The organism is Streptomyces sp. NBC_01707 (genome assembly GCF_041438805.1).
In the GTDB taxonomy this organism is placed as follows: Bacteria; Actinomycetota; Actinomycetes; order Streptomycetales; family Streptomycetaceae; genus Streptomyces.
Genome location: NZ_CP109190.1, coordinates 7,397,829 through 8,315,484, shown reverse-complemented (window position 1 = coordinate 8,315,484; position 917,656 = coordinate 7,397,829). Strand labels below are relative to the sequence as shown.

Sequence of the window (917,656 nt, the reverse complement as noted above, 5' to 3'; positions counted from 1 at the left end):
CTCATGAGTGGCTCCTTCTTCCTTCGAGGGGAATCCGTGCAGCTTCACGTGATCTTGTGGACGGGGCAGGGGCCAGCCGCCGGCACCGTGACGCCCTGTCCGGCCGGCACGGCATGCCTGTCGGACCGCCACGTCGCCGCACCGCCCGACCGGGCGCGATGAGCTCGGCGTCCTCGCGCCATGAAGCCCTGACCCGATCCGTGCGCATGCGCTCCTCACGGCCCGCGACCGGACGCGCATCCGCCATGCGTGGCTCGGATGCGGGACGACCCATCGCTGCCGACGCCTTCGAGGCGAACGGAGTGGTCGCCGTCCACGGTCACGAGGACGCCCGTCGCTCGCGGGGCTCCGCCGGGATCTCACCTCGGTCGCCCACAACCTCAGCCACGGCGGCGGCAGGGCAGGCCGGCCCGTCGACAGGCACATCACGCCGGTCCCGGAAACGCGTGTCGGCGACCTGACGCTGCAACGCCGCTCGGCCCGACACCCTTGGTCGTCCCCCCGAGATGGCGCCCACGGTCATCACCCTGATCGTCACCTCCACCAAGCGCCCGGCAACCATGACCGGATGACCTCCCTCACGGCACGCGCGAGTTCCGGTGATCACCCCACGACAGTCCTATCCAGGAAGAGGAGTCCTGACAAGGCCTCACCCCTTCGCGAGCGGAGGCACAGGTCGACCTGCGGTGAGCGACGACGAGTGCGGGCGCCTCCAGGAGCGCTGCAGCCCACGCGGCATCGTCGGATTCGCGGAAGCCCGCAGGGCCCGACAGACAGGAGCGGCCCGGCCGTTCGGCCGGACCGCTCCCTGCCGCGCTGCTGGTTACGCCACCGTCACCTTTACGATGGCCGATTCCGCCGGGGTGCCGGTCGGGTCGGCCGCGGTGGCTTCGAACGTGTGCGGTCCCGCGGCAAGTTCGCCTGACCCGGTGCAGGTCCAACTGCCGTTGTCGGAGACCACGGCCTTGCACAGCGCCGCATCGTCGGACGTCACGGTGACCGTCGCACCTGGCTCCGCGGACCCCGACACGTCCGGGGCGGCACCGACGGTGCCGCCCGCCGCGGGCGAGGCGACCTTCACCGCCGGCGCGAAGTCGGTGACGTTCGGGACGCCGTCACCGCTGATCTTCACCGCCACACTGTGCACCGTCAGTTGACCACTGCCGTTACGCAGCCGGAAGTCGGCCGCCGAGTGCTGCTGGCCGCCGAAGTAGGCGTCGGTGGCCGTCACGGTCGCGGTCTTCCAGGTGTTGCTGCCGGTCAGCGTGATTCCCGCGGTGGACTTGTACGGGTCGGAGCCGCCGTTGTCGTACTGCACGGAGAACGAACCGGTGCCCTGGTCGTAGTAGGAGAGGGTGAAGGTCGCCGTGTAGTACCCGGCGTGCGCGATCGAGTCGTCGACGTCGAAGTAGATGTTGCCCTGGGTGCTGGTGCGCGCGGACAGGCCGTCGACCACCGAGGCGGTCGTCGGGCCGTCGAAGCCGCCCGAGGGCCGCTCGTCCTCGGTCATCCCGTACGCGTGGTCGGTGGCGCCGACGACCGCGCCGACCACGGCGGTGCCGGGCGGCAGGTCGGAGGCGTCGAAGGCGACCCCGGCCGAGGCGTCGCTGACCATGCCGCCCGGGTCGGCGACCGTCGCCGTGGCGGTCTGCCGCCCCGGGGTGAAGCCACCGTCGGGGGCGCAGCTCCAGGCGCCGCCGTCGTCCGCGGTGGAGGTGCACAGCACCCGTGACACCTCGCGCACGGTCACCGTGCCGTCGGGGATCGCCGTACCGGACACCGCCGAGCCCAGTTTGACGGTCGCGCCGCCGCGCGGGGTGGTGATCGCCGGGGCCGGCGGGAAGGCGCGCCGGTCGGGCACCCAGGCGCCGGTGACCGTCAGGCCCACGCTGTGCACGGTGAAAGGCCCGGCCGCCGAGTGCAGCCGCAGGTCGCCGCCCGCGCTCTGCAGCCCGCCGAACCAGGCACCTTTGAGGGTGACGTCCGCGGTCTTCCAGGTGTCGGTGCCGGTCAGCGCGATGGTGCCGGCCTCGTGGTAGCGGTCCTTGGCCCCGGCGTCGTACTGCACGGACAGCGACCCGGTGCCGGAGTCGTAGTACGACACCGTGACCTTGGCGTCGTAGGACCCGCTCGCGGCCACGTCGTCGGCGACGTCGAAGGACAGGTCGCCTTCTGTGGTCCGGGCGGTGAGCCCGGCCACGTCACCCGCGGTGGTGGGGGAGCCGGCGTCCTCGGTCTGGCCGAGGCCGTAGTCCCGGTTGGTGCCGCCCAGCACGGTGCCGACGGTGGCGCTGCCGGACCGGCCGGCCGCGTCCAGGCCGAGCTGTACGCCGCCCAGGTGCCGGGCCGTGGCCGGCGCGCTACCGGTGACCTGCGCGAACGGCAGAGCGGTGGTGGGAGCGGCGACCTGCTGCACCAGGTAGGACTTGCCGGACTTCACGGGGACGCTCAGCAGGTCCGCGGTGCTCGCACGGACGACGACATGGCCGCTCTTGCCGTCCACGACCTCGGTGGGCTTCCCCGGCCACGGGTTCTTCACCCGCAGAGTGCCTGAGGTGCCGGCCTCGATCGCGGCGGTGACCAGCTTGCCGCCCTGTACCTGCACGTCCACCTTGCTCCTGCCCTGGATGTAGACGCTGCCCGCGCCGTTCCACTCGGCCGGCCAGGCCGGGGCGAAGCGGACGATGCCGTCGTATTCCTGGGCCAGCGCCTCGCCGACCGCGGTCGCGACGCCGGACTCCTGCTCGATATAGGGCTGGAAGCCGACCGAGTTGCCGAGGTCGGCGAAGCCGTTGGGGTAGACCTGGTGCCCTTCGGTCAGCGAGATCAGGTTGGTGCGCACCTCGGCGGGGTTCTGCAGCCGGGCCGCGTCGATGGCGTCCATCGACCAGTCGTTGCCGCCCTTGTTGGGCCGGTGCGCGTAGCTGCGCTGCTCGAGCGAGAACAGGTCGGCGTCCTGGTCACTGATGGTGTTCCACGGCCACAGCGGCTCCAGTTCGATGTTCTCGCCGTTCCTGCGCTCGGCCGCCGGCTCGTACGAGATCGCGATCATGTCCGTGCCGGTGGCGTCCGCGGCGGCGGTCTCGGCCGCGGTGTAGCCGGGGTTGAGCAGCCGGCCGCGGGTGGCCTGGTCGGTGCGCGGGTAGGGCGGGATCTGCGTCTGCGCGGTGGCGACGCGGGCCACCAGGGCCTTGTCCGCGCCGCGGTCGGTGCCGAGCACACGCGCGATCTTGCCGATCAAGGGGAAGACCGCCTGGTCGAGCGCGATGTCGGTGGTCGGGTCATGGACCGCCCACTGGGTCTCGTGGGCGTTGGCGTCGGCGTGCAGCAGGCCGTCGGCGCCCACGGTCTGGTAGGCCAGCTGGAATTCGGTGACCGACTTGATGAACGGCCAGTACCGCTTCAGCGCGGCCTTGTCGCCGGTGCCCTGGTACTGCTCCCACATGTAGAGCGCGACCTCAGGACCCGAGGAGATGTCCAGGGCGTTCCAGTTGGGGCTTCCCGGCTCGCTGCACGAGCCGTTCTCGCCGACCCCGGGAGAGATGCCGTTGCCGTTGAAGCGCATCGTCTCCGGCAGACAGGCGCCAGGACGGCCGCCCATCTGCTGCTTGGTCCACGCCTCGATGGCGGGCAGGTCGTCGGCGTACATGTCGAAGATCGGGGTGTTGAGCTGGTAGTTGCCCGAGCTCATGTTCGCTGCGATCTGGGTGCGCAGGTTCCACAGCCAGTACGCGGACGGCGTCCAGGTCTGGGCGTCCTTGTTCCAGGCGAACATGTCGGCCTCGCCGGCCTGACTGCCCGGGTAGATGCCCTTCTTCATCGACGCCGCCTCTTCGTAGAGGTACAGCGTGCGCAGGTTCTCGATGTATTCGGCGCTGCCGTCCGCCGAACTCATCGCGATCAGGCCCGAATGCGCCCAGAAGTCGTCCCACCAGCGGTCCTGCGTGGACGTCAGGTTCCGTACGGACGCGGTCGCGTCATGGCCGATCACCTTGGCGGCGGTCTTGGCGGCGTCGCCGCCCGTCCAGCCCGGCGAGGCGACGACGACCCGGAAGGTGCCGTCGGCGTGCGGGGTGAAGCTGACCTTGACCTGTGTCGGGCCGCTGACGACGGTGCTCACCCGACGTCCGCCCGCGGTGATGGCGGCGAGCGAGCCGAAGGTCCTTCCGCTGCCGATCGGCGGACTGCCGTCGGCCCAGGTCTCGGCCAGGGTGCCGACGGTGCCGGACACGGCGGCGGTGGGCTTGCGCGGCGACCACAGGTTGATGGTGGCGGTCTGCGCGACGTCCGGGTCCGCGCCGGAGACGTCGACGATCAGCTCGTCCTTCTCCGCCGCGACCCAGGCCTTCATCGACATGCCGCCGCCGGACTCACGCAGCACGCCGTCGGTCAGGTCCAGCTGCCCGCGGAAGTCGGCGGCATGTGAAATGACGGACAGGCCGGGGATGTTGAGCCTGCCGGGCGACTTGCGGTCCGGCATGGTGTCGGAGCGGTTCAGCTGGGCGGTGAAGCCGCCCGCTGCCCAGGCCGCCACGCCGAGCGATCCGTTGCCCAGCGGCATGGACGCGGTCGGGTCGGAGTTCGGCGAACCGAGCACGATGTCGGAGCGGCTGACGACACCTGCCGGGTCGAGCGCGAAGTCTCCGTGCTTCCAGGCGGTGGTCGGTCCCGCGGCCGCGGCGGCGGTGCCGCCGTCGACCACGGCGGTGGCCGCGAGGGCGGTGAGCGCCGCCGAGCAGAGCGCGACGACCCGTCTGTACGGAACCCGCCGGCGACGGCGGGGGAATTTCTGCACGATGCCCTCCAGGGCGTACGGCTCACAGTCAACGGTGTTGACGTAGTGGTCCGATGAATGCATCTGCCTTCATGCATGACTGCACTGCAGCGTGCAGAAATCAGGCGCTGGGCTCGCATAACATCGGATGACTGTCGTTCTAGACCATCCATGACGACGGCGTAAAGACCCAGGACGCACAAAAGCGCCGGCCCGCGGACGCTCCACGGAGGCGAAACCGCCGCCCGACCATCCGCCCGAGCAATTCACCGAGCCGGCCCGCTCCACCGTTCCCGCATGCCACCTCGCCGGTGAGCGGCCTCAGGCGAGCCGAGTCAGGTCGGCTCGCCCGAGACCGCCGCGCAGGGGCTCCCCGCGAGCGAAGCGCTCCGCCTCCTCGACGGCGTAGACGCCGAGGCGGCGCACCTCGCTGCCCTGGGCACCCGCAAGATGCGGGGTGGTCAGGACGTTGGGGAGCGTGAGGAGCGGATGGCCGGCGGGGAGCGGCTCCGGGTCGGTGACGTCCAGGAAGGCGTCCAGACGGCCCGAGGCGCACTCGCGGGTCAGGGCGTCGGTGTCGAGCAGGCTGCCACGGGCCGTGTTGACGACGGTCGCACCGTCCGGGACGAGCGCCAGCATCGCAGCGTCCATCAGATGCAGCGTTTCGGGGAGTTGGGGGGCGTGGATGCTCACCACCGAGCTACGGCCGCAGAGTTCGTCGAGCGGGACCAGCTCAGCACCCAGAGACGCGGCCTCCCGCCGGGTGACGTACGGGTCGGCGAGCAGAAGCCGGTAGTCGCTGTCCGAAGCGGAGAGCCGGGCGAGCACGCCGCGGCCGATACGGGAGGCGCCGATGATGCCGACCGTCCGGCCGTCCGCACCCTCCCGCTCCGAGAACGCGGGCCAACTCTCCCCATAGCGCGCGGCGGTGGACAGAGCACGCTTCGAGGCGAGGGTGATGACGGCGACCGTGTAGTCCACGACGGGGCCCGCGTTGGCGTCCGCCGCCGAGGAGACGAGCAGACCGCGCTCCCACACCGCCTCCGTGACCAGGCTCTTGACCGACCCCGCGGAGTGGACGATCGCCTGCAGCCGTGGTGCCAGGGCCAGTACGTCCGCGGCGAGCGGCGGGCAGCCCCAGCCGGTGATCAGGAGCTGGGTATCGGCGAGGACGGCGCCCGCTTCCGTTCCGGTGAGCGATCCGGTCAGCGGCTCGTCCGTCAAATCGACGCAGCGCCGGAGCCGTTCACGCAGCCCGGGCGGGAACACCGCTGGGGCGACGTCAAGTCCCATGGCCAGCACGGCGGTTGGTCGGTCGGCCACGAATGCCCACTCCTTGCCTGTAACCGGTTCCACAACAGTGCAGGAGGTTAGAGCGGTTTCTCCCAAGAGGTCAAGAGCAGTAAGGGCGCGATGGGTTGACCCCCTCATGTAACCGCTTTAGATTCCTCGCACCTTGTTCCCACGACGGAGGGGTTGCCGTGCCCACGGTGACAGAGAATCGGACCGACGGCGGAGCGGTTGAGCCACCCATCGAGCGGACGTATCACCTCAACTCGGCCATTCCTTCAGAGAGTCAGTGGTGGAAGCGTTTCCAGTCGAGTCGTACCCTCGTGCTGCTGATGCTCCCGGGGCTGGCGTACTTCCTGCTCTTCCACTACGGCGCCTTCATCGGCAACGTCGTGGCGTTCAAGGAGTACGTGCCGTTCGACGGACTGTGGGCCAGCCCCTGGGTCGGCGTCGAGAACTTCAGCCGGATGTTCGGTGACCCGGACTTCTGGCACGCCACCTGGAACACCCTGGCGATCGCCCTGCTCCAACTGATCTTCTTCTTTCCCGTACCGCTGGCCATCGCCCTGCTGCTGCACGGCCTCACCTCGGACCTGCTGCGCCGCTTCGTGCAGTCCGTGGTCTACCTGCCGCACTTCCTGTCCTGGGTCATCGTCGTCGCCCTCTTCCAGCAAGTTCTCGGTTCGACGGGCCTGTTGAACAGTGCTCTGGGCGATGCCGGGCTGCACGCCGTCGACATCATCGGCAACCCCGACGCATACAAGCCGCTCGTCGTCGCCCAGGTCGTCTGGAAGGACGCCGGCTGGGGCACGATCATCTTCCTCGCCGCCCTGATGCAGGTCGACGAGCAGAGTTACGAAGCGGCCGCCATCGACGGCGCCGGCCCCTGGCGCCGCTTCTGGCACGTCACCCTGCCGTCCATCAGACCCGTCATCGTGCTGCTGCTGATCATGCGACTCGGCGACGTACTGTCCGTCGGTTTCGAGCAGATGCTGCTGCAACGGTCCACGGTGGGACCCGGCGCCGGAGAGATCCTCGACACCTTCGTCTTCTGGCAGGGCCTGGTCGGCGGCGACACCGGCTACGCGGCCGCGGCGGGCCTCTTCAAGGGAGTCGTCGGCGCGGCCCTCGTCTTCGCGGCCAACAAGGTCGCACACCGGCTCGGAGAGCAGGGGATCTACAAGTGACCACCGCCGCACATCACGCACGTCCGGCCCGGCACGTCCGTCCCGCCTGGGCGGAGAAGCCCAGGCCCGTCACCCAGGCGGGCAAGGCCGTCGCCGTCGCCGTCCTGCTCGTCCTGGTCCTGATTCCCTTCCTGGTGATCGTCTCCACCAGCCTCGCCTCCAACCAGGAGGTGGTCGACAACGGCGGCTGGGTGCTCTGGCCCTCGCACCCGACCACCCGCGCCTACCGGCAGATCCTCGACGGCGGCATCGTCACCAAGGCGCTCGGGGTGAGCGTCGGCGTCACCCTTTTCGGGACGCTCCTCTCGCTCGCCTGCACGACGTTCCTCGCGTACGCGCTGAGCCGTCCCAAGGTCTTCGGCGCCAAGCCGGCACTCATGCTCATCCTCTTCACCTTCCTCTTCCCGCCCGGCATGATCCCGGCCTTCCTCCTGGTCAAGGGGATGGGACTGCTCGACAACTACGCCGCACTGATCGCGCCCGTACTCATCAACGTCTTCAATCTCGTGGTCCTGCGCGGCTTCTTCCAGGGGATCCCCGAAGAGCTGTACGAAGCCGCCCGCCTGGACGGCGCGGGCGACTGGCAGACCCTGTGGCGCATCGTGCTGCCGCTGTCCAAGGCCGCGCTCTCGGTCGTCGGCCTCTTCTACGCGGTGAGCTACTGGAACGCCTGGTTCCATGCCTCGATCTACATGAACTCCGACCACTGGCCGCTCCAGCAGGTCCTACGCACCTACGTCATCGGTGGCGCACAGATCGCCGACACCGGGGCCAGCGAGGCAGGCATGATCTCCGCCCCGCAGACGACGCAGATGGCAGTGCTCGTGATCGCGACCGTACCCATCCTGATCGTCTACCCCTTCCTGCAGAAGTACTTCACCAAAGGCGTGCTCACCGGCGCCATCAAGAGCTGACCCCACCTCTCCGACACCCCAGCCCCAGAGCCGACTCGAAGGGTTTACCTCGCCATGTCCTCCTCCCTCTCGCGCCGCACCCTGCTGCGCTCCATCGCCGCCGGTGGCGCCGCGATCGCCGCCCCCGCCGCACTCGCCGCGTGCTCCACCAGTTCCAAGGACCGTCAGGTCAGCAACGCCGGTACGAAGCTGGCGCCCTGGCCCGCCTACGTCGCCGCCCCCGTACCCACGCCCGAACTCGCACCGTCCGCCGACGGCGTACAGGCCGGGTACACCCGCTACCCCGACAAGCTGGTCAAGGCGGTGGCGGACAAGCCCGGCAGGGGCGAGAAGATCAAGGTCATCACTATCACCTACGGCACCCCGCCCAAGCCCGCCTCGCAGAACAAGTACTGGGCCGCGATGAACGAAGCCCTCGGTGTGGAGATCGAGTTCACCGTCGTGCCCGACGCGGACTTCGACGCCAAGATGGCCACTGTCATCGCAGGTGGCGACCTGCCCGACATCATCAATGTCGGCGGCGGCCACGTACTGCCCAGCAAGGAACAGTTCGTACGGGCACGCTGCGCCGATCTCACCGAGTTCCTGTCGGGCGACGCGATCAAGGAGTACCCCAACCTCGCCAACATCCCGACCTACTCCTGGCAGGGCCTGGGCCGGATCGCGGGCCGGCTCTACGGCGTACCCATCGAACGCCCGAAGCCGAACGAGGCCATCTTCATCAACCGCACCGCCTTCGACGCGGCCGGCTACAGGCCGGGGATGTCCGCCGCCGACTTCGCGGCCGTGGTGAAGGAGGCCTCGACGTCGAAGAAGTTCGCGCTCGGCTCGTCCATGTCCACCGTCTACGGGCACAAGACCCACGCCATGTGGCACGGCGCCCCCAACGACTGGGAGATAAAGGACGGCAAGGCCGTCGACATGTGGGGCACCGAGGAGTTCAAGGCGACGCTGGAGTACCTGGTCGCCAGGAACAACGACAAGGTGTTCTACCCGGACGCCTCCTCCACCTCCACCGTCGACATCAAGACGCTCTTCTACAACGGCACCCTCCTCTCCATGGCGGACGGTTTCGCCGGCTCCCTGCTCCCGGCCCAGCAAGGCATCAAGGGCGCATACGAACTCGACGTCCTCACCCCGTACACCGTCAGCGGCGCGACCCCCCACTACCAGCAGAACACCGGCTACTTCGGTGGCACCTACTTCAAGAAGGCGTCGAAGGACCGCATCAAACTGCTCCTGCGGGTCCTGGACTGGCTGGCCTCGCCGTTCGGCTCCGAGGAGTATCAGCTGATGCACTTCGGCGTCGAGGACACCCACTTCACCCGCGACGCGACGGGCAGTCCCATCCTGACCTCGCTCGGCCTGATCGAGAACAAGATCAATGTGCCGTTCGCCTACCTCTGCGACGCCCCCACCGTGCTGTTCGTGCCCGGCGACCCCGAACTCACCGAGCGGGTGCACGCCTGGGAGCAGAAGGTGATGCCGATGATGAAGCCCAACGACAGCGCGGGCCTGGTCTCGGAGACCCTCAGCAAGCACAACGCGACCCTCGGCCAGCTTCTCAAGGACGGGACCACCGCCATCATCTCCGGCCGCAGCAAGCTCTCGGAGTGGGACTCCATCTACAAGAAGTGGCGCGACCAGGGCGGCGCCAAGGCCGCAGACGAACTGGTCAAGGAATTCGAGTCGACCCACTGACCAGCAGGTAGGGCAAGATGGTCCCGGGTGACCGCCGCGAGTGCTGTCACCCGGGGCGGCGAACGACAAGAGGGGGCAGTGGTGGGGGAACGGGTCACCATCCGTGATGTGGCGGCGCGTGCCGGGGTCTCGGTGGCGACCGCCTCCCGGGTCCTCTCCGGCACCCATGCGACCTCGGCCGGTGCCCGGACGAAGGTGCTTCGCGCGGTCAAGGACCTCGACTACGTGATCAACCCGCACGCCCGCGCTCTGGCCGGCACCGGTCGCAAGACCGTCGCCGTCCTCATCTCCCAGGTCACCAGCCCGTTCTATGCGAAGGTCGCCCAGGGCGTGGAGGAGGAGAGCGCCAAGCGCGACCGCCTCTGTCTGGTGTGTACGACCGGAGGTGACCCGGCCCGCGAACTCGCCGTCGTACAGATGATGCGCGAGCAGGCGGCGGAGGCCGTGGTGCTGGTCGGCGGGGTCGCGGAGGACGAGGACTACCGGGCGCGGATGGCGCAGTACGCCCAGGCGCTCGCCGCCGCCGGTTCGCGTCTGGTGCTCTGCGGCCGGCCCACGCCCGCACCCGATGTACCCGCGATCGTCGTCGAGTACGACAACGAGGCGGGCGCACACGCCGTCACCAGCCACCTGCTGGGCGCCGGACACCGTGAAATCGTCCTGCTGGGGTACGAACCGGGGCACACCACGGGCGAGGCTCGCGTCGCCGGATATCTCAAGGCCCTCGCCGACCACGGGCTTCCGCCGTCGGCAGCCCGGCTGCACGGCACCCATTTCAGCCGGATCGCCGGGTACGAGGTGATGCGCGAGCTCCTCGACGCGTGCGACGGGCGGCCCGACTTCACCGCGGTCGTCGCGGGGGACGACGAGAGCGCGGCTGCCGCGATGCGCGCCCTCCAGGAGCGCGGGCTGCGGGTGCCGGAGGACATCTCCGTGGTGGGCTACAACGACGACCCGGTGGCCGCCGAGGTCACCCCGCGGCTGACCACGGTCCACATCCCCGCCGAGGAGCTGGGCCGCACCGCGGTCCGGCTCGCGCTGGACGGGCCACCGGCCACCGGTCCCGAACGACACGTCCTGGGCACGCACATCGTGATCCGTGAGAGCGTCAGGCCGCTCCCCCGCATCTGACGTACGCCGCTGGTCGACGCCGCGCACCGAGAAGTGGTCGTGGAGAGGCGGTTCGGGGCCGGGAGGGCCTGGGTCCGGGAAGCGCGGCCGGTGCCGCCGGAGTCAGCCCGACTTCGGCGGCTTCTGCGCGTCGAAGGCGAAGAGAGTGTTCTCGGCCGCGGCCACGATCAACGCACGCCCCGCAACGGTCACGCGCGGGCTTGCGCCCTGCTCGCCCGTCAGACCGTCGGTCGTCGGATCTGTTGTCCACAGGGGCTTGCCGTCGTACGGCGCCAGCGCGACCACCCGTCCGGTGGCCGAGCTGAAATACAGCGCGCCTGCACCCGCGACGGGGCCCGACGCGCCCTCCACGCCCGTCTGCCGCGACCACTTCTTCCGGCCGGTCGCGGGGTCGAGGGCCGTGACGAGACCCGCCTGCCCGCTCACGTAGAGGGTGCCGTCCGCCATGCCGGGCGTCCCCGCGTATGTCTTGGCCAGTCGGGAGTACGTGACCTTCCGCGAGGCCGGGTCGACCCGCGCCACCCCGTCGTAGCCGGTCAGCGCCGTTCCCTCCCTGTGCTCCTGAAGGAGTACGAGACTGCCGTCGGCGACGCCCATCGGCACGGCAGGGCCGTCGACCGCGACGGGCCTGCCCAGTGTCCCCGTGGCGCGGTCGACCGGGTACAGGGTGGGGTGACGCACCTCGGAGGCATCCATCTCCGCATCCGTCGCGCACATCGCGAAGAGCTGTGTGCCCACCGGAACGGGAGCGCACTGAGCACTCGTGGGGAACGACGTCGTCCAGGTGACCTCACCGCTGCGCGCGTCCCGGGCCTCGAAGCGTGAGTTGGAAGCGTCGACCGTCACGACGGCGGAGCCGACCACGACAGCGTCCTGCGTCCGACCCGTGACGGCCGTCGACCGGCCGCCGGACGGTACGGACCACAGCTCCCGGCCGCTGTCCGCGTCGATGGCCACCACCTCGGTGGGAGGGTCCTGCGGGGCGCCCTGGGCGGCGAAGCGGTAACCGAGCACCGTGTCGTCGGTGGCGCCCACCAGGTGCATGCCCTGGACGGGGACGCCCGGACTCTTCGCCGTCCACACCCGCGAGCCGTCCAGGGCCCTGATACGGGTCGCGACGACACCGCCGCCCCCGCAGAACAGCGCGTCGCCGCGCGCGACGCAACGCAGCTCGTCGGGGATGTCCTCGCGACCGCCCGGCACGGTCCTGCGCCACGGCTCGAAGCCGTCCGGTAGTACGGCACCCGGCGCCGCGACCCTGTTGCCCTTGTCGCCGACGCTGTTCCACCCGAAGCCGCCCGCCTTCAGCGCGGTGACTCCCCCGCCGATCGCTGCCACCGCGACCGCGGCCGCGAGCACAGGACGCCATCGTTTGCGCAGACGGCGGCCGATGGGGGTGCCGGTGCTCCCGGTTTCGGGACCGGTCGGTGCGGTGGTCGGGGCATTCGGCGCCGGGGTGGCCGGCGTCGCGAGGTGATGCTGGGTGACCATGTCGCGGGTACGGGCCGCGCCGCCCCCGTCCGCATCGGTCCCTCCGAGGTCGGCCGGCAGGTCCCGCAGCAGCACGAGGAGTTCGTCCGCCGAGGGGCGCCCCTCGGGCTCCTTGTCCAGGCACGACTCGACGACCGCACGCAAAGCCACCGGCACCGCACCCAGCGACGGCTCCTCGTGCACCACCTGATATGCCGTCATGTACGGGCTGTCCGCGTCGAAGGGCCCGTGGCCCGTCGCTGCGTACACCAACAGCGTCCCCAGCGAGAAGACGTCGGACCGCGGCCCCACACCACGCGGCGCCTGCAACTGCTCCGGCGACATGAAGGGCGGCGTACCGATGACCCGCCCTGTCATCGTCAGCGTCTGCTGGTCCACGGCGCGCGAGATGCCGAAGTCGATCACGCGCGGGCCTTCGGGCGAGAGCACGACGTTCGAGGGCTTCAGGTCACGGTGGACGACCCCCACCCGGTGGATGTCGCGCAGCGCCTCCGCCAGCCCGATGGCCAGCCTCCTCAGCTCCGCTCCGTCCAGCGGGCCCTTCGTGGCGATGTGCTGGGCGAGCGTGTGCCCCTCGATATAGGTCGTCGCCATCCACGGCTGTTCGGCCTCAGGGGCGGCGTCGACCACGGCGGCGGTGAACGCGCCGCTCACCCGCCTCGCCGCCGCCACCTCCTGCCGGAAGCGGAGGCGGAACTCGTCGTCCCCCGCGAACTGCTGGTGGATCAGCTTGATCGCGACAGGTCGCCCCGAACTCGTACGGGCCAGAAAGACCGTGCCCATGCCACCCGAGCCGAGCCGCGCCTCGAGCGGATAACCGCCGATCTCTGCTGGATCGCCTCCGCGCAGCGACACTCTTGCCGTCCTCCCGTCCCCCGTGCACCTCTGCCACCACGGGCCTGCGTACCTGTCCTGCAGACAAACTAGCCGCAGGGCAGTACCGCGGAGCAAAGCGGGTGACGAACAGGGAGCCCGGGGCCGTTCCCGTGCCGCACACGGTGGCGGCCATCTCAACCCTGTCTCGGGGTACGGTCCCTGGCCCTCGGTGCTCGACCGATGCCTCGCACCCGGTGAGGGCGACCGGACGTCGACGTAGGGTGGACGGCCATGGACTATCTGAAACTCGGCACGACCGGTCTCGACGTCTCCCGCATCTGCCTGGGCTGTATGAGCTACGGCGTCGCCGACCGCGGTAACCACAGCTGGACGCTGGACGAGGAGGCCAGCCGGCCCTTCGTACGGCAGGCCGTCGAGGCAGGGATCAACTTCTTCGACACCGCGAACGTATACTCCGACGGCACCAGCGAGGAGATCGTCGGCCGGGCGCTCGCCGACTTCGCCCGCCGCGACGAGATCGTGTTGGCCACCAAGGTGCACGGCACGATGCGGCCGGGGGCCAACGGTGGCGGGCTGTCCCGCAAGGCGATCATGACCGAGATCGACCACAGCCTGCGCCGACTGGGCACCGACTACGTCGACCTTTACCAGATCCACCGCTGGGACCCGACGACGCCGATCGAGGAGACCATGGAGGCCCTGCACGACGTGGTGAAGGCGGGCAAGGCCCGCTACATCGGGGCGAGTTCGATGTACGCCTGGCAGTTCTCCAAGGCGCAGTACGTCGCCGAGCGGCACGGCTGGACCCGTTTCGTCAGCATGCAGAACCACTACAACCTGCTCTACCGCGAGGAGGAGCGGGAGATGCTGCCGCTGTGCGCCGACCAGGGTGTCGGGGTGATCCCGTGGAGCCCGCTGGCCCGCGGCCGGCTCACCAGGGCCTGGGACACCACCAGCGCGCGCAGCGAGACCGACGAGTTCGGCAAGACCCTCTACCAGGACACCGACCGGCACATCGTGGACGCCGTCGCGGCGATCGCGGACGAGCGCGGTGTCACCCGCGCCCAGGTCGCGCTGGCCTGGCTGCTGGGGCAGCCGGGGGTGACCGCGCCGATCGTCGGTGCGACCAAGCCACAGCACCTGGACGACGCCGTCGCATCGGTCGGCCTGCAGCTGAGCGACGACGAGTGCAAACGCCTCGAGGAGCACTACGGCCCGCGCGGCGTCGTCGGCTTCGCGTAAGCCCGCCGGACCCACCGCAGAGGGGCGGTCCGGCCGTTCGGCCGGACCGCCCCTTCCCGCGCTGCTGGTCACGCCAACGTCACCTGCGCGGTAGCCGGTGCCGATCGGGTCGGCGGCATCGCACCGCCGCTTCGGTCCTCGAAAACCAGGAGTGCCTTGCGGACGCCCCCGGGCGGCGGCCCGGCTGCCGAAGATCCTGGCCGCATGAGCACGTGGGCGGGCGTCCGCAGCGCCTCACCGCGGAGGCGCTCCGGAGCACCTTCTTCCTCAAGAGGCGTCCTGCTTGGCGGCCTTCACCCGGTCACCTTCCGGCATGGCGGCCCTCACCAGCTCCGCGGAGCGGATGGTGCGGGTGCCCCGCGAGACCCTCAGCCGCACCTGGGCACCGGTCGCGATGCCTTGCGAGGCCGCGGGCAGCGCCCAGGCGGTGGTCAGGTCCGTGTTCCCCTCGTCGAGGACCAGGAACCGGGCCACATCCTTGCCCCTGCGCGACTCCACCCTCAGCACCTCACCGGTGATCGTGTCGGGCTCCCGCCGCTCCAAGCAGGCGAGTACCAGGAGGTAAGTCGCCAGCGCGCCGAAAGCCGTGATCGCCGCCAACTCGACGAGCAGGGGCCCCTCATGGGCCGCCGCATCACTGAACCAGCCGTGGCTGCCGCTCGCGAAGTTGCCGGGCCACGACGAGCGTGGGCGATGCAGCTTTCAGATGCCGCCGTATTCGGGCCTGAGAGTCGCGGCGCGTATCACGCCCTCGTGCCGGCTACCGCACCTGCTAAGGGCTGAGAGTGAACCGCGCCGGGGATCATCCCGGGTCGGCGACGGCACTGACCCGAGCGGTGACGCCGCTCAAAATGCACTGTCGTGCGCTTGCCGCGTGCCCTCGATGACGATGTCCATGTCTGCGCTGAAGATGATGACCTTCTCGATCAGGTTTCCGTTGAGCTGGAGAGTCTCCGATCCCAGTGCCGACTTGTCACCCGGGAAGCCGAAGTCCCAGGCCCAGTGGATGAATTCCTTGTTCTGGAAGTGGCTCACGAGCCGGCCGTACAGGGGCGGTGCCTTGCGCTGCACAACGCCGATGTAGTCGTTGATGGCGTCTCGCCCCACGTAGACGTCATCAGGCTCCATGAGCGTGATGTTCTCCGCGTAGATCTCCTGCATCGCCTTGGCGCGCTCGGCGGGGTCCGGGATCATCCAGACATCCAGGTGCTTGGCTATGAGCACCCGGGCGTGATCCGATCCACCGGTGAGGCTCAGGTGGAGCCGGGAGATCCGTCCATCCGAGTCCAGAGTTACGGCGACGTGCCCACTTCCGGACCTTCCGTTGCCCCGCAGGTCCAGACCGGCCTGGCTCCAGCTACCGGTGAGGGATCCGTCGGCTTCCTCGGAAGTCGTCCAATGGTGCCGGGACTCCTTCCACTTGGCCGCTTGTGCCCGATGGAATTCCACGGCCGGTTCCTGGCCCTGGACCATCTCCCCGCTGTGCATCAGCAGCACGTTCTCGGCGAAGACCTCACGGAGGTCGTCCAAGCCGGAGTGGTTGCTGTCGGCCGAATCCACGATCTCGAAATATTGGTCAAGCGCTGTCGTCATGCTTGCACTCCGTTCTCTTCACATGTCCGGGTTTGCATTTGTGCCACTGAGGGATGGCCTCTCGTCGCTGCGGGACGGGCCCCGTCCGCCCTCAGTGTTGTCGTCCGTCAGGGCGGTAGATCACTGACCGATGGGTTGGGCTTTTCCGCTGCCGTTCGCGTTCCATGAGGGAGACGAGCCGGAGCGGGCTTGTGTGACAGACCGGAGGTCGACATTCATCTGCGAATCCCGCAGTACGACGGGCTGCTGAACCGCCGAAGGGCGGACGGGAACGGCGCTGTCACAAGGGGGTGGTGCGGTCGATGGGTTGGTTCCATCGTCGCAGTTTGTCCGGGTTGAGAACGGCCCAGACGTGCGCCACACGGTCGCCGGCGACGTCGAGGCTGATAACCGCGACCACCCGCTGTTCGTAGCGAACCACCATTCCGGTACGGCCGTTGACGGACTGGGCAGCCACCGTGGTGCGCGGATGCGGGCCGAGCACCGTCAGCAGGCTGCGTGCGACCTGCTGAGGACCGCGCACCGATCGCACCCGCGTCCGGACTTTGCCGCCGCCGTCGAAGACGGCCGTGGCATGCGGGCAGAGCATGGACTCGAGCAACACGGCGTCCTCTGCAACGCACGCCGCCCGGAGAGCACGGGCAACCGCGTCATGTTGCCGGAGCGTCGCCGGACGAGACCGTGCTCCCGGGAGCGAGCAACATGGGTGATCGATAAGTTCCACGTACTCGGGCTCCGCACGGTCGACGGCATCGTTGACTGTGTCGTGCGCCGCCCTGACGACATCGGTGAGGACGAACGCCGCCCGTTCGGCCGGCGGAAGCGCCTGCAGGACACTCAGCAGGACCTGACTGACCTCGTCGTCCGGCGTGGGGCCAGTTCGCTCGACCGGCGTCGGCGCGGGTCCGGCTTCGTGGGGTCCTTCGGTCCGGGCGGGCCGGGCCAGGCAGATGTCGGCCACGGACTTCGCCAGCCACGCGCGGGGCGAGGCGATGTCCGCGCGCGCGGTTTCCGGCAGCTCGTACCACTGGCGGTAGATCTCCTCGATCACGTTCTCCGCCTCATTGCTTCTGCCCAGCAACCGGCGGGCGACATCGAGAAGATGCCGCCGCTCGTCGAGCAGCTCCGCGATCGGCATCACGTCACCGGCATCATCCATACGGCATCGTTCCTCTCATACAGGACCGCAGAACGCGGCGTCATGCATGGACCTCGGCGAAGTGCAGGAGACGGCGCGACGACCACAAAAGCCCTCATCGCGCCCGTCTGGGCTGCAGGGACTGCTCTTCGCCCCTCAGTGACGCCTCCCGCGGGGTGACTACGCGTGGGCGCAGCAGCCGCACCACAGCACCGTGGAGATACTGCGCGGGTGGACAGCGCACCGCAGCGACGTCGACTCCCGGCCGCGGATCCAGGGGCCCTGCGACGGGCTGCCTCTGCCATCCACCACTGCGGTGGGTGGATTCCTCGGCAGGCGTCCCGTTGTTTACCGTCCGCGGCTCGTCAGGGAGACGAGATAACGCACACGGGTGTGACAGCTCAGCCGCATGCACTTCGCGGTAAGCAGGCCTAAGAGATCATCTCAAATTGGCAGATGCGCTCATCGGTGCAGATGAGCCAGGTCCCCTTCGTTCACGGGGTAGGGATGTTCACGGGGCAGGAGTTGCCGTGCGGCGTCCAGGTCTCCGTCCTGTACATGCGCGTGGATGGTGTGGGCGAGCGATGTGATGTCGGTGATAGAGACGGTCCACTCATCGGCGTAGAGGCGTGCGGCCTCGCCGACGAGGCCGAGCTGGAGCGACCGGTGGGCAAGCGGCTGAAGGTGCAGGTCGCGTTCTGGGTCCCATTGCACTCGGGCCGGAGCCCGCTTCAATTGGCGCTTCCACGTGGCACGGTCGGCGTGGAGGCCATGCTCGTAGTGGGACAGGCACGCGTGTTCCAGTGCCCACTCGAAGCCTTCACGCGAGATCTCGACAGCCAGGACGGTCTCCTGGCCTTCTTTGGCGCCCCACCCGCAGCGGTACATCATCCACAGGAACGACGGCTTGATCCATGTCATCCGGTCCCGCTTCCGCACCTCCGGGAAACGGCCCTCCCGGGCTGCCGGCAGGCCGATCTCCTGGGCGTACGCCTGGTAGACGGTGACCGTGGAGTCCGTGTGCACGGCTCGAATCTGATATTTGGGTTCTGCCACGGGGACCAGAGTGGGCACACTGTTCCGCGCGCGCCATCGAATTACCGCGGTGCAAGGCCGCCCATCCTGCGATAGCAGAAAAGGGTGGCGGCGATGCCGGCGAAGGCGAGGAAGTGCGCGGCCTCGCGCTCATAGCGGCGGTGCAGGCGGCGGCATCCGGCAAGCCAGGCCACCGTTCTCTCCACGGTCCAGCGGTGGTGGCCCAGCCGCTGCGAGGACTCGATGCCCTTGCGGGCGATGCGCGGCGTGATGTTCCGCGAGCGGAGCCATCGACGCAGGTGGCCGTAGTCGTACCCCTTACCGCCGTGGCGCTTGGCGGCCGTCGCCGACGAGGCCCGCGCCGGGAGCTGACGGGAGGTATGCCGCGCACCAGCGGCTCCAGCCCCTGGCTGTCGTGGGTGTTGGCAGCGGAGACGCCGATCGAGAGGGGCAGACCGGTCCGCATCCAGTTCCCCGCGTGCGCCGAGCTCGTCCAGGACCAGGCGGTGAAGCTTGCCCCGGACCCGGGCCCTGCTCCACTCGGTGAACCGTCGGTGCGCGGTCGGGCCAGGCGGCCCGAAGACTGGCGGCAGTTGCTGCCACGCGCACCCCGTCGTGGCTACGAACAAGATCGCGGCCAGCTCCTCCCGGTCACCGTGACGCCGTCGGCCCCCGCCCTGCGGGCGCACCGGCGCTGGGGGTACCACCCGCTGGAACAGCTCCCACAGCCCGCCCGGAACCAGGCGCTCCACCGTCGTCAGCACGAAGGAGAGACTAACGATCAAGCCAATCGAGAGGGTCTCTGAGGACTGACGGCGGTGTGCGACACGTGTCAGGCCGCCCCGTCCGCCGCGGGGCGGGGGCTGCCGGGTCGACCGGAGCTGCGCGGGACGCCCTCAACCCTGACGGCTTCGCAGTGATATGCGGCGTTCGTTACACCATGCGACCAGTTCTCCCTACGGAGCAGTCCCGGCGCGAGGAAGGCCCACAGTTGGTGGCCCCCCGGGCTCGCGGCGACGACTCCGGCCGTACTCGCCACTTTCGGCGCGAGTCCGAAGGGCGACATCCAGTCGGGCCCGCCCGGGAGGCCGGCGGGGGGTCAGCCTGCGACCCGGTACCGACTGGTGATCGCGACTCGGTTGAACGCGTTCATCACCGTCGCCAGCCAGGCGACCGCAGAGACCTGGTCCGCGGAGAGCACGGCTGCGGCGGCGTCGTAGTCCGCGTCGCCCACGTGCCCCTCCGACACGTGCGCGATCGCCTCGGTCAGGCGCAGGGCGGCTCGATCGGTCTCGGAGAAGTAGCCGGATTCCTCCCACGCGGGCAGCACCGCGATCCGGTCCGGGTTCTCGCCCTTCTTGACGGCGTCACGCGTGTGCATCCGGAGGCAGAACGCGCAGCCGTTGATCTGGGACGTGCGGAGCTTCAGCAGTTCGACCAGGAGCGGGTCGAGGCCCGCCGCGGCGGCGCTCTCCTCCACCGCCACGGACAGGGCTAGAAGGGCCTTGTAGCTGGCCGGGTCCTGCTTTCCGATGTTGACGCGCTGCTGCTCGGTCATGGGTAACTCCTCTTGGTGTTGCCTGTCGGGTAAGCCTTGTCGAGGGTTCGCCGTCTCGCACGGCGACGTTCCGTCCGGTGACGGCTCAGATGTGCGCGATCTCCTCCGGGTTGAGAACCCTGCGGTACGCCGAGACCAGACCGTCCTTGATCTCCACCGTGCCCACGGAGAAGACGCGGCCTGCCCGGCGGCGCAGGAGCGCAAGGCTCGCCGCCGACCTCGACGAGGTCGATGCGATCGGGGCGCCACCGGAGGCCCCCCACCCCCACCATCAGCTTGGCGATGCGCGGACCGCCGTGGACGAGCTTGCGCGCCGTGGAGACCTCGCCGCCGCCATCGGTGACGTACACGGCCTCCGGATGGAGGAGCCGCACGAGTCCTACGTATGTCTCCCTGCGGGCACGTGCGGACTTCAGGACGTCGTAGGACCGCCGCGCGGCCACCGTGACCAACCACGCCCGCAGGTCATCGATCCTCCGCAGATCCGCCCCCGCCGCACGTAGCCACGCGTCCTGGGCCACGTCCTCGGCGTCGGCCACGCTTCCGAGCAGCCGGTACGCCACGCCGAAGACAGCGGGCCGATGCAGCTCCCATTCGACCTCGAGGACCCCGGGTCCTCCGGGCATGCCCGTCATCGTCATCCTGATGCACCTCCTTCGCTCGGTCTCCGCTCCGGCAGTGCCGGCTCGTCGGCGCTGCGGCGCCCGGCCGGCCTTGCTGATCGCCGATCGGCCAGTCGTGACATCAGCGCCTCCAAGGACATAATCGGGATAGTTTTGATCCAGAATCGGAATACAGCGAAACGCGCGGCCACACAGTGCGGAAATGGGATCAGTCGCGCCCCATGCCTCGCCTCACGTGCGACGCCAGGGCCGGTGCGTGCGCCACAGCCGTCGCCTGTACATCGGCGAGGCTCTGCTCGGCCAGCGCCCTCTGCCAAGCCACCTCGGCCCGCGCCATGGCACTGTTCACCGCGCAGGGCCGACTGAAGCCGCTCTCCGGCACCTGCTCCCCGATGGTGCCGCACCGGCGGATCTCGGCACAGCGGAACACGGGCTCGTCTCCCTCGATGGCGAGCACCACGTCCAGCATGGTCACCGCCTCGAGCGGCCAGGCCAGCCGAAAGCCGCCTCGCGCGCCCGGCACCGACTCGAGCAGCCCGGCCTTGACCAGGTGCTGCAACTGCTTGTTCAGATAGGACGGCGACAAGTCATGACCTGCGGCCAGCTGTGCAGTCGTCACCGGCTCCCCGTCGCCCAGCCACGCCAGGTTGAGCAGCGTGTGCACCGCCCACTCGACACCCTTGCTCGTCCGCATATCTGGATAGTAAACATCCAATTAGTGCGGGTCAAAGCCCCACGGCCGCTGACGGGCACGCCGCGCCCTTCAGCAGATGGTCTCCGAGGCAGGCGAGGAAGTCGACGTCGGCCCTAACCCAGGACCCCGGCAAGTTCCAACCGCTTTTGGGGAATGCTCCCCCGCTGCACGGTGAGCGCGCTACGACGTCCGGACGCCGACTCGACCAGAATGCGGTTGGTGCGCAGCGGGTCCACATCGCGGCCTACACGCTTCAACATCCTTCTGGGCGGGGCCCCGGGTCACTCCGGGGGCGCCTGGGTCAGTTCACCGGGTCGCGAGCGGCGAGTTGCCGCAGGCGTTCGGCGGTGCCGTCGCGACGGGCGCGCCATAGGCCGTGCTTGGCCAGCAGGCCGTTCGACACTGTCAGGAGGGTTTTGTACGGTGGCGCGGCCAGGCCCTTGGATGTGTGGGGGGCGTAGAGGGCGCCTTCGTCGGTGACGGTCAGCCAGCCGGTGAGGGTTCGCATGCCGAGTCCGATGCACTGCGGTTGGAAGGCGTGGGCGAGGAGACCGGCCCTTCGCCCTCCCGGCGGCAGAAGTCCCGGCGGTACGTCGAGGTGCAGCCCTGTGTCGTCGTGCCCGCTGACCGCTACTGGGACAATGACAGGGAGGCCGTCTGCGCCCTGGTAGGCCAGAACCCGGTGCGGCAGTCCGCCGATCCGGCGAGCGACCGCGGAGACGTCGACGCGCGGATCTGTACCGTTTTTCGGCGGCTTCTGCCCGGTCGCCATCTCCGGCCGGTCGGCACCCGTGACCGTCACCGCGCCGCGGGCCGTCAGGTCGGGCCAGACAGCGACACGCTGGATGTCGACGTCGACAAAAACGCGCTCCTGGTGATATTCGCGCAGCAGCCAGTCCCAGATCGGCCCGCGCCTGGTCTCCCCGAGGAAGGGCTCCGAGGCCTGCCTCAGTTCCGCGAGGCGCTGCGGTGACGGCTGCAGGTCGACCGACGCGGCGCCCTGCACGAGTACGTATGAGCTGCTCGCGGCGAAACCGTGCTCCCGCGTGTGGTAGGCGAGCGACACGTGCGGGTTCCGCAGGATGCGCTCCAGCTTCTTCGGGAAGCCGAGCGAGGTGGTGAAGCTGATGAGACCTGCCTCCCGGTCTCCGAGGCCTACCGGAGAGACGCTGGTGACCACCGCGCCCCCGGCCGGGGTGATGTACGCGACCGCGACGGTGAGGTCGCCCCTGATGGCGGGATCCGCCGCGTCCGGCCATCTGACGGGGGCCGGGGTCACGAGCCGGTCCCGCGCAGGATCTGCAGGTCTTCTGCCGCCTGCCGGCGCATCGCGGGGATGAGCGGGCGGACCGGCTCCGGCAGGGCCGCGAGCATGAGCTCAACCTCCGCAGGCGTACCCACCTCGTGGAGGAATCCGACCATGAGATGCCCGGCCACGGGCGGCGTGGTGGCGATCACCTGCTGTGAGAACTCCGCCCATTCCGCGGGACTGATGTGGTCGCGCAGCGCAGGGAAAAGGATCGGCTCTTCATGGGCCAGGTGACCGTGCACCGTGTCGCGTACCGCGACAGCCGCTCGGTGAAGCTCATCCCGGATTGCGTCACCGGTGCTGCCCCTGCCCTGGCCTGCTCCGGAGCCGACAGTTTCGTCGGAGCTGTCGTCGGTCCAGCCATCGCTTACCGCGACGGCAGCAAGCCGGTCGAGCGCCTCGTCCAGTCGCTCGTGTTCCCCGCTCAACTCATCAAGCGCGAGCGCGGTAGCCGGCACCGCCGCGACAATCCGCGGCCACAGGTCCTCATCCTCACTCTCGTGGTGATGGCGCAGGTTCACAACGAGGAAGTCGCGCAGCTGTGCCAGCGCTCTCAGCGGCACCGAAGGGCGAACCGCCGCCTCCGCCAGCAGGGTGGTGGCCACTCGGTGGACGCCATGGGCAAGTCGGGTCTCGAGGACTGCGATGGGCTCAGTAGAAAAATCCGTCATGTAGGCGACCATATTCATAATAGGCATCTATTGTCAATATAGTGACTTACCGGAGGGGAGGTACAATGCGCCGGTGACCAGCAGGAAGTACAACTCGCCCCGTCGTACCGACTCCGCGGCCGCCACGCGCGAAGCCATCCTGAGCAGCGCGCATGCCCTCTTCATGGCCCGGGGGTACGCCGGGGTGACCATCGGAGAGATCGCGGAGGCGGGCAAGGTCGCCGTGCCCACCGTGTACAGCAGTGTGGGAAACAAGCCGAAGATCCTGACGGCCTTGCTGGAGCCGGCCCTCACGGACCCTGCCATCGCCGACAACCTTGCCGCGGTCGAGGCCAGCGACGACCCACACACCGTGGTCGAGCTGACCGCCAAGGGCACCCGGCTCACGCATGAACGCCACTGGGAGCTCGTGTACGGGCTTTTCTACAGGAATCCGCCCGGCGAACCCGCCGTCCAAGCGGTTCTGGACCGGGGGGCGGATGACTACGTCCAAGCCCTCACCCGTGTGGCCGACCGCCTCGTGGCACTCGACGCGCTTCGCGCCGATGTGAGTCCTGCGGAGGCCATCGACCTGCTCTTGTTCTATCTGGGTCCGCACGCCTGGATCACGCTCGTCGGCGAACGCGCTTGGCCGTTCGACCGCGCACAGGCCTGGATCGCCCAGTCCGCCTGCCAGGCATTGCTGAAGGAGTCCTGAGCCTGACATGCGTGATGCGGGCATGGCGCGATGAAGGGATGAGACTCGACCGGGGCGCGGAAGTGCTTCGGGTTCGCCATGACGGCGGCGCGGTGACACCGAGGGGGCCGAGTTCGGGCAGAACGAACGGATGGCCGAAGTTCTCCGCGCGTAGCCGCGGGCCGCTGTGACCAGCAGCTCCACCCGGAACCGCACGCCGCGTGGGACCACCCTCATGCGAGGTGATCGGCATCTCGCCGTCGCGGTCGCTGAACAGTTTGCCCTCCATCGAAGCGTCGGCGGCATCAAGGTGTACGGCCATGTTGGTGGGCTCGACCGGGTCGCCGTGGCCGCCAAAAGTCCACGGGCCGGAGAGAAAGTCCGTGCCGGCCCCCGGGTCGGGTTGCGGGTACAAGAAGGAGCGGTTCATTTCGACCTGGGCGTCGGCGATACCGCAGGAGCCCCTCCGTCCATCCGGCCGAAGGCGCGATGTCGTGCCGACGGCCGGATGCGGTGCATCCAGGCGTAGCGGCTCTTGCCCCGCGGCTCGGTCAAGGAACTGCCCTGGATCTGCTCGGTGTTGAGCCGGAACGGCGGTCGCTGCGCCATGTTTGTCGCTGATCGGCATGGCGCGGTGTCCGCTGTCCGTTCGCCGGGAGACATCGTCGGGTGTTGTGACCCGAAGCCCGGCGGAAGACCGTCAGCTCACCGCACCCGGATACCGGCGCGGAAGACTGCCTGTACGTCAAGGATGGCCGCAGGGTCATCCGCGGGGTTACCGGTGACGACCAGGATGTCGGCGTCGGCACCTGCGGCGATCCGACCCTTGCGGCCCTCCACACGGCACAGGCGGGCCGCCGAGCTGGTCATGGAAATGAGCGCGTCCAGCGGCGCGACGCCCAGCCGGGCCAGGTCGGCCACGCCGTGAGGGAGGACGTTGTGAGGCTTCGCGGGACCGATACCGGCGTCCGTGCCGATGACGACGTTGGCTCCGTGCTTGTTCAGGCTGCTGTAGGTATCCAGGAGTGCACTGGCGAACGCGGCCATGGTCTCGGACAGTTGCAGGGCCACGCCGGGGTCCTGACCCAGCGTCAGGCTGACGAAGGTTCCCTTCCTCACGATGGTGTCGATGAGATCGGGGTCCGAGACGGCGCCGTCGGCGGAGAGGAAGGAGACGTGCTCCAAGCTGTCGACGCCCGCTTCGACTGCGTCCCTGATGGCCTGGATGCCGTGAGCGTGGGCAGCCACCGGCAGCCCGAGGCGGTGTGCTTCGTCCACGACGACACGCAGGTCCTGCAAGCCGTACTGTGACGCGTGCGGCGCTACCGAACCGGGTGTCATATGGCCGCCGCTGGCCATGATCTTGATGACGGCACAGCCTCGGGCGTGATGCTCGCGGACGGCCGCACGAAGCGCTTCGGCGCCCTCGACCTCACCGCCGAAGAAGTGGCAGTGGCCGCCTGGCGTGGTCAGCGGAGGTCCGGCAGCCAGAATCTCCGGGCCGTGCTCCGGGTGCCCGACCATCTCCTCCACGAGAGCCAGCGAGAGGTAGCCCGGGTCACCGAGGTCGCGCACGGTGGTGATGCCAGCCAGCAGAGCGGACCGGGCCGCAGCCCGCATGTGCACCAGCAGGTCGCTGTCGGAGGCGGAGACCAAGGACGTCACGGGGTCCGGGCCGGCGTCGAAAGCAAGGTGGACATGGGTGTCGACGAGGCCGGGCAGCAGGCAGGCCGAGCGGCCGAGGTCGATGACCGCGCTGCCGTCGGCGGGCAGTGCCCCGGTGCGGTCCACGCGCACAATACGGTCCCCCAAGACGTGCACAGTGGCGGGGCCCGACAGGCTGAATCCGTCGAACATCGAACCGGCGTGTATGGCAAAGGAATCCATCGGCATTTCTCCAATCGGAAAGCGTGTGTCATGCGCTGCTTCGGCAAGTCCCGGGCGGCGGAGATCTACGGCTGCTCCGGCCTGGCCGACCCGCCGACATGCGCCTTCTTCGCTCCGTAAAGACCCGGGGCATGTACACCCACCTCGAAGGTCCGGCCGCCGGCCCGTCAGCGGGGTTCGACTCGCGTCAGGTAGACGAGATGACCCACACGGGTGTGACAGCCCAGATCTGCGGCGTCTTCGCCGGCAGCACTCCAGCCGTAGATCGCGATCTTGCCGGTCGAGCCAGGGCGGAGACTGCCGGCGACCACCGTTGATCATGGGAATCTAGTCGGCACATGGCAGACGGCGCGGCATGCATTACACTTAGGAGCAGATGCTCCTAAGTGGCGTCGGCGAGGGCGGACATTCCGGTCCGGGCTGCCGGTTCGCACCCTCGGGCGGCCGGTCCGATGTCGCGACCGGCATTCGCGACCACGCCCGGTCGCCCCGAAGTTCCTTGAAGGCTTGCCCTTGCTGTCGAGCCCGAGGCCTCACGGACCTCACCGACGGCCTGGGAGCCCGAGTTGAATCGTCACCTGTTTGACAGGTGACGAATTCATATGGGAACGTCAAAAGCGTCTACCCGAACGAGGGTTGTTTCGCGAGTCGATCAAAGCCGGCCCTGTCAATCGGGGCCGAAGGGTAGCCCTTCTATCGCTACCGCATCGATTCGCCACCGAATGGAGCGACATGATGCTGAACATATTCAAGACCAATAAGGTGCGTTATCTGAGTGCGGCCGCTGGTGTGGCCACGGCACTCGCCGGCGGCATCACTCTTGCGCCGTGGGCCTCGGCGGACACGCCGACTTCCATCAGCGCTCCCACGGCGAAGCACCGGACCGAAATCTTCGAGCTGGTCGGCAAACAGACCGCAAGCGCAGAAATGGATCTGGGCCAGAAGGGCGCCAGCATCGGTGACGAGCGCGTCGTCCACGAAGACCTCTATCGCGACGGCAAGAAGGTCGGCGATCACAGCGCGATCTGCACCATCAGCCACGTCAATCCGACGGCGCTGCAGTGCCTGGGTACCTTCTCCCTGCCTGAGGGGCAATTCGCCGGGCAAGCGCTGCTGCACCTGCCCGCCCCGTCCTACGTCGACGTCGGCATTACCGGCGGGTCGGGCAAGTACAGCAAGGCCTCGGGCTTCGTTCGCACCATTCCCGCCGGTGCCACCGAGAGGCACTTCACCGTCCACATGAACGGTTGATCAGGAAAGAGCCGGCAGCGGAAGCCGGATCGGCCGCGCCTCCGGGAGCCGGCCCGGTTGTGGTCACCGCCTGGGGCCACCGGCCTGCGGCCGACCTGCTGTCTCCCGTCGCCACCGGATGAACCGGCGCGGGCCGGTACCGGGGACGGATGTCTCTTGCGGACACAGCCGGCCCTCGAAGGCGGGGATCATCACCTCCATGACGAGTGCTCGTCATCACCTTCGAACAGGTGATGGCGAGCGCTCTGAGACCGTGCCCCGAGACGTCTGCCCGCACAGTTGAATCCACCATGGGCGCCGCGACCGGTGTGTATGACGGCTCCGGCGAGGCTGCCTCGGCTCCGCTCGGCGGCGGCCAGAGCGTCTGTGACGAGGTCGGTGCACATGTGAGCGGCGATCGCCGGGTCGACCAGGCGGCGTGAAGCAAGGTCGACGACCGTCGCCGGGTGGTGCAACTTCCCGTTCTCCAGCGGGAGATCGGTGAAGTCGCCGACGTACATCGTGTTCGGCTCGGTCACGGTGAAGCCGCGGCCGATCGGGTCCGGGGCCTTCGCCCTCGGCGGGTCCGCGACCGTGGTGCAATGCCTGCGACGCAGTCGCATGTCTGCAAGGCCGATACTCCGCACGACGCGCGCGATCCGCCGGCAGTTGACGCGCTCGCCTCCATCGCGGAGCTCGGCGGTGATCCTGGCAACACCGCAGGTGCCGTCCGATTCACGATGCAGGACTCGTACCCGGGCGGCGAGCCCGGCAACAGCCGCCCGCCGGCTAGCCCAGGCCGCAGCTGTCCGGCACCAGCAGCAGTAGCTGGAGCGGGCGATGCCGAGGATGCTGCACAGCCGCTTCACGCCGTAGCGGCGCTGGTGGTCGGCGACGACCTGTATGCGGTTCAGAAGCCGTCAATGAACGACTGCCGGTTTCGACACAACTTCGTTGCACCGCATGGCAGATGGGATGGCATGGCTGTAGCGGACGAGACCTTGAGCATCCTGGATGCGAAGTTCGCGGTCCTGCCGCCGCACCTGGACGAGCGACAACGGCTCCCGTATCCGGCCTCCGAGGCCGAGGTCCTGGGCCACGGCGGGATCGCGGTCGTGGCGGCCGGCCGAGGTCTCCGAGTCGACGATCTCGCGTGGGCAGGCCGAGTTCGCCGACGGGGCCGTGCCGCTGGGTCGGGTACGCGGACACGGCGGTGGACGCAACCCGGGAGCCGGGCCTGTCATTCGAGGCCTTGTTCGGGCCCAGGGATGTTGCTGCGTGCAGGGCGGCGGACTCCCACCACCTACGCTGATGAGTGAGTGGCAGGAGCCCGTTTCATCCCTGTGAGTCCGTCGAACGTGCGGTCCGGCTTGCTCGGATCCCGCACTCCCTGGAATGCGGCTTGACAGCCCCGCCCCGAATCAGGGCGCGAGCAACTCCGCACCTGGCGTGAGGTGTCACAAGTGCGCGAGCTTGTCCGGGTTGAGGACCCTGCGGTAGGCGACGACCAGGCCGTCCTTGATCTCCACCGTGTCCACGGAGACGGCCCGCCCTTCCCGACGCAGCAGGAGCGCTGGTTCGCCTCCGACCTCGATGACCTCAATGCTGTCCGGGCGCCACTGGCGCCCCACGCGTACCATCACCATGGCGATGCGCGCGCCGCCGTGGATGTACTTGCGCGCCGCGGCGAGCTTGCCGCCACCATCGGTGACATAGACGGCATCGGGGTGCAGGAGGCGTACCAGACCGGCGATGTCCCCCGCTTCGTACGCGTCGCGGAAGGTGGTGAGCAGGCGCTCACGCTCCGCCCGGGAAGCATGGGGCGTGGACTGCTTTGCCGTGGCCATCTTCCGCCGCGCCCGTGAGGCCAGCTGGCGGGCGGCCGCCCCGGAGGCGCCCAGCACGTCGGCGATCTGGCTGAACTCGAGACCGAAGACGTCGTGGAGGATGAAGGCCACACGCTCCGGCGGCTTCAGTTCCTCCATCACCAGGAGCATCGCCGACCCGACGGATTCGTCGACCAGTACCGGCTCCGAAGCGTCCGGCCCCGTCAGCAACGGCGCCGGCAACCACGGCCCGACATACGTTTCCCTGCGGGCGCGGGCGGACTTGAGGATGTCGTACGACCGTCGCGCGGCCACCGTGAGCAGCCAGGCTCGGAGGTCACGGACGTCGCGCAGGTCCGCTGTGGCTGCCCGCAGCCATACATCCTGGGTCACATCCTCAGCATCGGCCACGCTGCCGAGCAAGCGGTACGCCGCTCCGAAGACGGCGGGCCGGAGGGCTCCCCATTCGTTCTCGAGCACCCCAGGTGGCCTGGGCATACGCGTCACGTCCATTGACGTAGCTCCTCCGCTCTCGCCGGTGCTCGGGTGAGCACCCCCCGGGAGCCAATCGAGATATTTTTTATCCAGAATTTTGTCAGCAAAAATTCATGCCTCACGGGACCTGCCTCGGTCGCGCCCGAGCGCTCTGCCCACATACCGAGTTCGGCGGTTCGCATTTTCCTCACATTAGGAGCATATGCTCTTAATGGAATGACGGCAAGGGCTACGCCTTCGGCCCCCACCTCGGGGAGGTCAGGTGCCCGAACCCACTTGAACCCGAATCCCGTCTTGCGGTCGCCGATCAGGACCCTCCATGCCGAGGAAATCTGCCTCCTTCTCCTGCTCCGTCGGCATGTAGGCCTGCCGTTCCCGTACACCTTCACGCCGGCAAGGGCCCTCCGCCGGTGTCTCCCGGGGGGCCGTCCCCGCCGACAGCAGAGCCGACGGTGAAACGGAACGGCAACCGGGCCCGCCGCTCGACAAGGTCGAAGCCGAGCCGCAGGAGGTGGACGGTGTCGGGCGCACCCTCATGGTCGGTGGTGTGCACCGTTTCGACGTGCGGGACACAGCCTCCCGGCAGGCTGAGGTGGACCCGTGCCGTGCTTCCGGTCCACACCACCCCGTCCGCGCGGATTTCAGGGCGCAGCCGGCTGACGAACACCTCCTCCAGCGGCACCGGGCGTTCTGTCTCCACCTCGTCGACGAGAAGCAGTTGCCCGGTGTCGCGATGCCAGGTGAAGGCGCGGCGCAGCGCTGTCAAGCCGTTCACCTCGTAGGCGCCGGCGAGGTCGAGGGTCAAGTCCGCGCCGTGCGCGTGGAGGTGGAGCTTCAACACCTGTGCCGCGCGGGCGCCGCCCGCGGACTGCTCGCGCGTGTCGACGCGGGGAACGGAGTGCGCGCGCGAGGAGGCGTGCAGGAATGCGTAGCGGGTGGCCTCGTCGAAGTACCCCTTGCGGTACTCGCCGGCGCCCAGGTCGGCGAGCAGCACCTCACCCCGGGCCGCCAGTACGAAGTGGCCGAGGTCGTTGTGATTGTGCGGCTCGGCGTTGTGGCCGCCCTTGGCCGCGAAGGCCACGCCCTGTCCCCGGTCGACCAGCCAGGCGAGGTCGGGGAGGTACGCCGTGGGCGGCTCGGGTTCCGGCGCGGGGGCGGGGCCCGGGGCGCCCCAGCGCAGGGTTCGGGAGAGGTCGGCCCAGTCCCGTGAGAGGTCCGCCCCGCTGTCCGTGGCCTCCACGGCCTCGGCGGGGACCTGGACCCCGAGCCTCCGCGCGAGCTGTCGGGCGAGACCGGCTGGTACGCGAGGCCGTTCCTCCCCGTCCGAGAAGGCGGGGAACAACCCGCCGCCCAGATGCACCGCGCCCGGAAAGCGGGCGATGGCGGACACCTTGGGGTGCGTGAGCAGATCCTCCCCGGTGAACTCCCGCAGCCCTTCCGCGAAGTAGACGAAGTGCGCGAACCCGAACACCCAGTAGCCCACCCCTTCCGCACAGCCCCCGTCCTCGCCGAAGCCACTGAGGTAAACGAGTTGTGCGCGTCGGCACCGGTCCAGGACTCGTGTCAGGCGCGGCCCCGGATCCCACAAAGCCAGTGCCGCGAGCCCCACGCAACCGCCACACACGGCTGCCCAGTTGTGTGCCCAGTCCTCCCACGGAAGCGGGCGTTCGTCGTCGGCGAGCAGGGACAGCACCCGGTGGTCCACCTGGTCGCGCACGCGGGCGGCGACCCGGGGATCCAGCCGGTCGCCGCAGACCTGGACCGTCTCGGCGAGCAGCTGCGCGGTGAGCGCGGCGAACAGGTCGAGGCACTGGTCCATACCCCGGCCCAGGCGGGTCGCATGCATCTCGTGGGCGGGCAGCGCCCAGGTGTACTCGTCGCAGACGGACCACAACGCGTCTTCCAATGAGTCGAGTTGGACTGCCGGGTCAACCACGGCCTCGGCGGCGAGGGCCGTCACCAGCGCTCGGCGCCGGAAGTACAGATCCTCGTACGCCAGACGGTCGCCGTCGTCGTCGAAGCGGCGGTACACGGAGAACGGCAGGTCCGGCAGGTGTGTGCTCCGCGCGGAGGCCGCTGCCGACCGGATACGGGCATGCAGCCCGCCCAACCAGTCAGCGTCCGGCGGATGTTTCCGGTCCCGCGCCCAACCGGAAGCTGTCGGTGACATCACGCCTCCCCTCTCGCGCGACAGGATCGCCCGCCGCGCCCGGATCGCCGAAGACCGCCATGACCCGGCAGTTGCGCCACAACACGAACAGCGCGCACCCAGGCAACACCGCGAGACCCAACAGCGGCGCCTGGTTGACGAGCAACAGGACCACGATCCCCAGCACGAGGTTCATCAGGGCCAGCAGCCCGTGCCGGACCACCGCGTACGGTGCCAGCAGGAAGAGCCGGCGGCCGATGCCGCCACCCCCGGCCACATGCGCGAGCGCGACCGGCCAGGCCGCGACAGCCACCAGCGCCACCACCACCACCATCGGCACGACTGCCGTACCCAGCACGAACGTTCGCAGTGTCACGACATCCGTGACGGCCGCGATCACGAGCAGCACGAAGGGTGCCGAGACCAGCGCCGCTCGCCGGAACAGCTGTCGGTACGCCCGGGCGAACAGCCGTACCGGCGCCTGTTCGTCCCCGGTTGCCGCGTCGAGATACGCGAACGCGGCGGCGAGGGACGGTCCCGGCAGCGTCAGCAGCAACAGCCCGAAGAACAGTGGGTGCCGCCACGGCTGATGGGTCACTTGCAGCGCGGCCAGCAGGGGCAGATTCGTCACGGCGATCCCGAGGTTGACGACCAGGACACGGTGGACGTGCGCCCATATCAACTCCCATGAACCGTAGGCGACATTGAGCCGCGGGCGTCGGCTCGCCTCCATCCTCTCCACCCCTCAGCCCTTCACACCGGTCGTCGCGATGCCCCGGACGAAGTAGCGCTGGCCAAGCAGGAACACCGCCAGGACCGGCACCACGGAGAGCACCGAACCCGTCATGATCATCGCCGACTCCGCGTCGTACTGCCCGATGAAGGCGCGCAGCCCCAACTGCACCGTCCACAGGCGGTTGTCGGTGAGGTAGATGAACGGGCCCATGTAGTCGTTCCAGGTGTTCACGAACGTCAGCAGAGCGAGGCTCGCGAGTGCCGGCTTGGACAGCGGAAGCACGATCCGCGCCCAGATGCCGTACTCGGTCAGGCCGTCGAGGCGTGCCGCCTCGCTGATCTCGTCCGGGATCGTCAGATAGAACTGCCGCATCAGGAAGACTCCGAACGCGCCGAACGCCTGCAGCAGGATCAGTGACGTGTACGAGTTCACCAGGCCGAGCTTCTGCATGATCACGTACTGCGGCACCATGTACGCCTGCCAGGGCACCGCGATCGTCGCGATGTAGCCGGTGAACAGCACATCCCGGCCCGGGAAGCGCATCTTGGCGAAGCCGTACGCCGCGAAGCTGCCGGTGAGCACCTGCAGAAACGTGATCACGACACTCAGGAAGAACGAGTTGCCGAGGTAGGCGGCGAACGGAACCCGCGTCCAGATGGTGGTGAAATTAGCCCATTTGAACTCTTCGGGGATCCACTGGATCGGCACCGTGAAGACGTCGCGGTCATCCTTGACCGACGAGATCAGCATCCAGATGAACGGCAGGAGAACCGCAAGGGCCACCACGGCGAGAAGCGCGTACAGGGCGATCTGCCCGGTGACCACCATCGCGCCGCCGCGGGCGCGGGGCTCCGCCGGAGGACCTGCGGGAGCCGGGTCCGTGGGCGCGCTGCTGTCCTTGCGCAGCACGGGGGTGCTCATCGCTCGCTCCTTCGCTGCATCCGGAACTGGATCACCGTGATCACCAGGCAGATCAGGAAGAGCGCGAGGGAGACCGCCGAGGCGTAGCCGAAACGGCCCTGCGTGATGCCCTCACGGAAGATCAGCTGGGACAGGACGAGGGTGGACCGGCCCGGCCCGCCCTCGGTCATGACCTGCACCAGGTCGAAGACCTTGAAGCTGGAGACCGTGATCATGACGGTGACGAAGAAGGTCGTGGGCCGAAGCCCCGGCAGTGTGACGTGCCAGAACCGCTGCCAGGGGCCCGCGCCGTCCATGCGGGCCGCCTCGTACAGCTCGGCCGGGACGGTCTGCAGTCCGGCCAGGAACAGCACCATGTAATAGCCCATGTCCCGCCACGCGCTCGTGATGATCAGCGCAGGCATCGCCCAGTCCTGGGAGCTGGTCCAGCCCGGCGGGTGGTCGATGCCGACGAACGTCAGGAACTGGTTGACCGGCCCCGACTCGGGGCTCAGCAGCATGTTCCACACCACGGCGACGGCGACGAGCGAGGTGATGTACGGGAAGAAGAAGGCGGTCCGCAGGACGTGCACGCCGCGCAGCTTCTGGTTGAGCAGCACGGCGAGGCCGAGCGAGACCACGAGGGTGAGCGGGATGTGTCCTGCCGCGTAGTACAGGGTGTTCTGCAGCGCGGCCCAGAAGTTGGAGTCGTTCCACAGCCGCTGGAAATTGTCCAGGCCCGCCCACTTCGGTGCGGAGTAGGAGTCCCAGTCGGTGAAGGAGATCGCGAGCGCGCCGATCACCGGGACGAGGGTGAGGGCGGCGAACCCGAGGAAGTTCGGCAGGATGAACGACCAGCCGACCAGGAGGTTGCGGCGCCGCCGGCGCTTCGCGGCGGCCCGGGGGGCTGCGGAAGCGCCGTCGGTCGCGTGCTGCGTGACGGGGGGTGCGACGATACTCACCGGACTTCGTCCTTCACACGCTTGTCCATCTCCTTGACGCCCTCGTCGACGGACTTCTCGCCGCTCATGATCATCTCGTGCTCCTCCTTGAGGATCTGGTCGATGTCGGAGGTCTTGTCGCTGACCGGCATCTCCAGCTGCACCGTGGTCGGCTGCATGGCCTTGCGGGACAGTGCGTCGGTCGGCATGCCGTCGACGGAGAAGAGGGTGTCGAGGATCTTGTCGCTGGTGTACGCGGGCGTGACGCCGATCTTCGCGACGGCGGCGGCGCCCTCCGGACCTGAGGCCCAGGTGACGAACCTCTTGGCGGCGTCCGCGTTGCGGGCCTTCTTGTTGACGGCGAAGGCGGTCGGCGAACCGAAGGTGACGCTCTTGCCGTCGTTCTTGGCCTGCGGCATCGGCGCCATGCCCCAGTTGATGTCGTTCTTGCCCTGCGCCTTCTCGGCAAGCAGCGCGGCCGCCCACCACGAGCCCATCGGGACCATGGCGGCCTTGCCGGTGGTCAGCTGCGAGTCGTAGGTGATCTGATTGCTGGAGGCCGTGGAGAACGGCAGGGTCGCCTTCGCCTTCTGCAGGCCGAGGGCCATCTCGTACTGGTCCTTGAAGAACGCGTAGTCGCCGCCGAGCTGGTCGCCGCCGGTCTGCGCGGAGGAGATCGCCTGGACGACGGAGCGCCAGGTGTGCAGGTAGGTGCCGTAGACCTTGTCGGAGCCGGAGCCCTTGGTGAACTTCTTCGCCAGCTCCGCGTAGTCGTCCCAGGTCAGCTCGGACAGGTCTTCCTTGCCGACCATGTCCTTGTTGTAGAAGAGGACCCAGAAGTCCGAGCGGTAGGGCAGCGCGTAGTACTTGCCCTTGAGGTTGTAGTCGTCGAGACCGGAGTACGACGCCTTGTCCAACTTGGCCGCCTCATCGGTCAGCGGCAGCAGCTGGTCGCGCGTGGCGTAGCGGGCGTAGTCGGTGACGTTCTTCATGGTCAGGACGTCGGTGGTGTCACCGCCCGCAAGCATCGTGGTGACCTTCTCCGGGTAGTTGTCCGCGAGGATGTCGACCGACTGGACGTCGATGTCGGGGTTCTTGGCCTCGAAACCGTCGATCAGGGCCTTGAACTCGGGCGTGGTCTTGTAGTTCCACAACGCGACCTTCACGACCGTATTGCCCTTGGACGACGAGGTGCTGTCCGTGCCGCTGGCGTCGCAGGCGGTGGCAGTCAGGGTCGCGGCGACGACCAACGGCGCGATACGGGCGAGGTTCTTCGTCAACTTCATTGCGGCGGCTCTCCTTTGAGCGGTTGGGGACGGTGGAGCAAGTCGGGGTCAGGCGCTCAGGCCCAGGGCCCAGCTCTCCGCGGTGATCTCGGCCCGCAACTGTTTGCCGGCGACCCAGCGGGTGAGTTCGTCGAGGACGTGGTCGGTCAGCCGGCCGATCTCGCTGCCCAGGGACCCGGCGATGTGCGGCGTGATCATCACGCGGGCCAGGCGGCGCAACGGCGATTCGGCGGGCAGTGGTTCGGGATCGGTGACATCGAGGATCGCGAAGAGCCGGCGGGAAGCGCACTCGGCGGCCAGCGCGTCGGGGTCGACGAGCGAGCCGCGCGCGGTGTTGATGACCGTCGCGAAGTCGGGGAGCGTGCTCAGCTGTTCCGCGCCGATGAGGTGGTGGGTCTCGGGCAGCTCGGGGGCGTGCACGGACAGCACGTGGACCCGCGGCAGCATCTCCTCCAGCGGTACGAGCCTCGCACCGGCCCGCGCCACCTCCTCCGGGTCGGCGTACGGGTCGGCCACCAGGCAGGTGGTGCCGCGCAGCACCTGCAGCAACTCGACGACCTGACGGCCGATCCGCGAGAAGCCGACGATGCCGACGGTCCTGCGGAAGTTGGACAGGTCGCCGTAGCCGGTGACCGAGCCCCACCCCTCGTACGCGCGCTGCTCGTCGGCGGCGAGGAACGGGACCTTCTTCCCGGCGAAGATGATCGCGGCGAGGGTGTACTCCGCCACCGGTACGGCGTTGGCGTCGGCAGCGCTGGTCACTCGGATCCCGCGCCGCCACACCTCCTGCCCGACCAGGTCGCGCACGCTGCCCGCCCCGTGCAGCACGGCCCGCAGGCGGGGTGCCGCGGCGAGCCGCTGCGGTGTGAGAGCGGGCGCGCCCCACGACGTGAGCAGCACTTCGGCGCGGGCCAGGCGTTCGCGCGACCTTGCGCTGTCGAGGTCGTCCGTCCAGCAGGGCTCGTCCAGGGTCACGAGGTCGGCGAGACGGCGCAGCCGGTCCTGATCGAAGTGTGCCTCGAAGCTGGACCTGCTCATCACGACCAGAGCGCGGGCCTTGGTCTGCATGCGGTGCGGGCTCCTCTGCCTTTGGGCACCCGCTCAAACAGCAGGTGCCATCCGTGTTTCCGGCGAGTTCCAGCCAGAAGACGCTGAGTCAGAGATAGTGGTCACCCACACAGACCCACCAGAGCTCGACCACGGACGAAACAAGCCGAACAAACTCGAACATCGCCCGGGCTCGGCACCGGACGGGAGGGGATGTGCCATGGCGTCGACACGGCCCACCGGGCCCGAGGGACCCGCGGGACCTCCCGCGAGGACCGACCAGTTGTTCGCGCTGCAACGCCGCCAACGGCTGATGGATCAGCTGCGGCTGCACGGCGCTGTTCGCGTACGCGATCTCGCGCAGGACCTCTCGGTCAGCGAGCTGACGATCCGGCGCGACATCGCGGCGCTCGCCGAACGCGGCCTGTTGACCCGGGTGCACGGCGGGGCCACGCTGCCCTCCGCCCTGGAGCAGGAGCCGGTGCGCCGGAGGCGCCTCGCGATGCCCGCATTCACGATCGGGATGGTCGTCCCCTCGCTGGACTTCTATTGGCCGCACATCGTCAGTGGGGTCCGCAACGCCGCAGCGGCTCACGGCGTCAACGTCCGCCTGCGGGGGTCCAGTTACGACCAGGCGGAGGACCGCCGACAGATCGTCCGGCTGACCGAATCCGGGCAGGTGCAGGGGTTGCTCCTCGCGCCGAGCCTGGAGGGCCCCGGCATGCACGAGATGATCGACTGGATCGGCAGACTGCCGGTCCCCGTGGTCTTCGTGGAGCGCAACACGCCCGACTGGACCCCGACGCCGCACCAGCTCGAATGGGTGCGCAGCGATCACGCGACCGGGCTGGAGATGGCGGTCCGGCATCTGCACACGCTCGGCCACCGCAATATCGGGCTCGTGCTGTCCAAGGGCAGTCCCACCTCTGCGCACCTCGCCGTGGGGTGGCACCGTGCCTGTGCCGAACTCGGTCTGTCCGCCGGCTTCCTGATACGCGAAAGCGTTGCCCTCGACGTACCGGGACACCGCCAAATCATCGGTGACATCCTGGAAGGCTGCCGCCGCTCCCACATCACCGCGCTCATCGTGCACAGCGACCCCGACGCAATCTCGGTGGTCCAGTACCTGACCGAGCAGGGCATCCGCGTGCCCGACGACCTGGCAATCGTCAGCTACGACGACGAGGTCGCCCATCTCGCCGACCCGGCCATCACAGCAGTACGGCCGCCCAAGGCACTCGTGGGCCGCACGGCCGTCGAGATGATGCTGGCGCGCCTCCTCGAAGGCGGTCGCCGCCCGGCCCAACGGGCGCTCATTCTACCGGAGTTGATGATCCGCGCCTCGTCGCTGCCGGCCGCACCGCACTCCGTGCCCGCGCCCACGACGCTGCGCCGCGAACCGGCCTGAGCGGCCCCGATGAGACCTCCACCGTGACCGCTCGCCTGCACGAGAGCTGTCTACCGGGCGGCGTCCTCCTTGCACGCAAACTGGTCGTACGCCGTTCACAGCCTGCTCGCGAGCTGCTCGGCGCCGACGGTGTCGAGGCCCTCCTGCCCGGCCACGGCGGACTTCGCGGCGGCGACGGCATGTCCGAACACGTCCCACGACGCGACCGTGTACGCCCACTGCTCCGGCGCCGCGACCTCCGCGAGGGCACGGCGGATCGGCGCCGTGTCGACCTCGCTGGCACCGTCGGGACCGATGCGCAGGTTGTCGGCGGCGTCGCTGATCGCCATGCCCTTCTGCTGGCGCTCGCCCAGGGCCGCGGGACCGCCGACCGGGGCGGGGAAGGAGACATCGACGGACGCCTTGTAGTTCTCCCAACGAAATTCGCCGACCATGGTGTTGGGGGTGTTCTTGTTCCAGGCGGCGGTGTCCTTCACGGACTGGTCCATGTACTGGTACAGCACTCCGTCGCCGCCCACCTCCCGTGCGCCGGTCTGGTCGACCATGTAGCGGGGCTGGTTCCCGCGCGAGGCGAGGTACGGCTGGAACGTCCTGCCGACCTTGGCCTTTCCCTCTTCGTACGCGAAGTCGTCCGCGTACAGGTAAGTGTCATGTGTGTCGCCGCGCGCGACCGCGCCCCCGACATCGTTGTCGACAGCGCGGCCTGCACGGGTCGCGGGCCTATGGGATGCGGCAGACCCCGAGGGTGCATCGTGTGCCGGGGCGTGTGGCCGCCTTACGGCGTGTAGACGGCGTCACTGCCGTACAGTTCCCTGGTGAACGCGGAGACGTCGGCACTGCGATCGGTGCCATCGAGGTTGTACGTCAGATAGACGCCGTATCCTTCGCTGACGGTGCGACGGGCGAGGTCGGCGGCCGTACTCTGCGAGGTCCGGCCGATCTCGACGGCTGCAGGCGACAGCTTCGACTTGGGCAGTGCGATGCCGGGGACCTGCCAGGTGCCGTAGTACGGGTTCCAGGCGTAGTCGAACTTGGAGGAGACGTCGACGCCGCCGTAGGACAGACGCGACGCAGCCGGGCCGATGTTGTAGAGACTGATGATCTTGTCCGGCATGTTCGCGCGCAATGCCGTCACCAGGTGCACGAACGAGCTGTCGTTGGGCTGGGCAGTGCCGTTGTTGCCGTACTCGGCGTATTCGTCGTCGAAGTCGATACCGTCGAGTCCGTACTTGACCACGGTGTCCGACATTTCTTTCGCGAACGCCGACGCCGCCTGCTGCGACGGAAAGTTGGCGAACCCTGCACCCTGGTGGTTGCCGAGCACCGAGAGGACGACCTTGATGCCCTTCTGCTGCAACGGCCGTATCTCCGTGGCGGCGTTGTCGAGGACGCGACGCACATTCTCGTTGAAGTACAGATATGCCGCCTTCGTGCTCGTGTCGTAGTTGATGTTCGCCGCGAAGATCACGGCGACATCAAAGGCATTGCCGCCGCCGTTGGCGAGCGTGTACTTGCCGGCGTTGAGCATGCTGTTGTTGTTCACCTCGATGTACGCCACCGAAGTTGGCCCCTGCTTCGCGGGGGCGGGGGCCGCTGCCGCGCCGGTCGTGCCGACGGCGAGGGCTGCGACGGCCGAGAGCGCGAGCGCGGCCGTCCGCACTCTGCTCCATACCAGAGTGAACATCGTTGATCGGGTCTCCCATCGCATGGTCGGCGTCCGACCTGTTCGGAAGCGCCGAGTGAGCCCTCCGAGTTTTCCGCTCCTGTGACCGAATCCCGAGATTCGTACGCGAACTCTTCACGACTCCCACGCGCGACTCACCACAACCCGGCGTCTGGACACGGGAGTTGATGCATGTGGATCAACGGTCGACATACTCCTGTGCGAGATCGGCGGACCCTCGGGAACCCAGACCTTGTCGCGAAGCAGGTCCAGCAGGCACTCAAAGACGTGTGGTCCAGCGCGCCGACAGCGGTGAGGCGTATCGAGCCGTCGGTGGCCAGCTGGTCCCAGGCGGCTTCCAGTTGCGGTCGTTCCAGGTGTGCCTGTTCGGCGTGGGGGCGGTGTGCGGATGCGCTCGTAGAACTCGTTCTTCGGATGGGCATGCCGCTTGAGGGGGGTCATGCGGTGGACGTCGGCCTCAACGGCGAGGGCAACGACAGTGAGGCCATCGGGGGCGCGCAGAGCTGGGACGTGCCAGTTCGCGGTGAGAAGCAAACGGGTGTCTCTGTCAGCGGGCGACTCCCCCAGCCCTTGCCGGCGCCGTCCTCGTCCGCGAGAAGGGCACGCCGTCAGCTCCGGAGTCCGCCGACGCCCCGGACAACGTCATCCCGTTCCGGCTACCCACTACTTGAGATCTTGCAGGGCCAGACAGGTTCTGACGTTGTCGAGAGGATGGCTGGTCAGGCCGGCAACTCCGAGTTCCTTGCGGCTCCGGTGGATGAACTCGCGGACGGTCAGCTCGCGCCGCCAAGGCGCGAGGGCCGCGTCGCACTCGCTGACGTAGTCCTTGGCCCGGGAGGACTGGACCCGGGCGAGGATGTCCACGCTGCGGTTGCCCAGCTCCAGGCCGCGATCCAGATCCTTGGCCTGGAGGTGGGCGGTTCCGACGATGGCGAGCCGCATGCCGACAGAGCGGGCGAACACTCCGGACAGCATTGCGGCGGCCTGCTGGTTCCAGGTCAGGGCCATCCTGGGGTTCTTCAGGTCGCGGAAGATCTCGGCAGCGTCCACCGAGAGGCGGGCGTGGTGACAGAAGTCGATCCACGCGGGTTCGTCGCCGCTGTTGCTTCGCTCGGCCGAGAAGGTCTTCGGAGGCTTTCAGGGCCCGGGAGGCAGCCCGGGGGTCGCTTTCGCGGGCGTGAGCGCGGGCTTCGATGAACTTGGTGAACGCCAGCACTCGGGGCACGGCCTGGCCCTTGGCCCGCTCGAAGGCGCCCTGGGCCATGTCCACGGTCTCCGAGGCGAAGCCTCGCATGAGGGACTGCATGGCCATGGTGGTGAGCACATAGCAGCCGAGCTGCATGTCGCCGCCGGCGCGGGCGAGGCGGAGGGCCTGGATGAAGTGCCGTTGACCCAGTTCGTGCTCGCCGACGTCGAATGCCGTCCATCCCGCGAGCCGGGACAGCTCGGCGGTCACCGAGAAGAGTTCACGGCCGATCTCGTCAAAGAAGCTACCTTGCAGCAGGGGACCGGCCCGGTGGTCGAGGCAGTCGGTGGCGGGGTTGGCCTTCCAGTTCCCGCCGCCGTATTCGGAGTCCCAGCGGCGGGCGTCGTCTGCGGCTTCACCCAGTTCGTCGAGGTCGGCCCGTCCGACCTGCCCGCCGCCGCAGTGGTCGGCGGTCTCGTCGGCGGGGGTGACAAGCCATCTCGTGACGGGGGTGGTGAAGGCAGAGGCGCCGAACGACCCCAGCGCCGCCGTCCAGAACGCCGACTTGCGACTGCACCTGACCGAGTGGCCGCAGTTCTCCCACATCGACCCGCGCCACTTCGCCGCCCGCGCCGGAACTCCGAGGGTCTTCGACGGCCGCGGCACCCTCGACACCGAGACCTGGCGCCAGGCGGGCTGGACCGTCCGCGCCCTCGGACGCCCCTGACGCATCCCCGCTTGCCAAAAGCGTCATTTTCACCGGCGCACTCGACTCGCAGGTTGGCTGTCGTCAAACTGGCGCCACGATGAGTATCGACTAACCGACGAAGCTCAGACGCACCTGACGGTCCGCATTATCGACGTTCGTGTCGACCAGGCACACCGACTGCCATGTCCCCAGTTCCAGCTGTCCGCCGATCACCGGCAATGTGGCGTGCGGTGCGATGAAGGCCGGCAGTACGTGGTCGCGGCCGTGGCCGGGGCTGCCGTGGCGGTGCTGGTAGCGGTCGTCCGCGGGCAGCAGCGCGTGAAGGGTGGCGAGGAGGTCGTCGTCGCTGCCCGCGCCGGTTTCCAGGATGGCGATTCCGGCGGTTGCGTGCGGCACGAAAATATTGAGGAGGCCGTCCCGGCCGACGGCGGCGCGGCTGAGGAACCGTTCGCAGTCGGCCGTCAGGTCGGTGACCGTCTCGGTGTCACCGGTCGTGAGGTGCAGAACGCTGGTGGTGAAGGCATCAGGCATGCCCCCATCTTCTCGCTCGTGGCGCAAGATGGTGCGTCCACGTGCCGAGACAGTATTGACCGGTTCCCAGGTGCGTCGCTACGTTCAGCGACATGTTCCGTTCAGCTCTGCTCACTTCGCGCGGTCACATCGACCTGCTGCGTGTGGCCTCTGCCGCGTGTTGTCGCGGTTGCTGACGTTCCTTCAGCACGTATTCCGCAGGTGAACAAGGGCCCATCCGGCCCGCACCTGGCTTGCGTACCTCTCTGTCGCCGTAGGCGCCTCGCCGTACACCATCTCACCCCGCCCCTTTCGTAGCTCCCGTGCCGTAGCGGGTCCGCCGTCGGGGTGTCGGGCTGTAGAGGCGTGCGTTCTCCTCTTCCGTGGACTGCTCGTGGAGCTTTCATGACCCTTGGCCATGCCCTCGCCCCGCCGGATATATCAGAGGAAATCAACAAATCCGGTACTTGTACGGCGGTCGAACTCGAGCCTGTCGTGCCGGAGTCCGCCCGTGGCTCACGGCTGCGGTCCGTACCCCGCCCGCTGCGACGAGCCATCGGCCCGGTGCTGCTTCTCGCGCTGTGGCAGGTGCTCAGCGCGACGGGCGTTCTGCATCCCGATGTGCTCGCGTCGCCCGGAACCATCGCCCGGGCCGGATCGGATCTGATCGCCGACGGGACCCTGCCGTCCGCGATGGGGATCTCGCTCCAGCGGGTCGCCGCGGGCCTGGTCCTCGGTGGTGTCGTCGGGACCGCGCTCGCCTTGGTGTCCGGGCTGTCCCGGCTCGGCGAGGATCTCGTCGACGCGACCGTGCAGATGCTGCGGACCGTTCCCTGGGTAGGGCTGATCCCGCTGTTCATCATCTGGCTGGGGATCGGCGAGGCCCCGAAGGTGGCGCTGATCGCGCTCGGCGTGGCCTTCCATCTCTACCTCAATGTGTACGCCGGTATCCGGGGCGTCGACGAGCAACTCATCGAAGCGGGCCAGTCGTTGGGGCTCGGGCGCTGGGGGCTCATCCGGCATGTGGTGCTGCCGGGTGCCCTCCCCGGGGCCATGACAGGGCTGCGCTATTCGCTCGCCACCGCTTGGCTGGCGCTGGTCTTCGGCGAGTCCGTCAACGCCGACGCCGGGATCGGCTTCCTGATGAACCAGGCCCGGGAGTTCTTCCGGACCGACGTCATCGTCGTCTGCCTGGTCGTCTACGCATTCCTCGGCCTCACCGCCGATGTCATCGTCCGGATACTCGAAAGGCTGCTGCTGCAATGGCGACCGACCTTCACGGGCCAGTGAGCGCCCGGTCCGACACCGCCGTTCGGGTGGAGGGACTGACCCGTTCCTTCGACGGGCGGGCCGTCGTCGACGGGCTCGATCTCACCCTGCGCGCCGGGGAGTTCACCGCGCTGCTGGGGCGCAGCGGCTGCGGGAAGTCGACTCTGCTGCGGGTACTGGCCGGGCTCGACCGCGACATCACGGGCACGGTGCTGGTGCCCAAGCGGCGGGCTGTCGCCTTCCAGGCGCCTCGGCTGATGCCGTGGAAGCGGGTCTGGCGCAATGTGCTGCTCGGGTTGCCGGACAAACCGGAAAGGGCGGTCGCCGAGCGGGCGTTGGAGGAGGTCGGGCTCGCTGAGCGGGCCGGCGCGTGGCCCAAGACGCTCTCAGGTGGCGAGGCGCAGCGGGCTTCGCTGGCGCGTGCCCTGGTGCGCGAACCCGATCTGCTGCTGCTCGACGAGCCGTTCGGTGCGCTCGACGCGCTCACCCGGATCAAGGCGCAGCAGCTGGTCGCCGAGCTCTGGCAGCGGCGCGGCTGCGCGGTGCTGCTCGTCACACATGACGTGGACGAGGCGCTGCTGCTGGCCGACCGTGCGCTGGTGATGCGGGACGGCGCCATCGCGTACGGGACACCCGTTGATCTGGACCGGCCGCGCACCGTGGGCAGTCCAGAGTTCGCCGCGCTGCGCTCCCGGCTGCTGACCGAACTGGGTGTCGCGGAGGACGCCTCTCCGGCCGAGGCCGCCTGACCGGCCGCCCCCTGCCCAGCACATCTTCCCCATGCGTTCGACCTTCGGAAAGAGGCATGTCATGAGACGCCGTACCCTGCCCGCTCTGCTTCTGCCGCTCACCCTGCTGCTCACCGCCTGCGGTGGTGCCTCGTCCGCTTCCACCACGGACAGCACCGACGGCCAGGGCGGCGTCACACTCGCCGTCGGTGACCAGAAGGGGGGTTACGAGGCGATCCTGCGGGCCTCGGGAGAGCTCGACCACCTCGACTACCGGATCAAATGGTCGACCTTCACCTCCGGGCCGCCACTTCTGGAGGCGGTGAACGCCAAGGCCGTGGACATCGGTGGTGTCGGCAACACACCGCCGGTCTTCGCGGCGGGTTCCGGATCCAAGATCGTGGTGGTGGGTGCCTCCCATGGCTCATCGGCGGGCGAGGCGATCGTGGTGCCGAAGGGCTCCGGCCTGAAGACGCCCGCGCAACTGAAGGGCAAGTCCATTGCGGTGGCCCAGGGAAGCTCGGCCCACTACCAACTCGTCGCCTCGCTGAAGAAGGCGGGGCTCAGCCTCTCGGACGTAAAGCTGAACTTCCTTCAGCCGGCCGACGCACTGGCCGCGTTCAGCCGGGGCAAGGTCGATGCCTGGGCCATCTGGGATCCGTACACCTCGCAGATCCTGCGCAGCGGGCAGGCGCGGGTGCTGAGCACGGGTGAGGGCATCGTCAACGGCCTGAGCTTCCAGGTCGCCTCTCCCGCGGCCCTGAAGGACACCAGGAAGTCCAAGGCGATCGGCGATCTGCTGGTCCGGCTGAAGCGGGCGCAGAGCTGGGTGTTCAAGCATCCGGAGACGTGGGCGAAGGTCTGGGCTAAGGAGACCGGGCTGCCGTACGACGTCGCGCTGGACGCCGTGAAGCGCAGTTACGGGACGCGGGTGCCCGTTGCCGTCGACCCGGCGGCGATCGCGTCCGAGCAGGCCATCGCCGACACCTTCGCCGATCTGAAACTCATTCCACGCAGGTTCGCCTTCAAGGACTACGTCGACACCCGGTTCAACCGCGATCTGCCCGCGTCCTCGGCAGCCCCCCGCTCGTACGGAAAGGCCACGTCATGAACGTCCATCTGCACTGGTTCCTCCCCACAGGCGGTGACGGCCGCACGCTCGTCGACCGCCACGCGTACACCGACGGCGGGATCAAGCGGGACCGGATCACTCCGGTGAGCGGGGTCCGGGCGCCCGATGTCGAGTATCTGGCACAGATCGCCAAGGCGGCCGAGCAGCTGGGCTTCGAGGCGGTACTGACGCCGACCGGCACCTGGTGCGAGGACGCCTGGCTGACGACGGTGGCGCTGGCGCAGCACACCGAGCGGCTGAAGTTCCTGGTGGCGTTCCGGCCAGGGGTGATCTCGCCGGTGCTCGCGGCGCAGATGGCAGCGACGTATCAGCGGATCACCCGGGGCCGGCTGCTGCTCAATGTGGTGACGGGCGGTGACTCGACCGAGCAGCGGCGGTTCGGTGACCATCTGGATCACGACCGGCGTTATGCGCGGACCGCCGAGTTCCTTTCGGTGGTCCGGGGTGTGTGGAGCGGGCAGCCGTACGACTTCGACGGTGAGCACTATCAGGTGGAGGGCGGGCTGACGGCGCTGCCGCCGGACCCGCTGCCGGAGATCTTCTTCGGCGGGTCGTCGTCGGCGGCCGGCCCCGTGGCCGCCGCACACGCCGATGTGTATCTGACCTGGGGCGAGCCGCCGGCGGATGTGAAGCAGAAGATCGACTGGATTCGCGGGCTCGCGGGGCAGCAGGGTCGCGATGTCCGGTTCGGGATCCGACTGCACACCATCTCGCGCGACTCGGCGAAGGAGGCGTGGGCGACGGCGGACCGACTGCTCGGCGATCTCGATCCGGCGACGATCGCCGCCGCGCAGCAGGCTCTGGGGCGGAGCGAGTCGGTGGGACAGCAGCGGATGCTGGCCCTGCACGGCGGCTCGCGCGACAAGCTGGAGATCTCGCCGAACCTGTGGGCGGGGGTCGGTCTGGTCCGGGGCGGTGCGGGCACGGCGCTGGTCGGCAGTCACGCGGATGTCGCCGACCGGATCGAGGAGTACCACGCGCTGGGGGTGGAGCACTTCGTGCTCTCCGGCTACCCGCATCTGGAGGAGGCGTACTGGTTCGGTGAGGGGGTCACGCCGGAGCTGGCGGCGCGCGGACTGCTGTCCACCGTTCCGACTTCGCCGCTGCTGGGGGTGCCTGCCGCGAACGGGCGCCCGGCGTCCGCGCCGGGCGGGGCACCGCTCCTGATCGCCGGGGGTCGCTGACCGGGAAGATCCCGGACCCCCGGGTAGTTGGTAGAAGCGTGAACAACTCTGGGGTCGGCGAAACACGCGAGGTGGATGTGGTCGTGATCGGCGCCGGACAGGCAGGTCTGTCCGGCGCCTATCATCTGCGGCGCGTCGGCCTGGAGCCGGACCGCGACTTCGTCGTGCTCGACCACGCACCCCGGCCGGGCGGCGCATGGCAGTTCCGGTGGCCGTCACTCACCTACGGCAAGGTGCACGGGATGCACGCGCTGCCAGGCATGGAACTGGCCGGCGCCGATGACAGCCGGGCCTCGTCCGAGGTGATCGGCGAGTACTTCGACGCCTACGAGCGCACCTTCGATCTGCGGGTTCACCGGCCCGTCGAGGTGAGCGCCGTGCGCGAGGGCGACGGCGGGCGGTTGTCGGTCGAGACCTCCGAGGGTACGTACGCCACCCGCGCCCTGATCAATGCCACGGGTACCTGGGACCGGCCGTTCTGGCCGCGCTACCCGGGCCAGGAGACCTTCCGGGGCCGCCAGCTGCACACCGCGAACTACCCGGGCCCGCAGGAGTTCGCCGGGCAGCGGGTGCTCGTGGTCGGCGGCGGGGCCTCCGGAACGCAGCATCTGATGGAGATCGCCGAGGTGGCGGCGGAGACCTTCTGGGTGACACGCCGGCCGCCGGTCTTCCGGGAGGGGCCGTTCGGCGAGGACCAGGGGCGGGCCGCCGTGGCCATGGTGGAGGAGCGCGTACGGCGGGGGCTGCCGCCGCAGAGTGTGGTGAGTGTGACCGGACTGCCGCTCACCGACGCCGTCCGGCGGGCCCGCGCGGAGGGGGTGCTCGACCGGCTGCCGATGTTCGACCGCATCACGCCGGCCGGGGTGACCTGGGACGACGGCCGGTCGGTGGAGGTCGATGTCATCCTCTGGGCGACCGGGTTCCGGGCCGCCATCGACCATCTCGCACCGTTGAGGCTGCGCGAGCCCGGCGGCGGTGTCCGGGTCGAGGGCACGCAGGCCGTACGGGACGCACGCATCCATCTCGTCGGGTACGGCCCCTCCGCGAGCACCATCGGGGCCAACCGGGCGGGGCGGGCGGCGGTGCACGCGATCACCCGTCTGCTCAAGGCCCCCGAGGACGGGACCGCTACAGGCAGGACAGCCGCGGACAGGGCTGTGGACCGTGGCGGAGAACGCGCCACCACGCCGGTGTGACACCGGCGCCCACGTGCCGCCGCGAGGATGCCGGACACCCTCAATTTCCGTTCGTCTCCAGCCGGTTGCGGTTGAATTCCTGGACGTTCCGCAGGTGCTCGGCATAGCTGTCGGTGAATCGGGTGTCCCCGGGGGCGACCGTCACGAAGTACAGCCATCGGCCCGGCGTCGGCGTGATCGCCGCTTCCATCGCCTGCTCCCCCGGATTACCGATGGGAGTGGGCGGCAGGCCCTTGTGCTCGTAGCTGTTGTACGCGCTGTCGATCTTGGTGTCGTCGGCGGTGGTGTCCAGAGTGCTGCGCCTCAACGCGTAGTTGAGCATGGAGTCCATCTGGAGCGGCATGCCACTGGCCAGCCGGTTGTAGATGACACGGGACACCTTGCCCATGTCGTCCGTGGTGCCCGCCTCGGCCTGCACGATGCTGGCGATCGTCACGGCCTGATAGACGGACAGATGATTGCGCCTGGCCCCGGCGGCGATGTGGTCCGCTCCGAATCGTTGCCGTGCCGTGTCGACCATGTAGGTCAGCAGGCTCGTCGGAGTGGTGCCGGAGGTGACGGGGTACGTCGCCGGGAACAGATAGCCCTCGGGGTTGCCCTTCACCTCGGGCGGGAGTGCGAGGTCCGCCTTGCCGGCGGCCTTCCTGGTCGTGCCCGGCGGCACATCGAGGGACCTGTCCACGGCCGCGTACACCTGGGAGGCCCGCCGGCCCTCGGGAATGACGAGGGTGCGTGGCGGCGGGCCGAACATCCCCTCCTTGGCCAGCAGCAGGAGGACGGCCGCCGCGATACCGAGGACAAGGACGAGGACGACGCCTGCGAGCAGCGCCGGACGCCCGCGCCAGGTAGGCCGGGTCCAGTGGTGGCGCCGGGTGTCCGGGGACTCGTTCACCATGCGGGCACGTTATCCGGGCACCGACGCCCCGGCGCGGACGACACGGCCCCCGCATGGCGCGACAGAACACACGAACAGGGGATCGGATGTTCGCTGGAACGCGTGATCGCATGGCCATTCGTAGCTCAACTCCTCTGCGGCACCCGATGATTACAGGGCGCAAACGACGGGCTGCAGACCGCGACTGCGCAGTCCCACATATGCACCATGTACGAGGAGAAACACCGAATGAACCTCATCACCAGCCTGCTCGCCGGCATCGTCCACTTCGTGGGTTGGCTCGTCTGACCATTGCTCCACCCGGCGCCGTCGCTCCCCGTCCCACGGGGGCGGCGGCGCCGTCGTGTGCCCGGCATCAGCCCTGGCGCCCCGGCCCTACGAAAGCGGGCAGCGCGGCGAAGTCGGATGCCACACCGACCGCTTCCGCGAGCGCGCCGAGGGTGCGGCGGACCCGGGTCAAAGGGTGGTCGGGGAACTCCGCGTCCGACCGCTCGTGGTCCACCGCATGGAGTACCGTCGCCGCACCGCTGCGCGGAGTGCGTCCGGAACTTCCGATCAGCTTGCTACAGGGGCGAGTTGGGTGTCCCGGCGGAGGAGCGCCGCATAGCGACCGTCCAGCTGGAGCAATTCCTCGTGGCTGCCGCGCTCGGCGGTCCGGCCGCCGTCCAGGACGACGATCTGGTCCGCGTCGCGCACGGTGGAGAGGCGGTGCGCGATCGTGATGGTGGTGCGCCCGGCGGACAAGGCGTCGATCGCCTCCTGCACGGCGAACTCGGTGCGGGTGTCGAGGGCACTGGTCGCCTCGTCGAGGACGAGGACGGGCGGGTCGCGCAGGATCGTGCGGGCGATGGCCAGGCGCTGTTTCTCGCCGCCCGAGAAGCGGTAGCCGCGCTCACCGACGAGGGTGTCGTAGCCGTCGGGCAGCGAGGCGATGTGGTCGTGGATCTGTGCCGCGCGGGCGGCTGCCTGGATCTCGGCGTCGGTCGCGTCCGGCTTGGCGAAGCGCAGGTTCTCGGCGACCGAGGCGTGGAAGAGGTATGTCTCCTGGGAGACCACGCCGACGGCGCGGGCGAGCGTGTCGAAGTCCAGATCGCGTACATCGACACCGTCGAGCGTGACACGGCCGCCGGTGACGTCGTAGAGCCGCGGCACCAGGTAGCTGAGCGTGGACTTGCCGGAGCCGGTGGGCCCGACGACGGCGAGGCTGCCGCCGGCCGGCACGGCGACATCGACACCGCTGAGGGTCGGTCCGCTCTTCTCGTCGTAGCTGAAGTCGACGTCCTCGAAGCGGATCTCGCCGCGGATCTTCTCCAGCCGGACGGGATTCTCGGGCTCGGTGATGTCCACCCTGAGGTCGAGGTACTCGAAGATCCGCTGGAAGAGCGCGAGGGATGTCTGCATCTGCACTCCGGTGGAGAGCAGGCTCACGGCGGGCCGGAAGAGGCCCTGCTGGAGCGAGACGAAGGCGACGAGCGTGCCGATGGAGACGGCGGGGCCGCCGGACCGCAGGGCGAGGCCCGCCGCCCAGTAGATGACGGCGGGCATGGCGGCCATGACGATGCCGATCGTCGACATCCGCCACCGACCGGCCATGCTGGAGCGCACTTCGAGGTCGACCAGGCGCTCGGACTCCTCGGCGAAACCCTTGGTGAGGGAGTCCGCCCGGCCCATGGTCCGGCCGAGCAGGATGCCGCTGACGGAGAGGGATTCGGTGACCGTCGCCGCCATGGCGGCCATCTGCTTCTGGCGCTGGGTGGTGATCTTCTTGCGCTCCCGGCCGACCCGGCGGCTGATCCAGACGAAGACCGGAAGCAGTGCCAGCGAGACCAGGGTGAGCCGCCAGTCGAGCGCAAGCATCGCGACGACGGTGGCGATGACCGCCGTGAGGTTGGAGACCAGCGACGTGGCGGTGGAGGTGACGGTCGCCTGCATGCCGCCGATGTCGTTGGCGATGCGGGACTGCACCTCGCCCGTGCGTGTCCTGGTGAAGAAGGCGAGGGGCATCCGCTGCAGCTGGGCGTAGACCGCTGTGCGCAGGTCGTGCATGACGCGCTGGCCGACCGTGGTCGAGATCAGCGTCTGCAGGACGCCGAAGACACTGTTCATCACGGCGGTGAGGATCATGCCGAGGGCGAGCAGCGACAGCAGTCCCGTACGCCCCTGGGGGATGGCGGTGTCGAGAATCTCGCGCAGCAGGAACGGCGAGGCCACCGAGACCAGTGACGAGGCGCCGACGAGCAGTCCGACCAGCGTGAGCCGGCCGCGGTACGGGTGGAAGAGGCGGAAGATCCGGCGCAGCTCGGCGGGCGGCTGCGTACCGTCCGTGGGCGGGGGCGTCCAGGTGGATTCGTCGGGTTTCATGGGCTCCTTCGACAGGCGTGACAGAGGGAGACGGCCGCGAGCAGCAGTCAAACTTTTGAGAGCATAGCTCATTGTTACCTATACTCACAATGAACGGAGTCCTGATATTGTTCCCGTATGGACTCCCCCGACTCCGACGGCCTGCTGGCCGAGCAGCTGCTGCGGCTGACCCGCCGGCTGCACCGCATCCAGAGCCGCCAGCTGGAGCCGATAGGCATCACCCCGGCCCAGTTCCGGCTGCTGCGCACGGTCGCCCACTACGACGGCCCGCCCCGGATGGCGGATCTGGCACAGCGCCTGGATGTCGTGCCGCGCGCCGTGACGAGCCTGGTCGACGCGCTGGAGGCGAGCGGCCGGGTGCGCCGCACCCCTGACCCGGACAGCCGCCGGGTGGTCCGGATCGAGCTCACCGACGAGGGCCGTGCCACGCTCCGGTCGCTCCGCGACGCGCGCCGGGCGGCCGCAGAGGAGATCCTGGCTCCATTGACGGCCGATCAGCGGGAGGTGCTGGGCGGACTGCTGTCCGCTCTCGTCGCCGGAATGCCGAAACGCCGCTGCTGAGGGCTGCCCCGTCACCCCTGGCGGGCGCACGACGACAGCTACGGCACCTCACCGCGTCGCCGGAACGCCCGCATACGCCCCTGTGCGGACGCCCCTCCGCCTAGCGATCCACCGCATCCGACGCCACGCGCCGATCCACCAGGGATCACGGGACAGCCCCTGGCCACACCGACGGCTGCGGGCCCGCCGATACCCGCGGGCCCGACCGGTCGTCGTGCCGATCATGAACCGGGCACGAGCCGTGCGGATCTCCGCTGGTAGAAAGGTGGGAGTACCGCACCGAACCGCCGAGGGGACCATCGTCATGCCGCTGCTGGAGCCGAAGCCCGAAGCCCTCCGTCCTGGTGCGGCGCGCTCCGCGTCCCACGATCGGGTCCTCGACAGCCGGGCGGCGGGTACACCCGAACCGCTGCGCGGCGAGCTGACCGCCCTGCTGGGGCCGGAGAAGGTGCTGTGGAAGGTCTCCGACCTGGTGAAGTACGCCTCCGATGCCAGCCCCTACCGGTTCGTCCCGCAGGTCGTCGTGGTCCCCGAGGACATCGACGACCTCTCGGCGATCCTGTCGTACGCGCACGGCAAGGGCCGCGAAGTCGTCTTCCGGGCCGCCGGCACCAGTCTGAACGGCCAGGCGCAGGGCGAGGACATCCTTGTCGACGTCCGCCACCACTGGACGGGCATCGAAGTCCTGGACGACGGCGCGCAGGCCCGTATCCGCCCCGGGACCACGGTCATGCGCGCCAATGCCACCCTCGCCCGGTACGGCAGGCTGCTGGGCCCCGACCCGGCCAGCGCCATCGCGTGCACGATCGGCGGGGTCGTCGCCAACAACGCCTCCGGAATGACCGCCGGCACCACCCGCAATTCGTACCGCACCGTCTCCTCGCTCACCTTCGTCCTGCCCAGCGGCACGGTCGTCGACACCGCCGATCCGGCGGCGGACGAGCTGCTGGCGCATGCCGAGCCTCGGCTGTGCGAGGAGCTGCTGGCCCTCAAGGCGGAGATCGAGGCGGATGCGGAGCTCACCGCCCGGATCCGCGCCAAGTACGAGATCAAGAACACCAACGGGTACCGGCTCGACGCCTTCCTGGACGGCTCGACGCCCGTACAGATCCTGCGCGGGCTGATGGTCGGCTCGGAGGGCACCTTCGGGTTCATCTCCGAGGTCGTCTTCGACACCCTGCCGCTGGACCGGAAGGTCTCCAGCGCGCTGCTCTTCTTCCCCTCGCTGACCGCCGCGGCGGCTGCCGTGCCCCGCTTCAACGAGGCGGGTGCGATCGCCGTCGAGCTGATGGACGGCAATACGCTGCGCGCTTCGGTGAGCGTCCAGGGCGTACCGGCCGACTGGGCCGAGCTGCCCAAGGAGACCGCGGCGCTGCTGGTGGAGTTCCGGGCTCCGGACGAGCCGGGGCAGGAGGCGTACGAGCGTGCGGCGGCCGCGGCGGTCAAGGGGCTGGATCTTGTCGCGCCGGTGGCCTCGGTGACCAACGAGTTCACCCGCGAGACCAAGGCCATCTCCGGTTACTGGAAGGCCCGCAAAGCCTTCGTCACCGCAGTCGGCGGCTCCCGCCCGTCGGGTACGACGCTGATCACGGAGGACTTCGCGGTCCCGCCGTCGCAGCTCGCCGACGCCTGCGAATCCCTTCTCCGGCTCCAGGCGGAGCACGGCTTCGACGCCGCCGTCGCGGGTCACGCCGCACACGGCAATCTGCACTTCCTGCTCGCCTTCGACGCGGCGAAGCCGTCCGACGTCGACCGGTACGCCGCGTTCATGGACGACTTCTGCCGACTGACGGTGGAGCGCTTCGACGGCTCGCTCAAGGCGGAGCACGCCACCGGCCGCAACATCGCTCCGTTCCTGGAGCTGGAGTGGGGCCCCAAGGCGACCGAGCTGATGTGGCGCACGAAGCAGGTCATCGACCCCGACGGGGTGCTGGCGCCCCGGATCGTCCTCGACCGCGACCCGAAGGCCCATCTGCGCGGGCTGAAGACCATCCCCGAGGTCGAGCTGATCGCCGACCCGTGCATCGAGTGCGGCTTCTGCGAACCGACCTGTCCCAGCGAGGACTTGACCACCACTCCGCGCCAGCGGATCGTGCTGCGGCGGGAGATGATGCGGCAGCCGAACGGTTCGCCGGTGGAGACCGAACTGCTCGACGCGTACGGCTACGACGCCGTCGACACCTGCGCGGGTGACTCCACCTGCAAACTCGCCTGCCCGGTCGGCATCGACACCGGGGCCATGATGAAGGACTTCCGCCACCAGCGGCACTCGCCGCGCGAGGAACGGATCGCCGCGCTCACGGCGAAGAACTTCAAGGCGGTGGAGGCCTCGGCGCGGCTGGCGGTCGCCGCGGCGGACAGGATCGGCGACCGGCTGCTGGAGACCGTCACCGGGCTCGCCCGCAAGGCCGTACGCCCCGATCTGGTGCCCGAGTGGCTGCCGGAGATCCCTGGCGCGGCCGCTCGCAAACTGCCGCGCACCTCGCGGGTCGGAGCCAGCGCCGTCTACTATCCGGCCTGTGTGAACCGGATCTTCGGCGGCCCCGACGGCCACCGCGGCCCTTCGCTGCCGCAGGCCGTCGTCGCCGTCTCGGCCCGTGCCGGAAAGCCGGTCTGGATCCCGGAGGATGTCGCGGGAACCTGCTGCGCGACGATCTGGCACTCGAAGGGGTACGACGAGGGCAATGTGGTGATGGCCAACCGCATCGTCGAGGCCGCCTGGGGCTGGACGGCGGGCGGCCGGCTTCCGCTGGTCGTCGACGCCTCGTCGTGCACGCTGGGTATCGCCCATGAGGTGGTGCCGTACCTCACCGACGAAAACCGGGAGTTGCACCGGGAGCTGAGCATCGTCGACTCCCTCGTCTGGGCGGCCGACGAGCTGCTGCCGGAGCTGACGATCCTGCGCAAGACCGGCTCGGCGGTCCTGCACCCGACATGTTCGATGCAACACCTGGGTGACGTGGATCAGTTGCGTGCGGTCGCCGAGGCGTGCGCGGAGGAGGTCGTCGTCCCGGACGACGCCGGGTGCTGCGCGTTCGCGGGAGACCGCGGGATGCTGCACAAGGAGCTGACGGCGTCGGCGACGGCGAAGGAGGCCGCCGAGGTGAACTCCCGCGAGTACGACGCGTATCTGTCCGCCAACCGGATGTGCGAGATCGGCATGGACCGGGCCACGGGGCGCGAGTACCACTCGGTCCTGATGGAACTGGAGCGGGCGACCCGTCCCTGATGCCTTCCCCGCACGATCGCGTACCTGCCCACGCCCGCGGCGATCAGCTCCCTCTCGTAGAGGCGGCCGGACGAGAGGGTGGCGTGGTCAGGCCGCCCGGAGCGTCGCCTTGTCGCCCATCACCACGACCGGGTGCTGCTTCGGGTCGAGGGTGCGCAGCAGCAGTTGCATGGCCGATTTGGGCAGGCTCACACAGGCCGACGTACCGCTGCCGTGGTCCATGTGCAGCCAGATGCTGCCACCCTTCGACTGTCCCAGCGGGCGCGTGGGGTCGTTGGGCGCAGTGCCCTTGACGCGGTTGTAGTCGATGGCGATGACGTAATCGAAGTCGTGCCAGTACGGCTTCGACCAGTAGCGCGGTGCCTGGATCGACGCCGACTGCGTGTACGGGAGGAGGGCACCCGGGTCGGCCAGCGCACCGCCCGCGTCGGTGAGCGTGAACACCCCGACCGGACTGCGCTTGTCGTCCTCGTGATGGTCGGTGGTCCAGCCCTTCCTGCCGTTGTGGGCCTTCCAGCTGCCGGTGGTGTCCCAGGTGGCGCCGTGCTTGGTGTACAGCACGACGGTGGAGTCGGCCGAGTTCTTGCCCACGCCGTAGACCGCGACGACCTGCCGCGAGTTCTTGGGTATCTGCGCGTACAGCCGGTCGCCCACGTCGGGAATGCGCTTCAGATCGGCGGTCGGCGCCTTCCGGTTCGTTGCGCCACCGGATTTCGTGTCGTCCTGCTGTCCCTGGGGCGAGCTGCCGCACGCTGTCAGGGGAGTGAGCATGAGACCGCAGGCCGCTGCCGCGACAGCCATTCGTACCGGACCGCTTATTCGCATCCGCCCATATTCGCACCACGGCCGAGCGGCCGGGCTCACGGCCTGTGACCCGCCTCGAATACGAGCCGAATCTTTACCGTCGAGCGAAAAACCGTTTGCCTCGGACCGCGGCAGGACGCGAACCTTGCACGGTTTGGTCCCCCCACCCGTTCCTCGAGGTCTTCGACAGATCTCCGCCCTTCCGAACCATGGGACGTCATGCAGATTCGCGATCTTCCGTATTCAGATCCTGGCGATCCTGATGTCCGGTCAGGCCCACGCTTCCTGCTCTGGCTCGGCCGCAACCAGATCCGTGGCCAGCTCAAGTCCATGTCCTGGGGTCTGCTGCACCAGTGCTCCATCGCCGGGCTGCCGCTGGCCGTCGGCTTCGCCGTGCAGGCGGTGGTCGACCGTTCAGGCGGCCGGCTTGCGCTTGCGGGCGGGCTCATCGCGGTCCTCGGTGTGCTGATCGCGGTCGGCGACACCATGCTCCACCGGACCGCCGTCACCAACTGGATCACTGCCGCCGCCCGCGTGCAGCAGCTACTGGCCCGCAAGACGGCGGAGCTCGGCGCCGCGCTGACCCGCCGGGTCGCCGCGGGCGAGGTCGTCGCAGTGTCCACCGGCGACGTCGAGAAGATCGGCTGGTTCGTCGAGGCGCTCTCGCGTTTCGCCGCCGCGGCCGCCGCTCTCGTACTGATCTGCGTCGGGCTCGTCCTCTATCTGCCGTCACTGGGCATCCTGGTGGTGCTCGCCATGCCGCTCCTGGCGCTGGCGGTGCTGCCGCTGCTCCCCCGCGCCACCCGGCGCGCCGACCTCCAGCGCGAGAAGGCCGGCAAGGCCACCGAGCTGGCGTCGGACACCGTCGCCGGCCTGCGGGTGCTGCGCGGTATCGGTGGCGAGGAGCTGTTTCTCGGCCGCTACCGGAGCGCCTCGCAGGAGGTCCGCAAGGCCGCGGTGCGCAGCGCGCAGATGTGGTCGCTGATCTCGGCGATCCAGGTGCTGCTGCCGGGCGTGCTGCTGATCTCGCTGGTCGTGTACGGAGCGACGCTGGCCCACGACGGCCGGATCGAGGTCGGTCAGCTGGTCACGGTGTACAGCGCGGCGACACTGATGCTCTTCCCGCTGCGGCACTTCGAGGAGATCGCGATGGCGTACTCCTTCTCGCGGCCGTCCGCGCAGCGGGCCGTCCGGGTGCTTTCGCTGCACCGCACCGCCGAGCCTTCGACCGTCGACGCGGTACCGGCCGGTGACCTGTACGACCCGGTCACCGGGCTGATGGCACCGTCGGGCCTGTTCACCGCCGTGGTCTGCGGCGATCCGGACGAGGCGGGCCGGCTCGCCGAGCGGCTCGGCGGACACGCCGAGGTGGGCGCGGAGCCGGACACGGCGGACGACGCCCCCCAGGGCCCGCCGGACAGGACCCCGTCCGTCCTGCTCGGTGGCGTGCCGCTGGACGAGCTTCCGCTGGCGGCCGCCCGGACCGCGGTGCTGGTCCAGGACAAGGACCCGGTGCTGCTCTCCGGGACACTGCGGGAGCTGCTCGACGTGCCGTCGTCCGGTCTGGTGACCGCCGAGGACGCGCTGTCGGCCGCCCAGTGCGGTGATGTGCTGGACGCGCTGGCGCAGGCCTCCGTGGCCACCGACGGCGACCCGATGACCACCAGGATCACCGAGCGGGGCCGGTCGCTCTCCGGCGGGCAGCGCCAGCGGCTCGCGCTGGCCCGTTCACTGGTCACCGACCCTGAGGCGCTGGTTCTGGACGAGCCGACGTCCGCCGTCGACTCGCACACCGAGGCCCGGGTCGCCGCGGGGATCAAGGAGCTGCGCACCGGTCGTACGACGGTCGCTTTCGCTTCGTCGCCCCTGCTGCTCGACCTCGCGGACCGGGTGGTGCTGGTGCACGACGGCACCGTCGTGGCGGTCGGTGCGCACCGCGAGCTGCTGCAGACCGAACCGCGGTACCGGGCGGTCGTCACCCGTGAGACCGAGGACGAGATGGCCCTGACCGCACTGGACAAGATCGACGAGATCGGATCGATCGAGGAAATCGAGGAGAGGGCATGATCGGCGTCGCACAACCGGCGTACGACCCGGCCGCCCCGGAGTCGGCCACGACCCTGCCGGTCGGCACCCCGGCCACCGTACGGGCCTATGTACAGGAGCTGATGCGGCGCCACCGCAAGCCGTTCGCCGTGCTCATCTCGGTCAACGCGGTCGCGGTGATCGCCTCGATCGTCGGGCCGTATCTGCTGGGCGGGCTGGTCGAGGACCTGTCGACCGGGGTCGCCGACCTGCATCTGGAGCGCACCGCCGCGGTGTTCGCGTTCGCGCTGGTGGTGCAGACCGTGTTCACACGGATGATGCGGCTGCGCAGCGCGATGCTCGGCGAGGAGATGCTGGCCGATCTGCGCGAGGACTTCCTCGTCCGTTCGGTCGGACTGCCGCCGGGGGTGCTGGAGCGGGCCGGGACCGGTGATCTGCTGTCCCGGATCACCACGGACATCGACCGGCTGGCCAACGCGATGCGTGAGGCCGTGCCGCAGCTGGCGATCGGTGTGGTGTGGGCGGGGCTGCTGCTCGGTGCGCTCACCGTGACCGCTCCCCCGCTGGCTCTCTCCGTGCTGATCGCCCTGCCGGTGCTGATCCTCGGCTGCCGCTGGTACTTTCGCCGGGCACCGTCCGCGTACCGCTCGGAGGCCGCCGGATACGCCGCGGTCGCGGCGATGCTCGCGGAGACCGTGGACGCGGGGCGGACGGTGGAGGCGCACCGGCTCGGCGCACGCCGGGTGGCGCTGTCGGACCGGCGGATCAAGGAGTGGACGGCGTGGGAGCGGTACACGCTGTTCCTGCGTTCGGTGCTGTTCCCGGTCATCAACGCCACGTACGTGACGATCCTCGGCGCGGTCCTGATGCTCGGCGGCTGGTTCGTCATCGAGGGGTGGCTCACCGTCGGACAGCTGACGACCGGTGCGCTGCTCGCGCAGATGATGGTCGACCCGATCGGTCTGATCCTGCGCTGGTACGACGAGTTGCAGGTCGCGCAGGTGTCGCTGGCCCGGCTGGTCGGCGTACGGGACATCGAGCCGGACGCGGGCGAGACCGAGGTCGTGCCGGACGGCCGGGACGTCCGGGCAGGTGATGTGCACTTCGGCTACCGCGACGGGGTCGACGTCCTGCACAAGGTCTCGCTGGACGTCGCCCCGGGCACGCGCCTGGCGCTGGTCGGCCCCTCCGGTGCGGGCAAGTCCACGCTCGGCCGGCTGCTGGCCGGGATCTACGCCCCACGGACCGGTGAAGTCACGCTTGGTGGTGCGGAGTTGTCCCGGATGACGGCGGAGCGGGTACGTACGCATGTGGCGCTGGTCAACCAGGAACACCATGTGTTCGTCGGTTCGCTGCGCGACAATCTGCTGCTGGCCCGTACGGGTGCCGAGGACGCCGAGCTGTGGGCGTCGCTCGCCGCGGTCGACGCGGACGGATGGGCGAAGGCACTGGACGAGGGGCTGGACACCGAGGTCGGTTCGGGCGGTCTCTCACTGACCCCGGCGCAGGCGCAGCAGATCGCGTTGGCCCGGCTGGTGCTGGCCGATCCGCACACGCTGGTGCTGGACGAGGCGACCTCGCTGCTGGACCCGCGGGCGGCCCGGCATCTGGAACGCTCGCTGGCACGGGTGCTGGACGGCCGTACGGTCGTGGCGATCGCGCACCGGCTGCACACCGCGCACGACGCGGATGTGATCGCGGTGGTCGAGAGCGGCCGGATCAGCGAACTGGGCAGCCATGACGAGTTGGTGGCGGCGGAGGGTGCCTATGCGGCGCTGTGGCGGTCCTGGCACGGCTGACCGGAGCAGATCGAGGCTGTGCGCGGACCGTCACCGGTTCGCGCACAGCCACGCGTCCAGGGCGGCGAAGTCCGCGACGGTGAGCCCCTCGGTGGGGTCGACGCGATGGAGCAGGGCCTGCCCCGGGTGATGTGCGGCCACCCAGGCCCGGTCGGCGGCGGTGATCTCGTCGTCGACCCAGACGAAGGTGCGCCCCGCCGCCCGGTCGACGAGGGGGCGCGTCTTCCAGTGCAGCCCGTCCCGCCGGTCGAGTGCGTCGTCGTACGCCGGCTCCGGCCAGGCCACCACGGGCAGCTCCGGCAGGCCGAGCCACGGTGCGATGCACTCGTTGGCCTCGTCCATCCAGGTCGTGGCCCAGACGAGATCGCAGCCCAGTGCCGTCAGCCGGGGCCCGAGCGCGGGATCGATCCTGCTCAGCAGGGGGTTCGAATCGGGCTTCCCGGATGCGGCCCCCGTTCGGTACGTCGGATACCCGTCCGGGCGCTGTCGCGGCGTGGCTCCGAACGGAATGAGTGGCCCGTCGACATCGAGGAAGAGAAGCGGGCGCTGCGCGGAACCGGTCACGGCTGCACGGTTCCGGCTCTCCGGGCGGACGCGACGAGGGCACCCGTGGCGGATCGTTCTCCGTCCCGGGAACCTTCGTGGCCACGGTCCCGCCGGCTCCCCTTCCACGCGCTCGCCGCGCCTGCGCCCCGCGGGTGGTGATGTCCAGCCCGGCGACGGCGGTGCGCACGGCCGAGCCGAAGACGATGCGGGCGGCGGTGATGTCGCTGACGCTGTTGTGCTCGGCCTTGGCGCGCGGCCCGAAGTCTCCGCCCATCAGGTGGAGGGTGCATACCCCCCGGAGCGAAGCGGCCGTCGAGGCCGATCGCGCGGGCGGTGCGGGAGATCGTTCGCGCGCACCGCCTGGTGCCACGCGGATCCGCCTGACCCCCCGGTGGCCGGGCGGGGTGCTCAGATGAAGTTGAGAGCGGCCGCCGCGCCCGCTCCGCCGAGCACCATGAACACCGGCATGAGCACCTTCAGCTCCACCCAGCTGCCGGCGCGGAATCGCATGACCTTGGGCGGACCCACCGGGTACCAGCGCTTGCGGCCCACCGGGATCGGCCACAGGATCGGGCAGCCGGAGACGGTCAGCGCGTCGCCGATGTCGTGGACGAGGGCACCGAGGACGATCGGCAGACCGAGCCAGAGGTACTCCTGGCCGGGCGCGCTGAAGAGCCAGTCCGAGCCGTTGCCAGGCTTGTCCAGGACGCCCGCCAGGATCCAGGCGCTGGTCGCGCCGAGCAGCCACACCAGGACGTCGCTGGACATGCGGGCGGCCCGCCACAGCAGTCCTTCCACGGCGAGCACCAGATGGACGAAGAGGATCGCGAGGACCGCCCATCGGCCGCCGGCGATCGCCGCCGCGGAGGCGCCGGCACCGATCAGGACGGCCCAGAGCCAGGTGTGCGTCAGGGTCCGGTGGCCACCGTTCCTGCGCGGGTCACCGGAACCGCGGGTCGCCTTGTAGACGGCGTGCGAGAGCTTGTCGACGATCTCGCAGAGTCCGCGGGAGACCGGCCCGAAGGCACGCGAGATGGTCGCGGACTTGTGATCGAGGTCCGGGGCGAGCGCGGCGCCCGCGGTGATCAGTGCACCGACGACCAGGACGGGCCACGGCATCGTATGACCCGCGGCAGCCGCCGCCGCGCCCACGCCCAGCCACGCCGCCGCCCCGGACAGTGAGTGTGCCGGTCCCATCATGGTTCTTCCCGCCCCCAAAGTTGTCCGGCCGCCATCGCCGTTGCGATCCGGCCGAGTTGAGTGGGCAGCGTATCGTCCGTGATCTTCGTCCGGTCGCCCGGTTCCCTCATCCGGTCACAAGGCAGGCAAGATGGGGGCGTGACCCTTATCGATCAGCTGCCCCCGACCGACGACCCGGACGCCCTCTTCGAGGCCTTCTCGTCATGGACCGAGACCCAGGGCATCACCCTCTACCCTGCTCAGGAGGAGGCGCTGATCGAGGTGGTCTCCGGGGCGAACGTGATCCTGTCCACCCCCACCGGCTCCGGAAAGAGCCTGGTCGCGGCAGGCGCGCACTTCACGGCGCTGGCCCAGGACAAGGTCACCTTCTACACCGCACCGATCAAGGCACTGGTCTCGGAGAAGTTCTTCGACCTGTGCAAACTGTTCGGTACGGAGAACGTCGGGATGCTCACCGGCGACGCCTCGGTCAACGCGGACGCGCCGGTGATCTGCTGCACGGCCGAGGTGCTCGCGTCCATCGCGCTGCGCGACGGCAAGCACGCCGACATCGGTCAGGTCGTGATGGACGAGTTCCACTTCTATGCGGAGCCGGACCGCGGCTGGGCCTGGCAGATCCCGCTCCTGGAGCTGCCGCAGGCCCAGTTCATCCTGATGTCGGCCACGCTCGGTGACGTCAAGATGTTCGAGCAGGACCTGACCCGGCGCACCGGCCGTCCCACCTCCGTGGTGCGCTCGGCGACCCGGCCCGTCCCGCTGAGCTACGAGTACCGGCTGACCCCGATCACCGAGACGCTCACCGAACTGCTGGACACCCGGCAGTCACCGGTCTACATCGTGCACTTCACGCAGGCCGCGGCCGTCGAGCGGGCGCAGTCGCTGATGAGCATCAACATGTGCACCAAGGAGGAGAAGGAGAAGATCGCCGACCTGATCGGCAACTTCCGCTTCACCACGAAGTTCGGCCAGAACCTCTCCCGCTACGTGCGGCACGGCATCGGGGTGCATCACGCGGGCATGCTCCCGAAGTACCGGCGGCTGGTGGAGAAGCTCGCCCAGGCCGGTCTGCTGAAGGTGATCTGCGGTACGGACACCCTCGGCGTCGGCGTCAACGTCCCGATCCGTACGGTGCTCTTCACGGCGCTCACCAAGTACGACGGCACCCGGGTCCGTACGCTGCGCGCCCGTGAGTTCCACCAGATCGCCGGCCGTGCGGGCCGGGCCGGCTTCGACACGGCGGGCTTCGTCGTCGCGCAGGCGCCGGAGCACGTCATCGAGAACGAGAAGGCCGTCAAGAAGGCGGGCGACGACCCCAAGAAGAAGCGCAAGGTGGTCCGCAAGAAGGCCCCCGAGGGCTTCGTCGCCTGGTCGGAGACCACGTTCGACAAGCTGATCCAGTCCGATCCGGAACCACTGACCTCCCGCTTCCGGGTCACGCACACGATGTTGCTGTCCGTGATCGCGCGTCCCGGGAACGCCTTCGCGGCGATGCGGCATCTGCTGGAGGACAACCACGAGCCGCGCAAGGCGCAGCTGCGCCACATCCGACGGGCCATCGCGATCTACCGCTCGCTGCTGGACGGCGGCGTGGTGGAACAGCTCGACAAGCCGGACGCGGAGGGCCGCATCGTGCGACTCACCGTCGATCTCCAGCAGGACTTCGCGCTGAACCAGCCGCTGTCCACGTTCGCACTGGCCGCGTTCGACCTGCTCGACGGTGAATCGCCGTCGTATGCGCTGGACATGGTCTCCGTCGTCGAGTCGACGCTCGACGACCCGCGGCAGATCCTGGCCGCCCAGCAGAACAAGGCGCGCGGCGAAGCGGTCGGCCAGATGAAGGCGGACGGTGTCGAGTACGAGGAGCGGATGGAACTGCTCCAGGACGTCACGTACCCGAAGCCGCTGAGCGAATTGCTGTGGCACGCGTACGACGTGTACCGCAAGAGCCACCCGTGGGTGGGCGACCACCCCGTCTCGCCGAAGTCCGTGATCCGGGACATGTACGAACGCGCCATGACGTTCACGGAGTTCACCTCGAACTACGAGCTGGCGCGTACCGAGGGCATCGTGCTGCGGTACCTGGCGAGCGCGTACAAGGCTCTTGAGCACACCATCCCGGACGACCTGAAGTCCGAGGACCTGGAGGATCTGATCGCCTGGCTCGGCGAGATGGTGCGGCAGGTGGACTCCAGTCTCCTCGACGAGTGGGAGCAGCTCGCCAACCCGGAGGTTGAGACCGCCGAGGAGGCGCAGGAGCGGGCCGACGAGGTCAAGCCGGTCACAGCCAACGCCCGCGCCTTCCGGGTTCTGGTCCGCAACGCGATGTTCCGCCGGGTGGAGCTGGCCGCGCTGGACAAGGTCGCCGAGCTCGGCGACCTGGACGGCGACGCGGGCTGGGACGAGGACGCGTGGGGCGAGGCGATGGACGCGTACTGGGACGAGTACGAGGACCTGGGCACCGGTCCGGACGCCCGCGGGCCGAAGCTGCTGAAGATCGACGAGGACGCCGCGCACGGACTGTGGCGGGTGCGACAGACGTTCGCCGACCCGAACAGCGACCACGACTGGGGCATCAGCGCCGAGATCGATCTGGCGGCCTCCGACGAAGAGGGCCGGGCGGTCGTCAGGGTCACCTCGGTCGGCCAGCTGTGACCGCGCTCGCCATACACACGGCATCGCTGCGAGAGTGGAGACGAACCGCATGACGAACCCCGCCGAGCGCCTGGTCGACCTGCTCGACCTGGAGCGGATCGAGGTCAACATATTCCGCGGGCGCAGCCCCGAGGAGTCCTTGCAGCGGGTCTTCGGCGGTCAGGTCGCCGGGCAGGCGCTGGTGGCGGCCGGTCGCACCACCGACGGGGACCGGCCGGTCCATTCGCTGCACGCGTACTTCCTGCGGCCGGGCCGGCCCGGCGTCCCGATCGTCTACGAGGTGGAACGGGTGCGGGACGGGCGGTCGTTCACCACCCGTCGGGTCACCGCCGTCCAGCAGGGCCGGACGATCTTCAATCTGACGGCGTCCTTCCACCGGCCGGAGGAAGCGGGCTTCGAGCACCAGCTGCCGCCCGCCCGGACCGTCCCGGACCCGGAACAGCTGCCGACGATCGCCGAAGAGGTCCGCGAGCACCTCGGGGCGCTGCCGGACGCGCTGGAGCGGATGGCCCGGCGCCAGCCGTTCGACATCCGGTACGTCGACCGGCTGCGCTGGACGCACGAGGAGATCGAGGACGCGGACCCGCGCAGCGCCGTCTGGATGCGCGCGGTCGGCCCACTGGGCGACGACCCGCTCGTGCACACCTGCGCGCTGACGTACGCGAGCGACATGACACTCCTCGACGCGGTCCGCATCCCGGTGGAGCCGCTGTGGGGACCACGCGGCTTCGACATGGCGTCGCTGGACCACGCGATGTGGTTCCACCGGCCGTTCCGGGCCGACGAGTGGTTCCTGTACGACCAGGAGTCGCCGATCGCGACGGGTGGACGGGGACTGGCGCGCGGCCGGATCTATGACCGCGGCGGCAATCTGCTGGTGTCCGTGGTACAGGAGGGATTGTTCCGCCCCCTCGGCTCATAGCCGCCTTCGCCGCTCAGGTACCGGGCAGCGGGTCCTGTTCGACCTCGTGGCGGCGGGTGCGGATGTCCGGTGCGACAGGGTGGAGTTTGGCGTCGCAGGCCGGGCCCAGACCGGTGCGGCGCGAGTCCGTTCCGGTCAGCGGGCGGCCGCAGAGACGGCAACGGACCAGCCGGCGGCTCACGGCGCGTCCGGCCCCGGGCAGGGGCTCGACGTCGGACCCGGGCAACGGTTCGGAGGACTCCACGAATCGATCTTCTCAAGTCCCCGGTCCACTCCGCCACTTCCGAACGCAGACCGTCGACGGGTCCTGGTATCTCGCCCTCCGCCGCTGCCCGGGGGCGGTGCCCACCATGACGCCCCGGCCCGCCTGAGGACGTTCGGCGAGACCTGCGGCACCACAACAGGCCCGCGCCCAGGCGAGATCCGGCGACCGCATGGCCATCGCCGCGCATCTGGGCAGCGGCGACGCGTCCGACCTGTGGGCTCCATACATTCGCCGAGGCGTACGCCGGCCTGAGCGAGCGGGACCATCAGGCCCTGGTCGAGACGGTACGCGCGGACCGGCTCTCCGCGTCCGAGCCGTACGACGACCGGCGGTGATCCATAGGTGGCCCCGGGTCCATGGGGGTGAAGTGCGCTGCTCACCGCAGGGCTACGGTCCGGCATCCCGGGCGAAACGCCCTCGCGTGGTATCACGTTCTGAACGCTCGCGGGCCGGCGCCTGCCTGAGGGCTCCGACGCTGAGGAGACAATGAGTATGTCGGCCAAGCCCGTCGGGGCGTCCGCGGCGGCGCCCCCGGACCCGTTCGCGATCGTTCGTACCCGTGGCTACACGGGACTGCTGGTGATGGCGGCGCTTCTCGGGGTTCCGATCTCGGCTGTGGCCTTCGGTTTCCTCGCACTCACCCACGAACTCCAGTCGCTGACCTACTCCGACCTGCCGAGGGCACTGGGCTTCCACTCCACGCCGACGTGGTGGCCCGTGCCGCTGCTCGTCGTTGCCGGCCTGCTGGTCGGGCTGACCATCCGTTACCTGCCGGGCACAGGCGGGCACAAGCCGGCCGAAGGCATGAAGACGACGGGGGCCCCTACGGCGGTGGAGCTGCCCGGGATCGTGATCGCTGCCCTGGCCTCGCTCGGCCTCGGTGCCGTGCTCGGGCCCGAGGCGCCGCTCATCGCCCTCGGCGGCGGGCTTGCCGTGTGGACCGTACGCCTGGTGAAGCAGGACATCCGGCCGAACGCGAGTGCCGTCGTGGGAGCCGCCGGCAGCTTCGCCGCTGTCAGCGCCCTGCTGGGGTCTCCGCTGCTCGGGGCGTTCCTTCTGATGGAAGCGTCGGGCCTCGGCGGGGCCGTGCTCGGAATGGTCCTTGTGCCGGGCCTGCTCGCCTCGGGTGTGGGTTCGCTCATCTTCGTCGGGCTGGGTTCGTGGACCGGTCTGGGAACGTACTCCCTGGCACTTCACCACGTGCCGCGGGCCGAGGAACCTGACCTCGCCCAGTTCGGCTGGGCGGTCGTCGTCGGGCTGGGGGCGGCCGTCGTCGGCGAAGGGATCCGGCGGCTCGCCCTGCTCCTGCAGGCGCGGGTCGAGCGACGGATGGTGGTGGGCACCGTGCTGATGGGGCTGGTGGTCGGGGTCCTCGCACTGGCGTATGCCGAGGCCACGGGGAAAGCGGCCTCCGGGGTGCTGTACTCGGGACAGAACGCGCTGGACCCCTTGCTTGCCGAGAGCGCCGGATACACGGTGGGCACGCTCGTGATGCTCATCGTCTGCAAGGGGCTGGCGTACTGCGCGTCCTTGAGTTGCTTCCGGGGCGGCCCCGTCTTCCCGGCGATGTTCGTGGGAGCCGCGGGCGGCATCGCGCTCTCCCATCTGCCCGGGCTGAACGTGACGTCCGGCTTCGCGATGGGCATCGGTGCCATGTGCGTGGCGATGCTCAGACTTCCGATGACCTCGGTGCTGCTGGCCACGCTGCTGCTGGGGTCGCCGGGTCTCACCGTCATGCCGCTGGTGATCGTCTCGGTCGTGGTCGCGTACGTCGTCTCGCTCCGACTCGCCCCGGAGCCGGACGGTCTTCCGCACGGACAGGGCGCCGCCTGAACACTCGGCCGCAGGTTCGAGTCCTGCCCGGGCGCACACAGTCGCCACCGCGCCCGGCCGTTCCTCGGGAGGGCACGGACGGGCAGCCCTCAGGAGCGCAGAGCGTCGACGGGCTCCATGCGGGAGGCCCGCAGTGACGGGTAGAGGCCGGCCAGGAGTCCGACGAGGGCTCCGGCGACCGGGGCTCCGAGAGCGAGACGGACGTCCAGGACCGGAGTCCAGTCCCTGATGGCGGAGACGGCCACCACCACGACCATGCCCAGGACGGCGCCGATGACGCCGCCGAGGAGTCCGATGGTCGTCGACTCCACCAGGAACTGGCCGGCGACCTGCCGTCGCGAGGCGCCGAGAGCGCGGCGCAGTCCGATCTCCCCGATCCGCTCCATGACCGTCACCAGCGTCACGTTGGCGATACCGATGGCCCCCACCACCAGCGAGACCAGTCCGAGTACCAGGAACAGGCCGTTGACGTCGCCCTGCACTCCCTTGCGTGCCTTGGTCGGGTCGGGCGGTGCCGTGACGGTGAGGGCGTCCTCGGCCCCGGGAGCGAGCGCGATCGGTGCCTGGTGGGCAACCTGCTTCGCCGCGCCGAGTGCGGTGTTGATCAGTACCCGGGTCACCGTTCCCAGGCCCAGCTGGTCCTCGGCTGTCGTGGGCGGCAGGATCACCGCGGTCGAGAGCTGCTGCTCCCGCTCGGCTCCGCCGAGAATCCCGATCACGGTGTAGGCCTGGCCCTTCAGGAAGACCGCGGGAGAGTCCTGTATCGAGCTGATGCCGAGGAGTCGTGCGGCCTGGTCGCCGAGCACCGCCACCCGGTCGTGCCCGGCGATGTTCCCGTCGTCGAAGAAGCGCCCGGCAGTCATCCTGCCGCGCACCGCGGCGGGCAGCGTGGGGGAAGCGGCGAGGACCGCCATGGTCTGGCCGGTGACGTCCCCGGGGGACACCACGTCGTTCGCACGTACCTGGACGCTCGCGGTGGCGGTGGAGTCGGCGATCGCCGCCACCGAATCGACTCCGGCGAGCCGCCGGACCGCGTCGACACCCGACCAGTCCACGAGCGGCACAGGGTCGGCCGACGGCGGCGGCGGGGGTACCACCACCGTGACCGAGGTGGCGGTGAGAGCGTCGAACCGGCCGACGATCTGATTGCCCGCCGTGGCCGAGATCCCGATGGTGATGACCAGGGTGGTGATGCCCAGAACCGTGCCCAGTGTGGTCAGGGCGGAGCGCATCGGACGGGCGAGCACCCCCGCCAGCGCCTCGGTCCACAGGTCCCGGAAGTCCATCCGGGGACGCTCGATGACCCTGGCCCTGCCGCGGCGCCGTGCACGCCCCCGGCGGGTGGTGTGCCGCCCGCCGGCGTACCGGTCGGCGATCCGCGGGTCCACCCGGTCTGCCTGATCCAGCGGGGCCGCCGGCTCCAGGACGCGTGCTCGGGCCCTCATCGGTTCTCCTCCGTCAGCCGTCCGTCGCTGATCCTGACCCGCCTGTTGGCCCGCTTGCTGACCGCCTCTTCATGGGTGATCACGACCAGAGTCATGCCCTGGTCGCGCAGTTCGTCGAAGAGGTCCAGCACCGACTCGGTGTTCTCGCTGTCGAGATTGCCGGTGGGCTCGTCGCAGAGCAGCAGAGCGGGCTCGCTCATCAGCGCGCGGGCGATCGCCACACGCTGCCTTTCACCACCGGAGAGCCTGTCCGGCCGGAAGCCGAACCGGTGCGCCAGGCCCACCCGTTCCAGCGCCTCCTCGGCCCTGGTGCGGCGGCCGGCACGGCCGCGCCCGGGGAGCGGCCGACGGTAGGCCTCGGCCAGCATGACGTTCTCGTCCACCGTCCGGTAGGGCAGCAGATGGAAGGACTGGAAGACGAATCCGATCCGGCTGCCGCGCAGCGAGGTGCGCTCCAGGTCACCGAGCGTCTTGGTCTCCACGCCGTCGAGCCAGTAGGCGCCCGAGGTGGGGCGGTCAAGCAGTCCCAGGGTGTTGAGCAGAGTCGACTTGCCGGAACCGGACGGGCCGACGATCGACAGGTGCTCGCCACGCCGGACGGTCATGTTCACGTCCCGCAGCGCATGCACCGGCGGTTCGGAGTCGAAGGTCCGGTCGACGGAGACCAGTTGGATGACGGTGTCGGTGTCGGGTACGACGGACATCGGCAGCTCCGTCATTGTCCGACCACCACTTGATCGCCCTCCTTCAGGGCGTCACCGGACGGCGTGACCTCCACCTGTCCCTCCGCGGAGAGGCCCGCCTTGACGGCGACATCCACCACTTTGCTGCCGCGCAGGACCTGCACCTTGGCCTGCCCGTCGGCCGATGTGTGGAGTGCGGCGACGGGCACCGTCAACACGTCAGAGTCCGACGCGCCCACCTTGACGGTCACCTTCGCGGACCCGTTGGCCTTCTTGGTCAGTTCGCCCGACGGGACGGAAATCTGCACCGGTACGGGGGCCGACGCATCATCACCTCCGCCACCCGACGTGCCCGCCGGGTTTTCACCGTTCCCCGCATCGTTCTTCGGCACATCGCCGCCGAGCGCCACCAGTTCCCCCTGCACCTTGTCGCCGTCGGGGGTCTCCACCTGCGCTGTCATGCCCTTGTGGAGCAACTTGGCATCGTTGCTCGGAACCACGGCCTGCACCACGACCTTGGAGCTGGTCACGGTGCCGACCGGTCCGGACGGGGTGTCACCGATCTTCACGGACACCTTGTCCAACCGGGCCGGCAGATCCGGCAGGAAGACGACCTCACCCGCGGGGACTTTGGTCCCGTAGCCGGCCTGGAAGGCCAGGAGCGCGGCGTTGGCCGCGTCCAACTGCTGCTGCGCCGCCTTGAGCTGCAGCCTTCCGGATTCACCGCCGGTGCCGCTGCCCGATCCCCCGGAGCCGCTGCCCGGATTCCTGGCCGCGAGCAGGGCCTGCTGCGCGCTGGTCACAGCCGCTTCAAGCGTTCCCAGCTGCTGTTTGTCCGCGACACCGGGCTCCTGCGCGTGAAAACCCTTGCTCTTGTACCAGCGGCTCACCGCCGCCGCGTCCCCCTGCCCATACGTCCCGTTGGTGCCACCGGAGTCGAAACCGAGCCGAGCCAGGGCCTGTTCGAGCTGCTTGACGTCGTCCCCGGACGTGCCGGGACCCAGGGTGCGGTACATCGGTACCGATCCACGCAGCACCAGAACCGGTCGGCCGCTCACCTGCATCAACACATCGCCCTCCTTCACCTCCGACCCGGCGGCCGGTGCCTTGGTGACTCGCTGGACGACGTCGTCGGTGGAGCCGGATGCCCCGGAGCCGCCGTCCGGAGGGCCGACCGGCCCGGCCAGGAGCAGACTCCGCGGTGAGGCGAACTCCACCGAGCCCTGGGCCACCACACTCGCGGTCAGCGAACGCCGCTCGACCGCGGCGGTGACCGGTCCGGCCTTCGGCGCCTGATGTGCGGCAGCCGCATCCGCCGGCGACTGCATCTGCGAACCGGCGAACCAACCGGCCACTCCTACCAACGCCACCGCGGCAACGATGATCCCCAACTGCCTGGGACGGCTGCTCTCACGCTTCCGGCGCTGCCTCATCCGGCGCCTCCGTGGAACGAGCCCTTCAGGAACTCCGGGAAGCGGACGGTCCGGAACTCCTGGCCGCGCTCCAGGCCCTGCATCGCCGAGGTGATGTCCTGGATGAACAGTGGCAACGGATTCACCGCTACGGCCGGTTGCCGAACGGTGCGGGATCCAGACATTTTCTTCCATTCGATTGCGAGAGCGGGTGGTGCCAACGGCAGAACAGATCGCGAACGGTCCGGTGCCGTCGTTGTGGGCGGAGCTGTTCTCCCCGACTGCTGGGGACCGCTGCTCACCCGGTTCCGGCGCTGTCTCACCCCGCACCGGTGGAACCCGGCGCCTTCAGGAACTTCGGGAAGTAGGCGGCCCGGAAGTCCTTGCCGCACTCCAGGTCTTTCATCGCCAGGTCGATTTCCTTGGTGAGCAGCGGCAGAGCCTCTTCCTTGCTCATGGGTTTCTCGGAGGTCCCTTCCGCGGCGACGCCCGACCCACGGACGCCGACGGGAGCGGACATGGCCGCCTGGAGCTTCACCATTTCCCCGATGCTGGTCGGTTGCGTGGTCGTGACGGGGATGCCGTCCCTCTTCAGGCACGAGGCGTACGACTGCGCCAGGCCGACCAGCTTCTGATCACCGTTGAGTGCCTGCGCGTTCGCCTGGTTCCGGGAAGCGGCTGTGGCGCTCCGCTCCTGGGCCGATGCGGAGCCGTAGGCCTTCTTGTCGGCCGTTCCCATGCAACCGCTCCAGTCCTTTTCGCCGACCTTCGGGTCCGGGGGGCCTCCCAGCGCCTTGTCGTAGGCGGTCTTCTGCGCGGGAGTGAGCGTGGCGACGTACTCCGCGTTGGCCGAGGGCTTGGTCGCCGCCTCACTGCCCGGCACCTGGGGGTCGTCGGGGTAGACAACCGCCGCGGAGTAGCCGAAGCCGTATTTCTGCCGGAACTTCTTGGTCAGTTCGAAGTCCGCTCCGTCATGGGCCCAGGAGGACGCCACATCCATGGGAGGTTCGGGGGTATAGGCGAACCCCTGCTTCCTCATGCAGGACGCGATCGCGTTCTCCATGAGGTACTGCTTCTTGAGGTCCGCGCCGGCGTCCGCGGGAACGTCGAGTTGCCCCGACGATCCGGCCGGGGCCTTCCCGTCGTCCGCCGAGTGAGAAGCCGCCTCGGTGTCACAGGCCGCCAGCAGCGGCAGCAGACTGACCGCTACGGCCAGTTTCCGAACAGTGCGGGATCCAGACATTCTCTTCCATCCGATCGAGAGGGTGTTGATGTCCCGTGACAGGCCGTGGGGAAGCCGTGGGGAGCTTGGGATCGAGAGGCGCCGCCCCCCGCTGCTCGCACCGCCGGCATCCGGCTTTCTCCGCACCGGAGCACTGCGATGTGAGAGTCACCCGCCGGCTCTGAAGACCGGGGCGTTGTCACTGGGTCCAAGACTGGTGTCCGCAGGTGATGGCCACTGGTTCGGACCATGACCAAGCTGTAACGCCGGTTTCCGGCCCCCCGCCAGGTGTGGCCCCGACCCGGGCAGCGAAGCGCCGCGATCCGAGTGCGCACCGTCAGGGGCGCCCGGTCGCCGCCGGTTCACCTCGCGTGCGGCCCGGAGACGAAGTGACCGCTCTTGTCGTAGGGCCAGGCGTTGGCGATGCATCCGTGCAGGCCCTTGATCTGTTGCATCATGACGGGGGCCAGTTGCCCGGGCCCCGCGCAGGCCATGTGCGGGTGGCCCAGAGCGTGCCCGATCTCGTGATTGATGATCAGCGCCCGGTAGTCACTGATCGGACCGCCGAAGGTGGGCGAGCCCTTCACCCAGCGCTTGAGGTTCACGACCACCCCGTTGGGAATCTCGCAGTTGTATTCGCCTTCGGTGTCCTGGTGGATGCCCTCCCAGCACAGGGCGTCCGCCGTTCCCGGTGTCGCGATCTTCACCTTGAGGTCGTAGGGCTCCCCCGCACTCACCAACTGGAACGAGGAAACCCCGTTGTGGGTCCAGCCCCGGGGGGCGGCGAGTATGTCGGCGATCTCGTTCGCCGCTTGGGCGGGCTGGATGTCGAGCCCGGTCTCGACCTCCACCACGTAGCGGAGCAGATGCGAACCATGGCCGACCTTCTCGCCACCGGCACGTGCGGTGACGAACGTGCCGGTGCCCCTCGAGGGGACATCGATCTCGGTGGGGGTGGGGGTAGGCGTCGGGGTCGGCTTCGGCGAGCGCGTGGGCGTGGGCGTCGGGGTGCGGGTGACGACCGTGCTCCGCGGGCGCGGTGCACCGCTCGACGCGCCGCTTCGTCCGCCGTCCAAGAAGAACACCGTGGCGCCGAGCAGTCCGGCGGCCACCAGCACGCCGACCAGATAGCCCCGGCGGCCCGGACGGCCCCGGCGGGGGGCGGAGCGCCGCCGACGGCCACCGCGATGGGATGACCGGTGCTGACGGCCAACGCGGACGGAGGCCACGGCGCTGCTGGTGGGCGGTGCGGATTCCCGCTCTCGTGCCGAATACATGGCAGCTGAGACTGGTCAGGTCAGATGATCGCCATTGGTTCGGATCATCACGAAAGAGTAACGAGCAACTTTCCGGCAGCTCGCGTCGTTTGCGCCCGCAGGCCGGTTCGACAGGACTCTTTGCCCGACCGCACGCCGAGCGGAGACCGCCCACCCGTCCCCGTCCGTTGTGATCCTTCTGTAACAGCTCCCAGGACGGCCCCTCCCCCAGAACAGTTACCGAACACGATCTGTGCATACTGTCAAAGTGCCACGAGTCCTACTTGTCGAAGATGACCCAGATGTCCGCAAGGCCGTCCAACTGGCGCTGCGCCATCAGGGGCATGACGTATTCGCCGCCGGAACGGGTGAAGAGGGATTGGAACAGCTCCGCTCCTTCCATCCGGACGTCGTCGTGCTGGACCTCATGCTGCCCGGCATCTCCGGCCTCGACGTATGTCGGCGGATCAGGGATCGCGACCAGGTGCCGATCATCATGGTGACCGCCAAGGGGGACGACATCGACGTGGTCGTGGGGCTGGAGGCCGGCGCGGACGACTACGTGGTCAAGCCCGTGCAGGCCCGGGTGCTCGACGCGCGAATACGGGCCGTGCTGCGCAGGCAGGACGCGTCGGTCTCCGACGCCGTCCGCCCCAGGGCCGAGTCGCACGGCGAGCTGGTCATCGACCGGGCCGGACTGGTGGTGAAACACCGCGGTGAACCGATCGCGCTCGCCCCCTCCGAGCTTCGGCTGCTGCTGACCCTGTCGGCCTCGCCGCGACAGGTGTTCAGCCGCCAGCAGTTGCTGGAAGCGGTCTGGGAGCACAGCTACCACGGCGACATACGACTCGTGGACGCCTGCGTGAAGCGACTGCGCGGCAAGCTCGGGGAGCTGGGCGGGGATCCCCGGTACATCCAGACGGTTCGCGGCTTCGGTTACCGCTTCGGTATCCAGTGAGTGGCCAGGGATCCGTACGGGCGCGAGAAGGCGTACGGAAAGGCGAGGCCGTCGCAGCCGGGCAGGGATCCAGGCCGACGGGGTACCTTCGGACGGTCCTGGCGCAGGCACCGCTTGCGCTGCGAGGCCTCCGCTCCCGCCTGGTGGTGGCCTTCGCCCTGGTCGCCGTGGCCGGCGCCCTGAGCACCGGAGCCCTCGCCTTCCGGGAGGCACGCACGGGGGTGCTGCAACAGAGCCAGGACGCCGTCATCCGGCAGTTCCGGACCAGCGTCGACGCCGTGGCCGTCTACACTCCCCTGACGCCGAGCCGGTCTGACTTGCAGGCGGCGGTGGACCAGGTGCTCCACGCCAACCAGTCACAAGGGTGGCAGGTAATGGCCACGTACCGCAGCCTCCGCGCCTACTCGCCGGGTGACGTCTCCACCAAGCTGAGCCCGGAACTGCGCCGGTCCGTTGGAACCACACGTGCCGCGGTGTTCCAGCGGGTGAGCACCGACGGGCATCCCTTTCTCGTCGTCGGAATGCCGGTCACGTACAACTCCGGCGAGGGCACGGAGTCCAAGCTCTCGGGGCTCGTGATGTACCTGGTGGTGCCGCAGAACACCGAACAGGCCTACGTCGAAGCGACGGTCAGCGCCATCGAGCACGCCACCCTGGTGGCGCTGGGCCTCGCCGTCGTCCTGGCGCTGCTGGCCGCGCGCGGCGTTCTCCGTCCCGTGCGGGCGTTGCGCCGGGCCACGCGGCGGATGGCCGAGGGGCACCTCGACGTGCGGCTCGCCGTCAACGGCTCCGACGAACTGGCCGACCTCTCGCAGTCCTTCAACCACACGGCGGCAGCACTGGAGGAGTCGGTCGCGGAGTTGCGCCGCCTGGAGGCCCAGGCGCGCCGCTTCGTCGCGGACGTCTCCCACGAGCTCCGCACGCCGCTGGCGGCGATGTCGGCGGTCACCGACGTGCTGGACGAGAAGGCGCTGCGCCTGGACCGGGAGACCGGTGAGGCCTTGCAGCTCATCAGCGAGGGCACCAGTCGACTGAGCGTGCTGGTCAACGACCTGATGGAGATCTCCCGCTTTGACGCGGGCGCGGCGGAACTCAACCTGGACGAGATCGACTTGGCCGAGTTCGTACAGCACACCCTCGCCTCTCGGGGATGGCAGGGCCAGGTGGAGACCCGCCTGCCCCGACCGGGCGTGCTCAGGACGCGCGTGGACCCGCGCCGGCTCGACGTGGTGATCGCCAACCTGGTCGGCAACGCGCTGTGGCACGGAGCACCGCCGGTGCGGCTGGGCATGGGCGTGAGGAAGGAGCGGGCGGACATGGCGTGGGCCGTCATCGAGGTGACCGACAACGGACCGGGGATTACCGAAGAAGCCATGCCGCACATCTTCGAACGCTTCTACAAGGCGAGCACCACACGGACCAGAAGCGAGAGCAGCGGGCTGGGCCTGGCCATCACGGCGGAGAACGTGCACCTGCACGGCGGACACATCAGTGCGGCGAACCTGCCCGGGGGCGGCGCGGTGTTCACGGTCGAACTCCCCCTGCACCGCGACTCCGCGGCCGCCGACGACGCCACCGGGGGTGCCCGGTGAGGCGCTCGCGCGTGGCGGCGCTGCTGGCCGGACTCACGGCCGCGCTCACACTCTCGGCGTGCGGAGTCCCGCCCTCCGACGTCATCCAGGCCGGCGCACCGGCGAGCGGCATGGTCTCTCCCAGTCCAAAGTCCTCGGTGCCAACCGTCATCCCCGTCTATTTCCTGCACAAGGGTGATCTGACGCCTTATCTCCGCAAGATCGGCGACGCCGGGGACTTCGGGGCCGTCGTGCGGCTGCTGTTCGACGGACCGACCACGAGCGAGGCCGTGGCGGCCACCACGGAGCTGCCCCCTCTGACGGGTACACCGAAAGTGGCCATCGGCGACGACAGGACCTTCTCCATCCAGCTCCCCAAGGATGTCCCTCCCCTCAGCCGCCTGGCCATGCGGCAGTTGGTGTGCACGGTGGCTCACGTGACTCTGCCGTCTGCCGCGCCGGCCGGAGACGCGAATCGGGACGGTGCCACTGCGGCTCCTACCGTCGATACGCAACGCTCCCTCGCGCAGACGAGCGTCCACGTGGTCGGGGACGGATGGACCATGACGCAGTCGGACGACTCGTGTCCCGACCCCCTCCAGCCGTAGGAGGGGTCGGACACGGCCCCGGTATCGGTACCACCGGTGGAGATCGTCGTTCGACCGGTCCGTAGCCCCTACTCGGGTGGGGTGCCGTCGCCGAAAGGGCGGCCGCCGAGCTGCTCGCGATGGTGCGGCGTCCGCCAGTCGGAGAGGTCGGGGCCCAGGGGCACGATGCCGGTGGGGTTGATGCCCGTGTGCACCCGGTAGTAGTGCTGCTTGATGTGGTCGAAGTCCACGGTGTCGCCGAATCCGGGGGTCTGGAACAGGTCTCTGGCGTAGGCCCAGAGCACCGGGTTCTCGGTCAGCTTCGCGCGGTTGCACTTGAAGTGCCCGTGGTAGACGGCGTCGAAGCGCACGAGTGTGGTGAACAGCCGGATGTCGGCCTCGGTGAGCGTGTCCCCCACCAGGTAGCGCTGGCCCCTGAGGCGTTCGGAGACCAGGTCGAGTCTCCGGAACACATCGTGGTACGCGGCTTCGTACTCCTCCTGGCCGCTGGCGAATCCGGCCCGGTACACGCCGTTGTTCACGTCGCGGTAGACACCGCCCATCACCTCGTCGATCTCGTCCCGCAGCCGTTCGGGGTAGAGATCGGGAGCTCCGGGCCGGTGCAGCGCGGTCCACTCGGTCGCGAAGTCCAGGGTGATCTGCTGGAAGTCGTTGGTGACGAGCTTCCCGCTGGGCACGTCCACGATCGCGGGCACGCTGACACCACCGGCGTAGCCGGGTTCGCGCGCCTCGTACGCCTCGCTGAGATATGCGATACCGAGCACCGGGTCGCGGCCGCCCTCGTCGAGGGTGAAGCGCCAGCTGCGGTCGTCCTGGATCGGGTCGGCCACGGCGAGCGACAGGGCGTCCTCCAGGCCGAGGAGTCGCCGGGAGACGAGTGCCCGGCTCGCCCAGGGACAGGCACGACTGACGACCAGCCGGTAGCGGTCCGGCTCGACCGGCCAGCCGTCGCGGCCGTCGGCCGTGATCCGGTCGGCGAAGTGGCTCCTGGACCGCTTGAACGGCTTGTGTCCGTACGCTGCGTTGCCGTCCGGCTCACTGCCGGTGGGGGGGCTCATCGTGGTCTCCCTTCCAGTCGGACGGGCCGGGGACGGACAGGCCGTGGGTACGTCGCGCGTTCCGCCGGGAGATCCCCACATCGGTCAGCGCCAGGACGAGAGCGCCCAGCACGAAGGCGGCGGAGACGATGAGCCCGCTGTCGAACGCGCTCCTCCAGCCGGCGGCGGGAAGCCGCGCGAAGAAGACCGAGCCGACCGCGGCGATCCCGATCGCCGAGCCGACGCGCTGGCCGGTCTGGAGCGTGCCCGCGGCGCTCCCGCCGCCGACCACCGGCACCTGCGACAGGGTCAGGGTCAGGTTCGGGGCGATGACGAGGCCGCTGCCCACACCCGCCAGGAGCAGCGGGGCCGCCATCGCCCAGGCGACACCGCTACCCGGGACCAGGTGCACGGCGAACACGGTGCCGCCGAGACCGACGACCACCATGGACAGGCCCACGGCGACCAGCGGTCGCCCGTAGCGGCCTACCATCCGGCCACCTGGCCCGGCGGCGGCCGCCGCCCCAAGAGCGAACGGTGTGATGGCCAGTCCGGCCTCGAGGGCGGTGCAGTGCAGTCCGGCCTGGAGGTAGAGGGTGCTGATGAAGAAGATCGAGGTGAATCCGGCGAAGTACAGCAGGCTCAGCAGACAGCCCAGCCAGTAGGAGTGCATCCGGAACAGCGACATGTCCAGGACGGGCACGGTTCCACGCCCGCCGCACCGGGCCTCCCAGCAGGCGAAGACGCCGAGCAGCACCACGGCCACGGCCACCAGCAGCCACTTCCCGTCGCCGGACCACTGCTGTGCCTGGATGAAGGGCAGCAGCAGGGCCAGCACGCCCGCACCGAGGAGGAGTACGCCGACGGGATCGAGGTCCCTCGGCCGTACGCGGCCCGCTGCCGGTGTGTCCGGGAGTAGGCGCCGGGCGAGCAGGAAGCAGACGAGGCCGAGCGGCAGGTTGACGAAGAACACCCAACGCCAGCCTCCCTCCCGTCCCGCCGCCTGGATCAGCAGCCCGCCCAGCAGGGGGCCGACGGCGGTGGAGATGGCGACCACCGTGCTGAACATGCCGAAGGCGCGGCCCCGCTCCTGGCCGGAGAACATCTGCTGGATCAACGCGGAGATCTGTGGCGAGATCAAGGCTCCGCCGAGGCCCTGAACCACCCGGGCGACCACCAGCCAGAAGCTGGACGGGGCGGCTCCGCAGGCCACCGAAGCCAGCGTGAACACGGCCAGCCCCGCAAGGAACACCTCACGGCGCCCCCGGGCGTCGCCCAGCCGCCCGGCGGGGATGAGGAGGAGCCCGAAGGCGAGGGAGTAGCCGGACAGGACCCACTGCAGATCGGATTCCGGGCTCCGCAGGTCGTTGCGGATCGACGGCAGGGCGACGTTGACGATGGACACGTCCAACAGCGTCATGAAGCCCGCCACCAGGCACACGGCAAGTGCCTGCCAGCGGCGGGGGTCGAGCGCCGGGGCCATCTCGCTCTCGCGCCCCGCCGCGCCTCCCTGGGACGTTGCGCTCTCCGGCATGACTCGCACACTAGGCGGCGAGTCGCGATTCCTCACCCGGGACAGGGCCGACTGCCGTAACGCGTAACGGTCGCCACCCGCCGGGCACAGGCGGGTCAGGGCGTCGAGCTTTGCCCTGCTTCGCGGTGCATGCCCGTGCACAGCGCCCAGACGATGAAGATGTTGACGGCCACCAGCGCCATGGCCCACAAGGGGTAGTACGGCACCCACAGGAAGTTGGCGATCGCGCCCAGCCCGGCGACCAGAACACCGAAGTAGCGCGCCCACAGGGCTCCGGTGAGCACGGCGCAGCCGGCCAGGACGATGACGATGCCCAGGATGAGGTGGACCCAGCCCCAGCCCGCCAGGCTGAACTGGAAGACGTAGTGACGTGTCGCGACGAACAGGTCGTCCCTGGCGATGGCCGCGATCCCCTCGAGGATCGCCATCGCTCCACCGAAGATCATCAGGGCTGCCGCGAGGACGGTGGTACCGGACGTGGGCCCATGCCATGGGGCAGGTCCGGCGGTGCCCGCTCCGGGCTTGGTGGCATCAGTGGCCATGTCGGTCTCCTTGGGTGACGGAGCGGTCCGGCCGAGCAGGCCGGACCGGCGCGATCCCCCGTCTCAGCGTGGCACGACGGTTCTCCCTCGGCATTCCGGCCGATCCCACCCACAATCTCTCTCAGATCAGGGATACCATCTCCTATGTGAGAGAGACCGAAGGGGTGGAACCGACGTCGGTCGATGCCCGGCTGGCCGCCCGGCTGGGTGAGCTGCGCACCGAGCACGGCTGGTCCCTGGACGAGCTGTCCCGGCGCAGCGGCGTCAGCCGGTCGACGCTGTCGCGCCTGGAGCGCGGCGAGCTGAGCCCGACCGCCTCCCAGCTCGGGCGGTTGTGCGCGGTCTACGAGCGGACGATGTCACGGTTGCTGACGGAGGTGGAGGCGGAGCCCCCGCAGCTGGTGCGCGCCGCGCGTCAGCCGGTGTGGCGGGACGAGGCGTCCGGCTTCGTGCGCCGCTCGGTCTCGCCGCCGCATGCCGGCCTATGTGCCGAGATCATCGAGGGGACGCTCGACGCGGGCGCCGGAATCGCATACGAACAGGCGCCGGTGCCCGGTCTGGAACAGCACATCTGGGTACTGGAGGGAACGGTGGAAATCACCGTCGAGAACACCGTGCACACCGTGCGCGAGGGCGACTGTCTGCGGTTCCGGCTGCGCGGCCCTTCGCACTTCCACTGCCCGGGCCCCAGCCCGGTCCGCTACGCCGTGATGATCGTTCTGCCGTGAAAAGGACCCGAGTCATGACCGAAGCCACCCACTTCGCCGCTTCAACTCCTCACATCGAGATCGTCTCCGTCTCCGGACCCGAGCTGATCACGTACGCCGACGAGCTGGCAGCTCTCCTGGTGGAGACCGTGGACGGCGGTGCCTCGGTGGGATTCCTGGCGCCGCTCGACCGCGGTGCGGCCGCCGACTGGTGGCGGGGGCGTGCCGCCGCGGTCGACGCGGGCGACCAGCTCGTCTGGATCGCCCGGGACGGTGAGCGGGTGGCGGGAACCATCGGCCTGAAACCGGCCCCGTTGCCGAACGCCCGTCATCGCGCCGAGATCAGCAAGGTGATGGTGCGCCCGTCGATGCGGGGCCAGGGGCTCGGACGCTCGCTGCTGGCCGTGGCCGAGGGCGCGGCGGCCGAGGCCGGTCTGACGCTGCTGGTCCTGGACACCGAGACCGGAAGCTCCGCCGAACGGCTCTACCGTGCGGCCGGCTGGACCGAGTGCGGAACCATTCCGGACTACGCCGGCGACCCGGCCGGGACCTTGAAGCCGACCACGTTCTACTACAAGGCGATTCGGGCGGCCGGGTAGCCGGCTTCGTGCCGCTGAGGCCGTGGGCATAACAATGACCGGGAAAGCCGCTTGCACCGGATAAGACACTTACAAGGAGACACCCTCATGACTCTGTACGACATTCCCCTTCACACGCTGACCGGAGAGCCGACCACCCTCGGCACGTATCGCGGCCAGGCGGTCCTGCTGGTGAACGTCGCGTCCCGGTGCGGGCTCACTCCGCAGTACGCAGGCCTGGAGCGGCTTCAGAAGACGTACGGGGACCGTGGATTCACCGTGCTCGGCGTGCCGTGCAACCAGTTCGCGGGCCAGGAGCCGGGGAGCGCGGAAGAGATCCAGACGTTCTGCTCGACGACGTACGGGGTCAGCTTCCCGCTGCTGGCCAAGGTCGACGTGAACGGTGACGGACGGCACCCGCTGTACGCGGAACTGACGCAGCTCGCGGACGCGGACGGCGAAGCGGGCGACGTCCAGTGGAACTTCGAGAAGTTCCTGATCTCCCCGGCCGGCGAGCCGGTGGCCCGCATCCGCCCCCGCACGGAGCCGGAGGACCCGGAGCTCGTGACGGCGATCGAGGCCCTGCTCCCCGCCTGACGGGGCGCATCGTGCCGGGCGGGCTGAAGTTCAGCCCGCCCGGCACCCTGACCCGGCCGGGCACGGAATTCAGCCCCGCCGGACCGACCTCGACAAGCCCACCGGGCGCGGAATCAAACCCGTCCGGCGATTGAGGACAGAGGGGCCGGAGGCCCCGCAGACCACCCCCGCTCACGCGGCACCGCGCTAGCGAATCGGCATGCCCGACAGCGTGCGCGCGATCACCAGGCGCTGGATCTCGCTCGTGCCCTCGAAGATGGTGTAGATCGCCGCGTCCCGGTGCATCCGCTCGACCGGGTACTCCCGGGTGAAGCCGTTGCCGCCGAGGATCTGGATCGCCTGCGCGGTGACCTTCTTCGCCGTCTCACTCGCGTACAGCTTGGACATCGAGCCCTCCGCAGACTCGAACGGCTTGCCCGTGGTCGCCATCCAGGAGGCGCGCCAGACCAGCAGCCGGGCCGCGTCGATCTGCGTACGCATGTCCGCGAGCTGGAACGCGATGCCCTGGTTGTCGATGATCGGCCGGCCGAACTGGGTACGGGTCCTGGCGTAGTCGAGCGCCACCTCGTACGCCGCCCGGGCGGTGCCGACCGCCATCGCGCCGACCGCCGGGCGGGACGCCTCGAACGTGGCCATCGCCGCGTTCTTCACACGCTCGCCGCCGGACTGCGCGCGTTCACGGGCCCGCGCCATGCGCTGGTCCAGCTTCTCCTTGCCGCCGAGCAGGCAGTGCCCGGGGACCCGGACGTCCTCCAGGACGACCTCCGCCGTGTGCGAGGCCCGGATGCCGTGCTTCTTGAACTTCTGGCCCTGCGAGAGGCCGGGGGTGTTCGGCGGCACGATGAAGGAGGCGTGGCCCTTGGAACCGAGCTCCGCGTCGACCACGGCGACGACGACATGGACATTGGCGATGCCGCCGTTGGTCGCCCAGGTCTTGGTGCCGTTCAGCACCCACTCGTCCTTGGCCTGGTCGTACACAGCCCGGGTCCGCATGGAGGCGACGTCCGAGCCCGCGTCCGGCTCGGACGAGCAGAAGGCGGCGACCTTCACATCGTTCGCGTCGCCGTACATCTGAGGGATCCAGGTGCCTATCTGCTCCTCGGTGCCGTTGGCGAGGACGCCGACGGCCGCCAGGCCCGTACCGACGATCGACAGGGCGATGCCCGCGTCGCCCCAGAACAACTCCTCCATCGCCATCGGGATGCCGAGCCCCGTCGGGTCGAAGAACTGCTGGGCGTAGAAGTCGAGGGAGTAGATGCCGACCTTGGCCGCCTCCTGGATGACGGGCCAGGGCGTCTCCTCACGCTCGTCCCACTCGGCAGCGGCCGGGCGGATGACATCCGCGGCAAAACCGTGAAGCCAGTCACGGACCTGCTTCTGGTCGTCGTTGAGCTCGAGCGTGAACTCGGCCATGTTCCCCTCCATGCATTACCGTAAAAACAAGTCGTTACTTGCGGTAACGGCAGTCTGTTACCGACTAGTAGCCTGTGTCAACCGGTCGGGCTCCGTTCGGCACCACCGCTGGGCAGAGTGTTACGTTGCGCGTGCGTAACGGACGCGCATGGCCATATGCACGGCCAGGGGTGGGGAGAGGCGACATGGAGACCACACGACAGGCCGAGCGACAGCGGACCGCGGCCGAACAGCGCCGCAGGGAGCTGCTGGAGGCCGCCGACCGCGTGGTGCTCAGGGACGGGCCCAAGGCGTCGATGAACGCCATCGCGGCCGAGGCGGGGATCACCAAGCCCATTCTGTACCGGCACTTCGGCGACAAGGGCGGCCTTTACCGCGCGCTCGCCAAGCGCCACACCGACGCCCTGCTGAGCGCACTGCGGGCGGCGCTCGACGCCCCCGCCGAACGCCGACAGCGGGTCGAGGCGACGCTCGACACCTATCTCGCGGCGATCGAGGCCCGCCCGCAGGTCTACCGCTTCCTGATGCACCCGTCCGACGACGCGGCGCCCTCCACCGAGCAGGGCTTCGACGTCGGGCGGCACTCCGCTCCGCTGTTGCGCCGGCTCGGCGAGGAGCTTGCCCTGGTGATCGCCGAGCGGGTGGACCTGGGGCCGGACAGCCAGGAGATGGCCCGCATCTGGGGCCACGGCATCGTCGGCATGATGCATGCCGCGGGCGACTGGTGGCTGAGTGAACGCCCTTGCTCACGCGCTCAGTTGGTGCGCAGCCTGGCCGATCTGCTGTGGGGCAGGCTGGCCGCCGTGGGCGACCGTCCGGGCGGTCCCGGTTTCTGACGTCCGCCGGCCGAGACGCTGTCGGGCGCACGGTCGCGGTCAGTCGGTACGTCCCCACGGCGCCCGGCGGGCCGCGCGCAGCGCCCTCGCCCGGCGCAGCCCGGTCAGCCGGTCCGTGTAGACGGAGCCTTCGAGGTGGTCGCATTCGTGCTGCAGACAGCGCGCGAACCAGCCGGTGCCGTCGACCCGTACCGGCTCCCCCTCGACGTTCACGCCCTCGACGACCGCATGGTCGAACCGCGGGGTGGCGGCCTCGAGGCCGGGCAGTGAGAGACAGCCTTCCGGTCCGCGTACGGTGATGCCGTCCACCTCGACGAGTTCCGGATTGACGAGATGCCCGAGGTGACGGACGTCTTCGTCGTCCGGACAGTCGTAGACGAACACCCGCAGCGGCACGCCGATCTGGTTGGCGGCCAGCCCGACCCCCTGCGCCGCGTACATCGTGGCGAACATGTCCTCGACCAGCCGGGCGAGCGAGGGCCCGAAGTCGGTGACCTCCTCGCAGGCACCGTGGAGCACCGGGTCGCCGAGCAGGGTCAGGGCACGGACGAGTCCGGAACTGCCGGGGATCGGACGGTTTCGCATGGCCGTAAGAGTACGTTCCACGTGACCTCCACGTTCCTGGTGGTGCCGTGGTGCGGTCGCCGCGCCGGACATCGATAGGCTGGGCGCGGACCGATGCAAGGAGGATCTAGGACGATGGCAGGCAACACGGAGCCGTTGTCGCCGCGGGCCAAGCTGGCGGTGACGGCGGGCAAGGCCGCTGCGGCGGTGTCGCGCGCTGCGGGGCGCGGCAGCGGATCGGTGATCGGCGGCCGGGTGGCGCTCAAGCTCGACCCCGACCTGCTGGGGCGACTGGCGCAGCACCTGGACGTGATCCTCGTGTCGGCGACGAACGGCAAGACGACGACGACCCGGCTGATCGCCGAGGCGCTGCGGGCCGCCGGCCCGGTTGTGTCGAACGCGCTCGGCGCCAACATGCCCGCGGGCATCACCTCCGCCCTGGCCGGTGGCTCGGACGCGAAGTACGGCGTGATCGAGGTCGACGAGAAGTACCTCGCCGGTGTCGCGCGGGACACGACGCCCAAGGTGATCGCGCTGCTCAACCTCTCGCGCGACCAGTTGGACCGCGCCGCGGAGACCCGGATGCTGGCCGAGAAGTGGCGTGAAGGACTGTCCGGCTCGAAGGCCGTGATCGTCGCCAACGCCGACGACCCGCTGATCGTCTGGGCGGCGTCCTCCTCCACCAACGTGGTGTGGGTCGCGGCCGGTCAGGCGTGGAAGGACGACGCCTGGTCCTGCCCGTCCTGCGGCGGTGTGATGCAGCGCCCCGGCGACGACTGGTTCTGCGGCGAGTGCGGCTTCCGCCGCCCCGCGCCGAGCTGGGTGCTGCACGGCGACTACGTCCTGGACCCGCACGGTTCGGCGTGGCCGATCCATCTGCAGCTGCCCGGCCGCGCGAACAAGGCGAACGCCACCAGTTCGGCCGCCGTCGCCGCCGTCTTCGGGGTGCCTCCGCAGGTCGCGCTGGAGCGCATGTATCAGGTGCAGGCCGTCGCCGGCCGCTACGACGTGGTCACCTTCCTCGGCCGTGAGCTGCGGCTCCTGCTGGCGAAGAACCCGGCGGGCTGGCTCGAAACGTTTTCCCTGATCGACCCGCCGCCCACGCCGGTGATCCTCTCCGTCAACGCCCGAGGCGCTGACGGCACCGACACCTCCTGGCTGTGGGACGTCGACTACACCCAGCTCGCGGGCCACCCGATCTTCGTGCTCGGTGACCGCAAGCTGGACCTCGCGGTGCGCCTCGAAGTGGCCGGTCTCGACTTCCGGGTCTGCGAGAGCCTCGACGAGGCCGTGCAGCAGGCCCCGCCCGGCCGTATCGAGGTCATCGCCAACTACACCGCCTTCCAGGACCTGCGCCGCCGTGTCGGCAACTGACCCCGGCCCCGGCCACCTCCGGAGAGGACGAAGCATGAGCAACAACGGTCTGCGTCTGGTCTGGGTCTACCCCGACCTGCTGAGCACCTACGGCGACCAGGGCAACGCGCTGGTCGTGGAGCGCCGGGCCCGGCAGCGCGGTCTCGACGTGCAGCGCGTCGACGTCCGCAGCGACCAGCCGATCCCGACGTCCGGCGACATCTATCTGATCGGGGGCGGTGAGGACCGGCCGCAGCGGCTCGCCGCGGAACGGCTGCGCCGCGACGGCGGTCTCAGCCGGGCCGCGTCCAACGGCGCGATCATCTTCTCGGTCTGCGCCGGCTACCAGATCCTCGGCCATGAGTTCATCAACGACCTCGGTGAGCGCGAGCCCGGCCTGGGGCTGCTCGACGTGGTCTCCACCCGCGGCGAGGGAGCCAGGTGCGTCGGTGACGTACTGGCCGACATCGACCCGCAGCTGGGCCTGCCGCCGCTGACCGGTTTCGAGAACCACCAGGGCGTCACCCATCTGGGTCCGACGGCTCGGCCGTTCGCCCGGGTGCAGTTCGGCCGGGGCAACGGCACGGGTGACGGCACCGAGGGCGCGTACAACGACACGGTCTTCGGCACGTACATGCACGGGCCCGTGATGGCCCGTAACCCGATGATCGCGGACCTGCTGCTGAAGCTGGCCCTCGACGTCAACGCGCTGCCGCCGACGGACGACCGTTGGTACGAGGCACTGCGCGCCGAGCGCATCGCCTCGGCGACCCAGCCCGCATGACGGGCCATTCGCTCAGCTGAGCGGAGTCCATCAGGCGGACGCCTGGTTCGGTCCCGCCACCCTGCGCCGGTAGGGTGGCGGGGATCCAACCGGACGACGTGGTCCGGTCGTCGGCCCACGTTGCAAAGGTTTCCCGGGCAATGCGAATTGGTGTGCTCACCTCCGGCGGCGACTGCCCCGGCCTCAATGCCGTCATCCGTTCCGTCGTGCACCGCGCGGTGGTCGACCACGGCGACGAGGTCATCGGCTTCCACGACGGGTGGAAGGGCCTCCTCGAGTGCGACTACCGCAAGCTCGACCTCGACGCGGTCGGTGGCATTCTCGCCCGCGGCGGCACCATCCTCGGCTCCTCCCGGGTCCAGCCCGCACATCTGCGGGGCGGCGTCAAACAGGCCAAGGGCCATGTCGCCGATCTCGGTCTCGACGCGATCATCCCGATCGGCGGCGAGGGCACGCTGAAGGCGGCCAATCTGCTCTCCGAGGCGGGGCTGCCGATCGTCGGCGTACCGAAGACCATCGACAACGACATCGCGTCGACCGATGTGACGTTCGGCTTCGACACCGCGGTCGGTGTCGCCACCGAGGCCCTCGACCGGCTGAAGACCACCGCCGAATCGCACCAGCGGGTGCTGATCGTGGAGGTCATGGGCCGCCACACCGGCTGGATCGCCCTGCACTCGGGCATGGCGGCCGGTGCGCACGCCATCGTCGTGCCGGAGCGCCCCTTCGACATGGACGAACTGACCGAGCTGGTCGGCAAGCGCTTCTCGGCGGGCAAGAAGTTCGCGATCGTCGTGGTCGCCGAGGGCGCCAAGCCGCGCGCCGGGTCCATGGAGTTCGAGCAGGGCACCAAGGACATCTACGGCCACGAGCGGTTCGCCGGAGTGGCCACCCAGCTCTCCATCGAGCTGGAGCAGCGCCTCGGCAAGGAGGCCCGCCCGGTGATACTCGGCCATGTGCAGCGCGGTGGCACCCCGACCGCGTACGACAGGGTCCTGGCGACCCGCTTCGGCTGGCACGCGGTCGAGGCGGCGCACCGCGGCGAGTTCGGCATGATGACGGCGCTGCGCGGCACGGACATCACGATGGTGCCGCTGGCTCAGGCCGTGGAGACGCTGAAGACGGTCCCGGCCGAGCGGTACGCCGAGGCCGAGTGCGTGCTCTGAGCAACCCCGGATCCTGACGACTGCCCCCGGCCGCAGCTGCGGCCGGGGGCAGTTCTACTCTGGTCGGGACAACCGGCACGAAACGGGGACGTCCCCAGCGGGAGTGAACAGATGGATCACAGCGGGCACGGCATGAACATGGATCTGCCGCCGTTCACGCTGGGACGTGGGCTCCCATTCTCCGCGGACCCGTTCTTCCTGATCGGCTGCGTCCTGGCGCTCGGCCTGTACGGGTACGGCGTGCTGCGGCTGCGCAGACGCGGCGACAGCTGGCCGGTCGGCCGGACGGTCTTCTTCGTCATCGGGGTGCTGACCATCGCCCTGGTCATGTGCACCAGGCTCAACGACTACGGCATGGTCATGTTCAGCGTGCACATGGTGCAGCACATGGTGATCAGCATGCTGTCGCCGATCCTGCTGCTGCTGGGCGCCCCGGTGACACTGGCGCTGCGCGCCCTGCCGGTCGCGGGCCGGGGCCGGAAGGGCCCGCGCGAGCTGCTGCTCATGCTGCTGCACAGCCGGTACATGAAGATCATCACGCATCCGGTGTTCACCATCCCGCTCTTCATCGCCAGCCTGTACGCGCTCTACTTCACCCCGCTGTTCGACTTCCTGATGGGTTCGAAGACCGGCCACCTCGCGATGATGGTGCACTTCCTCGCGGTCGGCCTGGTCTTCTTCTGGCCGATCATGGGCGTCGACCCGGGACCGCACCGGCCCGGCTACGTGATGCGGATGCTGGAACTGTTCGCCGGAATGCCGTTCCACGCGTTCTTCGGCATCGCGCTGATGATGGCGACCTCGCCGATGGTGGAGACGTACAAGCATCCACCGGCCTCGCTCGGCATCGACGCGCTGAGCGACCAGAACTGGGCGGGCGGCATCGCCTGGGCGTTCAGTGAGATCCCCTCGGTGCTGGTGCTGATCGCGCTGGTCTTCCAGTGGTACCGGTCGGAGCAGCGGACGGCGCGGCGCGCGGACCGCGCCGCCGACCGGGACGGCGACCAGGAGCTGAAGGCGTACAACGCCTACCTCGCCTCGTTGCAGGCGCGCGGACAGTAGCGGTGGACGCACCTTCCGGGTGACGATGGGGTCCACGGCCGCGCGGCCGACAAGGAGGGTGCGCGCATGTCCGGATCCACGAAGACGATGGGGATGCTCACCGTCGGGGCCCTGGTGGCGGTCACCGCCTACACAGTGGCGCTGGGGAGCAACGGCTGGCTCTGGTTCGGCTGGGTGGTGCTCGGGCTCATCACCCTGGGGATGGCCGCCACGCGCGACACCTGAGCGGAAACTTTTTTCCGGTGCGACGGGCGGACCCAGCAGGTCCGGGACGACCCGTCCGGCCGAACGGCAGCGCCCCATCGGGATCCCGGCCGGTACCTTCGCCCCGTTCCGCCGGGGCGGCGTCTCGTTCGCGCAGCGCATCACGCGGGCCGCTACGCGCCCCGGCGCCGCGAGACAGTTCCGGCGTGGCGCGTACGGTCGACGGCACCGGTTCCGCGTGGCCGTCGGAGGTCCCGGTGTGTCGCGTGGGCCGTCAGGTGAGCCGGTCCACGCCGCTCCCGTCGTAGGGGACCGTCCGTCGGTCCGAGTCCGGCGCCACGATCCGTATCCGGCGAGGGCGCTCGGCCGGGGCGAATCCTCGGTTCACCGCGTCGCCCTCGACGTGTCGCCTGCGACGGCGGAGCGCACCTGCCCGGTACTGATCATGCTGGAATCGGTTCCTTCGCCTCGATGAGGGAAGGAACCGACATCACGCTCCCATGCCCGCGTGAGCGGCGTGCGCGCCATCGAGCGATGCCGGACGGTGGGCCCTTTCGGAAGCTTTCGAGGAGTTCATCGGCCGCTGGAGACCGCGTAGTACTGAAGGTCCTGCACGGTGACCGTACGACGCACCGGAAAGCGGGTCGTGACTGCGGCGACGGTGGTCCCCGCGCGGCGCACCACGGCCTCGGTGCGACCGGGGCTCAGCGGCAGGCCCCGGGCGTGCACGCCGACGGGAACACGGTAGGTGTGCGGCACGGTGCCCACGCGCGCGGAGACCGTGGCGGGCGCGGTCAGAAAGGTGAGCACCTCCACCTGGTCGCGCGGGGACGCGGTGCCCGGACGCGGGCGCATCAGTCGGGGCTGAAGCGAGGCACTGCCGGCATCGGTGAACTGGATGCGAGAGGTGACGTACACGGTGTCGCGGACGATCTGCGGCCAAGCTCCGGTCTTGAAGCGGGTGAGGTAGTAGGAGGAGATGTCCAGATACGTGTGGCCGTTGTGCAGTGAGGGGGCGAACTGGCTGCCTTCCGAGTAGTCGTTCCAGGTGGTGAGCTGCACCCAGTCCGCACCGTCGGAGATGGCGTGGTTCCAGGTCGACCGCAGGGTGGCGGTGTTCCCCGCCTCGTCGTAGACACCCTGGTTGGGCCGGGCGTCCTGCACGGACACGGCCTGCATCCACTTCTTTCCCAGGGAGTGGGCGAGCTGAATGTCGCCGGGAACGTTGTCCTGGCCGGTGTAGCTGCGGTTGCCCCAGGACGAGAAGGCGTGGCTGATCGGCGCGAACCTCTCGGCGTTGGCACGGAAGTCCAGGAAGACCGGGACGAGCGCGGTGCCGATGCCGTGGTCGCGCAGGCGCGCGACGACTTGACCCCACCAGGCAGGGTCCTGGGCCTCGGCCTTGAACGGGGAGACCACGAGGCGTCCGTCGGCCAGCCGGTATGCGGACGATGACGCGGCGAGCCGGGCCAACTCGTCGGCGAGGGTACGCGGGTCGGTGTGCAGGGAGGTCATGTCCGGCATCAGAACGATGCGGAAGCCCGGATCGACGCGATGCGCCGCGCGCAGCAGCATGTCGACGCGCTGCCGGTTGGTGCCGGTCAAGGAGAGGATGTCGACAGTGAATCCGTCGAGGCCGGCGGCCCGGGCGGTCCGCACCTCCCGTTCCAGGTTGGCGAGTCGCCAGTCGCCGCCGGACGGCTGAACGGGCAGCGGCCGGTCGCGCAGCAGTCCTCCGTAGGCCCCGTGCCTGCCCTGCTCACCTTGCGGCGTGAGGTAGTTGCGGGCGTAGTAGTCGTGCTCGGCGGGCTGATTGTCGAGGGAGAGCGGATACGGCGGAAAGTAGTGCGCGAAGACCAGATGCGGGCTGTCACGGAGCACATCCGCGGTCGGCAGGTCGAAAGGAAGCGCCTCGGCGCCCGTCCGCTCGGCTCGGGATGCGTCTTCCCGGTCACGGGCCAGGCCGGTGCCGGCGATCAGTCCGATCAGCAGCAGGCCGAACAGGGCACCGAGTGCGGCGCGCCGCCGTCGGCCCGACGGCCTCCGGTGCCGGTACGTTCGAAGAGCGGGATGATCCGTCATGGGTGTCCTCCGCGGACTCCGGTGGGCCGCCGGTGGGGACTCTAGTGCACCTGCGGCCCATTGTGCGGCGAAACGTCACCGGGCGGGCAATTCCGGCGGCCGCCGTCCGTCAGGGAGTCGTGGCGCCGAGCCGGTCGGCATCGTGCGACTGCAGGTAGTCGTCGAGGGCGTCCTCGCGCATGGCCCGCCACAGCTGAGGGCCCGCGACGGAATCCAGGAGGACCACGGACTGACCGGAGATCATTCCGGTCCCCTTGGCGGGAGCGTTCATGAAGACGATGTCCCCGGGCCTTACCTCCTTGTTGTCCCACAGCAGGTCACGCAGGTCGCCGTCGCCGAGCCGGTCGTCGACGCTCACGGCGGCGGTGAGGTCGTCCAGCACCTCGGTGGCCTTGACGGGGTTGGAGAAGGTGGACGGCCGCATGACCTTCGCCAGCAGCGTCCGCAGGAAGTACTGCTGACGGTGCGTGCGGTCGAAGTCGCCGCGGGCGAGGTGATAACGCTCACGCACGTAGACCAGGGCCTGCGTTCCGTTCATGTGGCGGTCGGCGCCGTCCACGACGAGGTCCACTCCGCCGACGGAGTCGGTGAGCTTCTTGAAACCGTCCCAGTCGATGACGGCGAGATGGTCGACGCGCACCTTGGTCAGCCGCTGCACGGTGTCGATGAGCAGCGGCGGTCCGCCCCAGGAGAAGGCGGCGTTGAGCTTGGCCTTGCCGTGTCCGGGGATGTCCACCCACGCGTCACGGGGCAGCGAGACGACGTACGCGCCGGAGTGGTCGGCCGGGAGGTGGACCAGCATCATCGTGTCACTGCGCTGGGCACCGTACTTCCACTCGGGGGCTTTGGCGTCACGACCCGTGGTCGGCAGGGCGGAGCGGCTGTCGACGCCGACGAGGAGGAAGGTCTGGCCACCCTCGGAGGGTGCCGGCTGCGCGGCCGCGGGGACCTTCGTCGGGAAGACACCGGAGATACGGTCGACCTTCCCGGTGTAGTGGTCGACGGCCCACCAGGCACTCCCGCCCACCATGAGCAGTCCCACAGCGAGCAGTGCGAGCGCCCCGAGGAGCACCCGACGTGTGCGGTTCCTGCCACGCCGGGGCTGCGTCCGCGATATTCCGGCGGCATCAACTCCCTTTTGCGAAGGAATGATTGACGGATCGCGGACGTCGGACACCGGGTCGGATGCCACCGGACCGGTTCCGCCCGCCGCTGCCTCCCGCTCCCCCGCTTCGTCCAGGTCCGTCGCTTCGGTCTCGGCCGTGTTCCTGTCCCCCACCATGCACTCCCCACATGGACGCGGCGCGGCCCCTTCCGCGCCAGGCGCACACTGTAGCCAGCACGTTCGACCTGCGTATCACTTTCCGTGCGACCGTCACCACGCACAAGATCAACCAGATGGCGCCGTACGGGACTTCGCACGGCTCGACACTTCTCGGTGACGTTCACATAAACGCCCCCATGTGCCCACAAGTTTGCCGTACTGTTCACCATCGCGCCGCATGTTCGCCGTATATGTGTTCGCGACATCCGGCAGCTCGTGCCGCAGAACGTGCCTGGGGGGGTACATGTGGGATGTTCAGGCCGCTGAATCCAAAAGATCACCGAAGGCGCGCTCGCAGCCACGCGCGTCCTCACTGTGGATGGGCCTCAAGTCCCGCCGGGGCGACGGGGTGGCGCACCACACGCCCGTCGAGTGGCGGCGGCCGGACGAACGACCGGGCATGACCGTGCTGCGGCAGATCGACGGACGCTCCGACCGGTCCTGGGACGAGACCGTCCAGCTCGATCTCAGTTACGTCGACAACCGGTCGATCACCAGCGTGGACGTCGTCATGTCCCGCACGTTCCGCGCCGTCGTCGACGGCCGCGGGGCGTCCTGAGAGCGCCGCACGTGGCCGCACAGTGCCCCGGCGCGCGCCGCGCGCCGGGGTCCGTGAACCAGCCGGTCCGGCGGATCAGGGGCGCCGTTGGCCATGATCCGCCGACCCTCGGGGCGGCGAGCTCCACCGTGTCGGGGCGCAGGGTGGCCAGTTCGGCCGCGGTGCGCGCGGCGTCGCGCAGGTCCGGTTCGGCGCGGGCACGGGTGAGCACCGCGCGCCCGGCGGCGGCGAGCCGGCGGGCCACAGCAGAGCTCACCAGGACGCGGTGGCCGGCGACGAACGCACGGGCGCTTTCGGGCAGCAGCGGGCGGTCGTGGTCCGGATCATCCAGCGCGCCGCCATGATCAGCACGTCCCGAACCGCCAACTCTGACTTTGTTTCGAGCAGTTCACGACATGCGTCCCGCGATCGACGGGCGCACGAACCGGATCCGTCCCCGGGGCGGGTCCGGCAGGGAGGGGAACCCGCATGACCAAGACCGCGCTGATCACCGGTGTCACCGGGCAGGACGGCTCGTACCTGGCGGAACTGCTGCTGTCGAAGGGATACCGGGTGCACGGCCTGGTACGGCGGTCGTCCAGCTTCAACACCGAGCGGATCGACCACATCTATCAGGGTCCCCAGGAGGCCGAGCGACGCCTCGTGCTGCATCACGCCGACCTCTCCGACGGGGTGGCGCTGGTGAACCTGCTGCGCGAGATACAGCCGGACGAGGTATACAACCTGGGCGCCCAGTCCCATGTGCGAGTCTCCTTCGACGCACCGCTCTACACCGGCGACGTGACCGGCCTGAGCACGCTGCGGTTGCTGGAGGCGATCCGGGCGAGCGGGGTGGAGACCCGCATCTACCAGGCGTCGTCCTCGGAGATGTTCGGCTCCACGCCGCCCCCGCAGAACGAGGACACCCCCTTCCACCCGCGCAGCCCGTACGGTGCCGCGAAGGTCTTCGCGTACTGGACCACCGTCAACTACCGTGAGGCCTATGGGATGTTCGCGGTGAACGGCATCCTCTTCAACCATGAGTCCCCGCGCCGTGGCGAGACCTTCGTGACCCGCAAGATCACCCGCGCCGTCGCCCGGATCAAGGCCGGTCTCCAGGACCGTCTCTACCTCGGCAACCTGGACGCGGTCCGCGACTGGGGGTACGCACCCGAGTACGTCGAGGCGATGTGGCGGATGCTCCAGCACGACGAGCCGACGGACTACGTGGTCGCCACCGGAGTCCCGGCCACCGTGCGGCAGTTCATGGAGACCGCGTTCGCCCACGCCGACCTCGACTGGAACGAGTACGTGCGCTACGACCCCAAGTACGAGCGTCCCAGCGAGGTCGACGCACTGATCGGGGACGCGTCCAAGGCGCGCGAGACGTTGGGCTGGCGGCCCGGCACCCTGGTCGAGGAGCTCGCACGGATCATGGTCGACGCCGATGTGCGGCAGGTGGAGGACCAGCTCGCGGGCGCCGCCGTGCGCATCGACCGCTGACGCCGGATGCGCGCAGAAGGGCGACCGCGCGTACCGGAAGCGGACGTCCGGTAAGCGCGGGATCATCATGAACACACGGGAATTTCCTACTAGATGAGTCAAGTGCGCTCCATCGCGTGTCATGTACTCGTATGGTTCGCGAGCAAACACGTTCATGCAGCCCGTACGGATCCCGGGGACCCCGGCGGGCTCGTCGAGGCAGAGGGCCCGCCACCGGGCCCGGAAGCCGGGGGGTTCATGCAAAGATCCAGAGGGCTCAGCGCCGCTCTCGTCCTGTCCACCGCGGCGGGCCTGGGCCTGGTGGCCCTGCCGCAGCCGGCCGTCGCGCTGACCCCGCCCATCGCCTTCACCGCCGACGACCTGCCGACCTGGCAGACCAACGGCATCGTGTGGGCACTGGCGGAGGCGGGCGGCACCGTCTTCGCCGGCGGCACCTTCTCGCAGGTGCGTCCGCCGGACGGGGGCAGCGGGACCGCGCAGAACGCGGTGAACTTCGTCGCGCTGAACGCGGCGACCGGGAACCCGACGTCCTGCAACCTGTCCTTCACGATCGGCAGCGGCAGCGCGACGGTGCGCGCGCTCGCCGTGTCGCCGGACAAGAAGACGCTGTACGCGGGCGGCTACTTCGGCGCGGTCAACGGCACGCCGGTCAGCAGCCTCGCCGCGATCGACATCGCCACCTGCACGCCCAAGGCGAACTTCCACCCGAGCGTCTCCGCCACCGTGCGCACGCTCGCGGTCACCGGCGACACCGTGTACCTGGGCGGCGACTTCACCTCGGTCGGCGGCAGCGCGCACGCGCGGTACGCGGCGGTGGACGCCACCAGCGGCGCCGTCAAGCCCTTCCAGGCTGACGTCGACGAGCCCGGACGGGCCGTCGCGGTCACCCCGGACGGCGACAACGTGATCCTCGGCGGTGACTTCTTCACCGTCAACGGCGCGAACTCGCACGCCCTGGCCGTCGTCGACTCCGCCACGGGCGCCAACGTCCGCACCTACCCGGGATTCATCGAGAACAACTCGGTGGTCAAGGCTCTCGACACGGACGCCACCGGCTTCTACACCGGCAACGAGGGCACCGGCGGCGGCGTCTTCGACGGCCGCATCGCGCTGGACCTGTCCACGCTGAACCAGCGCTGGCGCGACACCTGCCTGGGCGCCACCCAGGCCGTCAAGTCGTACCAGGACGTGGTGTACAGCGCCTCGCACGCGCACGACTGCTCCAGCGTCGGCGAATACCCCGACGGGCGCCGTCACCACCTGCTCGCGGAGCCGACCACCGGCACCAACAAGCTCGGCTGGTTCCCGGACACCAACGACGGTCTGGGCGAGGGCATCGGCCCGCGCGCCATGGCAGTCTCCGAGACCTCCGACAACAAGTACATGTGGGTCGGCGGCGAGTTCACCACCGTCAACGGCTCGGCGGCCCAGGGCCTGACGCGCTTCGCGGCGACCCCGGACGTCGGTGCGCCGACGGTGCCCTCGGTCGGCGCGGAGTCGGTCAAGCCGACCGAGGCCCACGTGCGCTGGCGCGCGAGCCTCGACACGGACGACACCAAGCTGACGTACAAGGTGTACCGCAACGGCGGTTCCACGCCGGTGTACACGGTCGACGGCGACTCCGTGGAGTGGTCGCGTCCGCAGCTGTCATTCACCGACACCAATGTCACGGCCGGTTCCACCTACAGCTACCGGGTGACCGCGACCGACGGGGCGGGCAACGCCTCCGCGCTGTCCGCCACGGCCTCGGTGACGGTGCCGACCTCCGCCCAGAAGTACCCGGCGAAGGTGCTCGACGACGGCGCGAACCTGTACTGGCGCTACGACGAGTCCGCCACTCCGTTCGTCGGCGACACCTCGCCCGGCGACCAGAGCGGCATCCACGTCAACGGGCCCTCGTTGCGCCAGACTCCGGCCGCCGTGACCGGTCCGTCCACCGCCATCGGTTTCGACGGCAGCGACCAGATCGTCTACAGCGACAAGCGCACCACGGTGCCGAGTCAGTACTCGATCGAGACCTGGTTCAAGACGACCACGACCAGTGGCGGCAAGCTCGTCGGGTTCGGCGACAACACCACACGGGCCAGCGGAAATTACGACAAGCACGTCTACATGCGCAACGACGGCCGGCTGGTCTTCGGCGTGTGGACGGGCACGGCCCGCACCATCACCACACCCAACAGCTACAACAACGGTGCCTGGCACCACGTCGTCGCCACCCAGGGCTCCTCCGGGCTGGCGCTGTACGTGGACGGCACCCAGATCGGCACGCTCGCCGAGTCCAACAGCCAGGCCTACAGCGGCTACTGGCACGTCGGCGGCGACAACCTCAACGGCTGGCCGAACCAGCCGTCCAGCAACTACTTCGCCGGGCAGATCGACGAGACCGCGATCTACCCGTCGGTGCTGAGCGCGGCCCAGGTGCAGAGCCACTACACCCTGGCCACGGCCCCGGCCGACAGCGTGCAGACGGTCCGCGCCACGGACGACACGTACGTCAACGCCGGTGCCGCGAGCACCAACTACGGCACCTCCAGTTCGCTGGCGGTGCGCGGCAGCGCGGCGTACGAGACGTATCTGCGCTTCGACCTGCCTGCGGCCCCGGCCGGGACCGTGCTCAAGAGCGCGCGGCTCGCGGTGAAGACGACCACGCTGAGCAGTGCGGGCAGCACGGACGACTACGCCGTACGGCCGGTGACCGGAAGCTGGACGGAGGCGGGGACCACCTTCGCCTCCAAGCCCGCCCTGTCCTCGACCTCGGTCGGCACCCTCAGCGGGGCCACCGACCTGTCGACGGTCTACTCGGCGACGCTCAACACCTCGGCGCTCTCTCCCGCTCTGGGAGGCAGCTACGACCTGGCGCTCACGAGCACCGGGACGGACGCGCTGTGGGTGTGGTCCAGTGAGGCCTCGGCCGCGGAGAACACCCCGCAGCTGGTGCTGACCTTCGGGGCGCCGTAACCCTCACGGCGTCCCCGTCGGCGGTGTGCCGGGCAGTGCGCCCGGCACCCCGCCCACCCCACCCGGGCCCGCACCTTCGTGTGCGGGCCCGCCTTCATACCCGGCCCGCTCGGGCCGCAGGAGCCACCATGCACACTCGTACTCTCCGGTCCCTCCGGCGCGGGGCCGCCGCCGGCGCCCTCATCGCGCTCCTCACGCTCTCCGGCTGCAGCTCGGACGGCGGTACCGACGCGGCAGCGAAACCGACGCGGGGCATCTCCGACGACCAGGCGGCCGGTGTCCCGGACGACCAGGCGAGCCCGGTTCCCCAGGCGTCGTCGAGCCCCTCCAAGGGCCCGGTCCTGCCCGACGCGAAGCTCACCCCGGCGACCGGTTCCTTCACCGCCAAGGAGAGGAAGTTCCTGCACGGCCGTGTGCCGAAGAACATGGACCCGGCAGCCGTGCTCCAGGTCGGGCAGGAGACCTGTCAGCGCATCGAGCGCACCGCCACCCACGACAAGGACGCCGCGATCGGCGCGCTCATCGCCGGGGACCTGCCGTCCGCCGACGACGCGATCGCCCATCTGTGCCCGAAGCAGAAGCCGCTGCTGGACAAGGCCGCGACGGGCTTCGCCGACGGCACGCGCAAGAAGCCTGCGCCGGGCACCTACCGTGCGCTGACCAGCGCCGAGGGCTGCACCTGGAAGGCACTGGGCGCGGACGACAAGGTGCTGGCCTCGGGCCCCGGCCCGGACGCCCCGAAGAAGGTCACCGCCAAGATCCCGTCCGGGACCCGTACGTTCGTCTCCTCGGGCTGCTACGCCTGGCTCCCCGCGTAGCGGTTGCCGTTCGGGTCGGCGCGGGTCCGCACCGACCCGAACGACCGGGACCCTTGTTGCCGAGGGCTGTCCCGTAATCCCTGGTGGATCGCCGCGTCGGGTGCGGTGCACCGCGAGGCGGAGGGGCGTCTTCGTACCGGTCGTATTCGGGCGTTGCGACGACGCGGCGAGGTGCCGTAGCTGCCGTCGTGCGCCCGCCGGGGATGACGGGACAGCCCTTACGCCCGCTCGTACACGTCGAGGAGTGTGCCGAGGACGGCGTCCATGGCGAACGTCTCGGCGGTGAGCTTGCGGGCCGCCTCCGACGCGGCGCGCCGGGCGGCCGGGTCCAGCAGGTCGAGCACCGCCGGGGCGATGCCGTCGGCTCCCGTCACCACCCGGCCGGCGCCGGCCCGGTCCACGTCGCGGGCCAGACCGTTGGAGTCGGTCACCACTACCGGCGTGCCCACGGCCATCGACTCCAGGACCGACATCGGGAACGGCTCGTCCACCGACGGCAGGACGTACACGTGCGCCCTTCGCAACTCCTCGGTCATGCGTGGCCCGTCGAGCGGTCCCGGGCAGCTCACCCGCGCCGCGAGTCCCAGCTCGTCGATCCGCCGCCGCACCGCGTCGAGTTCGCCCTCGTCGGGGCCCGCCACGACGAACGTGGCCTCGGGGTGCCGGGCCAGGATCGCGGGGGCCGCCTCCACCAGGTCGACGGGGCGTTTGCGGGCCTGGAGCCGGGCCGCGTACAGGACGCGCGGCGGTCCCTCCGGTGCCGGGCCCTCGGGCTGCGCGGGCACGCCGTTCACCAGGCGGACGGCGCGGGCGAGGCCCGTCCCGCCCACCACGGCCTCCAGGTCCCGCAGTTCACGCGTGGTGAGGTGCAGGACGGCGGTGGCACCGCGCAGCACCCGCCGCACCGCGACCGCGTCGAGAACCCTGGCCGAGCGCCGCTCGCTCGGGTCGACCATGCCGTGCGTCTGGAGGACCAGCGGCTTCCCGGCATGTAGCGCGGCGAGCGCCACCGGCAAGGTCACCAGGTCGCGGGCCAGATGCACATGGACGACGTCGGCCTGCCGCACGAGACGGTGGGCGCCGGCGAGCAGGGACGGCGAGGTCAGGCCGCTGAACCCCAACGGCAGGATCCTGCGGGCCTGGTGGAGGCGGGCGGGCACGCCCTCCACCTCCTCGGGCAGCGGCCCCTGGAAGCCGTCGGCGAGGGCGGTGAGCCGGGCGTCGTGCCCGCGTTCCCGCAGTCCCTTGCAGAGGTTGAGGGCGACCCGGACCGGGCCGCCGAAGGCGTGGGTGGGGCTGTGCAGGGTGACCGCGTGCAGCACTCTCACGCGGGCTCCTCGACGGGTCGGCGCCGGTTGTCGGCGGTGTGCAGGGTCAACTCGGGCAGGTCCTTGTGAAGGACCGCGCCCGCACCCACGACGGCGCAGCGGCCGACCTTCACCCCGGCGAGGACCATGGCCCGGGTCGCTACCCAGGCTCCGTCGTCGACGGTGATCGGTGCGTTGCGGTAACGGAAGTCGGCGGCGCGGTGGTCGTGGCTGCCGGTGCACAGCATGGCCTCCTGGGACAGGCACACATGGGCGCCGAGGGTGACCGGCTCCAGGTTGAGGATCCACGCCCCCTCGCCGATCCAGGTGTGGTCGCCGACCGTCAGCTTCCACGGCCAGAGCACGCGCACCCGGTGCCGGATGAGCACCCCCGTGCCGATCTCGGCGCCGAAGGCCCGCAGCAGCGCCGTCCTGACCCGGGCCGGGGTGAACCACGCCATGAAGACGGTGTTCATCACCGCGAACCAGAGCGCCTGGACGAGTATCCCGCGCCCCTTGTCGTATCCGGCCAGTGTGAAGGCCGGGAGATCACGCATCGATCCATCCCCCCAAAAGCGCCTCCCCAGACGCTACTTCGCCACACTCTAATAGCTGACCGTTCACCACGGGCGAGCGCTCGTTACACTGCGCCGGGGATCTCTTTCGGGGCGGGGGCGCCATGACGCAGCAGATCGACCGGGGCACGAGCAGTACCCCCGTGTCATCGGAGCCGGGCCGACAGGTGGCGGTGCCGCCCTTCCGGCCGCGCACGCTCCTCTCCCGCGCGTTGTCGGTGCCGCTCGTCCTCGGTTTCGCGGTGTTCCTGCCGTTGCTCGTGCTGGTCCAGCCCGGCACCGGTCTGCACGACTCGGCGCTGTGGCTCCAGCTCGCGCTCACCATGTACGCCGGCATCCGGCTCTCGGCGATGATCCTCTCCAGCCGGCGCAAGCTGCTCGCCGGTTCGTTCTGGCTGTTCGTCTACATGGCGATGGGCGTGGCACCACTCGCGCAGGCGGTGCTCGGCCGCACGCCGACACCTGTGGTGGGTGCGCGCACCGATCTGACGGAGGCGGTCGCGCTCGTCCTGATCGGCTGTGTCGCGTTCGACATCGGCACCCTGTTGGCACGCCAGCGGCCCGAGCGGAAGCGGGAGGACAAGCTGCGGCCGGCGCTGGTGCACCGCCGGCGCCTGTACCTGCTGACCCTCCTGGCCTTCCTCGGCTCGGCGCTCCTCGTCGTCAAGCTGGGCGGTCCCGCGGTCTTCTTCACGAGCCGCCAGGAGATCATCAGCAGTGTCCAGGAGGCGGGGCTCTCCCAGGCGGACTCGCAGGCCGGACAGGCCATCGTGCGCGGCTTCGGCACCGTGCCCGCCCTCATCGCCTGGCTGGCGTACACGCGCTGGCTGGTGACCTCGCGGCGGGCCCGCCGTTCCGTGGTGATCATCGCGGTCTGGGGGGCGCTGGCCGCGCTGAACGCGGTGGTCAACAACCCGATCTCCAACCCGCGTTTCTGGTTCCTCACCGTCCTCTTCTCGCTGCTGTTCACCGTCTTCCCGGTGAGCGCGGCCTTCTACCGGGTCGCGCTCAGCCTGGGCGTGATCGTGGCGCTGGTCGTCTTCCCGTTCGCGGACCGCTTCCGATACGACGACGCGAACTTCCGTCCGGTGCAGACCACTTCACCGCTGGAGCCGCTGGCCCTCAAGGACTACGACCAGGTCGGCATGTTCGCCAACACCATCACTTACGTCCGTTCGGGCAGCGGTCACACCTTCGGCCGCCAGATGGCCGGCTCGGTGTTGTTCGCGGTCCCCCGCTCGGTGTGGCCCGGCAAGCCGATGGACACCGGGGTCATGGTCGGCCAGTGGATGGGTGCGACGAACACGAACCTCTCGTCGCCGGTGTGGGCCGAGCTGTGGATCGACTTCGGCCCGGTCGGGATGGTGGCGGGGTTCGTGGCCATGGGATACGCGGCGGCACGTGTCGACCGGCGCTACGCCCGCCGCGCGGTGCGCAGTGCCCGGCCGGGCAGTCTGATCGCCCTGGCCGTGCCGCTGGTCGCCGGCTACTCGTTCATCCTGCTGCGGGGGCCCCTGCTCCAGGCATCAGGGCGCGTGGCCATCGCGGTGTTCTGCATCGCCCTGATCACCACGTTCCGCCAGGACCGGGCGCCGGGGCTGCGCTGACCGGAGGACCGAGGCCCTGGGGAGCGGCCGCGCGTCGTGCGCTCCGCTCCCGACGCGGTGACGTTCAGTTCGCGGGGACCACCGGTACCGCTGCCGTCGGGGTGGCCTCCTCCACCCTCAGGCGCGCGACCCGGGTCCAGGCCGCGACCGCCTTCAGTGCAGAGCCCGCGGCCAGACCCCAGGCCGCTCCGAGCGCCGAGCCGGTCAGCAGGTATCCGGCGAGCATGAGGACGACCGCGAGCAGCGAGAACACCACCTGCACCGACAGGGTGGCGCGCGGTCTGAGCACGCGCAGGGTCACGAGGGCGCAGGTGCCCAGGCCCATCACCGCGTACTGGGCGCCCGAGGCGGGCAACAGGGTTGCGGTCAACTGCCATGTGTCGCCCAGAAGTTGGCGCCCGACGTGGTCGGGAAGTGCGTACAGCACGAGTCCCCAGGCGAGGCCGACGGCGCTGAGCACGAGGCCGAGCAGCGCGGTGGCGCGGGTGGTGGCGCGACGGCCGCCGAGCCGGTTGAGCAGCGGCGGCCCGAAGGCGTTGACCGAGTTGAAGAGCACGTTGAGCGGCCCGAAGAGCGTGGTGGCGCCGCGCAGGGCACCGACCGCGAGCGGGGCGGCGAACAGGCCGAGGCCGAGCACGGCGAGCTGGCTGGAGGCGTTGCCGACGGCGAACTCCACGACGAAGCGCTGTCCGAGGTGGCCCCGGCGCACGTAGGGCCGCAGGTCCGCCCGCGAGCCGCGGACATGGGGCCACAGCAGGCGCAGGCCGAGCAGCAGCGCCGGGGCGGCCGACACACCCCACACCGCCACGAGGAGTCCGGGCGCGGCGTGCCGGGGCTGGAGCAGCAGAGCGGGCACCACGCACACCAGACGCAAGGTGTCGGCGGCCAGGGCCAGGCCGGGGCGACGCAGGGTGGAGAACGCGTACCGCAGCCCGTCCTGCACGAGGACCAGGGGCAGCACGAGCCCGAGGGCGAGGAAGGCTCCACCGGGTCCGGCCCAGCCGCCGGTGACGGCGCCGGTGACCGCGCCGACGGTGGCGAGCAGGACCCCGACGATGCAGGATGCGAGGGAGGTGAAGGTGATCGCGGACCGGCAGGCGGCGCCGGTGTCGCCCCGGGTGAGGACGACGGCCTGGCCGACGTACGCCATGTTGAGGCCGAGCAGCACCGTGAAGGTGAGGTACACCATCGAGAAGGTGGCGAAGCCGTGCACGGTGGAGACGCGGGCGGCGATCACCAGCACGGCGATGTTGGTGAGGCTCGACGCCGCCTGGTCGAGCACCGAGGCGAGGGCGGCCGCCGACCGCCGCGGGGTGCGCGGCGGGTCGGACGGCTTCTCGTACGGCAGCTCTTCCTCCGCGGCGGTCACCGGTCCCCCGAGCGGACGGTGCGCAGCGCGACCGTGTCGCTGCCGTCGCCGTCGAAGTGCCGCTCGGGTTCGGGGGTGTTGCTCGGCTCGGGAGTGGGGGCCGGCTGGCCCTTGGAGGCCCGGCGTCTGCTGCCACGGCGGGCGGCGGGCGTCCGGTCCCTCTTGGAGTCGGTGTGCGTCACCGCACCGAGAACGGTACCGCCGGCACCGACGATCAGTTCGCGGATACGCATCAGGTCGGCGCGGTGCACGGTTCGCGGGTCGCAGACGATGAGCACGCCGTCGACCCGGTCGACGAGCGCGAGGGCGTCGGCGTACGCGAGGACGGGCGGGGCCACGACCACGACGGTGGCGTCCGGATCGTCTGCCTCGGCGATCAGCCGGGTGGTCCGGGCGGAGGTCAGCGCGCGCGGAACGTTGCGCACGCGTTCGCCGGGGACGAGCCCGAAGGATCCCGACTCGCCCGCGTCGAAGAGGAGTTGTCCTCTGCTCGGCCACTCGCCCTCGGCGTGCTCGCCGGTACGGCTCCAGCGGGGCCGGGAGGCGACGGACACGTCGAGCCGCTCGGAGAGCGACGGGGTGCGCAGGTCGGCCTCGACCAGCAGGACGTTCTTGCCGGTCTCGGCGAACGAGGCGGCGAGGTTGACCGCGACGGCGACACTCGACCCCATGGAGCCGCGCGGGGCGACGACGAGCAGTCGGCGCCGGTCGGCGAAGCGCTCGTCGTAAGCGAGGCGGAAGGCGATCGAGCGATACTCCTCGGCCGCCCGGGAGTCGGTGTGTCCGACCACCAGGGTTCCCGCCGAGCCGCGGGGCAGCGCGCCGAGGACGGGACCGCGGACGGCGCGGGCGACGTCACCGGCCGAGCGGGGCGCCGGGTCGAAGACGAGCCGCACCCAGGCGCCGAGCAGGCCGAGACCGACGCCGACGAGGCCGCCGAGACCGAGTGACAGCGGCAGCCCGGGCCCGTCGGACGAGGAGGGGGCCGTGGCGTTGCGGATCACGTTGCCGGGCGTCATGTCGAGCGCCTTCAGGCTGGTGATCTTGCTGCGGAGGTCGGTGATGCGGTTGAGCAGGTTGGCCTGCACCGCGTAGGCGGAGTCCGCTGCTGATCCGTCGGGAAGCTGCTTGATCTGCCGGGAGAGCTCGTCGTTCTGCTTGGCGACCGGATTGAGCTGGTCCTGCAGGCTCTTGAGCATCGAGTCGCGGACGGACTCCCACTGGTCCTTGCGCATGTCGATGTACGACGTGGTGAGGGCGTTGGCGCGGCGCGCCGCCTCCTTCGGGTCGGACGCGTTGTACGTGAAGTGCAGCACGAGGGTCTGCGGCGGGTTGGTGACCTGGAGCCCGCTCTGGAGCTGGTCCACCTCGTCCGCGCTCATCCCGAGCTGCTTCGCGGCGCCTTGCGCGACCGAGCGGCTGAGGGCCGTCTGCCGCTCGGAACCCATGTTGAGCGCCTTGTCGCCGGAGAGCGTCGGCGCGAAGGGGTCGCTCGTGGGCGCGCGGAGCACGATGTCGGTGGTGGCGGCGTAGCTGTCGGCGCCGGTGACGCCGAGCCAGGCGCCGGCCAGCAGTCCGATGCCGACACCGCCACCTATCAGCCACCGGTAGCGCAGGAGTTGGCGGAACTGCTCACGCAACTGCTCCGGCTCGTCCTCCCCCCGGACGGGAACGTGTGTCTCGTTCACCTTCCAAGTCCCCCCATTGCCTCGTCGATCAGCGCGTCGATGCGCGCGAGACCCGCCTCCCGTGACAGATGGGCCGCTACATGGCGCGGACCCGCCGCGCCCAACTCGTCCGCCATCTTCGGATCTGCGGCGAGTCTACGCACCGCTGACAGGAACTGATCAGGATTCTCCGGTTCCACAAGCATTGCGGCACCTGATCGCAGCGCTTCGCGGGCCGTACCACCTTCGGCAGCGACCGAGGCGACCACCGGGCGGCCCGCCGCGAAGTAGGAGGTGAGCTTGGAGGGGACGCTCATGTCGAGGACGGAGGCGCGCTGGGTCACCGCGAGGACGTCGGCGGCGGCCAGGACGTCCGGGAAGTCGGCGTCGTCCACCGGCGGCAGGAACTCCAGGTTGGGCAGCCCCTCGGCGAGTGCGGCGAGGTGCTCGCGCTGGTTGCCGTCGCCCATCAGGACGATCCGGGTGGCCGGGTCGCGGCGGGCTGCGTCCACCAGTACCTCCAGGCCCTGCTTGAGGCCCATGTTCCCGGAGTGCAGGACCACGGTCTGCTCCGGCCGCCAGCCGAGCCGCTCGCGGGTACGCTCGCGTGGCGCCGAAGGGGCCTGTATGTGCGACCAGTTGGGCACCAGGCGTATGCGTCCGGGGTCGACACCCATGGCCCGCACCCGCTCGACGAACGTCTCGTGGATGACGCCGACCAGCGTGGCACGCCGCAGCACCCAGGACTCCGCGCGCTCGGCCAGCTCGGCGGCGCGGCCACCGCCCTGGATACCCGACTGCGCGGCGGCGGCCCCCATGAGGTCCTGCACGACCGGCACGTACGGTGCCCGGTACCGGGCGGCGACGCGGACGCCGAGCACGCCCCCGGCGAGGCTGGGCAGTTGGGCGAGTACGGCGTCGAGGCGGCCGGTGCGGGGCGGCGCGACCAGGCCGTGGGCGAGTATCGAGCTCTCGAACAGGGCCCTGCGCAGGGCGCTCTGGCGCGGTGGGACGCTGTGCCGCCTGCGGTGCACGGTGACTCCGGCGCGCTGCTCGGTCGCCCGCCACACCGTGCGGTAGGCGGGGTCGAGGCGCCAGGACGGGTAGTGCGGGAGCCCGGCGAGGACATGGGTGTCGTGGCCGCGCCGCGCCCAGTGCTCGGCGATGCCGGTGGCATAGGGGCCGATACCGGTGTGCTCGGGCGCGTAGTTGGTGGACACCAGGAGCAACCTGCGTCCGGAGGACCCGACTTCGCTCTCCTTGCCGGCGTTCCCGTCGATGTCCGGCTCGTCGGTGCGCTGCACCGGAACCGGCACCACCGGACCGACCGCCGTACCGCTCCGGTCACGACGCTCGTCGTGGGTATGTGTCACGCGACGAAACCTTCCCCCCGGCCGCCTCGGCGGCCTCCCCGGTGTGTTCGCGCCTCACGGGACCCCCCGGTCCCGCGCACTGCTCGGCAGTGAGCCAGGACGCACCCCAATTGTTCACCCTTCCTGCACCGAGCATGGACGCTATCGTCAAAGTCCGCACATCTCCGCAAAGGAGTGCGCACAAGGGGACATCATCGATCGCGGCACCTGTGCCACTGAGCAAGGCGTATCGCAAGGACTTCGCGCCGGGCGCCCACGATCCTTCCCACATCGGGCACTTGAACATCCTGCGCCACGCACGTGCCCGGTGCGGCCATCTCGTGGTTCCGACCCCGGCCCGCACCGACTCCCATGCGGCACCGGGCCGACACCTTGCCAGCGCGGTCGGCGGAGGGTCGGTATCGACCCGCCCGCAGACGGTTACATGTGACGGCGGCTGCACATAGGCTGTCCTCCCTGAGATCTTCGCTGACCTGGCAGAATGCAGCCCTGGAGCTGATCCGGCAGAGCTTGGAGCCGCCCCGTGTTCTATTACGTGCTCAAATACGTCATTCTGGGGCCGTTGCTGCGGTTGCTGTTCCGGCCCAGGATCGAGGGACTGGAGCACATTCCGGAGGAGGGCGCGGCGATCGTCGCCGGCAACCATCTGTCGTTCTCCGACCATTTCCTGATGCCCGCGATCATCAAGCGGCGCATCACCTTCCTTGCCAAGGCGGAGTACTTCACCGGCCCGGGGCTGAAGGGGCGGCTCACCGCCGCGTTCTTCCGCAGCGCCGGACAGATCCCGGTGGACCGGTCCGGCAAGGAAGCGGGGCAGGCCGCGATCCGGGAAGGCCTCGGGGTGCTGAACAAGGGCGAGCTGCTCGGGATCTATCCGGAGGGGACCCGTTCGCACGACGGCCGGCTCTACAAGGGCAAGGTCGGTGTCGCGGTGATGGCGATCAAGGCCCAGGTGCCGGTGGTGCCGTGCGCGATGGTCGGTACGTTCGAGATCCAGCCTCCCGGCAAGGTCGTACCGCGGATCAAGCAGGTCACCATCCGCTTCGGTGAGCCGCTGGACTTCGCCCGCTACGCCGGGATGGAGAATCAGAAGGCGGCGATCCGGGCGGTCACCGACGAGATCATGTACGCGATCCTCGGGCTCTCCGGTCAGGAGTACGTCGACGAGTACGCGGTCAAGGTGAAGGCCGCGCAGGCCGGACAGACGAAGAAGTTCCCGAGACTGCGACGCTGACCGCGAATCCGCGATCGGCGAACCGGCATGGCCCGACGGGGCCGCCTCCGCCTAGCGTTCCTCCCATGGGCAAAGGGCACGCATGGATTCTTGGAGCGACGGGACAGATCGGGCGGGCCGCGGTGCGGACGCTCGTCGAGGACGGCTGGGAGGTGACGGCGGTCTCGCGCGGCGGTGCGCGGGACGAGCAGTGGGCCGACGGCGTACGGACGGCGACCCTGGACCGGGACGAGGAGGGGGCGCTCGCCGCCGCGCTGGGCGACGGCTGTGACGTACTCGTCGACATGGTGGCGTACGGCGAGCAGCACGCCCGGCAGCTGACCGGGCTCGCCGACCGGATAGGTTCGGCGGTCGTCATCTCCAGCGGTGCGGTGTACGAGGACGATCGTGGCCGCAGCTTCGACACCCAGGGCGAGCCCGACGGTGCCCCGCGGTACCCGGTGCCGATCCCGGAGACACAGCGCACGGTGGCGCCGGGGGACGCGACGTACGGCACCAGGAAGATCCGGCTGGAGCGGGATCTGCTGGCGGCGGGGGACGCCCTGCCGGTGACGCTGCTGCGGGCAGGTGCGATCCATGGCCCGCACTGCCGCTCGCCCCGCGAGCTGTATTTCGTGAAGCGGCTGCTGGACGGGCGCGGACGACGGGTGCTCGCGTACAACGGCACGAGTCGCTTCCATCCGGTCCACGTGTCCAACGTGGCCGAACTGATCCGGCTCGCCGCCGCGCAGCCCGGGTCGAGGGTGCTCAATGCGGCCGATCCTCAGGCGCCCACGATCGCGGAGATCGCGTCGGCCGTCGACCGCGTGCTCGGCCTGGAGACGGAGACGGTGTTGGTGGACGGAGCGCCGCCGGTGGGCGACGTCGGCGATACGCCGTGGAGCAGTGCGCATCCCATCGTGTACGACATGACTGCCGCCGGGAAGGAGCTCGGCTACCGGCCGGTGACGGGTTACGTGGAGTCGCTGCCGGAGACCGTCGAGTGGCTCATCGGGCAGCTGGACGGCCGGGACTGGCGGGACGCCTTCCCGGCGATGCTGCGGGCATACGGCGAGGGACTCTTCAACTATGAGGCGGAGGACGCCTGGCTGGAGCGGTATGACCGGGAACGGCGGGCGCGGTAGGGCCGAGGGTCGGCAACCGAGCCGTACGGGGGGACGGGCGGCCGTTGATGATCTTCCGGCCGCCCGTCCCCTTCGCTCAGCCGACTACGGCTTCGGGGTCGCGTGCGGGGCGCACGTCACGTCCTGCCGGTCGGTCTGCCCGGTGAGCAGGTAGTTGTCCACCCGGTCGTTGATGCAGGGGTTGACCAGGCCCGTGACACCGTGCGAGCCGGCGTCCTTCTCGGTGATCAGACGCGAGCCCTTGAAACGCTTGTGCAGCTCGACGGCACCCTCGTACGGAGTGGCGGCGTCACGCGTGGACTGCACGATCAGCACCGGCGGCAGGCCCTTGCCGGTCTTGACCTCCAGCGGGGTCTGCTGCTTGGCCGACCAGGTCGCACAGGGCAGGTTCATCCAGGCGTTGGCCCAGGTCATGAACGGGTAGTCCTTGTGCAGCCGGGTGTTGTCGCGGTCCCACTTCTGCCAGCTGGTGGGCCACTTGGCGTCCGCGCACTCGACAGCCGTGTACACGGCGTTGCCGTTCTCCGAGGAGGCGTTCCCCGCGAGATCCGACATGTCGGGGCCCGCGGCGTCGACCAGCGCCTGGGTGTCGCCCGCCCGGTAGTCGCTCCAGGTCTGGGCGACGAGGACCCAGGTGGAGTCGTAGTACGGCGCGTTCTGGAAGAAGCCGATGAGCTCGGCGGGTCCGACGACGCCGCCGATCGGGCTCTTCTTGGCCGAAGCGCGCAGCTTCAGCCACTCCTGCTCGACCTGGGCAGGCGTGGTGCCGATGTGGAAGGCCGCGTCGTTCTTGGCCACCCACGCCGTCCAGTCCTCCCAGCGCTGCTGGAAGGCGATGTCCTGGTTGAGGTTGGCCTCGTACCAGATGTTGTCCTTCGCCGGGTTGACCACGCTGTCGACGATCATGCGCCGGACGTGGTCCGGGAACAGCGTGCCGTAGACCGCCCCCAGGTAGGTGCCGTAGGAGACGCCCAGGAAGTTGAGCTTCTTCTCACCGAGCGCGGCGCGGATGACATCCAGGTCGCGTGCGGTGTTCGGCGTCGTCATGTGCGGCAGCATGTCACCGCTGCGCTCGGCGCAGCCGTCCGCGTACTCGGCGGCGAGCTTGCGCTGGGCGCGCTTGTCGGCCTCGCTGTCGGGTACCGGGTCGGCCTTCGGGGCCTTCACGAACTCCTGCGGGTCGACGCAGGAGATCGGCGCCGAGTGGCCGACACCGCGGGGGTCGAAGCCGACGAAGTCGTACGCCTTCGCGGCCTTCGTCCACAGCGGGTTCTTGTTGGTGATCCGGGTGGGGAACCGCAGCCCGGAGCCGCCGGGGCCGCCCGGGTTGTAGAGCAGCGCGCCCTGCCGCTCCGCCTTCGTACCGGTGCTGACGTGCCGGTCGACGGCGAGCTTGATCTGCTTGCCGTGGGGCTTGGCGTAGTCCAGCGGTACGGTCACCCAGCCGCACTGGATCGGAGTGGACAGGGCCCAGTCGGCCGGGCAGTCCTTCCAGTCGATGCCGGTGTGGGCCGCACGTGCGGCGGCGATCTGGACGCCGCGTGCCTCCGAACCGCTGTGGTGGCGGCCGTCGGCTGTGGCCGTCGGTGCGGCTATCGCGCCCGCTATGAGCGTGCCCGCGATCAGAGTGCCGGCCGAGCCGAGCACTGCTGTGCGTCTCAAGTGGAACCTCCCCCATTGTCTGAAGCGCCGCGATCGGCGGCGCAGTTCACTTCGAGACCTCCCGCGGATCCTGTCGCCTGTGAGGTTCCTGAGAACAGGGCGTACACGCACTTCTTTACCGAATCGATAACCGGACACCCGTGTCCCGCTGAGCGGTGCGCGACCGCGTCAGCCCGCCGACACCTCGTCCAGCGCACCGTCCAGGACGCTGCGCAGCTGTCGTGCGTCGGGGGCCACGGCGGTCACCAGGATCGCGGGGCCGACCAGCCGGGTGAGAACGGCGGTCGGCCCCAGCAGCCTCGTATCAGGGCACTTGTCCTCGAACGCCGGGTCCACGACGAGGAGCTGGCCGACCGCACGATGTCCGCCCAGCACGGCGGCACCGTCCCAGCCGCCGGGCGCCCCCGGTCCGTACGCCACCTGCTGATCGAGAAGCGGGCGCCCGGCGCGGCGGACGGTGAGGCGGCTGATGAGGGTGCCGGTGGTCTCTCCGTGGCGCCCGAGGATCTGTTCCTCGCGAAGCACCAGCCTTGCGGTGTCGGCGAGTTCGGCCCTGGTGGTCATGTGCAGCTCGCTGCCCCGCGCCGAAATGAGCTGTTCCGGGAGCCAGTTGAGCTCCGCCCTCTCCCCCACCGTCAACGCGATGTCGTAAGTGGCGGATCGGACATCCGGTCGGGGTCCGGGCAGCGCCACGGTCGCCGCCGCGGAGTCCACGGTGAGCCGGGCACCGTCCTCGACCCGCGCCTCGATGGCGAGACGGTCGCCGCCCAGCGGTGCGCTCATCGCGCCGACGACGGTGACCCGGGCGGACGGGGCGCCGGTGGCCCTGGTCCGGCGCAGGGCGAGCGGCCCGTCGCTCTCGAGGACCGGGAGAACCGTGGCGCCGCGACCGTCGGGGACGGCGGTGACCCGGGCGGTCGCGTGGACGCTCATGCGGTCCAGACGGCGAGCTGCGCCCGTACCCAGTCCGCGACGGGCTTGACGCCCTCGGCGGAGGTGAGGGAGGTGAGGGCGACGGGGAGGGTGCCGCGCTGCTCCGCGGCGTCCCGGGCCATCCGGTCCAGATCGGAGCCGACGTACGGGGCGAGGTCGGTCTTGTTGATCACGAGGAGGTCGGAGGTGGTGACACCGGGGCCGCCCTTGCGCGGGATGTCGTCACCGCCCGCCACATCGATGACGAAGATCTGGGCGTCGACCAGGCCTTTGGAGAAGGTGGCGGTGAGGTTGTCACCGCCGGACTCGACGAGGATCAGATCGAGCGGGCCGACGGTGTCCTCCAGGTCCTCGACGGCTTCGAGGTTGGCCGAGATGTCGTCGCGGATGGCGGTGTGCGGGCAGGCGCCGGTCTCGACGGCCTGGATGCGCTCGGGCGGCAGCACGGCGTTGCGCAGCAGGAACGCGGCGTCCTCGCGGGTGTAGATGTCATTGGTGACGACGGCGATGGACAGCTGGTCGCGCAGCGTGCGGCAGAGCGCTGCGACGGTCGCCGTCTTGCCGGAGCCGACGGGGCCGCCGAGCCCGATGCGCAGGGCGCGGCGGGTGCCGTCGGCGCGTGCGGCGTCGGCGCCGATGGCGGCCGGGCCGTCGTGGGAGTGGTCGAGGTGCATGGGGTGCGGCTCCTGAGGGGTGTGGTGCGGGCTTTCGGCCCTATGAGGCGAACAGGCGGACCGGCCAGGCGGCGTGCGCTTCGGCGGTGACGTCGAGCAGAGGCGCGGAGGCGGCGGGCAGCGCGTCGATGCCGTGGTGAACGGCGGCGGCGGCCTGTTCGGCGACCCGGTCGAGTTCGGGCGCGAGGCGGGCGAGGACGGCCGTGACCTCGAAGGGGTTCAGAGACAGCAGCCGGACCGCCGCGGTGGCCGGTCCGCTGACTGTTTCGTACGCGACGCAGTGCGCGGCGTCCTCGGGGCCGAGACCCGCCGCGCGTGCGGTGAGGCCGAGCACGACGGGCTGGTGGGCGCCGCGCGGCCGGGCCTCCGCGAGTGCGGCGAGTTCAGGGCTGGGCCAGGTGGCACGGGCGGCCCGCATCAGCTGACGGCCGAGCTTGCGCGCGACCGCGCGCAGTGCGGGTGACGGGGTGCGGACATCGGCGGCCTCGTCGAGCGCGAGCGGGTCGAGGCCGTGGGCGGCCGCCGCGGCGAGTGCGGCGGAGGTGAGTCCGGTGGTGTGCAGGCGGCCCCGGCAGAAGGCGGCGAGGTCCTCGACGTCACGGATACGTCCCGCCTCGACGGCCGGCTCGGCGCCACCGGAGTGGGCGTGCCCCCCGGCGGGGAACCGGCCGTCAGCCAGGACGAGCAGTGCTGCGCGGTTCATCACATGGCCCGTCTCAGAAGAGGAAGTAGCGCTGGGACATGGGGAGTTCGACGGCCGGCGCGGGTTCGACCGGTTCGCCGTCGATGGTCACGGCGAAGCTGTCCGGGTCGACCTGGACCCGCGGCAGCGCGTCGTTCTCCCGCATGTCCGCCTTGGTGACCCTCCGGGTGCTGGTGATCGGCACGAAGCGTTTGCCGAGTCCCAGGCGCTCCGGCAGCCCGTCCTCGACGGCAGCGCTCGCCACGAAGTTGAGCGAGTTGGCGGCGGGCGCCCGGCCGAGAGCGCCGAACATCGGCCGGGGCATCACCGGCTGCGGGGTGGGGATGGACGCGTTGGCGTCGCCCATCTGCGCGTATGCGATCTGTCCGCCCTTGATGACGGTCTGCGGCTTGACGCCGAAGAAGGCCGGGTCCCACAGCACCAGGTCCGCGAGCTTGCCGGTCTCGACGGAACCGATCTCCTGGTCGAGACCCTGGGCCACGGCCGGGTTGATGGTGTATTTGGCGACATATCGACGCACCCGGTGGTTGTCGGCCCGCCCGTCGCCGGGCAGCGGGCCGCGGCGCTTCTTCATCACATGGGCGGTCTGCCAGGTGCGCAGGACGACTTCGCCGACGCGGCCCATCGCCTGCGAGTCGGAGGAGATGATCGAGATCGCTCCGAGGTCGTGGAGGATGTCCTCGGCGGCGATGGTGGACGGCCGGATCCGCGACTCGGCGAAGGCCAGGTCCTCCGGGACGGCCGGGTTGAGGTGGTGGCAGACCATCAGCATGTCGAGGTGTTCCTCGATGGTGTTGACGGTGTGCGGCCGGGTGGGGTTGGTGGAGCTGGGCAGGATGTACGGCTCCGAGACCACGGTGATGATGTCCGGCGCGTGCCCGCCGCCGGCGCCTTCGGTGTGGTACGCGTGGATGGAGCGCCCGGCGATCGCGGCAAGGGTGTCCCCCACGAAGCCGGCTTCGTTGAGGGTGTCCGTGTGGATGGCGAGCTGAGCGCCGCTCTCCTCGCACACGTTCAGACAGGCGTCGATGACGGCCGGGGTGGCCCCCCAGTCCTCATGGATCTTGAATCCGAGCGCTCCGCCACGCAGTTGGGCCCGCAGAGCGTCGCCGGACATCGTGTTGCCCTTGCCGAGCAGTCCGATGTTGACGGGGTAGGCCTCCAGCGAGTCGAACATCCGGGCGAGGTGCCAGGCGCCCGGCGTGACCGTGGTGGCCTTCGTACCCTCGGCCGGGCCGGTGCCGCCGCCGACGAGCGTGGTGACACCGGCGGAGAGCGCCTGGTCGACGATGGTCGGTGAGATGAAGTGGACGTGCGCGTCGACGGCCCCCGCCGTCACGAACTTGCCGTTGCCCGCGATGATCTCGGTCTCCGGACCGATGACGAGGTCGGGGTGGACGCCGTCCATCGTGTCCGGGTTGCCGGCCTTGCCGATGCCGGTGATCCGGCCGTCGCGGATGCCGATGTCCGCCTTGACGATGCCCCAGTGGTCGATGATGACGGCGCCCGTGATGACGGTGTCGGGAGCCCCTTCGGCGCGCGTGGTGCGCGCCTGGCCCATCGATTCGCGGATCACCTTTCCCCCGCCGAACACGGCCTCGTCACCGGCGAGTCCGGGGCCACCGGAGCGGTCCTCCTCGATCTCGACGAGCAGATCGGTGTCGGCGAGCCGGACGCGGTCGCCGGTGGTCGGCCCGAACAGGTCGGCGTACACGGCGCGGTTGAGCTCAGCCATCGAGGGCACCTCCGGTCTCGCCGCGCAGCCCCGGGACGATGCGCAGTCCGGCGAGGGGCACGAGTTCGATGTCGACGGGAATGCCGGGCTCGAAGCGGACCGCGGTCCCGGCGGCGATGTTCAGCCGCAGGCCGTGGGCGGCCCGGCGGTCGAATTCGAGGCCGGGGTTGGCCTCGGCGAAATGGTAGTGCGAGCCGACCTGGACGGGCCGGTCGGCGGCGTTGAGGACGGTGAGGCGGGTGACCGGGCGGCCCGGGTTGAGCGGCACCGGCCCGTCCGCGTGGAGGATCTCTCCGGGAATCATCGGCGGCGCCCCGTCAGACGATCGGATCATGGACGGTGACCAGCTTGGTGCCGTCCGGGAAGGTGGCCTCGACCTGGACGTCGTGGATCATCTCGGGGATGCCGTCCATGACGTCGTCACGGGTGAGCACCTTCCGCCCGGACGCCATCAGTTCGGAGACCGTACGGCCGTCGCGGGCACCTTCCAGCAGATGAGCGGTGATCAGCGCGACCGCCTCGGGATGGTTGAGCCGCAGTCCACGCGCCCGACGCTTCTCCGCCACGTCGGCGGCCACGTGAATGAGCAGGCGTTCCTGCTCGTGCGGGGTCAGTTGCAACGCTTCCACCTCACAGTCGTCCGCCCAGTACCGGTGCTGGGCGCAGCGAGACACCAACTGCGCTCAACAGACTGTTGAACTCAGGACCGGTGTCTCACACCGAGGTATTGCACGTTAGGGCGGAAGTTTTTCCGGCGCGTTAACTGATCTCTTGCAGGTCCATGGACATCAGGCCGCGCAGGCCGTTCTCCAGCACCCCGGGCGCGGCGTCCCCGAACAGCGCCAGCTGCACGATGAATCCCTGGGCGGTGGCGATCAGGGTGCGGGCCACATGATCGGACGGCACGTCGGCGGCCAGGATGCCGGCCTCGCGGTAGACCTCGACCAGCTCCGCCCAGGCCAGGCGCAGCCCTTCGTAGGCCTCGCCGAGGGTGGCGGCCAGCCGCTCGCTGCGCAGGGTCTCGGACCACACCTGCACGATCAGCCCGGCATAGGCCCGTCGGTCCATTCCGCGGCTTTCGCCGCTGAAAAGCGTCCGCGTCACACGACCGATCAGCACGTCGGGGGTGGGTGACGGGCTGACCCGGGCCGCCTCCTCGAACGCCTGCCGGACACTGCCGACCGCCTCTCCGGCGATGGCCGCGATGAGATCGTCCTTGCCGCTGAAGTAGCGGTAGACCGCACCCGCCGAGAGCCCGACCTCATGCAGTACGTCCTGCATGGAGGTGCCGTGGAAGCCCTTCCGCGCGAAGCAGCGTGCGGCGCCGTCGAGGATCTGCCGACGGCGGGCGTCGAGGTGAGCCTGGGATACGCGAGCCATGGCCTCAATCTAAAACGAACGTTCCTTCTTGACAAGGCACCGCACCGGAGGACAGTGTGACCACCCGTAAAACGAACGATCCTTCTCTTTGAATCGAGGCCCTCCATGCCCGCCACCCCGAACCGCCGCATGGTGGCGGTCGTCCTCCTGATCCCCCTGGTGGTGACCCTCGCGCTCTGGGCCTTCGCCTGGCCCGCCGCCCGGATCGCCCCACGGCACCTCCCGGTGGGCATCGCGGGTTCCGCACCGGCCGCCGATCGCGTCCAGCAGCAGTTCGAGCGGCACGGGGACGCCTTCGAGATCCACCGCTTCGGTGACGGGACCGCGGCCCGCGCCGCCATCGAGGACCGGGTCGTATACGGCGCGGTCGTGATCACACCGAAGGGGCCGCAGCTGCTGACCGCCTCGGCGGCGAGCCCGATGGTGGCCCAGCTGCTCCGTGAGGCCGTCACCACTCAGGACCTGGCCGGCAGCCAGGTGCGGGTCACGGATGTCGTGGCGGCTCCTGCCGGGGATCCGCGAGGCAGCGCGCTCGGCGCGAGCATCCTGCCACTGGCGATCGCGGGCGTCGCCGCGGGATCCGCCGTCACGTTGCTGAGGCTGCGCGGCGGCCGCGCCGCCGGGGCGCTGATCGGCGTCGCCGCGCTCGTCGGGATCGCCGCCGCGACCCTCACGGACAACTGGCTCGGGGCGATCACGGGTGACTGGTGGACCGAGGCCGGGGCGCTCGCGCTCACCGTGCTGGCCATCGGCGCGACCGTGGCCGGGCTTGCCGCACTGATCGGCCCGTCCGGGGTCGGGATCGGCGCCCTGCTGATGGTGCTGCTGGGCAACCCGTTCTCCGGCGTCACCAGCGCACCTGAGCTGCTGCCTCAGCCGCTCGGCGTCATCGGGCAGTTGCTGCCGCCGGGGGCGGGCGGGTCACTGCTGCGGTCCGTCGCCTTCTTCGACGGCGGTGCGGCAGGCGACGCGGCGCTGACACTCGGCCTGTGGGCGGCGGTCGGACTGACCGCGGTCCTCATCGGTGGCCGACGCCGGACGCCACCCGCGGCTACGGCCCCCGCACCCGGCGCTCCGGCAGCGGCCCTCGCGGGCTGAGCGCCCCTCCCGAACCGCCGCGCACCCCCGCTGTAGCGGACGGGGGTGCGCGGCTCTTCTGCTCCACGCGTCATGGACTCACGGCGTCACCGGGCGTCCCGGCGCCGGGTGACGCCGTGTTGCCGCCGGGGCGGGGAGCACGCACTCGCGCCGCGGCGAGGGCGCCGAGCGAGCTCACCACAGGTCACATACCGTCAGTTGCCCGGGTCCGTCCGCCCCCGGTGTTCCGCCGCGATGCCGAAGCGCCGCCGTTCGCCCGGAGCGGATGCGGCGGAGCCGATCGAGGAGACCGAGCTGATCACCTGCTCCTCGGCAGCCGCTTCTTCCTTCTCGAGTCGCTCCAGGTCAGCGGCCGAAACGAGCGCCACCAGCGGCTTGCCGTGCCGGGTCACCACGACTCGCTCGCCGCCGTAGACGACGCGGTTGATCAGTTCGGCGAGCTCAGCTCGGGCTTGCGTCACCGGAATCTCGTAGGCCATAGTCCCCATCATAACCTTCTGTACGTCCTGTACATTTTTTACAGACGCTTGTGCAGGCCGCACGCAGACGCAGACACCGGAGGAGAGGCTTCACCATGTTCCGCCCTGCCGCCCGTTACGTACTGCCCGAGTTCACCGAACGCACGACCGACGGGACCCGCACCCTCGACCCGTACTCCAAGCTGCTCGCCGAGCGGATCGTCTTCCTCGGCACTCCGGTCGACGACACCGCCGCCACCGACCTGATCGCGCAGTTCATGTACCTGGAACACGCGGCACCCGACCGGCCCATCTCCCTCTACATCAACTCCCCCGGCGGATCGTTCGACGCCATGGCGGCGATCTACGACACGATGGAGTACCTCACCTGCGAGGTGGAGACCTTCTGCCTCGGACAGGCCGGTTCCAGCGCGGCCCTGCTGCTCGCCGCGGGCGCCCCCGGCCGGCGGCACGCCCTCCCCGGTGCCAGGGTCGTCGTGCAGCAGCCCGCGCTTCCCGAGGCGCTGCAGGGCCAGCCGTCCGATCTGGAGATCGAGGCACGGGAACTGATCCGCATCCGTGAGCAGCTCACCCGCCTGCTGGCCCGTCACACCGGGCGAACTGCCGAGCGGATCGCCGCGGACATCGAGCGCGATCTCATCCTCGACGCCCCGGGCGCCAAGGCGTACGGCCTGGTGGACCACGTTCTGGAGAACCGCAAGAAGTCGCTCCCGCCGAACGCCGCGAGGTGAACACCCGATGCAGCCACCGGAGTTCCCGCCGCTGCCCGCACTGACGCGCGCCGAGGCCGAGTTCATCGACTGTTATCTGGAAGTGCTCGACCAGTTGGGGCGGATCAACCCCGCACACGGCAGCGACACCTACGGCGCGCTGCGCGCCGCGCAGGCACTCGCCTCGCGGGCCGTCGCCCTGCGGAACGCACTCGCGTCGATGCACGAGCGCGGTGAAGCGCAGATCCACGCCGCCACCTTGGCGCGAGCGCTCCGCGTGTTGGACGGGGAACGACGGGCCCGACGGGTCACCGTGCCCCCTGCCCAGACGAGTTGATCAACTCCCTTCCGCGACACGCCCGGCGGCCTGATCAAAATTCCTCGCTCGTTCGGCGTAGGAGGTCCCCCGCGCGAGGGATTGTTCAACTTGCGCCCCCGGAGTGGCCGGTGAACGGAGTCTGCCATTCCGCCGCTGGTACGGGACCGGTCGGGGAGACCGGCCGGGTTCACGGTGCGACTGTACCCACCCGTACGGGTCAATCACGACGAAACTTCCATATCGCAGTGAATCCTAGGAAATCCGGCACTCGGTGAGTCAAGATCCGTGGGACGACAAGCCCCCGCCACCGCGGCGGGGCGGTTCGGGCGGACGCCGAGTCCTGCCGCCGCCCGGATGCCTGGTCGACAGAGGTGGATCGGCAGGAGTGGAGGACCCGAGCACAACGGGTCGACCGGACATCCGGTCGACCCTCGGGGTGAAGCCGCCGAGTGCGGCCGGGCAACTTCGCCAGCCCGAACCCGACAGGTCATCCTTCACAGGCGGCTGACGAAGGGTTGCGCATGACTGCGCAGGTTCATGTCCCGTCTCTGCTCACCCGGGCCGGCACCGCCACGGTTCTGACGCTCGCCGCCGTCGGCGGCTCCGTGATCGCCCCCGGCGCTGTGGTCGAAGCCCAGGCCGCGGCTCATTCCACGAAGGCGCTCAACATCGCCGCGTCGAAGAAGGGATCGCCGTACCGGTACGGGGCCACAGGCCCCCACCGCTTCGACTGTTCGGGTCTGACGATGTACGTGTTCAAAAGGGTGGGCAAGAAGCTCCCCCGCACGGCCCAGCAGCAGTACAACAAGACCCGGCACATCTCGGCCTCGCAGCGACGCCGTGGCGATCTGGTCTTCTTCCACTGGGGGCGCGGCGTCTACCACGTAGGGATCTACGCCGGTAGGGGCAGAATCTGGCACTCGCCGAAGACCGGTTCCGTGGTGCGGCTGGAGAAGATCTGGACGCGGAGTGTCTGGTACGGACGGGTCCGCTGACCTCCGCGTCCTCCGCCTTTCAGGTGGCCGGTCACCTCCGTCGGCCCGGGGCAGCAGGGTGCCGGTGGCCAGCACCGTCCCCGGCGCGGTGCGCGCTGCGCGCCGCAGCCGCCCTCGGCGCAGCACGCGTCCTGATCCGGTCACGGAAGGCCCACCGGCCCGCCCCGCGTCGGAGCCCCGTCCGTGGTGCGGCGCGGCGCCGCGTGCAGAGCGCTGATCCCGAGGTGGAGGACGTACACCCCGCCGCGGAGTGGAGAACACTCCGGCCGAGGCGGGGGGGGTGACATCCGCCATTGGTGTGCGGGTACCGGTCCAGGGCCGACCTGCGCCCCGGTCGATGCGGGGATCGGCACGGCGGTGGTGCCTGAGACGGTCGCCGCGATGGCGCCGACGCACCCGTCCACGCGACGGGGAAACCGCGCCTGTCCGGCGGACCATCGCTGTGGCGCACCTCGGCGAGTGGGCCGGCCGCGACGCTGTGCGCACTGCCGCGCGACGGCTTCGGGAGGGCCGCTCAGTGACCATGCACGGCGACGGCCGACGACGCCATCGCTACCGCCACCGGCGACGCGACGTCCGGGCCGGGCCGGGCATGAGTCAGGGTCTGCGAGGACGGTGGTCAGGTCTGGACGGGGAACGTCCAGGGGAGCTCGATCCAGACGGTCTTGCCCCCTTCGGCGGTCGGCGTGACCGTGAGCCGTCCCCCGCACTCCTTGGCCAGGCAGCGAATGATCACCATGCCGCGCCCGTTGTCCTGCCGCACGGCAGCGGGCAGTCGCTGGGGCCAGCGGGGGTGACTGTCCGTCACCCCGAGATGCAGCTGTTCCTCCCGCTCCAGCCGCAGGTCCACCGTGAAGGTGGGCGACTGGCCGAAGGTGTGCTGGACGGCGTTGGTGGTGAGCTCGGAGACGATGAGCCGGATGGTGTCGGCAGTCTCCGTGTCATCGGGGAGACCCCAGTCGGCGAGCACTTCCGCCACGTATCTCCGGGCCGAGGAGACCGAGAGCGGCTCGCTCGGCAGAGTGACACGTGCTTCTTGATGGTCTGCCATGGCGAGCCGTCCTTTTCCCGCCCGGACCGACCCGCGATCGACCCGGGATGCGCTTCGCGCCAGACTGCCACTGATCCGGCCCTCCGTGACGGCGATCCACCAAGATATGCATATATCTGTCGCTCGAAGCGGTGAACTATGGCCCGGAATAACGCACATGGGCGGCAAGATGGCCCCTCGGCACGAGAGGGAGGGAGGCCGCGCATGCAGCACGGTCCCACGGTGCGCCGCCGCAAGCTCGGGGAGGAGCTGCGGAGTCTGCGCCACACGTCCGGACTGACGAGTCGTGACGCTGCACAGCTGCTCGGCTGGCATCAGTCGAAGGTGAGCCGGATCGAGACCGGTACCAGCGGTGTGAAACCGGCCGATGTGAGCCGACTGCTGGATGCCTACGGTCTGGACGACCCGCAGTTGCGGACGCTACTCGAGACGCTCGCGGGCTCGGCGGGCGGCGGCGGAACCGGCTGGTGGCACGCCTACCGCGGTCTCATCCCGCCCCAGTACCGGGACTTCATCAGTCTGGAGTCCCAGGCCCGAACCGCCCGCACGCTGGAGACCTCGGTGGTGCCGGGGCTCCTGCAGACCGCCGATTACGCGCGTGCGGTGACCCGTGCGTCGCTGGACGGACTGCCCGCCGGCCAGCTGGACTCGCTGGTGGAAGTGCGGCTGGCCCGGCAGGGGGTGCTCCGTACCGAGCCGCCGCTACGGCTGACCGCGGTGCTCGACGAGGCGGTGCTGCGGCGCGAGGTCGGCGGGCGCCGGGTGATGCGCAATCAGCTGCGCCATCTGATCCGGGTCGCCCAACTCCCCCATGTAGAGCTGCAGTTGTTGCCGTTCTCAGTGGGTGGATACATGGGACTCACCGGACCTTTCATTATCTTCTCCTTTCCGAACACTTCTGATCTGGATGTGGTCGTTCTCGACCACTTGACGAGTAGCCTCTACCTGGAACGGAAAGAAGACCTTGAGGCGTACAGCTCGGCCTTCTGCACTTTGCAGGCACACGCGCTGTCGCCGGAGCACTCGTTGGACCTGATCGCCGCGATCGACCGCGACGGTTAGTGCCGCGACCGGCACTGTTCGCCCGACGGGGCGAAGCTTGCCGGGAGGGGCACCAGGAACCTCAGACTGCCCGAGGGGGCCCGATGTCCGATTGCCTCGCAGAGCACGAGTTACGGTGGCGGCGCAGCAGCCGCAGCACAGGGATGAACAACTGCGTGGAAGCAGCTCCGTTCGGCCCGGAGCGGCTTGCCGTGCGGGACTCCAAGGACGTGTCCAGGCCGCCGCTGCGGTTCTCGGCGGCGGCCTGGAAGTCGTTCGTCTCCGGCCTGACCGACGGCACGGCCGACTGACGGGCCGGCTCACCGGCCGTTTCGCGGCTCCGGTCAGGCCGCCGGAGCCGTCCGCAGGACGGTCTCCACCGCGTTCGCGATCTGCGCCTCCGTCAGATCGGCGCGGGCCGTGAGCCGCAGCCGCGAGATGCCGTCCGGGACCGACGGCGGGCGGAAGCAGCCCACCGCGATCCCGGCCGTGCGGCAGTCGGCCGCCCAGCGCACCGCCGCGTCCGCCGAAGGCGCCCGCACAGAGACGACGGCCGCGTCGGGACGCACCGCGGTCAGCCCTGCGGCGGTCAGCCGTTCGTACAGGGCGGTGGCGACCGTACGGGCCCTGCCTGCCCGTTCCGGCTCGCGGCGCAGCAGACGCAGGCTCGCGAGGGCGGCGCCCGCGGCGGCCGGTGCGAGCCCGGTGTCGAAGATGAACGTACGGGCCGTGTTGACCAGATGGTCGATCACCCGGGCCGGTCCGAGGACCGCGCCGCCCTGGCTACCCAGGGACTTGGAGAGGGTGGCTGTGGCGACGATCCCCTCGCCGCCCGCGAGACCGGCGGCGGCGAGCGCGCCGCGCCCGCCCTCACCGAGCACTCCCAGCCCGTGCGCGTCGTCGACGAGCAGCGCGGCCCCCCGCGCACGACAGACATCGGCCAGTCCGCGCAGTGGTGCGGCGTCACCGTCGACGGAGAAGACCGAGTCGGTGACGGCCAGGGCGCGGCCGTCGTGCGCGTGCAGCGCCTTCGCGACGGCCTCGGGGTCGGCATGCGGTACGACGGCGGTCTCGGCCCGGGAGAGCCGGCATCCGTCGACGATGGAGGCGTGGTTGCCCGCGTCGGAGACGATCAGGGAGCCCCGGCCGGTGAGGGCGGTGAGCGCGGCGAGATTGGCCGCGTAGCCGGAGGAGAGGACCAGGGCCGCCTCGAAACCGCAGAATGCGGCCAGTTCGCGTTCAAGTCCGGCGTGCAGTTCGGTGGAACCGGTGACCAGCCGGGAGCCGGTGGCGCCCGCACCCCACCGGTGCGCGGCCTCGGCGGCGGCCGCGGTCACCTCGGGGTGCCGGGTGAGACCCAGGTAGTCGTTGCTCGCGAGGTCCAGCAGTTCCGGTTCGGCGGGCCGGGGGCGGAGCGTGCGGACGAGTCCGGCGTCCGCACGGCGGCGGGCCTCGTCGTCGATCCAGTCGAACGGGGCGAGGGGCATGGCGACGGTCCCTTTTGTAGGCAGCTCACAGACCCTAACCGGGGGCGCAGCCGGGCATGGTGTGGCAATACACACACCCTCTGTGGGCTCTGTTGTCCGGTTCCTCCTTGGCTGAGGGCGGTGGAGTAGGCAAGGATCATCGCCATGGACCTCCTGAACACGCTGGTGGACAAGGGGCTGCGGCGCGAGCTGCCGACCCGAGAAGAAGCGCTCGCCGTGCTGGCGACCTCCGACGACGATCTGCTCGAAGTGGTGACCGCGGCCGGAAAGGTACGCCGCCAGTGGTTCGGCCGGCGGGTGAAGCTGAACTATCTGGTCAACCTCAAGTCGGGGCTCTGCCCCGAGGACTGCTCGTACTGCTCGCAGCGGCTCGGCTCGAAGGCCGAGATCCTCAAATACACCTGGCTGAAGCCGGACGAGGCGTCGAAGGCCGCCGCCGCCGGGGTGGCGGGCGGCGCCAAGCGTGTGTGTCTGGTGGCGAGCGGCCGCGGTCCGACCGACCGCGACGTCGACAGGGTGTCGCAGACGATCGAGGCGATCAAGGAGCAGAACGAGGGCGTCGAGGTGTGCGCCTGCCTGGGTCTGCTCTCCGAGGGGCAGGCCGGCCGTCTGCGGTCGGCGGGCGCCGACGCGTACAACCACAACCTCAATACGTCGGAGGGGACGTACGGGGACATCACCACCACCCACACCTATGCGGACCGGGTGGAGACCGTGCAGCAGGCGCAGGCGGCGGGGCTCTCCGCGTGCTCCGGTCTGATCGCCGGCATGGGGGAGAGCGACACCGATCTGGTCGATGTCGTCTTCTCGCTGCGCGAGCTGGACCCGGACTCGGTTCCGGTGAACTTCCTGATCCCGTTCGAGGGCACCCCGCTCGCCAAGGAGTGGAACCTCACCCCGCAGCGCTGCCTGCGCATTCTGGCGATGGTCCGGTTCGTCTGCCCGGATGTCGAGGTCCGGCTCGCAGGCGGCCGCGAGGTGCATCTGCGCTCGATGCAGCCGCTCGCCCTGCACCTGGTCAACTCGATCTTCCTGGGCGACTATCTGACCAGCGAGGGCCAGGCGGGGCAGGCCGATCTGGACATGATCGCGGACGCCGGTTTCGAGGTGGAGGGCGCGGGTACGACGACGCTGCCCCGGCACCGCACGGAAGCGGGGACGGAACCGGAGGCCGGCGGCGGTTGCGGCGGACACTCCACGGGCTGTGCGCCCTGTGGTGACGTGGCCGACGGGCCCACGGTCGTCGACGCCGAGGCTCCGGCCGCGCGCACGGATCTGGTGGCGGTTCGCCGACGCGGCGCGGGGACGGATCTCGCCCCCAATGCCTGACCCTCTCTCCCCCGCAGAGCTGCGGACCCTGGACCGGGCCCACGTCTGGCACCCGTACGGCCCGATGCCGGGCCGGCAGGAGCCGCTGATCGTGGAGTCCGCGTCCGGGGTGCGGCTCCGGCTCGCCGAACCTGCGCATGGGCAGCACGAGTTGATCGACGGCATGTCCTCGTGGTGGTCGGCGGTGCACGGCTACAACCATCCGGTGCTCAACGAGGCGGCGCGCGGCCAGCTGGACCGGATGAGCCATGTGATGTTCGGCGGCCTCACCCATGAGCCCGCCGTGCGGCTGGCGGCCCGGCTGGTCGAGATCACGCCGGAGCCGCTGCGCCACGTCTTCCTCGCCGATTCCGGTTCGGTGTCGGTCGAGGTCGCGGTGAAGATGTGCCTGCAGTACTGGCATTCCACCGGCAGGCCGGCCAAGAAGCGGCTGCTGACCTGGCGCGGCGGCTATCACGGGGACACCTGGCAGCCGATGTCGGTGTGCGACCCCGAGGGCGGGATGCACGGGCTGTGGTCGGGCGCGCTGCCCCGGCAGGTGTTCGCCGACGAGCCGCCCGGCGGTTTCGACACGCAGCCGGACGAGGCGTACGTACGGCACCTGCGGGACCTGATCGCGCGCCATGCCGATGAGCTGGCCGCGGTGATCGTGGAGCCGGTGGTGCAGGGTGCGGGCGGGATGCGGTTCCACTCCCCCGCTTATCTGCGGGCGCTGCGCGAGGCGTGCGACGCACATGACGTGCTGCTGGTGTTCGACGAGATCGCCAGCGGTTTCGGGCGTACGGGGAAGCTGTTCGCCGCCGGACACGCCGGGATCTCTCCCGACGTCATGTGCGTCGGGAAGGCGCTGACCGGTGGCTACCTCACGCTGGCGGCCACGCTGTGCACCTCACGGGTGGCGGACGGCATCTCGCGCGGAGAGGTGCCCGTGCTGGCACACGGCCCGACGTTCATGGGCAACCCACTGGCTGCCGCCGTCGCACTCGCCTCGATCGATCTGCTGCTCGGCCAGGACTGGGAGCAGGAGGTCAAACGGCTGGAGAACGGGCTGCTGGACGGTCTTGCCGGTGCGCGTTCGATCGCGGGTGTACGGGACGTACGTGTCCTCGGCGCCATCGGCGTCGTACAGCTCGATCACGACGTGAACATGGCTGCGGCCACCGAGGCCGCGGTCCGCGAGGGCGTGTGGCTGCGTCCGTTCCGGGACCTGATCTACACGATGCCGCCGTATGTGACCGGCGACGACGATCTGGCGCGCATCTGCCGTGCGGTGTGCGCCGCAGCGCGGGAGGGCTGAGATGCCGGTACTGGTAGTGAGCGGCACGGGTACGGAGATCGGTAAGACGGTCGTGACGGCGGCGGTGGCCGCTGTGGCGGTCGCCGCCGGACGTTCGGTGGCCGTGCTCAAGCCGGCCCAGACGGGTGTCGCGCCGGGGGAACCGGGCGATGTCTTCGAGGTGCGCCGGCTGGCGGGCGAAGCGGTCACCGGCGTCGAACTGGCTCGGTTCCCCGAGCCGTTGGCGCCGGACACGGCGGCCCGGCGGGCGGGCATGGCTCCCGTGCATCCGGAACAGATCGCGGCAGCGGCCGAGAAACTCGCGACCGAGCACGATCTGGTGCTGGTCGAGGGGGCGGGCGGGCTGCTCGTACGGTTCGACGAGGAAGGCGCCACTCTCGCGGACGCGGCCCGGCTGCTGGCCGCCCCGGTTCTGGTCGTGACGTCTGCCGGACTCGGCACACTCAACACGACCGCGCTCACCTCGGAGGCCCTGCGGGCACGGGGGCTCGGGTGCCTCGGGGTGGTGGTGGGCAGCATGCCCGCCGAGCCGGACCTGGCCGCGCGCTGCAATCTCAGTGATCTTCCGGTGGTGGCGGGTGCGCCGCTGGTGGGCGTGGTGCCCGCCGGGGCGGGGGCGCTGACGCCGGCCGACTTCCGTACCCGGGCCACGAGTTGGCTGGCGGCGGAGCTGGGCGGGATCCGGACCGCTCACTGAGCCGCGGAGCGGAGCCGGACGGAAAATCCGGCCGTCGGCTGCACGCCTGAGCGGCGCGGGACGGGGGAGAATCCAAGTAGCCGTACTGTGCCGGTCGGGCTTCTCCGGTCGGTTTCGGGCGAGTCCGGCCCGCCCGCGCCGAGCGGTCCGGCGGAGCCGACCCGGTGGAGCCGGTCCTGTCGAGGAGGTCTGTCATGCGCCTGCGGAGCACGAAGATCCCGAAGGACGCGGTGCACCATCCGGTCTTCGCCCGGGTCTATGCCCGCATGAGCGTGGCCGCCGAGACCCGATCCGGCATGGCGGCGATCCGCGCGGATCTGCTCACGGGTCTGTCGGGACGCATCATCGAGATCGGCGCGGGGAACGGCCTGAACTTCGCCCACTACCCGCCGGCCGTGTCCGAAGTGGTGGCGATCGAACCGGAGTGGTGCCTGCGGCAGTTGGCGCTGCGGTCCGCGCTGCGTGCCGGTATGCCGGTGGATGTCGTGCCGGCCGCCGCGGAGGCCCTGCCGGTGAAGAGCGAGGCGTTCGACGGGGCCGTCGCGTCACTCGTGCTGTGCAGCGTACGGAACGTGGAACGCTCGCTCGCGGAGATCCTCCGGGTGCTGCGCCCCGGCGGGGAGCTGCGTTTCTTCGAGCACGTACGGGCCGACGACCGCGCCATGGCGACGACCCAGCGGGCACTGGACCGGACGGTGTGGCCGATGGTGTGCGGTGGGTGTCACACATCGCGGGACACGCTCGCCGCGATCGAGAGGGCCGGGTTCGTGGTGGAGGAGTACCGCAGGGTCAGGATGCCGAAGAGGGGGATCCGGCTCCCCACCTCCGCGTGCGTGCTGGGCGTGGCCCGCCGGACGACCGCGGTGGACTGACCCCTTCGGTCCTCCTGTTCCAGCTTGTCCGCGAACGCCGCCAGTGCGTCGGCCGGCTCCTTCGTCGAAACCCCGCGCAGGAGGAGGAGTCACAGGCTCCATTGGCGGAGCTCGTCGGCGATGGCCCGGACGTCGGCCTTGCCCTCCTTGACGAGCCGGGCCAGATCGCGCACCTGTTCGGGCGAAGTGATGACCTTCAGTCCGGAGGCGACGAGATAGCCGTAGGCGACGGCGGAGGCGAACATCGCGTTGGAGTGTTCCAGCGCCGGGACATGGAGCAGCAACTGCAGAAGCGCGGCGGCCCTGATGTGCGGGTCGCTGTATACGGGGCTGCCGAAGATCTCCGCCTCGTGACGGGCGACCGCGGCGACGAGCGCACCCCAGTCGACGACCTGAGGATCGCCGGGCGTCTTGTGCTCGGCGACCATGAGCAGCCAGGAAAGGTCGATCCGGAGGTTCAACGGGTGCCTTTGCGCTCCGGGCCGAACTCTTCGGCGAAGACCGACTCGTACTGCTTCATGAAGTCGGCAGCGGCTTCGACAAAAGTATGTCCGACTTCGCCCGCATCCTGTTTGACGAGCTCCTCTATGTAGCGGTTCACGCTCATCCCCCTCTGCAGCGCGCGCTGCCGCGCGGCCTCGGCGGTGGCCTCGTCCACTCGTACGTTCAGCTGAGTCTTGGGCACATCAACACGCTAGCGCGGTATTGCTAGCACAGGCAAGGGGAGCGGTTCGACATACGGACCACGCTCTCCCTCGGCAGAGTGTGTGGCCTGTCCATCGATCAGCCCGGCGCGAGGAGAGGTCATGGCAAGGCCGTTTCGATTCGGAGTGAACATGCTGACGCCGGCCGGCGGGACGGACTGGCGGACCCGCTGCCGCCGCGCGGAGCAGCTCGGATACGACGTCATCCTGGTCCCCGACCACCTGGGCCTGCCGGCATCTCCCGCGCTGCGGCGAACCGCCGGTAGGCGGCGACGCCCGAGCGCATCAACGGCCACCGAACGCGGTCCGTTCGTCACGCTCCGATCCTCGCGGCGGACCGGGTCCCCCGCTTCTGCACCGGCCGGATGCGCCCGCCGTCGCGCGGGGCCACCCTGGAGTCATGGCGACACCACCGATCACCATCCACGCACCCACCCCGTCCGGCGCCCGGCCCGTAACCGTGCACGTCAACAATCGCGACGAGAGACTCGGGCTCGCGCACAGCGACAACGACCTCATCGTGTTCCTCGCCGACGCCGGACTGGCCGACCCTAAACGGATCCTCGACAACCGCGCCGTGGTCCAGTGGCAGGGCGCCGAAGCCCACCAGTACAAGGCCACCTGATTCACGCTGCGCGCGAGCGGTAGTCAGTCCAGCCGGGTCAGGTCCGGCCGTAGCCGTTGCCAGACCGGATGGCGCAGGCGGCCGGCCGTGGTCCACTCCGAGGCGGTGACCTCCGCGACCAGTCGCGGCTCGACCCAGTGCGCGTCCGCCACCCGGACCGGGTCGGCGAACGGAGACGTCGGGCGCGCGAGGACCGCCAGATAGGCGGCCAGTTCGCCCAGCTCACGCTCGGACATCCCCGACCCCACCGAACCCGCGTAGCGCAGGCCGTCCGGCGCGTCCACGCCGACCAGCACCGCGCCCGGCACCTCCCCGGCCGCGCCTCTCCTCCGTGTCCAGCCGCCGATGACCACGTCCAAGGTCTCGACCCTCTTGGTCTTGCGCCAGTTCGGCGAGCGGACCCCCGGCGTGTACGGCGAGGAAAGCCTCTTGGCGACCACGCCTTCCAGGCGCTCGCGCACCACGGCTTCCCACGTCCGGGCACCGTGTCCGCGCACGTATCCGGGCGCCGACCAGTGCGGACCGGCCAGCCCCAGCCCCGACAGGACCTGACGTCGCTCGAGGTAGGAGGAATTGAGCAGCGAGCGGCCGTCCAGGAACATCACGTCGAAGACCACGAGCTGGACGGGTGTCCGCTGTGCCAGGCGAGTGGCGTGGCGTGCGTTCACCACCCCCATCCGGCGCTGGAGCAACCCGAAGTCGGGCCGCCCCTCGGTGTCCAGGACCACGACCTCACCGTCGAGGACGACACCCCGCCCACGCAGGATCCCGCCCAGCGCCTGCAGTTCGGGATAGGTCACGGTGATGTCGTTGCCCGCCCGGGAGGTCAGCCGCACGGTTCCGTCGCCTGCACCGGTCAGGACGCAGCGGGCACCGTCCCATTTGGCCTCGAACGCCCAATCCTCGTCGTGCACCGGCAGCGGCCCCGGCACGGCCAGCATCGGTGCGATCGACGGAGGCGCGAAAGGGGCGCGCCCGCGGTTCGGTGCCATACCTTCGATGATCGAACGCCGCGCATGACTCCGCAGGACCGGTCCGGGCTGCGGCTCCCGATTCCTCGGTGCGGAAAACGTTGGCCGAACGGGCCGGCGTTCTGATTGGCTCACCCGATGAGTGATCTCCACATTCGTTGCGCCGACCTCTCGGACATCGACGCCGTGCTGCACTTCTGGAGCGAAGCCGCAGAAGGAACCAGCATCAGCGACGACCACGACGGGGTGGCCCGGCTCATCTCAAGAGACCCCGAAGCCCTGCTCCTCGCCGAGCGTGACGGTCTCCTCGCGGGAACCGTCATAGCCGGATTCGACGGTTGGCGATGCTCCGCCTACCGGCTGGCCGTACACCCGGACTGCCGTCGGCAAGGCATCGCCACCGCCTTGCTGGCAGCAGCGGAACAACGATTCATCGACCTGGGCGGGCGACGGGTCGACGCCATGGTCCTGGAAGCCAACGAGCGGGCGCACCACGCTTGGGCTGCCGCCGGTTACCACCGCGAGGATCACTGGCGACGCTGGGTGAAACCGCTGTAGGCACAGGCAGACAGCCCTCGCAGGCCGCGGAGCCGGTCGGCGAACACCCGCAGAGCGGGCGACTTTGCCGACCCTTTACTATAGGTACACCGTCGACCCGTACTCCCGAAAGGTGTGAGCGTCCGCCCATGGGCGAGCCTCCCAGTAGAAGCCGACATCGCCGACATCGAGCGATCCTCCTCTCCCTGCCCGATCATGGGACGGAGGTGAACCGATGACCGAAGTGCTCCTGCTGCTCGTGGCGGTACTGCTCTCGCTCGCCTGCGGCGCCTTCGTCGCGGCCGAATTCTCGCTGACCACCGTCGAGCGCGGTCAACTGGAAAGGGCGGTGGCGCAGGGCGAGCGGGGCGCGGCGAGCGCCATGAAGGCGGTTCGCAGCCTCACCTTCCAGCTCTCCGGCGCACAGCTCGGCATCACCGTCACCAACCTGGTCGTCGGCATGATCTCCGAACCCTCGATCGCGAAACTGATCCGCGGTCCGGTCGAGGCGACCGGGCTGTCCCCGAGTGTGGCGTCCTCGGTGGCGCTGGTGCTCGGAACGGCACTGTCCACGGTGTTCCTGATGGTCGTCGGTGAACTCGTCCCGAAGAACTGGGCGATCTCCTCGCCACTCGCCATGGCGAAGACCGTGGCCACCCCGCAGCGGGCCTTCACCGCGGTCTTCCGGCCCTTCATCAGCCACCTCAACAACACGGCCAACCGGATCGTGCGTCGCGTCGGTCTCGAACCGACCGAGGAGCTGGCCTCAGCCCGCAGCCCGCAGGAGCTGGTGGCGCTGGCCCGTCACTCCGCGAAGGCAGGCGCGCTGGAAGCGGACACCGCGGAACTCTTCGTCCGCACCCTCAATCTCGCAGATCTGACTGCGGAGAATGTGATGACCCCACGGGTGCAGGTCACCGCGCTGGAGGTGCAGGCGACCGCCGAGGACGTCGCGAACGCCACCCGGGCGACCGGACTGTCCCGCTTCCCTGTCTACCGGGGCAGCCTCGACACCGTCGTCGGCGTCGCGCACATCAAGGACGTGCTGGCGATCCCGGCCGAGGAGAGGCCACGCACACGCGTGTCGGAGATGCTGCGCGAGCCCCTGCTCGTACCGGAGACCCTCACCGTGGACCGGCTGCTCGACCGGCTGTCGGGCAAGCTCGCGATGGCCGTGGTCATCGACGAGTACGGCGGCACGGCCGGAGTCGTCACGCTGGAGGACATCGTCGAGGAAGTGGTCGGCGAGGTACGCGACGAGCACGACCCGCACGAGACGCCGGACCTCGCACCGGCCGGTGAGGACGCCTACGGACGCACCCTCTGGTCGGCCGACGGCGCCGCCCGCACCGACCAGCTGCGGACCATCGGACTGCGGGTGCCGGAAGGACCGTACGAGACGCTCGCCGGGCTGATCGCCACGGAGGTGGGCCGGATCCCGGCCGTGGGCGACTCGATCGAGCTGGCGGGCTGGCGGCTCGATGTGGCGGACGCCTCGGGGCGCCGCGCGGCGCGGGTGCTGCTGCACGCACCGCTGCCCGGCTCCGACGACGTCACGGAGGACGGACGATGACTGCCGTCCAGCTCTTCATCGGTCTGCTGACCCTGGTCGCCAACGCGTTCTTCGTCGGCGCCGAGTTCGCGCTGATCTCCGTACGCCGCAGCCAGATCGAGCCCCAGGCCGAGGCCGGGAACCGGCGGGCGCGGAGCGTCATCTGGGGTCTGGAGCACGTGTCGGCGCTGCTCGCGGCGGCGCAGCTGGGCATCACACTGTGCACGCTGGTCCTGGGTATCGTCGCCGAACCGGCCATCGCGCATCTGCTGGAGCCCGTCTTCGACGTGGTGGGTGTGCCGCACGGACTGGTCCATCCGATCTCGTTCGTGATCGCACTGGCCGTGGCGACGTATCTGCACATGCTGCTCGGCGAGATGGTGCCGAAGAACATCGCGCTGGCGGAGCCGGTACGGACCGCGCTGATACTCGGTCCGCCGCTGGTCACCCTTGCCAGGGCGCTGCGCCCGGTGATCTTCACGGTGAACGCCTTCGCCAACACCCTGCTGAGACTTCTGCGGGTGGAGACGAAGGACGAGGTGTCCGCCACGTTCTCCGACGACGAACTGGCCCGTCTGGTGAAGGACGCCGGTGACGCCGGCCTCGTCGACGACCGCGCCGCCGAGCGTCTGCGGCACGCCCTGGAGCTGGGCCGCCGCCCGGTACGGGATGTGGTGCTGCCGGTCGACCAGGTGGTGTACACCCGGGTCGGGACGACACCCGAGGAGCTGGAACGGCTCTCGTACGAGTCGGGTTTCTCGCGTTTCCCGGTGATGGACAGCGAGCAGCGGATCCAGGGCTATCTCCATGTGAAGGACGCCCTGGACGCCACACCGCGCGATGTCCCGTTCCCGGTGACGGCCATGCGGCCGATCGCCCGGGTGCGGGCCGCGACACCGCTCGACGATGTGCTGACGGCACTGCGAAGGAGTCGCACACACCTCGCGGCGGTGCTCGACGAGGACGACAAGCTGGCCGGACTGGTCACGATGGAGGACGTCCTGCGCGAGCTGGTGGGACGGCCGCAAGCACGCTGACGGTGCCGGTGCGGGCCGTGTGGTGGTCAGGCGTACGCGCCGGCCCCACGGCCCGCACCGCCCGCCGGGCTCGGTCCGGTCTCCGTGAAAGGCGCCGGACCCCACCGCGATACGATCGCATCGCCATGGAAATGAATGCCTCCTACACCAGTCTTGTCGCGGTCGGCGACTCGTTCACCGAGGGAATGTCGGACCTGCTGCCGGACGGTTCGTACCGCGGCTGGGCCGATGTCCTCGCCGGCCGGCTCGCCACCCGCTCCCCCGGGTTCCGGTACGCGAATCTCGCCGTGCGCGGAAAGCTGATCCGCCAGATAGTCGACGAGCAGGTCGAAGCGGCGGCCGCCATGCAGGCGGATGTCGTGACGCTCGTGGGCGGTCTCAACGACACGCTGCGGCCGAAGTGCGACATGGGCATGGTGCGCGGGCAGCTGGAGGAGGCCGTGGAGCGTCTGGCGCCGGCGTGCAAGAAGCTGGTGCTGATGCGCAGCCCCGGGCGCAACGGCCCGGTGATGGAGCGGTTCCGTCCGCGCATGGAGGAGCTGTTCACCCTGGTCGACGAGTTGGCGAACCGGCACGGGGCGCTGGTCGTCGATCTGTACGGAGCTCCGGCGCTGGGAGATCCCCAACTGTGGGACGTCGACCGGCTGCATCTGACCGACGAGGGCCACCGCAGAGTTGCCGAGGCGGTCTGGCAGACGCTGGGACTTCCGGCCGAGAACGACTGGCAGACGCCTCTTCCCGCCGCCGTACCTCCTCGGTGGGCGACGCGGCGCGTCGACGACCTCCGCTTCGCACGCCGGCATCTGGCTCCGTGGATCGGCCGCCGTCTGACCGGCCGGTCGTCCGGCGACGGACGGACCGGCGCCCAATTCAGCGCCGAGCTCGGGAAGGCCTTCTGGGTCACCCCCGAGGACGACCGGGCCCCGGGCCCGGTGGCGACGTGGCGCCGGGTGGACGGCGCCTGCTAGGAGGCAATCCTGTCGGGGCTGCCGGGCGCAGTTCTCGAACCGGTCATCCGCCTCGGGTCAGGCATCGGCCACCCCGGGCCGCCGATGTCAGCCGTGACAGGTGCTGCAGTTGCTGTCACTGAGGTGGGGGCCGCGTCGCCAGTCCGGGGGCGGAGCCCATGACGCGCTGCGGGTGGCCTGCCGCTGTTCGGCGAACTCGCGGTTGGTGAGCGTCTGCCTGCGATGGGCGTCAGGGAGGTCCGGCATCGACAGGAGCCGGTCGCAGGCTCCGAGCGAGCCGTCGATGTCTCCGACCCGGTTGGCGGTGATCGAGTACTCGAAGAGCAGCCCCCATCGGTACACCCACGGCTGGACGAACAGCAGGTCTTCCGGCGGTTCGCGGTCGACGCAGGCGCTGACGAACGCGTGCGCGGCGCGGTGGCGGCCGAGGCCGCGCAGCCGCGAGGAGAGCTCGTAGCAGGCCTCGAGCCGTTGCGGCCGCGACTCCCAGGCCCGCGAGAGCGCATCCATGGCGGCCGGCCAGTCGCCGGCATCGGCCTTGAGGATTCCGGCCTGCAGCAGTGAGCAGTACACCTCCTCGCCCCAGCCGCCCATCCGCGCGCGGCGCTCGTAGAGGGCGATCGCCTTGTCCCTGTCGCCGAGATCCCGCATGGTCTGCGCCAGATAGAAGACGGTCCGGGCGTTGTCGGGGTCGCGCTCGAGTTCGGCACCGAGCAGTCGTGCATCCCGCTCGTACTTGTCGTGCCGCATCCCGCCGTCGGCGTGGTCCTCGACGACGAGCGCGTCGAGAGTCCGCCGGTCGTCGCGCTGGTCGGAGGTGAGGTACTCATGGGTGACGCCTTCGTACCGCCAGGCGATGTCGCCGCGGACCAGACGCTTGACGCGGCACTCGGTCGCGCCCTCGTGCCGCAGCAGATACGAGTCGGCGGTCAGCCGGGGCAGCGGCCCCTGCCTGCGGATCACCAGATCGGCGTCGAGAAGGAGCAGATAGTCGGCCTTGGCGTGGGCGTGCCTGATGTTCAGGGTCCGGTTGTGGCCGAAGTCCACCCAGGGCTCCTCGTGGAGTTCGCCCGGGATGCCGTCGAGAGCGGCGCGGATCAGCTGCTGCGTTCCGTCGCTCGAACCGGTGTCGGAGATCACCCAGGTGTCGATCAGGTCGCGAACCGAGGCGAGGCAGCGCCCGATGACGTGGGCCTCGTTCTTGACGATCATGCACAGGCAGATGGACGGCTTCACGGCGACACCAATCCCGGACGTACGAGTCCGGGCGACCTTATTGACGGGGCGTCCGGGAACGGTGGCGGCTCGCCGGTGCCACCTCCCGGATCACCTGTCGCGTGCGTACCGTCAGGGCAGAGGGTCACAGGGCGTGCGGTGTCCCGCTGTCGGGCTCGGGGCAACACCGCACTCCACGATGCCCCGCGTCCGCACCGACGGGTCCGGGCTCAGCGCGCGTCGGAGTTGCCCCCGGCGTTCTTCCCGGTTCCCTTCGCCTCCGGGGCCGCCGGTGTCCCTTCCGGCTTCTCCTTCTGGCCGGTCCCGTTCCCCTTCGACGGCTGAGCGGCGAGGAGGCCGTCGCAGTAGTCCGGCACCGCCGACACGCCGCCGGCCGCCGACGCCAGCCGATCGAAGGCCGTCGCGTCCGCGGCCTTCCCGCTGCCCTGCACGTGGCGGTACGCACGGCAGAGCGCCACATCATCCTGTGCCTGGTCGGGGTGGCGGGAAGCACGCCCGGTGGCCGGGGCGTCCGTCGGTCCTTGCTGCGTACGGTCCGCGCGCGGCGTCGGCGTACCCCGATGACTGCCGCCGGGCTCGGCAGGCCGGCTGTTCGCCGGGTGTGCGGGGCGCGGCCGGTCGTGGCCGCCCTCCCCGAACGGTCCCGACATCGTCCCCGAGCCGGCGGCCATCGCGACCCCACCCAGCGCCACCACCGCCGTGAGGCCGGCGACGACGGCCCGGACCGAGCGCACTCCGCGCCACCGCTCGACCGGACGCCAGTCGTCACGCCGACGGCGCCGCAGCAGCGACACCGGTGCGTGCGCGCCCTCGTCGCGCGCCGCCCGGAACGCGTCCAGTGCCCGCTGCTCGGCAACGGGGCCGGTTTCCCCGGTGCGCTGCGCGGCTGTCAGCAGGGCGGCCACTTCGGGGGTCACCGGCACTCCGGTGACCCGCTGCGTTTCATCTCTCATGTCTCATCTCTCAGCGTGCGCCGCGCCGCAGACGTCACAGTGCCCGACCCCGCCGAGGTGATGCACTCGGCCAGTCGCTTCAGTCCACGGTGGGCGGAGGTGCGTACGGCCCCTGCTCGCTTGCCGAGCACACGCGCCGTCGCGGGGCCGTCGAGACCGACGACGACGCGCAGCAGAACGGCTTCCGCCTGCTCCCGCGGCAACTGTCCGATGAGCGCGAGCGCCTGCTCGGTGGAGAGCGTCTCCAGAGCGGCCGCGGCCGTGTCATGACCACTGGGCAGTTCGAGGACGTCCTGCTCCAGGAATGCGGTGCGCGGCCGCCGCTTCTGTCTGCGCAGATGGTCGAGCGCCCGGTGCCGGGCGATCGTCGCGGTCCAGCCGCGGAAGCCGGCCCCGTCCCCGCGGAACCGCCCGAGATCGCGGGAGATCTCCAGCCAGGCGTCCGAGGCCACGTCCTCGCCGTCCTCGCCGACCAGGCCCCGTACGTATCCGAGCAGCCCGGGATGGACCATCCGGTACGCCACCGCGAATGCTTCCTCGTCCCCCTGCTGCGCCCGCTCCACCGCAGCGCCGAGCTCGGCGTCGTCCACTTGCCCGCGGTGTTGTTCCCCGCCCTTGGTCACACTTTCCTCTTCGTACCGACTGCGTCGGACGCGCGCCGCCCCGGCACCGCTCACGGTGCCCATGCCCCCGAGCACGCGAGCCTCTCGACCAGTTCTGCGTGACGGCGCACAGAAATGTCACAGCAAGGGCCCCGCAACGCCGAGGGCACTCACCGGGGCAGCCGCCGCCGGGCGGACGTGAATCGCAGTCAGGAGGGACCGCACCCACGTCTGAAGGCCTCAAGGACCCGACAAGTCGTGTGACTCACGGCACACTTCACTGATCCTTGTGACGTTTCGAACCCCGGGTGCGCTGGGTACACCAGGCCGCCTGTGTGACGGGTGGGTCTCCAGCAAACTTCTCTGAGGGGTGGGGCATTTGAGCCCGCGCACGTCGCATGCGTACAGACCGATGAGCCTGAAACGCCGCGCCTGGCTGACCGTCGGCGCTGTCGTTCTCGGTGGGGCCGGAGTGGTGACGGTGGCGATGGCCAACCCGTCCGACGGCCCGGCCGAACCCAAGGGGCCGGAGGTTCGACCGGCGAAGCTGCGGTCGGTCGCGATCGACGGCGGCACGGCCAGGGAGCGGCAACTGCCGGCTACGGACACCGCGGCCTTCTCGATGGTCGGCATCGGCTGGGACGGCGCGGCCGAGGTCGACGGCACCGCCGAAGTGCGTACACGGGCTGCCGGGACCGGCAAGTGGTCGCCCTGGCGCGAGCTGGAGGTGTCGGCCGACGGGCCGGACGGACGGGAACTGACGGCCGCCAACCGGGCCACCGAGCCGATGTGGGTCGGGGCGTCGGACGCCGTGCAGGTGAAGGTGGGGTCGGGGCGGTCGGGCAAGGCGCTGCCGAAGAACCTGAAGCTGCACATGGTCGATCCAGGGGTCAGCAAGACCGAGTCCAGGAACCCGGCGGAGGCGACCCCCGCACCCAGCGGGCCGGAGAACGCGGCGTTCGCACTGGAAGGGACGCCGACACCCACCGTGTCGGACACAGCCGACGCTCCCACGGACTCCGCCACACCGACCGATCCCGCCACGCCGTCGGCCACGGTGACCACCGCACCCACGGAGACCGCCACCGGCACCCCGACGGAGACGGCGACGGCCACCCCCACGGACACGGCCACCCCCACCCCCGTGCCCACCGCGCCGCCGTCGACCGTCAACCGGCCGCCGATCATCAGCCGCGCCCAGTGGGGCGCCGACGAGTCGATGGTCGAGGATCCGCCCGAGTACATCGACAAGGTGCAGGCGGTCTTCATCCACCACACCGTCGACACGAACAACTACAGCTGTGGCGACTCGGCCGCCATGATCCGCGCGATCATGACGTACCACGTGAAGACCGAAGGCTGGAACGACCTCGGCTACAACTTCCTGGTCGACAAGTGCGGCCAGATCTTCGAGGGCCGCGCCGGCGGCACCGATCTCCCGGTCAAGGGGGCGCACACATACGGCTTCAACTCCTACTCGACGGGCATTTCCCTGCTCGGCAACTTCGAGACGGGCAGGCCGACGCCGGCCGCGCTCCAGTCCGCGGCACGCATCGCCGCGTGGAAGCTCGGCCAGTACGGTGTGAGCCCCACCGCCAAGGTGACGCTGACCCGTCTCGTCACCGACTCCGACGGCAGCACCCACCCCGACGGTGACGTCACGTTCAACACCGTCGCCGGACACCGCGACGGCTTCGCCACCGCGTGCCCCGGTGCGAACCTGTACGCCAAGCTCGGTGCCATCCGGACGTACGCGACCAACGGCACCCGCAACGCCGCGATCCCGACCACCGACTTCAACCGGGACGGCATCACCGACCTTGTGGTCGGCCTGCCGAAGGCGGCGAGCAGCAGCGGAAGCGTCACCGTGCTGCCCGGCACCGAGGACGGCCCGAGCCCGACGGCGAAGCGGACGCTGAACCAGAGCAGTGCGGGGGTGCCCGGCAGCTCCGAGGCGGGCGATCTGTTCGGCTCGTCCAACGCCTGGGGCGACGTGAACGGCGACGGACACGCCGACCTGCTCATCGGTGGGCCCGGCGAGGACATCACGCAGGCCGACAACGGCACCGTCGTCGTGATGTACGGCCCCGCCCTCACGACCGGCAAGAGCTATTCGGTCACCGCTTCGGGCCGGATCGGCGGCGAGAAACTCGGTACGACCGTCACCGCCGGCGACTTCAATGCCGACGGCAAGGCCGACATCTTCTCCGTCGCGCCGGGCAAGCCCGGCCGCTGGTGGGTCTGGGACGGGAAGACCGGTGCGGCCAGGTCCGGTTACCTGAACAGCGCCGCGTACACCGCCGCCGTGGGCTACGCGGCCGCGGTCACCGGCGACTTCAACAAGGACGGCTACGCGGACGCCGCCGTCAGTTACCGCGACCCGAGCGGCATCGGACGCCTGCTGTGGCTGAAGGGGTCCACCACCGGACTCCAGCGCGTCGGCATCCTCGACGCACGCGGCGGACGCTCGCTCGCCGCCGGTGACATCAACGGCGACGGCGCCACCGACCTGGCGGTGGGCCAGCCGTCCGCCACCGAGTCCGGGCACACCGCCAAGGGTGGCGCGGTGACAGCCGTGTTCGGTTCGTCCGGCGGACTGACCTCGACCGGCCGCAGGACGATCCACCAGGACACCACCGGTGTACCGGGCGGCGGCGAGACCGGCGACGACATGGGAGCGTCCGTCTCCATCGGCGATGTCGACCTCGACGGGTACGGCGACATTCTCACCGGCGCGCCGGGCGAGGACATCACCCGCAGCGGCGTGAACGAGAGCAACGCCGGCCAGGTCTTCCTGATCCGCGGCTCCGCCACCGGCCCCACCGGCACCGGGGCCGTCGGATACAGCCAGGACACCACGGGCATCCCCGGCGCCACCGAGCCCAACGACCGACTCGGCTCGTCCGTGTCCCTCACCGACCTCTCCGGCTACAGCCGGGCGGACATCGCGATCGGCGCGGACGGCGAGGACGCCAACAACGGCACGATCCTGCAGATCGACAACACCAGCACCTCAGGAATCAAGACGGACACCGGCCTCTACTACGGGGTGTCGGCGCTCGGTTCATCCACCGGGATCCGGATCGGACTGACGCTGGCGCCGTAACTCCCCGTCCCGCGCCGGACACGGACACCGGAGCCCCTCGGCCTGACCCGAGGGGCTTCGGTCATGTGGTGCGGCAGACGGCCACCGTTTCGTTCACCTTCGATCTGTACGGTGCGCCGGTACAGCGGTGCAGGTGAAGCAAGGGAGCAGCTCGGGGTGGATGCGATGGGCGGTGCGGCCGGCGATGGTGTGAACAGCGGCGCGGGCGACAACGGACTGAGGCGTCGCCTGGGGCTATTCGACGCGGTGGTCATCGGCCTGGGCTCGATGATCGGAGCAGGTGTCTTCGCCGCGCTCGCTCCGGCCGCCCGCGCGGCCGGGTCGGGGCTCCTGATCGGTCTGGCGGTGGCCGCCGTCGTGGCGTACTGCAACGCCACGTCGTCGGCGCGGCTCGCGGCCCGCTATCCGGCCTCCGGCGGCACGTACGTCTACGGGCGTGAGCGTCTGGGCGAGTTCTGGGGCTACCTGGCGGGCTGGACTTTCGTCGTCGGAAAGACGGCCTCCTGCGCGGCCATGGCCCTGACCGTCGGCGCCTACGCCTGGCCCGGGCAGGCCCATGCGGTGGCGGTCGGCGCGGTGGTGGCGCTCACTGCCGTGAACTGCCTGGGGGTCCAGAAGTCCGCATGGCTGACCAGGGTCATCGTGGCCGTGGTCCTCGCGGTCCTCGCAGCCGTCGTCACCGCGTGCCTCACCGGCGGCGTCGTCCAGGCGTCCCGAATGGCACCGGGTTCCGACGCCACGGTGGGCGGAGTCCTGCAGGCCGCTGGGCTGCTGTTCTTCGCCTTCGCCGGATATGCCCGCATCGCCACGCTGGGCGAGGAGGTCCGGGAGCCGGCTCGCACGATCCCACGAGCCGTCCCCGTGGCTCTCGGGATCACACTGATCGTGTACGCGGCCGTCGGCATGGCGGTGCTGTCGGTACTCGGGCCCGCCCGGCTGGCCGATGCCACAGCACCACTGGCGGAGGCGGCCCGTGCCGCCGGCGCTCCCGCACTGGTGCCGGTGGTCCGCGCGGGTGCGGTGGTCGCCGCGCTCGGTTCGCTGCTCGCGCTGCTGCTCGGGGTCTCCCGTACGACGCTGGCGATGGCCCGCGACCGCCACCTGCCGCACGTCCTGGCCGCCGTCCATCCCCGTTTCGGCGTCCCGCACCGTGCCGAAGTCGCCGTGGGCGCCGTCGCCGCACTCGTCGCCGCCACCGGCGATGTCCGTGGCGCGATCGGGTTCTCCTCCTTCGGCGTACTGCTGTACTACGCCATCGCCAACGCGTCCGCCCTCACCCTCACACCGGCCGAGGGCCGCCCCTTGCGCGCGGTTCCGGTCCTCGGTCTGGCCGGCTGCCTGGTCCTCGCTGTCGCCCTTCCCGTGCCATCGGTGCTGGCGGGCGCAGCGGTGGCGCTGCTCGGTGCGGTTGCGTTCGGCCTCCGCAGGGGGCGGACCGCGCGTTCCTGAACCGGGAACCGGCAACGCGGGTGAAGGCGGACTGCGGAGCATGCCCGGCCACACCGGAAGGCCCGAAGCCGAGGTCCGGGCCACTCCCCCGCACGAGCGACCGCGTTCGTAGTAAGCCACAAACCGGGCCGCGGCGCTGGCCTGCAGAAACCGCCAGTAGAATCTGGACACGTGACTGCTGTGTCTGCGAAGCCTCGCATCCCCAATGTCCTGGCCGGCCGCTATGCCTCCACCGAGCTGGCTGTCCTCTGGTCCCCCGAGCAGAAGGTGAAGCTGGAGCGCCAGCTGTGGCTGGCGGTGCTGCGCGCTCAGAAGGACCTCGGGATCGAGGTGCCCGACGCCGCCCTCGCCGACTACGAGCGGGTCCTCGACCAGGTCGACCTGGCGTCCATCGCCGAGCGTGAGAAGGTCACCCGGCACGACGTGAAGGCACGGATCGAAGAGTTCAACGCTCTCGCCGGGCACGAGCAGGTCCACAAGGGCATGACGTCCCGCGACCTCACCGAGAACGTCGAGCAGCTGCAGATCCGGCTCTCGCTCGAGCTGATGCGTGACCGCACGGTGGCCGTCCTCGCCCGGCTCGGCAGGCTGGCCGGCGAGTACAGCGAGCTGGTCATCGCCGGTCGTTCCCACAATGTCGCCGCCCAGGCGACCACCCTCGGGAAGCGCTTCGCCACGGCCGCGGACGAGCTGCTCGTGGCGTACGGACGGCTCGAGGACCTGCTGGGCCGCTACCCGCTGCGCGGCATCAAGGGCCCCGTCGGCACGGCGCAGGACATGCTCGATCTGCTGGGCGGCGACGCCGCGAAGCTCGGCGAGCTGGAACAGCGCATCGCCGGCCACCTCGGCTTCGGTCAGGCCTTCACCTCGGTCGGTCAGGTCTACCCCCGCTCGCTCGACTACGATGTGGTGACCGCGCTGGTGCAGCTGGCCGCCGCGCCCTCGTCCGTCGCGAAGACCATCCGGCTGATGGCCGGGCACGAGCTGGTCACCGAGGGCTTCAAGCCGGGTCAGGTCGGCTCCTCCGCGATGCCGCACAAGATGAACACCCGCTCCTGCGAGCGTGTCAACGGTCTGATGGTGATCCTCCGCGGCTACGCCTCGATGACCGGTGAGCTGGCGGGCGACCAGTGGAACGAGGGCGATGTGTCCTGCTCCGTGGTCCGCCGGGTGGCCCTCCCGGACGCCTTCTTCGCGTTCGACGGTCTGCTGGAAACCTTCCTCACGGTGCTCGACGAGTTCGGGGCGTTCCCCGCAGTCGTGGCCCGCGAACTGGACCGGTATCTGCCGTTCCTCGCCACGACCAAGGTGCTGATGGGTGCCGTCCGCGCCGGCGTCGGCCGCGAGGTCGCCCACGAGGCGATCAAGGAGAACGCGGTCGCCTCGGCCCTGGCCATGCGCGAGCAGGGCACGGAGCGAAACCAGCTGCTGGACAAGCTGGCTGCCGACGACCGCATCCCGCTGGACCGCGCCCAGCTCGACGCCCTGATGGCCGACAAGCTCTCCTTCACGGGAGCGGCGGCCGACCAGGTCACCGCGCTCGTCGCCAGGATCGAGGAGATCACCAAGCAGCACCCGGAGGCCGCCGGATACACGCCGGGCTCCATCCTCTGACGGCCGGAACCACAACCGGATGACACCCGAAGAGCTCCAGGCCGCCCGCGACCGCACCGTTCCCGATGTGGTCGCGGGCGGCCTGCGTGTGTTGTTCTGCGGAATCAACCCGAGCCTGATGACCGGCGCCACGGGGCATCATTTCGCGCGCCCCGGCAACCGCTTCTGGCCGGTGCTCCACCTGTCGGGTTTCACCCCCCGCCAGTTGAAGCCGTCGGAACAGAACGAGCTGCTGGACCACGGTCTGGGCATCACCAATGTGGTGGCCCGCGCCACGGCGCGCGCCGACGAACTGGCGGCCGAGGAGTTCCGCGAGGGCGGTGTCATCCTGGCGGCCAAGGTCGAGCGACTGCGACCGCAGTGGCTCGCCGTCGTGGGCGTCACGGCCTACCGGACCGCCTTCGGTGACCGACGCGCGCAGATCGGCCCGCAGGACCGGACGATCGGCGGTGCTCGGGTCTGGGCCCTGCCCAACCCCAGCGGTCTGAACGCCCATTGGACCGCTCGGACCATGGCCGAGGAGTACGGGCGACTGCGCGCGGCCGTCGGCCCTACCGACTCCCGTCGTCCGGGCTGAGACTCGAACCGCTCCGACGATTCGGGCCCCCCGGGACCGCTCGGAGTCGGATCGGCACCGTCGCCGGTCAGGGCGGATCGATCTCCGTCACCAGGACGCTCAGTTCGCAGCCGGGGCCGTCCTCCTGCAACTGGAGTCCCATCGCGATCCACCGGTCCTCGATGCGCCAGAGTCGCAGGTATTCGCATCCGGCGACCGGGTCGGTCCAGGGCTCCGGTATCTCCTCGCCTGCCATCATCCGCTCCTGCGCACTCCACAGACCGACCATCTGCGGCTCACCCCAGCGCCCCTCGAGCAGCGTCAGCAGCGCGTCGTGCTCCGCGAGACACTGTGCCCGGTGCTCCAGACGCCCTGCCTCGTCGTCATCCCGATGCTCGTCGTCCGCATGCAAGGACACCCTGTGGTAGCCGGGCCCGCTGACTCCTGAGCCCGACTGGATGCGCTCCACGGGGAAGTCCCGGGCCCGCATCCCGTCGATGAGGCGGAGGTGATGTGCGGTCGTCATGCCGCCAGTAAACCGCCCGGCACTGACAATCACCTGCCTGGCCTGAACCTTGAGGGATTCTCAGCCGTCTCGCGACGCCGTAGCTCACCAGGGCTCTGACAGTGGGCGGTCCGGCTCTCAGGCGTCCCTGCGCCGCATCGCCCACCAGCCTGTCAGCAGCGCGGCGCTCGCCCAGGCCGCTGTGACCGCAAGACCGGTCCACGGGCCGAGACCCCCCTCCGGATTCTGTTGCAGCACCAACTGCCCTGCCCGGTCGGGCAGATACTGCGCGACGCCGCCCGCGATGTCTCCGACCACGAAGGAGACGATCAGAATGAACGGGATGAGCAGACTCAGTACGGCGACAGCGCTGCGCAGCAAAGCCGTCAGGCCGGCCGCGAGCAGGGCCATCAGGGCCAGATATATCCCTCCGCCGAGAGCAGCTCGCAGGGCTCCTGGTTCCCCCAGACCGATCGCGTACTTCCCCATGAACAACTGCCCCACCAGAAAGGCGGTGAAGCTGGTGACGAGCCCGACGACCAGGGCGAGTGCACCGACGAGCATCATCTTGGCCGCATAGAACAGGTCACGGCGCGGCACCGCGGCAAGCGATACCCGCAGGGCACCGTTCAGGTACTCCGAAGACAGCGCGGTCGCGCCGAAGCTGATGGCCGCGATCTGACCGAAGTTCAGCGCGTAGAAGGCGCCGAAGACCGGATCGGCATCCGGGTTGTCCGCCTCGGCCTGGCCGACGGTGGCGAACGCGAGCACAGTGACGGCGAGTGTCGCCAGAAAGACCGCTGTCAGGGAGCCGGCCACGGACCGAACCGATCTGATCTTGATCCACTCGGACCGGAGCACTGCGAGAGTCGACATGGTCAGACCTCCTGACGAGTGGTGGGTGATGCCGCTGCGGACGCGAATTCCGCAGCGTCGGCCGTGAGATCGAGATACGCCTGCTCCAAGCTGGCCTGCTCATCCGCGAGTTCAAGAATGGGGATACCTTCGAAGGCGGCTATGCGCCCGATCTCCGCCGCCCTGGCCCCTTCGACGGTCCAGCGCCCGTCGACGCTCTGCGACAACGCGTATCCCTTGCGGGTCAGCACGTCACGGAGTCGGCTGGACTCGGTCGTGCGTACGAGCACGCGCGGGCGGCTGCGGGAGTCGAGGAAGTCCTGCATCGGCAGGTCCACGAGGAGTCTGCCCCTGCCGAGGACCACCAGGTGGTCGGCGAACGACGACGTCTCGTTCATCAGGTGGCTGGAGACCAGAACCGTGCGGCCCTCGCTGGCCAGCCGCTTCATCAGTTCGCGGATCCAGACGATGCCTTCCGGGTCCAGCCCGTTCGACGGTTCGTCCAGCATCACGACTTCCGGGTCCCCGAGCAATGCGGCCGCGATACCGAGACGCTGTCGCATGCCGAGCGAGAACGTCTTGATCCGATGACCACCGACCTGGCCGAGCCCCGCCTCCTCCAGCACCTCTTCGACCCTGGTGGGAGCTATGCGGTTACTGGTGGCGAGAGCCAGCAGATGGTTCCGCGCGGTCCGCGAGCCGTGGGCGGCCTGGGCGTCGAGCAGAGCGCCCACCCGGCGCAGCGGATCGTCGAGCGTGGTGTAGGCCCGGCCACCGATGGTGGCCGTGCCGCCCGTCGGCCGGTCCAGGCCGAGGACAAGTCTCATGGTCGTGGACTTGCCGGCGCCGTTGGGGCCGAGGAAGCCGGTGACCCGGCCGGGTCGCACGCTGAACGTGAGGCGGTCCACGGCGCGAGTGGCCCCGTATTCCTTGGTGAGCTCATGGACGTCGATGCTGGTCATGTCCTCAGCCTGGCGGCCGCGCCCGGCTCCTGGCCTCCCCCACCGGAGGGGATCATCTCCCTCGCACGGGGGAGCCGCCTCGCTGGGGGTCACTGACACGATGGCAGCATGCGCCGCTTCCTCCGTCCGCTGACCGACTCCGTCACCTACACCCGCTGGCTGCATCTGCTCATTCCGACCGCCGTCGTCAGCGTGTGGCTGTTCATCTCCCCCGATAGACCGTGGGCGCCGATGGTCTTCGCCGTGCCGGTGGGACTGCTGCCCGCCGTGCGGCTCGCCGAGGGCGTCCAGGCGCAGTTGTTGCTCACGCCTGACGAGCGGGGCAGTCCGGACGCATCGATCTCTGCCACGTCCGCGGTGACCTGGGCGGACCGCTGGCGCACCGTGGCCTGGCTGGAAGTGCGGTTGTTGCTGTCCGTCGTGGCGACGTTCGCGACGGTGTGGCTGCCCGCTACGGCGGTTGATCTGGTGCTCACCGTGACCGATGCGGGCCCGAGCGGCGAATGGCTCCTGCGCTGGGTGGAGCCGCACTCGTGGTACATCCTGTTCGTGCCGTTGCCCCTGCTGGTGCTGCTGGCCTTCATGGTGGTGTGCGGCAAGCTGGTGACGGCCGCTGCGCGGTGGCTGCTCAGCCAGTCGCCGGTGGAGCGGCTGACCGCACTGGAGGAGCGCACCGAGCAGTTGCTGGAGCGCAATCGCATCGCACGCGAGCTGCACGACTCGATCGGGCATGCCTTGACGGTCGCGGTCGTCCAGGCGGGCGCGGCGCGGGCGGCGAAGGATCCTGAGTTCACCGAGCGGGCGCTGGCCGCGATCGAGGAGACGGGCCGGGATGCGCTGGACGATCTGGAGCGGGTGCTGCGGGTCCTGCGCGAGTCGGACGCACCGGTGAGTCAGCGGCCGACACTTGCAGAGGCGGACCGGCTGCTGGAGTCGGCGCGCGGTTCGGGGGCGAAGGTCGATGCCGAGATGTCCGGCCCGGTGGAGCTGGTGCCGGGCCCGGTGTCACGCGAGGGCTACCGGATCCTGCAGGAAGCCCTCACCAATGTGTTGCGCCACTCCGGGACCGTCCCCGTGCGGGTGCGCATCACGGTGGCGGGCGGTTGGCTCGAGCTGGAGGTGGCGAATCCACTCACCGAATCGGCAGGCTCGCCCGGGGGCGGAAGCGGACTGCGGGGCATACGGGAGCGGGCCGCGCTCCTGGGCGGAAAGGCCAAGACCGGTCCGTACGACGGTGAGTGGCGGGTGCACGCAAGCCTCCCGCTGGACCGCCTAGGCTGATCGGATGCCGGTTACCGTTCTTCTGGTCGACGACGAGCCTCTCGTACGCGCGGGGCTGCGCGCGGTCCTTGAGGCTCAGCCCGATATCAAGGTGGTGGGCGAGGCGGCCGACGGCGCAGCAGTGATCCCGCTGGTGCACAAGTTGCGCCCCGATGTGGTGGCGATGGATGTGCGGATGCCCTTGATGGACGGCATCGAGGCCACCCGGGTGGTGCTGCGCACGGTGTCGGATCCGCCGAAGATCCTGGTGGTGACGACGTTCGAGAACGATGAGTACGTGTACGAGGCGCTGCGCGCCGGGGCGGACGGCTTCCTGCTCAAGCGCGCCCGGCCCGCTGAGATCGTGCATGCGGTGCGCCTGGTCGCCGAGGGAGAGTCCTTGCTGTTCCCGGCCGCGGTCCGACAGCTCGCCGCCGAGTACGGGACGAGCAAGGCGAAGGCAGTCATGAAGCGCGCATCACTCACCGAGCGCGAGGCTGCGGTGCTCCGGTTGATGGCCCGGGGACTGTCGAATGCGGAGATCGCCGCCAAGCTCGTGGTCGGCGTCGAGACGGTGAAGACCCATGTCAGCGCGGTGCTGGCCAAGTTGGGGGCCAGGGATCGGACCCAGGCGGTGATCGCCGCGTACGAGTCCGGGTTCGTGGCTCCGAGCTGACGTCGGCCCCGCCCGGAACCCGTCGCGGCCCACGGTCGCCCTGCTGACGGGCAGCGAGTAGCATCCGCCTGACATGCGCACGAGCTGGAAGGAATCACCGTGGGCCGGCTGACCGGTGGGGACCCGTCGCTGCTGCGACGGATCAATTCCGCGGTGGTGCTTCATGCTCTCAGGGGTGCCCACTCCCCCACGCTCACGGACCTGACCCGGATCACGGGTCTGTCCCGGCCCACGGTGGAAGGCGTCGTCGAGGGGCTCTTCGAGGCCGGGCTGGTCGTCGAAGCGACGCCCGACGAGGGTGAAGCCAGGCGTCAGGGCAGGCCGGCCCGCCGGTTCCGGTTCCGCGCGGAGGCGGGGCATCTGCTCGGCATCGAGATCGGTCCGCACCGCGTCTCCGCGCTGCTGTCCGGGCTGGACGGCCGGATCATCGGTGCCGGATCACGCGAGGTGTCGGAGACCGCCTGCGCCGATGACCGGCTCGATCGGGTCAGAGCCGTGGTCGCCGATCTCCTGCGGCGTACCGGGGTGGCCAGGAGCAGTCTGCGTGCGGTCGGAGTGGGCAGCCCGGGCATCGTGGAGGCCGACGGGACGGTACGGCTGGGCACCGCGCTGCCGGACTGGACCGGGCTCGCCCTCGGTGAGCGGCTGCGGCGCTCCTTCCGGTGTCCGGTCCTGGTGGAGAACGACGCCAATGCGGCCGCCGTGGCGGAGCACTGGAAGGGCGCGGCCACCGAGTCCGACGACATCGTGTTCGTCCTTGCCGGACTGAGTCCGGGAGCCGGTTCGCTGATCGGCGGGCGGCTGCACCGCGGTTTCGGTGGGGCGGCGGGTGAGATCGGCGCGCTGCATCTGCTGGGCCGCGAAGTCACTCCGGAGAAGCTGCTGTCGACGACGGACACGCCGCTGGACCCGTTGGACGAGCAGGCCGTCGCCGCGGTGTTCGCGCAGGCTCGCCACGGTGACGTGCGGGCGATGGCGGCGGTCGACCGGTTCATCCAGCGCCTGGTGCACGATGTGGCGGCTCTGGTGCTGGCGCTCGACCCGGAGCTGGTGGTCGTCGGCGGCTGGGCCGCGGGACTGGACGGCGTCCTTGATCCACTGCGGGGCGAACTGGCCCGGTACTGTCTCCGGCCGCCGCGGGTCGCGCTGTCACTGCTCGGCGAGGCGGCCGTGGCCACCGGCGCGCTGCGCCTGGCACTCGACCATGTCGAGGAGCAGCTGTTCGCGGTGGAGGGCACGGTGACGGCCCGCCGCTGAGTGCGACGGGCCGCGCGTTCATGTGCGGGGCCGGCAGGGCCGGCCGGTCTCAGGAAGCCTTGCGCTCCTGGCCGGGGTGACTGATTTCCAGGTCGCCCGAGGCGCCGAAGGTGAGCCGGCAGGTGTCGGCCCGGTAGGTGGCGACGGACACGGCGGCCGTGCCTCCCGCGGCGAGGTAGCGGGTGGTGACGACGAGGACGGGCGCCCCGGGGAGGCGGTCGAGCTCCTTGGCGTCGTCCGCACGGGCCGAACCGAGCTCCACCGAACGGTCCTGGCCGTCCAGGCCGAGACGGTGCAGTTCGCGCACGACACTGCGGGCGCGGGCGGGACCCGACGGGTTCTCGATCGCTGACAGTTCGGGCACGGATGACGACGGTACGTACAGGAGCTCCGCCGCGACGGACTGTCCCTGGGTGACCCGGATCCGGCGGACGATGTGCACGGGCTCGTCGCCCTCCACGTCGAGCATGGCGACCACCGGGGCGGGTGCGACGGCGGTCGTGCAGTCGACGGCCTGCCAGGCCTCGCCGGCAACGCCGTCGGACCAGTCGTGCTGCGCGGTCGAGACGGCCACACCCAGGCGCGGCGGTGCCACGGTGGTCCCGACGCCACGGCGGCGCTGCAGCCTGCCTTCGAGTTCGAGCTGCTCCAGAGCCTGCCGGAGCGTGGCCCGTGCGACGCCGAACCGGGCAGCGAGCTCACGCTCGTTGGGCAGGATCTCTCCCACCGCAAAGTCCGAGTCGAGTGCCTCACTGAGCACGGTCTTGAGGTGCCAGTACTTCGGCTCCTGTACCGATTCCAGCTGCGTGGTCCCCACCCTGTCCTCCGCAATCACCCAGCGTCTTTTTCCGCGACGTTATTTATTAAAGGTTCCTGTCTTAACGTTGAGACCATAGGACGGCACACCCCCTTGGTCAAGACCAATCCTTGCTCCGTCACGCAGCGAAACGGCATCTGCCGCAGAGCGTTCACAGGACGTTCGTGATGCCGTGAGGTACGCGCAGCACAAAGCCCCACGTCCGGCGGGTCCGTGGGGCTTCGGTGGAGGCAGATGTCCGAGGCGGGGCGTCGGATCAGGAAGGCTCTTCGACGTCCAAGCTGACGAGCTTGTCAGGATTTCGGACGACATATACGCACTGAATGACACCGTCCCTGATGTCGATCTGGAAGACCGAATCGGGCTTTCCGTCCAAAAGTACCAGCAGGGCCGGACCGCCGTTGAGTTCCAGGAATCGGATCTCCATGCCCGAAGGCGGGACGTGGGCGACGGCCATGAGGAAGCGGCCGACCTTGTCCTGACTCTCGATGATCCGCAGCGGCGCCTTCGACTTCCCGCCGCTGTCGCCGACCAGCCGCACATCGGGCGCGAGCAGCGCCAGCAGCTCCTCGATGTCGCCGCCCGCCGCCGCGGCGAGAAACCGTTCCGTGAGGTCACGGCGCTGGGCCGGGTCGACGTCGTAACGCGGCTTGCGCTCCTCCACATGCCGCCGGGCACGCCCGGCGAGCTGGCGTACCGCAGCCTCGGTCCGGTCGAGGGTCGTGGCGATCTCCCCGTAGGGGAAGCCGAAGGCCTCGCGCAGGACGAAGACCGCGCGCTCCAGCGGGGAGAGCGATTCGAGGACGACGAGCACGGCGACCGATACGGAGTCGGCGAGGACAGCCTGCTCGGCGGTGTCGGGAACAGCGGGTCCGAAGTCGGTGACGAGCGGTTCGGGCAGCCAGGGTCCGACGTACGCCTCGCGCCGCGACTGCAACTGCCGCAGCCGGTCGACGGCGAGGCGGGTGGTGATCCGCACGAGAAAAGCCCGCGGCTCCCGTACGTCCTCGCGCGATGCGGACGACCAGCGCAGCCACGCCTCCTGCACCACGTCCTCGGCGTCGGCGATCCGGCCGAGCATGCGGTAGGCGACCCCGGTGAGGACGGGCCGGTGTTCTTCGAAGACGTCGGTCACGGTGTCGGTGGTCACCGCTCCATCCCAGCCGACGCGTCGTGCCGTGTCCAGCCCGAATTGCCCGGTGCCCTTGAACTGCAGGCTACCGAACGGTAATTGTTGTCGACGAGGCGTCTGAACCGCTCCGGCCGACACCACGCGCACGGCCCTGTCCGGAACTGGGCACTCCAGCCCTTCACGCATCGCCCACCCCTGGGAGCAGCAGCATGACCAGCACGGTCTCGTTCAGCGTCGACTCACCCCGAGGTCCGCGGACCGTGTCCGTGGCGTACGAACGGACCGGTTCCGGAGAGCCGCTGTTGCTGCTCCACGGCATCGGACACCACCACCAGGCCTGGGATCCGGTGCTGCCCGCGCTGGCACCGGAGCGGGATGTCATAGCCGTGGATCTGCCCGGGTTCGGCGTCTCCCCGGGGCTCCCGGACGGTGTTCCGTACGACCTGGGGAGCGTGGTGCCGGTGCTCGGCGCGTTCTGTGAGGCGCTCGGCGTCGAACGGCCGCATGTCGCAGGGAACTCGCTCGGTGGACTGCTGGCACTGGAGCTGGGCCGCGAGAAGCTCGTACGGTCGGTGACGGCGCTGTCCCCCGCCGGTTTCTGGACACAGAGCGAGCGACGCTACGCGTTCGCGACGCTGCGGGCCATGCGACAGGGCGCACTCGCCATGCCGATGCCCTTGATCGAAGGGCTCTCGCGCAGCGCGGCCGGGCGTGCCGCGCTGACGAGCACCATCTACGCGCGACCCGGCCGCCGTTCACCCGAGGCGGTCGTCTCGGAGACCGTCGCCCTGCGCGAGGCGGCCGGATTCCACGAGACGCTCGCCGTCGGACGGAGTGTCGCGTTCACCGACGATGTGCCGGGGCTCCCGGTCACTGTCGCCTGGGGCAGTCGCGACCGTCTGCTGCTGCGCCGGCAGGGGATCAGGGCCAAGCACACCATCCCCGGTGCCCGGCTGGTGCGGCTGCCCGGCTGCGGGCACGTGCCGATGAACGACGATCCGGCGCTCGTGGCACGCGTCATCCTCGACACCAGTCGCTGAACAGGCGGAGGCCTCCGGGCCGGCTTCACCGAGCGGCACGGCGCGCCGCAGATCACCCAACGGGAGCTGCACGGACGGGACATCGACGCGTGGCGCGGCCGCTGTTCATCTGAGGTTGGTGTGCTCGCCGCCGACGGGCACAAAAGTGGGGCCCGTCGACCGGCCACCCGTACCTCTGTCCCGTTGCCCCCGGAGGCGCCTCCATGTCGTACCGTCCGCGCATCCCTTCGCCCGACCGCCGCACTGTGCTGCGCGGTTCACTCGCCGCTTCGGCCGCGCTCACGCTCCCCTTGACGGCGACGGCAGCCCCCGCTTTCGCCCTGTCCGGCCGACCGCGCGCGGCCTGGGGCGTGCAGGTGGGTGATGTCACCGCATCGTCCGCCCTGGTCTGGGTACGTTCGGACCGTCCGGCGCGGATGATCGTGGAGACGTCGGCGACGGAGTCGTTCCGGCGGGCGCGCACCTGGCACGGGCCTCTGGTGGGCTCCGGTACCGACTTCACCGGCACGACGCCGCTGTACGGGCTGCCCGCGGGCGAGCAGGTGCACTACCGGGTGACGCTCGCCGACCCGGACGATCCGCGCCGGACCGGTGAGCCGGTGTACGGGACGTTCCGTACCGCGCCCGCCCGGCGCCGTGACGGAGTCCGCTTCCTGTGGTCCGGCGACATCGCGGGACAGGGCTGGGGCATCAACCCCGACATCGGCGGCTACCGGGTGTACGACGAGATGCGCCGTCTCGACCCGGACTTCTTTCTCTGCAGCGGTGACAACATCTACGCGGACGGGGTGATCGAGCCGAGCGTGACGCTGCCCGACGGCCGGGTCTGGCGCAACGTCACCACCGACGAGAAGGCGAAGGTCGCCGAGACGCTCGCCGAGTACCGCGGGAACTTCCGCTACAACCTCCTGGACGACAACCTGAGGAAGTTCAACGCGCAGGTGCCGTCGATCATCCAGTGGGACGACCACGAGGTGCGCAACAACTGGTACCCGGGACAGATCCTGGACGACGTCCGGTACACCGAGAAGAACGTCGACGTCCTGGCCGCGCGTTCGATGCGGGCGTTCCGCGAGTACTTCCCTGTGTCCACCCTGCACGAGTCGTCCGGCGACGGCCGGGTGCACCGTGTGGTGCGGCACGGCCCGCTGCTCGACGTGTTCGTCCTCGACATGCGGTCGTTCCGCAACGCCAACTCCCCCGGCCGGCAGCCCGACGACACCACGGGCATCCTCGGCGCCGAGCAGCTCGACTGGCTCAAGCGCGAGCTGTCGCGGTCCCGCGCGGTATGGAAGGTGATCGCCGCGGACATGCCGCTGGGACTTGTCGTCACGGACGGTGCGACGGACTTCGAAGCGGTGGCGCAGGGCGATCCCGGCGCCCCGCTCGGCCGTGAGCTGCAGATCGCGGAACTGCTGCGGTTCATCAAGCACCGCCGGATCACCGGCACACTCTGGCTGACGGCCGATGTGCACTACACATCGGCGCAGCATTACGCCCCGGAGCGCGCGGCGTTCAAGGACTTCGCACCGTTCTGGGAGTTCGTGTCGGGGCCGCTGGCCGCCGGTGGTTTCCCCGCCAATGCGCTGGACAGCACGTTCGGTCCCGACCAGGTCTTCGTGCGGGCGCCCGACCGGGCGAATGTGTCGCCGATGGAGTCGCCGCAGTTCTTCGGCGAGGTCGACATCGACGGCGGCAGCGGCGAGTTGACTGTGCGGCTGCGGGCTCAGGGCGGTTCGGTGCTGTTCAGCAAGGTTCTGCGGCCGGGACGCGTCGGCCAGTGAGACCGCGCCGCTGACCGACGTGGGCGGAGGCCTCGGACGGCTGTCCGGGGCCGATCGTCAGAGGTGGGTTCCACGGTCTTGCGTGACCCGGTCGTCACAGGCCTCGGTCCGCGTCCGCCCTGGAGTCCTCCTGGCCCGGCCACTCGCTCGGCCGCTTGGACACGACCCTGTTTCGGCAGGAAGCCGGCCGTTCTCCGCCCGGAGTCCGCGCATGCGGCCGCGGTCCGCCTGGGAGCAGGGTGTGGGGCCGACGGCCGTGGACATCGTGCCGTAACCGGAAGCGCCTCGCCGTAACCGGGCGCGCATCACCGTAACCGGGTCGGTCTCCGATCGGCCCGCCCCACCACGCCACTCGCTGCCCGCACCGCACCCGCACCCGCACCCGCACCCGCCGCCAAGCATTCACAAGCTGCCGCAGCCCGCGCACACACCGCCACAACCGTAATCACTCAAGACATTGACCGGCCAAAAACCGGCCATAGGGGACTAGATCCACACTTAACCCATCAGTCACAAGGCGTTCGTGATCAGGCAACACCGCTCCGTCACAGTGGAGCCATGACTGATGTGACATCTGCGAAGAGTGCCCGCCGCCCCCACCACTGGCGGCGGGACCTGATCGAGTTGGCCGCCCTGTTCACCGCGGTGGCGGTGGCCGACGCGATCGCCAACCTGATCGGACACCAGCCGGACGGCCCGTATCTGCTGGTCGCCTCGGCCGTGGCGCTCACCGCGACGGCCACGTTCCACACATGGTGGGCACGGCGGCACAGCCACGCGCCGCCCCCGACCGCCGACGGCCTGATCACCGCCCCCGACAGCTCGGGCCCGGACCGTTCCACCGAACGCCTGACCGTCGCCGCACACGCCGGCGCCGTCGCTCCGGTGACCACGCCCACCGCGGGCCCTGCCCTCTCCACCGGGGAAACGGTGCTGTGGCGGATGCGTACCACTGTCCGGGACACGCCCGGCAGCCTGGCCGCGCTGTGCATCGCGCTCGCCCGGCACCGGGTCGACATCCTCACCCTGCAGACGCACCCGCTGGCCGAGGGGACGGTCGACGAGTTCCTGCTGCGTGCCCCGGCCCCGCTCCAGATGCAGCAGCTGAGCCGGGCCGTCTCCGCCGCCGGTGGCAGCTCCACCTGGATCGAGCGTGCGGACGCACACGATCTGGTGGACGCCCCGACGCGCATTCTGGGCCTCGCCACGCGCACGGCCCTGGATGCGGCCGAACTCCCGCTCGCCCTGCGTCAGCTGCTCGGCCGCTGCACCATCCACTCGCTCCCCGCCGTGTCGATCAGTGGCCGCGCCACCGGCGAGACCACGCCGATCGAGGGGGTGCTGGAAGAGACCGTGATGCGGCTGCGTGACCCGTCCGGCGGTGCGATCACCATCGAACGCCCCTATCTTCCCTTCACGCCGACCGAGTTCGCCCGGGCCCGCGCCCTGGTCGAACTCGACGCGCGGCTCGGCCCCCGCGTCCCGCGCAGCGAGCACGTGCTCACGCTCCCCGAGGGCAACGAGATCACCGTGCGCCGCGCGGACCAGAGCGACCTGGCAGCCGCCCGCGCCATGCACGACCGTTGCTCCGATCAGACACTGCGGCTGCGGTACCACGGCCCGGTCCGTGACGCCGACCGCTATCTGGACCACCTGCTGAGCCCCCGGTTCGGTCGCACCCTGGCCGTTCAGACGGCCTCCGGCCGGCTCGTCGCCCTCGGCCACCTCCTCTGGGACGGCGACGAGACCGAGGTGGCCCTCCTCGTCGAGGACGACTGGCAGCGTCGTGGCATCGGCTCCGAGCTGCTGGGCCGTCTGGTGACGCTCGCCATCGAGGCCGGCTGCGAGAGCGTCTACGCGGTCACCCAGGCGTCCAACACCGGCATGGTCGCCGCGATGCGGGCCCTCGCGCTGCCTCTCGACTACCAGATCGAGGAGGGCACGCTCGTCATCACCGCCCGGTTGGAAGCCACTCCGGTACGGTCCCTGCCGCCGTACGAGCAGGCGGGTCGCTGAGCGCCTGACACAGGTCGGCCCACAGGTCCTCGACGTCCTCCAGGCCGACCGACATGCGCAACAGCCGGTCCCCGACGCCCGCGGCCTGCCGGTCTCCCTCATCCACGATGCGGTGGCTGATGGAGGCCGGGTGCTGGATCAGGGTGTCGACGCTGCCGAGGCTGACCGCCGGGGTGATGAGCCGTACCGCGGAGATCACCCGATGCGGATCGCCGTACACCTCGAACGCCACCATCGCGCCGCCCACCTTCGGGTAGTGGACCCGGGCGATGCGTGGATCGGCGGTCAGCCGGCGGCACAGTTCGGCGGCGCTCGTGGAAGCGGCCCGAACCCGAACCGGCAGGGTGGAGAGCCCGCGCAGCAGCAGATACCCGGCCATGGGATGCAGCACCCCGCCGGTGGCGAAGCGGACTTGGCGCAGCCGGGCCGCGAACTCCTCGTCGCAGGCGACGACCCCGCCCATCACATCGCCGTGTCCGCCCAGATATTTGGTGGCGCTGTGGAGGACGATCCTGGCCCCGTGCTCGACGGGCCGTTGCAGGACGGGGGTGGCGAAGGTGTTGTCGACGAGCAGCGGCACCGAGCCGCAGGAGTGGGCGAGCGCGCGGATGTCGACCTCGGCGAGCGTCGGGTTCGCCGGCGTCTCGACCATCACCAGACCTGTGTCCGGACGGATGGCCCCCGCGATGCCCGCCGGATCGGTCCAGGTGACTTCGGTGCCCAGCAGTCCGGCACCGAGGAGGTGGTCGCTGCATCCGTAGAGCGGGCGGACGGCGACCACATGGCGCAGCCCCATGCTCGCGCGGGCCAGCAGGACGGCGGTGAGCGCCGCCATTCCACTGGCGAACGACACGGCACTCGCGGTCCCTTCGAGCCGGGCGAGTGCCGTCTCGAACCGGGCCGTGGTCGGGTTGTCGAGCCGGGCGTAGACGGGCGGCCCGTCCGGCCTGGCGCCGGTGGTGGCGAAGGCGTCGATCCGTTCCGCCTCTCCCCTGGAGTCGTACGAGGGGTAGGTGGTGGACAGATCGATCGGCGGGGCGTGCAGGCCGAGTGCAGCGAGGTCGTCGCGTCCGGCGTGCACTGCTTCGGTGGCCAGCGCCCTCGACCGGGGTGTCGTCGAGGGCAGCGGCGAGGCTTCGGTGTCCATGACACCACTCTGAACAGTCCCCGGACCGGCATGGTGAAGTGCCGTGCTACGTTCGACGAATGACCGATTCCGTCGTTCTGGACCCGGTGGATCTGCACATTCTGCGGCTGCTGCAGAACGATGCCCGGACCACCTACCGAGAGCTGGCCACGGAGGTCGGGGTCGCACCGTCGACCTGCCTGGACCGGGTGACCCGGCTGCGACGCTCGGGGGTGATTCTCGGCCATCAACTCCGTCTCGACCCGGCCCGGCTCGGACGCGGTCTGGAGGCGCTCCTCTCGGTACAGGTCCGCCCCCACCGCAGGGAACTCATCGGTCCGTTCGTCGAACGGATCAGGGCGCTGCCGGAGTCCCGCGCGCTCTTCCATCTGACCGGCCCTGACGACTACCTGGTCCATGTGGCGGTCGCGGACACCGCGGATCTGCAGCGGCTGGTGCTGGACGAGTTCACCTCGCGGCGCGAGGTGGCCCGGGTGGAGACCCGGCTGATATTCCAGCAGTGGGAGTGCGGGCCGCTGCTGCCTCCGTCATCCGCCGCCTCAGGACGGTCCGCGGAGACCGAATGATCGAGTCCGGCCACCGCGGCCGCATGACCAAATTCGGACACCTCGAAGGCTGTCGCATATGCGACAGGCGGTTGAGCCCGAATGCTAGTGACGCGGAACCCCCTGCCGTACGAGGATGTCCGCATGTCAGACACTACGCACAGCGCGCTGCCCCGCCAGGTCGCCGACGATTACGTCGACGCATTCATCGAACTCGACCCGATCGCAGGCACCTACCTCGGTGTCGAGGAAAGCTCCAGCCGGCTTCCCGACTTCTCCCCCGCCGGGCAGGAAGCACTCGCCGAACTGGCCCGCGCCACCTTGGTGAAGCTCGACGCGGCCGAGCAGCTGCCGGGCGCGGACAGCGATGCCGAGCGCCGTTGCGGCCGTCTGCTGCGCGAGCGGCTGATGGCGGAACTCGCCGTCCACGAGGCGGATGAGAGCTTGCGCGCCGTCTCCAATCTGCACTCGCCGGCACACAGCGTCCGCGAGGTGCTGACGGTGACGCCCACCGAGACCGACGAGAACTGGGCGGCGATCGTCGAGCGGCTGCGCGCGGTTCCCGCGGCCCTGGAGGGGTACCGAGCCTCGCTCGCGCTGGGTCTGGACCGGAAGCTGTACGGCGGTCCGCGGGCCACCACCACCTTTGTCGGCCAGCTGGCCGAGTGGATCGGCGACAACGGGACGGGGTTCTTCCAGAGCTTCGTCGCTCCGGGCCCGGACGCGCTGCGCGCCGATCTGGACGACGCCGCCCGGCAGGCCACGGAGTCCTTGGTGGCGTTGCGCGACTGGATGCGCGATGTGTACGCGCCCGCGATCGAGGGTGCGCCCGACACGGTGGGCCGCGAGCGGTACGCCCGCTGGTCGCGCTATTTCAACGGCACCGATCTGGATCTCGACGAGGCGTACGCGTACGGCTGGTCCGAGTACCACCGGCTGCTCGCCGAGATGAAGACCGAGGCCGAGAAGGTGCTGCCGGGCGCGGGTCCCTGGGAGGCGCTGGCCCATCTCGACGCACACGGCAAGCACATCGAGGGTGTCGACGAGGTCCAGGCCTGGCTGCAGGGCCTGATGGACGAGGCGATCGAGGCGCTCGACGGTACCCACTTCGAACTCGCCGAGCGGGTGCGGAAGGTGGAGTCCCGGATCGCACCGCCCGGCGGCGCCGCGGCTCCCTACTACACGGGCCCGTCGGAGGACTTCTCGCGTCCCGGCCGCACCTGGCTGCCCACCATGGGCGAGACCCGCTTCCCCGTGTACGACCTGGTCTCCACCTGGTACCACGAGGGCGTTCCCGGCCACCACCTGCAGATCGCGCAGTGGACGCACGTCGCCGACAGCCTCTCCCGCTACCAGGCGTCGATCGGCATGGTGAGCGCCAACGCCGAGGGCTGGGCCCTGTACGCGGAGCGGCTGATGGACGAGCTGGGCTTCCTGCCCGACGCCGAGCGGCGCCTCGGCTACCTGGACGCGCAGATGATGCGCGCCTGCCGGGTGATCGTGGACATCGGCATGCACGCGGAGATGGAGATCCCGGCGGACTCCCCCTTCCATCCCGGCGAGCGGTGGACGCCTGACCTCGCCCAGGAATTCTTCGGCAACCACAGCGGCCGGCCTGCGGACTTCGTGGAGAGCGAGCTGACTCGCTACCTGTCCATGCCGGGTCAGGCCATCGGCTACAAGCTGGGCGAGCGAGCCTGGCTGCTTGGCCGGGAGAACGCCCGCAAGGCACACGGCGACGCGTTCGACGCCAAGGCCTGGCACATGGCTGCCCTGTCGCAGGGGCCGCTGGGCCTTGACGATCTGGTCGACGAGCTGTCGAAGCTCTGAACCCGGACCACGCTCGGTGGGACGGCGGCAGGGCGCGGCTCGGTGCCGTGGCCCGGCTGCCGTCGGCCACCCGCGTCCTCCCTCTGCTGTGAGAGTCCGGTCTCCTCGGGTCGGCCGGACCGCCGGGCCGGGAGTGACGACGGACGGCCCGCCGAGCCGCGTGGCCCGATCCGCTCAGCAGCCGCAGTCGTCCGAGTCGACGGGTGCGGTGAACGGGTCGGCGGTGCGCCGCTCGCGGCCCTCCCAGGTCTCGAACTCGAAGCCCTCGCGCGCCCAGTACTCGAATCCGCCGAGCATCTCCTTGACCTGGTAGCCCAGTTCGGCGAGGGCCAGCGCGGCGCGGGTGGCGCCGTTGCAGCCGGGGCCCCAGCAGTACGTGACGACGGGCACGGCGGGGTCGAGGAGGTTCCGGGCCTGCTCCGCGATGAGCGCGGTCGGCAGGTGGACCGCGCCGGGGATGTGCCCCTGGTCCCAGGAGGCGGCGGACCGGGAGTCGAGGACGACGAAACCGGGATCCGCGTCGGCTGCGAGCGCGGCGGCGACGTCCGAGACATCGGCGTGGAAGGCCAGCGAGGCGCCGAAGTAGGCGGCGGCCGCAGCCGGAGAGGCCGGCGGGACACGGAGGACGGGGTTGGCCGTGGAGGCGCTGAGCTGCGAAGTCATGACCGAAAATCTACGACCGGCGATCCTTTGCAGGAAGAAGAGACCCTCGGCACAACACTTGATTCGCCGGGGAATCCCCTGTTGTCTCGCGGCATGACCGACTATTCCCCGGACGCCACCGACTGGCGCATCCTCGATGTCCTGCAACGCGACGGACGGGCCACCTTCGCCGAACTGGCCCGCGAGGTCGCCATGTCCCCCAGCGCGGTGACGGAACGGGTGCGCCGGCTGGAGGAGGCGGGCATCATCAGCGGTTACGCCGCCGTGGTGGAGCCGGAGCGGCTCGGGCTGCCGATTCTCGCCCTCGTCCGACTGCGCTATCCGAACGGCAACTACAAGCCTTTCCACGATCTCCTCGACACCACACCCGAGATCATGGAGGCCCATCACGTCACCGGTGACGACTGCTTCGTACTCAAGGTCACCGCCCGCTCGATGAGCCACCTGGAAGGAGTCGCCGGGAAGATCGGCGCGCTCGGCTCCGTCACCACCAGCGTCGTGTACTCCTCGCCCCTCCCCCGGCGGGCCGTCAGCCGCTGACCGCGCCGCCGGCCCGGTGCCGCACCGCCGATCCGTGCCGCTCCTTGACCACCTCGAGCTGGGCGGGGATACGGCGGCGCAGATCGCCGACATGGCTGACGATACCGACGCTGCGGTCCCGCTCGCGCAGCGAGTCCAGTACGTCGAGCACCTCGTCCAGGGTCTGGTCGTCCAGGCTGCCGAACCCTTCGTCGATGAAGAGGGTGTCCAGCCGGACCCCGCCCGCCTCGTCGGTGACGACGTCGGCCAGGCCGAGCGCCAGGGCGAGCGAGGCGAAGAACGTCTCGCCGCCGGAGAGCGTGGCTGTGTCGCGCTCGCGGCCGGTCCAGGCGTCGACGACATGCAGCCCGAGGCCGGCCCGGCGGCCTCCGGTGCGGGCGTCGGAGTGGACCAGTGTGTAGCGGCCCGACGACATGCGCTGCAGCCGTGCGGTGGCGGCGGCCGCGACCTGTTCGAGCCGGGCGGCGAGCACGTACGACTCCAGCCGCATCTTGCGTTCGTTGTCGGCCGAGGTTCCGGCGGTGAGCCCGGCAAGCCGTGCGACCCGCTCGTACTCCTCGCGCAGCGGTCCCAGCCTGCGCACTTCGTCCGCCGCGCGGCGCGACAGCCGGCCGAGTTCGGTGCAGCGCTCCCGGGTGGCGGCGAGCGTGGCGGCGGCATCCCTCACCTGTCGCTCGGCCGCGTCGTACGCGGCCTGCGCTGCGTCCGGGTCGGCCTGCGGGCGTTCGGCGGCGGCGCGGGTCTCCACCTCGGCGAGCCGGTCGGCGACAGCGGCGGCCTCGGCCTGCCAGGCGTCGATCAGGTGCTGGAGGTCGCGCTGTTCGGAGGCGGTGAGCAGGGTCGCCACGGCGGCCTGCGGGGTGTCGAAACCGGCCCGGAACGCGGCGTCCGAGAGCCGGCCGTCGGCCTCCTTGCTGCGCTGCGCCGCCGCTTCCTCGGCGCGCACCGCCTCCGCGGCGTCGGCGAGCAGGGCGACCCGGCTCTCCAGCAGGGCCGCATGCGCGGCGACGCTGTCGGACTCGCCACGGGCGGTCACCAACTCGGCTTCCAGGGCGGACTGCTCGCGGTCGAGCCCGTCCCGCCGGGAGGTCCGGGCAGCGGCGCGGCGCTCGGCCGACTGCCGCTCTTCGAGCCTCTGGGCCTGCTCCCGTTCGGCGGCTACGAGAGCCTCGCGCGCGGCGTGCGTGCCGGCGGCGGTGCGGTGCGCCTGTTCGTACTCGCTCGTCAACCGGGCGACCAGGGCGCCGAGTTCGACGACGGTGGGGTCCGGTGACGTGACGGTGTGGGCCGCATCGGCAGCGGCGGCGCCGGAAAGCTCGCCGACGGACGGCTCAGCTGCGCGGGCCTCGCTGCCATCTGCCGCACCCGCCGCGTCCCTCGCCTGCGCCGGCCGGGCCGCCTCCCGCGCCGCAGCGTGCTTCTCGCGTACGACTCCGAGTTCCCGGTCCGCCTCCGTACGGACCTGCTCGGCCCGCCGGTAGGTGTCGAGAGCGGCCTCCTCGGCCGACTTGTCGACATGACCGTCACCGGCGCGGGCCGGCTTCGGGTGGTCGCCCGACCCGCACACCTTGCAGGCCTCGCCGTCGACGAGCTGCTCCGCGAGCTCGGCGGCGATGTCCCGCAGCCGCCGTTCGCGCAGCTCCAGCCACTTCTCATGGGCGCCGAGCGCACGCTCCCGGGCAGCGGCCAGCCGGTCCGCGGCGGCCGCCGTCTCCGTCGCGAGCGCATCTCGGCGCCGTGCCGCTTCCAGCCGGCGGCGAGCCGGTTCCAGCCGGCCCGCCAGTTGTTCGGCGCGGGTCGCGGACTCCTGGGCCGCTTCGATGCGTTCCTGAAGGCCGCGGCGGGCAGGTTCCCAGCCCGCGAGCCAGCCTTCCGCCTCCAGGATCAGTTCGTCGTCGGCCCGGGCCTGCCGCTCCAGTTCGGCCCGCTCGGTGTCGATCTCCGCGCTGCGCCGCTCGGCCCGACGCGCGGCGTCGAGGCCGCCCAGCTCCTGCCGGAGTCTGCGTTCCAGAGCCGCCAGCTGTTCCGCACCGGCGTCGGCAAGGGTGTCCGGCAGCTGGGCCCGGGTGCGCTCGCGGGCCGCGCCCGCCGTCCGGTAGGCCCGTTCCGCCTCGTCACGCAGCTCCAGTGCGGGGGCGACACGATCTGCCTTGCGGGCACGTTCGAGCCGGGCCTGGTGCTCGTCGCGGTCGGGGCGACGGGCTTCGAGTTCGGTGGCGCGGCGCCGCGTCTCCTCGTACCGCTGCTGGAGCCTGGCGAGTTCGCGTGCGGCGTCGAGTGCGCGGCGGGCTGCCGCCTGTCGGCTCTCGGCCGCGGCCAGGACGGACTCAGCGATGTCGAGCCGTTCCCGGGCGCCGCTGCGGGCGACGGCGGACCATTCCAGCACGCCGTCGGACAGTCCTGGTTCGCCGGGCTGGGCGTCCGGCAGGGGCAGCTCGCCGGCCGCCGGTCCTGCGGCCTGAGCGATCCGCTGGGCGATCGCGAGAATCTGTTCGTCGCCGGCCTTCACCTGGGTCTCAGCGGTACGGCGCAGTTCGGTGAGGCGTTCCTCTACGGCCGCGAAACGGCGGGTGTCGAAGAGTCTGCCGAGCAGCTTGCCGCGTGCTTCGGCGTCGGCGCGCAGAAAGCGTGCGAAGTCGCCCTGCGGCAGGAGCACCACCTGGCAGAACTGGTCCCGGCTCATCCCGATGAGCTGGGTGATCTCCTCACCGATCTCCTGATGCGACCGGCTGAGCGCCTGCCAGCCGCTCCCGGGGTCGTACTCGCGCAGCCAGCTCTGGGCCTTCTCGGTGGTGAAGCCGTCCCCCTTCTTCTTGGGGCGGGGCTGGGCGGGGCGCCGGGTGATCTCCAGACGCCGTCCGCCGACGGTCAGTTCCAGCCGCACCTCGGTGGGCAGGCCGACCGGCGCATGGTCGCTGCGCAGCGAGGTGCCGGGGCTCTGGCGGGCGCCGGGCACCGCGCCGTACAGCCCGTAGCAGACGGCGTCGAGGACGGAGGTCTTCCCGGCCCCGGTGGGACCGTGCAGCAGAAAGAGTCCGGCGGACGAGAGCGCGTCGAAGTCGACTTCCTGGGTGGCGCCGAACGGGCCGAAGGCGGTGAGGGTGAGTCGGTGGAGTCTCAACGGTTCACCTCGCGTACGCCGTCGTCCACCCGTACGTGGTCGAAGGCGCCGCGCAGCACCGTACGCTCCCGGTCGTCCGCCCCGTGCCCGCCCCGGACATGCGCCACGAAGTCCTCCGCGATCTGCTGGTCGTCGCGCCCCTTGAGGCGCTGTGCGTACGAGGCGAGCGGATCCTCGGGGGCCCGCTCGGGGTCGAGGACGAGGCTGAGGGTGTGCGGGAACCGCGCCATGAGACGGGCCATCGGCTCGTCCGGACGGACGGGGTCGGTGAGGGTCGCCTCCACCCACGCCTCCTCGTGCCGGGCCAGCCGGGGATCGTCGAGAAGCGTGTCGAGGCGGCCGCGGAGCCGGGCGAGCGGCCGGGGCACCGGGAAGTCGATCCGGTCGGCGGTGATCTCTCCCGTGGCGTCGAGATCGATCAGCCACATGGTCTTGCGGTGGTCCACCTCGGAGAAGGAGTAGGCGAGGGGCGAGCCGGAGTAGCGGACCCGCTCGGTGACGGCCTGACTGCCGTGCAGGTGGCCGAGCGCCGTGTAGTCGACGCCGTCGAAGACCCCGGCAGGGACGGCGGCGACTCCGCCGACGGTGATGTCGCGTTCGCTTTCGCTGGGTGCGCCGCCGGCGACGAAGGCGTGGGCGAGCACCACGGACCGGGTGGAGTCCGGCCGTGTCGCGAGGTCGGCGCGGACGCGGTCCATGGCGGCGGTCAGCACGGCCTCGTGTCCGGCCCGCTCTGCTTTGAACACGTCCTTGACGAGGGCCGGTTCGAGGTAGGGAAGTCCGTAGAACGCGACGTCGCCATGGTCGTCCCGCAGGACCACGGGGGTGCCGCACTCCGCGGGGTCGGTCCGCAGATGGATCCCGGCCCGGCCCATCAGACCGGCACCCACGCCGAGTCTGCGGGCCGAGTCATGGTTCCCGGAGATCATCACCGTGGGCACCCCGACGGCGGCGAGCCGGTGCAGGGCCCGGTCGAAGAGCTCCACGGCGGACAGCGGGGGCACGGCCCTGTCGTACACATCACCCGCCACCACGACGGCGTCGACCTCGCGTTCGCGCACAGTCGCCACCAGATGATCGAGACAGTCGGCTTGCGCGTCGAGCAGGGAGGCCCGGTGGAACGACCGCCCCAGGTGCCAGTCCGATGTGTGCAAAATCCTCAAGACCTGGCTCCGACCTGCATGTTTCGATTCCTTCGCACCCGGCGTCCGCACCTGCCGTGCCCGGCAGCCGCACCGCACCGGTGCGGGACTGCACGGACGCCACCGACCACGCTAACGCCGCTGTTCCTCTGATCCCTCACGAACCTGTCTGCTCACAGCCCACAGTCTCCCATCGCCGCGCACCCCCTCCGACGTGTTCGGCGAATGAGACCGACCTGGGTTCCGATGGCCCACTGTTCCGCCTGCCGGAGGCCCCGCGGCCCGGCCGTCCCACCGCGTCAGGAGCGATCAGGCATCTCCGTACGCCTCACCGCCCAGCTCCAGCAGCGCCTCACCCGCGGTCGCGTCGGCCAGCCAGCTCCGGAAGCTCTCGACATCGGAGTCCGGCAGTCCGATCTCGATGATCACCGCCTCCGCGTACCGGACCTCCCGCACGGCCAGTCCCGTGGCCCGCAGATCGTTCTCCAGCCTGCCGGCCCGCTGGTGGCCGACGGTGATCGTGGCGAGCCGGAACCGCTGTCGGGTGATCGTGCCGAGCTCGTCGAGAGCCTCGCCGACCACCCCTCCGTAGGCCCGGATCAGTCCCCCGGCCCCGAGCTTCACGCCGCCGTAGTAGCGGGTGACGACGGCGGCGACGTACCGCATCTCGCGGCGCATCAGCATCTGCAGCATCGGGACGCCCGCGGTGCCGCCGGGCTCGCCGTCGTCACTCGCCTTCTGTACGGACGCGTCGGCGCCGATCACGTACGCGAAGCAGTTGTGGCTGGCGGTCGGGTGCTCCCTGCGGATGCGTGCGACGAAGTCCTGCGCCTCCTGCTCGGTGGCGGCGGGGGCGAGCGCGCAGATGAAGCGCGATCGGTTGATCTCGGTCTCGTGCACGCCCGCTCGGGCGACTGTCCGGTACTGCTCCTGCATCCGGCCACCCTATGCGCAGGACGGGAATGGCCCAGGACCGCAGTCCGTTGATCGAATCATGTATGCAGACACGGGCACAGATGCAGAGACGATCCGCAGGATCCTCCGGAACACAGGCGACACCTGGGCCGTCGTGGGACTGTCCAACAACGAGTCGCGCGCTGCCTACGGCGTCGCCGCGGTGCTCCAGCGCTTCGGCAAACGCGTCGTCCCCGTGCATCCCAAGGCGGAGCGGGTCCTGGGCGAGGAGGGGTACGCCTCGCTTGCGGACATTCCGTTCCCGGTCGATGTCGTGGACGTCTTCGTCAACAGCGAACTGGCGGGCGCCGTCGCGGACGAAGCGGTCAGGGTCGGCGCGAAGGCGGTCTGGTTCCAGCTCGGTGTGATCGACGACGCCGCGTACGAACGCACACGGGCGGCCGGAATCGACATGGTGATGGACCACTGCCCGGCGATCGAGATCCCTCGCCTGGACCGATGAGCGACCGATGAGCGGGCTACCGCGTCTCGGCCGAATGTGCGGGGTGTCACACATGCCGAACGGCTGGGAGAATGTCCCGCTGTGAGTCCTACCGGTGCGTCCGCCGTCCTGACAGTTCCCCATTGCCGAAGCCGGCTGGCCGATGAGCTGTCCGAACTCGGTGTGGCTCGGGGCGGTGTCCTCATGGTGCACGCGTCGATGCGCGCGACGGGGACGGTGAGCGGCGGGGTGCGGGCGGTGATCGGCGCACTGCGGGACGCGATCGGCGCGGACGGCACCCTGGTCGTCCCGTCGTTCACACCGGAGAACTCCGATACGTCCCCGCACTACCGCGAGCGGGTGCGCGGCCTCAGCGCCGCGGCCCGGGAGGCGGTGCGGGCGAGCATGCCGCCCTTCGACCGGGCGACGTCGGCGGCGCCGTCGATGGGCCGCCTCTCGGAGGCGGTACGACAGACGCCGGGGGCCGCCCGCAGCGGCCACCCTCAGACGTCGTTCACCGCGCTGGGCCCGCTCGCCGAGAGGCTCGTCGCGCACCACAGCCCCGACTGCCATCTCGGCGAGGACTCGCCGCTGGCCTGCCTCTATGACTCAGGGGCTCAAGTGCTGCTGCTGGGAACCGGGTTCGACTCCTGCAGCGCGTTCCACCTGGGCGAGTACCGCGTGCCCGACCCGCCCCGCCGCAGCTACCGCTGTGTGGTGAGTAGCGGAGGCAGGCGCCACTGGTGGGAGTACGAGGACGTCGCGCTGGACGACAGCGACTTCGCGGCGCTCGGAGCGGAGTTCGAGCGCACGGCCGGCGGCACTGCGGTACGCACCGGCACGGTGGGGTCGGCGACGGCACGGCTCTTCCGCTTCACCGACGCGGTGGACTTCGCGACCCGTCTGCTTCCGGCCCACCGGGCGGCGCGGCCGTAACGGTGCCGGACGCCCCGTCGGCTCCCGGCACTTGCTGCCGCATCCGCCGAGCCGGGCCGGCCTCGGCACCGCAACGGTTCGAACAGAAGCGTCGGTGCCTCACACCGTGATGCCGAGCCCCTCGACGAGCACTGCGTTCGGCAGGGCCGCGAGCGCCTTTCCCGGGACGATCAGCTTGCCCCGGCGGCTGCCGCTTCCGATCAGCACCCACTCCTCGTCCACCACTGCGGGATCGAGCAGCAGCGGCCAGTCCGCCGGGAGCCCGATCGGGGTGATACCTCCGTACTCCATGCCGGTCTCGCCGACCGCCGTGTCCATGGAGGCGAACGACGCCTTGCGGGCGCCGAGGTGTTTGCGGGCCACCCCGTTCACATCGACGCGGGTGCGGGAGAGGACGACGCAGGCGGCCAGGGTGACCTCGCCGCCGCGCTTGCCCGCCACCACGACGCAGTTGGCCGACCGGTCGAGCAGGTCGGCGCCGTGGTGGGTGACGAAGACCGCCGTGTCCGCGATCTCCGGGTCCGTGTCGACATGGAGGATCCGGTCGGCGGGAACACCGCCCCACCCCTCTCGCACGGCCTCGGCGACCGGAGGGGTGAGGAGGTCGATGCGGTCGACGGCGGGGGCGGCATTGTCGAAGGTGCCGATGGGTGCGCGCATACGCGTCACGCTAACAGCGACCGCACGGCCGCCGGTCGGGCGTCTCAGCGTACGGGCGGGATGGACACCGCCATCGTGAACTCGGCCGGTTCGGAGCCTTCGTTGCGGTAGGCGTGCGGGTGGTGGGCTTCGAAGGTGGCGGAGGTGCCGGCGGGCAGGGAGTGGGCCTCGCCGTCGACTTCGAGGGTGAGTACGCCGGCCGTGACGTGGAGCAGTTCGACGGTGCCTTCGGGATGCGGGTCGGAGGTGCTGCCGTCGCCGGGCATCAGGCGCCAGGACCAGAGTTCGATCGGGCCCCTGGCCTCCGTACCGACGAGCAGGGTGGTGGAACTGCCACTGTCGGTGGACCACATGCGCACCGCCTGGCTCTCGGGCACCAGCCGGACATGCGATCCCTGTTCGTAGTCGAGCAGGGTGGTGATGCTGATGCCGAGGGCGTCGGCGAGCTTGACCGTGGTGCCGACACTCGGATTGGTGCGCGCCTGCTCGATCTGGATGATCATGCCGCGGCTGACCCCCGCGCGCGCGGCGAGGGCATCCAGGGTGAAGCCACGTTCACCGCGCCAGCGCTTGAGGTTGCGCGCGAGCGACTGGGTGAGCTGGTCGAGGTCAGACACATTCCGTCCAATATTCTGGATGACAGAGTCAAAAATACTGCACTACGGTGTGGTGCACCCAACCGTTCACCGCACTGTACTGCGAGGCCTGCCGATGACAGCACTGTTCGCCCTGGCCACCAGCCTGCTGTGGGGGCTGGCCGACTTCGGCGGCGGGCTGCTCACCCGACGTACGCCCGCGCTCACCGTGGTCGTCGCCTCGCAGACCGTCGCGGCGGTCGTCCTGGGCATCGTCGTGATCGCCACCGGGGGCTGGAGCGAGGCCGGCGATCAGCTCTGGTTCGCCGTGGCCGCCGGTGCGGTCGGGCCGGTGGCCATGCTGAGCTTCTACAAGGCGCTCGCGCTCGGCCCCATGGGGGTCGTCTCACCACTCGGCTCGCTGGGCGTCGCGGTACCGGTGAGTGTCGGACTGATCATCGGCGAACGGCCCGGGCTGCTCCAGCTCGCCGGGGTCGGTGTCGCGATCGCGGGCATCGTGCTGGCCGGTGGACCGGAGCTGCGCGGGGCCCCGGTGCAGCGGCAGGCGGTGCTGCTGACACTGGTGGCCGCATTCGGCTTCGGGGCGGTGATGTCGCTGATCGCGGAGGCGTCCACGACGGTCACCGGACTGTTCCTGGCGCTCTTCGTGCAGCGCCTCACCAACATCGCGGTGGGCGGCGCGGCGCTGTACGTGTCGGTACGGCGCGGGGCGCGCGCGCTGCCCGAGGAGGGCGGGGCGGCCGTACTGCTCGCTGGGCTGCCCGCCCTGGCATTCGTCGGTCTAGCCGATGTCGCGGCCAACGGCACCTACTCGATCGCCGCGCAGCACGGCCCGGTCACCGTGGCCGCCGTCCTGGCCTCGCTCTACCCGGTGGTGACGGCCCTGGCCGCCCGCGGCGTCCTGGGCGAACGGCTGCGCGGGGTGCAGGCGGCGGGGGCCGGGCTGGCCCTGGTGGGAACCGTACTTCTCGCCACCGGGTAGGAAGCCGGCCTCAGGGCCTTTCCTCGAGTTCCGCGACGGCCAGCAGCTGTTCGGGCGTGACATCGGCCGGGATCGGCACCGGAGCGGGCGTGCGCAGGGGCGGCTGCCAGCCCTTCACCGGGTCCCAGCTGCGTACGACACGCGCCGGCGCCCCGGCAACCACCGCGTGGTCGGGCACCTCTCCGCGTACCACCGCGCCTGCCGCGACCACCACGTTGCGGCCGAGCCGGGCCCCCGGCAGGATCACCGCGCCGGTGCCGATCCAGCACCCCGGTCCGATGGCGACCGGCTCCATGCGTGGCCACTGTCTGCCGACCGGCTCGTGCGGATCGTCGTAGCTGTGGTTGGTGGACGTGATGTAGACGTACGGCCCGCAGTACGTGTTCGAGCCGATGGTCACCGTGGTGTCGGCGACGACATGGCTGCCGCGGCCGAGCACCACACCGTCCCCCAGGGTCAGGATGGGCGCGGAGCCGAGGTCCAGGTCCGGCATCAGCCCGGCGGTCAAGGTGACCTGCTCGCCGATGATGCAGTGGCCGCCGAGCTCGATCCAGGGCTCACCGAAGACGGTGCCCTGGGGGAAGGCCAGCCGGGTCCCCTCGCCGATGCGGCCGAAACGGAGCCCACCCGGGTGCTGCGCGGTGATCGCGCCCGCTTCCTGGATCGCACGCCAGCCGCGGTGGACGGCGCGGGACAGGACACGGCGCCGCCAGGCGGTGAGGGATGAGAACGTGTTGCTGTTCTTCGGCACTCGCTCACGGTAGTCGGCACGGCCGGAACGATCACTGCGGTGTCCTGTGATGTTCACCCCACTCCACGGCAGGGGTACGGCCGTCGCATACCGTTCCCCTGGCTCGATCGAACAAGGGCGATCGAACAACGGCGGCCGCACCACACGGCCGAACGAACCGGAGCACGGAGGAACGGGCGATGGCAGAGCAGGCGTTGATCACGGGCATGGGCGGCCACGATCCGGACATCGACGTGGCGGCCTTCACCGCGCCGACGTCCGTCGTGATCGGCGAGGTCACCATGGCCGCGGGCTCCAGCGCCTGGTACCAGGCGGTGCTGCGGGCCGACTGCGCTCCCATCACCATCGGCGCCGACAGCAACATCCAGGACAACTGCAGCGTCCATGCCGATCCCGGATTCCCCGTCACGGTCGGCGAGCGCGTCTCGGTCGGCCACAACGCCGTCCTGCACGGCTGCACCGTCGAGGACGATGTCCTGGTCGGCATGGGGGCCACGGTTCTCAACGGGGCGCACATCGGCGCCGGTTCGCTGATCGCCGCTCAGGCGCTGGTCCCGCAGGGGATGCGGGTTCCGCCCGGTTCGCTCGTCGCGGGCGTGCCGGCCAAGGTCAAGCGCGAGCTGACCGAGGAGGAGCTCGAAGGCATCAAGTTCAACGCGGTGGGCTACGTCGAGCTGGCCAAGGCGCACCGCCAGGCGCACCAGGTCTGAGCACCGCACGAGCCGTCGGCCCGAGCGTCGGGCCGGCGAACTCAGTCCGCCGCCGACACCGCTTCCGCCTCGGCTGCGGTGTGCTGCCCGGACTGCGCCGCCGCCTTCTTGGCGCGGCTCTTGAGGACCAGCATCGAGGTCAGCCCGATCAGCACCGCGACCACCAGTCCGAGCCAGGAGAAACGCTTCAGCCAGGCCTCGGCGACGACCCCCACCGAGTAGATGACGGCTGTGGTGCCGCCCGCCCAGACGATGCCGCCGAGCACATTGGCGATCAGGAACTTCCAGTACGGCATCCGCAGGACGCCGGCCAGCGGTCCGGCGAAGATACGCAGCAGTGCGACGAAGCGGCCGAAGAACACCGCCCACATGCCCCACTTCTGGAACGACCGCTCCGCCATGGCGATCTGGTTCGCACCGAAGTGCTTGGGGAACCTCCCGCCGAGCCAGGCGAGCAGCGGCCGGCCGCCCCTGCGCCCGATGGCGTACCCGATCGAGTCCCCGATGATCGCTCCGGCGGAAGCGCAGGCGCCGAGGATCACCGGATTGATGCCGCTGTGCCCGGCGGCCAGCAGCGCCGCACTGACGAGGACGATCTCACCGGGCAGCGGAATGCCCAGGCTCTCCAGACCGATGACGACGCCCACCAGGACGTACACGCTGACCGCGGGGACTGTCTCCAGCCACTCCTGGATGTGCAACGCCGGTTCCTCCCGTGCTGATGTGCTGTCGCCCGCCGGCAACTCGGCGTACCGCGGGCAGCCTACCCGTCCCACCACCCGCCCGGACAGCGCGAAGGGCCGCCCCGCGCCCTTGTCAGGGGTGGGACGGCCCAGGTCGGACGGTGCGGTCCTCAGGCGTTCGGGCGGAGCGTCCAGACGACGGTCATCTCACCGGTCACGGCGCCGTCCGCGCGCTGGATCTCGATGGTGACGGGGAATTCGGGGCGCTTGCCCTCGTCGAGTTCGGCGACGACGTCCGCCACCGGCCGGCCCAGGGTCGCGGTCGCGGTGACGACACCCATCGCCAGCTTCTTGTAGCCGATCTCCGCCTTCACGGCGAGCGGTACGGCGCGGGACATCTGGTCGCCGAAGGCGGCGATGACGATCGCGCCGCTCGCCGACTCGGCGAGCGTGAACATCGCTCCGGCGTGCGGTCCGCCGACGTGGTTGTGGTAGTCCGCCTGATCGGGCATACGGACGACCGCACGCTCCGCGGTCGTCTCGAGGAACTCCAGATTGAGGGTCCTGGCCATCGGAACGGTGGCGACGAGCATCTCTCCGACTGTCATCTGTTCAGCGCTCATGGGCCGAATGTTACTCACGAGTAGAACCGTTTGACCATACCCGTTCCTCTCAAGACGACCACATGGCGGCCGCATTGACCGTTCCCTCGCGGGGGCGGCCGTAGCCGACCGGCCGCCGCCCCTCTATCGTTACTGGCCATGTGGCCAGGACAGCAGCCGCCCGGGGGCGAGCAGAACCCGCAGGACCAGAGTCAGAACCCGTACCAGCAGCCGGGGTACCAGCAGCCGAATCCCTATCAGCAGCCGGGATATCAGCAGCAGGGCCAGCCGGGTTACCCGGAGCAGGGCCGGCCCGGTTACCCGCAGCAGGGGCAGCAACCGGGTTATCCGCAGCAGGGGCAGCCGGGATTTCCGCAGCCGAACCCGTACCAGCAGCCGACCGTGCCGCAGTACGCGGTTCCCGGTCCGCCCGGTGCGCCGCAGCCGGGCGACAACAAGAAGAAGTCGACGACCCTCGTCGCGATCGTGGCGGCCACCGCCGTGGTCGTGGCCGCCGTGGTCACCGGTGTCGTGGTGATGAACAAGAACGACGACAAGGGCGGTACGGACGTCGCCGACGACGGGAAGTCGTCGTCCTCCCCGAAGCCGTCCGACAGCGCGTCCTCGCCCGAGGCGAACCCGCGCGGCACCGACGGGGACGCGAAGCCCCTCATCGCGGGCTGGAAGGTCGTCACCAACCCCAAGTGGGGCACCCAGTTCGACGTGCCCGGTGACTGGGAGGTCGCCGCTCCAGGAATATTCTCCTTCTTCGAGGACGACAAGAAGGGCGACGGGTCGCCCGCGGTCGGCTTCTCCGCGCCGGCGTACTACAAGAGCAAGTGGTGCGTCGACGATGCCGACAAGGACGGCACCGAGGAGGACATGAGCCTGGCCGGTGTCGGCACCAAGGGCGCCCAGGGTGCGAAGAGCACCGACGAGGCGGCGACGAACGAGGCCGCGAACTGGGTGTGGGCCGCCTATGCGCAGCACATGCCGAAGGGCACCATCAAGATCGGCAAGCCCAAGGCGTACACCACCAAGTCCGGTGTCACCGGCAGTGTCGTCACGGCCACCGCGCCCGGCGTCACCAAGAAGAAGAAGTGCGACAGCGACGGCAAGTCGATCGCGTTCTCCTTCAAGAACAAGAACGGTGAGTACTCCTCGTGGATCCTCTACGCCGGAGCGGACGTGGAGGGCGAACTTCCGGACACCACGATCCAGAAGATCCTCAGCACCTTGCGGCTCACGGACGTCACCAAGTCCTGACGCACGTCTGACCGGCTCCTGATCCACATCCGCTCCGCGCACTGCCTGGGCGGTGCATTTGGCAGGTCGGGGTCCGGACAGGGATAGTCCCTTGGTGACTCCCGCTTCCGTCCCTCCATCCCGCATGCGCCGCCCCGCCTGGGCAGGGCGCAACTACAGTCTGCTGACCGCCGCCGCGATCATCACGGGCCTGGGTACCCATGGCGCGTTGATCGCGGCGGCGTTCGCCGTTCTGGAGTCGGGCGGTGACGGCGGCGACGTCGGTCTGGTCGCCGCTGCCCGTACCGCGCCCCTGGTCGTCTTCCTGCTCATCGGCGGCGCCATCGCCGACCGGCTGCCGCGCCACCGTGTGATGGTCGCGGCGAACGCCCTGAACTGCGTCTCGCAGGCCGCATTCGCCTGGCTGGTCCTGGCCGGCGATCCGAAGCTGTGGCAGATGATGGTGCTCACCGCGGCGTGCGGCACCGGGCAGGCGTTCTTCAACCCGGCGGCCGAGGGCATGCTGATGTCCAGCGTCAGCGGCGAGCAGGCGAGCCGCGCCTTCGCTCTCTTCCGGATGTCGATGCACGGCGCCGCGATCGGTGGTGCGGCGCTCGGTGGTGCCATGATCGCGGCGATGAACCCGGGCTGGGTCCTGGCCGTCGACGCGGCGGCGTTCGCGGTGGCCGGTGCGCTGCGCGCCTTCCTCGATGTCGCTCACATCCCGTCGCGCGCACCGGGCGGGGGGCTGCTCTCGGATCTGCGCGAAGGCTGGCAGGAGTTCATCGGCCGCCCCTGGCTGTGGTCCATCGTGGCGCAGTTCTCGGTGGTGGTGGCGGTGGTCGGGGCCGCCGAGTCGGTGTACGGGCCGCTGGTCGCCAGGGACGAACTCGGCGGCGCCCGCCCCTGGGGTCTCGCACTCGCCGCGTTCGGGGTCGGCACGCTGTGCGGGGCGCTGCTGATGATGCGCTGGAAGCCCCGGCGGCTGCTGCTCGCCGGGACGCTCTGCGTCTTCCCGCTGGCCCTGCCGTCGGCAGCGCTCGCGGTACCGCTGCCGGTGGCCGGGCTCAGCGCGGTGATGTTCGTCAGCGGCGTCGCCATCGAGGTGTTCGGGGTCTCCTGGATGACGGCCATGCACCAGGAGATCCCGGAGGAGAAGCTGTCGCGGGTCTCGGCGTACGACTGGTTCGGATCGGTGGCGATGCTGCCGCTGTCCACCGCGGTCGCCGGTCCGGTGGAGGACCTGGTCGGACGGGGTCAGGCGCTCTGGGGCTGCGCCGTGCTGATCGTGCTGGTCACGGGTGCCGTGCTGTTCGTACCCGACGTACGCAACCTCACCCGCCGGAAGGCCGCCACGGTGCCGGTGGCCGCGGGGCCGTCCGCCGCGGCCGGGAAGGCACCGTCAGCCGATGCTGAAGGCGCCGTCGGGCGGCTCGGGTGAGGGCACCGCGTCCGCGTCCCCGACCGGCCGGGCCGCGCCGATGAGCCGGTCCAGCGCGGCGCCGTGCTCGACCCGGGCCGGGAAGGCGTCGGCCGCGCAGCGACGGGCCAGGGTCGCGATGTCGAAGGGGCTGCGGGAGGCGACCAGGACGACGTTCCCGAAGCGCCGGCCGCGCAGCACCGCCGGTTCGGCGATCACAGCGAGCTCGTCGAAGACGGCCGCGAAGTTGGCGAGCTGCGACCGGAGGAAGCCGAAGGGCGCGCTGTCGGCGAGGTTCGCGGCATAGACGCCGTCGTCCCTGAGCGCCCGCCCGGCCGCCTTCGCGTACTCGACCGAGGTGAGGTGCGCGGGCACCCGTGAGCCGCCGAAGACATCCGCGATCAGCACGTCCACGGACCCGGCCGGCGTCTCCTCCAGCAGACCGCGGGCGTCCGTGGCGTGCACGGTGACCCCGCTGCCGTCGGGGACCGGCAGCTGCTCGGTGACCAGGTCCAGGAGGCCGCGGTCGGCCTCGGCGACGATCTGCCGGGAGCCCGGCCGGGTCGCGGCGACATAGCGGGGCAGGGTGAGTGCGCCACCGCCGAGATGGAGTACGTCGAGGGGCGCGTCCGGCTCCCCGGCGCAGTCCAGGACATGGGCGAGCCGTCGCGCGTACTCGAACTCCACGTGGGCCGGATCGTCGAGGTCGACGTAGGACTGGGGTGCGCCGTCGACGGTGAGCAGCCAGGCCCGGTCCCGGTCCACATCGGGAAGCAGTCTGGCGGTGCCCTGATCCACGTCCCGGATCACAGGTATCGGCTCGTTCACCCGTCCATTGTGAGGTGCGGGTTCAGCCGTTCAGAACCGCGGCGACCTTCTCGGTGTACGTCGCGGACTGGGCGAGTCCGGCTCGTGCGGCGGCCGCCCGGCGGCTCGGGTCGAGGGGGTTGCGGCCGAAGGCCTTCCTGGCGGCCGCGTCCGGGGTGATGACGGCGACCCGGGCGCCCCTCGCTTCGAGGTCGGTGGCCTGGGACCGGGGCGAGACGATCACCTTGTTGCCACTGGCCGTCGGTGCGATGACGACGACGCGCTCGCATCCGGCCGCGAGATGGGCGTTGGCCGGGGAGTAGACCCCGCCGTCGATCCAGTCCTGGCCGTCGATGGTGGCGACCGGCCAGACGGCGGGAACGGCGCAGCTGGCGGTGACGGCATCCGCGAGTGGGACGCCGCTGTCCCTGTCGAACGTGTGGAGTTCCCCGGTGGCCGCTTGGACGGCGGTGATGTGCAGCCGCCGCTCGGGCCACTCGGGCGTCAGGAGCCGGCTTGCGATCAGAGCCCGCCGATCGGCCGCGGTGATTCCGGTACGGGCCTCCCGCGCCATCCGGGCAAGCTTCTGCCCGTACGCCTCGGGGGTGCCCGCGGTCAGCACGGCCCGCGCGTAGCGCATGAGGGTGGCCGTGCCGAGCCTGCCGCCGGTCTCGCCCTGCGGATCGGCGAGCTGGCGGGCGTACAGTTCCGGGAGGCCGAGCAGTCCGGAGGCGAGCTGGGCGCCGACGACGGCCCCGGCGGAGCTGCCGATGATGAGGTCGGCGGTGGACAGGTCCACACCTGCCTCGGCCAGTCCGTACAGGATCCCGGTCTCCCAGGCGCTTCCGGTGACGCCCCCGGCTCCCAGCACCAGTGCAATGTCTGCCATGCCGTCAGTCTTGCGCATGGCAACGGACCCGCCTCCCTGGGCACGGGAGACAGGTCCGTCGCATGGCCGGGTACGGATCAGAGCAAGGCGGTCACGGTGCCCGCGCCGACCGTGCGGCCACCCTCCCGGATCGCGAAGCCGAGGCCGGACTCCAACGGTGTGTCACGGCCCAGCTCGACGGTCATGGTGACCGTGTCGCCGGGGCGAGCCACTGCCGCTTCGCCGAGGTCGATGTCGCCGACCACGTCCGCGGTACGGATGTAGAACTGCGGCCGGTAGCCGGTGGCCACCGGTGTGGTCCGGCCGCCTTCCCGCGCCGACAGGATGTACACCTGCGCGGTGAAGCGACGGCTCGGCGTCACGCTGCCGGGCGCTGCCACCACATGGCCGCGGCGGACCCGGTCACGCTCCACCCCGCGCACGAGCAGCGCCACGTTGTCGCCTGCCTGCGCGGACTCCATCGGCTTCCCGAAGGTCTCCAGACCGGTGACGACCGTCTCGATGTCCGCCCCGAGCACGGACACCCGGTCGCCGACACGGACGGTGCCGCGCTCGACCGCCCCGGTGACGACCGTGCCCCGGCCGGTGATGGTCAGGACGTTCTCCACGGGCAGCAGGAACGGTGCGTCGGTGTAGCGCACCGGCATCGGTACGTACGTGTCGACGGCGTCCAGCAGCGCCTCGACGGACGCGGTCCAGCGCGGGTCGCCGGCCAGCGCCTTGAGACCCGACACCCGGACGACGGGGACGCCGTCGCCACCGTAGCCGTGCGCGGAGAGCAGCTCGCGGACCTCCAGCTCGACCAGGTCCGCCAGCTCGGGGTCCCCCGCGTCGGCCTTGTTGAGAGCGACGACGATGTGGTCGACGCCGACCTGACGGGCGAGCAGGACGTGTTCGGCGGTCTGCGGCATGATCCCGTCGACCGCCGACACGACGAGGATCGCCCCGTCGAGCTGCGCGGCGCCGGTGACCATGTTCTTGACGTAGTCGGCATGGCCGGGCATGTCGACGTGCGCGTAGTGGCGGGTGTCGGTCTCGTACTCGACGTGCGCGATGTTGATGGTGATGCCGCGCTGCACCTCCTCGGGCGCCCGGTCGATCCGGTCGAACGAGACGTACGAGGTGCTGGTGCCGGCACGGTCGCTGAGGACCTTGGTGATGGCCGCCGTCAGGGTGGTCTTGCCGTGGTCGACGTGGCCCATGGTGCCGATGTTGAGGTGCGGCTTGGTGCGCACATATGCCGTCTTGGGCATGGCTCGATTCCTTCTGGATACGAAGCTGAGAGAGAAGACCCCAGGGCCCTGCCGACCCTCCCCTTACGGGGTCCGCCGGACTGTCGGGGGAGGGTCAGCTTCGGGCGCCGCCGGAGGGCGCTGCAGCAGCGGCGAGCGCTGCTGCGTCAACTGCTGCTGCGGCAGCGGCGAACGCGGCGGCAACATCGACAGCGGGGACGACGGCAGCCTTCGGCGCGTCCGCGACTGCGGACTGCGCTGCGAGGAAGGCGTACCGGAACATGGGTACGATCATGGCCGACGGCCGCGGAGCCGTCGAATGGTTTTCTCCGGTCGTTCCCGCAGCCCCGACAAAGGAGTTCATCCCCCGGCCGACGGCTTCGGAGCTGCTTCGTGACCCCCCAGCGGTGAGCCCGGCCCCGGGCACCGCCGACGCGGTCCCGTGCTGACGGTGGGGCGGCCCGTACGGGGCACATTACGGCGATCACACAAGGGTGTCGGTTAGTCTCCCCGAATGCTCGACCCCCTCCCCGACGCCCGGTCCGCCACCGGCCTGGCCGTGCGCTGTTCGAGGGCGCTGCGCTCGCCCTGGTCCCGGTTCTCGCTGCTCGTGGTGTTGCTGCTGGCCGCCGCGGCGACGATGCTGCTCCTCGAACCGCAGCGGTTGCTGGCCACCGGCTGGCCGGCCCGGTTGAGCAGCGGCGGCACCGCGGTTGCGCTGTTCGGCGTCGCGTACGGGGCGTGCACCGTGGCGTTCGTACCGCGTCCGCTGCTCAATCTGGCCGCGGGGGCGCTCTTCGGTTCGCAGGCCGGTCTGGCCGCCGCGCTGGCGGGCACGGTGCTGGGCGCTGGCATCTCGTTCGGTCTGGGCAGGGTGCTGGGTCAGGACGCGCTCCGTACGCTGCTGCGCGGGCGCTGGCTGAAGGCGGCGGACGGGCAGCTGAGCCGGCACGGCTTCCGTTCGATGCTGGCCCTGCGGCTCTTCCCTGGTGTGCCGTTCGCGGCCGCCAACTACTGCGCCGCGGTGTCGCGGATGGGGTATCCGCCGTTCCTGGTGGCCACCGGGATCGGTTCCGTCCCGAACACCGCCGCGTACGTCGTCGCGGGCAGCGAGGCATCGTCACCGACGTCGCCCGCGTTCCTGGCCGCGATGGGCTTCATCGTGCTGACCGGGATCGGCGCGGCCGTCGTGGCCTGGCGCAAGCGGCACGGTCTCGGCGGGAAATGACCGGCGCACAGGGCAAGAGGCACGGTTCCGGCGGGGAATGATCCGCGGGCGGCAGCGGCACAACCGACTCGACGCCGAACGACCTGGCAGGCGGCGTCGGCGGACCGCCCGTGCGCGCGCCGAGCGGGACCGGGCACAGCACCGGCTCCGGTCGAGGGCCGGGGGCAGCCGTCACCCCGTTCACCCAAGGGCGATACGCTTCCCGCGCACGACAGACGATCATCGGGCCCGCCGTGGCCCTTCCCTCACATGACCGCACTCCGCACGTTGCCGACGGCCCTGCTGTCCGTCGGCCGATGCACGATGACTTCCGGGATGGCCAAAGCCCCATGAGCTGGTTCGAATCGTTCGTCCTGGGCCTCGTTCAGGGACTGACCGAGTTCCTGCCGATCTCCTCCAGCGCGCACCTGCGGCTGACCGCCGCGTTCGCCGGGTGGCACGACCCGGGTGCGGCGTTCACCGCCATCACCCAGATCGGCACGGAGGCGGCCGTCCTCATCTACTTCCGCAAGGACATCGCGCGGATCGTCTCGGCCTGGTTCCGCTCGCTGACCAACCGGTCGATGCGCAGCAACCACGACGCCCAGATGGGCTGGCTGGTCATCGTCGGCTCCATCCCGATCGGCGTCCTCGGCGTGACCTTCAAGGACCAGATCGAAGGGCCCTTCCGCGACCTGCGGCTCATCGCCACCACCCTGATCGTCATGGGCATCGTCCTCGGTATCGCCGACCGTCTCGCAGCCCGGGACGAGACCGGCGGCAAGCACCGGGCCATCAAGGAGCGGAAGTCCCTCAAGGAGCTGGGCGTCAAGGACGGTCTGATCTTCGGCTTCTGTCAGGCGATGGCCCTGATCCCGGGTGTCTCCCGCTCGGGCGCCACGATCAGCGGTGGTCTGCTGATGGGCTACACCCGCGAGGCGGCGGCCCGCTACTCGTTCCTGCTCGCGATCCCGGCGGTGCTCGCCTCGGGCGTCTTCGAGCTGAAGGATGCGGGCGAGGGGCACGTGTCGTGGGGGCCGACGATCTTCGCGACGTTCATCGCCTTCGGCGTGGGGTACGCCGTCATCGCGTGGTTCATGAAGTTCATCACGACGAAGAGCTTCATGCCGTTCGTCATCTACCGCGTGCTGCTGGGCGTGCTGCTGTTCGCCCTGGTGGGGGCCGGTGCACTGAGCCCGCACGCGGGTGAGTCGGCCGGCTAGTACGGCTTCGAGCCCGATCGGGGCGGGGCGCCCCGGGACAGCGGTGCGGCCGGGTCGCCGCGCGAGACGCGGCGACCGGGCCTGCCGGACAGAGCCCCGCCGCCTGCGCCTATGAAGGACGGGCGAGGTCTGACCGGTCCACAGCCTCATGGGCGGAGGTGACCGCCACCTGTTCCTGCGGGACCGCGAGGACGACGAATCGATCTCCTCGCGACCGGCGACGCCGAAGCGGGAGCGGGCTGCGTCAGTCGGTGTCGGCTGCCGGCAGGTCGGGGGGCGCGACGAACAGCCCCGCGTACTGCGGCCGCGGCCGCTCGACAATGTCGAGGCCGATCGTCGTGCCCATGTCCTCGGCGCTGTCGTCCGCGCGGCGCGGTGAAGCGTCAGCCATCAAGTCTCCTGTGCATAGCGGTCGTTGTGAGGGCGCCGAGCCCGAGAAGGCTACGGCTGGTGTCCGTCGACGGTGCCTCTGCACCACTCCGGCGGCACACCAGGGCGTCCGGACCGTCCGGCGGGGCCTGCAGGGAGTATCCACCAGGACACGTCCGGCCGACAGCACCGGGCCTGCCGCCCCGCCCGTCCCTGCCGTCACATCCGGGCGGCCGGCCAGGCCCGTATCCCCCTTCGGCGCACGTTGTCGGCAACGCCCCGGTCACCGGACCGGGTGCGCTGTCGCGTCAGCGGGCGACCTGGACGGCGTGCACGTGACGGAGGTCGAGCCTCCGGAGTTCTCGATCTTCAACGTGACGCGTCGCCCTGCCCATCGCCGGCCGTCGGTGAGCGCAGCCCCGACGGACGGAAGTCGGCCCATCGTGAAGAACGGACCCGACCCTGCCACCGTTCTGGTGCACCGTCACTTAGTAGCTCTCCGCTCCTGCCATGGCGGCAGGACTGGAAGATCGGCACAGGTGACGGACAGCGCGCCCGCGTCGGTCTCCACGCGGGGCGTTTCCCGTCGATCCCATCGACGGTCGACGAGGCCCGGCTCCCGCCACCACTCCGGGCAGCGAGGCGGGCTGACGCCGACGCGTGGTGCGGACCGGGCCGGCACCGGCCTCATGACCGGTCCGGGGTGAAGTCCCGCGCCTTGATCTTCGCCATCCGCCCGTCGGGGTGGTGCCAGACGATGCCCTCGCACCCGTCGGCCGTGGCCAGGGCCAGTGCGGCGCTCCGGATCCCCTCGAAGGTCAGCTCCGGCACGGTGACGTCCCGCGCGAGGGCGTGCTCGACAAGCCGATGGAAGTCGCTGCGCTCCGGGTTTCCGTTGATCTTCGGGCCGACCAGTTCGAAGGTCCCGGTGATCCCGCCGCGGGGCCCCATGTTCTGGACCGCTTCCGCGTGGAACTTCGCGAACGACGACTGGCCGATCGGTTCCCAGCCGACCGTCTTGCCGGTTGCGTCGTCGGTGGAGATGACCACGTAGTTCGGCGGCGGTGGCTTGCCCGGTCTCACCTCGCGCCGTGCCCACCAGTCGCCTGCTTCGTCGAGCATCACGCACGTGCCGTCGTACTTACGGGTCGCGCGACCTTCCCCGGCGAGCACCCACTCGCAGCCGGGCGTCACCTCCGGCAGCACGCGCGCGGGGCGAGTCGCGAAGTCGCGGACGAACATGGTGGGAATCTTGTTCATGCCGGAAGTCTCCCGGTTGACCGGCCGACCCGCACGCGGATTCCGCTCACGCGGCGTTCCACGCCCACGCGGCGGGCAGTTGTCCCGCCGCGGCAATCCGACTCATCGGTCCGCCACCACGCACCGGCGGACGGCTGCCGCAGCGGTCACGGATCAAGCCGACTCTCCGGGTACGCGACAACTCAGTACGCCACGACCGCCCATGTCAGAGCCCCGACGACGGCCGCCGCGTAGCACCCCACGGCGCCGCGGACGAGGCTGCGCCGGGTGGAGTCGCTCCAGGGTGTGCCGGCCAGCACCCTGGCCAGCACGGGCAGCACAAGGATGGCGTGCAGGCTGACACCGTGCAGCGGCTTGAGCGACGCCGTGGAGGCGTAGCCGGCCAACTGGTGCCCGGTACGCGTCAGATAGACGCCGCGGGCGATCATCGCAGCGCCCGCCAGCAGCCCGACGACAAGGATCGCGAAACCGGCCCGCAGCGCGAGCGCCATCCCGGTCGGCCCTTCGGGGCGCCGGACGAACGAGACCACCGCCAGGACGGTCAGAATGACGACCAGCACTCCCCCGCCGACGGCCAGCGACATCGACACCGCCGTGTCGAAGGGCGTCTCCATGTCGAAGTGGGACGGTACGCCACGCCAGGCCTGGACGGTGATGCCGCCGACCTCCAGCACGCAGTCGGCGGCGAACACCGCGAGCAGCACGGTACGGGTGCGGGGGCGCAGGCGTACGTACGAAGCCACCCAGCAGATCGCGACGAGCGTCAGGCCGAAGGAGAGCCCGAAGGTGACGGGCTTGCGCCAGGAGACCGGGCCGTCCCAGGGGCCGCCGTCGACGGCGAAGACGATCAGATGCAGCAGCCCGGAGACGACGAGCGTCGCACCGGTCGCATAACACAGGCGCTCCACCCGGCTCGGCTGCCGCCCTGCGTACGCGGTCGGCGGTGAGTCGGACGTGCTGCTGCGGACCGGTTCCGTCCAGGTGGATGCGGCGGGCTGTTTCTCCATGCCCGGAACATCTCTCCGGGGGTGTGCGGGCGTCGTCGTACGTCCGGAGGCCGTCGCCGTACGCCCTCCGGAGTACCGCGATCACCCTCGCCGGATGACCTTAAGCCGTGCCCGCCGCGTCGCTCAAGGGGGCTGCGCATATCTCTGCGTGACGACCGGCGGGCTCCACTCGAACGCTCAACTCGACTCCTGGTGTCCAGATAGCCGAACCCATGCGTCGCATATGACCGATTGACTCCTTCAGAGCTCCACATACATGAACATCGTTGTTGTGTATGACCTCTTGGCTCCGCCATCACATGGTGCTAGAACTCCTTTCGCATGGAGAGCAAGATCCTCGGATCACGCTGCGTCATGCCCAGGACCGCCTCCCCGCGGCCCGTCGTCCGCGTTTCGCCACCAGAGTGGAGGCAGTCGTTCGATGCATTTGCCAGTGAGCCGTCGCACCTTCTCCCGCCTCGCCGTCGCACCGGCAGCGGCACTTGTGATCGGATCGGCCGGGCGCGCCTCGGCCGCCGGCACCACGCCCCGCACCGCACCCGCTCCCGCCTCCGCACGGACGCGCGGCGAGATCGCTGCGGCGGTTGACCGCGTCACCACGTTCATGGACGAGCACGTCTCCTACGGCGGCGGCTACGTCTGGAGCTACCTGCCGGACCTCTCGACCACCTGGGGCGAGATGGAAGCCCGGCGCACCATGTGCTGGATCCAGCCGCCCGGCACCCCGTCCGTCGGCCACAGCCTGCTCGACGCCTACCACGCCACCGGATCGGAGGCCTGCTACCGCGCGGCCAAGCGCACCGGACTGGCCCTTGTCGACGCCCAACTGGCCTGCGGCGGCTGGAACTACATCCACGACACGGCGGGCCAGGGATCGCTGCGGAAGTGGTACGAGACCATCGGCGCCAACGGGTGGCGTCTGGAGGAGTTCCAGCACTTCTACGGCAACGCCACATTCGACGACGCGGCGACCTCGACCACCGCTCAGCTGATCCTCCGGCTCCAACTGGAGCGGCCCCACCCCAAGTTCGAGGCCTCCCTGGACCGCGCGATCCGCTTCGTCGTCGCGGCGCAGTACCGCGGCGGTGTCGCCGACGGCGGCTGGCCACAGCGTTTCCCGGCCTTCTCCGGCTCCGTCGAGCAGACGCCCTGGCCGGACGAGCTGCCGCCATGGCTGCCGTCCGGCATCCGGCACGGGATGGAGGACGGCGACTACACCGGACATGTGACCTTCAACGACAACGTGCTCGGCGAGAACATCAAGTTCCTGCTGATGTGCGTCAGCGCCCTTGGGCGCCGGGACCTGATCCCCAACGTCAGGCGGGCCATGGCCTGTCTCCACCGCATGCAGCAGCCGGGTCCACAGGCCGGCTGGGGGCTCCAGCACCTCGCCCGCGCGGCAGGCGGCCGAGCGGCCGGCGCTCCCGCCGGTGCCCGGTCCTACGAGCCGCGGGCACTGGTCACCCACACCACTCAGACCAACGTGTCGCAGCTCTTCGCCTACTTCCGGCTCACCGGTGACCACGAGTTCCTGCGCCGCGTCCCGGAGGCCATAGCCTGGCTGGAGAGCTGCCGGCTCACGGACCAGCAGAAGGCGGAGAACCCACTGCTGGCCTCCAGCACACACCCGACCTTCGTCGAACTGGGCACCAACCGCGCCCGCTTCGTACACCGCTTCGGCTCCAACATCCGCAACGGCGCCTACTACAACGACTACGACCACCGGGACACCCCGAGCCACTACGGCGGTGGCCGCAAGGTCGACACCGCCGCGCTGCGCGCGACGTACGAGGAGCTCATGGCGATGAGCCGGTCCGAGGTCGCCGACCTCAAGGCCCGTTCGCCCCTCTCCGCCCGCGGCAGGCGTGAACTGCCGGAGTACTTCTCGATGAGCGACCTCAGTCTCGACGACCTGTTCCGGGACGCCGATCTGTCGCTGCCGACCGTGACCCGGGCGCAGGCCGATGCCGTCGTCGAGGGACTCGGCGACCGCGATCACTGGCTGACGCCGATCGGTTCGATCACCAACCCCTACCGGGGTCCGGCACCCGCGACGCCGTACGACGGCAAGGCCTATATGAGCCGCAATGTGGGCGACGTCTACGACACCTCGCCCTACGACCCGCTCAAGCCGCCGCTGGAATCCCCTTATACGCCGCAGGCCGGTCCGCTGGGCATCACCACGTCGGACTTCACCGAGAATCTGGGCACCCTCACGGCCTACATCGCCGGCAGCTGATACACCCGCCGCTCCGCCATGAGGACGGCCGTCGCCGGATCGCCCTCGACCGAAGCGCGTCGCAGAAGTCCCGGAGCCGACAGTCCGAGAAGAACGGAAACCTGTCTGCTCGTGCCCTTCCGCGACGCGCTTCGGAGCTTCGCATCGCTTCGCCGATCGCACTCCGGCTGCTCCTGCGCCGGACGCCGACCGGCCGTAGTGTACGGAACACGACCGGGGTAATACGGGGCGGACACGGCCGAAAGTCCATGCCGTATACCTCGTACAGGTACCAGCCTGGGACATGTACCGCTGGACCCTGGAGGACTCCATGACCACCGCCGAGCTTCCTGTGATCGCTGCCGTCGACGGTTCGTGGCGTAGCTACGAGGCGCTCGAGTGGGCCGCGCGCGACGCAGTCCGGCGAGGGCTTCCGCTGACGATCGTGCATGTCAGGCCGCTCAATCGGCGTACCAGCCAGGAGGAGCAGCGGCGCGAGGCGGAGGAACTGCTCGCGGAGGCCGTGGGCCGGGTGGCGCAGGTCGCTCCGACCCTGCACACCTCGACCCTCGCCCCGATGGACTTCCCGGCGGCGGCGCTGACCGCGCTGAGCGAGCACGCGTCGTTGCTGGTGCTGGGCTCGCGCGGACTGGGCGGGTTCCGGTCACTGCTGATCGGCTCGAACAGTCTGACGACCGCTTCGATGGCCAGATGTCCCGTCGTCGTCGTTCACAGCGGCCGGGCGGAAGAGGAGGGAGCGGAGGCGGCGGAGGAGACATTCTCGGACATTGTCGCAGGGGTGGCCGCCGACGAAAGCAGTGAGGCGGTGCTGGACTTCGCGTTCGAGGCCGCGACGACCCGGCCCGGAGCGCGCCTGCGGATCGTGCACGGCTGGACCATGTTCTCGTCGATGCTCTCCGGCGGCCCCGTCTTCGACCGGGATGCGGCGGCAGGCGCGGCCGAGCGGACCCTCGCGGAGCTCACCGCCGGGCGGCCGGAGAAGTATCCGCAGGTCGAGGTCGTGCAGGAGCCGGTCCACGGCTCCGCGTCCCACACTCTGGTCACGGCGTCGGCGACCGCCGCCCTCACGGTGATCGGGCGGCGCAAAGGCGGCGAGGAGCTCGGATTCGGGCTGTCCCCGGTGGCGCAGACGACACTCACTCATGCGCTCGGTCCGGTGGCCGTCGTCCCCTGCTGAGACGGGCACGGGGCGGTGCGGATTCCGGCCGTGGCGTTCTTGTCGTCCGAGCTCCCGGTCCGGGGGTTCCGGGCGGCCGAATCATGATCGGACATGGCGCCGCGTGTGCACAGCCCTTGGCGTCTGCGGTCGGCGGGCACACACTGGCCGGATGACGCAGCGCGTGGCTCTCGCGACCGTGATGGACCAGCTGTCCATCGACGCAGTGATCACCGGCTATGCGGTGGCGGTGGACGACGGCTCCTGGCAGGACTACCGGGACCTTTTCACCCCGGACGGCCGCGCCGACTACCGCAGCGCGGGCGGTGTCGAGGGGTCCGCCGCCGAGGTCGCGCACTGGCTCGAGGAGACGATGCGACTCTTTCCCGTACGTCAGCACCTGATCGTCAATCGCCGGCTCGACCTCCAGGACCTGGGCGGCTACCCCGGTGACCGCGCCGATGTGCGGGCCGACTACCTGAACCCGATGCGGCTGCAGGGTACGCAGGCCGCCGGCGGCGCGTCCCCCGACACCACCGCGCCGAACTTCACCTCCGGTGGCCGGTACGCCTTCGGGCTGTCGCGTACGGACGTCGGCTGGCGGATCCGTACCGTGACCGTCCACGAGAAGTGGCGCAGCCTCTCCGGCTCCCTCGCACCGAGCTGAGCCGCGCGGGCCCGCACCCGGCCTGGCCGCACCCGTTCCGCTCCCCCCACACTGGGTAAGGAGAAAGGGCACCAGCTCACCGGTCAGGTCGAGGAGGCGCAGTATGCGGATTCCGGTCGGTCGCCGTGAGCAGCGGGAGCGGATGCTCCGGTCGCCCTGGTGGCGCGGCGGCGGAGCCCTGGTCGCCGGGGCCCTGCCCGCGCTCGCCTTTCCCGCCCCGTCGCTGTGGTGGTTCGCCTATGTCGCGCTGGTGCCCTGGCTGCTGCTGATCCGCTCCGCAGGTACCGCGCGCCGTGCCGCGCTCGACGGCTGGCTCGGCGGGACGGGGTACCTGCTCGCCGTACACCAATGGCTGGTGCCGAGCCTGCATGTGTTCATCGTCGTTCTCGCGGCGCTGCTCGGTCTGCTGTGGGCGCCCTGGGGCCTGCTGGTGTCCAGATTGATCGGCGGCGCCCCTTCCGTCGCGACGGCCGCGGCAGCCGTGATCGTGGTGCCGTCCGGCTGGCTGATCATCGAGCTGGCCCGCTCCTGGGAGAGTCTCGGCGGTCCCTGGGGACTCCTCGGTGCGAGCCAGTGGCAGGTGCCCGCGGCGCTCCGGGTGGCATCGGTCGGCGCTGTGTGGCTGGTGAGTCTTCTGGTGGTGGCGGTGAACACCGCGGTCGCCCTGCTGCTCCTGTCGCCCGGAGCACGGACGGCCGGGGCGGTCACCATCGTGGTGTGCGCGCTGGCCGTGGGCGCGATATGGACCTGGGCGCCGCGGCCGGAGCAGTCGGGCGTGGCCCGGATCGCCGTCGTGCAACCGGGGGTCGTCGCGGGGCCGAACAGCGTTGCGCTCCGCTTCGCGCGCAGCGAGCAGCTGACGCGCACGCTGGCGGGCCGCGACGTCGATCTGGTGGTGTGGGGCGAGAGCAGTGTCGGCCAGGATCTGTCCCGGCGACCGGAACTGGCCGCGCGGATCGCGAAGCTCTCGCGCGAGGTCGGCGCGGATGTGCTGGTGAACGAGGATGCCCGGCACACCGGCGCGTCGGGCCGGACGGGGATATTCAAGAGCGCGGTGCTGGTGGGGCCGGACGGTCCGACCGGGGACCGCTACGACAAGATGCGTCTGGTGCCGTTCGGTGAGTACATCCCGGCCCGTTCGGTACTCGGCTGGGTCACGTCGGTGGGGAAGGCGGCAGGCGAGGACCGGCTGCGCGGCACCCGGCAGGTGGTGATGTCCGTTCCCGAGCCGCCTCGCACGGACGGCTTCACCGGGTCCCCCACCGAGGTCCGCGCGCCGGAGCACACTCTGCGGATCGGGCCGCTGGTCTGCTTCGAGTCGGCGTTCCCCGACATGAGCAGGCGGTTGACCCGGGACGGGGCACAGTTGCTGATCGCCCAGTCGTCGACCTCTTCGTTCCAGCACACCTGGGCGCCGGAGCAGCACGCCTCGCTCGGCGCGCTGCGTGCCGCCGAGAACGGCCGTCCGATGGTGCATGCCACGCTCACCGGCATCAGCACGGCGTACGGCCCGCAGGGCGGGCGGGTCGGGAAGCCGCTGGGCACGGATACGAGCGGGGCCACCGTTTTCGACGTACCGCTGGCCAGTGGCAGCACCCTCTATGTGCAGCTGGGCGACTGGCCGGTGTACGGCGCGCTGGGCGTGCTGGCGGCATTCTGCGCCTATGAGGGCGGCCGGTCACTGCGACGGCGTAACCCGGTGGAGCCGGTCGGTGCCGTGGGCCCGAAGGCCGGGGTGCCCGCTCCCTGACCGTGCACTCGCGCTATGTCGGGCCGTTCACGGAGACGATGTGCCCCTGCGCGTCGACGGTGAGCGCGACCCGCTCGACCTTGTTCTTCACGGCGAGGACCATCCACACGGCGCCCCACAGGAAGCAGCTGAACACCATCAGCAGGGCGTGCAGCACGTGGTTGAGCGGCTGCCCTCTGACCATCACGACCTGTGTCTCGGCCCGCGACTCCACCCGCCAGCCGGTTGCTATCCGCTGATTGACCGCCCAGTCGAGGATCAGGCTCCGCTGTGTCGCATCGGGCGGCCGCCCGTCCGCCGCGTAGTAGCCGGGCGGTGGCTGGAGCGCACCCCATCCCTGTGGCTCGTCGTGAGGTTTCACGAGGTCACCTCCACGGGCCGGCGGTCCATTGCCCTCAGCCTGCCCCGGGGCCGAGCGGGACGCATCCGGAACGGATCGAAACCCGTCCTGACCTGCGGATTCCGCTGTGGCCGGTCCGCTGCGGCGCCGTGTGCCGGGGGTCCGGCCCTGATCCGCCGACCTCCTAGGCGCAGTCCAGGTCACGCAGGATGCGCTCGCACATCTCGTGGGTCTCGAGGGCGTCCCGGGCGCTCAGCAGCTTTCCGGCCCGCACGGCGTCCAGGAAGGTCAGCACTCCCTGCTCGATGCCGCGCTGGCGGGCGACCGGCACCCAGTCGCCGCGTCGCCGTACGCTCGGCTGCCCCTTGTGGTCGATCACCTCGGCGAGGTTCACCACCTCACGCTTGGAGTCCTGCCCGGAGACCTCGAGCCGCTCCTCCGTCGAGCCGCTGAGCCGGTTCATCGCGCCGATGGCGGTGAAACCGTCGCCGGACAGCTGCAGCACGACATGGTGCATCAGCCCGTCGCGGATCCGGGCCCGTACGACGGTGTGCTCGACCGGGCCCGGCACCAGGAAGCGCAAGGTGTCGACGACATGGATGAAGTCGTCGAGCACCATCGCCCGCGGCTCCTCGGGCAGACCCACCCGGTTCTTCTGCATCAGGATCAGTTCGCGGGGGTGCTCGACGCACTGCGCGTAGCCGGGCGCAAGCCGCCGGTTGAAGCCGACGGCCAGGCTGACACCGCGCTCCTCGGCGAGGTCCACCAGCCGCTCGGAATCGGCGAGTTCGTAGGCGAGCGGCTTGTCGATGTACGTGGGAACACCCGCGTCGAGAAGCCGGCCGGTGATCTCCGGGTGGACGGAGGTCGGGGCGTGGACGAACGCGGCGTCCAGGCCCGCGGCGATCAGCGAGTCGAGGTCGGTGTGGCGCTGCTCCGGCGGGATCCGGTGGGTCTCGGCGACCGAGGCCAGGGTGGCGGGGGTACGGGTCTGCAGATGCAGTTCGACCCCGGGCAGGGTGCTGAGTACCGGCAGATATGCCTTCTGCGCGATGTCGCCGAGCCCGATGCAGCCGACCTTCACAGGGGTCTCCCTCTCGCCCATGACCCGCCCGTCGCTACCGCTGCGACATGGGCGTTTCCTTCGTCCCGGCAGCATACGTGTGCTGCGGCGGCCGCCAGTCGGCGATGCCGTCGAAGGTGCGCAGGACGAGGCCGGGCCCGAAGCGGGAAACGGCTGACATCAGGGTGTCGCGCAGCGCGACGGCAGGAGGGCTGGTCAGGCGCATCAGCCGGGTCACCTGGGCGGCCTTGCGGACGATGCCGCCCGTCCGCGGGACCCGGTCCGCGCTGTACGCGGCGAGGGCCGCCGCCAGGTCGCCGTCGGGCGCCGCGTGGTGGGCGAGCACGATGCCGTCCTCGATGGCCTGGTTGCCGCCCTGTCCGAGCGTGGGCGCCATGGCGTGGGCACAGTCGCCGACCAGGACGGTGCGGCCCCGGTGGAACGCCGGCAGCGGGTCGATCAGATGGTGCACGTCGTTGCGGAGAATCCGGTCGGGTTCGACGGCGGCGATGATTCCGGGGATCGGGTCGTGCCAACCGCCGAACCGGTGCAGCAACTCGGCCTTCTCGTCGTCGGCTCGCTCTCCGGCCGGTGCGACCGCCGCCGCGTAGGCGTAGATCCGGCCGTCCTTGAGCGGCTGGGTGCCCCAGAGGGCGCCGCGGCCCCACGTCTCGTGCGGGGCGAAGGGTTTCCCCGGCGCGGGTACGACGACGCGCCACGTGGTGAAGCCGGCGTACGAGGGACCGGGGTGGGCTGGAAAGAGGAAGGAGCGCACTGCCGAGTTGATGCCGTCGGCGCCGACGACGAGGTCGGCCTCGATGTTCCCGTCCTGCGTCGCGACGACGGCCCGGGCGCCGGCCGCGGTGCCCGGGTCCACGAGCTCCGCCGCCGTCCCGGTACGGATCGCCGATGCCGGCAGTTCGGCGGCGAGGGCACCGATCAGGGTGGCGCGGTGCACCAGGACGATCGGACCGCCGAACCGCTCGGTCGCGGCGGCGCTGTCGGTCCGGGCGAGCCAGCGGCCGTCCGGTCTGCGCATACCGCCGTCGCCCTGCCAGGCGGCCAGGGACCTGATCCGGTCACCGAGGCCGATCACGTCCAGGGCACGCTGGGAGTTGGGCGCGAGGCCGATACCGGCGCCGACGGGCTCCAGGGAGGCGGCCCGCTCCAGGACGGTGACCTGCCAGCCGCGCCGGTGCAGGGCCACGGCGGCGGTCAGACCGCCGATCCCGCTGCCGATGACGACCGCATGGGGCTCGGCCATGACTCCTCCTCGGAACTACAGCTGTAGTGACGGACTCACCGTACTACAGGTGTAGTCGCGGCGGTAGGTTGGTCCCATGGCCACGAGCACCACACGCGCCCCCGGCACCTCCCGGGCCGACCTGATCACCGATGCCGCCCTGGCGCTGCTCGCCGAGCGCGGGATGCGGGGGCTGACCCATCGCGCCGTCGACGACCGAGCCGGGCTCCCCCAGGGCTCGACGTCCAACCACGCCCGCACCCGGCAGGCCCTGCTGGAAGCGACGGTGCGACGACTGGCGGAGCGCGAGGCGCAGGTGCTCGCCCCAGGCGAACTCCCGATGCCGGACGGCGAACCGGCCGACGGGGTGCCCGGGGAAGCCACCGAGGGCCCGGACGCACTGGTCGCCGGTCTCGCACTGGCCCTGCACCGGTATCTGACCCGCCACCCCGAGCTGCTGATCTGCCGGTACGAACTCGCCCTGGAAGCCACCCGGCGGCCGGAGCTGCGGGAGTTCTTCGACGCGACGGGCCGCCAGTTCCGCGAACCCCTGGTGACGCTGATGACGGCGGCCGGTTCGGCCGAACCGGAGCGACATGCACACTCCCTGGTGGCCTGGTGCGAAGGGCTGATGTTCTCCTGCGCCGTGGGGTCGTTCCACCGGTCCGTACCGACCACGGCGGAGCTGCGCACCGGCTTCACCGAGCTGTTGCGCGGAATGCTGGGGCCCCGTCGGTGATACCACCTGGCCCGTACATGATCACTGGTGAACAATGACCGGCCTGCCGACACGCGAACGCTCCGAACCAGCCATCGGCGCTGCCGAACGACCGATTCTCGTCCGGGAGAAGATCGACGGCTCGACCGGCGACTGACCCGGCACAGGATCCGCCCCGGCGCCGACGGAAGGCCGAGCCGGCCCGACCCGCACCTGGCCCCGACCCGCACCTGACCGGCTCCCCGGGGAGCACCGGCGGGCCGGGCGTTGCGCTGACCGGGGGTCACTCGTGCGGGCCAATCATGACTTCCCCGCTCCCGCGATGCGCTGCCCGCACAGCAGAGTTGCCCAGGTGCAACGAACCAGAATCGCCGTGCAGCTCCTGGTCGGGGTGGCAGTCACTGCCGTGTCCGGCTGCGTGTCCGTGGAGCCCCAGCCGGGCCTTGCGCCCCGGCCCCAGACCAGCAGGCCCGTCCAGGACCTGGCCCCCCAGATCGTCCGGCCCCCGGTCCGGGACACGCTGGAGGCCCTGCCCGACCCGAAGCCCTCCGAGGCGGCGTCCGGCCCGGTCGTCGGCGCCCCCTCGGAGAATCGCCGCAGCGCGCCGCGCGCTCCGCAGCAAAGACAGCATCCAGGTGTGACCGGGAGATGGCCGGCCCACGCCCCGCGCGCGGTGCCCGCACCGGTCCCAGCCCTGCCGTCCTCCCCCGCCACCGGGACGGACGTCTGCGCACTCGGGCGCGGATACGGCGGCTGGCCGGCGGGCAGCCCCCAGTCCCGGATCTGCGAAGACACCTACGGCCACTGATCCCACAGCCGCCGCTCCAGCCGCCCGATCGCCGCTCGGACCCCACCCCCGTACCCGTCGTCCATCCCGTCGTCCGCGAGCACGTCGGAGGCCTTCCGGGCACGGTTCAGATGGATCCAGGCAGCTTCCGGGCGCTGGAGCTTCACATAGTCCGCCGCGAGGCTGAGATGGAGCGCGGGATAGAAGGCCCGGACCGCGAGCGCGTCCCGATGCTCCGCGGCCCGCTCGTCGGTCAGCCCCTCCGCGGCGGTCAACGCCCTCAGGTCCCAGGCCAGTTCATCACCCGGATCGTCCTGGGTGTCCGCCATGTAGTGCGCGAGCGTGCAGCGGTGAAGGGCGTCACCGTCCTCACCGATCTCCGACCAGAGTGCGCAGAATCGGTTCCGGGCCTCTTCCCGGTCCCCACCGTGCAGCAGCATGATCGCCTGGCCGATCCTGGTCATGACGGCGTCCCTCGACGCTTCCTGCTGCTGCTCCGTCACCGCGGTCTCCCTCGCGCCTGCCCAGCCGATCCCGGTCGGTCCGACCGCACCGGCCGCCGCGTCGCGCCCGGTCGCTGCATAGCGTCCGGGCGCTGCGTGACGGCCGATGGAGTCCGTTCGAATCCGGTCGGCTCGACGCTAGCCGCTGATGCTGGCAAACCCGCTCAGGCTCGGGCAAAGCGCCCGAGCCTGTCAGGCAGGTGCCCGCGGTCAGCCCAGGTCGGGGATGCGCCAGTCGATGGGCTGGTGCCCCTGTGCCGCAACGGCCTCGTTGATCTGCGTGAACGGATGGGAGCCGAAGAACTTCTTCGCCGACAGCGGCGAAGGGTGCGCGCCCTTGACCACCACATGGCGCTCCTCGTCGATCAGCGGGAGCTTCTTCTGCGCGTAGTTGCCCCAGAGGACGAAGACAGCCGGATCGGGCCGCGAGGCCACCGCGCGGATCACCGCGTCCGTGACCTTCTCCCAGCCCTTGCCCTTGTGCGAGTTGGCCTCGCCGGCCCGGACCGTCAGCACGGCGTTCAGGAGCAGGACACCCTGCTCGGCCCACGGCATCAGATACCCGTTGTCCGGGACCGGCAGGCCGAGCTCCTCCTTCATCTCCTTGTAGATGTTCCGCAAGGAGGGCGGAGTCCTGACGCCGGGCCGGACGGAGAAGCACAGCCCGTGCCCCTGCCCCTCGCCGTGGTAAGGGTCCTGGCCGAGCACCAGGACCTTCACCTTGTCGTACGGAGTGGCTTCCAGTGCGGCGAAGACCTGCTCGCGCGGCGGATAGACCGGCCCCTTGGCCCGCTCCTCCTCGACGAACTCGGTGAGCTCCTTGAAGTACGTCTTCTGCAGCTCTTCGCCGAGGACGCCGCGCCAGGACTCGGGCAGCAGGTCGGTGTCGGTCACTTCAACAACCTCCGGTACGCATATCGGTTCTTGTCCGAGAACCTACCGGGGGCCACTGACAATCGACCGGGCAAGCCCTACCAGCTGGCCTTGCGGTACAACTCCCACATCTGCATGACCGTCTGCGGGTCCAGGGCGCGCTCGCCGCCGCCGATGTCCTCACCCGCCGCCACGTACAGCTTGCCCTGCCACAGCGGCAGCAGCCGGACGTCGTCGACCAGGATCTTCTGCGCGCGCTCGAACTGCTTGCTGACCGCGCCCCGATCGCTCTGCTGGCGGCTCTGCGGCAGCAGCTGCTGGGTGATCTCGTTCTTCACGTACGGCATACCGGTGACGGTGTCCTTGCCCACGAAGGGGGCGATGAAGTTGTCCGGGTCCGGGAAGTCCGGGAACCAGCCGCGGCCGAAGACGGGGTAGTCACCCTTGGTGAAACCCGCCTGGAACGTCTTCCACGGAGCGCTCTTCAGCGCGATCTTGAACAACCCGGAGGCTTCCAACTGCCGCTTCAGCTCATCGAACTCGGGGGCCGTCGAGGAGCCGTACCGGTCGGTGGTGAACCAGAACGTCATCGCGACGGGCTCGGTGATGCCCGCCTTGACGAGGATCTGCCTGGCCTTCTCCTTGTCCGGGTCACCGAAGTTGTCGAAGAAGCTGGTGGTGTGCCCTGCGATGCCCTTGGGCACCATGGAGTACAGCGGTTCGGCAGTGCCCTGGTACACCTTGGCCACCAAGGCGTCCCGGTCCACGAGCTGGGCGATGGCCCGCCGGACGGCAGGGTTCCCGGCCGCCGGGTCCTCGGGGTTGAAGACCAGGAATCGGATGTCGGCGCCGACGGTCTCGATGAGCTGCAGCGTGCTGTTCTTGTCCTTGTTGTCCTCGAGCTTGACGACCTCCTCGGCGGTGAGGCCGCGGTAGGTGGCGTCGATCGCGTTCTTCTGCAGCGCGTCGACCATGGGGGTGGACCCCTTGAAGTACCGGATGGTCACGGCGTTGTTCTTGCGGTTGGCGAAGCCCTTGTAGTTCTGGTTCTTCACCAGCTCGGCCCTGTCACCCGGCACGTACGTGTCCAGGAGGTAGGGACCCGATCCGGTGACCTTGCCGTCCGTGCGGACCTCGTCCTTCGGATAGTCGCTCGGCGCCACCAGGGACATCGCGGGGGTGGCCAGGACGAACGGGAACGTGGCGTCCGGCTTGTTGAGGTGGAAGACGACCTTGTTGTCACCCACGGTCTCGACCCGGTCGAGCGAGCCGAGCAGGCCGACGGGGCCGCCCTTGACCTTGATGGTCAGGATCCGGTCGATGGAGTACTTGACGGCCTCGGCGTCGAGCTCGTCCCCGTTGGAGAACTTCAGCCCCTGCTTGATGGTGCAGCGGTAGGCCGTGCTGGTCCGGTCGGTGAAGGTGCAGGACTCCGCGGCGTCGGGCTCGGGGCTCGTACTGCCGGTGGGGAAGCTCACCAGGGTCTGGAAGACGTTGCGCATCAGCTCCCAGGAGTTGTCCCACGCCGCAGCCGGATCGAGAGTGGAGGGCTCACTCGTGGTACCGACGACTATCTTCTGATCCGCTTCCGATCCGCTGTCGGACAAAAGACCGCAGCCGGCCAGCAAAGAAAGGGAAGCAAGGGCTGCAGCGGCCTGCAGCCTGGCCCGGTAGAACACGTGCACGCTCCTCGATCAGCCATGGGTCGGCAGACCATACCGCAGCGCCCCGTCGGGTCAATCCCTAGGCCCGACGAGGCACTTGAGGCAATCAGGGCCAAACCGGCTCAGGCTGTGCTCAGCCCACACCCGCATTCAGGAAGATGCCTCCGTCGACCACCAACGTCTGTCCCGTGATCCAGTCGGACTGGTTCGACGTGAGGAACGCGGCTGCGCCACCGATGTCCTCGGGGACACCGAGCCGGCCGAGCGGATAGGCCGCGGCGGCCTCCGCCTCACGGCCCTCGTACAGCGCCGAGGCGAACCTGGTCTTCACGACCGCGGGGGCGATGGCGTTGACCCGCACGGCCGGTGCGAACTCGTGCGCCAGCTGAAGGGTCAGATTGACCATGGCGGCCTTGCTCATGCCGTACGCGCCGATGAACGGCGAGGCGGAGACACCGGCGACCGAGGCGATATTGACGATCGCCCCGCCGTTCTCCTTCTGCCAGGCCTTCCAGGTCTGCTGGGCGAAGCCGAGCGCCGAGATCACGTTGGTCTCGTAGACCTTGCGGGCAACAGCCAGGTCGAGTTCCGCGATCGGGGCGAAGACCGGGTTCGTACCGGCATTGTTGACCAGGAAGTCGACGCGTCCGAACGCCTCCATGGTCCGCTCCACAGCCACTGCCTGGTGCGCCTCGTCGTGCGCCTTTCCGGCGATGCCGATGACGCGGTCGGAGCCGAGCTTCTCGACGGCCTCCTTGAGCGCGTCCTCGCCGCGCCCGGTGATGCACACCCGGTCACCGCGGGCGACGAGCGCCTCGGCGATCCCGTAACCGATCCCCCGGCTCGCGCCCGTGATCAGCGCGACCTTCCCACTGTCCTGCACAGTCATGATCTCCGTTGCCCCTTCGGGTCAGTTGAGCGGTCCGCCGGCGACGTACATGACCTGACCGGAGACGAAGCCTGCCTCCTCGCCCGTGAAGAAGGCGATCGCGTTGGCGATGTCCTCGGGGTGGCCGACGCGCTGCACGGGGATCTGAGTGGCCGCGGCGGCCTGGAACTCCTCGAAGCCCATGCCGACCCGGGCCGCGGTCTGCGCCGTCATCTCGGTGACGATGAAGCCGGGCGCGACAGCGTTGGCGGTGATGCCGAACTTGCCGAGCTCCTTGGCGAGGGTCTTGGTGAAGCCCTGCAGACCGGCCTTGACCGCGGAGTAGTTGGCCTGGCCGCGGTTGCCGAGCGCCGAGGAGGAGGACAGCGAGACGATACGGCCGAACTTCGCGTCCACCATGTGCTTCTGGACGGCCTTGGCCATCAGGAACGCGCCCTTCAGGTGCACGTTCATCACGGTGTCCCAGTCGGACTCGCTCATCTTGAAGAGCAGGTTGTCGCGGAGCACGCCCGCGTTGTTGACGAGGATCGTCGGGGCGCCGAGCTCGGCGGCGACACGCGCCACGGCGGCCTCCACCTGGGCGCTGTCCGACACGTCGCAACCGACGGCGAGGGCGGTGCCCCCGGCGGCGGTGATCTTCTCGACGGTGTCCTTGCAGGCCGCCTCGTCGAGGTCGAGTACGGCGACGGCGCGGCCCTCGGCCGCCAGGCGTACCGCGGTGGCGGCGCCAATGCCCCGCGCCGCTCCCGTCACGATGGCGACGCGCTGCTCGGTGGTGGACATGCTTGGTTCTCCTCGCCCTTGGATCGCGGCTCAGCGGACGTCAGGAAGTTCCCGATAACTGAGCAACCGCTTAGTACCTTCAGCAGACGAGACGCTAGAAGCCCTGGCACCCGGTGTCAACGGCCCACGGGGACGACAGCGCATGTCACACCTGTCGGCGCCGCTGCCCGAGCTGGGCAGGGCAGGCGCCGACAGGTGCCGGATCAGCGCACCAGCAGGTCGAGCAGCCGCTCGACCTCGGCCTCCGGATCCGTGGTGAGACCGCTGTGCACCGCACTCGGCTGAACGACCGTGGAGCGCGGGGCGATCAGCCAGCGAAAGCGCCGGCCCGCATCGTCACAGGCGGCCTGACCGGCCGCGTCGCCACCGTCGCAGACCCCCTCGACGGCCCGTAGAGCCGCTCGTACGCCGACCACGTCGGCGTGCGGGTCCAGGGCCTTCAGCTTGTTCTCGTCGAGATGGGTCCGGGCGGCCACGAAGGACTTGGCGCGGCAGTACACCAGCACACCCGCGTTGAAGCACTCACCGCGCTCGACCCGGGGCACGACGCGCAGCAGCGCGTACTCGAAGACCTCGCGCTTGCTCACCGGCCACCGTCCTTGCTGCTTCGCGTGGTACCGGCCAGATCCGAACCGGCCTGTTCGGCCGCGGCCCTCTCGGCCCGATCCTTCTTCGTGGGGTGCGGCCACGGTGCCAGGTGCTCGGTGAGCCACCCCGGCGCCTGGGACGGCTTGGTCTTCGTGGGCGCGTCCATCGAGATCCGCTCATGAATGGTGGCGGCGCGTGCCAGCAGCGGCGCCGCATAGGCGCGGCGCAGCGCGTCGGTCGTGTCGAAGCCGGGCTCGTCGACCAGCCACTCGTCGGGCACCTCGGCGGTCACCTCGGCCAGCAACTGCTCGGTGACGAGCGGGGCGAGCTCGGCGGCCGCGGCCGCGATGTCCGGGCCGAAGGGCGCGAGCACATGGTCGGAGGCGTTGTACGGCTTGGCGGCCGACGCCTGCGCACCCGGCCAGTTGTGGTGCCAGATCATCGTGGCACCGTGGTCGATGAGCCAGACATCGCCGTGCCAGACCAGCATGTTAGGGTTCCGCCACGATCGGTCGACATTGTTGATCAACGCATCGAACCAGACGATCTTTCCGGCCTCTGCCGGGTCCACCTGGTACGCGAGCGGATCGAACCCGATCGAACCGGGCAGATAGTCCATTCCGAGATTCAGCCCACCGCTCGCCTTGAGCAGCTCCTGCACCTCCTGATCCGGCTCCGCGAGCCCGATGACCGGGTCGAGCTGGATCGTGACGAGTTCCGGGACCCGCAGTCCCAGCCGCCGGCCGAGTTCCCCGCAGATGACCTCCGCGACAAGGGTCTTGCGGCCCTGTCCCGCGCCGGTGAACTTCATGACGTAGGTGCCGAAATTGTCGGCCTCGACAATTCCAGGCAGGGATCCGCCTTCCCTCAGGGGTGTGACGTAGCGGGTCGCGGTGACTTCTGTGAGCATTTTCCCAGGCTATCGGGCCCGACAACCAGGCAACGGTGCGGACCGAAGTACGGCCGCCACCGGAGCCCGGCACGGGGCCTGGGGAAAACCCGGAGTGTCGGCTCCGGACTTCGCTCCCCCGCTGCCCGGCGGACCGTCGGTCTGTGCCCCGGCAGCCGCGCGCCTCGATGATCACGCAGGACGTGACGGCGCCGACGGCAGGGCGACCGTCACCGAGCCCGATCCGCCCGACACGAGGGGTCGGGCCGGTGCCGTCGCCCACGGCTTTGGACGTCACCCCTGTCGCGGGCGGCAAGCCACTGCCGAGGACGCTCAGGGATGTGACCTCGCCTCAGGGCCCTGGGGTGCGCCGGCCATGCCCGGAACGGATTTCCCAGCCGATCGAAGCAGCTGCCGAGAGCAGCCGATCACCACCAGGAGGAACACCGAAATGACGATGGACGAAGCCGCCGGGACCACCGGCGGCCTGCCGCTGCAGTCCGCCCGTACCAGGCGCTTCTCGCTCGGAGTGCCCCGGCAGTTCACTGTCTCACCCGACGGCGAACGGGTGCTGTTCATAAGGACCACGAGCGGCACCGACCCGGTGAGCCGGTTGTGGCTGTACGAGGACGGTGCGGAGCGGATGCTCGCCGACCCGGCGGCCGTGCGGAGCGACGACGGGGACGGGGACGCGGTGCCTCAGGAGGAGCTGACGCGCCGGGAGCGGGCCCGCGAGACGTCGTCGGGGGTGGTGTCGTACGGGACGGACGCGGACGTCCGGATCGCCTCTTTCGCACTCCGGGGCGAGCTGTGGGTGGTGCGGACGGACGGCACCGCCCCGCGCCGGATCGCCACCGCGGGCCAGGTGGTCGATCCGCGGCCGTCGCCCGACGGCTCCTTGATCGCGTACGTGTGCGGGGGCGCGCTACGGCTCGTACGGAGTGACGGGACGGACGACCGTGTGGCGGCCGCCCCGGAGCGTTCGGAGCACGTCACGTACGGGCTCTCCGACCACGTGTCGGCCGAGTCGCTCGGACGACAGCGCGGCTACTGGTGGTCGCCGTCCGGTGATGCGCTGCTGGTGGCGCGAGTCGACACGTCCATGGTGCAGCGCAGGTACCTCAGTGATCCGGCCGATCCGGAGCGGCCGCCGCGCGTGATCGCATATCCGGCGGCCGGCACGGCGAACGCGGAGGTGTCGCTGCATGTCGTGCGGGTGTCGGGCGAGCGGGTCGTGGTCCAGCTGCCCGAGGCGGCCGGACCGGACCACCCCGTAGCGACGTGGACGGACCCGGCGTTCGAGTACGTCGCGACGGCCGACTGGGACATGCGCGGGCCCGTGGTCTCGGTACAGACGCGCGACCAGCGTTCGGTGCACGTCCTGGCGGTGGATCCGGCCACGGGAGAGACCCTGCCCCTGCACCGCGCCCATGACCGCGCATGGGTCGCACTCCGGACGGGAACGCCGCTGCGCCTTCCGTCCGGGGCGCTCGTCGTTCCCGCGCAGCCGGGCGGCGACACCCAGGGGCTGGACATCGGCGGCCGTACGACACCGCCGGGACTGGAGGTCCGTGAGGTCGTCGGCGCCATCGGCGAGCGGGTGCTCTTCACCGCGAGCGAGGAGCCGACGGAGATCCATGTCTGGTCGTACGCGGCCGGGACGCCCGGGGACGCCCCCCTGCGTCTGACCCAGGCGCCGGGCGTGCACACCGCCGCGGTGGGCGGCCCCACGGTCGTGCTCGACAGCCGCACCCCGGAGGGACAGACGGTGACCGTGCTCCGTGACGGCGCACCCGTGGGACGGATCGCGGTGCTCGCCGAGGCTCCCGTGGTCCCCCTGCGGCCACGCACGCTGAAACTCGGGGTGCGCGAGCTCCGCAGCAACCTGTATCTGCCGTCGTGGCACCAGCCGGGAGACGGACCGCTGCCCGTGTTGCTCAGCCCTTACGCGGGCCACGGCCTGCAGCTGGTCCTGCCGGTGCGCAGCTGGTGGGCCGCGACCGCCCAATGGTTCGCCGAGCAGGGGTTCGCGGTGCTGGTGACGGACGGTCGTGGCACTCCGGGGCGGGGCGAGGCCTGGGAGAAGTCGGTGCGGGGCGACCGGCTGACGGCTGTTCTGGAGGATCAGATCGACGCGCTGCACGCGGCGGCGGCACAGTACCCGCAGCTGGACCTCGGGCGGGTGGCGATGCGCGGATGGTCGTTCGGCGGCTATCTCGCGGCCGCCGCCGTGCTGCGTCACCCGGAGGTCTTCCACGCGGCCGTCGCGGGTGCGGCGCCGACCGACCGGCGGCTGTACGACACCCATTGGGAGGAACGGTTTCTCGGCCATCCGGATGTGGAGCCGGAGACGTACGAGCGCAATTCCCTGCTTTCCGAGGCGCACCGGCTGACGCGGCCGCTCATGCTGGTGCACGGATGTGCCGATGACAATGTCGCCGTCGCCCACATGCTGCGGTTCTCCGCAGCCCTGCTGGCCGCGGGGCGGCCACACACCGTGCTGCCGCTCTCCGGAACGAGTCACCTGGTCACGCAGGAGGAGACGGCGAGCAACCTGTTGCTGCTGGAACGGGACTTCCTCGCGAAATCCCTGATCCATTGAACACGAGGTCCCGGCGGCGCGTACCCCTGGTCGAAGTCATGAACACCGCGGAAGGGAAAGCCAGCATGAGCGCATCGCAGGAGCACGAGGTCCGTCTCGGGCGTCGCACCGTTGTGGCAGGCGTCGGTGCGGCCGGGGTGGCTGCCGTACTCACCGCGTGCGGAAGCTCGAAGGACTCGGGTGGCTCGCGTACCGTCGAGCCGGCCAAGGGTGCGACCGGCGATGGCGCCGACGACGACGCCGGCGACGGCGGGACCGTTCTCGCGAAGACCGCGGACATCCCGGAGGGCGGCGGGAAGATCTTCGCCGACGCGGGTGTGGTGGTGACGCAGCCGAAGGCAGGGGAGTTCAAGGCGTTCTCGTCGAAGTGCACCCATATGGGATGCGCGGTGACGAGCATCTCGGGCGGCACCATCAACTGCCCCTGTCACGGCAGCAAGTTCGACGCGACGACCGGCGATGTGTCGGCCGGTCCCGCCACCGAGCCGCTGCCCGCCGCGACGATCACGGTCAAGGGCGACTCGATCATGCTCGCGTCGTAGCCCTTCGGGGGCTCTGCCAGCAGCCCAGCACCTCCGGCGTGGTGGTGACGGTGGCAACGAGCGCGAGCGTGTTGCGGATCATCGCGGGGGTGTAGTCGGATGGCACCCCCGCGATGGCATCGGACGGCACGACCGCCGTGTAACCGAGATTCACCGCGTCGAAGACGGCATTGGGGATGGCGACGTTGGCGGACACCCCGACGACGACGAGGGTGCGGCAGCCGAGATTGCGCAGCAGCGCGTCCACGTCCGTGCCGGCGATGGGCGACAGGCCGTGGAGTCGGCGTACGACGATGTCCTCGTCCGCCACCTCGATGGGAGCGGCGATCCTGACCGCCGTGGTGCCGGAGTGCTGTTGGACCGGCAGTCGGCCGGCAGCCCTGAAGAGGCGGGCGTTGCTGTTGGCGCCGCGCCCGTCGGGGCGTCGTTCGGCGACCGCGTGCAGCACCTGGACTCCGGCCCCGTGGGCGACGGCCACCAGTCGGGCGACGTTGTGCAGGGCACCGGAGGCCAGGGCTTCCTTCGCGAGTTCGGGCAGTGCGCTGTCCGGTCCCACGACACCCTGCTGGCACTCGACCGTCAGCAGGACGGTGGTGGCAGGATCGAGCTGCTCGGCAAGCTTTTCTCTGGGCGGCACGGCTGCCCCTCTCGGTAATTCGAGGTGACGGACCTCTCCTGACGGACCGGGCGCGCGAGGCTAACGACCATTGCGCCAGGAGGGAAGAGGCTCCATGATTTCTGACACATGGTCAGCCAGCCGAAGGAGGCGTCCCATGACCGTCATCCAGCGACGGGGCCGTCGGATCATGATGACGGAGGCAGAACGCGACACATATCTCGCGGAGCAGCGCACCTGCCGGGTGGCCACCGTCTCCGCGGACGGCCGCCCGCACATCGGCGCACTCTGGTTCGTCTGGGACGGCGCTTCGCTGTGGCTGTACTCGATCACCCGGAGCCTGCGTTCGTCCCAGCTGCGCCACGACCCGAGGATGGCTGTGGTCGTCGACGACGGCGCCGAGTACGGCGAGCTGCGCGGCGTCGAGCTGTCCGGCGAGGCGGTCTTCGTCGGCGAGGCCCCGCGCACGGGCGAGGACTGCCCCGAATTGGTAGGGCCGGAGAGGCTGTTCGCGGCCAAGTACTTCGGAATGGACGTCATGCCGCACGACGGACGACACGCGTGGCTGCGGCTGACTCCGCAGACGGTAACGTCGTGGGACTTCCGGAAGCTGGCGGACCTGGGCTGAGGTACCGGCGCCACCGCGCCCCCGTCTCCCCGACGTGGGCGCGGCGCCTTCCGCGCGGGTCAGTCCCCGCCGCCGTCCACCGGTGCGTCCAGCTCCCGGCCCGCCGCCCGCAGCGCCATGACTGCTGCCCTGATCGACGGGCGGCGATCCGCGTCCGTCCGCCACACCGCGTGCACATGACGCCGCATCTTCTGCCGTACGGGTACGAGCCGTACCCCGTCCGGTACCACCCCTCGGCCCAGCCGGGGCGCCACACAGACGCCCACCCCGGCGGCGATCAGCGCGAGCTGGGTGTGGTGCTCCCCCGCGAGATGGGCGATGCGCGGTTCGATGCCCTTCGAACGCAGAGTGAACATCAGCCAGTCGTGGCAGAACTCACCTTCCGGCCAGGAGATCCAGTCGTCGTCGGCGAAGTCCTCCAGGTCGACCTCCGCCCGGCCCGCGAGCGGGTGGTCGGCCGGCATCGCTATGTCCGGCGCGTCGTCGAGCAGCTCGGCCATGGTGAGGCCACCGGGCACCGGCAGCCTCTTGTTGCTCCAGTCGAGCACCACCGCCAGGTCGAAATCTCCCCGCAACACGGCCCGGATTCCGGCCTCCGGTTCCAATTCTGCTGTGCGTACCCTCAGTTCGGGGTGGTCCGCGCGCAGTGAGGTGAGCGTCGCGGGAAACAGTCCGCGCGCCGCGGTCGGAAACGCTGCCAGCCGGACCTCACCCACCACCTCGCCGCGCTGGGCCTCGATGTCGGACTGGGCCAGCTCCACCTGGGAAAGGATCTTCGCGGCATGGTCGGCGAGCAGCTTTCCCGCGTCGGTGAGCCGGACCCCGCGGCCGTTCTTGGCGAGGAGCTGCTGCCCCACCTCGCGCTCCAGCTTCGCCAACTGCTGGGAGACCGCTGACGTGGTGACATGCAGGCCGTCGGCCGCGCCACTGACCGAACCGAACCGGGCGAGGGCGTCCAGGGTCCGCAAGCGCTCCAAGTTCAACATGTAAGCAATGCTACGCGACCACTCGCACGAAGTCTCACTTGTCCTACGCGGTTGAATTCGTCATTGTTACTGTCATGACCGCCGCTGCCGTGACCACCGATCCCGATCCCGCGCCGAGCACCGACACCGTGCCACCCGCCCCGACCGGGACAGCCTCCACCACGGCCGCCACCCCGGCCCCCGTTCCTGCGACCCCCCGCCGCCCCGCGCTGGACTGGCGGATCCGCTTCGGGGCGCTCTCGCTCATCTGGGGCTTCAGCTTTCTCCTGATCAAGGTCGGCACCGAGGGGTACGCCCCGTTCCAGGTCACCCTCGGCCGCCTGCTCTCCGGTACCGCGGTGCTCGCCGTCGCCATGGTGGTGCGCCGCGATCGGCTGCCGCGAAGCGCCCGCACCTGGGGCCATCTCGCCGTCGCGGCGTTCTTCCTGAACGCGCTGCCGTTCTCGCTCTTCGCCTACTCCGAACTGACCATCCCGTCGACGCTGGCCGGCATCTGCAACGCCACCTCGCCGCTGTGGGGCATGGCACTGTCGCTCGTCGCACTCTCCGAGGACCGGCCGACCCGTCGCCGTGTGGCCGGCCTCGGTCTCGGCTTCCTCGGCGTGCTGACCGTGCTGGGCGCCTGGCAGGGCTTCTCCGGACTGGACTTCAGCGGTACGGCGATGGCGCTCCTCGCCTCCCTCAGCTATCCGATCGGCTGGATCTATGTCCGCCGGACACTTGCGGGCAGCGGCTCGTCCACCCTTGCCCTCACCGGCAGCCAGCTCTTCCTCGGCACGGTGCAGATCGCGCTGGTCACCCCGCTGTTCACGTCGGCGCCCGACGGCTTCCCGCTGCTGCCGACGCTCGCCGTCGTAGCCCTGGGTGCGCTCGGTACGGGACTTGCGGTGCTGCTGCAGTACGGGCTGGTCAAGGAGGTCGGCCCGACGACCGCGCAGATGGTCACATACTTCATTCCGGTCATCGCCACCGCGGCCGGGGTGGCCGTGCTCGGCGAGCAGCTGAGCTGGAACACCCCGGTCGGCGCGCTGATCGTCCTGGCGGGAGCCGCCCTCACCCAGAGCAGGGCCCGGACGCCCAAGCCCGCACCACGCCCCTGAGCGCTTGAGGCCGGCCACGCGTCAGGGGCCGCCTCAGCCGTAGCTCATCGGCCGGGGCGGTTCCGCCGCTGCCGCCACCGCATCGGCCAGCGGCGCGATGTCGGCGGCGGTGAGCGGTGACACGGTGAGCCGGATCCCCTGCGGCGCGGCGACCCGGAACCGCGCCCCGGGCGCCACCGCCCAGCCGGCGTTCAGCAGCCGGGCCACGGCTCCGGTCTCGTCACTCACCGGCACCCACACATTCATGCCGCTGCGGCCGTGTGCCTCGACGCCGCGCTCCGTCAGCGCCTGGACGAGCGCGTCCCGTCGCTCCCCGTACGCCCGGGCGACCTCGTCGGAGTCCACCGCACCCGTCGCGAGCAGATGCGCCACGGCCCGCTGCAGCAGCCGGCTCACCCAGCCCGGCCCCAACTGCTGCCGCCCCAGGACCCGGTCGACCGTGACCGCGTCCCCGGTCAGCGCGGCAACCCGCAGATCGGGTCCGTATGCCTTGGCCACCGACCTGACGAACGCCCAGCGGTCCGTGGCCCCTGCCAGCGGGTGCAGCGGCAGATCGACGATGGCGTGCCCGTGGTCGTCCTCGATCAGCAGCACTCCACGGTGGCCGGCGAGGACACACCGCAACTCCTCCGCCCGCGCGGCCCCGATTGCCGCCCCCGTCGGATTCTGCGCGCGGTCGGTGACCACGAGCGCACGGGCACCGGCGTTCAGCGCGCGCTCGACCTCGTCGGGGAGCGGGCCCTCGTCGTCCAGGGCGATCGGCACGGGGCGCAGCCCAAGCGCCGGTACGAGGTCGAGCAGGGCGCCCCACCCGGGATCCTCGACGGCGACCGCGTCACCGGGCTTGAGATGGGCGACGAGCACCCGCTCGATCGCGTCCAGGGATCCGGACGCGATGGCCACGGGCCCGGCCGGCACTCCGTCGTCGTCGAGAGCGGCACGCACCAGAGCCTCGAGTTCCGGATCCACACTCGCTTCCCCGTACATTCCGGGCCGCTTCGCGTACGCGCGCGCCGCCGCCGCGAGCGCCCCGTCCAGCGATGGCAGCAACGCCGGGTCCGGGTTCCCCTCGCCCAGATCCCGTACGCCGGGTGGCGCCTCGACCCTGAGCGAGCCGCGCACCGTACCGGCGGGGCGCAGACGCACCCTGCTCCCCCTGCGCCCGGCCGTCTCGATCACCCCGCGCTCGCGCAGGGTGCGGTACGCGGCCGCCACCGTATTGGGATTGACCTCCAGCCGTGCCGCCAACTCCCGCATGGGCGGCAGCGCTTGCCCCGGAGCGAGCTCGCCCGCCCCGACCGCACGCTCCACACTCACGGCAATTTCCGATGCGCGTCGCCCGACGATCCGATACTCTTCTAGCACAAACGAGATTATGCACTAGTGCAATGGAGTTGGCAATGCCGGACACCGCACCGCCGCAGACCACGGGCCCGGAGGCGACTGCCCCGTACGAACCGACCGAGCGGACCGTCCCCACACGTTCCCGGGAGCGTGCCTCGTACGACCGGGAGCTGGTCCATTCGATACTCGACGAGGCATATCTCTGCCATCTCGGCTTCGTCCGCGACGGTGCGCCGGTCGTCCTGCCGACGCTGTTCGGCCGGATCGGTGAGCGGCTGTACGTACACGGTTCGACCGGGTCCCGGCCACTCCGGGCGGCCGGCCAGGCGGACCCCGGTCTGCCCGTCTGTCTCACGGTGACGCATGTCGACGGTCTCGTGCTGGCCCGCTCCGCCTTCCATCACTCGATCAACTACCGCTCCGTGGTGGTTCATGGCGTGGCCCGTACGGTCACCGACCCGCAGGAGCGTCGCACCGCGCTCGACGCGATCGTCGACCACGTCGTTTCGGGCAGGACCGCCGACTCCCGTCCGGCCAACGAGAAGGAGCTCGCCGCGACAGCCGTGATCAGGCTCGATCTCGACGAGGTGTCCGCGAAGGTGCGGACCGGCGGTCCGAACGACGAGCCGGACGATCTCGCGCTGCCGCACTGGGCGGGCGTCGTACCGCTGGCACACGGCTACCGTGCGCCGCAGCCGTCGGACGATCTCGATCCTGCCATCGCCGTGCCCGACTATCTGACTGCTCTCTGACCGCGGTCCGGGAGCGCGGGCCGCCTACGAGGGGTGGGCCCATGCTCCCGGACGTCCTGACGTCCGGTCAGCGGTCGGCAGTCAGCGGCCAGACTCTCGGCGTCAAGCCGGAACGGCCGCCCGGCGGCGGGCGTTCGACGCACTGCGCGTCTCGGCGACGGCGAGTCCCGCCACCGCTGTGAGCAGCAGCAGCGTGCCGACAACCGTGGCCGCGGTGAGCTGCTCATGGAGCACGGCTACGGCGATCACCGCGGCGCTCACCGGTTCGAGCAGCATGATCACGGATACGGTCGCGGCCCGCACCACCGCCGCGCCCGCGAAGTACAGCGCGTAGGCGAGCGCGGTCGGGACAGCTGCCACGTACACCAGCAGCCACACCACCTGGGCGGCGTCCGCCGTGTGCGGCACGAGCCCTTCGGCCGCCGCCATCGGCAACAGCCCGAGTGCCCCGATCCCGAACGCCCAGGCACTGGTGGCGAGCGCGTCGGAGCCGCCGCCGTCGCGGCCGAGCCACCGGGTCAGCAGGGTGATGCCGGCGTAACCGGCTGCGGAGAGCAGCGCCAGCGCGACCCCGGCGGGACGGACCGTCCCGCCGTCGGCGCCGAGCACCAGCACGACGAGCCCGGCGAGCGCGCCCACCACTGCGGCGAGTCCGCCGCCGCCCAGCCGTTCCCCCATGGTCAGCCGCGCACCGACCGCGATGAGCACGGGCCCCGCGCCCAGCGTGACCACGGTCCCGACCGCGAGGCCGGTGGCCTCGACGGCCGCGAAGTACGCGCTCTGGAACACGGTGAGGCCGACACCGGTCCCGAGGATGCGCAGCAGTCGGCGCCGCCGTGGCTCGGCGGGGGCGGGGGTGCGCCGGGGCCGCAGGACGAGCGCGGCGAGGAGCAGCACCAGGCCGCCCACGCAGCGCCAGAACGACAGGGCGAGAGGGCCGAGATCGCTGACCTGGAAGATCAGCGAGGCGGCGGCCCCCGCCGTGCCCCAGGCCACTCCGGCAACGATCAGATAGAACAGGCTCCGCCCGACGGGCAGGCCGGCAGCAGGATTTGACACGTGACTTCTCCACAAGAAAGACAGGACGACGGCCGCTCGGCTCCGCACGCGGGCAGCGACGATCCGCTCGGGGACTGCCCGAGCCCGGTCTTCGTCAGGGGTGGCCGCCCGCGCTAGGCGGCAGGCGGCGGAAGTACGGTCAAGTGCATGATCAGCACATTACGTGGCGGCGCGCTCGGTGGACAACTCGTCCTCGGCCACTGCCGTACGGCCCTCGCCCCGCGCCACGTCGGGGCCCTCGTGCTCCCCTTGGCCCTGCGCCTCACCCGGCCCCGATGCCACGGGCCCGGAGGGCGCCTTCGGCGTCGACGACTGGGCGATGAACGCACCGATCAGCACCAAGGAACCGCCGAAGAGCTGGGGCGCGGAGAGATGTTCGCCGAGCAGGACCCAGGCCAGCACGGTCGCGATGACCGCCTCCAGACAGGCGACGACACCCGCCACCGCCGGGGAGAGCAGCCGTACCGAGATCACACCCGTGACATAGGCGATCACGGTGGCGAGCAGAACGATCCAGACGAGCAGCAGCCACGCGGGCACATCCGTCCCGTTCATTGCCGCGCTGCCGCCGAGCAGGGACCAGTCCATACCCCAGGGCCGTGCGATCACGGTGAGGACGACCGCGCCGATCAGCAGTCCGTAGGCGATGACGCCCACCGGATGCGGAGGCTCCGCGCCCGCCGCGCCGTCCTGGCTCCCCTGGTCGGAGAGGACGAAGTAGCCGACCTGGCAGCACGCGGCACCGAGGGCGAGCAGCAGCCCGACGGCGTCGAAGCTCAGCCCGGACCACACCTCGACCACACAGGCGAGGCCCCCGACCGCGAGGACCACGCCGACCGCCGCGGCCCGGGTGACCGGACGGCGCTGGACGAACCGGACCCAGCCGAGGACGAGCGCGGGCGCCAGGTACTCGACGAGCAGCGCCACGCCGACGGGGACACGGGAGATCGCGGCGAAGTAGCAGGCCTGGACACCTGCGACGGCGAGCAGTCCGAAGCCCAGCAGCAGCACCGGCCGACGGCGTACGAGATCTCGGTGGCGCCAGGCCACGGGCAGCATGACGAGAGCGGCGCCGGCCACCCGTAGCCACACCACATGAAGCGGGTCGAGCCCCGCCTCGATCAGCGGCTTGGCCGCCACCCCGGAACCACCGAATGCGAACGCCGAGGCAAGGGCTAGTCCCAGGCCGGCGCTTCTCCCCTGAGACGCGTGCATCGGGACATCATGACAGGTGCCGTCAGGACCGTCACCATGGTGACCACTGTCATGCGCGTCGGACGAATCACGCGATCGGCGTCAGCTCTGCCGGAGGGCCTTCGTGATCCGGTCCGCGAGCAGCGCCGCGTCGACACCTGCCCGTTCGAGCACCTCGACGGCCCGGCACTCCTGGTCCGCCGCAAGGGCGGCGAGCAGATCGAGTCCCCCGGCCCGCGGGGCACCGCGCAGTTCCGCCCGCCCGCGCGCACCCTCCATCGCCGAGACGGCCGAGGGCGACCAGCCGTCCACGCCCGCCTCCGTGACCGTGGGCAGCGCACCCGAGTCCTCCACCGCGCCCTGCCAGCGGAGCCCGTAACCGATGGAGCGCTGCACGAGATACCCGAGCACCTTGGCGAGCTGCGGCCCACCGGCGAAGGCCGCACGGACCTCCGGGTCCGACTCGATGAGGGAGTGCAGCAGATGGGCCGTGTCGATCTGCCGGTCGCCGTCACGCAGTGCGCGCCTGCGCGCAGCTGTCACCACCGAGGCCAGCTCCAGTGTGAGGATGGCGTCGAGCTCAGCACGGTTCGATGCGGGCTGCTGAGGGATCCGCGGCGTCCGGTTTTGCACACCTCTCACCCCATCAGTCCAGTGGTGCGCGGGCATCCCCGGAGGGGCCCATTTACGTGTCCCACCGAAGTTGGGCACATCAGAGCGGTTCCTCCTCCTTACGGATGAGATCGCGCCATTGACGGACACGATCCCGGGAGATGGCGCGCGCCGCCTTGCCTTGCGCTCCCGGAGCAACCGCGGGCCGCCCCCTGCACGTCCCTCACGCGTCAGCACTTTTGCGACAGCCGGACGGGAGTGCCGGAGCGTCTTGGATGGTCGCCCTGCCGGCGATCGACGGCCGGGAATACGTCTACCGGGTCCGCGCACCCTGTGACGCCCTGCCCGCCGACCTGTTCTGGGCGGCGTTCCACTGCCACGACGACGGCTCGCACCCTCGCGCGTCCGACCCCTTCGACGCGGCGCTGATCTGGCGGGCGGGCCGCCCCGAACATACCTGACGGTTCATCAGTATTGAATGTTGTCGCTACTGCGGCTACGTTCCGCGACACCGTAACCCGACGAGAAGGGGTGGTCGCATGGCCGAAGTCAGTGCCGAAGCACGTATCGAAGCGCCGGCCGAGAAGGTCTGGGCCCAGCTGACGGACTTCACCGCGTACGGCCGGTGGAATGCCACCCACACCAGCTTCCCCAAGGGCGGCCCGGCCACGCTCGAACTCGCGGCCACCTATGAGGAGAACATGAAGCTCATGGGCTTCCCCGCCGAAGTGACCTGGACGGTGGAGGAGCTGGAGACCGCCCGGCTGCTGACCACCAAGGGCAAGGGCCCCATGGGTGTCAATCTGGCCATGCGCTACTCGCTGACACCCGACGGCGATGCCACCACGGTCCGCATCGACGGAGAGTTCACCGGCGCCGCGGTCTCCCTCATGGCGGGCAAGCTCAAGGACTCGGCGACCGCCGCGCTCGCCGAGTCGCTCCGCAAGCTGGGCGGACTCGTCGCCGCCTGACCCATCTCCGTGGCCGACGAGGGGCCCCGCGGCTCGGCCGCGGGGCCCCTCGAACCGCACCCGTCGGGTCGGTGCTCGTCGTGTCAGTGCTCGTCGGCAAGGATCAGATAGAGCTTCTTACGGGCGTCGTTGATCACCGACAGCGCCTTCTGGCGCTGGTCGGCCGAGCCGGTCTTCCAGACCTGGCCGAACGCCTCCATCAGACCGAAGCCGGCCTGCCGGATCTCGTTCACGCTCTCCCAGTCGACCCCGCGCCCGGCCTCCTCCCAAGGCGCCTCGGGCCCCGACTCCGCCTCGGTGCGGCCGCCGTCGGTGAGCGTGAAGAGCTTCTTGCCGCCCTCGCTCGCACTGACGATCAGCCCCTCGTCCTCCAGCAGCTGAAGGGTCGGATAGACCGAGCCGGGGCTGGGACGCCAGGCCCCGCCGCTGCGCTCGCCGATCTCCTGGATCATCTCGTAACCGTGCATCGGCCGGTCCTTCAGCAACGCCAGGATCGAAGCGCGGACGTCACCACGACGCGCCCTGCCCCGGCCACCTCCACGACCGCGTCCCCCACCGAAGGGGCCGCCACCGAACGGACCGCCACCGAAGGGCGGACCGAACGGCCCGAAGGCGCGGCGCCCCTCGAAGTCGCCCCGACCTTGATGACCGGGCCCGCAGTGCCCATGTCCGTGCTCGTGCTCGTGCCCATGTGAACGCATCGCTACGCTCCTTCCATCGTTGATCTGTCGCGATGCGTCAACGATATATCGGAACCGGTCGTACGGCAATCGCTTCGGAAGGGCCTTGCATACTTGCCGCGAGACGGCACAGGACGAAGGCGACGCGACATGACTGCACCCGCCCCGGAGCACGGGTCCGGCCCGGACCACGGCTACCTGCTCGACAACCGGCAGTCCGAAGCGGGCATCCGCTTCGGTGCCCTCGCCGAACTCTTCGACCCGGTGACCTTCCGCCATGTCGATCGGCTCGGGATCACCACAGGCAAGCGCTGCTGGGAGGTCGGGGCCGGTGGCCCCTCCGTTCCCGCAGGGCTGGCCGCGCGGGTCGGTCCGACCGGCGCGGTGGTCGCGACGGACATCGATGTGTCGTGGGCGCAGGGCGCCGCGGACGAGGTCGTCGAGGTGCTGCGCCACGATGTCGCCGCCGATCCCCCGCCTGCCGGTGGCTTCGACCTGGTCCACGCCCGGCTGGTCCTGGTGCACGTCACCGACCGTGCCGAGGCGCTGCGCCGCATGATTCAGGCGCTGCGCCCCGGTGGGGTACTCCTCCTGGAGGACGCCGACCCCGGGTTGCAGCCGCTGCTGTGCCCCGACGAGTCGGGCCCCGAACAGCGCCTCGCCAATCGCCTCCGGTCAGGCTTCCGTGAACTCATGGCGGCCCGCGGTGCAGACCTCACCTACGGCCGGACCCTGCCCCGGCTGCTGCGCGAGGCGGGTCTGGCGGATGTGCAGGCCGACGCGTACTTCCCGATCACCTCACCGGCGTGCACCGTCCTCGAGGCCGCCACCGTGCGCCAGATCCGCGACCGGCTCGTGGCATCCGGTCTCGCGACCGACGAGGACATCGACCGGCATCTGAAGAACGTCGCCACCGGACGCCTGGATCTGGCCACCGCCCCGCTCGTGTCCGCCTGGGGACGTCGGCCGTAACGCTTCGGGGCGGCACTCGACATCCCGGGCCGGCGACCTGGAATTGGCCTTGGTCCGCCGACGTCCAGGACCTCTACGGTCGTCCCATGAAGATCCGAATCGTCGACGCGTTCACCGACCGCCCCTTCACCGGGAACCCCGCAGCCGTCCTGCTCCTGGACTCCGACGCCTTCCCCGAAGCCGACCGGCTCCAGCAGGTCGCCCTGGAGATGAACCTCTCCGAAACCGCCTTCGCGCACCCCCTGCCTCCGGGTGGAGAGGCGGACTGGGCGCTGCGCTGGTTCACCCCTGCCACCGAAGTGGACATGTGCGGGCACGCCACCCTCGCCACGGCGCACGTCCTGCACACCACCGAAGCGGCGAGCGGAACGGTGCGTTTCGCCGCCCGCTGCGGAATCCTCACCTCCACCGCCCACCCGGACGGCTCGCTCACGCTCGACTTCCCCACGGCCCCGCTCACGGCGGCCGATGCCCCGGCCGGACTGGCCGCCGCCCTGGGCGCCGAGCCGCTGTCCATCCATGACACCGGCGACCATATCGGCGACCTGCTCGTCGAACTGGCCGACGAGACGTCCGTACGCGCACTGGCCCCGGACTTCGCCGCGCTGGCCTCCTGCTCACGCCGCGGCATCATCGCCACCGCCGCCGCCGAGGACCCGTCCCGTGGCTACGACTACGTCTCCCGCGGCTTCTTCCCGCGGGTCGGCATCGACGAGGACCCGGTCACCGGCAGCGCGCACACCGCACTGGCCCCCTTCTGGTCGGCCCGCTTCGGCCGGGACGAACTGACCGGCCTGCAGGCCTCGGCCCGCTCGGGTCTGGTCCGCACGTCGCTGCGCGGCGAACGCACACTGCTGACGGGCAGCGCGGTGACAGTCGTCGACGGAGAACTGCTGACCACTTTCTGACCGACGGGAGAGGTGGCGTGCGCGACGATCCGTACGCCCCTTCTGCCGCGCCCCCCGCTCACGGCGTCGGCAGCCACCCCACCTTCCCGGCCAGCAGCGCGTACCCGACGAACGCCCCGATGTCGAGCAGCGCATGTGCCACGACCAGCGGGCCCACGCGTCCCCATCGCCGGTACAGCAGTACGAAGACGACGCCCATCACCATGTTGCCGATGAACCCGCCGATCCCCTGGTAGAGGTGGTACGAGCCGCGCAGTACCGAACTCGCCACCAGGGCGGCCATCGGCGTCCACCCCAACTGCCCGAGCCTGCGCAGCAGATACCCGACGACGATCACTTCCTCCACCACGGAGTTCTGCAGCGCGGAGAGGATCAGGACCGGATACTTCCACCACACAGCGGGAAGCGACTCCGGCACCACCGTGAGGTTGAACCCGGCGGCCCGCGCCAGCAGGTAGAAGGCGAGGCCGGCGCTGCCGATCCCCGCCGCGATCAACACCCCGCGCCCCAGGTCCGACCTGGGCCTGGTCCGGTCGAAGCCGATGACGCGCAGGCTCGCCCCCTCCCTGATCAGCAGATGCGCCACCAGTGCGACGGGGACCAGCGCCGTGGCGATGCCGAAGAGCTGCCAGGCGAGGTCCAGCCAGGGGCGTCCTGGAGCGTACGAACTGTTGAGCGTCGCCGCCTGCTCCTTCAGAGCCCCCGGTTTCGTCAGCGATCCGACAAAACTGATCAGGGCGGACACCGCGCTGGCACCCAGCGACAGAGCCAGCACCAGCACCGTTTCGGACCGCAGGATCCGTCGCGACACGTCCTCCTGAGGGAATGAATCAGCCACACGCCCCTCCTCCACCTGTACACCCGCCTTCAGTTGTGCGTTCGCGTCTCATCCTGCTCCCCGTCCCGCCGGGGTCTCGTATGCAGGTACGAAGATCATGCTCGACCGGCCGGGGGGCGACCACCACTGGTGATGATGTGGTCTCCCATTTCCTTGTTCGTCGTCAAGGAGGGGCACCACCGACATGGGACGCCACAGCTTGCCCGATGACTTCGCGACGCGACCGAACGGGAACAGCTCTCGGCCGCGCCGCCGCCGCACCGTTGTCATCGCCACCACGCTCGTCCTCGGTGTGGCGGCAGGTACGGCACTGCGCAGGGTGTCCTGTTGTCGTTCTCCAGGTCCTGCGAGGGGTCCGCCGTACGGCTCTCCTTGATGACCTCCCCCGACATCGCCCCCGCCGTGCGTGCGGTCGCCGACAAGGCGCGCAAGGACCAGGTCAGGTGCGACGGGCGCTGCCTCCATGTCCAGGTCGTCGCCCGCGATTCGCACCAGGTCGCCGATGCGCTCTCCGCCGGCACCCGCACCCCGGACCACCGGATCTGGCCGCCCGACTCCGATCTCCGGCTGGACCGGGTCGAGGCACGGGCGAGGGCATCCCGATCACACCCGGAGACTCCATCGCTTCCTCGCCGGTCACCCTCGCCGTGACCCCTTCGGCGGCGAAGGCTCTCGGCCGGCCGAAGAAGGAGTACTCCTGGGCCGAGTTGATGGCCTCGGCGACGAAGTCGGACAAGGTGCGTCTCGGTGTGGCCGATCCCGCGCGCAGTGCCACCGGCCTGCTCGCTCTCACCGGCACCGCCGCTTCGTCGGACGAGCAGGGCGGAGTAGGCACAGTCGGCCTATGTGAAGGGGAAGTTCAACGCCGTCGTGATCCTCCGACGGCTCGAACCAGGACGACCGCTCCGTCTCCCGCCGCGCCCTGATCGCGGAGCTCGAGCGGCTCGCCGACCCGGAGCGCCCGGTACCGCTCCTCGCCCTCGCGGTCGGCCCCGAGGCCGACCGCGAGGAGGTGGACGAGATGGCCAGGGCCGGCGGCGGCTACCAGGTCACCGACCCTGCAGAGATCCAGGCCGTGATTCTGCGGGCCGTGACGACAGCCGGACAGAGCGGCCGAGCGCCGCCCAGGGACAGCCGGCGCTCGGCCGGGAACGGCATCGAACAGCGCCCACATGGCGCACCCGGCACAACGTCGGACCGCGCCGGTCTACGGGCTGTCCGGGAAGCCGACCGGCCAGCTGTGCACGGGCTCGCCACTGTGCATCAGCTCGGCATACCGGCGCGTCGTCGCCCCGAGCGCCGCGTCCCGTGCGAGCCCGGCGTCCAGCCCCCGGTGGTATGTGTCCGCCTGCCAGGACGCGCCGTTCACCCGCCGCTTGCAACGCTCCTCGATGACCCCGAGGTAGTGGTCGCGGTCCGCGGGCTCGATGTTCCAGGCATCGAGCCCCGCCGCGGCGAGCGGCAGCAGTTCGTCCCGTACGAGCTTGACGGCCGGTATCCGCGTCAGCCCGCCCGACCGGCCCGGCCGGGGCCAGATCAGTTCGGCGTCGATGCCCCGGCGGCAGGCGGTCTCGAAGTTCTCGGCCGCGGCGGCGAACGGCAGCCTGGTCCACACCGGTCGGGACTCCTCGGCGAGTGCCCGCACCAGGCCGTAGTAGAGCGCGGCGTTGGCCATCACATCGGTGACGGTGGGCCCGGCGGGCAGGACACGATTCTCGACGCGGAGATGGGGTACGCCGTCGGCCAGCCCGTACACCGGCCGGTTCCAGCGGTAGACCGTACCGTTGTGCAGCACGAGTTCCTGGAGCGCCGGCACCCCACCCTCGTCGAGGACCTGGAGCGGGTCCTCCTCGTCACAGATCGGCAGCAGCGGCGGGAAATAGCGCAGATTCTCCTCGAAGAGCTCGTACGCGGAACTTATCCATCGCTCGCCGAACCAGGTTCGCGGGCGCACTCCCTGGTTCTGCAGTTCGGGCGGCCTGGTGTCGGTGGCCTGCTGGAAGAGCGGCGGGCGGGACTCCCGCCACAGTTCCCTGCCGAACAGGAAGGGCGAGTTGGCCCCGAGGGCGATCTGCACGGCGGCGACGGCCTGCGCCGCGTTCCACACGTCCGCGAACCGTGCCGGGGTCACCTGCAGATGCAGCTGGACCGAGGTACAGGCCGCTTCGGGCGTAATCGAGGTGGAGGTACAGACCAATCGTTCGACGCCTTCGATATCGAGCGCGAAATCCTCGCCGCGGGCCGCCACCATTTGATCGTTCAGCAGCGCGTAGCGGTCCCCGTCCGAGAGGTTCGCCGAGACCAGGTCCCGGTGGTCGAGGGTCGGCAGTATTCCGATCATCATGATGCCCGCGTCGACCTCTCCCGCCTTCCGGTGGGCATATCCGAGGCCGGTCCTGAGCTCCTCGGCCAGTTGATCGAATACGCGCCCGTCCAGACGGTGCGGGACTATGTTCACTTCCAAATTGAACATCCCGAGTTCGGTCTGGAAATCACGGCTCGCGATCCGCTCCAGCACCTCCGCATTCATCATCCTCGGCAGGCCGTCCGCACCTGCCAGATTCAGCTCGATCTCCATGCCCATGAGGTTGCGCGGGCGGTCGAACCTCTGCTCCGCCAGGAGCCTCCCCAGCCCCTCCAGGCACAGGTGGAGCTTCCTCCGGTACCTCTGCCGATCGGACAGGTCAAAGGCGCCCGCCACGACCTTCTCCCCCATCGAAGCATCCCTCCTCGAGTGGGCAGCCCGTGGCCCAGGCCGCTCGCGTCACGGTCGATAATGCCCAGGCAGGTGATCGATAACGCCCCCACGGACAGCGCGGAGCCACTAATCTGAGTGTGGCCGCCGGGGGCACATTCCGTCGGCATGAAGCACTGCGCAGTTCCCACCGTACGGCGGTGGTGAAATCGTCGACGTGTTTCGGCCGACCGCGGCCGGGAAAAAACACCAGGCAGCAGCTGCGCCACACACACCGAATCAGCAGGTTCTCCGCATAATAAAGTCCGGATACCGCCTTGCCGGCAATACCTGAGGCGGCTAGCGGAAACACCGTGTGAACACCTGTCGTATAAACTCCGCGGACGAGGCAGAGAGTTGACGCACCGGCCCAATCACCGGCCTCCTCTGGCCCCGCACGCCGACAGCGCCGTCTGCCCCCGCCCACGCATCACCGTGTCTCCGAAGTGAGAGGCGACCCACTATGCCGCTGCACGTACCTCCGGCTCCCGCGCCCGCCCTGCGCAGCGTCCTCGCGGCACTCGGTTCACCCACCGCAGTCCGTGAGGCCCGCACCCCGGCTCTCCGGTCCGTCCAGGGACCGCTGAGCCCCGAACTCCCGTTGCCCGTCCATGTGCTGGACCGGATCGGCCCGAGCGGGCTCGCACCACGCACCAGCCTGGCCGCGTGGCGCTTCCTGATCCGCAGTCCGGAGCGGGCCGTCGCCGCGGCGGACACCATGCTCACCCCGGACGGGTGGACCTTCTCGCACTTCTTCGAGGGTCCGTACATCGCCTCGACCGAACTCGCACTGCGTCAGGCGGAGCCGCTGACCGCGCACTATCAGCCACGGCTGCTCTCCATCCCCGAGCTCTACATGCTGACACTGTGGCTGCACGAGGACGTCGACGCCGATGCGTCCGGCGGAGCCCTCGCCCCGACCGACCTTCTGGTACCGCTGGCTCCCGCCCCACCCGGCATCGCGGCACACCGCCCGCACCGGGTCGCCGATCTGCTCCCCGTGATGACGCTGCGTATCACCCCTGGCCCCGGTCCCCTGCTCGGTTCACCGGCCTGACCACAGCCCGCCTCCGGCCCGCAGTGCTGTGCCCCGTCGCCGTTTCCGGTGGCGGGGCACACTACTGCTCGTACGCACTCGGAGGCCATCCGGACTAGTCCGGTCCGGCCACCCCGAACCACCCGAAGGGACAGTGCAGTTGTGTTGAACCGTCCGGCCGGGTGATGCGTCATGGGAGTAGGAGAAGAGCTGCCGCGAAATCCCTGCGGATTGACGCCCGTGGGGCAACACTGGGACCGGACCGATTGATACGGGGGGCGGCCATGAACACCTCATCAAGCCGCAGGACACTCACTACAACGCAGCGAAAGAACCCACCCATGTGCCAGCACCAGCCACCCTGCCCGACCGCCGACTCAGCCGACCGGGAGGCCGCCCGTCTGATGGCTCACCACCCGGAACAGGGCTGGAGCCTGCTGTGCAACGGCGTCCTGCTCTTCGAGGACACCGGTGAGCTGCTCCCGGACGGGCAGATCATCGCCCCGCACCGCCCGCTGGGAACCGGCCAGGTGATGAAGGCCGCCTGACCGCGGCCCGTACGAACGGGGGCCGGCCCGGAGAAGATCTCCGCACCGGCCCCGACGCATGTCCGCGTCACACCCCGAAGGGTGGGTCAGTTGTCGTACTCGTCCAGCGGCGGGCAGGAGCAGACGAGGTTACGGTCACCGAACGCACCGTCGATCCGACGCACCGGCGGCCAGTACTTGTCGGCGGCCGAGACTCCGGCCGGGAAGACGGCCTCCTCACGGCTGTAGCCGTGCTTCCACTCCCCGCCGAGCATGGCGGCCGTGTGCGGGGCGTTCGTCAGCGGGTTGTCGTCCGCGGTCCACTCGCCGGAGGCGACCTTCTCGACCTCGTGGCGAATGGCGATCATCGTGTCGCAGAACCGGTCGAGCTCGGCAAGGTCCTCGCTCTCGGTCGGCTCGATCATCAGCGTCCCGGCCACCGGGAAGGACATGGTCGGCGCGTGGAACCCGTAGTCGACCAGGCGCTTGGCGATGTCGTCGACACTGACGCCGGTCGCCTTGGAGATCGGCCGGAGATCCACGATGCACTCGTGCGCGACGAGTCCGGCCGGGCCGGTGTACAGGATCGGGTAGTGCGGCTCCAGACGCTTGGCGATGTAGTTGGCGGCGAGTACGGCGACCTGCGTCGCACGCTTCAGGCCCTCGCCGCCCATCAGACGTACGTACGCCCACGAGATCGGCAGAATGCCGGCTGAGCCCCACGGAGCGGCCGAGATGGGTCCGACGCCTGTCTCGGGCCCCGCGGCGGGCTGCAGCGGGTGGTTCGGGAGGTACGGCGCGAGGTGCGCACGGACACCGACCGGGCCGACGCCCGGGCCGCCGCCGCCGTGCGGGATGCAGAAGGTCTTGTGCAGGTTCAGGTGCGAGACGTCGCCGCCGAACCGGCCCGGCTTGGCAAGGCCGACGAGCGCGTTGAGGTTGGCGCCGTCGACGTACACCTGACCGCCCGCATCGTGCACCTCGGCGCAGATGTCGGCGACGTGCTCCTCGAACACACCGTGCGTCGACGGGTACGTGATCATGAGTACGGCCAGCTCGTCGCGGTACTGCTGGATCTTCGCGCGGAGGTCCGCGACGTCGATCTCACCGTCGTCGGCGGTCTTCACCACGACGACCTTCATGCCCGCCATCACGGCGCTCGCGGCGTTGGTGCCGTGCGCGGAGGAGGGGATGAGGCAGACGGTCCGCTGGTCGTCGCCGTTGGCCCGGTGGTACGCGCGAACGGCCAGCAGGCCCGCGAACTCGCCCTGCGAGCCCGCGTTCGGCTGAAGGGAGACGGCGTCGTATCCGGTGACCTCGGCGAGACGCTCCTCGAGCTCACGAATGAGCGTGAGGAAGCCCTCCGCCTGCTCGGCCGGCGCGAACGGGTGGAGCGCCCCGAATTCCGGCCAGGTGATCGACTCCATCTCGGCGGTCGCGTTCAGCTTCATGGTGCAGGAGCCGAGCGGAATCATGCCGCGGTCCAGCGCGTAGTCGCGGTCTGCGAGCTTGCGCAGGTAGCGGAGCATCGCGGTCTCGGAACGGTGCTGGTGGAAGACCGGGTGGGTGAGGAATGCGTCGGTGCGCAGCAGGGAGTCCGGCAGCGCGTCGACGGCCGCACCGTCCAGTGCCTCGATGTCGCCGTCGGTGCCGAAGGCGGCCCACACGGCGGCGATCTGCGTACGGGTGGTGGTCTCGTCGCAGGCGACGGAGACCAGGTCGGCGTCGACGAACCGCAGGTTGACACCGCGCTCACGGGCGTCGGCGACGACCTGGGCGGCCCTGCCCGGGACGCGCACGGTGAGCGTGTCGAAGTAGGCGTCGGTCTCGACGTCGATGGAGGCAGCCCGCAGGCCCTCGGCCAGGATCGCCGCGTACCGGTGCGTGCGCCGCGCGATCGTCCGCAGCCCGTCGGGGCCGTGGTAGACGGCGTACATCCCGGCCATGACGGCGAGCAGCACCTGAGCGGTACAGATGTTGCTGGTCGCCTTTTCGCGGCGGATGTGCTGCTCGCGGGTCTGCAGGGCGAGGCGGTACGCCTTGTTGCCGTCCGCGTCGACGGAGACACCGACGAGGCGGCCGGGCAGGCTGCGGGCGAACTTCTCGCGCACGGCCATGAAGCCCGCGTGCGGTCCGCCGAAGCCCATCGGAACACCGAAGCGCTGCGTGGTGCCGACGGCGATGTCCGCGCCGAGGTCGCCGGGCGAGGTGAGGAGGGTCAGGGCCAGCAGGTCGGCGGCGACCGTGACGACGGCGCCGAGCTCATGGGCCTGCTCGATGACGGGCTTGATGTCCCGGACGGCGCCGGAGGCTCCCGGGTACTGGAGCAGCACGCCGAACACACCGCCCTCGGCGATGTCGGCGGGGATTCCCTCGCTGAGGTCGGCGACGACCACCTCGACACCGGTCGGCTCGGCGCGGGTCTCTATCACGGCGATGGTCTGGGGCAGGGTGTCCACGTCCACCAGGAAGACGCCGTTCTTGACCTTGCCGACGCGCCGCGCGAGCGCCATGGCCTCGGCGGCCGCAGTGCCCTCGTCCAGCAGTGAGGCGCCGGAGGTCGGCAACCCGGTCAGCTCGGCGACCATCGTCTGGAAGTTGAGGAGAGCCTCGAGTCGGCCCTGCGAGATCTCCGGCTGATACGGCGTGTAGGCCGTGTACCAGGCGGGGTTCTCCATGACGTTGCGGAGGATCACCGGCGGGGTGAAGGTGCCGTAGTAGCCGAGCCCGATCATCGGGGCGAGGACCTGGTTGCGGTCGGCGAGCGAGCGCAGCTCGGCCAGGACCTCGGCCTCGGTGCGGGCCGTCGGCAGCTGCAGCGCCTCCGCGCTCTTGATGACATCGGGCACCGCGGCCGCGGTCAGGTCGTCGAGCGAGCCGTAACCGACCTGGGCGAGCATCTTCGCCTGCGCCTCGGCATCAGGTCCGATGTGGCGCTGTTCGAAGGGGATGCCCTGCTCCAGCTGGGAGAGCGGAGTGCGACGGGGGGTCATGGTGGAGGCCTCCTGGTCTGTCACGACCTGCGAGGGGCACCGCGGCGCGGGTGCCCGGACGGCCTCCCCCTCTGTCATCTCAACCTGAGAGCTTCACCGGTCCGCCCTGCGGCGTACCGACTTTCACCGTCGGTGAGGAAGGGATCCGTCCCGGCGTCTGCCGCCACGAAACCCGCCCTGCTTTCCAGAGTGACCTCGTCCGTGCGGTACGGGGGCCTGAGAGATTCCGGGGAGGATTTGCTCCTTCGGCGCCTGCCGGATTTGCTCCGGAGGACTCTCCCGCACGGGGTCAGCAGCCATAACCAGCCTACCAGCGGGCTTGGTCCCGGAAGTCTCGAGTGGCCGAAGCCCCGGATCTGCACTTTCGTAGTGCTGTGGAGTAGCCGCGACCAATGGGAGGGACCGTGCAGACCGACATCGATCCGCGGAGCCTTATCGGCCGCAAGGCGTTCGACCGCAAGGGCACCAAGATAGGCACCATCGACGAGGTGTATCTCGACGACGCGACAGGCGTCCCCGAGTGGGCCGCCGTACGTACCGGGCTGTTCAGCAGGGACGCCTTCGTCCCGCTGGAGCCCAGCGAATTCGTCGAGGATTCGCTCCGCATCCCGTTCGACCGTGCACTCATCAAAGACGCGCCCGACTTCGGCGTGGGCCGCCATCTCTCGCCGGAACAGGAGCTTCAGCTCTACCGGCACTACGGTCTGGACTCGCCCCCAGAGGAGCCGGGACCGGACCGCGACTTCGGCAGGCTGGCCGGCCAGGACGAGTAGTCCACGGGGTCGCGCACCAGTGGCAGCGGATCCGCGGGACACAGCTCCGGATCGTCGACACGGAACGTGCGCACCCGGCCGGGCGGCGACTCGGGTTCCTCGAACCGCACCGTCACCCGGCCCACCCCGCTTCCCTGCACCCACCCGTGACCGAAGGTGTCATGGCGTACGTCGTGTCCGGCGGGCCAGCGCCGGGCCGCGAGCTGCTCGGGGGTCTCCTGCTCCGGTGCACCGGCCGCCGACTCGTCTCCGTGCTCGCCGGGGCCCCGGTCCTCGGCGACCGGGGCGTCGGGCGCGGCCCGTTCACCGGCCGCCTGCGCGAAGAGATCTTCCTGGGTGTAGTCGGCGAGCCCCGTGACACCCACTCCGAGGAGCCGTACGCCTCCGGTGGTGTCCACGGCCTCCAGGAGCCGCGCGGCCGCCTCTCTGACGACCGCGGGGTCGTCCGTGGGCCCCCGCAGCGTCTCGGACCGCGTGAGCGTCGAGAAGTCGTACCTGCGGACCTTCAGCACCACGGTCCGCCCCGATCGCTCCGCGGCCCGCAGCCGCTGGACACACCGGTCGGCCAGCCGGTCGACCTCCGTCCTGACCCGGACCCGGTCGTGCAGGTCCATATCGAAGGTGTCCTCGACCGAGACCGACTTCGCGTCGCGCTCCGCCACGACGGGGCGGTTGTCGTACCCGAGCGCCATGCGGTGCAGTGAGACGCCGTGGGCCTTGCCGAGCAGCCGTACGAGCTCCGCCTCCCCCGCCTCGGCCAGGTCGTCGACGGTGGTCATCCCGGCGCGTCGCAGGTGGTCCCCTGTGGCCGGTCCGACGCCGGGCAGGATCCGCACGGACATGGGCGCGAGCAGCTCGCGCTCGGTGCCCGGCTCGATGAGCAGCAGCCCGTTCGGCTTGGCCTCCTCCGAGGCGATCTTGGCCAGCATCTTCGACCCCGCGAGACCCACCGAACCGGTGAGGCCCGTGACGGCTCTGATGGCCTCCCGCAACTGCTCACCGACGGCCCGCGCCGAGGCCGAGTCGTCGGCCACCCCGCCGGCCTCCAGGTCGACAAAGGCCTCGTCCAGGCTGAGCGGCTCCACCAGCGGTGAGAGCCGCCCGAGCAGCTCCATCACCTGGTCGCTCACGGTCCGGTACAGCAGGAAGCGCGGCACCAGGTAGGCGGCGTTGGGCGCCAGGCGCCGTGCCTGGGCCGTCGGCATCGCCGAATGCACCCCGAACCGCCGGGCCTCGTACGACGCGGTGGCGACGACCCCTCGCGGCCCCAGCCCGCCCACCACGACCGGCTTGCCGCGCAGGCTGGGCTTCGCCGCCTGCTCCGCAGAGGCGTAGAAGGCATCCATGTCGAGATGGAGGATGGTGGGCGCGGCTCTCACATCAATCGATGCTGCCCTACGGCACTGACAATCGCCGCACCCCGGATCCGCACACGGTCAGACCGCGCGGTTGCGCCGCCGGGCGAGCTCGTCGGTGGGGTTGTTGCCGACCAGCGTCTCACCGGTGTCCACCCGCTCGCCGTGCAGCTGCGACAGCGCGGCGTCGACGTCCCGCCACACCACGCCGACGGCGATGCCGAAGACCCCTTGGCCGCCCTGGAGCAGATCCACGACCTCGTCGGGCGAGCAGCACTCGTAGACCGTCGCACCGTCGCTCATGAGTGTCATCCGCTCCAGATCCTGGAACCCCCGGGCGCGCAGATGCTGGACCGTGGTGCGGATGTTCTGCAGCGCCACACCGGTGTCCAGGAAGCGCTTCACGATCTTCAGCAGAACGACGTCCCTGAAGCTGTAGAGGCGCTGCGTGCCCGATCCGTAGGCGGGACGCACGCTCGGCTCGACGAGCCCCGTGCGTGCCCAGTAGTCGAGCTGCCGATAGGTGATCCCCGCCGCCGCGCACGCCGTCGGCCCGCGATACCCGATGTCGTCGGCCGCTGCCGCCCCGTCCCCTGCCATCGCCGCCGGTTGAACCGGTTGCCTGATGGAGTGGCCGGCTGTACTTCCATGCTGCAGATACGGCCCACCCGCTGCCGTACCGTCGCCGCTGTTTCTCACGCCGACCTCCGTCCTTGACCTGCCATCTCGAAGGTAGGCAGTCACTCGGGGTGCGTCAACGATCGCCACACTCGGCACGCCGGGTGATAATCACCCTGAGGGTGGTTTCCCGTGTCCCATTACCGGGAAAGGCTTGCCGGATGCGCTGACGACACCTCCGTCGGACGGTCACTGGCTGTTGGTACCGAAGTCCTCCGGTGAGATCTGGTCGAGGAACTCCCGGAACTTCTCGACCTCGTCCTCCTGCTCGTCCGGGATGGCGATTCCCGCGTCGTCGAGCACCCCGTCACTGCCGTAGATCGGCGTGCCGGTGCGCAGCGCGAGCGCTATGGCGTCGGACGGACGCGCGCTCACCTCGACCCCGCCGGCGAAGACCAGCTCCGCGTAGAAGACCCCTTCCCGGAGGTCCGTGATGCGGACCTCGGTGAGCTCCTGGCCGAGGGCCTCGAGCACATCCTTGAAGAGATCATGGGTCAGCGGCCTGGCCGGAGCCATGCCCTGCTGGGCGAAGGCGATCGCAGTCGCCTCACCAGGACCGATCCAAATGGGGAGGTACCGGTCGCCTCCCACTTCACGCAGGAGCACGATCGGTTGGTTGGAGGGCATTTCCACCCGGACACCCACAACGTCGAGCTCGTTCACACAGCAACCCTAGGACGTGCTCGGCAGGTTTGGGTAGTCGGGCTTCCCCGTGATCAGTGGAGTCGGATCCGCAGAGTGGTCTGCACGAAGGCCGAATGAAGCCGTACGGACAGCTCCGCGAGCTCCTTCGCCGTGGCCTCCGCATGTGCTCTGGTCTGCGGATTCCGGTGCCGGCGCAGGGGAGCGACCACCTGCTCGATCAGCCCGGCCTCACGCTCCGCAGCCCCTCGCATGGCCCGCAGATGACGCGGTTCGAGACCGAATCGACCCAGATCCGCCACAAGTTTGGCCACGGTCACCGTCTCGGCGTCGTAGCCGCCTTCCGCCGTCGGAGCGACAAGGCCGTACGACTCCCACTCCTCGAGCTCGCTCTCGGTGACCTCGGCGGCCGCCAGCAGCTCCGCGCGCCCGATCCGCGCCGCGGTCGCCCGCCCGGACCCGGCGTCGCCGGAACCGTCGGTCAGGTCCCGCTGCCCGCCCGCGGACGGCAGGGACACCTGTTCACCACGGGCGAGGGCGTCCAGATGCTCCCGGATGACCTTCAGCGGAAGATAGTGGTCCCGCTGCATCCGCAGCACCTGTGCCAGCCGCTCGACGTCGTCGGGCCGGAACTTCCGGTATCCGGAAGGCGTCCGCTGCGGCTCGACAAGCCCCTCGGCCTCCAGAAAACGAATCTTGGAGATGGTGACTTCGGGAAACTCGTCCCGCAGCTGCAGGAGCACCGCGCCGATACTCATCGCACGGTCGTCGGCGGTGGCGGTGCCGTGACCGGCACCGCCCGTCGGTGTTCTCAGCATGGACCTTCCCTGACGGGTCAGATGCCCCGCTGGCTCGCGTAGAAGACCAGCCGGTACTTCCCGATCTGCACCTCGTCGCCGTTGGACAGCGCGACGGAGTCGATGCGCTCACGATTGACGTACGTGCCGTTGAGACTGCCGACGTCCTCGACCGTGAAGCTGCCGTCGGGGCTCCGGCGGAACTCCACATGGCGGCGCGAGACCGTCACGTCGTCGAGGAAGATGTCGCTCTGCGGATGCCGGCCGGCCGTGGTCAGCTCGCTGTCCAGCAGGAAGCGGCTGCCGGAGTTCGGACCGCGGCGCACCACCAGGAGCGCCGAGCCGAGCGGCAGGGCGTCGACGGCGGCCTGTGCCTCGGGAGAGAGGGACGGCACGGACGTCTGACCCGTGGCCTCCGCCTCGTACGCCTCGAGACCGGAGATGGAAATGGTCGAGGTCGTCTCCGAGGGGCGCTCGGACGGAGCACCACCCCTCAGCGGAGCACCACAGTTGGAGCAGAAACGACTGGCCTCGGCGTTGCGATGACCGCACCTCGTACAGACCGGCATGGATGCAAACCCTCCACCCGTACTTGAGGTCGATGGATCTCCGAAACCTATGCGGCCCGCACCGGCAGGGTCAACAGACGACGCGCCGGAACCACCCGAAATGTCACCGCCCGCACCCGCCACCTCGTCGCGGAAGAGCGGGCGCTCCGTGCCCTGCTCATCGGCTTGGCCATGGCGCGGTGCGCGATGGCGGGCAGCTTCATCGCGTGCGCTCTTGCCGAACAACTTCCCAAACAACTTCACGGGCGATTCCCCTTGACCGAAATAGACCCGCCCGTGGGGCAGGACGAACCCTGAATGAACACACCTGCCGACCCGGACATCTTCACAACGTCCGTAGTCACTCGACAGTTTCCACCACGCGTCACCATTACGATGCGGCGACCCCCCGCAACCTCGTGCCCGTGTCCTTCGACCCCTGTACCCGGCGGCATCACTGGGAGGACGACCGAGCGTAGTCAGGCCGCTTCGCCGGTCGCAAGGCATCCACGACGATGTCGTCGGCCTGTGCCACATGCACGGTGGCCTGCTCCTTCTCCAGCGTCTGCACGACGCCGCCGGGGATGTTCAGCGCCGGCTCCAGGTCCTGCGGCTTGCCGATGACCTGGAAGACGTACGGCGCGGAGATCCGCCGGTCGTCGACCTTGATGTCACCGCCGTCACCGGAGAAGTACGTATTGGCAACCACCCTCACCCCGTTGACCTCGATCGCCTCGGCACCGGCCGCACGCAGCTCCTGGAGTGCGTCGAGCAGCATGTCCGGCTCCACCGCGCCGCCCGGGTCGTTGATCGTCAACGTGATCCCGGGCCCGTGCGCCGCCACGGTGCCCGCGAGGATACCGAGTTGCCGCTCCTTCTCCACCGTCTGCTTACGCGCTTCCTCAGCCTGGTCCGAGCTGTTCTCGAGCTCCGTTCGCTGATCGTCCAGACGCTGCTTCTCGTCTTCAAGACGCTGCGTACGGTCGTCGAGTTCATCGAGGATACGGACCAGGTCCTCCTGGCGCGCGCCGCGCAGCGCGCTGTTGTCGCTGTTCGACCGCACCTGGATCGCCAGCCCCAGGCCCAGGACGAACAGCAGCAGCGCCACGATGAGTTGAGCCCGGGTCACCCGGGGCGGCCACACGGCGGCGATCAGCCGCCGGCGCCCGGTGAGCTCCTCGGGGGCGCCGGCCGGCGGCTCGCCGGTGCGCTCGGTGTGACGGGAGAATTCTTCGTCGCTCATCGGCTTCAGGCCCGGAAGACGTGCCGGCGGATCGCCGCGGCGTTGGAGAAGATCCGGATGCCGAGCACGACCACCACACCGGTGGAGAGCTGGGCACCCACACCCAGCTTGTCGCCCAGGAACACGATCAGGGCGGCCACGACGACGTTCGAGAGGAACGACACCACGAAGACCTTGTCGACGAAGATGCCGTCGAGCATGGCCCGCAGACCGCCGAAGACCGCGTCCAGCGCAGCCACGACAGCGATCGGAAGATAGGGCTCGACCACCGCCGGCACCTCGGGCCGGACCAACAGTCCGACCACGACTCCCACGACGAGGCCCAGTACGGCGATCACGATGTGCCCTTCCCTGTGTCTGCCGCACCACTGCCGGTGTCTGCGGCCTTCGGCTCTGCTGTTCGTACGATCAGGCTCGGAGCAGCCGGGAGGCGCACCTGGTCCTGGACGGAGATGCTCGTCCTGATGGAGAACGTGTCCTTCAGCGCCTGCAGATACTGACCGTCGGCACTGTCCTGGAACGCGGTACTGAGCCGCTTCCCGTCCCCCACCGCAAGCACCGTGTACGGCGGCACGAGCGGTCTGTTGTCGACCAGTATGGCGTCGCCCGCGGCACGGATGGCCGACAGGGCTGTCAGCCGCTGCCCGTTGATGGAGATCGCTTCCGCGCCGGACTGCCACAGACCGTTGACGACCCGCTGCAGGTCCCGGTCGCGCACCCGCCCGGTATCGGCGAAACCGCTGGTCTCCCGCGGTCCGCCACCTCCCTGATCGGTGTCCTTCGCGTCGTCGACGACGAGCTTCACACCGGGCCCCTGCACCGCGGTCGCCCCGGAGAGCAGCGCCACCAGCTCGCCCTGGTCCCCACCATGCTTTTCCAACGCTTTACGTTGACGCTCGCTCACGTCGCCCCGCAACTTGTCCACCTGGGACTCGAGGCTGTCGGCCGCCGACGTCTCGGCGTCGATACGGTCGATGAGCTCCTCGCGTTCCTTGGCAAGGACGGGCGCCGAGACACGGGCCTCCGCTGCGCCGAGGGTGACCACCAGAGCAGCGAGCACAAGACCCCCCGCGAGAGCCAGCTTCGCCTTCAGCGTGCGGGGCATGCCCGCGCTCCCGTCGGCCTTGCGGCGCGCGGTGGCCTCCGCGTAACCGTCGTCCAGGCTGTGGTCCATCACATTGGTCAGCAGCGACATGGACGCGTCGGGGCGCGCGGGGGGTGAGGCCGTACTCCGATCGGGGGGCTGCTGCGACATGCCGCACATCGTCGCACGTCGCAACAGCTACCGCCGAATGGCCCCACCGGTGCGGCGGGAGCCGCGGTACGGCGCCTCCCGACGCAACCGGGAAAACGTCAGTGACCTGCGCTGTCCACGACCGTCGACCATTCGTCGAGCAGCGCCTGCGCCGACGCATCGTCGGGGCCCTCCGCCCACAAATGGGTGACGGCCTCGGCCGGGTCCGGAAGCACCATCACCCAACGACCGTCCGCCTCGACGACCCGCACACCGTCGGTGGTGTCGACGTCCCGGTCGCCGGCGGCTTCCACCACTCGTCGCATGACCAGCCCCTTGACCGCCCACGGCGTGGCCAGATCGCGGCGCAGGACATGCGCGCGGGGGATACGGGCATCGATCTGGCTCAGCGTGAGCTGCGTCCTCGCGACGAGCCCGATGAGCCGTACGAAGGCGGCCGAGCCGTCGAAGACGCTGCTGAATTCGGGAACGATGAAACCGCCGCGCCCGTCTCCGCCGAAGATGGTGCCTTCCTGCCGTCCCACGCGCGTCAGATCGTCGGGCGACGTCGTCGTCCACTCCACCTGCGTGCCGTGGTAGGCGGCCACCTGTTCGGCAACTCGCGTCGTCGTCACCGGCAGGGCCACGCGCCCGCTGCGCCGCTCGGCAGCCACCAGGTCGAGCAACACCAGCAGTGCCCGGTCGTCCTCCACGATCCGGCCGCGCTCGTCGACGAGGGAGAGCCGCTCGCCGACCGGGTCGAAACGCACACCGAACGCGGCCCGCGCCGAGGACACGATCTCCCCGAGCCGCACCAGCCCGGACCGGCGGGTGTCGGCCGACTCGGTGGGCCGTGATTCGTCGAGCCCGGGGTTGATCGTCAGCGCGTCCACGCCGAGCCGCCCGAGCAGACTGGGCAGCACCAGCCCGGCACTGCCGTTGGACGCGTCCACGACGACCTTGAGCCCCGCAGCGGCGATCCCGGTGGTGTCGACGTTGCGCAGCAGCGATCCGGTGTACGAGTCGAAGACGCTGGACGGGAAGTGCAGGTCGCCGATCTCTCCCGGGAAGGCCCGCCGGTACTCCTGGCGTGCGTAGACCCGGTCCAGCTTGCGCTGGCGCGCCTGGGACAGGTCCGCTCCCCGCTCGTCGAAGAACATGATGTCCACCGAGTCGGGCACTCCGGGCGAGGTACGGATCATGATCCCACCGGCGCTGCCCCGGGCGGTCTGCTGACGCGCGACCGGCAACGGCACGTTCTCCAGGTCCCGTACGTCGATGGCGCTGGCCTGCAACGCCGAGATCACCGCTCGCTTCAGCGCACGAGCGCCTCGGGAGTGGTCGCGGGCGGTGGTGACCGTCGAACCCTTCTTGAGGGTGGTCGCGTACGCACCGGCCAGCCGCACAGCGAGTTCCGGCGTGATTTCCACGTTCAGAATTCCCGAGACACCGCGGGCACCGAAGAGATGAGCCTGCCCGCGGGACTCCCAGATCACCGACGTATTGACAAAGGCGCCGGCCTCGATGGTCTTGAAGGGGTAGACCCGGACATTGCCCTGAATGATCGATTCCTCACCGACCAGGCACTCGTCCCCGATGACCGCGCCGTCCTCGATACGGGCCGCCCGCATGATGTCGGTATTCTTGCCGACCACGCATCCACGCAGATTGCAGTGCTGACCGATGTAGACGTTGTCGTGAATCACTGCCCGGTGCAGGAAGGCACCCGTTTTGACGACGACGTTCGAACCGACGACCGTGTGCTCACGAAGCTCGGCCCCGGCCTCGATCTTTGCGTAGTCCCCGATGTACACGGGCCCCCGCAGAACCGCGTCGGGATGAACCTCGGCGCCTTCCGCGACCCATACACCGGGCGAGATCTCGAAACCGTCGATCTCGACGTCGACCTTGCGCTCAAGAACGTCGGCCTGCGCCTTCACATAGCTCTCGTGCGTGCCCACGTCCTCCCAGTAGCCCTCGGCGACATAGCCGTAGATCGGCTTGCCCTCCTTCATGAGCTGAGGGAAGACATCACCGGACCAGTCCACCGAGACATCGGCTTCGACATAGTCGAAGACCTCGGGCTCCATCACATAGATGCCCGTGTTGACCGTGTCCGAGAAGACCTGACCCCAGGTGGGCTTCTCCAGGAAGCGCTCGACCTGGCCGCCATCATCGACAATGGTGATCCCGAATTCCAGCGGATTGGGAACCCGGGTCAGGCACACCGTCACGAGCCCACCCTTTTCCTTGTGGAAGGCGATGAGATCGGTGAGGTCGAAGTCGGTGAGCGCATCACCGGAAATGACGAGGAAGGTGTCGTCCTTCAACGCCTCTTCGGCGTTCTTCACGCTCCCCGCGGTACCTAGAGGTTTCTCCTCGTTGGCATAAGTGAGCTCCATCCCGAGCTCTTCGCCGTCTCCGAAGTAGTTCTTGACGAGAGAGGCGAGAAACTGGACGGTCACGACGGTCTCATTGAGCCCATGCCGCTTGAGCAGCCGCAGCACATGCTCCATGATCGGCCGATTGGCGACAGGCAGGAGAGGCTTGGGCATGCTCGAGGTCATGGGGCGAAGGCGAGTGCCTTCACCACCAGCCATCACAACGGCCTTCATGTCGGAAACGTCCTCCTTGAAGAGACGACGGTCTAGCCGACTTCACCCGTCAGGGCAACACCTGAGACTTCACCGCGGACCGGCCACACTGCGCGGCACCGCATCAAACGAGCTCAATCGGCTACTACATCCGCCTTGACGAGCCGGCGGACCTGAACCACGTAGAGGATTCCTGCCCACCAATAGAGCGTTGTACCCCATCCTGCGAACGCCCATCCGAAAATGGCGGCCAGCGATCCAAGCCAACCACTTGCATCACTGAGCAGCAACAAGGGGAAGGCGTACATCAGGTTGAAGGTAGCCGCCTTCCCCAGGAAGTTCACCTGGGGCGGCGGATAGCCGTGGCGCCGGAGGATTCCCACCATGACGAGAAGCATCAGCTCGCGTGCCAGGAGCGCCGCCGTGAGCCAGAGCGGAAGGATCTCACGCCACGTCAGTCCGACGAGGGTCGAAAGGATGTACAGCCGGTCGGCGGCGGGATCCAGGAGTCGCCCGAGGCTGCTGATCTGGTTCCACCGGCGGGCGAGCTTACCGTCGAGGTAGTCGCTGATCCCGCTGAACATCAGTACCAGCAGCGCCCAGCCGTCGCTCTTCGGTCCGCCGAACTCGGGGCGAAGAATCAGCCACAGGAAGAGCGGTACCCCGACAAGGCGAGCCATGCTGAGGATGTTGGGGATGGTGAGGACCCGGTCCGTCTGAACCCGAGTCTCCTGGACCTCCACCCGGGGGCCTCCTGTGAAAGAACGTGCCAATGATGCCCCCTGACCTTACCCGCAGCCACTGGCGGCAGATGCACGGGGGTGGCGGTCGGCCCGTAAACGCAGAAAAGCCCCGCACCAGAGGTGCGGGGCTTTCCCGGAATAATTGTTCGGCGGCGTCCTACTCTCCCACAGGGTCCCCCCTGCAGTACCATCGGCGCTGAAAGGCTTAGCTTCCGGGTTCGGAATGTAACCGGGCGTTTCCCTAACGCAATGACCACCGAAACACTATGAAATTAACCAACACCGGGCAACAACACGGCCGTTCGTTATTTCAGAACTAACACAGTGGACGCGAGCAACTGAGGACAAGCCCTCGGCCTATTAGTACCAGTCAGCTCCACCCGTTGCCGGGCTTCCACATCTGGCCTATCAACCCAGTCGTCTACTGGGAGCCTTAACCCCTCAAAGGGGGTGGGAACACTCATCTCGAAGCAGGCTTCCCGCTTAGATGCTTTCAGCGGTTATCCTTTCCGAACGTAGCCAACCAGCCATGCCCTTGGCAGGACAACTGGCACACCAGAGGTTCGTCCGTCCCGGTCCTCTCGTACTAGGGACAGCCCTTCTCAATATTCCTACGCGCGCAGCGGATAGGGACCGAACTGTCTCACGACGTTCTAAACCCAGCTCGCGTACCGCTTTAATGGGCGAACAGCCCAACCCTTGGGACCGACTCCAGCCCCAGGATGCGACGAGCCGACATCGAGGTGCCAAACCATCCCGTCGATATGGACTCTTGGGGAAGATCAGCCTGTTATCCCCGGGGTACCTTTTATCCGTTGAGCGACAGCGCTTCCACAAGCCACTGCCGGATCACTAGTCCCGACTTTCGTCCCTGCTCGACCCGTCGGTCTCACAGTCAAGCTCCCTTGTGCACTTACACTCAACACCTGATTGCCAACCAGGCTGAGGGAACCTTTGGGCGCCTCCGTTACTCTTTAGGAGGCAACCGCCCCAGTTAAACTACCCATCAGACACTGTCCCTGATCCGGATCACGGACCCAGGTTAGACATCCAGCACGACCAGAGTGGTATTTCAACGGCGACTCCACAACCACTGGCGTGGCTGCTTCAAAGTCTCCCACCTATCCTACACAAGCCGAACCGAACACCAATATCAAACTGTAGTAAAGGTCCCGGGGTCTTTCCGTCCTGCTGCGCGAAACGAGCATCTTTACTCGTAGTGCAATTTCACCGGGCCTATGGTTGAGACAGTCGAGAAGTCGTTACGCCATTCGTGCAGGTCGGAACTTACCCGACAAGGAATTTCGCTACCTTAGGATGGTTATAGTTACCACCGCCGTTTACTGGCGCTTAAGTTCTCAGCTTCGCCGACCCGAAAGTCAGCTAACCGGTCCCCTTAACGTTCCAGCACCGGGCAGGCGTCAGTCCGTATACATCGCCTTACGGCTTCGCACGGACCTGTGTTTTTAGTAAACAGTCGCTTCTCGCTGGTCTCTGCGGCCACCCCCAGCTCATGGAGTAAATCCAATCACCAGTGATGGCCCCCTTCTCCCGAAGTTACGGGGGCATTTTGCCGAGTTCCTTAACCATAGTTCACCCGAACGCCTCGGTATTCTCTACCTGACCACCTGAGTCGGTTTAGGGTACGGGCCGCCATGAAACTCGCTAGAGGCTTTTCTCGACAGCATAGGATCATCCACTTCACCACAATCGGCTCGGCATCAGGTCTCAGACTTAATGTGTGACGGATTTGCCTATCACACGCCCTACACCCTTACCCCGGGACTACCACCGCCCGGGCTGGACTACCTTCCTGCGTCACCCCATCGCTTACCTAGTACAAGTCTGGTTCGTCGGCTCCACCACTACCCTCAACTCCGAAGAGATCGGGCCGGCTTCACGGACTTAGCATCGCCTGATTCAGTATTGGGCGTTTCAAAGCGGGTACCGGAATATCAACCGGTTGTCCATCGACTACGCCTGTCGGCCTCGCCTTAGGTCCCGACTTACCCTGGGCAGATCAGCTTGACCCAGGAACCCTTAGTCAATCGGCGCACACGTTTCTCACGTGTGTATCGCTACTCATGCCTGCATTCTCACTCGTGAACCGTCCACAACTCGCTTCCGCGGCTGCTTCACCCGGCACACGACGCTCCCCTACCCATCCGTACTCCCGTTGGGGATACATGTACGAATGACACGACTTCGGCGGTACGCTTGAGCCCCGCTACATTGTCGGCGCGGAATCACTTGACCAGTGAGCTATTACGCACTCTTTCAAGGGTGGCTGCTTCTAAGCCAACCTCCTGGTTGTCTCTGCGACTCCACATCCTTTCCCACTTAGCGTACGCTTAGGGGCCTTAGTCGATGCTCTGGGCTGTTTCCCTCTCGACCATGGAGCTTATCCCCCACAGTCTCACTGCCGTGCTCTCACTTACCGGCATTCGGAGTTTGGCTAAGGTCAGTAACCCGGTAGGGCCCATCGCCTATCCAGTGCTCTACCTCCGGCAAGAAACACACGACGCTGCACCTAAATGCATTTCGGGGAGAACCAGCTATCACGGAGTTTGATTGGCCTTTCACCCCTAACCACAGGTCATCCCCCAGGTTTTCAACCCTGGTGGGTTCGGTCCTCCACGAAGTCTTACCTCCGCTTCAACCTGCCCATGGCTAGATCACTCCGCTTCGGGTCTTGAGCGTGCTACTAAAACGCCCTATTCGGACTCGCTTTCGCTACGGCTTCCCCACACGGGTTAACCTCGCAACACACCGCAAACTCGCAGGCTCATTCTTCAAAAGGCACGCAGTCACGACTGTTGCTCCGAAGAACAACAGCGACGCTCCCACGGCTTGTAGGCACACGGTTTCAGGTACTATTTCACTCCGCTCCCGCGGTACTTTTCACCATTCCCTCACGGTACTATCCGCTATCGGTCACCAGGGAATATTTAGGCTTAGCGGGTGGTCCCGCCAGATTCACACGGGATTTCTCGGGCCCCGTGCTACTTGGGTGTCTCTTAAACGAGCCGTCAATGTTTCAGCTACGGGGGTCTTACCCTCTACGCCGGACCTTTCGCATGTCCTTCGCCTACATCAACGGTTTCTGACTCGTCTCACAGCCGGCAGACTATGAAAAAGAGATCCCACAACCCCGCATGCGCAACCCCTGCCGGGTATCACACGCATACGGTTTGGCCTCATCCAGTTTCGCTCGCCACTACTCCCGGAATCACGGTTGTTTTCTCTTCCTGAGGGTACTGAGATGTTTCACTTCCCCTCGTTCCCTCCACACTGCCTATGTGTTCAGCAGCGGGTGACAGCCCATGACGACTGCCGGGTTTCCCCATTCGGACACCCCCGGATCAAAGCTCGGTTGACAGCTCCCCGGGGCCTATCGTGGCCTCCCACGTCCTTCATCGGTTCCTGGTGCCAAGGCATCCACCGTGCGCCCTTAAAAACTTGGCCACAGATGCTCGCGTCCACTGTGCAGTTCTCAAACAACGACCAGCCACCCATCACCCCACCCCTAAGGGCGAGTTCACTGGGACCGGCAACTGAAGGCAACCTCGCGGCCATACCCTCAGACACCCAACAACGTGCCCGACACGACCGACCATCCCCCACGTTCCACGCCGAAGCAGTACTAGTGAAAAACAACCTGTCGTGCCGAATAGTCAACGTTCCACCCATGAGCTAACCACCGTCGAACATTTGCCGACGTAGTGGCCTCTGACCGAGCAAGCCCGGTAAGAAGTGCTCCTTAGAAAGGAGGTGATCCAGCCGCACCTTCCGGTACGGCTACCTTGTTACGACTTCGTCCCAATCGCCAGTCCCACCTTCGACAGCTCCCTCCCACAAGGGGTTGGGCCACCGGCTTCGGGTGTTACCGACTTTCGTGACGTGACGGGCGGTGTGTACAAGGCCCGGGAACGTATTCACCGCAGCAATGCTGATCTGCGATTACTAGCAACTCCGACTTCATGGGGTCGAGTTGCAGACCCCAATCCGAACTGAGACCGGCTTTTTGAGATTCGCTCCGCCTCGCGGCATCGCAGCTCATTGTACCGGCCATTGTAGCACGTGTGCAGCCCAAGACATAAGGGGCATGATGACTTGACGTCGTCCCCACCTTCCTCCGAGTTGACCCCGGCAGTCTCCTGTGAGTCCCCATCACCCCGAAGGGCATGCTGGCAACACAGAACAAGGGTTGCGCTCGTTGCGGGACTTAACCCAACATCTCACGACACGAGCTGACGACAGCCATGCACCACCTGTATACCGACCACAAGGGGGGCACCATCTCTGATGCTTTCCGGTATATGTCAAGCCTTGGTAAGGTTCTTCGCGTTGCGTCGAATTAAGCCACATGCTCCGCTGCTTGTGCGGGCCCCCGTCAATTCCTTTGAGTTTTAGCCTTGCGGCCGTACTCCCCAGGCGGGGAACTTAATGCGTTAGCTGCGGCACCGACGACGTGGAATGTCGCCAACACCTAGTTCCCAACGTTTACGGCGTGGACTACCAGGGTATCTAATCCTGTTCGCTCCCCACGCTTTCGCTCCTCAGCGTCAGTAATGGCCCAGAGATCCGCCTTCGCCACCGGTGTTCCTCCTGATATCTGCGCATTTCACCGCTACACCAGGAATTCCGATCTCCCCTACCACACTCTAGCCTGCCCGTATCGACTGCAGACCCGGGGTTAAGCCCCGGGCTTTCACAACCGACGCAACAAGCCGCCTACGAGCTCTTTACGCCCAATAATTCCGGACAACGCTTGCGCCCTACGTATTACCGCGGCTGCTGGCACGTAGTTAGCCGGCGCTTCTTCTGCAGGTACCGTCACTCTCGCTTCTTCCCTGCTGAAAGAGGTTTACAACCCGAAGGCCGTCATCCCTCACGCGGCGTCGCTGCATCAGGCTTTCGCCCATTGTGCAATATTCCCCACTGCTGCCTCCCGTAGGAGTCTGGGCCGTGTCTCAGTCCCAGTGTGGCCGGTCGCCCTCTCAGGCCGGCTACCCGTCGTCGCCTTGGTAGGCCATCACCCCACCAACAAGCTGATAGGCCGCGGGCTCATCCTTCACCGCCGGAGCTTTTAACCCCGTCCCATGCGGGACAGAGTGTTATCCGGTATTAGACCCCGTTTCCAGGGCTTGTCCCAGAGTGAAGGGCAGATTGCCCACGTGTTACTCACCCGTTCGCCACTAATCCACCCCGAAGGGCTTCATCGTTCGACTTGCATGTGTTAAGCACGCCGCCAGCGTTCGTCCTGAGCCAGGATCAAACTCTCCGTGAATGTTTTCCCGTAATCGGGAGACACATCACGAGAGCGGGACGATCAGCCGGAATAAGACCGATCGTCCACAGCGTCCTCGCTGTGTAATTGCCTACCGGAACCACAAAGGCCCGGCAGGACTTTCAAAGGAACCACCAACCTGCCGAAGCAGGCCGGGGTATCAACATATCTGGCGTTGACTTTTGGCACGCTGTTGAGTTCTCAAGGAACGGACGCTTCCTTTGTACTCACCCTCTCGGGCTTTCCTCCGGGCTTTTCCCTTCGGTCTTGCGTTTCCGACTCTATCAGACTCTTTCGTGTCCGATTCCCGGTCGAAGCGGCCCCCTGCGGAGCAGGAGAATTTTCACTGCGCTTTCCAGTTCTTCGCTTTCGCGTTTCCCTTTCCGGCGAGTCCGACTCTATCAGGCCTTTTCCGTGTCCCTTGACCAGCCCTGCAGGCATGCAGAAGCTCAGTCCGAGTTAGGGTTTGGGCTTAATAGTCGCCGCCGGCCCCCGACACAATGTCGCACTGGGGCCAGGCAGGAGTAGGACACTACAGGCCGCGGGGAGTCGAGGCAAATCGTTTCCGGTGCGCCCCTAGGTCTGCGTACCCGTTGGACTCGGGCGGAACCGGGACTTCTTATGACTTACGCTGCTGAACAGTACGCCGTCCCCTGCAAGCCGCGGCGGCCCCATTGAAGCTCCACCCTGGGAGGCTCCCTATGACCACTGTGACGTCCCCTCTTGAAGGACGTGCCATCGGACTCGCTGCGGTACCCGACCCGGTCTTCTCCGGTGCGATGGTCGGTCCCGGCACGGCCATCGACCCCTTGCGTGAGCCGTCGGAGGCCGTTTCGCCGGTGGACGGGGTCGTCGTCTCCCTTCACCCGCACGCCTTCGTCGTTGTGGACGGACAGGGGCACGGGGTGCTGGTGCACCTGGGCATCGACACCGTTCAGCTGAATGGCGAGGGCTTCGAACTCCTCGTCAACAAGGGTGACACAGTCACGCGGGGCCAGAGCATCGTGCGGTGGAACCCGGCCGCCGTGGAGGAGGCCGGCAAGTCGCCGATCTGCCCGATCGTCGCTCTGGAGGCCACGGCCGACTCCCTCTCCGACGTCCGCGAGGACGGCGATGTCAAGGTTGGCGACACACTGTTCGACTGGCAGTGACACGTTCGGCGCAGTAACAGCCGACCGGACAACCACCGCGGTGGCACGGATCGCCGCACAATCTGAGACGGGTGAAATGGAGACAACGCTGCGAGGCGTCGGCGTGAGCCACGGTGTGGCGATCGGCGAGGTACGGCACATGGGTACGGCCGTGCTCGAGCCGCCGGCCAAACGGATTCCTGCGGAGGAGGCCGAGCGCGAACAGGGGCGTGCCCGCCAGGCCGTGGACGCTGTTGCGGCCGACCTCAATGCCCGAGGCCATCTGGCCGGCGGCGAGGCACAGGCGGTGCTCGAGGCGCAGGCCATGATGGCCCAGGACCCCGAGCTCATGGCCGACGTGGATCGGCGCATCGCCGTCGGGAGCAGCGCCGAGCGTGCGGTGTACGACGCGTTCGCCGCGTACCGGGCTCTGCTGGCCGGAGCCGGGGAGTACCTGGCGGGACGGGTCGCGGACCTCGACGATGTGCGCAACCGGATCGTGGCGCGGCTGCTCGGCGTGCCGATGCCCGGTGTGCCGGACAGCGATGAGCCGTATGTGCTGATCGCGCGCGACCTGGCGCCTGCCGACACAGCGCTGCTCGACCCCGCTCTGGTGCTCGGATTCGTCACCGAGGAGGGCGGACCGACCAGTCACAGCGCGATTCTCGCGCGGGCGCTCGGTGTGCCGGCCGTGGTGGCTCTCCCCGGTGCCGGTGAGCTGGCCGAGGGCACGGTCATCGCGGTGGACGGCAGCACCGGCGAGATCTTCGTCGAGCCGAGCGAGGCGAAGCGTGCGGAGATGGAGAGCGCCGCCGCGGCCCGCAAGGCCGCGCTGTCCGCTTCGACCGGTCCCGGTGCGACGTCCGACGGTCACAAGGTGCCGCTCCTTGCGAATGTGGGCGGCCCCGGCGATGTTCCGGCGGCGGTCGAGGCCGGTGCCGAGGGTGTGGGTCTTTTCCGCACCGAGTTCCTCTTCCTGGACGACAGCAAGCAGGCGCCGTCCGAGGAGAAGCAGGTCGCCGCGTACCGGGCGGTGCTGGAGGCGTTCCCCGAGGGACGCGTCGTGGTGCGGGTGCTGGACGCCGGTGCGGACAAGCCGCTCGACTTCCTGACGCCCGCGGACGAGCCGAACCCGGCGCTGGGTGTCCGTGGGCTCCGTACCCTGCTGGACCACCCCGAGGTGCTGCGGACCCAGCTGACCGCGCTGGCGAAGGCGGCTGAGGGGTTGCCCGTCTATCTCGAGGTCATGGCGCCGATGGTGGCGGACCGTACGGATGCCAAGGCGTTCGCCGAAGCGTGCCGGGCGGCCGGGCTGCAGGCGAAGTTCGGCGCGATGGTGGAGATTCCGTCCGCCGCTCTTCGGGCCCGCTCGATCCTGCAGGAGGTGGAGTTCCTGTCGCTGGGCACCAATGACCTGGCGCAGTACACGTTCGCCGCCGACCGTCAGGTGGGTGCGGTGTCCCGGCTGCAGGATCCGTGGCAGCCCGCGCTGCTCGATCTGGTGGCGCTGTCGGCCGACGCCGCCAAGGCCGAGGGCAAGAGCTGCGGTGTCTGTGGTGAGGCTGCCGCCGATCCGCTGCTCGCCTGTGTGCTGACCGGTCTGGGTGTCACCTCCCTGTCCATGGGTGCCGCGTCCCTTCCTTATGTCCGGGCCACGCTGGCGAAGTACACGCTCGCGCAGTGCGAGCGGGCCGCTGCCGCCGCGCGCGCCGCGGACTCCGCCGACGAGGCGCGGCTCGCGGCTCAGGCGGTGCTGTCGGGCGAATAGTTCGCGCAACTGGTTGTGAAGGGGCTTCCCGTCGGACTCGGCGGGAAGCCCCTTCGGTGTGTCAGCGGTGTTCCTCCGGTTCGTCCGCACCGATGTCGAAGCCCGCGCAGTACTCCACCCCGGACTCCGGGGCGACGGGATCACCCGTGTCGGCGTCGGTGCAGTAGGCGCTGAAGACCTCACCGGCGGTGAGCGGTACGAGGCTGCCGCGGGTCAGTCGCCAGCCGTGGACCCGGTCGGGGGACCCGGGGCTGCTTGTACGGAGCACGAGTCCGCCGTGGCTTTCCAGGGCGATACCGACGGCGAGGACGGTGACGAACTCTGCTCCTTCGCCCGAATCGAGGAGGGCCGGACCGGTCGTGCCGCGCTCGGTGTGCAGGACGGCGAGGAGTTGTTCGTTCTCCGTGGGGGTGCTGCAGACCAGGTGGTGCGTCCCCGGGCCGGCCGTCTCCAACGTGCGCATCAGGAGGTGGGACGCCCGGTCGAAGGCGGCGCGGCCGATGTCCTGCCCGCAGTCGGCGCATTCGCCGAGGTCGGCCAGGCGCGTCGTGGCGTACTCCCACGTGGCCTGCCGGACCGCTCGGCTGACGAGGAGTGGGATCAGGTCGTCGATGCGTTGTCCGGTGTACGCGACCGTGGCTCCGGTCACGGCGATTTCGGCGGTGAATCGACTGCGGCTGGCCGGGGCGTCGGCGGCGAGGCCGGATTCGGCACAGAACTCCGCGTACTCCTCCGGGTCGAAGAGGGCAACGGTGGTGTGCATGCCCTGGGCAGCGAGCGTTTTGAGCAGGCCTTCGACCTGCTGCAGATAGACGGTGTGGTCGTCGAAGGTGAAGGTGCGGTAGCGCCGCATGGCCGCGAAGTCCCGCTCGTCGGCCAGGAGGCCGATCGTGCTCGGTGCTTCGCGGCGCAGCGTGCGTCGCATCGATGTGCCGGTCCGCCGACAGCCGGTGTTCTTGGTGTTCCTGGTGTGCGCCATGAGTCCCCCAGTGCGCTGACGAGCATTGCTCACTCAGAGTAATCACGGGCACTGACAGTGGCCGCTCTCAGCGGCGCGTGCGGGCCAGGTCCTCGTAGAACCGGAGCAGTTCGAGGTTGTCGATCGAGCCGGGATTGACCGCCTTGGCCAGGGCTGTTCCTTGGAGGAGACGTTTGACCGGAACCTCGATGCGCTTGCCGGTGAGGGTGTGCGGGATGCCGGGAACCTCGATGATCTCGTCCGGGACGTGGCGCGGCGAGAGGTTCTCGCGGATGGTCTCCTTGATCCGGTCGCGTAGGCCGTCGTCGAGAGCGGTGCCGTCGGCGAGGTGGACGAAGAGCGGCATCCAGTAGCCACCGTCGGGCTCTTCGAGGCCGATGACCAGGGATTCGCGGATCTCGGGGAGCCGTTCGACGGCTTCGTAGATGTCGGCGGAGCCCATCCGTACCCCCTGGCGGTTGAGGGTGGAGTCGGAGCGGCCGTGGATGATGACGGATCCGTGGTCGGTGAGGGTGATCCAGTCGCCGTGGCGCCAGACGCCGGGGTACATCTCGAAGTAGCTGTCGCGGTAGCGACTGCCGTCGGGGTCGTTCCAGAAGTGGATCGGCATCGAAGGCAGCGGGTTGGTGACGACGAGCTCGCCGACCTCGCCGATGAGCGGCTTCCCTGCCGGGTCCCAGGACTGGAGGTCCGTACCGAGGCAGGGGGCCTGGAGTTCGCCGATGTGGACGGGGAGGGTGGGGACCGCGCCGGCGAAGCAGCTGCAGACGTCCGTGCCGCCGCTGACGGAGGCGATCCAGAGGTTGTCGGCGACTTCGTCGTGGAGCCAGCGGAATCCGTCGGGCGGGAGCGGGGAGCCGGTGGTGGCCACGCACTGGATGCGCGAGAGGTCGAGGTCGCGGCCCGGGTGGATGCCGGCCTTGCGGCACGCCATGACGTAGGCGGCGGAGGTACCGAAGAGGGTGGCACCGGTCTGTTCGGCGACGCGCCACTGGGCGCTGACGTCGGGGTAGCCGGGGCTTCCGTCGTACAACACGACCGTGGTGCCGGTGAGCAGGCCGGAGACGAGGAAGTTCCACATCATCCAGCCGGTGGAGGTGTACCAGAAGAAGCGGTCGTCGGGCCCGAGGTCGCAGTGCAGTCCGAGCTGTTTGAAGTGTTCGAGGAGGATGCCGCCCTGGGACTGGACGATCGCCTTGGGAAGTCCGGTGGTGCCGGACGAGTAGAGCACCCACAGCGGGTGGTCGAAGGGGACCTGCTCGAAGACGGGTTCGGTGTCCGCGGAGGTGAGGGCGGACCATTCGAGGGCGCCTTCGGGGGCGGGGGTGCCCAGCAGCGGGATGTGGACGAGGGCGCGCAGGGTGGGCAGCTCGCGGCGCAGTTCGGCGACCGTGTCGGTGCGGTCGTGTTCCTTGCCGCCGTAGCGGTAGCCGTCGACGGTGAAGAGGACCACGGGTTCGACCTGCTGGAAGCGGTCGAGGACGCTGCGGGCGCCGAAGTCCGGCGCACAGGAGGTCCAGACGCCGCCGACGGCCGCGGTGGCGAGGAGCGCCACGACCGACTGCGGGATGTTGGGGAGGTAGCCGCTGACGCGGTCGCCGGGGCGCACCCCGAGTGCGCGGAGTTCGGCGGCGAGGGAGCCGACCTGGCGGCGGAGTTCGGACCAGCTGACCAGGGACTGGGTGTGGGTCTCGTCGACATGTACGAGGGCCGGGGCACCGGCGCGCAGCGGGTCCTCCCCGGCACGCAGGGCGTGTTCCGCGTAGTTGAGGGTGGCACCGGGGAACCATTGGGCGCCGGGCATGGTGCGGTCGCCGACCGCGGTCTCGTACGGGGAGGAGAACCGTACGTCGAACCAGTCGGCGACGGCCCTCCAGAAGGTGTCCAGTTCGTCGACGGACCAGCGGTGCAGCGCCGGGTAGCCGCCGTCGGCCGGAGCTCCGTACCGCTCGGCGGCCCAGCTCTGGAAGCGGGTCACCGCCGCAGCGGCGATGCGCTCGGCGTCGGGCTGCCAGAGGGGGGCTTCGTTCGCTGCTGAGGTCATGGGGCGGCTCCCTGGCTGTACGGGTACGCGGGGTGGGCGTGGTTCGCGCGCACACGTGCTGGGGTGTGCGCGTGAGGCGGCTTTCACGGACGATGCCATGTGATCGTCTTCCGCACCAGGGTTCCCCGCCCATGGTTGCCTGTCCGGCTATGTGGTCCGGCCACGGGTGAACGGAAGTTGAACGGATCCCGTTGCCGCTCCGTCAGGTGGCAGGGTGAGCTGCATGAACGGTCGCGACCTGGTGCGTTGGGTGAAGACGGTGGGTTCGGTGCAGGGGCTGCGCATGGTGCGCTCGGCCTGGCGTCGGCAGCGGGCGGATGCCCGGGCGCTGCCGCGCCGTGGCGCGGAGCGGGCGAGAGTGCCGGGTCTCCTGCTGGGGGCGGAGCCCGGGCCCGGTGGCGGTGTCGTGAGGTTCGCCCGTTCGGAGCTGTACATCCGGGTCGCGGTGGGCGGTGCCGTGTTCTGGGCGTGGGACGGGGCGGAGCCGCTGCCGTCGTACGCGCTGCCGGGTCCGTCGCCGGAGCCGGATCCGCGGGCTGTGCTGGAGCCGGACAAGGACGGCGGCTGGCAGGTGGTCTCGGAGCGGCTGACGCTGGTGGTGTCGCGGCACGGAGCGGTGGAGCTGCGCACGCCGGGTGGTGTGGTGCTCCGGCGGGAACTGCCGCCGCGCTGGTGGGAGCCGGTGGCGGGTGGTCCGGCCCGGTGGGTGCAGCGGTCCGAGGTGCCGGCGGACGCCCGGTTCTTCGGGCTCGGCGGGCGGGCGTCGGGGCCGCGGCTGCGCGATGGCGTGTACGAGCTGTGGAACACCGATCCGGGCGGTCGCTTCGTGCCTGGTGACGATCCGCTGTCCCTGACGATGCCGGTGCAGCTGGTGGTCTCGGACGCGGGGACGCATCTGGCGTTCCACGACAACACCTGGGCGGGGCGTGTGACGCTGCGCGAAGGCGAGGAGGGCGCAGGGTCCGGCCATGACCGTCCGGGGCTGTGCGAGGTACGGATGGACGGGGGGCCGCTGCGCTGCTGGGTGGTGGCGGGTACGCCGGCCCGGGTGCTGCAGGGCTGGACGGCACTGACGGGTGCGCCGGCGCTGCCGCCGTCCTGGGCGCTGGGTCCGCAGCACGCCCGGTGGGGGTTCGGCAGTGAGCGTGAGGTGCGGCGGATCGTCGCCGGTTACCGGGATCGGGGTCTGCCGTTGTCCGTTCTGCATCTGGACATCGATCACTACGACGGGCATCAGGTGTTCACCGTCGACCGGGGCCGCTTCCCGGACCTGCCGCGGCTGGCCAAGGAGTTGCGGGAGGACGGGGTCCGACTTGTGTCGATCATCGATCCGGCGGTGAAGGCGGCGTCGGGGAATCCGGTGTTCGCCGCCGGTTCGGCGGTCGGCGGAGCCGGGGCGTTCGTCCGGGACGCGCGGGGGCGGGCGGTGCGTGGGGAGGTGTGGCCCGGTGAGTGCGTGTATCCGGACTTCACCGATCCGCAAGTGCGGGAATGGTGGGGAGATCTGTACGAGGAACGGCTGGCGCAGGGTTTCTCCGGTGTGTGGCACGACATGAACGAACCGGTGTCGTTCTCGGCGTTCGGTGAGCTGACACTGCCGCGCTCGGCCCGGCACTCCCTGGAGGGCCGCGGGGGCGATCACCGGGAGGCCCACAACGTGTACGGACTGGCGATGGCGAAGGCCGGGTACGAGGGGCTCCGCCGGCTGCGGCCGGACGAGCGGCCCTTCCTGTTCTCGCGCGCCGGCTGGGCGGGGATGCAGCGATACGGGGGCACGTGGTCCGGTGATGTGGCGACGGGCTGGCCCGGGTTGCGTGCCTCGCTGTCGCTGGTGCTGGGGCTCGGCCTGTGCGGGGTGCCGTATTCGGGTCCCGATGTGGGTGGGTTCGACGGGTCGCCGTCCCCCGAGCTGTATCTGCGGTGGTTCCAGCTGGGTGCCTGGCTGCCGTTGTTCCGCACGCATGCGGCGATGGACGCGGGGCGGCGGGAGCCGTGGGAGTTCGGACCCGAGGTGCTGGAGCACGCGAGGGCGGCGCTGGTGGAGCGGGAACGGCTGCATCCGTACTTCGTGACGCTGGCCCAGCTGGCCCGTTTGACGGGTGCGCCGTACGTGCGGCCGCTGTGGTGGGGGGCGCCCGGGGACCGGGACCTGCGGGATTGCGAGGACGCGTTCCTGCTGGGGGACGCGTTGCTGGTGGCACCGGTCCTGAAGCAGGGGACGGACCGTCGGGCAGTGCGGCTGCCGTGGGGACGGTGGTACGACACGGCGACCGGCGAGGCGTACGAGGGGCCGGGACTGATATGGGTCGATGCGCCGTTGTCCCGGGTGCCGGTGCTGGTGCGGGCAGGGTCGGTGATTCCGGTGCGGGGCGCTGACGGGGGGCTGGAACTGGAGGTGTGGGCTCCGGCTGCCGGGCGTACCGGGGGTGGCCTGGTCGTCCGTGACGCGGGCGACGGCTGGGAGCAGCCGGAGGTCGAGCGGTATGCGGCGCGGCTGGTGGGCGGGCAGGTGGTGGTGGAGCTGGAGGGTGGTGAGGTGACGTGCCCGGTGCGGGTGCGGGGGGTGTGATGCCCGTCAGAGGTGGTGGTAGCGGCCTTCGAACCAGGCTCGGGCAGCCAGGGTGTGCAGCGGAAAGGCCAGTTCGGCGGGGGCGCGGAGCAGGCTGTGGCCCGCGGTCTCGCCGGTGGGCACGGACGGGGGGAGGTCAGCGGCCGGGCGTGGCGGGAGCAGGCCGAAGAGGAGGAGGTGGCCGTCCGGTGAGCTGAGGGCGTCGGCGAGACGTACGTCCTGCTGGTCGGCTTCGATACCGGTCTCCTCGCGCAGTTCCCGCACGACCGCGTGCCGCCAGTCCTCGGCGTGGTCGATGAAGCCGCCGGGCAGGGCGAGGCCGCCGCGTCGGGGCTCGATGGTGCGGGTGATGACGACGAGGGAGATGCCGTCCCGGTCGGTGACGGGGACCAGCGCGACGGCGACCGGCAGCGGATTGCGGTAGGCGGTGGCGCCGCAGGCGGTGCAGGTGCGGGGCCAAATGCCGGTGGACCCCGGCGCGGGCCGGGGGTACGGCGTGCCGCAGCTGTCGCAGTGGGAGTCCTTCATCGGATCGGGCACCTTTTCCTCCACGTTCTGCTGCGCTCGTTCCTTCACCCGGTTCTCTCTCCGGGCATGGACACGCGCGGACTGTATCCGATCATCCTGCTGGGACCTCCATGACTGATGGATGATGCGGTCATGACAGGTATCGCTTCCGCATTCCGTGCCCTGGCAGCCACTGCCGCCATCCTGCTCGCCGCCACCGTGGCCTCCCCGCCGGCACGGGCCCAGGCCGAGCCGAAAGCCCCCGACGAGTTCGTCGCACTTCGCTCGGTGGACCCCACCATCATCCAGGAGATGCGCTACCCCACCGGGCACAACTTCATGGGTGAGCCGGTCGACGGGTACCGCCAGCGGGTCTGCATCCTGACCCGGCCCGCGGCTCAGGCGCTCCATGCGGCGCAGACGCGGCTGCTGCGCCAGGGGTACTCGTTGAAGGTGTACGACTGTTACCGGCCGCAGCGGGCTGTCGACCATTTCGTACGGTGGGCGAAGGATCTCGACGACGAGGCGATGAAGGGCGAGTTCTACCCCCAGGTGGACAAGACGAGGCTGTTCGCGGACGGTTACATCGCGGAGAAGTCCGGGCACAGCCGGGGCAGCACGGTGGACCTGACGCTGGTGAAGCTGCCCGCCGTGCCGACCAGGCCGTACCGGCCGGGCGAGAAGCTGGTGCCCTGCTATGCGCCGCAGGCAGAGCGTTTCCCCGACAACTCGGTGGACATGGGCACCGGGTTCGACTGCTTCGACACGCTGTCGCACACGGACGACCCGCGGATCCAGGGCGTACAGCGGGCCAACCGGCAGTTCCTGAAGTCGACGCTCACCGACGCCGGATTCGTGAATCTGGCCGAGGAGTGGTGGCACTACACCTTCAAGCCCGAGTTGTTCCCGGACACCTACTTCGATTTCCCGGTGGCCAGGAGGTCCGTCGCCGGGCACTGAGGTCAGCACGGGCGGGCGGCCGGGACCACCCCCGTGGGCTCCGGCCGCCCGTCCTTCCTCTCGGACGCGGATCGGCCGTATCCGGTTTCCCTCCCAGCCGTTACGGTGCCCATATGTCACAGCAGACGTTCGATTCGTACGAAGAGTTCTGGCCCTACTACGTGGCGATGCACTCCAGGGCCGCCACCCGCTGGGTCCATCTGACGGGGACCCTGACCGGTCTCGCCGTCACCGCCTACGGTCTGGCCCGGGGCCGCAAGCGGTACGCGGCGGCCCTCCCCCTGATCGGCTACGGCACGGCCTGGCCCGCACACTTCCTGATCGAGAGGAACAATCCGGCCACCTTCGGGCATCCTGCGTGGTCACTGCGCGGAGACGTGCAGATGATCCGGATGATGCTGGCCGGCCGCGACAGGGAGCTGGCGGAGACCGCCGCCAAGTGGCTCGCCGAGAACGGCTGACCGTGGCACACTTCTGACGTTCCGTCAGATACTGTGCCGGGGAGGGGCTTTGTCGCGTACGCGCACACCCGTGGTGGCCGGTTGGTTCACCGAGGGCACCGCCGAGAAGGACTTCCGGCTGCTGGGCACACGCTGCCGCGCCTGCTCGTCGGTCTTCTTCCCGCGTCAGGACACGTTCTGCCGCAACCCCGGCTGCACGGGCGGCGAGCTGGTCGAGGTGCCCCTCTCCCGGCGCGGCACCGTCTGGTCGTACACGGACGGCCGCTACCGCCCTCCCGCCCCGTACGTCTCCGACCCGGACGCGGCCTGGGAGCCGTACGTTCTGATCGCCGTCGAACTCGCGGCAGAGCGCATGGTGGTGCTCGGACAGGCGGCGCCGGGGGTGGGCATCGGGGATCTGGCGGTCGGGATGACCGTCGAGGTGGTTCCGGGGGTCCTGAACGAGGATGCGCCGCAGGGCGGGGAAACCGTCTGGACCACCTGGCACTGGCGGCCCGTGATCACCGCCACGGGCGCGACCCAGGGTGGTGCCGCGTGACCGGGGATGTGGCCGTCCTCGGAGCCGGGATGCATCCGTGGGGCAAGTGGGGGCGCAGTTTCGTCGAGTACGGCACGGTCGCCGCGCGGGCCGCGCTCGGCGATGCCGGGATCGGCTGGCAGGACGTGCAGTCGGTGGTCGGCGCGGACACCGTGCGCGGCGGCTATCCGGGCTATGTGGCCGGTGCGACATTCGCCCAGGCGCTGGGCTGGCAGGGCGCACGGGTCACCAGCGTGTACGCCGCCTGCGCATCGGGCGCCCAGGCCATCGATACGGCCAGGGCGCAGATCCTGGCGGGCATGGCCGACGTGGTGCTCGTGGTGGGTGCGGATGCGGCACCCAAGGGGTTCTTCGCCCCGGCGGGCGGCGACCGGCCCGACGATCCCGACTGGCTGCGCTTCCGGGTGCTCGGAGCGACCAATCCCGCCTACTTCGCGCTGTACGCCCGCCGCCGGATGGCCCTGTACGGGGACACCCCGGACGACTTCGCACTGGTCAAGGTGAAGAACGCGGCGGCCGGGGCGCTGAACAGCAATGCCCGCTACCGCGTTCCGGTCACCGCCGAGCAGGTCGCCGCGTCCGCGGTGGTCGCCGATCCGCTGAGGCTGCTCGACATCTGCGCGACGTCCGACGGGGCGGCCGCGGTCGTCCTGTCCAGCATGGCGTTCGCGCGCCGCCACGGGGCGGCCGATCCGGTCCGTATCCGCGCCGTCTCCACCGTCACGCCCACCTATCCGAAGGCCGTACTCGATCTTCCGGACATCGCAACCGATTCGGCCGTCGCGGCGGAGCCCGCCCCGGAGACCTTTCGCGCGTCGATCGCCCGGGCGGCGTACGAGGAGGCGGGCATCGGGCCCGACGAGTTGTCGCTGGCCGAGGTCTACGACCTCTCCACCGCCCTGGAACTGGAGTGGTACGAGGACATCGGGCTGTGCGCGGCGGGCGAGGGTGCCAAGCTCGTACGCGAAGGGGCCACGGCGCTCGGCGGACGCATCCCGGTCAACCCGAGCGGAGGACTCGCCTCCTTCGGCGAGGCCGTGCCGGCCCAGGCCATCGCGCAGGTCTGCGAGCTGACCTGGCAGCTGCGTGGCACCGCGGCGGAGCGGCAGATCCCGGGGGCGCGCGCCGGAATCACCGCGAATCAGGGGCTGTTCGGGCACGGTTCGGCAGTCGTCGCGGTCCGCTGAGACCGGCCGGGCGCCCTGGACCCGTACCGAAGTGTCCCCCGGGTGCACTGTGAACTGGGCTTGTTGTCAGCATTCTTGACGACTGATCAGCACCCGTGAAAACTCCTTGCTCAGTCACTGCCGCCACTCCCGCTCTGCGGCAGAGCGACTTGGTCACCACGCTCGTCACGGAAGCCATGGAAGCGCCCGGCGCAATCCGTCGGACAACCCCTAGGAGCGCCATGAGCAATGGAGACATATTCGCCGGGGAAGTCATCGGAACGGCGATCCTCATCCTGTTCGGCGCAGGTGTGTGCGCCGCCGTCACCCTCCATCATTCGAAGGCCAGAGCCGCGGGATGGGTGGTGATCGCCTTCGGATGGGGCTTCGGTGTCCTGGCCGGCGCGTACACCGCGGCTCCCCTCTCCGGTGGCCACCTCAACCCGGCGGTCACGGTGGGCATCGCCGTCGACACCGGGAAGTGGGACAAGGTCCCCCTCTACATCCTGGGACAGCTCGTCGGCGCGGTCATCGGCGCGCTGCTGGCCTGGCTCACGTACTACGCGCAGTTCCGCGCCAACGCGGACGAGGAGACCGCCGTACCGACGCTGGGGATCTTCTCGACCGCTCCGGAGATCCGAAGTCCGGTGGCCAACCTGGTCACCGAGATCATCGCGACCGTCGGCCTGGTGCTGCCGATACTGGCCTTCGGGAAGAACGCCGGGATCGGGATCGGCCCGGTGGCAGGCGCGGGCGCCGGCGTCTACGGATCCGGGATCTCCATACTGCTGGTGTCCCTGCTGGTGGTCGGTATCGGACTCTCGCTCGGCGGACCCACCGGATATGCCATCAATCCGGCCCGCGACCTCGGTCCGCGGCTGGTGCACGCACTGCTGCCGATACCGAACAAGGGCACATCCGACTGGGGATACTCATGGATCCCGGTGGTGGGACCGCTCGTGGGCGGGCTGCTGGCGGGGGTCGTCTTCAACGCCGCCTTCTAGCCATTCCGGCTCCGGCTATTCAGGCGCGGCTCACTCAAGCTCCGGCAACTCGAGTTCTCGACCTCGTGACAAGGGGACGTCATGACGGACAGGTATGTCGCCGCCATCGACCAGGGCACCACATCCAGCCGCTGCATCATCTTCGATCAGGACGGTGCGATCGTCGCCGTCGACCAGCGCGAGCACCGCCAGATCTTCCCGAAACCCGGCTGGGTGGAGCACGATGCCACCGAGATCTGGTCCAAGGTGCGGGCCGTCGTGGAGGGCGCGCTCGCCACCGCCGGACTGCGGCCGGAACAGCTCAGCGCACTCGGCATCACCAACCAGCGCGAGACGACCGTGCTCTGGGACCGGGCGACCGGACAGCCCGTGCACAACGCCATCGTCTGGCAGGACACCCGTACGTCCACGCTCTGCCACGAGCTCGGCGGCACGGACGGGCAGGACCGCTTCCGGGACATCACCGGGCTTCCGCTGGCCAGTTACTTCTCCGGTCCCAAGGCCGCCTGGCTGCTGGACAACGTACCGGGACTGCGCAGCCGGGCCGAGCGGGGCGAGATCGCCTTCGGCACCATCGACTCGTGGCTGATCTGGAATCTCACCGGCGGTACGGACGGCGGCGTCCATGTCACCGATGTGACCAACGCTTCGCGCACCATGCTGATGAATCTGGAGACCTTGGAGTGGGATCCGTCGGTCCTGGCCGCGATGAATGTCCCGGAGGCGGTGCTTCCGGAGATCCGGTCGTCGTCGGAGGTGTACGGGACCGCGGTCGGCGCGCTCGCCGGGGTGCCGGTGGCCTCCGCACTCGGCGATCAGCAGGCCGCGGTCTTCGGGCAGGCCTGCTACGACCCGGGTACCGCCAAGAACACATACGGCACCGGGAGTTTCCTGCTGCTCAACACCGGCAACAGGCCCGTGCCGTCGAAGAGCGGGCTGATCACCACTCTCGGCTACAAGATCGGCGACCAGGCCCCCGTCTACTGCCTGGAGGGGTCGATCGCCATCACCGGGGCGCTGGTCCAGTGGTTCCGCGATCAGCTGGGGATCATCCGGAGCGCCGCGGAGATCGAAACACTGGCGGCGAGCGTCGACGACAACGGCGGGGCGTACATCGTGCCCGCCTTCTCCGGGCTCTTCGCCCCGTACTGGCGCTCGGACGCCCGGGGCGTCATCACCGGACTCACCGGCTATGTCACCAAGGCGCATCTGGCACGCGCCGTTCTGGAGGCGACCAGCTGGCAGACGCGTGAGGTCGTCGACGCGATGTATCAGGACTCGGGAGTGCCCATCACGACGCTGAAGGTGGACGGCGGCATGACGGCCAACCAGCTGCTCATGCAGCACCAGGCGGATGTGCTGGGCGTGCCGGTGATCCGGCCGAAGATCTCCGAGACGACGTGCCTGGGCGCGGCGTACGCGGCGGGGCTGGCGACCGGCGTCTGGTCGGGGCTCGACGAGCTCAAGACGCACTGGCAGCGCGATGTGGAGTGGCAGCCGCGCATGGAGCCGGAGATCCGTGAGCGCGAGTACCACAACTGGCGCAAGGCGGTGGAGCGGAGCCTGGGCTGGCAGGAGGAGGGCGGCGCCGAGCGGTAACCACCCCTCCCGTACGTGATCGCGCATCGGACGGCTTCCGGACGCGCGGTCCGTACCCCGGTCGGCGGGGGTGCGGACCGCGTTCCGCCGGCTACTCAGGTGGTGGCGGGCTCACGGAGACGGTCCGCTCGCGCCAGCGCGTGTTCGACGACCGTGACCAGCACATCGCGCACGGAGGACCGGTCGCGCGCGTCGCACATCAGCACCGGCACCTCGGGGTCGAGGTCCAGCGCGGCCTGCACCGTCCGGGTCGGGAACCGGTCGGCTCCCTCGAAGCAGTTGACGGCGACGGTGAACGGGATCTCACGCCGTTCGAAGTAGTCGACCGCCGCGAAGCAGTCCTCCAGACGCCGGGTGTCCGCGAGAACGACCGCGCCCAGGGCTCCCTGGGCCAGTTCGTCCCAGAGAAACCAGAAGCGGTCCTGTCCCGGTGTGCCGAACAGGTACAGCACCAGGTCCTCGCGGAGCGTGATCCGCCCGAAGTCCATGGCCACGGTGGTCGTGGTCTTGGCCTCGACCCCGGCCGTGTCGTCCACGGGGCGGCCCGCCTCCGTGAGCCGCTCCTCCGTACGCAGCGGTCTGATCTCGCTGACCGCGCCCACCAGCGTCGTCTTGCCCACACCGAAGCCGCCCGCCACCAGGATTTTCAAGGTAACCGGCTCAACGGGCCGCGTGCTGCGGCTAGAGCGCCCGAAGGCCATTGATCACCTCGCGAAGAATGTTCACATCCGGCAGCTCGGCCGGCGGAACGGGACGGGTCACGTGCACGAGTTCGTCCTCGACGAGATCGCCGACCAGCACCCGGACCACCCCGACGGGGAGATCCAGACCGGACGCCAGTTCGGCGATCGACTGAGGCATGTCATTGCAGAGTTCGATGATCTCCACGTGTTCCGGGGAGAGCGTCTGATTCCGGCCCGGATCGTCGGCCGCGGGTTCAGGGACGACGATCGCGATCAGGTCGAGACGATGGCGGGACGCGCTGCTGGTACGGCCCCGGGTCATGGCGTACGGACGGACCACCGGCCCCGCCTCGGCGTCGTACCAGCGCGACGACTGCGGATCGTCGGCAGCGGCCGGGGATCCGGGGGACCCACCCCGGGAGGAGTCAGCGCTCATGCCATCCACTCACCCTCCGGCGTGCAGACCGGACGACCGTGGAGCGTTGGCCAGGTGGACGCCCACGCGCTTGACCATCAACGTCATCTCGTACGCCACCTGGCCCACGTCGGAGTCGGAGTCGGCCAGCACGGCGAGACAGCTGCCGTCGCCGGCGGCGGTGACGAAGAGGAACGCCTCGTCGAGTTCGACGACGGTCTGACGGACGCGACCCGCGTCGAAGTGGCGTCCGACCCCCTTGGCGAGGCTGTGGAACCCGGAGGCGACGGCCGCCAGATGCTCGCTGTCCTCACGGGTCAGGTCCTTGGACGTGCCGGTGGGAAGCCCGTCGCTGGAGAGCACCAGCGCCTTGCGGATGGAGCCGACGCGCTCGACGAGTTCGTCGAGGAGCCAGTTGAGCTCACCGGATCCGTGGCGTGTGGCGTCGGGTGCTGCGGCGTTCGGTGCGGTCATCGACCGTCCCCTCCCGGAGTGGTTCCTTGTGCTGTCTCACCGAGACCGGTCCCGTCCTCGGCGTTCTGCCGACGGCCGCGCTGCCAGCCGCGCTGCATCGAAGCCATACGGTTGCGTACTTCGTCCGCGTCCCGCTCGATGTCCTCCACCGGTTCCGTGGGGGCCGGCTCGAAGGCGCGGCCGCCGGAACCTTCGCGGAGCTGCGGGACGAGGCTGGCCTGCCGGATCCGGCGGGGCAGTCCGTCCACGGTCCCCGGGTACGAGTTCGGCCCGGCGGATCGGGAGGGTGCGGCCGACGGCGTCGCCGCAGCCGGTGCCGACGCGGATGCGGCGGACTCGGTGGGCGGCCGGAAGCCGGAGGCCTGCCGGGGGTCGGCCGACCGCCGGGTGTCGGCTGCGGAGTGCCAGGGGCCTGTGGTGGACCGCCCGGCTCCTGCCCCGGTGCGCGAGGGCCCCGCGTCCGTGGTCGTGGGGTGCGCCCGGCCGGTCTCGTCGACCCGGCGGCCTCGGTCGGTGACCAGCGTGGGCGGCTTGCGGCGCGGCAGCGGTACGGGGCCGCCCGGCCGCATGGCCCGGACGTCGGCGGTGCGCTCGGCGACCTGGTCGGCGGCCTGCTGATGCTGGTCGCGGTCGGCATCGCGGCGGAAGCCCTTGTCGGCGTCGCGCTGAAGGCCCTGGTCCCCTTCACGGCGCAGGTCGCGGGCGCGGAAGATGCCGCCACGCTCGCTCTCGGTGTCGTCGATGTCGGAGACTCCGTCGAGCACCGGGTCGAGTACGGGGTCCAGCACAGGGTCGGTCACCGTGTCGGTGCCGAAGCCGAGCGGTGCGACCGGGGCTTCGAGCTCGACCGGCCCGTCCAGAGCGTTCGGACCCACGAGGCCGGTGGGGACAGGGGCGAGGCCGGTGGACCCCGCGTCGCCCGTGCCGTCGGAAGTCCACCGGTCCGTCCCGCCGTCCCTGCGGTTCTTGTCGCTGCGCGGTCCCTCATTGCTGGGCCGGCCGCTGCCGATCGCCTTCTCGGCGCGGCGGTCGAGGCGGAATCCGGTGCCGTGCGCCTCCGCGGCGTCGGTGAGCAGGGCCGCCGGGATGAAGACGACGGCGGTGGTTCCTCCGTACGGAGAAACCTGCAAGGAGACGCGGACGTTCTGCCGCTGGGCCAGCCTGCTCACCACGAAGAGGCCGAGGCGGTCGGTGTCGGAGAGTTCGAACTCGGGGGTCTCTGCGAGCCGCAGGTTGGCGTCCAGCAGGACTTCGGGAGCCATGCCGAGGCCCCGGTCGTGGATCTCGAGGGTGAAGCCGTTGGCGACGCGGTCGCCGTGCACCTGAACCGCGGTGTGCGGGGGCGAGAACACCGTGGCGTTCTCCAGGAGTTCGGCGATCAGGTGGGTGAGGTCGGCGACTGCGGGGCCGCCGACGCCGATCCGCGGCAGGCGGCGTACCTCGATCCGCTCGTAGTCCTCGACCTCGGCGACCGCTGCCCGCACCACGTCCATCAGCTGGATGGGCTTGCGCCACTGCCGGGACGGCGCCGCGCCGGAAAGAATCACGAGGCCTTCGGCGTGCCGCCTCATGCGGGTGGTGAGGTGGTCGAGGCGGAAGAGGTCAGCGAGCTCGTCGGTGTTCTCGGTGCGGCGCTCCATGGCGTCCAGGAGCGTCAACTGACGGTGCAGCAGAACCTGGTTGCGACGGGCGAGGTTGACGAAGACCTCGGAGACGCCGCGTCGCATGTCGGCCTGCTTGACCGCGGCTTCGACGGCCGCGCGTTGCAGGGTGTTGAGGGCCTGGCCGACCTGGCCGATCTCGTCCCGCTCGTAGCTGAGATGCGGGGCCTCGGTCTCGACATCGACATGTTCGCCCGCGGCGAGGCGGCGCATCACGCTCGGCAGTCGCACGCCGGAGACCTCGTGGGCGTCCTTGCGGAGCCGGGAGAGGTCGCGGACGAGTTCGCGGCCGATCCGGACGGACACGAAGACGGAGACGAGCAGGGCGAGGAAGCCGAGGATGCCCGCGACTCCGGCCTTGACCAGGACGCTGTAGCCGACGGGCCTGCCGCGGTCCTGGAAGCGGTCGTTCATCTCGGTCGAGTCGTCGGCCAGCTGGTCCAGGACCGGCGGGGCCACCTCCTGCCAGCGTTCGGCATCGACCGCACGGGGAGCGCGGGTGGGACCGGCGGCGATGAGCTTGCTCTCCGCGGTGCGCAGCGGCTCGCTGTCCGGGCCGGCCCAGTACTGCTCCACGCGTCGGCGCTCCGCCGACGGGAGAACCTCGATGTTGATCTCGTAAAGCAGCTTGCGGTTGGCGACGAGATCGGAGATCTGCCGGAGTTCGGGGGCGTCGAGCCGTCCGGTGATGAGTGCCGAGGCCACCAGAGCGTCTTCCCGGGACAGCATTTCGCGAGCCCGCGAGACGCCGATCAGAGCGCGTACCTGCTTGTCCATCGACGCGTTCTCCGTCGTGTGCAGGCCGGTCAGGAAGCGGTAGCACGGGTCGACGAGACGGTTGTAGAACTCCAGCGCCTGATTGCGGTCGATGGTGCGTTTCTCGACGGAGTCGCGGAGCGCGCCGAGGCCGTCGACGGCGCTCAGAACCGAGTTGAGCTTCGCTTCCCCCTCGGGACTCAGCGCGTCCCGGATGTCCTTCTGCCGGGCGCTCTCCTTGACGCCCGCCACGACGCGGTCGGTGGCGGCCCGTTGGCGACGCAGCAGGGGAAGTGCGTCGGAGGCGCGAGGGTCCGCGAGGAAGGCGAGTGTCTGGCGGCGCTCGTTCTGGATGGCCCGGACGGTGTCCTCAAGAGGGTGGCCGACCTTCTCCACGATGGTGCTCGCGCCCATCAGGTCTCCGGCCTCACGGCCGGTCAGGAAGGTGGCGAAGCCCCAGAGTGCGGTGAGGGAGACGAGCGGCACAAGCAGCAACGCCACGATCTTCCTGCGGATGGACTTTCCGCGAAAGCGCATGGCCTCCCCCAGCTCGGCCCCGCACGGCGGGGTGGGTGTTCCGTCAACAAACGGCGCGAGCCTACTACTGCCGCACAGGCAACTCGAAGGCACGTCCGGACTATTTTCGGCCGCACCCCCATCTGTCGATCACGGGTTGGCGCGGCATTCCGGGAGATGAAATCCGCGAAAGCGGCAGAAGAGACCCGCCGGAGCCCCTCAATCCCTCTCCCGGCAGTTGGCTGGAACTCTTCGTTCCGCGAGGGATCGAGGGAATCTTCGCTGCCGGAAACTCGTCTGTCTGTACGAGGGAGAGGGATCGCGGGGGAGCGCGTAGGACAGATGGTTCCACCCGCCTGCGTAGAAACGGCGCATGCCGGGCAGCAGCTCTGAAGGTGGACAGCGGTGGGGAGTTGAGAGTCCTTGGACACGGAAGAGCGTCGAAGTACGTCGGCGACGGGCGGGGCACGGATTCCGCGGCAGCCGTTGTGGGTGGAGGAGCCCGCGGTGCGGCGGCGGATGCCGGATCCGGTCCGTACGGCGGCCGTGCGTGCTGTGCTCGTACTGTCGCTGACGATCATTCAGGCCATGGTGGCCCTGCTGAGCACGATGACGGGCTCCTGGCTGGCGTTCCCCATGATGCTGAGCAGTGTGGGCAGCACGGTGGTCGCGACCTGGGCGGTGCTGGATGTGTGGGTGACCCGGCAGGTCTGGAATCAGCGCAACGGTGTGGTGTCCGTGCCCAGCAGTTCGGCGCGGCGGCTGCGCCGGGAGCGGCGCGCGGCTCGGCGGGTGGCAAGGACGGCGGAACGGGAGGCCGCACGGATACGCCGCCGGGGCGCGAGCAGCCTGTCACGGGCTGGATCACGCGCCCCGGTGAGGAGTTGAGTTCAGTCGCCGGTCGGGGTGTCGGGAATCCGGGAGGTCCGAGGGGTCTCCGGTGTCGCTGACACTTCGGGCGCCGTCGATGTGCGCTTGAACATGCGGGTGGCGGTGATCTCGCCGTGCACCGTCTCGCCGTTCGGATCCTGCTGCGGCAGTCCGGGGCGCAGATGTTCCTCCACGCTGATGTACTTCAGGCCCGCCCGCAGGTCCGCGTCGTTGCGCAACCGAATGACCAGCGGGAATTCGGCGAGCGCCGTCGTGTCGAACAGCCCTGTGGTGTAAAGCAGTTGCACGCCGAGGGCGTCCGACACCGCTCGCTGGAGCTCCAGCAGATACGTGGCGTTGGCCCGGCCGATGGGATTGTCGAGGAAGAGTGTGCCCGCGTGGCGGTGCTGGTGGCGGTCGCGGCCCCGGTCGTTGCTGCGCAGCGCGGCCATCGTGCAGTAGAGCGCGATGGCGGCGGTGAGCAGCTGACCGCCGGAGAAGACGTCACCCATCTGACCGACCGGGACGCGTTCGGCGCGGAGCACCGCGTCCGGCTTGAGGATCTCGACGGCGATGCCCTTGGGCTCCAGCGCCGCCTGCACGCCGCGCAGCAGAAGAGACATGCCGTCGCGGCGCAGATCGGAGTTCTTCTTGAGCGCGGCGCGAGTGGCATCGTCGATGACCTCGCCCAGCCGCTCGGTGAGCGTCGCCTGGTCGGGCTCCTCGAAGCGGATCCGGAGGAACTCCTGGCCGGACCACTCCCCCAGCCCCTCCGGGAGCTGGGAGAGCCGCTGGGCGGAACGGAGGGTGGTGAGCGCGGACTCCACGAGTCCGCGGAGACGGTCGACGATGGAGTCGCGGTTGCGCTCCAGCTGGGCCAGCTCATCGGTGAGGACACGGAGACGGGGTGCGAAGGCGGCGGCCCACTTCTCGGCGTGCTCGGGCAGGGCGGCGGCCGGGAGTTCGCGGATCTGCTGGCGGGCCGGGGTACGGACCTGTTCGTAGCGGGTGGAGTTGGCGTGCCGTACCAGCACATCGCTCGCCTCGCGCACCGCGCTCTCGGCGGCGGAGAGGTCGGCGGCGCAGCCGCGCAGTGAGCGGCGGGCCTCGGCGGCGGACTGCCGGGCCTCGTCGAGGCTGCCCGGGTACGGCTCGGGGGACTCGGCGTCGTCGTCCGCGCCGTGGTCCCTGAGCAGGTCGCGCAGGAGGGCCGCGGTCTCGTCGAAACCACCGGCCGAGGCCTCGGCGGTGCGGTGGGCGTGCAGCAGCTCGGCGTGGGCGGCGCGGGCGGTGTCCAGGGCACCGGTTGCGGTGCCGAGTTCGGATGTGGCGGTACGCAGCAGGGTCTGGGCCTGCTCGGCGTCGACGGGGACCAGCTCGTCGGGGAGCTCGGTGTGGTGGTCCTCGCCGTCGGCCGGGCCCAGGCGCTCGGCCTCGCCACGCAGGCGGCCGAGCTGCTCGCTCGCCGTGGAGGCCCGGGTCTCCAGCAGCTGGACCAGGGACTCGGCTCGGGCGGCGGCCGCCTGCCGGGACGGGCCGTCGGCCCCGTCGGTGCCTTCGAGGAGCTGGGCGGCGCGGGTGCGGACCTTGTTGGTGAGCCGGTCCAGCTCGGCGAGGGCGGCGCTCTCGTCGCTCTCGGCGCGGGCCTGTTCGGCGCGCAGGTCGGCGCCGACGCCGACCTTCTCGTACAGCTGGGATGCGGCCCGGTAGGCCTCGCGCAGGGCGGGGAGGGCAGGGCGCGGTGCGTCACCCTCGGGCTCCGGGATGTTCTCGGGGGCACCGGCGATCTCGGCGCGCTCGGCACGCAGGGCGCGGGCGGTGCGGCGGGCGTCGTCGGCGGCGCGCTGGGCGGCCCTGCGGTCCTCGTCGGCGGCGCGGGCCCGCTCGAGGCAGACGGTGGCGCGGGCTTCTGACTCGGCCGCCTCCTCGACCCGTTCGCGCAATTCGGTCTGCCAGCCGGCGCGTTCGCGCAGGCGGTGGGCCAGGCCTGCGAGTACGTCGGCGACGCGGCGGGCGCGCTGGGCGGCCTCCTGCCGCTCGTCGCGGACCCGGGCGGTGTCGGCGGCCGCTTCGTCGGCCTCGGCGCGTGCCGTGCGGGCCTCGGCGAGCACGGCCTGGGCCGTCTCGGCGGCCGTGCGGGCCGTGCGGGCGGCTTCGGCGAGCTCCGCGAGCATGCCGGGCGGGCAGTCGGCGCGCCAGGAACCGATGCGGGCGGCGAGGGACCGGTCCCCGGTGAGTCGGGCCGCCAGCGTGCGGATGTCCTCGTCCCGGGCGGCGGCCCGGCTCCTGAGCGCCTGCCGTTCCTCGTCGGCGGCGTGCTCGTCGTGCATGGCCGGGTTCGGCGGGACGAGGAACACGCCATCCGCGTCGGAGCCGGAACCGGAAGCCGGTACGGGGGCGAGCAAAGCGGCGGCGGTGCCGACGGCCACGGCGGAGCGCGGCAGCAGGGCGGCAGTGCCCAGGACGTCGCGGGCACGGGCGTGCGAATCGGCGTCGGTGATGACCACGCCGTCGACGAGCTCAGGACGGGCGGCGAGCACCGCCGCGTGGTCGGCGGGATCGACCGCCTGCGCGAGGTAGCGCCAGCCCGGCAGGGCCGGGATGCCGTGCTCGCCGAGATATTCGACCGTCGCGAGGACGTCGGGCCCGGGCGGCAGCAGTCCGCCGTCGCCGAGCGCGCCGAGGATGCGGGAGTCGTCGGCGGCCGCGGTGCGCAGCTCGAAGAGGCGCCGTTCGGCGGCGGCGATGCCCTGGTCGAGGAGGTCCCGCAGCTCGTCGGCGTTGCGGTCGAGCTCCTCGGCGGTGAGCGGCTGCTCGCTGCTGACGATGTGGTCGGTGACGAGTGCGTGATCGGCGACGGCTGTCTGCCGGTCGGGTCCGGCGGCCACGGTGCCCGTGCCGTCACCGGATCGGCCGTGGGATGCGGAATGCGCTCCGGACGGGGCGGAGCCGGTGACGTCCGCAGCCGCGCCCGGTTCGTTACCGGTGGTGCCCCGGCGCGGCCGCGGTACTCCGGTGCCGGGGGCAGCAGGCAGGCTCAGCAGGTCGGCCAGGCGGTGGTCGGCGGCGATCGACCCGGCGGCCCTGAGCTCGGCTTCGTACGACTGTTCCGCCGCCTGCGCGGCGTCGGCGGCGCGCGCCGCGGCGAGCTCGGCGCGGCTCTCGGTGCCCGCCGCCTCCCTGGCCCGGTCGGCCGCGGCGCCGGCGGCTTCCCTGGCCGTGTTCCAGGCGGCGACGGTTGACTGCTCGGCGTCGCTCGCGGCGAGGGCGGCGCGCGCCGGGTCTGCGTCCGGCGCGGTGTTGTCGAGCCAGCCCGCCCGTACGGCCTCGGCGGTCTCCTGCTCGACCTCGGCGAGGCGCTGGCGCAGATGTCCGGCCTCGCTGCGGGCGCGCTGGGCCTCGGTGGCGGCAGTGGTGGCGTCCCGGTGGGCGGTCTCGCCTGCGGCCTGGAGGGTGTCGGAGCGCTCCTCCTCTTCGTTGGCCACCTGCTCGCCGGCCTCCGCGGCAGTGTGCAGGGCGCGTACGAGATCGGCGGCAGCTGTGGCGCGGGCGGCGAGCGCGGGGGCGGCGTCGCGCTCGGCCTCGCGGATGGCCACGGCGACGCGCGCGGACCGGTCGGCGGCGGCGCGGTGGCGGAGGACGGCTTCGGCTGCCTGCCAGGCGGAGTGCAGGGTGCGGGCCTCGACCAGTTCCCGGCGCTGGGCGGCGGCGCCCTTCTCGGCTGCGGCCAGCGCCAGGGACGCATGACGGTAGGCCAGTTCGGCGGCGATGAGGGCGCTGCGGCTACGCGCTTCCTCTGCGGCACCGACGGTGTGGGCGGCGCCCGTCACCTGCTGGGCGAGGTCCGCGGCGCGGCCCCGCTCCTCGGCGGCCCGGGCGGAGAGCCTGCGGGCCAGGGTACGGGTGCGGCGCTCGGCGCCCGCGTGGATGTCGCGGGTGCGGGATCGGGTATCGGCGGCCTCGACGATCCGGCCGAGCAGATCGACCGAGCCTGCGGTGAAGTCACGCTCGGCGGTGAGTTCGGCCCGGCGGCCCAGTTTGTTGCCGAAGCCGCTGACCAGATCGGCGAGGCCGTCCGTGTCCCGGGTGTCGGTGACGGCGCGGAGCAGCAGGTCGGTGAAGTCGGAGTCCTTCTTGACCGCGAAGAGACCTGCGGCCTCGCCCTCGTCGGCGTTCATCTCACGCTGGTAACGGAAGAGTTCCGGGTCGAGGCCGAGGTCGCCGAGGTGCTCGTTCCACCGGTCGTGGACCTCTTCCCAGTGCACGTCGAGGTGCTGGTAGAACTTGCCCGCGTCCGTGAGGGCATCCCGGAAGCCCTTCATGGTGCGGCGCCTGCCGTGCGCGCCGGAGGCGCCTTCGACGGGGCGGCCGACGGCGGTGGCCTCGGCGACCGGCAGCGAGTCGAGGCTGAGCCCGGGCCCCGGGCGGAAGGAGTACCAGGCCTCGGCGAACTTCCTGGGGTCGTTGGAGACCTGCCGTCCGCGCCATTCGCTGACCTTGCCGACGACCACGCACTCGCCGGTGAGGGTGTGCTGCCACTCCAGGGCGACATGGCCGCAGTCGTCCGCGAGCAGGAACTTGCGCAGTACGCCGGAGCTGGCACCGCCCAGGGTGTTGCGGTGGCCGGGCAGCATCACCGAGAAGATCAGCTTCAGCAGGACCGATTTGCCGCCGCCGTTCTCCAGGAACAGCACACCGGCGGGTGCGGGGCGGCGCGGCGGGCCGACCGGCTCCTCCTCGAAGAACTCCGCCTGGGCCGGCGCGGGGTGGGGCACGGGCTCGCCCACTCCGCGCAGGTCAAGCACGGTGTCGGCGTAGCGCGCACCGGCAGGCCCGATGGAGTAGAGGCGGACCCGGGACAGCTCGTACATGGCGGCGGACTCTCGTCGTTCGGAAAGCAGGAGTGGGGCGGCGGTGGGGGGTGCTCAGGCGTGGAAGGGCAGACCGGCGTCGGCCGCCAGCTCCAGGTCGTCGCCGTCGGGCGGCGGCAGCAGCGTGGCCGCTCCGTCGGTGACGGGTACGACGCCGAGCTCCAGCAGTTCGGCCATGGCGGCGGTACCCGCCATGTCGCGGACCTGCAGCTGGTAGCGGGCCGTGGTGCGGAAGGCGCCTCCGGCGTCGTCCCCGGTGCGCTGGAGGAAGCCGGAATCGGTGAGGAAGGCGACGGCCTTGCCGACGATGCCGGTGGTGGAGCCCGCCAGCCGCCGGGCGTCCTTCGTCGCACCGGTCGCGCTGCGCCGGGCGTAGATCCGCCAGGCCGCTTCCAGTCCGGGGGCGTCGGTCGCCGGGTCGGTGTTGTCGCCGTGTTCCTCGGCACGCTCCTCCAGGCGGTGGCAGGCCTGGCGTACGAACGCGTCGATGCCGTTGACCGTGATCCGGCCGATGTACGCGTCGTCCGCGAGGTCCTCGGGGCGCGGGAAGGCCATGGCGGCGACGGCGAGGTGGGCCAGTCCGTGCAGGAAGCGGTCGGCGGAGTCGGACGAGGCGCGGCGGGCGTAGTCGCCCATGCGGACGGCGAAGACCGAGTCCTCGCCCGCCGTCACGGCCATGCCCGCCCGGGTGGACACTTCCAGGACGACGAGACCCAGTCCGGTGGCCACGGCGTCGGCGAGCCGGGCGAAGGGGGTCTCTTCCCGGTAGCGCCGGAGCAGCTCTGCGTATTCGGCGTCGCGGGCGGGCAACAGCTTGGGCTGCAGCCCGAAGGCGACGAGCCGGGCCGCGTCGGCCGCGTCGGCCGGCGTGACGGCGGCGGGCGCCGCGGTCTCGTGGGCCGCATCGCCGTCGGGTGCGTACCCGACGGTGGCGTACCCTGCGGTCGGCTCGCCCCACGCGTCGGTGTGCTCTGCGCGGTGGTCGCTCACGACGGTCGCTCCTCGGTGCGGAAGATCGGTGGTAGGGGTTGGACGGTGCCGGCGTCCGTCAGGAACGGTGCGGGCCGCACCACGTACCGGGGGGCGTCGACCCCGCCTCGGCGGTGGCCGGCTCCGGATCGCCGGTGACCGGAGCGGACGCGACGGTGGCCTGGACCGGATCCACGGTGCCCGGGGTAGGGGCCGGGACGGCCGCGGCGCCGCGGCCCGCTCATGACGCCTCCGAGCGGTCCGCGGCCATACCGACCGCGTCCAGCAGGGCCATGCCCACGATCAGGTCCGCGCCACCGAACTCCGGGTCGTCGAGCTCGGTACCGTCGTCCACGGCGAACAGCAGGCGCCGCTCGCCCTGCCGGTAGGCCGTGCCGACCGGCGGGGACGCGGCGTGCACCGCAAGCAGGGCGACCAGATAGGGCAGGTCCGGATCGCTCCGCCGGGCCTCGGCGAGGAGCCCGGAGAGCCGGCGTGGTGCGTCGTGCTCCAGATCGAGGAGATTCATGGCGCTCGCCAGCTGCTCCTCGCTGAACCTGCTGTCGTCCGGGGTGGCGATCAGGTCCGGCTCGGGCATCTCGGCGCCCAGATGCTCACGCTCCAGGGGTGGTGTGAGCAGCATGTCGACCAGGTCAGCCACCCGGACGGAGGTGGGCGTGCGCAGCCCCGTGCCGTGGGCGAAGAACGCGTCGGTGACGCGGGTGGCCTGTTCGACGGGGAGCGGCAGCAGCGGGGCGACCAGCTGCCCGTACAGGTCGAGACCGGTTCTGGCCGTCGGCGTGGCGAACGCCTGCCGGTCCTGCTCGGCACGGAACAGCGGTCCCGCCTCCAGCAGGCGGGACTGCAGCTGGGTGTGGCGGCGGATGCAGTCCTTCACTATGTCGACGAGTTCGGCGGCGCGGCGCTTGTGCTCGGCGTCCTCCGCCTCGTCCCTGGCCTTGCGGATGTTGGTGAGGATCGCATTCTCGTGGCGGTAGCGGTCGGCCACGTGGTCCAGTGCCTCGGCGATCATGTCGGGCACGGCGTTGAGCCAGTCGACGGCCCTGACGTTGCGCCGGGTCGCTTCCAGCGTCCTGCGGAGCGTCTCCGCGTACTGCACGGTGCGATAGCGGGCCTGTTCGGCGGCGAGCTGCGCATCGGCGAGGCGGCCCCGGCTGATCAGGACCTCCAGTTTCACCTCGGCGGCGATCTGGGCGCTGGTGACGTCCGTGTCGAGGGCGCCGACCAGGACGTTGACCGCTTCGTCGGTGGCCCTCAGATAGACGCTGCCGCCGTATCCGGGGACCTCTTCGATCAGTTTGAAGTCGTAGTCCCTGCGGACATACACCCCGTCCGGGCCGAAAGTCCCGTACACCGCACGGAAGCCGCGGTCCACGCTTCCGACATTGATGAGGTTCTCCAGCACCCAGCGGGCGACGCGCTCGTGCTCCGCCACGGGGCGGCGCGGCGCCTGGGCGGCGACGCGCGGGAGCAGCTTGGCCACTATCTGCTCGTGGTCGGCGCCGGTGTCGAAGTCCATGTGCAGCGTGACCTGGTCGATGGCGGCGAGCGCGACCTCCGCCATCGCGTAGACCGTGTACTCACCGGCCAGATTCGCCTTGCGCACGTCGAGGTCGTGCAGCGGCGCCGTGCAGGCGAGCGCGCGCAGCCGACGAGAGAGCCCCTCGTCGGCTGCCGGGCCCGGGGCAGGCCGCGGCCCCGCGCTGAGCTGGGGCGCAGCGTTGTCCGTGTAGGCAGGCGAAGTCACGCTGCACAGATTAGGTCCTCACACCGACAACGGTCGAAACGGCGCAGATGCCACCCGTTGCCCCACCGTCGGCCGGGACCGCACAACGCGGTCGGTCAGCCATGCCGCGGCGGTCGTTCCGGTTCCGGTGGCGACGGGTTGCCGCGCTCCCCGGCTCCGTACCCTCCGCCGCCCGGGGTGCGCAGGACCAGCACGTCGCCGCGCGCCAGGTCGGCCGTATCGCAGCCCTTGAGCGGGGTGGCCGTGCGCGCTCCGTCGGCATGTTCGATGTGCTGGCTGCCCAGCGCGCCAGGTTCGCCGCCCGCCATGCCGTACGGCGGGACGCGGCGATGGCCGGAGAGCAGCGCCACCGTCACGGGCTCGAGGAACCGGAGTCTGCGCTCCACCCCGCAGCCGCCGTGCCACCGGCCCGCTCCCCCGCTGCCGTCGCGTACCCGGAAGCTCTCCACAAGCACCGGGTAGCGCCATTCGAGGACTTCGGGGTCGGTGAGACGGGAGTTGGTCATATGGGTCTGCACGGCGTCGGTGCCGTCGAAGCCGTCGCCCGCGCCCGAGCCGCTGGCCACCGTCTCGTAGTACTGGACACGGTCGTTTCCGAAGGTCAGGTTGTTCATGGTGCCCGAGCCCTCCGCCTGGACGGACAGCGCCGCGTACAGCGCGCCCGTGACGGCCTGGGAGGTCTCCACGTTTCCCGCCACGGTGGCTGCCGGGTGGACGGGTGCCAGCATCGAACCCTCCGGGACCCTGACCTCCAGGGGTTTGAGACAGCCGCTGTTGAGCGGGATGTCGTCGGCGACCAGAGTCCGGAAGACGTACAGGACCGCGGCCATGACGACGGACTTCGGGGCGTTGAAGTTCCCGGGCTGCTGCGGTGAGGTGCCGGTGAAGTCGACGACGGCGCTGCGGGCTTCACGGTCGACGGTCAGCGCCACCTCGATCACGGCGCCGTTGTCGGTCTCGTAGCGGTACGAACCGTCGTGCAGCTCCGCGACGATCCGGCGTACGGACTCCTCGGCATTGTCCTGCACATGCCCCATATACGCGTCGACCACCTCGGCGCCGAACTGGTCCACCATGCGCCGCAGTTCGGCGATGCCCTTCTCGTTGGCGGCGATCTGGGCGCGCAGGTCGGCGAGATTGGTGTCGGGATCGCGGGACGGGTAGGTGGCGCCGGTGAGCAGCTCGCGGGTCTCGGCCTCACGGAACGTGCCGTCCCTCACCAGCAGCCAGTCGTCGAACAGCACCCCTTCCTCGTCGATGGTGCGGCTGAAGGCGGGCATGGATCCGGGGGTGATGCCGCCGATCTCGGCGTGGTGGCCGCGCGATGCCACCAGGAACCGCAGGCCGGCGTGGCCGTCGCCGGATGTCCCGTGTCCGTCGAACACCGGGGTCACGACGGTCACATCGGGCAGATGCGTACCTCCGTGGTACGGGTCGTTGATGGCGTACACGTCGCCGGGGCGCATGGTGGTGCCGTTGCGCCGGAGCACTTCCTTGATGGACTCCCCCATCGAGCCGAGGTGCACCGGAATGTGCGGGGCGTTGGCGATCAGGTTGCCGTCCGCGTCGAACAGCGCGCAGGAGAAGTCGAGCCGCTCCTTGATGTTGACGGAGTGGGCGGTGTTCTCCAGGCGTACGCCCATCTGCTCGGCGATCGACATGAAGAGATTGTTGAACACCTCCAGCATGACGGGGTCCACGCGCGTACCGATCGCGGTCCGGCCTGGGCGCGGGCGGACCCGCGTCAGCAGCAGATGACCGGTGTCGCCGATGGTGGCCTGCCAGCCGGGATCGACGACGGTGGTCGCATCGGCCTCGGCGATCACGGCGGGGCCGGTGACGGTGTCCGACGGGTGCAGGGCCTCGCGCCGGTGGAGCGGGGTGTCCTGCCATCGGCCGTCGGCGAACATCCTCACCGTGTCGTGCGGCTGCGGCGCGCCCTGACAGGGCTTCCGGTCCACCGGGTGCGGTACGTGCCGGCCGGTCGCGCCGGTCGCCTCGACCGATACCGCCTCGACGAGCAGCGGTCGGTCCATGGTGAAGCCGTAACGGGCGCGGTGCTCGGTCGTGAACGCCTCCGCCATCGCGGGCGCGGTGTCCAGGCCCACCGGCAGGCTCGCATCCGTGCCCGCGTAGCGCAGGTACACCCGGGCGTGCGTGCTGATCGCATCGTCCGCCAGGCCGTCGGCGCGCAGCTCGGCGCGGGTGTGGGCGGCCAGGTCGTCGTGGAGCTCCCCCAGCCGGGTCCTGGTCCGCTCGTCGTCCAGTTCCGCCTCGACCGACTGTTCGCGCATGGCGGTCGCGTCCGCGAGACCGATGCCGTACGCCGACAGCACCCCGGCCAGCGGCGGTACGAGGACCGTGTCGACGCCGAGCGCGTCGGCGACTGCGCAGGCGTGCTGACCGCCGGCGCCGCCGAAGGAGGTGAGGGCATAGCGGGTGATGTCGTGGCCGCGCTCCACGGAGATCTTCTTGACCGCGTTCGCCATGTTGAGCACGGCGATCTCCAGGAAACCGGCTGCGACCTCGGCGGCGGTCCGTCGCGTTCCGGTGGCCCGGGCCACGTCGTCGGCGAGATCGCCGAAGCGCTCGCGCACCACGTCGGCGTCGAGCGGCAGGTCCCCGGCCGGTCCGAAGACGGCGGGGAAGTGTGCGGGCTGGACCCGGCCGAGCATGACATTGGCGTCGGTGACGGTGAGGGGCCCGCCGCGGCGGTAGCACGCCGGTCCGGGGACGGCGCCCGCGGAGTCGGGTCCCACCCGGTAGCGCCGGCCGTCGAAGTGCAGGACGGAGCCGCCGCCGGCCGCGACGGTGTGGATGTTCATCATCGGGGCGCGCATCCGTACCCCGGCGACCTGGGTGCCGAGCTCGCGCTCGAACTCACCCGCGTAGTGCGACACATCGGTGGACGTTCCGCCCATGTCGAAGCCGATGACCCGGTCGAATCCGGCCTGTTCGGACGTGCGGGCCATGCCGACGACTCCGCCCGCCGGCCCGGAGAGCACGGCGTCCTTGCCACGGAAGTGGGCGGCCGCGCGCAGGCCGCCGTTGGACTGCATGAACATCAGCCGGACGGCGTCCAGTTCACCGGCGACCTCGTCGACGTACCGCCGCAGGATGGGCGAGAGATAGGCGTCGACGACGGTGGTGTCACCACGCGGTACGAGCTTGATCAGTGGACTCACCTCGTGGGAGGAGCTGACCTGGGTGAAGCCGGCCTCGCGGGCCGCGGTGGCGACCGCGGTCTCGTGGGCGGGGTGCCGGTAGCCGTGCATCAGGACGACCGCCGCGCTGCGGAATCCGTCGGCCCACGCGGCTCTCAACTGCTCGGCCGTCGCTGCCAGGTCGAGAGGGGTGAGGGTCCGGCCGTGCGCGTCGATCCGCTCCGGTACCTCGATCACCCGCTCGTACACGGCCTCCGGCAGGAGGATGCGGCGGTCGAAGAGGCGCGGCCGGTTCTGGTACGCGATGCGCAGGGCGTCGCGGAACCCTTCGGTGATCACCAGGACGGTCGGTTCGCCGTGCCGCTCCAGCAGGGCGTTGGTGGCGACGGTCGTGCCCATCTTCACGCTGCCGACCCGGTCGGCGGGGACCGGGTCGGTGGGGCCGAGGCCCAGCAGCAGTCGGATCCCGGCCACTGCGGCGTCCCGGTAGCGGTCCGGATCGTGCGAGAGGAGCTTGCGGGTGACCAGCCGCCCGTCGGGATCGCGGCCCACCACGTCGGTGAACGTTCCGCCACGGTCGATCCAGAACTCCCAGCGTCCAGTCACCCCTCCATAGTGACGTGCGGCACCGGCAGCGGCGCGGGTGGCACGGCGGGCGGAGTTCTGAACGTGACCGCGGCGAGCGCGCCCTGCAGTGCCTGGTCGGCCCGGCGGTCCAGCTGCGCGCTCGTGCCGCGCGCCCGGTGCCGTATCTCCGCTCCTGCCAGGCAGAGCAGTTGGGGCAGCAGATCGGTGCTCCGGCGGACCAGCCATCCGGTGCCCGCCGTGGCCAGCCAGAGCAACGCGTCGGTGCGGCTCGGCGGCGGCTGCTCCGGCTCACGACCGGGCGGGGTGCCGAGGGCCAGACCGCGGGCGGCGAGCAACCCGTGGAAGTCCGCCGCCACCGTGCGATGACCGCGCTCGGCCGGATGGAGCCGGTCGGCGCTCCACAGCGAACGGTCGGAGACCCACTCCCCGTCCGAGGCATGCAGATGGACGGCGTCGTAGCGCGCGGACAACGCATGCACCACGGCATTCACCGCACTCTGCCGCCGGGCCAGCGGCCGGCCGAGCGGCGCGGGCAACCCGAGGACGGCGCCGGGATCGGGCAGACAGGCCGTGAGGAGTACGGCCCCGCCGTCGGTCAGGAGCGCGCAGACCTCGTCCAGCCGCCGGGCGAGGAGCCGGATGTCGAATGACCGGCGCAGGGTGTCGTTGACGCCGACGACGACGGAGGCCAGGTCGGGCCGGAAGGCGGCGGCTGCCGGGGCCTGCTGGTCACGGACGTCGCTGGAGAGCGAACCGCTGACGGCGAAGTTGCGGAACTCGACGCCCCGCCGGCCGTTCCCGATCCCGTCCGCCAGCAACGCGGCCCAGCCGCGACGGCCACCGGGGACGGGATCACCGATCCCTTCGGTGAACGAGTCCCCGAGCGCGGCGAACCGGATCGGGCGACCGGGGGAGACGGTCTGCGCGGGTGATTCGGGCGCTCCAGGCGGAGCGGACGTTACGGGAAGGGAAGCCGCCACGGACGGTACGGCGGCCGCGGGCGACGCCGACGGCAAGGGCGGAGCCCCGGTCACGGATGCGCGAGCCGGCACAGAAGTCGGCGCGGCCCCGGGCGAAACCGGCAGAACCCCCGCCACGGGCAGCTGAGCCGACGCAGAGCTCGACACGGGCGCCTGCGCCGACGGCACCGGCACCCCTACCACCGCCCCCGTCATGCCCGCACCCCCGGTATCCCGCCCCGGTCCGGCACCTCGTGGGCGGCCAGGAACGCCGCCACCGAGCGGTCCCAGCCGAAGAGTTCGGCACGTTGTCTCGCCGCCGCCCGCCGCCCCGCTTCCGGGCGCGCCAGCAACTCCTGGACGGCCGCGGCGAATGCCTCTCCGGTGTCCGCCGCGGCCACTCCCGCTTCGCCGATCACCTCCGGCAGCGCGGAGCTCGCGCTCGCCACCACCGGGGTGCCGCAGGCCAGTGCTTCGAGGGCGGAGAGGCCGAACGTCTCGGCGGGGCCGGGGGCCAGGCAGAGGTCGGCCGCGGCCTGCAGATCCGCCACCCCTTCGCGGTCCCGCACATGCCCCAGGAACTCGACCGGCAGCCGCTCCGCCCGCGCCCGGCTCTCCAGCCCCGCGCGCAGCGGCCCGTCACCGGCGACCACCAGCGTCGCCCGCACACCCAGGCCGTCGAGGACGGCGAGCGCGTCCAGGGCCCGGCCGGGCCGTTTCTCCACCGAGAGGCGGGAGCACATCAGAAGGAGCACGGACCGGCCGTGGACGTGCCGGGCGCGCAGGACCAGGCTGCGCCGGCCGGGGCGGCAGCGCCGCAGGTCCACGCCGAGCGGGGCGCGGACCACATTGCGTGCGCCGATCCGGACGAACTCGCGCTCCGCCCACTCCGTGGTGCACACGATCCGGGTGTAGGCGTGTGCGCTGAGGGTGTTGAGGCGGTCGGCGGTCCGCGCGGCCGCACCGGCCGGGACGCCCCAGGTGCGCAGCACCCCGTCCGCCGTCTCGTGGGAGACCATCACGGCGGGCACCCGGGCGCGGCGGGCCCACTCGCCCGTCCAGCGCAAGGTGGTGCGGTCGGAGACCTCCAGGCGGTCGGGCCGCAGCGTCTCGAGGAGGTGCCGGAGGGTGCGGCGGCCGGCCAGTACGCGGTAGCCGCCGCTGCCCGGCAGCGCCGGTCCCGGCAGGGTGATGACCCTGCCCTGCGCGGTGCGCACATCGCTCGCGCTGTCGCCGGGCACGACGAGTACCGGATCGTGCCCGGCCGCGAGGTAGCCGCGGCCGAGTTCGTCCAGGGCGGTGCGCAGTCCGCCGGAGGACGGGGTGACGAAGTTCGCCAGGCGGACGATGGTCTTTCCCTGCTCGCGCCCGGTCATGCGGCCACCGCCGTCCGGCCGCGCAGCACCTCGTCGTAGTGGTCCAGCAGTTGATCGCCGACGGCTTCCCATGTCCGGCCCTCGACCATGGTCCGCCCGGCCCGTCCGTAGGCCGCCGCGCGCGCGGGGTCGGCGGCGAGCGCGCCGACGGCTGCCTGTACCGCGTCGGCGTCGTGCGGCGGGACCAGCAGGCCGGTCCTCCCGTGGTCGACGAGATCGAGCGGCCCGCCCGCCGCCGGGGCGATGACGGGCACACCGGAGGCCATGGCCTCCTGCACGGTCTGACAGAACGTCTCGTACGGGCCGGTGTGCACGAACATGTCCAGCGAGGCGAACAGCCGGGCGAGGTCCTCCCCGGTCCGGCGGCCGAGGAAGACGGCGCCGGGCAGGGCCGCTCGCAGCGATGCGCCGCTGGGGCCCTCCCCGACGACCACGACCCGCACCCCGGGCAGCCTGCAGGCCCCGGCGAGGAGTTCGACGTGCTTCTCCGGGGCGAGCCGGCCGACGTATCCGATGATCTTCTCGCCGCCGGGCGCCAGGTGGTGGCGCAACGCCTCGTCGCGCAGTTCCGGCCGGAACCGTACGGTGTCGACGCCGCGCGGCCACAGCCGCACCCGCTCCACGCCGTGCTCGGTGAGGTCGCGGACGGCGGCGGAGGAGGGAGCGAGGGTCCGGTCGGCGGCGCTGTGCACTGAGCGCATCCGGCGCCAGGCGGTGTTCTCGCCGGCACCGAGGTACGTACGGGCGTAGCCGGCCAGGTCGGTCTGGTAGACGGCCACGGCAGGCAGCCCGAGTCGGGCGGCTGCCGCCATGCCACGGGCGCCGAGCACGAACGGTCCGGCGAGATGGACGAGTTCGGCCCGGTGGGCGGTGAGGGCGGCCATCAGCCGACGGCTCGGAAGTGCCACCCGGACCTGGGAGTAGCCGGGCAGGGGCAGGGAAGGGACGCGCACCACGGGGCAGGGCGCGTCCGATTCGAAGATGTCGGGGTTTCCGGAAGCACCCTGGTGCAGGGTCGAGGAGGCCGTGGGGCGTGCGGGATCACCGCCGGTGGTCGGCTCCCACCGGGCGCCGGAGGCGCCCGGGTACGGGGCCGAGGCAGCCGGCGGCCCCGCAGGGTCACTGCCGGTGGGTGGCCTCCGCGGAGCGCCGGAGGACCGGGATGTGGCCATGGCGCCGGCCGTGGCCGGGGCTATGACGAGGGGGTCGTGGCCACGCGCGGCAAGGTGCCGGGCGGTCTGCATGGTGCAGTGGGCCACGCCGTTGACATCGGGCGGGAAGGATTCGGTGACGATGACGACACGCATACCCGTGTTGTCGTCGCACCGGACGTGACGGGGCCGACTTGGATCTTTCCACCCGGGGAACGTCCAGTGAGCGTTCGACGTCCGGTGGCAGGGTGCGCCGCGCTCCCCCGAAGCGCTGCGCCCTTCTGTACGTGCCTCGGGTCAGACAGCCGGGGTGTCGGGTCCGATCCTGCTGCGCACCGCGGTCTGCACCTCGGCCTCCTCGGCCGGGTCGGCGGCCAGTCGGCGCAGCCGTTCGGCGACCCTGATGTCGCCGGTCTCCGCGTGGAGTGCGGCGACCTCCCGGGTGGTCTCCTCGCAGTCCCACAGGCATTCGACGGCGAAGCCGGTGGCGAATGAGGGGTCGGTGGCCGCGAGCGCGCGCGCCGCCCGGCCGCGCAGATGCGAGGAGGACGTCTCCCGGTAGACGTGGCGCAGGACGGGTGCGGCGCAGGCGATGCCCAGCCGGCCCGTGCCGTCGACGAGGGTCCACAGGCGTTGTGCGTCCGGCCCTTCGCCGCGTACGGCGTCGCGCAGAGCGGCGAGGACGAGGGATGCGTCCTGGTCGTCGCCCCGGCAGGCGAGCACACCGGCGGCGGAGGCTCCGAGTGCGTCGGGCCGTCGGGCCCAGATCCGGGCCCGGTCCACTGCCGCGTCGCCGCACATCCGCTCGAAGGCGGCCACGGCCGCGTCGGCGACCGTGCGCGAAGGGCTGACCGCCGCGACCTCGATCAGGTCGAGCACGACCGGGTCCCTGGCTTCGGACAGGTAGTGCAGAGCCGCGCAGCGGGCGCCTTCCGGGCCGCTGCGGGCAGCCTCGAGGATCACCGGCCGGTCGTCGGGGCCGGCGACGGCGGTGAGGCAGCGGGCGGCCGGTACGTGAAGAGGGGTACCGCGGTCCAGTCCCTGCTGGGCCCAGTCGAAGACGGCCTGGACGCTCCAGCCGGGGCGTGGGCCGCCGGGACGCATCTGTCGCTGCCAGCGGTCGAACGAGCCCTGTTCCGAGGCGGACCTGACCCTGGCTCCGACCGCTTCGCGCGGATCGTCCGCCCACAGCCGCCAGGGCCGGGGCTCGAAGGCGTCCCGCACGGCGGCCGCGAGCTCGGCGGTGCCCTCCTCGGTGTCCGGGAACCGGGCCAGGACGGGCACGGCGAGCGTGCGAAGTCCGGCGTCGTCGTCGCGCAGGGCCAGCTCGTCGAGGGCCCACGCCCAGTTGGCGCCGGTCGCCGCGTACCGCCGCAGCAGGGCCAGGGCGTCCGAGCGACCGTACGAGGCGAGGTGGCCGAGGACCGCGAGGGCCAGACCGGTCCGCGAGTCGTCGGTGTCGATGTGGTCGTCCGGATCGCTCAGGTGCTGCTCGATCTCCTCGATGCCGCCGTCGAGGTCGAGATACAGACGTGCGTAGTAGAGGGAGCGGTTCTCGACCTGCCAGTCGTGACGCGGATCGCTCAGGACGCAGTGGTTGAGGGCCGCGAGGGCCTCGGCGCGTGGTGCGGCGAGCGCGTGGAGCGTGCCGTCGCCGCGGCCCCTCTGCAGCAGGCCGAGCAGGGTGCCGCTCGGCGCTATGAACGGATCGAACATGGGAAAAGCCTCACATCAAGCTGTCGACGCAACCGGGACTGTGCAGTTCCAAGTGCCGGGTGGGCACTACGCCGCGCAGCAACATGATCGGCCGACCGCCGTCTTCTGCTTGGTGTAGACCATCTTCCTCTGCCTCTCGTCGGTGGCCCGAATCGGGCCCGCGACGTCATGATGACCCAGCCATTTCGTCACCGCGACCACATTTACCGCGTACCCGCTCAGCGGGAGCCGAAGAGTTCCAGCAGGTCGGCCTTGCCGAACATGCGCGCGGTGTCCAGCGCGGACGGTGTTCCGGCCGCCGGGTCGGCACCTGCGGCGAGCAGTGCCTCGATGACCGCGTCCTCCCCCTTGAAGACGGCGCCGGCAAGCGGCGTCTGCCCGCGGTCGTTGGCCCGGTCCGGGTCGGCGCCACGGCCGACGAGGGCGGTGACCGCCTCGGCGTGCCCGTGATAAGCCGCGAGCATCACCAGCGAATCGCCCCGGTCGTTGGTCAGGTTCGCGGGCACACCGGCATCCACGTACGCGGCGAGCGTCTCGGTCTCCCCGCGGCGCGCCAGGTCGAAGACCTTGGTCGCCAGCTCCACGACCTCGGGATCTGGGACTTCGCTCATCGGACGGACCGCCTTCCATGAACTCGCTACTGCTGACCGGGGGCCGTACGGCACGGGGGCCGTACGAGTGAACCGACAGGGTACTGCTCCCCGGCGCACATGGCCCGGACCGGCCGTGGCAAAGATCACGCCGAGTGACGCAGGGTGGTGCGCCGTGCCGGATGTTCCGACCGAGCCGCGTTCACCTGTCGGCCGTTCCGGTGAAAATAACGACCTTTCACTCCATTGCACCTTTTATCCTATAGATACTTTTTGTGAGCCTGGAAGGACTCATGGTGACTGTCCCCCCAAACAGGAGAACCACTCATGATCCTTTCCATGTCAGGCGTAGTCATCCTCGGCATCATCGTCTTCCTGTTCTTCAGGAAGGACGGCCTGAAGGCCTCTCACGCCCTCGTCACAGCCCTGTTCGGCTTCTATCTGGCCGGCACCGCCATCGCACCGAGCATCACCGCGGGCGGGGCGAGCCTGGCCGGCCTGCTGGGCGGGATCAAGTTCTGACCCCCCGCGACCCGCTCCCACCCTTCAGGAGACCGACGTGGCCCGGCGACCACTCCCCCGCATTCTGAACAGCGGCAGCGCTTCGATCACTCGCGGTCGCGAGTTCGCGCGCACGGCCGCCGACAACGCCACCGACGTCCTTCACCCGCTGATCAGGATCGTTCGTGGTCTGCGGCTGCTGGCCGGCGCGGGACGGCGGAAGTGGGCCGCGACACCCAAGGAGCGGCGTGGTCCCACGCTGTTCCTCGTCGCGGCCTGCGTACTCGTGGTGGCGCTCATCCCGTACGGGCCCCTGCTCGCCCTGGCCGGGGTGATGGGCGCCGCCGCATGGAAGGGACGCGATCGTACGCCGGCGAAGACCGGCCCCGACAAGACCGAGACCGGTCGGCTGCAGGCCCTGTACGAGGCGCTCGTGCCGTACTTCTCGGTGGCCGACGACCCGAGTCCGCTGTTCTCGCACGGCGGCGACTGGGGGAAGGCGTTCAGCGGTTACGAGTTCGACGGCGACGGACGCGTCACCCGGCTCAAGATCGCGTATCCCGCGTACTTCACCGACGGCGAGGCGGCCTCGCGTATCCGGATCGAACAGCTGCTGCACGCCAAGTCGGGGCGTGGCCGCGAGTACCACTTCGCCTGGGACGAGGAGGCCAACCAGCTCGTGATGAGCGTCCTGGACGCCCTGCCCACCTCCATCGCCGCCCAGCGCTTCGTCACCACGCCCGGGGAGACGGTGCTGGGCTTCACCGACGACGGCGCGGTGCAGCGAAAGGTGCCGGTCACCGACGGCGAGGAGACCCGGGACGCGCCCCCGGTCGTCTGGCGGACCGGTGCCCGCTCCACGGAGCCGCATCTGCTGATCGTCGGACAGCCGGGCAGCGGCACCTCGACGCTGATGCGCTCCATCGCCCTGCAGGCTCTCCAGCACGGCGACATCCTCATCATCGAGGGCAGCGGAACCGGCGAGTACGGCTGCCTGCCCGGACGCACCGGGGTGCTGGCCGTCGAATGCGGACTGGCCGGTGCGCTGGCCACCCTGGAGTGGGCGGCCCATGAGACGGAGCGGCGGCTGATCGCCGCCAACCGAGCCCGGCAGGCGGGACATCCCCCTCCCGAGGACACCAAGCGCCCGCTCTGGATCCTGCTGGACCGGCCCAGCGTCCTCGGCCATCTCGCGGCCGTGGACGGCCGGCCCGACCCGCAGGAACTCCTTCAGGTGCCGTTGCGGCACGGCAGGGCGGCCAATGTCACCGTGGTGACGACCGACCAGTTCGACAGCCTGGACACGCTCAGCGAGACCGTACGGAGCCACACCCGGGCCCGGGTCGTGCTGGGCCCCTGCGCACGCGACCAGGTCGAAGCCGTGCTCGGCCTGGAGCCGCACACCACCCCGCCACCGGACGTCCCGCCCGGCCGGGGATACGCGCGGCTCGGCACCGGCCCGGTGCTGCGGCTCCAGGTGCCGGCCACACCGGACCCTTACGACGACGCGACGAGCGAGGCACACCGGCAGGCGGTGCTCGATCTGCTGCCCGCGCGACAGGCGGCGGTCGAGGCGACGGTGCCGGAACCGACAAGTCCGGACCCGTTGCCCGCGGAGACCGCCCTGACGACGGGGCACGTCCTGACAGCCGAGCAGCTGACGCTCAGCGAATAGGTGTACGAAGGGGCGGGCGGGACGGACGGGTGGCGGATCCTGCGATTCGGCACCCGTCCGTCCCGCCCGCCCACAGCGATGTGGCCGTCGGTCCCGTCGGCGATCAGGCGACGAATGTCCTCGGCGCCTCCGCCCCCGCACTCGCCCCCGACCCGACCAGCCGCGCCGCCGCCGCGAGCCGCACCGCCGCCTCGTCCGCCACCGGCCCACCGACCGTGAACGGCAGCCGTACGTACCCTTCGAACGCGCCGTCGACACCGAATCGCGGTCCCGATGGCACCCGCACCCCCACGCGCTCCCCCGCCACGGCCAGTCGCGACCCCGAGAGTCCACCCGTGCGCACCCAGAGCGTCAGGCCGCCGCGCGGCACCTCGAACTCCCACTCCGGCAGTTCCCGGCGCACCGCCGCGACCAGCGCGTCCCGGTTCTCCCGTGCCTGGCCGCGGCGGATCTCCACCGCTTCCTCCCAGCCCCCGGTGCGCATCAGCCAGTTGATCGCGAGCTGCTCCAGCACGGGGGTGCCCATGTCGGCGTAAGCCCGGGCGGAAACCAGACTGCGGATCACGTCCGGGGCGGCCCGTACCCAGCCGATCCGCATGCCGGCCCAGAAGGCTTTGCTGGCCGAGCCGACGGTGAGCACGGTGCTGCCCGCCGGATCGAAGGCGCAGACCCGGCGCGGCATCTCGACGTCGTCGTCCAGGTGGAGCTCGTTCATCGTCTCGTCGACGACCAGGACGGTCCCGGCGGAGCGGGCCGCGTCCACCAGGGCCCGGCGCTGGTTCTCGTCCGCGAGCGCGCCGGTGGGGTTGTGGAAGTCCGCCACGACGTAGGCGAGCCGGGGGGCCGCGTCCCGCAGCACGTGCCGCCAGCGGTTCATGTCCCAGCCGCCGATCCCCTCCTCCATGGCCACGGGCACCAACCGGGCGCCGGCCTCCCGCATCAGCTGCAGGATGTTGGCGTACGACGGGGACTCCACCGCGATCCGCTCGCCGCGCCCCGCGAAGAGATGACAGATGGCGTCGATCGCGCCCATCGCACCGGTGGTGACCATGATCTGTTCCGGCATGGTCGCGATGCCGCGCTCGGTGTAGCGGTCGGCGATCATCTGCCGCAGCGCGGGCAGCCCCGCGGGGTAGTCGCCGTGGGTGTGCGCGTACGGCGGCAGTTCTTCCAGTGCGCCCTGGACGGCGCGGGTCAGCCAGGGTTCGGGCGCGGGCAGCGAGGCACAGCCCAGGTCGATCATCGAACCGAGCGACTCCGGGGGCAGCGGTTCGAGGCCGCGGGCGGGCAGTGGATTGCCTGCCGGTACCGCGGTCCAGCTTCCGGCGCCGCGGCGGGACTCCAGGAACCCCTCCGCCCGCAGCGCCTCGTAGGCGGCGGCGACGGTGGTGCGGCTGACGGACAGGCCGAGCGCCAGTTCACGCTCGGCGGGGAGCCGGGCGGCGACCGGCACCCGGCCCTCGAGGACGAGTAGCCGGATGCCGTCTGCCAGCGCGCGGTAGGCCGGCGGCCTGCGGGTGCCGGGGCCGATGGGCTTCTGCTGCTGGGCCTGGAGCTGCCGGGCGAGCTGCGCGGCACCGACGGCCGAAGTCCACTGCGCCATGAAAATCAGTCCACCTTCCTCGGATTGGCCATAGTTGGTAGCCAATACCCAGCCCCACAGTGTCATGCGTCGGTCCACTGCCACCACACCAGGGAGCACATCTTGTCCAACACCGCCGTCCCGCGCGGGGCGCACCTCACACGACGGCTGGTTCAGCTGTACGTCGGTCTGGCCCTGTACGGAGTGAGCTCGGCGCTTCTCGTCCGCGCCGGGCTCGGCCTCGAACCCTGGGGGGTGCTGCACCAGGGCCTCGCCGAGCGCACCGGGCTCTCCATCGGAGTCGTCGCGATCATCGTCGGCGCGGCGGTCCTGCTGCTCTGGATCCCGATGAGGCAGCGCCCCGGTCTCGGGACGGTCTCCAACGTCTTCGCCATCGGCCTCGCCATGGACGGCACGCTCGCCGTCGTCCCCCAGGTGCACGGCCTCGCCGGACGCATCCTGGTGATGGTCGCGGGGATCGTGCTCAACGGTGTCGCGACGGGGCTGTACATCGCGGCGCGGTTCGGCCCCGGTCCGCGCGACGGGCTGATGACCGGACTGCACCGGAGCACCGGCCGTTCCATCCGGACGGTCCGCACGGCAATCGAGGTGGCGGTGGTGGCGACCGGCTTCGCGCTCGGCGGCTCCCTGGGAGTGGGTACGGTCCTCTACGCGCTCGGCATCGGCCCGCTCGCCCAGCTCTTCCTGCGCCTGTTCGCCGTCCCCGGGGCGGATCTCGCCGGCCGGACCGCCGCCCCCGCGCCGGAGTCCGGCACCACCGCCGTCACCGCACCGTCACCGGAGGAGGCCATACTTCCGCAGTGACCTCCCTACGCCACCCGTATCTGGACCATCCCGTGACGATCCCGTTCGCCCACCGCGGCGGAGCGGCGGACGGGATCGAGAACACGACGGCCGCATTCCACCGGGCCGCCGAGGCCGGCTACCGGTACTTCGAGACCGATGTGCACACGACGTCGGACGGCCGCCTGGTCGCCTTCCACGACACCACCCTGGACCGGGTGACGGACGCCCGGGGCCGGATAGCCGACCTGCCGTGGAGCGAGGTGCGGCAGGCCCGGGTGGCGGGTCGCGAACCGCTGCCGCTGTTCGAGGAGTTGCTGGAGGAATTCCCCGACGCCCGCTGGAACGTGGACATCAAGGCCGAGCCGGCCCTGGTCCCGCTGATCGATCTGATCCGCCGGACGGACGCCTGGGACCGGGTGTGCGTCGGATCGTTCTCGGAGACCCGGGTGGCCAGGGCGCACCGCCTCGCGGGCCCCCGGCTCGCCACCTCGTACGGTGTCCGCGGCGTCCTCGGCCTGCGGCTGCGCTCGTACGGCATACCGGCCGCGCTGCGCGCCGGAGCGGTGTGCGCGCAGGTCCCGGAGAGCCAGAACGGGGTCAGGGTGGTCGACCGGCGCTTCGTCCGGGAGGCCCATGCGCGCGGGCTCCAGGTCCATGTCTGGACGGTGAACGAACCGGAGCGGATGGCAGCGCTCCTCGATCTCGGTGTGGATGGCATCATGACCGATCACATCGAGACGCTGCGCAAGGTGCTGAGCGAGCGGGGGGCCTGGGCCTGACGCCGGCCAGGCGGCGTCCCCACGAGGAGACACGAGGGGGTGCGGGTTGAGCGCCGAGACCGCAGACACCGCTGAGCCGACGCCGGAACGCGCCACCGAGGGTGCCGACGCCGAGGGCCGCAGACGCGAACAACGCGGCTGGTACTTCTACGACTTCGCGTGTTCGGTCTACTCGACCAGCGTCCTCACGGTGTTCCTCGGCCCCTATCTGACGTCGATAGCCAAGGCCGCCGCGGACGCCGACGGTTTCGTGCACCCGCTCGGCATCCCGGTACGCGCCGGTTCGCTCTTCGCGTACGCGGTCTCGGTGTCGGTCGTCGTCGCGGTGGTGGTGATGCCGATCGTGGGCGCCGCCGCCGACCGTACGGGCCGCAAGAAGCCGCTGCTCGCGGCCGCCGCGTACGTGGGCGCGGCCGCGACGACCGGGATGTTCTTCCTGGACGGCCATCGCTATCTGCTGGGGGCGTTCCTGCTGATCGTGGCGAATGCGTCGATCTCGGTGTCGATGGTGCTCTACAACGCGTATCTGCCGCAGATCGCCACGCCCGACGAACGCGACGCGGTCTCCTCGCGCGGCTGGGCCTTCGGCTATACGTCGGGGGCGCTCGTCCTCGTCCTCAATCTGGTCCTCTACACGGGCCACGACTCGTTCGGCCTCTCCGAGTCCGACGCGGTGCGGATCTGCCTCGCCTCGGCGGGGGTCTGGTGGGGTGCGTTCACCCTCGTGCCGCTCCGACGGCTGCGCGACCGGCGGGTGACACCGGGCGGCGAGGGTGCGGTCGGCTCCGGCTGGCGACAGCTGCGCGCCACTCTGCGCGACATGCGCCGGCACCCGCTCACGCTCTCCTTCCTCCTCGCCTATCTGGTCTACAACGACGGTATCCAGACGGTGATCTCCCAGGCTTCGGTGTACGGCTCGGAGGAGCTCGGCCTCGACCAGACGACGCTGATCACCGCTGTGCTGCTGGTGCAGGTGCTCGCGGTGGCGGGGGCGCTGGGGATGGGCCGGCTGGCACGGGCGTACGGAGCGAAGCGCACGATCCTGGCCTCGCTCGTCGTCTGGACCCTGATCCTCGTCTCCGGCTACTTCCTGCCTTCGGACGCGCCGGTCTTCTTCTACGTACTCGCCTCGGCGATCGGCCTGGTGCTCGGCGGCAGCCAGGCGCTGTCGCGCTCGCTGTTCTCCCATCTGGTGCCGCGCGGCAAGGAGGCCGAGTACTTCTCCGCGTACGAGATGAGCGACCGCGGACTGAGCTGGCTGGGGCCACTGGTGTTCGGTCTCGCGTATCAGCTGACCGGCAGCTATCGGGATGCAATCATTTCGTTGGTGATCTTCTTCGCGATCGGTTCGGTACTGCTCGCGAGGGTGCCCGTTCGGCAGGCCGTTGCGGCGGCAGGGAATCCTGTTCCGGAACGGATTTAGACGTTGAAGTAAAAGGCCGGTAGTGTACGCCTTTGGCCTGCCCGGAGGACCGTTACTGCGAGTGGAAGAAGCCAAACCGTTGGGTGACAACTTCTGCCAGATGTGACAAACCGGGCATTGGTGGGTACCCCAACCCTGAAAAAGCAGCGGCACGACGGGCGACGCATGACCGGCAACGGGAATCTTTACCGCCGACCGGACGTTGACCGGATGACGACGACAGCGACACCTGTCCTGTGGGCGACAAGCCCGGGAGGCACGATTCATGAGTGAGCGAGCTCTCCGCGGCACGCGACTCGTGGTTACCAGCTACGAGACGGACCGCGGCATCGATCTGGCCCCGCGCCAGGCGGTGGAGTACGCATGCCAGAACGGACATCGATTTGAGATGCCGTTCTCGGTAGAGGCGGAAATTCCGCCGGAGTGGGAGTGCAAGGCGTGCGGCGCCATGGCACTCCTGGTGGACGGGGATGGCCCCGAGGAGAAGAAGGGCAAGCCTGCGCGTACGCACTGGGACATGCTCATGGAGCGGCGCACACGCGAGGAGCTGGAGGAGGTGCTGGCCGAGAGGCTGGCGGTTCTGCGCTCCGGAGCCATGAACATTGCCGTGCATCCGCGGGACAGCAGGAAGTCTGCCTGACCGCGCAACACCGCACCTAGACAGAGCCGCGGGCCGTGGCACACCGAGCGTGTGCCACGGCCCGCGGCTCTGTCTGTCGTGCGGAACGGGGGCCGCCGGTTCCCTGCCCTGAGGCGCCGGACGGCCCGCGGGGCTCCATGGCGCGGGGCCGAGGGCTCTCCCGTGATCCGTGGTGGGTCGGCGCACGGCGTCGGATGCAGCGCATCCGGCCGACGGTTCCCCTCCCTGAGGCGCCGGACGGCCCGCGGGGCTCCACGGCGCCGCAGGGACAGGCGCTGTCCCGTGAACCCCGGTGGATCGGCGCGCAGCGTCAGATGCGGCGCATCGCAAGGCGAAGGGGCGTCCTCGTACGGACGCACCCGGGCGTTCGGACAACGTGGCGAGGTGCCGTGGCTGTCGTCGCGCCGGCCTGCCAGGGATCACGGGACAGCCCCTGGGTTCCAGGCATGCCCGGACGTCGAGCGATCCCGAACGGTCCGCCGCACATCGCTCGGGCGTCGGAGATGTCCTCGAGCGCCGGACGACCCGAACTTCCCGTCCGGCGCCGACTCGGGTACCAACACCCGACGGGCTCGAATTCTCCGGACGTGAATGCCGGGCACGGGCGGGCAAGCCCGTCCTCGGCTGAAGACGGCAGTCGGGCGCAGGCCGTGGGACGCCGCTCGGTCAGGGGGTCAGCGGCGGGCGGGGGTTGTCGTCCGGCTGGGTGTCGCCCTCACGGATGACTTCGCCCTGGACGACCTTTCCGTCCGGCCGGTGGATCCGGGCCTGCTGGAACGCGTCGGAGAGGCTCCCCGGTGTAGCGGTGCGCATCCGCCGCTCCAGGGACTTCTCCGCGCGCCTGCCGAGCATCGCCCGCACCGGCGGCACCAGCAGCAGAAGTCCCGCCACGTCCGAGATCAACCCCGGGATCATGATCAGCAGGCCGCCGAGCATCAGGAGCCCGTTGCCCTTGCTGCCCGACGGGGCGGCGGGCGACGCGGCGGTGGCCCCCGGCTGCCCCGGCATCCGCTGGAGCGTCTCGGTCAGGTTGCGGAAGGCCCGGCGGCCGGCCGACTTCATCACGACGGCCCCGAGCACGACGCCCCCGATCAGGAGCAGCAGCACGGTGAACCCGCCCGCGACGTCGGCCACCACGGTCAGCAGCCAGATCTCCAGCACCACCCACGCGGCGACGGCGAGGGGGATGAAGGTGCGGGCGCGCGAGCGCCGCGGGGCGGTCGGGGGCGGTGTGCCGGTCGTCATGGTCCCCAGTGTGCCTGGACGCACGTCCGAGCGGGATAAGCGGGATGTGAGGGCGTCAGGAGGGCTTGCGGCCCAGGACCCGGTTCGCGCGGGCGGTGACGCCCCACGACGTGACCCGCCACAGCGCCTCGACGAGGATGTCGCGGCTCATCTTGGAGTCGCCGATCTCGCGGTCCACGAAGGTGATCGGGACCTCGACCACGTGGTATCCCGCGTCGACGGCGCGGCGGGCCAGGTCGACCTGGAAGCAGTAGCCCTGGGAGGCGACCTCGTCGAGGCCGATGCCCTGCAGGGTCTCCGACCGGAAGGCCCGGTAGCCGCCGGTGACGTCCCTGGTCCGCAGCCCGAGCAGCAACCGGGAGTACGTGCTGCCGCCCCGGGAGATCATTTCGCGGGACTTGGGCCAGTTGACGACGCGCCCGCCCGGCACCCAGCGGGACCCGAGCACCAGATCGGCGCCCTTGAGGGCGGTGAGCAGCCGGGGCAGTTCCTCGGGCTGGTGGGAGCCGTCGGCGTCCATCTCGACGAGGACGCCGTAGCCGTGCTCGATGCCCCAGCGGAAGCCCGCCAGGTACGCGGCACCGAGCCCTTCCTTGGCCTGCCGGTGCAGTACCTGGACCTGACTGTCGGCGGCGGCGAGCTCGTCGGCGATCTTGCCGGTGCCGTCGGGGCTGTTGTCGTCGGCGACCAGGATGTCCGCGTCCGGCACTGCGGCGCGCACCCGGATGACGATCGGCTTGATGTTCTCGGCCTCGTTGTAGGTCGGGATGATCACCAACGCTCTGCCGAGCGGGCCGTATCGCCTCTGACCGCCGTCGTTCACTAACTGCCCCTCACGTCCGTACGCAGGTGCACACCATATCGACCGCGTCCGGGGCCGAGGACAGACGCGGTCGGAAGGTATCGGGAGCCGGGCCGGACAGAAGGAGGGAAGTGCGGACAGAAGCTCGGACGGAACTGCGGATCGGGGCCCGGCGTCCTTCGGGCCGACCTGGGTCCCGCTGGCTGCGGGTCGACCGAAAGCCGTTGTCTACTGAACGTCCGGGCCCCACCCGGGTCGCACCTGCCGTCCGGTTCGAACCTTCCCTCGCCCCCGAGGCGCGGGCGCTGAACCTGGCTGTCAGTGGCGGTGCGCCGGTGCGGCGCACCACCCCATGACCCAGCGGCGTTCGACGACTGCGTGGAGGTTCAACCGGTCGGACGTCCTGTGGTGGACTCGGCCGAACCTACCGGCCCGTGGGCGCATTCTGTCAATACCCGTCTGACCTGCAACGTTTACCGAAGTCGCCTGGTCAGTACCGGAGATTCCCAGGTCGCGGGGAAGCGACGGCGCCTTCGATCGGCGGTACGAAATGTCCGGACGTCACCCGTTCGGCCTCACGTAGACAGTTTGTCCGAAGATCACGGTACGCAGACAGACCGGAAGTTCACCGCCAGGGGTGAGGTCCGGCAGTCCCGGCGTGCCGGAACGCGGGTCGGTCGACCAGCGGGCGACCCGGTCGTCCGGGGCCTGCACCACAAGCTCCTCGGTGCGCCAGACGGCGTAGTCGGCAGGTGCACCGGGCACCAGCGTGCCCGCGTCGTCGCGGCCGACCGCCCGCCAGCCGCCCCTGGTGTGCGCGGTGAATCCCGCCCGTACGGAGATCCGGTGCTCGGGCGAGCGGTGGAATGCGGCGGCCCGTACGGTCCCCCACGGGTCCAGCGGGGTCACCGGGCTGTCCGAGCCGAAGGCGAGGGGCACACCGGCCCGCAGGAGGCCCGCGTAGGGGTTCAGGGTGCGGGCCCGCTCGACGCCGAGCCGCTGCGCGTACATGCCGTCCTCGCCGCCCCAGGCAGCGTCGAAGGCGGGTTGGACGGAGGCGGTCAGACCCAGCTCCGCGAAGGCGGCGACGGTCTCGGGGGTGAGCATCTCGGCGTGCTCGACGCGGTGCCGGGCGGCTCGGATGCGGGCCAGTCCGAGCGTTTCGGCGGCTGCCCGGACTCCGGCCACGACGGCGGAGACCGCGGCGTCGCCGATGGCGTGGAAGCCGGCCTGCAGACCTGCCTCGGTGCAGGCGGTGACATGGGCGGCGATCTGCGCCGCGTCCAGGTGGGCGGTACCGGTGTGGCCGGCCGGACCGTCGGCGTACGGCTCGTGCAGGCACGCGGTGTGCGAGCCGAGGGAGCCGTCGACGAAGAGATCCCCGGCAGCGCCGATCGCGCCGAGTTCGCGGATCCGGCGGGCGTCCTTCTCGTCGCCCACCTGCTCGGCCCAGTAGCCGAAGACCCGCGGGCCCGGCCGCCCGGCGGCGAGCTTCAGCAGCCCGGTGAAGTCCTCCTCGTCGGAGATGTCGGGTCCGCCGCACTCATGGACGGTGCCGATGCCGAGCGAGGCGGCGCGGTCCAGCGCGGCGCGCTGTGCGTCGGCGCGCTGCCGCGGCGAGACGGCGTCGTGCGCCGCGGAACGCACCGCGTGGTGGGCGGCGTCGGTGAGCGGGGCGTCGGGGTGGTAGCCGGCCAGCGCGGTGACCCCGGGGACCAGATCGAGGAGCGCCGTGGTGACGACCGCGGAGTGCACATCGATCCGGGGCAGATAGACGGGCCGGCCGCCGGCCGCCGCGTCGAGCTCGCCGCGCGACGGCGGCCGCTGCTCCGGCCAGCGTGCGGCGTCCCACCCATGGCCGAGGACGACCCGGTCGGCGGGGTGCGCGGCCGTGTGCGTACGAACGAGGTCGAGGGCCTCGGCAAGGGTGCGGGCGCCCGAGAGGTCCAGACCGGTGAGGGCCAGACCGGTCGCTGTGGTGTGGACGTGCGCGTCGGTGAACGCCGGAGTGACCAGCGCCCCTTCGAGGTCGATCACTTCGTCGACGCCGCTCGCGAAGGCGTCGGCGGCCCCTTCGGAGCCGACCCAGGCGACATGGCCGCGTTCGACGACCATGGCGGTGGCGAAGGGGTCGGCGGGGCTGTGGACGTCTCCACCGCGCAGCAGCACGGTGCGGTGTTCGCTCTGGGGGGCGGTGCTCTCGGTCATGCCACCAGTCTCGCGCCTGCTCGGAGCGGCGCCGTCCGCACCCCCCTCGGGTCCGGGTCCGGCGCGCCTCAGATCTGCGGGGGCCGCGCCTCGTACGGGGTGGAGAGGACCACGGTGGTGCGAGTGGAGACTCCCGCGAGCGAGCGGATCCGGGTGAGCAGGTGCTCCAGCTCCAGCGGGGTCGCGACCCGCACCTTGAGGATGTAGTTCTCATCGCCCGCGACGCTGTGGCACGCCTCCAGTTCGGGCACGCCGGCGAGCCGCTCGGCGATGTCGTCCGGCGCGCTCGGGTCGAAGGGTTTCACCGAGATGAACGCGGTGAGGGGCAGCCCGACGGCCTCGGGGTCGACGACCGCGGCATAGCCCCGGATCACCCCGCGCTGCTCCAACCTTCGGACACGCTGATGAACGGCCGAGGTGGACAGGCCGGTGGCCTTGCCCAGGTCGGTGTAGCTCATCCGCCCGTCCTTGACGAGCAACTCCACAATCTGACGGTCCAGCTCCTCCATGCGGTCAACCTATGGCCCCGGGTCCCTCCAGGCACAGTCGAAGGGGCTCCGAACAGGGCACCTGCACCGGGCATGTGACGAATGCCACAGGTTTACGGGTGGGTAGCCGGCGACCTCGCGGTTACGGCCGATGCGCGACGGGAAGTGCTTGCTGTGGTCGAGGCCGTGGCGCCTTGTCGGCCCACCCGAGGGGGAGATTCTCCATGCAGAGCCTGAAGCTCACCGGACGTACCGAACCGGAGCCTGTCGAACCCGTCGAGGACTCCGCTCCCGACGCGTACGACACTTTTGAGATGTACCGGGTGATCTGCCCGGACTGTGCGCAGCCGATCGCGCTGCTGGCCGACGAGGTCGTGCTGCCGGAACACGCACTGTGCCCGACCCCGTGGAACCCGTTCGTGCTCACGGTGTGCGCCGGAACCGGCCGCGGCGTCGCGCAGACGCGTCCCGCCGACGAGTCGCTCGAACTCCACGAGCAGGACACAGGCCTGCTGTTGACGCTCCCTCAGGGGCTCGACTGGCGGATGCAGCCCTTCTCGCACGCCGGTGGTGCCGGTTCGCGCCCGATGCGGGTCCCGCAGATGCGGCGCAACGCCGCCTGACACGGTCCGACGCCGCCCCACGCGGCCGTCATTGCCACCGGAGACCTCCGGCAGCACCTGAAGACGCCTGCACTGCACCACGACGGCCGGACCGGCGTGGTGCGGGCAGCATCGAGCCATGCCCGCGAGCCAGGGGAACCTGGCGAACGGGCGCTCGAATCCACCCGGCAGTGACCCGGCCCCGCCCCACGCCGTTGGCCTGACATGACGCTGCTGCATTCAACGACCGGCCCCGGTCGCCGCCGTCTCGCCGCTCCGGCCTCCGAAGAATCGGTTCCGCGACCCGGCTCCCAGCCGGCGCCGAAGACCGCGCCCGCGCCTTCTCCGCCGCGCCCGGTGCCGCATTCGACCGATCCGCCCATCTACCGGGCCATGCTGAGCCATTGGGAGTCCACCGGGCGGACCTTGCCGGGCCGCCATGACCAGGAGTGGAACCGGATCATGACGACGCCCGTGTGGTCGGACCGGCCGCTGCGGCTCAGCGCGTCTCGGGACCTGCGAGGTGGCGCGCGATGACCATGCGCTGAATCTGGTTGGTGCCTTCGACGATCTGCAGCACCTTCGCCTCGCGCATCAGCCGCTCGACAGGGAAGTCGAGGGTGTAGCCGTAGCCGCCGAGGACCTGGACGGCGTCGACGGTGACCCGCATGGCCGCGTCGGTGCAGAACAGCTTGGCCATGGCGGCCTGACGGGAGAACGGCCTGCCGGCGTCACGCAGCCTGGCCGCCTCCAGGTAGAGCGCGCGGCCCGCCTCGATCTGGGTGGCCATGTCGGCGAGCATGAACCGCAGCCCCTGGAAGTCCGCGATGGGACGGCCGAACTGCTGTCGCCCGGTGGCGTATCCGACGGCCTCGTTCAGGGCGGCCTGCGCGACACCGATCGCACAGGCGGCGATACCGAGGCGCCCGGAGTCGAGTGCCGACAAGGCGATGGCGAAGCCCTGCCCCTCCTCGCCGATCCGGCGTACGTCGGGCACCCGTACGCCGTCGAAGTGCAGTTGGGCGGTGGGCGAGCCCTTCATCCCCATCTTCTTCTCGGGGAGGGCCGCGTTCAGCCCCTCCGCGTCGCCGGGGACCAGGAAGGCGGTGATGCCGCGGGCACCCTCGACGCCGCTACGCGCCAGGACGGTGTAGAAGTCGGCGATCCCGCCGTGAGTGATCCACGCCTTGGTGCCGGTGATGATCCAGTCGTCACCGTCCCGCACGGCCTTCGTGCGGAGCGAGGCGGCATCGGAGCCCGAGGCGGGCTCCGAGAGGCAGTAGGCGCCCAGCAGGCCGCCTCCCAGCATCGCCGGCAGATGTTCCGCCTGCTGATCCTTGGTGCCGTATCCGGCGAGGGCGTGGCAGGCGAGCGAGTGGACACTGACACCGAGACCGACGGTGAGGCGGGCGGCCGCGAGTTCCTCGAGAACTTGGAGATAGACCTCGTACGGCTGGTCGCCGCCGCCGTAGGCGGAGTCGTACGGCAGACCGAGGAGTCCGGACTCGGAGAGCAGGGTGAAGACTTCGCGCGGGAACCGGCCGGCGTCCTCCTCCTCGGCCGCCCGTGGCGCGATCTCCCGCTGGACGATGTCGCGGACCAGCGCGACAAGCTGCCTGGACTCCTCGGTGGGCAGACGACGCTCCACCAACTGCGGGGCACGGTCGGACATGACGGCGCTCTCCTCCCTGTCGGGCGTTGCGGCGGTCGCGCGCGCGGGGTGTGAGCGGCGCCGCCGGGGAATTCCGGGCCGGGGCCCGGACAAGCACTACTACTCAGCCGATGCTGCCCTCCCGGATTACGAGAGTTGCTGGCCAGCGGCTGTGGCGGGTCGAGTATGCCCGATCGGACGGTATCCGTCACCGGGTGCCGGATCGGGCGGCCCGGCGGTCCGTGCGGGCCCGGATCGCCATCGGGATGGTCCGAACCATTGACCCAACTGGTCTAGTCCATCTACGGTTCCAATCCGGTCGGCCTTATCGCGTTCATGCCAAATCTGCGCGGGGTCGGCCGTACGTCCCCCCACTCGCACGCCCCCTCCCCCACGAGGAGCCACGATGATCGGACTTCACCGTCCCCGCGCCCGGTTCCGGGCGCTCGCCGCCGCCGTCTGTACCGCCGCCCTCGGCGCCACCCTCCTCGGTGCCGCAGGCCCGGCATCGGCCGGCGCGGCCACCGAGCACGCCTCGGCCACCGCGGCCGCCGAAGCCACCACGTCAGCGGCCGGCGACAAGGTGGTCGGATACTTCACCGACTGGGGTGTCTACCAGCGCAATTACCACGTCAAGAACATCGAGACCTCGGGCTCGGCCGACAAGCTGACGCACATCAACTACGCCTTCGGCAATGTCACCGGCGGCAAGTGCGCGGTCGGCGACAGCTACGCCGACTACGAGAAGGCGTACACCGCCGACCAGTCGGTCGACGGCGTCGCCGACACCTGGGACCAGCCGCTGCGCGGCAGTTTCAACCAGCTGCGCAAGCTGAAGAAGCTGCACCCGAATCTGAAGGTCATCTGGTCGTTCGGCGGCTGGACCTGGTCCGGCGGCTTCGGTGAGGCGGCGAAGAATCCGGCCGCGTTCGCCCAGTCCTGCTACGACCTGGTGGAGGACCCCCGCTGGGCCGACGTCTTCGACGGCATCGACATCGACTGGGAGTACCCCAACGCCTGTGGTCTGACCTGCGACACCAGCGGCCGTGACGCCTACGGCAACGTGCTGGCGGCGCTGCGCGCCAAGTTCGGCACGGGCAACCTGGTCACCTCGGCCATCACCGCCGACGGCTCGGACGGAGGCAAGCTCGACGCCGTCGACTACGGGGGCGCCGCGCAGTACGTCGACTGGTACAACCCGATGACGTACGACTTCTTCGGCGCCTGGGACGCACAGGGCCCGACGGCCCCGCACTCCCCGCTGACCTCGTACACCGGCATTCCGAAGGAGGGTTACACCAGCGACGCCGCCGTCACCAAGCTCAAGGCCCTCGGCGTCCCCGCCTCGAAACTGCTGCTCGGGATCGGCTTCTACGGACGCGGCTGGACGGGCGTGACGCAGGACGCTCCGGGCGGCACGGCGACCGGCGCGGCCGCGGGAACGTACGAGGCGGGCATCGAGGACTACAAGGTCCTCAAGGGCAGCTGCCCCGCGACCGGCACCGTGGCCGGCACGGCGTACGCGCACTGCGGGACCAACTGGTGGAGCTACGACACCCCGGCCACCATCGCCACCAAGATGGACTACAAGAACCAGCAGGGCCTGGGGGGCACGTTCTTCTGGGAGTTGAGCGGTGACACCGCCGCCGGCGAGCTGATCAAGGCGATCAACTAGCCGCGACCCTGCGATCCCGAGGGGCGGGGAGCCCGGGAGGCTTCCCGCCCTCTTCCGCCGACGGCCGACTTCTCACATCAGGCCGGCCTGGGTGACGAACATGGCGACGAGGACGACGAGCGTCCAGCCGAGGACGTTCTCCAGCAGCTTGGACCGGTCCTCGGGACCTCCGGTCCGCGCGCGGCGGCGGGCAGTGACGGTGGTTGCGGTGGTCGCGGTCATGGCATCTCGCTCGGTCGTCCGGCAGTGAAGTCCCCCCATGACCCGTCCAGAGTGCCAGCCGGTCAGGCTCCCGGGGTAGATGACATCGGTCACTGCCCCGGGAGCGCCGGACCGCGTCAGCGGATGCCGACGGCCGCCAGAGCCCGCTGCTGGGCGGGCGTCGGGTGGGCCGGGAAGTAGAGGTAGCAGACCCCGCCTGTGCCGGACGCCACATTGCCGCTCGCGTTGTAGCGCTTGGTGCGGAGCCAGATCGTCTCCCACTCGTGCCGCTTGTAGATCCGGCGGACGGCCGCGTCGTTCGGCGAGGCCGGGTCGTTGGCGATCACGTCGCCGTCCGCCGTGAACCCGATCACGGTCATGAGATGGCCGGAGGTTCCGTACCCGGCCCCGGTCAGCTCCTCCTTGAGGAAGGACTGCGACGTTATGGCCGGGATGCCGGCCCGGATCAATGTCTCCAGGTCGGTCAGCGAGCGCAGCCGCGTGACGACCGCGCTCATGTCGTCGTACGTGGCGGCATACGCGGCGTTGAACGGCCAGTTGCCGCAGCCCTCGTACTGGTAGTCGTACGTGAAGCGGGCCGCGTGGCAGACCTGCGGGTCGGCCAGGCCCGGCTCCACCCAGGCCAGGTCATCGGCGGTGGGTCTGCGCCCCCAGTACTCGATGATCATCTGCGAGGAGGTGGGGCTGCACCACGCCTCACCGCCGTTGTCGTACTCCGGGTACTGGCCCGCGTGCACGCTCTGCGAGTAGCGCGGCACCGGCAGCTCCCGGGCGAGGCCGGGGGCGCTGGGCTCCACGGTGAAACGGTCGGGGATGTCCGAGGCCATCGCGCCGAGCCGCCACACGGTCGGGGTGAGGCTGCTGCCCGGGGTGCGGTACAGGGTGAGTCGCAGCTGGTACGAGACCAGCCGCAGCCCGCTCGCCGCGTCGTCCACCGAGAAGGTGTCGGTCCAGATGGAGCTCCTGCCGTCGGTCTGGTCGTCGACGGAGGTGCGGCGGATGTCGCCGTCACCCGCCGCCCAGCGGCCCATCACGTACCAGGGCGTGTCGGTGCCGTCCGAGTAGCGGCCGTTCAGCTCGATCTGGATCCAGGTGCCTGCCGGGGTGTCCGCGTTCCAGGACGCGATGACCTCGGTCGCCGGGACCGTGGACCGGTGCCGGGGCGAGGTCCAGGTCGCGTACTCCCAGGTGGCGGTGTTCCCGGTGTGCGGGTCGGTGTAGTCGGTACGTCCCCGGGGGGAGCCGATCACCAGACCCGGCCTGCGTCCTGCGACGGCGCGCGTCCCGGTGCCGCAGCCGCTGCGCCAGTCGGTGTACGTACTCCAGGAGTGGTTGTCCACGAGCGAAGCGGCCGCCGCAGCCGCATCGGGCGGGGCAGCGGCCGGGATCGCGGCGGCTGCGGAGCCGGCGGACGACGCCGTGCCGGCGGCGGCCGCCACCGCGAGCGCGGCGGTCAGCACAGTTCTGCGTGAGGTCGGTCGGTTCATGGGCGAAACCCCCGGTCGTAAGCGGAGTGGGGCTGCGGGTGCACGACAGTGCGCCAACTATTGCGGTTCACAGCCGGATTGGGCCAGCGAATCGCAGTGTGCCGACGAACCAATATTGGTCTGGTCCACTGGCGTGACCTGCGGTTGCTCCGGACCGGCTCGTAGGCTGGGCCATATGAACGACCTCTCGCGCCGCGCCTCCGGGCTGCGCACCCTGGCGCCGTCCTGCGGGCCGGTCCGGCTGATCGGCGTCGACGGCCACGCAGGTTCGGGCAAGAGCACCCTCGCGTCCCGCCTCTCGGCCGCGCTCGACGACGCCCCCGTCCTGCGGCTGGACGACCTGGCCACGCACGAGGAGCCGTTCGCCTGGGTGGACCGGCTGCGCGACCAGGTGATCGGGCCGCTGTCGCGCGGCGAGAGCGCGCGCTATGCGCCGTACGACTGGACCGCTCGCCGGTTCGGTCCGCCACGCACTCTGGAACCCGCGCCGGTGGTGCTGATCGAGGGCGTGGGCGCGGGTCGCCGTGCGCTGCGCCCGCATCTCGCACGACTGTGGTGGATGGAACTCGGTCCCGCGGCGTCGTGGGAGCGGGGCCGGCGCCGGGACGGGCCCGCGCTTTCGGCGTTCTGGGACGGGTGGACCACGGCCGAGGATGAGCACTTCGCCGCCGATCCCTCGCGCCCCTACGCGGACGCTCTGGTACTCCAGTTGCCCGTGGGGTACGAGTGGCTGGAGGGACCTCGTGCGACAGCAGGAGCGAACCGTTCCGTCACCCACCGTGATCCTCCCGCAACGACGTACTGAGCAGTCGGGAATGGGTCCGGAACTGCCCCAACTGTGCTTGACCCGGGGCCGGTACAGGTCTTACGTTCTCAATGTGCGGCTTTTCGAAGCCCCCACGGACACGAAGCCCCCGGTTGTTCCCCCGTGATCGGGGGCTTCGTTCTGCTCTCGCACGCCTCTTCCCGCTGCTGTGCACGACCTTCCGCTTACCCTCGGTCACGGTCCCTGCTCTGCCTGCGGCGCTCTTAGTCGCGCACTCCCTGCGCAGGTACGATGCCTTTCGGTGCGGTCAATTCCCTTCCGTGGCACAGTGGTTCAGCGCGCCTCGACGGGCGGTCGTGCGGCGGGAGATCCTGGGGGCACGGCTTGTGGGGGACCTGATGGACATCGGCACGCAGGGCGCACAGGCCCCGGCCGACCTCGCCTGGCTGCGCGGCGTGGACGCCTACACGATGGGCGCATACCCGCAGGCCGAGGAGGAGTTCAGAACAGCGGTGCGGCTGGATCCCGGCATGGCGGACGCCTGGCTCGGTCTCCACGCCCTGCGCATCGACACGACGGCCGCGTTACTGCGGATGTACCGGCATCGCGACCGGTTCGGCGAACAGCGCACCCGCCATCGGCGCACGCTCAACTCCTGGTACTGGCTGGGCTGGTGGGTGCAACCGGTGCTGGAGAGCCCACGCGACCTGCTGCTCGCGCACGCGTCGCACTGGCTGGACGGGCGTCATGTCGCCGAACTGGACCGGGCGTTGGCCGGACTGCCACCGGTGGACACGGACCCGCAGGTGCGGTTCCTGCACGCCTGCCGGTCCTATCTGGTCAAGGACTGGGAACAGCTCGTACGCAACACCGAGCAGCTGGTCGACGATCCGCTGCTCGGCATCGAGGCGGGGCTCTTCGGCGGGATGGCGCGGGTGCGGCTGGAGATGTACGGGCAGGCCGAGCCGCTGCTCTCCACCGCACTGATGCGCTGCCGCAGCGAACAACCGCAGCGCAAGGAGCTGCGCTACTGGCTGGCCCGCGCACACGAGGGCACCGGCCGCAGCGCGGCCGCCCTGCCGCTCTACCGGGCGGTGCACCGGATCGATCCGGCCTTCATGGACACATCGGCGCGGCTCGCAGCCATCGCGGACTACGACGGGCTGGAAGGCACCGACGAGGCGGCAGGTCTGGCCTCCGTGTCACTGACGGGGTTCGGCATGGACGGCACGGTCGCGGAGGCGCAGCAGGACGGCGACTCTCTGCTCGGCACCGATCTGGTGGACGGCCGGGAGCTTCGGCCCGGTGGAGAACCGCAGAACATGCCGGGTGTCGGCGGGCTGCCTCCCGCCGACGGGGCGGGGGCACGGGAGAAGACGGCGGTGCCAGGTCAGTCGTCGCCGCAGCCGTTCCCGGCAGGGCCCAGCGATCCGGTGCTGCTCGCCGAGGCGCTGGCGGAGCTGGAGCGGATGGTCGGCCTCGAACCCGTCAAGCGCCAGGTCAAAGCCTTGTCCGCGCAGCTGAACATGGCGCGGCTGCGGGCCGGCGAGGGGCTTCTGGTCCAACCCCCCAAGCGTCATTTCATCTTCTCCGGACCGTCCGGGACCGGGAAGACCACGGTGGCCCGGATCCTGGGCCGGGTCTTCTACGCGCTGGGGCTGCTCGGCGGTGACCACCTCGTCGAGGCGCAGCGTTCCGATCTGGTCGGCGAGTTCCTCGGCCAGACCGCGGTCAAGGCCAACGAGCTGATCGACTCGGCGCTCGGCGGGGTGCTGTTCGTCGACGAGGCGTACAGCCTCTCCAACTCCGGTTACAGCAAGGGCGACGCGTACGGGGACGAGGCGCTGCAGGTGCTCCTCAAGCGGGCCGAGGACAACCGCGACCATCTCGTCGTCATCCTCGCGGGCTACCCCGAGGGCATGGACCGGCTGCTGGCCACCAACCCCGGGCTCTCCTCCCGGTTCACCACCCGGGTGGACTTCCCCAGCTACCGGCCGCTGGAACTCACCTCGATCGGCGAGGTGCTGGCCGCCGACAACGACGACGTGTGGGACGAGGAGTCCTTGGAGGAGCTGCGCTCGATCAGCGGCCATGTCGTCGACCAGGGCTGGATCGACGAGCTGGGCAACGGGCGGTTTCTGCGCACGCTGTACGAGAAGAGCTGCGCGTACCGGGATCTGCGGCTGTCCGGGTACGCGGCGGTGCCCACACGCGACGACCTGGCGACGCTACGGCTGCCGGATCTCATGCAGGCGTACGGCGAGGTGCTGTCCGGCCGGGGGCCGGTGGACCGGGGGCCGCAGGAGCCTCCGGGACTGTGACGGTGCGGTGGGTCGGGTCGCAGGCACCGGGCCCCCGCCCGGCGGCCGGTCACGGTTTCGCAGCCCCGCCGCCGTGCGGATGTGTCCTCACACACCGGACGGGCGTGAGTTCGCCGTCCCTGACGCCGGACGGGCCCGGATGTGGCTCCCGTCCGGCGATGAGACCTGGCCTGGTTGTCAGGTTCGTGCCGCCAGTGGCTGGAGTTCGTCCGCGCCGGGGCCCGCCGGTGCGGCCTCGACCGTCCGGCGGGGTACCGAGACCCGGTGCGCGGGGTCGCGTACCTCGCCCACCAGCATTTCCAGGACGTCCTCCATCGCGACCAGCCCCAGCACCCGGCCCGACGCGTCGGCCACCTGGGCGAGGTGGGTGGCCGCACGGCGCATCACCGTCAGCGCGTCGTCCAGGGGCAGCTCCGCCCGGAGCGTCGCCATCGGGCGCCAGACGTGTTGCGGAACGGCCCGTTCGCCGTCCTCCAGATCGAGGACGTCCTTGACGTGCAGATAGCCCATGAACGGTCCACCGCCCTCCGCACAGACCGGGAAGCGCGAGTAGCCGGTCCGTACCGTCAGTTCCTCGATCCGGTGCGGGGTGACCGACGGGTCCACGGTCACCAGGGAGGCCCGGTCGAGCAGTACATCGGTGACCGGCCTGCTGCCCAGCTCCAGCGCGTCCTCCAGGCGCTCCTGCGCCTCCGGTTCGAGCAGCCCGGCCTGTCCGGAGTCCTCGACGAGCCGGTTGAGCTGCTCACTGGTGAAGACGGCCTCGACCTCGTCCTTGGGTTCGACGCGGAACAGCCGGAGCACCAGCCGGGCGCAGGCGCCCAGTGCCGAGGTGACCGGGCGGCAGAGCCGGGCGAAGCCGACCAGGCCGGGGCTGAGCCACATCGAGGTCTTCTCCGGGGCCGCCATGGCCAGGTTCTTCGGAACCATCTCGCCGATGACGAGGTGGAGGAAGACCACGAAGACGAGCGCCAGGACGTAGCCGAGCGGGTGGACGAGGCCCTCCGGCAGGTGCACCGCGTGGAAGACCGGCTCCAGCAGATGGGCGACGGTCGGTTCGGCGACGGCGCCGAGGGTCAGTGAGCAGACGGTGATGCCGAACTGCGCGGCGGCCATCATCTGCGGCAGGTTCTCCAGGCCGTACAGCACCTGCCGGGCCCTGCCCGATCCGGCCGCCGCGAGGGGTTCGATCTGGCTGCGGCGTACGGAGACCAGTGCGAACTCGGCACCCACGAAGAACCCGTTCGCCAGCACGAGGAGCCCGGCGAAGAGCAACTGGACGACGCTCATCGTGCGGCCTCCAGGACAGCGCGTTCCGCCGACGGCGCGTCGACGGTCTCCGGCACATCGGCTATGCGTACGAAGCGGACCTGTTCGGCGCGGTAGTGCCCCACCTGGCGAACCGAGATCCGCCAGCCCGGCAGTTCGGCCCGGTCGCCGGGGGCGGGAATCCGTCCGAGGAGATCGGCGACCAGTCCGGCCACCGTCTCGTACGGTCCTTCCGGCACGTCAAGGCCTATCCGGCGCAGGGTGAGGACCCGGCAGCTGCCTTCGGCGTCCCAGGCGGGACGGCCGTCCTCGGGAGCGGCGACGGCCAGTTCGGGGCGGTCGGCGCCTTCCGCGTCGTGCTCGTCCCTGACCTCGCCGACCAGTTCCTCGATGATGTCCTCGAGCGTGACCACACCGGCGGTGCCGCCGTACTCGTCGACCACGACGGCGATCGGCTGCTCGTTGCGCAGGCGCTGGAGCAGCTGCTCGACCGGGAGCGTCTCGGGGACGAGCAGGGGCGGTACGGCGATCCGCCCTGCCGGGGTGCGCCGCCGCTCCTGGGCGGGCACGGCGAGCGCGTCCTTGAGGTGGATCATGCCGACGACCTCGTCGATCCGGTCCCGGTAGACCGGGAAGCGGGAGAGGCCAGTGGCGCGGGTGAGGTTCAGGACGTCCGCCGCGGTCGCGGTCGACTGCAGCGCGCTGACCTTCACGCGCGGGGTCATGACGTGCTGTGCGGTGAGTCCGGCGAGCGACAGGGTCCGTACGAAGAGATCCGCGGTGTCCTGTTCGAGGGTGCCGGCCTCGGCGGAGTGCCGGGCCAGGGAGACCAGCTCACCGGGTGTACGGGCGGAGGCCAGCTCGTCCGTGGGCTCGACGCCGAGCAGTCGCACCAGCCGGTTGGCGACGGTGTTCAGCAGGGTGATCACCGGCCGCAGCGCACTGGCGAAGCGGTGCTGGGGGCCGGCGACGAACCGGGCGACCTGGAGCGGCCGGGAGACCGCCCAGTTCTTCGGTACGAGCTCGCCGATCACCATCTGGACGGCGGAGGCGACCAGCATCCCGATCACCACACTGACCCCGGGTACGGCCCCGCCGGGGAGTCCGGTCGCGGTGAGCGGTCCGGCCAGCAGCTGGGCGAGGGCGGGTTCGGCGAGCATGCCGACGACCAGTGAGGTGATGGTGATGCCGAGCTGGGTGCCGGAGAGCTGGAAGGAGAGCTCGCGCAGGGCGTCGACGACGGTACGCGCCCGCCGGTCGCCCGCGGCGGCGGCGCGCTCGGCGTCCGGCCGCTCCACCGTGACCAGCCCGAACTCGGCTGCCACGAAGAATCCGTTGGCGAGGATGAGAAGGAATGCCGCACTGAGAAGCAGCAAGGGGGTGATCATGCCGCCGCCTCCTGGGATGGGGCGGCGCAGGTACTACCGGACGATCCGTCCATTGCTGGAGGGAGTCACTCCTTGGGTCGAAGGAAAGCCCCGCCGGCCTCAGGGGCCTTCTGTGCGGGGCGGGGCGCACACAGGGCGCCACCGCCCTCCAGAGTAATCAAGAAGTGGCCGAACGGGGCAGGGGGCTCAGCCGTTGTCCGTACCCGTGCCGTGATTCTCGGCGAGGGCGCGGAGCGTGCCGGCGTCTCGAATGGCCTGTTCCTTGGCGATTCCGGGCTGGATTCCCAGGGCGGGCATGCTGGTCCCGTCGCTGAGGTCGAGGAACACCCACGGGTCACCGGCCCGCAGGTTGACGCGGACGATCTCCGCCCAGGACAGCCGTCGGGTGCGGGTGAGATTGACCACGGTCACCCCGTGGTCGTCGGCGACGACCTTGGGGCGGCTGAGCAGCGCCAGGACGGCGAAGAAGAGCAGCGCGGTGAAGACGAAGCTGACCCGCTCCCCCGGGCTGAGCTGCTCCAGGCTCATCGCGATGACGGTGATGACGACGAACATCGCCGCTCCCACGGTCAGCAGGACCACCCGGGTACGGGTCGGCCGGAAGGTGACCGGGAGTGTGGGGAGTTCGGGCCGGGGCGCGGGGGCGGACATGGTGTTCTTCTGTCTTCCGGTGGGTCTGGCTGCCGGTGGGTCGCTGGCCGTCCGGCCGTCAGAGGCGGCAGGCGTGGATGGCCGTCGTGAGGATGGCGCGGGCACCGAGCTCGTACAGGTCGTCCATGATCCGCTGGGCCTCCTTGGCGGCGACCATGGAACGGACGGCGACCCAGCCCTCGTGGTGCAGCGGGGAGATGGTCGGCGACTCCAGGCCCGGGGTGAGGGCCACCGCGCGCTCCAGGTGCTCGACGCGGCAGTCGTAGTCCATCATCACGTAGCTGCGGGCCACCAGGACGCCCTGCAGGCGGCGGAGGAACTGCTGCACCTTGGGGTCGTCCTGGGGGGCACCCGTACGGCGGATGACGACCGCCTCCGACTTCATGATCGGCTCGCCGATCACTTCGAGTCCGGCGTTGCGCAGGCTGGTGCCGGTCTCCACCACATCGGCGATGACCTGGGCGACCCCGAGCTCGATGGCGGTCTCGACCGCGCCGTCGAGGTGGACGACGGAGGCGTTGACGCCCACGTCGGCGAGGTGCTTGGCGACGATGCCCTCGTAGGAGGTGGCGATGGTCATGCCGTCGAAGTCCTGCGGGCCGTGGGCCGTGCCGGGCTTGGTGGCGTAACGGAAGGTGGAGCGTGCGAAGCCGAGCTGGAGGATCTCCTCGGCATCGGCCCCGGAGTCCAGCAGCAGGTCGCGGCCGGTGATGCCGATGTCGAGGCGGCCGGAGCTGACGTAGATCGCGATGTCACGCGGCCGCAGGTAGAAGAACTCGACCTCGTTCTCCGGGTCGACGAGGACGAGTTCCTTCGACTCCTTGCGCTGCTGGTAGCCGGCCTCATGGAGCATCGCCATCGCAGGCCCGGAGAGTGAACCCTTGTTGGGGACGGCGATGCGCAGCATGAGGTCAGGTTTCCTTTGCGAGGAGGCAGTCTTGTGCGGACGTGCGGATGTGAAGGTGTGCGGCGGTCGTGCTCAGAGGTGTGCGTAGACGTCGTCGAGGGAGATCCCGCGGGCGACCATCATCACCTGGACGTGGTACAGCAGCTGCGAGATCTCCTCGGCGGCGGCGTCCTTGCTCTCGTGCTCGGCGGCCATCCAGACTTCGGCGGCCTCCTCGACGACCTTCTTGCCGATGGCATGGACTCCCTTGTCCACCAGCTCGGCGGTGCGGGAGGTGGAGGGGTCGCCGTTGGCGGCCTTGAGCTGCAGCTCGGCGAAGAGCTCTTCGAAGGTTTTGTTCGCCATGATGGTTCTTAGAGTACGGGGTGCCGCCCCCTCGCTCAGCGCCAGGGCTCGCTGACGGTGCGCAGCGTCGCAGCGGTGGCGACGGCCGCGGTGACCGCTTCGTGCCCCTTGTCCTCGTTGGACCCTTCGAGCCCGGCCCGGTCGAGCGCCTGCTCCTCGGTGTCACAGGTCAGTACGCCGAAGCCGACCGGGACCCCGGTGTCGACGGCGACCTGGGTGAGGCCGTTGGTGACGCCGTGGGACACGTACTCGAAGTGGGGTGTGCCGCCGCGGATGATTACACCGAGGGCGACGATCGCGTCGTAGCCGCGGCCGGCCAGCACCTTGGCGACGACCGGGAGCTCGAAGCTGCCGGGGACCCGGAGCAGCGTCGGCTCGTCGATACCGAGGTCGTGCAGGGCACGCAGTGCGCCGTCGACGAGGCCGTCCATGACCTTCTCGTGCCACTGGGCGGCGATCACCGCCACTCGCAGGTCACCGCAGTTGCGTACGGACAGTTCGGGTGCGCCCTTGCCGCTCATGTTTCTCCTACCGCTCGTTTCCGTGTTCGTTACTGGTTGCCGCAGGTCGACACCGAGGCGGCGTCGAGCCAGGGCAGGTCGTGTCCCATGCGGTCCCGCTTGGTGCGCAGGTACCGCAGGTTGTGCTCACCGGCCTGGACGGGCATCGGCTCGCGGCCGGTGATCGCGAGGCCGTGCCGCACGAGTGCGGCGGTCTTGTCGGGGTTGTTGGTCATCAGCCGGACGCCGTGGACGCCGAGGTCCTTGAGGATCTGGGCGCCTGCCCCGTAGTCCCGGGCGTCGGCGGGCAGGCCGAGCTCCAGGTTGGCGTCGAGGGTGTCGACGCCGTGCTCCTGGAGTTCGTACGCGCGCAGCTTGGAGAGCAGGCCGATGCCGCGGCCCTCGTGGCCGCGCAGATAGACGACGACGCCGCGGCCCTCGTCGGTGATGCGCCCCATGGCCGCGTGCAGCTGCGGGCCGCAGTCGCAGCGCTGGGACTGGAAGATGTCGCCGGTCAGGCACTCGGAGTGGACCCGGACGAGAATGTCTTCGCCGTCACCGAGGTCGCCGTGGACGAGGGCGACATGCTCGACACCGTCGACCGTGGAGCGGTAGCCGTACGCGGTGAACTCGCCGAACGATGTCGGCAGCCGCACCTCCGCCTCGCGGCGGACGGTCGGCTCGGAGGAGCGGCGGTAGGCGATCAGGTCCTCGATCGAGATGATCGTGAGGCCGTGCTTGCGGGCGAACGGCACCAGCTCGGGCAGTCGCAGCATCACCCCGTCCTCGCCGGCGATCTCGACGATCGCACCGGCGGGCCGCAGCCCGGCGAGCCGGGCCAGGTCGACGGCGGCCTCGGTGTGGCCGTTGCGGACGAGTACGCCGCCGGACCGGGCGCGGAGCGGGAAGATGTGGCCGGGGCGCACGAAGTCGGCCGGGCCCGCCTGACCGCCCGCCAGCATCCGGAGCGTGGTGGCCCGGTCGGCGGCGGAGATTCCGGTGGTCACGCCGTGTGCCGCGGAGGCGTCGACCGAGACGGTGAACGCCGTGCGCATCGACTCGGTGTTATGGGCGACCATCTGCGGCAGTTCGAGCCGCTCCAGTTCGTCGTTCTCCATCGGCGCGCAGATCAGGCCGCGGCATTCGCTCATCATGAAGGCGACGATCTCGGGCGTGGCCATCTCGGCCGCGATGACGAGGTCGCCCTCGTTCTCCCGGTCCTCGTCGTCGACGACGACGACGGGGCGTCCGGCCGCGATGTCGCGGATCGCCTGCTCGACGGGGTCGAGGGAGAGGTCCTCGACGACGCTCTCGTGTTGCGGGTGCAACCAGGTGGGCTGAGCAGTCATGCCGTGGCTCCTTCCAGAGCGGGTGTCCGCGTACGCAGCCACCAGTCGCGCATGCCCCACAGGACGAGCGCGCCGTAAATGACGTAGACGAAGCCGGAGAAGGCGAAGCCGTTGGCAAAGTTCAGCGGCACACCGACCAGGTCGACCAGCAGCCAGGCGAACCAGAACTCGACCATGCCGCGCGCCTGGGCGTACATCGCGACGACCGTGCCGACGAAGATGTACGCGTCGGGCCACGGGTCCCACGACAGCGTCGGGAACGCGGTGAACAGCCCGCCGACGGCCAGGGTGCCGAGGGCGGCGCCGCCGACCAGGAAGGCGCGCTCGCGCCAGCTGGCGAACCGTACGGCGATGGAGCCGTCCTGGGCCTGCTGCTTGCCGCGGTTCCACGACCACCAGCCCCACGCGGCCACGACGATCACCACCAGCTGCTTGCCCGCACTGCCCGAGAGGTGGGCGGAGGCGAAGGCGGCCAGCAGGATCACGCCGGAGACCAGCTGCGCGGGCCAGGTCCATATGGAGCGCCGCCAGCCGAGCGCGAGGGCGGCCAGACCGACCGTGTTGCCGATCATGTCGGACCACTTGATGTGCTGGCCGAACAGGGCGAAGGCCTCCGAGTTGAGCCAGCCGACGGCGCTCACTTCGTGTCCTCCCGGTCCCGGTCGCCGAGCAGCCTCTCGACGTACTTCGCGATGACGTCCACCTCGAGGTTGACCGGGTCGCCGGCCTCCTTGATGCCGAGCGTGGTCAGGGCGAGGGTGGTGGGGATGAGGCTGATGGTGAAGTAGTCGGGTCCGGCGTCGACGACGGTCAGACTCACGCCGTCGACGGTGATCGAGCCCTTCTCCACCACATACCGGGTCAGTTCCGCCGGGAGGGAGATCTTCACGATCTCCCAGTTCTCGGAGATCTTGCGGTCGACGATGCGGCCCGTGCCGTCGACATGCCCCTGGACGATGTGCCCGCCGAGCCTGCCGCCGACCGCCATGGGGCGCTCGAGGTTGACCCGGGAGCCGGTCTCCAGTGCGCCGAGGCTGGACCGGTTCAGGGTCTCGGCCATCACATCGGCGGTGAACTCGCCGTCGCCGAGGTCGACGACGGTGAGGCAGACGCCGTTTACGGCGATGGAGTCGCCGTGCTTGGCGCCTTCGGTGACTACGGGACCGCGCAGGCGGAATCGGGAGGCGTCGCCGAGCTTCTCGACGGCGGTGACCTCACCCAGTTCTTCGACAATTCCGGTGAACACTCAGTTTCCCTTCCGGGCAGGGCCGGGGACGGCGGTGATGCGCAGATCGGGGCCGATGCGTACGGTCTCGGTCACGTCGAGGCGCAACGCCTGGGCGATGGTGGAGATTCCTGCGTCGGCGAGGGCCGTGGGGCCGGCGCCGAGGAGCACGGGGGCGAGATAGCCGACGACCTTGTCGACCGTTCTCGCAGCGACGAAGGCCCCGGCCAGGGTCGGGCCGCCTTCGAGGAGTACGGAGCGGACGCCGCGCGCGTGCAGGGCCGCGAGCAGGGCGTGGATGTCCAGGCCGGGGCCGGTGGCGGCACGCGGCAGCCGCAGGACGGTCCCGTCGGGCAGATGGCCGGTGTCGGCGTCCTCGGCGACCGCGACCAGGGTGGGCGCCGTGTCGTCGAGGACGCGGGCGCCGGGGCGCACCGCCGTGGCGCCGGTGTCGACGACCACACGCAGCGGCTGCACGGCGCCCTCGACGCCGCGCGCACCGAGCTGTGGGTCGTCGGTACGGGCGGTGCCCGAGCCGACCACCACGGCGTCGGCCTCGGCGCGCAGCCGGTGGACGTCGGCGCGCGACTCGGGAGAGGTGATCCAGCGGCTGGTGGCGTCGGCGGCGGCGATCCGGCCGTCGAGCGTCGCGGCGTACTTCCACAGGACGTACGGGCGGCCGAGCCGGACCGAGGTCAGCCACGCGGCATTGCCCGCCTCGGCCTCGTCGGCGAGGAGCCCCTGTTCGGCCTTGATCCCGGCCGCCCGGAGGGTGTCCGCGCCCCCGGTGGCCTGCGGGGTCGGGTCGGCCACCGCGTACACGACACGGCTGACACCCGCCTCGATCAGCGCCTGGGCGCAGGGGCCGGTGCGACCGGTGTGGTTACAGGGCTCGAGAGTGACGTACGCGGTGCCGCCGCGGGCCTTCTCGCCTGCTGCGCGCAGGGCGTGGATCTCGGCGTGCGGCCCTCCGGCGCGCTGGTGGAAGCCTTCGCCGGCCGGGCGTCCCTCGGCATCGAGGATCACGCATCCGACAACCGGGTTGGGGCTGGTGGAGCCGAGTCCGCGGACGGCGAGCGTGATCGCTCGGCCCATGGCGGTGCTGTCGGCTGCGGTGTCCACCGGGTCCTCCTGCCTCTTCGGGCACGGACTCCGGGGCCTGTCGATGACGACAGATGAAGCGGAACGCAACAGGAAACGCCGAAACCGAAGACACGGACGCAGGTCTTCCGGAATCCGGAAAACGCATCCGCCGACGGCGGCGTATCTGTGACGGCCCGCCGCGCACTGCCTCCCATCCGGACTTTAACCGTCGGTCCAGGAATCTCACCTGGTCAACCGGCCGCTGGATGCGGACGGGTCGCGGACTATAACCGCCGGTTCGGAATTGCACCGACCCCGGAGTGCGCTGCTGTTGTTACAGAATCAGTGTGCCACGCCTGTCCATGGGCCATACGGACGAGAGGTGTGGAGTGGCTCACAGCCCGGCCCCGGGCGGGTTCGCGCACGTACGCGCGGACGGGTTCCCGCCCGCCGATTCGGCTGTCTCCGACAGGCTGATTCCATGACGACGCCTCTGGTGACCGGCGCGACCGGACCCCTCGGGCGAGAGGTGACATCGACTGCGCATCGACGGGCATCAGGGCGTTGAGCCGCCGTTCACAGCCGTATGCCGTCGATCTGCGCGACGGCGCGGGCCGGGGCGCGGCGGTCGACGGCGTGACGCGATCGTGCACCGCGCCACGGCGCCCCGTGGTGACGACGGGCGGTCGGTAGGACCACGTTCGAGGAGTTGTTCCTCATGGTGCGCTGCCGACACCGCCCGGGGTGAACAGCTCGTCCTGAGCCGCATCGCGGGCGGCGAGCAGCGCGCCACGGAGTACCGCGGAGCCGCCCAGCAGACCCGCCCTGACCTCGGTCCGCAGCGGGGACATCATGGCCAGCCGCTCCTCGACCCGGGCCGCCAGCGCTTCGCCGCCCGCGTGGCCGACCTCGCCGGCGAGGACCACACAGCCGGGGTCGATGACCGAGGCGACGGCGGCGGCGCCCACCGCGAGGCGGTCGGCGAGGGCGGAGAGAAATGCCTCACTCTCCCCTTCTCCGGCCAGGGCGGCCCGTAGGGCGAACGCGGCAGCCGGCTCCTGCTCCCCGGCGCCCATCCGCGTACGCACGTCGATGCCGTGCCCCAGGGCCAGTTCGCACACCGGCGCCCCACCCACCAGGGAGTGGAACCCGCCGTCACAGTTGACCGCGGAGGGGATCCCCACCGCGCCCGGCACGGGCAGGAAGCCGATCTCGCCCGCACCGCCGGACGCTCCGCGGCGCAGCTTGCCGTCGAGCATCACGGCGGCACCGATGCCGTGGCCGAGCCAGAGCAGGACGAAGGTGTCGCGGTCCTGGGCCGCGCCCAGACGGTGTTCGGCGACGGCGGCCAGATTGGTCTCGTTCTCGACGAGCACGGTCGCGGGCAGCCGATGCTGGAGCACCCGGACGAGGCGACGGTGCCAGGCGGGGAGGCCGGTGGTGTCGCGGAGCTCGCCGGTGACCGGATCGATCAGACCGGGGGCACCGATGCCCACGCTGTGCAGCGGTGCGGCGCCCGCTTCGCGCGCAGTGTCCTCCAGCAGTGCGGCGGCCTGTTCCGCGGCGGCTTCGGTGCCGGTGTCGCTGCCGATCGGCAGGGTGGCCTCGGCGAGCGTGACGCCGAGGAGATCGGCGACGACGACGGCGACGCTGTCGGTGCGCACGTCGAGGGCGGCGAGGTGGGCGCGGTCGGCGACTATCCCGTACAGCCGGGCGTTGGGGCCGCGTCGCTCGGCACCGCTCTCACCGACCACCCGGATCAGACCGGCGCCCTGCAACCGCTCCACCAGATCGGCGACGGTGGGGCGGGAGAGTCCGGTCAGGGTCTTCAGCTGGGTGGCCGTCAGGGGGCCGTCCTCCTGGAGCAGTCGAAGGGCGAGCCGGTCGTTGATGGCCCGGGCGGTGCTCGGTGATGCGGGCATGCCGGGATCCTTCCAGATCACTGCCGTGCGGCGAGAGACCTTGACGGTCTATTTATCAGGCAGGGTTCCTGATAGTTTACTGTCCGCACCGTGACGACAGGCGCGGAGATCGACCGCGACCGAGAATTCCCAGGGGAGGGCACGGCGGCATGACGACGGAATCCACAGAGACGGTCTTCGGCACGGAGCAGGTGAGGCGGGCCAGGATCGCCGTCGCCGCGGTCTTCACCGTGCACGGCGCGGTGACCGGCAGCTTCGCCACTCGCGTGCCCTGGATCCAGGACCACACCGGTGTCAGTGCCGGGCAGCTGGGCATCGCCCTGGCCTTCCCGGCGATCGGTGCCTCGCTCGCCATGCCGCTGGCCGGTGCGATCAGTCATCGCTTCGGCGCCAGAACCGCACTGCGCGGACTGCTCGCGATGTGGACACTCGCACTGGTGCTGCCCTCGTTGGCACCGAACCTGCTGACGCTGTGCGCGGCACTCTTCGTGTACGGGGCGTCGGCCGGCATGTCGGACGTGGCCATGAACGCCCTCGGCGTCGAGGTGGAGAACCGCCTCGACAAGTCGATCATGTCCGGACTGCACGGCATGTGGAGCGTGGGCGCCCTGATCGGTTCGGCGGCGGGCACCGTGGCCGCCCACACCGGCGCCGACGCGCGGCTGCACCACATCCTCGCCGCTGTCGTGCTCACCGTGCTCGGCCTGGTCGCCTGCCAGGGTGTACTGGATCTGCGCAGCGAACCGGACCAGGAGCCGCCACCACGGTTCACCCTGCCCCCGAGGTCGGCGCTGGTCATCGGCGCGGTGGGGTTCTGCGCGGTGTTCGCCGAGGGAGCCAGCCTGGACTGGTCGGCGGTCTACCTCCGGGACGTCATGGACAGCTCAGCCGGGCTCGCGGCCGCATCCACGACGGCGTTCGCGCTGACGATGGCGGTGGCCCGGATCGCCGGGGACAAGGTCGTCGACCGGTTCGGTGCGGTCAGGACCGTACGGGTGGGCGGAGTGCTGGCAACCGTCGGGGGTGTGCTGGTGGTCGTCGCGCCCGGCGCCGTTCCGGCGATGGTCGGTTTCGGGCTGCTGGGCCTCGGTGTCGCCGTGGTCGTCCCCCTGGCGTTCGCGGCGGCGGGACGCAGCGGGCCGAACCCGAGCCAGGCGATCGCGGGCGTCGCGACGATCACGTACACCTCGGGGCTGATCGCCCCGTCGGCGATCGGGTCGCTCGCCGAGGCGACCTCGCTGGTCGTGTCGTTCGGTCTGGTGACGGTATTGGCGTTCGGTCTGGTGCTGGGAGCCGGAGTGCTGCGGGCGGGCGACCGCCCGGTCACGGCGAAGGCGGTCGGCGTACCGGAGACGGCGGCCGAGCCCCGGGCCTGAAGGGCTCGTTCGGCGGGCGGGGCTCCGGGGGGAGCCCCGCCCGCCGACGTTCAGCCCGCGATCGAGTCGAGCTGTTCCGCGGCGGGCCGCAGCGCCCAGAGGTCGCCGCCGGGCGGCGTCTCCAGGTGCGGCACGGCGGCCTGCGCCTGCCGGTCACCGGCGTCGGCGGCGGCGTGCACGATGTCACTGGCCGCGTACCGGTAGAACTCCAGCTCGGGGTGCGGCCAGGGGGCCGCCCCGGTCGCGGCGGGCAGCAGATAGTCGACCGCCTTGAACAGGCTCTGCCCCTGCGGCCCTCGGTACGCCCAGAGGTCCACACCGACCTGCTTGCCGATCGCGGCGAGCCGCGTGTAGGCGACCAGGTCGAAGGTCGAGTAGTGCCAGCTGCGGGTGCGCGCCAGCTCCTGCGGCTGGGTGCCGTCGGCGGCGATCTGCGGGTCGATCCGCAGCGCACGCGCGTCAAGGACGACCTTGCGGGCGAGGTCCTTGTCACCGGTGGCGAGGGCGAGTCCGGCGATCTGCATGTCCTGGAAGGTGCCGTGGTTGTTCTGGGCGGCCGATTCCTGCTTGCCGAAGTCCGAGTCGACCAGCCAGTCCAGGAAGGAGGTGTTCCAGGCCCGCATGCCGGTCCGGTCGTTCTTCGACCAGCCGGGCGCACCGGTGTCGAGGAGTGCGATGGCGTCCAGGACCGAGGTGTACTGCTGGGAGAAGTCGATGATCCCGATGGCCCGGCCGTCGTACTTGCACGGGATGAACTGCCCGTGGTTCAGGTTGGGGTTCATCCGGGTCGCGGGGTCGAGGAACCAGGTACGCAGGATGTCCGAGGCGTGCTCGGCGTACTGCTTCCGGCCCGTGTAGTACCAGGCGAGGCTGAGCGTGGTGACCGAGTTGAAGACCTTGCCGATGTCGGGGCGGTCGGTGCCGGTGTCGACCTCGGGGTTGCGTTCGCCGTCGCGCTGGACGTACGGACAGCCCCATGGGTTCTCCGCGGTCTTCGGCTGGGAGGGCCACCAGTACGGGGCCTGGCTCAGGTAGTCGTGCGGGTCCCCGCTCGGTGCGGGCTTCGGCTTGTCGACGACCGTCCAGGGGCCCTGGTCGAGCCAGCTGTCCGCCTTCACGGTCAGCGCGTCGACGGCGGTGCGCAGAGCCCGGTCGCCGTGGTCGAGCCGTAGCTTGGCCTGCTGCATGCGGTGGCCGTCGATGACCACGGTCCTCGGCACCCGGGGCGGCGGACGGTGGCCGTGGGCCGTGGCGGCTGCGGAGGAGGCGGCCGGCACCAGGACGGCGGCCAGGGCAACGGCGGTGGTGAGCAGGGCTCCGAGACGCCGACGAGGTCTTTCGCTCATCGAGCACTCCCCTCATGAATCAGATATATGAATGATGTTCACGAGCAAGACCGTGCGAGCGTAGAGCCGCCTGTTCGGAGTGACAATGCTTCGCGCACGATTCATGGATGGGACCTTCGGGCGGGGCTCGCGCAACGCAACCCGGACACGGGTCGACGCCGCTCCGGCATTACCATGGCGCTGATCTTCTCCGCGGTGGCGCCGGCCCGTACGAACACGGCACCGGGCACCGCACGGACCCACACACGGACACACAGGGAGCGACCATGGGCGGCCTCGGCGTGCGCTGGACCTTGCACGGCGACGGAAAGACCCCCGCGCCGGGGGCCGTGGTCCGGCCCGACGAGCGGCTCTCCTGGCCCCGTACGTTCGGTCTCGGCGCCCAACACGTGGTCGCGATGTTCGGCGCTTCGTTCGTCGCCCCGGTGCTCATGGGGCTGGACCCGAACCTCGCGATCATGATGTCCGGTGTCGCGACGGCCATCTTCCTGCTCGCCACGCGCGGCCGGGTGCCCAGCTATCTCGGCTGTTCGCTCTCCTTCGTCGGCGTGGCCGCGACGATCCGGGCCGGTGGCGGGGACAGCGCCGTCGTCACCGGGGCGGTCTTCGTCGTCGGCGTGGCGCTCTTCCTCGCGGGTCTCGCGGTGCAGCGCTTCGGTGCCCGGATCATCCACGCGGCGATGCCGCCCGTGGTAACCGGCGCCGTCGTCATGCTCATCGGCTTCAACCTGGCACCGGTCACCGCGTCGACGTACTGGCCGCAGGACCAGTGGACCGCGCTGCTGGTCATGCTCTTCACCGGTATGGCCGTGGTGTGCCTGCGCGGATTCTTCTCGCGCATCGCGATCTTCCTCGGTCTCGTCTTCGGTTACGTGCTGTCCTGGGTGCTGGACCGGGTCTTCGGCAAGATCCATTCACCGGCGGGCGGCGCGGAAGCGGTCGACCACTGGCGGCTCGACCTGTCGGCGGTGTCCAAGGCCGACTGGATCGGACTGCCGTCCTTCCACGCCCCGAGCTTCGAATGGTCCGCGATCCTGGTCGCGCTCCCTGTGGTGATCGCGCTGATCGCGGAGAACGCGGGGCACGTCAAGGCCGTGGGCGAGATGACCGGTGACTCGCTCGACGACAAGCTCGGCACCGCGATCGCGGCGGACGGCGCAGCCTCCATGCTCTCCACCGCAGTGGGTGGCCCGCCCAACACCACGTACTCCGAGAACATCGGCGTCATGGCCGCGACCCGGGTCTACTCCACCGCCGCATACTGGGCCGCCGCCTGCTTCGCCCTGCTGTTCGGGCTCTGCCCCAAGTTCGGCGCGGTCGTCGCGGCCATCCCGGGTGGGGTCCTCGGCGGCATCACCGTCATCCTGTACGGAATGATCGGCCTGCTGGGCGCCCAGATCTGGATGAGCGGCAACGTCGACCTCCGTAACCCGCTGAACCTGGTACCGGCCGCCGCGGGCATCATCATCGGTGTCGGCGGGGTCAGCCTGAAGATCACCGACGATTTCGAGCTGAGCGGGATCGCGCTCGGCACCATCGTCGTGATCACCGGCTACCACGTGCTGCGGGCCTTCGCCAGTCATCCCCGCTGCGGGCCTCGGCTCGCGCCTTCTCCCGCTCACGAAGGCGATTCCGAAGGAGATGCTGCCGGTCGGTGACAAGCCGGTGATCGAACACACCGTGCGCGAACTCGTGGCCTCGGGCATCACGGACATCACCATCGTCGTCTCGGGCGGCAAGGGACTGATCCAGGACCACTTCCGGCCCAACCCCGCGCTCGTCGCCCAGCTCCGCGCGGACGGCAGGAACGCGTACGCGGACGCAGTGGAGGAAGTCGGCGACCTGTCCAGGCGCGGGCACATCACCTACCTCGACCAGCACGGCCCGTACGGCAACGGAACCCCCGTCCTCAACGCGGCGCGGAACCTCGGTGACGAGCCGATGCTGGTCCTGTGGCCCGATGACGTCTTCGTCGCCGGGACTCCGCGTGCGCAGCAGCTGATCAAGGCGTACGAGGCGACCAGCTGCCCCGTACTCGCGCTCATGCCGATGAAGCCCGCCGACTCCCACCGCTACGGCGTACCCGTCGTCAGGGAGGACATGAACGACGGGCTCCTGCGCATCTCCGGCCTCGTCGAGAAGCCGAAGCCGCAGGACGCGCCGTCGGCGTACGCGGCCATCGGTGGATACGTCGTGACCCCCGGCATCGTCGACGAGCTGCGCCGACAGACGGAACGCTGGTACGAGCACCGCACCGGCGAGGTCTACCTGACCGACGCGATCAACGCCTACGCGGCCGGCCACCCCGTGTACGGGCAGGTCATCGAGGGCCGGTGGTACGACACCGGCAACCCGCTGGCCTATCTCACCGCCCAGTTCGCCGCCGCGCTCGCCGACCCGGAGTACGGCCCCCATCTGCGCAGGCTCGCGCAAGACGTCGGCGAGACGCCTTCGACCTGACGGCGCAGCGCCGCGCTCCCCCGTCCGATGCACCCCGGGGCCCATGTCCGGGACACCGATGGCTCTGCCGTCGTTCCCCCGTTCCGATGAACCCTGGGCCCGTCGGCGCCACCGCGGGCCCATGGCTGGGACGCTGCCCCCATGGCGCAGTTCAAGCAGATGGAGCAGTTCGCGGACCGGGCCGCTCCCGTCGCCGCGCCGCCCGCTGTCACCTCGGTGCTCGGGCGGATGCGTGAGCTTCAGTCCTCCTGGCCGCCGGTGGACGGGGTGGCGGTCTTCAACCGGGTCTATCTGGCAGTCACCGAGAGCATCGACCGGCAGATCACCGAAGGCGCGTTCCCTGACCGGCCGGCCGCGGCCGCCCTGGACGTGAAGTTCGCGGAGCGCTATCTCGCGGCGGTCGACGCTGCGTCGGCGGGACACCGTCCGCCCGACTGCTGGCGCCCGCTGTTCCAGTACCGGCACCATCCCGGCGTACGGCCGCTGCAGTTCGCGATGGCGGGGATCAACGCACACATCGGCCACGATCTGGCGCTCGCCGTGGTGGACACCTGCCGCACGCTCCGCTGCGCTCCGCCGGACCTGCAGGACGAGTTCGACCAGGTGGGCGATCTCCTCGCGATGCTGGAGGAGCAGATCCGGGAGGACCTGATGCCGGGACCCGATCTGCTGGAGGTCGCGGATCCGCTGACCCATCTGCTGGGGTCATGGAGTCTGGACCGGGCCCGTGAGGCGGCGTGGTCGGCGGCCCGGGTGCTGTGGCGGCTGCGTGATCTCCCGTTGCTCGCCGAGGAGTTCCGGCAGCGGATGGACGCGGGTGCGGGTCTGGTCGGGCGCTGTCTGCTCACTCCGTTCCGCTGACCAGGCACCCTGCGAAGGCCACCGCACCGCGAGGGCGGCACATCCGGGCACCGTCTGCCGATGCCGGTGCCGGTGCCTGGCCGGTGCCGGTGCCTGGCCGGGGCCGGGGCCGGCGGCTCAGCGTCCGCCGGCCCGGGTGACGCCGGTCAGTCCTCCGGGAGTTCGACCGGGGCGATGTCGTCGAAGACGTCACCGGGGCCGGGGTTCGTCGCATCCGTGGCGCCGCCGAACTGGCTCATCACACCCCAGACGGCGTTGAGCGCGGTCTGCACGGCGCCCTCGGCCCATCCGGCAGTCCAGGAGATGTCGTCGCCCGCGAGGAAGAGTCCGCGCTTGTCGGCGGGCAGCCGGTCCTGCATGAAGTGGGTGAACAGCCGCCGCTGATAGCGGTAGTGGCCCGGCAGGTTGGCCTTGAACGCGCCCATGAAGTAGGGCTCGTTCTCCCAGGACACCGTCACCGGGTTGCCGATGATGTGCTTCCTGATGTCGACGTCCGGGTAGATCTCGCCGAGCGACTTCAGCATGACCTCCATCCGCTCGTTCGGGGAGAGCGGCAGCCACTTCAGGCTGTCGTCGCACCAGGTGTACGAGAGGCAGATGACGGCCGGCTTGTCGGGCCCGTCGTCGAGGAGGTAGGTACCCCGGGTCATCCGGTCGGTGAGCGTCATCGACATGACGTCCCGGCCCGTGGGAACCCCCCGGTCGTCGACGGCCTTGTCCAGCCAGAACGGCCGGTCGACAGGAACGAACAGCTTCGACGACTCCATGTAGTGGGTACGCTCCATCGCCGTCCAGTGGTCGATGGGGAACAGGGCGTCGTCGCAGTCGATCTTGGAGAGCAGCAGCCAGGACTGGCCGGTGAAGATCGCCGCACGGAAGGTGCGGATGTCGCCGGTCGCATCGGTGACGGTGATCCGGTTCCCGGCGGTGCGGTGCAGCCGGGTCACAGCGGGGCGGGGCTCGCCGTCGTGCAGCGAGGACAGCGACGTGCCGAGCGGCCAGTGCACGATCTTCTGCGGCTCGCGCTCCCAGAGCCGCAGGGGGAGCTGCTGGCTGCCGCCGACGATGCCGCGGTGATGATCGTCGGCCTCGGTGTAGACGACCCGCAGGATCTCCAGGATGGAGTTGGGGAAGTCGGTGTCCCAGCCGCCGGTACCGAAGCCGACCTGGCCGAAGATCTCGCGGTGCCGGAACGACTTGAAGGCGTCGGAGGCGCAGAGGAAGCCGTAGAAGGTCTGGTTGTCGAGCTTCTCGACGAGCTTCGACCAGATCTCCCGGATGCGCGGGACGTCGCGCTCGCGCATCGCCCGGTTCATGTCGGAGAAGTCGGCGCCCTCCTCCAGGCAGGCGTTCCAGGCGTCCATCACATCGCGGTAGACCTGCGGCAGATCGGCGATGGTCTCCGCGTAGTGCGACTCGCCCTTGAGGTCGACGACGGTCGACGGGGTGGCGGGGGACAGCGGGTTGGGGAACGGCTCGGTCCGCAGGCCCACCAGATCGATGTAGTGCTGCAGCGCCGTGGACGACGGCGGGAAGCGCATCGCGCCCATCTCGGCGGTCAGCTCGGGGTCGCAGCCGTCGAAACCGACGGTGCGCAGCCGCCCGCCGATCTGGTCCGCCTCGTAGACGACGGGCTTGAGGCCCATCTTCATCAGTTCGTACGCGGCTACGATGCCGGAGAGCCCGCCACCGATGACGGCGACCTCGGTGCCGTGCTCGGTCGCCGGTATCTGGCCGAGCCCCGCGGGATGGGCCAGGAAGTCGTCGTAGGCATAGGGGAAGTCCGGCCCGAACATGGTGATCGGCGGCTGCGCGTCGGTGTGCTGGACGGCGTTGGGCACCGTGGACGTCATGGGGTACGGACTCCTTGCACGGGAAAGAGAAGGCGGGAGGGCGCGGGCTCAGACGAGGGAGCCGTACAGACCGGGGCGGCGGTCGTGCAGATACGGGTTGGCGGCGCGGGACGCGCTCAGGAACTCCGGGTCGACATCGCCGACGACAAGCTCCTCGCCGCGTCCGGCCCGGGTACGGACGGTGCCGTCGGGGCCGGCCAGGCAGCTCAGCCCGACGAACTCGAACTCGCCCTCCGGACCTGTCCTGTTGACGTACGCGACATACATCTGGCTCTCGAAGGCACGGACCGGCACGACGGACTCGGCGACGAACTGGAAGGGGTGCATCTGCGCGGTCGGCACCAGCAGCAGGTCGGTGGCGGCGAGCGCGTGCGCCCGCACGTTCTCCGGGAACTCGACGTCGTAACAGATCATGATCCCGATGCGTACGCCGTCCAGCTCGGCCTGGACGACGGGCTGCTCGCCGGGGGTGAACCACTGCTGCTCGAAGCAGCCGAACAGGTGGGTCTTGCGGTAGTTGGCGAGCCGGGTGCCGTCCGGGCCGATCAGCTGCGCCGCGTTGAAGATCAGCTCGTCAGCGCGCTCCGGGTAGCCGTACAGGACCGCGAGCCCGTGCCGTACGGCGATGTCGGCGACGGTCCGCGCGGAGGCGCCGTCGGCGGGCTCGGCCAGCCGGGGCACGTCGTCGCCGATGGCGTATCCGGTGAGGAACAGTTCGGGGCAGACCAGCAGCCGGGCCCCGGCCGCTGCCGCGCGGCCGGCGGCCTCGTCGAGCGCCTTGATGTTCTCGGCCACCGAGCCCGGACGTCCGGAGCTCTGGAGCAGGGCGGTGCGCAACGGCGGCATGGCAGACCTCGGGCGGTGCGGGCTGAGCGGGGACGTATAGACGGTACGGGCCGGGATTCCGGCCGGACAAGGCGCGAGCGTTGCGCGTCGACCGTCGATCCATTGCGTGATCCACCGCTGCGGCGGTGATTCGTTGCGTGGAGTGTCGTTGCAGGTCAGAGGGGTGATTTCGGTCTCGCCGAGGACCACCTGTCCCGGTGCCTGCACGCGGCCGCGACATGACGGGCCGGCGAGTCGCCGACCGCCTGTGTGATCAGCCCGGAGTCCCCGAGGAGTACCGCCGCAGCAGCGGCGACAACACCAGCACCGACTTGGTGCGCTCCACATAGGGCTCGCCCGCGATCCGCTCCAGCACCTGCTCGAAGTGGCGCATGTCCGCGGCGAAGACCTGGACGATCGCGTCCGCCTCCCCGGTGACGGTGGAGGCCGATGCGATTTCCGGATAGCGCGCCAGACCGCTCTTGATCGCCTCCGGAGAGGTGTTGCGGCTGCAGTAGATCTCGATGTACCCCTCGGTCTCCCAGCCGAGCGCCGCCGGGTCGACCCGTACGGTGAAGCCGGTGATGGCCCCCTCGGCGCGCAGCCTGTCGACGCGGCGCTTCACCGCGGGCGCCGAGAGGCCGATGATCGCGCCGATGTCTGCGTAGGAGCGGCGGGCGTCCTCGGCAAGGGCGTGGACGATGCGTTCGTCGAGATCGTTCAGTCGCACTTCAGGTGGATCACTTCTCTGCGATGGATGTTCGGGGGACTGCGGCACACCGTGCCGCACCCGAAGTAGAACACGCGGTGGAGGACGGAGCCGTACGGACGTCGGGGCGACGCGGCGGGGTAAGGGTGCAGTGCGCACCCCTACCGAACGGAGACCCGATGACCTGGCTCGACCCCGAACCCTTTCTGCGCGGTGTGGCCTGGCGGGACGGTGTGCGTACGGTACGCGCCGACCCGGCCGATCTGGCCCGGCTGCCGTGGGACACCCGGGCGCGGGCGCGGCTGCCCATCGGGGTACGGCTGGAGTTCCTGGCACCGGGCGCGCGTGCGGTGGAGATCCGCTACCGCGCCACCGTGCCCGACCCGGCGGACGCGCTGCACGACCTCGCGCATGTGTTCGCACTCTGGCAGGGCGACCGGTGCGTGGCGGAGATCTTCGCGGAGCCCGCCGAGGAGGCGGTCGCCGTGCTCAAACTCCCGCCCGGGGAAGGCCCGTTCACGGTTCATCCGCCGCAGGGACAGTCCCCGCTGATCCTCGGCGTGCGGGCGGTGGGCGGCACGCTGCTGCCCGCGCCGGCGCAGCCGCGGTGGGTGGTGCACGGCGATTCGATCACCGAGGGCTGGTGGTCCACGCGCCCCGCCCACGCGTGGCCCGCGGTGGCCGGCCGTGCGCTCGGGCTGGACGCGGTCAATCTGGGGTACGCCGGGTCGGCGCGCGGTGAGCTGTGCGTCGCCGAGCAGATCGCGGCGCTCCGGGCCGACGTACTGACGCTGGCGTTCGGTACGAACTGCTGGTCAGGAGTGCCGTTCTCGGCGCCGCTGCTGTACGAGACGGTGCGCGCGTTCATCACACTGGTGCGCGCGGGCCACCCCGGGACACCGTTGCTGCTCATCTCACCGCTCGTGTGCCCGGAGGCCGAGGACACCCCGAATGCCCTCGGGGCCACTCTGCGCGAGCTGCGGACGGCGCTGGAGGAGGCCGGTGCCGACCTCGTCAGCGCCGGCGACTCCCGGCTGTCCGTGCTGCCGGGACGCGATGTCCTCGGGCCGGAACATCTGGCGGACGGCCTGCACCCTGACGACGCCGGCCACGCGCGTCTGGCGGCGGCCGTCACGAAGGCGCTCACGCCCTACGCAGGGGACTGCTGAGCGGCGTGCTCCCCCGCCGACGGAAGAGGTCCGGGCCGCGTCGGTGGCCCGGACCTCTTCCTCGTCGTCTCCCGGCGCTGCCGGGAACGCGTGACTAGCTCCAGCTGGCGTGCAGCGCCTTGCCCTCGGCGTAACCGGCGGCGCTCTGCACACCGACGACCGCCTTCTCGGCGAACTCCTCCAAGGACGCCGCACCGGCGTACGTGCACGAGGAGCGGACGCCCGCGATGATCGAGTCGATCAGGTCCTCGACGCCGGGGCGGGCCGGGTCCAGGAACATCCGCGAGGTGGAGATGCCCTCCTCGAAGAGCGCCTTGCGGGCACGGTCGTACGCCGACTCGTCCGACGTGCGGTTCTTCACGGCGCGCGCGGACGCCATGCCGAAGGACTCCTTGTAGTAACGCCCGTCGGCGGACTGCTGGAGGTCGCCGGGCGACTCGTACGTACCGGCGAACCAGGAGCCGATCATCACGTTGGACGCGCCCGCGGCGAGCGCCATGGCGACATCACGGGGGTGGCGGACGCCGCCGTCCGCCCAGACGTGCTTGCCGTACTTCTTCGCCTCGGCGGCGCACTCGAGCACCGCGGAGAACTGGGGCCGCCCGACCCCGGTCATCATCCGGGTGGTGCACATGGCACCGGGGCCGACACCGACCTTGATGATGTCCGCGCCGGCCTCGATGAGGTCGCGCACGCCCTCGGCGGCGACGATGTTGCCGGCCACGATCGGCACCTGCGGGTCGAGCGCACGGACCGCGCGGACCGCGCTGATCATGGACTCCTGGTGGCCGTGCGCGGTGTCCACGACGAGGGTGTCGACGCCCGCGTCGAGGAGCTGCTTGGCCTTGCCCGCGACATCGCCGTTGATCCCGACGGCGGCGGCGATCCGCAGCTTGCCGTCCGCGTCGGTGGCCGGGGTGTAGAGGGTGGCGCGGAGCGCGGCCTTGCGGGTGAGGATGCCCACGAGCCGGCCGTCGGCGTCGACGGCGGGGGCGAGCTTGCGGTGGGCGCCGTCGAGCTTGTTGAACGCGTCACGCGGATCGATGTCCGCGTCGAGCAGCACCAGGTCCTTGGACATGACCTCGGAGAGCTGGGTGAAGCGGTCGACACCGGTCAGGTCGTGGTCGGTGACGACGCCGACGGGCCGCTGCCCGTCGTCGACGACGACGCCGGCGCCGTGCGCGCGCTTCGGCAGCAGCGACAGGGCGTCGGCGACGGTCTGCCCCGGGGTCAGCACGATCGGCGTGTCGAGCACGAGGTGGCGCGTCTTGACCCAGGAGATGACATCGGTGATGACGTCGATCGGGATGTCCTGGGGGATGACGACCAGCCCGCCGCGGCGGGCGATCGTTTCGGCCATCCGGCGGCCCGCGATCGCCGTCATGTTGGCGACCACGAGCGGGATGGTGGTGCCGGTGCCGTCCGGCGAGGAGAGGTCGACACCCTGGCGGGAACCGACCGCTGAGCGGCCCGGAACCATGAAGACATCGTCGTACGTGAGGTCGTACGGGACCGAGGGGGACTCTGTGTAGCGACCGGTGCCGGGCTCAAGAAAACGCATAGGTCTCATTTTTTCATACGGAACCGCGCAGGTCGCTGCCCTGAAGACACAGCAAAAGGCCCCCGTGTTCGTACGTTCCTACAAGGGCCGCGTACGGGAGTCCCGGGCAAGTGGAACCTGCCTTACCCACAGACAGTACCCGAACAGCTTTCAACCATTCGCGATCATCTTCCCTGGACCTGGTGACAAGGGGTCAGGTAGCTTCAAACGCGCAGGTCCCGCGGGTCGCAACCAGGTCCCGAGGAACAGGCGGAACGGCCCCAACTTCCGTCACACGTACGACCGGAGAGGATCCAGACCCGCCCGTGGAGAACGAACTGCCGGACATCTACTGCCCGTTCCCCCAGCAGACGAACCCGCACGTCGCGCACACCCGTGCGCACCTGGACAGCTGGACGCGCAGCACCGGTCTGGTACACCGGGATTCAGCCAGGGAGCGCTTCGAGCAAGCCGACTTCGGCGCGTTCGTCGGCATGGTGTATCCGACCGCGAACGCCGAGAATCTCGATCTCGTCGCCGACTGGTTCGTATGGCTGTTTCTCGTCGACGACCAGCTCGACGACGGCCACCTCGGCCGCAGCCCGGACCGGGTTCGCGACGTGGTGGCGCTGATGCGCACAGTGGTCCAGGGCACCGGCGCCGGCCCGCTGCCGGACGAGGAGCTGCCGGCCGCGGTGGTCGCCCTGGCCGACCTGTGGGAACGCACGACGCCGAACGCGGCCGCGCACTGGCTGCGACGGTTCGCCTGGCACCTGATCACGTACCTCACCACCGCCACCACCTGGGAGGCGGGGAACCGGGCGAACGGCGTCGTGCCGTCCGAGGAGACGTACATCGCCAAGCGGCGGCACACCGGCGCCATACATGTCTGTATGGACCTGATAGAGATCGTGGCCGGCATCGAGGCACCCGAGTCGATCCACAACGACCCCAGGTTCATCGTCGCCCTCGAAGCCTCGTGCAACGTCGTGTGCTGGGCCAATGACGTGTACTCGTACGAGAAGGAACAGGTCCTCGGTGAGATCCACAACCTCGTCCATCTGGTCCGGCACCACCGCGGATACGGCAAGCAGCAGGCGCTCGAGCACGTCTGCGCGGAGATCGCCAGGGAGACGGAACGCTTCCTGGCCGCCGAGGCCGAGCTGGTGACGGCCTACCCGCTGCTCTCCGGGATGCTCGTCCCGTACATGAACGGGATGCGGAGCTGGATGCGCGGCAATCTGGACTGGTCACGGCAGACGCCGCGCTACAACCCGGCGGACGTCAGCCAGTACAAGGAGCCGCAGCAGTACCTGGAGCCGACGGTCCTGGGCGTGCGGCAGGACTGACCCCGGAGCGCATCGCAACGGCCGCCGGGCGGGCTGGAGCCCATCCGGCGGCCGGGGTGCGGTGTGGTCGGCGGACGGCCCGTCCAGGGCGCCGCCCTGCCCCGCTCAGTCCCCGTCCGGGTCGGCCCGCTCCAGTGCGGGACGCCGCGGCGCCGCGGACTCCGTCAGCAGATATTCGGCGGCCGATGTGTCCGTCACCAGACTGGTGACCAGACCGGACCGCAGGACCGCCCCGATCGCCGCCGCCTTGCGCTGGCCACCCGCGATCGCCACCACCTCGGGGATCCGCCGCAGCCGGTCCGCCTCGACGGTGATGCACCGCTCGCCCAGGTCGCGGCCGACCCGGCGCCCCTCCGTGTCGAAGAGGTGCGCGGACATCTCGGCGGCGACGCCGAGCGACGCGTAGTGCTCCCGCTCCTCGTCGGTCAGCATGTCGTGGACGGTGGAGATGCCCGGCTCCCAGGAGCCGATGGAGACCGCGGCGACCGTCACCTTGTCGAAGTACTCGAAGGCGCGCGCGATGCCGGTCTGGTGGCGGAGCGCCGCGGCCGTGGCCGGGTCGGGCAGCAGCATCGGCGCATAGATCGGGTGGGCCTCGCCACCGGAGACCTGGGCTGCCCGCCGGACCGCCTCGACCGAACCACGCTCGGCGGTCCCCGCGTCGTACACCCCGGTGAGCTGCACGACCGTGCACGGCGGCAGCCGGTCGAGGGCCGCCGCCATGTGGATGGTGGACCGGCCCCAGGCCAGGCCCAGGACATCGCCTTCGTTCACCAGTTCGCCGAGAAGATCGGCCGCGACCTCGCCCAGGTTCTCCGGATCCGGGGCGTCGTCCTGCTCCTCCGCAGGAGACTCGACGACGACCGCGTGCCGCAGCCCGTAACGGGCCCGCAGCGCGTCGGAACGCTCCGCGTCCAGCTCCGCGGGGACGCGGATCTCGATCCGTACGAGGTCACGCTCGAGCGCCGTCTCCAGGACCCGGGCCACCTTGAAGCGGCTGACGCCGAACTCCTCGGCGATCTGGATCTTCGACTTTCCCTCGAGGTAGAAGCGGCGGGCCATGGCCGCCGCCTGCACCAGCTCCGCGGGCCCCATCCGCAGGGCGGACCGTCCCGCCGACATAGCAGACACCGCGATCTCCTCACTGCTGTTCACACGCTCGATACGCCGTTCATCCTGTCAGATCCGGCGGTCCTTGATCGGTCCCGTCGGACCGCGTTCATCTGCCCTTGGCCGGGCCGACCGGCAACCGGGGCCCGACCGGGCTGCGTCGTCACTGCCGACGTCGCCGCCCGCTTCAGTGGTTGCACGCCCAGGCCGCCGAGGCGATCGTCCCGTCCGCCTTGGCACGCAGGGCGCGTACCGCCTCGGCCGGGTCCTGGGCCCCGTACACCGCGGAACCGGCGACGAAAACGTCCGCACCGGCCTCGGCGCACCGCTCGATGGTGGACTCGGAGACCCCGCCGTCGACCTGGAGCCACAGCTCCAGACCATGCTTGGAGATCAGCTCACGGGTACGGCGGATCTTCGGCAGCATGATGTCCAGGAAGGCCTGGCCGCCGAAGCCCGGCTCCACCGTCATGATCAGCAGCATGTCGAGCTCGGGGAGCAGGTCCTCGTACGGCTCGATGGGCGTCGCAGGCTTGAGCGCCATGGAGGCGCGGGCCCCCTTGGCCCGGATCTCACGCGCCAGCCGTACGGGCGCTGCCGCGGCCTCCGCGTGGAAGGTGACCGAACCGGCCCCCGCCTCGACGTACTGCGGTGCCCAGCGGTCCGGGTCGTCGATCATCAGGTGACAGTCCAGCGGAGTGTCCGTGGCCCGGCTGAGCGATTCCACGATGGGCACGCCGAGGGTCAGGTTGGGCACAAAGTGGTTGTCCATGACATCGACATGCAGCCAGTCGGCGCCTTCGACGGCCTTCGCCTCCTCGGCGAGGCGAGCGAAGTCGGCGGACAGGATGCTCGGGTTGATCTGGGCCATGTGCCAAGCCTGCCATGTTCCGCGGCACTTCCCCGCCCGGGTGCGGGCCAAAGCCTCACGGGATCATTACAGTTCGCGAAATCCAGGGGTTTCCGCCGTCCGATCCGGGCGATTCGGCCCTCGTCGGGCCGATCGGCAACGGTCCGGGTCCTGCGGCGGCGGCATTCTCCCGGCACCACGCACCGCAGGGGCGAGGGTTTCGTTACGCAATTTCGTTACGCGTCGGCCCGGACACCGACCATCGGCGCTCGGGACGCACATTCCGCCACCGGCCGCACGTCACGGGTCGCCACGGTCCGTGAGGCCGGCGGTACCGGGCGTTACACGGTACGCCGCAACAGGGCCAGGTACATCGCGTCCGTGCCGTGCAGATGCGGCCACAGCTGGACGTCGGGCCCGTCGCCCAGCGCGGGCACACCGGGCATCAGCGGGCGCGCGTCCACCCACTCCGCCTCCACCGGCTGGCCACCGCGCCCCTTCAGCACGTCCTCGACGACCACTCGGGTCTCCGCGAGATGCGGGGAGCAGGTCGCGTAACCGACGATGCCGCCGACCCGCACGGCCTTCAATGCCTCCCGCAGCAGGCCCCGTTGCAGCGGCGCGAAGCTCTCCAGGTCCTCCGCGCGGCGACGCCAGCGGGACTCCGGGCGGCGGCGCAGCGCGCCGAGGCCGGAGCACGGGACGTCCATCAGGACCCGGTCGAAGCTGTCGGGCTGCCACGGCGGGCGGGTGCCGTCCGCGGTGATGACCTGGTACGGGCCGGGGTTGCCGGCCAGCGCGCGCTCGACGAGCCGGGCCCGGTGCGGCTGCTTCTCGGCGGCGAGCAGGGCGGCGCCGCGTTCGGCGGCGAGGGCGGCGAGCAGCGCGGCCTTGCCGCCCGGCCCGGCGCAGCCGTCGAGCCACCGGGTGTCACTGCCGTCCACCGGCGCGTTGGCGAGGGCCGTCGCCACCAGCTGGCTGCCCTCGTCCTGGACCCCGGCACGGCCTTCCTGGACGGCGGCCAGGGCGCCGGGCTCGCCGCCCTCGGCCATCCGTACGGCATAGGGCGACCAGCGGCCGGGCAGCCCGTTCTCGTCGCCGAGGGCCGTGAACAGCTCATCGGTGGTGGAACGGCCCGGGCGGGCGACGAGGGTGACCTCGGGCCGTTCGTTGTCGGCTTCGAGGAGATCCTCGATCCCGGCACGGCCGCCGCCCAGCGCGTCCCAGAGGGCGGAGACGATCCACCGGGGGTGCGAGTGCACGACGGCGAGGTGGTCCTCGGCATCCTCGTCGTACGACGGGGCGACACGCGCCACCCAGCCGTCGAGGTCGTCCGCCGAAACCTTCCGCAGCACTGCGTTGACGAACTTCGCCCGTCCCTCGCCGAGCACCACCCGGGCCAGCTCCACACTGGCGGAGACCGCGGCGTGGGTGGGGATACGCGTGCCGAGCAGCTGGTGCACGCCCATGTTCAGCACATCGAGGACCGGCGGGTCGACCTCGCGCAGCGGCCGGTCGATGCAGGACGCGACGATCGCGTCGTACGTGCCCTGGCGCCGCAGCGTCCCGTAGACCAGCTCGGTCGCCAGCGCCGCGTCCCTGGCGTCGAAGTCACCCTTGGCGCGTGCCTTCTTCAGCAGCGGCGGCAGGACGAGGTTGGCGTACGCGTCGCGTTCGTCGACGGCCCGGAGCGCCTCGAAGGCGAGGAACCGGACCGGGTCCTTCTGGGGCCGGCGATGCGGCTTGGCGGGACGGCGACGCTGCTGGTCGTTCACGTGAAAGGTGCTCCGCTGATGGTGAGGGGGCGAACCCTCCCACCCTACGTCGCCGTCGGATCGGGCCCGTCCGGCGATCGAGGGCAGGACAGGCCACCCGACGGTCCTGTCGGGCGTCCCCGCCGGACGGAGTCCCGGGCAGGACGCCGCACCGGTCTCAGACCCCGATCAGCTCCCCCGGAGCGATCCGCACCCCGCGCGCCCAGTCCGCTGCCCGCATCGGCTTCTTGCCCTGCGGCTGGACCCAGAGCAGCTCGACGGCGTGCGACCCGGTGCCGACGTACACATTGTTCTTGGACGCGGACAGCTCGCCGGGCGCCAGGTCGGCGCGGTCCAGGACGGGTACGGCCTGGATCAGCTTGAGGCGCTCTCCCCGGAAGAGCGTCCATGCGCCGGGGGCGGGGGTGCAGCCGCGCACCACCCGGTCGACCCGCAGTGCGGGCGCCGACCACTGCACCTGGGCGTCCTCGACCGTGATCTTCGGTGCGAGGGTGACGCCCTCCTCCGGCTGCGGCACGGCGTGCAGGGTGCCGTCCTCGATGCCGTCCATGGTCGCGGCGAGCAGCCCGGCGCCGGCGAAGGCGAGCCGGGTGAGCAGATCGCCGCTGGTGTCGGTGGGCCGTACCTCCTCGGTGAGGACGCCGTACACCGGTCCCGAGTCGAGTCCCTCCTCGATCAGGAAGGTCGAGGCACCGGTGACCTCGTCCCCGGCCATCACCGCGTGCTGCACGGGGGCCGCGCCGCGCCAGGCCGGGAGCAGCGAGAAGTGCAGATTGACCCAGCCACGGGTGGGGATGTCGAGCGCGGTCTTGGGCAGCAGCGCCCCGTAGGCGACGACCGGGCAGCAGTCCGGGGCGATCTCCCGCAGCCGCGCGAGGAAGTCCTCGTCGCGCGGCCGGGCGGGCTTCAGCACCTCGATCCCGGCTTCCTCGGCGCGCTCAGCGACCGGGCTGGCGACCAGTCGACGGCCGCGTCCGGCCGGAGCGTCGGGGCGGGTGACGACGGCGGCCACTTCGTGCCGGCCGGAGGAGATCAGTGCGTCCAGGGCGGGTACGGCTACCTCGGGGGTGCCTGCGAAGACGAGCTTCATGGGTGGCTGACTGCCTCTCAGGCGGAAACGTACGGTGACGAGCAACGCACCAGTCTAAGGGCTGTCCCGTGGTCCCAGGCGGGCGCGCGACGACGGCCACGGCACCTCGCCGCGTCGTCGGAACACCCGAGTACGTCCAGTATGCGGACGTCCCTCCGCCTTGCGACGCACCGCGCCGCATCTGCCGCCGCGTGCCGGTCCACCAGGCACTACGGGACGTCCTCGGGTGGCGACCGCGCGGGGCGTACGCACGACCGTGCGCCCCGCGCATATGCGCGTACGCCCCTGAAGCGTGACCACAGCCCCGGGTGACGCGTTGGTCAAGAGAGATTGACCGAAGCGGGCCGCCAGGTGCGGTCCGGCCCCTTTCAACGCCGGTTCGAGAGGCTTCTTCATGGCCGACCACGCAACCCACGACGCCCAAGCGCGGGCCAGCCTGCATCTGTTGGTGCGGGACATCGAGCGGGTCCGGCGGCAGGTGGACGCACTGCGCACGCTCACCGCCCAACTCGGCAACGTCTACCGTCCCCGCCGCTCCGGCCCGTCCACGGGCTTCGTCGTCTACGGCAGGGCCCCGGCCCCCACCGTCAGACTGGCCCAAGAACTGCGGGACAGCGTCGAGACCCTGGTGACGGCGGCCGTGGACTTCGACCGCTCGCTGGGCTTCTCCTGGGACGCGGTGGGCTCCGCACTCGGGGTCACCAAGCAGGCGGTCCACCGCCGCTACGGTGCCCGCCGGAACACCCCGCAGCCGGGGGCGGCGGAGGTCGCCGCGGAGACCGCGGGAACGCGTCCCCTGCCCGTGACGTCCGGGCCCGGCGCGTCGTCGGTGCTGCCCGCCGTGCCCGCGGCCCGCTCGATGCCTCCACAGCCATCGACGGACCGCCCGGCCCTGCGTGAGGACCTGCGCCCCGGCGTCTTCCCCGGCCCGCGCAACGGCTGACCGAACCCCCTCTGCCCCGCCGTGCCCGACGCACGGAGGGGCAGTCGTATGTGCCTCGCCGCACGTCCGGTCAGCCGATGTCCGGGGGATCGATCCTGATCCGTACCGGGTCGCCGTTCCCCCGGGCCATCCGCGCCGCCTGGGCCGTCTTCAGAGCGGCGGCGAGCGCGGCGCCGCTGCCCGGCGGCACCCGGAGCAGCGCCCGCTCCCAGCTCTCCCCCATCGGCGCCTCCCACGGTCTGCGCGGTCTGCCGGGTTCGGTGCGCGGCGCCGGGACCGGGCCGAGCACCTCCGCCTCCGCCGGCAGTTCCGCGGCGGCGAGGAAAGCGGCGAGAGCCTCCGGCGGGCCGGTCACCGACGCCATCCGGGACACCGGCGGGAAGCCCAGCTCGGCGCGTTCCGCCAGCTCGCGGCGGGCATGGCCGACCGGGTCCCAGCGCACCAGCGCCTGGACCGGCCGCAGCGTCGGTTCGGCGACGATCACCACCGTGCCGCCGTCCTGCTGCCCCCGTACCAGTGAGGCCGCGGCGGTCCAGCGGCGCAGCGCCTCCTCGCCGGCCCTGAGGTCCGGACGACCGACCATCGCCCAGCCGTCGAGCAGCAGCGCGGCCGCGTAGCCGCCCTCTGCGACGGGCTCGGCGCCGGGGGTGCTGACCACCAGCGCGGGCACGTCGGGCACGGAGTCGAGGATGTGGTCGCGCCCGGACGTGCGCACCGGCACGGCGGGGAACGCCCGGCCGAGCTCCTCGGCGGTCCGCCGGGCGCCGACGATCTGGGCCCGCAGCCGGTTGGCGCCGCAGGCCACACAGTGCCAGGCGGTTTCGGCCCGGCCGCACCAGGCGCAGTTGAGATCCCGCTGGTCCGGTGCCTCCAGCGGTCCCGCGCAATGCCGGCACCGGGCGGGCTCGCGGCAGCGCTCGCAGGCCAGCCGGGGCGCGTACCCACGACGCGGCACCTGCACCAGCACCGGCCCGCTGCGCAGCCCGTCGCGCACGGTCTGCCAGGCGAGGCTGGGCAGCCGCGCCGCCCGGGCCGCCCCGTCCCGGGCCAGCTCGCCGTCGCCGACGGTACGGATCAGGGGCGCCGCTGTCCGCAGCTGTTCCCGATCCGCGCGCAGCGGCAGCGCCCAGCCGCTCTCCACCAGTTGGGCGGCCTCCACCGTGCAGTTCGTCCCGCCGAGCAGGAACGCGCACCGGCCGTGCGCGGCCCGCAGCTCCAGGACCTCCCGGACATGCGGGAACGGGGCGTTGTCGTCGCTGTGACTGGAGTCGCCGTCATCCCACATGGCCACCAGGCCCAGATCCGCGACCGGTGCGAACATGGCGGCCCGCGTCCCGACCACCGCGCGCACGGATCCGCGCCGCACGGCGAGCCACTCCCGGTACCGCTTCTCGGGCCCGGACTCTGCGGTCAGCAGCGCGTGACGGCCCGCCCCCAGCACCTCCGTGAGCGCGGCGTCCACCCGCCCGGCAGTGCGCCCGTCCGGTACGACGACGAGCGCACCCCGCCCGGAGGCGAGGGTCGCGGCGACCGCCCTGGCGATCTCCTGCGGCCAGTGCGGGCCCGGCAGCGCGGTCCACACGGCCCGGGGCGCTCCGCCCTCGGCCAGTGCCCGCAGGAACGCGGGCCCCTGCTCGTACCGCTCCCAGCTGCCTGCCGAGGGCGCCGGAGGCGGCGGCAGCGGTTCCGGCGACGGCTTGGACTCGGCCCGTCCGTTCCTGGGAGGCACGGCGAGCTGCAGCACATCGGCGAGACTGCCCGCGTACCGGTCGGCCACGGCCCGGGACAGGGCGAGGAGCTCGGGTCCGAGCACCGGCTCGGGCGATACGACATAGGCGAGCGCGGCGAGCGCCCCCGGGTAGTCCGACTCGGCACGCCGTTCGACGAGGAAACCGTCGATGAGCCCACCGCCCTCACGGCGCCCGCCGCGGACGTTGCGTCCCCCGGCCCCGAACCGCACCCGCACCCGCACACCGGGCTGCGCCTCTGCGTCGAGCTCTTCCGGCACGGCGTAGTCGAAGTACTGGTCGAGGTGGAGCACGCCCTTGTTGACCAGCACCCGGGCGACGGGCAGCTCCTTGGCGAGTGCGGCCCCCCGCCACGTCCGCGGCTTGGCCCGCGGCACGTTCGCCTTCCGTACGGTCTCCCGAATGAGCGCAAGCTGCTCCGGCGCCCCGCCCTCGGGCTCCACGGACTGCTCGTTGTCGCTGCTCACAGCCAAATTCCTACCAGACACCACTGACAGCGGCCCCGGCCCGGGACCGTTCTCCCCGGCCCACCGGGGCCGCACGCACCGGGGCCCGGACACCGCGTTCGGCGTCCGGGCCCCGGCGTACGGGCGAGAGCGGCAGGCTTACAGCCCGGCCGCCTTGCGCAGTGCTTCCACGCGGTCCGTGCGCTCCCAGGTGAAGTCGGGAAGCTCGCGGCCGAAGTGGCCGTACGCCGCGGTCTGGGCGTAGATCGGACGCAGCAGGTCGAGGTCGCGGATGATCGCGGCCGGGCGGAGGTCGAAGACCTCACCGATGGCGTGCTCGATCTTCTCGGTCTCGATGGCGGCGGTGCCGAACGTCTCGACGAACAGGCCGACCGGCTCGGCCTTGCCGATCGCGTACGCCACCTGCACCTCGCAGCGCGCCGCGAGGCCCGCCGCGACGACGTTCTTGGCGACCCAGCGCATCGCGTACGCCGCCGAGCGGTCCACCTTCGACGGGTCCTTGCCCGAGAACGCGCCGCCGCCGTGGCGGGCCATGCCGCCGTACGTGTCGATGATGATCTTGCGACCGGTCAGGCCGGCGTCGCCCATCGGGCCGCCGATCTCGAAGCGGCCGGTCGGGTTCACCAGCAGCCGGTAACCATCGGTGTCCAGCTTGATGCCGTCCTCGATCAGCTGCGCGAGGACGTGCTCGACGACGAACTCGCGGATGTCGGGGGCGAGCAGCGAGTCGAGGTCGATGTCGCTCGCGTGCTGCGAGGAGACGACGACGGTGTCGAGGCGAACGGCCTTGTCGCCGTCGTACTCGATGGTGACCTGCGTCTTGCCGTCGGGACGCAGGTACGGGATGGTCCCGTTCTTGCGGACCTCGGAGAGCCGGCGCGAGAGGCGGTGCGCCACGTAGATCGGGAGCGGCATGAGCTCCGGGGTCTCGTCGCAGGCGTAGCCGAACATCAGGCCCTGGTCGCCCGCGCCCTGCTTGTCGAGCTCGTCCTCGTCGCCCTCGACGCGCTTCTCGTACGCCGTGTCGACGCCCTGCGCGATGTCCGGGGACTGTGCGCCGATGGACACCGAGACGCCACAGGAGGCGCCGTCGAAACCCTTCTTGGAGGAGTCGTAACCGATCTCCAGGATCTTGTTACGCACCAGCGTCGGGATGTCGGCGTAGGCCTTGGTCGTGACCTCACCCGCGACATGCACCAGACCGGTGGTGATCAAGGTCTCGACGGCGACGCGCGAAGTCGGGTCCTCGCGCAGGAGGGCGTCGAGAATGGTGTCGCTGATCTGGTCAGCGATCTTGTCGGGGTGACCCTCGGTGACAGATTCCGAGGTGAAGAGACGGCGGGACACATCGCTCCCTGGGGGTTGCAGCGGCTGCTGGCTGATCATTGGCGGACCGTCCGGGAGCTGCGCCCGGCACGGTCCGGGACCCAGTTTATCGGTCGCTATCGGTTGTCGGACAACGTGTCTCGCCCTTTGGAAGTTCTGTGACATGCGGCACTGCTTGCTGCGGTACGACAATCACGCCCCGAAACGACCCTGTACGCCCATTTTCAGGGGGTTCCGGTTTCCCGGAAGGGGCGAAACGGGGTATTCACTCGAAACGCGCCGACACAAGATCCCAGATCGTGTCGGCGAGCCCTTCCTTGGGGCCGTACGGCACGGGCGTCTCCCCGCCGTCGACCGCGAGCACCACCGCTTCGTTCTCCTCGGAGCCGAAGGTCTTGCGCTCCCCCACCTCGTTGACGACCAGGAGATCGCAGCCCTTACGGCGGAGCTTCTTCCGACCGTTGGCGAGGACGTCGTCGGTCTCGGCCGCGAAGCCGACGACGATCTGGCCCGGCGTGGCCCGCTCGGCCGAGACCTCGGCGAGGATGTCGGGATTGCGTACGAGCGTGATCGGTGCGGGCTCCTGGCCGTCCTTCTTCTTGATCTTCCCCTGGGCGTACTCGGCCGGACGGAAGTCGGCGACCGCGGCCGCCATCACCACGACATCGGCGTCGGACGCGGCCTTCAGCACGGCCTCACGCAGTTGCACCGCGGTGCCGACCCGCACGACGTCGGCGCCGGAGGGATCGGGCATCCCGGTGTTGGCCTCGATGAGGGTGACGCGGGCGCCGCGGGCGACCGCGGTTCGGGCGAGCGCGTACCCCTGCTTGCCGGAGGAGCGGTTGCCGAGGTAGCGAACCGGGTCGAGCGGCTCCCGGGTACCGCCCGCGCTGATCACCACGTGGCGGCCGGCCAGATCGGGTTCGACGGGCCCGCGGGCCAGCACCCGGCGGCAGACCTCGAAGATCTCGCCGGGGTCGGGCAGCCGGCCCTTGCCGGTGTCGACGCCGGTGAGCCGGCCGACGGCGGGCTCGATGACGACGGCGCCGCGCCGTCGGAGCGTGGCGACGTTCTCCTGGGTGGCGGGGTGCTCCCACATCTCGGTGTGCATGGCGGGCGCGAAGACCACCGGACAGCGGGCGGTGAGCAGCGTGTTGGTGAGGAGGTCGTCGGCGAGGCCGTGGGCGGCCTTGGCCAGCGTGTCGGCGGTGGCGGGGGCGACCACGACGAGGTCGGCACCCTGGCCGATGCGCACGTGCGGCACCTCGTGGACGTCGTTCCACACCTCGGTCGACACGGGGTGTCCCGAGAGCGCCGACCAGGTCGCGGCGCCCACGAAGTTCAGGGCCGACGCGGTCGGGACGACGCGTACGTCATGACCGGACTCGGTCAGCCGTCGCAGCAGCTCACACGCCTTGTAGGCGGCGATGCCCCCGCTGACCCCCAGGACGACCTTCGGCTTCTCCACTGCGTCTCCCCGCACTCGGGTACGTACTCGGACACGTACACCCCCATGCTGCCTCACGGCGTCCGAGCGGCCCCCACGGCCCCGGACACACCACAGGCCCGACGGGTGACCGCCGGGCCTGTGATGAAGGTGCAGTTCCTGCTTACTGCGCGGGGCCCTCGATGGCCTCCGAGGTCAGCAGGCCCGCGTTGATCTCGCGGAGCGCGATCGACAGCGGCTTCTCGTGCACGTGGGTGTCGACGAGCGGACCGACGTACTCGAGGAGGCCCTCGCCGAGCTGCGAGTAGTACGCGTTGATCTGGCGCGCGCGCTTGGCGGCGTAGATCACAAGGCTGTACTTCGAGTCGGTGGCCTCGAGGAGCTCATCAATCGGCGGGTTGATGATGCCCTCGGGCGTGGTGATGGAAGAGGACACTCTCTGCCTTCCGAAGGGGGTAAAAATCAAAGAGATCTTTGACAGTGCTGATTCCGCCGGGGCGGTGATCCGGGTCGGCTGCGTCAGTCGCTGCTCTCACGGCGGGCGGAAGTCTGCAACATCAAGGCTAGCAGCTCGCGTGCCACGTCCTCGACGGAGGTGTTGACCAGCGTCGTATCGAACTCGGATTCGGCAGCGAGTTCGACCTTCGCGGCGGCAAGTCGTCGCTCGATCACCTCCGGCGCCTCGGTCCCGCGGCCGGTGAGCCGGCGCACCAGCTCGTCCCAGCTGGGCGGGGCGAGGAAGATCAGCCGCGCGTCGGACATCGACTGACGGACCAGTCGCGCGCCCTGGAGGTCGATCTCCAGGAGGACCGGTTCGCCCGCCTCCAGGCGTTCGAGCACGGCCCGGCGCGGTGTGCCGTAGCGATTGCCGGCGAACTCGGCCCACTCGAGCAGCTCGCCGTTGGCGATCAGCTTGTCGAACTCGTCGTTGTCCACGAAGAAGTAGTGGACGCCGTTGCGCTCGCCGGGGCGCGGCCTGCGGGTCGTCGCCGACACCGAGAGCCAGACCTCGGGGTGGACCTTGCGCATGTGCGCGACGACCGTGCTCTTGCCGACCCCGGAGGGGCCGGAGAGCACGGTCAGCCGCGGACGTGCGTCCGGGGGTACGGGGGACGTCCCCCGGGATGTTGCAGCCATGGAGCGATTATCCCCGTTCTCAGGGGTGCCTGAGAACGTCAGGCGGGAGAGCCACCGAACTCTCGCTCCAGGGAAGCAATCTGGTTGGAGCCGAGACCCCGGACCCGGCGGCTCTCGGAGATCCCGAGCCGCTCCATGATCTGCTTGGCGCGGACCTTGCCCACGCCCGGCAGGGACTCGAGAAGGGCGGAGACCTTCATCTTGCCGATGACGTCGTTCTCCTGGCCCTGCTTGATGACCTCGTGGAGGGAGGCGCCGGAGTGCTTGAGTCGATTCTTGACCTCGGCCCGCTCCCGGCGAGCCGCGGCGGCCTTTTCGAGCGCGGCTGCGCGCTGTTCAGGGGTAAGGGGCGGAAGAGCCACGCCTACGTCACCTCGGATGTCGATCTGTCGGATACGGACCGGTGAGGAACCTAATCGCCCCACACCTGGTGAGCAACGAACAACCTGTGCACGTTGGCTCTCGACGGAGACTAGCGGCCAAGGCCGCCCGAGTCAGCGAGAACAGACGAAAAGTCCTGGTCAGCCTTGGCCGACCAGGACATTTCAGGCATAACCACCGAGATTTTTGGTCAGGATTCCGCCGACACGCTGTTACGTGGCATCGTCAGCTTGTCGGAACGGCCACGCGGACCTCGTCCGTGAGCCGATCGGCGGCTTCGCGCAGCCCTGACGCGTCAGGTCCGTGGCGCAGCACGCCCCGGCTCACGCTCGGCAGCACATTGCCCACCGCGGCGCCGAAGACGCCCGGCAGATCGGCCGGGGTAGCACCCTGCGCACCGATGCCGGGGGCCAGCAGCGGTCCGTTGACCGCCAGATTCACCCCCGCGTCCCCGAGTGTGGCGCCGATCACCGCGCCGACCGAGCCGAGCGGCGTGGCGCCCTCGTTCTCGGCGGCCACGTGGTCGAGCATCAACTGGGCCAGCGACCGGCCGTCGGCGGCGGTGGCGCGCTGCACCTCGGCGCCCTCCGGGTTGGAGGTGAGGCCGAGGACGAAGACGCCCGAACCGGAGAGGACGGCCGCGTCGAGCGCCGGTCGCAGCGAACCGAAGCCGAGGTACGGCGAAACGGTGAGCGCGTCGGAGAAGAGCGGTGAGCCCTTGTCCAGGTAGGTCGCCGCGTAGGCGCCCATGGTGGACCCGATGTCGCCGCGCTTGGCGTCCATCAGGACGAGCGCTCCGGCGGCCCGCGACTCCTCGACGGCCTTCTCCAGGACGGCGATGCCGCGCGAGCCGAACCGCTCGAAGAACGCGGACTGCGGCTTGAGGACGGCCACCCGGTCGGCCAGCGCCTCGACGACCGTACGGGTGAACCTCTCCAGGCCCGCGACGTCGTCGTTCAGGCCCCAGGCGGTGAGCAGCGAGGCGTGCGGGTCGATGCCGACGCAGAGCGGCCCGCGGGTGTCCATGGCGTGGCGCAGACGCGCGCCGAAGGGTTCAGGGGTCACTTCATGACCTTCCGGGTGTCGGCGCCGACGGCCTCGGCGAGGGTGGCGTACGGGGAGGCGGCGAGGCGCGCGGCAAGGCCCTTGTGGATCGCGCGGGCGTAGAACGGCCCCTCGTAGATGAAGGCGCTGTAGCCCTGGACGAGGGTGGCGCCGGCGAGGATGCGCTGCCAGGCGTCCTCGGCGGTCTCGATGCCGCCGACGCCCACGAGGGTGATCTCGTCGCCGACGCGTGCGTAGAGCCGCTGCAGGACCTCCAGGGAGCGCGCCTTGAGGGGCGCGCCGGAGAGTCCGCCGGTCTCCTTGACCAGCGACGGCGAGGACTTCAGTCCGAGGCCGTCGCGGGCGATGGTGGTGTTGGTGGCGATGATGCCGTCCAGGCCCAGCTCGACCGCGAGGTCGGCGACCGCGTCGACGTCCTCGTCCGCGAGATCAGGGGCGATCTTGACGAGGAGCGGGACCCGGCGGTCGGTGACGGTCCGGTCGGCCGCCTCGCGCACGGCGGTGAGCAGCGGGCGCAGGGCCTCGGTGGCCTGGAGGTTGCGCAGGCCGGGCGTGTTGGGCGAGGAGACGTTGACGACGAGGTAGTCGGCGTGGCGGGCGAGCCGTTCGGTCGACTTCACGTAGTCGCCGACGGCTTCGGTCTCGGGCACGACCTTGGTCTTGCCGATGTTGACGCCGACCGTGGTCCGGAAGACCGGGTTGCGGGTGGCCAGGCGCTCGGCCACGGCCGCGGAGCCCTCGTTGTTGAAGCCCATGCGGTTGATCAGCGCGCGGTCCGCCACGAGGCGGAAGAGCCGCTTCTTGGGGTTGCCGGGCTGCGGCTCGCCGGTGACCGTACCGATCTCGATGTGGTCGAAGCCGAGCATCGACATGCCGTCGATCGCGACGGCGTTCTTGTCGAAGCCCGCGGCGAGGCCGAACGGGCCGTGCATGCGCAGGCCGAGGGCCTCGGTGCGCAGCTCCTTGTAGCGGGGGGCGAGCGCCGCTGCGACGAACGTACGCAGCACGGGGATGCGGGCCGCGAGGCGGATCCACCGGAAGGCCAGGTAGTGGGCCTGCTCGGGGTCCATCCGCTTGAAGACCAGCTGGAAGAAGAACTTGTACATCGGGGTGTCCTCGGTGTCCTCACAGAGAGGGGGACACCGTTTCCGGTGTCCCCCTGCTGGGCCTGCTAGTCGCGCGCCGCGGTCAGATGTTCCGCGTGTTCCTGGAGGGAACGTACGCCGACGTCTCCGTGGTTGAGTGCGTCGATGCCCTGGACGGCGGCGGCGAGCGCCTGGACCGTCGTGAGACAGGGCACGGACCGGGCGACCGCCGCGGTACGGATCTCGTAGCCGTCGAGCCGGCCGCCCGTTCCGTACGGCGTGTTGACGATCAGGTCGACCTCGCCGTCGTGGATGAGCTGGACGATGGTCTTCTCGCCCTGCGGTCCGACGCCCTCGGACTGCTTGCGCACGACCGTGGCGTGGATGCCGTTGCGCTTGAGCACCTCGGCGGTGCCGGACGTGGCCAGCAGCTCGAAGCCGTGGGCGACCAGCTCGCGCGCCGGGAAGATCATCGAGCGCTTGTCGCGGTTGGCGACGGAGATGAACGCGCGGCCCTTGGTGGGCAACGGGCCGTACGCGCCGGCCTGCGACTTGGCGTACGCCGTGCCGAAGACCGAGTCGATGCCCATGACCTCACCGGTGGAGCGCATCTCCGGGCCGAGGACGGTGTCGACACCGCGGCCGTGGATGTCGCGGAACCGCGACCACGGCATGACGGCCTCCTTGACGGAGATCGGCGCGTCGAGAGGCAGGGTGCCGCCGTCGCCGTTCCTCGGCAGCAGACCCTCCTCGCGCAGCTCGGCGACGGTCGCGCCCAGCGAGATGCGGGCGGCGGCCTTGGCGAGCGGGACCGCGGTCGCCTTCGAGGTGAAGGGGACGGTGCGCGAGGCGCGCGGGTTGGCCTCCAGGACATACAGGATGTCGCCGGAGAGCGCGAACTGGATGTTGATCAGTCCGCGGACCCCGACGCCCTTGGCGATGCCCTCGGTGGAGGCCCGGAGCCGCTTGATGTCGTAGCCGCCGAGGGTGATCGGGGGCAGTGCGCAGGCGGAGTCGCCGGAGTGGATGCCGGCCTCCTCGATGTGCTCCATGACGCCGCCGAGGTAGAGCTCGGTGCCGTCGTAGAGCGCGTCGACGTCGATCTCGATGGCGTCGTCGAGGAAGCGGTCGACCAGGACCGGCCGGGTGGGGCTGATCTCGGTGGACTCGGCGATGTACGACGACAGCCGCGCCTCGTCGTACACGATCTCCATGCCGCGGCCGCCGAGCACGTACGACGGGCGCACGAGGACGGGGTAGCCGATCTCGTCGGCGATGGCCTTGGCCTCGGCGAAGGTGGTGGCGGTGCCGTGCTTCGGCGCCGGGAGTCCGGCCTCGGCCAGGACGCGGCCGAAGGCGCCGCGGTCCTCGGCGGCGTGGATCGCCTCCGGCGAGGTGCCGACGACCGGCACGCCGTTGTCCTTGAGCGCCTGCGACAGGCCCAGCGGGGTCTGGCCGCCGAGCTGGACGATGACGCCGGCGATCGGGCCCGCGAGGGACTCGGCGTGCACGATCTCCAGCACGTCCTCGAGCGTCAGCGGCTCGAAGTACAGGCGGTCGGAGGTGTCGTAGTCGGTGGAGACCGTCTCCGGGTTGCAGTTGACCATCACGGTCTCGTAGCCGGCTTCGCTCAGCGCGAAGGAGGCGTGGACGCACGAGTAGTCGAACTCGATGCCCTGGCCGATGCGGTTGGGGCCCGAGCCGAGGATGATCACCGCGGGCTTGGTGCGGGTCGCGACCTCGCTCTCCTCGTCGTACGAGGAGTAGAAGTACGGCGTGTTCGCGGCGAACTCGGCGGCACAGGTGTCGACCGTCTTGTAGACGGGGCGGATGCCGAGCGCGTGCCGCACCTCGCGGACGACGTCCTCGCGCAGATCGCGGATCTCTGCGATCTGGGCGTCGGAGAAGCCGTGCCGCTTGGCCTCGGCGAGCAGCTCGGGGTCGAGCTTGTCGGCGGCGGCCAGCTCGTCGGCGATCTCCTTGATCAGGAACAGCTGGTCGACGAACCAGGGGTCGATCTTCGTGGCGTCGAAGACCTCTTCCTGGGTGGCGCCGGCGCGGATCGCCTGCATGACGGTGTTGATACGGCCGTCGGTCGGCCGGACCGCCTCGGCGAGCAGCTCGGCCTTGTCGCCGGTCTCGCCGACGAAGGTGAACTGCGAGCCCTTCTTCTCCAGGGAGCGCAGCGCCTTCTGCAGCGCCTCGGTGAAGTTGCGGCCGATCGCCATGGCCTCGCCCACCGACTTCATGGTGGTGGTGAGGGTGGAGTCGGCGGACGGGAACTTCTCGAAGGCGAACCGCGGGGCCTTGACCACGACGTAGTCGAGCGTCGGCTCGAAGGAGGCCGGGGTCTTCTCGGTGATGTCGTTGGGGATCTCGTCGAGCGTGTAGCCGACGGCCAGCTTGGCGGCGATCTTGGCGATCGGGAAGCCGGTGGCCTTCGACGCCAGCGCCGAGGAGCGGGAGACGCGCGGGTTCATCTCGATCACGATGACCCGGCCGTCGGTCGGGTCGATGGCGAACTGGATGTTGCAGCCGCCGGTGTCGACGCCGACCTCGCGGATGATCGCGATGCCGATGTCGCGCAGCCGCTGGTACTCGCGGTCGGTGAGCGTCATCGACGGGGCCACGGTGATCGAGTCACCCGTGTGGACGCCCATCGGGTCGAAGTTCTCGATGGAGCAGACGACCACGACGTTGTCGTTCTTGTCGCGCATCAGCTCCAGCTCGTACTCCTTCCAGCCGAGGATGGACTCCTCCAGGAGCACCTCGGTGGTCGGGGAGAGCGTGAGGCCCTGACCGGCGATCCGGCGCAGCTCCTCCTCGTCGTGCGCGAAGCCGGAGCCGGCGCCGCCCATGGTGAAGGAGGGGCGGACGACGACGGGGTAGCCGCCGAGCGTCTCGACGCCCCCCAGGACGTCGTCCATCGAGTGGCAGATGACGGAGCGGGCGGACTCGCCGTGGCCGATCTTGGCGTTGACGGCTTCCACGACACCCTTGAAGAGGTCGCGGTCCTCGCCCTTGTTGATGGCCTCGACATTGGCGCCGATGAGCTCGACGCCGTACTTCTCCAGGACACCGTTCTCGTGCATGGAGATCGCGGTGTTGAGTGCGGTCTGGCCGCCCAGCGTCGGGAGCAGCGCGTCGGGGCGCTCCTTGGCGATGATCTTCTCGACGAACTCGGGGGTGATCGGCTCGACGTACGTGGCGTCGGCGATCTCCGGGTCGGTCATGATCGTCGCCGGGTTGGAGTTCACCAGGATGACGCGCAGGCCCTCGGCCTTGAGGACGCGGCAGGCCTGGGTGCCGGAGTAGTCGAACTCGGCGGCCTGTCCGATGACGATCGGGCCGGAGCCGATGACCAGGACGGACTGGATATCGGAGCGCTTAGGCACGCTGGCCCTCCATCAGGGATACGAAACGGTCGAAGAGGTACGCGGCGTCGTGCGGGCCGGCGGCTGCCTCGGGGTGGTACTGGACGCTGAAGGCCGGCTGGTCGAGGAGCTGCAGTCCCTCGACGACCTGGTCGTTCAGACAGACGTGGGAGACCTCGGCGCGGCCGAACTTCGTGTCGGACACCTTGTCCAGCGGGGCGTCGACGGCGAAGCCGTGGTTGTGCGCGGTGACCTCGACCTTGCCGGTCGTGCGGTCCTGCACCGGCTGGTTGATGCCGCGGTGGCCGTACTTCAGCTTGTAGGTGCCGAAGCCGAGGGCACGGCCCAGGATCTGGTTGCCGAAGCAGATGCCGAAGAGCGGCGTCTTCCGCTCCAGGACGCCCTGCATGACGGAGACCGGGTGGTCGGCGGTGGCCGGGTCGCCGGGGCCGTTGGAGAAGAAGACTCCGTCGGGCTCGACCGCGTACACCTCGTCGAGGGTCGCGGTGGCGGGCAGGACGTGCACCTCGATGCCGCGCTCGGCCATCCGGTGCGGGGTCATGCCCTTGATGCCGAGGTCGATCGCGGCGACGGTGAACCTCTTCGTGCCGATCGCGGGGACGACGTACGTCTCCTTGGTCGCGACCTCGGCGGAGAGGTCGGCGCCCACCATCTCGGGGGCTTCCTTGACCCGGGCCAGCAGGGTGGCCTCGTCGGCGACGGCGTCACCGGAGAAGATGCCGACGCGCATGGCGCCGCGCTCGCGCAGGTGGCGGGTGAGGGCGCGGGTGTCGATGCCGCTGATGCCGACGACACCCTGACGCTCCAGCTCCTCGTCGAGCGAGCGCTGCGAGCGCCAGTTGGAGGGCCGCCGCGCGGGGTCGCGCACCACGTATCCGGAGACCCAGATCCGCTGCGACTCGGGGTCCTCGTCGTTCACACCGGTGTTGCCGACGTGCGGGGCGGTCATCACGACGACCTGGCGGTGGTACGACGGGTCGGTCAGCGTCTCCTGATAGCCCGTCATGCCGGTGGAGAACACCGCCTCGCCGAAGGTCTCCCCCACGGCCCCATAGGCGCGGCCGCGGAAGGCGCGGCCGTCCTCCAAGACGAGTACGGCGGGAACGCTGGAGGCTCCCCGGGTGGAGGTCGTCATCGCGCGATGCCTTCCGTAGTGCTGTCGGTGAGGTGATGGATGGCGTCGACCCAGGCCGGGTGTTCGGCCGAGTGGTCGGAGCGGAAGCCGGAGTCGATCAGCCTGTCGCCGAGCGCCCAGGTGATGATCAGCAGACCGCCCTCGGGGAGGACCTTGCCCGCGATGCCCTTGTCGAGCCGGGCGTCACGCAGCTGCGCGGCCGGGACGAAGAAGTCGGCCGCCCCGGGGCGTACGACGTCGAGTCCCTGTTCGGTCAGGGTGAGCTCGACGCGGCTGCGGGTGCCGAGGCCGTGGGCGACGATCCGGTCGAGCCACTGCCCGGCGGTCGTCGACGCGTGGTAGCGGCCGGTCATCGTCAGCAGGGGTGGCTGGGCGGCGTACCCGTCCGGCGTGGCGGGCAGCTCCGGCAGGTCGGACTGCAGGCTTCCCCGCCACTTCCATCCCTGGCGCATCAGCCAGTAGACGAAGGCGATGAAGACGACGAGTCCGATCACCCAGCTGATGCGGGCGGACAGGTCGGTCACGTCCGCCGACTTCTGCTCGGCGGCCAGCTGGTACAGGGGGGTGAGTGATGTCACGCGAGCTTCCCGTCGACGACCGTGGCACGGCCCCGCAGGAACGTGTGGGTGACGCGACCCGGCAGCTCGCGCCCCTCGTACGGGGTGTTGCGGCTGCGGGAGGCGAAGCCCGCGGGGTCCACGACTCCACGGTATGCCGGATCGACCAGCGTGAGGTTGGCAGGCTCACCGGGCGAGACGGGACGGCCGTGTCCTTCCAGGCGGCCGATGGCCGCGGGGCGGACGGACATCCGGTCCGCGACACCCGTCCAGTCGAGCAGACCGGTCTCGACCATCGTCTGCTGGACGACCGAGAGCGCGGTCTCCAGGCCCACCATGCCCATGGCGGCCGCGGCCCACTCGCAGTCCTTGTCCTCGTGCGGGTGCGGGGCGTGGTCGGTGGCGACGCAGTCGATCGTGCCGTCGGCGAGCGCCTCGCGCAGGGCCATCACATCGGCCTCGGTACGCAGCGGCGGGTTCACCTTGTAGACGGGGTTGTACGACCGTACGAGCTCGTCGGTGAGGAGCAGGTGGTGCGGGGTGACCTCGGCGGTGACGTTCCAGCCCTTGGACTTGGCCCAGCGGACGATCTCGACGGAGCCGGCGGTCGACAGGTGGCAGATGTGCACCCGGGAGTCGACGTGGGCGGCGAGGAGGACATCGCGGGCGATGATCGACTCCTCGGCGACGGCGGGCCAGCCACCGAGGCCGAGCTCGGCCGAGACGATGCCCTCGTTCATCTGGGCGCCCTCGGTGAGGCGGGGCTCCTGGGCGTGCTGGGCGACGACACCGTCGAACGCCTTCACGTACTCCAGCGCGCGCCGCATGATCACGGCGTCGTCGACGCACTTGCCGTCGTCGGAGAAGACTTTCACTCCGGCGGCCGAATCGTGCATGGCGCCGAGTTCGGCGAGGTGCTTGCCCTCCAGGCCGACGGTGACGGCGCCGATCGGCTGCACGTCGCAGTAGCCGGACTCCTTGCCCAGCCGCCAGACCTGCTCGACGACACCGGCGGTGTCGGCGACCGGGAAGGTGTTGGCCATGGCGTGCACGGCGGTGAAGCCGCCGACCGCCGCGGCCTTGGTGCCGGTGAGGACGGTCTCGGAGTCCTCGCGGCCGGGCTCGCGCAGGTGGGTGTGGAGGTCGACCAGCCCGGGAAGCAGAATCTGCCCCTCGGCCTCGACCACCACGGCGTCTCCGGCATCGATACCGGTACCGACCTGCGCGATGGTCTCGCCGTCGATCAGGACGTCCTGCGGCTCGCCGCCGAGGATCTTCGCGCCGCGAATAAGGATCTTGCTCATGGTTACTTGTTCTCCTCGGAATCGGCGGGGCGCGCAGCGCTTCGATCAAGGGTGGTGGCGGGCGAGGGTGCGGCGGGCTCGGAGCCGCCCAGCAGCAGGTACAGGACCGCCATGCGGATGGAGACGCCGTTGGCGACCTGCTCGACGACCGTGCACCGGTCGGAGTCGGCCACCTCGGCGGTGATCTCCATGCCGCGGACCATCGGGCCGGGGTGCATGACGATGGCGTGCCCGGGCATCTTCGCCATGCGCTCGCCGTCGAGGCCGTAGCGGCGGGAGTACTCGCGCTCGGTCGGGAAGTACGCGGCGTTCATCCGTTCACGCTGCACACGCAGCATCATCACGGCGTCGGACTTCGGCAGCACCTCGTCGAGGCTGTAGCTGATGTCGCACGGCCACTGCTCGACACCGACCGGGACGAGGGTCGGCGGGGCCACCAGCGTGACGTGGGCGCCGAGGGTGTGCAGCAGGTGCACGTTGGAGCGGGCGACCCGGCTGTGCAGGATGTCGCCGACGATCGTGATCCGTCGTCCTTCCAGGTCCCGGCCGAGCCCCGCATCGGCCCCGACCAGCCGGCGGCGCATGGTGAAGGCGTCCAGGAGCGCCTGGGTGGGGTGCTCGTGCGTGCCGTCACCGGCGTTGACGACGGCGCCGTCGATCCAGCCGGAGGTGGCGAGGCGGTACGGGGCGCCGGAGGCGCCGTGCCGGATGACGACGGCGTCCGCGCCCATCGCCTCCAGGGTCAGTGCGGTGTCCTTGAGCGACTCGCCCTTGGAGACGGACGAGCCCTTCGCGGAGAAGTTGATGACATCGGCGGAGAGGCGCTTGGCGGCGGCCTCGAAGGAGATGCGGGTACGGGTCGAGTCCTCGAAGAAGAGGTTGACGACGGTGCGGCCGCGCAGGGTCGGGAGCTTCTTGATCGGCCGGTCGGCGACGCGGGCCATCTCCTCGGCGGTGTCGAGGATCAGCACGGCGTCGTCGCGGGTGAGGTCGGCGGCCGAGATGAGGTGACGCTTCATCTGGGTGTTCTCCGGGTGGCTGGAGGGTTCAGGCATGCGGGCGTGCGGAAGCTGTCGTACGACCGGATGTCGGCCGTACGGGTGAGTGCAGCTACTGCGCGCCCGCCGGGGCGGTCTGCTGGACACCGAGCAGCACGGCGTCGCGGCCGTCCTCCTCGGCCAGCTGGACCTTGACCGTCTCCCGCAGCGACGTGGGGAGGTTCTTGCCGACGTAATCGGCACGGATCGGGAGTTCGCGGTGGCCGCGGTCGACCAGGACCGCGAGTTGCACCGCGCGGGGGCGGCCGATGTCGCCGAGCGCGTCGAGCGCGGCGCGGATCGTACGGCCGGAGAAGAGCACGTCGTCGACCAGGACGACCAGTCGGCCCTCGATGCCCTCGCCGGGGATCTCGGTACGGGCCAGGGCGCGCGCCGGGCGCAGCCGCAGGTCGTCGCGGTACATGGTGATGTCGAGGGAGCCGACCGGCACCTTGCGGCCGGTGATCTCATCGAGCTTGTCGGCCAGCCGACGGGCGAGGAAGACGCCTCGTGTCGGGATGCCGAGGAGCACCACATCGTCCGCGCCCTTGGCGCGTTCGACGATTTCGTGGGCGATTCGGGTCAGTACCCGGGCGATGTCGGGAGCCTCGAGAACGGGGCGTGCCGCATTGCCGGTGGCTTCGTGCTGTGCGTCCATAAGAAACGGACCTCCTTCTCCGCCTCACTGGACGGACCTTAAAGGACGTCGAAATTTGCTTCATCAACGTTACCAGGCCTTGCACGGAGCCTTGGTCACAATCCCGGGAGGTGCCGGTGCGGACCATTCGGCTTGACGCATCCAAGTAACGCTGCGTAACCTCACAGTGAGTTACCAGACTTCGTCCGGGGAGCCTTATGTCCAGCGAATACGCAAAACAGCTCGGGGCCAAGCTCCGTGCCATCCGCACCCAGCAGGGCCTCTCCCTCCACGGTGTGGAGGAGAAGTCCCAGGGCCGCTGGAAGGCCGTCGTGGTCGGTTCGTACGAGCGCGGCGACCGTGCCGTGACCGTACAGCGTCTCGCCGAGCTGGCGGACTTCTACGGTGTCCCGGTGCAGGAGCTTCTGCCCGGCACGACGCCCGGCGGGGCCGCCGAGCCGCCGCCCAAGCTTGTCCTGGACCTGGAGCGCCTTGCCCACGTCCCGCCGGAGAAGGCCGGACCGCTGCAGCGCTACGCGGCGACGATCCAGAGCCAGCGCGGTGACTACAACGGCAAGGTGCTCTCGATCCGCCAGGACGACCTGCGCACGCTGGCCGTGATCTACGACCAGTCGCCGTCCGTACTCACCGAGCAGCTGATCAGCTGGGGCGTCCTGGACGCGGACGCGCGCCGCGCGGTCGCCCACGACGAGGGCTGACGTGCGGGTCTGAAGCCGCGAAGAAACGTAACGCCGGGTTGGCCGGGTCCCCCATTCGGGCCCCGGGCATCCCGGCGTTTTTTGCTGTCGCGATCCCCGCGGTGCGGGGTTCGGGGTTCGGGGTTCCGTCCTCAAGCGCCGGACCGGCTTGGGTGCCCCCGCCCGGGCCGTGAGGCACCGTCGCCCCTGGCTGGTGATGGGACGGGCGGTGCCGCACACCCCGGTCCGGGTGGAGGGGTCCGTCCTCAAGCGCCGGACCGGCTTGGGTGTCCGCGCCGGGCCGTGAGGGCACCGTCGCCCCTGCCCGGTGGTCGGGTGGGCGGTGCCCCTCCTCGGTCCGGGTGGACGGTTCCGTCCTCAAGCGCCGGACCGGCTTGGGTGCCCCCGCCCGGGCCGTGAGGCACCGTCGCCCCTGGCTGGTGATGGGACGGGCGGTGCCGCACACCCCGGTCCGGGTGGAGGGTCCGTCCTCAAGCGCCGGACCGGCTTGGGTGCCCCGTCCAGGGCCGTGAGGCACCGTCGCCCCTGCCCCGTGGTGGGGTGGGCGGTGCCCCTCCGGGGCGTCTCCTCGGGACTGGCGCGGAAGCCGGCGACGCGGGCGAGCCCGGCAGGTGCGCCAGCCCCTGCGCGGACTCCCCTGCACGGCCCCACCCGTGCATCACTCGCGTCTGCGACCCGGTGGTCGTAACCGCCCCCGCCCCCGGATGTCGTAACAAGAAGACGCCGCGCAGGTCGTAATCGGAAGGCCCGCCGGGCCGCTGACGCGCAACGGCCGGTCCGGGGCCGTGCGGGGGCCCCGCAGGACGACGAACAAGGACCCGAGCTCCCCCGACGACGAACCCGAACGTTCGTCGTTTGAGGGGCACCGGACCACCACCCACCCGGAGAACGGCGCCGAACCGGACACCCCGAGCCCGTCCGGCGATTGAGGACGGAACCCCGGCCCCGGGACAGGGGCACACCACCACGAACGACGCCCCGACCTGGGGCCACGCACGCCGAAGGGCCCACGGTCACGTGACCGTGGGCCCTTCGTGGGCTGAACGCCGCCGAAGGCTAGGCCTCCCGGCGGAGGTTCGGCTTGAGGTCCTTGAAACGGGCCAGCAGGCCGTTCACGAAGGACGGGGAATCGTCGGTGGAGAACTCCTTGGCGAGCTGGACCGCCTCGTCGATCACCACCGCGTCCGGCGTCCCGTCCACCCAGATCAGCTCGTACGCACCGAGCCGCAGGATGTTCCGGTCGACGACCGGCATGCGGTCGATCTCCCAGTCCACGGCGTAGGTGATGATGAGGTCGTCGATCCGGTCGGCGTACTGCGCGTACCCCTCGACGAGCTCCATCGTGTACTCGGTGACGGGCGGCTGACGGGTGTCGGACCGCGAGAGCCGCACCCAGTCCGCGAGGACCGTCTGCACGGACTCACCGCGCTGGTCGGCCTCGAAGAGGATCTGGAAGGCTCGCTTGCGGGCCGTGTTCCGAGCAGCCACGGTTAGCTGTTCACCCGGCCGAGGTAGTCGCCCGTGCGGGTGTCGACCTTGATCTTCTCACCCGTGGTGATGAAGAGCGGGACGCCGATCTCGTAACCGGTCTCCAGCGTGGCGGGCTTGGTGCCGCCGGTGGAGCGGTCGCCCTGCACGCCCGGGTCGGTGTGCTGGATGGTCAGCTCGACGGCGGCCGGCAGCTCGACGTAGAGCACCTCGCCCTCGTGCTGGGCGACGGAGGCCGTGAAGCCCTCGATCAGGAAGTTGGCGGCGTCGCCGACAGCCTTGCGGTCGACCATGAGCTGGTCGTACGTGTCCATGTCCATGAAGACGAAGTACTCGCCGTCCATGTACGAGAACTGCATGTCGCGGCGGTCAATGGTGGCCGTCTCGACCTTCACGCCGGCGTTGAACGTCTTGTCGACGACCTTGCCGGACAGCACGTTCTTGAGCTTGGTGCGCACGAAGGCCGGGCCCTTGCCGGGCTTGACGTGCTGGAACTCGACGACGGACCAGAGCTGGCCTCCGTCGAGCTTGAGCACCAGGCCGTTCTTGAGGTCGTTCGTGGAAGCCACGGTTGCGGAATCTCCTGGACTGAAGCTGGTGGACGACCAAGGATGCGCGCTAGAGCGCGAGCAGCTCCTTGGTCGTAATGGTGAGTAGCTCGGGTCCGCCGTCCGCCTCGGGGCGCACGACGAGCGTGTCATCGATCCGGACCCCGCCCCGGCCCGGGAGGTGAACCCCCGGTTCGACGGTGACCGGCACACAAGCGTCCAGTTTACCCATGGCTGCCGGTGCCAGCTGCGGGTCCTCGTCGATTTCGAGCCCCACCCCGTGCCCGGTCCAGGGTGCCAGGCCGTCACCGTGGCCCGCGGAGTCCAGAAGATGGCGGGCCGCACGGTCCACGTCGCGGTACGCGGCGCCGGGCACCAAGGCCTCGCGTCCGGCCCGCTGAGCGGCGAAAACCAGGTCGTAGAGGTCGATCTGCCAGGCGGCCGGAGCGGTCCCGATGACGAATGTGCGGCCGATCTCGCACCGGTAGCCGCGATAGTTCGCGCCGAGGCAGACGGAGAGGAAATCTCCCTCCTCGACCCGCCGGTCGGAGGGCCGGTGTCGGCCCTGGCCCGAGTTGGGTCCGGTGGCGACGGAGGTCGAGAAGGCGGGTCCGTCGGCGCCGTGGTCCACCAGCCGCCGTTCCAGTTCCAGTGCGAGATGCCGTTCGGTGCGGCCGACGAGGATCGATTCGAGGAGTTCGCCGAGTGCCTGGTCGGTGATCTCGGCGGCGATCCGCAGGCAGGCGATCTCCTCCTCGTCCTTGACGACGCGCAGCTGCTCCACCGTGGCGCCGAGGTCGGCCAGCCGGAGCCGCGGGGCGACCGCGTGCATGGCCCGGTGGCGGGCGACCGTCAGATCGTGCTCCTCCACGGCGAGCGATTCCGCGCCGGAGGAGGTGGCCAGGTCGGCTGCCGCGACCACCGGATCGCCGTCGGTGGCGGGCAGCAGGGCCAGCCGCAGCTCGTCGTCGGTGCGCCCCTGGACGGGATCGCCGGTCGGCGCCCGGGGGCAGACCAGGACGTCCTCGTCGGGGCCGAGCAGCAGCACGGCACCCGGGGGCGCCCCGCCCGCGAGGTAGCGGACGTTGGCGGGGCGGGAGACCAGAGCGGCCGCGGATCCGACGGCGGCGCACCGGTCCCGCAGCAGCGCGCGGCGGACGGTGTACACCTCTGACATGCCACGAGCCTACGAGCGGGAGCGCCGGGCTGCCCGGTCAGCGCATCCGACCGGGGACCGCAGCAGGCCGGGCCCGCGCTCAGGTGTGCGGCACGGGGACCCGCCGGGCCGTCACCATGCGGGCGGGCTGGCTATGGAGCGGGCGAGTATGTCGTCGAGGACGCGGGCCGTGGTCTCCACGTCGTAGGTCGAGTTGTCGATGATCGGCAGCCCCGAGCCGTACCAGCCCGCCATCCTGCCGTGGATCCGGGCGACCTCCTCGTCCGACAGCCGGCGGTTTCCGCTGCGGGCGGCGTTGCGCTCCAGCACGATCTCCAGGCCGGGGAGGAGCACCACGGGCAGCAGTCCCGGGCCCACATGGCGCTTCCAGCCGCCGAGGCCGACGACCGGGCGGTCGGGGAACACCGCGTCGTCGAGGATGCAGGAGATGCCGTTGGCCAGGAAATTGCGGGCGGCGAAGCCGCAGGTGCGGCGGGCCAGCCGGTACTGGGCCTCCGAGTGGTCGTTCCATCCGGCCTGCGGGTCGGCGAAGCCGGAGCAGACCCATTCGCGGACGTCGTCGAGACTGACGTGCGCCGTGGGGACCCGGCGGCGGCTGGCCCACAGCTTGGCCACGGTGGTCTTGCCCGCGCCCGCCGGACCGATGAGGAGGACGGCGAGCGTCGCCGTGCCCGTGCCGGGCTCGGCGGGTGGTGCGGGCAGCGGGACGGGACCACCTGGCGGCAGCTGGACGTGCCCGGTGGTCTCCCGGGAGACGGGCGCGGGGGCGTGGTGCGGGGCGGGCCCGGTCCAGCCCTGGCCCTGCGGTGCCGGCGGCGCCGGTGGCCCCGGCGGACCGGGGTGTCCGGGGTGCTGGGCCTGGTGCGTCCAGCCGGCAGGTCCGTTTCCGGATCCTTGGGGCGGCGGCAGCGGGGCCCCCACTGCGTGCTGCATCCGGTGCCACTCCGTCTCGTACAGGCAACTGGCGCTGGTGGAACGGCAACCGTACCGTTCCCGACCGCCACAGGGGCAACGGTCGGGGACGGTACGGAGTGCCCGTCGGCCAGGTCCGGCCGTCCGGTACGCGGCCTGTCAGTCCGTCAGTTCGTCCGCGAGGGCGCGGAGCGCCAGCCGGTAGGAGCCGATGCCGAATCCGGCCACGGTCCCCGTGGCGACCGGTGCGACCACGGAGGTGTGGCGGAATTCCTCCCGCGCGTACGGGTTCGAGATGTGCACCTCGATCAGCGGGGCGGTGCGCTGCGCGGCCGCGTCCCGCATGCCGTACGAGTAGTGGGTGAACGCACCCGGGTTGAGAACGACCGGAATCGAACCGTCCGCTGCCTCGTGCAGCCAGCGGATCAGCTCGCCCTCGTCGTTGGTCTCCCGGACGTCGACGTCGAAGCCGAGCTCCTTGCCGAGCACCCGGCAGGCCTCGACGAGTCCGGCGTACGACGTCGCTCCGTACACATCGGGCTCGCGGGATCCGAGCCGGCCGAGGTTCGGCCCGTTGAGCACGAAGACCCTGCGGGTCACGCCGACACCTCCCCGTACGCGGCGAGCAGTACGGCCGGGTCGGGGCCCTCCAGGACGGTGGGCTTGCCCAGGCCGTCGAGGACGATGAAGCGGAGCAGGTCGCCGCGGGACTTCTTGTCGACCTTCATGTTCTCCAGCAGCTTCGGCCACTGGTCACCGCGGTAGGTGAGCGGCAGTCCGACCGACTCCAGGATCGCCCGGTGCCGGTCGGCGGTGGCGTCGTCGAGGCGGCCGGCCAGCCGGCCGAGCTCGGCGGCGAAGACCATCCCGATGGAGACGGCCGCGCCGTGGCGCCACTTGTAGCGCTCGTTCTTCTCGATGGCGTGGCCGAGGGTGTGACCGTAGTTGAGGATCTCGCGCAGCCCGGACTCCTTGAGGTCGCTGGAGACGACCTCGGCCTTGACCCGGATGGAGCGCTCGATCAGCTCGGCGGTGTGCGGTCCGGCGGGCGTACGCGCACCCTCCGGGTCCGACTCGATCAGGTCGAGGATCGCGGGGTCGGCGATGAAACCGGCCTTGATGATCTCGGCCATGCCGCTGACGTAGTCGTGCACGGGCAGCGAGTCGAGGGAGGCGAGGTCGCAGAGCACCCCGGCCGGCGGGTGGAAGGCGCCCACGAGGTTCTTGCCCTCGGCGGTGTTGATGCCCGTCTTGCCGCCCACGGCCGCGTCGACCATGGCGAGCACCGTCGTCGGCACGGCGATCCAGCGCACCCCGCGCAGCCAGGTCGCCGCGACGAATCCGGCGACATCCGTGGTGGCGCCGCCACCGACACCGACGATCACATCGGTGCGGGTGAAGCCGGTCTGGCCGAGCGCCTTCCAGCAGTACGCCGCGACCTCGACGGTCTTGGCCTCCTCGGCGTTCGGCAGCTGGATCGCGATCGCCTCGTACCCCTGCTCGGCGAGGTCCTGACGGACCGCCTCGCCGGTCTCGGCGAGCGCCTCGGGGTGCAGGACCGCGACCCGCTGGGCGCGGTCGCCGATGAGCGACGGCAGCTCGCCGAGCAACTGCCGGCCGATCAGCACCTCGTACGGGTCGGTGCCCGCACTGCCGGCGATCTGGATGCGCGTGGGTCCCTGGTCCGTCATGTGTGTGTTCTCCCGGCCGGGCGCCGCGGGGTCGCCCGCGCGCTCCGGCAGTTCCAGTGCGTCGAGGACTGCTTGGGCGACCTCTTCGGGGGTGCGCCCGTCGGTGGCGACGGTCGCCCTGGCCACCTCGGTGTAGAGATGGCGGCGGGCATCCATCAGCTCACGCCACTGCCGGCGCGGGTTGACGGCGAGCAGCGGGCGCGCGGTGTTCAGACCGACCCGCTTGACGGCCTCTTCGACGTCCATCGAGAGGTAGACGACCGCGTGGTCGGCGAGCAGGGTGCGGGTCGACTCGTCGAGCACGGCCCCGCCGCCGAGCGAGAGGACGCCCGCATGCTCGGCGACCGCGGCGCGTACCGCCTCGCGCTCGAGCTCGCGGAAATGCTCCTCGCCCTCGTCGTAGAAGATCTCGGAGATCGGCTTGCCCGCCGTGGCCACGACGTCCGTGTCGGTGTCCCGGTAGGTGGTGCCGAGCCGGTCGGCGAGGAGCTCACCGACCGTGGACTTGCCGACGCCCATCGGGCCGACGAGGACGATCAGCGGGCCGCTCATCGGATCTGGAGGTGGTCGAGGTACGACTGGACGTTGCGGTGGGTCTCGGGGACGCTGTCGCCGCCGAACTTCTCCGCGACGGCGTCGGCCAGGACCAGCGCGACCATCGCCTCGGCGACGATCCCGGCAGCCGGCACGGCACAGACGTCGGAGCGCTGGTGGTGCGCCTTGGCGGGCTCCCCGGTGACGACGTCGACGGTGGCCAGCGCGCGGGGCACGGTCGCGATGGGCTTCATCGCGGCGCGGACCCGCAGCAGCTCGCCGGTGGTCAGACCGCCCTCGGTGCCGCCGGAACGGCCGGAGGCACGCTTGATGCCGTCCTCGGTGACCAGGATCTCGTCGTGCGCCTTCGAGCCGGGGACCCGGGCCAGGTCGAAGCCGTCGCCGACCTCGACACCCTTGATGGCCTGGATGCCCATGAGGGCGGCGGCGAGGCGGGCGTCGAGACGCCGGTCCCAGTGCACGTGCGAGCCGAGGCCGACCGGCACGCCGTACGCGAGCACCTCGACCACGCCGCCGAGGGTGTCGCCGTCCTTGTGGGCCTGGTCGATCTCGGCGACCATTTCCTTGCTCGCGGCGGCGTCCAGGCAGCGCACCGGGTCGGCGTCGAGCTTCTCGACGTCGGCGGGCGTGGGGTAGACGCCGTAGGGCGCCTTGGCCGCGGCCAGTTCGACGACGTGGCTGACGATCTCGATGCCCGCGGTCTCCTTGAGGTACGACCGCGCGACGGCGCCGAGCGCCACCCGGGCCGCGGTCTCCCGGGCGCTGGCGCGCTCCAGGATCGGCCGGGCCTCGTCGAAGCCGTACTTCTGCATGCCCGCGAGGTCGGCGTGGCCGGGGCGGGGACGGGTCAGCGGGGCGTTACGGGCCAGCGCGGCCAGTTCGTCGGGGTCGACCGGGTCGGCCGACATGACCTGCTCCCACTTGGGCCACTCGGTGTTACCCACCATCACGGCGACCGGGGAGCCCATGGTGAGCCCGTGGCGCACCCCGCCGAGGAAGGTGACCTCGTCCTTCTCGAACTTCATGCGAGCGCCGCGGCCATAGCCGAGCCGCCGCCGGGCGAGTGCGTCCGCCACCATCTCCGTGGTGATCGGGACGCCGGCGGGAAGACCCTCCAGCGTCGCCACCAGTGCGGGGCCGTGCGACTCCCCTGCGGTCAGCCAGCGCAACCTGCTCAACGGTGCTCCTCATGCTCGCGCCTGAAACTGCAACGGCGCGACCGGGTGCGCGGCCCTGGCCCGCCGCCATTGATCCTCCCATGCCCGGGCGGTGGATCTGATCGGCGTACCAGTTGTCGGACACTCGAAGGCTCGGTCCGGACGCACCAGGCGCCTGAATACCGGCCGTGGCAGGCTGCCCGACGGAGCACGGAGGGCCCGGCCCCACATAGGGTGGCCGGGCCCTCCGTGCTCCTGTCGTCAGCCGCAGTTGCCGAAGGTGCTGGTGTGATACCAGTCCCGGATGCTGGAGGCGCCGATCTCCTCGTAGTGCCCCCAGAAGCGGACGCACTGGCCGGCCGCGCTCAGATAGACAGGACCTGCGTAGTACTTGTAGTCCCCGTCGTCCTTCTTCCAGGACCCGCCCTCCGCCTGGATTCCCGCGCCGAGACCGGTCGCCGTTCCGTAGTACGCGCCCGCGTTCTCGTGCTTCACGGTGACCACACAGTTGTTGCGCGTCGAGGCGCTGTACAGCAGGAACACAGTTGTGTTCTGCCCCAGCCCCATCGACTGCTGCCGCTGGACGTAGTAACTGGACCCACAAGCGGCCACAGCCTTGTCCGCGGGACTCGATGCGCTGGCCACACCCGTACCAGCGATCAGCGTGCTCAAGGCAGCAACCGACACCGTAAGCCCGCGGCTCACCAACGTGCGCACAATCTCTCCCCTCCTGGCCGGTGTGATCAACACCGGCTCCACGACGGGAGAACGTAGCAGTCCGACCACCAAAATTGATCAGGTCACGTCAAACCGGCCGGACCCGTGACCGAAACTGACCCCCGGGCCCTTCGAGAGCACGTTCACCGGCCGCTCTCATCTCACGCAACGGCGCGGGAACACAGCCCGTCATGAGTTCCACCTGGAGCACGGCCTGATGCACCAGGAGGTCCATGCCCCCGATGACCGTTCCCCGGCACGACCACGCAGCGGACAATGCCGTCGGCCACGGCTCGTACAGAACGTCGAACAAGACACCGGCGCTGTCCGGAACGGCGCCTGCCAGCTCATCCGTGGCACCCGCCGGAGTCGTAGCGATCACCAACTCGGCGTCAAAGGCCCGAGCGGCCTGGCTCCATTCCAGAGTGCGCAGCTCGACACCGAGCCTGTCGCCCCAGCCCCGCATCTCCGCAGCACGGGCGGCACTGCGTACATAGGCGGTGACAGGCCCGGTACAGATGCGGGAAAGTGCCGCCAGTGCGGATGAGGCGGTGGCCCCCGCACCGAGGATCGACGCGGATCCCACCTGGTCCACACCGCTTTCCCGCAGGGCCGCGATCATGCCCGGAATATCGGTGTTGTCGCCGATCCGTCGTCCGTCGTCCGTGAGGACGACCGTGTTGACGGCCTCCACAGACGATGCGGTCTCGCTGATGGAGTCCAGCAGAGGGATGATCGCGCGCTTGAGCGGCATGGTCAGTGAAAGACCGGCCCACGTGGAGTCGAGCCCCTGGACGAAGCCGGGGAGCGCGGCCTCGTCGATCTCGAAGCGGTCGTACGACCATCCGGTGAGACCGAGTGCGGCGTACGCCGCCCGGTGCAGGACCGGGGAGAGCGAGTGGGCGATGGGCGAGCCGAGGACGGCCGCCCGTCGGATGGTGCTCACTGACCCGACTTCTCCTGTTCGTACTTCTTGCGATTGCGCTCGTGCTCTTCGTTGGTGACCGCGAACACGGTCTTGTCCGCGGTCACGGACACGAAGTAGTACCAAGGTCCGGGAGTCGGCTTGATCGCCGAGTGAAGCGCCGCTTCGCCGGGGTTGTTGATCGGACCCGGCGGCAGACCGTGGACGTAGTACGTGTTGTACGGGTCCTTGAACTTCCGCAGGTCCGACACCGCGCCCGTGTCCAGCGTGCTCTGGGCCTTGGCGTAGTTCACGGTGGAGTCGAAGTCGAGCAGTCCGTAGGTCTCGGTGTTGTTGGGCTTGAGCCGGTTGTAGACGACCCGGGCGACCTTGTCGAAGTCGTGCTTGTACTTGCCCTCGGCCTGGACGAGGCTGGCGACCGTGATCAACTGCCAGGGGCTCTTGAGACCCAGCTTCTTGGCGCTCGACTCGAGGTCGACCTTGCCGTACTCGTCGTTGGCCCGGGAAACCATCTTCTTGAGGACGGCCTCGGGCTTCATCTCCTTGGTGACCGGGTAGGCCGCGGGGAAGAGGAAGCCCTCCAGCCGGTCGTCCACGGCCGGGTCGTCATCGGCCCAGTCCGGCAGCCCGAGATCGCCGACGTTCTTCTTGGCGACATCCTTGGTGGTGCCGGCCTTGAGACCGAGCTTCGTGTCGATCAGCTTGTAGACATCTCGGGTGGTCTTGCCCTCAGGAATGATCAGCAGATTCTGGCTCTTCGGGTCGATCATCATCTTCACGGCCTCGGCCGCGGACATGTGCTCGTTGAGGACGTAGACGCCCGCCTGGATCGATTTCCCCTTGGAGTTCTTGGTCTGCGCTGCGACGAAGGCATCGACGCTCTTGACGACGCCCTTCTCCTTCAGGATGTTGCCGATCTCGTTGCCGAGGGCGCCCTTCGGGATCTCCACCTCGACGCTGCCGGAGCCCTGGCCGGAGTAGTCGGGTGCGGGGCCGAATTGTTTCTGCCAGTACGTGTAGCCGAAGTAGGCCGCGCCGCCGAGGCCGCCGGCGAGGACCAGGGAGACGACGAGGCAGGCGCAGCCGTTGCGGCTCTTCTTCTTGCCCTTGCCGCGGCGTTCGCTGTCGCCGCCCCTGCGCGATTCACGCGAGTCGTCGTCGTACTCGTCATCGTCGTCACGGGGGCGCCGGACATCGCGGTCGTCGTCGACGCCCGTGAAGAAGGGGTGCGTCTCCTCCTCGGGCTCGTCCGGGTCCCAGTCGGGGGTACGCGGTGAGCCCTGTTCGGGCGCGGCCTCACGTCGGCCCGGGGGCTGCGGCGGCGGGTACGCCTCAGGAGTGCCGTAGGGGTCGTGCGATGCGCCGTAGCCACCCGACTGGTTCCCGTACGCGTCCTGCGCCTGGCCGTCGTACGGCGGCATCGCCGCGGGCTGCTGACCGGTGTCCCAGCCACCGTTGTACTGCTGGTGCTGCTGGTGCTGCTGAGCCTGCTGGGCGTACGGGTCATGCGGCTGCTGCGGCTGCTGCTGTGCATAAGGGCCCTGGGCGTACGGGTCGTGCTGCTGCTGCGCGTAAGGGTCCTGCGCGTACGGGTCCTGCGGCGAGCCGTACTGCTGGTGCTGCTGATGCTGCTGATGCTGGGGGTACATCTGCTGCGGCTGCTGCTGGGCGTAGGGGTCCTGCGGATAGGCCTGCTGCGGGCCGCCGTACTGGCTCTGGCCGTGGGCAGCCTGCTGGCCATCCCATCCCTGGTCCCCATAGAGGGGATCCTCGGGATGCCACGGTTCGGAGCCGGGGCCCCGGCCATACTCAGTCATCGATCCCCTAGAGCCGCGAGACGAACTTCCGCCTCTTTGCTGTGCGGTGTTTGTTCGAACACCGCCGCATCGCGCGGAACGTTACCGTATCGCGATCAGACAACCACTTCGACGCCTTCACCCGGAGCTTTACCTGACGCCCGCTCCGACTCCAGAGCGTTCTGGAGGATCACCACAGCGGCAGCCTGGTCGATGACAGACCGGCCCTTCTTGGACTTCACGCCCGAGGCGCGCAGTCCCTGACTCGCCGTCACTGTGGTCATCCTCTCGTCCACCAATCGCACCGGAATGGGTGCGGCCGAGCGGGCGACCTCCTGGGCGAACAGCCGGACCTTCGCCGCGGCAGGCCCTTCACCGCCGCCCAGGGATCTGGGCAGACCGATGATGATCTCGATGGGCTCGTACTCCTCGACGATCTGACCCAGCCGCCGGTGGGCGGCCGGGACGTCGCGTCCCGGCACGGTTTCCACCGGCGTGGCGAGGATCCCGTCGGGGTCGCACGAGGCGACCCCGATCCGGGCGTCCCCGACGTCGATCGCGAGGCGACGTCCGCGGCGCATCTGCGTCACTCCCGCCGTCACGCCGTCTCGGTCACGAGGCGTTCGACAGCGGCGATGGCCTCGCCGATGGCGGCGGGGTTCTGGCCGCCGCCCTGGGCGACGTCCGGCTTGCCGCCGCCACCGCCACCGAGGGTCTTGGCAGCCGTACGCACCAGGTCACCGGCCTTGAGGCCACGCTCGCGGGCGGCCTCGTTGGTGGCGATGACGGTCAGCGGGCGGCCGTTGGCCGTGGTGAACAGCGCCACGACAGCCGGGCGGCCGCCCTGGATGCGGCCCCGGACGTCGAGGACCAGCCTGCGCAGGTCGTCGGCGGACGTCCCGTCCGGCACCTGTCCGGTGACCAGGGCGACGCCGCGTACGTCCTTGGCGGAGTCGGCGAGTCCGCCGGCGGCCTGGAGGACCTTCTCCGCGCGGAACTTCTCGATCTCCTTCTCGGCGTCCTTCAGCTTGCCGAGCATGGTGGAGACCTTCTCCGGAAGCTCCTCGGGGCGGCCCTTGACCAGCTCCTGGAGCTGGGCGACGACCGTGTGCTCCTTGGCCAGGAAGTTGTACGCGTCGACGCCGACGAGGGCCTCGATACGGCGCACCCCGGAGCCGATGGACGACTCGCCGAGCAGCTTCACCAGACCCAGCTGGGCGGTGTTGTGGACGTGCGTACCGCCGCAGAGCTCCTTGGAGAAGTCGCCGATGGTGACGACGCGGACCCGCTCGCCGTACTTCTCGCCGAACTCCGCGATGGCGCCCTGCTTCTTGGCCTCGTCGATCGACATGACCTCGGCCTGGACGTCGAGCTCCCGGGCCAGAACCTCGTTGATCTTCTGCTCGACGTCGGTGAGGACCGTGCCGGGCACGGCTGCGGGCGAACCGAAGTCGAAGCGGAAGCGGCCCGGCGAGTTCTCCGAACCGGCCTGGGCGGCCGTCGGGCCGAGGGCGTCACGCAGCGCCTGGTGCGTGAGGTGCGTGGCGCTGTGGGCACGGGCGATGGCGCGGCGGCGGGTGGTGTCGATGGCGGCGTAGGCGGTGGCGCCGACCGTCACCTCGCCGACCTGGACCGTGCCCTTGTGGACGGAGACACCGGGGACCGGCTGCTGGACGTCGCGCACCTGGATGACGGCCCCGGTGTCGAGCCGGATCCGTCCCTGGTCGGCGAGCTGGCCGCCGCCCTCGGCGTAGAACGGCGTGCGGTCGAGGACGACCTCGACCTCGTCGCCCTCGGTGGCTGCGGGCGAGGAGATCCCGTCGACGAGGAGGCCGACGATCGTCGACTCGCCCTCGGTGGACGTGTAGCCGGTGAACTCGGTGGAGCCGGACTTGTCGGCCACCTCTCGGTAGGCGGACAGGTCGGCGTGACCGGTCTTCTTGGCCTTGGCGTCGGCCTTGGCGCGGTCCCGCTGCTCCTTCATCAGGCGGCGGAAGCCGTCCTCGTCCACGGCGAGGCCCTGTTCGGCGGCCATCTCCAGGGTGAGGTCGATCGGGAAGCCCCAGGTGTCGTGGAGCAGGAACGCCTTGTCGCCGGCGAGGACCTTGCCGCCGGCGGCCTTGGTCTCGGTGACGGCGGTGTCGAGGATGTTGGTGCCGCCCTTGAGGGCCTTGAGGAAGGCGGCCTCCTCGGCGAGCGCGACGGTCTCGATGCGCTTGCGGTCGGTGATCAGCTCCGGGTACTGCTGGCCCATCGACTTGATGACCGTGTCGACGAGCTCGGCGACGACCGGGCCGGTGGCGCCGAGGAGGCGCATGTTGCGGACGGCGCGGCGCATGATGCGGCGCAGGACGTAGCCGCGGCCCTCGTTGCCGGGGGTGACACCGTCGCCGATGAGCATGACGGACGTACGCATGTGGTCGGTGACCACCCGGAGCGAGACGTCGGAGGTGTGGTTCTCGCCGTAGCGCACCCCGGTCAGCTCGGTGGCCTTCTCGATGACGGCCATCGAGGTGTCGATCTCGTACAGGTTCTGCACGCCCTGAAGGATCATCGCGAGGCGCTCGAGGCCGAGGCCGGTGTCGATGTTCTTGGACGGCAGGTCACCGAGGATCGGGAAGTCCTCCTTGCCGTCGCCGGCACCCCGCTCGTACTGCATGAAGACCAGGTTCCAGATCTCCACGTACCGCTCGTCGTTGACGGCCGGGCCGCCCTCGACACCGAACTCGGGGCCGCGGTCGTAGTTGATCTCGGAGCAGGGGCCGCACGGGCCGGGGACACCCATGGACCAGAAGTTGTCCTTCTTGCCCAGACGCTGGATGCGTTCGGCCGGGACGCCGATCTTGTCGCGCCAGATCTGCTCGGCCTCGTCGTCGTCCAGGTAGACCGTGATCCACAGTCGCTCGGGGTCGAGACCGAAGCCGCCTTCCGCCACGGGGGTGGTGAGAGCCTCCCAGGCGTAGCTGATGGCGCCTTCCTTGAAGTAGTCGCCGAACGAGAAGTTCCCGCACATCTGGAAGAAGGTGCCGTGCCGGGTGGTCTTGCCGACCTCTTCGATGTCGGGCGTACGCACACACTTCTGCACACTGGTGACGCGCGGGGCGGGCGGCTTGACCTCGCCGAGGAAGTACGGCTTGAAGGGGACCATGCCCGCGGGGACCAGCAGCAGAGTCGGGTCGTCCGCGATGAGCGACGCCGAAGGCACGACGGTGTGCCCGCGCTCCTCGAAGAAGCTCAGCCAGCGGCGACGAATTTCAGCCGACTCCATCAGTGGTCCTCATTCCGGTTGTACGAGTTGTCGTTGTACGAGTTGTGGGGGAGCTTGCGGTGGGCGGTCGCCTCTGCGCCCGGGGCGGGCTCGGCCGCCTCGACCGCGAAACGACGCTGCACCGGGAGCTCGGGGTCGACCGGTGCCTGCAGGCCCAGTGCCTCCCCCAGCTCCGCCTCGCGCCGGACCATGCCGTCGCGGACGTCGAGGGCGAAGTCCTTGAGCTTGTGACCTCCCTCGATCGCCTTGTCGGCGGCGCGCGCCGCGAGGCTCTCGGGGGTCAGCTGCTTGAGCTTCCGGTTGACCTTGGTGGTGGCCCAGACACCGGCGGCTGCGCCGGCGGTGAACCAGAACGTACGGCGGAACATCGCTGCGTCAGTCCTTCGATCCGCGGGAGCTTCTGCCGCCGCGCTTCTTGGTCCTCGCGGACGGCACCGTACGGCCGACGATCACCGTGCGACGCGGCGCCCGGCGGGCCGGCTCGGCTTCCGGGGAGGTTCGGCGGCCGATGGCCTGCCGCACCCCGTAACCGAACGCGGCCACCTTGACCAGTGGTCCGCCGAAGGTCGATGCGACGGTGGTGGAGAGCGCCGAGGCGTTGGAGGTGACCTCCTGCACGTCCGTCGCGATCGCGTCGACCTTGTCGAGCTGGGTCTGCGCGGAGCGCACCGTCGCGGAAGCGTCGGCGAGCAGCGGAACGGCCTGTTCGGTCACTTCCGCCACGAGCTTGGTGGTTGCCCTGAGCGTCTGGGCCAGCCTCACCAGGACGACGGCGAGGAACGAGACCAGGATCGCCCAGAAGACGGCCACCAGGATCCCGGCCACCTCTCCACCGGACACGTTGCACCGCTCCCTGGCTTGTCGAATCGTCGTCTCCCGACCCTATCGCGCCGGGGGGCACGCCCCCTACCGCATTCGGGACGGGGGAGCGGAGTTGCACAAAGGAGATTGTACGGAGAGCTGCGGGGCCAGTACTCTGCGTATTCATGCGACGCTCCCAGCGCCCCTCCCCCGACGATTCCCCTGACGCTCCGAGCCCCGGCACCGGGGGCAATCTCCCGGCCGAGCTGAACCGATTCGTGGGACGTGACGAGGAGCTGGCCGACCTGGGCCGTCTGCTGACGGAATCGAGACTGGTCACCGTGGTCGGGGTGGGTGGCGTGGGGAAGACCCGGAGTGCCATCCGGGCCGCGGCTCTCGTGGAGAAACGGTACTGCGACGGGGTCTGGCTGGTGGAGCTGTCCGCCGTCCACGACCCCGGACTGCTGGAACATGCCGTGATCGATGCGCTGGGACTCACCGATCACACCAGCCGCCCGCCCCGCACGACACTCCTCGAACATCTCGCCGGACGCCGGATCCTGCTGGTGATCGACGGCTTCGAGCATCTTGTCGACGCCTGCGCCGAGTTGGTGTGCGCGCTGCTGCGCAGGGCTCCGCAGCTGCGGGTGCTGGCCGCCGGACGGCGGCCCCTGGAGCTGGACGGCGAGGTCACCTATCCGCTCGCGCCGATGGCCGTCGAGGACGCGGTGACGCTGTTCGCGGAACGGGCCGCGGCGGTGCGCCCGGAGTTCCGGCTGACGCAGGACAACCGCGGATCGGCGCGGGAGTTGTGCCGTCGGCTGGACGGGATTCCGCTCGCGCTGGAACTGGCCGCCGGACGGCTTCGCGCCCTGTCCACGGAACAGGTGCTGCAGCGTCTGGACGACCGCTTCCGACTGCTGACAGGCGCCGGGCGAAGCGCGCAGGCGCGCCACCAGACGCTCCGTACGGCCATCGGCTGGAGCCATGAACTGTGCGCCCCGGAGCAACGGCTGCTGTGGGCGCGGTTGTCGGTGTTCGCCGGGCAGTTCGATCTGGAGGCCGTCGAGTACATCTGCAGCAGCCCCGAGCTGCCGGCCGAGTCGGTGCTCGATGTGCTGACGGGACTGCTGGCGCAGTCCGTGGTGCTGCGCGAGGACTCGGCGGTGGGCACCCGCTACCGAATGCTGGACACGGTGCGCGAGTACGGCGCCGAGTGGCTGGCCGCCGCCGGCGACACGGACCGGCTGCGACGGCGCCACCGGGACTGGTTCCTGGGGCTGGCCACCTGGTGCGAGCTCGACTGGTTCAGCCCGCGGCAGGGCGAGGTCGCGGCCCGGGCCGAGAGCGAACTGCCCAATCTGCGCCGGGCGATGGAGTGTTCGCTGGAGTGCCCGGACGAGGCCCATCTCGCGCAGTACCTGGCGGGCACGCTCTGGTTCCTCTGGGTCGGCTGCGGGCGCCTCTCGGAGGGGCGCCACTGGCTGAACCACGTACTGGAGGAGGAGACGCCGTACGAACCCTCCCGGCTCAAGGCGCTGTGGGTGCTCGGGTACGTGGCCGTGCTGCAGGGGGACGCGGTCGGTGCGATCTCCGCGCTGCAGGAGTGCCGGGAGGAGGCGGACCGGACCGGTGACGCGGCGGCCCAGGCCTACGCGGTGCACCGCACGGGATGCCTGGCCCTCGTCACGGACGACATGGTCCGTGCGGAGGAGCTGTTGCGGGACGCCCTTGGGCGCTACCGGGACCTCGGCGAGCTGAACAGCAATGTGCTGATGGCCCAGATCGAACTGGCGATGGCGGTCGGGTTCCGCGGGGACCTGGAGGCCGCGGTGGAGATCTGCCGGGAGGTCAGGGAGGCCTGCGACGACCGCGGGGAGCGGTGGGCGCTCTCGTACGCGCTCTTCGTGCTGGCGTACGCGCAGCTGCAGCAGGGGCGGCCGGAGTGCGCCCGGGAGCTGCTCCGGGAGTCCCTGGCCATCGGCCACGCCTTCCATGACCTGCTCGGCTCCGTCCTTGCCCTGGAACTGCTGGCACTGGTCACGGCGGTCGAGGGGGACGCGGCGGAGGCGGCGGTGCTGCAGGGGGCCGCCGAGCGGATCTGGCCGTCGGTGGGGCTGCCGCTCTTCGGTTCGGTGTACTACGGAAGGCCGCGGGCGGAGTGTGAGCGGCTGGCGCGGCGGGAGCTGGGCGACGCACGGTACGAGTCGGGACGGCGGACGGGTGCGCAGCTGGATCCGGACGCAGCGGTGGCACGGGCGCTGGCGTGCCGGCCCGTGGACCGTCCGGGCGTGAAGGCACAGCGACGTGGTCCCGTACCCGCGCCGGACGGCAGAACGCGGAAGCCCGCCGCCTCCCCGACTTCGGGGAGGGGCGGGCCTGAGCGCTGGTGAGAGCGGCTACGCCTGGATCAGCGGGCGTAGTACTCGACGACGAGCTGCTCGTCGCAGATCACCGGGATCTCCTTGCGGTTCGGGTCCCGGTCCAGGCGGAAGGCCAGGGCCTTCAGGTTCACCTGCAGGTAGCGCGGGGTCTCGCCGTCGGGGGCGTAACCACCCTCGCGGGCCACCTGGAAGGGGTGCTTGTCGCGGCTGCGCTCGCGGACCATCACGATGTTGTCGGGACGGACGCGGAAGGACGGCTTGTCGACCTTGCGGCCGTCGACCTCGATGTGGCCGTGGACGACCATCTGACGGGCCTGGTAGATCGTGCGGGCGATGCCCGAACGCAGGACCAGCGCGTCGAGACGGCGCTCGAGCTCGACGACGAGCGCCTCGCCCGTCTTGCCCTCGGCCTTCTTGGCGCGGTCGTAGGCGCGCGCCATCTGGCGCTCGCTGATGTCGTACTGGGCGCGCAGACGCTGCTTCTCGAGCAGACGGACCTTGTAGTCCGAGTTCTGCTTGCGGCCACGGCCGTGCTCGCCCGGCGGGTAGGGGCGGGCCTCGAAGTACTTGACGGCCTTCGGCGTCAGGGCGATGCCGAGCGCACGAGACTTCTTGACCTTGGGACGCGACTGATTAGGCACGTTCTCCAGACCTCCGTTGTGGGTTAGGTTAGGCTCACCTTACTCAAGGAGATCGCATGTCTCGCCCTGGGAACACCACACACGTCACGGACAGCACTGACAGCGTCGACGCCATCGAGGGCGTCGATACGACGGAGGACCGATCAGATCGTGGTCAGCCGCGTCCCAGCGGGCTTGAAAACACTCGGATGCCGTCAGCAGCCGAGCGCACACGAACTCTCGTACAGAGTACCTGTTCGGCGGTACTGCTCATCCCCGGGCTGACCACAGTCGGTTTCGACCAGCTGGTGCCACTGGACCGCAGTGTGGGCCCCGAGGGCGATCTGTTCCTCGAGTTCCCCGCCGATTCCCCGGCCGTACGGGCCGCCACGCACGCCCAGGACGACGAGCTGACCGCCGTGTTGGAGATCACTGACGTCGCACCGGTCTCCGTACCCCACCGCATCCGTGGCCGCGGCTGGGTCTCCGGATGGCTCACCTCCGTACCGGGCATGGCCGGGCCCGGACGGATGATGCTGCGGCTGGAGACCGGTGAGGCGCACGTCGACGATCTGTGGGGCGCCCAGGACGTCGAGCCGGAGGAATTCCGGGACGCGGCCGCCGACCCGCTCGTCGCCCACGAGGCGGAACTCCTGCAGCATCTGCACGCGGCGCACTGCGAACAGGTGGCGCTGCTGTGCGGGCTGCTGGGAGAGCGGGCGGACAGCAGCTGCGCCGCCCACCGGCCCACGGTCGTGCCCGTCGCGCTCGACCGGTACGGGCTGCGGGTGCGCATCTGCGAGGCCGACGGGCGGTGCTTCGACGCACGCTTCGAATTCCCCGAACCGGTGCGCGACGTCACCGGACTGCGCCACGCGATGCACACGCTTTTCGAGGCGGCCGCTCGCTGAACGGGTGCCGCACCGTCCGGAGGAGGAGCGTCACGCGTCCGTCGCGTCGTCGGAACCCCCGCGGCCCAGCCGGCCGCGGACCCGGTCCACCACATCCGCATAGCGCGCCTCGGCGCCGTAACGGGTGGGCCGGTAGTAGCGCTTGTCGGCGACCGCGTCCGGGGCGTACTGCTGGGCTGCGATCCCGCCGGGGACGTCGTGCGGATAGACGTAGCCCTGCGCATGACCCAGTTTGGCGGCCCCCTTGTAGTGGCCGTCGCGCAGATGGGCCGGGACCGGACCCGCCAGGCCGTTGCGCACATCCTCCTGGGCGGCGGAGATCGCCAGCGTCGCCGCATTGGACTTGGGGGCGAGCGCCAGCGCGATCGTGGCATGGCTGAGGGTGAGCGCCGCCTCCGGGAAGCCGATCATGGCGACGGCCTGGGCGGCGGCGACCGCTGTGGGCAGCGCTGTCGGGTCGGCGAGGCCGATGTCCTCGCTGGCGGAGATCATCAGCCGCCGGGCGATGAACCGCGGGTCCTCCCCCGCCTCGATCATCCGGGCCAGGTAGTGCAGCGCCGCGTCCACGTCGGAGCCACGGATCGACTTGATCAGCGCACTCGCCACGTCGTAGTGCTGGTCGCCGTCCCGGTCGTACTTCACGGCGGCCCGGTCGACGGTCGCCTCGACCGTCTGGAGGGTGACCTCCTTCTCCTGCATGGCGAGGGCCGCACCGGCCGCGGCCTCCAGCGCCGTCAGCGCGCGGCGCGCGTCACCGCCCGCGATGCGCAGCAGATGGGCCTCGGCGTCCTCGGGCAGTGTGACCGCGCCACCGAGGCCGTGCTCGGCGGTCAGGGCGCGGCGCATCAGGGCGCGCAGATCGTCGTCGGTGAGCGACTCGAGGGTCAGGAGCAGCGAGCGCGACAGGAGCGGCGAGATGATCGAGAAGTACGGGTTCTCGGTCGTCGCGGCGATGAGTGTCACCCAGCGGTTCTCCACCGCCGGCAGCAGCGAGTCCTGCTGGGCCTTGGAGAAGCGGTGGATCTCGTCGAGGAAGAGGACGGTCTCCTTGCCGTAGCCACCGGTGGCGCGGCGGGCGCTCTCGATGACGGCCCGCACTTCCTTGACCCCCGCGGTGATCGCGGAGAGCTCGACGAAGCGCTTGTTGGTGGCCTTGCTGACCACGTACGCCAGAGTCGTCTTGCCGATGCCGGGCGGGCCCCAGAGGATCACCGACGACGGGCCGGCGGGGCCGCCGCCCCCTTCGCCGACGAGGCGGCGCAGCGGCGAGCCCGGCTTCAGCAGATGCTGCTGGCCGACGACCTCGTCGAGGCTACGAGGACGCATCCGGACAGCTAGGGGGCTGCTGGACGGGTCCTTCTCCTGGCGGTCTTCGGCGGCTGCGGTAAAGAGGTCGGGCTCCACGTTTTGCAGCCTATGTCACGGCACTGACAGCCCGGCCGGGCCGGTGCCCGCTCCCGGCACCGCCGGTCAGCTGGTCCAGAAGTCCCACCAGCGGGTCAGGATCAGCATGCCGATGATGCCCACCCAGAGGACCGGCGGCACCCAGTGGAACTCAGTCAGTCCGTTGCGCAGCCAGTTCGGCGCGGGCACGATCCGGTGCTTGATGTTGTGCGTGGTGACGTAGCAGAACATGAAGATCGTCGCGACCCAGGCCAGGCAGCACCACAGGCAGAGCGAGTTGATGTTGTACAGCGACTGGTACTGCAGCCAGGTGCAGAAGCCGACGCCGAACAGTGTGCCCGCGTTGAGGCCGAGCCAGTACCAGCTGCGGAAACGGGCGCCGGCGAGCAGGGCCAGGCCGATCCCGATGACGACGGAGTAGGTGGCGAGTCCCAGCATCGGGTTCGGGAACCCGAAGACGGACGCCTGCTCGCTCTTCATGATGTTGCCGCACGAGACCACGGGGTTGAGGCTGCAGCCCGGGGTGAAGCTGGGGTCCTCGAGCAGCTTGAACTTGTCGATCGTGATCACCCAGGCGGCGAGGAGACCGGCGGCACCGGTGATCACCAGCAGCAGTGCGAACGCGCGGCTGCCGCCGATGGTCCTCTTCCGGCCGTCCTCGTCCTGTTCCGAGGAGGGATGGTCAACCGCTGCAGTCGTCATATCGCCGTTCCATCAGTGAGTGGCCTGCTGGGCATGGTCATTGTGCCGCACCACCTCATCTGCCATCCGTTCGATGGACATAAAGGTGTGCGGAGAGACGCACGCACGGGCGGCAGAAAACACGCGGCTTTCGCGAACCGGTCCCCGCCATGACCGAACCGGCGAGGACCGTAAAGGGGCTGCCCAGGCGTTTCAGGCACTGCTGACGGCGGGCAGCCACGCCGGTGCGCCGCCCCGGCTCCCACCGCGGACCGCCGTCCTCCCGGTTCGGTCCCGTCCGCAGGATGAACCGGCTGCTGCGGAGTTGACGGCACGGGGGCGGTAACGCGCTGTGCCCGCCCGGCGGACCGGGCGGGCACAGTCGGAGACGGTGGATCAGGCCAGCTTCTGCCGGACCTCGGCGACCAGCGCGTCGAGCGCGACCGCCTGCTGCTCGCCCGACTCCATGTCCTTCAGCTGGACCACGCCCTCGGCGAGATCACGTTCGCCCGCGACGACGGTGAAGCGGGCGCCGGAGCGGTTGGCGCTCTTCATCGCACCCTTGAGGCCGCGGCCGCCGAACGCGAAGTCGGCGGCGACGCCCACTCGGCGCAACTCCGTCACCTTGGCGAACAGCACCCGCCGGGCCTCCTCACCGAGCGGCACCGCGAAGACGCTGGTGGACGAGGGCAGTTCGAGCTCGATGCCCTCGGCCTCCAGGGCGAGCACCGTACGGTCCACGCCGAGCGCCCAGCCGACCGACGGGAGCGCCGGGCCACCGATCATCTCGGACAGGCCGTCGTAGCGGCCGCCGCCCCCGACCGCGGACTGCGAGCCGAGTCCGTCGTGGACGAACTCGAAGGTGGTGCGGGTGTAGTAGTCGAGGCCGCGGACGAGCTTCTCGTCGTCCTCGTACACCACACCCGCGGCGGTCAGCAGATCGCGGACCTCCTCGTGGTACGCCTTGCACGCGTCGCACAGGTAGTCGCGCAGGACCGGCGCGCCGACCAGCTGCTTCTGCACCTCGGGGCGCTTGTCGTCGAGCACCCGCAGCGGGTTGAGGTCGATGCGGCGGCGGGTGTCGTCGTCCAGGTCGAGCTCGCGCAGGAACTCCTGGAGCGCGTCCCGGTAGACGGGACGGCACTCCTTGTCGCCCAGCGAGTTCAACAGGATCCGGAAATTCTGCAGGCCCAGCGTGCGGTACGCCTGGTCGGCCAGGATGATCAGCTCGGCGTCCAGTGCCGGGTCCTCGGCACCGATCGCCTCGGCACCGACCTGCGAGAAGTGCCGGTAGCGGCCCTTCTGCGGGCGCTCGTAGCGGTAGTACGAGCCGGAGTACCAGAGCTTGACCGGCAGGTTGCCGAGCTTGTGGAGGTTGGCCTCCAGAGCGGCGCGCAGCACGGACGCGGTGCCCTCGGGGCGCAGCGCCAGCTCGGAGCCGCCCTTGGTGGTGAGGGTGTACATCTCCTTGCTCACGATGTCGGTGGACTCACCGACTCCGCGCGAGAAGAGCGCGACGTCCTCGAAGCCGGGCGTCTCGATGTAGCCGTAGCCGGAGTTCTTCAGCGGTGCGGAGAGCGCCTCGCGCACCGCGAGGTACTTCGCGGAGTCGGGCGGGGTCAGGTCGTACGTGCCCTTGGGGGCCTTGAAGGTGCTCACGGTTCTAACTCTCGTCACATTCCTCGTCGGGGCGCTGCCAGTCCGTGCAGATACGGGTTCGAGGCGCGCTCGCGGCCGATGGTCGTCTGGGGGCCGTGACCGGACAGCACCACGGTCGAGTCGTCGAGCGGCAGGCACACACGGGCCAGCGACTCGAGCATCTCGGCGTGGTCGCCGCCGGGCAGGTCGGTGCGTCCGACGGAGCCGGCGAAGAGCAGGTCACCCGAGAAGAGGACCTGCGGCACATCCGCGGCCTCGGGCATCCTGAACGTCACCGACCCCCTGGTATGGCCGGGCGCGTGCGCGACACCGAACTCCAGACCGGCCAGCAACAGCTGGGCACCGTCGCTCAGCTCCTTGACGTCGTCCGGCTCCCCCACCGTCAGCTCGCCCATGAGCGGCATCCCGATGGAGCGGCCGAGGCCCTTCTCCGGGTCGCTCATCATGTACCGGTCCTCGGGGTGGATCCAGGCGGGGACGTCGTGCGCGCCGCACACCGGGACGACCGAGGCGACATGGTCGATGTGCCCGTGGGTGAGCACTACGGCGACCGGCTTCAGCCGATGCTTCTTCAGCGCGTCCTCGACTCCCTGGGTGGCCTGGTGGCCCGGGTCGATGATCACGCACTCCTCACCGGCGGCGGGGGCGACCACATAGCAATTGGTCCCCCAGGCCCCGGCGGGGAACCCGGCAATGAGCACGATCGTCCTTAATGGTCGTCCGACGGAGAGGTGCGGCCGACTGCGGCTGAGAAGGTCGCGGCAGTTCAGAGCCTACCGGCGCTCCTCATTCCACAGCTAACCCATATACGGTACGGGGCAACCCAGGCCCGATCACGACGTACAAGGAGATCACCCGGTGGTCAGCAGCGATCAGCGGCGGCGGCAGCTCGCCAGGGAGAAGTTCGAGCGGCAGCAGCAGCGCCGGGAGGAGGCCCGCCGCAGGACCAGGCAACTCACCGTCGTCATCGCGTCCGCGCTGGCCGTGGTGGCCGTCGTCGGAGTCACCGCGTTCGTCTCCCTCGGCGGCGACGACAAGGACAAGAACGACGCGGCGTCGAGCACCAGCGCGTCCCCCTCGCCCTCGCCCTCGGCGAGCGAGAGCAGTGCGCCCGAGCCCGCGATGAAGATCGACAAGAAGTCGAAGTACACGATGTCGCTCAAGACGAGCCAGGGCGACATCGCGTTCACGATGGACGCGGCGAAGACCCCGCACACGACGAACTCGTTCAAGTCGCTCGCGGACAAGGGCTTCTTCGACGGCACGAAGTGTCACCGGCTCACCACGCAGGGCATCTACGTCCTGCAGTGCGGTGATCCCAAGGGCGACGGCACGGGCGGCCCGGGCTACACGATCCCGGACGAGAACCTGACCGCGCTGGGCAAGGCGGGCAAGGACGGCACGGTGACGTACCCGGCGGGCACCGTGGCGATGGCCAACACCGGTCAGGCGCACACCGGCGGCAGCCAGTTCTTCCTGGTGTACAAGGACAGCAAACTGCCGCCGACCTACACGCCGTTCGGCACGATGGACGCCGCTTCGCTCAAGGCCGTGAAGGCGGTCGGGACCGCCGGTGTCACCGGTGGCGCGGCCGACGGTGCCCCGAAGAAGGCCGTCACCATCTCGAAGGCGGCCGTCGACAAGGCCTGAACCGACCGGGGCGGCCGGCCCGGCGAGTCCGGTCCGGCCGTCGTGGTGCGGGCCGAAGAATTCGGCCGCGCTGAGTGCGGACAGCCGGGCGGCCGGTCGCCTAGATTGGCGTTGTGCAGGGCGGGCGCGCAGCCCGCCCCAGGAAACTGTGGACGATGCCAGGGGGGCGAACCCTCTCACAGGCATCAGGTGGAGGAGGCGCTGTGAGCAGCGACCCGTGGGGCCGCGTCGACGAGACGGGCACCGTGTACGTGCGTACAGCCGATGGCGAGCAGGTGGTCGGATCGTGGCAGGCCGGCTCACCCGAGGAGGCTCTGGCCTACTTCGAGCGCAAGTACGAGGGCATCGTGGTCGAGATCGGCCTCCTCGAACGGCGGGTGAAGACCACCGACCTGTCGGCGAAGGACGCGACGACCGCCATCGAGCATCTGCGCCAGCAGGTCGACGAGCATCACGCCGTCGGTGACCTCGACGCGTTGCGCAAGCGCCTGGACGCGCTGGTCGCGACGGTCGAGTCCCGCCGCGAGGAGCGCAAGGTCCAGAAGGCGAAGCAGACCGACGAGGCGAAGCACGCCAAGGAGGCGCTGGTCGTCGAGGCCGAGGAGCTGGCGCAGAGCGAGCAGTGGCGCTCCGCGGGCGAGCGGCTGCGGGCGCTCGTCGACACGTGGAAGGGCCTGCCGCGGCTCGACCGCAAGTCGGACGACGAGCTGTGGCACCGCTTCTCGCACGCGCGCTCGGCGTTCTCCAAGCGCCGCAAGGCGCACTTCGCCTCGCTGGACGCCCAGCGCGAGGAGGCCCGCAAGGCCAAGGAGAAGCTGGTCGTCGAGGCAGAGGCGCTGTCCGGTTCCACCGACTGGGGTACGACGGCCGCGCGCTACCGCGATCTCATGACGGAGTGGAAGGCGGCGGGCCGCGCCCAGCGCGAGGCCGAGGACGATCTGTGGAACCGCTTCCGCGGTGCGCAGGACGTCTTCTTCGCCGCCCGCGGCGAGGTCTTCGCCGAGCGGGACGCGGAGCAGGGCGAGAACCTCAAGTTGAAGGAGGAGCTCGCGGTCGAGGCCGAGAAGCTGGTGCCGGTGAAGGACCTGAAGGCGGCCAGGGCCGCGTTCCGTGCCATCAACGAGCGCTGGGAGGCCATCGGCCACGTGCCGCGTGACGCCCGCCCGAAGATCGAGGGGCGGATGCAGGCGGTGGAGCGGGCGCTCCAGGAGGCCGAGGAGTCCGAGTGGCGCCGGACCAACCCGGAGGCGCGTGCGCGCGCCGAGGGTCTGACCGGTCAGCTGCAGGCTGCCGTGGACAAGCTGCGTACGCAGATCGACACGGCGCGCGCCGCGGGCAACAACGCCCGGGCCGACAAGCTGGCCCGTGAGCTGGAGGGCCGCCAGGCGCTGCTGGACCAGGCGCTGAAGGGCCTGGAGGAGTTCGGCGGCTGAACACCGCACACGAGGAAGGGGGCTCCCGTACATGACGTACGGGAGCCCCCTTCCTCGTGTGCGTGCCGGGTGCGCCTACGGCCTGCGGGCCGAGGTCACGCGGTAGACGTCGTAGACGCCCTCCACGCCCCGTACGGCCTTCAGGACATGTCCGAGGTGCTTCGGGTCACCCATCTCGAAGGTGAAGCGCGAGGTGGCCACCCGGTCCCGCGAGGTCTGCACGGCCGCGGACAGGATGTTGACGTGCTGGTCGGACAGGACGCGTGTGACGTCCGAGAGCAGCCGCGACCGGTCCAGCGCCTCGACCTGGATGGCGACCAGGAAGACCGAGGACTGGGTGGGTGCCCATTCGACCTCGAGGATCCGCTCCGGCTGCTGCGACAGCGAGTCGACGTTGACGCAGTCGGCGCGGTGCACGGAGACGCCGCTGCCGCGGGTGACGAAGCCGATGATCGGGTCGCCGGGGACAGGCGTACAGCAACGGGCCAGTTTGACCCAGACGTCCTCGACGCCCTTGACGACCACACCCGGGTCGGCGTTGGAGCGGCGCTTGTGGCGGCTGCGGGACGGCGGCGAGCTCTCCGCGAGGTCCTCGTTGGCGGCGTCCTCCCCGCCGAGCGCCTGCACCAGCTTCTGCACGACGCCTGCGGCCGCGACATGGCCCTCGCCGATCGCCGCATACAGCGACGAGATGTCGGGGTATCGCATCTCGTGGGCGAGCGTGACCAGCGAGTCGCCGGTCAGGATCCGCTGGATCGGCAGGTTCTGCTTGCGCATGGCGCGCGCGATGGAGTCCTTGCCCTGCTCGATCGCCTCGTCGCGGCGCTCCTTGGAGAACCAGGCGCGGATCTTGTTCCGGGCGCGCGGCGACTTGACGAAGCCGAGCCAGTCCCGGGACGGTCCCGCGCCGGCCGCCTTGGAGGTGAAGACCTCCACCAGGTCGCCGTTGTCGAGGGTCGATTCGAGCGGCACGAGCCGCCCGTTGACGCGTGCTCCTATGGTCCGGTGGCCGACCTCCGTGTGCACGGCGTACGCGAAGTCGACCGGTGTCGCACCCGCGGGGAGCGCTATGACGTCGCCCTTCGGCGTGAAGACGAAGACCTCGTTGCGGGAGAGGTCGAAGCGCAGGGAGTCCAGGAACTCGCTCGGGTCCTCGGTCTCCTTCTGCCAGTCCAGGAGCTGGCGCAGCCACGCCATGTCGTTGACGGTGTCCTGGCCGCGGCCGGTGTTCTTCGGTACGTCCGTACGGACCTTGGAGGCGCCCGCGACGGCCTCCTGCTTGTACTTCCAGTGCGCGGCGATGCCGTACTCGGCGCGGCGGTGCATGTCGAAGGTGCGGATCTGCAGCTCGACGGGCTTGCCGCTGGGACCGATCACCGTGGTGTGCAGCGACTGGTACATGTTGAACTTGGGCATCGCGATGTAGTCCTTGAACCGGCCGGGGACCGGATTCCATCGCGCGTGCACGGTGCCGAGTGCCGCATAACAGTCGCGAACGGTGTCGACGAGGACGCGGATGCCCACCAGGTCGTAGATCTCGGCGAAATCCCGGCCCCGCACGATCATCTTCTGGTAGACGCTGTAGTAGTGCTTCGGGCGTCCGGTGACGGTGGCCTTGATCCGGGCAGCGCGCAGGTCGGCCTGGACCTCGTCGGTCACTATGGCGAGGTACTCGTCACGCTTCGGCGCCCGCTCGGCGACGAGGCGGACGATCTCGTCGTACATCTTGGGGTAGAGGATCGCGAAGGCGAGGTCCTCCAGTTCCCACTTGATGGTGTTCATGCCCAGGCGGTGTGCCAGCGGCGCGTAGATCTCCAGCGTCTCGCGGGCCTTCTTCTCCTGCTTCTCCCGCTTGAGATAGCGCATGGTGCGCATGTTGTGCAGCCGGTCGGCGAGCTTGATGACGAGGACCCGGGGGTCCTTGGCCATGGCGACGACCATCTTGCGTACGGTCTCGGCCTGCGCGGCCTCGCCGAACTTGACCTTGTCGAGCTTGGTCACGCCGTCGACGAGCAGCGCGACCTGGTCACCGAAGTCGCGGCGCAGCGTGTCGAGGCCGTACTCGGTGTCCTCGACCGTGTCGTGCAACAGGCCCGCCATCAGCGTCGCCGGGTCCATGCCGAGTTCGGCGAGGATCGTCGTGACGGCTAGCGGGTGCGTGATGTACGGGTCGCCGCTCTTGCGCTTCTGGCCGCGGTGCCAGCGCTCGGCGACCTGGTAGGCACGCTCGATCTGACGCAGCGTGGACGTCTCGATCTTGGGGTCGTTGCTGCGGACGGCACGCAGCAGCGGTTCGAGAACCGGGTTGTACGGGCTGGAGCGCTGCACCCCGAGCCGGGCGAGCCTGGCCCGTACCCGGTTGGAGGAGCCGCCGGAACGAGCCACGGCGCCGGCCGGTGCCACCGGCTTGACGGCGGGCTTGGCCGGGGGCTTCGGGGCTGTCGGCGCCGGCGAGAGCGGGGCGGGCCGGTCGGCGGACCCGTTCGCCTTGATGGGTGCCTGCGCCGCGCTGCGCACGGGCTCGGGGGCCGGGGGCTTCGGCTTCTCCTTCGCCGCGGGCTGCTTCTTCTCGGGCGTGGCTGGGACCGCCGCGGGCTTGTCGGGCTGCGGGGCGGCGACTGGCTGGGCCTCGTCTGGCAAGAGCGCTCCTCGTGCGGATCCGGACACCCGGAAAGGCCATCGTATCGACCCTGCGGCCGGAGCTCCCCCGGGGACGGTGAGACCTTTGACAACGCGGGACGGGCACCCGGCTGTTCCCGGGTGCCCGTCCTGCGTGTGTGACTGAACCGTCCGCGTACGGCCCGCTACCGCGGGCGACGCTCAGATCGTGATCAGAGCCTCCAGCGGGGCGCCTTCGAGCCCCTGCGCCAGCCGGGCCCGGCCGGCGAGGAAGCCGAGCTCCATGAGGACCGCGACGCCCGCGACCTGGGCACCGGCCCGCCGGATCAGCTCCAGCGAGGCCTCGGCGGTGCCGCCGGTGGCGAGGACGTCGTCGATGACCATGATCCGGTCGTCGGGAGCGAGGTCCTCGGCGTGGATCTCGATCTGCGCGGTGCCGTACTCCAGCTCGTACGCCTGGCTGAGCGTGGCTCCGGGCAGCTTCCCGGCCTTGCGGACGGGTACGAAACCTAGCCCGGCCCGGACCGCGACCGGCGCTGCCAGGATGAAGCCGCGCGCCTCCAGACCGACGATCTTCGTGGCGCCGTGCCGGACGCACAGCTCCGCGAGGGAGTCGGTGAGAGCCGTGAACGCCACCGGGTCCGCGAGCAGCGGGGTGATGTCCTTGAACATCACTCCCGGCTTCGGGTAGTCCGCCACATCACGGATCCGGCTGAGCAGCAGTTCCCTGACGCTCTCGGTGGTGCTGGTCATCAGCGCTTCCCCGGGGTCCGGCCGTGGCCCCTGGGCTGCTGGCGCTGGCCGACCACCGCAGCGGTGGGTGCGGCGTCCACGTGGACGTCGTCGTCGTGCGACTGCTCGTCCTCGGCTGACTCGCCCTTGGCGGCGGCTGCCGCGCGCTTGGCGAGAATCCGCTTCTTCAGCGCCTTCATCTGCGGCTCGCGTTCCTTGAGGTCGGCGACCAGCGGGGTGGCGATGAAGATCGAGGAGTACGCACCGGCGGCGAGGCCGACGAAGAGCGACAGCGAGATGTCGTTCAGCATGCCTGCGCCGAGGACACCGCCACCGATGAACAGCAGACCGGCGACGGGCAGCAGCGCCACGACGGTCGTGTTGATGGAACGGACCAGCGTGCCGTTGATCGAGCGGTTGGCGATCTCGCTGTACGTCCAGCGGGTCTGCTTGGTGATCCCCTTCGTGCCCTCCTTGAGGCTGTCGAAGACGACGACCGTGTCGTACAACGAGTAACCGAGGATGGTCAGCAGACCGATCACGGTGCCGGGGGTGACCTCGAAGCCGACCAGGGCGTAGATACCCACCGTGATCGTGATGTCGTGGATCAGCGCGACCAGGGCCGCGATCGCCATCCGCCACTCGAACGCGATGGCCAGGTAGATCACCACGAGGATCATGAAGACGCCGAGGCCGGTCCAGGCCTTGTTGGCGATCTGCTCACCCCAGCTGGGGCCGACCAAGTCGGCGTTGATCTTCTCCTCGGGGACCTTGAGGTCCTTGGAGAGATCCGCCTTGATCGCGTCGGACTTCGCCAGGTCGACCTCGGTGATCTGAATACGCAGACCGCCGTTGCCGAGCTTCTGGACGATCGCCTGGTGGCCGGAGGCGGTGACCGCGGACTCCTCCGCCTGGGCGACCGAGGCGCTGGTCGACGGAGTGGTGAAGACCGCGCCGCCCTTGAACTCGATCCCCATGTTGAGGCCGCTGACCGCCAGGGCGACGACAGCCGTGATGGTGATCAGGATCGAGATGCCGTACCAGATCTTGCGCTTACCGATGAAGTCGTAACCGACCTCGCCGCGGTAGAGCCGGGAGCCGAGACTGCCGAGTCGCGACATCTCACGCCTCCTTCGGGTCGGTGGGGGCGTTTACACGACGCGTGCGGCGCAGCGGCGGCTTGGCGCCGAGCCGCTTCGGGTCCAGGCCGGACCACGGGTGACCGCCGGAGAAGAACTTCGTACGGGCCATCAGCGTCATGACGGGCTTGGTGAAGAGGAACACCACGACCACGTCGAGCAGGGTGGTGAGACCCAGCGTGAAGGCGAAGCCCTGGACCTTGCCGACGGTGACGATGAAGAGCACCGCGGCGGCGAGGAACGACACGAAGTCGGAGACCAGGATGGTGCGCCGGGCGCGCGGCCAGGCACGCTCGACGGCCGGACGCAGCGTGCGGCCCTCGCGGATCTCGTCCCGGATGCGTTCGAAGTACACGATGAACGAGTCCGCGGTGATACCGATCGCCACGATGGCGCCACAGACCGCGGGGAGGTTCAGCGCGAAGCCGATGGCCGGGCCGAGCAGCGACATGAGCGTGTAGGTCAGGATGCCGGAGACCATGAGGCTCAGGAGCGCGATGAACGCAAGGCCGCGGTAGTAGGCGACCAGGTAGATGACGACCAGGGCCAGACCGATGGCACCGGCGATCAGCCCCGCCTGGAGCTGCTCACCGCCGAGCGCGGCGGTGACGGTGGTGACCGTGTCCTCGTCGAAGGACAGCGGGAGCGCACCGTACGACAGCACGTTCGCCAGGTCCTGGGCGGACTGCTGGGTGAAGCTGCCGGAGATCTCGGCGCTGCCGCTGAGCGTCTCGTTCACCTGGGGCGCCGAGACGACCTCGCCGTCGAGCGCGATGGCGAACTGGTTCATCGGCGACTGCTGCTGCGACAGCTTTGAGGTGATCTGCTGGAACTTCTTCGAACCCTTGTCGGTGAAGTCCATCTGCACGATCCACATGCCGCGCTGCTGGTCGATCGTGGCCTTGGCGCTGTCCACGTCCGTACCGGAGACCTCGGCCGGGCCGAGGACGTACTTGGCGTCACCCTCGGAGCTGCACGCGATCGTGGTGTCGGTGGGCTTCGCGTTGGCACCGGCCTTCGCACGGCCGGCCTTGGTGGAGCAGTCCAGCGCGGCAAACCGCTTCTGGAGCGCGGCGGTGGCCGGGTCGACCGAGGCCGAAGGGCTCGCGGACGCCTTCGGCGACCCGGAGGCGCTGGCGGTCGGACTGGGCGACGTGTCCTTCGTCAGGGCACCGGTGACCGCGCGACCCTGGGTGGTGGCGCTGGTCGACGGGGTGGCCTTCGAACCCGAGGCCGTCTCCTTGTCGCTGGGCGAGACGCTCGGCTTGGCCGAACCGGATGCCGAGGGGCTGGCGGTGTCGGTGGGCGTCGCCTGGCCTGCGGTTACGGTCAGCACGGGCCGGAAGTAGAGCTGGGCGGTCGTACCGACCTGTTCCCGGGCCTGCTTCGAGTTCGTCCCCTTGGGGATGTTGACGATGATGTTGTCCCGGCCCTGGGTCTGGACCTCGGCCTCCGAGACACCCAGACCATTGACACGGCGTTCGATGATGCTGACCGCGGTGTCCATGTTGGTCGGGTTGATCGCGTCGGGCTTACCGGGCTGGCTCTTCGCCTTGAGCGTGATCGACGTGCCGCCCGCCAGGTCGATACCCAGCCGAGGCGTGGTGTGACCGGACAAGAACATCCCGCCGGTGAGCGCGACCATGGCGATCAGGATCAGAGCCAGGGCACGCCCCGGCCTGCCCTGGCCGCCGGACGACCCTCGGCCCTTCTTCGGTGCTGCCACCTTCTCGTTTCTCCCTGTCCAACCGCCCCGCGCCGGGTACGCGCCCGAGCGGCCACGAAGTGTTGTGGGGACCTGCCCCCGCAGAAGACCGCACGTTCCGGGGGATGCCGGACGCCGGTAGGCTCACAGCATCCCCCGGGTCATGCCCTACTTCGCGTCGGCCTCGCCGTCGGCCTTCTCATCGGCCTTGGCGTCCTTCGGCTCGACGTCGTCGGCCTCGGTCTTCTTGCCCAGGTCGATCTTGGCATCGGCCGAGGAGTCCGCGTCGGCCTCGACGGGCTCGTCGGCGTCGGCCGCCTCGGTCAGCGAGGAGGCGTCGTCCGGCACGATCGCGCCGTCGATGTCGTCGCCGTCACCGTGGACGATCCGGTTGTACTCCGCGTCGTCGAGGACGGCGCCGATCGCGTTCTTGGCGTAGATGGCGTGGACGCCGGGTGCGACCTCAAGGACAACCGTGTCGTCGTGCAGCTCCTTGACGGTGGCGTACATGCCCCCGATCGTCCGGACGCCGGTGCCGGGCTGCATGTCGTTGCGCATCTGCGCGGCGGCAGCCTGCTTCTTCTTGGCGGACCGGGTCATCAGGAACATGGCCCCGATGAGCACGATGAAGGGGAGGAGAGTCACGGGATTCACGGGACGAGTTTCCTTCGCACGACCGCGCTGAAATGCGGCCTGATCTACGGGGGTGGGTACGCCGCCCTGTACGGACGGCATCGGCGGAGTCTAAGCGAGTCCGCATCGATGGAACAACGCCCAGCATGGCACCGTGGTTCCTCATCTGGGGCAACCTGTGACGCATCACGCCCCAAAAAGACCCTGTTGTCCATTTCCACCATGAGACGGAGGGACGAGGCCCAGGTGGGTCCAGGCCGCCGGGGTGGCGACCCGGCCCCTCGGCGTCCTGGCCAGCAGCCCTTCCCGTACCAGGAACGGCTCCGCGACCTCCTCGACCGTCTCGCGCTCCTCCCCCACGGCCACTGCGAGGGTGGACAGGCCGACCGGGCCGCCGCCGAAGAGCTTCAGCAGCGCTCCGAGCACCGCCCGGTCCAGCCGGTCCAGGCCCCTGGCGTCGACCTCGTACACCCTGAGGGCCGCGGCGGCGACGGTGCGGTCGATCCGGCCGTCCGCCTTGACCTGGGCGTAGTCACGGACACGGCGCAGCAGGCGGTTGGCGATACGGGGCGTGCCTCGGGAACGGCCGGCGATCTCGGCGGCGCCGTCCGCGTCTATCGCGACGTCGAGGAGGCGGGCCGAGCGGTGGACGACACGTTCCAGTTCGGCGGGGGCGTAGAACTCCATGTGGCCGGTGAAGCCGAAACGGTCGCGCAGCGGGGGCGGCAGGAGTCCGGCCCGGGTGGTGGCGCCGACCAGGGTGAAGGGCGGCAGCTCCAGCGGGATGGCCGTGGCGCCGGGCCCCTTGCCGACGATGACGTCGACCCGGAAGTCCTCCATCGCCATGTAGAGCATCTCTTCGGCGGGCCGTGACATGCGGTGGATCTCGTCGAGGAAGAGGACCTCGCCCTCCTGGAGGGAGGAGAGGATCGCGGCGAGGTCGCCCGCGTGCTGGATGGCGGGACCGGAGGTGATCCGGATCGGGGCGCCCATCTCGGCAGCGATGATCATGGAGAGGGTGGTCTTGCCGAGGCCGGGGGCACCGGAGAGCAGGACGTGGTCGGCGGTGGCACCACGGGCGAGGGCCGCCTTCAGGACCAGGTCCAGCTGTTCGCGCACCTTCTCCTGGCCGACGAACTCGTCGAGGTCCTTCGGCCGCAGGGCGGCTTCGACCGCGGTGTCCTCGCCGTCGGCGCCTGCGTCGACGAGGCGCTCGTCGAGCCGCTCGTCGGTGTCGGGTCCGGTGTCGTCCCAGTTCATTCGGTCAGTCCCGCCTCGGGTGTTTCGGTGCCGGGCCGTGCGATGCCCGTGCGTCGGGGTGTCGCGTGCGGTCAGCGTGCGCGGTTGAGGGTCTGCAGTGCGGCGCGCAGCAGCTGCGGTACGGGCGGCTGGCCGCCCTCGGCGAGGGCCGCCTCGGCCTGCGGGGCTACGGCGGAGACCGCTTCGTCGGCCTCACGGCTCGCGTAGCCGAGACCGATCAGGGCGGCATGCAGCTGGTCGCGCCAGGAGGCGGAGACGGCGGCGCCGATCCCCTGCCTGCCGATGTGGGCGCCGACGGGCTCGCCGAGCCTGTCCTTCAGCTCGAGAAGGAGTTTCTGCGCGCCCTTCTTGCCGATGCCGGGGACAGCGGTGAGCGCCTTCTCGTCTCCGGCGGAGACGGCGAGGCGCAGGGCGTCCGGGCTGTGCACCGCCAGCATCGCCTGGGCGAGCCTCGGGCCGACGCCGCTGGCGGTCTGCAGGAGCTCGAAGACCTGCCGCTGGTCGTCGTCGGCGAAGCCGTAGAGCGTCAGCGAGTCCTCCCGCACGACGAGCGAGGTGGCCAGCCTGGCCTCCTGACCGATCCGCAGGTCGGCGAGGGTGTGGGGGCTGCACTGGACGGCCATGCCGATGCCACCGACCTCGATCACGGCCGTGGTCGGGGCGAGTGCGGCGACGGGGCCGCTGACGAAGGCGATCATCGGGGGACCTTCCGGACGGGAACTGCGGGAGTACGGGGGACGCGCGGTGTGCGGGCCGCCGCGGCGGCCTCATGCGCCTGCTGGAGGCGGTTGACGGCCGGGGCCCGCCATATGTGACAGATGGCGAGCGCCAGCGCGTCGGCGGCGTCAGCGGGCTTCGGCGGGGCGTCGAGCCTCAGCAGCCGGGTGACCATTGCGCCGACCTGCGCCTTGTCGGCGCGGCCGCTGCCGGTGACGGCGGCCTTGACCTCACTGGGGGTGTGCAGGGCGACGGGGATGCCGCGGCGGGAGGCGCAGAGCATGGCAACCGCACTGGCCTGCGCGGTGCCCATCACCGTTCGGACGTTGTGCTGGCTGAACACCCGCTCCACGGCGACGAATTCGGGACGGTGCTCGTCGAGCCACTCCTCGATGCCTCGTTCGATGGCGACCAGCCGGTGGCCGAGTTCCGCATCGGCCGGGGTGCGCACGACGCCGACCCCGAGCATCGTCAGCGGGCGGCCCGCGACCCCTTCGACGACTCCGACGCCGCACCGGGTCAGCCCCGGGTCCACGCCCAGCACCCGCATGAAGCGCCCCCTCTGCCGATCGGTCAACTGTTCCCGCAGGCTATCGGCTCGCACTGACAATGCGACGGGCCGACGGGGTGTGTCCCCGCCGGCCCGCGCTGAAGGCTGTGCTGAGTGCGCCTCAGGCGTCGACCTTCTCCATGACCTCGTCCGAGACGTCGAAGTTGGCGAATACGTTCTGCACGTCGTCGCTGTCCTCCAGCGCGTCGATCAGCTTGAAGATCTTGCGCGCGCCTTCCTCGTCCAGCTCGACCTGCATGGTGGGCAGGAAGTTGGCCTCGGCGGAGTCGTAGTCGATGCCGGCCTGCTGGAGCGCGGTACGGACCGCGACCATGTCGGTGGCCTCGCTGACGACCTCGTAGGACTCACCGAGGTCGTTGACCTCCTCGGCGCCCGCGTCGAGCACCGCACCGAGGACGTCGTCCTCGGTCAGCTCACCCTTGGGGACGATGACGACGCCCTTGCGGTTGAAGAGGTACGAGACCGAACCCGGGTCGGCCATCGAACCGCCGTTGCGGGTCATCGCGACCCGTACGTCGGAGGCGGCACGGTTGCGGTTGTCGGTGAGGCACTCGATGAGCACCGCGACACCGTTCGGGCCGTAACCCTCGTACATGATCGTCTGGTAGTCGACGCCGCCCGCTTCGAGACCGCCACCGCGCTTGACCGCGGAGTCGATGTTCTTGTTCGGGACGGAGCTCTTCTTGGCCTTCTGGATCGCATCGACGAGGGTCGGGTTGCCCTCGGGGTCCACACCGCCGGTGCGGGCCGCGACCTCGATGTTCTTGATCAGCTTCGCGAAGAGCTTGCCGCGCTTGGCGTCAATCACGGCCTTCTTGTGCTTCGTCGTAGCCCATTTAGAGTGGCCGGACATCTGCCTGTCTCCTTCGCGTCACCAATTTCTTAACGAACCCGAGAGATCCTACCGGGATCGAGTCAGCGGACTGCGCGCACCATGTCGACGAAGAGCGCGTGAACTCGGTGGTCCCCGGTCAGTTCCGGGTGAAATGACGTCGCCAGGGCGTTTCCCTGCCGTACGGCGACGATGTGACCACCGTGCTCGGCCACGACCTGGGCCTGCGCGCCGACCGACTCCACCCAGGGGGCCCGGATGAAGACGCCTTCGACCGGACCACCGTCGATCCCGGTGACCTCGACAGCCGCCTCGAAGGACTCGTTCTGCCGCCCGAAAGCATTACGGCGCACGATCATGTCGATGCCGCCGACGGTCTCCTGGCCCGAGCGAGGGTCGAGGATCTTGTCCGCCAGCAGGATCATTCCCGCGCAGGTGCCGTAGACCGGCATCCCCGCACGCACCCGCTCGCGCAGCGGTTCCAGCATGCCGAACAGGACGGCCAGCTTGGACATGGTGGTGGACTCACCACCGGGTATGACCAGACCGTCGACCTCGGCGAGCTCCTCGGGGCGCCGGATCGGCCTGGCCAGGGCATCGGCCGAGGCCAGGGCGATCAGGTGCTCCCGTACGTCGCCCTGAAGAGCCAGGACTCCGATCACAGGGGTGTCGCTCATCAGTGACTACCAGCCGCGGTTGGCGTAGCGCTCGGTCTCGGGCAGCGTGTCGCAGTTGATGCCGACCATGGCCTCGCCCAGGTTGCGGGAGGCATCCGCGATGATCTTCGGGTCGTCGTAGAAGGTGGTGGCCTTCACGATGGCGGCGGCACGCTTGGCCGGGTCGCCGGACTTGAAGATGCCGGAGCCGACGAAGACGCCCTCGGCGCCGAGCTGGCGCATCAGCGCGGCGTCGGCCGGGGTGGCGACGCCACCGGCGGAGAACAGGACGACGGGCAGCTTGCCGAGCTCGGCGACCTCCTTGACCAGCTCGTACGGGGCGCGGAGCTCCTTGGCTGCGGCGTACAGCTCGTTGTTGTCGTAGCCACGCAGCCGGGCGATCTCGTTCTTGATCTGGCGCAGGTGGCGGACCGCCTCGACGACGTTGCCCGTGCCGGCCTCGCCCTTCGAGCGGATCATTGCCGCACCCTCGGCGATACGGCGCAGCGCCTCACCCAGGTTCGTGGCGCCGCAGACGAACGGCGTGGTGAAAGCGAACTTGTCGCTGTGGTTGACCTCGTCGGCCGGGGTGAGGACCTCGGACTCGTCGATGTAGTCGACGCCGAGGGACTGCAGGACCTGCGCCTCGACGAAGTGGCCGATGCGGGACTTCGCCATCACCGGGATGGAGACGGCCTCGATGATCTCTTCGATCATGTTCGGGTCGGACATCCGGGCCACGCCGCCGTCCTTGCGGATGTCGGCGGGCACCCGCTCGAGCGCCATGACGGCCACGGCGCCCGCGTCCTCGGCGATCTTCGCCTGCTCGGCGTTGACGACGTCCATGATCACGCCGCCCTTGAGCTGCTCGGCCATGCCGCGCTTGACGCGCGCGGTGCCGGTCGCCGGGGAGTCGGTGGACTGCGGGGTGGTGGGAAGCGTGGACACGGATCGACCTCACTCGGAGAAAAAGATGCTGATGGTGCTCTCTGGTGCTCTGCTGAGCAAACTCCTCGTGACCAGTCCACAGCAAGGGCCAATGGCAGGCCGGTGGATCGTTTTGGCGGCGTACGGCCGCATACGGGATGGACGGCGCGTCTCCGCCGAGGAGGAGCGTGGGGCCCCGGCCGGCACCGGTGACGGTGGTCCTTGCGGGACGACAGCGTCGCGTGACGGGCCCGGGGGCGGCCGTCGTCCCGTCAGCTGACCGGGCGGTCCGCCAGCGCGACCGGCGGCTCGTCGTCCATCTCGAAGGCCAAGGGGAACGGTGCGTGTCCGGCCAGCCGGAACCAGCGCACCGTGCGGTGCCTGCGCAGCGCACGCGCCGCGCGCACCGCGTCGTTGTGGAACCGCCGCGCCATCGGGACCCGTCGCACCGCCGCGGCCAGCTCGGACGCGGCATCCTCGCCGCCGGGGATCTCCTTCACGGCCTCCACCTGGGCCGGCTCGCCGAACACCGCCCGCAGCGCGGTGCTGAGCTCGCTCTCCGCGACCTCGCGGTGCTCCTCCTCCGACTGCCGGGCGGCGTGCGCGGCCTCGTACAGCACGATGGACGCGGCCGGGTCGAGGACACCGGAGGTGGCCAGTTCCTGGGTGACCGAGGCACGGCGCAGCAGTTGTGCGTCGAGGGCGGCGCGGGCGGCGTCGATCCGCGTGTGCAGCCGGTCCAGCCGTCCGGCGGTCCAGCTGAGGTACAGGCCGATCGCGACGATCGCGACGGCGATCCAGATGAGGGTTTCGGTCACGGGCCGCAAGGCTACCGTCGGCCGCGCGCACCCCGGCCCTCCGGCCCGCACCCCGGCCCGGGACGCAGCCTCGGACCGTGGTCCTCGATCGCTCCGGTCGGGCCCTGGCCGGACGGCCCCGGGATGCCGGGGCGTGCGGTCCACCGCCCCGGTCCGGACCGCACGAAACCCGGACAGCCCTTGGCCGGCCGGCCCGGAACAGGACCGTCCGGCTTCAGGAGCGGGCCAGCCCGAACCGGGCCCGCAGGCCCGTGCGTTCGTCCGTCGCCACCGATGCGGCCCCGTCCGTCACCGTCTCGTACACCGCGAGGATGTCCGCCGCCACCGTCGACCAGTCGAACCGCCGCACATGCGCGCCGCCCCGTTCGCTCAGCTCCGCGCGCCGCGCAGGATCGCCGAGCAGCCGGATCGCCGCCGCCGCCAGCGCGTCCGCGTCCTCGTTGGCGAACAGCTCGCCCGCCGCGCCCTGGTCCAGCACCTGGGCGAACGCATCCAGATCGCTGGCGAGCACCGGCGCACCCGCCGACATCGCCTCGACCAGAATGATCCCGAAGCTCTCGCCGCCCGTGTTGGGAGCCACGTACACGTCGACACTGCGCAGCAGCCGTGCCTTGTCCTCGTCGCTCACCATGCCGAGGAATTCGACGCGCTCACGCATCTCCGCGGGCAGCGAGGCGACGGCCTCCTCCTCGTCGCCCCGGCCGGCCACCAGCAGCCTGGTGTCCGGGCGGGCGGCGAGGATCGCGGGCAGTGCCCTCATCAGGACGGGCAGACCCTTGCGTGGCTCGTCGATGCGCCCGATGAAGCCGATCGTCCCGCCCTGCCATTCGGGCTTGGGCTCGGCCTTGTCGAAGAAGCCGACATCGACCCCGTTCGGAATGACCACCGCGTCACCGCCGAGATGCTCGACCAGGGTCCGGCGCGCGTACTCGCTCACCGCGATGCGCGCACTGATCTTCTCCAGCGCGGGCTGCAGGATCGGGTACGCGGCGATCATCGCCCGGGAGCGCGGGTTGGAGGTGTGGAACGTGGCCACGATCGGCCCCTGCGCGGCCCAGCAGGTGAGCAGCCCCAGCGACGGCGAGGTCGGCTCATGGATGTGGATCACGTCGAAGGTGCCGTCGTGGAGCCAGCGACGCACCCGCGCAGCGGAGAGGAATCCGAAGTTCAGCCGGGCGACGGAGCCGTTGTACGGGACGGGCACGGCCCGGCCCGCGGACACCACGTACGGCGGCAGCGGCGTCTCGTCGTCCGCGGGGGCCAGCACCGACACCTGGTGACCGAGGCGGATCAGGTGCTCGGCCAGGTCGCGGATATGGAACTGCACACCGCCCGGTACGTCCCAGGAGTACGGGCAGACGATGCCGATCTTCACGGCTGCTCCTCCCTGGGTTCGAGGTCGGCGAGCCAGAGCCGCTGCAGCATGTGCCAATCCTCCGGGTGCTCCGCGATTCCGACGGCGAAGGCATCGGCCAGCGCCTGTGTCATCACAGACGTCTTGTCGGTACGCGTACCTGACTCGGGTACCTCGACGGCCGGGTGGATCCGCGCCTTCATCACCGGGGTCCCGTCGTACCGGAGCGTCACGGGCAGCAGCAGCGCACCGGTCTGCTGGGCCAGCAGCGCGGGGCCGGCAGGCATCCGCGCCGTGTCGCCGAAGAACGTCACCTCGACACCGGATGCGGACAGGTCGCGGTCGGAGACCAGACAGACCAGGCCGCCGTCGCGCAGGCGCCGTGCCAGGGTGCCGAAGGCGGACCCGCCGGTGTGCGGCAGTACCTCCATGCCGAGCCCCTCGCGGTAGGCGACGAAACGGTCGTACAGCGATTCGGGCTTCAGCCGCTCGGCGACCGTGGTGAACGGCACCTTCATATCGGTGGTGACCCAGGCCCCGGCAAGGTCCCAGTTGGCCAGGTGGGGCAGGGCGAGGATCACACCGCGTCCGGCGTCGAGACCGTCGGTCAGCCGGTGGGCGTCCGCCACGTCTATGCCGGCCTTGATCCGCTCCGGACTCCACGTCGGCAGGCGGAACGACTCCATCCAGTAGCGCATGTACGAGCGCATCCCGGCCCTGGAGAGCTCGGCCAGCCGGGCCGGGCTCGCGTCCGGCACCACCCTCGCCAGGTTCGACTCCAGCCGCAGCACACTCTTGCCGCGCCGCCTCCACACCTGGTCGGCGAGGGTACGGAAGAGGGCCTGGGCGACCGGCTCGGGGAGCTTCTTGACCGCGCCCCAGCCGAGCCCGTACAGACCGTCGGTCAGCCGGTCCTTCAGCCCTGGCTTCGACTCCCCCCGGGCGTCGCTCACTGTGCGGCCTCGCTCCCCCGGTCCGCCGCCGCGGCGGCCGCGTCGGCCTCCGCGGACTCGCGGCGCACGGTCACCACCCGCTGCACGAGCGTCACCAGACTGCCGACGGCGACGATCCACAGCGCGATCGGCAGCAGGATGTCGATCCCCGGCACACCGAACTTGTGGAACCCGGCCAGCCCGGCCGCCACCAGCGAGATGACCAGCCGCTCGGCACGTTCGACCAGACCGTTGACCGCGACCGGCAGGCCGATCGATTCGCCGCGGGCCTTCGTGTACGAGACCACCTGGCCGCTCGCCAGGCAGAAGATCGCCACGGCGCAGAGCACGTTGTCGTCGCCGTTGCCCGCGTACCAGAGCGCGAACCCACCGAAGATCGCCCCGTCGGCGACCCGGTCCAGCGTCGAGTCCAGGAACGCGCCCCAGCGGCTGGAGATTCCGGCCTGCCGGGCCATGTTCCCGTCGACGAGGTCGGAGAAGACGAAGATCGTGATGACGATCGTGCCCCAGAAGAACTCACCCATGGGGAAGAAGACCAGCGCACCTGCCATCACTCCGGCCGTACCGATGAGCGTGACCGCGTCAGGGCTCACGCCGAGACGGAGCAGCAGTGCGGCGAACGGTGTGAGGACACGCGTAAAAAATGCACGCGCGTACTTGTTCAGCATGGCCTTCCCGAGGGGTCGGTGGGCCGTGCGGCCCCTTCGGCCACCGGCTGGCCCATCGTAGTCACCCGTCCAGGGGTCCAACCTCCGGGCACCCGTCCAGGTGCGTCGGCGTACGACGTATGGACGCAGGCCGACCGGAGTGGAAAGCTCGAATTACCGCGGGCGTCGCCGAAGCCGCCGCGGCGGCTCCCCGTGCCCGCGCCCTTCATCTCCCCTCAACGCGCCAGACAAGCTCCCCCGCACAGCGCACTCCACCGGGAGGCACATCATGGGCGACAAGGCACACGCACACACCGGGGCCGCCGGCAGAGCAGCAACGGCCGACCGGCCCTCCTCCATACGGAATGTGGTGCTGGTCGGCCACAGCGGTTCGGGCAAGACCACCCTCGTCGAAGCCCTCGCACAGACCGCCGGAGCGGTCAATCGGGCCGGCCGGGTCGAAGACGGCGGGACGATCTCCGACTACGACGAGATCGAACACCGTCAGCAACGCTCCGTACAGCTCTCCGTGGTCCCCGTCGAATGGGGCGGATACAAGATCAATCTGTTGGACACCCCCGGATACGCCGACTTCGTCGGGGAACTCAGGGCCGGTCTGCGGGCAGCGGACGCGGCCCTTTTCGTTGTCTCGGCGGCCCAGGAGGCCGACTCCGTGGTGGGCACCACCCGCGCCGTGTGGGAGGAGTGCGCCGCCGTCGGCATGCCGCGCGCGATCGTCGTCACCCACCTCGACACCGCGCGCACCTCCTTCGACGGGATGACCCGGGTCTGCGGAGAGATCTTCGGCGGCGACGACCCCGACGCCGTCCTGCCGCTCTATCTCCCGGTGCTCGGCGCCGAGGGCCCGGACGGGCACGCCCCGCTGACCGGACTCACCGGACTCCTCTCACAGCGGATCTTCGACTACTCCAGCGGCGAGCGGAAGGCGACCCCGCCCGCCGACGACCAGCAGACACCGCTCCAGGACGCCCGCAGCCGGCTGATCGAGGGGATCATCGCCGAGAGCGAGGACGAGACCCTGATGGACCGCTACCTCGGCGGCGAGGACATCGACATCAAGACCCTCATCGACGACCTGGAGCGCGCCGTCGCCCGCGGCACCTTCCACCCCGTCCTCACCGCGGCGCCGGCCACCGACGGCGCCCGTCAGGGCATCGGCACCGTCGAACTCCTCGACCTGATCACGGGCGGCTTCCCGACGCCGCTGGAGCACCCGCTGCCCGCCGTCACCACCCCGCAGGGCGCCCTGCGCCCCGCCCCCGCCTGCGACCCCCAGGGACCGCTGGTCGCCGAGGTGGTCAAGACGGCCTCCGACCCGTATGTCGGACGCGTCTCGCTCGTCCGCGTCTTCTCCGGCACCCTGCGTCCCGACGAAACCGTCCATGTCCTCGGCCACGGTCTCACCGATCCCGGCCACGAACCCCGTCCCAACCACGACGCGGAGGTCCGGGTCGGCGCGCTCTCCGCCCCGTTCGGCAAGCAGCAGCGCGCCCTGACCAGCTGCATCGCCGGAGATCTGGCCTGCGTCGCCAAACTGGGCAGCGCCGAGACCGGGGACACCCTCTCGGCCCCGGAGGATCCGCTGCTGATGGAGCCGTGGAGCATGCCCGATCCACTGCTGCCGCTCGCCATCGAGGCACACAGCAAGGCGGACGAGGACAAGCTCTCCCAGGGGCTCGCACGGCTCGTCGCCGAGGACCCGACCATGCGCCTCGAACAGAACCAGGACACGCATCAGGTGGTCCTGTGGTGCCTTGGCGAGGCCCATCAGGACGTCGCCCTGGACCGGCTGCGCACCCGGTACGGGGTTCAGGTCGACTCCGTCCCGCACAGGGTGCCCCTGCGCGAGACGTTCGCCGGCCCGTCGACCGGTCGCGGCCGTCACGTCAAGCAGTCCGGCGGCCACGGCCAGTACGCCATCTGCGAGATCGACGTGGAGCCGCTGCCCCCCGGTTCGGGCATCGAGTTCGTCGACAAGGTGGTCGGCGGCGCGGTGCCGCGTCAGTTCATCCCGTCCGTGGAGAAGGGGGTGCGTGCGCAGGCAGCCCGCGGAGTGGCGGCCGGCCATCCCCTGGTCGACGTCCGGATCACCCTGCGGGACGGGAAGGCGCACTCCGTGGACTCGTCCGACGCCGCGTTCCAGGCGGCAGGCGCACTGGCGCTGCGGGAGGCGGCCGCGGACACCCGAATCCAGCTCCTCGAACCCGTCTCCGAGGTCCAGGTCCTGATCCCCGACGACTACGTGGGGCCGGTGATGAGCGATCTTTCGGGGCGGCGCGGACGGGTGGTCGGCACCGAGCAGTCGGGGCCGGGACGCACCCTGGTACGGGCCGAGGTGCCGGAGCTGGAGATCGGCCGGTACGCGGTCGACCTGCGCTCGCTGTCACACGGCACCGGCCGATTCGACCGGTCGTACGCCCGGCACGAAGCGATGCCCCCACAGCTCGCGGACCGCATCCGCGAAGTGCAGGAAAACGCCTCGAACGGAACATAGTTGACAGTGCTGCCCGTCCTTGTCCCCAAGGACGGGCAGCGCATTGATCCGGACGATACGCTGTGATCCCAGCTCAGAAGGTGTGCCGGGCGCGGCAGTTGGGAAGGCCGCAGGAGCAGATCCTTGGTGGCAAGTGGGGGCGACGGTGGCCAACGACGGATTCGATTTCTCTCCCGGAGCACAGATCCCGCTCCAGGGGGCGGCCGGACAGGCGGTGGCGACGAACGCCCTTGCCTCCGCCGCGTACCGGGACAGCCCGGTGGAAGAGATTCTCAAAGCCGACAGCGAGTGGCACAAGTCCAAGATCGAGGAGGGCCGTTCCAAGCTCTTCAAGAGCAAATACTTCGCCCCCAACCTCGGCGAGGCCTTCTCCCGCGCCGTGCAGGTACGCATGCTGGGCGGCGCCCGCAAGGCCCTCATCCAGTCCTTCGGAACCGACCCGCAGACCGTCGTCGAGCACTGCCTGTCCGCGACCCGGCTCCGCAAGGCGCGGGACACCAAACTGACCCTGGTCACCGTGGTCTTCGGCTTCCTCTTCCTGCCCGGACTGCTCCTGTGGGTGCTTGCCTTCCGCCTCCGTGACGGCCTGGGCGCCACCAAGGACAAGGCCCTCGGCGCGCTCGGCATGGCCCTGCTCCCCCTCGTCGGCATCGCGGCGCTGTTCTTCCTGATCAAACTGCCGGTGACCGGGCTCCTCGCGCTGTACCTTCGCGCGATGATCGTCGCCCCCGTCATCGGCTGGCTGATCGCCAAGCGGATCGCCGAGACGTCGGCCAAGGACATGCGCGCCCGCTGGGAAGGGCTGCTCTCGGGCGGTGGTGTCATCGCCAAGATCCCCGAGGCCGTACCGAAGAATCCGAACGAGACCGCCCGCGAGGCGCTCCGCCAGGGCCTGGAGAAGCTGGCGGCCGAGCAGCAGTCCAACTCCGTCTTCTACGCCGGCCCCAAGGGCATCCTCGGCATGGGAACCCGCTGGGGCAGCTGGCAGCTCGCCGAGGAGCTCGTCTCCAAGGATCCCGGCAAGGAATTCCACCAGTTCCGCAGCTGGGACCTCATTCGCGTCATCCACGACCAGCTCAAGATGCTGGAACGCGGCCCGCTGCACACCGGTGGATTCCCCACCCCGTCGGTCACGCACTGGGTCGTCTCGCCCGTCGGTGAGAACGCCGACGAGGTGTCCCGCCCGGCCGGCGAGGACGTCGCCACCTTCCAGATCAAGCCCCACGAGATACAGCGGATCTGCAACCACCAGCAGTTCGGCAGCGGCGACCGGCACTACCTGGGTGTCCAGTTCACCCTCTGGGACGGCCAGCTGGTGATCACCATGATGATCACTGTCACGGTGCTCCACGAAACGCTGCGGATCGAGGTCACCGGGCACGCCCTGGGCCCCGTCCACTCGCTCTTCACGAGCAAGCCGAAGGCCAAGGAGAAGACGGTCAACAAGACGGTCAGGTTCTGGGAGACCCGCAAGGTCATACTCCCGTTGGTGGAGCCCAAGGAGGTCGTCCGCCTGGCCCTGCGCGCCCCCTTCACCTGGTACCCGCCGCTGCTCGACTACCTGGGCGGCAAGATCACTCTCCCGGAGCCGTTCGGCCTGCGCCACGCCTGGGCCGAGAAGCCGTGGCGCCACCGCTTCATGGCGGACGACGCGATCCGAGCCGCCACCCCGGTCCTGCGGGCCGTGCACAGCGCGGCGCTCCGCGTCCTCGACGAGAACGGCGTCGACACCGAGCGCTTCGACAACCGCTCCATGATTCTCAGCGGATTCGTGCAGGATCCGACGCCGAAGAAGGCCGACATGTACGACGCATAGGGACGCGGCGGAGACGCGTGTGGGGTGCCCCGGACCACTCCGGGGCACCCCACACGCGTACCGCTCGACTCAGGCCGCGGGCCAGGCGTCGGCCAGCATCTTCCGGGTGTCGGCCAGCAGCTGCGGCAGCACCTTCGTGTGACCCACCACCGGCATGAAGTTCGTGTCGCCACCCCAGCGGGGCACCAGGTGCTGATGCAGATGGGCGGCGATGCCCGCGCCCGCCACCGCTCCCTGGTTCATCCCGATGTTGAAGCCGTGCGCCCCCGAGGCCACCCGCAGCGCCGACATGGCGCGCTTGGTGAAGTCGGCCAGCTCGAGCGTCTCCGGACCGTCCAGCTCCGTGTAGTCGGCGACGTGCCGGTACGGCACCACCATGAGGTGGCCGCCGTTGTACGGATACAGATTGAGCACGGCATAGACCTTCTCGCCGCGCGCCACGACGAGTCCGTCCTCGTCCGATTTCGCCGGGATCGCGCAGAACGGACAGCCGTCGCCGGCCTCCGGGCCGGTCGGCTTGTTCTCACCCTGGATGTACGCCATCCGGTGAGGCGTCCACAGGCGCTGGAACGCGTCGGGCGTTCCCACTCCGATCTGCTGCTCCGGCTCAGTCGTCATGCCGATCAGCATATTGCTTCACTCCCGCCGAGCGTGTCGCCGGGGCCGCACCGGTCGGCGGACGGCGATGCTGAGGCGATGAGCGACCAGCCCACGGACTCCACCCCTCTGCGGTTCAGTCGCTGGGAGCAGCGCACGGAAGTACCGCTCTTCCTCGCGTCGCTGGTCTTCCTCCTCGGGTACGCGGGCCGGGTCCTCGCCCCCCACGACGCCGAGCCGTGGCGCGGCCTCGCCCTGATCCTGGTCTGCTGCACCTGGCTGTTCTTCGCGGTGGACTTCGGCGTACGGATCCGGCTCAGCGGCCAGGGCCTGCGGTTCCTGCGCACCCACTGGCTAGACACGGTGGTGCTGGTGCTTCCACTGCTGCGGCCGCTTCGCCTGATCCGGCTCTACACCGCCCTCCAGCGGCGAAGGGAGCAGCCACGGCTGAGTCTGTACGCCCGGGTGATCGCCTACGCCGGTATGACCGCTCTGCTGCTCGGATTCTCGGCAGCGCTGGCCGTGTACCACCAGGAGCACGATGCTCCGGGCGCCTCGATCCGTACCTTCGGCGACGCGGTGTGGTGGGCGTGCGAGACGCTCACCACAGTGGGGTACGGCGACGCGGTTCCGGTCACGGCGGGCGGCCGGACCGTCGCGACGGGGCTGATGGTCTGCGGTCTGGCATTGCTGGGGGCGGTGACGGGTTCGTTCTCGTCGTGGCTGGTCCAGGTGTTCACCCGGGAGGACGAGAAGGGGCCCACGCAGAGCGACTAGCGCTGCGTGGGCCCCGGGAGTCTCCTGACGGTCAGACCTGGACGCGGTCCTCGACGGCCTTCTGGATCTTGGCGATGGCCTCGTCGACCGGGATGCCGTTCTCCTGCGACCCGTCGCGGTAGCGGAAGGAGACGGCGCCGTTGGCCATGTCCTCGTCACCCGCGATGATCATGAAGGGCACCTTGGCCTTCTGCTGGTTGCGGATCTTCTTCTGCATGCGGTCGGACGAGGCGTCCACGTCGACCCGCAGGCCCTTCTTCCTGGCCGCCGCCGCGAACTCCTGGAGGTACGGGATGTGCGCGTCGCCGATCGGGATGCCGACCGCCTGGACCGGGGCCAGCCACACCGGGAACGCACCCGCGTAGTGCTCCAGCAGCACGGCGAAGAACCGCTCGATGGAACCGAACAGGGCGCGGTGGATCATGACCGGGCGCTGCTTGGTCCCGTCGGGGCCGGTGTACTCCAGGTCGAAGCGCTCCGGCAGGTTGAAGTCGAGCTGCACGGTCGACATCTGCCAGGTACGGCCGATGGCGTCCTTGCACTGGACCGAGATCTTCGGGCCGTAGAACGCGGCGCCGCCCGGGTCGGGAACCAGGGGAAGGCCCTGCTTCTCGGCCACCTGGCGCAGCGTCTCCGTGGCCTCGTCCCAGATCTCGTCCGAGCCGACGAACTTCTCCGGGTCCTTGGTGGAGAGCTCCAGGTAGAAGTCGGTCAGACCGTAGTCGCGCAGCAGGTTCAGGACGAAGGTGAGCGTCTTGTCGAGCTCCTCCGCCATCTGCTCCTTGGTGCAGTAGATGTGCGCGTCGTCCTGCGTGAAACCGCGCGAGCGGGTCAGGCCGTGCACCACGCCCGACTTCTCGTAGCGGTAGACCGTGCCGAACTCGAAGAGGCGCAGCGGCAGTTCGCGGTAGGAGCGGCCGCGAGCGTCGAAGATCAGGTTGTGCATGGGGCAGTTCATCGGCTTGAGGTAGTAGTCCACCCCGTCGTCGAGCTGCATGGGCGGGTACATGCCTTCGGCGTACCAGTCCAGGTGGCCGGACTTCTCGAACAGATTGCCCTTGGTGGCGTGCGGCGAGTAGACGAACTCGTAGCCCTCCTCCTCGTGGCGCTTGCGCGAGTAGTCCTCCATGGCCCGGCGGACGATGCCGCCCTTGGGGTGGAAGACGGCGAGGCCGGGACCGATCTCGTCGGGGAAGGAGAAGAGGTCCAGCTCGTTGCCGAGCTTGCGGTGGTCGCGCTTGGCGGCCTCCTCCAGGAACTCCAGGTGCGCCTTGAGCTCGTCCTTGGTGGGCCAGGCGGTGCCGTAGATGCGCTGGAGCATCGGGTTCTTCTCGCTGCCCCGCCAGTACGCCGCGGCGTTCCGCATCAGCTTGAACGCCGGGATGTTCCGGGTGGTCGGCAGGTGCGGACCACGGCAGAGGTCCTTCCAGCACAGGTCACCGGTCTTGGCGTCCAGGTTGTCGTAGATGGTCAGCTCGCCGCCGCCCACCTCGACATCGGCGCCGTCGTCGGTGGAGGCGGCACCCTTGATCCCGATGAGCTCCAGCTTGTACGGCTCGTCGGCCAGCTCCTCGCGGGCGGCCTCGTCGGTGACGACCCGGCGGGAGAACCGCTGTCCCCGCTTCTGGATCTCCTGCATCTTCTTCTCGATGGCCTTGAGGTCCTCGGGCGTGAACGGCTTCTCGACGTCGAAGTCGTAGTAGAAGCCGTCCTTGACCGGCGGGCCGATACCGAGCTTGGCCTCGGGGAAGAGCTCCTGCACGGCCTGCGCCATGACGTGCGCGGTCGAGTGCCGGAGGATGTTCAGGCCGTCCTCGGAGGAGATCTCGACGGGCTCGACGACCTCGCCGTCGGCGACGACGTACGCGAGGTCCTTCAGCTCACCGGCGACCCGGGCGGCGACGACGGTGCGCTCGCCGGGGAAGAGCTCGGCAGCCGTAGTGCCCGTCGTCACCACGCGCTCTTCCCGCTCGGAATCGCGTTGGATGATCACACGGACGTCTGACACCGGTCTCTCCTGACTGAAGGGGGGTGCGCGCCCTGTTCCACCGCGCACGCAAGACGAATCGTACCGAGCCGACGGCCCCCTTAGCGAAAGGGTTCGCTCCGGCCGCCCGCCCGCCTGCCCGGCACGGTGCGCCTATTCGCCCGTGCAGGCCTCCTCGAAGAAGTCGAGGTTCTCCTGGAGCGATTTCATCAGCCGGTCCCGTTCCGCCTCGTCGACCTGTACGGGTACCACCTGCGAGGCCCGCGTCAGCCGCCGGAAGCCGTCCCGGCTCTCCAGCCGCCCCTCCACCCGGATCGGCAGCCCGACGAGATGGGCGTGACCGGCGATCCGGTACGCCTCCTCGTCGAGCTCCAGCCGGACGTGCGGGACCTCGGCGCCGGCCAGGACCCGCAGTCGCACGATTCCGGCGCCGCGCGGTCCCGAGCGGCGCATCCGGACGACGGCGCCGGTGATCCGGACGTTGACGGCGGGTTCGTCCTCGACGTAGCGGGCGCCGGCCAGCCGCAGGGCGGGCAGGTCGCCGGGTGAGAACTCGACCGGTTCGGGACGGGCCGGGCAGCCTTCGGGGGTTCCCGCGGCGGGCGCCCAGGCGAGGGAGATCCTCGTCCCTTCCGAGCCGCGGACCAGGGCGATGACGGCCTGGGTCAGCTCCCGGCTGACACCGGCCTCGACAGCGCCGTCGAAGGCTTCCATGCCCCCGGTGGCGCGCTGGAAGTCGATGGCCTCGCGGGTGGCGTGCAGGGCGTGGTAGAGCCGTACGGAGACGGCGCGGCCCGGTTCGACGGGGAGATACGCGGTGAGATCGCGGCCGCCCGGCGCGGGTCCGACGAGGATGCCTTCGAGCGAGGCCAGGGCCCTGCGGCGGTGGCGTGCGCCGTGGAAGCCGGTGCGCCCCCGCACGGCGAGCGCCCCGGCGAGAAGGATCTGCCGGGCCGCGGCGCGCAGCTGTTCGGCGCCGCTCCAGCTGGCCGCTCCGGCGGCGCCGGCTGCCCCGAGCGCACCGTCGGGGACGTCGCGCCACCAGCGGATCTCGTCGCTGGGCACGGCGAGGGAGACCAGGACGTCTCGGGCTGAGGGTGCGGCGCTTCGGGCGAGCGCGGTGAGTGCCTCGGCGAGCAGGTCCTCACTGTCGGGGAAGGCGGTGGTGTCGGGTACGAGCAGACTCGTACCGCCGCCGGAGGGTGCCACGGTTCCCGGCGGGGTCCACCGGCTGTACCGTCCGGCCGAGCCGCCGCGGCGACGCCAGCCGTGCCGGTCCAGCAGGGCACCGAGGACCGCGGGGTCGACGCGGGCGGGATCGGGGATGTCCCCGACGGGCGGCAGCGCCGTGGGCCAGTGGCCCACCGTCTCGCTGGGGTGTGGTCGTGTGCCCGACGGCATCGCTGCGTCGACGGGCTCGTCCATCGGCCGGTGCATCAGGGTCTCCCTCCCGCCCCGACCCGCGTCATGATCTCGCAGAGCGCGCGGTCGTCGAATATGCGCGTGGTCGGGATCCGCACAGTGGTCCTGTGCCGGCCTGTCACCGCGTGGCCGGCCAGGTTGGTCCAGTAGCAGCAGTGCCGCAGGTCGAGCCGGTCGTGTCCGGCCCGCAGCCAGTCGTCCTGGCTGCGGGGCACAACCATCACGACCAGGATCTTGTGCACCGACACGGGCGTCCGGGCGAGCTTCACGAGGTGGGCGTTGTCCAGCGTGAAGGCGAACGTCGGTCCGGACGGGTGCGGTGGTATCTGATAGGTGCATTTCAGCTGCACCTTTATGGTCACCTCGTCGTCGACGAGGTGACCGGGGGCGCCGTGGCTGACATGCCAGTCGATGCCGTTGTCGGGGAAGGGCTGCGACAGGGAGCACCCCGCCGCGGCCGCGACCGCGTGCAAGTAGCCCACCTGGAGGGTCTCCATGCAGGCGGTGGTGGCGAGTGTGCCGCGCAGCGGAGCGATCTGCTGGGGCAACAGCCCTCCCCCGTAGCCTTCGGCACGGGAGGGGCCCCCTGATTCGGGCTGCGCGAGCGCCATGGCTCCGTATGCCTTCCGGGCTGTGCCGTTCGGTTCGTTCGGTTGGTGAGTCCTCGGGGCAACTTCTGCGCCCGTCACCTGTGTTGTCACCGCACGGAGCGGTCCGCAAACGGCGTATCAGGCAAAGGGCCCGGGTATCACCGAATCGGGCAGGGGAATCACACCATCTGCCGGTCGGGCACGAGGAGTTCGGGGATGACTCACTGGTATGAGGGGCCACTGGCCGCTTTTGACACCGAGACAACAGGAGTGGACGTCGAGGAGGACCGCATCGTTTCGGCGGCCCTGGTCGTCCAGGACACGGCGGGCGGGCGCATGCGCGTGACCCGCTGGCTGGTGAATCCGGGGGTGCCGGTGCCCGTGGGGGCCACCGAGATCCACGGGCTGACCGACGATCACCTTCAGCGCAACGGCAGGTGGCCGGCGCCGGTGGTGGAGGAGATAGCCAGGGCGCTCGCCGAGCAGTGCGCGGCCGGGCGGCCTCTCGTCGTGATGAACGCGCCGTTCGATCTGACGCTGCTGGACCGGGAACTGAAACGGCACCGGGCGTCGTCGTTGGCCGGGTACCTGGAGAACACGCCGCTGTGCGTACTGGATCCGCGGGTCCTCGACAAGCATCTTGACCGCTACCGCAAGGGCCGGCGCACGCTCACGGATCTCTGTGCGCAGTACGAGGTGGTGCTGGACGGCGCCCATGATGCGGCGGCCGACGCGGCGGCGTCGCTGGAGCTGGTGCGGGCGGTGGGACGGCGCTTCTCGTCCCGTCTGGAGCGGTTGTCCCCGTCGGAGCTGCACACCTTGCAGGCGGTGTGGCATGCGGCGCAGGCGCGGGGGCTGCAGGCGTGGTTCGCGAAGAGCGGTACGCCGGAGGCGGTGGACCCGGCCTGGCCACTGCGTCCGGAACTGCCGGCGGCGGCATGATCGCGGGTCTGCGGAAGCCGGTCCGCTGGTCGTGATCCGGACGTGCAGAGGCCGGTCCGTCGATGAATCCGACGGACCGGCCTCTCCCGGGGTGGGCGATACTGGTTTCGAACCAGTGACCTCTTCGGTGTGAACGAAGCGCTCTCCCACTGAGCTAATCGCCCGGGAACGCAATGAACCATACAGGGCTCGGCGGGTGTGGTTCAAACTCCTTCGAGACGGACCACCAGCCCTCGGCGTCCGGCCCGCATCATCAGCGCGTGGTTCGCCCGGAACACCGCGCGTCCCGGCACCGAGAGCAGCCGCATCAGCCTCCGGCGCACCTCGACCTCCTGCTCGTACGTGGCGCGGGTGCCGGTGCCGTGTGCGGTGACGGTCCAGCGGGCCCAGCCTTCGAGGTCGCCGTCGAGGGTCACTTCGAGCACTCCGGCCGCCGGGTCGCGGCGGCTCTCGCGGACGGTCATGACGAGGTCGTACGGGAGGACGGAGCGGATCCGCATGGTTCCGGTGGCGTCGTCGACGGTGGCGACCTCGCGGATCTGCGGCCACCATCGCGGGTACTCCTCGGCGCGTTCGAGGACTCCGTACACGACAGCGGGTGGGGCGGATACGTCCCAGATACTCACAAAACGGTAGTGGCTCCAGTCCATGGGTCCCAGTCTGCGCGTACTCAGTCCCCCGGCTGAGTATCCGAGCGCATGTCCGAAGCTGTGGGCCGCGCCACACTCCGCTCATGGAACATGTGCCGCCGCCCGCCGAGGAATTGGCGCTCCTCGACCGTGAACTGGCCCGGCTGGACGCCCGCCGGATGCAACTGCTGACCCGTCGTGCCTGGCTGCTGAGCGTTCTGCAGCCGCCGGCCACGCCTCCCGCGGCACCGCCCGGACGACCGGGCCCGGCCGCGTTCACGCCCTCGTTCCCCTCGGCGGCCCCGGTGCCGCCGCGCAGTGCACAGAATGTGCTGCTGACTCTGGGCGGTCTGCTCCTGACGATCGCGGCGATCGCATTCACCCTGGTCAGCTGGGGTCAGATGGGGATCGGCGGCCGCTCGGCGGTGCTCGCTCTGGTGACGGTCGCCGCGCTGGCCACGCCCGCCGTGCTGCTGCGCCGTGGGCTGTCGTCGACGGCCGAGTCGCTGGGCGCGCTCGCACTGGTGCTGATGGTGCTGGATGCCTATGCGCTGCACCGGGTGGCGGCGCCGGACACCGGCGGTCTCGGGTTCGCCTCGGCCGCTTCGGCGGTCCTGGCGGTTCTGTGGGCGGCCTACGGTCTGGCGCTCGGAAAGCTGCGTCTGCCGCTGCCGATGGCTGTGGTGAGCGTGCAGTTCACGCTGGTGCTGTGGACCTGGGCGGTGGGTGCGCAGGCGTCGGTCTTCGCCGGGGCGCTGCTGCTGACGGCGGCGCTGGACTGTGCGATCGCCCTGCGGGGCAAGGGTGTTGCGGTGCGGACGACCGCGACCGTCGGTGGTTGTCTCTCCGGGGCGGCCGGGCTGCTGGTGGCTCTGGCTCTGTCGGTGACGGCGGGTACGCCGGCGGCGGCGGTGGCGCCCGGTGCGCTGCTGCTGGCGGGGGCGGCGGTCGCGCTGTTCGGCGTGTGGCGGGCGCCGAAGGAGTTCGCGGTGGCCGGTGGGTTGTCGGCCGGACTCGCCGTGGTGGCCGGGGTGGGCGGCGTGCTGCGTGCGGGGGCAGACACGGACTGGTCGGTTCCGGTGTATCTGCTGTGCGGTCTGGTGCTGCTGACGGCGGTACGGGCTCCCCTGCCGCGACCGGCCGGGCAGGGCGTGCTGTGGGCGTCGGGTGTGGTGGTCGCCGGGTCGGTGCTGTCCGCGGCACCCGCGGTCGGGATGACGCTGATGGGTCCGGTGTCGCGGTTGACTGCTGTGTGGTCCGGTGTGCCGCAGGGCCGTGCCCGCGGTGCACTCGGGCTGGAGGGGATGGAGTGGTCGCAGCTCTCCACGGCTCCGGTGATTCTTCTGGTGGTGGCCGGTCTGACAGGGGCGGCGTACCGCTGGTGGGCGTGGTGTGTGCGGGCGGCCGGAGCGGTGGTCTCCCCCCGTGCGGCATGGCGGGGTGCGGCGGGTGCGAGTGCGCTGGTGCTCGGCTGGGCGGGGCTGCTGGTGCTGCCCGTTTCCCTGGATGCTCCGTACGCGGTGGCGGTGGCGGTGCAGGCGTTGCTGGTCGCGGCGCTCCTCGCGGTGACGGTGCGGGCGGTGCGCCTCGGCGCGGGCCCTGTGGCGTCGGCCGCGCTGGTGTGCGCCGTGGTCGGGGCGGTGAGCGCGGGGACGCTGTCGCTGGCCGCGGAGCCCGCCACCTACGGTGTGTTCGGGGCGCTGCTGGTGCTGTTCGGGGCGGCGGCGGTGGTGACGCGTGCCGATGCGGCGCCGGCGGCGCGGGTGACCCGGCTGATGCAGGCGGTGTCCGCGTGTGCGGCCGTGGTGTGCGCGATGGTGCTTGCCGGTGCGCTGGGGGCCTCGCTGGAGCTGGCTACGTACCGGGCCGCGCCGCTCATGCTGGTCGTCCCCACGGTGACGGTCCTGCTCGGGGCGCGGCTGCGGGGCGGGCCGCCGACCTTGCCGGTCGAGCTGACCGGCGCCGTCGCCGCGGTGGTGGCGGTCGCGATGGCCGTACCCGATGCGCCGTTCCTGGCTCTGGTCCTCGCACTGTGCGGGGTGCTCGCGGCGGGCACGGCCGTGCGTGCCGAGCGGCGGCCGGCGGCCGGTTATCTGGCCGTGGTCCTGTTCGTCCTGGCGACCTGGGTGCGGCTGTCGGCTTCGGATGTGTCGGCCCCTGAGGCGTACACCCTGCCGGTGACGCTGCCTGCGCTGGTCGTCGGTGTGCTGCGGCGGCGCCGTGATCCGGCGGCGTCCTCGTGGACCGCGTACGGAGCGGGGCTGGCGGCGACGCTGGTGCCGAGCGTCTTCGCGGCCTGGGCCGACCCGTCATGGGTGCGGCCGCTGCTGCTCGGACTGGCGGCGTTGGTCATCACGCTGGCCGGGGCGCGGCTGCGGCTGCAGGCGCTGCTGCTGCTCGGTGGTGCGGTGCTGGCCATGGACGCGCTGCACGAACTGGCGCCGTATGTGATCCAGGTCGTGGGTGCGCTGCCGCGCTGGCTGCCGCCCGCGCTGGCGGGTCTGCTGCTGCTGGTGGTCGGGGCGACGTACGAGCAGCGGCTGCGCGACGCGCGGCGGGTGAAGGACGCCCTGGGCCGGATGCGTTGACCGAGGTCGTGGTCGGCGGCCCGGCCCGGGGCGTGCTTCGGCTGCCTCAGGCCGGCATCCGGTCACCGAGGAGCGCGAGGTTCTCGATGGCGGCGAGTCCGTACAGGGCGGTGTCGTTGGTGTAGACCCAGTTGGCCTCGCTGCCGGCGACGGTGGCGACGGGTCCGCTCACCTTCTCCGTCTTCCAGGGAGCTGATTCCTGGTAGCCGTCGCTCTTGTAGAACTTCTCCCAGGCGCGGGCCGCGAGCTTCGCGTCGCCGGTCTGGACGGCGGCGTACGCGTCGAGCCGCGAGTGGCCCTGGAACAGCAGCAGGCTGCCGAAGTCCGTTCCGTAGCGCGCGCTCTGCTCCGCCTTGGTGGCGTTGAAGTACCGGCAGTAGTCCAGATACGCGTCCTTGAACGCGGGCATGTCGACGAGGCCGATGAGTTCGGCGCACAGTTCGTTCAGTCCGAAGACGGCGGACAGGTGGGAGACGCTGACGACGGGTTCGGTGGCGACGGCGAACTTCCCGGTGTCCAGGTCGTACAGGCCGCTGCCCTGGACGAAGCCGTTGGGCTGAGCGGCGATCGTCTCCATGGTGCCGAGGACACGGGCCTTCGCCTTGTCCGCCTTGGGGCCGCCGCGTTCCCATTCGGTGAGCCAGGCGGAGACGAGCCCGCTCCAGTCCGTGCCGAAGCCGATGGAGAGGGCGTGCCGGTCGGGCGTGTAGGGCTCGGTACGGATCTTGCGGAGCGGGTCGAGGCCGAGGAACGTCTCGTCGGAGTCGACGTTGGCGCGCATCAGGTCGCCGACGCGTTCGTCCGCGGTGAGGAAGTAGTAGAAGCGCCGGTACGTGGTGTTGGCTATGCGCTGCTGTTTGGCGCTGTCGGCGTAGTGCTGGACGCCGTGGCGGGTACCGAGCCCGGCCCAGTCGCCGAGGTGGTAGACGTCGACCTCGCCGGTGTGGCGGGTCATGGCCTCGGCGAAGCGGAAGATGTCCGCGCGGCCGGAGCGCAGGTAGGCGTACCAGAGCCAGAGGTCGGGTGAGAGCTCGGAGTTGTCCCAGGCGTAACCGCCGATGTCGTAGCGCCACTGGTGGCGGGCGGGGTCGTACGAGTGCATGACGTCGCCGTAATCCCAGAAGCCGTACCAACGGCGCATCTCGACCTGGTCCTTGTAGTACGTGAAGAGGAAGTCCAGGTGGTCCTCGATCTTCGCCTTCGCGGGGGTCGAGCGGTCGACCGGGGAGAACAGTCCGCCGAAGACCTTGGCGCCGATCAGCTGGGACGTCGGGGCGACGAGCTGCGGCAGGGTGCGGACGGTGCGTGACTGCTGGGCAAGCGCTTCGGCACCGGGTGTGGAGTCGTTGGCCCAGAAGACGAGTTCGCTGGTGCGGGCGATGCCGTACGGGGTGCCGAAGCCGGGCTCGTAGTCCTCGTAGGTGATGTTGAGGCCTTCGAGCTGTTCGGGATAGGTGTCCTGACCCAGGCCGTCGTGGTAGAAGCGCAGGTCCATCGGCTCGGCCTCGGGCGACCACAGCCAGAGCGTGACCTCGGCGGCCTGGGTGTCGGCGCCCCGGATGTCGAGCTGGGCGGGGAACTTCTCCCAGAAGTCGCGCAGCCCGAAGGAGAGTCCACCGCTCGCCCCGCCGACGTAGCCGAAGCCGGAGGCGCGTCGGCCGCCGCCCGCGGCGATCCAGCCGTGGCCGTTCCTGGTGCGCTTGCGCAGCGTGAAGCCGTCTGCGGACAGCTGGCTGAGGGTGTAGTCGCCCCAGGTCGGAATGAGCGGGAGACGGGTGGTGACGCGCTGGTCCCAGGTGGCGGGGTCGGGCAGCTTCGTGCCTTCGAACTGGGCGGCCTGGACGGCGACGCCGGGGTCGCGGCGCAGCCCGGTGATGCCCTTGACGGCTTCGCGGAGCATGCCGGTGTCGTCGCCGCCGATGCGGACGTGCCGGTCGTACGTCTCGTCACGCATCGGGACGGTGAAGCGGACGCCCAGCCCGCGGATGAAGTCGCCGCTCGCCTTTCCGGGTTCCTGCGTGCCGTCGAAGGTGATGGTGTGCATCATGCGGAATGACTCGGCGCCCGCGTAGAAGTACAGCCGCACGGAGAACGGCAGCCAGGAGCGGCTCCCGCGGCGGTGCTTGCCGTCGATGCGGACGACGGCGCGGACCGGGCCGCTCTGTTCGACCTCCGTCCTGCCGATGGTGCTCTCGAAGCGTTCGTACTTCTCCTGCCCCTGGTCGCCGTCCTCGATCTCGCCCTGCCGGATCAGGACGAGTCGGCCGTCCTTGGCGATCTCGGTGGAGCCGCGGGTGAGGGAAGTGATCAGGGAGGAGCCGGTCTTCCCGATCGTCGCGGTGATGGCCCCCGTGGAGACGGTGATGGCGCCGCCGGTGGACTTGACGTCGACCTTGGCCGCGGGCGCGGTGGGTGCACCGGCGGTGAGGGCGAACTTCTTGGCGCCTGCCGCCTCGGGTCCGACCGCGTGCGCGGTCCACTTCAGGGAGCCGTCGGGCCATGTGGCGGTGGCCCAGGTCTGTACGGGGACGTCCTTGCCGTCGGCTGTGGCGAGGGCGAATTTCTGATCGGCCGGGTAGCGCCCCTGCGCCCATGGCACGCCGAACGTGGAGCCGGGGGCGGCGCCGAGCCCGGTCTCCTCCAGCCAGCCGATCTCGACGGGGCCTTCGTCGGTCTTCGCGGTGGCCGGGCCGGCCGCGGCCGCCTGCTGAGTGGCGTCGCTCAGCACCCAGGAGAGGGGGGTGGCCGCGCCGGTGACGGCGGCGGCCTTGAGGACGGTACGGCGGGGGATCGGGGACATCACGGCTCCAATTCGTTGCGTGAACGGGCATGAATGGGCATGACGGATCGCACGCGGGTGCGTGGTGCGCGCGAGTTCGGTACGAGGGTCGGGTCAGCGGCGGTCCGCCGCGACGGCTGCCGCGGCGAGACACCCGAAGGCGGGCGCGGCCAGGGGCGGCACCTGCCAGGCGGTGAGCGCGAGGGCGACGAACCCACCGACGAGCAGCAGGGATCCGGCCGGATCGGTCAGGCTCCGGCGGCCCGCGGCCCGGACCGTCGGCGCCCAGTCGGCGCCGGGCCGCCAGGCGGCAGCCGTACGGAGTCCCCAGACGGCCAGGGCCGTCAGCCCCAGCACGCTGACGGCGGCGAGCAGCCGGCCGCCCGGCAGCAGCCCCGACCGGGCGACCTGCCGGTCGAAGGCGAGCAGCGCGAGCGCCGCCCACCACAACAGGGACACCCGCCATCCGGTCCGTGCCGCGTCCCGTAGATCGGCGGCGAACTCCCGCAGCCCGCCCCGCTCACCGGCCGGCTGCCGGCGCAGATGCGCGCAGCCCGCGGCGAACGCGGGCAGAAGGGTGATCAGCGGCAGGGCCGCCACGGTGATCCACACCCCGGTGAGCAGGGACTCGGCGAAGAGCGCGAACCGGACGAACTTCTCGGGCCGCTGCGGGCGGCCGGCGGCGCGGGCGATACGTACGGTCATGGTGGTGACTCAGCCCTTCAGCCCGGAGGTGGCCGCACCTTCGACGAGATACCGCTGAAAGGCGAGGAAGAAGACCAGCACGGGCAGCAGCGCGAGCAGGGACATGGCGATCATGCCGCCGTAGTCGGCCGCGCTGTCCTGGTCGATGAACATCTTCAGCCCCATCGACACGGGGTACTTGTCGGGTTCGTTGAGGTAGAGAAGCGGTCCGAGAAAGTCGTTCCACGACCAGATGAAGGTGAAGATGGCGCTGGTGATCAGGGCGGGCCGGCAGAGCGGCAGCATGATGTGCCAGTAGATCCGCGGGTGCCCGCAGCCGTCGAGCCGGGCCGCCTCGTCGAGCTCCCTGGGCAGGTTCCGCATGAACTGCATCATCAGGAAGACGAAGAACGCGTCCGTCGCCAGGTACTTGCCGAGCAGCAACGGCACATACGTATTGATCAGTTCCATCTTCTGGAACAGCACGTACTGCGGAATGATCAGTACGTGGTACGGCAGCAGCAAAGTGCCGATCATCAGGGAGAACAGCACGTTGCGGCCGCGGAACCTGATGCGGGCGAAGGCGTAGGCGGCCAGGGAGCAGGACAGCAGTACGCCGACGACGGAACCCACGGCCAGCACGATCGAGTTGACGAAGAACGTCGAGACCGGGATGTCGGCTATGCCCTCGGTGAGTCGCCGGTAGTGGTCCAACACCGGTTGTGAGGGGAAGAGTTCGAGCCCGCCGACGATGTCCTCGTTGGGCTTCAGCGATCCGCCGATCACCCAGAACAAGGGGTAGAGGACGACCGCGAGCACGGCCAGCGCCCCGATGTGCCAGAGGGCCGAGCGCAGGCTGCGCCGCCGCCCGGGGTGGGTGAGCGTACTCATCGGGCGTCCTCCTCGTAGTGCACCCAGCGCCGCTGGGACCAGAACAGCACGGCCGTGACCAGGCCGACGGCGAGCAGCAGCATCCAGGCCATGGCGGAGGCGTAGCCCATACGGAGGTTCGTCCAGCCCTGCTCGTAGAGGTAACAGGTGTAGACGAGCCCGGCGTCGGCCGGACCGCACTTGCTGTTGGTGACGACATAGGCGGAGGCGAAGATCTGGAACGAGTGGATGGTCTCCAGGAGCAGGTTGAAGAACAGCACCGGGGAGATCATCGGCAGCGTGATGGAGCGAAAACGCCGCCACACCCCCGCTCCGTCCACCTGCGCGGCCTCGTACAGCTCACGCGGTACCTGCTTCAGCCCGGCCAGGAAGATCACCATCGGGGCGCCGAACTGCCAGACGGTGAGCGCCACCAGGGCGTAGATCACCAGGTCGGGGTCGCCGATCCAGCCGCCGACGTCGATGCCGAAGATCTGCTGCGTGCGGTCGACGACCGCACCGTCGGAGAACAGTGCCCGCCAGACGATGGCGATGGAGACGCTCGCACCGACCAGCGAGGGGGCGTAGAAGGCGGCCCGGTAGAACCCCTGGCCGCGCCGGGGTTTGTTGAGCAGCAGGGCGACCGCGAGAGCGGCCGCGAGCTTGAGCGGCGTCCCGACGAGCACGTACGACGTGGTGACCTCGACGGACTTCTGCCAGCGGGCGTCCCCGAACATCTCGGTGAAGTTCTTGAACCCGATCCAGTTCGGGGTGTCGAAGAGGTTGTAGTCGGTGAACGCCAGATACAGCGAGGCGAGCATGGGGCCCGCGGTCAACAGCAGGAAGCCTGCGATCCACGGGGACATGAAGAGATAGCCGGCCAGGGTCTCCCCGCGGGCCCGCCGCTTCGCGGCGGCGGGCCTTCCCGGTGTCTCGCCGGGGGCGGGGCGGTCCGTGCTCACGGCGGACGCGGGTGCCCGAAGGTCTGTCACTGCCGATCCCATCAGGAGGCGAGGGCCGTCTTCGCCTCGGCGAAGAACTGCTTCGCGCCGTCCTCCGGAGAGGTCTTGCCCATGACGACATCGGTGCCGATGCGCAGGAAGGCGGCCTCGCAGATGTCGGCGCCCGCGGGGTGCGGGGTGATCGGCTCGACGTTGTCGGCGACCTTCTTCTCGTACTCGGCGATCTGGGCGGAGACGCCGGTCGGCTTGTACGCCTCGAACTGCTCCGTGGTGGAGAGGACCCCGCGGTCGTAGCCCATGATCGTGCCGACTTCGGGGTCGTGGACCATGAAGTCGATGAACTCGGCGACTTCCTTCGGGTGCTCCGTGCGGGCGGAGCCGCTGAGCATCAGTGACGAGATGTACTGCCCGGTCCGCTTGCCGTCCGTCGTCGGCACCGGCGCCAGAGCCAGCGGGGTCTTCGTCTCGGAGGTGTAGCGGACCAGGAAGTTGTCCCAGGTGAACTCGCCTGCGGAGAGGTCCTTGGAGAGTGCGGAGGTCGGCTTGACCTGTTCGGCCTTCTTGGGGTCGGTGAGGACTCCGGACCTGGTCCTGTCGTAGTTGTCGGTCCACCACTGCTTCAGGTCCGCCTCGGTGAAGCCGAGCCCGTCCTCGGTGAAGAACGCCTTGTCGTGCTGGCGCAGCACCAGGTCGTAGAGGTACATGATGCCGCCGGGGCCGCTGTCACCGGCCAGCTTGCCGTTCTTGCTGATCTTCTCGGTGGCCTCGTCGTACTGCTTCCAGGTCCAGCCCTCCTCGGGCGTGACGCCCACCTTCTTGTACTCGGCCGGGTTGTAGACGAGGGCGAAGGTGTTGCCCCCGACCGGCACGCCGAGCAGCTTGCCGTCGACGTTCCCGGCCTTCTCCAGTCCGGCGCGGAAGTTCTCCATGCTGAGATTTCCGGCCTTGACCTGGGAATTGAGGTCGAGCAGCACACGCTTGTCGTCGTACTTGCGCAGAAATGCGACGGAGTTCTGGAAGACATCGGGGGCATTGCCCGCGGAGGCCTGGGTGTTGAACTTCTTCCAGAAATTCTCGTAGTCCTGGAAGTCCGTCTTGACCTTGATGTTCGGGTGCTTCTTCTCGAACAACGCGATCGTCTTGTTGATCAGCGTGGCCCTCTCCTGGCCGCCCCACCAGGAGTAGCGGATCTCGACCTTCCCGCCGGCCCCCGCTCCCCCGCCGTCACCGCCGCAGCCGGAAGCCATCAGCCCCAGCACCGCCACACCGGCGCCGGCCGCACGCAGCCCCTGGGCACTCCGCCAAGACCTCATGACACACCCCTCCCGGGCGGCCAGCCCCGCCACCACAGTCGATTGAATCGTTTTAGAAAGCGCTTGCTGGGACAAGCTAGAGATCCGAGGGGGCAACGTCAACGGTTGCGACGAAATCGATCGAAGCGCTTCGACCCGCGCGCGGCGAGAGGGGCCGGCGGCACCAAATCGGACCCGGGAAACGCAAAGGGTCCGTGAGACTCTGCAGTCTCACGGACCCTCTGTCCGGGTGGGCGATACTGGTTTCGAACCAGTGACCTCTTCGGTGTGAACGAAGCGCTCTCCCACTGAGCTAATCGCCCGGGCGCACCGCAAACATTACCCCATGTCAGCGGCGCCCTCCGACCACCGTCGGGTCACTCGTGGATCTTCCACGGCATCGCGATCCCGAACTTCCAGACGTAGATCCCGACCAGCACGGCGACGATCACCAGCCCGACCACGGTGAGGATGATGTTCCGTCGCCGGACCTTGGGATCGAGTGCCTTCTGCGCCGCCTCGGTGACCTTGCGACGGGTCCAGCGCAGCACCAGCTGGGCCCAGACGAACTCGGTCGCCCAGATCGCCATGCCGCCGAAGATCACCAGCCAGCCGGGCCCTGGCAGCGGCAGCATGACGATGCCCGCCACGACCACGGCGAGGCCGACCACGAAGACGCCGACCTGCCAGCTCACATGGAGCGCCCTGGACGCCTTGATGAAGCCGGGCGCCCGCGATCCGAGCTCCCGTTCCTCCTTCGTCACACCCTCCGTGACGTCTGGCGTCACGTCCCCCGCCACGTCCCCCGTAGCGGGCGCCGAGGCCGCCGGTGCGGCCGCCTCGTCCCGCGCGTCACTCTCCGCATTCATAGGCCCCAACTTACCGGAACGGTCTTTGTCACCGGAATGGCCGCATAACCCAAAGTTACACACCGCTGCACGAGCTACCTGAAGAGCCACAAAAAGGTCAGAGGGGTTTACAACGCCACCGTAGGTGGCATGTCGATTTCGCCGACGTGCGAATCCCCGAGCGCACACTGAGCGAAAGGCCCTGGCGCTTATGAACACCACGGTCAGCTGCGAGCTGCACCTGCGCCTCGTTGTGTCGAGCGAGTCCTCACTGCCTGTACCCGCGGGCCTGCGGTATGACACGGCCGATCCGTATGCCGTGCACGCCACCTTCCACACCGGAGCGGAGGAGACGGTCGAATGGGTATTCGCCCGCGACCTCCTTGCCGAGGGGCTGCACAGGCCCACCGGCACCGGAGACGTTCGCGTCTGGCCATCTCGAAGTCACGGCCAGGGCGTCGTCTGCATCGCGCTGAGCTCCCCAGAGGGCGAAGCCCTGCTCGAGGCCCCGGCGAGGGCCCTGGAGTCGTTCCTGAAGAGGACCGACGCCGCGGTGCCGCCCGGCACCGAGCATCGTCACTTCGACCTCGATACGGAGCTCTCACACATCCTGGCCGAGAGCTGAGCCAGATCGAGAGCTGCACGGCGCCGTCCGACTCGGGGCGACGGTACCGCGCAGACAACCACATAGGGCAGACACCGGCGCCGTGACCACGGAAACCACCGTGGTGACGGCGTCGGTGCGATGTGCGCCGGTGCACGCCGGAGCACGTCCGGCCGACCGATCCGCGCCTGACATGCCCAGCGCGCCCCCAGTGCCCCCGTACGCCTCCCTCAGCCCCTTGGTGCCCGCCAGGGCCGACAAGCGCTCCGCGCCGGCTCCACGGGCCCTCCAGGGGCCCTGTGCGTCCTCGCCGAGCCAGTAGAGTCAGCCGGCATCGGCGGGCGCCCGCTCGCCGGAGGCCAGGGAGCGAAAGCGTGCTGATCCCCCACGACACCCGGATCGCCCTCGACACGGTGGTCGATCTGGTGAACACCGCACCGGAGACCGACCGGCCCGAGGACGAGCGGAACGACGGCCTCGCCGGCGTCGAAGCGCTTTACGAATTCGCCCGGCGACACCGCATCAGCGGCGTGGGCGAGCTCGGCGAGAAGGACCTGCGGGCCGTACAGGACGTACGGACCCGGTTCGCGGAGATCTTCGCGACGCAGGACACCCGGATCGCCGCCGGTCTCGTCAACAGCCTCGTGGCCGCCGCGGGCACCACACCGCAGCTCAGCAACCACGACGACTACGACTGGCATGTGCACTACTTCGCACCGGACGCGTCGATCGCCGACCACCTCGCGGCCGACTGCGGCATGGCGCTGGCCTTCATCGTCGTGGCAGGCGAGCTGGAGCGGCTGCGGCGATGCGAGGCGCCGGACTGCCGGGACGCGTTCGTGGACCTGTCCCGCAACCGCTCCCGCCGGTACTGCTCCAGCCGCACCTGCGGTAATCGGCTGCATGTCGCCGCGTACCGGGCGCGCCGCAGGGAAGCGGCCGGCTGACCGCTCACAACAGGAAGAGATCGTGCAACGCGGCCATCAGCAGCAGGCTGCCGACCACCGCGAGGAAGATCATCAGAGGGGGCTGGGACAGCGCGAAGAGGCAGCCACGCGGCTCTTCGTCGGGGGGTGCGGGGGCATCGCCCCGGGAGGTGTCCACCATCTCGGGACGATCATGACGCAGGCCGGACCCCGTTGGCGATCAACACGCCTTTTTGTGACGGGAGTTCACTCTCACCGTGACCAAGAGGATTCGCTCCGGCGTCCGATTCGGCGTCACATATTCGGAACCGTGGCCGGCCCCCGCGCGCTCCCCCGCCCCCGTACCGCTCAGCCGAGATCGCGCAACATGCGCAGCTGGACGGCCCGGTGGGCCGATGAGCCGCCCTCGTGGTTGTTCCAGGGGTAGATCTCGATCTCCTTCGGGCCCGCCCAGTGGTTGTAGGCGGCGAAGACCGTCGACGGCGGACAGATGGTGTCCATCAGCGCCACCGAGTAGAGCGCCGGGACGGTGGCCCGGGCGGCGAAGCTGATGCCGTCGAAGTAGGAAAGCGTACGGAACACCTGCTCGGCGCGGCCGTGTTGGGTGGCGAGGAAGTGCACGATCTCCTGGTACGGGTCCTTGTCGGTGATCTCGACGGCCCGCCGGAAGTGGGACAGGAACGGCACGTCGATCAGCGCGGCCTTCACGTACGGGCTGAGCCCCGCCACCGCCTGGGCGATGCCGCCGCCCTGGCTGGCGCCGTGGACGACGATCCGGTCCGGGTCGACGGACGGATGGGTACGGGCCACCTCGACGGCGCGTATCGCGTCGGTGAACACACGCCGGTAGTAGTACGCGTCGGGGTCGAGGATGCCGCGGGTCATGAAGCCGGGCGACTGCGGGTTGGCGCCGCCGTGCGGGTCGGGTGTGGAGCCCGCCGAATGGCTGTTGACGGCGCCCTGACCGCGGGTGTCGACGAGCAGGGTGGCCCAGCCGGCCGCGGGCCAGACCAGGTGGTCGTGCGGCAGTCCGCGACCGCCGCCGTAGCCGAGGTAGTGGACGACGCACGGGAGGGGACCCTCGGCGCCCGCGGGAACGTTCAGCCAGGCACGTATCCGGTGACCGCCCCATCCGGAGAAGGTCACGTCGTGCACGTCGACCGTGCTCAACGCGCCGTCGTACGGCTCGAATTCGGGGTCGAGCGGGAACGCCGACGACTCGTCGAGGGTGCGCTTCCAGAAGGCGTCGAAGTCGTCGGGTTCACCGGACTCCGGGCGGTAGTGGCGGAGTTGATCCAGAGGAAGGTCGAACAGGGGCACGGCGTCTCCGTTTCGGACAGTGAGGGGAAGGTACGGACGGACAGGAACACGGAAGGAAGCGGGTCCCGGGGAACCGGGCGCCGGCCCGGTCAGGGTGCCGCCGCGCTGGAGGCGCGCACGACCAGCTCCGGCTGGAGGACCACGCTGCGGTGTTCGTGCGTGCCGTCCTCCTCGTCCGCCTCCTCCAGCAGGAGCTCCGCGGCCAGCCGGCCCATCTTGACGGCGGGCTGGCGGACCGAGGTGAGCGGTACGGCAGCGGCGGCGGCGAATTCGATGTCGTCGTAGCCGACGATGGCGATGTCCTGCGGCACGCGCACGCCGGCCGCGTACAGCGACTGCAGCACGCCGAGGGCCAGCAGATCGTTCGCGCAGAAGACGGCGGTCGGCCGGGGTACGAGCCCGAGCAACCGGGCCCCGGCGTCGCGGCCCGCCGCCACGTCCAGGCGCTCGGAGGGGATCTCGACGAGCGCCTCGGGCCCCAGCCCGGCCCCGGCCAGGGCCGACAGGGCACCCTCGCGGCGGTCCCTGATCTGGTGAAGGTCACCGGGTCCGCTGACGTACGCGACGGAGCGGTGCCCGGCCGAGACGAGGTGGCCGACGGCGAGGGCACCGCCCCGCACGTCGTCGACGGAGACCGCGCAGGTCCCGGTGGAGGAAGCGACCCGGTCCACCAGAACGAAGGGGATGCGGTGGCGCCTGAACGCCTCCAGATTGCGGCCGGTCGCATCGGCCGGCGTGACCAGCACACCGCACACCCGCTGCTCGGCGAAGAGCCCCAGATACTCGGCTTCCTCCGCCGGGCTCTGGCCGCTGTTGCAGACCATCACCCCGAGACCGGCCTGCCGCGCGGCGCGCTCGGCGCCCCGGGCCACGTCGACGAAGAACGGATTGCCCATGTCGAGGACCAGCAGTGCCATGATCCGGCTGCGGCCGGCCCTGAGCTGGCGCGCGGACTCGCTGCGTACGTACCCGAGGTCATCGATCGCGGCCAGCACCCTGGCCCGGGTCTCCGGCAGCACGGCTTCGGGCCGATTGATCACATTGGACACGGTGCCCACGGAGACTCCGGCCTGCCGGGCCACATCCTTGATCCCTGCCACACGCGCCACTTGCCCTGCCCTACCTGAATTGTTTCAATCCGACCGGGACGCTAGCCCCATCCCCGTAGAGCGTCAAGGATCACGGGCGGGCGTCAAGGATCACTTATGAATCGATTCACCATCGATGCAACGCTACCCTGCCACCGATCCCCTGCCTTCGGGATCTCAGATGCCGTGCTTCTTCAGGATGGCCTCGATGTCGCTGAAGTCCTCACCCGCGGGCTTGGCCTGCTGCTTCGGCTTCGCCTTCGCCTCCGGCTGGGCCGCCGGTACGCCACCCCCGAGGGAGGGCGCCGACGCGGCGGGCGCGACGGCGTCACGCTGCGCCGTCTTTGCGGCGGCCTTGCGTTCCTTGCGGGTGCCGACACCGCGACGTTCGATCGCGCGTGTGGTCATGAAGAGCAGCCAGGCCAGCCCGAGCAGTCCGAAGCCGAGCCAGACGCTGGGCCTGAAGGCGATGTCGGAGACCCACTGGACCACCCCGGTCAGCACCAGACCGATCGGGACCAGGGAGTAGGCGGCGATCCGGGTCGCGGCCAGGAACCGCTTCCGGTACGCGGTCACGGCGGCGATGCCCAAGCCTGCCGCGGACACCGCGGAGCAAATGGTCTCGGCAAGCATCGGGGCCTCCAGGCGCGCGGGGAAACGTCCCTTCCATCCTGCACCGCCCACACGGCGGGTGGCCATGATCCAGGGCCGCATCAGGGACATTTCAGGGCCGGGATCCTCCCCAGGTGCCGACCGGAGTCCGGCCGCACACCGAACCGGGCCGGGTCGGATGCCCACCGGGCCGGCGCGGATGCCGATTGGGATGCGCACGCGGGCCCTGGGAGACTGGCCCCATGAGCGATTCCACCCCCGCAGCCCCGGTCGTCCTCGATGTCTGGTGCGAGCTCCAGTGCCCCGACTGCCACAGCGCCCTCAGCGATGTGCACGCCCTTCGCGCGCGGTACGGGGACCGGCTCGACGTGCGCCTGCGGCACTTCCCGCTGGAGAAGCACAAACACGCCTACGCCGCGGCGCAGGCCGCCGAGGAGGCCGCGGAGCAGGGCAAGGGCTGGCCGTACATCGAGGCCGTGCTCGCCAGGACCGACGAGCTCGGCCGCACGGGCGAGCCGCTGCTGATCGAGGTGGCGCGTGAACTCGGCCTGGACGCCGAGGAGTTCGACACCGCCCTGATCGACGGACGGCACATGCTGATGGTCGACGCCGACCAGGCCGAGGGCAAGGCCATCGGCGTGACCGGCACCCCCACGTATGTCATCGGCGGCGAGACCCTGGACGGCAGCAGGAATCAGGACGGGCTGCGCGAGCGGATCGAGGAGATCGCCGACCGGCTGCTCGCCGAGCAGGCCTGACAACACCCTCTCCGCAGTCGGCCCGGACCCCGACGGCTACAGGGCCTTGACGAGGTTGTACCGGGTCGCTTCGTAACCGAGCGACTCGTACAGCCGGACCGCCGGCGTGTTGGACGAGAGGACGTGCAGACCGATCCGCTCGTGCCCGGCGTCCAGCGCGATGCGTTCCGCCTCGAGCATCAGCGCCCGGCCGAACCCCCGGCCGCGGGAATTCTCCCGCACCTCGACGTCGAAGACGTACGCGACGACCGTCCCCGGGTGCATCTCGAACCGCGCGACCCAGACGTGTCCCACGGTCCCGTCGTCCTCATGGACCAGGGTGTGCAGGTGCGTGCCCTCCGTGGCGAGTCCGTGCGGCAGATACGTCCGGTGGGAGATCTCGGCCTTCCGCATGGCCTCGGCCTCCGGGACGCCGCGGGCGATCCAGGTCTCCGCGTAGCCGGTGATGGCGGTGCTCTCCCACTGCGCGAACTCCTCCGGCGTCATCGGTTGCCCGGTGACGCCGTCCGGCAGGGCGGGAGGGGTCTGCGGCAGATCCTTGATCATGTTCTTGCTGCGCTCGGTGTAGCCGAGCGCAGCGGCGAGCCGCTGTCCGGCTGTGTTGTCCGGCTCCACCGAGAGCGCCAGCCGGGAGCACCCCCAGCCGCGCAGCACCTCCTCGGCGGCGAGTGCGGCGATGGTGCCGCGGCCGCGCCTGCGGTTCGGTTCGTCGATCCGCAGGGAGCGGAGCACCCCCGCCGTCGCTCCGAACCCCGGGTCGGTGCCGATCTCGACGGCCCCGACCGGCCGTCCGTTGTCGCACACGTCGTACGCGCGGGTCCTCGCGCCGTCGGCGCCTTGCTGGATCGGCCCGGTCGGCCGGAGGGTCGTGGTCATCACCGGTGTTCTATCCGCTGAGCCGCGGCCCGTCACCCGATTTTCGCGGATCCGGCCGCGGGACGGATCGGGCTCACGGATCGAGGTCGTTCCCGGCACGCTCGTCGAAGACGCGCATGGCCTTCGCCGTCACCGGTCCTGGTGTGCCGGGCAGCTCGCGGCCGTCGATCCGGTGGACGGCCTGGACGTCCCGCAGGCTCGAGGTCACGAACACCTCCTCGGCATGCTCCAGCACATCCATGGGCAGTTCGGTCTCGTGCGCCCCTGCCCACTCGACGACCAGTGCGCGGGTGATCCCGGCGAGGCAGCCGGAGGCGAGCGGCGGGGTGTGCAGCCGTCCGTCGAGGACGACGAAGACGTTGGTTCCGGTGCCTTCGCAGAGCTGCCCGACGGTGTTGGCGAAGAGCGCCTCCGAGGCGCCCCGTTCATGGGCGCGGGCGAGGGCGACGACATTCTCCGCGTACGAGGTGGTCTTGAGACCGGCGAGCGCGCCGCGCTCGTTGCGCGTCCAGGGGACGGTGATCACGGCGGTGGTGTCGTGGCGCCGGGTGGATTCCCCGAGGGCGACGACCAGGCCCGCCCCGTCGTCGCCACGGTCGGAGCCGAGCGGGGAGAGCCCGCCGGTGTAGGTGATGCGCAGCCGTCCGAGCTCCATGGGGTTGGCGTCGATGACCGCGGCGCAGGCCCGGCGCACCTCGTCGAGGTCGGGGTCCGGCAGGCCGAGACCGCGGGCCGAGCGGGTCAGCCGGTCGAGGTGCCGGGTGAGGGCGAAGGGCCGGCCGGCGGTGGTCTTGACGGTCTCGAAGATGCCGTCGCCCACGGTCAGTCCGTGGTCGAACACGGACACCCTGGCGTCGGCCTCGTCGCGCAGTGCGCCGTTGACCCAGATCCTCATCACGCGGTCCTTCCAGTCGCTCGGTGAGCGCCCGACGCTACAGCGAGCAGCCGGGCCGCCTTCAGCTCGGTCTCGTCCCATTCGCGCTCGGGGTCGGAGCCCCAGGTGATGCCGGCGCCGGTGCCGAACCGGAGGACCGGGGCGGCTTCGGTCCGGTCGACCCAGAAGGTCCGGATACCGACGGCGAGGCTGGCCGTGGAGCGGTCGGCGTCGACCCAGCCGATGCCCCCGCAGTAGGGCCCGCGGGGCGCGGTCTCCAGTGAGTCGATGATCCGGAGGGCGCTGGACTTGGGTGCCCCGGTGACGGAGCCGGGCGGGAACGCGGCGGCGAGCAGCTCGGGCCAGCCGACGCCGTCGGCGAGGCGGCCGCGCACAGTGGAGACGAGATGGACGAGCCCCGGGTGCTTCTCCACCACGCAGAGGTCGGGGACGGTGACCGATCCGGTGGCGCAGACCCGGCCCAGGTCGTTGCGGACCAGGTCGACGATCATCACGTTCTCGGCGTGGTCCTTCTCCAGCAGATCGGCTTCGGTGCGGCCGGTGCCCTTGATCGGTCCGGACTCGACGGTCCGGCCGTCCCTCTTCAGGAAGAGTTCGGGGGACGCGGTGGCGACCTCCACGCCGTGCGCGGGCAGCCGGATCGTTCCTGCATAGGGGGCGGGGTTGCCGAGTGCCAGCAGCGCGGTGAGGGCGTCGACGTCCGCGGCAGCCGGGTCCGGCAGCACCGCGGTCATCACCCGGCAGAGGTTGGCCTGGTAGACCTCGCCCGCCGCTATGTACTCGCGGATGCGACGCACGCCGGCGGTGTACGCGGCCCGGTCCAGGGACGAGATCCAGTCGTCGGCTCCGGGGCCGCGCCAGGCGCCGGGCACCGGCGCGGGCACCGGCGCGGTTCGTACGGTGCCGAAGCGGGCACAGACGAGACCGCCCTCGAAATCGGCACATACGGCCCAGAAGCCGGACGAGTCGAGGGCGGCAGGATCCGTGGTCACGTCCTGCAGATCGGACGCGATGAGGCCGTCGAAGCGGGCCATTGGGGCGAGGTCGTGCACGTTGCTGAGTCTAGGACGGCCCGCGGTGACCTGCGCCGGGGCGAACGCACCGCAGCACGCTGCACAAACGCGTTTTTGTACTGGCCCGGGAATCCGCTAGAGTTCAACACGTCGCCGGGACACGCAAGTGAACCGGAAACGACAAGCGGACGTGGCTCAGTTGGTAGAGCATCACCTTGCCAAGGTGAGGGTCGCGAGTTCGAATCTCGTCGTCCGCTCGAAGTGGGGGATCTTTTCCCGAACCCCTGCACTCCTGGTGGAGTGGCCGAGAGGCGAGGCAACGGCCTGCAAAGCCGTCTACACGGGTTCAAATCCCGTCTCCACCTCCAAGGACGATTAGCTCAGCGGGAGAGCGCTTCCCTGACACGGAAGAGGTCACTGGTTCAATCCCAGTATCGTCCACTGGTCCGCAAGGATCCCCCGCGCGATTAGCTCAGCGGGAGAGCGCTTCCCTGACACGGAAGAGGTCACTGGTTCAATCCCAGTATCGCGCACGCAGTACACGCAGGTTCACCCTGCGCGATTAGCTCAGCGGGAGAGCGCTTCCCTGACACGGAAGAGGTCACTGGTTCAATCCCAGTATCGCGCACCAGCCGAAGCCCCGGTCGTCGAGACGACCGGGGCTTCGACGTTTCTGCGGCGGGCCCGACCGGGGTCAGCCGGTGAAGAGTTGGGTGGCCTTACGGATCAGCTCGTACAGCCCGTAGGCGAACGGCAGGGCGACCCAGAGCCAGACCACGGCAGTGAGTGTTCTACGACTGCTGGTGTGCACGGGTCTTCCTCTCCGCTGCCTCGTGGAAGCGTGGATGGACGGGGCGTACGAGCTCGTTGGCGACGAAACCGACGATCAGCAGTCCGATCATGATCGTCAGCGATGTCGTGTACAGGTCGGACCCACTGCGGCCCGCCCGCTCGCCCGCGTCCGCCACCCAGTTGACGATCAGCGGGCCGAGGACGCCGGCGGTGGACCAGGCAGTCAGCAGCCGGCCGTGGATGGCACCGACCTGATACGTGCCGAAGAGGTCCTGCAGATAGGCGGGGATCGTGGCGAATCCGCCTCCGTAGAACGAGAGAATCACCAGCGCGCAGCAGATGAAGAGCGGCTTGGAACTGCCGAACTCGACGATCGTGAGGTACATCAGGGCGCCGACGCCGAGGTAGATGCGGTACATGTTCTTGCGGCCGATGAGGTCCGAGGTCGAGGACCACAGGATCCGGCCGGTCATGTTGGCCAGGGAGAGCAGGGCGACGAAGCCTGCCGCGGCGGAGACCGAGACCGGCACCGAGGTGCCCGTGAAGAAGTCCGTGATCATGGGAGCGGCCTTCTCCAGAATGCCGATGCCCGCGGTGACGTTCATGCAGAGCACCACCCACAGGCACCAGAACTGCGGTGTCCGCAGCGCGTTGCGAGCCGATACCTGGGCCGTGGTGACGAGGCGGCGGGGCGCCGTCTCCGGCCGGTGACCGGCCGGGAGCCAGCCGTCCGGCGGCACCCGGACGAGGAGCACGCCGAGCGCCATGAAACCGGCGTAGGCGAGACCGTGGACCAGGAAGGCAGTGGCGATTCCCGTGCTGTCGGCGCCGAAGGTTTCGAGCATCCCGGTCGACCAGGGCGAGGCGATCAGCGCTCCACCGCCGAAGCCCATGATGGCGATGCCGGTGGCCATGCCGGGGCGGTCGGGGAACCACTTGATGAGTGTGGAGACCGGCGAGATGTAGCCGATGCCGAGTCCGATACCGCCTATGAAGCCGTACCCGAGGACGACCAGCCAGAACTGACCGGTGGCCACACCGAGGGAGGCGACGAGGAAGCCCGAGGAAAAACAGACGAGAGAGACGAACATCGCCCAGCGCGGTCCGTTGCGTTCGACGAGGGTGCCGCCGAAGGCCGCGGAGAGGCCGAGCATGACGATGGCGAGTTGGAAGGGTAGGGCACTGGCGGTACCGGAAAGGCCGAGAGCCGACTCGAGCGGGGGTTTGAACACGCTCCAGGCATACGCCTGCCCGATCGAGAGATGCACCGCGAGGGCGGCGGGCGGGACTAGCCAGCGGCTCCAGCCGGGTGGCGCGACGGTCCGGGACCTGTCGAGGAAGGTCATGGGCCGGAACTTTAAGGATCAACCATGTCGGTGCCTAGATGTCGGACAAGACTTTGTCGACGGTATGCACCGCGGGTGGCCTCACGTGGTGCGTACCGCGGGCCCGGACACCGTGCGTCCGGGCCCGCAGCATGGCGTCGGCGCCCGATCAGGAGGAGAAGAGCATGTGGCCGAAGCTCTTGTGCCGGTAGTGACCGCCGTGGTGGCCGCCGTGGTGCTGCGGAGCGCCCCAGGCGGGTGCGGGTGCGGCCGGGTAGCCCTGAGGGGCCGGCGGCGCGGGCGGCGCCTGCTGCGTCCACTGCGCCTCGATGCGGGTCAGGGACTCCAGCTCGCCGTAGTCGAGAAATATCCCCCGGCAGCCGCTGCACTGCTCGATCTGGATGCCATTGCGGTTGTATGTCTGCATCTGCGCGTGGCACTTGGGACACTGCATGGTCGGCTCAGCTCCTCGCCGTCGGTTCGCCGTCCCGGAATTCATGCCCGGAGACGATCGGTTCACCCTACGACGAGTTTTCGGCGGCCAACTCGTGCGGGAGGGACGCAATTCGGGCACAGGCGTCGATCATCATCTGTTCCACTTCATCCGGAGTTCTCCCCTCCGCGGCAGACTTGGCGAACGCCAGCGCGGCGGTCTGCACCGTCAGGGCGCGGGCCGGGACGTCCAGGTCGGGCCAGGGGTCGCCATCGGCGCGTACGGCAGGCCCGCCGGCCGCCCGGTAGGTGTCCAGGAAGCGCAGCCAGACGTCGGGAGGCAGCAGCCCGGCCGCGTACCAGGCGGCGGGGCGTGCGAGGTCCCAGGCGGGGTCACCGAGGCCCATGTCGTCGACGTCGATCAGCAGCCAGGGGCCGTGCGGGGCGGGGTGCCGGACGAGCTGGCCGAGATGCAGATCGCCGTGGCAGAGGAAGCGTGAGCGGTGCGAGGGCGCGATGTCCTCGTCGCGAGCCCAGCCGGGCAGCCGCCGCCATGCTTCGCGTACGGGGACGGTGGCCGGGTCGTCGGGCCGGGCCGCGTGCATCCGGGCCACGGCGAGTGCGGCCTTCGCGGGACCGCGCATCGCGGGGAAGGCCCCGATGCCCCCGGGTGAAGTCGGTGGTGCCGTGCGGTGGAGCCGGGCCAGGAGGACGGCTGCCTCCTCCCAGGGGGCGGCGTCGGGGGCTTCGGGGTCGACGGGTTCCCCGTGGGGCCACAGGGTCACGGAGCGGCCGTGCACCGTGGCGTCGGCGGCGGGCCCGGCGCCCCGGGGGACGGGTGGCAGGAGGATGCCGGTCAGGGCGGGAGACGCGGCCAGGGCGAGGCGGGCGGCCAGGGCCGTGGTGTCGGTGTCCGGGGCGTGGGCCTTCGCGACCACCGGACCGCTGCGGACAACTGTGCCGTCGGCGCGGTCCGCGAGCACCGCCGGTGCCGGGCAGGTGCACGGAGCCTCGACGTCCGTGGGCAGGTGGACCGCGTCATGAGCGAGGGCGCCCAGCGCGCGGACGACTGCGGTGGTCACGGTCTCCCCCGGTGGCAGCAGGTGCGGCCCGGTTCCGCCCGGGCCCGCCGATGAGCGTACGCGCCGCCGCGCACGCCCGAGTGCTGCGGCGCCGGGGCAGATGCGAAACCTTCCGGACAAGGCACGGCCGGGCGCGAGGTTCCCAGGTGGCGCGGGGGCCGGGCACGAGCGGACCCCGGAAAGCGCGATGTCCGGTCAGCTCCCCAGCTGACCGGACAAACGCTGCCGTCCGCCGCACCCCCGTCCCCACGGGGCTGTTGGCCCGATGTCCCGGTCCGGACCGCTCTTCCGGACCCGGGGCGCCGCTCAGCGCCCCAGCATCACACCTACGGACGACGCCTGTGTGACCACTGCGTCCCAGCCGCCGAAGACGACCACGAGCAGGGCCGCCAGAGGAAGAACCATGGCCGTCGCCACCAGTGGGTGGCGGGTACCGGACGACTGGCGGCTGCCGAACGCGGCATGTGCCCTGCGCCCCTGCGTACGGAGCATCGTCCGCGCTGCCGTGTCCGCCATGGTTCCTCTCCTGACCTGTTGTGGGAGCGGCGGGCATCTGACCTCGGGGGACGAGTGCATCGCCCGCCGCTCGACTTCAACATTAGGGACACCCGGGGCACGGGTCGTCATGCCCGCGTACCGAATGCCGGGCCTCCCGGAGGATGAGCCGTCGGTGTTCGGCGTACTCCTCTGGGTGGAGATCGGGCACTAGACCTTGGGGTCTTCCCGGAGGGGGCGCTCGGACGCGTCCTCCCTGGGGACCGGCTGTTCGACCAGGGCGAGCACCCTGGCCGCCATGAAGCGGGCGGTGCGCACCACGGAGCCGTTCCGAGTGACTTCACTCACTTCGACCACCCCTCGGCGGACGGCCGTCTCCACCCGGCGACCCGCTCGGCCGGCCACCACTTCGTAGGTACGTGTCGTGTCCCCGGCGTCCACGACTATTTCGACTCGATCGCCCTTCACTGATCCAATCCCCCTTCTGCGACGGACCTTTGAGATCTCGCACCGGCCGGGGAGCGTGGATCCGCGGCTCCCTGACCACCCTTCAAGTTTCCCACCCGGCACTGACAATCGATGGGCGGACGAGGGCGCGGCCTCTGAGCGCGCCGGGCCACGGGTACGTAAGCTGTGCCACGTCAGGCGGACCAGGCAGCGGGGATGGGCAGACATGGCGATGATGCGGCTCCGGCGCGAGGACCCGCGTGTCGTCGGCTCGTTCAGACTGCACAGACGGCTCGGAGCGGGCGGCATGGGGGTCGTCTACCTGGGTTCGGACCGCCGCGGACAGCGGGTGGCGCTCAAGGTGATCCGACCGGATCTCGCCGAGGACCAGGAGTTCCGTTCGCGTTTCGCGCGCGAGGTGTCGGCGGCGCGGCGGATCCGCGGCGGCTGCACGGCCCGGCTGGTGGCGGCCGATCTGGAGGCCGACCGCCCGTGGTTCGCCACGCAGTACGTCCCCGGACCCTCCCTGCACGACAAGGTGGCCGAGGAAGGTCCGCTGTCGGCCGCCGAGGTGGCGTCGATCGGGGCCGCACTCTCCGAGGGGCTGGTGGCGGTGCACGAGGCCGGTGTCGTCCACCGTGATCTGAAGCCGTCGAACATCCTCCTCTCCCCCAAGGGCCCCCGGATCATCGATTTCGGGATCGCCTGGGCGACCGGGGCGAGCACGCTCACGCATGTCGGCACGGCCGTGGGCTCGCCCGGCTTCCTGGCGCCCGAGCAGGTGCGGGGCGCGGCGGTCACCCCCGCGACGGACGTGTTCTCGCTCGGCGCCACGCTGGCGTACGCGGCGATGGCCGACTCGCCTTTCGGGCACGGCAGTTCCGAGGTGATGCTGTACCGCGTGGTGCACGAGGAACCGCAGTTGTACGACGTGCACGACGCGCTGGCGCCACTGGTGAGCGCCTGTCTGGCGAAGGATCCGGAGGAGCGGCCGAGCACGCTTCAACTCTCCATGCGGCTCAAGGAGATCGCGGCCCGCGAGGCGCAGGGACTCCACGAGAGCCGCCCGCCCGTGCAGCGCTCGGCTCAGGAGCTGGACCGGCCGACCGGCCGGCTCGACGGCCCGTACACCGAACAGCAGACCCGGCGTGCGGCGAGCCCTCCCGCGCCGCGTCCGCAGACCCGCCAGACGGCACCCTCGCGCACGACGTCGCCCCGTACGGGGGGCTCGCGGCCGCAGCCGCCGCGCAACACCACGCGCTCCGGCAAGCGCCCCCAGGCCACCAACGGGACGAACGGCACGAAGGGGCGTCCGGGGACCCGGCCCGGGACCCGTACGACATCGACGGGCCGGCGTCCCGCCAACCCGCGGCTGCTGCGGCAGCGTCTGGTCGTCTTCGTCGTGGTGACGCTGCTGGTGGCGCTGGGGATCGCGGCGGCGCAGGGTTGCCAGGGACCGGCCCGCGGGCTGGGCTCCACACAGGCCCCGGGACAGCAGGAGCAGCACGAACCGCAGGAACAGCACCAGGGGCAGCACCTGCTGACCTGGCAGTAGGCGCCGGCGAGCAGCCGGTCAGTCCTGCGGGCGGCCCGTCGCCCCCTCGACGCTCGGCCTGGAGGGGTTGATCCTCCTCGCAGTATGTCGGCATGGGCGTCGCAGCAGCCTCGGCTGACCTCGATCCGGCCACTCGTGTCGGCCGCATGGTGGCTCGCATCCTTGTGGCTGTCGCCCGCGCCGAGGCCGAGGCGAAAGGCGCCGGCCAGAAACCGGCGAACGCTGCCCGTGCCGCCGAGGGCGACGTGCACTTCGGTGGTGTGCGTCCCTCCGCCTTCGAGAACGGCCGGGTCACGGTAGTCCCCGAGGGGGCCTAGGCCATGCGCCGGCTGTGGTGGATGTGCTCGCGCCAAGGCAAACGACCGTCGCCGTCATCACGTATGACCGGGACGTCGCAGCCCGGCTGCCGGGGCGGGTGGAGCCGAGGGGCGGACGGATCGTGAAGGACTCCTGGTGCGCCGGTGCCGCCCGGGAGATGGCCGCGTGACGACGTCGGCAACCGCGGGCCCGCAGGCGGGGCACCGGCCGCCGTCCCCGGCCGCGGACGGCGGGAGCGGAGGGACCCGCCCGGGTCTACCAGCGGGTCCTCAGCAGCGAAGCGCACCACCGCTTCGTGATCGACTCCGTCACCAACTGATCCCTGCTGACCGCTGCGGACGGGAACCGACGACGGACGTGCCACCCGCGGCCCGCGCAGAGGCGGACCGGCGGGCGTCCGTGCAGCACCGACAAGTGGGTGGACGTCGTCGCACAGGAGGAGGCACGGCCCGGCGGACTTCGCCGACGCTTCCCTCCTGACCGGGCCGGCCTCCGGCCGGTGACGGGAACGGGCCCTCCTCGCCGCTCCGAACTGGCGGCTCACACGCCGCGGCCCGGCGGGAAGGACCGGTCGCCGTCTCGGCCGGATCAGCCGGTGATGCTGGCCTTGCCGGTCTCCAGGTGGCCGGTGAACCGCTGCGACCAGGCGTGGTCGCAGTCGGCCGTGACGGTCACGTCGTACCAGCCGTCGCTGATCTCCACCGGGTCTACCACCCACGTCTCCTTGCCGTGGGCGGCAACCCGCACCTTCTTCGGAGCGCCGGAGATGTAGTGGTTGTGCTTGACGGTGAACGTCACCGGCCGACGGCCGTTGTTGCGCAGCGACAGCTTCAGCTTCGGGTGCGCGGTCGACTTGCCGTCGTAGTAGCTCGCCTCGACGACGAGGTCCTTGCCGGCGGTCTCGGTGTCGCCGACGAAGCGGCGCAGGAACCGGTTCGGTCCGGTGACGGTCAGGTCGTAGGCGGTGTCGCTCTCGGAGGAGCCGACGGGGCCGACGCCGGTGGCCGTGTCCTTGGCGCCGACGGTGTACTGGCCCGGGAACTTAGCCGGGTACTCGGCCAGCGTCGGAACGCCGCCCAGGTTGTTGTAGACGGAGAAGTGGCTCGCCTTGGTGACGAACCCGGCCTCGTTGCTGAACTCCAGCTTCGCCGCACCCTGGGCGAACCCGGTCAGGTTGGCGTTGGGCTGGTACGGCAGCGGGCGGGCCGGCTTGATGCCCTTCTCCTGGGTGGGCATCCTGTTGTCGCCCGGCAGCGGGGTGTAGCGGGTCTCGGGGATCAGCTCCCCGGTGTCGGGCAGGTGCGGCAGCCCGTACACCGGCGAGGTGAAGTCGAAGGCGCTGGTGAGGTCACCGGAGACCTTGCGGCGCCACTTGCTGATGTTGGGGGAGATGGCCGGCTTCCCGAGCGCAGTGGTCCACTTCTCCACGAACTGGATGACCGAGGTGTGGTCGGAGACCTCGGAGGTCACCCAACCGCCGCGGGTCCAGGGCGAGACGAGGAGCAGCGGCACACGGAACCCGAGGCCGACCGGGAGCGGCTCGGTGACGCCGTACTGGCTCATGGTGCCGGAGACGAACTCGTCGCCCTCGCCCGGTGCGGGGACCGGCGGCGCGACGTGGTCGAACTGTCCGTCGTTCTCGTCGTAGTTGATGATCACCAGGGTCGAGTTGAAGACGTCCGGGTCGGCGTTGAGGGCCTCCAGCACGCCGCGCATGAAATACGCGCCGTTGCTCGGGGCCGTGACCGGGTGCTCCGAGAAGAACTGGTTGTTGACGACCCAGCTGACCTGCGGCAGCGTGCCGTTCAGCACATCGGCGCGAATCGCGTCGTTGATGTTGTCGGCGTTGCCCGCGAGACCGGTGGCCGGCTCGGGGACGTTCTTGACACCGTTGTCGTAGTAGATGTTGCCCGGCGCGGCCTTGCCGCCCTGGGTGGGATCGAGCTTGGCGAATGTGTTGAAGTACTCAAGACCGTTGTCGCCGTAGTCGTCCTCGCACTGGTAGACCCGCCAGCTGACGCCGGCCTTCTGCAGCGTCTCGGCGTAGGACTCCCACGGCAGGAACTTGTTGCGCTCGTCACCGCCGTCGTTGGCCGTGAAGGTGCCGTGCTTCTTGTCGGCGTTGATCGTGCCGCCCCACAGGTAGGTGCGGTTCGGACCGGTCGCGCTGAGCACGGAGCAGTGGTACGCGTCGCCCACCGTGTAGGCGTCGGCGAGGGCGTAGTGGAACGGAAGGTCCCTGCGGTCCAGGTAGCCGAGGGTGGTCGGGCCGCCCTTGGCGTAGTACCAGCCGTTCATGAGGCCGCCATACCAGGCGCCGTGCTGGTCGGTCCAACCGTGGCTGGTGCCGCCGTAGTTCGCCGCACCGAGCTCGGCGCTCGGCGGGGTATCGCCGTCCCAGGACTTCGCACCGCTCAGCCGCCACGGGTACTGGGTCTCGGCACCCTCCGTGAGAGTCTTCGGCTGCTCCCAGACGGACTTGCCGCCGGGCAACTGGATCGTCGCACGGTCACCGAACCCGCGCACCCCCTTGAGGGAGCCGAAGTAGTGGTCGAAGCTGCGGTTCTCCTGCATGATCACGACGACATGCTTGATGTCACGGATGTCACCGTGCTTGTGACCGGCGTGGCCGTGGTCATGACCGTGCTCGTGGGCGTGTCCGGGTGTCGCCGCGGCGACACCGGGCACCGCGGCACCCACGGCGGCGGCACTGGTGACAGTGGCGGCGGCGCCCAGGAATTTTCTACGGGACAGTGCGGACATTCTCGGTTCCTCCAGGTCAAGGCGTAAACCGAGACACTGATGCCACGATCTTGCGATAAAGCGTCCGGAGTCCGACGTGCAAGTAGCAGGACGCCCAAGAACCGGTGCGTCCTGCACATATTCCCTGCCTGCCGTGCGAGTCGGGCGCCGGCCCCCGGGCCGTCCCGCTCCGGAGCACCCGGCACACGACAGGTCGCTCCGCAGCAGGTGCTGCGGCCCCCGTCATGTTCTTCGCGGTCCTGCAAGAGGGCCGCCGGCCTCCGGGCCCGGCATGACTGTGTCCCCCTGTCGAGCGATGACCTGGGGGGTGGTGTCACCGGGCCCGAGAGGCGCCGTTGGAGACGTGCCCCACACCCTGCGCTCGCTCGAGCTGACTGATGAGATAACCGCCGAACTCAGTCGTCGGGGACCTCGACGCGGGTGCTCCGCGCCCGCTCATGGACTCCTCCATGGCGTCGTAGAAGGCGCTGATCCCCTACGCTCCGGCGTACAAGAAGCGGACGATCGCGGTCCGGTACCACCGGACGAGGAGATCTCCGTACGGTGTGGGTGCCTGCTCGTCGAGGGTGGCCGGCCCGGCGTCCTACCTGCCGCCCCCGGATCCTCGGCTCCGGGGTCAGTCAGACCTCGGCCGGGTGGCATAGAAAGCGACAGCCGAGGCAGCGGCCACGTTCAGGGAGTCGACACCAGCATCCATCGGAATGCGTACATGCTCATCGGCGGCCCGCAGCGCTCCGGCCGACAACCCCTCCCCCTCCGTGCCCAGCATCAGGGCCAACTTTTCGTATCGGCGGCCGGCGAGTTCGTCGAGGGTGATGGACGTCGCCGCGAGCGCGAGCGCCGCGAGCACGAAGCCGTGCTTCCGGACGACATCGGCGTCACGCGGCCATGACTCGAACCTGGCGTACGGGACCGCGAGGACAGCCCCCATCGACACCTTCACGGCCCGTCGATAAAGGGGGTCGGCACAGCTCGGGGTGAGGAACACGGCGTCCACTCCCAGAGCCGCTGCATTGCGGAAGGCCGCCCCCAGATTGGCGTGATCGACGATGTCCTCGAAGATCGCAATACGACGTTGACCAGCGCGCTCCGGTAGACCTGAAGGCAACACCGCGCCGATGTCGGTGTCGTCGTTGACCGACTCCATGACGCCGACCCGGCGGGTCGTCGTCAGCAGTTCGTCGGCCGTCGGCAGTGGTTTGCGCTGCATGGAGGCGAGTGCGCCGCGGTGTACGTGGTAGCCGGTGACGCGCTCGGCGAGCTCCGGGCTGACCGCGTAGACCGGGGCCGGCACCTCGTCGATGACGTCGCGCATCAGGTCGACCCATTTCGCCGAGAGCAGCATGGACCGCATCTCGTACCCGGCGTGCCTGGCGCGTCTGATCACCTTCTCACCCTCGGCGATGAAGAGGCCCTCGGCGGGCTCACGCCTGCGCCGGAGTTCGACGTCGGTCAGGCCCGTGTAGTCGCGCAGGCGCGGGTCGTCGGGGTCGTCGACGGTGATGAGATCTGCCACAGGTTGATACTGCCTTGTCCGGTGTGTGGTGCCAACGGCTTGGAAGAAGATCCGTTACCGCTGGTTACTCGGCGGGGTTCGGGAGGGTGGCCGTACCGACCGCGACGACGTCACCGATGACGATCACGGCCGGGGGGCGTACCTCTTCGGCGGCGGCCCGTTCGCCGACGGTCGCGAGGGTCGCGTCGACCCTGCGCTGTGCCGCCGTGGTGCCCTCCTGGATCAGGGCGACCGGTGTCCCGGGCGCCTTGCCGTGGGCGATGAGGGCCTTGGCGATGGCGCCGATCTTGTCCACGGCCATCAGCAGCACGAGGGTGCCACGCAGCCGCGCGAGGGCCGCCCAGTCGACCAGCGAACGCTCGTCGTCGGGGGCGACATGGCCGCTCACCACGGTGAACTCGTGGGCGACCCCGCGGTGCGTGACGGGGATACCGGCCGCGCCGGGTACGGAGATCGAGCTGGAGATGCCGGGGACGACGGTGCACGGGATGCCCTCGGCGGCGAGCGCCTGTGCCTCCTCCATGCCCCGGCCGAAGACGAACGGGTCGCCGCCCTTGAGCCGGACGACGGCCTTGCCCGCCTTGGCGTGCTCGATGAGCGCCTGGTTGATCGCCTCCTGCGCCATGAAGCGGCCGTACGGGATCTTCGCGGCGTCGATCACCTCGACGTGCGGCGGCAGTTCGTCGAGCAGGTCGCGCGGGCCGAGCCGGTCCGCGATGACGACATCGGCCTCCGCGAGGAGGCGCCGCCCGCGCACGGTGATCAGGTCGGGGTCGCCGGGGCCTCCGCCGACCAGGGATACGCCGGGAGTGGGGCGGGTGCGGTGGTGCGGGGCGGCGAGCGTGCCGTCGCGCAGACCCTCGACGATGGCGTCGCGGACGGCGGCGGAGTGGCGCGGGTCGCGACCTTGCGCGTCGGTGGAGAGGACGGCGACGGTCACGCCCTCGCTGCGGCCGGTGGCCGGGGTCCAGGCGGTGGCGACATCGGCGTTGTCGCTGCGCACGCACCAGGTGCGGGTCCGCTCGGCCTCGGCGGACGCGGCCTCGTTCGCGGTGGCGTCGTCGGAGGCGATGAGCGCGTACCAGGTGTCGGTGAGGTCCCCGTCCTCGTACCGGCGGCGTTCCCAGTGGATCTCACCGGCGTCAGCCATCGCCTCGACGGACGGCGTCGCGGACGGCGATACGAGGGTGATGTCGGCGCCCGCAGCGATGAGTGCGGGGAGGCGGCGCTGCGCCACCTGACCGCCGCCGACAACGACGACGCGGCGCCCGCTCAGGCGCAGTCCGACGGGGTACGCGGGATGATCGGCGTGCTCGGCCATGGCGGTGCGGGCTCCTCGGGCGATACGGGGTGCGTGCGGGCCGCTACGGCGATGGAGCGGCTGTGACGTGCGGTTTTGTGCGGTGTGGGTCCACGATACGGGGTGCGGCGAGGCAGGCCGGTGGGACGGGTGGGGGCCGCTGCGCGGTGCTCTTCCCCACCCACCCCTTCCTGGAACCCGGGCTCCGCCCCGGCCCCATTGCCTCAGGCGCCGGCGGGGCCGAGTACGCCCGGACGCTACTTCTCGGTGACGCCCGCCGAGTCGAACGTCGCCACCTCGTGCATCGCCCGCGCCGCGCTCTGCACGATCGGCAGCGCCAGCAGCGCACCCGTGCCCTCGCCGAGGCGGAGGTCGAGGTCGACGAGCGGGCGCAGGCCCAGCTTGTTGAGCGCGGCGACATGGCCGGGCTCCGCGCTGCGGTGACCGGCGATGCACGCGGCGAGGGCCTCGGGGGCGATCGCCCGGGCGACCAGGGCCGCGGCGCCCGCGCTCACCCCGTCGAGGACGACGGGCGTACGCAGCGACGCTCCGCCCAGCAGGAATCCCGCCATCGCGGCGTGCTCCAGGCCACCGACCGCGGCAAGTACACCGATCGGGTCGGACGGGTCGGGCTGGTGGAGTTCGAGGGCACGGCGGACCACGTCGACCTTGCGGGCGTGCATCTCGTCGTTGATCCCGGTGCCGCGACCGGTCACCTCGGCCGGGTCCATGCCCGTGTACACGCAGATCAGCGCGGCGGAGGCGGTGGTGTTGGCGATGCCCATCTCACCGGTGAGCAGGCCCTTGTTGCCTGCCGCCACCAGATCGCGGGCGGTCTCGATGCCGACCTCGATGGCCGCGAGGACCTCTTCACGGGTGAGCGCCGGACCGGTCGTGAAGTCGGCCGTTCCCGCACGCACCTTGCGCGGCAGCAGGCCGGGGGTCGCGGGCAGCTCCGTGGCGACGCCGACGTCGACGACACATACCTCGGCGCCGACCTGGGCCGCGAACGCGTTGCAGACCGCGCCGCCGCCGAGGAAGTTGGCGACCATCTGGCCGGTGACCTCCTGCGGCCACGCGGTGACGCCCTGGGCGTGTACCCCGTGGTCCCCGGCGAAGATCGCGACAGCCGCGGGCTCCGGGATCGGCGGCGGGCACATCCGGGAGAGCCCCGACAGCTGCGCGGAGATGATCTCGAGCATGCCGAGCGCACCCGCCGGCTTGGTCATCCGCTTCTGGCGTTCCCAGGCCTCACCGAGCGCCTTGGCGTCCAGCGGACGGATGTTCGAGATGGTCTCCTGCAGCAGGTCGTGCGGCTCCTCGCCGGGCAGCGCGCGGCGACCGTACGTCTCCTCGTGGACGACCCAGGACAGCGGGCGCCGCTTGGACCAGCCCGCCTGCATCAGCTCGGGCTCCTCGGGGAACTCGTCGACATAACCGACACAGAGGTACGCGACGACTTCGAGGTGCTCGGGCAGGCCCAGGGCGCGGACCATCTCGCGCTCGTCGAAGAAGCTGACCCAGCCGACGCCGAGGCCCTCGGCGCGGGCGGCGAGCCACAGGTTCTCGACGGCGAGCGCCGAGGAGTACGGGGCCATCTGGGGCTGGGTGTGCCGGCCGAGGGTGTGGCGGCCGCCGCGGGTGGGGTCGGCGGTGACGACGATGTTCACCGGGGTGTCGAGGATGGCCTCGATCTTCAGTTCCTTGAACTGCTTGGCCCGGCCCTTGGGCAGCGATTTGGCGTACGCGTCACGTTGACGCTGCGCCAGTTCGTGCATGGAGCGGCGGGTCTCCGCGGAGCGGATGACGACGAAGTCCCAGGGCTGCGAGTGGCCGACACTGGGCGCCGTGTGCGCGGCCTCGAGGACGCGGAGCAGCACCTCGTGCGGGATGGGGTCACTGCGGAAGCCGTTGCGGATGTCGCGACGTTCGCGCATGACCCGGAGCACGGCTTCGCGCTCGGCGTCGTCGTATCCGGAGGCGGCGGCTCGGTCGGGGGTCTCCGTCACGGACTGCGGCACCTCGTCGGCCGGCACCTCGGCCAACGGGGCCTCCTCGGGCTCCTGGTCCGGCGCGGTCGCCTCGATGTACAGGCCGGCGTCGGTGGGCGTGAGGTCCGGGGTCTCGATGACCTCGGGGCCGGTCTCGGGCTCGAGCACGAGAACCGGTTCCGGGGCCGTTTCGGCGGCGGGCGCGAGGACGGGTTCCTCCGGAGCGGCGACCGGCTCCGGCGCGGCCACGAGTACGGCGACCGGCTCCGGCGCGGCCACGAGTACGGCGTCGGGTTCGGTCACGACGACGGGCTCGGGTACGGCCACCGGTTCGGGCGCGACCACGGGTTCGGGCGCGGGTACTTCGGCCACGGCAGGCGCGGCTGCGACGGGCTCAGGGTTCTCGGGCGTCTCGACGACCGGGGCCGGTACCGGCTCGACGGCGATCGCGACCTGCTCGGGCTGGGCCTGCGGCTCCGGAACGGGTACGGGTTCCGGCGCGACGACGGCTTCCGGCTGCGCGACCTGCTCCACCACGGCGTGTTCCACGACGGCCTGCTCCACGACCGGCGTCGGGGCCAGGTGCGGAGTCGTCGGCACGGATCCCTCCACGGGCACGAACCGACCCATCGATGCGCCGTCCGCAGATGCCTCGGCAGCGGCCGACACGGCCTCCGGTGCGGCCTCGACCGGCTCGGCGACCGGTACCGGCTCGGCGACCGGCTCCGGGACGACCGTTTCTGCGGCCGCTTCCGCGATCACGGCTTCCGTTTCGACCGCCACGGGCGCCGCGACCTGTTCCGGTACGTGGGCCGCCCACGGACTGCCGACCTGCGGCGGGATCTCGCCGAGCTGCGGGCCCGGCAGGTCGAGGTACTCGGGACCGGTGGTGGGCGGTCCCGCGTGCCGCGCGGGCATCGGGCTCTGCGGCGCCTCGGCGGGTCCGCGGTCGGCGAGCGAACGGACCACACCGCCGGTCGGCGTCCCACCGTACGACGGGGTCGACTCGCCCGAGGCCGGGCCTCGGTGCAGCGGCCGGCGCGCGGGGGCGGCCGCGACCGGCGCGGCGACGGAGGCCGGTACCGGCATGCGTACGCCATTGAGATCGACGGCACCCGAGTCACGACCGCCGGACTCGTGCGTGCCCTGCCCGGTCTCGGTCATCGCTCCTGCCACGGCCTGCTGCACGGCGTACACGGCCGGGTCCGGTGCCTCCTGGACCTGCACGGTTCCCTGGGCCTGCACGGTCTGCACACCACCGACGTAGCCCTGCGGCTGCGCCTGGTAGGCGGCCTGCCCCTCCAGCGGCGCCGGTGCGTGCACGGCGCCGCCCACCGGCTGACCGGGGACCGGTGCGACCTGGGGCTCGCTCCAGGCGCCTTGCGGGCTCGGCATCAGCAGAAGATCGTCGTCCTCGGACGCATGCTCGGAGGGAGCGAGGAAGGTGTACGCACCCGGGGCGGGGTTGCCCGGCTGCTCCACCATGCCTGCGTTCTCCGGCAGTCCCTCGCCCGGGATCTGGCCGGTGTCACTCATGCGTACCCCTCGCCCATCGTCAGTGCTCCTTCGGCCCTTCGCCCGGGACGCCCGAACACGGCACGCCGGCGCTCGTCATGAAGAACGAGCGGGCTCGCCGCGCGGCACGAATCGGTCGCGGACACACATCATTCTCGCGGCCGTTCGCCGCCGCGGCAGGTAGTTCCGCCACGGCTCGCTGTGGACTGCGCCACGTTGCGCATCCCCCGGGTCCGCCGTACCACAACGGGGTCCAAAACGGTCCCCTTTTCCGGACATTGACGAACGAAGCGACGAACGGCCGGGTGCGGTACAACGATCGGCCAGCCTACCCCGCGCCGTACACCGACCGGGTCAGGGGGCGAGGTCCGACCGCAGCGCTGAGAGCAGAAACACGACCGAGCGTTCGCGCTCCGACCATGCGGTCGTGTCGAGTTCGACGGACTGGAGGAGGGCGCACTCGACGGTGTAGCCGTTCTCGGCGAGTGCCGCACCGAGCGCTTCGGCCTCGTCCCGGGTCGACGCGTGGGTGACGATCCGTTCCGGCCTGCGGTCGGCGACAGCGGTGACGACGGGGACCCCGCCGCCGCCGATCCGTACGACATCGGGTTCCGGCAGCCGCTCCAGCACGTGCGGGGCGCGGCCCTGGACGACCTGGAGCTGTACGCCGAAGGCCCGGGCAGCGGCCGCCGTCCGGGCGCAGGCGTCCGGATCGCTGTCGACGGCCAGCACCGCGGCGCCGAACCCTGCCGCCTCCACGGCAAGAGCTCCGCTTCCGGAGCCGATGTCCCAGACGAGGTCGCCGGTACGCGGGCCGAGGCGGGCGAGTTGGGCGGCCCGCAGCCCCGGGGACTCGCCCTCGCCCGACTCCCCTTCCGGGTCCGTCGCGCTGCCGGGGTAGGCCTCCGAGGGCAGTGCCCAGCCGCGTACACCCTGGGGGTGACGGCCGGCGATCCAGGAGCCGCCGCCGGTGGACTGCTGCTCGGGGCCGCCACCGATGACGATCACGACGTTCGGGTCGCGCCAGACGTGGTCGGCGGCCTTGTCGGAGGTGACGACGGTGACCTGTTCGCGTGCGGTGCCGAGTTCCTCGCAGATGACGAAGGTGCGGTGCACGCCTTCGAGGAGCAGGGCGAGTTCGGCGGGGCCCGCGCCGGGCGAGGTGAGGACGGCGACCTTGTGGTGGGCCCGGCAGACGTTGACGGCGCGGCGCAGGGTGCGGGGGTGGGCGACGACGATCTGGGCGTCCTCCCAGGGCATTCCGGCGCGGGCGAACGCGGTCGCGACGGCGGACACGGCAGGCACGACTTCGACTTCCAGGCCGTGTTCGGGTGCGCGGAGATTGCGTACGACTCCGAAGAAGCCGGGGTCGCCGTCGGCGAGGACCACGGCGCTGCCGCGGTGGCTGGCGATCCTGCGGGCGGCGAGGTCGATGGAGCCGAGGCGGATCCGTTCGGCGGTCGCCGGGACTTCGGGGAGTGCGAGGTGGTGGGCGGCGCCCGCGACGAGGGTGGCGGCCGAGAGCGCGGCCCCGGCCGCTGCGGTCAGTGGCGAGCCGTCCCAGCCGATCACCGTGACCCGGTCGGCCATCTTTCGTCAGTCTCCTGGAGTTGTCGCAGGTGGGGCTGCCCACGAGCGGCGGGCAGGGTGAGAGTACCTGGTCCCCGGCCGGACCGGACCGGTGCGGTCCCCGGCGTCGGTTCCGGCGTCAGTTCCAGTCGCTGTAGGTGCCGTAGCCGCCCGCGTCGGCCAGCTGCTCGGCGACTCCTTCGAGGTCCTCGGGAAGCAGCCCCCAGACGATCAGATCGGTCCTGATGTCGGTCCAGCCGCCGTCCTCGGTCTGGGTCCTCGCTATCCGGGCGTTGCGCAGGACCCCTTCACTGATGCAGCCGAGCTTCTGGGCGACCTGCTGGGAGGCGGTGTTGTCGGCGGCGGTGCGCAGTTCGATGCGTTCGAAGCCCTGGTCCCGGAAGAGCCACTGGGCGACGGCGAGCAGGGACTCGGTGGCGTATCCCTCGCCGCGGGCCCAGGGGGCGGTGATGTACGCGGCTTCGGTGGCGAGGGTGCGCCAGTCGGTGTTCCGGAGCCGCACCGAGCCGACGAGCCGCTGGGTGAGGAACTCGCTGACGGCGAAGACGATTCCGTCACCGCCGGTGCGCTGCGCGGGGGCGATCCGGCGGACCCAGCGTTCCGCGTCGACCTGGGTGTAGGGGTGGGGCGCCTCCGTCCAGGCGGTGACGAGTTCGTCGTTCATCATCTCGATGTACGCGGGGACGTCCGTCATGTCGAACGGGCGCAGCACCAACCGATCCGTGCTGATGGAGATGGACGGAAAGGTGGAAGTCATGCGCAGCTCCATGCCGAAGACCGTGTAAAGGCACAGCATGCAGCATCGGGCGGATGTTGTGCATGGCCGGGTGCGCACGGCGGAGCCCCGCGCACCCGGGTGGGGTGCGCGGGGCTCGGCCACGCTCGTGCGGTTCGGGTGTCAGGAGTTGACGAGGGGACCGAAGTCGGGGATGACCGAGCCCTGGTAGGTGTCCTCGATGAACTTCTTGACCTCGTCGGAGTGAAGGAGCTTCACGAGCTTCTCGACGCGGGGGTCCTTCTCGTTGCCCTTCTTCACGGCGAGGAGGTTGGCGTACGGGTTGCCGTCCGCCTTCTCCAGCACCAGGGCGTCCTCGGCGGGCTTGAGCTTGGCCTGGATGGCGTAGTTGCCGTTGATGACGGCGGCGTCGACATCGTTCAGGGCGCGGGGCACGGTTGCTGCCTCCAGCTCCTTGAACTCCAGGCCCTTCTTGTCCGTGATGTCGCTGATCTTGGCGTTGGTGCCGACACCGTCCTTGACGGTGATCAGGCCGTTCGCGGCGAGCAGCTGGAGGGCGCGGCCCTCGTCGGTGGTGTCGTTCGGTACGGCGATGGTCTGGCCGGCCTTGATGTCCTTGAGGTCCTTGACCTTGTTGGAGTAGAGGCCGAGCGGTTCCAGGTGCACGTTGGCGACCGCGACGATGTGGGTGTTGTTCTTCTTGTTGAAGTCGTCGAGGTACGGCCGGTGCTGGAAGAAGTTGGCGTCGACCTGGCCGTTCTCGGTGGCGGTGTTCGGCAGGACGTAGTCCGTGAACTCCTTGACCTCCAGCTTGAGGCCCGCCTTGGCCGCCAGGTTCTTCTTGACGAAGTTCAGGATGTCGGCGTGCGGCGTCGGGGACGCGGCGACGACGAGTGCCTTGGAGGTGTCGGCGTTGGCGCCGGTCTCGCTCTTGGAGGCCGGGTCGGACGACGTGCCGCAGGCGGTGAGGCCGAAGGCGAGGGCGGCGGTGGCGGCGGCAGCTGCGGTGATCTTGATGTTCTTACGCACGAAAAGTGCCTCTTTCTGATGGTGAGGGTGGTGCGCCCGGACAAGGAGTTCGGGCTTGTGAGCGGAGTGAAGGTCTCAGGAGGCGGTGCGGCCCCGGCGGGCCAGCAGGCGCACGGCCACGTCGCCGATCAGCTGGACCACGGTCACGATGACGACCAGCAGCGCGACGGTGATCAGCATGAACTGGTTGTCGAAGCGCTGGAATCCGTAGGTGACGGCCTTGGAGCCGAGCCCTTCGCCGCCGACCGCACCGGCCATCGCGGAGTATCCGATGAGCACGATGACGGTCGTGGTGACCGCGGAGACGAGCGACGGCAGGGCCTGCGGCAGCAGGACCTTCCGCACGATCGTCGGGATGGATCCGCCCATCGACTGGACGGCTTCGACGAGCCCGTGGTCGACCTCGCGGACGGCCGTCTCCACGAGCCGGGCGAAGAACGGGATGGCGCCGACGGCGAGCGGCACGATCATCGCGGTCGGGCCGATGAAGGTGCCGACGACCCAGGTGGTGAAGGGGATCAGAGCGATCAGCAGGATGATGAACGGCAGCGAGCGGCCGATGTTCACGATCACGCCGACGACCTTGTTCACCACGGTGTTCTGGAGCAGTCCACCCTTGTCGGTGAGGACCAGCAGTACGCCGAGCGGCAGTCCGACGAGAACGGTGACGACCGCGGACCACAGCACCATGTAGAGGGTGTCGACGGTTCCCTGGGACAGCAGTGGCTGCATTTCGGACCAGGTCACTTGGCCACCTCCTTGGTGAGCGGGGTCTGGGTGAGTGCGGCGGGGGTCTGGGCGGGGATGCCGTCGGCGGCCACCGTGTCCACGACCTCGGCCTGCAGGCCCTGCTCGCGCAGGAAGCCGATCGGGACGACGTTCTCCTCGAAACGGCCGGGCAGCTCGATGCGCATCCGGCCGACCTGGTTGCCGCCGACGGTGTCCATCGCGGCACCCAGGATCGAGATGTCGATGTTGTACGTACGGGAGAGCTGCGAGATCACCGGCTGGGTCGCGGCCTCGCCGTGGAAGGTGACGTCGACGACCGTCCGGTCGGGACCGGAGGCCGTACCGCCGACCGGGAACAGCTCGTGGGCCAGTTGGGAGCCGGGGGTGGCGAGCAGTTCGCCGACCGTGCCGGACTCGACGATGCGGCCCTTCTGCATCAGGGCGGCCGAGTCGCAGATCGTCTTGACGACGTCCATCTCGTGCGTGATGAGCAGGACGGTCAGACCGAGCTGCTGGTTGAGGTCGCGCAGCAGTTGGAGGATGGAGCGGGTGGTCTCCGGGTCGAGGGCGGACGTCGCCTCGTCGGAGAGCAGCACCTTGGGGTCTCCGGCCAGCGCCCGGGCGATGCCGACGCGCTGCTTCTGGCCGCCGGAGAGCTGGCCGGGGTAGGCCTTCGCCTTGTCGGCCAGGCCGACCAGGTCGAGGAGTTCGAGGGCCTTACGGGTGCGGTCGCGACCGGAGACGCCGAGGATCTCCAGCGGGAGCTCGATGTTGTCCTGGACGTTGCGCGAGGCCAGCAGGTTGAAGTGCTGGAAGACCATGCCGATACGGCTGCGCGCCTCGCGGAGCTCCTTGCCGGCCCGGCGGCCCCGGCCGGCGAGCGCGGTGAGGTCCTGGCCGGCCACGGTCACGGTGCCCGAGGTGGGGCGTTCCAGCAGGTTGACGCAGCGGATCAGGGAGGATTTGCCGGCACCGCTCTGTCCGATGACGCCGTACACCTCGCCCTCACGGACATGCAGGTCGACGCCGTCCAGAGCAGTGACCTCTCGGCCGCGCGACTGATAGACCTTCGTGAGGCCCGTAGTGGTGATCACAGGGGTTTCCGTCACTGTCGAGTGCACGGCGCGGTGTCCGCCGGGCACGGGGCATTCGTCTGAAGAGACTGTTCGGACTCGGGTGTTCGGCCGGTGGGTCTCGGCACGGCTGCGGCGGCGGTCCGCCGGGGCAGGTACGTGCTGGAGCGGCTCGTTCCGCTGGGTGCGGACGGCGTGGGCTCGGTCTCGCTTCGGGGCGCGAGGCTCAGGCGGGGGCCCTCAGAAGGCGCGCATTCGACACATACAACGAGCACCGGGCGTCGTGATCGCCTCGGTCGCAAGGGTGCGGCTGCTCGTCGTGGTCATGGGCCAAGTAAAACAGACGTGCGGTTCCGGCCTGCCCGCCTGTCCGCATAGCGGACAGGCATGGACCGTCGTGCCGCCCGGTTCAGTCCGCGGTGGAGATTTCCACTCCCGTGGCTGTGACCTGCACCGATATGGCGGAGAGATCAGCGACGACCACGTCGGCGACCAGCTCCGCGCGTGCGTGCGTTGTGGCCAAGGCCACGGTCGTCATCCCGGCCGCCCGTCCGGCCCGCAGTCCGGCGGGGGCGTCCTCGAAGACCACGCAGCGGGCGGGGTCGACGCCGAGGCGACGGGCCGCCAGGAGGTAGGGCTCGGGATCCGGCTTGCCCCGGGTGACGTCCTCGGCGGCGATCATGACCGGGAAGTCGATGCCTGCCTCGCGCAGCCGCGCCTCGCCCAGCGGGCGGGTGGCTGAGGTGACGACGGCCCAGCGGTGCGCGGGCAGCGAACCGAGCAGCTCCTTTGTGCCGGGGAGCACCACGACGCCGCCGGGGACGTCCTCGACCTCCAGCTGTTCGATACGGGCCAGGGCTCCGTCGACCCGCTCCGCCGGCAGCAACTGGGCGATGATCTCGACGGCCGTACGGCCGTGCAGTTCGATGCCGGAGAAGTCCTCAGCCGTGACGCCGTGCTCCTGTGCCCACCTGGTCCAGCAGCGTTGGACGGACTCGATGGAGGAGAGCAGCGTTCCGTCGTTGTCGAACAGCAGGGCCTCGGCGTGGATCTTCATGTTCGCCGACCCTAGCGCCCGGGTACGGGGGCGCACGCAGGGGGCCGTTTGGTCCGTAATACCCTCGGCTCATGCTTGACGCCCTGACGGTCGCGGTCTCCGTGACCGCGCTCGCCCTCGCCGCCTGGTGCGGTTTCGCCGCCTACCGGGATCAGCCGACCAAGGACTGGCACTTCATCGGAATGGCCGTGGTGTCGCTGCTGGCGCTGACCCAGCTGGTGGTGGGGATCGTGCAGCTCGCCCGGGGCGAGCGGCCGGACCAGGGCATGACGATCTTCATCTGCTATCTGATCGGGGCGTTCGCCGCCGTGCCCGCGGCAGGTTTCCTGTCGCTGACCGAGCGGACCCGATGGGGTTCGGTGACGGTGGCGGCGGGCGCGGTCGTGCTGGCCGTTCTGCAAGTACGGCTCTACGACATCTGGGGAAGCTGACCGTGACCGAGACCGACACCACATCCGGTTCCGCATCCGGGCAGAAGGCCCGGTTCGAGCTGGGGACCGGCCCCGGCCGCGTACTCGTCTGGTTCTACGGGGTGTTCACCGTCGCGGCCGCCTCCCGCTCGATCGTCCAGATGATCCTGGACTTCGGCAGGGCGCCGCTCGCCTACGTGCTGTCGGCCGTCGCCGCGCTGGTGTACGGCTTCATCACGTACTCGCTGGTGCGCGGCGGCGAGAAGGCGCGCAGGACAGCGCTGGTGTGCTGCGCCGCCGAGCTCGCGGGCGTCCTTCTCGTCGGTACGTGGACCCTGGTCGAGCCGTCGGCCTTCGCGGACGCCACCGTCTGGTCGTATCTGGGCCGGGACTACCTGTTCATCCCGGTGATCCTGCCGGTCACCGGGATGATCTGGCTGCGTCGCGCCAAGAACGTGTGACGTCCGCGTCGCCGCTCAGGCGCTGGCGACGTAGGCCCGCGCGGCGGCGTCCTTCTCCAGCAGGATGAGCCGGACACCGTCCTGACCGGTGGTGTTGCCCACGGGTGCGTAACCCGCCCGCCGGTAGAGCCGCAGGTTCGTCTCGCTGCGGTGCCCGGTGTGCAGCCGGAAGCGGGTGGCCGACTGCTCGTCCGCTAGCGCGGACTCGGCGGCCCGCAGCAGCCGGGCTCCGAGTCCGTGCCCCTGGAGCCGGGGATGGACGCAGAGCTTGGCTATCTCCCCGATGCCGTCCGGATCGATGGATCCGCGTACCGCGCCGACGACTTCGTCCCCGAGCCGCGCCACGAACACCAGGTTCGCGGTCAGTTCGTCACGGACCGATTCGAGGGTCTGCACGAGCGGGTCGATCCGGTAGTTCCCGTACAGCTCCGCCTCGCTCTGAAAGCAGAGGTACTGGAGCTTCAAGATCTGTTCGGCGTCCTCTGTCGTCGCCGCCGAGATGATCACACTCATGCCCATGTGTGCATGCCTCCCGCTCACCTGGTCCGCCGGTTGCCTAACAGCTCCTATCCCCGCAGTTCAGGAACGACAACCTCCGCCGCGAGCATTCTGCGCAGACATCCAAGGCATCGGGAACGGATCGGACCCAAACTGCCTTGTGACATACCCAACTTCCCTGCGATCTCCCGGTAGGTGGGGTCGCCCGGAGCGAGCATCGCGGTGAGCAGCCCGGCGCACCGCCCGGGCAGCCGGCCCACCGCGGCGTGCAGCGCCCTGCGTTCGTCGGCGCCGACCGCCGACCGCTCGGGGCAACGGGCAGGATCCGCGGTGGCCTCGTCGACGTACGGAAGTTCACGCCGGGCGGTACGGCGGGCACGGCGCACCTCCGCGCGTACGGTGTCGCGGACCCAGCGCGCCGGGTCCGCCGGCGGTCGCCGGTCCGCGAGCAGCTCCAGCAGCCGCAGCCAGACCGCCTGTTCGAGATCGGCGGGTTCGACTGCCGCACCCGCCGCCGCGTCGCTCGCCTCGGCCGTCGCCTCGGCGCTGACGAGGGGGTACAGGGCGTGGACCACGGCGGCTGGCGCCTGGGCGCCGGCGTCTGCGAGAAGCGTCATACCCCACCCGACGTGGACCGGCGAAGTCCGGTTGCCGTCCGCGGGACGCACCACCCGACCGGGGGCATGCCCGGCCGGGTGCTGACGTGGGCCGCGGTGTCAGTTCCCGGCGAAGTCGGCCGCGGCAAGCAGAGCCGTGTCCGGGTTGTCGGAGAAGATCCCGTCGATACCTGTCGCGAAGTACGCCTGGAACGCGCCGAATGCGTCGCCGTACGCGTTGGGGTCCGTCCCCCGCCGGAAGTCGGCGGGCAGGAAGGTGTTCTCGTTGCGCATGGTGTACGGGTGCAGGATCAGACCCTTCGCGTGCGCGTCCTTCACCAGGGTGGTCGGCGTGGCGAGCCGGCCCGACGCGTCCTTCGGAATGATCAGGTCCAGGGTGGGGCCGATGCCCTGCGCGAAGGACGCCATCCACGCCAGCCCCGAGGGCTTCACGAGATCGTCGACGGTGCGCGGGTCACCGGTCGCCACGAAGTCCCAGGGCTTCGTTCCTGCGCCGGAGAGCAGGACGACCCGCGGGGTGGCCACGAGCTTCGACAGCCGCTGGATGCTGGTGGGCTCGAAGGACTGGAGGATGAGCGGCGACTGCTTGCGGTGTCGGTCGTAGCGGCGCAGCAGCTTGGCAAGCGGCTCCTCCAGGCCGAGGCCGAGACCGCGGAAGTAGGTGGGGTGCTTCGTCTCGACGTACAGCCAGACCTGCTTCCCGCGCCTGCGACCCTCGCGGTCGGCCCACTGGAGCACCTCTTCGAAGGTGGGAACCTCCCAGCGGCCGTCGTAGAGCGTGTTCTTCTGACGGTTGCCGGGGATGCGCTCCTTGGCGCGCAGCGTCTTCAGCTCGGCGAGGGTGAAGTCCTCGGTGAACCAGCCGGTGAGGGAGACGCCGTCGACGGTCTTCGTCGTCCTGCGGCTCGCGAACTCGGGGTGGGCGGAGACATCGGTGGTGGCGGTTATGTCGTTCTCGTGACGGCAGACGAGGTGGCCGTCCTTGGTGGGCACCAGGTCCTGCTCGATGATGTGCGCACCCATGTCGAGCGCCAGCTGGTACGAGCCGAGGGTGTGCTCGGGGCGGTAGCCGCTGGTGCCGCGGTGCCCGATGACGGTCGGCACCGGCAGGTCCAGCCGGTGACCGTGGCCGCCGGACCGCCCGTCGGCGGACCCGGCCGTGTTCTCGGCGGCGTTCGCCGTTCCCGGAACTCCGAGGGCGGCCGCTCCCAGGACGGCCGCTCCCGCCCCCAGGACGGTCCGCCGACCGGGGTTCGCCTGCGCACGCTCTGTCATGACTGCTCCCTCGCATGTGATGTGTGGCACCGTCGAGCGAGGCCCGATCGTAGGGAATTGCGCCATCCGTGCGGCAGCCGATGGACGAACATGGCGGAAACACGCGTCAACACTGTGTATCCACCCGATGAACCCGATGTGCGATCAGCGAGTACCCGCGAGTATCGTCCTCACCTGCATATACCGTCACGATCCCGCGCCTCGGCCGGCCCTGGCCACTACACCGGAGGAACCGTTGTCCCGACACGCACTCATCAAGGCAGTGCTCGGACCGCTCTTGCGCCTGATGTTCCGCCCCCAGGTGGAAGGCGTGAAGAACATCCCCGGAGACGGTCCGGTGATCCTCGCGGGCAACCATCTGACGTTCATCGACTCGATGATCATGCCGATCTGCTGCGACCGGCCGGTGTTCTACATCGGCAAGGACGAGTACGTGACGGGCAAGGGGCTCAAGGGCCGGATGATGGCCTGGTTCTTCACCGGCTGCGGCATGATCCCGGTGGACCGGGACGGCGGACGCGGCGGTGTCGCGGCGCTGATGACGGGCCGTCGGGTGCTGGAGGAGGGCAAGGCGTTCGCCATCTACCCGGAGGGCACCCGCTCCCCCGACGGGCGGCTCTACCGGGGCCGTACGGGCATCGCACGGCTGACGCTGATGACGGGCGCGCCGGTGGTGCCGTTCGCGATGATCGGCACGGACAAGCTGCAGCCAGGTGGTGCGGGACTCCCCAGGCCCGGCAAGGTGACGGTCCGGTTCGGTGAGCCGATGGAGTTCTCCCGCTACGAGGGCATGGACCGCGACCGCTACGTGCTGCGGGCGGTGACGGACTCCGTGATGGCCGAGGTGATGCGGCTCTCCGGCCAGGAGTACGTCGACATGTATGCGACGAAGGCCAAGGCGGCCTGATCCGGCGGATCCGCAGGACATCCGAAGGGCCCGTACCCCGCCTGGCGGTACGGGCCCTTCCGTATCTCACAACCACTCGTACGGCCGAAGGCGCGGCAGCTCGCGGGCCGCTCTACGGATGCTCGATCTCCTCCTCCAGCGCCTGGCCGCGCAGCAGGAACCAGGCGGCGGCCGCCGTCGCGATCAGGACCACGGCGCCGATGCCCGCGGCGATGTGCAACCCGTCGACGAACGAGTCCTGTGCCGCCGCGACCAGTGCGTGCGCCTGCTCCGCCGGGAGGCCGTGAGCCACTTCGACGGCGCCGCCCAGGGATTCGTGGGCCGCCGTGGCGGCTTCGGCCGGAACGCCGTGCGGGGTGACGAAGTCCTGGTAGACGCCGGTGACGATGGAGCCGAGCAGGGCGATGCCGAGGGCGGCGCCGAGTTCGTACGCCGTCTCGGAGACCGCGGACGCGGAGCCCGCGTGCTCCTTCGGGACGCTGGAGAGGATCACGTCGGAGGTCACGGTGAAGGCGAAGCCCGCGCCGATACCGACGACCAGCAGCAGAAGACCGATCAGTGGATAGCCGGTCCCCTGGTGGACGAAGGTGACGGCGGCGAGCGCGGCCCCGACCGCCGCGAGCCCGGCGGACACCACGAACCGGACCGTGAACCGGCGGGCGGCCCGACCGGCGATCAGACCGCAGGCCACCGCGCCGACCGCGGCCGGCAACTCGGCGAGTCCGGCCTCCAGCGGGCCGCGCCCCTGGACCAGCTGCAGGAACTGGGAGAGGAAGAAGACCAGCCCGGACAGGCCGAGGATGGTCAGCAGATCGGCGAGGACCGCGCCCGAGAATCCCCGGTGGTGGAACAGCCGCATGTCCAGCAGCGGATCCGGCAGCGTGAGCTGCCTGCGTACGAACCCCCAGAGCGCGGCCGCACCGCCGATGCCGGTGACGGCTACCTCCCAGCTCGCCCCGTGCGCGGCCAGTTCCTTGATGCCGTACACGACACCGATCATGCCGACCAGGGAGAGCGCGACACTCATCAGGTCCCAGGGGCCCGGCGCCGGATTCTTCGACTCCGGGATCATCCGGACGCCGACGACCACGAGGACCGCCATCACCGGCAGGTTGATCAGGAAGACCGACCCCCACCAGAAGTGCTCAAGCAGGAACCCGCCGACGACCGGGCCGACTGCCGCGCCCGCGGAGGCCATGGCACCCCAGATACCGATGGCCAGGGAGCGCTCGCGCGGGTCGTTGAAGAGGTTGCGGATCAGGGCGAGGGTGGACGGCATCAAGGTGGCGCCCGCGACGCCGAGCAGCGCCCGCGCCAGGATCATCATCTCGGGGCTGCTCGCGTACGCGTTGAGCACGGAGACCGCGCCGAACGCCGTGGCGCCGCTCAGCAGCAGCTTCTTGCGGCCGATGCGGTCACCGAGACTGCCCATGGAGACCAGGAGGCCGGCGATGACGAACGAGTAGACGTCGCCGATCCAGAGCAGCTGGGTGCCGGTCGGCTCGAGGTCCTCGGTGAGGAACGGCGTCGCAAGGCCCAGGACCGTGGCGTCGATGGCCACCAGCAGCACGGCGAGGACGAGCACGGCCAGCGCGATCCACCGTCCGGGGCGGCGCAGCTCGTCCGAGGTCTCCGCGTGCTGTTCGATGCTGGTCATTGCTCCACGCTCCGGCGTGCTCCGCCGAGCAACAGCTCGACGATCATGTACTGGAAGTCCTGTCCGGCGATCCGGCCGGCCTGGACGGCCCAGGCGCCGGTGGAGACGAGCCCGTACAGGGCCTCGGTCAGCCAGGCGGGGGTCAGGTCGATCCGGATCTCGCCGCGCTCCTGGCCGCGCCGGAAGAAGGCGGAGACCCGCGCGTCGAGCCGGTTCCAGCCCTCGTTCACCTCGTCGCCCTCGAAGAGCTGGTTCTCAGTGACGAGGAAGGACAGCAGTCCGGCACTCGGTTCGACAGCCGCGATCAGTCGGCGCAGCGCCTGCTCCGAGGGCCCTTCGTCGAGCGCGGCGGCGTCGAGAGCCGCTTCGAACTCCTGGATCCCCAGGCTCTCCAACGCTCTGACCAGGGCGTCCCGTCCGGCGAAGTGCCGGTGCAGGGTGGCGCGTCCGATGCCCGCGGCCTTGGCGACCTCATCCATGGTGGCGGTCGATTTACGGGTCAGCAGAGCGGCGGCGCTGCGCAGCACCTGCTCACGGTCGACAGTCATGAGACAACTATAAACCAAATGAGACATCATCGTCTCATTCCTGGTCCGGGCTCTCCGGTGTGAAGCGCTGGTTGCCAGCGCCCAAGGGCTGTCCCGTAATCCCTGGAGGATCAGCGCGAGGCGTCAGATGCGGTGCATCGCAAGGCGAAGGGGCGTCCTCGTACTGGGCGTATTCGGGCGTTCCGACAACGCGGCGAGGTGCCGCAACTGTCGTCGTGCGCGCGCCAGGGATCACGGGACCCCTTGGCGGGCGCCTGGGCGGCTTCCGGGCACCGGAAAGGGCGAGATGCGGGTCGGCCGGGGCACCACGGTCGCGGCCGACCTCGCCTTGCCGCGTCGACCGAGGTCGGCCGGGTCGCTGGTCGTCATGCGAGCGACCCTAGGCTTCCGCAGGACCGTCTCGGCACGTCGTGACCGGGCGAGTCCGCGATTCACCGGTTCGCGCACCGTCGCGCGTCCGCCCGCCGACTGCGTCACGCCTCGGGCCGTAGGCATCCACCGGACGGGTGGACAGCCGCGGACCGGCCGCCGGCCACCGACGCACCGTGAATGACCGTGAAGAGCCGGTCGCCGGTGGCTCGTGGCTCGTGGCTCGTGGCTCGTGGCTCGTGGCTCGTGGCTCGTGGCTCGTGGCTCGTGGCTCGTGGCTCGTGGCTCGTGGCTCGTGGCTCGTGGCTCGTGGCTCGTGGCTCGTGGCTCGTGGGGAGGGTGAAGAACTTCTCGTTCCACGGCTGTATCCAGGGGTCCATGGGAGATCGACCTGGGCCGACAGCGCTGAACAACGCGCGGCGCTTCTCGAGGAGGTCGTCCGTCAACAGCGGACGAGGAAGGGGAAAGGGGAGTACCCACTCCTTTCCACTCTCAACTTATAGCGCATGGGGGGGCTTGCGGCAAGGCCCGGGTCATGCCGCAGAATCGGCGGCCGAAGTCGGAACCGACGGAATCGGGAGAGTCACGACGTGCGTGTGTTGCTGTCTACGTATGGGTCGCGCGGGGACGTCGAACCGCTGGTGGGACTCGCGGTGCAGTTGCGGGCACTCGGTGCGGAGGTGCGGGTGTGCGCGCCGCCGGACGAGGACTTCACGAAGCGCCTGGCCGATGTCGGCGTGCCGATGGTGCCCGTCGGCCGGTCGGCGCGCGCGCTGACGACCGCGTCGCCGCCGCCGTCGTCGGCGAACCTTCCCCGGCGCGCCGCCGAGTTGATCGCCAGTCAGTTCGCCGCGGTCACCGCGGCAGCCGAGGGATGTGACGTGCTGGTGGCGACCGGCGCGATGCCGGCCGCGGCCGGCGCGCGGTCGGTGGCCGAGAAACTGGGCATCCGCTCCGTGTCCGTGACCTTCCAGCAGCTCACCCTGCCGTCGCCGCACCACCCGCCGCTGGCCTATCCGGGCCGGCCGTTCCCGCCGGACGTGACCGACAACCGGGTCCTGTGGGACCTGGACGTCCAGCACATCGACGCGCTGTTCGGCGAGGCGCTCAACGTCAACCGGGCGTCGGTCGGCCTGCCCCCGGTGAGCAATGTCCGCGACTACGTCATCGGTGACCGGCCGTGGCTGGCGACGGACCCGACCCTCGACCCGTGGCAGGAGACGCCGGACCTCGACGTCGTACAGACCGGAGCGTGGATCCTGCCGGACGAACGCCCTCTCCCGGACGGCCTGGAAGCGTTCCTCGGGGACGGCGAACCACCGGTGTACGTGGGGTTCGGAAGCATGGCCATGCACGCCTCGGAGGACGTCGCCCAGGTGGCCGTGGAGGCCGTCCGCGCGCAGGGCCGCCGCGTACTCGCCTCCCGTGGCTGGGCCGGCCTGGCCCTGACCGACGACCAGGACGACTGCTTCGTCGTCGGCGAGGTCAACCAGCAGGCACTGTTCGGCCGGGTGGCCGCCGTCGTGCACCACGGCGGCGCGGGCACCACGACGACGGCCGCCCGGGCCGGCGCGCCTCAGGTGGTGGTACCCCAGCTGGCGGACCAGCCCTACTGGGCCGGCCGGGTGGCCGGCCTGGGCATCGGTGCCGCCCACGACGGACCCGCCCCGACCGCCGAGTCCCTGTCCGCGGCGCTCACGACTGCCCTGACACCCGAGACCCGCGCCCGGGCGAGGGCCGTGGCCGGCGCGATCCGCACCGACGGGGCGACGGTGGCCGCGAAGCTGCTGCTCGACACGATCAGCCGGGAAAGGGCATCGATGCCCGCGTGAACCACGAGGGGTCACAGAGCCCCGACCCGGAACACGAGAACCTGCAAACCCTGACGGCCTCGACCGGCGACGGCCACGGGTCCACGCCGGGCAAAGCCTCGCTCGTCATGGCCACCAGGTTCGTCACGCCGGTCCGGACGCCTTGCCGCACGTACATGGTCGCGAGCGACCTCAGATCGGAGCCGATTACGTGAACCCGCTGACCACCAGCGTGTTTGACCTTCCCGACCACCTTTCCCCCAAGGCCGACCCAACTCTGATCGCCGGTGACGAACAGCACTTCGCAGCCCTCGCGGAGACTCTTGAGCAGGCGATCAGCGAACTGTCCGACCGCCTCGATGCCGAGCGAAGGGCTCCCGGTGGCGTGGGCCGGCAGGCGATGGACCGGGACGCGGAGATCCACCGGCTGACCACTCGCCTGCGCGCGCTGCGTCGCTTCGGTCTGGATCTGTGCCTCGGACACATGGTCGGCGCGGACTCCGAGCCGGTGTACGTCGGACGACTCGGCCTTACGGACAGCGCGGGCCGTCGGCTGCTGCTCGACTGGCGCTCCCCCGCTGCCGAGCCGTTCTTCGGAGCCACCCACGCCAACCCGATGGGTCTGGCAAGCCGCCGCAGGTATCGCTGGACCGGCGGCCGGATCAGCGACTACTGGGACGAGGTCTTCACCTCGGACGGGTTCGCCGGGCACGCCGCGCTCGACGACCAGTCCGCCTTCATCGCCAGCCTGGGCAGCAACAGGTCGGCACGGATGCGAGACGTGCTCGGCACGATCCAGGCCGACCAGGACGCCATCATCCGCGCGGGATCCCGCGGCGCTCTCGTCGTCGACGGCGGCCCGGGTACGGGGAAGACCGTCGTCGCTCTGCACCGCTCCGCCTACCTCCTCTACTCCGACCCTCGCCTCGGTCACCGTCGTGGCGGTGTGCTGTTCGTCGGTCCGCACCGGCCGTACCTGGCCTACGTCGCCGATGTCCTGCCCAGCCTCGGCGAGGAGGGCGTGCAGACCTGCACCCTGCGGGACCTCGTCACCGAGGGAGCCGCAGCAGCGGTCGAGGCCGACCCGGACGTGGCCGCCATGAAGTCGTCCGCGAGCCTGGTGACGGCGATCGAGACGGCTGTCAGGTTCTACGAGGCACCGCCCACCGAGGGGATGACGGTCACGACCCACTGGTCCGACATCTGGCTGAGCGCCGACGACTGGGCCGCGGCGTTCGAAGCGGCAGAGCCCGGAACTCCGCACAACGAGGCGCGCGACCAGGTCTGGGACGAGCTGCTCACGATCCTGGTGGACAAGCACGACGGCGACGTCTCGGCCGACCTGCTCCGCAAGTCGCTGCGGCAGGACAGGGAACTGCTCACGACCTTCGACCGGGCGTGGCCGCTGCTCGAAGCGGTTGACCTCGTCGGAGACCTGTGGTCGGTACCCGCCTTTCTCCGGATGTGCGCCCCCTGGCTCGGCCCCGACGACGTTCGGAAGCTGCAGCGAGGGGACGCCCAGGCCTGGACGGTGTCCGACCTGCCCCTCCTGGACGCGGCACGGCAGCGGCTCGGCGACCCGGAGGCGGCGCGGCGCGAGCGTCGGCACAAGGCCGTCCTCGACGCCCAGCGCGAGCGCATGACCCAGGTCGTCGACAGCCTGATCGAGGCGGTGTCCAACTCCGGCGCCGACGGTGACGAGGGCGAAGGCCTCGTGACGATGCTGCGCGGCGAAGACGCCAAGGTCAGCCTGGTCGACGAGTCCGAACTGACCACCGTCGACCCGGACCTGCTCGCCGGCCCCTTCGCACACATCGTCGTGGACGAGGCTCAGGAACTGACCGACGCGGAGTGGCAGATGCTGCTGGTCCGGTGCCCGTCCCGGAGCTTCACCATCGTCGGGGACCGTGCCCAGGCCAGGCACGGGTTCATGGAGTCGTGGCAGGAACGGCTCGAACGGATCGGGCTCGACCGGATCGACCTGGCCTCCCTGAGCGTCAACTACCGGACGCCGGAAGAAGTCATGGCGGAAGCCGAGCCGGTCATCCGGTCCGTGCTCCCGGACGCCAACGTGCCGACGTCCATCCGCAGCAGCGGCGTCCCCGTCGTGCACGGGTCCGTTTCGGATCTGAGCTCGGTCCTCGACACCTGGCTCGCCGCGCATGCCGACGGGATCGCCTGCGTCATCGGCGATCCCACGTTCCGGACGACGTCCCGTGTGCGGTCGCTGACTCCGGAGCTGTCGAAGGGGCTCGAGTTCGACCTGGTCGTCCTCATCGACCCGGAGGAGTTCGGCGGGGGCATCGAAGGAGCGGTCGACCGTTATGTCGCGATGACTCGAGCGACCCAGCAACTCGTCGTCCTCACGAGCTCCTGACGTCGACCCGGGCGGCCTTCCGCCCGGGTCGACGACGAGATCACCGGGCGGGACCGGGAGCGGGCCGCCGGGCACGGACAGGCCGAGGCCCTGCTGCGCCGGTTCGACCCGTGGACCGGCCTCGAGCCGGGCGGACTTCGACGCGCCGGGGCGGGCCGGGGCCGGCCGGCCCCGGCCCGGCGCGTCGTCAGTCGCCGAGGACTGTCAGATCCAGCTCGGGAAGGCGGGCCGGATCGTTGACCACGTACAGCTCGACGACCCTGCCGCGCTCGATCGTGAAGCGCATGACCGAGAACCGCTGCCCGTCGCGGATCGAGATGACTGCCGGGGCCCCGTCGACCAGTGCCATCCGGGACGACTGCGCGAACGGCGCGAACATGATCGCCTGACGGGCGACCGAAGCGGCCCCGCGCACCACCGAAGGAGCGCCGACGCCACCGGCGCCGCCGTCGGACCGTGCCACCACGTCCGGGTCGAGGACGGCGACGAGCGCCTCGAAGTCACCGCCCCGGGCGGCCGCCAGGAACGCGTCGACGACCTCACGCTTGCGGGCGAGATCGGGATCCGGCACCCGGTCGACGCCCTGGACGCGGCGACGAGCCCGGCTGGCGAGCTGCCGGGCCGCGGCCGGGGTCCGGTCCACGATGCGACCGATCTCGTCGAACGGCACCGCGAACATGTCGTGGAGCACGAAGGCGAGCCGTTCGGCGGGGTCCAGGGTCTCCAGGACCACGAGCAGCGCCAGCCCCACCGAGTCGGCGACCAGCGCCTGGTGTTCGGGGTCGCTTCCGGACTGCGGGCCGAGGACCGGCTCGGGGGCGTCGGCACCCGACTGCTGCGTCTCCAGGGGTTCCTCGCGCCGGGACCGGCGCGAGCGCAGCATGTCCAGGCAGACCCGGCCGACGACCGTGGTCAGCCAGCCGCTCAGGTTCTCGATCCGCCGGTCGTCGGAGCGGCTGAGCCGGATCCAGGCTTCCTGGACGGCGTCGTCCGCCTCGGTCTGCGAGCCGAGCATCCGGTACGCCACGGCCTTCAGACGGGTCCGGTTCTCCTCGAAGCGTTCCGCCAGAAACTCGTTCTCGTCCACAGGCCCATTCCTCCGTCGTGTTCCGTCACTGCACTGACGCATCGAACGAGAACGATGTGACACGCCGATGTGACGCAGAATCCGGCGATCAAGGAATCGGGGAGCGCTTCGCCGGTCAGCTCCAGGGCAGCCCGGCGCGGTGGCGCCAGTACGCCTCGGGCTCCTCCACCAGCGCGTCCAGCCGCTCCCGCCGCTGCTCGTCGAGGTCGAGGACGGGGGCATGGAGGTTGCCGGCGAGCTGGTTGACGGTCGCCGCGCCGGAGAGGACGACGCCGGCCCACGGCTGGTGCAGGATCAGTGCGAGCGCGACCGCGTCGCTGCCCAGGCCGGCCTCGGCAGCGATCTCCTGGACGACGGCGGGAGCGTCCGTTCCGGCGAGTCGGCCGTTGGCCATCGCTTCCTTGACGATCACGGTCAGCCCGGCGTCGTGCGCCTCGGCAAGTGCCTGTCCGGCCGACGTCTCCAGGGCGTTGTAGGTGGCCTGGACCGTACGGAAGAGGGGCTCGCCGTCCACGGTGACGGTGAGGGCGGCGCGGATGGCGTCCGCCTGGCCGGGGCCGCTGGTGGACAGGCCGACGGTGACCCCGTCGGCGGCGAGGGCGGCGAGCCGCTCGTGCAGTTCCTTGTCGGTGAGGGCCGGACTGTCGGTTGTCACGGAGTGGATCTGGTAAAGGTCGAGCCGGTCACCCAGCAGCGCCGCGGTCTCGGCACGCTGGCGCTCGAAGGTGGCGAGGCTGTGGTCCTTGACCTCGTGCGCCTCGGCGTCGACGCTCCAGCCGGCGGTGTAGGTGTAGCCCCATTTGCTGCCGATGACGACGTCGCGCACATCCGGGCGGGTGTTCAGCCAGTCGCCGAGGAACTCCTCGGCACGGCCGTAGGAGCGGGCGACGTCGAAGTAGCGGACGCCCTGCGCGTAGGCGGCGTCGAGAAGCTCATGGGCGTGCTCGCGCAGTTCCTCGACGCTGCGGGTCCCGGGCAGGTCCCGGTCGCGGTGGAGATTGATGTAGGCGGGCCTGCCGACCGCGGCCAGGCCGAGACCGATGTGGGCGGTCGGGGTCGTCGCTGAGGCGAGGCGGGCGAAGGGCATCGCGGGCTCCTCGTGGGTCGGGTCCGTAACTCCGTCCCGACAAACGTAGCCCGCGATGCCGTTCCCGTGACCTACTGACGGGCGGTGGCCCACGCGTGCTGCGCCGCCAGGTCGTGCTTGACCTCGGCGAGTTGCACGGCGACGGCCGACGGGGCCGTACCGCCGCGTCCGTCGCGGGCGGCGAGCGCGCCCGGCACATTGAGGACCGTGCGGACCTCGGGGGTGAGGTGCTCGGAGATCTTCGCGAACTGCTCGTCGGTGAGCTCGTCGAGCTCGATGCCGTGCTGCTCGCACTCCTTGACGCACTCGCCCGCGACCTCGTGCGCGACGCGGAACGGGACGCCCTGCTTGACCAGCCACTCGGCGATGTCGGTGGCGAGCGAGAAACCGGCCGGGGCGAGCTCCTCCATCCGCTCGCGGTTGACGGTGAGCGTGGCCATCATGCCGGTGAAGGCGGGCAGCAGGACCTCGAGCTGGTCGCAGGAGTCGAAGACCGGCTCCTTGTCCTCCTGGAGGTCCCGGTTGTACGCGAGCGGGAGGGCCTTCAGTGTGGCCATCAGGCCCGTCAGATTGCCGATCAGTCGGCCGGACTTGCCGCGGGCGAGCTCGGCGATGTCCGGGTTCTTCTTCTGCGGCATGATCGAGGAGCCGGTGGAGAAGGCGTCGTGCAGGGTGACGAAGGAGAACTCCTTCGTGTTCCAGATGATGACCTCCTCCGCGATCCGGGAGAGGTTGACGCCGATCATCGCGGTGATGAACGCGAACTCGGCGACGAAGTCGCGGGAGGCCGTGCCGTCGATGGAGTTGGCGACGGACCCGTGCTCGAAGCCGAGGTCCGCGGCGACCGCCTCCGGGTCGAGGCCGAGCGAGGAGCCGGCCAACGCGCCGGAGCCGTAGGGCGAAACAGCCGTCCGCTCGTCCCACTGCCGCAGCCGCTCGGCGTCCCGGGACAGCGACTGCACGTGCGCCAGGACGTGGTGGGCGAAGAGGACCGGCTGGGCGTGCTGGAGGTGCGTACGGCCCGGCATGGCGACGTCCGGGTGGGCCTCGGCGAGGCCGACCAGCGCGTCCTGGAGCTCGGCGACCAGACCACCGATGATCCGGGCGTGGTCACGCAGGTACATCCGGAAGAGCGTGGCGACCTGGTCGTTGCGGGACCGGCCGGCGCGCAGCTTGCCGCCGAGGTCCGGACCGAGACGCTCCAGCAGTCCACGCTCCAGCGCGGTGTGGACGTCCTCGTCGGCGATGGTGCCGGTGAACGATCCGTCGGCGACATCGGCTTCGAGCTGGTCCAGACCGGCGATCATGCGGGTCAGCTCGTCCTCGGTGAGCAGCCCCGCCTTGCTGAGGACGCGCGCGTGGGCACGGGAGCCGGCGATGTCGTACGGCGCGAGCCGCCAGTCGAAGTGGACGGAGGCGGACAGCTTCGCCAGCGCCTCGGCCGGACCATCGGCGAAGCGGGCGCCCCAGAGGCGTACGTTGCTGCTGCCGTTGCTCACTGCGTGCTCCTCAAGAGACAAGAGGGTGGATGTGCGACCGCCTCCCCGCCGCGGAGGAACGGGGAGGCGGTGACGTAAACGGGGTGGCGTCAGGCCAGGTCACGCTTGGCGGCGATCTTCGACGAAAGGCCGAAGATCTCGATGAAGCCCTGCGCCTTGGACTGGTCGAACGTGTCGCCCGAGTCGTAGGTGGCGAGGTTGAAGTCGTACAGCGACTCGCTGGACTTCCGGCCGGTGACGACGGCACGGCCGGCGTGCAGCGTCATCCGGATGTCACCGGTGACGTGCTGGTTGGCCTCGTTGATGAAGCCGTCCAGGGCGCGCTTGAGCGGGGAGAACCACAGGCCGTCGTAGACCATCTCGCCCCAGCGCTGCTCGACCTGCCGCTTGTAGCGGGCCAGCTCGCGCTCGACGGTGACGTTCTCCAGCTCCTGGTGGGCGGTGATCAGTGCGATCGCGCCGGGTGCCTCGTACACCTCGCGGGACTTGATGCCGACGAGCCGGTCCTCGACCATGTCGATCCGGCCGATTCCCTGGGCGCCGGCCCGCTCGTTGAGCTGCTGGATCGCCTGGAGGACGGTGACGGGCCTGCCGTCGATGGCGACCGGGACGCCCTCCTTGAAGGAGATGACGACCTCGTCGGCCTCGCGGGGGGTGGCCGGGTTCTCGGTGTACTCGTAGATGTCCTCGATCGGGGCGTTCCAGATGTCCTCCAGGAAACCCGTCTCGACGGCGCGCCCGAAGACGTTCTGGTCGATCGAGTACGGGGACTTCTTGGTGGTCGCGATCGGGAGGTTCTTCTCCTCGCAGAAGGCGATCGCCTTGTCCCGGGTCATCGCGTAGTCACGGACCGGGGCGATGCACTTCAGGTCGGGACCGAGCGCGGAGATGCCGGCCTCGAAGCGGACCTGGTCGTTGCCCTTGCCGGTGCAGCCGTGGGCGACGATGCCGGCGTCATGCTTCTTGGCGGCGGCCACGAGGTGCTTGACGATGGTCGGCCGGGAGAGGGCCGACACCAGCGGGTAGCGGTCCATGTAGAGGGCGTTGGCCTTGATCGCCGGGAGACAGTACTCCTCGGCGAACTCGTCCTTGGCGTCCGCGACCTCGGCCTCGACGGCACCGCAGGCGAGCGCGCGCTTGCGGATGACGTCCAGGTCCTCGCCGCCCTGGCCGACATCCACGGCAACGGCGATGACCTCGGCGCCCGTCTCCTCGGCGATCCAGCCGATGGCGACGGAGGTGTCCAGGCCGCCCGAGTAGGCGAGTACGACGCGCTCGGTCACGGGTTTCTCCTTACGGTGCAATCACTGTTGGGTATAACTATGCAGTCCTCTGTATGGTTTGTCAAAGCTACTGGTGAACGGCTCACCCGAACGCTCGAGCCCGGCCACCGTAAATGCCGGGCCCGGACAACGTCCGGCCCTCTACGATCGGCCTCCGCATACATGGGGGGCGCGCGATGGGCAGCGACTACGAGGCCGCTGAACGGCTGACCCGGGGCATGTCTCTCCGGGAAGCACTGGACACCTCGTCGGCAGACGCCTGGACGGCCCTCGATCTCGGTGTACGGATCCTGGCGTACGAGGCGCCCGGACTGCTCCCGTCGTGCGACCGGGTCGACGGTCGGAGACTGCGCTGGAACTGGGACGCCCCGCTGCCCTCGGTGAATTGGTCCAGGACACCTCCCGACGAGCCGTTGCTCGCCGTCGCGCTGTGCCATCCGGACGGCCGGATCCGAGAGGCGGCACTCGAGTGGGTGGGCCGGTCGCCGGCGCTGCACCCGCTCCTGGTCGTACGCTGCGCGGACTGGGTCGGACCGGTGCGCGAACGGGCTCGGGCACTGTTGTCGGAGGTTCCCGGCCGGGAGTTGCCGCCGCTGAGCGCGCTGGTGCTGCGGCTGTCCAGGCGCGGGCACGGTGACTTCGCCCGCCAACGGCTGGAGCGTGCCTTGCGCGACGGTGCCGCCGAGGACGTCGTGGCGCTGCTCACGAGCGAGGACCGGGCCACACGCCGGTTCGCGTACCGCATCGCGGTCGATCGCGGTCTCCTCGCCCCGGCGACGCTGGCCCGCACCGCAGCCGCCGCCTCGGACGATGTGCGCATCCAGACACTGTGTGCGGAGGCTGCGATCGCGGGGATGCGGGACGGGGCGTACGACGAGGTGCTGGGCCCGCTGCTGTCTGCGCGGTCACCGCAGGTACGGTCCGCCGGTGTGACCGCGCTGCGGCGGGCCGGGCGGCAGGGTGAGGCCGCGCCGTTCCTCGCCGATCGGTCCGGGGTAGTACGGGCCTGTGCCCGCTATGTACTGCGGCAGGGCGGCATCGATCCGCTCCCCCTCTACCGGTCGATGTGCGCCGACCCGGCCGCCCGTCCCGCGGCCCCGGCCGGACTCGGCGAGTGCGGCGCCAGGTCGGACGCCCCGGCGTTGTGGTCCCTGGTGACGCACCCGGTACCCGCGGTCCGCGTCCACGCCGTCAACGGCCTGCGCGCGCTCGACGCGGTGCGGCACACAGAGCTGCGTCCTCTCCTCGACGACCCGTCACCCGCCGTCGTCCGGGCCGTGACGCAGGCACTGCTGCCGGACGCCGACCGGATACCGCACGAGTGGCTGCTCGCCAGGACCGGGGTGGACCGGCCGCGTGCGCAGCGTGTGGCGGCGGAGCGGCTGCTGCGGGCCCATGTCCGCGCGACGCTCCGGCAGCGGTGGCCCGCAGGCTGAAATGCCGATGCGGGCGCCGCACCGGAGCCGATAATCGCCACATGGGAAAGACGTACGCACGTATCGACGGACGGCTCAGGACCTTCATCGAAGAGCAGCACATCTTTTTCACCGCGACCGCCCCACTGGGCGGGGACGGCACGGTCAACCTCTCCCCCAAGGGTGTCAGCGGCTCCTTCGCGGTCCTCGACGAACGGACCGTCGCGTATCTGGACTTCGCCGGGAGCAATGCGGAGACCGTGGCCCATCTCCGGGAGAACGGCCGCATCACCCTGATGTGGTGTGCCTTCCAGGGGCCGCCGAACATCGTGCGGGTGCACGGCCGCGGTGAGCCGGTCTTCCGTGACGATCCGCGGTTCCCGGGGCTGCTGGGCCGTTTTCCCGTCGACCCGGCCCCGCACGGGCTGCGCGCGATCATCGTGGTGACGGCCGAGCTGATCCGGGACACCTGCGGATTCGCGGTGCCGTACATGTCCTACGACGAGGACCGGCCACTGCACGCCCGGCGCTTCGCGCGCGAGGACGACACCTCACTCGGCGAGTACTTCGGCAAGAAGGAGCACATCGCGACGAGCATCGACGGGCTGCCGGGACTGCCGCTCCCGCTGCCCGTGATGCCCACCGCGGACTGAACCGCCGGGCCGTACGGAGTACGCGCGGCGGTGGTCCGGCACCGTCGGGTCTACCGTCCGGTCCATGCGCACATCTCTGGTGACCGGGTCGGTTCTGCTCGCCCTCGTGGGTTCGTCGGCGGCCCGCCCCGCCGATACGCCCCCGCTCCCGGAGCGGCTGGCCGACACGGGCGGCGGCTCGCAGCTGATCACGGCCGAGGCGGCCGGCACGGGATCCACCACGGGAACCGTCAGCTGGTGGAACCTGAAGTCGGGGAAGTGGGTACGGGCCGGGTCCGCGCCGGCCCGGTTCGGGGCGAAGGGGCTGGCCGAAGGGGACGAGCGGGTCCAGGGCACGAACACCACCCCCACCGGTCTGTACGACCTGCCGTACGCCTTCGGCGTCGAAGCCGTCCCGGCCGGGACCCGCTATCCGTACCGCAGGGCCGACGACCGTTCCTGGTGGTGCCAGGACAACGAGGCCCGCGCCTACAACCGCTGGGTGGAACCGCGGCCCGCGGACTGCCGGGCCGGCGAGGCCGAGCATCTGGTCGCATACCCGGAGCAGTACGCCCGCGCACTGGTCATCGGGTTCAACTACGACCGGCCGGTGCGCGGTCGGGGTGCGGGGATCTTCCTGCATGTGAACGGGAGCGGTGCGACCGCCGGCTGCGTCTCGGTACCGGCGCCCTCGATGGACCGGATCCTGGCCTGGGCGGACCCGGCCCGCCGCCCGCACATCGCGATCGGGACCCGCTCGGGCACGACCGCGATCACCCGCTACTGATCCGTCCCTCCGGGCCGCTCAGCGACCGTTCTGCGCCAGCCGCAGCAGGTGGTCGGCCAGCCCCTGCCCACCCGCCGGGTCTCGGCTGATCAGCATCAGCGTGTCGTCGCCCGCGATGGTGCCGAGGACGTCGTGCAGCTCCGCCTGGTCGATGGCCGAGGCCAGGAACTGGGCCGCGCCCGGGGGCGTACGCAGCACCACGAGGTTGGCCGAGGCCTCCGCCGAGATGAGCAGTTCGGAGGAGAGGCGCCGCATCCGCTCCTCCTTGGCGGACTCGCCGAGCGGTGCCTGCGGGGTGCGGAAGCCGCCCTCGCTCGGCACGGCGTAGATCAGCTCGCCGCCGGTGTTGCGGATCTTCACCGCGCCCAGTTCATCCAGGTCGCGGGAGAGCGTCGCCTGGGTCACGCTCAGCCCGTCGTCGGCCAGGAGCTTCGCCAACTGGCTCTGCGAGCGCACCGGCAGCCGGTTCAGGATGTCCACGATCCGGCGGTGGCGTGCCGTGCGGGTCTGCGGCACGGACGGCCCGCCGAACTCGGATTCCTGCGCCTCGGTCATCGTCGTCGCCTCATTCTCCGGAGCGCTTCTCTCCGGATCGTCCGTCCCCGTGTGCCGCGTCGAGAGCGCCGGACAGTGCCGCCAGGAACGCGTCCACCTCTGCGTCACCGATGATCAGCGGCGGCATGAGCCGTACGACGTCGGGGGCGGGCGCGTTCACCAGGAGTCCGGCTCCCTGAGCCGCCTGTTGCACCTGCGGCGCAAGGGGCTCGGTGAGCACGATACCCAGCAACAGACCGGAGCCACGGACGTGGGAGACCAATGGGTGCCCCAGGGCTTCGACACCGTCCCGGATCCTCTCGCCGAGCCGCTTCACCCGGTCCAGGGCGCCGTCGGCCGCGAGCGTGTCCAGAACGGCGAGACCGGCGGCGCAGGCGATCGGGTTGCCGCCGAACGTCGTGCCGTGCTGACCGGGCTTCAACAGGTCGGCCGTCGCCCCGAAGGCGACGGTGGCGCCGATCGGCAGACCACCGCCGAGCCCCTTGGCGAGGGTGACGATGTCGGGCTCGACGCCCTGGTGGGCCTGGTGCTCGAACCACTGGCCGCACCGGCCGATACCGGTCTGCACCTCGTCGAGGACGAGCAGGGTGCCGGTGGCCCGGGTGATCTCCCGCGCGGCCTCCAGATAGCCCCTGGGCGGGACGACCACACCGTTCTCACCCTGGATGGGCTCGATGATCACCAGCGCGGTGTCGGTGGTCACCGCGGCCCGGAGGGCGTCGACATCGCCGTACGGCACATGTGTGACGTCACCGGGCAGCGGAAGGAAGGGTTCCCGCTTCTTCGGCTGGCCGGTGAGGGCGAGCGCGCCCATGGTCCGGCCGTGGAAGCCGCCGTCGGTGGCGACCATGCGGGTCCGCCCGGTGAGCCGGCCGATCTTGAAGGCGGCTTCGTTGGCCTCGGCGCCCGAGTTGGAGAAATAGACGCGTCCGGTCCGGCCGAAGAGCTGCAGGAGCCGTTCCGCGAGCTCGACGGGCGGTGCGGCGATGAAAAGGTTGGAGACATGGCCCAGCGAGGCGATCTGGGTGGAGACGGCCTCGACGACGGCGGGATGGGCGTGGCCCAGCGCGTTCACCGCGATGCCGCCGACGAAGTCGAGGTACTCGGTGCCGTCGGCGTCCCACACACGGGCACCTTCGCCTCGGACCAGCGAGAGCTGCGGGGTGCCGTAGTTGTCCATGAGCGAGCCCTGCCAGCGCTGCGAAAGCTCGGCGTTGGTCATGCTTCCCCCTGTGCGTCGGGTTCGTCGGCTGCGTCGGGCACGACCATCGTGCCGATGCCCTCGTCGGTGAAGATCTCCAGCAGGATCGAGTGCTGGACCCGGCCGTCGATGACACGGGCGGTCTCGACACCGTTGCGTACGGCGTGCAGGCAGCCCTGCATCTTCGGGACCATGCCGCTGGACAGCTCCGGCAGCAGCTTCTCCAGCTCGGTCGCGGTGAGCCTGCTGATCACGTCGTCGCTGTTGGGCCAGTCCTCGTAGAGGCCCTCGACGTCGGTGAGGACCATCAGTGTCTCGGCGTTCAGCGCGGCGGCGAGTGCGGCGGCCGCGGTGTCGGCGTTGACGTTGTAGACGTGGTTGTCGTCGGCGGAGCGCGCGATGGAGGAGACGACCGGGATCCGGCCGTCGTCGAGCAGTGCCTGGATGGCCCCCGTGTCGATCGCGGTGATCTCACCGACCCGCCCGATGTCGACGAGTTCGCCGTCGATGGTGGGGCGGTGCCGGGTGGCGGTGATGGTGTGGGCGTCCTCGCCGGTCATGCCGACGGCGAGCGGGCCGTGCTGGTTGAGCAGGCCGACGAGCTCGCGCTGGACCTGCCCGGCCAGCACCATCCGGACGACGTCCATCGCCTCGGGCGTGGTGACGCGCAGCCCGGCCTTGAACTCGCTGACCAGGCCCTGCTTGTCGAGCTGAGCACTGATCTGCGGGCCGCCGCCGTGCACCACGACGGGCTTGAGGCCGGCCTGCCGCAGGAAGACGACGTCCTGCGCGAAGGCCGCCTTCAGCTCCTCGTCGATCATGGCATTGCCGCCGAACTTGATGACGACGGTCTTGCCGTTGTGCCGGGTCAGCCAGGGCAGCGCCTCGATGAGGATCTCCGCCTTCGGGAGTGCGGTGTGTTTCCGCGCCGCACTCATGAGCTGTACGCGCTGTTCTCGTGGACGTAGTCCGCGGTGAGGTCGTTGGCCCAGATGACGGCGGACTCGGTTCCGGCGGCCAGGTCTGCGGTGATCTCGACCTCCCGGTAGCGCATGTCGACGAGGTCGCGGTCCTCGCCGACGCCGCCGTTCTTGCAGACCCAGACGCCGTTGATGGCGACATTCAGCTGGTCGGGCTCGAAGGCCGCCTTCGTCGTGCCGATCGCGGAGAGGACCCGGCCCCAGTTGGGGTCCTCGCCGTGGATGGCGCACTTGAGGAGGTTGTTACGCGCGATGGAGCGGCCCACCTCGACGGCGTCGTCCTCGGTCGCGGCGTTGATGACCTCGATCCGGATGTCCTTCGAGGCACCCTCGGCGTCACCGATCAACTGCCGGGCCAGGTCGGCACAGACGGTCCGTACCGCCTCCGCGAACTCGCCCTGCTCCGGGGTGACACCGCTCGCACCGGACGCCAGCAGCAGCACGGTGTCGTTGGTCGACATGCAGCCGTCGGAGTCGACCCGGTCGAAGGTGGTGCGGGTGGCGGCGCGCAGCGCGGAGTCGAGTCCGGCCGCGTCCACATCGGCGTCGGTGGTGAGGACGACCAGCATGGTGGCGAGTCCCGGCGCGAGCATGCCCGCACCCTTGGCCATCCCGCCGACGGTCCAGCCCTGACCGTCTGCGACGGCGGTCTTGTGGACGGTGTCCGTGGTCTTGATCGCGATGGCGGCCTTCTCGCCGCCGCGCTCGCTCAGCGCCGCGGCTGCGGTCTCGATGCCGGGCAGCAGTTTGTCCATCGGAAGCAGCGTGCCGATCAGCCCGGTCGAGGCGACGGCGATCTCACCGGCGCTGTGGCCGACGAGGACCTCGGCGGCCTTCTCGGCGGTGGCGTGGGTGTCCTGGAAGCCCTGCGGGCCGGTACAGGCGTTGGCGCCACCGGAGTTGAGGACGACGGCGGTGACTTCGCCGCCCTTGAGGACCTGCTCCGACCAGAGGACGGGGGCGGCCTTCACGCGGTTGGAGGTGAAGACTCCCGCGGCGGCGCGGCGCGGCCCGTTGTTGACCACGAGGGCCAGGTCCGGGTTGCCGCTCTCCTTGATCCCCGCGGCGATGCCCGCCGCCGAGAACCCCTGTGCTGCCGTGACGCTCACGGTGCCACTCCGATCGTGGAAAGACCAGTGTCCTCGGGGAGTCCGAGGGCGATGTTCATGCTCTGCAGGGCGCCGCCGGCGGTGCCCTTGGCAAGGTTGTCGATGGCGCTGATGACGATGATCCGGCCTGCCGCCTCGTCGTGGGCGACCTGAATCTGTACGGCGTTGGAACCGTAGACGGACGCTGTGGCGGGCCACTCCCCTTCGGGGAGCAGGTCGACGAACGGCTCCTCGGCGAACGCCTTCTCGTACGCGGTACGAACCGACTCGGCACTCACACCCGGCTTCGCCTTTGCGCTGCACGTGGCGAGGATGCCGCGGGGCATCGGCGCCAGGGTCGGCGTGAAGGAGACCGTGACCGGCTCTCCGGCCGCGGCGCTGAGGTTCTGGATCATTTCCGGGGTGTGCCGGTGGACACCGCCGACGCCGTAAGGGGACATGTTGCCCATCACCTCGGAACCGAGCAGATGCGGCTTGGCCGCCTTGCCCGCCCCGGAGGTTCCGGACGCGGCGACGATCACCGCCTCGGGCTCGGCGAGCTGGGCCGCGTACGCCGGGAAGAGTGCGAGGGAGACGGCCGTCGGATAGCAGCCGGGCACCGCGATCCGCTTGGACCCCGCCAGCGCGGCGCGGGCACCGGGCAGTTCGGGCAGACCGTAGGGCCAGGTCCCGGCGTGCGGCGACCCGTAGAACTTCTCCCAGTCGGCGGCTTCCGTGAGCCGGAAGTCGGCGCCCATGTCGACGACGAGCACCTCGTCACCGAGCTGCTGCGCGACGGCGGCGGACTGCCCGTGCGGCAACGCGAGAAAGACGACGTCGTGCCCGGCGAGCACCTCGGCGGTGGTCGGCTGCAGCATCCGGTCGGCGAGCGGCCGCAGATGAGGCTGCAGGGCGCCGAGCTTCTGCCCCGCGTTGGTGTTGCCGGTGAGGGCACCGATCTCGACCTCGGGATGGGCCAGCAGCAGACGGAGCAGCTCCCCGCCGGCGTATCCGCTCGCTCCTGCTACCGCTGCACGTACCGGCATCGAAATCCTCCTCGTCGATGGCATGACTATACGCATCGCTGCAGTTTTATGCAAAGGCCTCAGCATGCCGCGCCGCCGAGCCCGAGCGCGCCCCTCGGCACACCCTCGCAGTTCCGCCGGCTCCGGATCACGAGCACCCCGCCCGAGGCGCAAGCCGCCACCTGCGCCGGGGGTCCGGGTACGACCCGATGGCCTCTACGCAGGGGCACGCTCGGCCCAGGTCACCCACGGCGTGGCGGCACGGAGACCGGGCGCCGAACCCGGCCGCGCAAGCCGGGTGCGGCGCCCGGTCACACCCTCACCGGCGTCACGCGATCGAAGGGTCCGACTCCTCCTCCACCGTCCAGGACAGACCTTCGGGCAGCGCCCGGCTCGCCTCTCCCAGACCGCGCAGCGCGAGGACGACCAGGGCCGCCGCCGCGGAGACGCACAGGAGCCAGTCGAGCAGGGCCGGCAGCCGGTCGGGGCCGATGCAGAGGACCGGGGCGACGAGCAGAGCGGCGAGCAGGGCGCCGCCGAGAATCCGGGTGTGCACGGGTGGGGCGAACTTGGCGGTGCGGGGCAGGCGCCGGACCGCGCGGTCGGACGACGGGGGCCGGGGTCCGGTCAGGTACGGGCGCGCCTCGTCCGGGTCCGTGAGCCCCATGAGCACCTCGCCGCCGTCGGAGACGAATGCCGCGGGCAGCTCCGCCTCGATCAGCTTCCACCGCTGCGGCCAGCAGAGCCAGCCTTCCTGGCCGCCGAGGCGCAGGACCGCCCGGCCCACCTCCTCGGGAGCACCGCTGAGCCTGATCGCACGTTCGCCGTCCTGGAGGACGAGCCAGTGGTACTGGGTGACGTCGAGTTCGCCCGGCTTGCCGCCACGCCGGAGGTAGCGCATCCGGACGGGTTCGCCGACCCGGACACGTACGGCATGCAGCTCACCCCGTGTCGCGTCGTCCGCCAGCACGCGGAACTTGCTGCGCGCCTCGGCCTGGCCGGCCCTGCGGCGGGCGAACAGGAGGGTTTTCGCCGTCACGACGAAGACCAGGATGATCAGCAATCCGGAGAGCACCCCACCCGAACCGGCGGCCAGCCGGGTCAGTACGAGAGGCGTCAGGACGAGGAGAACGGTTCCGGTCGCCCGGCCCACGTCACGGGCGGGCAGCGGGAGCCGGTGCGGCAGCGGTGGCCGCTCTCCCGCGACGTAGGGCGCGGCGCCGAGCGGCGGCGCCGTACGGCAGGCGAGCGCCCACGCCCCGGCGGTGACGGCGGCCGCTCCGAGCGCGCCGACCATGTCCCAGCGCGGCGCGGGGGCGTCGTACCGTACGAAGACCAGGGACAGGGCCACGGCGGCGCAGAGCAGAGCGGCGCCGCCGAGGGTCCGGGTGATGAAGGTGGAACGTCGCATGGGCGTCCTTGACCGGTGAGGTGGAGCCGGGGGTGGGGCACCGTCTCGCGGGGCTGGGTGTGCACATACCGGTCGCGTCCGCGGTGGGACGCGGGAGGGGAGCGGTGGGCATGCGCGACACATCAGTGTGGACCGTGATCCGGAGAGTGGGCAAAGGGGCGCCGCGCCACTATTTCTGATTCATCGTCAGCTCAGTTCGTCGCCTGCGCCCACGGGGCTCTCACCCCCGGTCCACCTGGTCGCCCTCGGGCGATCCGACCCTCGGGCCACCCCGTGCGGTGGTGACCCACAGCCCGGATGTCAGGATGGAACCATGACGACCAAGGTTTTTTTCGACATCACCATCAATGACGAGCCCGCCGGGCGGATCACGTTCAACCTGTTCGACGACGTGGTCCCGAAGACCACGGAGAACTTCCGCGCGCTGGCGACCGGCGAGAAGGGCTTCGGCTACAAGGGCTCCTCCTTCCACCGGGTCATCCCCGACTTCATGCTCCAGGGCGGCGACTTCACCAGCGGCGACGGCCGCGGCGGCAAGAGCATCTACGGCGAGAAGTTCGCCGACGAGAACTTCAAGCTCACGCACAACAAGCCCGGCCTGCTCTCGATGGCGAACGCGGGCCCGAACAGCAACGGCTCCCAGTTCTTCATCACCACGATCGTGACGTCGTGGCTGGACGGCAAGCACGTCGTGTTCGGCGAGGTCGACGGCCAGGAGAGCATGGACCTGGTCAAGAAGATCGAGAGCTACGGCTCGCAGAGCGGCAAGACCCGGGCGAAGGTCACCATCGCCGACTGCGGCGTCCTCTGACCGCACCAGGGACTCACGGGCGCACGTGAGGTGCCCGGCCGGGACGGACCACACCTCCTGGCCCCCTCCGGGCGCGACACCGCCCCTCCCCGCGTGAACCACACCCGAGCGCGTCGGGCCGGCCACCTGCCGGTCCGGCGCGCTCTGCGTGTCTACGCACACCTTCCACCTTCCATGCAGCGTCAACCGATGATTGACACCGCATGACTGTCAACCTAAAGTTGACACATGACGAATCCCGTACGCATGACGAACCCGGTCCGGCTCGACGACCTGATCGAGGCCATCAAGAACGTCCACTCCGACGCTCTCGAGCAGCTCTCGGACGCGGTCATCGCCGCGGACCACCTCGGTGACGTGGCCGACCACCTGATCGGCCACTTCGTCGACCAGGCGCGGCGCTCCGGAGCCTCCTGGACGGATATCGGCAGGAGCATGGGGGTCACCCGGCAGGCGGCCCAGAAACGCTTCGTCGCCAAGGCTCCCGGCGAACCGTCGGACCTCGACCCCGGTCAGGGGTTCAGCCGGTTCACCCCGCGGGCGCGGAACGTCGTGATGGCCGCACAGAACGAGGCCCGCGCCGCAGGCAACGACGAAATCCTGCCCGAGCACCTGGCACTCGGGCTGCTCAGCGAGCCGGACGGGCTCGCCGCGGCATACATCAAGGCGCAGGGCATCGCGCTGGACTCCGTCCGACAGGCCGCGACCGAGGCGCTGCCGCCCGCGGCCGGCGAGCTCCCGGAGCTCATCCCGTACGACGCCGGGGCCCGCAAGGTGCTCGAGCTGACGTTCCGGGAGGCCCTGCGGATGGGCCACAACTATGTGGGCACGGAGCACATCCTGCTCGCCCTGCTGGAGCACGAGGACGGCTCGGGCGTGCTGAGCGGGCTGGGCATCGACAAGGCGACCGCGGAGAGCGGCCTCGCCGAAGCCGTCAGGCTCGCCGCCGCCGGCGCACGCCAGGAGGACTGACCCGGCGCGAACGGCCGCAATAGAGTGGAAGGGAGCAAGGAGGTGCCTCATGCGGAAGGTCACCGACTGCCGGGAGTACCCCAGCGAGACGAAATGCACCCTTGCCCTCTCCGGTGAGCCGGAGGAAGTGGTCCGCGCCACCAGCGATCTGGCCGTGTCGGTGCACGGTCACGCGGACGACCGGGAGATCCGGGAGCAGACCGGGGCCGGACTGCGGGACGAGCCCACCCAGCTCGCCTGAACCGCCCCCGCACCCCGTACGGACACACACGCACGAGCCCGCCGCGGCCCACGTCTCCTCGTGGCCCACACGAGGGCCGAGGGCCCGACACCTGTGAAGCGACGTCTCGGACGGGCCGGGGAACCGGCCCGGCCGACACGTCAGAGCGCCTCGTACACCGCCTCGATCAGCGCCATCTTGCGCGGGTCGTCGGCGATGCGCGGACCCATCCGGTTCATGACGTACCCCAGGGCGACGTCCGCCTCCGGGTCGGCGAGGCCGCAGGATCCGCCCGCACCGTCGTGACCGAAAGCGCGCGGGTTGGGGCCGTACGAACCCTGTGGGCCGCTCAGCCACAGGCCGAGGGCGATCTCCGTGTCGTGGCCGAAGCCGATGCCGAGCACCAGGTCCCGGCAGCTGCCCTGCCCCTCGCGCGCTCGCTCGGCGGCCTCCTCGGAGAGGATCCGCCGGTCGCCGAGCCGGCCCCGGCCGGCGAAGATCCCGTACAGCGCGGCGACGGCGCGGGCGGTGCCGTGGCCGTTGGCCGCGGGGATCTCGGCAGCCCGCCACTCGGGCGTGTTGGCTGCGGGAGCACCGGTGGGCGGGTTGAGCAGCGAGGCGACGGCCACCGGCGCCATCCGGGCGAACAGGGCCGCCTGCTCGCCCGCGGCCGATTTCGGCACGACGAGCTCCGCGACGCGGTCCGCCTCCTTCTCCGGAAGGCCGATGGTGAAGTCGATGCCGAGCGGTCCGGTGACCTCCTGCCGGAGGAACTCGCCCGGCAGCAGTCCGGTGATCCGGCGGACGACCTCACCGACCAGGAAGCCGTACGAGAGCGCGTGGTATCCCGATCGCGTCCCGGGCTCCCACCAGGGCTCGGTCGCCGCCAGCCGGGTGGTGGTCACCTCCCAGTCGTACAGGTCGGCGAGGCTGTGCGGCTCGCGCAGCCCCGCCACACCCGAGCGGTGCGAGAGCAGATGGCGTACGAGAACGGCTTCCTTGCCGGCCGCGGCGAATTCCGGCCAGTACGTGGCGACGGGGGCATCGAAGTCGATCAGCCCCCGGTCGGCGAGGATGTGGGCACAGAGCGCGGTCGGACCCTTGCTGGTGGACCAGACGTTGACCAGGGTCTCCCGTTCCCAGGGGCGGGTACGGGCCTCGTCGGCCCAGCCGCCCCAGAGGTCGGCCACGGGTTCCCCGCCGACCAGGACGGTGACGGCCGCGCCGAGTTCGTCACGCTCCCGGAAATTCGCTTCGAATGCGGCGCGCACACCTGAGAATCGGTCGTCGCAGTGGCCATGGATCTGCGGCACGGTGGCCTCCCTCGCCTGGGCATGCCTGGTGGTGCAGGGTCGATGGGCAACATACCGACTGGTCGGACCGGCGGGAAGATGTCGGGCACTCCCATGGCGGGGCGGTTCACCGGATCAGCGGGGACCCGCTTCGAGGCGCAAGCTCCAGCGGCCCGGCAGGCCGGCGAGCGTGATGCTGGAGAGCGGGCGGACGTCGACGTTCCAGTACGTCGAGGGCGGCGCCCCCAGCACGTAGACGAGGGCGGCCCGGACGACGGCCGGCTCCGCGACGGCGACGATCGAACCCTCGCAGGCGGGGCGGGTGTCCAGCCAGCCCCCTATCCGCGAGATGAACGCGAGCAGAGGTTCGCCACCGTGCGGGGCCGAGCGCGGGTCGGCGAGCCAGGCGTCCACCGCGGCGGGTTCGCGGGCGGCCACGTCGGAGAGGGTCAAACCGCGCCAGCGGCCCATGTCGCAGTCGCGCAGGGCGGGTTGGGCCATCGGCGCGTAGCCGAGCGCCTCCCCCGTGGCGCGGCTGCGTGCCGTCGGTGAGCAGTAGCGCAGTTCGGCGGCGCCCAGGGGCACCAGGGCCGGCGCGGCGAGCTGCACCTCGTGCCAGCCGGCCTGGTCGAGCGGCCGGTCGTCGTCGAAGCGCTCGGCGAGCAGTGAGGAGCTGCGCGCCGCGGCGACGAGCGAGACTCGAACACTCATGGCGGAGATCGTGGAGCGGAACGCCGCCCAGGTCAAGGGGGCGCCTTGTCAGACGGAACCGGCGGCGTCGAGCCGGAGGTACATCCACTTCTCAGGGCTCCCCAACGGCTTGAAGCCGACCTTCTCGTAGACCCCGTGGGCGTCGTCCGTGGCGAGCGTGAGCCTGCGGATACCGGTCGGGGCGAGGTGGTCACGCACGGCGGCGGCGAGCCGGGTGCCGAGACCGTGACCGCGGGCCGGCCGGTCGACGTACACGTCACAGAGCCAGGCGAAGGTGACATGGTCCGTCACCACCCGGGCGTAGCCGACCTGCGCCCCCGAAATGGTGTCATACGCACCGAAGTTGAGCGATCCGGCGATCGCCAGGTCCTGCTTCTCGCGGGTACGGCCGAGGGCCCAGTAGGCGTCGGTGGAGAGCCAGTGGTGGATCCGGGCCGGGTCCAGCCGGGCCGGATCGGACGAGATCTCGTAACGCTGCCGGGGGCTTTCAGTCATGCCCGGAGGATAGGTGGTGCGGGCCAGGAGCGGCGAAGAGTTTGTCGCAGGCGACGCGCAGGCGCCGCACACCCTCGGCGATCTCGCCCGCTCCGGCGACCGCGGCAAAGCTCAGCCGCACCTGGGCGGACGGAGGTTCGGCGCAGTAGTAGGGGCGGCCCGGCGCGATCGCCACGCCCGCGAGCAGGGCCGCCGAGACGAGTGCCGCTTCGTCCGCGCTCGTCGCGGCGTCCGGCAACCGCAGCCAGAGGCTGCCGCCACCCGCGGGGATGTACGGGAGCGAGAAGGCGGGCAGTTCCAGCCGTAGCGCGGCCGTCATGGCGGTCCGCCGCTTCTTCAGCTCAGTCGACACGGACCTCAGATGGTGACTCCAGGCCGGGGAGCCGACCAGTTCCAGGGCAGCTTCCTGAAGCGGGCGGGGGACGAAGAAGGTGTCGACGACCTGGAGGGCGCGCAGCCGTTCCAGCACCGGCCCACGGGCGGCCAGCGCACCCACCCGCAGGCTGGGTGAGGTGATCTTGGTGAGGGAGCAGACGTGCACGACGACGCCGTCGGGGTCGTCGACGGCCAGCGGCGCCGGCAAGGGGCCCGCATCGTCGTGGACGAGGCGGCGGGCGAAGTCGTCCTCGACGACGAAGGCCCCCGCCTCGCGGGCGATCCGGACGACCTCGCCGCGCCGGTGCGGGGCAAGGACCGCACCGGTCGGGTTCTGGAAGAGCGGCTGGCAGACGAAGACGCGCGAGCCGGTGGCCCGGAAGGCCGCGGCGAGCAGTTCGGGTCGCACCCCGTCGGCGTCGACAGGCACCGGGACCGGCCGCAGTCCGGTGGCGCGGGCGGCCGCCAGCATGCCCGGGTAGGTGGGCGACTCGACGAGAACGGGGGCGCCGGGCGGGGCGAGGGCGCGCAGGGCGGTGGCCAGGGCGCTCTGGCCACCCGCGGTGATCAGTACGTCGGCGGCGGTGAGTGAGGGCCCGATCTCGCGGGCGAACCAGCCGCGTAGTTGGGTGAGGCCGTCGGTGGGCGGGCGGCCCCAGGCGCCGGGGCGGCGGCCGGCCCGGGCGAGGGCGGCGGCGAGTGCCTGTTCGGGCTGGAGCGAGGGGTGGAGGTATCCACCGTTCAGTTCGATGACACCGGGCGGCGGCGCGGCAAGCGTGACCAGGACACCGGACGCGTCGACGGTTCGCGGCACGACCTCGGGGCCGCCGTCGCCGCTGAGGGAGATCTCCTGCCAGGAGGTGTCGCCGGGCGGGGACGCGTCGGTTCGGGGCTGCGCCCGGAAGGCACCGGAGCCGGGGCGGGTGACGACGAGCCCCTCTGCGGCGAGCTGCGCGATGGCCCGGGAGACGGTCACGGGGCTGACCCGGAAGCGCTCCACGAGGGCCCGGCTCGACGGCAGCTTCCCGCCTGGTGAGTAGCGGTTCAGTTCATCCCGGAGGAAACCGGTCAGATCGGCGACGCTGCTACGCTCTTGCATGACAGCACAGGATAGCGCTACCCGATCCACATCGATAGCGGTTGCCCCGCCGGCGGGGCGGAGCGGAGTTCTTCTCGCCGGACTCGGCGTGGTCGCCTTCTCGCTGACGTTTCCGTCCACCGTCTGGGGGCTGGAGAGCTTCGGCCCCTGGTCGCTGGTGACCCTGCGCAGCCTGCTCGCCGCGCTGATCGCGGGCGGGGTGCTGCTCGCGGCACGGGTCCCGGTACCGGACCGCCGCCACTGGAGCGGGCTCGCGGTCGTCGCGGGCGGTGTGGTGATCGGCTTCCCGCTGCTGACCACGCTGGCCCTGCAGACCTCCACGTCGTCGCACGCGGCGGTCGTGGTGGGGCTGCTGCCGCTGACCACGGCGGTGCTCTCGTCGCTGCGGACCGGAACGCGCCCGCCGCGTACGTTCTGGATCGCGGCGCTCGCCGGGGCGGCCGTGGTCATTGCCTTCACCGTGCAGCAGAGCGGCGGCGCGCTGTCCGCCGGCGATCTGTATCTGTTCGGCGCGCTGCTGGTGTGCGCGGCGGGGTACACGGAGGGCGGCAGGCTGGCGGGGGTGATGCCGGGATGGCAGGTGATCGGCTGGGCGCTGGTCCTCGCGGCGCCGCTGATGGTGGCGGGCGCGGCGGTCGCACTCCCCTTCGAGCCGGTGCGGCTGACCGCGCACGGGGTCGTCGGCCTGGCGTGGGTGGCGGTGGGTTCGACCTTCGTCGGCCTGTACGTCTGGTACCGCGGCATGGCGCAGATCGGTGTCCCGCGGGCCAGCCAGCTTCAGCTCGCGCAGCCGCTGCTGACCCTGGCGTGGTCGTTCCTGCTGCTCGGCGAGGAGGTCTCGGCGGCCGCGCCGGTGGCGGCGGTGGCCGTGCTCGTCTGCATCGCGGCCACCCAGCGGTCGAGCGCCAGGCGGTAGTCCGTCCGGTGCGCGGCGGCGTCCGGTCATAGACTTGTCGACAAGGACCGCCACCCGTGAGGAGGTCACTCCCGATGGAGGCACACCCGGGCGACCGGCTGCTGACGCACGGCAGGACCGTGGGACAGCACGACAGGGTCGCAGAGATCGTCGAAGTGCTCGGTGACAGGGGCGCTCCCCCGTACCGCGTCCGCTCCGACGACGGACACGAACACCTGGTTTCACCAGGTCCCGACGCCGTCGTCCAGCACACCGTGGTCCGGCGCCGGGGCCCGGAGACCCCGTAGGGCCCCCGGGCGGACCATCCCCGACCGCACCACCGCGAGGTGCGCTCCCCTCAGGTCAGCGAGGAGGGCGCACCCTGTGGCGGTAATGGTCGGAGACGACCTGTGCCATCGTGCCGATCCGGTCGGTCACGACGTCCTTGCCGGAGAAGTAGACATGACCGCGGACCTGGTCGTAGGCGGCGGCGAAGTCCAGATGGCGTGAGAGTTCGGCCGGGTCCTGCCAGGCGGCCGGCTGGGCCGGGTCGCCGGCCTTGTACAGCGCCTCCCCGACGAAGAGATCGACGCCCGTGCCCCGTACGACCTCGTCCCACCAGGGCAGCAGCTTGGCGTAGTCGGCGGCGGCGAAGCCGATGTTCCAGTAGATCTGCGGGCAGATGTAGTCGATCCAGCCCTTCTTGACCCAGCCACGGGTGTCCGCGTGCAGATCGTCGTAGGTCTGCACGCCCGCCTTGGTGTCCGAGCCGAGCGGGTCGGTCGCGGCGTTGCGCCAGACCCCGAACGGGCTGATCCCGAACTGGACGTTCTTCTTGATCTTCTTGATCCGCTCGGCGGTCTCACGCACCAGCTTGTCGGTGTTGTCGCGGCGCCAGGCGGCCTTGTCCGGGAAGTCCGCGCCGTACTTCGCGTAGGTGGCGTCGTCGTCGAAGACCTGTCCGGCGACCGGGTACGGGTAGAAGTAGTCGTCCCAGTGGACGGCGTCGATGTCGTAGCGGCGGACCGCGTCGAGCATCGCGTCCTGGACGAAGCGGCGGACCTCGGGCAGTCCGGGGTTGTAGTAGAGCTTCCCGCCGTACGGCAGGACCCAGTCGGGGTGCAGCCGTGCAGGGTGGGTGGGGATCAGCCGGGACGGGTCGGTGTGGTTGGCGACCCGGTACGGGTTGAACCACGCGTGCAGTTCGAGGCCACGCCGGTGCGCCTCGCGGACGGCCGTGCCCAGCGGGTCCCAGCCGGGGTCCTGGCCCTGGACCCCGGTGAGGTACTCGGCCCACGGTTCGTAGGGCGAGGGCCAGAACGCGTCGGCGGTCGGGCGGACCTGGAGGATCACGGCGTTAAGCCGCCGGTCGACCGCCTCGTCGAGGTAGGCGATCAGCTCGGCCTGCTGCTCCGCCGCCGTCAGTCCGGGCGCGGACGGCCAGTCGATGTTGGCGACGGTGGCGACCCACATGCCGCGCAGCTCACGCCGGGCGACGGAGTGGGAGCGGGCCTGCTGCTCGGACGACTCACCTGTCCGGGCCCTTGGAAGAGTCTGCGGCACGGCCACGGCCTCACCCGCCCCCGCGGTTCCTGCAACTACCCCCGCGACCACTCCGGCCGCACCCGCCACAAAGCCCCTTCGGGCGATTTGCCGCATTCCGTTGCCACCTGCCGTCTCTATGTCCTCATCCATCACCCTGGTACCGGGCGTAACGCTGAGCATGCCCGCCCCGGCCCGTCATGGTCCATAGGTCGCGGAGTAACGTCGGGGGGTCGAGGCAGAGCCCGGAATCAGACGGGTGTCCGCCGAACGGAGATCAGCGAAAGGCACGAGGTGACGGACTCTATGGCCGACATTGCACGCGTCGGAGTGGTGGGCTGTGGCCAGATGGGCGCAGGCATCGCGGAGGTGTGCGCCCGCAGCGGCCTCGAGGTCAAGGTGGCCGAGACCACCGGCGAGGCGCTGGAGATCGGTCGCACCCGGCTCCACAACTCCCTCTCCAAGGCCGCCGAACGCGGCAAGATCACGGAGGCGGAGCGTGACGAGACACTCGGTCGCCTCAGCTTCACCACCGACCTCGGCGAGTTCGCGGACCGCGATCTCGTCATCGAGGCCGTCGTGGAGAACGAGCAGGTCAAGACCGAGATCTTCCAGGTGCTCGACCAGGTGGTGACCCGGCGGGACGCGATCTTGGCCTCCAACACCTCGTCCATCCCGCTGGTGAAACTGGCCGTCGCGACCTCCCGCCCGGACCAGGTCATCGGCATCCACTTCTTCAACCCGGCCCCGGTGCAGAAGCTCGTCGAGCTGATCCCGGCACTGACCACGTCCGACGAGACGGTCACGCGCGCCGAGGCCCTGGTGCAGGACGTGCTCGACAAGCACCCGATCCGCGCCCAGGACCGCTCCGGCTTCGTCGTCAACGCGCTGCTGATCCCGTATCTGCTCTCCGCGATCCGGATGTTCGAGTCGGGGATCGCCAGTCGCGACGACATCGACAACGGCATGGAGCTCGGCTGCGCCCACCCGATGGGTCCGCTGAAGCTCTCCGACCTGATCGGTCTGGACACCGTGGCCTCGGTCGCCGACTCGATGTACGCCGAGTTCAAGGAGCCTCTGTACGCCGCTCCCCCGCTGCTCCAGCGGATGGTGGACGCGGGCCGGCTCGGCCGCAAGACGGGCTCGGGCTTCTACCCGTACTCCTGACCGCCGATCGGGGCCGCACGGGGCCGGCCGGGGATGCCCCGGCCGGCCCCGCGTGCGTGGCTGTCACGGAACCCGGGTCCCGTCCGGGCGGGTGGTCCGGGCTCACCCCAGCCGTAAGTGATGGAGCATCATCAGCCCGGCCACCATGTTGGCGGCCGGGACCTCGCCCCGGGCGATCATGTCGGGCACCAGCTTGAGCGGAATCCACTCTCGCCGCGACGACTCGAAGTCGTCCTGCGGATGTCCGGTCCAGCTGGCCTCCTGGGCCCAGAAGAGGTGGTGCCGGGCGTCGGTGAGGCCGTTCGACGGCTCCACGGTCAGCAGAGGCCGCAGCGGGCCGGGGCGCCAGCCGGTCTCCTCCTCCATCTCCCGGGCGGCCGCGGCGGCGATGTCCTCGCCGTCCTCGACGACCCCCGCGGCCAGTTCCCACCCCCAGCTGTCGGTGATGAACCGGTGCCGCCACAGCAGGAGCACCTCATCGGCCTCGTTGACGACAGTTGCCGCGGCGACGGGGCGCAGCCGCACGAGGTAGTGGTCGAGGCGCCGGCCGTCGGGGAGTGCGACGTCCGCCAGATTGACCCGGAACCACCGGTTTTCGTACACGGTTTGTTCGTTCAGATTCGTCCACTGCACAGTTCTGCCACCTTCCGACATGTTGGTGGCAACATCGCAGCAGGAGCAGCGCCGGAGGGGAACGTTCAGAGCGGTACGCGCAGCGCTCCTTCGATGAGTTCGGCGGCCCGGTCCGCGTCGGCGCAACCGCTCGCGATCAGATCCTCGCGCACCGCCCGCAACCGGTCCCGCAACCGCTGCGACTCCATCCCCCGGACCCGTTCCGCCATTTCGGCCGCCGTGCCGGCCGCTCGGTCCGCCTCCCCCTGCCGCAGCTCGATGTGCGTCAGCATGGCCAGCCGGTGCACGCGGCCACGGTCGTGCGCCGGCGTCCGTACCGCCGCGGCGGCGTGCTCCCGTGCCCCGGGAAGATCGCCGAGGCGGAGCAGCGCCTCGGCCACCTGCACATTGACCAGGCCCGGCTCGACGTACCCCGTCTCGTCGGGCTCGTGCCCGGGACGGATCCGTCCGGCCTCCGACTCGGCGCGCCGGATGCACCTCAGGGCACTCCGGCCGTCGCCGAGATGGGCGTACGCCTTGGCCTGCATCGCGTACAGATCGGCGGCCAGCGCGGGCGTGATGTCCCGGCCCGCGGCCCGCAGCGCCGCCTCCGCGAACGCGACGGACTGCCGGTACTCGGCCAGGAACAGCGACTGGTTGACGAGCAGGGCGATCACATACCCGCCGAGTCCCCGGTCCCCGCTTGCCTTGGCCAGCCGCAGCGCCTGGTGGAAGTAGCGCTGGGCAAGACCGTGCGCGTCGGAGTCGTAGGCGCAGATGCCCGCGACGGCCACCAGCCCGCCGGTCGCCCGGTGCAGCCGGCGGCCCAGCGCATCGCTGTAACCGCCGCGCAGCAACGGGGCGGTCTCGGCGTTGAGGAAACCGACGATGCGGGAACGGGTCGCGATGCCGCCTGCCCTGCGGTACATCAGTTCGTAGTGGGAACGGGCCGCACGCAGCATCGCTATGTCCGCCGACGAGACACGGGTCTCACCGGCACGGGAGACATCGGCGTCCTCCGGCGGGTTCTCCCACTCCCAGACCGGCATCACCGCCGTCGTACCGGTGACGGCCGCCGAGGCGAGGACGTGCGGACGCTGCTGTTCGTCGGAGCGCCACAACGCGGTGGCCCGCTCGACGAACCCGGTGAGCGTGGAGGCCGGCACGGGTGCGCTGCCACCGGGGCACGCCATGCCGATGTCGTCGAGCGAAACCGGCCGGTGCAGCCGGACGCCGAGCACCTCGCAGATCAGGTCGGGCACCTGACCGCGCGGGCGCTGGCCCTTCAACCAGCGGGCCACGGCGGTGTGTTCGTACCGCAGGGACAGCCCTCGGGCACGCCCGGCCCGATTGACGTGCGCGGCGAGGCCCGCCCGGGAGACGCCCGCCTCGTCGATCAGGGCCTCGAGCAGAATGTTGGGCTCCATTGCCCCTCCTCCGCCGGACACGCCTTGAGGCGTGTCGCCCCAGTGGAGCACGTTTCACACGGGGTGTGAACGGAATGCCCGAACCGTCCCGCTGCGCACTCTGTTGCGCCTGGGCGCCGATCGGTTGAATCAGTCGCCTCGCAAGAGGCGGCCGGGTCGTCTGCTCCCCCTCGTACAGTCGACGACCCGCACCCGCGCCGTTCGCCCTGCCGACCTGCCCGACACTCCGTGGCAGCGCGGGCGGCGCCGGATCGCACGACCCACTGCCCACTGATCGGAGGGTGGCTGCGGGACCGTGCCGGAACCGGGTTCCCCCGGGCCGGGACGGGGCCCGCGTGCGGTCCCCCGCCGTTCGGCGAGCACAGGAGGAGGGGGCGTATCCGTCCACCGGATACGCCCCCTCCTCACCACTTGCCTTCAAGTCCGTCGCAGGATCCCTTCCATGCCGTCAAGGCCACAGAGGGGAGTTCCCGTCCGGAGGGCACGCACACCCTCCGGACGGACACCTCGGGCCTCCTACGCTCCGCGCAGCACCGCACCGGTCCGCTCGGCAGCCAGGGCGACCGCCGCGTCGCGGGCGGCCGTGGCCTCGTCGACGGTCAGCGTGCGGTCCGGGGCCCGGAACCGCAGCGCGTACGCCAGCGACTTCTTGCCCTCACCGATCTGGTCGCCGGTGAAGACGTCGAACAGCCGCAGCGATTCGAGGAGTTGACCGGCGCCGGCGCGCAGCGCCTCCTCCACCGTGGTGGCGGGCACGTCCTGCGCGACGATCAGCGCGACGTCCTGGGTCGCCACCGGGAAGGTGGAGATCCGCGGCGCCTGGAGCGCACCGTCGACGGCCTGCTCCAGGAGGTCGAGCTCGATCTCCATGGCGCAGGTCCGCTCCGGCAGGTGGAGCTCCTTGATGACACGCGGGTGCAGCTCACCGGCGTGTCCGACGAGCGTCTCCTCGCCGGCCGACGTCACGAACAGGGCGGCGCAGCGGCCGGGGTGCCACGGCGCGTGCTGGTCGCTGCGGACGGTCAGCTCGACACCGGCCTCACGGGCGATCGTGCGGGCGGCCTCGATGGAGTCCGCCCAGTCGGCCGGGCGGCCCTTGCCCCACCAGCCGGCCTGCTCGCGGGCGCCCGCGAGGACGACCGCGGCGCGGCGGGGCTGACGCGGCAGTGCGGCATTCAGGCCGGCGATCTCGTCGTCGGTGGGACGGCGGTCGACGGTCAGCCGTTCGGTCCGCGTCTCGTCGCCGGTCGGCCTGAACACCAGACCGGTCTCGAACAGCGCGAGGTCGTGGCTGCCGCGGCCGTCGTTGCGCCGCAGTGCGCCGAGCAGACCCGGCAGCAGCGTGGTGCGCAGCGCCGGCTCCTCGTCGGAGAGCGGGTTGACGAGCTTGACCGTACGACGACGGGCGTCGTCGGCGTCGAGTCCGAGCTGGTCGAGCACGGCGTCGCCGATGAACGGGTAGTTCAGCGCCTCGACATAACCGGCTCCGGCCAGCGCCCGGCCGAACCTGCGGTGCAGCCGCTGGCGGTCGGTGAGCCCGCGGCCGGACGGCGGCGTCGGCAGGGTGGACGGAAGGTTCTCGTACCCCTCGAGCCGGATGACCTCTTCGGCGAGGTCGTTCGGCTCGCTCAGGTCGGGCCGCCAGGACGGCACGGTGACGAGGAGCTCGTCCTGCCCGTAGACGTCGCAGCCGACCTGCTGGAGGCGGCGTACCACGGTCTCGCGGCCGTACGCGACACCGGCCACCCGGTCGGGGTGGTCCGCGGGCATCGCGATGGTGCGAGGCGCGGACGGGGCGGTGACCTCGGTGACACCGGCCTCGGCGGTGCCGCCGGCGAGCAGCACCAGCAGGTCGACGGTGCGCTGCGCGGCAGCGGCCGCGGCCTGCGGGTCTACGCCGCGCTCGAAGCGCTTGGACGCCTCGGAGGACAGCTTGTGCCGGCGCGCGGTCCGGGCGATCGAGATCGCGTCGAAGTGCGCGGCCTCGATGACGACCTCGGTGGTGTTCTCACCGTTCTTGACGTCGGCGATCTCCGTGTTGGCACCGCCCATGACGCCCGCGAGGCCGATCGGACCGCGGTCGTCGGTGATGACCAGGTCCTCGGCGTCGAGGACGCGGACCGTGCCGTCGAGCGTGGTGAGCTTCTCGCCCTGCTGGGCGCGGCGCACCCCGATCGGCCCGTCGACGCGAGTGCGGTCGTAGGCGTGCAGCGGCTGGCCGAGCTCCAGCATCACGTAGTTGGTGATGTCGACGGCGAGCGAGATCGGGCGCATCCCGGCCTTCTGCAGCCTGCGCTGCAGCCAGATCGGGGAACGCGCCTCGGGCTCCAGGCCGACGACGGTGCGCGCGGTGAACCTGTCGCAGCCGATCGGGTCGGCGATCTTCACCGGGTAACCGAACGCGTTCGGCGCGGGGACGTCGAGGAGCGCCGGGTCGCGCAGCGGCAGCCCGTACGCGATGGCGGTCTCGCGGGCCACGCCACGCATGGAGAGGCAGTAGCCGCGGTCGGGCGTGACGGCGATGTCGAGGACCTCGTCGACGAGCTCGAGCAGCTCGATCGCGTCGGTGCCGACCTCGTGCTCCGGCGGCAGCACGATGATGCCGTGCGTACCGTCGTCGCCCATGCCGAGCTCGTCGGTGGAGCAGATCATGCCGTGCGAGGTCCTGCCGTACGTCTTGCGTGCGGCGATCGCGAAGTCGCCGGGCAGCACGGCGCCCGGGAGGACCACGACGACCTTGTCGCCGACAGCGAAGTTACGGGCTCCGCAGACGATCTCCTGCGGCTCACCGGTGCCGTTGGCGGAGCCGACGTCGACCGTGCAGAAGCGGATGGGCTTCTTGAAGCCCTCCAGCTCCTCGATGGTCAGTACCTGTCCGACGACCAGGGGGCCTTTGAGGCCGGCGCCGATCTGCTCGACGGTCTCGACCTCGAGACCGACGGCGACGAGCTTGGCCTGTACGTCACGGCCGGTCTCCGTCGCCGGCAGGTCGACGTACTCCCGCAGCCAGGAAAGCGGGACGCGCATCAGATCTCCATCCCGAACGGCCGGGTGAACCGGACGTCACCCTCGACCATGTCTCGCATGTCTTCGACGTTGTGGCGGAACATCAGCATCCGCTCGATGCCGAACCCGAAGGCGAATCCGCTGTACTTCTGGGGGTCGACACCGCAGGCGATGAGCACCTTGGGGTTGACCATGCCGCAGCCGCCGAGCTCGATCCAGCCCTCGCTGCCGCAGGTGCGGCAGGGGCGGTCCGGGTTGCCGACGGATTCCCCGCGGCAGACGTAGCAGACCATGTCCATCTCGGCGGACGGCTCGGTGAACGGGAAGAAGTTCGGCCGCAGCCGGGTCTTCATGTCCGGGCCGAAGAGAGCCTGGACCATGTGGTCGAGGGTGCCCTTGAGGTCCGCCATGGTGAGACCCTCGTCGACGGCGAGCAGCTCGATCTGGTGGAAGACCGGGGTGTGTGTCGCGTCGAGCTCGTCGGTCCGGTAGACCCGGCCCGGGCAGACGACGTAGACGGGCGGCTCGCGGTCGAGCAGGGTGCGGGCCTGGACCGGCGAGGTGTGCGTGCGCAGCACGACACCGGACTCGTCGCCCGTGGTCGGCTTCCCGTCGGGCGTGGTGCCCTGGACGAAGAAGGTGTCCTGCATCTGCCGGGCCGGGTGGTCGGGCACGAAGTTCAAGGCGTCGAAGTTGAACCACTCCGCCTCGACCTCGGGGCCCTCGGCGACCTCGTAGCCCATGGCCACGAAGACGTCTGCGACGCGCTCCATGATGGTCGTCAGCGGGTGGCGGGCGCCGGCCGGAGTGCGGTCGTACGGCAGCGTGACGTCCACCGCCTCCTCGACCAGCACACGGGCGTCCCGCTCGGCCTCCAGCTCCGTCTGACGGGCGGCGAGGGCCTTGCTCACGGCGCCGCGGGCCTGGCCCACGCGCTTGCCCGCCTCGGCCTTGGCCTGCGGCGGCAGGGCGCCGATCTCCCGGTTGGCGAGCGACAGGGGCGAGGTACCGCCGGTGTGCGCGGTCTTCGCCTGGGCGAGCGCGTCGAGGTCGCCCGCGGCGGCGAAGGCGGCGAACGCCTCGTCCCGCATGCGCTCGATCTCTTCCGGTTTCAGTGCCTCGACCTCGACTGGGTCGTACGACTTGTTCGGTGCCGACATCTCTTCCCGTGCTTCCGATTGGCTGATACTGCTCTTACCGGGGGATACCCCGGACCCCCGTGGCCCCGCTCGACGACTGGAGGACACAAAGGTGCCAAAAGTCGAGTCTAAAGGCCGCGAGGGGTGGAAGAAGCCCGCGGGCTGCTCAGGCCGTCCCGGCCCCCCTGCCTGATTGCTGCGCAAGCCCGCCTATTTCAGGTAGGCCGGCGCCCCCACGGGCAGAATAAATCGGAACTCGGCGCCGCCGCCGGGCCCGCGGCCGACCGTGATCGTGCCACCGTGCGCCTCCACGATGCCCTTGACGATGTAGAGGCCCAGGCCCGTCCCGCCACGCTTGCTCCCGCGCCAGAAGCGGGTGAAGACACGGCCCATCGACTCCTCGGGGATGCCAGGGCCTTCGTCGCTCACGGTGACGGCCGTTCCCTTCTCGTCGCTGGTCGCGGGTGCGGGTGCGACCTCAATGGTGACGGTTCCCTCGCCGTGACGCACCGCGTTTTCCAGCAGGTTCCCCAGCACCTGGTCGACCTTGTCCGGGTCGGCCCAGACGGCGGGCACCGGCTGCCGGGTGCGGACGAGGAACCGGTCGGGGGCCAGGCCGGTCGCCGTGAGGGCCTGGATGTGCCGTTCGACGGCGGCGGAGAGGTCGACCGGCTGGCGGCGCAGCTCCAGACGTCCCGAGTCGATCCGGGAGATGTCGAGCAGTTCGGCGATGAGCCGGGTGACGCGGTTGGCGTCGGCGTCGACGGTCTCCAGCATCAGCCGCTTCTGGTCGTCGGTGAACCGCTCCCATTTGGCGAGCAGGGTCGCGGTGAAGCCCTTGACCGAGGTCAGCGGGGAGCGCAGCTCATGGGCGACGGTCGCGATCAGTTCGGCGTGGCTGCGCTCGGTGCGGCGGCGGGCCTCGGTGCCGCGCAGGCTGATCACCAGCCGGCGTACGGGACCGGTGGGGCACTCGCGTACGTACCGGGCGGAGACCAGCACCTCACGGCCGCCGGGAAGCAGCAGATTCCGCTCGGGCTGTCCCACCCGGGTGGCGAGGCCGCCGTACGGGTCGGTCAGCGCCCACCAGCGGCGGCCCTTCAGGTCCTCCAGCGGCAGTGCGCGTTCCAGCGGGCGGCCGAGAGCGGCGGCCCGGGGGACGGCGGTGATCCGGGCGGCGGCTGAGTTGAAGCAGATGACCCGGCCCGTCTCGTCGGCGATGACGAGACCGTCGGGGAGATCGTCGGGGTCGACGGCTCCGTCCGCGACCGCGACCGTGGTGACGGTCGCGATGCCGTCCGCGCGCTCGATGCGCGACTCGCGCGGCCTGCTCATGCCGACTGCCATATTCCCGTACCCCACCTCTCGAACCGGTGCAGTGGGCCCCGAGTCCGTCACCCTACTAGTCGTCGGTGACGGAGCGACACCCCGTGGCAGCGCACCGCTGCGATGCGCCGGGCGACCGGGTACCGGCCGGCGCGCGGGACGGTCAGTCGGTGGTGCGGCGGGGGCGCTGGGCGCGCGCCGAGGCGTACAGACAGACGGCCGCGGCGGTGGCCAGGTTGAGGCTCTCCGCCTTGCCGTGGATAGGCACCCGTACGACGGCGTCGGCGAGCGCCCGGGTCTCCTCCGGCAGGCCCCAGGCCTCGTTGCCGAAGACCCATGCGGTCGGCCCGCCCATGGTTCCCGCGTCGAGCTCGTCGTCGAGGTCGTCGTCGCCTGCGCCGTCGGCGGCCAGGATCCGTACGCCCGCGTCCCGCAGTCCCCGCACGGCCTGCTCCACCGGCACACCGACGGCGACCGGAAGATGGAAGAGCGAACCGACGGACGCACGCACGGACTTGGGGTTGTACAGGTCCACGGAGGCGTCCGTGAGCACGACGGCGTCGGCGCCCGCGGCGTCGGCACAGCGCAGCACCGTACCGGCGTTCCCGGGGTCGCGTACATGGGCGAGGACGGCGACCAGGGTGGGCTTCGCGGCGAGGATGGACTCGAACGGCGAGTCGAGGAAGCGGCAGACACCGATCAGGCCCTGCGGCGTGACGGTCTGCGACATCTCGGCGAGCGTGTCGCCGTCGGCGAGGTGCACCCGGGCACCGGCCGCGTGGGCGGCGTCGACGATGTCGGTGTACCGCTCGGCCGCCTCGACGGTGGCGAAGAGCTCCAGCAGCGTCGGCTCACCGTCGCTGCCACGGTGCCCGGCTGCCTCGCGCACGGCCTGCGGCCCCTCGGCGATGAACCGTCGCTCCTTGCCGCGGAAGTTGCGCCTGGCAAGGCGCCGGGCGGCGGCGACACGTGGCGATCGCGGGGAGATCAGTTCGGGGGTGCCCATGGTCGGCGGCGGGCCTCTCTGCGTGCGGAGGAACGGATCGGGCGGAGGTACGGAACATGTCGTGCAACGCACCGGACCCGCAGACGACGAGCGCCTGCGGGTCCGGCTCAAAACCAAGAAGTGTGCCCTGGATCAGGCGGCCTTCGGGGCGTTGACGTCGCTCGGGAGGGCCTTCTGGGCAACCTCGACGAGGGCGGCGAACGCGTTGGCGTCGTTGACCGCGAGCTCGGCCAGGATCTTGCGGTCCACCTCGATGTTGGCGGCCTTCAGACCCTGGATGAGGCGGTTGTACGTCATGCCGTTCTGGCGGGCAGCGGCGTTGATGCGCTGGATCCACAGCTGACGGAAGTCGCCCTTGCGCTTCTTGCGGTCGTTGTAGTTGTAGACCAGGGAGTGGGTGACCTGCTCCTTGGCCTTGCGGTACAGGCGCGAGCGCTGACCGCGGTAACCGCTGGCGGCCTCGAGGATTGCCCGGCGCTTCTTGTGGGCGTTGACTGCCCGCTTGACGCGTGCCACTTGTTAACTCCTTGTAGCGGGGCTGGTGTTCACGGTATCGACTCACCCAGCCCGGAAACGAATTGGTCCCGGTGTGACAGAGGTCGTGCCCCCGGATTCACCAGGGGCCCGGCCTCACTTGCCGAGAAGCTTCTTGATCTTCTTGGCGTCGGCCGGAGCCACGACGACCGTGCCGGTCAGCGAGCGGGTCTTCTTGGACGACTTGTGCTCGAGCAGGTGGCGCTTGCCGGCCTTCTCGCGGAGCACCTTGCCGGAGCCGGTGATCTTGAAGCGCTTGCTGGCACCGCTGTGCGTCTTGTTCTTCGGCATCGCGCCGTTCTCTCCTCGTCAGTGGCGCCCCTCGCGGTGCGGGCACCGGACAGCAGGGGCGTCAGATCTTGGTGGGAATTCCGGGGGGACCCGGGGCCGCCTGGATGGCGCCCCCTGAGGTCACGCCTCGGAAGGTGTATCGGCCGAAGCCTCGGGCTGCGCCTCGGCCGGAGCCTCGGCAGCCTCTTCCGCGGTCTCGGCGTCGGGCGTGTAGCCCTGACGCTCCGCCTTGCGGGCGGCCTGGGCCTCACGGGCCTCGGCCATGGCTTCGGTCTTCTTCTTGTGCGGGCCCAGAACCATGATCATGTTCCGGCCGTCCTGCTTCGGATTCGACTCGATGAAGCCGAGTTCCTCGACGTCCGAAGCGAGACGCTGAAGCAGTCGGAAGCCCAGCTCAGGGCGGGACTGCTCACGACCACGGAACATGATCGTGATCTTGACCTTGTCGCCCTGCTTGAGGAACCGAACGACGTGACCCTTCTTGGTGTCATAGTCGTGCGGGTCGATCTTCGGCCGGAGCTTCATCTCCTTGATGACCGTGTGCGCCTGGTTCTTACGCGCCTCACGGGCCTTCATGGCCGACTCGTACTTGAACTTCCCGTAGTCCATGAGCTTGCACACGGGCGGACGGGCGGTCGCCGCCACCTCGACCAGGTCGAGGTCGTACTCCTGTGCGAGTTCCAGGGCCTTGGCAAGCGGAACAATCCCGACCTGCTCGCCGCTGGGACCGACAAGTCGCACCTCGGGAACGCGAATCCGGTCGTTGATGCGGGGCTCGGCGCTGATGGATCCTCCTCGGTAGCACCACGCGGCCGCCTGGCGGACAGCCACGTAACGTCTGTTTTCCTGAGACCAACCGCACCAGCACATCAAAAATGCCCCGGACGGGACACAGGCGGGGCTCCTGGAAAACCGGAACACCGCCGCGGTCAACCGCGGGGCGCATCGGGCGGCTCCATCGTCCGTACGGAACGATGGGCGCCACCTGACCGGTGACCTGCCGTCCCGGAGGATGGTCAGGTGGGAGATCGGAGCCTCCACTTGTGGGCCGGACACATAGATGCCCAGCCGGTCGTTACACAAGGTTAGCAGCTCCCCCGGGGTGGTGCGACCCGAGCACCTCTCGCGCAGCTCCCGCGGACGGGGGCGGGCAGGCGTGGGCCTATCGTATGGCTCATGAGTGACGCGACCCCCAACAGTGAAACCCCCGACTTCGACGACATGGCCCGCGACATCGCGGAGGTCCCCGCGGTCGAGGTGATCGTGACGGTCGCCGTCAATCTGATGAGTGCCGCCGCCGTGAAGCTCGGTCTGACCGAGGACGGCGACAAGCACAAGGACCTCGACGAGGCCCGCAAGCTGGTCCACGCGCTGGCCGGTCTGCTGGACGCGAGCACCACCGAGATCAGCTCGTTCCACGCGGCGCCGCTGCGGGACGGTCTGAAGTCGCTGCAGCTGGCGTTCCGCGAGGCGTCGCTCGTTCCGGACGAGCCGGGCCAGGGCCCCGGCGAGAAGTACACCGGCCCCGTCTTCGGCTGAGTCCGGCCCCGCCCCTTTCCTTCCTTCGACGTCCGTGAGCCCCCTGCCCGTCCGGGCAGGGGGCTCACGCCGTTCGCGGGCCGGTCGGCCGATCAGCGTACGAAGAGAGGCTCACCGGGTGTGAGCGCGTCGGCCGGGAGCAGCGCCAGGTCCAGGCCCCGCACCAGCCGGGCGCGCAGCACCTCGTCGGCGGCCAGGGACTCCGCGACCCGGCGGGCCGCGTCGGCAGGTGCCGCGTCGGGGGCCAGGACCAGGGCGAGGGTGCCGCCTGCCCGGCCCGGGACGAGATGGGCGCGGATCACCGCGGGCTCGGCGGCGACCGCCTCGCGTACCGCGGAGGTGACCGCGGGATCGTCCAGCGGGTCGGCGCTGGTGCGGCCCTCGGCGAGCGCGAGCAGTGCGGAGCCGGTCAGCTCGAACGCGACGGGGCCCGCGAGATCGAGCACCACCGTGTCCGCCTTCTCGTGCGCGGCGGCCTGCAACGCCTGATGCAGGGGTACTGCGACGGGGCGGGCCTGCGGGTCCCAGAGCGCCAGCGAGGCGGTCGAGGTGAAGGCGGGCAGGGCGCGACGGTCCCCGGCCTGGAGCGTGGGCACGGCCATGTCACTGGTCTTCTCCCGGCGCAGCCCGGTTTCGTCCTCCTCCACCTCCCCGAGGACGGCGACGACGGGGACCAGGAGGCGGGCGCCCCCGAGTGCCTCGAGGACTGGGCCGATGGCCGTACGGTCCTCGGCCCAGGCGGCGAGTGCCGCGGTCAGTGCGGGGTCGGCCGTGCCATCGTCGTCGGAGTAACCGGAGTCCGGAATGTTCTTCTGCGCCACAGGCTGAGCGTAGTCGGTGCGGTTTCTCACGAAGCCCTCAGGTGGACCACAGCCCGTTGCCAGGTGCTCTTCCTAGCGTCCGGTTCCATGACCCTGCCGATGCCGAAGACGAAGACAAGTACGAAGATGCGCACGTCCGTACTGTCCGCGTCCGTGACCACCGTGTTCCTGCTGGCCGGTTCCGTTGCGGGCGGCATGTATCTGGTGGGCCGGTGGTCGGACCCGGGGCCCGGCCCCGTCGCCTCAGTGTCGTCGGCCGCGGCCTCACCGGCTCCGGGCCCGCCGGCTCCGGTGGTGACGAGCGAGGAGCCCGAGGTGGATCTGGACGCGGAGCTTGCCACGGCGGTGGCGCCGCTGGCCGGCGACTCCAGCGTGTCGGTCGCGGTGCTGGACTCCGCGGTCGGGGCCGGTGCGGTGTACGGGAACGGGACGTACGCCACCGCGAGCATCGTCAAGGTCGACATCCTCGCGGCGCTGCTGCTCCGGGCCCAGGACCAGGGGCGGGAGCTCACCGCGTACGAACGCGGCCGTTCCGTCACCATGATCGAGAACAGCGACAACGACGCCGCCACCGCGCTGCTGCGGACGATCGGCGGGACGACCGGGCTCGACGCGGCCAACACCCGGTTCGGCCTCGTCGGCACGACCGCCGCGGCTGCGTGGGGGCTGACCCGGACCACGGCGGCGGATCAGCTGGTACTGCTGAAGACGGTGTTCGGTACGCACTCGAAGCTCACCGAGGACTCGCGCGCCTATTTGCAGGGGCTGATGCGGAACGTGGCTGCTGATCAGCACTGGGGGGTGTCCGCGGCGGGCAGCGACTGGGCGCTGAAGAACGGGTGGATGCCGCGGAGCACCACCGGCCTCTGGGACATCAACAGCATCGGGCGGGTGAGGAGCAACGGGCACACGTACCTGGTGGCGGTGCTCTCCACCGGGCAGCAGACCATGGCGACGGGGATCGAGCGGGTGGAGTCGGTCGCGAAGGCCGCGGTCGGGGTGCTCGACAGGGCGCGCTGAGGGCGTACGGGCCTCACTGCCGGACGACCGGGAGGATCGCCGGGTCGCCGCCACAACTTCAGCGGCGTGGCGTGCTTCTCCTGTCGCGCCACAGCAGCACGGCCAGCGCCAGCAGTACGGCCCCCAGACCGCCCGCGGCGGGGGCGAGCCAGCCTGCGGGGCCGTCGTCCCGGTGCTGCGCGGTGGGACCGGGGCCGAAGTACCGCTTGCGGTAGCCGGCCTTCGCGGAGTCGGCGGAGCCGGCCGACTCCGCCTCCGCCCGCAGAGCGGCCTTGCGCAGCTTGCCGCCCGCCTTGATCGCGGCGGCCGGGTCGACGATGCCGTAGCCCCGGGAGTCGTCGCGGCCGCCCTCCGGTGAGTTGCGCGCGGTGTCCGTCAGGAGCTTCTTCACCTGGGCGGGCGTGAGCCCTGGATGAGCGGCCCGGACCAGCGCGACCGCACCGGAGACGAACGCGGAGGCGGCCGATGTGCCCCACTCGATGTAGTAGTGACGGTCGGGGGCCGGGACCACTATGTCTACGCCGGGAGCGCTGACGGTGGCGTACCAGTGCCGGGTGGAGAAGGCCGCGTGGGTGCCGTAACGGTCGACGGCGGCGACCGCGATCACGCCGGGGTAGGCGGCGGGGTACGAGATGTGGTCGCCCTTCTCGCCCCCGTTGCCCGCCGAGGCGACGACGACGGCACCCTTCTTCAGCGCGTACTGGATGGCGGCGTCCTCGCCGCCCTCGGGATGCGCGGATGCGCTGTCGTCGCCCAGGGAGAGGTTGATGACGTCGGCGCCGTGGTCGGCGGCCCAGCGGATGCCGTCGGCCAGGGCCGTACCGCGGGACTCGCGGGCCTTGTCGCGGGACGGGTCGGAGGCTTCGAGGATCACCCGGACCGGGAGGATCTTCGCCTCGGGGGCGATGCCGAGCACTCCGTCGGCGCGGCCGACGCCGTGGCCGCGGCCGGCGATGATTCCGGCCATCGCGGTGCCGTGGCGGGCCCAGGCGCGGTCGCCTCGCCCGGCACCGAAGCCGATCAGGTCCTTGCCGTGCAGTACCTGGCCCGCCAGGTCGGGAAGGCTGTCGTCGACCCCGGTGTCGACGACGGCGACGGTGATCCCTTGGCCCTTGGTCGTCTGCCACGCCCGGTCGGTGTGGAGCGCCTCCAGCCCCCACTGCTGCGGCCGGATGGTGTCCGCGCGGGCGGGAACGGCAGGGAGCAGCGTGAACACGGTGGCGGCGCAGAGCGCGCCGAGGGCTCGGCGGTGGCGGCGGCTGTTCATCGCGGCTGCTCCGAGAGGTCGGTGACGGTCCGGCGTAGCCCACGCTCGATCCGGTCGGCGATGCCCTTGGCCTCATGGCCGAGGCCGGCCTGCGCGGCGACCGTGGTCGCGTCCGCGGCGATCGCCCTCGCGACCGGCTGCGGATCGCTGACCGTGCGTCCGTCCGCGAACCCGGAGACGGCGAAGACGACGACCGGAACCTCGGTCAGCACATGGACGGTCCAGCTGGCGCGCTGCCGGTCGCCGAAGTGGGCGGCGACCGTGTCCTCGACCGCGTATGTACGAGGCATCAGGTCGGTGCGTGCGTCGAGGTGCTGATCGGAGAATCGGGTGCTCAGCGCTCTCATCGCGTCGGTGGAACCCTCGGTGAAGATCATGCCGACCGTGGTGACGCTGCTGGAGGTGGCGTCCACGTAGGTGGCTCGCAGCAGCCGCTCGCAGCCGACCGGGCGGATCGTCTTGAGCAGCAGCGGGTCCAGGGCGGTCGTGCAGCCGCTGTCCGGGGCGACGGCGATCCGGGTCCAGACCCGGTCCGCTCCACCGGGCCCCGCGCCATCACCTTTGAGGGTGCGGGGGAACAGGGTGTCCACGGGGACGTTGTGCCAGACGGTGCGTCCGGTGGCGTAGGGGCTTCGTGCACCGGCGTCGGCCGAGGAGTCGCTGATGAGCCAGCTCCCGGTGACCGCTCCGCCGATCAGTCCGAGCCCGAGCACCACACAGGCCGCCGCGGCGGCTGTCCGTGCGGGGCGGCGGGTGGGGACGGGACGCAGCCGGGTGGTGGTCTCGGCGGGCGTCTCGGGCCTGGGGTACGGCAGGGCGTGGGAGTGCGTCCGCGCGGGAGGGAAATAGCCGCCGGGATGCGGCGGGGTCGCGCCGGGACGCGGGGTGAGATCCACAGCACCTACGGGTCGCCGCCTGGTCGGCGGGGGCGGCGCCGTGCCGGGACGGGGTGGAGCGATAGGGGCAGGGGCGGCAGCGGCCGCGGGCACGACGCGGAGCCGAGTGGTCGTCTCCACCGGCTTCGGCTCCGGTTCCGACGGGTGCGGGGAAGTCGGGGCCGCGGCAGGGGCATGCGCTTCGCGCGTCGGCGCGTCCTGCGCGGGAACGGCGGGTGCGGTGCGCTCGGGCGCACCGAACGCCGGTCCCGGCGGAGCCTGGTCGGCCGGGGCCGCTCCCTGGCGGACCGGAGCCGTCGGCTGCGGGGCCTGGGCCGGGAGCGGCGGCGTCGCCCCGGTCGTACGCCCCGGGTTCCCGTGCGGGTCCGGTGGTGCGGCCGGGCGTGGTGGCGCCGTCGGACGGGGTGGTACGGGAGCGCGCTGCGCCTCGGTACTCATCCGCCCCCCTGGTCCACGTTCCGTACCGCTCGCGGATCACCTGCACAGGCAAGCCTGTTGGTCACCGCGTCCCGTCACTCTACGGGCTGCGACGGGCCCGGCGGGAGTCGGGCGTCGCGCCCCTGGGAGATCTGCCCCGATCGTCCCCCTACCCAGTGGTAGAGGTGTCTGGCAAGCTGCGGCCATGACTGCGCGTGCCGCTGACCGGACCCGCTACGACCGGGCCACCGCACATCTCGACGCCCCGATCGCCGTGGTCGATCTGGATGCCTTCGATGCCAACGCCGACGACCTGGTCCGCCGGGCGGCGGGGAAACCGATCCGGGTCGCGAGCAAGTCGGTGCGCTGCCGGACGCTGCTGGAGCGGGTGCTCGCGCGGCCGGGGTTCGCCGGGGTGATGTCGTTCACGCTCGCCGAGTCGCTGTGGCTGGCCCGGGCCGGTTTCGACGACGTGCTGCTGGCCTATCCGTCGGCCGACCGGTCCGCCTTCGCCGAGCTGGCCGGGGACCCGAAGCTGGCCGCCGCGGTCACGGTGATGGTGGACGACCATGCGCAGCTGGAGCTGATCGACGCGGCACGGGCCGGTGGCCAGGAGGAGATCCGGGTCTGTCTGGAGCTGGACACGTCGCTGCGGCTGCTCGGCGGCCGGGTCAGGATCGGGGCGCTGCGTTCGCCGCTGCGCTCCCCCGCCCAGCTCGCGGAGCTGGCCCGCTCGGTGGCGCGCAGGCCCGGTTTCCGGCTGGTCGGTCTGATGGCGTACGAGGGCCACATCGCCGGCGTCGGGGACTCGGTCGCCGGCCGGCCGTTGCGGTCCAGGGCGATCCGGCTGATGCAGGCGACGGCCCGCAAGGAGCTGGCGGCCCGGCGGGCGGAGGTGGTCCGGGCCGTACGGACGGTGGCGCCGGATCTGGAGTTCGTGAACGGCGGCGGCACCGGCAGTGTGCAGCACACGGCGGCGGAGCCGGCGGTGACCGAGATCGCGGCCGGGTCTGGGCTCTACGCGCCGCGGCTGTTCGACAACTACACGTCGTTCGCGGCCCGCCCGGCGGCGCTGTTCGCGCAGCCCGTGGTGCGGCGGCCCGGCGTGGGGGTGGTGACGGTGCTCGGCGGCGGCTACCCGGCGTCGGGGGCCGCGGGGGCGGACCGGCTGCCCGTGCCGTATCTGCCGGAAGGGCTGCGCTACGACCCGCAGGAGGGGCCCGGCGAGGTGCAGACACCGCTGCTCGGCGCCCCGGCCGACGACCTGCTGATCGGCGACAAGGTGTGGTTCCGGCACGCGAAGGCCGGTGAGCTGTGCGAACGCTTCGACGAGCTGCAGCTGATCGAGGGCGACCGGGTGACGGCGACCGTGCCCACGTACCGTGGCGAGGGGCGGACGTTCCTCTGAACTGCCGGCTCCTGGTCTCCTGACCCGATGTCAGGGAGCCACGGAGCTGCCGACGCCGCCGCTGGTCTCGCTGTCGTCGATCGGCCGGATGGCCCGGGTGAGGGTGTCCATGAGGGAGAGCGGCGGTCCGTCGGGTCCCGCGTCGAAGGCGTAGCGCACGATGACCGGCGATTCGCTGCCGACCGTCGACGGGAAGACGAGCGACTGCACATAGCCGCCTGGCCCCTTGGCCGTGTGGACCCGCCAGCGCACCTCGTAGCCCGTGCGGCCCGCCACGCTGACCGATGCGGACCTCAGCTGCTCATGGGAGGTGATACCTCCGTGGATCCGGTCGCCGACGACGTTCTCCTCGTACGCCTTGTCGGCCGCGGTGGTGATGTCCTGCTCGGCCAGGGCCTCGGCCGAAGCGAGGTCCGTGTCGCTCGCCGTACGGGTGGTCACCGTGCCGTGGTAGCAGAAGGCGGAGGAGTCGCCGGGGCAGGCGTAGGAGTCGGTCGTACGCATGGTGAGCGCCTTGTCGACGGTGCTCTCCGGCTTCTCCCAGCCGTCGGGGATCGGCAGGGTGATGCCGTTGAGCTGGTCGACGAGCAGCGTAGGGTCCGTCGCCGCACCGTCCCCGCCGGCCGTGCCGGTGGCGGTGGGGTGCGGTGCGGAGCGGGTCGGCCCGGAAGACTCGGATTCCGCACCGCCGTCGTCCCGGCCCAGCAGGACGGCCCCGGTGACGGCCGCACCGACGACGACCAGGGCCGCCGTCACGATCGCCACGATCCGGCCGCCGCCCCCGCCGCGTCCTCCGCCTCCGCCGCTTCCTCCGCCTCCGTACATGGGTGGGACCGGCTGCTGCGGAGCGGGCGTGTTCGGCCGGGTGTGAGCGGTCCATGCCGTGCCGTCCCACCACCGGTCGGTACCCGGGGCCGCGGAGTCCGGGTACCAGCCGGGCGGTGTCGCGTTGCTCATGCCTCCACTCTAGGTTCCGCCGTCGACGGGAGCCCGCGGCGGGCGGTTTGACGTGGGCGGTCGTGCGGTCGTGGAGCCATGAGCACGCGCGGGACGACGGGCAGGTCAGACAGGCGTGACGTACGCGCCGGAGATCCCACCGTCGACAAGGAAGTCCGTGGCGTTCACGAACGAGGAGTCGTCGCTCGCGAGGAACGCGACCGCCGCCGCGATCTCGGTGGCCTCCGCGAACCGGCCGACCGGGATGTGGACCAGCCGACGGGCCGCGCGCTCCGGGTCCTTGGCGAACAACTCCTGGAGCAGCGGGGTGTTGACCGGCCCGGGGCAGAGCGCGTTGACCCGGATGCCTTCGCGGGCGAACTGGACACCGAGTTCGCGGGACATGGCGAGCACGCCGCCCTTGGACGCGGTGTACGAGATCTGGCTGGTGGCCGCGCCCATGATGGCCACGAACGACGCGGTGTTGATGATCGAGCCGCGGCCCTGGCGCCGCATGTAGGGGAGGGCGGCCTTGCAACAGAGGTATACGGAGGTGAGGTTGACGTCCTGGACGCGCTTCCAGGCCTCCAGTCCGGTGGTGAGGATGGAGTCGTCGTCGGGCGGCGAGATTCCCGCGTTGTTGAAGGCGATGTCGACGGAGCCGTAGGTGTCGTACGCCGTCCTGAAGAGCGCCTCGACCTGTTCGGGGTCGGTGACATCGGTGCGTACGAAGATGCCGCCGGCCTCCTCGGCCGCGGCCTTGCCCGCGGTCTCGTCGATGTCCGCGCAGACGACGTGGGCACCCTCGGAGGCCAGGCGGCGCGCGGTGGCGAGGCCGATGCCGCTGCCGGCGCCGGTGATGACGGCGGTGCGGCCGACCAGGCGGCGGCAGATGCTCTCGGTGTCGGTGGTGGTCATGCTGGTTCAGGCCTCCGTACTGATGAAGACGTTCTTGGTTTCGGTGAAGGCGGTGAGAGCGTCGGGGCCCAGTTCCCGGCCGAGACCGGACTGCTTGTAGCCGCCGAACGGGGTCCAGTAGCGGACGCTGGAGTGCGAGTTGACGGACAGGTTCCCGGCCTGGACCGCCTGGGAGACGCGCAGTGCCCGGCCGACGTCCCGGGTCCAGATGGAGCCGGCGAGGCCGTACTCGGTCGCGTTCGCGAGGCGCACGGCGTCGGCTTCGTCCTCGAACGGCAGGACGACGGCGACCGGACCGAAGACCTCCTCGGTGGCCACGGGCGAGTCGGGGCGGGCGTCGGTCAGCACGGTCGGCGGGAACCAGAACCCGGGGCCCTCGGGTGCGCCGCCCCGGATCGCGGTCGCGCCGTCGGGGACGTAGGACCGTACGCGTTCCAGCTGGGCCCGGGAGATCAGCGGCCCCATCCGGGTCTTCTCGTCGGAGGGGTCGCCGACGACGACCGAGGCGACGGCCGGGGCGAGAAGTTCGAGGAAGCGGTCGTAGGCGGAGCGCTGGACGAGGATGCGGGTGCGGGCGCAGCAGTCCTGGCCCGCGTTGTCGAGGAAGGCCATGGGCGCAGCGGCCGCGGCGGCCTCGATGTCGGCGTCGGCGAAGACGATGTTGGGGCTCTTGCCGCCGAGTTCGAGGGTCAGCCGCTTCACACGCTCGGCGCACCTGGCCATGATCTGCTTGCCGACCCGGGTGGAGCCGGTGAAGACGATCTTGGCGACGCCGGGGTGCTCGACGAGTGCGTTGCCCGTCTCGGCGCCGGCTCCCGGCAGTACCTGGAAGAGGTGCTCGGGAAGGCCCTCGTCCAGGGCGAGTCGGGCGAGCCGCAGAGCGGTGAGCGGGGTGGTCTCGGCGGGTTTGAGAAGGACGGCGTTGCCTGCGGCGAGGGCGGGGGCGACGCCCCAGGCGGCGATCGGCATGGGAAAGTTCCACGGCGCGATCACGCCTACGACGCCGAGGGGTTCGAGCAGCGTGAGGTCGATGCCGCCGGGGACCGGGATCTGCCGGCCGCTGAGCCGCTCGACTCCCCCGGCGGCGAATTCGAGCAGATCGCGGACGTTGCCCGCTTCCCACCGGGCGTTGGCGAGGGTGTGGCCGGCCTCGAGGACCTCCAGCCGGGCCAGCTCCTCGCGGTGTCCGTCGACGGCCGCGGCGAAGCGGCGCAGCAACCGCGCGCGGTCAGCGGGGGCCATCGCCGCCCAGATCCGCTGGGCGGCCGCCGCCCGGCGCACTGCGGTGTCGACCTCCGCCGGGGTGGTGGCCGGGACGGTCGCGACGACTTCTTCGGTCGCCGGGTTGAGTACCTGATGCTCGGTGGTCACGGAGTGCCTCACAGGCGTTCGAAGGAGCGGCGGAGCTCCCAGTCGGTCACCGCTGCGTCGAATGCTTCGAGTTCGACGCGCGCCATGTTGCGGTAGTGCGCGACGACGTCGTCGCCGAAGGCCGCCTTCGCCAGGTCGCTCTTCTCCCAGAGGTCGGCGGCTTCGCGGAGTGTGGTGGGGACGTGGTCGTACGCGGTGGTGTAGGCGTTGCCCTCGCAGGGTTCGGGGAGTTCGAGCTTCTGCTCGATGCCGTGGAGGCCGGCGGCGATCAGACCGGCGACGGCGAGGTGCGGGTTGACGTCACCGCCGGGCAGCCGGTTCTCGAACCGGGTCGAGCGGCCGTGGCCGACGACGCGGAGCGAACAGGTGCGGTTGTCGTGGCCCCAGGCGACCGCGGTCGGGGCGAACGAGCCGGGCTGGAAGCGTTTGTAGGAGTTGATGTTCGGCGCGTAGAGCAGGGAGAAATCGCGCAGTGCGGCGAGTTGTCCGGCGAGGAAGTGGCGCATCACCGGGGACATTCCGCCGGCGTCGCCCGCCATGACGTTGCGCCCGTCCGCGTCCTGGAGGGAGAGGTGGATGTGGCAGGAGTTGCCCTCGCGCTCGTTGAACTTGGCCATGAAGGTGAGCGCCACGCCCTCCTGGGCGGCGATCTCCTTGGCGCCCGTCTTGTAGACGGCGTGCTGGTCGCAGGTGACCAGGGCCTCGTCGTACCGGAAGACGATCTCGTGCTGTCCGGGGTTGCACTCGCCCTTCGCGGACTCGACGGTCAGGCCCGCGGCCGCCATCTCGTTGCGGATGCGACGGAGCAAGGGTTCGATGCGGCCGGTGCCGAGGACCGAGTAGTCGATGTTGTACTGGTTGGCCGGGGTCAGATCGCGGTAGTTGCGGTCCCACGCCTGTTCGTAGGTGTCCTTGAAGACGATGAATTCGAGTTCGGTGCCGACATGCGCGGTGAAGCCGTGCTCGGCGAGGCGCTCCAGCTGGCGGCGGAGGATCTGGCGGGGCGCGGCGACGACAGGTGTGCCGTCCTCCCAGGCGAGGTCGGCGATGACCATGGCCGTGCCGTCGTTCCACGGGACGCGCCGCAGGGTGGTGAGGTCGGGGTGCATGGCGAAGTCGCCGTACCCGCGCTCCCAGGAGGACATGGCGTAGCCGTCGACGGTGTTCATGTCGGTGTCGACGGCGAGCAGATAGTTGCAGCCCTCCGTGCCGTGTTCCAGCACCTCGTCGAGGAAGAAGCGCGCGGCGAACCGCTTGCCCTGCAGCCGTCCCTGCATGTCGGGGAAGGCCAGGACGACGGTGTCGATCTCACCGCTCTCGACGAGGATCCGTAGTTCCTCGACCTCCAGCGGGGGTGTGCGGTCTGCCACGGGAAGATCCTCCTTCGGTCAGCCGGAAGTCATAAGGTATGGGTAAGAACCATTGTTGGGAAGAGAGGTCGGGACGTGGCGCAGGAAGGCGAGTCCGGCCGGCACGGGTCCGCGCGGCAACTGCGCCCCGTGCTGCGGCCCGTGCGCGCGGGCAACGGCTTCGAGGAGGCGCTCGAACAGATCCTCCAGGTGGTCAGGCTCGGCCTGGTGCCCGGTGGCGAGCGGCTGCCCGCCGAGCGCGACCTGGCCGAGCTGCTCGGGATCAGCCGGGTCACGCTGCGCGAGGTGCTGAAGGTGCTGCAGGTCCAGCGGCTGGTGGAGAGCCGACGAGGGAGGTACGGCGGCACGTTCGTGCTCCCCCGCACCGTCAGCCCCGGCGAGGACGAGTTGCGCCGCCGGGTGGCGGCCGTCGATGTCGAGGACGTCCTGCGCTTCCGTGAGGTGCTGGAGACCGGCGCGGCCGACCTGTGCGCCACGCACGGGCTGACGGACGAGGGCGCGGAACGACTGCGTACGGCTCTGGCGGCGACACACGATGCACCTCTGCCCGACTACCGCAGGCGCGACACCCTTCTGCATCTGACACTGGCCGAGCTGTCCGGCTCCGCTTCGCTGACCGCGCAGTACGCGGCCGTCCGGGCCACCGTGAACGACCTGCTGGACTGCATCCCGCTGCTCGTGCGGAACCTGGAGCACTCGCAGCATCAGCACACCGCGCTCGTCGAGGCGGTGCTCGACGGGGACGCGGAGGCGGCGCGCGCCGTGATGCGCGAACACTGCGCGGGCACGGCGGCGCTGCTGCGCGGATTCCTGGCCTGACCGCTTGCGCGGCCGCCCACCGGAACGCAAAGGTATTCCTCAGCACCATTGAACCGGGTCCGCCCGCAGGCAGTCGACCGGAGAGTCCCGCCATGTCCGTACCGCTCATCGGCGTCACCACCTATCTGGAGCCCGTCGCCCGCTGGGGCGTCTGGGAACTGCCCGCCGCCCTGCTCCCGTCCGCCTACCCGAGGCTGGTCCAGCGCTCCGGGGGCCTCGCCGCCCTCCTGTCGCCGGACGCCCCGGCCCGGGCCGCGGCCGCCGTGGCCCGGCTGGACGGTCTCGTCATCGCGGGCGGCGCCGATGTCGAGCCCGCGCGGTACGGCGCGGAGCCCGGTCCGAGGACGGGACCGCCGAACCGGGAGCGCGACGCCTGGGAGCTGGCGCTCCTGGACGCCGCCCTGGAGTCCGGCACACCGGTGCTCGGCATCTGCCGTGGCATGCAGCTGATGAATGTGGCGCTCGGCGGCACCCTCGTCCAGCACCTGGACGGGCATGCCGGCCCGCACGGGAAGGCCGGGGTTCTCGGCGAGCACCCGGTGACACCGGTGCCGGGGACGCGCTACGCATCGATCGTGCCCGAGGAATCCGCCGTACCGACCTACCACCACCAGGCCGTGGACAGCCTCGCACCGGACCTCGTGGCGTCCGCCCACGCGGCGGACGGGACGGTGGAGGCCGTCGAACTGCCGGGGTCGCGGTGGGTGCTCGGGGTGCAGTGGCATCCGGAGATGGGGGACGACCTGCGGGTCATGCAGGCGCTGGTGACGGAGGCGGCGCGCGGCTGATCGTCCGTCGGCCGGCGGCTACCGCGTACGCCCTCCGAGCCTGCCGCGCAGCCATTCCAGCGCCGCCGCCCCCTGCGCGCCCTGGAACGCCCGCACGGTCGGCAGCCCCGGCGGGTCCGGCATCAGCGAGTGCGCGACGAAGTAGCCGGCGAGTGCGGCAAGGACCGTGTTCACTCCCTCCGGGTCGGCGGCGCGCCCCAGAGGGTGCGTGGTGAACACGGTGTCCGGGTCGGGGCCGCCCTGGGCCGCCACGCACGGCAGCATCACCAGCAGATCGAACCAGGGCGCGGCTCGCAGCGCGTGCGGCCAGTCGACGAAGACCACCCGGTCGTCGGTGAGCAGGATGTTGTCGGCGCGCAGATCCCCGTGGGCGAGGCTGTCGCCGGTGGCGGGCCCGGCCCAGCCGGACTCCAGCTCCGCGAGTACGTCGAGGTGGCGTGCGGCCCACGGGTCGAGACGCCCGGGCGGACCGTCGCAGTCACGCGCGGCAAGCAGGGTCCGCCAGCCGCTGAACGACTCGGCCTCGCTGTCCGCGACGGCGGGCGCCTCGATCGGGGCCGGGGTCAGGGTCCTGTTCAGCTCGCCGACCGCCGTCAGGACCCGGTCCAGCTCCGCCGATGTCCAGGGGATGCGCGGCTGGCGGCCGTCGATGTCCTGGAGGACGAGGGCGACCCGGGTCCCGTCGTCGTACGATCCCAGCAGCCTCGGCACGGGCGCACCGGGTGGGAGAGCAGCGGTGTTCCGGGCCTCGGCGCGGTGCAGGTCGGGGCTGCCCGGGTTCGCCTCGGCGCTGACCGCCTTGACGAACGCGCGTCGTCCGTCGGTGAGCCGGACGCGGGCGGCGACTCCCGGTGAGAACCCGCCGCTCTGGCTCTGCGCGTGGACGACGCGGGCACCGAGGATGTCCTCGACAGCGCTGCGCACGGAGTCCGGGAGGTCGGCCCAGTGGTGGCGGACGCCGACGGCCGGCGGGGCGGTCACTCTCATCTGTGCATCCTTGGCCCCCGGACGCAGGCCGGCCAACCGATTTTCGCGGGGCGAAGCGGGTGACGGCGTCCCTCCGCCTCTGCCCTGTGTCCTCAGCCGACGGACGGGCTCGATCGCCCCGTCAGCGACAGCAGGTCGCGAGCCGGGCCCGCCGGCCGGTGTCCCGACGGCCAGACCGCCCGCAGCTGTCGCCTCAGCCGGACTCCCGCCACCGGGATCTTCACCAGCCGCCGCGAGGACAGTTCCTCCCCCAGCGCCAGTTCACTCAGCACGCACGGCCCCGCACCGCTCTCCGCCGCCCCCTTCACCGCCGTCGTGGACGACAGCTCGAGCAACGGCTGCGCCAGACCGCCGTGCACGGCGAGTGCCGCGTCCAGGACCTGTCGGGTGCCGGAGCCGCGCTCGCGCAGGATCAATGGGGTCGCAGCCAGTTCCCGCGGGGTCAGCGGGGTGCGGCGGCCCGCCCACGCATGGGACGGGGCGACCACGACGACGAGACGGTCGTGTGCGATCACCGTGCCGTCGAGGCCTTCCGGTATGAACAGTCCCTCCACGAATCCGAGGTCGGCCTCCCCGGCGAGCAGGCGCCCCGCGACCGCCGCCGAGTTGCCCGCGAGCAGGGAGACCGCGGTGTCCGGCCGTGCGGCGCGCAGCGCGATCAGCCAGCCGGGCAGCAGATATTCGGCGATGGTCATGGAGGCGGCGACCCGCAGCCGGGAGTCGCGTCGGTCGCGCAGCGCCTGCGCGCCCACATCGAATGCCTCGGCGGCCTCGACGATCCGGCGCGCCCAGTCGGTGACGAGCGCGCCCGCGTCGGTGAGCCGGGAGCCACGCGGCGAGCGGTCGAGGAGCGCCACGCCGAGCTGTCGCTCCATCGAGCGGATGCGGCTGCTGGCGGCGGGCTGGGTGATGCCGACGTCCCGTGCCGCCCGTCCCAGGCTGCCGTGCCGGGCGACGGCCAGCAGGAGCTCCAGCGCGCCGAGGTCGGGGACCCGGTGGGACAGGAGGACGGGTGCGGGTGCGTCGCTGGGCATAAAGCCAGCTTATGACCTCATAGAGGCAAGCTCCCTGGCGGGGGACGGCACCCGGAACAAGGATCGTGGCATGGCCATCTTTTCGCACACCCGCGCCCGGACGGGCGCCCCGTACCCCGCCGCTGTGCGGCTTCCTTCTCTGCGGTACTTCGGCCCCAACTGGTACGCGATGGTCATGGGCACCGCCATCGTGGCCGGCGCGGGCGCGGCGCTTCCCGTGCACGTGCCCGGGCTGCGAGCCGCCTGCACGGTGGTGTGGGCGCTCTCGGCGCTGCTCCTCGTCGCGGTTCTCACCGCCCGCGCCGGGCACTGGTCCGCCCACCGCGACCAGGCCCGCGCCCATCTCCTCGACCCGGCCGTCGCCCCGTTCTACGGCTGCCTCTCGATGGCGCTGCTGGCCGTCGGCGGCTCCACGATGGTGGTCGGCCGGGATGTCGTCGGGTATCGGGCGGCCCTCGCGGTGGACGTGGTGCTCTACAGCGCGGGCACGGCGATCGGCCTGGTCGTCGCGGTCGCCATCCCGTATCTGATGGTCGTACGCCACCGTCCGGCGCCCGGGACGGCGTCGCCGGTCTGGCTGCTGCCGGTGGTGGCGCCGATGGTCTCCGCGGCACTCGGCCCGCTGCTGGTTCCGGAGCTGCCCGCCGGTCAGTGGCAGGAGGCGATGCTGCTCGCCTGCTACGCGATGTTCGGGCTGAGCCTGCTGGCGACGCTGACGATGCTGCCGCTGATCTTCGCCCGGCTGGTGCACCAGGGGCCGCTGCCGCTCGCCCTGACCCCTACGTTGTTCCTCGTCCTCGGTCCGCTGGGCCAGTCGACGACCGCGGTCGGTCAGCTCGCCGATGTGGCGCCTGGTGCGATCGGCGCGCAGTACGCCTCCGCGCTCGGGGCGTTCGCCGTGCTGTACGGGGTGCCGGTGATGGGGTTCGCGCTGCTGTGGCTGGCGCTGGCCGTGTCGATGGTGGTGCGGGCGCTTCGGGGTGGCATGACGTTCAGCATGACCTGGTGGGGCTTCACCTTCCCGGTCGGCACGTGTGTCACCGGCGCGTCGGGTCTGGCCCGGCACACCGGGCTGACGGCGTTCACCTGGCTGGCCGTCGCGCTGTACGTGTTGCTGGTGTCGGCGTGGGCGGTGGCCGGGCTGCGGACGCTGCGCGGGCTGGTCAGCGGAGCGCTGCTCGCAGCGCCGCAGGCGCCCCGGCCAGTGACGGCCCGTACCACGTGAGACATCGCCCGTCGACGAGTGCGGCGGGCAGTGCGGGGAAGGCCTCGGGTCCGTCGCCGGCGGTGAAGCGGTACGGCTCGTCGGGCAGGACGACCAGGTCGGCGCCCGCCGCGTTCAGTTCGTCGAGCGGGATGCGCGGGTAGCGCTCGACGTGACCTGCGTACACGTTCCGCACACCGAGCCGGGCCAGCAGATCGCCCGCGAACGTGTCACGGCCGAGCACCATCCAGGGCCTGCGCCAGATCGGCACGATCGCGCGGCGCGGCTCGTACGGCGGCGGGAGCGCCGCCCAGGCGGCCTCGGCCTCGTCGAGCCAGCGTGGCCTGGCCAGCCCGCAGCCGGTCACCAGGACCCGGTGCAGTTCGGCGAAGGCCTGGTCGAGGCTGCGGATCTCGGTGGTGAGGACCTCGATGCCCGCGTCACGGAGCGCGTCGAGGTCGGGGGCGCGGTTCTCCTCCTCGTTGGCGACGACGAGATCGGGGCGGAGCGCGACGATCGCGGCCACATCGGGGTTCTTGGTGCCACCGATGCGCGCGGCGGTCAGATCGGCCGGACGGGTGCACCAGTCGGTGACACCGACGAGGAGGCCGGGGGCCGTGGCGGCGACGGCCTCGGTGAGCGAGGGCACGAGCGAGACGACTCGGAGCGCCGGGGCCGGGACGGACACCGATTCGGACACCGGGTCTCAGCGCCTCGGGTCGTTCGTGGCGTCGACATGTTCCGCGACCGCGACGACCAGCAGCCGGGTCTCCGGCATCGTGGCCCGCCAGCGGTGCCGTACGCCGCCCGACAGGAACAGAGTGTCGCCTCGCTCCAGCCGGTACGCCTGCCCCTCCGCCTCCACCTCGGCGGCGCCCTCCACCACGTACATCACCTCGTCGTTGCGGTGCTGGAACTCCCGCCCGAGATCCATTTCGCCGGTGAACTCCAGCGCGCTGAGCTGATGCCGTCCTCGCACCACCCTGCGTGCCCCGTCGCCTTCGCCCGCACGGACCAGCTCGACGGCGCGCGCCGAGTCGGCGGCGGCGCGCAGCCGTGCCGTGGTGGTCTCCAGGGCGTCGGCCACCCGGTCCAGCGACCGGGCGCTGGGTCTGGCCCGCTCGTTCTCGATCTGGCTGAGGAACGGCACGGACAGGCCGCTGCGGGTGGCGACCGCGGCCAGTGTGAGCCCCAGAGTTCTGCGTCGTCGGCGGACCGCGGCGCCCACGCGGAGTGCTTCCTTGTCGTCCATGTCCGGCTCCCTCCCGACTCGTCATCCTTCCGGCTGCCAGCACCTTACGCACACGGTTACGCAAGGACGGCCGGTAAAGGAACGTCACACAGCCGGAAGGGGTGGGTCCGCCCATCGGCGGCACCCACCCCTTCCGGCTGTGTCAGGCTCCTGCTACTGGGGGGCCATCTTGTCCGCGATGCCAGGATTCTTGTCCATCCAGGCCTTCACGGCTTCTTCCTCGTGCCCCGTCCCGCGCTTCTGGATCTCGTTCTCCAGGCCGGCCAGCTGCTGCTCGCTGAGCTTGAAGTGCTTGAACCACTTGGTGAGCTGCGGATAGTTCTTCGGGAAGTCCTTGCTCGCGATCGTACGGATGGTGTCGCCGTTGCCGAAGGCCTTCTTGGGGTCCTTCAGTTTGGTGAGGTCGTACTGGTTGTACGCCCAGTGCGGCGTCCAGAGCAGAACCGCGATCGGCTCCTTCTTGGCGTACGCGCGCTTCAGCTCGGCGAGCATCGAGGGCGTCGAGCTGTCGACGACCTTGTACTCCTTGTCCAGGCCGTAGGCGGGCAGCACGTTGTTCTTCAGGTTGGCCATGGTGGCGGTGCCGGGCTCGATGCCGATGATGCGGTTCTTGAACTCGTCACCGCGGCCCTTGAGGTCCTTGTACGACTCGATGCCCTTGACGTAGGAGGGGACGGCGATCTCCAGCGAGGTGGGCCCGTACCACGATCCGAGGTCGGTGAGCCGGGAGCCGTACTTGTTCCAGTAGTTCTTCTGGGTGTACGGCAGCCAGCCGTCGAACTGCACGTCGAGCTGGCCGCGGGACATCGCGGCATACATCGGACCGACCTCGAACTGCTTCAGGTCGATCTTGTAGCCGCGGTCCTCCAGGACGGCCTTCCACAGGTACGTGGCGGCGATGTCCTCCTCCCAGGGGAACCAGGCCATCTCGACGGTGCGGTCGCGCTCGTCCTTGCCGCTCGCGCCCTTCGCCGCCCCGGCCACAGGCGTCCACTTGTCGGCGACGTCCGGGTTGTCCTTCAGCCAGGCACGGACGGCGTCCTGCTCCTTGCCCTTGCCGGTCGTCTGGATCTTCGCCTCAAGACTCGTGAGCTGGTCCTCGCTCATCTTGAAGTTCTTGAGCCACTTGCCGACCTCGGGGTTGTCGTCGGCGAAGCCCTTGCGGGTCAGGGTGTGGATGCCGTCGCCCTTGCCCCAGAGGTTCTTGGGGTCCTTGAGCTTGGTGAGGTCGTACTGGTTGTACGCCCAGTGCGGCGACCACAGCGGGACCACGATCGGTTCCTTCTTGGCGTACGCGCGCTTCAGCTCGGCGAGCATCGACGGCGTCGAGCCGTCGACGACCTTGTACTCCTTGTCCAGGCCGTAGCCCGGCAGGATCTTGTCCTTGAGCAGGCCCGTCTCACCGGCGCTCGGCTCGATGCCGACGATCCGTCCCTTGAAGTCGGACGCCTTGCCCTTGAGGTCGTCGAGCGAGTCGACGCCCTTCACGTACGAGGGAACGGCCAGCTCCAGGGAGGTGGGGCCGTACCAGGAGCCCATGTCCTCCAGGCGGTCCTTGTACTTCTTCCAGTACGTGGCATGGGTGACCGGGAGCCAGGAGTCGGTCTCGAAGTCGATCTGGCCGCCGGCCATACCGGTGTAGAGCGCGCCGGCCTCGTACTGCTTGACGTCGACCTCGAAGCCGCGCTGCTCGAGCAGCTCCTTCCACAGGAAGGTGGAGGCGATGCCCTCGTCCCAGGGGATGTACCCCATGCTGATCTTCTTGCCCTTGCCGATGTTCGCGGCATCGGTGACGGCGCCGGTCTCCGACTTCGACGTACCGAACATGCCCATGCCGCCTGCGACGAGGGCCAGGACGACGACGCCGACGACCGCGACGGCGGGCTGCGGCCGGTGGTTCCAGATCTTCAGTCCGCCGGCCACCGACTGGGCCCTGGCGAGTGCGCGACGGGCCAGCGGGGAGACCTCGCGGCCGAGCGCGCCGGTCATCCGGTCCAGGTACATCGCCAGGATGACGATGGAGACGCCCGCCTCGAAGCCGAGGCCGACGTCGACGTTGCCGATGGCCCGGTAGACGGAACCACCGAGGCCGCCGCCGCCGACCATGCCGGCGATGACCACCATGGACAGGCCCAGCATGATGACCTGGTTGATGCCCGCCATGATCGTGGGCAGGGCGAGCGGCAGCTGGACCCGCAGCAGGGTGTTGCGCGAGGTGGTGCCGAAGGCCTCGGCCGCCTCCACGAGTTCGCCGTCGACCTGACGGATGCCGAGCTCGGTCATCCGGACGCCCGGGGGCAGCGCGAAGATGATCGTGGCGATGATGCCGGGGACCACGCCGACGCCGAAGAAGATGACGCCAGGGATCAGATAGACCATGGCGGGCATGGTCTGCATGAAGTCGAGGACCGGCCGGGTCACCGCGGACACGGCCTTGGAACGTGCCGCCCAGATGCCGAGCGGCACGGCCAGCACGAGCGTGACGATGGTGGCGACGAGCACCAGGGTGAGGGTGTCCATCGCTTCGTCCCACAGCTCGACGGAGTCGATGAGCGCGAAGCCCACGAAGGCGAGCACACCCGGGAGCAGACCGCGCAGCCACCAGGCGATGACGGCGAGGATGCCCGCGAAGAGCAGGGGGGCGGGGGCGGAGAGTACGGCGGCGATGCCGTCGAACATGCCGCTGACGACCGAGCTGATCGCGTCGAACAGCCAGGCCAGGTGGGTCTGCAGCCAGTCGACCGCAGTATCCACCCATTCACCGAGCGGGATCCTAAACATCGGCGGCCACCTTCTTCTCGTTGGTGGCGGCGTCCTGCGGGACCTCGATGGGGCTCATCGGCTCGCCGAGGACGGCGAGCAGCCGGGACCGGGGCACGACCCCGACGAGCCGGCCGTCGGCACCGGTCACGGCAACCGCGACTCCGCTGCGCGAGCAGGGCGTGAACAGCTCGATGATCGGGGTGGACTCGGAGACCGTGGCCGGCGCCGACCGGAGGATGTCGGCGGGCGTACGGATTTCCGTGCCGTCGTCCGCCTCGGTGCCCAGGACGGTGTGCGGCTCGGCCATGATGGCGCCCGCGGTCAGCACCCGGGAGCGGTCGACGTCCTGGGTGAAGGAGGCGACGTAGTCGTTGGCCGGGGTGACGAGGATGTCCTCGGCCGTCCCGAGCTGGACGATCTTTCCGTCCCGCATCACGGCGATCCGGTCACCGAGGCGCATGGCCTCGTTGAGGTCGTGGGTGATGAAGACGATGGTCTTCTTGAGCCTCTTCTGAAGTTCGAGCAGCTGGTCCTGCATGTCGCGGCGGATCAGCGGGTCGAGCGCGCTGAAGGACTCGTCCATCAGCAGCAGATCGGCGTCGGTGGCGAGGGCACGGGCCAGGCCGACGCGCTGCTGCATGCCGCCGGACAACTCGTCGGGCCAGGACTTCTCCCAGCCGGCGAGGCCGGTCAGCTCCAGCGCCTCGGCGGCACGCTTCTCACGCTCGGCGCGCGGCACACCCTGCACCTCGAGGCCGTACCCGGCGTTCTCCAGGACGCTCCGGTGCGGGAAGAGAGCGAAGTGCTGGAAGACCATGCTGATCTTGGAGGAGCGGACGGTGCGCAGTTCGCGCGGGCTCAGGGCGGTCAGGTCCTGGCCGTCGAACAGCACGCGTCCGGCTGTGGGATCCAGCAGCCCGTTGAGCATCCGCAGCAACGTGGACTTGCCGGATCCGGACAGACCCATCACGACGAAGATCTGTCCCGGTTCGACGGTGAACGAGGCGTCGATCACCGCTGCGGTCGTTCCGTCGGCGCGCAGCTCGTCGCGGTCCGTGCCGCTCTCGAGCTTCTGCACGGCTTGATCGGGTCGTCTGCCGAACACCTTGTACAAGTGTTCGGCTTGCAGCCTTGACACATACACCTCACGCGTTGAACCGAAAACGGTCTGCCACCCCCTCCGGCAGACCGTGGAGCGGCGCGGGTTCGGCCCGCTTGACACGCGCTGGAGTTGCAATTGCGACGTGATCCGCTCCGGTGGCGCGCCTGCCCACACTTACCTGGACCAAACAGAAGAGTGATCCAGTTCACTTCCGGGCCGGTGTCAGTGGGGTGCGGCATGATCGGGGTGTGACGCGACGCCTGATGCTCCTCGACACCGCTTCCCTCTACTACCGCGCCTACTTCGGGGTCCCCGATTCGGTGCGCGCGCCGGACGGCACGCCGGTCAACGCCGTGCGCGGACTGCTCGACTTCATCGGGCGGCTCGTCCAGGACCACCGGCCGGACGAGCTGGTGGCCTGCATGGACGCGGACTGGCGGCCGCACTGGCGGGTGGAGCTGATCCCGTCGTACAAGGCGCACCGCGTCGCCGTTGAGACCGCCGAGGGACTCCCCGACGAGGAGGAGACCCCCGACACGCTGGCCCCGCAGGTCCCGATCATCGAGGACGTGCTCGACGCGCTCGGCATCGCCCGGGTCGGTGTCGCGGGGTACGAGGCGGACGACGTGATCGGTACGCTCACCGGCCTCGCCACGGGCCCGGTGGACATCGTCACGGGCGACCGGGACCTCTACCAGCTCGTCGACGACGCCCGCGGGGTGCGAGTGCTCTACCCGCTGAAGGGTGTCGGGTCGCTGCAGCTCACGGACGAGGCGTGGCTGCGTGAGAAGTACGGGGTGGACGGCTCCGGCTACGTCGATCTGGCGCTGCTGCGCGGCGACCCGAGCGACGGACTGCCGGGCGTCCCCGGCATCGGCGAGAAGACGGCGGCGAAACTGCTGGACGCCTTCGGCGACCTGGCCGGCATCATGGCCGCGGTGGACGATCCGGCGTCCAGGCTGACACCTTCGCAGCGCAAGCGGCTCGACGAGGCGCGGGACTACGTGGCCGTCGCGCCGAGGGTGGTCCGGGTCGCCGGTGACGTACCGCTGCCCGCGTTCGATCCCGCGCTGCCCACCGAGCCGCGCGATCCCGCCGCCCTCGAGGCACTGGCCGACCAGTGGGGCCTGGGCGGCGCCCTTCAGCGTCTGCTCTCCGCCCTTCGGACATGAGGTGCTAGCTTAGGCTTGCCTAAGTATTCGGAACAGGGAGAACCTCGTGGCAGAACGACCGGCGCGGCAGGCACCCACGGCGCAGGGGGCCCAGGTCCTGCGCACCGAGCGGATCACCCCGCACATGGTGCGCGTGGTACTCGGTGGTGACGGCTTGGCCGGCTTCGCGCTGTCCGGGTTCACCGACCACTACGTCAAGCTGTGCTTCGCACCCGAGGGCGCGGACTATGCGCACCCGTTCGATGTGGCCCGCATCCGCGAGGAGTACCCGCGCGAGCTGTGGCCCACCACCCGCACCTACACGGTCCGCTCCTGGGATCCGGTCACCCGGGAGCTGGCGATCGACTTCGTGGTGCACGGCGACGAGGGCCTGGCCGGCCCGTGGGCGCTGCGGGCGGCCCCGGGTGACCAGGTGACGTTCCTCGGTCCCGGCGGCGGGTACGGGCCGGACGCGTCTGCGGACTGGCACCTCCTGGCCGGTGACGAGAGCGCCCTGCCGGCGATCGCGGCGGCGCTGGAGCAGATGCCCGCCGGCGCGGTGGCGCACGCGTACATCGAGGTTGCGGACGCCTCCGAGGAGCAGAAGATCGAGACGGCCGACGGGGTGGAGCTCACCTGGCTGCACCGCGGCGAGCGCCCGGTCGGCGAGGCCGTGACAGCGGCGGTGAAGTCGCTGGACTTCCCCGGGGGCGAGGTACAGGCGTTCGTGCACGGCGAGGCGGGGTTCGTGAAGGAGATCCGCCGGCATCTGCGTCTCGACCGGAAGATCCCGCTGTCGCAGCTGTCGATCTCCGGCTACTGGCGCCTCGGCCAGAACGACGACGCCTGGCGCTCGGTGAAGCGGGAGTGGAACGAGCAGGTGGAGCGCGAGCAGGAGCGCGCCGCGTAGGTCACCGCGCCGCGCGCCTCCGGCGGGTACGCACGCCCCGGTCACCGTCCAGGACGGACGGCGACCGGGGCGTCCACGTATCACGGGCTCCCGGACGGTGACCCGGGTGTGCGTACGTCCCGGTCAGCCGCCTCCGCGCGGCTCCCTCGGCCCGTCGTCGCCGTACGCCCTGGCCGACGCGTCCACATGTGCCAGCTCAGTGCGCCGGACATCGCGTGGTGCGCGCGGTCCGCAGGCCGCGGAGCCGGTCCGGGGCGGACGCCCCCGGACCGGCTCCCTGACGCGGCGCCGTCGTAACCCCGCCGCGCTCCTGACCGTCAGACGGACTTCTGGTACGAGCGGAAGGTGCGGGTCGACAGCCAGACCGCCGCCACCGCGAGGACCAGCAGCGCTCCCCCGCGGCTGAGCACCAGACCCCAGTCGGGGTCGGCGGTCAGCGCCGAACGGCCTGCCACCATCGCCCAGTTGACCGGGTTGAAGTCCGCGATCTGCCGCATCCACGACGGCATCTGGCTCGGCGCCATGAACGAGGACGAGAGGAAGGTCAGCGGCAGCAGCAGAAACGTGTTGATGCCGATGATCGACTCACGCTGGCGGACCAGCATCCCCAAGGCGTTGGAGAGCGCGCCGAAGACGGTGCCGAGCAGGATCGACGCGACGAGGAGGATCAGCAGTCCGCCCGCCCCGCCCGGGTAGGTGGCACCGGCGGCCCAGCCGAGCAGCACGATGATCACCGACTGCACGGCGGTGCTGATGCCGTTCTGCACGACGTTGGCGTTCATCAGCGCGTTCCGGCTGACCGGGGTGGTCAGGAAACGGTTGAGCGTGCCCCGCTCGATCTCCTCCAGGGTTCCCATCCCGGCCCACATGCTCGATCCGAGGGCGCTCATCACCACGATGCCCGGGATCAGGTAGTCGAGATAGGACGTGGTCCCGAAGCCGCCGAGCTCGACGACCTTCTTGAAGAGGTTGCCGAACAGGAACAGCCAGATCACCGGCTGGATCAGGGAGATCGCCAGGAAGACCGGCTGCCTGATGATCGCCATCAGCTGCCGCTGGGTCATGTACCAGGTCTGGGCGAGGGTCTGACTGCTCATCGGGGGCCTCCTGCGGCGATGGGAGCGGAGGCCTGCCCGTCATCTGCGGCCTCGGCCTCGGAGAAGCGGCGTCCGGCGTAGCGCAGATAGACGTCGTCGAGGGAGGGGCGGGCGACGGTGGCGGCGGCGACCGACGCACCGGCCTGCTCCAGGGCGGTGAGCAGTACGGGGACGGCGGCGGCGCCGTCCTCGGCGCGGACGCTCACCCGGCGGCCGTCGGCCTGCACCTCGTACACCCCGGGCACCGCGGTCAGGACGCCGGTGATCGCCGTACGGTCGCCGTCGGTGCGCAGCTCCATGTGGACCGCGTCGCCGCGGAGTTCACCCTTGAGCTCGTCGGGGGTGCCCTCGACGACGATCCGGCCGCGGTCGACGATCGCGATGCGTTCGGCGAGCCGGTCGGCCTCCTCCAGGTAGTGCGTGGTGAGCACGATCGTGAGGCCCTCGTCACCGGCGAGCCGGGAGATCTCGTCCCACATGGCCGTCCGGGCCTCGGGGTCGAGTCCGGTGGTCGGCTCGTCGAGGAAGAGCACCTCGGGCCGGTGGACCAGGCCGAGCGCCACGTCGAGGCGGCGCTGCATGCCGCCGGAGTACCCCTTGACCTGGCGTTCGGCGGCGTCGGCGAGATCGAAGCGGTCCAGCAGCTCATCGGCGCGGCGCTGGATCGCGGCGCCACGCATCCCGTAGAGCCTGCCCTGCAGCACCAGGTTCTCCCGGCCGGTGGCGACGGGGTCGGCGCCGGACTTCTGAGCGACGACACCTATCGCGCGGCGGACCCGGTCGGGGTGGCGCAGGACGTCGTGTCCGGCGACCGTCGCGGCTCCGGAGTCCGGGCGGGCGAGCGTGGTGAGGATCTTCACGGTGGTGGACTTTCCGGCGCCGTTGGGGCCGAGGAGTCCGAAGACCGCGCCGGCGCCGACGGTGAGGTTCATGCCGTTCAGTGCGGTGACATCGCCGGGATAGGTCTTGATCAGTTGTCGCGCCTCTACTGCGGGCGCACGGGTGCTCATGACAGAGCTCTCCTGTGGTCAGCGGGGTGTTCGGGCATACCGAGCCGAACCGCGTGAAAGGAGCCGGGCTATCCTGGGTGTGCCGCACCTCGATCGCCTGGCTCGCCCTCACGGCGTGGCCGGTCCGGGGTTCGAGACCCTGGCGGGCGCTGCTCCAACAGCCCCCTGCCAGGGTCTTTCTTCGTCTCCGGTACTTCTTCTCCGGTAGTGCTCCTGTGCTCTCGTTGCGCTACGTCTTCCGCTCCGGGTCGAGGACGATCTCCTGTTCGTCCAGGTCCTGCCAGTCCTGCGGCACTTCACCGGTCTCGTGGAAGGACTTCCACTCCTCGATACCGCTGATCGTGGCGTCGGCGAGCTCCGTGCGGAATTTCTTGATCCACTCCAGCTGTGCGTCGATCATGTGGAGCTGGTACTCGGTCTCCACGACGAACACCCGGGGCAGCTTCCCCGTCAGTTGGCCGAGGACACCCCGGAGCGCCGCGGACTGGAGCTCCAGTGCACCCTCCCGGGTCTCCAGCAGCTCCGCCACGTCCTCCGGCGGCAGCACCGGCAGCAGCGAGAGCGCGGTCTCGAAGAGCGGGTACTCGGCGGCCGGCGCGGCCAGCAGGTCGGAGAGCCAGTCGATCATTTCGACGCGCCCCGCCTCGGTGAGGCCGTAGAGCGTGCGCTCGGGACGGTTGCCCTGACGCTGCACACCGGCCACCTCGACGTAACCGTGCTTCTCCAGGTTCTGGACGACGGTGTACAGCGAGCCGAAATTGATCTTGACGCTGTGTTCCTTGCCGCGCCGGCGAAGCGTCTGGGCGATCTCGTACGGATGCATGGACCGCTCCGCGAGCAGCACCATCACCGTCAACGCCAGTGGATTGGTGAGCTTGCGCCGTTTGGCCACCGCCCCCGCCGCCCTTCACTCCGCCATCGAATACTCGTGGACGAACATATCGCGAGTGACACGACACGTCAACCACGATGTATCGCGAATTCGGTACGACGTGAAAAGATTTCGCGCACTGACCAATCCGCGCTGCCGTCGGCTCCGAATCACCTCACGGAACCGATGCGCATCCTGGGAGGAAGCCCGCGTGAAAGTAGCCGTGCACATCAGCGGAGCACCATCGGCGGGGCCCGACCTCCAGGAGCTCCTGGAGCTGGTGGCCCGGGGCGACCAGGATGCGTTCGCCAGGATGTACGACGCGGTCTGCGGCCCGGTCCTCGGTCTTGTACGGAGTGTGCTGCGCGACCCCGCACAGTCGGAGGAGGTGGCGCAGGAAGTGCTGGTCGAGGTGTGGCGGACCGCCGCACGCTTCCAGGCTTCCCGCGGCAGCGCCATGAACTGGGTGCTGACCCTGGCCCATCACCGGGCGGTGGACCGGGTGCGCTCGGTCGAGGCGACCAAGGCCCGGGAGCACCGGGCGGCGCTGCTGGACCGTACGCCGGAGTTCGACGAGGTCACCGAGCAGGTCGAGAGCCGGCTGGAGCGGGAGCAGGTACGCCGCTGTCTGCGGACCCTGACCGAGCTGCAACGGCAGTCCGTCACGCTGGCCTACTACCGCGGTCTGACCTACCGCGAAGTGGCGGAACTCCTGTCCGTACCGCTCGGGACGATCAAGACACGACTGCGCGACGGGCTGATCCGGCTGCGCGACTGCCTCGGGGTGAGCGCATGAGCAAGGTGGATCGCATGAGCGGGGCCGAACTGCACACGCTGACCGGGGCGTACGCCCTGCACGCGCTGCCGGACGCGGAACGCGGGAAGTTCGAACGCCATCTCGGCGACTGCGAGGCCTGCGCCGTGGAGGTGCGGGAGCTGTCCGAGACGGCCACCCGGCTCGGGCTCGCGGTGTCCACGACCGCGCCGCACGGGTTGCGCGACCGGGTGCTGCGGGAGATCACAGGCGTGCGGCAGGAGTCCCCGTCGCACGGCGGGCGCTCCCGCTCGGGTCTCTGCGCCCGACGGGCCGGCCGCTGGCCGAAGTTCGCACTCGCCGCGGCCCTGGCCGCCGCTGCCGGGTTCGGCGGGATCGCGGTGTGGCAGAGCCAGGTCGCCCGGGACGCGCAGCAGGAGACGTACCGGGCGCAGCAGCGCAGTGAACAGGTGGCGCAGGTCCTCGCGGCGCCGGACGCGCGGACGAGGTCCGGCGCGCTGAAGGGCGGGGCGAAGGGGACCGTCGTGGTCTCGCGGAGCGAGAACCGGGCCGTGTTCGTGACCTCGGGGATGGCGCCGCCTCCCAGCGGCAAGGTGTACCAGCTGTGGTTCGACGACCGTGGGACCATGCGGTCCGCGGGGCTGATCGACCGGGCGGCTACGAGCGACACCGCACTGTTGGACGGCCCGGTCGACGGGGCGTCGGGCATAGGGATCACCGTCGAGCCGGCCGGCGGCTCCCCGCAACCGACGTCCGCGCCGCTGGCCCTGCTGACCTTCCCGACCGCATGAGGGGCTCCCTGCCATGACCGTCTCGGTGGCGCTGTTCACCTCCGACCTGCGGCTGCACGACAACCCCGCCCTGTCCGCGGCGGTGCGCGGGACGGATGCCGTCGTCCCCCTCTTCGTCGAGGACGACGGCATCCGCCGGGCCGGTTTCGACGCGCCGAACCGGCGGGCGTTCCTCGCCGACTGCCTCATCGGTCTCGACGTGGAGCTGCGCCGCCGCGGCGGCCGGCTCGTCGTCCGCCGGGGCGACGTCGTCCCCGCGGTATGCGCCGTGGTCGCGGAGACGGGTGCGCGGAGTGTGCACATCGCGGCCGGGGTGAGCGGGTACGCACGGGAACGCGAGGACCGTCTGCGTACGGCTCTCGAGGCGGTCGGTTGCACCCTGCACGTCCATGACGCGGTGGTCACCGCGCTGCCTCCGGGCCGGGTCGTCCCGGCGGGGCGCGACCATTTCGCGGTGTTCACCCCGTACTTCCGCCGCTGGGAGGCGGCCGGGGTACGCGGCACACTGACCGGTCCCCGGACGGTACGGGTGCCGGACAGCGCGACCTCCGCACCGCTGCCGACGCGAGCGGAGGTCACGGGCGTCTCACCGGGTCTCGCCGAGGGCGGCGAGACCGCGGGGCGCAAGCTGCTGGCCTCCTGGCTGAACGGCCCGATGGCCGACTACGGGACCGGCCACGACGACCTCGGCGGGGACGCGACGTCCCGGCTGTCGCCGTATCTGCACTTCGGCTGCCTCTCCGCGGCCGAACTGGTGAACCGGGCACGGGAGAAGGGTGGACCGGGCGCCGACGCGTTCGTACGGCAGTTGGCCTGGCGGGACTTCCACCACCAGGTCCTCTCCGCCCGGCCGGACGCGGCATGGGCCGACTACCGTCCGCGTGGCGACAGGTGGCGGTCCGATCCTGACGAGATCGAGGCCTGGCGTGCCGGACTCACCGGCTATCCGCTGGTCGACGCGGCGATGCGACAGCTGGCGCAAGAGGGCTGGATGCACAACCGGGGCCGCATGCTGGTCGCGAGCTTTCTCACCAAGACGCTGTACGTGGACTGGCGCGTCGGCGCCCGTCACTTCCTGGATCTCCTGGTCGACGGGGATCTGGCGAACAATCAGCTCAACTGGCAGTGGGTGGCGGGCACCGGTACGGACACCCGCCCCAACCGGGTGCTCAATCCGGTGGTCCAGGGCAAGCGGTTCGATCCGCGGGGCACCTACGTACGGCGCTGGGTGCCGGAGCTGGCAGGCCTGGAGGACGCCGCGGTCCATGAGCCATGGAAGCTCACCGGCCAGGACCGGGCGCGGCTCGGCTACCCGGATCCGGTGGTGGACCTGGCCGAGGCCCGCGCCAGGTTCGAACGGGCGCGCGGCCTCGACTGACGGTCGGCTGCTCAGCGCTTCCGGGACAGAACCCGCCGATCCAGGTCCGGTGGGCGCCGGCCCGTGCCGGGCGAAGCCGCGTGTGTGCCGAACGGGGCCCCTCGCAGGTACCCCGCGAAGGTGATCGTGGCCGCCACCCTGAGGGATCGACCGGCGATTGCTTCTCATTCGATCGGGTGACGGACCAATCCGCGGACCGTCCGGGTGACGAAGCACAGATGTGAGCGAAGAACAGAACGATGTGCAGGAGCACGGGGCCACCGGGTCCCGGCGGTCCCGCTGGGCACGTACCGGTTTCGCCGGGCTCAGCGGCCTGATCGCCGGATTCTGCGCCTTGGCCGTGGCCGAACTGGCCTCGGCTGTCGTACGTCCGGAGGCGGGTCCGGTCGCGGCGGTGGGCGGGGCGGTCATCGACCGCACTCCCCCGGCCGTGAAGGACTTCGCCGTACGGCACTTCGGCACCGCCGACAAGCTGGTGCTCCAGCTGGGCATCCTGACGCTGCTGGCGGTCTTCGCCGTGGCGGTCGGGATCCTGGCGTCGCGGCACCGGCGGCTCGGCTCTGCGGCCGTTCTGGTCTTCGGCGTGCTCGGGGCGGTGGCGGCGGTGGGACGGCCGGAAGGCAGCCCCGCCGATGCCCTGCCCTCGGTGGTGGGTGCCGTGGTGGCCGCAGGAGTGCTGTATCTCCTGGTCGGACGGCTCGGCCCGGTACTCAGTCCCGCTCCCGCGGCCGGCGTGAGGGTCGGGCCGCGGGGCGGCGCCTTCGACCGGCGCGGTTTCGTGATCGCGGCGACCGCTGCGGCGGCGGCCTCGGCCGGTGCGGGGTTCCTGGGACGGCGGCTGACGGCCTCCGTCCAGGCCGGTGCCGCCGCCTCACGGCGTGATCTCGTCCTACCGGTACCCGAGTCGCCGGCGCCCGCCGTGCCGCCCGGGGCGGATCTGCGGATTCGCGGGCTGAGCTCGTTCATCACCCCGAACAAGAGCTTCTACCGGGTGGACACCGCCCTGGTCGTGCCGCGCATCGACGCCGGTTCGTGGCGGCTGCGGATCCACGGCAAGGGAGTCGCCCGCCCTCTCACGGTCAGCTTCCAGGACCTGCTGGGGCGGGAGATCATCGAGCGCGACATCACCCTGGCATGCGTCTCCAACGAGGTCGGCGGCCCGTACGTGGGCAATGCCCGGTGGATCGGTGTGCGGCTGGCCGATCTGCTGCGGGAGGCCGGGGTGAAGCCGCCTTCGCGGGGCGGTGCCGCCGACCAGATCGTGGCGCGTTCCGTCGACGGCATGACGATCGGCACGCCGGTCGAGACGGTCATGGACGGGCGCGACGCGATCCTCGCCCTCGGCATGAACGGTGAACCCCTGCCGTTCGCGCACGGCTTCCCGGTCCGCATGGTGGTGCCCGGATTGTACGGGTACGTCTCGGCCTGCAAGTGGATCAAGGACATCGAGCTCACGACGTTCGCCTCGTACGACGCCTACTGGGTCAGGCGCAGCTGGTCCCAGCAGGCGCCGGTCAAGACGGAGTCCCGGATCGACACACCGCGTCCGTTCGCCTCGCCCGGGCCCGGCATCGTGCCCGTCGCCGGGGTGGCCTGGGCCCAGCACCGGGGGATCTCCCGGGTGGAGGTCCGCGTCGACGGCGGCGCGTGGCATCCGGCCCGGCTCGCGGCACAGGACAACCGGGACACCTGGCGTCAGTGGGTGTGGGAGTGGCCGGCCACCTCCGGCCGTCACACGCTGGAGGTCCGTTCGACCGACGGGACCGGGGCCACCCAGACCGGCGAACGCGTCGGCACCGTCCCGGACGGTGCGACCGGCTGGCACTCGGTGGTGGTCGACGTGTCCTGAGCCGAACGCCCCCCACACACAGCCTCATTCACTTCACCGCTCTCGACCGTCCCGCGCGCTTCGCGCATCTCGCTCCAGGAGAATCACATGCCCCCTCTGCACCTTCGCCGTGCCGCCGTCGCCGTCTCCGCCGCCGCGCTTCTGCCGCTGGCCCTGACAGCCTGCTCCAACGACTCCAAGGACTCCTCGTCCGGCTCCACCGCGAGCGCGGCCAGGACATCGCCGTCGGCCGCGGCGAGCGAGTCGATGGATATGAACAAGCCGTTCGGGGCGGCCTGTTCGTCCGTGCCGAAGGACGGTGCGGGCAGCTTCGCGGGTATGGCGAAGGACCCGGTCGCCACGGCAGCGTCGCACAACCCGGCGCTCTCCACCCTGGTCACCGCTGTGAAGAAGGCCGGCCTGGTCGACACCCTGAACAACGCGCAGGACATCACCGTGTTCGCCCCGACCGATGACGCGTTCGCCAAGATCCCGCAGGCCGACCTGGACAAGCTGCTGGCGGACAAGGAGCAGCTCACCAAGGTCCTGACGTATCACGTGGTGGGCCGGAAGCTGGCGCCGAGGCAACTGGACAAGGGCTCCTTCACCACGCTGGCCAAGAGCGAGCTGACGACCTCCGGCTCGGACCTGGCGTACACGGTGAACGACACCTCGAAGGTCGTCTGCGGCAACGTCCCGACCGCCAACGCCACGGTCTACATCGTCGACACGGTGCTGATGCCCCCGCAGTAGCGCCACAGGGTCGCCATCGGCCGGCCGGGGCTGCGTCACCGCCCCGGCCGGTCTCTGCCGTGCGTGACCGCAGTGAGCACTTCGGCGCCGCACGGACACGACGGTGTCATTCAGCGGAAACAGGTTCTCCCTAATTTCTGTCATCCGACAGGAATGCGGCTCCGGCCGCCGCGCCGCAAGGGGCCGCCATGTCCGCGAGGCCGCACGCCCTCCCGCCGTCCGTTCTCGAACTGACCGGTGTCTGGCACCGTTCGCTGCTCGTCGACGCGGACGGGCGCCGGGACACCACCACCGCCGTGACCTGGGTTCAGGGCCCTGCCCGGTACGCGGATCTGCGGCAGCCCGTGAACCACCCCCGCCACCCCGGCGCCACCTCCCTGTCCGGCCTCCGCTTCGAAGAGCTTCTGGCACTCACCCGCCAGGAGGCCTTCGCGGGGCGGCTGCGGCAGCGCTCCGACGTGTTCCACTGGGCCCGCACCCTCGACTTCGGGCCCGCCGGACTCCCCGACGCCGGGCGGCTGCGCCGTGAGGGCGCCGTGCTCGTCGAGACGGGCGTGCACGTCGCGTACCTCGAGCACTGGCGCCCGGTGCGCAGCGCCGGACCGTCCGCCGCCGTCGAGCTGTTCGATGCGGAGACCGGCTGCACGGGGCTGCTGGTCCGGGCCGGCGACCGGTTCGCCCAGGTGCGTGACCGCGCCGAGCCGCTGCCCCCCGATGTCTCGCTGGCCGAACTGGTACGCGGCGCCGCCGACATCGGCCGGGCCCGTGCCCTCCTCGACTTCGAGCTCTCCCTCGGGCGGATCGACCACGGCCGGTGGACCGTCGAGCGCTCGACGCTGCCCCACCGTGTGGGCGCCGTACCGGCCCCTGCGCTCGACGGCTGCGCGGGACTGGTGGTCAACGACGCGCGGCCCGACGGCACCCCGTACACCCGGGTCTTCGAGATCACCGCCGCCGAGGGACTCCTCGCCGCGCTCCACTCCACCGGAAGCACTGCCCTCGCCGCATCCGCGACCTCATGCGCGCCCGCACCGGAAGGCATCGGCTGATGTCCCCGACCTCCTTCACCGATCTCCCGGTCGTGGACATCACGGCCCTGCGCACCGGCCACCCTGAAGAACGCGCCCGCGTCGTAGCCCAGTTGGGGCGCGCCGCCCGCGAGACCGGCTTCCTCTACCTCTCGGGCCACGGAATCGACCCCGCGCTGTTCGACCGGCTGCTCGCTGCCGCGAAGGCGTTCTTCGCCCAGCCCGTCGAGGAGAAGATGGCCTGCTGGATCGGGAAGTCGTCCAACCATCGCGGTTACGTCCCCGAGGGCGAGGAAGTCTTCGCCGGCGCCACCGCCGACCGCAAGGAAGCCTTCGACCTCTCCCTCGAACTCCCCGACACCACCGGTCCGTTGCTCGGCCCCAACCAGTGGCCGGCGCTGTCCGGGTTCCGTGAGCCGGTCACCGCCTGGTACGACGCCGTCCTCGCCCTGGGCCACACCCTGTTCGGGGGTTTCGCCGAGGCGCTCGGCCTGCCCCGGGACGCGTTCACCCCGTATCTCACCCGGCCTACCAGCCAGCTCCGGCTGATCCACTACCCGTACGACCCGACGGCGGAGGACCGCCCCGGCATCGGCGCCCACACCGACTACGAGTGCTTCACCCTGCTGCGCCCCACCGCCCCCGGTCTGGAGGTGATGAACGGCGCCGGGGAGTGGATCGACGCACCGCCGCTCGACGACTGCTTCGTCGTCAACACCGGGGATCTGCTGGAGCTCTGGACCAACGGCGAGTTCACCGCCACCTCCCACCGGGTCCGCAAGGTCACCGAGGAGCGCTACTCCTTCCCGCTGTTCTGCACCGTCGACCACGACACCCGCATCACCCCGCTACCCGCCTTCACCGGTCCCGGCCGGCCCGCGCGCCCCGGCGTCGTCGCCGGCGAACACCTCTACGCGCAGACCGTCCAGACCTTCCGCTATCTCGGGCGCCGGCTGGCCGACGGCGGGACGACGCTGCCCCCGGGCGCCCTCCCCCTCTCCTCGTTCGGCCAGGAAGCACGCCACACCCCTCGTTCCTGAACTCCCTCCCTTCCCCTCCCCGTCCCTGAGAGCAGGTGCTGCCATGTCCGTCACCGCGCCCACCGACGTACTCCCCGATCCCCCCGTCCCCGCCGAATCCGCCTCCCCCCTGCAGGAGTTCGGCTACCGCCAGGAGCTCCACCGCAGCCTCGGCCGCTACGCCTCGTTCGCCGCGGGCTTCTCGTTCATCTCGGTGCTGACGACGGTCTTCCAGTTCTTCGCCGTCGGCTACTCCTTCGGCGGCCCGGTCTTCTTCTGGGCGTGGCCCGCGGTGCTGATCGGCCAGCTGCTGGTCGCCGCCTGCTTCGCCGAACTCGCCGCCCGCTACCCGATATCCGGTGCGATCTATCAGTGGTCGTCGCGGCTTTCCAACCTGACCTTCGGCTGGTTCGCGGGCTGGATCATGGTCATCGGCCAGATCGTGGTGGTCGCCGCGGCCGCGCTGGCCCTGCAGATGGTGATGCCGCCCATCTGGTCGGGGTTCCAGCTGATCGGCGGCGACCCGGCGCCGTTGTCCCCGACGGGTGCCACCAACGCGGCGCTGCTCGGCACCATCCTGCTGGTCCTCACCACACTCGTGAACATCGTCGACAACCGCGTGATGTCGATCGTCAACCGGGTCGGTGTGACCGCCGAGATCATCGGCGCGGCGCTGATCGTCGTGCTGCTCCTCACCCACTCGGAACGCACTCCGTCCGTCACCTTCCATACCGGTGGCGCCGGGACGGGGGTGTTCGGCGCACTCCTCGTGGGTTCGTTCACGGCCGCGTACGTCATGATCGGCTTCGACAGCGCGGGCGAGATGAGCGAGGAGACCCGCGACCCACGCCGTACCGCGCCTCGCACCATCCTGTCCGCCCTGGGCGCGGCCGGTCTGCTCGGCGGACTGCTGGTGCTGGGCGGGCTGCTGGCGGCGCCCAGCCTGACCGACGGTCATCTCGCGGTCGACGGCATGAGTTACGTGCTGACCAGCAGTCTCGGCGACGGAGTCGGCCGGGTGCTCCTGGTCGACGTGGTGATCGCCATCGCCGTGGCGACCCTCGCCGTGCAGACGGCGGCCTGCCGGATGCTGTTCTCGATGGCCCGTGACGGCCGGCTGCCGTGCTCCGCCCTGCTGTCGAAAGTCAACGCGCGTACCGGTATGCCGACCGCCCCGGCCGTCGTCGTAGGCGTCCTCGCGGCAGTCCTGCTGCTGCTCAACTTCGCGTCACCCGAGGCGTTCCTGGCGATCGGCACCACCTGCATAGTGATGCTGTACCTCGCGTACTCGATGGTGACGGGTCCCCTGCTGGTCCGCCGGCTGCGCGGTACGTTCGCCGCCCGGACGGACGCCGTGGACGAGACGGGCCGACCGCTGTTCTCGCTGGGCCGCTGGGGCCTTGCCGTCAACACGCTCGCGCTGCTGTACGGGCTGGTGATGACCGTCAATCTGGCCTGGCCGCGGGCCGCGGTGTACGACCCGGCCGGCGGGCACTGGTACTTCCAGTGGTTCACGGTCCTGTTCCTTGCCGCGACGGTCCTGCTGGGCGCGGCATATCAGGTGTACCGGAGCAGGTCGGTCTCCCTAGGCTGACTCCATGGACCAGGGCAGCAGGCAGGACCGGGTGGTGGGCGCCGTCGTCGGATCGGCGGTCGGGGACGCGCTCGGGGCGCCGTTCGAGTTCGGTCCTGCGGGTGTGTACACGACCCGGTTCCCCCAGGGTGCCGGAGCGATGTGCGGGGGCGGCGGCTGGGATCCGGGCGAGGCGACGGACGACACCCAGATGGCAGTTCTGGTCGGTGAGTCCCTGCTGGAGCGGGGCGGGCTCGACCTCGCCGACATGTTCGGCAGGTTCCGGCGGTGGGCGGCGGGCGAGCCGAAGGACATCGGTCTGCAGACCGAGTCCGTCCTGACGAGCGGCGATCCCTGGGACGTGGCCGCCGCACTCCACTTCCAGGTCGAGGGGCGTGCGGCAGGCAACGGTTCGCTGATGCGGGCGGCGACCTCCGCCGTGTACTTCGCGCGGGCCGACGGCCCGGAACCGGCGGCGCGGGCCGCAACGATGGACGCCGCCCGCCGGATCGCGGCACTGACGCACGGCGACCGGGCCGCCTGGGAGGGCACCGCCGTCCTCCATGACCTGATCCGGGTGGCACTGAACGGCGACGACCCGCTCACCGCCGTCCCCGGCGCCCTGGCCGCCGTCCACGACGACCAGCGCGAACGCTGGGCGACGGTCCTCGCCCCCGGCTGGCACCCCGGCCTGGCGACGGAGTTCAACGGCGCGGTGTGGCCGTGCCTGGGCACCGCGGTCTGGGCGCTGCGCACGACACGTACCTTCGAGGCCGCGCTGGCGGCCGCCATCGACGTGGGCGGGGACACCGACACGGTCGCGGCCGTCACCGGCGGCCTGGCCGGGGCGGTGCACGGGAGGGATGCGATCCCGTCGCGCTGGACGGAGCCGCTACATGTCCCCCTGCCGGGGTTCGGGGGCCGGGTCCTGCGAACGGAACAGCTGACGTCGCTGGCCCGAAGCCTGGATTCGCACAGTTCCTAAGGGACGAAACATGCACATAAGGCCCAGATAAGCGCAGAATGGTGTGAAGAGGCGCCTACCGCACTTCACCCTCACCCTCCGCGGTCGGGCCTGCAGGATCGAAGGAGACGACTCTCATGTCCAACGTCTCGCACACCCGCGCTGACATAACCAGTCACCCGGATGTTTCCGAAATGCGGGAACGCTATGCCCGCATGCTCGGTGGTCGCGATGTGGCACTCGTGGACGGACCGGTGTTCCTCGTCGGCCTCTACTGCGCCATCTCGCCCTGGGTGCTCCACTTCACCGCGAGCCAGCCCACACTCGTGCAGCACAACCTGATCATGGGAATCGCGATCGCGGTGCTGGGACTCGGGTTCACCGTGATGCCGGCCCGGATGTACGGCCTGAGCTGGGCCATCTGCGCCATGGGCATCTGGATGATCGTGTCGCCGTGGATCGTCGGCAGCAGCCCTGACATGGGCGTCATCATCAACAACGTCATCATCGGCGGTCTGGCGCTGCTGCTCGGGCTGGTCTGCGTCGGTGCCTCGATGAAGAACAGTCGGACCTGACAACCTGCCCGGCGGATCGCCGCCGGGACGAACGGAGGACGGAAAGCCGCCGGCCGGTCCGCACCGAGCGGGCCGGCCCAGGCATGCCCCGTCCGCACGGCCCATACCGGCCGGGCACCCGGCCGACCGAGGCACGGTCCGGCCCCGAAGGCACACCACCCTGGCCGGGCAGCCAGGCCGTCAGTCGGGCCGCGCCCCCACAATTCTCAATGCCGCATCCGCCGTCGCCGCCGCGAACGCGGCCACCGGCCGTTCCGGCCCCGAGCGGCGGACCAGGATCACGCCCTCGATGAGCCCGAAGACCAGATCGGTACGGAGCGCCAGCTCCCCCTCGTCCAGCGCCGCCCCCGCACGGGTCGCCGCCAGCAGCGTCCCGTACGCCTCCTTCAGCTCGTCCCGCACCCGGTGGAAGCCGGCGAACCGCTCGGCCCGCACCTCGGGCAGCACGTACAGCGCACCCAGGTTGTACGGCCCGCCGCACAGCAGCGCCACGTCGGAGCGACAGAGCTCCCGCAGCCGGTCCTCGGCGGCCGTCGCATCATCGGCGAGCAGCTTCCTGGCCAGCGCCAACGACGGGGTCACCGTGGATTCCAGGAGCTCCGCCAGGAGGTCCTCCTTGCCCGCGACGTAGTGGTACATCGTCGCCTGCCGCATACCGGCCCGTTCCGCGACGGCCCGCGTGGTGGTCGCGGCGTACCCGCGGGTGGTGAACAGCCCGGCGGCGGCGGTCAGCAGTTCTTCGCGCGCGGACAGTCCGCTGTCCGCGCGTTGCTGGGCGCGCGGCCGGCCGACCCGTCTCCCGGTGGTGGACATGGGCCGATCGTCGCACATCCGCGTCCGCCCCGATCTTGGTGAGCACTCGGTAACTCCCGTGCAACGGACGGGCAATGGCCCCGACTCGCCCGCGTCCTAATTTCTGTCACGCGACAGAAATGCGCGACGGAAATGCACCACGGAGGTGCGCGACAGAAGCGCGCGATCGACAGGCACGTCGAGCCGGAGGGTCCAGCCATGGCGACAGCGACGACACACGGAGCCCGGGACCACGCCCGCGCCCAGCACGGCACCCGTACCGAAACCATGCCGGTGGTACCCGCGAGCGACTGGCCCGCGGCCGTCCCCGGCACGCCGGTCTGGGCCGAGACCGTGGCAGGGGGCAACTACACCCACCGGGTGCTCGCCCGCGGCACCGAGCTCCGGCTCACCGATCTCGCGGGAGACGCCTGCGCCCATCTGCTGCTGTACGTGGACGGGCGCCCCTGGGAGCGGCTCAACACCGCGGACACCGTCAAGGTCCAGTGGAACGCCTACCTCGGCGCCGACCGGCTGCTCCTCTCCGACCAGGGGCGGGTCCTCGCCGCCGTGGTCGCCGACGGCTCGGGCCGGCACGACGCCCTGTGCGGCACGTCGACCCTCGTACGCAACACCGAGCGGTACGGGGACGGCTCCCCGCAGTCGCCGTCCCCGGCCGGCCGGGAACTGCTGAAGCTCGCTGCCGCGAAGAACGGGCTCGGGCCGCGCGATCTGCCACCGTCGCTCTCCTTCTTCCAGGGTGTCGAGGTACGTGCGGACGGCGCCCTGGACTTCACCGGCTCCGCCGGACCCGGCGCGTCGGTGACACTCCGCGCCGAGCAGGACCTGACCGTGCTCATCGCCAACGTCCCGCATCCGCTGGACCCGCGCCCCGACTACGTCTGCACCCCGCTGGAGGTGCTGGCCTGGCGCGCCCGTCCGACCGCGCCCGGGGACCAGCTCTGGGACGCCACACCGGAGGGTCGCCGCGCCTTCCTCAACACGCTCGACTTCCTCACCGCCAGGGGGCTCGCATGACCGTCGCCACCACTGTCACCAGCACCGTCCGCAGCTCGGACGTGATCCCCGCGCAGGCCGCCTGGTCCGCCGTCGTGCGCGCCGGCGAACAGCTCACCCTGACCGATCTCCACGGCAACCAGGCCGTGGACTTCCTGGTGTACGACGCCCAGGACACCACCGTCCGCTACAGCGCCCCGGACACCGTCCACGCGCAGGGCAACATCTTCCTCACCACCGGCAGCGTGCTGCTGTCCAACGAGCACACCCCGCTGATGACGGTCACCGAGGACACCTGCGGCCGCCACGACACGGTCGGCGGCGCCTGCTCGAAGGAGTCCAACACCCTGCGCTACGGGCACCACACCTGGTCGCAGCACGCCTGTGTGGACAACTTCCTCGCGGAGGGCGCCCGGCACGGACTCGGCAAGCGCGATCTGGTCTCCAACATCAACTGGTACATGAACGTCCCCGTGGAGATGGACGGCACGCTGGGCATCGTCGACGGCATCTCCGCCCCCGGTCTGCGGGTCACCCTGCGCGCCGAACGGGACGTCCTGGTCCTGGTCTCCAACTGCCCCCAGATCAACAACCCCTGCAACGGCTTCGACCCCACGGCCGTCGAAGCCACCATCGGCGAGGCCACCCCATGACGAATTTCGACACACTGCTGGTGGCCAACCGGGGCGAGATCGCGGTACGGATCATCCGCACCGCGCGCCGGCTCGGTCTCCGTACGGTCGCGGTGTTCTCGGACCCCGACCGCTCAGCGCCCCATGTCCGCCTCGCCGACACGGCGGTACGCCTGGGGCCCGCGCCCGCCAAGGAGTCGTACCTCGACGCCGACCTGGTCCTGAAGGCCGCCAAGGACACCGGGGCCGGGGCCATCCACCCCGGCTACGGCTTCCTCTCCGAGGACGCCGGGTTCGCCCGGCGCTGCGAGGACGCGGGGATCGTCTTCGTCGGCCCGACCGCCGAGCAGTTGGAGCTGTTCGGGGCGAAGCACACCGCTCGCGCGGCCGCCGAGGCCGCGGGCGTACCGCTCGCCCCCGGCACCGGGCTGCTCCCCGATCTGCCGTCGGCGGTGGCGGCGGCCGACCGCATCGGCTATCCCGTGATGCTCAAGGCGACCGGTGGTGGCGGCGGTATCGGCATGTCGGCCTGTCGATCCGTCGACGACCTTGCCGACGCCTGGGAGCGGGTGCAGCGGGTCGCCGCCGCGTCCTTCTCCTCCGCCGGTGTCTTCCTCGAACGCCTCGTGGAGGACGCCCGCCATGTCGAGGTGCAGGTCTTCGGCGACGGCCGGGGCCGGGTGGTGACCTTCGGCGACCGCGACTGCTCCCTCCAGCGCCGCAACCAGAAGGTCCTGGAGGAGGCCCCCGCCCCGGGGCTGCCGCCGCACGTCCGTAAACAACTGGCCGCGTCCGCCCAGGATCTGTGCGGGGCGGTCGGCTACCGCTCGGCGGGCACGGTGGAGTTCGTCTATGACGCGGCGCGCGCGGAGGCGTACTTCCTGGAGGTCAACACCCGCCTCCAGGTCGAGCACCCGGTCACCGAGGAGATCTACGGCGTCGACCTCGTCGAGTGGATGCTGCGCCTCGCCCAGGGCGACACGGATGTCGTACGCGAACCGGATGCGCCGCGCGGCCACGCCGTCGAGGCCAGGGTCTACGCCGAGGACCCGACCCGCGACCACCGCCCCGGCGCGGGCCTGCTGACCCGGGTCGCGTTCCCCGAGGGAGTCCGTGTCGACACCTGGGTCGAGACAGGAACGGAGGTGACGACGTCGTACGACCCGATGCTGGCCAAGGTCGTCGCGCACGGCACCGACCGCACCGAGGCCCTCGCACGGCTGGACTCGGCACTCGCCGCCACCCGGATCGACGGCATCGAGACCAATGTCGGACTGGTACGGGCCGCTCTGGCCGACGACCGGGTCCGCACCGCCGCGCACTCCACGGCCACGCTCGCCACCGTCGGCGACCCGACCCCGCGCATCGAGGTGGTCTCCGGCGGCACCCTCACCACGGTGCAGGACTGGCCCGGCCGTACCGGCTACTGGCAGGTCGGCGTCCCTCCGTCGGGCCCGATGGACGACCTGTCGTTCCGCCTCGGCAACACGGCGCTCGGCAATGACGCGGGCGCGCCCGGCCTCGAATGCACGCTCCAGGGCCCGGCCCTTCGGTTCACCCACCCGACCACGGTCTGTGTGACGGGCGCACCCGCCCCCGTGTCGGTCGACGGCGAACCGGTCGCCCTGTGGGAACCCTTCACCGTCCCGGCGGGCTCCACACTCGCGGTCGGCGCACCGGACGGACACGGTCTGCGTACGTACGTCCTCTTCGCCGGCGGCGGCCTGGACGTGCCGGACTTCCTGGGCAGCGCGGCGACGTTCACCCTGGGCGGCTTCGGCGGGCACGGCGGCCGGGCCCTGCGCACGGGCGATGTCCTGCACGGCGGCGCGGTGCGTACACCGGGCGCCGCCGTACCGGACGCCGAACGTCCGCACATCGGTGGCAGCTGGCACATCGGCGCGGCCGAAGGCCCGCACGCCGCACCGGAGTTCTTCACCGAGGAGGACATCCACGACTTCTACGCCGCCGACTGGAAGGTCCACTTCAACTCGGCCCGCACCGGCGTCCGGCTGGTCGGCCCCAAACCACGCTGGGCCCGCACCGACGGCGGCGAGGCCGGACTCCACCCCTCGAACATCCATGACACGCCGTACTCCGTGGGCGCCGTCGACTACACGGGAGACATGCCCGTGCTGCTCGGCCCCGACGGGCCGTCGCTGGGCGGCTTCGTCTGCCCGGCGACGGTGGTGACGGGCGAGCGGTGGAAGCTGGGCCAGCTACGGCCGGGCGACACGGTCCGCTTCACCCCGGTGACGATCACCGGCGAGCGGCGCCCGGACATCGTCGACGGCGGCATCCTGTACCGGAGCGACGACGTCACGTACCGCCGCAGCGGCGACGACAACGTGCTGGTCGAGTACGGTCCGATGCAGTTGGACCTGGCCCTGCGGATGCGGGTGCACGCCCTGATGGAGGCGCTCACCGCGGCGGCCGTCCCCGGCATCACCGGCCTCACACCCGGCATCCGCTCGCTCCAGATCCAGACCGATCCGGAGCTCCTCCCCCAGCACCGGCTCCTGGCGCTCCTGCACGCCACCGAGGCGGCGCTCCCGCCCACGGACGCTCTGACCGTGCCGTCACGGACCGTCCATCTGCCTCTGTCCTGGGACGATCCGGCGACCCGCGAGGCCATCGCCCGCTACATGGCCGGGGTACGCGACGACGCTCCCTGGTGCCCCTGGAACATCGAGTTCATCCGCCGGGTCAACGGCCTGGACTCGGTCGACGACGTGTACCGCACGGTCTTCGACGCCGAGTATCTGGTGCTGGGCCTCGGCGACGTCTATCTGGGCGCACCGGTCGCCACCCCGCTCGACCCCCGGCACCGCCTGGTCACCACCAAGTACAACCCGGCCCGCACCTGGACGGCGGAGAACTCGGTCGGCATCGGCGGCGCCTATCTGTGCATCTACGGCATGGAGGGGCCGGGCGGATACCAGTTCGTCGGGCGCACCACCCAGGTGTGGTCGGGGTGGCAGCAGCGCGGCGCCTTCCAGCCCGGTTCACCATGGCTGCTGAGGTTCTTCGACCGGATCAAGTGGTACCCCGTGGAGGCGGACGAACTCCTGGAGCTCCGCGCGGACATTGCGTCCGGCCGGTTCGTTCCGCGGATCGAGGAGGGCGAGTTCTCCCTGGCGCGCTACGAGAGGTTCCTGGCCGACGACGCCGACTCGATCGCCGGTTTCCGCACCCGTCAGGGCGCCGCCTTCGCGGCGGAACGGGACGCCTGGGAGGCGGCCGGCGAGTTCGCGCGGGCGGAGGCCGCCACGGAACCGGCGCCCCCGGCCGCCGAGGTGACGGTGCCGCCGGGCGGCCGGCTGGTGGAGGCCGAGTTCGCGGCGTCGGTCTGGCAGCTGAACGTCGCCGCGGGTGACACGGTGACGGCGGGTCAGCCTCTTCTCGCCCTGGAGGCGATGAAGATGGAGTCCCGGGTCCACGCCCCGGCGGACGGCGTCGTCGTGGAGATCCTCACCCGGCCGGGTGCCCAGGTGGAACCGGGTTCGGCACTGCTGGTCCTGGCACCGCCCCCCACGAACTGAGGAGCACACATGACCACGCCCGCACCCGTGCTGGCCCGGGTCCGCGCCGCCCACGCCCGGATCGAGGCCGTCGACCGCCCGGAGATCTGGATCGACCTGCGCCCGCTGTCCGAGGTGGAGGCCGAGGCCGGAAACCTCGACGCCCGCGTGTCCGCAGGGGAACATCTCCCGCTCGCCGGCCGCTTGCTGGCCGTCAAGGGCAACATCGATGTGGCCGGCCTCCCCACCACGGCGGGCTGCCCGTCGTACGCGTACGAACCGACGGCCGACGCCCCGGCCGTGGCCCGCCTCCGTGCGGCCGGAGCCCTGGTGATCGGCACGACCAACCTCGACCAGTTCGCCACGGGGCTGGTCGGCACCCGCTCCCCCTACGGGGCGGTGCGTCACGCCCATGACCCGTCCCTGATCAGCGGAGGTTCCAGCTCCGGTTCCGCGGTCGCCGTCGCGCTCGGCATCGCCGACCTGTCGCTCGGCACCGATACCGCGGGCTCCGGCCGGGTCCCGGCGGCGTTCAACGGGATCGTGGGTCTGAAGCCGACCCGCGGCCTGGTCCCGACCGACGGTGTGGTCCCGGCCTGCGCAAGCCTGGACTGTGTGACCGTCTTCGCCCGTACGCTCCCCGAGGCAGAGCAGGCGCTCGCCCTGATGACCACGACCACGCCACGGTCCGCGCCCGCCCGGACACCGGGGCCCTGGCGGATCGCGGTCCCGACGACCGGACAGCTGGGGGACCTGGACCCCGGCTGGGCGGAGGCGTACGAGGCAGCGGCCGTCCGCCTCCACGAGGCGGGCGCACACCTGCAACCGGTGGACCTGGCCCCCTTCCTCGAAGCCGCCGCCCTGCTGTACGAGGGAGCGTTCGTGGCCGAGCGCTACACGGCCGTCGGCGCGTTCATCGACGCCGCTCCCGCCGCCGACGACCTCGACCCCACCGTCGCCCACATCATCACGGCGGCCCGGGACATCCCGGCACACCGTCTGTTCGCCGACCGGGACCGGCTGGCGGTTCTGCGCGACGCCGCCATGACGGCCCTCTCCGACGCCGACGCCCTTCTCCTGCCCACCGCACCGGGTCACCCCACGCTGGCGGAGGTCGCCGCGGACCCGCTGGGCACCAACGCACGGCTGGGCCGGTTCACCAACTCCACCAACCTGTTCGACCTGTGCGCGGTGGCCGCCCCGGCCGGCGACGTGGCCGGACACCCCTTCGGCGTGATGCTGATCGGCCCGGCCGACACGGATGAGCGCCTGGCCCGCATCACCGCGCTACTGACCCCACCCACCAGGCTCGTCGTCGCGGGAGCCCATCTGGCGGGCCAGCCCCTGAACCCTCAACTCCTGGACCTGGGTGCCCACTTGCTCCGCACGACGACCACGGCCCCGATGTACCGCCTGCACGCCCTGCGCACCGACCCTCCCAAGCCCGGCCTGGAACGGGTCGGCGAAGGCGGCGCCGCGATCGAGGTGGAGGTCTGGGAACTGCCCCCTGAGGGCCTGGGCCGCCTCACGGCGGAGCTCCCGCCCCCCATGACACTGGGCCGGGTGGAGCTCTCGGACGGCACGACGGCGCCCGGCTTCCTGTGCGAGCCCTACGCCCTGCGCAGCGCAACGGACATCACGGCGCACGGCGGCTGGCGCGCCTACCTCGACCGCTGACCCGAAGCACGGGGGCGCAGTACCGTCCACCGAACCCGGTCCTCGTCCCCGGACGGTCGGCCCGATCCACCCGGCCCCGCCCCGTCCGGCCCCGAGGGCCGGTGGCCCAGGCCCCGTCACCCCACCGAGCTGTAAGCCACGACCCCCCGCAGCACCGCATCCATCGCCTTGCGCGCATTGCGAGCCACGGAGCTCTCCCCGCCGCCTGGTGCCGCAGCAGCGATCTGTCCCAGCACATCGATCACCTGCTTGCACCACCGCACGAAGTCCCCTGCCGGCATCTCCGCCTCGCGCAGCACCTCGTCCAGCGTCCGCCCCGACGCCCACATGTAGACCGCCCAGGCGAACCCGAGATCGGGTTCCCGCTGTCCGACCCCCTCCGCCTGGTTGATCTTGAAGTCCTCCTCCAGGGCGTCGAGCCGCCCCCAGATATGGACCATCTCGGCCATCGCCGTCTTCGCCGGCCCGGACGGCAGCTTCGGTGCCACCGCGTCGTCCGCCTGCCGCGCCTCGTACACCAGCGCCGACACACACGCGGCGAGTTCCGCCGGGTTCAGCCCCTCCCACACCCGGGCCCGCAGGCACTCGCTCGCCAGCAGGTCAAGCTCGCCGTACAGCCGGGCGAGCCGCCGCCCGTGCTCGGTGACCTCGTTGCCCCGCAGATAGTCCAGCTCGGTGAGGAGCGCGACGATCCGGTCGAAGGTGCGGGCAATCGTGTTCGTCCGCCCCTCGATCCGCCGCTCCAGCTGCTTCGTGTCCCGCTGCAGGCGGTGGTACCGCTCCGCCCACCGCGCATGGTCCTCGCGCTCGGCGCAACCATGGCAGGGGTGGGCCCGCAACTCGGCCCGGTAGCGGGCGATCTGCTGGTCGTCGGCGGCCTCGGCCCGGCCCCTGCGGTGCCGTTCCGGCACGATGTGCCCCGCCTTCGTCCGCAGCGCCGACGCGAGATCGCGCCTCGACTGCGGCGACCGCGGATTGAACGACTTGGGCACCCGCATCCGCTCCACGGCCTCGACCGGCACGGGGAAGTCGATCGCGGCGAGCCGCTTGACCTGTCGCTCGGAGGTCAGCACCAACGGCCGCGGCCCGTCGTAGTATTCGAGCCCCCGGTGCCCGTTGACCCGCCCGGCCGGCAGCCCCGGGTCCAGCACGAGCGCCAGCCCGGCGAACTTCCCGGTCGGCACGTGGATGACGTCGCCCGGCTTCAGCTTCTCCAGGGACGCCGCGGCCGCCGCCCGACGCTGCGACGCACCGTGCTTGGCGAGCTCCGTCTCCCGGTCCTTGAGGTCGCGGCGCAGCCGCGCGTACTCCTCGAAGTCACCGAGGTGGCAGGTCATGCCCTCGCGGTAACCCTCCAGGCCCTCCTCGTTCTTCTGCACCTGCCGGGAGATCCCGACGACCGACCGGTCGGCCTGGAACTGTGCGAACGAGGTCTCCAGCAGCTCGCGCGACCGGTGCCGCCCGAACTGCTGCACCAGGTTGACGGCCATGTTGTACGAGGGCCGGAAGCTGGACCGCAGCGGATAGGTGCGCGTACCCGCGAGTCCGGCCAGCGCTCCCGGGTCCATGCCACGCTGCCACAGCACCACCGCGTGGCCCTCGACATCGATCCCGCGCCGCCCGGCACGACCGGTCAGCTGGGTGTACTCGCCGGGGGTGATGTCCGCATGCTGCTCGCCGTTCCACTTGACGAGTTTCTCCAACACCACGGAGCGCGCGGGCATGTTGATGCCGAGGGCGAGGGTCTCCGTCGCGAAGACCGCCTTGACCAGCCCGCGTACGAACAGTTCCTCGACGACCTCCTTGAAGGTCGGCAGCATGCCCGCGTGGTGCGCCGCGATGCCCCGCTCCAGCCCTTCGAGCCACTCGTAGTAGCCGAGGACATGGAGGTCCTCGCCGGGGATGGACGCGGTCCGCTCCTCGACGATCTCCCGCACCAGCCGGCGCCTGTCCTCGTCGTTGAGCCGCAGTCCGGCCTGCAGACACTGCTGTACGGCGGCCTCGCAGCCGGCCCGGCTGAAGATGAACGTGATCGCGGGCAGCAGCCCTTCCGCGTCCAGCCGGTCGATGACCTCGGGCCTGGACGGGGTCCAGATCCGGCTGCGCTGGCGCCGCTCACGCTCGCGGTCCGCCTCGCGCACCATCTTTCCGCGTCGGCGCTCGCGCGGGTTGTACCCGCGCTGGTTCTCCATGCGGGCGAGCCGGACGAGGTCGGGGTTGACCTCGCGGCGCCCGGCGCCACGGCCGCCGTGGTCGGTCTCCTCCTCGAAGAGGTCGTACATCCGGCGGCCGGCCAGGACGTGCTGCCAGAGCGGCACGGGCCGGCTCTCGGCGACGATGACCTCGGTGTCACCGCGGACGGTGTCCAGCCAGTCGCCGAACTCCTCTGCGTTGGACACGGTGGCCGACAGCGACACCAGCGTCACCGAATCCGGCAGATGAATGATCACTTCCTCCCACACCGCGCCGCGGAAGCGGTCGGAGAGGTAGTGCACCTCGTCCATCACGACATGGCCGAGGCCACGGAGCGCCTGCGAGCCCGCGTACAACATGTTCCGCAGCACTTCGGTGGTCATGACGACCACCGGGGCATCGGCGTTGACACTGTTGTCGCCGGTCAGCAGGCCGACCTTGTCCGCGCCGTAGCGCTTGACCAGATCGGCGTACTTCTGGTTCGACAGGGCCTTGATGGGTGTGGTGTAGAAGCACTTGCGGCCCTGGCGGAGCGCGAGATGCACGGCGAACTCGCCGACGATCGTCTTGCCCGACCCGGTCGGGGCGGCGACCAGCACCCCCTTCCCCGCTTCCAGGGCCTTGCATGCCTCTATCTGGAACGGGTCCAGATCGAACTCGTACATCTCGCGGAAGGGCGCGAGTGCCGTGGCCTGCTCGGCGGCGCGGATCCGGAATGCCTGGTATCGCTCAGCTGGTGAGAGGTCCTCTGTCATCTTGCTTACGAGCGTACCCGTCACCTCTGACAGTCAGCGCGATCTTTATTTCACCGAGCAAGAACCCTGACCGCGCCCGGCACACACGTCGCGGTGAGCGGCAGCGCACCGAGCGGTTCGCCGTCCGCGTAGGCGGTGACGGAGGCGGCGGCCAGCTCGATCGACGAGACCCGGTGCACGGTGACCGCGGGGTGGTCGAGGTGCGTGCCCCGGTAGACCCGGGGGAACACCTTGAGCAGCGTCGTACGGCTGCAGTCGCCGACGACGGTCACGTCGAAGAGCCCGTCGTCCATGACGGCGTCCGCACAGATCCGCATGCCCCCGCCGTAGGTGGAGCCGTTGCCGACCGCGATGAGCGTCGCCTCGATCTCCTGGGCCGGCCCGCCGTCGAGCCTGATGCGGTACGGGATCGTCCGGAACGCGGCGAGTTCGGCGAGGATCGCGAGGTCGTACTTGAACCGTCCGCCGACCCAGCGCATCCGGTTGCCCCGGTCGTTGACCCGGGAGTCGAAGCCGGAGGCGAGCACGGACCCGAACCACCGGTCACCGACCCGGCCGAGGTCGATGTCCCGGATCGCCCCGCCCTTGAGCGCCTCGGCGGCCAGCCGGCCCGCGGCGGCCGGGTCCCGTATCGGCAGACCTAGGGCGCGGGCGAAGTCGTTGCCGGTACCGACGGCGATCACACCGAGCGGCGTCATGGTCCCGGCCACGGCCTGGAGGGCGAGGGACATCATGCCGTCCCCGCCCACGGCTATCAGTGCGCCGGTCCCGCCGTCGACTGCCTCACGGGCCCGCCGCAGCGCGTCGTCGGCGTCCTCGCCCAGGACCGTACGTACGGAGAAGCCGGCGTCCCGCAACGCGGAAGCGGCCGGCTGCGCGGCGTGCGCGCCCCGGCCGCGTCCTGCGGTGGGATTGACGAAAAGGGTGATCTCGCTGGTCACCCGGGGGACCTTACAAGGTCAGGTGATGTCGTCGTAACCGTTCACCCGGTCACGGTCCGGCCCCGACTGCGCCGGCAGCGACCTGACGGACGAGACCGGTTCGATCTCACCCACGTCCTCGGGGGTGAGGTCCAGCTCCGACGCCTCGTCGTCGGCGGGCCCCTCCGCCGCACGCTGTGCCTTGCGGCGGTCGTTGAGGAGCGAGAGCGCCGTCGCGCAGAAGTACAGGACCCAGATCGGCCCGGCGAGCGCCAGCATGGTCAGCGGGTCGGTACTGGGCGTCGCCAGTGCGGCGAAGACCGTGATGCCCATGATCATGCCGCGCCACCAGCCGAGCATCCGCTTGCCCGTGATGACGCCGCCGAGGTTCAGCATGACGAGCAGCAGGGGCAGCTCGAAGGAGAGCCCGAAGACCACCACCATGCGCGTGATCAGGTCCAGCAGGTCGTCGAGCGGCAGCTGGTTGTCCAGACCGGCCGGCGAGAAGTCCAGCAGGACCTTGGCCATCGTGGGCAGCGTCTTGTACGCGAAGAAGCCACCGGCGAGGAAGAGCGGGAAGCCCGCGCCGACGAAGGCCAGCGAGTACTTCTTCTCGTGCCTGTGCAGACCCGGGGCGATGAACGCCCAGAGCTGGTAGAGCCAGATCGGCGACGAAAGGACGACGCCTGCCATCAGGGAGACCTTGAGCGCAAGGGTGAACGGCGTCAGCAGGCCGTTCAGGACGATGCGCGCACAGGTGCCGTCCTCCTGCTTGGCGAGTTCGGCGAAGCTCGAATCGCAACCGACCGCCTTCAGCACCGGGTCGGTGAAGAACTCGATGATCCCCTTGTAGAAGAACGCGGCGACGATCGTGACGACGACGATCGCCAGCAGAGCCTTCGCCAGCCGGTTGCGCAGCTCACGCAGGTGCTCCACCAAGGGCATGCGGCCCTCGGGGTCCGTCTCCTGTTTGCGGGCAGACTTGAGCAACCCACGTCCTCATCTCGTGCAGCAGGCCGTCACCGATCACGGCGCCTGCGTCGGCCCAGTTGTCAGCGGTTGGTCGAGTCGGTCGGCTCGGCGACCGGCCGCGAACTCGTCACATCGCCGGGCGCGGCCTTGATCGTGCGCGGGGCCGCCTGGTCCTGAGCGGGGTCGTGCGGCGGGTCGGCGGGAGTGGCCGACGGGTTGCCTTCCGACTTCATGGCCTTGGCCTCGCTCTTGAGGATGCGGGCCGACTTGCCGAGCGAGCGAGCCATGTCAGGAAGCTTCTTCGCGCCGAACAGCAGAACAATGACGACGAGGATCAGGATGATCTCGGGAGCGCCGAGCCTTCCGAACATATGCGTGTACCTTCTCACCGAGGCAGCAGGGGTGGGGCTGATCGAACGTCGGACAGACGTCCGATCTTCGTACTGTCAGCGATCGTATCCCGCAGGAGTAAACGCAGGGCAATACCCATGCATCCTTGCGATTACGGCCCATGCCTCGCTCTCAGGGCCGCCAGTGCAGCGTACCCCCCGAACCTGAGAAACTGGAGGCCGCGCCCTCCCCCGATCGACCGGCCCGGCCCGAAAGACCCGGCCTACCGCAGGGATTCGCCGGTGGCTGCGAGGTCAGTGGCGGCCCGTTCGAGATCCTCGGCCGCCCGATTGATCCGCTGAGTGGTGCGGGTCACCTGGTGCCCCAGGCGCTGGGCCTCGACGAAGACCTTGACGGCCAGCACGCCGAGGACGGCGATGCCGAGGAACCCCAGGGCGATGGCGAGCATGGGCCAGAACATGCGCAGAGCCTCGATATGTCTAGGTGGGCCGGTGTCCGGAGTGCTGCAGCCCGGTGTGGAGGCGGAGCGTCCGTACACCGCCGCCGGTCAGGAGCTCGATGATCCGCTCCCCGGCCGGCTTGCGGACGGCTGCCCCGCACTCGGGGCAGGTGAAGGAGTAGAACGTCGTACGGCGGCTGGCGCCGATGGCGAGGCGCAGGGCACCCGCCGCGAGCTCGAATCGCCCGCGACAGTCCGGGCAGGCCGCCTTGAACCGTACGGACTCGGGTACCACCACGGTCGAGATACCCGACACCACAGACATATTGCTCATATCTCCTCAGGTATCCGCTCAGGCCGGGCCGTCATAGGCGGCCAGCGCGGCCCGCGCCGCCTGCCGCGCACTCTGCGCCAGCTCCGGCGGGGCGACGATGTGCCCGTCCCCGCCGAGGCGCAGCGCGAGCCTGCGCAGCGAGGCCGGGTCGGGGGTGCGCAACGTGATCCGCAGCCCGCCGTCGGCCAGCTCCTCCGCGCTGTCGTGCGGGTAGTACTCGGCGACCCAGCGGCCACCGGGCCCCACCTCGATCACGACCTCGGGATCCTCGGCCGCCGGCTGCACCAGCCCCTCGGAGAGATCCCTCAGTTCCAGCTCCGGGGGCGCTGAAGGCTCGTCCAGCAGCCGGATCTCGGCGACCCGGTCGAGCCGGAACGTGCGCCGGTCCTCGGAGAGCCGGCACCAGGCCTCCATGTACGTGTGCCCGACGGCGAACAGCCGGATCGGGTCCACCTCACGCTCGGTGAGCTCGTCGCGCGCGGGCGAGTAGTACCGCAGCCACAGCCTGCGCCGCTCGGAGATCGCCCGGTCGACATCGGCGAAGACGCCGCCCTCCGACTCGAAGGTGACCGAGAGCCGGGCGCTCGCCGCCGCCGCCTCGCCGGCCGCCGTCTCCAGCTTGGCGGTCGCCCGCAGCAACGCCTGCCGGTCGCTCTCCCGCAGCCCCGGCAGCGTGGCCACGGCGCGCGCGGCGACGAGCAGAGCCGTCGCCTCGTCGGCCGCGAGCCGCAGCGGCTCGGCCACGTCGTCCGGGTTGTGCCACCAGATCCGGTCGCCGTCGGTGTCGATGTCCAGCAGGTCGCCGCCGCGGAAGCTCGTCCCGCACATGGGGAGCACATCGAGGTCCGAGATCAGCTCGTCCTCGGTGATCCCGAAAGCACGGGCGACGTCCTGCACATGGGCGCCGGGGCGCTCCCGCAGATACGTCACCAGGGACAGCATCCGGCGCGTCTGGTCGATCGCGTTCGTCGCCATGAATACGTCCCCTCAGTCCTTGGCCACGGCGCGCAGCCGGTCCACCACGTCGGCCCGCAGATCCGCGGGTTCCCGCACGACGACGTCCGGGCCGAACTCGACGAGCCAGGCATCCAGACCGTGTCCGTACGGGATCTCCAACTCGTCCCAGCCGTCCCCGAGTTCCCGCACGGATATCGCGCGCGACCGCAGCGGGTAACCGGACCCCGATCGCAGCCTGATCAGCGCGGTCCGGGTCGCCGTCTCCCCCGCCCAGCTCTCCACGGTCTCCCGGACGGTCACCACATCGGGCACCTCGGCGGTGAAGGCGCCGGCCCTCGAGCGGACCCGGCCGGTGATCCTGGACAGCCGGAACACCCGCTCGGCGCCACGCTCCCGGTCCCAGCCCGCCAGATACCAGTGGCCGCGCCAGCACTCCAGTGTCCAGGGCTCGACCTGGCGCTGCTCGGGCCGGGCGGCGTTGGCCTTGCGGTAGTCGAAGGTGACCGGACGGCGGTCGCGGCACGCCAGCATCAACGGCTCGAACGCGGTCTCATGCACCGGAATACGGGGTTCGAGCGCACTGTGCACCTCGTACGCGTCCTCGGCCTCCGGCATCCCCGCGGCCCGCAGCTTCTGCAGCGCACCGCTGGCCGCACCGGCCAGCCGCGCCTGCTGCCAGACCTTCGCGGCCAGACCGAGCGCCGCGGCCTCCTCGGCGTCCAGCGTGATCGGCGGCAGCCGGTTGCTGTCCCGGCGCGCCAGATAACCGGTGTCGCCGTCCAGGTTGTCCACGGTCTCGATGACCAGACCGAGCTCGCGCAGATCGTCCTTGTCGCGCTCGAACATCCGGTTGAAGGCGTCGTCGGAGCCCGCTTCCAGATACGCCTCGATGGACCCGCGCAGCTCGCGCTTGCTGAGCGGGCGCCGGGTCCCCAGCAGGCACAGCGCCAGGTTCATCAGCCGCTCGGCCTTGGCAATGGCCATCGACGCCCCTTTTCTACTTGCTCCACGACGATCGACCGTACCGCTCCCGGGTGTCCGGACAAAAGCGAGGGCCCACGCCGGACGGAACGAGGGCCCGTGCAGTCCAGCACGGGCCCTCGTGATGCGTCCGGGGACAGATATCAGACGGCGACCAGGTCGCAGACGAAGATCAGCGTCTCGCCCGGGGCGATACGGCCGCCGGCGCCGCGGTCACCGTAGGCGAGGTGCGCGGGGATGGTCAGCTGGCGACGGCCGCCGACCTTCATGCCCTGCACGCCCTGGTCCCAGCCGGAGATGACCTGCCCGACACCGAGCTGGAACTGCAGCGGGGTGCCGCGGTTCCAGGAGGCGTCGAACTCCTCGCCGGTGGAGAAGGCCACGCCCACGTAGTGGACCTTGACCATGTCGCCGGCCTTGGCGATCGCGCCGTCGCCCTCCCAGATGTCCTTGATCTCCAGGTCGGCCGGCGGCTCGCCACCCGGGAAGTCGATCTCGGGCTTCTCGATGCTCACTGAACTGCTCCTCCAAATGATGAACTGGACAACCGGGACAGTCTTACATCTTTGCCAGCAGGTCCACGGCGAACACCAGGGTGGACTTGGCGGGGATGGACTGCTGCGCCTTGTCGCCGAACGCCTGGTCCGGCGGGATCACCAGCAGGACACGGCTGCCGATCTTCTTGCCGATCAGACCGTTCTTCAGGCCCTTGAGCGTGACCTGCGCCAGCGGGAAGGTCTGAGTCTTGCCCTGGGCGTAGGTGCTGTCGAACGTCTTTCCGTCCTTCCACAGCAGGCCCACGTAGTTCACGACGACGCTGTCGGTCTCCTTGATGACGTCACCGTCGGACTCCAGGATGTAGTTGGAGACCAGCTTCGTCGGCGGGTCGGTCTTCTCCGGGATCTTCACCGACGGCGCCTTGCCGTCGGTGTTGACGCCCACCTTCGGCAGATCGACGTTGTCCTGGGCGACCGCGGTGCCCTTGGCGGACGCCGGGATCTGTGTGGCCTTCAGGATGTCCACGACGAAGACGAGAGTGGCGTTCGGCTTGATGTCGCCCTGGCCCTGCGGGCCGTAACCGAGGTCCGGCGGAATGACCAGCTGGACGCGACTGCCGACCTTCTGGCCGACGAGGCCCTGGTCCCAGCCCTTGATGACCATGCCCGCACCGAGCGTCAGATCGAAGGGCTGCTTGCGGTCGAAACTGTTGTCGAACGGCTTGGTGGAGTCCCACGCCTGTCCGAGGTAGTTGACCTGGATCGCGTCGCCGTTCTTGAGCTTCGCGCCATCACCTTCGCTGATGACCTGCGTCTTCAGCTCCTTGGGCGGATCGCCCTGTCCCTTGGACAAGGTGGGCTTCTCTCCGAACTTCGCACCCGCGGTGATCGCGGGGAATCCGTTCTTCGAGGCGGAGTCGGAGCCCTTGCCGTCGCCACCGCACGCCGCCGTCAACAGCAGCAGGGGGACAACGAGAAGGGCGGCAAGTCGGCGCACTGGTTCCTCAGATCTCAGACGACACAGATGGTTGAGTCCCCGACACTCTAGGGCGTGCACAGGGCCCCGTACGAGGACGTACGGGGCCCGAGTCGCACAAGTGCCGGGGCGCGTCCTGCGCCGGCTCACATACCCGCGATCAACTTCTCCACTCGGTCGTCCACCGAACGGAACGGGTCCTTGCACAACACCGTGCGCTGTGCCTGGTCGTTGAGCTTGAGATGGACCCAGTCGACGGTGAAGTCCCGCCGCTGCTCCTGCGCCCTTCGGATGAAGTCGCCGCGCAGCCGCGCCCGGGTGGTCTGCGGGGGCACCGACTTGCCCTCGAAGATCTTCAGGTCGTTGCAGATACGGGTGGCCTGCCCCTTCCGCTCCAGCAGGTAGTACAGCCCGCGCCGACGGTGGATGTCGTGGTACGCGAGATCTATCTGGGCGACTCGCGGATGCGACATGGTCATGTTGTGCTTGGCCCGGTACCGCTCGATGAGCTTGTACTTCATCACCCAGTCGATCTCGGTGTCGATCCGGTCGAGGTCCTCGGCCTCGATCGCGTCGAGCGTGCGGCCCCACAGCTCCAGGACCTGGGCGACGGTGCCGGTGCGGATGCCTCGGCGATCGACGAAGTCCGCGGCCTTCTCGTAGTACTCGCGCTGCACCTCGATGGCCGACGCCTCGCGGCCGCTGGCGAGGCGGACCTTGCGCTGCCCCGTGATGTCGTGGCTGACCTCGCGGATCGCCCGGATCGGGTTCTCCAGCGTCAGATCGCGCATCACCGTGCCCGCTTCGATCATCCGGAGCACCAGGTCCGTCGCGCCGACCTTGAGCAGCATCGTCGTCTCGGACATGTTCGAGTCGCCGACGATGACATGGAGGCGGCGGTACCGCTCCGCGTCGGCGTGCGGTTCGTCACGCGTGTTGATGATCGGACGGGAGCGCGTCGTCGCGGAACTGACGCCCTCCCAGATGTGCTCGGCACGCTGGCTGACGCAGTAGACCGCGCCTCGCGGGGTCTGCAGCACCTTGCCCGCTCCGCAGAGCAGCTGCCTCGTGACGAGGAAGGGAATGAGGATGTCCGCGAGCCGGGAGAATTCTCCGTGCCGTGCCACGAGGTAGTTCTCATGACACCCGTAGGAGTTTCCCGCCGAATCGGTGTTGTTCTTGAAGAGATAGACGTCGCCCGCGATTCCCTCCTCGTGCAGGCGGCGTTCGGCGTCGACGAGCAGGCCTTCGAGAATGCGCTCGCCTGCCTTGTCGTGGGTGACCAGCTCGGTCAGATTGTCGCATTCGGGGGTTGCATATTCCGGATGCGATCCCACGTCGAGGTAGAGGCGGGCGCCGTTCCGCAGAAAGACATTGCTGCTGCGGCCCCATGACACAACACGGCGGAAGAGGTAGCGCGCCACTTCGTCAGGAGACAGTCGGCGCTGTCCCCTGAACGTGCACGTGACGCCGTACTCGTTCTCCAGCCCGAAAATGCGGCGGTCCATGACTGAACATTACGCCTTATGGCCCGAGCTGAAACCGGGTTCGACAGCACCGTTTCGATCATTTTCCGATACCCGCACAGCAACCGCCGTACGCCCGGGAACTGCGAGGACCCTTCCCGTGGCCAGCAGAACCAGCAGCGCAACCACCCCACCGGCCCCCGCGACGGCGAAGCCCTGCGCCGTTCCGCCCAGCTCTACGGCCGGGCCTGCCAAGGCCGTTCCGGCCGCCGCGCCGACCCCGAACGTCGTCACGAGCCAGGAGAACGCCTCCGTCACCGTGCCCCGCGGAGCATGCCGGTCCACCACGATGAACGAGCACGCGATCGCGGGCGCCAGGAACACCCCGGCGAATGCGGCCAGTACGGTCATCGGCACCACCCCGGGCGTGAGCATCAACGGCAGATAGCCGAGTGCCAGCAGCGCGACGATGGCCCGCAGCCTGCGCTCCGGAGCCCCGGTCCACTGCCACGCCCCGTACGCCACGCCGCCGATCAGCGCGCCCAGTCCGAGCGCGGCCATCAGCCAGCCGTACACCGACTCCCGGCCGTGGTCGTCGGCGTACGCGACACCGGCCACCGTGATCGACCCCAGGGCGAGCCCGACGAAGAAGAAGGAACCGAGCAGCGCCAGCAGGCCCGGTGACCGCAGAGCGCCCAGCCAGTGCGCCTCACGGGGCGCCGAACGCCAGGTGCGGGAGGGCTCCGAGATCACCACCGAGAGTGCCCCGAGGACCCCGATCGCGTTGATGACGAGCAGCGCGGCGGCGGGCGACCAGAGCGAGACCAGCACCGTCACCATCAGCGGCCCCACCGTGAACATGACCTCCTGGGCCACCGCGTCCATGGCGTACGCGCGGTGCACCCGGTCCTCGTGCCCCAGGACCGTCGGCCACAGGGCCCGCAGGCCGCCCTCCAGCGGCGGTGTGCAGACGCCGGCCACGATCACGGCCGCGTAGGCCAACGGGAGCGATCCGAGGCCCGCCAGGGCCAGCAGGGCCATGCCCAGCGCGGACAGCACGGCCGCGGGGAGCTGGACGCGAGGCTGGCCGTGCAGGTCCACGGCCCGGCCCAGCAGTGGCTGCCCGACCGCCGTGGAGAGGCCGTACACCGCCGCGAGCGCCCCCGCGAGGGTGTAGCTGCCGCCCTCGGCGCGGGTGAACAGGACGATCGCGATGTGCGCGGTGCCGCTGGGCAGCCGGCCCACCAGTGTGCCGACCAGCAGCCGGGTGGCATGCCGCGCCCGGAGGATGTCCAGAAATCCCGCGGCCATGTCTCGCCCCCATCTCTCTCGGACGTCCTTCCGACGCCCGACGTTTTACGTATAACGTCGAGGTTCATACGTACCATGTGCCCAGTCCACAGGTCCACCGCACCGCACGCACCAGCACCGCACCCGTCCGGAGGTCCCCGTGACCAGCGCATCACAGCCCGCCCCGGCCCGGCCCACCAGCCGCGACGTCGCGCGGGCCGCAGGCGTCTCGCAGGCCACCGTCTCCCTCGTGCTGGGTGACAAGTGGCGTGGCAGGGTCTCCGAGGCCACCGCCGAGCGTGTCCGCAGCGCCACCCAGGACCTCGGCTACCGGCCGAATCTCGCCGCCCGCAGCCTCCGCCTCGGCCGCACCAGGACGGCGCTGCTGGTCGTCCCCGCCCTCACGAACGAGTTCTTCGCCCGCGTCTACACCGGTGCCGCCGCGGTCGCCGCGGAGCATGGCTTCGGGGTCGTCCTGTACCCCTCCCCCGACGGCACGGGACCGGCCCGGGACCCCTTCGCCTCCGCCCGCGCCGCACTCGACGGGGTCATCGCCTCCTCGATGGCCGCCGACGCACTCGGCGCCCTGCACGGCGCCGACCTGCCCCTGGTCATGCTGGACAGCGACCCCTCGGACACGGGCGTCGCGGCCCGCGTCAACCTCGACATCGCCGACGGCATGCGGCAGGTGACGGACCATCTGCTCACCCTCGGCCACCGCCGCTTCATCCATCTCGCGTCGGCCATCGATTCCTGGACCTTCGCCGTCCGCGCCCGGGCCGTCCACGACGCCGTACAGGGGGTGCCGGGCGCCGTCGTACGGACCGTGCCGGCAGCGCTCGACGTGCGGGCCGGCCGGGAGGCCGCGGAGCACGCGCTGGCCGCTCCGGGCCCCCGGCCGACCGCGATCATCTGCGACGACGACATCCTCGCCGCGGGCGCCTGCAAGGCGGCCCGTCGGCTCGGGCTCCGGGTCCCCGACGACGTCTCCGTCACCGGCTTCGACGATCTGGCCCTGGCGACCGCCGTCGAACCCGAACTCACCACCGTGCGTCTCCCCGCGGAGCAGGTCGGCGAGCGCGGCATGAGCGCTCTGCTGGCCGTCCTGGACGGCCGCCCGGCCGAACCCGGCAGCCTGCCCGTGCACCTGGTCGTGCGCGGCTCCTCCGCACCCCCACCGCACCGGTCATGACTGTGCCCCGGCCCGCCGGGAACGGCGGACCGGGGCACGGTCACAGCGACGGGCTACTTGTTGTCGGGGGACTCCACGTCGCCACCCGAATCGGTGGACCCGGTGGCATCCGTGGTGCTCGCGGAGGACCCGGAACCCTCGCCGTCCTCGATGTCGGAGGGGGCGTCCGTCGGCGCGGAGCCACCGTCCGCCTCCAGCAGCCGTGCCAGCTGCCGCCCGACGATCCGCTTGAACTTCCGCTGCTGAGGCCTCGTACGGTCCAGGACCGCAACCTCGAGACGCTCGGCGGGGATCTCCCGCTCACTCCCGTTGGGATCACGGGACAGCGCCTGCACGGCCAGTTTGAGCGCCTCGGCCAGCGTCATCCCGTCCCGGTGGCGCTGGTCCAGGAACGTACTGATCTGCTCCGCGTTGCCGCCGACCGCGACGGAGCCGTGCTCGTCCACGATCGAGCCGTCGTGCGGCAGCCGGTAGATCTGGTCGCCCTCGGGCCTGGTGCCGACTTCGGCGACCACCAGCTCCACCTCGTACGGCTTCTCGGCCGCACTGGAGAAAATGGTGCCCAGCGTCTGCGCATAGACGTTGGCCAGTCCGCGGGCCGTCACATCGTCACGGTCGTACGTGTATCCGCGCAGATCTGCGTACCGGACACCGCCGATGCGCAGATTCTCGTATTCGTTGTACTTACCGGCAGCGGCGAACCCGATCCGGTCATAGATCTCGCTGAACTTGTGCAGCGCACGGGACGGGTTCTCGCCGACGAACACAATGCCGTCGGCGTACTGCAGCACAACCAGGCTGCGACCACGGGCGATGCCCTTCCGGGCGTATTCCGCCCGGTCGGCCATGGCCTGCTGAGGTGAGACATAGAACGGCGTCGACACCGGCTATCCGTCCCTTTCTGTCAGTGACGAGTCCATCGAAGAGGCCCTGGAACCGGGATCAGAGCAGCGCGGCACGCGGGCCGTCGGGCTGTTCCATCCGGCGCTCCAGGATCGCCCGGGCGATCTCGGAGGATTCCGCCTCGGTGAGCTTCCTGAAGCCCTCGTCGGTGATGACGGTGACGATCGGATAGATCCGCCGGGCCACATCCGGACCACCGGTCGCCGAGTCGTCGTCCGCGGCGTCGTACAGAGCCTGTACGACCAGGGTGAGCGTCTGCTGCTCCGTCAGGTCCTCGCGGTAGAGCTTCTTCATCGAGCCGCGGGCGAAGATCGAACCGGAGCCGGTGGCCGCATAGCCGAGCTCCTCGGACCGCCCGCCGGTGACGTCGTACGAGAAGATCCGGCCCTTCTCCCGGTCGACGTCGAAGCCGGCGAAGAGCGGGACCACGGCGAGGCCCTGCATGGCCATGGCCAGATTGCTGCGGATCATCGTGGAGAGCCGGTTCGCCTTGCCCTCCAGGGAGAGCTGGGCTCCCTCGACCTTCTCGAAGTGCTCCAGCTCCAGCTGGAAGAGTTTGACCATCTCCACCGCGAGACCGGCCGTGCCGGCGATGCCCACCGCCGAGTACTCGTCGGCCGGGAAGACCTTCTCGATGTCGCGCTGCGCGATCATGTTGCCCATGGTCGCCCGCCGGTCACCGGCGAGCACCACGCCGCCCGGGAACGTCGCGGCGACGATGGTCGTCCCGTGCGGCGCCTCGATGGCCCCCTGCAGGGGCGGCAGGTGCCGGTTGCCCGGGAGCATCTCGGGCGACTGGTCGGACAGGAAGTCCATGAACGAAGAGGATCCCGGCGTCAGGAAGGCAGCTGGTAGACGCCCGGTGCTACGAGTGTTGGCTTCCACGCGTTTCCCTCCAGGTAAGCGATGGCCCTGCGGAAGGTGTCAGGATCATCTCCCAACGTGCCGATGGCCGAATTGCAGTTGAAGCACGGTACGCCACGGACCCTACCCGTCTCGTGGCGGTGATCCACATGGTCTGCAGGGGAAGCTTGCGAAGTCCGAAGTGCCGGTTGCGGCCGCGCGGCACGGGCCTCCTTCGCCCGCACCGCGCGCACCACACCACTCCCCCTTGTTCACATGAGTGGACTACTGTCCACCCTTCTGAACGAAGGAACGGACGAAGTCCTCGGCGTTCTCCTCCAAGACGTCGTCGATCTCGTCCAGAACCGAGTCGACATCGTCGCTCAGCTTCTCCTGCCGCTCCTTGAGGTCCTCCGAAGCCTGCGCTTCCTGCGCCTGCTCCTCGACCTCCTCGGTGGAGCGTGTCGCCTTCTGCTGTCCGCCGCCGGTGTCCTTGGTCGCCATGTAGCTCACCCCGCTCGGTTCGAAGCACTTGATCAGACCCTACCTACGGGGTCCGACATTGGCCCGGTACTTGTCTCAACGCACGGGGGCCATCTCGATGATTCCCTGATCGCGGCCATTTCAGCCGCCGGACAGCACCCGGACCAGCTCTTCCGCCGTACGACAGCGGTCCAGGAGCTCCTTGACGTGGTTACGGGTCCCACGGAGGGGTTCCAGGGTGGGCACCCGCTGCAAGGAGTCATGGCCCGGCAGATCGAAGATCACCGAGTCCCAGGAGGCAGCGGCGACGTCGTCCGCGTACTGTTCCAGGCAGCGGCCACGGAAGTACGCCCTGGTGTCCTCCGGAGGCTTCGCACGGGCCTGTTCGACCTCGTTCTCGTCCAGCAGGCGCTTCATCTTGCCGCGGGCCACCAGACGGTTGTAGAGGCCCTTCTCGGCCCTCACGTCGGCGTACTGGAGGTCCACCAGGTGCAGCCGGGGCGCGTCCCAGTCCAGACTGTCGCGCCGGCGGTAGCCCTCCATGAGCTCCCGCTTGGCGATCCAGTCGAGCTCCCCGGAGAGGCTCATCGGATCGTTCTCCAGCCGGTTGAGCGTGTCCTCCCAGCGGATCAGGACGTCCTTGGTCTGCTCGTCGGCGTCCGCCCCGTACCGCTCCTCGACGTACTTGCGGCCGAGCTCGAAGTACTCCATCTGGAGCTGCACCGCGGTGAGCGTCCGACCGCTACGCAGCGTGATGAGATGCTGCAGCGAGGGGTCGTGGGAGACGTGGTGCAGGGTGCGCACCGGCTGGTCGACGGCGAGGTCGACATTGATGAAGCCGTCCTCGATCATGGACAGGACGAGCGCCGTGGTGCCGAGCTTGAGATACGTGGAGATCTCCGACAGGTTCGCGTCGCCGATGATCACATGCAGGCGGCGGTACTTCTCGGCGTCGGAGTGCGGCTCGTCGCGGGTGTTGATGATGGGGCGCTTGAGCGTGGTCTCCAGGCCGACCTCGACCTCGAAGTAGTCCGCCCGCTGGCTGATCTGGAAGCCGTGCTCGTGGCCGTCCTGGCCGATACCGACGCGGCCGGCCCCGGTGACGACCTGGCGGGAGACGAAGAACGGGGTCAGGTGGCGCACGATGTCCGAGAACGGGGTCTCCCGCTTCATCAGGTAGTTCTCGTGCGTGCCGTACGAGGCGCCCTTGTTGTCGGTGTTGTTCTTGTAGAGGTGGATCGGCTGGGCGCCGGGCAGCTGGGCCGCGCGTTCGGCGGCCTCCGCCATGATGCGTTCGCCGGCCTTGTCCCACAGGACCGCGTCCCGCGGGTTGGTGACCTCCGGCGAGCTGTACTCGGGGTGCGCGTGGTCGACGTAGAGCCGTGCCCCGTTGGTGAGGATGACGTTGGCGAGGCCGATGTCCTCGTCGGTCAGCTGACTGGAGTCGGCGGTCTCGCGGGCGAGGTCGAAGCCTCGCGCGTCTCGCAGCGGGTTCTCCTCCTCGAAGTCCCAGCGGGCGCGTCGCGCCCGGTGCATCGCCGCCGCGTAGGCGTTGACGATCTGGGACGAGGTGAGCATGGCATTGGCGTTGGGGTGGCCGGGCACGGAGATGCCGTACTCCGTCTCGATGCCCATTACTCGCCGTACGGTCATGCGGCCCTCCTTGCCCGGCGGCGTTCCCTTCCGGGATCGGCGCTCAAGTACCGCTGCTTGTCCGGTGCGTGTGCGGTGCCCGTCCCCGCACTGCGCGACCGGGCGGTACGGAAGAGCCTAGAGCGCCTCTGCGCTGGTGGGGAGATCAATTACGTCATTGCTCCGGTGTCGTGGGAGCTGTCCGGAAAGCAACCGGCTGCGGATGCCCGGCCGGGCATCCGCAGCCGGTCTGCGTTCTACAGGTACTGCCCGGTGTTTGCCACCGTGTCGATGGAGCGACCCGTGTCTGCGCCCTGTTTTCCGGTGACGAGCGTACGGATGAAGACGATCCGCTCGCCCTTCTTGCCGGAGATCCTGGCCCAGTCGTCGGGGTTGGTGGTGTTGGGAAGGTCCTCGTTCTCCTTGAACTCGTCCACGCATGCCTGGAGGAGGTGGGAGACGCGAAGGCCCTTCTGGCCCTGGTCGAGGAAGGCCTTGATGGCCATCTTCTTGGCCCGGTCGACGATGTTCTGGATCATCGCGCCGGAGTTGAAGTCCTTGAAGTACAGGACTTCCTTGTCGCCGTTGGCGTACGTGACCTCGAGGAAGCGGTTCTCCTCGGACTCGGTGTACATCCGCTCGACGACGGACTGGATCATGGCGTGCGCCGCGGCTTCCTTGGAGCCGGTGTGCTCGGCGAGGTCGTCCGCGTGCAGGGGCAGGGAAGCCGTGAGGTACTTCGCGAAGATGTCCTTCGCGGCCTCCGCGTCCGGACGCTCGATCTTGATCTTCACATCGAGGCGGCCGGGCCGCAGGATGGCCGGGTCGATCATGTCCTCACGGTTGGAGGCGCCGATCACGATGACGTTCTCCAACCCCTCCACACCGTCGATCTCGGCGAGCAGCTGCGGAACGATGGTGTTCTCCACGTCCGAGCTGACGCCCGATCCGCGGGTGCGGAAGAGCGACTCCATCTCGTCGAAGAAGACGATGACGGGGGTACCCTCGCTCGCCTTCTCACGGGCCCGCTGGAAGACGAGGCGGATGTGCCGCTCGGTCTCACCGACGTACTTGTTGAGGAGCTCAGGGCCCTTGATGTTGAGGAAGTAGCTCTTGCCTGCGGGCTGCCCGGTCACCTCGGCGACCTTCTTGGCCAGGGAGTTGGCGACGGCCTTGGCAATGAGCGTCTTGCCGCAGCCGGGCGGGCCGTAGAGCAGGATGCCCTTCGGCGGCCGCAGCTCGTGCTCCTTGAAGAGGTCGGGGTGGAGGTAGGGGAGCTCGACCGCGTCCCGGATCAGCTCGATCTGGTCGCCCAGGCCGCCGATCTTGTCGTAGTCGATGTCCGGAACCTCTTCGAGGACGAGCTCCTCGACCTCGCTCTTCGGCACCACTTCGTAGACGTAGCCGGACCTGGGTTCGAGCAGCAGCGCGTCGCCGGGCCGGATGTTGATGTCGAGAAGCGGTTCGGCGAGCCGTACCACCCGTTCCTCGTCGGTGTGCCCGAGAACCAGGGCCCGCTCGCCGTCCTCGAGGATCTCCTTGAGGGTGACGATGTCCCCTGCCCGCTCGAATTCCATGGCCTCGACCACGTTGAGCGCTTCGTTGAGCATGACTTCCTGGCCACGCCGGAGGTCGTCGAGCTCGACGCTGGGGCTGACGTTCACCCGGAGCTTGCGGCCCCCGGTGAAGATGTCGCAGGTACCGTCCTCGTTGCCCTGCAGGAAGACTCCGAAGCCGGCCGGTGGCTGTGCGAGCCGGTCGACCTCCTCCTTGAGGGCGACGATCTGGTCACGGGCCTCGCGCAGGGTGTTTGCGAGCCGCTCGTTCTGTGCTGAGACGCCTGCGAGGTTGGTCTGCAACTCGACGATCCGCTCTTCGAGAATCCTCGTATGGCGCGGAGAGTCGGCGAGCTTACGTCGCAGGACGGCGATTTCCTGCTCGAGATAGGCGACCTGGCCGGCTGGGTCTTCAGACCCCCGCCCGGGCCGGATGCCGCGGTTGATGTCGTCGTCGTGGGCTGCCACGGTCCTCACCTCCTCCAAGGGGAGCTGGACGCTTCCTGACCCTACCTGGGTGGGTGCTGATTGAAACCCCTAGATCACAAAGACTCCGGGACGTGTCCGATCTTCACCCTTGCGCTCTCCCTCACGCCAGGGGAATACCCACCCTTCAACATCGGAAAGCGGCCGGTTGTATCGTCGAACCGTTCAACACCCGTCAGGGCTGGCCATTTTTGGTTCGGATACGCAGGAAACGGCAGGAGAAATGACCGTGCAGCAGGACGCCCCGACCGGCAGCGACTCGCAGGATCTGGAGGTCTGGATCGACCAGGACCTCTGCACCGGGGACGGCATCTGCGTGCAGTACGCACCGGAGGTGTTCGAGCTGGACATCGATGGTCTGGCCTATGTGAAGAGCGGCGAGGACGAGCTGCTGCAGGACAAGGGGGCGACGACGCCCGTTCCGCTGCCGCTGCTGCAGGACGTGGTCGATTCGGCCAAGGAGTGCCCCGGCGACTGCATTCATGTACGGCGCGTTTCGGACAGGGTCGAGGTCTACGGTCCCGAAGCTGCCTGATCCGGCCGCCCCGGCCGGCCTGCTGCACGCAGTGACCGGTCAGGCGCTGCCCGTCTTGCTCTGCGCGGCACGGACGAAAGCGCCGTTCCGCCACTGCCAGGTCACCTTTTCCTGCTGGTCGGGGCAGCAGCGCGGGACGTCGACCGAGGAGTAGCCGAGGAGCGTGGCGGAGATGATCCCGTCACGCACGGTGAGGTCGCCGACGCTCATCTTCTGCGCGGGGTCCACCAGGGTCGCAACGATCCGAGGTGCGGCCCCGCTTCCCTGCGTGAGGACGTAGACACCGCTCGGCGGTGTACCGGATCCGGCCGCGCAGTGGACCACCGCGACGGTCTCCGGGCGGCCGTCGCCGTCGAGGTCGCCCGGGGCCCGATCGGCAACGGTGCTGTCCGCCGTCCCGCACTGCAGCGGGAAGGTCACACGGGCCGGATCGGGGGCCGCGACGGTTGCGGTGCCATGCTGCGCGGTCGTGCGGTGCGAGGTCGAGGCGGAGGCCGAGGCGGTCGCGTCGTCGGGCTGGAGCATGCCTGCCCCGGCGATGACGGCGGCCATGGCGGTCGCGGTGGCGAGCCAGTGCATCGGCGTCGTGTCGGTGTGCGCGAGGTCCGGGAGGTCGGAGGTCTGCACGCGGGATGTCTCCTGTGGTTCCTGTGGTTCGGCGATGCCCAGTGACGACGGGACCGGTGGGGCGAACGCCGTAGGTGGGGGTGGCCAGCATCGTGCCATACCTCACAGGGCAGTGGAACGGTGGGGTGGGTACGGATCCCGATTCCCGGCGGGCGGTCCCGTTCAGGCAGCCATCGCGCGGGCAACGAAAAGGCGCCGCCGCCGAGTTCCCGGGTCGGTCCGGGAACTCGGCGGCGGCGCCGGTACGTTGCGCGGGGTCAGCCGCGAGAGGAGCCGCTCTGGCTGCCGGGGCCGTCGTAGTCCTCGCCGTAGGCGCCCTTGGCGGGCCGGCGGCGGCGCAGCGGGGCCTCCACACCGTCGGCGAGGCGACGGGCGGTGACGAGGAAGCCGGTGTGGCCGATCATGCGGTGGTCCGGGCGGACGGCCAGGCCCTCGACGTGCCAGTTACGGATCATCGATTCCCAGGGCTGCGGCTCGGCGAAGCAGCCCATCTCACGGATGGACTCGACGGTCCGGGCGAGCTGGGTGGTGGTCGCGACGTAGGCGCAGAGGATGCCGCCGGGCACGAGCGCCTTGGCGACGGCGTCCAGGCACTCCCAGGGGGCGAGCATGTCGAGGATGACCCGGTCGACGTCGGTGTCCGACAGGTTGTCCTGCAGGTCGCCGACGGTGAGCTGCCACGCGGGGTGCGGTTCGCCGAAGTAGCGCTCGACGTTCTGCTGGGCGATCTCGGCGAAGTCCTCGCGGCGCTCGTACGAGTGCAGCATGCCCTGGTCGCCGATGGCGCGGAGCAGGAAGGTGGAGAGCGAGCCGGAGCCGACCCCGGCCTCCACGACGCGGGCGCCGGGGAAGATGTCGGCGAACGCCAGGATCTGCCCCGCGTCCTTGGGGTAGACCACGGCGGCGCCGCGGGGCATGGACAGGACGTAGTCGGGGAGCAGGGGGCGCAGCGCGAGATAGGCGACGTTTCCCGTGGTTCGGACCACACTGCCCTCGGGCGCACCGATCAGCTCGTCGTGCGGGAAAGAACCCTTGTGGGTGTGGAAGTTCTTTCCGGCTTCGAGCGTGAAGGTGTAGTGGCGTCCCTTGGGGTCGGTGAGCTGGACCTGGTCCCCGACCTTGAAGGGCCCACGTCGGCGGGCGGCACCGGTCGGTTCAGACATGTGACCAGCGTACCGGTGTTTCCGGGGGCTCCGACCGCCCGCCCGGAGCGGCTCAGGCCGCGGGGCGGGCCATGGCGGCGACGAAGGCGCGTTCGACGTCGGCCGTGGAGAGGACGCCGTAGATCTCGCCGGTCTCCTCCAGGACGAGGTACTCGGTGGCCGGGCTGGCCCTGAGGGTGTCCAGGAGCGTCTCGCCGGACAGCTCGACGGAGATCTTCATGCCGTCGGTGAGGTCCTGGGCGAGGGTGCTCACCGCGACCCAGGGGCGACGGTGTTCGGGGACCGAGCCGATGGCGGCCTCGCGGACGACAGCCTTGGGGTCGCCGTGCCCGTCGACGACGACGAGCGCGCGGGCGCCCGCCTCGTTGGCCCGGCGCAGCGCCTCGGAGAGCGGTGTGGCGGCCTCGACGGGCACGGCGCGTCGGGTCAGGGTGCGGGCGCGCAGCTCGGGGAGGTGTTCGCGCAGGCGGGCCATCCGCAGGCTGTTGCCGGCCCCTGTCCAGATGATGGCGCAGAGGATCGCGGCGAGCAGGGCGTCGGTGACGGTGTCCATGCCGCTGATGTCGTCGGTGTTGTTCCCGAACCCCCCGGTCTGGGTGAGGAGCGGGAGTCCGACGAGGACGCTGACGGCGAGGGCGCGGCCGACCCAGGCCGCGGCGACGGTGCCGCTCATCGGGCGTCCGGTGATCTTCCAGACGACGGCCCGGAGCATGCGGCCTCCGTCCAGCGGCAGCCCGGGCAGCAGGTTGAAGGCGGCGACGATGAGGTTGGAGATCATCAGCCCGGCCAGCAGGACCCCGGGGACGGTGCCGGGTTCGACGAACTTCATGCCGAGGTAGAAGACGCCGGCGAGGACCAGCGAGAGGAGCGGGCCGACGAAGGCGAGGAGGAATTCGCGGCCGGGGGTCTCCGACTCCTTCTCGATCTCGGAGACACCGCCGAAGAACTGCAGCTGGATGCGGCGCACAGGGAGTTTGTAGCGGAGTGCGACCACGGTGTGGGCGAGTTCGTGGACGAGCACGGAGGCGTAGAAGGCGATCGCGAAGAAGAGGGAGACCAGATAGCGGGCCGTGCCGAGCTCGGGCAGCACCCGCTCGAGCTGACCGCCGAAGACCCAGGTGATGAGCGCCGCGACGAGGAACCAGCTGGGTGCGACGTATACCGGCACACCGAAGGGACGGCCCATCAGGAGGCCGCCGCCCGGCTCTCGGGGGCGTCGCGGTTTGCCGTTCTCGGGCGCGGCAGGGTCGGTTCCCCCTCCGCCGGGCTGCGGCCGGCCGCTGTCGCCGCTCTCGTCCACGGGGTCCCTTCGGTCGGTGCCGTTCGGCACGATCATGCAGTGTGCGAGGGTCTGTGGTCGATGGTATGCCGATGAGTGTCAGTGGGGGGTCGTAGGGTCTTCGTCATGACTTCCGTGCCCCGGCCGCCGCAGCCCCCTTCGTCCCTGTCGCCGTCGCGGGCGAGTGACTTCATGCAGTGTCCTCTGCTGTACCGGTTCCGGGTCATCGACAGGCTGCCGGAGAAGCCCAGCGAGGCAGCTACCCGGGGCACGCTGGTCCATGCGGTGCTGGAGCGGCTGTTCGACAATCCGGCGGCGGAGCGTACGGCCGGCCGGGCCACGGCGCTGATCCCCGGCCAGTGGGACCGGCTGCTGGAGTCGAAGCCGGAGCTGTCGGATCTGTTCGCCGACGATGCGGAAGGCGAGCGGCTCTCGCGCTGGCTGGCGGAGGCGGAGCGGCTGGTGGAGCGGTGGTTCTCGCTGGAGGATCCGACGCGACTGGAGCCGGCCGAGCGGGAGCTGTTCGTCGAGACGGAGCTGGAGTCGGGGCTGCGGCTGCGCGGGGTGATCGACCGGATCGATGTGGCGCCGACGGGCGAGGTCCGGATCGTGGACTACAAGACGGGGAAGGCGCCGCGGCCGGAGTACGCGGAGGGCGCCCTGTTCCAGATGAAGTTCTACGCCCTGGTGATCTGGCGGCTGAAGGGTGTGGTGCCGCGGCGGCTGCAGCTGGTCTATCTGGGCAGCGGCGACGTCATGACGTACGACCCGGTCGTGGCCGATCTGGAGCGGGTGGAGCGCAAGCTGCAGGCCCTGTGGGAAGCGATCCGGCTGGCCACGGAGACGGGCGAGTGGCGGCCCCGGCCGACGAAGCTCTGCGGTTGGTGCGACCACCAAGCGGTCTGTCCGGAATTCGGCGGGACTCCCCCGGTATACCCGCTGTCCGTACGGGCGGCGGAATCAGGGCAGGGTGTCCAGGGCACAATGGGCCCGGTCCGGGCCGGGACCGGCCGGCCCGCGGCCGTCGAAGGACCTTGAGGAGATCTGGTGGCAATCCGCGTCCTACTGGTCGATGACCAGCCGCTGCTGCGCACCGGCTTCCGGATGATTCTGGAGGCCGAGGGAGACCTTGCGGTGGTGGGTGAGGCCGGTGACGGCCTCCAGGCCCTCGATCAGGTGCGGGCGCTGCAGCCCGATGTGGTGCTGATGGACATCCGCATGCCGCGGATGGACGGCGTCGAGGCCACGCGCCAGATCACCGGGCCGGGGCGGGACGGTCCGGCGAAGGTGCTGGTGCTGACCACGTTCGATCTCGACGAGTACGTGGTGGAGGCGTTGCGCGCCGGTGCCAGCGGCTTTCTGCTGAAGGATGCTCCGGCCAACGAGCTGGTGCAGGCGATCCGGGTGGTCGCGGCGGGCGAGGCGATGCTCGCGCCGAGCATCACGCGCAGGCTGCTGGACAAGTACGCGGACCATCTGCCGTCGGGCGAGGACGCCGTGCCGGACACACTGCACACGCTGACGGAGCGTGAGGTGGAGGTGTTGAAGCTGGTGGCCCGCGGCCTGTCGAATGCGGAGATCGCCGCCGACCTGTTCGTCAGCGAGACGACGGTCAAGACGCATGTGGGCCATGTACTGACGAAGCTGGGGCTGCGCGACCGGGTGCAGGCCGCGGTGTACGCGTACGAGAGCGGGCTGGTGCGCCCCGGCGCCCAGTGATCCGGCCGGTGCGGCCGGGACGGGACGCCGGGGTGGCACCGTGTTTCAGACGGCGCTGCGGCCGAGCTCCCAGAGCTGCAGGTCGGCCGAGGAGTTGACCGACCACTCGACGCCGGTGAGGCCGTCGCGTGAGGCGACGTACTGCTTGCCCTGCCAGATCGGAAGTACGGGAACGTCGGTGGCGACGATGTCCTGGAGCTTCTGGAAGGTCTTGGCGGCCGAGGCCCGGTCGTCCTCCCGGCGGGACTGCGGGATCAGCGTGGTCTGGGCCAGTGCGGACTTGTACGGCGAGTTGAGGAAGTTGTTCCTGTCGAGGAACGGCGCCGTGTAGTTGTCCGGGTCCGGGAAGTCGGGGAACCAGCCCATGCCGTAGACGGCGTAGTCGCCACGCTTCTGGGCGGGGCGGTACTTCGCCCAGGGGGTGCCCTGGACATTGACATCGAACAGCCCGGTCGCGTTGAGCTGCTTCTTCAGCGCCTTGAACTCGGTCGCGGTGGCGGGCCCGTAGTGGTCGGTCGTGTAGTGCAGGGTGAATTTCACCGGCGTCTGGATGCCGGCGTCCTGCAGGATGGTGGCGGCCTTGGTGGTGCTGGGCTCGCCGTACTTGTTGTAGAACGAGTTGGCGTGTCCGGTGATGCTGGACGGGATGAGCGAGTAGAGCGGCTCGGCGGTGGCGCCGTAGACCTGCCCGGCGATCTGGCCCCGGTCGACGACCTGGGCGATGGCCTGCCGGACGGCCTTGCTCTTCACCGCGGGGTCGGTGGTGTCGAAGGCGAGATAGCTGATGGCGAGGCCGGGCATCTCGGTGAGCTTGATGCCGTCCTTCGGCTGCTCCAGCATCTGCTGCGCCTGCCCGGGAGACATGGTGCGGGTCATCATGTCGATCTTCTTGGCGTCGAGCGCCTCGCCCATCGCCTTGGCGTCGGGGAAGAGGTCCAGCTCGACCTTGTCGTTGAGGACCTTCAGGTCGCCCTTGTAGTGCGGGTTCCTGGTGAAGAGGACCTTGACGACCTGGTCGTTCCTGACCTCGGGCTTCATCGTGTACGGACCTGAGCCGTCGACCTGGAAACCGCTGCGCGGGGACCTCGCCGGGTACTTGCTCTTCTGCACGATGCCGGCGGCCGGGGTGGCGAGCTTGTACGGGAACGTCGCGTCCGGCGTCTTCAGGTGGAAGATGACTTCGTCGTCACCGCTCGTCTCGATCGTGTCGATGTTTGCGAGCAGACCGACGGGGCCGCTGTCGGACTTGATGTCGATGACGCGGTTGATGGAGTACTTGACGTCCTCGGCGGTGACGGGCGTGCCGTCGGCGAACGTGAGGCCGGTGCGCAGCCTGCAGCGGTAGCTCTCGTTCTCCCGGTCGGTGAAGGTGCAACTCCTGGCCGCCTCGGGGACGGGCTGGCCGCCGCCGCGCGGCACGTGGGTCAGGGTCTGCACGGTCTGCCGCAGGACGTTCCAGACGCCTGCTTCATAGCCTATGGCGGGGTCGAGCGGCGCGGGGTTGTCCTCGGTGGCGACGAACTGGTCCGTGGTGCCGACAACGATGGCGGCCTTGCCATCGCTCCCGCTGTCCGTCCCGCCGCAGGCGGCGAGTACGGGCGCGAGCAGGCCGACGACGGCCGGCAGCACCAGAGTCTTACGGTTCATCTTGGACGTTCTCCCTCATCCGGCCATTGAGAAAACGACATTAGTGGGCGCCGCCGTTAATGCCGGACGAGTGCTCTGCGCTGTGTAATCGAATGATGAGGGGAATGGCCTGCGAGCCGATTTCCCGAGCGCGGAACGTTCTGCACAGGGCTCCACGAATCGGGACATAAGGGTGGATCAAAACGGACAGCTGGGTCGATCTTGAAGGAACCCAAAAGCCCGAGGCGTGATAAAACTCACGCCCGAGCTATTTCTTGGCTTTGACATGGCCCCGCCTTATGCACACGCACGTACGACGAAATGCGCACATCGCACCGGCGAGAGTTTTGCTGTTTATTCACAGAAATACTCTCGGTATACGTATCAACGCGCTCCGGTGACCAGTCCCCTGAGAAATGCGAGATCGACTTCTTCGAGGGAGCCCACGACGACCCGTCCGGAGGCGGGTGCGATCGGCGCCACGGACGGCACGGCGACGACCCGGCAGCCGGCCGCCTCCGCCGCGGCGACACCGGTCGCGGTGTCCTCGATGACCGCGCAGCGCTCCGGAGCCACCCCGAAGCCCGAGGCGGCGGTGAGGTACGGCTCCGGGTGCGGCTTCGTCCGGGAGACCTCGTCGCCCGCGACGGTGAGCGAGAAATGGTGGTGCCCGACCGAGTCCAGTACCCGGTCGATGATGCGCCGGTGCGAGGCGGAGACCAGGGCGGTCGGCACCTCGTGGGCCGCCAGCTCGGCGAGCAGCCGGGCGGCGCCCCGCATCAGCGGCACACCACGGCCGATACGCGCCTCGAAGCGGTCGTTGAGCAGCACGGTCAGCTCGGGAAGCGTGATGTCCGCGCCGGTGACATCGATGAGGTAGCCGGCGCTGCGGGTCATCGGGCCCCCGACGACCACGTTCTTCCACGCCTCGTCCAGCCGGTGACCGAGATCGGCGAAGACTTCGACTTCGGCGTCCCACCAGAAGCCCTCGGTGTCGACCAGGGTGCCGTCCATGTCGAGAAAGACGGCCTGAAGGGCGGCACCGTCCGCCATACGGGTCAAGGACGCGGAGACCGTACTGGTCATGCGGCACACCTTCCACGAGGGACGAGAAGGCCGGTCACCGTTTCCGGAGGAAAAGGCGACCGGCCTGCACTGGACCGACCAGTCTACGACTCGACCCGCGACAACGCGTCGATCATTTTCTACCGCGCGTTGAAGTACTTCGCTTCCGGGTGATGGATGACGATCGCGTCGGTGGACTGCTCCGGGTGCAGCTGGAACTCCTCGGAGAGGTGCACCCCGATCCGCTCGGGCTGGAGCAGGTCGGCGATCTTCGCCCGGTCCTCGAGATCGGGGCAGGCCCCGTAACCGAGGGAGAAGCGCGCACCGCGGTACTTCAGCGCGAACATGTCCTCGACGTCGGCCGGGTCCTCGCCGGCGAAGCCGAGCTCGGAGCGGACCCGGGCGTGCCAGTACTCGGCGAGGGCCTCGGCCAGCTGGACGGAGAGGCCGTGCAGCTCCAGGTAGTCGCGGTAGGAGTTGGCCTCGAAGAGCTTGGCGGTCTCCCCGCCGATCTTCGAGCCGACCGTGACGACCTGGAGGCCGATCACATCCGTCTCGCCGGACTCCTCGGGACGGAAGAAGTCCGCCAGGCAGAGGCGGCGGCCACGGCGCTGGCGCGGGAAGGTGAAGCGGGTGCGCTCGGAGCCGTCCTCGTGGAGCAGGATCAGGTCGTCGCCCTTGGACACGCAGGGGAAGTAGCCGTAGACGACGGCGGCTTCCAGCAGGTTCTCCGTGTGCAGCTTGTCGAGCCAGCCACGCAGGTGCGGGCGGCCCTCGGTCTCCACGAGCTCCTCGTACGTCGGTCCGTCACCGGCGCGGGCCTGCTTCAGACCCCACTGCCCCTTGAACAGCGCACCCTCGTCGAGCCAGGAGGCGTACTCCTTGAGCTGGATGCCCTTGACGACGCGGGTGCCCCAGAACGGGGGCTCGGGCACCGGGTTGTCGGTGGCGACGTCGGAGCGGACGCCGTCCTGCGGCTCGTCGACCTCCAGCACGGCGGTCTCCCGCTTGGGCACCCGGCGCTGCTTGAGCTCCGGGAGGGTGGCGCCGGGTACGCCGCGCTTCACCGCGATCAGGGCGTCCATCAGGCGCAGGCCCTCGAACGCGTCGCGGGCGTAGCGGACCTCGCCCTCATAGATCTCATGGAGGTCCTGCTCGACATAGGCCCTGGTGAGAGCCGCGCCGCCGAGGATCACCGGATATTCGGCGGCCAGCTTGCGCTGGTTCAGCTCCTCCAGGTTCTCCTTCATGATCACGGTGGACTTCACCAGGAGGCCGGACATGCCGATGACGTCGGCGCGGTGCTCCTGCGCGGCCTCCAGGATCGCGGAGACCGGCTGCTTGATGCCGATGTTGACGACGTTGAAGCCGTTGTTGGACAGGATGATGTCGACGAGGTTCTTACCGATGTCGTGGACGTCGCCACGGACGGTGGCCAGGACGATCGTGCCCTTGCCCTCCGCGTCGGACTTCTCCATGTGCGGTTCCAGGTAGGCCACGGCGGACTTCATGACCTCGGCGGACTGCAGCACGAACGGCAGCTGCATCTGGCCGGAACCGAACAGTTCGCCGACGACCTTCATGCCCTCGAGCAGGGTGTCGTTGACGATGTCGAGAGCCGGACGGGTCTGCAGTGCCTCGTCGAGGTCGGTCTCCAGGCCGTTCTTCTCACCGTCGATGATGCGGCGCTGGAGGCGCTCGTCGAGCGGCAGCGCGAGGAGCTCCTCGGCCTTGCCGGCCTTCATCGACTTCATGTTGACGCCCTCGAAGAGCTCCATGAGCCGCTGCAACGGGTCGTAGCCTTCGGCGCGGCGGTCGTAGATGAGGTCGAGCGCGACCTTCACCTGCTCCTCCTCCAGGCGCGCGATCGGCAGGATCTTCGACGCGTGCACGATGGCGGAGTCGAGACCGGCCTTGACGCACTCGTCGAGGAAGACGGAGTTCAGGACGACTCGAGCGGCCGGGTTGAGACCGAAGGAGATGTTCGACAGGCCGAGTGTGGTCTGGACGTCGGGATGGCGCCGCTTGAGCTCGCGGATGGCGCCGATGGTGGCGATGCCGTCCTTGCGGGACTCCTCCTGACCGGTGCAGATGGTGAAGGTCAGCGCGTCGATGAGGATGTCCGACTCGTGGACGCCCCAGTTGCCGGTCAGGTCCTCGATCAGCCGCTCGGCGACGGCGACCTTGTGCTCGACGGTGCGGGCCTGGCCCTCCTCGTCGATGGTCAGGGCGATCAGCGCGGCGCCGTGTTCGACCGCCAGTGCGGTGACCTTGGCGAAGCGCGACTCCGGCCCGTCGCCGTCCTCGTAGTTGACGGAGTTGAGAACGGCCCGGCCGCCGAGCTTCTCCAGTCCGGCCCGCAGGACCGGCAGCTCGGTGGAGTCGAGCACGATCGGGAGCGTGGAGGCGGTGGCGAAGCGTCCGGCCAGTTCCTCCATGTCCGCGACACCGTCGCGGCCGACGTAGTCGACACAGAGGTCGAGCATGTGCGCGCCCTCCCGGATCTGGTCGCGCGCCATCTCCACGCAGTCGTCCCAGCGGGCCTCCAGCATGGCCTCGCGGAACTTCTTGGATCCGTTGGCGTTCGTACGCTCACCGATGGCGAGGTACGAGGTGTCCTGACGGAACGGGACCGTCTGGTACAGCGAGGCGGCGCCGGGCTCGGGCCGCGGGTCGCGAGGGACGAGGGACGCGCCGCGCACGCGCTCGACGACCTGCCGCAGGTGCTCCGGAGTCGTACCGCAGCAGCCGCCGACCAGCGAGAGGCCGTACTCCTGGACGAACGTCTCCTGCGCGTCGGCCAGTCCTTCGGGGCCGAGCGGGAAGTGCGCGCCGTCCTTGGTGAGGACCGGCAGTCCGGCGTTGGGCATACAGAGCAACGGGATACGCGAGTGGCGCGTGAGGTAGCGCAGATGCTCGCTCATCTCCGCCGGGCCGGTCGAGCAGTTCAGGCCGATCATGTCGACGCCGAGCGGTTCGAGTGCGGTCAGCGCGGCACCGATCTCCGAACCGAGCAGCATCGTGCCGGTCGTCTCGAACGCCAGCGAGCACAGCAGCGGAAGGTCGCTGCCCAACGCCTCGAGCGCCCGTCGCGCACCCAGTACCGCGGCCTTGGTCTGCAGGAGGTCCTGTGTCGTCTCGATGATGAGCGCGTCCGCGCCGCCGGCGATCAGGCCCTCGGCGTTCTGCTGGAAACCGTCGCGGAGCACGGTGTACGGCGCGTGGCCCAGCGTCGGCAGCTTGGTGCCGGGGCCGATGGAGCCGAGCACCCAGCGCTGCTGTCCGGTGGAGGCCGTGAACTCGTCGGCCACCTCGCGGGCGATGCGCGCGCCGGACTCGGAGAGTTCGTGGATGCGCTCGGGAATGTCGTACTCGCCCAGGGCCGAGGCGTTGGCGCCGAAGGTGTTCGTCTCGACACAGTCCACGCCGACCGCGAAGTACTCCTCGTGCACGGAGCGCACGATGTCGGGGCGGGTCACGTTGAGGATCTCGTTGCACCCTTCGAGGTTCTGGAAGTCCTCAAGGGTGGGATCCTGCGCCTGGAGCATGGTGCCCATGGCACCGTCGGCCACGACCACTCGGGTGGCGAGCGCCTCGCGAAGGGCTTCGGCTCGGTTCCGGCTGTCGGCGGAAAGGGTCGGCAACGAGGCCATGGATGTGCTCCCTGGGATGCGACGGCTGTCGGCTTCACGGCTTCCGGAAGAGGCCGCACCTCGCCAGGGTAGCCGGGCAGCGCCTCGGAGCGTCACTGTGTCCCACGTGACGGACGGCATGCTGTGCGGGGGGCCATCCGGAGCCGAGCAGTCGAGCGGGTTCTCCGCACGACCGGACATGGGTCGACATCGACCGATAGTGTTCAGCATTGTCGAACCACAATGGAGGAGTACGGCGTCATGGCCAAGAACATCCAGTCGCTCGAGCGGGCGGCGGCGATGCTGCGCCTGCTGGCAGGTGGCGAACGTCGGCTGGGGCTCTCCGACATCTCCTCCTCACTGGGCCTGGCCAAGGGCACCGCACACGGCATCCTGCGCACGCTCCAGCACGAGGGCTTCGTCGAACAGGACACGGCGTCCGGCCGCTACCAGCTGGGTGCCGAGCTGCTGCGCCTGGGGAACAGCTATCTGGACGTCCACGAGCTGCGGGCGCGCGCCCTGGTCTGGACGGACGACCTGGCCCGCTCCAGCGGCGAGAGCGCCCACCTGGGCGTCCTGCACCAGCAGGGCGTGCTCATCGTCCACCACGTCTTCCGGCCCGACGACAGCCGGCAGGTCCTGGAGGTCGGGGCGATGCAGCCGCTGCACTCCACGGCACTGGGCAAGGTGCTGGCGGCGTACGACCCGGTGGCACACACCGAGGCCGTCGAGGGCGAGCGGCAGCCCTTCACCCCGCGCACCGTCACCGATCTGGAGGAGTTCGAGACGGTGCTCGACCTGACCCGGGCGCGGGGCTGGGCGGCCGATGTGGAGGAGACCTGGGAAGGAGTGGCCGCGGTGGCCGCACCGATCCACGACCGGCGCCGGATGCCGGTGGGCGCGGTGGCCGTGACCGGCGCGGTGGAACGGGTCTGCTCCGGCGGCGAGCTGCGCCCCGAGCTGGTGGCCGCCGTACGGGACTGCGCGCGGGCGGTTTCCCGGGATCTCGGCGCCGGGCGGTTCTGACCGATTTGACGGATCATCGGTAACGATCGTGTTATCCGTCCCACAACCCTTGACGCTTCATTCACCGGGGGTAAACACTGCCGTTCATCGGTCGACATTGTCGAACGCCTAACGGCAATACGCGCTAGGGTGTGACAGTGCCAAGGGCCGGTCAAGCCCTCACCTGAGGGCGCGGACCACCGGAGGGACCCGGGGTTCGGCTTCCCTGGACGAAGGACAAAGGAGTCGCGGGTGTCCAGCTCCGACATCTTCATCGGCGAGACCATCGGTACCGCCGTACTCATCCTGCTCGGCGGTGGTGTCTGTGCCGCCGTCACTCTCAAGCACTCCAAGGCACAGAACGCCGGCTGGCTCTCGATCGCCTTCGGGTGGGGTTTCGCAGTACTGACGGCCGCGTATCTGGCCGGCGGCGTGTCCGGGGCCCACCTCAACCCGGCGGTCACGATCGGCCTCGCGATCAAGGGTGGTACCGCGTGGAGCGACGTACCGCTGTACATCGGCTCCCAACTGCTCGGCGCGATGATCGGCGCGGTGCTGGTCTGGCTGACGTACTACGGACAGTTCCGGGCCCATCTGACCGACCCGGAGACCCTGTACAGCCGACCGAGTGAAGAGGGCATGGTCGACCAGGCCGCCGCCCCGAAGGCCGGCCCGGTGCTGGGCATCTTCTCGACCGGCCCGGAGATCCGAAATGCCGTGCAGAACGTGGTCACCGAGGTCATCGCCACCGTCGTGCTGGTCCTGGCGATCCTCACCCAGGGCCTGAACAACGACGGCAACGGGCTCGGCACGCTCGGGGCACTGATCACCTCCCTGGTCGTCGTCAGCATCGGCCTCTCGCTCGGCGGCCCGACCGGTTACGCGATCAACCCCGTTCGCGACCTCGGTCCGCGTATCGTGCACGCGCTGCTGCCGCTGCCGAACAAGGGCGGCTCCGACTGGGGCTACGCCTGGATCCCGGTCGTCGGCCCCCTCATCGGCGGCGCGATCGCGGGCGGTCTCTACAACCTCGCCTTCGCGTGAACCGTAGAGCCCTGAGCCGTAACCCTCAGATCCCACAGACTTCCAGGAGCACACCGTGACCGACGCACACACCACCGGACCGTTCATCGCTGCCATCGACCAGGGCACCACGTCGAGCCGCTGCATCGTCTTCGACAAGGACGGCCGGATCGTCTCCGTCGACCAGAAGGAGCACGAGCAGATCTTCCCGAAGCCGGGCTGGGTCGAGCACGACGCGGCCGAGATCTGGGAGAACGTCCAGGAAGTCGTCGCCGGCGCCGTCGTCAAGGCGGGCATCACCGCCGCCGACGTCAAGGCGATCGGCATCACCAACCAGCGCGAGACCACGCTGCTCTGGGACAAGAACACCGGTGAGCCCGTCCACAACGCCATCGTCTGGCAGGACACCCGCACGGACGCGCTCTGCAAGGAACTCGGCCGCAACGTCGGCCAGGACCGCTTCCGCCGCGAGACCGGGCTGCCGCTCGCCTCGTACTTCGCCGGCCCCAAGGTGCGCTGGCTGCTCGACAACGTCGAGGGCCTGCGCGAGCGCGCCGAGCGCGGGGACATCCTCTTCGGCACCATGGACTCCTGGGTCATCTGGAACCTGACCGGTGGCACCGAGGGCGGCGTCCATGTCACCGACGTCACCAACGCCTCGCGCACCCTCCTGATGAACCTGCACACCATGGCGTGGGACGAAAAGATCCTCGCGTCCATGGACATCCCGGCGGCCGTGCTGCCCGAGATCCGCTCCTCCGCCGAGGTGTACGGCACCGCGAAGGAGGGCGTCCTGGCCGGCGTCCCGGTCGCGTCCGCGCTCGGCGACCAGCAGGCAGCCCTCTTCGGCCAGACCTGTTTCTCCGAGGGCGAGGCCAAGTCCACGTACGGCACCGGCACCTTCATGCTGATGAACACCGGTGAGACGCCCGTCAACTCGTACAACGGGCTGCTGACGACCGTCGGTTACCGGATCGGCGACCAGAAGCCGGTCTACGCCCTGGAAGGCTCCATCGCCGTCACCGGCTCGCTGGTGCAGTGGATGCGCGACCAGATGGGCCTGATCAACTCCGCGGCCGAGATCGAGACGCTCGCCTCGTCGGTCGAGGACAACGGCGGTGCGTACTTCGTGCCCGCCTTCTCCGGCCTGTTCGCCCCGTACTGGCGTTCCGACGCCCGCGGCGTCATCGCCGGCCTGACCAGGTACGTCACCAAGGCGCACATCGCCCGTGCCGTACTGGAGGCCACCGCCTGGCAGACCCGCGAGATCACCGACGCCATGACCAAGGACTCGGGGGTCGAGTTGACGGCCCTCAAGGTCGACGGCGGCATGACCTCCAACAACTTGCTGATGCAGACGCTCGCCGACTTCCTGGACGCACCCGTGGTGCGTCCCATGGTCGCCGAGACGACCTGCCTCGGCGCCGCCTACGCCGCCGGTCTCGCCGTCGGCTTCTGGCCGGACACCGACGCGCTGCGTGCCAACTGGCGCCGGGCCGCCGAGTGGACCCCCCGCATGGACGCGGACACCCGCGACCGCGAGTACAAGAGCTGGCTCAAGGCCGTGGAACGGACCATGGGCTGGATCGAAGACGAGGAGTAATCGACATGACCACCCTGCAGAGCGTCCCGGCCCTCGGGACGCACCCGGCCTCCGGCTCCCTTCCGAGCCGTGCCGAGACTCGGGAGCAGCTCTCCAAGGCGACGTACGACCTCCTGGTGATCGGTGGCGGCATCCTGGGCATCTCCACCGCCTGGCACGCCGCGCAGTCCGGGCTGCGGGTGGCTCTGGTGGACGCCGGCGACTTCGCCGGCGCCACCTCCTCCGCCTCCTCCAAGCTGCTCCACGGCGGCCTGCGCTACCTGCAGACCGGCGCGGTGAAGCTGGTCGCGGAGAACCACTTCGAGCGACGTGCGGTGTCCCGCCAGGTGGCCCCGCACCTGGCCAACCCGCTCACCTTCTACCTGCCCGTCTACAAGGGCGGGCCGCACGGCGCGGCCAAGCTGGGCGCGGGCGTGTTCGCGTACTCGGCGCTGTCCGCGTTCGGCGACGGCGTCGGCCATGTGATCAGCCCGGCGAAGGCGCAGCGCGATGTGCCCGAGCTGCGTACGGACAATCTGAAGGCCGTCGCGGTGTACGGCGACGACCAGATGAACGACGCCCGGATGGCACTGATGACGGTCCGTGCGGCCGTCGACGCGGGCGCGGTCGTCCTCAACCACGCCGCGGTGACCGGGCTGCGGTTCACCAAGGGGCGGGTGACGGGCGCCGACCTGGAGGACCGTACGGACGGCACGGAGTTCGGCGTCACCGCCCGGCTCGTGCTGAACGCCACCGGCCCGTGGGTCGACCACCTGCGGAAGATGGAGGACCCGAACGCGGCGCCTTCGATACGTCTGTCCAAGGGCGCGCACCTCGTCCTGAAGCGCACCCGCCCCTGGAAGGCGGCGCTCGCCACCCCGATCGACAAGTACCGCATCACGTTCGCCCTGCCCTGGGAGGACATGCTGCTGCTGGGCACGACGGACGAGGAGTACGAGGGCGATCCGGCGGACGTCGCGGTCAACGAGAAGGACACCGCGCAGATCCTGGACGAGGCGGCGTTCTCGATCAAGGACCAGCAGTTGTCGCGCGATCTGATCACGTACTCCTTCGCAGGCCTGCGGGTGCTGCCGGGCGGTCCCGGCGACACCTCCAAGGCCAAGCGCGAGACGGTCGTGACGGAGGGCCGCGGCGGGATGCTGTCGGTCGCGGGCGGCAAGTGGACGACGTTCCGTCACATCGGCCGTACGGTGATGAACAAGCTGGCCGCGCTCCCCGGGCACCCACTGGCCGAGGACATGGAGCCGATGGCCCGTCTGCCGAAGAAGCTCCCCCTGCCCGGTATCGCCAACCCGAACGCGGTCGCGCACCGGCTGCTGGTCGACGGCGGAACGCCCGGACCGCGGATGGCCGCCGACACCGCGCGGCACCTCGCCACCCACTACGGCTCGCTGTCCTTCGACATCGCGCGGCTGGCGAACGACAACCCGGCGCTGGCCGAGCGCATCCACCCGGAGGCGCCGGAGATCTGGGCGCAGGTCGCGTACGCGCGCGACCACGAATGGGCCGAGACGGCCGACGACGTGCTACGTCGCCGGACGACGCTGACGATCCGCGGCCTGGCCACGGACGAGATCCGGACCAGGGTCGAGGGTCTGCTGGCCGACAAGGGCTGAGGCGGGCGACGCGGACGGGGGCGGTTTCCACGGGGGGAGCCGCCCCCGTCCGCGTACCGACGTGCGCCCGTGCCCGCCGGCCTGGAGTGCCGGTGCACGTGCCGCCGTACGCGCGCGATGTGACACGGGGGCGGTGGGGGTCGTGAAGTGATCGGTGCTCCGACCCCAGCACGGTCCATGGAGGAGATCGCCCCCGGTGGTACGACGCGAGGCGCCGTCGACGCTCCGGGACCGGGCGATCGGTCACCAGCTGCGGCAGACCCGGTTCATCCACCGGTTCCGACCCCCATAATGAAGGGAGACATCGGATGTCTTCTTCCGAAGTCTGATCCCGCCCGAATCCAGGAGGACCGTCATGGCTGTCACCGACGAGGCGATCGAGAAGATCAAGGGAATGATCGTCTCGGGCGCGCTACGGCCCGGCGACCGTCTGCCCAAGGAGAGCGAACTCGCGGCGGAGCTCGGGCTGTCCCGCAACTCGCTGCGCGAGGCGGTCCGCGCCCTTTCCCTGATCCGTATCCTCGATGTCCGGCAGGGCGACGGTACGTACGTCACCAGCCTCGACCCTCAGTTGCTGCTGGAGGCACTGAGCTTCGTCGTGGACTTCCACCGCGACGACACGGTGCTGGAGTTCCTGGCAGTCCGCCGGATCCTGGAGCCGGCCGCGACGGCCATGGCCGCGACCCGGATCACCGAGGCCCAACTCGACGTACTGAGTTCTCAGTTGGACGCGCTCGGCGCGCAGCCCTCGGTGGAGGAGCTGGTCGCCAGCGATCTGGAGTTCCACCGCGGCATCGTGCAGTCGTCCGGGAACTCGGTGCTCTGCTCCCTGCTCGACGGTCTCTCCGGGCCGACGACACGAGCCCGCGTGTGGCGCGGCCTGACGCAGGAGGACGCGGTCAGCCGCACGCTGCACGAGCACCGGGCGATCCTGTCGGCGCTGCGGGACCGGGACACGGAGGCGGCGCGGTCGTGGGCGACGGTGCATGTTGCGAGCGTGGAGCAGTGGCTGCGTTCGACGCTTTAGCGGCGCGTGCAGCGGGAAGGGGCGGGTAGTGGTGTTCTTCCCCTACCCGCCCCTTCCCGTATCCGGCCGTTCGCGGATCGGCCCTCAGTCCTGTTCCTCGCGGCTCGCGTAGCGCGAGGCGGCCAGGGCGATGATGATGATGGCGCCGTTGAGGAACTTCTCCCACTGGCCCGGAACACCGGCCAGGGTCATCACATTGACGACCAGCCGAAGGGTGAGCACGCCGGTGAGCGCGCCGAATATCGTGCCTCGACCTCCCTTCAGGCCGATTCCGCCGATCACGGCGGCCGCCATGACGTCGAAGATCATGTCTTTACCCTGTGAGGCCCCCACCGATCCGTAGTGACCGGTGTAGAGAATGCCGGCGAAGGCCGCGAGCAGCCCGCCGATGGCCAGGACGATCCAGGTGATCCGGTCGACTCGGATGCCGGCTGCCCGCGCCGCCTCCGGGTTGCCGCCGATCGCGTAGAGCGAACGCCCGTGCCGCGTCCAGGCCAGCGCCGCGCCTCCGACGGCGAACAGCGCCAGGCAGATCCAGACGGCTGCCGGGGCACCGAGCCAGGCGGCCTTGCCCAGGTAGCTGAAGGAAGCCGGGACGTCGATGATCGACTTGCCCTCGGTGATGCCGATGTGGAGACCGCGCAGCATCATCAGCATGCCGAGCGTCGCGATGAAGCCGTTGACGCGCAGCTTCAGCATCAGAAAGCCGTTGAAGGCACCGATCGCGACTCCGGCCAGCAGACAGAGCGGGATCGCCGTCCAGGCGGGCATCACTCCCAGGCCTGCGAATCGATCGCCCTCCGCCGGCAGAACCAGCCACAGCGCGATGACCGGCGCGATACCGATCGTCGACTCCAGCGACAGGTCCATCCGCCCGCAGATCAGGATGAAGGCCTGGGCGAGCACCAGCAGGCTGAGCTCGGAGGACTGCTGGATGACGTTGATCAGGTTCTCGGAGGACAGGAACACCGGCGAGACGATGAACCCGATCACCATCAGCACAAGGATCACCGGCACCAAGGAGAAATCGCTCCACCGGATCAGCTTCAGCCGGTTCAGCGGGCTGTCGCCCGCGAGCGGACCCTTCAGCGCGCTCTCGATGTCTTCGGCCGCCGGGGGCCGTACCGTGCCGGTCATTCCCTTTCCCCCACACCTTCCATGGCGGCGACGAGTTCTCCGTCGGTCCACCCGCTTGCGAATGTAGCGACCACACGTCCGTGGAACAGGGCGAGTACGCGGTCGCAGACCCGTAGATCGTCCAGCTCGTCGGAGATGATCACTGCGGCGTTCCCCTGGTCGGCGACCTGCCGTACGACCCCGAGGAGCGAGTCCTTGGACTTGACGTCCACGCCCGCGGTGGGCCGGACCGCCACCAGCACACTGGGCTTGCGAGCCAGCGCGCGGGCGACCACCACCTTCTGCTGGTTGCCGCCGGAGAGCCCGGAGACGGGCTGCTCCGGCCCCTGGGTCTTGATGTCCAGCGAGTTGATCATGGCTCGGGCGAACTCCCTGGTACGGGAGGGCAGTACGGTCCCCCACGGGCCGAGCTGGTCGGTGACCGTGAGGGTGGCGTTCTCGGCGACGCTGCGTCCGAGGACGAGGCCCTGGTCGTGCCGGTCCTCGGGGATGTAGCCGATCCCGGCATCCAGCGCATGCGGCACACTTCCCGAGCGCACGGCCGCACCGTGCACCCGGACCGTGCCGCCGCCCGCCTTGCGCATGCCCGACAGCACCTCGCCCAGTGCGGTGTTGCCGCTGGCGGCGGAACCGGCCAGGCCGAGCACCTCACCGGGGCGCACCTGGAGGTCCACTGGTTCGAACCAGCCCTCCAGGGTGAGCCCTTGGGTGCTCAGAACGGGTTGGACCGACGTGGCGGGCGGCGTGGCGGTGCCGGTCGCATGCCAGGCGACGGCGCCGCCAGACTTCTCACCCGTCATCGCCGACACCAGTTCGTCCTTCGCGACGTCGGCGACCGGGGCGGTCAGGACGTGCCGAGCGTCGCGGTAGACGGTGACCGTCGTGCACAGTTCGTACACCTCCTGCAGATGGTGGGAGATGAAGAGGAACGCCACTCCCTGGCTCTGCAGTTCCCGGAGCTTGTCGAAGAGCCGCCCGATGCCCCGGGCGTCGAGCTGGGCGGTCGGCTCGTCGAGGATGATCAGCCGCGCGCCGAAGGACAACGCCCGGGCGATCTCGACGAACTGCCGCTGCTCGACGGCGAGATCGCGCGCCCGGGTGTTGGGGTCGACCTGGACGCCGTAGTCGGCGAGGAGTTGCTCCGCGCGCTTGCGCAGCCGCCCCCAGCTGATCCAGCGGGCATTGTCGTCGAACCGGTTGAGGAAGAGGTTCTCGGCCACGGTCAGGTCGGGGACGACCATGGACTTCTGGTAGACGCATGCGACCTTCGACTGCCAGGCCGTGGTGTCCCCGAAGGCGGGCGCGGGCTCCCCGCCGAACGTGACCGTGCCGGCGTCCGCCTTGTGGAGTCCGGTCAGGACGCTGACCAGCGTCGACTTGCCCGCACCGTTGCGGCCGACGAGGGCGTGCGACTCACCGGGCTGCACGGTGAGCTTCACCCCGTCGAGCGCAACGGTGGGCCCGAAGCGTTTGACGACGCCTTCTGCCTGTACGGCAGGTGGTGGTGCCAGGTCCATGGCTAGCTCTTCTTCTCCAGCTGATTGGCCCACAGTTTCGGGTCGTCCACGTTTTCCTTGGTCACCAGAGGCGCGGGGAGCTGGTCCTCGAAACCATTGGGAATCTTGATGATGTTCGAGTCGTGGTCGGTCGGGCCTTCCTTGAAGGTCTTGCCGTCCAGGGCCGCCTTGGCGTAGTACAGGGCGTACTTCGCGTACAGGTCGGCGGGCTGGGAGATCGTCGCGTCGATCTTGCCCGACCTGATGGCGTCGAACTCCTCCGGGATGCCGTCGTTCGAGATGATCGTGATGTGACCCGCCGTACCGGCCGGCTTCAGCAGTTTCTTCTGCTCCAGGAGCGCGAGCGTGGGCTGCAGGAAGACGCCGCCGGCCTGCATGTAGATGCCGTTGATGTCGGGGTGCGCGGCGAGCGTCGACTGGAGTTTGGCGGACGCCACGTCGCCCTTCCAGTCGGTGGCCAGCTCGAAGACCTTGATGCCCGGGTAGTCCTTGTCCATGCAGGACTTGAAGGCCTGGGACCGGTCGCGGCCGTTGATCGAGGACAGGTCGCCCTGGAACTCGACGACCTTGCCCTTGCCCTTCAGCTGCTCGCCGAGGTACTTGCAGGCGTTGGTGCCGTACGCCTTGTTGTCGGCACGCACCACCATGTAGACGTTGCCCTTGTCGGGGCGGGTGTCGACACTGACGACCGGGATCTTCTTGTCGTTCAGCGTGTTCAGCGACTCGGCGATGGCGCCGGTGTCCTGCGGGGCCATCACCACGGCCTTGGCGCCCTGGTCGGTGAAGGTCTGGACGTTGGCGACGAGCTTGCCTATGTCGTTCTGGGAGTTGGTCAGGGGCAGTGCCTTGACGTCGCCCGCCTTGACGCCCTTCTCGATGTAGCTCTGGTACGAGTTCCAGAAGTCGCTGTCGCTGCGCGGCAGGTCGATGCCGACCTTCCCGGCGCCGGCGCCGTCGTCGGTGGACTCGCGGTTGCAGCCCGCGAGGGCAGTGACGGCCAGCAGTACGGCGCAGACTGCCGCACTTGTCGTACGCACTCTCATTGGTGTCCCGTCCTTTGTGGAGTACCGGCTCGGTGCTGGGTTGGCAAAGACTGGTGCGTGGGGCTCAAGGGGCGCTGGAGCGGGGTCAGTCGGCGGCGGGCCGAAGTCGCAGGCCCTGCATGCCGCCGTCGACGGCGAGTGCCGTGCCGGTGACCGAGGCGGCGGCCGGGCTCGCCAGGTAGACGATCGCGGCGGCCACCTCGTCGGCCGACACCAGCCGTCCCAGCGGCTGCCGGGCGTTGAGGGCGGCGCGCTCGGCTGCCGGGTCGCCGGCCTGACCGAGGAGCCGGCCGATCCACGGGGTGTCCGCGGTGCCGGGGTTGACGCAGTTGACGCGGACTCCTTCGCGGACATGGTCGGCGGCCATGGCGAGGGTCAGCGACAGGACCGCGCCCTTGCTGGCGCTGTACAGGGCGCGCTGCGGCAGCCCGGCGGTCGCCGCGATGGAGCAGGTCTGGGTGATGGAGACGGAGCCGGGGCGGTCGGCCGCCGCGCGCCGCAGATGGGGCAGGGCGTGCCGGGCGGTGCGGACCATGCCGAGGACGTTGATGTCCAGGACGCGGGTCCACTCGTCGTCGTCGTTGTCCTCGACGGTGCCGATGGAGCCGATGCCCGCGTTGGAGACCAGGGTGTGCAGACCACCCAGTTCGGCGGCGGCCCGGTCCACCGCCTCGCGTACGGCGTCGTCGTCGGTGACGTCCGCCTTGAGGGCGAACGTGCCCGCGGGGGCGCCGGCGGTCTCCCGGTCGAGTACGGCGACGTGCGCGCCGCGCTCCAGCAGCAGGGTCGCGACGGCGGCCCCGATACCGGAGGCGCCGCCCGTCACCAGGGCGGACATCCCCTCGAAGTCCCTTGTACCGGTCATCGGTCGGCCTCCTCAGGCGTGCGGCGGGCCTGCCATACGGGGCCCTCCGGGTAGCGGTGTGCGGAGATCGAGGCGGGGAGCATCCGGGCGGAGAAGCCCGGGGCGCGCGGGGCGACGTAGCGCCCCGCTTCGATCACGGTGGGGTCGGCGAAGTGTTCGTGGAGATGGTCGACGTACTCGATGACGCGGTTCTCCCAGCTGCCGGAGACGGCCACATAGTCGAACATCGACAGGTGCTGCACCAGCTCGCACAGTCCGACGCCGCCCGCGTGCGGGCAGACCGGCACGCCGAACTTGGCGGCGAGCAGCAGGATCGCCAGGTTCTCGTTGACGCCCGCCACTCGCGCGGCGTCGATCTGGACGAAGTCGACCGCGCCGGCCTGGAGCAGCTGCTTGAACACGACGCGGTTGGCGACGTGTTCACCGGTGGCGACCTTGATCGGCTGGCCGGCCCGTACGGCGGCGTGGCCGAGGATGTCGTCGGGGCTGGTCGGTTCCTCGATCCAGTGCGGGTCGTACGGCGCGAGCGCGGTCATCCACTCCACCGCGTCGGCGACGTCCCACCGCTGGTTGGCGTCGACGGCGATCCTGATGTCGGGTCCGACGGCCTCGCGGGCCAGGGCGAGTCTGCGGATGTCGTCGCCGAGGTCTCCGCCGACCTTCAGCTTGATCTGGGTGAACCCGTCGGCGACGGCCTCCTTCGCGAGCCGGACCAGCTTGTCGTCGGAGTAGCCGAGCCAGCCCGGTGAGGTGGTGTACGCGGGGTAGCCCTCGGCGCGCAGCCGTTCGGCACGTTCGGCGCGGCCCGGTTCGGCGGCCTGCAGGATCTCGAGTGCCTCGTCGGGGGTGAGGACGTCGGTGAGATAGCGGAAGTCGATGAGGGAGACGAGCTCCTGCGGCGTCATCTCGGAGAGGAACTGCCAGACGGGTCGGCCCGCCTGCTTGGCGGCCAGGTCCCAGGCCGCGTTGACGACCGCGCCTGCCGCCATGTGCATCACGCCCTTCTCGGGGCCGAGCCACCGCAGTTGCGAGTCATGGGTGAGCTCGCGGTACAGCGCGCCGAGATCGGCCGCGGTACGGGGGGCCGCGCGCCCGATCACATACGGGCGCATCGCTTCGATGGCGGCTGCCATGACCTCGTTGCCGCGTCCGATGGTGAAGCAGAAGCCATGGCCCTCGATGACGGTTCCGTCCGCCTCCGAGCCGAGCGGGGTATCGGTGCGCAGGACGACGTAGGCGGCGGAGTAGTCGGGATCGGGGTTCATGGCGTCCGAGCCGTCCAGTTGCTCCGAGGTCGGAAAGCGGATGTCGTGGACCTCGAAGTCCGTGACGGTCTGACTCATGTGCGCCCCCAGGGGAATAACATCGGACCTCTGTTCTGGTCATCCGATGTATAGCGGTGCGACAGCCCCAACGTCCAGAGTTGAGACGAAATCCCCGCGACACAGCTCGGATGTATTCGGAAACAGATGCCCTGGTTGAACCGGTGATGCACCTCGTGGGGCCGGGTTCACCCGGCCGTGCACAGGGGCTGCGGCGGGAGAGGCCGGAAGCCGTAAGGTTGGTGCGTACGCAAGGGAACTTCGGAAGGAGGCCTGGGTGATCGAGCTCGAGGGGGTTCCCGAGCTGATCGACCCGGTCATGGTGGCCGCGTTCGAGGGATGGAACGACGCAGGTGACGCCGCTTCCACAGCGGTCGCGCACCTGGACCGGGAGTGGAAGGGCGAGGTGTTCGCGGCGCTCGACGCCGAGGACTACTACGACTTCCAGGTCAACCGGCCGACGGTGTGGCTGGACGGCGGGGTACGCAAGATCACCTGGCCGACCACCCGGCTCTCCGTGGTCCGCGTCGGCGGGGACAAACCCCGCGATCTCGTCCTGGTCCGCGGTATCGAGCCGTCGATGCGCTGGCGCTCGTTCTGCAACGAGCTCCTGGGCTTCGCCCATGAGCTGGGCGTGGAGATGGTGGTGGTCCTCGGCGCACTGCTCGGCGACACACCGCACACCCGCCCCGTACCGGTCAGCGGGGTCACGTCCGATCCGGACCTGGCGCGCACCATGGACCTGGAGGAGACCCGGTACGAGGGCCCGACGGGCATCGTCGGCATCCTCCAGGAGGCCTGCACGCATGCCGGCGTGCCCGCGGTGAGCCTGTGGGCGGCGGTGCCGCACTATGTGTCGCAACCGCCGAACCCGAAGGCGACCATGGCGCTGCTGAACCGTCTGGAGGACCTGATCGGGCTGCGCATCCCGCTGGGCGAACTGCCCGAGGACGCGCGTGCCTGGCAGCTCGGGGTCGACCAACTGGCCGCCGAGGACAGCGAAGTGGCCGAGTACGTGCAGACGCTGGAGGAGGCCAGGGACACCGCGGAGCTTCCCGAAGCGTCGGGCGAGGCCATCGCCCGGGAGTTCGAGCGTTATCTGCGGCGCCGGGACGTCGCGCCCGGCGGGCATGCCACCGAGAGCGGTGACGCCTCATACCTGCGCGACACGTCGAGCGGGCGGACCAGACCGCCGAAGCCGCCGAAGCCGGAGCCGGGACCGCCGCAGGGAGCCACGGGCGAGTCCGCTCAGGACAGGCCCTCCGACGACGACACCGGTTCCGGTCCCGAGGACTCATCGGGTTCGCCGGATTCATCGGAGGACTGAGGACGGTACGGCAGTGCGTCGCGACCGGCCGAGCGCCGGGCGGGTGTGACCCGCCCGGCGCTCCTGCTGTCAGGAACAGCTGAACCGCGCCGCGGCCCAGTCCCCGTGGTCACCCGTCTTGGAACCGTTGGTGTCGGTGACCTTCAGGTGCACATGGCGCGCACCGGCGACGTCCACCTCGACCGGCACGGTCGCCGACGCCCCGGTCACCTTCGGCGACGTCCACAGCACCTTGCCGTCCGCCTCGACGGAGAAGGCCACTTCGCCGTAGCCGTTGATCTCGTCGTCGATCCCCGCGTCGGCGGTGAACGTGGTGCAGCGCCCGCCGAGATAGACCTCGATGTCGGAGTCGGCATGAGAACCGATCCCCTTCTCGTAGGTCTTCCCGGCAAGGGTGAGGGTGTGCCCGTCGGTCGCACCCGACTCGCCGTTGCTGCGGTCGCGCTCGGCCGGCCCGTAGCCGTTGGTCGACTTCAGCCAGACCAGATCGCTCGCCCAGGTGTCGGCGGTCGGGGGCTGAGGCATCACCCCGGCCGCGAACCGCTGAACGGTGGTACGGGCTTCACCCGCCGCCCGGTAGCGAGCGAGCGCGGTGATCCGGGCCTCCCCGGCCACGGCGTCCTTGGCCGGAGTGACCGCCACCTCGACCCGCCGGGTGGTTCCCGCCGGGATCCGGTCCACGGTCTTCGCCGGGGTGACCTGCCACCCCTCGGGGACGTCCAGGGTGACCGCCGCGTCCGTCACATCGGCGCTGCCCGCGGTGACATCGACGGCTACGGTGCCCTCGACTCCCGCCCCGACCTCCTGCGCGTCCGGCGCGGAGACGACGGCCGTGGTGGACGCCTTCCTGCCGCCGACGGCGCTGGTTCCCTTCAGCCTCAGGCTGAACTTCCGGTCCGTGCTCAGCGGCGCGGTCTTGATCTTCACCACGCCACCGCGGTCGTCCTGGTCGTACCACCAGCCCTGCTTGGCGGTCCGGTACGCGGCCGCGGAGCCCAACCGGGGCAGTGTGCCGTTCAGCTCGACGGACCTCGGTGCCGACCCGGTGTGCACGCTGAACTCGTACGGTCGCCGGCTCTGCTTGCCGGTGAAGTGCCCCTTGCTCTCACCGATGTTCACAGTGATGTCGCCCGAACCCCGGACGGGTGCGTCGACGTCCGCCCGCTGGGTGGCGTACTGGCCGTCGCGGTGCCGGCGGGTGACGCCGTCGTCCTCGTACAGCGTGAAGGAGGACCTGCCCTGCGGGTAGATGTCCCAGGCCAGCGGGGAGTCGCTCGTGCGGTCCTGGTACGAGCGGATGCCCGGCCACATCGGCACGCTGGCACCGGCCTTCACGAAGAGCGGCAGGGTGTCGAGCGGGGCACTGTAGTGGTCGACGGTGGTCGGCCCCTCGTACGTCCGGCCGCTCCAGTAGTCGATCCAGGTGCCCTTCGGCAGATAGATCCCGTCGCGCCGGGTGCTGTCCTGGTAGACGGGTGCGACGAGGAAGTCCTCGCCGGACATGAACTCGTACTTCGCCGCGTCCGTCGCCGCCTTGGGGTCGTCCGGGTACTCGAGGACGAGCGGGCGGACCATGCCGACGCCGGTCTTGGTCGCCTCGTGTGCGTACGAGTACTGGTACGGCAGCAGCGACTCCTTGAGCTTGAGGTAGTCGCGGTTGATGGTGGTGTACGGCTCGCCGTACCGGTAGGGCTGCTTGTCGCTGGCCGCCCAGCCGTCCATCGTCATCGTGGTGCCGAGGAACATCTTCCACTGCAGGTCACGGGTGTACGTCTTGGCGCTGCCGCCGAAGATGCCGTCCACGTCGCCGGTCGTGTAGGCGAGGCCGGACATCGTGGCCCCCGCGTAGGTCGGGATCTGCCAGCGGATGTAGTCCCAGGTGCCGTACTGGTCACCGGACCACTGGACGCCGCAGCGCTGCGCCCCCGACCAGCTCTCGGGAGCGTAGGTGAAGCCGCGGGCGTCGCTGTTGTCCTCGATGCCCTTGTACGCGTCCTTGCAGCCGTCGAGAGCGAACTTGTAGCCCGAGCCGACCCATGCGACGTCGAGCTTGGCCACCCGCTGCCCTGCCTTGACCTGGTCGGCGATCTTGTCGATGCCGTCCTCGGTCCACAGTCCGAGCTGCATGCCACGGTCCTGGAGGCCCTTGGCGGTCTCGGCGAGGTCCTCGTAACCGCAGCCGTAGCCGTCGTTGACGAGCATCCAGCCGTTCGGCATGTCGTGCTCGACGTAACCGTCGGCGATCTTCAGGGCGTCCAGGGTGCGGCGCTCGCCACGGTTGGCGTTGTGCAGATAGCAGTCGGCGTCGCCGATCTCCATTCCGTACACGGGCGGCAGGAAGGGCTTGCCGGTGAGCTTCGTGTACTGGCCGATGACGTCCTTGGCACCGTCGCCGGCGAAGTAGTAGGCGTCGAAGCGCTGTTCCTGCGCGCTGGTGGTCACCGGGTCGGTGAACGCGTAGGTGTTGGGTGCGTACGTGTTGCGGAAGACGCCGTATCCGGCCGAGGAGAGGTAGAACGGCACGGAGTTGGGGTGGCCCCCGTCGTCCCAGTTGTAGTCGACGCCGACCTCGACGGTCTGGCCGCGGTGCGAGGTGTTGCCGCGGCCGTTCTGCATCCCGGCGCCGTAGAACTGCTCGTCGGCGCCGCGGGCCAGGGTCTGGGTGGTCCGCGTCCCGTCCCAGCTCAGCCCCTTGGCCTCGGACCAGACGAGGCTGCCGTCGGCCCGCCGGAGTTCGAAGCGCAGCGGCGACTTGTAGGCGCGCAGGGTGATGCTGCCGGTGGAGAGTTCGTAGCGGTCGCTCCTCTCCTTCCACCGGGTGTGCGGCGGGGCGCCCTGCGGCAGGACTATGTCGTCGCCGGTCGGGTCGGCGAACGTACCGTCCGGGGCCAGTTCGATACGGAAGGTCTCGGTGGAGACGAAGCTCACGCGGGCCTCGGCCGTGCCGGCTTCGAGGTGGTAGACGGGCCCGTCGGCGTGGAAGCCGGTGACATCACCGACCGTCGTGGCGTCGGGCTCGGCCGACTCCGCCTGTGCGCTGCCGGGCCCCGCGAAGACGGCGACCAGTCCCAGCAGAGCTGCAACTGCTGCCACTCTGATGCGCGTTGATGATTGCATAGAGCGCTTTTAGCGCAGTCTCGAGCATTTGACCATGGACAAAACAGAACCGGCCCCGAACTTCGTGGAGAAGTCCAAGGCCGGTCACCGGACGGAAACAGACGGGTCGTTACAACGTGTTAGAGCGCGACACCCAGCAGCGCGTCGACGGTACGCGAGACGAGACCGGGTGCACCCTCGTCCGCACCGCCCTCGGCGTTCTGACGCTCGGCCCAGCGGTCCACGGCCGCCAGGGCGGCCGGGGCGTCCAGGTCGTCGGCGAGGGCCTCGCGGACCTCCTCGACCAGGGCGTCGGCGGACGGTCCGTCGGGCCGGGAGACGGCGGAACGCCACCGTCCGAGCCGCTCGACGGCGTCGGCGAGCACCTGATCGGTCCACTCCCAGTCCGACCGGTAGTGGTGCGAGAGGAGGGCCAGCCGGATCGCGGCCGGGTCCACGCCGTCCCGGCGCAGCGCCGACACGAAGACCAGGTTGCCCCGGGACTTCGACATCTTCTCGCCGTCCAGGGCCACCATCCCGGCGTGCACGTACGCCTTTGCGAACGGGTGCTCGCCGGTCAGCACCTGGGCGTGCGAGGCGCCCATCTCGTGGTGCGGGAAGGCGAGGTCGGACCCGCCTCCCTGGACGTCGAAGCCCATGCCGAGGTGGTCCAGGGCGATGGCCACGCACTCGATGTGCCAGCCGGGCCGGCCCGGGCCGAGCGAGGCACCGTCCCAGCTCGGCTCGCCCTCGCGGGCGGCCATCCACAGCATCGGGTCGAGCGGGTTCTTCTTGCCCGGGCGCTCCGGGTCGCCACCGCGCTCCGCGGAGAGCAGCCGCATCGCCTCGGCGTCCAGGTTGGACACCTCGCCGAAGTGCGGGTCGGCCTCGACGGAGAAGTACACATCTCCGTCGAGCTCGTAGGCGGCGCCGGCGTCCCGGAGGCGTTCGACGAGCGGGACGATGCCGGGTATCGCCTCCACCGCGCCGATGTAGTGCTCCGGCGGAAGCATGCGCAGGGCGGTCATGTCCTCGCGGAAGAGGGCCGTCTCGCGTTCGGCGAGCTCGGTCCAGTCCTGACCGTCGCGCACGGCCCGCTCCAGCAGCGGATCGTCCACGTCAGTCACATTCTGGACATAGTGAACCTGCCGCTTGGTGTCGAGCCACACGCGCTGAACGAGGTCGAACGCGTTGTAGGTCGCCGCATGACCCATGTGGGTCGCGTCGTACGGCGTGATGCCGCAGACGTAGATGCGGGCGACGGGACCGGGGTCAAGAGTGATCCGTCCGCCGGTCGCGGTGTCGTGGATCCGAAGGTCGCGGCCCTTGCCAGGCAGGGCGGGGACCTCAGAAGCGGGCCAGGCATGCATGTCATGAGCGTAACCGGACGTTGCTTCCGGATACGAACCGGATACGCGATCCTGGCCGGAGAGGCGGTCTTGCGCGTGGCGGATGTGTCCTCCTCGCGCCGCCCCTTTCCCGAAGCGGGGCACGGCCTCAAAGCCCCTGGAAGACGCCCTCGGACGCCGGGCGGGACGAAAAAGAAGTCCTCGATCGGCGGACACGTTCGATGCGGCCGTTTCCGCCCGACCGTCAATTCCAGCCAGTCCCGTGCGGCCCCTCCGGCGCTCGGACCGAGGGGCGGGGTCCGGGGTGGATCCCCCGAAGAGCCAAGCCCGTACGGCGCTTGAGGACACCAGGGTCCATGGCTGAGCCCCGGTTCAGGGGAGGGACGGGTGAGGGCAGAACAATGTCTCGTCCGTCACACCGGCGGCCACGGTATGGACGGCCACCCCCCACTCGGCTCCGGATGCCGCCCCGCCACCCGCAGCCCTTCCACTCTCCCCCGCAACGCGTCGATCTCCACCGCGGTGATCAGCTCCGCCAGTCGAGTGACCAGTGCCGCCCCCGGCGCGAGTTCCTCCGCCAACCGCCCCAGCACCTCGACGGCTTCGGCCGTCAACGGCTCGCCCGCCCACCCCCACAGCAGCGTCCGCAGCTTGTCGTCCGCGTTGAATGTCACACCGTGGTCGATGCCGTACAGCCGGCCGCCGGGCGCGGGCAGCAGGTGGCCGCCCTTGCGGTCACCGTTGTTGATCACCGCGTCGAGCACCGCGAGCCTCCGCAGCCGCGGATCGTCCGCGTGCACCAGCAGGGCCGTCTTCCCCTCGCCCACCTCGGCGAGAGCGACGGGCTTCCACCCGTCCCCAGGCTCCTCGTCCTCGACGAGCGCCAGCAGCGGTGAGTCACCGTCCGCCGATTCCCCGGCAGGCGCCTCGATCCACAGCTGGCACATGCCCTCCCCGTACGGCCCGTCCCTCAGCACGGTCGGCGGCACCAGCCCCCACCCCATCGCCTCGGAGACCTCGTACGCGGCCACCTCCCGCTGGGCGAGCGTGCCGTCGGGGAAGTCCCACAGCGGCTGTTCCCCGGCGACGGGCTTGTAGACGCAGGTCCGCTCCTCGCCCTCGTACGCGACGGTGCAGTAGAGCACCGCGTTGGACGCCCCCCGGACCTGACCGAGGACGGTGAGCTGGCCCTTGGTGAGCAGGTTGACCAGCTCGGCGTCCGTCAGGCTCCCCGGCGGTATCCGTTCTGGCGCGGGCATACATGTCCTTCCGGGTCGAGCGGCAGGCTGCACAGCGGGCACGGCGGACGGCCGGCGTTGACGACGTCCAGGGCTCGCTTGGCGAACGCGCGGGCCTGCGCGCCGCTGAGCCGGACCCGGAGCATCGGCGGACCGTTCTCCTCGTCCTGGAGCATCCGCTCCTCGGCCTCCGCGAGATCGTCGTCGGAGTCCGCGTCCAGCTCGACCAGGGCCTGCGCCTCGACGATCATGCGCTGCTCCTCGCCGTCCCAGGCGAGTGCCATGGTGCCGACCCGGAACTCCTCCTCGACGGGCACGTCGAGCGGCGCGGTGTCGGTGACATCCATCGGTGCCACCGCGGGCACCGGTGAGTTCCCTCCGGTCCGCCGCACCACCTCGTCGAGGAGCTCGTCGATCCGTTCGGCGAGCGCGGCGACCTGGGTCTTCTCCAGGGCCACGCTGGTGACACGTCCGCCTGAGGAGGCCTGCAGGAAGAACGTACGACGTCCAGGCAGCCCGACCGTACCGGCCACGAAACGGTCCGGGGGGTCGTAGAGGAACACCTGACGGGACACGTCCTGTCTCCCTTGAGTATTGACGGCAAATGAGGGGCGGCCGGGGTTCCGGGAAGTCGGTCCCCCGGAGAGGCGCCTACGGCGCGTCCACCCTACTGCGCGAAGCGATCACGGCGCCCCAGCGCCGCCCCCGACCGTCGCATCCGTATCCGCATCGGTGCCTGCGCTCTGTTCGCGTGGCTCCAGCGAGGCGAAGTCCCCTGTGTCGCCGAGCCGCAGCAGGAAGGGCCGCAGCCGGGTGTACCGGATCGCGGTGACCGAGCAGGGTTCGGCCTGGATCCGCTGGAAGAGATCGAGGTGCATCCCGAGTGCGTCGGCGACGAGGGACTTGATGATGTCGCCGTGCGAGCACATGACGTACACGGCTCCGTCGCCGTGCTCGGCCTCGATCCGGGCGTTCCAGTCCCGTACCGCGTCGACGGCACGTGCCTGCATGGCGCGCATCGACTCCCCGCCGGGGAACGCCGCGGCCGAGGGGTGCTGCTGCACGACGGACATCAGCGGCTCGTCGGTGAGTTCCGCCAGCTTGCGCCCCGACCAGTCGCCGTAGTCGCACTCGCTGATCCGCTCGTCGGTGTGCAGCGGCAGCGCGGGCCGGGCGTCGAGCAGCGGCTGCAGTGTCTCCCGGCACCGCTGCAGGGGGCTGCTGACGACGGCGGCGAGGGTCAGCGAGGCGAGTCGCCCGGGCAGCGCGGCGGCCTGCGCGGCGCCGCGCTCGTCGAGCGCGACACCGGGGGTCCGGCCCGCGAGCACCCCGGCCGTGTTGGCGGTGGAGCGTCCGTGGCGTACGAGGATCAGGGTCGGCATACCGGCCAGCGTAGGCCGACGTTCCCCGAAAGGTGCGCCAGGGCCCGGAGCAGGGAAGAATGCGCGCCGTGATTGTGGACTGTGCCATCTACCGGGACGGGCGTCGTACCGACGGACCCGCCGATTTCTCGGATGCCCTCGACGAGGCACGGGCCACCGGGGACGCCTTTCTCTGGATCGGACTGCACGAGCCCACGGAGAAGGAGTTCGACCTCGTCAGCAGCGAGTTCGGGCTGCACCCGCTGGCCGTGGAGGACGCGCTGTGCGCGCACCAGCGGCCCAAGCTGGAGGTGTACGACGACTCCCTCTTCGTGGTCATCAAGCCGGTGGTGTACGAGCCGGAGGGCGACACGGTGACCACCGACGAGCTGATGCTCTTCATAGGCGATTCGTTCGTCGTGACGGTCCGGCACGGCGAGAGTGCGCCGCTCGCCGAGGTACGCCGCCGGCTGGAGGCCGAACCGGAGGTGCTCAGGCACGGTCCGACCGCGGTGCTGTACGCGGTCAGCGACGCGGTCGTCGACCACTACATACATGTGGCGGCCGAGCTCCAGGTCGACCTGGAGGAGCTGGAGACCGAGGTGTTCGCACCGAGCGGCAGCGTGGACACCAAGAACACCGCGTCGCGCATCTACACCTTCAAGCGGCAGGTGCTGGAGTTCCGTCGGGCCACCGGCCCGCTGAGCGCGCCCATGGGCCGGCTGGCGGGCGCCAGTGTGCCGTTCGTCGACGAGCACTCGCAGCCGTTCTTCCGGGACGTGAGCGACCATCTGACGCGCGCCAACGAGCATGTGGAGGGGCTGGACCGGCTGCTCTCCGACATCCTGGCCGCGCATCTGGCGCAGACGGGGCTGCGGCAGAACGACGACATGCGGAAGATCTCGGCCTGGGCGGCCATGGCTGCCGTTCCGACCATGGTGGCGGGGATCTACGGCATGAACTTCGACCACATGCCCGAGCTGCACTGGGTGTGGACGTATCCGACGGTGATCGTGCTGATGGGCTGTGCGGTCTTCGGCCTGTACCGCATGTTCAAGCGCCGCGGCTGGCTCTGAGGGGACGGCGGAGCCCACGACGCGGACGGACGGCCCGACTGCGCGGCTCAGGCGTACTCGGGCGCCGGGACCGGCGGGCCGCCGAGCGCGTCGGGCCGCTCGGGCGGTGCCAGGCTGACCATGCGCCGCCAGCCGACGAGGCGTTCGTACACGTAGAGGCCGCGGATCGCGGCGGCCAGCACCCCCGCCTTGGCCTTGGGCCAGCCCAGGATGCGCCCCATGTGGTCCATCACGGCGAGGCTGACGTCGCGGTACACCCGGATCTCGGTCAGCGCGCACTCCCGCAGGATGCGCTGGATCGTCCGGCCGTGTCCGGACCGGGCCAGCCGGAGCAACTCCTCGTGGCAGTAGGACAGATGGTTGTCCTCGTCGTTCGAGATCATCTTCACCGCGCGGCCCAGGTCGGGATGGTCGGCGAAGTACCTGAGGAGCAGTGCCATCTGTTCGGAGGCGCGCTGCTCGGTGACTCTGCTGTGCGCGAGATACGTGATGATGTCCTGCTCGGTGAGCGGTCGGTCACACTTCAGCTGCTCGTGGGCGAGGCCGATGCCGTGCTGCTCCAGGAGCATCGTGTAGTCGGTCTCGTACGGCACCTCGACCGGCTGCAGGCCGCGCCGCTTCAGCAAGGCGTTGAAGATCCGGCCGTGCTTGTCCTCGTCGGCGCCGTGCCGGGCGATCTTGGGGACCAGGGTGCGCTGGCTCTCGGGAGCGAGGGCCGCGATGCGGCCGTTCTCCCAGCCGCCCTGGGACTCTCCGCCGGCGGCGATGGAGCAGAAGAGCCGGAAGGACTCGTCGTTGTCGAGGATCTCCTGGAACAGGTTCTTTGCCGAGAGCATCGCTGGCGCCTCCGTGCCGGTGACCGCAGAAGGAAAGTCAAGTGCGGTACGGAGAAGTCGGCAACCGGAGTCCGGTTCGACGGGGCCGAACGGGCGGAGCGTAACCGATGACGGCGTGGCGCGTTGTGCTGCGTAACGGCCGTGGCGGGGAAGACCCCCGAGCCCCCACCACGGCCGTAGTGCTGTCCGCTCAGGTGGTCACGCGAGGCCGGACAGCTCCAGGGCGTCCGTACCGGCGCGCAGGGCGGCGAGCCGCTCGTCGAGTGTGAAGCCGGCCGGGGCGAGGGTCAGCGTGGTGACACCGGCGGCTGCGTACGCCTGCATCCGCTCGGCGATCCGCTCGACCGAGCCGAGCAGTGTGGTCTGGTCGATCAGCTGGTGCGGCACGGCGGCCGCGGCGCCGTTCTTGTCGCCGGACAGGTACTTGTCCTGGATCTCGGCGGCTTCCTTCTCGTACCCCATGCGCTGGGCGAGCTGGTTGTAGAAGTTCTGCTTGCGACTGCCCATGCCGCCGACATACAGCGCGGTGTACGGGCGGAACATGTCGGCGAGCCCGTTGATGTCCTCACCGACGGCCAGCGGCAGCGTCGGGCAGACGTCGAAGCCCTCCATGGTCTTCCCGGCCTTCTCACGGCCGGCCCGCAGGTGCTTCACCGCGGTGTCCTCGAGGTGCTCGGCGGACGGGAAGATCAGCAGCGCACCGTCGGCGATCTCGCCGGTCTGCTCCAGGTTCTTCGGGCCGATCGCGGCGATGTACAGCGGAATGTGCTCGCGCTGCGGATGGACGGTCAGCTTGATGGGCTTGCCCGGGCCGTCCGGGAGCGGAAGCGTCCAGTGCTCGCCCTCGTACGAGAGCCGCTCGCGGGACATCGCCCGGCGGACGATCTCCACGTACTCACGGGTGCGGGCCAGCGGCTTGTCGAACTTGACGCCGTACCAGCCCTCGGAGACCTGCGGTCCCGACACTCCGAGGCCGAGGCGGAACCTGCCGCCGGAGAGCGAGTCGAGGGTGGCGGCGGTCATCGCCGTCATGGCGGGCTGGCGGGCCGGGATCTGCATGATGGCGGAGCCGACGTCGATGGACTCGGTCTGGGCTGCGACCCAGGTCAGTACGGTCGGGGCGTCGGAGCCGTACGCCTCGGCCGCCCAGCAGACGTCGTAGCCGAGCCGGTCGGCCTCCTGGGCGACGGCGAGGTTGTCGCCGTCCATTCCCGCGCCCCAGTAACCGAGATTGATGCCGAGCCGCATAGCCGCTCCCCTTACCGATCAGTAACGTCCCTGTGCCGGGGACTCTAGCGCGCGGCAAGGGGATCCGGCAGGGGCAGCCCGGCCCCCGGTTGTCCACAGGCTTCCGCCGAGTGGGGCTCTGGCCAGTAATCTCAGCGCCCATGGAGCAGAGGCATCTCGGCCGTACCGGCCTTCGAGTGTCCCGGATCGGGCTCGGCACCCTCACCTGGGGCCGGGACACCGACGAGCACGACGCTGCGGAACAGCTGAAGGCCTTCTGGGAGGTGGGCGGCACACTGGTCGACACGGCCGATGTGTACGGCGGCGGGGAGGCCGAGTACCTGCTGGGGCGGCTCATCGAGGGGCTGGTGCCTCGGCACGATCTGGTCATCGCCACGAAAGCGGGCAGCGTGGCCGATCCGTACCGCCGTTTCGACGGCTCGCGCGGGCATCTGCTGGCCGCGCTGGACGCCTCGCTGGAGCGGCTCGGTACGGATTACGTGGACTTGTGGCAGGTACACGCCTTCGACCCGGTGACGCCGCTGGAGGAAACCCTTCAAGCGGTCGACCTGGCGGTGTCGACCGGCCGCGTCCGGTACGCGGGGGTGTCCAACTTCTGCGGCTGGCAACTGGCCAAGGCGGCGACCTGGCAGCTCGCCTCGCCCGGGGTGCGCACCCGGCTGGCCAGTACGCAGATGGAGTACTCATTGCTGCAGCGGGGCGTGGAGCGCGAGGTGCTGCCGGCCGCGCTCGATCTGGGCGTGGGGCTGCTGCCGTCGTCCCCGCTGGGCCGTGGGGTGCTGACCGGCAAGTACCGGACGGGCACTCCGGCGGACTCGCGCGGCGCCTCGGAGCTGCTGGCCCCGTTCGTCGAGCCGTATCTCGACGACCCGGCGAGCCGCATCGTGGACGCGGTGGCGACGGCGGCCGACGGTCTGGCCACGACGGCCCTGCAGGTGGCGCTCGCCTGGGTCCGGGACCGGCCGGGAGTGGTGGCCCCGATCGTCGGCGCGCGCAACGCGCAGCAGCTCACGGAGGCATTGTCAGTGGAGGCGCTTAGTCTTCCTGACGAGATCTGCCAGGCGCTCGACGATGTGTCGGCGCCCGTGCACCGCTATCCCGACCAGGACTGGAGCACGCTGTGACTGCGCTTCCCCGGGGGGAAACCCCCGGCCCCTCGGCCGCCGGCGACGACACCGTTGTCGCGGACACCGCTGCCGCCGCACCCGACCCGTCCACCGAGGACGTGGGAGGCGACGCGAGCGGGGCCACGGACCCCGAGGCGGAGGAGACGGACGGGACGGACACGGCCGGCGCAGCGGACACGGCCGACCCGGCCGACGGCGAGGCGGCCGCCGCACTCTCCGAGGCCGAGGCCGAGCTCGCTGCCCAGCGTGAGTTGCGGGAGCGGATCGAGAAGCGCAAGGCCGAGAAGGACGGTCCCATCGCGGCCGGCGCCAAGCTGAGCGGGCCGGCCGCCGATCTGCTGGCAGCGGTGCGCGCCGTGGAGAGCGGCGAGAAGCCCGGTGCGGCGTTCTTCGACGCGCCCGCGCCCGCCCCCCGCCGGGTCGCGCCCGCACCCGCGCCGGTACGCCCCCGTGCATCCGAGCCTGTCCGGGCGCCGCAGGGCGCCTCCGCGGAGGCCGTGGCCGCGGTGTCGGCCGTGCTGGCTGAGGGCGGGGCGCCGGAGGTGCTGGCGGGCCCGGCGGCACAGACGCTCGGCGCACAGGCGGCCGACGTTCTGCGTGAGGACCCGTGGCAGCTGCTGGCCGTCGCCGGCGTCCGGCCCGAGCAGGCCGACGGCTTCGCGCGGGCGCTGCTGGGCGCCGCCTGCGGTCCGGACGACGAGCGGCGTACGGCGGCGCTGGTCGGCTGGCTGCTGGAGCGCGCCGCGCTGCAGGGGCATACCGCGCTGGACGCCTCTGCCGTGCGGGCCGCGCTCGCCGAGCGTGCGGTGACCGACCCCGCGGCGGCCGTGCAGCACGCTGTCGCCGAGGGCGTCGTGCTGGTCTTCCAGGAGGGCCTGGACGAGCCGGACGACGAGGGGGCGGAGGAGCTCGCGGAATCCGGCGAGCAGGCCGAGGGCCACGCCGGTCAGGAGCCGCCGCAGGTGCTGCTCGGCCTCGACCGGTACGCGCTCGCCGAGGAGAGTCTCGCCGACGGCCTGGCACGGCTGGTCAACGCCTGTGAGAAGGATGCCGACTGGTCGGAGCCGGCGGCGGCCGCCGGTTCCCCCTCGGCGGCGGAGCTGATCCGCACGGTCGCGGTCGGTGGCCTCGTCGCGCACACCGGCGGTGAGGCGGCCAGGGCCGAACCCGCCGCGCTGATCACCGCCGCCCGCTCCCTCGGGCTGCAGGCCGTCGGCGCCACCCACAGCGTGGACGGCAGGCGGCGGCTGGCCGAGGCGCTCCACGACCCGTCGGCGGCCGTCAGCCTCGCCGGACTGCTCTCCGGCGCCGAGGGACCCGGCCGGGACGAGGACGGGGCGATCGCCGTCGACCTGCTGGTCGTGCTGGACGCCCCGCAGCTGGACGTCGAGACGGCCGCGATGGTGGTGGAGTCCCTCGCCGACGGCACCCGCCTGGTGCTGAGCGGCGATCCGGGAGTGCTGGGCTCGGCGGGTGCGGGCCGGGTGTTCGCGGATGTGCTCGCCGCCCGCGCCTGCCCGCAGGTGGTCTCCCGTACGCCGGATCCCGGTCCGATCGGCGAGCTGGTCTCCGGTATCGGCATCGGTGAGCTGAACCAGGTGGAAGCGCCCGGCAAGGAAGTGGTGATCGTCCCCGTGCACGACGCGGGCGAGGCGGTGCACCGCACCGTGCAGCTGGTCGCCGACTCGGTGCCGCGCGCCATCGGCGTACCGTCGGCCGACACACAGGTGATCACCGTCGGGCACGGCGGCCCGGCGGGCACCCGGGCGCTCAACGCAGCGCTCAAGCAGCGGCTGAACGCCGGCCCCGGACGGTTCGGCGGCTTCGACCCGGGCGACCGGGTCGTGCACATCCCGACGCCCGGCAGGACGGTCCCCGGTGCGGTCGTCTCGGCCGACGCCGAGGGCCTGCATCTGGACTGCGCGGGCACGCCGGTCGTCGTACCGCAGGAGCGGGTGGAGTCGTCGGTACGCCACGGCTGGGCCCTCAGCGCCCACCAGGCGGCCGGGATGAGGTGGCCGGCGGTGGTCGTCGTACTGCCCGGTGATGCCGCGCAGGGGCTGAGCCGGGCGTGGGTGTACACGGCGTTCAGCCGTGGGGAGCGGCACCTGTCCGTGGTGCACGGGGTGGACCAGGCGCTGCCGCGCGCAGTGGCCCAGTCCCCGACCCAGGACCGCACGACCCGGCTGCGCGCCCTGCTGGAGGCGCTGCCGACGGCCACGGTCTAGACGACCGGAGGGCCGGAGGACCGCACACGACATCGGTCCTCCGGCTCCGCCCGCGACGGGATCAGGAGCTGTCGGTCGCCAGGTCGTCCAGCTCCTCGTCGAGGTCGTCCTCGTCGAAGACGGAACTGACGTCGAAGCGGCAGACCACCAGCTGCGGGTCGGCCTCGTCGAAGGGAGCGCTGAGCCACTCCCCCGCCTCGGGCAGCTCCTCGGCCGCCGAGACCCAGAGCGTGGAGTCGCCCTCCTCCAGACCGAACTCCTGGTGCCGGGAGGCGACCTCGTCCGGTTCGTACTCGCCGAAGAGCACACCGAGCGCCGCATGGACACTGGTTCCGGCCGCGGCGCCGGTCCCCTTGCCGCCGTCGCCCGGATCCGCGTCGACGATCCGCTGCGCCTGTGCGAGCAGCCGGGTCGGCTCCACCACCGCGTAGTCGCGGCGGATCAGCACGCTGAGCGCGTTGGGCTCCTCAGGGCCGGCATACGGCGGCATGGAGTCGTCGACGCCGGGGATCTCGAAGGGGGTGACCTCGTCGTAGCGGTCGTAGAGGAGTTCGTCGTAGACCTCGGCCGCAGCGGCCAGTGCGTTGAACGCGTCGTAGACGGCCGGGTCGTCGTCCCCGGACCGGCGCTCGACCGCCTCGAGGTGATGGTCGAGCGCGGCTTTGACGGCATCGGCGGCGGCGCGTACCTCGGCAGCGGTGGGCTGCGCAGCATCAGACATAGTGCAGACGCTATCCGTACACAGCCTCTGCCCGCACAATAGATGCGATGCCGGAATACGAATTTGTCGACGTGTACGTGCCGCGCGGGGTGTCCCGGAAGGAGACGGCCCGCCTGCTGACCGACCATGCCGAGTACGGGCACTGGGAGTTGGACCGACTGACGCTGCGCCGTGACGGCAGCCGCAGGGTGCGGCTGCGTCGACGGATCATCCGCCAGCTACGGGCCACCTGGTGACACGAAGCGGGCCCCGCATCCGCGGGGCCCGCTCGTTTCGTTCCACCTGTGCCCGTGTTCGTCCTGCCGTTACGCGGACATGCGGGAGCGGCGGTACAGCACCGTGCCCGCGCCCGCCAGCAGCAGGCCCGCGCTCGCCGGGACGAGCAGGTCGAGCCCGCCCGCGCCGGTGTGAGCGAGCTCGAGGGGCTCGGGCGCATTCGGAGCGGTGGGCACTCCGAACCCCGTGAGCCCCATCGGGTGGGTGGGCTTGCCCGGGGTGACATGCCTGACCGGCGGTGGTGCGACGTCCGGGTCGTTCTCGCAGCTGTTGCCGGAGGACGGGCTGAGGAGTCCGCCGATGGTGATGCTGTTCCCGCAGGCGTTCACGGGGATGTCGATGGGCGCCTGGACGGTGTTGCCCGAGAGGATGCCGGGCGAGCCCTGCGTGTACCCCTCAGCGGTCGCCCCGCCCCTGCTGTCGCTGCCGACGGCCCGGTGCTTGCCGGTTCCCGGCCCGAGGTCGACTGCCGACGGGTCCTGGGCCCCGCCGTTCGATGCCCGGCTGCCCGATGCGGGGGCGGCCGAGCCGTGTCGGGTCGTAGTCGCGCTTCCCGAACCGCTTTCCGAACCGCTTCCGCAAGCGTTTCCGGCTGCGGGATTGAGCAGTCCGACGACACTCACGGCGTTACCGCACACATTGACCGGTACATGGACCGGGATCTCGACCGAATTCCCTGACAGCACCCCCGGGGAATTCGATGCGTCGCCGGTCGCTCCCGCGTCGGCGTGCGCATAGCCACCACTCAGCGCGAGCACTCCGCCCGCCGCCGCCATGGTGATCAGGCCTTTTCGCGTGACCTGTCGCATACGTTGTTCCTGCCTTCTACCTTCCGGAAAACCCCCGGACTCGACCGTGCGGGGGACGGAGTGCCGGGTCGGCCCCGGAGTGCATGGCGTGCACCCCGGGGCCGACCGGGCTCAAACCCTTACGGGTTGATGCACAACATCAGCCGTTGACGCAGCCGTTGCCGAAGGCGGGGTTGAGCAGCCCGATCACGGAGATCGTGTTGCCGCACACGTTCACCGGCACGTGCACGGGAACCTGGATCGTGTTGCCCGAGATCACACCGGGGCTCCCGACAGCGGCACCCTGCGCGCCCGAGTCGGCGACGGCCATGCCCGCACCCGCGAGCACCAGACCGCCAGTGACTGCCGCAGCAGCGACGACCTTCTTGATCATTATTCCTCCTAGTTGGCAATGCGGCCCCAGCCGCGGACCGCATCACCTGTAACGAGGAAGAAGTAATGGGGCTACGAGCGTATGGTTCCTTTCACTCGTTCCGGTCACGTACGCACACGCTGGCGATTACCGGCGTGCTGATTCAGCAGTTGTCGATGAAACGGTCGAGCACCCGCACGCCGAATTTCAGACCGTCGACCGGCACTCGCTCGTCCACACCGTGGAACATGCCCGCGAAGTCGAGCTCCGGCGGCAGCTTCAGCGGCGCGAATCCGAAGCATCGGATGCCGAGGTCGTCGAAGGACTTGGCGTCGGTGCCGCCGGAGAGCATGTACGGGACGGCGCGGGCGATCGGGTCCTCCGCCTTCAGCGCGACCTGCATGGCATCGACCAGGGAGCCGTCGAAGCTGGTCTCCAGCGCCTTGTCGCCGTGCACGTCCTCGCGCCTCACCCGCGGGCCGAGGATCCGGTCCAGGTCGGTCAGGAACTCGTCCTCGAAGCCGGGCAGGAAGCGGCCGTCGACATGGGCGACGGCCTGGCCGGGGATCACGTTCACCTTGTACCCGGCGCCCAGCATGGTCGGGGCGGCCGAGTTGCGCAGGGTGGCGCCGACCATCTTGGCGATGCCGCCCAGCTTGGCAAGCGTGGCGTCCATGTCCTCCGGGTCGAGCGGGGTGCCGAGCGCGTCGGACAGCTCGTCGAGGAAGGACCGTACGGTCTTGGTCACCCTGACCGGCCACTTGTGCCGCCCGAGCCGCCCGACGGCCTCGCAGAGCTCGGTGATCGCGTTGTCGTCGTTGGTCATCGAGCCGTGCCCGGCGGTGCCGTCCACGGTGAGCTTCATCCAGTGCATGCCCTTCTGGGCCGTCTCGACGAGATAGAGCCGCAGCTTCTCGTTGACCGTGAAGGAGAAGCCGCCGACCTCACCGATCGCCTCGCTGACGCCGTCGAAGAGGTCCGGGTGCTTGTCGACGAGATACCGCGCACCGTACGTACCACCGGCCTCCTCGTCGGCCAGGAACGCCAGCACGATGTCGCGCGGGGGCTTGCGACCGCTGCGCATCCGGTCGCGGACGACCGCGAGGGTCATCGCGTCCATGTCCTTCATGTCGACCGCGCCGCGCCCCCACACGCAGCCGTCCGCGATCTCGCCCGAGAACGGGTCGTGCGTCCAGTCCTGGGCATTGGCCGGCACGACGTCGGTGTGGCCGTGGATGAGCAGCGCGGGCCTCGACGGGTCCTCGCCCTCGATCCGGGCCACGGTGGAGGCACGGCCCTTGTGGGATTCGAAGATCTTCGGTTCGAGCCCGACCTCGGCGAGCTGTTCGGCGATGTACTCGGCGGCCACCCGCTCACCCGGGCCCGAGTGGTCTCCGTAGTTGCTGGTGTCGATCCGGATCAGCTCGCGGCAGAGGTCCACGACCTCGTCCTCGCCGGACGGGCCGCCGACCTTGTTCGTCTCGCTCACACTGCTTCCTTCCACTGTCACCCTGGTGCTCCCGCCCATCCTCCCGCGCCGGGCCCGCTCGCCCAAGGCCGCCCGTCCTCCTGTCACGCGCCGTTCGCACGGCCAGTGGCGTGATCGAGCACCTCCGAATGTTTGCTATTGTTTTCCACGTCGGAACGGGCACGGCCCGCGAGACAGACACCTTGTCCGGGTGGCGGAATGGCAGACGCGCTAGCTTGAGGTGCTAGTGCCCTTTATCGGGCGTGGGGGTTCAAGTCCCCCCTCGGACACCAGCGATCTTCCCCCGTTGTGCGGGAAGACGGAGCAGATGCGGATCGAGTCACTCGATCCGCATCTGCTTTTTTGTGGTCCTACGCCGGTGTCACCACTGCCCCGGGGCCGGTGGCACAGCAGGGCGATCGGTAGAGGCGGGAGCCAGCAGGACGGCGAGGTCACCCGGTCCGGGCAGCGGCCGGTTCGCCTCGGTGACCGGATCGAGCCGGCCGTCGCCCCGGACCAGGAACAGCATGTCCCAGCCGGCCGGCGCGGCCTGGTCTGCGGGCCTCGTCACGATGGACGCCCCTTTCTCGTATCTCCGGGACAGTGCCACCCCGGTCAGCTCCGCGCCGAACAGGACCTCGCCGCCGATGAACGGGGCGACCACACCGACGCTCTCGAGCGGAGAGCCGACGCGATGGACCGATCCCTCGACGCTGCCGCGCAGGACGGTGGCCGCCAGAGCGTTGAAATCGTCCTCGGCGGTCAGCAAGAACACCGCCGTGATGCCCTCCAGCTCGGCGCCCTCACCGGTGGCGGCGGCCAGCAGCTCCCCCGGGGCCAGTTCGAGTCCCGCCTGTCCGATGCGCTCACGCTGCTGCTCCAGGCCGGCCCACATCAGTACCTGCAGTCCCGCCGCCCTGAGCGCCCGCCCGAGGTCCACCACCCATGGCTCGCCGCCGACCAGCAGCGGACGTGAGCGGGCCGGTCTGACGACGCCCAGGCGCCTGGCGACCGCCGATGCCGTCAGCCCGTACAGCGTCACCGTGGCCACGATGACGACGAAGGTGGTGGGCAGAATCTTCGAAGCGCCGCCGATCCCCTTCGCGACCAGGGTGGCGGAGAACGTCGAGGCGGTCGCCGCCGCGACGATGCCCCGCGGTGCCAACCAGCCGACGAAGCCCCGCTCGCCCCTGCTCAGGTCCGTTCCGAGCGTCGACACGAACGCCACCAGGGGCCTGACCAGGAGTACGAGCACAGCGGTGAGCCCCAGCGCGGGAAGCACCACGTGCCGCAGCGACTGCGGGGTGACGGTGGCCGAGATCGAGATGAAGAGCAGACCGAGGATGAGACTGACGAGGGTCTCGAAGAAGGGCCGGCGTGCCGGGACGTCGAACCGAGGGAGGTTGGCGACGGCCAGGCCCGTCATCACGGCGGCGATGAGTCCGGAGTCCTCGCGGACGACGTCGCAGAACGCCGCCACCGCGATCACCACGGCAAGCTGGGCGGTGGTCCCGAGGATCTCGCCGAGCCGGAGCCGGCACAGCAGCACCCGCAGCAGCGCGGCTCCGACGACGCCTCCCGCGAGCCCGACCCCCACGCTTGCGAGGAACTCGACCGCTCCGCCGCCGAAATGACGCCCGGTGGTCGCGCTGACCAGGTGGAAGACGAGGGCACCCAGGATGCCGCCGACCGGGTCGATGAGGGACCCCTCCCAGACCAGGATGTGCTGCAGCCGTTCCTTCGGCCGGACGAAGCCGAGCAGCGGCCCGACGACCGTCGGCCCGGAGACCACGAGAATCGCGCCCAGCATCAGGGCCGCCCGCCGGTCCATGCCCAGCAGCGGCATGGCGAACAGCGTGCCGAGCGCCCAGGTGACCAGGGCTCCGACCCAGATCAGCCTGACGACGACGCGGGGGGTGTGGCCCTTGAGCTTTCTGAGGTCGAGCCCGAGGCCGGCGTCGTAGAGGATCACCGCGACTGCAAGCGAGACCAGGGGGGAGAACGCCGGGCCCAGCAACCGCTGGGGGTCGATCTCGTCCACCAGCGCGCCGGCGGCGAACCCGACCGGCAGCAGCACGATGAGTGCCGGGATACGGAGCCGGCCTGCCAGGACCTGCGACCCGACGGCGAGCACCAGGGTCAGCCCCACGCCCATCAGGACCTGATCCGTCGTCATGCAGCGCCTCCGCGGTGCCGGGTCATCCGACCGGCCGGTGGACGCTCCTGCTGCCCGCGCCCCGGGGACCGGGCCGCATCGAGCACCGCGGCGCAGCCGTCATTCCTGCCACGGGGTGAGCCCCCAGCGGGCCGTGTGCTCCTCACCCGGCCCCAGAGTGACGAGTCCCGTGCCGGTGCGGAACGCGTCGGGCGGGCACGACATCGGCTCGATGGCGACGGAGCGGCGCCGCTGCCCTTCGGGCAGGGTGTCACCGGTGTACAGCTGGACGTGATCGGCGCCCTCTCCGAGCCATACGTCGGTACCCCATGCGCCGGAGGAGTGGGCGAGGCTGACCACGGCCCGCCCGCGCGCATCCCGGTCGAGGTCGCAGAACGGGGTGTCCAGCCGCTGGCTCCCGATGGCTCGAGGCGTACGGAAGTCGAACGGAGTGTCCTGGACCGGTTCGGCAGCCACCGGCAGCCCCCGCTCGCCGGTACGCAGCCGGGTCCGCGCCGGTACGGTCAGCAGCGCGTCGTCCACGGTCGCGGTCCCGACCGTGAGGTAGGGGTGCTGGCCGACCCCGTAGGGTGCGGCGTTCTCGCCGAGGTTGCGTGCGACGACGGCCACACCGAGCCCGTCGTCATCCAGGGTGTACTCCGCGCGGACCCGGAGGTGGAAGGGGTAACCGGGCTGGGGCCACACGGAGACATCGAGCACTGCCCGGTCGTTCTGCGCCTCGACGATCCGCCACGACGTCCAGCGGAGCAGTCCGTGGATGGCGTTGCCGTTCTCCGGTTCGGTCAGAGGCAGTTGCTGGTCCTGCCCGTCCCAGCGGTACCGGCCGTCCCGGATCCGGTTGGGCCACGGCGCGAGGATCTGACCGCGCCCGCCGGTGATCCGGTCGTCCGGCGCGAATCCGTCGAGTACGAGCCGGTCGCCCACGGCGTAGTGGCGTAGGGCCGCTCCGAGTTCGACGACGACCGCGCGCCGGTCCCCATGCCGGAGGGTCAGCTGTCGTCCGGTCCGGCTCTCGTGCACGCGTGGCCTCCTCGGTCTGCTCGAAGGCGGACGGCCCGCAAGTCCGGGCTGGGTGGCGGCCGGGCCGTCGGCCGCCTCTCGGGAGCGTGCGGACAACGACCTGGCGAGTCAAGCGGGACACGGGTGTCCCGCCCCGACGGCCGCGCAAGTTCGCCCACGGGGGGCATACGTGGCGGTCCTCGGCCGGGCCGCCCGTCCACCGCACCAGGGCCACGGTGTGGTCGAGCGGTCACCCCGTGGCACCGGTCGGGCGGGGCCCGCCCGTACCCGTGCAGACCAGGCGCGGGTATCCGTTCTGTCGGATAGTGGTGGTGGGGGCTCGGGGCTTCCTACCACCGGAGCCACGATGGACGAACGCTATCCGCCGATCGCCGAGCACGGGCTGGTCGGCGATCTGCAGACTGCCGCGCTCGTCTCGTCCCGGGGTGTCATCGACTGGTTCGCCGCTCCCCGGTTCGATTCGCCCAGCATCTTCGCGGCACTGCTCGACGTCGAGCGCGGGGGGTATTTCCAGCTGGCGCCGGAGCAGTCCGGCATCAGCTGCAAGCAGCTCTACTACCCCGACACGGCGGTCCTGGTGACCCGGTTCATGTCGCCGGACGGGGTGGGCGAAGTGGTCGACTACATGCCTCCCGACCGGACGGGTACCGCCACCGACCGGCACACCCTGGTCCGTGTGGTGCGGGTCGTGCGGGGGACAGTGGCTTTCACACTCCGTTGCCGGCCGCGTTTCGACTACGGCCGGGCCGAGCACGAGCTCGGCCTCGGTCCCGACGGCGCCCTCTTCCGGGCCCCCGGCATCAGCGCCCACCTGCAGAGCACCTTCCCGCTGGAGCGCGACGGCCGGGATGTCCGGGGGACGGTGACCCTGAAGGCGGGCGAGATCGGCAGCGCCGTGTTCACCGTCTGCGACCCCGGCGGCGCGGCTCCCCCGCCTCTGACCATCGACGGGATCACCGAACGGTCCTGGGACGTCGTCCACTTCTGGAAGGCGTGGCTGCGCACCTCGCGCTACCGGGGCCGCTGGCCCGAGCTCGTACACCGCTCGGCCATCACCCTGAAGCTGCTCATCTACGCCCCCACCGGAGCCATGGTCGCTGCGCCGACCATGGGGCTGCCGGAACAGGTCGGCGGAGAGCGCAACTGGGACTACCGCTACACCTGGATCCGCGACGGTTCGCTGTCCGTGCGCGCCCTGATGGATCTCGGCTTCGTCGAGGAAGCGGCCGCGTTCGTCCACTGGCTGGTCGCCCGGCTGCACGAGCGCGAGGGCAATGGCGGGGAGCCGCTGCAGACCATGTACCGCGTGGACGGCGACCCGAACCTGCCCGAGCAGACCCTGAAGCACTTCGAGGGATATCAGGGCTCGTACCCCGTCCGTGCCGGCAACGGCGCGGCCGACCAGCTCCAGCTGGACATCTACGGCGAAGCCGTCTACGCGCTGGCGCAGGGCCACGAGATCGGCCGGCGCGCCACCTACTCGGGCTGGAAGGCACTCACCAGGACGCTCGACTGGCTCGCGGACGCCTGGGACCGGCCGGACGAGGGCATCTGGGAGACCCGTGGCGGCCGCAAGAACTTCACGTACAGCCGGGTGATGACGTGGGCCGCCTTCGACCACGGGCTTCGCCTGGCGGACGTCTTCCGCAAGCCTGCCGACACCGTCAGGTGGACGAGGACCAGGGACGCCGTTTTCGAGCAGATCATGGAGCGTGGCTGGAGCGAGTCGGAGAAGGCCTTCGTCCAGCAGTACGGCGGCGACGTGCTCGACGCCTCGCTGCTGCTGATGCCGAGAGTCGGGTTCATCGCCCCCGAGGACCCGGCCTGGCTGTCCACGCTGGACGCCATGGATCGCACACTCGTCTCCGACAGCCTCGTCTACCGCTACGACCCCGCGGCCTCACCCGACGGGCTGCGCGGCTCCGAGGGCACGTTCAGTCTCTGCACCTTCCTGTACGTCGACGCGGCGGCCCGCGCGGGGCGGCTCCCACTGGCGAGATACGCCTTCGAGAAGATGCAGACCTACGCCAACCACGTCGGGCTCTTCGCCGAGGAGATCGGTCCGAGCGGGGAGCAACTGGGCAACTTCCCGCAGGCGTTCACCCACCTGTCCCTGATCATGGCCGCCACCACGCTCGACGCGGCGCTCGATCTGGAGGAGGGCCGCTGACCCCGCCGTCCCGGCAACCGCCGGGAGACCGCTCGCCCGGGCAGCCGCCCGGCAGGCTCTCCGAGAGGATCACGGCCCATGACCGCACAGCCACGCCAGGCAGCAGCGTTCTCGGTGAGCGCCGCGGAGTTCGCCGGTCTCCATGCGCGCGTTCGCCGGAGGGCCGCGCCGGGTGCTGCCGACCGCGGCGCCCTGGACAACATCACACCGCGGCAGGTGCGGGCGGCGGCGGACGAGGTCGGATCGGGACTCACGGTGACGATGGCGGCGCCCGTCGAGACCCGGCGGGGGCCGGACAACCCCGATCCCTGCAGACATGTGATGACCGGCGCGGTCGTGGGCGAAATCAAGGAGAGCGGGCTGCAGTTCGCGAGGGACCGCATCGCCATGAACGTGCACGGTGACGCCGACAGCCATCTCGACGCCCTGTGCCATGTGATCTTCGACGGGACGCTGTACAACGGCGTGCCGGCGAGCGGTCTGACGCCGGACGGGGCAACCGATCTGACGGTCGGCATGGCGAGCGACGGCATCGTCGGCCGGGGCGTTCTCCTCGACATCCCGCGCTTGCGCGGGGTCCCGTGGCTGGAGCCGGGCGAGTTCGTCACCGGGGACGAACTCGCTGCCGCCGAGACCGCGCAACACCTCCGGGTAGACCAGGGCGACCTGCTCTTCGTCCGGGTGGGCCATCGCCGCCGGCGCGACGAGCTCGGGCCCTGGGACACCACCGATGCCCGTGCCGGACTCCACCCCACGGCCATGGAGTTCCTGGCGGAGCGCAAGGTCGCGCTGCTCGGCGGCGACGGCAACAACGACACCGCACCCAGCACGACGGAGGGCGTCGACTTCCCCGTACACGTGCTCGCTGTCCACGCCATGGGGCTGCACCTGCTGGACTTCCTGCAGTTCGAGGATCTGGTGCCGGTCTGCGAGGCGGAGGACCGGTGGTCCTTCCTCTGCGTGATCGCCCCTCTCCGGCTTCCCTCGGCCACCGGTTCACCTGTCAACCCGATCGCGATCCTGTGAGGCACGGGGGCTCTCATGCCTGACGACCGGAGTTACGACGTCATCATCATCGGCACCGGCGCGGGCGGGGGCACACTCGCCCACCGTCTGGCCCCCTCGGGCAAGCGTGTCCTGCTCCTGGAGCGGGGCGGCTACCTGCCCCGTGAGATCGACAACTGGGACTCGACCGCGGTGTTCGTGAAGGCCAAGTACCTCGCGCCCGAGACCTGGTACGACAGACACGGCCGTGAGTTCACCCCCGAGGTGAACTACTACGTCGGGGGCAACACCAAGTTCTTCGGCGCCGCGCTGTTCCGTCTGCGGCCCGAGGACTTCGGTGAACTGCGCCACCACGACGGCATCTCGCCGGCCTGGCCCATCCGTTACGAGGACCTCGAGCCGTACTACACCGAGGCCGAGCACCTCTACCTGGTGCACGGCAGGCACGGCGAGGACCCCACCGAGGGGCCGGCCGGTGCCCAGTACCTCCATCCGCCGGTCCGGCACGAGCCGCGGATCCAGCAGCTCAGCGACGACCTGGAGAAGCAGGGTCTGCACCCCTTCCATCTGCCGATCGGTGTCGACCTCACCCAGGCCGACGACGGCAGCGCCACCCACGACAGCGTCTGCATCCGCTGCAACCGGGTCGACGGCTTCCCGTGTCCGGTGAACGGCAAGTCCGACGCCCAGGTGATCTGCGTCGACCCCGCCCTCGAGCACGACAACGTGCAGATGATCACCGGAGCCACTGTGCGCCGGCTGGAGACGGACCCGACCGGACGCACGGTCACCCAGGTGGTCGCGGAGCTCGAGGACGGCTCGACCGCATGCTTCGCCGCCGACATCGTGGTGGTCGCCTGTGGGGCGGTGAACTCCGCCGCGCTGCTGCTCCGGTCGGCGAGCGACACACACCCGAACGGCCTGGGCAACAGCTCGGACGTGGTCGGGCGCCACTACATGAGGCACAACAACCTGGCGCTGATGGCCGTCTCCAGGGAGCCCAATCCGACCCGCTTCCAGAAGACCCTGGCGCTCAACGACTGGTACTTCGGCTCGGAGGACTTCGACTGTCCGATGGGCGGCATCCAGATGCTCGGGAAGTCCGACGCCGAACAGATCCGCGGGGAGGCGCCGCGCTGGGCCGGAAAGGTCTCACCCGACATGCCGTTCGAGGTGCTCGCGCATCACGCTGTCGACTTCTGGCTGTGCGGGGAGGACCTTCCGCTGCCGGACAGCCGCGTCACGCTGGACGGCGACGGAAGGCTCCATCTGTCGATCGACGAGAAGAACAACATGACGGGGCTGACGAAGCTCCGGCAACGACTGCAGGAGATGCTCGGGCAATTGGGGATGTACCCGCACCACCTGCTGGACCACAGCCTCTACCTGCACAAGGGCATGCCGATCGGGGCCACCGCACACCAGGCCGGCACGATTCGATTCGGTACGGATCCCAGGAGCTCGGCGCTGGACATCAACTGCAGGGCCCATGACCTCGACAACCTCTACGTCGTCGACACCAGCTTCTTCCCGAGCATCGGCGCGGTGAATCCGTCCTTGACCGCCATCGCCAATGCCCTGCGGGTCGGCGACCACATCGTCGAACGGCTCCGCTGACGCACGGCGGGACGGTCACAAGGTGTCACCGGGTGCCGGGCCGGCCTGTGTGTCGGCGTCGGTGAGGGAATCCAACTCCCCGTGCGTGTCCATCCAGTAGAGCAGGACCAGCGCGGGCCCGATCAGCACGATCGCGACGACCGCGACGATCACCAGCCACCGCAGCGTCTGCGGCGCGCCGGCCGCGTCGGCCACGGTCAGGGACGTCGGCAGCAGAAAGGGGCGCTGCGCGAAGCCCCACGCGAAGACGGTCAGGGCCACGCTGGCCACGGAGGTGTACCGGCACCACCGGTAGGAGCGGCGCGCAAGGAGAACGGCGGTGCCGAGGCCGCACACCGCGGCCAGGAGGACCAGCAGCAGACCGAGCCCTCCGGTGAGGCCTTCCCAGACGTGGCGGGCATCGCTGTGGGTGACCGGCAGACCGATCAGGGCGAGCACCACGATGGCTCCGAGGGCGGCCAGTGCGCGCCGCCGGAAGTACCCCACAAGGTCCTCGGCGCCGAACCGGCGGGCGTCGGAACAGAGGAACACGGCCCCGAGGAAGGCGGCGGCGGCGACCGCGAGCAGACCGGCGATGACCGAGGTGGGATTGGCCCAGGCATCGGCGGAGGCCGTGGTCCCGACCGCGACCCGTCCGGATGCGATGCCGCCGAGCACCGCGCCGAGGAAGAACGGGGTGACGAGCGAGGAGATGGCGAACACCGCGCCGTAGAAGCGCCTCCGGGTGAGCCGTCGGGCCGGTTTGCGCAGGGCGAAGCCCGCGCCGCGCAGCACGAGTCCGACCGCGGCGAGGGCCAGGGGCAGCCACATGGCTGCGAAGACGGCCTGGAACGTCGTCGGAAATCCCGTCCACATGATGACCAGGACGAAGATGAGCCAGACATTGTTGGCTTCCCAGACGGGCCCCATGGCGTGGTCGATCAGCCGGCGGGGGCGTTCGCCGCGCTCCGCGCCCCCGGCCAGCAGGTCCCAGAATCCGGCTCCGTAGTCGGTGCCGCCGGCGCACGCATAGGCGGCGACGGCGAGCACGAGAACCCAGGCGATGAGCTCCGGCATCATGACGCGCCACCAGGGGGACGGCCGTGGCGCTCGCCGGGCGCGGCGCCGGTGACCGTGGCAAGGGGCTCGCCCCGCGGCCCGTAGGGGGTGTCCGCTTCCGGTGACTGCGGCGCGGTGGCGGACGTCTCGCTCGCGTCGGCGATGCGCCATCGGGTCCGCATCTTCAGCAGCACGGCGAGGAAGGAGGCGAAGATCGCCACGTACACGACCACGACGACCGTGAACATCGTCCACAGCGAGCTCGCACCGGTGGCGGTCACCGCCTCCGAGACCCGCATGTGGCCGTAGACGATCCAGGGCTGGCGGCCGACCTCGGTGGTGATCCAGCCGCATTCCACGGCGACCAGACAGGCGGCCCCCGCGACCGCGGCACACCGGTAGAACCAGCGCGAGCGGGGAAGGTCCCGGTGGCGCCACCAGTACCACGCGTACCAGAGCGCCAGCAGGATCAGCAGGCTGCCGATGATGACCATGACATCGAAGGCCCAGTGGACGATGGTGGCCTGAGTGGCCGTGGGGCGGTCCTCGGGCGGCACGGAGCTGAGGCCGGTGACGCGGGTGCCGGGTCTGAACCCGGCGAGGACGGAGTCGAGCTGAGGAATCCTCAGGCCACCGGAGACCGTTCCGTCGGGGTGCAGCCGTCCGAAGACGTACTCCGGCACATGTGTGTCGGTCTTCCAGACGACCTCGGTGGCTGCGAACTTGATCGGCTGCTTGTGGAAGACGGACCGGGCGATGGAGTCACCCAGTACGAGCTGGATCGGGGTGAGGATCGCGGCGGCCGTGAACGGCAGCGCGAAGCCGAGCCGGTGGTAGCGGTCCCGGCGCCCGCGCAGCAGTCCGACCGCGTAGACGCCGGCGACCACGTATCCGGCGGTCAGGAACATGGCCACCGCGAAGTGCCAGTACTCGGGGCCGAACATCGGCGTGAAGATGGCCTGCCGAACGTCGACATCGACGGGTCTGCCCGCGGCGTCGAGGGTGAAGCCCTGCGGGGTGTTCATCCATGAGTTGGCGGCGATGATGCCGAACGCGCCCAGGAGGGCCGCCAGCGGCAGCGGCAGGCCCAGCCAGAAGTGAGTCCACGGCTTCAGCCGGCGCCATCCGTAGAGGTAGATCGCGATCAGGACGGCCTCGAGGAAGAACGCCCATGCCTCGACGCCGAACCCGAGTCCGAAGACGTCTCCCCAACGGCCCATCATGCCGGGCCAGAGCAGGCCGAACTCGAAGGAGAGCACGGTGCCGGTGACGACCCCGATGGCGAACTGCACGGCCATCACGGCGGACCAGCGCCGGGCGAGCTTGAGTGCGACGTCGTCGCCCCGGCGCAGCCCACGGTGGTGCATCACCAGGGTGATGCACGGCAGCGCGACTCCGAAGGGCACCAGCAGGATGTGCGAAGCCAGGGTGAAGGCCATCAGCTGACGGGCCGGCAGGAGCTGCGGCGGGGCGGCGTTCGCCAGCAGGGCCGTTGTGGTGTGCATGTGCGCCTCCATGGTTCGCGCCCGGGGACGTCGGACGTGAGGGATACGGATGCGGGTCGCGCTCCCGGTCTCGGCCACCGGCCGCCGGAAGCGGCCGGCCCGGCGCTCCTGCGGTGAGGTCGCCGCGCCGCCCGGGCGGCGGCGGATCAGGCGGAGCCCCCGCCAGGTCCGCCTCTCGGCATGGCGCCGCCCGGGCTGCCGGCGGGTCAGCCTCCGGTGGCGAAGCCGGGGAAGAGTGTCATTCCGCCGTCCACGTACAGCGTGGCGCCCACGACGTAGTCGAGCAGATCGGATGCCACCGCGACGACGGCGTTGGCGATGTCCTCAGGCTCCCCGACCCGGCGGTACGGGATCAGCCGCAGAAGGTCGGACTCGGCCTCGGGGGTGTCCCAGGCACTCCTGTTGATGGGGGTGCGGATGGCGCCGGGCGCAACGGCGTTCACCCGGATTCCCTGGGGGGCCAGCTCTTGTGCGAGGGTCTCCATCATCATGCCCACGCCGCCTTTGGAGGAGGCGTAGTTCACATGGCCCGCCCAGGGGACGATCTGGTGGACCGAACTCATGCAGATGATTTTCCCGGCGGACCTGGAGACCTCCGGCACGACGCCGCGCCGCACGAACTCCTTGGCGGCCTCCCGCGCGCAGAGGAACTGGCCGGTGAGGTTGACACTGATGACCTTCTGCCACTGGGCGAGCGTCATCTCCACACTCGGCGCATCCCGCTGGAGGCCCGCGTTGGCCACCATGATGTCGATGGTGCCGAACTCCTCGACCATGCGGGCGACCATGCCGACGACCTGGTCCTCGTCTGAGACATCGGCCTGGTGGGCGTAGGCGCGGACTCCGAAAGCCTTGATCTCGGCGACGACCTTCTCGGCCTCTTCCTCACCGACCACGTAGTTGACCACGACGTCCGCACCGGCCCGTCCGAGTGCCACGGCGGTCGCCCTGCCGATACCCGAGTTGGCCCCGGTCACCATCGCCTTCTGCCCTGCGACGATCCGCGCGGACATCGCGCCCGGGGCCTCACCGGTACTTCCAGCCACCACGACTTCTCCTTCGGCACTCGGGGCGGCCCGTCGGCGGACATGGCCGCCGGGCGGGCCGCTGAACCGGCAGTCGCTTGCAGGAGGGATGTCGCGGCGTCACCGCACCGTCCTGCCGGAGCGGAAGCGAGCCCTTTCGCGCCGCACCACCTTCCCCAGGAAGGGAACACCGAGCGCGGCGAGCGGCCCGGACCCGGCGCGCAGAGCGGTCCGGGCGGAGCGGGAATGTCACGCAACCGGGCCAATGACGCGCCCGGGACGCCCGACGCCGCCGACTGCGCGGGCGGTCCCGCCCGGAAGCCCCGCCTCCGCGCGCCGGCGCCTTGCGCACGCCGGGCTGCCGGTGCCGCCTCTCGGTCCGACGCCGCTCTCCGCCCCCTTGTTGAAACGGTTCATCCCTGGCTAACGTCCAGCATCGAAGCGGGCGTTGCCGAGCAAGGAGAATCATGAGCCGTAAGGACAGCCACCCTCTCCCCTGGCACGTGGACGTGTCCCCCGGCTCGGGCGGACTGCCTCCCCGGTCCTGGTACGCCGGGTCGGACGCGCTGCGGATGTCGTTGAACGGGCAGTGGCGGTTCCGGCTCTCGCCGACCGCGACCGCCGAGGACGCGTCGTTCGCAGGGTCCGGGTTCGACGCGTCCGGCTGGGAGACGGTCGCGGTGCCCGGGCACTGGGTGCTGCAAGGGGCCGGCGGAGCGCCCGCGTACACCAATGTCGTCTACCCGTTCCCGGTCGACCCGCCGCACGTGCCGACCGAGAACCCGACCGGTGACCATCTGCGGACCTTCGACCTGCCCGACGGATGGCCGGCGGGCGGCGACGTCGTGCTGCGGTTCGACGGGGTGGAGTCCGCCGCCCGGGTCTGGCTCAACGGCGAGGAGCTGGGCGATTTCAAGGGGTCGCGGCTGCCGCACGAGTTCGCGGTCGGCGGCATCGTGCGGGCCGAGGGCAACGTCCTGGCCGTCCGCGTGCATCAGTGGTCGTCCGGGAGCTATCTGGAGGACCAGGACCAGTGGTGGCTGCCCGGGATCTTCCGGGACGTCACGCTGCTGCACCGGCCACAGGGGGCGCCCCGGGACTTCTTCGTGCACGCCGGCTACGACCACCGCGCCGGGGGCGGCACCCTGCGGGTGGAGTGCGACGGGGCCGGGGGCCGGGTGGTCGTGCCCGAGCTGGGGGTCGACGTCGCGACGGGTGAGGCGGTGACCGTGCCGGTCGAGCCGTGGACCGCCGAGACGCCCCGGCTGTACGACGGCGAGCTGGTGACACCGGGCGAGCGGATCCCGTTGCGGATCGGCTTCCGTACCGTCGTCGTCGAGGACGGGGTCGTCCAGGTCAATGGCCGGCGCGTGCTGTTCCGTGGCGTGAACCGGCACGAGTTCCACCCGGAGACCGGGCGCGCCGTGGACGTGGAGACCATGCGGCGCGATCTGGTGCTGATGAAGCGGCACCACATCAATGCAGTGCGGACCAGCCACTATCCGCCGCATCCGGCGTTTCTGGATCTCTGTGACGAGATCGGGCTCTGGGTGATCGACGAGTGCGATCTGGAGACTCATGGCTTTGTCGACCTGGAATGGCGCAACAACCCGGTCGACGACGAAAGGTGGACCCCGGCGCTCCTCGACCGGGCCGCGCGGATGGTCGAGCGCGACAAGAACCACGCGTCGGTGATCATCTGGTCGCTGGGCAACGAATGCGGGTCGGGGCGCGGACTGACCGCGATGGCCGACTGGATCAAAGGCCGGGATCCGGACCGGCTGGTGCACTACGAGGGCGATCTGTCCTGCAAGGACGTCGACCTCTATTCGCGGATGTATCCGACGCACGCCGAGGTCGAGCTGATCGGGAAGCGGGCCGAGGACCCGTGGGGCGACCCGGAACTGGACGCCCGGCGGCGCGCCATGCCGTTCATCATGTGCGAGTACGGGCACGCGATGGGCAACGGCCCCGGCGGGCTGAGCGAGTACCAGCGGCTCTTCGAGCGGTACGAGCGCTGCCAGGGCGGGTTCGTCTGGGAGTGGATCGACCACGGTCTCGCCCACCCGGAGCACGGCTTCGCCTATGGCGGGGACTTCGGCGAGGAACTCCACGACGGCAACTTCGTCTGCGACGGGCTGCTCTTCCCCGACCGCACCCCTTCCCCCGGGCTGATCGAATACATGAAGGTCATCGAGCCGGTACGGATCGAGGCCGGGACGTCGGCGGGCACGGTCAGGATCGGTAACGGATACGACTTCGCAGGGCTGGACCACGTGGAGTTCGTCTGGTCGCACGAGGTGGACGGCGGGGTCCGCGGCTCGGGCGCGCTCACCGTCCCCGACGTGGCCCCCGGGGCCCACGCCGAGGTGCCGCTCCCCGGGCAAGGCCCGGGGGTGTGGACCGTGCGGGCGCTGCTCGCCGAGGACACCGCGTGGGCGGAGCGCGGGCACGTGATGGCGTGGGGGCAGGTGGAGGTCGACGCGGCGGTGCCGGCGGCGGCCACGCTGCGCCGGCGTCCGGAGACGGCCGAGGGGGTGATCACGCTCGGGGCCGGTGTCTTCGACGCGCGGAGCGGGGCGCTGGTGCGGATCGGGGGTGTGCCGGTCGAGGGGCTGCGGCTCGACGTGTGGCGGGCGCCGACCGACAACGACAACGGTGCGGCCTGGCAGCCGGACGAGCGGTACGGCCTGCGGTGGCGGGAGGCGGGGCTGCATCGGATGCGTCATCGGATCGACACCGTGGAGGTGGGCGAGGACTCGTTGACCGTACGGACGAGGGTGGCGCCCGCAGGAGTGGACCTGGGACTGCGTACGGAGTACCGGTGGACAGCGGACGGGGAACGGCTCGGGCTCACCGTGTCCGTGGCACCCGAGGGTGACTGGCGGGTGCCGCTGCCCCGGCTCGGGGTCCGGTTCGGGCTGCCGGCCGCGTACGGCGGGGCGCGGTGGTTCGGCGGCGGGCCCGGCGAGGCGTATCCGGACACCCGGACCGCGTCGGTGCTCGGGCGGTGGGAGATGCCCGTGGACGCGATGCAGACCCCGTACGTCCGGCCGCAGGAGAACGGTGCGCGGGCCGACGTCCGGTGGGCGGAGCTGACGGACGGCGGCGGTGCGGGGCTACGGGCGGAAGGCGCTGCGCCGTTCTGGTTCACCGCCCGGCGGTGGACGAGCGAGCAGCTGGACGCGGCGGAGCATCTGCCGGATCTGGTGGCCGGGGAGACCGTCTGGGTCAATCTGGATCACGCGATGCAGGGCATCGGTTCACAGTCGTGCGGGCCGGGCGTCCTGCCGCAGTACCGGCTCGACGTGGCGGCGGCACAGTTCTCGTTCCTGTTCTCGACCGTGGAGTGAGCAGGAGGTGAGGAGGGCCCGTTCCTCCTCGGTGACCGCGCGGCCGAGCGCATCGGCCGCGGCCACCGAGGAGAGGACTCTGCAGCCCGCCGCTGCCGGTGGAGCGTGACCGCGCAGCCGTCGGTGACCTGCGCCGACGCTGTGACAGGATTGCCCGCACCATGACCACCAGCACCTCGAGCCGCCGCGCCCCGGGCGCCGACGGACAGGCAGGGCCTGCGCGATGAGGGGCCGTGCGAAGCCTCCGCCGGCGCCTCTGCCGCAGCGGGACGGGATCGATCCGGTCAGGGTGCGGCTCCCCGAGGATCCGGGCGGGGAGTGGGCGACGGTCCGCGACCATCTGCTGGCGCGGTTCGCCGGTGCGATCGGGGCGGACCGGGTGGACGCCATGTTCGCCGAGGGCCGGTTCGTCTCGGTGCACGGACCCGTGGCCCCTGACGAGCCGTACGCAGCAGGCCGTTTCCTCTGGTTCCACCGGGACTTCGCGCCCGAGGAGCCGGTGCCGTTCCCGGTCGGCGTGGTGTACCACGACGCCCGGCTCGTCATCGCCGACAAGCCGCACTTCCTCGCCACGACGCCGCGCGGCCGGCACATCACCGAGACCGCCGTGGCGCGGCTCCGGCGGGAACTGGGGCTGCCGTCGCTGCAGCCCGCGCACCGGCTGGACCGGCTGACCGCGGGCCTGGTGCTCTTCGTCGTACGGCCCGAGGACCGCGGTGCGTACCAGACACTGTTCCGGGACAAGCTGGTGCGCAAGGAGTACGAGGCGGTGGCTCCGTACGACCCCTCGATCACCTTCCCCCGTACGGTACGGAGCCGGATCGTCAAGGAGCGCGGGGTTATCGCCGCCCGGGAGGAGCCGGGCGAGGCGAACAGCGAGAGCCGGATCGAGCTGCTGGAGCACCGGGAGGGGCTCGGCCGCTACCGGTTGCTGCCCACCACCGGCCGGACGCACCAGCTACGGGTGCACATGAACGCTCTGGGGCTGCCGCTCGTCCACGATCCGGTCTATCCGGTGATCGAACCGGAGGGTGCGGCGGACGACTGGACGCGTCCGCTGCAACTCCTGGCGCGGGTGCTGGAGTTCACCGATCCGGTCACGGGTGGGCCGCGCCGCTTCGAGAGCGGGCTGCGGCTCTCGGCGTGGCCGGACCGGTGAGTCCCGGCGGTCAGTGACCGCGTGCGATCCACTCGTCGAGGTGCGGGGCCTCCGCGCCGATCGTCGTGGAGTCCCCGTGTCCGGTACGGACGGTCGTCTCGGCCGGCAGCGCGAGCAGCCGGTCCCTGATCGACTCGACGATCGTCGGGAAGTGCGAGAAGGACCGTCCGGTGGCGCCGGGGCCGCCCTGGAAGAGCGTGTCCCCGGTGAAGACGGTGGCCAACTCGGGGGCGTACAGACAGACCGCACCGGGGGCATGACCGGGCGTGTGCAGGACCTGGAGCGTGGTCCCGGCGATCTCCAGCTCCTGACCGTCGGCCAGTTCGGCGTCGGGGGTGCGGTGCGGGTGGGTCTGCTTCCACAGCGGCAGATCGTCGGGGTGCAGCAGGATCCGTGCGCCCGTGGCGTCGGCGAGGGCCGGTGCCGCGTCGATGTGGTCGTTGTGCGCGTGCGTGCAGACGATGGCGCGCAGCGTACGGCCGCCCAGCGCGGCCTCGATGGCGGCGGCGTCGTGGGCGGCGTCGATGACGATCGCCTCGGTGTCGTCGCCGACGATCCAGACGTTGTTGTCGACGTCCCACTCGCCGCCGTCGAGGGCGAAGGTGCCCGAAGTGACCAAGTGGTCGATGCGGGCGGTCATCAGAAGACCACCACCGAGCGCAGCACGTCGCCGCCGTGCATCCGGGCGAAGGCCTGCTCGATGTCGCCGAGTCCGATGGTCTCGGTGACGAACGCGCCGAGGTCGATGCGGCCCTGCTGGTGCAGGTCGATGAGCATCGGGAAGTCGCGTGAGGGCAGGCAGTCGCCGTACCAGGAGGACTTGAGCGAGCCGCCGCGGCCGAACACGTCGATCATCGGAAGTTCGATCTGCAACTCCGGCGTGGGGACGCCGACCAGGACGACGGTGCCGGCGAGGTCGCGGGCGTAGAACGCCTGCTTGTACGTCTCCGGGCGGCCGACCGCCTCGATGACGACGTCGGCGCCGTTGCCGCCGGTCAGCGAACGGATCGCCTCGACCGGGTCGGTGGCGCGGGAGTTGACGGTGTGCGTGGCACCCATCTTCTTCGCCATGTCCAGCTTGCGGTCGTCGATGTCCACCGCGATGATCTTCGCCGCGCCGGCCAGCCGCGCACCGACGACGGCCGCGTCGCCGACACCGCCGCAGCCGATGACGGCGACCGAGTCGCCGCGGCCGACCTCGCCCGTGTTGATGGCGGCGCCGATGCCCGCCATGACGCCGCAGCCGAGCAGCCCGGCGACGGCCGGGGAGACCTCGGGGTCGACCTTGGTGCACTGGCCCGCGGCGACCAGGGTCTTCTCCGCGAACGCGCCGATACCGAGCGCGGGCGACAGCTCGGTGCCGTCCAGCAGCGTCATCTTCTGCCTGGCGTTGTGCGTGTTGAAGCAGTACCAGGGGCGGCCGCGCAGACACGCCCGGCACTGCCCACAGACGGCACGCCAGTTGAGGACGACGAAGTCGCCGGGCTCGACGTCCGTGACGCCCTCGCCGACGGACTCCACGATGCCCGCAGCCTCATGACCGAGCAGGAACGGGAAGTCGTCGTTGATGCCGCCCTGCTTGTAGTGCAGATCGGTGTGGCAGACGCCGCACGCCTGGATCTTCACGACGGCCTCGCCGGGGCCGGGGTCCGGGATCACGATCGTCTCGACCCGTACCGGCTCGTTCTTCCCCGGTGCGATGACCCCTTGTACCTGCTGCGCCATACCGCGGTCTCCCTTTTCGTGACGGTCCGGGCATCTGTCAGGTGCGACCGATGCCCGGTGATCGAACGCGAACAACCGTACGCGGTGGGTGGGTGTCACGGCAGCGGTGGAGCGGTGGCGCGCGGCAGGGCGGCCCCTCCGGAGGTCACGCGGGGCCGCCTGCCGGTGTGTCACGCCTCCGTGTCGTGGACCCGGCGTCCGCCGACGTACGTCTGGAGGACGCGGGTGGCGCCGATGTCCTCGGGCGGGCCCGCGTACACGTCGCGGTCCAGGACCACCAGGTCGGCGAGGGCTCCGGCGCGGATGGAGCCGGTGTCGTCCAGGTGGTTCACATGGGCCGAGCCTGCCGTGTACGCGGCGATGGCGGCCGTGAGTCCGATGCGCTCCCCCGGCAGGAAGACCGGCCCGTCGCCGTCCGGGGCGATGCGGTTGACCGCGGTGTGGATGCCGTGCAGCGGTTCGGCGCTGCTGACCGGCCAGTCGCTGCCCGCCGCGACGGTTGCGCCGGACCGCAGCAGAGCGCCGAAAGGGTACTGAAGCGCGGCGCGTTCGTCGCCGAGAAAGGGGATGGTCAGCTCGTCCATCTGTGGCTCATGGGCGGCCCACAGCGGCTGGATGTTGGCTGTGGCACCGAGCTCACGGAACCGCGGGATGTCGTCGGGGTGGACGATCTGGAGGTGGGCGAGGTGGGGCCGGTTGTCGGTACGGCCGTTGACGGTGCGGGCGGCCTCGACGGCGTCGAGTGCCTCGCGCACGGCGCGGTCACCGAGGGCGTGGAAGTGGGTCTGGAAGCCGAGGGCGTCCAGTTCGGTGACGTACCGGCGCAGCTCGACGGGGTCGACGAAGCTGGTGCCGCTGTTGGCGGTGGCGCAGCCGCAGGCGTCGAGGTACGGCGTGAGCAGGGCGGCGGTGCCCGTCTCCGCGACCCCGTCCTGCATGATCTTCACCGAGCCGGCCCGGAACCGCCCGCCCGTCAGCTCCCGCCGCCTGGCCACGAGTTCGGGAATCTGCTCGGAGCCGCGCTCGCGGTCCCACCACAGGGCACCGACGACCCGGGCGGTGAGCGAGCCGTCGCGGGCCGCGGTCAGATAGGCGTCGGAGGCGTCGTCCATCGAGCCGTAGACGCCGACGATCGCGTCCTGCCACGCGGTGATGCCGTACGAGTGGAGAAGGCGCTGGGCGAGGAGCAGGGCGGCGAGCCGGTCGGCGGGGGTGGAACGCGGGGTGTGACGGGCGACCAGGTCCATGGCGCCCTCCTGGAGGAGTCCGGTGGGCTCGCCCCGGTCGTCACGTTCGATGCGGCCGTCGGCCGGGTCGGGGGTGTCGCGGGTGATGCCGGCGAGCGTCAGGGCGCGGGTGTTGACCCAGGCGCCGTGGTGGTCGCGGTTGACCAGGAAGACGGGGCGGTCGGGGACGACGGTGTCGAGCCGGTCCCGGGTCGGGCTGCCGCCGTCGAAGGCCTCCATGGACCAGCCGCCCCCGGTGATCCACTCCTGGTTCGGATGGCTGTCGGCGTAGGCCCGTACCGCGGCGAGGGTGTCCGCCGCCGTACGGGACGCCGTGAGGTTGCACTGCGCGAGTTCGAGACCGGCGGTGACCGGGTGGATGTGCGCGTCCTGGAAGCCGGGAACGAGCAGCCGGCCGGAGAGATCGACGACTTCGGTCCTCGGACCGATCAGTTCACGCACCTCGTCGTGGCCGACGGCGGTGATGCGGTCGCCGGTGACGGCCACGGTGGTGGCGCGGCTGCGGGCCGGGTCCATGGTGAGGACGGGGCCGCCGGTGAGGACGAGATCGGCGGGGGTGCGGTGCATGGGTGGTTCCGTTTCCGTGGGAGTCGTGGGGTGGTGTGTCTCGGGATCAGGCCGCTTCCGTGACCGCGGGTTCGGCAGGGGCGAGGGAGCGGCCCGTGACGAAATACGGGGACTTCCTCACCCACTTGGCCCAGGCCGCCGCGGCTACGCCGGTCAGCAGCATGGCCGCCGGGCAGAAGAGCATGAACCAGCCGTTGTCCGGGCTGATCGCGAAGTGGTCGGCGGAGGTGTAGAAGGACCAGCAGAGGTAGCCGCCGAGGCCGAGCAGTACGGCGGCGCTGAGCACCGGGAGTACGACGGCACGCAGCGCCTCGGAAGGGCTTTCGCGCAGCAGGCCGCGGAAGCGGGCGGCCGCGGCCAGCGCGGTGAGCGCGTAGTAGACGGAGACGACGACGCCGATGGCGTTGACGGAGGCCAGGATCAGGTCGCCGACCTTCGGGAGGACCAGGGAGAGGACCGCGACGGCGGCGGCGACGCAGCCGATCGCGACCGTTCCGGCCGCGGGTGTGCCGAACCGCGGGCTGACCTTGGTCCAGAGCGGACCGAGCGTACGGTCCCTGCTCATCGCGAACATGCCGCGCACGGTCGGGATCACCCCGGACTGGAGTGAGGCCACGGCGGAGAAGGTGAGGGCGATCAGCGGAAGCGCGGCGAGCGGCTGGTCGGCCAGCCGGTCACCGAAGTAGGTGAGCCCCTGGGCGCCGTGACCGGTCAACTCGTCCAGCGAGAGCACCCGCTGGAAGGCGAAGGAGCCGAGGAGGAAGAGGCCGAGCATGGTGAAGAGGGTGATGAGCCCGGCCCTGGAGGCGTCCTGCGGGTCGCGGATCTCCTCGTTGACACTGAACGAGGACTCGAATCCCCAGTAGCAGAAGACCGAGAGGAGAAGCCCCTGGGCGAGCTGCTGTCCGGAGGGGATGGTGAACGGGTTGATCCAGTCCAGGCTGAACGGGTGCGGGCCGACGGCCAGTCCGTATCCGCAGAACCCGAGCAGCACGACGTACTCGAAGACGAGCAGGTACTTCTGCAGGTTGGCGGCGGACCGTAGGCCGGTGATCGCGGTGAAGGTGACGGCGATCAGGACGGCGATGCCGAGGGCGGTCGACTGGGCGGTGGAGTCCGGGTCGAGGCGGAGACCGGCGAGGGTGTGCAGCCCGCCCTCGCCCGCGAGTTGGAGCAGCGCGGATCCGGTGACCGTCGTGGTGTACGAGAGGAAGACGACCGTGGAGACGATGCCGATCCAGCCGACGAGGAAGCCGAGCCAGGGGCTGAGGGAGCGGCCGACCCAGACGTAGCCGCTGCCCATGTTCGGCTCGACCCTGTTGAGCCGGGAGTAGGCGCTCGCGATGCCCAGGATGGGCAGGAAGCCGAGCAGCATGATGATCGGCAGATGGAGGCCGACGGCGCCCGCGGTGACGCCGAGACCGATGCCGATGCTCGTGGTTGCGGCGGTGGAGGACGCGGCGATGGCGAAGCCGTCGACGACGCCGAGGCTCTTCCTGAGGGACGCGGCTGCTGGTGGGTCGCTGCCGTAGGGGGTGGGTGAGTCCGTCACGGTGGCTCCTTCGCCGAGGGGCGCTCATCGGCCCCGATGGCGGCACATCGAACTCCTTGGGGGTTCCGCACGTCAACGCTGTTGTCATAAGGTGCGCCGCATGAGTGCGAGCGAGCGGGTGGTGGCCGAGGGGGCGCGGCGCCGCAGGCGTCCCACCAAGCAGGGCACGGTGCTGTCGGAGCAGCTGATCGTGGGGACGGCGCTGCGGCTGATCGGCGAGCACGGGGCGGCGGCGCTCACCGTGCGCCGGCTCGGCGCCGCCCTGGGGTGCGATCCGAGCGCGATCTACCGGTACTTCCGGGACACGGACGAGCTGCTGCTCGCGGTGGCCGACGAGCTGATCGGCCGTACGCTGTCCGGCTGGCGGGCGACCGGTGACTGGCGGGCCGACCTGCGTGACCTGGGGTTGCGCATGCATGCCGACTATCTGGCGCATCCGCAGGCGGCCTTGCTGACGTGTGCCCGGGTCACCGGCCGTACGCACGAGATCCAGGCGGTGGAGACCATCCTCGGGATTCTGCGTGGGGCGGGCTTCCCGGACGGCGAGGCCGTGCGGATCTACCACGTGTTCGTCGACCAGACGCTGTCGTTCGCAGCGCTGGACGCGTCGACGCTGGTGCTGTCGGAGCGGGCCCGCGCGCAGGAGGTGCGGACGTGGCCGCAGACGTACGCACGACTGGAGCGGACCACGCATCCGCACATCGCGGCGACCGCGCCGGTGCTGGTGGCGGAGATGGGCCGCAGCGGCTATCCGGCGGCGCTGGAGATGATGCTCGCGGCGGCCGCGGCGCGGCTGCAGCATGTCACGGCGAGCCCGTCAGGCACCTGAGGCCGGTGCCGGACCTCAGCGCGCGGTGCGACTCGTGCACGGCGCCTCGGGGAACGCCCTCGGTGCGCGGTGGACCGGCTCGCGCACGGCGCCTCGGGGAACGCTCTCAGGGCGCGAGCACGTCCAGCTCGTGCAGGGCGCCCACGGCGATCTCCTTCGTCAGCCGCTCCGACTCCACCGCGTCGCCCTCCCGCACCGCCTCCGCGAGCCGTACGTGGAGTGTGACCGCCGCCGGGTCGGGATCCTCGAACATCACCTGGTGGTGGGTACGCCCTGCCAGGACCTCGGCGACGACGTCCCCGAGCCGCGCGAACATCTCGTTCCCGGAGGCGTTGAGCACGATCCGGTGGAACGCGATGTCGTGTTCCAGATACCGCTCCAGCTGCTGACCGCGTGAGGTCGCGACCATCCCGAGCGCGCATTCGGTGAGGGCGGCGCACTGGTCCGGCGTGGCGTGCCGCGCCGCGAGCCCCGCCGCGACCGGTTCGATCGCCGAGCGCAGCACGGTCAGGGAGCGCAGCTGGCGCGGCCGGTCGGCGCCCGCCAGTCGCCACCGGATGACCTGCGGATCGTAGACGTTCCAGGCCTCGGTCGGCTGTACGGTCACGCCGACCCGGCGCCGGGACTCGACCAGGTGCATGGACTCCAGGACCCGGACCACTTCACGTACGACCGTGCGGGAGACGTCGAAACGCTGGGCAAGCTCGTCGGTGCGCAGCACCCGGCCCGGCGGGCAGTCCCCCGCGGCGATCTCGAGCCCCAGGGTGTCCAGCACGTGTGTATGCAGCCCGGGGCCCTGTGTGGTCATGGACAAAGCCTACGGGGCACCTTTCGGGAACAAAAAGTACGACGTTTATGTCACAGCATCTTGAATAAGTCGTACGTATGGGTTTCAGTAGCGCGACGGACCGATGTCGAGGAAGACGTCGACGGAGACAGCGAGGCACCACCAATGAGCACCCCCCACGTCGTCGTGGTGATGGGCGTAGCAGGGACCGGCAAGACCACGATCGGTCCCCTGCTCGCAGCCGAACTCGGCGTTCCGTACGCCGAGGGCGACGACTTCCATCCCGCGGCGAACATCGCCAAGATGTCGGCCGGCACCCCGCTGGACGACGCCGACCGGTGGCCCTGGCTCGACGCGATCGGGCAGTGGGCGCACGGCCGGGCCGGACTCGGTGGCGTCGTCAGCAGTTCGGCGCTGAAGCGGGTCTACCGCGACCGGCTGCGGGCCGAGGCCCCCGGGGCGGTCTTCCTCCATCTGACCGGAGACCGCGCCCTCATCGAAGCGCGGATGGCTGAGCGCAAGGGCCACTTCATGCCGACCGCACTGCTCGATTCGCAGTTCGCCACCCTGCAGCCGCTGCAGGACGACGAGGCGGGCGTCTCCGTCGATGTGTCCGGCACCCCCGAAGAAATCACCCAGCGAGCCGTCGCCGCGTTGCGCCGGCTCGAAGTCTAAGGATCATCACCGTGACCAGTCTCAGCGTCGAGATGCTGGCAGCGGACGCCGTCGAACCCATAACTTCGGCCGGTAACGCGCAGCTGGGCATCGCCGTTCTGGCGGGCATCGCCGTCATCGTTCTGCTCATCACCAAGTTCAAGTTGCATGCCTTCCTGGCGCTGACCATCGGCTCGCTCGCGCTCGGCTCCTTCGCCGGCGCCGCTCCCGCCAAGACGATCGCCAGCTTCACCGCCGGCCTCGGCTCCACGGTCGCGGGCGTCGGTGTCCTGATCGCACTCGGCGCCATTCTGGGCAAGCTGCTCGCCGACTCCGGCGGCGCGGACCAGATCGTCGACACGATCCTCGCGAAGGCGAGCGGGCGAGCCATGCCGTGGGCCATGGTCCTGATCGCCTCGATCATCGGTCTGCCGCTCTTCTTCGAAGTCGGCATCGTGCTTCTGATCCCGGTGGTGCTGCTCGTCGCCAAGCGCGGCAACTACTCCCTGATGCGCATCGGTATCCCGGCGCTCGCCGGTCTCTCCGTGATGCACGGGCTGATCCCGCCGCACCCCGGCCCGCTGGTCGCGATCGACGCCCTCGGTGCCAACCTCGGTGTCACGCTGGCGCTCGGTGTGCTGGTCGCCATCCCGACGGTGATCATCGCGGGCCCGGTCTTCTCCCGGTACGCCGCCCGCTGGGTGGACATCAAGGCGCCGGAGAAGATGATCCCGCAGCGCCCGTCCGAGGAGCTGGAGCACCGTCCCAGCTTCGGCGCCACGCTGGCGACCATCCTGCTGCCCGTCGTGCTGATGCTGGCCAAGGCCCTCGTCGACATCGTCGTGGACAACCCGGAGAACCATGTCCAGCGGGTCACCGATGTGATCGGCTCGCCGCTGATCGCTCTCCTCGCGGCCGTCATAGTCGGCATGTTCACGCTGGGCCGGGCCGCCGGTTTCACCAAGGCGCGGCTCTCCACCACCGTCGAGAAGTCCCTCGCCCCGATCGCGGGTGTGCTGCTGATCGTCGGTGCGGGCGGTGGCTTCAAGCAGACCCTCATCGACGCCGGTGTGGGTCAGATGATCCTGGACTTCTCCAAGGACTGGTCGATCCCGGCGCTCCTGCTCGGCTGGCTGATCGCCGTGGCGATCCGGCTCGCGACCGGCTCGGCGACCGTGGCCACGATCTCGGCGGCCGGCCTGGTCGCCCCGCTCGCCGCCGACATGTCGACGTCGCACGCGGCGCTGCTGGTCCTCGCAGTCGGTGCGGGCTCGCTCTTCTTCAGCCACGTCAACGACGCAGGCTTCTGGCTGGTGAAGGAGTACTTCGGGATGAGCGTCGGCCAGACGGTGAAGACCTGGTCGGTGATGGAGACCATCATCTCCGTGGTCTCGCTGGTCTTCATCCTGCTGCTGTCGCTGGTCCTCTAGCCGGACAGCCCCTGACGACGCGCCGGATCATCGTCCGGCGCGTCGGCGGATTCCCCCCACAGCGGGTGTTCGGTCCGCGCCCAATGGCGCTCGACCGACCCGGTGCGCATGCCACGGCGTGCCTCCGGGTCGGCGAGCGCCATTGCCATGTGTCCGGCCAGCACGATGCCGATCGCGAGGGCCAGCCAGTCGTGTACGAAGGTGGCGCCGGTACGCCACATCAGCGGGGCGAGACCGGTGAACCACATCAGCACCCCGGTGCCGATCATGACCAGCACGGCGCCCGCGATCCAGGCCGCGTACAGCTTCTGGCCCGCGTTGAACTTCCCGGCCGGGCGGGACCCGGGCCGGTGGTCACGGTGGCGTACCGCCCGTAGCCACACCCGGTCGTGCGGCCCGAACCGGTTGAGCCGGGACAGGTCGGCGCGCAGCGCCCTGGAGACGAGACCGGCCAGCAGCGGTACGGGGATCAGCAGCCCGGACCATTGGTGCACGGTGACCACGAGGTGGCGGCGGCCGACCAGTTCGGCGAGCTGGGGTACGTACAGGCAGGCCGCGGTCGCCACACACACCAGCATCAGCCAGGCCGTGGTGCGGTGCACCCAGCGCTCCACGCCGCTGAAGCGGCGCATCCGCCCGGCGGGGTCAGCCGGTGGGGTCGTCGTCGCGGCCGTTGGACCGCCCGACCCAGGCATCGACGTCATATCCGAGTTCCTCCCAGTAGCCGGGCTTCACGGAGTCGGTGACGGTGATCCCGGAGAGCCATTTCGCCGACTTGTAGAAGTACATCGGGGCGACGTAGAGGCGGACCGGGCCGCCGTGCGAGTGGGCCACCGGCTTGTCCTGCATACGCAGGGCGACCAGCACATCGGGGCGTCGTGCCTGGTCGAGGGTGAGGCTCTCGCTGTACGTGCCGTCGAAGCAGGTGAAGCGGATCGCCTTCGCTCCGGGCCGCACCCCGGCCGCGTCGAGCAGCGTGGAGAGGCGGACTCCCTCGAACGGGGTCTCGGGAACCCGCCAGCCGGTGACGCACTGGACGTCGCGGACCAGCCTGGTCTGTGGCAGGGCGCGGAGCCGGTCCAGGGTGTACGTGGCGGGCCGGTCGACGAGCCCGTCGATCTTCAGCCGGTAGTCGGTGGCGCTCTTCCGCGGTACGGAAGAGGCGACGGAGTAGTAGCGGAAGCCGCCGCCGTTGGGCAGCAGCCCGGTCAGGCCGGTGGGGTCCTTGTCGGCGACCGCGCCGAGCCCGGATTCCATCATCCGCTGGAGGGCGGGCGCCGCCACGACCGCGGCGGCGCCGAGCCCGAGCATGGTCAGCACCAGGCGGCGGCCGACGGGTGTGCCTTCGGCATCGGGAGGACGACTGTTCACCCGACCATTCGAACACCCGCAGCCGCCCGTCACCAGGGGCTGCGGGTGTCCGTCACACTTCGGTAAGACGCCTGGGCTCAGTGGTGGACGGCGCCGCTCTCGGCCGCCTTCTCCAACTGGAACGCCTCGTTGCCCAGGCCGATCCTGGCGTGCACCTCCGGCTTCGCGGATCGCAGGACCGCGCCGTACACCAGGCCGATGACGAGCGAGGCGACGACAACTCCGGGCAGCACCCAGTTGAGCACCGAGCCCGGGCCCGAGCCGACCAGCACGTCGAAGTCCCGGACCGTGAAGACGGCGATCGCCAGCAACGCCACCCCGGCCAGGCCGGAGGCGATCAGCCGCGGCAGCTGTGCCCGGCCCGCGCCGCGCTTCACGAAGAAGGCGATCACGGCGAAGGAGGCAGCGGCCATCAGCAGGATGACGCCGAGCGCGCCGACGTTGCCCATCCAGGTGAACAGGTGCAGCACGGGGGCCGTCGGGTCTCCGACCGGGTTGTCGTCGGTGACCGCGAAGGCCAGCACGATGACCAGGGAGACGACGGACTGCAGGAGCGATCCGGTGGCGGGTGCGCCGCTGGACTTGTTGGTACGGCCGAAGGCGGCGGGCAGCAGGCTCTCACGACCCATCGCGAACGCGTACCGGGCGACCACGTTGTGGAAGCTGAGCAGCGCGGCGAACATGCCGGTGACGAAGAGCACGTGCAGCACATCGGTGAAGGTCGTGCCGAGCCGGTCCTCGGTGAGACCGAACAGCAGCGCGGGACCTTCCTTGAGCGAGCTGTCCGCGATGAACCCGGGGCCCGCGGCGACGGTCAGCGCCCAGGAGCTGAGCGCGAGGAACAGCGCGGCGTAGCCGACGGCGAGGAACATCACCCGGGAGACGACGATCTGCGGGCGGCTGGTCTCCTCCGCGTACACCGGGGCCTGCTCGAAGCCGACGAACGCGGCGATGCAGAAGCAGAGCGCGGTGCCCAGTCCGGCGCCGGTGAGGGTCTCGGGGTTGAAGGCGTGCATGGACAGGCCCTCAGGACCCGGCTTGGAGACGGCCGCGATGTCGAAGATCACGACGAGGGCGCATTCGACGACCAGCAGCACGCCGAGGACCTTGGCGTTGAGGTCGATCTTCAGCCAGCCGAGGACACCGACGACCACTACGGCGCCGGCGGCCGGTATCCACCAGGCGACGTCCATCTCCAGGTAGGTGGAGAAGAGCCCGGAGACCTCGAAGCCGAGGATGCCGTAGATGCCGACCTGCATGGCGCTGTAGGCGACGAGGGCGACGAGCGAGGCACCGGCGCCCGCGGTCGGGCCGAGCCCCCGGGCGATGTAGGCGTAGAAGGCACCGGCGTTGTGGACGTGCCGGCTCATCTCCGCGTAGCCGACGCTGAACAGCATCAGGACGATGCCGAGGATGACGTACAGCAGCGGCTGGCCCACGATGCCCATCACGCCGAAGACGGTGGGCATCACCCCGGCGACGACCATCAGGGGGGCGCTTGCGGCGAGCACCGAGAGCAGCAGCCCCGCGGTGCCCAGCCGGTCCGCACGCAGAGCCCGCTCCTCACCCTTGTAGGTGCTGATGCCGCCCGTATCGCCGGTCATGCCGGCCTCACTCGTTCTCGAACTGCCCGTCGACATGGCGGGGGTGGTCCCTTCGTTGAGGAGAAACAGGGGAGAAACACTGGGAGTTGCACAACAGCGGGTGGATCCGGGGCAGGCGGATCTGCGGCGGGCGGCTCCTCAAGGAGTACCGAGCGCGGTGCCGCGCGCCGTGAGGAAGGCCTGGTACGGATCCCGGCCCGAGTACGACCAGGGTGCGGCCGTCGCGTGGGGCCCGATGCGGAGGAAGAGGGCGGCGGCCTCGGCCGGCCTGCCCTCACAGACCTTGGCGTGGGCCAGGAAGTTGAGGTCGGCGCGGTTGCGCGGGTGGTCCTCGCGCTCCCATTCCAGCCACCAGTCGAACGCGGCCTTCATCACCTGCCGGGCCCGCCGCCCCGACCAGTGCCCGGAGCGCACCGGGTCGTCGGACTCGCTGCCCGCGGCGACAAGGACGCGGTAGCGCTCGGCGTGGGCGACGACGGGGAGAACGGCGAGCGGCGAATCGGCGGGCGCCTGTTCGGCGGCCCAGGCGGCGAAGTCGTAGACCTCGTGCAACGGGTCCTGGCCGCTGTCGGGATGGTTCTCGGCGAGCCTGGCCGTCATCAGATGATGCGCGTGGTGGTGGTCGGGGTGGCGGATGCGTACCGCGTCGAAGAGCTTCCCGGCCTCCTCCTGGGTGCCGTACGCACGGGCCAGCATCAGCTGTCCCAGCCAGGGCGTGGGGTCGTCGGGGGCCAGTCGCGACGCGCGCAGACAGGCCTCGTGGGCCGCCTGGGGCCTCTCCTTGCCCTGCAGGGCGCGGATCACGGTGGCGCAGGCCAGCAGGGTGGCGGCGTCGGCGCTGTCGGGTTCGGCGAGCAGCCAGTCGCGGGCCCAGCCGGTGGCGGACGGAGTCTCGGCGAGGGCGAGGACGCGATGGCCGCGGCGGTCCCAGTCGCTGCCGGTGCCGACCAGCAGGGAGCGGGCTCTGGTCCACCGCCCCTGGGTGAACTGCCCTCGTACCTCGATGAGTTCGGTGTCGTCGAGCGCCGGGTCGAAGGGGTGGCCGGAGCGTCCGCCCCGTCTTCGGGAGCGGCCCAGGGGAGGCGGGGGCGGGGACACCGCTGGCTTCCTTTGCGAAACGGGTACGCGCAGGTACGGCTGGAAAGGGACGGCGGTGAGGGACTGGGACGAGAGCGGTGGTGCGTGGGCATTCCTGATCGCGGACAGCCAAGCGGTAGGCGAGGCTCCGCGTCAAGAGTTGACCTTGATCAACTGCATTCGTTTACACAAGAGTTGGCCGGTACCCGGCAGTGATCAGCCCGCGTCACGTACGCCACGGGGCATGCCAGACTTGCACCATGTCGAACCGTGAGCCTCTCAAGCCCTTTCTTCTCGCCTTTCCCGGCCCGCTGCGCGATCAGCTGGTGAGGGCGGTGCTCTCGGGCGCGAAGGTGTCGACGACGGGACTGCTGGCGGAGTACGAGGCGGAGAAGGAGGAGCTGCCTCCGGTGGGTGAGCGGTCGGCGGTGATCGACTCGGCCGGCCGGGAGGTCGCGGTGGTGGAGGTGACCGAGGTTCGGATCCTGCGGCTCGGCGACGTCGATCTCCAGCACGCGATCGACGAGGGCGAGGGCGACACCTCGGTGGCCGAATGGCGCGCGAGCCATGAGCGGTTCTGGCAGGGCGAGGAGATGCGGGAGGCGCTCGGCGACCTGGAATTCACGGTCGACGACGACACGCTGGTCGTCGCCGAACGGTTCCGGGTCGTCGAGCAGCTCGTTCCCGTCACCGGGATGGAGGACCGGACGGCCGGCGGTAGGCAGGACTGACCTCCGCCCGGCCGCCGCCGAGGCACCACGCATGGACCTGGCGTGCCGCCGTGCGGTGGAAGGTCAGCAGAACCAACCGTCCTGTACCCAGCCGTGACGATTGATGTCGCCGTAGGCGAACCCGTACGCCCAGCCGCTCTGCTTGCTCTCCACCGTGAAGGTCTGTCCCTTGTAGAGGGTCCCCGTCCAGGCCCCGCCCGGGTCCGTACGCACGTACAGGTCCTGGGCACATACGGTTTCGCGCCGGCCTATGGTGCCGTTCGCGGCCTGGGCCGGCCCGGCGGCCATGAGGAGGCCCGCGGTCAGGGCTCCCACGGCTGCGACCGCTCGGACGGTGCGGGGTACGGGCATGACAGGTCCTTCCGGAGATCGGAGTGCGGGATGACGTGCGGGACTGCGTGACCAGCAGCGTGCCTCACCAGGAGCCGTAGCCGCCGAGGCATTCGTTGCGGACGTAGCCCCAGTCGCCCTTGCCGAAGTCGAAGGTGGCGGCCCAGCCGTTGTAGACGGGGTGGGCGCCGCGGGTGTGGCCGACCTTGTTGCCGTAGCCCAGGACACGGATCAGTCCGGTGGGCCCGGAGGAACTGTCGTAGTTGGCATAGAAGCTCGCACTCTGACACACGATCACCGCGTGCTCGGGCGGCACCACCGCCTGCGCCGGCGCCCCCAGGGCCAACCCGGCGGCGGAGGCCGTGGCGACCAGCACCTTGGTCACGATCCTCATTGCTCATCCTCTCCTGTCGCGTGGGAGATCCGATCTGCGAACGGGGCTTCGTTCCGTGCGTGGACGGTGGAGCGCGGCGCTCACCCCTCGCACGAGGGGGCGCCGGCCGAGGTACGCGATCAGGATGACGTCCCGAGGTCTATGCGGGTAGACCCGATGCACAGAATTTACATGCTCATGACATTTCACAACGCGAGCACCGAGATCGGTGACCACCTGGCCGGCCGAGTCCTCCCCGGACGGCCAGGCGCCTGCCTAGCCGACCGCCTCCGCCGCGGCCCGGCCCGCCGCCCGCCCGGAGAATATGCAGCCACCGAGGAAGGTCCCTTCGAGCGAGCGGTAGCCGTGCACCCCGCCGCCGCCGAACCCTGCCGCCTCCCCCGCCGCGTACACGCCGGACAGGGGTGTGCCGTCCTCCCTGAGCACCCGCGACGACAGGTCCGTCTCCAGTCCGCCGAGCGACTTCCGGGTCAGGATGTTGAGTCGTACGGCGATCAGCGGACCGGCCTCGGGGTCCAGGATGCGATGCGGGGCCGCTGTACGGATCAGCTTGTCGCCGAGATAGGTGCGGGCGCCGCGGATCGCCGTGATCTGGAGGTCCTTGGTGAACGGGTTGGCTGTCTCGCGGTCCCGGGCGGTGATCTCGCGACGCAGCTCCGCCGCGTCGATCAGCGGTTCGTCGGTGAGCGCGTTCATGCCGCGGACCAGCGATTCGAGGTCCTTCTCGACGACGAAGTCCACACCGTTGTCCATGAACGACTTCACCGGACCCGGCACGTCCGCACGCGCCCGGCCGATCACGCCGCGGATCGACTTACCGGTCAGGTCGGGATTCTGCTCCGAGCCGGAGAGCGCGAACTCCTTGCCGATGATCTTCTGGTCGAGAACGAACCAGGTGTAGTCGTAGCCGGACTTCGTGATGTGCTCGAGGGTGCCGAGCGTGTCGAAGCCGGGGAAGAGCGGGACCGGCAGCCGCTTGCCCCGGGCGTCCAGCCAGAGCGAGGAGGGTCCCGGCAGGATCCGGATGCCGTGCTTGGCCCAGATCGGGTTCCAGTTCTCGATGCCCTCGGTGTAGTGCCACATGCGGTCGCGGTTGATGTGGTGGGCGCCCGCTTCCTCGGTGATGCCGAGCATCAGCCCGTCGACGTGGGCGGGGACCCCGGAGAGCATCTTCGCGGGCGGGGTGCCGAGCCGTTCGGGCCACTGCTTGCGTACGAGGTCGTGGTTGCCGCCGATGCCGCCGGAGGTGACGATCACCGCCTGGGCCTTCAGCTCGAAGGCGCCGGTCGCCTCGCGGCTGCTGGCGGTGCCGCGCTGGGCCCCGCTCGGTTCGAGGAGTTCACCGGTCACGGTGTCGATCGAGCCGGCGGTGCGGCCGAGGCCGGTGACCCGATGGCGGAACCTCAGCTGGACGAGCCCCTTGGCGACGCCCTCACGGACCCGGCGCTCGAAGGGGGCCACGACACCGGGGCCGGTGCCCCAGGTGATGTGGAAGCGGGGCACGGAGTTGCCGTGGCCGTTCGCGTCGTAGCCGCCACGTTCGGCCCAGCCGACGACGGGGAAGATCCGCAGCCCCTGGGCGTGCAGCCAGGACCGCTTCTCGCCGGCTGCGAAGTCGACGTACGCCTCGGCCCACTTCCGCGGCCAGTGGTCCTCCTTGCGGTCGAAGCCGGCCGTACCGAGCCAGTCCTGGAGGGCCAGCTCGTGGCTGTCCTTGATCCGCATGCGGCGCTGCTCGGGCGAGTCGACGAGGAAGAGGCCGCCGAAGGACCAGTGCGCCTGGCCGCCGATCGACTGCTCGGGCTCCTGGTCGAGCAGGATCACCGTGCGGCCCGCGTCGACGAGCTCGGCGGTGGCCACAAGGCCCGCGAGCCCTGCCCCGATCACGATCACATCAGCGTCGTACGCCATGGGTTCCATCCTTGTCGGGCGAGCGGGGTGGGCCGGGGTCCGGGTCCGGAGGGTGCGCCGGAAGTTACTCGTGCGTCAGATCTTCGGCACCGGCCGCTGCGGCGTCAACCGCCCGGTCGGACGCGCTCCGGCCGCACCGTCACCCCGGAGGCGCTATCGTCGAAACAAATCACCCTCTCCTGGCCGGACTTGAGGTAGAGAAGCGTGTCGGTGCTGGTGCTCGTACTCGCCGTGAGCGCCGCCTGCTGTCTGGGATTCGGCTTTGTCCTGCAGCAGGCCGCCGCCCGGCACGCCCCGAGGAGGGACTATCTCTCCCCCCGGCTGCTGCTCGACCTGATGCAGGTCCGGAGCTGGCTGGCCGGGATCGGCCTGATGGTCAGCGGAATGGCGCTGGGGGCACTGGCCCTGGGCAAGGGCGAGGTGTCCGTCGTCGAGCCTCTCCTGGCGACCAATCTGCTCTTCGCCATGGCCCTGTCCCGCCATCGCACCGGCCAGCGACTCGGCCGGCAGGGCTGGGCCGGGCTCTGGCTGCTGGCCGGCGGCGTCACCGCCTTCCTGCTGGGGGGTCGGCCGCAGGGCGGCGAGACGATCACGAACGCACTGCGGCACTGGCTGGTGGTCGGCGTGGTCGTGGGTATAGCCCTGCTGCTCACGACCTTCGCCAAGCGCTCGCAGCACGGAGCGGCCGCAGCGCTGCTGGCGGTGGCGGCCGGGCTGCTGTACGGCCTCCAGGACGCACTGACCCGGATGAGCGGGCAGCTGCTGTCGGACTCGGGGTGGACGACGCTGATGACGAGCTGGCAGCCGTACGCGGTGGTGGTGCTGGGCGTGACGGGGCTGATCCTGGTGCAGAGCGCGTTCGAGACGGCGCCGCTGCGGATGTCGCTGCCCGCGCTGACCGCCGCCCAGCCGCTGGCCGGGATCGCCTGCGGCATCGGTTTCCTCGGCGACCAGGTGCGCACCGACGCGGGTGCGCTGGCCTGGCAGGCGGCCGGGCTGGTGGCGATCGTCGTCGGGATCGTGCTGCTGGGGATGCATCCGGCGATGCCGACGGGCCACGACCACCACCGCCGCAAGCGCAGCCTGCAGCCGCACTGACGGGCGGATCGCCGGGTGGGCGGATGATGCGTCCACCGCCCGGCGCTGCCCGGTCGGCGATCCCCGGCCCAGGAGCTGGGGTTGGATGGGCCCATGACTGCTGCTGACGAAATCCTGGACATCGTCGACGAGAACGACGAGGTCGTCGGTCAGGCCCCGCGCGGTGAGGCGACCGCGCGGGGCCTGCGCCATCGCTGTGTCTTCATCGAGGCCAGGGACGCCGAGGGCCGGCTCTTCGTGCACCGCAGGACCCCGACCAAGCTGGTCTTTCCCTCGCACTACGACATGTTCGTCGGCGGAGTGGTCGGCGCGGGCGAGTCGTACGACGAGGCGGCGCTGCGCGAGGCCGAGGAGGAGCTGGGTGTCACGGGACTCCCCCGCCCCGAGCCGCTCTTCAAGTTCCTCTACCGGAGCGCGGAGCACACCTGGTGGTCGCACGTCTACCAGGTGCGTTGCGAGCTGCCGGTGAACCCGCAGGTGGAGGAGATCGCCTGGCACACCTTCCTCACCGACGACGAGCTGACGGAGCGGCTCGGCGACTGGGAGTGGGTGCCGGACGGGCTGGAGACGTATCACCGACTGCGGGAGTTCCGGGCGGGCCGGGCCCCGGCGGACGACCGGATGAGCGCTGGTTAGGGTTCGGGCGTGAACGACTTCGTACAAGGTCTGAGGCTGTGGTTCGCGCCGGAGCGGATCCGTGACGAGGGCGACACGCCCGACTACCGCTTCTCGCTCGCCAACGAGCGCACCTTCCTCGCCTGGATCCGGACGGCTCTGGCGCTCATCGGCGGCGGCTTCGCCGTCGACCAGTTCCTGCCCGACCTGGCCTGGGGGGTCAGAGCGGGGCTGGCGCTCGCGCTGCTCGCGGCCGGTGTGCTGTGTGCGCTGCGGGCGGTCAACCACTGGGTGCGGTGCGAGCGGGCGATGCGGCGCGGCGAGGACCTGCCGGTCTCCCGCTTCCCGGCGCTGCTCGCCCTCGCGGTCGCCGTCGTCGCGGTCGCGATGGTGGTGGTCGTCGTCTTCGGCTGGGAGGCCCGTTGACGGCCGCCGTCCGGGACCCTGGGCTGCAGCCCGAGCGGACCCGGCTGGCGTGGCGGCGTACCACCCTGTCGTGCACGGTGGTGGCCCTGCTGGCGGGCAAGCAGGCCCTGCACGACGGTGCGACCCCGGCCGGCCTCGTCGCCCTGTCCCTGAGCGTGCTGGCCTGGCTGGGCTTTCTGCAGGTGGCGCACCGGCGGGTACGGGTGATGGGGACCGCTCAGCCGCGGCCCCTGTCGCCGCGCGGCGCGCTGACAGCGGCGGTCTGCACGGTGGCGCTCGCCGTGTTCGCAGCGGCGATGATCTTCTGAGTGGCCGGGCCTGCGCCCTCAGCTCTCCCAGGGGACGGTGACGACGATCTTCCCCCGGGTGCGCCCCTCCTCGTTCAGCCGGTAGGCGTCCGCGGCCTGTTCCAGCGGGAAGGTTCGATCGACATGGACCGAGATGACGCCCTCCTCGGCCAGTGCGCTCAGCTCGGCGAGGTCGTCGGCGTCGGGCCGTACGAAGGCATAGCGGCCGCCGTACGAGAAGACCTCGCCGTCCGCGATGGACACCAGCCGGCCATCGGGCTTCAGCACTTCCGCGGAGACGCGCAGGGCCTCGCCGCCGACGGTGTCGAAGGCGGCGTCGACCCCGTCGGGGGCCAGGACCCGGATCCGGTCGGCGAGCCCTTCGCCGTACGCCACCGGTTCGCCGCCGAGCCGGCGCACATGGTCATGGTTGTGGTCGCTGGCGGTGCCGATGACGCGGGCGCCCGCGTGCCGGGCGAGTTGGACGGCCAGTGAGCCCACCCCGCCCGCGGCCGCGTGGACCAGTACGGTGTCGCCCTCCTGGATCCGCAGCGAGCGGTGCAGCACCTGGTAGGCGGTGAGCCCGGCCAGCGGCAGGCCCGCCGCGGCCTCGAAGCTCAGGCTCAGCGGCTTGCGGGCGAGGGTGCGCACGGGGGCGGCGACGTATTCGGCGAAGGTTCCGCGGGACAGGAAGTCCTCCCGCACATAGCCGATGACCTCGTCGCCGACGGCGAATTCGTCGACGGCGATACCGGGCTGTACGACGACTCCGGAGACATCCCAGCCGGGGATAACCGGAAAGACTGCCTCCAGTCCCGACTGGAGATGGCCCTCCCTGGCCTTCCAGTCGACCGGGTTGACGGCCGCTGCCCGCACTTTCACCAGCACACTGTCCGGGCCGACCTTCGGGTCTGGCCGCTCGCCGTACTCCAGGACCTCGGCCCCGCCGTACCTGCTGTAGCTGATCGCCTTCATCATCCGACCATCCGGGCTGCTCAGGCCGGACGCAACTCAGACGGTGGCGGCCTCGGACAGCGGCCGCGGCGTGGGCGGACCGTGGCCGGACGCCCGTCCCCGGACCGGGGCCGCGGTGTACCCGCCGCCCGCCCTCTCGGGAGCGCCTTCGCGGCGGCCTCCCGGCACCTGGCCCGCCCCGCGCTCACCAGCGCGGGATGGCCGGCGTCACCCACTCCGGCTCGGCCTTGCGCATGGCCGCCGCGTCGTCGCGCTCGCGCATCGTGCCGTCGTCGGCGAGCCACCGCCGGTGCAGTACGGCCAGCCGCTCCCGGTCGAGTTCGACGCCGAGCCCCGGGGCGTCGGAGACGGTCAGCCGGCCGTCCTCGAACACATGACGGGTGGTGATGACGTCCTCGGTCTGCCACGGGTAGTGGCTGTCACAGGCGTAGTCGAGGTTGGGGACGGTGGCCGCGACATGGGTCATCGCGGCGAGGCTGATCCCCAGGTGGGTGTTGGAGTGCATGGAGAGTCCGACTCCGAAGGTGCGGCAGATCGCGGCCAGCTCACGGGTGCGGTGCAGGCCGCCCCAGTAGTGGTGGTCGGAGAGCACGACCTGGACGGCGCCGCGGGCGAAGGCCCCCGGGATCTCGGCGAGAGTCGTGACGCACATGTTCGTGGCGAGCGGTACGTCGGTGCCCGCGGCGACGGCGGCCATCAGGTCCGTGCCGGTCGCCGGGTCCTCCAGATATTCGAGTACGTCCTTCAGCTGCTCGGCGACGTACAGCGAGGTCTCGACGGACCAGGCGCCGTTCGGGTCCAGCCGCAGCGGCTGCCCGGGGAACGCCTCGGCGAGGGCGCGGATCGCGGCGATCTCCTGGTCCGGTTCGAAGACGCCGCCCTTGAGCTTGAAGGAGGAGAAGCCGTACTCGTCGGCGAACCGGCGCGCCTGGGTGACGACTCCGGCCGGGTCGACGGCGGCACCCCAGTCGTCCTGTTCGCCGCCCTCGGGGTGGGCGGCCCAGCGGTAGAAGAGGTACGCGCTGTACTCGACGCTGTCGCGGACCTTGCCGCCGAGCAGCGCGTGCACGGGCAGGCCCAGGGATTTGCCCAGGGCGTCCAGGAAGGCGACCTCGAAGCCGGAGACGACGGAGAGCCGGAGCTTGTCGGCGGTCTGGACGCCGCGCAGCCCGCCGGCCTCCACGCGCTCGTCGGCGGCGCGTGAATCGCCGCACACCTCCTCGGCGAGGGCGAAGAGGCCGTTCAGATCGCTGACCGAGCGGCCGACCAGGGCCTGGGCGAGCGGCTCGGCGAGTTCGAGGTACTTGCCGTCCCCGTAGGTCTCCCCGATGCCGGTCGTGCCACCGCGCGTGACGACCTCCACGACGAGCCGTGGGGTGTACGGCTGGTGGACTCCCTGGGTGTTGAGCAGCGGCGGGTCGGCTATGAGGATCGGGGTCAGCCGGACTTCGTCGATCAGCAACGCAGGATTCATACGTGAACCATATTCAGAGGCAGGACCGGACGCCAGGGTCCGAACCCGCTGGGGCCGGAGTCCGCACAGCGGAATCCGGGAGTTCACTGGACGACATACCGACTGGTCGGCATCATGAGCTTCGACGTCTTTTCACCCCGGAGGTGCGCACGATGAGCTCAGTCCACCCGCCAGGTCTCGACCTGGACCGGCTCCGCGGACATCTCGACCGCGAGCGGCCGGGTCTGGTGAACGGACCGCTCGAAGCCCGCCTCATCGAGGGCGGTCGCTCCAACCTGACGTACATCGTCACGGACGGCACCGGTCACTGGGTCGTCCGCCGGCCGCCGCTCGGCCATGTCCTCGCCACCGCGCACGACATGAAGCGCGAGCACCGGGTGATCAGTGCACTGCATCCGACCGCCGTGCCGGTGCCCGAACCGGTGCTCCTCTGCGAGGACGACTCCGTCATCGGGTCGCCGTTCTACCTCATGGAGTACGTCGAGGGGACCCCGTACCGCACCGCCGAGCAGCTCGCCCCGCTCGGCCCCGAGCGCACCCGGGCGGCCATCCTCGGGCTGGTCGACACGCTGGTGGAACTGCACGCGGTGGACCCCGGGTCGGTGGGGCTCGGAGACTTCGGACGCCCCGAGGGCTTCCTCGACCGGCAGCTGCGACGCTGGGGCAAGCAGCTGGACGCCTCCCGCAACCGCGAGCTGCCCGGTATCGACGAGCTGCACGCCGCGCTCGGGCGAGAGCTGCCCGTCTCCCCCGCGCCCACCGTCATCCACGGCGACTACCGCCTGGACAACGTGCTGATCGGCTCCGACGACGAGATCAAGGCCGTCCTCGACTGGGAGATGTCGACACTCGGCGACCCGCTGACCGACCTCGGCCTGCTGGTGATGTACAGCTCCGATCTCGGCCTGCCCGAGTCCCCGGTGTCCACCACCAGCGGCGCGGCCGGCCACCCCGCTCCCGCCGAACTGATCGAGCGCTACGCCACCCGCTCCGGCCGGGACACCTCCGCCATCTCCTGGTACACGGCGTTCGCGTGGTTCAAGCTCGCCGTGATCCTGGAGGGCATCCACTACCGCTACACCCTCGGCCAGACGGTCGGCGCCGGCTTCGACCGGATCGGCGATCTCGTCCCCGTCTTCATCGAGCACGGCCTCACCACCCTTCAGGAAGGCTGATCAGCCCATGGATTTCGCATTCGACGCCCGCACGGAAGAGCTGCGCACCAAGCTGCTCGCCTTCATGGACGAGCATGTCCTCCCGGCCGAGAAGATCGCGGACGAGCAGCGCGCGCTGCTCGCCTCCCCGTGGGACACCCCGCAGGTCGTCGAGGACCTGAAGGCGCAGGCGCGCAAGCAGGGCCTGTGGAACCTCTTCCTGCCCGACGCGGAGTACGGCGCCGGGCTGACCAACCTCCAGTACGCTCCGCTCGCCGAAATCACCGGCCGATCCCCGCAGTTGGCGCCGACCGCGCTGAACTGCGCGGCGCCGGACACCGGGAACATGGAGGTGCTCTTCCAGTTCGGCACCGAGGAGCAGAAGAAGCAGTGGCTGGAGCCGCTGCTCGCCGGTGAGATCCGGTCGGCGTTCGCCATGACGGAGCCCGAGGTGGCCTCGTCCGACGCGATGAACATCGAGACCCGGATCGTGCGGGATGGCGACGACTACGTCATCAACGGCCGTAAGTGGTACATCTCGGGGGCGATGAACCCGGACTGCCGGATCTTCATCGTGATGGGCAAGACCGATCCGGACGGCCCCGACATCCGCCGCCAGCAGTCGATGATCCTGGTCCCGCGCGACACTCCCGGCCTCGAAGTGCGGCGCGCGATGCAGGTGTACGGGTACGAGGACCACTACCACGGCGGTCACGCGGAAGTCGTGTTCACCGATGTGCGGGTGCCCGCCGCGAACCTGATCGGCGAGGAGGGCGGCGGCTTCGCCATCGCCCAGGCGCGGCTCGGCCCGGGCCGGATCCACCACTGCATGCGGCTGATCGGGATGGCCGAGCGGGCCATCGAGCTGATGTGCAGGCGGGCGGTGTCCCGTACAGCCTTCGGCAAGCCGCTCGCCCAGCAGGGCGTCGTGCAGAACTGGATCGCGGACGCGCGGGTCACGGTGGAGCAGCTGCGGCTGCTGGTGCTGAAGACGGCGTGGCTGATGGACACGGTCGGCAACCGGGGTGCGCACACGGAGATCCAGGCCATCAAGATCGCCACCCCTCGCGCGGTGGTCGACATCCTCGACCAGGCGGTGCAGCTGCACGGTGCGGGCGGCGTCAGCCAGGACTTCCCGCTGGCGGAACTGTGGGCGGCGGCGCGGACGCTGCGGCTGGCCGACGGGCCCGACGAGGTGCACCAGAGGTCCCTGGCGCGACGTGAGATCAAGCGGTACCTGTAGACGGTGGCCGGGCGGGCGGTGACCGGATGCGTCCGGTTGCCGCTCCGCCCTCGGACGCCGGACGGACCGTGGCCCGCGCGGGCATCACAGTCCCGTCCGGGCGGCGGAGGACCAACGGGCCCACGGGCGGGGATGATCGAGCCCGCCCGGCGGGTGAGGGCGCAGCGGCGACCACCGCGCCCCGGTGCCTACGGCCGCAGCGCACGCAGCAGCAGGTCGGCCAGATGGTCGGCGACCTCCTGCTGGCTGAGCGGGCCGTCCGGCCGGTACCACGTCGACAGGTGGTGCACCGAGCCGAAGTGGTAGTCCACCACCAGATCCGCCGGCGTCGCCGTCGAGAACACCCCGCTCTGCTGCCCCTCCTCGACCAGCGCCCGGAACCGCTCGTGGTAGCGGCGCCGCTCCACCCGCACCTGCTTGTTCTTCTCCGGGCTCAGATGGTGCATGGACCGGAAGAAGATCGACGCGTCGTCGAGGTTCTCGATCGTCGTGACGACGACATCCGCCGCCGCGTCCCGCAGCCGCTGCTCGACCGGCGCCTCGGCGTCGGCGAAGGCGTCGAGGCGCTCCTGCTGGAGCCGCAGCACCCGGGCGTAGACCTCCTGGAGGAGGTCCTCCTTGGATCCGAAGTAGTGGTAGAGCGCCCCTTTGGTGACGCCCGCCGCCTCGACGATCTCCTGGACCGACGTGCGGTCGTAACCCTGCTCGGCGAAGAGCCGGGTGGCGGCGGCCAGCAGCCGCTGCGGGACCGGGGCATCGTTCCCGTCCGTCGTTCTGGCCATTGCCGCCACCTGCCTTCCGTACGATGATTCCGCTGCTCTACTGCGCTGAACGCAGTTCCCGCCTGAGGATCTTCCCACTCGCCGTCTTCGGGAGTTCAGGCAGGATCTCGACCTCACGCGGGTACTTGTAGGCGGCGAGCCGCTCCTTGCAGTACGAGCCCAGCTCTCCGGGCTCGACCACGGCACCGGGCCGCAGGCTGACGTACGCCCGGACGGTCTCGCCGCGGTAGGCGTCGGGGACACCGACGACGGCCGCTTCCCGCACCGCCGGGTGGGTGTACAGGACATCTTCCACCTCGCGCGGCCAGACCTTGAAGCCGGAGGCGTTGATCATGTCCTTCTTGCGGTCGACGACGTACAGCCAGCCGTCGCGGTCCATGAAGCCGATGTCGCCCGTCCGCAGCTCACCGTCCGGGAAGGCGGCGGCGGAGGCCTCGGGCAGCCGCCAGTAGCCGGAGACGACCTGGGGGCCGCGGACGGCGATCTCGCCCTGTTCGCCGAACGGCACCTCGTCGCCGTTCTCGTCGAGGATCCGGACGATCGTGTCCGGGCCGGGAACGCCGACGGAGAGCGTCCCGGAGACCGGGTCGACGGGGGCTTCCCGCTCGGGCGGTACGGAGGCACAGGGCGCCGTGCACTCGGTGAGACCGTAGCCGTTGCGGATGTACGGGCCGAAGCCCGCACGGAACTTCTCCACGAGCGCGGGCGGCAGCGGTGCACCGCCGGACGAGATCACCTGGAACGAGGCGAAGTGCTCACGGGTCACGTCGGGGTGGGCGGCGAGCGCCATGAAGGCGGTCGACGGTCCGACGGTGTACGCGGGGCGGTGCTCGGCGAACGCGTCGAGGACGACACCGGGGTGGAAGCGGTATGCGAGGACGAGGGTGCCCGCGTTGGTGAGACAGGCGGCCAGCTGGCACACCATGCCGGTGATGTGGAACAGCGGGGCGAGCGCGAAGTACGAGGAGCCCTCGGCGACCGGGTGTCCGGTTCGCTGGCGCTCGGCGTTGACCATGATGTTGCCGTGGGAGTTCATGGCGCCCTTGGGGGTGCCGCTGGTCCCGGAGGTGTAGCTGATCAGCGCCACGTCGGCGGCGGTGAGCTCGCGGTCTTCGGGGGCGGCGAGCCCGCGGCGGGCGACGGCCACGAGGTCGTCGGCGTCCTCGGGGGCCGGCAGCCGCTCGAAGTTCAGGACCCGGTCGTCGTTCTGGCTCTGGAGGTCGAGCTCGCAGGCGGTGACGGCGATCCGTACCGTCGGGGCGGCGGCCGCGGTGTCCCGCAGATACGAGTCCCAGGCCCGGTCCGCGCAGATCAGCGCGGCGACCTCGGCGTCCTTCAGCACATGGCCGACCTCGCCGGACTTGTACATCGGGTTGAGCGGGACGACGGTCGCCCCCGCCTTCCAGGCGCCGAGCAGCGCGAGTACGAACTGCGGGGAGTTCTGCAGCATGATCGCGACCCGGTCGCCGCGCTGCAGGCCCTTCGCGGCGAGATGACCGGCGACCGAGTCGGAGAGCTCATCGGTCTCGCGGTAGCTGAGGCGCCCGTCGAAGTAGGCGAGGGCCGGGTGCTCGGGGGCGCGGGCGACGGAGGCGCGAAAGGCGTGCACCAAGGTCTCGGCGGGGCTGACGGGGGCCCGCTGGGCCTCGCTGAGCAGGGCGATCCAGGGCTTTGCCGCGTAGCCGGACCCGGCGGCGGCGTCGGACTCGGTCATGCGCCGGTCTCCTCCCACTTCTGCTGAAGGTGGTTCATGTTGGCGAGCCAGTGGTCGGTGTCCTTGGTGCGCGCCCGGTAGTACCCGGCGACCTCGGGGTGCGGCAGGACGAGGAAGCGGTCCTCGGCCATGGCGTCGAAGAGCGCGTCGGCGACGGCCTCCGGCTCGATGGCGCTGGGGGCGAGCACGAGCTCACCGGCCGAACCCGCGGCCGTGAGCATGTCCGTACGCACGCCCTGCGGGCAGATCGCGTGGACCTTGACGCCGCGGTGCCGGTAGGTGAGCGAGAGCCATTCGGCGAAGGCGACGACCCCGTGCTTGGTGACGCTGTACGGCGCCGCGCCGATCATCGTCAGCAGGCCGGCGGCGGACGCGGTGGAGACGAACCGGCCGCTGCCGCGCTCCAGCCAGTCCGGCAGCAGCGCCCTGGCCGCACGGACGTGGGCCATCACATTGACGTCCCAGGCCGCCGCCCAGACCTCCTCGTCGGCGAAGACGTCGCCCGGCGAGGCAAGGCCCGCGTTGGCGCAGTAGATGTCGACGGTGCCGTCCAGGGCGTCCCGGGCGGCGTCCACGATCCGTGAGGCGTCACCGGCGACGGCGGTGCCGCCGATCTCCTCGGCAAGCGCCTTGATCCGGGCCTCGTCGAGGTCGTTGACGACGACCCTGGCGCCCTCCGCGGCGAATCTGCGGGCCAGAGCGGCGCCGATGCCACCTCCGGCTCCGGTGACCACTACGCCCGCGCCCTGCACCGTACTCATCGGGTCCCGCCTCTCTCAGCCGACTTCCCCAGCAGACTAACCAGTCGGTATGTGGCCGGGGAAGGGGGCCGGCCCGGGTTGTCGTCACTCCTGTCACAGCAGTCGCGTCCGGCTCGTTCCCCGGAGCGCTCGCGCGCGCTAGCGTGCGTGACCATGACAGTCGAAGCGATCATGGAGGTAGCCGAATGAGCCTGTCCAGACGTGGTTTGCTGGCCGCCGGCAGTGCCGTGGGAGCCCTCGCGGCCACCACTGCGGGAACCGGTACCGCGGCAGCGGGACCCGTGCCGGGGAAGGGACACGGCGCCGGGGGGAACCGGCTCCGCACCGGCTTCGACCGACTGGCCGCGGACGGCTACGCACTGCTGAAGGGGCAGAAGGTCGGCGTCGTCACCAATCCGACCGGGATCACCTCCGATGTGCGCCACATCGTCGACGTGATGCACCCGGACGAGCGGGTGGACCTGGTCGCGGTCTTCGGACCCGAGCACGGCTTCCGCGGCACCGCGCAGGCGGGCGGCTCCGAGGGGCGGTACGACGACCCGGCGACCGGACTCCCCGTCTACGACACGTACTTGAAGAGCGGGCAGCCGCTCGCCGATGTCTTCACCGCGTCCGGCGTAGACACCATCGTGTTCGACATCCAGGACGCGGGCGCACGCTTCTACACATACATCTGGACGCTGTACGACTGCATGGAGGCGGCGGCCCTCGCGGGCAAGCGGTTCGTCGTGCTGGACCGGCCGAACCCGGTGACCGGGCGGGCGGCCCTCGGGCCGGTCCTCGACCCCGCGTTCTCGACCTTCGTGGGGCGCCGGGAGATCGCGCAGGCGCACGGCATGACGGTCACGGAGCTCGCGCTGCTCTTCAACGCGGAGTTCCTGGCCGAGCGGCCGGTCGAACTGGACATCGTGAAGATGTCGGGATGGCGGCGCGCGGACTTCTTCGACGAGACCGGGCTGCCGTGGGTGCCGCCGAGCCCCAACATGCCGACGCCGGACACCGCGCTGGTGTACTCGGGGACCTGCCTCTTCGAGGGCACGAACCTCTCCGAGGGGCGCGGCACCACGCGGCCGTTCGAACTGCTCGGTGCGGAGGGCATCGACCACCGGTGGGCGGCGGCGGCGAACGCACTCGACCTGCCCGGAGTCGCGTTCCGTGAAGCGTACTTCGCGCCGACGTTCTCCAAGTTCCAGGGGAAGACGGTCGGCGGCGTGCAACTGCATGTGCAGGACCGGGAGGTCTTCGACCCGGTCCGCACGGGGATCGCGCTCCTGGTGACGGCGAAGCAGACATGGAGCGGCTTCGCGTGGCGCTCGGACAACTGGATCGACAAGCTCACCGGCAACACACGTGTGCGCACGATGATCGACGCGGGCGCGGACACGGATGAGGTGGTGGGGGCCTGGGAGGCGGATCTCGCCGCGTTCCGGGCGGTACGCAAGAAGTACCTGCAGTACCGGTGAGACGGACCGGGCGGGTCCGGGAGTTCGGACCCGCCCGGCGAACCGGCTCCGTCCCCGGGCACCGGACGGAGTGGAACGGATGCCTACCGGTGGGCGGGGAACTCCACCACCTGCTGGTACGTCGGGCGGTTCTGCCAGTGGATCGCCTTCTGACTGATTCCGCCCAGCGCACGGTGGATGATCGAGTCCGTGCACCACTGCTCGCCGGCACCGCAGTTGTCGTCACCGGGGTAGACCTCGGTGACCGGTTCCGACGCCGCCTGCTTCAGGGAGGCGAGCAGCGTGTCCCGGCAGCTGCTCAGGTCGCCGTTTCCGCAGTACGTCCTGGCGAGCGGCCCCTTGACCGGCCGGCCGAGGACCTGGCGCAGATCCTTGTCCACAAAGCCCCACCAGCCGTACTGGAACGCCGATCCGCTGTGTGCCCCGCTCGGGCCGTGGCTGGCCGCCGGTGACTCGTCGGTGGCGAGAGCGGCGGTCAGCGCCCCGTACAGGCTGTCGCCGAGACCCGGCTCGAACTCGGCCTCGACCAGCTTCGGCCACCATGCGTCCATGATCCGTACCGCGTCCGCGTCGGTGTACGAGTGCGAGCCGGGGCTGCTCTCCCTCCGCTGCGACCCCGAAGCCTGCCAGGACTCCAACTGCTGTATGACTGCGTTCAGTTCCGGGTCGGTGACCGGACGGGACCGGAGCACCTGCAGCAGTTCGGGCAGCAACTGCTCGCCGCGCAGGTCGGTGAGTGCGGCTTCCGCCATGGCCCGGGTGAGCGAGGCACGGGTGACACCACCCTGCTCCACCAGCTTCGCCACCCGGTCGTCGAGCAGATCCGCCCGGTGCACCGCGCTGAGGCCGAAGCCCGCGGACGCGTACCCCTCGGCCTGCTTGTTGTTCCAGGAGACGTAGTAGTCCTGGCCGCTGGAGTGCGGGTGCGCGGCGAACGGGGTGTAGGCGGCGGTGTTGGTGACCGGGTCGTAGCCCTGCCATTCGTAGGCCTTCTCGGCCTTGACGGGCAGGGCCGGGTCGATGCCTGCCGCGCGCACCGGGTTCATGCCGCTGTTGTAGTAGGCGGCGGTGCGGGAGTCGGCGTAGAACCAGTTGAAGGCGTAGTCGATGTTGCTCGCCGCCTGCTGGAAGGAGGCGGCGTCCTTCACGTACGCCGGGTCGTTGAGCATCTGGAAGCCGATGATCGAGTCGGCCTCGTGGCGGTAGGTGGTGCGAAGCGAGGTGTACGCGACGGGCTTGCCACCCACCGTGGCGCGGTGGGTGACGATGCCGTACGCGGTCCGCCAGACCTGCATCCGGTACGAGCCCTTCGCCGTGGAGTCGGCGACGGTCGGTGTCCAGGAGTTGGTCCGCTCCAGCTTCTCCATCGGGGTGCAGGTGCCGTGGTGGAGATAGTGCGTCGAGTCCTTGGTGGGCGCGGAACCGTCCGGCTCGCACAGCTCGATGGCGTACGTGTCGGTGATGTCCTGGCCGGCCGAGGTGGCGCTCCACGCGTAGTCCTGGCCGCGACCCATCTGGACGTACATGCCGACACCGGCGAACGCGACCCCGCGGGCGCTGATGCCGGGGCCCTGGAGCTCCTGGAGCATCATCAGCTGCGGCGCGAAGTAGCCGGTCTGCGGACCGAAGACGGCGATCGGATTTCCGCTCGCGGTGTGCTTGCCGGAGACCAGCAGGGCGTTGGACATGCCGCGCTTCTGGGCACCGGAGCCGGAGCCGGGCAACGAGCCCTCCGGGATGACGCCGTCGTCGTAGATGCCCTGGGCCTTTTTGAGCGCGGCCGGGGCCTTGACCGGGGCCTTCCTGTCGGTGCCCGCGGAGCCGGTGCGGTCGTGGACGAGCGGCTCGGGGGTGACCGAGCCCGGGTCGGGAAGGGCGGTGCCACGCGCCTGGGCGGGCTTGCCGGCGTAGGGGAAGGAGGTTCCGTCGTGGATGGTCAGCACGGCCTCGGGGTCGTTCCTCTGCCGGAACGACTCCCAGACCTTGGTGCCTTCGGCGACCCCGTACTTCTGCTGGGCGGACAGCAGCGAGAGCGCCGCCTGCACTTCGCCGCCACCGCCGCCACCGAACTGACCGCCGACGACCGAGGCGATGGAGATCAGGTCGGTCAGTTTGAACGGCTGGATCTCACCGATGTTGGTGATCGCATCGATCTTGCCGGTCAGGACGTACTCGCCGGGGAAGTAACGTCCCTTCTTGGACTTGTCGCGGTACGCGTTGATGCCGTCGACATACGCCTGCGCGTCGGCCATGGCCTGCTCACCGCGGGCGCCCTCATGGGTCCTGATGTGCGCGACCTGGGCTTCGAGATCGGCCTCGGTGTACGGGGCCTGCGGCCAGAACTGCTGCTCGAGCCCCTGGTTGGCGAGTGCGCCCCCGGCGAACGAGGTCAGTTCACCGCGCCCGATGTGCCGGAAGAGGTCCATCAGCCAGAGCCGGTCCTGCCCGGCCGCGTACCCGGCGCCGAACTCGGTGCCGTAACGGGTGGTGCCCTTGATGTGCGGGACGCCTGACGCCCTGTCGCGGGTGATGGTGACGTCGTCACGCGGCGAGGTGACGGACTCGACCTGGTTCTTCGGTACGCCGAACGACGCGTCGTTGAAGAAGTCGGTCAGCTTCTGGTCGGTGAGTCCGGTGTGCCCGGCCACCAGACCGTTGTAGCGGTCGAGTTGGTCGTCGCTGTGTGCGGGGTGCGTACCGAACGCCTGGTTGCCGAGGATCTCGACGAGCGTGGCGTTGCCGTTCTCGCCGGGCGGCAGGATGTCGTCGCACTGCCCCTGGCAGTAGTCGACGACGGGGACGGGGTCCGCCGCCACGGCGCCGGACTGCGGCGAGGCTGCGAGGAGGGTGGTACCGAGGGTGAGAACCGCCGCAACGGTGGCGGCTCTGAACTTGACGGTGCGTGGGGGCATGCGTGCTCCTCCTGGAGGCCGATGCGCCGGAGGTTACTGGCGGTATGACCCGTCGGTAAGGTGAGCATCGGTCACCTTTTCCGAATCGCCACATGCCGCCGCGTCCGAGCCGGACCCGAGCCGCGTCCGACCCGTTCGAGCCGCGTCCGACGAGCCCTGTCTCGGCCAATGGACGCGAATCGCCTTTCGATGGAGCCGAATCGGGCAGTCGTACGTCCATCCCATGACGCCGAAGTACGAGCGACGGAGGTGGCAGTACGATGGCCGGTTTCCGCAGTCTTGCGAGACAGGTCCGTGATCCGCGGAGTGACCTGGCGCTGCGGCGGTACTCGCTGCGCAAGTGCCTGGAGAGGTTCGCCCCCTACGGTCACCGGGCGACCTGGCACCATCTGTGCATCCGGCACCGGATCGAGCCCGAGGACCGGGCCCCCGACCCGGTGCGCCTGGTGCGCGCGCTGGAGGAGTTGGAAGAGGCCCGGGCCGTCTGGCTCGGCTACGAGGCGGGGTTCGCCGAGCGCCGCAGGCGGGAGAAGCACGAAGGGCTGCGCCGGCCGGGCGCGTTCGACGACTGGCACCGGCGCACCTGGGGCGGGAACGGGGTGGCGCGCTGCGACGATCCGGACGTCCATCCGTCCGCACCGCTGGGCGAGGTGCTGGGCCGGCTCATCGCCGCGCTGGAGTCGGAGCCGGGCACGGCCTGCCCGGTGTGCGCGCGGACCGGGATCGTCTGGCGCCAGGACCTCGACCACGAGCCGTGGTCGGGGCCGGTGTGCACCGACTGCGGGATCGTGGTGCCGCAGCCGGTGCTCACGCCGGGGGCGTTGGCGAGGGTGCGGCGCATACGGACCGGGCACCTGACGTCCGCGGCATGAGGAGCGCCCGCTCCGCCCCGGCCCGCGACTCGCCTACCGGCAGTCCGCCGACCGGCGTTCCGGCATCAACCGGGAGCCGCTGATCGTTTCCCCGGAGATGTCGTTCGGGTTGGAGAGCACACATGTCTCCAGCGACAGGCAGCCGCAGCCGATGCAGTCGGTGAGGTGGTCGCGCAGCCGGCCCAGCTGCTTGATCCGCTCGTCGAGTTCGGAGCGCCATGTCTCGGACAGTCGCGCCCAGTCGTCGCGGTTCGGGGTGCGCTCCTCCGGGAGCTCGGCCAGCGCCTCGCGGATCGTGGCCAGCGGTATGCCGACCCGCTGCGCCGCGCGGACGAAAGCGACCCGGCGTAGTGCGTCCCTGCTGTAGCGGCGCTGGTTGCCGCTCGTGCGGCGGCTGCTGATCAGGCCCTTGGCCTCGTAGAAGTGCAGGGCCGAAACGGCGGCACCGCTGCGCGCGGAGAGCTGGCCGACCGTGAGTTCATGGAGTGTCTGTGGGATCTGGGGCACCCCTCGAACCCTACGTGCACTCCTCGGGGCCGGTCCGTCGTTGACAGGAACGCCACACCCAACCATGCTGAGCAAGCGCTTAGACAGTAGCGATGAACGACGCATGCACGACGATGCACGGTCGAGAGCGGGAAGGCAGGACCAGGGACATGGCAGAGCCGAGGATCTTCACGTCCGCGCAGGAGCTGCGCGACGGGGTGGGCGAGCAGCTGGGGCACAGCGACTGGCTGGAGATCGACCAGAAGCGGGTCGACCTCTTCGCCGATGCCACCGGGGACCACCAGTGGATCCATGTGGACCCGGAGCGCGCCGCGGCCGGCCCGTTCGGCACGACGATCGCGCACGGCTATCTCACGCTCTCGCTGCTTCCGGCGCTGGTCCCGCAGATCATGCGGGTCGAAGGCATGAAGATGGGCATCAACTACGGCACCAACAAGGTCCGTTTCCCGGCCACCGTGCCGGTGGGCTCGCGACTGCGGGCGACGGCCGCCCTCAAGAGCGTCGAGGAGGCGGGCGGCGGCGTCCAGGTCACCGCCGTCGTCACGGTCGAGCGCGAGGGCGGCGACAAGCCGGTCTGCGTCGCCGAGTCGGTGTCGCGCTACTACTTCTGAGCCGGCGCGACGGCGCCCGGTCGCCCTACCGCTGGGCCGCGACCATCCGCAGGACGAGGTCGGCGTAGAGCGCGCCGACCTCGTCGGGCGTCCGGCTCCCCTGCGCGCTGAACCAGCGCGCCACATCGATGCAGAGCGAGAGCACGGCCAGCGTGGTGCCCGGGATGTCGGGGACGTCGAACTCCCCCGCCTCCACGCCTTCACTGATGATCCGGCGGATCACCGCGTCGCTCCTGCGTCGCAGCGCGACGATCTCGGTGCGGTGCTCCGGACCGAGGGCGTCGAGTTCGTACTGGACCACGCGGGCGGTGGTGTGCCCTTCCGCGTGCCAGCGGACGAAGGACCGCACGGCGTGGGCGAGCCGCTCGGAGGCCGTGCCTTCGGCGTCCGCGGCCGTCTCCAGGAGCAGCAGGGCCCGGTCGTGACCGATCCGGCTGATCCGGTGGAGCAGTTCTTCCTTCGTCTTGTAGTGGATGTAGAGCGCGGCAGGGCTCATCCCGGCACGGCCCGCGATGTCGCGGGTGGTGGTCGCGTGGTACCCCCGCTCGGCGAAGGCATCGACGGCCGCGACGAGGAGCCGTCTGGCCGCCTCGGGCGTCACCTCGCCCCACGGCGCGCTGTCGCCGCCGGTATCCTCCGCCGTGCTCATCGTCACCGACCCCTTCCGTTCACCAGGACGCACACCATACCCCGAACCTGAGCAAGCGCTTAGGGGTCCGGCGGCGGAGGTCGTCAGAGCTTCTGGAAGGGGTCGTGCTCGGCGAGGATCTTCTCCAGCCGGGCCTGGTCGACCCGGCTGATGAGCTGCCCCGCCTCCTGGCGGTCCCGGATGACCTTGGCGAGGGTGAAGCAGGACGTGACGAGGTAGAGGACGCCGATGGCGAGGAATCCCCGCACCCAGGCGTTCGCGTCGAGGAAGTAGATACCGAGGGCCACCGCACCCGACGCCACCCCGAAGGATGCGACGGCCTGTCCGTAGAAGGCTGCGGTGCTCTGCTGCTTGACCGATGTCGTCTCACTCATGGTGGACAGCATCGGCCGCCGCGGGGCCCGGCACATCCGCCTCCGTACTCATCCCCCGTACTCAGCCGCCCGCCGGGGTGGGACGGCTCAGAAGGCGGAGACCCCCGTCAGCGCACGGCCGATGATCAGCTTCTGGATCTGGCTGGTGCCTTCGTAGAGCGTCATCACACGGGCGTCGCGCAGCAGCTTGCCGACCGGGTACTCGTCGATGTAGCCGTAGCCGCCGAAGACCTGCAGGGCGTTGTTGGCCGCGCGGACGGCGGCCTCGGAGGCGAAGAGCTTCGCCTTGGACGCCGCGGTGGCGAAGTCCTCGCCGCGGTCGATCAGGTCGGCGACCCGCCAGGTCAGCAGCCGGGCGGCGTCCACGTCCACCGCGATGTCACTGATCAGTTCCTGGACGAGCTGGTAGCTCGCGATGGACTTGCCGAACTGCTCGCGTTCGCCGGCGTAGCCCACAGCGGCGTCGAGGGCGGCCTGTGCGATGCCGACGCACCCGGCCGCGACCGACATCCGACCCTTGGCGAGGGCGGACATGGCGATGGAGAAGCCCTTGCCCTCGGGGCCCAGGAGCGTGGTGGCGGGGACGCGGACGTCCTCCAGGACCACTTCGGCAGTGGCCTGGCCGCGCAGACCGAGCTTGCCGTGGATGGTGCGGCGGGTGAGGCCGGGAGTGTCGGTGGGCACCAGGAATGCGGATATGCCCTTGTGGCCGGGGGTGTCGCCGGTGCGGGCGAAGAGCAGCACGACGTCGGCCCAGGTGCCGTTGGTGATGAACATCTTGGTGCCGCTGATGACATACGAGTCGCCGTCGCGGACGGCCTTCGTCGTCAGGTTCCCGGCGTCCGAGCCGGTGCCGGGTTCGGTGAGGCCGAAGCAGCCGATCGCCTCGCCCGCGGTGAGCCGGGGCAGCCACTGCCGCTTCTGCTCCTCGTCGCCCCAGGTGGCGACGGTCTTGGCGACCAGCCCCAGGGACACCGAGACGATGCCGCGGACCGAGGAGTCGCCGCGGCCGAGTTCCTCGGTGACCAGGCAGTACGCCAGGTGGTCGCCGCCCGAGCCGCCGTACTCCTCGGGGACGGTCAGCCCGAGGAAGCCGAGGGAACCCAGTTTCTTGACGATCGATCTGTCGACATTCTCGGCGCGGTCCCACTCGACGACATGCGGGGTGATCTCGCGGGCGACGAAGTCCTTGGCGAGCTGCCGGACGGCTTCCTGCTCCTCGCTGAGCTCCAGGTTCATCCTTCGGTTCTCCCACTTTTAATTAGCACTGCTAGTTTTACGTTCGCAGGCCCTACTATGTGCCGCATGGCCCGACCGCGCAAGCCCCTCCTCAGCAGAGACCGCATCGTCGAGGCGGCGAGCGCGCTCGTGGACGCCGAGGGGCTCGACGCCGTCTCCACCCGTCGGCTCGCGGCCGAACTCGGGGTCAGCGGACCCTCGCTCTACAACCACTTCCGCAACAAGGACGAGATCCTGGATGCGGTCGCGGACGCCGTGTCCGCGCAGGTCGATCTGTCGATGTTCGACGAGTCCGACGGCCGCGGCTGGCAGGACGCCCTGCACGACTGGGCGGTCTCCTATCGGGCGGCGCTCGCCGAGCACCCGCACATCGTCCCGGTGCTGGCCCAGGGCCCCGGCCGCCGTCCGGCCGGGCTGCGGGTCGCCGACGCGGCGTTCGGTGCGATGGTCCGCGCGGGCTGGCCGCCCGCCCAGGCCACGTACATCGGGGCACTGATGCGGTACTTCATCACCGGCTCGGCGCTGGGCTCGTTCGCGCGCGGCTTCGTCGACGACGAGACGGCGTACGACCCCGCCGACTATCCGCACCTCGGCCAGGCCCACCTGCTGGCCGACCGCCGTCAGCAGGTCGACGAGGGCGCGTTCGAGACCGGACTGCGGGCGTTGCTCGACGGCCTCGCCCTGCAGTACGAGCAGGGGCCCGCCGCGCACACGGTTCGGCCGGCGCCGAAGCGTTCCTGACGCATCCTGGGTACATGGCACGCATGGCACCCCACGACCCGGTCGCACCCCGCCTCGCCGCCCTGGCCGCGCTCCTCGCCGACGAGACCCGCGCCTCCTTCTGTCTGGCCCTGCTCGACGGCCGCGCCTGGACGGCGGGTGAGCTGGCGCGTCACGCGTCGGTGGCACCGTCGACCGCAAGCGAACACCTGGGGAAGCTGATCGCCGGGGGGCTGCTGACCGAGGAGCGGCAGGGCCGCCACCGCTATGTGCGGCTCACCGACGAACGGGCCGCCCACCTCGTCGAGGATCTCGCCGCCGGGGCCGCACCCGGCGACGCGGAGCGGCCACAGACCCTGCGGGCGGCGAGCACGAGCAGCGCACTGGCCCGCGGACGCACCTGTTACGACCACCTCGCGGGCCGGATCGGCATCGCGATCGCGGACGCGATGACCGTGCGGGGACTGCTGCGGCAGGACACCGGCTTCGCACTCACCGACCCGGGTCTCGGCTGGTTCGCGGAGCTGGGCATCGGGCTGGACACCGGGACGCGGCGTCCCCTCGTACGCAGCTGTCTGGACTGGACGGAGCGCAGACCGCATCTGGCAGGGGCCGCGGGCGCCGCGCTGTGCCGGCACGCCCTGGAGGCCGGCTGGTGCGTGAGGATCGGGTCCGGGCGAGCGGTGAAGGCGACCGGGGACGGGGAGCGGGCGCTGCACGAGCTGCTCGGAATCGAGCCGGAAACAATTCGGTGAAGGCCGAACCGTTCCCCGCTTAGAGTCGGGCTCATGACGACACCCATACCCGCCTCCGCCGCGCCCGCCACCGGACCCGCGGTCCGCGACCGGCGGGCGATCGCCGCGGCCTGCACCACCGTGGTGCTGTGGGCCTCCGCCTTCGTCTCCATCCGCAGCGCAGGTGAGTCCTACTCGCCCGGCGCACTGGCGCTCGGCCGGCTGCTCGCGGGTTCGCTGACGCTCGGCGCGATCCTTCTGGTACGCCGTGAGGGGCTGCCGTCCAGAGCGGCGTGGCCGGGCATCGTCACGTCCGGGCTCCTCTGGTTCGGGCTCTACATGGTGGTGCTCAACTGGGGTGAGCAGCAGGTCGACGCGGGCACGGCCGCCATGGTCGTGAACATCGGCCCGATCCTGATCGCACTGCTCGGTGCGCGGCTGCTGGGCGAGGGGCTGCCGCGCAGGCTGCTGACGGGGATGGCCGTGTCGTTCGCGGGCGCCGCGGTGGTCGGTCTCTCCATGTCGGGGCACGGGAGTTCGTCGGTGCTCGGGGTGGTGCTCTGCCTGCTGGCGGCGATGGGGTACGCGGGCGGGGTGGTCGCCCAGAAGCCGGCGCTGCGGCACGGCGCGGCGCTGCAGATCACCGCGTTCGGCTGTGTGGTCGGTACGGTCGCCTGTCTGCCGTTCTCCGGTGTGCTGATCTCCGAGGCGGCCGACGCCCCGGTGTCCGCGACGCTGAACATGGTCTATCTCGGCGTCTTCCCGACCGCCCTGGCCTTCACCACCTGGGCCTATGCGCTCGCCCGCACCACTGCCGGACGGATGGGCGCCACCACATATGCGGTCCCCGCGCTGGTGGTGCTGATGTCGTGGCTGCTGCTCGGCGAGGTGCCCGCGCTACTCACGGTCGGTGGTGGCCTGCTCTGTCTGGCCGGGGTGGCGGTCTCCCGGAAGCGTCCGCAGACTGGACGCACCCGAAGGAGTCGGGCACATCCGGTGGAGGGACGCCGTCATGACCCGGAGCGCCAAGGATCCGAGCAGCCGCAGGAGACGGAAGAAGAGGAACAAGGCTGCCGGCGACGCTGACCACAGGGAGGCCGCCCTCGCGTGGGCGGCCCGGCACGGTGGCGCCGAGCTCGAAGCCTTCGGTGTGACCGACGGCGGGGACGACGACCCGGTCCTGGTGATGCCCGACGGGCGGGCACGCGACGCCTGGCGCGAGGACTATCCGTACAACTACAAGCTCGGGCGGAAGGCATACGAGAAGGACAAGCGCGCGCTGCAGATCGAGCTGCTCAAGTTCCAGCACTGGGTGAAGGAGCGCAACGAACGGCTCGTCATCCTCTTCGAGGGTCGCGACGCCGCCGGCAAGGGCGGCACGATCAACCGCTTCACCGAGCACCTCAACCCCCGTGGCGCACGGGTCGTGGCGCTGGAGAAGCCCACCGAACGCGAACGCACGCAGTGGTACTTCCAGCGGTACACGGCCCATCTGCCGAGCGCCGGGGAGATCGTGCTCTTCGACCGTTCCTGGTACAACCGGGCAGGCGTGGAGCGGGTGATGGGGTTCTGCACCACCCGCGAGTACCTCGAATTCATGCACCAGGCACCGGGCTTCGAGCGGATGCTCGCCCGGGACGGCATCCACCTGGTGAAGTTCTGGTTCTCCGTCTCCCGCAACGAGCAGCGCAACCGGTTCATGATCCGCCAGATCGACCCGGTACGGCAGTGGAAGCTGAGCCCGGTCGATCTCGCCTCGCTGGACAAGTGGGACGCGTACACGGAGGCCAAGGAACTGATGCTGTTCCACACGGACACGGCGGACGCGCCCTGGACCGTGGTGAAGAGCAACGACAAGAAGCGGGCCAGGCTGGAGGCGATCCGGCACGTGCTGCACCGCTTCGACTACCCGGACAAGGACACGACGGTGGTCCGCGAGCCGGACCCGCTGATCGTGGGCCCGGCCTCCCGGCTCTTCGAGCAGGGCGAGATGGATGCCCGGCTGCTCACCACGCACCGGTCGGGGGCCGGGCCGACGGAGTGAGCCCGGGGGTCGCAACACCACCCGGCAGCGGCAACCCCTGCGACCCGTCCCATCGCCGCGAGGTGCCGCGGGAGTCCACAGCGATCACCTCCCGTCCGGCGCGCGGCGGCTCCGGGACCGGTGAGGGGAGCCACCGGCGCCGGAGCCGGACCGGGCCCGGGAGCCGTGATCAGCGTGAACTCGCCCGTCCTGCAAGGACCTTGATGGAAACCAGGGCGATGACCGCCAGGCCGATGATGTAGGCCGCCACCGCCATCGACGTGCCCGTCGCCTCCAGCAGCAGCACCATCACGAACGGGGCGAGGCCGCCGCCGAACACCGCCGCGATCTGGTAGCCGAGCGAGGCGCCGGTGTAGCGCATCTCGGCCGTGAACAGCTCGGCGAACAACGCCGCCTGCGGCCCGTACATGATGCTGAGGAAACAGCTGGTGACAAAGGTGCCGACGGCCATCCAGAGCAGTGACTTGGTGTCGATGAGCAGGAACATCGGCACCGCCCACACGGCGAGACCGGCCGCCCCCAGCGCGTAGATCCGAATCCGCCCGATGCGGTCGGACAGCGCCGCCGACGCCGGTATCAGGACGAGTTGGGTGAGGCTGATGCAGAGCGAGACCATGAGCACGGCTTCGCGCTTCATGCCGAGCTCACGGGTCGTGTAGTCCAGGACTCCGGTGATGATGATGTAGAACGTCGCGGTGTTCACGGCGAACGAGCCGCCCGCGAGGAAGACCGTGCCGAGGTGCTCCCGCACGACGGTGCGCAGCGGCGAGCGCGCGGAGCGGCTCGCCTCCTGCTCGGCCAGTTCCTTCTCCGCCTCACGGAACTCGGGGGTCTCCTCGACACGCGTGTGGATGTACCAGGCGAGGACCAGGACCAGCAGGCCGACCAGGAACGGCACCCGCCAGCCCCAGGCGGCGAACTCGCTGTCGTCGGTGAGGGCCCCGGCGGCGAGGAAGACGGTGTTGGCGGTCACCACACCGATGGGGACGCCGAGTTGGACGAGGCTTCCGTAGACACCGCGCTTGCCCTCGGGGGCGTATTCGGTGGCCATCAGCATGGCGCCGCCCCACTGGGCACCGACCGCGATGCCCTGGACGATGCGCAGGGTGACGAGCAGCACCGGAGCGGCGATACCGATCGTCTCGTACGTGGGGAGCAGGCCGATGCCCGTGGTGGCGACGCCCATCAGGGTGAGCGCGAGGACCAGCATGGGTTTGCGACCGCGCTTGTCGCCGAGCTGGCCCGCGATGATGCCGCCGAGCGGACGGGCCAGGAAGCCCACGGCGAAGGTCGCGAACGCGGCGAGGACACCGGCGGAGCCGCTGCCCGCGGGGAAGTAGAGGTCTCCGAGGACCAGGGCGGCGGCGATGCCGAAGACGAAGTAGTCGTACCACTCCACCGCGGACGCGAGCGCCGCGGCGGTGGCCACCTTGCGGCGGGCCCGGGTCTCGGTGGGGGTCGTGACGGTATGGGTGGTGCCCGGGCCGGCGGATGGTGACGTGTCCATGCGTGCACACTCCGGTGGGTGCGGGGGACGGGGTGCCCGACGGGCTGATCCGCCGGGTCCCGGGACCGTACTGACCGGACGGTATGCCGGTCAACGGGTCGTGCAGCAGGAGTTTTTACCTTCACATGACACTCAGACGACCGCGATGAGGAAGGGCCGGGCACGCCGGAATCCCCGGCCGCCGCCAAGGGCGGCCGGGGTCTCTTCCGGGCATCGGCTAGAAGACCACCAGGGCCCGTCCGCCCTTGCCCGCGATCATGTTGTCGAAGGCCGCCGGGATGCCGTCCAGCGCGATCCGTTCGGTGACCATCATGGAGAGGTCGAACCTGCCGGCCCGGATGTGCTCGGCGAGTACGGGCAGATCGCGGGCGGGGTCACTGTTCCCGTAGACGCAACCGGTCAGCGAGCGGCCCCAGTGGAAGATCTCCAGGGCGTTGAAGGTCACCTGCTGGTCCTTGCCGCCGATGCCGACGACGGTGGTGCGGCCGCCACGCCGGGTGGAGTCCCAGGCGCCGCGGATGGTGGCGGGCCGGCCGACGCACTCGACTGCGACGTCCGCGCCCTGCCCGCCGGTGAGCCTGCGGATCGCGCGCGGCGTGGTGTCGGAGGCGACGACGTAGTCGGTGGCGCCGGCCCGGCGGGCGAGCTCCTCCTTCTCCGGGGAGACATCGACGGCGATGACCTTGGAGGCTCCGGCGATACGGGCGGACTGGAGCACGGCCAGGCCGACGCCACCGATACCGAAGACGACGACCGTCTCGCCGGCCCGGACCCGGGCGCTGTGGTGGACGGCGCCGTATCCGGTGAGAACCGCGCAGCCGAGCAGGGCGGCGTCGGTCAGCGGGATGCCGGCCGGGGCGGGCAGTGCACAGTTCGCGGCGACGACCGTCTCCTGGGCGAACGCCGCGACGTTCAGACCGGGGTGGAGTTCGGTGCCGTCGGCGGTTCGGGCGTGGATGTTGCCCGCACCCGTCAGCGCGTCGGCGCACAGCCAGACCTCACCGATCCCGCAATGGTGGCAGCTGCCGCAGGAAGGCGCCCAGTTGAGTACGACGCCGTCACCCGGCGCCACGTGGGTGACGCCCTCGCCCACGGAGAGGACGGTGCCCGCTCCCTCATGGCCGAGGACGGCGGGGACGGGCACCCGCATGGTGCCGTCGGACAGGGACAGGTCGGAGTGGCAGACCCCGGCGGCGGCGAGTCGGATCCTCACCTGGCCGGGTCCGGGCTCCGGGAGTTCGATGTCGGTGACCTCCAGGGGAGCTCCGACGGCGGGCAGTACGGCGGCGCGGACCACGGACCGGCTCCTTGCTGATCGGGGGTGCATCGGGGACGGTTCAGAACTGGAGGGACTTGGTCTGGAGATACTCACCGAGGCCGTGCGGACCGAGCTCGCGGCCGACGCCGGACTGCTTGTAGCCGCCGAACGGGGCGATCGGGTTGAACCGGCCGCCGTTGATGTCGACCTGTCCGGTCTCCATCCGCCGGGCGAAGGCGACGGCTTCCGCGTCGTCGGCGGCCCAGACGGCGCCCGCGAGCCCGTACACCGTGCCGTTGGCGATCCGGAGCGCGTCGTCCTCGTCCTCGTACTTCAGGATCGATATGACCGGGCCGAAGATCTCCTCCTGGGCGATCGTCATCTCCGGGGTGACATCGGCGAACACGGTGGGGCTTACGTAGTAACCGGTCGGGAGCGGGGCCTCGGGGCCACCGGCGACGAGCCGCGCACCCTCCTCGATGCCCTTCTCGATGTAACCGCGCACCCGGGCCTGCTGCTTGGCGTTGACGACGGGGCCGACCCGCTCCCCCGGTACGTACTTGGCGACCGCCGCGGCGGCGAGCGCGACGGCTTCCTCGTACCGCTCGCCGTCGACGAGCATCCTCGTCCAGGCGCTGCACGTCTGGCCGGAGTTGGACATCACGTTGGCGACGCCGACGTTGACGGCCTTGGCCAGATCGGCCGAGGGCAGGATGACGTTGGCGGACTTGCCGCCGAGCTCCAGCGCGACGCGCTTGACCGCGCCGCCCGCGGTGGCGCCGATCTGCTTCCCGACGGCGGTGGAGCCGGTGAACGAGACCAGGTCGACGTCCTCGTGCGCGGCGAGGGCCTGTCCGGCGACCGGGCCGAGGCCGGTGACCAGGTTGAAGACACCGGCGGGCAGGCCGGCCTCCTCGGTCGCCTCGGCGAAGAGCTGTGCGGTCAGCGGGGTGTCCTCGGCGGGCTTGAGGACGATCGTGCAGCCTGCCGCGAGTGCCGGAGCCACCTTGGCGACGATCTGGTGCAGCGGGTAGTTCCACGGGGTGATCGCCCCGACGACACCCACGGCCTCCAGCAGGACGGTGGAGTTGCCGTGCTTCTCCTCGAACGGGTACGACGCGGCAAGTTCCGCGTACGAACCGGCGACCAGGACCGGCACACCGGCGTGCACCGCCTGCGACAGCGGGAGCGGTGCGCCGAGTTCGGCGGTGACGGTGGCGGCGATCTCGCCCTGGCGGGCCACCAGGACATCGCGCAGGGCGGCGATCCGCGCGGCGCGCTCGACGGGCGGGGTGGCGGCCCAGCCGGGGAAGGCGGCTCGGGCGGCCTGTACCGCGGCGTCGACGTCCTCGGCGGTTCCGGCCGGTACATGGGCGATGACCTGCTCGTCCGCCGGGTTCACGACCGCGATCGTGTCCCGTCCTGCGGCGGGCCGCCACTCCCCGCCGATGTACATGCCGTCGTGGGCCTTCATGGCTGTTCCTCCCGGGCCTGGATACGGACGGTGTCGTCCGGGGCCCAAACTAGCGGCGTTAGTTTTTGGGCGCCAGAGACGACCGTCACGTGCGGCCCGGCCGTTCGCCCGAGCGTCGCCGCGCAGCTCAGTAATTCACCAGTAACGGCCTCCTCCTAGCGTCCCGGATCAGCCCGCCTCCTCCCGTACCCACCCCCTGGTCGCGGAACCGCGGCGGGCTCCCCGTACCAGCCATGGAGGAGCACTTCGATGCATCTGCCCCGATCCCCGCGGCGCAGAACCGCCGTGTGGGCTGCGGCCGTGATCACGGCCACAGCCGCACTGTCCGGCCCGGCAACCGCGTTCGCACAGTCTGCGGCGGACCCGAACCCCGTCACCGCGAAGGTCGACTCCGCCCTTCTCGACACCGTCGCGAAGGGCAAGGAGTCGACCTTCTTCGTCGTCCTCAAGAGCCAGGCGGACCTGTCCGCGGCCAAGGGCAAGAAGTCCCACGCGGCCAAGGCGAAATCGGCGTTCGCCTCGCTGCGCAGCGAGGCGAGGAACAGCCAGAAGCCGCTGCAGTCCTTTCTCGACAAGGAGAAGGTCGGCTACCGGTCGTACTGGATCGCCAATGCGCTCGAGGTGACCGGCGGCGAGAACCTTGTCGACGCCCTGGCGAAGCGCCCTGATGTGGCGAGCATCGTCAAGGAGCACACCTACAAGCTCGACCGGACCGAGTCGAAGTCGACCGACGCCGCCACCGACGCGGACCCCACCGCCGCCGAGTGGGGCGTGCAGGACATCAAGGCCGACCAGGTCTGGGACGAGTACGACGACCGTGGTGAGGGCATCGTCATCGCCAACGTCGACTCGGGCGTCCAGTACGACCACCCGGCACTCGTCGGCAACTACCGAGGCAACAACGGCGACGGCTCCTTCACGCACGACTACAACTGGTACGACCCGACGGGCCAGTGCACGACGTCGGCGCCCTGCGACAACAACGGCCACGGCACGCACACCATGGGCACCATGGTCGGCGCGGGCGGCGTCGGTGTCGCGCCCGGCGCCAAGTGGATCGCCGCCAAGGGCTGCGAGTCCAGCTCCTGTTCGGACTCCTCACTGCTCGCGGCAGGCCAGTGGATCCTCGCGCCGACCGACCACACCGGTCAGAACCCGCGTCCCGACCTCGCCCCCGACATCGTCAACAACTCCTGGGGCGGCGGTGACACGACCTTCTACCAGGACATCGTCGAGGCGTGGAACGCGGCCGGGATCTTCGAGGCGTTCGCCGCGGGCAACGACGGAAACGGCACAACCTGTTCGACCACGCACGCACCGGGTTCCCAGGCTCCTGCGTACGGCGTCGGCGCCTATGACTCGGCCGGGAAGATAGCGGACTTCTCCGGCTTCGGCCCGTCCCTCGTCGACGGCTCGGCCAAGCCGAACATCTCGGCCCCCGGCGTCAACATCCGCTCCACCTGGCCGGGCAACACCTACAGGTCCATCAACGGTACGTCGATGGCGACGCCCCACGTCGCGGGCGCCGTCGCTCTGCTGTGGTCGTCCACCCCCTCTCTCATCGGCGACATCGACGAGACCCGCGCGCTGCTCAACCAGGGTGCACGCGATGTCGACGACACGCACTGCGGCGGCACCGCCGGCATGAACAACGTCTGGGGCGAGGGCAAGCTCGACATCTTCGCGTCCGTCGACAAGGCCCCGCACACCGCGGCGGTCGTCACCGGTACGGTCACCGACAAGGCGACCGGCTCCGCGCTCGCCGGCGTCACGGTGAAGGCCTCGGGCTCCGCCTCGACCCGCACCGTGACCACGTCGGCGGACGGCTCCTACCGGCTCACGCTGCCGGCGGGCACGTACGACTTCGCCCTCAGCGGCTACGGATACGCGGACGGTTCCGCGTCCGGTGTCACGGTCGCCACCGGTGAGCAGCGCTCCAAGGACTTCGCGCTCGGTGCGGTCGCCTCCCACGCGGTGTCCGGCACCGTCCTCGACGTCACCGGCAAGCCTCTCGCCAAGGCCACAGTCCGGGTCGCGGGCACTCCGGTCGCCTCCGTCACCACGGACGCCTCCGGCCACTTCAACCTGCCGAAGGTCGCCGAGGGTTCGTACACACTGACCGCCACGCCCACCGCGCCGGAGCTGTGCAACGGCGTCTACAGCGGCTCCCTCGCCGTCGACGGCGAAGAGACCCTGACCGCCCGCGTTCCGGCGCGCTCCGACGCGGCCGGCAACAGCTGCGCCCCGGCGACGTACTCGTGGATCGGCGGCGCCGGCAAGGTCGCGCTCAGCGGTGACGAGGACGCGAAGACGATCACGCTGCCCTTCCCGGTGAAGCTGTACGGCGTCTCCTACTCCAGCGCGAGCGTCACCACCAACGGCCTGATCAACTTCCTCGAGCCGCGGCTCGGCGACTACGACAACGTCGCGCTGCCGTCGGCCGAGAGGCCCAACGGCACCGTCGCCGCCTTCTGGGACGACCTGGTCCTCGACAAGAAGTCCACCGTGCAGACGGCGACCACGGGTACGACCGGCAACCGCAAGTTCGCGGTCGTCTGGAACGACGCCGGCTTCGTCGGCAACAGCTCGGCCCGCGTCTCCTTCGAGGCCGTCTTCGAGGAGGCCACCGGCTCCGTCACCCTCCAGTACCAGGGCCTGTCCACCGCCTCGCCCGAGAACGGCGCGAGCGCCACCGTCGGCATCGAGAACCAGGCCGGCACCGACGCCCTCCAGTACTCGTACAACGAGCCGGTCCTCAAGGACCGGTCCGCCATCCGCATCGCGCAGGGGACCAAGTGATGAGAACCAACTCCCGGCGGGCGCTGCGGCTCGCCTCCGCGCTGGTCGCGGCCGGTCTGGCGCTGAGCGCCGCACCACCCGCGCTGGCCGCCGACGACGGCAGCAGCCTGCTCACCCTCACGGACAACCAGGCCAGGAAGCTGGCGGACCACGCCCAGCTGAACGCTTACGCGGAGGCCGATCGCGAGAGCGTCGACCCGCAGGGCTCGACCACCGGACCGGAAACTTCCGGTGCAAACCAGGGCACGGACCAGGGATCGGGCTCGCACCTCGACGAAGACACCGGCACGGACGCCGGCGCCGCCGTGACCGTCTCCCCCAAGTCCACGCTGGAAGGCGTACGCGGCCTTGCTGCCACCCTCCCAGCCAGCAAGGGCGGCGACTACTTCACCTTGCACAGCCTCGGCAGCGTCCAGCGCAGCAAGGCCGACGGCACCGCCCTGTGGCGGCGCGACAACGCCTCGCTGTACGCGGACTGGGGGGTCAAGAATTCCCGGCCCTGGCAGACCGAGCCCTACCCGGCGCGCATCGTCATGGGCTACAACGCGGTGAGCCCGTTCACGCCCGCGTCCGACCAGGGATACGTGACCGGCGACCTGACCGGCGACGGCGTGGACGACGTGGTGTTCTCGGCGAGCGTGGGGGTCGCCCCGTACCGCCCCTTCACCTCTCCCGGCTCCACGCTGCCCAACGGCACCTTCGTCACGGTTCTCGACGGCAGGACCGGCAAGACGCTGTGGTCGAAGCTGTACGCGTACGCCTACAACGTGAAGCTCGTCGACAGGACGCTGGTCGTCACGGACGCGCCGTACTACAACCTCAACTCCCCCGCCGCCGCGACCGCCACCGTGTCGGGCATCCGCTTCTCGTACGCCGACGGGGCCCTGACCCCCTCCGACACCTGGACGTACGACACAGGTGTGCGCGCCGGTACGGCGTGGGGAGCCCTGGAGGACCTCGGCGACGGACTGGTCGCCGCCTCGTACAACCAGCGCAAGACCGCTACCACCGCGGGCCGCGGCCACATCCTGGTACTCGACACCGGGGACGGCTCCGTCAAGTGGCAGACGGACACCGCCCTCTACTCGCGTCAGCTCCACCTGGACACCGCGCGCGGACGGCTCGTCGCGCTGGAGCAGTCCGACCCCACCGACGGCGTGAAGTACGAGATCGACTCCTACGCTCTGGCCGACGGCAGGCGCACCACGCTCGACTCCCGGATCAACGCGGTGCCCACCGACATGACGATCGGTGACCTTCGGGGTGACCGGAAGCCCGAGTACGTGGTCAGTGAGTCCACGCTCAGCCCGACGCTGTACATCAACGCCAACACCGTGCGGGTCGTGGACAGCGCGGACCCCAGCAGCGTCCTGTGGTCCTCCACCGTCAAGCGCGCCGCGGACAACGGCCACGACGGACCGAGCGTATGGAGCCTCGACGTCGTCGACGGCAGCCTTGTGACGGCCGCCCAGGACGACACCGGCATGGACACCGCCGAGAACCCCGGGGGCGGGCAGTACGCCTCGCTCACCGTGTTCTCCGGCAGCGGCGACGTGCGATGGCAGGTCAAGGGCGTCGGCGCATCGCCGATGTTCAACCAGGTCTACCGCGACGCCGACGGCCAGCACGTGCGCACCGTCGACCAGGACCAGAACGTCCGGACCTACGGGTTCGGCAACGGCAAGCAGCAGAGCGTCCTGCCGCTCCAGGGCGACCTGTCGTCCGCGCGGTCGGCCGACATCGACGGCGACAAGAAGAAGGACCTGGTCGTCGGCGGCACGTCCAACGGTGTCTGGGCCTACTCGGGTCCGTCCCTGACCGCGGGCAAGCCCAAGCTGCTGTGGAAGGCCACGGTGCCCGGGCAGGTGCACCGGATCGAGAAGGGCGACGTCAACGGCGACGGCCACGACGACTTCGTGGTGGCCGCGGACACGGCCGTCGCGGTTCTCGACGGGCGCACCGGCAAGGTCATCGAGCGCATCGACGGGAACGGGCAGTTCGTCCGCTCCGTCATGGTCGCCGACCTCGACGGCGACAAGCGAGCCGACATCGTCGTGCCGACCGACAAGCTGCGGGCCTACCGCGGTGACGGCTCGAAGCTGTGGACATACGCGGCGCCCGACAGCGCGGGCGGCGTCGTCTTCGGTGACCTCGCGGTGGGCGAGGGGCGGGTGTACGCGCAGTACGCGAGCACCGGCTCCTTCGACAAGGAGGCGCCCGCGGTCGACGGTGCAGCACTCGATGCGAAGAAGGGCACCGTGCGCTGGACCGCCGCGCCGAAGGCCCCGGTCGAGAGCGTGGACGGCAAGCTGTACGGAGCCGTCCTGAACCACGGTGTCTTCACCTCGCCGGAGATCCCGTACGCCGACGGTCACGCGGTCGTGTACACCTGGCTCGCCACTACCTCGACGACGGCGGAGGGCACGCCGGACGGTTCCAGCCTGCGCGCGGTCGTCGAGATCCGTGACGGCCGCACGGGCGAGGTCCTCCACCACGGCGTCGCCGGAGGCCCCTGGAACGTAGGCAGCTACTTCACCGGACCCGAGGGGCTCGTCCTCGCGGGGACGGCGTCCTTCCGCACTTACGCGGCCGACGGCCAGGACTACTCGCTCTATACGCTGCCGTCGACGGAGACCGGCGGGTTCCTCACCGGTCCCGGCGGGCGGCGCCTCCTCGTGGGGGGCGTCCAGGGCGGCCTCGACCTGTGGGACCCGTCCGTCCTGAAGGCGGGCAACAACTACCCCGCCGCCGTGGGCAGCACCACCTTCATCGGCGCCCGGGAGTACTTCTCCGGCGACCTCGACGGTGATGGTGTCGACGAGGTCGTGAACCTCGGCTTCGACGAGACCGGCTTCGACCGCATGACCGAGCTGCTCGGCGGTCGTTATCTGAACCAGTTCACCGCCCTCTCCCAGATGACGGTGTCCACGCTCTCCTGACGGGCCGAGTCCTGCCGTGGGCCCCCGGACTCCGGTCCCGGGGCCCACGGTCTGCGCGAAGAGGCGCGTTACAGTGGCGCCCTCATGAACGCGGAGCACACAGGACACGGCACACAGGCCGGCCCCCCGCTCCTGCGGCTGCACCTTTTCGGTGGGTTCCGGGTGACTCGGGACGGCGGGCCCCCGCTCGCCGACAAGTGGCCCCGCCCCAGCGCCCGCGCCCTCGTGAAACTCCTCGCCGTCTCCCCCGGCCACAGCCTCCACCGCGAGCAGGCCATGGAGATCTGCTGGCCGGACTCCGACGCCCAAGCCGCACTCGGCAGTCTGCGGGTCGCCCTGCACGCCGCCCGCCGCGCCATCGAGCCGGAACTGGCCGCCCGCGCCTCGTCGTCCTATCTGACCGGCGCGGGCACCCTGCTGCGGCTCGATCCACAGACCGTGGTGATCGACGCCGACCAGGCCGAGACCCTGGCCGAAGAGGCCCTGGCCGAGGGTTCGGCCGAGTCGCTGGCCGTCGCACTCGCCGCGTTCACCGGCGAACTGCTGCCCGAGGATCGTTACGCCCTCTGGGCCGAGGCCCGGCGCGAGCAGTTGTCCGCGCTGTGCGACCGGGTGCGACTCGCCCTCGCCGAAGCCCACCTCGCCGACGGCGAGACCGAGTCGGCCACCGAGGTGGCACTGCGCGCCGTGGCCGCCGCGCCCGCCGAGGAACGCGCCCACCGGGTGCTGATCGACGCCTATCTGCGCCAGGGCCTGCGCCGCCAGGCCGTACGCCAGTACCACCTGTGCCGCGAAGCGCTCGACGCGGAGCTCGGCGTGCGGCCGGGGCCTGCCACCGAGCAGCTCCATCTGCTCGCCCTGGACGCGACCACGACGGTGCTGCCCGCCGCCTCCGCTCCCGTGCTTCCGGCGGCGATACGCACCCCGCCCGGTCCACCGCTGCGCGGCCGCACCGACGAGCTCGATGCGCTGCTGTCCGACGACGGTCCGCCGGTACGGCTCATCGAGGGCGAGGCCGGGGTGGGCAAGACCCGGCTGACGGCGGAGGCGGCCCGGCGGGCGGCCGAGGACGGGACGACCGTGCTGTGGGGGGCGGGTCACGACGCCGAGGGACACACGCCGTACGGCGCCTTCGTCGAGGCACTGGACGCCTGGATGGCCGACCGGCCCTCCGTCGAGCGGGCCAGGATCGGCGGCGAGTACCCTGAACTCGCCCCGCTGCTCCCCTCGTTGGGACAGATCGACGCGGGCGCGGAGCGCAGCCCGGAGGAACAGCGCGACCGGCTGTTCCGAGCGACGGCCGGGTTGCTGGGCGATCTGGCGGCGACCGCGCCGGTGCTGCTCGTGCTGGACGATCTGCACGCCGCCGACTCGGGGACGTACCAGCTGCTCAGCCATCTGGCCCGGCGGGCGGTGGCCACCGACGCCGACTGGCGGTTCGCCGTGACGTACCGGGCGGAGGAGTTCGCGGCGGCGGACCCCAGGCGCACCGCGTTGGACGGCCTGATGCGTCAAGGGCTGGCCCGGAGCATGGAGTTGGGGCGGCTCGACCGTGCGGAGTGTCTGGCGATCGCAGCGGATGCGGGCGCCAGGACCGGGCTCGACCGGGTCTGGGAACTGTCCCTGGGCAACCCCCTCTTCGCCCTGGAACTGGCCCGGACCGTCCACGAGGGCGCGAACCCCGCCGCGCTCAGCGCGCCGGAGGGCGTGCGGCAGCTGGTGGCGGCGCGGCTGGCACGGCTGGGGCCGGCGGCCCGTCGGGTCGTGGAGGCCGTCTCCGTGGCAGGCGGTGGCGCAGCACTGTCCGAGGTGCTCGACATGGCCGAGAACGGGCTGCATCCGCCCCTGTCGTCCGCCGAGGCGACGGATGCCGTGGACGCGGCGGTCGCGACGTCGGTGGTGGCTGAGCGGACCGTCGTAGTCGGCGGCCGGCCACTGCCAGGTCTCGCGTTCCGGCATCCGCTGGTCCGGCTGACCTGTTACGACGGACTGTCCGCGGCACGTCGCCGGCAGCTGCACTCGGCGTACGCGGAGGCGGTGCTGCGACGCAGGCCGGACGCCGTCGACACCCTGGCCTCGCATCTGGCCCGCGCCGACGACCCCCGGGCCACCCACTATCTGCGGCAGGCGGCCGAGCGGGCGGCCGCCCTGTGCGCCAATGACACCGCGGACCGCTACTACACCGAACTGACCGCCCGGCTCGACGCGTTGGCCTCCGACGCGGCGCAGGCCCGGATCGACCGCGCCGTCGTGCTGCGCCGGATGGCTCGCTACCAGGAGGCGGCGACGGTGCTGCGCGAGGCGCTGGACGACATGGTCCGGCGCGGCGACGAGGACGGTCAGGTGCTGGCCTCCGCCCGGCTGACCGAGGTGCTGGTGAAATACCGCGGCACCGACGAGGGCGAGGAGCTGCTGCGCACCTACCCGCCCGGTCCGCGCACCCTGCCGCTGGCCGCCGCGACCCACCATCTGGCGGCGGCGGTCCTGCGGTTCGTGACCGGCCGGTACGCGTCGGCCCACACCGCGGCCCGCACCGCACAGGACGCCGCGGACGCCATCCCGGGCAGCGGACGCCGGGGGCTGCTGGCCCGCGCCCTGGGGATGCAGGCGACCTCGCTCGGCCTCGCGGGCCGGTTCGCGCAGGCCCGTGAGGCGGCCGATCTGGCGTTGCCGCACGCCGAGGCCTATGGCGACCAGGAGCTGCTGGCCACCGTCGTCTCCGTACTGCGCGAGCATGCCCGGCGATCGGGCCGGCTCGCCGAGGCGGTCTCCTTCGGCCGACGGGCCCAGCGGCTCGCCGAGCACACCGGCGATCCGACCGCGGTCGCCTTCGAGCGGGCCAACCTCGCCGAACTACACCTGCTTCTGCGGGAGTTCGCGGAGGCACGGGAGCATGCGGAGGCCGCGGCACGGGAGGCCGACGGGGAGCCCGCATGGTGCACCCCGTACGCGCTGGCCGCACTGGCCCGGTTCCGGATGAGGACGGATGAACCGGGCGCCGCGGATCTTCTGGCCCGCGCCGCAGGGGTGGCCGAGGCGCAGGGCGACCGGCAGGCGGTGTACGAGGTACGGACGGCGCAGGCCGAACTCCTGGTGCGCACGGGCCGCCCGCGGGAGGCTCTGGCACTGCCGGCCGACGACGGCACTTCCGGCTCGGCCGCGCTGCTGGCGTGGGCGGAGCTGCTGTCAGGACACCCTGACCGCGCGGCGCGACTGGCGGCGGACGAGTCCGCACGCGCCGAGAAGGCCGGCGAACAGCTGTCGTCGACCGACGCTCGTACGGTTCACGCGGCGGCCCTCGCCACGCTGGGCCGGGCGCGTGAGGCGCACGAGGAGTTCGGCCGGGCCGCCGCCCTCGCCGCGGAACTCCCGTATCCGGCAGGGGCGTTCGCGGTGGAGCGGGCCGCCGGGGCGGACTGGACCACCCGTCCGGGATTCCCCGGCTGACCTCCGGAACCGGTGGCCTCGCCGGTCAGGCGAGCTCCGCGGCCTCCGCACCCGGACGCTCGAACTGGGTGCGGTACAACTCCTCGTACCGGCCGCCGGCCGCGAGGAGTTCCTCGTGGGTGCCCCGCTCCACGATCTGCCCGTTCTCCACGACGAGGATGAGGTCCGCCGTCCGTACGGTGGAGAGCCGGTGGGCGATCACCACCGCGGTGCGTCCCTGGAGGGCCTCGGCCAGTGCCTCCTGGACGGCCGCTTCGGAGGTGTTGTCCAGATGGGCGGTGGCCTCGTCGAGGATGACGACGCGCTGGCGGGCCAGCAGCAGGCGGGCGATGGTCAGCCGCTGGCGTTCGCCACCGGAGAGCCGGTATCCACGTTCGCCGACGACGGTGTCGAGCCCGTCGGGAAGTGAGGCGACCAGGCCGTCCAGGCGTGAGCGGCGCAGAGCGTCCCAGAGGTCTTCCTCGGTGGCCTCGGGGCGGGCGAGAAGCAGGTTGGCGCGGACCGACTCGTGGAAGAGGTGGCCGTCCTGGGTGACCATGCCGAGCGTGTCGCGCAGGGTGTCGGCGGACAGGTCGCGTACGTCGATGCCACCGATGCGTACGGAACCCTCGTCCGTGTCGTACAGCCGGGGCAGCAGCTGCGCGATGGTCGATTTGCCCGCGCCGGACGATCCGACGAGTGCCACGGTCCGGCCGGGTTCGGCGCGGAAGGAGACGCCGCGCAGCACTTCGGTGCCGCCGCGGGTGTCCAGGGTGGCGACGTCCTCGAGCGAGGCGAGGGAGACCTTGTCGGCGGACGGGTAGCCGAAGCGTACGTCGTCGAATTCCACGGACACCGGCCCGTCCGGGACAGGCCGTGCGTCCGGCTTCTCCTCGATGAGCGGCTTGAGGTCGAGGACCTCGAAGACCCGCTCGAAGCTGACGAGCGCACTCATCACCTCGACGCGCGCCCCGGCGAGGGCGGTCAGCGGCGCGTACAGCCGGGTGAGCAGCAGGGCGAGAGCGACCACCGCTCCGGCATCCAGTTGGCCGCGCAGTGTGTAGTACCCACCGAGCCCGTAGACGAGGGCGAGCGCCAGCGCCGATACGAGGGTGAGCGCCGTGATGAACGCGGACTGGGCCATGGCCGTGCGGACGCCGATGTCACGCACTCTGCCCGCCCTGGCGGCGAATTCCGCGGATTCGTCGGCGGGCCTGCCGAAGAGCTTGATCAAGGTGGCGCCGGGCGCGGAGAAGCGCTCGGTCATCCGGGTCCCCATCGCCGCGTTGTGGGCAGCGGCCTCCCGCTGGAGTCTCGCCATCCGCACACCCATCCGGCGTGCGGGCAGCACGAACACCGGCAGCAGGACCAGCGCGAGCGCGGTGATCTGCCAGGAGATGCTGAGCATCACTCCGAGGGTGAGAAGGAGGGTGACGACGTTGCTGACGACGCCCGACAGGGTGTTGCTGAAGGCGCGCTGGGCGCCGATGACGTCGTTGTTGAGACGACTGACGAGCGCGCCGGTGCGGGTGCGGGTGAAGAACGCGACCGGCATGCGCTGCACATGGTCGAAGACCGCGGTCCGCAGATCGAGGATGAGCCCCTCACCGAGGTTGGCCGAGAGCCAGCGGCCGACCAGCCCGAGTCCGGCCTCCGCGACGGCGATCACGGCGATGAGCACGGCCAGCCGCGTGACGGTGCCCGCCTCCTTGCCGGTCACGATCGCGTTCACGACGTGGCCGGCGAGCACGGGGGTGGCGACGGCGAGCAGCGCCGTCGCCACACTCAGTACCAGGAACAGGGCGACCCGGCGCCGGTGCGGGCGGGCGAACGCGGCGATGCGCCGCAGGGTGTTCCGGTCGAAGGGGCGTCGGTCCTGCTGCGCGTTCATGACGTTGTGGAGCTGCGTCCACGCGGTGGCTTCCATGCTCATGGGAAGACCGTACGACCTCCACCGGACTTGAGGTCAACGCCCGGCTTCGAACGTTGCCCTGCGCCCCTGGAGGCTGCCCGCACAGCCCGCACCGTCCCGCGGACGGCCCTCAGACGTCGAGACCGGGGATGTCCTTCGGCAGCGGGCAGATCCGGTGTCCGTAGTGGTCGAAGACGTACAGATGCGCGAGGTCGACCAGGAGCGGGACCTGTCCACCGATGCGCAGCCGCATGTCGGGGCCGGTACGGACGACCAGGTCGCTGGCCGTGATCGCGGGGCGGTCGGGGGTGCGGGTGGCGGGGTGCCCACGGTCCGGTTCCGGTTCGTCGAGGGCGACGACGCGGCCGCTGATGTGACCGGTGGCGCGCTCCCTCAGCCGCTCCAGTACGCCCACCCCACCACCGGAACCACCGCCGATTCCGCTGCCACCGGCGGCGCGGCGGCGCCGCTGGGGCGCCCGGTCGGGACGGGCCGATTCGAGGTCGGGCACCACGGCGGGCTGCGACCCCGTGTTCAGGTGGACCAGTGCCTCGTGCCCCTGGTACTCGACGTGTTCGACGATGCCGCTCAGCGCGACCTCGCCGGGGCGGGCCTGGCTGGGCGCGGCGATCCTGGCCGCCTCCGAGCGCAGTCCGACAATGATCTGGCGGCCCTGCTGGATCCGGAGCAACTGGTGGTCGGGACTGAGCGGTTCGGGCAGTGGCAACCGCTGGCGGCCGAGATCGATCGACATGCGCCCTTCGAGGGGTGCGTGGACGACGGCCTGGAGAAGGTTGATGCGCGGGGTGCCGATGAACGCGGCGACAAAGACGTTCTCCGGCAGGGCGTAGACCTCGCGTGGCGGGCTGACCTGCTGGAGCCGTCCGCCGCGCATCACGGCGACCCGGTCGCCGAGGGACATCGCCTCGGCCTGATCATGCGTCACATAGACGGTGGTGACGCCCAGCTCCCGGGTCAGCTGCGAGATCTCGGCCCGTAGATGGTTGCGCAGCTTCGCGTCGAGGTTGGAGAGCGGCTCGTCCATCAGGAACACGGAGGGGCGGCGCGAGATGGCCCGGCCCATGGCGACGCGCTGGCGCTCACCGCCGGAGAGCTGACCCGGGTAGCGGTCGAGGACACTGTCGATGCCGAGCATCCTCGCCGTGTTCTCGACGCGAGCGGTGTGGTCCTGGCCGGGGTTCTCCAGCTTCAGCGGGAAGCCTATGTTGGCCCGGTTGGTCATCGTCGGGTAGAGCGCGAAGTTCTGGAACACCATGGCCATGCCGCGCTCGCGGGGCGCCAGGTGGTTGGCCGGTTCGCCGTCGAGCAGCAGCTCGCCCTCGGTGATCTCCTCCAGACCGGCGATCATGCGGAGCACGGTCGACTTGCCGCACCCCGAGGGGCCGAGCAGGACGACGAACTCGCCCGGGTCGATGGAGAGCGAGAAGCGGTCGACGGCACGCTGGGACCGTCCGTACGCCTTGCTGACGTGGTGCAGGGAGATGGCGCGAGTCATGTGTGGGTCCGCCCGGGAGAATGGTGAGGTGGAGCGGTGGGGAGCGGCTGCAACGCGCTGAAATTAGCCCACTACCCGGGGTGCTGGGAATGACTCGTGCAAAGGTTGCGCAGCACTGGGGTGGGTGAGACGGAGACGTCAGGTGCGATTCCGGTTCACGGCGGGCAGTTCGGACCTGGGAACGGGTGCGGACGCGGGAACGGCCGGCGTCGCGTCGGCGGTCCGGGCGCGCCCTCCGCGCATCCCCAGCCCCGCCCCCGCGAGCAGAAGCGCACCCAGCATCACGAACGGCGCGGCCGTGCCCGCCACTCCGGCGATCACACCGGCGGACGCAGGGGCCGCGACCTGACCGAGCCGGTTGCCGGTCAGCCGGAGAGCGAGCGCGGTGGAGCGGGCCTCCGCCGGGGCCGCCTGGACGACGGTGGTCATCGACAGGGGCTGGCCGACCCCGAGACAGAAGCCGAGCACGGCGAGCATCGTGGCCAGCGCCCAGACGGGGACCGGCAGGGCGATGCCCGCGCAGAGCAGCCCGGCCAGCAGACAGGTCGTGGTGAGCAGCGCCGTACGGCCGAGCCGGCGCAGCATCGGCGTCATCACGAGGCGGCAGGCGATGGTGGCCGCGGCCCGCAGGCTGAGCAGCAGCCCGATGGTGGCGGGGGCGATGGAGCGGTGCTCGCCGACGACGGGCAGATAGGCGGTGAGGATGTCGGTCGCGGAGAGCACGGCGAGGCTGATGAAGATGCCGGCCGGAACACCGCGGGTACGCAGGATGCGGCCGACGGGCACCTTGGCCGCCCGGGCCGCCGCGCGCGCGTCCGGCGCCGTGCGGTGTTCGATGCGCCAGAGCGAGACGAAGGACGCGGCGGCGACGGCCGCCGAGACGACCAGGGCGAGTGCGCTCGTAGGGGCCAGGGCGCCGTCCCGCTCGGAGATCACGTACCCCGCGGCGATCGGCCCGATGAGTTGGCCGAGCGAGGCGCCGATGGTGAAGTGGCCGAAATTTCGGTCCTGTTCGGCGGGGGCGGACTGACGGGCGACGATCGACTGGGCGCCGATCACGAAGCAGAGATGGCCGAGCCCCATCACACCGCTCCACGCCGCCATGGCCGGAAGGGAGCCCGCCGTACCGCTGAGGGCGCAGCCGCCGGCGATCAGGACGACACCGAGGGGCAGCAGAGGTGCGCACCGGCCGTGGTCCGTCCGGCGGCCGAGCGGGACGGCGGCGAAGAGCGGGAGGAGTGCGTACACCCCGGTGATGACGCCGATGGCGCGCTCGTCCGCACCGAGCGAGAGAGCCCGGTAGGAGACGGCGGGCCGCGCCATCGACACCGCCCCCTGCGCGAAGGCGAAGGCGATGACGAGGCGCAGCAGCCAGCTCCTGCCGGGCTCTTCCGTGTCGGCCATGGATCAGATGATGCCGAAGAGGAGGCCGGCGCAGAGCACCACCAGTGAGGTGAGCGCGGCCCATTTGACGGTAAACCTGGTGTGGTCGCCGAATTCGACCTTCGCCATGCCGACGAGCACATAGACGGCGGGGACCAGCGGGGACGACATGTGGAGCGGCTGGCCGACCAGGGAGGCGCGGGCGATCTCCAGCGGGGAGACACCGTGGGCCGCGCCGGCCTCGGCGAGCACGGGGACGACGCCGAAGTAGAAGCCGTCGTTGGACATGAAGTAGGTGAGCGGGACGCTCAGGATGCCGGTGATGATCGCCATGTGCGGGCCCATGCCGTCCGGGATCGCGCCGACGAGCCAGTCCGCCATGTGCTCGACCATGCCGGTGCCGGAGAGCACGCCGGTGAACACGGCGGCGGCGAAGACCATGCCGGACACGTTGAGGACGTTGTCCGCGTGGGCCGCGATACGGGCCCGCTGGTCGGGCATGTGGGGGAAGTTGACCGTGAGGGCGAGGGCAGCGCCGAGCAGGAAGAGCACCGGGATCGGCATCAGTTCCGTGATCATCGCGGTGAGGAGGGCGACGGTGAGCCCGGCGTTGAACCAGTAGAGCTTGGGCCGCAGGGTGGCACGGTTCGGGTCGAGACCCTTGAAGCCTTCGTCGTCCGCGTCGCGGTGGGCCGCTGCCTCGGGCTCGACGTCCGTGCCCGTACCGGCTCCGCCGGAGGTCTTACGGGTGCGGTCGCTGTCGCCGGCCGCGCCGCTCGCACCGACGAGGACCGTCTCGGGCTCCTGGGACACTGCCTCGTCGAGGGTGAGGAAGCCCAGCCGCTTGCGCTCGCGCCGGCCGAGGACGACCGCCAGGAGGATGACCGCGAGCAGTCCGACGCCGAGCGCCGGGATCATCGGGACGAAGATGTCGCCCGCGTCCAGCTTGAGCGCGGTGGCGGCGCGGGCGGTGGGACCGCCCCAGGGCAGGGTGTTCATGACACCGTTGGCCGTAGCGGCGACACCGGTCATCACGACGAGGCTCATCTTGAGGCGCTTGTAGAGCGGATACATCGCCGAGACGGTGATCATGAAGGTGGTGGAGCCGTCGCCGTCCAGCGAGACGATCGCGGCGAGCACCGCCGTACCGACGACGATCCGCATCGGGTCGGCCTTGCAGAAGCGCAGGATGCCCCGGACGATCGGGTCGAAGAGGCCGACGTCGATCATCACGCCGAAGTAGACGATGGCGAACATCAGCATCGCGGCGGTCGGGGCCAGGTTGCCCACGCCGTCGATCACGTAGTCACCGAGCTTGGCGCCCTGTCCGACGGCGACACAGAACAGTGCGGGGATCAGGACCAGCGCCGCGATCGGCGACATCTTCTTCATCATGATCAGGACCAGGAAGGTCGCAATCATGGCAAAGCCGAGGATTGTCAGCATGTGGGATACCTATCGTTCACCCTTGAACTCCCACCGGAGTCGGCGGTCCGGATGACGTTAGGTCGCCCCTCATAGCGTTAACAAGACGTTGACATGTGAGCAATACGAGCAAAACCCCAGGTCAGTGACTTGGTGCGGCGCTGGGGGCCACCGCGACGGGGATGCCGTTGAGGACGGCGGTTCCGGACAGCGGGTCGAGCAGGGTGCCGTCGAGGAGCTGGTTGACGTTGACTCCGGGGACGGCGGACGCGACGGACGTCCGGGTGCCTGGCCGGTCGTGTCCCCAGCCGTGCGGAAGGCTCACCACTCCGGCCCGGATGCCCTCGGTGATCTCCACGGGTGCGGTGAGTGCACCGCCGGCCGCGGTGATCGTGGCGGGGGCGCCGTCCGCCAGTCCGAGCCGGACCGCGTCGTCCGGGTGCATCTGGAGGGTGCAGACGTTGGAACCGCCACCGAGCGAGGCGACGTTGTGCATCCAGCTGTTGTTGGAGCGCAGATGGCGGCGGCCGACGAGGACGAGCGAGTCGGCTCCCGGCCGGTCGGAGAGCGCGGTGCGCAGCCTCGGCAGGTCGGCGGCGATCGCCGCGGGGAGGAGCTCGATGCGTCCGCTGCGGGTGGTCAGGACCTGCGGGATGCGGGGCCGGAGCGGGCCGAGATCGATGCCGTGCGGATGAGCGAGGAGCCGGTCCAGGGTGAGGCCGTCGGGGTCGGCGCCGAAGCCTTCGCCGTACGGGCCGAGGCGGAGCATCAGGTCGAGGCGGCGTTCCGGCCCGGTGCGGCCGGTGAGCGCGGCGGCCAGTTCGGCGGGGGTGCGGCCGTGCACGGGCGAGAGAGGATCGACGACGGCCTTGGCCAGCGCCCGGTCGATGATCATGGCGTCCACGGCGGCCACGGCGGACCGGTCGGCTCCGCGCATCCCGGAGACGGCGAGGACGAGCCGCGCGAGGATCTCGCTCTCGTCGAGGAGGCCGTCGTCGAGCGGGACCGCGGGCCGGGTGTAGCGGACCTGGTTGCGTACGGCGAGTGCGTTGAACGCGAAGTCGAAGTGGGCGCTCTGCGACGGCGGCGGCGGGGGCAGCACCACATGGGCGTGGCGTGAGGTCTCGTTGAGGTACGGGTCGACGCTGACCATGAAGTCCAGCCCGGTCAGGGCCCGGTCCAGGCGGTCGCCGTCGGGTGCGGAGAGCACGGGGTTGGCGGCAAGGACGATCAGGGCGCGGATCCGGTCGCCCCCAGGGGTCTCGATCTCCTCGGCGAGTGCGGCGACGGGCAGTTCGCCCTTGGCCTCGGGGTGCCCGGAGACCCGGCTCGTCCAGCGCCCGAGGGCGAAGCCCTTGCCGGGAGCGGCGGGCCGCGGGGCGCGGGCGGTGGCGGAGAGCGGGAAGAGGGCGCCACCGGGGCGGTCGAGGTTGCCGGTGAGGATGTTGAGGATGTCGACGAGCCAGCTGGCGAGGGTGCCGTGCGCCACGGTGCAGCTGCCGATGCGCCCGTAGACGGCGGCGGTGGGGGCGGCTGCCAGCTCCCGGGCGATCGTACGGATGGTCGGGGCGTCCACGTCGCATGCCTCGGCGACCGCCTCGGGGGTGAACTCCCGTACGGCGTCTGCCACTTCGTCGAGCCCTTCGAGATGGTCGGCGAGCGTACCGGGGTCGGTGAGCTTCTCCTCGAAGAGTACGTGGGTGAGCGCGGCGAGCAGGAGGGCGTCGGCGCCGGGGCGGATGGCGACATGCCGGTCGGCGAGGCGGGCGGTCCGGGTGCGGCGGGGGTCGACGACCGTGAGGGTGCCGCCGCGACGACGCAGCGCCTTGAGCCGGCCGGGGAAGTCGGGGGCCGTGCAGAGGCTGCCGTTGGATTCGAGCGGGTTGGCGCCGAGGAGCAGCAGATGGTCGGTGCGGTCGATGTCCGGCACCGGGATGGCGTTCGGGTCACCGAAGAGCAGTCCGCTGGAGACGTGTTTGGGCATCTGGTCGAGGGTGCTCGCGGTGAAGAGGGCCCGGGTGCGGAGCGTGGCCAGCAGGGTGGGCGGATAGAGCGCACCGGCCATGGTGTGCACGTTCGGGTTGCCGAGGACGACACCGACGGACTGCCGCCCGTGCTGTTCGGTCAGTGCGGGCAGGGCTGCCGCGATCGCGTCGAACGCCTCGCTCCAACTGGCCTCCTGCAGCACGCCGTCCTTGCGGACGAGGGGGGTGCGGAGCCGGTCGGGGTCGGCGTCGAGCCCGCCGAAGGAAGCGCCCTTGGGGCAGATGAAGCCCTGGCTGAAGACGTCGTCCCGGTCGCCGCGGGCGCCGGTGACCCGTGTCCCCTCGACGGTGAGGGTGAGTCCGCAGGTGGCTTCGCACAGGGGGCAGATACGCAGGGCGGTGCGGGACTCGCGGGAACTGCTGGAGTCGTGCGGCATGGGCCCTCCCCGGGGCGGCGACAGCGGAGACGCGGGCAAGCACGGCCGAGCATACCGACCGGTACGCATGGTGGGGAGGTGTTGTCGCGCCGATGTTGCCGGGCAGGGGATCTCGTCGGATGTCCGCGAAGTGGGGCGCGGTGGGTCGTGCTGCCGTGAGGTGGCGCGCGGCGCCGCGTTCAGTCCAGGACCCGGGCCAGGTACGCCTGGATCAGGATGCGCGTCTCGGCGACGATGGCCTGATCGCCCGACGGCTCGTTGCGGAAGGCGAGTTGGAGGAGGGCGTCGGCGGCTTCGACGCAGACCAGGATCGTCCGGAGCAGATCTCCGTCGGGGGTGCGCCCCAGATGGCCGGAGAGCAGGTGGGTCAGCCGGTCCGCGACGCGGTGGTTGGCGTCGGAGGCCGGGTCCTCCACGGGGGCCGGGGCACCGAAGTCGACGAGCGCGAAGCCGGGGACGGAGCGCTTCATCTCGAGGTACTCGTCGAGCACGGCGTCGATGGCGCTGCGCCAGTCGGCGGCCGGGATGGCGGCCAGGCGGCCGGTGATGCGCTCCGCGTAACTGTCCAGGTTGCGCCGGGCCAGGGCGTCGGCGAGGGCCCGCTTGTTGGAGAAGAACCGGTAGACGGATCCGATCGGGACTTCCGCGCGTGCGGCGACGGCCCGGGTGGAGAGCTGCTCGTAACCGGTCTCGTCGAGGAGTTCTGCGCAGGCGTCGAGTATCCGGGAGAGGCGTTCGGCACTGCGCTGCTGCACGGGGGCGCGGCGGAGGTTCGTATTCGCATGGGGCACGGGCTCCATGATGCCGTGGCTCTCCTCTGCGGGACGTGCGGGTGCGCACCTGCGGTCAGGCCAGGAGCAGGGTCAGCCCGCCGATGGTGTACGCGATCATCAGGGCCAGCAGGGGGAGTTGCCCCGCGACGGCGCGAGCGGGCGGGAAGAGGCGGACGGACCGGTCGTGGGCGGCGACGACGCCGAGGACGTGCCCGATGACGATGGCGGCGACCTGGAGCGTGGCGATGCCGCCGGGGGTCAGGGGCGGTTCGGGCGGGACCGGATCGTCGGTGCCGAGCGCCACCATGACCGTGTGCGGCCCTTCGGTCACGAAGAGTGTGAAGTAGTGGGCGACGAGATAGCCGAGGGCGATCGGGACGAGCGAGTGCGCGAAGGCGGTGAGGGGGTCGCGGAGTTGACCGGAGATCAGCCGGGTGGCACCGGCGCACAGGGCGTACAGGGTGGCGACGAGGACGACGGCGGCGAGCAGTCCGAGTGTGGCCGCGGTGGTGCGCCCCAGGGGTGAGGTCTGGACGGTGGTGATCCAGGAGGGGGCGTCGGAGAAGCCGTCGTAGGCGGTGGAGCCGAGCATGACGCAGACGGTCGCGACGAGACCGGGAATCTGCGGGACGGCATCGAGTCCGTTGAACGGGGAGCGCAGGACGAGTCGTCGGTCGGCGGGCCGGCGGCCGAGGGGGGAGAGACGGGCGAGCAGACCGGAGTACACCTCGAAGGCGTCTGCGTGGTCGAACCAGCGGGCGCCGTGGCGGGCGGCGCCCGCGAGGTGGACGACGCCGTGGAGCACGAAGAAGAGAAGCAGGGCGGTGGACGACGCGGGGTCGGGGGCGACGAGTTCGAGCCAGGTGAAGGCGAGGAGTCCGACCGCGGCGGGCCACAGGCCGAGATGTACGGGGAGGGGGCGACCTGCGGCCGGGTCGCGGCCGAGTGCGCGGCAGACGAGGAGGTGGAGCGTGCGCAGGGGGTTGAGGAGTCGCCAGACGGGGCCGAGGAGGAGCGAGGCGGGGACGAGCCCGACCCAGAGGAGCACATAGACGATGCCCGCGGCCGGGTTGTGCTCCGGCCCGTTCGGGCCGAGGAGGAGGTGGAGGAGGACGAACAGGGCGGCGGCCAGGCCGAGGACGCGCGCGGCCATGCGGGTGGGGCGCGCGTCGGCGAGGCGCTGGAGGGCGACCGGGAGCGGGCGGCCCGCCCGGTCCCCGCGGAATCGGGAGGCGGACCAGAGCAGGCCGAGGGCGAGAAACGACACGAAGAGGGCGGCGAACGCACCGGCGAACGCGTAGAAGGGGGACAGCGGCAGATCGTGCTGGGAGCCGATGCCGTGGGCGAGGACGCTCACCGTACGACGAGCTGGGTCAGGAGCAGTGCGGACTCATGGGTCTCGACCTCGAAGAGCCCGGTGCGGTCGGCGGTGAGGGCAAGGGTGGTGGTCCGTCCGGCGGGCAGGCGCGCTTCCTTGTCGTAGCCGTGGACGTGGAGGGTGTCGGCGTGGTCGGTACGGACGCGCAGCTCGATGCGCTGCCCCTTCTTGATCTCGATACGGCCGGGGGCGGGGCTGACCTTGCCGTGAGAGATGACGATCTCCAGAGTCCGGTCGGGGCGGGGCTCGGCGGACGGGAGGACGGAAGGAGTGGTGGTGAGCGGGGTGGTGGCCTGGATCGGGGTGGAGTGCACGGCCCAGGCGGTGTGATCGTCGGCGTACAGCCGCGCCGTGAGGGTGCGGCCGCCGCCCGCACCACGGACGAGGGAGCGGGGGAGGTGGTACCAGGGGCCGTAGAGCCTGGCCAGTGGGTGACCGTCGAGAAGGAGCAGGGCGTGGCCGCGTCCGGGGAGTGCCGCGCCGCCGACGCTGTCCGGGGTGAAGCTGAAGTTCCGTACGGAGATGTGGACGTTCCACCCGTCCTCGGAGTCCGGCCGTACGGCGACGGTCACGGCGGGGGCGCCCTCGGCGTCGACCTGCCGGAGCCGGCGACCGGATCCGTCGTCGGCAGCGAGGAGCCGTCCGACGCTGCCGGTGGCCTGTTCATGACTGGTGCCGGGTCGGTGATGGGTGGTCGCCCGCCCGCCACAGGCACTCGCACCGCCCACGAGGACTCCTGCGGTGAGGATGGCGACGGTGAGCCGGCGGAAGGCCGTGCGCGCCGTGCGCCTGTTGAGCCTGCTGAGCCGCAGGCGCCTGCGGGGTCGCTTCATGCCGGGTCCCGATCCTGTGCGGAGCTCCGGTCGGACCCGGAATGCGCGTCCGGCCCGGAAGCCGCCGATCCGGACCCCGCATCCACCCCGGCCCTCGCCTCGTCGCCGCCATGTGCGTCCGCCGCATCATCGGCCTCCGGGTCCGAGTCCGGCCCCGCGGCCGTCCCCTTCCCCACCGCGGGACCACCGTGGCGCGCCGAGGCCACCACCGCCCACAGCACCCAGATGACGCCGAGGAGACCGCGCACCCAGGCCGGGCCGATCGGGATCCACGGGATCATCAGGACGGCCTTGTCGAAGGCGTCGAGCAGGGTCAGGACTCCCAGCACCGTCGTGGTCCAGCCCAGTCCGGGCCGCTCACCACGCAGTACGAGCCCGATGCCCGTCCACCACGCCCCGGTCAGCAGCAGCGCCACCGCGGGCAGATAGGAGGACGCGAGGCCCGTCGTCGCACCGGCCACATCCAGCGCGAGGCCGATCATGCCGAGCACCGTGGCCGCCGTGGCCGGCCGGCTGTGCCGCAGGCGGCGCCACCACAGCACCCCGCCGACCAGCACGAGCACCAGGGCGACACCCAGCGCGATCTGCACCTCGATGCGCTCGATACCGCGTGCGCCGTACCAGTCGCAGCCGGCCGGCAGCCGCCGCGCCCGCACGTCGTAGTCTGCGCAGACCAGCAATTGGGCGAGCTTGACCGGTTCGCCCACCAGTCGATCGGTGCGGCCGGAGACCGTGCCGCGCGCCGCCCCGCACTCGGGAAGCGAGCGCGGTGTGGACGGTCCGGTGTCCGACTGCCAGCAGTTGCCTTCGCCTTGGCCGTCCCACCACACATCGGTGCGGTTGGGCCGGGAGCGGCCCGCCTTGTCCGTGCCGAGGTGGTTGCCCGCGTACCGGTTGTGGTGCGAGGTGTCGACCTGCTTCGCCAGGGCGTTCTCGCCGCGGATGAAGGCGGGGACGGCACTCAGGAAGAAGGCGGCGCGGCGCTGACCGTAGATCCAGTTGTTCTCGTAGATGTTCCAGTTGCCGCCCGCGGTGATGATTCCGGTGCCCGGCGGCATGGAGATCTGCGGGCAGACGACACCCTCCTCGTAGCCGCGCTCCACGGGCGGTTCGGCGCAGGTGCCGTCGGCGACGTACGGGTAGTAGTCGGCGTTGTTGTCGTGGATCAGGTTGCGTTCGAACCGTGCGTGGTTCTGCGGGAGGCCAGGGTGGCCCGGGAAGGCGCTGTCCATGGAGGCGCCGCCCATGTTGTGGTCGAACTCGTTGTCGTGGACGTGGACGGAGTCGCCCGCGGTACCGGAGTAGCCGACCATGTTGTGGTGGCTGCGGCAGCCGGTGATCTCGATCGAGTAGCGCGGCACGTCGTAGCGGTATCCGTCGTTGATGTCCGACGCGCTGCCGGGGTAGATGCCGGAGTCGCCGTTGCCGTACGACTCGCAGTTCTTGTACAGGCCGTGGTCACTGGCGAAGGTGAGGAAGCCGTACTCGTCGTTCCACCGGGTGAGGACGTCGTCGATGACGAAGCCGTCCTGGGCCAGCACGTACAGCGAGTTGAACGTGGTGCGCTGGGCGGTGAAGTTCTTGAAGTAGATGCCGTCGGAGCCGTCCGCGCGGATCGCGTTGAGCTTCTGGTACTTGGCGTCGATGACGACGTCGGTGCGCGCCGCCCCGGTCCCCTCGATCTGGAGCTGCTTCTTGCCGAGGATCGCCACCAGGTTCTGGTTGTGCGGACACTGCTTCTGCTGCGCGTACGACAGGATCTGGTAGCCGAGCTTCGAGTTGGGCGCCTTGAGCCTCGCGCACTCCCCCGTCGGTCTGGGCAGCGAGGGCTCCTCCTCGTACAGGCCGGGCAGGATCGCGATGTTCATACCGGGTCTGCCGACCTGGTCGACGGCCTGTTGCAGGTGGCGGTAGCCGGACTTCCGGCACCGGTCGAAGAGTTCGAGATTGCGTGCCCGGAGCTTCGCCGGAAAGCCGGATATCCGGCGTTCGAAGTCGGCCCGGTCGCTCTTGCAGACCAGCAGATCCGGTTCGCCGGCGCGGTGGACCGGGACACTGCCGGAACCGTCGGGCAGCGTCACCGGCCGTTCCTCGTGTGCCTGGGCGGCCGGGGCCGCGAGGAGTGCGGCAGCCAGTGCCACCAGGACCACCAGAAGTCTTCGTGTCCACGACATGTGCGGGAGAGTAGAGCATTGTTCAACTTTTGGAACCCCCTTGGGCGCGACGGACCGAAAGATTTCCGGCGCGACCCGCCCCGAATCCGCGACGCGCCACCACCCCGCCCCGTTGACGTGCCCCGATCTGATTCCTACGGTGACCCATAGGATTTCTTCGGCACCGGGAGCGCGGCATGGGCGGCACCAGCGGCATCGAGCAGGCGAGGAAGACGGCGGAAGCGCTTGCGCACTCCCCCGGTTTCGGCAATGAGCACAGCTCCGAGGCGGTGCCGGGGGCGTTGCCGCACGGCCGTAACTCGCCGCAGCGAGCACCACTCGGGCTCTACGCCGAACAGCTGAGCGGCTCGGCCTTCACCGAACCGCGCGCCCACAACCGCCGTTCATGGCTCTACCGGATCCGCCCCTCGGCCGCCCACCCGCCGTTCGTCCGGATCGAGAACGGCGCGGTGCGTACCGCCCCCTTCACCGAGTCCGTCGCCGATCCGAACCGGTTGCGCTGGGACCCGCTCCCCGAGCCCGCGCCCGGTACGGACTTCCTGGCAGGCCTGTGGACCCTCGGCGGCAACGGCGACGTCACCCAGCGCACGGGCATGGCGGTGCACCTCTACCACGCCAACACGGCCATGACCGACCGGGTGTTCAGCGACTCGGACGGCGAACTGCTGATCGTCCCGGAGCGCGGCGGCCTGCTGCTCCGTACCGAACTGGGCCTGTTGCGCGCGGACCCCGGCCACATCGCGCTGATCCCCCGAGGCGTCCGCTTCCGCGTGGAACTCCTCGACGACTCCGCCCGCGGCTACGTCTGCGAGAACTACGGTCAGCCGTTCACCCTCCCCGACCTCGGACCGATCGGCGCCAACGGCCTCGCCAACGCCCGGGACTTCCTCGCCCCCGTCGCCGCGTACGAGGACGAGGACCGGCCGGTCCAGGTGATCAACAAGTTCTGCGGAAACCTCTGGGCCGCGACGTACGACCACTCACCGCTCGATGTGGTCGCCTGGCACGGCAACCACACCCCGTACGTCTACGACCTGCACCGCTTCAATGTCATCGGCTCCATCAGCTACGACCACCCCGACCCGTCGATCTTCACCGTGCTGACCTCGCCGTCCGACACGCCCGGTCTGGCCGGTGTGGACTTCGTCGTCTTCGCGCCGCGCTGGCTGGTCGGCGAGGACACGTTCCGGCCGCCGTACTTCCACCGCAACGTGATGAGCGAGTACATGGGGCTGATCGAGGGCGCGTACGACGCGAAGACGGCCGGCAAGGGCGGCTTCGTGCCGGGCGGCGGCTCGCTCCACAACATGATGTCGGCGCACGGCCCGGACCGGGAGACCTTCGACCGCGCGAGCGCCGCGGAGCTGAAGCCGCAGAAGATCGACGACGGTCTTGCCTTCATGTTCGAGACCCGCTGGCCGGTCACAGCGACCGGGCAGGCGGCAACCGCAGACCATCTGCAGCGCGGGTACGACGACGTGTGGCAGGGTCTCGAACGCAACTTCCGGCCATAGGCGAAGCCGCCCTTTCCGGCCCCCGCTCGTCGCGTCCGCAGTGTCGCAGTACGGAGAGTCCAGGTGACCCAGGTGCCTCAACTGCCCCAGACGTCCCAGGTGACGGCCTTCGCCCCCGACTCGCTGGTGCTGAACCGCAAACTGCCGCTGTGGTACCAGGTCTCGCAGTCCCTGCGTGCCTCCATACTCGGCCGTGCCCAGGACGCCTCGCTGCGGCTGCCGACCGAGGAACAGCTCGCCGCGCACTACGGCGTCAGCGTCCTCACGATGCGGCAGGCCCTCAAGGAGCTGGAGACGGAAGGACTGATCAGCAGGCACCGTCGGCGCGGCACCTTCATCGAGCCGCGCGCCCGGCGGGTGTCACCGGTGCGGCTGCTCGGCTCGATCGATGCGATCGTCGCCCAGCAGTCGGGCGAGCGGACCACGGTTCTCGGCCATGGTCCGCAGGCACTGAGGGGCGATCTCGTGGAGTACTTCCCGGAGTGCACGGAGGTGGTCGGCTACCGGCGGCTGCGCTGCGACGACGACAGCGGTGAGCCCACCAACTGGGCGGAGAACGCCGTGCATCCCGAGGTCGCGGCCCGGCTCGATGCCGCCGACCTCGAACGCTGGCCGATGACCAAGGTGCTGCGCGACCGCGTCGGTGTCCGGATCGCGCGGATCACGGACACGGTCGAGGCACGGCTCGCCGACCCGGTCACCGCCGAGCTCCTCCAGGTCCCGCTGCTCAGCCCGATCCTCTTCTACACGGGGGTGACGTACGACGAGAGCGGCCGGGTGGTGGATGTGGCGCAGATCCGGTACCGGGGTGACCGGTTCTCCTTCTCGGTGACGGTGGAAGCACACTGACCGGCCACCCTCCCGCGTCACGCCGTTACGATGCCGGGGGCGGGCAGACGTGGCGACGGGGAGGACGACACGGTGGCAGCACGGGCGGGCGCCGGAGCCGGCGGGGACGACGACATCCCGTTGCTCGACGACCTCATGCCATGGTCCGTACGGCCCTTGCGTACCGGGCGCCCTTGGGTGACGGCTCCGGACACCGCTTCGCTCAAGGCCCGTTGGGCGCGGCTGGTGCGCGCCGAGGGAGCCGAGCGCGAACGGCTCTTCGGGCCCACCCGTTCCCGTGGTCCACAGACTCCGGTCGCGGCGCTGCCCGGACAGTCCACCTCCACCGCCCGGTTCGCCCGGGAGTCCGGCCCGTGCCCCGAGCCGGTACGGATCCTGCACGGCCCGTTCGACGAGCAGTGGCTGATCCCCGACCACCGGCTGATCGACGCCGCCCGCCCGGAGCTGTGGCGGGTCGCCGACAGCCACCAGCTTTTCGCCGTCGAGCACGGGTACGTACCGCAGGACGCCGGACCCGCCCTGTCCGTGACGGCACTGCTGCCCGACGGCCACTCCCCGGCGGGCCGCCCCGGGCGGATCCGGCCGCTCTACCGGCGGCCCGGTGGACTGGAACCCAATCTGGCGCCCGGTCTGCTCGGGCTGCTGCGCGCCCGGCACGGGGACGCGGTCACCGCGGAGTCCGTGCTGGCGTGGATCGTCACGGCGGCCCGCCACTCCCCCGCCGGGTGTGTCGTACCGCTGCCCGCCGACACCGCACGCTGGTGGGCCGGGGTGGAGCTGGGCCGGGAGCTGTTGCGGCTGCAGTTGCGCGGTGCCCGTGGCGGGGAGCGCCCCCGGCTGCCCGGCGGGCGGCGCCCCTATGTGCGGGCCGCGCTGCCGGCCGCGCCGGCCACGCTGGAGTACGACCCCGACGACGAGGCGCTCCTGCTGGGTACCGGACGCATTTCGCCGGTACCGGCGGGGGCCTGGGAGTTCCGGGTGGGCGGCGTGCGGATGCTGGAGCTGTGGTTCGAGCGGCGGGCCTCCGCGGACGGGGCGGACGGCCTGGAGGCGATACGGCCCCGGGACTGGCCCCGGGAGTGGACCTCGGAGCTGCTGGAACTGATCACCGTACTGGCACTGCTCACCGAACTCCGGCCTCGGCAGCAGGCGTTGGCCGACGGCCCGCAGCTCGCCACCGGTGACCTGCGGACGGCCGGTGTCCTGCCGGTCGCGGCGACGGCCCGTCGGCCCGCGTCGGTGCTCGACCATCAGGAGGAGGGGCCGGACGGGCAGTTCGCGCTGCTGTGACGGCTTCGGGGTGCGTCCGCGCCGGTGCCGTGTCAGCCACGGTTCGCCCCGGTGCGACGCCCGGCACGCACTGATGCGGCACCGGACGCCGCTCCTTGGCGGGCGAACCCTGACTGATGCGGCACTACCGGTCGAACGAGTCCAGCACCCGGTGCAGTGCCCGGTCGAAAACACCGTCCAGATCGATCGGCCCGGGGTCCTCGGCGAATCCCGCCGCCATCCGCGGATACTTCCCGGTCGCGATCTGGCTGATCAGATAGCCGGTGCGCGCGGCGTGCTCCTGCTCCTCGGACCAGGGCAGCGACCGACTGCGTTCCGCCGTGGCGATCTCGTTGGCCACATAGGTGGTCACCACGCCGTTGACCATGGCGATGAGTTCCATCTTCTCGCCGAACCGTGCGTCGACCCCGTCCAGGCAGCTGAGTGTGTACTCCAGATACCGCAGCGCGTTCGGGCTGAAGCCGTACACGGGTGACATGAGCCGCGGCACCCACGTGTGGCGGTGCATCATCTCGCGGGCCTGATGGGCCAGCGCGACGAGGTCCGCGCGCCAGTCGCCGGACGGCTCCGGAAACTCGTACCCGCCGCTGACCGCGTCGAGCATCAACTCGTGCAGGTCCTCCTTGCGGGGGACGTAGTTGTAGAGCGACATCGTGCCGCAACCGAGCTCCGCCGCGACCTTCCGCATGGACACCGCGTCGAAGCCCTCCGCATCGGCGATACGGACGGCGGCCGCCGCGATGTCGGCGCGGCTGAACGCGGGCCTGGGGCCGCGGCCCGCACGCTCGGGGCGCGCCCAGATCACTTCGGGTACAGCGGGTCGCCCCACCATCGATCATCACCTCGTCCACCATCCTAGTTACGTACACCGTACGTAGTGCGATACGGTAGGCCGCATGACAACTACGTACGCTGTACTTAGTGAAGGTCTGGAGAAAAACTACGGCGCTGTCCATGCGCTGCGCGGGCTCGATCTCGCTGTCGCCGAGGGCGCCGTCTGCGGAGTGTTGGGGCCGAACGGCGCGGGCAAGACCACCGCCGTCCGGGTGCTCACCACACTGACCGCCCCGGACGGCGGCAGCGCCAGGGTCGCCGGGCACGACGTGGTGCGCGAGGCGGCCTCGGTACGCGCGGCGATCGGCGTCACCGGGCAGAACTCCTCGGTCGACGGCGAGCTCACCGGCAGGCAGAACCTGCGGCTCTTCGCCAAGCTCCTGCGGTTCCGCGGCGAGGCCGCGCGCATCCGCGCGGACGAGCTCCTGGAACGCTTCGAGCTGACCGACGCCGCCGACCGCCCGGCCCGCACCTACTCGGGCGGCATGCACCGCCGCCTCGACCTCGCCGCCAGCCTGCTGACCCGGCCGAGGGTGCTCTTCCTGGACGAGCCGACCACCGGACTCGACCCGCACAGCCGCAACCAGATCTGGGCGGCGGTACGCGAACTGGCCGGCCGGGGCACGACCGTCCTGCTCACCACGCAGTATCTGGAGGAGGCCGATCAGCTGGCCGACGACATCGTGCTGATCGACCGGGGCCGGACCGCCCACCGCGGCACCCCCGCCGAGCTGAAGGCCCTCATCGGTTCGTACGCCGAGGTGGTCGTCCCCCAGGCATCGGCGCTGATCCCGGCGGCGGCCGTCCTCGACCAGCTCACCGGCACCGAACCGGTGCTCGACCACGAGCGCCGCACCGTGGGCGCCGTCGCGACCGACACCACACTCACCCTCCCCCGTATCGTCCGCGAACTCGACGCGGCCGGGGTACCGCTGATCGACGCGAGCCTGCGCCCGCCGACGCTCGACGAGGTCTTCCTCCGCCTGACCGGCCGCGGCGACGGCCGCACCTCCCCGCCCCTGAAGGAGACGGCAGCATGAGCAGCACCGTACTGGCCCATGAGCAGCGCACCGGACCCGCCACCAGCACCCTGGTCGCGGACACCCTGGCCGTGCTGGGCCGCCATCTGCAGCGGATCAAAGCCGCCCCGGGCGTGGTGATCCTGACCCAGACCATGCCGATCACGATGCTGCTGTTCTTCGGCTACGTGTTCGGCAGCGCCCTGGCCATGCCCGGCCAGGAGTACCGCGCCTTCCTGGTGCCGGGTCTGCTCGCTGCGACGGCCGCCAACGGCATCATGACCGGGATGTTCCAGTCCGCGCAGGACTGCCACCGCGGGGTGATGGACCGGTTCCGCACACTGCCGATGAGCCGGCCCGCCGTGCCCTTCGGCCAGACCGCCGCCGATCTGCTGACCACGGCCATCGGCATGGTCCCGCTGATCCTGGTCGGACTCGCGGTCGGCTGGCGGATCGAGGGGAGCCCGCTCGCCGCTCTGGGCGCCTTCGGGCTGCTGCTGCTCCTCCGGTTCGCCACGTCGTGGATGGGCTGCTGGCTGGGCCTGCTGATCCGCAACGAGGAGGCGGCCGGCCAACTGGGCAGCGCCACCTTCGTCCTGCCGCTGCTGTCCGGTGCGTACATCCCGACCGACAACCTGCCGGGCTGGCTGCGGACGGTCGCGGAGTGGAACCCGATCAGCGCCATGGCCGCCGCCACCCGCGACCTGTTCGGCAACGCGTCACCGCCCGCCGACGCCGCCTGGCCGGTCACCCACCCGGTGGCGGGCTCACTCGCCTGGTCGGCGGTGCTGCTCGCGGTCTTCGTCCCACTGGCCGTACGGCGCCATGCGCGCGGCGGCGAGTGACCCGGGCCGGCTCCGGCGACCCTTGAGCAGCGTTCCCGCCGCCGGGCAGGCGACACCCGGCGCCGGGGCATGCCGCGCACACGCCCCGGCGCCCGCCCGCTACTTCTGCGGTGTCAGCTCCGGTCCCAGCGAGGAGAACTTCTCGTGCGACACGACCCGCTTCGGCGGCCAGGTGATGTTGTTCGGCGGCCACTTCTGTCCGGTCTTCTTCAGGAACCAGGCCGGCGGCTCGTACATCGGCGGCTCATAGCCTTCCGGCAGCGCCGTCTTCCACTCCAGTCCCTTGGTGCGCTCCGTGAACTCGGCCTTGATCGCCTTCAGCCGCTCGGGCTGCGTGAGCAGATCGACCGCGGTCGCCGCCAGATACTTCGCCGCCGCGAGCACAGCCGCCTGACCGGGAGCGGCGGCCGCGCACGCGGCCGTGGACCAGGTGTGCATCTTGGTACCGATCGGGGCCAGGGCCGCGCCCATCGACACGGTCGGCACATTCCAGCTGATGTCCGCGACATCGGTCGAACCACCACCCATGAAGACCGGGTTGGGCGGGGTGAGCGCGCCGACCTTGTCGTGCATGCCGGCCGCCGGCAGTCCGAGTGACTCCTGGAGTTCCTTCGCCAGCGCGTGCGCCTCGTCGGTGAACGCGGGCGGACCGATCTGCGTCATGTTCTCGTGCAGCAGTTCGGCGAAGGACTTCGACGGCAGCTGGTTCCAGCAGGCCGAGGTGATCCGGTGTCCGACCGTGGTCTGACTGGCCTTCGCCGCCGCTTCGGAGACCGCGATCACCTTGTCGAGCAGCACCTGTACGCGGGCCGGGCTGCCTTCGCGTACGTAGTACGAGATCTCGGCGATCTCCGGGGTGACATTGGGTATGTCGCCACCGTTGTTGATCACCCAGTGGAGCCGGCCCGACGGGGCGAGGTTCTCCTCGCGCAGGAACTCCGACATCGTCGCCATCATCACGGCGGCGTCCAGCGCGCTCTTGTTGCCGAGCGGCGTGCCGCCGTGTCCGGCGACCCCGAGGAAGGTGAATGTCACCGCCGTCATCGCGGTGGTGGTGCCCCAACCGGTGGCGTTGGCCGTGGACGGATGCCAGTCCAGGAAGGCGTCCAGGCCGTCGTACACGCCCTTGCTGACGGCGTACGTCTTGCCGATCAGCGCCTCCTCGGCAGTCGAGCCGAAGAACTTCACGGTGACCGGCAGCCCGTGTTTCTTCGCGGCCCGGGCGACGGCTGCCGCGGCGGCCGCCGCGGCCGTTCCCAGCGCGCTGTGCCCGCAACCGTGGCCGGGACCGTAACCGGGTGCGAACGGGTCGTGGATGTACTCGCGCGGGTCGTGGTGGCCGACGCCCTTGTTCTGCGAGAGGCCGGGCAGCGCGTCGTACTCCCCGCTGAAGCCGAGGACCGGGCCGCCGCTGCCGTGACGGAACGTGGCGGTGAACGCGGTCGGGAAGCCCGCGGTGCCGAACTCGACGTCGAAGCCCGCCTTCTCCAGGAACCCGGCCTCGGCCAGAGAGGAGTTCCACTCGCGCAGGCTGAGCTCGGCGTGGTCCCAGATCTCCGCGTTGAGCCCGGTGATCCGAGCGCTGTTGCCGTCGATCCAGCCCAACGCCGCCTGCTTGGCCGGGCTGTCCTGCGCAAGTCCCTTCGGAGCCTCGTAACCGTCGTCCGCCGCGGCGTCGGCCGCCTCGGAGGCCGCGGCCATCGCCGGGTCGGCGTCGGCCGCCATCACTGCGGTGGTCACCCCTGCCGCGCCGAGCATCTGCATGATCCGTCTCCGGCTGAGGACCGGTCCGGCTGCCATGGCCGCTTCGTGCGCGTGCTCGTGCTGATCGTGCAGGTCACACATGTACGCCTCCGGGGGTGAGGTGCCGTGTACGTGCCAAACGATCAGCACCCTGGCCCTGGAAGTTTTCGACGTCAACATCTCGTGACGAAAAAGTTGTTACGTACACGGGCTCCCGCACACCCGCCGTCGGCCCGTACGACGCACCACGGGTACGGCATCGACCCGGCGGACAGGCGCCGGGTCGAATGCGATGCGGGCATGCGCCGCGGACCGTGCTGCCACCGATCACGGCGCCGGCCGGCACCGGGCGGGGTGGGGGCCGGGAACGAGGACCGAGCCGGCGCTCGGCGAGCACACCGAAGCGCTGCTGCGGGCCGCGGGGATGACGGACGAGCAGGGAGCAGCGCTGCGCCGGGACGGTGTGATCGCCTGAGCGGCCCGAGCGGTGGGCCGGATCAGTCAGGGACGAGCGATCTGTAAGGGGCCGGAGCGGTGGTGACGGTCCGTCGGGTCAGTGGCGGCCGCCGAAGAGCGAGCGTCGCAGTCGCCGTAGCGGCGCGAAGAGCGAGACACGCGCGCTCTTGCTCCGACGGGTGTGCGCGGCGTCGCGCGAGGTGAGCTCGAGCATCAGCAGCGTCGCTTCCGCGGCCTCACCCTGCGGGACGGCGGGGCCGCCGAGCACTGCGAGATGGCGGTCGAGGCGCGAACTGGTCGCACTGCTCCCACATGTGATGGCAGGCACACGCGGCCTGCTGCGCATCGCTATCTGTTCCATGTCACTCCCCACCCGTACGAGGGCACCCGGCCCGGGCAGGTTAACCCTATCCCCCCACTATGACACTCGTGTATCCCGGTCGTCGGATTGAGCACACACATACGGAGGTTGACGACCGGGCTCATAATTCGCTCGATTCCAGGGCGAGTTGGACAGATCGGGAGCGGTTGCACCGCAGCGGCGGATTGTTGCGCAAGGGGGTCTGGAACGGGCCGGTCTGAGCTAGCGTGGAGAGGTTTCCGCCGTGCTGCCGCCACTCCTGCGGATGGAGGATCACCGTGAGCGAAGTGCCGGGCGACGACCGACTGATCGCGGGCCGCTACCGCCTGCTGGGGCCCCTGGGCCAGGGCGGGATGGGGGTCGTGTGGCGGGCGCGCGACGAGGTGCTGGGGCGCGAGGTCGCCGTGAAGGAGGTCCGCGCCCCGTCGGGGCTCGCCTCCTCCGACGTACAACGGCTGTACGCGCGCCTGGAGCGGGAGGCGTGGGCGGCGGCCCGGGTCTCGCACCGCAACGTGGTGACCGTCTACGACGTGGCGACCGAGGACTCCCGCCCGTGGATCGTGATGGAGCTGATCCGCGGACTCGCGCTCTCCGAAGTACTGGACGCCGAGGGGCCGATGACCCCTCAGCGGGCCGCGCGCATCGGCGCGGAGGTGCTGGCCGCGCTGCGCAGCGCCCATGCCTCCGGGGTGCTGCACCGCGATGTGAAGCCCGGCAACGTGCTCCTCGCCAACGACGGGCGGGTGGTGCTGACGGACTTCGGGATCGCCATGGTCGAGGGGACGTCCGCACTCACCATGACGGGCGAACTGATCGGCTCCCCGGAGTTCCTCGCGCCGGAGCGCGCGCTGGGGCGCACGCCGGGGCCCGAGTCGGATCTGTGGTCGCTCGGAGTGCTTCTGTACGCCGCGACCGAGGGCAATTCGCCGTTCCGTCAGAACACGCCGCTGAACACCCTGCGGGCGGTGGTCGACGAAGAGCTGCCGCCACCCCGGCGGGCCGGCCTGCTCGGCCCGGTCGTCGAGGGGCTGTTGCGCAAGGATCCCGCCGACCGGCTCTCCGCCGAACAGGCCGAGCACGAGCTGCGCATCATCGCGGCGGGCGGATCGCCGCGCGCCACCGGGGCGGGCACGCCGGATCCGTACGCTCCGACGACGACGGCCGACACCATCACACCGCGGGCACCCCTTCCCGTGCCCCCGCCCCCCACCTCCGAGCTGTCCACGACGGCCGAAGTCACCCCCGGCGGTCCGCCGCGCCGCGCGGTCACGCTGCTCGCCGTGGGCGTGGTGGTGCTGCTGCTGGCGGTCGGCGGGATCATCTGGACGCTCGCGGACCGGGGCGACGACGGCGACACGGGAGGCGCCACGGGCAGCGGCCCGGGTGCGACCAGCAGCGCTCCGCACACGACGCCCGCCGCACAGGAGGCTCCCGGATCCGCCGGAGCACAGAGCGGCAGCAGCTCCACCGGCGACGGCGACACCGCGGGCGAGGCCGTGGGCGGCGGAAGCAGCCACAGCAGTACGAGCAAGCCGCCGCCGCAGACCGTGACGGTGTATCTCACCTCGGTGCGCGGCAGTTACGAGGGCGGTTGTCCTCCCCCGCACGCATCGGCGCCCGCGGTCGAGGCGACCGTGACGGTGGGGCGTACGCCGGCGACGGTCGAGTACCGGTGGGTGCTGAAGGACGGTACGAGTTCCGATCCCGGCTGGCAGTCGCTGTCCTTCGGTTCCGGAGACGGGCGCGCGAAGCAGCTGTCGCACACGGAACTGACCTACCAACAGGACACCACGTATCACGGAACGATCACGCTGGAGGTCAGGAGTCCGGTAGCGGTCACCTCGAACGGGGTGGAGTTCTCGGTGACCTGCCGGACGGAGACCCCGTCGAGCGGGGCCTCCTACCCGGCGGAGGACTGACCCGGACGGTCCGCCCGGTCAGGCGGCGGAGCCGAAGGCGGGCAGGTAGCCGCCCGACTGTCCGGCGGCGGTGGGGTGGTACGACTCACCGATGTTGAGCCAGTTGAGGCTGTGCAGCCATGCACTGCCCGAGCAGATCTCGTGCCCGGTGAACCTCCCGGTGACATCACTGAAGGTGAAGCCGTGGTCGGCGGCACGCTTGGCGGTTGCCGCGTTGAGGTAGTCGGACGCGCTGTTGATGGCGGAGCGCTCGGTCTCGCTCAGACCGGCGATGCAGCTGCCGCCGAGCTTGTAGAAGCGGGGGTATCCGAGGACGACGACATGGGCGGACGGCGCCTTGGACCTGATCGCCGTGTACACCGAGTTGAGCTTTCCGGGCAGGGTGGTGTCGACGTAGCTGCGGGCTGTGGCGATCCGGCTGAGACAGGTGGACTCCGACTGGAGCACGCAGGTGGTCATGACATCGGCGAAACCTGCGTCGTTGCCGCCGATGGAGATCGAGACGAGGTCGGTCGAGGAGTTGAGCGGGGAGAGCTGTCCAGCCGTCACATCGTCGGTACGGGCACCCGAGCAGGCGGTGAAGGCGAACGACGAGGGCGAGTTGGCGTTCGCCCAGAGGGCGGGGTAGGCCTTGGTGCTGCGCTTGCAGTCACCACTGGCACTGTCGTAGCTGCCGGACCCGACCCCTGAGGAGTACGAGTCGCCGAGGGCGACGTAGTCGACGGCCTGGACGGACGATGCGGCGTTCGCGGTGGCTGCCCCGGTCAGGGCGAGTACGGCACCTAGCAGGAGCGAGGACGAGAACGCCACAAGTCTGGACATTTTCATGGAACCTCCCTTGGACCGAACCGGCAGGATCTCTGCCTACTCAGTGGTAGCAGCAGCACCGCCGGTCCGGAAGTGTCCATGCCAAGTCGATCGGACGAGCGCTTCCTGACGGCCTTCTGAGGTCCCGTCACACCGGAATCCGACATCCTGCGCACCGGCGGACAAAGTCGCTACCGCGGAGTGAACGGCCCATGTACGGGCCTGTTGACGGGAGGTGGCGAAACCTGGGTGCGCCGGGTGCCGCCGTGCCGGATCATGGGCGCCATGTCTGCCAACCCTGAGGCCGCTCTGCCGATCCGGCTCACCGTCGACGACAGCGACTCCCCTGCCGACGTCGTCGACGCGCTGTTCCTCGGCCGCTTCGCGACGGGCGAGCAGCCGTACTCGCACAGTTCCTCCCTCGACCGGGTGAAGTCCGCGGCAACGCTGCTGCCGCCCGCCGCCAAGGTGCTGCGCGCCGCCCGCGACGACGACCGCAGCGCCACACTCGCCGAAGGCGACGGCTGGACACTCCTCATCTCGCGGTGGAACCGCGGCGCCGACGTCACCGTCACCGCGACCACCCCGGAGCTGGCGCAGCAGATCCTCGACCAGGCGACGGACGGCGCCCAGGACGAACCGGAACCGCAGCCCGAGAACGTGACGATGGGCTTCTGGTACGTCTCGCCACGCCGTGGCCCGCACCGCACCACCCGGCAGATCGCCGCCGGCACATGGGACGAGGTGCGCAACAACTACACGGCACCGGTGGCCGATGCCATGGACCGGCTGATGAAGGTGACGCCGGACGACATCGCGGGCCGGCTGCTCCTGCTGCACGGCCCGCCCGGCACCGGCAAGACATCGGCGCTGCGCACGCTGGCGCGGTCCTGGCGGGACTGGTGCCAGGTCGACTGCGTACTCGATCCGGAGCGGCTCTTCAACGACGTCGGCTACCTCATGGACATCGCGATCGGCGAGGACGACGGCACGACCAAGGGCCGGTGGCGGCTGCTGCTGCTGGAGGACTGCGACGAACTGATCCGCGGCGAGGCCAAGCACACGGCGGGCCAGGCGCTGTCGCGGCTGCTGAACCTCACCGACGGGCTGCTGGGCCAGGGCCGCAACGTACTGGTGGGGGTGACGACCAATGAGGACCTGGAACGGCTCCACCCGGCGGTGGTCAGGCCCGGCCGCTGCCTGGCCCGGATCGAGGTGGGCCCGTTGAGCCGCCGGGAGGCAGTCGCCTGGCTGGGTACGGAGGAGGGGCTCGGCCGGGAGGGCGCGACGCTGGCCGAGCTGTACGCCCTGCGGCGTGGCACCGGTCCGGCATCGGTACCGAAGCAGGACGCGGGCGCGGACGCGGGACTCTACCTCTGAGGTGTTGTCCTCAATCGCCGGACAGGCATGCGATCAGGCCCGTCCGCCGGTTGGGGACGGCCTTCGACGCCGTCCGGCGTCCGGCGTCCGGCGTCCGGCGTCCGAGGGGATCTTCGGGCCCGTCCGGCACTCGATGCCGGAACGGCTGCCGGACGGCCCGGGTCGCCCTGTCAGCCCTCGTACGCCACCCGCACGGCATCCTCCGCAAGCGACGCCGCGCGGGCGCGGGACAGCCCGAGCCGCCTCGCCTGCTCCGCATACTCCCGTGCCGCAGCGGCGGCCTTGCGGTCCGCCGTATCGCCCGCGGCGGCGATGAACGTACCGTTGCGCCCGCGGGTCTCGATCACCCCGTCCGACTCCAGCGCCCGGTACGCCTTGGCGACGGTGTTCGCGGCGAGACCGAGCTCCTCGGCGAAGCCGCGTACGGTCGGGAGCCGGTAGCCGACGGGCAGTTCTCCGGACCGGGCCAGTTCGGAGATCTGCGTGCGCAGTTGCTCGTACGGGGCGGTGCCGGCGTCGGGATCAATGGCGATCTTCAAGGTCACGGACCGATTCTCCCCCACCGCCGGAAATTCGGAGGCGACCGGGCCGGATCGCAACGTACCGTCCGGCCATGACTGTCATCGTGCGCGACTTCCTGCCCACCGACGCCGAGGCCTGGGTACGGGTGCGGCGAGCCGCACTCCCCTACATGGTGACCACGCCCGAGCAGGTCGTCTTCGAACAGGCGACCGCTCACCCCGACAAGCGGTACCGGCTGCTGATCGCCGAGGAGGACGGGGAGATCATCGGCACCGCGCAGGTCGGTATCGCCTACGACAGCCCGGAACCCGGCCAGGGCTTCTGCAATCCCTACACGCTCCCCAGGCGGACGGGCCGCGGGGCGGGCTCGCTGCTGGTGCGCACCGCCGAGGAGTATCTGGCCGGTGCCGGGGCCGTCGCCGTCTACACCTGGGTGCTCGACGAACCGGCGAGCCGGGTCTTCGCCGAGAAGCGCGGCTACACACCGAGCCGCCCGGCCCACTTCCTCCATCTCGACCTGGCGCACGGCATCCTGCCGCCCCGTCAGGAGCTTCCGTCCGGTGTGGAGCTGCGTACGGCAGCCGACTTCGCCGACGACCCGCGGCCGCTGTTCGAGGCGGACGCCGAGTCCACGGCCGACGAACCGAGCGACACCCCGGCCGAACTCGCGGACTACGAGGACTGGCTGCAGCACACGTGGAACAACCCCGGCCTCGACCGGGAGCTCACCTCGGTCGCGGTGGTGGACGGACAGGTGGCGGCGTTCAGCGCCGCGGAGACCGACGGCCTGACCCGTTACTGGTCGGGGATGACGGGCACCCGCAGGGCGTACCGCAACCGGGGCCTGGCAAAGCTCGCCAAGAACGACTCGCTGCACCGGGCGCGCGCGGCCGGCTACACGGACGCGTACACCGGCAATGACGCGGAGAACGGCCCGATGCTGGCCATCAACACGTGGTTCGGCTACCGGATCTGCGCCACGGAGGTACGACATGTACGCAAGCTCGGTTGAGGTCGCTCTGGTCAAGGCGGGCCGGACGAAGATCCGCTACCCGGCGGACGTCGTACGCGACGACGGCACCCGGGTGACGGTGACGGCCCCGTGGGCCGCGCCGGGCGTGCGCGACTTCGGCTTCGTACGGTTCGAGCCGGGCGATGTCTTCACCGAGCACTACTGGCGCGACCGGTGGTTCGCGGTGAAGGAGGTCCGCACCGGCGGGGGGACGTTGAAGGGCTGGTACTGCGACATCACCCGGCCTGCCGTGCTGCGCGACGGGGAACTGCTCGTGGAGGACCTGGATCTCGACCTGTGGGTGTCGGCGGACGGCTCCTCCGTACTGCGCCTGGACGAGGACGAGTTCGAGGAGAGCGGCCTGGCCGCACGCGATCCGGCGGCTGCGGATGCTGCCCGCAGGGCGCTGGACGAGCTGGAACGCCTGGCTCTGGCGGGCGGGCTCGCGAGTTTGCTGGCCCTGCCGAGCCCGTCCGGTGACACCCCCTAACGCACCACCAGCTCCACCTCGAATCCCGCCGCGTCCTCCAGATACGCGGCGCAGTGCCCTTCGCCTCCCGCGTACGGGTGGCGGTCGGGGAACAGCAGGCGCCAGCCGTGGTCCGGGGCCCGCCCCACCAGTGCGTCCAGCGTGGCCCGGTCCCGGACATGGAACGCCAGGTGGTTCAGACCCGGGCGGAGCCGGTCGTGCGGCCCCGCGGTCAGATCGGCCGACTGCTCGATCACCAGATAGCTGTCGCCGCGCCGCCAACTGCGGCCGCGCTCCCAGCTCTGGTACGGCACATGGCCCAGCTCGCCGAGCAGCCAGCCCCATCCCGCCTCGGCCGCCGCCAGGTCGGGCACCCAGAGCTCGATGTGATGCACCCCGCCGGTGCCGGCCCCGCCCGGCGGCAGCGGGACCGCGCGGCGGACGCCGTGCGGCTGGTAGGCCACGGTGTCGCCGTCCTCGTGCCAGTGGATCAGGAAGCGCTCCCCCGCCCGGTATCCGTCCAGTGCCGCACGGCAGTACGCGACGATGTCGTCGGGAAGGGAGTCCAGCGGGAACCAGGCGAGTTCCGAGCACTTCTCCGGTTCACGGTTGTACGGCGGGCGGGCGGGGTCGTACTCCGCCTCGAAGAACCAGCCGGTCCGGGGAGCGCCGCCGGGACCGCGGTGCTGCATGACCAGGGCGACCCGCAGCTCGTCCGGGTCCAGTTCGACACCGATCTCCTCGGCGGCTTCGCGGATCATCGCCTCGCGGACGTCCTCGCCGTCCTCCACATGTCCGGACGGGCCGTTGAACAGCCCGTCCGCGTATCCCGTACCGGCGCGGCGGGCGAGCAGGACATCGGGGCCGCGACGGAGAATCAGATGCACATCGACGATCTCGCTGTGCCGGTGCGGCGGCTCGACGCGGGCCAGCAGGGCGTAGCGGTCGTCGTCGACATGCTTGCCCCACAGGTCCGGGTCGTCGGAGAGCCGCTCGTGGTGGATGCGCTCGGTGAGCGGGGCGAGGAGCCCGGTCAGCTGCGCGGCGGAGAGACCCACCCCGCCCCACACCCCTTCGATCATCAGCAGCCGCCCGCCGGGCCGGAGCAGTCCGAACCAGTGGCGCAGCGCCGCCGCGGGGTCGGGCAGCAGCCACACCACATGGCGGACCATGATCACGTCGAACTGCTGCTTCCCGACCGGCGGTCGGGCCGCATCCCCGACCAGCACCTCGGAGCCCGTCCCGGCGAGCTTGGACCGCGCCTGCTCGACCATCCGCGGCGACCGGTCGACGGCGGTGACGCGGTGGCCCTGCCCGGTGACGAGCAGGGCGAGACTTCCGGTGCCGCATCCCAGGTCGAGCACATCCGAGCGCTCACCGGGCAGCCAGCTCTCCAGCCGCTGCGCCCAGGCGTGCCGGACCACCGGATCGAGCAGCCCGTGGTCGGGCTCCTCGTCGAAGGAGTCGGCGGCGGAGTCCCAGTCGATCGTCGTCATGCGCCGATCGTCCCAGCCGCCACTGACGCAGTCGATCAGCAGACCGACCGCTCGCGATGGTGAACGGCGTCGCAGGCGCTGTCCGCACGCCGCTCCGGCGCACCCGTGGAGGGCGGGACGGGGCGCACGGCGCCGGGTGAAGGCGCCCGCCATCCCATATACATGGCATGTATACATGGCACGTATACACGCCATGTATAGTCCTGCGCATGTCCATAGGTCACACCCTCCTGGAGTCCGGTCAGCGCCATGGTTGCGACCTGAAGCGGACCTTCGACGAGAAGTTGGGCCACGGTCGGCCCCTACGCTCCGACCAGGCCGGTTCGACACCGTCCCGCCTGCCGAAACACGACCTCGGCCTCGTCGATACCCGGCGCGCGGAGCGTCCGCGCAGCAGGCACGCGCGCACCGGGCGCAGTCGCGCAGTTGAGCCGGCCGGCCGGCTCAGCTGCGACCGCCCCCTGTTCCACCAGGAGGTCGGCCTGCGCCGGCTGGAACTCACCGAGGCCCGCCTCGACCGGCTCCGCGAGGAGGTGGCCCGGATGACCCCTCCCACCGGCTCCCGGCTCGGCGCCGAGAACCTGCGCGGGGCCCACAGCTCGATCCTCGCCCTGGACGGCACCGACGTCTCCCTCCACCTCGGCGAGGTGGCGCCGGGCACTCACGAGGCACGCATGGCCGCCCACTCCGACCGCGAGACCGCCGTACGCGACGGCCGACCCCGGGACCGGGGGCACACAGCATGAATCCGGGCCTTGGAACAGGACTGCGGAGCCGGGACCACAGTCGGCCGAGTGGGTCCATCGACGCGAATCGACCACACAGAGCGCAGACGCGCCTGGCCGCGATAGACGGGCTCCGCCTGGTAGCAGCAGTGATGGTGGCCGCGTATCACTACCTGGGGACACCCACCCCGCACTTCTGGGGAAAGACCGAGCTCAGCGAATTCGCCCCGTTCCTGCATGAAAGCAGCCGCTACGGCTGGCTCGGCGTCGAGTTCTTCTTCATCATCAGCGGATTCGTCATCTGCATGAGCTGTTGGGGAAGGACTCCCGCGCAGTTCTCCGTCTCCCGCATCTCACGGCTGTTCCCGGCCTACTGGTGCACGGTTCTCCTGGTCGTCGCGCTCGTCCTGGCCGCACGGCTGGGCCAGTTGCCTGCTGCCACACGCATCGACCCTCGTACTGTCCTGGGAAACCTGACGATGGCCCCCGGACCCCTGGGGCTCGATCTGATCAGCGGGGTCAGCTGGACACTCTGGGTGGAGGCCCGCTTCTACCTGCTGATGGCCGTGCTGCTCATCTCCGGGCTTTCCTATCGACGAATGGTGGCCTTCTGCGGAGCCTGGCTCCTGGCCGGTGTCATCTCCCTCGAAGTTCACTCGCCACTGCTCAACGAATTCGTACTGAGCCGATATACCGGCCTCTTCGTCGCCGGAATCGTTCTCTACCTCATGCGCAGGTTCGGACAGAACCTCCTGTTGTGGCTTCTCCTGGGTTTCGCCTGGTGCTACGAACTCACCGTGCTCGAATTCCGGGTGGCCGACCATGTCACCACGTCCAGCGTTGAGGGCCGCCCCTCCTGGGCCGTGTGCGCGACCGTACTCACACTCTGTCTCGGGCTGCTGGCACTGGCCGGTGTCGGACCGTTGGCGGGACTGCAATGGCGTTGGCTGGTCACCGCCGGAGGGCTCACGTACCCCTTCTACCTCGTCCACCAAAGCATCGGAATTCCCTTGGCCAAGGGCTTGATCAAGGCGGTACCGGGGCTGGGGCCGTTGCCTTCGATGGCGTTGTCCGTCATCTGCATGCTGGGTCTGGCCGCGCTCATCTTCAAAAAGGTGGAGCATCGGCTCGGACGCCTCCTGCGACATCGCCTGACAATCGACCTGCATCTGCAGGACCTCGCCGCGGAGCCCGCTTTCACCCGCACGCGATAGCGCGATGTGAAACCACTCATAAGCGATCCGCCTATCGCTCAGCAGGTTTTATCAGTCCTGCAAGGTTCCTTTTCGTTCGCATGCCCACACCGTCGCTTCTGCGCACTTCAGGAGCATCTCTCGCTTCACGGCAACCGTGGAACACACGGACCGAGAGAAACACCCGAGTGCCGTGAAAGTCATCGACAACCGATTCCAGCAGCAATCCGATTCAGGGAAGGGTCTCTCATGCCCCTCAAAGCACGCATACGACGGTCTCGAATACTCATCGCCGTCGCAACAGCCGTGGCCGCCGTCCTGGCCGTGGCGCTGATTCTGGGCCTGACGGTCACGACCTACGATCACACCTCACCGCGCGCCGCCCGAGACAAGGCATCGGGAACGGTGGCCGGGAACGTCGACTGCCGCAAGGCGAAGTGTGTGGCCCTCACCTTCGACGGCGGCCCCAGCCTGACGACCCCCGGGCTGCTGGACATCCTGAAGCAGGAGGATTTGCACGCGACGTTCTTCGTGCAGGGCAAGGGCCACATCGCGAAGTACCCCGACATCCTGCGTCGCATCTCGGCCGAGGGGCACGAAATCGGCAATCACACCTGGACTCATAAGGACTTGACGGACATCGACGTGGCCGACGCCCGTCAGGAGCTGACCGGAACACAGGACGCCATCGAGAAGGTCACCGGTACCAGGCCCATCCTGATGCGCCCGCCGGAGGGCCGCACCAACCGCGAGGTGGCCAAGATCTGCCAGGACTTGGGCCTGGCGCAGGTGCTGTGGAGTGTCACGGCCAAGGACTACGAGACGACCGACTCGGCCCTGATCACCAAGCGGGTGCTCGACCAGACCCACCGCGACGGCATCATCCTGCTGCACGACCTGCACAAAGGGACCGTGCCCGCCGTCCCGGGAATCATCAAGGCGCTCAAGCAGCGCGGCTACACCATCGTCACGGTGTCGCAGCTGCTCGCCCCTGCCGAGCCCCAGCCGGGGATGGTCTACCGGCCCTGAACAACCGCAACGGACAAGCGCCGTGAGGCAACGGCAGGCGATGTCCGTCACGGCGGCGTCATGAGGAGCGGCAGTACCCCCGACGCTCGACACCCTGGTCGGCGTACGGCCCCCGGAGGCGTCCGGTCCGCCGGGTGGCTCCTGGGAGCCGGATCGGGAGCCGGCCAGCACGACATCGGACGGGCTTCCCCCGACGACCACGGACAGCCCATGGCGCATCAAGGCTGCTCACGGGGGCCCACCGGCCGGCTTTCCTGAGTGATGTGAGCCGAGTCGGCGTGTGTCGCGTCCGCCAGGCGGGGTCACCTTCTCGGGGAGGGGGAGCCGGGTGGGGGCATGCGGCGGAAGGGGGGCGACGGACGGGACGCGCCGTCGCCCCCCGATGACGATCCTCGGGTGAGGCGGTGATGCTTAGTAGCCGCCGCCGTAGCCGCCGCCATAGCCGCCGCCGTAGCCGCCGCCGTAGCCGCCGCCGTAGCCGCCGCCATAGCCGCCACGGCCGCCACGGCCACCACGGCCACCACGGCCGCCGTAACCGCCACGGCCACCACGGCCGCCGTAGCCGCCACGGCCACCACCTCGGCCACCTCGGCCACCACCTCGGCCACCGCGGCCGTTGAAGATCGAGAAAGCGCTCATGACGTACCTCCTGTGTGACTGGATGTGCCGGAAGGACTTCGCAGCCAATTGGTCGCCTGGGATCGGCCCCAACGGCACCGAAGACATTCATGCAGCTGGGGTGGGACCCCTTGGCCAATCCGGCGTGGACTGGGGCGATCGATCAGAACCCTCTACGAACGTACCTAGATCAGCCTAAGAGTGCTCGTTCATGCACAGACAGTGACAGCCCTCGTGTGGGTGTGTGACACCTCGGTGGATGTCTCCCGAGGGCGGCAGAGAAGCGACCCGGTTCGCGGCGCCGCCACACGGCTGCGGAACCTGCCTTTGAGGCTGTGCGATCAATGCTGACGTGAACTCAGTAGCCCTTCGCCACATACAGACTGACGTCACATCATGTGTCGTCGGACGGGATGTGCCGTTGACCGCCGCCCGCCATGGGACCGCGCTCGGGCAGCATCGGAGCGGGATGCCACGACCCTCGGGCAGCATCGGAGCGGGGTGCCACGACCCTCGGGCACGTGATCGGAATGGTCGGGAATCGCGTCAGCCATTCAGGTGACGTGACCACCTGAAGAACTCTGTCGCCGGAGGACATCGAGACCGCTGGTCTGACTGCAGTCTTTGACGGCAACACCGGTGCACCCTGCCGTACCAGGAAAGTCGATGCCGGACGCTGCGCAGGACGCTGGCGAGCCGCATACCCGGCCCTTGGGCCGCCGGAAGGAACTCCTGAAGCGGTGTTCTCCGGGCACCTTCCCCCAGGTGTGCCCCAGGAGCGTCCAGCAACGGAGAAGCCACAGGTGAGAGGGGCTAACGGGAGTTCTCTGCAAATCTGCCCCACCGAGCGGGCCTGTCCGAGGGGGTCTGCACAACCTCACCCTCGCCGGGTAGGGCGGCGACCATGCTCAGGCGAACCCGCCGGTCACGTCTGCCGGCGGAGGCGGTGTGTGGCGTGGCCACCGCGCGCCCACGTGTTCTGACGCGGCTGCCCGAAAGGCTTCCATCAGCGCGGACCCGGGATACGTCCCGAACACTTTGTACTTCCATGGGTGACTCCCGGGGAGCCAAATGGGGAGCCACCCAGCACGACATCAGACGGTCTCCCCCGGACGACCACGGACGGCCCATGCGGCATCAAGGCTGGTGACAGGGGCTCACTGGTGGGCTTTCCTGAGCCCCCTCTTAGACGCTCCTTAAGCCCGCCATAAAGATCGCCGAGTGCCCCTTCCAGCAGCAGTTTTCGGGTCGGCGGGCGGCTAGCTTCTCCTCCACGCAGACGTGAACCGCCTAAGGAGAAACGCCACCATGACCGTGATCAGGACCGCTCGCCGCAAGGCCGCCGCAATCGTCACGCTCGGCGTGACGCCGCTCGCGCTGACCGGTCTCTCCGCGATTCCGGCGGCCGCGCACGGCTCGATGACGGATCCGGTCAGCCGAGTCTCCGCGTGCTTCGCGGAGGGGCCCGAGAATCCGAAGTCGGCGGCGTGCGTGGCCGCGGTCGCGGTGGGCGGGACGCAGGCGCTGTACGACTGGAACGGGGTGAACATCGCCAATGCGGCGGGAAATCACCGGCAGTTGATCCCGGACGGCAAGCTGTGCAGCGCGGGCAACGACAAGTTCAAGGGGCTCGATCTGCCGCGCGCCGACTGGCCGTCGACCAAGATGGCGGCGGGCAGCCACACCTTCCACTTCCGGGCCACGGCACCGCACAAGGGCTCGTTCGAGCTGTATCTCACCAAGGCCGGATACGACCCGACGAAGCCCCTGAAGTGGTCGGATCTGGAGTCGGAGCCGTTCGCCACGGCCGCCGAACCGAAGCTGGAGAACGGATCGTATGTGTTCGACGGCACCGTGCCGAAGCGATCGGGACGGCAGCTGATCTACACCGTCTGGCAGCGCTCGGACTCCCCCGAGGCGTTCTACGCCTGCTCCGATGTGGTCTTCGGGGGCAGCGACGGCGTTACCGACGGGAGTGGTTCGGTGGGCGCGGTACCCGCGCCGACCGCGTCCGCGCCGACCGAGCAGGAGATCGCCGGGGGCGCCGACAAGTCCTCCGTGGAGCACGGCGGTCATGGTGACGACGATGCCGGTACGGGCGCGAAGGTCACCCAGGCGGCTCCGGCCGCGGGATCGTCGGCAGGCCCGTCCGAGGCGAACGCACCCGAGCCGGACAGCGCCACCGGCCCCGCCCCGGCGGGCGAGAGCCTCGCCGAGACGGGTGGCGACGGCAGTACCCCGTACCTTGCGATCGGCGGTGCGGCCGCGCTCGCCGTCGGCGCGGCCGCCCTGTTCGCCTCGGTCCGGCGCCGGGCCGGTGAAGCGGCCCGACGCGGACACTGAGAGGCGGTTCGGGCCTGGCCTAACCGATGACGGAGGCGCAGGTGGTCGGGGTGGCGTGCGCCGGGTCCAGGGCGTTCGCCACCTCGTGGTAGGCGATCAGGTCCACGGTCCCGATCGCCACATGCTCGGACAGGTCGACCGGGCACAGGTCCTGGAGCAGGACGTTGCGTACGTTCGGCCCGTTCAGGTACTGCGTGCGGTACGGGGTCACGACCTCGTCGTACCTGGTCGCGATGACCGTGTACCGCACCCCGGGCACGGTGTCGCCGCCCGCGTTGAGCTTGGTGATGAAGGGGGACCCGGCCATCTGGTCGGCGAGACCGGGCGTGTGGGTGTTCAGCAGGTCCTCGGCACCCGGGAAGTACGGCAGCAGGTTGGTCAGCCCGAGGAGGGTGGTTCCGTGGTTGTCGGGGGCGAGTCCGATCAGGGCGTTCACCTTCGCGGCGCCCCCGAGGAACTTCAGGTAGTAGTTGGGCATCATGCCGCCCTGGGAGTGGCCGACGATGTCGGCCTTGGGCGCTCCGGTGGCGGCGAGCACCCGGTCGACGAATGTGTCCAGCTGGCCGGCCGATTTGTCGATCGGGCCGAGGCCGTTGAAGAACGGCACGCCGGGCAGCTGCCCGTAGTCGAGCGAGTAGACGCAGTAGCCCCGGCCGACCAGGTACGGGGCGAGGACGAGCCAGTTGTCGATCGAGTTCCCGAAGGTTCCGTGGACCAGGACGACGGGGCGGGGGTGGGCTGCGGAGGGTTTGCAGGAGTAGTCGTTCCAGCCACGGGAGGGAGCTGTGGCGGCGGTGGGGGTGGCTGCGGTGGCGGTCGCCGTGGGGGTGGCGAACGCTGCGACGGCGAGGAGCAGTGCGACGATTCGTCTCCGCGCACGCGGGGTGCGCGGCGCACGTGTCCAGGGCAGCATCGTGTGGTCTCCTTGCGGCTCAAGGGAGTTGCGATGTCACTGCGCCCTGCGGCCCGGACCACAAGTTCTGTACCGACGTTCTATGTGCTCATGCCAAATTACGCGCGAGTAAGGTAGCGGGGGAAGTTACGCGTCGGTAAAAACTGACGCAGCATCATTCTGGATCCGGACCGATCCCTATGACGGCAGGTCAGGCAGCGAGTCGGCCCGGCATCACGGCCTGCGGACCGAACCTGGCCCGCAGAAGGTCCGCCACCGCCTCGATCCGCCGCGCCCGTTCGTCGACCGGATCGAGCGACAGCTGATGGGCGGCCCGTTCGCGGTCCGTGAGCCCCTCGGCGCGCAGCCCGATCCCTCGCACCCGGGCCCGCTGCAGCCCGAACGAGTCATGGATCCGGTAGGCGAGTCCGGTGAGCTCCGCGGAGTGGGCGGTGGGCTCACGGAGCGTACGGCTGCGGGTCAGCGTCGAGTAGCCGGTCCGATCGGCGTAGCGCACGGAGACCGCGAGCGCCCGGCACACCTGGCCGTCCCCGCGCATCCGGGCCCCCAGCTCCTCGGCGAGCGACATGAGTGCGCGGCGCTGCCGCTCCGGGTCCAGCTCGTCGCGCGGGAAGGACCGCTCGGCGGCGACCGACCGGGCGGCGGCGTTCGGCACGACCTTCGTACGGTCGATGCCGCGCGCCCGCTCCCACAGTTCGCGCCCGGTCCGTACTCCGGTGATCCGTTGCAGAGTGGCGAGCGGAGCCGCCGCGATCCGGCCGACGGAGTCGAGCCCGTATCCGCACAGGGTGCGGGCGGTAGCCGCCCCCACACCGTCCAACGCGACGGCCGGCTCGGCCGCGAGGAACGCGGCGCCCCCGCCGCCGGGCACCACGGAAGTCGTCCCGGGCGCGGCCCGCCGCGCCGCCATCCGGGCCAGCATCGGATTCTCGGCCGCTCCGATCGCACAGTCCACCCCGTGCAGGGCGAGCGCACGGACCCGGATCACCGCCGCCAGCCCTGCCGCGTCCCGCCCGAAGTAGCGCAGCGCACCGCGCACATCGGCGAGCGCCCCGTCCGGCGGCGCCGCCTCGACGACCGGGGTGAACGCGCCGAGGAGAGCGAGCAGCCCGGTGTAACCGGCGCTGTCCGGAAGGCCACCGCCGACCTTGCGGAACCGCAGGTACAGGATCCCCGGCTCCTCGTACGTGTCGCTCATCCCGCACTCCCCGGGGACTGGTGCCACAGCTTCCTTCCGGTGGCGACGCCTTCGCCGGGCGGCTGGAGGTCGGACCAGGGGTTCATCTCGTATCCGGTCGGCAGGTGGATGCGGCGGCCGTTGTCGGCCACCCGGTCGCCCGGGGGCTCCTCCTCCGCTGCGGGATCCTCCGCCAGCCGGGCCGCGACCGCGTCGAGTCCGCCGGTACGCCGCAGCTCGGCCAGTTCCGCCAGGTTCCAGGCGGCCTCACCGACCACGCTGAGACTCTGCGGCCCGCGCCGCTGCACCACTCCACGCACGAGCAGCAGCCAGGAGTGGAAGACGGTGTGCGCGCAGGCGGCGTGGCTGTCGTCGAAGAAGGCCAGGTCGACCAGGCCCGTACCGTCGTCCAAGGTGGTGAAGATGACCCGGCGGCCGGACCGGACCGGTGGCGTCTGAGTGGCCGCCTTGGCGCCCGCGACCAGCACGGTCTCCCCGTGCCGCGCCTCGCGCAGCCGCTTGGCGGAGACCGCGCCGAGCTCCTCCAGGAACGCGTGGTGATCACCCATCAGATGGCGGGAGACGTCCATGCTCAGAACGCCGAGCTCGGCGCTGAGGCGTTCCGCGTCGTTCAGGTCGGGCAGGCCGATCGAGCCGGTCTTCCGGCCGTCGTCGAGCGGGAGTTGCGCGCCACCGGATCCGGACCGCGTCCCGGTTCCCCGCTGGGCGCGATGGAGTTCGGTCAGATGCAGCAGCAGATCACGGCGGTTGGCGCCGAAGACGTCCAACGCACCGACCTGGGCCAGCCGTTCGGCGGCCGGCTTGCCCGGCCGGGCCCGCTGCCAGAAGTCCAGCAGCGAGGTGTAGGGCCGGCCGGCCTCGATCCGGGCGACCTCGGCCTTGCTGATGCCATGGACGTCCGAGAGCGCCAGTCGCAGCCCCCACACTCCGGAACCCTCCCCCTTTCCGGACACCAGTTCGATTTGATGGGCGGCCGCCGACCGGTTCACATCCAGCGGCAGCACCGGCACACCGCGCCGCCGCGCGTCCGCGAGCAGCAGCCGCTTCGGGTACATCCCCGGGTCATGGGTGAGCAGCCCGGCGTAGAAAGCGGCCGGGTGGTGCGCCTTGAGCCACGCCGACTGGTACGTCGGTACGGCGAAGGCGACCGCGTGCGCCTTGCAGAAGCCGTACGAGCCGAACGCCTCGATGATCTCCCAGGTCCGGGCGATCACTTCGGCGCTGTAGCCCTTCGCCGCCGCCCGCTGCGCGAACCCGTCCTTGATCCGGCCCTGCTGCTCGGGGTCGGAGAGCCCGCGCCGCACCCGGTCGGCCTCGTCCCGGCCGCAGCCGGTCATGATGTCGACCATCTCGATGATCTGCTCGTGGAAGACGACCACGCCGTATGTCTCACGCAGCGGTCCCTCCAGGTCGGGGTGGGGGTAGCGGACGGGCGCGCGGCCGTGCCGGGCCTCGATGAACGGCCGCACCATGTCGGCGGCGACCGGTCCCGGCCGGAACAGCGAGATGTCGACCACCAGATCGTGGAAGGTGGCGGGCTGCAGCCTGCCGACCAGGTCGCGCTGACCCGGCGACTCGATCTGGAAGCAGCCCAGCGTCTCGGCGGTCCTGATCAGCCGGTACGTCTCCGGGTCGCCGGGCGGCACGGCGTCCAGGTCGACCTCCTGGCCCGAGGCCCGCTTCACCTCCATGACCGCGTGCGCCATCGCCGACTGCATCCGTACACCCAGCACATCGAGCTTGAGCAGCCCGAGGTCCTCCACGTCCTCCTTGTCGAACTGCGCCATCGGGAAGCCTTCGCCGCTGGTGGGCATGACGGGCGTACGACGCAGCAGCGAGGCGTCCGAGAGGAGCACCCCGCACGGATGCATGGCGATGCCGCGCGGCAGGGCGTCCAGCGCCTCCACCAGCTCCCAGAGCCGCCCGTACTTCTCCTTCTCCCGTGCCACCTCGCGCAGTTCGGGCAGCTCCTCCATGGCCGCGCGGGCGTCGCGGGCCCGGATGTGCGGGAAGGCCTTGGCTAGCCGGTCGGTCTCGGCCGGGTTCATGGAAAGCGCGGCGCCGACGTCCCTGACGGCATGGCGCACCCGGTAGGTCTCGGGCATGGCGACGGTCGCGACCCGCTCGGCGCCGAAGCGTCCGATGATCGCGCGGTAGACGTCGAGGCGACGGGCGGACTCGACGTCGATGTCGATGTCGGGCAGCACGAAGCGGCGCTTGGAGAGAAAGCGCTCCATCAGCAGCCCGTGCTCGACGGGGTCGGCGTGGGCGATGCCCAGCAGGTGGTTGACCAGGGAGCCGGCCCCGGAGCCACGCGCAGCCACCCTGACCTTCATATCCCTTACGTCATCCACGACTTGGGCGACCGTCAGGAAGTAGGAGGCGAAGCCGTGGTAGCCGATGATGTCCAGCTCGTGGTGCATCCGCTCCCAGTAGTCGCGCCTGCGGTCGTAGCCGCGCAGCACCATGCCGGCGGCGGCCCGGGAGGCCAGTACACGCTGGGCGGTACGGCGGCCCGCACCGACGAGGTGCGGCTCGGGGAAGTGGACGGTGCCGAGGCCGAGGTCGCGCTCGGGGTCGACGGCGCAGGCGTCGGCGGTGCGCCGGGTCTCCGCGAGCAGTCGCGCTCCGGCATCGCGGCCGAGTCCGGCGGCGGAAGTGATCCGCTCGGCGGTCTCCCGCATCGCACGGTCGTCCTTGAGCCAGCGCTCACCGCTGTCGAGCGGGGCGCGGCGCGGATCGACGGGGACGAGCCTGCGGGCCGCGTCGAGCACATCGGCGACCGGGCCCTGCCCGGCGTCGGCATACCGGACGGCATTGGTCAGCACGGCCCGTACCCCTTGTTCGGCAGCGAAGCCGACGGTACGGGCGGCAAGCCGCAGCGACCCGGGGCCGGTGCCTTCACGCCCGTGATGGACGGCCTCGAGGCGCAGGTCGTCGCCGTAGATCTCCCGCCAGGGCGCGAGCAGCACGGCGGCCCGGTCGGGGCGTCCGGCGGCCAGCGCCCTGCCGACCTCGGAGGCCGGGCCGAGCAGCACGGTGAGCCCTTCGGCGGGCAGCGCGGACCGGTCGACCAGGGGCTGCCCGGCACCGGTCTGCGGGTCGCCGGTCACGGCATGCGCGGCGGTGACGAGACGGCACAGCTCCGCCCAGCCGCGTGCGCCGTCCCGGGCGAGGAAGGTCACCCTGGGCGCCGATTCATCGACGAAGGCGCCGCCACGGACCGGGGTCCGCAGCCGGTGCGCACGCCCGCCCTCCGGCGTACGCTCCGCGCTCTCCCCCTCCACCGCGAGCCCCACCCCGAAGAGCGGCCGCACCCCGGCCCGGTCGCAGGCCTTGGCGAAGCGGACCGCGCCCGCGAGGGTGTCGCGGTCGGTCAGCGCGAGGGCATCCATCCCCCGCTCGGCAGCGCGCTCCGCCAGCCGCTCCGGGTGCGAGGCCCCATAGCGCAGGGAGAACCCGGAAACGGTGTGCAGATGCGTGAACCCGGGCATCCGCACCTCCTGGACCGATCCGTACTCACCACCCCCTCGCTCTCCACCATAGACTAAGTTTCGAACATTCGTACGATAATCGAAGGCGCACCCGAGACGCACCCGCTCTTCCGCCATTCGACCCGCCCCGCCTGCACGAATGCCGGACTTCCCCGGACCGTGAGGGCATGACCTGCGCCGACGAGGTGAGGAACGCCATCACCGCGCGGGCCGCGCTGCCGGTCCTCGGCGCAGACGGCAGACGTAAGGGCCGGACGCTCGTCGTACGAGCATCCGGCCCCGGGCCGTGACCGGTATCAGTCGGCCGGAGCGAGTGCGTAGCCCCACCACACACCGCGCTCCCTGGCCAGTTGGATGTGTACATGCTTACCGTTGGACAGAGTGAGTTCGGCCTCGGCCGTACCGCCCTGCGGTGCCTCGATGCGCTGCAGGAACGAACGGCTGTCGCTCACCGGTCCGGCGTGTGCCATGACCGGGCCGCCACCGGCCGCCGGTGCGAGCGGGCGCAGAAAGTCAGAGGACTCCTGGGACGCCGCCGCACCGTCGGGGTATCCGTCGGCCAGCGCGTCGATGCCCTTCACGTCACCGTCCGCCAGACGCTGGACGAACACGGTCAGGAAGGTACGCATCTCCTTGGACGGGGACTCGCCCTGGTAGGTGACGCTCACCTTCGGCTCGGCCGCGACGGTGTACGGGGTGTCGTCGGTGCGGTGGAACCACCAGAAGGAGGCCACGCACAGGACGACAAGGGCCGCGGCCACCCCGGTGAGGGTGGCGGCCCGCTTACCAACGCGGAGTGACATGGGCGATCCAGACTGAGCGGGGATGGTTGCGACTGCGTGCGGACGCCATCGTCGTCGTCCGGTGCTTGCTGGTGTGCTGCGCGATGGTGACGCGACTGCCGGACTTGGAGATGACCATGGACGCGTGCTGGATGGGCTTGTTGCTCTTCCACTGCCAGAAGACGACATCACCCGGCGTGGCCTGGCTGTCGTACGCGCGCCAGGTGACCTTCGCCTCCTTGTTGAAGAAGGAGAAGAGGTGGTTGGAGGCGGCCCAGGAGTACGTCTGGTTGCCGAGGAAGCCGTAGCTCCGCCACCAGTAGTGATCGCTGCGGTACCAGCCGGGCCTCTTCATCCCCATCTTGCCGCCCCGGTTGAGGGCCTTGGAGACGAAGTTGGTGCAGTCGGTGCCGAACTCGTCCTTGTCGCCGGCGTGCTTCTTCGCCCAGGCGGCGGCGCCGGAGCGGTTGAGCGAGGCACGGGCCGCGACGGGTGCCGGGTCGGGGTCGGCCGACGAGAACCCGTCGGCGTCCGTGGCGACGGCAGGGGCGTCCAGTGTCTCCGGGGCTTCGTCGGCATCGGTGCTCTCCGACGTCACCGCGACACGTACGCTCTCGTCCGAAGGCAGTTCGCTGTAGACGTCCCGGTCGTCGCTGATCCTCTGGAGGACGGGCGGTTGGCCTGCGCCCGCGAGCGCGAAGACGTACTCCTCGTCGGTCTCCTCCTCTATCGGGTCCGAGGTGTCGCCGCCGTCGACCTCCGTCCGCGCCCCGGTGCGGGTGAGCCGCAATGTCGCGGTACTGCCGGAGGTACTGACCACCGCCTGCGACAGATCGCTGGTGAAGTCCCGGTAGGCGATGTCGTGGCGGGTGTTGGCGGCCCGGTCGGCCAGGATCGAGGGGGCCTGGGCCCGCAGCAGTGTCTCGAAGGACGAGGCGCGCGTGGACGCCGCGAGCGCCGCGTCGACGGTCGGGTAGGTACCGGACAACAGCCCGTCCGAAGCGGTCGTGAACTGCTTGACCACGTCCTTCAGCGCCGCCTCGTCGGCCGCTGCCGCACTGGGCCTGACCAGACCGGAACGGGATGTCTGGCCGGGGCCGTGGGCGTTCACGGCCGCCACCTCGACGGTGTAACCGGTCCCGTTGTCGAGGCTGTCGAAGACGGCCCGCCGGTCGGTGGTGGTGGCTTCGGCCACCTGTGTGTCACCGCTGTCGAGGACCGTCACCCGGAAGGTGAGGTCGTCCATGGCGGAGGTACCGGTGTCCTGCGGCGTGTTCCAGGTGGCGACCAGACCCTTGTCACCCGCGTCGGCACGCACCTCTGTCGGTTTGCCCGGGGCGGTCGCCGGAAGGTAGGCGACGCGCAGCCGCGGCCGGGTGTCCATGACCTCGGACGAGCGCGAGGAGATGTAGGTGATGCCCGTCGTGGTGGCGCTCTCCTCGTCACCGGCCCGTACCGCCAGACCGTTGTTCGACTCCGGGTCGGAGAACCACTGCGTCACGGCGTCGGTCAGGTCGAGCGCTGCGGGGTCGGCCGCCGAGGTGGCGTAGGCGTCCACGCTCTCCGCGGCGCTCAGCGAGTCGAAGCCTCCATCCGCCGGATCCCAGGGGTCGTTGAGCGGATGGGTCTCGATCTGGTGCGCCTCACAGATGCCCAGGCAGCCGGCAGCATCGAGCGTGAGGGTGGCACCGACGATCCGGGCCCCTCCGGGGAGGCCGGACAGGTCGGGCTTGAGGTAGGTACGCCAGTGCGTGCTGTCCTGCGCACCGACTCTGAGCAGTCCGTCCTGGACCGGCCGGGCATCCCCGCTCGGCACGGATGCGTCGGTAGTCACCGGTAGGGTCACTGTGACCGGGTCGGGCTGCACGGGGGGCGTCGGCACCTTCACCGTGAAAGCGTTGGGCGTGGTGTAGGCCGAGCAGCCGCCGGCCGTGCAGGCACGCATCTGCCAGGTGTACGAGGCGCCGTCGGTGACGATTCCGTCCCCGATCTCGAGCGCCGCCCGCTTGCCGCTTTCCACACTGACCGAAGCCAACGGAGTGCTGCCGACAACTGCACCCGCGGAGGTCCTGAGGACGAACTCGGCGGTCGGCGTGCCCGCGCCGGGGGCGGTGATGACGCCCGACAGGATCGGGTTCAGTGTTTCGGCACCGCCGGTGCGCGGTGCCTGCGGCAGGTCGGCGGGCGCGGGCGGGGCCTTGGACAGGTCGACCTTGAACGCCGTCGACGAGGACCAGGCGGAGGTGTCGGTGCTGTCCGTGGTACGGGCCCGGAATCCGTAGGTGTGACCGTCGGTCAGCTTGCCGGCCGGGATCTTGACGTTGACCGTGCTTCCCGCGGCGGCGGAGGCCGTGGTGCCGGAGGCCACGGTGGCCGCGCCCTCGGTCACCTCCCAGTTCGCGGTCAGCGCGTTGTTGTCGGCGTCCGAGGTACGGAAGGCGAAGGACGGTGCCGTGGAGGTGACGTACACCTGGTTGCCGTCGGTCCCACCCGGAGTGGGGGCGCTGACCGTGGGCGTGCCCGGCTTCGTGTTGTACGTGACGGACAGATACGGGTCGTTGCTGGTGGCGTCGGAGGAGTTGAACCGCTTCCATCCGTACGCGTCCGACTCGTCGGTGGCACGCAGACCGAGGTTGCCGACCGTGGCACCCTTCGTGGCCCAGTCCTTGACGAGGGTTGTGGTGTCGGCGCTGACATATCCGGCCGCGCACGTCGAGGAGAAGCCCTTGGTGGCGGTCGAGGAAGCGGACTTCGCCGTCCACGCGGGCTGGTTGGTCCACCGCGTCGAGGCGGATGCCGCGCCGGTCGACCAGACCTCCCAAGCGCGCGGGGAGCACGACCAGGAGTGGTACTCGTACAGGTTCAGCGAGGACGACAAGATGTGCTTCCCGCTGAGAGAACCGGTCGCGAAGCTCATGAAGGAGCGGGCGATCTGCCCCGAGCCGTTGTTGCCGAGCTTGAGCTCGGTCGCGTGCGACTGGTCGGTGCCGTAGCCCTGCTGGACGAACGTGTCGAACGTGTCGCCCAGTTTGAGCGCGGGGTCGATGGTGACCGGGTAGCGGGTGCGGTCGTCCTTGAGGAACGCGGGGTCGGCGGAGAGCCTCAGGTCCACGCTGTCGCCGCGCTGTACGACGTCCATCGTGACCTTGCCCCGGTGCAGATGTTCACCCGAGCGCTCGTCGGTCGTGGAGTCCCACATGACCGGTGCCGGTATGGAGCCCACCGGCAGGCCACTGGATCTGTCCAGGAAGAAGACACTGCCGTCCAGACCGCGCCGGGCCGTCAGCCCGGGGGCGGACAACGGCAGAGTGAAGGTGCCGCTGTCGGTGGCGGTGCGGTTCTTCAGGACCACGTACTGCTCGGCACCGGTACGCGTCGCTTCCACCACGATGTCGGTGGCGGGCAGGGCGTCGCGGTACGTGGCGGTGTCACCGTCGACGGACGGCTCGGGCAGGGTGCCCTGCCATCCGAGGGTCAGGGCCTGGTCCCCCGAGCCCATCCGGATCAGTGGCGCGGTGCCCTTGCCGGTGTACGCGCCGGCCAGGCGAAGCCCCGCCGGGTGGGCCTTGGCCGCGTACGATCCCTTGGCCGCGCGCACCAGATCGGCATCCACGGTCCGCCAGCCGTCCGCTGCGTCCTCGTCGGGCAGACGGATCGGGGCGGCGTGGTAGTCCACCGTCACGGTGCCGTCACCGTTCGCCCAGGTGGTGGTGGTTTCGGTCCGCTCGCTGACGGCCTCGACCTGGTGGCCGGACCGGGCTGCGGCTTGCTGTGCCTCGGCCAGACCATCGACGGGCACGGTCGCGGGCGCGCGGTCGGTCGCGTTCCGCTCGGCCCGGACGGTGGTAGCAGATGCTGTGGTGCTGATGAGACTCATAGCGCAGGCGGCTATGAGGGCAGCACGAAATCTTCGTTTGGTGAGCACGAAGCTCTTCCCCCCATGATGTCTATGCTCCCGTGGTCAGACGGGAGTTGGAATCTAACAGCCCCCTCTCACGCGAATCGCTGCCCGGAAGCACTCCACCTGGCCCGTTACGAGTTCGCCGGGTTGCGGATGGGTCGTTGTTACCTACGGTGTTGCGTGCACGGCCCAACGGTCCGGACGGGCGCGTGCAGAGGAACACCCTTGAATGTGCGCACGCGTCGGTCGCCGCGATCGAGATCTCGCGTGCCCACCCGACGAACCGCTGCTCTCCCGATCGCGATTCGGCCCCGTCGGGCCGGCGTCACCAGCCTCAGAGGTCGCCGTCGAGCCCATCACCCGCCCCGGGTACTGTCCGCTTGTTCGAATCGAGCCCCGAGCCAGGGGCTGCACGCGGGAGGGGCGTCATGAGTGGTGCGGAATCGGTCGACAGCATCCGGAAGCTGAGCGACGAAGAGGGCGGAGAGCTCGCGGGCCGCTGGTGGAAATGGGCACTGTCCGCCCCTGACGACCGCAGCCCGGTCGAGGACACAACAGGCGAGCACGCCGCCTGGAACCAGCCGGACGACCTCTGGTTCCTGGCCGGCACCTACGGCGGCAAGGTGGTGCGGCGCTGCGCGATTCCCTCGGACCGGCCGGTCTTCTTCCCGGTGCTCAATATGCAGCACACCAGGTCGTACTCGAGGGTGCCTCAGTCCATGACGGTGGCAGAGGCCACGGCGTCGCTGAACAGCATTCCGTTGCCGCTGCAGGAGTTCTCCGCACCGTTCAGGACAGGGCTGACCCAGCGCTACGCATGGGGCATCTGGGGCAGCATCGCGTCACTCAGTCCCGGCCAGTACGTACTGGAGATCAAGGCCAGGGCCACGAACGGCTTCTGGGTCGACACGACCTACCACCTGGAGTCGACGGCCTCCTGACCAGGGCCGCTCTGCGAGTCCGGCGCCGACCGGGCGTCTCGTCGAAGCCCCAGATCCTCCTCATCTGGGGCATGCCCGGACTCGTTCGTCGGCCGGGTCCGATCGCGGACCCGGCCGACGAACGGGGGACAACGCCCGATGGCCCGTCTGATCAGCCGATCTCGGCCCCGAACGCGGCCAGCGCCTCGGGCACCGGCTGGAAGAACGTCTCGCCGCCCGAGGAGCAGTCGCCGCTGCCGCCGGAGGTCAGGCCGATCGCGGTGTCGCCCGCGAAGAGCGAGCCGCCGCTGTCGCCCGGCTCGGCGCAGACCGTCGTCTGGATGAGGCCTTCGACGATGTCGCCGTTGCCGTAGTTCACCGTGGCGTCCAGGCCGGTGACCTGGCCGTCGTGCACCTGGGTGGTGGATCCGCTACGGGTCACCGTCATGCCGACGGTGGCCTCGCCCGCCTTGGTGATCGGCTGGGTGGAACCGTTGTAGAGGTCGACCTCACTGGGGTGCGGCGTGTCGGAGGTGTACTTCACCAGCCCGAAGTCGTTGCCCGGGAATTCGGAGCCCGCGTTCGTACCGATCTCCGCGCCGCCCTGCGAGTCGGACCAGCTGCTGATCGCCTCGGTGCAGTGTCCCGCGGTCAGGAAGTACGGCTCACCGTCCTTGACCACGTTGAAGCCGAGCGAGCAGCGCCCTCCGTTGCCCCAGATCGCGTCGCCGCCGGCGATGAACGGCTTGAACTCTCCGGCGGTCTTCTTGAGTTCGGCCTTGCCGCCCAGCCCCTCGACGACCGTGCTGAGTCTGTCCCAGGCCGCGCCGTCGACCGTGCGGTCGGCGGTGACGACCACCTTGTTGCTGACCGGATCGACGGCCCATGAGGTGCCGGGGATCGTGGCCTTGGTAGTGAGCGTCTGCCGGGCCGACGTCAGCTCGGCGAGCGAGTTCGTCACGACCTTCGCCCTGCCGCCCGCCTGCCGCACCTGCTCGGCGGCGGCCCGGTCGACCACGTTCACGACCAGGTTCTTCGACTTGGCGTCGTAGTACGAGCCGGCCGCGTCGCCGCCCAGATCCTGCCCGAGAGTGGTGGCGAGCTTTCCGGCCGCGTTCGCCGTCAAGGTCCGGACGGTGAACTGCGGTACGTCGTCACTGGCGTTCGCACTCTGGAACGTGACCCCCGCTGCGACCAGGGCGACAACGGCCGATCCGGCCATGACCGCGCGCTTCCTGGATATGCGTCGATGCTTCAACTTCTACCTCCTGTGGGGCCGTACACAGGCAAGTGGGGTGCCTGGGTACGGAGGATGGAGCCGCCCACTATTCCGATCGGGCCGATAGCACACAAGGTCGACTTCAGGACGCACACACGACAGCACCGTTTCGACCGCGCCGCGTTCACTTGTCCGGCATCACGCCATGTCGGTTCCGTTTGCGAACACCCCGTGCAACCGGCCCGTCGGCAGTGGGTAAGGACTGGACCTGTCCGATACTCATCGTTGATTTACCTCAATTGGCATTCCACACAGCGACTTTGATGGTCCATCATCGAATTGCACGGAAAAGTCGGGCAACTCGGTGCCCGCACGAGTTGGAGGAGGCGCGGAGTGCGCAATCGGGTGCGCGCAAAGGACGGGCGGCATCTGATGGTGGAGCGTCTGGGCGACCCGCGGGGCAGACCGGTCTTTCTGCTGCACGGAATGCCGGGCAGCCGACTCGGCCCGGCACCGCGCGGCATGGTGCTGTACCAGCGCAAGACACAGCTGATCGCCTACGACCGCCCGGGTTATGGCGGCTCCGACAGACTCGCGGGCCGCTGCGTGGCGGACGTCGTGGAGGATGTGCGGGCCATCGCGGACTCGCTCGGGCTGGAGCGATTCGCCGTGGTGGGCCGTTCCGGCGGAGCCCCGCACGCGCTGGCCTGCGCCGCGCTGATGCCCGATCGGGTCACCCGTACCGCCGCCCTGGTCGGGCTGGCCCCCTGGGGCGCGGACGGCCTCGACTGGTTCGACGGGATGGCCGCCTCCAATGTGCTGGCGTACTCCACGGCGGTGGCCGATCCGGACGGACTGGCGGAGTCGTTCATCTCGCGGTCCGCGGTGATCAGACAGAACCCGGTTCGGCTCATCGACGATCTGCGCCGGGAGCTGACCGACTCCGACCGGGTCATCGTCAACGACGCCGGGATCCGTTCGATGCTGCTGCGCAACTACCGTGAGGGGTTGCGTACCTCAGCGTACGGATGGATCGACGACGCGATCGCTCTCTGTACCCCGTGGGGCTTCGACCCGGCGGACATCACCGGCCCTGTGATGCTGTGGCACGGCGAGAAGGATGTGTTCTCGCCGGTCGGGCACTCGCGCTGGCTGGCCGGGAAGATCCCGGGTGCCACCGCGGTGCTGGAGCCGACAGCTGCGCACTTCGATGCGCTGTCCGTGCTCCCCGGCATCCTCAACTGGCTGCTGGAGGAGCCGGACACCGCCGCCTTGGAGGCCTGACCCAGGCCGAGGCCCGCCATCGGCGAGCCCCGGCCTGCTCAGATGGTGATCGGCTCCAGTTCCCGTTGGAACCGACTGTCGTCCCGTGCGATCCGGGTCAACGGGTGCTCGTCGCCGAGCTGTCGGGTCAGCTCTTCGACCATCTCCGCCCGCACCTGCAACGCCTCGTCCTTGCGGCCCATCTCATCGAGGGTGACAGCGATGTTCGACGTCATGGCCAAGGTCTCCGGGTGGTGCGCCCCGAGGGCCTCCCGGAGCTGCGCGGAGACCCGCCGCTCCGTCTCCAGCACGATGTCGAGGCCACCGAGGTCCGCGGTCGCATTGGCCAGGTTCATGACGCAGAACAGCGTGTGCGGATGCTCGCGGCCGAACACCTCCCGCATCGAGGCGACCACCCGCGTCAGCAGCTTCTCCGCCTCCTCCGCCGCGCCGGCCCCCGAGAGGTAGACGCCCAGGTTGTTCTGGGCTGCCAGGGTGTACGGGTGCCTCTCCCCCGGCACCTTCATGTACTGGTCGACGACTTCCTGCGCTGTGTCCCTGGCCTCGTTCGCCTCACCGGCCGCGAACAGGTCGGCCGCCATGTTGAGATCACAGGCCAGCGACTCGGGGTTGGCCGAGGTGTATTTGGCCCGGTACCTGGCACGGGTGGCCACCGTCAGCCTGCGGGCATCCTCCAGCTGGCCCGCCCTGCGCAGTGAAACAGCCAGGCTCTTCGCCGCGCTCAGCGTGCCGGGGAAAGTGCGCCCGAGGTGCGACTTGTAACTGTCGTAGGTGCGACTGAGCAGACCGACGGAGTCCTCGTATCGTCCTACGTCCCGCAGATCGCGGGCCAGGTTCATGGCGGAGGACAGGCTGTACGGGTGGTTCGCGCCGAGCACCTCGGTGCGCCGGTCGTAGACGTCCTGATCGATCTCCCTGGCCCTGGCGTACTGCCCGACGAGGCGCAGATTGAGCGCCAGGTTGTTGGCCGCCGCCAGCGTCCTGGGGTGCGATTCGTGGAAGATCTGGCTGAACCCCTCGGTGGCTTCGGTAGCCAGCTCGATCGCCCGGCTGTACTCGCCGAGCGTGCCGAGGTCCGTCGCGAGGCTACTGGTGGTCATGTACGTGTGCGGGTGCTCCGAACCCAGCACCTCCCGCTGACGCGTGAGGGTGATTTCGTCGAGTTCCTTCGCCTCCACATAACGTCCGCGCGAGCGATAGATGTTGGAGAGGTGAAAGCAGAGGTAGAGGTACTGGAGATCCCGCTCGCCGAGCATCTCCCCCCACGCCTCGCGCAGTTCGGCGCCGAGGGTGCCGGCAGTCCTGAAGTCACCGCGCTTCCACAGGTAGCGCACTCGGTCGATCAGGAGCCTGCGGGTTTCGGGTTCCTTACAGTTGCGCGCATCGGACGGGCCGAGGTGCGGCCAGATGGTGGCGAACCGCGGCCAGGTCAACGGGTTGTCGATCGGCTCGTCGTCATCGGGCCGGGCACCCGCCAGGATGCGGTGGACGACATGGCGGGCCTCGCGCTGCTCCTCCTCGCTGAGCTGCGCCCGGATCACGGCCTGCACCAGACGGTGCACCTGGATGGAGTTGGAGACCTGGTCGACCTTGGCGAGGGCGAACCGGCCGATCTCCCGGATGACCCGTCCCAGCACCAGTTTCTCCTGGAGCGAGGCGTCGTACGGCTTGAGCGCCTCGATCATCTCCTTGCTGTACAGGAGGTCCCCCGAAATAGGCTCCGGGGCGAAGAAGGCGCAGAGTTGCAACAGCCTCACTGCAGCGGGCGAGCGCTCCTTGAGACGCTGGATGGAGATGTTCCAGGTGGCGGCGACGGGTTCCGGGTAGCCCGCGGGCTGGTTGAGGGCCAGGACCTGGGGGGCCTGCTGGGCGAGCTGTTCCAGATAGGTGTCGATCGGGGTGGCGGTCTCCGCGATCCAGGCGGCTGCCTGTTCGACGGCCAGCGGCAGGTCACCGACGGCGGTGGCCACCTGGGCGGCGTCCTCGTCGCTCAGTCCCGGGGCGCGGCGCTGGAGGTGCTCGATGGACTCTTCCCGCAGGAAGACGTCGACGGGCAGTGCGTCACCGTGCTGGGACCATGTCTGGTTCCTCGATGTGACAAGGATGTGGCCGGAGCCGCCCTGAGGGAAGTAGCGCCTGAGCCGTTCGGGGTCGTCGGCGTTGTCGAAGACCAGCAGCCAGCGGTCCGACGGAACTCCGCGGCGCAGCAGGTCGACGGCCTCCTGGGAGGCGGCCGCCATGTCGTCGCCGCCCTGGGCGCCGAGCCGGATGGCGAGTTCGGCGAGACCGGCGACCACATCGTCGGTCTGCTCGGAGGATATCCACCAGACCAGGTCGTAGTCGGCCATGAAGCGGTGCACGTACTCCAAGGCCACCTGGGTCTTGCCGACGCCGCCGAGCCCGTACAGGGTCTGCGGCTGGGGAAGTACGACGGCCATCCCGCCACCGAGCTGGTCACGCATCCGCTCCAGGACCAGGGAGCGGCCGGTGAAGCCAGGGTTGCGCGGTGGTGCGTTCCAGATCTTCGGCACGGTGCCGGGGAAGCGGGGGCCCGGAGCGACCCCGTCGACGAGCTGCACCGGGCGGTCCAGTGCACGCATCAGCGCCGAGGTGGCGTGTACCTCGTCGAGCCTGAAAAGGTCGACGGGGTTGCGGTCGATGTAGGGCGCGGAGAGACGTACGTCCCCGACCCTGAGGGGCAGGAGCTGACGCCTGCCGCCCCCCGGATCCTCGGCGACCGCCCTGTCCCACAGGCTCACGGCCCGCTGGGACTTCAGATAGGCGCTGGAGAGCAGGACGACGGTACGCGTGGCGGTCTCGACCGCTGCCTGCGCCGGTTGGGCCGCGCCCCGTTCGGCGGAGACGTCACGCGGGACGACGCGGAATCCGGCCCGGGTGAGGACCGATTCGATCCAGTCGGCCCACATCCGGTTCTCCGCCACATAGTTGAGGAAGAGATCGGCGGGCAGTGCGGGCCTGCGCCGGGTGAAGGCGTCGCGGATGCGGAGCCGTATCTCCTCCGCCACGGGGGGCATCGAGGTGATCTGCCGGTCGGTGATGACGGCAGTGAGCCGCTCGAAGGCGGAGAGCAGCGAGTTGGTCAGACCTGCCTCGTCACCGAAGGTGGCCAGGGTCTCCTCGTACGCGTAGTAGGGGCGGTACGGAATTTCCACCGCTCCCCAGTAGGCTGTGAGTTCGTCACTGGACAGGTCTCGGGGCAGCCGGTCGAACTTCAGCCGGGCCAGGGCCCGCCCCGCGTCGGCCTTCTCCTTCTCGCCCTCGTCGATCCGCATCGGGACGGGGAAGATGGAGATGGGGCGGCCGGTGTAGCGCTCGGAAATCTGCCGGGCGACGGATGCGGCGCCGTCGATGGACTGGTCGCTGAGCGTGAAGCAGTCGACGAGCAGGTCCGGAAGGTGGACGGTGCAGATGTCGGCGATGTCGCTGAGGCCGGTCCGGCTGTCGATGAGGACGTAGTCGTAGTTGGCCTTCATGTCGTCGCGCAGGGCGTCGAAGAAGTGGCCGCCGCCGAGCCGGTCGTAGAAGTTGTCCCAGTCGAAGGTGGAGACGGTCGCGGAGTACTCGCGGTTCTGCCGTCCGGCGGAGACGAAGTCGAGCGTTCCGCCCTGTGGGAACTCCCAGCCGAGCGTCTCGGGCGTGAGGGAGACCGCGTGCGGCTGGATCCGGGCGTAGTCACGGTGCCAGTCATCGGCGCGCTGGACCGGGCTGGTCGCGGCCCACGCGTACTCGGTGATCAGGTCGATGACGCCGGTGGTGGCGCCGAGGGTCGAAGGGTCGAGGAATGGGTGGAAGAACCGGTGGAGTCCGGGCGCCTCCAGGTCCCAGTCGACGGCCAGTACCCGCTTGCCGTTGGCAGCCAGGATCCAGGCAGTGTTGGCCAGGGCCATCGTGCGCCCGGTGCCGCCTTTGTACGAGTAGAAAGTGACGATCCGTCCGTCACGCCCGGCCGTCATACGTCCTCCGCATCCGTCGCAGGGTCGTGCATGTCCGGTATGAACTGCGTGTTGCCCATGGGCCCCATCAGTCGTGTCCGTTCAGTGTGGCCGCCGCCCGTCGCCGGCGGATAGACCGCCGCATGGCGCAGGTACTGCTGAGCCGCCGCCTCCACGACCTGGGGCAGTACCTGTCCGAAGGCGTCCATGCTCGGCACTCCTCTTGCCGCGGCTCGGCAATAGGCCCGCCCTTGGCGAATCTTGGACGGCATGGTCTGTTCGAGCTTCTCGGTCAGCTCCGCCTCGGCGGCTCTGCTCTGAGGGTCCTCGCGGTTCCAGGGCACCACCATGGTCACCCATGGCCGGTTCTCGGCGTCGAAGGCTGCGAGTCTGCGGCGTCGGTCCTCGTCCATCAGCGCCCAGCGGTCGACGACGAGGATCTCCGGCCTGCTAGGTGGCCCTTTGCTCTCCGCGTGGCCGGACTCCTCGTCGAAGGAGGTAATGGTGGCCTGATAGTTGAGGGCACGCACCAGGTCCTCGGCGACATAGGCCAGAGGGCGCACAGAGGCCGGATGGTACGGGTTCCAGTCGTGCGGGTTGTCTCCGTAGTAGTCGGCACTACGCCCCTCGGGCAGGTCGTGCCGGGTGGGCGCCACGATGGTCACCTTCATCGGGCGAGGGGCACCGGCACCGCTGCTCAGCGAACCGAAGGCGCTTGGGGCCAGCCGGTAGTCGACGGGGCGACCCACTTCGATCCGGGCGGTGGCCGCGACGCTGACGATTCGTTTCGCGAGTTCGTAGACGGCTCGTTCGTACTCCTCGGCGAAGAGCCTGAGTTTGATCAGCCCGTAGAGTCCGTCACTGACGTAACGGTCCCCGAAATCACGGTGATTGAACTGCAACCGCTCCGCCGGCCCCGGCAGTTGGTTCGGTGGAACCGGCACCCACAGAGCGGGCACGATCGCCTCCGCCGGCTGATTGCTGCGGGCCCGGTGGGCGATGGCACGCTGTTCGAAAGCGTGCCACTCCTTTCCGCACATCTCGCTGGCGAAGTAGCGCGGCGAGAAGAGCGGAACGAACACCCGGCAGGTGGCCAACACGCTACCGAGCCGTTCCGACCACCCCTCGCCGGACCGTATCTCCCGGTCCATGAACCCGGCGGAGGCACCCGCCGGAAGGTCGGTCATGGCCATCACATGGCCGCAGAGATCCTGAAACAGTCGCTCGACCCACATATCCGGGTCCGTCCCACCGCCGTACCCCGGTGTATGCGCATAGCTCAAGAAGAAGTACGGCCGATGGTCCGCCGCTCGCGGTTGCGTTGATGCGTGCACACGACCCCCGTCCTGTGTGAGCACTCGCATCCGAGGAGTGTGGAAAGAATGCGAGCGAATCCATCATTCCGGAGCGGACCTTGCTCCACCCCCATGGCGTTCGGTCATTCAACGCCACTTTTCGGTCATCCGTGCCCGACGCCGTCGATCGCGTCCCTGATCGAATTCGCTCGTGGGTCGCCCCTCCCGGTTGTCCCGTGTGTGCCGGAGCCCGGCCCGAACCGGAATCCTCGCTTCAGACCTCTTTTCTCATCAGGTCGAGCAGCTGCTTTCCGCTGACGGTGAGCTCGGCTGCATGCTCCAGCGTCTCGATGGCCTGCGGTACGCCGTCGAGATAATGCGGCTCGAATGCCCCGAGCGCCACCCGTTCGTACGTTTCAGCCAGCAGTCGAGAAAACGGAACCAGTTCCTCCTGCCACGGCGTCCGATGTTCCCAGGAGCCGTCCGACGCGTAAAGATCTGTGACGTCGAGCAACGCCCGGAGCTTTGCCCGGCGAAAGCCCCGCAGCAGAGCGCGTGGCAACTGCTCGGCACTGTCGTCCGGTCGGATACCGAGCGCGCCGTATCCGTGCCGACCCACCGAGGGCTCCCCCGGCGCCGGGCCGGTCAGTGGCGTCACCGTGGTCAGACTTTCGGCCATCTCCGCGGCGTGCCGAGGTGCGCGCTTCGCGATCCGTGCCCAGGCCCGGTCCAGCCCGGCGCCGAGGCGGTCGGCCTCATCCTGCCGGAGCCGGGCGGCAGGGCGGTCGCGGAAGCAGTCGCGGTACGGGTCCAGGTCGTCGAGCACCCAACGGGGCGCCGAGCCGGGCGCTTCACCGCCGCCGAGCCGGCGCACCGGCAGCCAGTCCCGACCGGCCGCCCCGCCCCGCACGATCCGCCGTTCGAAAGCACCCTGCCGGCTGTCACCCGCACGGCGCACCAGGAAGCCGTCGTCCGTGACGCGCACCTGGGCCGTGCCGTCGTCCTGCGGCCCGTCGATCCGCAGTGAGCCGAGGCCGGGCAGGGCGAGCACGCCGGCCCGGTAGGCGACCGGTACGGCCAGATCGAGCCCGGCACGGATCACGGCAGCCGCGACATACGACGACAGCCGCCACGCGACCCTCCCGGCGCCGGGCCTCTCCTCGTGCACGGCGGAGAGTGCGTCGTGCAGCCAGCTGCGGGCGTAGGGGTGTGCGAGCGCCTCGTCCAGGCCTCGCGATCCGTCCTCGGAGCCCTCGACCGTCGACGCCAGCTCCCAGGCGGCGGCCCAGTGGTCGCCGCCGAGTCCGTCCAGGTCGCCGTGGAGCACGGCGAGTGCGGTGCGGGTGAGGTCCCGCTGTTCGGCGCCCAGCTCGGTGGGGTCCGCCACCGCGGCCGGTACCGCGGAGGCCGACGTCCGCTCCTCGATGCCGCGCACCAGCGCCTCGAGATCCTCGCAGTACACGGAAGGGTGGTCGAACGCCCGGGCTGGATCCACGGCATCCACCGACTTGTAGCGGTGCGTGTAGAGACCGCCGCCGCACGAACGCACGACGGGGCAGCTGCGGCAGGTCTCGCTGACGCCGTCCAGTCCGAGCTGCCGGGCCCGGACCCCGGGATGGGCCGCGACCTCGTCGAAGCTGTGCGTGAAGACGTCGAACCCGGTGGCTGCCGCACCCTCGTAGGCACTCTTGAGCGAGTCGACCTGCTCCAACTGGCCGTCGGTCTCCACGACGACGAGGTCGGTGGGGGCGAGCCCGAGGGACTCGGTGAGGCTGGGGCCGCCGCTCAGCGTGGACAGGACCGAGGAGAAGAACCGAACCGGCACCGGCCGGCCCTGCTCTCTCCAGCGGTCGAAGATCGCGAGGAGCCAGTCGGCATAGGCCGTGGGCGATCCGTCCGGACGTGGCGGAGGCTGGTCCCAGGTGGCGTGCGGAAGAAGGAAGTCGATGAGCGGCGGTTCGAGTTCGGCCAGGGCGTCGAACACCGCGTGCGGATCGTTCCGGATGTCCACGGTACACAGAAGGCCGAGGTTGAGGTGGCGGTAGCGCTGCTGGCGCAGAAGCGCGACGGCTCGGAGGACCAGGGGGTGGCTGGTGCGTCCGTCGGCGAACCGGCGGTGCCGGTCATTGGCGGTCCGGTCGCCGTCGAGCGAGATACCGACCCTGACGCCGAACTCGTCGAAGAGGTCCAGATAGCGCGGGCTGAGCTGCAGGCCGTTGGTATGGATCCGTAGATCGAGAGCGGCGATACCGTTCAGTGCCGAGGTCAGCTCCTCGCAGACGCGGCGCAGACGCGCGGGGCCCGCCAAGAGAGGCTCCCCTCCGTGCAGGATCACTGACACGGAGGGCAGCGCATGCGTCAGAGCATGCTCAGCCAAGCGTTGAGCGGTCCAGGAAATTGCCTCATCAGAGATTGCCTTAGGGCGGGTACGCCAGCTCTGATCAGCATGTTCATAGACGTAGCAATGATCGCAGGCAAGATCACACCTGCTGTGCACTTTGAGCACGATTTCACGGAAGGGGACCAGGGGTCCTGTCATTCCGTCAGTCTAGCCATCTTACGGCGCGACTCAGAGAGCCGAGCTGAAGGTTGACGCCTTGGTGGAGCGGCCGGTTGACGTGCTGAATACCCGATCGAGCTTCCTGGTGACTTCGACACCACTGGCATCGATCTCGGCGAGCGGCACACGGCTCTTCGCATTGGCGAAGGATGAGTTGGATTCGTTGGTCTTCACGGCCGTCCTTGATGGGATTGTTCCGGACACTGAAACGCTTCCGGCTACTGCATAAATGCAGTGTCCGGCGGCACGACTTTACTCCGCTGACAGCGCTTGGCAAACGCCGACGTCGCACGAAACGCAGCTGTCACACAGCATTACGCCAGACGGAACGCGACTCGACATTCCTCCATCGGAGTGGGCAGAGAATGCGCAGGCCGGAGCAGATGACACGAGCCAGTTACGGAAGGCCGGGCGAACCTCCCCGCCGGCCTGTGCGCAGCCCGGCGGGAAGCCCCTGCATCATGGACGGGTGATGCGCCACCCCGATTTAGGGGAAAGCTACGTCGATTTACCTTCGGGACAGATGTCCGATGCCGCGTGTTCACTCCCGCTCCGTCCACCCGTCCGGCGCCACGTCCTGCCGGTTCCATCCGCGAACACCTCGCATCGCCCGCCTCCACCGAGAGGGTGGCCGAGCTCTGCCGGACCTCAGTCGAGCGGGGCATTGAGATCGGTCCTCGCCCCCTTCATGCAGTCCAGGATGCGCTCGTGGGTGTCACCTACGACGTCGGTGATCCTGAACCGTATGTAGAACGCCTCGACGTCACGGACGAACCGCTTCGAGAAGGCACCCACCAGCACCGTGTCGTACCCTCCGGTGCTCACGAGAGGGAAGCCCGGACCGAAGTGGATGATCTGGAAGTCCTGCGCTACGACGAGCCCGGCAGCTGTCAGTTCGGTCGCCGCATCGTCGAGGTCACCCCAGGGCGCACTGATGGAATCGGCCTGTCCGGCCAGGACCAGGCGACAGTCCCAGGCGTCGACCACGGCAAGGTGCTGCCCGCCGTTGAGCACGCCGACGCGCCACCCGGATGCGTCCCCCTGCAGATGCCCCTTCTGCCAGGATCCGCGCCACCCAAGGTACGGCCGCACTGTGCGGGCGTACTGCGCCCTGGCCAGGACCGCGCCACCGGCGACGGCCAGCAGACTGCCCAGGGCGTCCATGTCGAGCAGGTGCAGGCGCCACGGCCAGGCGGACCGCGCCCCGTCCGCCATGTTGGCCCGGATCACTTCCCAGAGAAGGATCGAGGTGAGCAGTGCGAGGAGCGCGAGGGGTGTGGTGAACAGCAGTGGGCTCCGCCGGATCCTGCGTTGGGCACCGACCGGCGACCGCATATCGCCCTGATTCGCATCCTGCACGTTCGCTCCCCCAGCGAGAGGCGAGTCTGAGAGGTAACTCGCCTGAAACAAAAGCCAGTTGACCAACCATGCCACAGCGCATCGGATCACACGAGAGCGACCGGATCCAAGCCGAAGGGCGCCGTTGTCGCCCAGGGCACCATTGCAGTGCCCGGGCGCTCGATCTACTCTCGTGCCCCCGGTCGGCCTCCGCCCACGCACGCGTGCGCCCCGGGCACCGCACAAGGGGCCTCCCAGCTTCCGGTCGGATCGAAGAGGTCATCTGCCTGGCTGAACGAGCATGTCCAAAACTGCAGACGGGGTGAACATGACGGCGATTCCCGGACCGCTTCAGTCCATGGTCTTCAGGAGCGAGGACCTCCCGGCGCTCTTCCACCACACGGACGCCATCGCCATCGCACGCCAGCGGGAGGCGGTCAATACGACCCGCGGCCAACTGATCCTCCTCGTGGTAGGTGCCCTGCCGGCGGCCCTGCCCTGGCACGGCACGGTCGGTGGCTCATTTCAACTACTTGACGGCATAGGCGCGTTGGCCTACCTCGGGGTTCTGTTCACGACCTATGCCGCCTCCCGGCGCAAGGCGAAGTCGCATTGGCAACTGAACCGCTCCGCCGCTGAGTTCATCAAGTCGATGTGCTGGCGATACGCCGTGCACGGCTCCCCGTTCGACACCGGCACCCAGCATCCGGAAGCAGTGTTCGCCAACCGGCTCGAAGAGGGCCTGCAGGAGCTCAGGAAGGTCGGCTGGGTGGATCCCCGTGACGAGATGAGCGATGCCGGCGGCGGGCTCATCACGGAGTCCATGCGGGAGTTACGGAGCAGGGCCTTCACGGTACGCAAGGAAACCTACGTACGGGACCGGCTGATCGAACAGCGGCGCTGGTACCGCAGGCGCCAGCATGTTTCGCGGCGCGGCGCGCTGGTCTGGTCAAGCGCCATCGCCGCGCTGACCACGCCGGCGCTGGCGCTCAGCCTGCTGCAGACATTCGGGGCCGCCCGGTCCTTCGCGCTGACAGGTGCACTCTCGGCGGCAGCGGCTGCCTGCCTGGCATGGAACGAGATGCGTCGTCATCACCCGCTGATCTCCGCGCACTCACTGGTCGAGAAGGATCTGGAGTCGATGCAGGCCGCCATGGAGACCAGTCTGACCGAACGGCAGTGGCCGGTCGCGGTCTTCGAGACCGAGCGGATCGTCTCCCCGGAACACACCGACTGGCTGGCCCGGCATCGCATGTGAGCTGACCGCGGATCAGGCGCGCTCCACCCCGTCGCGCCAGATCACCGTCACCGGGCGGCCGAGCGTCCGGGCGTACGTCACGATGTCGCCCGTGCCGCCGAAGCCGCGGGCGGGCCGGCCGTCCCAGACCGCGAGCAGCCGGTCGCAGTGGTCGGCGATGTAGGCGCCCGCCGCGTAGTACGCCTCGTCCGTGGAGTGCGGGAAGTCCAGCCGGACCTCGCGGGCCGCGCGGCCCTTGAGGCTTCGGTAGCGGGCCAGTTCGGGCCCGTCGGCGAAGCAGGCCTCGTAGTCACCGCTGGGGATGACCGCGGTCAGTTCCGCCCCGCAGGCGAGTGCCAGGTCGGCGAAGAGCTGGTCCGCTCCCACAGCCAGGCTGGAGAGGGCTTCCAGGGAGCCGTCGAAGCCGCACAGCACCGCTCGTATCCCGGCCATCACATGGGCGTGCGCTTCCTCGGGGATGCTGCGGTGTCCGGTCACTCCGATACGTTTCACGGACTGGAACCCCCTGGGGTGTCTGCCGGGGGTCCCGGAGGGCATCCCTCCGGAAGGCACAGCATCCGCCCCCGTTGTTCCTGCGCGACCGTCCTCCCCCACATCCTCTCAAAAGCCGCGGGGTGAACGGGAGCCCCCGCCCGGAATTCGGGCGAGGGCTCTGGCGTTGCCGAACGCGGTTTCGAGAGCGTGCGTGAGGTGCCGGGCGTCAGTAGACGCTGACGCCGTATGCGCTGAGCGCCTCCGTGACCGGCTGGAAGAACGTCGTACCACCGGAGCTGCAGTTGCCGCTGCCGCCCGAGGTGAGTCCGATCGCCCTGGTGCCGGAGTAGAGCGGACCACCCGAGTCGCCGGGTTCCGCACACACGTTTGTCTGGATCATGCCGTAGACGATGTCGCCGCCGCCGTAGTTGACCGTGGCGTTGAGGGCGGTGACGGTTCCGCTGTGGATGCCCGTGGTGGAGCCGCGGCGGGTGACGGACATACCGACGGTGGCGTTGGCCGCGCTGGTGATGTCCTGGCTGCCGACGGTGCCCGCGTGGGCGACCGAGGCGTTGTCGTACCGCACGATGCCGTAGTCGTTGGTCGGGAAGCTCGATCCGACCGTCGGACCGATGCTCGTGGAGTTCGACGAGTTGGTGTACCACGGCGGGTTGCCGTCGGTGCAGTGACCGGCGGTCAGGAAGTAGTAGGTGCTGCCGCTACGGACGTTGAAGCCCAGCGAACAGCGCCAGCCGGGTGCGTAGATGGCGTCGCCGCCGGAGAGCAGCTTGTTGAACGTGCCGGACGTGCGCTCGATCCGCAGGGCGCCGGCGTTGGCTCCCGCAGACTCCTTGATCTGCTTGATCTCGGCCTGGGAGACCGTGCTGTCGACCGTGACCCTCAGGGTCTTGGTCGCCGGGTCGACGTTCCAGGCGGTTCCGGCGATGTCCGCGCCGAGCACGGCGTCGCTCGCGGCGGTGAGCTGGTTGGCGCTGAACGTCCCGGTGGAGTTGGCGTGGGCGCTGGGCACGGCGAGGGCGGCGACAGCGACAAGGCCTGCGGCGATCGCGACGGCCCTGCTTCGTCTCGCCATGCCGCTGAGGGGGGTGGTGCGCTTGATCCTCACTTCTGATTCCTCCCAAGGGGAAACGGGGGTCCGCCCGTGGGGTGGTCGGACCCGTGAGGCGCAGTCGGGCGCACGGCCGTGTTCCGCATTCCGGATACGACGTGCCCCTGACAAGCGCTGCTCGGGAGTATTCAAGGCGTCAACTTCTTGCGCAAGAGGGCCTTTTGGCCTCAGGTCGTCACCCCGCGCATGCGCGCGGCAGGCCACGGACACGCGACGGGCCCCGGCAGCTCGCGAGCTGCCGGGGCCTGTCCGGATGAAATACGAGGGTGGGTCGCCGGTTCGTCAGCGGTACGTCAGTTGTCGATCCGGTTCCGCTCCCCCGCCTCGACCGCGACGGGAAGGGTGTTGCCGGGGGGCGGGAAGGGGCAGATGAAGTGGTCGGCGAAGGCGCACGGCGGCAGCACCGCGCGGTTGAGGTCGACCGTCACACTGCCGTCCTCCGCCGGCGCCGCGGGCCGCAGGAAGCGGAAGCGGTAGCTGCTCTTCCCGCTGGTGGCGTCGGCGAAGACCGCCCAGAGCGAGCCCTCCTGCTCGACCGCGACCTGCAGGGTGTGCTCCGTTCCGTCCACCTCGAAGGCGATCTCACCGCCGAGGCCGAGTCCGCGCTCGACTCCGTCGGCGTTCTCGACCCGGACCGAGCGGGTGGTGCCGTACGACCGGAAGGTGCCCGTCAGCGCCCAGCGGGCGTCGTACGACGTCGCCTCGATGGCCCGGAAGGATTTCCGCGCTGCGGAGTCCGGGTCGAAGTCCCGTACCGCCCACAGCCCTTCACGGTTCAGCACGACCAGCCGCCGCTCGCCGTGCGCGACGCGGGAGGCTTCGATCGCGCCGCGGTCCGCGGTGAGCCGCACCTCGCCGGTGAAGGGCTCCCCGTCGACGGTGAGCCCGTCATCGGGGACGGCTGTGAGCACCAGTTCGTCGCCGTCCTCCCGCCACTGCCCGGGGACGGCCGGAATTCGACCCTCCGGGTGGTCCGACAGCCAGTGCGTGCCGGTGAGGGAGAGCGGTCCGTACGGTGCCGAGACCGTGGCCGTGCGCTCCTCATGCCAGCGGGTCCATTCCTCCTCCGCCTGCCGCACCTGCCCCACTTGTTGCGCCTGCCCCACTTGTTGCGTCTGCTGCGTGTCCGTGCTCATGCGATCAATCCTTCCCTACCGGATCGGCCAGCCCGAGATGGGACCGGAGAGTGGAACCGGTGTATTCGGAGCGGAAGGCTCCGCGTTCCTGGAGGAGCGGGACGACCCGGTCGACGAAGTCGTCGAGGCCGCCCGGGGTGAGATGCGGTACGAGGATGAAGCCGTCGGCCGCGTCGGTCGAGACGAACTCGATGAGCTCCGAGGCGACTGTCTCCGGGCTGCCGATGAACGACTGTCGCCCGGTCGTCTCGATGACCGTCTGCCTGATGGACAGCCCCTTGGCCTCGGACAGCGCGCGCCAGCGGGCCGCGACGGCGAGCGGGTCGCCGATCCTGACCCGGCCCTGGACCAGTCCGGAGTCGGGGTCCGGGTCGAACTCGGGGAGCGGCCCGTCGGGATCGTACGAGGAGAGGTCGCGGCCCCAGACCTGCTCCAGGGCGAGGATCGCGTTCTGCGGGGAGATCTGCTGGCGGCGGATCTCGGCCGCCGACTCCTGGGCCTCGGCGTCGCTGTCGCCGAGGACGAAGGTGACGCCGGGCATGATCTTCAGATCGTCGGGTTGCCGGCCGTACTTCGCCAGCCGCGCCTTGACGTCGGTGTAGAAGGTGCGGCCCGCCTCCAGCGTGCCGTGCCGGGTGAAGACGACGTCAGCGGCGGACGCTGCGAACTCGCGGCCTTCCGGGGAGTCCCCGGCCTGGATGACGACCGGGTGGCCCTGCGGGGAGCGCGGGACGGTGAACTCGCCCTCGATGGTGAAGTGCTGCCCCTGGTGACGGAAGGGGCGCGCGGTTCCGTCGGGGGTCCAGGTGTCCCACAGTTCGCGGGCGGTGGCGACGAACTCTGCGGCCCGGGTGTAGGGGGTCCCCCCTGTTCGAGCGGAGCCGAGAACTTGGGGGAGGTCGGCCCGGTCGAGATAACCGCCGCGCCGGAAGTTCTCCCCGGTGAAGGCATCGGAGGAGGTGACGACGTTCCAGGCGGCCCGGCCGTCGCTGAGGTGGTCGAGGGTGGCGAGCCGCCGGGCCAGTTCGTACGGCTCGTTGAAGGTCGCGTTGACCGTGGCGGCGAGGCCGAGCCGGTCGGTGACGGCGGCCAGAGCGCTCAGCACCGTGAGGGACTCGGGTCGGCCGACCACGTCCAGATCGTGGATCCGCCCGTTGTGCTCGCGCAGCCGGAGCCCCTCCGCGAGAAAGAAGAAGTCGAACCTGCCGCGCTCGGCCGTGCGGGCGAGGTGCTCGAAGGAGGAGAAGTCGATCTGGCTCTTCGAGCGGGGGTCGGTCCAGACAGTGGTGTTGTTCACGCCGGGGAAGTGGGCGGCCAGGTGCATCTGCTTCCGCGTCGGTGCGGTCATGCTCGTCCCTCCGCAAGGGCGTATCGGTTCGCCGGGCGCGCCAGTCCCAGGTGCTCGCGGAGCGTGCCTCCCGGGTAGAAGGTGCGGAACAGGCTGCGGTGCTGAAGCAGGGCGACGGTTCCGTTGACGATCCGTTCGAGATCGCGCTCCGGTGTGATGGGCGTGAGGTGGAAGCCGTCGACGGCTCCGGCCCGGTGCCATCGGGCGATCAGTTCGGCGAGGTCGACCGGGCCGCCCCGGTAGTACGAGCCCCCGGCGGCGAGCGGCGGTCCGCTCTCCAGACCGGGTTCCGGCGCGGTCTCGGCGTCCCCGAGGTCGACGGTGAGCGCCACCAGCACCCGCAGGGTGTCGGGGTCGCGGCCGTACGCCGCGGCGCGGCGCCGTACGTCCTCCCGGATGCCCGCGGCCTGCTCGGGCGCGGTGGCCCGTACGAGTACGACATCGGCGTGGCGTGCGGCGGCGGCCTGGCTCGGTCCGCCCGTCCCGTCGATCACGGTGACCGGGTGACCCTGCGGTGGCCTGGGCACGATGGCCGGTCCACGGACGGTGAACGTCGCGCCCTCGAAATCGACGTAGTGCAGCTTGTCGCGGTCGATGAAGCGGCCGGTGGCGACATCCCGGATCTCCGCGTCGTCCTCCCAGCTGTCCCACAGCCGGGCTCCGACATCGGCGGTCTCGCCCGCTTCGCGCCACAGCTCGGCGGCGGGCGCGGCGGACCGCCGGCCGAACAGCCGGGCCTCGGCCTCGGTCGCCGACACCTCGGCGCTCCAGCCCGCCCGGCCGCGGCTCACCCAGTCCAGGGTGGCCACGGCGGACGAGACATGGAACGGCTCGGTGTGGGTGGTGGTGACGGTCGGGACCAGCCCGATCCTGCGGGTGGCGGGCGCGACCCGGGAGAGCACGGCGAGCGCGTCGAGTCCGGGGCGGGCGAACGAGTCGCCGAGGGTCACGAAGTCGAGTGACCCGCGCTCGGCGAGCCGGGCGAGCTCGACGTAGTGCAGGGCGTCGTAGTGGGGCGGGCCGCCGATCTCGGCGGCCAGATGAAGAGCGGTGGTGGCAGACATCGCTGTGCGTACCTCTCGGGCTCAGTTCTTGGGCTTGGGAAGGCCGGGCGGGTTGATCTCGGACTTCTCGACGGCCTCGTCGGAGAGCCCCCAGCGCCCCAGCACCTTGGCGTACGAGCCGTCTTCGATGATGTGGTCGATGGCGGCCGCGTACGCCTCGACCAGGCCGCTGTCCTTCTTCGTGGTGGCGGCGATCTTCCCCTGGAGTCCGTCGCCACCGCCCGACAGCGTGCCGACGACCTCGGACCGGCCGGCCGACGCCACGTGGTAGTTCACCGACGGGCTGGGGCCGAGATAGCCGTCGATCCGGCCGGACTGCAGGGCCAGGTAGTAGTCGGTGTCCTTCTGGAAGTACTTGATGTCCACCGGCTTGCGTCCGGCCTTGACGTTCTGCTCGCTCCAGTCGACGAGGATCTTCTCCTGGTTGGTGCCGGACGCGACTGCGACGGTCTTCCCCGCCACGTCCTCGGGGCCCTTCACCTTCCAGCCGGAGCCCTTCTTGGCCTCGAAGGCGATGTTGTCGAGCCGGTAGGTCGCGAAGTCGTACTTCTCCTTGCGTTCCTCGGTGACCGTGACGTTCGACAGGACGCCGTCGAACTTGGAGCTGTCGAGGCCGACGAAGAGGTTCTCCCAGGAGACCTCCTCGAACTCCGGCTTCAGCCCGAGCGTGTCGGCGATCAGGGTCGCCAGGTCGATCTCGGAGCCGATCCGGGTCTTGTCGTCGGTGGCGTAGAAGCCGAGCGGCGGCGAGGCGTCGGCGCTCGCGCCCAGCCGCAGCGTGCCGCGTTCACGGACGGCTGCCGGCACCTTCGCCGCGATGGCGTCGACCTTCTTCTCCCGGATCCGGTGCTGGTCGGGGCCGATGTCGATGCCGGTGCCCCGCTGTCCCTTCGGGTTGATCTCGTCGGTGGCGGCGTCGCTCGTACCGCAGGCCGTGAGGAGTCCGGCGGCGGTGAGGGTGGCGAGCGTGGCGGCGAGGGTACGGCGGACGGGCACGTGGGCGCTCCTTGCAGGCGGTGCGGAAGGGGTGGGAAGGGACATGGGAGGGTCACAGGACCTTGGAGAGGAAGGCGCGGGTGCGCGGGTGTTCCGGACGGTCGAGTACGTCGGCGGGGGTGCCCTGCTCGACGATCCGTCCCTCGTCCATGAAGACGACGGTGTCGGCGACCTCGCGGGCGAAGCCGATCTCGTGCGTGACGACGATCATCGTGGTGCCGCCGTGCGCCAAGTCCTTGATGACATCGAGGACTTCGCCGACCAGCTCGGGGTCGAGCGCCGAGGTCGGCTCGTCGAAGAGCAGCAGCTTCGGTTCGAGAGCGAGGGCGCGGGCGATGGCCACGCGCTGCTGTTGCCCGCCGGAGAGCTGCTTCGGGTACGCCCCCGCCTTGTCGGCGAGCCCGACGCGGGCGAGGAGCTTCTCGGCGGCGGAGACCGCGTCCTTGCGGGGGCGGCGCCGGGCGGAGACCGGCGCCTCGATGATGTTCTCCAGGACTGTGAGGTGCGGAAAGAGATTGAAGTTCTGGAAGACGAAGCCGATCCGGGTGCGCTGGCGCAGGACCTCGCGTTCGCGGAGCTCGTAGAGTTTGTTGCCGTCCCTGCGGTAGCCGACCAGGGTGCCGTCGACGCTGATCCAGCCGTTGTCGACCTTCTCCAGGTGGTTGATGGTGCGCAGCAGCGTGGACTTGCCGGACCCGGAAGGGCCGAGGACGACGGTCACCTCTCCGGCGCGTACGGACAGATCGATGCCGCGCAGGACTTCGAGAGTGCCGAAGCTCTTGTGCACGGCGCGGATCTCGACCATGGCGTCGGGGACGGCATCCGTGGAATCGGCAGTGGTGGCGCTCATCGCGCGGCCCCCTTGGCGTAGTGACGTTCGACGTAGTGCTGGAGGACGGAGAGCACGGTGGTCAGGAGGATGTACCAGACGGTGGCCACCATCAGCAGAGGCACGACCCTGCCGTTGCGTCCGTAGACGACCTGGACCTGGTAGAAGAGTTCGCCGATCGCCATCACGGAGACGATCGAGGTGCCCTTGAAGAGCGAGATGATCTCGTTGGCGGCGTTCGGCAGGATGGAACGCATCGCCTGCGGCAGCACGATCCGCCACAGCTGCCGGTGCCGGGGGATCCCGAGCGCGGCGGCTGCTTCCAATTGGCCACTGTCCACGGCGAGTACGCCGCCGCGGACGATCTCCGCCGCGTAGGCCGCCTGGTGCAGTGCGAGCCCGAGGACGGCCGCGCTCATCGCGCCGACGAGGTTCATCGTGTCGAAGGAGAAGAAGCCGGGGCCGAACGGGATGCCGAACCGCAACTCCTTGTAGAGGTAGGCGAGGTTGAACCAGAAGAGCAGCTGGACGATGAGCGGTATGGAGCGGAACGCCCAGATGTACGCGTAGGCGACCGCACCGAGGAACGGACTGGCCGACAGCCGCATGAAGGCGAGCACTATGCCGAGCGCGAAGCCGAGCACCGTGCCGTAGAAGGTCAGTTGGAGGGTGATCCAGACGGCCTCGAGGACGGTCTCGGCGGTGAAGAAGCGGGCGAAGACGTCCCACTCCCAGCCGGGGTTGGTGACCAGACCGTGCAGGAACTGGGCGAGCAGGACGGCGGTGGCGACGACGGCGGCCCAGCGCCAGGGGTGGCGCACGGGGACGACGGTGAGCGCGCCGTAGTCGATGGCGGAAGCGGCATCGTCCTGGGGCCCGGTCGTCCTGTCGAGAGGTGGATCGCTGGTGAGCGACATGAGGATTCCTTGGAATACGGGCCATGGGGCCAAGGGCGGAGGGGGCTGAGGAGGTGGGACGGCACCGCGGTCAGGCGCTGAGGCGGTCGCCGCCGTCCGTTCCGTCGCTGCGGTCGACGCCGTCGCTACAGAGCGGGTCGCGGAGGAACGCCAGAGCCGTCCGTGCGGTGGCGTCGTTCTGCCGGAAGGCCGGGCCGCCGGTGCGCGGCCGGGTGAAGGCGCCGCTCGCCCGTGCGGTGGTGTGCGGGCCGAGGGCGAAGCGCCGGGGGTGCGGGCGGCCGTCGCGGCCCAGGATCCGGCCGTCGTCGGGGTCGACGGAGAGCAGTCCGGTGGCGGTGGCGGCGGCTCCGTCCTCGTACAGTGCCTGGAGGATCGGGCTGCGGGTGCGCTCCGGTGACGGATCCGGCAGCCGGGCCTCGACCAGTGCGCGGGCCTCGATCCACTCCCCCGCAACGGTGGCGCTGCCGGCCCGGAAGACGCCGCGTTCCTCGTCCGCCTCGACGGTCATTCCCGCGCCGAGGAAGCGGACGACCCCGGCCCGCGAGAGGGCGAGCAGCTGGTGCAGACGGGGTCCCGGCGGGCCGGACGCGAGGTAGCTGAAGAAGCCGTGCCACCAGCCGCCGATGTCACCGAGCCGCATCAACTGCCCGTAGACGGAGAGCAGTCCGAGGAAGACGGCGAGGTCCTCGCTGTGCGTGGGGTCGTGGCGGCGGTCGAGGTCGGCGGTGATGTACTCGCGCAGCCCGACCTGGAGTGCGTCGTACGACGGGTGGTGCACGCCGTCCAGCGGGTGGTCGAGCGCTTCGAGGTCGAGCCGGTCAGCCGGGTCGGGCACGGCGGCGACGACGAGGGCGCGCAGCTCCTGGCTGCCCGGGTCGGCGGCCGTGTACTTCTCCTCGAAGACCTGCCAGTCGACGGTCGTGCGCTCGGCGTGGGCGGCGAAGAGCCGGTGGTAGTGGGCGTATCCGAGTTCCTTGTCGACGAGTGGCCACACGTCGCGCCGGAAGTCGAGCGGGCCGGGCCGGCTCAGCAGCTCTGTGGTCTGCTCCGGGCCGAGGAAACGCGGCAGCGGCGGCCGTTCGCCCTGCCGGCCGTAGCCGATCTTGGAGTGGTACGGGACACCACGCCGCGACCCGACGTGCAGGACGGGCTCCTTGCCGGAGGGCAGGTATTCGCCGTTCTCGTACCGCCCTCCGCGTCCTTCGGTGAGCAGCACCATCAGATCGATGAAGGCGAGCCCGAAGCCCCGGACGATGACCGGTTCACCGGCGGGCAAGGCGGTCAGGTCGCTGTCGGCGGTGAAGTCGGGCGGCAGGTGGACGAGCCCGTGCCGGTTCGCGAACTGCGTCAACTCGACGTGTTCGTGGGCGGGTTCGGCATCGAGGTGACCGATGGTGAGTACGACGAGGTCGGCGGTCAGCGGTTCGGCGCGCCCCTCCAGCCAGACGTGCTGACGGCCGTCGCGCCGCCCGGTGACGCGCAGGGCGTGCCCACGGTGCTCATGCACGGTGATGCCCGCCGGAAGCGCGGCCACCGCCTGCTCGTACACCCATCCCAGATACGCGCTCTGCAGCTGCCTGCTCGGGAAGTCGTGTCCTTCCAACGCCTTTATCCGGTCCAGGAGTTCCGGTTCGACTCCAAGGGCGACCCGGCCGTCGCGGACGTCGGCCGCCCAGGTGTGCAGTGCGGGCCCCGGACGTATCGGCCCCTCCTGCTGGACCGTGTCGTCGGTGAACATGGTGACGTCCTCGGCCATGGAGTTCATCCAGAGCAGCGGGGACTGGTCGCGCCGCCAGATCCGGCCGCCGCCGGGCGGGTACGGGTCGACGAGATGGATGTCCAGCCGCCGGCCTTCGTACAGCTCGGGGGCGTTGGCGGCGATGCGCTCGATGAGGCCGGTGCCGCGTGGCCCGGCGCCCACGATGACGAGGGCCGGCCCGACGCTCACCGGGCACCCGCCGTGCCACGGGCGTAGTGCCGTTCGATGTAGTGCTGGCCGACGCTGAGCAGCGAGGTGACCACCACGTACCAGAGAGTGGCGACGAGCAGCAGAGGGATCACCTGGTAGGTGCGGTGGTACACGAGTTGCACCGAATAGAGCAGGTCCTGCACGGCGATGATGCTGACGATCGAGGTGCCCTTGAGCGTGCCGATCAGCATGTTCCCGGCGGGCGGGACGATGGAGCGCATCGCCTGCGGCAGCACGATCCGGCGGAACCGGCGCCAGGCGCCGAGGCCCAGCGACTGAGCGGCCTCGATCTGCCCGCGCTCGACGGACAGGATGCCGCCGCGGACCACTTCGGCCGCGTACGCGGCCTCATGCAGGGTGAGGCCGATGACGGCGACCGTGACGGGCCCGAGGAGGTTCACCGTACGGACACCGAGGATCTCCGGGTAGAGCGCACCGATGTTGAACCAGAAGAGCAGCTGGACCAGGATCGGGGTGGACCTGAAGAGCCAGACGTAGCCCCAACTGACCGCCTGAAGCACACGGTTGGCGGAGAGCCTGAGTACCGCCAGCAGTGTGCCGAGGGCGAAGCCGAGCGCCATGACGAGGGCGGTGAGCCAGAGGGTGAGGCCGAGGCCGCGCAGGACGGAGGCGGTGCTGAAGTAGTCGCCGACGACGTCCCACTGGAAGGCGTCGTTGCGGATGACCGAGTTCAGCGCCAGGGCGAGCAGCAGCAGGACCACAACGGCCGCTGTCCACTGGCCTGTTCGGCGCACCGGGACGATCCGCAGGCGGTCGGCGTCATTGTCCTTGCCGCTGCCCTCGGAGAGCGGGGCCGGGCGTGATTGAGGAAAGGCATCTGTCTGCGCAGACATGCGAAGGCTCCGTGGATGCAGAGATCGAACACGGGACGTGCCTTCACGGAAGAACACAACGCGGACCGGGCCCCTCAGCGCGATCCGCTTCAGAGGTAAGCGCTGTTCACGACATATTGTCAAGCCTGTCCACACTGTGAGTCATACGTCTCAGGTCAGTTGACGGACCAGTGGATGGCCTGTTCCACTTGGGCCATGCATTCGCAGCAGTGGCTGGTCAAGCGCTCCCACATCGACTTCGGTCGCGTGTGGTCCTCCTCCTGTTGAGCTGACCCCCCTGCGGTTTCTCGCGTCCGTGCCTCGCGCCGTGTCCGGCGCCTGAGCACCGTTCCCTGCGCGTCTTCACGTACACAACGTCGCTGCACCCTCCCCTCAGGCTGTTCGCCGTTCCGAGCTTCCTCCGCTCTTCCTTCGCCCCGCCCGTGGCCGTGCTGCCGTGGCGCGCCGCCCGGCGCTGCCCGGCTGCCCCGCGCACGGTCGACGAACCTGGAGAACCACACCTCATGCCCCGTACCCGGCACACCGCCGCCTTCGCGCTGATCACCGTCGCCGCAGTCGCTCTCACCGCGTGCGGGTCCGGCGATCCCGCAGCAGCTCCGGCCGGCGCGGCCGGCCCGGCCGCCTCCGCCAAGGGGAGGGTTCCGACGCAGGACGTCGTGTCGTCGGTCAAGAAGAACAAGGCCGCGGCCGCGCTGCTGCCCCCCGATGTCCGAGCCGCCGGCGCGCTGACCATCGCCTCCAGCGTCGGCACACCGCCCGGTGCCACCTATCTGCCGGACGGGAAGACCGTGGCGGGCACCGACATCGACGTCGCGGACGCCGTGGCCAGGGCGCTGGGCCTGAAGCTGAAGCGCGAGGTGGCCGCCTTCGAGGCGATCCTGCCTGCGCTGGGCAGCGGGAAGTACGACCTGGGGACGGGAAACTTCGGGGTCACCGACGAGCGCCGCCGGACGATCGACTTCGTCACGTACCTCAATGACGGGCAGGGCTTCGCGGTCCGCGACGACAGCAAGCTGGCGAAGGTCACCGATCTCACCCAGCTCTGCGGCCTGACCGTGGGCACCGCCGCGGGCACCACCTTCGAGGTGACGCTGGAGGAGAACAAGCACCGGTGCGCCGAGGCGGGCAGGAAGCCGTACGACGTGAAGACCTACTCCGACCTGGCGGCCGTCTGGGCCTCGCTCCAGCAGGGCCGCAGCGACGTGGTGATGTCGACCATCAACGGGTTGCGCTATGCGGTCGAGCAGCAGGAGGGCGTGCGTTTCCTCAATGAGTTCAAGCGGCTCGACGTCGGCTTCGCGTTCAAGAAGGGCACTCCGCTGGCGCCCGCCTTCCAGGCGGCGGTCAACGGGCTCAAGGCGGACGGAACGTACGACCGCATCCTCAAGAAGTGGGGCATCGGCGCGTCGGCGATCGAGTCCTCCCGGATCTCGCCGCCCGAGATCAAGTGATCCCGGGGCCGTCGAGCCGGCCCGGGGCGTGGCTCAGCAGTCGCACCCGCAGTCGCAGTCGCAGCAGTCGCAGGAGCTGCAGCAGTCCCCGCAGTTGCCGCAGCAGTCGCACGCATCGCAGCAGTCGCTGCAGTCGCACTGGCTGCACAGCCCCTCGCGCCGCTGCCGGCTCCACGGGTCCTCGAAGGTCCCGCAGCACATCTGGCAGGTGCAGGCGAGGCCCGCCCACACCAGACAGCCCGTGATCAGCCCACGCCGGTCACGCGGCGGCTCCGGCGGGGGCTGGGGCGGGCCGAACGGGCTGCCGGGGTTGTTCGGCGCGTACGGATTGCCCGGCGGCGGCCCGAAGGACCCGGTCCGCCGCAGCCCCGCCGCGCCGCCCGGTGCCTTCGCGGAGGGCTCCGTCCGCTGCCCGTCCGTCAGATCCTCATCGGTGCGCCGCGCATCCTCCTGGTGCGAGCACGTCTGCGTGGCGAAGGCCCGGTCCACCGAACGCCGCAGTTCGTGCACGAGCAGCACATGCGTCAGCTTGTCGTCGGTGAATTCGGCGTCGCCCAGCGCCAGCCGCACACCACGCAGCGCGTCGTCGCACAACCGCCGGGCCTCTGCGCGCGAGGTGCCGGTGGCGGTGAGCGGATTCCAGGCACCCGACGCGGCGTCAGCTTCCTGGTCCTCCACGGCATCCAGCAGATGTGCGAGCCGCCCGAAGAGCCGGCCGGCCTCGGCGAGAGGCTCGGCGTTCCACGGCCGGCCCGCGAGCGCGGCGGTGTGGGCGAAGGCCGCCGCGGTGGCCGACTCGGTGGGTTCGGTGACCGTCAGCAGCGGGGTGCCCGGTCCGGCGAGCCGCTCGACGCCGGCCTGCCGGTCGACGGCGTCCACGAGGACGGCGGTGTCGAATCCCAGCTCCGCGCCGGTACGCGCACCGGCCCGGTCCCAGCCCGCGGCGACCCGGCGGGCGGCCGCGGCGACCGGGCGGCGCCTCAACAGCCCGTCCCCGTCCGCTATGTGGTCCCGTACCTTCGCCGAGGCGAGCACCAGCGAGACGGCGGCCGCCAGCCTGGCCCCCTCGCCTCGGGCGACCGGAGCGGTCCGCATGGAGCGCAGTGGACAGGGCCCCGCGGTACGTCGCCATCCGGTGGTGCGCTCGGCCTGAGCCTCCGTCAGGACCGAGACGATCAGGCCGTCATAGTTCGTGACGATCCGGGCGAACTGCCCGTGGTCCGAGCGAAGTGCGAGGCAGAGCCCACAGAGATGGGCCATCCACTCGGTCTTGAGGCCCTCCGACAACCGATGGGCGCAGGGCCTGACTATTCCGAACACGACGATCCCCCGAGAGTCGTTCCGACGTGCGCCGCACTCGTGCGTGTGCGCGACGGGCATCGTATCGAGTGACCCGTTCACCCGTACGCACCTCACGTCACCCGTACGGACCGGGACATCATATTTTCTTTTCACCAGGGGCCCTATGCAGGAGGAACCTTGACGAATCGCCACATCTTCTGCACCAGTAACGTCACGAATCCCCTGCGCGCCGACTATCCACTTGGCGCACGATCCGCATCATGGTCGACCATAGGGATACGAATGAGATGCGGAACACCAAGGAACCGCGGTGAGAGGAGGCGTCCATGGGATCGGTGCGCAAGGCGAGTGCCTGGCTGGGCCTCGTAGAGGACAACGACGAGCGTTACTACGACGACGATGACGAGTACGCCGAGGGTGCACGGACCGGGACCGGCAATGCCTGGGTGACCGACCCACGGGTGCAGGTGGTCTCCGAGGCGGCCGAGGAGACGGGCCGCCGGATCGCCACGGTCACCCCGGACAGCTTCCGGGACGCCCGCGGTATCGGCGAGCTCTTCCGGGACGGCGTCCCTGTGATCATGAACCTCACGGCCATGGACCCCTCGGACGCGAAGCGTGTCGTGGACTTCGCCGCGGGGCTGATCTTCGGACTGCGCGGGTCGATCGACCGCGTCGCCACCCGGGTCTTCCTGCTGACCCCGGCCGACACCCACGTGGTCAGTGGCGAAGCCGCCGGCCGACCGGCCGACGGCTTCTTCAACCAGAGCTGAGCAGGGCGCTCGCCGGAAGGTCCGGCAGGCGTCCGGTTCTACCGGAATGCGTCCAGACCGGTGAGTGCCTTGCCCAGCACCAGCTGGTGCATCTCCACGGTGCCCTCATAGGTGAGCACCGACTCCAGATTCGTCGCATGCCGCATCACCGGGTACTCGAGCGAGATCCCGTTGGCGCCGAGAATTGTGCGTGAGGTGCGGCAGATCTCGATCGCCTCCCGCACATTGTTGAGCTTTCCGAAACTGACCTGCTCCGGGCGGAGCCTGCCCGCGTCCATCCGACGGCCCAGATGGTGGGCGAGCAGGATGCCCTTGTGCAGTTCGACGGCCATGTCCGCGAGCTTGGCCTGAGTGAGCTGGAAGCCGCCGATCGGCCTCCCGAACTGTTCCCGGGTCTTCGCGTAGTCGACCGCTGCCTCGAAGCTGGCGCGTGCGGCGCCCATGGCTCCCCAGACGATGCCGTAGCGGGCGTGGCTGAGGCAGCTGAGCGGACCGCGCAGGCCGGTGACCCCGGGGAGTACGGCATCGGCGGGCAGCCGTACCTCGTCGAGTACCAGCTCACTGGTGACGGAGGCGCGCAGCGACCACTTGTGCTTGATCTCGGGCGCCGAGAAGCCGGGGGTATCGGTCGGCACGACGAAGCCGCGGATGCCCTCGTCGGTCTGTGCCCAGACGACGGCCACCCCGGCCACCGAGCCGTTGGTGATCCACATCTTGCGGCCGCTGAGGACCCAGTCTCCCCCGCTTCCGACATCGTCCGAGGCGGCGGCACCCCCCGGTTCCCGCTTGGCGTACGTCCGCATCCCGGCCGGGTCGGAGCCGTGGTCCGGCTCGGTGAGCCCGAAGCAGCCGATGATCTCGCCGGCCGCCATCCCGGGCAGCCACCGCTCCTTCTGCTCCTCGGAGCCGAAGCGGTGGATGGCGTACATGGCGAGGGAACCCTGGACGGAGACGAGCGAGCGGATCCCGGAGTCCGCCGCTTCGAGCTCCAGGCAGGCCAGGCCGTACTGGACGGCGGTGGCGCCCGCGCAGCCGTACCCCTGGAGGGACATGCCGAGGGCACCGATCGAGCCGAGCTCGCGGGCCAGCTCACGGATGCCGGGCAGCTCGCCGTTCTCGTACCACTCGGCGATGTGCGGCAGGACCCGGCTGTCGGCCCAGGCACGGACGGTGGAGCGGATCGCGAGGTCCTCGGGGCCGAGCAGATCGTCGATGCCGATCGGGTCGGCGGGGTCGAAGGGCGGCAGCTTCGACGGCTTCGCGGACTCAGCGGACTCGGTGGTGGACATGAGAGTGCCTCCGGCGGCTCGCACGGTACTAAAACTAGCAGTGTTAGTTATGGCGTCGTGCTGACGTTACGGCTCAGTGTGCCGCTCGTCCAGAGCCGGTGGCCTCGGCGGGTTGCCGCCGGACAGGCAGCGAACGGGGCGGGTTCCGACGTCCCTGTCCAGGGGCTCCCTGGGGACCGTGGAACGCCTTGGTCTCACGGGACTCGTGGTCGCCCTGCACATCGTGCGGATCGCAGAGAACCCGCGGCGGGCACTCCATCACCCGCGGCAGCCGCAGCGCCGCGAGCGCGCCGAGCAGCAGCAACCCCGCGCTGACCAGCAGCGTCACGTGCAGACCGTTGACGAAGGCGTGCCGGGCCGTGGTCCGGAGCACCTGGCCCAGCGGACCGCCCAGCCGGGACGCCACCTGATAGGCCTCGCCCAGCGAGTGGGAGGCGGCGGTGGAGGCCTCGGCGGGAACGCCCGCCCCGGAGAGCTTGGCCAGCCCAGGGGTGTAGGCGGCGTTCATCACGCTGCCGAGCAGCGCGATCCCCATGCCCGCTCCCAGCTGGTACGAGGTCTCGCCGATGGCCGCCGCGCCACCGGCCCGGTCCGCCGGGGCCTCGCTGAGCATCGATTCGTACGCACCGAAGAGCGTGGACTGGAGCCCGAAGCCGAGCACGACGAACGAAACGGTCAGCAGACCGGGCCGGTCGTGCTGCCCCATCAGGGTCAGGAGCAGCACCGAGGCCGCCGTGAGCACGAAGCCCCAGCCGACCATCCGGCGCGGGCCGACCCGGCGCAGGGTGTACGAGCCGGTGGCACCCGCCGCCATCGCGGCGAAGGTGAGCGGCAGCAGCCGCAGACCGGTCTCCAGTGGGCTGAGGCCCAGGACCAGCTGAAGGTACTGGACCGCGATCAGTTCGAGACCGACCAGGGCCAGCATGGCGAGGACGATGCAGCCGACCGCGGTGGAGAAGGCGGGTCTGGCGAACATCCCTATGTCGATCAGTGGATGCGTACGGCGCTTCTGCCGGCGTACGAACGCGACGATCAGCGCGCCGCCCAGGAACAGCGGCACGAGGGTGGCGAGGACGAAAATCCCCTCGCCGGTGCCCGCGCGCTTCACACCGAGGACCACACCGAGCACTCCGGCCGCGGCCATCAGCGCGCCGAACACGTCCCAGGGGCCGTCATCGCTGCCCCGCGACTCGGGCAGCAGCAGCCGGCCGATCGGAAGGATCAGGGCCATCAGCGGGATGTTGATCAGAAAGACCGAGCCCCACCAGAAGTGTTCGACGAGGAAACCGCCGATGACGGGCCCGGTGGCCGCGCCGACCGCGGCGACCGCGGTCCACACTCCGATGGCGACGGCCCGCTCACGCCGGTCGGGGAAGACCTGGCGGAGGATCGACAGGGTCGCCGGCATGATCATCGCGCCGCCGACCCCGAGCAGGGCGCGCGCCGCTATGAGGACGCCCGGGCTGTCGGCCATCGCGGCAACCGCGGAGGCCACCGCGAAGAGGGCGTAGCCGAGCAGCAGTATGCGCCGGCGGCCGACCCGGTCACCGAGGGTCCCGAAGAGGATCAGCAGCGAGGCACAGACCAGTGGATAGGCGTCCACGATCCACAGCAGACCGACGGCGCTCGGCCGGAGGTCCTCGGTGACGGCGGGGACGGCCACGTGCAGCACGGTGGCGTCGAGCGCCACGAGCAGCAGGCTGAGGCAGAGGACGACCAGGACGACCCATCGGTTGGCACCGTCGGCGGCTGCGCGCAGCCGGAGTCGGGCTGTGGTCGTCCCGGACATGCATGTACCTCCCAAAAGGCCTCGCGCTCGGCAGGCCAACCGGGGATGCAGCGTCTGCTGCCCCTCCAGGCCCGGCATCGACGGGCGAGTGATCCGTCAGCGTACGCGAGTTCGGCGTTGCCACACGTGGTCCATCTCATACCTCGGCGGGCCATGGAGTGTGGCGTACGCCACGCCGGACTCCTCACCCGGCCCCCGACGGACGGCGCCTGTCGCCGCCGTGGGTGCACACCGGACCCGCCCCGTGACCGGCCCTGCACCGTCCGTTCACCCCGGGCGCGACGGCCGCAGAAATGCAAAGGGCATCGTTCTTTGTTATTCGCGGATACCCAAACACTCTTCCGAAATGAGTGCGGGAAAATGGATCGCACGGTCTCCGGGATTCGCCGAACGGTCAGGAAAAGATGCCTGGCTGAGACATAGTCCACATCACATCGTCATCACAAAGCGGCCGGATCGACCGGAACGCGCACTCACTCGCTGTAACGTCGATTGGGTGCGTACCGACATCTTTGCCCGGCTGGACCGGGAGCCGGAACCGCCGAAGATAGAGCCACCGCGGATGAGCCGTCACCGCATCGCTCTCTTCGGCGGGACGTTGGCGTTCTATCTCGCCATCGTCTTTGCCGTGCTGATCGGCTCCTGGCTGGTGACCCTGGACTGGAAGGTCATGCTGTTCCGGCCCTACCAGCAGTGGCCCGGAATCCATGCCTTCCTCGACTACTACGTGGTGCTGGGCCAGCGAGGCCCCACGGCCGTGATGGTCGCCTGCTGGCTCGGCTGGCGCTCCTGGCGGCAGCACACCCTGCGGCCCCTGCTGACGCTGGGCGCCTCACTGCTGCTGCTCAACCTGACGGTGGGCGCGGTCAAGCTCGGCCTCGGCCGGCTCGGCCCGCACTACGCGACCCAGATCGGCTCCGCGGAGCTCTTCGCCGGCGGCGATATATTCCCGTCCGGGCACACCGCCAACGCGGTCGTGACCTGGGGAATCCTCGCGTACCTGGCCACCACTCCGAGGGCCAGGCGCTACCTGTCGGCCGTATCGGCGGTGGTCTCGCTCGGGGTCGGGCTCACGACCGTCTATCTCGGCACGCACTGGCTCAGCGATGTGCTGCTGGGCTGGGCCGCGGGGCTGCTGATCCTGCTCGGCCTGCCGTGGGCCGAGCCGCTGATCACCCGCGCCGAGGACTGGATCTTCGCGGTACGCGAGCAGTGGCGTGCGCGGGGCAGGACAGTGCCTTCGGTGCCTGTCGCGGCCGGCGGACCCCGGACCGTGCTGCTGCCGCAGCGGGCCGGTTCCGATGCCATGGACGAGGACCCGGCGCTCGAACCGGTCGCGGCGGGAAGCCTCGCGACGGCCGCGGCCCCGGCGGGCACCCGGCCACGGGCCCACACGACGCACACGGTGCGCTCGGAGCGGACACCCATCACCCCGGTCGGCAGCCGCCGCCCGCCGCACGCGGACCGTACACCGCGCGGCGGCACCAGCCCGGCCCGCCCGATGAGCGGCGGCTGACGGACCGCACCCCCACGTATCGGGGACGGGTACGCACAGCCTCACCCCGCACAGTCAAGGCCCCGACCTCGGTCGGGGCCTTGCTCGTGTCGCGGGTCTGTCGCAGCGGTCCGGCGGCGGTGCGGTCTCAGCCCACCCAGCAGCGGGTCACGACGGCGTCGTCGACCTCGAAATTGATCCGTCCGGCCCGGTACTCCATGGTGATGATCGCGCCCGGCGGCAGGGATCTCACGCTGCTCCAGCCACGCGCGCGGGCCCTCCGCTCGGCGGCTTCGGCGGCGAGGCCGACATACGCGCCGGGTGTGTCGTCGGGCTGTGCGGGAGGAGTCGGTATAGGTGCCATGTCTCTCACCGTAGGCCGCCCCGGACGGGTACGGAAGCCTGGCTCCGACGGCGGCGCGGCATCCTCACGTACGCCACCGGTCACGCTTGTGTCACAGGATCACCACACACGTTTACTCGAACTGCTTCACTCGAACGTGCGATCCGTAAGCCGACGCACAGTAATCGAAGACGCCGAAGAATGATCTCGGAACGGGCGGAGAAACCTAACGGATTACGGCATCCCAGGTAGTCGAAATTCCTGCCCCGGCGGCGCCCGGAAAAGCAACCGAGCACCGGGAATTCACGCTTCCTTACGGCGGCCTTATCTTTTGGACACGATATCCACACCATCGGACCGGGACGGCCGCCGACATCCACCCGTATACCGGACACAGCGAGTTGACAGACGAAAGAGCACGCCGCGGTTCAGTCGAGCGCCCGGGACAGCCGGTCCCTGGCGGCCCTGATCGCTTCGTTGAGCTCCGGCGGCTCGACGACTTCGAAGTCGAATCCCATGAGCATCACATGGACCACGAGAACGTCCAGACCCGCCGCGCCCGTCCGCAGCAGGCAGCTGTCCTCGTCGATCCGCTCCAGCACGCCGGAGGACGGTGAGATCCGCTCGGCCGCCCGCTCGACGGGCACCTTCAGCCGGATCACGGCATGCGCTGCGTACGCGGCGGTGGAGACGCCCTGGGAGACATAGGCGGCAAGGTCCTCGGCGGGTGGGCGGCGCGGGACGAAGCGGGGACCGTGCGGCGGCGTGGGGGTGATCCGGTCCGCCCGGAAGGTACGCCAGTCCGCGCGGTCCAGGTCCCAGGCGACGAGATACCAGCGGCGCTCGGTGCACACCAGCCGGTGGGGTTCGACGATCCTGCGCGACGCGGAGCCGTCATGGGCGCGGTAGGCGAAGCGCACCCGCTCGCTGTCCCGGCAGGCCCCGGCCAGCTCGGTGAGAACCCCCGGGTCGACGGTCGACGCGTCGGGGCCGCGCAGCATGGGCACGGTGAAGGCGCCCAGCGCGCTCACCCGCCGTCGCAGCCGGTTCGGCAGTACCTGCTCGAGCTTGGCGAGTGCGCGTACGGAGGTCTCCCCGATGCCCTCCACGCCGTGGCCGGCCGCCGTGCGCAGCCCGACCGCGACGGCGACGGCCTCCTCGTCGTCGAGGAGCAACGGCGGCAGCTCGGCCCCGGCACCGAGCTGGTAGCCGCCGCCGGTGCCAGGGCTTGCGTTGACCGGGTAGCCGAGCTCGCGCAGCTTGTCGACGTCGCGTCGGACGGTCCGGGGGGTGACACCGAGCCGCTCGGCGAGCTCGACGCCGGACCAGTCCCGGTGGGCCTGCAGGAGTGAGAGCAGGCGCAGCAGTCGTGCCGAGGTCTCCAACATGGGACGAGTCTGCCAGCGGTTGCGGACAGCTACCGTCCGCGATCCGGATCGGCCTGCCGCGGTGCCCGGCTCCAGCCGGGCGCAGAGGTCGTCACCGACCGAGCAGGGCGCCCGGCGCGAGGTCGTCACGGTGACGGAAAGCCGCCACGATCCCGTTGTCACGCTCCTCCGCCGGCGCACCGGCGGGGTGGGACGTCGCACGGATGACCCCCTGCACGAGGCACCGTTCCCCCGATTCGACCGATGTGCTGCGGGTTGCGCCTGGGGTGACGGTGAGAACCGGCTGCCGTTTCACAGGACACATGGACGCTTTTCAGCCACTGGATACGTGCTCTGATTTCCTGATTTGTCGACCTGTCGTCGTATCCACCCCTCCCCGCCCGGTCTCGCCGATGCGGGTTCGATCAGCGGGTATCGACCGGGAGTAAACCCATCGGTCCCCCGATTCACCCTCCGCGTCGGATGGTTCGATTCCGTTCCCTTTCCCGCGTGACCCCGGCCGCAGCTCACCCGTTGTCTGTTCATGAGCCGGGAACCGCCCGGCGCACGCACCGAGTTCGAGGAGCCACCCGTGCCGCGCATGCTCGACGTCAGCGAGGACGTACGCGCCGAGATCGGCGACGCCGAAGCCGATCGGCTGCTCGTCGGCGACAACGCCCCAGGCAGCTACGACTGCACCTCCTGCCGCACCCCGGGCGACTCGGAGCAGGAGCGCACCAGCACGGTGCTGTTCGTCGGCGACGAGACCGCCGTGCTCGCCTTCGCCCACGCGACCTGCATCCCCTCCCAGGTCGTCCAGGTCTCCGAGGAGCAGCTGCAGGGCGCCGTGCGCAGCATCACCGGCAACGAGCCGGAGACCCCGCAGGGCCTCATGCCCGAGCAGGCCGTCCTGGGCATCACCAGCGGACTCGTCCTGATCGACGACGAGCTCCACCCGGCGCTGGTCGTCGAGCCGACCGGCGCGATCACCCGCCCCGGCACCTACGGCAGCGGGGGCGACGAGTTCCTGCAGCTCCTGCTGGAGCAGGGCTTCCACCCGGTCCACCGGATGGACCAGGTGCCCGCGGTGCTGCACGGCTGGTCGATCCTGCTCGCCATGGGCCAGCTGCACGCCGTGCTCCAGCCCGGGACGGGCGGCGGCGCCCCGGTCGCCTGGTGGCAGGCCCACGCACCGCTGCAGGTCACCGATGGCTGGCGGGCCGCGGCCAACAAGTCCCAGACCGTGCTCGTCTTCGCCGCTCCGGTGGGATCGATCGGCCAGCAGCCCCGCGAGGACCTGCTGCGCGACGCGCTGGAGAAGGCCGCGGCGAGCGGCCTCCTGGTCGCGGCCGCGATGCCGCTGGCCGGGACCTGATCATGTCCGTACGCTCCTCGCACCCCCGGCGAACAGCGATTTCTCCGCCGGGCCCGCATCCGACGGCCGATGGGGTCGTTGGCACATACGTGCACTCATACGACCCCTCCCACCAGCGCCCGAGCCCGATCCCTGCCATGCGTCCGCCGCAGGACCGCTCGGGCGGTCAGACCCATACCCCGATCTACGACGCGCTGTACTCCGAGTACCGCCGGTCGTTCCGGGCGCTGCCAGGTGATCGGAGCGGCGAGGAGAACCTGGGCTTCGTGGCGTTCGGGACCGGCATGTTCGGCAGCCGGGCCCCGCTGAGCGGCCACTCGGGCCACTCCAGCCACATGGGCCACTCCGGCTCGGGCACGCACACCGGAAACCTCGGTTCCTGGCAGCGGGTCGGCCGGCACGCCGGGCGTCCCCAGCCGGCCGCACTGCCCCCGGGATCCCGGGGAGCCTGACCGCACGGCGAGGCCCTGGCACGACGAAGCCCCGCACCGTTCACAGCAGGGACGGTACGGGGCTTCGTCATGTCCGGCGCCATGGCCGGGACGGAGCGGATCAGGCCCGCGTCACTTCTTGCGGCCGCGCTTCTCGCGGACCCGCACCGAGATGTGGATCGGGGTGCCCTCGAAGCCGAACTCCTCGCGCAGCCGGCGCTCGACGAAGCGGCGGTAGCCGTGCTCGAGGAAGCCGGAGGAGAACAGCACGAACCGCGGCGGCTTGGTGCCGGCCTGGGTGCCGAAGAGGATGCGGGGCTGCTTGCCGCCGCGGACCGGGTGCGGGTGGGAGGCCACGATCTCACCGAGGAAGGCGTTCAGCCGGCCGGTCGGGATCCGGGTCTCCCAGCCCTCGATCGCGGTCTCGATCGCCGGGACCAGCTTCTCCATGTGGCGGCCGGTGAGGGCCGAGACGTTCACTCGGGGGGCCCACGCGATCTGCGCGAGCTCCGTCTCGATCTCGCGCTCCAGGTAGTAGCGGCGCTCCTCGTCGAGGGTGTCCCACTTGTTGTACGCGACCACGAGCGCGCGCCCGGCCTCCACGGCCATGGTGACGATGCGCTGGTCCTGGACGCTGATGGACTCGCTGGCGTCGATCAGGACGACGGCGACCTCGGCCTTCTCGACGGCGGCAGCGGTACGCAACGAGGCGTAGTAGTCGGCGCCCTCCTGGAGGTGGACGCGGCGGCGGATACCGGCCGTGTCGATGAACTTCCAGGTGATGCCGCCGAGCTGGATCAGCTCGTCGACCGGGTCACGGGTGGTGCCGGCCATTTCGTTGACGACGACCCGGTCCTCGTTCGCCACCTTGTTCAGCAGCGACGACTTGCCGACATTCGGACGGCCGATGAGGGCGATGCGGCGCGGGCCGCCGAGCGCGGTGCCGAAGCGCTGCGCCGGGGCCTCGGGCAGTGCTTCGAGGACGGCGTCGAGCAGGTCGCCGGTGCCACGGCCGTGCAGCGAGGAGACCGGGTGCGGCTCGCCGAGACCGAGCGACCAGAGCGCGGTGGCGTCGGCCTCGCCGCTCTGGCCGTCGACCTTGTTGGCGCACAGCACGACGGGCTTGCCGGCCCGGCGCAGCAGCTTGACGACGGCCTCGTCGGTGTCGGTCGCGCCGACGGTCGAGTCGACGACGAAGACGACCGCGTCGGCGGCCTCGATCGCGTACTCCGCCTGGGCGGCGACGGAGGCGTCGATGCCCAGCACGTCCTGCTCCCAGCCGCCGGTGTCGACGACCTTGAAGCGGCGGCCGGCCCATTCGGCCTCGTACGTGACACGGTCCCGGGTGACGCCGGGCTTGTCCTCGACGACCGCCTCGCGGCGGCCGATGATCCGGTTCACCAGGGTCGACTTGCCGACGTTGGGGCGGCCGACGACGGCGAGGACGGGCAGCGGGCCGTGGCCCATCTCGTCGATCGCGCCTTCGACGTCCTCGACGTCGAAGCCCTCCTGCGCGGCGAGCTCCATGAACTCCGCGTACTCGGCGTCGCCAAGCGCTCCGTGCTCGTGGTCCGAGCCGTCGGAGTGAATCTGGTCGTTCATGAAGTCCGTTCCTCTTTGCATCATCATCGATGGACCACGATCACGCGGCCCACTACTCAAGTCTTACCTAGCGCCCGGTGAAACGCCTGGCGTTCTCCAGGTGCGAGGTCAGCCGTGCCTGGATCCGCACGGTCGCCTCGTCCAGCGCCTTCCGGGTCCGCAGGCCACTTCCGTCGCCCGCGTCGAAGGCGTCACCGAAGACGACGTCGACCCCGCTGCGCAGCGGCGGCAGTGCCGATATCAACCGCCCGCGGCGCTCGGTGCTTCCCATGACGGCCACGGGCACGATCGGCGCCCCGCTGCGTACCGCGAAGTACGCGAGCCCGGCCCGCAGCGAGGCGAAGTCTCCTTCACCCCGGGTGCCCTCCGGGAAGATCCCGAGCACCCCGCCGTTCTCCAGTACACCGAGGGCCTGGGTGATGGCGGTGCGGTCGGCGCTCGTACGGTCCACCTTCAGCTGACCGATTCCGCGCAGGAACGGGTCGAGGGGGCCGACGAACGCCTCTTTCTTGATCAGGAAATGAACGGGCCGGGGCGCGGTGCCCATCAGCATCGGCCCGTCGATGTTGTGGGAGTGGTTCACCGCGAGTATGACGGGTCCGGAGGCGGGTACCCGCCATGCACCGAGGACGCGGGGCTTCCACAGCCCGTACATCAGCCCGATACCGATCCCGCGCCCGACCGCCGCTCCGCGCAGCGTGGGCGTGCCCGAGGCTGCGGTCACTTCGCGGCCCGCTTCTCCTCGACGAGGGTGACGACACACTCGATGACCTGCTGCAGGGTCAGGTCGGTGGTGTCCACCTCGACCGCGTCGTCCGCCTTGGCGAGCGGCGAGGTCTTGCGGCTGGAGTCCGCGGTGTCCCGCTTTATCAGCGCCTCCTTGGTGGTGGCGAGATCGGAGCCCTTCACCTCTCCGCTGCGGCGGGCCGCGCGGGCCTCCGGCGAGGCGGTCAGGAAGATCTTGAGGTCGGCGTCGGGCAGCACGGTGGTGCCGATGTCACGGCCCTCGACGACGATGCCGATCTCGGCGGCCGCGGCGATCGACCGCTGCAGCTCGGTGATCCTGGCACGCACCTCGGGGACCGCGCTGACGGCGCTGACCTTCGAGGTGACCTCCTGCGTACGGATCGGGCCCGCGGCATCCTCGCCGTCGACCGTGATCGTCGGGGCGGCCGGGTCCGTGCCGGAGACGATGACCGGCTTCCCCGCGGCGGTCGCGACCTCCACGGCGTCCTGCACGTCGATGCCGTTGTTCAGCATCCACCAGGTGATCGCCCGGTACTGGGCGCCGGTGTCCAGGTAGCTCAGGCCGAGCTTGGCGGCGACGGCCTTCGACGTGCTCGACTTGCCGGTGCCGGAGGGTCCGTCGATGGCGACGATCACTGCGGCCGGGGCCGTCCGGGCGGCGGCGCTTACGGTTTCCACGGTGGTGGACACCTTCCTGGTACACGGGGTGGGCGGGACAAGGGCGCGCGAACCCGCCCCGCACAAGGTTACCGAGTGTCGGGACGGTCCTTTGCACCCCTGTGGACAACTCCCGCGGACCCCGGCCGCCAGGGGCCTACTGGCGGATCGACCAGCCCCGCTCGCGAAGCGCCGCGGCGAGTGCCGGGGCCGCGCTCGGCTCGACCATCAGCTGCACCAGGCCGGCCTGCTGCCCGGTGGCGTGCTCGATACGGACGTCCTCGACGTTGATCCCGGCCTTGCCCGCGTCCGCGAAGATCCCGGCCAGCTCGCCCGGCCGGTCGCTGATGAGCACAGCCACGATGTCGTAGGCCGCCGGGGCCGCCCCGTGTTTGCCGGGGACCCTGACCCGGCCCGCGTTACCACGGCGCAGGACGTCCTCGATGGAGTCGGTGCCCTCGCGGCGCTTGTCGTCGTCGCCGGACTGGAGGCTGCGCAGCGCCCGGACCGTCCCCTCGAGATCGGCGGCGACCCCGGCGAGCACGTCCGCGACCGGTCCGGGGTTGGCGGAGAGGATCTCCACCCACATCCGGGGATCGGAGGCCGCGATCCGGGTGACGTCCCTTATGCCCTGGCCACAGAGGCGTACGGCTGTCTCGTCGGCCTCCTCCAGGCGGGCGGCGACCATCGACGAGATCAGCTGCGGGGTGTGGGAGACGAGCGCGACGGCCCGGTCGTGGGCGTCGGCGTCCATGACGACCGGGACGGCGCGGCAGAGCGCGACCAGCTCCAGGGCGAGGTTGAGGACCTCGGTGTCGGTTTCCCGGGTCGGTGTGAGGACCCAGGGACGCCCCTCGAACAGGTCGGCGGTGGCGGCGAGCGGACCGGAACGCTCCTTGCCCGCCATCGGATGCGTACCGATGTACGGCGTGAGGTCGACACCGAGGGCTTCCAGCTCGCGGCGCGGGCCGCCCTTGACGCTGGCGACGTCGAGGTAGCCGCGGGCGACACCCTCCCGCATGGCGGTGGCGAGCACCGAGGCCACGTGGGCGGGCGGTACGGCGACGATCGCGAGGTCGACGCGGCCCGCAGGTGCCTCGTCGGTACCGGCGCCGAGCGCCGCCGCCGTGCGGGCCGACGCCGGGTCGTGGTCGACGAGGTGGACATGGACACCACGCCCGGCGAGGGCGAGGGCTGCGGAGGTGCCGACCAGGCCGGTTCCGATGACGACGGCGGTTCTCACTGGGCGATGTCCTTGCGGAGGGCGGCGGTGGCGCCGAGGTAGACATGCTGTATCTCGGACTTGGCAAGGTACGTCTCGACATGGGCGAGGATGCGCACGACGCGGGGCATCGCTCCCACGATGTCGAGTTCCTGGGCACAGATCAGCGGTACGTCGACGATGCCGATGCCCCGGGCGGCGGCGGCCGGGAAGTCGCTGTGCAGATCGGGGGTGGCGGTGAACCAGATGCTGATCAGGTCGTCGGCGACGAGGCCGTTGCGATCCAGGACGGCGGTAAGCAGGGCGCTGACCTGCTCGTCCATGTGTCCGGCCTCGTCCCGCTCCAGCTGGACCGCTCCACGGACCGCTCGTACCGCCACGTCTGGCTCCTCACTTCTTCGTGCACTTCTCTTCATGCCGCTTCGTGCTTGTCGCGCCTGCTCTGTGCCCGCCTGCGCGATTTCAGCCTAGAGGGGCGCGGCGCCGGACGGCCGAGGCGCTCTGTGGGTGAGACGCGAGGTCAGCGGGGAACGGCGGCGGTGTGCACGGCCAGCAGCATCCGCCAGATCCCGCCGGCCAGCTGCGCCGGGGTGGCGTCGGTCCGGCCGTGCAGCCAGTCGGCGAGGACGCCGGTGAACAGTCCCGCGACGGCGCTCGCGATCAGGTCCTCCGCGGAGCCCGGGGGGCGGCGACGGCGCAGTTCGCTGATGCTGCGCTGCCGCAGCTCCTGGTGCAGCAGCTCGCCGAGCGGTCCCCCGCCGCCCGCACGCAGCAGGCTCCGGTAGACCTCGGCCCGGGTGCGGACCGCCTCCAGCAGGGCGACTAGCTCGGCGGGGGGCGCTCCGGGGCCGGGCGGCACGTCGTCCCAGGCGTGCAGGGCGTCGACCGCCTGCCGGACGATCTCCGCACAGGCGTCCACGGCCAGGGCGCGCAGATCGTCGTAGTGCAGATAGAAGGTGGCCCGGCCGACCCCGGCCCTGCGGACCACGTCGGAGACGCTGACCTGGTCGAGTGGCTGTTCCTCGCAGGCCGCGAGGAGCGCCTCGCGGAGCTTGCCGCGGGTGCGTGCGGTACGGGGGTCTCCGCCGCCTTCCGTCGCTGCGGGCGTCATGGGCTCAGCCCGCGAGCAGGACGAGGACGAGTGCCACGGCGGCAGGGGCCGCCTGGACGAGCAGGATCTTGCGGCTCACGGTGGCCGCTCCGTACACCCCGGCGACGATCAGGCAGCCGAGGAAGAAGATCTGCGCCTGGTACGCGACAGGGTCGCCCGCGAGCAGGCTCCAGACGAGTCCGGCTGCCATGAACCCGTTGTACAGGCCCTGGTTCGCGGCGAGCGCGGCGCTCTCACGGGAGAACGCCGGGGTGGTCGCGAAGACCTTCCGGCCGCGCGCGGTGTCCCACAGGAACATTTCGAGCACCAGGAAACAGGCGTGGATCAGCGCGACCGACGCGACCAGCGCCTGGGCTGCGATGTGCATGGCGGACGGCCTCCCGTATCGATTTCCTGGACAACTGTACAGGAAATCGATACGGGGTTCGGCCGGCCCTGAACGCTCAGAGCGCCTGCGCCCGGATCAGGTCCTCCAGCGAGCCGCCCTTCGGGACCTCGCCCGCGGGGGTCAGCTTGTCGACCGCCTCGGGCAACGACCTGGCGATGTCGTCGGCCGCCTGCTCCGTCGACACCCCCGCGTCCTGGGCGACCTTCTGCAGGGTTTCGTCCGGCAGCGCCTGCGCGATCTGTGCGCCACTCACCGGCTTGTTCTCGCCGGTCCCGACCCAGGACTGGGCCTGGTCGAGAAGACCGGACTTGGCGAGCATCCCGATGAGGCCCTCAAGAGCGTTCGCGCCGCCCCCGCCACCGCCACCGGCGCTCGCGCTGCCGCCCAGCGCACCCAGCAGCGTCCCGAGGATGTTCCCGGCGTTGCCGGAACCCCCGCCTTGGCTTCCGCCGCCCAGCAAGCTGCCCAGCAGACTGCCGAGGTCGTTTCCTGCCATGGTTCTGCCCTTCCGAAGGGGATGGATTATCGACAATGTCGATCAGAACCAGGGCGTCTGCCACTCGGGGCCCGACGGCTACGGACATCCGCCGTCGGGCCCCCGTCGCTTACGCGCCGCCCCGCAGCGCGGCCCGCCGGCCGGCCACGGTGGCCCGGCGCGTGCTGCCCCCTGCCCGGACGCCGAGGCGCACGAGGGCCCTCGCGTACCCTCACCCGCATGTTCACCCCCGATGCCGAGACTCTCGTACGCGACCACACGGTCTACTCCTGTGTGATGGGCTCACGCGCGTTCGGGCTGGCCACGGACGACAGCGACACCGATCGCCGGGGTGTCTTCCTGGCGCCGACCCCGCTGTTCTGGCGGTTCGACAAGCCGCCGACACATATCGAGGGCCCGGCGCAGGAGCAGTTCTCCTGGGAGCTGCAGCGTTTCTGCGAACTGGCGCTGCGTGCCAACCCCAATGTGCTGGAGTGCCTCCACTCGCCGTTGGTGGAGCAGGCCGACGCGGTCGGCCATGAACTCCTCTCCCTACGCGACGCGTTCCTGTCCCGACTCGCCCACCAGACCTTCGTCCGCTACGCGCTGGGGCAGCGCAAGAAGCTGGAGGCGGATGTCCGGCAGTACGGTGCACCGCGCTGGAAGCACGCGATGCATCTGCTGCGGCTGCTGGCGAGCGGCCGGGATCTGCTGCGTACGGGCCGGCTGACGATCGAGGTGGGCGAGGCCAGGGAGGACCTGCTCGCGGTGAAGCGGGGCGAGGTCCCGTGGCCGGAGGTGGAGCGCCGCATGACGCGGCTGGCCGCGGAGAACGACGAGTCGGCACCGGGCTCCCCGCTCCCGCCGGAGCCGGACCGGGCCCGGGTGGAGGACTTCCTGATCCGCACCCGCCGGGCATCCGCGTCGCTCCCCTGCACAGGGTGACCGGCCGCCCCGGCCAATGCGGAGATCAAGCCCGTTCGGAGCGCGAGGACAGAAGCCCGAGCGCCCTCAGCCGCGCTCGCACCACGAACTCGTGCAGCGCGTCGAACCCGCCCGCCCCGTCCGGCAGCCCCGACTCCGCCTGCGCCTCGTCCAGCACCCGGTGCAGCGCCTCGACGTCCCGGGACACCACCGCGCCGTCCACGCCCCCCGCTCCACCGTGTTCGGCCTCGGCCTTCGCCTCGATCAGCTCAGGCAGATACGCGGGCGCCGCCACCTCCCCCAGGAGCGTCGGCAGATGCGCGAGCACCTCACCGCTGCGCATCAGATGAATGCCGGTCAGCAGCGCCCGGAACGTGTAGAGCAGCGGCTTCAGTTCGCCGGTCCGCCCGAACAGCCGCCACTGCGTGCCGGCGAAGCCCCGGTAGTGGTGCGCATGGTTGCGCGTCACCACCGTGGGCGCCAGCGCGACCAGTTCCGCGTGCGGCTCGCTCGTGTGCACCACCAGCGGCGACAACAGCTGTTCCAGCACATAGCCGTTCGGCTTCAGCATCAACCGGACGAACTTCCGCAGGTCATGGGTGACGAGGTCCATCTCGACCCCTTCCCGGTCCCACATCCGCGAGCGCGTCTCGTCCGGCTCGCGCAGCCCCACCAGATCCTCGGCGGGCAGGAGGTGGACCCCCCGCAGGTCCACGTCCGAGTCACGGGACGGAAACCCGTACAGATGCGCCCCGGAGACCGTGGCGAACAACAGCGGGCCTGCCTCCTCGGCAAGGACCGGGCCGAAGTCCGTGACCGGGAGGCCGGCCTCATGGAGGTGGATCGTTTCCGTACGCATGGGTCAAGAGTCCCAGAGTGCCCCCAGCGACAGCAGATCGCTCCGGTACTCGATCCGCTCCGACCACTCCTTGGGCCACGCCCCGGCTCCCAGGTGCGCCCCGGCCAGCGCCCCGGTCAGGCAGCCGATGGAGTCCGAGTCGCCGCGGGTGCAGGCGGCCCGGCGCAGCGCGGTGACCGGTTCGTCGGGGAAGAGCAGGAAGCAGTGCAGGGCCGTGGCGAGGGCGTCCTCTGCGATCCAGCCGTCGCCGGTCGCCTCGCACGGGTCGGTCTCCGGTGACGGGTCGCGCAGGGCGTCCTGGACGCGGGCCAGTGCGGTCAGGCACTCGTCCCAGCCACGCTGGATGTAGCTCTCGCCCGAGTCGTCACCGGCGTACCGCCACAGGTCGCCGAGCCAGCGCGTGAGGTAGCGGCTGCTGTTCTCGTACGCGTACGACCGCAGCTGCCCGATCAGTCCCGTCGGCTCCGCACCCTGCGCCAGCAGATACACCGCGCGCGCCATCAGGTCGGAGGCGGCGAGTGCCGTGGGATGGCCGTGGGTGAGCGCGGCCTGCAACTGCGCCGCGCCGGAGCGCTGTTCCTCGCTCAGCCCCGGGACGAGCCCGACCGGCGCCACCCGCATATTGGCGCCGCAGCCCTTGGAGCCGGTCTGGCTGGCCTCCTGCCAGGGCCGGTCACCGTCGAGCAGCCGGCAGGCGCTCATGCAGGTGCGGCCGGGGGCGCGGTTGTTGTCCGGCGAGTGGTACCAATCGACGAACTCCTCGCGTACCGGCCGGACCAGCCGCAGCGGGGTGAGCAGTCCGCGGTCCATGGCGGTACGGATGCCGCGCGCGAGGGCCAGCGTCATCTGGGTGTCGTCGCTGACGAACGCTGGGTTCGGCAGCCGCATCTGCCGCCACGGCCCGCACTTGGCGAGGATCGACGGAACGTTGTTGAACTCGGTCGGGAAGCCCAGCGCGTCGCCGAGCGCGAGCCCGGTGAGCGCGCCGGTGGCGGCCTGTTTGGTGATGGTGCGGGTCACGATCATGCGCTTCGTCCTTCCGGTCGCAGAAGTGGAGGGTGCAGGGCGGTGGCGGCACCCGCCCGGTACAGAGCAGCCGGCTTCCCCCGTCCGCCGGTGCGGCGTGGTGATCCCTCCACGGCCTGGACGAAGCCGGGCGTGGTGAGGACCTTGCGCCGGAAGTTCGGCCGGTCGAGCTCGACTCCCCAGACCGTCTCGTACACCTGCTGGAGCTCGCCCAGGGTGAATTCGGCCGGGCAGAAGGCCGTCGCCAGGCAGCTGTACTCGAGCTTGGCGCCGATCCGGTCGTGCGCGTCGGTGAGGATGCGGTCGTGGTCGAAGGCGAGCGCGCCGAGTGCTCCGGCGTCCCACCAGCGGGCGTTGGCCGCGTCCCCGCCGCCACGCGGCTCGGGCAGATCCGGGACGAGTGCGGTGTACGCGACGGAGACGACCCGCATCCTGGGGTCGCGGTCCGGGTCGCTGTAGGTGCACAGCTGCTCCAGGTGGAGCGCGGAGACGGTTGCCTCGGTCAGCCCGGTCTCCTCGGCGAGCTCCCGGCGGGCGGCGTCCTCGGCGGACTCGCGGGGAAGCACGAAACCGCCGGGCAGGGCCCAGTGACCCTTGTACGGGTCTTCACCGCGCTCGACGAGCAGGACATGCAGCCGGCCGTCGCGGACCGTGAACACGGCGAGGTCGACGGTGACCGCGAACGGTTCGAAGGCGTACGGGTCGTAGCCCTCGGGCGCGCCGGTGCTCATCGTCGCTCCGGGAGGGGCGCGGCGAAGTCCCAGCCCGCCGCGAGAAGAGTGTCGACGGCGTCGACCGCGGTGTCCATGCGGTGCCGGTGCGGTCCGGTGAGTTCGATGAACCTCCGCCCGGTGCGGGTGAGTTCGGCCCGGAAGCGGTCGGTCATCCAGGGCCGCAGCTCCTCGCCGTCGCGCAGCCCGTCGTCCTCGAAGGCGACGCCCTCGTGGTCGGTGAGCAGCCACAGGTGATGGGCGACCCGGTCGGCGGTCTCCTCGACGAGCGGGTTGCGACCTCCGATGTACCGCTCGTGCCAGACGGTGGTGGCGAAGGAGTCGGTGTCGCAGAAGAGCACCGGGGACCCGGTCCGGGCGGCCGCCTCCTCCTCGGCGTTCTGGGCCGCGGCGATCAGCGGGAAGTCGTCGGTGGTGAACCCCACGTCCTCCCACCGGGCCCGGGGCCACCGGGTGCGCAGAGCGGCCAGCTTCTGTTCGCTGAACTCCCGCCCGTACTCGGCGACATATCGGGTCTGCGCCCAGACACCGCCGCGCCGGCGGTAGTGGTCGGTGAGGGCGCGAGCCATAGTGGTGGTGCCGGTGGACTCGGCGCCGAGGACGACGATGCGGCGGGTGAGCGCTGCCCGTACGGGTGGTTCCAGGAAGTCCCAGCAGCCGACCGGGTCCTTGCGGACGGCGGTGCCGGAGACCGGGAAGACCGTACGGTCGGGGTCGACGCAGACGGATTCGGCACCGAACCGGCGGGCCAGTTCGTCCCCGTAAGGCTCCGAGGTGAAGACGGCATCGACCTCCTCCGGGACGGCCCCTTCGAAGACGGCCATATGGGCATCCCAGATCGCCGGGTCGTGGAGATCCATCCGGATGTCGTCGACGGCGCCGACGACCCGTACGTCCGGGTGCACCTCCCGCATCCAGGCCACCCGGTCGGCGAGGGGGACGGACTCGACGGAGGCGGCACAGACCAGGACGGTCAGCCGCTCGCAGCGGTCCTGGGCGGTGCGGACGAGGTGGTGATGGCCCGCGTGCGGCGGATAGAACTTGCCGAGCACGAGCCCGTGCCTGAACCGCTTCACCCTGTCACCTCCGCCAATTCCCTCTGCGGAACGCAGAGATCACGCTTCCAGTTGCGCAGTCCGACCAGGCACAGCGCCAGGAAGCCGGCGTACAGCAGGGAGGTCAGATAGAGCTCCTTGTACGCGTACAGCGGGATGTACACGACATCGGCGGCGATCCACAGCCACCACGACTCGACGAGCTTTCGGCACTGCCCGTACGTCGCGGCCAAGGACAGCGTGGTCGTCAGGGCGTCCCAGAACGGCACGGTGGAGTCGGTGGCGTGGTCGAGGAGAACGGTCAGACCGGCGGTCCCCAGCACCCCTGCCGCGCACAGCCGGATCCATTCGGCGCGGCCGGTGTTCCGCACCGGCAGGTCCGGCGAGCCCGGTCCACCCCCGTGGGTCCAGGTCCACCAGCCGTACGCGGCAAGGGTGATGAAGACGATCTGCAGGCCGGCGTCGGCGTACAGACCGGACTGGGTGAACAGCAGGACGAAGAGGAGGTTGTTGGCGATGCCGATCGGCCAGTTGGCGAGATGCTGGCGGGCCACGAGCCAGACGCACAGCGCCCCACTGCCGAAGCCGAGCACCTCGGTCCAGCCGACCGGGGTGTCCAGGACTGTCGCCAGGGGTTGCTGCAGGGGATCGAGGATGTCCGCGAGACTCACACCGCCTCCTTAATAGTCACTTTGACTATAAAGGCGATTCGACGGCAGCAAAAGGCCCGCGGCCGGTTTCCTGTTCGAAAATCGAAACCAGGGAACCGGCCGCGGGCCGTACAGCGGACGCCGAAGGCGGACTACAGACCGACCTCGCCCATCAGCATGCCCACCTCGGTGTTGGTGAGGCGGCGCAGCCAGCCGGACTTCTGGTCGCCCAGCGGGATCGGCCCGAAGGACGTCCGCACCAGCCGCTCGACCGGGAAGCCGGCCTCGGCCAGCATCCGGCGGACGATGTGCTTGCGGCCCTCGTGGAGGGTCACCTCGACCAGGTAGTTCTTGCCGGTGTTCTCGACGACACGGAAGTGGTCGGCGCGGGCGTACCCGTCCTCCAGCTGGATGCCGTCCTTGAGGTGCTTGCCCAGGTCGCGCGGGAGCGGTCCCTGGATGGCGGCCAGGTAGGTCTTCTTCACGCCGTACTTCGGGTGGGTCAGCCGGTGGGCCAGCTCGCCGTGGTTGGTGAGCAGGATGATGCCCTCGGTCTCGGTGTCCAGGCGGCCGACGTGGAAGAGCCGCGTCTCACGGTTGGTGACGTAGTCGCCGAGGCACTGACGGCCGTCCGGGTCCTCCATCGAGGAGACGACACCGGCGGGCTTGTTCAGCGCGAAGAAGAGGTACGACTGGGCGGCGACGGTCAGACCGTCGACCTTGATCTCGTCCTTGTGCACATCGACGCGCATGCCCTGCTCGACGACGATCTCGCCGTTGACCTCGACGCGGGACTGCTCGATCAGCTCCTCGCACGCACGGCGCGAGCCCATGCCGGCCCTGGCCAGGACCTTCTGCAGACGCTCGCCCTCCTGCTCGGCGCCCGGGTGGGTCTTGGGCGTCTTGATGTCGGGCTTGTTCGCGTACCTGTCCCGGTTGCGCTGCTCGATCTTGGCGTCGAGCTCGCGCGAGCGGGACGGGGCGCCCTGCGGGCCACGCCGCGGGCCGCCGGTCCTCGCGCCGCCCTGCGGGGGCTTCGGACCGCCCTTGGCGCCACCGCGGGCCGCGGCGCCGCGGCCCTTGCGGGGGCCGTCGCCGCTCTGCTCGCCCGCCCCGGTGCCGCCCACGTCGTAGCGGCGCTCCTCGGGACGGGGCCTGCGGGGACGCTTGTCCTGCCTGTCGTCGCGCCCGGCACCGCCACCCCGGGGGTTCCGGTTGCCGCCGCTCTTGCCGCTGCCGCTTCCGCTGTTCCTGCCACTGCTTCGCATCAAAATTCCGTCTTGTCGTCTGCGTGAGTATCCGGGGTGTCCGGTGCGTCCGGATCGAACGACGGCACACCCTCTAGCGTCTCAGCCTCGATCGCGTCCGCCTCGGGGAGGAAGGGCGCGAGCTCCGGGAGCTCATCCAGGCCGCGCAGGCCCATCCGCTCCAGAAAGTAGTTCGTCGTCCTGTACAGGATCGCACCTGTTTCGGGTTCCGCGCCCGCTTCCTCGACCAGGCCCCTCTGCAGGAGGGTCCGCATCACGCCGTCACAGTTCACGCCGCGTACCGCGGAGACCCTCGACCGGCTGACCGGCTGGCGGTACGCGACCACTGCGAGGGTCTCCAGAGCCGCCTGGGTGAGGCGGGCCTGCTGGCCGTCCAGCACGAAGCCCTCGACGGCCTCCGCGTACTCCGGGCGCGTGTAGAAGCGCCAGCCGCCCGCGACCAGCCGGAGATCGAAACCGCGGCGCTGCACGGTGTACTCGTCGGCCAGCTCCCGCAGCGCGTCGGCGACGGCCCGCCGGGGCCGCTCCAGCACCTTGGCGAGGTGTTCCTCGGTGGCGGGTTCGTCGACGACCATGAGAACGGCCTCCAGGGCGGGCTTGAGCTCAAGGTCCGCGACGGTGCTCGCACCGGTGGGGCGCTGCTCGCTCATGCCTGCACATCCTCTTGTACGTCCATGTCCTGCACCTCTTGATCGAACTCGTCCGTCACCGCGGGCTCCGCCCCCTCGCCCCCGGCCCAGCGCACCATGAGCTCGCCGAGCGCCTCCTCCTGGTCGAGGGTGACGGCCTTCTCCCGGTACAGCTCCAGCAGCGCGAGGAACCGGGCGACGACGGTGAGGGTGTCCGGGGCGTCCTCGGTGAGCTCGCGGAAAGTGATCCCGCCCGCCTCCCGCAGCCGCGCCACGACGATCTCGGCCTGCTCACGCACGCTGACCAGCGGGGCGTGGATGTGATCGACGTACACCTGCGGCTTGGGCTTCGGCTGCATCGCCTTCACGGCGAGCCGCGCGAACCCCTCGGCGCCGATGCTGATCACCACCTCGGGCAGCAGCTCCGCATGGTGCGGCTCCAACCCCACGGTCCGGGGAAAGCGCCGCCCCTCGGACTCCAGCCGGGCGCTGAAGATCTCCGCGATGCGTTTGTACGCGCGGTACTGCAGAAGCCTCGCGAAGAGCAGGTCCCGCGCTTCGAGCAGCGCGAGATCGGCCTCGTCCTCGACCTCGGCGGCGGGCAGCAGCCGGGCGGCCTTGAGATCGAGCAGGGTCGCGGCGACGACGAGGAACTCGGTGGTCTGGTCGAGATCCCAGTCCACCCCCATGGCCCGGATGTGGGCCATGAACTCGTCGGTGACCTTGGAGAGGGCGACCTCGGTCACATCGAGCTTGTGCTTGGAGATGAGCTGCAGAAGAAGATCGAACGGCCCCTCGAAGTTGGCCAGCCGAACAGTGAACCGTCCGTCGTCGGCGGGGGCCCCGGATGCGGCGGTGCCGGCGGGGGCCGCAGGCGCCGCGGCGACGTCCGTGACGGCGGGGGCCGCAGGACCGGCGGAGACGGCTGGGACGGCGGTGCCGACGGACACGGCAGGACCGGCTGATTCGGCGGGGACCGCAGGACCGGCGGAGACGGTTGGGACGGCGGCGACGGCACCGGCGGCGGCTTCAGGCGCCCTGGCGGCGTCCGTGGCGGCCGGGGCCGCAGAACCGGCGGAGACGGCAGTGTCGGCGGCGCCGACGGACACGGCAGGACCGGCGGAGACGGCGGCGTCCGCAGAACCGATGGTGTCGGCCGGGACGGCAGCGGTGTCGGCGGGGGCCGCAGGCGCCGCGGCGGCATCCAGGTCGGCGGTCGAGGTATCCGGGGACGCCTCCCCGGATACGGGAAGGTCGGGGACGGGGGGCGCACCGGGAGTGGCACCCTCCCCCACCGCGGCCCCGGCCGCGGACGGCGCAAGCCGGCCCCCCGGACCGCGCCCCAGGGGGCGCCGGGGCGTGCGGGCGGGCTCGTCGGTCGTCGGCATGGGGGTCCAGGGTGCGGCGGGGATACGGGCGGGCGATGTGCCGTACGGAGACGGCCGGGCAGCTCGGCAGCGGCCCCCCGGGCAGGTTACCGGCCCGCCGTACCGGTCAGCGGCCGCGCAACCGCCGTACGAGGATGCTTGCGTCACCCCGCGACTCCAGGTCGGCGAGGACCACGGCGACCGCCTCGCGGACGATCCGCCCACGGTCGACGGCGAGCCCGTGCTCGCCGCGCAGGACGAGCCGCGCGTGTTCGAGGTCCATCAGTTCCTCGGCCGAGACATAGACGGTGATCTTCTCGTCGTGGCGCTCCCGGCCGCTCGGCCGCCGGTTCGCTCCGCGCCCGCCTCCGCGCCTGCGCTGCTGCTGGACGGCTGGAGCCTCCTGCTGCGTCCCGGACGAGGGCTGGGGCCGACGGCCCGCCTGAGCGGCTGCCGCCCGGTCGTTCTCCCCGCCACGGCTCCGGGAGTCTCCCGTGTCGGCGTCCGCCGCCGAATGTTCCTCCCCCGACGTCAGGGTCCCGGATCCACCGGCCTCGGCCGCTCCGGACCCGTCCGCCGTGGAATCGCTCTCACCGGCCGGAGCCGGAACCCGCGCCTCGCCGTTCGCCTTGCGCCGCCGGTCCGCGGGGGACGAGGACTGCAGCCCCATCCCCCCGGTGGTACGGAACAGTTCGTCGGCCCCGGGCAGACTCACTCGGCGTGACACCGGGCGAGCACCTCCCTGGCGAGCTGGCGATAGGCGGCTGCACCGACCGAGTTGGAGGCGTACGTGGTGATGGGCTCGCCGGCGACCGTGGTCTCCGGGAAGCGCACCGTGCGCCCGATCACCGTGTGGTAGACGTGCTCGTCGAAGGCCTCGACGACCCGCGCGAGGACCTCGCGGCTGTGCACCGTACGGGAGTCGTACATGGTGGCGAGAATGCCGTCGAGCTCCAGCTCCGGGTTGAGCCGCTCCTGCACCTTCTCGATGGTCTCGGTGAGCAGTGCCACACCACGGAGTGCGAAGAACTCGCACTCGAGCGGCACTATCACCTTGTGAGCAGCCGTCAGGGCGTTCACCGTGAGCAGGCCCAGCGAGGGCTGACAGTCGATCACGATGTAGTCGTAGTCGGCCATCAGCGGCTTCAGGGCGCGCTGCAGCGTGGACTCCCGGGCCACCTCACTGACCAGCTGCACCTCGGCGGCCGACAGGTCGATGTTGCTCGGCAGCAGGTCCATGTTGGGCACGGCGGTCTTCAGGAGGACCTCGTCGGCCGACATGCCCCGCTCCATGAGCAGGTTGTAGACCGTGAGGTCGAGCTCCATCGGGTTGACGCCGAGACCGACGGACAGGGCCCCCTGCGGGTCGAAGTCGACGAGCAGGACACGGCGTCCGTACTCCGCGAGCGCGGCACCGAGGTTGATGGTCGACGTGGTCTTGCCGACGCCGCCCTTCTGGTTGCACATCGCGATGATCTTCGCGGGACCGTGATCGGTCAGCGGGCCCGGGATCGGGAAGTAGGGCAGAGGCCGGCCGGTCGGGCCGATCCGCTCGCGGCGCTGGCGGGCAGCGTCGGGCGCGAGGGTGGCCGCGTACTCCGGGTCGGGCTCGTACTCGGCGTCGGGGTCGTAGAAGTGCCCCTGGGGCACCTCGTCGAAGTCGGCGAAGTGGGCGGTCTCTCGGCCACTCTCGTTGCCGGCCATGGCGTTCACGTTTAGGCCGTCCATCATCTGGGGGGCTGTCGTCATGTGCTGGTGGGTGGCGAAGGTGCGGACAGCGACGGAGCCGACAGCCTCCAGCCCGATCGGGCTCTGGCCCCGTGCAGGCATCCCTGGTTGAACACCCCCGGGAGTAAATGTCGACTCATTCACAAGTCGTCTTACCTCCTTGGACGTGACCAGGAAACTTATCGATAGGTCAGCGTGACACCATGCCGACGATTGGCGACTCTATGGCGTGTCACCGGTTCGCAGCAACACAATCCGCCGGACCCGGCCCGATGTGTCGGCAATCGAACACCCGCCTGTCAAGGGTGCACGGTCGCTCCGGCGCACCATTCACGGGTGCTCGAAACGGGTAAAGGGTTACGTTCAAGGCAAGTTGCGCAAGGCTCTCACAGTGACCCGACATGCGTCCGGCCGGACCTTGCTCGGCAAGGTCCGGCCGGACGCGTGAGGTTGACGAAAGATGTTGACCCGTCAGCCGAGAAGTGTGCTCAGCTCGACGTGCTCCAGACCGTGCGCCTCCGCCACCTCGCGGTAAACCACCTGGCCCTCATGGGTGTTGAGGCCCTTGGCGAGCGCGGCGTCACGCCGAAGCGCCTCGGTCCAGCCGCGGTTGGCGAGCTCCAGGATGTACGGCAGCGTGGCGTTGGTGAGCGCGTACGTGGAGGTGTTCGGCACCGCTCCCGGCATGTTGGCGACGCAGTAGAAGACCGAGTTGTGGACCATGAAGGTCGGCTCGGCGTGCGTCGTCGGGTGCGAGTCCTCGAAGCAGCCACCCTGGTCGATTGCAATGTCGACAAGTACACTTCCGGGCTTCATCTTGGCGACGAGCTCGTTGGTGACCAGCTTCGGAGCCTTCGCGCCGGGGATCAGCACGGCACCGATGACGAGGTCGGCCTCGATGACCGCCTTCTCCAGCTCGAAGGAGTTGGAGACGACCGTCTTCACCTTGGTACCGAAGACCTTGTCGGCCTCGCGCAGCTTGTTGATGTCCCGGTCGAGCAGCGTGACGTGGAAGCCGAGACCGACGGCGATCTGTGTGGCGTTCCAGCCGGAGACACCGCCACCGATGACGACGGCCTCGGCGGGTGCGGTACCCGGGACGCCACCCGGCAGCACGCCGCGGCCACCGACCGAGCGCATCAGGTGGTACGCACCGACCTGCGGGGCCAGCCGGCCCGCGACCTCGGACATCGGGGCGAGCAGCGGCAGCGCGCGGTTGGCGGTCTCGACGGTCTCGTACGCGATCGCCGTGGTGCCGGACCCCAGCAGCGCGTCCGTGCACTCGCGGGAGGCGGCGAGGTGCAGGTAGGTGAAGAGCGTCTGGTCCTTGCGGAGGCGGTGGTACTCCTCGGCGACCGGCTCCTTGACCTTGAGGAGCAGGTCGGCGGTGGCCCAGACCTCGTCGGCGGTGGGGAGGATCCGCGCCCCCGCGGCGACGTACTCCGCGTCCGTGATCGAGGACCCTGCACCGGCGTTCTGCTCGACGACGACCTGGTGGCCGTGGCGGACGAGCTCATGCACACCGGCGGGCGTGATGGCCACGCGGAACTCGTTGTTCTTGACTTCGCGGGGGATGCCGACCTTCACGTCGATCACGGTCCTTGACTCAGAGGGTTACTCCGGGCATAGAGGTGCATACCCGGATACACACAGTGTAAATGGAGACACCGCGAACGTACGCGGCAGAGCCAGTTTAATGAAGGGCTTCTCGCTGTCTAGCCTTACAAAGCATTAATTTTCAGTCGACCCACTACGGATTTCGCAGGCTGGCTCATCCTTGCCCAGCAGTCTCTGCGCCGTTCCGCGGTGCAACCCGGCCGCAGCCGGGTCGCCGAGCCGGTCGAGCGTGTCGGCCAGCCGGAGCTCCAGCGCGGCCTGCAGCCGTACGTCCTTGGCCTGCCGCGCCCACTCGACGGCCTCCTGGCAGGTGCGCAGCGACTCCTGCGGCCGTCCCGCGTACTCCTGCACCCGGGCGGCCTCGCTGAGTGCCCGCGCCTGTGCGGCGAGATCGCCGAGCCTGCGGTACACCGCCGCCGCGGCCCGCCAGTTCCGGAGCGCCTCGCCGTACTGTCCGGCGTAGGTGTGGACGGAGCCGAGCCGCCCGTACAGCCGCGCCTCGTCGGCGAGCTCGCCGTGGGTGAGCCGCTGCGCAAGCGCCCGGCCGTACCAGTCGGAGGCCCGGTGGAAGTCCCCCAGCTCGGCGTAGGCGCCTCCTACGGATTCCATCGCCCTGCCCGTCGCGTACGGGTCCTTCGCCGCCCGTCCTGCGTCCAGGGCTGCCCGATAGCGGGTCAGCGCCTCCCGCGTGCGGCCGGTCCTGGCGTCCAGATCGGCGAGATTGAGCAGTGCGGCAGCCCGCTCGCGGGGCAGATCGCGCCGCTCGGCGACGGCCAGGACGAGTCCGTGCAGACCGTACAGATCGGATGCCGCGGCCTCGGTGCCCTGATGCACGGCCAGCGCCCGCACCAGGGCGGCCACCAGCCTCCGCGCCAGGGTGTCGAGTTCACCGTCCTCCACGGCGATCCGGGCGGCGGCGAGCAGGGCCGGACGGCGGATCCGCAGCCAGGCGGCGGCCGCTTCGGGGTGTGGAAAGCGCAGCGAGCGCGGCAGTCCGGCGAGCTTCCGACGGGCCTCGGAACCCTCCGGGTCGGTGATCGCCCGGCAGGACTGGAGCTGACGCACGGTCCGCTCCAGCAACCGGGCCCTGGCGAGCTGGATCTCGGCCGGCCGGTCGCGGTCCGCGAGCAGGGCCTGCAGCAGCGGGGCGAGGCAGCCGGGCACCTCGTACTGCGGCACCTCCGCGCCGTTGGTACGGAGCAGGCCCAGCCGGACGAAGTCGTCGAGGGTCGACTGGGCGGCCGAGACCGAGCAGCCTGCCAGCGCGGACGCGGTGTGGGCGTCGGCGAGCCCTGCGGGGGCGAGCGCGAGCAGTCGCAGTATCCGGCCGGCGGTCTGCGGCAGGGACTCGTAGACCAGCCGGAAGGCGCGGGCCAGCGGGCGGGCGCCGGTGGGCTGGTCGGCGTCGTCCGGCAGCTCGCGCAGCTGCTTGGTGACATCGGCGACCGATGCCATGGGGTGGGCGGCGAGCCAGCCGCCGATCATGACCAGGGCGGCAGGCTGTCCACCGCACTCCTCGGCGAGGCTCTCGGCGGTCAGCGGGTCCACCGTGATCCTTACCTGGCCGATGGCGTCGGCCAGCAGCTGGACGGCGGAGCCCTTGTCGAGGCCGCCGATGGTGCATGGGCGGACGCCGGAGATGCCGGTGAGCGGGCCTTGCGCGGTGGCGACCACCAGGCAGCCGGGATTGTCCGGCAGCAGCGGGTCGACCTGTTCGGCGTCGGCCGCGTCGTCGAGCAGCAGCAGGACGTGCCGGTCGGCGAGGGCCTCGCGGACCAGCTGGGACAGTTCGTCCCCGTCCGCGCCGGGCGGCCCGGCGACCTCCAGCTGGTCGAGGAGGTCCCGGGCGGTGCGTTCGGTGGGGACGGGGGCGCCGCCGAGGTCGGTCAGCCTGACCCGGAGCAACCCGTCGGGGTAGTCGCCGGTGTCCAGCAGTGCGCGGGTGAGTTCCTCGGCGAGTGCGGTGCGCCCGGAGCCGGGGCGTCCGGCAATCAGCAGGACCCTGGCACGGGCCGCTTTGCGCCCGGCCAGGGTGTCCAGTCCGGCCCGTTCGATGTCGGCCTTGAGCTCCTTCAACTCGCGTTCGCGGCCGAAGAATTGGCGTGGTGCGGCGCCGGACGGCCCCTCGGTCCCCGCCGCCGATGCCGGGCCGCTGGTGTCCACCACCTGATCCGTCACGGGCCACGCTCCACTTCGCTGCACGCGTTGCCCGCCGGGACTCCGGCCAGGGCATTCCGAGCGTAGTTCAGGCGGGTACACGAACACGGTGGAGCGCGGCGGACAGGTCCCTCGATCGGATCAGCATTTTGTCCGACCAAAGGACCTCTGTTCGCCGCAACGGACCGTCAGGTCCGGCGAACCGCCGGACCGACGGGGCCTCAGACCTCGAACGGCCTGGCCGGCCACGGCGCCTCCGCCGGCCGCAGCGAGTCGATCCCGTCACCGGCGAGCACCGCCGCGAGCGAAAGAACGCCCACCACGAGGCAGTTGTTGTGCAGCTCCCCGGCGAGCACCCCCCGCACGAGCTCCTTGACCTCCACCCGGGCCAGCTCCATGTCGGCCTCCTCCTCGGAGACCTCGAAGCGCTCGCCGTCGGCCTCGGAGAGATTCCGGGCGAGGAAGATCCGTACCGCTTCGTCGCAGCCGCCGGGCGTGGTGTAGACGTCGGTCAGCACCCGCCAGTCCTCGGCCTTGACGTACGCCTCCTCGTAGAGCTCACGCTGCGCCGCGTGCAGCGGGTTCTCACCGGGGACGTCGAGCAGGCCTGCCGGGATCTCCCAGAGCTTCTGCCGCACGGGGTGCCGGTACTGCCGCAGCACGAGGACCCGGCCCTCGTCGTCGAGCGCGAGCACGGCGACCGATCCCGGATGGACCTGGTAGTCGCGGCGCACGACGGAGCCATCGGGCATCACCACGTCGTCGGTGCGGACGCTGGTCTTGTTGCCCGTGAAGGGGGTCCCGGTCGCGGTGACCAGCCACTCCTCGGGCGTGTCCTGGATACCCATCTACGTCCTCCCACAAAAAACAGAAACCGGGGCACGGACCCTCGTGGATCCGTACCCCGGTCAACGGTAACGCCTGTCTGCCGTCGGACTACTTGCCCGACGTGGTGCCCTGCTTGCCGGCGGTCTTGCGCTCGACAGCCGCCTTGACCAGGCCCGCGAAGAGCGGGTGCGGGCGGGTCGGCCGGGACCGGAGTTCCGGGTGCGCCTGGGTGGCGACCAGGTAGGGGTGCACCTCGCGCGGGTACTCGACGTACTCGACGAGCTTGTTGTCCGGGGACGTGCCGGAGAAGACCAGACCGGCCTTCTTCTCCAGCTCGGCGCGGTAGGCGTTGTTGACCTCGTAGCGGTGGCGGTGACGCTCCTCCACGTACGGCTGGTCGTCGTACGCCTCACGGACCAGCGAACCCTCGGCGAGCTTCGCCGGGTACAGGCCGAGCCGCATGGTGCCGCCCAGGTCACCGGCGCCCTCGACGTATGCGAGCTGCTCCTCCATCGTCGAGATGACGGGGTGGGAGGTGGCGGCGTCGAACTCGGTGGAGTTGGCGTCGGGGATCTCGGCGAGGTTGCGCGCCGCCTCGATCACGATGCACTGCAGGCCGAGACAGAGGCCGAGCAGCGGCACCTTGTTCTCGCGGGCGTACTGGATGGCGCCGATCTTGCCGTTGACGCCACGGTCGCCGAACCCGCCCGGGACGCAGATCGCGTCGACGTCGGAGAGCTGCCCGGCGGCGCCGGCCGGGGTCTTGCAGTCGTCGGAGGCGACCCACTTGACCTTGACGCGGGCCTTGTTCGCGAAACCGCCGGCCCGGATGGCCTCGGTGACCGAGAGATACGCGTCGGGCAGGTCGATGTATTTGCCGACGAGCGCGACGGTGATCTCGTGGTCGGGGTTGTGGACGCGGTCCAGCAGGTCGTCCCAGGTGGTCCAGTCGACGTCGCGGAACGGCAGGTCGAGCTTGCGCACGACGTAGGCGTCCAGGCCCTCGGTGTGCAGCACCTTGGGGATGTCGTAGATCGACTTGGCGTCCACGCAGGCCACCACTGCGGCCTCGTCCACGTCGCACATCAGCGAGATCTTGCGCTTGATGGCGGTCGGTACGTCACGGTCGGCGCGCAGCACGATCGCGTCCGGCTGAATACCGATGTTCCGCAGCGCCGCGACCGAGTGCTGGGTGGGCTTGGTCTTCAGCTCGCCGGACGGGCCGATGTACGGCAGCAGCGAGATGTGCACGACGAAGACGTTGTCCCGGCCGACCTCGTGGCGGACCTGGCGGACGGTCTCCAGGAACGGCAGCGACTCGATGTCGCCGACCGTGCCGCCGACCTCGGTGATGACGACATCGACGTCGTCGGTGGCCATGCGGCGGATGCGGTGCTTGATCTCGTTGGTGATGTGCGGGATGACCTGGACGGTGTCACCGAGGTACTCGCCACGCCGCTCCTTGGCGATGACCTGCGAGTACACCTGACCGGTCGTGACGTTGGCGGAGCCGTCGAGGTCGACGTCGAGGAAACGCTCGTAGTGGCCGATGTCCAGGTCGGTCTCGGCGCCGTCGTTGGTGACGAACACCTCGCCGTGCTGGAACGGGTTCATCGTGCCGGGGTCGACATTGAGGTACGGGTCGAGCTTCTGCATCGTGACCCGAAGGCCCCGCGCCTTGAGCAGGGCACCCAGGCTGGAGGCAGTCAGACCCTTGCCGAGGGAAGAGGCGACACCCCCGGTGACGAAGATGTGCTTGGTCGTCGTGGATGTGGGCTGCATAGCCAAAGGGGGCTCCCGTGGTCGCTGATCTTGAGGTGCGTACCGGCGTTGCCGTTCGGAGAGTCCGAAGGTGCCGTCGCTGCGGTTCGGGGGCCTCGTCCGCTGTCGCTGACGACCACCGGTCCACGGGCTACCAGGGTATCAGCGACTGGGGGAGCCTGCTTCCGGCCACACCCGGCGCACCAGCCTCGCAAGATCACCACACCGTGTTCGGTCCCCACCCGTTCGGCTCAGATGTGTTACCTGGACCGTCGCGCGGATCATGGACGTGCGTCGTATCCTGCTCGGACACTCGCAGCCGGGCGACCCATTCAAGCCCTCGGCTCCCCACAACAACCCCTTGAAACGACCTTTTTACCCGCAGTAAGCGCCCCACGGGGCGACGTGGCCGTTCGACTGGAGATGCACGTGGCCGGGCGCATCGAGGATTACGCACTCATCGGAGACATGCAGACCGCCGCACTGGTCTGCCGGGACGGAACGGCGGACTGGCTGTGCCTGCCCCGCTTCGACTCGCATGCCGTCTTCGCGGGACTGCTGGGTACCGAGGAGCACGGCTTCTGGCGCCTGGGCCCCGCGCACGCGGAAGGGTCCGAACCACCCGTCGCGGACCGGCGGCGTTATCGCGGCGACTCCCTGATCCTGGAATCGGAGTGGGACACGCCGCGCGGCACGGTCCGGGTGACCGATTTCATGCCCCCACGTGACAGCGCACCGCAGCTGATCCGGATCGTGGAAGGGATCAGCGGCCGGGTGTCGATGCGCTCCGAGCTGCGGATGCGGTTCAGCTACGGGCGGGTGATCCCGTGGGTGCACCGGGTCGACGGCCGTACGGTCGCGGTGGCCGGCCCGGACTCCGTCTGGCTTGACACGCCCGCCGACACGTTCGGCGAGAACCTGACGACGTACTCCGACTTCACCGTCGCACCGGGCGACCGGATCGAGTTCACCATCAGCTGGCAGCCCTCGCACCGGGAGCCGCCCGCGCTGCCGGACCCCGCGGGCGCACTGGAGGCGACCGAGGACTTCTGGCGCGAGTGGGTCGAGCAGTGCACGTACCACGGCCCCTATCGGGAGGCGGTGGTCCGCTCGCTGATCACGCTGAAGGCCCTGACGTATGCCCCGACCGGCGGCATCGTCGCCGCGCCGACCACCTCGCTCCCGGAGGACATCGGCGGCTCGCGCAACTGGGACTACCGCTACACCTGGCTGCGTGACGCCGCGATCACCCTCTCCTCCCTGCTGCGCACCGGCTACCGCGAGGAGGCCCGCGCCTGGCGTGAGTGGCTGCTGCGGGCGGTCGCGGGTGACCCGGAGAACCTGCAGATCATGTACGGCATCGCGGGCGAGCGCGAGCTGGGCGAGGCCGAGCTGGACTGGCTGCCCGGTTACGAGAACTCCGGCCCGGTCCGGGTCGGCAACGGCGCGGCGAACCAGCTGCAGCTCGATGTGTACGGCGAGATCACCGAGGCACTGCATCTCGCACACATGACGGGCCTGACCCGCAACGACTACGCGATGGGGCTCCAGCTCAAGCTGATCGAGTATCTGGAGAACCACTGGGACGAGCCGGACGAGGGCATCTGGGAGGTGCGCGGACCGCGCCGCCACTTCGTCCACTCCAAGGTGATGGCCTGGGTCGCCGTCGACCGCACCATCAAGCTGATCGAGTCCGGGGACACCGACGGGCCGTTGGAGCGGTGGCGCGAGCTGCGCGACGACATCCACCGCGATGTCTGCGAGAACGGCTACGACAAGGAACGGAACACCTTCACCCAGTCCTACGGGTCGAAGGAGCTGGACGCATCGCTGCTGCTGATCCCGCAGATGGGCTTCCTGCCGCCGGACGACAAGCGGGTGATCGGCACGATCGAGGCGATCCAGCGGGAGCTGTCCACGGAGGACGGGTTCGTGCTGCGCTACCCCACCACGGGCGAGACCGCGGGCGTCGACGGCCTGGAGGGCGACGAGGGCGCGTTCCTGGCGTGCTCGTTCTGGCTGGCGGACGACCTGGCGATGATCGGCCGGGTCGACGAGGCACGCCAGCTGTTCGAGCGTCTGCTGTCGCTGCGCAACGATCTGGGGCTGCTGGCGGAGGAGTGGGATTCGCGGCTGCAGCGTCAGGTGGGGAACTTCCCGCAGGCCTTCAGCCACGTCCCCCTGATCGACACGGCGCTGCGGCTGACCGCGAGCGGGGCCTACGTCGGCTGACCGAACGGTGGCGTGGCAGGACCGTGTCCGACGGCCGGTGCGGGCCGGGCGGGGCTTCGCGGCCCCGGCCCGAGGGACAGCCCTTACGATGGAACTGACCTGTCACGCCCTCGGAAGGGGGCATCATGACGCCCCGCACCACCGGCATCAGCAGTGGGACGGACCGTGCTCTGGACGGTCTGCGCCGGGACTTCACCGGCGCGGTCCTCGCCCCCGGTGACTCCGCGTACGACGAGGCGCGCACGGTCTTCAACGGCATGATCGACCGGCGGCCCGCGGTGGTCGCCCAGTGCGCGTCGGAGACCGACGTGGCACGGTCCGTGCGGTTCGCCCGCGAGCACGGTCTGGAGATCGCGGTCCGTGGCGGCGGCCACAGCGTCGCGGGCATGTCGTCCACCGACGGCGGCCTGGTGGTCGACCTGCGCCGCATGAACGGCGTGACCGTCGCTCCGGCCGACCAGGCGGCACGTATCGGCGGTGGCGCCCTCATCAGGGACCTGGACCGGGCCACCCAGGCGTACGGCCTTGCGACCACCGGTGGCCGGGTCTCCACCACCGGCGTGGGCGGCTTCGTGCTCGGCGGCGGCTCCGGCTGGCTGGAGCGCAGCTTCGGCCTGGCCTGCGACAACCTGGTGGCCGCCGAACTGGTGACGGCGGACGGCAGCACCGTCCACGCGAGCCTCGACGAGAATCCCGAGCTCTTCTGGGCCCTGCACGGCGGCGGCGGAAACTTCGGCGTCGTCACCTCCCTCACACTGAATCTGTACGAGCTGCCCGCCATGTCCTACGTGATGCTGCTGTGCCGCCCCGAGGACGGGCCCGAAGTCATGCGCGCCTACCGGGACTTGATGGCCTCCGCGCCGGACGGGGCGGGCGGTGCGTTCCTCTACTTCACCGCACCGCCGGAGGACTTCGTACCGAAGCACGTGGTCTCCACGCTCATCTGCGCGGTCCTGGTCACCTGGACGGGTCCTCCGGGCGAGGCCGTCGACGTGGCCCGGCCGGCCCTCGACATCGGCCACGAGGCGGAGGTGATCTCCGACATCCGTTACGCGGAGCTGCAGTGCATGCTCGACGATCCGCCGGGACTGCGGAACTACTGGTCCGCCGAGCATCTCGACAGTCTCCCCGACGAGGCGGTCGATCTGTTCTGCGCCCGCGCCCCCGACATGCCGGTCCCCTCCAACTCGCAGCACGTCCTCTTCCCGATGGGCGGCGCGGTGGCCCGGGGCCCCGCCGACTACCCGGTGCCGTGGCGCACCGCCCCCTGGGCGGTACACCCCTTCGGCGTCTGGGAGAGCCCGTCCGACGACGAGCGCGGCAAGCAGTGGGTGCGCCGGTTGCGCGCCGACGTCCGCCCCTGGTCCAGCGGCGCCGTCTACCTCAACTTCATCGGGCGCGAGGGCGAGGACCGGGTCGTCGCCGGACTCGGCGTCGAGAACTACGCCCGCCTCGCCGCGGTCAAGGCCGCGTACGACCCCGACAATGTGTTCCGCCTCAACCACAATGTCGAGCCCGCCTCCGTCGCCCGATGAACTCCCCCGACGACGCCCTCCCTTCATCCGGCCGGTACCTTCCTGGTCAGGGCGACAGACCGCCCCACGCGAACGGAAGCACGAGGCCCGAACCAGTGGAGAACCAAGGCGGCATCACCGTGCAGCGCGCCCTCGAGCTGCCGGGGCTGCGCAGCGGGCTCCCCGAGGTGGTGGCGGGCGCGGACCGGCTGGGCCGCACGGTGCGCTGGGTGCACGCGGGCGAGGTCCCGAACATCGCCTCGCTGCTCAAAGGCGGTGAACTGCTGCTCACCACCGGCCTGGGGCTCGGCACCCGGCCCGCCGAGCAGCGCGCCTTCGTGCGCAGGCTCGCCGACCGGGGCATCGCCGCCGTGGTGGTGGAGCTCGGGCCGCGGTTCAACAGGCTGCCCGCCTCGATCGTGGACGCCGCGCGGGCCGCCGGCCTCCCACTCGTACAGCTTCACCGCGAGGTGCCGTTCGTGACGGTCACCGAGGAGATCCACACCGAGATCGTCAACGGTCACTACGCACTGCTGCGGCAGGCCGAGGACGTGCACCGGCGGTGTACGGAGGCGCTGCTCGGCGGCGGCGGGATCCCGCAGGTGCTCGGCATCCTGGCGGACTTCAACGCCAACCCGGTCTTCCTGGAGACGCCGGACGGTCAGCTGCTGTACGCGGCGGGCCCCGGCTCCGGCCCGGTCTCCGCCGATCCGCTCCAGATCTGGGACGGGATGCGCGGTGGCCGGGCGGCCCGCGAGACACCGCCCACGGGCGCGGTACTGGTGGATGTGCCCGGCGGCGGCCCCGGAACCGGTGCGGTACGGGCCAGGCTGGTCCTGCTCGCCGTGTCCGGGCCGCTGGTGACCGTGCACCGGATGGCTGCCGAGCGGGCGGCCGGCATTCTCGCCGTGGTGCTGATGCAGGCCCGCCAGGAGGAGGAACTCGCCGCCCGCGGCCGCGGCGACTTCCTGACGGACCTCGCGGAGGGCCGGATCACGCCGGAGGACGCGCCCGCGCAGGCGCGCGTACTGGGCTTCAGGCCCGGCGAGGCGCCGTTGCTGCCCGTGGTGATGCGACTGGCCCCCGAGCTGTCCCCGTCGGGCAACTGGGCGCTCCTGGCGCGCGCGGTCCTGGAGGAACTGTCATCGGTGGGGGTGCCGGTACTGCTCGGCGTAAGGCCCGTGGAGGGCCGGGTTCCGCTGCTGCTCGGGCTACGGTCCGAGACGGAGCGCACGGCGGTGGCCGACCGGGTGGCGGCCGCGTTGCGGGCAGGCGTCGAACGGGCCGGTCTGGAACGGGCCGGCTCACATCCGCCGGTCGTGGTGGTCGGGGTCGCGGGTGGCTGGGCGGCCGCCGGAGCGGGACTGCGACACGCCGCGGAGACGGCGACCGCCGCGCAGGGCCTCGACGACCGGCCCTGGTACGACGCCCGGCGGCTCGACATCGACCTGCTGCTGTGGCGGCTGCGGAACCACCCGGACCTGGCGGCCTTCGTGGACCGGGCGATCGGCCCGCTGCGCGACCACGACCGCACGTCGCGCCCACCGCTGCTGCCCACCCTGGAGTCGTATCTCGCCCACGCGGGCCGCAAGGCGGAGACGGCACGCGACCTGCACCTGAACCGCCAGACGCTCTACAACCGTCTGGCCCGCATCGGCGAACTGCTCGGCACGGACCTGGACGACCCCCAGACGGTCCTCGCCCTGAGCCTGGCCCTGAGAGCCCGCCGCCACGCCGCACCGGGCCCGTCCGGCAGTTGAGAACGGAACAGCGACCGGGACTCAGAATTGAGACCCGGTCGGCGACGGAGGACGAAGCGGCCACCGGGCGCCGCGGCAACACCGCACGTCACCTCCCCCGCGTCGCCAACGGCTGGGTCAACTCGTCGTAGACACTCAGCACTTGCGCGATCGTGTCGTCCTCCGTGGGCCAACTCGCCGCCTGCACCCGCCCCGCAGCAGCCATCCGCTCCCGCGCCGCCGGATCTCCGAGCAGCCGCGCGACCACCCGCGCCAGCGCCTCCGCGTTCCCGTACGGCACAAGTTCCGCCGCGTCCCCCACGAGTTCGGGCACTCCGCCCACCGCGGTGGCAACCAGCGGCACCCCCAGCCGCAGCGCCTCCTGCGCCGGCACCGACCGCGCCTCCCAGCGGCTCGGCAGCACGGCCAGATCCGCGGCGGCGAGGAGTTCCGCGATGTCGTCCCGGCTGCCGACCAGCCTGGCGGGCAGATCCTCGTTCCGGATCCGCCGCTGCAGAGCGCTCCGCTCCCGCCCCTCCCCCGCGATGACCAGCAGGGGTACCGGGTCGAGTTGGCGCCACATCCGGGCCGCGTCGAGCAGCGTGTCGTACCCGCGATGCGGTACGAGACTGCCGACCGAGATCAGTAACGGCCGCCCCACAGAACCGAGTTCTGCGCGCACCTTGCCACCGTGGAGCAGAGCCGGACTGCGCGGCGCAACGGCGACCGGAGCGAGACGGGCGTCACGCGCACCTCGGTGCCGCGCCCGGTCGACCAGATCCGACGACGTACCGAGCACAACGGCCGCAGCCCGGGCGGCCCTTCGCTCCAGCAGGTGGAGCAACCGGCTGCGGGCACCTTCGGCATACGCCCGGGTGTGCCAGGTCAGGACCAGCGGTGTGCGCCGTCCACCGAGCGCAAGACCGGCCCGTACGGCGGCGTGCAGCCCGTGCGCATGGACCACGTCCGCCCCCGCGCATCCCGCCCGCAGCGCGGCGACGGCGGCCGGGTCACTGCGTCGCGGTACGGGGACGAAGCGGGCCCCGGTGCCGGAGAAGTCGTAGGCGCGGTCCAGTTCGGCCGGGGCGCAGACGGTGACCTGCACCCCTCTCGCCACCAGCCCTGCGGCCAGCGAGCCGACGTGAGCGCTGCTGCCGGCACTGCCGCCGCCCAGGACTTGGACCGTACGCAGCTGTGACACGTTGAATGGCTCCCGGAGCTCCCGAGTCGGCGGTATGTGCACCGCCAAGGATGCCAGTCCGTACGCACGTTCCGGGACCGTCGGGCCGTCGTTCCGGCGCGCGCGGCGACAACCGGGCCTGCGTTACCACCCGGACGGGTGAGTACAGCGGTGCGATATTGCCGTGTCAGCGACCCGCCAGCGCCTGGGCGAGCCCGCTGATCCGGCCCCCGTACGCAGCCGCTGCCACCGCCCCCCGCCGCATGGGCGGCCGACGCGGCAGCACAGCGGCGGCCCGGGCGCGAGGCGCCAGCGGCAGGACGGCGGCTCCGACCACGGTGGCGGGCCCCGCGTACAGATCGACGGCGCGGCCCGCGTAGTCGGTGCGCTGCCACCGCTGGTGCGGCCGGGCCCGAAGCGCCCGGTGGACCCCACCGGCGACCCCGGCGGCGACGGCAGCGGCGAGGGCCCTGCTGATCATTGCTCCCATGGGAGCCAGGCTACGAACCCGGCCCCGGACCGAAGCACCGGGGCAACAGGACCCGGCGCTCCCAGGGCGTCGCGCCCCCGCTACCCGTCCGCCCGAGCCGCGGCCAGCAGCTCCTCGGCGTGCGCCCGGGCCGTCTCGGAGTCCTCCTGCCCCGCAAGCATCCGGGACAGTTCCCGTACCCGCTCCTCGCCCTCCAGGACCTTGACACCACTGCTGGTCACCGAGCCGTCGACCGTCTTCTCGACCAGCAGCTGGCGGTCGGCGAAGGCCGCCACCTGGGGCAGGTGCGTCACGACGACCACCTGTGCCGACCTGGCGAGCTTCGCCAGCCGTCGCCCCACCTCGACGGCCGCCTTGCCGCCGACACCCGCGTCGACCTCGTCGAAGAGATACGTGGGTACGGGGTCGGAGCCCGCGAAGACCACCTCGACGGCCAGCATCACCCGGGACAGCTCACCGCCCGAAGCTCCCTTGGCGATCGGCCGGGGCTGGGCGCCGGGGTGCGGTGCCAGCAGCAGCTCGACCTCGTCGGCGCCGGACGGACCGTAGACGACGCTGCGGCCGCCGATCTCGATGCCGGACGCCTCGTCCGCCGCGTCGGTCTGCCGGATGTCGAACGAGACCCGGGCGTGCGGCATGGCGAGCGAGGCCAGTTCCGCGGTCACCGCTTCGGCGAAGAGTGCCGCCGCCGCCGTCCGCGCATCGGTCAACGCCTGTCCGAGGTCGGAGAGTTCGGCCCGCAATGCGTCCCGTTCCCCGGTCAGCTCGCCGATCCGGTCGTCGTCGCCCTCCAGCTCGGTGAGCCGGGCGGCCCCGTCCTCGGCCCAGGCGAGCACGGCGGCGATGTCCTCGCCGTACTTGCGGGTGAGGCCGGTGAGCGCGGCGCGCCTCTCCTCGACGGCGGCGAGCCGCAGCGGATCGGCGTCCAGCTGATCGGCGTATCCGGCCAGTTCGCCCGCGACGTCGGCGAGCAGGATCGAGATCTCACCGATCCGGTCGGCGAGCGCGGCCAGCGCAGGGTCGTGGGCACGGACGGCGTCCAGCGACCGTCCGGCGGCCGCGACGACGGTCGTCGCGTCGACGGCCTCCTGGTCCTCCGGGTTGCCCGCGAGCGCGGCGTGCGCGAGGGACGCGGCGGACGCGAGCGCTTCGGCATGGCCGAGCCGCTCGGCTTCGGCTGCCAGGTCGACGTCCTCGCCGGGGAGCGGTTCGACCCCGGCGATCTCACCGAGCCCGAAGCGCAGCAGATCCGCTTCCTGGGCGCGTTCGCGGGCCCGCGTGGTCAGCTCGTCGAGCTCCGTGACCACGGCCCGCAGCCGCCGGTACGCCGCCGCGTACTTGGCGTGCGGCACGGCGACTCCGTCACCCGCGTACCGGTCCAGGGCCTGCCGCTGCCGGGCGGGCTTGAGCAGCCCCTGCTGGTCGGTCTGGCCGTGCACGGCCACGAGTTCGTCCGCGAGTTCGGCGAGCACGCCCACCGGAACGGACCTGCCGCCGAGATGGGCGCGCGAGCGCCCCTCAGCGGAAACGGTACGGCTGATCAGCAGCGCACCGTCGTCGAGTTCGGCCCCCGCCTCCTCGGCCCGCACGGCGGCCGTGTCACCGGCGGACACAGTGATCCGCCCTTCGACGACAGCAGCTTTTGCGCCGACCCTCACCAGGGCGGGGTCGGCGCGCCCGCCGAGCAGCAGTCCCAGGCTGGTGACGACCATGGTCTTGCCCGCGCCGGTCTCACCCGTCACCGCGGTGAAACCGGGTGACAGCTCCACCACCGCGTCGTCGATGACCCCGAGCGACCGTATCCGCATCTCCTCCAACACGGACACGACCTTACGAGGTCCGGGCCCCGCTGTGCGACGGGCCCCGGCCGCGGATTCACTCTCCCGTGCGCCGTGCGACCACGACCTGGGGTTCCGGAGCAGTCGTCCGGCGCACCGCGAGCGATCAGTGGGGGGCGCCCCGCCACCCCGAGACCGGCAGCGCGAACTTCGCCACCAGCCGGTCCGTGAACGAGGCGTGGTGCAGCCGAGCCAGCCGTACGGGCACCGTGCCGCGCCGCACCTCGACGCGCGCTCCGGCCGGCAGCTCCACGGTCCTGCGTCCGTCGCACCACAGCACCCCGTGCGGCGTGTGCGGCTGGACCTCGACGGCCAGCACCGAGGTCGGCGACGTCACCAGCGGCTTGGCGAACAGGGCATGGGCGCTGATCGGTACCATCAGCAGCGCCTCGACCTCCGGCCACACCACCGGTCCGCCGGCCGAGAACGCGTACGCCGTCGACCCGGTCGGCGTCGCACAGACGATCCCGTCGCAGCCGAATCCGGTGACCGGCCGGCCGTCGATCTCCAGGACGACTTCGAGCATCCGCTCGGGCGACACCTTCTGCACGGCCGCTTCGTTGAGCGCCCAGTCGGTGTGGACGATGTCGCCGTTGCTGTGCACCAGGACATCGATCGTCATGCGCTCCTCGACCGCGTACGCGCGGGTGACGACCCGGTCGACCACCTTGTCCAGGTCGTCGCGCTCGGCCTCGGCGAGGAAGCCGACCCGGCCGAGGTTGACGCCGAGCATCGGCACCCCGGAGGCCCGGGAGATCTCCGCGCCTCGCAGCAGCGTGCCGTCGCCGCCGAGCACGACCAGCAGCTCACAGCCGTCCACGGCTCCGGGTGTGGCGTCCTCGACCGTCTCCACGGACGGTGGGAGCGGCAGATCGGCGGCCTCCGCGGCAAGGACCCTCACACCGAGTCCACTGCGCAGCAGCCCTTGTACGACGAGCTCGGCGCTGCGGATCGCGGCCGGCCTGCCGGTGTGTGCCAAAAGAAAGACAGTTCGTGCCGCATTCGTCGTCAACGAGGCCCCTCCGCCACTGCACGGTCGACATCCGCGGGATCCAGTTCCGGTGCTCCGGCCCGCAGCCACAGAAAGTACTCGACGTTGCCGGAAGGCCCGGGCAGCGGGCTCGCGGTCACCCCGCGCACACCGAGCCCCAGCGCCCAGGCCCGGCGCGCCACCTCCCGTACCGCTTCGGCCCGCAGCTCCGGGCTGCGCACCACACCACCGCTGCCGAGCCGCTCCTTGCCGACCTCGAACTGCGGCTTGACCATCAGCACCAGGTCCGCGTCGGGGGCGGCGCAGCGCGCCAGAGCGGGCAGTACGAGCCCCAGCGGGATGAACGACAGATCGCCGACCACCAGGTCCACCGCCTTCCCGTCGATCGCCTCCAGCGTCAGTTCCCGCACGTTGGTACGGTCCTTGACGGTGACGCGTTCATCGGACTGCAGCGACCAGGCGAGCTGCCCGTAGCCGACGTCGACGGCGACGACATGGCCGACTCCGGCCCGCAGCAGTACGTCGGTGAAGCCGCCGGTCGACGCCCCGGCGTCCAGCGCCCGCCGCCCCTCGGTCTTGAGCCCGAGGGGTACGAAGGCGGCGAGGGCGCCCGCGAGCTTGTGCCCGCCGCGCGAGACGTACTCGGGGTCGCTGTCGTCCTTGATGACGACGACCGCGGCGCTGGTCTCGACCTGGGTGGCGGGTTTGGTCGCGGTGTTGCCGCCGACGGTCACCCGCCCTGCGGCGATCAGCTGGCTCGCGTGCTCGCGAGAGCGGGCGAGATTACGGCGTACCAGCTCGGCGTCGAGGCGGCGACGTGCCACTCCTGCCACGTTCGGTTCAGCTCCTGTTGTTGTACGAGGGCATCGGTGCGGGTACCGGTGCGGGTGCGGGCCGGGCGTCCAGCGCGGTCAGCGCGTCGCGCAGCCCACGGTGTACATCCTCGTACACCTCGATGTGTCCGTCCGCCGGGAGGTGGTCCGCATCCGCCAGCCGCTCCAGCCGTGCGTCCACCTCGGCGTTTCCGGTGGGGGTGCGCACGACGCCGAGGGGCGCGGGGGCGGCGGGGTCGGGGGCGGGGCCGGCCGTCACCTCATACTCCCCGGGCACCGCTGCGGGCTCCGGCATCAAGTCGCTCATGCGGAAACGCTACCGCGAAGGGCTGAGGTACCGTCGATCACGATGGCGACCATGGCGGAGTGCCGCAGCGCACTCGACAGACTTTCCGACAACCTCACGACGGCCGAGGGCGACGTGCGCAGCGCGACCGCCCTGGACCGCTCGCTGAGCTGTCACATCAAGGACCTCGCGATCACCTTCACCGGCCGTCTCAAGGACGGCCGGATCGAGGTGCTGGACACGATCGAGGGCCCACCGGTGGAGAAGGCCGAGATCCGTCTCACGATGACCGGCGACGACCTGGTGGCCATGGTGAACGGCGAGCTGAACTTCGCCCGCGCCTGGGGCTCGGGAAGAGTTCGCCTGGAAGCAGGCTTCCGAGACCTTCTGCGCCTCAGAACGCTGCTGTAGCCCCGACGCCGGCGGTCGGGGGCGGCAGGCCCCCGCCCGCAGCTTCCCCATCCCGCTCCGCCGGTGCACGCCCGCCCGTCGGGTGCTTCAGGACGAAGCGCGCCCGCAGCTCGAGCGAACCACCGCACCCGCCGCGCTTCAGGCACCCACCGAATCGACCGCCCGCGCGCCCCGTGCGCTGCGCGCGGCCGGCACCACCAAAGGCGTACCCGTCTCCGGATCATCGATCACCTGGCACCGTAGCCCGAACACCCGCTCCACGAGCTCCGCCGTGACCACATCCCCCGGCGCCCCCTCGGCGATGATCTCGCCCTGACGCATGGCGATCAGATGCGTGGCATAGCGCGCGGCATGGTTCAGATCGTGCAGCACGGCTACCAGCGTGCGCCCCCGCGTCTCGTGCAGTTCCGCGCACAGGTCGAGGACATCTATCTGGTGCTGGATGTCGAGGTACGTCGTCGGCTCGTCGAGCAGCAGCAGCGGCGTCTCCTGAGCGAGCGCCATCGCGATCCACACCCGCTGTCGCTGCCCGCCGGACAGTTCGTCGACATAGCGATCCGCAAGCTCGGCGACCCCCGTGGACATCATCGATTCCTCGACAATGCGTTCGTCCTCCGGCGACCACTGCCGCAGCAGCCCCTGATGCGGGTACCGGCCGCGCGCGACCAGGTCGGCGACGGTGATGCCGTCCGGCGCGATCGAGGACTGCGGCAGCAGCCCCAGAGTCTTCGCGACCTTCTTCGCCGGCATCCCATGGATCGTCCTACCGTCCAGCAGAACCTGTCCCCGGCTCGGCTTGAGCATCCGTGACAGCGCCCGCAACAGCGTGGACTTCCCGCAGGCGTTGGGGCCGACGATCACGGTGAACGAGTTGTCGGGAATCTCGACCGAGAGGTTCTCCGCGATGACCCGCTGGTCGTATCCGAGGGTCACCGAGTCCGCGGTGAGGCGCTGCATGGTCGTACTCCCGGAGTCGGTGGGAAGGGTCGTCGATGTACTGGCGTCGAGGGACGGATTCGCTGTCCGACGGGCTCTCATATCCGCCCCGCCCTGCGCTCGGAGACGAGCAGCCACAGCAGGTAGCAGCCACCGAGCACCCCGGTGACGACGCCGACCGGCAGCTGCCGGTCTCCGAAGGCGTCCATCGCGATCCAGTCGGCGACCAGCAGAAGTGCGGCGCCCATCAAGGCGGCGGGCGCCAGATTGGGCCCGGGCGAGCGAGTGAGCCGACGAGCCAACTGGGGGGCGCTCAGCGAAACGAAGGTGATGGGGCCGGCCGCGGCGGTGGCGACGGCGACGAGCATGACGGCGCAGCCCATCAGCAGGAGCCGGGTGCGTTCCACCCGTACGCCCAGGGCGTACGCGGCGTCGTCGCCCATCTCCATCATGCGCAGCGCCCGCCCGTGCCCGAGCACCAGCGGAATGAGCAGGCCGCACACCACCAGCAGCGGCCAGACCTGTGCCCAGTCGCGCCCGTCGAGCGAGCCGGTCATCCAGACGACGGCGCGGGTCGCGTCGACCAGATTGGCCTTGGTGATCAGATACTGGGCGACTGCGGTGAGCATCGCGGCCGAGCCGATGCCCACGAGAACCAGCCGGTAACCGTGCATCCCGCGCTTCCAGGCGAGCAGGTAGACGACGATGCCGGTGACCAGCCCACCGACCACGGCGCCGCCCGCGACCGCGGCAGCGCCGCCCTCGAAGAGGACGATCACCGTCAGCGCCCCGACCGTCGCGCCCTGGCCGAAGCCGAGCACGTCGGGGCTGCCCAGCGGATTGCGGGAGATGGTCTGGAACACGGCTCCGCCGACCCCGAGCGCCGCGCCGACCAGCAGTCCGACGAGGACCCGTGGCAGCCGCAGGTCGGTGACGATGAACTCCTGCTGGAAGGTGCCGTGCCCGAACAGCGTGCTCACGACCTCGCCGGGCGTCATGGCGTAGTCGCCGCTGCCGATGAGCACGATCCCGGCCCCTGCCGCCACCGCGGCGAGCACCACGATCACCACGAGCGCCCGGACGTCCACCCGGAAGGAGAGCCCCCCGACGGTCCGCACGGCCCTCACCGACCGGACCGCGCCGGTTCCATCCTTCGTACGGGTCTTCACAGCCTTCACAGTTGGGCCATCCTCTTGCGACGTACGAGATGGATGAAGACGGGCCCGCCGAGCAGTGCGGTCACGATGCCGACCTGCAGCTCGGACGGCCGGGCGATCACCCGCCCCACCACGTCCGCGCCGAGCAGCAGCGCCGGCGAGAGCACGGCCGCGTACGGCAGGATCCACCGCATGTCGGGCCCGGTGATGGCGCGCACCAGGTGCGGGATCATCAGCCCGATGAAGACGATCGGCCCGCAGGCCGCGGTCGCGGCCCCGCACAGCAGGGTGACGGCGAGCATCGCGAGGACGCGGGTGCGGACCAGATGGGCGCCGAGCGCCCTGGCGGTGTCGTCACCCATCTCCAGGGCGTTCAGCGGCCGGGCGATGAGCAGCGAGAGCACGACGCCGGCAGCTATGAACGGCCACACCTTGCCGACCGTCTCCATGTTCGCCGAGGCGAGCGACCCGACCGTCCAGAACCGCAGCCGGTCGAGCGCCGCCGCGTCCAGCAGCTGTACGGCGTTGACGTAGCCGAACAGCGCGGCGCTGGCCGCGGTACCGGCGAGCGCGAGTCGTACAGGGGTCGCGGACCGGCTGCCGCCGAGGAGGTACACCACCACGGACACGATCGCGGCACCGAGGAACGCGAACCAGACGTATCCGGTCAGCGAGGTGACGCCGAAGAAGCTGATGGCGGATACGACGGCTGCCGACGCGCCCGCGTTGACCCCCAGCAGTCCGGGTTCGGCCAGCGGGTTACGGGTCAGGGCCTGCATCACCGCACCGGCGAGGCCGAGCGCTGTGCCGACGATCAGCCCGAGCACGGTCCGCGGGATGCGCACGTCACGCACGAGGACATCGCCATGGGTTCCGGAGGCGTGGAACAGACCGTGCCAGACATCGCCGAGCGGCAGCGCCTTGGCGCCGATCGCGATACTCGCGAGGCATACCAGCACCAGCGCGACCACGGCGAGCAGCAGTCCCACGGTACGTGTCGCGGGGCGCCCTGGGGACGCGGATGTCGCCGGCGCGGCTATCGGACCTGCGCTCGGCTCTGGGGGGCTCTCTACCAACACGAGGTTAGGTTAGCCTACCCTCCAAAGCTGTCGAGCCGCCCGGCTCCCCGCGCACAACACAGCGCCGGTTACGCCCGATTCATCACACATGAATCCGCCACCCGGTGAACTACCGGACCGCCTAAGCCGGGCAGCGGATCCCGAACACCGCCCTACAGCCCGAGCCTGGCGACGGCCTTCCCCGCGTCCAGCCCGCAGGTACCCTCACCCGCGTGCGACCAGGCAGCTCCGCACAGCGCCCGCAGTCCGTCGAGCGCGTCCCCGTCGCCCTCCAGCACCAGCTCGTCGCCTCGGACCGCGGCCGTCCAACCACCGCAGCCGAACCCGCCGGCGGTCTCGGTCACCTCGGGCTGCCCGGTCAGCAGCCCCCGCAGGTCCGCATCGACATATGTCGGCCGGTGCCTGGGCTCGGCCGCCACCAGCTGCCTCGCGTCCGTGACCCCGGTGAGCACGAGGAGCGAGTCCACACCGCCGTTGAACGCACCTTCGATGTCCGTGTCCAGCCGGTCCCCGACCACCAGCGGCCGCTTCGCCCCGGTCCGCAGTACGGTCTCCCGGTGCATCGGAGGCAACGGCTTCCCGGCGACCTGCGGCTCGGCACCGGTGGCGATCCGTACGACCTCGACCGCCGCACCATTGCCCGGCGCGATCCCTCGCGCGCTCGGAATCGTCAGATCTGTGTTGGACGCGAACCACGGCACGCCCCGGGCAATCGCGTACGCGGCCTCGGCGAACCGCCCCCACGTCATGTCGGGGCCGCCGTACCCCTGTGCCACCGCCACCGGATCGTCGTCCGCCGACTCCACCGGCACCAGACCGCGCTCGAGCAGCGCGGTCCTCAGCCCCTCTCCCCCGACCACGAGCACCCGAGCCCCGGCCGGCAGCTGGTCTGCCATCAGCCGGGCCACCGCCTGCGCCGAGGTGATCACATCGGCGGCCCCCGCCGGTACCCCGAGTTCGGTCAGATGCTCCGCCACCGCGGCCGGTGTACGCAGCGCGTTGTTGGTGACGTACGCGAGATGCATCCCGCCGTCCTGCGCGGCACCCAGCGAGTCGACGGCATGGGCGATCGCGGCACCGCCCGCGTACACCACCCCGTCAAGATCGAGCAGAGCCGTGTCGTACGCCTCGCTCAGCGCGGTGCTGCTCCCGCTGGGCCGGGTCCTGCTCGCCTGACTCATATTTCTGCGCTCCTCATTGCATGCTTCTCCCCCGATCATCGCGCATCCCCGCAACGCACATACGATGCAGAAATGAACACACCAGGTCCCGCCGACCAGGGACTGCGCCTGATCCCGTTCCGTGGACTGCGCTACGTCCCCGAGCGGGTCGGCAGTCTCGCCGCGGTGACCTCACCGCCGTACGACGTCGTCGTGCGTCCCGACGGGCTTCACCACCTGGAATCCGCGGACCCGTACAACATCGTCCGGCTGATACTGCCGCAGGCCGACACGGCCGCCGCACGCAACGAGCAGGCCGCCGAGACCCTGAACCGCTGGCTCGACGAAGGCATACTCGCCCCCGAGACCGAGCCCGCGCTCTATGTCTACGAACAGCGCAACGGCGAGATCCTGCAACGTGGCATCGTCGGGGCACTGGCGCTCTCCGCCCCCGCCGACGGCATCGTGCTGCCGCACGAGGACGTGATGGCGCATGTCGTCGAGGACCGGGCCGACCTGATGCGGACCACAGCCGCCCATCTCGAACCGCTCCTGCTGACCTACCGCAGCGAGGGTCACCCGACCGGAGCGACCGCCGTCATCGAGCGGACCATCCACCGGCCGCCACTGCTCGCCACCACCACGGAGGACGGCTACTGCCACCGGCTCTGGGCGGTCACCGACCCGGCCGACCGGTCCGAGATCGAAACCGATCTCGCCCGACACCAGGCGCTCATCGCGGACGGCCACCACCGCTGGGCCACGTACCTCCGTCTCCAGCAGGAGCACACGGTTCCCGGTCCCTGGGACTTCGGCCTGGTCCTCCTGGTCGACACGGCCCGCTACCCGCTGCGGGTCCGCGCCATCCACCGGCTGCTGCACCGCCTCCCGGTCGCCGACGCGCTGGCCGCTCTGAACGGCACCTTCCGCATCCGGGACGTCGAGGGGCCGCTCCCCGTGGCCCTCGACGCCCTCGCCGGGGCGGCCGCCGAAGGCAACGCGTTCCTGCTCGCCGGCGACGGCCGCTTCCACCTCGTCGACCGCCCGGACGAAGCACTGCTGGCCTGCACCGTCCCGGCCGACCGCCCACCCGCCTGGCGCGCGCTCGACGCGACGGTGCTGCACGCGACCCTTCTCGACCACGTGTGGCGGATCCCGGACACCCCGGAACACATCGCGTACATACACGACACCGAGGCGGCCGTGGACCAGGCCGAGCGCCACGGCGCCACGGCGGTCCTGATGCATCCGGTACGGGAAGAAGTCGTCCGGGACCTGGCCCGCCAGGGCGTCACCATGCCACGCAAGTCCACCTCGTTCGGCCCCAAGCCGGCCTCGGGCCTGGTCCTGCGCAGCCTCACCCTCGACTGAGGCCGGAAAGAAGAAGAGGGCGGCGTCCCTGTCGGGATGCCGCCCTCTCGTCATGTCCTAGGCCTTGTCCGCCGAGCCTTCGTCATCGGCATCGGCATCGGCATCGGCATCGGCATCGACCGCTTCATCGGCGTCGTCGTCCTCACCGAGAGCATCGACGAACTCGACACCGTCCAGCTCGGCAAGCCGGTCCGACGCATCGGTGGAGCCGTCCTTGTCGGCCTCCACGGTCTTCGCGAACCACTCACGAGCCTCGTCCTCGCGCCCCGCGGCCAGCAGCGCATCCGCGTACGCATACCGCAGCCGCGCCGTCCACGGGTGCACGGCGTTCGAGGCCAGCTCGGAGCTCTGCAGGGTGACGATGGCTGCATCGATCTGCCCCATGTCTCTGCGGGCCCCGGCCGCCACCAGCCGCATCTCGACCTGCCCGGCCTTGTCCAGCTTCTGCACCTCGGGCTCGCCGGCCATGGCCATCGCCCGCTCGGGCCGCCCGAGTCCACGCTCGCAGTCGGCCATGACGGGCCACAGTTCCACGGACCCGGTCATCCGCTTCGCTGCCCGGAACTCGGCCAGCGCCTCCGCGTACTTCTGCGTCGCGTACGCGGCGAAGCCGGCCGCCTCACGCACGGCAGCCACCCGCGAGGCCAGCCGCAGCGCGATACGCGAGTACGCGTACGCCTGCTCGGGGTCCTCGTCGATGAGCCGGGCAACCATGACGAGGTTCCTGGCCACATCCTCGGCCAGGGTCTTCGGCAGGCTCAGCAGCTCCTGCCGAACGTCCTTGTCGATCTCGTCACCGGTGACGTCGTCGGGAATCGGAAGCCGCTTGATCGGCTCCCGGTCCCGGTCGTCGCGCCGATCGAAACCACCACGGTCGTCACGCCCGCGGAAGCCACCCCGGTCACGGTCGTCACGCTGCCCGCGGTATCCACCGCCGCCACGGCTGTCGTCACGGCGGAACCCGCCGCTGCGGCTGTCGTCGTCGCGACGGGGCCCACGCGGCCGGTCGTCACGGCGCTCGAAGCCACCACCGGGACGCCCACCACGGTCGTCATCACGACGCGGCCCGCGGTACCCACCACGGTCGTCGTCACGCCGCGGCGCACGATCATCACGGGGGAACCTGCCTGCACCGCCGCCACGGCTGTCGTCGCGACGGAACCCGCCCCGGTCACCGCCACTGGAGGGCCGGCTGTCATCACGACGGAACCCACCACCGGCACCGCCGCCACGGCTGTCGTCACGGCGGAACCCGCCGCTGCGGCTGTCGTCGTCGCGACGGGGCCCACGCGGCCGGTCGTCACGGCGCTCGAAGCCACCACCGGGACGCCCACCACGGTCGTCATCACGACGCGGCGCACGATCATCACGACGGAACCCACCACCGGAGCCACCACGGTCGTCCCGGCGGAACCCACCGCCGGAACCCCCACCGCGGCTGTCGTCGCGGCGGAACCCACCACCGGCACCGCCGCCACGGCTGTCATCACGACGGAACCCACCACCGGCACCGCCACCACGGCTGTCATCACGGCGGAACCCACCACCGGAGCCACCACGGTCGTCCCGGCGGAACCCACCGCCGGAACCCCCACCGCGGCTGTCGTCGCGGCGGAACCCGCCCCGGTCACCGCCACTGGAGGGCCGGCTGTCATCACGACGGAACCCACCACCGGCACCGCCGCCACGGCTGTCGTCGCGACGGAACCCGCCCCGGTCACCGCCACTGGAGGGCCGGCTGTCATCACGACGGAACCCGCCGCTGCGGCTGTCGTCGTCGCGACGGGGCCCACGCGGCCGGTCATCACGGCGCTCGAAGCCACCACCGGGACGCCCACCACGGTCGTCATCACGACGCGGCGCACGATCATCACGACGGAACCCACCACCGGCACCGCCACCACGGCTGTCATCACGGCGGAACCCACCACCGGAGCCACCACGGTCGTCCCGAGGGAACCTGCCGCCGGCACCGCCACCGCGGCTGTCATCACGACGGAACCCACCACCGGCACCGCCGCCACGGCTGTCGTCACGCCGCGGCCCGCGATCACGATCGTCGCGACGGAAGCCACCACCGGCACCGCCGCTCGACGGCCGGCCGTCGTCACGGCGGTTGCCACCACGGTCGTTGTCCCGACGCGGACTTCCGGACCGGTCGTCACGACCACCCCGGAAGCCGCCCCGGTCACCACCGTCCCGGCGATGCGGCTCGCGCTCCGAACGATCGTCGGGAGAGTTGGTGGACATGGGTGGAACTCCTGTCTTCGGGTACTACACACATTCTCGCGCAGTCGGCCACCCGACGCGCTTCGACAAAACAAAAAAGGACCCTTGGTCCCAGCATGAACGCTGGGACCAAGGGTCCTTGAAAGATTGTTCGGCGGCGTCCTACTCTCCCACAGGGTCCCCCCTGCAGTACCATCGGCGCTGAAAGGCTTAGCTTCCGGGTTCGGAATGTAACCGGGCGTTTCCCTAACGCAATGACCACCGAAACCCTATCGGGTTCTAGCGAACAAGCACACTTTTCAATTAAGTAGTGAAGCTGTTCAACCGGTGCGACTGTTCGCAACCCGGGAACAACACAGTGGACGCGAGCAACTGAGGACAAGCCCTCGGCCTATTAGTACCAGTCAGCTCCACCCGTTGCCGGGCTTCCACATCTGGCCTATCAACCCAGTCGTCTACTGGGAGCCTTAACCCCTCAAAGGGGGTGGGAACACTCATCTCGAAGCAGGCTTCCCGCTTAGATGCTTTCAGCGGTTATCCTTTCCGAACGTAGCCAACCAGCCATGCCCTTGGCAGGACAACTGGCACACCAGAGGTTCGTCCGTCCCGGTCCTCTCGTACTAGGGACAGCCCTTCTCAATATTCCTACGCGCGCAGCGGATAGGGACCGAACTGTCTCACGACGTTCTAAACCCAGCTCGCGTACCGCTTTAATGGGCGAACAGCCCAACCCTTGGGACCGACTCCAGCCCCAGGATGCGACGAGCCGACATCGAGGTGCCAAACCATCCCGTCGATATGGACTCTTGGGGAAGATCAGCCTGTTATCCCCGGGGTACCTTTTATCCGTTGAGCGACAGCGCTTCCACAAGCCACTGCCGGATCACTAGTCCCGACTTTCGTCCCTGCTCGACCCGTCGGTCTCACAGTCAAGCTCCCTTGTGCACTTACACTCAACACCTGATTGCCAACCAGGCTGAGGGAACCTTTGGGCGCCTCCGTTACTCTTTAGGAGGCAACCGCCCCAGTTAAACTACCCATCAGACACTGTCCCTGATCCGGATCACGGACCCAGGTTAGACATCCAGCACGACCAGAGTGGTATTTCAACGGCGACTCCACAACCACTGGCGTGGCTGCTTCAAAGTCTCCCACCTATCCTACACAAGCCGAACCGAACACCAATATCAAACTGTAGTAAAGGTCCCGGGGTCTTTCCGTCCTGCTGCGCGAAACGAGCATCTTTACTCGTAGTGCAATTTCACCGGGCCTATGGTTGAGACAGTCGAGAAGTCGTTACGCCATTCGTGCAGGTCGGAACTTACCCGACAAGGAATTTCGCTACCTTAGGATGGTTATAGTTACCACCGCCGTTTACTGGCGCTTAAGTTCTCAGCTTCGCCGACCCGAAAGTCAGCTAACCGGTCCCCTTAACGTTCCAGCACCGGGCAGGCGTCAGTCCGTATACATCGCCTTACGGCTTCGCACGGACCTGTGTTTTTAGTAAACAGTCGCTTCTCGCTGGTCTCTGCGGCCACCCCCAGCTCATGGAGTAAATCCAATCACCAGTGATGGCCCCCTTCTCCCGAAGTTACGGGGGCATTTTGCCGAGTTCCTTAACCATAGTTCACCCGAACGCCTCGGTATTCTCTACCTGACCACCTGAGTCGGTTTAGGGTACGGGCCGCCATGAAACTCGCTAGAGGCTTTTCTCGACAGCATAGGATCATCCACTTCACCACAATCGGCTCGGCATCAGGTCTCAGACTTAATGTGTGACGGATTTGCCTATCACACGCCCTACACCCTTACCCCGGGACTACCACCGCCCGGGCTGGACTACCTTCCTGCGTCACCCCATCGCTTACCTAGTACAAGTCTGGTTCGTCGGCTCCACCACTACCCTCAACTCCGAAGAGATCGGGCCGGCTTCACGGACTTAGCATCGCCTGATTCAGTATTGGGCGTTTCAAAGCGGGTACCGGAATATCAACCGGTTGTCCATCGACTACGCCTGTCGGCCTCGCCTTAGGTCCCGACTTACCCTGGGCAGATCAGCTTGACCCAGGAACCCTTAGTCAATCGGCGCACACGTTTCTCACGTGTGTATCGCTACTCATGCCTGCATTCTCACTCGTGAACCGTCCACAACTCGCTTCCGCGGCTGCTTCACCCGGCACACGACGCTCCCCTACCCATCCGTACTCCCGTTGGGGATACATGTACGAATGACACGACTTCGGCGGTACGCTTGAGCCCCGCTACATTGTCGGCGCGGAATCACTTGACCAGTGAGCTATTACGCACTCTTTCAAGGGTGGCTGCTTCTAAGCCAACCTCCTGGTTGTCTCTGCGACTCCACATCCTTTCCCACTTAGCGTACGCTTAGGGGCCTTAGTCGATGCTCTGGGCTGTTTCCCTCTCGACCATGGAGCTTATCCCCCACAGTCTCACTGCCGTGCTCTCACTTACCGGCATTCGGAGTTTGGCTAAGGTCAGTAACCCGGTAGGGCCCATCGCCTATCCAGTGCTCTACCTCCGGCAAGAAACACACGACGCTGCACCTAAATGCATTTCGGGGAGAACCAGCTATCACGGAGTTTGATTGGCCTTTCACCCCTAACCACAGGTCATCCCCCAGGTTTTCAACCCTGGTGGGTTCGGTCCTCCACGAAGTCTTACCTCCGCTTCAACCTGCCCATGGCTAGATCACTCCGCTTCGGGTCTTGAGCGTGCTACTAAAACGCCCTATTCGGACTCGCTTTCGCTACGGCTTCCCCACACGGGTTAACCTCGCAACACACCGCAAACTCGCAGGCTCATTCTTCAAAAGGCACGCAGTCACGACTGTTGCTCCGAAGAACAACAGCGACGCTCCCACGGCTTGTAGGCACACGGTTTCAGGTACTATTTCACTCCGCTCCCGCGGTACTTTTCACCATTCCCTCACGGTACTATCCGCTATCGGTCACCAGGGAATATTTAGGCTTAGCGGGTGGTCCCGCCAGATTCACACGGGATTTCTCGGGCCCCGTGCTACTTGGGTGTCTCTTAAACGAGCCGTCAATGTTTCAGCTACGGGGGTCTTACCCTCTACGCCGGACCTTTCGCATGTCCTTCGCCTACATCAACGGTTTCTGACTCGTCTCACAGCCGGCAGACTATGAAAAAGAGATCCCACAACCCCGCATGCGCAACCCCTGCCGGGTATCACACGCATACGGTTTGGCCTCATCCAGTTTCGCTCGCCACTACTCCCGGAATCACGGTTGTTTTCTCTTCCTGAGGGTACTGAGATGTTTCACTTCCCCTCGTTCCCTCCACACTGCCTATGTGTTCAGCAGCGGGTGACAGCCCATGACGACTGCCGGGTTTCCCCATTCGGACACCCCCGGATCAAAGCTCGGTTGACAGCTCCCCGGGGCCTATCGTGGCCTCCCACGTCCTTCATCGGTTCCTGGTGCCAAGGCATCCACCGTGCGCCCTTAAAAACTTGGCCACAGATGCTCGCGTCCACTGTGCAGTTCTCAAGCAACGACCAGCCACCCATCACCCCACCCCTAAGGGCGAGTTCACTGGGGCCGGTGTTCGAAGGCAGCCTTGCGGCCATACCTTCAGACACCCAACAGCGCGCCCAGTACCCGGAATTCGATCGGTCCGCTTTCCACGCTCCGAGGAGCAGTACTTACGACCCGGTCGAACCACCAGGTACTGAATAGTCAACGTTCCACCCATGAGCTGACCACCGTCGAACATTTGCCGACGTAGTGGCTCTGGATTCCTTGCGGAATCTAGATGCTCCTTAGAAAGGAGGTGATCCAGCCGCACCTTCCGGTACGGCTACCTTGTTACGACTTCGTCCCAATCGCCAGTCCCACCTTCGACAGCTCCCTCCCACAAGGGGTTGGGCCACCGGCTTCGGGTGTTACCGACTTTCGTGACGTGACGGGCGGTGTGTACAAGGCCCGGGAACGTATTCACCGCAGCAATGCTGATCTGCGATTACTAGCAACTCCGACTTCATGGGGTCGAGTTGCAGACCCCAATCCGAACTGAGACCGGCTTTTTGAGATTCGCTCCGCCTCGCGGCATCGCAGCTCATTGTACCGGCCATTGTAGCACGTGTGCAGCCCAAGACATAAGGGGCATGATGACTTGACGTCGTCCCCACCTTCCTCCGAGTTGACCCCGGCAGTCTCCTGTGAGTCCCCATCACCCCGAAGGGCATGCTGGCAACACAGAACAAGGGTTGCGCTCGTTGCGGGACTTAACCCAACATCTCACGACACGAGCTGACGACAGCCATGCACCACCTGTATACCGACCACAAGGGGGGCACCATCTCTGATGCTTTCCGGTATATGTCAAGCCTTGGTAAGGTTCTTCGCGTTGCGTCGAATTAAGCCACATGCTCCGCTGCTTGTGCGGGCCCCCGTCAATTCCTTTGAGTTTTAGCCTTGCGGCCGTACTCCCCAGGCGGGGAACTTAATGCGTTAGCTGCGGCACCGACGACGTGGAATGTCGCCAACACCTAGTTCCCAACGTTTACGGCGTGGACTACCAGGGTATCTAATCCTGTTCGCTCCCCACGCTTTCGCTCCTCAGCGTCAGTAATGGCCCAGAGATCCGCCTTCGCCACCGGTGTTCCTCCTGATATCTGCGCATTTCACCGCTACACCAGGAATTCCGATCTCCCCTACCACACTCTAGCCTGCCCGTATCGACTGCAGACCCGGGGTTAAGCCCCGGGCTTTCACAACCGACGCAACAAGCCGCCTACGAGCTCTTTACGCCCAATAATTCCGGACAACGCTTGCGCCCTACGTATTACCGCGGCTGCTGGCACGTAGTTAGCCGGCGCTTCTTCTGCAGGTACCGTCACTCTCGCTTCTTCCCTGCTGAAAGAGGTTTACAACCCGAAGGCCGTCATCCCTCACGCGGCGTCGCTGCATCAGGCTTTCGCCCATTGTGCAATATTCCCCACTGCTGCCTCCCGTAGGAGTCTGGGCCGTGTCTCAGTCCCAGTGTGGCCGGTCGCCCTCTCAGGCCGGCTACCCGTCGTCGCCTTGGTAGGCCATCACCCCACCAACAAGCTGATAGGCCGCGGGCTCATCCTTCACCGCCGGAGCTTTTAACCCCGTCCCATGCGGGACAGAGTGTTATCCGGTATTAGACCCCGTTTCCAGGGCTTGTCCCAGAGTGAAGGGCAGATTGCCCACGTGTTACTCACCCGTTCGCCACTAATCCACCCCGAAGGGCTTCATCGTTCGACTTGCATGTGTTAAGCACGCCGCCAGCGTTCGTCCTGAGCCAGGATCAAACTCTCCGTGAATGTTTTCCCGTAATCGGGAGACACATCACGAGAGCGGGACGATCAGCCGGAATAAGACCGATCGTCCACAGCGTCCTCGCTGTGTAATTGCCTACCGGAACCACAAAGGCCCGGCAGGACTTTCAAAGGAACCACCAACCTGCCGAAGCAGGCCAGGGTATCAACATATCTGGCGTTGACTTTTGGCACGCTGTTGAGTTCTCAAGGAACGGACGCTTCCTTTGTACTCACCCTCTCGGGCTTTCCTCCGGGCTTTTCCCTTCGGTCTTGCGTTTCCGACTCTATCAGACTCTTTCGTGTCCGATTCCCGGTCGAAGCGGGTTGCGCTTTCCAGTTCTTCGCTTTCGCGTCTCCCTTTCCGGCGGTTCCAACCTTACCAGACTCATTTTCGTTCCGTTTGCCGGTTCGAATTTGATTCCAGTGGCCGTTGAAGTGGCCTTTGCCTTTCGGCGTGTTCACTACTTTAGTCGATTTCCTTGGCGGCTCATAATCGAGTCGATGGGTTCGAATTTCGGCATGCCGAAATCGCACCCGCCAGGGTGAGTCGAAGGTAGTGGTTGGCAGCTTCCGAGTGCTCAGGCTTGGTCCGATGGACCGTGCCGACAGCAGTACCCGTTCAAGCGGCTCGGACTACGTTAGGCGGCCGGAGGGGGCGAGTCAAGTTGCTCGACGGCGTGGCACATGGGGTCGATAGGGGCTCACGGTGGGGTCGCCGTCGATCCAGAAACGCCAGGGATGCAGGGCACCGTCGCCGCCCACACCGGTGCGAGGCCCGTTGCGTACCTGGTCGAAGGGGGGCGGTGTGCCGTGGAGTACGGACAACGAAGCACCCGGGTGGGCGATGGCGTCCGTGCCGTTCAGGGCTTTGTCGATGTCCAGGGCGGTGGCCAGGCGGGCTGGACCTTTGGCCAGTTCCCTGTCATTGCGGGCCGAGAATCGACGATTGCGGCTGAGCTCGGCGCCCACCCGGATCTCACCTGCCCGGAGCAGTACACCGCTCGCCATGCCTTCGGGACCGCACACCAGGTTGAGGCAGTGCCACATGCCGTAGGTGAAGTAGACGTACGCATGACCGGGCGGGCCGTACATGACGCTGTTGCGACGGGTGCGGCCACGGAAGGCGTGGGAGCCGGGGTCGATCTCGCCCGCGTACGCCTCCACCTCGGTGAGGCGGAGTTCGATGGGGCCTTCGGCGGTGGCCCGTACCAGCGTCCTGCCCAGGAGGTCGGGTGCCACGTCCAGTACGGGGCGGTCGAAGAAATCGCGTGTCAGCGGCGTACGGTCCAAGCCCTCGATCATGGCGATCGAGGTTACCGGGAACCGACTACGGTCGTGGCGCGTATGTACGGGTCAGGACCAAGGAGGAGTAAACATGGGCTTCAAGCGGCTGCTCGCGAGCATGGGTGCCGGCGGTGCTTCGGTGGAGACGGAGCTGACCGAGCTCAACGTCGTACCGGGTGGGGTCGTCCAGGGCGAGGTGCGGATCCAGGGCGGTTCCGTGGCGCAGCAGATCGAGGGACTGTCGGTCGGCCTGCAGGCGCGCGTCGAGGTCGAGGGCAATGACCAGGAGACGAAGCAGGACATCGAGTTCGCCAAGCTGCGGCTCGGTGGTGCGTTCGAGGTGCAGGCCGGTGCGGTGCACGTCGTACCGTTCGGACTCGAGATTCCGTGGGAGACGCCGATCACGATGTTCGCCGGTCAGCATCTGCACGGCATGAACATCGGTGTGACGACCGAGCTGGAGATCGCCCGGGCGCTGGACTCGGGCGACCTCGACCCGATCAATGTGCACCCGCTGCCGGCGCAGCAGGCGATCCTGGACGCGTTCGGGCAGCTGGGCTTCGGCTTCCGCAGCGCGGACATGGAGCGCGGTCACGTTCGCGGTACGCGTCAGCGGCTGCCGTTCTACCAGGAGATCGAGTTCGTCCCGCCGCAGCAGTACCGGGGTCTGAACCAGGTCGAGCTGACGTTCGTCTCGGACGACCGTGAGATGGACGTCGTCCTGGAGATGGACAAGAAGCCGGGGCTCTTCAGTGAGGGCAGCGACTCGTACCGGGCGTTCAAGGTCGGCCTGCACGACTTCCAGGGGACCGACTGGGCGGCGTACCTCAATCAGTGGCTGGCCCAGGTCGGCGGTCAGCGCAACTGGCTCTAGGGTCGGTGGCGAGTTACCGGAGCCGATCAGGAGAGGTGTTGACGTGACCGAGCCGAAGAGGCCGCCGCTTCCGCATGACTTCCATCCCGAGGTGCCGTCGTTCACGGTGGTGAGCGAGGATCTCGACCCTGGGGCCGTGCTGGCCGATGCCCAGGTGTTCGCGGCCGGGAACACCTCGCCGCAGCTGCGGTGGGAAGGGTTCCCGGCGGAGGCCAAGAGTTTCGCCGTGACCTGCTTCGATCCAGATGCTCCGACGGGCAGCGGGTTCTGGCACTGGGTCGTCTTCGACATCCCGGCGTCCGTCACCGAGCTGCCGGCCGGTGCGGGCAGCGGGAAGTTCGACGGGCTGCCCGAGGGCGCTGTCCAGGTCCGTAACGACTACGGGTCGAAGGAGTTCGGCGGTGCTGCGCCGCCGCCCGGGGAGAACCACCGCTACGTCTTCACCGTGTACGCGGTGGACACCGAGAAGCTGGGGGCCGACAGCGATGTGTCGCCGGCGGTCGTCGGTTTCAATCTGCGGTTCCACACGCTGGGACGTGCTCAGCTGATCGGTGAGTACCCCGGTCCCGCCTAGTACTCGGTGAGCTGAGAGTTCCCCTGCTGTTTGCCCTGCCCTGGTCTTGGAGAGATCAGGGCAGGGCATTTTTTATTGCGTTGTCCATCACGGCCTGCCCAGCCAGAGTTGATCCGGGCCTGCCGGGGGGCGGGCGGCACACGGGAGGTGGGCGAAATGCGGGACACGCTGGTTCTCAACGCGAGCTTCGAGCCGCTGTCGACGGTGACGCTGAACCGTGCGGTGGTGCTGATCCTGCAGGACAAGGCTGTCGTCGAGCAGTCGCACCCCGATCTCCGTATGCGTGGCGCTGCCGTGGACATTCCGGTGCCCCGCGTGATCAGGCTCTGCCGGTACGTACGGGTGCCGTTCCGAAGACAGGCGCCGTGGTCCAGAAGAGGTGTGCTGATACGGGACCAGCACCGGTGCGCGTACTGCGGGCGGCGGGCGACGACGGTCGACCACGTGGTGCCGCGGGCCCAGGGCGGTCAGGACACCTGGCTCAACACGGTGGCGTCCTGCGCCGAGGACAACCACCGCAAGGCGGCCCGGACGCCGGAGCAGGCGGGGATGCCGTTGCTGCGGGAGCCGTTCGTCCCGTCGCCGGCGGAGGCGATGCTGCTGGCGATGGGGGCTGGTGAGCGGTCGGCGCTGCCGGAGTGGCTGGACCGGACTGCGGCGTAGGCGACGTACGTACGTCGCCGTACCGGAAGCCCGTCTTCGTGCGTAAGAAGGCGGGCTTCCGTGTGTCTGCTGATGATCTTTCTCTGATGCGGGTACGCGGGACGGTCGTCCGGCGCCAGTCGGCCTGATCGGTGCGCGGAGCACTGATCAGACCCGGGGTGCGTCCGCGTCAGTCGACCGGGGGTTCCTCGCGGCGCTCCTTGCCGGTGTTGAAGCCCGGGACACCGGTGCCGAGGTTGCCGAAGGCGCCGCTGAGGCCCTTGAGGGCGTCACCGATCTCGCTCGGCACGATCCAGAGCTTGTTGGCGTCGCCCTCGGCGATCTTCGGGAGCATCTGGAGGTACTGGTACGAGAGGAGCTTCTGGTCCGGGTCACCGGCGTGGATCGACTCGAAGACCGTACGGATGGCCTGGGCCTCACCTTCGGCGCGCAGGGCCGCCGCCTTGGCCTCACCTTCGGCTCGCAGGATCGCGGACTGCTTCTCGCCCTCCGCGGTGAGGATCGCGGACTGCCGTGTTCCTTCGGCCTGGAGGATCGCCGCGCGCTTGTCCCGGTCGGCGCGCATCTGCTTCTCCATCGAGTCCTGGATGGAGGTGGGCGGCTCGATCGCCTTGAGCTCGACACGGTTGACGCGGATGCCCCACTTGCCGGTCGCTTCGTCGAGGACTCCACGGAGCGCGGCGTTGATCTCCTCGCGGGAGGTCAGGGTCCGCTCCAGGTCCATGCCACCGATGATGTTGCGGAGGGTGGTGACGGTGAGCTGTTCGATCGCCTGGATGTAGCTGGCGACTTCGTAGGTCGCGGCGCGCGCGTCCGTCACCTGGTAGTAGATGACGGTGTCGATGTTGACGACCAGGTTGTCCTGGGTGATCACCGGCTGGGGCGGGAACGGGACGACCTGTTCACGGAGGTCGATCCGGTTCCGGATGGTGTCGATGAACGGAACGACGATGTTCAGGCCGGCGTTGAGGGTACGGGTGTAGCGGCCGAAGCGCTCCACGATGGCTGCGCTGGCCTGCGGGATGACCTGGATCGTCTTGATCAGGGCGATGAAGACGAGCACCACCAGAATGATCAGGACGATGATGATCGGTTGCATCGTGTTCCTCGTGCCCTTCGGTTGCCGACGGATCGCGATGATCGGGGTCGGATCTCATGAGGTCCGGATCTCATGATGATCGACATCGAGTCTGGCAGACCGCGGTCCGCCGTGTGTGCGGTTCGGTCACATGACGACGGCGGTGGCCCCGTCGATGTCGACGACATCGACCTGCCGGCCGGGTTCGAAGCTCTGCTCCCCGTCGTACGCGCGGGCGGACCAGATCTCGCCGGCCAGCTTGATGCGGCCGCCGTTGCCGTCGACCCGTTCCAGGACGACGGCCTGACGGCCTTTCAGCGCGTCGATGCCGGTGGCGAGTCGGGGCCGGTCCGCGCGGTGTCGGGCGGCGAGCGGACGGACCACCGCGATGAGCGCGACGGAGACCACCACGAAGACCAGGACCTGGGCCACGATGCCGCCGCCGAGAGCCGCGACAACTGCCGCGGCGACCGCTCCGACAGCGAACATCCCGAACTCGGGCATCGCGGTCAGCACGAGCGGAATGCCCAGCCCGACCGCACCGATCAGCCACCACACCCACGCGTCGATGTCCACGTGGTCATGGTAGGACCGCGGGTCCCTTCGCCGACAGGGTTGCGATCAGGACATTCAGGACAACGGAAGGCCGTGCGCGGTGTATCGCTCGCCGGCGTGCTCGACGATGAGCGGCAGACCGAAGCAGAGGGAGAGGTTGCGGGAGGTGAGCTCGGTCTCCATGGGGCCCGCGGCGAGGACCTTGCCCTGACGGATCATGAGGACGTGGGTGAAGCCCGGGGCGATCTCCTCGACATGGTGGGTGACCATGATCATCGAGGGGGCCAACGGGTCACGGGCGAGCCGGCCGAGACGACGGACCAGGTCCTCGCGGCCACCGAGGTCGAGACCGGCGGCGGGTTCGTCGAGGAGGAGAAGCTCGGGGTCGGTCATCATCGCGCGGGCGATCAGCGTGCGCTTGCGCTCACCCTCGGAGAGGGTTCCGAACTTCCGGTCGAGGTACTCGGTCATGCCGAGCCGGTCGAGGAAGGCGCGGGCGCGGTCCTCGTCGACGGCGTCGTAGTTCTCGTGCCAGGTGGCAGTCATGCCGTACGCGGCGGTGAGCACCGTCTGAAGGACCGTCTGGCGCTTGGGAAGCTTCTCGGCCATGGCGACACCCGCGATACCGATCCGGGGACGCAGATCGAAGACGTCGGTGCCGACGCCGCCGAGCTGCTCACCGAGGACCTTGGCGCTGCCCTTGGTGGGGAAGAGGTAGCTGGACGCGATGTTGAGGAGAGTGGTCTTGCCGGCGCCGTTCGGGCCGAGGATGACCCAGCGCTCCCCCTCCTTGACCGACCAGGAGACGTCGTCCACCAGAGCGCGTCCGTCGCGGACCACGGATACGTCCACCAGCTCCAGTACATCGCTCATGAGCGCGTTGTCTCCCCATACAGTCTCGAGATCGTCGCGTGCCTGTGGGCACAGCTCCCAGGGAAAACCTACGCCACCCCAGGAGTGCTCCAGCTCTTAGGTCCGGTTCCCTAGGCTGTTCCCATGCTTTCGGAACCACGCTCAGGGCTGCTGGCCGCATGGGGCAACGCGCTTCTGGCCGGACTTGTGTCGCCGGACGACGCGGCGCTCGGCATTGTCGGAGAGGACGCGGTGCACCGCGTCGAGGGATTGCCCGGTGAGGCGGGGCCGGTCGGGCTCACGCTCGCGCTGGGGCGGCTGCGGGGACTGGGGGCGACGGGCTTCCGGGTCGCGCTGCCGGTGCCGGGGCATCCGCTGGGGCTCAGCGGGCCGCCGGAATTCAACGCCCGGGCGTTGGAGGCGGAGGAGGCGGTGATCGCCTCCGGTGTGCCGTACGGGCTGGTGCCCGAGGTCCGGGAGGTGGGGCCGGCCGGGGATCTGCACGTCGAGGTGGTGTGGCGCTGTCTGCCGGTGCGGGAGGCGCCGCCGGCCGATGTGCCGTCGCTGAGCGAGGCGGAGCGGGAGCTCGCCGAGGCCCTGCGTGATGCGACGGCGGTGCTGTCGCGACTGGACGTGGCCGGCTCGGGGCCGGTGGCGGAGGCCGCGGTGGACGCGTACCGGGCGCGGGCGGAGCGGGGGCGGGAGGTGCTCGCTCCCGGGTATCCGCCACGGGCGGTAAGGGTGCTGGAGCTGGCTCAGCGGGTGGGGCTGCTGATCTCGGTGGCGTACGAGAACGGGCACGGCGGGGCGGTGAGCGCATCGGAGATCGCGGCGCGGGCGGATGCGTTGCGGCCGGTGGAGCGAGTGGCCCGGCGGGCTCAGGTGGCCGCGTACAACGCCTATGTGGAGGCCCGGGAGCGGGGGTGACCCGCGGGGTGGAGCACCGGAGCCGTGCGGTGCCCGCTCTGTCCTCGACCGCCGAACGGGATGGATGGTTGAGGTTGATGGGCCGCCACTTGGGATGCGGCGCCGCACGGTTGATGCCGGACGCGTCCCTGGTGGGGCCCGTCCGGCATCAACTGGCTTGTGCTGGTCAGCGGTTCAGACCGAAGTTGCCGAAGGCCGGGTTGAGCAGGCCGATCACGTTGACCGTGTTGCCAACCACGTTCACCGGGACATGGACCGGGACCTGGATGACGTTGCCGCTGACCACGCCCGGGGAGTGGGTCGCCGCGCCGTGCGCGCCCGCCCCGTGGCCGGTGGCGGAGGCCGCGCCCGCGCCCGCGGCGATGATGCCACCGGCGATCACGGTGACGGCAGCGGCCTTCTTCAGGTTCTTCACTTCAGGATCCTCCTAGCGTCGCTGCGGCCAGCCGCCGCAGCACGCCATGGAGAACGCTCCCGCGCCGCACAGGATGCGCCGTATGGGTGACATACACCCGACAGTATGAATCTCGGCCTGGAGGGAACCGGTCCGCTTCGGCCCTGATCAGCCTGCCACCCCATGCCGGACGGCCCAGAGGGCGGCCTGGGTGCGGTCCGACAGATCCAGCTTCATCAGAATGTTCGATACGTGCGTCTTGACGGTCTTCTCCGAGAGGACCAGCGCCCTGGCGATCTCACGGTTGGAACGGCCGTCGGCGATCAGGCCCAGCACCTCCCGCTCCCGGTCGGTCAGAGTGCTCCCCCGGCCCGTACCGCCGCCGGCGTCCTCCTGGGCGAGCAGGGCTCCGGCGACCTCCGGCTGGAGCAGGACATGGCCCGCGTACACCGAGCGGATGGCGCCGGCCAGTGCGTCCGGGTCGACGTCCTTGTACACGTAGCCGGAGGCGCCCGCGCGCAGGGCAGGGACCACCGTGCGCTGCTCGGTGAAGCTGGTGACGATCAGCACCTTGGCCGGGTTCTCCAGCTCCCGGAGCTTGCGGAGCGCCTCGATGCCGTCCGTGCCCGGCATCTTGATGTCCATCAGGACCACGTCGGGGTGCAGCTCCTCGCTCCTGGCCACACCCTCCGCGCCGTCGGCCGCCTCGCCGACGACCTCTATGTCGTCCTGGATCTCCAGGAACGTACGCAGACCACGGCGGACCACCTGGTGGTCGTCGACCAGCAGCACCCTGATGATCTTGTCAGCCACCGGGTACCTCCATCTCGATCGTGGTGCCCTTGCCGGGCGCCGATTCAACGGTGAGCCTTCCGCCGACCCCGCTCGCGCGGTCCCGCATCGACACCAGACCCAGATGCCGGCCGGCCTGCCGCGTTGCCGCGGGTTCGAATCCGCTGCCGTCATCGGTGATCCGCAGCACCGTGCCCGAGCCGTGCCGGGCCAACGTGACGTCGACCCGGTCGGCGCCCGAGTGGCGCAGCGCATTGTGCAGGGCTTCCTGGGAGACCCTGAGCAACGCCTCCTCCTGGGCGGCGGGCATGGCCCGTACGCCGAGGCTCTCGAAGGTGACCCGGGCGGTGTGGGCGCGGTCCAGCACCTGGATCTGGGTGCGGAGCGTCGCGACGAGACCGTCCTCGTCGAGCGCGGCGGGGCGCAGCTCGACGACGGCGGCGCGCAGCTCGTCCGCCGCCTCGGCGGCCAGCGCGGCGACCTGCTGGAGCTCGCCCTTGGCGCGAGCCGGATCGCGGTCGACCAGAGCGGCGGCGGCCTGCGCCGTCAGCCGCAGGGAGAACAGCTTCTGGCTGACCGCGTCGTGAAGCTCGTGGGCGAGCCGGGACCGTTCCTCGGAGATGGTGAGCTCACGGCTGCGCTCGTACAGCCGGGCGTTGGTGAGGGCGATCGCCGCGTGCTGGGCGAGGATCGACAGCAGCTCCTCGTCCTGTGCGGTGAAGCCGCAGCCGCCCTGTGGCTTGGGGCATCGCTTGTTGGCCAGGAAGAGGGCGCCGATGATCTCGTCGCCGTCCCTGATCGGCAGGCCGAGGAAATCGGACATGTCGGGGTGGGCGTCGGGCCAGCCCTCGAAGCGAGGGTCCTCGCGGACGTCGGCGAGGCGCTGGGGCTTCGCCTCGTGGAGCATCGCGGCGAGGATGCCGTGCTGCCGGGGCAGCGGGCCGATGGCCTTCCACTGCTCGTCGCTGACGCCGTCGACGACGAACTGGGCGAAGCCGCCGTGGTCGTCGGGGACGCCCAGGGCCGCGTACTCGGCGTCCAGCAGGTCGCGGGCCGAGGCGACGATCGTCTTCAGGACGTCACGCATTTCGAGGTGCCGGCTCATGGCGAGCAGCGCGGCACTGACCGCTGCGAGGCCCGACGGTGGGCTGTGACTCATGGCCTCACCGTACCGGCGGGGTGGTCGCGCCGTATCGGCCTGTGGACGGCGGGTGCTTAGGGCGCTGGGCCTAGGTCGAAGTTCCTTGCGGGTGCGGCTCACGGCCGAGGCGCGGCACGTGGGGGGGCGGCCAGTTCCCCGCTGCGCGCCGCGGTGTCCGGCTCCAGCGCGAGCACGGCCGTCACCCGAATCTGTGCCGGGGACATGACCCTGTCGAGTACTGGCCGAGTTGGCGGGCCAGGGCGGAGAGGGTGGCCGTCTCCGGCGCGGGCTGCGGCGGGATCTCCCCGCCCCAGGCGCGGTGCGGGCATCCCCAGCGCCTCGCGCAGCAGGTCGATGCACTTTCGGCGGATCTCGTCGGTCGCCTGCGAGGTGGGCGCGAAGGCGCCCGCGACCCGCCGGTGCGGCAGCACCGGACTCCGCGGAGCCGTACGTACAGGCGGAGCGCCTCTTCTTCCGGGAGCCGCTGCACCAGCTCACCGCCGACTGGACGACCTACCGCAGCCATCGCTGGCCGGCCTCGTCCAACCCCCACCTGCTGGTCAGCCGGAAGAGCGCGGTCGACCCCGACCACCCGGCCGTCAGCATCGGCGCCCTGAGCGGAGCCCTTCCCCGCGGGCTGACACTGAGCGGCCTGAGACAAGACCGCATCCTCAACGAACCAGCCGAAAGCGCCGACCCGCTCAAGCTGATGCGGCTGTTCGGCATCATCGAGCAGACCGCCACGCGCTACGTCACCGCCGCCCACCCCGAACGAACCGCCGAGCTGCCCAAGTGGCCCACCTGGTTCAGCCCTGGAGGGTGGCGAGCCAGTCGGTCAGCAGGCGGTTGACCTCGTCGGGGCGTTCCTGCTGGATCCAGTGGCCGCAGCCGTCCAGGAGGTGGGAGGCGGTCAGAGCGGGGAGGGTGGTGGGAAAGGCGTCGATGGCGTCGGCCATCCAGGTGGTGGAGGCGTCCAGGGCGCCGCCGATGAATAGGGCGGGCTGCTTGATCGGGGCTCCGCGGTGCGGGGCGAGGTCTTCCCAGTCTCGGTCCATGTTGCGATAGCGGTTGAGTGCGCTGGTGATCCCTGTGCGCTCGAACTCCCCGGCGTAGACGTCGAGGTCGTCCTTGCTCAGCCAGGCCGGGAGGACCCTCGTGGGGAAGCGGTCGCGCAGCCGGCCGCCGGGGCGGGCAACGAAGTGCGGGTCGGGTTCGCCCTGGGCGGGCATGGTGTCGGCGGACAGGGCCGCGTAGAAGCCCGCGAGCCAACCCCGGACGTCGGGCTCGATCTCCGCCTCGGCGCGGCCGGGCTCCTGGAAGTAGGAGACGTAGAACTCCTGCTCGGGGCCGCCGATCCGGCCGAAGATGTCGGTGGGGCGGGGACCGCCGGGCGGCGCGTAGGGGACGCTCAGCAGGCCGACGGCGCGGAAGACCTCGGGGTGGAGCAGGGCGGAGGCGGAGGCAATGTTGGAGCCCCAGTCGTGGCCGACGACCACCGCGTTCTCCTCGCGGAGGGCGCGCACGACGGCGACGTTGTCCTCCACCAGGTCGAGCATCCGGTAGGCGCCGGTCGCCTCCGGCTTGGAGGAACGGCCGTAGCCCCGCACGTCGATCGCCACCGCCCGGTAACCGGCCGCGGCGAGGGCCGGGACCTGGCGGCGCCAGGAGTACCAGGACTCGGGAAAGCCGTGCACGAGCAGGACCAGCGGGCCCGTGCCCTGCTCGACCAGGTGCAGGCGCCCGGCCGGAGCCTCAACGGTGCGGTGGCGGAGTTCGGCGGACGGCTCGGACTGCATGGGGCTTCTCCTGGGTTCGCGAGCTGACGTAGGTACCCATCGATCATGCGACGCGGCCACCGTCCGACGCGATCATCCTTGCCATTCTGGCAAACTTGCAGGACAGGGCAATGGAGCGACGTGTTCGGAAGGGGTGGGCAGGGTGACGGGCGGCGATGTGGCCGACACGTTGGCGGCGATGGGCACCCGGCTGCGGGCCGCGCGCGAGCGGCGCGGCGTCACGCTCACCGGCGTCAGCTGCGCGACAGGCATCTCCCCGAGCACGCTGTCGCGGATCGAGACCGGCCGTCGCAAGCCCACGCTGGAGGTGGTGCTGCAACTGTCGAAGGAGTACGGCGTCTCCCTGGACGAGCTGGCCGGTACCGCGCCCCCTCCCACGGCCGGGCCCCGCACCTCGGCGCCTCAGCTTTACGGCGACGACAAGGCGGTGCTGCCGCTGACCCGGTACGTCGGCGGTCTGCACGCCCACAAGCACGTCCTGCCCGCCGTGGAGGAGCCGCCCACGCGGCCGCGGCAGGTCTCGCACGACGGCTACGAGTGGCTGTGCGTCCTGTACGGGCGGCTGCGGCTCGCGCTCGGCGACCATGACCTCGTCCTGACTGCCGGGGAAGTTGCCGAGTTCGACACCCGCACCCCGCATGGGGTGGTGAACGCCGGCTCCGGTGGGCCTGTTGAGTACCTGATCATGTTCGGGCCCCAGGGCGAGCGCCTACGGCTGCGCACCCCTCCGGCCGTTGGCCGCGGGAACCGTCAGCCGAATCGCGCCCAGGCCGGCCGCGAAGCGCATCCGTAGGGTCCGGAACCCGTTCCGACAAGACAGCGAAACCACGACTTGCGCGTAGGTTCGCGGCCAAGGGCCGCCCAGCCGCACGGGCCAACCCCTGGGTCAGGTCACAGCATCCAGGGGTGACCGCCGGCCGGCACGGTCACGGCGGAACCTGCGAGTGCGCTGACGAACCGCCCAGCGTCTTTCCGCACCAGGGAGCCCCGCCGAGCCCGGTGGCCCTTGGTGTCAGCGGCTGTGTTGTTGAGGGCGCATGAGGAGCAGGGCGATGTCGTCGTTGCGAGGAGCGGACCGTTGGGCGTGGTGGATGAGGGTGTCTGCGAGGGCGTCCAGGGTCTGGCCCCGGGCCTGTGCGAGCTGGGCGGCGAGGTCGGCGGTGGCGTCATCGAGGTCGATGCCGGGGGTTTCGACGAGTCCGTCCGTGTACAGGGCGAGCACGGCCCCGGGCGGCAGGGGGATGTTGGTCTCCGGGTATTCGGCGGTGGGGTCGATGCCGAGCAGAAGCCCGGGTGTCAGCGGGATGATCTCGGTGTGCAGGTCGGGGTGGCGCAGGAGTGGGGGCGGGTGGCCGGCGGTGGCCAGACAGGCGCGATGGCGTGCCAGGTCGAGCTGGACGTAGAGGCAGCTGGTGAACAGTCCGGGGTCGAGGTCGGTGAGCAGGCGGTTGGTACGGGCGAGGACTTGGCCGGGCGATGCGCCGGCCGTGGCGTGGACGGCGGTGCGGACCTGCCCCATGAGGGCGGCGGCGTTCACGTTGTGGCCTTGGACGTCGCCGATTGCTGCGGCGGCCAGGTCGGTGTCGAGATGAATGAGGTCGTAGAAGTCGCCGCCGACATCGATGCCCTGAGCGGTGGGGAGGTAGCGGGTGGCCACGTCCAGGCCGGGGACGCAGGGCAGCGCGTGGGGCAGCAGGCTGGCTTGCAAGCCGTGGGCGAGAGCCTGAGTGGCGTCGTAGAGGCGGCCGCGGTCCAGAGCCTGGGCGATCAGCCCGGCGGTCGAGGTGAGGACAGCTCGTTCTTCGGGCGTGAAGGGATGCGGCCGGTCGTACGCGAGGACCAGCGAGCCGACGGCCCGGCCGGAGGTGATCAGGGGCAGGAAGGCCCAGGCGGCCTTGCCGTCCTGCAAGACGGCGGGGGGATAAGCGCGCTTGAGGTCCGCGAAGGTGGCGTAGAAGCTGGGGACGCCGCTGGCCAGGGCAGCCACGGCAGGGGTGTCCGAGGCCAGGGGGATGCCGTCGAAACGGTCCATCAGTGCGGCGGAGTAGCCGCGGTATCCGATGATCCGCAGCCGGCCCTCCTCGGCGATCATCAGAGCGAGGGCTTGCGCCTCGAAGGCGGTCGGGATCAGGTCAGCGATCCGGTCGATCACGTCCATGACCCCGACGGCGTCGTTCAGCGTGGCGGCGAGGTGCATCAGGTGGTGGTGGATGGTCGACCGGCCCGGTGCAGCCAGTGGTACGGGGTGCAGAACCTGTGACGTCTCCGCGGCAGGGGTCGGGGAGGCCGGGGTGATGCGGACGCTGATGCCGGAGACGTCCGGGTAAAGGTGGAAGGACAGCCACCGGTCCGGTGGGCGCAGGGCGGTGAAGGAGGTTGGCTCGTGGCTGAGTACCGCGGCCCGGTAGCGGTCTTCGACGACTGGGTCGTCCAGCCATGGCAGGACCTGCCTGGGCAGGACGCCCAGCAGGTCGACGGCGCCGGCGCCGAGGAGGTCGGCGGCGGCGGTTGTGATGAAGGTGATCCGGCCGTCAAGGTCCAAGGTGCAGCATCCTCCGGGCAGGCGATCGGCGAAGTCCGCCGCCTCCTGGGTCGGCCCGCGAGCGCGGGCACGCAGGGGGGCCAGGATGTGCGGTTCGGGCCCGGGCAGCAGCGGGTGGCCGCTGTCGGCTGCCTGCCGCAGGAGAAGACCCAGGCGGCGACAGCAGGTAAGGACCGCGTTGCGTTCGTGTCGGGTCAGCGGCGTCGGATGCGAGCTGGGCCACCGCCCCACCAGGGCGCCCCAGACGGTGGTGCCGGTGGTGATCGGGGCCGCGGCCGCCGAGAAGGGGTAGGGCAGCGCGAGCGCCATAAGCGGGTAGCGTCGCGCCATCTCTTCCTGGCCGCCTATCCACACAAGGCGCCGCTCGCGCACGGCGTCGGTCGCCGGGGTACGGGCCGCCAGCGGCACCTGCGTCCAGTGAGCGGCGATCTGCCGGGGAACGCCCTCCAGCACCGCCAGCCGCAGCGCCCGCTCGCCCGGCGCCAGCAGGTATACCAGGCACCCGCAGGCACCTGTCTCCCGCATGAACTGGTCCACAGCGGCATCGAGTAGATGCGTGCCGGGGCCTGTGCCAGTGCCGCAGCCGGCAGGGCCCCTCATGCTCTCACCCTCCCGAGCGGCACCAGGCAGGGATCCCTCCAGGCGCCTGAAGCGACGTCTGGCCGCCTCCGCGCCGATGCCCAGACCGGCACCGATCTGCGCCCAGCTGGCCCCGGTTCGTCGGTCCGCCAGCACCGCACAGCGCACCAGCTGATCGGCCAGCGCAGGCACCTCCGCCACGGCGGCCACATGGCAGCCCTCCGCTCCTTGCCCCGGGCGCGAGTCGCTCGCCTGCTGGGTTGCGGCCTGCACCTGCGTGAGGAGATCCGCTTCCGTGAACACCAGCGCCTGCCGTGCCTCAGCGGCAGCCTGCCAGCGACGCCTGGCTCGCCAGGCCGCCTGCCGATGCGCCTGATGGCAATACCGCCTACCCGGGCCTGCCGACTCCGGCAGTGGAGCTTCACACCAGGCGCATCGATCGTCACCCATGTACCGATCGTCGCCCATATAGGGGCAATATGCCATGCTGCCGTGACGACGATGTCCACCGGGACGGTGGCGGCTGCACCTATATGTCGGCCGGCCTACGTACCGATCGTGTCGGCATCAGGATGCTCAGACTGCCGCACATGTCGGCAGCGGGTTCGCCCCCCTTCAGGTGAGTCCGACGGAGGCGTTGTCGTCCCAGCCGTCCTCGCGCTGCATGTAGCCGAGCATGGAGCGGGAGTGACGGGCCCGGCCGCCCGGGTCGGCGATGGCGATGCCGTCGCGCCCGCGCTTCCGAGCGGTGGAGGCGAGCCCGATGCGCAGGGAGTGGCCGGTCCAGTGGAGCGGCACCCTGGCGCGGGTGTCGGTGGAGGTGCCGGGTCCGCTGCGGCGGTACGGGCGGCCGATCCGTTACGGCTATACGGAGCGGGACCAGCCGCGTTCCGCGTATCAGACGGTCTTCGCCGTGGACTCCACGTGCACCTGCCGTTCCTCGATCCGGAACATGACACTCCGAATTGCTGAAGCAACGTACGGCGAGGTTGTTACACGGCTGATGTGAGGCCGCGCATAGGACCCACGTCACTTACGAAGCTCACTAGTGGATAGCTAAGTCCCACATCAGTCGGCATGAGCCCGGACCGTCACAGCAGAGCGGGTTCGTGATCCACTATCCCGGATCGTACGTCACATAATTGCCACGGCATTTTGCGGCCGCTAAGAATTGCTCTCGTCCCCGACGGAGATGCGAACCCGTCGCATCCGTCTTCGTCCTCCGTGAGGACCCCGCAATTCGAAGAGGTACGACTGCAATGTCCACGTTCAGCATCCACAGCCGTCTTCGTCGTCTGAGCAAGACCCAGAAGCTCTCCGCCGCGGGTGTCTCCGCCGCCGCCTGTGCCGCTCTCTCGCTCTCCCTCGTCCCGGCCCACGCCGAGACCCCTGCCGAGCCGCAGGCCTCCTCCGCCGCACCGGTGGTCATCGCCGGCCTCCCGCAGGCCAAGACCATCCAGGCCAGCATCATCGAGCAGCACTCCACCGCCGAGAAGCTGGTGAAGGCCGCCGACGCCGTCAAGGCGAAGCATGCCGCCGCCGCCAAGGCCAAGGCGAAGGCCGCCGCGAAGGCCAAGGCTGCCGCGAAGGCCAAGGCGAAGGCGAAGGCCGTCGCAAAGGCCAAGGCCGATGTCGCGAAGCGGTCCTCCCAGGCCGCCAGCCGCTCCGCCGCCCGCACCCCGGTCTACGCGGACAACCTGAACGGCTGGATCACCGAGGCGCTGGACATCATGAAGGCCCACGGAATCCCGGGCTCGTACGACGGCCTGCACCGCAACATCATGCGGGAGTCCACCGGTAACCCGAACGCGGTCAACGGCTGGGACATCAACGCCCAGAACGGCACCCCGTCCTGCGGCCTGCTGCAGGTCATCCAGCCGACCTTCAACGCGTACCACGTCTCCGGTACCTCGACGAACATCTACGACCCGGTCGCCAACATCACCGCCGCCGCCAACTACGCGGCCGACCGGTACGGCTCGATCGACAACGTCAACAGCGCGTACTGATCAACCGAAGACGTCATGCTCAACGCCGAAGGGCGGCACCCCATTCCGGGTGCCGCCCTTCGGCGTTCCGTGCGTGCCGCGCACGCCGTGCCGGCGCCCTACTTGCGCATGACCTCCGGCTCATGGCGGCGCAGCAGGCGCGCCACCGCGAATCCGCAGATGACGCCGAGAAACAGCAGCACCGCGATGTTCATCCCCCACTGACCGGCCGTGTGCTCCCACAACGGGTCGAGGTCGGTCGGGTTCTTCTGGTCCCACGGCGGCATCAGGTGCGCCAGGTCGAGCGTCGACCCGGCGGCCGCGATGGCCCAGCGGGACGGCATCAGCCAGGCGAACTGCTCCAGGCCGGGCGATCCGTACACCTGGAAGAGGATGCCGGTGAACACGACCTGGACGATCGCGAACATGACCAGCAGCGGCATGGTCTTCTCGGCGGTCTTCACGAGCGAGGAGATCACCAGGCCGAACATCATCGAGGTGAAGCCCAGCGCGGTGATCGTGACGCAGAGCTCGACGGCCGGCGGCATGATCAGGCCCTCTTCGGGCAGGTCGCGGGTGGCGAAGCCGATGCCGCAGATGATGACGCCCTGGATGGCCGTGATCACGCCGAGGACGATCACCTTGGACATCAGATAGGCGGAGCGGGAGAGGCCGGTGGCCCGTTCCCGTTCGTAGATGACGCGTTCCTTGATCAGTTCTCGTACGGAGTTGGCCGCACCCGAGAAACACATGCCGACCGCGAGGATCAGCATGATTGTTCCGGCGTCTCCGTTGAACTTCGACGGCGGCTTCGGAGGGGCCAGGCCGAAGTCGGCGGGGATGACCACGCTGACGATGCCGAGGACCGCGGGCAGGATCACCATCAGACCCATGAAGCCCTTGTCGGACGCGATCACCGACACGTATCGGCGGATCAGCGTCCACAGCTGCGTCATCCAGCCCTGCGGCTTCGGGGGACGCATCTGCTGCGGCGGCGGCATGTGTACGGACTGTGCGGCGACGGCGTCGATGTCCGCGGCGTACATCTGGTAGTGCTGCGAGCCGCGCCAACGGCCCGCCCAGTCGTAGTCGCGGTAGTTCTCGAACGCGGAGAAGACGTCGGCCCAGGTGGTGTAGCCGAAGAAGTTGAGCGCTTCCTCCGGCGGACCGAAGTAGGCGACGGAACCGCCCGGCGCCATGACGAGCAGCTTGTCGCAGATCGCCAGCTCGGCGACCGAGTGCGTGACGACGAGGACCGTACGGCCGTCGTCGGCGAGACCGCGCAGCAGCTGCATGACATCGCGGTCCATGCCCGGGTCGAGCCCTGAGGTCGGCTCGTCCAGGAAGATCAGCGACGGCTTGGTGAGCAGCTCGAGGGCGACGGAGACACGCTTGCGCTGGCCACCGGAGAGCGAGGTGACCTTCTTGTCCTTGTGGATGTCGAGCTTGAGCTCGGCGAGGACCTCGTGGATCCGGGACTGGCGCTCGGCCTCGGTGGTGTCCGCGGGGAAGCGCAGCTTGGCCGCGTACTTGAGAGCCTTGGTGACCGTGAGTTCCTTGTGCAGGATGTCGTCCTGCGGGACCAGGCCTATGCGCTGGCGCAGCTCGGCGAACTGCTTGTACAGGTTCCGGTTGTCGTAGAGGACATCGCCCTGGTTGGCGGGCCGGTAGCCGGTGAGCGCCTTGAGCAGGGTGGACTTGCCGGAACCGGACGGGCCGATGACCGCGATGAGCGACTTCTCCGGGACGCCGAACGAGACGTCCTTGAGGATCTGCTTCCCGCCGTCGACCGTCACCGTGAGGTGCCGGGCGGAGAAGGAGACCTCACCGGTGTCGACGAACTCCTCGAGCCGGTCGCCGACCAGACGGAACGTCGAGTGACCGACACCGACGATGTCGTTCGGGCCGATGAGCGCGGAGCCGGACTTGTGGAGCGGCTGACCGTTGACGTACGTGCCGTTGTGGGAACCGAGATCGCGGATCTCGAAGCGGCCGTCGGGGGTCGCGTGGAACTCGGCGTGGTGGCGCGAGACCTGGAGGTCGGAGACGACGAGTTCGTTCTCCAGCGCACGCCCGATGCGCATCACCCGGCCGAGGTCCAGCTGGTGGAACGTGGTCGGGCTGCGGTCGCCGTAGACCGGCGGGGCCCCCGCGGCACCGCCGGAACCACCTGCGCCGGGTGTCTGCGCCATCCCCTGCTGCTGCGGCACGTGAGGCTGCTGGTGCTGGGCCTGCTGGTGCGGCCGGCCCTGCGGCGTCTGCTGCCAGCCCTGCTGCTGGGGCTGCTGCGACGCGGGATCCGGCCAGTCGGCACCACCCTTCTGGGGCTGCTGCGCGGGGGCCTGCTGCGCGCCCGCACCCTGACCGCTGTACAGATCGGCGCCCGCGGCGGATCCGCTGAAGCTCAGCCGCGGTCCGTCAGTGGCGTTGCCCAGGTACACGGCGGAGCCCGGCCCGATGTCCATCTGGTGGATCCGCTGGCCCTGCACATAGGTGCCGTTGGTGGAGCCGTGGTCCTCGATGAACCAACTACGGCCCCCCCAGCTGATCGTGGCATGCCGCCACGACACCCTGGCGTCGTCGATCGACAGGTCGCCCTGCGGATCGCGCCCGAGGGTGTACGGCCTGGACGGATCGAGCGTCCAGGTCCTTCCATTCAATTCCAGTACGAGTTCCGGCACTCCGCGCCCCACTAGTTGTCCCCCGAGTTACCCCCATCACAGGGAGTCTAGGGATGCTGAACATCGTGGGGAACTATTCCAGGAGCAGTCCCCGATACGAAAGTCGGGCCGGTTCGGGACCGTGACGAGACGTGCCCCCACGCGCCGTTGACTCGGGAGAAACATGCTCGGAGAGTGGTAAGCGCCCATGAGTGCGTACGGATCATGAGCGAATAGGTCAACTCAGGGCATCTCGGTGCGAATTGAGGGGGTCCTGATGGCGAGGGACGCGCGCGGAGGCGACGGCGGTACGGGGCATATCCCTTGGGGGAAAGCGGCGTTGACCGCCATCGCCTCGGTCGGCTGGGCGATGGTCGCGATGGCGGGGACGGCGGCCCTGGGACTGCATCTGCTCGGCGCCGACTCGGCAGGGGCACTGGGGCCGATGACGGCGGCCGTGGTGGTGCTGGGGGTGGGCGGATCGGTCTCTCCGTCGGGGGATGTCTCGGCGTTCGGACTGGACGGGGCCGAGGCGCACGCCGCCCTGTCGGTCACACCACTGGGGGTGGGGCTGGCCGGTGCGCTGTTCCTCTCCTTCTTCTTCCTGCGATCGCTGCGCGGGGCAGGAGCGGTCCTGCCCGGTGCCGAACTCGCGGTCCGCGCGGGGGCGGTGGTGGTGCTCTTCGTCGCCGTGCTCGGCGGGCTGGCCTGGGCCGGTCACGATGTCGTGACGATCGACGGTGCGTCGCTGGGCCTGGACGGGGTGCCGGGGGCGGACGGCGATGTCCCCGGTGGGGCCGGGGGCATCGGGGACCTGCTGCCGGGCGGGCTCGGCGATCTGGGTGACCTCGGCGGTCTGCTGCCGGACCGGCTGGCGGATCTCGCAAGGGCTGAGGCCCATGTCGGGTTCACGGTCGACACGGCGAAGTCGCTGGCGGGCGGGGCCTGCTGGGTGCTCGGAGTTCTGGTGATCGCAGTTCTCGCCTCGCGTCGTACGCCGTTGCCGTCCGGTCTGGTGTGGCTGCACCGGACCGTGCGTCCGGCGGCGTCCGCGCTGGTGTCGGTGCTGCTCGTGGCGGTGGTCGCCGGGTGCGCGGCCGCGGCGTACGCGGCGGCCGGTGACGACCACCCGAAGCGGATCGCGGGCGCCGCGTTGCTCGGGGCGCCGAACGGGACGTGGCTCGGGGTGCCGCTCGGCCTCTTCGTGCCGTGGGACGGACAGGCGACCGGCGAGCTGGCCGAGCTGCTTCCCGATCCGCTGGACGAGCTGCTGCGGATGTCCGCCGACGAACCGGTGACGGTCGGGCGGCTGGCCGAACTGGACCACCGGGTCTGGCTGCTGGTGGTCGCCGCCGTGGTGATGATGCTGTACGCGGGGGTGCTGGCCGCGACACGTACCGACCGGGGCGAGGCGACCGCCGTCCGGTTCGCGGGGTGGTGTGCGCTGCGGCTGGCAGGAGTGACGGCGGCGACCCTGCCCCTGCTGGTGTTGCTGACGGAGGTGTCCGCGGACGGATCACTCTCGGTGCTGGGCTTCGATGCGTTCGGGGCCGGGATCGAGTTGCACGGGCATCCGGGGACGGCCGCGGTACTGGGTGCGGTGTGGGGTGCGGGTGCGGGCGGGGTGGGAGCGCTGGTGGCGTGCGCGGCAGGAGCGGCGCCCACGGTTCCGGCGGGGTCGTCGGGCCGGGGTGGCGACGAAGGCGGTGCAGGTGGCCCGATGCCTGGGCCGTACACGCCGTCGCGGCCGTACCGCGCGTCGCACGAGGAGACCAACCCGTATCTGCGCCCGCATCCGGCGGACGCGATCCATGGGGCGCCGACGGTGGTGGGACCGATCGTCCCGCCCACCCCGCCGAAGGTGCCGCCCCCGGGGCCCGGGCCGGCGCCGCGGGACGAGGCCCCGCCGCCCGACCGGCCGCCCGCGCGGGGGTGAACGCGTCTCCCCGGCCGTCGGGCGGGTGCGGGAACGCCGGGTGAAAGCTCCGTTCCCGGGCGCCGGACCGGCTTGGAAACGCGCCGGTCGGGAACCCCTTCCCGGTGTCCGGTCCGCGGGACGGGGCTTCGGGCGGGTGAGACGGACCGATACGGTGGAGGCACCATGAGCGCATCTCAGCCCCCTCAGTCCTCCTCGTCTCCTGAGCCCCCTGAGGCCCGTCAGGGCACCGACACCCCCACCCTTCTCGTCAAGATCTTCGGCAAGGACCGCCCCGGCATCACCGCGGGGCTCTTCGACACGCTCGCCGCCTACGCGGTCGATGTCGTCGACATCGAGCAGGTCGTCACCCGTGGCCGTATCGTCCTGTGCGCGCTGGTCACCGCTCCCACCGGTGGCAGCGCCGCGGCCGGCACCACCGAGGGCGATCTGCGGGCGACCGTGCACAGCTGGGCCGAATCGCTGAAGCTGCAGGCCGAGATCATCTCCGGGACCGGTGACAACCGGCCGCGTGGTTACGGACGCTCCCATGTGACCGTGCTCGGACACCCGCTGACCGCCGAGTCGACCGCGGCCATAGCGGCCACGATCACATCGACGGGCGGCAACATCGACCGGATCTTCCGGCTGGCGAAGTACCCGGTCACAGCCGTCGAGTTCGCCGTGTCCGGCACCGCCACCGCGGACCTGCGGACCGCCCTGGCCACCGAGGCCGCCGGTATCGGGGTCGACGTCGCCGTCGTATCGGCCGGACTGAGCCGGCGTGCGCAGCGGCTGGTCGTCATGGATGTCGACTCGACGCTCATCCAGGACGAGGTCATCGAGCTGTTCGCGGCGCACGCCGGCTGCGAGGACAAGGTCGCCGAGGTGACCGCGCAGGCGATGCGCGGCGAGCTCGATTTCGAGCAGTCGCTGCACGCGCGGGTGGCGCTGCTGGCGGGGCTCGACGTGTCGGTGGTGGACAAGGTGCGCGCCGAGGTGCGGCTGACGCCCGGTGCCCGCACGCTGATCCGTACGCTGAAGCGGCTGGGCTACCAAGTGGGCGTCGTCTCCGGCGGGTTCACCCAGGTCACCGACGATCTGAAGGAACGGCTCGGGCTAGACTTCGCCTCCGCCAACACTCTGGAAGTGGTCGACGGCAAGCTCACCGGCCGGGTCGTCGGCGACGTCGTGGACCGGGCGGGCAAGGCGAGGCTGCTGCGCAGCTTCGCCGAGCAGGCCGGGGTCCCGCTTGCGCAGACCGTCGCGATCGGCGATGGCGCGAATGACCTGGACATGCTGAACACGGCCGGTCTCGGGGTCGCCTTCAACGCCAAGCCGGTCGTCCGCGAGGCCGCGCACACCGCCGTGAACGTGCCGTTCCTGGACACCGTGCTGTATCTGCTCGGGATCACCCGTGAGGAGGTCGAGGCCGCCGACGGTCTCGTCGACTGACCGGCCGGCCCCGTGCCTCGCGTACGGAACAGGCCCCGGCACTCGTGACCATGTGTCCCGTGCCGGGGCCTTTCGGTGTACTGCGGCGTGATCAGTCGTTCGGCGTCCAGTATTCGACGAGCTTGCCCACCCCGTGCTCCACGCCCTTCCAGGAGCCGGAGAACTCGATCACGGCGAACGCCGCGGTCGGGAAGCCGCCACGGGTCATCCGGGCCATGGTCTCGCCCTCCGCCGAACCGGCCAGGGCGTCCGCGACGGCGTGCATGCCGGGGTTGTGGCCGATGAGAAGCAGGTTCTGTACGTCGTCGGGGGTCTCGTTGAGCAGCGCGATCAGCTCGCCGAGGGAGGCCTCGTACAGTCGCTCCTCGTACACGGTCCTGGGCCGGTGAGGCATCTCGTGCACCGCCAGCTTCCAGGTCTCGCGCGTCCTGACGGCGGTCGAGCACAGGGCCAGATCGATGACGATGCCGGAGTCGACGAGTTTGCGGCCTGCCACGGGGGCATCCTTGCGGCCACGCTCCGCGAGCGGCCGCTCATGGTCGGAGTCCTGCGACCATTCCGCCTTTGCATGCCTGAGTAGGACGATCCTGCGAGGTGTATCGACGCTCATACACCTCAGCTTCGCACGAAATGAGCCGCCCGGCGCAGGGTGTTGGAGGGCTCCCCCACTGCGGGTGAACGGGGTCAGCGGGCCAGCAGGTCCACGATTCGCTCGAGCAGCTGACCGATCTCCGAGTCGCCCGTCGCGGCGTGCGCCTCGCCGGATCCGGAGATCAGCAGCAGCAGCGCGGCGAATGCGACCGCGGGCAGCGCGACGGCCCACCACGGCAGCCTGACCTCGACACCGGCCGAGGCCGGGCGGGGGGATCGGGTGTGGGTACGGGCCGCCATGTCCGCCTCCGTGGGCCATCGGTTCTGATACCCAGAACTTACGGATGCGGGGATGCCGGTCCCATCCGGCGACCCACCCACTTCACCCTGACCCTGGCCCCCTAGGGGATGGTGGTGCTGGCCCCACCATCGGCCCCGTGGCGGAACGCGCGAGGAGTGCCGGCCGGGAGGCGGCGGCGCGTTCCGAGGCGTCGGAGCGAGGCACCAGGGGGAGGCGTCATGGGGAGGCGAACGAGGCGATCACTGCGATGACCACCGTGATCAGGAGCATCGCCCCGAGCACGAGGAGAAGCTTCTTCTGACCGTTCTGGGGATTCGGATCGAGAACTGGCATGGGGCCAGTCTCGCATCTCAGCATTCGTCCTCGATCGTCCGGTCCCGCCCGGCCAGGATCCCCGCCACCATCTGCGGCACCATCAGGCCCGCCATCAGCGCGATCGGCAGTCCCCAGCCGCCGCTGTGCTGGTAGAGCACGCCGACGAGCAGCGGACCGGGGATCGAGATCAGATAGCCGGTGGACTGGGCGAACGCGGACAGCCGGACCACTCCGGCGCCGCTGCGGGACCGCATCCCGATCATGGTGAGGGCGAGCGGGAAGGCGCAGTTGGCGATGCCGAGGAGCAGCGCCCATGCCCAGGCGCCGCCGGCCGGTGCGAAGTAGAGGCCCGCGTATCCGACGAGGCCGCAGACGCAGAGGAAGACGACGATCGGGCCCTGGTTCTTCATCCGGGCGGCGACCCGCGGGATGACGAAGGCGAGTGGCACACCCATGGCCATCGTCACGGCGAGCAGGACGCCCGCCGTGCCCGCCGAGACCCCGGCGTCGCGGAAGATCTGCGGCATCCACCCCATGGCGATGTACGCGGCGGTGGCCTGCAGGCCGAAGAAGCAGGCGAGGCCCCAGGCCGTGCGGCTGCGGGTGATCCGGAGCGTCGGGGCATCACCGTGCTGCAGGGCGGTGGCCTGTCCGGCGGCGCCGCGACCGTCCCGCATCAGCGGGACCCAGGGCAGGACCGCGGCGGCGGCGAGCACGGCCCAGATTCCGAGACCGGCCTTCCAACTGCCACCGAGCGCGTCGGTCATGGGCACGGTGACGGCTGCGGCGAGCGCGGTGCCGAGGGCCAGCGCCATCGAGTAGAGGCCGGTCATGGAGCCGACCCGGTCCGGGAACCAGCGCTTGACGATCACCGGCATCAGGATGTTGCTGACGGCTATGCCCATCAGGGCGAGCGCGCTGGCGGCGAGGAACCCGGCCGTGGAGCCGACGAACGGCCGGATCACCAGCCCGGCCGCGATGGCGACCATGCCGGCGCAGACGACCGCGGCGGGCCCGAAGCGGCGGGCGAGGCGCGGCGCCATGATGCCGAAGACCGCGAAGCACAGCGGCGGCACGGAGGTGAGGACACCGGCGAGGCTGCCGCTCATGTGGAGCCCGTCCCGTACCTCTTCGAGAAGCGCGCCGAGGCTGGTGATGGCGGGACGGAGGTTGAGCGCGGTGAGTACGAGACCGACGGCGACCAGACGCAGCACCCAGGGGGCGGGCCCGGCCGAGCCGGAGGCGGTCCGCGCGGTCCGCGGCGCCGGGGAGTCCGTGGCGGAGGCGGTCGCCGTGGCGGTGTGCGGGCTCTGAGGCCGGCTCGCGGTCCGGGTCTGGGGCTGGGTCTCGTCTTCGGGCATGAGGTCCATCATAGAATCATGGGATGATTGATTGTCCACTCGTCCGAGAGCCTTCGGAAACCTCCGAGAAACCCGGGAACCGGAGAATCCGGAAGCCCCGAGGATCCGAGCAAGGAGCATCATGGCTTTGACCTCCCCGCGGCGGTCGGCACTCGCCGACCAGGTGATCGCCCAGCTGAGGAATCAGATCACCTCGGGCGAGTGGCCCGTCGGTTCGCGGATTCCGACCGAACCCGAACTGGTGGAGCAGCTGGGGGTGGCCCGCAACACCGTCCGCGAGGCGGTGCGCGCGCTCGCGCACAACGGGCTGCTGGACATCCGGCAGGGGTCGGGGACGTATGTCGTCGCCACGAGTGAGCTGGCCGGCGTGATGCACCGCCGGTTCGCGTCCGCCGACCCGCGTCATGTCGCCGAGCTGCGGTCGACGCTGGAGTCGTCGGCGGCCCGGCTGGCGGCCGCCCGGCGCACCGAGCGGGACCTGAAGCAGCTGGACGCGCTCATGGCGCGTCGCGAGGAGACCTGGGCCGCGGGCGACGCCGAGGCGTTCGTGGCCGCGGACGCGACGCTGCACCTGGCCGTGGTCGCCGCCTCGCACAATGACGTGCTGACGGGCCTCTACGCCGACCTGGGGGATCTGCTGCGCGACTATCTGCGGGTCGATGTCGGGCACGAGCTGCGGCCGGAGAACCATATGGACCATGCACGGCTGGTCGAGGCGATCCGGGCCGGTGACGCGGAGACGGCGGCCGCCGAAGCCGCGAGTCATGCGCTCAGCTGCCTGGTGGACCGGGTCTGATCCGAATGTTCCGCAGGAGCCGGCGGGGTGCCTTCGTCCGCGGCTGTCCCGTCATCCCTGGTGGATCGGCGCGGCGTCGGATGCGGTGCATCGAAAGGCGGAGGGGCATCCTCGCACCGGGCGTATCCGGGTGTTCCGACAACGGGGCGAGGTGCCTCAGCCGTCGTCGTGCGCCCGCCAGGGATTACGGGACAGCCCTCAGACCCGTTGGTGGGTGATCCAGACGGAGGCGACCTCCTTCCAGCAGCGGTCGTCGAGCCGTACCGTCTGTCCGGGGGCGACGTCGACGGGGATCCCGTCCGCGTCGATGTCCCACCAGCGGTCGCATTCGGTGTGCATCTGCACCCGGTCGTTGGTGGGGTACGGGTTGTGGCAGTACGCGACCACCCAGGAGCCCTGGACCGACGTACGGCAGTCGGCACCGTGCGGGTCCGGGACGGGGGCGGTCGGCGCCGACGCCCCGGGCCACCCAAGGCCGGATATGCCCAGGGGGACGACAAGTGCGGCGACGGCGACCGAGGCCGCCAGCAGGGCCCAGGTTCGGCGACGTATGGCGCGCACGGCGACCTCCTCCCCGCAGCCTGACCAAAAGTCCGGTTCCACCACATTCTGCGGTGCATCGACCATCTTTTCGACCTGAGCGGCGAACGGCCGGGCGGGGACGTACGACGGCCGCGCACCACCTGCTCGGAGGTGGTACGCGGCCGTTTCGTACAGGGTTCTACGAGGTCAGGCACCCATCATGTGCACGCCACCGTCGACGTGGATGATCTCGCCCGTGGTCTTCGGGAAGAAGTCCGAGAGCAGCGCGACGACGCCGCGGCCGGCCGGCTCCGGGTCGGCCATGTTCCAGGCGAGCGGGGAGCGGGTGTTCCAGACGTCCGCGAGCTCCGAGAAGCCCGGGATGGACTTCGCGGCCATCGAACCGATCGGACCCGCCGAGATCAGGTTGCAGCGGATGTCCTCCTTGCCCAGGTCGCGGGCGAGGTAACGGGAGGTGGCCTCCAGAGCGGCCTTGGCCGGGCCCATCCAGTCGTACTGCGGCCAGGCGAACTGTGCGTCGAAGGTGAGGCCGACGATCGAGCCACCCTCGCTCATCAGCGGCTTGCAGGCCATGGCGAGCGACTTCAGCGAGAACGCCGAGACGTGCATCGCGGTGGCGACGGACTCGAACGGGGTGTTGAGGAAGTTGCCGCCGAGCGCGTCCTGCGGCGCGAAGCCGATGGAGTGGACGACACCGTCGAGCGAACCGAGCTCCTCACGGACCAGGCCTTCGAGCCGGTCCAGGTGCTCGGTGTTGGTCACGTCCAGCTCGATGACCTTGGCGGGCTTGGGCAGCTTCTTGGCGATGCGCTCGGTCAGCGTGGGCCGGGGGAAGGCGGTCAGGATGACTTCGGCACCCTGCTCCTGGGCCACCTTGGCGGTGTGGAAGGCGATGGACGACTCCATCAGCACACCGGTGATGAGGATGCGCTTGCCGTCGAGAATTCCGATCATGGTGGTCAGTGACCCATGCCCAATCCGCCGTCAACGGGGATGACGGCTCCAGTGATGTACGACGCGTCGTCGGAGGCGAGGAAGCGCACCGCGGCGGCGATCTCCTCGGGCCGCGCGTAACGGGCCAGCGGCACCTGGGCGACGATGCCCTTGCGCTGCTCCTCGGTGAGGACCTGGGTCATGTCGGTGTCGACAAAACCGGGCGCGACGACGTTGAAAGTGATGTTCCGCGAGCCGAGCTCGCGCGCCAGCGACCGGGCGAAGCCGACCAGACCGGCCTTGGAGGCGGCGTAGTTGGCCTGCCCCGCCGAGCCGAGGAGACCGACGACGGAGGAGATGAGGACGACGCGGCCCTTCTTGGCGCGCAGCATGGCGCGGTTGGCGCGCTTGACGACCCGGAAGGTGCCGGTGAGGTTGGTGTCGAGTACGGACGTGAAGTCCTCCTCGGACATCCGCATCAGCAACTGGTCCTTGGTGATACCGGCGTTGGCGACCAGCACCTCGACCGGACCGTGCTTCTCCTCGATCTCCTTGTAGGCCTGCTCCACCTGCTCGCCGTCGGTGATGTCGCACCGGACGGCCAGAACGCCGGCCTCGGTGAGGGCCTGGGGCGGCTCGCCCGAGCGGTACGTGATCGCGACCTTGTCGCCGTTGTCGGCGAAAGCGCGGGCGATGGCGAGGCCGATGCCCCGGTTTCCTCCGGTGACGAGAACCGAGCGGCTCAACGGATCACCCTTTCGATAGCGGTCTGGTACCTCGAAAACCTATCGGTACCAGGTGCTCCACGGGGAATCGGCCCCTGACAGTGGCTTCCGCAAGGCACTGTGGGGTTCCTACAGTGCCTTGCCCCGCACCGCCGGATCCGCTCCGGAAAATTGCGGGAAAACCAGAGGCCCCTGACGGGCTCGCACCGCATGATTCACTGCGGAGACACATCGCACAGGTCGAGAAGGGGAAAGCCGACGTGCCCCATGAGGTAGATCAGTCATTCCTGGCCCTGCCACTACGGGCCCTCGCCGACGCGGCGCTGGCCCGGGCCCGGGCGCTGGGCGCCGTCCACGCGGACTTCCGCTTCGAGCGGGTGCGCAGCGCGTCCTGGCGGCTGCGGGACGCCCGGCCCGCCGGGACTTCGGACACCACCGATCTCGGGTACGCGGTGCGTGTGGTGCACGGCGGGGCGTGGGGGTTCGCGTCCGGCGTGGATCTGACCATGGACGCGGCGGCGAAGGTCGCGTCCCAGGCGGTCGCCATGGCGAAGCTGTCGGCCAAGGTGATCGCGGCGGCCGGGTCCGACGAGCGGGTGGAGCTGGCGGACGAGCCGGTGCACGGCGAGCGGACCTGGGTGTCGGCGTACGACGTCGACCCGTTCTCCGTACCGGACGAGGAGAAGGCGGGGCTGCTCGCCGAGTGGAGCAGCCGGCTCCTCGGCGCGGAGGGTGTCGCGCATGTGGACGCCTCGCTCATGACCGTCCATGAGAACAAGTTCTACGCGGACACGGCGGGCACCGTCACCACCCAGCAGCGGGTGCGGCTGCATCCGCAGTTCACCGCCGTCGCCGTGGACGGGACGACCGGTGAGTTCGACTCGATGCGGACCATCGCGCCGCCGGTGGGCCGCGGCTGGGAGTACCTCACGGGCACCGGCTGGGACTGGGACTCGGAGCTGGAGCGGATCCCGGGGCTGCTCGCCGAGAAGATGCGGGCACCGAGCGTCGAGGCGGGGACGTACGACCTGGTCGTCGACCCGTCGAATCTCTGGCTGACGATCCACGAGTCGATCGGCCACGCCACCGAACTCGACCGGGCGCTGGGGTACGAGGCGGCGTACGCCGGGACCTCGTTCGCCACCTTCGACCAGCTGGGCAAGCTGGCGTACGGCTCGCCCGTGATGAATGTGACGGGCGACCGCACCGCCGAGCACGGCCTCGCGACCATCGGTTACGACGACGAGGGTGTCGAGGGCCAGTCCTGGGACCTGATCAAGGACGGGACGCTGGTCGGCTACCAGCTCGACCGGAGGATCGCGAAGCTGACGGGCCTCGGCCGGTCCAACGGGTGTGCGTACGCCGACTCGCCGGGCCACGTCCCCGTGCAGCGGATGGCGAACGTGTCGCTGCAGCCGGATCCGGGCGGGCTGTCCACGGAGGATCTGATCGGCGGGGTGGAGCGCGGCATCTATGTCGTCGGCGACCGGTCCTGGTCGATCGACATGCAGCGCTACAACTTCCAGTTCACCGGGCAGCGCTTCTTCCGCATCGAGAACGGCAAGCTGGCCGGTCAGCTGCGCGACGTCGCCTACCAGGCGACTACGACGGACTTCTGGGGCTCGATGGAGAAGGTCGGCGGCCCGCAGACGTACGTCCTGGGCGGCGCCTTCAACTGCGGCAAGGCCCAGCCGGGCCAGGTCGCGGCCGTCTCGCACGGCTGCCCCTCCGCCCTCTTCCGAGGCGTGAACATCCTCAACACGACGCAGGAGGCGGGCCGATGAGCCGCGTCAGCAAGCCGTACGAGATCGTCGAGCGCGCGCTCGAGCTGTCCACCGCCGACGGCTGTGTGGTCATCGCCGACGAGGACTCCTCCGCCAATCTGCGCTGGGCGGGCAACGCGCTCACCACGAACGGGGTGACCCGGGGGCGGACCCTGACGGTCATCGCGACGGTGGACGGCGCCGAGGGCGCGGCATCCGGTGTGGTGTCCCGTTCCGCGGTCACCGCCGACGACCTGGAGCCGCTGGTGCGGGCCGCGGAGGCCGCCGCGCGCGGGGCCGGGCCCGCCGAGGACGCGCAGCCGCTGGTCACCGGCGTGCCCTCGTCCCCCGATTTCACGGATGCCCCGGCCGAGACGAGTTCCGAGGTGTTCGCGGAGTTCGCCCCGGCGCTCGGTGACGCCTTCGCCCGCGCCCGGGCCGGCGGCCGCGAGCTGTACGGCTTCGCGCACCATCAGCTGACGTCGACGTATCTGGGCACGTCGACGGGGCTGCGGCTGCGCCACGACCAGCCGAACGGGACGCTGGAGCTGAACGCCAAGTCCCCCGACCGGTCGCGTTCCGCCTGGGCGGGCCGGGCCACCAGGGACTTCAAGGATGTCGACCCGGCCGAGCTGGACGCGGAGCTGGCACAGCGGCTGGGCTGGGCGGAGCGCCGGATCGAATTGCCCGCCGGGCGGTACGAGACGCTGCTGCCGCCCACCGCCGTGGCCGATCTGCTGATCTACCAGCTGTGGTCGTCGACGGCCCGGGACGCCGCCGAGGGCCGGACGGTCTTCTCCAAGCCGGGGGGTGGCACCCGGCTCGGCGAGACCCTGTCCGAGCTGCCGCTGACCCTGCGCAGCGACCCGAACGCGCCGGGGCTCGAATCCGCGCCGTTCGTGATCGCCCACTCCTCCGGCGACGGCGCCTCCGTCTTCGACAACGGGCTGCCGCTGTCGTCGACCGACTGGATCCGGGACGGCCGGCTGGACCGTCTGACGACCACCCGGCACACGGCCGGACTGACCGGGCTGCCGGTGGCTCCGGCCATCGACAACCTGGTGCTCGACGGTGGTGGTGAGCGGTCGCTGGACGAGATGGTGGCGGCGACGACCGGCCGGGCCCTGCTGCTGACCTGCCTCTGGTACATCCGGGAGGTCGATCCGGCGACGCTGCTGCTGACCGGACTCACCCGGGACGGGGTGTATCTGGTGGAGGACGGCGAGGTGGTCGGCGAGGTGAACAACTTCCGGTTCAACGAGTCGCCGGTCGATCTTCTGTCGCGGGCCGTCGAGGCGGGCCGTACCGAGAAGACGCTGCCGCGCGAGTGGGGCGACTGGTTCACCCGGGCCGCGATGCCGGCGCTGCGGATCCCGGACTTCAATATGAGTTCGGTCAGTCTCGGGGTGTGACCCTAGACTGACCGTGGCAGATCAGCACACGTAACAGGGAGACACAGAACAGTGACGGAGATCGTCGACGAGCTGAAGTGGCGCGGGCTGTTCGCCCAGTCCACTGACGAGGACGCATTGCGCAAGGCTCTCGCGGACGGTCCCGTCACGTTCTATTGCGGGTTCGACCCGACCGCGGCGAGTCTGCACGTGGGTCACCTGGTGCAGGTGCTCACCGTGCGCCGGCTGCAGCAGGCCGGGCACCGGCCGCTCGCCCTGGTCGGCGGGGCCACCGGCCAGATCGGTGACCCGCGGCCGACGGCCGAGCGGACGCTGAACGACCCGGAGACGGTCGCGAACTGGGTGACGCGGCTGCGTTCCCAGATCGAGCCGTTCCTCTCCTTCGAAGGCGCGAACGCCGCGGTCATGGTGAACAACCTTGACTGGACCGCGGGCATGTCCGCGATCGAGTTCCTGCGGGACATCGGCAAGCACTTCCGGGTCAACAAGATGCTGACCAAGGACTCGGTCGCCCGCCGGCTGGAGTCCCAGGAGGGCATCAGCTACACGGAGTTCAGCTACCAGCTGCTGCAGGGCATGGACTTCCTGGAGCTGTACCGGCGCTACGGCTGCACCCTCCAGCAGGGCGGCAGCGACCAGTGGGGCAACCTCACCGCGGGCATCGACCTGATCCACCGCCTGGAGCCGGGTGCCGAGGTGCACGCACTGGCCACGCCGCTCATGGTGAAGGCGGACGGCACCAAGTTCGGCAAGTCCGAGAGCGGGGCCGTCTGGCTCGACCCGGAGATGACGACGCCGTACGCGTTCTACCAGTTCTGGCTGAACGTGGACGACCGGGACATCTCCCCGTACATGCGCATCCTCAGCTTCAGGAGCCGCGCCGAGCTGGAAGAACTGGAGAAGCTCACCGAGGAGCGTCCGCAGGCCCGGACGGCGCAGCGGGCGCTGGCGGAGGAGCTGACGACTCTGGTGCACGGCGCCGAGCAGTGCGCGTCGGTCATCGCGGCCTCGAAGGCGCTGTTCGGCCAGGGTGAGCTGGGCGACCTGGACGAGGCCACGCTGAGCGCGGCGCTCTCCGAGGTGCCGCACGCCGAGGTCACCGAGCTGGGCCCGCTGGTGGACCTCCTGGTGGAGGTCGGTCTGGCGCCGAGCAAGTCGGGGGCCCGCCGTACGGTCAAGGAGGGCGGCGCCTACGTGAACAACGTCAAGGTCGTGGACGGCGAGGCCGCTCCGGCCCGCGAGGAGCTGCTGCACGGGCGCTGGCTGGTGCTGCGCCGGGGCAAGAAGAACCTCGCGGCCATCGAGGTCACGGCCGGCTGACCGGCGGCGGACAGCACACGGCGGCCGGGCACGCGAGATGCGTGCCCGGCCGTCGCCGCGTCGGCGCTCAGGCCTTCTGTTTTCTGGTGCCGCGCATCGACGTCCAGAGCATGTCGCCGACGCCGACGACGACCACGGCGCCGATCAGCTGGAGCAGATGGCGCGTCCAGTCGATGCCCCTGGTGTCGTTGACGCCGATCCACGTCGCGACGGCATTGCCGAGGACGCTCCCGATGATCCCGAAGATGGTCGTCAGCCAGAGTGGGATCTGCTGCTTGCCCGGCAGGATCGCCTTCGCGATCAGGCCGAGGACCAGACCCACGATGATTGCCCACAGCCAACCCATGTCGCCTCCTGGTGCGGCGCGGTGTCGCGCATGTGCGCAAGTCTTGGCGCATCAGCCGTGCGCCGCATGTCGGACAGGTCCATACGTGCCGCGGGTGTACTGATGTGCACGAATACTGCGTGCCCCGGTCTCGATGCCTCCGGATGCCGGGCGTACCGTGGAACGGCTCGTGAAGAGCCAGGGGAAGGGTGACGGGAACGTGATGCGGAAGCAGAGTGGTGCGGAGGTCTTCCGGATCACGGGAGCCCGGCAGAGCCTCGCGGACGATGTCCGCGGCAGGCAGCGACGCTATGTGATCTCGATGTCCGTACGGACGGTTTCGGTGGTCCTGGCCGCCGTGCTGTGGAACATCGAGAAGCCTGTGGCCATCGTGGCGCTCGCGCTGGGCGCGCTGCTCCCGTACGTCGCCGTGGTCATCGCCAACGCGGGCCGGGAGAACACTCCTTCGCTGCCGTCGACCTTCGTGCCGCCACCTGTCAGGCCGGCGCTCGAGGCCGCCCCGCCGGCCGGCCCGGCGGACTCCGACCGGGTCCGTAGCGCCCCGGATCCGCATGAGCACAGCTGAGCTCACGGCACGCCGATTCCTCAAGAAAAGCTCAGATCAATCATGAAGTTCAGGTGCACCGCACCCCCGTCCGCGTGACATACTTCCTACGCGCTCCGCATCCCCCGTCGGAGCGACAGACCGACGCCGGGCAGCTCCCCCCGTGGCTGCTCGGCGTCGCTTTTCTCCGGCAGGGGATGCCTCGGCAGGCCGACCTCACGACTGGCCTAGGGTTGAGTCCGTGAACTTCCCGCACTCCCCCGAAAATGCCGACAGCGCTGCTACCGCCGCACCGATCTGTTCCGCCAAGGGCTGCCGTGCGGCCGCCGTATGGGTGCTGGCCTGGAACAACCCGAAGCTGCACACCCCTGAGCGCCGTAAGACCTGGCTGGCCTGCGACGAGCACCGGGAACATCTCTCCTCGTTCCTGGGGGTGCGCGGTTTTCTGAAGGATGTCGTGACGCTGGCGGAGTGGGAGTCCTCGGCCGCCGGGGACTGACGCCCCTCCGCCTTGCGATGCACCGCATCCCACGCCGCGCGCCGATCCATCAGGTACTACGGGACAGCCCTCAGCCGCCGATCGCCGACATCGGGCGGTCGGGCTGCAGGAAGGACGGGTCGTCCAGACCTGATCCGGCCTTCTTTCCCCACATGGCGAGCCGCCAGATGCGAGCGATCTCCTCGTCCGGGGCCCCGGAGCGCAGCGCGCCGCGCAGATCGGTCTCCTCGCGGGCGAACAGGCAGGTCCGCACCTGGCCGTCGGCAGTGAGCCGGGTGCGGTCGCAGGCCCGGCAGAACGGGCGGGTGACGGAGGCGATGACTCCGACCCGGTGGGGGCCGCCGTCGACGAGCCAGCGCTCGGCGGGGGCTGAGCCCCGCTCACCGTCGCCCTCGGCGGTGAGTGTGAAGCGCGTGCGCAGGGAGGTGAGTATGTCGCCTGCCGTGATCATGCCGTCGCGCTTCCAGCCGTGCTGGGCGTCGAGCGGCATCTGCTCGATGAAGCGGAGCTCGTAACCGTGCTCCACGGCCCAGGCGAGCAGGTCGGGAGCTTCGTCACCGTTGAGCCCGGGCATCAGGACCGTGTTGACCTTGACCGGGGTGAGGCCGGCGTCGCGAGCGGCTTCGAGGCCCGCCAGCACGTCGCGGTGGCGGTCACGGCGGGTGAGGGTCTTGAAGACGTCGGGCCGCAGGGTGTCCAGCGAGACGTTGACCCGGTCGAGGCCGGCGGCCTTGAGGGCGGCCGCCGTGCGCTTCAGCCCGATGCCGTTGGTGGTGAGGGACATCTTCGGCCGGGGAGTCAGTGCCGCGCACTGTTCGACGATGGAGACGAGACCCGGGCGCAGCAGGGGTTCACCGCCGGTGAAGCGGACTTCGTCGATTCCGAGCTGGGTCACGGCGACACGGACGAGCCGGACGATCTCGTCGTCGCTGAGCAGGTCCGGCTTGGCCAGCCACTGCAGGCCTTCTTCGGGCATGCAGTACGTGCACCGCAGATTGCAGCGGTCGGTCAGTGAAACGCGCAGGTCGGTGGCGACCCGATCGTAGGTGTCGATGAGCATGGTGCGCCCCCTCCCCCGGTCCATCCCAGGTTTCGAATCTGACTCTCCCGAGACTACGCGACACCTGTGACAGAGAGGTGGCCCGTTTGACACGAGGGGCGGTACGGCCGCGTCGTAGGACTCTACGACGCGGCCGCCGGAACCGCACGGTGCGTGACGCGAACTCCTCGGTCGATTCCTTCTCGTCAGTGGGCGCCGACGCCGGTGAGGGACTTGACCTCCAGCTCGGCGTACTTGCCCTTGTCCGCCTCCTCCTTCGAGAGCAGGGAGCCGAGCCAGCCGAGCAGGAAGCCCAGCGGAATGGAGATCAGGCCCGGGTTCTCCAGCGGGAACCAGGCGAAGTCGACGTCGGGGAACATCGACGTGGGCTTGGAGGAGACGACCGGGGAGAACAGCACCAGCAGGACGGACGAGGCCAGGCCGCCGTAGATCGACCAGAGGGCGCCCTGGGTGGTGAACCGCTTCCAGAACAGGCTGTACAGGATGGTCGGCAGGTTCGCCGAGGCGGCGACCGCGAAGGCGAGGGCGACCAGTCCGGCCACGTTCAGATCGCGGGCGAGGGCGCCGAGACCGATGGAGACGATGCCGATGGCGACGGTCGCCCACTTGGCCGCGCGGATCTCTTCCTTCTCCGTGGCCCCGCCCTTGCGGATGACGTTGGCGTAGATGTCGTGCGCGAACGACGACGAGGACGCCAGGGTCAGGCCGGCGACGACGGCGAGGATGGTGGCGAAGGCGACCGCGGAGATGACGGCGAGCAGGATGGCGCCGCCGGTGGAGCCGGAACCGCCGCCGATCTCCAGGGCGGCCAGTGGGGCCGCCGTGTTGCCCGCCTTGTTCGAGGCGATGATGTCGCCGGGCTTGAGGATGGCCGCGGCGCCGAAGCCGAGCACGATCGTCATCAGGTAGAAGGCGCCGATGATGCCGATCGCCCAGTTCACAGACTTACGGGCGGCCTTGGCGGTCGGCACGGTGTAGAAGCGGATCAGGATGTGCGGGAGCCCGGCGGTGCCGAGGACCAGGGCGATTCCGAGCGAGATGAAGTCCAGCTTCGAGGTGCTGGTGGCTCCGTACTTGAGTCCGGGCTCCAGGAAGGCCTTGCCCTTGCCGCTGTTGTCCGCCGCGGTGCCGAGCAGGTCGGAGATGTTGAAGTGGAACTTCAGCAGGATCAGGAAGGTGATGAGCACGGTGCCCGCGATGAGCAGGACGGCCTTGACCATCTGCACCCAGGTGGTGCCCTTCATGCCGCCGATGGTGACGTACACGATCATCAGCAGACCGACCAGGCCGACGATGGCGATCTTGCCGCCGTCGCTGGTGATGCCGAGCAGCAGCGAGACGAGCACACCGGCGCCCGCCATCTGCGCGAGCAGGTAGAAGATCGAGACGACGATGGTGGAGGCACCCGCCGCGGTACGGACGGGGCGCTGGCGCATGCGGTACGCGAGGACGTCGCCCATCGTGTAGCGACCGGAGTTCCGCAGCGGTTCCGCAACCAGCAGCAGGGCGACGAGCCAGGCGACGAGGAAGCCGATGGAGTACAGGAAGCCGTCGTAGCCGAAGAGCGCGATGGCTCCCGCGATGCCGAGGAACGACGCGGCGGACATGTAGTCGCCGGAGACCGCGAGGCCGTTCTGGAAGCCGGTGAACTGGCGGCCGCCCGCGTAGAAGTCGGAGGCGTCCTTGGTCTGCCGGCCTGCCCACACGGTGATGAACAGGGTGGCGACGACGAAGCAGGCGAAGAGCGTGATGATCAGCGGCCGGTGCTCGCTCGCGCCTTCGGCGGCGAGCTGGACGGTGGGGTACGCGGCGTGGGCGGCGCTCATGCGTCGGCCTCCATACGGGACTTGATCGCGGCGGCCTTCGGGTCGAGCTTCGCGGCGGCGTGGCGGGAGTAGAACCAGGCGATGAGGAACGTGGTGAGGAACTGGGCGAGACCGAAGACGAGCGCCACGTTGACGTTGCCGAACAACTTCGTGCCCATGAAGCCGCCCGCGTAGTTCGACAGGAGCACGTAGAGCAGGTACCAGAGGACGAAGGCGATGGTCAGGGGGAAGGCGAACGACCGGTGCGCGTGGCGCAGTTCGGCGAACTCCGCGCTCTCCTGGACCTCGACGAACTCCTCGGTCGTGGGCTGGGCAGGGCCGGTGTCAGGGCTGGCCTTGGGTGGCGATGCATCGGTAGCCACGGAATCTCCTCGCGATGCGGGTGCGGTGGTGGGGACGGTGGATTTCACAGGAGGACCTCGATGTCGGGGGGCCGGTGGTGCGCCTCCCCTGACAACGGCACGGAGAGAACGGCGAAGTGGTTCACCGTGGTTTGCCTGTTCTTGAACTCATCCGATCGGATCGACCTCCGAACGCAGTTCCGTCAACTCATTGATGAGCCGGGATGATCAGCGATAGCTTCGCTCTTCATGTACACGGCCGAACACACCCCGTGTCCGGTCGCACGGCACGGATGATGTGGAGACCCCATGGCTCATCTGGGATCCAGACGGACGCGCGCACTGACGCTTCCTGTCGGACTGGCCCTCACGGCCTCGCTCGGCTTCCTGCCGACGAGTGCCGCATCCGCCGCCCCGTCGGACGGACTGCCCACGGCGGCGGTCTCGACGGACGGCCCGAAGCTGTCGTACGTCGTCAACACCCGTGGCGGTCACGGCACCGTCAAGCAGGTGAAGAAGGCGATAGCCCGGGCCGGTGGCACGGTGGTGATGGCCTACGAGCAGATCGGTGTCATCGTCGTCCACTCGCAGAACCCGGAGTTCGCGCAGTCGATCCGCCGGGTCAGGGGGGTCGACTCGGCGGGGGCGACCCGCACCAACCCCATCGTTCCGCAGGCCACCAAGGACATCGGGGTCGAGCAGTCGCTCTCCGCCGAGCAGGCACGGGCCGCGGCCGCGAAGGCGACGGCGGACCAGGATCCGATGGAGCCGCTCCAGTGGGATCTGCCCGCCATCAAGGCGGACCAGGCGCACCGGGTGTCGCTGGGGAGCAAGAAGGTCACGGTCGCGGTCATCGACACGGGTGTCGACGACACGCACCCGGACCTCGCTCCGAACTTCGACCGCGGGGCGTCGGCGAACTGCGTGAGCGGCGCGCCGGACACGACGGACGGCGCCTGGCGTCCGCAGACCGGTGAGAGCGACCACGGCACGCATGTCGCGGGCACCATCGCCGCCGCGAAGAACGGCATCGGCGTGACCGGTGTCGCGCCGGGCGTCAAGGTGGCGGGCATCAAGGTGGCGACCTCGAGCGGTTTCTTCTACACCGAGGCCGTGGTCTGCGGCTTCGTCTGGGCCGCCGAGCACGGCGTCGATGTCACGAACAACAGCTATTACACCGACCCTTGGCTGTACAACTGCAAGAACGACCCCGACCAGGGCGCCCTGGTGGAGGCGGTCACCCGCGCCAGCCGGTACGCGGAGCGCAAGGGCACGGTCAACGTCGCCGCGGCCGGCAACAGCAGCGAGGACCTCGCCGCCGACACGCTCGAGGACTCGACCAGCCCGAACGACACCACGCCGGTGACGCGGACGATCGACCCGCGGGAGTGCCTCGACATCCCGACGATGCTGCCGGGTGTCGTCACGGTCTCCGCGACCGGCGCCAAGGGCCTGAAGGCCTCGTACTCCAACTACGGTGACGGGATCATCGATGTGGCCGCCCCGGGCGGCGACTCCACGATCTACCAGACGCCCGCACCGCCGGCCACGAGCGGTCTGATCCTGTCGACGCTGCCGGGCGGCAAGTACGGCTACAAGGCCGGTACGTCGATGGCCTCCCCGCATGTCGCCGGTGTGGTGGCCCTGATCAAGTCGTCGCACCCGCACGCCTCGGCGGCCGCGGTGAAGGCGCTGCTGGTGCACGAGGCGGACGCCACCGCGTGCGGTGACCCGTACGACATCAACGGTGACGGCAAGATCGACGCCGTCTGCGAGGGCCCCAGGAACCACAACGGCTTCTACGGTGCCGGTGTGGTGGACGCGCTGGACGCGGTCCGCAGGTAGTCACCGCCCCTGTCGGGGGAAGGGCCGGGGACAACTGTCCTCGGCCCTTCCCTCGCACTGCGGTGGCACTGGGTGCCATAGTGCGGTCATGGCAGATGTGATCGACACGCGGAGCTCCGGGACGGAGCAGGCATGGACCGCCCTCGGCGGCGATCCGGCACTTCTGGACCGTATCGACGGCGGCGGACCGGCCGGGCTGCTGCCCGCGCGGCTGCCCGTCATGGAGCTGGCCCGTTCCACCGTCGCGGTCTGCGCGCTGGCCGCCGCCGAGCTGGCCGCGCGCCGTGCGGGCAGCACCGGCGGGCCGGTCGGGCGGGTCCGGGTCGACGACGGTGCGGTGGCCACCGCGTTCCTCAGCGAGCGCCATCTGCGGGTCGACGGGCGCGCGCCGACCAATTTCGCCCCGCTGTCCCGGTTCTGGCGGACGGCCGACGGCTGGGTCCGCACCCACGCCAACTACCCGCACCACCGGACCCGGTTGCTCGCCGCTCTCGGCCTGCCCGCCGATGCCGGAGTGGACGCGGTGGCCGCGGTGCTCGCCGAGCGGCGGGCGGTGGAGATCGAGGAGACGGTGTACGCCGCGGGCGGTCTGGCCGTCGCACTGCGTACCCCCGAGGAGTGGGCGGCGCACGAGCAGGGCTCCGCCGTCGCCACACGCCCGCTGCTGACGCTCGACCGGACCGAGGGGCCGGGGCAGGTGGGTGCACGCCGCCTTCCCGCCGTGTCGGGCTCGCCGCTGCTGCCCGCCGCCGGAGTCCGGGTTCTCGATCTGACCCGTGTCCTGGCCGGCCCGGTGGCCACCCGCACGCTGGCGCTGCTGGGCGCGGACGTCCTGCGGATCGATGCGCCGCAGCTGCCGGAGAGCCAGGACGCCCACAACGACACGGGGTTCGGCAAACGGTCGGTCTCCCTGGATCTGGGCGACCGCGCGGACCGGGCGACGTTCGACGAACTGCTCGCCGCCGCCGATGTGCTGGTCACCGGATACCGGCCGGGCGCGCTGGAGACGTACGGCCTGACGCCGGAGACGCTCGCCGTACGCCGTCCCGGTCTGGTCCTTGCTCAGGTGTCCGCGTGGGGGCGGTACGGGCCGTGGCACGAACGGCGCGGCTTCGACAGTCTGGTGCAGGTGGCCACCGGGATCGCCGCCGTGGAGGGGGACGCCGGGACGCCGGGCGCACTGCCCGCACAGGCCCTCGACCACGGCACCGGCTATCTGCTGGCGGCGGGAGTGCTGCGGGCGCTGACCGAGCAGCACGACGAGGGCGGTTCGCGGCTGCTGCGGCTGGCGCTGGGGCAGACGGCGCACTGGCTCTGCGGCGGGCTCACCCGCACGCCGGACTCGTACGGCCCGTCGGCGGCGTACGACCTCTCGGAGACGTACGACCCCGAGAAGTATCTCGGCTCCACGGACAGCGCGTCGGGCCGGCTGCGTCATGCCCTGCCGCCGGTGTCCTTCGCGGGCGGCCCGACGGACTGGTCACGTCCGCCGGGCCGGTTGGGCGCGGATGCGCCGAAGTGGCTTACCACTACGGCTTGATGAGGACCTTCAGCGCCGTGCGCTCGTCCATGGCCTTGTAGCCGACGGGAACCTCGTCGAGGCCGATGGTGAGGTCGAAGACGGGCGACGGGTCGATCGTGCCGGCCAGGACGTCGGGGAGCAGTTCCGGAATGTACGTGCGCACGGGGGCGACGCCGCCGCGCAGGGCTATGTTCCGGTCGAACATGACGCCGAGGTCGAGGCCGGTGCCGCTGCCGTGCGGCACGCCGACGTAGCCGATCGAGCCGCCGTCGCGGGTGATCCCGACCGCCGTGCGCATCGACTGCTCGGTGCCGACTGCCTCGATCACGGCGTGGGCGCCCGCGCCGCCGGTCAGTTCCCGTACGGCCGCGACGGCTGCTTCGCCGCGCTCGGCGACGACGTCCGTGGCGCCGAAGGTGCGGGCGATGTCCGTGCGCACCTGGTGGCGGCCGAGCGCGATGATCCGCTCGGCGCCGAGTCGCTTCGCGGCCATGACGCCGCAGAGGCCGACCGCCCCGTCACCGACGACCGCGACCGTGCTGCCGGGCTTCACGCCCGCGCCGATGGCGGCGTGGTGCCCCGTGCCGAGCACGTCGGACAGCGCCAGGAGCGCCGTGAGCAGGCGGTCGTCGGACGCGGCGGCGGCCGGGAGCTTGACCAGCGTGCCGTCGGCGAAGGGGACACGCACGGCCTCGCCCTGCCCGCCGTCGGAGCCGACCGAGCCCCAGAAACCGCCCTGCGGGCAGGACGTCGTCAGGCCCTCGGCGCAGTACTCGCAGGTGCCGTCGGACCAGACGAAGGGGGCCACGACGAGGTCACCGCGCGCGAAGCCGCTGACCTCCGGTCCCGCCTCCTCGACGATCCCGATGAACTCGTGGCCGATGCGCTGGCCGGGCAGGCGGGCGGCCTCGCCACGGTACGCCCACAGGTCGCTGCCGCAGATGCAGGCCCGCAGGACCCGCAGCACCACATCGGTGGGCTGCTGGATCGTCGGGTCCGGCACCTCCTGGACACGGATGTCGCGGGGGGCGTGGATGACAGTGGCGCGCATGCGTGGGGGTCCTTGCTGATCTCAGATGCTGATACTCCGCTCACCGTACGCCCCGGTGGCGGCAGCGGTTCCTTCCGGGCCCGGTGTGAGCACCCCGACGGTCAGCAGGAGCTGCGCCACGATGTACGTGAGCATGACCCAGAAGTCCGGCGCGGGCAGCTGTGGCCAGTCGGCGATGCCGGTGGCGATGAGCGCGTCGGACAGCAGGAAGAGTGCCCCGCCGAGTGCGGCGTACCGGCCGCGGGTGCCGGCCCGGTAGGCCATCGCGGCGAGCAGCAGGCTGTAGCCGGCCATCGGGATCCGCAGGTCAGCGGGGAGCCCGCCCCAGATGAGGGCGACGAAGCCGACGAGGACCGCGGCGTACCCCGCGCCGAGCAGTACGGAGCTGCGGGCCCGCCCGAAGAGCCACAGATAACAGACGTGGCCCGCGGCGAAGGAACCCATGCCGATGAGGAAAGCGGCATCGGCGTCGGGCAGCAGGAACGTGTCGCCGCCCCAGCCGAAGAGCAGCGCGGCGACGAGCAGCCGGGGACCGCGGCGGGCGGCGGCGTACCCGGCGAGCAGCGGCATCAGCAGCGGCTTGGCGACGAGGTGGGCGAGACGCACATCGGCGAGGACGCCCGCGAGGTCGACGGCGGAGGCCACGAGAAACGCGATGAGCAGGGGGCGTACGAACCGTGCCCGGGCGTCCGTGACGGCTCCGGCGCTCATCCGGTGCTCTCCGGGACGGGAACGGCGGTGGAGGCGGTGGTCGAGTCGGCCGTCGACGCCGGCTGCCAGCCCGGTCCGCGGAAGATCCGGCCGGCCCGCTCACCCCAGCTGTCCGCCGCCCGCACGTCCCGGGCGATCGCGGCGTATTCGTGCGTCGCGACGCGCAGCGGGTTGTAGGTGGCGATGTTCTTCGTGAGCCCGTAGACGGGCCGCTCCGTCTCTGCGGCGAAGGAGCCGAAGAGCCGGTCCCACAGGATCAGGATGCCGCCGAAGTTCCGGTCGAGATAGCCGCCCTGGGAGGCGTGGTGCACGCGGTGGTGGGAGGGCGTGTTCAGTACGTACTCGAAGGGCCTGGGCAGCTTGTCGATCCGCTCGGTGTGCACCCAGAACTGGTAGACGAGATTGGCCGACGAGCAGAACGCCAGCGCCGCCGGATGCACACCGCAGGCGATGAGCGGCACGTAGAACGGCCAGACGGTCAGCGAGGTCCAGGGCTGGCGCAGCGCGGTGGTGAGGTTGAACTTCCGGCTGGAGTGGTGGACCACATGGCAGGCCCAGAGGATCCGGATGACGTGGTGGCCGCGGTGGGACCAGTAGTAGAAGAAGTCCTGCGCGAGCAGCATCAGCAGGATCGTCCACCACAGGACGGGAACGCGGAGCGGGGTCAGCTCGTAGACCGCGGTGTAGATGGCCACGATGGGCACTTTCCACAGCAGATCGAACACGAGACTGCCGAGTCCCATGGTGACGCTGGTGACGGCGTCCTTGGTCTCGTACCCCGCGGCGTCCTCATCGGGGTGGATGCGGGCGCTGACCATTTCGACAACGGTGAGCAGGACGAAGGCCGGTATGGACCACAGCACGACATCGGGCAGGTTCGGCTCCATGCGAGCACCGTAGAGCGGTGGGTCGGCCGAGGACTAGACGTTGTTACCAACAAGTATGCGAGACGCGATGTCAGCAACCTTTGGTGACTTCTGCCAACGCGGGCCGGATCAGACCCCGACCGCTCCCAGCAACGCCCCCGCCGCATAGGTGACCCCCATGGCCACCGCTCCCCCACCCATGTTCCGCAGCACCGCGCGTCCCACCGCCGCGTCGCCCAGCCGCGCGCTCCACCAACCGGTGAGCGCCAGCGCCGCCAGTACCGCCAGCACGGTGACGACCAGCCGCAGCCACGCCGGTGGCAGCACGATCGCCAGCAGCGGCAGCAGCGCTCCCGCCGTGAAGGCCAGGAAGCTCGCGCCGGCGGCGTGCCAGGGGTTCGTCAGGTCGTCCGGGTCGATCCCCAGCTCCACCTCCGCGTGGGCGCGCAGCGCATCGCGTTCGGTGAGCTGGACGGCGGCCTCGCGGGCGACTTCCCGGCTCAGCCCCTTGCCCTCCAACAGACCGGACAGCTCGGCGAGTTCCGCCTCCGGGGTCTCCTGCAGCTCCCGCTTCTCCGTCGCGAGCGCGGCCTGCTCCGAGTCGCGCTGGGTGGACACCGACACGTATTCGCCGGCCGCCATCGACATGGATCCGGCCAGCAGTCCGGCGAGGCCCGCCGTCAGGAGGGCACCGCGGTCGCCGGTGGCTCCGGCGACGCCGACGACGATGCCCGCCGTGGAGACCACGCCGTCGTTGGCGCCGAGGACCGCGGCGCGCAACCAGTTCAGCCGCGCGCCGAGGCCGTTGCCGTGGGACTCGTCATGCGCCTGGGTATCCGTCACCCGGGGATGTTCTCATTCCCACCGGGCCCCGTCACCAGACACGGACCGACCCGCCCGGCGCGAAGGCCGGGCTGGTCGCGTCGGCCGGGGCCTCCTTGAGCGGTTCGGCGATCTCGTCGACCGTCGGGCCGGCCGTCGCAGCGATGCGGTCGAGCACGGCCAGGTCGAAGCCGTACACGCGGGCCGCGTTACCGCCGACCATCGCCGCGATCTCGTCGGGCGGGAGTCCGGCGTACGCGATCCGCAGGCCCTCCCGCGAATAGGGGGCGGTGCCCTCGTCGTGCGGGTAGTCGCTGCCCCACATGATCTTGTCGAGGCCGATCCGGTCGCGCAGCGGCACCTCGTGGGGGCGCATGAAGCTGGCGCCGACGAAGCAGTTGTCGCGCCAGACCTCACCGGGGCTCGCTCCCATCGAAGCGGCAAGCCCCGCACCGAACTTGGACTCGGCGGTGGACGCCCGGGAGGCCGCGGCGACCAGCCGGCCGTGGTAGTAGTCGAGCATCTCGACGACGCCCGGGATCCAGCCGGAGCCCTGTTCGGTGAGGACGAGCTTCAGTCCGGGGTGGCGGCGGAAGGCCCCGCCGAAGATCAGGTGCCACAGCGCCCGGTGGGAGAACCAGGTCGTCTCCACCATGAAGACGGCGCGCGCCGCCGGTTCGTCGCCGAGCGGCGGGGAGGCCGAACCGCCGTGGTGGTTCACCGGCACGTCCAGCTCCTCGCAGACCGCCCACAGCGGGTCGTACACCTGGGAGTACAGCTCCGGGATGCCGGATCCCGGCGGGGTGCCGGGCAGCAGGATGCCGCCGGTGAGCCCCGCCTCCTTGGTGCGGTGGACCTCGCGGACCGCCTCCGCCGGGTCGTTGAGGAGGATCTGCGCGACGCCCGCCCGCCGGCCGGGCGCGTCGGCGCAGAAGTCGGCGAGCCAGCGGTTGTGGGCGCGCAGGCCCGCCCAGCGCTGTTCGTACTCCTGCGGTGAGGGCGCGGGGGCCATCAGGGAGGCCGAGGGGAAGAACGGTGGGACGGTGTTGGGGAAGACGACCTCCGCGACGATGCCGTCCGCCGCCAGCTCGGCGAGGCGGCGTGCGGAGTTCCAGTTGCGGTCGGCGGTGTCGGCGAGGAGGTCCGCGTACGGATTGACGTACGCCGCCGCCCAGGCGTCGAAATCCTCGTGGTACCTGGCCTCCAGGTAGGGCTTGTAATCGAGCAGGTCGGCGCCCGCGTGGCAGTCGGCGGAGATGACGGTGTAGCGCTCGCGGGACATCAGCCGACCCCCAGGACCGGGAAGTCGTGGTCCGTCAGCCAGTGCCGGCCGACCTCGCGCGAGCGAGCCCAGGACGCTTCGACCGCCGTCTGGTCGGCACTCTGGCCCAGCTCCTGCGGGGTCGGGCCGATACGCCGGGCGATCGGCGCGAGCTTCGCCGTGTCGAAGCCGAAGACCTCGGCCGCGGCGAGTCCCAGCATCCGGCGGGTCTCGGCCACCGGGATGTCGTGGAAGGTGGCGCGCAACCAGTCGGCGGTGTTCGGCCAGGTGCCTTCGGGGTGCGGGAAGTCGCTGCCCCACAGGATGTTGTCGACGCCGATCTCGTAGCGCTGGGCGAGCTCGCGTCGCTTGGTGTTGGTGGCGCAGATGAACACCTGGCGGTCCAGGTACTCGTGCGGGGGCCGCTTCAGCTCGGCGAACGGCGACAGCTTCTTTCCGCCATGGGCGCCCAGATAGAGCCGGTCCATGAACCAGAGCAGGTTCGGCAGCCACCAGCAGCCGGACTCGGCGACGCCGAACCTCAGCCCCGGGTGGCGTTCGAAGGCGCCCGACCAGAGCAGGAACCAGAGCGGGCGGGACGGCCACCAGGTGACCTCGGAGACGTAGATCCCCAGGTGGTCGCCGTATTCGTGACGCGGGGCCGCGCCGGAGTGTGTGACGACCGGCATCCCCGTCTCGGCGGCGGCCGCCCATACGGGGTCGTAACGGCGTTCGTGGTACGGCGCCTTGTCCACCCACATGGAGGGGATCATCAGCGCCCCGAGACCCGACTCCTTGGCCCGGTGGATCTCGGCGACGACACGGTCGACCTCACCCGTGACGGGCAACAGGGCTACTCCGCAGTGCCGTTCGGGGTTCTGCGAGACGAAGTCGGCGAGCCACCGGTTGTGGGCCTGTGCGCCGGCCATGCCCAGTTCCGGGTCCTGGTCGCCGGAGAGGCCGAGGCCGACGCCGAACGGGGCGGCGGTCCGGCTGTCGACGGCGTCCGCGTCCGGGAAGACGACCTCGGCCGCCACCCCGTCGCCGTCGAGCTCCTTCAGTCGCTGCGCGGCGTCCCAACCTCCCCTCAGCCCTTCCTCGTTGTCGTGGAACCACTTGTCGGCGAAGGCCTCGTTGCGTACGCCGAGGCGGGTCATCTCCTCACGGCGGCGGTCTCGCCCGTCGAGGAAGTCGCCGAACTCCCGGTGGAACCGGGCGTCCAGATAGGGCCGGTACTCCTCGGTGGGCAGTCCGGCGTGGCAGTCGGAGGAGATGATCAGATACGGGTCGGTCATCGCTCGCCCCTCAGTCGAGTATGAAGCTCTCCAGGTACGACGGGTTCGCCCGGTCGAGCATCGACTGCGACCTGGCGCGGATCTGCCGGTCGCTGTGCTCGCTCGGCGGGAGCAGCCAGAAGCGGTCCGCGCGGATCCCGTCCACGACCGCGCCCGCGACCTCCTCCACCGGTGTGAACTCGACCTCGTGGCCCGCCGCCCTCATGGCGGACTCCCACTGGTCGAGGCTGCGGTACGGGGTCCGGCGCGGCCGCTCCTTGGCGTACCGCTCGGGCCGGTTGCGGTGCGACTCCCACAGTCCGGTACGGAGCATGTGCGGGCCGGGGAAGAGCACCGAGGCGCCGACCGCCGAGCCCTCCGCCTTCAGATGCGCGTAGAGCGACTCGGTCATCGTGACGACGGCGGACTTGGTGACCGCGTAGACGGAGGCGGTGGGCAGCGGGGCGATGCCGCCGTCGCCGGACGAGGTGTTGACGACCCGGCCGGGCTCGCCGCCCTCGATCATCCGGGGCACGAAGGCCTGGATGCCGTGGAAGACGCCCCACACATTGACGGCGAACGCCCACTTCCAGTCGTTCGGCTCGTGCTCCCACATCCGGCCCTCGGCACCGGAGCCGACGCCCGCGTTGTTGCACAGCACATGGACGGCGCCGAAGGTGTCGTACACGGCGTCGGCGAGAGCCTGGACGGATTCCCGCTCACCGACGTCGACGACCCGAGCCAGCACGTACGCGCCGCCCTCGCGCAGCTCGGCCGCCGCCTTGTCGAGCGCACCCTCCTCCACGTCGGCCAGTACGACCTTCAGCCCCTCGGCCGCGAACCTGCGGGCCATCGCGAGCCCGATACCGCCGGCGGCGCCGGTGACGACGGCGACCTGCCCCTCCCCCAGCCTCATCGGACACTCCCCTGCGGCGGGCCGTCGTGGATCTGCTGCGGGTCGTCGTACCGCTGGTGGATGTACGGCAGCAGCGCCTCGGCGCTCACCCGCTCGACGGCCCTGCCCTGCTGGTCGCTGGTCTTCTCGCCGACGGTCAGATCGATCAGCCGGCGTACGGGGAGGTCGGCGACCGGGTCGTACATCGACTCGCGCAGCGTCACGTCGCCCGAGATCCGCTCGAGCTTGCGGACCTTCTCGTGACGGATGCAGTGGATCAGTACGGGATCGGCGTCGAAGCCCTCACCGTCCGCGGCAGGCAGGAACTTGAAGTAGAAGTCGAGCTTCTCGGCCGGTTCGGGCAGCGGCAGCTGCTCGCCGACCTCGCCGCGTACCTCGACGAACGCGATGCCGTGCCGGACGAGAGAGGCCCGGACGACCGGTCCGTCGCGCTCGACGGTCACCTCGCCCAGCTTCTTCGGCTCACCGAAGACCTCACGGCCGCCGATCAGTGCCCGCTCGTGGGTCATCGGCATGACGAGCGGATACCAGCCCTCGCGCCCGTCGTGGACGGCGGCGACGGCGACGGAACCCGCGCCCAGCGGATAGCCGGGGAGCTCGACCTTGCTGATGGCGGCGCGGACGAGCGGGCGTTCGGCGGGTTTGAGGGGCGGTGGCAGGACCGCCGCCACCGCATCGGGGTCGCTCTCCCAGACGGCGACCACCCCGGTGGACCAGATGTCGGGGAGTTCGGAGCGGGCTGTGCGGGCCGTCGCGATCTCGGCGTCGGTGCGCGCGCCGTACCGTACACGTGCCATGGACGTACCACCCTTCTCGGTTGTCCGTGCCCGGGTTCTGTAACACAGTTACACCGGCTCGAATGAAGGGTAAATAGGCATGCGTGTAACGGAGTTCGGGAAGTTGGGAGCACTGTGGCGCGATCGTCGCTGACCCGCGAAGAGGTTCTGGAAGCCGCTGCCGCCCTGGTGCGGCAGCACGGCCCGGATGCCCTCACGATGCGCAAGCTGGCCGCCGAGCTGGGCACGGCGGTCACCTCGATCTACTGGCATGTCGGCAATCGCGAGTCGCTGCTCGACGCACTGGTGGAACGCACCGTCCAGGAGATGGGCGCCGTCCGGCCGGCCGGACGGACCCCGGTGGCCCGGATCGTCTCCGTCGCCCGGGGGCTGCGCCGCGAACTGCGCGCCCGCCCCCACCTGATCGCGATGGTCCATGAACGCGGTCTCACGGAGCGGATGTTCCTGCCCGCACAGCAGGCCCTCGTCCACGAGGTGCACGCCGCGGGGCTGCGCGGGGCGCGGGCCGCCGACGCGGTACGGGCGGTGCAGTTCCAGACCGTCGGCTTCCTGCTCGTCGAACGCAACCGGGAACGTTCCCCGGTCCAGTCCCCCGGCGAGGGTGATCTCTGGGACACGGTCACGGCCGAGCACGACCCGGCACTGGCCCGGGCGCTCGCTCTCCCCGCCGACCAGGAACGACTGTTCACGGCGTCGATGCAAGCACTGGTGAACGGACTGCTCGCCACCGATGGAGGCTAGCGTCCCCTCGCCGGGCGGCTCGAACAGAACGCTCCCGGATAGGGGACTGTCGGTCCCGGCCCGTATTCTCTGTGACCATGCTCGACGACCGCCAGACCGCAGCACCGTGGCCGACCGCCTACCCACAGGGGTATGCGGTCGTCGACGTGGAGACCACCGGACTCGCCCGGGACGACCGGATAGTGTCCGCTGCCGTCTACCGGCTGGACGCCCAGGGCAACGTCGAGGACCACTGGTACACCCTCGTCAACCCGGAACGGGACCCCGGCCCCGTCTGGATCCACGGCCTGACCAGCGATGTCCTGGAAGGTGCCCCGCTCTTTCCGGAAGTCGCCGCCGATCTCTCCGAGCGGCTGGCGGGCCGTGTGCTCGTCGCGCACAACGCCGCCTTCGACTGGTCGATGCTGGCCCGGGAGTACGCGCGCGCCGCGGTCGTCGCACCGGTCGAGCACCGGCTCTGCACCATTGCGCTCTCCAAGGAGCTCCGGCTGCCGCTGCCCAACCACAAGCTGCAGTCGCTGGCCGCGCACTTCGGAGTCGTCCAGCAGCGTGCGCACCACGCGCTGGACGACGCCCGGGTGCTGGCCGAGGCGTTCCGGCCGAGTCTGCACGCGGCGGCGCGCGACGGGGTGCGGCTGCCGCTGCTGGAGTGCCGCCCGCTGACCGAGTGGTCGGACTCCCCGGTCACCCCGCGGGTCGGCCACCAGCCGTCGTACGGCAGCCAGGGCAGCTGGCGCCCTTCGCGTAAGCGGCCGGCCTGCCCGTATCCGAACCCGGGACGGTACGACAAGGACAAACCGCTCATGCAGGGCATGCGGGTGGCCTTCTCCGGCGACACCTCCATCGACCGTGAGCTGCTGGAGGACCGGGCGATCGAGGCCGGGCTGCATGTCGCGACCAGCGTCTCGCGGCTGACCAGCCTGCTGGTCACCAACGACCCCGACGCGGCGACGTCGAAGACGGTGAAGGCGAAGGCGTTCGGCACACCGATCGTGGACGAGACCGCCTTCACCCATCTGCTGCGGGATGTGGCACAGGTGTCGACGACGACCGGGGCCCCGGTGGCCCCCGCCCTGCCGACGCCGTCATCGGAGTGAACCGGGGGCGACTCGCCCGTCCGCCGCTCGCAGCCCGGCGCCCCTCGTCCCACCCTGTGGCGCATGGCACGTTGTGAAGTTTGCGGAAACGACTACGGCATGTCGTTCGAGGTGCACGCGCAGGGCGCGGTGCATGTCTTCGACTGTTTCTCCTGCGCCATCCACCGGATGGCCCCCATCTGTGAGCACTGCCGGGTCCAGGTCATCGGCCAGGGTGTCGAGGTGGACGGGCACTGGTTCTGCGGCGGTCACTGCGCCCGGGCCGAGGGGAAGGTGGGCATCATCGACAAGGTCTGACCACCGGCCGCACGGCCCGTTCCGCCACCCCCTCCGCGAAGCACCCCATGACGCAGTTGTACCGTCGTGGGGTGTACCGCTTCCTGTTGACCCGGCAGTGGCTGATCCTCGCCCTCCTCACCCTCGTCCTCATTCCCACGATGGTCGAGCTGGGCTTCTGGCAGCTGCACCGGCATGAGCACCGGGTGGCGCAGAACGCTCTGATCTCGCACAACCTCAAGGCGAAGCCGGTTCCGGTCGCCACGCTCACCTCCCCGGGTCACACGATCCCGCGCTCCGACTACTGGCGTGCGGTGACGGCCACGGGGACGTACGACACGGAGCACGAGGTGGTCGTGCGGCGCCGGACCTCCACCGACGGAAGCATCGGCTTCCACGTGCTGATCCCGCTCGACCTCAAGGGCGGCGGTACGGTCCTGATCAACCGCGGCTGGGTCCCCGCCGCCGACGACCAGCGCGCCTTCCCGGACGTCCCGGCCGTGCCCGAGGGCGAGGTGACCGTCACTGGGCGGCTCAAGGCCGACGAGACGACGGGAACCAGCGGCATCAAGGACCTGTCGGACCTGCCGGACCGCCAGGTGATGCTGATCAACAGCGCCCAGCAGGCCAAGGCGCTCTCCCGGCCGGTCCTCGGCGGCTACGTCGAGCAGACCGGGCCCGAACCGTCCGGCGACGTCCCCGAGCTGATCGAGGCCCCCGACGACAGCTCCATCGGTCCGCACATGGCGTATGCGGTCCAATGGTGGCTGTTCGCCGCGGGCGTGCCGGTCGGATATGTGGTGCTGGCCCGGCGCGAGAAGCGCGACCGGGTGGAGGCCGCCGCCAAGGCCGAGGCCTCCGGGGAGCCGGAGCCCGAGCCGGAGAAGTCCGAGCCGGCGACGGCCTGACGCGGTACCCGCGACAGCTCGACCGGTGGCTGCTCGGCCGGTTCCACGGCAGGAGTGTGCGGCCGCCCGTGGGACACCGGCTGCTTAGCGAGGCTCTGGTTCGGGAACACGGCAGAACGTGACCCCACGCATCGAGGACTACGCCCTCATCGGCGATCTGCAGACAGCCGCCCTGGTCGGCAGGAACGGTTCTGTGGACTGGCTCTGTCTGCCCCGTTTCGACTCGGGCGCCTGCTTCGCCGCCCTGCTCGGCGACGACGACAACGGCCACTGGCGCATCGCCCCGAAGGGCGCGGACACCTGCACCCGGCGCAGCTACGTGGGTGACTCCCTCGTCCTGGAGACGTTCTGGGAGACCCGCACCGGCACCGTCAAAGTCATCGACTTCATGCCGCAGCGCGACCAGGAACCCGATGTCATGCGGATCGTCGAGGGGATCAGCGGCACCGTCGACATGACATCGGTGATCCGGCTGCGCTTCGACTTCGGCTCCATCGTGCCGTGGATGCGCCGCTCGCAGGGCCACCGGGTGGCCGTCGCCGGACCCGACTCGGTCTGGCTGCGCAGCGAGCCACCGGTCAAGACATGGGGCCAGGAGTTCTCCACCTGCTCGTCGTTCACCGTCTCCGCGGGCGAGCAGGTGGCGTTCGTCCTGACCTGGCACCCGTCGCACTCGCCGCGCCCCGATCTCGTCGATCCGCACGAGGCACTGAAGAACACCCTTTCCGACTGGGCCGAGTGGTCGGCCCGCTGCAAGTACCGGGGGCCGTACCGGGAAGCCGTGCTCCGCTCGCTGATCACCCTCAAGGCGCTCACCTTCGCCCCGACCGGCGGCATCGTGGCAGCCCCCACCACATCGCTGCCGGAGGAGATCGGCGGTGTACGGAACTGGGACTACCGCTTCTGCTGGCTGCGGGACTCCACCCTGGCGCTCAACGCGCTGCTCTCGGCCGGGTACGTGGGAGAGGCCGCCGCCTGGCGGGACTGGCTGCTGCGCGCCGTCGCCGGGGACCCCGCCGACCTGCAGATCATGTACGGCCTGTCGGGCGAACGGCGGCTGCCCGAGGCGGAGCTGCCCTGGCTGGCCGGATACGAGAACTCCAGCCCGGTCCGGATCGGCAACGCGGCGGTCCGGCAACGGCAGCTCGATGTGTACGGAGAGGTCATCGACTCGCTCCGCCTCGCGCGCGAGGCGGGCCTGGCCGATCAACCGCACGCCTGGAGCCTGCAGCTCAGTCTCCTCGGGTTCCTGGAGTCCACCTGGCGCGAGCCGGACGAGGGGCTCTGGGAGATCCGCGGCCAACGCCGCCACTTCGTGCACTCGAAGGTGATGGCCTGGGTCGCCGCCGACCGCGCGGTGCGCACCCTGGAGGCGAACCCGTCGCTGGCAGGGGACGCCGAACGGTGGCGGGTGATGCGGGACGCCGTGCACCGGGAGGTGTGCGAGAAGGGGTACGACCCGGTACGGAACACGTTCACGCAGTCGTACGGCTCCCGGGACCTGGACGCCGCGACGCTGCTGATCGCCCGGACCGGATTCCTGCCGCCGGACGATCCGCGACTCGTCGGCACGGTCGACGCGGTCCGTGACGAACTGGGCAGCGACGGTCTGGTCCGCCGCTACAGCACGGAGGGTGTCTCGATCGACGGGCTGCCGGGCGGCGAAGGGGCGTTCCTGGCGTGCTCGTTCTGGCTGGCGGACGCGCTGCGCCTGACCGGGCGCGCCGAGGAGGCCACCGAGCTCTTCGAGCGGCTCCTCGAGCTCCGCAACGATGTCGGGTTGCTCGCCGAGGAGTACGACACCGTCGCGCGGCGGCAACTGGGCAATTTCCCGCAGGCATTCAGCCATATCGGACTGGTGGGCACCGCGGTCGCCCTGACCGGGGAGGACATGCTGGAGGCCGAGACGGCAGGATAGGGGCCATGGATCTTGAATTGAAGGACCGTGTGTACATCGTCACCGGCGCGACCCGGGGGCTGGGTAACGCCACGGCGCGGGAGCTGGTGGCGGACGGCGCGAAGGTGATCATCACCGGCCGTGACGAGAAGCGGGTCGAGGCGGCGGCCGCCGAACTGGGGCCGGACGCCGTCGGTCTCGCCGCCGACAATGCGGAGCCCGCTGCCGCGCAGCGGCTGGTGGACGCCGCCCATGAGCGGTTCGGGCGGCTCGACGGCATCCTGATCAGCGTGGGTGGGCCCGCCCCCGGCTTCGTCGCGGACAACACGGACGAGCAGTGGCAGTCGGCATTCGATTCGGTGTTCCTGGGTGCGGTGCGGCTGGCGCGTACGGCTGCCGCGGCGCTCGGTGAGGGCGGGGTGATCGGCTTCGTGCTCTCCGGCTCGGTCCACGAGCCGATCGCCGGGCTGACCATTTCGAACGGTCTGCGACCGGGCCTGGCCGGATTCGCCAAGTCCCTGGCCGACGAGCTCGGCCCGCGGGGCATCCGCGTGGTGGGTGTGCTGCCGGCCCGGATCGACACCGACCGGGTGCGTGAGCTGGACGCGCTGTCCGGCGATGCGGAGGCGTCCCGTGCGGCGGCCGAGGCGCGCATTCCGTTGCGCCGCTACGGCACGCCGCAGGAGTTCGGCCGGACGGCGGCGTTCCTGCTGTCGCCCGCGGCGTCGTATCTGACGGGGATCATGGTGCCGGTGGACGGCGGTGTACGGCACGGGTTCTGAGCGAGCGCCGGGGCCGTCCGGTGGCCGGTCCTGTCCTCGACCTCCCCGTGGTCCCCAGCGCACGGAAGGCTCCCTCGGCGGGCACGACTGTGCCGCCGGCGGACGTCCCCACCGTCAGCTCACGCGTTCCGCACGGTGTTTGACGGCCCGCAGCCGCACCTCGGCCGGTAGCTGCGCCAGCCCCGCCGAGTCCCGCGCATGGGCCAGTGCCTCGTCCGTGAGGCGGCCGAGCGCCTCGCCCGGTGCCGCGTGCGGTTCCATCAGCAGCCTGATCCGGGCCTGCGGCGAGGTGCGCCGGCCGACCAGCATCACCTGAGCTCGGGCGACCCCGTCCAGCGTTCCCGCCTCCCCGGCGAGCACGCCCTCCAGGGCCCGGCCGCGCAGCAGCGCCCCCTCGCCGTCGCCGCTCTCGACCAGCACCTCGGCGAGGCGGGCGCGGCGGAGCTGGGCGAGGAACCACCACAGCGCGAGGACGACCAGCACGGCGAGTACCACGATCACGGTCGGCCACCACCAGCCGTCGGCGCGCCAGCGGTCCCGGTCGGCCTGGGAGAGCAGCACATCGGTCCTGCCGCCCCACGGCCACCAGGACGGTACGGAGAGACCGAGCCCGGCGGCCAGTACCGCACCGCCGCCGCAGATCAGCACCAGGCCGGCGAGTCCGAGCAGTACCCGGTTGACGGTACTGAGCACCGCGGTCACCCCTTCTTGGCCGGACGGCGGACATGCACCGACAGGCTCGGCGGCTTCGCCAGGCCCAGTTCGTCGATACCCGTGGCCAGTACGGTGTCCAGATCGGCCCGTACGTCGTCGAGTTCACGGAAGTGCGAGACGGCGCGCACCGCGACCTTGGCACGCCCCATCCGGACCCGCACCGACTGCACACCGGACACCTCCACCGCCCGGTCACGCAGGACCAGGGCGGCGGCGGTCCGGTCGAGCCCGGCCCGCACATCGCGACGGTCACGGCGCATCGGCAGCAGGTCGCGCAGGCCGGGCGTGGCGGCGAGGACGATCAGCCACAGGCCGATCGCCATGGCGACCCCCGCTCCGGCCAGCACCCACACGTTGTTCAGCGGGCGTTGTGCCAGTTCGTCGGCGAGCGAGCGGCGCCACCGCATCGCCGGATGGTCGGCCCGTACCGCCGCCACGTCGTACAGCAGCAGGCCGGCACCGCCGAGGACCACCAGGGCGACGAGGCCTGCGGGGATACGGCGCGCGGACCAGAAGCGGCCGGCACCGCCGCCGCCTTCCTTCGTCGGCGCCGGGTCGTACGAGGCGGCGGAGGCCGACTGGTCCAGGGCCACTGCTCCGCCGTGTTCCACAGGGTCGACGGTGGGCAGGCGCCTCGTGCTGTTCCCCGGGTCCTGGGGTTCGGTCATCGGATCCTCCCCTGTGCCGCGGCGCTCGCTCCCGCGGGGTGCAGACGCTCGACCAGTACGGCCACTTCGGGCACTTCCATCCCCGCCAACGCCCTTACCCGCTCGACGACCCGCCGACGCACGGCACCGCACTGGCGGCCGATGTCGGTGGGGTATCCGAGCTCCAGACTCACCCGTACCCGTGCGGTGTCACGGTGCACCGTGACGGTGGCACGCGGGGACGCACCCTCCTTCGGCGGCTCGTCGATCGCCTCCTTCGCCGCCTGTGCGGCGATCTTCGCGACCACCCGGTCGGCGATCCTGGTCTCCCCGCGCTCCGCGGCGGGAATCCGGCCGAGTACCCCCGACAACGCCGTCACCGCCGTCGGTCGCCGCGCTCGCGGCTCCGGAAGAAGTCGCCGGGTTCCAGATCGCCGTCGAGGAAACGACCGGCGATGAAGCCGACCGCTCCCAATGCCGCGACCAGCAGAAAGGCCCCGAATCCACCGAAGTAACCGGCGAACCCGAGCGCCATGCCGGCCACCAGGCCGACCACAGCCATGCTCATCGTGCGCTCCTCAACTGCCTCTGTCGGGAGGCCTACTGGAGACGTGGCTCGGACTGGTCCTCGTCCTCCTCGTCGGGCAGCTTCACATCACTGACCGCGATATTGACCTCGACGACCTCGAGGCCGGTCATCCGTTCGACCGCCGCGATGACATTCTCCCGAACATCACGGGCGACATCGGAGATCGAGACGCCGTAGTCGACGACGATCTCCAGGTCGAGGGCGGTCTGCGACTCGCCGACCTCCGCCTTGACACCACGGGTCACGGACTTGCCGCCGCCGGGGACCCGGTCGCGCACCGCGCCGAAGGTACGGGAGAGGCCGCTTCCCATCGCATGGACACCGACCACGTCGCGCGCCGCCATGCCGGCGATCTTCTCGACCACACCGTCGGCGATGGTGGTACGGCCACGGGTGGCGGGATCTCCCCCACCGCGCTTGGTCAGCGGGCTGTTTCTGCTGTCGTCCCCCGTCGCCTGGTCGGGGTTCTCGGGCCGGTTCCGCTGTGGGGTGTCGGTCATCGCCACACTTCCCTTCAGGGCAGGGTCGGACTTCGTTGCCCACATTAAGTGCGCTTGCCCCATCTCGCGCCGCGGATGCGGCAGGCTGGGGCAATGACGACGGCTGACAGCCCGCACAGGGCCGACGGATGGACAGCTGCGGTGCGGCAGAGGCTCGGCCTGGGCCGGTTGCTCCCTCTGGGCGGTCCGGCGGACGGCGCGTGGATCTCGGAGCGAGCCGCCGTCGCGGTGCTGCGCCGGACGGCGTACGCGGCCGGCCCCGGCCCGGTCCTCGGCGAGGTACGGATCGCGGTGGCGGATCCTGGCTCCGCCCCGGACCCGGCGCTGCCGGCCCCGCCCAGCGCGCTGCCGCCCGGGCCGCTGCGGATCGAGGCGACGATGTCGGCAACGGCCGACCGGCCGCTGCCCGGCGCGGCTGCCGCACTGCGCTCGGCGCTGCTGACAGCCGCCGCGCAGCGGCTGGGCCTGGTGGTCGGCGAGGTGGACCTACGCGTGACGGAGCTGCTGGACAAGGCCCCCGAACAGCCGGCACCGGAGTCGTCCGCGGTGCGTGGAGCGGAGCCGGAGGGCGTGGCGGGGACCGCGGCCGCCGCGGTCCCCGGCGTCGCGGCACTGACCCGGGTGCTGGGCAGCGCGGTGCATACGGCCCCGGATCATGTGCGGGTCGAACTGGCGACGTCCGGGGATCACCGGGCACTCGACGTGGCACTGGCGGTGCGCACGGCGGTGTCGGAAGCCGTGCACGGGCACCCGCCGGTCACCGTGCTGGTCACCGCGGTGGTGGAGGAGGACTGAGAGGGGCGGCCGGGCGGCTCGTCGCCCGGCCGGTGCCGTGCGCTCAGTCGGTGACGCCCGCCAGGTCACGCAGCCGGCGGCCCTGCGCCGCGCGTTCGGCGGTGCGCTGGTCCTCGTACGTGCGCGACACGGCGCCGCTCAGCAGCGCCTTGGTCTCGATCACGGCGTCGCGCGGGGCCGCCAGCAGTGCCGCGGACAGGTCGCGGGCCGCCTCGTCGAGCTGGTCGGCGGGGACGACGAGGTTGGCGAGACCGGTGCGCTCGGCCTCCTCCGCGTGCACGAAGCGGCCGGTGGCGCAGATCTCGAGCGCACGGGCATACCCCACCAGGTTCACCAAAGGGTGCGTGCCGGTGAGGTCCGGGACCAGGCCCAGGCTGGTCTCGCGCATGGCGAACTGCACGTCCTCGGCGACGATCCGCAGATCGCACGCGAGGGCGAGCTGGAAGCCGGCACCGATGGCATGTCCCTGCACGGCCGCGATCGACACGATGTCGTTGCGGCGCCACCAGGTGAACGCCTCCTGGTACTCGGCGATGGTCGCGTCGAGGTCGGACTCCGAGCCGCGCGCCAGGTCCAGGAACGACGGCTCACCGTCGAACCCCTCAGGGGTGAACGCCTGCCGGTCGAGGCCGGCGGAGAAGGATTTCCCCTCGCCGCGCAGCACGACGACCCGCACGCTGCCGGGCAGTGCCCTTCCGGCCGCCGTCAACGCCCGCCACAGAGCGGGGGACTGAGCGTTGCGCTTGGCCGGGTTGGTGAGGGACACCGTGGCAACCGCGTCATCGACGGTGAGTCGTACGCCGTCCTGATCGAGCACAGAGTCGAGCGAGGTCATGGGGCGCCTCCGGGATCGGGTGCAGTCAGCAGATCGAGCTAAGTGACTGAACAGTAACCACCCGGTCGATCACGCGATCTACCGGGTGGCCACCGCCGAAACCGGTGAGCCCTCGGAACGCGTCAGTCCAGCGACGTGTCCCGATCCGCCGACGGCCGTCAGGCCGCGGCGGCCTTCTTGCCTCGTGTTGCTCCGCCACGCCCTCGCAGCGTGACTCCGGACTCGCTGAGCATCCGGTGGACGAATCCGTAGGAGCGGCCGGTCTCTTCGGCCAACGCCCGGATGCTCGCACCGGAGTCGTACTTCTTCTTCAGGTCTGCCGCGAGCTTGTCGCGCGCGGCGCCGGTAACCCGGCTGCCCTTCTTCAGAGTCTCGGCCACCCGTGCCTCCTCATGGGAAGTGCGCTCTGGACTCTCATGATCACCCCTCGCGGGCTTCCTGGCCACCCATTCGGCAAGGTCCGTACAACCGGTTTGGCACCCCGGGAATACGCCATCACAACCGGAATCCAGCATTCCGTAGGGTGATGGGGGCGAGCGACCGCGGGTCCGAGATGAACGGCCAGGTCAGGGCCGTACGGGGGGCATCGGCCCCACATGGGTGCGCCCGGCAGGTATCTGCCGGGCGCCGCGCCGAGGTATGAGAGGTCCTCACACAGATGATGGATCACGTCTGGGCCGAATGATCCAGTCGAAGTGGATCAGGCCAGCGCGACCAGGTCCCGGTAGTCCGCGCCCCACAGGTCCTCGACGCCGTCCGGCAGCAGGATGATCCGCTCGGGCTGGAGCGCCTCGACCGCGCCCTCGTCGTGCGTGACGAGAACGACCGCGCCCTTGTAGGTGCGCAGCGCGCCGAGGATCTCCTCGCGGCTGGCCGGGTCGAGGTTGTTCGTCGGCTCGTCGAGGAGCAGCACATTCGCGGAGGAGACCACCAGGGTCGCCAGCGCGAGACGGGTCTTCTCACCGCCGGACAGCACCCCGGCCGGCTTGTCGACGTCATCGCCGGAGAAGAGGAACGAACCCAGCGTCTTGCGGACCTCCACGAGGTCGAGGTCCGGGGCGGCGGAGCGCATGTTCTCCAGGACGGAGCGCTCCGGGTCCAGGGTCTCGTGCTCCTGCGCGTAGTAACCGAGCTTGAGCCCGTGGCCCTCGATGACCTCGCCGGTGTCCGGCTTCTCGGCGCCGCCGAGGAGCCGGAGCAGGGTGGTCTTGCCCGCACCGTTGAGGCCGAGGATGACGACGCGGGAGCCCTTGTCGATGGCGAGATCCACGTCGGTGAAGATTTCGAGCGAGCCGTAGGACTTGGACAGCCCCTCCGCCATCAGGGGGGTCTTGCCGCACGGCGAGGGCTCGGGGAAGCGCAGCTTGGCGACCTTGTCGGAGACCCGGACGGCCTCCAGGCCGGAGAGCAGCCGCTCGGCACGCTTGGCCATGTTCTGCGCGGCGACGGTCTTGGTGGCCTTGGCGCGCATCTTGTCGGCCTGCGAGTTGAGGGCCGCGGCCTTCTTCTCGGCGTTCTGACGCTCGCGCTTGCGGCGCTTCTCGTCGGCCTCGCGCTGCTGCTGGTAGAGCTTCCAGCCCATGTTGTAGACGTCGATCTGCGAGCGGTTGGCGTCGAGGTAGAAGACCTTGTTGACGACCGTCTCGACGAGGTCGACATCGTGGGAGATCACGACGAAGCCGCCGCGGTAGCTCTTCAGGTAGTCGCGCAGCCAGACGATCGAGTCGGCGTCGAGGTGGTTGGTCGGCTCGTCGAGGAGCAGGGTGTCGGCGTCCGAGAAGAGGATGCGTGCCAGCTCGACGCGGCGGCGCTGACCGCCGGAGAGCGTGTGGAGCGGCTGTCCGAGCACCCGGTCGGGCAGGCTGAGCGCGGCGGCGATGGTGGCGGCCTCGGCCTCGGCGGCGTAACCGCCCTTGGTGAGGAACTCCGTCTCCAGCCGCTCGTACTTCTTCATGGCCTTCTCGCGGGTGGCGCCCTTGCCGTTCGCCATCCGGTCCTCGTTCTCACGCATCTTGCGCAGGATCTCGTCGAGACCTCGGGCGGAGAGGATCCGGTCGCGGGCGAGGACGTCGAGGTCGCCGGTGCGCGGGTCCTGCGGGAGGTAGCCGACCTCGCCGGAACGGGTGATGGCGCCGCCGGCGGGTACGCCTTCGCCTGCGAGGCACTTGGTGAGGGTGGTCTTGCCCGCCCCGTTGCGGCCGACGAGACCGATGCGGTCGCCCTTGGCGATACGGAAGGAGGCGGACTCGATGAGGATGCGGGCGCCGGCGCGCAGCTCGATGCCGGAAGCGGTGATCACGGGTAAAACTCCAGGGCGGTATGGACGGCGGGCGGGACGACGGGCGGAGTTATCTCGACGCCGTCTAGTGCACAAGGAGAATTGCCATAGGGCTCATTCTACTGGCGGTGTGCAACTGCTTTTCCGCGTGCTGACGCCGCTGCCCCAGCGGACCCGCCGGGCGCTCGCCCAGTGCCGCCGGCCCACTGCACCCTGTTACCAAAAAGGGGCATCCATGGATGAACTGTCCGATACTCGGCGAAGGGCGGTGAGGCAGCCGCGGGCGGAGCGGAGAGTGGTGTCCCATGCAGTTCGACGACGACGCCGATCTGGACACGTCCGAGGTCCGGGATGTGCGCGGCAGCCGGATCCCGGGCGGCAGGGCGACGGTGGGCGGCGGCATCATCGGTGTCATCGCGCTGATCCTGGGGCTGTTCTTCGGCGTCGGCCCCGACCAGCTGGGCCTTTCGTCGGGCGACTCGGGCACCACGGCGACCGCGTCCTCGGCGGCGCAGATCGAGCAGAGCTGCCGGACCGGCCAGGACGCGAACACCCGGGACGACTGCCGGACCGTCGCGGTGGTCAACAGCGTGCAGGACTTCTGGCGCCGGGAGTTCACCCGGCGGGGCGCGCGGTACGCGGACGCGAAGACGGTGCTGTTCACCGACCGGATCGGCACCGCCTGCGGCGCCGCGACCTCGGCGGTCGGGCCGTTCTACTGTCCGGGCGACCGGCAGGTCTATCTGGACCTGGGGTTCTTCGACGATCTGCGGACGAAGTTCGGATCGAGCGGTGGCCCGTTCGCCGAGGCGTACGTCGTCGCGCACGAGTACGGCCACCACGTGCAGGACCAGATGGGGACGCTGAGCCGGTCGCAGGACGGCCGGACGGGCTCGAACAGCAACGCGGTGAAGGTGGAGCTGCAGGCCGACTGCTACGCCGGGGTCTGGGCGCACCACGCGACGACCACACCCGACGAGTTGACCGGTAGGCCGCTGATCACCTCTCTGACGCCGGCGGACATCCGGGACGGTCTCGACGCGGCGGCGGCGGTGGGGGACGACCGGATCCAGGAGAAGTTCCAGGGCCGGGTCACCCCCGAGTCCTGGACCCACGGCTCGGCCGCGCAGCGCCAGCAGTGGTTCACCACCGGCTTCCGCAGCGGCGACATGGCCGACTGCAACACCTTCCGCTGAGCCGGTCCCGGCCGTTGTCAGTGGCCGATGGAAGACTGAGACGCACATCACAGCAGAAGGTCAAGCGGAGCGCGAAATGGGGTGAGCGCCATGGCAGGCGCATCGGCCGGGGTTCCGACGATCTATCCGACGATTCTGTACGACGATGCGAAGGCCGCGATCAGGACGCTCACGGAGGGCCTCGGGTTCACCGAGGAGGCGGTGTACGAGGGTAGGAACGGCACGGTGCTGCACGCGGAGCTGTCCTTGGGAAACGGCAGGGTGATGCTGGGCTCGAAGGGCCGCGAGGGGGTCTTCGCCAAGGCGATGGCGGGCGCGGGGCCGAGCGGTGTGTACGTCGTGGTGGACGAGGTCGACGCGCACCATGCCCGGGCCGTGGAGCACGGTGTGGAGATCCTGATGCCGCCCACGGACCAGGACTACGGCTCGCGCGACTACATGGCGCGGGACGCGGAGGGCAATGTGTGGAGCTTCGGGACGTACGCCCCGGGGTCCGCGGACTGAGCACCTGTCTCCTCGGTCCGGCCCGGGGCCGAGGACAGGCGCGGACGCGCCCGTGTCGCCGGACGGCCTGCCGCGGGTCGGTCAGGCGCCGCCGGTGTGCACCTGGAACGCCGCCCGGCGGACGGCCTTCGCCAGGGCCGGATCCGGGTGGGCGGCGGCCAGCGCCACCAGCACCTGGACCGTACGCGGGTGGCCGACGGCCCGTACCTCTTCGAGCAGGGCCGGGACGGTGCCCTGGACGGCCGAGTCGAGATGGCGGACCAGCAGCGCGGTCTCGCCGTGGTCGGCTACGGCCGCCGCCGTGTCGACCCAGAGCCAGGTGGATTCCTCGCGGCTGAGGACCTCCTGGGCGTCCTCGGGGTCGGCTCCGTCGTACTCGGCCAGCCAGATCAGTGCGTAGGGGCGCAGCGACGCATCGGTGACGACGGAGCGCACGACGGGCTCGGCGGGGGCGCCGACGACCCGGAGCGCTTCGAAGGCGAGTCCGCGCAGCAGTGCGTCCTCACCGCGGGCGACGGCGAGCAGTTCGGCGACGGCGCTCCCGACGGGGCGGGCGGCGAGCCAGGCCCGGTACTCGGCGCGGGCCGGCCCCGGGGTGAGCCGGGCGCAGCCGAGCAGCATGTCGGCGGCGGACTGCTCGATGTTCCCGGCCGGGCTCTGGGCGGCGACGCAGATCTGTTCCAGCTTGACCCAGACCGCCCAGTTGCCGAGCGGGGTGAGGGTGGCGTGGCCGACGCCGAGCGTGAGCGCGCCGACGGCTGCCAGCCCCTCCAGGGCCCAGTCGAGGAGGCGCGCCACCAGGGCGGCGGGGTGTGCGGTGGGGGCGGGTTCGGCCGGTTCGGGCAGCGCCTGCGGCCCGTACGGCACCTCGCAGCGCTCCTCGTGGAGTTCCGCGACGCGCTGGCCGAGAAGATCGAGGAGGGCGGGCACGGTCACCGGGCCCGCCGAGAGCTGGAGGAGGGAGAGCACCTGGGGCACGGCCTCGACGGCTTCGGCGACCGCGGTGGCCTCGATGTCCTCGGGCGCCGGGTGGACGAGCGACCAGGCGTCGAAGAGTGCCACCCAGCCGCGGAGCACGGCGGAGTCGTCGCGGTCCCAGGCGCGCAGCCGCCAGCCCGGGCGTGCGGTCTCGCCGTGCAGCTCCACAAGGCCGGCCAGGCGAGCCCGGTCCCAGCCTGAGCGCACCTGTGCCGGGGACAATTCCAGTGCGGCCGCGGCCCGTTCGAGAGCGTGGGCGGCGAGCAGGGCCGTGCCGGGGCTCGCGCCGTCGGCGGCCCAGCGGGCGATCCGCACGGCATCGGCCAGCGCGGCCCTGGCCTGACGGGCCAGCTCCGCACGGGGCGGGGTGCCCTCGGGCGGGCGGGGGGCCGGCCTGGTGCGCCGGGTGGTCACGACCTTGTGGGCGGTGGCAAGGGGTCGCGGGCGGACAAGTCGCAGCCTGGAGTCGCGCGGGGTACGGGACGTCACGGGAGCAGTCTTGCCTCTGACGGCCCGAAAGCCCAAACGGAACCCGAATTCGCGAGGGAACGGGCGGCGGACCGGGCGGGACCAACCGGTTGATCCCATCGCATCAGGTCACATCAGGGGCGTGAGGAAGCGCCGCATGGCCTCTTCGTAGCGGGCCGGGCCGGCATTCCACATTGCCGCATGCGGAGCCTGCGGTACGGGGTGCAGGGCGACCAGGTCGGGGCGGCGAGCGGCAAGATCGCGGGAAGGCTGCCAGGGGGCCAGGGTGTCGTCGGGTCCGTGGAAGATCAGCGTCGGGACGTGCAGAGCCTGCGGGAGGGAGGTGTCGAGGAGCCTGGCTCCGTGCAGTCCGGTCTGGCCCTGGGCGGCGCGGACGGCGAGCGGCATCAGTGCCGACGGGACGCCGCGGGCGGCGGCCAGGGCGCGCAGGGTGGTGGCCCAGTCGAGCACCGGGGAGTCCAGGACGAGGCCGCAGATCCGCTCGCGGAGCGCGGAGTTGACGGCCGCGTGCAGCGCCATCGAGGCGCCGGTGGACCAGCCGTGCAGGACGACCTTCTCGGCGCCGTACCGCACGGCGAAACGGATCGCCGCGTCCAGGTCTCGCCATTCGGACTCGCCGAGGTGGGCGAGGCCGTCCGGGGAACGTGGGGCTCCGGGGTCCCCGCGGTAGGCCGGGTCGAGCACCGGGAGCCGGAGCCCGTGCAGGCATTCCATGACATTCATGGGGTGTTCGCGGGTCGTGCCGAGGCCGTGCACGGTGATGACCCAGGTGTCCCGGGGGCCGGGCAGGAACCAGGCGGGCAGGGAGCCGAGTTCGCCGGGGATCTCGACGTCCTGGTGGTCGAGGCCGAGGGCGGTGCCCGGGTCGCCGCTGTACAGCGCGGGGGTGATCCGGACCTGGGTGCCGGGTTCCAGGCTGCCGCTGCTGACGCGTTCCAGTCGGCGCACGACGGCGTCGGCGGCGTGCGGCGCCTGTTCGACCACCGGGCCGACGACGGCGTGGACGCCGTCTCCCGTCAGCCCGTACGTACCGGGCCGGAGCGCGGCGAAGGAGCGGGTGAGCGTGACCTGTCCGGCCGCCGTGGCGTGCACGGTGAGCTTGCGGTCGGCGGGGAGGGGACGGCCGGACGGCACCCGGAGGGCGGCGTCGCTGGCGTACCGGCCGGCCGCGACCACTGCCGCGCCGACGCCGAGGACGGTGATGACGGCTGCTGCCGTCGCTGTAGCCGGGCGCACGGCTTCAGTGTCGGGGGGTGTGCCGCACCCTGCCAGTGGGCGGGGGCCGTCCGGTGGCAGGGCGGGGCGCGACCCTCCCGGTCAGCCGGGCTGTCCGTATCCCTTCAGGGCGTCCTGCACCTCGTCCAGCTGGGCCCGGGTGAGCAGGGACGGGGAGTGGCCGGGGACGGAGACGGCGGTGAGCCAGAGCCTGCACATCCATTCGAGCTGGGCGGTGCGGTCGTAGGCCTCGTCGAGGGTGGATCCGTAGGTGACGGTCCCATGGTTCCGGAGCAGACAGCCGGTGCGCTCGCGCAGGGCGCCCAGCATGTTGTCGGCCAGCTCCTGCGTTCCGTACCGCGCGTACGCCGCGGTGCGGACGGGGCCACCGAGCATGGCGGCGGCGTAGTGCACGAGCGGGACCTCGGGGACGAGGGTGGAGACCGCCGTGGCGTGTACGGCGTGGGTGTGCACGACGGCGGCCGCGTCGCTGTTGCGGTAGACCGCCAGATGGAGCGGGAGTTCGCTGGTCGGGGCCAGTGCGCCGAGGACCTGGCGGCCCTCCAGGTCGACGGCGACGGTGTCGCCGGGGCCGAGCCGGTCGTAGGGCACACCGCTCGGCGTGACCAGGACGAGGTCGCCGACCCGTGCCGACACATTGCCCGAGGTCCCGACGACCAGACCCTCCGCCGCGGTCCTGCGGGCGGTGACGACGACGCCGTGCCAGGCCTGCTCGACGGCGTCCTGTGCGTCATGTGCGGCGTGTGCATCCTGTGTGTCCTGCGCGGCTGTTGCGCGGCTTGCGTCCTCATCCCGATCGCTCATGAGGCAATCCTGTCAGCGGGGCGGGAGCGGCCGCAGACCGACGGGTGACCGACATCTCTTTGTCGGATTTTCCGGCGGATTCACCCTCGGAACCGGCGGTCCACCGGACGGCGTGTGGCGGCGAATTCCGGCCACCGCACGCCCTGCGGTGGCCCCCGGCTGCCGCGCGGCGGACGAAACGATCAACACCACTCCGTTTTGAGTCACCACAGAGCCCCGTCCAGTTCATCTTCCGTTCACCCAGGTTGCCTACGGTCCACGAGCCAATGACGTCGAACGATTGCCTGGGTAAATGGAACACATCACGCTGCTCCTCGCGATTGTGATCGTGACAGCTCTAGTGTTCGATTTCACGAACGGTTTCCATGACACCGCCAACGCGATGGCGACCACCATCTCGACCGGCGCTCTCAAACCCAAGACAGCGGTGGCCATGTCCGCCGCTCTCAACCTGGTCGGCGCGTTCCTGTCGGTCGAGGTCGCCAAAACGATCTCCGGCGGGATCATCAACGAGAACGGGCTGCGGACAGAAGTCATCTTCGCGGCCCTCGTCGGCGCCATTCTGTGGAATCTGCTGACCTGGCTGGTCGGCCTGCCGTCCAGTTCCTCCCACGCCCTCTTCGGCGGTCTCATCGGCGCCGCGGTGATGTCGGCGGGGTGGTCCTCGGTCGACGGCGGCACCGTCGTCACCAAGGTGCTGCTCCCCGCGGTCGCAGCCCCGGTCGTGGCCGGTCTCGCTGCACTACTGGCGACCAGGCTGACGTACCGGATCGGCGGGAAGGTCCGTAACGACGCCCAGGAGAAGGCCACCGCGAAGGGCTACCGCGCCGGCCAGATCGCCTCGGCCGGACTGGTCTCGCTCGCCCACGGCACGAACGACGCGCAGAAGACCATGGGCATCATCACCCTGGCCCTGGTCACCGGCGGCGTTCTCTCCCCCGGCTCCAACCCGCCGGTCTGGGTCATCGTCTCCGCGGGTATGGCCATCGCGCTCGGCACCTACCTCGGCGGCTGGCGCATCATCCGCACCATGGGCAGTGGCCTCACCGAACTCAAGCCGCCGCAGGGCTTCGCCGCCCAGACCAGCGCGGCCACGGTCATCCTGGCCTCCTCGCACCTCGGCTTCTCCCTCTCCACCACCCAGTCCTGCTCCGGGGCCGTGATGGGTGCGGGCCTGGGCCGTCGGGGCGGTGTGGTCCGCTGGTCCACCGCGACCCGGATGTTCGTGGCCTGGGGCCTGACCCTGCCGGCCGCCGGTCTGGTCGGTGCGGGTGCGGAGTTCCTCACCAAGCAGGGCACCTGGGGTGTCGTCGTCGTCGCCATGCTGCTGATCGGCGGGTCCGCCGCCATCTGGCTGCTGTCCCGCCGCAAGCCGGTCGGTCACGGCGATGTCGCTCCCGCCGCCGAGCCGGCTGGTGTCATCACCACCGCCATCGCGGCCGTCACCCCGCCGCCCACCGGGGCCGCGGCTCCGGCCACCACGGCGGACGCGACCGCAGCCACGGACCTCAAGTCCACCATCCCGGCCCCGGCCGGAACCGTCGCCGATCCGGCGCGGCCCGCCACGGTGTAAGGACAGATCACCATGAACATCGACTGGGCAGCTCTCGGCTCCGTCTTCGGCGTCTCACTCGTCGTCACCGTGGCGCTGGTGGGCCTCTTCACCCTGGGCATCGTCGGCCTCTCCAAGCAGCCGGAACCGGCCGCGCAGGGCGGCTCCGGCTCGGGCTCCCTGGTACTCGCCCGCACCGGCGCCTACCTCTGCTTCGGGCTCTGCGCGGCCGCGGTCGCGTACGGGATCTATCTGATCGTCGCCTGAGCGACCGACCGCACTCCGTCATCGGGGTCCCATCGGGCCGGACACACCTCGCGTGTGTCCGGCCCGATGTGCGTCTGCGCACACTGCGCCGCCGCAGGTCAAGGCCAGGTTGACGGACATTCGCGGAGCGTGGTGGACTGCCGGAGCCATTTACGGCGACAGCAGAGGAAGCCGGTGCGAATCCGGCGCGGTCCCGCCACTGTCACCGGGGAGCAGTCCCCCACACCGGAAGTCACGGCTCGCGCAGGCGGGCTGGAAGGCCGGGGGAACTGCGGATCCGGGAGCCAGGAGACTCTCGCCGCCGGTCACGTCGAACCAGGGCGCGGACCCTGAGTGAGGACATATCGCCATGCCCGGCTGCCGTGCGTCGTCGTCCGTTTCTGTGTCGCTCCCACCGGGAGCCGGCTGTACGAAGGTCCTTCGAGGCGCAACGGCCGGCTGAGCGGTGCGAGCCGACCGCATCTTCGCGTACGGCGCCACGGCCGGTCTGATCGGCGATCAGCTCCTCGGTGATCCCCGCCGACGGCATCCGGTCGCCGCGTTCGGACGGGCCGCCGCGGCCGTCGAGCGCCGCCTGTGGCGCGACCACCGCGGGTGGGGCGCACTGCACACCCTGGTCTGCGCCGGGGGCGCCGCGGCCGGAGCCGCGCTGGCCGCCCGTGCCGTGCGCGGTCGTCCCGCCGCATCCGTCGCCCTCACCGCGGCAGCCACCTGGTCGGTCGTCGGCGGCACGTCGCTGGGTCGGGAGGCCCGCGCCATCGGCGGCGCGCTGGCGGCGGGTGACATCGCACTGGCCCGTGAGCGGCTCCCCCATCTGTGCGGCCGCGACCCGCACTCCCTCGACGGGCCGCAGATCGCCCGCGCCGTGGTGGAGTCCGTCGCCGAGAACACCTCCGACGCGGTGGTCGGCGCGCTGGTGTGGGGCGCGCTGGGCGGCGTGCCCGGACTCGTCGCCTTCCGGGCCGTCAACACCCTCGACGCCATGGTCGGGCACAGATCACCCCGCCATCTGCGCTACGGCTGGGCCTCGGCCCGGCTGGACGACGTCGTGGGCTGGCCCGGCGCCCGGCTCACGGCCGCGCTCGCCGTGGCCGCCGGGGGGCATCCGCGTCGGGCGGTACGGGCCTGGCGGGCCGACGCCGGCAAGCACCCGAGCCCCAACGCCGGGCCGGTGGAGGCCTCGTTCGCGGGCGCGCTCGGCGTACGGCTCGGCGGGACCCTCGCGTACGGCGGCCGTGTCGAGCACCGGCCGGTGCTGAACGGCGCGGCCGGCCGTGCGGTGCGGACCGAGGACATCGAGCGCGCGGTGCGGTTGTCGCGCCGGGTGGGGGTGCTGGCCCTCGGCGTGTGCGCGGCGGGCCGGCTGATCGCGGGACGGCGGTCGTCCACGGGGCGGCGCCCCGCCGCGGGACGGAGCGGAGAATGAGCGGCGGACTGCTGGTCGCCGGAACCACGTCGGACGCGGGCAAGAGCGTCGTCACGGCAGGCATCTGCCGCTGGCTGGTGCGCCAGGGGGTGAAGGTCGCGCCGTTCAAGGCGCAGAACATGTCGCTGAACTCGTTCGTCACGCGCGAGGGCGCGGAGATCGGGCGTGCGCAGGCGATGCAGGCCCAGGCGGCCCGGGTGGAGCCGACCGCGCTGATGAACCCGGTGCTGCTCAAGCCCGGCAGCGACCGCTCCAGCCAGGTCGTCCTGATGGGCAGGCCGGTGGGCGAGATGAGCGCACGCGGCTACCACGGGGGGCGGCAGGAGTCGCTGCTCTCCACGGTCGTGGACTGTCTGGAGCAGCTTCGGAGCACGTACGACGCGGTGATCTGCGAGGGCGCGGGCAGCCCGGCCGAGATCAATCTGCGCCGCACCGACATCGTGAACATGGGGATCGCGCGGGCCGCGCGGTTCCCGGTGGTCGTCGTCGGCGACATCGACCGCGGCGGTGTCTTCGCCTCCTTCTTCGGTACGACGGCGCTGCTCAGCGCCGAGGACCAGGCGCTGATCGCTGGCTATCTGGTCAACAAGTTCCGCGGCGACGTCTCGCTGCTGGAGCCGGGGCTCGACATGCTGCACGGCCTGACCGGGCGGCCGACGTACGGGGTGCTGCCGTTCGCCCATGGCCTGGGCATCGACGAGGAGGACGGACTGCGGGTCTCGCTGCGCGGAGCCGTACGCGAGTCGGTCGTCGCGCCGCCGCACGGCGAGGACGTGCTGCGGGTCGCGGTGTGCGCGGTGCCGCTGATGTCGAACTTCACCGATGTGGACGCGCTGGCCGCCGAACCGGGTGTGGTGGTGCGGTTCGTGGACCGGGCGGAGGAGCTGGCCGACGCGGACCTGGTGATCGTGCCCGGCACGCGCGGCACGGTGAAGGCGCTGGCCTGGCTGCGCGAACGGGGGCTGGCCGACGCGCTGCTGCGCCGGGCTGCGCAGGGGCGTCCGGTGCTCGGTATCTGCGGTGGGTTCCAGGTGCTCGGTGAGCGCATCGAGGACGAGGTGGAGTCGCGGGCCGGGCAGGTCGACGGGCTCGGGCTGCTTCCGGTACGGATCCGGTTCGACCGGGAGAAGACCCTGGCCCGGCCGGTCGGTTCGGCGCTCGGGGAGCCGGTGGAGGGGTACGAGATCCATCACGGGGTCGCCGATGTGCGGGGCGGCGAGCCGTTCCTGGACGGGTGCCGGGTAGGTGCGGTGTGGGGGACGCACTGGCACGGCTCGCTGGAGAGCGATGGCTTCCGGCGACGGTTCCTGGTGCAGGTCGCGGAGGCTGCCGGGCGGCGGTTCGTGCCGGCGCCGGACACGAGTTTCGGGGCGCTGCGGGAGGAACAGTTGGACCGGCTGGGGGATCTGATCGAGGAGCATGCGGACACGGGGGCGCTGATGCGGCTGATCGAGGCGGGGGTGCCGGAAGGACTGCCCTTCGTGGGCCCCGGTGCCCCGGAGGTGCCGGCGGCCCGTGGGGTGCGTGGCGCCGGGGTGGCTGGGGGGTCGGCGTGAGAGGGACGCCTGCGGCGGGCTCTTCTCCCGTATCCGCCGCTCCCCGTGACCGGGGCTCCGCCCCCGGGCCTCAGGCGCGGACCGGGCTGAGCAGCCGCCCGGGCACGCGGGACGGTGGGCCCGGACGGGGCGCCGGTTCTTGGATGGATGACGTCGTCGAGGAGGCTTTGTGAGTACCCCGTATCCCTTTACCGCCATCGTCGGGCAGGACGATCTGCGGCTCGGTTTGTTGCTGAACGCCGTATCGCCCGCTGTCGGTGGTGTGCTCGTGCGTGGGGAGAAGGGGACCGCCAAGTCCACCGCCGTGCGGGCGCTCGCCGCGCTCATGCCCGAGGTCGATGTCGTCTCCGGGTGCCGGTTCTCGTGCGACCCCGTGTCGCCCGATCCCGCGTGTCCCGACGGGCCTCACGAGGCCGGCGGCGGCGTGTCGCGGGCGGCCCGGACCGTGGAGCTGCCGGTGGGCGCGTCCGAGGACCGGCTCGTCGGGGCGCTCGACATCGAGCGGGCGCTCGCCGAAGGGGTCAAGGCGTTCGAGCCGGGGCTCCTCGCCGATGCACATCGCGGAATCCTGTACGTCGACGAGGTCAACCTGCTCCACGACCACCTGGTGGACCTGCTGCTGGATGCGGCGGCCATGGGCGCCTCGTACGTGGAGCGCGAAGGCGTCTCCGTACGGCATGCCGCGCGGTTCCTGCTCGTCGGGACGATGAACCCCGAAGAGGGCGAGCTGCGGCCGCAGTTGCTCGACCGGTTCGGACTGACCGTCGAGGTCGCGGCGTCGCGCGAGACCGACCAGCGCGTCGAGGTGGTGCGGCGGCGGCTCGCGTACGACGACGATCCCGCCGGGTTCGCCGCCCGGTGGGCCGATGAGGAAGGTGCGTTGCGGGAGCGGATCGTCGCCGCGCGGGCGCTGCTTCCTCAGGTGGCGCTGGGGGACGGTGCCCTGCGTCAGATCGCCGCCACCTGTGCGGCCTTCGAGGTCGACGGGATGCGCGCCGACATCGTGATGGCCCGTACCGCGACCGCACTGGCCGCGTGGGCGGGGCGTACCGACGTGCTCGCCGAGGACGTCCGGCAGGCAGCGCTCCTCGCGCTCCCGCACCGGCGCCGCCGCAACCCGTTCGACGCGCCCGGTCTCGACGAGGAGAAGCTCGACGACACGCTGGAGCAGAACAGCGGTGAAGGGGACGGCGGCGGGGACGACCCCGATCCGGACGGGCCGGGTGGGGGTGGGCAGCCGCCGCAGGGGGACGGGCCCGACACGCCGCCGCAGCCCGAGGCGGGCGACGGCGACACGCCCGGACTCCCTTCGCAGGGCCGCCCGGCCGGGGGCGGTGAGCAGCAGCCCGTACGGGCTGCCGAGCCGTTCCGGACGAAGATGCTCAGCGTGCCGGGGATCGGCGAAGGTGCGGCGGGGCGGCGGTCCCGGGCGCGTACCGAACACGGTCGCACGACCGGTGCGCGGCGGCCCGAGGGGCTGCTGACCAAGCTGCATCTGACGGCGACCGTGCAGGCCGCCGCCCCGCACCAGCACGCGCGCGGACGCATCGGGCGCGGCCTCGTGGTGCGGCGCGATGATCTGCGGCAGGCCACCAGGGAGGGGCGCGAGGGGAACCTGGTGCTCTTCGTCGTGGACGGATCCGGGTCGATGGCCGCCCGGCAGCGCATGGGCGCCGTGAAGGGCGCGGTGCTGTCGCTGCTGCTGGACGCGTACCAGCGGCGGGACAAGGTCGGTCTGATCACCTTCCGGGGCAAGGGCGCCGAAGTGGCGCTGCCGCCGACGTCGTCCGTGGACACGGCCGCCGCACGCCTGGAGACGCTGCCGACCGGTGGACGTACCCCCCTCGCGGCCGGGCTGCTGAAGGCCCACGACGTGCTGCGGGTGGAGCGGCTGCGCGATCCGTCGCGGCGGCCGCTGCTGGTCGTGGTGACGGACGGGCGGGCGACCGGTGGCCCGGACCCGGTGGCGCTGGCCGCGCGGGCCGCGCGGCTGCACGAGGCCGAGGGCACGGCGTCCGTCGTCGTGGACTGCGAGTCGGGGGTCGTGCGGCTCGGGCTGGCCGGCCGGTTGGCCCGCGATCTCGGCGGCACCGCCGTCACGCTCGACGAGTTGCGGGCCGACTCGATCGCCGGACTCGTCAGGGACGTCCAGGGAACCCAGGGAATCAACGGATCCAACAGGAGGGCAGCTTGATGCCGCAGGGACAGCCGACCACCGTGCCGGACGACGGACTGACGACTCGCCAGCGCCGCAACCGCCCGCTGCTCTTCGTCCACACCGGTATCGGCAAGGGCAAGTCGACGGCCGCGTTCGGACTCGCGCTGCGCGCCTGGAACCAGGGCTGGCCGATCGGGGTGTTCCAGTTCGTCAAGTCGGCGAAGTGGAAGGTCGGCGAGGAGAACGCGCTCAAGGTGCTCGGCGCGAGCGGTGAGGGCGGCACGGTCGCCTGGCACAAGATGGGCGAGGGCTGGTCGTGGGTGCAGCGCGGCCTGCACGGCGACAACGCGGACAACGAGGAGAAGGCCCGGGAGGGCTGGGAGCAGGTCAAGCGTGACCTGGCTGCCGAGACGTACAAGCTCTATGTCCTGGACGAGTTCGCGTACCCGATGCACTGGGGCTGGATCGACACCGACGAGGTGGTCGAGGTGATGCGCAACCGTCCCGGCACGCAGCATGTGGTGATCACCGGGCGCAATGCCCCGGAGAAGCTCGTCGAGGCCGCCGATCTGGTGACCGACATGTCGAAGGTGAAGCACCCGATGGACGCCGGTCAGAAGGGCCAGAGGGGCATCGAGTGGTGACGATTCCGCGACTGGTGATTGCCGCGCCGGCCTCCGGCAGCGGCAAGACCACCGTGGCGACCGGTCTGATGGCGGCGTTCACCCGGCGCGGTCTCGCCGTGTCGCCGCACAAGGTCGGACCCGACTACATCGACCCCGGCTATCACTCGCTGGCCACCGGGCGGGCGGGGCGCAACCTCGACGCGTACATGTGCGGGCCGGAGCTGGTCGCTCCGTTGTTCGCGCACGGGGCGCGCGGGTGCGACCTGGCGATCGTCGAGGGAGTGATGGGACTGTACGACGGGGCCTCCGGGAAGGGCGAGTTGGCGTCGACCGCCCATGTCGCGAAGTTGCTGCAGGCGCCGGTGGTGCTGGTCGTGGACGCGTCGTCGCAGTCGCGGTCGGTCGCCGCGCTGGTGCACGGCTTCGCCTCGTGGGATCCGGAGGTACGGATCAGCGGGGTGATCCTCAACAAGGTCGGCACGGACCGGCACGAGATGCTGCTCCGGGATGCGCTGGGCGAGTCCGGTGTGCCGGTGATGGGGGTGCTGCGGCGGGCCGAGCAGGTGGCCACGCCCTCGCGGCATCTGGGACTGGTGCCGGTGGCCGAGCGGCGGGGCGACGCGGTGGCCGCGGTCGCGGCGATGGGCGCGCAGGTGAGCGACGGGTGTGATCTGGATGCGTTGATGGCGCTGGCGCGGTCCGCACCCCGGTCGCCCGCTGGCTCCGGGGCGTGGGATCCGGTGGCGGCCGTACGGGGTGCGGTGGGGGGCGGGGGCGGCTGCGACGCGGCTGTTCCTCTGCCCGGCCCCGCCCGGAACCTAGGCTCCGGTGCTCGGACGCCGGACGGGCCGGAGGGTGGTGGCCCGGACGGGTCCGGTCGTGGCCGGCCGGTCGTTGCCGTGGCCGGCGGGCCCGCGTTCACCTTCTCCTACGCGGAGCACGGCGAGCTCCTCGCCGCCGCCGGGGCGGAGGTCGTGACGTTCGATCCGCTGCGGGACGTGGCTCTGCCCGAGGGCACCCGGGGTCTCGTGATCGGCGGCGGGTTCCCGGAGGTGTACGCCCCCGAGCTGTCCGCCAACGAACCGCTCCGCAAGGCCGTTGCCGATCTCGCGGCTGCCGGGGCACCCGTCGCCGCCGAGTGTGCAGGGCTGCTCTATCTGTCGCGTTCGCTCGACGGACTGCCGATGTGCGGGGTGCTCGACGCCGAGGGCCGGATGTCGAAGCGGCTGACGCTCGGTTACCGGGAGGCCGTCGCGATCACCGACAGTGCGCTGGCCGCGGTCGGCACACGGCTGCGCGGGCACGAGTTCCACCGGACGGTGCTGGAGCCGGGTGCCGGTTCCGCGCCCGCATGGGGCATGCATCTGCCGGAGCGGCGTGTGGAGGGCTTCGTACAACAGGGCGTCCATGCCAGCTATCTGCATACGCACTGGGCGTCGGCGCCGGGCATCGCCCGGCGGTTCGTCGAGCGGGCCGCGCGATGACACCGTCGGGCCGCGACGCCCTCGGTGGCGGCGGTCGGTGACGCGACCGGCACCCCGGCCGCCCGCCGCGGCCCTCAGGAACCCGCCGAGCGCGACGGACACCGACACGGGCTCCGGCCGGCCGATCGACCCCGCTGCCGAGTCCTCCGACCGCCCCGTCGCTCCGGTTCGCGAAAGGATCTCTCCCATGGCGCCGCTGGTCGTCGGGGTCGGGGCGGGCAGCGGTGCGACGGTCGAGGAAGTACTGGGGCTCATCCTTTCCGTACTGCGCGAAGCCGGTCTCTCGCCCCGCAGCGTCGCGGAGTTGGCGACCGTCGACGCCAAGGCGGACGAGCCGGGGATCGTCGGCGCCGCAGCGCGGCTGGGCGTACCGGTGCGTGCGTACCGGGCGGACGAGCTGGCCGCGGTCGTCGTGCCGAATCCATCCGGTGTGTCGCTCGCGGCGGTCGGCACGCCGTCGGTCGCGGAGGCGGCGGCTCTCGTCGGCGCGGACGAGCTGCTCGTACCGAAGCGGAAGTCGGCCCCCCGGGGGCGGACGGGAAAGGTGACGTGCGCGGTGGCCCGGCGGGCATAGCACGCGCATCCGGATCCGACCGTTGCGTGGAGCCCGTCGGCGGGCACATAGTCGTCCTGCTGTCGCTCCACCCACGGTCATGAACTGATGAACTCGCCCCCCACACCCCCCTGGAAGTCATGCACACTCCCACTGAGAGTCCCGACGTGAACAGCACGGGCGGGCACGATTTGCGGCATCACGGTGACGCGGAGGTACGCGGCCGGGATCTGACCGATCTCGCCGTCAACGTACGCACGGATACGCCCCCGGCCTGGCTGAGGGAACGAATATCCGCCTCTCTCGCCACGCTCGCCGTCTACCCGGACGGGGGCCCGGCGCGGGCCGCGGTCGCTCGGCGGCACGGGCTGCCGATGGAGCGGGTGTTGTTGACGGCGGGCGCGGCGGAGGCGTTCGTGCTGATCGCCCGGGCTCTGCCGGCCCGGCGGCCGGTCGTCGTCCATCCGCAGTTCACCGAGCCCGAGGCGGCGCTGCGCGCGGCCGGGCACGAGGTGGGGCGGGTGCTGCTGCGCGCCGAGGACGGCTTCCGGCTGGATCCGGCGACCGTGCCCGACGAGGCGGATCTCGTGGTGGTCGGCAATCCGACCAACCCGACGTCGGTCCTGCATCCGGCAGCCGCACTGGAGAAACTGGCGCGCCCCGGACGGACCTTGGTGGTCGACGAGGCATTCATGGACGCGGTTCCGGGCGAGCGCGAGGCGCTGTGCGGGCGTACGGACATCCCCGGCCTCGTCGTGCTGCGCAGCCTCACCAAGACGTGGGGGCTGGCGGGACTGCGGATCGGTTACGTTCTGGCCGCTCCGGAGACCGTCGGCGCACTGCAGGAGGCCCAGCCGCTGTGGCCGGTGTCCTCGCCGGCGCTGGCGGCGGCCGAGGCGTGCATGGAGCCGCGGGCGCTGGCCGAGGCAGCCGCCGCGGCAGACCGGATCGCGGTGGACCGGGCCCATCTGGTCGCGGGGCTCATGGAGTTCGCCGAGGTGCGGGTGGCCGAGCCGGCCGACGGACCGTTCGTGCTGGTCCGGCTGGAGCGGGGCGCGCAGGTGCGGGAGCGGCTGCGGACGCTGGGGTTCGCGGCGCGGCGCGGCGACACATTTCCTGGGCTCGGCCCCGAGTGGCTGCGGCTGGCCGTACGCGACCGGGTGACCACCAACCGCTTTCTGCAGGCGCTCGATCAGGCGCTGGTGCTCGTCGGCCGCTGACGGCCGGGCGCCCGACGGCTGATCTCACACACGGGCGGGGAGCGGTGTTCGCGTGATCTCACGCGAACACCGCTCCCCGCCTCCCTGCTCGTTGCTCGCCCGTCCGCTTCTACGCCCCTTGGCCCCCTCGGGCCGGGTCGTGTCAGTCCTCGGTGCCGCGCCTGCGGGCCACGACCATGGCGCCCGCGCCCAGCGCCAGCAGCAGGGCCGCGCCGCCTGCGATGTAGGGCGTCGTGGAGCTGCCGCCGGTCTCCGCGAGACTTGTGTCGACGGCCGCCGGGGCGTGTCCGGTCCCGGTCTGGGGCTTCACATCGGTGCCGTCGTCACCGTTGTCACCGCCGGTGGTGCCGCCGTCACCGTTGTCGCCACCGGTGGTGCCGCCGTCACCGTTGTCACCGCCCGTGGTGCCGCCGTCGCTGCCGCCCGCCGGCTTCGTGGGCCTGGGACCCTTCGGGGTCTCGCAGGTCGCCTCGGCGAGCGTGACCTCCCCCTTGACGTCGGCGACGTTCAGCTTGAGCGGGTTGACCGACACCTCCAGGCGCAGCGCGGTGGCCGCCGCGGTACGCGACGTGGTCCGCGTCTTCGACAGGTCGAGCCTCACCTCGCCCACACCCGGAACGTGGACCCGCGTGGTGCCGCCGGAGGTGAGCGTGACCCGCTTGCCGAGGACCGAGACATGGCCCAGCACATTGGATTCGGCGACGGGCTTGCGGCCCACCTCGCAGACCGCCTTCGAGGTGACCTTCTCGACCTCGATGAGCGAGAGCAGCGGCAGTCCGGGCAGATGGACACGGGCCTTCGCCAGGTTGCTGTAACCCTCCGCCCGATGCTGGTCGACCGTCGCGTTCGCCGTGGCCACGTCGGCGCGGAGCACGCTGAACGGGCGCCCGTGATTCACGCCGTCGAGCCGCACGCGGAGCGCGGTCTCCTCGGCACTCGCCGGGGCGTGCACCTCGTTCAGCGTGGTCTTGAGCGGCACATCGACGGTCTTGCTCAGGAGCGATACATCGAGTGCGGTACGGAGCACGACCGCGCTCGCCTTCCCGCCACCGGTGGTCGTGGTGGCTCCGGTGGCGTGCGCCGGGGCGGCGACCAGCAGAGCGACGGGAGCGGCGGCGACCGCCAGGGCGGCCAGGCGGAAGGTGTTGCTGTTCAAGATGGTGGAACCCCCACAAGAGACATGGAGCCACCGGCGCCGCCCAATGGGGGACATCGCGGGCGCCGGTGGCCTCGACTCCGTGAATCTTTACGCACAGAGGGTGAACTGACAGACAGCTGAGGCGAGTTCACTCCAAAGGGGGGTTTCCGCCCCTGTATTCGAATATTGAGGTACGCCTGTTCCTTCGGTGTTCCCACCGTCACCCGATCCGCCGAGCGCATGTGCGGTGTGAGGCGACCGCACCGGAGCATGGCCAGAAGTGCTGCAACGAGCGCGAGGGCGGTTCGGTCACTGGCTGTCAACGTGTCGCCCCTTCCACCGGGACACGGTGGCGTCAGCCGATCACGCGCCCGTTCAGCACCACCTGGCGCGGCGCCGCCAGCACCCGTACGTCCACCCGCGGGTCCTCGTCGTACACCACCAGGTCCGCCGGGGCGCCCTCCTCGAGCCCCGGCCGCCCCAGCCAGGCACGCGCGCCCCAGGCCGTGGCGGACAGCGCCTCGCGCGCCGGGATCCCGGCCTTGACCAGTTCGGCGACCTCGTCCGCCACCAGCCCATGGGCCAGCGAGCCCCCCGCGTCGGTGCCGACGTAGACCGGCACCCCCGCGTCGTACGCCGCGCGCACGGTGTCGTAACGACGCTCGTACAACTGCCGCATATGTGCCGACCAGCGCGGGAACTTGGCTTCGCCGCCCGCCGCCAGGTCCGGGAACGTGGCGATGTTGACCAGCGTCGGGACGATCGCGACGCCGCGCTCGGCGAAGAGCGGAATGGTGTCCTCGGTCAGGCCCGTGGCGTGCTCGATGCAGTCGATCCCGGCCTCGACGAGATCGACGAGAGCGGCCTCGGCGAAGCAGTGCGCGGTGACCCGCGCGCCGAGCCGGTGCGCCTCGGCGATGGCCTCCTCGACCTCGCCGCGCGGCCAGCAGGCGGTCAGGTCACCGGCGTCCCGGTCGATCCAGTCGCCGACCAGCTTGACCCAGCCGTCGCCGCGCCGCGCCTCCTGCGCGACGTACGCGACGAGATCGCCGGGTTCGATCTCATGGGCGTAGTTCCGGATGTACCTGCGGGTCCTGGCGATATGGCGGCCGGCCCGGACGATCTTGGGAAGGTCCTCCCGGTCGTCGATCCACCGGGTGTCGGAGGGCGATCCGGCGTCCCGGATGAGCAGCGTGCCAGCCTCCCGGTCGGTGAGCGCCTGCTTCTCGCTCGTGGCGGCGTCGACCGGACCGTGGTGATCGAGCCCCACATGGCAGTGGGCGTCGACGAGACCCGGCAGCACCCAGCCGGTGACGGTCTCCGCCGCGTCCGCGTCCGACGGCCGCTCGTACGAGATCCGCCCGCCGACCGCCCACAGCTCGTCCCTGACGTCGTCGGGACCGACGAGCACCCGCCCCTTCACGTGCAGCACCGGCTGCGCCTTGTGATCACTCATGGCAGCACTGTACGAGGCGGTGTCCGGTGGGCCCTGGGTACTCTCGACGGAAGCGCTGTTCGTACGCCGAACCGCAGGCCGACCCGATCCGAAGAGAGCACCACAGTGACGCACCCCTTCCTCGACCTCGCCCCGCTCACCGCAGCGCACTTCGCCGCCGTCGAGCGGCGGGTGGCCGGTCTCCTCGCCACCGAGCAGGACGTCGTCATCATGCAGGGCGAGGCACTGCTTCCTCTCGAAGGCTGCATCCGGGGAGGCGCCCGGCCCGGTTCGACCGCACTGAACGTGGTCACGGGACCGTACGGACAGACCTTCGGGAACTGGCTGCGGGACTGCGGTGCCAATGTGATCGACCTGGCGGTGCCGTTCCACACGGCGGTCACCGCCGACCAGGTCGCGCAGGCGCTCGCCGCGCACCCGGAGATCGATTTCGTCTCGCTGGTCCACGCGGAGGCGGCGACCGGAAACACCAACCCGGTCGCCGAGATCGGTGAGGTCGTCCGGGCGCACGGTGCGCTCTTCATGCTGGACGCCGTCGCGTCCGTGGGGGCCGAGCCGCTGCTGCCGGACGTGTGGGGCGTCGACCTGTGCGTGATCGGCGCGCAGAAGGCGATGGGCGGCCCGGCCGGGGTGTCGGCGGTGTCGGTGAGCGGGCGCGCCTGGGAGCGGATCGCCGCCAACCCCGAGGCCCCCCGCCACTCGTACCTCTCCCTCCTGGACTGGAAGGAGCGCTGGATCGACGGTGGCCGCAAGGCGCTCCTGCACGCCCCCGCGCAACTGGAGATGCTGGCGCTCGAGGCCTGCCTGGAGCGGATCGAGGCGGAGGGCCTGGAGGCGCTGATGGCCCGGCACGCAGCGGCCGCGGCGGCCACGCGGGCGGGCGCGGTGGCGCTCGGCGGCGGTCTGGCGCCGTATGTGCACCAGGCGAAGGATGCGGCGCCGGTCGCGACGACGCTGCGCGCCCCGGCCGGAGTCGACGCCGCCGGGCTGGTCGCCAAGGCGCTCGCGACCGACCCCTCGCTGCCGCTGATCGCGGGCGGCGGGGCCCTGTCCAAGGAGATGATCCGGGTCAATCACTACGGTGTGGATGCGACGCGGGGCGTTGTGCAGTCCTCGATCGCGGCTCTGGGGTCGGCGCTGGCCGATGAGGGCCGGCAGGTCGACTTCGAAGCTGCCCGCAAGGCCGTTTCGGAAACCTGGCCGAGCGAATAAGAATTCATCAATGCGGGGAACTGCTTTATCGAGAGCAGTTCCCCGCATTCTTGTGCCCGCTCTCCCCGAGTCCAAACGCCAAGGTTTCGACAACGCCTATCGGCACAATTCGGTTGCGTCTCCGGGGAGTTACGGCTCTGTGACCGACTCCACAATGTGCCCGATTTGCGGCATTAATAAGGCCCAAACGGAATAAATCGGAGCAGTTTCGCGCCGGGGCGCGCGCCCGCGTGATAACACAGCGGCTCACTTCACCCAACCCCTTACCTCGATGCAATTTCCGAATTTGCTGGGTAAATTCCATTCGCATGACCGCCGCACCAGCAGATTTTGCACGTGCCCGAAGCGAATTCATCACCATCGACACCCCACGAGTGGAGGACGGGGCCGCGATCTGGCGCATCGCCCGCGACTCCGAGGTCCTGGACCTCAACTCCTCCTACAGCTACCTGCTGTGGTGCCGTGACTTCGCGGCGACCTCCGTGGTGGCCCGCGACGAGACCGGCGAGCCGGTCGCCTTCGTGACGGGATACATCCGGCCCGACCGCCCCGAGACGCTCGTCGTCTGGCAGGTGGCCGTCGACCACGGCCATCGCGGCATCGGACTGGCCGCCGAGCTGCTGGACTCGCTGACCGCGCGGGTCGCCGCGGAGCAGGGCCTGGCCCGGGTCGAGACGACCATCACCCCGGACAACACGGCTTCCGACCGGCTGTTCACCTCCTACGCGCTCCGCCATGACGCGGCCGTGGAGCGCGAAGTGCTCTTCGACGGCGGGTTGTTCCCCGAGGGAACACATCTGCCGGAAGTGCTCTACCGCATCGGCCCGTTCCACGTCTGAGGTGCAGCCCGGCTGACACGCCCCAGCCCGGCGCCGGCCGAATCGCCCCGTTCCACCGCCGCCCGACACACCCCCACAAGCAGGAGATCCCCCGTGACCATCACCCCGCCCGCCCTGAGCGTCTTCGAGACCCTTGAGTCGGAGGTCCGGAGCTACTGCCGCGGTTGGCCCGCCGTGTTCGACCGTGCGCAGGGCGCCCGGCTGACCGACGAGGACGGCCACTCCTACCTCGACTTCTTCGCCGGTGCAGGATCCCTCAACTACGGCCACAACAACCCGGTGTTGAAACGTGCGCTGATCGACTACATCGAGCGCGACGGCATCACCCACGGCCTGGACATGGCGACCACCGCGAAGCGCGCCTTCCTCGAGACCTTCCACAACGTCGTCCTACGGCCGCGCGACCTGCCGTACAAGGTGATGTTCCCCGGCCCGACCGGCACCAACGCGGTCGAGGCCGCGCTGAAGCTGGCCCGCAAGGTGAAAGGACGCGAGTCGATCGTCTCCTTCACCAACGCCTTCCACGGCATGTCGCTCGGCTCGCTCGCCGTCACCGGCAACGCCTTCAAGCGGGCCGGGGCCGGCATCCCGCTGGTGCACGGCACGCCGATGCCGTTCGACAACTACCTCGACGGCCGGGTCCCGGACTTCCTCTGGTTCGAGCGGCTCCTCGAGGACCAGGGTTCGGGTCTCAACCAGCCCGCGGCCGTGATCGTCGAAACGGTGCAGGGCGAGGGCGGCATCAATGTGGCGCGGCCCGAGTGGCTGCGGGCGCTGGCCGATCTCTGCCGCCGCCGCGACATGCTCCTCATCGTCGACGACATCCAGATGGGCTGCGGCCGCACCGGTGCGTTCTTCTCGTTCGAGGAGGCCGGCATCACCCCGGACATCGTCACCCTGTCGAAGTCCATCAGCGGCTACGGACTTCCCATGTCGCTCTGCCTGTTCAACCCGGAGCTGGACATCTGGGGACCGGGCGAGCACAACGGCACCTTCCGCGGCAACAACCCGGCGTTCGTCACCGCCGCCGCCGCGCTCGACGCCTACTGGGCGGACGGCCAGATGGAGAAGCAGACGCTGGCCCGCGGTGAGCAGGTCGAGCAGGCGCTGCTCGCGATCTGCGACGAACACGCCCGGCTCGGCGCGCAGTCCCGCGGCCGCGGCCTGGTCCAGGCGCTCGAGTTCACCGATGTCTCGCGCGCCGCCGCGGTCTGTGCGCGCGCGTTCGAGCTGGGGCTGCTGGTGGAGACCTCCGGCCCGCGGAGCGAGGTCGTGAAGCTGCTGCCGCCGCTGACCATCACTCCCGAAGAGCTGGACGAGGGCCTGCTCACGCTGGCCCGCGCGGTCCGCGACACCGCCTGACCGCCCGGCCGAGGGATCGCGCGACATCCCGACCGCCTGGCCGGGTCCACCCCGGACAGGCCTGTACAGAAGTACCGCTGCAGAGAGAAAGGCTCCGACTCACCGTGATCGTCCGATCGTTCAGCGACATCGAGAACACCGACCGGCATGTGAAGGCCGCTTCCGGCACCTGGGAGAGCAAGCGCATCGTGCTCGCCCAGGAGAAGGTGGGCTTCTCACTCCACGAGACCACGATGTACGCAGGTACCGAGACGTCGATGTGGTACGCGAACCACATCGAGGCCGTCCTGTGTGTCGAGGGCGAGGCCGAGCTCACCGACGACGAGACCGGCGAGACTCACTGGATCACCCCCGGCACGATGTACCTGCTGGACGGTCACGAACGCCACACCATGCGCCCCAAGACCGACTTCCGCTGCGTCTGCGTCTTCAACCCTCCCGTCACCGGACGGGAGGAGCACGACGAGAACGGTGTCTATCCCGTACTGACCGAGGAGGGCTGAACCATGACCACCGATGTACGCACCGACCTGTATCCCAGCCGGCGCACGGCCGAGATGACCACTCCCCGCCAGGACCCGGTCATCTGGTCCACGCCCGGCGCCCCGGGCCCGATCGCCGTGAAGGATCTGCAGGGTTTCGAGCGGGACGGCTTCCTCACCGTCGACGAGCTGATCACGCCGGACGAAGTGGCCGTGTACCACACCGAGCTGGACCGGCTGATCGCCGATCCCGCGGTGCGGGCCGATGAGCGGTCGATCATCGAGCCGAAGTCGCAGGACGTACGGTCGGTCTTCGAGGTCCACCGGATCAGCGAGGTCTTCGCCCGGCTGGTGAACGACGAGCGGGTGGTGGGCCGGGCCCGCCAGATCCTCGGTTCGGATGTGTACGTCCACCAGTCGCGTATCAACGTCAAGCCGGGTTTCGGCGCTTCGGGGTTCTACTGGCACTCGGACTTCGAGACCTGGCACGCCGAGGACGGTCTGCCGCGCATGCGGGCCGTGTCCGTGTCGATCGCGCTGACCGAGAACCACGACACCAACGGCGGGCTGATGATCATGCCCGGTTCGCACAAGTCGTTCCTCGGATGTGCGGGCGAGACGCCGAAGGACAACTACAAGCAGTCGCTGAAGATGCAGGACGCCGGCACCCCGTCGGACGAGGCACTGACCAAGTTGGCCGACCGGCACGGCATCAAGCTCTTCACGGGCCGGGCCGGTTCGGCCACCTGGTTCGACTGCAACTGCATGCACGGCTCGGGGGACAACATCACCCCGTACCCGCGCAGCAATGTCTTCATCGTCTTCAACAGCGTGGAGAACACGGCCGAGGAGCCGTTCGCGGCGCCGGTACGGCGCCCGGAGTTCATCGGGGCGCGCGATTTCGCGCCGGTGAGGTGAGGCACTGACGGGCCGAGCCCGGAAGTGACAGGGGCCGGGGCGACGTTCGTCGTCCCGGCCCCTGTCGAAAGTTGGTGGACCCCGATGGCCGGCAACGGCGACAGTGGCTCCCATGACCTCACTTGTACGTCACATGACCTTCGACTGCGCCGACGCCTACAAGCTCGGCAGTTTCTGGGCCGAGGTGCTCGGTTCCCGGCTTTCGGACGACGACAACCCCGGTGATCCCGAGGCGCTCGTCGAGACCCCCGGTGCCGCCCTGCTGTTCGTCTCGGTGCCCGAGCCCAAGAGCGTGAAGAACCGCGTCCACCTGGACATCCAGCCGCAGGACCGCACCCGGGACGAGGAGGTCGAGCGGCTGCTCGCGCTCGGCGCCACGCTCGTCGGCGACCACCGCAGGCCCGACGGGCGGGGCTGGGCGACGCTCGCCGACCCCGAGGGCAATGAGTTCTGCGTGGAGTGCAGCGCCGTCGAGCGGGCCACGCTGACCGCCACCCGGATGCCGGTCGCCGCGGACGACGTGACCACCGCGGTCCACCTCGCGCTCGCCGCCCTCCGTGAGGTTCCGGAGGACCACTGGCGGGCACCCGCCGGGTCGCTGGAGTGGGACTCGTGGGAGACCGTGGAGCATCTGAACGACGATCTCTTCGCGTACGCGGCCCAGTTGGGCCCGAGGAAGCCGCCGCTGGACCGCGAGGTCCCGTACCGCTGGGGAGCCGACCGCAAGGGCGGTCCGGCGAATTCGATCTTCGCGAACCCCGACGCGGGACCGGTCGGCCTGCTCCAGACCCTGGAGGCGAGCGGCGCCCTGCTGACGGCGATGGTGCGGACGACCGCGGCGGACGTCCGCTCCTACCACTCGTACGGGGTGTCCGACCCGGAGGGATTCGCGGCCATGGGAATCGTGGAGACCCTGGTGCATACCCACGATGTCGTCCAGGGCCTGGACATCGCGTGGGCACCGCCCACCGATCTGTGCGACCGCGTGCTGGCCCGCCTGTTCCCGGACGCCCCCGACGACGCCGACCGGTGGACCGTCCTGCTCTGGTCCACCGGCCGCGCCGAGCTGCCCGGGCGGGAGCGCGTCACCTCGTGGAAGTGGCGCAGCGCGCCGCTCGACGCCGTCTAGATCGCGCCGGCACTCCCTGCTTTCCACCCGTGGGAGAACCGAATCGCTGCGGGGAGCGGCGTCGCGTTCCGGTCGAACAGCGCTGGTTCTCCCGCGCGTTGCCGGACGCCGGGTCCACCGGGTCCCGTCCGCTGCCGCTGACGGCGGTCCGGCCGGTGCCGCCCGGTTCGAAGCCGGTGCCGGCGGGGGTGGTGGCCACGTGGGCGGCCTGGGCGGGGAGTGCGGCGGACAGCAGGCCGTCAAGGTCCGACTTCACCGCCGCTCCCGTCCGCCCAGGTGGCTTTCCGTACGTCTTCCCGCACATCGTCGATGTCACTTGACCGTCGCGCGGGAATGGCGCGGATCGGGTGACTCAGCCGTCGAGGCGTACGACCCGGACCGCGCCCGCCGGAACGGCGAGGCGGCCCACGGCGTGCTCACCGGTGAGGAGTTCGGTGCCGCGGCCGTCGAGCGGCACCTTCGCGTCGTCCTCTGTGTGGTTGATCGCGAAAAGGTACGTGCCGTTGTCGCCCGCACGGCGTACGACCTCGACGTCGTGCGGGAGGCCGGTGCGCGGTGTGATCCGGGCGTCGTCGCAGGCCCGGTCGAGGACGGCGTCGAGGTGGGGTCCGGACAGCCGGGTGGAGATGTACCAGGCGGTGCCACTGCCCAGACGGTGCCGGGTGACGGCGGGGCGGCCCGCGGGAATGCCGTCGGCGTAGGACCAGACGGTCTCGGCGCCGCGCGGGATCACCACGTCCGACCACAGGTCTCCGGTCAGCTCCGGGCCTTCGGCGGCGCCCTCGGGCGTGATCAGGCGGACCGTCCCGCCCTCGCCGAGCGGTGAGAACTCCTCGATCGTCAGCCCCAGTACGTCCCGCAGGGCTCCCGGGTACGGCCCCGGGTGCACGGCGTCCTGGGTGTCGACGATGCCGGAGAAGTACGAGACGACGAGTGTGCCGCCGTTCTCGACGTAGCTCCGGAGGTTCCGGCCGGTCTCCTCGGTGGCGAGGTAGAGGGCCGGGACGACGACCAGCGGGTACCCGGACAGATCGGCGTCCGGGTGGGCGAAGTCGACGGTGAGGTGGCGGTCGTACATCGAGGCGTAGAAGGTGTCGGCACGCTCGCGGGCGTCGTGGTCCTCGCTCGGGCGCCACTCCAGCTTCTGCGCCCACCAGGACTGCCAGTCCCAGAGCATGGCCGCGTCCGCGACGGTCCGGGTGCCGCGGATGCCGCTCAGCAGACCGAGATCGGCGCCGAGCCCGGAGACCTCGCGCCATACCCGGGAATCCGTACCGGCGTGCGGCACCATCGCCGAGTGGAACTTCTCCGCGCCGCTGCGGGACTGCCGCCACTGGAAGAACATGGCGCCGTCGGAGCCGCGCGCGACATGGGCGAGGCTGTTGCGGGCCATTTCGCCCGGGCGCTTGGCGGGGTTGCGGGGCTGCCAGTTGACGCCACTGGTGGAGTGCTCAAGGAGCAGCCAGGGTGCGCCGCCCGCGACGGAGCGGGTGAGGTCGGCGGCCATGGCGAGGTTGACATGGGTGCGGCGGCCGTCGGTGATCAGATAGTGGTCGTTGGTGACGAGATCGGTCTCGCGGCCCCAGGCCCAGTAGTCGACGGAGTCGCACTGGCTGAGGGCGGTCATGAAGTTGGTGGTGACCGGGATACCGGGAGCGAGGCGGTGCAGGATGTCCCGTTCGCTGCAGAAGTTCTCGCGCATGGTGGCGTCGGCGAAGCGGGCGTAGTCCAGGCGCTGCGCCGGGTTGGCGACGGTCGGGGTGGCACGGGGCGGGTCGATCTCGTCGAGACTGCGGTAGCGCTGGCCCCAGAAGGCGGTGCCCCAGGCTTCGTTGACCGCGTCGACGCCGCCGTGGCGGTCGGCCAGCCAGCGGCGGAAGTGGGCGGCGCAGTTGTCGCAGTAGCAGGCGCTGACCGGAACGCCGTACTCGTTGTGGACGTGCCACATCGCGAGCGCCGGATGGTCCGCGTACCGGCGGGCGAGCTGTTCGGTGATGTTCGCCGCGGCCGACCGGTAGGCGGGGTTACTGTGGCAGATCGCGCCGCGTGACCCGAAGGCGTAGCGGACACCCTCGCGGCTGACCGGGAGGGCCTCCGGGTGGGCGCGGTAGAACCAGGCGGGCGGAGCGACGGTGGGGGTGCCGAGGTCGACCCGGATGCCGGCCTCGTGCAGCAGGTCGAGGACCCGGTCGAGCCAGCCGAAGTCGTAGCCGCCGGGCTCCGGTTCGAGAAGCGCCCAGGAGAAGATCCCGACGCTGACCATGGTCACGCCGGCTTCCCGCATCAGGGCCACGTCCTCGTGCCAGACCTCTTCCGGCCACTGCTCGGGGTTGTAGTCGCCGCCGAAGGCGAGCCGGCGCAGACCGTGCGGGGCAGGCTCGGGCGCGGTGTGCGGCATGGGTATCTCCTGGGCTCTTTGGTGCAACTTCTGGGAACGTGCACACACACTCTCGGTGGCGCAGATCCAACATAACCGCACAGCAACAACCATTGACAAGCGTCGGATTCGTTTCTCTACTGTGAACGCTCACAGCGCATCTCGGCGCTGCACCCTCGCTTCTCGTCAGGGGAGAATTCCATGAAGTACCGCATCGTCGCGGTGTCCACGGCCGCTGCACTCGCCGCCACCGGCCTGCTCTCGGGCTGCGGCTCGTCGGACGACGACAGCGGGGACGGCCCGGCCGCATCCGGTCCCGTCTCACTCACCTACTGGGCGTGGGCGCCCGGCCTGGACAAGGTCGCGGACATCTGGAACGCGGGCGAGGGCAAGAAGACCGGCATCAAGGTGACGGTGAAGAAGCAGGCGTCGGGCGACGACCTGGTCACCAAGATCATCACAGCGGCCAAGGCCCACAAGGCTCCCGACCTGGTGCAGGCGGAGTACCAGGCGCTCCCCACCCTGGTCTCCAACGACGTGCTCGCCGACATATCCAAGGAGGCGGGCGACGCGAAGGGCAAGTTCGCCGACGGCATCTGGCAGCAGACGACCCTCGGATCGGACGCCCTGTACGCCGTGCCGCAGGACTCCGGCCCGCTGATGTTCTACTACCGCCAGGACCTGTTCAAGCAGTACGGCCTGTCCGTGCCCACCACCTGGGACGAGTTCGCCGAGACGGCCCGCACGCTGAAGAAGAAGGCACCGGGCAAGGACCTCACCACGTTCTCCTCGAACGACTCCGGTCTCTTCGCGGGCCTCGCCCAGCAGGCCGGGGCGCAGTGGTGGACCACCGGCGGCGACAAGTGGAAGGTCGCCATCGACGACGCCGCCACGCGGAAGGTCGCCGACTTCTGGGGCGGTCTGGTCAAGGAGGGCGCCGTCGACAACCAGCCGATGTACACACCGGCCTGGAACAAGGCGCTCAACACCGGCAAGCAGATCGCCTGGGTCAGCGCGGTCTGGGCGCCCGGCACCCTCACCACGGCGGCGCCCGACACCAAGGGCAAGTGGGCCATGGCCCCGCTCCCCCAGTGGACGGCCGGCCAGAACGTCACCGGCAGCTGGGGCGGCTCCTCCACCGCCGTCACCAACGACTCCAAGAACAAGGCCGCCGCCGCGACCTTCGCGAAGTGGCTGAACACGGACTCCGAGGCGCTGGCCGCGCTGGTCAAGGAGAGCGGCATCTACCCCGCCGCCACGGCCGCCCAGACCGGCGGCGCGCTCGCCCAGGCCCCGGACTACTTCCCCAACCAGCCCGACTTCTACACGAAGGCCGCCGAGATCGCGAAGGGCACCGCCCCCGCCGCCTGGGGCCCGAACGTGAACGTCGCGTACACCGCCTTCAAGGACAACTTCGCCGAAGCCGCCAAGAGCAGGTCGGACTTCGGGCCCGCCCTGACCGCGATGCAGGACGCCACCGTCGCCGACCTCAAGAAGCAGGGCTTCGGGGTCTCCGAGTGACACGCGCACGCCGCAGGAGTGCGTACGGGGTCAAGAGCGCCCCGTACGCCTTCCTGGCCCCCGCCACCGTGCTCTTCCTGCTCTTCTTCGCCCTTCCCATCGGGTACGCGCTCTACCTCAGCTTCCGCAGGACCGAGGTCAAGGGGCTCGGTCTGGGGAAGGGCGCCCGCGAGGAGATCTGGGCCGGCTTCACCAACTACGCCGGTGCGCTCTCCGACTCGGAACTGCTGCACGGCGCGCTGCGCATCCTCGGTTACGGCGTGATCGTCGTCCCCGTGATGCTCGGCCTCGCCCTGCTGTTCGCCCTGCTCCTGGACACCGACCGGATCCGGCTGCGGGGCTTCTCCCGGCTCGCGATCTTCCTGCCGTACGCGATCCCGGGCGTCGTCGCCGCGCTCATGTGGGGCTTCCTCTATCTCCCGGACGTCAGCCCCTTCTACTACCTCCTCGACAGGGCGGGGCTCCCGCAGCCCGACCTGCTCGATGGTGGGCCGCTGTATCTCGCCCTCGCCAACATCGCGGTCTGGGGCGGCACCGGCTTCAACATGATCGTGATCTACACCTCCCTGCGGGCGATCCCGGCCGAGGTGTTCGAGGCGGCACGACTGGACGGCTGCTCGCAGCTGCAGATCGCGCTCCGGATCAAGATCCCGATGGTGGCGCCGTCACTGGTCCTGACGTTCTTCTTCTCGATCATCGCGACCCTTCAGGTGTTCAGCGAGCCGACGACGCTGAAGCCGCTCACCAACTCGCTCTCCACCACCTGGAGTCCGCTGATGAAGGTCTACCAGGACGCCTTCGTCAACAACGACATCTACGCGGCTGCCGCTCAGGCGGTCATCATCGCCGTCGCCACCCTGGTCCTGTCCTTCGGCTTCCTCAGGGTGGCCAACTCCCGGACCCAGAAGGGAGATTCCCGATGAGTACGCCGCACCTCGCATCCATCCCCGCAGGTCCGCGCCGCTTCGCGCTCGTGCCGACCGCCGCACTGCTCCTCGGCGCGCTCTACTGCCTGCTGCCCGTCGCCTGGGTGCTGGTCGCCTCGACCAAGTCCGGCAGCGAGCTGTTCTCCACCTTCACGTTCCTGCCGGGCACCGGCTTCCGCCGGAACGTCGCCGATCTGTCGGCGTACCGCGACGGCGTGTACTGGAAGTGGATGGCCAACTCGGCGTTCTACGCCGGGGCCGGCGCCCTGCTGTCCACGGCCGTCTCCGCGGTGTCGGGTTACGCCCTGGCCGTGTACCGGTTCCGCGGGCAGGAGAGCATCTTCAACATCCTGCTGGCCGGCGTGCTGATGCCGCCGGTGATCCTCGCCGTACCGCAGTACCTGCTGCTGGCCGAGGCCGACCTGACGGACTCCTACCTCTCGGTCCTGCTGCCGGTGATCCTCTCCCCGTACGGTGTGTACCTCGCGCGGATCTACGCGGCCTCCGCCGTACCGGGCGATGTGATCGAGGCGGGACGGGTGGACGGCGGCAGCGAGTGGCGGATCTTCCGCACCATCGCCCTGCCGATGATGCTGCCGGGTCTGGTGACCGTCTTCCTGTTCCAGTTCGTCGCGATCTGGAACAACTTCCTGCTCCCGTACATCATGCTCGGCGACGACGAGAAGTTCCCGGTCACCCTGGGCCTCTACACCCTGCTCCAGCAGGGCTCCACCACCCCGGCCCTCTATACCCTGGTGATTACGGGGGCGCTGCTGGCGATCGTCCCGCTGATCGCGCTGTTCCTCGTCATCCAGCGCTTCTGGAGCCTCGACCTGCTCTCCGGCGCCGTAAAGTCCTGACCGGTCCCCGCCAGGGCTTCCATTGATGAAAGATCATGCACCATGAGCCGCACAGAACAGCCCGGACAGCCCGGACGGCACGGACAGTCCGGCACGGGACGCCGCAGGCCGCCGACCATCCACGACGTGGCGCGGGAAGCCGGTGTCTCGCGCGGCACGGTCTCGCGGGTGCTCAACGGCGGGCACAACGTCAGCCCGGCCGCGCTCGATGCGGTCAACTCCGCGATCCGCAAGACCGGCTACACGGTGAACCGGCACGCCAGGTCACTGATCACCGGCCGCTCCGACTCGGTGGCGTTCCTGCTCACCGAGCCGCAGGAGCGGTTCTTCGAGGACCCGAACTTCAATGTGCTGCTGCGGGGCTGCACCGCCGCACTGGCCGCGCACGACATCCCGCTGCTGCTGATGATCGCGGGGACCGAGGCCGAACGCCGCCGGAACATGCGGTACATCGCCGGCCACGTGGACGGGGTGCTGCTGGTCTCCAGTCACTCCGGCGACCCGGTCGCCGCCCGGCTGCACGAGGCCGGGGTCCCGCTCGTCGCCTGCGGCAAGCCGCTCGGGCAGGGCTCGAAGGTCAGCTATGTGGCGGCCGACGACCGGGACGGCGCCCGGGACATGGTGCGGTATCTGTACGAGTCCGGGCGCCGCCGGATCGGTACGGTCAGCGGCCCGCTGGACACCCCCGGCGGCGTCGAACGGCTGGCGGGCTACCGCGAGATGCTCGCCGAGTGCGGGCTGCCCGCCGACGACGCGCTGATCGTCCCGGGCGACTACAGCCGGGCGAGCGGCGAGGCGGCCGCCACGCTGCTGCTGGAGCGGACCCCCGACCTCGACGCGGTGTTCGTCGCCTCCGACCTGATGGCGCAGGGCGTGCTGGCCGCGCTGGAGAAGGCCGGGCGGCGGGTGCCGGAGGACGTCGCGGTCGGCGGCTTCGACGACTCGCCCGCGGCGCTCGCGTCCCGGCCCGAGTTGACCACGATCCGGCAGCCGTGGGACCGGATCAGCGCCGAGATGGTACGGGTACTGCTGGCCCGGATCGGCGGGGAGGAGCCGGCCGCGGTGATCCTCCCCACCGAACTGGTGCGCCGGGACTCGGCGTAGGTCCTCAGGCTCCCAGCGCGGGGTAGTCGACGTACCCCTTCGCGTCCCCGCCGAAGAAGGTGGACGGGTCCGGGGTGTTGAACGGGCCGCCGGCCTTCAGCCGGGCGGGCAGGTCCGGGTTGGCGATGAACAGCGCACCGTACGAGATGATGTCGGCGATCCCGTCGTCGATCACCGAGTGGTCGTCCGGTCCGGTCGGTCCGTCCGTCAGCACGTTGATGACGAAAGTGCCGGAGAACTGCTTGCGCAGCGCGAGGGTCAGCTCGCGGATCTCCTTCGCCTCCAGGACGTGCAGGTAGGCGAGGCCGAGCGGCTCGATCTCCTGCACCAGCGCGGTGTAGGCGGCGTCCGGCGCGGGCTCGTCGATGTCGTTGTACGAGTTCCCGGGGGAGATGCGCAGCCCGGTGCGCTCCGCGCCGATCTCGGCGGCGACGGCCTTGACCACCTCGACGGCGAACCGGATGCGGGCCTCGTCCGAGCCGCCCCACTCGTCGGTGCGCCGGTTGGTGTTGGGCGCGAGGAACTGGTGGATGAGGTAGCCGTTGGCGCCGTGCAGCTCGACCCCGTCGAAGCCCGCGTCGACGGCGTTGCGGGCGGCGGAGGCGAAGTCGGCCACGGTCTGCCGGATCTCGGTGTCGGTCAGCTCACGCGGCTCGACGAAGTCCTTCGGTCCCACGTGGGTGTAGACCTGCCCGGCGGCCTTGACCGGGGAGGCGCCGACCGGGGTCAGTCCGTCCGCCAGCAGGACCGGGTGGCCGATGCGGCCCGTGTGCATGAGCTGGGCGAAGATCCGGCCGCCCGCGGCGTGCACCGCGTCGGTGACCTTGCGCCAGGACGCGACCTGCTCCGCGCTGTGCAGCCCCGGGGTGAAGGGGTAACCCTGGCCGACGACGGACGGCTGGATGCCCTCGGTGATGATGAGACCGGCCGAGGCGCGCTGAGCGTAGTACTCGGCGGTGAGTTCGGTGGCGGTACCGCCGTCACCGGCACGGCTGCGGGTCATCGGGGCCATGGCGATGCGGTTGGCGAGCTGGGTGCCGGACAGGTCGATCGGGTCGAATGCGGTGGTCATGAAAACCCCTAAGGAAAATTACATGGTCGGCCAAGTATTTCGTCCTGCGCCACTGTAACGCATTGATTGGCCGACCAAGGTAAAGTTCGTGAAGAGCGCCGGAACCAGCCCCGGGCCAGGGCCCGATCCGCCGGACAGGCCGCAGCCGGAGCATCGCCCCCGAGGAGTCCCGCATGAAGGCCGAATCCGCCGACCCCGTCTGTACCGAGCTGCCCAGTGCCGCCCGCGGCGGCCCGGTCAGCCACGCCGTCTCACGGGTCGCCCGGCTGCACCGGATCGCCGCCGGCAAGGCGCTCAGGTGCGCCGGGCTCTACCCCGGCCAGGAGTTCCTGATGATGTACCTGTGGGACGCGGGCGCGGCACGCCAGTCGGAGCTGATCAAGGCGGTCGACCTCGATCCGTCGACCGTCACCAAGATGCTCCAGCGGCTCGAACAGGCCGGTCATGTCCACCGCCGCCCCGACCCGGACGACCGGCGGGCCGTCCTGGTCGAGGCCAGCTCGGACAGCTGCGCCCTGCACTCGGATGTGGAGCGGGCCTGGTCGAATCTGGAGGAGCGCACGCTCGCCGGTCTGGACGCGACGGAGCGCACCGAGCTGGCCCGGCTGCTGGCCAAGGTCGAGGAGAACCTCTCCCGCGAGGCCGATAGCTGCCCGGAAGGCCGCTGACCGGTCAGCCCGCGAGCACCTCCAGCGCGTGGTCCACATCGGCCTGCGTGTTGTAGAGATGGAAGGCCGCCCGCAGATTCCCGGCCCGGACCGACACCGCGATACCGGCACGGGCCAGCGCCGACTCGTGGCTTCCCAGTCCCGGCACGGCGACCACCGCGGACCGGCCGGGCACCGGCTCGTGGCCGATACCGGCCAGCGCGCTACGGAACCGGGCGGCGAGCGCGGTGTTGTGGGCGTGCACGGTGTCGATGCCGATCTCGGCCATCAGCGCGAGGGAGCGCTCGGCACCGTGATACGCGAGGAAGGCGGGCGCCTCGTCGAAGCGGCGCGCGGTGGCGGCGAGCCGGCCGACGGGTCCGTACGTGCTGTTCCAGCGGTCCTCGCCGGCCACCCAGCTCGCGTACAGCGGCGACAGGGTCTCCTGCGCCTCCTCGGTGACCGTGAGGAACGACGTACCGCGCGGGCAGAGCAGGAACTTGAAGCCGCCCGTGACCGTGTAGTCGTACGCTCCGGCGTCCAGCGGCAGCCAGCCTGCGGACTGGGTGGCGTCGAGGAGGACCCGGGCGCCGTGCGCGGCGGCCGCCGCGCGAACCGCGTCGAGGTCGGCGATCCGGCCGTCGGCGGACTGTACGGAGGAGAGGGCGACCAGTGCGGTCGTGGGCCGCACCGCCTCGGCCATGCCGTCCAGCGGGGCGTACCGCATCCGCAGATCCCCACGGACCGAGAGGGGTCCGACGACCGAGCTGAACTCCCCCTCGGGCACCAGCACTTCGTCACCGGGCTTCAGCGACGCCGCGATCAGTCCGACATGGACGGCGACCGAGCTGCCGGTGGCGACCCGGTCGGGATCGACACCGACGAGCCCGGCGAACCGGGTCCGTGCGGCGTCCACGGCGTCGAAGCTGCCTGCGCCCGCACCGGTGCCCGCGGCGTTCTCGTCGGCGAGCGTCTTCACCGCCTCGACGGTTCGGCGGGGCAGCAGCCCGCAGCTGGAGGTGTTGAGATACGTGGACTTGGGCGCAAACTCGGCGGCTACGGCCTGGGTGAGCGAGGAGATCTCCATGCGTCCAGCCTGAACGCCCCTCAACTCATCGTCAATCACGAAGAGTTGAGGGGTAACCCCAAGCAATGCTTATCGATGCGGTTCAGCGGCCGGCCAGGCCGGCTCAGGGTCAGCCCTGGCCGCCGGCCTGCGGAACCTCGCAGGCCCCGTCGGCGTCGCAGGCCGCTCCGTCCGAGCCGATCGTGGTCAGCGGACGGTCCTTCCACGCCTGCTCCAGCGCCTGCGCGAAGACCTCGGCGGGCTGGCCGCCGGAGATCCCGTACCGCCGGTCGAGGACGAAGAACGGTACGGCGTTGGCGCCCAGCTCGGCCGCCTCCTGCTCGTCGGCCCGCACCTCGGCCGCGTACGCCTCCGGGTCGGCGAGCACGGCCCGCGCCTCGTCGCCGTCGAGCCCGGCCTCGATGGCCAGCTCGACCAGCACCTCGGCGTCGAAGACGGAGCGCTCCTCGGCGAAGTTCGCCCGGTAGGCGAGCGTCAGCAGCTCGTCCTGGCGTCCGCGGGCCCTGGCGAGGTGGAGCAGCCGGTGGATGTCGAACGTGTTTCCGTGGTCGCGTCCCTCGGTCCGGTAGCCGAGCCCTTCGGCCTGCGCGTTGGCCGCGACGTTCGCCTCCATGGACCGGGCTTCCTCACGGGTACGCCCGTACTTCTGCGCCAGCATGTCGATCACCTGGGCGGTGTCGCCCTTGGCGCGGCCCGGGTCGAGCTCGAAGGACCGGTGCACGACCTCGACCTCGTCGCGATGGGCGAACCCCGCCAGGCCCTTCTCGAAGCGGGCCTTGCCGATGTAGCACCAGGGGCAGGCGATGTCGCTCCAGATCTCGACGCGCATGACTCTTCTTCTCTCCAGGCTGTTGTACAGATGGATCGTGCGGCCGCCCTGGGCGCAGGTCTGCGAGGGCAGCACGGAGGCACCCTCCGCTCCTGCGTGAACACGCGCCCGGACCCTGTCATTCCCGACCGGACCGAGAGGCCCTACTCCTCCAGCTCGACGATCGGGCGGTCACTGACGAGGGCCACGATGATCATCGGGGCGTCGCCGTCGCACTGGTTGACGGAGGCCGCGACCCACACGACCGCGGCGCCGGGGCCGGCGGCCACCGGCCCCCACACCGACAGGTCACCGCGGCAGTCCTGGTCGCAGAGCGCCTGGAAGAGCGGCGGCATGGGCTCGTCCGCGATCTTCCGGAAGATCGGCACCCGCATGCCCACCTTCCGGTGCGCACCCCACCGACGGTCCAATTCCGCCACGAGGTCGTCCAGATGCCCGCGGGCGGCTTCCTCCACGTCATTCCACTCGGGCGCGTACACGCCGACGAGGCTGTCACTCTCCCAGAGCGGAAGGATCCGGAAGCCCTCGCCCGAGGTCGTGGTCCACTCCCCCGTGGCCGGGTCGCCCTCGCTGTCCGTCGGGCCGGCCACGGGTACGGGCCCGGCGAGAAGCGCCTCGATGTCGGACAGCGCGCGATCGATATCGAACGCCTCGCCCATCCGGGCCGTCACAGCGCGGCCCGCTCCATCGGGCTGGGCAGCGGCTGCAGCACACCCGCGTCCCGCAGCTGCAGGTAGGCCCGGAGCACGTCCTTCGCGTCGCCACGTGGAGCGATGTCGAGGAGTACGCCTCCACCGCGCAGCTCCTTGCGGGCGGCCGCCACGCCGTCCGGCAGCAGAGCCGCCCGCCCTGGGGAGAGATAGCCGATCCAACCGATGGAGGGCTCACCGACAGCGAAGCCACCGTCGTCCTCCAGGGCGTCGAGCACGTCGTCATCGGTGACATCACCGAAGTCCGGCTCCCACACCTCGGCGACAGCGGTGAGGAGTTCGGCGTCAGGGATCTCGGCGCTGTCCGGCGATTTGATGCCGATCACCACCGACTGGAGGAGGAACTCCGAAGTACCGCCGCCGGTCCCACTGACCTCGACCTTCCAGTCCGGCTCGGCCGCGAGGACGAGTTGCAGTCCGTAGCCGATACGGGCCGACCAGCCGTCGGCTTCCTGAGCCGCGTGCAGGGCGGTGAGAAGGGACTCCTCGTCCTGCAGGAGATCGGTGGCGGGCCCGGACGAGCGGATCTGCCGCCACGTCCGCACGTCAGCGGCAACCGCACCGGAGCCGCCGGCCGGAAGAAGCCCGGTGAGCTGGTCCAGGGTCAGCTTCCACCGTCGGGCCAGCGCCTCGGCCGGCTCCACCCGGGGCCCCCAGAAGCCCCGCACCACACGTCGCATGTTGCCTCCAAAATCTGCCGTCCCCTGGTCCGGCCCGAGCAAGCACCCCGTCCACGCTAGTCGAAAGCCCCCGGTTTCCTGGTGCTGTCCCCCGTCTTCTGCACGGTGTAGACGACCTTGACCCGCAGACCCTTCTCCCGGAACGCCTTGCGGGCGGCCTTGGCCACATCCGGGTTGGAGAAGTGCCATTCGACAGCACGGCCGCCGGACGCGTCGATCTGGCGCTGAGCCTCGTCGACGAATTTCTGCTTGCCGGAATCGGTGAGCGTGCTCTTGTCGCTCTTGGAGAGGTAGCTCTCGTAACCGTTCTTGGCCTCCAGGAACGTCTGCCGACCGGAGTCCCAGCCGTCGTACTCCACCTGCGGCACGCCCTCGTCGGGGTGCGCGACGACGTACTCCTTGCCGCGCTTGGTGCCGGTGATCTGTTCCTGGTAACGAAGCCAGGACTCGTTCTCCCAGTTGGGCGGAGGGTTGCGATCGCGACTCGCCCAGTAGCCGTCGCCGAGGTCCGCGGATCCCAGTTCCGGGTCCTTGAGATCGTCGGCCCAGTCCGGCGGGTTGTAGTTGCGCGGGTCGGAAGTGTCGTTGCGCTTGGGATCGGGATACGGCTTCTTGTCCGCCAGCGCCTTGGCCGCGCGATCCTTCTCCTCGGCGCGCTTCTTGTCCGTCCAGGCCGCCCGCTCCTGCTCCCGGGCCTCCTTCGCCTTGGCCTCGGCCGCCTTGTCGCAGCCGTCGTCGGCGAGGATCACATGGTTCGGGGGCCCAGCGGCGAGCACCCCGGTTCCGGACCCGGAGATCCCACCGTGGCCGCCGTATCGCACCCGGGGGCCGAGGGCGATGCTGCAGCCTGTCTTGCGCGCCGCATCCTCTGCTTCGTCCGCCGCCTCGTCGGCCTCCTTGGCCGCCTTGCGGACACCGTCGATGTCTCCGACTTCAGCGGCCTTACGGGCGCGACGCGCGGCGTTCCCGGCGTTCTCGGCTGCTTCGGCCACCTTCGCGGCGACCTTGCCGAGCTTGCCGAGCTTGCTGGCCTTACCGACGACCTTCGCCACGTCGTAGCCGGGGATGAAGAGCGATCCGATGTTCCAGACGACGTCGGTGACGGCCCGCGTCTTCTCTCCGTTGTTCCAGCGGTCCCGTACCTCGTCGCCGACGAACATGTCGTCGCCGACCTTCACGACGGTGTTGAGCGAGGCCTTGCCCCAGTCGCCGAGCGCACCGAAGTAGTCGCCCTTGTCCCATTTGCTCCCGGCGTCCTTGGAGTCCTGCGTCCACGTGCTGCCCAGCTGCTTGCCGTAGTCGGCCAGGCCGGACCAGGTCTCGGGCTTGAACAGGTCGATGATGCCGGTGACATCACCCCAGACACCGTCGACGGCGAGGCCCTTGACGACCTGGGTGGTGCGGTCCCATGCACAGCCGAAGAAGCCCCAGCCGCCGCAGTCCTCCTTCTTGTCCCCGTCGCTCCCGGAGTCGTCGGAGTCGTCGGAGTCGGCGTCCGAGACGGGGGTGTCGTACGTGGCCTCGGGCTCGGTGCTGGTCTCGGGGTAGGTGTCGGTGCCCGGACCGTCGGGTCCGCCGGTGCCGCCGCCGGATCCGGTGGTGGAGCCTCCGTCGGCGCCCCCGTTCGCCGTCCCGGCGGTGGAGCCGCCGTTCGCTGTCCCGGCGGTGGAGCCACCGGCGCCGTTCGCACCACCGCCGCCGGAGCCACCACTACCGTTCGCACCACCCGCGCCGGTGCCGTTCGCACCACCTGCGCCGCCGGTGCCGTTCGCACCACCTGCGCCGCCGGTCCCGTTCGCACCACCCGCGCCGCCGGTGCCGTTCGCACCCGTGCCGCCGGCGACCGTGCCGCCGTTGTCGGCGCCGCCCGAGTCCGAACCCCCGGCGACGGCGCTGCCGCCCGCGTCCGAACCACCCCCGTCCGTACCGCCCGCGGTCCTACCGGCCCCGACCGTGTCGCTGCCGGTGCCCGTCACCTCGCACGACGTGCCCGTGAGCGAACAGATCGCCGCCTGGAGGCGGTCCGTGATCTGGCCGCCGACTCCGCTCAGCACCAGCGCGCCGATGAGCGCCACGACGATCAGGACCAGGCCCAGGTACTCCAGAGCCGTCTGCCCCCGGTCCCGCCGCCAGGTGATCATGTGGGAGAACGAGAACTCGGGTTTGTCCTCCCGGGCCCGCGGCGGCAGCCGGAACCACTCGCGGCTCTGCGTCCGGGTGAGGAACACCAGGATCAGTACGGGCAGGAACACCTGGGTGAAGCCGTGCACCGACCCGTTCGCAATGTTGGCGAGGCCGCCGAGGATCAGCCACACCTGTACGGCGATCAGGCCGCCCCATACGCCCCTGCCGCCGGTCCAGGCGCGTCGCGAGAGCATCCAGCCCAGGACTCCGGGCGCGGCCCCGTACAGCGCGAGGCCGATGACCACGCCGCCCATCGCGTCCGCGGCGAGCGCGGAGCCGAACAGCCCGAGGCCGCCCAGCACGGTGGCTCCGAACAGGACATGCAGCAGGATGCGGGCCGCTCCGAGTGCCCGTGGCAGCTCCCGTCGCCCCTCACCCGGCGCCGGAGCGTCACCTCCGTACGCGGGTATGCCACCGATCGCGGACATGCCTTGTCTCCCCCAACCAGACCTGCCGACAAGCAGAGTGATGCCCGTTCAGGCTAGGGGCACCGCGGGTCGGAGTCTTGGGCCCCAGGGCCCAACTCCGGTCCCAAGGGCGCGTGGTGAGGCTCCGGCGAGGACGGTGGTCGTCAGCTCACCGTGAGGCGCAGGATCAGATGGGTGCCGGCGCGCGGGTGGTCGGGGTCGGGGGTCCAGCCCCGGTCGGCGTAGAAGGACTGGGCACGGGTGTTGTGCACGAAGACTTCCAGCTGGGTGCTGTCCACTCCGGCCTGCCGCCAGGCGTCGACACAGGCGGTGTGGAGTTCGGTGCCGATGCCCGTACGCCAGTGGGACGGTGAGACATGGAGCTGGGTGAGGTGCATGACGCCGTCGCGTACGGCGAAGGCCGCGACGCCGACGAGGGTCCCGTCCCGTTCGGCACAGAGCACGGTGGCGTCCGGGCGGTCTATGGCCCGGGACCAGCCACCTCGGCTGCGGCCGACCTCGGCGGCGCCCGCGTACTCCTCTTCCGGGAGGTGGCCCCGGTAGTAGGTGGCGCGGGCCTCGGTGTGCAGCTGGACGATGGCGTCGAGATCGGCGGGCGTGGCAATTCTGATCATGAGGGGAGGGACGCGACGGGTCGGCCCGCGGTTGCGACGCCGGTCCGCCCGGCCGACCGTCCGGGAAAACGGCCTCGGTCGTACGCGACGAGCGGGAGTCGCTTCGGCGGCCGGGTGGCCGCGGCGGCACCGGTCACGGTCGCTGCCACGCGCTGTGCCCCGGTCCGGTGTCGCGTCCGTGCCCGTCCGCTCGACGGACGGGCACGGACGCGAGGCGGCTCAGCTGCCGTCGCGCAGATCGTCGAGTCCGGTCGGGCGGAAGGCGATCCGGTCGAACGACGCCTCGCAGCCCTCGCCGGTCGGCGACTGGACGAGGAAGCCGATCGACGCGGCTGCCGCCCCCTCCGCGTCGCCGAGGGCGAAGACACGGACGAAGGTCCACTTCTCGCCGTCGGCCGAGGCATGGAAGGCGAACGCGCCGCCGTTGCGGCTCAGCCGCAGCCAGCAGCTTTCGCCGTCCACGACAAAGGCGTTGGCGTCGTCGGAGCGACCGCGGGTGACGACCGTGCAGACGGTGGGGTCGGCCGGGGAGAGTTCCAGGCAGAGCTTCGCCCATTCCCGTTCCCCGACATGCAGGTAGAGCACCCCGGCGTCGAAGGCGGCCGCGAAGCCGACGTTCACCCGGGCGATCAGCTGGAAGTCGCCGTCCGGTGCCACGCCGAGCAGGCGCGGTGCGTCGCTCGCCGGGTCGAGGGCGTCGCCGCCGGGCGGTACGAACCGGTCCTGTCGGGCGCCTGCCCGACCCGTCAGCACACCGTCCTCGTACGACCACTGCCCATCCGGGCCGAACGACCGCAGCTCAAAGGGGAGTTCGGGAAGACTCGGTGTCATGCGCGGCGTCCGTCCACCCGGCGCGGCAGACCCAGCGGGTTGTCCTCGCGCAGTTCCGGCGGCAGCAGGGCATCCGGTGTCGTCTGGTAGCTGACCGGACGCAGCCAGCGTTCGATCGCGGTGGCGCCGACCGAGGTGGAGGTGGAGGTGGTGGCCGGGTAGGGGCCACCGTGGTGCTGGGCGGGGGCGACCGCGACACCCGTCGGCCAGCCGTTGACGAGGACCCGGCCGGCCAGCGGGGTGAGGGCGGCGAGAAGTCCGGGGGCGTCGGCGTCGGCGCCCTCCTCGGCGATCTGGAGAGTGGCGGTGAGGTTGCCGGGGAGCCGGGACAGGACGGCGGTGACCTCGCCCTCGGAGGCGTACCGGGCCACGACGGTGACCGGGCCGAAGCACTCCTCCAGGAGCGCGTCGTGCGGGCCCTCGGTCGCCAGCAGGTGCGCCGGTACCGTCAGGAAGCCGGCGGAGACGGTGTGGTCGCTGCTCGCACCAGGGGTGACGGGGGCATCCACGTCCGGGAGTTCGGCCCGGGCCCGTACACCTGCGACGAAGGCGTCCCGCATCCGGTGGTCGAGCATCACCGCGGCCTCGCTGTCGCTGACCGCGTCGGTCAGCGACTTCAGCAGCCGGTCGCCGGTCTCGCCCGTGGGCGCCAGGACGAAGCCGGGCTTGGTGCAGAACTGGCCCGCGCCCATGGTCATCGAGCCCGCGAGCCCGGCACCGATCTGCTCGCCGCGCTCGGCGGCGGCCGCCTCGGTGACGACGACGGGGTTGAGCGAGCCGAGCTCGCCGTGGAACGGGATCGGGGTGGGCCGGGCGGCCGCCGCGTCGAACAGCGCCCGCCCGCCGCGGATCGAGCCGGTGAAGCCGGCGGCGGCCACGAGCGGGTGCTTGACCAGCTCGACGCCCGCCTCGAAGCCGTGCACCAGGATCAGTACGTCCTCGGGCAGGCCGACCTTGGCGGCGGCCCGGCGCAGCACGGACGCGCACAGCTCGGAGGTGGCGGGGTGGTCGGGGTGCGCCTTGACGACGACCGGGCAGCCGGCCGCCAGGGCGCTGGCGGTGTCGCCGCCGGGTACGGAGAAGGCGAGCGGGAAGTTGCTGGCCGCGTAGACGGCGACGACGCCGAGCGGGATCTTGTAGCGGCGCAGGTCGGGCCACGGCGGGGTCCGGGTGGCGTCCGCGTGGTCGATGTGGATGTCGAGGAAGGCGCCCTCGTCGACGACCTCGGCGAAGGCCCGCAACTGGGCTGCCGTGCGGGCGAGCTCACCGGTGAGCCGGGCCGGGCCGAGTGCGGTCTCCGCGTCGGCGGCCTCGATCACGTGCTCGCCGGCCTCGGCGAGCAGATCGGCCGCGGTACGCAGGAAGGCGGCGCGTACGGTGCGGTCGGCCAGCGAGTCCCGCACGGCATGTGCCGCCCTGACCGCACGGTCGACCTCCTCCGCTGTAGCCTCCACCGCAACCTGCTCACGCGGGTTCCCGGTGCGGGGGTCGACGCTCCAGACTGGTGCTGCTGCCACCGTGTTTCCTTCCGCTCCACTGCCACACATCAGAAGTTGTTCGGTATTCTGAACAGAGTTCCTGATCGTGAATATGTAGGGACTCTATTTCCGGGCGTTCCGTGTTGGCAAGAAGTCGCAGGGTTTCGCAAGTGTGCTGGAAGGGGCGTAGGGCGATGTCGGTTGCCGAGTCAGGTGGGGCACAGGTCAAGTCCGCGGTACGGACGGTGGAGCTGCTCGAGTACTTCGCCGGGCGGCCCGGCATGCATTCGCTGGCGGCCGTGCAGGAAGCCGTCGGCTATCCGAAGTCGAGCCTCTACATGCTGCTGCGCACCCTGGTCGAGCTGGGCTGGGTGGAGACCGACGCGACGGGCACGCGGTACGGCATCGGCGTGCGGGCCCTGCTGGTCGGCACGTCGTACATCGACGGCGACGAGGTCGTCGCGGCCGCCAGGCCCACGCTGGACCGGCTCTCCGACGACACCACGGAGACCATTCACCTGGCCCGCCTCGACGGTACGAACGTGGTCTATCTCGCCACCCGGCAGTCCCAGCACTATCTGCGTCCCTTCACCCGCGTCGGCCGCCGGCTCCCCGCCCACTCCACCTCGCTCGGCAAGGCGCTGCTGGCCACCCACAGCGACGAGCAGGTCCGCAAGATGCTGCCGGAGACATTGCCCGCGCTGACCGAGCACACCCTCACCGACCGCGAGAAGCTCATCGAGGAGCTGCACGTCATCCGCGAGCAGGGGTATGCGGTGGACCGCGAGGAGAACACCCTCGGGCTGCGGTGCTTCGGCATCGCGATCCCGTACCGGACTCCGGCGCGCGACGCGATCAGCTGCTCGGTGCCGGTCGCCCGGCTCACCCCCGCACACGAGCAGATGGTCAAGGACGCGCTCTTCGACGCGCGGGACCGGCTGACGCTGGCCACCCGGAGGCTCTGACCGATGGGCGTGGCCGAGGTGACCCTGCGCGAGGTGCGCGGCAGCGATCTGCCGTTGTTCTACGCGTACATGTGCGATCCGGAGTCCGTCCGCACGGCCGCGTTCACCAGCGAGGACCCCACGGACCGGGCCGCGTTCGACGCCCACTGGAGGCGACTCCTGGCCGACCGGACGATCGTGATGCGGACGGTGCTCGCCGACGGCGCGGTGGTCGGCAACGCCGGGGTGTACGGACCTGAGGGCGACCGCCAGGTCACCTACTGGATCGACCGGGCGCACTGGGGCCGCGGGCTCGCGACCGCCGCGCTGCGGGCGCTGCTGGACGTCGTACCGGAACGCCCGCTGCACGCCCGGGCGGCGGCCGACAACACCGGTTCGCGCCGGGTGCTGGAGAAGTGCGGCTTCACCGTCACGGGCGAGGACCGTGGCTTCGCGCACGCCCGCGGCGAGCTGACCGACGAGCTGCTCTTCACGCTGGCACCCCCGGCCGGCCGGACGCCGGACGAAGGCCGCTCCACGACCCGGTGACCGGTCCGCGCCGTACGGCCGCGGCCGGTCGGTCAGTCTGAAAAATCGGTGAGAAGCGGCACGGACGGGAACGCGCCGGACGGCCCCGGTCGTCCCTCCAGCGGGATGAACAGAACAATCAGGCGTGCTTCGGTCTTCTGTCTGCTGCTGGTCCTCGCCCTGCTGGGGCGGGCGACCTGGGTGCAGGCGTACCAGGCCCGAGCCCTCGCAGACGACGACCACAACCGGCGGAAGACCATCGCGCGGTACGCGCAGCCGCTCGGCGACATCATCGTGGCCGGATCACCGGTCACCGGATCGAAGGGGACAGGGGCCGGCGATCTCGCGTACAAGCGCACATACACACAGGGCGAGCTCTATGCCGCCGTCACCGGGTACAGCTCGCAGGCGTACGGCGCCACCCAGCTCGAAGGGATCTACAGCCATGTGCTCGACGGCACCGACGACCGGCTGAAGAACCCCCTCGACGTGGCGACCGGCAAACAGGCGGCGCCCGGCGGCGTGCTGACGACGATCGACCCGGATGTGCAGAAGGCGGCATACGAGGCGCTCGGCGACGACAAGGGCGCGGCCGTCGCGATCGACCCCGGGACCGGACGGATCCTGGGTATGGTCTCCACCCCCTCGTACGACCCGTCGAAGATCAGCGGGACAACGGACGGCGACACCTGGCAGAAGCTGCTCTCCGACCCGGACAAGCCGCTGGTCAACCGGGCGCTGCGGCAACCGCTGGCACCCGGTTCGACGTTCAAGCTGGTGGTGGCGTCGGCGGCGCTGGAGAACGGCCTCTACAGCTCGGTCGACGAGCACACGGACAGCCCCGACCCGTACACGCTGCCCGGCACCTCCACCGTCCTGAAGAACGAGAGCGCCTCCGCCCCCTGCGAGAACGCCACCCTGCGCACGGCGCTCCAGTACTCCTGCAACAACGTCTTCGCGAAGGTCGCCGCCGATCTCGGCGAGGACGAGGTGAGGGCGATGGCGGAGAAGTTCGGCTTCAACACGGAGAAGACGGATGTCCCGGTGCGCGCCTCGAAGAGCGTCTATCCGTCCGGTATGGACAAGTCGTCTACGGCGCTGACCGGCATCGGCCAGTTCGAGGTCACCGCGACCCCGATGCAGATGGCGATGGTCTCCGCGGCCCTCGCCAACGGCGGTGAGCTGGCGGCGCCGCACATGGTGTCCGAGGTGACGGACTCGGAGGGCAACGCCCTGCAGAAGTTCGCGGACGGTGACACGAAACGGGTCGTCTCCGCCTCGACCGCCGAGCAGTTGCGCAGCGCGATGGTCACCGTCGTCGAGCAGGGCACCGGCACCAACGCCCGGATCGACGGGGCGGAGGTCGGCGGCAAGACGGGCACCGCGCAGAACGGAGTGGGCAACAGCAACACCCCGTACGCCTGGTTCACCTCGTACGCGAAGGACGAGTCCACCGGCAAGGAGGTCGCGGTGGCCGTGGTCGTCGAGGACTCGGGCTCGGCGCGCTCCGAGGTCAGCGGCAACGGACTGGCGGCGCCGATCGCGCAGAAGATGATGAAGGCGGCGCTCACGAGGTGAGGAGGCGTCCGTCCGGCTCGGGGACCGGGGATCCGTGCCGGACGGACGACGGGCTGTGCGGGGCGGGCGGGCCTCGTTGCGCGGCTTCGGTACCGACCGGCCGGAGGCCGCCCCGCCACAGCCGCTACTTCACGCCGAGCAGCTGCTCGATCGGGTCGATCGCGAAGTACACCGCGAACAGCGCCGAGGCGCCCCAGAGAAGCCAGTGCACCTCGCGCGCCTTGCCGAGGACGGTCTTGATGACGACGTACGCGAGGAATCCCGCGCCGATGCCGTTGGTGATCGAGTACGTGAAGGGCATCACGGCGATCGTGAGAAAGGCCGGGATCGCGATCTCGTAGCGTTCCCAGTCGATGTGTCGGACCTGCGCCATCAGCAGGAAGCCGACGGCGATCAGGGCAGGTGCGGCGGCCTGGGCCGGGACGACCGTGGCGAGCGGGGTGAGGAACAGGGCGACGGCGAACAGCGCGCCGGTGACCAGGGAGGCGAAGCCGGTGCGGGCGCCCTCGCCGACGCCGGCCGCGGACTCGATGTAGGACGTGTTGGAGGAGGCGGAGGCCGCGCCGCCCGCCACGGCCGCGACGCCGTCGATGAGCAGGACCCGGCCGAGGTTCGGGACCTTGCCCTGCTCGTCGAGGAGCCCGGCCTCGTTGGAGACGCCGACGACCGTGCCCATCGTGTCGAAGAAGTCGCTGAGGATCAGGGTGAAGACCAGCAGGACGACGGTGACGACGCCGGTCTGCTGGAACGCCCCGAAGAGGCTGAAGGAGCCGAGGAGGCCGAAGTCCGGGGCGGCCACGACGTCGCCGGGGAGGGACGGAACCGTCAGGCCCCAGGCGGCCGGGGCGATGTCGGCGCTCTCGTTGATGACGATCGCGACGGCGGTCATCACGACGATGCTGATGAGGATGGCGCCCTTCACCTTGCGGGCCAGCAGCGCGACGGTCAGCAGCACGCCGAGGCAGAACACCAGGACCGGCCAGCCGGAGAGCTGCCCGGTGGCGCCGAGCTGTACGGGGACGGAACCCGTGTCGCCGGGGATGCGGGTGGTGAAGCCGGCGTCGATGAAGCCGATGAACGCGATGAACAGCCCGATGCCGACGCTGATCGCCTGCTTGAGTGCGGGCGGGATGGCCCGCATGACGGCCTCGCGCAGCCCCGTGACGACCAGAACGCAGATCAGCACCCCTTCGAGGACGATCAGTCCCATCGCGTCGGGCCAGCTCATCAGTGGTGCGATCTGGAAGGCGACGACGGCGTTGAGTCCGAGTCCGGCGGCGATGGCGAGCGGCAGATTGCCGCCGAGCCCCATGATCGCGGTCATCACGGCGGCCACCAGGGCGGTGGCGGTGACGAGTTGGGGCCCGGAGAGATGGGCGCCGAACTTGTCCTCGGCCGAGCCGAGGATGATCGGGTTGAGGACCAGGATGTAGGCCATGGTGAAGAAGGTGGCGAAGCCGCCGCGTATCTCGCGTCCGAAGGTCGAGCCGCGATCGCTGATGGCGAAGTAGCGGTCGACGGCGTTGCGTTGAACAGTGTTTTCCGGCATGGGCGCTCCCGGGTACGTGAAGGTCCCTCGGTGGGTAGCTGGATTGTTCCTTCGGACACTGGGTCTTCAGGTTTTCGCTGTGTTACGCCTTACTGGGGTCACGCACCCGAGTCGAAGCGCTTCCGGGGTGCGCTGGTACGCTCGCGCCCCGCCCGCACCCGGCGGGCGGTACCGGGGAACGTACACAGCGGGACAACGCGCGTACAGGGAATCGAGTGCACGGAGAGGTACCTGTGGGCACAGCCGTCGACGATGCCGCTGCCGCCGAGTTCCATGAGTTCTTCGAGGCCCATTACGCCGAACTCGCCCGGCTCGCCCTTCTGCTGACCGGTGAGGCAGACGCCGCGGACGATGTGGCGGCCGACGCGCTGCTGGCGCTCTGGCACCGCTGGGACCGGGTCAGGAACGCCGACCATCCCGTCGCGTACGCGCGCGGCGTCGTCGCGAACCTCGCCCGGACCCGGATCCGCAGCGCCGTGCGCGAACGCCGCAGGATCGCCCTGTTCTGGGCCCCGCGCGGGGGCGGGGACGGGTACGCGTTCGACGACCCGGATGTGTCGACGGTCGTCGACGTCCAGGGGGCGCTGCGCAGACTGCCGTTCCGCAAGCGGGCGTGTGTGGTGCTGCGGCACGCCTTCGACCTGTCGGAGCGGGACACCGCGCTGGTGCTGGGCATATCGGTGGGCACGGTGAAGAGCCAGACCTCGCGCGCCGTGGCGGAACTGCAGCGCCTGCTCGGTCCCGATACGCCCGCCGCGCGGGTACAGGTGGCTGTCGCGGCGCAGCGCGGCGGAGGAAGGCACTGATGGACGACAAGCTGCGTGAGCGGCTGCGCACGGCTGCCGAGGCGCACCGCCCCGACCGGGAGCGGATGCTGGCCCGGCTCGAACGAGGAATGGCAGAGGCGCCGTCCGCCCGTACGCCGCGCGCACCGCGGGGTCCGCTGCCGTGGTTGCGGGTGGCCGGGGCGACGGCGGCGGTCTGCGGCGTGCTGACCGTCGGGGCGTACGCCGTCACTTCGGCGGGCGGCGGGCAGGCACGGGGCGGGCAGGTGGCCGCTTCCCCGGCCCCGTCCGCCTCGGCCACGACGGCGCCGGGTCGCGTGCCCGAGCTGCGTACCGAGGACGGGCCGCTGTGGGCGGACGGCGCCGTCGACCCGCACAGCAACGCCTACTGGGCGCAGAGCAATGTGACGCTCAGGACGACACAGCCGCTCTCCTCACTCACGGTCGAACTGCGCATCGCTCTGACCGGCGGCGTCCACACCACCGGCTCCTGGCGCTCCCTGCCGGAGCAGGACTTCACCGCCTCCGCGCAGGAGAAGGGCGGCTTCCTCGTCTACCGGTGGACGCTGAAGCCGGGGCGCACGGTGCCGGTCGGTACGCACATGTTCGCGGGCCAGTACAACCACGCGGAGGGCGACCGGGGCGCGGACGGCGACTACTTCACCGCGAGTGCCGCCCGCGCCACCGGTCAGCGGGTGTCCGTGGGCGACGACTTCACGTCCGACCACTGACCCGAAAAGAACCCCGGAACCCGGCACCCCTTCCTCCGGCGGCGGCGACCGGAGAGCGCGATGCTCCCCCCGAGGAACGGGACATCCGGGACACGACGCCGCTGGTCTCGATCCGGATCCACGGCGACAGCAGCGGGAAGGTCGAGCCGTGCGTCCGCTGCGCGCGCGACAACACGGTGACGAGCCGACCGGGTGGGGCAGCGGCCCGGACGGCACGCACTGCCGCTGCTCCGCCTCGGCTACTACCGGCCCGGCTGCCCGGCCGGTCGCGACGGTCGGTCCGTCACTGGCCCGCCCACCGCTTCACGGCCGCCTCCGCCTTCGCCCGGTCGGCAGGCTGCAGCTTGGAGATCAGGGCGCCGTGATTGCTGCCGGGCGCCTCGAAGAGCATCGAGTCGTGCTTGCTCGGCTTGAAACGCTCGGCGCTCCACGGGTCGTTCTGGCCGTAGACGAACATCATCCGCTCGCCACGGGTGGCGACCCAGCGGTCGACGTCCTTGATGGTGCGGCCGTCGTAGCCGACCCGCATGTCGGCGGGCAGCACCGAGTTGGGCTGGTAGATGTCCGGGTAGTGACGGACGTCCGCAAGGTGCTTGAACTTCAGGTCGGCCCAGCCGAGTTGGGCGGCGGCCTGCCGGTAGTAGGGACCGCTCCCCTCGGCGCCGTTGCCCTGGTCGGCGTAAGGGCTCAGTCCGTGCCCCAGCGACCAGGTGTACAGCTCGTCGTCCGTGGCGGTCTTCGCGTCGGGGATCGTCGGGCAGTCTGTGTACGTACCGCTCTGCCAGAAGTTCCACACCTGGTCCAGCACGGAGAACTCATAGGCCCGGTCGGCCGATCCGAGGTACTGGAAGGTGAGGCCCTGCTCCTCGGCGGTGGCCTCGAAGCGCGGCAGCATCTGCTCCCGGCGGACCAGCATCTCGCGCTGCACGGCGTTCAGGGCGGCCCGGCACTCGGGCGTGCCGACGGTCTTGAAGAACTTCTCGTAGCCGCTGTCGTCGTTGTTGTTCGCGTCGTTCGGTGCGACGTACGCGACGACGGCGTCCAGGTCGTCCGGGTAGAAGCGCTCGTGGTACACCTGCGTCATCCCGCCCTTCGACGCGCCCGTGCCGACCCATTTGGCGCCGTAGACCGTCTTCAGGGCCTGGACGACGGCGTGTTCGTCGCTCGCCTCCTGCCAGACGTTCAGGTCGCTCCAGTCGACCGTCGCGGGGCGGGACTGGCTGAAGTAGCGGTGCTCGATGCTGACCTGGTTGGCGCCGAGGAGCGTGGTGATCTCACGGGTGGAGGTGGCGAGCGAGTAGCCGCCCGTGTAGAGGACCATCGGTGCGGTCTCGGACTTGTGCCAGAGAGTGAGTCGCTGCTCGAAGGTGCCGCGCGCCGGGTGCCGGTGGTCGATCGGCTGGGTCAGGGTCAGCGTGTAGTAGGGGAAGCCCTCCTTGGTGGTCTGCGAGACGACGGTGAGACCCGGTATGCGGTCCAGCCGCTGACGTACGTCCGTGACTTCGGCCGACGCCCCGGCGGCCGAAGATGTGGTGCCGGCAGCGGTGGCCGCCGTGCCGGTGAGCAGGCTGGTGGCGGCTACGAGACCGGTACAGAACAGGGCGGGAAGCAGTTTGTGGCGCAACGCGGAGTCCCCTCGTACAGGTGTGGTCGATGGACACGACGGCGGCATGGTAACCGCTTTCCGTCTCGTGCGACCGGCCCTGTCGAGGGGATCCGCGTACCGACTCGTCGAGTTGACCGATCGTAAGCTCACGCAGGCCTCTGCCGGTCAGCAGCCCTTTCCGGCTCCGGCGCCGTGGTCGACGACGGCCGGGACGGCGCGCGGGTTGTCGATCCTGGTGCGCAGGACCGGGGTCCAGCCGGCACCCGGGGTGAGTTGCTCCGCGGGAACGCCCGCGTTGTGGACGGCGATCAGGTCCGTCCTGCGGCCGTTGACGTAGTTGTCCCCGGCGGTGATCGGGGACTCCTTCCACTTCTTCAGGATGGTCGCCGGGTCGACCTGCGACGCGAGGGTGAAGGCGTTGTGCTCGGCGACGATCCGGGACTCCATGCCCACGCCGTAGCTGTAGCCGTATGCGGCGCCCGCCGTGGCGACGAAGTGGTTGTTGTACGAGTCGACGGCGCCGAAACGGACGCGGGGTGCGCGTTCCTTGAGGTCCTGGAAGAGGTTGTGGTGCAGGGTGACACGGAGCTTTCCACGGTCGATCGCCGCGGTGGCGGCGCTGTCGCTGTTGCCGATGAGCATCGTCTTGTCGTGGTTCTTCAGGACGTTCCAGGAGACGGTGACCAGGTCGGAGCCGCGGACGATGTCGAAGAGTCCGTCGTGCTGCTGGAACAACTCGCCGTAGTAGCGCGGCTGGTCGGCGTCGGGCCGGTCACCGTCGCTGAAGGTGTTGTGGTCGACCCAGACATGGCTGGATCCGGTGACGACGAGGTTGTCGTACTCGGAGTTCCAGGCACCGGTCTCCCCGTCGGTGGGGTCCCACTGCGGGAAACAGTCGTAGGTGTCCTCGAAGGTGATGTTGCGGACGATGACGTTCGAGACGTCCATCACCTGGAGGCTGGCGCCGATGACGGTGGCGTCGTCGCCGACACCGACGAGCGTCGTGTTGGAGGGAACCTCCACCTCGACCGATTCCTTCTGCAGAGCGGCGGACGCGGCGCGGGCGTCCTCCAGCGGTCCGGACGGCAGCGTCTTGCCCCAGGTCTGCGGGTCGTACGCGGCGAGGTACTTGTCCAGGGTGTAGCCGTCGGTCCGGTAGTCCGCGCAGTCGATCGGGTTGCCGGCTGCGTCCGCGTTGCCGTGGATGGTTCCGTCGATCCTGACGATCTTCGGGGCGTCACCCGCGTCCTCGAAGGCCGCGATGAGTTCGGCACGGTTGGTCACGGTGTAGACGTGGTCGGGGGTCGCCGCGGAACCGCCGGTGGTGGACCCGTCGGCTGCGGCCCAGCCGTCGCCCGCGGGGAGTGCGGCGCGCTCGATGCCCCGGTGACGGGGGGCGGCCTGGGCGGGGACGGAGACGGCGAGGGCGAGCGAGGCGCAGCCCATGACCAGAGCAATGGCGCGAGCATGACACGTGCGTGCGGGCATGGCGGTTCCTTCGGTCGTTGATGTGTGGCGAAGGTGGCGCGTGCGGAGGACAGCGCGTGGCGGAGGTGCGATGCGACACGCGAGGAAACGTGCGAGTGACGTGCGGGGAGGAATCGGGAGGAGAGAGGGACCGGCGGCGGGGCGCGACCCGGACCGCCGCCGGCCCCCGGTCATCGGGGCGTCGGCCGTGACGATCAGCCGTTGCCGAGCTCCTTCCACTCCTTCTGCGCCTTGTTCAGCTCATCGGCGATCTTGTCGAGGAAGGCCTTGGCCGTGGTCTTGCCGAGCAGCAGCTTCTGGAACTCCGGCTCGTTGTCGGCCTTGCTGATGTTGTTCCAGTCGGGCAGGTAGTACGGCAGTTGCACGATCTTGGTGGAGCCGTCCGTGAGGGCCTTCGCGGCGAGCTCGGTCGGCGCGGAGGCGCTGATCCACGGGTCCTTGGCGGCCTCGGTGTTGGCGGGGATGGCGCCGGCCGATTCGTTCCACTTGCTGTTCGAGGCGTGGGAAGCGGCGAACTCGATGAACTTCCAGGCCGCCGTCTTGTTCTTGCTGGACCGGAACAGGCCGAGTCCGTCGACCGGGTTGGACACCTGGACGCGGGTGCCGCCGTCCCCGATCGGATTGGGGATACCGGCGAACTTGTCCTTGCCCAGCGCCTTCAGGTGGTCCTGGTAGGAGCCGAGGTTGTGGCTGAGCATTCCGATGGTGCCGGTGTCCCACTGCGCGACCATCTTGGTGAAGTCGTTGTTGACGTCGGCGGCGGGCGTCGTCTTCTTGTAGAGGGCGACGTACCTCTCCAGCGCGGCAACGTTCTTCGGGTCGTTGAGCGTCGTCTTGTCGCCGTTCCAGAAGTCCGTGATGCCGGACTGCCCGTACGCCGCGTCCATGGCCTGCGCGATGGAGCCCGCGCCACCGCGGATGGTGTAGCCGAACTTGTTCTTCTTGGTGTCCGTGAGCTTGTCGGCAGCCGCGTAGAAGTTCGCCCAGGTGGTGGGCGCCTCCAGGCCGGCGGCCTTGAACAGGTCGGTGCGGTACCAGAGTGCGCCGTTGTTCGCGGAGGTGGGCACGGAGTACATGTCGTCGCCGCGGCCACCCGCATCCTTGACGCTCTCGACCATGCCCTCGACGAGCTTGCCGTTCAGCGAGGAGTCCTTGATCCGGTCGTTGAGCGGCTCCAACGCCTCCTGCGACACCATGTTGGCGAGGTACGCGGTGCCGACCCCGCCGACGTCCGGCAGGCCGCCGCCCGCGATCGCCGTGTCGTACTTGGACTGGACGTCGGCGATCGGGATCGGGACGTACTTGACCTTGATGTCCGGGTACTTCTTCTCGAAGTCCTTGATGATCTCGGTCCAGACGGCCGTACGCGGACCGCCGTTGTTGTCCCAGAAGGTGATCTCACCCTTCCCGCTGCCTTCGTTGCCGCTGTCACTGCCGTCGTCACCGCAGGCGGTGGCGGTCAGGGCCAGCACCGCCGCGAGGGACACCGCTGCCGCGGCACGACCCCGCTGTGTCTTCGAGATGTTCATGGTCGGCTCTTCTCTCTGGGTTCTGTCGGTTCTGGTGCGGTTCGTTCGGTGATGCGGAAACCGGTGAAGCCGGCCGTCCCGGCCGGCCCCTTCCCGGCCGGTGCGGTGGCGAAGAGGCCGAGCAGTGCGCCGACCCAACGCCATGGAGTCGCGGCGAACGGCAGCCCCGAGGCCCGGAATCCGGTCCCGTCGCCGGTGTCGGCGAAGAAGCGGCAGCGGGCGCCCACGGCAACCTCGATACGGAGCCGCGCCCGCCCTTCGGGAGCCGGGCGGCTGTGCTCGGCATCCCGTTCGTGCTCGGCGACCGTCTCGGCGTACCGGTGCACGAGGCGGATGTCGCCGTCCTCGGCGCGTTCGAGGCCGATCCAGCCGAAGGCGTCGCCGAGCACGGCCAGCCCCGCCTTGGCCCCGGTCTCGTCGCTGCCGAGGGCGACCTCGACCTCGACGGTGAACGTCTCGGCCGGCAGCCGCTGGACCAGGACGTTGGGCAGGGCCCGCAGGTCGTGGGCGTACGCGGTCCGTACGCAGCTGAGCCGCAGCCCGTCCCCGGCGTGCTCGACGGTCCAGCCGGGACGCTGGTTCGCCATCCACTGCCACTGCCTGCCGTACCGCCCGCCCGGGAAGTCGTCGCCGGCCGCCGGGGCTTCGACGGGCTGCTCGGGGGCGACCGGCTTGGGGTGCACGCCGACGGGTTCGCCGCGGTCGCCGAGGACCGGCCAGCCGTCCGCGCCCCAGCGCATCGGCTGGAGATGGACCACCCGCCCGTACGCCCCGCGGTCCTGGAAGTGCAGGAACCAGTCCTGGCCTGCTGCCGTTCGGACCCAGCCGCCCTGGTGCGGCCCGTTGACGTCGGTGCGACCCTGGGCGAGGACGACGCGTTCCTCGTACGGTCCGAAGAACTCGCGCGACCGGAACGCACCCTGCCAGCCGGTGGTCACCCCGCCGGCCGGGGCGAAGATCCAGAACTCGCCGTCGTGCCGGTAGAGCTTGGGTCCTTCGAGGGTGAACCAGCCGGGGATCAGATCGGCGTCGATCAGGGTCTTGCCCTCGTCGAGGAGTTCGCGTCCGTCCGGGCTCATCCGGTGTCCGGTGATCCGGTTCTTGACGCCGGAGCGCGACTTCGCCCAGGCGTGCACGAGGTAGGCCTCGCCGGTCTCCTCGTCCCACAGCGGGCAGGGGTCGATCAGTCCCTTTCCCGCCTTGACCAGATGCGGGGTGCTCCACGGGCCACGAACCGACTCGGCGTTGATCTGCTGGATGCCGTGGTCGGGGTCTCCCCAGAAGATCCAGAACCGGCCGGCGTGGTACCGGAAGGACGGCGCCCACACCCCGCAGTCGTGGCGGGGCACGGCGAAGTCGGCGGCAGGCTCGAGGCGGTCGAGGGCGTGCCCGACGAGCGTCCAGTTGACCAGGTCGCGGGAGTGCAGCAGCGGCAGTCCCGGGACCCGGCCGAAGCTGGACGCGGTGAGGTAGTAGTCGTCGCCGACCCGGACGACGTCGGGGTCGGACCAGTCGGCGTTCAGGACCGGGTTGCGGTAGGTGCCGTCACCGAGGTCGGCCGTCCAGGGCCGGCTCATGCGGTCACCGCCCGGCGGACGTACGCAGCCGCCGTGGCCCGGTCGAGGCGGCCGTCGGCGATGACCGTGACCACGCGGCGCACGACGGTCGCGCCGACCGGGACCGGCAACCGCTCGGCGGCGGCGAGCGAGGAGCCGACGCCCGGATATTCGGCGCTCCGGACGAACCAGGGGTCGCGCCGGGTCGCGTCCGTCGCCCCGGCGAAGACAAGGGTCCAGCCGTCGCCGGTCATCGCGACCCAGTCGGCGACCCGCCCGTGGACGGCCGCCTCGCCGTCGCCGTGTCCGCTGAACACGGCGGGCGCGGCCGCTTCCTTCGGGGCGCGCCAGAAGAAGCCGCCGTATCCGGCGCCGGGGCGGCCGTTGGTGGCGGGGCTGCCGATGGAGAGATCGTCGGTGCCGCGGTTGGTGAGCGAGAAGGAGAAGTCCAGCGCCCAGGCGGTGCCGGAGAGTTCGGCGACGGCGACGGTGCGGTGCTCGCGCAGCAGCTCGGTGTCGTCCGCCACCCAGCTGAGCTCCTCGACGAAGCCGTCGGAGTCGCAGAGTTTCCAGCCGAGGTGGCGCTGGATCCCGTGGTTGTCGAGTGCGGTGGGACCCTGCCCGCGTACGAAGGTGCGTCCGCCCCAGAAGTTGTGCCCGGCGACGTCCGGGACGGCGATCGAGGTGCCCAGGTGGTGGAGGTGGTCGGCCGGACTCTCCTCGGTGACCGGGACGCCCGCGAGGGTGGTGACGGGGTGGAAGTAGGGACGGCCCCCGGTGGCGGGCAGGTAGGTGTAGCGGCCGACGGGGCGTCCGGCGCAGCTCAGGAGTGCGGATGATGCGGTCACGATGAACTCACCTCGGTGGGGAGCGCCCAGGGGACGCCGAGTTCGGAGAAGAGCGTGAGGCTGTCGGCGCCCGCCGCGACCAGTGCGTCGATGCCGCGGACCACCCGGCGCGCCCCGGCGGAGCCTGTCGCGCGTTCGGTGTGCCAGGCGTCGGAGGGCAGGGCGACGGGCTCCGGTGCGGTCCGTACGGCTTCGACGACCCGCATGAACGCGCCGGTGCGCTGCGGCGGTACGAGGAGTGCGGCGCGGCCCGCCAGGTGGTCGACGAGGTTCTCCAGGAGGTCGGTCCGTCCGTGCACGGCCTCCTCGGGGCCGTGTCCGGCGCGCTGGATCAGGACCCGGTCCTGCTTGTACCAGAAGGTGATCCGGCCACGGTCGCCGTGGACGACGACGTAGGGCTCGCCGGCCTGTTCGGCGCAGAGGGTGACGGCGGTGGTGACGGGCAGCCCGCGCGTGGTGGTGATGCGTACGCAGGAGGTGTCGTCGGCCTCGATGTCATGGGCGCGGAACAGCTCGGTCTCGATGGCGGCCACGTCGTCGGCGGTGCCGCTGCCGGCGAGCTCGAGCGCGGTGGCGACGGCGTGGGCGAGGGGGTTGGTGAGGGCACCGTCGACGACGTCGACCGAGCCGATCCTGCGCCGCCCGGCCCAGGGCGCCCGGAGGTAGTAGGCGTCGTCGCGGACCCACGCACCTGCTGCGCCGATGCCCTGCACGGCGCCGATGGCACCGGACTCCATGAGCTCCCGGATGGCCGGCACGGCGTGCGAGCCGAAGGACTGGAAGCCGACCTGGCAGGCGATGCCGGCCGCCCGCACACCGGCGACCATCCGCTCGAAGTCGGCGAATGTCGCCGCCGGCGGCTTCTCGAGCAGGAGGTGGACGGAGCGCGCGGCGGCGGTCAGCGCCAGTTCGGTGTGGGTCTGGATCGGGGTGCAGATGACGGCGACGCGAGCTCCGGTGGAGTCGAGGAGTTCCCCGAAATCGGCTGACTGGGCCGGGAGTTCACCGGCGAAGCGGGCGAGCTCGGTCTCGGTCAGCGGGGTCAGCTCGCAGATACCGGCAAGACGGACGAGGCCCTGGTCCTGGAGGCGGCGGATGTTGGCGAGATGCCAGCGTCCGTGGCCGCGTGCGCCGGCGAGGACGACCGGGACGGGCGTCTGGACCGTGCTCATCCGACCCTCCGTACGCGTCCGGCGGGTGTGGGTGGTGTTGCGGTCATCGTGGAGTCCTCCTCGACCGGGCGGCGTGCGGGTGAGTGGGGAGAGCGCGTCACGGGGCGGCTGTCAGCCCTTCACGGCACCGGCGCTGAAGCCGGTGATCAGCCACTTCTGGATGAAGGCGAAGACGATCACCACAGGGACCGCGGCGATCACACCGCCCGCGGCGAGCGCGCCCAGGTCGACGCTGTCCGCGCCGATGAGGGTGTTCAGGCCGACCGGGATCGTCTGCTTGTCCTGCTCGCTGAGGAACATCAGGGCGAACAGGAAGTGGTTCCAGCTGTGCACGAAGGCGAAGGAGCCGACGGCGATCAGTCCGGGACGCAGCAGCGGCAGCACCACCGCGCAGAAGGCCCGGAAGCGCGAACAGCCGTCCACCCAGGCGGCCTCTTCGAGACTGGCCGGTACGTTCTTGATGAAGCCGCTGATCAGGATGATGGAAAGCGGCAGCTGGAAGACCGTCTCGGCGATGACGACGCTCCCGAGGGAGTTGATCATCTGCAGGTTCTTGAAGATCTCGAAGAGCGGGACGAGCATCAGCGCGCCGGGGATGAACTGCGAGCAGAGCAGCGCCAGCATGAAGCCGTTCTTGATCCGGAAGTCGAACCGGGCGAGGGCGTAGCCGCCGGACAGAGCGACGACTGTCGTGGCGACCAGGGTGCAGACGCCGACGATCATGCTGTTCTGGAAGAAGACGGCGAAGCTCCGCTCGTTCCAGACCTTGGAGAAGTGCTCCCCCGTCATCGGCCACGGCACCAGCGAGGTTGATCCGGCGGGCCGTACGGCGAAGAGGACCATCCAGTAGAACGGAATGAGGGTGAAGAGCAGATAGATGCCGAGCGGTACGTAGATCTGCCAGCGCGGTACCTCGTCGAAGGCGCGCTCACGCCCGCGGCGGCGATGTTCGGTGGGGGGCGGGGTGCTGCGTACGGTCCCCTGGACGGTGTCCGTGTGCTTCTCGGCCAGTGCGGCAGTCACTTGTGGTCGCCTCCGAACTTGCTCAGGCGCAGATAGACGATCGAGCAGAAGAGGAGGATCACGAAGGCGACGGTGGTGAGTGCGGAGGCGTAGCCGAAGTCGTGGCCCTCGATGCCGGTATTGGCGACATAGAGCGGCAGGGTGGTGGTCTCGCCGGCCGGTCCGCCGCCGGTGAGGGTGTAGAGCAGGTCGACGTTGTTGAACTCCCAGACGCCGCGCAGCAACGTGGAGAGGACGATCGCGTCCCGCAGGTGCGGCAGGGTGATGTGGAAGAACTGCCGCAGCCGTCCGGCGCCGTCGACCGCTGCCGCCTCGTACAGCTCCTTGGAGACGGACTGCAGGTCGGCGAGGATGAGAATGGCGAAGAAGGGGACCCCGCGCCAGAGTTCGGCGACGGTCGCGGCCCAGAAGACGGTGCCGGTGTCGGAGAGCACGGAGGTTCCGTAGTCGCCGATCCCGGCGTCCGCGAGGTAGCGGCTGAATCCGGTCGACGAGTTGTAGAGCAGGATCCAGATGGTGCTGGTCAGTACGCCGGAGACGGCCCAGGGCGAGAAGACCATGGCCCGGGAGATGCCCCGGCCGATGAAGGTCTGGTTGACGATCAGGGCGAGCGCGAGGCCGAACGTGAGCTGGAGCGCGACCTGGGTGACGACCCACTGGGCGCTGAAGCCGAGCGTCGCCCAGAACTGGTCGTCCTCGGTGAAGATCCGGGTGAAGTTGTCGAAGCCGGCGAAGCCGTTCCGCCACGGCTTGGTGACGTTGTAGTTCTGCAGGCTGTAGTAGAAGACGCTGACCATCGGGTAGGCGATGAAGCCCAGCATCAGCAGCCCCGCGGGGGCGATCAGCAGATAGGGCAGTCGGCGGGGGTTCGCGGAGCGGCGCCGGGACACCTTGGGCGGTGTGGCCACAGCGGCGGCTTGGGCCATGACACGTCTCCGTTCCTGGACAAGTGCGGGTTTCGGTGGTGCGCGTGCGGATATCGGTGACGCGTGTACGATGCAAGCGCTTACCGCATGCCGTTCGGTCTGCCGAACGCGCGGTGCGCCGGAATTCTCGGTGGGCGATCAGCCCGCGTACGGGTCGGGCACCTCGCCCTGCCGGGCCAGGAAGGCGAAGTCGCAGCCCTGGTCGGCCTGGGTGATCTGGTCGTGGTAGAGCGCGCCGTAACCGCGCTCGTACCGGGTGGGCGGCGGCGTCCACGCGGCCCGGCGCCTCGCCAACTCCTCTTCCGGCACGTCGAGATGAAGCAGTCGCGCCTCGACGTCCAGGGTGATCAGGTCACCGGTGCGGACGAGGGCGAGCGGACCGCCGACGTACGACTCGGGCGCGATGTGCAGCACGCACGCCCCGTAACTGGTGCCGCTCATCCGGGCGTCGGAGAGCCGCACCATGTCCCGGACACCCTGCTTGAGCAGATAGTCGGGGATCGGCAGCATGCCGTACTCGGGCATCCCGGGACCGCCCTTGGGTCCGGAGTTGCGGAGCACCAGCACATGGTCCGGCGTGAGGGCCAGGGCCGGATCGTTGATGCTGTGCTGCATCTCCCGGTAGTTCTCGAAGACGACCGCGGGCCCGGTGTGCCGCAGCAGTTCCGGTTCGGCGGCGATGTGCTTGATCACCGCGCCGTCCGGGCAGAGGTTGCCGCGCAGGACCGCCACGCCGCCCTCCTCCGCAAGGGGGTTGTCGCGGTCGCGGATGACATCGGAGTTGTGCACGAGCGCCCCGTCGAGCTGCTCGCGGAGCGTGTCGTACGAGACGGTGGGCCGGTCGAGATGCAGTACGTCGGTCAGCCCGGCCAGGAACCCGGGCAGCCCTCCGGCGAAGTGGAAGTCCTCCATCAGGTACTTCCCGCCGGGCCGGAGATTGGCGAGCACGGGGACGGTGCGGGCGATCCGGTCGAAGTCGTCGAGGGTGAGCTTCACTCCCGAGCGGCCCGCCATCGCGATCAGGTGGATGACGGCGTTGGTGGAGCCGCCGAGCGCCAGAACGGTGGCGACCGCGTCCTCGTACGCCTCCGCCGTGAGGATCGACGACAGCTTCCGCTGCTGCCACACCAGCTCGACGATCCGGAGCCCGGACTGCGCCGCCATCCGGTCGTGCCCGGAGTCCACGGCCGGGATCGACGAGGCTCCCGGCACCGTGACACCGAGCGCCTCGGCCGCGGCCGTCAGGGTGGACGCCGTTCCCATCGTCATGCAGTGGCCGGGCGAGCGCGCGAGCCCGTTCTCCAGCTCACCCATCTCGCAGTCGCCGATGAGCCCGGCCCGCTTGTCGTCCCAGTACTTCCACATGTCGGTGCCGGAGCCGAGGACTTCGTTGCGCCAGTGCCCCGGCAGCATCGGCCCGGCCGGCACGAAGACTGTCGGCAGGTCGACCGACGCGGCCCCCATCAGCAGCGCGGGCGTCGACTTGTCGCAACCGCCCAGCAGCACCGCGCCGTCGACCGGGTAGGAGCGCAGCAGCTCCTCCGTCTCCATCGCCAGCATGTTGCGGTAGAGCATCGGGGTCGGCTTCTGGAACGTCTCCGAGAGGGTGGAGACCGGGAATTCGAGCGGGAAGCCGCCCGCCTGCCAGACGCCCCGCTTGACCGCCTGCGCACGGTCACGCAGATGGACGTGGCAGGGGTTGATGTCGGACCAGGTGTTGAGGACCGCGATGACCGGCTTGCCGAGGTGTTCCTCGGGGAGGTAGCCGAGCTGGCGGGTACGCGCCCGGTGGCTGAACGACCGCAGCCCGTCCGTCCCGTACCACTGGTGACTGCGCAGCTCCTCGGAGCCGATCCTTCCGTCCTCGCGTGTCATATCGACCACCCGGCGACCTCGTCGGCGACCTCGGCACGCCGCTCCTCGGGCAGCACCCGGCTGGGCGGGCGGACGTCGCGGCGGCAGAGGCCGAGCGAGGCGAGGGCCTCCTTGACGACCGTCACGTTGTTGGCGGACTGGCCGTCGGCCCGCAGCTCCTCGAAGCGACGGATCTGCTCCCAGACCTTCATCGCCGACGGGTGGTCGCCGGCCCGCAGTGCCTCCAGCATGGCGAGCGAGACCCCGGGGGCGACGTTGACGAGTCCGGAGGTGAAGCCGGTGGCCCCGGCGGAGAAGTAGGCGGGGGCGTACAGCTCGGCGAGACCGGCGATCCAGACGAACCGGTCCAGGCCCGCGTCCCGGGCGAAGGCCGCGAATCGCGCGGCGTCCGGGACGGCGTACTTCACACCGATGACGTTGGGGCAGCTGTCGGCGAGCGCGGCGAGACGCTCCCCGTCGAGCTGCGGGTTGCGGATGTACGGCACGACACCGAGCCCGGGGACGGCTTCCGCGATCGTCCGGTGGTAGTCGACCCAGCCGTCCTGCGAGACGTACGGGTGCACGGGCTGATGGACCATCACCATCTCGGCGCCGGCGTCACGTGCGTGCTCGGCCGCGGCCACGGCGGTCGGCACGTCGTGCCCGACCCCGACCAGGACCGTGGCGCGTCCACCCACCTCGTCGATGGTCAGTTCGGTGACGGTGCGCCGCTCCTCGGGGGTGAGCGCGTAGAACTCCCCGGTGTTGCCGTTCGGGGTCAGGATGCGTACGCCGCCGTCGATGAGCCGTCTCAGCAGTCCGCGGTGAGCCGCCGTGTCGATGGTCCCGTCCGTGGCGAACGGGGTCACCGGGATCGCCACGACATCTGCGAGGGCCGCCTTCAGCGGTGTGAGGTCCATGCGGACAGGCCTTTCGTCGGTGTGCTGGTGGTTCACGCCCCGCCCTCCTCGGTGTGTGCTCCCTCGGGGAAGGCGCGGCGGACGAACGACGCGATGTGGTCGTGCAGGGCGCCGGCCGCGGCGTCCGCGTCGTCGGCGAGCGCCAGCCGCAGGATCTCCCGGTGCTCGGCCGCCTCCCGCTCCCAGGACGGGATGGTCGCCCAGGCGACCGTCGACACGAGTGCGGCCTGGTCGCGGACCTCGTCGAGCATCCGGGCCAGCAGCGGGTTGCCGCAGGGCAGGTACAGCGCCCGGTGGAAGTCCCGGTTGGCGAGCGACCGGTCGGCCTTGTCACCGGCCGAGTCGGCCCGCTCCAGCGCTTCCTGGGCCGCGTCGAGCGAGGCCTTGCGGGTGATGGAGCGGCGCAGCGCCTCCGGCTCGAGGAGCAGCCGTACGTCGTACACCTCACGGGCCATCTCCGCGTCGACCAGCCGCACGGTGACGCCCTTGTACTGGCTCATCACGACGAGTCCGGTACCGGCAAGGGTCTTCAGCGCCTCGCGCACCGGGGTCTTGGAGACCCCGAACTGTGCGGCGAGTTCGGTCTCGACGAGGGCCTGCCCCGGTCTCAGCTGCGCCGTGAGGATCGCGTGCTTGATCGCCTCCAGCACGTACTGGGTGCGGGACGGAATCGGGGTGGGCGCAAAGGTCATGAGTGAAGGGCTCTCGCATCTCGCGTATCGCGTCTCATATATGACGTACGAAGTACGACGCGTTGAAGCTAGAGCCGGTGCAAATGTTTCGTCAACGCTTCTGACGAAAGAACTTCCGGCAACTCGATGTAAGGCATCTGCCCGATGTCCGGATACGTCCTCAGTGGCCAGCATGAGTCCCACAACACACGTGCGGGTCGGCAGGGTTCGGGGGCACCATGGCAAGGTCGGCGGCGGGCAGGGTTCTGCGGGACCGCAACGCCGGGCTGTATCTGGCGGCGGTCGTCATCACGGGGTTCGGGACGTCCGCGATGTGGCTCACGGCGGGGATCTGGGTCAAGTCCCTGACCGGGTCGGACAGCCTGGCGGCGCTCGCCGTGTTCGCCATGTGGCTTCCCTCGCTGATCGGGCCCGTGCTCGGCAACCTCGCCGACCGGGTGCGCCGCAAGCCGCTGCTGATCCGGGCGAACCTCACCATGGCGGGGCTGCTCACCGTGCTGCTCGCGGTCGATTCGGCCGAGCGGATCTGGATCCTCTTCGCGGTCCTCGTGCTCTACGGGGTGAGCGGTGTCGTGATGGACGCGGCCGAGACGGCGCTCGTCGCGCACACCGTCGACCTCCGGCTGCTCGGCGACTTCAACGGACTCCGGATGATCGCCGCCGAGGGCATGAAGCTCCTCGCGCCGCTTGCCGGCGCCGGCTTGTACGCCCGCTTCGGGGGCGGCGCGGTGGCGCTGCTCGACGCGGCGTCGTTCGCGCTGGCCGCGGGGGTGTGCGCACTGCTGCGGGTGAGCGAACCGGCCCGGCCGGGCCGCACGGACCGGCGTGGCGAATCGGCCGCGGGGATCCGGCAGGTGTGGCGCTCGCCGGTGCTGCGGCCGCTGGTGCTGGCGGGTTCGGCGACGATGCTCTGTGCCGGGCTCAACGGGGCGGCGGTCTACGCCCTCGTGGACGACGGGCTCGGGCACTCCCCCACGTACGCGGGGGTGCTGTACGCGGCGCAGGGCGCCGGGTCCGTCGCGATCGGACTGCTGGCCGGTCCGTTGCTGCGGCGACTGCCGGAGCGGGTGTTCGGCGCGGCCGGGATCGCGCTGTTCGCGACGGCGGTGGGGGTGCGGGCACTGCCGTACGACGCGGTGGCGCTGGTCACGAGCGCCGCGATCGGGGCGGGGCTGCCGTGTGTGCTGATCGCCGCGATGACGGCGGTGCAGCGGGAGACGCCGGACACCGTGCTGGGCCGTACGGCGGCGACCGCCAACTCACTGATGATGGTGCCGAACGCGGTGGCGCTGGCGCTCGGCGCGGGGCTGATCGCGGTGCTGGACATCCGGGTGCTGCTGCCGTTGACCGGTGCGGCGGGGCTGCTGACCGCGGCCCTGCTGATCACGGATCGGTGGGAGCGGCCGACGGCCGGCCCCACCGATCCGGTTCCGTCATCGACCGATGCGTGACAGCGCTTCGGCGACGGTCCTCAGGTCCGGGTCGGAAGCCAGCCCGGCGTGGTACAGCCGCAGTTGGTCGGCGCCGAGCGAGGCCGCATGCGCGGCGTCGCGCTCCAGCGTGGCGGGGCTGCCGCCCATGCCACCGACCACGGTGAAGTTGGCGGCGACGACCCGGTCGGACCGGCCGGCGAAGGGTCCGAGGACCGTCTCGCGCGCCGCGTCACCGCCGGTGCAGGGCAGCACCACCCCGTCGGCCACGGAGAGGATGTGCTGCGGGTCGACGCCCACGTTCGCACCGGAGCGGTACGGGGCGGGGTCGGCGTGCAGCAGCACCTGGAAGTTCTCCGCGGCCGCCGCCCGCACAGCGGCGACCGCGGACTCCTGGAGCGTGCGGGCGACCTGGCCGCGGAACTCCATGGTGGCGGCGGCGAGATCGGCGCCGAGGAGTTTCTCGACGCCGGACCAGCCGGCCTCCGAGGAACCGGACCCTGCCCAGACCGGTTCCAGGGCCGCGCGCACGGCCCGGCTCAACTCATCCGCGTCCAGGCCGTGTTCGCCGTATCCGGTCCGGCAGTCGGGGCAGAAGCAGAGCGACATCAGGTACTGCGCCGCGTCCCCGAGGCCGACGCCCGCGATCTTGTCGTGGGCGTGCAGATGCGCGAAGCCGTACCAGCCGCAGGACTCCAGCTCGGTGCCGCGCGTACCATCGCGCACCGCCGCCTCGCCCGCCAGCTCCACCAGGTACGCGCGGACCGCGGGCCGCGCGATGCAGGGCGCCCACGGGTAGCGGTCGCCGTACGCGTTGACCACCGAGGTGTCCGGATGGTCGGCGCCCAGCCGGGAGTTGTGCGCGAGCACCACCCAGCTGTGCACCTCCAGACCGGCATCCGTCAGCGCCTGCGCGGCCTCGGCGTACGGATCGTCCGAGGCCACCCAGGACTGTGCGTACGGGCGCAGTTCACGCCCTGCCCACCGCCCGGCGTCCGCCGGGTACAACACCGCGGCGTGTTCGGCGGTGACGATCCGGCGGGCGGGGTGACGCGGGGTCAGCGCACGGGTCGAGTGGTAGGCGGCGGCGAGCGTCACCTGCCCGACGCCGAGGTCCGCGACACGGGCGGCGGCGTCCGGGTCCCCGACGATGTCCCACGGGTACAGGAAGGCGGAGGCCTTCATACTGCGGGCTCCTCGGGCGCGGTCCTGGCCTGTCCGTACTTCTCCAGCACGGCGCGGCCGCGCTCGATGATCCCGGCCAGCTCCTCGATGTGCGCGGCAGGCGGCTCGGTCAGCGGGGTGCGGACCTCGCCGACCGCGTGACCCTCCAGCCGGACGGCGGCCTTGACCAGCGAGACGGCATAGCCGCGGCCCTTGGCACGCAGCTCGACGAGCGGCCGGTAGAAGTGGTCGAGCAGTGCGTTGGCGAACTCGTCGTCACCGGAGTCCAGGGCCCGGTGGAAGGCGAGGGCGATGTCCGGTGCGAAGGCGAACACGGCGGAGGAGTAGAGCGTGACGCCGATGCCGCGGTAGGCGAGCCCGGTGAGTTCGGCGGTGGGCAGCCCGTTGAAGTACAGGAAGTCCTGGCCGGGCAGTTCGGTACGGACGGCGCTGACGATGCGCTGCATCAGGTCGAGGTCGCCGTAGCCGTCCTTGAGGCCGATGACCCCGGGCGTCCGGGCCAGGGCGACGACGGTCTCCGGGGTGAAGACGGCGTTGTCGCGCTGGTAGACGATCGTCTCCAGAGAGGTGGCCGCGGCCAGCGCCGTGTAGTGGGCGAGCAGCCCTTCCTGGTCGGCGAAGACCAGGTACGGCGGCATGGCGAGGAGCCCGTCCGCGCCCGCTTCCTCGGCGAGCTTCGCGTACCGGATCGCGAGGGCCGTGCCGTACCCGGCGCCCGCGACGACGGGCACCTCCCCGGCGGTCTCCTCGACCGCCGCGGCGACGACGAGACGGAACTCCTCCGGCGTCAGCGCGTGGAACTCGCCCGTGCCGCAGCAGGCGAAGACGGCGGCCGCACCGGCATCGATGCCGGTGCGCACATGCGCGCGGAAGGCGTCGAGATCGACAGCGCCGTCCGGCCCGTAGGCGGTGACGGGGAAGAAGAGCGGCCCGGCGACATGGGTGAGTCGGGCGGCAAGGGGGGCTGAGGTCACGGGCGCTCCCTGAGCGGATTCAGGCGTGCACAATTCTGATCGGCGTCCATATTCATGAACGCCACCAAGTTAAGGCAGCCACGCAGGGCAGGTCAAGACGGGGAGCCGCGACACGGAGGCGGAGTCGAGACGGAGCCGACACCCCCGCACAGGAGGCGCGCACCACTTGACGCACCGCGCTCTCACTTCTTAGTTTGTCCATGCATGTGAATGTCGTCCATGGATTTGATGTGTCGCGCGTATGTACCGAGGAGATCAGCGAATGCCCGCTCCCCGCACCGTCCTGCTCACCGGCGCCGCCGGCGGCCTCGGCACCCTGATGCGCGGCCTGCTGCCCGCGTACGGCTACGAACTCCGCCTCTTCGACGCCACCCCCATCGAGGGCGAGCCGGACGCGATCACGGCCGACCTCGGCGACAAGGAGGCGCTGCGTGAGGCCGTGCGCGGCGTCGACGCGATCATCCACCTCGCGGGCATCTCACTGGAAGCCTCTTTCGACAAGATCCTGCGAGCCAACATCGAGGGGACGTACAACCTGTACGAGGCCGCGCGCGAGGAGGGCGTCCGGCGTATCGTGTTCGCCTCCTCCAACCACGCCATCGGCTACACCCCCCGCCCGCTGCCCGGCGATCCACTGATCCCGATCGACACCCCGCGCCGCCCCGACACCTTCTACGGCCTCTCCAAGTCGTTCGGCGAAGACCTCGCACAGCTGTACTGGGACAAGCACGCCATGGAGACCGTCTCCGTGCGCATCGGCTCCTGCTTCATGGAACCGACATCCGTACGGATGCTCTCGGTGTGGATGAGCCCCGGTGACGGCGCCCGGCTCTTCCACGCCGCGCTCACCGCCGACGAGGTCGGGCACACGGTGATCTACGGCTCCTCCGACAACACCCGCCTGTGGTGGGACCTGACCACGGCCCGGTCGCTCGGGTACGAGCCGCAGGACGACTCCGAGCAGTACGCGGAGAAGCTCGTCGCGGAACAGGGCGAACTCGACCCGGCCAACCCGGACCACGCCCACCTCGGCGGCCACTTCGTCACCCATCCGCCGATCTGGCCGTACTAGCCGATCCGGCCGTACCGGTCGGAAAATCGGGCGACGGCATCCGGAGCGGACGGGCACCATACGGCCATGCCGAAGCCTTCCGGATTCCAGTACGAGCGACATGGCGACGCGAGCGTCACGATCACCCGTCACGGCCGCCCGGCGGGCACCCTGCGCGGCGGCCGGGCGGAGAAGTTCCTGGCCGAAGTGGTGTCCGGCGACGCCCAACTCGTCATGGCGCGCTGGACGGGCGCGTACAAGCACGGCAACGAGCGCACCGCCCGCGACCACCCCCGCAACCGGGCGCGCGGCGGGCGCTGATCCGTACGGAGCAAGCCGGCGAAGGTAAGGGAACGGCAAAGCCGGGTCGTTCGTTACCCCCAGCATGACCGCTATGACCCCCGGCTCGAACATCCCTCTCTCCACCGCCCGCGTGGCGGTGGACGTCGCCGCCCCGGTGCGGCTCGACGTCTCGGGCCTGCTGCTCACCGCCGACGGCAAGGTGCGTTCCGACGACGACTTCATCTTCTACAACCAGCCCACCGGCCCCGGTGTGACCTACCGCTCCGGCGGCGGCACGGCGCCGGACGCGATCGTGGTGGACACCGCCGCGGTACCGCCCGGCATCGAGAAGATCGTCGTCACGGCGAGCCCGGACGCGGCGGGGCAGACATTCCAGGGCATCGAGCCCACCGCCACCGTGCGCAACGCGGACGACGGCAGCGTGCTCGCCACCTTCACCCCGCCCCGTCTCGGTGCCGAGACGGCGCTCGTGGTCATCGAGGTCTATCTGCGCAACGGCGCCTGGAAGGCCCGAGCGGTCGGCCAGGGCTACGCCGACGGGCTGGCGGGTATCGCCACGGACTTCGGCGTCTCGGTCGAGGAGCCCGCCGCACCGCCCGCGCCGGTCGCACCCCCGATGCCTGCCGCCGCCCCCGTGGACCCGCGGACCGCCGCTCCCGCGGCCCCTCCCGCGGCTCCGCCCGTCGCCGCCCCGGCGCCCGCCGGCTCCGGCAAGATCAACCTCGACAAGGGCCGGGTCAACCTCCAGAAGAACCAGACGGTGTCCCTGGTCAAGGGCGGCCGCCCGCTGCTCTCGCAGGTCAAGATGGGGCTCGGCTGGGAACCCGCGTTCCGTGGCAAGGACATCGACCTCGACGCCTCGGTGATCGCCTACGGCCCCAACCGGAACCATCTGGACAGCTGCTACTTCGGCAAGCTCTCCATCCTGAACGGCGCGATCAAGCACTCCGGCGACAACCTCACGGGCGAGGGCGCGGGGGACGACGAGGTGATCGTCGTGGACCTGGGCCGGATCCCCCCGGAGGCGACGGGGCTGGTCTTCACGGTCAACTCGTTCACCGGCCAGAAGTTCACCGAGGTCGCCAAGGCCTACTGCCGGCTGATCGACGCGACCTCCGGCGAGGAACTGGTCCGCTTCGACCTGACCGGCGCCGAACCGCAGACCGGCGTGATGATGGCGAAGCTGATCAAGCAGTTCTCGGGCGAGTGGGAAATGACGGCGATGGGTGACTTCGTCAAGTCGCGCACGGTCCGCGGCATGGTCAAGCCCGCCGCACAGGCGCTGTAGAAGGGCGCTGCGCACACTCCTGGAGCCCGCCTCCTGAAATGGCTTCCGGGGCACCTGCTGGATCTGCGGGTGCCCCGGAAGGGGAGTGCGGGACGGACGCTTCGTACGCTCGTCGTCCCTCTCAGAGCTTGGTCAGCTTGGAGTACGGGCTCAGGATCCTCCCCTGTCGCCCCGAGAAGTCGATGAGCACTGCGTCGTTGTCGCCCTCGACAGCGAGGACTCGACCGAGTCCGAACTGGTCATGCGACACCCTGTCGCCCACATCGAAGCATTCGACCGGTGGGGCCGCCTGGGCCGGGCGGTTGAAGGGACTGGAAGGCAGGTGACGCCGGGATCCGGCTGACTGTTTCATTACGTTGAGTATGCGCCTCCGGGACGCGTGACGCCATGCCCGACCGCTCCCGAGGGCCCACTGATGCCGTATTCGTAATCAGCGTTTCCAGGGCCAGTCGGCGTCCCGCCCCGCCTCCAGCAGGGGCACCATGCGGAATGCGGCGTCCGAAAGACCCCCGAAGGTGTGGCGGTTCTCGCTTCCGGACGGGGCGTGCCCGACCCGGTATCCGGCCAGATTCCAGGTGTACACGGGCACACTCGCCGGGACGGCCTCGGTGGCATCGCCGTAGTACGTGAACGACGCCTGCTCGTCCGTGACGATCAGCACCCGGTCGTGGCCGCGGTAGTGCCGGCGGACCGCCTCCGCGGTGTTGGTGCCACCGAGATCACCGAACCGGTCCAGGATCTTCAGCACGGACTCGCCCCCGCGAAAGGTCACCGGTGCGCTGTTCGTACCGAATTCCACCAGATCGGCATCGGCGGCCCGAAGCGCGAGCGCCGCGCCGAAGATCGCGGCGGCGTCGGCCCGGTTCAGCCGCGACCGGTCCGAGAGCGGCGACCACATCGAGCCCGAGCGGTCGACCAGGATCAGCGTCCGCCCCCGCAACGCCGGGACGTTCGCGAGGGAGTGGCCGAGCGCCTGCTCCAGCGGGTACGCCCAGCGCAGCGACGGGGCGTGCCGGTACGCCGCGAGGTAGCGGAACGGAAACTGCCGCGATGCGGCGACCACGGCCGGGTCGGAGATCTTCGCCGCCACCTGCGCTGCGACCTCGTCCGAGACGCCCGCCTCGTCGAAGTTCCGCAGATTGCGGACGAGTGCCATCGCCCCCATCGACGGAATGACGGCCTCCCATGCCGCTGCGTCCATCGGACCCTGCAGCCAGCCCGCGAGGGCCTCCCAGGTCATGCCTGCCGCCGCCAGTCGGTCCGACCCGTCGGGCGCGGTGATCACGGCCCGCCGCTCGTCGACCGGCAGCTCCATCAGCGCCCGGTGGGCGATGAGGGTGCGGTTCGAGGCAGGCGGAACAGCCGCGTCCGGGTGATGCCGGCGGTCGAGCGCATAGCGGAACAGCTCGCCCTGCCAGGCCTTCTCCGGGGCGGGCGCCGCATGCACCAGGTTCAGGATGTCGCCGAAGCGGTAGCCCTTGGACGCGGTGTCGTACTTCAGCAGCGACTTGCCGTCGTAGAGGCGGCGTACGGCGTCGGCGATCCCGCGCTTGACGGGCTTGGGCACGGTACGGCCGTACCGCGACGTCCAGTACCCCAGCAGCTCACCCGGCTCGTCGGCGCGCAGCAGGACGGAGTCGACGACCTGCCGGTTGGACGGCCCGTCCTCGGCCCCCGCGTCGAGGCGGGCCTTCACGTACTCGGCGGCGCCGACGATCGCCGCGGTGCGCATCCCGCCGTCGCGGCGCAGCCATCCCAGCAGTCCGGCGGTCCAGTCGGGGTCACCCACCGCAAGGATGCGTACCAGCGTGGCGAATCGGCTGTCACGCTGCTCGGAATTCTCGTAGAACGTCTGCTGCGAGACGAAATGGGCGACGGCAAGCAGGAAAAGTTCCGAACGGTTGTCGCGGAGATGTCCGCGGCCTCCCTGACAGGTGGGTGCGGTGCGCCCGGTCGACTTCACGGGCGACGTCGCCTTCACCTCGACGATGCGGGCATTGAAGCGTGCCATGGTGAATTCCCCCGAATTCGTTGGGGAAAGACACAGCGCAGGGGTGCCCGAGATCAGGAGTCGGCGACGGGCTTGCCTGATGCTCTGCCCTTGAGCTACCGGCCGTGGCCGGGCGGGACTCGAACCCGCAACCGTCGGAAGTATCCGTCACCTGCGCACCGGGCACCCGATGCTGTGCCTCCCGAGATCAAGGTCGGCGACGGCGGAACTTGTTCGAAGAAGTAGCCGTGGCCCGCGCACCGGGAGGTGCGTGCAATTTCTTTGAGCTGTACGTGCCCAGAGATCACAGTCGGCGGAACCGACGAAGGTGCTCTACCCACTGAGCTACACCGGCTCGAAAGCCGATGGCGGGACTCGAACCCGCGACATCCCCATTAAGAGTGGAAGTAGGTCCTGCCTGCGCACCTGGGCACAGACAGGACCTTAGAAGACCGGCCTCCGGACGCGCGACGGGTTATTCCGCGCGTCCGGACGGTGCGTCAGTGCCGGTTCGGCTGGCGCTTCCACGGGCCGGTGATGGCGAGCATGATGCCGGGCGTCTGGATGTTGGCGAACAGCGTCTTCCCGTCGGGCGAGAAGGTGACACCGGTGAACTCGCTGTACTCCGGCTCCTCGGCCGTGCCCACGTTCAGGTCGTTGCGCGCGATCGGGTAGGTGCGGCCGCTCTCCGTCGCCCCGAAGAGGTGCTGGACGCCCTCGCCGTCCTCGGCGATGACCAGACCGCCGTACGGCGAGACGGTGATGTTGTCCGGGCCGTCGAAGGCGCCGTCCTTCGACGGGTCGGCGTTCACGCCGAGGAGGACCTTCAACGTCAGCGTGCGGCGCTTCGGGTCGTAGAACCAGACCTGGCCGTCGTGCTGGACGGGGCTCTCCTCGCGGGCGAACGAGGAGACGATGTAGACGCCGCCGTCACCCCACCACATGCCTTCGAGCTTGCGGGCGCGGGTCACGTCCTGGTCGCCGAACTGCTTGCGCACGGAGACGGTCTTGGCGTCGCGGTCGACGACGTCGACCCAGTCCACGCCGTACACCGTGCCGATCTTGGTGGCGCGGGACAGGTCGTCGACGAACTTGCCGCTCTTGTCGAAGCACTTGGTGGCCTGGAGGACACCGGCGTCGTCGGCGAGCGTGCGCAGCTTGCCGCGGCCGTGCTTGAAGCCGTGCGGCGGAACCCAGCGGTAGAGCAGCCCGTTGGGGCCGGCCGCGTCCTCGGTCAGGTAGGCGTGGCCGAGCTTGGGGTCGATGACGACAGCCTCGTGGGCGTACCGGCCGAACGCCTTGATCGGGCGCGGGTCGCGGTTGGCGCGCTCGTCGTACGGGTCTACCTCGAAGACGTAGCCGTGGTCCTTGAGCAGACCGTTCTTACCGGCCTTGTCCTCGGTCTCCTCGCAGGTGAGCCAGGTACCCCACGGGGTGGCACCACCGGCACAGTTGGTGGACGTGCCGGCGATGCCGACCCACTCGGCGGTGCGGCCGTCGCGGCGGGTCTCGACGACGGTGCAGCCACCGGCGGCGATCGGGTCGTAGACGAGGCCCTCGGTGAGCGGGACGGGGTGCTCCCAGCCTGCCCGGGTGCCGCTCAGCTCGTGGTTGTTGACGAGCAGGGTGACGCCGCGCGGGCCCTCGAAGGCGGCCGTGCCGTCGTGGTTGGAGGGGGTGTACTCGCCGGATTCCAGCTTGGTGACACCGCTGTGGGTGATGATGCGGTACGAGAAGCCGGCGGGCAGCGCGAGTATGCCCTTCGGGTCGGGGACCAGCGGCCCGTAGCCGGGCTCGTGGCTGTGACCGTGTCCGTGGTCATGACCATGGTGGTCGTCGTGGCCGTGGCCGGACTCCTGCGCGGCGAGGGCACCAGGCGCGGTAGCCAGGGCGGCGACGGTACCGGTCAGGGCGATGCCGGCACCGGTGACGGCGGACTGCTTGGTGAATTCCCTGCGCGTGAAGGGCATCTCGAGACTCCTGGAGCTGCTCGGACGGGTGTTTGCGGGCTCACGCTCCCGCCCCTGCACCAACACCAGTTGAACTGCGGGCGTCTTCGAGCGACATCCTTTCTGTGAACCTTCACAGAGCCCTTGCCCCGCCCTCCGCCCGGCTGCCCGACTCGACGGCCCGGTGCCGCGGCGGACACGGCGGCCGCCCCGCTCAGCCGCCCGAACGGGACCGCGCCTTGAACGCCGCCTTCCTTGCTTCCTTCGCCTTCGTCTTGTCGCTGTGCAGCCGCCCCATCGCCTCCAGGACGTCCGCCGTCGCCGGGTGCGCCACCCGCCACGCCTCGTCGAAGAACCCGCTGTGCTGGCCGGAGAGCCCTTCGACGAGCCCCTGGAGTTCGTCCAGGTCGCCGTCCGCCTCCAGCTGGGCGGCGATCGTGTCGACGGCGAGCCAGAAGATCATCGCCTCCGGCGGCGGGGGTACGTCGGCCGCCCCGCGCTCGGCGAGCCAGACCCGGGCGAGGCCGCCCAGCTCCGCGTCGTCGAGCACCGCACGGACCGCGGGCTCGGCCTCCGCGCCGACCAGGGCGAGCGCCTGCTGACAGTGCAGCCTGCGCAGCGGGGCCTGCTGGTCCGTACCGCGCGCCGCGTCCAGCAGTTCGCCCGCGGCCCCGTCCGCGCCGCGACGGGCGAGCCACTGCTCGACCTCGGTGCGCGCCGCAGCCTCCGGGTAGTAGGCGATGCCGCCGAGGAGCGTGTCCGCGCCCTTGTCCACGAGATCACCGATCGCCGGGGCATCGATGCCGGCCTCCAGCATCCGGGCCCGGATGCCGTACAGGCCGAGGGGGGTCAGCCGCACCATGCCGTACCGGCTGACGTCCTCGTCGTCGGCGGGCGGCTGGGCCTCCTCGCCCTCCTCGGCGAGCAGCGTCTCGTCCACCGGCCGGTAGGCGACGATGCCGATCGGTTCGAGAAGCCGGAACTGGTCGTCGAGGCGCATCATCGCCTCCGACACCTGTTCCAGGATGTCGTCGGTGGGCTCGCCCATCTCGTCGGGCACGATCATCGACGCGGCGAGCGCGGGCAACGGTACGGGCGCCTCGCCCTCGCTCCCGTCGCCGACCGTGAGCAGATACAGGTTGCCGAGCACTCCGTCGAGGAATTCCGCTTCCGCCTCCGGGTCCCAGTCCAGGGAGTCGAAGTCGATCGACCCGTCCTCGCCGACGAGATCGGCGAAGTCGTCGAAGACGGGTGCGGTGGCGTCGGCGTGCACGGCCTCCAGGCCGTCGAGCCAGATCGTCAGGACGTCCTGCGGGGAGCCGCCGGTCAGCAGTCCCAGGTTCTCGCCCGCGCTGACGGTCCCCTCGGCGTCGTCTCCGGCGTCGTCCCCCTCCGGGTCGTGGACGTCGAGGAGCCCGGTGTCGACCGCGAGCCGCCACGCCTCACTTGCCTCCGCGGCACCGTCCTCGTCCGCCGCCAGCCCGAGGTGCTCGGCCGCGGCGGGCAGCTGCGCCTCGACGAGCTCGCCGCCGGCGCCGACGCGGGTCCCGGGTCCCGCCCAGCGGGCGAGCCGGACGGCTCGGGCGAGCAGCGGCGCGGCGAGCGCGTCCCGTGCCAGCTCCGCCTGGGAGTGCAGCCGTACCGGTGGCAGGGTGGGGCGCTCTGCGGACATCAGGTGGTTCTCCTCGGACGTACGGGGGTACGGGCTCGGACCGACCCGCAGGGGGCGGTGGTCCCAGGCCGACCAAGCGTAGACGCATTTCGCCCATGCCACTCGGCCCCTAGGACGGACGGCAGCCGATCACCCGGCCGACCTCGGCAACTGCCCTGCACAGCACAGGAATCGATGGGCTCGGGCACCCCCTCGTACGCCTCTCACACTCGCCGGAGCGCGTGCTGCATCCGCATCGTCCACCCGAACCACCGGCGGTCCGCAGGCGTCGCGCCTGCGCCCGTGGCCCCCGGTCCTCGCCGGCTACCCGGCCGCCCTCAGACTGAGCGCGCGCGAGTAGCGGTGCACACCGCCGCCGCTCACCCCCGGGTAGGACTGCACCCGCTGCCACTGCGGTGTCCTGGACCCGACGCCGTCGCCGGGAGCGGCGAGCGCGTCGATGTGCGCCTGCGCGCTCGCCCATTCCGCGTAGTTGAGTACGCGGGTCCCGTCGACGCTCACGTGGAAGTGCCCGGAGATGCCGCCGGGGGCGGGCGCCGGATCCGTCCCGATCGCCTCGAACACGGTGTCCACCCAGTCCCGTTGACGCGCCTTGTCCGGCCCGTCGAACTCGACGTCGACGATCACGACGCATCCCGGCTCAGGGGCGTCGGCGTCGCTCGGCGCCGTGGAGCGGTAGAGCTCGTACGTGTGCAGGCCGAGCCGGCGGATCCCTGGCACGGAGGCATCGATGTCGGCGTTGCGCGCGTCCCGTCCGC

At 70.3% G+C, this 917,656-nt stretch carries 801 protein-coding genes, 8 tRNA genes, 6 rRNA genes, 9 pseudogenes and 4 riboswitches (2 of these 828 only partly in view); of the genes and pseudogenes, 304 read left to right on the top strand and 520 right to left on the bottom strand.

The genetic code is table 11. The features are described from left to right. The 3 genes from OG963_RS37290 to OG963_RS37280 all read right to left on the bottom strand — a co-directional run. On the bottom strand, positions 1-5 hold the beginning of the coding sequence (locus tag OG963_RS37290; RefSeq protein ID WP_371799884.1) for a penicillin acylase family protein. 2,224 nt of this gene lie to the left of the window's left edge; the window shows 5 of its 2,229 coding nt (coding positions 1-5); the start codon lies at positions 3-5; its stop codon lies beyond the left edge, outside the window. An 818-nt stretch (positions 6-823) separates the two neighbouring features. Beyond that, positions 824-4,858 carry an Ig-like domain-containing protein gene (locus tag OG963_RS37285; protein ID WP_371799883.1) on the bottom strand — a complete coding sequence of 1,345 codons (4,035 nt, stop codon included), beginning with the start codon at positions 4,856-4,858 and terminating at the stop codon, positions 824-826. 237 nt (positions 4,859-5,095) lie between these two features. After that, positions 5,096-6,097, bottom strand: coding sequence for a hydroxyacid dehydrogenase (locus OG963_RS37280; RefSeq protein ID WP_256223842.1), 1,002 nt, complete (start codon positions 6,095-6,097; stop codon positions 5,096-5,098). A gap of 299 nt (positions 6,098-6,396) precedes the next feature. Between OG963_RS37280 and OG963_RS37275 the strand changes: the two genes are divergently transcribed. The 4 genes from OG963_RS37275 (at position 6,397) to OG963_RS37260 (ending at position 10,997) form a co-directional block, all read left to right on the top strand. Further along, the gene (locus OG963_RS37275; protein WP_093777803.1) at positions 6,397-7,251 is read left to right on the top strand and encodes a sugar ABC transporter permease; all 855 of its coding nucleotides are present in this window, start codon (positions 6,397-6,399) and stop codon (positions 7,249-7,251) included. Beyond that, complete coding sequence (locus OG963_RS37270) at positions 7,248-8,165, top strand: carbohydrate ABC transporter permease (RefSeq protein WP_319739978.1); 918 nt, start codon at positions 7,248-7,250, stop codon at positions 8,163-8,165. The genes OG963_RS37275 and OG963_RS37270 overlap by 4 nt, the downstream gene beginning before the upstream one ends. Before the next feature lie 54 nt (positions 8,166-8,219). Further along, on the top strand, positions 8,220-9,866 hold the full coding sequence (locus OG963_RS37265; RefSeq protein ID WP_319330320.1) for an extracellular solute-binding protein: 1,647 nt from the start codon (positions 8,220-8,222) through the stop codon (positions 9,864-9,866). 81 nt (positions 9,867-9,947) lie between these two features. After that, positions 9,948-10,997: a LacI family DNA-binding transcriptional regulator gene (locus OG963_RS37260; RefSeq protein ID WP_030922128.1), complete on the top strand. Its 1,050-nt coding sequence runs from the start codon at positions 9,948-9,950 to the stop codon at positions 10,995-10,997. Between the two features lie 102 nt (positions 10,998-11,099). On the opposite strand, the gene OG963_RS37255 is transcribed toward OG963_RS37260, so the two are convergent. Continuing rightward, positions 11,100-13,343: a PQQ-binding-like beta-propeller repeat protein gene (locus OG963_RS37255; RefSeq protein ID WP_371799882.1), complete on the bottom strand. Its 2,244-nt coding sequence runs from the start codon at positions 13,341-13,343 to the stop codon at positions 11,100-11,102. 252 nt (positions 13,344-13,595) lie between these two features. On the opposite strand from OG963_RS37255, the gene OG963_RS37250 reads away from it, so the two are divergent. Then, a complete protein-coding gene (locus OG963_RS37250; protein ID WP_371799881.1) occupies positions 13,596-14,567 on the top strand; it encodes an aldo/keto reductase in 972 nt (323 codons plus the stop codon). A 267-nt stretch (positions 14,568-14,834) separates the two neighbouring features. Here the strand turns inward: OG963_RS37250 and OG963_RS37245 are convergent, their stop codons facing one another. From OG963_RS37245 to OG963_RS37200, 10 genes and pseudogenes are all read right to left on the bottom strand, one after another. After that, the gene (locus OG963_RS37245) at positions 14,835-15,167 is read right to left on the bottom strand and encodes a hypothetical protein (protein ID WP_371799880.1); all 333 of its coding nucleotides are present in this window, start codon (positions 15,165-15,167) and stop codon (positions 14,835-14,837) included. A 246-nt stretch (positions 15,168-15,413) separates the two neighbouring features. Continuing rightward, complete coding sequence (locus tag OG963_RS37240; protein ID WP_371799879.1) at positions 15,414-16,160, bottom strand: hypothetical protein; 747 nt, start codon at positions 16,158-16,160, stop codon at positions 15,414-15,416. A 280-nt stretch (positions 16,161-16,440) separates the two neighbouring features. Continuing rightward, a complete protein-coding gene (locus tag OG963_RS37235) occupies positions 16,441-17,319 on the bottom strand; it encodes a sigma factor (RefSeq protein WP_093930784.1) in 879 nt (292 codons plus the stop codon). Between the two features lie 441 nt (positions 17,320-17,760). Beyond that, positions 17,761-18,354: a DUF4291 domain-containing protein gene (locus OG963_RS37230; RefSeq protein WP_371799878.1), complete on the bottom strand. Its 594-nt coding sequence runs from the start codon at positions 18,352-18,354 to the stop codon at positions 17,761-17,763. A 41-nt stretch (positions 18,355-18,395) separates the two neighbouring features. Beyond that, a pseudogene (locus OG963_RS37225) lies at positions 18,396-19,085 on the bottom strand (transposase). Between the two features lie 347 nt (positions 19,086-19,432). Beyond that, positions 19,433-19,891 (bottom strand): carboxymuconolactone decarboxylase family protein, encoded by a 459-nt coding sequence (locus OG963_RS37220; protein WP_030922107.1) that lies wholly within the window; start codon positions 19,889-19,891, stop codon positions 19,433-19,435. Then, the gene (locus OG963_RS37215) at positions 19,888-20,517 is read right to left on the bottom strand and encodes a sigma factor (RefSeq protein ID WP_371799877.1); all 630 of its coding nucleotides are present in this window, start codon (positions 20,515-20,517) and stop codon (positions 19,888-19,890) included. Before OG963_RS37215 ends, OG963_RS37220 begins: the two co-directional genes overlap by 4 nt. A 205-nt stretch (positions 20,518-20,722) precedes the next feature. Beyond that, positions 20,723-21,208: an Rrf2 family transcriptional regulator gene (locus OG963_RS37210; protein WP_371799876.1), complete on the bottom strand. Its 486-nt coding sequence runs from the start codon at positions 21,206-21,208 to the stop codon at positions 20,723-20,725. Positions 21,209-21,509: 301 nt separating this feature from the next. Further along, on the bottom strand, positions 21,510-22,487 hold the full coding sequence (locus tag OG963_RS37205) for a hypothetical protein (protein WP_371799875.1): 978 nt from the start codon (positions 22,485-22,487) through the stop codon (positions 21,510-21,512). Then, entirely contained in the window at positions 22,484-23,200 is a 717-nt protein-coding gene (locus tag OG963_RS37200) for a hemerythrin domain-containing protein (RefSeq protein ID WP_371799874.1), read from the bottom strand. The genes OG963_RS37205 and OG963_RS37200 overlap by 4 nt, the downstream gene beginning before the upstream one ends. Positions 23,201-23,261: 61 nt before the next feature. On the opposite strand from OG963_RS37200, the gene OG963_RS37195 reads away from it, so the two are divergent. Next, positions 23,262-23,885 carry a TetR/AcrR family transcriptional regulator gene (locus OG963_RS37195; RefSeq protein ID WP_093777700.1) on the top strand — a complete coding sequence of 208 codons (624 nt, stop codon included), beginning with the start codon at positions 23,262-23,264 and terminating at the stop codon, positions 23,883-23,885. Here OG963_RS37195 and OG963_RS37190 read toward each other — a convergent pair. The 3 genes and pseudogenes from OG963_RS37190 to OG963_RS37180 all read right to left on the bottom strand — a co-directional run bounded on the left by OG963_RS37190 (position 23,794) and on the right by OG963_RS37180 (position 25,685). Next, the gene (locus tag OG963_RS37190) at positions 23,794-24,315 is read right to left on the bottom strand and encodes a homogentisate 1,2-dioxygenase (RefSeq protein ID WP_371800349.1); all 522 of its coding nucleotides are present in this window, start codon (positions 24,313-24,315) and stop codon (positions 23,794-23,796) included. The two genes, OG963_RS37195 and OG963_RS37190, sit on opposite strands and share 92 nt — an antisense overlap. After that, positions 24,291-24,539: pseudogene (locus OG963_RS37185) on the bottom strand (homogentisate 1,2-dioxygenase); the annotation flags it as partial. The pseudogene OG963_RS37185 and the gene OG963_RS37190, both read right to left, overlap by 25 nt. A gap of 30 nt (positions 24,540-24,569) precedes the next feature. After that, positions 24,570-25,685, bottom strand: a complete 1,116-nt coding sequence (locus tag OG963_RS37180) for an amidohydrolase family protein (RefSeq protein WP_371800348.1) — start codon at positions 25,683-25,685, stop codon at positions 24,570-24,572. A 798-nt stretch (positions 25,686-26,483) separates the two neighbouring features. Between OG963_RS37180 and OG963_RS37175 the strand changes: the two genes are divergently transcribed. Continuing rightward, a complete protein-coding gene (locus tag OG963_RS37175) occupies positions 26,484-27,002 on the top strand; it encodes a hypothetical protein (RefSeq protein ID WP_371799873.1) in 519 nt (172 codons plus the stop codon). 191 nt (positions 27,003-27,193) lie between these two features. On the opposite strand, the gene OG963_RS37170 is transcribed toward OG963_RS37175, so the two are convergent. The 9 genes and pseudogenes from OG963_RS37170 to OG963_RS37130 form a co-directional block, all read right to left on the bottom strand. Continuing rightward, on the bottom strand, positions 27,194-27,604 hold the full coding sequence (locus tag OG963_RS37170) for a DDE-type integrase/transposase/recombinase (protein WP_371126470.1): 411 nt from the start codon (positions 27,602-27,604) through the stop codon (positions 27,194-27,196). A 9-nt stretch (positions 27,605-27,613) separates the two neighbouring features. Next, positions 27,614-27,850 (bottom strand): annotated as a pseudogene (locus OG963_RS37165) (IS3 family transposase); the annotation flags it as partial. Positions 27,851-28,438: 588 nt separating this feature from the next. Next, positions 28,439-29,320 carry an RNA polymerase sigma factor SigJ gene (gene sigJ / locus OG963_RS37160; RefSeq protein WP_093777692.1) on the bottom strand — a complete coding sequence of 294 codons (882 nt, stop codon included), beginning with the start codon at positions 29,318-29,320 and terminating at the stop codon, positions 28,439-28,441. Between the two features lie 367 nt (positions 29,321-29,687). Further along, positions 29,688-31,412 (bottom strand): heparinase II/III family protein, encoded by a 1,725-nt coding sequence (locus OG963_RS37155; protein ID WP_371799872.1) that lies wholly within the window; start codon positions 31,410-31,412, stop codon positions 29,688-29,690. Between the two features lie 4 nt (positions 31,413-31,416). Further along, positions 31,417-32,184 carry a hypothetical protein gene (locus tag OG963_RS37150; protein ID WP_093777688.1) on the bottom strand — a complete coding sequence of 256 codons (768 nt, stop codon included), beginning with the start codon at positions 32,182-32,184 and terminating at the stop codon, positions 31,417-31,419. Between the two features lie 12 nt (positions 32,185-32,196). Continuing rightward, positions 32,197-33,108, bottom strand: a complete 912-nt coding sequence (locus OG963_RS37145) for a carbohydrate ABC transporter permease (protein WP_093930776.1) — start codon at positions 33,106-33,108, stop codon at positions 32,197-32,199. Beyond that, entirely contained in the window at positions 33,105-34,049 is a 945-nt protein-coding gene (locus OG963_RS37140) for a carbohydrate ABC transporter permease (RefSeq protein ID WP_093930775.1), read from the bottom strand. Before OG963_RS37140 ends, OG963_RS37145 begins: the two co-directional genes overlap by 4 nt. Next, complete coding sequence (locus tag OG963_RS37135; protein ID WP_371799871.1) at positions 34,046-35,314, bottom strand: sugar ABC transporter substrate-binding protein; 1,269 nt, start codon at positions 35,312-35,314, stop codon at positions 34,046-34,048. The genes OG963_RS37140 and OG963_RS37135 overlap by 4 nt, the downstream gene beginning before the upstream one ends. Before the next feature lie 48 nt (positions 35,315-35,362). Then, positions 35,363-36,382 carry a hydroxyacid dehydrogenase gene (locus OG963_RS37130; RefSeq protein ID WP_093930774.1) on the bottom strand — a complete coding sequence of 340 codons (1,020 nt, stop codon included), beginning with the start codon at positions 36,380-36,382 and terminating at the stop codon, positions 35,363-35,365. Between the two features lie 199 nt (positions 36,383-36,581). Between OG963_RS37130 and OG963_RS37125 the strand changes: the two genes are divergently transcribed. Further along, positions 36,582-37,769 carry a substrate-binding domain-containing protein gene (locus OG963_RS37125; protein ID WP_093930773.1) on the top strand — a complete coding sequence of 396 codons (1,188 nt, stop codon included), beginning with the start codon at positions 36,582-36,584 and terminating at the stop codon, positions 37,767-37,769. 95 nt (positions 37,770-37,864) lie between these two features. Here the strand turns inward: OG963_RS37125 and OG963_RS37120 are convergent, their stop codons facing one another. The 3 genes from OG963_RS37120 to OG963_RS37110 form a co-directional block, all read right to left on the bottom strand. After that, positions 37,865-38,314, bottom strand: coding sequence for a hypothetical protein (locus tag OG963_RS37120; RefSeq protein WP_371799870.1), 450 nt, complete (start codon positions 38,312-38,314; stop codon positions 37,865-37,867). A 230-nt stretch (positions 38,315-38,544) separates the two neighbouring features. Beyond that, positions 38,545-39,453: an endo-beta-N-acetylglucosaminidase H gene (locus tag OG963_RS37115; protein WP_371799869.1), complete on the bottom strand. Its 909-nt coding sequence runs from the start codon at positions 39,451-39,453 to the stop codon at positions 38,545-38,547. A 663-nt stretch (positions 39,454-40,116) separates the two neighbouring features. Next, positions 40,117-40,503, bottom strand: a complete 387-nt coding sequence (locus OG963_RS37110) for a hypothetical protein (protein WP_371799868.1) — start codon at positions 40,501-40,503, stop codon at positions 40,117-40,119. A 623-nt stretch (positions 40,504-41,126) separates the two neighbouring features. Between OG963_RS37110 and OG963_RS37105 the strand changes: the two genes are divergently transcribed. Continuing rightward, entirely contained in the window at positions 41,127-41,366 is a 240-nt protein-coding gene (locus tag OG963_RS37105; protein WP_319327572.1) for a hypothetical protein, read from the top strand. Positions 41,367-41,456: 90 nt separating this feature from the next. On the opposite strand, the gene OG963_RS37100 is transcribed toward OG963_RS37105, so the two are convergent. Further along, positions 41,457-41,879, bottom strand: coding sequence for a YjbQ family protein (locus OG963_RS37100; protein ID WP_319327538.1), 423 nt, complete (start codon positions 41,877-41,879; stop codon positions 41,457-41,459). Positions 41,880-41,971: 92 nt separating this feature from the next. Between OG963_RS37100 and OG963_RS37095 the strand changes: the two genes are divergently transcribed. From OG963_RS37095 to OG963_RS37070, 6 genes are all read left to right on the top strand, one after another. Next, positions 41,972-42,055: a putative leader peptide gene (locus OG963_RS37095; RefSeq protein ID WP_311307964.1), complete on the top strand. Its 84-nt coding sequence runs from the start codon at positions 41,972-41,974 to the stop codon at positions 42,053-42,055. Between the two features lie 208 nt (positions 42,056-42,263). After that, positions 42,264-43,148, top strand: a complete 885-nt coding sequence (locus OG963_RS37090) for an ABC transporter permease (RefSeq protein ID WP_176902335.1) — start codon at positions 42,264-42,266, stop codon at positions 43,146-43,148. After that, positions 43,121-43,876: an ABC transporter ATP-binding protein gene (locus tag OG963_RS37085; protein ID WP_093777642.1), complete on the top strand. Its 756-nt coding sequence runs from the start codon at positions 43,121-43,123 to the stop codon at positions 43,874-43,876. Before OG963_RS37090 ends, OG963_RS37085 begins: the two co-directional genes overlap by 28 nt. A 61-nt stretch (positions 43,877-43,937) precedes the next feature. Continuing rightward, entirely contained in the window at positions 43,938-44,966 is a 1,029-nt protein-coding gene (locus OG963_RS37080) for an ABC transporter substrate-binding protein (protein ID WP_362271491.1), read from the top strand. Then, positions 44,963-46,171 (top strand): LLM class flavin-dependent oxidoreductase, encoded by a 1,209-nt coding sequence (locus OG963_RS37075; RefSeq protein ID WP_371799867.1) that lies wholly within the window; start codon positions 44,963-44,965, stop codon positions 46,169-46,171. The genes OG963_RS37080 and OG963_RS37075 overlap by 4 nt, the downstream gene beginning before the upstream one ends. Before the next feature lie 38 nt (positions 46,172-46,209). Then, complete coding sequence (locus OG963_RS37070; protein WP_362271489.1) at positions 46,210-47,367, top strand: NAD(P)-binding domain-containing protein; 1,158 nt, start codon at positions 46,210-46,212, stop codon at positions 47,365-47,367. Between the two features lie 40 nt (positions 47,368-47,407). Here the strand turns inward: OG963_RS37070 and mltG (OG963_RS37065) are convergent, their stop codons facing one another. The 3 genes from mltG (OG963_RS37065) to OG963_RS37055 all read right to left on the bottom strand — a co-directional run bounded on the left by mltG (OG963_RS37065) (position 47,408) and on the right by OG963_RS37055 (position 50,623). Next, complete coding sequence (gene mltG, locus OG963_RS37065) at positions 47,408-48,262, bottom strand: endolytic transglycosylase MltG (RefSeq protein WP_093777636.1); 855 nt, start codon at positions 48,260-48,262, stop codon at positions 47,408-47,410. Positions 48,263-48,617: 355 nt separating this feature from the next. Beyond that, positions 48,618-48,764: a hypothetical protein gene (locus OG963_RS37060; protein ID WP_176902333.1), complete on the bottom strand. Its 147-nt coding sequence runs from the start codon at positions 48,762-48,764 to the stop codon at positions 48,618-48,620. Positions 48,765-48,817: 53 nt separating this feature from the next. Next, positions 48,818-50,623, bottom strand: a complete 1,806-nt coding sequence (locus tag OG963_RS37055) for an ABC transporter ATP-binding protein (protein ID WP_093777634.1) — start codon at positions 50,621-50,623, stop codon at positions 48,818-48,820. Positions 50,624-50,740: 117 nt separating this feature from the next. On the opposite strand from OG963_RS37055, the gene OG963_RS37050 reads away from it, so the two are divergent. Next, positions 50,741-51,184: a MarR family winged helix-turn-helix transcriptional regulator gene (locus tag OG963_RS37050; RefSeq protein WP_030922042.1), complete on the top strand. Its 444-nt coding sequence runs from the start codon at positions 50,741-50,743 to the stop codon at positions 51,182-51,184. 304 nt (positions 51,185-51,488) lie between these two features. Next, positions 51,489-54,413 carry an FAD-binding and (Fe-S)-binding domain-containing protein gene (locus tag OG963_RS37045; RefSeq protein ID WP_093777788.1) on the top strand — a complete coding sequence of 975 codons (2,925 nt, stop codon included), beginning with the start codon at positions 51,489-51,491 and terminating at the stop codon, positions 54,411-54,413. 87 nt (positions 54,414-54,500) lie between these two features. Here OG963_RS37045 and OG963_RS37040 read toward each other — a convergent pair whose 3' ends face one another. Next, on the bottom strand, positions 54,501-55,214 hold the full coding sequence (locus tag OG963_RS37040; protein ID WP_093777632.1) for a hypothetical protein: 714 nt from the start codon (positions 55,212-55,214) through the stop codon (positions 54,501-54,503). Positions 55,215-55,436: 222 nt separating this feature from the next. On the opposite strand from OG963_RS37040, the gene OG963_RS37035 reads away from it, so the two are divergent. After that, the gene (locus OG963_RS37035) at positions 55,437-57,284 is read left to right on the top strand and encodes an ABC transporter ATP-binding protein (RefSeq protein ID WP_093777630.1); all 1,848 of its coding nucleotides are present in this window, start codon (positions 55,437-55,439) and stop codon (positions 57,282-57,284) included. After that, positions 57,281-59,062, top strand: coding sequence for an ABC transporter ATP-binding protein (locus OG963_RS37030; protein WP_319327523.1), 1,782 nt, complete (start codon positions 57,281-57,283; stop codon positions 59,060-59,062). Before OG963_RS37035 ends, OG963_RS37030 begins: the two co-directional genes overlap by 4 nt. 30 nt (positions 59,063-59,092) lie before the next feature. Here OG963_RS37030 and OG963_RS37025 read toward each other — a convergent pair whose 3' ends face one another. Beyond that, entirely contained in the window at positions 59,093-59,626 is a 534-nt protein-coding gene (locus OG963_RS37025; RefSeq protein ID WP_319739961.1) for an HAD domain-containing protein, read from the bottom strand. 390 nt (positions 59,627-60,016) lie between these two features. Beyond that, positions 60,017-60,808 carry a metal-dependent hydrolase gene (locus OG963_RS37020; protein WP_319739960.1) on the bottom strand — a complete coding sequence of 264 codons (792 nt, stop codon included), beginning with the start codon at positions 60,806-60,808 and terminating at the stop codon, positions 60,017-60,019. Between the two features lie 138 nt (positions 60,809-60,946). On the opposite strand from OG963_RS37020, the gene OG963_RS37015 reads away from it, so the two are divergent. Further along, positions 60,947-63,460 carry a DEAD/DEAH box helicase gene (locus OG963_RS37015; protein WP_371799866.1) on the top strand — a complete coding sequence of 838 codons (2,514 nt, stop codon included), beginning with the start codon at positions 60,947-60,949 and terminating at the stop codon, positions 63,458-63,460. Between the two features lie 49 nt (positions 63,461-63,509). Then, the gene (locus OG963_RS37010) at positions 63,510-64,382 is read left to right on the top strand and encodes an acyl-CoA thioesterase II (protein WP_093777622.1); all 873 of its coding nucleotides are present in this window, start codon (positions 63,510-63,512) and stop codon (positions 64,380-64,382) included. Between the two features lie 13 nt (positions 64,383-64,395). Here OG963_RS37010 and OG963_RS37005 read toward each other — a convergent pair whose 3' ends face one another. Continuing rightward, positions 64,396-64,626 carry a DUF6011 domain-containing protein gene (locus OG963_RS37005; RefSeq protein ID WP_093777620.1) on the bottom strand — a complete coding sequence of 77 codons (231 nt, stop codon included), beginning with the start codon at positions 64,624-64,626 and terminating at the stop codon, positions 64,396-64,398. A 513-nt stretch (positions 64,627-65,139) separates the two neighbouring features. Between OG963_RS37005 and OG963_RS37000 the strand changes: the two genes are divergently transcribed. Further along, complete coding sequence (locus OG963_RS37000; RefSeq protein ID WP_371799865.1) at positions 65,140-66,480, top strand: chloride channel protein; 1,341 nt, start codon at positions 65,140-65,142, stop codon at positions 66,478-66,480. Positions 66,481-66,569: 89 nt separating this feature from the next. Here the strand turns inward: OG963_RS37000 and OG963_RS36995 are convergent, their stop codons facing one another. From OG963_RS36995 to OG963_RS36975, 5 genes are all read right to left on the bottom strand, one after another. Next, the gene (locus OG963_RS36995; protein ID WP_256223822.1) at positions 66,570-67,925 is read right to left on the bottom strand and encodes an ABC transporter permease; all 1,356 of its coding nucleotides are present in this window, start codon (positions 67,923-67,925) and stop codon (positions 66,570-66,572) included. After that, a complete protein-coding gene (locus OG963_RS36990) occupies positions 67,922-68,629 on the bottom strand; it encodes an ABC transporter ATP-binding protein (RefSeq protein ID WP_218133104.1) in 708 nt (235 codons plus the stop codon). The genes OG963_RS36995 and OG963_RS36990 overlap by 4 nt, the downstream gene beginning before the upstream one ends. An 11-nt stretch (positions 68,630-68,640) precedes the next feature. Further along, a complete protein-coding gene (locus OG963_RS36985; protein WP_371799864.1) occupies positions 68,641-70,041 on the bottom strand; it encodes a peptidoglycan-binding protein in 1,401 nt (466 codons plus the stop codon). A gap of 298 nt (positions 70,042-70,339) precedes the next feature. After that, positions 70,340-71,263: a hypothetical protein gene (locus OG963_RS36980; RefSeq protein ID WP_371799863.1), complete on the bottom strand. Its 924-nt coding sequence runs from the start codon at positions 71,261-71,263 to the stop codon at positions 70,340-70,342. 341 nt (positions 71,264-71,604) lie between these two features. After that, positions 71,605-72,519 carry a DUF3152 domain-containing protein gene (locus OG963_RS36975; RefSeq protein WP_371799862.1) on the bottom strand — a complete coding sequence of 305 codons (915 nt, stop codon included), beginning with the start codon at positions 72,517-72,519 and terminating at the stop codon, positions 71,605-71,607. A 247-nt stretch (positions 72,520-72,766) separates the two neighbouring features. Here OG963_RS36975 and OG963_RS36970 point away from each other — a divergent pair, with 247 nt between their 5' ends. From OG963_RS36970 to OG963_RS36960, 3 genes are all read left to right on the top strand, one after another. Continuing rightward, the gene (locus OG963_RS36970; protein WP_371799861.1) at positions 72,767-73,456 is read left to right on the top strand and encodes a response regulator; all 690 of its coding nucleotides are present in this window, start codon (positions 72,767-72,769) and stop codon (positions 73,454-73,456) included. Between the two features lie 143 nt (positions 73,457-73,599). Continuing rightward, the gene (locus OG963_RS36965; protein WP_371799860.1) at positions 73,600-75,048 is read left to right on the top strand and encodes a sensor histidine kinase; all 1,449 of its coding nucleotides are present in this window, start codon (positions 73,600-73,602) and stop codon (positions 75,046-75,048) included. Further along, positions 75,045-75,635: a hypothetical protein gene (locus OG963_RS36960; RefSeq protein ID WP_371799859.1), complete on the top strand. Its 591-nt coding sequence runs from the start codon at positions 75,045-75,047 to the stop codon at positions 75,633-75,635. Before OG963_RS36965 ends, OG963_RS36960 begins: the two co-directional genes overlap by 4 nt. Before the next feature lie 68 nt (positions 75,636-75,703). On the opposite strand, the gene OG963_RS36955 is transcribed toward OG963_RS36960, so the two are convergent. The 3 genes from OG963_RS36955 to OG963_RS36945 all read right to left on the bottom strand — a co-directional run bounded on the left by OG963_RS36955 (position 75,704) and on the right by OG963_RS36945 (position 78,748). Beyond that, positions 75,704-76,693, bottom strand: coding sequence for a glutathione S-transferase family protein (locus tag OG963_RS36955; protein WP_371799858.1), 990 nt, complete (start codon positions 76,691-76,693; stop codon positions 75,704-75,706). After that, the gene (locus OG963_RS36950; protein ID WP_371126469.1) at positions 76,671-78,155 is read right to left on the bottom strand and encodes an MFS transporter; all 1,485 of its coding nucleotides are present in this window, start codon (positions 78,153-78,155) and stop codon (positions 76,671-76,673) included. The genes OG963_RS36955 and OG963_RS36950 overlap by 23 nt, the downstream gene beginning before the upstream one ends. A 146-nt stretch (positions 78,156-78,301) precedes the next feature. After that, positions 78,302-78,748 (bottom strand): hypothetical protein, encoded by a 447-nt coding sequence (locus OG963_RS36945; protein ID WP_371799857.1) that lies wholly within the window; start codon positions 78,746-78,748, stop codon positions 78,302-78,304. 146 nt (positions 78,749-78,894) lie between these two features. On the opposite strand from OG963_RS36945, the gene OG963_RS36940 reads away from it, so the two are divergent. From OG963_RS36940 to OG963_RS36930, 3 genes are all read left to right on the top strand, one after another. Then, positions 78,895-79,476, top strand: coding sequence for a helix-turn-helix domain-containing protein (locus OG963_RS36940; protein WP_371799856.1), 582 nt, complete (start codon positions 78,895-78,897; stop codon positions 79,474-79,476). A gap of 14 nt (positions 79,477-79,490) precedes the next feature. Continuing rightward, complete coding sequence (locus OG963_RS36935; protein ID WP_093777596.1) at positions 79,491-80,054, top strand: GNAT family N-acetyltransferase; 564 nt, start codon at positions 79,491-79,493, stop codon at positions 80,052-80,054. A gap of 87 nt (positions 80,055-80,141) precedes the next feature. Further along, positions 80,142-80,630 (top strand): glutathione peroxidase, encoded by a 489-nt coding sequence (locus OG963_RS36930; RefSeq protein ID WP_093777594.1) that lies wholly within the window; start codon positions 80,142-80,144, stop codon positions 80,628-80,630. Between the two features lie 186 nt (positions 80,631-80,816). On the opposite strand, the gene OG963_RS36925 is transcribed toward OG963_RS36930, so the two are convergent. Beyond that, positions 80,817-82,043 carry an acyl-CoA dehydrogenase family protein gene (locus OG963_RS36925; protein WP_030921974.1) on the bottom strand — a complete coding sequence of 409 codons (1,227 nt, stop codon included), beginning with the start codon at positions 82,041-82,043 and terminating at the stop codon, positions 80,817-80,819. A gap of 185 nt (positions 82,044-82,228) precedes the next feature. On the opposite strand from OG963_RS36925, the gene OG963_RS36920 reads away from it, so the two are divergent. After that, complete coding sequence (locus OG963_RS36920; protein WP_030921971.1) at positions 82,229-82,879, top strand: TetR family transcriptional regulator; 651 nt, start codon at positions 82,229-82,231, stop codon at positions 82,877-82,879. Positions 82,880-82,918: 39 nt separating this feature from the next. Here OG963_RS36920 and def read toward each other — a convergent pair whose 3' ends face one another. After that, on the bottom strand, positions 82,919-83,464 hold the full coding sequence (def, locus tag OG963_RS36915; protein WP_030921968.1) for a peptide deformylase: 546 nt from the start codon (positions 83,462-83,464) through the stop codon (positions 82,919-82,921). Between the two features lie 114 nt (positions 83,465-83,578). Here def and OG963_RS36910 point away from each other — a divergent pair, with 114 nt between their 5' ends. The 5 genes from OG963_RS36910 (at position 83,579) to OG963_RS36890 (ending at position 88,033) form a co-directional block, all read left to right on the top strand. Beyond that, a complete protein-coding gene (locus OG963_RS36910; RefSeq protein ID WP_030921965.1) occupies positions 83,579-84,817 on the top strand; it encodes a MurT ligase domain-containing protein in 1,239 nt (412 codons plus the stop codon). Positions 84,818-84,851: 34 nt separating this feature from the next. Further along, on the top strand, positions 84,852-85,580 hold the full coding sequence (locus tag OG963_RS36905; RefSeq protein WP_030921963.1) for a type 1 glutamine amidotransferase: 729 nt from the start codon (positions 84,852-84,854) through the stop codon (positions 85,578-85,580). Positions 85,581-85,720: 140 nt separating this feature from the next. Further along, positions 85,721-86,746 carry a 6-phosphofructokinase gene (locus OG963_RS36900; protein ID WP_371799855.1) on the top strand — a complete coding sequence of 342 codons (1,026 nt, stop codon included), beginning with the start codon at positions 85,721-85,723 and terminating at the stop codon, positions 86,744-86,746. Between the two features lie 111 nt (positions 86,747-86,857). Continuing rightward, a complete protein-coding gene (locus tag OG963_RS36895) occupies positions 86,858-87,808 on the top strand; it encodes a cytochrome c oxidase assembly protein (RefSeq protein ID WP_093777592.1) in 951 nt (316 codons plus the stop codon). A 66-nt stretch (positions 87,809-87,874) separates the two neighbouring features. Next, positions 87,875-88,033 carry a hypothetical protein gene (locus OG963_RS36890; protein WP_037822362.1) on the top strand — a complete coding sequence of 53 codons (159 nt, stop codon included), beginning with the start codon at positions 87,875-87,877 and terminating at the stop codon, positions 88,031-88,033. Between the two features lie 552 nt (positions 88,034-88,585). Here OG963_RS36890 and OG963_RS36885 read toward each other — a convergent pair. Both OG963_RS36885 and OG963_RS36880 read right to left on the bottom strand, forming a co-directional pair. After that, a complete protein-coding gene (locus OG963_RS36885) occupies positions 88,586-90,094 on the bottom strand; it encodes a glycoside hydrolase family 71 protein (protein ID WP_093777590.1) in 1,509 nt (502 codons plus the stop codon). A gap of 109 nt (positions 90,095-90,203) precedes the next feature. Continuing rightward, positions 90,204-91,376 (bottom strand): LCP family protein, encoded by a 1,173-nt coding sequence (locus OG963_RS36880; RefSeq protein WP_371799854.1) that lies wholly within the window; start codon positions 91,374-91,376, stop codon positions 90,204-90,206. 361 nt (positions 91,377-91,737) lie between these two features. On the opposite strand from OG963_RS36880, the gene OG963_RS36875 reads away from it, so the two are divergent. From OG963_RS36875 to OG963_RS36860, 4 genes are all read left to right on the top strand, one after another. Further along, positions 91,738-91,977 (top strand): sugar transferase, encoded by a 240-nt coding sequence (locus OG963_RS36875; protein WP_319327477.1) that lies wholly within the window; start codon positions 91,738-91,740, stop codon positions 91,975-91,977. Positions 91,978-92,445: 468 nt separating this feature from the next. Continuing rightward, on the top strand, positions 92,446-93,459 hold the full coding sequence (gene gmd / locus OG963_RS36870) for a GDP-mannose 4,6-dehydratase (protein WP_030921944.1): 1,014 nt from the start codon (positions 92,446-92,448) through the stop codon (positions 93,457-93,459). Positions 93,460-93,696: 237 nt separating this feature from the next. Further along, positions 93,697-96,420 (top strand): LamG-like jellyroll fold domain-containing protein, encoded by a 2,724-nt coding sequence (locus OG963_RS36865; protein ID WP_093930758.1) that lies wholly within the window; start codon positions 93,697-93,699, stop codon positions 96,418-96,420. Positions 96,421-96,548: 128 nt separating this feature from the next. After that, positions 96,549-97,238: a hypothetical protein gene (locus OG963_RS36860; protein ID WP_093777582.1), complete on the top strand. Its 690-nt coding sequence runs from the start codon at positions 96,549-96,551 to the stop codon at positions 97,236-97,238. A 218-nt stretch (positions 97,239-97,456) separates the two neighbouring features. Here OG963_RS36860 and OG963_RS36855 read toward each other — a convergent pair whose 3' ends face one another. Beyond that, positions 97,457-98,566, bottom strand: coding sequence for a glycosyltransferase (locus OG963_RS36855; protein ID WP_319327471.1), 1,110 nt, complete (start codon positions 98,564-98,566; stop codon positions 97,457-97,459). After that, on the bottom strand, positions 98,563-99,102 hold the full coding sequence (locus tag OG963_RS36850; RefSeq protein ID WP_093777579.1) for a WcaF family extracellular polysaccharide biosynthesis acetyltransferase: 540 nt from the start codon (positions 99,100-99,102) through the stop codon (positions 98,563-98,565). The genes OG963_RS36855 and OG963_RS36850 overlap by 4 nt, the downstream gene beginning before the upstream one ends. A gap of 122 nt (positions 99,103-99,224) precedes the next feature. Here OG963_RS36850 and OG963_RS36845 point away from each other — a divergent pair, with 122 nt between their 5' ends. Further along, complete coding sequence (locus tag OG963_RS36845) at positions 99,225-100,727, top strand: hypothetical protein (RefSeq protein ID WP_176902330.1); 1,503 nt, start codon at positions 99,225-99,227, stop codon at positions 100,725-100,727. Positions 100,728-100,791: 64 nt separating this feature from the next. Here OG963_RS36845 and OG963_RS36840 read toward each other — a convergent pair whose 3' ends face one another. The 3 genes from OG963_RS36840 to OG963_RS36830 are packed head-to-tail and all read right to left on the bottom strand — an operon-like array spanning position 100,792 to position 104,986. Beyond that, positions 100,792-102,096 carry a hypothetical protein gene (locus tag OG963_RS36840; RefSeq protein WP_256223816.1) on the bottom strand — a complete coding sequence of 435 codons (1,305 nt, stop codon included), beginning with the start codon at positions 102,094-102,096 and terminating at the stop codon, positions 100,792-100,794. Then, positions 102,093-103,784 carry a lipopolysaccharide biosynthesis protein gene (locus OG963_RS36835; protein WP_093777577.1) on the bottom strand — a complete coding sequence of 564 codons (1,692 nt, stop codon included), beginning with the start codon at positions 103,782-103,784 and terminating at the stop codon, positions 102,093-102,095. The genes OG963_RS36840 and OG963_RS36835 overlap by 4 nt, the downstream gene beginning before the upstream one ends. Beyond that, a complete protein-coding gene (locus OG963_RS36830; RefSeq protein ID WP_093777778.1) occupies positions 103,781-104,986 on the bottom strand; it encodes a glycosyltransferase in 1,206 nt (401 codons plus the stop codon). Before OG963_RS36830 ends, OG963_RS36835 begins: the two co-directional genes overlap by 4 nt. Before the next feature lie 673 nt (positions 104,987-105,659). On the opposite strand from OG963_RS36830, the gene OG963_RS36825 reads away from it, so the two are divergent. Continuing rightward, complete coding sequence (locus tag OG963_RS36825) at positions 105,660-106,370, top strand: 1-acyl-sn-glycerol-3-phosphate acyltransferase (RefSeq protein WP_093777575.1); 711 nt, start codon at positions 105,660-105,662, stop codon at positions 106,368-106,370. A 65-nt stretch (positions 106,371-106,435) separates the two neighbouring features. Continuing rightward, positions 106,436-107,494 (top strand): NAD-dependent epimerase/dehydratase family protein, encoded by a 1,059-nt coding sequence (locus OG963_RS36820; protein WP_319327464.1) that lies wholly within the window; start codon positions 106,436-106,438, stop codon positions 107,492-107,494. An 84-nt stretch (positions 107,495-107,578) separates the two neighbouring features. Here the strand turns inward: OG963_RS36820 and OG963_RS36815 are convergent, their stop codons facing one another. The 8 genes from OG963_RS36815 to OG963_RS36780 form a co-directional block, all read right to left on the bottom strand. Beyond that, complete coding sequence (locus OG963_RS36815) at positions 107,579-109,156, bottom strand: alpha/beta hydrolase (RefSeq protein ID WP_030921914.1); 1,578 nt, start codon at positions 109,154-109,156, stop codon at positions 107,579-107,581. A gap of 168 nt (positions 109,157-109,324) precedes the next feature. Next, entirely contained in the window at positions 109,325-110,089 is a 765-nt protein-coding gene (locus OG963_RS36810) for an urease accessory protein UreD (protein ID WP_093777571.1), read from the bottom strand. Beyond that, on the bottom strand, positions 110,086-110,763 hold the full coding sequence (gene ureG / locus OG963_RS36805; protein WP_093777569.1) for an urease accessory protein UreG: 678 nt from the start codon (positions 110,761-110,763) through the stop codon (positions 110,086-110,088). Before ureG ends, OG963_RS36810 begins: the two co-directional genes overlap by 4 nt. Before the next feature lie 40 nt (positions 110,764-110,803). Then, positions 110,804-111,466, bottom strand: a complete 663-nt coding sequence (locus OG963_RS36800) for an urease accessory protein UreF (protein WP_093777567.1) — start codon at positions 111,464-111,466, stop codon at positions 110,804-110,806. A gap of 13 nt (positions 111,467-111,479) precedes the next feature. Further along, positions 111,480-113,201, bottom strand: a complete 1,722-nt coding sequence (locus OG963_RS36795; RefSeq protein WP_093777565.1) for an urease subunit alpha — start codon at positions 113,199-113,201, stop codon at positions 111,480-111,482. Further along, positions 113,194-113,505 carry an urease subunit beta gene (locus tag OG963_RS36790; protein WP_093777563.1) on the bottom strand — a complete coding sequence of 104 codons (312 nt, stop codon included), beginning with the start codon at positions 113,503-113,505 and terminating at the stop codon, positions 113,194-113,196. Before OG963_RS36790 ends, OG963_RS36795 begins: the two co-directional genes overlap by 8 nt. Positions 113,506-113,518: 13 nt before the next feature. Beyond that, the gene (locus OG963_RS36785) at positions 113,519-113,821 is read right to left on the bottom strand and encodes an urease subunit gamma (protein ID WP_176902329.1); all 303 of its coding nucleotides are present in this window, start codon (positions 113,819-113,821) and stop codon (positions 113,519-113,521) included. 139 nt (positions 113,822-113,960) lie between these two features. Continuing rightward, positions 113,961-114,581: a TetR/AcrR family transcriptional regulator gene (locus OG963_RS36780; protein ID WP_093777559.1), complete on the bottom strand. Its 621-nt coding sequence runs from the start codon at positions 114,579-114,581 to the stop codon at positions 113,961-113,963. Positions 114,582-114,686: 105 nt separating this feature from the next. Between OG963_RS36780 and OG963_RS36775 the strand changes: the two genes are divergently transcribed. Next, the gene (locus OG963_RS36775) at positions 114,687-115,679 is read left to right on the top strand and encodes an ABC transporter permease (protein ID WP_371799853.1); all 993 of its coding nucleotides are present in this window, start codon (positions 114,687-114,689) and stop codon (positions 115,677-115,679) included. Between the two features lie 194 nt (positions 115,680-115,873). Here OG963_RS36775 and OG963_RS36770 read toward each other — a convergent pair whose 3' ends face one another. After that, complete coding sequence (locus OG963_RS36770) at positions 115,874-116,158, bottom strand: type II toxin-antitoxin system Phd/YefM family antitoxin (RefSeq protein WP_030921888.1); 285 nt, start codon at positions 116,156-116,158, stop codon at positions 115,874-115,876. Between the two features lie 95 nt (positions 116,159-116,253). Between OG963_RS36770 and OG963_RS36765 the strand changes: the two genes are divergently transcribed. The 3 genes from OG963_RS36765 (at position 116,254) to OG963_RS36755 (ending at position 118,182) form a co-directional block, all read left to right on the top strand. Next, positions 116,254-116,889 carry an ATP-dependent Clp protease proteolytic subunit gene (locus OG963_RS36765; protein WP_030921886.1) on the top strand — a complete coding sequence of 212 codons (636 nt, stop codon included), beginning with the start codon at positions 116,254-116,256 and terminating at the stop codon, positions 116,887-116,889. 7 nt (positions 116,890-116,896) lie between these two features. Continuing rightward, positions 116,897-117,205: a hypothetical protein gene (locus tag OG963_RS36760; protein ID WP_030921883.1), complete on the top strand. Its 309-nt coding sequence runs from the start codon at positions 116,897-116,899 to the stop codon at positions 117,203-117,205. A 303-nt stretch (positions 117,206-117,508) separates the two neighbouring features. After that, a riboswitch (cyclic di-AMP (ydaO/yuaA leader) is annotated at positions 117,509-117,705 on the top strand. Positions 117,706-117,708: 3 nt separating this feature from the next. Further along, positions 117,709-118,182: a C40 family peptidase gene (locus OG963_RS36755; protein ID WP_093777555.1), complete on the top strand. Its 474-nt coding sequence runs from the start codon at positions 117,709-117,711 to the stop codon at positions 118,180-118,182. 619 nt (positions 118,183-118,801) lie between these two features. On the opposite strand, the gene OG963_RS36750 is transcribed toward OG963_RS36755, so the two are convergent. Further along, positions 118,802-119,233: an ATP-binding protein gene (locus OG963_RS36750; RefSeq protein ID WP_030921879.1), complete on the bottom strand. Its 432-nt coding sequence runs from the start codon at positions 119,231-119,233 to the stop codon at positions 118,802-118,804. Between the two features lie 204 nt (positions 119,234-119,437). Here OG963_RS36750 and OG963_RS36745 point away from each other — a divergent pair, with 204 nt between their 5' ends. After that, positions 119,438-120,295, top strand: a complete 858-nt coding sequence (locus OG963_RS36745; protein WP_093777553.1) for a helix-turn-helix transcriptional regulator — start codon at positions 119,438-119,440, stop codon at positions 120,293-120,295. Positions 120,296-120,378: 83 nt separating this feature from the next. After that, positions 120,379-120,585, top strand: coding sequence for a DUF397 domain-containing protein (locus OG963_RS36740; protein WP_030921874.1), 207 nt, complete (start codon positions 120,379-120,381; stop codon positions 120,583-120,585). 33 nt (positions 120,586-120,618) lie between these two features. On the opposite strand, the gene OG963_RS36735 is transcribed toward OG963_RS36740, so the two are convergent. Further along, positions 120,619-121,761, bottom strand: coding sequence for an 8-amino-7-oxononanoate synthase (locus OG963_RS36735; protein WP_093777551.1), 1,143 nt, complete (start codon positions 121,759-121,761; stop codon positions 120,619-120,621). Positions 121,762-121,905: 144 nt separating this feature from the next. Between OG963_RS36735 and bioB the strand changes: the two genes are divergently transcribed. From bioB to OG963_RS36715, 4 genes are all read left to right on the top strand, one after another. Then, positions 121,906-123,090, top strand: a complete 1,185-nt coding sequence (gene bioB / locus OG963_RS36730; protein WP_093777549.1) for a biotin synthase BioB — start codon at positions 121,906-121,908, stop codon at positions 123,088-123,090. Next, on the top strand, positions 123,083-124,387 hold the full coding sequence (locus OG963_RS36725) for an adenosylmethionine--8-amino-7-oxononanoate transaminase (protein WP_371799852.1): 1,305 nt from the start codon (positions 123,083-123,085) through the stop codon (positions 124,385-124,387). Before bioB ends, OG963_RS36725 begins: the two co-directional genes overlap by 8 nt. A gap of 1 nt (position 124,388) precedes the next feature. After that, entirely contained in the window at positions 124,389-125,084 is a 696-nt protein-coding gene (gene bioD / locus OG963_RS36720; RefSeq protein WP_093777545.1) for a dethiobiotin synthase, read from the top strand. Positions 125,085-125,278: 194 nt separating this feature from the next. Then, the gene (locus OG963_RS36715; RefSeq protein ID WP_093777543.1) at positions 125,279-125,956 is read left to right on the top strand and encodes a class I SAM-dependent methyltransferase; all 678 of its coding nucleotides are present in this window, start codon (positions 125,279-125,281) and stop codon (positions 125,954-125,956) included. 89 nt (positions 125,957-126,045) lie between these two features. Here the strand turns inward: OG963_RS36715 and OG963_RS36710 are convergent, their stop codons facing one another. Continuing rightward, the gene (locus OG963_RS36710; protein WP_030921860.1) at positions 126,046-126,417 is read right to left on the bottom strand and encodes a hypothetical protein; all 372 of its coding nucleotides are present in this window, start codon (positions 126,415-126,417) and stop codon (positions 126,046-126,048) included. Further along, positions 126,414-126,641, bottom strand: a complete 228-nt coding sequence (locus OG963_RS36705) for a hypothetical protein (protein WP_030921856.1) — start codon at positions 126,639-126,641, stop codon at positions 126,414-126,416. The genes OG963_RS36710 and OG963_RS36705 overlap by 4 nt, the downstream gene beginning before the upstream one ends. Positions 126,642-127,060: 419 nt before the next feature. Between OG963_RS36705 and OG963_RS36700 the strand changes: the two genes are divergently transcribed. Next, positions 127,061-127,285 carry a hypothetical protein gene (locus OG963_RS36700; protein ID WP_030921851.1) on the top strand — a complete coding sequence of 75 codons (225 nt, stop codon included), beginning with the start codon at positions 127,061-127,063 and terminating at the stop codon, positions 127,283-127,285. 23 nt (positions 127,286-127,308) lie between these two features. Here the strand turns inward: OG963_RS36700 and ligD are convergent, their stop codons facing one another. Beyond that, a complete protein-coding gene (gene ligD, locus OG963_RS36695; RefSeq protein ID WP_371799851.1) occupies positions 127,309-128,277 on the bottom strand; it encodes a non-homologous end-joining DNA ligase in 969 nt (322 codons plus the stop codon). A 117-nt stretch (positions 128,278-128,394) separates the two neighbouring features. Between ligD and OG963_RS36690 the strand changes: the two genes are divergently transcribed. From OG963_RS36690 to OG963_RS36675, 4 genes are all read left to right on the top strand, one after another. Beyond that, on the top strand, positions 128,395-128,814 hold the full coding sequence (locus OG963_RS36690) for a GNAT family N-acetyltransferase (RefSeq protein WP_371799850.1): 420 nt from the start codon (positions 128,395-128,397) through the stop codon (positions 128,812-128,814). 214 nt (positions 128,815-129,028) lie between these two features. Continuing rightward, positions 129,029-130,366 carry a hemolysin family protein gene (locus OG963_RS36685; RefSeq protein WP_093777537.1) on the top strand — a complete coding sequence of 446 codons (1,338 nt, stop codon included), beginning with the start codon at positions 129,029-129,031 and terminating at the stop codon, positions 130,364-130,366. Next, positions 130,363-131,382, top strand: a complete 1,020-nt coding sequence (locus OG963_RS36680) for a hemolysin family protein (protein ID WP_093777535.1) — start codon at positions 130,363-130,365, stop codon at positions 131,380-131,382. The genes OG963_RS36685 and OG963_RS36680 overlap by 4 nt, the downstream gene beginning before the upstream one ends. 125 nt (positions 131,383-131,507) lie before the next feature. Next, positions 131,508-132,350 (top strand): SGNH/GDSL hydrolase family protein, encoded by an 843-nt coding sequence (locus OG963_RS36675; protein ID WP_093777533.1) that lies wholly within the window; start codon positions 131,508-131,510, stop codon positions 132,348-132,350. Between the two features lie 87 nt (positions 132,351-132,437). Here OG963_RS36675 and OG963_RS36670 read toward each other — a convergent pair whose 3' ends face one another. The 3 genes from OG963_RS36670 to OG963_RS36660 all read right to left on the bottom strand — a co-directional run bounded on the left by OG963_RS36670 (position 132,438) and on the right by OG963_RS36660 (position 135,162). Then, positions 132,438-133,586, bottom strand: coding sequence for a glycosyltransferase (locus OG963_RS36670; protein ID WP_256223807.1), 1,149 nt, complete (start codon positions 133,584-133,586; stop codon positions 132,438-132,440). A 209-nt stretch (positions 133,587-133,795) separates the two neighbouring features. Beyond that, positions 133,796-134,539 (bottom strand): hypothetical protein, encoded by a 744-nt coding sequence (locus OG963_RS36665; RefSeq protein WP_371799849.1) that lies wholly within the window; start codon positions 134,537-134,539, stop codon positions 133,796-133,798. Next, entirely contained in the window at positions 134,536-135,162 is a 627-nt protein-coding gene (locus OG963_RS36660) for an RNA polymerase sigma factor (protein ID WP_176902328.1), read from the bottom strand. Before OG963_RS36660 ends, OG963_RS36665 begins: the two co-directional genes overlap by 4 nt. 391 nt (positions 135,163-135,553) lie before the next feature. Between OG963_RS36660 and OG963_RS36655 the strand changes: the two genes are divergently transcribed. The 4 genes from OG963_RS36655 to mug all read left to right on the top strand — a co-directional run bounded on the left by OG963_RS36655 (position 135,554) and on the right by mug (position 141,887). Continuing rightward, positions 135,554-138,247, top strand: a complete 2,694-nt coding sequence (locus tag OG963_RS36655; RefSeq protein WP_371799848.1) for an FG-GAP-like repeat-containing protein — start codon at positions 135,554-135,556, stop codon at positions 138,245-138,247. Positions 138,248-138,412: 165 nt separating this feature from the next. After that, the gene (locus OG963_RS36650; RefSeq protein ID WP_371800347.1) at positions 138,413-139,696 is read left to right on the top strand and encodes an APC family permease; all 1,284 of its coding nucleotides are present in this window, start codon (positions 138,413-138,415) and stop codon (positions 139,694-139,696) included. A 171-nt stretch (positions 139,697-139,867) separates the two neighbouring features. Next, entirely contained in the window at positions 139,868-141,310 is a 1,443-nt protein-coding gene (gene purB / locus OG963_RS36645) for an adenylosuccinate lyase (RefSeq protein WP_319327427.1), read from the top strand. A 19-nt stretch (positions 141,311-141,329) separates the two neighbouring features. Beyond that, positions 141,330-141,887 (top strand): G/U mismatch-specific DNA glycosylase, encoded by a 558-nt coding sequence (mug, locus tag OG963_RS36640; RefSeq protein ID WP_319327424.1) that lies wholly within the window; start codon positions 141,330-141,332, stop codon positions 141,885-141,887. Positions 141,888-141,954: 67 nt separating this feature from the next. Here the strand turns inward: mug and OG963_RS36635 are convergent, their stop codons facing one another. From OG963_RS36635 to OG963_RS36625, 3 genes are all read right to left on the bottom strand, one after another. After that, the gene (locus OG963_RS36635) at positions 141,955-142,392 is read right to left on the bottom strand and encodes a hypothetical protein (RefSeq protein WP_093777523.1); all 438 of its coding nucleotides are present in this window, start codon (positions 142,390-142,392) and stop codon (positions 141,955-141,957) included. A gap of 117 nt (positions 142,393-142,509) precedes the next feature. Next, on the bottom strand, positions 142,510-143,247 hold the full coding sequence (locus OG963_RS36630; RefSeq protein ID WP_319739938.1) for an ABC transporter permease: 738 nt from the start codon (positions 143,245-143,247) through the stop codon (positions 142,510-142,512). Between the two features lie 2 nt (positions 143,248-143,249). Further along, positions 143,250-144,188: an ATP-binding cassette domain-containing protein gene (locus tag OG963_RS36625; RefSeq protein WP_093777519.1), complete on the bottom strand. Its 939-nt coding sequence runs from the start codon at positions 144,186-144,188 to the stop codon at positions 143,250-143,252. Positions 144,189-144,296: 108 nt separating this feature from the next. Here OG963_RS36625 and OG963_RS36620 point away from each other — a divergent pair, with 108 nt between their 5' ends. The 3 genes from OG963_RS36620 to OG963_RS36610 all read left to right on the top strand — a co-directional run bounded on the left by OG963_RS36620 (position 144,297) and on the right by OG963_RS36610 (position 147,381). Then, a complete protein-coding gene (locus OG963_RS36620) occupies positions 144,297-145,469 on the top strand; it encodes a sensor histidine kinase (RefSeq protein ID WP_093777517.1) in 1,173 nt (390 codons plus the stop codon). A 4-nt stretch (positions 145,470-145,473) separates the two neighbouring features. After that, the gene (locus tag OG963_RS36615) at positions 145,474-146,124 is read left to right on the top strand and encodes a response regulator transcription factor (protein WP_093777515.1); all 651 of its coding nucleotides are present in this window, start codon (positions 145,474-145,476) and stop codon (positions 146,122-146,124) included. A gap of 99 nt (positions 146,125-146,223) precedes the next feature. Beyond that, positions 146,224-147,381: an ROK family transcriptional regulator gene (locus OG963_RS36610; protein WP_030921799.1), complete on the top strand. Its 1,158-nt coding sequence runs from the start codon at positions 146,224-146,226 to the stop codon at positions 147,379-147,381. Positions 147,382-147,430: 49 nt separating this feature from the next. Here OG963_RS36610 and OG963_RS36605 read toward each other — a convergent pair whose 3' ends face one another. Both OG963_RS36605 and OG963_RS36600 read right to left on the bottom strand, forming a co-directional pair. Beyond that, positions 147,431-148,198, bottom strand: coding sequence for a GntR family transcriptional regulator (locus OG963_RS36605; protein ID WP_030921797.1), 768 nt, complete (start codon positions 148,196-148,198; stop codon positions 147,431-147,433). Positions 148,199-148,454: 256 nt separating this feature from the next. Next, on the bottom strand, positions 148,455-149,348 hold the full coding sequence (locus OG963_RS36600) for an RNA polymerase sigma-70 factor (RefSeq protein ID WP_093777513.1): 894 nt from the start codon (positions 149,346-149,348) through the stop codon (positions 148,455-148,457). A gap of 191 nt (positions 149,349-149,539) precedes the next feature. Here OG963_RS36600 and OG963_RS36595 point away from each other — a divergent pair, with 191 nt between their 5' ends. The 3 genes from OG963_RS36595 to OG963_RS36585 all read left to right on the top strand — a co-directional run bounded on the left by OG963_RS36595 (position 149,540) and on the right by OG963_RS36585 (position 154,170). After that, complete coding sequence (locus OG963_RS36595; protein ID WP_093777511.1) at positions 149,540-150,370, top strand: alpha/beta fold hydrolase; 831 nt, start codon at positions 149,540-149,542, stop codon at positions 150,368-150,370. Between the two features lie 203 nt (positions 150,371-150,573). Further along, positions 150,574-152,154: an alkaline phosphatase gene (locus tag OG963_RS36590; protein ID WP_371799847.1), complete on the top strand. Its 1,581-nt coding sequence runs from the start codon at positions 150,574-150,576 to the stop codon at positions 152,152-152,154. A gap of 558 nt (positions 152,155-152,712) precedes the next feature. Next, positions 152,713-154,170 (top strand): GNAT family N-acetyltransferase, encoded by a 1,458-nt coding sequence (locus OG963_RS36585; RefSeq protein WP_319327412.1) that lies wholly within the window; start codon positions 152,713-152,715, stop codon positions 154,168-154,170. On the opposite strand, the gene OG963_RS36580 is transcribed toward OG963_RS36585, so the two are convergent. Next, positions 154,106-155,317, bottom strand: a complete 1,212-nt coding sequence (locus OG963_RS36580) for a PLP-dependent aspartate aminotransferase family protein (protein WP_093777505.1) — start codon at positions 155,315-155,317, stop codon at positions 154,106-154,108. The genes OG963_RS36585 and OG963_RS36580 overlap by 65 nt on opposite strands. Positions 155,318-155,376: 59 nt before the next feature. Between OG963_RS36580 and OG963_RS36575 the strand changes: the two genes are divergently transcribed. Then, complete coding sequence (locus OG963_RS36575) at positions 155,377-155,883, top strand: Lrp/AsnC family transcriptional regulator (RefSeq protein ID WP_030921777.1); 507 nt, start codon at positions 155,377-155,379, stop codon at positions 155,881-155,883. 123 nt (positions 155,884-156,006) lie between these two features. After that, on the top strand, positions 156,007-157,692 hold the full coding sequence (locus OG963_RS36570; protein WP_093777772.1) for a DUF885 domain-containing protein: 1,686 nt from the start codon (positions 156,007-156,009) through the stop codon (positions 157,690-157,692). A 174-nt stretch (positions 157,693-157,866) separates the two neighbouring features. Here OG963_RS36570 and OG963_RS36565 read toward each other — a convergent pair whose 3' ends face one another. Continuing rightward, complete coding sequence (locus OG963_RS36565) at positions 157,867-158,355, bottom strand: rhodanese-like domain-containing protein (protein WP_362271394.1); 489 nt, start codon at positions 158,353-158,355, stop codon at positions 157,867-157,869. Positions 158,356-158,448: 93 nt separating this feature from the next. Between OG963_RS36565 and OG963_RS36560 the strand changes: the two genes are divergently transcribed. Continuing rightward, positions 158,449-158,895, top strand: a complete 447-nt coding sequence (locus OG963_RS36560) for an Lrp/AsnC family transcriptional regulator (RefSeq protein ID WP_030921768.1) — start codon at positions 158,449-158,451, stop codon at positions 158,893-158,895. On the opposite strand, the gene OG963_RS36555 is transcribed toward OG963_RS36560, so the two are convergent. The 3 genes from OG963_RS36555 to OG963_RS36545 all read right to left on the bottom strand — a co-directional run bounded on the left by OG963_RS36555 (position 158,885) and on the right by OG963_RS36545 (position 164,094). After that, positions 158,885-162,016: an AAA family ATPase gene (locus OG963_RS36555; RefSeq protein ID WP_093930743.1), complete on the bottom strand. Its 3,132-nt coding sequence runs from the start codon at positions 162,014-162,016 to the stop codon at positions 158,885-158,887. The genes OG963_RS36560 and OG963_RS36555 overlap by 11 nt on opposite strands. Next, entirely contained in the window at positions 162,013-163,179 is a 1,167-nt protein-coding gene (locus OG963_RS36550; RefSeq protein WP_093777499.1) for an exonuclease SbcCD subunit D, read from the bottom strand. The genes OG963_RS36555 and OG963_RS36550 overlap by 4 nt, the downstream gene beginning before the upstream one ends. A 288-nt stretch (positions 163,180-163,467) precedes the next feature. Further along, positions 163,468-164,094 carry a YigZ family protein gene (locus OG963_RS36545; RefSeq protein ID WP_093777497.1) on the bottom strand — a complete coding sequence of 209 codons (627 nt, stop codon included), beginning with the start codon at positions 164,092-164,094 and terminating at the stop codon, positions 163,468-163,470. Positions 164,095-164,152: 58 nt separating this feature from the next. Here OG963_RS36545 and OG963_RS36540 point away from each other — a divergent pair, with 58 nt between their 5' ends. Together OG963_RS36540 and OG963_RS36535 are read left to right on the top strand one after the other, a co-directional pair. Next, on the top strand, positions 164,153-164,575 hold the full coding sequence (locus OG963_RS36540) for a CoA-binding protein (protein ID WP_371799846.1): 423 nt from the start codon (positions 164,153-164,155) through the stop codon (positions 164,573-164,575). A gap of 108 nt (positions 164,576-164,683) precedes the next feature. Beyond that, positions 164,684-165,490, top strand: coding sequence for an AAC(3) family N-acetyltransferase (locus OG963_RS36535; RefSeq protein WP_319327563.1), 807 nt, complete (start codon positions 164,684-164,686; stop codon positions 165,488-165,490). A 99-nt stretch (positions 165,491-165,589) separates the two neighbouring features. Here the strand turns inward: OG963_RS36535 and OG963_RS36530 are convergent, their stop codons facing one another. Both OG963_RS36530 and OG963_RS36525 read right to left on the bottom strand, forming a co-directional pair. Then, the gene (locus OG963_RS36530; RefSeq protein WP_093777493.1) at positions 165,590-166,150 is read right to left on the bottom strand and encodes a YbaK/EbsC family protein; all 561 of its coding nucleotides are present in this window, start codon (positions 166,148-166,150) and stop codon (positions 165,590-165,592) included. A gap of 44 nt (positions 166,151-166,194) precedes the next feature. Further along, positions 166,195-166,767, bottom strand: a complete 573-nt coding sequence (locus OG963_RS36525; RefSeq protein WP_030921756.1) for a helix-turn-helix domain-containing protein — start codon at positions 166,765-166,767, stop codon at positions 166,195-166,197. 94 nt (positions 166,768-166,861) lie between these two features. Between OG963_RS36525 and OG963_RS36520 the strand changes: the two genes are divergently transcribed. Then, the gene (locus OG963_RS36520) at positions 166,862-167,728 is read left to right on the top strand and encodes a DMT family transporter (RefSeq protein ID WP_093930741.1); all 867 of its coding nucleotides are present in this window, start codon (positions 166,862-166,864) and stop codon (positions 167,726-167,728) included. 10 nt (positions 167,729-167,738) lie between these two features. Here the strand turns inward: OG963_RS36520 and OG963_RS36515 are convergent, their stop codons facing one another. Further along, positions 167,739-168,479 carry an acyltransferase gene (locus OG963_RS36515; protein ID WP_030921751.1) on the bottom strand — a complete coding sequence of 247 codons (741 nt, stop codon included), beginning with the start codon at positions 168,477-168,479 and terminating at the stop codon, positions 167,739-167,741. A gap of 179 nt (positions 168,480-168,658) precedes the next feature. Between OG963_RS36515 and OG963_RS36510 the strand changes: the two genes are divergently transcribed. Next, positions 168,659-169,189 carry a gamma carbonic anhydrase family protein gene (locus tag OG963_RS36510; RefSeq protein ID WP_030921745.1) on the top strand — a complete coding sequence of 177 codons (531 nt, stop codon included), beginning with the start codon at positions 168,659-168,661 and terminating at the stop codon, positions 169,187-169,189. Positions 169,190-169,230: 41 nt separating this feature from the next. Here the strand turns inward: OG963_RS36510 and OG963_RS36505 are convergent, their stop codons facing one another. Together OG963_RS36505 and OG963_RS36500 are read right to left on the bottom strand one after the other, a co-directional pair. After that, a complete protein-coding gene (locus tag OG963_RS36505) occupies positions 169,231-169,890 on the bottom strand; it encodes a DedA family protein (RefSeq protein WP_093777489.1) in 660 nt (219 codons plus the stop codon). 152 nt (positions 169,891-170,042) lie between these two features. Next, on the bottom strand, positions 170,043-170,480 hold the full coding sequence (locus tag OG963_RS36500; protein WP_030921738.1) for a DUF4442 domain-containing protein: 438 nt from the start codon (positions 170,478-170,480) through the stop codon (positions 170,043-170,045). Positions 170,481-170,633: 153 nt separating this feature from the next. Here OG963_RS36500 and OG963_RS36495 point away from each other — a divergent pair, with 153 nt between their 5' ends. Both OG963_RS36495 and OG963_RS36490 read left to right on the top strand, forming a co-directional pair. Then, entirely contained in the window at positions 170,634-171,740 is a 1,107-nt protein-coding gene (locus tag OG963_RS36495) for a hypothetical protein (RefSeq protein ID WP_093777485.1), read from the top strand. 94 nt (positions 171,741-171,834) lie between these two features. After that, positions 171,835-173,160 carry an MFS transporter gene (locus OG963_RS36490; protein ID WP_371126465.1) on the top strand — a complete coding sequence of 442 codons (1,326 nt, stop codon included), beginning with the start codon at positions 171,835-171,837 and terminating at the stop codon, positions 173,158-173,160. Here the strand turns inward: OG963_RS36490 and OG963_RS36485 are convergent. The 4 genes from OG963_RS36485 to OG963_RS36470 form a co-directional block, all read right to left on the bottom strand. Beyond that, on the bottom strand, positions 173,122-173,967 hold the full coding sequence (locus OG963_RS36485; protein ID WP_093777481.1) for a spermidine synthase: 846 nt from the start codon (positions 173,965-173,967) through the stop codon (positions 173,122-173,124). The genes OG963_RS36490 and OG963_RS36485 overlap by 39 nt on opposite strands. A 22-nt stretch (positions 173,968-173,989) precedes the next feature. Then, a complete protein-coding gene (locus OG963_RS36480) occupies positions 173,990-174,835 on the bottom strand; it encodes a patatin-like phospholipase family protein (RefSeq protein ID WP_093930801.1) in 846 nt (281 codons plus the stop codon). A gap of 77 nt (positions 174,836-174,912) precedes the next feature. Continuing rightward, on the bottom strand, positions 174,913-176,088 hold the full coding sequence (gene tuf / locus OG963_RS36475) for an elongation factor Tu (protein WP_030921726.1): 1,176 nt from the start codon (positions 176,086-176,088) through the stop codon (positions 174,913-174,915). A gap of 94 nt (positions 176,089-176,182) precedes the next feature. Continuing rightward, a complete protein-coding gene (locus OG963_RS36470; protein WP_176902324.1) occupies positions 176,183-176,350 on the bottom strand; it encodes a hypothetical protein in 168 nt (55 codons plus the stop codon). A 231-nt stretch (positions 176,351-176,581) separates the two neighbouring features. Here OG963_RS36470 and OG963_RS36465 point away from each other — a divergent pair, with 231 nt between their 5' ends. Both OG963_RS36465 and OG963_RS36460 read left to right on the top strand, forming a co-directional pair. Beyond that, positions 176,582-177,295 (top strand): TVP38/TMEM64 family protein, encoded by a 714-nt coding sequence (locus OG963_RS36465; RefSeq protein ID WP_093777477.1) that lies wholly within the window; start codon positions 176,582-176,584, stop codon positions 177,293-177,295. Between the two features lie 329 nt (positions 177,296-177,624). Next, positions 177,625-178,497 (top strand): undecaprenyl-diphosphate phosphatase, encoded by an 873-nt coding sequence (locus tag OG963_RS36460; protein WP_030921721.1) that lies wholly within the window; start codon positions 177,625-177,627, stop codon positions 178,495-178,497. Positions 178,498-178,741: 244 nt separating this feature from the next. On the opposite strand, the gene OG963_RS36455 is transcribed toward OG963_RS36460, so the two are convergent. The 3 genes from OG963_RS36455 to OG963_RS36445 form a co-directional block, all read right to left on the bottom strand. After that, positions 178,742-178,888 carry a hypothetical protein gene (locus OG963_RS36455; RefSeq protein WP_176902323.1) on the bottom strand — a complete coding sequence of 49 codons (147 nt, stop codon included), beginning with the start codon at positions 178,886-178,888 and terminating at the stop codon, positions 178,742-178,744. A gap of 665 nt (positions 178,889-179,553) precedes the next feature. Continuing rightward, positions 179,554-180,126, bottom strand: a complete 573-nt coding sequence (locus tag OG963_RS36450) for a DUF5565 family protein (RefSeq protein WP_093777473.1) — start codon at positions 180,124-180,126, stop codon at positions 179,554-179,556. Between the two features lie 182 nt (positions 180,127-180,308). Next, the gene (locus tag OG963_RS36445) at positions 180,309-181,133 is read right to left on the bottom strand and encodes a hypothetical protein (protein ID WP_371799845.1); all 825 of its coding nucleotides are present in this window, start codon (positions 181,131-181,133) and stop codon (positions 180,309-180,311) included. A gap of 433 nt (positions 181,134-181,566) precedes the next feature. Between OG963_RS36445 and OG963_RS36440 the strand changes: the two genes are divergently transcribed. The 4 genes from OG963_RS36440 to lnt all read left to right on the top strand — a co-directional run bounded on the left by OG963_RS36440 (position 181,567) and on the right by lnt (position 186,945). After that, positions 181,567-183,372 carry a pectate lyase gene (locus OG963_RS36440; protein WP_371799844.1) on the top strand — a complete coding sequence of 602 codons (1,806 nt, stop codon included), beginning with the start codon at positions 181,567-181,569 and terminating at the stop codon, positions 183,370-183,372. Between the two features lie 310 nt (positions 183,373-183,682). After that, positions 183,683-184,549: a universal stress protein gene (locus tag OG963_RS36435; RefSeq protein ID WP_093930799.1), complete on the top strand. Its 867-nt coding sequence runs from the start codon at positions 183,683-183,685 to the stop codon at positions 184,547-184,549. Between the two features lie 151 nt (positions 184,550-184,700). Then, positions 184,701-185,195, top strand: a complete 495-nt coding sequence (locus tag OG963_RS36430) for a nuclear transport factor 2 family protein (protein WP_093777469.1) — start codon at positions 184,701-184,703, stop codon at positions 185,193-185,195. Positions 185,196-185,298: 103 nt separating this feature from the next. Continuing rightward, positions 185,299-186,945, top strand: coding sequence for an apolipoprotein N-acyltransferase (lnt, locus tag OG963_RS36425; RefSeq protein WP_371799843.1), 1,647 nt, complete (start codon positions 185,299-185,301; stop codon positions 186,943-186,945). Between the two features lie 13 nt (positions 186,946-186,958). Here lnt and OG963_RS36420 read toward each other — a convergent pair whose 3' ends face one another. The 3 genes from OG963_RS36420 to OG963_RS36410 form a co-directional block, all read right to left on the bottom strand. Further along, positions 186,959-187,306 carry a hypothetical protein gene (locus OG963_RS36420; RefSeq protein WP_093777466.1) on the bottom strand — a complete coding sequence of 116 codons (348 nt, stop codon included), beginning with the start codon at positions 187,304-187,306 and terminating at the stop codon, positions 186,959-186,961. Positions 187,307-187,469: 163 nt separating this feature from the next. After that, positions 187,470-188,369 carry a Gfo/Idh/MocA family protein gene (locus tag OG963_RS36415; RefSeq protein ID WP_093930797.1) on the bottom strand — a complete coding sequence of 300 codons (900 nt, stop codon included), beginning with the start codon at positions 188,367-188,369 and terminating at the stop codon, positions 187,470-187,472. Positions 188,370-188,403: 34 nt separating this feature from the next. Beyond that, the gene (locus OG963_RS36410; protein ID WP_093930737.1) at positions 188,404-189,612 is read right to left on the bottom strand and encodes an FAD-dependent monooxygenase; all 1,209 of its coding nucleotides are present in this window, start codon (positions 189,610-189,612) and stop codon (positions 188,404-188,406) included. 76 nt (positions 189,613-189,688) lie between these two features. Here OG963_RS36410 and OG963_RS36405 point away from each other — a divergent pair, with 76 nt between their 5' ends. Then, positions 189,689-190,330, top strand: a complete 642-nt coding sequence (locus OG963_RS36405; RefSeq protein WP_371799842.1) for a TetR/AcrR family transcriptional regulator — start codon at positions 189,689-189,691, stop codon at positions 190,328-190,330. Positions 190,331-190,661: 331 nt separating this feature from the next. Beyond that, positions 190,662-191,117, top strand: a complete 456-nt coding sequence (locus OG963_RS36400) for a hypothetical protein (protein ID WP_176902321.1) — start codon at positions 190,662-190,664, stop codon at positions 191,115-191,117. Here OG963_RS36400 and OG963_RS36395 read toward each other — a convergent pair. The 7 genes from OG963_RS36395 to OG963_RS36365 form a co-directional block, all read right to left on the bottom strand. Next, complete coding sequence (locus tag OG963_RS36395) at positions 191,105-191,560, bottom strand: hypothetical protein (RefSeq protein WP_051878186.1); 456 nt, start codon at positions 191,558-191,560, stop codon at positions 191,105-191,107. The two genes, OG963_RS36400 and OG963_RS36395, sit on opposite strands and share 13 nt — an antisense overlap. A 249-nt stretch (positions 191,561-191,809) precedes the next feature. Then, positions 191,810-192,493 (bottom strand): uracil-DNA glycosylase, encoded by a 684-nt coding sequence (locus OG963_RS36390; RefSeq protein WP_319330356.1) that lies wholly within the window; start codon positions 192,491-192,493, stop codon positions 191,810-191,812. A 77-nt stretch (positions 192,494-192,570) separates the two neighbouring features. Then, on the bottom strand, positions 192,571-194,151 hold the full coding sequence (locus tag OG963_RS36385; protein ID WP_093930735.1) for an ABC transporter substrate-binding protein: 1,581 nt from the start codon (positions 194,149-194,151) through the stop codon (positions 192,571-192,573). A 118-nt stretch (positions 194,152-194,269) separates the two neighbouring features. Further along, positions 194,270-195,025, bottom strand: coding sequence for an SDR family oxidoreductase (locus OG963_RS36380; RefSeq protein ID WP_319739926.1), 756 nt, complete (start codon positions 195,023-195,025; stop codon positions 194,270-194,272). 21 nt (positions 195,026-195,046) lie between these two features. Continuing rightward, positions 195,047-195,808 (bottom strand): 3-oxoacyl-ACP reductase FabG, encoded by a 762-nt coding sequence (fabG, locus tag OG963_RS36375; RefSeq protein WP_030921671.1) that lies wholly within the window; start codon positions 195,806-195,808, stop codon positions 195,047-195,049. A 203-nt stretch (positions 195,809-196,011) separates the two neighbouring features. Further along, positions 196,012-196,395: a DUF3037 domain-containing protein gene (locus tag OG963_RS36370; protein ID WP_030921668.1), complete on the bottom strand. Its 384-nt coding sequence runs from the start codon at positions 196,393-196,395 to the stop codon at positions 196,012-196,014. Continuing rightward, complete coding sequence (locus tag OG963_RS36365) at positions 196,392-197,306, bottom strand: HipA family kinase (RefSeq protein ID WP_093777454.1); 915 nt, start codon at positions 197,304-197,306, stop codon at positions 196,392-196,394. The genes OG963_RS36370 and OG963_RS36365 overlap by 4 nt, the downstream gene beginning before the upstream one ends. A gap of 430 nt (positions 197,307-197,736) precedes the next feature. On the opposite strand from OG963_RS36365, the gene OG963_RS36360 reads away from it, so the two are divergent. Both OG963_RS36360 and OG963_RS36355 read left to right on the top strand, forming a co-directional pair. After that, positions 197,737-199,887 (top strand): alpha/beta fold hydrolase, encoded by a 2,151-nt coding sequence (locus tag OG963_RS36360; RefSeq protein ID WP_371799841.1) that lies wholly within the window; start codon positions 197,737-197,739, stop codon positions 199,885-199,887. A gap of 65 nt (positions 199,888-199,952) precedes the next feature. After that, positions 199,953-200,429, top strand: coding sequence for a Rieske (2Fe-2S) protein (locus tag OG963_RS36355; RefSeq protein ID WP_371799840.1), 477 nt, complete (start codon positions 199,953-199,955; stop codon positions 200,427-200,429). Here OG963_RS36355 and OG963_RS36350 read toward each other — a convergent pair. Beyond that, positions 200,413-201,066 carry a cysteine hydrolase gene (locus tag OG963_RS36350; protein ID WP_093777450.1) on the bottom strand — a complete coding sequence of 218 codons (654 nt, stop codon included), beginning with the start codon at positions 201,064-201,066 and terminating at the stop codon, positions 200,413-200,415. The genes OG963_RS36355 and OG963_RS36350 overlap by 17 nt on opposite strands. Positions 201,067-201,202: 136 nt before the next feature. Between OG963_RS36350 and OG963_RS36345 the strand changes: the two genes are divergently transcribed. Further along, positions 201,203-201,673 carry a pyridoxamine 5'-phosphate oxidase family protein gene (locus tag OG963_RS36345; protein ID WP_030921651.1) on the top strand — a complete coding sequence of 157 codons (471 nt, stop codon included), beginning with the start codon at positions 201,203-201,205 and terminating at the stop codon, positions 201,671-201,673. Positions 201,674-201,732: 59 nt separating this feature from the next. On the opposite strand, the gene OG963_RS36340 is transcribed toward OG963_RS36345, so the two are convergent. After that, a complete protein-coding gene (locus OG963_RS36340; RefSeq protein ID WP_030921648.1) occupies positions 201,733-202,659 on the bottom strand; it encodes a LysR family transcriptional regulator in 927 nt (308 codons plus the stop codon). 74 nt (positions 202,660-202,733) lie between these two features. Here OG963_RS36340 and OG963_RS36335 point away from each other — a divergent pair, with 74 nt between their 5' ends. Further along, positions 202,734-203,759, top strand: coding sequence for a DMT family transporter (locus OG963_RS36335; protein ID WP_319739924.1), 1,026 nt, complete (start codon positions 202,734-202,736; stop codon positions 203,757-203,759). Between the two features lie 33 nt (positions 203,760-203,792). Here the strand turns inward: OG963_RS36335 and OG963_RS36330 are convergent, their stop codons facing one another. After that, positions 203,793-205,124: an aminotransferase class I/II-fold pyridoxal phosphate-dependent enzyme gene (locus OG963_RS36330; RefSeq protein ID WP_371799839.1), complete on the bottom strand. Its 1,332-nt coding sequence runs from the start codon at positions 205,122-205,124 to the stop codon at positions 203,793-203,795. Between the two features lie 35 nt (positions 205,125-205,159). Between OG963_RS36330 and OG963_RS36325 the strand changes: the two genes are divergently transcribed. Next, positions 205,160-205,855 (top strand): pyridoxamine 5'-phosphate oxidase family protein, encoded by a 696-nt coding sequence (locus tag OG963_RS36325; protein WP_093777444.1) that lies wholly within the window; start codon positions 205,160-205,162, stop codon positions 205,853-205,855. Between the two features lie 102 nt (positions 205,856-205,957). Here OG963_RS36325 and OG963_RS36320 read toward each other — a convergent pair whose 3' ends face one another. The 3 genes from OG963_RS36320 to OG963_RS36310 form a co-directional block, all read right to left on the bottom strand. Beyond that, positions 205,958-206,914: a DMT family transporter gene (locus OG963_RS36320; RefSeq protein WP_319739923.1), complete on the bottom strand. Its 957-nt coding sequence runs from the start codon at positions 206,912-206,914 to the stop codon at positions 205,958-205,960. A gap of 159 nt (positions 206,915-207,073) precedes the next feature. Beyond that, a complete protein-coding gene (locus OG963_RS36315) occupies positions 207,074-208,129 on the bottom strand; it encodes a DMT family transporter (protein WP_256223797.1) in 1,056 nt (351 codons plus the stop codon). Between the two features lie 81 nt (positions 208,130-208,210). Further along, positions 208,211-208,741 (bottom strand): Clp protease N-terminal domain-containing protein, encoded by a 531-nt coding sequence (locus tag OG963_RS36310; protein ID WP_176902320.1) that lies wholly within the window; start codon positions 208,739-208,741, stop codon positions 208,211-208,213. Between the two features lie 254 nt (positions 208,742-208,995). Here OG963_RS36310 and OG963_RS36305 point away from each other — a divergent pair, with 254 nt between their 5' ends. Together OG963_RS36305 and OG963_RS36300 are read left to right on the top strand one after the other, a co-directional pair. Beyond that, positions 208,996-209,181 (top strand): hypothetical protein, encoded by a 186-nt coding sequence (locus OG963_RS36305; RefSeq protein WP_093777440.1) that lies wholly within the window; start codon positions 208,996-208,998, stop codon positions 209,179-209,181. A gap of 78 nt (positions 209,182-209,259) precedes the next feature. Beyond that, a complete protein-coding gene (locus OG963_RS36300) occupies positions 209,260-209,691 on the top strand; it encodes an SRPBCC family protein (RefSeq protein ID WP_093777438.1) in 432 nt (143 codons plus the stop codon). An 83-nt stretch (positions 209,692-209,774) separates the two neighbouring features. Here OG963_RS36300 and OG963_RS36295 read toward each other — a convergent pair whose 3' ends face one another. Continuing rightward, on the bottom strand, positions 209,775-210,392 hold the full coding sequence (locus OG963_RS36295; protein ID WP_078878852.1) for a PadR family transcriptional regulator: 618 nt from the start codon (positions 210,390-210,392) through the stop codon (positions 209,775-209,777). A 129-nt stretch (positions 210,393-210,521) separates the two neighbouring features. Between OG963_RS36295 and OG963_RS36290 the strand changes: the two genes are divergently transcribed. Both OG963_RS36290 and OG963_RS36285 read left to right on the top strand, forming a co-directional pair. Further along, positions 210,522-211,343, top strand: a complete 822-nt coding sequence (locus OG963_RS36290) for a class I SAM-dependent methyltransferase (RefSeq protein WP_371799838.1) — start codon at positions 210,522-210,524, stop codon at positions 211,341-211,343. Positions 211,344-211,429: 86 nt separating this feature from the next. Further along, a complete protein-coding gene (locus OG963_RS36285) occupies positions 211,430-212,251 on the top strand; it encodes a PhzF family phenazine biosynthesis protein (protein ID WP_030921616.1) in 822 nt (273 codons plus the stop codon). Between the two features lie 58 nt (positions 212,252-212,309). On the opposite strand, the gene OG963_RS36280 is transcribed toward OG963_RS36285, so the two are convergent. Beyond that, complete coding sequence (locus OG963_RS36280) at positions 212,310-213,089, bottom strand: CPBP family intramembrane glutamic endopeptidase (RefSeq protein WP_093930730.1); 780 nt, start codon at positions 213,087-213,089, stop codon at positions 212,310-212,312. A gap of 199 nt (positions 213,090-213,288) precedes the next feature. On the opposite strand from OG963_RS36280, the pseudogene OG963_RS36275 reads away from it, so the two are divergent. Then, positions 213,289-214,209, top strand: a pseudogene (locus OG963_RS36275) (substrate-binding domain-containing protein); the annotation flags it as partial. Positions 214,210-214,296: 87 nt separating this feature from the next. Here OG963_RS36275 and OG963_RS36270 read toward each other — a convergent pair. Then, entirely contained in the window at positions 214,297-215,805 is a 1,509-nt protein-coding gene (locus tag OG963_RS36270; protein WP_093777429.1) for a glutamate-cysteine ligase family protein, read from the bottom strand. A gap of 481 nt (positions 215,806-216,286) precedes the next feature. Here OG963_RS36270 and OG963_RS36265 point away from each other — a divergent pair, with 481 nt between their 5' ends. Both OG963_RS36265 and OG963_RS36260 read left to right on the top strand, forming a co-directional pair. Beyond that, positions 216,287-216,880, top strand: coding sequence for a hypothetical protein (locus tag OG963_RS36265; protein ID WP_030921605.1), 594 nt, complete (start codon positions 216,287-216,289; stop codon positions 216,878-216,880). A gap of 320 nt (positions 216,881-217,200) precedes the next feature. Next, positions 217,201-217,407: a DUF5999 family protein gene (locus OG963_RS36260; protein WP_030921602.1), complete on the top strand. Its 207-nt coding sequence runs from the start codon at positions 217,201-217,203 to the stop codon at positions 217,405-217,407. Between the two features lie 86 nt (positions 217,408-217,493). Here the strand turns inward: OG963_RS36260 and gcvP are convergent, their stop codons facing one another. Continuing rightward, positions 217,494-220,379: an aminomethyl-transferring glycine dehydrogenase gene (gene gcvP, locus OG963_RS36255; protein WP_371799837.1), complete on the bottom strand. Its 2,886-nt coding sequence runs from the start codon at positions 220,377-220,379 to the stop codon at positions 217,494-217,496. 194 nt (positions 220,380-220,573) lie between these two features. Then, positions 220,574-220,671: riboswitch (glycine riboswitch) on the bottom strand. 100 nt (positions 220,672-220,771) lie between these two features. Between gcvP and OG963_RS36250 the strand changes: the two genes are divergently transcribed. Next, positions 220,772-221,152 carry a PRC-barrel domain-containing protein gene (locus OG963_RS36250; RefSeq protein WP_030921596.1) on the top strand — a complete coding sequence of 127 codons (381 nt, stop codon included), beginning with the start codon at positions 220,772-220,774 and terminating at the stop codon, positions 221,150-221,152. On the opposite strand, the gene OG963_RS36245 is transcribed toward OG963_RS36250, so the two are convergent. The 13 genes from OG963_RS36245 to OG963_RS36185 form a co-directional block, all read right to left on the bottom strand. Beyond that, the gene (locus OG963_RS36245) at positions 221,077-222,531 is read right to left on the bottom strand and encodes a DNA polymerase IV (protein ID WP_093777425.1); all 1,455 of its coding nucleotides are present in this window, start codon (positions 222,529-222,531) and stop codon (positions 221,077-221,079) included. The genes OG963_RS36250 and OG963_RS36245 overlap by 76 nt on opposite strands. Positions 222,532-222,588: 57 nt before the next feature. Then, positions 222,589-223,206 carry a MerR family transcriptional regulator gene (locus tag OG963_RS36240; RefSeq protein WP_030921590.1) on the bottom strand — a complete coding sequence of 206 codons (618 nt, stop codon included), beginning with the start codon at positions 223,204-223,206 and terminating at the stop codon, positions 222,589-222,591. A 168-nt stretch (positions 223,207-223,374) separates the two neighbouring features. Further along, on the bottom strand, positions 223,375-223,848 hold the full coding sequence (locus OG963_RS36235) for a bifunctional nuclease family protein (protein ID WP_030921587.1): 474 nt from the start codon (positions 223,846-223,848) through the stop codon (positions 223,375-223,377). 53 nt (positions 223,849-223,901) lie between these two features. Continuing rightward, entirely contained in the window at positions 223,902-224,645 is a 744-nt protein-coding gene (locus OG963_RS36230) for a MerR family transcriptional regulator (protein ID WP_030921584.1), read from the bottom strand. Positions 224,646-224,662: 17 nt separating this feature from the next. Further along, positions 224,663-225,436, bottom strand: coding sequence for an FHA domain-containing protein (locus OG963_RS36225; protein WP_078878850.1), 774 nt, complete (start codon positions 225,434-225,436; stop codon positions 224,663-224,665). A gap of 190 nt (positions 225,437-225,626) precedes the next feature. Continuing rightward, entirely contained in the window at positions 225,627-226,415 is a 789-nt protein-coding gene (locus OG963_RS36220) for a DUF881 domain-containing protein (RefSeq protein ID WP_093777423.1), read from the bottom strand. A gap of 5 nt (positions 226,416-226,420) precedes the next feature. Next, positions 226,421-226,753 carry a small basic family protein gene (locus tag OG963_RS36215; protein WP_003970459.1) on the bottom strand — a complete coding sequence of 111 codons (333 nt, stop codon included), beginning with the start codon at positions 226,751-226,753 and terminating at the stop codon, positions 226,421-226,423. Then, positions 226,750-227,670, bottom strand: coding sequence for a DUF881 domain-containing protein (locus tag OG963_RS36210; protein WP_093777421.1), 921 nt, complete (start codon positions 227,668-227,670; stop codon positions 226,750-226,752). The genes OG963_RS36215 and OG963_RS36210 overlap by 4 nt, the downstream gene beginning before the upstream one ends. A gap of 98 nt (positions 227,671-227,768) precedes the next feature. After that, the gene (locus OG963_RS36205; RefSeq protein ID WP_030921571.1) at positions 227,769-230,264 is read right to left on the bottom strand and encodes a mannose-1-phosphate guanyltransferase; all 2,496 of its coding nucleotides are present in this window, start codon (positions 230,262-230,264) and stop codon (positions 227,769-227,771) included. A 113-nt stretch (positions 230,265-230,377) separates the two neighbouring features. Further along, the gene (locus tag OG963_RS36200) at positions 230,378-230,986 is read right to left on the bottom strand and encodes a CDP-alcohol phosphatidyltransferase family protein (protein ID WP_030921569.1); all 609 of its coding nucleotides are present in this window, start codon (positions 230,984-230,986) and stop codon (positions 230,378-230,380) included. Between the two features lie 144 nt (positions 230,987-231,130). Then, positions 231,131-231,247 (bottom strand): 5S ribosomal RNA (gene rrf, locus OG963_RS36195). Positions 231,248-231,326: 79 nt separating this feature from the next. Then, positions 231,327-234,451 (bottom strand): 23S ribosomal RNA (locus OG963_RS36190). A gap of 299 nt (positions 234,452-234,750) precedes the next feature. Further along, positions 234,751-236,276 (bottom strand): 16S ribosomal RNA (locus tag OG963_RS36185). The 16S, 23S and 5S rRNA genes sit together here, the layout of an rRNA operon. A 701-nt stretch (positions 236,277-236,977) precedes the next feature. Here OG963_RS36185 and OG963_RS36180 point away from each other — a divergent pair. Next, positions 236,978-237,427 (top strand): PTS glucose transporter subunit IIA, encoded by a 450-nt coding sequence (locus tag OG963_RS36180; RefSeq protein ID WP_030919156.1) that lies wholly within the window; start codon positions 236,978-236,980, stop codon positions 237,425-237,427. A gap of 76 nt (positions 237,428-237,503) precedes the next feature. Further along, positions 237,504-239,174, top strand: a complete 1,671-nt coding sequence (gene ptsP, locus OG963_RS36175) for a phosphoenolpyruvate--protein phosphotransferase (protein WP_093775469.1) — start codon at positions 237,504-237,506, stop codon at positions 239,172-239,174. Between the two features lie 61 nt (positions 239,175-239,235). Here ptsP and OG963_RS36170 read toward each other — a convergent pair whose 3' ends face one another. Both OG963_RS36170 and OG963_RS36165 read right to left on the bottom strand, forming a co-directional pair. Beyond that, positions 239,236-240,153: a hypothetical protein gene (locus OG963_RS36170; protein WP_093775467.1), complete on the bottom strand. Its 918-nt coding sequence runs from the start codon at positions 240,151-240,153 to the stop codon at positions 239,236-239,238. 67 nt (positions 240,154-240,220) lie between these two features. Next, the gene (locus OG963_RS36165; RefSeq protein ID WP_093775465.1) at positions 240,221-242,197 is read right to left on the bottom strand and encodes an acetoacetate--CoA ligase; all 1,977 of its coding nucleotides are present in this window, start codon (positions 242,195-242,197) and stop codon (positions 240,221-240,223) included. 223 nt (positions 242,198-242,420) lie between these two features. Between OG963_RS36165 and OG963_RS36160 the strand changes: the two genes are divergently transcribed. Further along, positions 242,421-244,766 (top strand): glycoside hydrolase family 31 protein, encoded by a 2,346-nt coding sequence (locus tag OG963_RS36160; RefSeq protein WP_093930079.1) that lies wholly within the window; start codon positions 242,421-242,423, stop codon positions 244,764-244,766. Between the two features lie 6 nt (positions 244,767-244,772). Here OG963_RS36160 and OG963_RS36155 read toward each other — a convergent pair whose 3' ends face one another. After that, positions 244,773-245,294 (bottom strand): NUDIX domain-containing protein, encoded by a 522-nt coding sequence (locus OG963_RS36155; protein WP_093775528.1) that lies wholly within the window; start codon positions 245,292-245,294, stop codon positions 244,773-244,775. Between the two features lie 132 nt (positions 245,295-245,426). On the opposite strand from OG963_RS36155, the gene OG963_RS36150 reads away from it, so the two are divergent. From OG963_RS36150 to glpK (OG963_RS36125), 6 genes are all read left to right on the top strand, one after another. Beyond that, a complete protein-coding gene (locus OG963_RS36150; RefSeq protein ID WP_093775461.1) occupies positions 245,427-246,233 on the top strand; it encodes a M15 family metallopeptidase in 807 nt (268 codons plus the stop codon). 113 nt (positions 246,234-246,346) lie between these two features. Then, positions 246,347-246,694 carry a DUF962 domain-containing protein gene (locus OG963_RS36145; protein WP_093775459.1) on the top strand — a complete coding sequence of 116 codons (348 nt, stop codon included), beginning with the start codon at positions 246,347-246,349 and terminating at the stop codon, positions 246,692-246,694. Between the two features lie 49 nt (positions 246,695-246,743). Beyond that, the gene (locus OG963_RS36140; protein WP_093775457.1) at positions 246,744-247,232 is read left to right on the top strand and encodes a Zn-ribbon domain-containing OB-fold protein; all 489 of its coding nucleotides are present in this window, start codon (positions 246,744-246,746) and stop codon (positions 247,230-247,232) included. Continuing rightward, positions 247,229-248,419, top strand: a complete 1,191-nt coding sequence (locus OG963_RS36135) for a lipid-transfer protein (RefSeq protein ID WP_093930078.1) — start codon at positions 247,229-247,231, stop codon at positions 248,417-248,419. Before OG963_RS36140 ends, OG963_RS36135 begins: the two co-directional genes overlap by 4 nt. Before the next feature lie 221 nt (positions 248,420-248,640). Further along, positions 248,641-249,402: an MIP/aquaporin family protein gene (locus tag OG963_RS36130; protein ID WP_030919128.1), complete on the top strand. Its 762-nt coding sequence runs from the start codon at positions 248,641-248,643 to the stop codon at positions 249,400-249,402. 81 nt (positions 249,403-249,483) lie between these two features. Beyond that, entirely contained in the window at positions 249,484-251,001 is a 1,518-nt protein-coding gene (glpK, locus tag OG963_RS36125) for a glycerol kinase GlpK (RefSeq protein WP_093775453.1), read from the top strand. Between the two features lie 95 nt (positions 251,002-251,096). Here glpK (OG963_RS36125) and OG963_RS36120 read toward each other — a convergent pair whose 3' ends face one another. From OG963_RS36120 to OG963_RS36105, 4 genes are read right to left on the bottom strand one after another with little or no spacing between them, the layout of a single operon-like run. Continuing rightward, positions 251,097-251,702 carry an ATP/GTP-binding protein gene (locus OG963_RS36120; protein WP_093775451.1) on the bottom strand — a complete coding sequence of 202 codons (606 nt, stop codon included), beginning with the start codon at positions 251,700-251,702 and terminating at the stop codon, positions 251,097-251,099. Next, positions 251,683-252,120, bottom strand: a complete 438-nt coding sequence (locus OG963_RS36115; protein WP_030919119.1) for a DUF742 domain-containing protein — start codon at positions 252,118-252,120, stop codon at positions 251,683-251,685. The genes OG963_RS36120 and OG963_RS36115 overlap by 20 nt, the downstream gene beginning before the upstream one ends. 9 nt (positions 252,121-252,129) lie before the next feature. Continuing rightward, positions 252,130-252,573: a roadblock/LC7 domain-containing protein gene (locus OG963_RS36110; RefSeq protein ID WP_030919113.1), complete on the bottom strand. Its 444-nt coding sequence runs from the start codon at positions 252,571-252,573 to the stop codon at positions 252,130-252,132. Continuing rightward, positions 252,570-255,527 carry a nitrate- and nitrite sensing domain-containing protein gene (locus OG963_RS36105; RefSeq protein ID WP_093775449.1) on the bottom strand — a complete coding sequence of 986 codons (2,958 nt, stop codon included), beginning with the start codon at positions 255,525-255,527 and terminating at the stop codon, positions 252,570-252,572. The genes OG963_RS36110 and OG963_RS36105 overlap by 4 nt, the downstream gene beginning before the upstream one ends. A gap of 402 nt (positions 255,528-255,929) precedes the next feature. Here OG963_RS36105 and OG963_RS36100 point away from each other — a divergent pair, with 402 nt between their 5' ends. Then, on the top strand, positions 255,930-256,394 hold the full coding sequence (locus OG963_RS36100) for a hypothetical protein (protein WP_093775447.1): 465 nt from the start codon (positions 255,930-255,932) through the stop codon (positions 256,392-256,394). Positions 256,395-256,396: 2 nt separating this feature from the next. Here OG963_RS36100 and OG963_RS36095 read toward each other — a convergent pair whose 3' ends face one another. The 9 genes from OG963_RS36095 to OG963_RS36055 form a co-directional block, all read right to left on the bottom strand. Continuing rightward, positions 256,397-261,247 (bottom strand): hypothetical protein, encoded by a 4,851-nt coding sequence (locus tag OG963_RS36095; protein WP_371799836.1) that lies wholly within the window; start codon positions 261,245-261,247, stop codon positions 256,397-256,399. Between the two features lie 54 nt (positions 261,248-261,301). Beyond that, a complete protein-coding gene (locus tag OG963_RS36090) occupies positions 261,302-262,237 on the bottom strand; it encodes a hypothetical protein (protein WP_093775443.1) in 936 nt (311 codons plus the stop codon). Between the two features lie 220 nt (positions 262,238-262,457). Then, entirely contained in the window at positions 262,458-263,984 is a 1,527-nt protein-coding gene (locus tag OG963_RS36085) for a hypothetical protein (RefSeq protein WP_093775441.1), read from the bottom strand. Between the two features lie 95 nt (positions 263,985-264,079). Then, a complete protein-coding gene (locus tag OG963_RS36080; protein WP_371799835.1) occupies positions 264,080-267,754 on the bottom strand; it encodes a hydantoinase B/oxoprolinase family protein in 3,675 nt (1,224 codons plus the stop codon). Next, a complete protein-coding gene (locus OG963_RS36075; protein WP_319325462.1) occupies positions 267,751-268,716 on the bottom strand; it encodes an SGNH/GDSL hydrolase family protein in 966 nt (321 codons plus the stop codon). The genes OG963_RS36080 and OG963_RS36075 overlap by 4 nt, the downstream gene beginning before the upstream one ends. A gap of 191 nt (positions 268,717-268,907) precedes the next feature. Next, the gene (locus tag OG963_RS36070; protein ID WP_176902250.1) at positions 268,908-270,071 is read right to left on the bottom strand and encodes a glycosyltransferase; all 1,164 of its coding nucleotides are present in this window, start codon (positions 270,069-270,071) and stop codon (positions 268,908-268,910) included. After that, a complete protein-coding gene (locus tag OG963_RS36065) occupies positions 270,068-271,378 on the bottom strand; it encodes a glycosyltransferase family 4 protein (RefSeq protein ID WP_371799834.1) in 1,311 nt (436 codons plus the stop codon). The genes OG963_RS36070 and OG963_RS36065 overlap by 4 nt, the downstream gene beginning before the upstream one ends. Positions 271,379-271,519: 141 nt before the next feature. Then, positions 271,520-272,938, bottom strand: a complete 1,419-nt coding sequence (locus OG963_RS36060) for a hypothetical protein (protein WP_093775431.1) — start codon at positions 272,936-272,938, stop codon at positions 271,520-271,522. A 218-nt stretch (positions 272,939-273,156) separates the two neighbouring features. Next, positions 273,157-273,549: an ankyrin repeat domain-containing protein gene (locus OG963_RS36055; RefSeq protein WP_030919069.1), complete on the bottom strand. Its 393-nt coding sequence runs from the start codon at positions 273,547-273,549 to the stop codon at positions 273,157-273,159. Positions 273,550-273,855: 306 nt separating this feature from the next. On the opposite strand from OG963_RS36055, the gene OG963_RS36050 reads away from it, so the two are divergent. Together OG963_RS36050 and OG963_RS36045 are read left to right on the top strand one after the other, a co-directional pair. Then, positions 273,856-274,050 (top strand): hypothetical protein, encoded by a 195-nt coding sequence (locus OG963_RS36050; RefSeq protein ID WP_018103962.1) that lies wholly within the window; start codon positions 273,856-273,858, stop codon positions 274,048-274,050. 37 nt (positions 274,051-274,087) lie between these two features. Continuing rightward, entirely contained in the window at positions 274,088-275,704 is a 1,617-nt protein-coding gene (locus tag OG963_RS36045; RefSeq protein ID WP_371799833.1) for a hypothetical protein, read from the top strand. 103 nt (positions 275,705-275,807) lie between these two features. Here OG963_RS36045 and OG963_RS36040 read toward each other — a convergent pair whose 3' ends face one another. Continuing rightward, on the bottom strand, positions 275,808-277,307 hold the full coding sequence (locus tag OG963_RS36040; RefSeq protein ID WP_030919063.1) for a PLP-dependent aminotransferase family protein: 1,500 nt from the start codon (positions 277,305-277,307) through the stop codon (positions 275,808-275,810). A 102-nt stretch (positions 277,308-277,409) separates the two neighbouring features. Between OG963_RS36040 and OG963_RS36035 the strand changes: the two genes are divergently transcribed. The 4 genes from OG963_RS36035 (at position 277,410) to OG963_RS36020 (ending at position 280,935) form a co-directional block, all read left to right on the top strand. Then, positions 277,410-278,111, top strand: coding sequence for a YitT family protein (locus tag OG963_RS36035; protein WP_093775427.1), 702 nt, complete (start codon positions 277,410-277,412; stop codon positions 278,109-278,111). After that, positions 278,108-278,872: a glycerophosphodiester phosphodiesterase family protein gene (locus tag OG963_RS36030; protein WP_371799832.1), complete on the top strand. Its 765-nt coding sequence runs from the start codon at positions 278,108-278,110 to the stop codon at positions 278,870-278,872. The genes OG963_RS36035 and OG963_RS36030 overlap by 4 nt, the downstream gene beginning before the upstream one ends. Before the next feature lie 46 nt (positions 278,873-278,918). Next, positions 278,919-280,295, top strand: a complete 1,377-nt coding sequence (locus OG963_RS36025) for an MFS transporter (protein WP_319737771.1) — start codon at positions 278,919-278,921, stop codon at positions 280,293-280,295. 265 nt (positions 280,296-280,560) lie between these two features. Continuing rightward, a complete protein-coding gene (locus tag OG963_RS36020; RefSeq protein WP_007262928.1) occupies positions 280,561-280,935 on the top strand; it encodes an RNA polymerase-binding protein RbpA in 375 nt (124 codons plus the stop codon). A 666-nt stretch (positions 280,936-281,601) separates the two neighbouring features. Here the strand turns inward: OG963_RS36020 and fxsA are convergent. The 4 genes from fxsA to OG963_RS36000 all read right to left on the bottom strand — a co-directional run bounded on the left by fxsA (position 281,602) and on the right by OG963_RS36000 (position 285,699). Then, complete coding sequence (gene fxsA, locus OG963_RS36015; protein WP_030919055.1) at positions 281,602-282,180, bottom strand: FxsA family membrane protein; 579 nt, start codon at positions 282,178-282,180, stop codon at positions 281,602-281,604. 55 nt (positions 282,181-282,235) lie between these two features. Beyond that, positions 282,236-283,003 (bottom strand): polyprenol monophosphomannose synthase, encoded by a 768-nt coding sequence (locus tag OG963_RS36010; RefSeq protein ID WP_093775421.1) that lies wholly within the window; start codon positions 283,001-283,003, stop codon positions 282,236-282,238. Positions 283,004-283,543: 540 nt separating this feature from the next. Continuing rightward, the gene (locus OG963_RS36005; protein WP_319325456.1) at positions 283,544-285,190 is read right to left on the bottom strand and encodes an amidohydrolase; all 1,647 of its coding nucleotides are present in this window, start codon (positions 285,188-285,190) and stop codon (positions 283,544-283,546) included. A 68-nt stretch (positions 285,191-285,258) separates the two neighbouring features. Continuing rightward, a complete protein-coding gene (locus OG963_RS36000) occupies positions 285,259-285,699 on the bottom strand; it encodes an Lrp/AsnC family transcriptional regulator (protein ID WP_024493538.1) in 441 nt (146 codons plus the stop codon). A gap of 203 nt (positions 285,700-285,902) precedes the next feature. On the opposite strand from OG963_RS36000, the gene OG963_RS35995 reads away from it, so the two are divergent. Then, positions 285,903-286,301 (top strand): hypothetical protein, encoded by a 399-nt coding sequence (locus OG963_RS35995; RefSeq protein ID WP_030919046.1) that lies wholly within the window; start codon positions 285,903-285,905, stop codon positions 286,299-286,301. 478 nt (positions 286,302-286,779) lie between these two features. On the opposite strand, the gene OG963_RS35990 is transcribed toward OG963_RS35995, so the two are convergent. Then, positions 286,780-287,952: an acyl-CoA dehydrogenase family protein gene (locus OG963_RS35990; protein ID WP_093775416.1), complete on the bottom strand. Its 1,173-nt coding sequence runs from the start codon at positions 287,950-287,952 to the stop codon at positions 286,780-286,782. 385 nt (positions 287,953-288,337) lie between these two features. Here OG963_RS35990 and OG963_RS35985 point away from each other — a divergent pair, with 385 nt between their 5' ends. After that, entirely contained in the window at positions 288,338-289,606 is a 1,269-nt protein-coding gene (locus tag OG963_RS35985) for a glycoside hydrolase family 18 protein (protein WP_093775414.1), read from the top strand. Between the two features lie 72 nt (positions 289,607-289,678). Here the strand turns inward: OG963_RS35985 and OG963_RS35980 are convergent, their stop codons facing one another. Further along, on the bottom strand, positions 289,679-289,828 hold the full coding sequence (locus OG963_RS35980; RefSeq protein WP_107490410.1) for an SCO1431 family membrane protein: 150 nt from the start codon (positions 289,826-289,828) through the stop codon (positions 289,679-289,681). Positions 289,829-289,944: 116 nt separating this feature from the next. Continuing rightward, entirely contained in the window at positions 289,945-291,315 is a 1,371-nt protein-coding gene (locus tag OG963_RS35975) for a peptidase C39 family protein (RefSeq protein ID WP_093775412.1), read from the bottom strand. A gap of 175 nt (positions 291,316-291,490) precedes the next feature. Between OG963_RS35975 and OG963_RS35970 the strand changes: the two genes are divergently transcribed. Together OG963_RS35970 and OG963_RS35965 are read left to right on the top strand one after the other, a co-directional pair. Further along, positions 291,491-292,120, top strand: coding sequence for a uridine kinase (locus tag OG963_RS35970; protein WP_093775410.1), 630 nt, complete (start codon positions 291,491-291,493; stop codon positions 292,118-292,120). 359 nt (positions 292,121-292,479) lie between these two features. Then, positions 292,480-294,402, top strand: coding sequence for an AAA family ATPase (locus OG963_RS35965; RefSeq protein WP_371800346.1), 1,923 nt, complete (start codon positions 292,480-292,482; stop codon positions 294,400-294,402). Positions 294,403-294,579: 177 nt separating this feature from the next. Here OG963_RS35965 and OG963_RS35960 read toward each other — a convergent pair whose 3' ends face one another. The 11 genes from OG963_RS35960 to OG963_RS35910 all read right to left on the bottom strand — a co-directional run bounded on the left by OG963_RS35960 (position 294,580) and on the right by OG963_RS35910 (position 305,041). Beyond that, the gene (locus OG963_RS35960; RefSeq protein WP_093775406.1) at positions 294,580-295,692 is read right to left on the bottom strand and encodes a hemolysin family protein; all 1,113 of its coding nucleotides are present in this window, start codon (positions 295,690-295,692) and stop codon (positions 294,580-294,582) included. After that, complete coding sequence (locus tag OG963_RS35955) at positions 295,689-297,059, bottom strand: hemolysin family protein (protein WP_030919022.1); 1,371 nt, start codon at positions 297,057-297,059, stop codon at positions 295,689-295,691. Before OG963_RS35955 ends, OG963_RS35960 begins: the two co-directional genes overlap by 4 nt. Positions 297,060-297,245: 186 nt before the next feature. Beyond that, the gene (locus OG963_RS35950; protein ID WP_030968850.1) at positions 297,246-297,710 is read right to left on the bottom strand and encodes a PH domain-containing protein; all 465 of its coding nucleotides are present in this window, start codon (positions 297,708-297,710) and stop codon (positions 297,246-297,248) included. A 58-nt stretch (positions 297,711-297,768) separates the two neighbouring features. Beyond that, a complete protein-coding gene (gene hisG, locus OG963_RS35945) occupies positions 297,769-298,617 on the bottom strand; it encodes an ATP phosphoribosyltransferase (protein WP_093775404.1) in 849 nt (282 codons plus the stop codon). Between the two features lie 72 nt (positions 298,618-298,689). Beyond that, positions 298,690-298,962: a phosphoribosyl-ATP diphosphatase gene (locus OG963_RS35940; protein ID WP_018524273.1), complete on the bottom strand. Its 273-nt coding sequence runs from the start codon at positions 298,960-298,962 to the stop codon at positions 298,690-298,692. A gap of 35 nt (positions 298,963-298,997) precedes the next feature. After that, positions 298,998-299,483: a 6,7-dimethyl-8-ribityllumazine synthase gene (gene ribH, locus OG963_RS35935; RefSeq protein WP_030919009.1), complete on the bottom strand. Its 486-nt coding sequence runs from the start codon at positions 299,481-299,483 to the stop codon at positions 298,998-299,000. A gap of 29 nt (positions 299,484-299,512) precedes the next feature. After that, positions 299,513-300,811: a bifunctional 3,4-dihydroxy-2-butanone-4-phosphate synthase/GTP cyclohydrolase II gene (locus tag OG963_RS35930; protein ID WP_093775402.1), complete on the bottom strand. Its 1,299-nt coding sequence runs from the start codon at positions 300,809-300,811 to the stop codon at positions 299,513-299,515. Beyond that, on the bottom strand, positions 300,808-301,452 hold the full coding sequence (locus OG963_RS35925; protein ID WP_030919002.1) for a nicotinamide mononucleotide transporter family protein: 645 nt from the start codon (positions 301,450-301,452) through the stop codon (positions 300,808-300,810). The genes OG963_RS35930 and OG963_RS35925 overlap by 4 nt, the downstream gene beginning before the upstream one ends. After that, positions 301,449-302,057, bottom strand: a complete 609-nt coding sequence (locus OG963_RS35920; RefSeq protein ID WP_030918999.1) for a riboflavin synthase — start codon at positions 302,055-302,057, stop codon at positions 301,449-301,451. Before OG963_RS35920 ends, OG963_RS35925 begins: the two co-directional genes overlap by 4 nt. Further along, positions 302,058-303,158 (bottom strand): bifunctional diaminohydroxyphosphoribosylaminopyrimidine deaminase/5-amino-6-(5-phosphoribosylamino)uracil reductase RibD, encoded by a 1,101-nt coding sequence (gene ribD / locus OG963_RS35915; RefSeq protein ID WP_371799831.1) that lies wholly within the window; start codon positions 303,156-303,158, stop codon positions 302,058-302,060. A 158-nt stretch (positions 303,159-303,316) separates the two neighbouring features. Continuing rightward, a riboswitch (FMN riboswitch) is annotated at positions 303,317-303,447 on the bottom strand. Between the two features lie 388 nt (positions 303,448-303,835). Further along, complete coding sequence (locus tag OG963_RS35910; protein WP_093775398.1) at positions 303,836-305,041, bottom strand: ROK family transcriptional regulator; 1,206 nt, start codon at positions 305,039-305,041, stop codon at positions 303,836-303,838. A gap of 149 nt (positions 305,042-305,190) precedes the next feature. Between OG963_RS35910 and OG963_RS35905 the strand changes: the two genes are divergently transcribed. Next, positions 305,191-306,417: an MFS transporter gene (locus OG963_RS35905; RefSeq protein ID WP_327424017.1), complete on the top strand. Its 1,227-nt coding sequence runs from the start codon at positions 305,191-305,193 to the stop codon at positions 306,415-306,417. 50 nt (positions 306,418-306,467) lie between these two features. Here the strand turns inward: OG963_RS35905 and OG963_RS35900 are convergent, their stop codons facing one another. Beyond that, positions 306,468-307,763: an alginate lyase family protein gene (locus OG963_RS35900; protein ID WP_327424016.1), complete on the bottom strand. Its 1,296-nt coding sequence runs from the start codon at positions 307,761-307,763 to the stop codon at positions 306,468-306,470. Between the two features lie 266 nt (positions 307,764-308,029). Between OG963_RS35900 and OG963_RS35895 the strand changes: the two genes are divergently transcribed. From OG963_RS35895 to OG963_RS35885, 3 genes are all read left to right on the top strand, one after another. Further along, positions 308,030-309,421, top strand: a complete 1,392-nt coding sequence (locus tag OG963_RS35895; protein ID WP_371799830.1) for a uracil-xanthine permease family protein — start codon at positions 308,030-308,032, stop codon at positions 309,419-309,421. After that, positions 309,345-310,223: a UTP--glucose-1-phosphate uridylyltransferase gene (locus OG963_RS35890; protein WP_371800345.1), complete on the top strand. Its 879-nt coding sequence runs from the start codon at positions 309,345-309,347 to the stop codon at positions 310,221-310,223. Before OG963_RS35895 ends, OG963_RS35890 begins: the two co-directional genes overlap by 77 nt. A 159-nt stretch (positions 310,224-310,382) precedes the next feature. Further along, a complete protein-coding gene (locus tag OG963_RS35885; RefSeq protein ID WP_093775524.1) occupies positions 310,383-311,084 on the top strand; it encodes a DUF5995 family protein in 702 nt (233 codons plus the stop codon). Positions 311,085-311,230: 146 nt separating this feature from the next. On the opposite strand, the gene OG963_RS35880 is transcribed toward OG963_RS35885, so the two are convergent. The 3 genes from OG963_RS35880 to OG963_RS35870 all read right to left on the bottom strand — a co-directional run bounded on the left by OG963_RS35880 (position 311,231) and on the right by OG963_RS35870 (position 314,492). After that, a complete protein-coding gene (locus OG963_RS35880) occupies positions 311,231-312,937 on the bottom strand; it encodes an NAD(P)/FAD-dependent oxidoreductase (RefSeq protein WP_030918974.1) in 1,707 nt (568 codons plus the stop codon). 48 nt (positions 312,938-312,985) lie between these two features. Beyond that, positions 312,986-313,783 (bottom strand): carbon-nitrogen hydrolase family protein, encoded by a 798-nt coding sequence (locus OG963_RS35875; RefSeq protein WP_093775390.1) that lies wholly within the window; start codon positions 313,781-313,783, stop codon positions 312,986-312,988. Positions 313,784-314,036: 253 nt separating this feature from the next. Further along, the gene (locus OG963_RS35870) at positions 314,037-314,492 is read right to left on the bottom strand and encodes an Lrp/AsnC family transcriptional regulator (protein WP_030918969.1); all 456 of its coding nucleotides are present in this window, start codon (positions 314,490-314,492) and stop codon (positions 314,037-314,039) included. 158 nt (positions 314,493-314,650) lie between these two features. Between OG963_RS35870 and OG963_RS35865 the strand changes: the two genes are divergently transcribed. After that, positions 314,651-315,640: a GDSL-type esterase/lipase family protein gene (locus OG963_RS35865; RefSeq protein ID WP_093775386.1), complete on the top strand. Its 990-nt coding sequence runs from the start codon at positions 314,651-314,653 to the stop codon at positions 315,638-315,640. Between the two features lie 94 nt (positions 315,641-315,734). Here the strand turns inward: OG963_RS35865 and OG963_RS35860 are convergent, their stop codons facing one another. Next, on the bottom strand, positions 315,735-317,201 hold the full coding sequence (locus tag OG963_RS35860) for a GuaB1 family IMP dehydrogenase-related protein (RefSeq protein WP_093775384.1): 1,467 nt from the start codon (positions 317,199-317,201) through the stop codon (positions 315,735-315,737). Between the two features lie 305 nt (positions 317,202-317,506). On the opposite strand from OG963_RS35860, the gene OG963_RS35855 reads away from it, so the two are divergent. Further along, on the top strand, positions 317,507-318,529 hold the full coding sequence (locus tag OG963_RS35855) for a terpene cyclase (protein ID WP_030918960.1): 1,023 nt from the start codon (positions 317,507-317,509) through the stop codon (positions 318,527-318,529). Positions 318,530-318,634: 105 nt separating this feature from the next. Here OG963_RS35855 and OG963_RS35850 read toward each other — a convergent pair whose 3' ends face one another. The 4 genes from OG963_RS35850 to fmt all read right to left on the bottom strand — a co-directional run bounded on the left by OG963_RS35850 (position 318,635) and on the right by fmt (position 323,354). After that, entirely contained in the window at positions 318,635-319,651 is a 1,017-nt protein-coding gene (locus OG963_RS35850) for a sugar-binding transcriptional regulator (RefSeq protein ID WP_030918957.1), read from the bottom strand. A 175-nt stretch (positions 319,652-319,826) separates the two neighbouring features. Next, positions 319,827-320,510: a ribulose-phosphate 3-epimerase gene (gene rpe / locus OG963_RS35845; protein WP_030918954.1), complete on the bottom strand. Its 684-nt coding sequence runs from the start codon at positions 320,508-320,510 to the stop codon at positions 319,827-319,829. Positions 320,511-320,830: 320 nt separating this feature from the next. Further along, positions 320,831-322,264, bottom strand: a complete 1,434-nt coding sequence (locus OG963_RS35840; RefSeq protein ID WP_093775380.1) for an RsmB/NOP family class I SAM-dependent RNA methyltransferase — start codon at positions 322,262-322,264, stop codon at positions 320,831-320,833. A gap of 157 nt (positions 322,265-322,421) precedes the next feature. Then, positions 322,422-323,354 carry a methionyl-tRNA formyltransferase gene (fmt, locus tag OG963_RS35835; RefSeq protein WP_093775378.1) on the bottom strand — a complete coding sequence of 311 codons (933 nt, stop codon included), beginning with the start codon at positions 323,352-323,354 and terminating at the stop codon, positions 322,422-322,424. Between the two features lie 394 nt (positions 323,355-323,748). Here fmt and OG963_RS35830 point away from each other — a divergent pair, with 394 nt between their 5' ends. Further along, positions 323,749-324,297 (top strand): hypothetical protein, encoded by a 549-nt coding sequence (locus OG963_RS35830; protein WP_093775376.1) that lies wholly within the window; start codon positions 323,749-323,751, stop codon positions 324,295-324,297. Between the two features lie 70 nt (positions 324,298-324,367). Here the strand turns inward: OG963_RS35830 and OG963_RS35825 are convergent, their stop codons facing one another. From OG963_RS35825 to pyrR, 14 genes are all read right to left on the bottom strand, one after another. Continuing rightward, positions 324,368-326,512: a primosomal protein N' gene (locus OG963_RS35825; RefSeq protein WP_371799829.1), complete on the bottom strand. Its 2,145-nt coding sequence runs from the start codon at positions 326,510-326,512 to the stop codon at positions 324,368-324,370. A gap of 138 nt (positions 326,513-326,650) precedes the next feature. Beyond that, positions 326,651-327,859 carry a methionine adenosyltransferase gene (gene metK, locus OG963_RS35820; protein ID WP_030918939.1) on the bottom strand — a complete coding sequence of 403 codons (1,209 nt, stop codon included), beginning with the start codon at positions 327,857-327,859 and terminating at the stop codon, positions 326,651-326,653. Between the two features lie 244 nt (positions 327,860-328,103). Beyond that, on the bottom strand, positions 328,104-329,306 hold the full coding sequence (gene coaBC / locus OG963_RS35815) for a bifunctional phosphopantothenoylcysteine decarboxylase/phosphopantothenate--cysteine ligase CoaBC (protein ID WP_093930057.1): 1,203 nt from the start codon (positions 329,304-329,306) through the stop codon (positions 328,104-328,106). Positions 329,307-329,448: 142 nt separating this feature from the next. Then, the gene (rpoZ, locus tag OG963_RS35810; RefSeq protein WP_003970369.1) at positions 329,449-329,721 is read right to left on the bottom strand and encodes a DNA-directed RNA polymerase subunit omega; all 273 of its coding nucleotides are present in this window, start codon (positions 329,719-329,721) and stop codon (positions 329,449-329,451) included. Positions 329,722-329,804: 83 nt separating this feature from the next. Further along, the gene (gmk, locus tag OG963_RS35805) at positions 329,805-330,422 is read right to left on the bottom strand and encodes a guanylate kinase (protein ID WP_037822075.1); all 618 of its coding nucleotides are present in this window, start codon (positions 330,420-330,422) and stop codon (positions 329,805-329,807) included. Positions 330,423-330,460: 38 nt separating this feature from the next. Continuing rightward, on the bottom strand, positions 330,461-330,784 hold the full coding sequence (locus tag OG963_RS35800; RefSeq protein WP_003970367.1) for an integration host factor: 324 nt from the start codon (positions 330,782-330,784) through the stop codon (positions 330,461-330,463). 244 nt (positions 330,785-331,028) lie between these two features. Then, the gene (pyrF, locus tag OG963_RS35795; RefSeq protein ID WP_093775370.1) at positions 331,029-331,868 is read right to left on the bottom strand and encodes an orotidine-5'-phosphate decarboxylase; all 840 of its coding nucleotides are present in this window, start codon (positions 331,866-331,868) and stop codon (positions 331,029-331,031) included. Continuing rightward, a complete protein-coding gene (locus OG963_RS35790) occupies positions 331,865-332,974 on the bottom strand; it encodes a quinone-dependent dihydroorotate dehydrogenase (RefSeq protein ID WP_093930056.1) in 1,110 nt (369 codons plus the stop codon). Before OG963_RS35790 ends, pyrF begins: the two co-directional genes overlap by 4 nt. A gap of 65 nt (positions 332,975-333,039) precedes the next feature. Further along, positions 333,040-336,348: a carbamoyl-phosphate synthase large subunit gene (gene carB, locus OG963_RS35785; protein ID WP_093775366.1), complete on the bottom strand. Its 3,309-nt coding sequence runs from the start codon at positions 336,346-336,348 to the stop codon at positions 333,040-333,042. Beyond that, the gene (carA, locus tag OG963_RS35780) at positions 336,341-337,483 is read right to left on the bottom strand and encodes a glutamine-hydrolyzing carbamoyl-phosphate synthase small subunit (RefSeq protein ID WP_093775364.1); all 1,143 of its coding nucleotides are present in this window, start codon (positions 337,481-337,483) and stop codon (positions 336,341-336,343) included. Before carA ends, carB begins: the two co-directional genes overlap by 8 nt. Continuing rightward, positions 337,480-338,061: a hypothetical protein gene (locus tag OG963_RS35775; protein ID WP_093775362.1), complete on the bottom strand. Its 582-nt coding sequence runs from the start codon at positions 338,059-338,061 to the stop codon at positions 337,480-337,482. Before OG963_RS35775 ends, carA begins: the two co-directional genes overlap by 4 nt. Further along, positions 338,058-339,344: a dihydroorotase gene (locus OG963_RS35770; RefSeq protein WP_093775360.1), complete on the bottom strand. Its 1,287-nt coding sequence runs from the start codon at positions 339,342-339,344 to the stop codon at positions 338,058-338,060. Before OG963_RS35770 ends, OG963_RS35775 begins: the two co-directional genes overlap by 4 nt. A gap of 2 nt (positions 339,345-339,346) precedes the next feature. After that, complete coding sequence (locus OG963_RS35765) at positions 339,347-340,363, bottom strand: aspartate carbamoyltransferase catalytic subunit (RefSeq protein WP_030918911.1); 1,017 nt, start codon at positions 340,361-340,363, stop codon at positions 339,347-339,349. A gap of 91 nt (positions 340,364-340,454) precedes the next feature. Next, positions 340,455-341,039 carry a bifunctional pyr operon transcriptional regulator/uracil phosphoribosyltransferase PyrR gene (pyrR, locus tag OG963_RS35760; RefSeq protein ID WP_093775358.1) on the bottom strand — a complete coding sequence of 195 codons (585 nt, stop codon included), beginning with the start codon at positions 341,037-341,039 and terminating at the stop codon, positions 340,455-340,457. A gap of 197 nt (positions 341,040-341,236) precedes the next feature. On the opposite strand from pyrR, the gene bldD reads away from it, so the two are divergent. Further along, positions 341,237-341,737, top strand: coding sequence for a transcriptional regulator BldD (bldD, locus tag OG963_RS35755; RefSeq protein WP_014157378.1), 501 nt, complete (start codon positions 341,237-341,239; stop codon positions 341,735-341,737). A gap of 1,056 nt (positions 341,738-342,793) precedes the next feature. Here bldD and nusB read toward each other — a convergent pair. The 14 genes from nusB to OG963_RS35685 form a co-directional block, all read right to left on the bottom strand. Continuing rightward, positions 342,794-343,225 (bottom strand): transcription antitermination factor NusB, encoded by a 432-nt coding sequence (gene nusB / locus OG963_RS35750; RefSeq protein ID WP_030918905.1) that lies wholly within the window; start codon positions 343,223-343,225, stop codon positions 342,794-342,796. 2 nt (positions 343,226-343,227) lie between these two features. Next, positions 343,228-343,794, bottom strand: coding sequence for an elongation factor P (gene efp / locus OG963_RS35745; RefSeq protein WP_030918902.1), 567 nt, complete (start codon positions 343,792-343,794; stop codon positions 343,228-343,230). A gap of 49 nt (positions 343,795-343,843) precedes the next feature. Next, entirely contained in the window at positions 343,844-344,950 is a 1,107-nt protein-coding gene (locus OG963_RS35740; RefSeq protein WP_030918901.1) for an aminopeptidase P family protein, read from the bottom strand. Positions 344,951-345,061: 111 nt separating this feature from the next. Beyond that, positions 345,062-345,883 (bottom strand): Pro-rich N-terminal domain-containing protein, encoded by an 822-nt coding sequence (locus OG963_RS35735; RefSeq protein WP_093775356.1) that lies wholly within the window; start codon positions 345,881-345,883, stop codon positions 345,062-345,064. Positions 345,884-346,021: 138 nt separating this feature from the next. Next, entirely contained in the window at positions 346,022-346,462 is a 441-nt protein-coding gene (gene aroQ, locus OG963_RS35730; protein ID WP_030918895.1) for a type II 3-dehydroquinate dehydratase, read from the bottom strand. Next, the gene (gene aroB, locus OG963_RS35725; protein ID WP_319737702.1) at positions 346,459-348,105 is read right to left on the bottom strand and encodes a 3-dehydroquinate synthase; all 1,647 of its coding nucleotides are present in this window, start codon (positions 348,103-348,105) and stop codon (positions 346,459-346,461) included. Before aroB ends, aroQ begins: the two co-directional genes overlap by 4 nt. Then, a complete protein-coding gene (gene aroC / locus OG963_RS35720; RefSeq protein ID WP_030918889.1) occupies positions 348,102-349,286 on the bottom strand; it encodes a chorismate synthase in 1,185 nt (394 codons plus the stop codon). The genes aroB and aroC overlap by 4 nt, the downstream gene beginning before the upstream one ends. A gap of 240 nt (positions 349,287-349,526) precedes the next feature. After that, the gene (locus OG963_RS35715) at positions 349,527-349,937 is read right to left on the bottom strand and encodes a serine/threonine protein kinase (protein ID WP_234322032.1); all 411 of its coding nucleotides are present in this window, start codon (positions 349,935-349,937) and stop codon (positions 349,527-349,529) included. A gap of 133 nt (positions 349,938-350,070) precedes the next feature. Further along, positions 350,071-350,928, bottom strand: coding sequence for a shikimate dehydrogenase (locus OG963_RS35710; protein ID WP_093775352.1), 858 nt, complete (start codon positions 350,926-350,928; stop codon positions 350,071-350,073). Next, on the bottom strand, positions 350,925-352,724 hold the full coding sequence (mltG, locus tag OG963_RS35705) for an endolytic transglycosylase MltG (protein ID WP_371799828.1): 1,800 nt from the start codon (positions 352,722-352,724) through the stop codon (positions 350,925-350,927). The genes OG963_RS35710 and mltG (OG963_RS35705) overlap by 4 nt, the downstream gene beginning before the upstream one ends. Before the next feature lie 95 nt (positions 352,725-352,819). Next, positions 352,820-353,305 (bottom strand): Holliday junction resolvase RuvX, encoded by a 486-nt coding sequence (gene ruvX, locus OG963_RS35700; protein WP_063756060.1) that lies wholly within the window; start codon positions 353,303-353,305, stop codon positions 352,820-352,822. Beyond that, on the bottom strand, positions 353,302-355,971 hold the full coding sequence (gene alaS / locus OG963_RS35695; RefSeq protein ID WP_093775349.1) for an alanine--tRNA ligase: 2,670 nt from the start codon (positions 355,969-355,971) through the stop codon (positions 353,302-353,304). The genes ruvX and alaS overlap by 4 nt, the downstream gene beginning before the upstream one ends. Next, the gene (locus tag OG963_RS35690; RefSeq protein WP_093775347.1) at positions 355,971-356,339 is read right to left on the bottom strand and encodes a DUF6167 family protein; all 369 of its coding nucleotides are present in this window, start codon (positions 356,337-356,339) and stop codon (positions 355,971-355,973) included. The genes alaS and OG963_RS35690 overlap by 1 nt, the downstream gene beginning before the upstream one ends. Positions 356,340-356,346: 7 nt before the next feature. Continuing rightward, positions 356,347-356,796, bottom strand: coding sequence for a DUF948 domain-containing protein (locus OG963_RS35685; RefSeq protein ID WP_093775345.1), 450 nt, complete (start codon positions 356,794-356,796; stop codon positions 356,347-356,349). A gap of 161 nt (positions 356,797-356,957) precedes the next feature. Between OG963_RS35685 and OG963_RS35680 the strand changes: the two genes are divergently transcribed. Next, complete coding sequence (locus OG963_RS35680; RefSeq protein WP_093775522.1) at positions 356,958-359,165, top strand: AAA family ATPase; 2,208 nt, start codon at positions 356,958-356,960, stop codon at positions 359,163-359,165. A 17-nt stretch (positions 359,166-359,182) separates the two neighbouring features. Here the strand turns inward: OG963_RS35680 and rpsD are convergent, their stop codons facing one another. After that, positions 359,183-359,797, bottom strand: coding sequence for a 30S ribosomal protein S4 (gene rpsD, locus OG963_RS35675; protein ID WP_030918857.1), 615 nt, complete (start codon positions 359,795-359,797; stop codon positions 359,183-359,185). 188 nt (positions 359,798-359,985) lie between these two features. Here rpsD and OG963_RS35670 point away from each other — a divergent pair, with 188 nt between their 5' ends. Continuing rightward, entirely contained in the window at positions 359,986-360,687 is a 702-nt protein-coding gene (locus tag OG963_RS35670; protein ID WP_107441118.1) for a DUF2470 domain-containing protein, read from the top strand. A 30-nt stretch (positions 360,688-360,717) separates the two neighbouring features. Here the strand turns inward: OG963_RS35670 and OG963_RS35665 are convergent, their stop codons facing one another. The 4 genes from OG963_RS35665 to OG963_RS35650 all read right to left on the bottom strand — a co-directional run bounded on the left by OG963_RS35665 (position 360,718) and on the right by OG963_RS35650 (position 365,132). Further along, positions 360,718-362,091 carry a replication-associated recombination protein A gene (locus OG963_RS35665; protein ID WP_030918852.1) on the bottom strand — a complete coding sequence of 458 codons (1,374 nt, stop codon included), beginning with the start codon at positions 362,089-362,091 and terminating at the stop codon, positions 360,718-360,720. A gap of 66 nt (positions 362,092-362,157) precedes the next feature. Continuing rightward, positions 362,158-362,793, bottom strand: coding sequence for a vitamin K epoxide reductase family protein (locus OG963_RS35660; RefSeq protein ID WP_371799827.1), 636 nt, complete (start codon positions 362,791-362,793; stop codon positions 362,158-362,160). A 375-nt stretch (positions 362,794-363,168) separates the two neighbouring features. After that, the gene (hisS, locus tag OG963_RS35655) at positions 363,169-364,431 is read right to left on the bottom strand and encodes a histidine--tRNA ligase (RefSeq protein ID WP_319325446.1); all 1,263 of its coding nucleotides are present in this window, start codon (positions 364,429-364,431) and stop codon (positions 363,169-363,171) included. A 14-nt stretch (positions 364,432-364,445) separates the two neighbouring features. After that, on the bottom strand, positions 364,446-365,132 hold the full coding sequence (locus tag OG963_RS35650; protein WP_093775341.1) for an MBL fold metallo-hydrolase: 687 nt from the start codon (positions 365,130-365,132) through the stop codon (positions 364,446-364,448). Positions 365,133-365,289: 157 nt separating this feature from the next. On the opposite strand from OG963_RS35650, the gene OG963_RS35645 reads away from it, so the two are divergent. Continuing rightward, positions 365,290-366,081 (top strand): peptidylprolyl isomerase, encoded by a 792-nt coding sequence (locus tag OG963_RS35645; RefSeq protein WP_093775339.1) that lies wholly within the window; start codon positions 365,290-365,292, stop codon positions 366,079-366,081. A gap of 203 nt (positions 366,082-366,284) precedes the next feature. Then, positions 366,285-367,514, top strand: a complete 1,230-nt coding sequence (locus tag OG963_RS35640; RefSeq protein WP_030918837.1) for a DUF349 domain-containing protein — start codon at positions 366,285-366,287, stop codon at positions 367,512-367,514. 75 nt (positions 367,515-367,589) lie between these two features. On the opposite strand, the gene OG963_RS35635 is transcribed toward OG963_RS35640, so the two are convergent. From OG963_RS35635 to pgsA, 15 genes are all read right to left on the bottom strand, one after another. Beyond that, positions 367,590-370,154: a bifunctional (p)ppGpp synthetase/guanosine-3',5'-bis(diphosphate) 3'-pyrophosphohydrolase gene (locus OG963_RS35635; protein ID WP_093775337.1), complete on the bottom strand. Its 2,565-nt coding sequence runs from the start codon at positions 370,152-370,154 to the stop codon at positions 367,590-367,592. Between the two features lie 180 nt (positions 370,155-370,334). Continuing rightward, the gene (locus OG963_RS35630) at positions 370,335-370,886 is read right to left on the bottom strand and encodes an adenine phosphoribosyltransferase (RefSeq protein ID WP_093775335.1); all 552 of its coding nucleotides are present in this window, start codon (positions 370,884-370,886) and stop codon (positions 370,335-370,337) included. Then, positions 370,886-371,986 (bottom strand): protein translocase subunit SecF, encoded by a 1,101-nt coding sequence (gene secF, locus OG963_RS35625; protein WP_093775334.1) that lies wholly within the window; start codon positions 371,984-371,986, stop codon positions 370,886-370,888. Before secF ends, OG963_RS35630 begins: the two co-directional genes overlap by 1 nt. 1 nt (position 371,987) lies before the next feature. Beyond that, on the bottom strand, positions 371,988-373,730 hold the full coding sequence (gene secD / locus OG963_RS35620; protein ID WP_371799826.1) for a protein translocase subunit SecD: 1,743 nt from the start codon (positions 373,728-373,730) through the stop codon (positions 371,988-371,990). A 147-nt stretch (positions 373,731-373,877) separates the two neighbouring features. Next, a complete protein-coding gene (gene yajC / locus OG963_RS35615; protein WP_093775331.1) occupies positions 373,878-374,363 on the bottom strand; it encodes a preprotein translocase subunit YajC in 486 nt (161 codons plus the stop codon). Between the two features lie 165 nt (positions 374,364-374,528). Then, entirely contained in the window at positions 374,529-375,602 is a 1,074-nt protein-coding gene (gene ruvB / locus OG963_RS35610; protein WP_030918820.1) for a Holliday junction branch migration DNA helicase RuvB, read from the bottom strand. 71 nt (positions 375,603-375,673) lie between these two features. After that, the gene (gene ruvA, locus OG963_RS35605; protein WP_093775329.1) at positions 375,674-376,300 is read right to left on the bottom strand and encodes a Holliday junction branch migration protein RuvA; all 627 of its coding nucleotides are present in this window, start codon (positions 376,298-376,300) and stop codon (positions 375,674-375,676) included. Then, positions 376,297-376,869, bottom strand: coding sequence for a crossover junction endodeoxyribonuclease RuvC (gene ruvC / locus OG963_RS35600; protein WP_319737837.1), 573 nt, complete (start codon positions 376,867-376,869; stop codon positions 376,297-376,299). The genes ruvA and ruvC overlap by 4 nt, the downstream gene beginning before the upstream one ends. Before the next feature lie 121 nt (positions 376,870-376,990). Further along, positions 376,991-377,743, bottom strand: a complete 753-nt coding sequence (locus OG963_RS35595; protein WP_030918812.1) for a YebC/PmpR family DNA-binding transcriptional regulator — start codon at positions 377,741-377,743, stop codon at positions 376,991-376,993. A 62-nt stretch (positions 377,744-377,805) separates the two neighbouring features. Next, positions 377,806-378,399 (bottom strand): pyridoxal 5'-phosphate synthase glutaminase subunit PdxT, encoded by a 594-nt coding sequence (gene pdxT / locus OG963_RS35590; RefSeq protein WP_030918809.1) that lies wholly within the window; start codon positions 378,397-378,399, stop codon positions 377,806-377,808. A 6-nt stretch (positions 378,400-378,405) separates the two neighbouring features. Then, positions 378,406-379,326 (bottom strand): pyridoxal 5'-phosphate synthase lyase subunit PdxS, encoded by a 921-nt coding sequence (gene pdxS, locus OG963_RS35585; protein WP_030968722.1) that lies wholly within the window; start codon positions 379,324-379,326, stop codon positions 378,406-378,408. A gap of 251 nt (positions 379,327-379,577) precedes the next feature. Continuing rightward, complete coding sequence (locus OG963_RS35580; RefSeq protein ID WP_030918801.1) at positions 379,578-380,123, bottom strand: hypothetical protein; 546 nt, start codon at positions 380,121-380,123, stop codon at positions 379,578-379,580. 214 nt (positions 380,124-380,337) lie between these two features. Then, positions 380,338-381,498 carry a glycosyltransferase family 4 protein gene (locus OG963_RS35575; protein ID WP_093775327.1) on the bottom strand — a complete coding sequence of 387 codons (1,161 nt, stop codon included), beginning with the start codon at positions 381,496-381,498 and terminating at the stop codon, positions 380,338-380,340. Next, a complete protein-coding gene (locus OG963_RS35570) occupies positions 381,495-382,430 on the bottom strand; it encodes a phosphatidylinositol mannoside acyltransferase (protein ID WP_093775325.1) in 936 nt (311 codons plus the stop codon). The genes OG963_RS35575 and OG963_RS35570 overlap by 4 nt, the downstream gene beginning before the upstream one ends. Beyond that, positions 382,427-383,098, bottom strand: coding sequence for a phosphatidylinositol phosphate synthase (gene pgsA, locus OG963_RS35565; RefSeq protein WP_030918784.1), 672 nt, complete (start codon positions 383,096-383,098; stop codon positions 382,427-382,429). Before pgsA ends, OG963_RS35570 begins: the two co-directional genes overlap by 4 nt. A 268-nt stretch (positions 383,099-383,366) precedes the next feature. Here pgsA and OG963_RS35560 point away from each other — a divergent pair, with 268 nt between their 5' ends. Then, positions 383,367-385,592, top strand: a complete 2,226-nt coding sequence (locus OG963_RS35560; protein ID WP_371799825.1) for an elongation factor G-like protein EF-G2 — start codon at positions 383,367-383,369, stop codon at positions 385,590-385,592. A gap of 145 nt (positions 385,593-385,737) precedes the next feature. Next, entirely contained in the window at positions 385,738-387,408 is a 1,671-nt protein-coding gene (locus OG963_RS35555; protein ID WP_093775518.1) for a hypothetical protein, read from the top strand. Positions 387,409-387,477: 69 nt separating this feature from the next. On the opposite strand, the gene OG963_RS35550 is transcribed toward OG963_RS35555, so the two are convergent. Continuing rightward, positions 387,478-388,038, bottom strand: a complete 561-nt coding sequence (locus OG963_RS35550) for an HIT domain-containing protein (protein WP_093775319.1) — start codon at positions 388,036-388,038, stop codon at positions 387,478-387,480. 66 nt (positions 388,039-388,104) lie between these two features. Here OG963_RS35550 and OG963_RS35545 point away from each other — a divergent pair, with 66 nt between their 5' ends. Then, positions 388,105-388,782: a potassium channel family protein gene (locus OG963_RS35545; RefSeq protein ID WP_093775317.1), complete on the top strand. Its 678-nt coding sequence runs from the start codon at positions 388,105-388,107 to the stop codon at positions 388,780-388,782. 31 nt (positions 388,783-388,813) lie between these two features. On the opposite strand, the gene thrS is transcribed toward OG963_RS35545, so the two are convergent. From thrS to OG963_RS35530, 3 genes are all read right to left on the bottom strand, one after another. After that, positions 388,814-390,790, bottom strand: a complete 1,977-nt coding sequence (gene thrS, locus OG963_RS35540) for a threonine--tRNA ligase (RefSeq protein ID WP_030918777.1) — start codon at positions 390,788-390,790, stop codon at positions 388,814-388,816. A gap of 132 nt (positions 390,791-390,922) precedes the next feature. Continuing rightward, a complete protein-coding gene (locus OG963_RS35535) occupies positions 390,923-392,206 on the bottom strand; it encodes a hypothetical protein (RefSeq protein WP_030918775.1) in 1,284 nt (427 codons plus the stop codon). Further along, positions 392,206-392,802, bottom strand: coding sequence for a DUF4365 domain-containing protein (locus tag OG963_RS35530; RefSeq protein ID WP_030918773.1), 597 nt, complete (start codon positions 392,800-392,802; stop codon positions 392,206-392,208). Before OG963_RS35530 ends, OG963_RS35535 begins: the two co-directional genes overlap by 1 nt. Positions 392,803-392,997: 195 nt before the next feature. Here OG963_RS35530 and OG963_RS35525 point away from each other — a divergent pair, with 195 nt between their 5' ends. Next, positions 392,998-393,723 (top strand): 3'-5' exonuclease, encoded by a 726-nt coding sequence (locus tag OG963_RS35525; RefSeq protein ID WP_030918771.1) that lies wholly within the window; start codon positions 392,998-393,000, stop codon positions 393,721-393,723. Positions 393,724-393,815: 92 nt separating this feature from the next. On the opposite strand, the gene OG963_RS35520 is transcribed toward OG963_RS35525, so the two are convergent. Together OG963_RS35520 and OG963_RS35515 are read right to left on the bottom strand one after the other, a co-directional pair. After that, positions 393,816-393,887 (bottom strand) — tRNA-Val (locus OG963_RS35520). Between the two features lie 39 nt (positions 393,888-393,926). Then, positions 393,927-394,373: an SRPBCC family protein gene (locus OG963_RS35515; RefSeq protein WP_093775315.1), complete on the bottom strand. Its 447-nt coding sequence runs from the start codon at positions 394,371-394,373 to the stop codon at positions 393,927-393,929. Positions 394,374-394,456: 83 nt separating this feature from the next. Between OG963_RS35515 and OG963_RS35510 the strand changes: the two genes are divergently transcribed. After that, positions 394,457-396,940 (top strand): SCO7613 C-terminal domain-containing membrane protein, encoded by a 2,484-nt coding sequence (locus OG963_RS35510; protein ID WP_319325440.1) that lies wholly within the window; start codon positions 394,457-394,459, stop codon positions 396,938-396,940. Positions 396,941-396,986: 46 nt separating this feature from the next. Here OG963_RS35510 and OG963_RS35505 read toward each other — a convergent pair whose 3' ends face one another. The 7 genes from OG963_RS35505 to OG963_RS35475 all read right to left on the bottom strand — a co-directional run bounded on the left by OG963_RS35505 (position 396,987) and on the right by OG963_RS35475 (position 404,396). Further along, positions 396,987-399,740: a Tat pathway signal sequence domain protein gene (locus tag OG963_RS35505; RefSeq protein ID WP_371799824.1), complete on the bottom strand. Its 2,754-nt coding sequence runs from the start codon at positions 399,738-399,740 to the stop codon at positions 396,987-396,989. A gap of 93 nt (positions 399,741-399,833) precedes the next feature. Continuing rightward, the gene (locus OG963_RS35500) at positions 399,834-400,424 is read right to left on the bottom strand and encodes a hypothetical protein (RefSeq protein ID WP_107441117.1); all 591 of its coding nucleotides are present in this window, start codon (positions 400,422-400,424) and stop codon (positions 399,834-399,836) included. A 9-nt stretch (positions 400,425-400,433) separates the two neighbouring features. Next, positions 400,434-401,294, bottom strand: coding sequence for a carbohydrate ABC transporter permease (locus OG963_RS35495; RefSeq protein WP_030918758.1), 861 nt, complete (start codon positions 401,292-401,294; stop codon positions 400,434-400,436). Further along, the gene (locus tag OG963_RS35490) at positions 401,291-402,277 is read right to left on the bottom strand and encodes a carbohydrate ABC transporter permease (RefSeq protein ID WP_093775309.1); all 987 of its coding nucleotides are present in this window, start codon (positions 402,275-402,277) and stop codon (positions 401,291-401,293) included. The genes OG963_RS35495 and OG963_RS35490 overlap by 4 nt, the downstream gene beginning before the upstream one ends. Beyond that, positions 402,277-403,548 carry an extracellular solute-binding protein gene (locus OG963_RS35485; protein ID WP_319737647.1) on the bottom strand — a complete coding sequence of 424 codons (1,272 nt, stop codon included), beginning with the start codon at positions 403,546-403,548 and terminating at the stop codon, positions 402,277-402,279. The genes OG963_RS35490 and OG963_RS35485 overlap by 1 nt, the downstream gene beginning before the upstream one ends. 230 nt (positions 403,549-403,778) lie before the next feature. Then, positions 403,779-403,850 (bottom strand) — tRNA-Val (locus OG963_RS35480). Positions 403,851-403,904: 54 nt separating this feature from the next. Next, positions 403,905-404,396 carry a TIGR02611 family protein gene (locus OG963_RS35475; RefSeq protein ID WP_093930044.1) on the bottom strand — a complete coding sequence of 164 codons (492 nt, stop codon included), beginning with the start codon at positions 404,394-404,396 and terminating at the stop codon, positions 403,905-403,907. 190 nt (positions 404,397-404,586) lie between these two features. On the opposite strand from OG963_RS35475, the gene OG963_RS35470 reads away from it, so the two are divergent. Next, positions 404,587-405,000, top strand: coding sequence for an SsgA family sporulation/cell division regulator (locus tag OG963_RS35470; protein WP_003959770.1), 414 nt, complete (start codon positions 404,587-404,589; stop codon positions 404,998-405,000). Between the two features lie 353 nt (positions 405,001-405,353). Beyond that, a complete protein-coding gene (locus tag OG963_RS35465) occupies positions 405,354-405,926 on the top strand; it encodes a CGNR zinc finger domain-containing protein (protein WP_030918747.1) in 573 nt (190 codons plus the stop codon). Positions 405,927-405,930: 4 nt separating this feature from the next. Here OG963_RS35465 and OG963_RS35460 read toward each other — a convergent pair whose 3' ends face one another. The 4 genes from OG963_RS35460 to OG963_RS35445 all read right to left on the bottom strand — a co-directional run bounded on the left by OG963_RS35460 (position 405,931) and on the right by OG963_RS35445 (position 408,946). Further along, positions 405,931-406,086 carry a hypothetical protein gene (locus OG963_RS35460; protein WP_176902249.1) on the bottom strand — a complete coding sequence of 52 codons (156 nt, stop codon included), beginning with the start codon at positions 406,084-406,086 and terminating at the stop codon, positions 405,931-405,933. 167 nt (positions 406,087-406,253) lie between these two features. Next, positions 406,254-407,225 carry an acetylxylan esterase gene (locus OG963_RS35455; RefSeq protein ID WP_371799823.1) on the bottom strand — a complete coding sequence of 324 codons (972 nt, stop codon included), beginning with the start codon at positions 407,223-407,225 and terminating at the stop codon, positions 406,254-406,256. 89 nt (positions 407,226-407,314) lie between these two features. After that, the gene (locus OG963_RS35450) at positions 407,315-408,334 is read right to left on the bottom strand and encodes a LacI family DNA-binding transcriptional regulator (protein WP_030918743.1); all 1,020 of its coding nucleotides are present in this window, start codon (positions 408,332-408,334) and stop codon (positions 407,315-407,317) included. A 156-nt stretch (positions 408,335-408,490) separates the two neighbouring features. Then, entirely contained in the window at positions 408,491-408,946 is a 456-nt protein-coding gene (locus tag OG963_RS35445) for a hypothetical protein (protein WP_093775516.1), read from the bottom strand. 221 nt (positions 408,947-409,167) lie between these two features. Here OG963_RS35445 and OG963_RS35440 point away from each other — a divergent pair, with 221 nt between their 5' ends. After that, entirely contained in the window at positions 409,168-409,683 is a 516-nt protein-coding gene (locus OG963_RS35440; RefSeq protein WP_319325439.1) for a DsbA family protein, read from the top strand. A 36-nt stretch (positions 409,684-409,719) separates the two neighbouring features. On the opposite strand, the gene OG963_RS35435 is transcribed toward OG963_RS35440, so the two are convergent. The 3 genes from OG963_RS35435 to OG963_RS35425 all read right to left on the bottom strand — a co-directional run bounded on the left by OG963_RS35435 (position 409,720) and on the right by OG963_RS35425 (position 412,488). Then, entirely contained in the window at positions 409,720-410,559 is an 840-nt protein-coding gene (locus tag OG963_RS35435; protein WP_093775301.1) for a GNAT family N-acetyltransferase, read from the bottom strand. A gap of 73 nt (positions 410,560-410,632) precedes the next feature. Next, positions 410,633-411,454 carry an aminotransferase class IV gene (locus OG963_RS35430; protein WP_093775299.1) on the bottom strand — a complete coding sequence of 274 codons (822 nt, stop codon included), beginning with the start codon at positions 411,452-411,454 and terminating at the stop codon, positions 410,633-410,635. Next, positions 411,454-412,488, bottom strand: coding sequence for a chorismate-binding protein (locus OG963_RS35425; protein ID WP_093775297.1), 1,035 nt, complete (start codon positions 412,486-412,488; stop codon positions 411,454-411,456). Before OG963_RS35425 ends, OG963_RS35430 begins: the two co-directional genes overlap by 1 nt. 163 nt (positions 412,489-412,651) lie before the next feature. Here OG963_RS35425 and OG963_RS35420 point away from each other — a divergent pair. The 5 genes from OG963_RS35420 to OG963_RS35400 all read left to right on the top strand — a co-directional run bounded on the left by OG963_RS35420 (position 412,652) and on the right by OG963_RS35400 (position 413,098). After that, positions 412,652-412,724, top strand: a tRNA-Gly gene (locus OG963_RS35420). 37 nt (positions 412,725-412,761) lie between these two features. Continuing rightward, positions 412,762-412,835: transfer RNA gene (locus tag OG963_RS35415), tRNA-Cys, on the top strand. Position 412,836: 1 nt separating this feature from the next. After that, positions 412,837-412,908, top strand: a tRNA-Val gene (locus tag OG963_RS35410). Between the two features lie 20 nt (positions 412,909-412,928). After that, a tRNA-Val gene (locus tag OG963_RS35405) sits at positions 412,929-413,000 on the top strand. A 23-nt stretch (positions 413,001-413,023) separates the two neighbouring features. Continuing rightward, positions 413,024-413,098, top strand: a tRNA-Val gene (locus OG963_RS35400). Between the two features lie 160 nt (positions 413,099-413,258). On the opposite strand, the gene OG963_RS35395 is transcribed toward OG963_RS35400, so the two are convergent. The 5 genes from OG963_RS35395 to OG963_RS35375 form a co-directional block, all read right to left on the bottom strand. Then, positions 413,259-414,605: an OFA family MFS transporter gene (locus tag OG963_RS35395; RefSeq protein ID WP_093775295.1), complete on the bottom strand. Its 1,347-nt coding sequence runs from the start codon at positions 414,603-414,605 to the stop codon at positions 413,259-413,261. Between the two features lie 148 nt (positions 414,606-414,753). Further along, complete coding sequence (locus OG963_RS35390; RefSeq protein WP_030918724.1) at positions 414,754-415,038, bottom strand: zf-TFIIB domain-containing protein; 285 nt, start codon at positions 415,036-415,038, stop codon at positions 414,754-414,756. A 67-nt stretch (positions 415,039-415,105) separates the two neighbouring features. Continuing rightward, positions 415,106-416,098, bottom strand: coding sequence for an aminoglycoside phosphotransferase family protein (locus OG963_RS35385; protein ID WP_093775293.1), 993 nt, complete (start codon positions 416,096-416,098; stop codon positions 415,106-415,108). Positions 416,099-416,404: 306 nt separating this feature from the next. Next, complete coding sequence (locus tag OG963_RS35380; protein ID WP_093775291.1) at positions 416,405-416,614, bottom strand: hypothetical protein; 210 nt, start codon at positions 416,612-416,614, stop codon at positions 416,405-416,407. A 189-nt stretch (positions 416,615-416,803) separates the two neighbouring features. Then, complete coding sequence (locus OG963_RS35375) at positions 416,804-417,061, bottom strand: hypothetical protein (protein WP_030918716.1); 258 nt, start codon at positions 417,059-417,061, stop codon at positions 416,804-416,806. A gap of 205 nt (positions 417,062-417,266) precedes the next feature. Between OG963_RS35375 and OG963_RS35370 the strand changes: the two genes are divergently transcribed. Together OG963_RS35370 and OG963_RS35365 are read left to right on the top strand one after the other, a co-directional pair. Continuing rightward, entirely contained in the window at positions 417,267-418,595 is a 1,329-nt protein-coding gene (locus OG963_RS35370) for a protein kinase (RefSeq protein ID WP_093775289.1), read from the top strand. Between the two features lie 92 nt (positions 418,596-418,687). Then, a complete protein-coding gene (locus tag OG963_RS35365) occupies positions 418,688-418,912 on the top strand; it encodes a hypothetical protein (RefSeq protein ID WP_093775287.1) in 225 nt (74 codons plus the stop codon). A gap of 589 nt (positions 418,913-419,501) precedes the next feature. On the opposite strand, the gene OG963_RS35360 is transcribed toward OG963_RS35365, so the two are convergent. The 10 genes from OG963_RS35360 to OG963_RS35315 form a co-directional block, all read right to left on the bottom strand. Continuing rightward, on the bottom strand, positions 419,502-421,676 hold the full coding sequence (locus OG963_RS35360) for a phosphocholine-specific phospholipase C (RefSeq protein WP_319325438.1): 2,175 nt from the start codon (positions 421,674-421,676) through the stop codon (positions 419,502-419,504). A gap of 616 nt (positions 421,677-422,292) precedes the next feature. Next, entirely contained in the window at positions 422,293-423,192 is a 900-nt protein-coding gene (locus OG963_RS35355) for an RNA methyltransferase (protein ID WP_093775283.1), read from the bottom strand. 64 nt (positions 423,193-423,256) lie between these two features. Further along, a complete protein-coding gene (gene cobA / locus OG963_RS35350) occupies positions 423,257-424,513 on the bottom strand; it encodes a uroporphyrinogen-III C-methyltransferase (RefSeq protein WP_030918706.1) in 1,257 nt (418 codons plus the stop codon). 236 nt (positions 424,514-424,749) lie between these two features. Continuing rightward, positions 424,750-428,019, bottom strand: coding sequence for a nicotinate-nucleotide--dimethylbenzimidazole phosphoribosyltransferase (gene cobT / locus OG963_RS35345; RefSeq protein ID WP_371799822.1), 3,270 nt, complete (start codon positions 428,017-428,019; stop codon positions 424,750-424,752). 333 nt (positions 428,020-428,352) lie between these two features. Beyond that, on the bottom strand, positions 428,353-429,588 hold the full coding sequence (cbiE, locus tag OG963_RS35340; RefSeq protein WP_371799821.1) for a precorrin-6y C5,15-methyltransferase (decarboxylating) subunit CbiE: 1,236 nt from the start codon (positions 429,586-429,588) through the stop codon (positions 428,353-428,355). A gap of 118 nt (positions 429,589-429,706) precedes the next feature. After that, positions 429,707-430,384, bottom strand: a complete 678-nt coding sequence (locus OG963_RS35335; protein WP_030918699.1) for a GNAT family N-acetyltransferase — start codon at positions 430,382-430,384, stop codon at positions 429,707-429,709. A 102-nt stretch (positions 430,385-430,486) separates the two neighbouring features. Next, positions 430,487-431,353 carry a MetQ/NlpA family ABC transporter substrate-binding protein gene (locus OG963_RS35330; protein WP_093775277.1) on the bottom strand — a complete coding sequence of 289 codons (867 nt, stop codon included), beginning with the start codon at positions 431,351-431,353 and terminating at the stop codon, positions 430,487-430,489. A 75-nt stretch (positions 431,354-431,428) separates the two neighbouring features. Beyond that, positions 431,429-432,100 (bottom strand): methionine ABC transporter permease, encoded by a 672-nt coding sequence (locus OG963_RS35325; RefSeq protein WP_093775275.1) that lies wholly within the window; start codon positions 432,098-432,100, stop codon positions 431,429-431,431. Further along, positions 432,097-433,176 (bottom strand): methionine ABC transporter ATP-binding protein, encoded by a 1,080-nt coding sequence (locus OG963_RS35320; protein ID WP_176902248.1) that lies wholly within the window; start codon positions 433,174-433,176, stop codon positions 432,097-432,099. The genes OG963_RS35325 and OG963_RS35320 overlap by 4 nt, the downstream gene beginning before the upstream one ends. Positions 433,177-433,564: 388 nt before the next feature. Beyond that, complete coding sequence (locus OG963_RS35315; protein ID WP_093775271.1) at positions 433,565-434,212, bottom strand: HAD family hydrolase; 648 nt, start codon at positions 434,210-434,212, stop codon at positions 433,565-433,567. A 71-nt stretch (positions 434,213-434,283) separates the two neighbouring features. Between OG963_RS35315 and OG963_RS35310 the strand changes: the two genes are divergently transcribed. Both OG963_RS35310 and OG963_RS35305 read left to right on the top strand, forming a co-directional pair. Further along, positions 434,284-434,643: a hypothetical protein gene (locus OG963_RS35310; protein WP_093775269.1), complete on the top strand. Its 360-nt coding sequence runs from the start codon at positions 434,284-434,286 to the stop codon at positions 434,641-434,643. Between the two features lie 2 nt (positions 434,644-434,645). Further along, positions 434,646-435,083 (top strand): hypothetical protein, encoded by a 438-nt coding sequence (locus OG963_RS35305; RefSeq protein ID WP_030968637.1) that lies wholly within the window; start codon positions 434,646-434,648, stop codon positions 435,081-435,083. A gap of 15 nt (positions 435,084-435,098) precedes the next feature. On the opposite strand, the gene OG963_RS35300 is transcribed toward OG963_RS35305, so the two are convergent. The 3 genes from OG963_RS35300 to OG963_RS35290 form a co-directional block, all read right to left on the bottom strand. Beyond that, positions 435,099-435,602 (bottom strand): GNAT family N-acetyltransferase, encoded by a 504-nt coding sequence (locus OG963_RS35300; protein WP_093775267.1) that lies wholly within the window; start codon positions 435,600-435,602, stop codon positions 435,099-435,101. 47 nt (positions 435,603-435,649) lie between these two features. Beyond that, positions 435,650-436,198: a sigma-70 family RNA polymerase sigma factor gene (locus OG963_RS35295; protein WP_093775265.1), complete on the bottom strand. Its 549-nt coding sequence runs from the start codon at positions 436,196-436,198 to the stop codon at positions 435,650-435,652. A 99-nt stretch (positions 436,199-436,297) separates the two neighbouring features. After that, positions 436,298-437,473 (bottom strand): glycerophosphodiester phosphodiesterase, encoded by a 1,176-nt coding sequence (locus tag OG963_RS35290; protein ID WP_093775263.1) that lies wholly within the window; start codon positions 437,471-437,473, stop codon positions 436,298-436,300. Between the two features lie 235 nt (positions 437,474-437,708). Between OG963_RS35290 and OG963_RS35285 the strand changes: the two genes are divergently transcribed. After that, positions 437,709-438,380, top strand: coding sequence for a 1-acyl-sn-glycerol-3-phosphate acyltransferase (locus OG963_RS35285; protein WP_030918674.1), 672 nt, complete (start codon positions 437,709-437,711; stop codon positions 438,378-438,380). 112 nt (positions 438,381-438,492) lie between these two features. Here the strand turns inward: OG963_RS35285 and OG963_RS35280 are convergent, their stop codons facing one another. Both OG963_RS35280 and OG963_RS35275 read right to left on the bottom strand, forming a co-directional pair. Next, positions 438,493-440,037 carry an MFS transporter gene (locus tag OG963_RS35280; RefSeq protein ID WP_093775261.1) on the bottom strand — a complete coding sequence of 515 codons (1,545 nt, stop codon included), beginning with the start codon at positions 440,035-440,037 and terminating at the stop codon, positions 438,493-438,495. Next, the gene (locus OG963_RS35275) at positions 440,034-440,585 is read right to left on the bottom strand and encodes a TetR/AcrR family transcriptional regulator (protein ID WP_030918669.1); all 552 of its coding nucleotides are present in this window, start codon (positions 440,583-440,585) and stop codon (positions 440,034-440,036) included. The genes OG963_RS35280 and OG963_RS35275 overlap by 4 nt, the downstream gene beginning before the upstream one ends. Positions 440,586-441,544: 959 nt before the next feature. Between OG963_RS35275 and OG963_RS35270 the strand changes: the two genes are divergently transcribed. Together OG963_RS35270 and helR are read left to right on the top strand one after the other, a co-directional pair. Beyond that, a complete protein-coding gene (locus tag OG963_RS35270; protein ID WP_176902247.1) occupies positions 441,545-442,786 on the top strand; it encodes a glycosyltransferase in 1,242 nt (413 codons plus the stop codon). Positions 442,787-442,976: 190 nt separating this feature from the next. After that, positions 442,977-445,142, top strand: coding sequence for an RNA polymerase recycling motor ATPase HelR (gene helR / locus OG963_RS35265; protein ID WP_371799820.1), 2,166 nt, complete (start codon positions 442,977-442,979; stop codon positions 445,140-445,142). A gap of 187 nt (positions 445,143-445,329) precedes the next feature. On the opposite strand, the gene sigJ (OG963_RS35260) is transcribed toward helR, so the two are convergent. The 4 genes from sigJ (OG963_RS35260) to OG963_RS35245 form a co-directional block, all read right to left on the bottom strand. Continuing rightward, entirely contained in the window at positions 445,330-446,229 is a 900-nt protein-coding gene (gene sigJ, locus OG963_RS35260; protein ID WP_030918658.1) for an RNA polymerase sigma factor SigJ, read from the bottom strand. A gap of 115 nt (positions 446,230-446,344) precedes the next feature. Next, positions 446,345-447,316, bottom strand: coding sequence for an aldo/keto reductase (locus tag OG963_RS35255; protein WP_371799819.1), 972 nt, complete (start codon positions 447,314-447,316; stop codon positions 446,345-446,347). A 71-nt stretch (positions 447,317-447,387) separates the two neighbouring features. Beyond that, on the bottom strand, positions 447,388-448,815 hold the full coding sequence (gene argH / locus OG963_RS35250) for an argininosuccinate lyase (protein ID WP_030918654.1): 1,428 nt from the start codon (positions 448,813-448,815) through the stop codon (positions 447,388-447,390). An 89-nt stretch (positions 448,816-448,904) separates the two neighbouring features. Continuing rightward, complete coding sequence (locus tag OG963_RS35245; protein WP_030918651.1) at positions 448,905-450,098, bottom strand: argininosuccinate synthase; 1,194 nt, start codon at positions 450,096-450,098, stop codon at positions 448,905-448,907. 176 nt (positions 450,099-450,274) lie between these two features. Between OG963_RS35245 and OG963_RS35240 the strand changes: the two genes are divergently transcribed. The 3 genes from OG963_RS35240 (at position 450,275) to OG963_RS35230 (ending at position 452,932) form a co-directional block, all read left to right on the top strand. Next, positions 450,275-451,534, top strand: a complete 1,260-nt coding sequence (locus OG963_RS35240; protein ID WP_093930037.1) for a hypothetical protein — start codon at positions 450,275-450,277, stop codon at positions 451,532-451,534. Positions 451,535-451,575: 41 nt separating this feature from the next. Then, complete coding sequence (locus OG963_RS35235) at positions 451,576-452,166, top strand: pyridoxamine 5'-phosphate oxidase family protein (RefSeq protein WP_093775247.1); 591 nt, start codon at positions 451,576-451,578, stop codon at positions 452,164-452,166. Positions 452,167-452,230: 64 nt separating this feature from the next. Beyond that, positions 452,231-452,932, top strand: a complete 702-nt coding sequence (locus tag OG963_RS35230) for a L,D-transpeptidase (RefSeq protein ID WP_093775245.1) — start codon at positions 452,231-452,233, stop codon at positions 452,930-452,932. Positions 452,933-452,950: 18 nt separating this feature from the next. Here the strand turns inward: OG963_RS35230 and OG963_RS35225 are convergent, their stop codons facing one another. The 6 genes from OG963_RS35225 to OG963_RS35200 all read right to left on the bottom strand — a co-directional run bounded on the left by OG963_RS35225 (position 452,951) and on the right by OG963_RS35200 (position 459,192). Next, a complete protein-coding gene (locus OG963_RS35225; protein ID WP_030918639.1) occupies positions 452,951-453,487 on the bottom strand; it encodes an arginine repressor in 537 nt (178 codons plus the stop codon). Positions 453,488-453,497: 10 nt separating this feature from the next. Then, entirely contained in the window at positions 453,498-454,709 is a 1,212-nt protein-coding gene (locus tag OG963_RS35220) for an acetylornithine transaminase (protein ID WP_030918636.1), read from the bottom strand. After that, complete coding sequence (argB, locus tag OG963_RS35215) at positions 454,706-455,626, bottom strand: acetylglutamate kinase (protein ID WP_093775243.1); 921 nt, start codon at positions 455,624-455,626, stop codon at positions 454,706-454,708. The genes OG963_RS35220 and argB overlap by 4 nt, the downstream gene beginning before the upstream one ends. Beyond that, entirely contained in the window at positions 455,623-456,777 is a 1,155-nt protein-coding gene (gene argJ, locus OG963_RS35210; RefSeq protein ID WP_093775241.1) for a bifunctional glutamate N-acetyltransferase/amino-acid acetyltransferase ArgJ, read from the bottom strand. Before argJ ends, argB begins: the two co-directional genes overlap by 4 nt. Beyond that, on the bottom strand, positions 456,774-457,802 hold the full coding sequence (argC, locus tag OG963_RS35205; RefSeq protein ID WP_362270368.1) for an N-acetyl-gamma-glutamyl-phosphate reductase: 1,029 nt from the start codon (positions 457,800-457,802) through the stop codon (positions 456,774-456,776). Before argC ends, argJ begins: the two co-directional genes overlap by 4 nt. Positions 457,803-458,109: 307 nt before the next feature. Continuing rightward, positions 458,110-459,192: a hypothetical protein gene (locus OG963_RS35200; RefSeq protein WP_093930034.1), complete on the bottom strand. Its 1,083-nt coding sequence runs from the start codon at positions 459,190-459,192 to the stop codon at positions 458,110-458,112. A gap of 313 nt (positions 459,193-459,505) precedes the next feature. Between OG963_RS35200 and OG963_RS35195 the strand changes: the two genes are divergently transcribed. From OG963_RS35195 to OG963_RS35185, 3 genes are all read left to right on the top strand, one after another. Then, positions 459,506-460,003: a peptidylprolyl isomerase gene (locus OG963_RS35195; protein ID WP_030918625.1), complete on the top strand. Its 498-nt coding sequence runs from the start codon at positions 459,506-459,508 to the stop codon at positions 460,001-460,003. 228 nt (positions 460,004-460,231) lie between these two features. Next, on the top strand, positions 460,232-460,975 hold the full coding sequence (locus tag OG963_RS35190) for a Clp protease N-terminal domain-containing protein (protein WP_093775235.1): 744 nt from the start codon (positions 460,232-460,234) through the stop codon (positions 460,973-460,975). A 49-nt stretch (positions 460,976-461,024) separates the two neighbouring features. Further along, positions 461,025-461,216, top strand: a complete 192-nt coding sequence (locus tag OG963_RS35185) for a hypothetical protein (RefSeq protein ID WP_030918619.1) — start codon at positions 461,025-461,027, stop codon at positions 461,214-461,216. Between the two features lie 140 nt (positions 461,217-461,356). Here OG963_RS35185 and OG963_RS35180 read toward each other — a convergent pair whose 3' ends face one another. The 4 genes from OG963_RS35180 to OG963_RS35165 form a co-directional block, all read right to left on the bottom strand. Continuing rightward, positions 461,357-462,508 (bottom strand): serine hydrolase domain-containing protein, encoded by a 1,152-nt coding sequence (locus OG963_RS35180; RefSeq protein WP_371799818.1) that lies wholly within the window; start codon positions 462,506-462,508, stop codon positions 461,357-461,359. A gap of 114 nt (positions 462,509-462,622) precedes the next feature. After that, on the bottom strand, positions 462,623-463,198 hold the full coding sequence (locus OG963_RS35175) for a histidine phosphatase family protein (protein ID WP_371799817.1): 576 nt from the start codon (positions 463,196-463,198) through the stop codon (positions 462,623-462,625). Between the two features lie 48 nt (positions 463,199-463,246). Then, positions 463,247-463,693 carry a GNAT family N-acetyltransferase gene (locus tag OG963_RS35170; RefSeq protein WP_093775229.1) on the bottom strand — a complete coding sequence of 149 codons (447 nt, stop codon included), beginning with the start codon at positions 463,691-463,693 and terminating at the stop codon, positions 463,247-463,249. Further along, entirely contained in the window at positions 463,686-465,167 is a 1,482-nt protein-coding gene (locus tag OG963_RS35165) for a PLP-dependent aminotransferase family protein (protein ID WP_093775227.1), read from the bottom strand. The genes OG963_RS35170 and OG963_RS35165 overlap by 8 nt, the downstream gene beginning before the upstream one ends. Here OG963_RS35165 and OG963_RS35160 point away from each other — a divergent pair. Together OG963_RS35160 and OG963_RS35155 are read left to right on the top strand one after the other, a co-directional pair. Then, entirely contained in the window at positions 465,166-466,083 is a 918-nt protein-coding gene (locus tag OG963_RS35160; RefSeq protein ID WP_371799816.1) for a DMT family transporter, read from the top strand. The genes OG963_RS35165 and OG963_RS35160 overlap by 2 nt on opposite strands. A gap of 74 nt (positions 466,084-466,157) precedes the next feature. Further along, a complete protein-coding gene (locus OG963_RS35155; RefSeq protein WP_093775223.1) occupies positions 466,158-466,370 on the top strand; it encodes a DUF1918 domain-containing protein in 213 nt (70 codons plus the stop codon). A 55-nt stretch (positions 466,371-466,425) separates the two neighbouring features. On the opposite strand, the gene OG963_RS35150 is transcribed toward OG963_RS35155, so the two are convergent. Continuing rightward, positions 466,426-467,721, bottom strand: coding sequence for a glycoside hydrolase family 10 protein (locus tag OG963_RS35150; protein WP_177309252.1), 1,296 nt, complete (start codon positions 467,719-467,721; stop codon positions 466,426-466,428). Positions 467,722-467,910: 189 nt separating this feature from the next. On the opposite strand from OG963_RS35150, the gene OG963_RS35145 reads away from it, so the two are divergent. Next, the gene (locus tag OG963_RS35145) at positions 467,911-468,771 is read left to right on the top strand and encodes a 3-hydroxybutyryl-CoA dehydrogenase (protein WP_371799815.1); all 861 of its coding nucleotides are present in this window, start codon (positions 467,911-467,913) and stop codon (positions 468,769-468,771) included. 102 nt (positions 468,772-468,873) lie between these two features. Here the strand turns inward: OG963_RS35145 and OG963_RS35140 are convergent, their stop codons facing one another. The 9 genes from OG963_RS35140 to infC all read right to left on the bottom strand — a co-directional run bounded on the left by OG963_RS35140 (position 468,874) and on the right by infC (position 478,982). Then, complete coding sequence (locus OG963_RS35140; protein WP_030918595.1) at positions 468,874-469,404, bottom strand: NUDIX hydrolase; 531 nt, start codon at positions 469,402-469,404, stop codon at positions 468,874-468,876. Between the two features lie 65 nt (positions 469,405-469,469). Next, positions 469,470-470,810, bottom strand: a complete 1,341-nt coding sequence (locus tag OG963_RS35135) for a transcriptional regulator (RefSeq protein WP_093775221.1) — start codon at positions 470,808-470,810, stop codon at positions 469,470-469,472. Between the two features lie 516 nt (positions 470,811-471,326). Further along, the gene (pheT, locus tag OG963_RS35130; protein WP_093775219.1) at positions 471,327-473,837 is read right to left on the bottom strand and encodes a phenylalanine--tRNA ligase subunit beta; all 2,511 of its coding nucleotides are present in this window, start codon (positions 473,835-473,837) and stop codon (positions 471,327-471,329) included. Further along, complete coding sequence (gene pheS / locus OG963_RS35125; RefSeq protein ID WP_030918587.1) at positions 473,837-474,976, bottom strand: phenylalanine--tRNA ligase subunit alpha; 1,140 nt, start codon at positions 474,974-474,976, stop codon at positions 473,837-473,839. The genes pheT and pheS overlap by 1 nt, the downstream gene beginning before the upstream one ends. 189 nt (positions 474,977-475,165) lie before the next feature. Then, entirely contained in the window at positions 475,166-476,290 is a 1,125-nt protein-coding gene (locus tag OG963_RS35120; RefSeq protein ID WP_371126422.1) for an ATP-binding protein, read from the bottom strand. A gap of 154 nt (positions 476,291-476,444) precedes the next feature. Beyond that, positions 476,445-477,287 (bottom strand): RNA methyltransferase, encoded by an 843-nt coding sequence (locus OG963_RS35115; RefSeq protein WP_093775217.1) that lies wholly within the window; start codon positions 477,285-477,287, stop codon positions 476,445-476,447. 132 nt (positions 477,288-477,419) lie between these two features. Then, positions 477,420-477,803: a 50S ribosomal protein L20 gene (gene rplT / locus OG963_RS35110; protein ID WP_003970214.1), complete on the bottom strand. Its 384-nt coding sequence runs from the start codon at positions 477,801-477,803 to the stop codon at positions 477,420-477,422. Positions 477,804-477,917: 114 nt separating this feature from the next. Further along, positions 477,918-478,112, bottom strand: coding sequence for a 50S ribosomal protein L35 (gene rpmI, locus OG963_RS35105; RefSeq protein WP_030918579.1), 195 nt, complete (start codon positions 478,110-478,112; stop codon positions 477,918-477,920). Between the two features lie 120 nt (positions 478,113-478,232). Further along, positions 478,233-478,982: a translation initiation factor IF-3 gene (infC, locus tag OG963_RS35100; RefSeq protein WP_030918577.1), complete on the bottom strand. Its 750-nt coding sequence runs from the start codon at positions 478,980-478,982 to the stop codon at positions 478,233-478,235. 306 nt (positions 478,983-479,288) lie between these two features. On the opposite strand from infC, the gene OG963_RS35095 reads away from it, so the two are divergent. After that, positions 479,289-479,651, top strand: a complete 363-nt coding sequence (locus tag OG963_RS35095; RefSeq protein WP_030918575.1) for a DUF1844 domain-containing protein — start codon at positions 479,289-479,291, stop codon at positions 479,649-479,651. 92 nt (positions 479,652-479,743) lie between these two features. Here OG963_RS35095 and OG963_RS35090 read toward each other — a convergent pair whose 3' ends face one another. After that, complete coding sequence (locus OG963_RS35090) at positions 479,744-480,472, bottom strand: SseB family protein (protein ID WP_093775514.1); 729 nt, start codon at positions 480,470-480,472, stop codon at positions 479,744-479,746. Positions 480,473-480,559: 87 nt separating this feature from the next. Here OG963_RS35090 and OG963_RS35085 point away from each other — a divergent pair, with 87 nt between their 5' ends. Further along, a complete protein-coding gene (locus OG963_RS35085; RefSeq protein ID WP_319737577.1) occupies positions 480,560-481,492 on the top strand; it encodes a serine hydrolase in 933 nt (310 codons plus the stop codon). Between the two features lie 58 nt (positions 481,493-481,550). Here the strand turns inward: OG963_RS35085 and mycP are convergent, their stop codons facing one another. Beyond that, positions 481,551-482,759: a type VII secretion-associated serine protease mycosin gene (gene mycP, locus OG963_RS35080; RefSeq protein WP_093775213.1), complete on the bottom strand. Its 1,209-nt coding sequence runs from the start codon at positions 482,757-482,759 to the stop codon at positions 481,551-481,553. Beyond that, positions 482,756-483,655, bottom strand: a complete 900-nt coding sequence (locus OG963_RS35075) for a hypothetical protein (protein ID WP_093775211.1) — start codon at positions 483,653-483,655, stop codon at positions 482,756-482,758. Before OG963_RS35075 ends, mycP begins: the two co-directional genes overlap by 4 nt. Before the next feature lie 622 nt (positions 483,656-484,277). On the opposite strand from OG963_RS35075, the gene OG963_RS35070 reads away from it, so the two are divergent. After that, positions 484,278-485,480, top strand: coding sequence for an amino acid deaminase/aldolase (locus tag OG963_RS35070; RefSeq protein WP_093775209.1), 1,203 nt, complete (start codon positions 484,278-484,280; stop codon positions 485,478-485,480). 30 nt (positions 485,481-485,510) lie between these two features. Here OG963_RS35070 and OG963_RS35065 read toward each other — a convergent pair whose 3' ends face one another. The 4 genes from OG963_RS35065 to OG963_RS35050 form a co-directional block, all read right to left on the bottom strand. After that, entirely contained in the window at positions 485,511-486,437 is a 927-nt protein-coding gene (locus tag OG963_RS35065) for a DUF2510 domain-containing protein (protein WP_093930027.1), read from the bottom strand. A 105-nt stretch (positions 486,438-486,542) separates the two neighbouring features. Beyond that, on the bottom strand, positions 486,543-487,334 hold the full coding sequence (locus OG963_RS35060) for a 3-oxoacyl-ACP reductase (protein WP_093775205.1): 792 nt from the start codon (positions 487,332-487,334) through the stop codon (positions 486,543-486,545). 6 nt (positions 487,335-487,340) lie between these two features. Continuing rightward, complete coding sequence (locus tag OG963_RS35055; RefSeq protein ID WP_093775512.1) at positions 487,341-488,705, bottom strand: aldehyde dehydrogenase; 1,365 nt, start codon at positions 488,703-488,705, stop codon at positions 487,341-487,343. A gap of 8 nt (positions 488,706-488,713) precedes the next feature. Next, positions 488,714-490,075, bottom strand: a complete 1,362-nt coding sequence (locus OG963_RS35050) for a glutamine synthetase family protein (protein WP_093930025.1) — start codon at positions 490,073-490,075, stop codon at positions 488,714-488,716. 75 nt (positions 490,076-490,150) lie between these two features. On the opposite strand from OG963_RS35050, the gene OG963_RS35045 reads away from it, so the two are divergent. Both OG963_RS35045 and OG963_RS35040 read left to right on the top strand, forming a co-directional pair. Continuing rightward, on the top strand, positions 490,151-490,894 hold the full coding sequence (locus OG963_RS35045; RefSeq protein ID WP_371799814.1) for a FadR/GntR family transcriptional regulator: 744 nt from the start codon (positions 490,151-490,153) through the stop codon (positions 490,892-490,894). 92 nt (positions 490,895-490,986) lie between these two features. Continuing rightward, on the top strand, positions 490,987-491,682 hold the full coding sequence (locus OG963_RS35040; RefSeq protein ID WP_093775201.1) for a gamma-glutamyl-gamma-aminobutyrate hydrolase family protein: 696 nt from the start codon (positions 490,987-490,989) through the stop codon (positions 491,680-491,682). Positions 491,683-491,700: 18 nt separating this feature from the next. On the opposite strand, the gene OG963_RS35035 is transcribed toward OG963_RS35040, so the two are convergent. Together OG963_RS35035 and OG963_RS35030 are read right to left on the bottom strand one after the other, a co-directional pair. After that, complete coding sequence (locus tag OG963_RS35035) at positions 491,701-492,669, bottom strand: aminoglycoside phosphotransferase family protein (RefSeq protein ID WP_093775199.1); 969 nt, start codon at positions 492,667-492,669, stop codon at positions 491,701-491,703. A 92-nt stretch (positions 492,670-492,761) separates the two neighbouring features. Continuing rightward, positions 492,762-493,703 carry a LysR family transcriptional regulator gene (locus tag OG963_RS35030; RefSeq protein WP_093775197.1) on the bottom strand — a complete coding sequence of 314 codons (942 nt, stop codon included), beginning with the start codon at positions 493,701-493,703 and terminating at the stop codon, positions 492,762-492,764. 70 nt (positions 493,704-493,773) lie between these two features. Here OG963_RS35030 and OG963_RS35025 point away from each other — a divergent pair, with 70 nt between their 5' ends. Beyond that, on the top strand, positions 493,774-494,928 hold the full coding sequence (locus tag OG963_RS35025) for a TDT family transporter (RefSeq protein WP_371799813.1): 1,155 nt from the start codon (positions 493,774-493,776) through the stop codon (positions 494,926-494,928). Here OG963_RS35025 and OG963_RS35020 read toward each other — a convergent pair. The 4 genes from OG963_RS35020 to OG963_RS35005 all read right to left on the bottom strand — a co-directional run bounded on the left by OG963_RS35020 (position 494,867) and on the right by OG963_RS35005 (position 500,000). Next, complete coding sequence (locus tag OG963_RS35020; protein ID WP_256223592.1) at positions 494,867-495,607, bottom strand: helical backbone metal receptor; 741 nt, start codon at positions 495,605-495,607, stop codon at positions 494,867-494,869. The genes OG963_RS35025 and OG963_RS35020 overlap by 62 nt on opposite strands. A gap of 6 nt (positions 495,608-495,613) precedes the next feature. Beyond that, positions 495,614-496,159, bottom strand: a complete 546-nt coding sequence (locus OG963_RS35015; protein WP_030918529.1) for a helix-turn-helix domain-containing protein — start codon at positions 496,157-496,159, stop codon at positions 495,614-495,616. 153 nt (positions 496,160-496,312) lie between these two features. Then, positions 496,313-498,940 (bottom strand): ABC transporter permease/substrate binding protein, encoded by a 2,628-nt coding sequence (locus tag OG963_RS35010; protein WP_093930023.1) that lies wholly within the window; start codon positions 498,938-498,940, stop codon positions 496,313-496,315. Further along, positions 498,933-500,000: a glycine betaine/L-proline ABC transporter ATP-binding protein gene (locus OG963_RS35005; protein WP_093775191.1), complete on the bottom strand. Its 1,068-nt coding sequence runs from the start codon at positions 499,998-500,000 to the stop codon at positions 498,933-498,935. Before OG963_RS35005 ends, OG963_RS35010 begins: the two co-directional genes overlap by 8 nt. A 287-nt stretch (positions 500,001-500,287) precedes the next feature. On the opposite strand from OG963_RS35005, the gene OG963_RS35000 reads away from it, so the two are divergent. Next, the gene (locus tag OG963_RS35000) at positions 500,288-501,196 is read left to right on the top strand and encodes a 5'-3' exonuclease H3TH domain-containing protein (RefSeq protein WP_371800344.1); all 909 of its coding nucleotides are present in this window, start codon (positions 500,288-500,290) and stop codon (positions 501,194-501,196) included. Positions 501,197-501,242: 46 nt separating this feature from the next. Further along, a complete protein-coding gene (locus OG963_RS34995; RefSeq protein WP_093775189.1) occupies positions 501,243-502,085 on the top strand; it encodes a siderophore-interacting protein in 843 nt (280 codons plus the stop codon). 317 nt (positions 502,086-502,402) lie between these two features. On the opposite strand, the gene OG963_RS34990 is transcribed toward OG963_RS34995, so the two are convergent. The 3 genes from OG963_RS34990 to OG963_RS34980 form a co-directional block, all read right to left on the bottom strand. Then, the gene (locus OG963_RS34990; protein ID WP_093930022.1) at positions 502,403-503,182 is read right to left on the bottom strand and encodes an ABC transporter permease; all 780 of its coding nucleotides are present in this window, start codon (positions 503,180-503,182) and stop codon (positions 502,403-502,405) included. Then, entirely contained in the window at positions 503,179-504,192 is a 1,014-nt protein-coding gene (locus OG963_RS34985; RefSeq protein WP_371799812.1) for an ATP-binding cassette domain-containing protein, read from the bottom strand. The genes OG963_RS34990 and OG963_RS34985 overlap by 4 nt, the downstream gene beginning before the upstream one ends. 229 nt (positions 504,193-504,421) lie before the next feature. Then, positions 504,422-505,084 carry a PadR family transcriptional regulator gene (locus tag OG963_RS34980; RefSeq protein WP_030918513.1) on the bottom strand — a complete coding sequence of 221 codons (663 nt, stop codon included), beginning with the start codon at positions 505,082-505,084 and terminating at the stop codon, positions 504,422-504,424. 190 nt (positions 505,085-505,274) lie between these two features. On the opposite strand from OG963_RS34980, the gene OG963_RS34975 reads away from it, so the two are divergent. From OG963_RS34975 to OG963_RS34930, 10 genes are all read left to right on the top strand, one after another. Then, positions 505,275-505,859 carry a sigma-70 family RNA polymerase sigma factor gene (locus OG963_RS34975; RefSeq protein WP_093930021.1) on the top strand — a complete coding sequence of 195 codons (585 nt, stop codon included), beginning with the start codon at positions 505,275-505,277 and terminating at the stop codon, positions 505,857-505,859. Between the two features lie 14 nt (positions 505,860-505,873). Continuing rightward, positions 505,874-506,629 carry an anti-sigma factor domain-containing protein gene (locus OG963_RS34970; RefSeq protein ID WP_371800343.1) on the top strand — a complete coding sequence of 252 codons (756 nt, stop codon included), beginning with the start codon at positions 505,874-505,876 and terminating at the stop codon, positions 506,627-506,629. Positions 506,630-506,642: 13 nt separating this feature from the next. Then, positions 506,643-508,007: a deoxyribodipyrimidine photo-lyase gene (locus OG963_RS34965; RefSeq protein WP_371799811.1), complete on the top strand. Its 1,365-nt coding sequence runs from the start codon at positions 506,643-506,645 to the stop codon at positions 508,005-508,007. Between the two features lie 313 nt (positions 508,008-508,320). Continuing rightward, on the top strand, positions 508,321-509,856 hold the full coding sequence (locus OG963_RS34960; protein ID WP_371800342.1) for a molybdopterin-dependent oxidoreductase: 1,536 nt from the start codon (positions 508,321-508,323) through the stop codon (positions 509,854-509,856). Positions 509,857-509,943: 87 nt separating this feature from the next. Continuing rightward, positions 509,944-510,588: a fasciclin domain-containing protein gene (locus OG963_RS34955; protein ID WP_371799810.1), complete on the top strand. Its 645-nt coding sequence runs from the start codon at positions 509,944-509,946 to the stop codon at positions 510,586-510,588. A gap of 188 nt (positions 510,589-510,776) precedes the next feature. After that, on the top strand, positions 510,777-511,637 hold the full coding sequence (locus tag OG963_RS34950; protein WP_319737546.1) for a hypothetical protein: 861 nt from the start codon (positions 510,777-510,779) through the stop codon (positions 511,635-511,637). After that, positions 511,637-512,656, top strand: coding sequence for an isopenicillin N synthase family oxygenase (locus OG963_RS34945; RefSeq protein WP_093775502.1), 1,020 nt, complete (start codon positions 511,637-511,639; stop codon positions 512,654-512,656). The genes OG963_RS34950 and OG963_RS34945 overlap by 1 nt, the downstream gene beginning before the upstream one ends. 43 nt (positions 512,657-512,699) lie before the next feature. Continuing rightward, positions 512,700-514,229: an amino acid permease gene (locus OG963_RS34940; protein ID WP_093775175.1), complete on the top strand. Its 1,530-nt coding sequence runs from the start codon at positions 512,700-512,702 to the stop codon at positions 514,227-514,229. Between the two features lie 4 nt (positions 514,230-514,233). Next, positions 514,234-515,193 (top strand): ADP-ribosylglycohydrolase family protein, encoded by a 960-nt coding sequence (locus OG963_RS34935; protein WP_093775173.1) that lies wholly within the window; start codon positions 514,234-514,236, stop codon positions 515,191-515,193. A 116-nt stretch (positions 515,194-515,309) separates the two neighbouring features. Further along, positions 515,310-515,747 carry an SPW repeat protein gene (locus OG963_RS34930; RefSeq protein WP_078878776.1) on the top strand — a complete coding sequence of 146 codons (438 nt, stop codon included), beginning with the start codon at positions 515,310-515,312 and terminating at the stop codon, positions 515,745-515,747. Between the two features lie 180 nt (positions 515,748-515,927). Here the strand turns inward: OG963_RS34930 and OG963_RS34925 are convergent, their stop codons facing one another. Beyond that, positions 515,928-516,560 carry a TetR/AcrR family transcriptional regulator gene (locus OG963_RS34925; protein ID WP_371799809.1) on the bottom strand — a complete coding sequence of 211 codons (633 nt, stop codon included), beginning with the start codon at positions 516,558-516,560 and terminating at the stop codon, positions 515,928-515,930. Positions 516,561-516,758: 198 nt separating this feature from the next. Between OG963_RS34925 and OG963_RS34920 the strand changes: the two genes are divergently transcribed. From OG963_RS34920 to atzF, 4 genes are read left to right on the top strand one after another with little or no spacing between them, the layout of a single operon-like run. Beyond that, the gene (locus OG963_RS34920; RefSeq protein WP_093775500.1) at positions 516,759-517,577 is read left to right on the top strand and encodes an urea amidolyase associated protein UAAP1; all 819 of its coding nucleotides are present in this window, start codon (positions 516,759-516,761) and stop codon (positions 517,575-517,577) included. Continuing rightward, positions 517,574-518,209 carry an urea amidolyase associated protein UAAP2 gene (locus tag OG963_RS34915; protein WP_093775169.1) on the top strand — a complete coding sequence of 212 codons (636 nt, stop codon included), beginning with the start codon at positions 517,574-517,576 and terminating at the stop codon, positions 518,207-518,209. The genes OG963_RS34920 and OG963_RS34915 overlap by 4 nt, the downstream gene beginning before the upstream one ends. Further along, positions 518,206-521,730 carry a 5-oxoprolinase/urea amidolyase family protein gene (locus OG963_RS34910; protein ID WP_371799808.1) on the top strand — a complete coding sequence of 1,175 codons (3,525 nt, stop codon included), beginning with the start codon at positions 518,206-518,208 and terminating at the stop codon, positions 521,728-521,730. The genes OG963_RS34915 and OG963_RS34910 overlap by 4 nt, the downstream gene beginning before the upstream one ends. Positions 521,731-521,739: 9 nt before the next feature. Next, positions 521,740-523,386 carry an allophanate hydrolase gene (gene atzF, locus OG963_RS34905; protein WP_371799807.1) on the top strand — a complete coding sequence of 549 codons (1,647 nt, stop codon included), beginning with the start codon at positions 521,740-521,742 and terminating at the stop codon, positions 523,384-523,386. Between the two features lie 116 nt (positions 523,387-523,502). On the opposite strand, the gene OG963_RS34900 is transcribed toward atzF, so the two are convergent. From OG963_RS34900 to OG963_RS34845, 12 genes are all read right to left on the bottom strand, one after another. Continuing rightward, positions 523,503-526,334 (bottom strand): RNA helicase, encoded by a 2,832-nt coding sequence (locus OG963_RS34900; protein ID WP_093775498.1) that lies wholly within the window; start codon positions 526,332-526,334, stop codon positions 523,503-523,505. Between the two features lie 50 nt (positions 526,335-526,384). Beyond that, positions 526,385-527,275, bottom strand: a complete 891-nt coding sequence (locus OG963_RS34895; protein ID WP_093775164.1) for a diacylglycerol kinase — start codon at positions 527,273-527,275, stop codon at positions 526,385-526,387. 18 nt (positions 527,276-527,293) lie between these two features. After that, positions 527,294-528,244 (bottom strand): twin-arginine translocase subunit TatC, encoded by a 951-nt coding sequence (tatC, locus tag OG963_RS34890; protein WP_030918471.1) that lies wholly within the window; start codon positions 528,242-528,244, stop codon positions 527,294-527,296. A gap of 62 nt (positions 528,245-528,306) precedes the next feature. Continuing rightward, complete coding sequence (gene tatA, locus OG963_RS34885; protein WP_030918467.1) at positions 528,307-528,597, bottom strand: Sec-independent protein translocase subunit TatA; 291 nt, start codon at positions 528,595-528,597, stop codon at positions 528,307-528,309. Between the two features lie 242 nt (positions 528,598-528,839). Then, positions 528,840-529,037, bottom strand: coding sequence for a hypothetical protein (locus OG963_RS34880; protein ID WP_030918463.1), 198 nt, complete (start codon positions 529,035-529,037; stop codon positions 528,840-528,842). Positions 529,038-529,056: 19 nt separating this feature from the next. Continuing rightward, complete coding sequence (locus OG963_RS34875) at positions 529,057-529,350, bottom strand: hypothetical protein (protein WP_030918461.1); 294 nt, start codon at positions 529,348-529,350, stop codon at positions 529,057-529,059. A gap of 18 nt (positions 529,351-529,368) precedes the next feature. Beyond that, positions 529,369-530,325 (bottom strand): YafY family protein, encoded by a 957-nt coding sequence (locus OG963_RS34870; protein WP_030918458.1) that lies wholly within the window; start codon positions 530,323-530,325, stop codon positions 529,369-529,371. A gap of 12 nt (positions 530,326-530,337) precedes the next feature. Then, positions 530,338-531,291 (bottom strand): YafY family protein, encoded by a 954-nt coding sequence (locus OG963_RS34865; RefSeq protein ID WP_030918457.1) that lies wholly within the window; start codon positions 531,289-531,291, stop codon positions 530,338-530,340. A gap of 140 nt (positions 531,292-531,431) precedes the next feature. Continuing rightward, on the bottom strand, positions 531,432-531,803 hold the full coding sequence (locus OG963_RS34860; protein WP_030918454.1) for an FKBP-type peptidyl-prolyl cis-trans isomerase: 372 nt from the start codon (positions 531,801-531,803) through the stop codon (positions 531,432-531,434). A gap of 43 nt (positions 531,804-531,846) precedes the next feature. Next, positions 531,847-532,782, bottom strand: a complete 936-nt coding sequence (locus OG963_RS34855) for an FKBP-type peptidyl-prolyl cis-trans isomerase (protein ID WP_093775162.1) — start codon at positions 532,780-532,782, stop codon at positions 531,847-531,849. 125 nt (positions 532,783-532,907) lie between these two features. Beyond that, positions 532,908-534,269 carry a Pup--protein ligase gene (pafA, locus tag OG963_RS34850; protein ID WP_030918448.1) on the bottom strand — a complete coding sequence of 454 codons (1,362 nt, stop codon included), beginning with the start codon at positions 534,267-534,269 and terminating at the stop codon, positions 532,908-532,910. Between the two features lie 9 nt (positions 534,270-534,278). Beyond that, positions 534,279-535,538 (bottom strand): MFS transporter, encoded by a 1,260-nt coding sequence (locus OG963_RS34845; protein WP_093775160.1) that lies wholly within the window; start codon positions 535,536-535,538, stop codon positions 534,279-534,281. Positions 535,539-535,677: 139 nt separating this feature from the next. Here OG963_RS34845 and OG963_RS34840 point away from each other — a divergent pair, with 139 nt between their 5' ends. After that, positions 535,678-536,709, top strand: a complete 1,032-nt coding sequence (locus OG963_RS34840; RefSeq protein ID WP_093775158.1) for a LacI family DNA-binding transcriptional regulator — start codon at positions 535,678-535,680, stop codon at positions 536,707-536,709. Positions 536,710-536,762: 53 nt separating this feature from the next. On the opposite strand, the gene prcA is transcribed toward OG963_RS34840, so the two are convergent. The 6 genes and pseudogenes from prcA to arc form a co-directional block, all read right to left on the bottom strand. Further along, positions 536,763-537,593, bottom strand: coding sequence for a proteasome subunit alpha (gene prcA, locus OG963_RS34835; RefSeq protein ID WP_319325423.1), 831 nt, complete (start codon positions 537,591-537,593; stop codon positions 536,763-536,765). Between the two features lie 58 nt (positions 537,594-537,651). Next, positions 537,652-538,497 (bottom strand): proteasome subunit beta, encoded by an 846-nt coding sequence (prcB, locus tag OG963_RS34830; protein ID WP_030918438.1) that lies wholly within the window; start codon positions 538,495-538,497, stop codon positions 537,652-537,654. Beyond that, positions 538,449-538,640 (bottom strand): annotated as a pseudogene (locus tag OG963_RS34825) (endonuclease domain-containing protein); the annotation flags it as partial. The gene prcB and the pseudogene OG963_RS34825, both read right to left, overlap by 49 nt. A gap of 100 nt (positions 538,641-538,740) precedes the next feature. Further along, positions 538,741-538,959, bottom strand: coding sequence for a ubiquitin-like protein Pup (locus OG963_RS34820; protein ID WP_030918434.1), 219 nt, complete (start codon positions 538,957-538,959; stop codon positions 538,741-538,743). Positions 538,960-539,079: 120 nt separating this feature from the next. Beyond that, entirely contained in the window at positions 539,080-540,591 is a 1,512-nt protein-coding gene (gene dop, locus OG963_RS34815; RefSeq protein ID WP_371126420.1) for a proteasome accessory factor PafA2 family protein, read from the bottom strand. A gap of 236 nt (positions 540,592-540,827) precedes the next feature. Next, the gene (gene arc / locus OG963_RS34810) at positions 540,828-542,594 is read right to left on the bottom strand and encodes a proteasome ATPase (RefSeq protein ID WP_030968479.1); all 1,767 of its coding nucleotides are present in this window, start codon (positions 542,592-542,594) and stop codon (positions 540,828-540,830) included. Between the two features lie 241 nt (positions 542,595-542,835). Here arc and OG963_RS34805 point away from each other — a divergent pair, with 241 nt between their 5' ends. Further along, positions 542,836-543,147 (top strand): ferredoxin, encoded by a 312-nt coding sequence (locus OG963_RS34805; protein ID WP_030918428.1) that lies wholly within the window; start codon positions 542,836-542,838, stop codon positions 543,145-543,147. 39 nt (positions 543,148-543,186) lie between these two features. Here OG963_RS34805 and OG963_RS34800 read toward each other — a convergent pair whose 3' ends face one another. From OG963_RS34800 to OG963_RS34790, 3 genes are all read right to left on the bottom strand, one after another. Then, complete coding sequence (locus OG963_RS34800) at positions 543,187-543,774, bottom strand: hypothetical protein (RefSeq protein ID WP_030918425.1); 588 nt, start codon at positions 543,772-543,774, stop codon at positions 543,187-543,189. A 257-nt stretch (positions 543,775-544,031) separates the two neighbouring features. Further along, positions 544,032-544,937, bottom strand: a complete 906-nt coding sequence (locus tag OG963_RS34795) for a tRNA (adenine-N1)-methyltransferase (RefSeq protein WP_030918422.1) — start codon at positions 544,935-544,937, stop codon at positions 544,032-544,034. Between the two features lie 52 nt (positions 544,938-544,989). Beyond that, positions 544,990-546,237 (bottom strand): site-2 protease family protein, encoded by a 1,248-nt coding sequence (locus tag OG963_RS34790; RefSeq protein ID WP_176902253.1) that lies wholly within the window; start codon positions 546,235-546,237, stop codon positions 544,990-544,992. A gap of 171 nt (positions 546,238-546,408) precedes the next feature. Here OG963_RS34790 and OG963_RS34785 point away from each other — a divergent pair, with 171 nt between their 5' ends. After that, on the top strand, positions 546,409-547,254 hold the full coding sequence (locus tag OG963_RS34785; protein WP_327425236.1) for a PD-(D/E)XK nuclease family protein: 846 nt from the start codon (positions 546,409-546,411) through the stop codon (positions 547,252-547,254). Positions 547,255-547,263: 9 nt separating this feature from the next. After that, on the top strand, positions 547,264-547,935 hold the full coding sequence (locus OG963_RS34780) for a response regulator transcription factor (RefSeq protein WP_030918413.1): 672 nt from the start codon (positions 547,264-547,266) through the stop codon (positions 547,933-547,935). A 45-nt stretch (positions 547,936-547,980) separates the two neighbouring features. Here OG963_RS34780 and OG963_RS34775 read toward each other — a convergent pair whose 3' ends face one another. The 3 genes from OG963_RS34775 to metH all read right to left on the bottom strand — a co-directional run bounded on the left by OG963_RS34775 (position 547,981) and on the right by metH (position 554,279). Further along, on the bottom strand, positions 547,981-549,582 hold the full coding sequence (locus OG963_RS34775) for an ABC transporter substrate-binding protein (protein WP_093775148.1): 1,602 nt from the start codon (positions 549,580-549,582) through the stop codon (positions 547,981-547,983). 363 nt (positions 549,583-549,945) lie between these two features. Continuing rightward, positions 549,946-550,647, bottom strand: coding sequence for an HAD family phosphatase (locus OG963_RS34770; RefSeq protein ID WP_093775146.1), 702 nt, complete (start codon positions 550,645-550,647; stop codon positions 549,946-549,948). A gap of 119 nt (positions 550,648-550,766) precedes the next feature. After that, entirely contained in the window at positions 550,767-554,279 is a 3,513-nt protein-coding gene (gene metH / locus OG963_RS34765) for a methionine synthase (RefSeq protein ID WP_093775144.1), read from the bottom strand. 240 nt (positions 554,280-554,519) lie between these two features. On the opposite strand from metH, the gene OG963_RS34760 reads away from it, so the two are divergent. The 5 genes from OG963_RS34760 to OG963_RS34740 all read left to right on the top strand — a co-directional run bounded on the left by OG963_RS34760 (position 554,520) and on the right by OG963_RS34740 (position 560,532). Further along, a complete protein-coding gene (locus OG963_RS34760; protein ID WP_030918405.1) occupies positions 554,520-555,284 on the top strand; it encodes an IclR family transcriptional regulator in 765 nt (254 codons plus the stop codon). Between the two features lie 231 nt (positions 555,285-555,515). Then, positions 555,516-556,307, top strand: coding sequence for an MIP/aquaporin family protein (locus tag OG963_RS34755; protein WP_030918401.1), 792 nt, complete (start codon positions 555,516-555,518; stop codon positions 556,305-556,307). A gap of 55 nt (positions 556,308-556,362) precedes the next feature. Further along, positions 556,363-557,889, top strand: coding sequence for a glycerol kinase GlpK (gene glpK, locus OG963_RS34750; protein ID WP_093775142.1), 1,527 nt, complete (start codon positions 556,363-556,365; stop codon positions 557,887-557,889). 5 nt (positions 557,890-557,894) lie between these two features. Then, entirely contained in the window at positions 557,895-559,505 is a 1,611-nt protein-coding gene (locus OG963_RS34745; protein WP_319326980.1) for a glycerol-3-phosphate dehydrogenase/oxidase, read from the top strand. Between the two features lie 355 nt (positions 559,506-559,860). Then, entirely contained in the window at positions 559,861-560,532 is a 672-nt protein-coding gene (locus tag OG963_RS34740) for a FadR/GntR family transcriptional regulator (protein ID WP_030918392.1), read from the top strand. 84 nt (positions 560,533-560,616) lie between these two features. Here OG963_RS34740 and OG963_RS34735 read toward each other — a convergent pair whose 3' ends face one another. The 5 genes from OG963_RS34735 to OG963_RS34715 form a co-directional block, all read right to left on the bottom strand. Continuing rightward, positions 560,617-561,669 carry an ABC transporter permease gene (locus OG963_RS34735; RefSeq protein ID WP_093775138.1) on the bottom strand — a complete coding sequence of 351 codons (1,053 nt, stop codon included), beginning with the start codon at positions 561,667-561,669 and terminating at the stop codon, positions 560,617-560,619. Further along, entirely contained in the window at positions 561,666-563,186 is a 1,521-nt protein-coding gene (locus OG963_RS34730) for a sugar ABC transporter ATP-binding protein (RefSeq protein ID WP_093775136.1), read from the bottom strand. Before OG963_RS34730 ends, OG963_RS34735 begins: the two co-directional genes overlap by 4 nt. A gap of 2 nt (positions 563,187-563,188) precedes the next feature. Next, positions 563,189-564,229 carry a sugar ABC transporter substrate-binding protein gene (locus OG963_RS34725; RefSeq protein WP_371799806.1) on the bottom strand — a complete coding sequence of 347 codons (1,041 nt, stop codon included), beginning with the start codon at positions 564,227-564,229 and terminating at the stop codon, positions 563,189-563,191. A gap of 85 nt (positions 564,230-564,314) precedes the next feature. Beyond that, on the bottom strand, positions 564,315-565,094 hold the full coding sequence (locus OG963_RS34720; RefSeq protein ID WP_093775132.1) for an SDR family NAD(P)-dependent oxidoreductase: 780 nt from the start codon (positions 565,092-565,094) through the stop codon (positions 564,315-564,317). Further along, entirely contained in the window at positions 565,091-566,437 is a 1,347-nt protein-coding gene (locus OG963_RS34715; RefSeq protein WP_093775130.1) for an L-fuconate dehydratase, read from the bottom strand. The genes OG963_RS34720 and OG963_RS34715 overlap by 4 nt, the downstream gene beginning before the upstream one ends. A 256-nt stretch (positions 566,438-566,693) precedes the next feature. Between OG963_RS34715 and OG963_RS34710 the strand changes: the two genes are divergently transcribed. Further along, on the top strand, positions 566,694-567,743 hold the full coding sequence (locus OG963_RS34710; protein ID WP_030918375.1) for a PAC2 family protein: 1,050 nt from the start codon (positions 566,694-566,696) through the stop codon (positions 567,741-567,743). A gap of 69 nt (positions 567,744-567,812) precedes the next feature. Here the strand turns inward: OG963_RS34710 and OG963_RS34705 are convergent, their stop codons facing one another. The 5 genes from OG963_RS34705 to OG963_RS34685 all read right to left on the bottom strand — a co-directional run bounded on the left by OG963_RS34705 (position 567,813) and on the right by OG963_RS34685 (position 574,808). Next, a complete protein-coding gene (locus OG963_RS34705; protein WP_371799805.1) occupies positions 567,813-570,860 on the bottom strand; it encodes an NPCBM/NEW2 domain-containing protein in 3,048 nt (1,015 codons plus the stop codon). A gap of 119 nt (positions 570,861-570,979) precedes the next feature. Then, complete coding sequence (mshC, locus tag OG963_RS34700; protein ID WP_093775125.1) at positions 570,980-572,209, bottom strand: cysteine--1-D-myo-inosityl 2-amino-2-deoxy-alpha-D-glucopyranoside ligase; 1,230 nt, start codon at positions 572,207-572,209, stop codon at positions 570,980-570,982. A 392-nt stretch (positions 572,210-572,601) separates the two neighbouring features. Continuing rightward, complete coding sequence (locus OG963_RS34695; protein WP_093775123.1) at positions 572,602-573,447, bottom strand: SCO1664 family protein; 846 nt, start codon at positions 573,445-573,447, stop codon at positions 572,602-572,604. Next, entirely contained in the window at positions 573,411-574,001 is a 591-nt protein-coding gene (locus tag OG963_RS34690; protein WP_030918365.1) for a DUF3090 domain-containing protein, read from the bottom strand. The genes OG963_RS34695 and OG963_RS34690 overlap by 37 nt, the downstream gene beginning before the upstream one ends. Before the next feature lie 108 nt (positions 574,002-574,109). Then, positions 574,110-574,808 carry a histidine phosphatase family protein gene (locus OG963_RS34685; protein WP_030918363.1) on the bottom strand — a complete coding sequence of 233 codons (699 nt, stop codon included), beginning with the start codon at positions 574,806-574,808 and terminating at the stop codon, positions 574,110-574,112. Positions 574,809-574,867: 59 nt separating this feature from the next. Between OG963_RS34685 and corA the strand changes: the two genes are divergently transcribed. Next, positions 574,868-575,863 (top strand): magnesium/cobalt transporter CorA, encoded by a 996-nt coding sequence (gene corA / locus OG963_RS34680; protein WP_030918360.1) that lies wholly within the window; start codon positions 574,868-574,870, stop codon positions 575,861-575,863. 47 nt (positions 575,864-575,910) lie between these two features. Here the strand turns inward: corA and OG963_RS34675 are convergent, their stop codons facing one another. After that, positions 575,911-576,699 (bottom strand): hypothetical protein, encoded by a 789-nt coding sequence (locus tag OG963_RS34675; protein WP_093775121.1) that lies wholly within the window; start codon positions 576,697-576,699, stop codon positions 575,911-575,913. A gap of 198 nt (positions 576,700-576,897) precedes the next feature. Continuing rightward, the gene (locus OG963_RS34670; protein WP_030918355.1) at positions 576,898-577,947 is read right to left on the bottom strand and encodes an LLM class F420-dependent oxidoreductase; all 1,050 of its coding nucleotides are present in this window, start codon (positions 577,945-577,947) and stop codon (positions 576,898-576,900) included. Between the two features lie 140 nt (positions 577,948-578,087). On the opposite strand from OG963_RS34670, the gene OG963_RS34665 reads away from it, so the two are divergent. Both OG963_RS34665 and OG963_RS34660 read left to right on the top strand, forming a co-directional pair. Then, a complete protein-coding gene (locus tag OG963_RS34665) occupies positions 578,088-579,071 on the top strand; it encodes an aldo/keto reductase (RefSeq protein ID WP_093775119.1) in 984 nt (327 codons plus the stop codon). Next, positions 579,068-581,302, top strand: a complete 2,235-nt coding sequence (locus tag OG963_RS34660; RefSeq protein ID WP_371799804.1) for a helix-hairpin-helix domain-containing protein — start codon at positions 579,068-579,070, stop codon at positions 581,300-581,302. The genes OG963_RS34665 and OG963_RS34660 overlap by 4 nt, the downstream gene beginning before the upstream one ends. 61 nt (positions 581,303-581,363) lie before the next feature. Here OG963_RS34660 and OG963_RS34655 read toward each other — a convergent pair whose 3' ends face one another. After that, entirely contained in the window at positions 581,364-582,023 is a 660-nt protein-coding gene (locus OG963_RS34655; protein WP_093930007.1) for a hypothetical protein, read from the bottom strand. 47 nt (positions 582,024-582,070) lie between these two features. Between OG963_RS34655 and OG963_RS34650 the strand changes: the two genes are divergently transcribed. Further along, positions 582,071-582,259 carry a DUF5703 family protein gene (locus OG963_RS34650; protein WP_030918345.1) on the top strand — a complete coding sequence of 63 codons (189 nt, stop codon included), beginning with the start codon at positions 582,071-582,073 and terminating at the stop codon, positions 582,257-582,259. A 69-nt stretch (positions 582,260-582,328) separates the two neighbouring features. On the opposite strand, the gene OG963_RS34645 is transcribed toward OG963_RS34650, so the two are convergent. The 3 genes from OG963_RS34645 to OG963_RS34635 form a co-directional block, all read right to left on the bottom strand. Beyond that, positions 582,329-583,108, bottom strand: coding sequence for a chaplin (locus tag OG963_RS34645; protein ID WP_319326961.1), 780 nt, complete (start codon positions 583,106-583,108; stop codon positions 582,329-582,331). A gap of 139 nt (positions 583,109-583,247) precedes the next feature. Next, positions 583,248-583,481 (bottom strand): chaplin ChpH, encoded by a 234-nt coding sequence (gene chpH / locus OG963_RS34640; RefSeq protein WP_030918339.1) that lies wholly within the window; start codon positions 583,479-583,481, stop codon positions 583,248-583,250. Positions 583,482-583,623: 142 nt separating this feature from the next. Then, entirely contained in the window at positions 583,624-584,988 is a 1,365-nt protein-coding gene (locus OG963_RS34635) for a M20/M25/M40 family metallo-hydrolase (RefSeq protein WP_371126418.1), read from the bottom strand. A gap of 145 nt (positions 584,989-585,133) precedes the next feature. On the opposite strand from OG963_RS34635, the gene OG963_RS34630 reads away from it, so the two are divergent. Then, positions 585,134-585,221: transfer RNA gene (locus OG963_RS34630), tRNA-Leu, on the top strand. Between the two features lie 89 nt (positions 585,222-585,310). Here OG963_RS34630 and OG963_RS34625 read toward each other — a convergent pair. Continuing rightward, positions 585,311-587,104 carry a sodium:proton antiporter gene (locus OG963_RS34625; protein WP_093775111.1) on the bottom strand — a complete coding sequence of 598 codons (1,794 nt, stop codon included), beginning with the start codon at positions 587,102-587,104 and terminating at the stop codon, positions 585,311-585,313. 99 nt (positions 587,105-587,203) lie between these two features. Next, entirely contained in the window at positions 587,204-588,124 is a 921-nt protein-coding gene (locus OG963_RS34620; protein WP_371799803.1) for an aldose 1-epimerase family protein, read from the bottom strand. Positions 588,125-588,470: 346 nt separating this feature from the next. On the opposite strand from OG963_RS34620, the gene OG963_RS34615 reads away from it, so the two are divergent. The 3 genes from OG963_RS34615 to OG963_RS34605 all read left to right on the top strand — a co-directional run bounded on the left by OG963_RS34615 (position 588,471) and on the right by OG963_RS34605 (position 592,916). Then, a complete protein-coding gene (locus tag OG963_RS34615; protein ID WP_093775107.1) occupies positions 588,471-590,294 on the top strand; it encodes a glycoside hydrolase family 15 protein in 1,824 nt (607 codons plus the stop codon). Between the two features lie 78 nt (positions 590,295-590,372). Further along, positions 590,373-591,320 carry a cyclase family protein gene (locus OG963_RS34610; RefSeq protein WP_199822852.1) on the top strand — a complete coding sequence of 316 codons (948 nt, stop codon included), beginning with the start codon at positions 590,373-590,375 and terminating at the stop codon, positions 591,318-591,320. A gap of 15 nt (positions 591,321-591,335) precedes the next feature. Next, positions 591,336-592,916, top strand: coding sequence for a GMC family oxidoreductase (locus tag OG963_RS34605; protein WP_362270429.1), 1,581 nt, complete (start codon positions 591,336-591,338; stop codon positions 592,914-592,916). Between the two features lie 15 nt (positions 592,917-592,931). Here OG963_RS34605 and OG963_RS34600 read toward each other — a convergent pair whose 3' ends face one another. The 3 genes from OG963_RS34600 to OG963_RS34590 form a co-directional block, all read right to left on the bottom strand. Beyond that, positions 592,932-593,972, bottom strand: coding sequence for a cytochrome d ubiquinol oxidase subunit II (locus OG963_RS34600; protein ID WP_371800341.1), 1,041 nt, complete (start codon positions 593,970-593,972; stop codon positions 592,932-592,934). Continuing rightward, positions 593,972-595,459 (bottom strand): cytochrome ubiquinol oxidase subunit I, encoded by a 1,488-nt coding sequence (locus OG963_RS34595; protein ID WP_371799802.1) that lies wholly within the window; start codon positions 595,457-595,459, stop codon positions 593,972-593,974. Before OG963_RS34595 ends, OG963_RS34600 begins: the two co-directional genes overlap by 1 nt. A 206-nt stretch (positions 595,460-595,665) precedes the next feature. Further along, positions 595,666-596,472: an SDR family oxidoreductase gene (locus tag OG963_RS34590; RefSeq protein WP_030918311.1), complete on the bottom strand. Its 807-nt coding sequence runs from the start codon at positions 596,470-596,472 to the stop codon at positions 595,666-595,668. Positions 596,473-596,951: 479 nt separating this feature from the next. Between OG963_RS34590 and OG963_RS34585 the strand changes: the two genes are divergently transcribed. Together OG963_RS34585 and OG963_RS34580 are read left to right on the top strand one after the other, a co-directional pair. Then, a complete protein-coding gene (locus OG963_RS34585; RefSeq protein WP_371799801.1) occupies positions 596,952-599,837 on the top strand; it encodes a glycoside hydrolase family 2 TIM barrel-domain containing protein in 2,886 nt (961 codons plus the stop codon). Positions 599,838-600,060: 223 nt separating this feature from the next. Next, positions 600,061-600,996: a pseudouridine synthase gene (locus OG963_RS34580; protein WP_093930001.1), complete on the top strand. Its 936-nt coding sequence runs from the start codon at positions 600,061-600,063 to the stop codon at positions 600,994-600,996. 10 nt (positions 600,997-601,006) lie between these two features. Here OG963_RS34580 and OG963_RS34575 read toward each other — a convergent pair whose 3' ends face one another. The 4 genes from OG963_RS34575 to OG963_RS34560 all read right to left on the bottom strand — a co-directional run bounded on the left by OG963_RS34575 (position 601,007) and on the right by OG963_RS34560 (position 606,087). Further along, positions 601,007-601,636, bottom strand: a complete 630-nt coding sequence (locus OG963_RS34575) for an MBL fold metallo-hydrolase (protein ID WP_093930000.1) — start codon at positions 601,634-601,636, stop codon at positions 601,007-601,009. Next, positions 601,636-602,721, bottom strand: coding sequence for an S-(hydroxymethyl)mycothiol dehydrogenase (locus tag OG963_RS34570; protein WP_327423902.1), 1,086 nt, complete (start codon positions 602,719-602,721; stop codon positions 601,636-601,638). Before OG963_RS34570 ends, OG963_RS34575 begins: the two co-directional genes overlap by 1 nt. 170 nt (positions 602,722-602,891) lie before the next feature. After that, a complete protein-coding gene (locus OG963_RS34565) occupies positions 602,892-604,535 on the bottom strand; it encodes an amidohydrolase (RefSeq protein ID WP_093775091.1) in 1,644 nt (547 codons plus the stop codon). Positions 604,536-604,581: 46 nt separating this feature from the next. Further along, positions 604,582-606,087: an APC family permease gene (locus OG963_RS34560; protein ID WP_371799800.1), complete on the bottom strand. Its 1,506-nt coding sequence runs from the start codon at positions 606,085-606,087 to the stop codon at positions 604,582-604,584. A 100-nt stretch (positions 606,088-606,187) separates the two neighbouring features. Between OG963_RS34560 and OG963_RS34555 the strand changes: the two genes are divergently transcribed. Then, on the top strand, positions 606,188-606,916 hold the full coding sequence (locus tag OG963_RS34555) for a TetR/AcrR family transcriptional regulator (protein ID WP_093775087.1): 729 nt from the start codon (positions 606,188-606,190) through the stop codon (positions 606,914-606,916). Between the two features lie 106 nt (positions 606,917-607,022). Here OG963_RS34555 and OG963_RS34550 read toward each other — a convergent pair whose 3' ends face one another. Continuing rightward, complete coding sequence (locus OG963_RS34550; protein ID WP_030918290.1) at positions 607,023-607,724, bottom strand: FadR/GntR family transcriptional regulator; 702 nt, start codon at positions 607,722-607,724, stop codon at positions 607,023-607,025. A 144-nt stretch (positions 607,725-607,868) separates the two neighbouring features. On the opposite strand from OG963_RS34550, the gene OG963_RS34545 reads away from it, so the two are divergent. Together OG963_RS34545 and OG963_RS34540 are read left to right on the top strand one after the other, a co-directional pair. Next, positions 607,869-608,378 carry a gluconokinase gene (locus tag OG963_RS34545; protein ID WP_030918287.1) on the top strand — a complete coding sequence of 170 codons (510 nt, stop codon included), beginning with the start codon at positions 607,869-607,871 and terminating at the stop codon, positions 608,376-608,378. Positions 608,379-608,389: 11 nt separating this feature from the next. Next, positions 608,390-609,787 carry a gluconate:H+ symporter gene (locus OG963_RS34540; RefSeq protein ID WP_093775085.1) on the top strand — a complete coding sequence of 466 codons (1,398 nt, stop codon included), beginning with the start codon at positions 608,390-608,392 and terminating at the stop codon, positions 609,785-609,787. Here the strand turns inward: OG963_RS34540 and OG963_RS34535 are convergent. From OG963_RS34535 to OG963_RS34520, 4 genes are all read right to left on the bottom strand, one after another. After that, a complete protein-coding gene (locus OG963_RS34535; protein WP_319326943.1) occupies positions 609,784-610,419 on the bottom strand; it encodes a cytochrome b/b6 domain-containing protein in 636 nt (211 codons plus the stop codon). The two genes, OG963_RS34540 and OG963_RS34535, sit on opposite strands and share 4 nt — an antisense overlap. Positions 610,420-610,432: 13 nt before the next feature. Continuing rightward, positions 610,433-611,098 carry a molybdopterin-dependent oxidoreductase gene (locus OG963_RS34530; RefSeq protein WP_093775494.1) on the bottom strand — a complete coding sequence of 222 codons (666 nt, stop codon included), beginning with the start codon at positions 611,096-611,098 and terminating at the stop codon, positions 610,433-610,435. A 137-nt stretch (positions 611,099-611,235) separates the two neighbouring features. Continuing rightward, positions 611,236-612,798, bottom strand: coding sequence for an APC family permease (locus OG963_RS34525; RefSeq protein ID WP_030918276.1), 1,563 nt, complete (start codon positions 612,796-612,798; stop codon positions 611,236-611,238). 102 nt (positions 612,799-612,900) lie between these two features. Continuing rightward, positions 612,901-613,860, bottom strand: a complete 960-nt coding sequence (locus tag OG963_RS34520; RefSeq protein ID WP_319326940.1) for a hypothetical protein — start codon at positions 613,858-613,860, stop codon at positions 612,901-612,903. 239 nt (positions 613,861-614,099) lie between these two features. On the opposite strand from OG963_RS34520, the gene OG963_RS34515 reads away from it, so the two are divergent. Next, positions 614,100-614,570: an ASCH domain-containing protein gene (locus tag OG963_RS34515; protein ID WP_093775081.1), complete on the top strand. Its 471-nt coding sequence runs from the start codon at positions 614,100-614,102 to the stop codon at positions 614,568-614,570. Positions 614,571-614,633: 63 nt separating this feature from the next. On the opposite strand, the gene OG963_RS34510 is transcribed toward OG963_RS34515, so the two are convergent. The 3 genes from OG963_RS34510 to OG963_RS34500 all read right to left on the bottom strand — a co-directional run bounded on the left by OG963_RS34510 (position 614,634) and on the right by OG963_RS34500 (position 617,205). Then, complete coding sequence (locus tag OG963_RS34510; protein ID WP_093775079.1) at positions 614,634-614,921, bottom strand: hypothetical protein; 288 nt, start codon at positions 614,919-614,921, stop codon at positions 614,634-614,636. Positions 614,922-614,985: 64 nt separating this feature from the next. Continuing rightward, positions 614,986-615,294, bottom strand: a complete 309-nt coding sequence (locus tag OG963_RS34505; RefSeq protein ID WP_030918266.1) for a hypothetical protein — start codon at positions 615,292-615,294, stop codon at positions 614,986-614,988. Positions 615,295-615,549: 255 nt separating this feature from the next. Next, positions 615,550-617,205, bottom strand: coding sequence for an FAD-binding dehydrogenase (locus OG963_RS34500; protein WP_093775077.1), 1,656 nt, complete (start codon positions 617,203-617,205; stop codon positions 615,550-615,552). Positions 617,206-617,409: 204 nt separating this feature from the next. Between OG963_RS34500 and OG963_RS34495 the strand changes: the two genes are divergently transcribed. The 4 genes from OG963_RS34495 to OG963_RS34480 all read left to right on the top strand — a co-directional run bounded on the left by OG963_RS34495 (position 617,410) and on the right by OG963_RS34480 (position 619,652). Continuing rightward, entirely contained in the window at positions 617,410-618,303 is an 894-nt protein-coding gene (locus OG963_RS34495) for a DMT family transporter (RefSeq protein ID WP_093775075.1), read from the top strand. Positions 618,304-618,396: 93 nt separating this feature from the next. Next, positions 618,397-618,939, top strand: coding sequence for an NUDIX domain-containing protein (locus tag OG963_RS34490; RefSeq protein ID WP_319326934.1), 543 nt, complete (start codon positions 618,397-618,399; stop codon positions 618,937-618,939). Between the two features lie 9 nt (positions 618,940-618,948). Continuing rightward, positions 618,949-619,344, top strand: coding sequence for a YidH family protein (locus OG963_RS34485; protein WP_030918255.1), 396 nt, complete (start codon positions 618,949-618,951; stop codon positions 619,342-619,344). Continuing rightward, positions 619,341-619,652 carry a DUF202 domain-containing protein gene (locus OG963_RS34480; protein WP_030918252.1) on the top strand — a complete coding sequence of 104 codons (312 nt, stop codon included), beginning with the start codon at positions 619,341-619,343 and terminating at the stop codon, positions 619,650-619,652. Before OG963_RS34485 ends, OG963_RS34480 begins: the two co-directional genes overlap by 4 nt. Positions 619,653-619,670: 18 nt before the next feature. Here OG963_RS34480 and OG963_RS34475 read toward each other — a convergent pair whose 3' ends face one another. Both OG963_RS34475 and OG963_RS34470 read right to left on the bottom strand, forming a co-directional pair. Further along, complete coding sequence (locus OG963_RS34475; protein WP_093930084.1) at positions 619,671-620,606, bottom strand: NADP-dependent oxidoreductase; 936 nt, start codon at positions 620,604-620,606, stop codon at positions 619,671-619,673. 184 nt (positions 620,607-620,790) lie between these two features. Further along, positions 620,791-622,080 carry a glucarate dehydratase family protein gene (locus OG963_RS34470; protein ID WP_093775071.1) on the bottom strand — a complete coding sequence of 430 codons (1,290 nt, stop codon included), beginning with the start codon at positions 622,078-622,080 and terminating at the stop codon, positions 620,791-620,793. A 152-nt stretch (positions 622,081-622,232) separates the two neighbouring features. On the opposite strand from OG963_RS34470, the gene OG963_RS34465 reads away from it, so the two are divergent. After that, entirely contained in the window at positions 622,233-623,255 is a 1,023-nt protein-coding gene (locus OG963_RS34465) for a phosphotransferase family protein (protein ID WP_371799799.1), read from the top strand. A 7-nt stretch (positions 623,256-623,262) separates the two neighbouring features. Continuing rightward, positions 623,263-624,477 carry an acyl-CoA dehydrogenase family protein gene (locus OG963_RS34460; RefSeq protein ID WP_371799798.1) on the top strand — a complete coding sequence of 405 codons (1,215 nt, stop codon included), beginning with the start codon at positions 623,263-623,265 and terminating at the stop codon, positions 624,475-624,477. Positions 624,478-624,665: 188 nt separating this feature from the next. Here the strand turns inward: OG963_RS34460 and OG963_RS34455 are convergent, their stop codons facing one another. Genes OG963_RS34455 through OG963_RS34445 form a run of 3 tightly spaced genes read right to left on the bottom strand, consistent with a single transcriptional unit; the run spans position 624,666 to position 627,734 of the window. Next, the gene (locus OG963_RS34455; protein ID WP_030918241.1) at positions 624,666-625,259 is read right to left on the bottom strand and encodes a TetR/AcrR family transcriptional regulator; all 594 of its coding nucleotides are present in this window, start codon (positions 625,257-625,259) and stop codon (positions 624,666-624,668) included. A gap of 37 nt (positions 625,260-625,296) precedes the next feature. Then, entirely contained in the window at positions 625,297-626,973 is a 1,677-nt protein-coding gene (locus OG963_RS34450; protein WP_093775065.1) for an AMP-binding protein, read from the bottom strand. Further along, positions 626,970-627,734, bottom strand: a complete 765-nt coding sequence (locus OG963_RS34445) for an SDR family oxidoreductase (RefSeq protein WP_093775064.1) — start codon at positions 627,732-627,734, stop codon at positions 626,970-626,972. Before OG963_RS34445 ends, OG963_RS34450 begins: the two co-directional genes overlap by 4 nt. 185 nt (positions 627,735-627,919) lie before the next feature. Here OG963_RS34445 and OG963_RS34440 point away from each other — a divergent pair, with 185 nt between their 5' ends. Then, positions 627,920-629,197, top strand: a complete 1,278-nt coding sequence (locus OG963_RS34440; protein ID WP_030918233.1) for an exo-beta-N-acetylmuramidase NamZ domain-containing protein — start codon at positions 627,920-627,922, stop codon at positions 629,195-629,197. A gap of 83 nt (positions 629,198-629,280) precedes the next feature. Here the strand turns inward: OG963_RS34440 and OG963_RS34435 are convergent, their stop codons facing one another. Next, complete coding sequence (locus tag OG963_RS34435) at positions 629,281-632,109, bottom strand: penicillin acylase family protein (protein WP_093775062.1); 2,829 nt, start codon at positions 632,107-632,109, stop codon at positions 629,281-629,283. Positions 632,110-632,369: 260 nt separating this feature from the next. Between OG963_RS34435 and OG963_RS34430 the strand changes: the two genes are divergently transcribed. Further along, positions 632,370-632,981, top strand: coding sequence for a hypothetical protein (locus tag OG963_RS34430; protein ID WP_371799797.1), 612 nt, complete (start codon positions 632,370-632,372; stop codon positions 632,979-632,981). 33 nt (positions 632,982-633,014) lie between these two features. Here the strand turns inward: OG963_RS34430 and soxR are convergent, their stop codons facing one another. After that, positions 633,015-633,488: a redox-sensitive transcriptional activator SoxR gene (gene soxR, locus OG963_RS34425; RefSeq protein ID WP_030918225.1), complete on the bottom strand. Its 474-nt coding sequence runs from the start codon at positions 633,486-633,488 to the stop codon at positions 633,015-633,017. Between the two features lie 149 nt (positions 633,489-633,637). Between soxR and OG963_RS34420 the strand changes: the two genes are divergently transcribed. Next, on the top strand, positions 633,638-634,099 hold the full coding sequence (locus tag OG963_RS34420) for a MaoC family dehydratase (protein ID WP_030968343.1): 462 nt from the start codon (positions 633,638-633,640) through the stop codon (positions 634,097-634,099). A gap of 25 nt (positions 634,100-634,124) precedes the next feature. Here the strand turns inward: OG963_RS34420 and OG963_RS34415 are convergent, their stop codons facing one another. From OG963_RS34415 to OG963_RS34405, 3 genes are all read right to left on the bottom strand, one after another. Next, positions 634,125-634,748: a TetR/AcrR family transcriptional regulator gene (locus tag OG963_RS34415; RefSeq protein WP_030918218.1), complete on the bottom strand. Its 624-nt coding sequence runs from the start codon at positions 634,746-634,748 to the stop codon at positions 634,125-634,127. Between the two features lie 83 nt (positions 634,749-634,831). Further along, positions 634,832-635,122, bottom strand: coding sequence for a YiaA/YiaB family inner membrane protein (locus OG963_RS34410; RefSeq protein WP_319326923.1), 291 nt, complete (start codon positions 635,120-635,122; stop codon positions 634,832-634,834). A gap of 87 nt (positions 635,123-635,209) precedes the next feature. Then, positions 635,210-636,361 carry an acyl-CoA dehydrogenase family protein gene (locus tag OG963_RS34405; protein ID WP_093775056.1) on the bottom strand — a complete coding sequence of 384 codons (1,152 nt, stop codon included), beginning with the start codon at positions 636,359-636,361 and terminating at the stop codon, positions 635,210-635,212. A 66-nt stretch (positions 636,362-636,427) separates the two neighbouring features. Between OG963_RS34405 and OG963_RS34400 the strand changes: the two genes are divergently transcribed. Genes OG963_RS34400 through ppk2 form a run of 4 tightly spaced genes read left to right on the top strand, consistent with a single transcriptional unit; the run spans position 636,428 to position 639,859 of the window. Further along, positions 636,428-637,102, top strand: a complete 675-nt coding sequence (locus tag OG963_RS34400; RefSeq protein ID WP_093929991.1) for a TetR/AcrR family transcriptional regulator — start codon at positions 636,428-636,430, stop codon at positions 637,100-637,102. A gap of 14 nt (positions 637,103-637,116) precedes the next feature. Continuing rightward, on the top strand, positions 637,117-637,836 hold the full coding sequence (locus tag OG963_RS34395; protein WP_093775052.1) for a helix-turn-helix transcriptional regulator: 720 nt from the start codon (positions 637,117-637,119) through the stop codon (positions 637,834-637,836). 33 nt (positions 637,837-637,869) lie between these two features. Next, a complete protein-coding gene (locus OG963_RS34390; protein ID WP_371799796.1) occupies positions 637,870-638,901 on the top strand; it encodes a DMT family transporter in 1,032 nt (343 codons plus the stop codon). Further along, entirely contained in the window at positions 638,828-639,859 is a 1,032-nt protein-coding gene (gene ppk2 / locus OG963_RS34385; RefSeq protein ID WP_256223588.1) for a polyphosphate kinase 2, read from the top strand. Before OG963_RS34390 ends, ppk2 begins: the two co-directional genes overlap by 74 nt. Before the next feature lie 169 nt (positions 639,860-640,028). Here ppk2 and OG963_RS34380 read toward each other — a convergent pair whose 3' ends face one another. From OG963_RS34380 to OG963_RS34370, 3 genes are all read right to left on the bottom strand, one after another. Further along, the gene (locus OG963_RS34380) at positions 640,029-641,366 is read right to left on the bottom strand and encodes an MFS transporter (protein WP_093775048.1); all 1,338 of its coding nucleotides are present in this window, start codon (positions 641,364-641,366) and stop codon (positions 640,029-640,031) included. A gap of 217 nt (positions 641,367-641,583) precedes the next feature. Next, the gene (locus OG963_RS34375) at positions 641,584-642,663 is read right to left on the bottom strand and encodes a Zn-dependent alcohol dehydrogenase (RefSeq protein ID WP_177309248.1); all 1,080 of its coding nucleotides are present in this window, start codon (positions 642,661-642,663) and stop codon (positions 641,584-641,586) included. Positions 642,664-642,703: 40 nt separating this feature from the next. After that, complete coding sequence (locus tag OG963_RS34370) at positions 642,704-644,098, bottom strand: aldehyde dehydrogenase family protein (protein ID WP_093775044.1); 1,395 nt, start codon at positions 644,096-644,098, stop codon at positions 642,704-642,706. 249 nt (positions 644,099-644,347) lie between these two features. Here OG963_RS34370 and OG963_RS34365 point away from each other — a divergent pair, with 249 nt between their 5' ends. The 3 genes from OG963_RS34365 (at position 644,348) to OG963_RS34355 (ending at position 653,283) form a co-directional block, all read left to right on the top strand. Beyond that, positions 644,348-646,897: a S8 family serine peptidase gene (locus OG963_RS34365; RefSeq protein WP_319737433.1), complete on the top strand. Its 2,550-nt coding sequence runs from the start codon at positions 644,348-644,350 to the stop codon at positions 646,895-646,897. Next, a complete protein-coding gene (locus tag OG963_RS34360) occupies positions 646,897-649,836 on the top strand; it encodes an FG-GAP repeat domain-containing protein (RefSeq protein WP_371799795.1) in 2,940 nt (979 codons plus the stop codon). The genes OG963_RS34365 and OG963_RS34360 overlap by 1 nt, the downstream gene beginning before the upstream one ends. A gap of 84 nt (positions 649,837-649,920) precedes the next feature. Further along, positions 649,921-653,283 carry an AAA family ATPase gene (locus OG963_RS34355; protein ID WP_371799794.1) on the top strand — a complete coding sequence of 1,121 codons (3,363 nt, stop codon included), beginning with the start codon at positions 649,921-649,923 and terminating at the stop codon, positions 653,281-653,283. A gap of 25 nt (positions 653,284-653,308) precedes the next feature. Here OG963_RS34355 and OG963_RS34350 read toward each other — a convergent pair whose 3' ends face one another. The 9 genes from OG963_RS34350 to OG963_RS34310 all read right to left on the bottom strand — a co-directional run bounded on the left by OG963_RS34350 (position 653,309) and on the right by OG963_RS34310 (position 667,078). Further along, on the bottom strand, positions 653,309-655,195 hold the full coding sequence (locus OG963_RS34350; protein WP_093929987.1) for an ABC transporter ATP-binding protein: 1,887 nt from the start codon (positions 655,193-655,195) through the stop codon (positions 653,309-653,311). A 109-nt stretch (positions 655,196-655,304) separates the two neighbouring features. Continuing rightward, a complete protein-coding gene (locus OG963_RS34345; RefSeq protein ID WP_093775036.1) occupies positions 655,305-656,690 on the bottom strand; it encodes an ABC transporter ATP-binding protein in 1,386 nt (461 codons plus the stop codon). A gap of 138 nt (positions 656,691-656,828) precedes the next feature. Beyond that, positions 656,829-658,094, bottom strand: a complete 1,266-nt coding sequence (locus OG963_RS34340; protein ID WP_093775034.1) for an MFS transporter — start codon at positions 658,092-658,094, stop codon at positions 656,829-656,831. Between the two features lie 3 nt (positions 658,095-658,097). Beyond that, entirely contained in the window at positions 658,098-659,519 is a 1,422-nt protein-coding gene (locus OG963_RS34335; protein ID WP_093929986.1) for a CitMHS family transporter, read from the bottom strand. A gap of 121 nt (positions 659,520-659,640) precedes the next feature. Continuing rightward, positions 659,641-661,920 carry a molybdopterin oxidoreductase family protein gene (locus OG963_RS34330; RefSeq protein ID WP_371799793.1) on the bottom strand — a complete coding sequence of 760 codons (2,280 nt, stop codon included), beginning with the start codon at positions 661,918-661,920 and terminating at the stop codon, positions 659,641-659,643. Positions 661,921-662,099: 179 nt separating this feature from the next. Beyond that, complete coding sequence (locus OG963_RS34325) at positions 662,100-662,720, bottom strand: TetR/AcrR family transcriptional regulator (RefSeq protein WP_093775028.1); 621 nt, start codon at positions 662,718-662,720, stop codon at positions 662,100-662,102. A 46-nt stretch (positions 662,721-662,766) separates the two neighbouring features. Then, entirely contained in the window at positions 662,767-664,050 is a 1,284-nt protein-coding gene (locus OG963_RS34320; protein WP_093775026.1) for a hypothetical protein, read from the bottom strand. Beyond that, the gene (locus OG963_RS34315) at positions 664,047-664,904 is read right to left on the bottom strand and encodes a cupredoxin domain-containing protein (RefSeq protein WP_256223586.1); all 858 of its coding nucleotides are present in this window, start codon (positions 664,902-664,904) and stop codon (positions 664,047-664,049) included. Before OG963_RS34315 ends, OG963_RS34320 begins: the two co-directional genes overlap by 4 nt. After that, a complete protein-coding gene (locus tag OG963_RS34310) occupies positions 664,901-667,078 on the bottom strand; it encodes a right-handed parallel beta-helix repeat-containing protein (RefSeq protein WP_093775024.1) in 2,178 nt (725 codons plus the stop codon). The genes OG963_RS34315 and OG963_RS34310 overlap by 4 nt, the downstream gene beginning before the upstream one ends. Positions 667,079-667,254: 176 nt before the next feature. On the opposite strand from OG963_RS34310, the gene hmgA reads away from it, so the two are divergent. The 3 genes from hmgA to OG963_RS34295 all read left to right on the top strand — a co-directional run bounded on the left by hmgA (position 667,255) and on the right by OG963_RS34295 (position 670,731). Then, positions 667,255-668,592, top strand: coding sequence for a homogentisate 1,2-dioxygenase (gene hmgA, locus OG963_RS34305; protein ID WP_093775022.1), 1,338 nt, complete (start codon positions 667,255-667,257; stop codon positions 668,590-668,592). A gap of 63 nt (positions 668,593-668,655) precedes the next feature. Continuing rightward, positions 668,656-669,441, top strand: coding sequence for a GntR family transcriptional regulator (locus tag OG963_RS34300; RefSeq protein ID WP_176902238.1), 786 nt, complete (start codon positions 668,656-668,658; stop codon positions 669,439-669,441). A 72-nt stretch (positions 669,442-669,513) separates the two neighbouring features. Beyond that, positions 669,514-670,731, top strand: a complete 1,218-nt coding sequence (locus OG963_RS34295; protein WP_093929982.1) for a type ISP restriction/modification enzyme — start codon at positions 669,514-669,516, stop codon at positions 670,729-670,731. Positions 670,732-670,855: 124 nt separating this feature from the next. Here OG963_RS34295 and OG963_RS34290 read toward each other — a convergent pair whose 3' ends face one another. Further along, the gene (locus tag OG963_RS34290; RefSeq protein WP_093775018.1) at positions 670,856-671,563 is read right to left on the bottom strand and encodes a TetR/AcrR family transcriptional regulator; all 708 of its coding nucleotides are present in this window, start codon (positions 671,561-671,563) and stop codon (positions 670,856-670,858) included. A 64-nt stretch (positions 671,564-671,627) separates the two neighbouring features. Between OG963_RS34290 and OG963_RS34285 the strand changes: the two genes are divergently transcribed. Together OG963_RS34285 and OG963_RS34280 are read left to right on the top strand one after the other, a co-directional pair. Further along, complete coding sequence (locus tag OG963_RS34285) at positions 671,628-672,605, top strand: ATP-binding cassette domain-containing protein (RefSeq protein ID WP_371799792.1); 978 nt, start codon at positions 671,628-671,630, stop codon at positions 672,603-672,605. Then, positions 672,602-673,429, top strand: a complete 828-nt coding sequence (locus OG963_RS34280; RefSeq protein WP_093775014.1) for an ABC transporter permease — start codon at positions 672,602-672,604, stop codon at positions 673,427-673,429. The genes OG963_RS34285 and OG963_RS34280 overlap by 4 nt, the downstream gene beginning before the upstream one ends. 99 nt (positions 673,430-673,528) lie before the next feature. Here OG963_RS34280 and OG963_RS34275 read toward each other — a convergent pair whose 3' ends face one another. After that, complete coding sequence (locus OG963_RS34275) at positions 673,529-675,274, bottom strand: amidohydrolase (protein WP_319326877.1); 1,746 nt, start codon at positions 675,272-675,274, stop codon at positions 673,529-673,531. A 190-nt stretch (positions 675,275-675,464) separates the two neighbouring features. On the opposite strand from OG963_RS34275, the gene OG963_RS34270 reads away from it, so the two are divergent. Then, the gene (locus OG963_RS34270) at positions 675,465-675,647 is read left to right on the top strand and encodes a hypothetical protein (RefSeq protein ID WP_030918145.1); all 183 of its coding nucleotides are present in this window, start codon (positions 675,465-675,467) and stop codon (positions 675,645-675,647) included. 78 nt (positions 675,648-675,725) lie between these two features. Here OG963_RS34270 and OG963_RS34265 read toward each other — a convergent pair whose 3' ends face one another. After that, positions 675,726-675,989: a hypothetical protein gene (locus tag OG963_RS34265; protein WP_030918142.1), complete on the bottom strand. Its 264-nt coding sequence runs from the start codon at positions 675,987-675,989 to the stop codon at positions 675,726-675,728. A 278-nt stretch (positions 675,990-676,267) separates the two neighbouring features. On the opposite strand from OG963_RS34265, the gene OG963_RS34260 reads away from it, so the two are divergent. Then, a complete protein-coding gene (locus OG963_RS34260) occupies positions 676,268-677,908 on the top strand; it encodes a serine/threonine-protein kinase (protein WP_093775010.1) in 1,641 nt (546 codons plus the stop codon). Positions 677,909-677,926: 18 nt separating this feature from the next. Here OG963_RS34260 and OG963_RS34255 read toward each other — a convergent pair whose 3' ends face one another. Beyond that, complete coding sequence (locus tag OG963_RS34255; protein WP_093775008.1) at positions 677,927-678,736, bottom strand: SGNH/GDSL hydrolase family protein; 810 nt, start codon at positions 678,734-678,736, stop codon at positions 677,927-677,929. Positions 678,737-679,000: 264 nt separating this feature from the next. On the opposite strand from OG963_RS34255, the gene OG963_RS34250 reads away from it, so the two are divergent. Beyond that, positions 679,001-680,095 (top strand): DUF5925 domain-containing protein, encoded by a 1,095-nt coding sequence (locus tag OG963_RS34250; protein WP_256223584.1) that lies wholly within the window; start codon positions 679,001-679,003, stop codon positions 680,093-680,095. 170 nt (positions 680,096-680,265) lie between these two features. On the opposite strand, the gene OG963_RS34245 is transcribed toward OG963_RS34250, so the two are convergent. Next, positions 680,266-680,640, bottom strand: coding sequence for a GntR family transcriptional regulator (locus OG963_RS34245; RefSeq protein WP_093775006.1), 375 nt, complete (start codon positions 680,638-680,640; stop codon positions 680,266-680,268). A 68-nt stretch (positions 680,641-680,708) separates the two neighbouring features. Here OG963_RS34245 and OG963_RS34240 point away from each other — a divergent pair, with 68 nt between their 5' ends. Both OG963_RS34240 and OG963_RS34235 read left to right on the top strand, forming a co-directional pair. Further along, positions 680,709-681,629: a GNAT family N-acetyltransferase gene (locus tag OG963_RS34240; RefSeq protein WP_093775004.1), complete on the top strand. Its 921-nt coding sequence runs from the start codon at positions 680,709-680,711 to the stop codon at positions 681,627-681,629. Further along, positions 681,610-682,119, top strand: coding sequence for a DUF402 domain-containing protein (locus OG963_RS34235; RefSeq protein WP_093775002.1), 510 nt, complete (start codon positions 681,610-681,612; stop codon positions 682,117-682,119). Before OG963_RS34240 ends, OG963_RS34235 begins: the two co-directional genes overlap by 20 nt. On the opposite strand, the gene OG963_RS34230 is transcribed toward OG963_RS34235, so the two are convergent. Beyond that, a complete protein-coding gene (locus tag OG963_RS34230; protein WP_371799791.1) occupies positions 682,116-683,594 on the bottom strand; it encodes a methyltransferase domain-containing protein in 1,479 nt (492 codons plus the stop codon). The two genes, OG963_RS34235 and OG963_RS34230, sit on opposite strands and share 4 nt — an antisense overlap. A 209-nt stretch (positions 683,595-683,803) precedes the next feature. On the opposite strand from OG963_RS34230, the pseudogene OG963_RS34225 reads away from it, so the two are divergent. The 3 genes and pseudogenes from OG963_RS34225 to OG963_RS34215 form a co-directional block, all read left to right on the top strand. Beyond that, a pseudogene (locus OG963_RS34225) lies at positions 683,804-684,136 on the top strand (PadR family transcriptional regulator); the annotation flags it as partial. Between the two features lie 200 nt (positions 684,137-684,336). Then, on the top strand, positions 684,337-685,533 hold the full coding sequence (locus OG963_RS34220; RefSeq protein WP_093774998.1) for an acyltransferase: 1,197 nt from the start codon (positions 684,337-684,339) through the stop codon (positions 685,531-685,533). Between the two features lie 228 nt (positions 685,534-685,761). Beyond that, positions 685,762-686,541 (top strand): polysaccharide deacetylase family protein, encoded by a 780-nt coding sequence (locus tag OG963_RS34215; protein WP_051878043.1) that lies wholly within the window; start codon positions 685,762-685,764, stop codon positions 686,539-686,541. A gap of 411 nt (positions 686,542-686,952) precedes the next feature. Here the strand turns inward: OG963_RS34215 and OG963_RS34210 are convergent, their stop codons facing one another. Next, positions 686,953-687,180 (bottom strand): hypothetical protein, encoded by a 228-nt coding sequence (locus tag OG963_RS34210; RefSeq protein ID WP_176902236.1) that lies wholly within the window; start codon positions 687,178-687,180, stop codon positions 686,953-686,955. A gap of 1,287 nt (positions 687,181-688,467) precedes the next feature. Here OG963_RS34210 and OG963_RS34205 point away from each other — a divergent pair. After that, complete coding sequence (locus OG963_RS34205) at positions 688,468-689,502, top strand: lytic polysaccharide monooxygenase (protein WP_371799790.1); 1,035 nt, start codon at positions 688,468-688,470, stop codon at positions 689,500-689,502. Positions 689,503-689,521: 19 nt separating this feature from the next. Here the strand turns inward: OG963_RS34205 and OG963_RS34200 are convergent, their stop codons facing one another. The 3 genes from OG963_RS34200 to OG963_RS34190 form a co-directional block, all read right to left on the bottom strand. Next, positions 689,522-690,415 (bottom strand): triacylglycerol lipase, encoded by an 894-nt coding sequence (locus OG963_RS34200; RefSeq protein WP_093929975.1) that lies wholly within the window; start codon positions 690,413-690,415, stop codon positions 689,522-689,524. 190 nt (positions 690,416-690,605) lie between these two features. Continuing rightward, on the bottom strand, positions 690,606-691,613 hold the full coding sequence (locus OG963_RS34195; RefSeq protein ID WP_371799789.1) for a hypothetical protein: 1,008 nt from the start codon (positions 691,611-691,613) through the stop codon (positions 690,606-690,608). After that, positions 691,610-695,107, bottom strand: coding sequence for a DNA polymerase III subunit alpha (locus OG963_RS34190; RefSeq protein WP_371799788.1), 3,498 nt, complete (start codon positions 695,105-695,107; stop codon positions 691,610-691,612). The genes OG963_RS34195 and OG963_RS34190 overlap by 4 nt, the downstream gene beginning before the upstream one ends. A gap of 167 nt (positions 695,108-695,274) precedes the next feature. Here OG963_RS34190 and OG963_RS34185 point away from each other — a divergent pair, with 167 nt between their 5' ends. Next, the gene (locus OG963_RS34185; RefSeq protein WP_371799787.1) at positions 695,275-695,397 is read left to right on the top strand and encodes a hypothetical protein; all 123 of its coding nucleotides are present in this window, start codon (positions 695,275-695,277) and stop codon (positions 695,395-695,397) included. Between the two features lie 6 nt (positions 695,398-695,403). Here the strand turns inward: OG963_RS34185 and OG963_RS34180 are convergent, their stop codons facing one another. Further along, the gene (locus OG963_RS34180; protein WP_093774990.1) at positions 695,404-695,910 is read right to left on the bottom strand and encodes a hypothetical protein; all 507 of its coding nucleotides are present in this window, start codon (positions 695,908-695,910) and stop codon (positions 695,404-695,406) included. Then, positions 695,891-699,766 (bottom strand): DNRLRE domain-containing protein, encoded by a 3,876-nt coding sequence (locus OG963_RS34175; protein ID WP_371799786.1) that lies wholly within the window; start codon positions 699,764-699,766, stop codon positions 695,891-695,893. The genes OG963_RS34180 and OG963_RS34175 overlap by 20 nt, the downstream gene beginning before the upstream one ends. Positions 699,767-700,218: 452 nt before the next feature. Here OG963_RS34175 and OG963_RS34170 point away from each other — a divergent pair, with 452 nt between their 5' ends. Beyond that, the gene (locus tag OG963_RS34170; protein WP_319737387.1) at positions 700,219-700,731 is read left to right on the top strand and encodes a hypothetical protein; all 513 of its coding nucleotides are present in this window, start codon (positions 700,219-700,221) and stop codon (positions 700,729-700,731) included. A gap of 151 nt (positions 700,732-700,882) precedes the next feature. On the opposite strand, the gene OG963_RS34165 is transcribed toward OG963_RS34170, so the two are convergent. After that, a complete protein-coding gene (locus tag OG963_RS34165; RefSeq protein ID WP_093774985.1) occupies positions 700,883-701,968 on the bottom strand; it encodes a S1 family peptidase in 1,086 nt (361 codons plus the stop codon). 354 nt (positions 701,969-702,322) lie between these two features. On the opposite strand from OG963_RS34165, the gene OG963_RS34160 reads away from it, so the two are divergent. Then, on the top strand, positions 702,323-703,213 hold the full coding sequence (locus tag OG963_RS34160; protein WP_319326849.1) for an alpha/beta fold hydrolase: 891 nt from the start codon (positions 702,323-702,325) through the stop codon (positions 703,211-703,213). 38 nt (positions 703,214-703,251) lie between these two features. On the opposite strand, the gene fxsT is transcribed toward OG963_RS34160, so the two are convergent. The 5 genes from fxsT to OG963_RS34135 form a co-directional block, all read right to left on the bottom strand. Beyond that, complete coding sequence (fxsT, locus tag OG963_RS34155) at positions 703,252-707,187, bottom strand: FxSxx-COOH system tetratricopeptide repeat protein (protein WP_319326847.1); 3,936 nt, start codon at positions 707,185-707,187, stop codon at positions 703,252-703,254. Continuing rightward, positions 707,184-708,530 (bottom strand): FxsC protein, encoded by a 1,347-nt coding sequence (gene fsxC, locus OG963_RS34150; protein WP_319326844.1) that lies wholly within the window; start codon positions 708,528-708,530, stop codon positions 707,184-707,186. Before fsxC ends, fxsT begins: the two co-directional genes overlap by 4 nt. A 205-nt stretch (positions 708,531-708,735) precedes the next feature. Then, positions 708,736-711,000, bottom strand: a complete 2,265-nt coding sequence (gene fxsB / locus OG963_RS34145; protein ID WP_371799785.1) for a radical SAM/SPASM protein FxsB, inactivated metallohydrolase extension form — start codon at positions 710,998-711,000, stop codon at positions 708,736-708,738. A 30-nt stretch (positions 711,001-711,030) separates the two neighbouring features. Continuing rightward, positions 711,031-711,195: an FXSXX-COOH protein gene (locus OG963_RS34140; protein ID WP_319326838.1), complete on the bottom strand. Its 165-nt coding sequence runs from the start codon at positions 711,193-711,195 to the stop codon at positions 711,031-711,033. Positions 711,196-711,669: 474 nt separating this feature from the next. After that, a complete protein-coding gene (locus OG963_RS34135) occupies positions 711,670-712,380 on the bottom strand; it encodes a hypothetical protein (RefSeq protein ID WP_319326834.1) in 711 nt (236 codons plus the stop codon). Between the two features lie 337 nt (positions 712,381-712,717). On the opposite strand from OG963_RS34135, the gene OG963_RS34130 reads away from it, so the two are divergent. Continuing rightward, positions 712,718-713,617, top strand: a complete 900-nt coding sequence (locus OG963_RS34130; RefSeq protein ID WP_319326999.1) for a DUF4231 domain-containing protein — start codon at positions 712,718-712,720, stop codon at positions 713,615-713,617. A 12-nt stretch (positions 713,618-713,629) separates the two neighbouring features. Here OG963_RS34130 and OG963_RS34125 read toward each other — a convergent pair whose 3' ends face one another. The 10 genes from OG963_RS34125 to OG963_RS34080 all read right to left on the bottom strand — a co-directional run bounded on the left by OG963_RS34125 (position 713,630) and on the right by OG963_RS34080 (position 724,333). After that, a complete protein-coding gene (locus tag OG963_RS34125; RefSeq protein ID WP_030918012.1) occupies positions 713,630-714,109 on the bottom strand; it encodes a hypothetical protein in 480 nt (159 codons plus the stop codon). Positions 714,110-714,317: 208 nt separating this feature from the next. After that, positions 714,318-715,217 carry a S1 family peptidase gene (locus OG963_RS34120; RefSeq protein ID WP_093774977.1) on the bottom strand — a complete coding sequence of 300 codons (900 nt, stop codon included), beginning with the start codon at positions 715,215-715,217 and terminating at the stop codon, positions 714,318-714,320. A gap of 296 nt (positions 715,218-715,513) precedes the next feature. Next, a complete protein-coding gene (locus tag OG963_RS34115) occupies positions 715,514-716,356 on the bottom strand; it encodes a DUF1684 domain-containing protein (protein WP_371799784.1) in 843 nt (280 codons plus the stop codon). 4 nt (positions 716,357-716,360) lie between these two features. After that, a complete protein-coding gene (locus OG963_RS34110) occupies positions 716,361-717,704 on the bottom strand; it encodes an NtaA/DmoA family FMN-dependent monooxygenase (protein ID WP_093929971.1) in 1,344 nt (447 codons plus the stop codon). Continuing rightward, positions 717,701-718,768, bottom strand: coding sequence for an LLM class flavin-dependent oxidoreductase (locus tag OG963_RS34105; protein WP_093774971.1), 1,068 nt, complete (start codon positions 718,766-718,768; stop codon positions 717,701-717,703). The genes OG963_RS34110 and OG963_RS34105 overlap by 4 nt, the downstream gene beginning before the upstream one ends. A 21-nt stretch (positions 718,769-718,789) precedes the next feature. Next, a complete protein-coding gene (locus tag OG963_RS34100) occupies positions 718,790-719,764 on the bottom strand; it encodes an ABC transporter substrate-binding protein (RefSeq protein ID WP_093929970.1) in 975 nt (324 codons plus the stop codon). A 52-nt stretch (positions 719,765-719,816) separates the two neighbouring features. Further along, complete coding sequence (locus OG963_RS34095; RefSeq protein WP_093775482.1) at positions 719,817-720,569, bottom strand: amino acid ABC transporter ATP-binding protein; 753 nt, start codon at positions 720,567-720,569, stop codon at positions 719,817-719,819. Between the two features lie 41 nt (positions 720,570-720,610). Then, positions 720,611-721,510 carry an amino acid ABC transporter permease gene (locus tag OG963_RS34090; protein ID WP_093774967.1) on the bottom strand — a complete coding sequence of 300 codons (900 nt, stop codon included), beginning with the start codon at positions 721,508-721,510 and terminating at the stop codon, positions 720,611-720,613. A gap of 70 nt (positions 721,511-721,580) precedes the next feature. Further along, positions 721,581-723,458, bottom strand: a complete 1,878-nt coding sequence (locus tag OG963_RS34085; protein ID WP_093774965.1) for an FAD/NAD(P)-binding domain-containing protein — start codon at positions 723,456-723,458, stop codon at positions 721,581-721,583. After that, positions 723,455-724,333, bottom strand: coding sequence for an amino acid ABC transporter permease (locus tag OG963_RS34080; protein ID WP_093774963.1), 879 nt, complete (start codon positions 724,331-724,333; stop codon positions 723,455-723,457). Before OG963_RS34080 ends, OG963_RS34085 begins: the two co-directional genes overlap by 4 nt. 503 nt (positions 724,334-724,836) lie before the next feature. On the opposite strand from OG963_RS34080, the gene OG963_RS34075 reads away from it, so the two are divergent. Next, positions 724,837-725,784 (top strand): ABC transporter substrate-binding protein, encoded by a 948-nt coding sequence (locus tag OG963_RS34075; RefSeq protein ID WP_093774961.1) that lies wholly within the window; start codon positions 724,837-724,839, stop codon positions 725,782-725,784. Between the two features lie 33 nt (positions 725,785-725,817). Here OG963_RS34075 and OG963_RS34070 read toward each other — a convergent pair whose 3' ends face one another. Then, positions 725,818-727,044, bottom strand: a complete 1,227-nt coding sequence (locus OG963_RS34070; RefSeq protein WP_093930082.1) for a DUF5685 family protein — start codon at positions 727,042-727,044, stop codon at positions 725,818-725,820. A gap of 368 nt (positions 727,045-727,412) precedes the next feature. Here OG963_RS34070 and OG963_RS34065 point away from each other — a divergent pair, with 368 nt between their 5' ends. Next, positions 727,413-727,859 (top strand): cell division protein SepF, encoded by a 447-nt coding sequence (locus tag OG963_RS34065; RefSeq protein WP_030917985.1) that lies wholly within the window; start codon positions 727,413-727,415, stop codon positions 727,857-727,859. A 38-nt stretch (positions 727,860-727,897) separates the two neighbouring features. Here OG963_RS34065 and OG963_RS34060 read toward each other — a convergent pair whose 3' ends face one another. Continuing rightward, a complete protein-coding gene (locus tag OG963_RS34060; protein WP_093774959.1) occupies positions 727,898-729,148 on the bottom strand; it encodes an acyl-CoA dehydrogenase family protein in 1,251 nt (416 codons plus the stop codon). A 73-nt stretch (positions 729,149-729,221) separates the two neighbouring features. Beyond that, complete coding sequence (locus OG963_RS34055) at positions 729,222-730,937, bottom strand: MFS transporter (RefSeq protein ID WP_371799783.1); 1,716 nt, start codon at positions 730,935-730,937, stop codon at positions 729,222-729,224. Between the two features lie 496 nt (positions 730,938-731,433). Between OG963_RS34055 and OG963_RS34050 the strand changes: the two genes are divergently transcribed. Beyond that, on the top strand, positions 731,434-732,453 hold the full coding sequence (locus tag OG963_RS34050) for a phosphatase PAP2 family protein (RefSeq protein ID WP_319737338.1): 1,020 nt from the start codon (positions 731,434-731,436) through the stop codon (positions 732,451-732,453). A gap of 127 nt (positions 732,454-732,580) precedes the next feature. Here OG963_RS34050 and OG963_RS34045 read toward each other — a convergent pair whose 3' ends face one another. Further along, positions 732,581-732,796, bottom strand: coding sequence for an I78 family peptidase inhibitor (locus OG963_RS34045; RefSeq protein WP_030917974.1), 216 nt, complete (start codon positions 732,794-732,796; stop codon positions 732,581-732,583). A gap of 407 nt (positions 732,797-733,203) precedes the next feature. Next, complete coding sequence (locus OG963_RS34040) at positions 733,204-734,163, bottom strand: YafY family protein (protein WP_093929966.1); 960 nt, start codon at positions 734,161-734,163, stop codon at positions 733,204-733,206. A 571-nt stretch (positions 734,164-734,734) separates the two neighbouring features. Between OG963_RS34040 and OG963_RS34035 the strand changes: the two genes are divergently transcribed. Further along, positions 734,735-735,517 carry a hypothetical protein gene (locus OG963_RS34035; RefSeq protein ID WP_093775478.1) on the top strand — a complete coding sequence of 261 codons (783 nt, stop codon included), beginning with the start codon at positions 734,735-734,737 and terminating at the stop codon, positions 735,515-735,517. A 137-nt stretch (positions 735,518-735,654) separates the two neighbouring features. After that, on the top strand, positions 735,655-735,969 hold the full coding sequence (locus tag OG963_RS34030) for a hypothetical protein (RefSeq protein WP_093774953.1): 315 nt from the start codon (positions 735,655-735,657) through the stop codon (positions 735,967-735,969). A gap of 111 nt (positions 735,970-736,080) precedes the next feature. Here the strand turns inward: OG963_RS34030 and der are convergent, their stop codons facing one another. The 8 genes from der to OG963_RS33990 form a co-directional block, all read right to left on the bottom strand. Beyond that, on the bottom strand, positions 736,081-737,550 hold the full coding sequence (gene der / locus OG963_RS34025) for a ribosome biogenesis GTPase Der (protein ID WP_030917962.1): 1,470 nt from the start codon (positions 737,548-737,550) through the stop codon (positions 736,081-736,083). A gap of 67 nt (positions 737,551-737,617) precedes the next feature. Next, the gene (locus OG963_RS34020) at positions 737,618-738,205 is read right to left on the bottom strand and encodes a lysophospholipid acyltransferase family protein (protein WP_371126432.1); all 588 of its coding nucleotides are present in this window, start codon (positions 738,203-738,205) and stop codon (positions 737,618-737,620) included. 65 nt (positions 738,206-738,270) lie between these two features. Further along, positions 738,271-738,987, bottom strand: coding sequence for a (d)CMP kinase (cmk, locus tag OG963_RS34015; RefSeq protein WP_030917956.1), 717 nt, complete (start codon positions 738,985-738,987; stop codon positions 738,271-738,273). Between the two features lie 124 nt (positions 738,988-739,111). Then, positions 739,112-740,197, bottom strand: coding sequence for a prephenate dehydrogenase (locus tag OG963_RS34010; protein ID WP_093774951.1), 1,086 nt, complete (start codon positions 740,195-740,197; stop codon positions 739,112-739,114). After that, complete coding sequence (gene aroH, locus OG963_RS34005) at positions 740,194-740,556, bottom strand: chorismate mutase (RefSeq protein WP_030917949.1); 363 nt, start codon at positions 740,554-740,556, stop codon at positions 740,194-740,196. Before aroH ends, OG963_RS34010 begins: the two co-directional genes overlap by 4 nt. A 140-nt stretch (positions 740,557-740,696) precedes the next feature. Next, the gene (locus OG963_RS34000; protein WP_093774949.1) at positions 740,697-741,287 is read right to left on the bottom strand and encodes a TetR/AcrR family transcriptional regulator; all 591 of its coding nucleotides are present in this window, start codon (positions 741,285-741,287) and stop codon (positions 740,697-740,699) included. A 4-nt stretch (positions 741,288-741,291) separates the two neighbouring features. Continuing rightward, positions 741,292-741,654, bottom strand: a complete 363-nt coding sequence (locus tag OG963_RS33995) for a DUF1304 domain-containing protein (RefSeq protein ID WP_093929964.1) — start codon at positions 741,652-741,654, stop codon at positions 741,292-741,294. Between the two features lie 76 nt (positions 741,655-741,730). Then, positions 741,731-742,171: a YidB family protein gene (locus tag OG963_RS33990; RefSeq protein ID WP_093774947.1), complete on the bottom strand. Its 441-nt coding sequence runs from the start codon at positions 742,169-742,171 to the stop codon at positions 741,731-741,733. Positions 742,172-742,390: 219 nt separating this feature from the next. Between OG963_RS33990 and OG963_RS33985 the strand changes: the two genes are divergently transcribed. Continuing rightward, a complete protein-coding gene (locus OG963_RS33985; RefSeq protein ID WP_319326740.1) occupies positions 742,391-743,095 on the top strand; it encodes a DNA polymerase beta superfamily protein in 705 nt (234 codons plus the stop codon). A 25-nt stretch (positions 743,096-743,120) separates the two neighbouring features. On the opposite strand, the gene OG963_RS33980 is transcribed toward OG963_RS33985, so the two are convergent. The 14 genes from OG963_RS33980 to OG963_RS33915 all read right to left on the bottom strand — a co-directional run bounded on the left by OG963_RS33980 (position 743,121) and on the right by OG963_RS33915 (position 758,771). Beyond that, positions 743,121-743,933, bottom strand: a complete 813-nt coding sequence (locus tag OG963_RS33980) for a DNA polymerase beta superfamily protein (protein ID WP_319326738.1) — start codon at positions 743,931-743,933, stop codon at positions 743,121-743,123. Positions 743,934-743,936: 3 nt separating this feature from the next. After that, positions 743,937-744,959, bottom strand: coding sequence for an ADP-ribosylglycohydrolase family protein (locus OG963_RS33975; protein WP_030917932.1), 1,023 nt, complete (start codon positions 744,957-744,959; stop codon positions 743,937-743,939). Beyond that, positions 744,956-745,690 carry an NUDIX domain-containing protein gene (locus tag OG963_RS33970; RefSeq protein WP_030917930.1) on the bottom strand — a complete coding sequence of 245 codons (735 nt, stop codon included), beginning with the start codon at positions 745,688-745,690 and terminating at the stop codon, positions 744,956-744,958. Before OG963_RS33970 ends, OG963_RS33975 begins: the two co-directional genes overlap by 4 nt. Continuing rightward, positions 745,687-746,766 (bottom strand): AAA family ATPase, encoded by a 1,080-nt coding sequence (locus OG963_RS33965; protein ID WP_371799782.1) that lies wholly within the window; start codon positions 746,764-746,766, stop codon positions 745,687-745,689. The genes OG963_RS33970 and OG963_RS33965 overlap by 4 nt, the downstream gene beginning before the upstream one ends. Continuing rightward, positions 746,763-747,416: a nicotinamide riboside transporter PnuC gene (gene pnuC, locus OG963_RS33960; protein WP_319326729.1), complete on the bottom strand. Its 654-nt coding sequence runs from the start codon at positions 747,414-747,416 to the stop codon at positions 746,763-746,765. Before pnuC ends, OG963_RS33965 begins: the two co-directional genes overlap by 4 nt. A gap of 131 nt (positions 747,417-747,547) precedes the next feature. Beyond that, a complete protein-coding gene (locus OG963_RS33955; RefSeq protein WP_030917921.1) occupies positions 747,548-748,663 on the bottom strand; it encodes a pseudouridine synthase in 1,116 nt (371 codons plus the stop codon). Further along, positions 748,663-749,313 carry an SMC-Scp complex subunit ScpB gene (scpB, locus tag OG963_RS33950; RefSeq protein WP_030977295.1) on the bottom strand — a complete coding sequence of 217 codons (651 nt, stop codon included), beginning with the start codon at positions 749,311-749,313 and terminating at the stop codon, positions 748,663-748,665. The genes OG963_RS33955 and scpB overlap by 1 nt, the downstream gene beginning before the upstream one ends. Continuing rightward, positions 749,310-750,680, bottom strand: a complete 1,371-nt coding sequence (locus tag OG963_RS33945) for a ScpA family protein (protein WP_371799781.1) — start codon at positions 750,678-750,680, stop codon at positions 749,310-749,312. Before OG963_RS33945 ends, scpB begins: the two co-directional genes overlap by 4 nt. A 106-nt stretch (positions 750,681-750,786) precedes the next feature. Then, positions 750,787-751,374: a hypothetical protein gene (locus OG963_RS33940; RefSeq protein ID WP_093774934.1), complete on the bottom strand. Its 588-nt coding sequence runs from the start codon at positions 751,372-751,374 to the stop codon at positions 750,787-750,789. Beyond that, positions 751,371-752,489, bottom strand: coding sequence for a ParA family protein (locus OG963_RS33935; protein ID WP_030917911.1), 1,119 nt, complete (start codon positions 752,487-752,489; stop codon positions 751,371-751,373). The genes OG963_RS33940 and OG963_RS33935 overlap by 4 nt, the downstream gene beginning before the upstream one ends. 369 nt (positions 752,490-752,858) lie before the next feature. After that, on the bottom strand, positions 752,859-753,974 hold the full coding sequence (gene ald / locus OG963_RS33930; protein WP_371800340.1) for an alanine dehydrogenase: 1,116 nt from the start codon (positions 753,972-753,974) through the stop codon (positions 752,859-752,861). A gap of 144 nt (positions 753,975-754,118) precedes the next feature. Continuing rightward, positions 754,119-756,182: a tetratricopeptide repeat protein gene (locus OG963_RS33925; RefSeq protein ID WP_319326718.1), complete on the bottom strand. Its 2,064-nt coding sequence runs from the start codon at positions 756,180-756,182 to the stop codon at positions 754,119-754,121. A 200-nt stretch (positions 756,183-756,382) separates the two neighbouring features. Beyond that, complete coding sequence (locus tag OG963_RS33920) at positions 756,383-757,009, bottom strand: NUDIX hydrolase (RefSeq protein ID WP_030917902.1); 627 nt, start codon at positions 757,007-757,009, stop codon at positions 756,383-756,385. A gap of 88 nt (positions 757,010-757,097) precedes the next feature. Then, complete coding sequence (locus OG963_RS33915; protein WP_030917899.1) at positions 757,098-758,771, bottom strand: CTP synthase; 1,674 nt, start codon at positions 758,769-758,771, stop codon at positions 757,098-757,100. A gap of 408 nt (positions 758,772-759,179) precedes the next feature. Between OG963_RS33915 and OG963_RS33910 the strand changes: the two genes are divergently transcribed. From OG963_RS33910 to OG963_RS33900, 3 genes are all read left to right on the top strand, one after another. Then, positions 759,180-760,982 (top strand): glycoside hydrolase family 15 protein, encoded by a 1,803-nt coding sequence (locus tag OG963_RS33910; protein WP_319326995.1) that lies wholly within the window; start codon positions 759,180-759,182, stop codon positions 760,980-760,982. A 125-nt stretch (positions 760,983-761,107) separates the two neighbouring features. After that, positions 761,108-762,517, top strand: coding sequence for an FAD-binding oxidoreductase (locus tag OG963_RS33905; RefSeq protein ID WP_371799780.1), 1,410 nt, complete (start codon positions 761,108-761,110; stop codon positions 762,515-762,517). A 95-nt stretch (positions 762,518-762,612) separates the two neighbouring features. Beyond that, positions 762,613-764,256, top strand: coding sequence for a PucR family transcriptional regulator (locus OG963_RS33900; protein ID WP_319326708.1), 1,644 nt, complete (start codon positions 762,613-762,615; stop codon positions 764,254-764,256). Between the two features lie 88 nt (positions 764,257-764,344). Here the strand turns inward: OG963_RS33900 and OG963_RS33895 are convergent, their stop codons facing one another. From OG963_RS33895 to OG963_RS33870, 6 genes are all read right to left on the bottom strand, one after another. Next, a complete protein-coding gene (locus OG963_RS33895) occupies positions 764,345-765,436 on the bottom strand; it encodes a glycosyltransferase family 4 protein (RefSeq protein ID WP_371799779.1) in 1,092 nt (363 codons plus the stop codon). Positions 765,437-765,602: 166 nt separating this feature from the next. Continuing rightward, a complete protein-coding gene (locus OG963_RS33890) occupies positions 765,603-765,905 on the bottom strand; it encodes a hypothetical protein (RefSeq protein ID WP_371799778.1) in 303 nt (100 codons plus the stop codon). Positions 765,906-765,985: 80 nt separating this feature from the next. Further along, a complete protein-coding gene (gene recN / locus OG963_RS33885) occupies positions 765,986-767,713 on the bottom strand; it encodes a DNA repair protein RecN (protein WP_030917884.1) in 1,728 nt (575 codons plus the stop codon). Positions 767,714-767,849: 136 nt separating this feature from the next. After that, a complete protein-coding gene (locus tag OG963_RS33880) occupies positions 767,850-768,755 on the bottom strand; it encodes an NAD kinase (protein WP_093774919.1) in 906 nt (301 codons plus the stop codon). Next, positions 768,752-769,567, bottom strand: coding sequence for a TlyA family RNA methyltransferase (locus OG963_RS33875; RefSeq protein WP_030917878.1), 816 nt, complete (start codon positions 769,565-769,567; stop codon positions 768,752-768,754). Before OG963_RS33875 ends, OG963_RS33880 begins: the two co-directional genes overlap by 4 nt. Positions 769,568-769,574: 7 nt before the next feature. After that, positions 769,575-769,874 carry a hypothetical protein gene (locus OG963_RS33870; RefSeq protein WP_371126416.1) on the bottom strand — a complete coding sequence of 100 codons (300 nt, stop codon included), beginning with the start codon at positions 769,872-769,874 and terminating at the stop codon, positions 769,575-769,577. A 42-nt stretch (positions 769,875-769,916) separates the two neighbouring features. Here OG963_RS33870 and OG963_RS33865 point away from each other — a divergent pair, with 42 nt between their 5' ends. After that, entirely contained in the window at positions 769,917-770,264 is a 348-nt protein-coding gene (locus OG963_RS33865) for an SCP2 sterol-binding domain-containing protein (protein WP_030917872.1), read from the top strand. Positions 770,265-770,402: 138 nt separating this feature from the next. Here the strand turns inward: OG963_RS33865 and OG963_RS33860 are convergent, their stop codons facing one another. The 4 genes from OG963_RS33860 to OG963_RS33845 all read right to left on the bottom strand — a co-directional run bounded on the left by OG963_RS33860 (position 770,403) and on the right by OG963_RS33845 (position 774,617). Further along, positions 770,403-771,221 (bottom strand): ABC transporter ATP-binding protein, encoded by an 819-nt coding sequence (locus OG963_RS33860; protein ID WP_030917868.1) that lies wholly within the window; start codon positions 771,219-771,221, stop codon positions 770,403-770,405. 77 nt (positions 771,222-771,298) lie between these two features. Next, the gene (locus OG963_RS33855) at positions 771,299-772,378 is read right to left on the bottom strand and encodes an iron chelate uptake ABC transporter family permease subunit (protein ID WP_093774915.1); all 1,080 of its coding nucleotides are present in this window, start codon (positions 772,376-772,378) and stop codon (positions 771,299-771,301) included. Then, entirely contained in the window at positions 772,375-773,346 is a 972-nt protein-coding gene (locus tag OG963_RS33850) for an iron ABC transporter permease (RefSeq protein ID WP_093774913.1), read from the bottom strand. The genes OG963_RS33855 and OG963_RS33850 overlap by 4 nt, the downstream gene beginning before the upstream one ends. Positions 773,347-773,588: 242 nt before the next feature. Continuing rightward, positions 773,589-774,617, bottom strand: coding sequence for an HAD hydrolase-like protein (locus tag OG963_RS33845; protein WP_371799777.1), 1,029 nt, complete (start codon positions 774,615-774,617; stop codon positions 773,589-773,591). 72 nt (positions 774,618-774,689) lie between these two features. Here OG963_RS33845 and OG963_RS33840 point away from each other — a divergent pair, with 72 nt between their 5' ends. Further along, entirely contained in the window at positions 774,690-775,967 is a 1,278-nt protein-coding gene (locus OG963_RS33840; protein WP_093929955.1) for a DUF1015 domain-containing protein, read from the top strand. A 57-nt stretch (positions 775,968-776,024) separates the two neighbouring features. Here the strand turns inward: OG963_RS33840 and OG963_RS33835 are convergent, their stop codons facing one another. From OG963_RS33835 to OG963_RS33810, 6 genes are all read right to left on the bottom strand, one after another. Further along, a complete protein-coding gene (locus OG963_RS33835) occupies positions 776,025-776,729 on the bottom strand; it encodes a tetratricopeptide repeat protein (protein WP_371800339.1) in 705 nt (234 codons plus the stop codon). Further along, on the bottom strand, positions 776,726-778,090 hold the full coding sequence (locus OG963_RS33830; protein ID WP_371800338.1) for a hypothetical protein: 1,365 nt from the start codon (positions 778,088-778,090) through the stop codon (positions 776,726-776,728). The genes OG963_RS33835 and OG963_RS33830 overlap by 4 nt, the downstream gene beginning before the upstream one ends. A 255-nt stretch (positions 778,091-778,345) precedes the next feature. After that, positions 778,346-778,462 (bottom strand): 5S ribosomal RNA (rrf, locus tag OG963_RS33825). 108 nt (positions 778,463-778,570) lie between these two features. Continuing rightward, positions 778,571-781,695: ribosomal RNA gene (locus tag OG963_RS33820) — 23S ribosomal RNA — on the bottom strand. A 307-nt stretch (positions 781,696-782,002) separates the two neighbouring features. Next, positions 782,003-783,528, bottom strand: a 16S ribosomal RNA gene (locus OG963_RS33815). A 657-nt stretch (positions 783,529-784,185) separates the two neighbouring features. Then, a complete protein-coding gene (locus OG963_RS33810; protein ID WP_093772018.1) occupies positions 784,186-784,827 on the bottom strand; it encodes a DNA-3-methyladenine glycosylase in 642 nt (213 codons plus the stop codon). A 73-nt stretch (positions 784,828-784,900) separates the two neighbouring features. Here OG963_RS33810 and OG963_RS33805 point away from each other — a divergent pair, with 73 nt between their 5' ends. The 3 genes from OG963_RS33805 to OG963_RS33795 all read left to right on the top strand — a co-directional run bounded on the left by OG963_RS33805 (position 784,901) and on the right by OG963_RS33795 (position 786,920). After that, positions 784,901-785,683, top strand: coding sequence for a sporulation protein (locus tag OG963_RS33805; protein ID WP_093772016.1), 783 nt, complete (start codon positions 784,901-784,903; stop codon positions 785,681-785,683). A 43-nt stretch (positions 785,684-785,726) separates the two neighbouring features. Continuing rightward, a complete protein-coding gene (locus OG963_RS33800; RefSeq protein WP_093772013.1) occupies positions 785,727-786,257 on the top strand; it encodes a YbhB/YbcL family Raf kinase inhibitor-like protein in 531 nt (176 codons plus the stop codon). 156 nt (positions 786,258-786,413) lie between these two features. Further along, positions 786,414-786,920, top strand: coding sequence for an HNH endonuclease (locus OG963_RS33795; protein ID WP_030920231.1), 507 nt, complete (start codon positions 786,414-786,416; stop codon positions 786,918-786,920). A 169-nt stretch (positions 786,921-787,089) separates the two neighbouring features. Here the strand turns inward: OG963_RS33795 and OG963_RS33790 are convergent, their stop codons facing one another. The 3 genes from OG963_RS33790 to OG963_RS33780 form a co-directional block, all read right to left on the bottom strand. Further along, complete coding sequence (locus OG963_RS33790) at positions 787,090-788,019, bottom strand: SPFH domain-containing protein (protein WP_030920228.1); 930 nt, start codon at positions 788,017-788,019, stop codon at positions 787,090-787,092. Positions 788,020-788,145: 126 nt separating this feature from the next. Further along, positions 788,146-788,574, bottom strand: coding sequence for an NfeD family protein (locus OG963_RS33785; RefSeq protein ID WP_371799776.1), 429 nt, complete (start codon positions 788,572-788,574; stop codon positions 788,146-788,148). Between the two features lie 54 nt (positions 788,575-788,628). Beyond that, entirely contained in the window at positions 788,629-789,426 is a 798-nt protein-coding gene (locus tag OG963_RS33780) for an ABC transporter ATP-binding protein (RefSeq protein ID WP_093772008.1), read from the bottom strand. Between the two features lie 123 nt (positions 789,427-789,549). Between OG963_RS33780 and OG963_RS33775 the strand changes: the two genes are divergently transcribed. Continuing rightward, positions 789,550-790,332, top strand: a complete 783-nt coding sequence (locus OG963_RS33775) for a hypothetical protein (protein WP_093772006.1) — start codon at positions 789,550-789,552, stop codon at positions 790,330-790,332. Between the two features lie 166 nt (positions 790,333-790,498). On the opposite strand, the gene OG963_RS33770 is transcribed toward OG963_RS33775, so the two are convergent. The 3 genes from OG963_RS33770 to OG963_RS33760 all read right to left on the bottom strand — a co-directional run bounded on the left by OG963_RS33770 (position 790,499) and on the right by OG963_RS33760 (position 792,677). Next, complete coding sequence (locus OG963_RS33770) at positions 790,499-790,747, bottom strand: chaplin family protein (protein ID WP_030920217.1); 249 nt, start codon at positions 790,745-790,747, stop codon at positions 790,499-790,501. A gap of 147 nt (positions 790,748-790,894) precedes the next feature. Next, the gene (locus OG963_RS33765; RefSeq protein ID WP_030920215.1) at positions 790,895-791,539 is read right to left on the bottom strand and encodes a response regulator transcription factor; all 645 of its coding nucleotides are present in this window, start codon (positions 791,537-791,539) and stop codon (positions 790,895-790,897) included. Then, complete coding sequence (locus OG963_RS33760; protein ID WP_093772004.1) at positions 791,532-792,677, bottom strand: GAF domain-containing sensor histidine kinase; 1,146 nt, start codon at positions 792,675-792,677, stop codon at positions 791,532-791,534. Before OG963_RS33760 ends, OG963_RS33765 begins: the two co-directional genes overlap by 8 nt. A gap of 301 nt (positions 792,678-792,978) precedes the next feature. Between OG963_RS33760 and OG963_RS33755 the strand changes: the two genes are divergently transcribed. Continuing rightward, positions 792,979-793,509 (top strand): hypothetical protein, encoded by a 531-nt coding sequence (locus OG963_RS33755; RefSeq protein WP_319330582.1) that lies wholly within the window; start codon positions 792,979-792,981, stop codon positions 793,507-793,509. Here OG963_RS33755 and OG963_RS33750 read toward each other — a convergent pair. After that, entirely contained in the window at positions 793,466-794,455 is a 990-nt protein-coding gene (locus OG963_RS33750) for an alpha/beta fold hydrolase (RefSeq protein WP_093929699.1), read from the bottom strand. The two genes, OG963_RS33755 and OG963_RS33750, sit on opposite strands and share 44 nt — an antisense overlap. A gap of 178 nt (positions 794,456-794,633) precedes the next feature. On the opposite strand from OG963_RS33750, the gene OG963_RS33745 reads away from it, so the two are divergent. Further along, positions 794,634-795,248, top strand: a complete 615-nt coding sequence (locus OG963_RS33745) for a helix-turn-helix domain-containing protein (RefSeq protein ID WP_371126303.1) — start codon at positions 794,634-794,636, stop codon at positions 795,246-795,248. Positions 795,249-795,467: 219 nt separating this feature from the next. Here OG963_RS33745 and OG963_RS33740 read toward each other — a convergent pair whose 3' ends face one another. Both OG963_RS33740 and OG963_RS33735 read right to left on the bottom strand, forming a co-directional pair. Continuing rightward, positions 795,468-797,597 (bottom strand): SpoIIE family protein phosphatase, encoded by a 2,130-nt coding sequence (locus tag OG963_RS33740; protein WP_371799775.1) that lies wholly within the window; start codon positions 797,595-797,597, stop codon positions 795,468-795,470. A 594-nt stretch (positions 797,598-798,191) separates the two neighbouring features. Beyond that, positions 798,192-798,374, bottom strand: coding sequence for a hypothetical protein (locus tag OG963_RS33735; RefSeq protein WP_256223514.1), 183 nt, complete (start codon positions 798,372-798,374; stop codon positions 798,192-798,194). Between the two features lie 4 nt (positions 798,375-798,378). Here OG963_RS33735 and OG963_RS33730 point away from each other — a divergent pair. After that, positions 798,379-798,495, top strand: a pseudogene (locus OG963_RS33730) (S-adenosylmethionine:tRNA ribosyltransferase-isomerase); the annotation flags it as partial. 340 nt (positions 798,496-798,835) lie between these two features. Beyond that, a complete protein-coding gene (locus OG963_RS33725) occupies positions 798,836-799,585 on the top strand; it encodes a transglycosylase SLT domain-containing protein (RefSeq protein WP_093771998.1) in 750 nt (249 codons plus the stop codon). 98 nt (positions 799,586-799,683) lie between these two features. Here the strand turns inward: OG963_RS33725 and OG963_RS33720 are convergent, their stop codons facing one another. Further along, positions 799,684-802,257: an FHA domain-containing protein gene (locus tag OG963_RS33720; RefSeq protein WP_093771996.1), complete on the bottom strand. Its 2,574-nt coding sequence runs from the start codon at positions 802,255-802,257 to the stop codon at positions 799,684-799,686. A gap of 307 nt (positions 802,258-802,564) precedes the next feature. On the opposite strand from OG963_RS33720, the gene OG963_RS33715 reads away from it, so the two are divergent. Both OG963_RS33715 and serB read left to right on the top strand, forming a co-directional pair. Continuing rightward, a complete protein-coding gene (locus tag OG963_RS33715) occupies positions 802,565-804,160 on the top strand; it encodes a streptophobe family protein (RefSeq protein ID WP_371799774.1) in 1,596 nt (531 codons plus the stop codon). A gap of 165 nt (positions 804,161-804,325) precedes the next feature. Further along, positions 804,326-805,594 carry a phosphoserine phosphatase SerB gene (serB, locus tag OG963_RS33710; protein ID WP_030920183.1) on the top strand — a complete coding sequence of 423 codons (1,269 nt, stop codon included), beginning with the start codon at positions 804,326-804,328 and terminating at the stop codon, positions 805,592-805,594. Between the two features lie 91 nt (positions 805,595-805,685). Here serB and OG963_RS33705 read toward each other — a convergent pair whose 3' ends face one another. The 4 genes from OG963_RS33705 to OG963_RS33690 form a co-directional block, all read right to left on the bottom strand. Further along, entirely contained in the window at positions 805,686-806,204 is a 519-nt protein-coding gene (locus OG963_RS33705; protein ID WP_030920180.1) for a histidine phosphatase family protein, read from the bottom strand. 74 nt (positions 806,205-806,278) lie between these two features. Beyond that, complete coding sequence (locus OG963_RS33700) at positions 806,279-806,485, bottom strand: hypothetical protein (protein WP_093771991.1); 207 nt, start codon at positions 806,483-806,485, stop codon at positions 806,279-806,281. Between the two features lie 217 nt (positions 806,486-806,702). Then, positions 806,703-806,819 (bottom strand): SGM_5486 family transporter-associated protein, encoded by a 117-nt coding sequence (locus tag OG963_RS33695; protein WP_093771989.1) that lies wholly within the window; start codon positions 806,817-806,819, stop codon positions 806,703-806,705. 17 nt (positions 806,820-806,836) lie between these two features. Next, positions 806,837-808,162: a CynX/NimT family MFS transporter gene (locus OG963_RS33690; protein WP_371799773.1), complete on the bottom strand. Its 1,326-nt coding sequence runs from the start codon at positions 808,160-808,162 to the stop codon at positions 806,837-806,839. A gap of 121 nt (positions 808,163-808,283) precedes the next feature. On the opposite strand from OG963_RS33690, the gene OG963_RS33685 reads away from it, so the two are divergent. Then, positions 808,284-808,958: a FadR/GntR family transcriptional regulator gene (locus OG963_RS33685; protein ID WP_030920171.1), complete on the top strand. Its 675-nt coding sequence runs from the start codon at positions 808,284-808,286 to the stop codon at positions 808,956-808,958. Positions 808,959-809,156: 198 nt separating this feature from the next. On the opposite strand, the gene OG963_RS33680 is transcribed toward OG963_RS33685, so the two are convergent. The 3 genes from OG963_RS33680 to fabG (OG963_RS33670) form a co-directional block, all read right to left on the bottom strand. Further along, positions 809,157-809,519: a hypothetical protein gene (locus OG963_RS33680; protein WP_030920168.1), complete on the bottom strand. Its 363-nt coding sequence runs from the start codon at positions 809,517-809,519 to the stop codon at positions 809,157-809,159. Positions 809,520-809,687: 168 nt separating this feature from the next. Further along, positions 809,688-810,455 (bottom strand): enoyl-ACP reductase FabI, encoded by a 768-nt coding sequence (gene fabI / locus OG963_RS33675; RefSeq protein ID WP_030920165.1) that lies wholly within the window; start codon positions 810,453-810,455, stop codon positions 809,688-809,690. A gap of 5 nt (positions 810,456-810,460) precedes the next feature. Beyond that, on the bottom strand, positions 810,461-811,180 hold the full coding sequence (gene fabG, locus OG963_RS33670; protein WP_030974465.1) for a 3-oxoacyl-[acyl-carrier-protein] reductase: 720 nt from the start codon (positions 811,178-811,180) through the stop codon (positions 810,461-810,463). Positions 811,181-811,419: 239 nt separating this feature from the next. On the opposite strand from fabG (OG963_RS33670), the gene OG963_RS33665 reads away from it, so the two are divergent. The 3 genes from OG963_RS33665 to tyrS are packed head-to-tail and all read left to right on the top strand — an operon-like array spanning position 811,420 to position 815,654. Next, the gene (locus OG963_RS33665) at positions 811,420-812,943 is read left to right on the top strand and encodes a TldD/PmbA family protein (RefSeq protein WP_030920157.1); all 1,524 of its coding nucleotides are present in this window, start codon (positions 811,420-811,422) and stop codon (positions 812,941-812,943) included. After that, positions 812,940-814,334, top strand: coding sequence for a metallopeptidase TldD-related protein (locus tag OG963_RS33660; protein WP_093771987.1), 1,395 nt, complete (start codon positions 812,940-812,942; stop codon positions 814,332-814,334). Before OG963_RS33665 ends, OG963_RS33660 begins: the two co-directional genes overlap by 4 nt. Positions 814,335-814,385: 51 nt before the next feature. Beyond that, the gene (gene tyrS, locus OG963_RS33655) at positions 814,386-815,654 is read left to right on the top strand and encodes a tyrosine--tRNA ligase (protein ID WP_030920153.1); all 1,269 of its coding nucleotides are present in this window, start codon (positions 814,386-814,388) and stop codon (positions 815,652-815,654) included. 67 nt (positions 815,655-815,721) lie between these two features. Here tyrS and OG963_RS33650 read toward each other — a convergent pair whose 3' ends face one another. After that, positions 815,722-816,000, bottom strand: coding sequence for a GlsB/YeaQ/YmgE family stress response membrane protein (locus tag OG963_RS33650; RefSeq protein WP_030920150.1), 279 nt, complete (start codon positions 815,998-816,000; stop codon positions 815,722-815,724). 202 nt (positions 816,001-816,202) lie between these two features. Here OG963_RS33650 and OG963_RS33645 point away from each other — a divergent pair, with 202 nt between their 5' ends. Then, on the top strand, positions 816,203-816,565 hold the full coding sequence (locus tag OG963_RS33645) for a DUF3099 domain-containing protein (RefSeq protein WP_093772282.1): 363 nt from the start codon (positions 816,203-816,205) through the stop codon (positions 816,563-816,565). 220 nt (positions 816,566-816,785) lie between these two features. Then, positions 816,786-817,043, top strand: coding sequence for a hypothetical protein (locus OG963_RS33640; RefSeq protein WP_093771985.1), 258 nt, complete (start codon positions 816,786-816,788; stop codon positions 817,041-817,043). 70 nt (positions 817,044-817,113) lie between these two features. Here the strand turns inward: OG963_RS33640 and moaA are convergent, their stop codons facing one another. From moaA to OG963_RS33625, 3 genes are all read right to left on the bottom strand, one after another. Then, entirely contained in the window at positions 817,114-818,103 is a 990-nt protein-coding gene (gene moaA / locus OG963_RS33635; protein WP_030920141.1) for a GTP 3',8-cyclase MoaA, read from the bottom strand. A gap of 185 nt (positions 818,104-818,288) precedes the next feature. Beyond that, positions 818,289-819,929: a cation acetate symporter gene (locus tag OG963_RS33630; protein WP_093771983.1), complete on the bottom strand. Its 1,641-nt coding sequence runs from the start codon at positions 819,927-819,929 to the stop codon at positions 818,289-818,291. After that, on the bottom strand, positions 819,926-820,291 hold the full coding sequence (locus OG963_RS33625; RefSeq protein WP_327423797.1) for a DUF485 domain-containing protein: 366 nt from the start codon (positions 820,289-820,291) through the stop codon (positions 819,926-819,928). The genes OG963_RS33630 and OG963_RS33625 overlap by 4 nt, the downstream gene beginning before the upstream one ends. Positions 820,292-820,579: 288 nt before the next feature. Here OG963_RS33625 and OG963_RS33620 point away from each other — a divergent pair, with 288 nt between their 5' ends. Next, positions 820,580-822,115, top strand: a complete 1,536-nt coding sequence (locus OG963_RS33620) for a S8 family serine peptidase (protein WP_093929695.1) — start codon at positions 820,580-820,582, stop codon at positions 822,113-822,115. Positions 822,116-822,203: 88 nt separating this feature from the next. Then, positions 822,204-823,655 (top strand): CoA transferase, encoded by a 1,452-nt coding sequence (locus tag OG963_RS33615; protein ID WP_093929694.1) that lies wholly within the window; start codon positions 822,204-822,206, stop codon positions 823,653-823,655. Here the strand turns inward: OG963_RS33615 and OG963_RS33610 are convergent. The 8 genes from OG963_RS33610 to OG963_RS33575 all read right to left on the bottom strand — a co-directional run bounded on the left by OG963_RS33610 (position 823,645) and on the right by OG963_RS33575 (position 831,335). Further along, positions 823,645-824,688 (bottom strand): zinc-dependent alcohol dehydrogenase family protein, encoded by a 1,044-nt coding sequence (locus OG963_RS33610; RefSeq protein ID WP_093771975.1) that lies wholly within the window; start codon positions 824,686-824,688, stop codon positions 823,645-823,647. The two genes, OG963_RS33615 and OG963_RS33610, sit on opposite strands and share 11 nt — an antisense overlap. Positions 824,689-824,709: 21 nt before the next feature. Continuing rightward, positions 824,710-825,399, bottom strand: coding sequence for a lysoplasmalogenase (locus OG963_RS33605; RefSeq protein ID WP_093771973.1), 690 nt, complete (start codon positions 825,397-825,399; stop codon positions 824,710-824,712). Next, the gene (locus OG963_RS33600) at positions 825,396-826,286 is read right to left on the bottom strand and encodes a sterol desaturase family protein (RefSeq protein ID WP_093771971.1); all 891 of its coding nucleotides are present in this window, start codon (positions 826,284-826,286) and stop codon (positions 825,396-825,398) included. The genes OG963_RS33605 and OG963_RS33600 overlap by 4 nt, the downstream gene beginning before the upstream one ends. Positions 826,287-826,394: 108 nt before the next feature. Next, complete coding sequence (locus OG963_RS33595; protein WP_093771969.1) at positions 826,395-827,108, bottom strand: VIT family protein; 714 nt, start codon at positions 827,106-827,108, stop codon at positions 826,395-826,397. 31 nt (positions 827,109-827,139) lie between these two features. Further along, positions 827,140-828,369, bottom strand: a complete 1,230-nt coding sequence (locus tag OG963_RS33590) for an amidohydrolase family protein (RefSeq protein ID WP_093771967.1) — start codon at positions 828,367-828,369, stop codon at positions 827,140-827,142. Next, positions 828,369-829,643 carry an amidohydrolase family protein gene (locus OG963_RS33585; protein WP_093771965.1) on the bottom strand — a complete coding sequence of 425 codons (1,275 nt, stop codon included), beginning with the start codon at positions 829,641-829,643 and terminating at the stop codon, positions 828,369-828,371. Before OG963_RS33585 ends, OG963_RS33590 begins: the two co-directional genes overlap by 1 nt. A gap of 10 nt (positions 829,644-829,653) precedes the next feature. After that, positions 829,654-830,538, bottom strand: a complete 885-nt coding sequence (locus OG963_RS33580; RefSeq protein ID WP_371799772.1) for an SDR family NAD(P)-dependent oxidoreductase — start codon at positions 830,536-830,538, stop codon at positions 829,654-829,656. Continuing rightward, the gene (locus OG963_RS33575) at positions 830,535-831,335 is read right to left on the bottom strand and encodes an acetoacetate decarboxylase family protein (protein ID WP_093771961.1); all 801 of its coding nucleotides are present in this window, start codon (positions 831,333-831,335) and stop codon (positions 830,535-830,537) included. The genes OG963_RS33580 and OG963_RS33575 overlap by 4 nt, the downstream gene beginning before the upstream one ends. A 114-nt stretch (positions 831,336-831,449) precedes the next feature. On the opposite strand from OG963_RS33575, the gene OG963_RS33570 reads away from it, so the two are divergent. From OG963_RS33570 to OG963_RS33545, 6 genes are all read left to right on the top strand, one after another. Next, positions 831,450-832,076, top strand: coding sequence for a TetR/AcrR family transcriptional regulator (locus tag OG963_RS33570; protein ID WP_030920106.1), 627 nt, complete (start codon positions 831,450-831,452; stop codon positions 832,074-832,076). Between the two features lie 71 nt (positions 832,077-832,147). Next, positions 832,148-833,173, top strand: coding sequence for a DEDDh family exonuclease (locus OG963_RS33565; protein ID WP_256223512.1), 1,026 nt, complete (start codon positions 832,148-832,150; stop codon positions 833,171-833,173). Between the two features lie 63 nt (positions 833,174-833,236). Next, positions 833,237-833,470, top strand: a complete 234-nt coding sequence (locus OG963_RS33560; protein ID WP_078852816.1) for a hypothetical protein — start codon at positions 833,237-833,239, stop codon at positions 833,468-833,470. Between the two features lie 71 nt (positions 833,471-833,541). Then, the gene (locus OG963_RS33555; protein ID WP_093771959.1) at positions 833,542-834,357 is read left to right on the top strand and encodes an SURF1 family protein; all 816 of its coding nucleotides are present in this window, start codon (positions 833,542-833,544) and stop codon (positions 834,355-834,357) included. A 118-nt stretch (positions 834,358-834,475) separates the two neighbouring features. Further along, the gene (locus OG963_RS33550) at positions 834,476-836,275 is read left to right on the top strand and encodes a glycoside hydrolase family 15 protein (RefSeq protein ID WP_030920096.1); all 1,800 of its coding nucleotides are present in this window, start codon (positions 834,476-834,478) and stop codon (positions 836,273-836,275) included. Between the two features lie 5 nt (positions 836,276-836,280). Beyond that, positions 836,281-837,036: an SDR family oxidoreductase gene (locus OG963_RS33545; RefSeq protein WP_319739336.1), complete on the top strand. Its 756-nt coding sequence runs from the start codon at positions 836,281-836,283 to the stop codon at positions 837,034-837,036. Positions 837,037-837,150: 114 nt separating this feature from the next. Here OG963_RS33545 and amaP read toward each other — a convergent pair whose 3' ends face one another. The 5 genes from amaP to OG963_RS33520 are packed head-to-tail and all read right to left on the bottom strand — an operon-like array spanning position 837,151 to position 839,486. After that, positions 837,151-837,729, bottom strand: coding sequence for an alkaline shock response membrane anchor protein AmaP (amaP, locus tag OG963_RS33540; RefSeq protein ID WP_371126284.1), 579 nt, complete (start codon positions 837,727-837,729; stop codon positions 837,151-837,153). 5 nt (positions 837,730-837,734) lie between these two features. After that, complete coding sequence (locus OG963_RS33535) at positions 837,735-838,418, bottom strand: DUF6286 domain-containing protein (protein ID WP_093929692.1); 684 nt, start codon at positions 838,416-838,418, stop codon at positions 837,735-837,737. Continuing rightward, on the bottom strand, positions 838,415-838,768 hold the full coding sequence (locus OG963_RS33530) for a hypothetical protein (protein ID WP_030920085.1): 354 nt from the start codon (positions 838,766-838,768) through the stop codon (positions 838,415-838,417). Before OG963_RS33530 ends, OG963_RS33535 begins: the two co-directional genes overlap by 4 nt. A 5-nt stretch (positions 838,769-838,773) precedes the next feature. Then, a complete protein-coding gene (locus tag OG963_RS33525) occupies positions 838,774-838,965 on the bottom strand; it encodes a hypothetical protein (RefSeq protein WP_030920082.1) in 192 nt (63 codons plus the stop codon). A 32-nt stretch (positions 838,966-838,997) separates the two neighbouring features. Further along, entirely contained in the window at positions 838,998-839,486 is a 489-nt protein-coding gene (locus tag OG963_RS33520) for an Asp23/Gls24 family envelope stress response protein (RefSeq protein ID WP_030920079.1), read from the bottom strand. Positions 839,487-839,579: 93 nt separating this feature from the next. Here OG963_RS33520 and OG963_RS33515 point away from each other — a divergent pair, with 93 nt between their 5' ends. After that, positions 839,580-840,281 (top strand): hypothetical protein, encoded by a 702-nt coding sequence (locus OG963_RS33515; protein WP_093929691.1) that lies wholly within the window; start codon positions 839,580-839,582, stop codon positions 840,279-840,281. Between the two features lie 43 nt (positions 840,282-840,324). Here OG963_RS33515 and OG963_RS33510 read toward each other — a convergent pair whose 3' ends face one another. The 3 genes from OG963_RS33510 to OG963_RS33500 form a co-directional block, all read right to left on the bottom strand. Then, complete coding sequence (locus OG963_RS33510; protein WP_093929690.1) at positions 840,325-841,116, bottom strand: enoyl-CoA hydratase/isomerase family protein; 792 nt, start codon at positions 841,114-841,116, stop codon at positions 840,325-840,327. Positions 841,117-841,274: 158 nt separating this feature from the next. After that, positions 841,275-841,496: a helix-turn-helix domain-containing protein gene (locus OG963_RS33505; protein ID WP_007263382.1), complete on the bottom strand. Its 222-nt coding sequence runs from the start codon at positions 841,494-841,496 to the stop codon at positions 841,275-841,277. Positions 841,497-841,816: 320 nt separating this feature from the next. Next, on the bottom strand, positions 841,817-843,415 hold the full coding sequence (locus OG963_RS33500; protein ID WP_371799771.1) for an ABC-F family ATP-binding cassette domain-containing protein: 1,599 nt from the start codon (positions 843,413-843,415) through the stop codon (positions 841,817-841,819). 284 nt (positions 843,416-843,699) lie between these two features. Here OG963_RS33500 and OG963_RS33495 point away from each other — a divergent pair, with 284 nt between their 5' ends. Then, positions 843,700-844,590, top strand: a complete 891-nt coding sequence (locus OG963_RS33495; protein ID WP_093771947.1) for a neutral zinc metallopeptidase — start codon at positions 843,700-843,702, stop codon at positions 844,588-844,590. Between the two features lie 90 nt (positions 844,591-844,680). Then, positions 844,681-845,094: a VOC family protein gene (locus OG963_RS33490; RefSeq protein WP_030920062.1), complete on the top strand. Its 414-nt coding sequence runs from the start codon at positions 844,681-844,683 to the stop codon at positions 845,092-845,094. An 81-nt stretch (positions 845,095-845,175) separates the two neighbouring features. Here OG963_RS33490 and OG963_RS33485 read toward each other — a convergent pair whose 3' ends face one another. From OG963_RS33485 to OG963_RS33475, 3 genes are all read right to left on the bottom strand, one after another. Then, entirely contained in the window at positions 845,176-846,486 is a 1,311-nt protein-coding gene (locus OG963_RS33485) for a hypothetical protein (RefSeq protein WP_030920059.1), read from the bottom strand. 183 nt (positions 846,487-846,669) lie between these two features. Further along, positions 846,670-847,797 carry an alpha/beta hydrolase gene (locus tag OG963_RS33480; protein WP_030920056.1) on the bottom strand — a complete coding sequence of 376 codons (1,128 nt, stop codon included), beginning with the start codon at positions 847,795-847,797 and terminating at the stop codon, positions 846,670-846,672. 81 nt (positions 847,798-847,878) lie between these two features. Next, entirely contained in the window at positions 847,879-848,601 is a 723-nt protein-coding gene (locus OG963_RS33475; protein WP_371799770.1) for a class II aldolase/adducin family protein, read from the bottom strand. 292 nt (positions 848,602-848,893) lie between these two features. Here OG963_RS33475 and OG963_RS33470 point away from each other — a divergent pair, with 292 nt between their 5' ends. The 8 genes and pseudogenes from OG963_RS33470 (at position 848,894) to cobC (ending at position 859,443) form a co-directional block, all read left to right on the top strand. After that, complete coding sequence (locus OG963_RS33470) at positions 848,894-850,174, top strand: inorganic phosphate transporter (protein WP_093771943.1); 1,281 nt, start codon at positions 848,894-848,896, stop codon at positions 850,172-850,174. A gap of 12 nt (positions 850,175-850,186) precedes the next feature. After that, positions 850,187-850,420 (top strand): hypothetical protein, encoded by a 234-nt coding sequence (locus OG963_RS33465; protein WP_030920048.1) that lies wholly within the window; start codon positions 850,187-850,189, stop codon positions 850,418-850,420. Between the two features lie 163 nt (positions 850,421-850,583). Continuing rightward, a riboswitch (cobalamin riboswitch) is annotated at positions 850,584-850,715 on the top strand. Between the two features lie 150 nt (positions 850,716-850,865). After that, on the top strand, positions 850,866-851,846 hold the full coding sequence (locus tag OG963_RS33460) for a cobalamin biosynthesis protein (RefSeq protein WP_093771941.1): 981 nt from the start codon (positions 850,866-850,868) through the stop codon (positions 851,844-851,846). Then, positions 851,843-853,402 carry a cobyric acid synthase gene (locus tag OG963_RS33455; RefSeq protein ID WP_093771939.1) on the top strand — a complete coding sequence of 520 codons (1,560 nt, stop codon included), beginning with the start codon at positions 851,843-851,845 and terminating at the stop codon, positions 853,400-853,402. Before OG963_RS33460 ends, OG963_RS33455 begins: the two co-directional genes overlap by 4 nt. A gap of 169 nt (positions 853,403-853,571) precedes the next feature. Further along, positions 853,572-855,596 (top strand): putative cobaltochelatase, encoded by a 2,025-nt coding sequence (locus tag OG963_RS33450; RefSeq protein ID WP_371799769.1) that lies wholly within the window; start codon positions 853,572-853,574, stop codon positions 855,594-855,596. Beyond that, positions 855,596-856,204: a cob(I)yrinic acid a,c-diamide adenosyltransferase gene (gene cobO / locus OG963_RS33445; RefSeq protein WP_030920034.1), complete on the top strand. Its 609-nt coding sequence runs from the start codon at positions 855,596-855,598 to the stop codon at positions 856,202-856,204. The genes OG963_RS33450 and cobO overlap by 1 nt, the downstream gene beginning before the upstream one ends. Next, positions 856,198-857,670 carry a cobyrinate a,c-diamide synthase gene (locus OG963_RS33440; RefSeq protein ID WP_093771935.1) on the top strand — a complete coding sequence of 491 codons (1,473 nt, stop codon included), beginning with the start codon at positions 856,198-856,200 and terminating at the stop codon, positions 857,668-857,670. Before cobO ends, OG963_RS33440 begins: the two co-directional genes overlap by 7 nt. Before the next feature lie 187 nt (positions 857,671-857,857). Beyond that, positions 857,858-859,443 (top strand): annotated as a pseudogene (gene cobC, locus OG963_RS33435) (Rv2231c family pyridoxal phosphate-dependent protein CobC). Positions 859,444-859,585: 142 nt separating this feature from the next. Here cobC and OG963_RS33430 read toward each other — a convergent pair. Next, positions 859,586-860,599 carry an SCO1860 family LAETG-anchored protein gene (locus OG963_RS33430; RefSeq protein WP_371799768.1) on the bottom strand — a complete coding sequence of 338 codons (1,014 nt, stop codon included), beginning with the start codon at positions 860,597-860,599 and terminating at the stop codon, positions 859,586-859,588. A gap of 337 nt (positions 860,600-860,936) precedes the next feature. Next, on the bottom strand, positions 860,937-862,037 hold the full coding sequence (locus OG963_RS33425) for an amidohydrolase family protein (protein WP_371799767.1): 1,101 nt from the start codon (positions 862,035-862,037) through the stop codon (positions 860,937-860,939). Between the two features lie 105 nt (positions 862,038-862,142). Here OG963_RS33425 and OG963_RS33420 point away from each other — a divergent pair, with 105 nt between their 5' ends. From OG963_RS33420 to OG963_RS33390, 7 genes are all read left to right on the top strand, one after another. Continuing rightward, positions 862,143-863,249, top strand: a complete 1,107-nt coding sequence (locus OG963_RS33420; RefSeq protein WP_093771927.1) for an alanine--glyoxylate aminotransferase family protein — start codon at positions 862,143-862,145, stop codon at positions 863,247-863,249. A gap of 308 nt (positions 863,250-863,557) precedes the next feature. Beyond that, a complete protein-coding gene (ectA, locus tag OG963_RS33415; protein WP_256223507.1) occupies positions 863,558-864,088 on the top strand; it encodes a diaminobutyrate acetyltransferase in 531 nt (176 codons plus the stop codon). Between the two features lie 93 nt (positions 864,089-864,181). Continuing rightward, positions 864,182-865,450 (top strand): diaminobutyrate--2-oxoglutarate transaminase, encoded by a 1,269-nt coding sequence (gene ectB, locus OG963_RS33410; RefSeq protein WP_030920014.1) that lies wholly within the window; start codon positions 864,182-864,184, stop codon positions 865,448-865,450. Positions 865,451-865,554: 104 nt separating this feature from the next. Then, positions 865,555-865,953 (top strand): ectoine synthase, encoded by a 399-nt coding sequence (locus OG963_RS33405; RefSeq protein ID WP_030920010.1) that lies wholly within the window; start codon positions 865,555-865,557, stop codon positions 865,951-865,953. Positions 865,954-865,956: 3 nt separating this feature from the next. Then, positions 865,957-866,850, top strand: coding sequence for an ectoine hydroxylase (gene thpD, locus OG963_RS33400; protein ID WP_093771925.1), 894 nt, complete (start codon positions 865,957-865,959; stop codon positions 866,848-866,850). Between the two features lie 112 nt (positions 866,851-866,962). Next, positions 866,963-867,979, top strand: a complete 1,017-nt coding sequence (locus tag OG963_RS33395; protein ID WP_093771923.1) for a VOC family protein — start codon at positions 866,963-866,965, stop codon at positions 867,977-867,979. Between the two features lie 29 nt (positions 867,980-868,008). Continuing rightward, a complete protein-coding gene (locus OG963_RS33390) occupies positions 868,009-868,299 on the top strand; it encodes a hypothetical protein (RefSeq protein WP_143136435.1) in 291 nt (96 codons plus the stop codon). Positions 868,300-868,331: 32 nt separating this feature from the next. Here OG963_RS33390 and OG963_RS33385 read toward each other — a convergent pair whose 3' ends face one another. Next, positions 868,332-870,377, bottom strand: a complete 2,046-nt coding sequence (locus tag OG963_RS33385; RefSeq protein WP_093771921.1) for a beta-galactosidase — start codon at positions 870,375-870,377, stop codon at positions 868,332-868,334. A gap of 180 nt (positions 870,378-870,557) precedes the next feature. Between OG963_RS33385 and OG963_RS33380 the strand changes: the two genes are divergently transcribed. Genes OG963_RS33380 through OG963_RS33365 form a run of 4 tightly spaced genes read left to right on the top strand, consistent with a single transcriptional unit; the run spans position 870,558 to position 874,767 of the window. Further along, positions 870,558-871,877: an ABC transporter substrate-binding protein gene (locus OG963_RS33380; RefSeq protein ID WP_093771919.1), complete on the top strand. Its 1,320-nt coding sequence runs from the start codon at positions 870,558-870,560 to the stop codon at positions 871,875-871,877. Next, on the top strand, positions 871,874-872,800 hold the full coding sequence (locus OG963_RS33375) for a carbohydrate ABC transporter permease (protein WP_093771917.1): 927 nt from the start codon (positions 871,874-871,876) through the stop codon (positions 872,798-872,800). Before OG963_RS33380 ends, OG963_RS33375 begins: the two co-directional genes overlap by 4 nt. After that, positions 872,797-873,663, top strand: a complete 867-nt coding sequence (locus tag OG963_RS33370) for a carbohydrate ABC transporter permease (RefSeq protein ID WP_093771915.1) — start codon at positions 872,797-872,799, stop codon at positions 873,661-873,663. The genes OG963_RS33375 and OG963_RS33370 overlap by 4 nt, the downstream gene beginning before the upstream one ends. A 42-nt stretch (positions 873,664-873,705) precedes the next feature. Further along, positions 873,706-874,767 (top strand): LacI family DNA-binding transcriptional regulator, encoded by a 1,062-nt coding sequence (locus OG963_RS33365; protein ID WP_093771913.1) that lies wholly within the window; start codon positions 873,706-873,708, stop codon positions 874,765-874,767. A 4-nt stretch (positions 874,768-874,771) separates the two neighbouring features. Here OG963_RS33365 and OG963_RS33360 read toward each other — a convergent pair whose 3' ends face one another. Beyond that, positions 874,772-875,839, bottom strand: a complete 1,068-nt coding sequence (locus OG963_RS33360) for an alkene reductase (protein WP_093771911.1) — start codon at positions 875,837-875,839, stop codon at positions 874,772-874,774. 173 nt (positions 875,840-876,012) lie between these two features. Between OG963_RS33360 and OG963_RS33355 the strand changes: the two genes are divergently transcribed. Further along, positions 876,013-876,507 carry a MarR family winged helix-turn-helix transcriptional regulator gene (locus OG963_RS33355; RefSeq protein WP_093771910.1) on the top strand — a complete coding sequence of 165 codons (495 nt, stop codon included), beginning with the start codon at positions 876,013-876,015 and terminating at the stop codon, positions 876,505-876,507. 4 nt (positions 876,508-876,511) lie between these two features. Here OG963_RS33355 and OG963_RS33350 read toward each other — a convergent pair whose 3' ends face one another. The 8 genes and pseudogenes from OG963_RS33350 to OG963_RS33315 all read right to left on the bottom strand — a co-directional run bounded on the left by OG963_RS33350 (position 876,512) and on the right by OG963_RS33315 (position 885,366). Next, the gene (locus OG963_RS33350; RefSeq protein ID WP_093771909.1) at positions 876,512-877,573 is read right to left on the bottom strand and encodes an aminotransferase class V-fold PLP-dependent enzyme; all 1,062 of its coding nucleotides are present in this window, start codon (positions 877,571-877,573) and stop codon (positions 876,512-876,514) included. Between the two features lie 109 nt (positions 877,574-877,682). Next, the gene (locus OG963_RS33345; RefSeq protein WP_371800337.1) at positions 877,683-878,402 is read right to left on the bottom strand and encodes a DsbA family oxidoreductase; all 720 of its coding nucleotides are present in this window, start codon (positions 878,400-878,402) and stop codon (positions 877,683-877,685) included. Positions 878,403-878,545: 143 nt separating this feature from the next. Beyond that, positions 878,546-879,073 (bottom strand): hypothetical protein, encoded by a 528-nt coding sequence (locus OG963_RS33340; protein WP_093771908.1) that lies wholly within the window; start codon positions 879,071-879,073, stop codon positions 878,546-878,548. Continuing rightward, complete coding sequence (locus OG963_RS33335; protein ID WP_371799766.1) at positions 879,070-879,792, bottom strand: Imm52 family immunity protein; 723 nt, start codon at positions 879,790-879,792, stop codon at positions 879,070-879,072. Before OG963_RS33335 ends, OG963_RS33340 begins: the two co-directional genes overlap by 4 nt. A 56-nt stretch (positions 879,793-879,848) precedes the next feature. Continuing rightward, positions 879,849-882,404: a Tox-REase-5 domain-containing protein gene (locus OG963_RS33330; RefSeq protein WP_093771905.1), complete on the bottom strand. Its 2,556-nt coding sequence runs from the start codon at positions 882,402-882,404 to the stop codon at positions 879,849-879,851. A gap of 143 nt (positions 882,405-882,547) precedes the next feature. Next, positions 882,548-883,054 (bottom strand): annotated as a pseudogene (locus OG963_RS33325) (N-acetyltransferase family protein); the annotation flags it as partial. Between the two features lie 183 nt (positions 883,055-883,237). Next, on the bottom strand, positions 883,238-883,849 hold the full coding sequence (locus OG963_RS33320; protein ID WP_030919965.1) for a DUF1349 domain-containing protein: 612 nt from the start codon (positions 883,847-883,849) through the stop codon (positions 883,238-883,240). Next, the gene (locus OG963_RS33315; protein WP_093771903.1) at positions 883,846-885,366 is read right to left on the bottom strand and encodes an aldehyde dehydrogenase (NADP(+)); all 1,521 of its coding nucleotides are present in this window, start codon (positions 885,364-885,366) and stop codon (positions 883,846-883,848) included. The genes OG963_RS33320 and OG963_RS33315 overlap by 4 nt, the downstream gene beginning before the upstream one ends. Before the next feature lie 155 nt (positions 885,367-885,521). On the opposite strand from OG963_RS33315, the gene OG963_RS33310 reads away from it, so the two are divergent. The 3 genes from OG963_RS33310 to OG963_RS33300 all read left to right on the top strand — a co-directional run bounded on the left by OG963_RS33310 (position 885,522) and on the right by OG963_RS33300 (position 888,377). Beyond that, complete coding sequence (locus OG963_RS33310; protein WP_030919961.1) at positions 885,522-886,292, top strand: IclR family transcriptional regulator; 771 nt, start codon at positions 885,522-885,524, stop codon at positions 886,290-886,292. Positions 886,293-886,295: 3 nt separating this feature from the next. Continuing rightward, positions 886,296-886,820 carry a GNAT family N-acetyltransferase gene (locus OG963_RS33305; RefSeq protein ID WP_093771901.1) on the top strand — a complete coding sequence of 175 codons (525 nt, stop codon included), beginning with the start codon at positions 886,296-886,298 and terminating at the stop codon, positions 886,818-886,820. A gap of 105 nt (positions 886,821-886,925) precedes the next feature. Then, the gene (locus OG963_RS33300; protein WP_093771899.1) at positions 886,926-888,377 is read left to right on the top strand and encodes a penicillin-binding protein 2; all 1,452 of its coding nucleotides are present in this window, start codon (positions 886,926-886,928) and stop codon (positions 888,375-888,377) included. A gap of 124 nt (positions 888,378-888,501) precedes the next feature. Here the strand turns inward: OG963_RS33300 and OG963_RS33295 are convergent, their stop codons facing one another. Continuing rightward, on the bottom strand, positions 888,502-889,926 hold the full coding sequence (locus OG963_RS33295) for an NCS2 family permease (RefSeq protein ID WP_093771897.1): 1,425 nt from the start codon (positions 889,924-889,926) through the stop codon (positions 888,502-888,504). 233 nt (positions 889,927-890,159) lie between these two features. Here OG963_RS33295 and OG963_RS33290 point away from each other — a divergent pair, with 233 nt between their 5' ends. Then, positions 890,160-890,732 (top strand): SigE family RNA polymerase sigma factor, encoded by a 573-nt coding sequence (locus OG963_RS33290; RefSeq protein WP_093771895.1) that lies wholly within the window; start codon positions 890,160-890,162, stop codon positions 890,730-890,732. After that, complete coding sequence (locus tag OG963_RS33285) at positions 890,732-891,442, top strand: hypothetical protein (RefSeq protein ID WP_093771893.1); 711 nt, start codon at positions 890,732-890,734, stop codon at positions 891,440-891,442. Before OG963_RS33290 ends, OG963_RS33285 begins: the two co-directional genes overlap by 1 nt. A 283-nt stretch (positions 891,443-891,725) precedes the next feature. On the opposite strand, the gene OG963_RS33280 is transcribed toward OG963_RS33285, so the two are convergent. The 11 genes from OG963_RS33280 to OG963_RS33230 form a co-directional block, all read right to left on the bottom strand. Further along, the gene (locus OG963_RS33280; RefSeq protein ID WP_218160167.1) at positions 891,726-893,066 is read right to left on the bottom strand and encodes a S28 family serine protease; all 1,341 of its coding nucleotides are present in this window, start codon (positions 893,064-893,066) and stop codon (positions 891,726-891,728) included. A gap of 147 nt (positions 893,067-893,213) precedes the next feature. Further along, a complete protein-coding gene (locus OG963_RS33275) occupies positions 893,214-894,536 on the bottom strand; it encodes a polysaccharide lyase family 1 protein (RefSeq protein WP_093771889.1) in 1,323 nt (440 codons plus the stop codon). 194 nt (positions 894,537-894,730) lie between these two features. After that, the gene (locus OG963_RS33270) at positions 894,731-896,065 is read right to left on the bottom strand and encodes a sugar ABC transporter substrate-binding protein (RefSeq protein ID WP_093771887.1); all 1,335 of its coding nucleotides are present in this window, start codon (positions 896,063-896,065) and stop codon (positions 894,731-894,733) included. Then, complete coding sequence (locus OG963_RS33265) at positions 896,062-897,642, bottom strand: glycoside hydrolase 43 family protein (protein WP_093771885.1); 1,581 nt, start codon at positions 897,640-897,642, stop codon at positions 896,062-896,064. Before OG963_RS33265 ends, OG963_RS33270 begins: the two co-directional genes overlap by 4 nt. Continuing rightward, positions 897,639-898,469 (bottom strand): PmoA family protein, encoded by an 831-nt coding sequence (locus OG963_RS33260; RefSeq protein WP_093771883.1) that lies wholly within the window; start codon positions 898,467-898,469, stop codon positions 897,639-897,641. The genes OG963_RS33265 and OG963_RS33260 overlap by 4 nt, the downstream gene beginning before the upstream one ends. Next, positions 898,466-899,641, bottom strand: coding sequence for a Gfo/Idh/MocA family protein (locus OG963_RS33255; protein WP_093771881.1), 1,176 nt, complete (start codon positions 899,639-899,641; stop codon positions 898,466-898,468). The genes OG963_RS33260 and OG963_RS33255 overlap by 4 nt, the downstream gene beginning before the upstream one ends. A gap of 111 nt (positions 899,642-899,752) precedes the next feature. Beyond that, positions 899,753-900,664, bottom strand: a complete 912-nt coding sequence (locus tag OG963_RS33250; protein ID WP_093771879.1) for a carbohydrate ABC transporter permease — start codon at positions 900,662-900,664, stop codon at positions 899,753-899,755. After that, positions 900,661-901,590 (bottom strand): carbohydrate ABC transporter permease, encoded by a 930-nt coding sequence (locus OG963_RS33245; RefSeq protein WP_093771877.1) that lies wholly within the window; start codon positions 901,588-901,590, stop codon positions 900,661-900,663. The genes OG963_RS33250 and OG963_RS33245 overlap by 4 nt, the downstream gene beginning before the upstream one ends. Positions 901,591-901,728: 138 nt before the next feature. After that, the gene (araD, locus tag OG963_RS33240; protein ID WP_093771875.1) at positions 901,729-903,465 is read right to left on the bottom strand and encodes an L-arabinonate dehydratase; all 1,737 of its coding nucleotides are present in this window, start codon (positions 903,463-903,465) and stop codon (positions 901,729-901,731) included. Continuing rightward, positions 903,462-904,364, bottom strand: a complete 903-nt coding sequence (locus tag OG963_RS33235; protein WP_093772276.1) for a dihydrodipicolinate synthase family protein — start codon at positions 904,362-904,364, stop codon at positions 903,462-903,464. The genes araD and OG963_RS33235 overlap by 4 nt, the downstream gene beginning before the upstream one ends. A 32-nt stretch (positions 904,365-904,396) precedes the next feature. After that, on the bottom strand, positions 904,397-905,056 hold the full coding sequence (locus OG963_RS33230) for a GntR family transcriptional regulator (protein WP_093771873.1): 660 nt from the start codon (positions 905,054-905,056) through the stop codon (positions 904,397-904,399). Positions 905,057-905,274: 218 nt separating this feature from the next. Between OG963_RS33230 and OG963_RS33225 the strand changes: the two genes are divergently transcribed. Continuing rightward, positions 905,275-906,507, top strand: a complete 1,233-nt coding sequence (locus tag OG963_RS33225; protein ID WP_371799765.1) for an MFS transporter — start codon at positions 905,275-905,277, stop codon at positions 906,505-906,507. On the opposite strand, the gene OG963_RS33220 is transcribed toward OG963_RS33225, so the two are convergent. Both OG963_RS33220 and OG963_RS33215 read right to left on the bottom strand, forming a co-directional pair. After that, positions 906,490-907,671, bottom strand: a complete 1,182-nt coding sequence (locus OG963_RS33220; protein WP_371799764.1) for a hypothetical protein — start codon at positions 907,669-907,671, stop codon at positions 906,490-906,492. The genes OG963_RS33225 and OG963_RS33220 overlap by 18 nt on opposite strands. After that, complete coding sequence (locus OG963_RS33215; RefSeq protein WP_030919908.1) at positions 907,668-908,645, bottom strand: 5-dehydro-4-deoxyglucarate dehydratase; 978 nt, start codon at positions 908,643-908,645, stop codon at positions 907,668-907,670. Before OG963_RS33215 ends, OG963_RS33220 begins: the two co-directional genes overlap by 4 nt. Before the next feature lie 262 nt (positions 908,646-908,907). Between OG963_RS33215 and OG963_RS33210 the strand changes: the two genes are divergently transcribed. The 3 genes from OG963_RS33210 (at position 908,908) to OG963_RS33200 (ending at position 911,287) form a co-directional block, all read left to right on the top strand. Continuing rightward, entirely contained in the window at positions 908,908-909,717 is an 810-nt protein-coding gene (locus OG963_RS33210) for an NAD(P)-dependent oxidoreductase (RefSeq protein WP_030919905.1), read from the top strand. Between the two features lie 66 nt (positions 909,718-909,783). After that, complete coding sequence (locus tag OG963_RS33205; RefSeq protein WP_093771865.1) at positions 909,784-910,017, top strand: hypothetical protein; 234 nt, start codon at positions 909,784-909,786, stop codon at positions 910,015-910,017. Positions 910,018-910,081: 64 nt separating this feature from the next. Beyond that, complete coding sequence (locus OG963_RS33200) at positions 910,082-911,287, top strand: TerD family protein (RefSeq protein ID WP_030919897.1); 1,206 nt, start codon at positions 910,082-910,084, stop codon at positions 911,285-911,287. A 121-nt stretch (positions 911,288-911,408) separates the two neighbouring features. On the opposite strand, the gene OG963_RS33195 is transcribed toward OG963_RS33200, so the two are convergent. From OG963_RS33195 to OG963_RS33175, 5 genes are all read right to left on the bottom strand, one after another. Next, a complete protein-coding gene (locus tag OG963_RS33195) occupies positions 911,409-911,639 on the bottom strand; it encodes a hypothetical protein (RefSeq protein ID WP_014156926.1) in 231 nt (76 codons plus the stop codon). Between the two features lie 78 nt (positions 911,640-911,717). Continuing rightward, positions 911,718-913,298, bottom strand: a complete 1,581-nt coding sequence (locus OG963_RS33190; RefSeq protein ID WP_371799763.1) for a TROVE domain-containing protein — start codon at positions 913,296-913,298, stop codon at positions 911,718-911,720. A 479-nt stretch (positions 913,299-913,777) separates the two neighbouring features. Next, a complete protein-coding gene (locus tag OG963_RS33185; protein WP_093929676.1) occupies positions 913,778-915,247 on the bottom strand; it encodes an alkaline phosphatase PhoX in 1,470 nt (489 codons plus the stop codon). Positions 915,248-915,440: 193 nt separating this feature from the next. Next, positions 915,441-916,898, bottom strand: coding sequence for a hypothetical protein (locus OG963_RS33180; RefSeq protein ID WP_093771859.1), 1,458 nt, complete (start codon positions 916,896-916,898; stop codon positions 915,441-915,443). A gap of 303 nt (positions 916,899-917,201) precedes the next feature. Then, on the bottom strand, positions 917,202-917,656 hold the 3' portion of the coding sequence (locus OG963_RS33175; protein ID WP_362270941.1) for an antibiotic biosynthesis monooxygenase. The gene runs 253 nt beyond the window's last position; 455 of the gene's 708 nt are visible here — the last part of the coding sequence; the start codon falls outside the window, past its right edge; the stop codon is at positions 917,202-917,204.

What these genes read in the sequence shown, in the direction of transcription:
- OG963_RS37285 (WP_371799883.1), bottom strand. Translation starts at nt 4,858, where the DNA reads ATGCATTCATCGGACCACTACGTCAACACCGTTGACTGTGAGCCGTAC.
- OG963_RS37275 (WP_093777803.1), top strand. Translation starts at nt 6,397, where the DNA reads ATGCTCCCGGGGCTGGCGTACTTCCTGCTCTTCCACTACGGCGCCTTC.
- OG963_RS37265 (WP_319330320.1), top strand. Translation starts at nt 8,220, where the DNA reads ATGTCCTCCTCCCTCTCGCGCCGCACCCTGCTGCGCTCCATCGCCGCC.
- OG963_RS37250 (WP_371799881.1), top strand. Translation starts at nt 13,596, where the DNA reads ATGGACTATCTGAAACTCGGCACGACCGGTCTCGACGTCTCCCGCATC.
- OG963_RS37240 (WP_371799879.1), bottom strand. Translation starts at nt 16,160, where the DNA reads ATGACGACAGCGCTTGACCAATATTTCGAGATCGTGGATTCGGCCGAC.
- OG963_RS37235 (WP_093930784.1), bottom strand. Translation starts at nt 17,319, where the DNA reads ATGGATGATGCCGGTGACGTGATGCCGATCGCGGAGCTGCTCGACGAG.
- OG963_RS37220 (WP_030922107.1), bottom strand. Translation starts at nt 19,891, where the DNA reads ATGACCGAGCAGCAGCGCGTCAACATCGGAAAGCAGGACCCGGCCAGC.
- OG963_RS37215 (WP_371799877.1), bottom strand. Translation starts at nt 20,517, where the DNA reads ATGCCCGGAGGACCCGGGGTCCTCGAGGTCGAATGGGAGCTGCATCGG.
- OG963_RS37210 (WP_371799876.1), bottom strand. Translation starts at nt 21,208, where the DNA reads ATGCGGACGAGCAAGGGTGTCGAGTGGGCGGTGCACACGCTGCTCAAC.
- OG963_RS37200 (WP_371799874.1), bottom strand. Translation starts at nt 23,200, where the DNA reads ATGGTCGCCTACATGACGGATTTTTCTACTGAGCCCATCGCAGTCCTC.
- OG963_RS37175 (WP_371799873.1), top strand. Translation starts at nt 26,484, where the DNA reads ATGATGCTGAACATATTCAAGACCAATAAGGTGCGTTATCTGAGTGCG.
- OG963_RS37170 (WP_371126470.1), bottom strand. Translation starts at nt 27,604, where the DNA reads ATGCGACTGCGTCGCAGGCATTGCACCACGGTCGCGGACCCGCCGAGG.
- sigJ (WP_093777692.1), bottom strand. Translation starts at nt 29,320, where the DNA reads ATGGACGTGACGCGTATGCCCAGGCCACCTGGGGTGCTCGAGAACGAA.
- OG963_RS37150 (WP_093777688.1), bottom strand. Translation starts at nt 32,184, where the DNA reads ATGGAGGCGAGCCGACGCCCGCGGCTCAATGTCGCCTACGGTTCATGG.
- OG963_RS37145 (WP_093930776.1), bottom strand. Translation starts at nt 33,108, where the DNA reads ATGAGCACCCCCGTGCTGCGCAAGGACAGCAGCGCGCCCACGGACCCG.
- OG963_RS37135 (WP_371799871.1), bottom strand. Translation starts at nt 35,314, where the DNA reads ATGAAGTTGACGAAGAACCTCGCCCGTATCGCGCCGTTGGTCGTCGCC.
- OG963_RS37130 (WP_093930774.1), bottom strand. Translation starts at nt 36,382, where the DNA reads ATGCAGACCAAGGCCCGCGCTCTGGTCGTGATGAGCAGGTCCAGCTTC.
- OG963_RS37125 (WP_093930773.1), top strand. Translation starts at nt 36,582, where the DNA reads ATGGCGTCGACACGGCCCACCGGGCCCGAGGGACCCGCGGGACCTCCC.
- OG963_RS37120 (WP_371799870.1), bottom strand. Translation starts at nt 38,314, where the DNA reads ATGGTCGACCAGACCGGCGCACGGGAGGTGGGCGGCGACGGAGTGCTG.
- OG963_RS37115 (WP_371799869.1), bottom strand. Translation starts at nt 39,453, where the DNA reads ATGTTCACTCTGGTATGGAGCAGAGTGCGGACGGCCGCGCTCGCGCTC.
- OG963_RS37100 (WP_319327538.1), bottom strand. Translation starts at nt 41,879, where the DNA reads ATGCCTGATGCCTTCACCACCAGCGTTCTGCACCTCACGACCGGTGAC.
- OG963_RS37095 (WP_311307964.1), top strand. Translation starts at nt 41,972, where the DNA reads ATGTTCCGTTCAGCTCTGCTCACTTCGCGCGGTCACATCGACCTGCTG.
- OG963_RS37090 (WP_176902335.1), top strand. Translation starts at nt 42,264, where the DNA reads ATGACCCTTGGCCATGCCCTCGCCCCGCCGGATATATCAGAGGAAATC.
- OG963_RS37085 (WP_093777642.1), top strand. Translation starts at nt 43,121, where the DNA reads ATGGCGACCGACCTTCACGGGCCAGTGAGCGCCCGGTCCGACACCGCC.
- OG963_RS37080 (WP_362271491.1), top strand. Translation starts at nt 43,938, where the DNA reads ATGAGACGCCGTACCCTGCCCGCTCTGCTTCTGCCGCTCACCCTGCTG.
- OG963_RS37075 (WP_371799867.1), top strand. Translation starts at nt 44,963, where the DNA reads ATGAACGTCCATCTGCACTGGTTCCTCCCCACAGGCGGTGACGGCCGC.
- mltG (WP_093777636.1), bottom strand. Translation starts at nt 48,262, where the DNA reads ATGGTGAACGAGTCCCCGGACACCCGGCGCCACCACTGGACCCGGCCT.
- OG963_RS37055 (WP_093777634.1), bottom strand. Translation starts at nt 50,623, where the DNA reads ATGAAACCCGACGAATCCACCTGGACGCCCCCGCCCACGGACGGTACG.
- OG963_RS37050 (WP_030922042.1), top strand. Translation starts at nt 50,741, where the DNA reads ATGGACTCCCCCGACTCCGACGGCCTGCTGGCCGAGCAGCTGCTGCGG.
- OG963_RS37045 (WP_093777788.1), top strand. Translation starts at nt 51,489, where the DNA reads ATGCCGCTGCTGGAGCCGAAGCCCGAAGCCCTCCGTCCTGGTGCGGCG.
- OG963_RS37040 (WP_093777632.1), bottom strand. Translation starts at nt 55,214, where the DNA reads ATGGCTGTCGCGGCAGCGGCCTGCGGTCTCATGCTCACTCCCCTGACA.
- OG963_RS37035 (WP_093777630.1), top strand. Translation starts at nt 55,437, where the DNA reads ATGCAGATTCGCGATCTTCCGTATTCAGATCCTGGCGATCCTGATGTC.
- OG963_RS37030 (WP_319327523.1), top strand. Translation starts at nt 57,281, where the DNA reads ATGATCGGCGTCGCACAACCGGCGTACGACCCGGCCGCCCCGGAGTCG.
- OG963_RS37020 (WP_319739960.1), bottom strand. Translation starts at nt 60,808, where the DNA reads ATGATGGGACCGGCACACTCACTGTCCGGGGCGGCGGCGTGGCTGGGC.
- OG963_RS37010 (WP_093777622.1), top strand. Translation starts at nt 63,510, where the DNA reads ATGACGAACCCCGCCGAGCGCCTGGTCGACCTGCTCGACCTGGAGCGG.
- OG963_RS37000 (WP_371799865.1), top strand. Translation starts at nt 65,140, where the DNA reads ATGTCGGCCAAGCCCGTCGGGGCGTCCGCGGCGGCGCCCCCGGACCCG.
- OG963_RS36995 (WP_256223822.1), bottom strand. Translation starts at nt 67,925, where the DNA reads ATGAGGGCCCGAGCACGCGTCCTGGAGCCGGCGGCCCCGCTGGATCAG.
- OG963_RS36990 (WP_218133104.1), bottom strand. Translation starts at nt 68,629, where the DNA reads ATGTCCGTCGTACCCGACACCGACACCGTCATCCAACTGGTCTCCGTC.
- OG963_RS36985 (WP_371799864.1), bottom strand. Translation starts at nt 70,041, where the DNA reads ATGAGGCAGCGCCGGAAGCGTGAGAGCAGCCGTCCCAGGCAGTTGGGG.
- OG963_RS36980 (WP_371799863.1), bottom strand. Translation starts at nt 71,263, where the DNA reads ATGTCTGGATCCCGCACTGTTCGGAAACTGGCCGTAGCGGTCAGTCTG.
- OG963_RS36975 (WP_371799862.1), bottom strand. Translation starts at nt 72,519, where the DNA reads ATGTATTCGGCACGAGAGCGGGAATCCGCACCGCCCACCAGCAGCGCC.
- OG963_RS36955 (WP_371799858.1), bottom strand. Translation starts at nt 76,693, where the DNA reads ATGAGCCCCCCCACCGGCAGTGAGCCGGACGGCAACGCAGCGTACGGA.
- OG963_RS36950 (WP_371126469.1), bottom strand. Translation starts at nt 78,155, where the DNA reads ATGGCCCCGGCGCTCGACCCCCGCCGCTGGCAGGCACTTGCCGTGTGC.
- OG963_RS36945 (WP_371799857.1), bottom strand. Translation starts at nt 78,748, where the DNA reads ATGGCCACTGATGCCACCAAGCCCGGAGCGGGCACCGCCGGACCTGCC.
- OG963_RS36935 (WP_093777596.1), top strand. Translation starts at nt 79,491, where the DNA reads ATGACCGAAGCCACCCACTTCGCCGCTTCAACTCCTCACATCGAGATC.
- OG963_RS36930 (WP_093777594.1), top strand. Translation starts at nt 80,142, where the DNA reads ATGACTCTGTACGACATTCCCCTTCACACGCTGACCGGAGAGCCGACC.
- OG963_RS36925 (WP_030921974.1), bottom strand. Translation starts at nt 82,043, where the DNA reads ATGGCCGAGTTCACGCTCGAGCTCAACGACGACCAGAAGCAGGTCCGT.
- OG963_RS36920 (WP_030921971.1), top strand. Translation starts at nt 82,229, where the DNA reads ATGGAGACCACACGACAGGCCGAGCGACAGCGGACCGCGGCCGAACAG.
- def (WP_030921968.1), bottom strand. Translation starts at nt 83,464, where the DNA reads ATGCGAAACCGTCCGATCCCCGGCAGTTCCGGACTCGTCCGTGCCCTG.
- OG963_RS36910 (WP_030921965.1), top strand. Translation starts at nt 83,579, where the DNA reads ATGGCAGGCAACACGGAGCCGTTGTCGCCGCGGGCCAAGCTGGCGGTG.
- OG963_RS36905 (WP_030921963.1), top strand. Translation starts at nt 84,852, where the DNA reads ATGAGCAACAACGGTCTGCGTCTGGTCTGGGTCTACCCCGACCTGCTG.
- OG963_RS36900 (WP_371799855.1), top strand. Translation starts at nt 85,721, where the DNA reads ATGCGAATTGGTGTGCTCACCTCCGGCGGCGACTGCCCCGGCCTCAAT.
- OG963_RS36895 (WP_093777592.1), top strand. Translation starts at nt 86,858, where the DNA reads ATGGATCACAGCGGGCACGGCATGAACATGGATCTGCCGCCGTTCACG.
- OG963_RS36890 (WP_037822362.1), top strand. Translation starts at nt 87,875, where the DNA reads ATGTCCGGATCCACGAAGACGATGGGGATGCTCACCGTCGGGGCCCTG.
- OG963_RS36885 (WP_093777590.1), bottom strand. Translation starts at nt 90,094, where the DNA reads ATGACGGATCATCCCGCTCTTCGAACGTACCGGCACCGGAGGCCGTCG.
- OG963_RS36880 (WP_371799854.1), bottom strand. Translation starts at nt 91,376, where the DNA reads ATGGTGGGGGACAGGAACACGGCCGAGACCGAAGCGACGGACCTGGAC.
- OG963_RS36875 (WP_319327477.1), top strand. Translation starts at nt 91,738, where the DNA reads ATGGGCCTCAAGTCCCGCCGGGGCGACGGGGTGGCGCACCACACGCCC.
- gmd (WP_030921944.1), top strand. Translation starts at nt 92,446, where the DNA reads ATGACCAAGACCGCGCTGATCACCGGTGTCACCGGGCAGGACGGCTCG.
- OG963_RS36865 (WP_093930758.1), top strand. Translation starts at nt 93,697, where the DNA reads ATGCAAAGATCCAGAGGGCTCAGCGCCGCTCTCGTCCTGTCCACCGCG.
- OG963_RS36860 (WP_093777582.1), top strand. Translation starts at nt 96,549, where the DNA reads ATGCACACTCGTACTCTCCGGTCCCTCCGGCGCGGGGCCGCCGCCGGC.
- OG963_RS36850 (WP_093777579.1), bottom strand. Translation starts at nt 99,102, where the DNA reads ATGCGTGATCTCCCGGCCTTCACACTGGCCGGATACGACAAGGGGCGC.
- OG963_RS36845 (WP_176902330.1), top strand. Translation starts at nt 99,225, where the DNA reads ATGACGCAGCAGATCGACCGGGGCACGAGCAGTACCCCCGTGTCATCG.
- OG963_RS36820 (WP_319327464.1), top strand. Translation starts at nt 106,436, where the DNA reads ATGGGCAAAGGGCACGCATGGATTCTTGGAGCGACGGGACAGATCGGG.
- OG963_RS36810 (WP_093777571.1), bottom strand. Translation starts at nt 110,089, where the DNA reads ATGAGCGTCCACGCGACCGCCCGGGTCACCGCCGTCCCCGACGGTCGC.
- ureG (WP_093777569.1), bottom strand. Translation starts at nt 110,763, where the DNA reads ATGCACCTCGACCACTCCCACGACGGCCCGGCCGCCATCGGCGCCGAC.
- OG963_RS36800 (WP_093777567.1), bottom strand. Translation starts at nt 111,466, where the DNA reads ATGAACCGCGCAGCACTGCTCGTCCTGGCTGACGGCCGGTTCCCCGCC.
- OG963_RS36795 (WP_093777565.1), bottom strand. Translation starts at nt 113,201, where the DNA reads ATGGCTGAGCTCAACCGCGCCGTGTACGCCGACCTGTTCGGGCCGACC.
- OG963_RS36790 (WP_093777563.1), bottom strand. Translation starts at nt 113,505, where the DNA reads ATGATTCCCGGAGAGATCCTCCACGCGGACGGGCCGGTGCCGCTCAAC.
- OG963_RS36780 (WP_093777559.1), bottom strand. Translation starts at nt 114,581, where the DNA reads ATGGCTCGCGTATCCCAGGCTCACCTCGACGCCCGCCGTCGGCAGATC.
- OG963_RS36775 (WP_371799853.1), top strand. Translation starts at nt 114,687, where the DNA reads ATGCCCGCCACCCCGAACCGCCGCATGGTGGCGGTCGTCCTCCTGATC.
- OG963_RS36770 (WP_030921888.1), bottom strand. Translation starts at nt 116,158, where the DNA reads ATGGCCTACGAGATTCCGGTGACGCAAGCCCGAGCTGAGCTCGCCGAA.
- OG963_RS36765 (WP_030921886.1), top strand. Translation starts at nt 116,254, where the DNA reads ATGTTCCGCCCTGCCGCCCGTTACGTACTGCCCGAGTTCACCGAACGC.
- OG963_RS36760 (WP_030921883.1), top strand. Translation starts at nt 116,897, where the DNA reads ATGCAGCCACCGGAGTTCCCGCCGCTGCCCGCACTGACGCGCGCCGAG.
- OG963_RS36755 (WP_093777555.1), top strand. Translation starts at nt 117,709, where the DNA reads ATGACTGCGCAGGTTCATGTCCCGTCTCTGCTCACCCGGGCCGGCACC.
- OG963_RS36750 (WP_030921879.1), bottom strand. Translation starts at nt 119,233, where the DNA reads ATGGCAGACCATCAAGAAGCACGTGTCACTCTGCCGAGCGAGCCGCTC.
- OG963_RS36745 (WP_093777553.1), top strand. Translation starts at nt 119,438, where the DNA reads ATGCAGCACGGTCCCACGGTGCGCCGCCGCAAGCTCGGGGAGGAGCTG.
- OG963_RS36740 (WP_030921874.1), top strand. Translation starts at nt 120,379, where the DNA reads ATGTCCGATTGCCTCGCAGAGCACGAGTTACGGTGGCGGCGCAGCAGC.
- OG963_RS36735 (WP_093777551.1), bottom strand. Translation starts at nt 121,761, where the DNA reads ATGCCCCTCGCCCCGTTCGACTGGATCGACGACGAGGCCCGCCGCCGT.
- bioB (WP_093777549.1), top strand. Translation starts at nt 121,906, where the DNA reads ATGGACCTCCTGAACACGCTGGTGGACAAGGGGCTGCGGCGCGAGCTG.
- OG963_RS36725 (WP_371799852.1), top strand. Translation starts at nt 123,083, where the DNA reads ATGCCTGACCCTCTCTCCCCCGCAGAGCTGCGGACCCTGGACCGGGCC.
- bioD (WP_093777545.1), top strand. Translation starts at nt 124,389, where the DNA reads ATGCCGGTACTGGTAGTGAGCGGCACGGGTACGGAGATCGGTAAGACG.
- OG963_RS36715 (WP_093777543.1), top strand. Translation starts at nt 125,279, where the DNA reads ATGCGCCTGCGGAGCACGAAGATCCCGAAGGACGCGGTGCACCATCCG.
- OG963_RS36700 (WP_030921851.1), top strand. Translation starts at nt 127,061, where the DNA reads ATGGCGACACCACCGATCACCATCCACGCACCCACCCCGTCCGGCGCC.
- ligD (WP_371799851.1), bottom strand. Translation starts at nt 128,277, where the DNA reads ATGGCACCGAACCGCGGGCGCGCCCCTTTCGCGCCTCCGTCGATCGCA.
- OG963_RS36690 (WP_371799850.1), top strand. Translation starts at nt 128,395, where the DNA reads ATGAGTGATCTCCACATTCGTTGCGCCGACCTCTCGGACATCGACGCC.
- OG963_RS36685 (WP_093777537.1), top strand. Translation starts at nt 129,029, where the DNA reads ATGACCGAAGTGCTCCTGCTGCTCGTGGCGGTACTGCTCTCGCTCGCC.
- OG963_RS36680 (WP_093777535.1), top strand. Translation starts at nt 130,363, where the DNA reads ATGACTGCCGTCCAGCTCTTCATCGGTCTGCTGACCCTGGTCGCCAAC.
- OG963_RS36675 (WP_093777533.1), top strand. Translation starts at nt 131,508, where the DNA reads ATGGAAATGAATGCCTCCTACACCAGTCTTGTCGCGGTCGGCGACTCG.
- OG963_RS36665 (WP_371799849.1), bottom strand. Translation starts at nt 134,539, where the DNA reads ATGAGAGATGAAACGCAGCGGGTCACCGGAGTGCCGGTGACCCCCGAA.
- OG963_RS36655 (WP_371799848.1), top strand. Translation starts at nt 135,554, where the DNA reads ATGAGCCTGAAACGCCGCGCCTGGCTGACCGTCGGCGCTGTCGTTCTC.
- OG963_RS36650 (WP_371800347.1), top strand. Translation starts at nt 138,413, where the DNA reads ATGGGCGGTGCGGCCGGCGATGGTGTGAACAGCGGCGCGGGCGACAAC.
- mug (WP_319327424.1), top strand. Translation starts at nt 141,330, where the DNA reads ATGACACCCGAAGAGCTCCAGGCCGCCCGCGACCGCACCGTTCCCGAT.
- OG963_RS36635 (WP_093777523.1), bottom strand. Translation starts at nt 142,392, where the DNA reads ATGACGACCGCACATCACCTCCGCCTCATCGACGGGATGCGGGCCCGG.
- OG963_RS36630 (WP_319739938.1), bottom strand. Translation starts at nt 143,247, where the DNA reads ATGTCGACTCTCGCAGTGCTCCGGTCCGAGTGGATCAAGATCAGATCG.
- OG963_RS36625 (WP_093777519.1), bottom strand. Translation starts at nt 144,188, where the DNA reads ATGACCAGCATCGACGTCCATGAGCTCACCAAGGAATACGGGGCCACT.
- OG963_RS36620 (WP_093777517.1), top strand. Translation starts at nt 144,297, where the DNA reads ATGCGCCGCTTCCTCCGTCCGCTGACCGACTCCGTCACCTACACCCGC.
- OG963_RS36615 (WP_093777515.1), top strand. Translation starts at nt 145,474, where the DNA reads ATGCCGGTTACCGTTCTTCTGGTCGACGACGAGCCTCTCGTACGCGCG.
- OG963_RS36595 (WP_093777511.1), top strand. Translation starts at nt 149,540, where the DNA reads ATGACCAGCACGGTCTCGTTCAGCGTCGACTCACCCCGAGGTCCGCGG.
- OG963_RS36590 (WP_371799847.1), top strand. Translation starts at nt 150,574, where the DNA reads ATGTCGTACCGTCCGCGCATCCCTTCGCCCGACCGCCGCACTGTGCTG.
- OG963_RS36585 (WP_319327412.1), top strand. Translation starts at nt 152,713, where the DNA reads ATGACTGATGTGACATCTGCGAAGAGTGCCCGCCGCCCCCACCACTGG.
- OG963_RS36580 (WP_093777505.1), bottom strand. Translation starts at nt 155,317, where the DNA reads ATGGACACCGAAGCCTCGCCGCTGCCCTCGACGACACCCCGGTCGAGG.
- OG963_RS36575 (WP_030921777.1), top strand. Translation starts at nt 155,377, where the DNA reads ATGACCGATTCCGTCGTTCTGGACCCGGTGGATCTGCACATTCTGCGG.
- OG963_RS36570 (WP_093777772.1), top strand. Translation starts at nt 156,007, where the DNA reads ATGTCAGACACTACGCACAGCGCGCTGCCCCGCCAGGTCGCCGACGAT.
- OG963_RS36565 (WP_362271394.1), bottom strand. Translation starts at nt 158,355, where the DNA reads ATGACTTCGCAGCTCAGCGCCTCCACGGCCAACCCCGTCCTCCGTGTC.
- OG963_RS36560 (WP_030921768.1), top strand. Translation starts at nt 158,449, where the DNA reads ATGACCGACTATTCCCCGGACGCCACCGACTGGCGCATCCTCGATGTC.
- OG963_RS36545 (WP_093777497.1), bottom strand. Translation starts at nt 164,094, where the DNA reads ATGCAGGAGCAGTACCGGACAGTCGCCCGAGCGGGCGTGCACGAGACC.
- OG963_RS36540 (WP_371799846.1), top strand. Translation starts at nt 164,153, where the DNA reads ATGTATGCAGACACGGGCACAGATGCAGAGACGATCCGCAGGATCCTC.
- OG963_RS36530 (WP_093777493.1), bottom strand. Translation starts at nt 166,150, where the DNA reads ATGCGCGCACCCATCGGCACCTTCGACAATGCCGCCCCCGCCGTCGAC.
- OG963_RS36520 (WP_093930741.1), top strand. Translation starts at nt 166,862, where the DNA reads ATGACAGCACTGTTCGCCCTGGCCACCAGCCTGCTGTGGGGGCTGGCC.
- OG963_RS36510 (WP_030921745.1), top strand. Translation starts at nt 168,659, where the DNA reads ATGGCAGAGCAGGCGTTGATCACGGGCATGGGCGGCCACGATCCGGAC.
- OG963_RS36500 (WP_030921738.1), bottom strand. Translation starts at nt 170,480, where the DNA reads ATGACAGTCGGAGAGATGCTCGTCGCCACCGTTCCGATGGCCAGGACC.
- OG963_RS36495 (WP_093777485.1), top strand. Translation starts at nt 170,634, where the DNA reads ATGTGGCCAGGACAGCAGCCGCCCGGGGGCGAGCAGAACCCGCAGGAC.
- OG963_RS36480 (WP_093930801.1), bottom strand. Translation starts at nt 174,835, where the DNA reads ATGGCAGACATTGCACTGGTGCTGGGAGCCGGGGGCGTCACCGGAAGC.
- tuf (WP_030921726.1), bottom strand. Translation starts at nt 176,088, where the DNA reads ATGCCCAAGACGGCATATGTGCGCACCAAGCCGCACCTCAACATCGGC.
- OG963_RS36470 (WP_176902324.1), bottom strand. Translation starts at nt 176,350, where the DNA reads ATGTTCCGGTACGCCTTCCTCGCAGCGCAGTCCGCAGTCGCGGACGCG.
- OG963_RS36465 (WP_093777477.1), top strand. Translation starts at nt 176,582, where the DNA reads ATGCTCGACCCCCTCCCCGACGCCCGGTCCGCCACCGGCCTGGCCGTG.
- OG963_RS36460 (WP_030921721.1), top strand. Translation starts at nt 177,625, where the DNA reads ATGAGCTGGTTCGAATCGTTCGTCCTGGGCCTCGTTCAGGGACTGACC.
- OG963_RS36455 (WP_176902323.1), bottom strand. Translation starts at nt 178,888, where the DNA reads ATGGCTGACGCTTCACCGCGCCGCGCGGACGACAGCGCCGAGGACATG.
- OG963_RS36450 (WP_093777473.1), bottom strand. Translation starts at nt 180,126, where the DNA reads ATGAACAAGATTCCCACCATGTTCGTCCGCGACTTCGCGACTCGCCCC.
- OG963_RS36445 (WP_371799845.1), bottom strand. Translation starts at nt 181,133, where the DNA reads ATGGAGAAACAGCCCGCCGCATCCACCTGGACGGAACCGGTCCGCAGC.
- OG963_RS36435 (WP_093930799.1), top strand. Translation starts at nt 183,683, where the DNA reads ATGACCACCGCCGAGCTTCCTGTGATCGCTGCCGTCGACGGTTCGTGG.
- OG963_RS36430 (WP_093777469.1), top strand. Translation starts at nt 184,701, where the DNA reads ATGACGCAGCGCGTGGCTCTCGCGACCGTGATGGACCAGCTGTCCATC.
- lnt (WP_371799843.1), top strand. Translation starts at nt 185,299, where the DNA reads ATGCGGATTCCGGTCGGTCGCCGTGAGCAGCGGGAGCGGATGCTCCGG.
- OG963_RS36410 (WP_093930737.1), bottom strand. Translation starts at nt 189,612, where the DNA reads ATGGCCGAGCCCCATGCGGTCGTCATCGGCAGCGGGATCGGCGGTCTG.
- OG963_RS36405 (WP_371799842.1), top strand. Translation starts at nt 189,689, where the DNA reads ATGGCCACGAGCACCACACGCGCCCCCGGCACCTCCCGGGCCGACCTG.
- OG963_RS36395 (WP_051878186.1), bottom strand. Translation starts at nt 191,560, where the DNA reads ATGACCAGGATCGGCCAGGCGATCATGCTGCTGCACGGTGGGGACCGG.
- OG963_RS36380 (WP_319739926.1), bottom strand. Translation starts at nt 195,025, where the DNA reads ATGACTGTGCAGGACAGTGGGAAGGTCGCGCTGATCACGGGCGCGAGC.
- fabG (WP_030921671.1), bottom strand. Translation starts at nt 195,808, where the DNA reads ATGTCCACCACCGAGCAGCGCGTCGCCATCGTGACGGGAGCGGCGCGG.
- OG963_RS36365 (WP_093777454.1), bottom strand. Translation starts at nt 197,306, where the DNA reads ATGCTCACAGAAGTCACCGCGACCCGCTACGTCACACCCCTGAGGGAA.
- OG963_RS36360 (WP_371799841.1), top strand. Translation starts at nt 197,737, where the DNA reads ATGACGATGGACGAAGCCGCCGGGACCACCGGCGGCCTGCCGCTGCAG.
- OG963_RS36355 (WP_371799840.1), top strand. Translation starts at nt 199,953, where the DNA reads ATGAGCGCATCGCAGGAGCACGAGGTCCGTCTCGGGCGTCGCACCGTT.
- OG963_RS36345 (WP_030921651.1), top strand. Translation starts at nt 201,203, where the DNA reads ATGACCGTCATCCAGCGACGGGGCCGTCGGATCATGATGACGGAGGCA.
- OG963_RS36340 (WP_030921648.1), bottom strand. Translation starts at nt 202,659, where the DNA reads ATGTTGAACTTGGAGCGCTTGCGGACCCTGGACGCCCTCGCCCGGTTC.
- OG963_RS36335 (WP_319739924.1), top strand. Translation starts at nt 202,734, where the DNA reads ATGACCGCCGCTGCCGTGACCACCGATCCCGATCCCGCGCCGAGCACC.
- OG963_RS36325 (WP_093777444.1), top strand. Translation starts at nt 205,160, where the DNA reads ATGCCGGACACCGCACCGCCGCAGACCACGGGCCCGGAGGCGACTGCC.
- OG963_RS36315 (WP_256223797.1), bottom strand. Translation starts at nt 208,129, where the DNA reads ATGCACGCGTCTCAGGGGAGAAGCGCCGGCCTGGGACTAGCCCTTGCC.
- OG963_RS36305 (WP_093777440.1), top strand. Translation starts at nt 208,996, where the DNA reads ATGGTCGCCCTGCCGGCGATCGACGGCCGGGAATACGTCTACCGGGTC.
- OG963_RS36300 (WP_093777438.1), top strand. Translation starts at nt 209,260, where the DNA reads ATGGCCGAAGTCAGTGCCGAAGCACGTATCGAAGCGCCGGCCGAGAAG.
- OG963_RS36295 (WP_078878852.1), bottom strand. Translation starts at nt 210,392, where the DNA reads ATGCGTTCACATGGGCACGAGCACGAGCACGGACATGGGCACTGCGGG.
- OG963_RS36290 (WP_371799838.1), top strand. Translation starts at nt 210,522, where the DNA reads ATGACTGCACCCGCCCCGGAGCACGGGTCCGGCCCGGACCACGGCTAC.
- OG963_RS36285 (WP_030921616.1), top strand. Translation starts at nt 211,430, where the DNA reads ATGAAGATCCGAATCGTCGACGCGTTCACCGACCGCCCCTTCACCGGG.
- OG963_RS36270 (WP_093777429.1), bottom strand. Translation starts at nt 215,805, where the DNA reads ATGGGGGAGAAGGTCGTGGCGGGCGCCTTTGACCTGTCCGATCGGCAG.
- OG963_RS36265 (WP_030921605.1), top strand. Translation starts at nt 216,287, where the DNA reads ATGCCGCTGCACGTACCTCCGGCTCCCGCGCCCGCCCTGCGCAGCGTC.
- OG963_RS36260 (WP_030921602.1), top strand. Translation starts at nt 217,201, where the DNA reads ATGTGCCAGCACCAGCCACCCTGCCCGACCGCCGACTCAGCCGACCGG.
- gcvP (WP_371799837.1), bottom strand. Translation starts at nt 220,379, where the DNA reads ATGACCCCCCGTCGCACTCCGCTCTCCCAGCTGGAGCAGGGCATCCCC.
- OG963_RS36250 (WP_030921596.1), top strand. Translation starts at nt 220,772, where the DNA reads ATGGGAGGGACCGTGCAGACCGACATCGATCCGCGGAGCCTTATCGGC.
- OG963_RS36230 (WP_030921584.1), bottom strand. Translation starts at nt 224,645, where the DNA reads ATGCTGAGAACACCGACGGGCGGTGCCGGTCACGGCACCGCCACCGCC.
- OG963_RS36220 (WP_093777423.1), bottom strand. Translation starts at nt 226,415, where the DNA reads ATGAGCGACGAAGAATTCTCCCGTCACACCGAGCGCACCGGCGAGCCG.
- OG963_RS36210 (WP_093777421.1), bottom strand. Translation starts at nt 227,670, where the DNA reads ATGTCGCAGCAGCCCCCCGATCGGAGTACGGCCTCACCCCCCGCGCGC.
- OG963_RS36205 (WP_030921571.1), bottom strand. Translation starts at nt 230,264, where the DNA reads ATGAAGGCCGTTGTGATGGCTGGTGGTGAAGGCACTCGCCTTCGCCCC.
- OG963_RS36180 (WP_030919156.1), top strand. Translation starts at nt 236,978, where the DNA reads ATGACCACTGTGACGTCCCCTCTTGAAGGACGTGCCATCGGACTCGCT.
- ptsP (WP_093775469.1), top strand. Translation starts at nt 237,504, where the DNA reads ATGGAGACAACGCTGCGAGGCGTCGGCGTGAGCCACGGTGTGGCGATC.
- OG963_RS36170 (WP_093775467.1), bottom strand. Translation starts at nt 240,153, where the DNA reads ATGGCGCACACCAGGAACACCAAGAACACCGGCTGTCGGCGGACCGGC.
- OG963_RS36165 (WP_093775465.1), bottom strand. Translation starts at nt 242,197, where the DNA reads ATGACCTCAGCAGCGAACGAAGCCCCCCTCTGGCAGCCCGACGCCGAG.
- OG963_RS36160 (WP_093930079.1), top strand. Translation starts at nt 242,421, where the DNA reads ATGAACGGTCGCGACCTGGTGCGTTGGGTGAAGACGGTGGGTTCGGTG.
- OG963_RS36155 (WP_093775528.1), bottom strand. Translation starts at nt 245,294, where the DNA reads ATGAAGGACTCCCACTGCGACAGCTGCGGCACGCCGTACCCCCGGCCC.
- OG963_RS36150 (WP_093775461.1), top strand. Translation starts at nt 245,427, where the DNA reads ATGACAGGTATCGCTTCCGCATTCCGTGCCCTGGCAGCCACTGCCGCC.
- OG963_RS36145 (WP_093775459.1), top strand. Translation starts at nt 246,347, where the DNA reads ATGTCACAGCAGACGTTCGATTCGTACGAAGAGTTCTGGCCCTACTAC.
- OG963_RS36130 (WP_030919128.1), top strand. Translation starts at nt 248,641, where the DNA reads ATGAGCAATGGAGACATATTCGCCGGGGAAGTCATCGGAACGGCGATC.
- glpK (WP_093775453.1), top strand. Translation starts at nt 249,484, where the DNA reads ATGACGGACAGGTATGTCGCCGCCATCGACCAGGGCACCACATCCAGC.
- OG963_RS36120 (WP_093775451.1), bottom strand. Translation starts at nt 251,702, where the DNA reads ATGGCCTTCGGGCGCTCTAGCCGCAGCACGCGGCCCGTTGAGCCGGTT.
- OG963_RS36115 (WP_030919119.1), bottom strand. Translation starts at nt 252,120, where the DNA reads ATGAGCGCTGACTCCTCCCGGGGTGGGTCCCCCGGATCCCCGGCCGCT.
- OG963_RS36110 (WP_030919113.1), bottom strand. Translation starts at nt 252,573, where the DNA reads ATGACCGCACCGAACGCCGCAGCACCCGACGCCACACGCCACGGATCC.
- OG963_RS36105 (WP_093775449.1), bottom strand. Translation starts at nt 255,527, where the DNA reads ATGCGCTTTCGCGGAAAGTCCATCCGCAGGAAGATCGTGGCGTTGCTG.
- OG963_RS36095 (WP_371799836.1), bottom strand. Translation starts at nt 261,247, where the DNA reads ATGTACGAGCTGTCCCGGGTCCGCCTCTACTCCATCGGGCCTGCCGGT.
- OG963_RS36070 (WP_176902250.1), bottom strand. Translation starts at nt 270,071, where the DNA reads ATGACCGGGCGCGAGCAGGGAAAGACCATCGTCCGCCTGGCGAACTTC.
- OG963_RS36065 (WP_371799834.1), bottom strand. Translation starts at nt 271,378, where the DNA reads ATGCGTGTCGTCATCGTCACCGAATCCTTCCCGCCCGATGTCAACGGC.
- OG963_RS36060 (WP_093775431.1), bottom strand. Translation starts at nt 272,938, where the DNA reads ATGTTCGATCCGTTCATAGCGCCGAGCGGCACCCTGCTCGGCCTGCTG.
- OG963_RS36055 (WP_030919069.1), bottom strand. Translation starts at nt 273,549, where the DNA reads ATGAGCGAAGTCCCAGATCCCGAGGTCGTGGAGCTGGCGACCAAGGTC.
- OG963_RS36050 (WP_018103962.1), top strand. Translation starts at nt 273,856, where the DNA reads ATGATCCTTTCCATGTCAGGCGTAGTCATCCTCGGCATCATCGTCTTC.
- OG963_RS36040 (WP_030919063.1), bottom strand. Translation starts at nt 277,307, where the DNA reads ATGGCGCAGTGGACTTCGGCCGTCGGTGCCGCGCAGCTCGCCCGGCAG.
- OG963_RS36020 (WP_007262928.1), top strand. Translation starts at nt 280,561, where the DNA reads ATGAGTGAGCGAGCTCTCCGCGGCACGCGACTCGTGGTTACCAGCTAC.
- fxsA (WP_030919055.1), bottom strand. Translation starts at nt 282,180, where the DNA reads ATGACGACCGGCACACCGCCCCCGACCGCCCCGCGGCGCTCGCGCGCC.
- OG963_RS36005 (WP_319325456.1), bottom strand. Translation starts at nt 285,190, where the DNA reads ATGACCGAGAGCACCGCCCCCCAGAGCGAACACCGCACCGTGCTGCTG.
- OG963_RS36000 (WP_024493538.1), bottom strand. Translation starts at nt 285,699, where the DNA reads ATGGAGGAGCTGGACCGTCAGATTGTGGAGTTGCTCGTCAAGGACGGG.
- OG963_RS35995 (WP_030919046.1), top strand. Translation starts at nt 285,903, where the DNA reads ATGCAGAGCCTGAAGCTCACCGGACGTACCGAACCGGAGCCTGTCGAA.
- OG963_RS35990 (WP_093775416.1), bottom strand. Translation starts at nt 287,952, where the DNA reads ATGTCCGACCGTGCCCCGCAGTTGGTGGAGCGTCGTCTGCCCACCGAG.
- OG963_RS35985 (WP_093775414.1), top strand. Translation starts at nt 288,338, where the DNA reads ATGATCGGACTTCACCGTCCCCGCGCCCGGTTCCGGGCGCTCGCCGCC.
- OG963_RS35980 (WP_107490410.1), bottom strand. Translation starts at nt 289,828, where the DNA reads ATGACCGCGACCACCGCAACCACCGTCACTGCCCGCCGCCGCGCGCGG.
- OG963_RS35975 (WP_093775412.1), bottom strand. Translation starts at nt 291,315, where the DNA reads ATGAACCGACCGACCTCACGCAGAACTGTGCTGACCGCCGCGCTCGCG.
- OG963_RS35970 (WP_093775410.1), top strand. Translation starts at nt 291,491, where the DNA reads ATGAACGACCTCTCGCGCCGCGCCTCCGGGCTGCGCACCCTGGCGCCG.
- OG963_RS35965 (WP_371800346.1), top strand. Translation starts at nt 292,480, where the DNA reads ATGGACATCGGCACGCAGGGCGCACAGGCCCCGGCCGACCTCGCCTGG.
- OG963_RS35960 (WP_093775406.1), bottom strand. Translation starts at nt 295,692, where the DNA reads ATGAGCGTCGTCCAGTTGCTCTTCGCCGGGCTCCTCGTGCTGGCGAAC.
- OG963_RS35955 (WP_030919022.1), bottom strand. Translation starts at nt 297,059, where the DNA reads ATGATCACCCCCTTGCTGCTTCTCAGTGCGGCATTCCTTCTCATCCTC.
- OG963_RS35950 (WP_030968850.1), bottom strand. Translation starts at nt 297,710, where the DNA reads ATGTCCGCCCCCGCGCCCCGGCCCGAACTCCCCACACTCCCGGTCACC.
- hisG (WP_093775404.1), bottom strand. Translation starts at nt 298,617, where the DNA reads ATGCTGCGCATCGCCGTCCCCAACAAGGGTTCACTCTCCGGGCCTGCG.
- OG963_RS35940 (WP_018524273.1), bottom strand. Translation starts at nt 298,962, where the DNA reads ATGGCGAACAAAACCTTCGAAGAGCTCTTCGCCGAGCTGCAGCTCAAG.
- ribH (WP_030919009.1), bottom strand. Translation starts at nt 299,483, where the DNA reads ATGAGCGGCAAGGGCGCACCCGAACTGTCCGTACGCAACTGCGGTGAC.
- OG963_RS35930 (WP_093775402.1), bottom strand. Translation starts at nt 300,811, where the DNA reads ATGACTGCTCAGCCCACCTGGTTGCACCCGCAACACGAGAGCGTCGTC.
- OG963_RS35910 (WP_093775398.1), bottom strand. Translation starts at nt 305,041, where the DNA reads ATGCCCGCATCACCGAGCACCGCCCGGGCCATCAACGACCGGCTCGCC.
- OG963_RS35905 (WP_327424017.1), top strand. Translation starts at nt 305,191, where the DNA reads ATGACGACGGAATCCACAGAGACGGTCTTCGGCACGGAGCAGGTGAGG.
- OG963_RS35900 (WP_327424016.1), bottom strand. Translation starts at nt 307,763, where the DNA reads ATGAGCGAAAGACCTCGTCGGCGTCTCGGAGCCCTGCTCACCACCGCC.
- OG963_RS35895 (WP_371799830.1), top strand. Translation starts at nt 308,030, where the DNA reads ATGGGCGGCCTCGGCGTGCGCTGGACCTTGCACGGCGACGGAAAGACC.
- OG963_RS35885 (WP_093775524.1), top strand. Translation starts at nt 310,383, where the DNA reads ATGGAGCAGTTCGCGGACCGGGCCGCTCCCGTCGCCGCGCCGCCCGCT.
- OG963_RS35880 (WP_030918974.1), bottom strand. Translation starts at nt 312,937, where the DNA reads ATGACGTCCACGGTGCCCAACGCCGTCCAGCACACCGACGCGCAGCCG.
- OG963_RS35875 (WP_093775390.1), bottom strand. Translation starts at nt 313,783, where the DNA reads ATGCCGCCGTTGCGCACCGCCCTGCTCCAGAGCTCCGGACGTCCGGGC.
- OG963_RS35865 (WP_093775386.1), top strand. Translation starts at nt 314,651, where the DNA reads ATGACCTGGCTCGACCCCGAACCCTTTCTGCGCGGTGTGGCCTGGCGG.
- OG963_RS35860 (WP_093775384.1), bottom strand. Translation starts at nt 317,201, where the DNA reads ATGCGTTTTCTTGAGCCCGGCACCGGTCGCTACACAGAGTCCCCCTCG.
- OG963_RS35850 (WP_030918957.1), bottom strand. Translation starts at nt 319,651, where the DNA reads ATGTCGGCGGGACGGTCCGCCCTGCGGATGGGGCCCGCGGAGCTGGTG.
- rpe (WP_030918954.1), bottom strand. Translation starts at nt 320,510, where the DNA reads ATGGCCCAGATCAACCCGAGCATCCTGTCCGCCGACTTCGCTCGCCTC.
- fmt (WP_093775378.1), bottom strand. Translation starts at nt 323,354, where the DNA reads ATGAAGCTCGTCTTCGCAGGCACCCCCGAGGTAGCCGTACCCGCCCTG.
- OG963_RS35830 (WP_093775376.1), top strand. Translation starts at nt 323,749, where the DNA reads ATGGCCGACCACGCAACCCACGACGCCCAAGCGCGGGCCAGCCTGCAT.
- gmk (WP_037822075.1), bottom strand. Translation starts at nt 330,422, where the DNA reads ATGGCTGCAACATCCCGGGGGACGTCCCCCGTACCCCCGGACGCACGT.
- OG963_RS35790 (WP_093930056.1), bottom strand. Translation starts at nt 332,974, where the DNA reads ATGTACAAGTTCTTCTTCCAGCTGGTCTTCAAGCGGATGGACCCCGAG.
- carA (WP_093775364.1), bottom strand. Translation starts at nt 337,483, where the DNA reads ATGACGACCTCCACCCGGGGAGCCTCCAGCGTTCCCGCCGTACTCGTC.
- OG963_RS35770 (WP_093775360.1), bottom strand. Translation starts at nt 339,344, where the DNA reads ATGAGCAAGATCCTTATTCGCGGCGCGAAGATCCTCGGCGGCGAGCCG.
- OG963_RS35765 (WP_030918911.1), bottom strand. Translation starts at nt 340,363, where the DNA reads ATGAAGCGTCACCTCATCTCGGCCGCCGACCTCACCCGCGACGACGCC.
- pyrR (WP_093775358.1), bottom strand. Translation starts at nt 341,039, where the DNA reads ATGGACGCACAGCACGAAGCCACCGGCAATGCGGCACGCCCCGTTCTC.
- bldD (WP_014157378.1), top strand. Translation starts at nt 341,237, where the DNA reads ATGTCCAGCGAATACGCAAAACAGCTCGGGGCCAAGCTCCGTGCCATC.
- OG963_RS35740 (WP_030918901.1), bottom strand. Translation starts at nt 344,950, where the DNA reads ATGTCAGAGGTGTACACCGTCCGCCGCGCGCTGCTGCGGGACCGGTGC.
- OG963_RS35735 (WP_093775356.1), bottom strand. Translation starts at nt 345,883, where the DNA reads ATGCAGCACGCAGTGGGGGCCCCGCTGCCGCCGCCCCAAGGATCCGGA.
- aroB (WP_319737702.1), bottom strand. Translation starts at nt 348,105, where the DNA reads ATGAGCGGCCCGCTGATCGTCCTCGTCGGCCCGATGGGCGTCGGCAAG.
- mltG (WP_371799828.1), bottom strand. Translation starts at nt 352,724, where the DNA reads ATGACTGAGTATGGCCGGGGCCCCGGCTCCGAACCGTGGCATCCCGAG.
- alaS (WP_093775349.1), bottom strand. Translation starts at nt 355,971, where the DNA reads ATGGAGTCGGCTGAAATTCGTCGCCGCTGGCTGAGCTTCTTCGAGGAG.
- OG963_RS35690 (WP_093775347.1), bottom strand. Translation starts at nt 356,339, where the DNA reads ATGTTCCGCCGTACGTTCTGGTTCACCGCCGGCGCAGCCGCCGGTGTC.
- OG963_RS35680 (WP_093775522.1), top strand. Translation starts at nt 356,958, where the DNA reads ATGCGACGCTCCCAGCGCCCCTCCCCCGACGATTCCCCTGACGCTCCG.
- OG963_RS35670 (WP_107441118.1), top strand. Translation starts at nt 359,986, where the DNA reads ATGCCGTCAGCAGCCGAGCGCACACGAACTCTCGTACAGAGTACCTGT.
- OG963_RS35660 (WP_371799827.1), bottom strand. Translation starts at nt 362,793, where the DNA reads ATGACGACTGCAGCGGTTGACCATCCCTCCTCGGAACAGGACGAGGAC.
- OG963_RS35630 (WP_093775335.1), bottom strand. Translation starts at nt 370,886, where the DNA reads ATGACCAGCACCACCGAGAGCGTCAGGGAACTGCTGCTCAGCCGGATC.
- secF (WP_093775334.1), bottom strand. Translation starts at nt 371,986, where the DNA reads ATGTCGCGACTCGGCAGTCTCGGCTCCCGGCTCTACCGCGGCGAGGTC.
- ruvB (WP_030918820.1), bottom strand. Translation starts at nt 375,602, where the DNA reads ATGAACTGGGACGACACCGGACCCGACACCGACGAGCGGCTCGACGAG.
- ruvA (WP_093775329.1), bottom strand. Translation starts at nt 376,300, where the DNA reads ATGATCGCCTTCGTCAGCGGCCCCGTCGCCGCACTCGCCCCGACCACG.
- ruvC (WP_319737837.1), bottom strand. Translation starts at nt 376,869, where the DNA reads ATGCGGGTGCTGGGCGTGGACCCGGGGCTGACCCGGTGCGGCGTCGGA.
- OG963_RS35595 (WP_030918812.1), bottom strand. Translation starts at nt 377,743, where the DNA reads ATGTCCGGCCACTCTAAATGGGCTACGACGAAGCACAAGAAGGCCGTG.
- pdxT (WP_030918809.1), bottom strand. Translation starts at nt 378,399, where the DNA reads ATGAGCGACACCCCTGTGATCGGAGTCCTGGCTCTTCAGGGCGACGTA.
- pgsA (WP_030918784.1), bottom strand. Translation starts at nt 383,098, where the DNA reads ATGCTGAACAAGTACGCGCGTGCATTTTTTACGCGTGTCCTCACACCG.
- OG963_RS35560 (WP_371799825.1), top strand. Translation starts at nt 383,367, where the DNA reads ATGGGCGACAAGGCACACGCACACACCGGGGCCGCCGGCAGAGCAGCA.
- OG963_RS35550 (WP_093775319.1), bottom strand. Translation starts at nt 388,038, where the DNA reads ATGCTGATCGGCATGACGACTGAGCCGGAGCAGCAGATCGGAGTGGGA.
- OG963_RS35545 (WP_093775317.1), top strand. Translation starts at nt 388,105, where the DNA reads ATGAGCGACCAGCCCACGGACTCCACCCCTCTGCGGTTCAGTCGCTGG.
- OG963_RS35535 (WP_030918775.1), bottom strand. Translation starts at nt 392,206, where the DNA reads ATGCACCGGCCGATGGACGAGCCCGTCGACGCAGCGATGCCGTCGGGC.
- OG963_RS35530 (WP_030918773.1), bottom strand. Translation starts at nt 392,802, where the DNA reads ATGGCGCTCGCGCAGCCCGAATCAGGGGGCCCCTCCCGTGCCGAAGGC.
- OG963_RS35525 (WP_030918771.1), top strand. Translation starts at nt 392,998, where the DNA reads ATGACTCACTGGTATGAGGGGCCACTGGCCGCTTTTGACACCGAGACA.
- OG963_RS35515 (WP_093775315.1), bottom strand. Translation starts at nt 394,373, where the DNA reads ATGGACTGGAGCCACTACCGTTTTGTGAGTATCTGGGACGTATCCGCC.
- OG963_RS35510 (WP_319325440.1), top strand. Translation starts at nt 394,457, where the DNA reads ATGGAACATGTGCCGCCGCCCGCCGAGGAATTGGCGCTCCTCGACCGT.
- OG963_RS35505 (WP_371799824.1), bottom strand. Translation starts at nt 399,740, where the DNA reads ATGTCCCCGATCCCCCGCCGTACCGTCCTCAAGGCCGCCGCCGTCACC.
- OG963_RS35500 (WP_107441117.1), bottom strand. Translation starts at nt 400,424, where the DNA reads ATGACCGTACGTATCGCCCGCGCCGCCGGCCGCCCGCAGCGGCCCGAG.
- OG963_RS35495 (WP_030918758.1), bottom strand. Translation starts at nt 401,294, where the DNA reads ATGAGTACGCTCACCCACCCCGGGCGGCGGCGCAGCCTGCGCTCGGCC.
- OG963_RS35490 (WP_093775309.1), bottom strand. Translation starts at nt 402,277, where the DNA reads ATGGGATCGGCAGTGACAGACCTTCGGGCACCCGCGTCCGCCGTGAGC.
- OG963_RS35485 (WP_319737647.1), bottom strand. Translation starts at nt 403,548, where the DNA reads ATGAGGTCTTGGCGGAGTGCCCAGGGGCTGCGTGCGGCCGGCGCCGGT.
- OG963_RS35475 (WP_093930044.1), bottom strand. Translation starts at nt 404,396, where the DNA reads ATGAATGCGGAGAGTGACGCGCGGGACGAGGCGGCCGCACCGGCGGCC.
- OG963_RS35470 (WP_003959770.1), top strand. Translation starts at nt 404,587, where the DNA reads ATGAACACCACGGTCAGCTGCGAGCTGCACCTGCGCCTCGTTGTGTCG.
- OG963_RS35460 (WP_176902249.1), bottom strand. Translation starts at nt 406,086, where the DNA reads ATGGTGGACACCTCCCGGGGCGATGCCCCCGCACCCCCCGACGAAGAG.
- OG963_RS35445 (WP_093775516.1), bottom strand. Translation starts at nt 408,946, where the DNA reads ATGCTTGCCGAGACCATTTGCTCCGCGGTGTCCGCGGCAGGCTTGGGC.
- OG963_RS35440 (WP_319325439.1), top strand. Translation starts at nt 409,168, where the DNA reads ATGAGCGATTCCACCCCCGCAGCCCCGGTCGTCCTCGATGTCTGGTGC.
- OG963_RS35435 (WP_093775301.1), bottom strand. Translation starts at nt 410,559, where the DNA reads ATGACCACGACCCTCCGGCCGACCGGGCCGATCCAGCAAGGCGCCGAC.
- OG963_RS35430 (WP_093775299.1), bottom strand. Translation starts at nt 411,454, where the DNA reads ATGAGGATCTGGGTCAACGGCGCACTGCGCGACGAGGCCGACGCCAGG.
- OG963_RS35425 (WP_093775297.1), bottom strand. Translation starts at nt 412,488, where the DNA reads ATGGCCCGCTTCGACGGCCTCATCGCGTCCGATCTGCAGGACGTGACC.
- OG963_RS35395 (WP_093775295.1), bottom strand. Translation starts at nt 414,605, where the DNA reads ATGACCTTCCTCGACAGGTCCCGGACCGTCGCGCCACCCGGCTGGAGC.
- OG963_RS35390 (WP_030918724.1), bottom strand. Translation starts at nt 415,038, where the DNA reads ATGCAGTGTCCCAAGTGCCACGCGCAGATGCAGACATACAACCGCAAT.
- OG963_RS35380 (WP_093775291.1), bottom strand. Translation starts at nt 416,614, where the DNA reads ATGGCGGACACGGCAGCGCGGACGATGCTCCGTACGCAGGGGCGCAGG.
- OG963_RS35370 (WP_093775289.1), top strand. Translation starts at nt 417,267, where the DNA reads ATGGCGATGATGCGGCTCCGGCGCGAGGACCCGCGTGTCGTCGGCTCG.
- OG963_RS35365 (WP_093775287.1), top strand. Translation starts at nt 418,688, where the DNA reads ATGGGCGTCGCAGCAGCCTCGGCTGACCTCGATCCGGCCACTCGTGTC.
- OG963_RS35360 (WP_319325438.1), bottom strand. Translation starts at nt 421,676, where the DNA reads ATGTCCGCACTGTCCCGTAGAAAATTCCTGGGCGCCGCCGCCACTGTC.
- cobA (WP_030918706.1), bottom strand. Translation starts at nt 424,513, where the DNA reads ATGGCCGAGCACGCCGATCATCCCGCGTACCCCGTCGGACTGCGCCTG.
- cobT (WP_371799822.1), bottom strand. Translation starts at nt 428,019, where the DNA reads ATGAGTGACACCGGCCAGATCCCGGGCGAGGGACTGCCGGAGAACGCA.
- cbiE (WP_371799821.1), bottom strand. Translation starts at nt 429,588, where the DNA reads ATGGCCGACCGGGTCACGGTGATCGGCTGGGACGGCTCGCCACTGACC.
- OG963_RS35335 (WP_030918699.1), bottom strand. Translation starts at nt 430,384, where the DNA reads ATGCTGTGCCTTTACACGGTCTTCGGCATGGAGCTGCGCATGACTTCC.
- OG963_RS35315 (WP_093775271.1), bottom strand. Translation starts at nt 434,212, where the DNA reads ATGAAGATCCACGCCGAGGCCCTGCTGTTCGACAACGACGGAACGCTG.
- OG963_RS35310 (WP_093775269.1), top strand. Translation starts at nt 434,284, where the DNA reads ATGCTTGACGCCCTGACGGTCGCGGTCTCCGTGACCGCGCTCGCCCTC.
- OG963_RS35300 (WP_093775267.1), bottom strand. Translation starts at nt 435,602, where the DNA reads ATGGGCATGAGTGTGATCATCTCGGCGGCGACGACAGAGGACGCCGAA.
- OG963_RS35295 (WP_093775265.1), bottom strand. Translation starts at nt 436,198, where the DNA reads ATGACGCTTCTCGCAGACGCCGGCGCCCAGGCGCCAGCCGCCGTGGTC.
- OG963_RS35290 (WP_093775263.1), bottom strand. Translation starts at nt 437,473, where the DNA reads ATGACAGAGCGTGCGCAGGCGAACCCCGGTCGGCGGACCGTCCTGGGG.
- OG963_RS35280 (WP_093775261.1), bottom strand. Translation starts at nt 440,037, where the DNA reads ATGACCAGCATCGAACAGCACGCGGAGACCTCGGACGAGCTGCGCCGC.
- OG963_RS35275 (WP_030918669.1), bottom strand. Translation starts at nt 440,585, where the DNA reads ATGACTGTCGACCGTGAGCAGGTGCTGCGCAGCGCCGCCGCTCTGCTG.
- OG963_RS35255 (WP_371799819.1), bottom strand. Translation starts at nt 447,316, where the DNA reads ATGCCCTTCGCCCGCCTCGCCTCAGCGACGACCCCGACCGCCCACATC.
- OG963_RS35240 (WP_093930037.1), top strand. Translation starts at nt 450,275, where the DNA reads ATGGGCAGCGACTACGAGGCCGCTGAACGGCTGACCCGGGGCATGTCT.
- OG963_RS35235 (WP_093775247.1), top strand. Translation starts at nt 451,576, where the DNA reads ATGGGAAAGACGTACGCACGTATCGACGGACGGCTCAGGACCTTCATC.
- OG963_RS35230 (WP_093775245.1), top strand. Translation starts at nt 452,231, where the DNA reads ATGCGCACATCTCTGGTGACCGGGTCGGTTCTGCTCGCCCTCGTGGGT.
- OG963_RS35225 (WP_030918639.1), bottom strand. Translation starts at nt 453,487, where the DNA reads ATGACCGAGGCGCAGGAATCCGAGTTCGGCGGGCCGTCCGTGCCGCAG.
- OG963_RS35220 (WP_030918636.1), bottom strand. Translation starts at nt 454,709, where the DNA reads ATGACCAACGCCGAGCTTTCGCAGCGCTGGCAGGGCTCGCTCATGGAC.
- argB (WP_093775243.1), bottom strand. Translation starts at nt 455,626, where the DNA reads ATGAGTGCGGCGCGGAAACACACCGCACTCCCGAAGGCGGAGATCCTC.
- argC (WP_362270368.1), bottom strand. Translation starts at nt 457,802, where the DNA reads ATGCCGGTACGTGCAGCGGTAGCAGGAGCGAGCGGATACGCCGGCGGG.
- OG963_RS35200 (WP_093930034.1), bottom strand. Translation starts at nt 459,192, where the DNA reads ATGCGACGTTCCACCTTCATCACCCGGACCCTCGGCGGCGCCGCTCTG.
- OG963_RS35195 (WP_030918625.1), top strand. Translation starts at nt 459,506, where the DNA reads ATGACGACCAAGGTTTTTTTCGACATCACCATCAATGACGAGCCCGCC.
- OG963_RS35190 (WP_093775235.1), top strand. Translation starts at nt 460,232, where the DNA reads ATGACGAATCCCGTACGCATGACGAACCCGGTCCGGCTCGACGACCTG.
- OG963_RS35185 (WP_030918619.1), top strand. Translation starts at nt 461,025, where the DNA reads ATGCGGAAGGTCACCGACTGCCGGGAGTACCCCAGCGAGACGAAATGC.
- OG963_RS35175 (WP_371799817.1), bottom strand. Translation starts at nt 463,198, where the DNA reads ATGAGTGTTCGAGTCTCGCTCGTCGCCGCGGCGCGCAGCTCCTCACTG.
- OG963_RS35170 (WP_093775229.1), bottom strand. Translation starts at nt 463,693, where the DNA reads ATGACTGAAAGCCCCCGGCAGCGTTACGAGATCTCGTCCGATCCGGCC.
- OG963_RS35160 (WP_371799816.1), top strand. Translation starts at nt 465,166, where the DNA reads ATGACAGCACAGGATAGCGCTACCCGATCCACATCGATAGCGGTTGCC.
- OG963_RS35165 (WP_093775227.1), bottom strand. Translation starts at nt 465,167, where the DNA reads ATGCAAGAGCGTAGCAGCGTCGCCGATCTGACCGGTTTCCTCCGGGAT.
- OG963_RS35155 (WP_093775223.1), top strand. Translation starts at nt 466,158, where the DNA reads ATGGAGGCACACCCGGGCGACCGGCTGCTGACGCACGGCAGGACCGTG.
- OG963_RS35150 (WP_177309252.1), bottom strand. Translation starts at nt 467,721, where the DNA reads ATGCGGCAAATCGCCCGAAGGGGCTTTGTGGCGGGTGCGGCCGGAGTG.
- OG963_RS35145 (WP_371799815.1), top strand. Translation starts at nt 467,911, where the DNA reads ATGGCCGACATTGCACGCGTCGGAGTGGTGGGCTGTGGCCAGATGGGC.
- OG963_RS35135 (WP_093775221.1), bottom strand. Translation starts at nt 470,810, where the DNA reads ATGGAGCCCAACATTCTGCTCGAGGCCCTGATCGACGAGGCGGGCGTC.
- pheT (WP_093775219.1), bottom strand. Translation starts at nt 473,837, where the DNA reads ATGCGCGTCCCGCTTTCCTGGCTGCGGGAGTACGTCGACCTGCCGGCG.
- pheS (WP_030918587.1), bottom strand. Translation starts at nt 474,976, where the DNA reads ATGTCGGCACCGAACAAGTCGTACGACCCAGTCGAGGTCGAGGCACTG.
- OG963_RS35120 (WP_371126422.1), bottom strand. Translation starts at nt 476,290, where the DNA reads ATGAGCAGGCCGCGCGAGTCGCGCATCGAGCGCGCGGACGGCATCGCG.
- OG963_RS35115 (WP_093775217.1), bottom strand. Translation starts at nt 477,287, where the DNA reads ATGGGCACCCCCGAACTGATCTCCCCGCGATCGCCACGTGTCGCCGCC.
- rpmI (WP_030918579.1), bottom strand. Translation starts at nt 478,112, where the DNA reads ATGCCGAAGAACAAGACGCACAGCGGTGCCAGCAAGCGCTTCAAGATC.
- infC (WP_030918577.1), bottom strand. Translation starts at nt 478,982, where the DNA reads ATGTGCTGGTGCGGTTGGTCTCAGGAAAACAGACGTTACGTGGCTGTC.
- OG963_RS35095 (WP_030918575.1), top strand. Translation starts at nt 479,289, where the DNA reads ATGAGTGACGCGACCCCCAACAGTGAAACCCCCGACTTCGACGACATG.
- OG963_RS35085 (WP_319737577.1), top strand. Translation starts at nt 480,560, where the DNA reads ATGACCCTGCCGATGCCGAAGACGAAGACAAGTACGAAGATGCGCACG.
- mycP (WP_093775213.1), bottom strand. Translation starts at nt 482,759, where the DNA reads ATGAACAGCCGCCGCCACCGCCGAGCCCTCGGCGCGCTCTGCGCCGCC.
- OG963_RS35070 (WP_093775209.1), top strand. Translation starts at nt 484,278, where the DNA reads ATGACTGCGCGTGCCGCTGACCGGACCCGCTACGACCGGGCCACCGCA.
- OG963_RS35065 (WP_093930027.1), bottom strand. Translation starts at nt 486,437, where the DNA reads ATGAGCAACGCGACACCGCCCGGCTGGTACCCGGACTCCGCGGCCCCG.
- OG963_RS35060 (WP_093775205.1), bottom strand. Translation starts at nt 487,334, where the DNA reads ATGACCACCACCGACACCGAGAGCATCTGCCGCCGCCTGGTCGGCCGC.
- OG963_RS35040 (WP_093775201.1), top strand. Translation starts at nt 490,987, where the DNA reads ATGTCCGTACCGCTCATCGGCGTCACCACCTATCTGGAGCCCGTCGCC.
- OG963_RS35035 (WP_093775199.1), bottom strand. Translation starts at nt 492,669, where the DNA reads ATGAGAGTGACCGCCCCGCCGGCCGTCGGCGTCCGCCACCACTGGGCC.
- OG963_RS35030 (WP_093775197.1), bottom strand. Translation starts at nt 493,703, where the DNA reads ATGCCCAGCGACGCACCCGCACCCGTCCTCCTGTCCCACCGGGTCCCC.
- OG963_RS35025 (WP_371799813.1), top strand. Translation starts at nt 493,774, where the DNA reads ATGGCCATCTTTTCGCACACCCGCGCCCGGACGGGCGCCCCGTACCCC.
- OG963_RS35015 (WP_030918529.1), bottom strand. Translation starts at nt 496,159, where the DNA reads ATGGACGACAAGGAAGCACTCCGCGTGGGCGCCGCGGTCCGCCGACGA.
- OG963_RS35010 (WP_093930023.1), bottom strand. Translation starts at nt 498,940, where the DNA reads ATGTTTAGGATCCCGCTCGGTGAATGGGTGGATACTGCGGTCGACTGG.
- OG963_RS35000 (WP_371800344.1), top strand. Translation starts at nt 500,288, where the DNA reads ATGCTCCTCGACACCGCTTCCCTCTACTACCGCGCCTACTTCGGGGTC.
- OG963_RS34990 (WP_093930022.1), bottom strand. Translation starts at nt 503,182, where the DNA reads ATGAGCAGTCAGACCCTCGCCCAGACCTGGTACATGACCCAGCGGCAG.
- OG963_RS34985 (WP_371799812.1), bottom strand. Translation starts at nt 504,192, where the DNA reads ATGAGCACCCGTGCGCCCGCAGTAGAGGCGCGACAACTGATCAAGACC.
- OG963_RS34970 (WP_371800343.1), top strand. Translation starts at nt 505,874, where the DNA reads ATGAGCGGGGCCGAACTGCACACGCTGACCGGGGCGTACGCCCTGCAC.
- OG963_RS34965 (WP_371799811.1), top strand. Translation starts at nt 506,643, where the DNA reads ATGACCGTCTCGGTGGCGCTGTTCACCTCCGACCTGCGGCTGCACGAC.
- OG963_RS34955 (WP_371799810.1), top strand. Translation starts at nt 509,944, where the DNA reads ATGCCCCCTCTGCACCTTCGCCGTGCCGCCGTCGCCGTCTCCGCCGCC.
- OG963_RS34950 (WP_319737546.1), top strand. Translation starts at nt 510,777, where the DNA reads ATGTCCGCGAGGCCGCACGCCCTCCCGCCGTCCGTTCTCGAACTGACC.
- OG963_RS34945 (WP_093775502.1), top strand. Translation starts at nt 511,637, where the DNA reads ATGTCCCCGACCTCCTTCACCGATCTCCCGGTCGTGGACATCACGGCC.
- OG963_RS34940 (WP_093775175.1), top strand. Translation starts at nt 512,700, where the DNA reads ATGTCCGTCACCGCGCCCACCGACGTACTCCCCGATCCCCCCGTCCCC.
- OG963_RS34935 (WP_093775173.1), top strand. Translation starts at nt 514,234, where the DNA reads ATGGACCAGGGCAGCAGGCAGGACCGGGTGGTGGGCGCCGTCGTCGGA.
- OG963_RS34930 (WP_078878776.1), top strand. Translation starts at nt 515,310, where the DNA reads ATGTCCAACGTCTCGCACACCCGCGCTGACATAACCAGTCACCCGGAT.
- OG963_RS34925 (WP_371799809.1), bottom strand. Translation starts at nt 516,560, where the DNA reads ATGTCCACCACCGGGAGACGGGTCGGCCGGCCGCGCGCCCAGCAACGC.
- OG963_RS34920 (WP_093775500.1), top strand. Translation starts at nt 516,759, where the DNA reads ATGGCGACAGCGACGACACACGGAGCCCGGGACCACGCCCGCGCCCAG.
- OG963_RS34915 (WP_093775169.1), top strand. Translation starts at nt 517,574, where the DNA reads ATGACCGTCGCCACCACTGTCACCAGCACCGTCCGCAGCTCGGACGTG.
- OG963_RS34910 (WP_371799808.1), top strand. Translation starts at nt 518,206, where the DNA reads ATGACGAATTTCGACACACTGCTGGTGGCCAACCGGGGCGAGATCGCG.
- atzF (WP_371799807.1), top strand. Translation starts at nt 521,740, where the DNA reads ATGACCACGCCCGCACCCGTGCTGGCCCGGGTCCGCGCCGCCCACGCC.
- OG963_RS34900 (WP_093775498.1), bottom strand. Translation starts at nt 526,334, where the DNA reads ATGACAGAGGACCTCTCACCAGCTGAGCGATACCAGGCATTCCGGATC.
- tatA (WP_030918467.1), bottom strand. Translation starts at nt 528,597, where the DNA reads ATGTTCGGAAGGCTCGGCGCTCCCGAGATCATCCTGATCCTCGTCGTC.
- OG963_RS34880 (WP_030918463.1), bottom strand. Translation starts at nt 529,037, where the DNA reads ATGTTCTGGCCCATGCTCGCCATCGCCCTGGGGTTCCTCGGCATCGCC.
- OG963_RS34875 (WP_030918461.1), bottom strand. Translation starts at nt 529,350, where the DNA reads ATGAGCAATATGTCTGTGGTGTCGGGTATCTCGACCGTGGTGGTACCC.
- OG963_RS34870 (WP_030918458.1), bottom strand. Translation starts at nt 530,325, where the DNA reads ATGGCGACGAACGCGATCGACCAGACGCGCCGGATGCTGTCCCTGGTG.
- OG963_RS34865 (WP_030918457.1), bottom strand. Translation starts at nt 531,291, where the DNA reads ATGGCCATTGCCAAGGCCGAGCGGCTGATGAACCTGGCGCTGTGCCTG.
- pafA (WP_030918448.1), bottom strand. Translation starts at nt 534,269, where the DNA reads ATGGACCGCCGCATTTTCGGGCTGGAGAACGAGTACGGCGTCACGTGC.
- OG963_RS34845 (WP_093775160.1), bottom strand. Translation starts at nt 535,538, where the DNA reads ATGGCCGCGGGATTTCTGGACATCCTCCGGGCGCGGCATGCCACCCGG.
- OG963_RS34820 (WP_030918434.1), bottom strand. Translation starts at nt 538,959, where the DNA reads ATGGCGACCAAGGACACCGGCGGCGGACAGCAGAAGGCGACACGCTCC.
- dop (WP_371126420.1), bottom strand. Translation starts at nt 540,591, where the DNA reads ATGACCGTACGGCGAGTAATGGGCATCGAGACGGAGTACGGCATCTCC.
- OG963_RS34805 (WP_030918428.1), top strand. Translation starts at nt 542,836, where the DNA reads ATGACCGTGCAGCAGGACGCCCCGACCGGCAGCGACTCGCAGGATCTG.
- OG963_RS34795 (WP_030918422.1), bottom strand. Translation starts at nt 544,937, where the DNA reads ATGTCTGAACCGACCGGTGCCGCCCGCCGACGTGGGCCCTTCAAGGTC.
- OG963_RS34785 (WP_327425236.1), top strand. Translation starts at nt 546,409, where the DNA reads ATGCAGTGTCCTCTGCTGTACCGGTTCCGGGTCATCGACAGGCTGCCG.
- OG963_RS34775 (WP_093775148.1), bottom strand. Translation starts at nt 549,582, where the DNA reads ATGAACCGTAAGACTCTGGTGCTGCCGGCCGTCGTCGGCCTGCTCGCG.
- OG963_RS34770 (WP_093775146.1), bottom strand. Translation starts at nt 550,647, where the DNA reads ATGACCAGTACGGTCTCCGCGTCCTTGACCCGTATGGCGGACGGTGCC.
- metH (WP_093775144.1), bottom strand. Translation starts at nt 554,279, where the DNA reads ATGGCCTCGTTGCCGACCCTTTCCGCCGACAGCCGGAACCGAGCCGAA.
- OG963_RS34760 (WP_030918405.1), top strand. Translation starts at nt 554,520, where the DNA reads ATGGCCAAGAACATCCAGTCGCTCGAGCGGGCGGCGGCGATGCTGCGC.
- OG963_RS34745 (WP_319326980.1), top strand. Translation starts at nt 557,895, where the DNA reads ATGACCACCCTGCAGAGCGTCCCGGCCCTCGGGACGCACCCGGCCTCC.
- OG963_RS34740 (WP_030918392.1), top strand. Translation starts at nt 559,861, where the DNA reads ATGGCTGTCACCGACGAGGCGATCGAGAAGATCAAGGGAATGATCGTC.
- OG963_RS34735 (WP_093775138.1), bottom strand. Translation starts at nt 561,669, where the DNA reads ATGACCGGCACGGTACGGCCCCCGGCGGCCGAAGACATCGAGAGCGCG.
- OG963_RS34730 (WP_093775136.1), bottom strand. Translation starts at nt 563,186, where the DNA reads ATGGACCTGGCACCACCACCTGCCGTACAGGCAGAAGGCGTCGTCAAA.
- OG963_RS34725 (WP_371799806.1), bottom strand. Translation starts at nt 564,229, where the DNA reads ATGAGAGTGCGTACGACAAGTGCGGCAGTCTGCGCCGTACTGCTGGCC.
- OG963_RS34720 (WP_093775132.1), bottom strand. Translation starts at nt 565,094, where the DNA reads ATGACCGGTACAAGGGACTTCGAGGGGATGTCCGCCCTGGTGACGGGC.
- OG963_RS34715 (WP_093775130.1), bottom strand. Translation starts at nt 566,437, where the DNA reads ATGAGTCAGACCGTCACGGACTTCGAGGTCCACGACATCCGCTTTCCG.
- OG963_RS34705 (WP_371799805.1), bottom strand. Translation starts at nt 570,860, where the DNA reads ATGCAATCATCAACGCGCATCAGAGTGGCAGCAGTTGCAGCTCTGCTG.
- mshC (WP_093775125.1), bottom strand. Translation starts at nt 572,209, where the DNA reads ATGCATGCCTGGCCCGCTTCTGAGGTCCCCGCCCTGCCTGGCAAGGGC.
- OG963_RS34695 (WP_093775123.1), bottom strand. Translation starts at nt 573,447, where the DNA reads ATGCCCGCGCCAGAACGGATACCGCCGGGGAGCCTGACGGACGCCGAG.
- OG963_RS34685 (WP_030918363.1), bottom strand. Translation starts at nt 574,808, where the DNA reads ATGCCGACCCTGATCCTCGTACGCCACGGACGCTCCACCGCCAACACG.
- corA (WP_030918360.1), top strand. Translation starts at nt 574,868, where the DNA reads ATGCGCGCCGTGATTGTGGACTGTGCCATCTACCGGGACGGGCGTCGT.
- OG963_RS34675 (WP_093775121.1), bottom strand. Translation starts at nt 576,699, where the DNA reads ATGCTCTCGGCAAAGAACCTGTTCCAGGAGATCCTCGACAACGACGAG.
- OG963_RS34670 (WP_030918355.1), bottom strand. Translation starts at nt 577,947, where the DNA reads ATGCGGCTCGGCATCAATCTCGGTTACTGGGGCGCGGGAATGGACGGC.
- OG963_RS34665 (WP_093775119.1), top strand. Translation starts at nt 578,088, where the DNA reads ATGGAGCAGAGGCATCTCGGCCGTACCGGCCTTCGAGTGTCCCGGATC.
- OG963_RS34655 (WP_093930007.1), bottom strand. Translation starts at nt 582,023, where the DNA reads ATGTCTGATGCTGCGCAGCCCACCGCTGCCGAGGTACGCGCCGCCGCC.
- OG963_RS34650 (WP_030918345.1), top strand. Translation starts at nt 582,071, where the DNA reads ATGCCGGAATACGAATTTGTCGACGTGTACGTGCCGCGCGGGGTGTCC.
- OG963_RS34645 (WP_319326961.1), bottom strand. Translation starts at nt 583,108, where the DNA reads ATGCGACAGGTCACGCGAAAAGGCCTGATCACCATGGCGGCGGCGGGC.
- chpH (WP_030918339.1), bottom strand. Translation starts at nt 583,481, where the DNA reads ATGATCAAGAAGGTCGTCGCTGCTGCGGCAGTCACTGGCGGTCTGGTG.
- OG963_RS34635 (WP_371126418.1), bottom strand. Translation starts at nt 584,988, where the DNA reads ATGGGCGGGAGCACCAGGGTGACAGTGGAAGGAAGCAGTGTGAGCGAG.
- OG963_RS34625 (WP_093775111.1), bottom strand. Translation starts at nt 587,104, where the DNA reads ATGACGACGGATCAGGTCCTGATGGGCGTGGGGCTGACCCTGGTGCTC.
- OG963_RS34615 (WP_093775107.1), top strand. Translation starts at nt 588,471, where the DNA reads ATGGACGAACGCTATCCGCCGATCGCCGAGCACGGGCTGGTCGGCGAT.
- OG963_RS34610 (WP_199822852.1), top strand. Translation starts at nt 590,373, where the DNA reads ATGACCGCACAGCCACGCCAGGCAGCAGCGTTCTCGGTGAGCGCCGCG.
- OG963_RS34605 (WP_362270429.1), top strand. Translation starts at nt 591,336, where the DNA reads ATGCCTGACGACCGGAGTTACGACGTCATCATCATCGGCACCGGCGCG.
- OG963_RS34600 (WP_371800341.1), bottom strand. Translation starts at nt 593,972, where the DNA reads ATGCCGGAGCTCATCGCCTGGGTTCTCGTGCTCGCCGTCGCCGCCTAT.
- OG963_RS34595 (WP_371799802.1), bottom strand. Translation starts at nt 595,459, where the DNA reads ATGCACACCACAACGGCCCTGCTGGCGAACGCCGCCCCGCCGCAGCTC.
- OG963_RS34590 (WP_030918311.1), bottom strand. Translation starts at nt 596,472, where the DNA reads ATGTCCGCGCGGATCGTCGCAGGGCAGAAGGCGATGGTGACCGGGGCC.
- OG963_RS34585 (WP_371799801.1), top strand. Translation starts at nt 596,952, where the DNA reads ATGAGCCGTAAGGACAGCCACCCTCTCCCCTGGCACGTGGACGTGTCC.
- OG963_RS34580 (WP_093930001.1), top strand. Translation starts at nt 600,061, where the DNA reads ATGAGGGGCCGTGCGAAGCCTCCGCCGGCGCCTCTGCCGCAGCGGGAC.
- OG963_RS34575 (WP_093930000.1), bottom strand. Translation starts at nt 601,636, where the DNA reads ATGACCGCCCGCATCGACCACTTGGTCACTTCGGGCACCTTCGCCCTC.
- OG963_RS34570 (WP_327423902.1), bottom strand. Translation starts at nt 602,721, where the DNA reads ATGGCGCAGCAGGTACAAGGGGTCATCGCACCGGGGAAGAACGAGCCG.
- OG963_RS34565 (WP_093775091.1), bottom strand. Translation starts at nt 604,535, where the DNA reads ATGCACCGCACCCCCGCCGATCTCGTCCTCACCGGCGGCCCCGTCCTC.
- OG963_RS34555 (WP_093775087.1), top strand. Translation starts at nt 606,188, where the DNA reads ATGAGTGCGAGCGAGCGGGTGGTGGCCGAGGGGGCGCGGCGCCGCAGG.
- OG963_RS34550 (WP_030918290.1), bottom strand. Translation starts at nt 607,724, where the DNA reads ATGACCACACAGGGCCCCGGGCTGCATACACACGTGCTGGACACCCTG.
- OG963_RS34545 (WP_030918287.1), top strand. Translation starts at nt 607,869, where the DNA reads ATGAGCACCCCCCACGTCGTCGTGGTGATGGGCGTAGCAGGGACCGGC.
- OG963_RS34535 (WP_319326943.1), bottom strand. Translation starts at nt 610,419, where the DNA reads ATGCGCCGCTTCAGCGGCGTGGAGCGCTGGGTGCACCGCACCACGGCC.
- OG963_RS34530 (WP_093775494.1), bottom strand. Translation starts at nt 611,098, where the DNA reads ATGCTCGGGCTCGGCGCCGCCGCGGTCGTGGCGGCGCCCGCCCTCCAG.
- OG963_RS34525 (WP_030918276.1), bottom strand. Translation starts at nt 612,798, where the DNA reads ATGTCGACGGGCAGTTCGAGAACGAGTGAGGCCGGCATGACCGGCGAT.
- OG963_RS34515 (WP_093775081.1), top strand. Translation starts at nt 614,100, where the DNA reads ATGTCGAACCGTGAGCCTCTCAAGCCCTTTCTTCTCGCCTTTCCCGGC.
- OG963_RS34510 (WP_093775079.1), bottom strand. Translation starts at nt 614,921, where the DNA reads ATGCCCGTACCCCGCACCGTCCGAGCGGTCGCAGCCGTGGGAGCCCTG.
- OG963_RS34505 (WP_030918266.1), bottom strand. Translation starts at nt 615,294, where the DNA reads ATGAGGATCGTGACCAAGGTGCTGGTCGCCACGGCCTCCGCCGCCGGG.
- OG963_RS34500 (WP_093775077.1), bottom strand. Translation starts at nt 617,205, where the DNA reads ATGGCGTACGACGCTGATGTGATCGTGATCGGGGCAGGGCTCGCGGGC.
- OG963_RS34490 (WP_319326934.1), top strand. Translation starts at nt 618,397, where the DNA reads ATGACTGCTGCTGACGAAATCCTGGACATCGTCGACGAGAACGACGAG.
- OG963_RS34475 (WP_093930084.1), bottom strand. Translation starts at nt 620,606, where the DNA reads ATGAAGGCGATCAGCTACAGCAGGTACGGCGGGGCCGAGGTCCTGGAG.
- OG963_RS34470 (WP_093775071.1), bottom strand. Translation starts at nt 622,080, where the DNA reads ATGAATCCTGCGTTGCTGATCGACGAAGTCCGGCTGACCCCGATCCTC.
- OG963_RS34465 (WP_371799799.1), top strand. Translation starts at nt 622,233, where the DNA reads ATGAGCTCAGTCCACCCGCCAGGTCTCGACCTGGACCGGCTCCGCGGA.
- OG963_RS34460 (WP_371799798.1), top strand. Translation starts at nt 623,263, where the DNA reads ATGGATTTCGCATTCGACGCCCGCACGGAAGAGCTGCGCACCAAGCTG.
- OG963_RS34455 (WP_030918241.1), bottom strand. Translation starts at nt 625,259, where the DNA reads ATGGCCAGAACGACGGACGGGAACGATGCCCCGGTCCCGCAGCGGCTG.
- OG963_RS34450 (WP_093775065.1), bottom strand. Translation starts at nt 626,973, where the DNA reads ATGACCGAGTCCGACGCCGCCGCCGGGTCCGGCTACGCGGCAAAGCCC.
- OG963_RS34445 (WP_093775064.1), bottom strand. Translation starts at nt 627,734, where the DNA reads ATGAGTACGGTGCAGGGCGCGGGCGTAGTGGTCACCGGAGCCGGAGGT.
- OG963_RS34440 (WP_030918233.1), top strand. Translation starts at nt 627,920, where the DNA reads ATGAGCCTGTCCAGACGTGGTTTGCTGGCCGCCGGCAGTGCCGTGGGA.
- OG963_RS34435 (WP_093775062.1), bottom strand. Translation starts at nt 632,109, where the DNA reads ATGCCCCCACGCACCGTCAAGTTCAGAGCCGCCACCGTTGCGGCGGTT.
- OG963_RS34430 (WP_371799797.1), top strand. Translation starts at nt 632,370, where the DNA reads ATGGCCGGTTTCCGCAGTCTTGCGAGACAGGTCCGTGATCCGCGGAGT.
- OG963_RS34420 (WP_030968343.1), top strand. Translation starts at nt 633,638, where the DNA reads ATGGCAGAGCCGAGGATCTTCACGTCCGCGCAGGAGCTGCGCGACGGG.
- OG963_RS34415 (WP_030918218.1), bottom strand. Translation starts at nt 634,748, where the DNA reads ATGAGCACGGCGGAGGATACCGGCGGCGACAGCGCGCCGTGGGGCGAG.
- OG963_RS34410 (WP_319326923.1), bottom strand. Translation starts at nt 635,122, where the DNA reads ATGAGTGAGACGACATCGGTCAAGCAGCAGAGCACCGCAGCCTTCTAC.
- OG963_RS34405 (WP_093775056.1), bottom strand. Translation starts at nt 636,361, where the DNA reads ATGAACCTGGAGCTCAGCGAGGAGCAGGAAGCCGTCCGGCAGCTCGCC.
- OG963_RS34400 (WP_093929991.1), top strand. Translation starts at nt 636,428, where the DNA reads ATGGCCCGACCGCGCAAGCCCCTCCTCAGCAGAGACCGCATCGTCGAG.
- OG963_RS34395 (WP_093775052.1), top strand. Translation starts at nt 637,117, where the DNA reads ATGGCACGCATGGCACCCCACGACCCGGTCGCACCCCGCCTCGCCGCC.
- OG963_RS34390 (WP_371799796.1), top strand. Translation starts at nt 637,870, where the DNA reads ATGACGACACCCATACCCGCCTCCGCCGCGCCCGCCACCGGACCCGCG.
- ppk2 (WP_256223588.1), top strand. Translation starts at nt 638,828, where the DNA reads ATGACCCGGAGCGCCAAGGATCCGAGCAGCCGCAGGAGACGGAAGAAG.
- OG963_RS34380 (WP_093775048.1), bottom strand. Translation starts at nt 641,366, where the DNA reads ATGGACACGTCACCATCCGCCGGCCCGGGCACCACCCATACCGTCACG.
- OG963_RS34370 (WP_093775044.1), bottom strand. Translation starts at nt 644,098, where the DNA reads ATGAAGGCCCACGACGGCATGTACATCGGCGGGGAGTGGCGGCCCGCC.
- OG963_RS34365 (WP_319737433.1), top strand. Translation starts at nt 644,348, where the DNA reads ATGCATCTGCCCCGATCCCCGCGGCGCAGAACCGCCGTGTGGGCTGCG.
- OG963_RS34360 (WP_371799795.1), top strand. Translation starts at nt 646,897, where the DNA reads ATGAGAACCAACTCCCGGCGGGCGCTGCGGCTCGCCTCCGCGCTGGTC.
- OG963_RS34355 (WP_371799794.1), top strand. Translation starts at nt 649,921, where the DNA reads ATGAACGCGGAGCACACAGGACACGGCACACAGGCCGGCCCCCCGCTC.
- OG963_RS34350 (WP_093929987.1), bottom strand. Translation starts at nt 655,195, where the DNA reads ATGAGCATGGAAGCCACCGCGTGGACGCAGCTCCACAACGTCATGAAC.
- OG963_RS34345 (WP_093775036.1), bottom strand. Translation starts at nt 656,690, where the DNA reads ATGACTCGCGCCATCTCCCTGCACCACGTCAGCAAGGCGTACGGACGG.
- OG963_RS34340 (WP_093775034.1), bottom strand. Translation starts at nt 658,094, where the DNA reads ATGGCCGACACGGAAGAGCCCGGCAGGAGCTGGCTGCTGCGCCTCGTC.
- OG963_RS34335 (WP_093929986.1), bottom strand. Translation starts at nt 659,519, where the DNA reads ATGCTGACAATCCTCGGCTTTGCCATGATTGCGACCTTCCTGGTCCTG.
- OG963_RS34330 (WP_371799793.1), bottom strand. Translation starts at nt 661,920, where the DNA reads ATGCCGCACGACTCCAGCAGTTCCCGCGAGTCCCGCACCGCCCTGCGT.
- OG963_RS34325 (WP_093775028.1), bottom strand. Translation starts at nt 662,720, where the DNA reads ATGGAGCCCGTGCCCCATGCGAATACGAACCTCCGCCGCGCCCCCGTG.
- OG963_RS34315 (WP_256223586.1), bottom strand. Translation starts at nt 664,904, where the DNA reads ATGAAGCGACCCCGCAGGCGCCTGCGGCTCAGCAGGCTCAACAGGCGC.
- OG963_RS34310 (WP_093775024.1), bottom strand. Translation starts at nt 667,078, where the DNA reads ATGTCGTGGACACGAAGACTTCTGGTGGTCCTGGTGGCACTGGCTGCC.
- hmgA (WP_093775022.1), top strand. Translation starts at nt 667,255, where the DNA reads ATGGGCGGCACCAGCGGCATCGAGCAGGCGAGGAAGACGGCGGAAGCG.
- OG963_RS34290 (WP_093775018.1), bottom strand. Translation starts at nt 671,563, where the DNA reads ATGGTGGGGCGACCCGCTGTACCCGAAGTGATCTGGGCGCGCCCCGAG.
- OG963_RS34285 (WP_371799792.1), top strand. Translation starts at nt 671,628, where the DNA reads ATGACAACTACGTACGCTGTACTTAGTGAAGGTCTGGAGAAAAACTAC.
- OG963_RS34280 (WP_093775014.1), top strand. Translation starts at nt 672,602, where the DNA reads ATGAGCAGCACCGTACTGGCCCATGAGCAGCGCACCGGACCCGCCACC.
- OG963_RS34275 (WP_319326877.1), bottom strand. Translation starts at nt 675,274, where the DNA reads ATGTGTGACCTGCACGATCAGCACGAGCACGCGCACGAAGCGGCCATG.
- OG963_RS34270 (WP_030918145.1), top strand. Translation starts at nt 675,465, where the DNA reads ATGCGGGCATGCGCCGCGGACCGTGCTGCCACCGATCACGGCGCCGGC.
- OG963_RS34265 (WP_030918142.1), bottom strand. Translation starts at nt 675,989, where the DNA reads ATGGAACAGATAGCGATGCGCAGCAGGCCGCGTGTGCCTGCCATCACA.
- OG963_RS34255 (WP_093775008.1), bottom strand. Translation starts at nt 678,736, where the DNA reads ATGAAAATGTCCAGACTTGTGGCGTTCTCGTCCTCGCTCCTGCTAGGT.
- OG963_RS34250 (WP_256223584.1), top strand. Translation starts at nt 679,001, where the DNA reads ATGTCTGCCAACCCTGAGGCCGCTCTGCCGATCCGGCTCACCGTCGAC.
- OG963_RS34240 (WP_093775004.1), top strand. Translation starts at nt 680,709, where the DNA reads ATGACTGTCATCGTGCGCGACTTCCTGCCCACCGACGCCGAGGCCTGG.
- OG963_RS34235 (WP_093775002.1), top strand. Translation starts at nt 681,610, where the DNA reads ATGTACGCAAGCTCGGTTGAGGTCGCTCTGGTCAAGGCGGGCCGGACG.
- OG963_RS34230 (WP_371799791.1), bottom strand. Translation starts at nt 683,594, where the DNA reads ATGACGACGATCGACTGGGACTCCGCCGCCGACTCCTTCGACGAGGAG.
- OG963_RS34220 (WP_093774998.1), top strand. Translation starts at nt 684,337, where the DNA reads ATGAATCCGGGCCTTGGAACAGGACTGCGGAGCCGGGACCACAGTCGG.
- OG963_RS34215 (WP_051878043.1), top strand. Translation starts at nt 685,762, where the DNA reads ATGCCCCTCAAAGCACGCATACGACGGTCTCGAATACTCATCGCCGTC.
- OG963_RS34210 (WP_176902236.1), bottom strand. Translation starts at nt 687,180, where the DNA reads ATGAGCGCTTTCTCGATCTTCAACGGCCGCGGTGGCCGAGGTGGTGGC.
- OG963_RS34205 (WP_371799790.1), top strand. Translation starts at nt 688,468, where the DNA reads ATGACCGTGATCAGGACCGCTCGCCGCAAGGCCGCCGCAATCGTCACG.
- OG963_RS34200 (WP_093929975.1), bottom strand. Translation starts at nt 690,415, where the DNA reads ATGCTGCCCTGGACACGTGCGCCGCGCACCCCGCGTGCGCGGAGACGA.
- OG963_RS34195 (WP_371799789.1), bottom strand. Translation starts at nt 691,613, where the DNA reads ATGAGCGACACGTACGAGGAGCCGGGGATCCTGTACCTGCGGTTCCGC.
- OG963_RS34190 (WP_371799788.1), bottom strand. Translation starts at nt 695,107, where the DNA reads ATGCCCGGGTTCACGCATCTGCACACCGTTTCCGGGTTCTCCCTGCGC.
- OG963_RS34185 (WP_371799787.1), top strand. Translation starts at nt 695,275, where the DNA reads ATGACCTGCGCCGACGAGGTGAGGAACGCCATCACCGCGCGGGCCGCG.
- OG963_RS34180 (WP_093774990.1), bottom strand. Translation starts at nt 695,910, where the DNA reads ATGTCACTCCGCGTTGGTAAGCGGGCCGCCACCCTCACCGGGGTGGCC.
- OG963_RS34175 (WP_371799786.1), bottom strand. Translation starts at nt 699,766, where the DNA reads ATGAGTCTCATCAGCACCACAGCATCTGCTACCACCGTCCGGGCCGAG.
- OG963_RS34170 (WP_319737387.1), top strand. Translation starts at nt 700,219, where the DNA reads ATGAGTGGTGCGGAATCGGTCGACAGCATCCGGAAGCTGAGCGACGAA.
- fxsT (WP_319326847.1), bottom strand. Translation starts at nt 707,187, where the DNA reads ATGACGGCCGGGCGTGACGGACGGATCGTCACTTTCTACTCGTACAAA.
- fsxC (WP_319326844.1), bottom strand. Translation starts at nt 708,530, where the DNA reads ATGCGAGTGCTCACACAGGACGGGGGTCGTGTGCACGCATCAACGCAA.
- fxsB (WP_371799785.1), bottom strand. Translation starts at nt 711,000, where the DNA reads ATGACAGGACCCCTGGTCCCCTTCCGTGAAATCGTGCTCAAAGTGCAC.
- OG963_RS34130 (WP_319326999.1), top strand. Translation starts at nt 712,718, where the DNA reads ATGGTCTTCAGGAGCGAGGACCTCCCGGCGCTCTTCCACCACACGGAC.
- OG963_RS34115 (WP_371799784.1), bottom strand. Translation starts at nt 716,356, where the DNA reads ATGAGCACGGACACGCAGCAGACGCAACAAGTGGGGCAGGCGCAACAA.
- OG963_RS34110 (WP_093929971.1), bottom strand. Translation starts at nt 717,704, where the DNA reads ATGACCGCACCGACGCGGAAGCAGATGCACCTGGCCGCCCACTTCCCC.
- OG963_RS34105 (WP_093774971.1), bottom strand. Translation starts at nt 718,768, where the DNA reads ATGTCTGCCACCACCGCTCTTCATCTGGCCGCCGAGATCGGCGGCCCG.
- OG963_RS34095 (WP_093775482.1), bottom strand. Translation starts at nt 720,569, where the DNA reads ATGGTCGAGATCCGCGCCGTGCACAAGAGCTTCGGCACTCTCGAAGTC.
- OG963_RS34090 (WP_093774967.1), bottom strand. Translation starts at nt 721,510, where the DNA reads ATGTCGCTCACCAGCGATCCACCTCTCGACAGGACGACCGGGCCCCAG.
- OG963_RS34080 (WP_093774963.1), bottom strand. Translation starts at nt 724,333, where the DNA reads ATGTCTGCGCAGACAGATGCCTTTCCTCAATCACGCCCGGCCCCGCTC.
- OG963_RS34075 (WP_093774961.1), top strand. Translation starts at nt 724,837, where the DNA reads ATGCCCCGTACCCGGCACACCGCCGCCTTCGCGCTGATCACCGTCGCC.
- OG963_RS34070 (WP_093930082.1), bottom strand. Translation starts at nt 727,044, where the DNA reads ATGGCCCATCTCTGTGGGCTCTGCCTCGCACTTCGCTCGGACCACGGG.
- OG963_RS34065 (WP_030917985.1), top strand. Translation starts at nt 727,413, where the DNA reads ATGGGATCGGTGCGCAAGGCGAGTGCCTGGCTGGGCCTCGTAGAGGAC.
- OG963_RS34060 (WP_093774959.1), bottom strand. Translation starts at nt 729,148, where the DNA reads ATGTCCACCACCGAGTCCGCTGAGTCCGCGAAGCCGTCGAAGCTGCCG.
- OG963_RS34055 (WP_371799783.1), bottom strand. Translation starts at nt 730,937, where the DNA reads ATGTCCGGGACGACCACAGCCCGACTCCGGCTGCGCGCAGCCGCCGAC.
- OG963_RS34045 (WP_030917974.1), bottom strand. Translation starts at nt 732,796, where the DNA reads ATGGCACCTATACCGACTCCTCCCGCACAGCCCGACGACACACCCGGC.
- OG963_RS34040 (WP_093929966.1), bottom strand. Translation starts at nt 734,163, where the DNA reads ATGTTGGAGACCTCGGCACGACTGCTGCGCCTGCTCTCACTCCTGCAG.
- OG963_RS34030 (WP_093774953.1), top strand. Translation starts at nt 735,655, where the DNA reads ATGCGTCCGCCGCAGGACCGCTCGGGCGGTCAGACCCATACCCCGATC.
- der (WP_030917962.1), bottom strand. Translation starts at nt 737,550, where the DNA reads ATGAACGACCAGATTCACTCCGACGGCTCGGACCACGAGCACGGAGCG.
- OG963_RS34020 (WP_371126432.1), bottom strand. Translation starts at nt 738,205, where the DNA reads ATGTACGGGCTGTGGAAGCCCCGCGTCCTCGGTGCATGGCGGGTACCC.
- OG963_RS34000 (WP_093774949.1), bottom strand. Translation starts at nt 741,287, where the DNA reads ATGACGCCCGCAGCGACGGAAGGCGGCGGAGACCCCCGTACCGCACGC.
- OG963_RS33995 (WP_093929964.1), bottom strand. Translation starts at nt 741,654, where the DNA reads ATGCACATCGCAGCCCAGGCGCTGGTCGCGTCGGTCGCGCTGATCCAC.
- OG963_RS33990 (WP_093774947.1), bottom strand. Translation starts at nt 742,171, where the DNA reads ATGGCAGGAAACGACCTCGGCAGTCTGCTGGGCAGCTTGCTGGGCGGC.
- OG963_RS33985 (WP_319326740.1), top strand. Translation starts at nt 742,391, where the DNA reads ATGTTCACCCCCGATGCCGAGACTCTCGTACGCGACCACACGGTCTAC.
- OG963_RS33980 (WP_319326738.1), bottom strand. Translation starts at nt 743,933, where the DNA reads ATGCGTACGGAAACGATCCACCTCCATGAGGCCGGCCTCCCGGTCACG.
- OG963_RS33975 (WP_030917932.1), bottom strand. Translation starts at nt 744,959, where the DNA reads ATGATCGTGACCCGCACCATCACCAAACAGGCCGCCACCGGCGCGCTC.
- OG963_RS33970 (WP_030917930.1), bottom strand. Translation starts at nt 745,690, where the DNA reads ATGAGCACCGGCGCGCCCGAGGGCTACGACCCGTACGCCTTCGAACCG.
- OG963_RS33955 (WP_030917921.1), bottom strand. Translation starts at nt 748,663, where the DNA reads ATGCGAAGCAGTGGCAGGAACAGCGGAAGCGGCAGCGGCAAGAGCGGC.
- scpB (WP_030977295.1), bottom strand. Translation starts at nt 749,313, where the DNA reads ATGAGCGAGCAGCGCCCCACCGGTGCGAGCACCGTCGCGGACCTTGAG.
- OG963_RS33945 (WP_371799781.1), bottom strand. Translation starts at nt 750,680, where the DNA reads ATGCCGACGACCGACGAGCCCGCCCGCACGCCCCGGCGCCCCCTGGGG.
- OG963_RS33935 (WP_030917911.1), bottom strand. Translation starts at nt 752,489, where the DNA reads ATGCCTGCACGGGGCCAGAGCCCGATCGGGCTGGAGGCTGTCGGCTCC.
- OG963_RS33920 (WP_030917902.1), bottom strand. Translation starts at nt 757,009, where the DNA reads ATGGGTATCCAGGACACGCCCGAGGAGTGGCTGGTCACCGCGACCGGG.
- OG963_RS33915 (WP_030917899.1), bottom strand. Translation starts at nt 758,771, where the DNA reads ATGCAGCCCACATCCACGACGACCAAGCACATCTTCGTCACCGGGGGT.
- OG963_RS33905 (WP_371799780.1), top strand. Translation starts at nt 761,108, where the DNA reads ATGACGCCCCGCACCACCGGCATCAGCAGTGGGACGGACCGTGCTCTG.
- OG963_RS33890 (WP_371799778.1), bottom strand. Translation starts at nt 765,905, where the DNA reads ATGGGAGCAATGATCAGCAGGGCCCTCGCCGCTGCCGTCGCCGCCGGG.
- recN (WP_030917884.1), bottom strand. Translation starts at nt 767,713, where the DNA reads ATGCGGATACGGTCGCTCGGGGTCATCGACGACGCGGTGGTGGAGCTG.
- OG963_RS33870 (WP_371126416.1), bottom strand. Translation starts at nt 769,874, where the DNA reads ATGAGCGACTTGATGCCGGAGCCCGCAGCGGTGCCCGGGGAGTATGAG.
- OG963_RS33865 (WP_030917872.1), top strand. Translation starts at nt 769,917, where the DNA reads ATGGCGACCATGGCGGAGTGCCGCAGCGCACTCGACAGACTTTCCGAC.
- OG963_RS33860 (WP_030917868.1), bottom strand. Translation starts at nt 771,221, where the DNA reads ATGCAGCGCCTCACCGCGGACTCGGTGACCCTCGGATACGACCAGCGG.
- OG963_RS33845 (WP_371799777.1), bottom strand. Translation starts at nt 774,617, where the DNA reads ATGAGTCAGGCGAGCAGGACCCGGCCCAGCGGGAGCAGCACCGCGCTG.
- OG963_RS33840 (WP_093929955.1), top strand. Translation starts at nt 774,690, where the DNA reads ATGAACACACCAGGTCCCGCCGACCAGGGACTGCGCCTGATCCCGTTC.
- OG963_RS33810 (WP_093772018.1), bottom strand. Translation starts at nt 784,827, where the DNA reads ATGATCGAGGGCTTGGACCGTACGCCGCTGACACGCGATTTCTTCGAC.
- OG963_RS33805 (WP_093772016.1), top strand. Translation starts at nt 784,901, where the DNA reads ATGGGCTTCAAGCGGCTGCTCGCGAGCATGGGTGCCGGCGGTGCTTCG.
- OG963_RS33795 (WP_030920231.1), top strand. Translation starts at nt 786,414, where the DNA reads ATGCGGGACACGCTGGTTCTCAACGCGAGCTTCGAGCCGCTGTCGACG.
- OG963_RS33790 (WP_030920228.1), bottom strand. Translation starts at nt 788,019, where the DNA reads ATGCAACCGATCATCATCGTCCTGATCATTCTGGTGGTGCTCGTCTTC.
- OG963_RS33780 (WP_093772008.1), bottom strand. Translation starts at nt 789,426, where the DNA reads ATGAGCGATGTACTGGAGCTGGTGGACGTATCCGTGGTCCGCGACGGA.
- OG963_RS33775 (WP_093772006.1), top strand. Translation starts at nt 789,550, where the DNA reads ATGCTTTCGGAACCACGCTCAGGGCTGCTGGCCGCATGGGGCAACGCG.
- OG963_RS33760 (WP_093772004.1), bottom strand. Translation starts at nt 792,677, where the DNA reads ATGAGTCACAGCCCACCGTCGGGCCTCGCAGCGGTCAGTGCCGCGCTG.
- OG963_RS33750 (WP_093929699.1), bottom strand. Translation starts at nt 794,455, where the DNA reads ATGCAGTCCGAGCCGTCCGCCGAACTCCGCCACCGCACCGTTGAGGCT.
- OG963_RS33745 (WP_371126303.1), top strand. Translation starts at nt 794,634, where the DNA reads ATGGGCACCCGGCTGCGGGCCGCGCGCGAGCGGCGCGGCGTCACGCTC.
- OG963_RS33740 (WP_371799775.1), bottom strand. Translation starts at nt 797,597, where the DNA reads ATGAGGGGCCCTGCCGGCTGCGGCACTGGCACAGGCCCCGGCACGCAT.
- OG963_RS33725 (WP_093771998.1), top strand. Translation starts at nt 798,836, where the DNA reads ATGTCCACGTTCAGCATCCACAGCCGTCTTCGTCGTCTGAGCAAGACC.
- serB (WP_030920183.1), top strand. Translation starts at nt 804,326, where the DNA reads ATGAGCGCATCTCAGCCCCCTCAGTCCTCCTCGTCTCCTGAGCCCCCT.
- OG963_RS33705 (WP_030920180.1), bottom strand. Translation starts at nt 806,204, where the DNA reads ATGAGCGTCGATACACCTCGCAGGATCGTCCTACTCAGGCATGCAAAG.
- OG963_RS33700 (WP_093771991.1), bottom strand. Translation starts at nt 806,485, where the DNA reads ATGGCGGCCCGTACCCACACCCGATCCCCCCGCCCGGCCTCGGCCGGT.
- OG963_RS33695 (WP_093771989.1), bottom strand. Translation starts at nt 806,819, where the DNA reads ATGCCAGTTCTCGATCCGAATCCCCAGAACGGTCAGAAGAAGCTTCTC.
- OG963_RS33690 (WP_371799773.1), bottom strand. Translation starts at nt 808,162, where the DNA reads ATGCCCGAAGACGAGACCCAGCCCCAGACCCGGACCGCGAGCCGGCCT.
- OG963_RS33685 (WP_030920171.1), top strand. Translation starts at nt 808,284, where the DNA reads ATGGCTTTGACCTCCCCGCGGCGGTCGGCACTCGCCGACCAGGTGATC.
- fabI (WP_030920165.1), bottom strand. Translation starts at nt 810,455, where the DNA reads ATGATCGGAATTCTCGACGGCAAGCGCATCCTCATCACCGGTGTGCTG.
- OG963_RS33660 (WP_093771987.1), top strand. Translation starts at nt 812,940, where the DNA reads ATGAGCCGCGTCAGCAAGCCGTACGAGATCGTCGAGCGCGCGCTCGAG.
- OG963_RS33650 (WP_030920150.1), bottom strand. Translation starts at nt 816,000, where the DNA reads ATGGGTTGGCTGTGGGCAATCATCGTGGGTCTGGTCCTCGGCCTGATC.
- OG963_RS33645 (WP_093772282.1), top strand. Translation starts at nt 816,203, where the DNA reads ATGCGGAAGCAGAGTGGTGCGGAGGTCTTCCGGATCACGGGAGCCCGG.
- moaA (WP_030920141.1), bottom strand. Translation starts at nt 818,103, where the DNA reads ATGCTCATCGACACCTACGATCGGGTCGCCACCGACCTGCGCGTTTCA.
- OG963_RS33630 (WP_093771983.1), bottom strand. Translation starts at nt 819,929, where the DNA reads ATGAGCGCCGCCCACGCCGCGTACCCCACCGTCCAGCTCGCCGCCGAA.
- OG963_RS33620 (WP_093929695.1), top strand. Translation starts at nt 820,580, where the DNA reads ATGGCTCATCTGGGATCCAGACGGACGCGCGCACTGACGCTTCCTGTC.
- OG963_RS33615 (WP_093929694.1), top strand. Translation starts at nt 822,204, where the DNA reads ATGGCAGATGTGATCGACACGCGGAGCTCCGGGACGGAGCAGGCATGG.
- OG963_RS33610 (WP_093771975.1), bottom strand. Translation starts at nt 824,688, where the DNA reads ATGCGCGCCACTGTCATCCACGCCCCCCGCGACATCCGTGTCCAGGAG.
- OG963_RS33605 (WP_093771973.1), bottom strand. Translation starts at nt 825,399, where the DNA reads ATGAGCGCCGGAGCCGTCACGGACGCCCGGGCACGGTTCGTACGCCCC.
- OG963_RS33600 (WP_093771971.1), bottom strand. Translation starts at nt 826,286, where the DNA reads ATGGAGCCGAACCTGCCCGATGTCGTGCTGTGGTCCATACCGGCCTTC.
- OG963_RS33590 (WP_093771967.1), bottom strand. Translation starts at nt 828,369, where the DNA reads ATGTCCCGCGAGCGCTACACCGTCATCTCCGCCGACTGCCACGCGGGC.
- OG963_RS33585 (WP_093771965.1), bottom strand. Translation starts at nt 829,643, where the DNA reads ATGACCGACCCGTATCTGATCATCTCCTCCGACTGCCACGCCGGACTG.
- OG963_RS33580 (WP_371799772.1), bottom strand. Translation starts at nt 830,538, where the DNA reads ATGAGGCTGGGGGAGGGGCAGGTCGCCGTCGTCACCGGCGCCGCCGGC.
- OG963_RS33575 (WP_093771961.1), bottom strand. Translation starts at nt 831,335, where the DNA reads ATGGCACGTGTACGGTACGGCGCGCGCACCGACGCCGAGATCGCGACG.
- OG963_RS33560 (WP_078852816.1), top strand. Translation starts at nt 833,237, where the DNA reads ATGGCACGTTGTGAAGTTTGCGGAAACGACTACGGCATGTCGTTCGAG.
- OG963_RS33545 (WP_319739336.1), top strand. Translation starts at nt 836,281, where the DNA reads ATGGATCTTGAATTGAAGGACCGTGTGTACATCGTCACCGGCGCGACC.
- OG963_RS33535 (WP_093929692.1), bottom strand. Translation starts at nt 838,418, where the DNA reads ATGACCGAACCCCAGGACCCGGGGAACAGCACGAGGCGCCTGCCCACC.
- OG963_RS33525 (WP_030920082.1), bottom strand. Translation starts at nt 838,965, where the DNA reads ATGAGCATGGCTGTGGTCGGCCTGGTGGCCGGCATGGCGCTCGGGTTC.
- OG963_RS33520 (WP_030920079.1), bottom strand. Translation starts at nt 839,486, where the DNA reads ATGACCGACACCCCACAGCGGAACCGGCCCGAGAACCCCGACCAGGCG.
- OG963_RS33515 (WP_093929691.1), top strand. Translation starts at nt 839,580, where the DNA reads ATGACGACGGCTGACAGCCCGCACAGGGCCGACGGATGGACAGCTGCG.
- OG963_RS33510 (WP_093929690.1), bottom strand. Translation starts at nt 841,116, where the DNA reads ATGACCTCGCTCGACTCTGTGCTCGATCAGGACGGCGTACGACTCACC.
- OG963_RS33495 (WP_093771947.1), top strand. Translation starts at nt 843,700, where the DNA reads ATGCAGTTCGACGACGACGCCGATCTGGACACGTCCGAGGTCCGGGAT.
- OG963_RS33490 (WP_030920062.1), top strand. Translation starts at nt 844,681, where the DNA reads ATGGCAGGCGCATCGGCCGGGGTTCCGACGATCTATCCGACGATTCTG.
- OG963_RS33475 (WP_371799770.1), bottom strand. Translation starts at nt 848,601, where the DNA reads ATGAGCGATCGGGATGAGGACGCAAGCCGCGCAACAGCCGCGCAGGAC.
- OG963_RS33470 (WP_093771943.1), top strand. Translation starts at nt 848,894, where the DNA reads ATGGAACACATCACGCTGCTCCTCGCGATTGTGATCGTGACAGCTCTA.
- OG963_RS33465 (WP_030920048.1), top strand. Translation starts at nt 850,187, where the DNA reads ATGAACATCGACTGGGCAGCTCTCGGCTCCGTCTTCGGCGTCTCACTC.
- OG963_RS33455 (WP_093771939.1), top strand. Translation starts at nt 851,843, where the DNA reads ATGAGCGGCGGACTGCTGGTCGCCGGAACCACGTCGGACGCGGGCAAG.
- cobO (WP_030920034.1), top strand. Translation starts at nt 855,596, where the DNA reads ATGCCGCAGGGACAGCCGACCACCGTGCCGGACGACGGACTGACGACT.
- OG963_RS33425 (WP_371799767.1), bottom strand. Translation starts at nt 862,037, where the DNA reads ATGAGTGATCACAAGGCGCAGCCGGTGCTGCACGTGAAGGGGCGGGTG.
- ectA (WP_256223507.1), top strand. Translation starts at nt 863,558, where the DNA reads ATGACCGCCGCACCAGCAGATTTTGCACGTGCCCGAAGCGAATTCATC.
- thpD (WP_093771925.1), top strand. Translation starts at nt 865,957, where the DNA reads ATGACCACCGATGTACGCACCGACCTGTATCCCAGCCGGCGCACGGCC.
- OG963_RS33395 (WP_093771923.1), top strand. Translation starts at nt 866,963, where the DNA reads ATGACCTCACTTGTACGTCACATGACCTTCGACTGCGCCGACGCCTAC.
- OG963_RS33385 (WP_093771921.1), bottom strand. Translation starts at nt 870,377, where the DNA reads ATGCCGCACACCGCGCCCGAGCCTGCCCCGCACGGTCTGCGCCGGCTC.
- OG963_RS33380 (WP_093771919.1), top strand. Translation starts at nt 870,558, where the DNA reads ATGAAGTACCGCATCGTCGCGGTGTCCACGGCCGCTGCACTCGCCGCC.
- OG963_RS33370 (WP_093771915.1), top strand. Translation starts at nt 872,797, where the DNA reads ATGAGTACGCCGCACCTCGCATCCATCCCCGCAGGTCCGCGCCGCTTC.
- OG963_RS33365 (WP_093771913.1), top strand. Translation starts at nt 873,706, where the DNA reads ATGAGCCGCACAGAACAGCCCGGACAGCCCGGACGGCACGGACAGTCC.
- OG963_RS33360 (WP_093771911.1), bottom strand. Translation starts at nt 875,839, where the DNA reads ATGACCACCGCATTCGACCCGATCGACCTGTCCGGCACCCAGCTCGCC.
- OG963_RS33355 (WP_093771910.1), top strand. Translation starts at nt 876,013, where the DNA reads ATGAAGGCCGAATCCGCCGACCCCGTCTGTACCGAGCTGCCCAGTGCC.
- OG963_RS33350 (WP_093771909.1), bottom strand. Translation starts at nt 877,573, where the DNA reads ATGGAGATCTCCTCGCTCACCCAGGCCGTAGCCGCCGAGTTTGCGCCC.
- OG963_RS33345 (WP_371800337.1), bottom strand. Translation starts at nt 878,402, where the DNA reads ATGCGCGTCGAGATCTGGAGCGACATCGCCTGCCCCTGGTGCTACATC.
- OG963_RS33335 (WP_371799766.1), bottom strand. Translation starts at nt 879,792, where the DNA reads ATGCGACGTGTGGTGCGGGGCTTCTGGGGGCCCCGGGTGGAGCCGGCC.
- OG963_RS33330 (WP_093771905.1), bottom strand. Translation starts at nt 882,404, where the DNA reads ATGTCCGCGATCGGTGGCATACCCGCGTACGGAGGTGACGCTCCGGCG.
- OG963_RS33320 (WP_030919965.1), bottom strand. Translation starts at nt 883,849, where the DNA reads ATGACACCGAGTCTTCCCGAACTCCCCTTTGAGCTGCGGTCGTTCGGC.
- OG963_RS33310 (WP_030919961.1), top strand. Translation starts at nt 885,522, where the DNA reads ATGTCGGTTGCCGAGTCAGGTGGGGCACAGGTCAAGTCCGCGGTACGG.
- OG963_RS33305 (WP_093771901.1), top strand. Translation starts at nt 886,296, where the DNA reads ATGGGCGTGGCCGAGGTGACCCTGCGCGAGGTGCGCGGCAGCGATCTG.
- OG963_RS33300 (WP_093771899.1), top strand. Translation starts at nt 886,926, where the DNA reads ATGAACAGAACAATCAGGCGTGCTTCGGTCTTCTGTCTGCTGCTGGTC.
- OG963_RS33295 (WP_093771897.1), bottom strand. Translation starts at nt 889,926, where the DNA reads ATGCCGGAAAACACTGTTCAACGCAACGCCGTCGACCGCTACTTCGCC.
- OG963_RS33285 (WP_093771893.1), top strand. Translation starts at nt 890,732, where the DNA reads ATGGACGACAAGCTGCGTGAGCGGCTGCGCACGGCTGCCGAGGCGCAC.
- OG963_RS33275 (WP_093771889.1), bottom strand. Translation starts at nt 894,536, where the DNA reads ATGCCCGCACGCACGTGTCATGCTCGCGCCATTGCTCTGGTCATGGGC.
- OG963_RS33270 (WP_093771887.1), bottom strand. Translation starts at nt 896,065, where the DNA reads ATGAACATCTCGAAGACACAGCGGGGTCGTGCCGCGGCAGCGGTGTCC.
- OG963_RS33265 (WP_093771885.1), bottom strand. Translation starts at nt 897,642, where the DNA reads ATGAGCCGGCCCTGGACGGCCGACCTCGGTGACGGCACCTACCGCAAC.
- OG963_RS33255 (WP_093771881.1), bottom strand. Translation starts at nt 899,641, where the DNA reads ATGAGCACGGTCCAGACGCCCGTCCCGGTCGTCCTCGCCGGCGCACGC.
- OG963_RS33245 (WP_093771877.1), bottom strand. Translation starts at nt 901,590, where the DNA reads ATGGCCCAAGCCGCCGCTGTGGCCACACCGCCCAAGGTGTCCCGGCGC.
- araD (WP_093771875.1), bottom strand. Translation starts at nt 903,465, where the DNA reads ATGACACGCGAGGACGGAAGGATCGGCTCCGAGGAGCTGCGCAGTCAC.
- OG963_RS33235 (WP_093772276.1), bottom strand. Translation starts at nt 904,364, where the DNA reads ATGGACCTCACACCGCTGAAGGCGGCCCTCGCAGATGTCGTGGCGATC.
- OG963_RS33230 (WP_093771873.1), bottom strand. Translation starts at nt 905,056, where the DNA reads ATGACCTTTGCGCCCACCCCGATTCCGTCCCGCACCCAGTACGTGCTG.
- OG963_RS33225 (WP_371799765.1), top strand. Translation starts at nt 905,275, where the DNA reads ATGGCAAGGTCGGCGGCGGGCAGGGTTCTGCGGGACCGCAACGCCGGG.
- OG963_RS33220 (WP_371799764.1), bottom strand. Translation starts at nt 907,671, where the DNA reads ATGAAGGCCTCCGCCTTCCTGTACCCGTGGGACATCGTCGGGGACCCG.
- OG963_RS33210 (WP_030919905.1), top strand. Translation starts at nt 908,908, where the DNA reads ATGCCCGCTCCCCGCACCGTCCTGCTCACCGGCGCCGCCGGCGGCCTC.
- OG963_RS33205 (WP_093771865.1), top strand. Translation starts at nt 909,784, where the DNA reads ATGCCGAAGCCTTCCGGATTCCAGTACGAGCGACATGGCGACGCGAGC.
- OG963_RS33200 (WP_030919897.1), top strand. Translation starts at nt 910,082, where the DNA reads ATGACCGCTATGACCCCCGGCTCGAACATCCCTCTCTCCACCGCCCGC.
- OG963_RS33195 (WP_014156926.1), bottom strand. Translation starts at nt 911,639, where the DNA reads ATGAAACAGTCAGCCGGATCCCGGCGTCACCTGCCTTCCAGTCCCTTC.
- OG963_RS33190 (WP_371799763.1), bottom strand. Translation starts at nt 913,298, where the DNA reads ATGGCACGCTTCAATGCCCGCATCGTCGAGGTGAAGGCGACGTCGCCC.
- OG963_RS33185 (WP_093929676.1), bottom strand. Translation starts at nt 915,247, where the DNA reads ATGCCCTTCACGCGCAGGGAATTCACCAAGCAGTCCGCCGTCACCGGT.
- OG963_RS33180 (WP_093771859.1), bottom strand. Translation starts at nt 916,898, where the DNA reads ATGTCCGCAGAGCGCCCCACCCTGCCACCGGTACGGCTGCACTCCCAG.